Annotated in this window: 758 protein-coding genes, 6 tRNA genes, 1 rRNA gene and 12 pseudogenes (1 of these 777 cut by a window edge); 404 read left to right on the top strand and 373 right to left on the bottom strand. The window is 40.4% G+C overall.

Annotation, left to right across the window (positions count from 1 at the left end; translation table 11 throughout):
- Positions 1-1224: ribosomal RNA gene (locus AC504W_RS23840) — 16S ribosomal RNA — on the bottom strand; it reaches 265 nt to the left of the window's first position.
- 598 nt (positions 1225-1822) lie between these two features.
- On the opposite strand from AC504W_RS23840, the gene dhaK reads away from it, so the two are divergent.
- Together dhaK and dhaL are read left to right on the top strand one after the other, a co-directional pair.
- The gene (gene dhaK, locus AC504W_RS23835) at positions 1823-2896 is read left to right on the top strand and encodes a dihydroxyacetone kinase subunit DhaK (protein WP_494874674.1); all 1074 of its coding nucleotides are present in this window, start codon (positions 1823-1825) and stop codon (positions 2894-2896) included.
- Position 2897: 1 nt separating this feature from the next.
- Complete coding sequence (gene dhaL / locus AC504W_RS23830; RefSeq protein ID WP_494878750.1) at positions 2898-3533, top strand: dihydroxyacetone kinase subunit DhaL; 636 nt, start codon at positions 2898-2900, stop codon at positions 3531-3533.
- A 60-nt stretch (positions 3534-3593) separates the two neighbouring features.
- On the opposite strand, the gene AC504W_RS23825 is transcribed toward dhaL, so the two are convergent.
- Positions 3594-4409 carry a carbon-nitrogen hydrolase family protein gene (locus AC504W_RS23825; RefSeq protein ID WP_494874672.1) on the bottom strand — a complete coding sequence of 272 codons (816 nt, stop codon included), beginning with the start codon at positions 4407-4409 and terminating at the stop codon, positions 3594-3596.
- 458 nt (positions 4410-4867) lie between these two features.
- On the opposite strand from AC504W_RS23825, the gene AC504W_RS23820 reads away from it, so the two are divergent.
- Positions 4868-5332 (top strand): hypothetical protein, encoded by a 465-nt coding sequence (locus AC504W_RS23820; protein WP_494874671.1) that lies wholly within the window; start codon positions 4868-4870, stop codon positions 5330-5332.
- 149 nt (positions 5333-5481) lie between these two features.
- Here the strand turns inward: AC504W_RS23820 and AC504W_RS23815 are convergent, their stop codons facing one another.
- The 10 genes from AC504W_RS23815 to AC504W_RS23770 all read right to left on the bottom strand — a co-directional run bounded on the left by AC504W_RS23815 (position 5482) and on the right by AC504W_RS23770 (position 16073).
- A complete protein-coding gene (locus AC504W_RS23815; RefSeq protein ID WP_494874670.1) occupies positions 5482-6429 on the bottom strand; it encodes a F0F1 ATP synthase subunit gamma in 948 nt (315 codons plus the stop codon).
- A 95-nt stretch (positions 6430-6524) separates the two neighbouring features.
- Complete coding sequence (gene atpA, locus AC504W_RS23810; RefSeq protein ID WP_494874669.1) at positions 6525-8045, bottom strand: F0F1 ATP synthase subunit alpha; 1521 nt, start codon at positions 8043-8045, stop codon at positions 6525-6527.
- 122 nt (positions 8046-8167) lie between these two features.
- A complete protein-coding gene (gene atpH / locus AC504W_RS23805) occupies positions 8168-8722 on the bottom strand; it encodes an ATP synthase F1 subunit delta (protein WP_494874668.1) in 555 nt (184 codons plus the stop codon).
- Positions 8722-9291 (bottom strand): F0F1 ATP synthase subunit B, encoded by a 570-nt coding sequence (locus AC504W_RS23800; protein ID WP_494874667.1) that lies wholly within the window; start codon positions 9289-9291, stop codon positions 8722-8724. Before AC504W_RS23800 ends, atpH begins: the two co-directional genes overlap by 1 nt.
- Positions 9292-9610: 319 nt before the next feature.
- Positions 9611-10042 carry a F0F1 ATP synthase subunit B' gene (locus AC504W_RS23795; protein ID WP_096580582.1) on the bottom strand — a complete coding sequence of 144 codons (432 nt, stop codon included), beginning with the start codon at positions 10040-10042 and terminating at the stop codon, positions 9611-9613.
- Positions 10043-10219: 177 nt separating this feature from the next.
- The gene (atpE, locus tag AC504W_RS23790; protein ID WP_015112744.1) at positions 10220-10465 is read right to left on the bottom strand and encodes an ATP synthase F0 subunit C; all 246 of its coding nucleotides are present in this window, start codon (positions 10463-10465) and stop codon (positions 10220-10222) included.
- A 152-nt stretch (positions 10466-10617) separates the two neighbouring features.
- Positions 10618-11379 carry a F0F1 ATP synthase subunit A gene (gene atpB / locus AC504W_RS23785; protein WP_015112743.1) on the bottom strand — a complete coding sequence of 254 codons (762 nt, stop codon included), beginning with the start codon at positions 11377-11379 and terminating at the stop codon, positions 10618-10620.
- 60 nt (positions 11380-11439) lie between these two features.
- Positions 11440-11883 (bottom strand): ATP synthase subunit I, encoded by a 444-nt coding sequence (locus AC504W_RS23780; protein WP_494874665.1) that lies wholly within the window; start codon positions 11881-11883, stop codon positions 11440-11442.
- A 472-nt stretch (positions 11884-12355) separates the two neighbouring features.
- Complete coding sequence (locus tag AC504W_RS23775) at positions 12356-15016, bottom strand: CHAT domain-containing protein (RefSeq protein WP_494874663.1); 2661 nt, start codon at positions 15014-15016, stop codon at positions 12356-12358.
- A 511-nt stretch (positions 15017-15527) separates the two neighbouring features.
- Positions 15528-16073: a peroxiredoxin-like family protein gene (locus AC504W_RS23770; protein ID WP_494874662.1), complete on the bottom strand. Its 546-nt coding sequence runs from the start codon at positions 16071-16073 to the stop codon at positions 15528-15530.
- Positions 16074-16398: 325 nt separating this feature from the next.
- Between AC504W_RS23770 and AC504W_RS23765 the strand changes: the two genes are divergently transcribed.
- The 4 genes from AC504W_RS23765 to AC504W_RS23750 all read left to right on the top strand — a co-directional run bounded on the left by AC504W_RS23765 (position 16399) and on the right by AC504W_RS23750 (position 22382).
- Positions 16399-17184, top strand: a complete 786-nt coding sequence (locus AC504W_RS23765; protein WP_494874661.1) for an HAD family hydrolase — start codon at positions 16399-16401, stop codon at positions 17182-17184.
- A 73-nt stretch (positions 17185-17257) separates the two neighbouring features.
- Positions 17258-18433, top strand: coding sequence for a DNA double-strand break repair nuclease NurA (locus AC504W_RS23760; RefSeq protein WP_494874660.1), 1176 nt, complete (start codon positions 17258-17260; stop codon positions 18431-18433).
- Positions 18434-18809: 376 nt separating this feature from the next.
- Positions 18810-21536 (top strand): PAS domain S-box protein, encoded by a 2727-nt coding sequence (locus tag AC504W_RS23755; RefSeq protein WP_494874659.1) that lies wholly within the window; start codon positions 18810-18812, stop codon positions 21534-21536.
- 60 nt (positions 21537-21596) lie between these two features.
- Entirely contained in the window at positions 21597-22382 is a 786-nt protein-coding gene (locus AC504W_RS23750; RefSeq protein WP_494874658.1) for an FHA domain-containing protein, read from the top strand.
- A 75-nt stretch (positions 22383-22457) separates the two neighbouring features.
- On the opposite strand, the gene AC504W_RS23745 is transcribed toward AC504W_RS23750, so the two are convergent.
- The 3 genes from AC504W_RS23745 to AC504W_RS23735 all read right to left on the bottom strand — a co-directional run bounded on the left by AC504W_RS23745 (position 22458) and on the right by AC504W_RS23735 (position 30317).
- Positions 22458-26414, bottom strand: coding sequence for a beta strand repeat-containing protein (locus AC504W_RS23745; protein ID WP_494874657.1), 3957 nt, complete (start codon positions 26412-26414; stop codon positions 22458-22460).
- Positions 26415-27942: 1528 nt separating this feature from the next.
- Positions 27943-28710, bottom strand: coding sequence for a class II glutamine amidotransferase (locus AC504W_RS23740; RefSeq protein ID WP_096580561.1), 768 nt, complete (start codon positions 28708-28710; stop codon positions 27943-27945).
- Between the two features lie 167 nt (positions 28711-28877).
- Positions 28878-30317, bottom strand: a complete 1440-nt coding sequence (locus tag AC504W_RS23735; RefSeq protein ID WP_494874656.1) for an MFS transporter — start codon at positions 30315-30317, stop codon at positions 28878-28880.
- A 71-nt stretch (positions 30318-30388) separates the two neighbouring features.
- Here AC504W_RS23735 and AC504W_RS23730 point away from each other — a divergent pair, with 71 nt between their 5' ends.
- The gene (locus tag AC504W_RS23730; protein ID WP_096580557.1) at positions 30389-30907 is read left to right on the top strand and encodes a phosphoribosyltransferase; all 519 of its coding nucleotides are present in this window, start codon (positions 30389-30391) and stop codon (positions 30905-30907) included.
- Positions 30908-30948: 41 nt separating this feature from the next.
- Here the strand turns inward: AC504W_RS23730 and AC504W_RS23725 are convergent, their stop codons facing one another.
- Positions 30949-31866 carry an AEC family transporter gene (locus AC504W_RS23725; protein ID WP_494874655.1) on the bottom strand — a complete coding sequence of 306 codons (918 nt, stop codon included), beginning with the start codon at positions 31864-31866 and terminating at the stop codon, positions 30949-30951.
- Between the two features lie 100 nt (positions 31867-31966).
- On the opposite strand from AC504W_RS23725, the gene AC504W_RS23720 reads away from it, so the two are divergent.
- A complete protein-coding gene (locus AC504W_RS23720; RefSeq protein WP_494874653.1) occupies positions 31967-32782 on the top strand; it encodes a M15 family metallopeptidase in 816 nt (271 codons plus the stop codon).
- 132 nt (positions 32783-32914) lie between these two features.
- On the opposite strand, the gene AC504W_RS23715 is transcribed toward AC504W_RS23720, so the two are convergent.
- A complete protein-coding gene (locus AC504W_RS23715; protein ID WP_096580551.1) occupies positions 32915-33238 on the bottom strand; it encodes a hypothetical protein in 324 nt (107 codons plus the stop codon).
- A 346-nt stretch (positions 33239-33584) separates the two neighbouring features.
- On the opposite strand from AC504W_RS23715, the gene AC504W_RS23710 reads away from it, so the two are divergent.
- A complete protein-coding gene (locus tag AC504W_RS23710) occupies positions 33585-34430 on the top strand; it encodes a GGDEF domain-containing protein (protein ID WP_494874652.1) in 846 nt (281 codons plus the stop codon).
- A 95-nt stretch (positions 34431-34525) separates the two neighbouring features.
- Complete coding sequence (locus AC504W_RS23705; protein ID WP_494874650.1) at positions 34526-35338, top strand: DUF1838 domain-containing protein; 813 nt, start codon at positions 34526-34528, stop codon at positions 35336-35338.
- A gap of 47 nt (positions 35339-35385) precedes the next feature.
- On the opposite strand, the gene AC504W_RS23700 is transcribed toward AC504W_RS23705, so the two are convergent.
- The 4 genes from AC504W_RS23700 to AC504W_RS23685 form a co-directional block, all read right to left on the bottom strand.
- Positions 35386-35844 (bottom strand): GNAT family N-acetyltransferase, encoded by a 459-nt coding sequence (locus AC504W_RS23700; RefSeq protein WP_494874649.1) that lies wholly within the window; start codon positions 35842-35844, stop codon positions 35386-35388.
- Between the two features lie 172 nt (positions 35845-36016).
- Positions 36017-36493 (bottom strand): GNAT family N-acetyltransferase, encoded by a 477-nt coding sequence (locus AC504W_RS23695; protein WP_494874648.1) that lies wholly within the window; start codon positions 36491-36493, stop codon positions 36017-36019.
- A gap of 300 nt (positions 36494-36793) precedes the next feature.
- Positions 36794-37162: a pentapeptide repeat-containing protein gene (locus AC504W_RS23690; protein ID WP_103123572.1), complete on the bottom strand. Its 369-nt coding sequence runs from the start codon at positions 37160-37162 to the stop codon at positions 36794-36796.
- Entirely contained in the window at positions 37152-37466 is a 315-nt protein-coding gene (locus AC504W_RS23685; RefSeq protein ID WP_096580541.1) for a hypothetical protein, read from the bottom strand. The genes AC504W_RS23690 and AC504W_RS23685 overlap by 11 nt, the downstream gene beginning before the upstream one ends.
- 119 nt (positions 37467-37585) lie before the next feature.
- Between AC504W_RS23685 and AC504W_RS23680 the strand changes: the two genes are divergently transcribed.
- Complete coding sequence (locus tag AC504W_RS23680; protein ID WP_494874647.1) at positions 37586-38224, top strand: hypothetical protein; 639 nt, start codon at positions 37586-37588, stop codon at positions 38222-38224.
- On the opposite strand, the gene AC504W_RS23675 is transcribed toward AC504W_RS23680, so the two are convergent.
- Positions 38203-39255, bottom strand: a complete 1053-nt coding sequence (locus tag AC504W_RS23675) for an aromatic ring-hydroxylating dioxygenase subunit alpha (protein WP_494874646.1) — start codon at positions 39253-39255, stop codon at positions 38203-38205. The two genes, AC504W_RS23680 and AC504W_RS23675, sit on opposite strands and share 22 nt — an antisense overlap.
- 262 nt (positions 39256-39517) lie before the next feature.
- Here AC504W_RS23675 and AC504W_RS23670 point away from each other — a divergent pair, with 262 nt between their 5' ends.
- Positions 39518-39997, top strand: coding sequence for a YbjN domain-containing protein (locus AC504W_RS23670; RefSeq protein ID WP_494874645.1), 480 nt, complete (start codon positions 39518-39520; stop codon positions 39995-39997).
- A gap of 10 nt (positions 39998-40007) precedes the next feature.
- Complete coding sequence (locus tag AC504W_RS23665) at positions 40008-40763, top strand: lipoate--protein ligase family protein (protein ID WP_494874644.1); 756 nt, start codon at positions 40008-40010, stop codon at positions 40761-40763.
- Here the strand turns inward: AC504W_RS23665 and AC504W_RS23660 are convergent.
- The 4 genes from AC504W_RS23660 to fusA all read right to left on the bottom strand — a co-directional run bounded on the left by AC504W_RS23660 (position 40730) and on the right by fusA (position 47462).
- A complete protein-coding gene (locus AC504W_RS23660) occupies positions 40730-41278 on the bottom strand; it encodes a hypothetical protein (RefSeq protein WP_494874643.1) in 549 nt (182 codons plus the stop codon). The two genes, AC504W_RS23665 and AC504W_RS23660, sit on opposite strands and share 34 nt — an antisense overlap.
- A gap of 87 nt (positions 41279-41365) precedes the next feature.
- Positions 41366-44992, bottom strand: coding sequence for a pre-peptidase C-terminal domain-containing protein (locus AC504W_RS23655; protein WP_494874642.1), 3627 nt, complete (start codon positions 44990-44992; stop codon positions 41366-41368).
- A gap of 230 nt (positions 44993-45222) precedes the next feature.
- Positions 45223-45375 carry a hypothetical protein gene (locus tag AC504W_RS23650; protein ID WP_494874641.1) on the bottom strand — a complete coding sequence of 51 codons (153 nt, stop codon included), beginning with the start codon at positions 45373-45375 and terminating at the stop codon, positions 45223-45225.
- An 83-nt stretch (positions 45376-45458) separates the two neighbouring features.
- Positions 45459-47462 (bottom strand): elongation factor G, encoded by a 2004-nt coding sequence (gene fusA / locus AC504W_RS23645; protein ID WP_494874640.1) that lies wholly within the window; start codon positions 47460-47462, stop codon positions 45459-45461.
- 760 nt (positions 47463-48222) lie between these two features.
- On the opposite strand from fusA, the gene pheT reads away from it, so the two are divergent.
- The 4 genes from pheT (at position 48223) to AC504W_RS23625 (ending at position 56113) form a co-directional block, all read left to right on the top strand.
- A complete protein-coding gene (pheT, locus tag AC504W_RS23640) occupies positions 48223-50658 on the top strand; it encodes a phenylalanine--tRNA ligase subunit beta (protein ID WP_494874639.1) in 2436 nt (811 codons plus the stop codon).
- 80 nt (positions 50659-50738) lie between these two features.
- On the top strand, positions 50739-51008 hold the full coding sequence (locus AC504W_RS23635) for a YciI family protein (RefSeq protein WP_096580529.1): 270 nt from the start codon (positions 50739-50741) through the stop codon (positions 51006-51008).
- A 512-nt stretch (positions 51009-51520) separates the two neighbouring features.
- A complete protein-coding gene (locus AC504W_RS23630) occupies positions 51521-51946 on the top strand; it encodes a hypothetical protein (RefSeq protein ID WP_494874638.1) in 426 nt (141 codons plus the stop codon).
- A 642-nt stretch (positions 51947-52588) separates the two neighbouring features.
- Complete coding sequence (locus tag AC504W_RS23625) at positions 52589-56113, top strand: WD40 domain-containing protein (RefSeq protein ID WP_494874637.1); 3525 nt, start codon at positions 52589-52591, stop codon at positions 56111-56113.
- 103 nt (positions 56114-56216) lie between these two features.
- On the opposite strand, the gene AC504W_RS23620 is transcribed toward AC504W_RS23625, so the two are convergent.
- On the bottom strand, positions 56217-56882 hold the full coding sequence (locus tag AC504W_RS23620; protein ID WP_494874636.1) for a phytochelatin synthase family protein: 666 nt from the start codon (positions 56880-56882) through the stop codon (positions 56217-56219).
- Positions 56883-57390: 508 nt separating this feature from the next.
- Here AC504W_RS23620 and AC504W_RS23615 point away from each other — a divergent pair.
- The 4 genes from AC504W_RS23615 (at position 57391) to trxA (ending at position 63888) form a co-directional block, all read left to right on the top strand.
- The gene (locus AC504W_RS23615; protein ID WP_494874634.1) at positions 57391-58389 is read left to right on the top strand and encodes a YegS/Rv2252/BmrU family lipid kinase; all 999 of its coding nucleotides are present in this window, start codon (positions 57391-57393) and stop codon (positions 58387-58389) included.
- A 6-nt stretch (positions 58390-58395) separates the two neighbouring features.
- Positions 58396-59946 (top strand): metallophosphoesterase family protein, encoded by a 1551-nt coding sequence (locus AC504W_RS23610; protein ID WP_494874633.1) that lies wholly within the window; start codon positions 58396-58398, stop codon positions 59944-59946.
- Positions 59947-60231: 285 nt separating this feature from the next.
- Positions 60232-63357, top strand: a complete 3126-nt coding sequence (locus tag AC504W_RS23605; protein ID WP_494874632.1) for an MFS transporter — start codon at positions 60232-60234, stop codon at positions 63355-63357.
- 198 nt (positions 63358-63555) lie between these two features.
- Positions 63556-63888 (top strand): thioredoxin, encoded by a 333-nt coding sequence (gene trxA / locus AC504W_RS23600; protein ID WP_494874631.1) that lies wholly within the window; start codon positions 63556-63558, stop codon positions 63886-63888.
- Positions 63889-64156: 268 nt separating this feature from the next.
- Here trxA and AC504W_RS23595 read toward each other — a convergent pair whose 3' ends face one another.
- A complete protein-coding gene (locus AC504W_RS23595; RefSeq protein ID WP_494879444.1) occupies positions 64157-64501 on the bottom strand; it encodes a hypothetical protein in 345 nt (114 codons plus the stop codon).
- Between the two features lie 298 nt (positions 64502-64799).
- Between AC504W_RS23595 and metH the strand changes: the two genes are divergently transcribed.
- The 3 genes from metH to lepB all read left to right on the top strand — a co-directional run bounded on the left by metH (position 64800) and on the right by lepB (position 70020).
- The gene (metH, locus tag AC504W_RS23590; protein WP_494874629.1) at positions 64800-68363 is read left to right on the top strand and encodes a methionine synthase; all 3564 of its coding nucleotides are present in this window, start codon (positions 64800-64802) and stop codon (positions 68361-68363) included.
- A gap of 465 nt (positions 68364-68828) precedes the next feature.
- On the top strand, positions 68829-69140 hold the full coding sequence (locus tag AC504W_RS23585; RefSeq protein WP_494874628.1) for a hypothetical protein: 312 nt from the start codon (positions 68829-68831) through the stop codon (positions 69138-69140).
- A gap of 307 nt (positions 69141-69447) precedes the next feature.
- On the top strand, positions 69448-70020 hold the full coding sequence (lepB, locus tag AC504W_RS23580) for a signal peptidase I (RefSeq protein WP_494874627.1): 573 nt from the start codon (positions 69448-69450) through the stop codon (positions 70018-70020).
- An 83-nt stretch (positions 70021-70103) separates the two neighbouring features.
- Here lepB and panB read toward each other — a convergent pair whose 3' ends face one another.
- Both panB and AC504W_RS23570 read right to left on the bottom strand, forming a co-directional pair.
- Positions 70104-70874 (bottom strand): 3-methyl-2-oxobutanoate hydroxymethyltransferase, encoded by a 771-nt coding sequence (gene panB, locus AC504W_RS23575; RefSeq protein ID WP_494874626.1) that lies wholly within the window; start codon positions 70872-70874, stop codon positions 70104-70106.
- A gap of 71 nt (positions 70875-70945) precedes the next feature.
- Positions 70946-72031: a ligand-binding sensor domain-containing protein gene (locus AC504W_RS23570; RefSeq protein ID WP_422730835.1), complete on the bottom strand. Its 1086-nt coding sequence runs from the start codon at positions 72029-72031 to the stop codon at positions 70946-70948.
- A gap of 1009 nt (positions 72032-73040) precedes the next feature.
- On the opposite strand from AC504W_RS23570, the gene AC504W_RS23565 reads away from it, so the two are divergent.
- The 3 genes from AC504W_RS23565 (at position 73041) to AC504W_RS23555 (ending at position 75355) form a co-directional block, all read left to right on the top strand.
- A complete protein-coding gene (locus AC504W_RS23565) occupies positions 73041-74471 on the top strand; it encodes a form I ribulose bisphosphate carboxylase large subunit (RefSeq protein WP_096580500.1) in 1431 nt (476 codons plus the stop codon).
- A 99-nt stretch (positions 74472-74570) separates the two neighbouring features.
- Positions 74571-74969 carry a RuBisCO chaperone RbcX gene (gene rcbX / locus AC504W_RS23560; RefSeq protein ID WP_103123592.1) on the top strand — a complete coding sequence of 133 codons (399 nt, stop codon included), beginning with the start codon at positions 74571-74573 and terminating at the stop codon, positions 74967-74969.
- A 56-nt stretch (positions 74970-75025) separates the two neighbouring features.
- Positions 75026-75355, top strand: a complete 330-nt coding sequence (locus AC504W_RS23555) for a ribulose bisphosphate carboxylase small subunit (RefSeq protein ID WP_096580496.1) — start codon at positions 75026-75028, stop codon at positions 75353-75355.
- A gap of 162 nt (positions 75356-75517) precedes the next feature.
- Here the strand turns inward: AC504W_RS23555 and AC504W_RS23550 are convergent.
- Positions 75518-76426, bottom strand: a pseudogene (locus AC504W_RS23550) (DUF4351 domain-containing protein).
- 118 nt (positions 76427-76544) lie between these two features.
- Here AC504W_RS23550 and AC504W_RS23545 point away from each other — a divergent pair.
- The 3 genes from AC504W_RS23545 to AC504W_RS23535 are packed head-to-tail and all read left to right on the top strand — an operon-like array spanning position 76545 to position 80690.
- Entirely contained in the window at positions 76545-77552 is a 1008-nt protein-coding gene (locus AC504W_RS23545) for a zinc-dependent alcohol dehydrogenase family protein (protein ID WP_494874625.1), read from the top strand.
- A gap of 7 nt (positions 77553-77559) precedes the next feature.
- Positions 77560-79788: a pentapeptide repeat-containing protein gene (locus AC504W_RS23540; RefSeq protein WP_494874624.1), complete on the top strand. Its 2229-nt coding sequence runs from the start codon at positions 77560-77562 to the stop codon at positions 79786-79788.
- A 41-nt stretch (positions 79789-79829) separates the two neighbouring features.
- Entirely contained in the window at positions 79830-80690 is an 861-nt protein-coding gene (locus AC504W_RS23535; RefSeq protein ID WP_494874623.1) for a GNAT family N-acetyltransferase, read from the top strand.
- A gap of 25 nt (positions 80691-80715) precedes the next feature.
- On the opposite strand, the gene AC504W_RS23530 is transcribed toward AC504W_RS23535, so the two are convergent.
- Positions 80716-81138 carry a hypothetical protein gene (locus tag AC504W_RS23530; protein ID WP_494874622.1) on the bottom strand — a complete coding sequence of 141 codons (423 nt, stop codon included), beginning with the start codon at positions 81136-81138 and terminating at the stop codon, positions 80716-80718.
- A gap of 734 nt (positions 81139-81872) precedes the next feature.
- Here AC504W_RS23530 and AC504W_RS23525 point away from each other — a divergent pair.
- Positions 81873-82949: a M4 family metallopeptidase gene (locus AC504W_RS23525; RefSeq protein WP_494874621.1), complete on the top strand. Its 1077-nt coding sequence runs from the start codon at positions 81873-81875 to the stop codon at positions 82947-82949.
- A gap of 153 nt (positions 82950-83102) precedes the next feature.
- Positions 83103-83402, top strand: coding sequence for a protealysin inhibitor emfourin (locus AC504W_RS23520; protein ID WP_494879442.1), 300 nt, complete (start codon positions 83103-83105; stop codon positions 83400-83402).
- A gap of 26 nt (positions 83403-83428) precedes the next feature.
- Here the strand turns inward: AC504W_RS23520 and AC504W_RS23515 are convergent, their stop codons facing one another.
- On the bottom strand, positions 83429-84355 hold the full coding sequence (locus AC504W_RS23515; protein WP_494874619.1) for a cobalamin-binding protein: 927 nt from the start codon (positions 84353-84355) through the stop codon (positions 83429-83431).
- A 566-nt stretch (positions 84356-84921) separates the two neighbouring features.
- On the opposite strand from AC504W_RS23515, the gene AC504W_RS23510 reads away from it, so the two are divergent.
- The 7 genes from AC504W_RS23510 (at position 84922) to AC504W_RS23480 (ending at position 93592) form a co-directional block, all read left to right on the top strand.
- On the top strand, positions 84922-87030 hold the full coding sequence (locus tag AC504W_RS23510) for a hybrid sensor histidine kinase/response regulator (protein ID WP_494874618.1): 2109 nt from the start codon (positions 84922-84924) through the stop codon (positions 87028-87030).
- 385 nt (positions 87031-87415) lie between these two features.
- Positions 87416-88369: a J domain-containing protein gene (locus AC504W_RS23505; RefSeq protein WP_494874617.1), complete on the top strand. Its 954-nt coding sequence runs from the start codon at positions 87416-87418 to the stop codon at positions 88367-88369.
- Positions 88369-89583 (top strand): ATP phosphoribosyltransferase regulatory subunit, encoded by a 1215-nt coding sequence (locus tag AC504W_RS23500; protein ID WP_096580474.1) that lies wholly within the window; start codon positions 88369-88371, stop codon positions 89581-89583. Before AC504W_RS23505 ends, AC504W_RS23500 begins: the two co-directional genes overlap by 1 nt.
- A 39-nt stretch (positions 89584-89622) precedes the next feature.
- Positions 89623-89847 carry a ferredoxin family protein gene (locus AC504W_RS23495; protein ID WP_096580472.1) on the top strand — a complete coding sequence of 75 codons (225 nt, stop codon included), beginning with the start codon at positions 89623-89625 and terminating at the stop codon, positions 89845-89847.
- Positions 89848-90183: 336 nt separating this feature from the next.
- The gene (locus AC504W_RS23490; protein WP_494874616.1) at positions 90184-90939 is read left to right on the top strand and encodes a PEP-CTERM sorting domain-containing protein; all 756 of its coding nucleotides are present in this window, start codon (positions 90184-90186) and stop codon (positions 90937-90939) included.
- Positions 90940-91080: 141 nt separating this feature from the next.
- Positions 91081-91824: an ABC transporter ATP-binding protein gene (locus AC504W_RS23485; RefSeq protein ID WP_494874615.1), complete on the top strand. Its 744-nt coding sequence runs from the start codon at positions 91081-91083 to the stop codon at positions 91822-91824.
- 145 nt (positions 91825-91969) lie between these two features.
- On the top strand, positions 91970-93592 hold the full coding sequence (locus AC504W_RS23480; RefSeq protein ID WP_494874614.1) for an ArnT family glycosyltransferase: 1623 nt from the start codon (positions 91970-91972) through the stop codon (positions 93590-93592).
- Positions 93593-93787: 195 nt separating this feature from the next.
- Here AC504W_RS23480 and moeB read toward each other — a convergent pair whose 3' ends face one another.
- The 6 genes from moeB to ppsA all read right to left on the bottom strand — a co-directional run bounded on the left by moeB (position 93788) and on the right by ppsA (position 100914).
- Positions 93788-94960: a molybdopterin-synthase adenylyltransferase MoeB gene (gene moeB, locus AC504W_RS23475; RefSeq protein WP_494874613.1), complete on the bottom strand. Its 1173-nt coding sequence runs from the start codon at positions 94958-94960 to the stop codon at positions 93788-93790.
- A gap of 62 nt (positions 94961-95022) precedes the next feature.
- Positions 95023-95499: a M67 family metallopeptidase gene (locus tag AC504W_RS23470; RefSeq protein ID WP_494874612.1), complete on the bottom strand. Its 477-nt coding sequence runs from the start codon at positions 95497-95499 to the stop codon at positions 95023-95025.
- 275 nt (positions 95500-95774) lie between these two features.
- The gene (locus tag AC504W_RS23465; protein WP_494874611.1) at positions 95775-96509 is read right to left on the bottom strand and encodes a carbonic anhydrase; all 735 of its coding nucleotides are present in this window, start codon (positions 96507-96509) and stop codon (positions 95775-95777) included.
- Between the two features lie 396 nt (positions 96510-96905).
- Positions 96906-97619: a carbonic anhydrase gene (locus AC504W_RS23460; RefSeq protein WP_494874609.1), complete on the bottom strand. Its 714-nt coding sequence runs from the start codon at positions 97617-97619 to the stop codon at positions 96906-96908.
- A 227-nt stretch (positions 97620-97846) separates the two neighbouring features.
- The gene (locus AC504W_RS23455; RefSeq protein WP_494874608.1) at positions 97847-98377 is read right to left on the bottom strand and encodes a universal stress protein; all 531 of its coding nucleotides are present in this window, start codon (positions 98375-98377) and stop codon (positions 97847-97849) included.
- Between the two features lie 95 nt (positions 98378-98472).
- Positions 98473-100914 carry a phosphoenolpyruvate synthase gene (gene ppsA, locus AC504W_RS23450; RefSeq protein ID WP_494874607.1) on the bottom strand — a complete coding sequence of 814 codons (2442 nt, stop codon included), beginning with the start codon at positions 100912-100914 and terminating at the stop codon, positions 98473-98475.
- 90 nt (positions 100915-101004) lie between these two features.
- On the opposite strand from ppsA, the gene AC504W_RS23445 reads away from it, so the two are divergent.
- The 3 genes from AC504W_RS23445 to AC504W_RS23435 all read left to right on the top strand — a co-directional run bounded on the left by AC504W_RS23445 (position 101005) and on the right by AC504W_RS23435 (position 104558).
- Positions 101005-101088: a hypothetical protein gene (locus AC504W_RS23445; protein ID WP_494878748.1), complete on the top strand. Its 84-nt coding sequence runs from the start codon at positions 101005-101007 to the stop codon at positions 101086-101088.
- A 233-nt stretch (positions 101089-101321) separates the two neighbouring features.
- Positions 101322-102707: a right-handed parallel beta-helix repeat-containing protein gene (locus tag AC504W_RS23440; protein ID WP_494874605.1), complete on the top strand. Its 1386-nt coding sequence runs from the start codon at positions 101322-101324 to the stop codon at positions 102705-102707.
- Positions 102708-103169: 462 nt separating this feature from the next.
- On the top strand, positions 103170-104558 hold the full coding sequence (locus tag AC504W_RS23435) for a right-handed parallel beta-helix repeat-containing protein (protein WP_494874603.1): 1389 nt from the start codon (positions 103170-103172) through the stop codon (positions 104556-104558).
- 55 nt (positions 104559-104613) lie between these two features.
- On the opposite strand, the gene AC504W_RS23430 is transcribed toward AC504W_RS23435, so the two are convergent.
- The 15 genes from AC504W_RS23430 to ribBA all read right to left on the bottom strand — a co-directional run bounded on the left by AC504W_RS23430 (position 104614) and on the right by ribBA (position 123997).
- Positions 104614-106836 carry a GumC family protein gene (locus AC504W_RS23430; RefSeq protein WP_494879440.1) on the bottom strand — a complete coding sequence of 741 codons (2223 nt, stop codon included), beginning with the start codon at positions 106834-106836 and terminating at the stop codon, positions 104614-104616.
- A gap of 140 nt (positions 106837-106976) precedes the next feature.
- Positions 106977-108155: an endo-1,4-beta-xylanase gene (locus AC504W_RS23425; protein WP_494874600.1), complete on the bottom strand. Its 1179-nt coding sequence runs from the start codon at positions 108153-108155 to the stop codon at positions 106977-106979.
- A 71-nt stretch (positions 108156-108226) separates the two neighbouring features.
- A complete protein-coding gene (locus AC504W_RS23420) occupies positions 108227-109006 on the bottom strand; it encodes a WecB/TagA/CpsF family glycosyltransferase (RefSeq protein WP_494874598.1) in 780 nt (259 codons plus the stop codon).
- A gap of 36 nt (positions 109007-109042) precedes the next feature.
- Complete coding sequence (locus tag AC504W_RS23415; protein WP_494874597.1) at positions 109043-110098, bottom strand: glycosyltransferase family 4 protein; 1056 nt, start codon at positions 110096-110098, stop codon at positions 109043-109045.
- 105 nt (positions 110099-110203) lie between these two features.
- Positions 110204-111451 (bottom strand): O-antigen ligase family protein, encoded by a 1248-nt coding sequence (locus AC504W_RS23410; protein WP_494874596.1) that lies wholly within the window; start codon positions 111449-111451, stop codon positions 110204-110206.
- Positions 111448-112542: a glycosyltransferase family 4 protein gene (locus AC504W_RS23405; protein ID WP_494874595.1), complete on the bottom strand. Its 1095-nt coding sequence runs from the start codon at positions 112540-112542 to the stop codon at positions 111448-111450. The genes AC504W_RS23410 and AC504W_RS23405 overlap by 4 nt, the downstream gene beginning before the upstream one ends.
- Positions 112543-112560: 18 nt before the next feature.
- Complete coding sequence (locus AC504W_RS23400) at positions 112561-113994, bottom strand: oligosaccharide flippase family protein (protein WP_494879439.1); 1434 nt, start codon at positions 113992-113994, stop codon at positions 112561-112563.
- 43 nt (positions 113995-114037) lie between these two features.
- A complete protein-coding gene (locus tag AC504W_RS23395) occupies positions 114038-115033 on the bottom strand; it encodes a glycosyltransferase family 2 protein (RefSeq protein WP_494874592.1) in 996 nt (331 codons plus the stop codon).
- Positions 115034-115069: 36 nt separating this feature from the next.
- Positions 115070-116017, bottom strand: coding sequence for an aldo/keto reductase (locus AC504W_RS23390; protein WP_494874591.1), 948 nt, complete (start codon positions 116015-116017; stop codon positions 115070-115072).
- A gap of 75 nt (positions 116018-116092) precedes the next feature.
- Positions 116093-117763, bottom strand: a complete 1671-nt coding sequence (locus tag AC504W_RS23385; RefSeq protein ID WP_494874590.1) for an alkaline phosphatase family protein — start codon at positions 117761-117763, stop codon at positions 116093-116095.
- Between the two features lie 125 nt (positions 117764-117888).
- Positions 117889-119337 carry a sugar transferase gene (locus tag AC504W_RS23380; protein WP_494874589.1) on the bottom strand — a complete coding sequence of 483 codons (1449 nt, stop codon included), beginning with the start codon at positions 119335-119337 and terminating at the stop codon, positions 117889-117891.
- A 595-nt stretch (positions 119338-119932) separates the two neighbouring features.
- Positions 119933-120733, bottom strand: a complete 801-nt coding sequence (locus AC504W_RS23375; protein WP_494874588.1) for a pentapeptide repeat-containing protein — start codon at positions 120731-120733, stop codon at positions 119933-119935.
- A gap of 10 nt (positions 120734-120743) precedes the next feature.
- Positions 120744-121385 (bottom strand): beta-carboxysome protein CcmP, encoded by a 642-nt coding sequence (gene ccmP / locus AC504W_RS23370; protein WP_096580426.1) that lies wholly within the window; start codon positions 121383-121385, stop codon positions 120744-120746.
- 203 nt (positions 121386-121588) lie between these two features.
- Positions 121589-121945, bottom strand: coding sequence for a hypothetical protein (locus AC504W_RS23365; protein WP_494874587.1), 357 nt, complete (start codon positions 121943-121945; stop codon positions 121589-121591).
- A 342-nt stretch (positions 121946-122287) separates the two neighbouring features.
- The gene (gene ribBA / locus AC504W_RS23360) at positions 122288-123997 is read right to left on the bottom strand and encodes a bifunctional 3,4-dihydroxy-2-butanone-4-phosphate synthase/GTP cyclohydrolase II (protein WP_494878746.1); all 1710 of its coding nucleotides are present in this window, start codon (positions 123995-123997) and stop codon (positions 122288-122290) included.
- 476 nt (positions 123998-124473) lie between these two features.
- Here ribBA and argC point away from each other — a divergent pair, with 476 nt between their 5' ends.
- Positions 124474-125532 carry an N-acetyl-gamma-glutamyl-phosphate reductase gene (argC, locus tag AC504W_RS23355; RefSeq protein ID WP_494874586.1) on the top strand — a complete coding sequence of 353 codons (1059 nt, stop codon included), beginning with the start codon at positions 124474-124476 and terminating at the stop codon, positions 125530-125532.
- 67 nt (positions 125533-125599) lie between these two features.
- Here the strand turns inward: argC and eno are convergent, their stop codons facing one another.
- Complete coding sequence (gene eno, locus AC504W_RS23350; protein ID WP_096580420.1) at positions 125600-126889, bottom strand: phosphopyruvate hydratase; 1290 nt, start codon at positions 126887-126889, stop codon at positions 125600-125602.
- Positions 126890-127361: 472 nt separating this feature from the next.
- On the opposite strand from eno, the gene bchM reads away from it, so the two are divergent.
- Together bchM and holB are read left to right on the top strand one after the other, a co-directional pair.
- Positions 127362-128048: a magnesium protoporphyrin IX methyltransferase gene (gene bchM, locus AC504W_RS23345; RefSeq protein WP_494874585.1), complete on the top strand. Its 687-nt coding sequence runs from the start codon at positions 127362-127364 to the stop codon at positions 128046-128048.
- Positions 128049-128381: 333 nt separating this feature from the next.
- Positions 128382-129350 carry a DNA polymerase III subunit delta' gene (holB, locus tag AC504W_RS23340; protein WP_494874584.1) on the top strand — a complete coding sequence of 323 codons (969 nt, stop codon included), beginning with the start codon at positions 128382-128384 and terminating at the stop codon, positions 129348-129350.
- A gap of 52 nt (positions 129351-129402) precedes the next feature.
- Here holB and AC504W_RS23335 read toward each other — a convergent pair whose 3' ends face one another.
- Positions 129403-132789, bottom strand: coding sequence for a tetratricopeptide repeat protein (locus AC504W_RS23335; RefSeq protein WP_494874583.1), 3387 nt, complete (start codon positions 132787-132789; stop codon positions 129403-129405).
- Between the two features lie 208 nt (positions 132790-132997).
- Here AC504W_RS23335 and AC504W_RS23330 point away from each other — a divergent pair, with 208 nt between their 5' ends.
- Complete coding sequence (locus AC504W_RS23330; RefSeq protein WP_494874582.1) at positions 132998-133645, top strand: Uma2 family endonuclease; 648 nt, start codon at positions 132998-133000, stop codon at positions 133643-133645.
- Between the two features lie 11 nt (positions 133646-133656).
- A protein-coding gene (locus AC504W_RS23325) for an IS1 family transposase (protein WP_494873060.1) occupies positions 133657-134342 on the top strand; the annotation gives its coding sequence in 2 pieces (ribosomal slippage) (positions 133657-133996 and positions 133996-134342; 687 coding nt in all).
- A gap of 472 nt (positions 134343-134814) precedes the next feature.
- Here AC504W_RS23325 and AC504W_RS23320 read toward each other — a convergent pair.
- Positions 134815-135183, bottom strand: a complete 369-nt coding sequence (locus AC504W_RS23320) for a hypothetical protein (protein WP_494874581.1) — start codon at positions 135181-135183, stop codon at positions 134815-134817.
- Positions 135184-135649: 466 nt separating this feature from the next.
- Between AC504W_RS23320 and AC504W_RS23315 the strand changes: the two genes are divergently transcribed.
- Positions 135650-136513: a Tab2/Atab2 family RNA-binding protein gene (locus AC504W_RS23315; protein ID WP_494878744.1), complete on the top strand. Its 864-nt coding sequence runs from the start codon at positions 135650-135652 to the stop codon at positions 136511-136513.
- A gap of 288 nt (positions 136514-136801) precedes the next feature.
- Entirely contained in the window at positions 136802-138115 is a 1314-nt protein-coding gene (locus AC504W_RS23310; RefSeq protein WP_494874580.1) for a TldD/PmbA family protein, read from the top strand.
- Between the two features lie 220 nt (positions 138116-138335).
- Here the strand turns inward: AC504W_RS23310 and AC504W_RS23305 are convergent, their stop codons facing one another.
- Positions 138336-138680 carry a type II toxin-antitoxin system PemK/MazF family toxin gene (locus AC504W_RS23305; RefSeq protein WP_494874579.1) on the bottom strand — a complete coding sequence of 115 codons (345 nt, stop codon included), beginning with the start codon at positions 138678-138680 and terminating at the stop codon, positions 138336-138338.
- Complete coding sequence (locus AC504W_RS23300) at positions 138673-138864, bottom strand: hypothetical protein (RefSeq protein ID WP_494874578.1); 192 nt, start codon at positions 138862-138864, stop codon at positions 138673-138675. Before AC504W_RS23300 ends, AC504W_RS23305 begins: the two co-directional genes overlap by 8 nt.
- Before the next feature lie 250 nt (positions 138865-139114).
- On the opposite strand from AC504W_RS23300, the gene AC504W_RS23295 reads away from it, so the two are divergent.
- Complete coding sequence (locus AC504W_RS23295; RefSeq protein ID WP_494878742.1) at positions 139115-141760, top strand: chloride channel protein; 2646 nt, start codon at positions 139115-139117, stop codon at positions 141758-141760.
- 62 nt (positions 141761-141822) lie between these two features.
- Here AC504W_RS23295 and AC504W_RS23290 read toward each other — a convergent pair whose 3' ends face one another.
- Complete coding sequence (locus AC504W_RS23290) at positions 141823-143838, bottom strand: protein kinase domain-containing protein (protein WP_494874577.1); 2016 nt, start codon at positions 143836-143838, stop codon at positions 141823-141825.
- 340 nt (positions 143839-144178) lie between these two features.
- Here AC504W_RS23290 and AC504W_RS23285 point away from each other — a divergent pair, with 340 nt between their 5' ends.
- The 10 genes from AC504W_RS23285 (at position 144179) to AC504W_RS23240 (ending at position 154532) form a co-directional block, all read left to right on the top strand.
- Positions 144179-145585 carry a PPC domain-containing protein gene (locus tag AC504W_RS23285; protein ID WP_494874576.1) on the top strand — a complete coding sequence of 469 codons (1407 nt, stop codon included), beginning with the start codon at positions 144179-144181 and terminating at the stop codon, positions 145583-145585.
- Positions 145586-146577: 992 nt separating this feature from the next.
- Positions 146578-147384, top strand: a complete 807-nt coding sequence (locus tag AC504W_RS23280) for an ABC transporter permease (RefSeq protein WP_494874575.1) — start codon at positions 146578-146580, stop codon at positions 147382-147384.
- The gene (locus AC504W_RS23275) at positions 147385-148125 is read left to right on the top strand and encodes an ABC transporter ATP-binding protein (protein ID WP_494874574.1); all 741 of its coding nucleotides are present in this window, start codon (positions 147385-147387) and stop codon (positions 148123-148125) included. It abuts the gene before it with no gap.
- A 74-nt stretch (positions 148126-148199) separates the two neighbouring features.
- On the top strand, positions 148200-149501 hold the full coding sequence (locus tag AC504W_RS23270) for a glycosyltransferase family 4 protein (protein WP_494874573.1): 1302 nt from the start codon (positions 148200-148202) through the stop codon (positions 149499-149501).
- An 84-nt stretch (positions 149502-149585) separates the two neighbouring features.
- Complete coding sequence (locus tag AC504W_RS23265) at positions 149586-150632, top strand: glycosyltransferase family 4 protein (protein WP_494874571.1); 1047 nt, start codon at positions 149586-149588, stop codon at positions 150630-150632.
- A 2-nt stretch (positions 150633-150634) separates the two neighbouring features.
- Positions 150635-151987 carry a glycosyltransferase gene (locus tag AC504W_RS23260; protein WP_494874570.1) on the top strand — a complete coding sequence of 451 codons (1353 nt, stop codon included), beginning with the start codon at positions 150635-150637 and terminating at the stop codon, positions 151985-151987.
- A gap of 77 nt (positions 151988-152064) precedes the next feature.
- Positions 152065-152433 (top strand): hypothetical protein, encoded by a 369-nt coding sequence (locus AC504W_RS23255; RefSeq protein WP_494874569.1) that lies wholly within the window; start codon positions 152065-152067, stop codon positions 152431-152433.
- A gap of 62 nt (positions 152434-152495) precedes the next feature.
- Positions 152496-153368: a WcbI family polysaccharide biosynthesis putative acetyltransferase gene (locus AC504W_RS23250; RefSeq protein ID WP_494874568.1), complete on the top strand. Its 873-nt coding sequence runs from the start codon at positions 152496-152498 to the stop codon at positions 153366-153368.
- A 198-nt stretch (positions 153369-153566) separates the two neighbouring features.
- The gene (locus AC504W_RS23245) at positions 153567-154064 is read left to right on the top strand and encodes a hypothetical protein (RefSeq protein ID WP_494874567.1); all 498 of its coding nucleotides are present in this window, start codon (positions 153567-153569) and stop codon (positions 154062-154064) included.
- 6 nt (positions 154065-154070) lie between these two features.
- On the top strand, positions 154071-154532 hold the full coding sequence (locus AC504W_RS23240) for a protein tyrosine phosphatase family protein (RefSeq protein ID WP_494874566.1): 462 nt from the start codon (positions 154071-154073) through the stop codon (positions 154530-154532).
- 76 nt (positions 154533-154608) lie between these two features.
- Here the strand turns inward: AC504W_RS23240 and AC504W_RS23235 are convergent, their stop codons facing one another.
- Together AC504W_RS23235 and AC504W_RS23230 are read right to left on the bottom strand one after the other, a co-directional pair.
- Positions 154609-155454 (bottom strand): metal ABC transporter permease, encoded by an 846-nt coding sequence (locus AC504W_RS23235; protein ID WP_494874565.1) that lies wholly within the window; start codon positions 155452-155454, stop codon positions 154609-154611.
- A 77-nt stretch (positions 155455-155531) separates the two neighbouring features.
- Positions 155532-156356, bottom strand: coding sequence for a metal ABC transporter ATP-binding protein (locus AC504W_RS23230; RefSeq protein ID WP_494874564.1), 825 nt, complete (start codon positions 156354-156356; stop codon positions 155532-155534).
- A gap of 89 nt (positions 156357-156445) precedes the next feature.
- Between AC504W_RS23230 and AC504W_RS23225 the strand changes: the two genes are divergently transcribed.
- Positions 156446-157489 (top strand): metal ABC transporter substrate-binding protein, encoded by a 1044-nt coding sequence (locus AC504W_RS23225; protein WP_494874563.1) that lies wholly within the window; start codon positions 156446-156448, stop codon positions 157487-157489.
- A gap of 202 nt (positions 157490-157691) precedes the next feature.
- Positions 157692-158051, top strand: coding sequence for a hypothetical protein (locus tag AC504W_RS23220; RefSeq protein WP_494874562.1), 360 nt, complete (start codon positions 157692-157694; stop codon positions 158049-158051).
- Between the two features lie 146 nt (positions 158052-158197).
- Here AC504W_RS23220 and AC504W_RS23215 read toward each other — a convergent pair whose 3' ends face one another.
- Together AC504W_RS23215 and AC504W_RS23210 are read right to left on the bottom strand one after the other, a co-directional pair.
- Complete coding sequence (locus tag AC504W_RS23215) at positions 158198-161386, bottom strand: efflux RND transporter permease subunit (protein ID WP_494874561.1); 3189 nt, start codon at positions 161384-161386, stop codon at positions 158198-158200.
- A gap of 170 nt (positions 161387-161556) precedes the next feature.
- Entirely contained in the window at positions 161557-162975 is a 1419-nt protein-coding gene (locus tag AC504W_RS23210) for an efflux RND transporter periplasmic adaptor subunit (protein WP_494874559.1), read from the bottom strand.
- A 332-nt stretch (positions 162976-163307) separates the two neighbouring features.
- Here AC504W_RS23210 and AC504W_RS23205 point away from each other — a divergent pair, with 332 nt between their 5' ends.
- Positions 163308-164054: a DUF561 domain-containing protein gene (locus AC504W_RS23205; protein WP_494874558.1), complete on the top strand. Its 747-nt coding sequence runs from the start codon at positions 163308-163310 to the stop codon at positions 164052-164054.
- 203 nt (positions 164055-164257) lie between these two features.
- On the opposite strand, the gene AC504W_RS23200 is transcribed toward AC504W_RS23205, so the two are convergent.
- On the bottom strand, positions 164258-165406 hold the full coding sequence (locus AC504W_RS23200; protein WP_494874557.1) for a DegT/DnrJ/EryC1/StrS family aminotransferase: 1149 nt from the start codon (positions 165404-165406) through the stop codon (positions 164258-164260).
- Between the two features lie 415 nt (positions 165407-165821).
- Between AC504W_RS23200 and AC504W_RS23195 the strand changes: the two genes are divergently transcribed.
- Both AC504W_RS23195 and AC504W_RS23190 read left to right on the top strand, forming a co-directional pair.
- Positions 165822-166598: an ABC transporter permease gene (locus AC504W_RS23195; RefSeq protein ID WP_494874556.1), complete on the top strand. Its 777-nt coding sequence runs from the start codon at positions 165822-165824 to the stop codon at positions 166596-166598.
- A gap of 316 nt (positions 166599-166914) precedes the next feature.
- Entirely contained in the window at positions 166915-167157 is a 243-nt protein-coding gene (locus tag AC504W_RS23190) for a hypothetical protein (protein ID WP_494878740.1), read from the top strand.
- 40 nt (positions 167158-167197) lie between these two features.
- On the opposite strand, the gene AC504W_RS23185 is transcribed toward AC504W_RS23190, so the two are convergent.
- Entirely contained in the window at positions 167198-170926 is a 3729-nt protein-coding gene (locus tag AC504W_RS23185) for a hydantoinase B/oxoprolinase family protein (protein WP_494874555.1), read from the bottom strand.
- A gap of 101 nt (positions 170927-171027) precedes the next feature.
- Between AC504W_RS23185 and AC504W_RS23180 the strand changes: the two genes are divergently transcribed.
- Entirely contained in the window at positions 171028-171939 is a 912-nt protein-coding gene (locus AC504W_RS23180) for a bestrophin family protein (RefSeq protein WP_494874553.1), read from the top strand.
- Positions 171940-171942: 3 nt separating this feature from the next.
- Here the strand turns inward: AC504W_RS23180 and AC504W_RS23175 are convergent, their stop codons facing one another.
- A complete protein-coding gene (locus AC504W_RS23175; RefSeq protein WP_494878739.1) occupies positions 171943-172794 on the bottom strand; it encodes a M28 family peptidase in 852 nt (283 codons plus the stop codon).
- Positions 172795-173118: 324 nt separating this feature from the next.
- Between AC504W_RS23175 and dnaK the strand changes: the two genes are divergently transcribed.
- On the top strand, positions 173119-175200 hold the full coding sequence (dnaK, locus tag AC504W_RS23170) for a molecular chaperone DnaK (protein WP_494874552.1): 2082 nt from the start codon (positions 173119-173121) through the stop codon (positions 175198-175200).
- Between the two features lie 273 nt (positions 175201-175473).
- Complete coding sequence (locus AC504W_RS23165; RefSeq protein ID WP_494874551.1) at positions 175474-176469, top strand: DnaJ C-terminal domain-containing protein; 996 nt, start codon at positions 175474-175476, stop codon at positions 176467-176469.
- A gap of 18 nt (positions 176470-176487) precedes the next feature.
- Here the strand turns inward: AC504W_RS23165 and AC504W_RS23160 are convergent, their stop codons facing one another.
- Positions 176488-177369, bottom strand: coding sequence for an Rpn family recombination-promoting nuclease/putative transposase (locus tag AC504W_RS23160; RefSeq protein WP_494874550.1), 882 nt, complete (start codon positions 177367-177369; stop codon positions 176488-176490).
- Between the two features lie 150 nt (positions 177370-177519).
- On the opposite strand from AC504W_RS23160, the gene AC504W_RS23155 reads away from it, so the two are divergent.
- Entirely contained in the window at positions 177520-178065 is a 546-nt protein-coding gene (locus tag AC504W_RS23155; protein ID WP_494874549.1) for a J domain-containing protein, read from the top strand.
- 31 nt (positions 178066-178096) lie between these two features.
- Complete coding sequence (locus tag AC504W_RS23150) at positions 178097-178369, top strand: DUF3143 domain-containing protein (protein WP_096580369.1); 273 nt, start codon at positions 178097-178099, stop codon at positions 178367-178369.
- Positions 178370-178425: 56 nt separating this feature from the next.
- Here the strand turns inward: AC504W_RS23150 and uppS are convergent, their stop codons facing one another.
- From uppS to lysA, 3 genes are all read right to left on the bottom strand, one after another.
- Positions 178426-179175 (bottom strand): polyprenyl diphosphate synthase, encoded by a 750-nt coding sequence (gene uppS, locus AC504W_RS23145; protein WP_494874548.1) that lies wholly within the window; start codon positions 179173-179175, stop codon positions 178426-178428.
- The gene (gene cdaA, locus AC504W_RS23140) at positions 179172-180095 is read right to left on the bottom strand and encodes a diadenylate cyclase CdaA (protein ID WP_096580365.1); all 924 of its coding nucleotides are present in this window, start codon (positions 180093-180095) and stop codon (positions 179172-179174) included. The genes uppS and cdaA overlap by 4 nt, the downstream gene beginning before the upstream one ends.
- 95 nt (positions 180096-180190) lie before the next feature.
- Positions 180191-181594, bottom strand: a complete 1404-nt coding sequence (gene lysA / locus AC504W_RS23135) for a diaminopimelate decarboxylase (RefSeq protein ID WP_494874547.1) — start codon at positions 181592-181594, stop codon at positions 180191-180193.
- 286 nt (positions 181595-181880) lie between these two features.
- Here lysA and rimI point away from each other — a divergent pair, with 286 nt between their 5' ends.
- The 12 genes from rimI (at position 181881) to AC504W_RS23075 (ending at position 196058) form a co-directional block, all read left to right on the top strand.
- Entirely contained in the window at positions 181881-182429 is a 549-nt protein-coding gene (gene rimI, locus AC504W_RS23130; RefSeq protein WP_494878738.1) for a ribosomal protein S18-alanine N-acetyltransferase, read from the top strand.
- Positions 182430-182991: 562 nt separating this feature from the next.
- Positions 182992-185463 carry an ATP-dependent Clp protease ATP-binding subunit gene (locus AC504W_RS23125; protein WP_096580359.1) on the top strand — a complete coding sequence of 824 codons (2472 nt, stop codon included), beginning with the start codon at positions 182992-182994 and terminating at the stop codon, positions 185461-185463.
- A 224-nt stretch (positions 185464-185687) separates the two neighbouring features.
- A complete protein-coding gene (locus AC504W_RS23120; RefSeq protein WP_494874546.1) occupies positions 185688-186245 on the top strand; it encodes a Panacea domain-containing protein in 558 nt (185 codons plus the stop codon).
- Complete coding sequence (locus AC504W_RS23115) at positions 186238-186627, top strand: hypothetical protein (protein ID WP_494874544.1); 390 nt, start codon at positions 186238-186240, stop codon at positions 186625-186627. The genes AC504W_RS23120 and AC504W_RS23115 overlap by 8 nt, the downstream gene beginning before the upstream one ends.
- Before the next feature lie 406 nt (positions 186628-187033).
- On the top strand, positions 187034-187252 hold the full coding sequence (locus AC504W_RS23110) for a hypothetical protein (RefSeq protein WP_494874543.1): 219 nt from the start codon (positions 187034-187036) through the stop codon (positions 187250-187252).
- Positions 187242-187604, top strand: coding sequence for a type II toxin-antitoxin system PemK/MazF family toxin (locus tag AC504W_RS23105; protein ID WP_494874542.1), 363 nt, complete (start codon positions 187242-187244; stop codon positions 187602-187604). Before AC504W_RS23110 ends, AC504W_RS23105 begins: the two co-directional genes overlap by 11 nt.
- 321 nt (positions 187605-187925) lie before the next feature.
- Positions 187926-188660, top strand: coding sequence for a phosphoadenylyl-sulfate reductase (locus AC504W_RS23100; RefSeq protein ID WP_494874541.1), 735 nt, complete (start codon positions 187926-187928; stop codon positions 188658-188660).
- Positions 188661-188953: 293 nt separating this feature from the next.
- Positions 188954-189913, top strand: coding sequence for a DUF6174 domain-containing protein (locus AC504W_RS23095; RefSeq protein ID WP_494874539.1), 960 nt, complete (start codon positions 188954-188956; stop codon positions 189911-189913).
- Positions 189914-190255: 342 nt separating this feature from the next.
- Positions 190256-190729 (top strand): TspO/MBR family protein, encoded by a 474-nt coding sequence (locus AC504W_RS23090; RefSeq protein WP_494874538.1) that lies wholly within the window; start codon positions 190256-190258, stop codon positions 190727-190729.
- Positions 190730-190927: 198 nt separating this feature from the next.
- Positions 190928-191848 (top strand): ribonuclease D, encoded by a 921-nt coding sequence (locus AC504W_RS23085; protein WP_494874537.1) that lies wholly within the window; start codon positions 190928-190930, stop codon positions 191846-191848.
- A gap of 241 nt (positions 191849-192089) precedes the next feature.
- Complete coding sequence (locus AC504W_RS23080) at positions 192090-192932, top strand: tetratricopeptide repeat protein (RefSeq protein WP_096580343.1); 843 nt, start codon at positions 192090-192092, stop codon at positions 192930-192932.
- A gap of 78 nt (positions 192933-193010) precedes the next feature.
- Positions 193011-196058, top strand: coding sequence for a pentapeptide repeat-containing protein (locus AC504W_RS23075; RefSeq protein WP_494874536.1), 3048 nt, complete (start codon positions 193011-193013; stop codon positions 196056-196058).
- 484 nt (positions 196059-196542) lie between these two features.
- Here AC504W_RS23075 and AC504W_RS23070 read toward each other — a convergent pair.
- A tRNA-Cys gene (locus AC504W_RS23070) sits at positions 196543-196614 on the bottom strand.
- 296 nt (positions 196615-196910) lie between these two features.
- On the opposite strand from AC504W_RS23070, the gene AC504W_RS23065 reads away from it, so the two are divergent.
- On the top strand, positions 196911-197348 hold the full coding sequence (locus AC504W_RS23065; RefSeq protein WP_096580340.1) for an RrF2 family transcriptional regulator: 438 nt from the start codon (positions 196911-196913) through the stop codon (positions 197346-197348).
- 129 nt (positions 197349-197477) lie between these two features.
- Here AC504W_RS23065 and AC504W_RS23060 read toward each other — a convergent pair whose 3' ends face one another.
- Positions 197478-197915 carry a hypothetical protein gene (locus tag AC504W_RS23060; protein ID WP_494874535.1) on the bottom strand — a complete coding sequence of 146 codons (438 nt, stop codon included), beginning with the start codon at positions 197913-197915 and terminating at the stop codon, positions 197478-197480.
- 377 nt (positions 197916-198292) lie between these two features.
- On the opposite strand from AC504W_RS23060, the gene AC504W_RS23055 reads away from it, so the two are divergent.
- The 3 genes from AC504W_RS23055 (at position 198293) to AC504W_RS23045 (ending at position 201425) form a co-directional block, all read left to right on the top strand.
- The gene (locus AC504W_RS23055; protein WP_096580336.1) at positions 198293-198637 is read left to right on the top strand and encodes a hypothetical protein; all 345 of its coding nucleotides are present in this window, start codon (positions 198293-198295) and stop codon (positions 198635-198637) included.
- Between the two features lie 59 nt (positions 198638-198696).
- Positions 198697-200832: a pentapeptide repeat-containing protein gene (locus tag AC504W_RS23050; RefSeq protein WP_494874534.1), complete on the top strand. Its 2136-nt coding sequence runs from the start codon at positions 198697-198699 to the stop codon at positions 200830-200832.
- A gap of 98 nt (positions 200833-200930) precedes the next feature.
- Positions 200931-201425 carry a hypothetical protein gene (locus AC504W_RS23045; RefSeq protein WP_096580332.1) on the top strand — a complete coding sequence of 165 codons (495 nt, stop codon included), beginning with the start codon at positions 200931-200933 and terminating at the stop codon, positions 201423-201425.
- A 214-nt stretch (positions 201426-201639) separates the two neighbouring features.
- Here the strand turns inward: AC504W_RS23045 and AC504W_RS23040 are convergent, their stop codons facing one another.
- Positions 201640-202578 carry a putative 2-dehydropantoate 2-reductase gene (locus tag AC504W_RS23040; protein ID WP_494874533.1) on the bottom strand — a complete coding sequence of 313 codons (939 nt, stop codon included), beginning with the start codon at positions 202576-202578 and terminating at the stop codon, positions 201640-201642.
- Between the two features lie 160 nt (positions 202579-202738).
- Between AC504W_RS23040 and AC504W_RS23035 the strand changes: the two genes are divergently transcribed.
- The 3 genes from AC504W_RS23035 (at position 202739) to AC504W_RS23025 (ending at position 204995) form a co-directional block, all read left to right on the top strand.
- Positions 202739-203140, top strand: a complete 402-nt coding sequence (locus AC504W_RS23035) for a fasciclin domain-containing protein (protein ID WP_494874532.1) — start codon at positions 202739-202741, stop codon at positions 203138-203140.
- 296 nt (positions 203141-203436) lie between these two features.
- Entirely contained in the window at positions 203437-203772 is a 336-nt protein-coding gene (locus AC504W_RS23030) for a hypothetical protein (RefSeq protein WP_096580326.1), read from the top strand.
- Between the two features lie 53 nt (positions 203773-203825).
- Positions 203826-204995, top strand: a complete 1170-nt coding sequence (locus tag AC504W_RS23025) for a pyridoxal phosphate-dependent aminotransferase (protein ID WP_494874531.1) — start codon at positions 203826-203828, stop codon at positions 204993-204995.
- 30 nt (positions 204996-205025) lie between these two features.
- Here AC504W_RS23025 and AC504W_RS23020 read toward each other — a convergent pair whose 3' ends face one another.
- The 3 genes from AC504W_RS23020 to AC504W_RS23010 form a co-directional block, all read right to left on the bottom strand.
- On the bottom strand, positions 205026-207824 hold the full coding sequence (locus tag AC504W_RS23020; protein ID WP_494874530.1) for a cation-translocating P-type ATPase: 2799 nt from the start codon (positions 207822-207824) through the stop codon (positions 205026-205028).
- Between the two features lie 317 nt (positions 207825-208141).
- Positions 208142-209020: a DUF3153 domain-containing protein gene (locus AC504W_RS23015; protein WP_494874529.1), complete on the bottom strand. Its 879-nt coding sequence runs from the start codon at positions 209018-209020 to the stop codon at positions 208142-208144.
- 161 nt (positions 209021-209181) lie between these two features.
- Positions 209182-209712, bottom strand: a complete 531-nt coding sequence (locus tag AC504W_RS23010) for a hypothetical protein (RefSeq protein WP_494874528.1) — start codon at positions 209710-209712, stop codon at positions 209182-209184.
- A gap of 151 nt (positions 209713-209863) precedes the next feature.
- Here AC504W_RS23010 and AC504W_RS23005 point away from each other — a divergent pair, with 151 nt between their 5' ends.
- The gene (locus AC504W_RS23005; protein ID WP_494874527.1) at positions 209864-210319 is read left to right on the top strand and encodes a hypothetical protein; all 456 of its coding nucleotides are present in this window, start codon (positions 209864-209866) and stop codon (positions 210317-210319) included.
- A gap of 86 nt (positions 210320-210405) precedes the next feature.
- On the opposite strand, the gene argB is transcribed toward AC504W_RS23005, so the two are convergent.
- Complete coding sequence (gene argB / locus AC504W_RS23000; RefSeq protein ID WP_494874526.1) at positions 210406-211299, bottom strand: acetylglutamate kinase; 894 nt, start codon at positions 211297-211299, stop codon at positions 210406-210408.
- 379 nt (positions 211300-211678) lie between these two features.
- On the opposite strand from argB, the gene AC504W_RS22995 reads away from it, so the two are divergent.
- The 3 genes from AC504W_RS22995 to AC504W_RS22985 all read left to right on the top strand — a co-directional run bounded on the left by AC504W_RS22995 (position 211679) and on the right by AC504W_RS22985 (position 217855).
- Positions 211679-215155 carry a DUF7379 domain-containing protein gene (locus AC504W_RS22995; protein WP_494874525.1) on the top strand — a complete coding sequence of 1159 codons (3477 nt, stop codon included), beginning with the start codon at positions 211679-211681 and terminating at the stop codon, positions 215153-215155.
- Between the two features lie 137 nt (positions 215156-215292).
- On the top strand, positions 215293-217440 hold the full coding sequence (locus AC504W_RS22990; protein WP_494879435.1) for a P-loop NTPase: 2148 nt from the start codon (positions 215293-215295) through the stop codon (positions 217438-217440).
- Positions 217441-217471: 31 nt separating this feature from the next.
- Positions 217472-217855 carry a hypothetical protein gene (locus tag AC504W_RS22985; RefSeq protein WP_494879434.1) on the top strand — a complete coding sequence of 128 codons (384 nt, stop codon included), beginning with the start codon at positions 217472-217474 and terminating at the stop codon, positions 217853-217855.
- Positions 217856-217914: 59 nt separating this feature from the next.
- On the opposite strand, the gene AC504W_RS22980 is transcribed toward AC504W_RS22985, so the two are convergent.
- Together AC504W_RS22980 and AC504W_RS22975 are read right to left on the bottom strand one after the other, a co-directional pair.
- The gene (locus tag AC504W_RS22980; RefSeq protein WP_494874523.1) at positions 217915-218475 is read right to left on the bottom strand and encodes a shikimate kinase; all 561 of its coding nucleotides are present in this window, start codon (positions 218473-218475) and stop codon (positions 217915-217917) included.
- A gap of 42 nt (positions 218476-218517) precedes the next feature.
- Entirely contained in the window at positions 218518-220131 is a 1614-nt protein-coding gene (locus AC504W_RS22975; RefSeq protein WP_494878736.1) for an NB-ARC domain-containing protein, read from the bottom strand.
- 465 nt (positions 220132-220596) lie between these two features.
- On the opposite strand from AC504W_RS22975, the gene AC504W_RS22970 reads away from it, so the two are divergent.
- Positions 220597-220806 carry a hypothetical protein gene (locus AC504W_RS22970; RefSeq protein WP_494874522.1) on the top strand — a complete coding sequence of 70 codons (210 nt, stop codon included), beginning with the start codon at positions 220597-220599 and terminating at the stop codon, positions 220804-220806.
- A 134-nt stretch (positions 220807-220940) separates the two neighbouring features.
- On the opposite strand, the gene AC504W_RS22965 is transcribed toward AC504W_RS22970, so the two are convergent.
- The 3 genes from AC504W_RS22965 to AC504W_RS22955 all read right to left on the bottom strand — a co-directional run bounded on the left by AC504W_RS22965 (position 220941) and on the right by AC504W_RS22955 (position 224854).
- Complete coding sequence (locus AC504W_RS22965; protein WP_103123673.1) at positions 220941-221645, bottom strand: LapA family protein; 705 nt, start codon at positions 221643-221645, stop codon at positions 220941-220943.
- Positions 221646-221862: 217 nt separating this feature from the next.
- Complete coding sequence (locus AC504W_RS22960; protein ID WP_494874521.1) at positions 221863-222483, bottom strand: flavin prenyltransferase UbiX; 621 nt, start codon at positions 222481-222483, stop codon at positions 221863-221865.
- Positions 222484-222502: 19 nt separating this feature from the next.
- Complete coding sequence (locus tag AC504W_RS22955; protein ID WP_494874520.1) at positions 222503-224854, bottom strand: ribonuclease R family protein; 2352 nt, start codon at positions 224852-224854, stop codon at positions 222503-222505.
- Positions 224855-225955: 1101 nt separating this feature from the next.
- Here AC504W_RS22955 and AC504W_RS22950 point away from each other — a divergent pair.
- The 3 genes and pseudogenes from AC504W_RS22950 to AC504W_RS22940 all read left to right on the top strand — a co-directional run bounded on the left by AC504W_RS22950 (position 225956) and on the right by AC504W_RS22940 (position 227266).
- The gene (locus AC504W_RS22950) at positions 225956-226798 is read left to right on the top strand and encodes a slr1353 family protein (protein WP_494874519.1); all 843 of its coding nucleotides are present in this window, start codon (positions 225956-225958) and stop codon (positions 226796-226798) included.
- A gap of 66 nt (positions 226799-226864) precedes the next feature.
- A pseudogene (locus tag AC504W_RS22945) lies at positions 226865-227047 on the top strand (slr1353 family protein); the annotation flags it as partial.
- A 66-nt stretch (positions 227048-227113) separates the two neighbouring features.
- Complete coding sequence (locus tag AC504W_RS22940) at positions 227114-227266, top strand: hypothetical protein (protein ID WP_494874518.1); 153 nt, start codon at positions 227114-227116, stop codon at positions 227264-227266.
- A gap of 64 nt (positions 227267-227330) precedes the next feature.
- Here AC504W_RS22940 and clpP read toward each other — a convergent pair whose 3' ends face one another.
- Complete coding sequence (clpP, locus tag AC504W_RS22935; RefSeq protein WP_494874517.1) at positions 227331-227936, bottom strand: ATP-dependent Clp endopeptidase proteolytic subunit ClpP; 606 nt, start codon at positions 227934-227936, stop codon at positions 227331-227333.
- A gap of 377 nt (positions 227937-228313) precedes the next feature.
- On the opposite strand from clpP, the gene AC504W_RS22930 reads away from it, so the two are divergent.
- The 5 genes from AC504W_RS22930 to AC504W_RS22910 all read left to right on the top strand — a co-directional run bounded on the left by AC504W_RS22930 (position 228314) and on the right by AC504W_RS22910 (position 233201).
- Complete coding sequence (locus AC504W_RS22930; protein ID WP_187308035.1) at positions 228314-228469, top strand: QAALIT motif small membrane protein; 156 nt, start codon at positions 228314-228316, stop codon at positions 228467-228469.
- 184 nt (positions 228470-228653) lie between these two features.
- Positions 228654-230711, top strand: a complete 2058-nt coding sequence (locus tag AC504W_RS22925) for a thioredoxin domain-containing protein (protein ID WP_494874516.1) — start codon at positions 228654-228656, stop codon at positions 230709-230711.
- A gap of 73 nt (positions 230712-230784) precedes the next feature.
- Positions 230785-231366: a molybdenum cofactor guanylyltransferase gene (locus AC504W_RS22920; protein ID WP_494874515.1), complete on the top strand. Its 582-nt coding sequence runs from the start codon at positions 230785-230787 to the stop codon at positions 231364-231366.
- 278 nt (positions 231367-231644) lie between these two features.
- On the top strand, positions 231645-232556 hold the full coding sequence (locus AC504W_RS22915; protein ID WP_494874514.1) for an ABC transporter substrate-binding protein: 912 nt from the start codon (positions 231645-231647) through the stop codon (positions 232554-232556).
- Positions 232557-232562: 6 nt separating this feature from the next.
- Positions 232563-233201, top strand: coding sequence for an SMI1/KNR4 family protein (locus AC504W_RS22910; RefSeq protein ID WP_494874513.1), 639 nt, complete (start codon positions 232563-232565; stop codon positions 233199-233201).
- A gap of 116 nt (positions 233202-233317) precedes the next feature.
- Here the strand turns inward: AC504W_RS22910 and AC504W_RS22905 are convergent, their stop codons facing one another.
- The 4 genes from AC504W_RS22905 to AC504W_RS22890 form a co-directional block, all read right to left on the bottom strand.
- Positions 233318-234265 carry an FTR1 family iron permease gene (locus AC504W_RS22905; RefSeq protein WP_494874512.1) on the bottom strand — a complete coding sequence of 316 codons (948 nt, stop codon included), beginning with the start codon at positions 234263-234265 and terminating at the stop codon, positions 233318-233320.
- Positions 234266-234382: 117 nt separating this feature from the next.
- Positions 234383-234817 carry a ferritin-like domain-containing protein gene (locus tag AC504W_RS22900; RefSeq protein ID WP_096580276.1) on the bottom strand — a complete coding sequence of 145 codons (435 nt, stop codon included), beginning with the start codon at positions 234815-234817 and terminating at the stop codon, positions 234383-234385.
- Positions 234818-235040: 223 nt separating this feature from the next.
- Positions 235041-236081 (bottom strand): ComEA family DNA-binding protein, encoded by a 1041-nt coding sequence (locus tag AC504W_RS22895; RefSeq protein WP_494874511.1) that lies wholly within the window; start codon positions 236079-236081, stop codon positions 235041-235043.
- A 206-nt stretch (positions 236082-236287) separates the two neighbouring features.
- A complete protein-coding gene (locus AC504W_RS22890; RefSeq protein WP_494874509.1) occupies positions 236288-237298 on the bottom strand; it encodes a multicopper oxidase domain-containing protein in 1011 nt (336 codons plus the stop codon).
- Between the two features lie 442 nt (positions 237299-237740).
- On the opposite strand from AC504W_RS22890, the gene AC504W_RS22885 reads away from it, so the two are divergent.
- Positions 237741-238214 (top strand): TspO/MBR family protein, encoded by a 474-nt coding sequence (locus tag AC504W_RS22885; protein ID WP_494874508.1) that lies wholly within the window; start codon positions 237741-237743, stop codon positions 238212-238214.
- A gap of 86 nt (positions 238215-238300) precedes the next feature.
- Here AC504W_RS22885 and AC504W_RS22880 read toward each other — a convergent pair whose 3' ends face one another.
- Complete coding sequence (locus AC504W_RS22880; protein ID WP_494874507.1) at positions 238301-239008, bottom strand: M15 family metallopeptidase; 708 nt, start codon at positions 239006-239008, stop codon at positions 238301-238303.
- A gap of 84 nt (positions 239009-239092) precedes the next feature.
- A complete protein-coding gene (locus AC504W_RS22875) occupies positions 239093-240238 on the bottom strand; it encodes a hypothetical protein (RefSeq protein ID WP_494874506.1) in 1146 nt (381 codons plus the stop codon).
- A gap of 451 nt (positions 240239-240689) precedes the next feature.
- Between AC504W_RS22875 and AC504W_RS22870 the strand changes: the two genes are divergently transcribed.
- Positions 240690-241310, top strand: coding sequence for a CP12 domain-containing protein (locus tag AC504W_RS22870; protein WP_494874505.1), 621 nt, complete (start codon positions 240690-240692; stop codon positions 241308-241310).
- Positions 241311-241473: 163 nt separating this feature from the next.
- Here the strand turns inward: AC504W_RS22870 and gatC are convergent, their stop codons facing one another.
- The 3 genes from gatC to AC504W_RS22855 form a co-directional block, all read right to left on the bottom strand.
- Positions 241474-241767, bottom strand: coding sequence for an Asp-tRNA(Asn)/Glu-tRNA(Gln) amidotransferase subunit GatC (gene gatC, locus AC504W_RS22865; protein ID WP_096580259.1), 294 nt, complete (start codon positions 241765-241767; stop codon positions 241474-241476).
- 99 nt (positions 241768-241866) lie between these two features.
- Complete coding sequence (locus tag AC504W_RS22860; RefSeq protein ID WP_096580257.1) at positions 241867-242388, bottom strand: photosystem I assembly protein Ycf3; 522 nt, start codon at positions 242386-242388, stop codon at positions 241867-241869.
- A gap of 115 nt (positions 242389-242503) precedes the next feature.
- On the bottom strand, positions 242504-243205 hold the full coding sequence (locus AC504W_RS22855; RefSeq protein ID WP_494874504.1) for an SOS response-associated peptidase: 702 nt from the start codon (positions 243203-243205) through the stop codon (positions 242504-242506).
- A gap of 213 nt (positions 243206-243418) precedes the next feature.
- Between AC504W_RS22855 and AC504W_RS22850 the strand changes: the two genes are divergently transcribed.
- Positions 243419-244057, top strand: coding sequence for a glutathione S-transferase family protein (locus AC504W_RS22850; protein WP_494874503.1), 639 nt, complete (start codon positions 243419-243421; stop codon positions 244055-244057).
- Positions 244058-244123: 66 nt separating this feature from the next.
- Here the strand turns inward: AC504W_RS22850 and AC504W_RS22845 are convergent, their stop codons facing one another.
- Complete coding sequence (locus AC504W_RS22845; RefSeq protein ID WP_494874502.1) at positions 244124-244549, bottom strand: acyl-CoA thioesterase; 426 nt, start codon at positions 244547-244549, stop codon at positions 244124-244126.
- 128 nt (positions 244550-244677) lie between these two features.
- On the opposite strand from AC504W_RS22845, the gene AC504W_RS22840 reads away from it, so the two are divergent.
- From AC504W_RS22840 to AC504W_RS22830, 3 genes are all read left to right on the top strand, one after another.
- Positions 244678-245277 (top strand): MBL fold metallo-hydrolase, encoded by a 600-nt coding sequence (locus AC504W_RS22840; RefSeq protein ID WP_096580249.1) that lies wholly within the window; start codon positions 244678-244680, stop codon positions 245275-245277.
- 63 nt (positions 245278-245340) lie between these two features.
- Positions 245341-246219, top strand: coding sequence for a tRNA pseudouridine(55) synthase TruB (truB, locus tag AC504W_RS22835; RefSeq protein ID WP_494874501.1), 879 nt, complete (start codon positions 245341-245343; stop codon positions 246217-246219).
- Between the two features lie 86 nt (positions 246220-246305).
- A complete protein-coding gene (locus AC504W_RS22830) occupies positions 246306-246725 on the top strand; it encodes a GFA family protein (RefSeq protein WP_494874500.1) in 420 nt (139 codons plus the stop codon).
- Positions 246726-246731: 6 nt separating this feature from the next.
- On the opposite strand, the gene AC504W_RS22825 is transcribed toward AC504W_RS22830, so the two are convergent.
- The 3 genes from AC504W_RS22825 to AC504W_RS22815 form a co-directional block, all read right to left on the bottom strand.
- Positions 246732-247415, bottom strand: coding sequence for a J domain-containing protein (locus AC504W_RS22825; protein WP_494874499.1), 684 nt, complete (start codon positions 247413-247415; stop codon positions 246732-246734).
- 197 nt (positions 247416-247612) lie between these two features.
- Positions 247613-248206, bottom strand: coding sequence for an ATP-dependent Clp protease proteolytic subunit (locus tag AC504W_RS22820; RefSeq protein WP_494874498.1), 594 nt, complete (start codon positions 248204-248206; stop codon positions 247613-247615).
- 109 nt (positions 248207-248315) lie between these two features.
- Entirely contained in the window at positions 248316-248978 is a 663-nt protein-coding gene (locus tag AC504W_RS22815) for an ATP-dependent Clp protease proteolytic subunit (protein WP_494874497.1), read from the bottom strand.
- A 581-nt stretch (positions 248979-249559) separates the two neighbouring features.
- Between AC504W_RS22815 and AC504W_RS22810 the strand changes: the two genes are divergently transcribed.
- The 6 genes from AC504W_RS22810 (at position 249560) to AC504W_RS22785 (ending at position 255262) form a co-directional block, all read left to right on the top strand.
- A complete protein-coding gene (locus tag AC504W_RS22810) occupies positions 249560-250816 on the top strand; it encodes a vWA domain-containing protein (RefSeq protein WP_494874496.1) in 1257 nt (418 codons plus the stop codon).
- Positions 250813-252093 (top strand): vWA domain-containing protein, encoded by a 1281-nt coding sequence (locus AC504W_RS22805; protein WP_494874495.1) that lies wholly within the window; start codon positions 250813-250815, stop codon positions 252091-252093. Before AC504W_RS22810 ends, AC504W_RS22805 begins: the two co-directional genes overlap by 4 nt.
- Positions 252094-252448: 355 nt before the next feature.
- Positions 252449-253321, top strand: coding sequence for a hypothetical protein (locus AC504W_RS22800; protein ID WP_494874494.1), 873 nt, complete (start codon positions 252449-252451; stop codon positions 253319-253321).
- Positions 253322-253769: 448 nt separating this feature from the next.
- Positions 253770-254621: an urease accessory protein UreD gene (locus AC504W_RS22795; protein ID WP_494874493.1), complete on the top strand. Its 852-nt coding sequence runs from the start codon at positions 253770-253772 to the stop codon at positions 254619-254621.
- 22 nt (positions 254622-254643) lie between these two features.
- Positions 254644-254946 carry an urease subunit gamma gene (gene ureA / locus AC504W_RS22790; RefSeq protein WP_494874492.1) on the top strand — a complete coding sequence of 101 codons (303 nt, stop codon included), beginning with the start codon at positions 254644-254646 and terminating at the stop codon, positions 254944-254946.
- A gap of 10 nt (positions 254947-254956) precedes the next feature.
- On the top strand, positions 254957-255262 hold the full coding sequence (locus tag AC504W_RS22785) for an urease subunit beta (protein WP_494874491.1): 306 nt from the start codon (positions 254957-254959) through the stop codon (positions 255260-255262).
- A 41-nt stretch (positions 255263-255303) separates the two neighbouring features.
- Here AC504W_RS22785 and AC504W_RS22780 read toward each other — a convergent pair whose 3' ends face one another.
- The gene (locus AC504W_RS22780) at positions 255304-255681 is read right to left on the bottom strand and encodes a GxxExxY protein (protein ID WP_494874490.1); all 378 of its coding nucleotides are present in this window, start codon (positions 255679-255681) and stop codon (positions 255304-255306) included.
- A gap of 79 nt (positions 255682-255760) precedes the next feature.
- On the opposite strand from AC504W_RS22780, the gene ureC reads away from it, so the two are divergent.
- Complete coding sequence (gene ureC / locus AC504W_RS22775; protein ID WP_494874489.1) at positions 255761-257467, top strand: urease subunit alpha; 1707 nt, start codon at positions 255761-255763, stop codon at positions 257465-257467.
- A 171-nt stretch (positions 257468-257638) separates the two neighbouring features.
- Here ureC and AC504W_RS22770 read toward each other — a convergent pair whose 3' ends face one another.
- Positions 257639-258361 (bottom strand): hypothetical protein, encoded by a 723-nt coding sequence (locus AC504W_RS22770; RefSeq protein ID WP_494874488.1) that lies wholly within the window; start codon positions 258359-258361, stop codon positions 257639-257641.
- Positions 258362-259214: 853 nt separating this feature from the next.
- Positions 259215-259385, bottom strand: a complete 171-nt coding sequence (locus tag AC504W_RS22765; protein ID WP_494874487.1) for a hypothetical protein — start codon at positions 259383-259385, stop codon at positions 259215-259217.
- A 264-nt stretch (positions 259386-259649) separates the two neighbouring features.
- Here AC504W_RS22765 and AC504W_RS22760 point away from each other — a divergent pair, with 264 nt between their 5' ends.
- The 3 genes from AC504W_RS22760 (at position 259650) to AC504W_RS22750 (ending at position 264094) form a co-directional block, all read left to right on the top strand.
- Positions 259650-260024: a hypothetical protein gene (locus AC504W_RS22760; RefSeq protein ID WP_494874485.1), complete on the top strand. Its 375-nt coding sequence runs from the start codon at positions 259650-259652 to the stop codon at positions 260022-260024.
- A 261-nt stretch (positions 260025-260285) separates the two neighbouring features.
- Positions 260286-262556 (top strand): transglycosylase domain-containing protein, encoded by a 2271-nt coding sequence (locus AC504W_RS22755; protein WP_494879431.1) that lies wholly within the window; start codon positions 260286-260288, stop codon positions 262554-262556.
- Between the two features lie 458 nt (positions 262557-263014).
- The gene (locus AC504W_RS22750; protein WP_494874483.1) at positions 263015-264094 is read left to right on the top strand and encodes an ATP-dependent 6-phosphofructokinase; all 1080 of its coding nucleotides are present in this window, start codon (positions 263015-263017) and stop codon (positions 264092-264094) included.
- A 130-nt stretch (positions 264095-264224) separates the two neighbouring features.
- Here AC504W_RS22750 and uvrB read toward each other — a convergent pair whose 3' ends face one another.
- Positions 264225-266222 (bottom strand): excinuclease ABC subunit UvrB, encoded by a 1998-nt coding sequence (uvrB, locus tag AC504W_RS22745; RefSeq protein WP_494874482.1) that lies wholly within the window; start codon positions 266220-266222, stop codon positions 264225-264227.
- A gap of 248 nt (positions 266223-266470) precedes the next feature.
- On the opposite strand from uvrB, the gene AC504W_RS22740 reads away from it, so the two are divergent.
- The 8 genes from AC504W_RS22740 to AC504W_RS22705 all read left to right on the top strand — a co-directional run bounded on the left by AC504W_RS22740 (position 266471) and on the right by AC504W_RS22705 (position 273457).
- Positions 266471-266932: a hypothetical protein gene (locus AC504W_RS22740; protein ID WP_096580207.1), complete on the top strand. Its 462-nt coding sequence runs from the start codon at positions 266471-266473 to the stop codon at positions 266930-266932.
- A 325-nt stretch (positions 266933-267257) separates the two neighbouring features.
- Positions 267258-267440, top strand: a complete 183-nt coding sequence (locus tag AC504W_RS22735) for a CsbD family protein (RefSeq protein ID WP_096580205.1) — start codon at positions 267258-267260, stop codon at positions 267438-267440.
- 301 nt (positions 267441-267741) lie between these two features.
- Complete coding sequence (locus tag AC504W_RS22730; RefSeq protein ID WP_494874481.1) at positions 267742-268182, top strand: hypothetical protein; 441 nt, start codon at positions 267742-267744, stop codon at positions 268180-268182.
- A gap of 102 nt (positions 268183-268284) precedes the next feature.
- Positions 268285-268806, top strand: a complete 522-nt coding sequence (locus AC504W_RS22725; protein WP_494879429.1) for a hypothetical protein — start codon at positions 268285-268287, stop codon at positions 268804-268806.
- Positions 268807-269283: 477 nt separating this feature from the next.
- The gene (locus AC504W_RS22720; protein WP_494874479.1) at positions 269284-269676 is read left to right on the top strand and encodes a hypothetical protein; all 393 of its coding nucleotides are present in this window, start codon (positions 269284-269286) and stop codon (positions 269674-269676) included.
- 800 nt (positions 269677-270476) lie between these two features.
- Positions 270477-271388: a hypothetical protein gene (locus tag AC504W_RS22715; protein WP_494878734.1), complete on the top strand. Its 912-nt coding sequence runs from the start codon at positions 270477-270479 to the stop codon at positions 271386-271388.
- Between the two features lie 733 nt (positions 271389-272121).
- Positions 272122-272253 (top strand): hypothetical protein, encoded by a 132-nt coding sequence (locus AC504W_RS22710; RefSeq protein ID WP_494874477.1) that lies wholly within the window; start codon positions 272122-272124, stop codon positions 272251-272253.
- 262 nt (positions 272254-272515) lie between these two features.
- Entirely contained in the window at positions 272516-273457 is a 942-nt protein-coding gene (locus AC504W_RS22705; RefSeq protein ID WP_494874476.1) for a glycosyltransferase family 8 protein, read from the top strand.
- A 133-nt stretch (positions 273458-273590) separates the two neighbouring features.
- Here the strand turns inward: AC504W_RS22705 and AC504W_RS22700 are convergent, their stop codons facing one another.
- On the bottom strand, positions 273591-275831 hold the full coding sequence (locus AC504W_RS22700; protein ID WP_494874474.1) for an O-linked N-acetylglucosamine transferase, SPINDLY family protein: 2241 nt from the start codon (positions 275829-275831) through the stop codon (positions 273591-273593).
- 259 nt (positions 275832-276090) lie between these two features.
- Complete coding sequence (locus AC504W_RS22695) at positions 276091-276618, bottom strand: type IV pilin-like G/H family protein (protein ID WP_494874473.1); 528 nt, start codon at positions 276616-276618, stop codon at positions 276091-276093.
- A gap of 365 nt (positions 276619-276983) precedes the next feature.
- On the opposite strand from AC504W_RS22695, the gene trxB reads away from it, so the two are divergent.
- The 5 genes from trxB to AC504W_RS22670 all read left to right on the top strand — a co-directional run bounded on the left by trxB (position 276984) and on the right by AC504W_RS22670 (position 282107).
- A complete protein-coding gene (gene trxB, locus AC504W_RS22690; protein ID WP_494874472.1) occupies positions 276984-278354 on the top strand; it encodes a thioredoxin-disulfide reductase in 1371 nt (456 codons plus the stop codon).
- 149 nt (positions 278355-278503) lie between these two features.
- Entirely contained in the window at positions 278504-279400 is an 897-nt protein-coding gene (locus tag AC504W_RS22685; RefSeq protein WP_494874471.1) for an ABC transporter permease, read from the top strand.
- Positions 279401-279499: 99 nt separating this feature from the next.
- Positions 279500-279700: a hypothetical protein gene (locus tag AC504W_RS22680; protein ID WP_494878732.1), complete on the top strand. Its 201-nt coding sequence runs from the start codon at positions 279500-279502 to the stop codon at positions 279698-279700.
- Positions 279701-279716: 16 nt separating this feature from the next.
- Entirely contained in the window at positions 279717-281162 is a 1446-nt protein-coding gene (locus AC504W_RS22675; protein ID WP_494874470.1) for a tetratricopeptide repeat protein, read from the top strand.
- A gap of 48 nt (positions 281163-281210) precedes the next feature.
- Positions 281211-282107: an ROK family protein gene (locus AC504W_RS22670; RefSeq protein ID WP_494874469.1), complete on the top strand. Its 897-nt coding sequence runs from the start codon at positions 281211-281213 to the stop codon at positions 282105-282107.
- Here AC504W_RS22670 and AC504W_RS22665 read toward each other — a convergent pair.
- From AC504W_RS22665 to AC504W_RS22640, 6 genes and pseudogenes are all read right to left on the bottom strand, one after another.
- Positions 282078-283214 (bottom strand): glycosyltransferase family 9 protein, encoded by a 1137-nt coding sequence (locus tag AC504W_RS22665; RefSeq protein ID WP_494874468.1) that lies wholly within the window; start codon positions 283212-283214, stop codon positions 282078-282080. The two genes, AC504W_RS22670 and AC504W_RS22665, sit on opposite strands and share 30 nt — an antisense overlap.
- 240 nt (positions 283215-283454) lie before the next feature.
- Entirely contained in the window at positions 283455-284480 is a 1026-nt protein-coding gene (locus AC504W_RS22660; RefSeq protein WP_494878555.1) for an IS701 family transposase, read from the bottom strand.
- Between the two features lie 352 nt (positions 284481-284832).
- Positions 284833-286561: pseudogene (locus tag AC504W_RS22655) on the bottom strand (succinate dehydrogenase/fumarate reductase flavoprotein subunit).
- Positions 286562-286695: 134 nt separating this feature from the next.
- On the bottom strand, positions 286696-287013 hold the full coding sequence (locus AC504W_RS22650) for a hypothetical protein (protein WP_494874466.1): 318 nt from the start codon (positions 287011-287013) through the stop codon (positions 286696-286698).
- A gap of 311 nt (positions 287014-287324) precedes the next feature.
- Positions 287325-287397, bottom strand: a tRNA-Phe gene (locus tag AC504W_RS22645).
- Positions 287398-287477: 80 nt separating this feature from the next.
- Positions 287478-288320 (bottom strand): metal ABC transporter permease, encoded by an 843-nt coding sequence (locus AC504W_RS22640; protein ID WP_494874465.1) that lies wholly within the window; start codon positions 288318-288320, stop codon positions 287478-287480.
- A gap of 291 nt (positions 288321-288611) precedes the next feature.
- Between AC504W_RS22640 and AC504W_RS22635 the strand changes: the two genes are divergently transcribed.
- Positions 288612-289943, top strand: coding sequence for a GTPase family protein (locus AC504W_RS22635; protein ID WP_494874464.1), 1332 nt, complete (start codon positions 288612-288614; stop codon positions 289941-289943).
- Here the strand turns inward: AC504W_RS22635 and AC504W_RS22630 are convergent.
- Entirely contained in the window at positions 289940-290953 is a 1014-nt protein-coding gene (locus AC504W_RS22630; RefSeq protein ID WP_494874463.1) for a S66 peptidase family protein, read from the bottom strand. The two genes, AC504W_RS22635 and AC504W_RS22630, sit on opposite strands and share 4 nt — an antisense overlap.
- Positions 290954-291026: 73 nt before the next feature.
- Positions 291027-291413 (bottom strand): nuclear transport factor 2 family protein, encoded by a 387-nt coding sequence (locus tag AC504W_RS22625; RefSeq protein ID WP_193892298.1) that lies wholly within the window; start codon positions 291411-291413, stop codon positions 291027-291029.
- 186 nt (positions 291414-291599) lie between these two features.
- Between AC504W_RS22625 and AC504W_RS22620 the strand changes: the two genes are divergently transcribed.
- Entirely contained in the window at positions 291600-293828 is a 2229-nt protein-coding gene (locus AC504W_RS22620) for a CHASE2 domain-containing protein (protein ID WP_494874462.1), read from the top strand.
- A 173-nt stretch (positions 293829-294001) separates the two neighbouring features.
- A complete protein-coding gene (locus tag AC504W_RS22615; RefSeq protein ID WP_494874461.1) occupies positions 294002-295039 on the top strand; it encodes a VOC family protein in 1038 nt (345 codons plus the stop codon).
- A gap of 149 nt (positions 295040-295188) precedes the next feature.
- Here the strand turns inward: AC504W_RS22615 and AC504W_RS22610 are convergent, their stop codons facing one another.
- From AC504W_RS22610 to AC504W_RS22600, 3 genes are all read right to left on the bottom strand, one after another.
- On the bottom strand, positions 295189-295866 hold the full coding sequence (locus AC504W_RS22610; RefSeq protein WP_494878730.1) for a class I SAM-dependent methyltransferase: 678 nt from the start codon (positions 295864-295866) through the stop codon (positions 295189-295191).
- Positions 295867-296087: 221 nt separating this feature from the next.
- Entirely contained in the window at positions 296088-298076 is a 1989-nt protein-coding gene (locus AC504W_RS22605; protein WP_494874459.1) for an ATP-binding protein, read from the bottom strand.
- A 16-nt stretch (positions 298077-298092) separates the two neighbouring features.
- Positions 298093-298965: a substrate-binding domain-containing protein gene (locus AC504W_RS22600; RefSeq protein ID WP_494874458.1), complete on the bottom strand. Its 873-nt coding sequence runs from the start codon at positions 298963-298965 to the stop codon at positions 298093-298095.
- Positions 298966-299289: 324 nt separating this feature from the next.
- Between AC504W_RS22600 and AC504W_RS22595 the strand changes: the two genes are divergently transcribed.
- The 3 genes from AC504W_RS22595 (at position 299290) to AC504W_RS22585 (ending at position 302588) form a co-directional block, all read left to right on the top strand.
- A complete protein-coding gene (locus AC504W_RS22595; RefSeq protein WP_494874457.1) occupies positions 299290-300171 on the top strand; it encodes a hypothetical protein in 882 nt (293 codons plus the stop codon).
- 199 nt (positions 300172-300370) lie between these two features.
- Positions 300371-301831, top strand: a complete 1461-nt coding sequence (locus tag AC504W_RS22590) for an NACHT domain-containing protein (protein ID WP_494874456.1) — start codon at positions 300371-300373, stop codon at positions 301829-301831.
- Positions 301818-302588 carry an NACHT C-terminal helical domain 2-containing protein gene (locus tag AC504W_RS22585; protein ID WP_494874455.1) on the top strand — a complete coding sequence of 257 codons (771 nt, stop codon included), beginning with the start codon at positions 301818-301820 and terminating at the stop codon, positions 302586-302588. Before AC504W_RS22590 ends, AC504W_RS22585 begins: the two co-directional genes overlap by 14 nt.
- Here the strand turns inward: AC504W_RS22585 and AC504W_RS22580 are convergent.
- Positions 302581-303195, bottom strand: a complete 615-nt coding sequence (locus AC504W_RS22580; RefSeq protein WP_494874454.1) for a Uma2 family endonuclease — start codon at positions 303193-303195, stop codon at positions 302581-302583. The genes AC504W_RS22585 and AC504W_RS22580 overlap by 8 nt on opposite strands.
- 207 nt (positions 303196-303402) lie before the next feature.
- The gene (locus tag AC504W_RS22575; protein WP_494874453.1) at positions 303403-305019 is read right to left on the bottom strand and encodes an adenylate/guanylate cyclase domain-containing protein; all 1617 of its coding nucleotides are present in this window, start codon (positions 305017-305019) and stop codon (positions 303403-303405) included.
- A 314-nt stretch (positions 305020-305333) separates the two neighbouring features.
- Between AC504W_RS22575 and AC504W_RS22570 the strand changes: the two genes are divergently transcribed.
- Both AC504W_RS22570 and AC504W_RS22565 read left to right on the top strand, forming a co-directional pair.
- Positions 305334-305462, top strand: coding sequence for a hypothetical protein (locus AC504W_RS22570; RefSeq protein ID WP_494874452.1), 129 nt, complete (start codon positions 305334-305336; stop codon positions 305460-305462).
- A gap of 442 nt (positions 305463-305904) precedes the next feature.
- Positions 305905-306324 (top strand): hypothetical protein, encoded by a 420-nt coding sequence (locus tag AC504W_RS22565; RefSeq protein WP_494874451.1) that lies wholly within the window; start codon positions 305905-305907, stop codon positions 306322-306324.
- A 268-nt stretch (positions 306325-306592) separates the two neighbouring features.
- Here AC504W_RS22565 and ylqF read toward each other — a convergent pair whose 3' ends face one another.
- From ylqF to fdhD, 4 genes are all read right to left on the bottom strand, one after another.
- The gene (gene ylqF / locus AC504W_RS22560; RefSeq protein WP_494874450.1) at positions 306593-307486 is read right to left on the bottom strand and encodes a ribosome biogenesis GTPase YlqF; all 894 of its coding nucleotides are present in this window, start codon (positions 307484-307486) and stop codon (positions 306593-306595) included.
- A 57-nt stretch (positions 307487-307543) separates the two neighbouring features.
- The gene (locus AC504W_RS22555; protein WP_494874449.1) at positions 307544-307930 is read right to left on the bottom strand and encodes a VOC family protein; all 387 of its coding nucleotides are present in this window, start codon (positions 307928-307930) and stop codon (positions 307544-307546) included.
- 137 nt (positions 307931-308067) lie between these two features.
- Positions 308068-309003, bottom strand: coding sequence for a glycosyltransferase family A protein (locus AC504W_RS22550; RefSeq protein ID WP_494874448.1), 936 nt, complete (start codon positions 309001-309003; stop codon positions 308068-308070).
- A 71-nt stretch (positions 309004-309074) separates the two neighbouring features.
- Complete coding sequence (gene fdhD, locus AC504W_RS22545) at positions 309075-309914, bottom strand: formate dehydrogenase accessory sulfurtransferase FdhD (protein ID WP_494874447.1); 840 nt, start codon at positions 309912-309914, stop codon at positions 309075-309077.
- Between the two features lie 268 nt (positions 309915-310182).
- Between fdhD and AC504W_RS22540 the strand changes: the two genes are divergently transcribed.
- Both AC504W_RS22540 and AC504W_RS22535 read left to right on the top strand, forming a co-directional pair.
- A complete protein-coding gene (locus AC504W_RS22540) occupies positions 310183-310569 on the top strand; it encodes a 6-pyruvoyl trahydropterin synthase family protein (protein WP_096580137.1) in 387 nt (128 codons plus the stop codon).
- A 438-nt stretch (positions 310570-311007) separates the two neighbouring features.
- A complete protein-coding gene (locus AC504W_RS22535) occupies positions 311008-311223 on the top strand; it encodes a hypothetical protein (protein WP_096580135.1) in 216 nt (71 codons plus the stop codon).
- A gap of 44 nt (positions 311224-311267) precedes the next feature.
- Here AC504W_RS22535 and ribD read toward each other — a convergent pair whose 3' ends face one another.
- The 4 genes from ribD to AC504W_RS22515 all read right to left on the bottom strand — a co-directional run bounded on the left by ribD (position 311268) and on the right by AC504W_RS22515 (position 315274).
- Positions 311268-312494, bottom strand: a complete 1227-nt coding sequence (gene ribD / locus AC504W_RS22530) for a bifunctional diaminohydroxyphosphoribosylaminopyrimidine deaminase/5-amino-6-(5-phosphoribosylamino)uracil reductase RibD (RefSeq protein WP_494874445.1) — start codon at positions 312492-312494, stop codon at positions 311268-311270.
- A 228-nt stretch (positions 312495-312722) separates the two neighbouring features.
- Positions 312723-313337 (bottom strand): rod shape-determining protein MreD, encoded by a 615-nt coding sequence (mreD, locus tag AC504W_RS22525; RefSeq protein WP_494879427.1) that lies wholly within the window; start codon positions 313335-313337, stop codon positions 312723-312725.
- Positions 313337-314173: a rod shape-determining protein MreC gene (mreC, locus tag AC504W_RS22520; protein WP_494874443.1), complete on the bottom strand. Its 837-nt coding sequence runs from the start codon at positions 314171-314173 to the stop codon at positions 313337-313339. The genes mreD and mreC overlap by 1 nt, the downstream gene beginning before the upstream one ends.
- Positions 314174-314266: 93 nt before the next feature.
- Positions 314267-315274, bottom strand: a complete 1008-nt coding sequence (locus AC504W_RS22515) for a rod shape-determining protein (RefSeq protein WP_494874442.1) — start codon at positions 315272-315274, stop codon at positions 314267-314269.
- Positions 315275-315648: 374 nt separating this feature from the next.
- Between AC504W_RS22515 and AC504W_RS22510 the strand changes: the two genes are divergently transcribed.
- Entirely contained in the window at positions 315649-316011 is a 363-nt protein-coding gene (locus AC504W_RS22510) for a single-stranded DNA-binding protein (RefSeq protein WP_494874440.1), read from the top strand.
- Positions 316012-316129: 118 nt separating this feature from the next.
- Here the strand turns inward: AC504W_RS22510 and AC504W_RS22505 are convergent, their stop codons facing one another.
- Positions 316130-316873, bottom strand: coding sequence for an SIMPL domain-containing protein (locus AC504W_RS22505; protein ID WP_494874439.1), 744 nt, complete (start codon positions 316871-316873; stop codon positions 316130-316132).
- Between the two features lie 210 nt (positions 316874-317083).
- Between AC504W_RS22505 and AC504W_RS22500 the strand changes: the two genes are divergently transcribed.
- From AC504W_RS22500 to murI, 6 genes are all read left to right on the top strand, one after another.
- Positions 317084-317497 (top strand): EVE domain-containing protein, encoded by a 414-nt coding sequence (locus AC504W_RS22500; protein WP_494874437.1) that lies wholly within the window; start codon positions 317084-317086, stop codon positions 317495-317497.
- Between the two features lie 319 nt (positions 317498-317816).
- On the top strand, positions 317817-319130 hold the full coding sequence (locus AC504W_RS22495) for a 4Fe-4S binding protein (RefSeq protein WP_494874436.1): 1314 nt from the start codon (positions 317817-317819) through the stop codon (positions 319128-319130).
- Between the two features lie 57 nt (positions 319131-319187).
- Complete coding sequence (locus AC504W_RS22490; protein ID WP_494874435.1) at positions 319188-320564, top strand: cation:proton antiporter; 1377 nt, start codon at positions 319188-319190, stop codon at positions 320562-320564.
- Between the two features lie 602 nt (positions 320565-321166).
- Positions 321167-323029: an N-acetylmuramoyl-L-alanine amidase gene (locus AC504W_RS22485; protein WP_494879425.1), complete on the top strand. Its 1863-nt coding sequence runs from the start codon at positions 321167-321169 to the stop codon at positions 323027-323029.
- Between the two features lie 513 nt (positions 323030-323542).
- A complete protein-coding gene (locus AC504W_RS22480; RefSeq protein ID WP_494878728.1) occupies positions 323543-325420 on the top strand; it encodes an N-acetylmuramoyl-L-alanine amidase in 1878 nt (625 codons plus the stop codon).
- Positions 325421-325617: 197 nt separating this feature from the next.
- Positions 325618-326484 carry a glutamate racemase gene (gene murI, locus AC504W_RS22475; protein ID WP_494874432.1) on the top strand — a complete coding sequence of 289 codons (867 nt, stop codon included), beginning with the start codon at positions 325618-325620 and terminating at the stop codon, positions 326482-326484.
- 77 nt (positions 326485-326561) lie between these two features.
- Here the strand turns inward: murI and AC504W_RS22470 are convergent, their stop codons facing one another.
- Positions 326562-326780, bottom strand: a complete 219-nt coding sequence (locus tag AC504W_RS22470; RefSeq protein ID WP_494874431.1) for a hypothetical protein — start codon at positions 326778-326780, stop codon at positions 326562-326564.
- 1221 nt (positions 326781-328001) lie between these two features.
- Between AC504W_RS22470 and sds the strand changes: the two genes are divergently transcribed.
- Complete coding sequence (gene sds / locus AC504W_RS22465; RefSeq protein WP_494874430.1) at positions 328002-328973, top strand: solanesyl diphosphate synthase; 972 nt, start codon at positions 328002-328004, stop codon at positions 328971-328973.
- Positions 328974-329059: 86 nt separating this feature from the next.
- Here the strand turns inward: sds and AC504W_RS22460 are convergent, their stop codons facing one another.
- On the bottom strand, positions 329060-329542 hold the full coding sequence (locus tag AC504W_RS22460) for a hypothetical protein (RefSeq protein ID WP_494874428.1): 483 nt from the start codon (positions 329540-329542) through the stop codon (positions 329060-329062).
- Between the two features lie 206 nt (positions 329543-329748).
- On the opposite strand from AC504W_RS22460, the gene hetZ reads away from it, so the two are divergent.
- The 5 genes from hetZ to gmk all read left to right on the top strand — a co-directional run bounded on the left by hetZ (position 329749) and on the right by gmk (position 335791).
- Positions 329749-330954, top strand: a complete 1206-nt coding sequence (hetZ, locus tag AC504W_RS22455) for a heterocyst differentiation protein HetZ (protein ID WP_096580105.1) — start codon at positions 329749-329751, stop codon at positions 330952-330954.
- Positions 330947-331930: a PatU gene (locus AC504W_RS22450; RefSeq protein WP_494874426.1), complete on the top strand. Its 984-nt coding sequence runs from the start codon at positions 330947-330949 to the stop codon at positions 331928-331930. The genes hetZ and AC504W_RS22450 overlap by 8 nt, the downstream gene beginning before the upstream one ends.
- 257 nt (positions 331931-332187) lie before the next feature.
- The gene (locus AC504W_RS22445; protein ID WP_494874424.1) at positions 332188-334500 is read left to right on the top strand and encodes a transglutaminase TgpA family protein; all 2313 of its coding nucleotides are present in this window, start codon (positions 332188-332190) and stop codon (positions 334498-334500) included.
- Between the two features lie 257 nt (positions 334501-334757).
- Positions 334758-335024 (top strand): extracellular matrix/biofilm regulator RemA, encoded by a 267-nt coding sequence (gene remA / locus AC504W_RS22440; protein ID WP_015112408.1) that lies wholly within the window; start codon positions 334758-334760, stop codon positions 335022-335024.
- Positions 335025-335191: 167 nt separating this feature from the next.
- Entirely contained in the window at positions 335192-335791 is a 600-nt protein-coding gene (gene gmk / locus AC504W_RS22435; protein WP_494878727.1) for a guanylate kinase, read from the top strand.
- Between the two features lie 262 nt (positions 335792-336053).
- Here the strand turns inward: gmk and AC504W_RS22430 are convergent, their stop codons facing one another.
- The 3 genes from AC504W_RS22430 to AC504W_RS22420 are packed head-to-tail and all read right to left on the bottom strand — an operon-like array spanning position 336054 to position 337313.
- Positions 336054-336572, bottom strand: a complete 519-nt coding sequence (locus tag AC504W_RS22430) for a photosystem I reaction center protein subunit XI (RefSeq protein ID WP_096580099.1) — start codon at positions 336570-336572, stop codon at positions 336054-336056.
- Between the two features lie 57 nt (positions 336573-336629).
- The gene (gene psaJ, locus AC504W_RS22425; RefSeq protein WP_015112405.1) at positions 336630-336779 is read right to left on the bottom strand and encodes a photosystem I reaction center subunit IX; all 150 of its coding nucleotides are present in this window, start codon (positions 336777-336779) and stop codon (positions 336630-336632) included.
- Between the two features lie 39 nt (positions 336780-336818).
- Entirely contained in the window at positions 336819-337313 is a 495-nt protein-coding gene (locus AC504W_RS22420) for a Photosystem I reaction center subunit III (protein ID WP_096585244.1), read from the bottom strand.
- A gap of 176 nt (positions 337314-337489) precedes the next feature.
- Here AC504W_RS22420 and tsaD point away from each other — a divergent pair, with 176 nt between their 5' ends.
- Positions 337490-338533, top strand: a complete 1044-nt coding sequence (tsaD, locus tag AC504W_RS22415) for a tRNA (adenosine(37)-N6)-threonylcarbamoyltransferase complex transferase subunit TsaD (protein WP_494874420.1) — start codon at positions 337490-337492, stop codon at positions 338531-338533.
- 66 nt (positions 338534-338599) lie between these two features.
- Here tsaD and AC504W_RS22410 read toward each other — a convergent pair whose 3' ends face one another.
- Together AC504W_RS22410 and AC504W_RS22405 are read right to left on the bottom strand one after the other, a co-directional pair.
- Positions 338600-339511 carry an alpha/beta fold hydrolase gene (locus AC504W_RS22410; protein ID WP_494874418.1) on the bottom strand — a complete coding sequence of 304 codons (912 nt, stop codon included), beginning with the start codon at positions 339509-339511 and terminating at the stop codon, positions 338600-338602.
- 89 nt (positions 339512-339600) lie between these two features.
- Entirely contained in the window at positions 339601-340320 is a 720-nt protein-coding gene (locus tag AC504W_RS22405; RefSeq protein ID WP_062296711.1) for a hypothetical protein, read from the bottom strand.
- Positions 340321-340670: 350 nt separating this feature from the next.
- Between AC504W_RS22405 and AC504W_RS22400 the strand changes: the two genes are divergently transcribed.
- From AC504W_RS22400 to AC504W_RS22375, 6 genes are all read left to right on the top strand, one after another.
- On the top strand, positions 340671-341213 hold the full coding sequence (locus AC504W_RS22400) for a GNAT family N-acetyltransferase (protein WP_494874416.1): 543 nt from the start codon (positions 340671-340673) through the stop codon (positions 341211-341213).
- 294 nt (positions 341214-341507) lie between these two features.
- Positions 341508-341581 (top strand) — tRNA-Pro (locus tag AC504W_RS22395).
- A 662-nt stretch (positions 341582-342243) separates the two neighbouring features.
- Positions 342244-343053 (top strand): Tic22 family protein, encoded by an 810-nt coding sequence (locus AC504W_RS22390; protein WP_096580091.1) that lies wholly within the window; start codon positions 342244-342246, stop codon positions 343051-343053.
- 3 nt (positions 343054-343056) lie between these two features.
- Positions 343057-343977 (top strand): peptide chain release factor N(5)-glutamine methyltransferase, encoded by a 921-nt coding sequence (gene prmC, locus AC504W_RS22385; RefSeq protein WP_494874415.1) that lies wholly within the window; start codon positions 343057-343059, stop codon positions 343975-343977.
- Positions 343978-344060: 83 nt separating this feature from the next.
- Positions 344061-344648: an L-threonylcarbamoyladenylate synthase gene (locus tag AC504W_RS22380; RefSeq protein WP_494874414.1), complete on the top strand. Its 588-nt coding sequence runs from the start codon at positions 344061-344063 to the stop codon at positions 344646-344648.
- A 65-nt stretch (positions 344649-344713) separates the two neighbouring features.
- Positions 344714-345613 (top strand): sensor histidine kinase, encoded by a 900-nt coding sequence (locus AC504W_RS22375; protein WP_494879423.1) that lies wholly within the window; start codon positions 344714-344716, stop codon positions 345611-345613.
- Positions 345614-345640: 27 nt separating this feature from the next.
- Here AC504W_RS22375 and AC504W_RS22370 read toward each other — a convergent pair whose 3' ends face one another.
- The 7 genes from AC504W_RS22370 to AC504W_RS22340 form a co-directional block, all read right to left on the bottom strand.
- Complete coding sequence (locus tag AC504W_RS22370; protein ID WP_096580083.1) at positions 345641-346102, bottom strand: GNAT family N-acetyltransferase; 462 nt, start codon at positions 346100-346102, stop codon at positions 345641-345643.
- A gap of 122 nt (positions 346103-346224) precedes the next feature.
- Positions 346225-346617, bottom strand: coding sequence for a hypothetical protein (locus tag AC504W_RS22365; protein WP_096580081.1), 393 nt, complete (start codon positions 346615-346617; stop codon positions 346225-346227).
- A gap of 167 nt (positions 346618-346784) precedes the next feature.
- Positions 346785-347753, bottom strand: coding sequence for a protein translocase subunit SecF (gene secF / locus AC504W_RS22360; protein WP_494879421.1), 969 nt, complete (start codon positions 347751-347753; stop codon positions 346785-346787).
- Positions 347750-349162 carry a protein translocase subunit SecD gene (gene secD / locus AC504W_RS22355; RefSeq protein ID WP_494878725.1) on the bottom strand — a complete coding sequence of 471 codons (1413 nt, stop codon included), beginning with the start codon at positions 349160-349162 and terminating at the stop codon, positions 347750-347752. The genes secF and secD overlap by 4 nt, the downstream gene beginning before the upstream one ends.
- Positions 349163-349335: 173 nt before the next feature.
- On the bottom strand, positions 349336-350319 hold the full coding sequence (locus AC504W_RS22350; protein ID WP_096580075.1) for an alpha-ketoacid dehydrogenase subunit beta: 984 nt from the start codon (positions 350317-350319) through the stop codon (positions 349336-349338).
- 344 nt (positions 350320-350663) lie between these two features.
- Positions 350664-350954: a helix-turn-helix domain-containing protein gene (locus AC504W_RS22345; RefSeq protein WP_096580074.1), complete on the bottom strand. Its 291-nt coding sequence runs from the start codon at positions 350952-350954 to the stop codon at positions 350664-350666.
- A 174-nt stretch (positions 350955-351128) separates the two neighbouring features.
- Entirely contained in the window at positions 351129-352058 is a 930-nt protein-coding gene (locus tag AC504W_RS22340; protein ID WP_494874411.1) for a hypothetical protein, read from the bottom strand.
- A 113-nt stretch (positions 352059-352171) separates the two neighbouring features.
- Here AC504W_RS22340 and AC504W_RS22335 point away from each other — a divergent pair, with 113 nt between their 5' ends.
- On the top strand, positions 352172-353080 hold the full coding sequence (locus AC504W_RS22335) for a metallophosphoesterase family protein (RefSeq protein WP_494874410.1): 909 nt from the start codon (positions 352172-352174) through the stop codon (positions 353078-353080).
- 121 nt (positions 353081-353201) lie between these two features.
- Here AC504W_RS22335 and AC504W_RS22330 read toward each other — a convergent pair whose 3' ends face one another.
- Positions 353202-353588, bottom strand: coding sequence for a HetP family heterocyst commitment protein (locus AC504W_RS22330; RefSeq protein ID WP_494874409.1), 387 nt, complete (start codon positions 353586-353588; stop codon positions 353202-353204).
- A 462-nt stretch (positions 353589-354050) separates the two neighbouring features.
- On the opposite strand from AC504W_RS22330, the gene AC504W_RS22325 reads away from it, so the two are divergent.
- Both AC504W_RS22325 and pgmB read left to right on the top strand, forming a co-directional pair.
- Positions 354051-356462, top strand: coding sequence for a sucrose synthase (locus AC504W_RS22325; RefSeq protein WP_494874408.1), 2412 nt, complete (start codon positions 354051-354053; stop codon positions 356460-356462).
- A gap of 65 nt (positions 356463-356527) precedes the next feature.
- Positions 356528-359434 (top strand): beta-phosphoglucomutase, encoded by a 2907-nt coding sequence (gene pgmB, locus AC504W_RS22320; RefSeq protein WP_494874407.1) that lies wholly within the window; start codon positions 356528-356530, stop codon positions 359432-359434.
- Between the two features lie 43 nt (positions 359435-359477).
- On the opposite strand, the gene AC504W_RS22315 is transcribed toward pgmB, so the two are convergent.
- From AC504W_RS22315 to AC504W_RS22285, 7 genes are all read right to left on the bottom strand, one after another.
- A complete protein-coding gene (locus tag AC504W_RS22315) occupies positions 359478-362237 on the bottom strand; it encodes a zinc-dependent metalloprotease (RefSeq protein ID WP_494874406.1) in 2760 nt (919 codons plus the stop codon).
- Positions 362238-363035: 798 nt separating this feature from the next.
- Positions 363036-363722 carry a PHP domain-containing protein gene (locus tag AC504W_RS22310; RefSeq protein ID WP_494874404.1) on the bottom strand — a complete coding sequence of 229 codons (687 nt, stop codon included), beginning with the start codon at positions 363720-363722 and terminating at the stop codon, positions 363036-363038.
- A gap of 615 nt (positions 363723-364337) precedes the next feature.
- The gene (purM, locus tag AC504W_RS22305; protein WP_494874403.1) at positions 364338-365366 is read right to left on the bottom strand and encodes a phosphoribosylformylglycinamidine cyclo-ligase; all 1029 of its coding nucleotides are present in this window, start codon (positions 365364-365366) and stop codon (positions 364338-364340) included.
- Positions 365367-365456: 90 nt separating this feature from the next.
- On the bottom strand, positions 365457-365663 hold the full coding sequence (locus tag AC504W_RS22300; RefSeq protein WP_494874401.1) for a hypothetical protein: 207 nt from the start codon (positions 365661-365663) through the stop codon (positions 365457-365459).
- Between the two features lie 242 nt (positions 365664-365905).
- Positions 365906-366508: a superoxide dismutase [Fe] gene (gene sodB / locus AC504W_RS22295; protein ID WP_494874399.1), complete on the bottom strand. Its 603-nt coding sequence runs from the start codon at positions 366506-366508 to the stop codon at positions 365906-365908.
- 693 nt (positions 366509-367201) lie between these two features.
- The gene (locus tag AC504W_RS22290) at positions 367202-368806 is read right to left on the bottom strand and encodes a bifunctional pantoate--beta-alanine ligase/(d)CMP kinase (RefSeq protein WP_494874397.1); all 1605 of its coding nucleotides are present in this window, start codon (positions 368804-368806) and stop codon (positions 367202-367204) included.
- A 317-nt stretch (positions 368807-369123) separates the two neighbouring features.
- Positions 369124-370230 carry a septal ring lytic transglycosylase RlpA family protein gene (locus tag AC504W_RS22285; protein ID WP_494874395.1) on the bottom strand — a complete coding sequence of 369 codons (1107 nt, stop codon included), beginning with the start codon at positions 370228-370230 and terminating at the stop codon, positions 369124-369126.
- A gap of 825 nt (positions 370231-371055) precedes the next feature.
- On the opposite strand from AC504W_RS22285, the gene glsA reads away from it, so the two are divergent.
- Positions 371056-372045, top strand: coding sequence for a glutaminase A (gene glsA / locus AC504W_RS22280; protein WP_494874394.1), 990 nt, complete (start codon positions 371056-371058; stop codon positions 372043-372045).
- A 30-nt stretch (positions 372046-372075) separates the two neighbouring features.
- On the opposite strand, the gene AC504W_RS22275 is transcribed toward glsA, so the two are convergent.
- Together AC504W_RS22275 and AC504W_RS22270 are read right to left on the bottom strand one after the other, a co-directional pair.
- Complete coding sequence (locus AC504W_RS22275; protein WP_494874392.1) at positions 372076-372735, bottom strand: DUF4435 domain-containing protein; 660 nt, start codon at positions 372733-372735, stop codon at positions 372076-372078.
- The gene (locus AC504W_RS22270) at positions 372732-374081 is read right to left on the bottom strand and encodes an AAA family ATPase (RefSeq protein ID WP_494874391.1); all 1350 of its coding nucleotides are present in this window, start codon (positions 374079-374081) and stop codon (positions 372732-372734) included. The genes AC504W_RS22275 and AC504W_RS22270 overlap by 4 nt, the downstream gene beginning before the upstream one ends.
- Before the next feature lie 189 nt (positions 374082-374270).
- On the opposite strand from AC504W_RS22270, the gene AC504W_RS22265 reads away from it, so the two are divergent.
- On the top strand, positions 374271-375503 hold the full coding sequence (locus tag AC504W_RS22265; protein WP_494874389.1) for an acyl-CoA dehydrogenase family protein: 1233 nt from the start codon (positions 374271-374273) through the stop codon (positions 375501-375503).
- Between the two features lie 205 nt (positions 375504-375708).
- Here AC504W_RS22265 and AC504W_RS22260 read toward each other — a convergent pair whose 3' ends face one another.
- The 3 genes from AC504W_RS22260 to AC504W_RS22250 form a co-directional block, all read right to left on the bottom strand.
- Positions 375709-376116, bottom strand: a complete 408-nt coding sequence (locus tag AC504W_RS22260; RefSeq protein WP_494874388.1) for a hypothetical protein — start codon at positions 376114-376116, stop codon at positions 375709-375711.
- Positions 376117-376365: 249 nt separating this feature from the next.
- The gene (locus tag AC504W_RS22255) at positions 376366-377805 is read right to left on the bottom strand and encodes an MlaD family protein (RefSeq protein ID WP_494874386.1); all 1440 of its coding nucleotides are present in this window, start codon (positions 377803-377805) and stop codon (positions 376366-376368) included.
- 16 nt (positions 377806-377821) lie between these two features.
- Positions 377822-378604: an ABC transporter ATP-binding protein gene (locus tag AC504W_RS22250; protein WP_494874384.1), complete on the bottom strand. Its 783-nt coding sequence runs from the start codon at positions 378602-378604 to the stop codon at positions 377822-377824.
- 105 nt (positions 378605-378709) lie between these two features.
- On the opposite strand from AC504W_RS22250, the gene AC504W_RS22245 reads away from it, so the two are divergent.
- The 3 genes from AC504W_RS22245 to AC504W_RS22235 all read left to right on the top strand — a co-directional run bounded on the left by AC504W_RS22245 (position 378710) and on the right by AC504W_RS22235 (position 381100).
- Positions 378710-380221: a phytoene desaturase family protein gene (locus AC504W_RS22245; RefSeq protein WP_494874383.1), complete on the top strand. Its 1512-nt coding sequence runs from the start codon at positions 378710-378712 to the stop codon at positions 380219-380221.
- Positions 380222-380293: 72 nt separating this feature from the next.
- Positions 380294-380452: a hypothetical protein gene (locus AC504W_RS22240; protein ID WP_494874382.1), complete on the top strand. Its 159-nt coding sequence runs from the start codon at positions 380294-380296 to the stop codon at positions 380450-380452.
- 216 nt (positions 380453-380668) lie between these two features.
- A complete protein-coding gene (locus AC504W_RS22235; protein WP_494874381.1) occupies positions 380669-381100 on the top strand; it encodes a DUF6918 family protein in 432 nt (143 codons plus the stop codon).
- Positions 381101-381194: 94 nt separating this feature from the next.
- On the opposite strand, the gene rpiA is transcribed toward AC504W_RS22235, so the two are convergent.
- Positions 381195-381902, bottom strand: coding sequence for a ribose-5-phosphate isomerase RpiA (gene rpiA / locus AC504W_RS22230; RefSeq protein WP_096580028.1), 708 nt, complete (start codon positions 381900-381902; stop codon positions 381195-381197).
- Positions 381903-382061: 159 nt separating this feature from the next.
- Here rpiA and AC504W_RS22225 point away from each other — a divergent pair, with 159 nt between their 5' ends.
- The 3 genes from AC504W_RS22225 (at position 382062) to AC504W_RS22215 (ending at position 385693) form a co-directional block, all read left to right on the top strand.
- A complete protein-coding gene (locus AC504W_RS22225; protein ID WP_096580027.1) occupies positions 382062-382367 on the top strand; it encodes a glutaredoxin family protein in 306 nt (101 codons plus the stop codon).
- Between the two features lie 32 nt (positions 382368-382399).
- Complete coding sequence (locus tag AC504W_RS22220; protein WP_494874380.1) at positions 382400-383902, top strand: UDP-N-acetylmuramoyl-L-alanyl-D-glutamate--2,6-diaminopimelate ligase; 1503 nt, start codon at positions 382400-382402, stop codon at positions 383900-383902.
- A 375-nt stretch (positions 383903-384277) separates the two neighbouring features.
- Positions 384278-385693 (top strand): DICT sensory domain-containing protein, encoded by a 1416-nt coding sequence (locus AC504W_RS22215; protein WP_494874379.1) that lies wholly within the window; start codon positions 384278-384280, stop codon positions 385691-385693.
- Positions 385694-385723: 30 nt separating this feature from the next.
- Here AC504W_RS22215 and ygfZ read toward each other — a convergent pair whose 3' ends face one another.
- Positions 385724-386707 carry a CAF17-like 4Fe-4S cluster assembly/insertion protein YgfZ gene (ygfZ, locus tag AC504W_RS22210; protein ID WP_494879419.1) on the bottom strand — a complete coding sequence of 328 codons (984 nt, stop codon included), beginning with the start codon at positions 386705-386707 and terminating at the stop codon, positions 385724-385726.
- A gap of 608 nt (positions 386708-387315) precedes the next feature.
- On the opposite strand from ygfZ, the gene AC504W_RS22205 reads away from it, so the two are divergent.
- The 4 genes from AC504W_RS22205 (at position 387316) to AC504W_RS22190 (ending at position 389561) form a co-directional block, all read left to right on the top strand.
- On the top strand, positions 387316-387453 hold the full coding sequence (locus AC504W_RS22205) for a hypothetical protein (protein ID WP_062294792.1): 138 nt from the start codon (positions 387316-387318) through the stop codon (positions 387451-387453).
- 179 nt (positions 387454-387632) lie between these two features.
- Positions 387633-388082, top strand: coding sequence for a tellurite resistance TerB family protein (locus AC504W_RS22200; RefSeq protein ID WP_494874377.1), 450 nt, complete (start codon positions 387633-387635; stop codon positions 388080-388082).
- Positions 388083-388469: 387 nt separating this feature from the next.
- Entirely contained in the window at positions 388470-389018 is a 549-nt protein-coding gene (locus tag AC504W_RS22195; RefSeq protein WP_494874375.1) for a 1,2-dihydroxy-3-keto-5-methylthiopentene dioxygenase, read from the top strand.
- Positions 389019-389102: 84 nt separating this feature from the next.
- Positions 389103-389561, top strand: a complete 459-nt coding sequence (locus AC504W_RS22190) for a peroxiredoxin (protein ID WP_494874374.1) — start codon at positions 389103-389105, stop codon at positions 389559-389561.
- Between the two features lie 119 nt (positions 389562-389680).
- Here the strand turns inward: AC504W_RS22190 and hpf are convergent, their stop codons facing one another.
- Positions 389681-390331 carry a ribosome hibernation-promoting factor, HPF/YfiA family gene (hpf, locus tag AC504W_RS22185; protein WP_494874372.1) on the bottom strand — a complete coding sequence of 217 codons (651 nt, stop codon included), beginning with the start codon at positions 390329-390331 and terminating at the stop codon, positions 389681-389683.
- 435 nt (positions 390332-390766) lie between these two features.
- On the opposite strand from hpf, the gene lipB reads away from it, so the two are divergent.
- Complete coding sequence (gene lipB / locus AC504W_RS22180) at positions 390767-391435, top strand: lipoyl(octanoyl) transferase LipB (RefSeq protein ID WP_494878723.1); 669 nt, start codon at positions 390767-390769, stop codon at positions 391433-391435.
- 159 nt (positions 391436-391594) lie between these two features.
- Positions 391595-391795 (top strand): hypothetical protein, encoded by a 201-nt coding sequence (locus AC504W_RS22175; protein WP_245894818.1) that lies wholly within the window; start codon positions 391595-391597, stop codon positions 391793-391795.
- 19 nt (positions 391796-391814) lie between these two features.
- Here AC504W_RS22175 and AC504W_RS22170 read toward each other — a convergent pair whose 3' ends face one another.
- Positions 391815-392570, bottom strand: a complete 756-nt coding sequence (locus tag AC504W_RS22170) for an amino acid ABC transporter ATP-binding protein (protein ID WP_494874371.1) — start codon at positions 392568-392570, stop codon at positions 391815-391817.
- Positions 392571-392588: 18 nt separating this feature from the next.
- Here AC504W_RS22170 and AC504W_RS22165 point away from each other — a divergent pair, with 18 nt between their 5' ends.
- Entirely contained in the window at positions 392589-394115 is a 1527-nt protein-coding gene (locus AC504W_RS22165; protein WP_494874370.1) for an ABC transporter permease subunit, read from the top strand.
- A gap of 219 nt (positions 394116-394334) precedes the next feature.
- On the opposite strand, the gene AC504W_RS22160 is transcribed toward AC504W_RS22165, so the two are convergent.
- The 3 genes from AC504W_RS22160 to AC504W_RS22150 all read right to left on the bottom strand — a co-directional run bounded on the left by AC504W_RS22160 (position 394335) and on the right by AC504W_RS22150 (position 395890).
- Entirely contained in the window at positions 394335-394826 is a 492-nt protein-coding gene (locus AC504W_RS22160; protein ID WP_015112347.1) for a YajQ family cyclic di-GMP-binding protein, read from the bottom strand.
- Between the two features lie 70 nt (positions 394827-394896).
- The gene (locus AC504W_RS22155) at positions 394897-395292 is read right to left on the bottom strand and encodes an MAPEG family protein (protein WP_494874369.1); all 396 of its coding nucleotides are present in this window, start codon (positions 395290-395292) and stop codon (positions 394897-394899) included.
- Between the two features lie 94 nt (positions 395293-395386).
- On the bottom strand, positions 395387-395890 hold the full coding sequence (locus AC504W_RS22150; protein ID WP_015112345.1) for a hypothetical protein: 504 nt from the start codon (positions 395888-395890) through the stop codon (positions 395387-395389).
- Positions 395891-396141: 251 nt separating this feature from the next.
- On the opposite strand from AC504W_RS22150, the gene AC504W_RS22145 reads away from it, so the two are divergent.
- Entirely contained in the window at positions 396142-396558 is a 417-nt protein-coding gene (locus tag AC504W_RS22145) for an SRPBCC family protein (protein ID WP_494874368.1), read from the top strand.
- Positions 396559-396641: 83 nt separating this feature from the next.
- Here the strand turns inward: AC504W_RS22145 and AC504W_RS22140 are convergent, their stop codons facing one another.
- Complete coding sequence (locus tag AC504W_RS22140; protein ID WP_096579999.1) at positions 396642-397736, bottom strand: phosphotransacetylase family protein; 1095 nt, start codon at positions 397734-397736, stop codon at positions 396642-396644.
- Positions 397737-398172: 436 nt separating this feature from the next.
- Positions 398173-398547 carry a type IV pilus biogenesis protein EbsA gene (gene ebsA, locus AC504W_RS22135; RefSeq protein WP_015112342.1) on the bottom strand — a complete coding sequence of 125 codons (375 nt, stop codon included), beginning with the start codon at positions 398545-398547 and terminating at the stop codon, positions 398173-398175.
- A 519-nt stretch (positions 398548-399066) separates the two neighbouring features.
- On the opposite strand from ebsA, the gene AC504W_RS22130 reads away from it, so the two are divergent.
- Positions 399067-400473: a glycosyltransferase family 2 protein gene (locus AC504W_RS22130; protein WP_096579997.1), complete on the top strand. Its 1407-nt coding sequence runs from the start codon at positions 399067-399069 to the stop codon at positions 400471-400473.
- A 65-nt stretch (positions 400474-400538) separates the two neighbouring features.
- On the opposite strand, the gene AC504W_RS22125 is transcribed toward AC504W_RS22130, so the two are convergent.
- Positions 400539-402509, bottom strand: a complete 1971-nt coding sequence (locus AC504W_RS22125; protein WP_494874367.1) for a DNA polymerase III subunit gamma/tau — start codon at positions 402507-402509, stop codon at positions 400539-400541.
- A 148-nt stretch (positions 402510-402657) separates the two neighbouring features.
- On the opposite strand from AC504W_RS22125, the gene AC504W_RS22120 reads away from it, so the two are divergent.
- The 7 genes from AC504W_RS22120 (at position 402658) to AC504W_RS22090 (ending at position 416839) form a co-directional block, all read left to right on the top strand.
- Entirely contained in the window at positions 402658-402825 is a 168-nt protein-coding gene (locus AC504W_RS22120) for a hypothetical protein (RefSeq protein ID WP_494874366.1), read from the top strand.
- Positions 402755-403447, top strand: a complete 693-nt coding sequence (locus tag AC504W_RS22115) for a hypothetical protein (RefSeq protein ID WP_494879417.1) — start codon at positions 402755-402757, stop codon at positions 403445-403447. The genes AC504W_RS22120 and AC504W_RS22115 overlap by 71 nt, the downstream gene beginning before the upstream one ends.
- A 244-nt stretch (positions 403448-403691) precedes the next feature.
- Complete coding sequence (locus AC504W_RS22110) at positions 403692-407681, top strand: CHAT domain-containing protein (protein WP_494874364.1); 3990 nt, start codon at positions 403692-403694, stop codon at positions 407679-407681.
- A 140-nt stretch (positions 407682-407821) separates the two neighbouring features.
- The gene (locus AC504W_RS22105; RefSeq protein ID WP_494874363.1) at positions 407822-410029 is read left to right on the top strand and encodes a substrate-binding domain-containing protein; all 2208 of its coding nucleotides are present in this window, start codon (positions 407822-407824) and stop codon (positions 410027-410029) included.
- 80 nt (positions 410030-410109) lie between these two features.
- Positions 410110-410244: a hypothetical protein gene (locus tag AC504W_RS22100; RefSeq protein ID WP_494874362.1), complete on the top strand. Its 135-nt coding sequence runs from the start codon at positions 410110-410112 to the stop codon at positions 410242-410244.
- Positions 410245-410272: 28 nt separating this feature from the next.
- Positions 410273-410776, top strand: a complete 504-nt coding sequence (locus tag AC504W_RS22095; protein WP_494874361.1) for a phage tail protein — start codon at positions 410273-410275, stop codon at positions 410774-410776.
- 6 nt (positions 410777-410782) lie between these two features.
- Positions 410783-416839 carry a hypothetical protein gene (locus AC504W_RS22090; protein ID WP_494874359.1) on the top strand — a complete coding sequence of 2019 codons (6057 nt, stop codon included), beginning with the start codon at positions 410783-410785 and terminating at the stop codon, positions 416837-416839.
- 7 nt (positions 416840-416846) lie between these two features.
- On the opposite strand, the gene AC504W_RS22085 is transcribed toward AC504W_RS22090, so the two are convergent.
- Positions 416847-417713 (bottom strand): helix-turn-helix transcriptional regulator, encoded by an 867-nt coding sequence (locus tag AC504W_RS22085; protein ID WP_494874357.1) that lies wholly within the window; start codon positions 417711-417713, stop codon positions 416847-416849.
- A 100-nt stretch (positions 417714-417813) separates the two neighbouring features.
- On the opposite strand from AC504W_RS22085, the gene cas3 reads away from it, so the two are divergent.
- The 20 genes from cas3 (at position 417814) to AC504W_RS21985 (ending at position 441622) form a co-directional block, all read left to right on the top strand.
- Positions 417814-420006, top strand: a complete 2193-nt coding sequence (gene cas3, locus AC504W_RS22080) for a type I-D CRISPR-associated helicase Cas3' (RefSeq protein WP_494874356.1) — start codon at positions 417814-417816, stop codon at positions 420004-420006.
- 213 nt (positions 420007-420219) lie between these two features.
- Positions 420220-420444, top strand: coding sequence for a hypothetical protein (locus tag AC504W_RS22075; RefSeq protein WP_494879415.1), 225 nt, complete (start codon positions 420220-420222; stop codon positions 420442-420444).
- Positions 420445-420595: 151 nt separating this feature from the next.
- On the top strand, positions 420596-420760 hold the full coding sequence (locus tag AC504W_RS22070; RefSeq protein WP_494874353.1) for a DUF433 domain-containing protein: 165 nt from the start codon (positions 420596-420598) through the stop codon (positions 420758-420760).
- A 17-nt stretch (positions 420761-420777) separates the two neighbouring features.
- Positions 420778-421797, top strand: a complete 1020-nt coding sequence (locus AC504W_RS22065) for a PDDEXK nuclease domain-containing protein (RefSeq protein ID WP_494874352.1) — start codon at positions 420778-420780, stop codon at positions 421795-421797.
- A 19-nt stretch (positions 421798-421816) separates the two neighbouring features.
- Positions 421817-425059: a type I-D CRISPR-associated protein Cas10d/Csc3 gene (gene cas10d, locus AC504W_RS22060; RefSeq protein WP_494874351.1), complete on the top strand. Its 3243-nt coding sequence runs from the start codon at positions 421817-421819 to the stop codon at positions 425057-425059.
- A 54-nt stretch (positions 425060-425113) separates the two neighbouring features.
- The gene (gene cas7d / locus AC504W_RS22055) at positions 425114-426130 is read left to right on the top strand and encodes a type I-D CRISPR-associated protein Cas7/Csc2 (RefSeq protein ID WP_494874350.1); all 1017 of its coding nucleotides are present in this window, start codon (positions 425114-425116) and stop codon (positions 426128-426130) included.
- Positions 426130-426837 (top strand): type I-D CRISPR-associated protein Cas5/Csc1, encoded by a 708-nt coding sequence (cas5d, locus tag AC504W_RS22050; protein WP_494874349.1) that lies wholly within the window; start codon positions 426130-426132, stop codon positions 426835-426837. The genes cas7d and cas5d overlap by 1 nt, the downstream gene beginning before the upstream one ends.
- Before the next feature lie 24 nt (positions 426838-426861).
- Positions 426862-427494 carry a 2OG-Fe(II) oxygenase gene (locus AC504W_RS22045; RefSeq protein ID WP_494874348.1) on the top strand — a complete coding sequence of 211 codons (633 nt, stop codon included), beginning with the start codon at positions 426862-426864 and terminating at the stop codon, positions 427492-427494.
- Positions 427472-428308, top strand: a complete 837-nt coding sequence (gene cas6, locus AC504W_RS22040) for a CRISPR-associated endoribonuclease Cas6 (protein ID WP_494874347.1) — start codon at positions 427472-427474, stop codon at positions 428306-428308. The genes AC504W_RS22045 and cas6 overlap by 23 nt, the downstream gene beginning before the upstream one ends.
- A gap of 136 nt (positions 428309-428444) precedes the next feature.
- A complete protein-coding gene (gene cas4, locus AC504W_RS22035) occupies positions 428445-429038 on the top strand; it encodes a CRISPR-associated protein Cas4 (RefSeq protein ID WP_494874346.1) in 594 nt (197 codons plus the stop codon).
- A 79-nt stretch (positions 429039-429117) separates the two neighbouring features.
- Positions 429118-430122: a type I-D CRISPR-associated endonuclease Cas1d gene (gene cas1d / locus AC504W_RS22030; RefSeq protein WP_494874345.1), complete on the top strand. Its 1005-nt coding sequence runs from the start codon at positions 429118-429120 to the stop codon at positions 430120-430122.
- Positions 430123-430141: 19 nt separating this feature from the next.
- A complete protein-coding gene (gene cas2 / locus AC504W_RS22025) occupies positions 430142-430432 on the top strand; it encodes a CRISPR-associated endonuclease Cas2 (RefSeq protein ID WP_494874344.1) in 291 nt (96 codons plus the stop codon).
- 84 nt (positions 430433-430516) lie between these two features.
- Positions 430517-430987, top strand: coding sequence for a chemotaxis protein CheW (locus AC504W_RS22020; RefSeq protein WP_494874343.1), 471 nt, complete (start codon positions 430517-430519; stop codon positions 430985-430987).
- Positions 430988-431008: 21 nt separating this feature from the next.
- Entirely contained in the window at positions 431009-432247 is a 1239-nt protein-coding gene (locus tag AC504W_RS22015; protein ID WP_494874342.1) for a CheR family methyltransferase, read from the top strand.
- Between the two features lie 303 nt (positions 432248-432550).
- Entirely contained in the window at positions 432551-434203 is a 1653-nt protein-coding gene (locus AC504W_RS22010) for a methyl-accepting chemotaxis protein (protein ID WP_494874341.1), read from the top strand.
- A gap of 172 nt (positions 434204-434375) precedes the next feature.
- Positions 434376-436046, top strand: a complete 1671-nt coding sequence (locus AC504W_RS22005; protein ID WP_494874340.1) for a methyl-accepting chemotaxis protein — start codon at positions 434376-434378, stop codon at positions 436044-436046.
- 47 nt (positions 436047-436093) lie between these two features.
- Positions 436094-436807, top strand: a complete 714-nt coding sequence (locus AC504W_RS22000; protein WP_494874339.1) for a chemotaxis protein CheW — start codon at positions 436094-436096, stop codon at positions 436805-436807.
- Positions 436807-439032, top strand: coding sequence for a response regulator (locus AC504W_RS21995; RefSeq protein ID WP_494874338.1), 2226 nt, complete (start codon positions 436807-436809; stop codon positions 439030-439032). The genes AC504W_RS22000 and AC504W_RS21995 overlap by 1 nt, the downstream gene beginning before the upstream one ends.
- A gap of 3 nt (positions 439033-439035) precedes the next feature.
- The gene (locus AC504W_RS21990) at positions 439036-440031 is read left to right on the top strand and encodes a chemotaxis response regulator protein-glutamate methylesterase (RefSeq protein WP_494874337.1); all 996 of its coding nucleotides are present in this window, start codon (positions 439036-439038) and stop codon (positions 440029-440031) included.
- Between the two features lie 259 nt (positions 440032-440290).
- Entirely contained in the window at positions 440291-441622 is a 1332-nt protein-coding gene (locus AC504W_RS21985) for a sensor histidine kinase (RefSeq protein WP_494874336.1), read from the top strand.
- Positions 441623-441716: 94 nt separating this feature from the next.
- Here AC504W_RS21985 and AC504W_RS21980 read toward each other — a convergent pair whose 3' ends face one another.
- The 4 genes from AC504W_RS21980 to sufB form a co-directional block, all read right to left on the bottom strand.
- Positions 441717-442979 (bottom strand): cysteine desulfurase, encoded by a 1263-nt coding sequence (locus AC504W_RS21980; RefSeq protein ID WP_494874335.1) that lies wholly within the window; start codon positions 442977-442979, stop codon positions 441717-441719.
- A 34-nt stretch (positions 442980-443013) separates the two neighbouring features.
- Positions 443014-444360, bottom strand: a complete 1347-nt coding sequence (gene sufD / locus AC504W_RS21975; protein WP_494874334.1) for a Fe-S cluster assembly protein SufD — start codon at positions 444358-444360, stop codon at positions 443014-443016.
- Positions 444360-445148: a Fe-S cluster assembly ATPase SufC gene (gene sufC / locus AC504W_RS21970; protein ID WP_494874333.1), complete on the bottom strand. Its 789-nt coding sequence runs from the start codon at positions 445146-445148 to the stop codon at positions 444360-444362. The genes sufD and sufC overlap by 1 nt, the downstream gene beginning before the upstream one ends.
- Positions 445149-445212: 64 nt before the next feature.
- Positions 445213-446652, bottom strand: a complete 1440-nt coding sequence (gene sufB, locus AC504W_RS21965) for a Fe-S cluster assembly protein SufB (protein ID WP_494874332.1) — start codon at positions 446650-446652, stop codon at positions 445213-445215.
- A gap of 225 nt (positions 446653-446877) precedes the next feature.
- Between sufB and sufR the strand changes: the two genes are divergently transcribed.
- From sufR to AC504W_RS21945, 4 genes are all read left to right on the top strand, one after another.
- The gene (gene sufR, locus AC504W_RS21960; RefSeq protein WP_494874331.1) at positions 446878-447579 is read left to right on the top strand and encodes an iron-sulfur cluster biosynthesis transcriptional regulator SufR; all 702 of its coding nucleotides are present in this window, start codon (positions 446878-446880) and stop codon (positions 447577-447579) included.
- A 139-nt stretch (positions 447580-447718) separates the two neighbouring features.
- Positions 447719-447979, top strand: coding sequence for an NDH complex assembly factor CRR9 (locus AC504W_RS21955; RefSeq protein WP_015112306.1), 261 nt, complete (start codon positions 447719-447721; stop codon positions 447977-447979).
- A gap of 40 nt (positions 447980-448019) precedes the next feature.
- Complete coding sequence (locus AC504W_RS21950; RefSeq protein ID WP_494874330.1) at positions 448020-448337, top strand: YciI family protein; 318 nt, start codon at positions 448020-448022, stop codon at positions 448335-448337.
- A gap of 31 nt (positions 448338-448368) precedes the next feature.
- Entirely contained in the window at positions 448369-448953 is a 585-nt protein-coding gene (locus tag AC504W_RS21945; RefSeq protein ID WP_494874329.1) for a YbhB/YbcL family Raf kinase inhibitor-like protein, read from the top strand.
- Between the two features lie 63 nt (positions 448954-449016).
- On the opposite strand, the gene AC504W_RS21940 is transcribed toward AC504W_RS21945, so the two are convergent.
- Complete coding sequence (locus AC504W_RS21940; protein ID WP_494874328.1) at positions 449017-449652, bottom strand: hypothetical protein; 636 nt, start codon at positions 449650-449652, stop codon at positions 449017-449019.
- Between the two features lie 337 nt (positions 449653-449989).
- Positions 449990-450316 carry a YbjQ family protein gene (locus AC504W_RS21935; protein WP_494874327.1) on the bottom strand — a complete coding sequence of 109 codons (327 nt, stop codon included), beginning with the start codon at positions 450314-450316 and terminating at the stop codon, positions 449990-449992.
- Between the two features lie 426 nt (positions 450317-450742).
- Here AC504W_RS21935 and AC504W_RS21930 point away from each other — a divergent pair, with 426 nt between their 5' ends.
- Positions 450743-451423 carry a tetratricopeptide repeat protein gene (locus tag AC504W_RS21930; protein WP_096579932.1) on the top strand — a complete coding sequence of 227 codons (681 nt, stop codon included), beginning with the start codon at positions 450743-450745 and terminating at the stop codon, positions 451421-451423.
- 2 nt (positions 451424-451425) lie between these two features.
- On the opposite strand, the gene AC504W_RS21925 is transcribed toward AC504W_RS21930, so the two are convergent.
- The 6 genes from AC504W_RS21925 to AC504W_RS21900 form a co-directional block, all read right to left on the bottom strand.
- The gene (locus AC504W_RS21925; protein WP_494879412.1) at positions 451426-452328 is read right to left on the bottom strand and encodes an ABC transporter ATP-binding protein; all 903 of its coding nucleotides are present in this window, start codon (positions 452326-452328) and stop codon (positions 451426-451428) included.
- 340 nt (positions 452329-452668) lie between these two features.
- Complete coding sequence (locus AC504W_RS21920) at positions 452669-453574, bottom strand: peptidoglycan-binding domain-containing protein (protein ID WP_103123838.1); 906 nt, start codon at positions 453572-453574, stop codon at positions 452669-452671.
- 252 nt (positions 453575-453826) lie between these two features.
- Positions 453827-455533: an NAD+ synthase gene (locus tag AC504W_RS21915; RefSeq protein WP_494878721.1), complete on the bottom strand. Its 1707-nt coding sequence runs from the start codon at positions 455531-455533 to the stop codon at positions 453827-453829.
- An 84-nt stretch (positions 455534-455617) separates the two neighbouring features.
- Positions 455618-456364, bottom strand: coding sequence for an NUDIX hydrolase (locus AC504W_RS21910; protein WP_096579924.1), 747 nt, complete (start codon positions 456362-456364; stop codon positions 455618-455620).
- Positions 456325-456924 (bottom strand): nicotinate-nucleotide adenylyltransferase, encoded by a 600-nt coding sequence (locus AC504W_RS21905; RefSeq protein ID WP_494874324.1) that lies wholly within the window; start codon positions 456922-456924, stop codon positions 456325-456327. The genes AC504W_RS21910 and AC504W_RS21905 overlap by 40 nt, the downstream gene beginning before the upstream one ends.
- A 4-nt stretch (positions 456925-456928) precedes the next feature.
- Entirely contained in the window at positions 456929-458326 is a 1398-nt protein-coding gene (locus AC504W_RS21900; RefSeq protein WP_494874323.1) for a nicotinate phosphoribosyltransferase, read from the bottom strand.
- Between the two features lie 408 nt (positions 458327-458734).
- Between AC504W_RS21900 and AC504W_RS21895 the strand changes: the two genes are divergently transcribed.
- Positions 458735-458887, top strand: coding sequence for a hypothetical protein (locus tag AC504W_RS21895; RefSeq protein ID WP_187308047.1), 153 nt, complete (start codon positions 458735-458737; stop codon positions 458885-458887).
- 104 nt (positions 458888-458991) lie between these two features.
- Here AC504W_RS21895 and AC504W_RS21890 read toward each other — a convergent pair whose 3' ends face one another.
- Complete coding sequence (locus AC504W_RS21890; RefSeq protein ID WP_494874322.1) at positions 458992-459780, bottom strand: dienelactone hydrolase family protein; 789 nt, start codon at positions 459778-459780, stop codon at positions 458992-458994.
- A gap of 247 nt (positions 459781-460027) precedes the next feature.
- Between AC504W_RS21890 and AC504W_RS21885 the strand changes: the two genes are divergently transcribed.
- Positions 460028-462133 (top strand): M3 family metallopeptidase, encoded by a 2106-nt coding sequence (locus tag AC504W_RS21885; RefSeq protein ID WP_494874321.1) that lies wholly within the window; start codon positions 460028-460030, stop codon positions 462131-462133.
- A 469-nt stretch (positions 462134-462602) separates the two neighbouring features.
- Positions 462603-462863: a photosystem I reaction center subunit PsaK gene (gene psaK, locus AC504W_RS21880; protein WP_096579914.1), complete on the top strand. Its 261-nt coding sequence runs from the start codon at positions 462603-462605 to the stop codon at positions 462861-462863.
- A gap of 174 nt (positions 462864-463037) precedes the next feature.
- Here psaK and AC504W_RS21875 read toward each other — a convergent pair whose 3' ends face one another.
- From AC504W_RS21875 to AC504W_RS21850, 6 genes are all read right to left on the bottom strand, one after another.
- The gene (locus AC504W_RS21875; RefSeq protein ID WP_494874320.1) at positions 463038-463310 is read right to left on the bottom strand and encodes a cupin domain-containing protein; all 273 of its coding nucleotides are present in this window, start codon (positions 463308-463310) and stop codon (positions 463038-463040) included.
- A 22-nt stretch (positions 463311-463332) separates the two neighbouring features.
- Positions 463333-463698: a Mo-dependent nitrogenase C-terminal domain-containing protein gene (locus tag AC504W_RS21870; protein WP_494874319.1), complete on the bottom strand. Its 366-nt coding sequence runs from the start codon at positions 463696-463698 to the stop codon at positions 463333-463335.
- Between the two features lie 844 nt (positions 463699-464542).
- Complete coding sequence (locus AC504W_RS21865; RefSeq protein WP_494874318.1) at positions 464543-465946, bottom strand: ferredoxin:protochlorophyllide reductase (ATP-dependent) subunit N; 1404 nt, start codon at positions 465944-465946, stop codon at positions 464543-464545.
- Positions 465947-466271: 325 nt separating this feature from the next.
- Positions 466272-467051: a DUF5331 domain-containing protein gene (locus tag AC504W_RS21860; protein WP_494874317.1), complete on the bottom strand. Its 780-nt coding sequence runs from the start codon at positions 467049-467051 to the stop codon at positions 466272-466274.
- 31 nt (positions 467052-467082) lie between these two features.
- On the bottom strand, positions 467083-467949 hold the full coding sequence (bchL, locus tag AC504W_RS21855; RefSeq protein WP_494874316.1) for a ferredoxin:protochlorophyllide reductase (ATP-dependent) iron-sulfur ATP-binding protein: 867 nt from the start codon (positions 467947-467949) through the stop codon (positions 467083-467085).
- A 548-nt stretch (positions 467950-468497) separates the two neighbouring features.
- Positions 468498-468806, bottom strand: a complete 309-nt coding sequence (locus AC504W_RS21850; RefSeq protein WP_494874315.1) for a TIGR02450 family Trp-rich protein — start codon at positions 468804-468806, stop codon at positions 468498-468500.
- 201 nt (positions 468807-469007) lie between these two features.
- Between AC504W_RS21850 and AC504W_RS21845 the strand changes: the two are divergent.
- From AC504W_RS21845 to AC504W_RS21820, 6 genes and pseudogenes are all read left to right on the top strand, one after another.
- Positions 469008-469283 (top strand): annotated as a pseudogene (locus tag AC504W_RS21845) (Uma2 family endonuclease); the annotation flags it as partial.
- Positions 469284-469368: 85 nt separating this feature from the next.
- Positions 469369-469578: a hypothetical protein gene (locus tag AC504W_RS21840; RefSeq protein ID WP_494874314.1), complete on the top strand. Its 210-nt coding sequence runs from the start codon at positions 469369-469371 to the stop codon at positions 469576-469578.
- The gene (locus AC504W_RS21835) at positions 469568-469957 is read left to right on the top strand and encodes a type II toxin-antitoxin system VapC family toxin (RefSeq protein WP_494874313.1); all 390 of its coding nucleotides are present in this window, start codon (positions 469568-469570) and stop codon (positions 469955-469957) included. Before AC504W_RS21840 ends, AC504W_RS21835 begins: the two co-directional genes overlap by 11 nt.
- 302 nt (positions 469958-470259) lie before the next feature.
- Entirely contained in the window at positions 470260-473652 is a 3393-nt protein-coding gene (locus tag AC504W_RS21830; protein WP_494874312.1) for a leucine-rich repeat domain-containing protein, read from the top strand.
- 1291 nt (positions 473653-474943) lie between these two features.
- A complete protein-coding gene (locus AC504W_RS21825; protein ID WP_494874311.1) occupies positions 474944-476095 on the top strand; it encodes a histidine decarboxylase in 1152 nt (383 codons plus the stop codon).
- A 37-nt stretch (positions 476096-476132) separates the two neighbouring features.
- The gene (locus AC504W_RS21820) at positions 476133-476897 is read left to right on the top strand and encodes an SDR family NAD(P)-dependent oxidoreductase (RefSeq protein ID WP_494874310.1); all 765 of its coding nucleotides are present in this window, start codon (positions 476133-476135) and stop codon (positions 476895-476897) included.
- 56 nt (positions 476898-476953) lie between these two features.
- Here AC504W_RS21820 and AC504W_RS21815 read toward each other — a convergent pair whose 3' ends face one another.
- Entirely contained in the window at positions 476954-480334 is a 3381-nt protein-coding gene (locus tag AC504W_RS21815; RefSeq protein ID WP_494874309.1) for an EAL domain-containing protein, read from the bottom strand.
- A 209-nt stretch (positions 480335-480543) separates the two neighbouring features.
- Positions 480544-481860: an aminopeptidase P N-terminal domain-containing protein gene (locus AC504W_RS21810; RefSeq protein ID WP_494879410.1), complete on the bottom strand. Its 1317-nt coding sequence runs from the start codon at positions 481858-481860 to the stop codon at positions 480544-480546.
- 477 nt (positions 481861-482337) lie between these two features.
- Between AC504W_RS21810 and AC504W_RS21805 the strand changes: the two genes are divergently transcribed.
- The 6 genes from AC504W_RS21805 (at position 482338) to AC504W_RS21780 (ending at position 488838) form a co-directional block, all read left to right on the top strand.
- Positions 482338-483582 (top strand): FG-GAP repeat domain-containing protein, encoded by a 1245-nt coding sequence (locus AC504W_RS21805; protein WP_494874308.1) that lies wholly within the window; start codon positions 482338-482340, stop codon positions 483580-483582.
- A gap of 454 nt (positions 483583-484036) precedes the next feature.
- Positions 484037-484465: a DNA mismatch repair protein gene (locus tag AC504W_RS21800; RefSeq protein WP_494874307.1), complete on the top strand. Its 429-nt coding sequence runs from the start codon at positions 484037-484039 to the stop codon at positions 484463-484465.
- A gap of 346 nt (positions 484466-484811) precedes the next feature.
- Positions 484812-485774, top strand: coding sequence for a protochlorophyllide reductase (locus tag AC504W_RS21795; protein WP_096579881.1), 963 nt, complete (start codon positions 484812-484814; stop codon positions 485772-485774).
- A gap of 127 nt (positions 485775-485901) precedes the next feature.
- Positions 485902-486393, top strand: a complete 492-nt coding sequence (locus AC504W_RS21790) for a gluconokinase (protein WP_494874306.1) — start codon at positions 485902-485904, stop codon at positions 486391-486393.
- Between the two features lie 575 nt (positions 486394-486968).
- Positions 486969-488261 carry a glycosyltransferase family 4 protein gene (locus AC504W_RS21785; RefSeq protein WP_494879408.1) on the top strand — a complete coding sequence of 431 codons (1293 nt, stop codon included), beginning with the start codon at positions 486969-486971 and terminating at the stop codon, positions 488259-488261.
- A gap of 46 nt (positions 488262-488307) precedes the next feature.
- Positions 488308-488838, top strand: coding sequence for an HMA2 domain-containing protein (locus AC504W_RS21780; RefSeq protein ID WP_494874305.1), 531 nt, complete (start codon positions 488308-488310; stop codon positions 488836-488838).
- A 127-nt stretch (positions 488839-488965) separates the two neighbouring features.
- Here AC504W_RS21780 and AC504W_RS21775 read toward each other — a convergent pair whose 3' ends face one another.
- Both AC504W_RS21775 and AC504W_RS21770 read right to left on the bottom strand, forming a co-directional pair.
- On the bottom strand, positions 488966-489262 hold the full coding sequence (locus AC504W_RS21775) for a hypothetical protein (protein ID WP_494874304.1): 297 nt from the start codon (positions 489260-489262) through the stop codon (positions 488966-488968).
- Positions 489263-489482: 220 nt separating this feature from the next.
- Positions 489483-489794, bottom strand: a complete 312-nt coding sequence (locus AC504W_RS21770; protein ID WP_096579871.1) for a threonine dehydratase — start codon at positions 489792-489794, stop codon at positions 489483-489485.
- A gap of 270 nt (positions 489795-490064) precedes the next feature.
- Between AC504W_RS21770 and AC504W_RS21765 the strand changes: the two genes are divergently transcribed.
- A complete protein-coding gene (locus AC504W_RS21765) occupies positions 490065-490283 on the top strand; it encodes a hypothetical protein (RefSeq protein ID WP_494874302.1) in 219 nt (72 codons plus the stop codon).
- 152 nt (positions 490284-490435) lie between these two features.
- Here AC504W_RS21765 and AC504W_RS21760 read toward each other — a convergent pair whose 3' ends face one another.
- Together AC504W_RS21760 and AC504W_RS21755 are read right to left on the bottom strand one after the other, a co-directional pair.
- A complete protein-coding gene (locus AC504W_RS21760; protein ID WP_494874301.1) occupies positions 490436-491890 on the bottom strand; it encodes a sensor histidine kinase in 1455 nt (484 codons plus the stop codon).
- Positions 491887-492570: a response regulator transcription factor gene (locus AC504W_RS21755; RefSeq protein ID WP_494874300.1), complete on the bottom strand. Its 684-nt coding sequence runs from the start codon at positions 492568-492570 to the stop codon at positions 491887-491889. Before AC504W_RS21755 ends, AC504W_RS21760 begins: the two co-directional genes overlap by 4 nt.
- A gap of 238 nt (positions 492571-492808) precedes the next feature.
- Between AC504W_RS21755 and AC504W_RS21750 the strand changes: the two genes are divergently transcribed.
- The 6 genes from AC504W_RS21750 (at position 492809) to AC504W_RS21725 (ending at position 497633) form a co-directional block, all read left to right on the top strand.
- A complete protein-coding gene (locus tag AC504W_RS21750; RefSeq protein ID WP_494874299.1) occupies positions 492809-493099 on the top strand; it encodes a hypothetical protein in 291 nt (96 codons plus the stop codon).
- Between the two features lie 79 nt (positions 493100-493178).
- The gene (locus tag AC504W_RS21745) at positions 493179-493946 is read left to right on the top strand and encodes an intradiol ring-cleavage dioxygenase (RefSeq protein ID WP_494874298.1); all 768 of its coding nucleotides are present in this window, start codon (positions 493179-493181) and stop codon (positions 493944-493946) included.
- A 117-nt stretch (positions 493947-494063) separates the two neighbouring features.
- Positions 494064-494693, top strand: a complete 630-nt coding sequence (locus AC504W_RS21740; RefSeq protein WP_494874297.1) for a hypothetical protein — start codon at positions 494064-494066, stop codon at positions 494691-494693.
- A gap of 412 nt (positions 494694-495105) precedes the next feature.
- Positions 495106-495357, top strand: a complete 252-nt coding sequence (locus AC504W_RS21735) for a hypothetical protein (protein ID WP_494874295.1) — start codon at positions 495106-495108, stop codon at positions 495355-495357.
- 277 nt (positions 495358-495634) lie between these two features.
- The gene (locus AC504W_RS21730) at positions 495635-496879 is read left to right on the top strand and encodes a bifunctional sterol desaturase/short chain dehydrogenase (protein WP_494874294.1); all 1245 of its coding nucleotides are present in this window, start codon (positions 495635-495637) and stop codon (positions 496877-496879) included.
- Between the two features lie 97 nt (positions 496880-496976).
- Positions 496977-497633, top strand: coding sequence for a DUF1345 domain-containing protein (locus AC504W_RS21725; protein WP_494874293.1), 657 nt, complete (start codon positions 496977-496979; stop codon positions 497631-497633).
- 4 nt (positions 497634-497637) lie between these two features.
- On the opposite strand, the gene AC504W_RS21720 is transcribed toward AC504W_RS21725, so the two are convergent.
- Positions 497638-499779 carry a sensor histidine kinase gene (locus AC504W_RS21720; RefSeq protein ID WP_494874292.1) on the bottom strand — a complete coding sequence of 714 codons (2142 nt, stop codon included), beginning with the start codon at positions 499777-499779 and terminating at the stop codon, positions 497638-497640.
- Between the two features lie 106 nt (positions 499780-499885).
- Positions 499886-502414 carry a sensor histidine kinase gene (locus AC504W_RS21715; RefSeq protein ID WP_494874290.1) on the bottom strand — a complete coding sequence of 843 codons (2529 nt, stop codon included), beginning with the start codon at positions 502412-502414 and terminating at the stop codon, positions 499886-499888.
- Positions 502415-502648: 234 nt separating this feature from the next.
- Between AC504W_RS21715 and AC504W_RS21710 the strand changes: the two genes are divergently transcribed.
- Positions 502649-503062: a heavy metal-responsive transcriptional regulator gene (locus AC504W_RS21710; protein WP_103124545.1), complete on the top strand. Its 414-nt coding sequence runs from the start codon at positions 502649-502651 to the stop codon at positions 503060-503062.
- Between the two features lie 18 nt (positions 503063-503080).
- On the opposite strand, the gene AC504W_RS21705 is transcribed toward AC504W_RS21710, so the two are convergent.
- Positions 503081-503153: transfer RNA gene (locus tag AC504W_RS21705), tRNA-Arg, on the bottom strand.
- Between the two features lie 47 nt (positions 503154-503200).
- On the bottom strand, positions 503201-504379 hold the full coding sequence (locus AC504W_RS21700; protein WP_494874289.1) for a murein hydrolase activator EnvC family protein: 1179 nt from the start codon (positions 504377-504379) through the stop codon (positions 503201-503203).
- A gap of 131 nt (positions 504380-504510) precedes the next feature.
- On the opposite strand from AC504W_RS21700, the gene AC504W_RS21695 reads away from it, so the two are divergent.
- The 4 genes from AC504W_RS21695 to cysE all read left to right on the top strand — a co-directional run bounded on the left by AC504W_RS21695 (position 504511) and on the right by cysE (position 508279).
- A complete protein-coding gene (locus AC504W_RS21695) occupies positions 504511-504804 on the top strand; it encodes a hypothetical protein (RefSeq protein ID WP_494874288.1) in 294 nt (97 codons plus the stop codon).
- 80 nt (positions 504805-504884) lie between these two features.
- Entirely contained in the window at positions 504885-506081 is a 1197-nt protein-coding gene (locus tag AC504W_RS21690; RefSeq protein ID WP_494874287.1) for a class I SAM-dependent methyltransferase, read from the top strand.
- 374 nt (positions 506082-506455) lie between these two features.
- A complete protein-coding gene (locus AC504W_RS21685) occupies positions 506456-507334 on the top strand; it encodes an NAD(P)-dependent oxidoreductase (RefSeq protein WP_494874286.1) in 879 nt (292 codons plus the stop codon).
- Between the two features lie 180 nt (positions 507335-507514).
- On the top strand, positions 507515-508279 hold the full coding sequence (gene cysE, locus AC504W_RS21680; protein ID WP_494874285.1) for a serine O-acetyltransferase: 765 nt from the start codon (positions 507515-507517) through the stop codon (positions 508277-508279).
- Between the two features lie 121 nt (positions 508280-508400).
- Here cysE and AC504W_RS21675 read toward each other — a convergent pair whose 3' ends face one another.
- Positions 508401-509054: a hypothetical protein gene (locus AC504W_RS21675; RefSeq protein ID WP_494879670.1), complete on the bottom strand. Its 654-nt coding sequence runs from the start codon at positions 509052-509054 to the stop codon at positions 508401-508403.
- Positions 509055-509400: 346 nt separating this feature from the next.
- Here AC504W_RS21675 and AC504W_RS21670 point away from each other — a divergent pair, with 346 nt between their 5' ends.
- The 3 genes from AC504W_RS21670 (at position 509401) to AC504W_RS21660 (ending at position 510538) form a co-directional block, all read left to right on the top strand.
- Positions 509401-509796, top strand: coding sequence for a hypothetical protein (locus tag AC504W_RS21670; RefSeq protein ID WP_494874284.1), 396 nt, complete (start codon positions 509401-509403; stop codon positions 509794-509796).
- A gap of 146 nt (positions 509797-509942) precedes the next feature.
- Positions 509943-510179 carry a DUF433 domain-containing protein gene (locus AC504W_RS21665; protein ID WP_494874283.1) on the top strand — a complete coding sequence of 79 codons (237 nt, stop codon included), beginning with the start codon at positions 509943-509945 and terminating at the stop codon, positions 510177-510179.
- A complete protein-coding gene (locus tag AC504W_RS21660) occupies positions 510176-510538 on the top strand; it encodes a DUF5615 family PIN-like protein (RefSeq protein WP_494874282.1) in 363 nt (120 codons plus the stop codon). Before AC504W_RS21665 ends, AC504W_RS21660 begins: the two co-directional genes overlap by 4 nt.
- Positions 510539-510577: 39 nt before the next feature.
- Here AC504W_RS21660 and AC504W_RS21655 read toward each other — a convergent pair whose 3' ends face one another.
- A complete protein-coding gene (locus AC504W_RS21655) occupies positions 510578-511087 on the bottom strand; it encodes a DUF1622 domain-containing protein (RefSeq protein ID WP_494874281.1) in 510 nt (169 codons plus the stop codon).
- Between the two features lie 107 nt (positions 511088-511194).
- Here AC504W_RS21655 and AC504W_RS21650 point away from each other — a divergent pair, with 107 nt between their 5' ends.
- The gene (locus tag AC504W_RS21650; protein ID WP_494874280.1) at positions 511195-512049 is read left to right on the top strand and encodes a DUF72 domain-containing protein; all 855 of its coding nucleotides are present in this window, start codon (positions 511195-511197) and stop codon (positions 512047-512049) included.
- Positions 512050-512319: 270 nt separating this feature from the next.
- Positions 512320-512760, top strand: a complete 441-nt coding sequence (locus tag AC504W_RS21645) for a hypothetical protein (RefSeq protein WP_096579838.1) — start codon at positions 512320-512322, stop codon at positions 512758-512760.
- Positions 512761-513074: 314 nt separating this feature from the next.
- Here the strand turns inward: AC504W_RS21645 and AC504W_RS21640 are convergent, their stop codons facing one another.
- Positions 513075-513326, bottom strand: a complete 252-nt coding sequence (locus AC504W_RS21640) for a ribbon-helix-helix domain-containing protein (protein ID WP_096579836.1) — start codon at positions 513324-513326, stop codon at positions 513075-513077.
- Between the two features lie 33 nt (positions 513327-513359).
- Entirely contained in the window at positions 513360-515273 is a 1914-nt protein-coding gene (locus tag AC504W_RS21635; RefSeq protein ID WP_494874279.1) for a GTPase family protein, read from the bottom strand.
- 206 nt (positions 515274-515479) lie between these two features.
- On the opposite strand from AC504W_RS21635, the gene AC504W_RS21630 reads away from it, so the two are divergent.
- From AC504W_RS21630 to AC504W_RS21580, 11 genes are all read left to right on the top strand, one after another.
- A complete protein-coding gene (locus tag AC504W_RS21630) occupies positions 515480-515716 on the top strand; it encodes a hypothetical protein (RefSeq protein WP_494874278.1) in 237 nt (78 codons plus the stop codon).
- Positions 515717-515748: 32 nt separating this feature from the next.
- Positions 515749-516474, top strand: a complete 726-nt coding sequence (locus AC504W_RS21625) for a nucleotidyl transferase AbiEii/AbiGii toxin family protein (protein ID WP_494874277.1) — start codon at positions 515749-515751, stop codon at positions 516472-516474.
- Positions 516475-516568: 94 nt separating this feature from the next.
- Complete coding sequence (gene blaOXA / locus AC504W_RS21620) at positions 516569-517423, top strand: class D beta-lactamase (RefSeq protein WP_494874275.1); 855 nt, start codon at positions 516569-516571, stop codon at positions 517421-517423.
- A 47-nt stretch (positions 517424-517470) separates the two neighbouring features.
- On the top strand, positions 517471-517860 hold the full coding sequence (locus tag AC504W_RS21615) for a hypothetical protein (RefSeq protein WP_494874274.1): 390 nt from the start codon (positions 517471-517473) through the stop codon (positions 517858-517860).
- Positions 517861-518152: 292 nt separating this feature from the next.
- Positions 518153-519637 carry a S8 family peptidase gene (locus AC504W_RS21610; protein ID WP_494874273.1) on the top strand — a complete coding sequence of 495 codons (1485 nt, stop codon included), beginning with the start codon at positions 518153-518155 and terminating at the stop codon, positions 519635-519637.
- Positions 519638-519861: 224 nt separating this feature from the next.
- The gene (locus AC504W_RS21605) at positions 519862-520428 is read left to right on the top strand and encodes an antibiotic biosynthesis monooxygenase (protein ID WP_494874272.1); all 567 of its coding nucleotides are present in this window, start codon (positions 519862-519864) and stop codon (positions 520426-520428) included.
- A gap of 45 nt (positions 520429-520473) precedes the next feature.
- Positions 520474-520959, top strand: coding sequence for an ester cyclase (locus AC504W_RS21600; protein WP_494874271.1), 486 nt, complete (start codon positions 520474-520476; stop codon positions 520957-520959).
- A gap of 36 nt (positions 520960-520995) precedes the next feature.
- Positions 520996-522048 (top strand): tRNA dihydrouridine synthase DusB, encoded by a 1053-nt coding sequence (dusB, locus tag AC504W_RS21595; RefSeq protein ID WP_494874270.1) that lies wholly within the window; start codon positions 520996-520998, stop codon positions 522046-522048.
- A gap of 398 nt (positions 522049-522446) precedes the next feature.
- Positions 522447-522692, top strand: coding sequence for a photosystem I iron-sulfur center protein PsaC (gene psaC / locus AC504W_RS21590; RefSeq protein ID WP_012411495.1), 246 nt, complete (start codon positions 522447-522449; stop codon positions 522690-522692).
- 295 nt (positions 522693-522987) lie between these two features.
- Entirely contained in the window at positions 522988-524880 is a 1893-nt protein-coding gene (gene glmS, locus AC504W_RS21585) for a glutamine--fructose-6-phosphate transaminase (isomerizing) (protein WP_494874269.1), read from the top strand.
- Positions 524881-525066: 186 nt separating this feature from the next.
- On the top strand, positions 525067-526929 hold the full coding sequence (locus AC504W_RS21580; protein WP_494879406.1) for a DUF262 domain-containing protein: 1863 nt from the start codon (positions 525067-525069) through the stop codon (positions 526927-526929).
- Between the two features lie 632 nt (positions 526930-527561).
- Here AC504W_RS21580 and AC504W_RS21575 read toward each other — a convergent pair.
- The 4 genes from AC504W_RS21575 to AC504W_RS21560 form a co-directional block, all read right to left on the bottom strand.
- Positions 527562-527987, bottom strand: a complete 426-nt coding sequence (locus tag AC504W_RS21575; RefSeq protein WP_494879404.1) for a hypothetical protein — start codon at positions 527985-527987, stop codon at positions 527562-527564.
- A complete protein-coding gene (locus tag AC504W_RS21570) occupies positions 527968-528603 on the bottom strand; it encodes a mannosyltransferase family protein (protein WP_494879402.1) in 636 nt (211 codons plus the stop codon). The genes AC504W_RS21575 and AC504W_RS21570 overlap by 20 nt, the downstream gene beginning before the upstream one ends.
- 412 nt (positions 528604-529015) lie before the next feature.
- On the bottom strand, positions 529016-530185 hold the full coding sequence (locus AC504W_RS21565) for a patatin-like phospholipase family protein (protein ID WP_494874265.1): 1170 nt from the start codon (positions 530183-530185) through the stop codon (positions 529016-529018).
- A 129-nt stretch (positions 530186-530314) separates the two neighbouring features.
- Positions 530315-531622 carry a dihydrolipoamide acetyltransferase family protein gene (locus AC504W_RS21560; protein WP_494874264.1) on the bottom strand — a complete coding sequence of 436 codons (1308 nt, stop codon included), beginning with the start codon at positions 531620-531622 and terminating at the stop codon, positions 530315-530317.
- Between the two features lie 273 nt (positions 531623-531895).
- On the opposite strand from AC504W_RS21560, the gene AC504W_RS21555 reads away from it, so the two are divergent.
- The 5 genes from AC504W_RS21555 (at position 531896) to AC504W_RS21535 (ending at position 536704) form a co-directional block, all read left to right on the top strand.
- Positions 531896-532024, top strand: a complete 129-nt coding sequence (locus AC504W_RS21555; protein WP_494874263.1) for a hypothetical protein — start codon at positions 531896-531898, stop codon at positions 532022-532024.
- Positions 532025-532261: 237 nt separating this feature from the next.
- The gene (locus AC504W_RS21550; protein WP_494874262.1) at positions 532262-533104 is read left to right on the top strand and encodes a DUF2382 domain-containing protein; all 843 of its coding nucleotides are present in this window, start codon (positions 532262-532264) and stop codon (positions 533102-533104) included.
- A 331-nt stretch (positions 533105-533435) separates the two neighbouring features.
- Positions 533436-534335, top strand: a complete 900-nt coding sequence (locus AC504W_RS21545; RefSeq protein ID WP_494874261.1) for a DUF2382 domain-containing protein — start codon at positions 533436-533438, stop codon at positions 534333-534335.
- Positions 534336-534460: 125 nt separating this feature from the next.
- Positions 534461-535345 carry a DUF2382 domain-containing protein gene (locus AC504W_RS21540; protein WP_494874260.1) on the top strand — a complete coding sequence of 295 codons (885 nt, stop codon included), beginning with the start codon at positions 534461-534463 and terminating at the stop codon, positions 535343-535345.
- 516 nt (positions 535346-535861) lie between these two features.
- Positions 535862-536704 (top strand): hypothetical protein, encoded by an 843-nt coding sequence (locus AC504W_RS21535; protein WP_494874259.1) that lies wholly within the window; start codon positions 535862-535864, stop codon positions 536702-536704.
- Positions 536705-536924: 220 nt separating this feature from the next.
- On the opposite strand, the gene AC504W_RS21530 is transcribed toward AC504W_RS21535, so the two are convergent.
- Positions 536925-537800, bottom strand: a complete 876-nt coding sequence (locus tag AC504W_RS21530; RefSeq protein ID WP_494874258.1) for a tetratricopeptide repeat protein — start codon at positions 537798-537800, stop codon at positions 536925-536927.
- 581 nt (positions 537801-538381) lie between these two features.
- Between AC504W_RS21530 and patR the strand changes: the two genes are divergently transcribed.
- Positions 538382-539395 (top strand): heterocyst master regulator PatR, encoded by a 1014-nt coding sequence (gene patR, locus AC504W_RS21525; protein WP_494874257.1) that lies wholly within the window; start codon positions 538382-538384, stop codon positions 539393-539395.
- A 219-nt stretch (positions 539396-539614) separates the two neighbouring features.
- On the opposite strand, the gene AC504W_RS21520 is transcribed toward patR, so the two are convergent.
- Positions 539615-540784, bottom strand: coding sequence for a homocysteine biosynthesis protein (locus tag AC504W_RS21520; RefSeq protein WP_494874256.1), 1170 nt, complete (start codon positions 540782-540784; stop codon positions 539615-539617).
- A 161-nt stretch (positions 540785-540945) separates the two neighbouring features.
- The gene (locus AC504W_RS21515) at positions 540946-541650 is read right to left on the bottom strand and encodes a Uma2 family endonuclease (RefSeq protein ID WP_494874255.1); all 705 of its coding nucleotides are present in this window, start codon (positions 541648-541650) and stop codon (positions 540946-540948) included.
- A 235-nt stretch (positions 541651-541885) separates the two neighbouring features.
- On the opposite strand from AC504W_RS21515, the gene AC504W_RS21510 reads away from it, so the two are divergent.
- On the top strand, positions 541886-542755 hold the full coding sequence (locus AC504W_RS21510) for a DUF5895 domain-containing protein (RefSeq protein ID WP_494874254.1): 870 nt from the start codon (positions 541886-541888) through the stop codon (positions 542753-542755).
- 122 nt (positions 542756-542877) lie between these two features.
- Here the strand turns inward: AC504W_RS21510 and mltA are convergent, their stop codons facing one another.
- The 3 genes from mltA to AC504W_RS21495 all read right to left on the bottom strand — a co-directional run bounded on the left by mltA (position 542878) and on the right by AC504W_RS21495 (position 546057).
- Positions 542878-544122 carry a murein transglycosylase A gene (gene mltA, locus AC504W_RS21505; protein ID WP_494874253.1) on the bottom strand — a complete coding sequence of 415 codons (1245 nt, stop codon included), beginning with the start codon at positions 544120-544122 and terminating at the stop codon, positions 542878-542880.
- Positions 544123-544125: 3 nt separating this feature from the next.
- On the bottom strand, positions 544126-544380 hold the full coding sequence (locus AC504W_RS21500; protein ID WP_015112827.1) for a hypothetical protein: 255 nt from the start codon (positions 544378-544380) through the stop codon (positions 544126-544128).
- A 273-nt stretch (positions 544381-544653) separates the two neighbouring features.
- Positions 544654-546057, bottom strand: a complete 1404-nt coding sequence (locus AC504W_RS21495; protein WP_494874251.1) for an aromatic ring-hydroxylating dioxygenase subunit alpha — start codon at positions 546055-546057, stop codon at positions 544654-544656.
- Between the two features lie 134 nt (positions 546058-546191).
- On the opposite strand from AC504W_RS21495, the gene AC504W_RS21490 reads away from it, so the two are divergent.
- The 8 genes and pseudogenes from AC504W_RS21490 (at position 546192) to AC504W_RS21455 (ending at position 552090) form a co-directional block, all read left to right on the top strand.
- Positions 546192-546944, top strand: coding sequence for a PAP/fibrillin family protein (locus AC504W_RS21490; protein WP_494874250.1), 753 nt, complete (start codon positions 546192-546194; stop codon positions 546942-546944).
- Positions 546945-547025: 81 nt separating this feature from the next.
- Complete coding sequence (locus AC504W_RS21485; RefSeq protein WP_494874249.1) at positions 547026-547349, top strand: ArsR/SmtB family transcription factor; 324 nt, start codon at positions 547026-547028, stop codon at positions 547347-547349.
- A 90-nt stretch (positions 547350-547439) separates the two neighbouring features.
- Complete coding sequence (locus AC504W_RS21480) at positions 547440-548186, top strand: creatininase family protein (RefSeq protein ID WP_494874248.1); 747 nt, start codon at positions 547440-547442, stop codon at positions 548184-548186.
- 473 nt (positions 548187-548659) lie between these two features.
- Positions 548660-549709: a histidinol-phosphate transaminase gene (gene hisC, locus AC504W_RS21475; protein WP_494878718.1), complete on the top strand. Its 1050-nt coding sequence runs from the start codon at positions 548660-548662 to the stop codon at positions 549707-549709.
- Positions 549710-549753: 44 nt separating this feature from the next.
- Complete coding sequence (locus tag AC504W_RS21470) at positions 549754-550494, top strand: class I SAM-dependent methyltransferase (protein ID WP_494874247.1); 741 nt, start codon at positions 549754-549756, stop codon at positions 550492-550494.
- A 33-nt stretch (positions 550495-550527) separates the two neighbouring features.
- Positions 550528-550968, top strand: a complete 441-nt coding sequence (locus AC504W_RS21465) for a GNAT family N-acetyltransferase (RefSeq protein ID WP_494874246.1) — start codon at positions 550528-550530, stop codon at positions 550966-550968.
- The gene (locus tag AC504W_RS21460; protein WP_494874245.1) at positions 550958-551422 is read left to right on the top strand and encodes a cupin domain-containing protein; all 465 of its coding nucleotides are present in this window, start codon (positions 550958-550960) and stop codon (positions 551420-551422) included. Before AC504W_RS21465 ends, AC504W_RS21460 begins: the two co-directional genes overlap by 11 nt.
- 69 nt (positions 551423-551491) lie before the next feature.
- Positions 551492-552090, top strand: a pseudogene (locus tag AC504W_RS21455) (hypothetical protein).
- A 394-nt stretch (positions 552091-552484) separates the two neighbouring features.
- On the opposite strand, the gene AC504W_RS21450 reads toward AC504W_RS21455, so the two are convergent.
- Both AC504W_RS21450 and AC504W_RS21445 read right to left on the bottom strand, forming a co-directional pair.
- On the bottom strand, positions 552485-552616 hold the full coding sequence (locus AC504W_RS21450) for a hypothetical protein (protein WP_494874244.1): 132 nt from the start codon (positions 552614-552616) through the stop codon (positions 552485-552487).
- On the bottom strand, positions 552597-552809 hold the full coding sequence (locus tag AC504W_RS21445; protein ID WP_494874243.1) for a hypothetical protein: 213 nt from the start codon (positions 552807-552809) through the stop codon (positions 552597-552599). The genes AC504W_RS21450 and AC504W_RS21445 overlap by 20 nt, the downstream gene beginning before the upstream one ends.
- A gap of 342 nt (positions 552810-553151) precedes the next feature.
- On the opposite strand from AC504W_RS21445, the gene AC504W_RS21440 reads away from it, so the two are divergent.
- Both AC504W_RS21440 and AC504W_RS21435 read left to right on the top strand, forming a co-directional pair.
- Positions 553152-553295 carry a QAALIT motif small membrane protein gene (locus AC504W_RS21440; protein WP_187308095.1) on the top strand — a complete coding sequence of 48 codons (144 nt, stop codon included), beginning with the start codon at positions 553152-553154 and terminating at the stop codon, positions 553293-553295.
- Between the two features lie 113 nt (positions 553296-553408).
- Entirely contained in the window at positions 553409-554179 is a 771-nt protein-coding gene (locus AC504W_RS21435) for a pentapeptide repeat-containing protein (RefSeq protein ID WP_494874242.1), read from the top strand.
- Here the strand turns inward: AC504W_RS21435 and AC504W_RS21430 are convergent.
- Entirely contained in the window at positions 554168-555919 is a 1752-nt protein-coding gene (locus AC504W_RS21430; protein WP_494874240.1) for an FAD-dependent oxidoreductase, read from the bottom strand. The genes AC504W_RS21435 and AC504W_RS21430 overlap by 12 nt on opposite strands.
- A 222-nt stretch (positions 555920-556141) precedes the next feature.
- Here AC504W_RS21430 and gatB point away from each other — a divergent pair, with 222 nt between their 5' ends.
- On the top strand, positions 556142-557617 hold the full coding sequence (gene gatB / locus AC504W_RS21425) for an Asp-tRNA(Asn)/Glu-tRNA(Gln) amidotransferase subunit GatB (RefSeq protein ID WP_494874239.1): 1476 nt from the start codon (positions 556142-556144) through the stop codon (positions 557615-557617).
- Between the two features lie 645 nt (positions 557618-558262).
- A complete protein-coding gene (gene argJ, locus AC504W_RS21420) occupies positions 558263-559522 on the top strand; it encodes a bifunctional ornithine acetyltransferase/N-acetylglutamate synthase (protein ID WP_494874238.1) in 1260 nt (419 codons plus the stop codon).
- Positions 559523-559709: 187 nt separating this feature from the next.
- Here the strand turns inward: argJ and AC504W_RS21415 are convergent, their stop codons facing one another.
- The gene (locus tag AC504W_RS21415; protein WP_494874237.1) at positions 559710-560060 is read right to left on the bottom strand and encodes a hypothetical protein; all 351 of its coding nucleotides are present in this window, start codon (positions 560058-560060) and stop codon (positions 559710-559712) included.
- 949 nt (positions 560061-561009) lie between these two features.
- Here AC504W_RS21415 and AC504W_RS21410 point away from each other — a divergent pair.
- From AC504W_RS21410 to AC504W_RS21385, 6 genes are all read left to right on the top strand, one after another.
- Positions 561010-561531, top strand: coding sequence for a P-loop NTPase family protein (locus tag AC504W_RS21410; RefSeq protein WP_494874236.1), 522 nt, complete (start codon positions 561010-561012; stop codon positions 561529-561531).
- A gap of 89 nt (positions 561532-561620) precedes the next feature.
- Entirely contained in the window at positions 561621-562220 is a 600-nt protein-coding gene (locus AC504W_RS21405; RefSeq protein WP_494874235.1) for a gamma-glutamylcyclotransferase family protein, read from the top strand.
- A gap of 132 nt (positions 562221-562352) precedes the next feature.
- Positions 562353-562622 carry a 30S ribosomal protein S15 gene (gene rpsO, locus AC504W_RS21400; RefSeq protein WP_096579741.1) on the top strand — a complete coding sequence of 90 codons (270 nt, stop codon included), beginning with the start codon at positions 562353-562355 and terminating at the stop codon, positions 562620-562622.
- 12 nt (positions 562623-562634) lie between these two features.
- On the top strand, positions 562635-563102 hold the full coding sequence (locus tag AC504W_RS21395; protein WP_096579740.1) for a PAM68 family protein: 468 nt from the start codon (positions 562635-562637) through the stop codon (positions 563100-563102).
- Positions 563103-563376: 274 nt separating this feature from the next.
- Positions 563377-564435 carry a 3-deoxy-7-phosphoheptulonate synthase gene (aroF, locus tag AC504W_RS21390; protein WP_494874234.1) on the top strand — a complete coding sequence of 353 codons (1059 nt, stop codon included), beginning with the start codon at positions 563377-563379 and terminating at the stop codon, positions 564433-564435.
- A gap of 332 nt (positions 564436-564767) precedes the next feature.
- Positions 564768-568190, top strand: a complete 3423-nt coding sequence (locus AC504W_RS21385) for a PAS domain S-box protein (RefSeq protein ID WP_494874233.1) — start codon at positions 564768-564770, stop codon at positions 568188-568190.
- A 275-nt stretch (positions 568191-568465) separates the two neighbouring features.
- On the opposite strand, the gene AC504W_RS21380 is transcribed toward AC504W_RS21385, so the two are convergent.
- From AC504W_RS21380 to AC504W_RS21350, 7 genes and pseudogenes are all read right to left on the bottom strand, one after another.
- Positions 568466-568951 carry a peptidoglycan-binding protein gene (locus AC504W_RS21380; protein WP_494874232.1) on the bottom strand — a complete coding sequence of 162 codons (486 nt, stop codon included), beginning with the start codon at positions 568949-568951 and terminating at the stop codon, positions 568466-568468.
- A gap of 33 nt (positions 568952-568984) precedes the next feature.
- Entirely contained in the window at positions 568985-571255 is a 2271-nt protein-coding gene (locus tag AC504W_RS21375; RefSeq protein WP_494874230.1) for an alkaline phosphatase D family protein, read from the bottom strand.
- Positions 571256-571419: 164 nt separating this feature from the next.
- Positions 571420-572811, bottom strand: a complete 1392-nt coding sequence (locus AC504W_RS21370) for a malic enzyme-like NAD(P)-binding protein (protein ID WP_494874228.1) — start codon at positions 572809-572811, stop codon at positions 571420-571422.
- A gap of 529 nt (positions 572812-573340) precedes the next feature.
- A complete protein-coding gene (locus AC504W_RS21365; protein ID WP_494874227.1) occupies positions 573341-578731 on the bottom strand; it encodes a trifunctional serine/threonine-protein kinase/ATP-binding protein/sensor histidine kinase in 5391 nt (1796 codons plus the stop codon).
- Positions 578732-578894: 163 nt separating this feature from the next.
- Positions 578895-581969 carry a non-ribosomal peptide synthetase gene (locus AC504W_RS21360; protein WP_494874226.1) on the bottom strand — a complete coding sequence of 1025 codons (3075 nt, stop codon included), beginning with the start codon at positions 581967-581969 and terminating at the stop codon, positions 578895-578897.
- 762 nt (positions 581970-582731) lie between these two features.
- Positions 582732-585087 (bottom strand): annotated as a pseudogene (locus tag AC504W_RS21355) (WD40 repeat domain-containing protein).
- Between the two features lie 501 nt (positions 585088-585588).
- On the bottom strand, positions 585589-585978 hold the full coding sequence (locus tag AC504W_RS21350; protein ID WP_494874224.1) for a hypothetical protein: 390 nt from the start codon (positions 585976-585978) through the stop codon (positions 585589-585591).
- 846 nt (positions 585979-586824) lie between these two features.
- On the opposite strand from AC504W_RS21350, the gene AC504W_RS21345 reads away from it, so the two are divergent.
- Together AC504W_RS21345 and cobJ are read left to right on the top strand one after the other, a co-directional pair.
- Positions 586825-590013: a Calx-beta domain-containing protein gene (locus AC504W_RS21345; protein WP_494874223.1), complete on the top strand. Its 3189-nt coding sequence runs from the start codon at positions 586825-586827 to the stop codon at positions 590011-590013.
- 246 nt (positions 590014-590259) lie between these two features.
- Positions 590260-591960, top strand: coding sequence for a precorrin-3B C(17)-methyltransferase (gene cobJ / locus AC504W_RS21340; protein WP_494874222.1), 1701 nt, complete (start codon positions 590260-590262; stop codon positions 591958-591960).
- Between the two features lie 101 nt (positions 591961-592061).
- Here cobJ and AC504W_RS21335 read toward each other — a convergent pair whose 3' ends face one another.
- Positions 592062-594293, bottom strand: coding sequence for a glycoside hydrolase family 10-like protein (locus AC504W_RS21335; RefSeq protein ID WP_494874221.1), 2232 nt, complete (start codon positions 594291-594293; stop codon positions 592062-592064).
- Positions 594294-594508: 215 nt separating this feature from the next.
- A complete protein-coding gene (locus AC504W_RS21330) occupies positions 594509-595348 on the bottom strand; it encodes a prephenate/arogenate dehydrogenase (protein WP_494874220.1) in 840 nt (279 codons plus the stop codon).
- A gap of 121 nt (positions 595349-595469) precedes the next feature.
- Between AC504W_RS21330 and AC504W_RS21325 the strand changes: the two genes are divergently transcribed.
- The 6 genes from AC504W_RS21325 (at position 595470) to tsf (ending at position 603577) form a co-directional block, all read left to right on the top strand.
- Positions 595470-597035 carry a pentapeptide repeat-containing protein gene (locus AC504W_RS21325; RefSeq protein ID WP_494874219.1) on the top strand — a complete coding sequence of 522 codons (1566 nt, stop codon included), beginning with the start codon at positions 595470-595472 and terminating at the stop codon, positions 597033-597035.
- Positions 597036-597078: 43 nt separating this feature from the next.
- Complete coding sequence (locus AC504W_RS21320; RefSeq protein ID WP_103124490.1) at positions 597079-597672, top strand: DUF1517 domain-containing protein; 594 nt, start codon at positions 597079-597081, stop codon at positions 597670-597672.
- 68 nt (positions 597673-597740) lie between these two features.
- Positions 597741-598625, top strand: coding sequence for a hypothetical protein (locus AC504W_RS21315; protein WP_494874218.1), 885 nt, complete (start codon positions 597741-597743; stop codon positions 598623-598625).
- 530 nt (positions 598626-599155) lie between these two features.
- Positions 599156-601522, top strand: a complete 2367-nt coding sequence (locus AC504W_RS21310; protein WP_494874217.1) for a DUF2610 domain-containing protein — start codon at positions 599156-599158, stop codon at positions 601520-601522.
- Between the two features lie 166 nt (positions 601523-601688).
- Positions 601689-602483: a 30S ribosomal protein S2 gene (gene rpsB, locus AC504W_RS21305; RefSeq protein ID WP_494874216.1), complete on the top strand. Its 795-nt coding sequence runs from the start codon at positions 601689-601691 to the stop codon at positions 602481-602483.
- Positions 602484-602632: 149 nt separating this feature from the next.
- On the top strand, positions 602633-603577 hold the full coding sequence (gene tsf / locus AC504W_RS21300; RefSeq protein ID WP_494874214.1) for a translation elongation factor Ts: 945 nt from the start codon (positions 602633-602635) through the stop codon (positions 603575-603577).
- A gap of 220 nt (positions 603578-603797) precedes the next feature.
- Here the strand turns inward: tsf and AC504W_RS21295 are convergent, their stop codons facing one another.
- Positions 603798-604010 (bottom strand): hypothetical protein, encoded by a 213-nt coding sequence (locus AC504W_RS21295; protein ID WP_494874213.1) that lies wholly within the window; start codon positions 604008-604010, stop codon positions 603798-603800.
- On the opposite strand from AC504W_RS21295, the gene AC504W_RS21290 reads away from it, so the two are divergent.
- The 4 genes from AC504W_RS21290 (at position 603998) to AC504W_RS21275 (ending at position 608737) form a co-directional block, all read left to right on the top strand.
- Positions 603998-604819 carry a hypothetical protein gene (locus AC504W_RS21290; RefSeq protein ID WP_494874212.1) on the top strand — a complete coding sequence of 274 codons (822 nt, stop codon included), beginning with the start codon at positions 603998-604000 and terminating at the stop codon, positions 604817-604819. The genes AC504W_RS21295 and AC504W_RS21290 overlap by 13 nt on opposite strands.
- 83 nt (positions 604820-604902) lie before the next feature.
- Positions 604903-607401 carry an ATP-dependent DNA helicase RecG gene (gene recG, locus AC504W_RS21285; protein WP_494874211.1) on the top strand — a complete coding sequence of 833 codons (2499 nt, stop codon included), beginning with the start codon at positions 604903-604905 and terminating at the stop codon, positions 607399-607401.
- A gap of 115 nt (positions 607402-607516) precedes the next feature.
- Positions 607517-608023, top strand: a complete 507-nt coding sequence (locus tag AC504W_RS21280; RefSeq protein ID WP_494874210.1) for a DUF192 domain-containing protein — start codon at positions 607517-607519, stop codon at positions 608021-608023.
- A gap of 486 nt (positions 608024-608509) precedes the next feature.
- Entirely contained in the window at positions 608510-608737 is a 228-nt protein-coding gene (locus tag AC504W_RS21275) for a DUF2949 domain-containing protein (RefSeq protein WP_044499903.1), read from the top strand.
- A gap of 213 nt (positions 608738-608950) precedes the next feature.
- On the opposite strand, the gene AC504W_RS21270 is transcribed toward AC504W_RS21275, so the two are convergent.
- From AC504W_RS21270 to AC504W_RS21260, 3 genes are all read right to left on the bottom strand, one after another.
- Entirely contained in the window at positions 608951-610102 is a 1152-nt protein-coding gene (locus AC504W_RS21270; RefSeq protein ID WP_494874209.1) for a pyridoxal-phosphate-dependent aminotransferase family protein, read from the bottom strand.
- 482 nt (positions 610103-610584) lie between these two features.
- On the bottom strand, positions 610585-611250 hold the full coding sequence (locus AC504W_RS21265; RefSeq protein ID WP_494874208.1) for a PEP-CTERM sorting domain-containing protein: 666 nt from the start codon (positions 611248-611250) through the stop codon (positions 610585-610587).
- Between the two features lie 454 nt (positions 611251-611704).
- The gene (locus AC504W_RS21260) at positions 611705-612322 is read right to left on the bottom strand and encodes a serine O-acetyltransferase (RefSeq protein ID WP_494874206.1); all 618 of its coding nucleotides are present in this window, start codon (positions 612320-612322) and stop codon (positions 611705-611707) included.
- Between the two features lie 459 nt (positions 612323-612781).
- On the opposite strand from AC504W_RS21260, the gene AC504W_RS21255 reads away from it, so the two are divergent.
- On the top strand, positions 612782-614506 hold the full coding sequence (locus AC504W_RS21255; RefSeq protein ID WP_494874205.1) for an ABC transporter ATP-binding protein: 1725 nt from the start codon (positions 612782-612784) through the stop codon (positions 614504-614506).
- A gap of 53 nt (positions 614507-614559) precedes the next feature.
- Here AC504W_RS21255 and AC504W_RS21250 read toward each other — a convergent pair whose 3' ends face one another.
- From AC504W_RS21250 to AC504W_RS21240, 3 genes are all read right to left on the bottom strand, one after another.
- A complete protein-coding gene (locus AC504W_RS21250; RefSeq protein WP_494874203.1) occupies positions 614560-614850 on the bottom strand; it encodes a CHAT domain-containing protein in 291 nt (96 codons plus the stop codon).
- Positions 614820-615530: a peptidylprolyl isomerase gene (locus AC504W_RS21245; protein WP_494874201.1), complete on the bottom strand. Its 711-nt coding sequence runs from the start codon at positions 615528-615530 to the stop codon at positions 614820-614822. Before AC504W_RS21245 ends, AC504W_RS21250 begins: the two co-directional genes overlap by 31 nt.
- Positions 615531-615767: 237 nt before the next feature.
- Positions 615768-616142 (bottom strand): c-type cytochrome, encoded by a 375-nt coding sequence (locus AC504W_RS21240; protein ID WP_015113038.1) that lies wholly within the window; start codon positions 616140-616142, stop codon positions 615768-615770.
- Positions 616143-616349: 207 nt separating this feature from the next.
- On the opposite strand from AC504W_RS21240, the gene petG reads away from it, so the two are divergent.
- Positions 616350-616463, top strand: a complete 114-nt coding sequence (gene petG / locus AC504W_RS21235) for a cytochrome b6-f complex subunit V (RefSeq protein WP_010995538.1) — start codon at positions 616350-616352, stop codon at positions 616461-616463.
- Between the two features lie 63 nt (positions 616464-616526).
- Here the strand turns inward: petG and rsmD are convergent, their stop codons facing one another.
- Complete coding sequence (gene rsmD, locus AC504W_RS21230) at positions 616527-617105, bottom strand: 16S rRNA (guanine(966)-N(2))-methyltransferase RsmD (RefSeq protein ID WP_494874200.1); 579 nt, start codon at positions 617103-617105, stop codon at positions 616527-616529.
- An 83-nt stretch (positions 617106-617188) separates the two neighbouring features.
- A complete protein-coding gene (hisH, locus tag AC504W_RS21225; protein WP_494874199.1) occupies positions 617189-617824 on the bottom strand; it encodes an imidazole glycerol phosphate synthase subunit HisH in 636 nt (211 codons plus the stop codon).
- 58 nt (positions 617825-617882) lie between these two features.
- Here hisH and AC504W_RS21220 point away from each other — a divergent pair, with 58 nt between their 5' ends.
- On the top strand, positions 617883-618395 hold the full coding sequence (locus AC504W_RS21220) for a pyroglutamyl-peptidase I family protein (RefSeq protein WP_494874198.1): 513 nt from the start codon (positions 617883-617885) through the stop codon (positions 618393-618395).
- Between the two features lie 40 nt (positions 618396-618435).
- Complete coding sequence (locus AC504W_RS21215) at positions 618436-619794, top strand: DUF3370 domain-containing protein (RefSeq protein WP_494874197.1); 1359 nt, start codon at positions 618436-618438, stop codon at positions 619792-619794.
- Positions 619795-619908: 114 nt separating this feature from the next.
- Here the strand turns inward: AC504W_RS21215 and AC504W_RS21210 are convergent, their stop codons facing one another.
- Positions 619909-620523 (bottom strand): hypothetical protein, encoded by a 615-nt coding sequence (locus AC504W_RS21210; protein ID WP_494874195.1) that lies wholly within the window; start codon positions 620521-620523, stop codon positions 619909-619911.
- 248 nt (positions 620524-620771) lie between these two features.
- Between AC504W_RS21210 and AC504W_RS21205 the strand changes: the two genes are divergently transcribed.
- The gene (locus AC504W_RS21205) at positions 620772-621338 is read left to right on the top strand and encodes a Uma2 family endonuclease (protein WP_494874193.1); all 567 of its coding nucleotides are present in this window, start codon (positions 620772-620774) and stop codon (positions 621336-621338) included.
- Between the two features lies 1 nt (position 621339).
- Here AC504W_RS21205 and AC504W_RS21200 read toward each other — a convergent pair whose 3' ends face one another.
- On the bottom strand, positions 621340-622674 hold the full coding sequence (locus tag AC504W_RS21200; protein ID WP_494874192.1) for a hypothetical protein: 1335 nt from the start codon (positions 622672-622674) through the stop codon (positions 621340-621342).
- Positions 622675-622890: 216 nt separating this feature from the next.
- The gene (locus tag AC504W_RS21195) at positions 622891-628278 is read right to left on the bottom strand and encodes a trifunctional serine/threonine-protein kinase/ATP-binding protein/sensor histidine kinase (protein ID WP_494874190.1); all 5388 of its coding nucleotides are present in this window, start codon (positions 628276-628278) and stop codon (positions 622891-622893) included.
- A 337-nt stretch (positions 628279-628615) separates the two neighbouring features.
- On the opposite strand from AC504W_RS21195, the gene AC504W_RS21190 reads away from it, so the two are divergent.
- From AC504W_RS21190 to arsS, 6 genes are all read left to right on the top strand, one after another.
- Positions 628616-629254, top strand: a complete 639-nt coding sequence (locus AC504W_RS21190) for a histidine phosphatase family protein (protein ID WP_494874189.1) — start codon at positions 628616-628618, stop codon at positions 629252-629254.
- Positions 629255-629370: 116 nt separating this feature from the next.
- A complete protein-coding gene (locus tag AC504W_RS21185) occupies positions 629371-630501 on the top strand; it encodes a succinylglutamate desuccinylase/aspartoacylase family protein (RefSeq protein ID WP_494874188.1) in 1131 nt (376 codons plus the stop codon).
- Between the two features lie 33 nt (positions 630502-630534).
- Positions 630535-631545 (top strand): zinc-dependent alcohol dehydrogenase family protein, encoded by a 1011-nt coding sequence (locus AC504W_RS21180; RefSeq protein ID WP_494874187.1) that lies wholly within the window; start codon positions 630535-630537, stop codon positions 631543-631545.
- Positions 631546-631659: 114 nt separating this feature from the next.
- A complete protein-coding gene (gene arsM, locus AC504W_RS21175) occupies positions 631660-632628 on the top strand; it encodes an arsenosugar biosynthesis arsenite methyltransferase ArsM (RefSeq protein WP_494874186.1) in 969 nt (322 codons plus the stop codon).
- Between the two features lie 15 nt (positions 632629-632643).
- Positions 632644-633603: an inorganic phosphate transporter gene (locus tag AC504W_RS21170; RefSeq protein WP_494874185.1), complete on the top strand. Its 960-nt coding sequence runs from the start codon at positions 632644-632646 to the stop codon at positions 633601-633603.
- 187 nt (positions 633604-633790) lie between these two features.
- On the top strand, positions 633791-634798 hold the full coding sequence (gene arsS, locus AC504W_RS21165; protein WP_494874184.1) for an arsenosugar biosynthesis radical SAM (seleno)protein ArsS: 1008 nt from the start codon (positions 633791-633793) through the stop codon (positions 634796-634798).
- A gap of 508 nt (positions 634799-635306) precedes the next feature.
- Here the strand turns inward: arsS and AC504W_RS21160 are convergent.
- Complete coding sequence (locus AC504W_RS21160; protein WP_494874183.1) at positions 635307-636260, bottom strand: glycosyltransferase family A protein; 954 nt, start codon at positions 636258-636260, stop codon at positions 635307-635309.
- 158 nt (positions 636261-636418) lie between these two features.
- Here AC504W_RS21160 and AC504W_RS21155 point away from each other — a divergent pair, with 158 nt between their 5' ends.
- Positions 636419-637651, top strand: a complete 1233-nt coding sequence (locus AC504W_RS21155; RefSeq protein ID WP_494878716.1) for a glycosyltransferase family 4 protein — start codon at positions 636419-636421, stop codon at positions 637649-637651.
- 84 nt (positions 637652-637735) lie between these two features.
- Here the strand turns inward: AC504W_RS21155 and AC504W_RS21150 are convergent, their stop codons facing one another.
- The gene (locus AC504W_RS21150) at positions 637736-638056 is read right to left on the bottom strand and encodes a hypothetical protein (RefSeq protein WP_494874182.1); all 321 of its coding nucleotides are present in this window, start codon (positions 638054-638056) and stop codon (positions 637736-637738) included.
- 621 nt (positions 638057-638677) lie between these two features.
- On the opposite strand from AC504W_RS21150, the pseudogene AC504W_RS21145 reads away from it, so the two are divergent.
- From AC504W_RS21145 to glpK, 4 genes and pseudogenes are all read left to right on the top strand, one after another.
- A pseudogene (locus tag AC504W_RS21145) lies at positions 638678-639956 on the top strand (hypothetical protein).
- A 758-nt stretch (positions 639957-640714) separates the two neighbouring features.
- Positions 640715-641905 (top strand): helix-turn-helix domain-containing protein, encoded by a 1191-nt coding sequence (locus tag AC504W_RS21140; RefSeq protein ID WP_494874180.1) that lies wholly within the window; start codon positions 640715-640717, stop codon positions 641903-641905.
- Between the two features lie 17 nt (positions 641906-641922).
- Positions 641923-642444 (top strand): GNAT family N-acetyltransferase, encoded by a 522-nt coding sequence (locus AC504W_RS21135; protein WP_494874179.1) that lies wholly within the window; start codon positions 641923-641925, stop codon positions 642442-642444.
- A 103-nt stretch (positions 642445-642547) separates the two neighbouring features.
- Complete coding sequence (gene glpK, locus AC504W_RS21130) at positions 642548-644062, top strand: glycerol kinase GlpK (RefSeq protein ID WP_494874178.1); 1515 nt, start codon at positions 642548-642550, stop codon at positions 644060-644062.
- A gap of 92 nt (positions 644063-644154) precedes the next feature.
- Here the strand turns inward: glpK and AC504W_RS21125 are convergent, their stop codons facing one another.
- Positions 644155-645135 (bottom strand): hypothetical protein, encoded by a 981-nt coding sequence (locus AC504W_RS21125; protein ID WP_494874177.1) that lies wholly within the window; start codon positions 645133-645135, stop codon positions 644155-644157.
- Positions 645136-645146: 11 nt separating this feature from the next.
- Entirely contained in the window at positions 645147-645392 is a 246-nt protein-coding gene (locus tag AC504W_RS21120; protein WP_096579644.1) for a hypothetical protein, read from the bottom strand.
- Positions 645393-645681: 289 nt separating this feature from the next.
- Between AC504W_RS21120 and AC504W_RS21115 the strand changes: the two genes are divergently transcribed.
- Positions 645682-645894: a hypothetical protein gene (locus AC504W_RS21115; RefSeq protein ID WP_096579642.1), complete on the top strand. Its 213-nt coding sequence runs from the start codon at positions 645682-645684 to the stop codon at positions 645892-645894.
- Between the two features lie 379 nt (positions 645895-646273).
- Here AC504W_RS21115 and AC504W_RS21110 read toward each other — a convergent pair.
- Positions 646274-647394 (bottom strand): annotated as a pseudogene (locus AC504W_RS21110) (Gfo/Idh/MocA family oxidoreductase).
- Between the two features lie 628 nt (positions 647395-648022).
- On the opposite strand from AC504W_RS21110, the gene AC504W_RS21105 reads away from it, so the two are divergent.
- The gene (locus tag AC504W_RS21105) at positions 648023-649210 is read left to right on the top strand and encodes an NADH:flavin oxidoreductase/NADH oxidase (RefSeq protein WP_494874175.1); all 1188 of its coding nucleotides are present in this window, start codon (positions 648023-648025) and stop codon (positions 649208-649210) included.
- A 148-nt stretch (positions 649211-649358) separates the two neighbouring features.
- Here the strand turns inward: AC504W_RS21105 and AC504W_RS21100 are convergent, their stop codons facing one another.
- The 6 genes from AC504W_RS21100 to AC504W_RS21075 all read right to left on the bottom strand — a co-directional run bounded on the left by AC504W_RS21100 (position 649359) and on the right by AC504W_RS21075 (position 658413).
- Positions 649359-649835, bottom strand: coding sequence for a hypothetical protein (locus AC504W_RS21100; protein ID WP_096579636.1), 477 nt, complete (start codon positions 649833-649835; stop codon positions 649359-649361).
- Between the two features lie 235 nt (positions 649836-650070).
- Positions 650071-651351 carry a hybrid sensor histidine kinase/response regulator gene (locus AC504W_RS21095; protein WP_494874174.1) on the bottom strand — a complete coding sequence of 427 codons (1281 nt, stop codon included), beginning with the start codon at positions 651349-651351 and terminating at the stop codon, positions 650071-650073.
- Positions 651352-651399: 48 nt separating this feature from the next.
- Entirely contained in the window at positions 651400-653814 is a 2415-nt protein-coding gene (locus tag AC504W_RS21090; protein ID WP_494874173.1) for an MASE1 domain-containing protein, read from the bottom strand.
- Positions 653815-654084: 270 nt separating this feature from the next.
- A complete protein-coding gene (locus AC504W_RS21085) occupies positions 654085-655446 on the bottom strand; it encodes a (Fe-S)-binding protein (protein ID WP_494874172.1) in 1362 nt (453 codons plus the stop codon).
- Positions 655447-655631: 185 nt separating this feature from the next.
- Positions 655632-656915: an FAD-binding oxidoreductase gene (locus AC504W_RS21080; RefSeq protein WP_494874171.1), complete on the bottom strand. Its 1284-nt coding sequence runs from the start codon at positions 656913-656915 to the stop codon at positions 655632-655634.
- A gap of 145 nt (positions 656916-657060) precedes the next feature.
- Positions 657061-658413, bottom strand: a complete 1353-nt coding sequence (locus AC504W_RS21075) for an FAD-binding oxidoreductase (protein ID WP_494874170.1) — start codon at positions 658411-658413, stop codon at positions 657061-657063.
- 178 nt (positions 658414-658591) lie between these two features.
- Between AC504W_RS21075 and AC504W_RS21070 the strand changes: the two genes are divergently transcribed.
- Together AC504W_RS21070 and AC504W_RS21065 are read left to right on the top strand one after the other, a co-directional pair.
- A complete protein-coding gene (locus AC504W_RS21070; RefSeq protein WP_494874168.1) occupies positions 658592-658831 on the top strand; it encodes a hypothetical protein in 240 nt (79 codons plus the stop codon).
- Positions 658828-659094, top strand: coding sequence for a type II toxin-antitoxin system RelE family toxin (locus tag AC504W_RS21065; RefSeq protein WP_494874167.1), 267 nt, complete (start codon positions 658828-658830; stop codon positions 659092-659094). The genes AC504W_RS21070 and AC504W_RS21065 overlap by 4 nt, the downstream gene beginning before the upstream one ends.
- Here AC504W_RS21065 and AC504W_RS21060 read toward each other — a convergent pair.
- The 4 genes from AC504W_RS21060 to AC504W_RS21045 are packed head-to-tail and all read right to left on the bottom strand — an operon-like array spanning position 659091 to position 662240.
- Complete coding sequence (locus tag AC504W_RS21060; RefSeq protein ID WP_494874166.1) at positions 659091-659906, bottom strand: ABC transporter permease; 816 nt, start codon at positions 659904-659906, stop codon at positions 659091-659093. The two genes, AC504W_RS21065 and AC504W_RS21060, sit on opposite strands and share 4 nt — an antisense overlap.
- Before the next feature lie 16 nt (positions 659907-659922).
- Positions 659923-660675 carry an ABC transporter ATP-binding protein gene (locus tag AC504W_RS21055; protein WP_494874165.1) on the bottom strand — a complete coding sequence of 251 codons (753 nt, stop codon included), beginning with the start codon at positions 660673-660675 and terminating at the stop codon, positions 659923-659925.
- Complete coding sequence (locus AC504W_RS21050; protein WP_494874164.1) at positions 660672-661739, bottom strand: ABC transporter substrate-binding protein; 1068 nt, start codon at positions 661737-661739, stop codon at positions 660672-660674. Before AC504W_RS21050 ends, AC504W_RS21055 begins: the two co-directional genes overlap by 4 nt.
- A gap of 30 nt (positions 661740-661769) precedes the next feature.
- Entirely contained in the window at positions 661770-662240 is a 471-nt protein-coding gene (locus AC504W_RS21045; RefSeq protein ID WP_015115012.1) for a tetratricopeptide repeat protein, read from the bottom strand.
- Positions 662241-662700: 460 nt separating this feature from the next.
- Here AC504W_RS21045 and AC504W_RS21040 point away from each other — a divergent pair, with 460 nt between their 5' ends.
- The 4 genes from AC504W_RS21040 (at position 662701) to AC504W_RS21025 (ending at position 666939) form a co-directional block, all read left to right on the top strand.
- The gene (locus AC504W_RS21040; RefSeq protein WP_494878714.1) at positions 662701-663960 is read left to right on the top strand and encodes a GTP cyclohydrolase II; all 1260 of its coding nucleotides are present in this window, start codon (positions 662701-662703) and stop codon (positions 663958-663960) included.
- Positions 663961-664025: 65 nt separating this feature from the next.
- On the top strand, positions 664026-665261 hold the full coding sequence (locus AC504W_RS21035; RefSeq protein ID WP_494874163.1) for a URC4/urg3 family protein: 1236 nt from the start codon (positions 664026-664028) through the stop codon (positions 665259-665261).
- Between the two features lie 127 nt (positions 665262-665388).
- On the top strand, positions 665389-666024 hold the full coding sequence (upp, locus tag AC504W_RS21030) for a uracil phosphoribosyltransferase (protein ID WP_494874162.1): 636 nt from the start codon (positions 665389-665391) through the stop codon (positions 666022-666024).
- A 510-nt stretch (positions 666025-666534) separates the two neighbouring features.
- Entirely contained in the window at positions 666535-666939 is a 405-nt protein-coding gene (locus AC504W_RS21025; RefSeq protein ID WP_494874161.1) for a Na-translocating system protein MpsC family protein, read from the top strand.
- Here AC504W_RS21025 and AC504W_RS21020 read toward each other — a convergent pair.
- The 3 genes from AC504W_RS21020 to AC504W_RS21010 all read right to left on the bottom strand — a co-directional run bounded on the left by AC504W_RS21020 (position 666908) and on the right by AC504W_RS21010 (position 669692).
- Positions 666908-667303, bottom strand: coding sequence for a response regulator (locus tag AC504W_RS21020; RefSeq protein ID WP_494874160.1), 396 nt, complete (start codon positions 667301-667303; stop codon positions 666908-666910). The genes AC504W_RS21025 and AC504W_RS21020 overlap by 32 nt on opposite strands.
- A 322-nt stretch (positions 667304-667625) precedes the next feature.
- Positions 667626-668564, bottom strand: coding sequence for an ABC transporter permease (locus AC504W_RS21015; protein ID WP_494874159.1), 939 nt, complete (start codon positions 668562-668564; stop codon positions 667626-667628).
- A 72-nt stretch (positions 668565-668636) separates the two neighbouring features.
- Positions 668637-669692, bottom strand: a complete 1056-nt coding sequence (locus AC504W_RS21010; RefSeq protein WP_494874158.1) for an ABC transporter permease — start codon at positions 669690-669692, stop codon at positions 668637-668639.
- A 162-nt stretch (positions 669693-669854) separates the two neighbouring features.
- On the opposite strand from AC504W_RS21010, the gene AC504W_RS21005 reads away from it, so the two are divergent.
- Together AC504W_RS21005 and AC504W_RS21000 are read left to right on the top strand one after the other, a co-directional pair.
- On the top strand, positions 669855-671147 hold the full coding sequence (locus AC504W_RS21005; protein WP_494874157.1) for an AAA family ATPase: 1293 nt from the start codon (positions 669855-669857) through the stop codon (positions 671145-671147).
- A 4-nt stretch (positions 671148-671151) separates the two neighbouring features.
- On the top strand, positions 671152-671811 hold the full coding sequence (locus tag AC504W_RS21000) for a hypothetical protein (protein ID WP_494874156.1): 660 nt from the start codon (positions 671152-671154) through the stop codon (positions 671809-671811).
- A gap of 36 nt (positions 671812-671847) precedes the next feature.
- Here AC504W_RS21000 and AC504W_RS20995 read toward each other — a convergent pair whose 3' ends face one another.
- Together AC504W_RS20995 and AC504W_RS20990 are read right to left on the bottom strand one after the other, a co-directional pair.
- The gene (locus AC504W_RS20995; RefSeq protein ID WP_494874155.1) at positions 671848-673308 is read right to left on the bottom strand and encodes an ABC transporter ATP-binding protein; all 1461 of its coding nucleotides are present in this window, start codon (positions 673306-673308) and stop codon (positions 671848-671850) included.
- A gap of 60 nt (positions 673309-673368) precedes the next feature.
- A complete protein-coding gene (locus tag AC504W_RS20990) occupies positions 673369-674424 on the bottom strand; it encodes a BMP family protein (RefSeq protein ID WP_494874154.1) in 1056 nt (351 codons plus the stop codon).
- Between the two features lie 204 nt (positions 674425-674628).
- Between AC504W_RS20990 and AC504W_RS20985 the strand changes: the two genes are divergently transcribed.
- The 4 genes from AC504W_RS20985 to AC504W_RS20970 all read left to right on the top strand — a co-directional run bounded on the left by AC504W_RS20985 (position 674629) and on the right by AC504W_RS20970 (position 677830).
- Complete coding sequence (locus AC504W_RS20985) at positions 674629-675072, top strand: hypothetical protein (protein ID WP_494874153.1); 444 nt, start codon at positions 674629-674631, stop codon at positions 675070-675072.
- A gap of 384 nt (positions 675073-675456) precedes the next feature.
- Positions 675457-676824 (top strand): NAD(P)/FAD-dependent oxidoreductase, encoded by a 1368-nt coding sequence (locus tag AC504W_RS20980; protein WP_494874152.1) that lies wholly within the window; start codon positions 675457-675459, stop codon positions 676822-676824.
- Positions 676825-677157: 333 nt separating this feature from the next.
- Positions 677158-677421, top strand: a complete 264-nt coding sequence (locus AC504W_RS20975) for a Precorrin-3B methylase (RefSeq protein WP_494874151.1) — start codon at positions 677158-677160, stop codon at positions 677419-677421.
- 70 nt (positions 677422-677491) lie between these two features.
- Positions 677492-677830 carry a hypothetical protein gene (locus tag AC504W_RS20970; RefSeq protein ID WP_494874150.1) on the top strand — a complete coding sequence of 113 codons (339 nt, stop codon included), beginning with the start codon at positions 677492-677494 and terminating at the stop codon, positions 677828-677830.
- Between the two features lie 160 nt (positions 677831-677990).
- On the opposite strand, the gene AC504W_RS20965 is transcribed toward AC504W_RS20970, so the two are convergent.
- Both AC504W_RS20965 and AC504W_RS20960 read right to left on the bottom strand, forming a co-directional pair.
- Positions 677991-679316 (bottom strand): NAD(P)/FAD-dependent oxidoreductase, encoded by a 1326-nt coding sequence (locus AC504W_RS20965; RefSeq protein WP_494878712.1) that lies wholly within the window; start codon positions 679314-679316, stop codon positions 677991-677993.
- Positions 679317-679468: 152 nt separating this feature from the next.
- A complete protein-coding gene (locus AC504W_RS20960) occupies positions 679469-680419 on the bottom strand; it encodes an AraC family transcriptional regulator (RefSeq protein ID WP_494874149.1) in 951 nt (316 codons plus the stop codon).
- 200 nt (positions 680420-680619) lie between these two features.
- Here AC504W_RS20960 and AC504W_RS20955 point away from each other — a divergent pair, with 200 nt between their 5' ends.
- The gene (locus AC504W_RS20955; RefSeq protein ID WP_494874148.1) at positions 680620-681354 is read left to right on the top strand and encodes an SDR family oxidoreductase; all 735 of its coding nucleotides are present in this window, start codon (positions 680620-680622) and stop codon (positions 681352-681354) included.
- A 136-nt stretch (positions 681355-681490) separates the two neighbouring features.
- On the opposite strand, the gene mnmE is transcribed toward AC504W_RS20955, so the two are convergent.
- Entirely contained in the window at positions 681491-682885 is a 1395-nt protein-coding gene (gene mnmE / locus AC504W_RS20950; RefSeq protein WP_494874147.1) for a tRNA uridine-5-carboxymethylaminomethyl(34) synthesis GTPase MnmE, read from the bottom strand.
- Between the two features lie 96 nt (positions 682886-682981).
- Entirely contained in the window at positions 682982-683644 is a 663-nt protein-coding gene (locus AC504W_RS20945; protein ID WP_494874146.1) for a class I SAM-dependent methyltransferase, read from the bottom strand.
- Between the two features lie 528 nt (positions 683645-684172).
- Between AC504W_RS20945 and AC504W_RS20940 the strand changes: the two genes are divergently transcribed.
- Positions 684173-685039: an SDR family oxidoreductase gene (locus AC504W_RS20940; RefSeq protein WP_494874145.1), complete on the top strand. Its 867-nt coding sequence runs from the start codon at positions 684173-684175 to the stop codon at positions 685037-685039.
- 581 nt (positions 685040-685620) lie between these two features.
- Here AC504W_RS20940 and AC504W_RS20935 read toward each other — a convergent pair.
- Both AC504W_RS20935 and AC504W_RS20930 read right to left on the bottom strand, forming a co-directional pair.
- The gene (locus AC504W_RS20935) at positions 685621-688347 is read right to left on the bottom strand and encodes a pentapeptide repeat-containing protein (protein ID WP_494879398.1); all 2727 of its coding nucleotides are present in this window, start codon (positions 688345-688347) and stop codon (positions 685621-685623) included.
- A gap of 926 nt (positions 688348-689273) precedes the next feature.
- Positions 689274-691490 carry an alkaline phosphatase family protein gene (locus AC504W_RS20930; RefSeq protein WP_494874143.1) on the bottom strand — a complete coding sequence of 739 codons (2217 nt, stop codon included), beginning with the start codon at positions 691488-691490 and terminating at the stop codon, positions 689274-689276.
- Positions 691491-691644: 154 nt separating this feature from the next.
- Here AC504W_RS20930 and AC504W_RS20925 point away from each other — a divergent pair, with 154 nt between their 5' ends.
- From AC504W_RS20925 to AC504W_RS20900, 6 genes are all read left to right on the top strand, one after another.
- Positions 691645-693957: a GAF domain-containing protein gene (locus AC504W_RS20925; RefSeq protein ID WP_494874142.1), complete on the top strand. Its 2313-nt coding sequence runs from the start codon at positions 691645-691647 to the stop codon at positions 693955-693957.
- Positions 693958-693960: 3 nt separating this feature from the next.
- Positions 693961-694593 carry a response regulator gene (locus AC504W_RS20920; protein WP_494874141.1) on the top strand — a complete coding sequence of 211 codons (633 nt, stop codon included), beginning with the start codon at positions 693961-693963 and terminating at the stop codon, positions 694591-694593.
- A 285-nt stretch (positions 694594-694878) separates the two neighbouring features.
- Positions 694879-695325, top strand: coding sequence for a DUF6640 family protein (locus AC504W_RS20915; protein WP_193889172.1), 447 nt, complete (start codon positions 694879-694881; stop codon positions 695323-695325).
- Positions 695326-695554: 229 nt separating this feature from the next.
- A complete protein-coding gene (locus AC504W_RS20910) occupies positions 695555-696301 on the top strand; it encodes a nickel/cobalt transporter (protein ID WP_494874140.1) in 747 nt (248 codons plus the stop codon).
- A 31-nt stretch (positions 696302-696332) separates the two neighbouring features.
- Positions 696333-696956 (top strand): antibiotic biosynthesis monooxygenase, encoded by a 624-nt coding sequence (locus tag AC504W_RS20905; protein WP_494874139.1) that lies wholly within the window; start codon positions 696333-696335, stop codon positions 696954-696956.
- A gap of 162 nt (positions 696957-697118) precedes the next feature.
- Positions 697119-698207 carry an alkene reductase gene (locus AC504W_RS20900; protein WP_494874138.1) on the top strand — a complete coding sequence of 363 codons (1089 nt, stop codon included), beginning with the start codon at positions 697119-697121 and terminating at the stop codon, positions 698205-698207.
- 202 nt (positions 698208-698409) lie between these two features.
- Here the strand turns inward: AC504W_RS20900 and AC504W_RS20895 are convergent, their stop codons facing one another.
- Positions 698410-699639: an L-lactate MFS transporter gene (locus tag AC504W_RS20895; protein WP_494874137.1), complete on the bottom strand. Its 1230-nt coding sequence runs from the start codon at positions 699637-699639 to the stop codon at positions 698410-698412.
- Between the two features lie 236 nt (positions 699640-699875).
- On the opposite strand from AC504W_RS20895, the gene AC504W_RS20890 reads away from it, so the two are divergent.
- Complete coding sequence (locus AC504W_RS20890; protein WP_494874135.1) at positions 699876-700787, top strand: cation diffusion facilitator family transporter; 912 nt, start codon at positions 699876-699878, stop codon at positions 700785-700787.
- A gap of 371 nt (positions 700788-701158) precedes the next feature.
- Entirely contained in the window at positions 701159-702286 is a 1128-nt protein-coding gene (locus AC504W_RS20885) for a hypothetical protein (RefSeq protein WP_494874134.1), read from the top strand.
- Positions 702287-702437: 151 nt separating this feature from the next.
- Here AC504W_RS20885 and psbA read toward each other — a convergent pair whose 3' ends face one another.
- The 9 genes from psbA to mfd form a co-directional block, all read right to left on the bottom strand.
- A complete protein-coding gene (psbA, locus tag AC504W_RS20880; RefSeq protein ID WP_096579570.1) occupies positions 702438-703520 on the bottom strand; it encodes a photosystem II q(b) protein in 1083 nt (360 codons plus the stop codon).
- Between the two features lie 456 nt (positions 703521-703976).
- The gene (locus tag AC504W_RS20875) at positions 703977-704396 is read right to left on the bottom strand and encodes a type II toxin-antitoxin system VapC family toxin (protein ID WP_494874133.1); all 420 of its coding nucleotides are present in this window, start codon (positions 704394-704396) and stop codon (positions 703977-703979) included.
- The gene (locus AC504W_RS20870) at positions 704397-704612 is read right to left on the bottom strand and encodes a hypothetical protein (protein WP_494874132.1); all 216 of its coding nucleotides are present in this window, start codon (positions 704610-704612) and stop codon (positions 704397-704399) included.
- Positions 704613-704712: 100 nt separating this feature from the next.
- Positions 704713-704931, bottom strand: a complete 219-nt coding sequence (locus AC504W_RS20865) for a hypothetical protein (RefSeq protein WP_494874131.1) — start codon at positions 704929-704931, stop codon at positions 704713-704715.
- Positions 704932-705083: 152 nt separating this feature from the next.
- Positions 705084-705890 (bottom strand): DUF6602 domain-containing protein, encoded by an 807-nt coding sequence (locus AC504W_RS20860; RefSeq protein ID WP_494874130.1) that lies wholly within the window; start codon positions 705888-705890, stop codon positions 705084-705086.
- Positions 705891-705993: 103 nt separating this feature from the next.
- Positions 705994-706557: a Uma2 family endonuclease gene (locus AC504W_RS20855; RefSeq protein WP_494874129.1), complete on the bottom strand. Its 564-nt coding sequence runs from the start codon at positions 706555-706557 to the stop codon at positions 705994-705996.
- A gap of 15 nt (positions 706558-706572) precedes the next feature.
- On the bottom strand, positions 706573-706911 hold the full coding sequence (locus tag AC504W_RS20850) for a DUF5615 family PIN-like protein (protein WP_494874128.1): 339 nt from the start codon (positions 706909-706911) through the stop codon (positions 706573-706575).
- Positions 706908-707132 carry a DUF433 domain-containing protein gene (locus AC504W_RS20845; RefSeq protein WP_096579556.1) on the bottom strand — a complete coding sequence of 75 codons (225 nt, stop codon included), beginning with the start codon at positions 707130-707132 and terminating at the stop codon, positions 706908-706910. The genes AC504W_RS20850 and AC504W_RS20845 overlap by 4 nt, the downstream gene beginning before the upstream one ends.
- Before the next feature lie 35 nt (positions 707133-707167).
- Positions 707168-710683, bottom strand: coding sequence for a transcription-repair coupling factor (gene mfd / locus AC504W_RS20840; protein ID WP_494874127.1), 3516 nt, complete (start codon positions 710681-710683; stop codon positions 707168-707170).
- A 296-nt stretch (positions 710684-710979) separates the two neighbouring features.
- On the opposite strand from mfd, the gene AC504W_RS20835 reads away from it, so the two are divergent.
- On the top strand, positions 710980-712308 hold the full coding sequence (locus AC504W_RS20835) for a hemolysin family protein (RefSeq protein WP_494874125.1): 1329 nt from the start codon (positions 710980-710982) through the stop codon (positions 712306-712308).
- Between the two features lie 96 nt (positions 712309-712404).
- On the opposite strand, the gene AC504W_RS20830 is transcribed toward AC504W_RS20835, so the two are convergent.
- The 3 genes from AC504W_RS20830 to AC504W_RS20820 all read right to left on the bottom strand — a co-directional run bounded on the left by AC504W_RS20830 (position 712405) and on the right by AC504W_RS20820 (position 719790).
- Positions 712405-716565 carry a beta strand repeat-containing protein gene (locus AC504W_RS20830; protein ID WP_494874124.1) on the bottom strand — a complete coding sequence of 1387 codons (4161 nt, stop codon included), beginning with the start codon at positions 716563-716565 and terminating at the stop codon, positions 712405-712407.
- A 555-nt stretch (positions 716566-717120) separates the two neighbouring features.
- Positions 717121-718302 (bottom strand): aldo/keto reductase, encoded by a 1182-nt coding sequence (locus AC504W_RS20825; RefSeq protein WP_494874123.1) that lies wholly within the window; start codon positions 718300-718302, stop codon positions 717121-717123.
- 282 nt (positions 718303-718584) lie between these two features.
- On the bottom strand, positions 718585-719790 hold the full coding sequence (locus AC504W_RS20820; RefSeq protein ID WP_494874122.1) for a glutathione S-transferase family protein: 1206 nt from the start codon (positions 719788-719790) through the stop codon (positions 718585-718587).
- Between the two features lie 180 nt (positions 719791-719970).
- Between AC504W_RS20820 and AC504W_RS20815 the strand changes: the two genes are divergently transcribed.
- Entirely contained in the window at positions 719971-720204 is a 234-nt protein-coding gene (locus tag AC504W_RS20815) for an EF-hand domain-containing protein (protein WP_494874121.1), read from the top strand.
- 116 nt (positions 720205-720320) lie between these two features.
- Here AC504W_RS20815 and AC504W_RS20810 read toward each other — a convergent pair whose 3' ends face one another.
- Positions 720321-721805: an acyl-CoA synthetase gene (locus AC504W_RS20810; RefSeq protein ID WP_494874119.1), complete on the bottom strand. Its 1485-nt coding sequence runs from the start codon at positions 721803-721805 to the stop codon at positions 720321-720323.
- Between the two features lie 389 nt (positions 721806-722194).
- Between AC504W_RS20810 and AC504W_RS20805 the strand changes: the two genes are divergently transcribed.
- Positions 722195-723193, top strand: coding sequence for an RNA polymerase sigma factor, RpoD/SigA family (locus tag AC504W_RS20805; protein ID WP_494874118.1), 999 nt, complete (start codon positions 722195-722197; stop codon positions 723191-723193).
- A 377-nt stretch (positions 723194-723570) separates the two neighbouring features.
- Here AC504W_RS20805 and AC504W_RS20800 read toward each other — a convergent pair whose 3' ends face one another.
- On the bottom strand, positions 723571-723924 hold the full coding sequence (locus tag AC504W_RS20800) for a hypothetical protein (RefSeq protein WP_096579531.1): 354 nt from the start codon (positions 723922-723924) through the stop codon (positions 723571-723573).
- A 368-nt stretch (positions 723925-724292) separates the two neighbouring features.
- Between AC504W_RS20800 and cdf31 the strand changes: the two genes are divergently transcribed.
- Entirely contained in the window at positions 724293-725183 is an 891-nt protein-coding gene (cdf31, locus tag AC504W_RS20795) for a CDF family zinc efflux transporter Cdf31 (protein WP_494874117.1), read from the top strand.
- A gap of 63 nt (positions 725184-725246) precedes the next feature.
- On the opposite strand, the gene AC504W_RS20790 is transcribed toward cdf31, so the two are convergent.
- On the bottom strand, positions 725247-725654 hold the full coding sequence (locus tag AC504W_RS20790) for a response regulator (protein WP_103124424.1): 408 nt from the start codon (positions 725652-725654) through the stop codon (positions 725247-725249).
- Positions 725655-726529: 875 nt separating this feature from the next.
- Here AC504W_RS20790 and AC504W_RS20785 point away from each other — a divergent pair.
- Positions 726530-728848 (top strand): PAS domain-containing protein, encoded by a 2319-nt coding sequence (locus AC504W_RS20785; protein WP_494874116.1) that lies wholly within the window; start codon positions 726530-726532, stop codon positions 728846-728848.
- 466 nt (positions 728849-729314) lie between these two features.
- Positions 729315-729497 carry a replication restart DNA helicase PriA gene (locus AC504W_RS20780; protein ID WP_096579525.1) on the top strand — a complete coding sequence of 61 codons (183 nt, stop codon included), beginning with the start codon at positions 729315-729317 and terminating at the stop codon, positions 729495-729497.
- Between the two features lie 68 nt (positions 729498-729565).
- Here the strand turns inward: AC504W_RS20780 and rlmN are convergent, their stop codons facing one another.
- From rlmN to scyA, 21 genes are all read right to left on the bottom strand, one after another.
- A complete protein-coding gene (gene rlmN, locus AC504W_RS20775; protein WP_494874115.1) occupies positions 729566-730633 on the bottom strand; it encodes a dual-specificity RNA methyltransferase RlmN in 1068 nt (355 codons plus the stop codon).
- 71 nt (positions 730634-730704) lie between these two features.
- Entirely contained in the window at positions 730705-731151 is a 447-nt protein-coding gene (locus AC504W_RS20770) for a hypothetical protein (RefSeq protein WP_494874114.1), read from the bottom strand.
- Positions 731152-731667: 516 nt separating this feature from the next.
- Entirely contained in the window at positions 731668-732732 is a 1065-nt protein-coding gene (gene aroF / locus AC504W_RS20765; protein WP_494874113.1) for a 3-deoxy-7-phosphoheptulonate synthase, read from the bottom strand.
- Between the two features lie 15 nt (positions 732733-732747).
- Positions 732748-733842 (bottom strand): anthranilate phosphoribosyltransferase, encoded by a 1095-nt coding sequence (gene trpD, locus AC504W_RS20760; protein WP_494874112.1) that lies wholly within the window; start codon positions 733840-733842, stop codon positions 732748-732750.
- Between the two features lie 6 nt (positions 733843-733848).
- Positions 733849-735078, bottom strand: a complete 1230-nt coding sequence (trpB, locus tag AC504W_RS20755; RefSeq protein ID WP_494874111.1) for a tryptophan synthase subunit beta — start codon at positions 735076-735078, stop codon at positions 733849-733851.
- Positions 735079-735187: 109 nt separating this feature from the next.
- Positions 735188-736003: a tryptophan synthase subunit alpha gene (trpA, locus tag AC504W_RS20750; RefSeq protein WP_494874110.1), complete on the bottom strand. Its 816-nt coding sequence runs from the start codon at positions 736001-736003 to the stop codon at positions 735188-735190.
- 104 nt (positions 736004-736107) lie between these two features.
- Entirely contained in the window at positions 736108-736944 is an 837-nt protein-coding gene (gene trpC, locus AC504W_RS20745) for an indole-3-glycerol phosphate synthase TrpC (protein ID WP_494874109.1), read from the bottom strand.
- A gap of 72 nt (positions 736945-737016) precedes the next feature.
- Positions 737017-739218, bottom strand: a complete 2202-nt coding sequence (locus tag AC504W_RS20740; protein ID WP_494874108.1) for an anthranilate synthase — start codon at positions 739216-739218, stop codon at positions 737017-737019.
- 294 nt (positions 739219-739512) lie between these two features.
- Positions 739513-740889, bottom strand: a complete 1377-nt coding sequence (locus AC504W_RS20735; RefSeq protein ID WP_494874107.1) for an alkaline phosphatase family protein — start codon at positions 740887-740889, stop codon at positions 739513-739515.
- Positions 740890-740929: 40 nt separating this feature from the next.
- Positions 740930-742171 carry a metabolite traffic protein EboE gene (eboE, locus tag AC504W_RS20730; RefSeq protein ID WP_494874106.1) on the bottom strand — a complete coding sequence of 414 codons (1242 nt, stop codon included), beginning with the start codon at positions 742169-742171 and terminating at the stop codon, positions 740930-740932.
- Positions 742168-743403, bottom strand: coding sequence for a 3-dehydroquinate synthase (locus AC504W_RS20725; protein WP_494874105.1), 1236 nt, complete (start codon positions 743401-743403; stop codon positions 742168-742170). Before AC504W_RS20725 ends, eboE begins: the two co-directional genes overlap by 4 nt.
- A 21-nt stretch (positions 743404-743424) precedes the next feature.
- On the bottom strand, positions 743425-744249 hold the full coding sequence (gene tyrA, locus AC504W_RS20720; protein ID WP_494874104.1) for a bifunctional chorismate mutase/prephenate dehydrogenase: 825 nt from the start codon (positions 744247-744249) through the stop codon (positions 743425-743427).
- A 47-nt stretch (positions 744250-744296) separates the two neighbouring features.
- Entirely contained in the window at positions 744297-745196 is a 900-nt protein-coding gene (eboC, locus tag AC504W_RS20715; RefSeq protein ID WP_494878711.1) for a UbiA-like protein EboC, read from the bottom strand.
- 30 nt (positions 745197-745226) lie between these two features.
- Positions 745227-746150 (bottom strand): TatD family hydrolase, encoded by a 924-nt coding sequence (locus AC504W_RS20710; protein ID WP_494874103.1) that lies wholly within the window; start codon positions 746148-746150, stop codon positions 745227-745229.
- Positions 746147-746902 carry an EboA family metabolite traffic protein gene (locus tag AC504W_RS20705; RefSeq protein ID WP_494874102.1) on the bottom strand — a complete coding sequence of 252 codons (756 nt, stop codon included), beginning with the start codon at positions 746900-746902 and terminating at the stop codon, positions 746147-746149. Before AC504W_RS20705 ends, AC504W_RS20710 begins: the two co-directional genes overlap by 4 nt.
- An 88-nt stretch (positions 746903-746990) precedes the next feature.
- The gene (scyF, locus tag AC504W_RS20700) at positions 746991-748151 is read right to left on the bottom strand and encodes a scytonemin biosynthesis PEP-CTERM protein ScyF (RefSeq protein WP_494874101.1); all 1161 of its coding nucleotides are present in this window, start codon (positions 748149-748151) and stop codon (positions 746991-746993) included.
- A gap of 152 nt (positions 748152-748303) precedes the next feature.
- On the bottom strand, positions 748304-749602 hold the full coding sequence (locus tag AC504W_RS20695; RefSeq protein ID WP_494874100.1) for a ScyD/ScyE family protein: 1299 nt from the start codon (positions 749600-749602) through the stop codon (positions 748304-748306).
- Positions 749603-749643: 41 nt separating this feature from the next.
- Entirely contained in the window at positions 749644-750918 is a 1275-nt protein-coding gene (locus AC504W_RS20690) for a ScyD/ScyE family protein (RefSeq protein WP_494874099.1), read from the bottom strand.
- Between the two features lie 65 nt (positions 750919-750983).
- On the bottom strand, positions 750984-751961 hold the full coding sequence (gene scyC / locus AC504W_RS20685; RefSeq protein WP_494874098.1) for a scytonemin biosynthesis cyclase/decarboxylase ScyC: 978 nt from the start codon (positions 751959-751961) through the stop codon (positions 750984-750986).
- Between the two features lie 36 nt (positions 751962-751997).
- On the bottom strand, positions 751998-753059 hold the full coding sequence (gene scyB, locus AC504W_RS20680; RefSeq protein WP_494874097.1) for a tryptophan dehydrogenase ScyB: 1062 nt from the start codon (positions 753057-753059) through the stop codon (positions 751998-752000).
- Between the two features lie 264 nt (positions 753060-753323).
- The gene (gene scyA / locus AC504W_RS20675; RefSeq protein ID WP_494874096.1) at positions 753324-755216 is read right to left on the bottom strand and encodes a scytonemin biosynthesis protein ScyA; all 1893 of its coding nucleotides are present in this window, start codon (positions 755214-755216) and stop codon (positions 753324-753326) included.
- 960 nt (positions 755217-756176) lie between these two features.
- Between scyA and AC504W_RS20670 the strand changes: the two genes are divergently transcribed.
- Both AC504W_RS20670 and AC504W_RS20665 read left to right on the top strand, forming a co-directional pair.
- On the top strand, positions 756177-758114 hold the full coding sequence (locus AC504W_RS20670; protein WP_494874095.1) for a scytonemin biosynthesis sensor histidine kinase: 1938 nt from the start codon (positions 756177-756179) through the stop codon (positions 758112-758114).
- 131 nt (positions 758115-758245) lie between these two features.
- A complete protein-coding gene (locus tag AC504W_RS20665; RefSeq protein ID WP_494878709.1) occupies positions 758246-759058 on the top strand; it encodes a response regulator transcription factor in 813 nt (270 codons plus the stop codon).
- Positions 759059-759264: 206 nt separating this feature from the next.
- Here AC504W_RS20665 and AC504W_RS20660 read toward each other — a convergent pair whose 3' ends face one another.
- The 3 genes from AC504W_RS20660 to lgt all read right to left on the bottom strand — a co-directional run bounded on the left by AC504W_RS20660 (position 759265) and on the right by lgt (position 761572).
- Positions 759265-759618: a phenylpyruvate tautomerase MIF-related protein gene (locus AC504W_RS20660; RefSeq protein WP_494874094.1), complete on the bottom strand. Its 354-nt coding sequence runs from the start codon at positions 759616-759618 to the stop codon at positions 759265-759267.
- A 95-nt stretch (positions 759619-759713) separates the two neighbouring features.
- Positions 759714-760490, bottom strand: coding sequence for a precorrin-4 C(11)-methyltransferase (cobM, locus tag AC504W_RS20655; RefSeq protein WP_494874093.1), 777 nt, complete (start codon positions 760488-760490; stop codon positions 759714-759716).
- 230 nt (positions 760491-760720) lie between these two features.
- The gene (lgt, locus tag AC504W_RS20650) at positions 760721-761572 is read right to left on the bottom strand and encodes a prolipoprotein diacylglyceryl transferase (RefSeq protein ID WP_103124401.1); all 852 of its coding nucleotides are present in this window, start codon (positions 761570-761572) and stop codon (positions 760721-760723) included.
- 652 nt (positions 761573-762224) lie between these two features.
- On the opposite strand from lgt, the gene AC504W_RS20645 reads away from it, so the two are divergent.
- Positions 762225-762692, top strand: a complete 468-nt coding sequence (locus tag AC504W_RS20645; RefSeq protein ID WP_494874092.1) for a DUF2808 domain-containing protein — start codon at positions 762225-762227, stop codon at positions 762690-762692.
- A 247-nt stretch (positions 762693-762939) separates the two neighbouring features.
- Here the strand turns inward: AC504W_RS20645 and AC504W_RS20640 are convergent, their stop codons facing one another.
- From AC504W_RS20640 to AC504W_RS20620, 5 genes are all read right to left on the bottom strand, one after another.
- Positions 762940-763488: a DUF4126 domain-containing protein gene (locus AC504W_RS20640; RefSeq protein WP_494874091.1), complete on the bottom strand. Its 549-nt coding sequence runs from the start codon at positions 763486-763488 to the stop codon at positions 762940-762942.
- 239 nt (positions 763489-763727) lie between these two features.
- Entirely contained in the window at positions 763728-765023 is a 1296-nt protein-coding gene (purB, locus tag AC504W_RS20635) for an adenylosuccinate lyase (protein WP_494874090.1), read from the bottom strand.
- A 255-nt stretch (positions 765024-765278) separates the two neighbouring features.
- The gene (locus AC504W_RS20630) at positions 765279-765812 is read right to left on the bottom strand and encodes a DUF421 domain-containing protein (protein ID WP_494874089.1); all 534 of its coding nucleotides are present in this window, start codon (positions 765810-765812) and stop codon (positions 765279-765281) included.
- A 27-nt stretch (positions 765813-765839) separates the two neighbouring features.
- On the bottom strand, positions 765840-766754 hold the full coding sequence (locus AC504W_RS20625) for a YihY/virulence factor BrkB family protein (protein WP_096579446.1): 915 nt from the start codon (positions 766752-766754) through the stop codon (positions 765840-765842).
- Positions 766755-766887: 133 nt separating this feature from the next.
- On the bottom strand, positions 766888-768417 hold the full coding sequence (locus AC504W_RS20620) for a YifB family Mg chelatase-like AAA ATPase (protein WP_494874088.1): 1530 nt from the start codon (positions 768415-768417) through the stop codon (positions 766888-766890).
- Between the two features lie 76 nt (positions 768418-768493).
- Here AC504W_RS20620 and AC504W_RS20615 point away from each other — a divergent pair, with 76 nt between their 5' ends.
- The 5 genes and pseudogenes from AC504W_RS20615 to AC504W_RS20595 all read left to right on the top strand — a co-directional run bounded on the left by AC504W_RS20615 (position 768494) and on the right by AC504W_RS20595 (position 777013).
- Entirely contained in the window at positions 768494-768841 is a 348-nt protein-coding gene (locus AC504W_RS20615) for a histidine triad nucleotide-binding protein (protein ID WP_494874087.1), read from the top strand.
- Positions 768842-769084: 243 nt separating this feature from the next.
- Positions 769085-771685: pseudogene (locus AC504W_RS20610) on the top strand (ATP-binding protein); the annotation flags it as partial.
- A 165-nt stretch (positions 771686-771850) separates the two neighbouring features.
- A protein-coding gene (locus AC504W_RS20605; protein WP_494874086.1) for an ISNCY family transposase occupies positions 771851-773343 on the top strand; the annotation gives its coding sequence in 2 pieces (ribosomal slippage) (positions 771851-772742 and positions 772742-773343; 1494 coding nt in all).
- Positions 773344-773485: 142 nt separating this feature from the next.
- Positions 773486-775645 (top strand): annotated as a pseudogene (locus AC504W_RS20600) (GAF domain-containing protein); the annotation flags it as partial.
- Between the two features lie 24 nt (positions 775646-775669).
- Entirely contained in the window at positions 775670-777013 is a 1344-nt protein-coding gene (locus AC504W_RS20595; RefSeq protein WP_494879668.1) for a PAS domain-containing sensor histidine kinase, read from the top strand.
- Between the two features lie 37 nt (positions 777014-777050).
- Here AC504W_RS20595 and AC504W_RS20590 read toward each other — a convergent pair whose 3' ends face one another.
- The 5 genes from AC504W_RS20590 to AC504W_RS20570 all read right to left on the bottom strand — a co-directional run bounded on the left by AC504W_RS20590 (position 777051) and on the right by AC504W_RS20570 (position 784188).
- Positions 777051-778667 (bottom strand): iron uptake porin, encoded by a 1617-nt coding sequence (locus AC504W_RS20590; protein ID WP_494874085.1) that lies wholly within the window; start codon positions 778665-778667, stop codon positions 777051-777053.
- Positions 778668-778939: 272 nt separating this feature from the next.
- Complete coding sequence (locus AC504W_RS20585) at positions 778940-780340, bottom strand: sugar porter family MFS transporter (protein ID WP_494874084.1); 1401 nt, start codon at positions 780338-780340, stop codon at positions 778940-778942.
- Positions 780341-780457: 117 nt separating this feature from the next.
- A complete protein-coding gene (locus tag AC504W_RS20580) occupies positions 780458-781456 on the bottom strand; it encodes an ABC transporter permease subunit (protein WP_494874083.1) in 999 nt (332 codons plus the stop codon).
- Complete coding sequence (locus AC504W_RS20575) at positions 781453-783003, bottom strand: sugar ABC transporter ATP-binding protein (protein WP_494874082.1); 1551 nt, start codon at positions 783001-783003, stop codon at positions 781453-781455. Before AC504W_RS20575 ends, AC504W_RS20580 begins: the two co-directional genes overlap by 4 nt.
- 159 nt (positions 783004-783162) lie before the next feature.
- Complete coding sequence (locus AC504W_RS20570) at positions 783163-784188, bottom strand: ABC transporter substrate-binding protein (protein WP_494874081.1); 1026 nt, start codon at positions 784186-784188, stop codon at positions 783163-783165.
- 490 nt (positions 784189-784678) lie between these two features.
- Between AC504W_RS20570 and AC504W_RS20565 the strand changes: the two genes are divergently transcribed.
- Complete coding sequence (locus tag AC504W_RS20565) at positions 784679-785734, top strand: LacI family DNA-binding transcriptional regulator (RefSeq protein ID WP_494874080.1); 1056 nt, start codon at positions 784679-784681, stop codon at positions 785732-785734.
- A gap of 409 nt (positions 785735-786143) precedes the next feature.
- On the opposite strand, the gene AC504W_RS20560 is transcribed toward AC504W_RS20565, so the two are convergent.
- From AC504W_RS20560 to AC504W_RS20545, 4 genes are all read right to left on the bottom strand, one after another.
- Entirely contained in the window at positions 786144-786380 is a 237-nt protein-coding gene (locus AC504W_RS20560) for a DUF4327 family protein (protein ID WP_062297131.1), read from the bottom strand.
- An 814-nt stretch (positions 786381-787194) separates the two neighbouring features.
- Positions 787195-787581, bottom strand: a complete 387-nt coding sequence (locus AC504W_RS20555; RefSeq protein WP_096579422.1) for a metal-sensing transcriptional repressor — start codon at positions 787579-787581, stop codon at positions 787195-787197.
- A gap of 89 nt (positions 787582-787670) precedes the next feature.
- Positions 787671-789068: a metal-dependent hydrolase family protein gene (locus AC504W_RS20550; protein ID WP_494874079.1), complete on the bottom strand. Its 1398-nt coding sequence runs from the start codon at positions 789066-789068 to the stop codon at positions 787671-787673.
- Positions 789069-789213: 145 nt separating this feature from the next.
- Complete coding sequence (locus tag AC504W_RS20545) at positions 789214-789543, bottom strand: hypothetical protein (protein WP_494874078.1); 330 nt, start codon at positions 789541-789543, stop codon at positions 789214-789216.
- 428 nt (positions 789544-789971) lie between these two features.
- Between AC504W_RS20545 and AC504W_RS20540 the strand changes: the two genes are divergently transcribed.
- Together AC504W_RS20540 and AC504W_RS20535 are read left to right on the top strand one after the other, a co-directional pair.
- On the top strand, positions 789972-791195 hold the full coding sequence (locus tag AC504W_RS20540; RefSeq protein WP_494874076.1) for an HhoA/HhoB/HtrA family serine endopeptidase: 1224 nt from the start codon (positions 789972-789974) through the stop codon (positions 791193-791195).
- Between the two features lie 388 nt (positions 791196-791583).
- Positions 791584-791799 carry a hypothetical protein gene (locus AC504W_RS20535; protein WP_494874075.1) on the top strand — a complete coding sequence of 72 codons (216 nt, stop codon included), beginning with the start codon at positions 791584-791586 and terminating at the stop codon, positions 791797-791799.
- Positions 791800-791977: 178 nt separating this feature from the next.
- Here AC504W_RS20535 and AC504W_RS20530 read toward each other — a convergent pair whose 3' ends face one another.
- Positions 791978-794227 carry a DUF1796 family putative cysteine peptidase gene (locus AC504W_RS20530; protein WP_494874074.1) on the bottom strand — a complete coding sequence of 750 codons (2250 nt, stop codon included), beginning with the start codon at positions 794225-794227 and terminating at the stop codon, positions 791978-791980.
- A 441-nt stretch (positions 794228-794668) separates the two neighbouring features.
- On the opposite strand from AC504W_RS20530, the gene AC504W_RS20525 reads away from it, so the two are divergent.
- Complete coding sequence (locus AC504W_RS20525; RefSeq protein ID WP_494874073.1) at positions 794669-797398, top strand: CHAT domain-containing protein; 2730 nt, start codon at positions 794669-794671, stop codon at positions 797396-797398.
- 70 nt (positions 797399-797468) lie between these two features.
- On the opposite strand, the gene AC504W_RS20520 is transcribed toward AC504W_RS20525, so the two are convergent.
- The 8 genes from AC504W_RS20520 to AC504W_RS20485 form a co-directional block, all read right to left on the bottom strand.
- The gene (locus AC504W_RS20520; RefSeq protein ID WP_494874072.1) at positions 797469-798539 is read right to left on the bottom strand and encodes a saccharopine dehydrogenase family protein; all 1071 of its coding nucleotides are present in this window, start codon (positions 798537-798539) and stop codon (positions 797469-797471) included.
- 111 nt (positions 798540-798650) lie between these two features.
- Complete coding sequence (locus tag AC504W_RS20515) at positions 798651-798956, bottom strand: putative quinol monooxygenase (protein WP_494874071.1); 306 nt, start codon at positions 798954-798956, stop codon at positions 798651-798653.
- Positions 798957-799053: 97 nt separating this feature from the next.
- Positions 799054-800694 carry a lipoxygenase family protein gene (locus AC504W_RS20510; RefSeq protein WP_494874070.1) on the bottom strand — a complete coding sequence of 547 codons (1641 nt, stop codon included), beginning with the start codon at positions 800692-800694 and terminating at the stop codon, positions 799054-799056.
- A gap of 152 nt (positions 800695-800846) precedes the next feature.
- Complete coding sequence (locus AC504W_RS20505) at positions 800847-801905, bottom strand: hypothetical protein (protein WP_494874069.1); 1059 nt, start codon at positions 801903-801905, stop codon at positions 800847-800849.
- A 51-nt stretch (positions 801906-801956) separates the two neighbouring features.
- Positions 801957-803390 (bottom strand): c-type cytochrome, encoded by a 1434-nt coding sequence (locus AC504W_RS20500; protein ID WP_494874068.1) that lies wholly within the window; start codon positions 803388-803390, stop codon positions 801957-801959.
- A gap of 26 nt (positions 803391-803416) precedes the next feature.
- Entirely contained in the window at positions 803417-803848 is a 432-nt protein-coding gene (locus AC504W_RS20495; RefSeq protein ID WP_494874067.1) for a hypothetical protein, read from the bottom strand.
- Positions 803849-803865: 17 nt separating this feature from the next.
- On the bottom strand, positions 803866-805338 hold the full coding sequence (locus tag AC504W_RS20490) for a c-type cytochrome (RefSeq protein ID WP_494874066.1): 1473 nt from the start codon (positions 805336-805338) through the stop codon (positions 803866-803868).
- 58 nt (positions 805339-805396) lie between these two features.
- The gene (locus AC504W_RS20485; protein ID WP_494874065.1) at positions 805397-806815 is read right to left on the bottom strand and encodes an NADH:flavin oxidoreductase; all 1419 of its coding nucleotides are present in this window, start codon (positions 806813-806815) and stop codon (positions 805397-805399) included.
- A 763-nt stretch (positions 806816-807578) separates the two neighbouring features.
- On the opposite strand from AC504W_RS20485, the gene AC504W_RS20480 reads away from it, so the two are divergent.
- The 6 genes from AC504W_RS20480 to AC504W_RS20455 all read left to right on the top strand — a co-directional run bounded on the left by AC504W_RS20480 (position 807579) and on the right by AC504W_RS20455 (position 815482).
- Positions 807579-809585 carry a hypothetical protein gene (locus AC504W_RS20480; protein ID WP_494874064.1) on the top strand — a complete coding sequence of 669 codons (2007 nt, stop codon included), beginning with the start codon at positions 807579-807581 and terminating at the stop codon, positions 809583-809585.
- 143 nt (positions 809586-809728) lie between these two features.
- Positions 809729-811144: an esterase/lipase family protein gene (locus AC504W_RS20475; protein WP_494874063.1), complete on the top strand. Its 1416-nt coding sequence runs from the start codon at positions 809729-809731 to the stop codon at positions 811142-811144.
- Between the two features lie 183 nt (positions 811145-811327).
- Positions 811328-812119, top strand: coding sequence for an SDR family NAD(P)-dependent oxidoreductase (locus tag AC504W_RS20470; protein WP_494878708.1), 792 nt, complete (start codon positions 811328-811330; stop codon positions 812117-812119).
- A 281-nt stretch (positions 812120-812400) separates the two neighbouring features.
- The gene (locus AC504W_RS20465; RefSeq protein WP_494874062.1) at positions 812401-812826 is read left to right on the top strand and encodes a hypothetical protein; all 426 of its coding nucleotides are present in this window, start codon (positions 812401-812403) and stop codon (positions 812824-812826) included.
- 9 nt (positions 812827-812835) lie between these two features.
- Positions 812836-813159: an antibiotic biosynthesis monooxygenase family protein gene (locus AC504W_RS20460; RefSeq protein ID WP_494874061.1), complete on the top strand. Its 324-nt coding sequence runs from the start codon at positions 812836-812838 to the stop codon at positions 813157-813159.
- A 199-nt stretch (positions 813160-813358) separates the two neighbouring features.
- The gene (locus AC504W_RS20455) at positions 813359-815482 is read left to right on the top strand and encodes a single-stranded-DNA-specific exonuclease RecJ (protein ID WP_494874059.1); all 2124 of its coding nucleotides are present in this window, start codon (positions 813359-813361) and stop codon (positions 815480-815482) included.
- Between the two features lie 135 nt (positions 815483-815617).
- On the opposite strand, the gene psb30 is transcribed toward AC504W_RS20455, so the two are convergent.
- Complete coding sequence (gene psb30 / locus AC504W_RS20450) at positions 815618-815752, bottom strand: photosystem II reaction center protein Ycf12/Psb30 (protein ID WP_015114955.1); 135 nt, start codon at positions 815750-815752, stop codon at positions 815618-815620.
- A gap of 130 nt (positions 815753-815882) precedes the next feature.
- On the opposite strand from psb30, the gene AC504W_RS20445 reads away from it, so the two are divergent.
- The gene (locus AC504W_RS20445; protein WP_494874057.1) at positions 815883-816233 is read left to right on the top strand and encodes a YkgJ family cysteine cluster protein; all 351 of its coding nucleotides are present in this window, start codon (positions 815883-815885) and stop codon (positions 816231-816233) included.
- A gap of 146 nt (positions 816234-816379) precedes the next feature.
- Here AC504W_RS20445 and AC504W_RS20440 read toward each other — a convergent pair whose 3' ends face one another.
- Together AC504W_RS20440 and AC504W_RS20435 are read right to left on the bottom strand one after the other, a co-directional pair.
- Complete coding sequence (locus AC504W_RS20440; RefSeq protein ID WP_494874056.1) at positions 816380-816811, bottom strand: type II toxin-antitoxin system VapC family toxin; 432 nt, start codon at positions 816809-816811, stop codon at positions 816380-816382.
- Positions 816804-817058: a YlcI/YnfO family protein gene (locus tag AC504W_RS20435; protein WP_494874055.1), complete on the bottom strand. Its 255-nt coding sequence runs from the start codon at positions 817056-817058 to the stop codon at positions 816804-816806. The genes AC504W_RS20440 and AC504W_RS20435 overlap by 8 nt, the downstream gene beginning before the upstream one ends.
- Positions 817059-817203: 145 nt before the next feature.
- Here AC504W_RS20435 and AC504W_RS20430 point away from each other — a divergent pair, with 145 nt between their 5' ends.
- Positions 817204-817596, top strand: coding sequence for a TMEM165/GDT1 family protein (locus AC504W_RS20430; protein WP_494874054.1), 393 nt, complete (start codon positions 817204-817206; stop codon positions 817594-817596).
- A gap of 38 nt (positions 817597-817634) precedes the next feature.
- Positions 817635-817937, top strand: a complete 303-nt coding sequence (locus tag AC504W_RS20425) for a TMEM165/GDT1 family protein (protein WP_494874053.1) — start codon at positions 817635-817637, stop codon at positions 817935-817937.
- Between the two features lie 130 nt (positions 817938-818067).
- On the opposite strand, the gene AC504W_RS20420 is transcribed toward AC504W_RS20425, so the two are convergent.
- On the bottom strand, positions 818068-818559 hold the full coding sequence (locus tag AC504W_RS20420; RefSeq protein ID WP_494874052.1) for a hypothetical protein: 492 nt from the start codon (positions 818557-818559) through the stop codon (positions 818068-818070).
- Positions 818560-819211: 652 nt separating this feature from the next.
- Between AC504W_RS20420 and AC504W_RS20415 the strand changes: the two genes are divergently transcribed.
- Complete coding sequence (locus tag AC504W_RS20415; protein WP_494874051.1) at positions 819212-819895, top strand: DUF8692 domain-containing protein; 684 nt, start codon at positions 819212-819214, stop codon at positions 819893-819895.
- A gap of 94 nt (positions 819896-819989) precedes the next feature.
- Positions 819990-820580: a DUF2808 domain-containing protein gene (locus tag AC504W_RS20410; protein ID WP_494874049.1), complete on the top strand. Its 591-nt coding sequence runs from the start codon at positions 819990-819992 to the stop codon at positions 820578-820580.
- Positions 820581-820610: 30 nt separating this feature from the next.
- Here AC504W_RS20410 and AC504W_RS20405 read toward each other — a convergent pair whose 3' ends face one another.
- A complete protein-coding gene (locus AC504W_RS20405; RefSeq protein ID WP_494874047.1) occupies positions 820611-823196 on the bottom strand; it encodes a GAF domain-containing protein in 2586 nt (861 codons plus the stop codon).
- Positions 823197-824234: 1038 nt separating this feature from the next.
- Here AC504W_RS20405 and AC504W_RS20400 point away from each other — a divergent pair.
- Both AC504W_RS20400 and AC504W_RS20395 read left to right on the top strand, forming a co-directional pair.
- Entirely contained in the window at positions 824235-824597 is a 363-nt protein-coding gene (locus AC504W_RS20400; protein ID WP_096579370.1) for a four-helix bundle copper-binding protein, read from the top strand.
- 213 nt (positions 824598-824810) lie between these two features.
- Positions 824811-825476 (top strand): hypothetical protein, encoded by a 666-nt coding sequence (locus AC504W_RS20395; RefSeq protein WP_494874045.1) that lies wholly within the window; start codon positions 824811-824813, stop codon positions 825474-825476.
- Positions 825477-825555: 79 nt separating this feature from the next.
- On the opposite strand, the gene AC504W_RS20390 is transcribed toward AC504W_RS20395, so the two are convergent.
- Together AC504W_RS20390 and AC504W_RS20385 are read right to left on the bottom strand one after the other, a co-directional pair.
- On the bottom strand, positions 825556-826989 hold the full coding sequence (locus AC504W_RS20390) for an LCP family protein (protein ID WP_103124370.1): 1434 nt from the start codon (positions 826987-826989) through the stop codon (positions 825556-825558).
- A 281-nt stretch (positions 826990-827270) separates the two neighbouring features.
- Positions 827271-827702 carry a hypothetical protein gene (locus AC504W_RS20385; RefSeq protein ID WP_494874043.1) on the bottom strand — a complete coding sequence of 144 codons (432 nt, stop codon included), beginning with the start codon at positions 827700-827702 and terminating at the stop codon, positions 827271-827273.
- Between the two features lie 108 nt (positions 827703-827810).
- On the opposite strand from AC504W_RS20385, the gene AC504W_RS20380 reads away from it, so the two are divergent.
- On the top strand, positions 827811-828989 hold the full coding sequence (locus tag AC504W_RS20380; protein WP_494874042.1) for an AI-2E family transporter: 1179 nt from the start codon (positions 827811-827813) through the stop codon (positions 828987-828989).
- 32 nt (positions 828990-829021) lie between these two features.
- On the opposite strand, the gene AC504W_RS20375 is transcribed toward AC504W_RS20380, so the two are convergent.
- Both AC504W_RS20375 and AC504W_RS20370 read right to left on the bottom strand, forming a co-directional pair.
- Positions 829022-830347: a serpin family protein gene (locus AC504W_RS20375; RefSeq protein ID WP_494874040.1), complete on the bottom strand. Its 1326-nt coding sequence runs from the start codon at positions 830345-830347 to the stop codon at positions 829022-829024.
- Positions 830348-830593: 246 nt separating this feature from the next.
- On the bottom strand, positions 830594-832183 hold the full coding sequence (locus AC504W_RS20370; protein WP_494874039.1) for a S8 family serine peptidase: 1590 nt from the start codon (positions 832181-832183) through the stop codon (positions 830594-830596).
- A 192-nt stretch (positions 832184-832375) separates the two neighbouring features.
- On the opposite strand from AC504W_RS20370, the gene rpe reads away from it, so the two are divergent.
- Positions 832376-833083 carry a ribulose-phosphate 3-epimerase gene (gene rpe, locus AC504W_RS20365; RefSeq protein ID WP_096579358.1) on the top strand — a complete coding sequence of 236 codons (708 nt, stop codon included), beginning with the start codon at positions 832376-832378 and terminating at the stop codon, positions 833081-833083.
- A 152-nt stretch (positions 833084-833235) separates the two neighbouring features.
- On the opposite strand, the gene hpsJ-A is transcribed toward rpe, so the two are convergent.
- The 3 genes from hpsJ-A to crtA form a co-directional block, all read right to left on the bottom strand.
- Positions 833236-833955, bottom strand: a complete 720-nt coding sequence (gene hpsJ-A / locus AC504W_RS20360) for an HpsJ-like protein, cyanoexosortase A-associated (RefSeq protein ID WP_494874037.1) — start codon at positions 833953-833955, stop codon at positions 833236-833238.
- Between the two features lie 61 nt (positions 833956-834016).
- Positions 834017-834172 (bottom strand): hypothetical protein, encoded by a 156-nt coding sequence (locus AC504W_RS20355; RefSeq protein WP_494874036.1) that lies wholly within the window; start codon positions 834170-834172, stop codon positions 834017-834019.
- Entirely contained in the window at positions 834156-835049 is an 894-nt protein-coding gene (gene crtA, locus AC504W_RS20350; protein WP_494874035.1) for a cyanoexosortase A, read from the bottom strand. The genes AC504W_RS20355 and crtA overlap by 17 nt, the downstream gene beginning before the upstream one ends.
- Before the next feature lie 703 nt (positions 835050-835752).
- On the opposite strand from crtA, the gene AC504W_RS20345 reads away from it, so the two are divergent.
- The gene (locus AC504W_RS20345; RefSeq protein ID WP_096579354.1) at positions 835753-836181 is read left to right on the top strand and encodes a hypothetical protein; all 429 of its coding nucleotides are present in this window, start codon (positions 835753-835755) and stop codon (positions 836179-836181) included.
- Between the two features lie 2 nt (positions 836182-836183).
- Here the strand turns inward: AC504W_RS20345 and AC504W_RS20340 are convergent, their stop codons facing one another.
- The 5 genes from AC504W_RS20340 to AC504W_RS20320 all read right to left on the bottom strand — a co-directional run bounded on the left by AC504W_RS20340 (position 836184) and on the right by AC504W_RS20320 (position 841959).
- A complete protein-coding gene (locus tag AC504W_RS20340; RefSeq protein WP_494874034.1) occupies positions 836184-836729 on the bottom strand; it encodes an RNA 2'-phosphotransferase in 546 nt (181 codons plus the stop codon).
- Positions 836726-838015 (bottom strand): amino acid permease, encoded by a 1290-nt coding sequence (locus tag AC504W_RS20335; protein WP_494874032.1) that lies wholly within the window; start codon positions 838013-838015, stop codon positions 836726-836728. Before AC504W_RS20335 ends, AC504W_RS20340 begins: the two co-directional genes overlap by 4 nt.
- A gap of 132 nt (positions 838016-838147) precedes the next feature.
- The gene (locus AC504W_RS20330) at positions 838148-839374 is read right to left on the bottom strand and encodes a DUF1501 domain-containing protein (protein ID WP_494874030.1); all 1227 of its coding nucleotides are present in this window, start codon (positions 839372-839374) and stop codon (positions 838148-838150) included.
- 42 nt (positions 839375-839416) lie between these two features.
- On the bottom strand, positions 839417-840907 hold the full coding sequence (locus tag AC504W_RS20325; protein WP_494874029.1) for a DUF1800 domain-containing protein: 1491 nt from the start codon (positions 840905-840907) through the stop codon (positions 839417-839419).
- A gap of 77 nt (positions 840908-840984) precedes the next feature.
- The gene (locus AC504W_RS20320) at positions 840985-841959 is read right to left on the bottom strand and encodes a threo-3-hydroxy-L-aspartate ammonia-lyase (RefSeq protein ID WP_494874028.1); all 975 of its coding nucleotides are present in this window, start codon (positions 841957-841959) and stop codon (positions 840985-840987) included.
- A 205-nt stretch (positions 841960-842164) separates the two neighbouring features.
- On the opposite strand from AC504W_RS20320, the gene AC504W_RS20315 reads away from it, so the two are divergent.
- The gene (locus AC504W_RS20315; RefSeq protein ID WP_494874027.1) at positions 842165-842503 is read left to right on the top strand and encodes a hypothetical protein; all 339 of its coding nucleotides are present in this window, start codon (positions 842165-842167) and stop codon (positions 842501-842503) included.
- A gap of 2 nt (positions 842504-842505) precedes the next feature.
- Here the strand turns inward: AC504W_RS20315 and AC504W_RS20310 are convergent, their stop codons facing one another.
- On the bottom strand, positions 842506-843708 hold the full coding sequence (locus AC504W_RS20310) for an AAA family ATPase (RefSeq protein ID WP_103126786.1): 1203 nt from the start codon (positions 843706-843708) through the stop codon (positions 842506-842508).
- 456 nt (positions 843709-844164) lie between these two features.
- Between AC504W_RS20310 and AC504W_RS20305 the strand changes: the two genes are divergently transcribed.
- From AC504W_RS20305 to AC504W_RS20290, 4 genes are all read left to right on the top strand, one after another.
- Positions 844165-844695, top strand: a complete 531-nt coding sequence (locus AC504W_RS20305; RefSeq protein WP_494874026.1) for a DUF411 domain-containing protein — start codon at positions 844165-844167, stop codon at positions 844693-844695.
- Positions 844696-844748: 53 nt separating this feature from the next.
- Positions 844749-845570, top strand: a complete 822-nt coding sequence (locus AC504W_RS20300) for a hypothetical protein (protein WP_494874025.1) — start codon at positions 844749-844751, stop codon at positions 845568-845570.
- Between the two features lie 169 nt (positions 845571-845739).
- Positions 845740-846186 carry a type II toxin-antitoxin system VapC family toxin gene (locus AC504W_RS20295; RefSeq protein WP_494874024.1) on the top strand — a complete coding sequence of 149 codons (447 nt, stop codon included), beginning with the start codon at positions 845740-845742 and terminating at the stop codon, positions 846184-846186.
- Positions 846187-846199: 13 nt separating this feature from the next.
- Entirely contained in the window at positions 846200-846751 is a 552-nt protein-coding gene (locus AC504W_RS20290; protein ID WP_494874023.1) for a type II toxin-antitoxin system VapC family toxin, read from the top strand.
- 20 nt (positions 846752-846771) lie between these two features.
- Here AC504W_RS20290 and AC504W_RS20285 read toward each other — a convergent pair whose 3' ends face one another.
- Positions 846772-848658, bottom strand: coding sequence for an ABC transporter ATP-binding protein (locus AC504W_RS20285; protein WP_494874022.1), 1887 nt, complete (start codon positions 848656-848658; stop codon positions 846772-846774).
- Between the two features lie 246 nt (positions 848659-848904).
- Complete coding sequence (locus AC504W_RS20280) at positions 848905-849462, bottom strand: single-stranded DNA-binding protein (RefSeq protein WP_494874021.1); 558 nt, start codon at positions 849460-849462, stop codon at positions 848905-848907.
- Between the two features lie 307 nt (positions 849463-849769).
- Between AC504W_RS20280 and AC504W_RS20275 the strand changes: the two genes are divergently transcribed.
- Positions 849770-850711 (top strand): class I SAM-dependent methyltransferase, encoded by a 942-nt coding sequence (locus AC504W_RS20275; protein ID WP_494879394.1) that lies wholly within the window; start codon positions 849770-849772, stop codon positions 850709-850711.
- A 326-nt stretch (positions 850712-851037) separates the two neighbouring features.
- Here the strand turns inward: AC504W_RS20275 and AC504W_RS20270 are convergent.
- Positions 851038-851241, bottom strand: a pseudogene (locus tag AC504W_RS20270) (abscisic acid-deficient protein Aba4 family protein); the annotation flags it as partial.
- A gap of 75 nt (positions 851242-851316) precedes the next feature.
- Between AC504W_RS20270 and AC504W_RS20265 the strand changes: the two are divergent.
- Complete coding sequence (locus AC504W_RS20265; protein WP_494878555.1) at positions 851317-852342, top strand: IS701 family transposase; 1026 nt, start codon at positions 851317-851319, stop codon at positions 852340-852342.
- A 39-nt stretch (positions 852343-852381) separates the two neighbouring features.
- Here AC504W_RS20265 and AC504W_RS20260 read toward each other — a convergent pair.
- The 3 genes and pseudogenes from AC504W_RS20260 to AC504W_RS20250 all read right to left on the bottom strand — a co-directional run.
- Positions 852382-852657, bottom strand: a pseudogene (locus tag AC504W_RS20260) (ABA4-like family protein); the annotation flags it as partial.
- A gap of 97 nt (positions 852658-852754) precedes the next feature.
- Positions 852755-853795 (bottom strand): cobalamin biosynthesis protein CobW, encoded by a 1041-nt coding sequence (gene cobW, locus AC504W_RS20255; protein ID WP_494874019.1) that lies wholly within the window; start codon positions 853793-853795, stop codon positions 852755-852757.
- Positions 853796-854140: 345 nt separating this feature from the next.
- Positions 854141-854857: a biliverdin-producing heme oxygenase gene (locus AC504W_RS20250; protein ID WP_494874018.1), complete on the bottom strand. Its 717-nt coding sequence runs from the start codon at positions 854855-854857 to the stop codon at positions 854141-854143.
- 440 nt (positions 854858-855297) lie between these two features.
- On the opposite strand from AC504W_RS20250, the gene glmM reads away from it, so the two are divergent.
- Positions 855298-856767 (top strand): phosphoglucosamine mutase, encoded by a 1470-nt coding sequence (glmM, locus tag AC504W_RS20245; protein WP_494874016.1) that lies wholly within the window; start codon positions 855298-855300, stop codon positions 856765-856767.
- Between the two features lie 169 nt (positions 856768-856936).
- On the opposite strand, the gene AC504W_RS20240 is transcribed toward glmM, so the two are convergent.
- On the bottom strand, positions 856937-857128 hold the full coding sequence (locus AC504W_RS20240; RefSeq protein ID WP_494874014.1) for a hypothetical protein: 192 nt from the start codon (positions 857126-857128) through the stop codon (positions 856937-856939).
- A gap of 168 nt (positions 857129-857296) precedes the next feature.
- Between AC504W_RS20240 and AC504W_RS20235 the strand changes: the two genes are divergently transcribed.
- Positions 857297-861778, top strand: coding sequence for an NB-ARC domain-containing protein (locus tag AC504W_RS20235; RefSeq protein WP_494874013.1), 4482 nt, complete (start codon positions 857297-857299; stop codon positions 861776-861778).
- 579 nt (positions 861779-862357) lie between these two features.
- Positions 862358-862735, top strand: a complete 378-nt coding sequence (locus tag AC504W_RS20230; RefSeq protein ID WP_494874012.1) for a hypothetical protein — start codon at positions 862358-862360, stop codon at positions 862733-862735.
- A gap of 146 nt (positions 862736-862881) precedes the next feature.
- Here AC504W_RS20230 and AC504W_RS20225 read toward each other — a convergent pair whose 3' ends face one another.
- The 7 genes from AC504W_RS20225 to AC504W_RS20195 all read right to left on the bottom strand — a co-directional run bounded on the left by AC504W_RS20225 (position 862882) and on the right by AC504W_RS20195 (position 868623).
- Positions 862882-863223 carry a cupin domain-containing protein gene (locus AC504W_RS20225; RefSeq protein WP_015114917.1) on the bottom strand — a complete coding sequence of 114 codons (342 nt, stop codon included), beginning with the start codon at positions 863221-863223 and terminating at the stop codon, positions 862882-862884.
- Positions 863224-863238: 15 nt separating this feature from the next.
- The gene (locus AC504W_RS20220; RefSeq protein ID WP_494874011.1) at positions 863239-864408 is read right to left on the bottom strand and encodes a zinc-dependent alcohol dehydrogenase; all 1170 of its coding nucleotides are present in this window, start codon (positions 864406-864408) and stop codon (positions 863239-863241) included.
- A gap of 158 nt (positions 864409-864566) precedes the next feature.
- Entirely contained in the window at positions 864567-864944 is a 378-nt protein-coding gene (locus AC504W_RS20215) for a hypothetical protein (RefSeq protein ID WP_494874010.1), read from the bottom strand.
- Positions 864945-865001: 57 nt separating this feature from the next.
- Positions 865002-866171 (bottom strand): zinc-dependent alcohol dehydrogenase, encoded by a 1170-nt coding sequence (locus AC504W_RS20210; protein ID WP_494874009.1) that lies wholly within the window; start codon positions 866169-866171, stop codon positions 865002-865004.
- 70 nt (positions 866172-866241) lie between these two features.
- Positions 866242-866937, bottom strand: a complete 696-nt coding sequence (locus AC504W_RS20205; protein WP_494874007.1) for an SRPBCC family protein — start codon at positions 866935-866937, stop codon at positions 866242-866244.
- 132 nt (positions 866938-867069) lie between these two features.
- Positions 867070-868167 carry a DJ-1/PfpI/YhbO family deglycase/protease gene (locus AC504W_RS20200; RefSeq protein ID WP_494874006.1) on the bottom strand — a complete coding sequence of 366 codons (1098 nt, stop codon included), beginning with the start codon at positions 868165-868167 and terminating at the stop codon, positions 867070-867072.
- Positions 868168-868221: 54 nt separating this feature from the next.
- The gene (locus tag AC504W_RS20195) at positions 868222-868623 is read right to left on the bottom strand and encodes a DUF2267 domain-containing protein (protein ID WP_494874005.1); all 402 of its coding nucleotides are present in this window, start codon (positions 868621-868623) and stop codon (positions 868222-868224) included.
- A 338-nt stretch (positions 868624-868961) separates the two neighbouring features.
- Between AC504W_RS20195 and AC504W_RS20190 the strand changes: the two genes are divergently transcribed.
- Complete coding sequence (locus tag AC504W_RS20190; RefSeq protein WP_494874004.1) at positions 868962-869348, top strand: DUF6335 family protein; 387 nt, start codon at positions 868962-868964, stop codon at positions 869346-869348.
- Positions 869349-869435: 87 nt separating this feature from the next.
- Positions 869436-870614, top strand: coding sequence for a class I SAM-dependent methyltransferase (locus AC504W_RS20185; protein ID WP_494874003.1), 1179 nt, complete (start codon positions 869436-869438; stop codon positions 870612-870614).
- 101 nt (positions 870615-870715) lie between these two features.
- Here AC504W_RS20185 and AC504W_RS20180 read toward each other — a convergent pair whose 3' ends face one another.
- The 3 genes from AC504W_RS20180 to AC504W_RS20170 all read right to left on the bottom strand — a co-directional run bounded on the left by AC504W_RS20180 (position 870716) and on the right by AC504W_RS20170 (position 872788).
- A complete protein-coding gene (locus AC504W_RS20180; RefSeq protein ID WP_494874002.1) occupies positions 870716-871642 on the bottom strand; it encodes a polysaccharide deacetylase family protein in 927 nt (308 codons plus the stop codon).
- A gap of 124 nt (positions 871643-871766) precedes the next feature.
- Positions 871767-872417 (bottom strand): tRNA (adenosine(37)-N6)-threonylcarbamoyltransferase complex dimerization subunit type 1 TsaB, encoded by a 651-nt coding sequence (gene tsaB, locus AC504W_RS20175; RefSeq protein ID WP_494874001.1) that lies wholly within the window; start codon positions 872415-872417, stop codon positions 871767-871769.
- Between the two features lie 122 nt (positions 872418-872539).
- Positions 872540-872788 (bottom strand): Ycf34 family protein, encoded by a 249-nt coding sequence (locus tag AC504W_RS20170; protein ID WP_015114906.1) that lies wholly within the window; start codon positions 872786-872788, stop codon positions 872540-872542.
- An 86-nt stretch (positions 872789-872874) separates the two neighbouring features.
- On the opposite strand from AC504W_RS20170, the gene AC504W_RS20165 reads away from it, so the two are divergent.
- A complete protein-coding gene (locus AC504W_RS20165) occupies positions 872875-874137 on the top strand; it encodes a tRNA nucleotidyltransferase/poly(A) polymerase-related protein (protein WP_494874000.1) in 1263 nt (420 codons plus the stop codon).
- A gap of 28 nt (positions 874138-874165) precedes the next feature.
- On the opposite strand, the gene AC504W_RS20160 is transcribed toward AC504W_RS20165, so the two are convergent.
- Together AC504W_RS20160 and AC504W_RS20155 are read right to left on the bottom strand one after the other, a co-directional pair.
- Complete coding sequence (locus AC504W_RS20160) at positions 874166-874444, bottom strand: hypothetical protein (RefSeq protein WP_494873999.1); 279 nt, start codon at positions 874442-874444, stop codon at positions 874166-874168.
- Positions 874445-874446: 2 nt separating this feature from the next.
- On the bottom strand, positions 874447-874950 hold the full coding sequence (locus AC504W_RS20155) for a VOC family protein (protein WP_494873998.1): 504 nt from the start codon (positions 874948-874950) through the stop codon (positions 874447-874449).
- Positions 874951-875033: 83 nt separating this feature from the next.
- Between AC504W_RS20155 and AC504W_RS20150 the strand changes: the two genes are divergently transcribed.
- Positions 875034-875507: a DUF4385 domain-containing protein gene (locus AC504W_RS20150; protein ID WP_494873997.1), complete on the top strand. Its 474-nt coding sequence runs from the start codon at positions 875034-875036 to the stop codon at positions 875505-875507.
- Between the two features lie 14 nt (positions 875508-875521).
- Here AC504W_RS20150 and AC504W_RS20145 read toward each other — a convergent pair whose 3' ends face one another.
- Together AC504W_RS20145 and petJ are read right to left on the bottom strand one after the other, a co-directional pair.
- Entirely contained in the window at positions 875522-876541 is a 1020-nt protein-coding gene (locus tag AC504W_RS20145) for an aldo/keto reductase (RefSeq protein ID WP_494873996.1), read from the bottom strand.
- Positions 876542-876565: 24 nt separating this feature from the next.
- Positions 876566-876901 carry a cytochrome c6 PetJ gene (gene petJ / locus AC504W_RS20140; protein ID WP_494878707.1) on the bottom strand — a complete coding sequence of 112 codons (336 nt, stop codon included), beginning with the start codon at positions 876899-876901 and terminating at the stop codon, positions 876566-876568.
- Positions 876902-877175: 274 nt separating this feature from the next.
- Between petJ and AC504W_RS20135 the strand changes: the two genes are divergently transcribed.
- Positions 877176-877958, top strand: a complete 783-nt coding sequence (locus AC504W_RS20135) for a histidine kinase (protein ID WP_494873995.1) — start codon at positions 877176-877178, stop codon at positions 877956-877958.
- A gap of 87 nt (positions 877959-878045) precedes the next feature.
- On the opposite strand, the gene AC504W_RS20130 is transcribed toward AC504W_RS20135, so the two are convergent.
- The 7 genes from AC504W_RS20130 to nagZ form a co-directional block, all read right to left on the bottom strand.
- Complete coding sequence (locus AC504W_RS20130; RefSeq protein WP_494873994.1) at positions 878046-878582, bottom strand: Uma2 family endonuclease; 537 nt, start codon at positions 878580-878582, stop codon at positions 878046-878048.
- A 201-nt stretch (positions 878583-878783) separates the two neighbouring features.
- Positions 878784-878969 carry a YqaE/Pmp3 family membrane protein gene (locus AC504W_RS20125; protein WP_096579284.1) on the bottom strand — a complete coding sequence of 62 codons (186 nt, stop codon included), beginning with the start codon at positions 878967-878969 and terminating at the stop codon, positions 878784-878786.
- A gap of 120 nt (positions 878970-879089) precedes the next feature.
- Positions 879090-879497, bottom strand: a complete 408-nt coding sequence (locus AC504W_RS20120) for a phage holin family protein (protein ID WP_096579282.1) — start codon at positions 879495-879497, stop codon at positions 879090-879092.
- Positions 879498-879665: 168 nt separating this feature from the next.
- Positions 879666-880130, bottom strand: a complete 465-nt coding sequence (locus AC504W_RS20115; protein ID WP_494873993.1) for an SRPBCC family protein — start codon at positions 880128-880130, stop codon at positions 879666-879668.
- A 102-nt stretch (positions 880131-880232) separates the two neighbouring features.
- Positions 880233-880424 carry a CPXCG motif-containing cysteine-rich protein gene (locus AC504W_RS20110; RefSeq protein ID WP_015114897.1) on the bottom strand — a complete coding sequence of 64 codons (192 nt, stop codon included), beginning with the start codon at positions 880422-880424 and terminating at the stop codon, positions 880233-880235.
- Between the two features lie 11 nt (positions 880425-880435).
- Positions 880436-882082, bottom strand: a complete 1647-nt coding sequence (locus AC504W_RS20105; RefSeq protein WP_494873992.1) for a B12-binding domain-containing radical SAM protein — start codon at positions 882080-882082, stop codon at positions 880436-880438.
- 265 nt (positions 882083-882347) lie between these two features.
- Positions 882348-883436, bottom strand: a complete 1089-nt coding sequence (gene nagZ / locus AC504W_RS20100) for a beta-N-acetylhexosaminidase (RefSeq protein WP_494873991.1) — start codon at positions 883434-883436, stop codon at positions 882348-882350.
- Positions 883437-883707: 271 nt separating this feature from the next.
- Between nagZ and pds the strand changes: the two genes are divergently transcribed.
- The 4 genes from pds (at position 883708) to AC504W_RS20080 (ending at position 887775) form a co-directional block, all read left to right on the top strand.
- Positions 883708-885147 (top strand): 15-cis-phytoene desaturase, encoded by a 1440-nt coding sequence (pds, locus tag AC504W_RS20095; protein WP_494873990.1) that lies wholly within the window; start codon positions 883708-883710, stop codon positions 885145-885147.
- The gene (crtB, locus tag AC504W_RS20090) at positions 885131-886063 is read left to right on the top strand and encodes a 15-cis-phytoene synthase CrtB (RefSeq protein ID WP_494873989.1); all 933 of its coding nucleotides are present in this window, start codon (positions 885131-885133) and stop codon (positions 886061-886063) included. Before pds ends, crtB begins: the two co-directional genes overlap by 17 nt.
- Before the next feature lie 111 nt (positions 886064-886174).
- Positions 886175-886266 (top strand) — tRNA-Ser (locus AC504W_RS20085).
- A gap of 195 nt (positions 886267-886461) precedes the next feature.
- A complete protein-coding gene (locus AC504W_RS20080) occupies positions 886462-887775 on the top strand; it encodes an ABC transporter substrate-binding protein (protein ID WP_494873988.1) in 1314 nt (437 codons plus the stop codon).
- Between the two features lie 334 nt (positions 887776-888109).
- Here AC504W_RS20080 and AC504W_RS20075 read toward each other — a convergent pair whose 3' ends face one another.
- Positions 888110-889048, bottom strand: coding sequence for a serine hydrolase (locus tag AC504W_RS20075; protein WP_494873987.1), 939 nt, complete (start codon positions 889046-889048; stop codon positions 888110-888112).
- A 7-nt stretch (positions 889049-889055) separates the two neighbouring features.
- On the opposite strand from AC504W_RS20075, the gene AC504W_RS20070 reads away from it, so the two are divergent.
- The 6 genes from AC504W_RS20070 to AC504W_RS20045 all read left to right on the top strand — a co-directional run bounded on the left by AC504W_RS20070 (position 889056) and on the right by AC504W_RS20045 (position 897362).
- Complete coding sequence (locus AC504W_RS20070) at positions 889056-889760, top strand: C40 family peptidase (protein ID WP_494873986.1); 705 nt, start codon at positions 889056-889058, stop codon at positions 889758-889760.
- Positions 889761-889774: 14 nt separating this feature from the next.
- Entirely contained in the window at positions 889775-890794 is a 1020-nt protein-coding gene (locus AC504W_RS20065; RefSeq protein WP_494873985.1) for a glycosyltransferase family 2 protein, read from the top strand.
- Between the two features lie 55 nt (positions 890795-890849).
- A complete protein-coding gene (locus AC504W_RS20060; RefSeq protein ID WP_494873983.1) occupies positions 890850-891419 on the top strand; it encodes a Uma2 family endonuclease in 570 nt (189 codons plus the stop codon).
- A gap of 149 nt (positions 891420-891568) precedes the next feature.
- Complete coding sequence (locus AC504W_RS20055; protein WP_494878706.1) at positions 891569-892810, top strand: MFS transporter; 1242 nt, start codon at positions 891569-891571, stop codon at positions 892808-892810.
- Between the two features lie 576 nt (positions 892811-893386).
- Positions 893387-893956 (top strand): Pycsar system effector family protein, encoded by a 570-nt coding sequence (locus tag AC504W_RS20050; RefSeq protein ID WP_494873982.1) that lies wholly within the window; start codon positions 893387-893389, stop codon positions 893954-893956.
- A gap of 88 nt (positions 893957-894044) precedes the next feature.
- A complete protein-coding gene (locus AC504W_RS20045; RefSeq protein WP_494873981.1) occupies positions 894045-897362 on the top strand; it encodes a WD40 domain-containing protein in 3318 nt (1105 codons plus the stop codon).
- Here AC504W_RS20045 and AC504W_RS20040 read toward each other — a convergent pair whose 3' ends face one another.
- Together AC504W_RS20040 and AC504W_RS20035 are read right to left on the bottom strand one after the other, a co-directional pair.
- Positions 897363-898112 (bottom strand): sucrose-phosphate phosphatase, encoded by a 750-nt coding sequence (locus AC504W_RS20040; RefSeq protein WP_494873980.1) that lies wholly within the window; start codon positions 898110-898112, stop codon positions 897363-897365.
- A gap of 439 nt (positions 898113-898551) precedes the next feature.
- A tRNA-Arg gene (locus tag AC504W_RS20035) sits at positions 898552-898625 on the bottom strand.
- Positions 898626-898662: 37 nt separating this feature from the next.
- Here AC504W_RS20035 and moaC point away from each other — a divergent pair.
- A complete protein-coding gene (gene moaC / locus AC504W_RS20030) occupies positions 898663-899172 on the top strand; it encodes a cyclic pyranopterin monophosphate synthase MoaC (RefSeq protein WP_494873979.1) in 510 nt (169 codons plus the stop codon).
- Between the two features lies 1 nt (position 899173).
- On the opposite strand, the gene AC504W_RS20025 is transcribed toward moaC, so the two are convergent.
- Positions 899174-899371: a DUF2795 domain-containing protein gene (locus AC504W_RS20025; protein ID WP_096579258.1), complete on the bottom strand. Its 198-nt coding sequence runs from the start codon at positions 899369-899371 to the stop codon at positions 899174-899176.
- Between the two features lie 638 nt (positions 899372-900009).
- Between AC504W_RS20025 and AC504W_RS20020 the strand changes: the two genes are divergently transcribed.
- The 6 genes from AC504W_RS20020 (at position 900010) to AC504W_RS19995 (ending at position 902891) form a co-directional block, all read left to right on the top strand.
- The gene (locus tag AC504W_RS20020; RefSeq protein WP_494873978.1) at positions 900010-901215 is read left to right on the top strand and encodes a GAF domain-containing protein; all 1206 of its coding nucleotides are present in this window, start codon (positions 900010-900012) and stop codon (positions 901213-901215) included.
- On the top strand, positions 901205-901582 hold the full coding sequence (locus AC504W_RS20015) for a response regulator (protein WP_494873977.1): 378 nt from the start codon (positions 901205-901207) through the stop codon (positions 901580-901582). Before AC504W_RS20020 ends, AC504W_RS20015 begins: the two co-directional genes overlap by 11 nt.
- Positions 901583-901680: 98 nt before the next feature.
- Entirely contained in the window at positions 901681-901938 is a 258-nt protein-coding gene (locus tag AC504W_RS20010) for a hypothetical protein (RefSeq protein WP_494873976.1), read from the top strand.
- Positions 901939-902060: 122 nt separating this feature from the next.
- Complete coding sequence (locus AC504W_RS20005) at positions 902061-902369, top strand: DUF3181 family protein (protein ID WP_494873975.1); 309 nt, start codon at positions 902061-902063, stop codon at positions 902367-902369.
- A 66-nt stretch (positions 902370-902435) separates the two neighbouring features.
- Positions 902436-902654 (top strand): hypothetical protein, encoded by a 219-nt coding sequence (locus AC504W_RS20000; RefSeq protein WP_494873974.1) that lies wholly within the window; start codon positions 902436-902438, stop codon positions 902652-902654.
- A 30-nt stretch (positions 902655-902684) separates the two neighbouring features.
- On the top strand, positions 902685-902891 hold the full coding sequence (locus tag AC504W_RS19995; RefSeq protein WP_096579244.1) for an acetyltransferase: 207 nt from the start codon (positions 902685-902687) through the stop codon (positions 902889-902891).
- 7 nt (positions 902892-902898) lie between these two features.
- Here the strand turns inward: AC504W_RS19995 and AC504W_RS19990 are convergent, their stop codons facing one another.
- A complete protein-coding gene (locus AC504W_RS19990) occupies positions 902899-902994 on the bottom strand; it encodes a hypothetical protein (RefSeq protein ID WP_494879666.1) in 96 nt (31 codons plus the stop codon).
- A gap of 120 nt (positions 902995-903114) precedes the next feature.
- On the opposite strand from AC504W_RS19990, the gene AC504W_RS19985 reads away from it, so the two are divergent.
- The gene (locus tag AC504W_RS19985; RefSeq protein WP_494873973.1) at positions 903115-906735 is read left to right on the top strand and encodes a CHAT domain-containing protein; all 3621 of its coding nucleotides are present in this window, start codon (positions 903115-903117) and stop codon (positions 906733-906735) included.
- A 147-nt stretch (positions 906736-906882) separates the two neighbouring features.
- Here the strand turns inward: AC504W_RS19985 and AC504W_RS19980 are convergent, their stop codons facing one another.
- Positions 906883-907239, bottom strand: coding sequence for a hypothetical protein (locus tag AC504W_RS19980; RefSeq protein WP_494873972.1), 357 nt, complete (start codon positions 907237-907239; stop codon positions 906883-906885).
- A gap of 53 nt (positions 907240-907292) precedes the next feature.
- Between AC504W_RS19980 and AC504W_RS19975 the strand changes: the two genes are divergently transcribed.
- Genes AC504W_RS19975 through AC504W_RS19965 form a run of 3 tightly spaced genes read left to right on the top strand, consistent with a single transcriptional unit; the run spans position 907293 to position 908441 of the window.
- Positions 907293-907577 carry a hypothetical protein gene (locus tag AC504W_RS19975; RefSeq protein WP_494873971.1) on the top strand — a complete coding sequence of 95 codons (285 nt, stop codon included), beginning with the start codon at positions 907293-907295 and terminating at the stop codon, positions 907575-907577.
- Positions 907574-907993 (top strand): type II toxin-antitoxin system VapC family toxin, encoded by a 420-nt coding sequence (locus tag AC504W_RS19970; protein WP_494873969.1) that lies wholly within the window; start codon positions 907574-907576, stop codon positions 907991-907993. The genes AC504W_RS19975 and AC504W_RS19970 overlap by 4 nt, the downstream gene beginning before the upstream one ends.
- Positions 907994-908012: 19 nt before the next feature.
- Positions 908013-908441, top strand: coding sequence for a hypothetical protein (locus AC504W_RS19965; protein ID WP_494873967.1), 429 nt, complete (start codon positions 908013-908015; stop codon positions 908439-908441).
- A gap of 56 nt (positions 908442-908497) precedes the next feature.
- On the opposite strand, the gene clpB is transcribed toward AC504W_RS19965, so the two are convergent.
- Positions 908498-911116 (bottom strand): ATP-dependent chaperone ClpB, encoded by a 2619-nt coding sequence (clpB, locus tag AC504W_RS19960; RefSeq protein ID WP_494873965.1) that lies wholly within the window; start codon positions 911114-911116, stop codon positions 908498-908500.
- Positions 911117-911257 lie beyond the last annotated feature (141 nt).

Raw genomic sequence — 911257 nt, 5'->3', positions numbered from 1 at the left:
TTGCTTGCTATCGCTAGCTTGCTGCCCTCTGTTCGTAGCATTGTAGTACGTGTGTAGCCCAAGACGTAAGGGGCATGCTGACTTGACGTCATCCCCACCTTCCTCCGGTTTGTCACCGGCAGTCTCTCTAGAGTGCCCAACTTAATGCTGGCAACTAAAAACGAGGGTTGCGCTCGTTGCGGGACTTAACCCAACATCTCACGACACGAGCTGACGACAGCCATGCACCACCTGTGTTCGCGCTCCCTAAGGCACTCCTCCCTTTCAAGAGGATTCGCGACATGTCAAGTCTTGGTAAGGTTCTTCGCGTTGCATCGAATTAAACCACATACTCCACCGCTTGTGCGGGCCCCCGTCAATTCCTTTGAGTTTCACACTTGCGTGCGTACTCCCCAGGCGGGATACTTAACGCGTTGGCTCCGGCACTGCGAGGGTCGATACTCGCAACGCCTAGTATCCATCGTTTACGGCTAGGACTACTGGGGTATCTAATCCCATTCGCTCCCCTAGCTTTCGTCCCTCAGTGTCAGTTACGGCCTAGCAGAGCGCCTTCGCCACCGGTGTTCTTCCTGATCTCTACGCATTTCACCGCTACACCAGGAATTCCCTCTGCCCCGAACGTACTCTAGCTATGTAGTTTCCACTGCTTTTACAAAGTTAAGCTTTGCTCTTTAACAGCAGACTTACATCGCCACCTGCGGACGCTTTACGCCCAATCATTCCGGATAACGCTTGCATCCTCCGTATTACCGCGGCTGCTGGCACGGAGTTAGCCGATGCTTATTCCTCAGGTACCTTCACTTTCTTATTCCCTGAGAAAAGAGGTTTACAACCCAAGAGCCTTCCTCCCTCACGCGGTATTGCTCCGTCAGGCTTTCGCCCATTGCGGAAAATTCCCCACTGCTGCCTCCCGTAGGAGTCTGGGCCGTGTCTCAGTCCCAGTGTGGCTGATCATCCTCTCAGACCAGCTACTGATCGACGCCTTGGTGCGCTCTTACCACACCAACTAGCTAATCAGACGCGAGCTCATCTTCAGGCAGCAAGCCTTTCACCTTTCGGCACATCCGGTATTAGCCACCGTTTCCAGTAGTTATCCCCGACCTGAAGCTAGATTCTCACGCGTTACTCACCCGTCCGCCACTATCTCCGAAGAGACCGTTCGACTTGCATGTGTTAAGCATACCGCCAGCGTTCATCCTGAGCCAGGATCAAACTCTCCGTTTTGTTGTGTTTCGAGTTTGTTATCTAGAAAAACTTGCTTTCCAGATTCCTTGCTATAATTTTTAAGTTTTTGGGATATCCCAAAACCAATTTACTTGACGAGGATTGGTTTATCTTTTAAGCTTTCAAAGTATTATTTTTTCTCGGTTCAGTCGTCTTGGCTCTTGCCTTGACACTTATCTAGATTAACAACTGATTATAGGATCGTCAAGGGTTTGGCAAAGTTTTTTTCTAAGCATTTCTGGAAAGGAAAATAAACTTAAAGAAAAGCACATAAATGAGCTTAAGTTGAAGATTATCGAAATATTGCCCATTTAAAGATATTTTTTACTTTAATTATTGAGAAATTTCCTGAATTTACATCTTAAAGTACCATCCATTCACTGTGAACTTGTTTGTCTAATTTTGTTTTTTGTTGGAGACTACAAAAATTCTCAAATTACTTACGAGGCTGTCCTTGATAAGTTGATTCCAAAATATGGGCAATCGCACTGTAAGAAACAAATTGTGATAGTTTTAGTTTTCCAGAAGACGACCATATAGTGTCTGGCGCGTCTTGGTGTTTTATTCTAAATCTGTAGCACCTTCTCAAATACGGATCATGAAAAAGCTGATCAATCAGCCAGAAGATTTTGTAAAAGAAAGTATCGCTGGTATGGCGATCGCCCATTCAGATTTAATCAAAGTCAACTATGACCCTACCTTTGTCTATCGAGCCAGTTCACCAATACGGGGTAAAGTGGCAATTATTTCAGGTGGAGGTAGTGGACACGAACCGATGCACGCTGGGTTTGTGGGTCAGGGAATGTTAGATGCAGCTTGTCCAGGGGAGGTGTTCACGTCACCTACCCCCGACCAGATGCTGGCTGCGGCGCAACAGGTAGATGGTGGTGTTGGCATCCTTTATATTGTCAAAAATTATAGTGGCGATGTGATGAACTTTGAAATGGCAACGGAGTTAGCCCGAAGTGAAGGCATCCGTGTGCTAAATATTTTGATTGATGATGATGTGGCAGTGAAGGATAGCCTCTATACTCAAGGTCGTCGTGGTGTGGGAACAACGGTATTAGCGGAAAAAATTTGTGGTGCTGCGGCAGAACAAGGTTATGATTTGCAAAAAATAGCCGATTTGTGTCGTCGGGTAAATCTAAATGGTCGGAGTATGGGTATTGCTTTAACATCCTGTACCGTACCAGCTAAAGGTACACCAACGTTTATATTGACTGAACGCGAAATAGAAATGGGTATTGGGATTCACGGTGAACCAGGTAGGCAAAGGATTTTATTAAAATCAGCAGATGAAATTGCTGAGATATTAACCCAAAGCATCATTGATGATGTTGGCTATAGTCGTATTGTGCGGGAATGGGATGAAAACCAAGGTGAATGGGTTGATATGAAATTAATCGATCCGCCTTTACAAGCTGGCGATCGCTTGTTGGCTTTTGTTAATAGTATGGGTGGTACACCTATCTCGGAACTTTATCTGATTTATCGCAAACTGGCAGAAATCTGCGAAAAACAAGGAATGTCCATTGTTCGCAACTTAATAGGCCCTTATATTACGTCTTTAGAAATGCAGGGTTGCTCAATTACGTTGCTCAAGTTGGATGATGAACTGATCCGGTTGTGGGATGCACCAGTACACACGCCAAGTCTGCGATGGAGTATTTGATATGGTGACTCAAGCCCAGATTCTCCAATGGTTAAAAATCTTTGAATCTGAGATAGAACAAAATAAAGAATATTTAACTAACTTAGATGCAGTGATCGGTGATGCTGACCACGGTATTAATATGAGTCGTGGTTTTAAAAAGGTGATGAGTCAGTTACCAACAGTAACTCATCAAGATATTGGCAGTATTTTGAAAACTGTTAGTATGACACTGATTTCTAGTGTTGGTGGTGCTAGTGGCCCTTTATACGGCACCCTGTTTTTGAAAGCAAGTTCTGTAGCGGCTGGTAAGCAAGAACTAACTACACAAGAGTTACTAGAATTACTGCAAGCTGGGTTAGATGGAGTGTTACAACGTGGTAAGGCTCAATTAGAAGATAAAACAATGGTTGATGTTCTGTCTCCGGCTGTAATGGCTTTTAGGCAAGCTGTTGAGGAAGGTAAAGACTCTTTAGCTGCAATGCAACAAGCTGTAGCAATATCAGAACAAGCGTTAGAAAATACCAAACAGATGCTGGCGAAGAAAGGACGTGCTAGTTATCTGGGAGAACGAAGTATTGGACATCAAGATCCAGGTGCAACTTCATGTTATTTGATGTTGAGAAGCTTATTGGAAAGTATCAAAAGTGGAGAATGATTTCAGGATGAAGTATGAAAGATACAATTTCATCCTTCATACTTCACACTTGAGACTTCTTCAGCCAAATACTCGGTGTTGTAAAGAGGGCATTTGACGACGAACTTGTTCTAGACGTGAGGGGTTAATTTCTGCGATCGCAATTCCGGGTTTTTCGCCAGCATCAGCTAAAATTACACCCCAAGGATCAATAATGACAGCGTGGCCGTGGGTTTGGCGACGGGCGTAGTTGGTGCCAGTTTGGGCGGGTGCAATTACGTAACAAGTATTTTCAATTGCTCTTGCTTGTAATAATACCTGCCAATGGTCTTTGCCTGTGAAAGCGGTAAAAGCAGCGGGAATAAACATCACATCGGCTCCTTTATTAGAAAGATGCCGATATAATTCTGGAAAGCGCACATCATAACAAACAGAAAGACCTATACCGCCCAGTTCTTCCGAAAAATATACTGAAGGCAATTGTGTACCAGCTACCACAGTGCTAGATTCACGATAAGTATTGCCGTCAGGAACATTGACATCAAATAAATGTACTTTTTGGTAACGGGCAATTTCTAGACCACTCAGATCAATCAGTGTAGAAGTATTATAAACTTTGCCTGTACCCTCTACCAAAACTGGAAAACTGCCGCCTAAAATAGTGACTTGGAAACGTTGAGCCATTTTTTTAAGAAATTGCTCTGTTTCGCGGGTGATACTTTCTACTTGAGCGAGTTTATCTTTCTCTTCACCCATAAAAGAAAAGTTTTCTGGTAGCCCAATTAATTCAGCACCTCGACGCACAGCAAGCTCAATTAATTCTTCAGCCTGTGCCAAATTTTTGTATAAATCTGGCACACTTGTCATTTGAATAGCGGCGGCTAAATAAGATTTCATAGATTTAACAACAAAAAGTAGATGTGTGCAGGACAGATACTCAAATATATCGTTACTTAAAGAACTTCGGAACTTGAGCAGCAGTGAGTAAATATTGCTTTTCTTTAAGGAGTTTGCTGTCGCTAACGTTTTACTCTAGTAATTGTCACAGGATTTTAACACTCTCTCAGCTTGTAACCTATTAAAGTGTTACACACCTAAGTTTTATATCTAGTCCGCAAAAGAGTGATTGAGGTTTTTATTCTAAATTAAAAATATGCAAATTAAATAAACTGGCGATCGCTCCACTTAACCAAATCTTAAAAGTAATAGATAGCTTTAGTATTCTCAATATCAAGTGCAGAGTAGATAAAATTCAAAAATTCTCAAAGGATACACTAAAAAGTTAATCATATTTACGGTGGTAACTAATAATACTACGTATTAAACTGTGTCAAGTATTTTAACTGCAAAAATTAATGTCAATTCCACAGTTTTTCATTTATATGAATGGTGTAGCTCAGTTATGGGCTGCTGATGGACAATTTTTAGGATTATTATCTAGGAGCCAACATGACCCAAACTCAATCAGCAACTTGAATGGAATATATGGTAATCCACATGGATTATGTAGTATTCGTAATTCGTATGGCGTGTATGGTGGACAATATGGGCTGTATAGTCCTTACAATTCTTACTGTCTAAATCCTCCGATTGTTTTTTATCAAGGTCAAGCAGTGCTAATGGTGACAAAAAATATTTATGTCTTGAACAATGGTTTAACAGTCATCGACCCCGATATTCTGCTAAACGTATATGCAAACCTCAGCAATTTGACAACTATTTCTTGCGATACCTCAATGGATTGGATTAACCAATCTACACAAAATACTCAATATTTTTTGAACCAATCAGCAGAAATTATTAATTCTATGTTTCGTTAGTCTTTAATTTTTAGAGACACTAACACGACCAGGATTCATACAAAAATCCTTTGGCAAAACAAACATCCTCAAAACCAAAAATAGCTAATCACTAGGTTTTAAAATTACCAGCAATTAGCTATTAATGATAGTTAACAATTGACTTGTTCCTAAGTCAATGCTTCTGCACCACCGACTACCTCTAGGAGTTCCTGAGTAATAGCGGCTTGTCGGGCTTTGTTGTAAGACAGCGATAGGTTTTTAATTAGTTCACCAGCGTTATCACTGGCGTTACTCATAGCTGTCATCCGTGCTGCTAGTTCGCTGGCAGCAGATTCTTGTAATGCCCGTAGTAATTGATTGCTCAAATACAGAGGTAGCAAGGAATCCAGAATTTGTACTGGGTCTTGCTCAAAAATCATGTCGCGGGCTAGAGGTTGGACTTGAGCAGTTACTTTTTGCCGTTCAACTTCAAATTGACCGCCACGAGTTGTCAGACGGAAAATTTCATCATCTGCTGCTTCTAAACCTTGGGTATCAAGAGGTAGCAAAGTTTGAACGACAGGACGAGAACTAACTAGAGAGACGAAACGAGTGTAGATTAATTCGATGCGGTCTACTTTTTCCGAGAGGAATAAAGACAGCAACTCTTCAGCAATTTTATTTGCTTCGTCGGCGGTAGGAATTTGCTCTAAGCCGCTGTAAGTAGCATCAATGGGCTGTTCACGGCGTTGGAAGTATTGGGTAGCTTTACGACCAACCAATACAAATGTGTAGTCTATACCTTCTGCCTTAAGTTCCTTAGCACGGTTTTCAGCACGACGAATGACGTTGGTGTTGTAGCCACCGCACAAACCTCGGTCGCCAGAAATTACTAACAAACCGACTGATTTAACTTCGCGTTTTCTTAGCAGAGGTAGGTTTGCGTCTTCAAACCGCAGACGGGTTTGCAAACCATATAATACTTGCGCTAGTCTGTCAGCGAAGGGACGAGTAGCTAATACTTGTTCTTGCGCCCGACGTACTCTCGCCGCCGCTACTAGCCGCATGGCTTCTGTAATTTTTTTGGTATTTTTGACCGACTGAATGCGATCGCGTATTGCTTTGAGGTTAGGCATATTTTTGGTTAGTAGTCAATGGTCAATGGTCAAGGGTCAAGGGTCAAAAGTCTTGGTCTTTGACTATTGACTCTTGACTCTGGACTTTTGACTAATTACGCTGTTGCTTTGAAGGTCTTTTTGTAGTCGTCTAAAGCAGCCTTCAATGCGGCTTCTTCATCATCAGCGAGTACTTTTTTGCTTTGTACTGCACTGTAATAAGGAGACTTGCCTGTCTTCAGGTATTCACGGAAACCTTTGGTGAAGCTGGTTACTTTATCTACAGCGATATCATCTAAGTAACCGTTAATTCCAGCGTAAAGAATTGCTACTTGTTCAGCAACAGATAGAGGCTCGTTTTGGGATTGCTTCAAAAGTTCCCGCAAGCGTTGACCACGTGCTAATTGGTCTTGGGTAGCTTTATCTAAGTCAGAAGCAAATTGCGCGAATGCTTGGAGGTCGTCAAACTGTGCTAGTTCGAGTTTAATTTTACCAGCAACTTTTTTCATTGCTTTGGTTTGTGCCGCAGAACCTACACGGGATACAGAGATACCTGGGTTTACAGCGGGACGAACACCAGCGTTGAACAAGTCAGAAGATAAGAAGATCTGACCGTCGGTGATGGAAATTACGTTGGTGGGGATGTAGGCGGAAACGTCACCTGCTTGGGTTTCGATGATGGGTAGAGCAGTCATACTGCCTTTACCTAACTCATCGCTGAGTTTAGCAGCTCTTTCCAACAAGCGAGAGTGGATGTAGAATACGTCTCCGGGGTAAGCTTCCCGTCCGGGTGGACGACGTAGCAGCAAGGACATTTGGCGATAAGCTTGTGCTTGCTTGGATAAGTCGTCGTAGATTACTAGAGTAGCTTTGCCTTTGTACATAAAGTACTCAGCAATGGTAGCTCCGGTGTAAGGAGCCAAGAATTGTAAGGTAGCAGGGTCACTGGCGTTAGCTGCAACAACTACGGTGTAGTCCATTGCGCCTTTTTCTTGTAAGGTTTGAACTACGTTAGCTACAGTAGAAGCTTTTTGACCAATTGCTACGTAAACGCAAACTACATCTTCACCTTTTTGGTTAATAATGGTGTCAATGGCGATCGCAGTTTTACCTGTCTGACGGTCTCCAATAATCAATTCGCGCTGACCCCGACCGATAGGAATCATGGAATCGATAGCGGTAATCCCGGTTTGCATAGGTTCGTGTACAGAACGGCGTGCAATGATACCGGGTGCAGGAGATTCAATCAAACGGCTTTCTGTAGATTTGATGTCGCCTTTTCCATCTATGGGACGACCCAAAGCATCAACAACGCGTCCAATTAATGCTTCACCAACACCAATTTGGGCAATTCTCCCAGTGGCTCTGACAGAACTACCTTCTTGAATGCTGTTACCTGTCCCCATGAGTACCGCACCCACGTTGTCTTCTTCCAAGTTTTGGGCGATACCAATGGTGCCATCTTCAAATTCCAAAAGTTCCCCAGCCATAGCCTTTTCTAGGCCATAAATCCGGGCAATACCGTCACCGACTTGCAGAACGGTACCAACGTTAGCAACTTTGACTTCTTGGTCGTATTGCTCAATTTGCTGTTGAATAATGCTGCTAATTTCGTCAGGTCTAATTGATATGCTCATGGTGTATATTTTTCTTTTGCAACACGGAAGAATTTGCTAGTACAGTGCTGAGTGCTGATTGCTGAGTGCTGAGTAATAAATTCTCCTCCTGCCCTCTGCCTTCTGCCTCCTGCTTTCATTTTCTAGCCATTGGTTAGGCGCAAGGACAAGCGTCGTAGTTGACCACGTAAACTAGCGTCGATTACCTGTGAGCCAACTTTGATAATTACACCACCAATCAATTCACTATCTACTCTCGTTTCTAGTTCTACTTGACGAGCATTGGTGATGGCAATGACTTTTTGTTTAATCGCTTCTTCTTGCTCTGATGACAGAGGAATAGCCGAACTTACTTCCGCTAACACAGTTTGATTCAGCTGCCGCAGCAATGCTAGATACTGCTTTAAAATCTGGTCTAAGAAGAAAATGCGTCGTTTATCTACTAACAGTAGCAAAAAGTTGCGTAAGTAAGGATTACCGCCTTCACCTAAGACTTGAGTGATTACCGCTTTTTTGCTTTCAGAGGCAACAAAGGGATTGTCGATCAAGTTCCGCAGTTGTTGAGAATTTTGCAACAAGTCTAGTAAGGAACGAGCATCGTTACCGAACTCTTCTGTCAGATTTTTTGACTGAGCTACTGACATCAACGCCTGTGCATAAGGCTGGGCGATTTCGGCTGTTTCGATATTACTTTTCATTACCGTCCTCCCACCTGAGCGATGCTACGGTCAATTAGTGCCTGTTGAACATCGTCAGCAACACCTGAGCGCAGTTGTGCTTCGACCTTTTGTAATGCCAAAGCGGCTACTCGCTGCCGCAATTCGGTAAGCGCTCGCTCTCTTTCGGTGTTTAAATCAGCTGCTGCTGTTTGTTTCAAGCGCTCTACGTCTTGCACTGCTTTATCTAACAGGGCTTGTTTAGTTGCCTGAGCGCTTTCTTCGGCTGCTTGGCGGATACGTTGTGCCTCAGCTTGAGCTTGGGTCAACTGTCCTTGTGCTTGAGAAAGAGCAGTTTGTGCTTCTTGCAAGCGTCCTTCTGCTTCCTGAATGGCAGTTTCGATATTGGATCTGCGCTCGTTCAGGATATTGCTTAAAACTTTACGTCCAAAGTAGAATAATATGCCAATCAGAATCAATAGGTTTATCAGATTGGTTTCTAAAATGTCTAGGTTTAGACCGAAACCACCTTCTGCTGCGCCTTCTGCCAATTCAGAGTGAACAGCTTGAGCTTCTGCGGCAAGTAATAAGAAAGTGCCCATGATACCCATCTACAAGTGCGCTGCTCGCTTGCTAATCAGTTTTGTGTTCCCGGAGGAAAAAAGTGACTACGAATTTTAGATTTTAAATTTTAGATTTTTTGGTTTATACTCTAGCAAAATTTTAGATTTGTGATTTCTAGATTGGGTAATTGATCTATCGTCAATCCAAAATCCAAAATTGGCTCAGTTATTCCAAAACACGTTCGCAGATTTGCTAACGCTACGCTATCGGCAATCCAAAATCTAAAATTGGCTGACACTTCATTAAGCGCTCTGGGACAAATGCCCAGTTGCGCGGATGCTTTCATTAGGCCAATAATCTTTTAGCTTATCTAGCTAGACTAGGCCCTAATAGTTTTTCTAGAATCTGCCTACCAAGAGCATCAACTTGTTGTTCTAAAGAACGCATAGCTTCCTGCTTTTGTTGCTCTATTTCTATAGCAGCTTTTTCTCGTTGAGCTTGAGCTTCTTGTTGTGCCTCAGCAATTTTCTGGGCAGTAATTTTCTTAGCTTCAGCCTGGGCGGTTTCTACAGCAATTTGCGATTGCCTGCGAGCTTCTGCTAGTTGCTGTTCATATTCTTGAGCTAGGCGTTCAGCTTTAGCTAGACGTTCCTTGGCATCAAGAGTATTGGTGCGGATGTAATTATCGCGCTCGTCCAGTACTTTTGTCAGTGGCTTATAGAAAATTACATTCAACAAGGCTGCCAACAGCAGGAACTGCAATGCCATAAAGGGCAAAGTAGCATCGAAATCAAACATTTCTCTCCTCTTTGGCTGGAGTAGCAGTTTTCATGGCTAGGAACGTTATCCAACCTTTCGTAATTTTAGAGACCCATAGCCACAAGGGTCAGGCGACATTAAAACCACTTAATACCCAAAGTCTTTCAGATGTAGAGGCGTGATGGTTCACGTCTCTACAATCAAAACTTTGAGTTCTTATGCGAAGGGGTTAGCAAACAACAGTACTAGGGCGATTACCAGACCGTAGATAGTCAAGGATTCCATGAACGCCAAGGTTAACAGCAGAGTACCGCGAATTTTGCCTTCTGCTTCTGGCTGACGAGCAATACCTTCTACTGCTTGACCAGCAGCGTTACCTTGTCCAATACCAGGGCCGATCGCAGCCAAACCAATTGCTAGAGCAGCAGCCAGAACTGAAGCAGCAGAAACTAATGGATCCATGTTGATTTTCCTTGCTTTAATTACAGAACTAACAAAAGTAAATTAACTAGTCAAAGACGTGTTTTTTCACGCTGCACCGAGTTCTCGCAAATCGCGCTTTGCGACGTTTTGAGCATTGACGCTCGTCGGAACTGTGCTAACAACTGAGGGCGTTAATGCTCCTCATGCTCTTCGCCGCCGTGTCCTTCCATCGCCTCATGAATGTATGCCCCTGCTAGGGTAGCAAACACTAGGGCTTGAATGGCACTGGTAAATAAACCCAAGGCCATTACAGGTAGAGGTACAAATAAAGGCACGAGCAGCACTAGCACCGCTACTACCAATTCATCCGCCAAGATGTTACCGAAAAGACGGAAGCTTAGGGAGAGGGGCTTAGTGAAATCTTCGAGAATGGCGATCGGCAACAATACGGGTGTTGGCTCTATGTATTTCTTGAAGTAGCCCAAACCACGTTTGCTGAAACCTGCGTAAAAATAAGCGAGGGAAGTCAGCAGTGCCAATGCTACCGTCGTATTGATGTCGTTGGTGGGAGCCGCTAATTCACCAGATGGCAGCTTGATTAGCTTCCAAGGAATTAACGCACCTGACCAGTTCGATACGAAGATAAACAAGAACAATGTACCAATAAATGGTACCCAAGGGCGGTACTCTTTCTCACCAAGTTGGTTTTTTGCTAGATCACGAATAAATTCCAGGGCGTATTCCATTAAGTTCTGGATACCACTGGGAACTTTTTGTATGTTGCGAGTAGCAGCTATGGAAGCTACTACTAGAATGCTAATCACAAACCATGAGGTGAGAAAAACTTGCCCATGAATTTTAAGATTGCCTAATTGCCAGTAGAAATGTTGACCTACTTCTAATTCGGCTAGGGGAAAAGAATTAAAGGCGTTTAAGACACTAAGCATTTGCATTCTTCAAGCATTTTCCCCAACAAGCGAGGATGGGTGTATTGTCTTTGTGAGCCTGATTTTTTAAGAATCAGGAATGAACGCAGTTTGCACCGTATAGACGAGGAGCGTGGCTTTGTATGTGAGAAATCCCAAAAATATGGGCAGTACATGTAGATCGTGCCATTGAGTTGCTATTATAATCAACCCAATAAATAGAGCAAAACGATTTTTGCTCAAACGATTTTTTTCAGCGCCAAGTCGCTCAACGTCTTTAGCCAGCATCTTTAAGTAAACCACACCTGTACACGCCCCAATTAAATAATTCAGGGCAGTGTTTAAGGAATAAAAAATCCACACAGAGATAAATATAATCCCCGTCAAAACAAGTGTGATTACCAACAACTTCTGATAGAGTTGATGAAACTCCTGCATAGAAGTGTTTACTGATTCTGTTTCCTCAAAACCAGATGGAGCATCTTGTTGTGTTGTCGGAGTGGGTGCAATTGGTTCTTCTGACAAGCTCACGGGACTTGAAACCAGTACAGCTAACTATTATGACTGCACATTCAGTCAGCTGAATCATATCACGATCCGGTAACAATACTTTAGAAAAAAACAATTAACTTCTTGTCTTTTAGCTAAAAGCAACACAAACAAACTCTCTACACACGCAAAGAGTAAATTGAGGAACTAGGCAAGGTGAGGATGTCATGCGATCGCCTAAAAAATTCCTACTTGATGTATAGTCGCTTTTTCCTCAGATAATTAAGTGACCTCCAGAAGCGTTGTGTAATCACCTATTGAATGTTTCGGAAAAGCTGGTGTTTAGAAAATTAGTTGGCGTTTGAAGAGCGTAGACGCTGAACGTCTTGTCGTTAGACATCACACCAAAGCTGAATCTAGCTAAACTCCAGCCTGTTGAATTTGTACTACCCACTGAAAAGGGCATTGCTGTGTACATTCTTAATTTACATTAGATTGGCCAAAATTGCTTGCCTCATTCCGCTTCACCGATTAGGGTAAATGCTGCCCAGTTGACTGGTAGAGAATTTTCTTTAACTCTGCCTAACATGGCTTGGCGCAGTGCTTGGGCTTTATCTGGATTGTTTTGCAGGTGTTGGTAAAACTCAGTCATGAGTGGCTGGGTTTCTTCATCGGGAATTCGCCACAGGGAAACTAAGACACTAGGAACACCAGCAGAAATTATCGAGCGAGATAGTCCAATGACACCATCACCTGTGATACGTCCCCTTCCGGTTTGACAAGCACTGATGACAAATAATTCGGCTTGCAGTCGCAAATCGAGGATTTCTTCAGCAGTTAGTAAACCGTTACCCGTTTCAGCTTGATTTTTTTGGGTTGGGTTTGGTGCTAATGCAATCCAACTTCCTAAACCGCGAATATCATCCGCCCATCCGTGGGTTGCTAAATGGATAATTCGGGCTGTTGGTAAAAGTTTTAATATTTGCGCTTTGGTTGCATATTTACCGATGATGGCTTTGGTATTTAATAGCCGCGCAATTTCTTTGGCTTCAATTTCTGCACCAGGTAAAGCTTCTAATTGTTCTGGTTTGTCGCCAATTTTGTAAGTGACACGGGGCATGATAGGATTACCGACAACTAAGGCTTGATTAGATGTGTTTCGTGTTTGTATTCTTTGTTTATGAGTTAAATCTAATACTTGAATTGAAGGTGCAGTGAGGATGGTATGTTTTTCAATGAGGTATTTATTGTCTGCATCTTTTAAAGCAGGAAAAGGTACAAAAAATAATGATTCTTGAGGGATAAAAATAACATGAGCGTTGGGGTCTTTGGGTAATTCTTGGGCGATTGGTTGGATTAGAATTTCATGGAGTTGGTGTAGCGGTTTTTTCCAAAGACGAGTGTTTGTGCCGAGAATACTTTTAACTAAATTGGCCAGATTGGTGTTTTGTGTTTGCCACAATGGTTTAAGGTCTTGGCGATGAAATGTGACTTCACCGTTAGGTTTAATTACCCAAATATAAAGTTCTGATTCTTGACTTTGTGGTTTACCTTGTACTTTGAAGTCATCATAAATAATTGAGTACTGCACCAAGGTAGAATTTTGCTGTTTGGCAATTTGTTTTATTTCGTCTATTGTTGCTGGTACGAGAGATTGCATCTCGCTGTTATCTTTGTTTAAGCGGGATGATAGTAACTCAAAAAAAGCCCTAGAGCGACCACGTTCTGATATTTCTAAGGCTGCATCGGTTTTATTTTGGGCGATGAGGATTTTTTGTAAAATGCGGTAAGTGCGACTTTGTTGCTCGAAAATTGAGACTTTGTTGGTATCAGATAATTTTTTATCTCGCAGAGATTCATAAACCTTTATTCCTTCATACAGCGTTTTTTCTGCTGCGGCGAGATTACCAGATTTGTAGAAAGCAAGTCCTAAATTGTTTAAAGACTGTCCCTCACCTCGACGGTCTTTAATTTCTCTAGCTATTGCTAAACTCTGCTGGTGGTAGTCAATGGCTTTAGGGTAGTCTCCTAAATTACGGTAAGCTATACCGAGATTCCCCAGTGCTGCACCCTCACCGAGACGGTCTTTAATTTCTCTGGCGATCGCTAATAATTGCTGGACATATTCAATGCCTTTGGGGTAGTCTCCCAGAGATAAGTAAGCATTACCGAGATTCCCTAGTGCTGTACCCTCACCTTGACGGTTTTGAATTTCCCTGGCTATTACTAAACTCTGCTGGTGGTATTCAATGGCTTTGGAGTAGTCTCCTAAATTACGGTAAGCTATACCGAGATTCCCCAGTGCTGCACCCTCAACAAAACGATCATTAATTTCTCTGGCGATCACTAAACTCTGTTGCTGGTATTCAATACCTTTGGGGTAGTCTCCTAGAGATAAGTAAGCATTACCTAGATTCGCCAGTGCTATACCTTCACTTTGACGGTCTTTGATTTCCTGGGTAATTGCTAATAATTGCTGGATGTATTCAATGGCTTTGGGGTAGTTTCCTAGAAATAAGTAAACTGTACCAAGATTTCCTAGTGATCCTCCCTCACTTCGACGGTCTTTGATTTCACGAGCTATTGCTAAACTCTGTTGCTGGTATTCAATGGCTTTTGGGTAGTTTCCTAAATAACGATAAACAATACCAAGATTGTTCAGTGATTGTGCCTCACCATGACGGTTTTTGATTTCACGAGCTATTGCTAAACTCTGCTGGTGGTAGTCAGTGGCTTTGGGGTAGTCTCCTAGCGAATAGTAAGCATTACCGAGATTTCCCAGTGATTTTCCCTCACCGAGACGGTCTTTAATTTCCGTGGAGATCGCTAAACTTTGCTGGTGGTAGTCAATGGCTTTGGGGTAGTCTCCTAGTGAATAGTAAGCATTACCGAGATTCCCTAGTGCTTTACCCTCACCAAGATGGTCTTTTATATCTCGATAAATAATTAGTGCTTGTTGCCAAGATTGTAATGCTGCTTCAAATTGACTGATTTGATACTGTTGATTACCTTGATCTAAGAGTTTATCTGCTTCGGCTTTGCGTGGGTCTGGGGTTTGTGCTGAAGCAACTAAGTTGGAGTTGAGAAGAAAATTTAGTTTGGGTAAATCTAAGTTGACGCTGAGGGTTGCAGTCAGCAAGGCGATGAGGGCATATTTGCGGAGTTTGGGGGACATAGGTTAAATTCAGCAATTTATAATGAAGCTTGCGAACTCATGCTTCTTTACAAAACACTGGGCGAAGCTGTGATTACGTAATTTGTAATTAAGAAGGTTAAATTTAGTCTAAGTTTATAGATTTTTATCTGTAGCTTTTATAAAACTCTCGTCCGCGAGTATTAAAGACTCATTCACGAGTATTAAAGACTCGTTCACGAGAATCAAAGACTCATTCACGAGTATCAAAGATTCATTTACGAATATCAAAGACTCGTCCGCGAGTATTCAAGACTCATTTACGAATATCAAAGACTCATTTACGAATATCAAAAACTCATTCACGAGTATCAAAGACTCGTCCGTGAGTATCAAAGACTCATTCACGAGTATTAAGAACTCATCTGCGAGTATCAAAGGTTCATCTGGCTTGGTGTTTGCCAGATGTAGCTTTGTAGAGTAAGTTATGGAGTGGCTATCTACTCTTACGCCAGATGAGCAAACAATAAACGTTAGTTAAGTCGAAAAACTATTACCACTCAGTTCCACGGAAAGGGTAGTTTCTGGGAATGATGTACTCTAATCCTTGTAGTAGGAAACCAAAATCTACACGAGAGAAGGGATGAGTACCGATGTTTGCAAAGTATAAGCGACCATCGGGCTTGATAAGAAATACAGCCGGTTCGCTAAATAAAGCGGGTTCACTTTCAAAATGTCCTTTGGTGAGATATAGTCCCCAACGGCGCATTTCATCGGGAGTCAGGCTGTACCCAATTGTGAGATTTTGGATATTGGCTTTAGCTTGGAATTGTTGCGCTTTTTCTAAGGAATCACCGCTGAGGGCGATCGCTTCTACACCCAGTTCTTTGAAAGCATCCAATTTTTGCTCTAAATCGGTAATATATTGTTCACAAATGGGACAGTGTAAACCTCGGTAAAACACAATCATCGTGTAATTTTGAGGGGTTTTGTCAGCTAGTTTCCAAATGTCTCCATTTAAAGTTTTGACTTCCAAAACAGGGGCTTGATTGCCCATAATTAGTTTAGGAGAGGTCGTTGTTTCGGATTGAGTAATCATAATTTTGCCGCCGATTTTATATATGCGTTTTGTTGACTAAATCCGGGTATTAATTTACCTCACGCAGAGGCGCAAAGGCGCAAAGAGAAGAAGTAAATAATGTTTTTTTAATTTCTTTGTCTAGAGATATTGCTCAAGAGAAGATTAAGTTAATAAAAATCGGCGGATTTTAGCAAGTTTTACTGAAATAAGGTAATAGAAAAATAATTCACCGCAGGATAAATCTATTTTGCAGAGATTATAAATTACAAAAAGCTCACAAAAATCACTACTATATTTTGATTTTTCATGTAAGCTTTCAAAAGCAGTTTTCATGCTCAGAACTATGACGGCCAGTAGCCCTACAATTTTAGCCTTAGACTTTGACGGAGTAATTTGCGACGGACTAATTGAATATTTTGAGGTAGCATGGCGTACCTACTGCAAACTTTGGTCGCCAGCTAACGATACGCCACCGGATGACTTGGCTTTGAGATTTTACCGTCTTCGACCAGTAATTGAAACAGGTTGGGAAATGCCTGTTTTAATTCAGGCTTTGTTAGAGGGAATGTCTGATGAACAGATTCTTCAGGAATGGACAACGATAACTCCACAAATTTTGTTAAAAAATAATTTGCAAGCCAGAGAAATCAGTGCCAACCTAGATCACTTACGGGATGAATGGATTGCGACAGATTTACAAGGTTGGCTGAATCTGCACAAATTTTATCCGGGTGTGATTGAAAAAATTAAATTGACGCTGGCTAGTAATGTGGAATTTTTCATAGTTACTACGAAAGAAGGGCGGTTTGTGCAACAATTGTTGCAGCAAGAAGGGGTAAATTTGCCTGAAACAGCTATTTTTGGCAAAGAAGTGAAACGTCCTAAGTATGAAATTCTGCGAGAGTTAATTCAGACAGCCAAGCAACAGCCAGTTAGTTTATGGTTTGTGGAAGACCGAATCAAAACTTTGCAGTTAGTTCAACAGCAAGCTGACCTGGAAGATGTGAAGCTTTTCTTAGCAGATTGGGGCTATAATACTCAACCAGAAAGGAAAGCTGCTCAAGATGACGAGCGAATTCAGTTACTATCGCTGTCACAGTTTGCCAAGAATTTCGCAGATTGGTTGTAAAAAAGTTGTAGAGACGTGATATTTTGCGTCTCTATATAATGGCTTCAGTAGGGTGAATCACCTCTAAAAATTTATGCTTGACCTGACAAAATTAGCGCGACAAATGCAAGGTTTAAGTCAGCATCTATCACTAGAAGCTGTTGCTGGTCGTCAGCGTTTAGAATTAGCGCAACAACATTTAATAAATGCTTACGCATGTCAGCAAGATTTAATTGAACGTCAAGAAAAATGGCGCGATCGCATTCTTTTTGCTAATGCTACCCCAATTGAGCCATTAGAAACTCGGATTGATATTCCTGTTCCGCCTAAAGTACATACTGTCATTGCTACCGACGGTTCACAAATTGCACCCAGTCACCATGAAATTGCTTATTGCTATCTCTTAAATATTGGCAGAGTTGTTTTACACTACGGTCAAAATCGCCATCCACTGCTTGATAGTTTGCCAGAGGTATTTTACCGCCCCGAAGATTTATATGCGTCACGTCAGTGGGGAATTAGAACTGAAGAATGGATGGGGTTTTGTCGGACAGCGAGTGAAGCAACGGTATTGGCTGAATTAGCTTGTGCGGCTAAAAGCGATGCGCCAACCTTAGCAATGGTGGATGGTTCCTTAGTTTATTGGTTTTTAGAACAGTTACCGCTTGATGCACGCGATCGCATTTTACCGCCGATTTTGCAAGCTTGGCAGCAGCTAAGGGAAGCGGGAATTCCGTTAATGGGTTATCTGAGTGCTTCTCGTAATGTTGAAGGGATTAACTTTTTGCGGTTGATGGCTTGTCCTCATCCAGTCCCTGACTGTGTGAGTTATTGTCCCAATCAGTTAGAAAAGGTTCCTTGCAAAGTTTTTGAACCTTTACGAGATACATCTTTGTGGTCTACTCAACTTCAACCAGGACAACGCGGCCCTTTGTGGCGAAGTAATGCACGAATTTTAGAATTTTATGAAGGACAAAGCATTTATTTTTGCTATGTTCATGTTGGTACGGAAATTGCCCGCATTGAAGTCCCAGCCTGGGTTGTAGAAAATAAAATTATGTTTGATGAAGCCTTGGGTTTAATGCTGGCGCAAGTTCAAAAAGGATATGGCTACCCAGTAGCGATCGCCGAAGCACATAATCAAGCTGTGGTCAGAGGTGGCGATAAAGCTCGTTTCTTCGCCCTTTTAGAAAAACAAATGATTAAAGCTGGCTTGAAAAATGTTGGTACTTCTTACAAAGAAGCTCGAAAACGAGGCAGCATTGCTTAATATTTGTAAATAATTATCAATCTTTGCCAAGGTAGTTAAATCTGCTTTTGTAACACTTCTTATTTTAATTTGATGTAGTTCATGTTTACTTAATACTTTTTTAGGGAAATATATACTTAGTAAATTGGGTAACAAAAACTATTCGTACTCGACAACGCAAAGTTATTAGGTGAATATAATCACCAAAAACTAGCATGGAAGTGTAAAGGCGGCCGTGGATAGTAATAATTTTTTATTGCTAATAATCGACTAATTTTATCTTGTCGAGTTGCTAGTAATTAATTGGCATGACTTGGGAAATTGTGAAAATAAACTAATTCTCACAAATCAATATTTTCAAAATTTATAAAGTCAAACAAAACTGGCAAACTTGATTATGCAAATACAAGTGCAATTAAATCATCACCAATCAAAAGAGCAATATTCTCGATTCTTTTCTTTATCTTTAGATTTATTATGTATTGCTGGATTTGATGGTTATTTTAAGGAAATTAATCCAGCTTGGACACAAATATTAGGTTGGTCAGAACAGGATTTATTAGGTAAGCCATTTATTGAATTTGTACATTCTGAAGATAAAAATAACACGATTTTAGAAGCCCAAAAACTAGCAATGTCTTTTGAGACAATTCGCTTTGAAAATCGCTATTTATGCCGAGATGGCTCATATAAATGGCTTTCTTGGTCTTGTACTCCATTTAGCGAAGAAAATTTGATTTATGCTGTAGCTCGTGACATCACGCTGCAAAAAGAAAGTGAGATGGCATTGCAAAAAAATATTCAAGAGTTAGAAGCATTCAAATTTGCTTTAAATGCTCATTCTTTAGTCGCTATTACTGATACAACTGGGAGAATCAATTATGCCAACGATAAATTCTGTGAAATTTCACAATACTCTAGAGAAGAATTGTTAGGGCAAGACCATCGCATAATTAATTCTGGATATCATTCTCAGGAATTTTTCGCAAATTTATGGCAGACTATTGCCGCAGGCAAAATCTGGAGAGGCGAAATTAGGAATAAAGCTAAAGATAATAGTTTTTATTGGGTAGATACACTGATTGCACCGATGTTGAATAAGGACGGTAAACCACAGCAATATGTAGCTATTCGCACCGATATCACACAACGTAAGTTTGCCGATTTAGCTTTATTTGAGCGATCGCGTTTATCATTATTAAGTGCAGAGGTCAGTTTAGTCTTATCTCAAAGTGGCACGTTGTCAGATATTCTCCAAAGTTGTCTAAATACGATATCGAGTTATCTTGATGTTAACTGGATACATATCTGGACTTTTGAACAGCAAACACAGCCATTAGAGTTCCAAGCTGGTGTGCATTGCCAAGATGCTAATTGTAGGGCTTTAAGTAATAACCAAGATTTTCCTAATCATATCATCATAGCCAACAAAATTGTTGAGCTAATGTCTCACAATTATCGACCAATTTTGAATGAAGAAGTCAGCATTCATTCTCAAGATAACTTACTTGATTCAACATCTGCCATTTTGCGGTTTTCTGCTTATCCCTTAATTGTAGAACAGCAATTAATTGGCATCATGACTTTGTTTAGCCAGGAATTATTTAATGAAACCACCCATAACTTGTTAAATTGGATTGCTAATAATATTGCTGTTGCTATTGATAGAATTTGGGCTAGGGAAGAACTATTAAGTCGTCGAGAAGCCTTATTACTACAACTTGCTAGTCAAATTCGGAGTTCTCTTGACCTCGATACAATTTTAGAAACGGCTGTTAATGAAATTCGCAGTTTATTACAAATTGACCGTTGCTACTTTCTGCAATATTCTCCCGATTTTCTGCAAACTAATCTAACGATTACTCATGAAGCACGGAACCCTAAATTACCTACTATGTTAGGTAATGTGTCGCTGCAAAATCATGATATTTTATCAGAAATGCTGCTAACTAAAGAATTAGTCTGCATCAATAGTAGCCACGAAGATTTTTCTAGTCAGCCACGGATACAAGCACTATTAAGTGAATTTGGCATTACAGCGCAATTACTATTACCAGTTAAAAGCAATTCTGGTGAATTTGGCGCAATCGTTTGCAGCCATTGTGATGACGATCGCATTTGGAGTAATAGTGATATTGGATTGTTGCAAGCTGTGACAGATCAATTAGCGATCGCCATTGATCATGCCCAATTATATACTCAAAGCCGGGCTGCAACTCTAGCTGCCCAAACTCAAGCAGAACAACTCACTCAAGCTTTACATCAATTGCAGCAAACTCAATCTCAACTAATTCAACATGAAAAAATGTCGAGTTTGGGACAATTAGTAGCTGGAGTTGCTCATGAAATCAACAATCCAGTTAACTTTATTCATGGCAACATTAATTATGCCAGTGAATATGTTGAAGACTTAATTAAGTTGCTAAATCTTTATCAAGAACATTATCCCGAACCTACATCAGAAATTGCCGAACTGGCGACAGAAGTTGATTTAGACTTTATTACCGATGACTTATCAAAACTTCTAACTTCCATGAAAATGGGAACTAACCGCATTCGAGAAATTGTTTTGAGCTTGCGAAATTTTTCCCGCTTGGATGAAGCTGATAAAAAATTAGTTGATATCCATGAAGGTATTGAAAATACTTTGCTAATTTTGCATCATCGCTGGAAGAATAACGGTATTGGCTTAAATATATCTATTATTAGAGAATACAATAATTTGCCGTTAATTGATTGTTATCCTGGGCAATTAAATCAGGTATTGATGAATATTTTAACCAATGCGATTGATGCTTTAGAAGAGTCAATAATTCAAGCAAAAAACTCAACAGATAATGACAAAGAAGCACTGCAACCTTTCATTTTGATTCGTACAGAATATTTGGACAATAATTTTATCTCTATCAAAATTGCTGATAATGGTTCTGGAATGACAGAAGATGTTATAAACCGTTTATTTGATCCATTTTTTACCACCAAGCCTATAGGTAAAGGCACAGGTTTAGGTTTATCTATTAGCTACCAAATTATTGTGGAAAAACATGGCGGTAGTTTGGAATGTTTCTCAAAACCAGGCAAAGGGACAGAATTTTTAATTAAAATTCCCGTAAGGTTAAATTAGAAACACTGCCAGCGATCGCCTAAACTATCTAACATAGGAATAGTGATACAACGGTAAGCTATGCAAAATACCAATCAAGTTAGCACTACAGGGCTAAGTTTAGAGCTATTCCATGTCCAGACAAACACTGCTTTTAACTTACCACCAAACCTGATGGTGATTCGGGTTGGTAAGCCAAATGATCAACATCCACCTGATATTGATGTTTCTAGTTTGCCAAATGCAGAGGTAGTTTCTCGCATTCATGCTCAAATTCGGATAGATTCTAGCAATTACTTAATTGAAGACTTAGGTAGTGTTAACGGCACATTTGTCAACGATATCAAGCTAGAACCTGGAATTACACATCATTTAAAAGTAGGCGATCGCATCGACCTTGGGCAAGGACATTCTGTCACTTTTATTTTTCAAAATTCCCCAACACATCCACAAATATTACTGACATCTGCTCAAATCACTCAAATTGCACCCCAACTAGTTGAACAAAATAAACCAATTGTGGTAGATAAAACAACTAAGCTCATAGGTTTGACTTTGATAGTTGCCAGCATCGTAATTTCCACCGCCAATATTAGAATTGGCATATTTTTTGGTCTTCCAAGCGTAATTTTATGTTTTGTGGGAATTTTTGTATTGTGTCAACAAAGAATTAACCGCAATCTAGGCTGGATTTTGATTGCATTAGGCATCGCCATTATGATATTTACCGGGCGAATTTTTGCCTCAGTTAACCTCTTACTTTTACTAGTAACCTCAACGTTATTTTTTACAGGATATTTGCTTTTTACAACAGGTAAAATATTTGGTTATGATTGGCGATCGCTGCAAAAAATAATTAATCAATAGAAAAAAGGTTACGCTGTGAGCATAACCTTGGTTTTCTGTACTATTTGAATTTAATAATTAGGTTTTTGCAAGTTTTTAAACAATCACAAAATTGCTTACATTCAATGCAGGCGTACCAGATAGTTGTGCTAGTTGCACCTGTCTAAATGCACCAGCATTGCCATCTTGGTCAAAATACAGCGCACCAGTCGTGTTGTTATAGACAAATCGCTGATCACTAGTAGTTGCAGATGTTCCCAAATTAAACTGACTAATTGATAGCGCACCTGCTAATAAACCACCACCAAAACCAGCAGCTGATATCTGAATGATGTCATTAGTGATGCTGAAGTCAGTAATAGTATCAGTCCCTTCATTGAAACTATTAAAGACAAAAGTATCTGCACCACCACCCCCAGTGATGAGATCGCTACCTCTGCCGCCTATGAGAATATCATTGCCATTACCACCGATGAGGGTATCATTACCCAGTCCACCGTCGAGGGTGTTATTCCCAGTCGCACCCACAGCCGACAGAGTATCATTTCCACTGTCACCAGAGAGTAGGTTATTACCGCTGGAATAATCCACAGTTAATATATCGTTACCATTGCCACCGTAGAGGGTGTTATTCCCAAAAGAACCAATAGCAGACAATTCATCATTACCAACACCACCATCAAGTAGGTTAATTCCTTCGGAATACTCCACACTTAATCTGTCATTACCACCTCTGGCAGTGAGGGTGTTATTGCCTATTGAAGCATCTGCCAACAGCACATCATCAGCATTATCACCATTAAGGGTGTTATTGCCGCTAGATTGATTCACATTTAAGATATTACTCCCAGCGCCACCATTGAGGGTATTATTACCAGCTGAACCAATCGCCGACAGATGATCATCGCCACTACCACCATCAAGGGTGTTATTACCGATTGATTCATCTGCATCTAATGTATCGTCGCCGGCATTACCTATAAGAGTGTTATCACCCTCGGAACGATAAGCAGTCAGGATATCGTTACCGTTGTAACCATTCAGCAGGTTATCTCCTGTGGAATCATGAACATCTAGAGTATCGTCGCCTTCGCCACCGTTGAGGTTGTTATTCCCAGATGTTCCAATTGCAGAAATATAATCATTACCAGCGCCGCCGTTAATTACATCATCACCACCACTACCACCAGAAAGTGTATCGTTACCGTTAGTTCCTACAATATTGTCATTGTAGGCTGTACCGATAAGGGTTAGGCTTTCTATGTTGCCGTAGTTAACCCGATTTGTGCCTGCGGTGATTCTACCGCTGTTGGTTAAAGCATTATATGTGGAGGTAATACCAGCGGTAGCATGGCTGTAATCAACTGAAAGGCGATCGTATCCTTCTCCACCATCAACTGTCTGTACAGCCAGTGGTGTTAATTCTTGCAATGCAGTGCTGAGGTAGATTGCGTCATCACCTGCGCCGCTATTGAGGGTGTTATTCCCTGATGCACCAAGGGCAGAAAGCTCATCATTACCAATACCACCATCAAGTAGGTTATTACCTGTGGAGTTATCAATATTTAAGGTGTCGTTACCTTCACCACCATTGAGGGTGTTGTTCCCAAAAGCACCAACAGCAGAAAGCTCATCATTACCGCTACCACCATCAAGTAGGTTATTGCCACTGGATTGATCCACAATTAATCTGTCGTTACCGCCTTCACCATTAAGGGTGTTGTTTCCCTCGGAACCAACCGCCGACAGATAATCATCCCCTACACCACCATAAAGCAAGTTATTGCCGGTTGACTGATCGACACTTAAGATATCTGCCCCAGTACCACCGTTGAGGGTGTTAATTCCCGATGAAGCGATCGCCGAGAGATAGTCATCACCAGCACCACCGTTGAGAGTATTGCTACCAGTTGATTCATCCGCATCTAATGAATCGTCACCAGCATCGCCGTTGAGGGTGTTATCGCCAGATGAACGATAAGCCGAAAGGGTATCGTTACCGTTATTCCCATTCAGTTGGTTATCACCTGTGGAATCACTCACATCTAATCTATCGTTCTCATTACCACCGTTGAGGATGTTATTTCCCTGGGAAGCAATAGCTGTAATATAGTCATCACCCGCATTACCATTGAGGGTGTTATTACCTGTAGAATTGTCAATGTTTAACGTGTCTTGACCGTTCCCACCATTAAGGGTGTTATTTCCAGCAGCACCAATAGCAGACAGTTCATCATTACCAGCACCACCTTCAAGTAGGTTACTTCCGTCTGAATCATCCACAATTAGTCTGTCGTTACCTGCATCACCTCGGAGGGTGTTATTGCCAAATGACGCAATGGCAGACAGTTCATCATTATCATTGCCACCATTCAACACATTATTGCCGATTGAGTGATCGACATTTAATATATCTTCCCCATTTGCGCCGATGAGGGTGTTATTCCCCTGGGAAGCAACTGCTGACAAATAATCATCACCAGCACCACCATTTAACACATTATTGCCGATGGACTGATCGACATTTAAGATATCGTTCTCATTGGCACCGATGAGGGTGTTATTCCCTGATGAAGCGATCGCCGAGAGATAGTCATCACCTGTACCACCGTTGAGAGTATTGCTACCAGTTGATTCATCCACATCTAATGTATCGCCATCTGCACCACCATTGAGGGTGTTATCACCAGATGAGCGATAAGCGGTCAGGGTATCGTTACCGTTATTCCCATTCAGTTGGTTATCCCCTGTGGAATCACTCACATTTAATACATCATCACCTGTACCACCGGTGAGTCGGTTATTTCCAGATGAAGCGATCGCTGTAATATAATCATTACCCTCACCACCATTGAGTCGGTTATTCCCTGTAGAATCGTCAACGTTTAACGTGTCTTGATTGGTACCACCATCAAGAATGTTATTCCCAAAAGTACCAACAGCAGAAAGCTCATCATTACCGCTACCACCATCAAGTAGGTTGTTACCGATGGATTGATCTACAATTAATCTGTCGTTACCGCCTTCACCATTGAGGGTGTTGTTATTTCCCGCGGAACCAACCGCCGACAGATAATCATCACCAGCACCACCAAAAAGCAGGTTAGGACCGGTTGACTGATCGATGTTTAAGATATCGTCCCCATTCCCACCGTTGAAGATGTTAGTTCCAGTTGAAGCGATCGCCGAGAGATAGTCATCACCAGCATCACCGATGAGGATGTTAATTCCAGTTGATTCATCCGCATCTAATGTATCGTCACCAGAACCACCACTGAGGATGTTATATCCAGATGAACGATAAGCCGAAAGGGTATCGTTACCGCTATTCCCATTCAGCTGGTTATCACCTGTGGAATCACTCACATCTAATCTATCGTTCTGATCACCACCGTTGAGGATGTTATTTCCCGATGAAGCGATCGCCGTAATATAATCATCACTCGCATCACCATTGAGGGTGTTATTGCCTGTAGAATTGTCAGCGCTTAACGTGTCTTGACCGTTCCCACCATTAAGGGTGTTATTGCCAGCAGCACCAATAGCAGACAGTTCATCACTACCAGCACCACCTTCAAGTAGGTTACTTCCGTCAGAAGAATCCACAATTATTCTGTCATCACCTGCACCACCTCGGAGGGTGTTATTGCCAAATGACGCAATGGCAGAAAGATAATCATCATCATCTTCACCATTCAACACATTATTGCCAATTGACTGATCGACATTTAAGATGTCTTCCCCATTTGCGCCGATGAGAGTGTTATTCCCCTCGGAACCAACTGCCGACAAATAATCATCACCACCACCACCATTGAGTCGGTTATTGCCTGTTGATTCATCCGCATCTAAGATATCGTTCCCATTGGCACCGTTGAGGATGCTATTTCCTGATGAACTATAAACCGAAAGGGTATCATCACCAACCCCACCATCTAGATTGTCGTCACCGCCATTACCTGTGAGGGTATCATTTCCCGCAAAGCCTCTAATAATATCATCGCCTGGTGTGCCAATGAGATTATCATTGCCATTGGTGCCATTAATTGCCATAACTTTTACCTAAAATAAATCGATTGTTTCAGTAAATAGAAAGTTTTCAAATTACAGATTTTGCTGTTTTAAGCAACAAAAAATCTCCCAAAAGTTGTGACTTTCAGTATATTTTTGTCAGCTAGAAGCAATACAATTTGGTTAAATTTCCAATGCACAATTTGCAACATAATATTGGCTTTTGCTGTCGCATTAACTAAGTACAAACATATTTAACTGAAGCACATTAGATCATATAATGACAGTAATTTTTTATAAAGTTTTACCTATTGATTAAAAAAAAACACAAATGGATAACATGTTTATTTTCCCGCCTCATTACTAATTCTGATTGAATATGATTCTTAAAAATCTCTTATGCTTAGGCGGTGAAAAGCGCTATCGAAACAATACCAATTTAAATAATCTCGACTATACATTAATCTTTCAGACAAGCGAAATCCAACACTCTTTGATTATTATCAAAGAGTGAATACATGCTCCTAGCCAGCTATCTGCTGTATTGTGTTTTTTAAATTGGTATGTATTATATTTTTAGCCGTTATCTCTGCACTATCTGTGCCTCTATAAATTCCCAGACAAACATTTATGTTTAGGCTTTATTTCAACCATCCTTTGATCATTAGCGATCGCTAATCAAGCATCGACAAATCAAGCTTAAAGATGTATGTGACACAGAAAGGCGCTCCCATGATGTCATTGTGGGCTATTGCCTATGATTATTTAGCTTAGTAGCTAGGTAATATCTAAATAATTTATTTAAATTGTACTGTATATTTACTGAGGTGTCTATTCTCACTAAAGGCATCTTTACATACTCTTTACAGTCATTAGCAAAGGTATATAAATAAGCATACCAATACTTGTATTTGTGTATTATTCACTTTTTGATAGCAAAGAAATATGTTAAAGGAAGTAAATAGAGAAATTTCCTTTAATAAAACTGGGCTTACTTCAGTCGCTTTGGGTAGATATCGACAGGATAATTATGTAATCCATAATGAATGTAAAATAAAAAGATTATTAACCTATTCCTTTATCTATGGTGATGAGGATTTAGAATTACTATTCAAGCTTTTGTAATTTTTCGGTATTGATAAAGATTGTTAATTTTTTTGTAGATATGAAATTTTTTGCGGAAATTTACAATCAATTTATAACTCCTGAATACAACTTGTGCATGATACAAAGTCTTGATGTACTAGCCAAAGTTTGGATATGGGATAATTCACCTAAAGGAAAGCATAAATAGAAAATTTTGCTTAAATTATTTTTTGCGAAGCTTATATTTTAGATTGAAAAAAGAACTTTACCCCTTAACATTTTTTCAAGTCAGCCATTTAACTGGAATAACAATAAAAATTATTTATTAAAAGGCGCATATCTGTAAGTCTGACATTAAGGCTTACACTAGTACCACAAGGCGGAAGCCAAAAGTCAAATGATTTTAAATTAGAAAAATTGCCCAGCCTGGGATTATTGAGAATGTTGCAAGCTAGGATTTACGAGAAATAGATCTATTTTCTGGTTATTTTTGGGGTAGTCCGTCTTGAAAAACCAGCAATTCTCCAGGTTGGATGGTTGTCCAGACTTCATTATCGGTGAGGGGGGTAGTAGCAATGACGGCGACGCGATCGCTTGGCGAAGTCAACTCCCGAAAATCCACAGTCATATCTTGATCAATCAAGTGGGCTGCGGCAAAGGGAGCTTGACGTACAATGTAGGTGAGTTTCGTTGAACAGTGAGCAAAAAAGTGTTCTCCATCCGATAACAAATAGTTAAAAACACCTACTTTGGCTATTTCAGCCGTAATTTGACGGAGGACAAAATTAAGTTTGTCTAAGGGAGGTTTACCATGCGGAAAAGCTTCTCGCAAAGTTTCTAGGATGATGCAGAATGCTTTTTCACTATCCGTGTTTCCCACTGGTTCGTAAAAGCCCATATTTTGGGGATGAAAATCTGGTAAATTGCCATTATGGGCAAAGACCCAATACCTACCCCACAGTTCCCTTTGAAACGGATGACAGTTTTTTAAGGCTACCTCGCCCTGAGTTGCCTTACGGATATGGGCGATAACATGGGTAGAGTGGATGGGATAGCGCCGTACCAAATCTGCTACTGGAGATGTAACAGAAGGTTTGTCATCTAACAATAGCCGACATCCCTTTCCTTCAAAAAATGCAATCCCCCAACCATCACTATGATCATCTGTTTTTCCTCCTCGTGCTGAAAAACCCTCAAAGGAAAAACAAATATCTGTGGGAACATTGCAATTCATCCCTAGCAGTTGGCACATAATTACGAACTATTAGTTTGATGTTGTGAAAAACGCAAGAATCAGATACCGGACTTCTTAAAGCAATCCGGTATGTCGTTGTTATAAAGTATTAAAAACACATTACTCTAAATAATTTCAGTTCAAATAGTGCAGAAAAACATTTGTTGAGGAAAAATTCCGAATTCCTAACTTTCTATCGTTTCCCGACGTGCTTTTAGTTTTAACAATATTTCTGCGTGCATTTCACGAGTAATTGGGTAAAAATATGTCAAAACTAAACCGCAAATTAAACAAACAGTTGGTATGGGGCCAACAGCAAAACGAATAGCGGTGAGTGCAGATTCTGGTTGAATAGGTAGAGTTGTTTGTCCAACCACAGCTTCTTTAAAACCAGCAGATTGTAAGGCATTACCTACTAAAAATAGCCCAAAAGCTAATCCAAATTTCTGCAACAAAACCATAAAACCATAAAATACTCCTTCGCGGCGTTGTCCAGTTTGGAGTTCATCTAATTCAATCACATCGGGAATCATTGACCAAGGAACTAAATAAGCTGTAGACACACCAACGCCAGCCATTACAGCCATGACATACATCAACACCAATTGACCTGGCTGTAAGAAAAATAGTCCGGCTGCGGCGATAATCCATAAACTCATACCGAGAAAATAAACCAATTTTTTGCCAATTTTTTTACTTAAATTGCTCCAGACGAATAACATAACTAATGCAGTACCTTGAACAGCAATCATCACTGTAGGTACGTCAGCTTCTTTCAGACCCATACAATTAGTAACAAAATAGGGAATGATGCTGGCGGTGATCTGCACGCCTAACCAAGAAAAAAGATATATGCCAATGACAAACAGAAACGGTCGATTGGTAAAAACGATTTTTAACTGTTCAAAAAATGGTAGAGATGGGGGTTCTGGAATTTGGATACGTTTAGCTTCAAAGGCTAAAATGCGATCGCGCACTCCAAAAATGCACCAATATAAAGAGACAACAGAAATGACGGTACAAATTACAGCTAAGACAAAATATTGTTGTTGGCGGTCAGCAATCTGCGAAAAAACTATTTGCGCCAAAATCAGCGATAAAATACTGCCACCAATGGAAAAAGTAAATCGGAAACTGTTGAGACTGGTGCGTTCATCATAATCTTGGGTAAGTTCAGGAGTCATGGCCGTGTAAGGCAAATTCACCACAGTGTAAAAAACCTGAGAAATCAGCCCAATTACCACGTAATACCAAAACAAAGCCGAAATATTAGTACTGCGATCGCTACTAAATTGCGGTACAATCCACTGCAAGAAAAAGAAAATACCAAAAGGAATTGCACCATATAACATCCAAGGAAGCCGACGACCCCAACGCCGAGATTTTGTTTTATCAGTCAACGTTCCGACAAAAGGATCGTTAACTGCATCCCAAATTTTGCCAATTAACAATACGCTACCAGCTATACCTGGGGGCAGACCAGCGACATTTGTAAAAAAAACTAGCAAGAAAAATATCGAAATATTAGCAGTAATTGCCGGGCCTAAATCGCCCGCACCGTAAGCTAGTTTTGTTTTCAAGTCCAGTTTTCCACTCAAAGACCCATTTTGGGCAGAATCGTTCATAATATCTGGCGCTCGTACTAGAATAAAAAATTTGCGATCGCTATCAGTATTACCTCAAAATCACTTTCTTTATGCCAGACCTTTACGTTTCTTGGTCAGAATATCACTATAAAATTGAACAACTGGCGGTTCAGGTGTATCAATCTGGTTGGGAATTCAACCAAATTGTCTGCCTAGCCAGAGGCGGACTGCGAGTCGGAGATATTATTTCTCGAATTTATCAAAAACCACTAGCAATTTTAGCTACATCATCCTACAGTGGCCCCGGTAAACAAGAAAGAGGCAATCTCACCTTTTCTCATCATTTGACGATGACTACTGAACAGTTGGGTTCCCACATTCTTTTAATTGATGATTTGGTAGATTCTGGCATCACCCTTCAGCAAACTGTTCCCTGGCTAAAGGAAAATATTGATTCTCCCATTGCAGAAGTCCGCAGCGCCGTTATTTGGTATAAAGCCTGTTCGGTCATCAAACCCGATTATTACGTTGATTACTTACCCGATAATCCCTGGATTCATCAGCCTTTTGAACATTACGAACATACAAATCCCGCAGCTTTGGCAGAAAAAATGAGTCAACTATGTTGACAAAATTAAACCGCTTGAGAGGATGCGATAAAATCCAAAATCTAAAATAGCCACAGCCAAACAGGTAGAGTCATCAGCAACAGTATTACTCCCAGTGCTAAGGAAGTCACGGCGAGGTCGCGGTCAAGATTGAAGGTTTCGGCTAACACCATTGTGGCAAATGCTGGCGGCATGGCCATTTGCAAAACAATTACCTTAGCAGCGGAACCAGACACGCCAAAAAGTGATAAAGTACTGCCGAGAAGCAGCGGAACTAGGAGCATTTTGATTGCCAAGCTAACGGCTGCTTGTGGGACTCTTTGCCAAGAATTGAGCCGAGAAAGTCGCATTCCAATTAAGGCTAAAGATAAAGCTACAGCACACCACCCCAATTTCTCTAAATAAAATTCCGCAGTGGTAGAGATACTAACTTGACGAAACAGTAAGCCAAAACCAAAACTCCACAGAGCGGGATTAATCAAGATAGCCTGAGCCATTTGCCAATAGTTTGTCCCACCATCGCCAAACCGAGATGCTAGGGCGACACCCAGACCGTAAGCGCCAAACAATGACCCTAGTAAATCGTAAAATAAAGCCCAAGCAAAATAATCTTGGCCTACCATTGCTAAAGTCACAGGAAAGCCGATATAACCTGTATTGCCGACCATTGCCGCTAAAATAAAACTTCCCTGAGTTGGGTGCTGGAAAGTTGTATTTGTTAGATAAGCTTGGCTTTTAATAGTTAACCAAGCCAAAAATGCCCCCAAGAAAATTGCTAAATGAGCGATCGCCGGGGCAATCCAAATCTGTGCCGATAAGTCAGCTTGACGTAAAAAAGCAACAATACTTACAGGTACTCCTACCCAAAAAAGCCACTGACCCAAACGCGTTGGAACTGTGGTAGGTAGTTTCCGTCCCAGGAAAAATCCGATTAAGATTAAGCCTACCAGTTTGACGTATAGTTCTAGGAGGTTTGCCAAAATTTCGCCAACAAAGACAGATGTAAAATGTACCGAATATGCTAATCTCTGTCCAGTCTACAGTCTGTTATGAATTTTGCACAAAAGCAGGAGTTAACCCTTGAATAAAGCTGGGTTTTCTGGAAAACCCCCAAATTCGTCCGGTGATACAGGTGATGACATTCCAGTGGCTTTACGCGATACTCCTGATGTCGCATCTAAGACACCTTTACAACCTTTGGTTTTGCTCATTGGGGGAGTCGCGGGATTTATCCTGCTGGCTATAGTTAGTGGTTTTTTCTTTTCTCTCACTACACCGAAAAAAACCGCCGATTCTCAATCATCGCCTGCTAATTCTCTCAGTACAACTCCAACCACTAATAACTCTGGAAATTCTCAAGATAATAATGTGGTATTGGGGCATTTAGCATACCCAGAAGCACCAGAGTCAGAGTTAGCGCCAATTACCGCAGATCGTCGGATGAGAATGCGAAAGACTGCGGCGGAAAAGTTTCGCGCTATGACGCAAGCAGCGCGGAGTGCAGGTGTAATTTTGGTGCCAATTTCTGCTTTTCGCTCTGTGAAAGAACAAGAGCAATTATTTTTCGATATAGGAGCGCAGCGAAATCAAACCCCAGCCCAAAGAGCCGCACTGAGTGCGCCGCCTGGCCATAGTGAACATCACACTGGTTATGCGGCGGATATTGGAGACGGCGCAGCACCTGTGACTAATCTCCAGGCTGACTTTGATAAAACTAAAGCTTTTGGGTGGCTACAAGCCAATGCAGCCCGCTTTGGTTTTGAGATGTCTTTCCCTAAAGATAATGTGCAAGGTGTGAGTTATGAACCTTGGCATTGGAGGTTCGTAGGCGATCGCCAAAGTCTAGAAATGTTCTATAAAGCCAGAAATTTAAAACCAGCTAAGGCATCACCTTAAAGAAGAAGAGAAAAGTCAGAATTCCGCATCAATTAGTGGCTGGTCTTTTCCCCACTAATTGACAATCTAAAATTCAATTCTGAATTCTGACTCCTTAATTCTTACGAGTGACAAACAATTTTTGGGGTGACTTTATTTTTCCGCATTTTCAAAATCTGTTAATGCACAGGCAAACTCTCTAAAACATGTTTTAATTAACACCTCTCTCATCCCTCTATCTAAAGAAGAATTACGGATCATATCTGTTAATTCTAAGAATAGATAGGAAACAACAAAACGGTCTTGGCGGTCAAATTGTTTGAGACAATTTAATATAAAGTCATAAAGCTCGGTTTTTCTGGGTTTACTTTGTTCTTCCCAGATTTTGAATGCAAGTTGAAAAGTTTTTAGGCGGATCTCACTGATATTGTAGGAAGTGTCTTTGTAGCGAATTGACACGCGTTGAGGCAGTTCCATAGGTTTTGGTGTAGAGAAATTATGTGAAGTATTATTCAGTCTTTTTTTCCTTTATCCGGAGAAATGTCTAATAATTCAAGGAGATGATTTCAACTTTTAACTTGCCTAACTTTAACTATGTATTAAATTACTTGTGTTGCATAAAGTAGCTTGATCATCAGATTTTACCTATCTTTAATCCATAATTATTATTTTTATTTATTATCATCAGTGTAGATTATGATGTTTATATAATTGATTTTATTAAGATTGACAAAAGAGAGAATATATGGTTGGGTGAAAAGTAAGGTGTAAGCTGATAACCCACAAAGAACTGCAAAAAATGTTGCAGTTAAGCTGAGGGAATATGAATTTAATCAAAATATTAGAGAATCAACCTAAATGGTGCATAATATTGCTCAGTGCCTTATTTATAGCCTTGATAGGTTGGTTAGATTACCAGATACCACCAGAAATTTTAATAGCAATCTTTTATTTAATTCCGATTGGTATTGCCACATGGTTTGCTGATAACTGTAGTGGGGTAGTAGTTTCTTTGATTAGTGCAGTTACAAATTTTTTGGTCAATCAAAGACCAAACTTTCACTATTTACACCCTCTAGTACCTTATTGGAATACGATTGTAGTTTTAGTGTTTTTTTTATTTACAAATTATCTTTTATCACAACAAAAAAATACATTAAAAAATTTAGAAAAGCTGGCGCGTACTGATAATTTAACAGGATTACATAACAGGTCATTTTTTTGGGAATTAGTAAATATTGAAATTCATAAATCTTTAAGACATAAAGAGCATTTAACTATTGCTTATTTTGATGTAGATAATTTTAAATATATTAACGACCAATTTGGACATACTGTTGGCGATCGCCTACTATGCTTAGTAGCAGAAAATGCTAAAAAGAATCTGCGTAAAATTGATATAATCGCCAGAATAGGTGGTGATGAATTTGCTATTTTATTACCACGAACTGGTTATGAAGCATCAGAAATAGTATTACAGCGATTGCAAAGAACTCTATCATCTGCCATGCAGGAACAAAATTGGCCTGTAACATTTAGTATTGGTGCAATTACTTTTATTAAACCACCAACTTCAGTAACTGAAATGCTTGAGAGAGCCGATAATTTAATGTATGGTGCCAAAAAAAAGGGGAAAAACTTACTCCACCATGAATTATCAACAAATTAGGCTTGAGGATAAAATCTAAAATTTAGCATTGCTAGTCGTCATTTTGACCTATTTAAGACTACCCTTTGTTTAATCAGTTAATGAGGTAATAAAAAATGGTAGCAGAAATTAAAGAATTAGAGGTGCAACATTGGGTAAAAACTCGCTCTTCTCTCGACTCTAGTGAATCTACATTTTTAAGTTGGAAAGGTAAAATTTATAGTTTTATTCCCGGAGAGAAAAGAAAACTCTTATTTAAAATGTTGGGAGTGAGTGTCAGTCGGTGTATTTCCACAGAAGAAGGTAGTTGGGATTTTACTTCTCGTGAACTGACTTATTACTTAAACCCAGAAACAGAAGAAATTTTGCCCAAATGGGAAAATCCCTGGACTGGTGAAACTGTACCTGTGTTACACGTTGCAAATAATCCCGTGCAAGGACATTTTAATGGTAAATTTCCGGCGCAAGTCGAGGGAGACAGTACAACTTTTGTCTTTGATATTTTTCCGACATATCCAAATCCCTTGGCAGAAAATCCCAAATTTGCCGAATATAGTCCATATAAAACTTACCAAGCCGCAGAATTATTTAAATTAACTGTCCCCACCGCAGATTTATTTAATCCAGAACTCAATTCAGTTTCTCAACTAAAGCTGAGTTGGGATAGGATTGGTCAATGGCTACCTTGGATGAAAATGGGCGATCGCACTGGTAATCTCATTTATAGTGCTGTGGGTAGCAAAGTTAGCGGTTTAGCAGGATTACCCCAAGTACTACAAGATGAAATTAATCAGCGCCTTCCTTTATATAAACAAGCTCCTAAAGCATTTTCTGATGGGGAAGATATGACTTCTTGGCTGTATTTTCAAAAGCATTTTGATGCTTACCTAGCAGGTGAAATTTTTCCCTTACCAGCAGCTGAGGAATGATAATAATCTGGATAATTTGGCGTTGCTGAATTGGTGAATAGCTGAATTCAAGCTTCTTCATTCATCAGCTTTGTCATCAGAAAACGCTCATGTTTTTGATAGCCAACTCGATGGTAGAGTTTTTGAGCTTTGAGGTTTTCAAAGTCTACCTCTAGATGAAGAGCTTGAACTCCTAAATTATGGCAAATTTCCTCTGCAAATATCAAAGTCTGCGTACCGATACCTTGTCCACGATGCTTTGGACGAAGATAAAATTCATCCACAAAAGCATCTCGACCCCGGTATTCTAGGCTGTAACCTAACGTCAAAACAATATAGCCAATTACCTCATCCTCTTGCAAAATCAGCCATATTTGTCCAAAAGATTCATTCATCAACAACTCTATGAGTACATTGCGATCGCTATTTTTATTAAATGGGAGGTTTTCAGTTTCATGAAACTCCTCAACAAGTTCCAAAAGAATCGTTAGATCGGAAATAGCCGCTTTTTGATAGTTAATATTCACAATGCACCTGTAGATTCTTAAAATTGAAACAATAGGCTATACCAATCATTCTCGCTATCTGTCAATTTAGCTGACAATTTCTCATCGTAAAGTATGGACTCTCACGAAACACATTGCATCGGGTCAGAAATAGGATGAGTTAAGCTCCTGACTCCATAGCACTGTGTATGGTCTATTCCGCATTCAACGCCTTGCGGAACACCACCTTATCTTCCCCAGCCTTGTAGAAGTCACGAATACGCGCCTCCTCTTCAAAACCGCACTTTGTGTAGAAAGCCCGCGCTCGGTCATAGCTGGGAAGCCCCGAAGTCTCGACCAACAAAATCCGCTGACCACTTGCCCGTAAAGTATTTTCCACATACTCCACTAGTGCTTTTCCTCGCCCTTGCCTCTGGTAGTTGGGATGCACAACAATCATTAACAAGTCCCATGTCCCATCCGTAAACGGGGCAGGTGCGTAGTAAGCGACTCCGCACGGCTGTCCATTCTCCTCATCGGTGAGCCACACATGACCCTCGCCGATGTTGCCGCTGAAGTAACTCTCCAGCACGTTGCTCAGTTCTGCGGTTTCGTTTGCGGGGAATAGCTCTGCGGCTACAGCGATCGCGATTAACGCTGCTGAATCATCAGGCGTACTAGCTCGAATCATAGGCAACTCCAGTACTGTGTGTTCATCAGATGTATACGTGTTTGTACTGCTTACCAATGTACATGATGCAGATAGCTTTTCTGCGCGCACTGATGACTTATAGCATTTGAGATTCTATGCTATTTCACGAAAAAAATGATACAGATTTATGGGTTTTTCATTCTTTCCCCCTGCTCCCTGCTCCCTGCCCCCTGCGGTCTATTTGTATCAAACTTAAAGTGAAACGGTATTAGATGGGGAATTACTGTCAAATCGAAATTAGCTTGATGGCAAGTATTCGCTATCTCAATCCTGCCAAAATTAAAACTTTCGCATATTGTTCTTTACAGGGTCAAATCCTCTAGAAAAGCGGGTGCTGTCATCATAATAAGCACCACTTAAATCTGCACCATACAGCTTAGTAAAGTTGAGTTTCGCACCCCGGAGATTTGCTTCTTTTAATTTGACACCGCATAAATTAGCTCGTGTCAAATTCGCCTGAGCCAAATTAGCTTGACTCAAGTCTGCTCCCCAGAGTTTAGCTTTGGCTAGGTTAGCTTGACTCAAGTCTGCTCCCCACAAATTAATTCCTGGTAAGTAAGCGGAGATTAATCTAGCTCGACTTAAATTTGCTGCGGGAAAATATCTTTCACCTGCGGCGTAACTGCGCTTGAGTTGTTCAGCATCCATGAGTTGTGTTGACCTTTTTCAGTAATAGAGAAGTAATATGTTCCCATTCCTGGTTTAGCTCGCCTATAAACTCTGGTTGACTACTGCGGTGATACCAATAACGTGCATTATGCAAGTCACCTTCTTGGCGATGTAAGTAGGCGTGAACCCAAGCACTATCAACATCATTGGCATTTTGGACTATTTCGTGAGCTTGGTTCCAATTTCCTTTTTTGTCATACCACAGAGCTTGCAGCGCTTTTGGTAGGGTTTGGGGACATGAGACTTGTTTGTCGATCAATCGTAGGAATTCCTGAGTATTCACGATCGCACTCCACAACTATCAAACCTATTTCTAAGATACTTGGCGATCGCCCTTGATTACAATTATTGTTGCAAACTGGAAAATACAGCTAAGGTAAAGTTATTCTTCAGGAGGTAAATATGGCTTTTAGTAGTTATGAATCTATTAGCGAAGTTCTCAAAACATTTCAGATTATCTATACAGAATCTAATTTTGTTCTAGCAACAGAGTTTAATATTACTGATTATTTTCGAGAAGACTTAGCAATTGTTATGCGCGAAGGTGTAGTTGATAATTCCGAGTTTGCTATTTGTGAGAACTTAATTTATCCAGTTCTGAAAGAAGTTTGGAAACAGTACAACAGTAAGTTTACTTTATGGAGTCATCAATCACTAAATTATGATGAGCAATTATCAGGTTTTCCTGAATATATTTTGGCTAGACGTTCGCCTTTAGGGAAAATAGTTTTTGATAAACCATATTTTATTTTAGTAGAAGCCAAGCAAGATAATTTTGAAGCAGGTTGGTCGCAATGTTTAGCTGAAATGATTGCTGCTCAAAGACTAAATCAAGATTTATCTGTAGTTATCTATGGGATTGTTTCTAATGGTGCAGTCTGGCAATTTGGTAAACTAGAAGCACAAAATTTTACCAGAAATATTACACCCTACACTATTTATGAATTAGACAATTTATTTGCCGCCGTCAACTATATTTTTCAACAATGCGAATTACAACTAGATAATTTACTGATATCTCAGCCTAATTTTTCAACTTGACTCCGCATCAATTTCTGTACACTCACTAACGCTCGATTCAGTTCATAATTGCGTCTTTGGGGATTTTGTAAATACGCCTGTTGTTCTTCCTCAATCATTTCTACATCTTGAACTACTAAACCTTCCAGTAATTTTTGGGCAGCATTAAATAAACTATTTTTAATAAATCGACGGAACCATATAGGTAATTTATGTAATCGCCAAAAGGCATTGAGTGAGGTGAAGTGAATTAAATAAGCTTTGGTTTGAGTTTCATTTATCGGACACAATAAACAGTAAATTTTAAAATCTTTGCCTAAAGTTGATTGCCAATGGGGATAGATATAACTCACATCCAATGGTTCAGGATGTAATCGTCGCAAAGCTGGAAAAAATAACTGGGATATTGACCATATTTTATCTATTTTGTAATAACTTTGGGCTGTATAATGAGCATCTACACGATGATCATCTTCATCAATATGCTGTAAAGATGCTGCCGCCCAAGCTTGTAAATCTTGATGTAAATGTCCGTGATACATATCCATCAAGTTTTCAATTAAATAAGAATAATGGGCTTGACAGTTAATCACTGCAACTGAGGCAATATAATTCAAATGTTCCCATTCTGGTAAACCCAAAGGTTGATTAGATGGTTCTGCATCGCCAGGAAATAACCAAATAAAACCGTCTTGTTCTTGCACGGGGTAGCGGCGAATTTGACAGTTTGGTAATTTTTGATTTGCTGCTAAATAAGGCACTTCTGTACACTCACCAGATGAATTGAAACGCCAACCGTGATAAGCACATTCCAATTCATTACCGATAACTTGCCCGTGACTTAGTTTAACTTGGCGATGGGGACAGCGGTCTGCTAAGGCGTGAATTTTGCCTGTACTGTCGCGGTAAAGTGCGATCGCCTGATGCCATATTATCACGCCCACAGGTTTATTAGTTACCTCATTACTCCGTGCAACTACATACCAGTGATTAGGATTAATCCCTAATTGACGCACATCACAAGTTTGCACAGCTTGAGAGAGAGATGACATAATTCAGCCCATCCTTTTTCGCGTTAGCCAGGTCACTGATGACCAGATTATCACCTAGGGAGCTAAAACTAATTTTGCTGACAAGTTATAAAGTATGTGTAGTTACAGCAGAATTCAGGAGTCAGATTCCAAAAATCAGAGAAATGGGCATTTAAACCCATTTATTCATCCGCTAGTTGAACAGTATTCATACTGAATTCTGAATCCTAGCTGCTGAATTCTATGTTGATCTACCAGTAAACATATTAAATCGATAATTTCTATGGCAAGCTACCAAGAAACCTTAACTAACGATGAATTCATTCAGGAACTACTTGAGGAGACAGCAACTATCAACCATCTAGAAGTAATTGAAAACGTCATTGACTCTTTAGAACAAGACGACAGTGCAATGGTTAGCCACACTCCAGAAGGTGCTTATCTCTGGAAGTTTAACTACGGTAGCGTGGAAGTGTTTGTTCAACTCACAGGTACAACCGATGAAGACACAATTACAGTGTGGTCTGTGGTGTTAAAGTTACCCGCCAACGATGAACCAAAATTAATGCGTCAACTTTTAGAGATGAACTGCTCTAGTACTTTTGAAGCTCGTTTTGGCATAATTGAAAATCAAGTCGTGGTGATTTCAACACGTACATTAGCCGAGTTGTCTCCAGGGGAAGTTTCGCGCTTAATTACAATTGTTGCCACGATCGCCGATAACAACGATGAAGTTTTACAATCTAACTTTGGTGCAGCTTAAGTATTAATTAATGTCTAACAAGCAGGTATGGCGACTGATTCCTTTTTTAGAAGCCTCTGGTAATGTGCAGATGGCGATCGATAAATGGTTATTAGAACAACACCATTCCACAAAGCATCCTCCAACTCTGCGCTTTTATACTTGGTCGCCAGCTGCTATTTCTCTCGGTTATCATCAAAAACAATATCCCCAAGCTTGGGAAAATTTAACTTGGCAAGGTAAAAAACTAGATGTAGTGCGTCGTCCTACTGGTGGTAGAGCAGTATTACACCAAGGTGATTTAACATACGCTGTAATTACATCGGGTTTGGCTGGAAACCGTTTACAAGCATATACAAAAATTTGCGAATTTTTAATTCAAGGATGGCGATCGCTCGGTGTGGAATTAAGCTATGGTACATCTGGGCGAGGCTACATCCATAACCCCAATTGTTTTGGGACAGCGACAGGCGCAGATTTAATTTTACCCAATGGCGCGAAACTCATTGGTAGCGCTCAATTAAAACGCGGTAACGTAATTTTGCAACATGGTTCCATCCGCTTGCAACCAGATGCGGAACTGTTTGCAAAAGTATTTGATACAGAGTCATTAACTAACTTGCAGTTTCCTTACAGTCTCGAACAAATTATGACGGCTTTGATTGCTGCTGCACAAAATTGTTTTGATATGGAAATAGAAATACAACAATTTTCACCACTTGAATGGGAAGAAATTATAATCTACTCAAATAATCAAAATGCGGCATTTTCATCGTTGAAGAGTTGAACCTCAGTAACTTGGTTATTTATCACCTGAACCGAAGCAAAGCTCCCATCTCCTAAAAATTTATTCAAATAAAGATCCGCACCATACTCTGCTAATACAGTATATTCTCCAGAAGGCAACCCGACCTGAAACTTTCCATTAGCATCACTCACTGTCCAACCAATCAACCTAGGATGTTTTTTTGCTTTGTCTAAAGGCCAACGGGGAGAACCTATGCTGAGAATTTTTCCAGAAAATATCCAAATTTTGGTACTAACTGGCTGTGAATTTCCTCTCGATTCATCAGGTTGATTCGTAGATATGTGATTACCACTAAGATAAATAACAAAACCACTAATTCCTTGAGACTGATGAGGAAGTTGTTTTTGAGAAAGAGTAATCGGCCCAGGAAAACTCACCTGTGTCATTGAATCAGAACCTCCAACCAAATTTCCTGCTGTTAATGAGGCGCTACACCCCAAGATCAAAACTAATATTCCTTGCTTGATTTTTCCAAACTTTTTGATCAGCTTCATAGGTTAAATTGCGGCGCTAGGAACAAGAATTCATGTTAGCGGAACATTGATGTACCTATGTTCCGCTTGGCAAATGAGTTGCAGAAGCTAGAACAATCTGACACTAGAGTCAGTGAGAATGTCTCGCACTTGAGCATGGGTCAGGTTACGATTCGCACTTAACATCAGCGCTACTACACCAGCCACATGGGGAGCCGCCATAGAAGTCCCACTGGAAAAGCCATAGCTATTACCAGGAATAGTTGAGTAGATCTGAACTCCAGGCGCAACGATATGCTGTATGGCATTGTTAGTACCTGCGCGGTTGGAGAAGTCAGCAATATTACGGTTAATATCAATTGCACCAACAGACAAACCATACTGAGTTGCATAATAAGCAGGAGTACCAGGAGAAGCAAGACTACTATTACCCGCTGCACTGACTGTAATGACGTTGCGGCTGGCTGCATAAGCTAGAGCATCTCTCAATTCGGTTGAATCAGTCCATCCCAAACTCATATTGATGACATTGGCACCATTATCTACGGCATAGCGAATTGCGGCAGCAAGACTACCAGCATTAGTGAATCGTCCTTGGTCATTCACATCTCCCATCCGAATCGCCATAATCCGAGACTGGTGAGCAACCCCCGTAATACCTACCCCATTATTACTAGCAGCAATTGTTCCAGCTACGTGAGTTCCATGTGTTTGACCCCTGGAAGTTGTTCCTGGTAGGACATTATTGTTATTTTGATTCTGACCAAAATTCCAACCATTTACATCATCTATGTAGCCATTGCGATCATCATCAATTCCATTCCCAGCAATTTCTCCAGTATTACGCCAAATGTTATTTCTAAGATCAGAGTGGTTAATATCTACCCCTGAGTCGATCACAGCTACTACCACACCTTGCCCTGTATAACCCCTAGCCCAAACTTCGGGAGAATTCACCAAATCATTCCCCCAATTGTTACCGCCTAAATCGGCAACATTGGCAAAGGGAGTTGTCTGCCCAATTGCCCTAGCTACAGCGGCAGCAGCATTCACCAAACCATATCCATAGGTAGGGCTAAAATCACTAGATGCGGCACTGGCTGTCAGCACCAATTGATAGTTAGTATTACCAGTGGAAAAAGGATAAACTCGAACATAGTAAGTTCCTACCCCCAAAGTGCGAGTAATTAATTCCGAACCCAATCCACTGGCAACTGAACTAGCAATAGTCTGACCGCTACTGTTTAGCAATTGCACATCTGCATCCGCACTCAATCCACTTAAAGCCAGATTAAAATTACTATTTTGGGTGACGTTAAAACGATAGTAATCATTGGTATCACTACTACCAACAAAATCTTGGAAGGTACGACTGCCAGTTAGAGTACCAATGTTTCGGGCTGTTGCTAAAGTATTACCAGCACCATCAGTTGACGTAACGGCTGTGGCAGAAAGAGTTAAGTTGTAGTTGGTACTACTAGTATAAGGATAAACCCGAATATAGTAAGTACCTGCATTCAAGGTACGGGTAATAGATTCAGAGAGAGAATATTCTCCATAAGACCCTTGAATCAATCCACCAGTACTATTGAGCAGTTGTACATCTGCATCTGCACTCAGACCATTCAGGAGCAAATTAAAGTTACTAGTTTGAGTGAGGTTAAAGCGATAGTAGTCGTTGGTATCAATTGTACCTACAAAGTCTTGGAAAGACTGACTACTACTAAGAGTGCCAATGTTGCGAGCCGTGGCTAAAGTATTACCAGCACCATCTGGCTGAGACACTGCGGTAGCAGCGAGTGTTAAGTTGTAATTAGTATTGCCACTGTAGGGATACACTCGAACATAATATGTCCCTGCTGTTAACTGTCGGTTGATGCTTTCAGCACTTGAGCCACTCGCCGCTGAACTGACAATTACCCCACCAGTACTGTTGAGCAGTTGTACATCTGCATCCGCACTCAAACCATTCAATGCCAAACTAAAATTGCTACTTTGAGTCAGAGCAAAACGATAATAGTCGTTGGTGTCAATGCTACCCACAAAATCTTGGAAAGAACGACTGCTGCTCAAGTTACCAATGTTTCGGGCTGTGGCTAAAGTATTGCCCGCACCATCAACTATAGTGGGAATGGCAGTTGCTGAGAGAGCCAACGTGTAATTTGTATTTCCACTGTAAGGATATACTCGGATGTAGTAATTTCCAGCAGTTAACTGACGGCTGATATTTTCTGATGCTGTTCCCGCTAAAGCAGAACTTTGAATAGTCCCACCACTACTGTTGAGCAATACGACATCGGCATCAGCGGACAGATTGCTTAAATTCAAGCTAAAGTTACTTGCGGTGCTGAGGTTGAAAAGATAGTAATCATTTAGGTCGGTACTCCCGACAAAATCGTTGAATGTACGAGTACCGCTTAAGGTGCCAATGTTACGAGCTAAAGTTAGGCTGTTACCAGCATCGGCACTGGCTGTGAGGCTGAGGTTGTAAGAAGTGTTCGCACTACCGTAAGGATATACTCTGACGTAATAATTCCCGGCGGCCAAGTGGCTGTTAATACTCTCTGATGTTGTACCACTTAAAGCAGAACTAGCGATCGCCACTCCACTACTATTGAGCAATACGACATCTGCATCCGCCGATAAACCACTTAAGTTCAAGCTAAAGTTACTGGCACTACCAAGGGTAAAACGATAGTAATCATTTGTGTCGGTACTACCAACAAAATCGTTGAATGTGCGAGTACCGCTTAAGGTGCCAATGTTACGAGCTAAAGTTAAGCTGTTACCAGCATCGGCACTGGCTGTAAAACTGAGGTTGTAAGAAGTAGTGGTACTACTGTAAGGATATACCCGTACATAGTAGTTTCCAGCAGTTAAGTGACTGCTAATGCTTTCAGAACTTGACCCACTATTCAGGGAACTAGCGAGCGCCACTCCACTACTATTGAGCAGTTCAACATCTGCATCCGCCGACAAACCACTTAAATTCAAGCTAAAGTTGCTGGCACTACCAAGAGTAAAACGATAGTAATCATTCAGGTCTGTACTACCCACAGAGCCAGAATAAGTTCGATTACCGCTTAATGTACCAACATTTACAGCTGTTCCAATGGTGTTATCAAATTCAACCGCAACATCTACACCATCTAAATTTAAAGTACCGCGATCGTCTTCTCCTCTTAACCGAGCTAACTCTTGATCGCTAATTACTGTACCTAACACAATCTGGCTCAACAGTTCACCCTCGTCTCCTGGTGTATCACCGCCAGAATTAAACTGCTGATCTAGAGCATGACCATACTCTTCTAGTAAAACCTTTGCCAGCCCTGTCAACGGGTCTTGCTGAGTCAGAGTTTCTGACAAATAGATTGTATTTCTTTCAGCAGAATAAGCCCCAAATGCACCTTGCAACTCTGCATCACTTAAAAAGAGAATGTCTGGACGATCTGTGAAAACTTTATTCTGCCAGTCTGCTAAACGAGTATTTACTGCACTGGCATTTTTAATATCAAAAACAAAGTTCAGCTTTTCATAAGCATTAGGAGCCTGGGCGAATTCTTGCAGCTTACTCTCGATGAAATCCAGTGCGATCGCTAGAGAATCAGAAATTTGGCTTTGACCAAGTTGTGGTTTTGATAAGTTTTGCAGTGGATTTTGTAACGGATCTAGTTGATTGGTCAGAGGGTTGAGAAATGGTAGATGCTCGTTAGTGTTGCTGTATAAGGTATTCATAAATGCTCTGTTTTGGTATTTAGCTTCAATAATTTGGGAATATTTGTCTTGACAACAGACTTAATGGGTATGACAAAGTGAGCATTGTTAATTGCCTGGAGCAAAAAACTATGCTTTAGCTGATATACATATAATGCTGCTTATCGATAAAGGCTTTTACGCGTTACATATTAACACCAAATGTAATCTTCTTAAGAAGACACTTTACGTAAATATACTTGTTATGTCAATTAAGTAACTAGATAATGTTCATCAAAAGTCAACATATCAATAGCAAAACTCTTGCAAACATTTGCGGGGATTGCCATCTCAGGATTTTTGAGTCGTCCAGCGGTAATAGCGATCGCTAGTTTCTCATTTGATGAAGGCAGAATTTTCACCAAAATAGAGTTTAATCAAACAAAAGGGACACAAAATAATAGTGTCCCTAAAAAACTAATTCAAGATGCTAGTGGCAAGTGTGGATTTAAGACTGGCGATAACAGGCAAATTCCATTGAAAAAGTTGCCATACCAGCAGTGAGCGATCGCAAGTCTGTAGAATAGCCAAACATCTGCACTAGTGGTACTTCGGCGCGAATCACAGAGTATCCTTGCATTGTCTCGGAACTCAGCAGCAAGCCGCGACGGGATGATATATCACCCTGGACTCTACCTATGAACTCGTTTGGTGTTTCCACTTCGACGAGCATAATTGGTTCGAGTATATAGGGTTTGGCTTGGGCGATCGCATTTTCTAGTGCTTGATGAGCAGCAGAACGAAACGCCAATTCAGAAGAATCAATTGGATGATAGGAACCACCAGCCAACACGACTTTCACCCCAGTTACCGGATAGCCTGACAGTTTTCCTGTTGTCATCGCCTCGCGGAAACCTTTTTCACAAGCGGGGATATACTCTTTAGGAATCGCACCGCCAACTACCCGATTCTCAAACACAAATGGTTCATCGTTTGGTTCAATCCACCCAGTTACATGAGCATATAAACCGGTACCACCAGATTGTTTCTTGAGTCGGTAATCAAATTGAGTTTTTTGGCTAATGGTTTCCCGATACGCCACAGCCGGAGTACCGACATAAACCTCAGCATTATATTCCCGTTGAATCCGCTCTAGGTAAATCTCCAAATGCAGTTCACCCATACCAGAAATCAAAGTTGCTTTTGATTCTGGGTCGATACTTACTCGAAATGTGGGGTCTTCCCGTTGAAAGCGGTTGAGAGCTTTGGCTAGGCGATCGCTATCTTCTTGTTTTTTTGGTGTAACTGACAGTGTAATCACTGGTTCCGGGACAAACATTCTTTCTAGAAACACTGGTGTGTCTCCCGTGTATAATGTATCGCCCGAAGCACAATCAACACCCAACAAAGCCACAATATCTCCAGCCACAGCCACTGGCAACTCTTCACGCTTGTTGGCGTGCATTCTCACCAAGCGCCCGATTTGCACTCGCTGTTCAGTACGGGAGTTATACACAATATCACCCGGTTTTAATGTGCCGGAGTAAATGCGGGTGTAGGTTAGCTGACCGAAAGATTCAAGAGTGAGTTTGAATGCCAAAGCCACTAAAGCAGCATCAGGCTCAGGGTAAACACTGACTGATTCTGCTGTTTTGACTACTTCCCTATCGATGGGAGATGGTAAATAAAGGGCGATCGCATCCAGTAGGTTTTGCACTCCTTTGTTTTTGAATGCGGAACCCAGCAGTACAGGTGTCAGTTCCAGCCTCAAGGTTGCTTGGCGGATAACTTGCCAAATCAGTTCTTGAGGAATTTCCTTACCTTCCAATAGCATTTCAGTCATCGATTCGGAGAATAGTGACAAAGCATCTAGCAATTTCTCCCGCGCCTGTTGTGCTGCTTCTAAAAGTGTTTGGGGAATTGGCTGTTTGACCCAATTTTCGCCGTTTTCGCCTTCAAAGTAATGTGCTTGCATTGTCACTAGGTCAATCACACCTTGGAAGTTATCTTCGCTACCGATGGGATATTGCAACAACACAGCGTTTAATTGCAAGCGATCGCGGATAGCCTGTACTACACGAAACGGATCTGCACCCATTCGATCCATTTTGTTGATGAATGCCAGCCGCGGCACACGGTAGCGTTTCATCTGCCGATCCACTGTGATGGACTGGGACTGCACACCCGCCACAGCACACAACACCATCACTGCCCCATCCAGCACCCGCAAGGCACGCTCTACTTCTATAGTGAAATCAACATGACCTGGGGTATCAATTAAATTTATTTGGGTATCACGCCACTGACAAGTTGTGGCCGCGGAGGTAATAGTAATTCCATGCAGCTTTTCCTCTGGCATAAAATCCATCGTTGCACCCTTGCCACCTCCCTTCACCTCCTCAATAGCATGGATTCTGCCCGTGTAGAAGAGAATTCGCTCTGACAGCGTAGTTTTACCAGAGTCGATGTGAGCAGAAATACCAATATTGCGGACGCGTGTTCGGGGGATCATAACATTTCCTTTTATTTAAGCGACAAACAGTTACCATTTAACTGGTAATATATTTTGTATTATAGTTGTAGTATTACAAAAAGAAAAGGCTGATCATACAGAAAAATTATTAATGGTTGCCCTAGCTGAAATTTAAAACATTATTCACCATCACCACATAATTCGATTCTGACTCCTGAATTCTGCGTTATACAAAAATCCTTGTGTTACCTGACGGTATCAAGGCATGAGCTTGGTACCACGGGCATCCAACGCACCTTTCACACAAATTCAAGTGGTGGTATGCAAACCAAGTGCGATCGCATGGTGTACTAAGAAATCTCTCAGCCCAATGCTGAAGAACGATGCAATTCATTTCCTTTTCTTTCAATTAATAAACAAATTACTTACTATACATTCCATCTAACTAGAGATGGATTATCAATTCTCATTATTACCTGAGTATGTAGTGTCTAATACAGTGGTGATTGTGTCTGTAATAGATGCCATTTATCTTCATCAGATGAGCTTAATATTTACTAAAATTTGCGTTTTTTGCTAAAAAATATTCAGCTGATTTTTGTGCAGAAATTCATTTTGTCATGATAATTTAAGGGTGCGATCGCTCCCAGTACTAATCAAAGAGAGTTTGTCAGACTTTTGAAGTGCAACGTAGTAGGATCATTCAAGTGAATGGGTCAGCCTGATGCAATTGATTAGCTATTGCCATCAGAAACCCTAAAATTGAAGCAAAAGACGATTCCTAAAACAAGCACACTCCATGCGTATCTCTTTGAACTGGCTGCGGGAACTAGTAGAAGTCAAACTAAGCCCAGAAGAATTAGCTCATACCCTGACAATGGCTGGGTTTGAGGTCGAAGATATTGAAGACCGCCGCACTTGGGCAAATGGCGTTGTTGTGGGGAGAGTGCTTGAGCGTCAACCCCACCCCAACGCTGATAAATTAAGTGTGTGTCAAGTAGATGTCGGTGCGGCAGAAACTTTAAATATTGTCTGCGGTGCAGCTAATGTCCGCGCAGATATTTTTGTCCCAGTTGCCACCGTTGGCACTTATTTACCGAACATCGATTTAAAAATTAAACCGGCAAAACTGCGCGGTGTCCCTTCTCAAGGCATGATTTGTTCTTTAAAAGAACTGGGTTTGCCGAATGATGTAGATGGAATTCATATTTTTTCTGAAGAAAATCTATCGGTGGGTAGTGATGTCCGCCCGTTGCTGGGTTTAGATGATGTAATTTTAGATGTGACTGCGACTGCTAACCGTGCTGATGCTTTGAGTATGGTAGGCATAGCGCGAGAAGTTGCTGCATTGACTGGTGGTAAATTGAGTATTCCTGAACCTGGGGAAGTAGTAATCACGCAAAATCCAGGTAAGTTAGGTTTAAAAATTGCTGATACCCAAGCTTGCCCTGCATACATTGGTACAGTCATTGAACAAGTAAAAATTGCCCCGTCGCCTGAGTGGTTGCAACAACGCTTACGGGCTGCGGGTGTGCGTCCTATTAGTAATGTAGTTGATATTACTAACTATGTATTGTTGGAATGGGGACAACCACTCCACGCTTTTGACAAAGACCGTTTACAAACTGTTGCTGGTAATGGCAATTTAACTATTGGTGTGCGGTTTGCTAATCAAGGAGAATCCTTGAAAACCTTAGATGGACAAACTCGCACTTTAACAACCCAGAATTTGTTAATTACCGCTAACGAAAAACCTGTGGCTTTAGCCGGAGTTATGGGGGGAGAAGAAACGGAAGTCTATGAAGGTTCGCAAAACTTAGTTTTAGAAGCAGCTTTATTTGATTCCGTAGCTATTCGTCGTTCCTCTCGTAGTGTGGGTTTACGCAGTGAAGCTTCCGGGAGATATGAACGGGGCGTAAACAGGGCAGAATTGGAAGTCGCCTGTCGTCGTGCTTTAGCTTTAATTAGCGAATTAGCTAACGGTGTAATTATTCATCAAGAAATTGCTGATACTCGTCCCGATCCAGCGACTTGGAGTCGTTCTATTGCACTGCGGTTAGATAGAGTTAATGAAGTATTAGGGCCTGTTGACTTAGGTGAAGACACAGGCGAATTACAAGAAAGTGATGTTGTCAGAATTTTAACTGCCTTGGGATGTCAGCTAACATCAACAGACGAACGAACTTGGAATGTGGCTGTTCCTCCCTACCGTTACCGTGACTTAGAACGAGAAATTGACTTAATTGAAGAAATTGCTCGTCTTTACGGCTATGATCATTTCTGCGATACGTTGCCACAAAAAGCGGAAGCTGGCTATTTGCCAATAGACCAGGAATTGGTAAGGAAATTGCGTGCATCTTTCAGGGCGGAAGGTTTGACAGAATTAATTCAGTATTCTTTAGTTAAACCAGGGGACGATCGCCAGATAGTATTAAGTAATCCTTTATTTACAGAATATTCGGCATTACGTACAGAGTTACTTTCTGGGTTGATTGATGCTTTCCAATACAATTTAGAACAAGGTAATGGTTCTCTTAACGGCTTTGAAATTGGGCGAATTTTCCAGCAAGAAGAAGACGGTTTGCGCGAAGCAGATGCGATCGCTGGTATTTTAGGAGGAGACAGAAACCTGGGCAAATGGTCAAAAGGTGGACGGGAACAACCAATGACTTGGTTTGAAGCCAAAGGTATTCTCGAAAGCATCTTTCAACAATGCGGAATCTCAGTAGAATATCAACCAGATTGTCGTGATGAGCGTTTACATCCTGGTCGCACTGCTTCTCTGTGGATAGGCGGAAACCGACTGGGTGTATTTGGTCAATTGCATCCCCAACTGCGGCGCGAAAAAGATTTACCAGATTCTGTATATCTGTTCCAATTAGATTTAGATGTCTTTTTGGATGCTTTAGATCAAGATGAAATTCTCATTCCCACATTCACATCTTATTCTACTTACCCAGCCAGCGATCGCGATATCGCCTTTTTCGCTTCTGTAAAAGTTTCTGTGGGAGAAATTGAAAAAGCCATTACCAAAGCAGGTAAAGGTTTACTAGAATCTGTCGAAATCTTTGATGAATATCGTGGCGAAAATGTCCCCCAAGGACAGCGGAGTTTGGCATTTCGTCTAGTATATCGGGCCAGCGATCGCACTCTCACCGATGCCGAAGTCGAACCTGTACACAACAAAGTTCGTGAAGCCTTGGTAGAAAAATTCGGCGTTAACCTGAGAAGTTAAACATCAGCAGTGATGAGTTGATTTATAGCTCATCACTCACTATTATTCATTGTTAAATTTGCGTTTTTAATTGATTAGCTATGCCTAAATATGTACTCTGGGGAACTTACTGCGACGACGTTCTAGAAAAACGCGCTCCTTACCGTCAAGCTCATTTAGATGGTTTAGCCCAACAAAAAGAATCTGGTGTGTTAATTACCATCGGCCCAACCAAAGATATCACCAAAGTTTTTGGGATTTACGAAGCTGAAGACGAAGCCACTGTCCGCCAATTAATTGAAAATGACCCCTATTGGCAAAATGGTATTTGGACAGAATACTCTATCAAAGAGTGGATTCAAGCTGTTTAAATTAGCAAACTCAGGAGCAAAAATTTTTGCTCCTAAATTTTGCTTTATCTATTTAATTATTGCTGTCTATAGTATTCATATTTGATTTGGAGAAAACAACTCAATCCACTTTTATTCCTTCTTACCTGTTCCCTGCTTATACCATTTCACTTTAAGTTTGATACAAATAGGCCGCAGGGGAGCAGGGAGCAGGGAGCAGGGGGAAAGAATTAAAAACCAATGAATTTGCATCAAGATTTTCTTGAAATGGTATTACGCAAATTATTTCAGAAATCAACGCGGATTCCTATATGTGTCAGTTTAGTTATTGTCTACCAATTCACTGCCGTAAATTCTCAACACACGTTAAAATTACTAACTTTTAGTAGATGTAATGAGTTTTGTATGTATGTAATTATCAAAATATGCTGATCGACGATAATGTTGCTGTTGTCTAGAATAAACAAGTGTTAGCGATCGCACTTAATATTTAATTGTTCACCAATCGTTTGATTTTTGAGAGGGTACTACCCATGCAACACATCCTAAAACGTGTATTTCTACCTGGTTTGATGGCTGCTAGTTTAACCAGCATCAACTTAATTCCGGCTCAACCTGCGGCTGCTGATGACCGAGTTCTGAATAATGCGGCAATTGGCGCTGGTGCTAGTGCGTTAACAGGAGCATTAACAGGTTGCGGTTCTTTCTTAAATAATGCGGCTACCGGTGCGGCGGCTGGTGCGGCTGTTAATGGTGCTAACGGTTTAAGAACCAGAAGCGACAGAAGAGTTAACGGACGTAATATTCTCCGAGATGCTGGCGTAGGCGCTGGTGCTGGTGTAGTCGCAGGTGCAATTACTGGCGGCTGTAGAAACACCTTGAAAAATGGTCTTAATGGTGCGGCTGCTGGTGCGGCTGTGCATATTTTAGATCGCCGACCTGCCAAAAGAAGAAGATAATTTATGATGGATAATTCGTAATCTTTATCCCTAAACACGAATTATCTATTGTGGATTATGTCAACGAAAACAGTTTGATAATAAGATAGATCATTTGTAGGGGTGCAGAGGTTTGCGCCCCTACTTTGTTTGTTAGATTGTTTCTGATTTTTCAACAAGACTATACAATTTTGGATGGCAAAACAGTTATTATATAGCCTTTTGAGCAATCTATCCTTCGCCATCATTTTGCCAACTACTATTGCTAATTCATTAGTCAGCACTTTGCTATAAAAATCTAGTTAAAATACTAATTTATTAAAATATATAAACTTGGTCTTGTTGTTAGCAGCAGAACATCAAGAAACTTAAGGTTAAATTGCCCGTCCACGACAACGTAAACCCTAACTAATGTTTATTTTATAAATAGCTTATCAGGACAGTTAAGACATTTAATAAAATAAATTTAAACAGTAGTAGACAGTTAAGACAATTAAGATATTTAAGCAAATTGAAGAAAATTTAAACGCTAAAAATAGTTTTATTTTACCTAAAAAATTGCAAAATTCTAGTAAAATAATGGCAGTTAACTAATTGCCTTGATAAATATTAAATAATTCTAAAGTAGAATTTCTGTCTTCTTTGGAAGATGCGTAACTCAATATGAAATATCAAGTTGGTGGTAGTCTCCCTAGTGATGATCCAAGCTATGTTATTCGTAAGGCAGATGAACAACTCTATTCTAGTTTAAAGGCTGGAGATTTTTGTTATGTTTTAAATTCCCGTCAAATGGGAAAATCATCTTTATTACATCGCACAAGTTATCATCTCACAGAAGAAGGTAATAGTTGTGTTTACTTAGATGTGACTCGCTTAGGCAGTGAAGATACAACATCTGAGCAATGGTATAAGGGTCTGATTCTCAGTCTTTTTTATAATTTAAATTTAGCAGATAAAATCAATTTTAAAACTTGGTGGGAAACCCAAATAGGCCTTGCTCCGATCAAAAAGCTAGATCAATTTGTCGATGAAATATTACTGTCACCTGACGGAAATAAAAATATATTTATTTTTATTGATGAAATTGATAGTTTATTAAGTTTAAGTTTTTCGGTTAATGACTTTTTTGCTTGGATTCGTCATTGTTATAACCAAAGAGCGTATGATGCCAAATATCAACGCTTAGGATTTGCACTTTTTGGCGTAGCTAGTCCCGGCGATTTAATTACCGACAAACGCCGGACACCTTTTAATATTGGTAAAGCGATTGAATTAGCAGGTTTCCAATTAGATGAAGCTACACCCTTAGTTAAAGGATTAGAAGGCGTAGTTAGTCAATCAGAAATAGTTTTACAAAAGATTTTAGAATGGACGAGTGGACAACCTTTTTTAACCCAAAAACTCTGTCAGTTAGTTGTGCAAATTGCGTGGGAAACACCCAACGGCAAAATTGATTTACCTCAAGGGACAGAAGGTTATTGGGTAGAACAACTGGTAAAAAAGCAGATTATTCAACATTGGGAATCGAAAGACGAACCAGAACATCTTCGCACAATCCGCGATCGCCTGTTATTTGATGAACAAAAAGCTGGACGCTTGTTAGGGCTGTATCAACAAGTGTTACAAGCGGAAGCAGAAACTCAAACACCTGTGACCTTGAATGATAGCCGAGAACAAACAGAATTATTGCTATCGGGTTTAGCCACAAGACACGAAGGCTATCTCAAAATTAAAAACCCAATTTATCGCTATGTCTTCAATCAAAAATGGGTGACAAGACAATTAGATAATCTCCGTCCTTACTCGCAAATCTTTAATGCTTGGGTATTATCAAATTATCAAGATGAGTCTCGGTTGTTGCGGGGACAAGCACTTAAAGATGCTCAAAATTGGGCGCAAGGCAAAAGTTTGAGCAATTTGGATTATCAATTTTTCGTTGCTAGTCAAGAATTTGAACGGCGTGAAGTGCAAACTGCCTTAGAAGCCGCACGAGTGAAAGAAATTGAAACGCGGCTGGCACAAGAGAAAAAAACGGCTTTATTGCAGAGATATTTATTAATTGCTGTATGTATTGGTTTGTTTGTTTCTAGTAGCTTGGGTATAGGGAGTTTTATATTGTATCGCCAAGCCAAAACAAGTGAAACTCAAGCCAAAAATAGTGAAATGCGGGCGCTGATATCTTCTTCAGAAGGAATGTTTGCCTCAAATCGCCGCTTGGATGCACTTGTGGAAGCAATCAAAGCTCAACAAAAACTCCGCAAACTCAGTCCAGCCAACTCCAAAATAGCCCGAAAAGTTGATGCTGTATTACGGCAAGCAGTTTATGGCGCAGACGAATACAATCGTTTTTGGGGTCATACAGCAGCTGTTTTAGCCGTTGATGTCAGTCCTGACAGTTCGTTAATTGCCTCAGCCAGTGTAGATAAAACAATCAAACTCTGGCGACGTGATGGTACAGCAGTCGCCACTCTCCAAGGTCACACAGCTACAGTCAGATCTGTAAAATTTAGTCCTGATGGTCAGATGTTAGCTTCAGCGAGTGAAGATGGCACTGTCAAATTGTGGACAAAAGCAGGCACGTTATTAAAAACACTCAAAGGTCATAATGCTTCAATTTGGGGAGTCGCCTTTAGTCCCGATGGCCAGACTATTGCTTCTGCCAGTTATGACAGAACTGTCAAACTTTGGCAACGAGATGGCACATTGCTCAAAACTTTTGCTGGTGAAAGAGTAGGGTTTTGGGGAGTCGCTTTTAGTCCAGATAATCAAATTTTGGCAGCCACAAGCATCGATGGAGTTATTCAACTCTGGAGACGAGAAGGTTCAGACTGGCAAAACGCCAAGCTTGTGCAGACTCTCAAAGGTCATAGCGCTTGGGTAATTGCTATAGCTTTCAGTCCTGATAGTCAAATTATTGCTTCCGCCAGTGAAGATAAAACAGTCAAACTTTGGCGACGCGACCCCAAAAATAACAGCTATCGCTTAGATAAAACCTTGCAAGGTCATAGTGCGGGAATTTGGGGAGTAGCTTTCAGTCCTGATGGCCAAACTATTGCTTCCGCCAGTCTCGACAAAACAATTAAACTGTGGAACATTGATGGTACAGAATTAAACACTCTTAGGGGACACACTGCTTCAGTTTGGGGCGTAACTTTTAGCCATGATGGTAGCTTTATTGCCTCAGCGGGTGCAGAAAACGTTGTGCGACTGTGGCAAAGTGAAAACCCATTTCAAAAATTGATAGTTGCCCATAAAGCGGGAATTTGGTCATTAGATATTACCTCTGATAGTTCCATTGTTGGGACAACTGGTCACGAAAACACGGCTAAACTTTGGAGTCGTCAAGGTAAATTGCTGAAAACTTTTACTGAACCTGGGGGAGCAATTTTTGAAGTTTCTTTTAGTCGTGGTGGTAAGTTAATTGCCCTTCGCACTTATGGCGATAAAATTAAACTCCAGCAGCGAGACGGGAAATTAGTTGCTACTTACAAAGATCCTCTAGGTAAACTCTTAGCCGCTGTCTTGAGTCCTGACGGTCAAGCGATCGCTATGTCAAATGTTGATAAAATTGTCCAAGTATGGCAACGCAATCAGCCTAAACCGCAAATTCTGCCAGGACATCAAGCTGAAGTTTGGCAAGTTACCTTTAGTCCTGATGGAAAAATGATTGCATCTGTTAGCGGTGATAACACAGCAAAATTGTGGACAGTTGATGGTAAATTACTCACAACTTTGGTAGGACACACCGCAACAGTCTGGAGAGCAGCATTTAGTCCTGACAGTAAAATGGTGGCAACTGGTAGTGGAGATAATACCGTTAAATTATGGACAATTGACGGCAAATTACTGCAAACTTTCCAAGGTCACACAGCGGCAATTTGGGGAGTTGCATTTAGTCCTGATGGCAAAATACTGGCTTCTGGGAGTGTGGATGCAACTATTAAACTTTGGCATTTAGATGGTACAGAAATTACGACTCTTAGAGGACATACCGCAGCCATTCGTAAAATTGCCATTAGCAGCGATGGAACTTTTTTAGCTTCTGGTGGTGATGATAACAACCTAATTTTGTGGAATTTGTCACGCATTCTCAATCTCAATCAACTTAATTATGGTTGTTCTCTTGTACAAGATTATTTGAAAACTAACACAACATTAGAAGAAAGCGATCGCTCTTTGTGTCAATAGAAAATATTCAGTACTGAAAAACTAAAAAAAGCTCCTTCATTTACTTGCTTGAAGGAGCTATGATGAGCCTTTATTGAAAATTTCTAGATAACTGCATCAACGCTTAACTGTTTTCTGCATGGAGAGCGTTTAAAGCAAGTTCCGCTGGATGAGCTACACCGTTACCTGCAAGATTCACTTTTTCTAATCTGCGGAGTACAATCATCCCACGGGAACGATTAGAAGAGGAATCTTTATCTACACAAGCAGCATACATCCGTTGAATTGGACATTTCCAAAACCTTGTATATCGCTTGGGATTTGTATCTGCAATGGTGACTTCTTGAGTTTTTGGGTCATAATCTGCTAACAAAGAGAAATGACCACCTTCTAAACTAGGATTTTCGTGAGCAATCCGAGTATTAAAGTTAAGAATGTGGACATCATTTTCATTGCAAACCGCAGCTTCTACTTCGCGGGTAAATGCTTCGAGGGTAATACTCGGTTTATCAAAATGATCCATCTGAATAGACAGAGGTAACCCCTTTCTTTCTATGTAAATTTTACAGGTATCATAAGTTTCTGCTAAAGTCATGCCATCATCTAAAACAGATGCAATTGGCAGTTGGGTAACATAGAAAATTTCATCAACAGTTGTCAGATATCCTAATGCTGTAAAAGCATAGGCGATTGCAGTAACATTACAACAGTAAATAGGTTGTTGAAACTGATGTAGTTGAATGATTTCTAAATCGCGTTTAGAAATTTGACCGATGTTATCAATATCCATTTATTTGTACTTTATTAACTATCCCTGAATTTGCCAGGTTTTTTATGCTGATAAATTTTCTGAGGATTTTGGCGAATAGACAAGGACAGTTAAGACATTTAAGCAAATAAATGGGGACAGTTAAGACATTTAAGGAAAATTGAGTATTTATTTTGTATAATAAAAGACTTATACATCAAGTCAATTCCTCTGTGAAGACATTCATTGGCTCACATTGTGAATGTATTGCCTTACATTATGAATGTGTCGCCGCAAATTACGAATGTGTCGTCGCACATTGCGAATGTGTCGCCGCACATTGTGAATGTATTGGCTCACATTATGAATATATCGCCGCACATTACGAATGTATGGCTTGAGACAAAGAACAGAACTATACAGGCTGATATCAACTGTATTGACATTAAGACTTACTCACAAACCTGTCGCCAGAGAGAAGCTAAGATTTTCTAGAAATGATACGAATAGTTTGGTATGTTAGCGATCGCTGATTTATGTTTTACCTACTATGAATCGTTCCGCCTGCCTCATCTTTAATCCAGTTGCGGGTCAAGGCAACCCAGAACAAGAACTGTTAGAGATTCGCGCGTTATTAGAACCAACTATTGACTTAGATATTCATTTCACAACAGAAGAAGTCGATGCTGATGAACTGGCTAAAGCCGCAGTTCAGCGAGGAGTTGATGAGATTATCGCCTCTGGGGGTGATGGAACACTCTCAGCAGCAGCAACGGCTGTAATTAATACTAATATCTCTTTCGGCATTATTTCGCGGGGGACAGCCAATGCTTTCGCCACAGCTTTGGGAATTCCTGACACAATTGAGGCGGCTTGTCAAACAATTTTACAAGGGGTAACTCGTGATATCGATGTAGCTTATTGCAATGATCGCCCATTAATTTTATTAGCAGGTATTGGCTTTGAAGCGGAAACGGTCGAAAAAGCTAACCGCGAAGCCAAAAACCGCTTTGGGATTATTGCTTATATCTTAGCTGGCATTCAACAGCTACGAGAATTACAAAGTTTTGATGTCGAAATTGAGACAGACGAAAAAATCATTAAAACCACAGCCGCCGCCGTCACCGTAGCCAATGCTGCACCACCAACATCAGTTTTGGCACAAGGGCCAGCAGGAATTATTTATAATGATGGATTGCTAGATTTAACAATTGTTGCTCCTGTAAATAAAGCAGGAGCGATCGCGGCAACATATCATTTATTTCAAAGTGCTTCAGCAGGAAATGCCGCCGAACGTGATGATATTGGTTATCTCCGCGCCAACCATTTTAAAATCACCACTGACCCAGTACAAAAAGTTGTCGTAGATGGCGAACTAGTAGGAACAACGCCGATAGAAGTTAAATGCGTTCCCGCCGGCTTAAAGGTTTTTGTGCCGACAGTCGAAGAAGTGGAACTCGCGGAAAAACTCGAAGGACTGCCAAATTTAGTAATTGAGTTTAAAAATCCCCCAGAAGGAGAAGCAGAAACAGTAGAGTTAAAGGAGTAAAATGTTTTGAAGCTTGTTTCTGATCCAGCGATCGCCAAAAAAATTCAGAAAATGAACCAGCGTGTATGCTGGCAAGATCCGTTAATTAAACAGCGGGGTATTGACCAAACTCAGCTTGTACTAAAAGATGGTCAAGCTGATACTCCTGAATTTTCATTTTTGGTAGTAGGAGATAGCGGTTCTGGTCGACATGGCGGACAAAATCCTCAAAGGCGAGTAGCAGAACTGGCGTTACCTCATCTAGATGACTGCCGTTTTATGCTACATACAGGTGATGTCATCTATTTAGTTGGGTCGAGTGAGTATTATCAGCAAAACTTCATTCAACCTTACAAAGAATATCTTGTAGGTGGAGAGCATCCCAAAAAGATTGCTTACGACAATATGACTTTCCGTGTACCAATTCTCCCTGTACCGGGAAATCATGATTACTATAATTTGCCGATAGTCTTTAACTTGCTATCACTTACAACATTACCAATTCGCCGCTTATTGCGATCGCGCCTCGATATGGATGTTGGTTTACATGGTTCAGCAACAGGCGATGCGTATGCTAAAGCATTTCTCGATTACCTCAACGCATTTAAGTTTCCTGGCGAGTTAGACCGACATTTAGACACACATTACACAGCCAAAACAGCAACAGGTCGTTGTTTAACTTACCAACCCGGACATTTTACACGATTGCCCAATCGTTATTACACTTTTTGTTATGGTGGCATTGACTTCTTTGCTTTAGATTCCAATACATTCAACAATCCGCCACCAATACCAGAAACCGCCGCAGGCGACGCAGAACGCATCATTTTAGAACAACGCCGCCAAGACTTTGAACAGGAAAAACAGCAAATCCTAGACAAATCCAGCGAGTTAAATCCTGATAACCCCAACGAAGCCGAATATTTAGATGATTTGTACGTCAAGTTGTCGCAAATTGAAGAACTAATTGTTGATATTGACAAACAATTAGCACCGCAACAAACAGCCGACACCGATGTAGAACAGTTGGAATGGCTAAAAAACAAATTAATTGCATCTTGGCATAACTCCCAAGTGCGCGGACGCGTCGTTTATTTCCATCATCCTCCCTATGTTACCGAAGCAACCAAATGGGAACAAGGACAGACACTAGCAATTCGGACTCGCTTGCGTGAAGTATTTAATGCAGTAGCAGAAACAGTGGGTGATTTAACTCAAAATCGTCCTGTAGTGGATTTAGTCTTAAACGGCCATGCTCATTGCTTAGAATATCTGCAAACATATCACACTGGACACGCAGATTCTTCGATGAACTGGATTGTGTGCGGTGGAAGTGGGTTTAGTTTGCGCCGACAACGAACCGAAGGCGCTGATTTGGTTGAGGGAAATAAATTAATTGCGCGATCGCATTTATTTGTAGGTCGCAACGGTCACGGTTCGACCAAACGTCGTCCTTACTCATGTTTGCGAATTGATGTCACAGGCGAAAAACATCCTCGATTCATTGTCCGGCCTTTAGTTGCCGAATGGTATCAGCGAGAATGGCATAATCATCAAATAGAGCCTTTTGTGATTTGAGATTCATAACCGCAGATAGACTGAGATAAAAACTTGCGGCGTTGGATAAATGTCTCACGCAGAGGCGCAGAGGCGCGGAGAGGATAAAGAGTTTTACATTTAATTCATTCAGTGACTTTCTCTCTTTCTTTGTGTTCTTTGCGTCCTTTGCGGTTCGTTTAAAAAATTCCTTTAAACTACGACTTTCGGAAACATACTTTACCCCCTAAGAAAGTGTTAGCTAAAGAATTTGGTAATTAGCGTAGAAAGTAACTGGAATTAAATGAGCATGAATGAGAAAATACTATGCTTCAAATTGTTGAAAATTCTTTAGGTTTATATTGGCTGAATGGTGGATTAGCAGCCATAACCCAAGTGCAAGAAATATTAACTCCAGAACAAGCATCACTTGTTTTTTCTGGGCCTAAATTTCTAGTTTCATTGGTGGCTGGTGTCTTAATGGCATTTGCCTTTCAACTATTACTAACTAACTTTGCAGTCGCTTTCAGAATTTCTGCTACAGGAGATGATTCATCTGCTAGTGATGATGGCGAAAGCTTAGGAAGTACAATTCGCAACATAGAAAATAAAGTTGGGCTTTGGGCATTAATTAGCGCTACCATTGCATTATTTATTGCTTGTTTTTTAGCAGTCAAACTCAGCTTAATTGATAGCGCATTTTTAGGCGCAATTATTGGTGTAGTTATCTGGTCTGCTTATTTTTCAATCGTAGTTTGGTTTGGTTCATCAACAGTCGGTTCATTAATCGGTACAGTTGCAAATACTGCTAATAGTGGACTCCAAGCTTTAATGGGAACAGCAACTAGCGCGTTAGGGGCAAATTTAGCCAAACAACAGATGGTTTCGACAGCGCAAGATATTACAGCCGCAGTCAGAAAAGAACTAACATCTGGTTTTGATGTTGAAAGTATTCAAAGTACGCTGCAAAGTTCTTTGAGTAATCTGCCAAAACCGCAACTAGATTTTAAGGATATTCGTAGTCAATTTGATAAAATTTTCAGTGATATAGATTGGCAATCTATTCCTGATAGTGATTTGACACAAAATTTCAATCGTCAAACCTTTGTCAATTTAATTAGCGATCGCACAGATTTTTCTCAAGCGGATATCAATAAAATTGCTGATCAACTAGAAGCTGCTTGGAAGCAGACTGTAAATCGACGCAATCCCGCACAGCAAGTAATTGACTTACTCACATCAGCAAGTCCCGAAGAATTGCAATCAGATAAATTAGGCGATCGCTTGCAAGAATTAGTTACTGTCGGTGGTAATGGTAACGGCAGTAACGGCATAATGAAACAAGCTATTCAGTCTGGGTTGAGTGCAGCTTTACCAGTAGTCTTAGAAAGAGTTAATGTCTCAAATATAGATGTGAACAAAATCACCAATCAGCTACAAAAGCTGAAAGATAAAGTTCAAGATTTAGACCTTGAGGATATTACTCACCAATTGCAAGAAACTGTCGAAAAAAATACTAAGAACATAGGTAAATCATCAAACTCTCATTATCGTCAAGATGTAGAATCTTACATTCAAAATTCCTTACCTTGGCACTTTAACCGCATCACCATTAAAGATGAGTTCCGCGATGTCATCTATGACCCGCAAGCAGATGCGTCTACTATGCGCCGAGAATTAGAAAGATTAAATCAAGAAGAGTTTGCTAATTTGCTAATTCGCCGTAGTGATATTAGCGAAGTCAGAGTCAAAGAAATTGCTCAACAGATGGAAGAAATTCGCCAAGAAGTTTTAGAAACTTTGCAACAGGCGGAAGCGAAAGATAAAGGTCAAGATTTGCGGAACCGTATTGAAAATTATTTGCGTTCGACTGGTAAAGAAGAACTGAATAATGAAGCTGTTGAGCGAGATTTTACTAATTTACTCACAGAATTGAAGACTGATGTTGAAGATTTAAATGAACGCTTACAGGGATTTGACCGCAATGTATTGCAACAAGTCTTATTGCAGCGTCAAGACTTCAGTGAAGAGGAAGCAAATAATCTCTTAAATCAGCTAGAAAATATCCGGGGTTCTGTCTTAAATCAATTAGAAGAACAAGGGAGAAGCAAAACAGAAGAACTACGGCAAAAAGTAGAAGACTATCTCCGCAATACTAATAAGGAAGAACTCAATCCTGAAGGTATTCGCCGTGAGTTCAGCACGTTACTTCAAGACCCCCAAGCCGGATTTAACTTGTTGGGTAAGCGTTTATCTCAGTTTGATCGGGATACTTTAGTTAAACTACTGACTCAGCGTCAAGATTTAAATGAGGATGAAGTTAATCAAGTTCTTGATCAGCTAGAAGCAGTCAGAGATAATATCTTGCAAACGCCGCAAGCTGTAGCCGACAAAGCAAAAGAACAGTACGCACAAACCACAACTAAAATTGCAGAATATCTCCGCAACACCAACTTAGAAGAACTCAACCCTGAAGGTATCCGCCAAGATTTAGAAAAATTGCTGGTTGACCCGAAAGAGGGAGTTTCTGCAATCCGCGATCGCTTGTCGCAAGTTGACCGGGAAACTTTAGTTAAACTCGTTAGTCAACGTGGTGATTTAAGCGAAGAACAAATGCAAAAAATCATCGACCAAGCGCAAGATGCAATTCAAGATATTATCAAAGCACCGCGCCGCTTGGCAAAACGTACGGTTCAGCGAGTTGTCGATTTTGAAGCAAATCTAGAAGATTACCTGCGTAACGCCAATAAAGAAGAACTCAACCCCGATAGTATCAAGCGTGATTTACAACTGCTGTTGCGAGACCCCCGCGCCGGAATTGGTAATTTGAGCGATCGCTTGTCGCAAGTTGACCGTTCCACAATTGTGGCGTTATTATCCCAACGCGAGGATATTTCCGAAGAAGAAGTTAACCGCATCGCCGATCAGATAGTATCGGCACGTGATTCAATAGTCAAACAATTCCAGCAGATTCAGCAAGGAATTAAATCAGCCACCGATCAGGTAACAGGGAGAATTCGCAATTACCTTAACTCCCTAAATCGTCCTGAACTTAATTATGAAGACATCAAACATGATTTTGCTAAATTGTTTGATGACCCCCAAGCCGGATTTGAAGCCTTGCGCGATCGCTTGAGTCATTTTGACCGTGATACTTTAGTAGCGCTAATTAGTTCACGGGAAGATATTTCTCAGGAAGACGCTAACAGAATTATCAACCAAATCGAAGCCGCACGCGACAGTGTTCTGCAACGCGCAGAACGCATTCAGCAAATCACCAAGGAACGCTTACACAGCATTAAACACCAAGCGAAAAAACAAGCCGAAGAAACGAAAAAAACCGTTGCTAACGCTGCTTGGTGGCTATTTGGGACAGCACTCACCTCTCTTGTCGCCAGTGCAATTGCAGGTGCGATCGCTGTAACAGGTGTAACTATCTCTGCTATTGGTTAGTTTCCATTAACTCTCAATTAATGCTTGTCACCACAAGCTGATAGCCATTACCCAACCGTTACCAAAATTACGTCGGGTAATGGCTTTTTCAATTACCGCTATTACTGATGAGTCGGAAAAATAAAGTAAAAATTTTACTATATACTCTGTATAGTTACTTAGTTATTGAATTTTAGTTTGAGATTGAGGAATTTAAAAATGTCTACCGAAGCGCATATAGTTGCTGACATTCAAGAAAGTGAATTTAATACGCTTTTAACTCAAGAAAAAATTCTAGTTGTTGATTTTACTGCTACTTGGTGCGGCCCATGTCGCCTCATCAGTCCGTTGATGGAACAACTTGCAGAGGAATATCAAGGACGCGCCAAGGTCGTTAAAGTAGACGTAGATAACAACAAACCACTATTCAAACAATATGGTCTCCGTAGCATTCCCGCCGTTTTAATCTTCAAAGATGGTGATTTAGTCGAAAAAATTGTTGGGGTTTCACCTTACGAACAGTTCAGCGGCGCGGTGGAAAAGCTTCTTTAATCAGCGTTCAAAGACTACATACGCACAAAGATTGTCTGTGAAGACAGGGTGTAGGGATCTAACACCCTTACACCCTGATACACTCGCAAAAACGTTTGATTTGTCGTTTTTATGTGTTAAGTCCTAACACCATTTCACGAAAAAAATGAGACAAATCTATGGGTTTTTCATTCTTTCCCCCTGCTCCCTGCTCCCTGCCCCCTGCGGTCTATTTGTCTCAAACTTAAAGTGAAACGGTATAACATCCCACCTGTGGCTGCGATTGGTTTTATTCTGGATTCTCAATTAACTTGAAACCCCAAGGTTTTAAAGCGGCGATCGCAATTTCCAGATCTACCCCTTCATAAGCCTCCCATTCATAAGGGTGATCTTTTGGGTGTCCATCACCGACATTACCTGCAACTTTAACTACCGGAAAATTCGCCACGCGATCGCGTTCTAGGCGTTTTGGGACTACAAGCCGAATTTTATGGCCGATAAACTTCGTTGTACTTGCATTCGCTACAGATTCCCGGATTAAACAGATATCACCAGCCTTTCCCCAAGTAGTTTCATAGATGTAGAGAAAAGATATATAAGTGGCTGGTTTGATGGGTCTTTTTATAACTGACATTATCTGTAATCCTTACAAGATGCGTGAAAAATCATACAACTGCTGTCTATACAATAGCTACAGCCATTTTAATTTTAAAACTCTAATCAAAATAACGTTTATAGCGTTTTGCTAACAACCGTGGAGAAATACTAAATAACAATATCCTTAATTTTGTTGTTCAGCCGATGCTCTGCACCTTTTGTACGTAAATCAAGATTATAAGCGATCGCCCATTCTCCCCCACAATTATGGAAAATAATAGATTAAGTCGAGTATCACAATACTCACTTGCTTTCCTCATTTCTTCTGGGAAAATATGACTCATCCTTTCCTTGAACGCCTGCGTAGTCCTGATAGCCCGGTGCTTGTCTTCGACGGAGCGATGGGTACTAACTTACAAACCCAAAACCTCACCGCTGAAGACTTCGGTGGCGCACAATACGAAGGTTGTAACGAATATCTAGTCCATACAAAACCCGAAGCCGTTGCTAAAGTGCATCGTGACTTTCTTGCGGCTGGTGCTGATGTCATTGAAACCGACAGTTTTGGCAGTACCTCAATTGTATTGGCAGAATATGACTTAGCAGACCAAGCCTATTACCTCAGCAAAAAAGCCGCTGAACTTGCCAAAAGCGTCGCCGCTGAATTTTCCACACCAGAAAAACCCCGCTTTGTTGCAGGTTCTATCGGCCCAACAACCAAACTCCCTACCTTGGGACATATTGACTTTGACACGATGAAAGCGTCTTTTGCGGAACAAGCAGAAGCCCTGATTGACGGTGGTGTAGATTTATTACTGGTTGAGACTTGCCAAGATGTGCTGCAAATCAAAGCCGCACTGAATGGGATAGAAGCAGCTTTTGATAAAAAAGGGCAACGTCTACCTGTGATGGTTTCTGTGACAATGGAAAGTATGGGGACAATGCTGGTAGGTACAGAAATCAGTGCTGTCGTCACAATTTTGGAACCTTACAACATTGATATTCTCGGTTTAAACTGTGCCACAGGGCCAGACTTGATGAAACCACACATCAAGTATTTGGCAGAACATTCGCCGTTTGTGGTTTCTTGTATTCCTAACGCGGGTTTACCGGAGAACGTTGGCGGACAAGCACACTACCGCTTGACACCGCTAGAATTACGGATGTCTTTGATGCACTTTGTTGAAGATTTGGGTGTCCAAGTGATCGGGGGTTGCTGTGGGACACGTCCAGAACACATTCAACAATTGGCAGAAATCGCCAAAGACTTGAAACCAAAGGTCAGACAGCCCAGCCTAGAACCTGCTGCGGCATCAATATATACTACTCAACCTTACACTCAAGACAATTCTTTCTTAATTGTCGGAGAACGTCTCAACGCCAGTGGTTCTAAAAAGTGCCGCGATTTACTCAACGCCGAAGACTGGGACGGACTAGTGTCAATGGCGAGGGCGCAAGTCAAAGAAGGCGCACACATCCTCGATGTCAACGTCGATTACGTCGGGCGTGACGGTGTGCGGGATATGCACGAACTCGTTTCGCGCATTGTGAATAATGTTACATTGCCCTTGATGCTTGACTCCACCGAATGGGAAAAAATGGAGGCGGGGTTAAAGGTTGCTGGTGGTAAGTGTTTACTGAATTCCACTAACTACGAAGATGGCGAACCGCGCTTTTTGAAAGTGCTGGAGTTAGCGAAACAGTATGGTGCGGGTGTCGTCATTGGTACTATCGATGAAGAAGGCATGGCGCGGACAGCCGAAAGAAAATTTGCGATCGCCGGGCGGGCTTATCGTCAAGCTGTAGAATACGGCATTCCTCCCACAGAAATATTCTTTGATACCTTAGCCCTACCAATTTCTACGGGGATTGAAGAAGACCGAGAAAATGGCAAAGCCACCATTGCAGCCATTCGCCGCATTCGCCAAGAATTACCCGGATGTCATGTAATTTTGGGTGTCTCAAATATTTCCTTCGGACTTTCCCCCGCATCCCGTATTGTCCTCAACTCAGTGTTTCTCCACGAAGCGATCGCGGCGGGAATGGATGCCGCAATTGTCAGCGCCAGCAAAATCCTACCACTGTCTAAAATAGACACCCGTCATCAAGAAGTTTGTCGCCAGCTAATTTATGATGAACGGAAATTTGCGGGTGATGTCTGCGTTTACGATCCTCTAGGAGAGCTTACCACAATCTTTGCTGGAGTTAGCGCCAAACGTGACAAAGGCGTTGACGAAAATCTCCCCATTGAGGAGATTCTCAAACGCCACATCATTGACGGCGAACGCATCGGTTTAGAAAAGCATCTGACAAAAGCCTTAGAAGCATACAAACCCCTGGATATTATCAACACTTTCTTGCTAGATGGCATGAAAGTAGTCGGTGAATTATTCGGTTCAGGACAAATGCAGCTACCTTTTGTTTTGCAGTCGGCGGAAACCATGAAAACAGCGGTAGCTTACTTAGAACCGTTCATGGAAAAATCTGAGGCGGGTAATAACGCTAAAGGGACGGTAATTATTGCCACAGTTAAAGGTGATGTTCACGACATTGGCAAAAACTTAGTCGATATTATCTTATCTAATAACGGCTACAAGGTAATTAACCTAGGAATTAAGCAGCCAGTAGAAAACATCATCGAGTCTTACAATCAACACAAAGCTGATTGTATTGCTATGAGTGGTTTGCTAGTGAAGTCAACCGCCTTCATGAAAGAAAACTTAGAAGTATTCAACGAAAAGGGAATTACTGTCCCGGTAATTTTAGGTGGTGCAGCGTTAACGCCTAAATTTGTTCATGATGATTGCCAAAAAGCCTATAAAGGTAAAGTCATTTATGGCAAAGATGCTTTTTCTGACTTGCATTTCATGGATAAATTAATGCCAGCTAAAGCTGCAAATAATTGGCATGACTTGCAAGGATTTTTGGATGAAGTCATTGATGAACCAGAAACTACTAACGGAAAATCAACAGCCATCATTGAAGACTCAACTCTCAGCACTCAGCACGGGCTAAACGCCCCGCTACCGCTAACAGCACTCAGAACTGAAGTAGACACACGCCGTTCTGAAGCCGTAGCCGTAGATATTGAACGTCCCACGCCGCCATTTTGGGGAACCAAGTTATTACAACCTGCTGATATTCCTTTAGAAGAATTATTCGGATATTTGGATTTACAAGCTTTGGTTGCTGGTCAATGGCAATACCGTAAACCCAAAGAACAATCCAAAGAAGAGTATCAGGCTTTTTTGAATGAGAAAGTTTACCCAATTTTAGAAACTTGGAAACAGCGAATTATTGAGGAAAATTTGTTACATCCTCAAGTAATTTACGGTTATTTTCCTTGTCAGGCTGAGGGGAATACATTGTATGTTTATGAAACAAACCACTCAGATGCACAGGTAAAAACAAGCTTTGAATTTCCCAGACAGAAATCTTTAAGAAGGCTGTGCATTGCAGATTTCTTTGCACCGAAGGAGTCAGGAATAATTGATGTCTTCCCGATGCAGGCGGTAACTGTGGGAGAAATTGCGACAGAATTTGCTCAAAAGCTGTTTGCAGATAATCAATATACAGATTATCTCTACTTCCACGGCTTGGCGGTGCAAGTAGCAGAAGCATTAGCTGAGTGGACACACGCCAGAATTCGTAGTGAGTTAGGTTTTATCTCAGAGGAACCTGATAATATTCGGGATGTTTTAGCACAGCGCTATCGCGGCTCACGCTATAGTTTTGGTTATCCAGCTTGCCCCAATATCCAAGACCAGTACAAGCAGTTGGATTTGTTGGAGACTGGCAGAATTAACCTGTATATGGATGAAAGTGAACAGCTTTATCCCGAACAGTCTACAACGGCGATTATTGCTTACCACCCAGTAGCGAAGTACTTCAGCGCATGATTTAGCTAGTACAACAAGGCAAAAGTAAAAAGTGAGCCAGTGCGGTGGACGGGTTCCCCGGCATAAAGCAACTGGCGAACTCGCAAGAGTCAAAAGGAAAAAGAAAGAATAGCGATACCACAAGCCTTTGAGCAATTCCAGATAGTCTGTTTATTTACGCCGACTTGTACTAGGGGTATAGGGGTTTTAGATACATACACCCCTATACCCTTACACCCAAAATCAATGTTTTTCGGGTAGAACGTAAAAACCTACACCTGTCAGACACCCTCACCCCCTATTTCCCTTACACCCCTTTTTCTGATAGGTCGTATTTGGTCTTGTAGTATTTAGTGTGGCGTGTTAAAAGTGTGTACTAGTTGCATTCTAAAAATAAGTCACAGCAGTGTCTCTTGAATGTTTATGCTGCACTAACAGTACCTCAAAATTCAACTGAATGCTCTGTAAGGAAACATGGTCAAAACAATGTCTGAAAAGTTTGAAGAAAAATCATTCCCGGAAGAACCAGAAAAATTTTATCCTACTCAACACCTAAAGGTCTATCAAACGAGTGATGCGGGACAGCTATTAATTTGTGAGTGTCGTCACTGCTTGACTCCATTATCTATTGATGTGGTTTTTCTCACACCACAAAATTCTAAACCTAAACCAAAAAATAAACCTGATACTCAGCAAGATGATGTGATGAAATGTCCAAATTGTGGACGAGTTCCCATCTTTTTGGAAGGCTGTGCTGTGCAGTCTATTGACCAACTACCTTCTTCACCGTGGAAATAGTTTTTTGACGCAATCATGCAATTTGATTGAGTATCAGAAAGTGCTGAGTATAAATCCACGAACTACGACTGTTGTAGATGATGAAACTATGATTGGTATTCCTGTCAATTTGGCAGGTAATACAAAAATCATGATGAGATTACTGAGAAATATCAGGTGTTACCATACACAAGATTACAAATATACTTGAAAACGTCATATTAATATTTATATGGGTCGTAACAAAACCTAGTTTACTTGTAAACATACCTTGGGATCACAAAACTCAAGGTATTTATCCCACTTTTCGTATTGGCTAAAAATTTCTATGATTCCCCAGGAAACTGATGCAAAAGAAGCTAGTGCGTCATCAAAAATATGGCGTAGTTGGCGAGAAAATTTAACTTTAGTAGCGATCGCTTTATTATTGGCAGTGTTTATCAGAACTTTTGTGGCGGAACCTCGCTATATACCTTCTGATTCTATGGTGCCAACTTTATATGAAGGCGATCGCTTAGTGGTAGAAAAACTTTCTTACCATTTTCAAGCTCCCGCCACTGGGGATATTGTAGTTTTTCAAGCCCCCGCAGAATTGCAACGTCGGGGTTATCCCAAAGACCAAGCCTTTATTAAACGGGTAATTGGTACACCGGGAGAAATTCTCAAAGTTGCTGATGGCAAAGTTTATCTCAACAATCAACCTTTGCAAGAAGATTACATCGCCGAACCGCCAAATCAGCCATTCCCCGCCGTACAAGTCCCAGCCGATGAATTGTTTGTGATGGGAGACAACCGTAACGATAGCAATGACTCTCGTTATTGGGGATTTCTCCCAAGACAAAATATTATCGGTCGCGCAGTGTTTCGCTTTTGGCCGCTTAATCGCATTGGCTTTATTTAACAGTGAACAGTTATCAGTTGTCAGTTAAATCTTTGGGTTTAAGTCCTTCACTATACACTCATGATTTCTGTTCACTGGTTTAACTACGGAAATTTCCCTTCCCGCACCTCTACAGCGTAATCCTGTACAGCTTGAGTGATGATCTCCCGCAGGTTGGTGTAAGTTTTGGCAAATGGTGGTTGCTTGGCGGAAAGACCAAGAATATCGGAAGTAACTAATACTTGGCCATCACAGTCAGCCCCCGCACCAATCCCAATTGTGGGAATGCTGAGTTTTTCGGTGATATTTCTTGCCAAATCTGCGGGGATATGCTCTAAGACAATGGCAAATACACCCGCTTGTTCCAAGGCGATCGCTTCATTTAAAATTCTTTCTGCCTGTGCTTCGGTTTTGCCTTGTTGGCGCAAACCTAGTTGATGAACTGATTGCGGTGTCAAACCCACATGACCCATCACGGGAATTCCCGCTTGGACTAAACGTGCAATTGTCTCAACCATCGCTGGGTAGCCACCTTCTAATTTAACGGCTTGCGCTCCAGTTTCCTTCAATATTCTGCCAGCTGAGTGCATGGCTTGGGCGACGCTTTCTTGATAAGTCAAAAATGGTAAATCAACCACAACTAAAGCGCGTTTTACACCACGACGCACAGCTTTAGCATGAAATAGCATTTCCTCTAGGGTGATGGGGAGTGTAGTTTCATACCCTAAAACTACCGCCATCGAGTCCCCAACTAAGATTAAGTCTACACCAGCCGCGTCGATAAGTTGGGCGATCGCATAATCCCAAGCTGTTAAAGCTGCGATCGCTCGTCCCTGTTGTTTCCATTGAATTAATTGCTGGGTAGTAACTGGCATTTTTTAAGTGCTGAGTGCTAAGTGCTGAGTTATGAGTAAAAGAATTTTTAACTCATAACTCATAGTACCTATTACTTAACTGCGCGACTAAAAGCAAGATGAGGTTTTGCACCGTTCATTTTAGGCATTAACCAAGCTAAACCTTCACTAGTGCCTATCCATAATTTATTACCGATATCAGGTACAAGGGCAAGAACTCGACTAGAAGGAAGTCCCGCAACTTGATCTAAAAGAGCGCCTGTATGTGGATTTAATCGTAACAAACCATTGTTCGTCCCTACCCAAACGCTACCATCTTGAGCAAAGTTTACTGCTGTGACATTCCTTCCCCGCAATGGAGTTACAGACCGTAGTACTTTATCTGTTTTTGGATCAATCACTAGTAAATTATTCGCCATTCCTGCCCAAATTAAACCTTCGGGACTAATAGCTAAAGTTTGCACAGTCGTGCCAGGCAAACCGTCAATCCGCTTCATAATATAAGCATTGGTAGTATTTATCCTTACCAACCCATCTAAAGTTCCCACCCACAATTGACCTTCCGCATCTAAAGTCAAAGTGTTGGCGCTAACTCCAGGCAAATTTTTTACTGTGGTCATAATTAAGCCTTGGTCGGGACTAATCAAGGCTAAACCGCTATCAGTTCCCACCCACAAGTAGCCCCGCTTGTCAATTAACATCGATAACACACGCTTGGAAGGTAAAAACAAATTTTGCGCTGTAATCTCATTAGTTCTGGGGTCAACTCGCATCAGTCCTTCATAAGTTCCCACCCACAAACGCCCTACTTTATCTTGAGCTAAAGCACCAATAGCAATATTCGGCAAATTTACACGCGCCAATATCTTACCTGTCTTGGGATCAATCCGTGATAGTCCCCGCCAAGAACCCACCCACAGATTGCCTTTAAAATCTTTCAGCAAGTTACTTACACGGTAATCTGTTTCTATCGACCTTTCTTCTATAATCCGTTCATCAGGTAAAGGTTTGACTTGTGGCGGTGGTGCAGAAGCTGGGTAATAAGGAACTAACTCCGATGGCTGAATATCTGGAGTTTTCGGTGATAGAGTCCCATTTGTTTGCGCCTTGGCTGGTTTTGTCATCAGTACAACGCCAATGTTTGGCAAAGTGATTAACCCCAGCAAAATCGCAGTCATCAAAAAACTAGTCCGCTTGCGAAACAATACCACGGTGAAATTTCCTCAAAAGACAGTAAGTTTAGCCATTGCCTAAACTGGCTGGCGGTTAAACTCAGTGTTCCCTTTGTTGATATTGTTTAAATCGTCTTCAAGAATTTTTCCCAGAAATTACTGAGTAAGAGTCAATGGTCAATAGTCTTTTGTACTTTTCCTCTACTCTCCATCCTAGTGTTCACATTTCTATACAGTTCAAGATGACTTTTGTAACATGCGCCCCATCCTAGTACAGGTCGGCGTAAATAAACCGACCATCTGGAATTGCAAAAAGGCTTGTGGTGTCACTATTCTTTCTTTTTCCTTTTGACCTTTTACTTTTGCCTTGTTGTACTAGTGTTCACATTTCCATACAGTTAGAAGAAACATTTGTAAATTAGTTTTAACAAAATGTTTAAATCTTTATGTAATAACAAATTTAAATATATAAGTTAAAAATTTTCAAAGAATAACTTATGCAATTTATTGATATATTGTGAGACAAGTTACAAATTACGTTGTGTGCAATATTGTCTTTCGCTCACTACTCGACTAAATCAACATCCAGCAAAATTCTTTCCTGGTCTGTTTTCTATAAATTGAGAACACAGCAGGAGTGCGGATGCGGAAATGTTAGCTAGAAAGCTCATTTCCTGGAATAACCGGATATCAAAGAGAATAATCTCATACTTTCTGCAAAGTAGAGAGTTTTTAGTGAGGCTGAGAAAGTTTAGCGAGTCAAGAGGAATAAATAAAAGAAATTTTTTCATCAAACAAGGGCGCAAACGTTAGGACATGAACTCCTGGCTATACATAACACTGGTTAAAAGTCAAGTGTTAATAAAAGCAAAACTGCTGCCCTTTAGCGAAGACGACCTCTAAAAAAATGTGCCTAATCTTCTCCTCTGTTGATGCGGGTAAGAAAAATGGTGAGAGGAAGTTGTACAAAACGTGATTTGATAAGTAAAAAGAGTGACATCTTGGAAGGATAGATATGTCTTACGCTCAAACGAAGACTCAGGCAAAATCTGGGTATAAAGCCGGGGTTCAAGATTACCGACTAACTTATTACACACCTGATTACACACCTAAAGATACAGATCTTCTGGCGGCGTTCCGTGTTACACCCCAGCCCGGAGTTCCCTTTGAGGAAGCAGCTGCGGCTGTAGCGGCTGAGTCTTCCACTGGTACATGGACAACCGTATGGACAGACTTGTTAACCGACCTAGATCGCTACAAAGGTCGTTGCTACGATATCGAACCAGTTCCTGGCGAAGACAACCAATTTATCGCTTACATTGCCTATCCTCTGGATCTCTTTGAAGAAGGCTCTATCACCAACGTTTTAACCTCAATTGTAGGTAACGTATTTGGTTTTAAAGCTCTGCGGGCATTGCGTTTGGAAGACCTTCGCTTTCCTGTTGCTTACATTAAGACCTTCCAAGGGCCTCCTCACGGTATCCAAGTTGAGCGTGACAAATTAAATAAATACGGTCGTCCTCTGTTGGGTTGTACAATCAAACCAAAATTAGGTCTGTCTGCTAAGAACTACGGACGTGCTGTATACGAATGTTTGCGCGGTGGTTTGGACTTCACCAAAGACGACGAAAACATCAACTCCGCACCATTCCAAAGATGGCGCGATCGCTTCTTGTTCGTGTCTGACGCTATCAGCAAAGCTCAAGCTGAAACCGGTGAAATCAAAGGTCACTACCTAAACGTCACCGCCCCTACTTGTGAAGAAATGCTGAAGCGGGCTGAGTATGCTAAAGAACTCAATCAGCCCATCATCATGCACGACTACCTGACCGCAGGTTTCACCGCTAACACCACCTTGGCTCGCTGGTGTCGTGACAACGGCGTTCTGCTACACATCCACCGCGCGATGCACGCAGTAATCGACCGTCAAAAGAACCACGGTATCCACTTCCGTGTATTGGCTAAAGCCCTACGTTTATCTGGTGGTGACCACATCCACACCGGAACTGTAGTAGGTAAGTTGGAAGGTGAACGTGGAATCACAATGGGCTTCGTTGACCTATTGCGTGAAAACTACGTTGAGCAAGACAAGTCTCGCGGTATCTACTTTACCCAAGACTGGGCTTCTCTACCTGGCGTAATGGCAGTTGCTTCTGGTGGTATCCACATTTGGCACATGCCCGCACTAGTAGAAATCTTCGGTGATGACTCCGTACTCCAATTCGGTGGTGGTACACTCGGACACCCTTGGGGTAACGCTCCTGGTGCAACCGCTAACCGTGTAGCTTTAGAAGCTTGCGTCCAAGCACGTAACGAAGGTCGCAACTTGGCTCGTGAAGGTAATGACATTATCCGCGAAGCTGCTAAGTGGTCTCCTGAATTGGCTGTTGCTTGCGAACTGTGGAAAGAAATCAAATTCGAGTTTGAGGCTATGGATACCGTCTGATCATCAAGTAAAAGGTAAAAAGTTAAAAGGTAAAAGGTAAAAGAAAATCTTTTTACTTATTACTTTTTACTTTTAACTTAAATTTGGGCTGGGTCAAGCATGAATCTCAAGCAAATAGCTAAAGATACAGCCAAAACTCTCCAAAGCTACCTGACTTATCAGGCGCTAATGACTGTGTTGGCGCAGCTAGGCGAAACGAATCCACCGTTAGCACTATGGCTGCAAACCTTTTCTGCCGGCAAAGTTCAGGACGGAGAAGCTTATATTAAACAACTTTTCCGAGAAAAACCAGATTTAGCCTTGCGGATTATGACGGTTAGAGAACATATAGCTGAAGAGGTAGCCGATTTCTTGCCAGAAATGGTTCGTAGCGGGATTCAGCAAGGCAATATGGAACAACGCCGCCAGCATCTAGAACGTATGACGCAGTTGAGTTTATCAGACCCCAGTCCTGAATCAGAACAGCAGACAATTTCCGAACCTGACTGGGATCACTAATCCAGCTAGGCTAGTACAAGTAATTATTTCCAAACAGCAACCCATTATCACCAGCTATGCAAACCTTACCAAAAGAGCGTCGTTACGAAACCCTTTCTTACTTACCTCCCCTCACCGACGTTCAAATCGAAAAGCAAGTTCAATACATTTTGAGCCAAGGCTACATTCCAGGTGTTGAGTTTAACGAAGTCTCAGAACCCACAGAATTTTACTGGACAATGTGGAAGTTGCCTTTATTCGGCGCTAAAACCTCCCGTGAAGTATTGGCTGAGGTTCAATCCTGCCGTTCTCAATATCCCACACACTACATCCGTGTTGTAGGTTTTGACAACATCAAGCAATGTCAAGTTCTCAGCTTTATTGTTCACAAACCCAACAGATATTGAAAAAGTTACGGGTAAAGGGTGAAATTCCTCATACCTGTGGTTTAAATATTTAAAAGAGGAGAGGTAAAACTATTTACCTCTCTTTTTTTGCGTCATAAAATTTTGTTTATTATTTTAGTGCGATCGCCTATCAACTTAATCGAAATAACTCACATTAAAGATTTACTGATTTTCTGTTTCTTCTAGTTGAGTTAACCAAACTTCTAAATCCGCCACTGTGGCAAAATCCAACAACGCTTCTCCTAGAGGTTCCAATTGTTCAATAGACAATCTTTGAATTTTATCGATTAAAGATATCTCGATTTCTCCAAAACGTCGATTTAACAGCCGCAGAATTAGTTGTTGTTCTCCTTGTTGTAATCCTTCCTATCTAGCGCGTTCTCTGTCTTGTTGATACAGTGGTGCTAATCTCATTACTAACTCCCGATCATCTGTTTCTATATTCTGGTTGATTCGCAAGTTTTGTTGCAGGCTATAAAGCAATTCTAGCGTCACTCTTTTGAATGAGTGAGTTGTTGGGAGTGCGACTAATTCGTCAATCGCTTGCTGCTGCACTCTACCACGTCCTAGTATTCTCAGCCATAGTGTTTCGGGAATACATGGTAACTGATGAATTACCACGATCGCTGTGCGGAAATGTTTTGGTAAAAAGTAGACTCCTTTCCCCCAATCTAAGTTTAGTTGTCTACCAAATCCAGAAATTATACTTTTTGAGTCAGTGGGCGTTAGTATCCATAGTTGAGGAATTTCTGCTTCTGGTATTTTAGTTTTGCTGCGATTGGCTTCTCGCTGTATGTCCCTTCTGACTTCTAATAATTTTGATAGACAATCGTGGATTTCTTCTATTGATGCAGGGTTACGGAAGGGTTCAAAGATGGCTGGTGTTGTCACCATTTTTCCTAATATTCACAACGTGACTAAATTAGCTGTTTGTGTGGGAATTGGTGTAAATAATACGTCTATTTCTCGCACTTCGGCGGCGACTCGACTGGGTGTTTGGACTTGTCCATAAGGCTTTAGCAATTCTTCTAAATAGTCTTTAGAGAATTGATCATGGATAAATCTCATCATTAAATTGGCTTGGGCAAAGATAATTGTGGTTATTTTATCAAAGCGATCGCACACACATAGCAATACTGGTAAAGTTGCAAAAGAACAAGCATCTAGTGTCAGCTAGGAGGAAAGCGTTGTGAAAGCAGTCTTAATGACAGCAGCTGGTAGTCCCGAAGTATTGCAATTACAAGAAGTACTAACCCCAAGTATTCCTTTAGATAATACGCAACTTTTAGTCCGCTTGGTGGCGGCTGGGATTAACCCGATTGATACTAAACTTCGCAAACGTGGTACCTTTTACCCTGATAAAATGCCGGCAATTTTAGGCTGTGATGGTGCAGGTATTGTTGAAGCTGTGGGTGCTGGTGTACAAAAGTTTCGTCCGGGGGATGCAGTGTATTTTTGCTATGGTGGCTTGGGTGGACACCAAGGTAATTATGCCGAATATACTATTGTGGATGAGCGATTTGTAGCGCGTAAACCCGCCTCTGTGTCTTTTGCGGAAGCAGCCGCAGCACCATTAGTATTAATTACTGCTTGGGAAGCTTTATACGAACGGGGAAGATTAGAACCAGGAGAAAAGGTGTTAATTCATGCTGGTGCTGGTGGTGTCGGCCATGTTGCAATTCAATTAGCTAAACTCAAAAATGCTACTGTCGCCACTACGGTGAGTTCTCAGGAAAAAGCGAAATTTGTCCAACAACTTGGCGCAGATTATCCAATTTTTTACAAACAAACAGATTTTGTCCAAGCAATCTTAGATTGGACTAATGGAGAAGGAGTAGATTTAGCTTTTGATACTGTTGGCGGTGAAACTTTTCAAAACAGCTTTCCAGCCGTGCGGGTATATGGCGATATTGTGACGATTCTGGAACCTGATGCGAATACTGTGTGGAAAATTGCAAGGAATCGGAATCTCCGTATTGGCTTGGAGTTAATGCTAACACCGATGCTATTAGGAATGGATGAAAGTCTGCAACATCATGCGGAAATTTTGGAACAGTGCGGGAGTTGGATGGAAGAAGGTAAGTTGAAAATCCAAGTTAATCATCAGTTTTCGTTAAAAGATGCAGCAAAAGCCCATGAATTAATTGAAACTGGTGCGATCGCAGGTAAAATTGTCCTGCTGATTAGTGATGAATGATTGACATTTGAGTAAATTATATTTTCCACGCCAAGGTACGCTGAGGGAAGCGCGGAGGTTCGCGGAGAATCTGATACTTGTGTTCCTCTGCGTTTTATTTTTGAGTTTTTTATTACCTTTGTCTGCTGTAGCTGCACAGACACAATTAGAACGTACACCCCTAACTCTGGAACTATTACAAGAAAGATTAAGCAAACCCATACTCCGCGAAGGTAATTTAACTGTGGATTTGCGAGAGATGGTGATTGATTTGCGTCCAGAAAATGGTAGTTTTCGGGATGCTTTTTATCAGTTATTGCGGAAAGAATTACAAAAAGCTGGTGCGAAACCTTTGGGTTTAGATCTCAGCTATTCTGTGATTCAGGGGGATTTTGTCGGTAGTGATTTGGGTTTACGCACACCTTTATATGCTCAGGCGATCGCACCGATTTTCACCGCTACAGAACAAGCACAATTAGAAAGTTTACGTCTAGTTTGTTTACAATCACTAGCGATCGCTTTACCTAACTCTAAAGATTGTCGCTCACTTTTGGCAACTGATGCAAATTCCTCTGCTGAAATTAATGTTTTCCGTGGTACTTTAACTCTGGTAAATACGCGCTTTAATGGGCAAGTACATTTCCTCAATACATTCTTTCTTCAATCTGTAGATGCCCAAAATGCGACTTTCTTACAGCCAACAAATTGGAGTGAAGCTAGATTTAGTCGTCTGGTTAGCTTTATGAATGCTACTTTTCGGCAAGCTAGTAATTTTCAAGGGAGTATTTTTTTTGATAAAGCTAATTTTAAACAAGTTCAATTTCAAGAAATTGCTGATTTTCATAGTAGTTTCTTTGCTCAAACCGCTAACTTTAACCAAGCGTTGTTTAAGCAGTTAGCTAAATTTAACAAAGTACAATGGCAAAGTAATACTAATTTTTCTGATGTACGCTTTGCTAATCAAGTTCAATTTACCAAGGCAAATTTTAATCAGTTTTTATTGTTGACAGAAGCCACTTTTGAACAAGCTGTGAGTTTTCGGGAAGTCCAATTTAATCAGCCTATAAATCTGCACGGTGCGAGTATCTTGAATTTAGCAGACTTTAGTGATGCGAGTTTTGCTAAAAATGCTTTTTTAAATGTATCTGGATTAAGTTTTAACTCTAACCAAGCCAAAATCTTAGGTAATCTTGGTCAAATTGGCAAAATGTTTTGTGTAACTAGTTTACAAGGTAATCAAAATATTCTGCGAAATTTAGGACAAAATTTTCGTCAGCAACAGCAAATTGCCGATGCTAATCAACTGGAGTATACCAAACAGCGGCTCAGATTAATTGAATTAAGTCAAAGTTTACTGAGAACAAACATTAATAGTGCATCTATAAATCGTTTGATTAACTTGGGTTTTTCAGCAACACAAGCAGACGCAATCATTAAGCGTCGGGCGATCAGAATGTTTCGTTATAGTAATGAGTTATTAACTTTAGCAGATATTGATTTAGAAACATATAATAAACTCAATAATCGCCTGAGTTTTACTGAACCTCTAGCTTTAGGCGGATGGATATTACAAGCTTGGAGTTTGTTCGCTTTAACTCTATTACTGTTATTAAGTGGTTATGGCACAAATTTTTGGTTAGTTTTTGGTGTAGGTGGTGTGGCGATCGCTTATTTTGGGTTACTATTTTGGCTAGTAGATCGTTACCGTCGTCTCCGTCCTGTAGTAATTATTCCCACATATTACGAAACTGTCTCTATATTAATAGGTTTTAGCTGTTTAGAATTTTTTAGTTTGTTAGCTATCTTTCGCAATGCCGAACAGCCTTGGTTAACCTTGGGATGTTTATTGCTCATTATTATCCCTGTACCAATAACTTTAATAGTACGATTATATCAACAGGGACGCTATCACGATTTAATGGATGTTTCTTACTTCACTGAGGATGGAACTTTTCGACAATTAAGATTATTGATTGGACGTTTACCAGTGATACCGAGAAACTCCACATTTCGAGAAAGATATATGCCATTATTAAGCGATCGCCGCTGGAATTGGCTGAATTATTATGACTTTAGTCTCAACAATTTAGTGCGATTAGGGTTTAATGATATTCGTCTGCGCGACCAACATTTACCAGGAATTATTGCTACCCTTGCTTGGTATCAGTGGAGTTTAGGTGTACTGTATATTACCCTAATTTTGTGGACACTTTCGCGCACAATTCCCGGATTGAATTTGTTGATTTATCTGAAATAATGCTCATCAGTGAATGTCTAATTCAAGCAACGGAGTTTTTTGTGTATACCTTAAAAACCTTGCAATCTGGTGATGAAGCATGGCTAGAAAATTTTCTATTGCAACACGCTGACACTTCCATGTTTCTGCGATCAAATTGGCGCGAAGCTGGACTACTCGACCAAGGTGGAAGGTTTCAAGGAACATACGTAGCTGCGATCGCTGATGCAACTATAGTTGCAGTGGCCGCCCATTATTGGAATAATATGCTTGTCATCCAAGCACCAGTGCATCTGGCGGAAGTGGTGCAAGCAGCGGTAGCGCAGTCTCATCGCCCGATTTCGGGAATTGCAGGCCCAACAGCACAAGTTGAGGCTACTAAGCAAGTATTGGGACTTATGAAGCGACCAACTCAGCTTGATGAAAGCGAGAGATTGTTTTCTTTAGCATTGCAAAACTTACAAGTACCTCCAGCTTTATTAGAAGAAGTGGAATGTCGATTACCTTATCCTGAAGAGTTTGATTTACTCAGCCAGTGGTGTGCTGAATTCAATGCAGAAGCATTAGCACACACTAAAACTCCTGATTTAATCTTAAATTGCCGCCGTGAACTAGAAGCACGCCAAGCTAGAGCTAGACACTGGGTGTTAGTACTAAAGGATACCCCTGTAGCTTATACCACATTCAATGCTTGGTTGCCAGAAATTGTGCAGATTGGTGGAGTCTGGACACCACCACCACTTAGGGGTAAAGGTTATGCCAAATGTGTAGTAGCTGGCTCATTATTAGAAGCGCGATCGCATGGTGTTGAACGCGCTATATTGTTTACTAATCTAGAAAACTACCCAGCCCAAGCAGCATACCAAGGTATCGGTTTTCGTCCGACTGGGGAAGAGTTTGGTTTAGTAATTTTTAGCGATTAGTAACTCGAAAAATACTGCTAGTCCTCTAAATCCACTCAAAACCTTGTGTTGCTAAATAATCCTTTACTGGCTCCAAAATCTCTTGATTAATCACTAACTTGACTTTTGGTACATTTAGGTAAAGTCGAAAACGCTGCACAAACCAACTATTAGCAGGCTCAATTTTCCTAATTGCACTCCAAGGAATCAACAACGGCGGTAGCCAAAAACTCAATAAAGGAAAGATACTTAAATAAATTCCTTGGCGACTAACACCAACATTCAAAGTTCCTTTGTAATAAAGCCAACCCACAGAACCATGTTGCATCCGCCAAAAGTTTGCAGGTGGTGATTCGTAGGTACGATAGTGCTTGGCAAGACGATTCCAATTAAGATGCAAGACAAATATTGTCAGTAAAGGAAAAAATAGAGCTAGAGCCGTGAAATACCAATCAGGGATGCGCGACATTTGTTTGTCAAGATTGATGTTTTAACTGTCATAACAATTCTGCATCAAAGTGCATATAACGTTTTTAGTTTGATAGAACTTACGCACTCGTGACGAAAAGTCAGCCTTTGCGATTACTTCGCTTTGCTTGTAATGACGTAAAATCTTGGGCTGTGTGTACGTCCTGTTGGAGTCATGATAAATAACAAATAGTAAAATTCTGAGGTAAATTAATATAAACTTTTCCATTCCTCTTACTTAACAATTAGTTATAAACTATCTCCATTTAGTTCTATTTACCGACAATGGAGCATTTATTTTGTACATATATCTTAGCGCCTGATTGAAATCAGAAATTTAAATTTTATTTGCAATATAATAATTGCCAGTTTAACAAACTGTAAAAATTCCTATTTAGGCAAAAAAGCTTAATAAAATATTTAGGAAATATCCTGTAAAAGACATTTAAAAAAGAGCATAATTTTTCTTAAAAGGAACTATTATTTAGCCTTGCTAGTTCTGTGCAGAGTTTTGATTTATTGGTGCAAACACTAGGGCTGAAACAACGGTAATTTAAGCTTTTTTGCTTCGTACTATATATGCTGAACAGACATATCTAAAAAGAACTAGTAGAAAAGCTACTCAAAAGTATAAATAGCGGATATGTTATTGGCATTAATGAGTCTATTTATTGGCACATTGGCATTGATGTCAAAATTGGCGATCGCTTAGTTTTTTTAAGGAGAATATCTTCTATGGCTCGTAAGAAAAAATCATCGGGTTCTAGATTTCAACATTTACTACATACTAGATGTCCTATCTGTTGTATTGTTCCACCTCACATGTTGGAACACGTAGCTGTAAATGGTAATCCTCAGCAACGTGCTTGGGCATTTCATACATTAAATGTTTCAGCACAGTTCCAGGGGCGACGAAATGTTGTCGGGAATATTTTCTTGTCTCCTTCTCCTGGTGAAAAGCGACGGACTATCTACGACGCAAAAAATGGACAACAACTTCCTGGTACTGTGGTACGGCATGAGGGTGATCCTCCAAGTACCGATGAAGCAGTGAATGAAGCTTACGATGCTGCTGGTGCTACTTATGACTTATATTATGAGGTGTTTGAACGCAACTCCATTGATGATAAGGGTTTGCGTTTAGATTCTTCCGTACATTATGGTGTTAAATATGATAACGCCTTCTGGAACGGCGACCAAATGGTTTACGGTGATGGTGACGGAGAATTATTTCAACGCTTCACTAAATGTATTGATATTATTGGGCATGAGTTAACACATGGAGTCACTCAATACGAAGCTGGTCTGCAATATTATGGCGAACCAGGGGCTTTAAATGAGTCATTTTCTGATGTTTTTGGTTCATTAGTGAAACAAAGGCTAAAAAATCAAACAGCCGATCAAGCAGACTGGATTATTGGTGAAGGTCTTTTAGCACCGGGTGTAAAGGGTATTGGGATTCGCTCAATGAAAGCCCCAGGAACAGCCTATGATGATCCTGTACTGGGCAAAGATCCACAACCAGCACACATGCGAGATAAGTTTACTGGTTGGGAAGATAATGCAGGAGTGCATATAAATTCCGGTATCCCCAACTATGCTTTTTATTTAGCAGCAGTTGAGATTGGGGGCTATGCTTGGGAAAAAGCCGGGAAAATTTGGTACATTGCTTTGCGCGATCGCTTGCGTAACCAAGCACAATTTAAAACCGCAGCTAACATCACTATCCAAGTTGCAGGCGAACTTTATGGTATTGACAGCCTAGAACAAAAAGCTGTACAGAATGCTTGGCAAAAAGTAGGAGTACTTTAGTGGATAGTAATGAGCAATGATGAATCATGAATCAACAATGGCTTCATAATTCATGATTGATCATTCCGAATTTTTACTGTATTTTTCATTGTTGCTAAACTGGGGGAAGATAGTCATTTTCTCCCAGTTTTTGTATGCAACGGAGACTTAACAATGCGGATTACCTTTGAACGTACAGGCGGCTTTGCTGGGATAACCAAAAAAACCACCCTTGACACCAACACACTACCAGCAAAAGAAGCTAAAGAACTACCATTATTAGTCCAAGCGGCTGATTTATTTCATTTACCTGCACAAATTCCCGCGCCTAATCCTCAAAGCGATCGCTTTCAATATAGGTTAACTGTAGAAGACAACGATAAACAGCACACAGTAATCGTCAGTGAAGCAGCCTTACCAGGAACTTTAAGACCTCTCATTGAATGGCTAAATAACGCAGCCAAGCAAAAATAATTCCCAGGGGCTAGAGACTAGTATTTTTACAAAGCTTCCCAAGCGGTACCTTTGTAACCATAGTCAAAAATTTCTGGATGCAGCATTTCTGCCAAAATTTCTAAAGAATCTACTAATCGTGGCCCTGGACGGTTGAAGTAAGAATTCCCATCCGTAATATAAACTCTGCCTGTCTGATTGGCGTGAAGTTTTTGCCATTCTGAACGTTGAGTTAATAAATCAGCTTCTTTGCGAGTACGAATTAAATCAAAGCCACAAGGCATAAATATTATTACGTCTGGATTGCTGGCGATGAGTGTGTCCCATTCCAAAAGTACCGAAGGTTTACCTGGAACACTAAATAGTGACTGTCCGCCCGCCAAGTTGACTAATTCGGGAATCCAGTTTGCTGCTGTCATCAAAGGATCTGTCCACTCAATACAAGCAACTTTAGGCAATTCGTTAAGTGAAAGTCCCTGAATTTTTTGTTGAGTAATTTTAACTCTAGCTTCTAAATTTTCTAGTATTTTTACTGAATCTACATTAAAGATATGAGCAACTTGTTCAATATCAGCCCACACATCTTCAATCAGATTAGGCTGTAAAGAAATAATTTTTGGTGAAGTTGAGACAAAATTAGCAACTGCTTTTTCAACTTCTGGTAAGCTGACTGCACAAACATCACACTGATCTTGAGTCAGAATGTGAGTAGGTTGTAACTGCTCTAAAACCTCAGTTTTAATTTGATAAATACTCAGTGCCGATTGCAACAAATCATTGACTTTAGCGTGAATATTGCCGCTAGGCTCATCAGTGCTTAAGCGGGCTTGTGTACAGACAGGAAGATTTTTGATTTCTGGGGGATAGTCGCACTCATGCGATCGCCCCACAATTGCATCAGCTAACCCCAGCGTGGCTAAAATCTCCGTTGCACTTGGTATCAAAGAAACAATTCTGATATTGCTATTAGTCATTGCATCATCTCCAGAACATCTGCTTACAGTTCAATTTTTACAAACTTTAAATAAATAAGTATCTTTCTGTAGGAGAATGCCGCAAATTGTTACTGCCGTGATTAACTGAATAAATTGACTATTTAAGAAAATTTCATAAATCAATATATTTCCGTACTGATTACTCCCATTGTATGAGATATCTTCTTCAGGAATGATACTATTTTCGTGCCTTCTATGCTATTGGGTGGTAAGCATTAATAAATAGTTCCGGAAATCAGGTGTATTTTGAAAGTGTATGAGCTTATTAATAGCATAGTAGCTATATAGAGTTTATCTCTTAAACTCATAAAGTTTTTAACAAACATCCATTCCGCACGTAGTTATATACCAGATGATTGCCAAAGGTGGATGACTAATAATAATGTAATTTTAGTGGTATATATTGCACTGACATCAAAGATTTTAATGAAAAAAATATACTATCCGGATATGAAAAACCCTGTGGGGTAGTTGTAGTTATAAAAGATGGTTCTATTTCTGTGATAGCTCTGCCAGACGTGGTAATTACTTAACAGGTGTAATAGATGCAATTAGCAGTGGTGAATGATAGCAAACAAGAGATTGTGCAAATCAGAGAAAATGAGCAACGTAAACAGATTCAATCCCTAGTGCAATTGGCCAGGAGCAAGACATTCCAAAAAGGTAATCTCAAAGCAACCTTACAAGAAATTACCGAAGTAGCAGCAAAAACACTGGCTGTGGAGCGAGTTGGCGTATGGTTATACACTGCTGATCACACCTCAATTGAATGTAAAAATTTGTATGACTTGAAGAAAAAAATACATATATCAGGTCAGACATTATTAAAAGCAAATTATCCTAATTATTTCCAAAGTTTAGAAGTGGAGCGCAGTCTAGCAGTTAGTGATGCTATTAACGATAATAGAACCCAAGAATTAGCCGCATCTTATTTAAAAGTATTCGGCATTACATCATTACTAGATGCACCAATTTGGCTGGGAGGACGAGTGGTAGGTGTAGTATGCCATGAACACTTTGGAGACATCCGCCAGTGGACTGTAGATGAAGAAAACTTTGCCAGTTCAATTGCCGATTTTGTCGCCTTAGCCATAGAAGCAAACGATCGCCATACCGTACAAGCAGCGCTACAAAAAAGTGAAGCCAAGTTTCGCGCCATATTTGAGCGTTCGTCTATTGGTATTGGACTTGCAGATATCAAAGCTGAGATAGTAGATATTAATCCCACCTTATCGCAAATGCTGGGATACAGTCGGGAAGAACTGTATGGTAAGTACTTTATCGATTATATTTCCCACCAAAAAGGAGATTTAGAAGTATATAAACAACTAATATCAGGAATGCGCGATCGCCTTGAAATCGAAAAACATTTTCGACATAAAAATGGTCAGTTAGTTTGGACTAACCTCTCAATTTCTATGATTCCTGGGAGTAATGGCACACCGGAGTTTTTTCTGGCAATTATAGAAGATATTACTGAGCGCAAACAAACAGAATTAAAACTCCGCACCTCTCAAGCAGCCGCAGAAGCGGGTAATCGCGCCAAAAACGAATTTTTAGCCACAATGAGTCATGAACTGCGAACTCCTTTAAATGCAATTATGGGATTATCACAGTTGTTGCAACATGGAATGGTTGGTTCTTTAAATGAAAAACAACAAGAATATATTAATTGTATATATAGTAGCGGAGAACATTTACTAGCAATTATTAACGATATTCTTGATTTATCAAAAGTAGAAGCAGGTAAAGAAGAACTAAATTTATCAACTGTATCGGTAGTAGATTTATGCAATTACGCCATTTCGACAGTACATGATCAAGCTAAAGAAAAAGGTTTAAACTTGATCAGCAAAATTGATCCACAGGCAGAAACTTGTAAAGTGGATATTCGTCGGATCAAACAAATGTTAATTAACCTGCTGACGAATGCGATTAAATTTACACCAGCAGGTCAGGTAAGTTTAGAAATTAATAAAGTTCCTGAAGGGATTACCTTTACAGTTGCAGATACTGGTATTGGTATAGATAGTAATCAATTTCAATTTCTCTTTGAACCATTTACACAATTAGATAGTCGCTTAAATCGCCAGTATGAAGGTACAGGCTTAGGTTTAGCCTTGACACGTAAATTAGCCCGATTACATGGTGGAGATGTAACAGTCGAATCTAAATTGGGAGAAGGCAGCCGTTTTACGTTATTTCTACCAGATCAAGTAGATCTAACCACAGATATCAACATAGTAGATGAAAATATCAATAAATTTTATGCACCTGCAAACAAATTAAATGAAAAACGTATTCTACTTGCGGAAGCAGAAGAAAATATAGCCATATTTTTACACGATTATCTCCAACTTATTGGCTATCAAGTTGAGTGGATAAATACTTTAGATAAATTATTAGAAAAAATTACAAATTTTCAGCCAAACTTAATTTTGTTAGATACGCAACTTTTGCCAAGTCAAGACTCCAGTGTATACCAAATATTGATGCAGGAATCTGAATTGCAAAATATTGCTGTGGTATTTATGGGTGGTAATGAAAATGAATTGCCAGAATTGAATCTGGGAAAAGCAGATAAATATGACTATATTTTAAAGCCAATTCGGATTGTTCAGCTTGAATCAATTTTGATGCGATATTTAAGCTAGTAACGTAAGGTGTAAGTCAAAAATCACAAATCATGTAAAGCAATTTGATATTGCAACATGAAAAAAGATTTAAATTGAGGAGCAAAAATTTCACAGTAAAATTATACTCAGAAAAATAGTTGTAAATCGCTAAATATAGCTTATTTATAGGCTGTATTTAGCTTTTTAACCGAAAAATATGACTATAGCTGGCTTTTAGACATTTGCAGTACTCCGTAATGGGTGTAGCATTTCCCAAAACGTACATTGTTCACGCCGAAGTTATAGTAGTATGAACTATTGACCCTTGACTATGGAATAAATGAAAAATTGCTACTGACGATCCACTGATCTAGCGAAGTAAACTAGAAGGAATCTTATGACTCCTGTGGTGTAACACCGACCTATGTCGCTAAAAATAGATCGTGGACTGTTTAAATATGACTTTATAGACCATCATGCAGTTTTGTGCGTTTCAGTGGATGCGGATGTGAAAGAGATCCGCAAGCGTTATCTGCAAATTGCTCGTCGTTTGCATCCTGATAGTAATGCTTCTGCCACTCCTGGGGAAAAAAAGCTGGCTAGTGAATTATTATCTAAGTTGGTTAACCCAGCTTATGAAGCGCTATCTGGTGATCGCAGCCGCACAGAATACATGATAATTTTGTCTCAAATGGGTAAGCGTTTGGTACAAGATTCGTCTTCTATAGAACTTACCACCGATTTAGCCAGACAGCTGGCGGCGGCTCCCAATATTGATCATTCCTATAAAACTGCGATCGCTAAAATTGCTGAAACCCAATACAATTCCTTACAGCAAGTAATACCTATCATTGCTCAAATTAGTGAGTTGAACTTAGTCTATTTAATGCGGAGTGCGGGTAAAGCTTTCTCTAGCCAATCGGCTGCACCTAAATCTGCACCGAGCGCCAACACTCCTCCAGATACAGCAGCAGCACCGCCACCACCGCCAGCACCACCAAAAGAAGACTCAGCCGCAGAACAATATATTCGGCGGGCGCAAGGTCTAATTGAGAAAAACCAATTTGCTCAAGCCAAAGTCGAGTTGCAGGATGCACTGAAACTCGCACCCAAGAGTGGCCGCTGTCATAGTTTGATTGGCTTGGTCTATTTAAAGCAAAATCAGCTAAAAATGGCCAAGATTCATTTTGACAATGCTTTAAAATTAGACCCGACCGACCAAATAGCGGCCACATGGAAACCTAAAATAGATAAAGCTTTGGGTCAACAATCAGGTGGTTCTAAAGCGACTCCATCTGCCAAAACTGGGAATACACAACCAGATAAATCGGGAGGTGGAGGTTTATTTGGAGGTTTGTTTGGTGGGAATAAAAAATAATGGTGTATCAACCAGCAGCGGGAGCGAGGGATTTATTACCTTTAGATGTGGCTCAAAAACGCTGGATTGAAGATAGGTTACAGCAAGTGTTCCATCGTTGGGGATATCACAAGATTATTACCTCAACGCTGGAACGGATGGACACTTTAATGGCGGGAGAAGCAATTCAACGCCAGATGGTGATTCAACTGCAAAATTCGGAAAATGAAGAATTAGGATTGCGTCCAGAACTGACAGCTTCCATTGCTCGTGCTGTAGTTACGCGTATGGAAGCTGTTACTTATCCGCAACGACTCTATTATCATGCCAATGTCTTCCGACATATTTGGGAAAATCGGCACAATCGTCAGCAAGAGTTTTATCAAGCTGGTGTGGAACTTCTAGGTGTTGGCGGATTGCGGGCTAATGCTGAAGTACTGCTGTTGGTGGGTAATTGTTTAGACGCATTGGGTTTGAGGGATTGGCAGATAGTTTTAGGCGAGGCGGGAATTACACGATCGCTTTTGCAAGCTTTTCCAGCTAATTTACAAGCCAAAGTGCGTCAGGCGATCGCTCACCTGGATCGTGTAACTATAGATACTTTACCGCTAAGTGAAGATTTGCGCGATCGCGCCAGAATCATGCTCGACCTGCGCGGCAAAAGTCAAGACGTATTACAAAAAGTCAGTAGTCTGGGTTTAGACGCAGAACAGCAAGCAGCAGTAAATAGCCTAAAATCTCTAGTAGATTTACTAGAAAAAGAAAGGAATTTTCCGGTAATTTTGGATCTCAGTTTAATCCAGACCATTGACTACTACACAGGGATTGTCTTTGAAATAGTCAACAATAGCGATTACCCAGCCAGAGTTTTAGGGCGGGGTGGTCGCTACGACCAACTTTTAGGACTGTATCACCCCCAAGGCGAAAACATCCCCGGCATTGGTTTTGTCCTCAACATTGAAGATTTATACCAGGTTCTTTTATCTAGCCAGCAATTGCCGCAAGAGATCCCTGCCAGCAACTGGTTAGTAGTACCAGAAACCGAACATGCTGAGGCGGCAGCTTTTGCATATTCCCAAAAACTCCGTGATTCTACTCATCTAGTCATAGTAGAAATGGAATTAGGAGGCAGAGATGCACAAGCTATCCGTCAGTATGCCAGCGATCGCCGAATTGCCCAAATCGCTTGGATTAAAGCCGATGGCTCCCCCACAATAGAAAGTATTAGCCAATAGTTCAGAGTCAACGGTCAATCAAGAGAGGGAATCTATCAAATGCCACACACAATTGTGACTGATGTTTGTCAAGGTGTTGCCGACTGCGTAGATGCTTGTCCTGTAGCTTGCATCCATGAAGGGCCTGGCAAAAATGTTCAAGGAACAGATTGGTACTGGATTGACTTTACTACCTGCATCGATTGTGGGATATGTTTCCAAGTATGCCCAGTAGCAGGGGCGATCGTTCAAGAAGAACGCCCAGATTTGCAAAAAACACCTTGAAGAAGAATTCAGAAGCTAGAATTCAGAATCAATTAGGCATTGCTTGAGTTTAAGGGTGTGGATGTATGGGAGTACAGGTGTTCAAAATCCTCGCACCACTACATCTTTGCACACATATTATTCAACATATAGGCATTGGATTAACTTCACCAATGCCTATTTTTGTATTCATTCATAAGACTGCAACTCAGTACCCTATAAAAAATTTATATAATCTTGATATCTTCTTTGTAAAAGTTGATAGACTGTCTACTTGATTACCTCAGTTAGCAACCTCAGCTAAATCAGGAAAATAAGTAATACTTGCATTTCCTTTAGAACAAGATATTGAAATTCATGAAAGAACTAAGTAGTTTTTCTAGTGTTAAGTTTTTAACTTCTAGTATAGCTACGTTAGCTATTAGCTTGATCTCAAGTCAAAGTGCTACAGCAGCAACGATTGCTCTTGGCTTTACCAAGCTAACAGGTGTAACTGGTGGTTCTCCGGCAACTACTGCTGTTTATCGTGCCGAAATTCCGGTTTTAAGCTTTGGTGAGATTGCTTCCATTGTAATTAAAGATATTAGTAATGGGACTGGTGGCACTCCTGGTAATGTCAGTGGCTTTGATTTAGATGGGATCAAACTTAGTTACCTTGCTGTTGACAGCGCCGCCGCCGCGAAAAACATCCCTATTTCAGATTTAGTAGACGTTTTTGATTTTACTCCCACAGGAACGATCTTGACTCCAGGAAGCCAGCGTCCTCCTACAACTCCGCCATTGTTTGGCACTACAGGCGGTAATGTCAATAATGCTGTGGCTACGCTGGGAAATTTTGATGCTAATTCTACTACTGACCCCAGGAGAATTTTTGGATTTTTCAGCTTGGGAGACAATGGTCAAGTAGAATTTAAACTCAAAAGTCCTGTTTTTACAAATAGTCCGTTATATCTTTACATCGGGGAAGTCGGCGACAATGGTGAAGTTGCAGCCGGAGAAGTGATTGTTTCACAGCCAGCCAGTCCTGTTCCAGAACCTAGTGGTCTCGCTGTGTTATCTTTGGCGGGGATATATTTGGCAGTTCGCCACCGCAAAAAAAACAAGTCTCAATAATTTTCCCTAGAGTTATATACAATCTGATGTGATTGCTGAAATTATTTGTGTAGAGAGGAAATGGGGAACAGACAAAAGTTTCATTCGCGTTTCTGAGAGAGAAGACATAGCATTATAAAATTCGATTAATTTAAGGATTGTATGTCAGGTTCAGTTGATCACTCTGCCCCAATACTCGAAGTAAACAATGTCCATGCTGGTTACATCAAAGATGTGGATATTCTGCAAGGTGTGAATTTTCGGGTAGACGCAGGAGAATTGGTGACAGTAATTGGCCCCAATGGTGCGGGTAAATCCACCTTGGCAAAAACTATTTTTGGGCTTTTAACACCGCATACAGGCACAATTACTTTTAAAGGTGAGAATATTGCTGGACTGAAATCAAATCAGATTGTTAAGAAAGGCTTGTGTTATGTACCACAGATTGCTAACGTCTTCCCTTCTTTGAGTGTGGAAGAAAATTTAGAAATGGGTGCTTTTGTGAGTAATGCACCTCTCAAACCAGTCAAAGATAAAATATTTGCCATGTTTCCCAAATTGAGCGATCGCCGTCGTCAACGGGCTGGTACACTCTCTGGAGGAGAACGGCAAATGCTGGCGATGGGCAAAGCATTGATGTTAGAACCCAGTTTATTACTGTTAGATGAACCATCGGCGGCTTTATCGCCTATTTTGGTAACTCAGGTATTTGCCCAAATTAAGCAAATTAACCAGAGTGGTACTGCGATCGTACTTGTAGAACAAAATGCGCGGAAAGCCTTAGAAATGGCTCATCGTGGTTATGTTTTGGAGTCTGGACGGGATGCGATTTCTGGACCTGGTCAAGAATTATTAACAGACCCGAAAGTGGGTGAATTGTATTTAGGTGCAGGTAAGGGTCATTAAAAAAGAATAGGACTTACGCAAGTGTCAGATTTTTTTCGTTTAGGCTGTCAATAGTCAATGATCAACAGTCCAAAAAAACCTTGATTTTTGACCATTGACCTTTGAGTTTATGATTTAGTGTGCATACTAAAAAAAATATAAATAAATGCCAATAGCTCAAAAGTGGTTGACTAGAAAAGCTAATCAATCAGTGCTTGTTTTGCTGGTCGGAGGATTATTATTTCGAGCCATAATTGCTTTTTGGCTTTACCCTACATTTGATGAAGCTTACTACTATCTATACAGTTTGCATCTCAACTGGAGCTATTTTGATCATCCTGCGATAGTTGCTTTTACGACTGGGTTTGGTACTTGGTTAACTGGAGACGTATCACAATTTACTATTCGTCTAGGAGCTATACTTTGCCATACAGGCAGTTTGATATTTTTATATTTGACTAGTCAGAAAATATTTTCTGCCAAAGCTGCCTATTTTACTTTGGCAATTGCTACCATCTGTCCAATTTTTCAAATTGGCTTTGGTATCCTGAGTCTACCAGATAGCCCGCTGATGTTTTTTTGGTCGGCTAGTTTGTATTGTGCAGTTACTGAATTTCTGCGTCAGCCTCATTCATATATTCCTAGCTATCGTTTAGCTATTTTGGGAATTTTGGTCGGGTTAGCCTGTAATAGCAAATATCATGGGTTTATTTTGGGGCTAGGGTTACTTGGGTTTTGTTTCAGTAGTCCACCACATCGAGTTGTATTGCGATCGCCTTGGGCATGGTTCAGTTTAGGATTATTTATCATTACCATCTCCCCAATTGTGTTTTGGAATATGCAGCATGATTGGATATCGTTTAGTTTTCAATCAGCGCGAGCCGTACCAAAAACTGGCTACAATTTGCTGAGTGTATTATTAGTTTATTTAGCTCAGATAGCCTATTTGTTCCCAACCCTAGGTTTTCCTTTATGGCATATAAGTTTGCAACCAATATTTAGAAAAATCAATCAAATTTTTACTAAAAAATCAATTACTTACAAAGATGATTTCCCGACAGAAAAACTCTTAATTTTATGGGTTTCTCTCCCCTTAATTTTAGGGTTTACTTTTATTGGCGGATATCGGCAAATTCTACCAGCTTGGACAATGCCAGGATTTTGGGGAATCACTTTATTATTAGGACAACAAGCTGTCATTTGGGAGCAGAAATCCCGGCTTTGGGTGCGGCGATGGCTATTAGGTTCGGGAATTATGGTTGCTAGTATTATCCTAATTTTACTGTTGCAATTGACTTTAGGAATTTTCCAAAAACCCAGTCAATATGCCTTGTTAGGAGGATTCTTACCTGTTCAGAATGATCCTTCTACAGAACTAATTGATATTCAACAACTGCGACGTAGTTTTAGTGAATCGCCAATTCTCAAAACAGCCCTACAAAATTCTAGTTTTATCTTTACCAATCGCTATTATTTAGGTGGGCCAATTGCCATGTCTCTGGAACCTCTAGCGCAAATTCCCATCACTTGTTTTGATATTGGTAATGATAACCGTGGTTTTGCTTTTTGGTCTAGATCTGAACAATGGATAGGAAAAGATGCACTATATATTACTACTGCACCGTTTAACTTGCGAGAAGATTTAATGGCTAGTTATCGCAATCATTTTCGCAGTGTAGAAGAGATTGAACAAATAGTAATTCGCCGTGGTGGCGTGGCTGTGAATATTGTTTATGTCTATCAGGCAAAAACACTGCTTAAACCTTATCACCGTTCTTACGGAGTTTAATAATGCGATTACTTCGCTGCGCTCGTAATGACAATTTAAAGGGGGTCACCGCAGTGGGAGGATGTTCAATGCGATCGCGCAATACTTAATAATGGAGAAAAGGGAAGTAATATAAGTTACTTCCCCCTGTTTCCGCTGCTGGAAATATGGATAATTATGAACGCGATATGTAACCTATTTTGATAACCGCGTTGATTAATATTCTGGAACCGAAGGATCAACTTCTCGACTCCAAGCGGTGATACCGCCTTTGACATTTATCCCCGTAATCCCTGCATCTTTAAGGATACTGAGGGCTTTGGCAGAACGACCACCCATCTTACAATGAGCAATTAAACGGTGTCCGTTCAGGATTTCTTTCACTTGAGCTACACCATTACCATTTTCAATATCTGGTAGTGGTACTAAAACCGAACCAGGAATTTTCGCAATGTCGTACTCGTGAGGGTTCCGCACATCTAACAGGACAAAATCTTTAGCACCGCTATCTAGCAACGCCTTTAATTCTGTCACAGTCATTTCGGCAATTTCTTGCTGTTGTTTTGCTTCTTCCGCCTTAGCTTGAGTGATACCGCAGAATTGTTCGTAGTCTATCAGCTTCTCAATTACAGGGCGAATGGGGTTAGGACGCAGTTTCAATTCCCGGAATTTCATCTCTAAGGCGTTGTACAGCAATAGCCTACCGCTTAAAGTATTGCCATTGCCGAGAATAATTTTCACAGTTTCTGTTGCTTGGATGACACCAATAATTCCGGGTAAAATTCCCAAAACGCCACCTTCTGCACAGGAAGGAACCATCCCTGGTGGTGGTGGTTCTGGATATAAGTCGCGGTAGTTCGGCCCACCTTCGTAGTTAAATACCGTTGCTTGGCCTTCAAACCGGAAAATCGAACCGTAAACATTGGGCTTGTTTAGCAACACACAAGCATCATTGACAAGATATCTGGTGGGGAAGTTATCAGTTCCATCCACGACGATATCGTAAGGACGAATTATATCTAGGGCGTTTTCGGAACTCAAGCGAGTTTCGTATAAATCAACCTGACAATGGGGGTTAATTTCGTGAATGCGGTTTTTGGCTGATTCAATTTTGGGTTTACCTACCCAAGTAGTACTGTGAATCACTTGACGTTGCAGGTTAGAAGTATCAACAACATCAAAATCCACAATACCAATGCGTCCGACACCTGCTGCGGCTAAATATAACAGCAGTGGCGCACCTAAACCGCCTGTACCAATACACAGTACACTGGCTGCTTTGAGGCGTTTTTGTCCGTCTACCCCGACTTCTGGCAAAATCAGGTGGCGGGAGTAACGTTCGTAGTCGTCTTTAGTCAGCTGGATTTCTTCCAGGTTGGGATTTAACATAGCAATTTTGCTGTGGACGAGCGAATTATTAATGGTATCGAAAAACGATGTCGTTATTTAACTTAAGTAGCTAAATTTATGCTATTGATTGACTCTGCTTGAAACTGATGCTGGTCGTCAAGACTCCAACTGAGGAGTTGATCAGCTCTGCCATTTTGGACGGAAACTATTATATACGAGTATGCTGGCCAAGCATACTGGCGATCGCATTCGGAAGGAATTGCTGGATTGTCAGGATGGGAATGATAAATGCCAATTATATTTAACGATTTATCCCGTGCTGTTTTTTGTACTTGTAACATAACTTGGGGTGCGATCGCATATCTTCGTCTTTCGCTGTATTCTGTTTCGTTATGAGCGAAGTTGCTTGACTCAGCACTCCAGGCGTTGGCGGTGGGGATAATTTCGACGACGGTTTTGGTTTGATTCTCTAGATAACCAAGGATGATACCGCAGCATTCTTCGGGGTAGGTGCTTTCGGCATGGCTGCGGATCATTTGGATGTGTTGTGGCAAAAGTTTAATAACTGCTGTATTCAAAAATTTCGACTCTGCTGGTCAATAAACGAGACAAAAAGTTGCTTGAATTCTACTACACTGCTAATCAGGCGATCGTAATTAGATGGATTGAGAATATCTAACTCATAACAGAGTATAAGTCTTAGTTTAACGTTATTTAAACAAATAGGGTGAGCAATGCCCACCCTAATAGTCTCTACTCTTTGTTATGCAACAATGTTCACTCAGCAATTCAAATTGACTAGAATCTGAGGCTATGAAAATTTGCACTCTTTATTAACCAGATGCGGAATAAATCAAGCTACTAATGTGACTTTTCCTGTTGCTATCTCATAACGACCGCCAGCAATTTTGAGTTTCTTTTCTTTGATCAGGCTTCTTAAGATTGTTGAACTTTCTTCTAACCTTTTTACCTGATATTGCACATTAGATATTACAGAATTATCTTCTAAATTGCCTGGTTTATTTCTCACCATTTCTACGGCTGGTTTTATTTCTTCCACAAAAGCACCAATTCTACCTGGGAGTGGGTCACCTTTAACAGCAGCTGAGACTGCACCACATTTTGTATGTCCTAAAACTACTATTAATGGCGCACCTAATACAGCTGTGGCAAATTCTAAGCTACCAATACCTTCTGGGCTAACAATATTACCAGCTACCCGTACAATAAATAAGTCTCCAAATCCCTGATCAAAAACAATTTCGGCTGGAACTCTAGAATCTCCACAGCCTAGTATTGCTGCAAACGGATATTGACCCGCAGAAATTTCTTGTAAACGCAATTTTGATTGATTTGGATTCATGCGTTTATCTTCTATAAATCTTTTATTACCATCCATTAATGTTTTTAAAGCTTCTTGAGGATCTACTATTTGAGGTTTTGGTTCAGGCTTAGATGGTTGTTGGGCAATAGCTTTTTCTCCTTGCCAAATTATACTACCAGTGGCACTAGCACCAACAGCAACACTGCCTATACCTGCTAATTTAATAAAATTACGCCGCCCAACAAATCCATTAATTCTACTCATTAGTCAACCTCACTTCCAAAAGGAAATTTATCCTAAATTGCTGTTTTCAACATCAAGTTAAATCCTGGTACCTGAAACTTCGAGCGCCACTTAGCATATCGCGTTATCAAGGTAAAGATAAATTGATTGATTTAGCTTAGGAATTTCAAATTTTTACCATAGACTGAAATATATCAGAGTAAGGTATTTCATTTGAACTTAATTTGCATACAAGAATAATATGCTTAACTGTGGTGTTAGTCTATGGTTGATTTTCTTTGTATAGAAGTAATAAGTAGGGTTTATGATAGTCCTAAATATTCCTCAACTACAAGAACCCCGACTTTTACTAAAAGCCGAGGTTATAAGCCTCTCAATTTTCACCAAATAGATCGGCTGGCTACATCCAGCTATAAATTAAGGAATGAGATTAACTTTGCCAGTATCGATATCGTAGCAAGCACCAAGAATTTTGAGTTTGCCTGATTGCAACCTCTGACCTAATATGGTGGAACTTTGTTGCAATTTTTTCGCCTGATACTGCACATTGGCAATGACGGCATCAGTAGAATTCAGTTTGTTTAATGCAGGTTTGATGCTCTCAGCTACACGACCAATCATACCAGGCATGGGTTCGTTTTTACTTGCAGCAGCAACAGCACCGCATTTTGTATGACCCAACACGACAATCAGTTGTGTGCCTAATACGGCTGTAGTATATTCCAAACTACCAATAACCATATCACTGGCAACATTACCAGCAACTCGTACCACAAATAAATCTCCTAGTCCTTGGTCGAAAATAATTTCCGCCGGAACTCTGGAATCAGCACAACCTAAAATAGCCGCAAAAGGGTACTGTGCTTTGGCGACTAATTGTAAACGTGCTAATGATTGATGGGGATATTGGCGTTTGTATTGGATAAATCGTTGGTTCCCATCCAGCAAAAGTTTTAAAGCTTGATTTGGGTTAACTGGATTAGGGTTAGCTGGATTAACATCAGCGATCGCAGTTTTCTGACTCCCACCTATCAGGCTACCACCAATCGTCGTAGCGGCGATCGCTAAACTACCTGTACCAGCAAATCGCAAAAAATTCCGGCGACCAATAAATCCATTAATTCGTGTCATTAATCTACCTGACAACATTTTCGTTGTGATCAGGAAGATATCAAACTTCAACTGGTAGGAAGAGTACTTGCTAACACGGTTTTCTAGTTATTTAACATGGAAGCGATCGCACTAACAGATAATACACTAAGGACACAAGTAACCAATATCATCTGCTTTCTGTTTATAATCTTTGATGTTAATGAAAATTCTCTGCCCTCACGACGTTAATTAAGCACAATAAGTTTCTAAGTTGGGAAACTTGGTGATGCTGTTAAAGAAGTTTCTGTATTTACATTCATTGCACCTTGAACTGTCAGCACTGAACAGGGTGCATGATGCAGGACGTAATTACTAACACTACCAAGAAACAATTCACTAATGCCACTCAAACCACGCCGACCGATAACTATGACATCGGCGTTCCAAGTGTCAGCGACTTCACAAATCATCCGACTAGGATCGCCTAGTTCTTGGGTAAATTCTGCTGATATACCTTTGGCGATCGCTTGATTTATCAGTAATGTTAAAAATTCAACTCCTTGTTGCTTTAATTTTTCCCATTCTCCTAAGTAATACTCTAAATTATGGCTTTGAGATGAGGTATAACCGCTATGTATTTCACCTTCGGAGGTGTTAAGAAAGTCATTATTAAAAGGAGAAATAACTTGCAAAACCATCAATTCTGCATTACTTAATATGGCTAATGATAGAGCTTGTTCAAACACATAATGACCAATTTCTGTATTATTAACTGCTACTAAAATTTTCTTAAACATAAATTAAAATCCTTAGTCATTAGTCTTTTGGTTATGGCAAAAAGTTAGGAAGTAGAAGGCTAAAGCATAAAACTTCAGCCTTCAGACTTCACACTTCATTCTTTTTCTTCAGCCTTGGCAATTTCTAATAATGTCTTGAGTACGGAATCAGGGTTGAGACTGATAGAATCAATTCCTTGTTCGACTAAGAAACGGGCAAATTCTGGATAATCGCTAGGTGCTTGACCACAAATCCCAATTTTGCGACCATATTTCTTCACAGTAGCGATCGCATTGGCAATGGTTCTAGTCACGGCTTCATCCCGTTCGTCAAATAAATGGGCGACCAATTCAGAATCCCGATCTAATCCCAAGGTCAATTGGGTTAAATCATTTGAACCGATAGAAAAACCATCAAAAATTTCACTAAATTTATCTGCTAGTTGCACATTACTGGGCAATTCACACATCACATAAACTTGCAGTCCGTTTTCGCCTCGCACCAAACCATGTTGCGCCATTTCGGCTAATACACGCTTACCTTCTTGGGGAGTTCGACAGAAAGGAATCATGAGAATCACGTTGGCTAAACCCATCTCATCTCGAACTCGCTTCATAGCCTGACACTCTAGGGCAAAACCTTCACTATAGCGGGGGTCGTAATAACGAGAAGCACCACGCCAACCAATCATCGGGTTTTCTTCTTTGGGTTCAAATTGCTTACCACCCAAGAGATTGGCATATTCATTACTTTTGAAATCCGATAACCGCACGATTACAGGTTTAGGATAAAAAGCTGCGGCGATCGTGCCAATACCTTGTGCTAGTTTATCAACAAAGAATTTAGATTTATCTTCATACTGGGCAGTTAACTCAGTAATTTTGTATCTTGCCAATTCATCTTCTAACTGATCAAAATGAATTAAGGCTAAAGGATGGGCTTTAATGTGGTTGTTAATAATAAATTCCATCCTGGCTAATCCCACACCATCATTCGGAATCGCTGTTAAACCGAAGGCTTCTTCAGGATTAGCCAAATTCATCATAATTTGCGTATGGGTGCGGGGCAATTTCTCCAAAGGCAACTCTTGTACTTCGTAAGATAATAAACCTTGATAAACTTTCCCGGTTTCACCTTCAGCACAACTCACAGTAATTTCTGTACCAGTTTTGATGACAGTTGTTGCATTACCACTCCCAACAAGCGCCGGAATTCCCATTTCTCTAGCGATAATCGCCGCATGACAAGTCCTTCCGCCAGAATTGGTAACAATTGCACTCGCCCGTTTCATAATTGGTTCCCAATCAGGGTCGGTGCGGTTAGTAACTAGCACTTCTCCCGGTTGAAATTGGTTGATTTGGCGCACATCAAGAATTACTCTGGCTTTACCTTGGCCAATCATCTCGCCAACGCTGCGACCTGTCAGCAGTACCTCACCCTTTTGTTTGAGTTGATATTGTCGCAGAACATTTTTGGTTTTTTGCGACTGGACGGTTTCTGGACGCGCTTGCACAATAAATAATTCATTGGTCAAACCGTCTTTCGCCCATTCAATATCCATCGGGGTGTAAGTTCCCCGCACTTGAGAATAGTGTTCTTCAATAATGCAAGCCCAGTTAGCTAGTTGTAAAATTTCTTCATCATTGAGGGCATATTGATTCCGTTCTGCTGGTGGGACAGAAATATTTTTTGTTAATTTCAAGCCTTCTAGGTCATAGACCATTTTGATTTCTTTCGTACCCAGGCGCTTTTGAATAATTGGGCGATAACCCTGTCTGAGAGTTGGTTTAAACACCAAATATTCATCGGGGTTGACTGCACCTTGGACGACGTTTTCACCTAAACCATAAGCTGCGGTAATCAAAGCAGCATCTTTAAAACCTGTTTCGGTATCGATAGAAAACATCACACCAGACACTGCCAAATCAGAACGCACCATTTTCTGCACGCCAACTGATAAAGCAATATTGAAGTGATCAAAACCTTTAATTTGTCGATAAGAAATAGCACGGTCAGTAAAAATAGAGGCAAAACACTTATGACAGGCTTCTAAAACGGCTTGTAGTCCGTGGACATTTAAATAAGTTTCTTGCTGACCTGCAAAACTAGCATCAGGTAAATCTTCGGCGGTGGCGCTAGAACGCACAGCTACATCAGTATCAGCACCGTATTCTTGGCAAAGATTTTGATAAGATTGAGCGATCGCTGTTTGTAATTCTGCCGGAAACGGAGTTTGCAACATCAACATTCTCGCTTTTTTGCCACATTGCCGCAGATTCTGCACATCCTCCACATTTAAATCTGCAAATATCTCTCTCAGTTGTGCTTCTAATCCTGCCGCAGAAATAAAATATCGATAAGCAAAAGCAGTAGTAGCAAAGCCTGTAGGTACCTTTACTCCTTTACGCCGCAATTGCTGAATCATTTCTCCCAAAGAAGCGTTTTTACCGCCAACTAAAGGGATATCTGCAATTCCCACATTACTTAAAGGTAAGACAAAAGCTTCTTTTGGAGATTCTGAAAAAGATGCTGCTGAATTTAAAAATGTGTCTAGCATATTTGAGTTTCCATAACAGATAGTGATATCTAAGAACTTCTCACTATTTGGTCATTAGCGGTTTTCATAGCAACACATTCGATAGAAAAATTGTGTGACTTTAACCGATACTCAAAACGCAATATTTTGAGCTTAATTTTTATAAGTGTTGCCTCAGACGTTTTAGTAAATTGATTGGCTCTTAGGTCTCACACTCTTATTTATAGAAAGATAATTTGAGGAACTTGTGAGGATACAGCAATTAATCTGGACATGCTTGTTACTTATAGAGTTCTAATTGATACCAAAACTTTAACTTAAATTAGTTATTTTTTGTAACAGCACTGAATTGTAATTTTACAGAGGCATCACTGAGAACTTCAAAGTAGTTTTGAATAACCCTTTCCAAATTCAAAGTGTTCCCTGTAATGAAAAAGAGTTTAAGTTTCAGTGCTTTTTTAGTACTGCCGACAGTACTATGTAATTTAATTAATGTACAAAGTCTGACAGCTGCGATCATCAAACAAGTTCGTCCTTCATCAACTCCTCAAGAAGCCACAGTCTCAAAGCGTTATTTACTTAGCCAAACGACGAGTCCGAAAACATACTATGTCAGCGGTAGTGGTAGCGACACCAATAATGGACTCTCGACAGCATCTCCCTTTAGAACAATTCAAAAGGCTGCCAATCTCACTAACCCTGGTGATACCGTACTCATCATGAATGGCTTGTACACAAATAGCCATTCTGGATATGTACTTTCAGTTCAACGCAGTGGTACAGCCAATGGTTGGATTTACTATAAAGCCTATCCTGGACATACACCAAAGATTAAACACAACGCCTGGAATGGAGTGCTAATTAGTAACGGTTCGTCTTATATTGAGATTAACGGCTTAGAAATTGAGGGGAATAATCCCAATATCACCCTTGATTATGCTTTGAGTCAAAAAACCAACACTTCCAATCCACTAACAAGCGGAAATTGCATTACTGTTGATGGGCGCAAAAATAATCATCTGCATCATATTCGGATTTTGAACAATAAAATCCATGATTGTGGTGGTGGAGGTATTGCTGTAATGCAAGCAGACTACATCACACTAGACCGTAATGAAGTTTACAACAATGCTTGGTACTCTGTTTTCGCAAACAGTGGAATTTCACTATATCAAAATTGGAATTCTGACACCAACCAGGGATACAAGATGTATGTGACTAACAATAAAGTCTACAACAATAGACAGTACATTCCTTGGATTTATAATGGCAAAATCACAGATGGTAGTGGCGTGATTATTGACGATGCCAAAAATACCCAGAATAACTCAACATTGGGTGCATATAAAGGTCGTACCTTTATTGCCAATAATATCTCATACAAAAATGGTGGTGGTGGCATCGTTGCTTATAAAAGTGAGAATATTGATATTATCAACAACACCACTTACATGAATAACCAAACTCCAGAGATTGATACTTCACAAATCTCTGCTACATCGGCAAATAATGTCAAAGTGTTGAATAATATTCTCTACGCTAACCCAGGTATGGCAGTGAGTAAAATTTGGGACAGCACTAACGTTACCTACAACTATAATGTATATGCTAACAGTACAGTCATACCGATTAAGGGTGCTAATGATATTCTAGCTGATCCACGCTTTGTCAATCCTGGAATTGCTGACTTCCGTCTTCAGTCAACTAGCCCAGCCATTAATACTGGTTATACATGGAGTGGGTTGAAAACAGATTTTGTCGGTAAGGCTCGTCCATCAGGTACAAAGTATGATATTGGAGCGTATGAGTATTAGTCTTGCTCAAGAAATGATATAAAAGATATTCCATCGGCTAATACAACTAGCTAATCAAACCCCTTCTCTTACCAGGAAAGGGGTTTATTGTTAGAGACTTTTTGGTATAAATAAATGGTTCAATTTGTATTGATAACAGCTTATATACCCTGACTTAAGCAATGCTAGTTCTGTGTAAGCGTTATTAAATTTTTAATGTATTTCATTAGTATATACACAGTTAATGCCTAATTAAACATTTTTATTGTAATTAGTAGATACTTACTCAATTAAGCTTACTTATTTGACAATTTGCTTAACGCTCAGGATACTATATGAGTCCCTTGAATTTATTGAGTCAAATATCTGTCAAGTGTATGGATTGTCCATAATTTTGTCAATCAATAGACTAAATCGGCTTGTCTATTATCTTGTTGGATAGGTGTTTCAGTAACAGTAACAAAGATAAAAGTGTTCCCTGTAATGAAAAAGAGTTTGAGTTTCAGTGCGTTCTTAGCACTGCCAACACTGCTATGGATTTTAGTAGGTGTCCAAAGTCTGACAGCTGCAATAGTCAAACAAGTTCGTCCTTCATCAACTCCTCAAGAAGCCACAGCATCAAAGCGTTATTTACTTAGCCAAACAACGAGTCCGAAAACATACTATGTCAGCGGTAGTGGTAGCGACACCAATAATGGACTCTCGACAGCATCTCCCTTTAGAACAATTCAAAAGGCTGCCAATCTCACTAACCCTGGTGATACCGTACTCATCATGAATGGCTTGTACACAAATAGCCATTCTGGATATGTACTTTCAGTTCAACGCAGTGGTACAGCCAATGGTTGGATTTACTATAAAGCCTATCCTGGACATACACCAAAGATTAAACACAACGCCTGGAATGGAGTGCTAATTAGTAATAACTCATCCTATATTGAGATTAACGGACTAGAAATTGAGGGGAATAATCCTAATATCACCCTTGATTATGCTTTGAGTCAAAAAACCAACACTTCCAATCCACTCACGAATGGAAACTGCATTACTGTTGATGGGCGCAAAAATAATCATCTGCATCATATTCGGATTTTGAACAATAAAATCCATGATTGTGGTGGTGCAGGAGTTGCTGTAATGCAAGCAGACTACATCACACTAGACCGTAATGAAGTCTACAACAATGCTTGGTATTCGGTTAATGCTCCTAGTGGTATTACATTCTATCAAAATTGGAATTCTGACACCAAACAGGGATATAAGATATACGTGACCAATAACAAGGTCTACAAAAATAGACAGTACGTTCCTTGGATTTATAATGGCAAACTCTCAGACGGTAGTGGCATTTTGATTGATGATGCCAAAAATACCCAGAATAACTCAACATTAGGTGCATATAAAGGTCGTACCTTTATTGCCAACAATATCTCATACAAAAATGGAGGTGCGGGCATCGTTGCTTATAGTAGTGAGAATGTTCATATTATCAACAACACTACTTATATGAATAATCAAAGCCCAGAACATAATGGTGGACAGATTGTAGCTGTGTCGGCAAATAATATTTATGTCTGGAATAACATTCTTGTTTCTCCCTCTGGTAAGAGACTCAATAAAGACTGGGATAATGTCAACGTTTCCTATAACTATAATGTCTACGCCAACAGTACATTGTTGAGTCTGACTGGGCCTAATGACATTATGGCTGATCCGCAGTTTGTCAACCCAGAGGGTGGTGATTTTCGTCTTAAAGCAACTAGTCCAGCGATTAACAATGCAGCTGATTGGGGTTTAACGACTGATTTTGCAGGTAAACCTCGTCCTTCTGGCAATAAGGATGATATTGGGGCTTATGAGTATCAGTTCTAGAAATTGAAAGGATATAAGGTTGTGTTGAAAAAATTGAAAATGCAGAGTTTTGACATTAAATTTGCTTTTTTAACACAACCTTTTTATTTATTTCGTGAGGATTAAAATATTCGTGAGCCTGATAGAGGTAACTGTTGGATTCACTTTGCTCAGAAATACCATTAACTACTAAACCTAAGACGTTATGGCTCGATCTGTGTAACATTTCTTGGGCAGTCAAGGCGCTGCTAGATTCAATTACACCAGGTCTAACTACTAACAAAATCCCGTCGGACATTTGGTTTAAAGTCAGAGCATCTGCGGCTAGAAGTAGGGGAGGCGCATCTATAATGATAAAGTCATATTTAGCAGAGAAATTGTCAATTAGTGATGCCATCCGTTTGGAATCTAGTAGAGCGAGTGGGTTAGGTGGCCTAACACCAGCTGTTAAAACATCTAGATTATCCATTACCTGATATACAGCAGTAGGAAATTCCGCTTGACCGACAAGAACTTCGCTTAATCCTGCGGCATTGGTTAGTTGCCAAAGATGATGTTGAGAAGGTACTCGCATATCTGCATCAATAAGTAAAACTTTACGTCCTAATTGAGCGATCGCGGCTGCTAAATTTGCAGAAACTGTAGATTTACCTTCTTTGGGTACGGCACTAGTAACTACTACGGTCTTCAGGACTTTATCAGAACTAAGGAATTTTAAATTTGCTTGAATCATCCGATACATTTCGCTAGTTAGAGAGTGAGGCATATCTCTAACAGCAATTTCTGGAGATGCTAGTTCGCCATCGCTTTCACGGGAGCGCATTTTATTAGTAGATAAAGGAATACCACCCAGTAGTGTGTATCCAAAGACCTCTCTTATTTCCTTAAGTGTTTTGAGAGATTTGTCTCTCATTTCTAAAAACAGAACGGCACTAGTTGATAAGAATGCACCAAAGGTCAAACCCAAGGCTATGAAAATAAGTTTCTTGCCTGATTCTGGCTTTTCAGGAACGGTTGCTTGAGCAACAACCCGCGCATTAGGTGTAGTCTTATTTTCCGCTACTTGTAGTTCTTGAACTTTTTTTAGAACAGTTTGATAAGTGGATTCCGCAACATCAACTTTGCGTTCTAACTCGCGCTGAGTTTGGGCTAACTGTGGGATAATTTTCATCCGTCGTTCGTAGGCAGAACGGGAATTATACAAAGATGCAAGTCGATTTGTCAGTCCAAAGCGTTGTACTTCTAACTGTAAAAAATTTTGAATTAATGTTTGTCTGAGTTCTCCAATCTGTAATAGCCTTTGTGGTACTTGTGTTTGTGTACCTAGTGTCTGACCAACTTGCTGTTGGAGAAGGGCTGTTAAGTTTGCTTTTCTAGCTTCTAAACTCACAATTATGGGATTATCATCTAGGAAACGGCTGCGTTCGTTAGCCAATTGACGTTCTACCTCTTGCAGTTGTGTCAGCACACCTTGTACCGCTGGAGATTGACTCAAAGTACTAACGGCGATCGCTTGTTGAGAGTTAAGATTGATTTTTTGGCGCAGTTCATTACTTTGGGCGGTTACTTCAGCTAGTTGAGAATTAACAGTATTAATTTCGTTATCCAAATTCCCAATAACACCAACACCTGATCTTGTTTCTTCTGCTAAATCTGCAATGTTATTCTTTTGTCTAAATATTCTTAATGCTACTTCTGCTTTATGAACAGCAGCTTGAGTGTTCGGTAACTGCTTGGCCATAAATTTACGTGTGGCTTCGGCTTCAGAACGACTTGTCACAATATCGTTTTCTAAATAAGCATCTATGATTGTGTTAACTACTGCTGCGGCTTCTTCGGGGTTTGTGCTTTTGTAGGCAATACGTAATACATCGGTACCACCAACAATTTTTAGTGTCAGGTTCTTTTGTAGTTCTTCTACTTTTAGTGGCTCACCTTGATTGTTTGTGAGTTGCAATTTATCTATAGTTCGCTGTAATAAAGGTGGGGAAGAAATTACTTCTATCTGAGTATTTATCGGATTCTGAGTAGATACTAGAGATCTCAAATCGCCTGTTTCTTCACCTTCATTGGTACTAGGCAAAAGATTAGTGCCTACTACATTAAATGAAGGCATTCTGAATAAGAGTTTGGCTTCTGCTTCATAGGAAGCCTTCATGAGTGTTGTTGCGGCAACGCTCAGTCCAACACTAGCTGCCAAAATACTAAGAATTAGTATCCATCGTCTTTTCAATACTAGTAAGTAACGATTAATATCTAAATCGATTGTTTCCCTAGATTCCATAGAATTTTTTGACATATAGCTTCAAAAATACTGCTTTGGGACAAGATGATAAAAATCTTACTTACGCACTGTAGACTGTAAATAGTATAAACTAGCTATGTTAAAAAACCATCATTTAATGAGTTTTCAAAATATAAATTGATTTATAGTTTTAATTAGCGTTTGGGCGCTTGATCAAAAGCACGAGCGATCGCATTCCAAGCTAGTTTGCGTTGTATATAAGTATCATAGGGCAGTGGACGCACTGGCGCTTTATCTGATCTAGGTTCAAATTCATTTAACCAAGAATAGCGATCGCTTAATCCCCAGGTAAGTACAGCAATTACTGCACGTTCATCGAGTACAGTGGAGAGATAGTCTTCATATACTCCGGCAATAATGCGATCGCGAGTTTGAATATCAAAAGGTAGCTTTTTATCTACTACATCCAGTTCTGTAATCATAATCTTCAATCCTAAACTAGCGACATCTTGCAGAAATTTTCGGAGTTTTTTGGCGTTAAATTGATTGTCTCCTGGTGATAAGTGAGCCTGAATACCAAGGGCATGAATTGGTGTACCTTTAGTACGCAAACGTTCTAGTAATTTTAATACGGCTGTTCTTTTTGCTTCTTGCTGACGATTGTCATAATCCAAATCATATTCGTTATAAACTAATAACGCATTAGGGTCAGCAGCAGATGTGAGACGAAATGCTAATTCAATATAATTTTGTCCTAATAACTCTAACCAAGGGCTAATACGTAAACCATCACTTCTACCATCTTTTGGTAGCATAACTTCATTGACTACATCCCAAGAATGAATTTTGCCGGCATAACGTTTAACTACAGTATTAATGTGGTTTTTTAATAACTCTACTGCATTTTTACTATTAGCTTTTTCTTTAAACCATGAAGGTAAAGATCTATGCCAAACTAAAGTATGGCCGCGTAAAAGTAAATCATGAGATGTAGCAAAATTCGCGATCCAATCCGCTGGAGCAAAATCAAATTTATCTGGACTAGGACGCAGCTTCACATTACCAGCAGCCCACTTCATTTCCCATTCAGGCACAAGCATCCGGCAATTTTCAATTACGGTAGCAGCATATTTAGCATCTGATTTGAGAATATCTGTACGCACTGCTGCACCATAAATCAACCCTTTTTTAGCAGCACGTTCATGTAAAGAAGGTTTTTCGGTTACAGAAAAATCTCTATTATTAGTATCTAGCGCTTGTATTTGCTGATTTTCATAAGTAACTTTACCTGCTACCACTGTACCTACAGTAGCCAAGCTACCCAGTCCAAATAAAAAACTACGTCTGTCAATCAATGTAGGCCTTTTCATCATCAAGACTTTATTTTTGTGAGTAGCAGTGAATTAAAAATACCTTTAAAGTTACAAATTTGAGTCAACTTATTTTAAGGGTTAGCTATTACTTTTTGGGTAATACGCTGTTTCAAAACTCGATAAAGAAATAGTGGATTGCCCACAATATAACGTTCCCAAAGACGAGTAGGTTCAGTCACTAAACGTGTTAACCACTCAAAACCATTATCTGTCAGCCAGCGTGGGCCGCGATACACAGAATCAGTGTAGAAATCTAGGCAAGCACCGAGAGGGAGAAACACGCGAGTATCAATTTTATCAAAATGGTCTAAAATCCAACGTTCTTGTAATGGCATACCAAAGCCAATGTATAAAACATCGGGTTTAAATTGATTGATTTTTTCAATTACATTATCATTATCTTTTCCAGATTTGTCGAAATAACCGTGATGGCCATCTATGCGTAAATTAGGTGCGATCGCTAGTAATTTTTTAATTGCCTTATCTGTAACTCCTGGTTGTCCAGCTAGTAAAAATAAAGAAATATTGTTTTGCTCACAAGCTATGGCTAAACTTTCTATATAATCAGGACAAGTCATACGATGTATAGGTTCCATTTGATAACCCAAAAGTTTTGCACCTAGCAAAACGCCAACCCCATCACAAAATACTAAATCAGCATTATTTAAAAAATTGCGATACCAAGGTAATTGATAGGCAAAGTTCATACCTCGAACATTAACATGGGCTATGACAGTTTTTTGGGCAACTTTACCAGCTTCAACTATATAGCTAATTAAATCTTGTACCGTTAATTTATGGAATCTTGTGTCTAACACCTTGACTTCAGGAAAATTGCTCATTTTTACCATATTCTTTAACTAATTGGGATAAATCTTCTAGATAGTTTAATGAGACTCAACTAGAATTGAATCATAAATTTTAGATAAATAATTCATATATTGATTCACATCAAATGATCGAACACTCTCTCTAGCATTCTGGCCTAAGCTTTGCCTAAACTCCGGGTTATTAATTAAATGCTGCATTGCTATCGATAATTCTTGAATTTTTCCTGGTTCAACTAATAGACCATTTTGATTAGGAATGACGAGTTCAGGTATACCTCCAACTGGTGTAGTAATCACAGGTAATTCCCAACTCATAGCTTCTAATAATGCCATTGGTAAACCTTCATTATATGAAGGTAGTATAAAAACATCAGCTTTTGCTAAAAGTGTATCTCGTTGCTGTTCATTTACCCAACTTAAAATAGTAATGCAATCACTTAACTGTAGTTCTTCTACTAAATTTTTAGCTTGTTCCGTATCTCCATCACCTGCTATGATCAATTCTGCATTTTGCTTGTTTTCATCAGGCATTGCAGCAAATGCTTGAATCAAATCAAAAGCTCCCTTACGTTCTCCGATTCTTCCTAAAAATAAAAAATTAACTTTTTTAGCAATGATGCGTTGAGCAACTTTTGTAGGAAATTTGACTGGATTAGATAAAACGCACACTTGCTCTGCGTTCAAACCCAAGTGATCTATATAGTAATTTTTCCAGCTAGTTGATAAAACAATAAAACGAGTTGATTTAGAAAATACCCAACTCAACATAGCCTTGATTGATTTTGGCAAATGTGCATAAAAAATATGAAAATCAGCACTATGAGTATGAAGAATTACTGGTTTACGCAATAGCCAAGCAATCATTGTTGTAATTGCCTGACGAAAAGCACTACCACGTTCCGAAACATGAATATGAACAATATCAGCTTCTTGTTGTAATAGTCGCCAGCACAAGATTCCTAAAGCCTGACTAAAGACTAATATTTTCCTTAATGTTGAACCACTAGGTAAAGTAGGTAGATGTCTAATTTGTATCTCAGTCGGTGCTTGTTGAAGCATCAATTTTTCAACAGATACTATGCCACCTTGTCTATCTAAACTTTCGCCTAACATTAAAATTCGCATCTTCTGCATAAACATCCCGTTTTTTATTTTATAAATATTAAAATTTGATAAAAAATAATAATTACTAAATAGTGTATGTTCAATAATTAATACTTATTGAAGCGATATTTTTTTGTCTAAATTTGCAGGTATAAACAACGATAAACAAACAGCCACATAAAGTATCCAACTAATACTATTGGATTTTACCAGTGAAGATTCAGTCAAGTTAACTATGACAATGTATGTCATGTGTATAATAGGCCAAATCTCAACAGATGTTTTACTATTCCGTACCCAAGCTAATGCTTGTAAATAACTCTGCAAAAAACCTATAAAAAATATCCCTAATCCTAAAATACCTAGATCTAGCCATAGAGCTAAATAACCATTGTGAGGGTGGGTTGGTGTCCAACCAGCAGCCCACCAAATGGAAGCTGATTCACCATTCCATCCTTGCCAAAATCCACCATAACCATAACCAAGCCAAGGATGTTTCCAAATCATTTCCAGAACCAAAGGCCATAAGTCTGTTCTTCCAGTTAATGTGGCATCTTTCCCTATAGAGGAAAAGAGGATATCAGCACTATTATTAAACCAAAAATATGCTCCTTCGCCTAAAGTAGTTATTAGCATTATTGTGGGGATCATTAAATTATAAGACCAACGGAATGTTTGAAAAATAAAAAATGCGCTAATCAAAATTAATAAATTTACTAAAGATGAAGTTGAAGAAGCAAGCAATAAAAGTAAGAATGATAAACTAAATCCAAGCCAAAAAATATAAGCTTGCTTTCGATTTTGATATGCCATGATTAGAAAAACAATGCCACTGTTTAGCATCGCAGCACCCAAACCATTTTTATGTAAAAATACTCCTCGCCACTTTCCTTGATGAATTCCGCCCATTATCCCGTATTTTGGTAAGGCTATAGCAAAAATAAAACTTAGTAATATAGCAATTCCAAATGACCAAGCTAATAAATATAACTGCTGTTTAAGGGTATAACGGGAAGCTAAATAAATTCCAAATAAGGTTGAACCTATGAGCGTAAAACTATCTTTCAATGTTGTTGCAGGCTCAAAAGACCAAATAATCGAAATAGCTGCAAGTATAATTAATCCAAAAATCCATTTTCCTTTGATTAAAAAATAAAGGCTTTTCTTCCAACGTAAAACTAGTAAAGAAGAAGTAACTATGTAAAGTAACAGATTAATAACTCTGATTAAGGTACTATCAAATTCAACGAACTCATTTTCTTGCGCTCCTCCCGATAAGATAAGGTCTAAGATAGCTCCTGAATAAATTAACAATGCGACAACGGTAAATAGATATTCAGCACCAATGAGTAATTTTTTCATATTCTTTTGATTGCATGATGATAAACATCAAACGTTTGCTCTGCAATATTTGACCAATTTAAATCATGCTGACAGCGAGCTAATGCAGCTGTTTGCATTTGTTGTTGCAAAGTGTGATCGCTCAACAACCGAATGATGGCATTAGCTAAGGCTTCTACATCCCCAGGTGGAACTAAGATTCCATCTTTTTCTGGTTTGATGATTTCTCGCAATCCGCCAACATCCGATGCAACTATTGGCGTTCCAATACCATAAGATAACGCCGCTACGCCACTTTGAGATGCTTCAATGTAAGGCAAGACTGAAATTGTGCTGCGTTGAAAAAGTCCGGCTACGTCTTCTTCTGGAATAAAGTCATTGATGATTTCGATTTGCTGATGGTCATAACCATGAGGAAAATATTGTTGAATATTTTCGCCGCGTCCCGCAATAATTAATTTGACTTGGGGAATTTTAGCAGCAATCAATGGCATAGCTTTTAACAAATAGTTCAAACCTTTATAAGGCCAGATTCTGCCGAAAAACAGCAATGTATAAGGTTCTCTTGCTAAAGTTTTTGTTTTGGCTCTTCTTTGGTACAAGCTGCCAAGTTCCCCATGATTTAACACATTAACTCGCTGCTTTGGAACCTGAAAATCTTGGATAAGTGCTTGCTTTAAACCTTCTGTATGAACAATGAGTTGTTGAGAGCGAGAGAATGCGACACGTCGAGTATATTCCGAACCAAATACACTTTGGCGATCGCCTGGATGACGATACACATCATGGATAGTTGTCACCAATGGGGGCATCTTATTAAAGAGTAACGCCAGATCGTACCAAGGATCGTTAGTTTCCTGTACATGTAAAACATCTGGTTGCACCTCTTGGATGCTCCGCATCATAGTAGACATAGACAGTAGATTACGTGGATCTCGAATTCGTGGTTTCTTAAAACTAATTACATGGATATTTGAATCTAAATCATTGCGACAGACCGCAGAAACTTTTTCTGGATGAATTAGCGTTAAATTTACATATTTTACTAGACTATTTGCTAATTCAATCGTGTAGTCTTCAAAACAGAAATGTAGTAAAGCTACTTTCATCATAATTTTTTTATTTTTTAATTATCTTTTGACTGCTACCTTTGACCAAACAACGCGAATTCCACCCAAATAGTTAATACCCATAAAACAAATAATCAAACAGTAGATAAAAGTAGAAATCATTAAAGTTATTAAGAAACTATGACTAGCCCCTTTCAAAATCAAAAATACAGGTAACATTAAAAAAGTAATTAAAGCTGGACGACGAATAATTTGCAATATGTTTAATGGAAATAAACGACTATATGTGTAACAACAATATTGGCTGAATCCCAAAATTCTCATTACTAAATCAGTAGTAGCTGCACCCAATAATTGAAATTGGGATACGAGTAATACGCCTAAAAAACTACCTATTGTGTTAGTAATCACAACTTCGCGCAAATTAAACTTCTCCAAACCATTAGCTACTAGCAGATTAGATAATGCGCGATTAAATGGCAAAAACAATAAAGTTAGAGTAATGACATTAAGAGCTAGACTGCCTTGAGCAAAACTAGGATTATATAAAAAAATCAATAAATCTTTGCTAAAAAACCAACAACCCATTAATAATGGTAAAGCTATAATTAACAGTATTTCAATAAAATTTTCTGTAATTTTACGTTGATGTGCTTTTCCTTGAGCCACTGCCTTGGATAAAGTGGGAAATATTGCTGTAGCCATACTATTAGCAATAATGAGGAATGGTTGCATTAGTTGCACGATGCCACCATAAATACCGACTAAAGCTTCGTTACCTAATAGCGAAATAATCAATATTTGCATTCTACTACTAACTACGGCTATACCTTCAATGGCAAAAAATGTCCGTGCAGCTTTAATACTATTCCAAATAAAATCCTTTTCAATTTGCCATTTTAGTTTGACTGTACCTATCAGTAATAGCCATTCAATTACTAGAATTATCGCTTCAGAAGCCAATAAAATTTCTGCTAAAGTATTAACTCCATACTTCATTTGCATTGCCCATATCATCAACATTACCCGCAAAACGTAAACAGGAACTGTAGAAAGAGCAATTAAATGCATTCTTTCTTGAGCCTGAAAAATTGCCTCTGTGATATTTGACAAGGAAAATGGAATAATCGTTAAACCCATAATGTAGCAAACAGTGGATGTTTGAACACTATAAGGCAATAAAAACACCACAATGGCTAATGCTACATAACCAATAAGAGCAAAAATAAATTGTAATAAGGTGCCATTTGTGAGAAAAATAGGAGTTTTTTCTGGCTCACGGGCTAGTTCTCTAGTGAACAAAGTTTTTAGTCCCTGTGAGGCAATATTCACAAAAATAAAGTAATAGCTAAATGCTAATAGATATTGTCCTAATGCTTCAGCCCCTAATATTCGTGCAATAGCTGCGGTTAGTACAAATGTGGCAATGCTTTGAACCAACCTATTAATAAGCATTGAGAGAGAATTGCTGATTAATTTACGTTTTTCTAGCATTATGATTTAAATTTATTACTGGATAAAAATAACATATTCTCAGTTAACTATTGTTTCGATATGATATTTCGTAGACTAATTTATCTCCAAGAATATAATATCTAAAACGACGTTTTAATATAAGTTTAAGTTGACTAATAAAATGGACTAAAAAATATGGATTACGGATGAACTCAAATAAAGCTGTTAAGACTCTTTTTTGTTTGAGAGGTTCGACTACACTGTAATAAGCTCGGTTTTTCTCTAGTACTGCCAGACTTTTAGATAGACTGTGAACTAATTTAGAGTTAGATTGAACAATATCTTGTTGCAAAAAATAATTGAGCGACACAATGAATTGGTTAATATGCCGTACTTTACTTTGAGTTACTAGAGAGCCTGGACGAGAAAGATAAAAATAATATGCTTGCGGAACAAAAATTAAGTAAGCTTCTTTCACTAAACATTGCAACAGCAAATGGAAATCTTCTACAACCTGCATGTTTTCGTCATATTGAATTTCATGCTTGAGTAAAAATTCTCGCTTGATGATGGGCTTAGATAAACCTAGGTGTAATCCTGGTTGTCCATAAATGCCTGTTGCGACAAAATACGGTGCGTTAATTTGACAAGGTGTATGAATTTGCTCTCCACTCTGTCTCAACAATGTACTCCAAGGAGACGTGTCACCGCTTTGGATAAAGTGGAGGTCATCAATCACAATATCGGCGTTTTCTGCTGTTGCCACTTGCAGCAGTTTTTCTAACCTATCCGGTGCATACCAATCATCAGAGTCCAACACAGCAATCCATTTTCCTTGAGCTTCTTTCAGCGCTCGGTTACGTGCGCCACTCACTCCCAGATTTTTTTGGTTGACCAAGACTTTGAGACGTGAATCCACAAAGCTATTGATAACTTCTAAAGTTGAATCACTAGAAGCATCATCTACTACAATCACTTCCAAGTTGGTGAGGGTTTGCCCTAAAGCTGATTCTATAGCTCGTGCAATATAGTTTGCGGTGTTATGCGCCGGAATGATGATTGATACTTCGGGATTCATGTCAATAGTCTTTTAATTAATTGATGAATGTCTAGCTCAACGTGGCAAGGGTATCCGTTCTAATTGCCGTTTCACCCAGTTCAAACCTTTGCGAGCAATGCTTGTGGAAGGCACTGAGTTGTCGATTTGTTTGATCTCTGCATCTGATAATTGCACAGCTACTGAGCTTGCAGAATCTGCAATACTGGCTGGTTTTCTGGCTCCCACAACAGGCACAACAACGGGTGATTTTGCCCGCAACCAAGCGAGAAGAATACAGTAAATTGATACTCCTTTGGCTGTGGCTAGTTCTGTCAAAATGGGGACTGCATCTAAATTACTAGAACGACGCTTACCGCCAACTCCCCCAAGGGGACTCCAGGCGAGAAAAGTTAGTGCTTCTTGTTCGCAGTATTCCAGTATGCCATCAAATTCTGGGTTACGATGCCAGAGATGATACTGATTCTCAACTGCAACAATATCTACTATCTCAAGGGCTTGCTTGATTTGATTTACAGAGAAATTGGACACGCCGACATACTTAATTAATCCGGCGGCGACGGCTTCTTTGACAGGTGTTAAGGATTCTTTGATGGAGTAGTTAGGATCGGGACTGTGATATAGCCATAAGTCAATGGGCTTGACTCCGCCTAAAGCTGCAAAACTTTCCTGAATGGTTTGCCGCAAATGTTCAGGATTACCGTTAGGAACCCATTCACCGTTGGGTCGCATCAAGCCACCTTTGGTAATTGTGACAACTTGGCTGGTATCGCCATCATATTGTTGGAGGGCTTTACAAATCAGGCGCTCATTATGATGTTTCTCTGACTCATCAAGACAGTAAGAATCAGCGGTATCTATGAGGTTGATACCCAGTTTCAAGGCACGATGGATGGTTTCTATTGCTTCGGATTCTGTGGGTCTGCCACTCAAGGACATGGGCATGGCACCAAGTCCAATTCCGCTAATGCCAACTCCTGTATTACTCAGTTGTTTGATTTCCATAAGTCTCAAATTAGTGTGAGATTTTATTGCAATATACCTGTAATGGGTTTCAGGGTTACTCCCTTTTGGGAAGAATTAACTAATCTGAGAGACTGAGGCAGTGATTAGAGGCTTGCCATCAAAGTGTGCAGGAATTGGCGCACCCATTAATCCCAAAATTGTTGGTGGTAGATCGACAACTTCACCTGTTGTTAATTCGGAATTAGGGGCAATGCCTGGGCCTTTAGCTACTAAAAATCCCCGTTCCCAATGAGAACCAGCACGGAAGTAGGGGATAGGGCCAATTCTGCCGAAGTCAGGGCTGTCAACTACATCAGTGATTTGTTCGTGCCACAAAACAACGAGATCAGAATCGGGCAGTGTGGGATCGTTGTTGGTTGCCGATCGCCGAGTACGGATAACTTTTTTCACAAGAGCTTTGCCTGTACGGGCATCCTTGAGGCGATAAAGCATTTGTGAGATTTCATCGCAAACTGTAGCGTATTCTTCAGCAGTGACGATGCCATCACGTTCTCGTCCTTTGAGGTTGATGCGGATGTGACCATCGGCAAAGCCAGGCAGCGCAAAGGCTTTCATTTGTGGCCAGAGGGGTTGGAACCACATAACTGGCATCCAGCCCATTGCTGTTGCTTCAGCTTCGGCTGAATAAGGAGAGCGTAAACCGTGCTGACTCGATTGGAGAAACTTTTTATGAGTCCAGGTTTTGAAAAACTTGGCTATAGGATTAGGTTCATATAGGCTTGTCCAGATATTGCCTGGCCAAGAGTTTCTTATTGGTTTGGTAATAACTGGTGGTGGGGTAGTGCCTACTTGACCTGGAGCGATCGCTACTTTTCCGGGGAAACTATAGCGATAAAGTAGTTCTGGTAGGAAGGTTTGACTTAACAAATCGCTAAAGTTAAGTCCCATACCATGTGGTGAGAAACATAAAACATAGGCATTATCAGCTGCTTCCGTTAAAATTTCTCCAATGGCACGATCAATGTCTTTGTAAGTTTCTAAAAGCGGATCAACACTGTTGTAGCCTTTGGTTAAATGCTCATAAAGCGGATGCTCAGGATCACTGAAAGCGTAAAGGTCGTGACCACCTGTGTGTGTTTCGTTGAAATTTGTTAATAACAAATCCCAGGAGTCACGGCGCAATAAATCGCGGCAAATAGCCGAACGTCCGGCAATACTTTGTTTAAGTGCTTGCTTTTCCCACTCTATATAAGCTTTATCCCACCAAATACCATTGTCGTTATAAATAATGGGGTTTTTGCCATACTTCTGTATAATTTCTGGCAAGATTGTCGAAGGTTGAGAAGCGTTGGGGGTATAAGGATAAGTTCCTCCCCACCCCAAGATTTGTACACCATTAACGCGATCGCTGAGATTGGCATAAGGTTGATCGAATACTGCTACCTTATATTTATCTCCCAAGGCATAGAAGGGTGGTTGTGTTTCATAGTCATACCCGCTATCGCATAGTTCACAGGAAATTTCATAGCGATGGGGATAATACTTAACGATATCCCAGTATCCTGTCTTATCGGCGCGGCGACCAGTGATAAATGCTGGCCATAATGCCTCTGTAGAAGTTAGTTCTTCTTGATGACCACAATATTCAACTGTATTATTGAGGCGACCGTATATTCCTTGTTCACGTAGCTGGCTGAAGGTTTGGAGATGGCCTTCATTCATCCATTTTTCTAATAACCACGGATCGCCAGCATCTAATCCAATAACAATGACTTGATTTTTCATTACAGTTTCCTATCAATTTCCCTGATGAAGATTGGTCAAATTTTGAGCTTACTGTATTTCTTCCATCTTGAATGGGAAAACTTTATGAACTTATAAGGGGCGAAAGTTTTGATTCAAAGTTACTTTTAGTATGCGCCTTCTTTTTTCAAGACTACTTGAACTGTTTTCAGTAAAATCTCGAAATCTAATTGCAGTGACCAGTTTTCAATGTAGCTCATATCTAAATTGATAACTTGTTCAAAATCTAAAATGTTCGAGCGTCCTGATACTTGCCAAAGACCTGTGACACCAGGCAAAACTTCTTGACGCAAGAAATGATGATCTAAGAATTTATCTACATCTCTAGTAGGTAGAGGACGAGGGCCAACCAGACTCATTTCTCCTAATAAAACGTTAAACAATTGTGGTAGTTCATCTAGGCTATAACGTCGGAGAAATTTGCCGATTCTGGTAATCCGAGGATCATCTTTAATTTTAAAAATGATCCCATCCTTGGTTTCGTTTAAAGCTTCTAGTTCTTTTTGGAGTTTATCTGCATCCGGTCTCATTGTCCGGAATTTCCATACTTTAAACTGTCTTCCACTTAATCCAATACGAGTTTGCTTATAAAATACTGGGCCTGGAGAATCTAGTTTAATGGCAATAGCGATCGCTAAATAAATCGGTGAGGTAAAAACTAAAAACAACCCAGTAAAACAAAAATCAAATATCCGCTTTAGCCAGAAGTCTTTACCAATGATTGTGGGACAACTTACACTTAGACAAGGCATTCCGCCAACTTTTTGAATGTAGACTTGTCTATGTATCGGCTTTAATTGCATCGGGATAATATTTACGGTTATACCTGCTGCTTGAAATAGCCAGCATAAAAACATCCGATTTTTGATGGCATCCCAAGCAATAAAAACTTCTGTTATTCCTAGTCTGTTCAGTTTTTCTAAGGTAGCTTCCCGATTATATCTATCTAAGGCTCTGGCTGTGTCCGTCCCTCGAATTATGTAACGTTTTTCGTTTTTAATAAATTTGGTAGTTTGTTCATAATATTCAGGTTCACAAATAACAAAAACGGAGTTACAACCTATTATTTTCCGCTGACGTAAATATTTCAGAGCTAGTTCAATTGCTAATCTACCAGTAATCACAAAAGTTGTACTTAGCAACCAAGATACAGTTAATGTAGATTTATCAGCTTCTATGATAGGTTGATACAAAACACTAACAAGTAAGATTAGACCTTGGGCGAAAGTTAGTGTTTTAATAATACCCAAATAGTCACAACGTTGCTGACCTGATTGATATGTACCTTGGAGAGCTAATGATGCTATTTGTAGCACAATCAACTCAGATATGTGGTTGTTTTGTGCATATCTAGAAGCATCTACATGAGAACCCTGATATTGCGCTAATTTCCACGCAAAGAATAAAGCAAAGCAATCTACTATTACTAATGTTAGTATTCGTAGCCACCAAGCGCCTTTACTCAGTTTAAGGAATGCAGCAGCACGCAAATCTAGAGCAGAATTACGCCAGTTATTGTAATTGGTTGGATGAGTAGTAGTACTTTGATGAGTCATATTCTTTGTGATATTTGGTTGTGTTAGATAATCTGCTGGAAAACTATGACAGTAAATTGAATATCATTTCTACATAAGGGTCACAGTATTATCTATCTACTGTGATATTTTTTTTACTTAAACAATATTATTTATATATGCTAATTATTTCACCAGTGCAAGTGAAAATACTAATACCTGAAACATAGATACTCCCCTATCAACTGGGTAAATATTAAGTGCCAGTGGATAGAAAAATAGCTAAATAGTAAGTATCTTTATCGAAGTTTTACATTTTTTGGAGTTATTTGAGATTTGTGCTTATGTAACTTGCCTTATGGTTATTATGGTGTTATGTTTTTATACCTAGTAAAAATATTTTGTATAAGTAATATATATATTACAGTGGTAATACTTAAGAGCAGTTTGAGTCGAAGTTATTTAAAAACATCAAAATTATTTCAGAGTGTTGAGAGCCGAGTAGAAACTCAGTATTTACCATACCGGGGTTTTAGAAATCACAATAGTCCTAATCTATGCTTAGACCGCCATAGGTGGACATTACATGAATATAGAATCAATCTCAATTCATCCATGTTCATGTAACGTCTGAAGATTAATGACATACATCAGGTATAGTGGCATCCTCAAGATTTGCACCGATGAGGTTAGCGCCTCGGAGTTTAGTCCCAGTTAAGTTAGCGCCATTCAGATTAGCACCTGCCAAGTTGGCTCCTTGAAGGTGAGCATAACTTAGGTTTGCGCCTGTTAAGTCAGCTTCACTGAGGTTTGCTTGCAGCATATATGCGCTACTTAGGTAAGCATAGCTAAGATTGCAACTGCACATATCTGTTTTGTAAAGATAAGCTCCAATTAAATCTGCTTTGTAGAGGTTGGCTTTGCTGAGGTCAGATGCAATCAAGTTGGCTTCTATTAAACTTGCATAAGCGAGGTTAGCACGAATGAGTTTGGCCGCACCTAAATCAGCGCCTCTGAGGTTAGCATCTTTCAGGTCTGTGCCGATAAGGATAGCATGGGCGATCGCACTTTCTTTTAAATTTGCTTCACTTAAGTCAGCACCAATGAAATTGGCATAACTCAAATCTGCTTGTGTTAAAGTTGCACCCCTTAAATTAGCCACACTAAAGTTAGCTGTACTCAAATTTGCTTCAATTAGCTTGGCTTGATAAAGGTTTGCACCACTCAAATCTGCACCGTTGAGGTTAACACGTACAAGTAAAGCCTGACTCAAATCTGCTTTGGTCAAATTGACTTTTTGCAGGTTAGCACCTCTGAGATTTTCTCCTTGCAAGTTTGCAGCGCTGAGATCTGGTTGAATTTGAGGATTTTGCTGTCTCCATTCACTCCAGGTAACTGCACCTGCTTTCAATAAAACCAGATGCTCTTGATTTGCCATTTTCTCTCCTTTACTCCTGGCGGCCACTATTGGGATTTGTCCGGCCAGCTACATTTTCAATCGCGGTTAACGCTCCCCTTGCTCCTGCTAGAATATCCTGTTCTTGCCCACCTAAATACAGCCTGCCAAAACTACCTACAGCTTGTACTTCCAAAATATTAATTGATGCTGCTTTTTCTGCTTCATTGGCGGCTAACGCGGCGTAAGCAGCTGGTTCAACTTCTAATACATACAAAGTTTGTCCAGCTAGTAACAGCTGTCCTCGGCGGGTGCGATTTATCAGTTGTGTTTGGTAAGCATCAATGTTGCGGATGATTTGGCTAGACACAACACGCGGTTTGAGACATTCTTCTCGTCTGACTCCTAACAAATCTAAAATGGCTTGACCAGCTGTGCGTGTTTCTCCTTGGGAACCAGAATGAACTTCTAATAAACCATATAATCTCTCAACTACCTGAACTCCAGGACGCACAGAAGCAGCTTTTAATGCTACATCAGTAATTTTATTGATTTCAATACCAGGAGAGATTTCAATCCACAGTGATGTATCTCCTGGTAATGGCAAGAAACCTTGAGCTACTGTTCCCATATAGGCTGCGTGTTGAGGTTGCAAGCTGTCAAGAAATACGAAACTGCGTAGTTCTATACCCAAGGTTTTGCTCTCCAGTCATGAGGTAAAGTTTACATATTGCAATAATATGCCTGTAACTTTAAACTACCATAACCCACGGTCAATACCTTAATGCTGCGTATGAAAACAAAGAAACCCCAGCTACTCAAAAGAAACTGGGGTTTTGAACTCTCGCAATTTTCATCTATATATATGAGATCTTCTCTATTAGGAGATAGTCAACTTTAGCTCCCTAAATCTAGTTGCACCTCTAATCCATTATTACCATCTGTAGACTGAGCCGCTGGTTGTAAGAAAATAGAAGTACTGGGTAACAAGACTGAGCGATTAAAACCTAATCCATTAGAGGACGATTTATTTGTTTGGGTGTTGTTGGAGGGACGGTTGATATTTCCTCCTTCAAAGAATTTCATAAAGTCATTTTCTGCTGTTCTTGTATCAATTCCTTCTAGAGAATCACTAGTTATTTTGTAGCTTTCCTCATTGACAATGGGTGCAGATAGTGACTGAGCGCGAACCAGGCTTTCTAAGCTGAAAATAGCTGCCATAACTGTTAAAGCAGCAATGATTTTAGCTTTCATAAATTTTATCCCAATTCTGTTGTGTTGATTGCTATTATTATTTCAGCAAATAATTTAGTAACTTTTGCTATTAGATATAATCTACATCTGCCAGTATTTTATTTAATCTGTAAATTCTCTGTCAATGATTTATAGAGCTTGATTACAAAACACAATTTATACATAATAAAACTTCTGATTATTACTGCAAATTTATAATAATTATTAAGATTAAAGTCTGTGGTTAAAGTTTAGTAAAATTTAATTCCTCTATAGCAGAATATAAATTCTTGTTACACAAAAATATCCCCAATTTCTTTCAGAAGTCGGGGATATAAGGCTTTGGGTAAGCAGAAAAAAGCGTTACTCAGATTTTTTGGTAAAGCTATAAATTTTCTGCTTTTCCAGACTATCGCTAATAGATGAAGGCAAAGTATCTAAGGATAAAATCTGACGATCAAGTTGAACTTGCAAATTAGTCAGAGGGTCACAACCAGAAGAAATCAGAAATTCGAGTTTCTGAATGTAGGGTAATGTGGCTAGATTATCTATAATTTGGAAGACTGCTTGCAGGTAAGGATGGCCAGTTTGCTTGTACCAATCACAACTGGCTACTTTTGGTTGGTCAAACCCTAAGTGTACAGTCAAAGATGGTTCATCGAATAAAGCGATCGCCAAAGGACGGGCTTCTTCTTGCAACAATAAATCATTCGTTTTGGCGAAATGCCGCAATTTTTCCAACCGTTCATAACGTTTCGTTACTGATTGGGGGTCATCTTGCCAATGAATGGCGATGGTCACTAGATAGGTCTGCAACAGCATGTGACCTAACTTTTTCGCCTTGGTTGCGAGGTAATAGGAATTGTAGTCGTTGGACTCAATTAATAAGGGTACGCGATCGACAACTTCCAAGCCATAGCCTTTAACCCCAGCAATCTTGCGGGGATTATTGGTAATTAAGCGAATATTTTTTACACCTAAATCCATGAGCATTTGCGCTCCCATACCGTAGTCGCGCAGGTCAGCGGGAAATCCTAAACGCTCGTTGGCTTCTACTGTATCTAGACCCATATCCTGTAAGGAATAGGCTTTCAGTTTATTAATTAAGCCAATACCCCGACCTTCTTGACGCAGGTAAACAACGACACCTTGACCTGCACTTTCAATCATGTTTAAAGCAGCTTGTAACTGCATTCGACAGTCACAACGCAAAGACCCCAAAGCATCACCAGTTAAACATTCTGAGTGCATCCGCACCATAACTGGTTCATCTTTGAAAGTGGCGGGGTCGCCTTTGACAATAGCAACGTGTTCGCAATTATCGAGGGTGTGGCGGTAAGCGTAAATTTTGAAATGACCGAATTGTGTGGGTAACTCGGCAATACTTTCGCGGATCACGAGGCGATCGTGTTGCAGACGATAACTGATTAAGTCCGCAATACTGATAATTTTTAAATTGTAGTTTTTTGCGTACTCAATTAGCTGGGGTAGCCGCGCCATTGAACCATCGGGGTTTTGAATTTCGCAAATCACCCCCGCTGGGTAAAGTCCAGCCAATCGAGATAAATCCACAGCCGCTTCCGTATGTCCGGCGCGTTTGAGAACACCGCCAGCTTTGGCGCGAATTGGGAAGATATGCCCAGGACGACGTAAATCTAAAGGTGTGGTGGCTGGGTTTAGAGCAACTTGAATAGTCCGAGCGCGATCTTCGGCAGAAATGCCTGTGCTAACACCTAAATGGGGGCCAGCATCGATACTAACTGTAAATGCAGTTTGGTTAGTGTCCGTAATGTTAGTCACCATCAAAGGCAAATCTAGCTCGTCGAGGCGATCGCCTGTCATCGCTAGACAAATTAACCCTCTTGCTTGCACCGCCATGAAATTGATCATGTCAGGTGTGGCAAATTGAGCAGCACAAATCAAATCACCTTCATTTTCTCGATTTTCGTCATCAACCACCACAATGACGCGACCCGCTTTGAGATCTGCCAAAGCAGCATCAATCGAATCAAATTTAAAAGTTGGTTGAGCAGTATGATCAGTGGTTTCTCCTGCTTGAGGAGCTACACTCATTTGCGAGTTTTCGCTCTCAGCCGGAGTGCCATAAGACTGCCGTGTAGGTTTAGGCGTTGACACAAAAGACTTCCAGTTAGTGATAGTAAATTTTTTTTAACAATTTCTATATTTTGATTGTAACTCCTTTATACGACGGAGAATACACTAGCAATGATTCGATAACATGGTCTAGTCTTTACCGTTAAAATTGGGATTTAGTCCAAAAATTAAAGTCATAGTTAGGACTTACCCACAGACAATCTCTGTGGCGACTGGGTATAAGGGGAAAAGATTTAGGGTGTAAGGGTTTTAGCTACATACACTCATAAACCCCCTTATACCATCCCAAAAACCTAGATGTTTCGTTTTTATGCGTAAGTTCTAATAGTGCTGAGTGCTGAGGTAACAAAGGAAAAATGACAAATAACCATTGATCATTGACTCTTGACCATTGACTGATAAATTAATCAAAAGCGGATAAGGATTTCAGAATCATGGGCAATTTTAGGCGCGTACCTGTTGGGATTGTTGGCGCGTCAGGCTATGGTGGAGTGCAGCTAGTTCGACTACTTATGGAACATCCAGAAGTGGAACTAGTTTATTTAGGCGGTGATAGCAGTGCGGGGAAATCCTTTGGGGATCTTTACCCACATTTGGCTCATTTAGTAAATTTGCCAATAGAGGCAGTAGATCCAGAAGTTATAGCTCACCGCTGCGAAGTTGTGTTTTTATCTCTTCCAAATGGTCTGGCTTGCCAAATTACACCGCAATTATTAGAAAAAGGATGTAAAGTACTGGATTTGAGTGCCGATTATCGATTTAGTAATCTGGCAACTTATACCAGTTGGTATGGACAAGAAAGAAGCGATCGCACTGCGGCGGCTACAGCAGTTTATGGTTTACCGGAACTATACCGCGATCGCATTAGCGAAGCCCAATTGGTTGGCTGTCCTGGCTGTTATCCTACTGCCAGCTTGTTAGCATTATCACCACTGTTAAAGCAAGGCTTGATTGTGCCAGAAACCGCCATCATCGATGCCAAGTCTGGCACATCTGGCGGTGGACGGCAAGCCAAAGTCAACTTATTACTTGCTGAAGCTGATAACTCCCTCGCTGCTTATGGAGTCGTTCGTCACCGCCATACCCCAGAAATTGAGCAGATTTGTAGCGAATTAGCGGGTCATGAAGTGACTGTACAATTTACGCCCCACCTCATACCAATGGTGCGCGGTATTTTGGCGACTGTCTACGCTACACTCCGCGATCCCGGCTTGGCTAGAGATGATTTAATAACCATTTACAACGCTTTCTATCGCAACTCTCCTTGGGTAAAAGTTTGCCAAAGTGGTGTTTATCCGCAAACCAAGTGGGCATGTGGTAGTAATCTTTGCTTTATTGGTGTTGAAGTTGACCCGCGTACAGGTCGTGTAATTGTCATGTCAGCTATTGACAACTTGATTAAAGGACAAGCGGGTCAAGCCATTCAGTGTATGAACTTGATGCTGGGCTGGGAAGAAACCTTGGGTTTGCCCAAATTGGGATTTTATCCTTGAAGTATGAAGTGTGAAGTATGAAGTATGAAATAATAAATTTCACACTTCACACTTTTGACTTCAGACTTTATTTCGCCCCTAAACCAACAGCACCAGCATAAATGGCGCGATCGCCTAATTCATCCTCAATGCGGAGTAAGCGGTTGTATTTAGCGACTCGTTCGCTACGACACAGAGAGCCTGTTTTAATTTGACCTGCACGGGTAGCCACAGCCAAATCAGCAATTGTTGTGTCTTCAGTTTCACCAGAACGATGGCTAATCACTGACCGGAAACTGTTGCGTGTTGCCAAATCAATTGTTTCTAAGGTTTCGGTAAGAGAACCAATTTGGTTGAGTTTAATCAAAATGGCGTTACCAGCTTTTTCATCAATGCCTTTACGCAAGCGGGTAGCATTCGTGACAAACAAGTCATCGCCCACCAATTGCACCCGTGAGCCTAATTTCTGGGTCAACAGTTGCCAGTTAGACCAATCTTCTTCATGCAAACCATCTTCAATGGAAACAATTGGGTACTGGTCAACCAATTGCCCTAAATAATCAATGAACTCAGCGGGAGAGTGAGGTTTACCATCGTAAACATACTGACCATTTTTGTAAAATTCACTAGCTGCCACATCTAAGGCCAAAGCTACTTCTTCTCCTGGCTTGTAACCTGCTTTTTTAATCGCCGCTACCAGCAATTCTAAAGCTACTTGGTTAGATTCCAAGTTAGGAGCAAAACCGCCTTCATCGCCCACACCAGTCAGCAAACCCTTTTCATCCAAGACTTTGCTGAGAGTAGCAAATACTTCTGCACCCCAACGTAATGCTTCCTTAAAAGAAGACGCACCAACAGGGACAATCATAAACTCTTGAAAATCCACATTGTTGGCTGCGTGTGCGCCACCATTAATTACATTCATCAACGGGACTGGTAGCAAATTTGCCAAAGGCCCGCCCAAATAGCGATAAAGGGGAATCCCCAAAGATTCAGCACCAGCTTTTGCCGCCGCTAGGGAAACAGCCAAAATCGCATTTGCCCCTAAATTGGATTTGTTCGCTGAACCATCAACCGCAATCATTGTCCGGTCGATTAATTCTTGGTTTAGGGCATCCAAGTTTAACAATTTTGGGGTCAGCACTTCTTTGACGTTCTGCACCGCCTTGAGAACGCCTTTGCCACCATAACGGCTTTTATCGTCGTCTCGCAGTTCGTGGGCTTCAAAAGTTCCTGTAGAGGCTCCACTGGGAACCTGCGCTAGTCCCACAGCACCATTCAGCAAATGCACCTCGGCTTCAACTGTCGGTCTACCTCGTGAATCGAGAATTTCCCGTGCCACAATTGCCTCTATGGCTGTATCTACAATGTTACTCATCTGTGCTTTGTCCTTTGTTCTAGTGCGTTCTTAGAGTTGAGCGCATAAAATCCAGTGGATTAACCTAACCGTTAGCATAGGCTGTTCAGCGACTTAATCGGCTGAGATTAAAGAAGATTTCCAGATATAGCAGAAGGCAGGAGGCAGAAGGACGACACTTTGCTCAAGTCGGGAAACCCGCCCACGCAAGTGTCTCCAGAAGGCAGGAGGTAAAAATTTTACTATTGCTGGCATTCAAGCTATCAAAATGTCCTACCTATGTAACTACGTCTATATTTGGTAAATCCCTTTAGGATATGCGAACTTTGGATTTTGGATTATTTTTTAGGCAAAAGTCAACAGTAAGCCAAACCTGTCTGAGGAGAAAGAAAGTCAGGGCTTACGGATAATAGAGTTTTTCTGAGCAAAGCGATCGCTCTTGCTGCCAACAATGATAATTTTAAGGATTGGGAACCCTTAAAAATCGAAGTTTATGAACGCAGCCGACGATAAAACGATTGTTCGTGAGTATTTCAATTCCACAGGGTTTGACCGCTGGAAGCGGATTTACGGTGATGGCGAAGTCAATAAAGTTCAGTTAGACATTCGCTATGGTCATCAACAAACCGTGGATAAGGTTATCGGCTGGCTGAAAAATGATGGCAATTTATCTGAGCTATCAATCTGCGATGCTGGCTGCGGTGTAGGTAGTCTCAGCATTCCCTTAGCTACTGAAGGTGCTAAGATTTATGCCAGTGATATTTCCGACAAAATGGTGGAAGAAGGTAAACAAAGAGCTTTAGAAGCTTTAGGAAATTCCACTAATCCTAGTTTTGCCGTCCAAGATTTAGAATCTCTAAGTGGCAACTACCACACCGTAATTTGCTTGGATGTTCTCATTCACTACCCCCAAGACAAAGCCGATGAGATGATTTCTCATCTTTGTTCTTTGGCAGAATCACGGATAATCCTGAGTTTTGCACCCAAAACTTGCGCTCTCAGTCTCCTCAAAAAGATTGGTAGTTTCTTTCCAGGTGCCAGCAAGACAACTCGTGCTTATCTGCACCGTGAAGCTGATGTGGTGAAGATTATTGAAAAAAATGGCTTTACAGTCCAGCGTCAAGAAATGACTAAAACTCGCTTCTATTACTCCCGCTTACTCGAAGCTACACGGAATTAAAAAGTGCTGATATCGGTTCACTTTAAGTTTGATACAAATAGACCGCAGGGGGCAGGGAGCAGGGAGCAGGGGGAAAGAATGAAAAACCCATAAATTTGTATCATTTTTTTCGTGAAATGGTATAAGTGCTGAGTGCTGAGTTAAAAAGACCGCCTTTCCCTGGCGGTTTTTTATTTTATAGCAGTAGACAAGATGGTTATACCAATTCTCTAAATCCAGGCTATGGATAATTCTCCCCCTGCCCCCTGCCCCTCTGCTGCATATATGTAGCCATATTTTGGGGAATTGGTATTATTACCTCCCTCAAGGGCTGAGTCAATTTAAAATTGACTAATGACTACTAATTTATTTGCACAACTTGTTGGACAACAGCAAGCCATAGAATTACTGACTGAGGCTGTTAGGCAAAATAGAGTTGCGCCAGCTTATTTGTTTGTTGGGACAGATGGTGTAGGAAGGAGTTTAGCAGCACGGTGTTTTGTAGAATTATTATTTTCTAGTAGTGTCGAGACGCAGTTGGTTGCATCTGTGCAGAATCGGGTGCGTCAAGGGAACCATCCTGATTTGTTATGGGTACAGCCAACATATCAATATCAAGGACAAAGATTAACAGCCGCCGAAGCCGCCGAGAAAAAACTCAAGCGTAAAGCACCACCGTTAATTCGGTTAGAACAAATTCGAGAAATTACACAATTTCTCAGCCGTCCGCCTTTAGAAGCACCGAGAAATGTAGTGGTGCTAGAAGAAGCGCAAACAATGGCAGAACCAGCGGCAAATGCTCTACTAAAAACTTTAGAGGAACCGGGAAAAGCAACCATAATTTTAATTGCTCCTTCTCCTGAGTCTGTGTTGTCAACTTTGGTTTCGCGCTGTCAAAAAATTCCTTTTTATCGCTTAGATACAGCAGCTTTAACTCAGGTATTGCTGCAAAAAAATCATCAGGAAATTTTGCAGCATCCGGCTGTTTTGAATATAGCAGGTGGCAGTCCAGGAAGTGCGATCGCCTGTTATGAACAATTACAAGCCATTCCCCCTGAGTTACTCACAAATTTAACCTCAGCACCAAAATCTGCCCGTCATGCTTTAGAATTAGCTAAAAAAATTGACAAAGATTTAGATACAGAATCACAACTGTGGTTAATTGATTATCTCCAACATTCTTATTGGCAACAGTGGCATCAATCGGGAATTATTCATCAGTTAGAACAGGCACGTAAAGCTCTTTTAGTTTATGCTCAACCGCGCTTAGTTTGGGAATGTACTTTATTATCTGTCTATCAACAATGCAATCTGCAAAACTAAAATATATGTGAGTGATTTTTTCCAAGGTTTTGCAGAATTTATATCGTATCTTTTAAGTCAGACTTTGTTGCATCCCATAATCTAGCAATGCAACAGCAGTATCGATACCTGCTATAAATTCAGGACATTTTTGTAAAATTCGAGCAGTTTCGATAATTTGATGCAGTAAACCAACAGGAGGCTTTTCCTGCGTCAAGATTTGTTGCAGATTGGCAATACCTTGCTCGGTATGTCCGATTGCTATGACATAGAGCGTGCGAAAGAGTCTTTCATGTTGGGCGTGTTCTCCGTAAAGCTCTAAACCTTTCTTCCAAGTTGCTCTAGCTTCTTGCAAATTTCCTCGCACGGCTTGGAGTAGTCCCATACTTAATACTCCATTTCCATACAGTGGGTTGAGTTGGAGGGCGGTTGTGAATTCTTGTTCAGCTTGGGCTAAATTTCCTTGTACCAAACACAGTATTCCCAGGTTTTTGTAATTCTGGAATCTTTGGGGATTAAGTTCAATTGCATAATGAAATGCTTCTATGGCTTCTTTCCAGCGTTCCAGGTCACGATACAGATATCCTAAATCGTTATATACTCTAGAGTTTTTGGAGTCGATTTCAAGCGCCTGATTGAAAGCAGAAAATGCTTCATCATATTGCCCTAAGTCATGATGTGTCATACCCAAATTACTATAAGTAGAGGAATTGAGTTGGTGTTTGCTATCGATAGTATTAATCGCACGCTTATAAGTTAAAATCGCTTCTTCATGCTGTCCCAAATTAGAGTAGGTATAGGCTAATCTATCAAGAATAAAGTTAGCTATCCAGTCTTTACCCGTTGTTTTTTTAAGCGCTTGGTTAAAAGTAGAAATTGCATCATTATAACGACCTGCATCACTGTACACACTTCCCAATGCACTGTAAGCAAATAGATTTTCAGGCTCTTCCTCGAGCCACTGATTGCAATAAGCGATCGCTTTATCAAATTTCTTAAGATTTTGGTATGCACTAGCAACTCCCATCTTCATAACAAAAGTTAGCTCAACACCTCGAAGATAAGCTGCGATCGCCTCTTCGTATCGATTTTGGTAGTAATAAACATCTCCTAAGTCTGTAAGGCCTGTAAAGTCTAAATAGGGAAACTCAACTGCTGCTATTCCTTTGGCAATTGCCTGTCTCACAGATTGCTTCTTATGATTGAGCGCATGTTCTTCTAACCATGCCATAGCATCAGAATTATCTTTCCAATAAGAAACTATCTTCCTCACAATTATTTCTTTATCTTTAGAAGTTAATAGTGCTTCTTGTAATGTGTTCAGAAGTTTTGCCGAGGCTTGGAAAATTTTATTTTTACTACTCACTTCTGAGAGACAATCTGCTGCCAGTAATAAATGAGATATGTCTTCTTTTTCCTGTTGATTTTTCTTAATATCTACCAAGAATTCAATTATGGCTCCAACAAACTCAGAATCGATTTTTCCAACAATTAATCGCAAGACTTCATGCCAAGATTTATCTTGCCAGTGTTGACCAAAGACTTCTGTTTGTAGCTGTTCAATTGTTATGCCTTCATCTAAGCCTCGCTTGTTGAAACGGTTGACAAACTCCATTGCACAAAAATATTCCAGAAATGTGCGATGTACAAAGGCATAATATTCGTTACCCAAATGACAAAGAATGAAATTACGGATACGGAACTGGTCAATAATTTTTCCCGCGACTATCAGAGGATTATTTACTTCACGTAACCTGAGATACCCTGCAAGAGCTGCTTCCAATTCATCTCGATGAATGATATTACCTTTTAAGCCCTGTTTGCTGGCTTGCATATAATAGGCAACTTGGCATAACATAGCTTGCTTGGCACGCAAATCCACATCATCAAGGGTTAACTGTATTTTCTTGTATTCAATATCCCACTGATGCAGTAATACTTTAGCTGCTTCTTCATAGAGATCAGCGCGTTTGCGTGGTAATTCTTGCCTGCGATTGAGAATTGCCATCATTGTCAACAACAGAGGATTACCCGCCAATTCTTTTATTGCAGCAGATTCTTTGATGGCATCCTGCAAGCGTTTTTGAATCTCAGAACGTTCTCGCTCGGATTCATCAATTAATGCTAATTTGTGCCACTTCTTGAGAAAATCACGAATCTGCTTTTCGTCTAAATCTTCTAGTGTAAAATGCCGAAATTGTGCATCTGTCAAACGTTCGGAGTTATATCCCACAATACGCGACGTTACAATGACGCGCACTTGCTTATACTTGTTTGTAAAATTGTGAATTTCGGTAATAATTCGATTTCTAATTTCTGGATCGAAAATTTCGTCTAAACCATCAAACATAACCAGCGCTTTTCCCGAACGTAATTGCTGGTCGAGTGCTAATTCATTCAACTCACAGATTTTGCGCTTTCCCTGATGAAAAAATCCGAGAAAATCCTTCGGGGTGTTTTCGTCCCTAGCATAATCGCGCAGTTCAATCAGTAAGGGTAGTTCTGGAGTTGGACTTTCTGCCCAATCTAATGCTAGATATTGTAGTAGTGACGATTTGCCCGACCCCGGATCGCCGAGAATAACCACATAGGGACAATCCGAATCGCGCAATATATCCAAAACCGATTGCACGGGTTTGCCTAAAAAGATTTGCTTGTAGCGTTCCAACTCCTCCAAAGATACCCCCGCTTCCAGCAAGCCTGCCTCTTGAAGTTCCCTCTGTATTTGTTTGGGCAACTCATAGCGCGAAGGTGGTAAAGCTTCTCGCACGTTTTGAGGTACAAAAACGTTCCAAAGCCTGACGCGATATTGTCGATCTGTTGGGTCGATCGCATTCAGTTTCAGGTAGCCATAAGATTCACGAATGCTCTCACGGTATCTTTCTAAATCAAAGTCTGGTACGATGCCTAGAAGTTGCTGAGTATTATCTTTAATATCCGTCAGTTGCTTGGCACTAAATAAATCTTTTAATTCCTGTGATTCACCAATGATGTCTTCAACACGATTTAAATAAACTCTACCAAGCTTCCCCCAACTAAAATCTTCAGGCAGTTGTTTCAATTTCATCTCAGCCCAAACATCCTGCAACAACCTACCATCCAAAAACTGACATCCTGGTTCAAATGCTTTTGCCAGCCAAGCTTTGACTGACTTATTGTAAATAAACTTTTGGAGTGCTGGGGCATACAGTTTAATATCTACTTTTCTAATCCCCGATGCTTCTAATTCTTGCTGTACTAGGTAAAGAAATTGGGCGATTGCTTTACCCATTGCCTCTGCTAGAGCATCCTTTTTGAATTTGTTAATTCCTGACTTGAGCGAATCCTTAAAAAAGTCCTTAACGAAATCCTTTCCCGCTTCCTTTGTGAGATTGCCTAATACATTTCCTATATTCTCTAATATTTCTCGAAAAGCAAACCCAGCAAACTGTTGTACACCCCAAATTACCAGCCATTCCATAAGTCTTCTCTAAATGCTTGGCTATTAAAAATTTTTCTTATAATCATCCTAATCTGGGATGATTATCTATTGTTTTTCTGATTAGTACTCATTATTTTATTTTTTATACAGAAAGCCTCTGTTAAATTGCTTAATTTGAACTAATCGATAAATTTGTTGCAAAGGCGCAAAAATCTAGCTTATAAAAAAATACAATTACTCTACAAGAGTGTTGCAATCCTCAGCACAAATTACCACAGGATTAGGGATTAACGGCGATCGCCATCTTCTCGAAAAAGTTAAAATCAGTAAACTGCCCTCCAAAGCTGATGATTTCTCATTTGGAAACAGACTGGAGAATATTATGACCCTAGCAGCCGCTAAACCTATAAAAGAATCACCCCTGTTGTTTGAGGGAATGACTTGGAGAGAATTCAAAGCAGTTGAACAGTTATTAGACCGTCCAGGATATCGGCTGTCTTTTCTGGATGGAGTTTTGGAGATTCGCAAAATGCCAGGAGAAGCACACGAAACCGTTAAGAAAAGAATTGCTGCATTGTTAGAACTTTATCTGCTCATGGCAGGATTTGACTTTACACCAACTGGCTCAATGACTTTAGAAAGTGAATCGGGTGCTGTGAAGCGAGAGGCTGATGAATCTTATAAACTTGCACCTAGTCGAGTGCGTCCTGATTTAGCGATTGAGGTGGTGTTTACTAGTGGCGGAATTAATAAACTGGAAGCTTATAAGCGCCTGTTAATTCCAGAGGTTTGGTTTTGGGAAGATGGGGTGTTAGAAGTTTATCATCTGCGGCAAGATGGCAATACGTTTCAATATGAAAGAATTTCGGCGTTGCATAATAGAGGGATGACTTGAGGGTATCTACTGTGCAATGTCCATACTGCGGATCTACGAAAATTCGTAAGAACGGAAAGCGAAGAAGTAAACAAAATCACATTTGCGTATCATGCGCTCGCCAATTTATTGATTTGTACGAGCCACCAAAAGGATATTCTGAGGAATTGAAACAAGAATGCTTAAAAATGTACCTTAACGGTATGGGTTTTCGTGGGATTGAACGAGTCAAAGGAGTACATCATACTACTATTATTTATTGGGTCAAACAATTGGGAGAGAAACTTCCGGACGTACCGAAAGAAGATGTAATTCCAGAAGTTGGAGAACTTGATGAATTAGAGACATTTGTTGGTTCAAAAAAAACAAAATTTGGTTATGGACAGCAGTAAATCACTTTACTCAAGGTATTTTAGCCTGGGTTTTGGGAGACCATAGTGCCGAAACTTTTGAGCCATTGTGGAAAATTGCTAAACAATGGAAAAGCTATTTTTATGTGACAGATGGCTGGAAAGTTTACCCAAGCTTTATTCCAGATGGAGACCAAATTGTCAGTAAAACATATATGACACGAGTTGAAAATGAAAACACTAGGCTTAGACATTATTTAGCACGCCTTCACCGAAAAACTTTATGCTATTCCAAGACAGAAGAAATGCTGAGATACTCGGTTAAATTATTACTTCATTATTTGAAGTATCAAACTGTACCTACATAAATCGATTCATCCCTTCATTCAGCAACGCCAGAATTTCTAGTAGTGAAGAAGTTAAAGGCATAGATTTAGATTTACTGTTACGCTGCATTAATATGGCAAATCATGTTGATGCTATTAAAACTTTTCAACAGGCACTTCAGAAATAGTTGGTAATTACTGTTTTTACTCTAATAAACGCCGTGTGCAACTTTATCTCAAACCTAACCCCCTAACCCCCTTCCCTTGTAGGGAAGGGGGGGAATTTAAAGCCCTTCTCCGCGTCGGAGCGAAAAGTTGAGCCAGTGCGTTGGACGGGTTCCCCAGCATAAAGCAACTGGCGTTGCGCGTTCAGGTTTCCCGGCGCAAAACCTTTCAAGACAGAGGGGTTGGGAGAGGTTTATCAAATTCACGTTAATCTTAATAGCGTGTTGCATTTTGCGACAACGCACGTTACAACCATAAAACAATGCTGCTGATGTTGATACAAACTAAATTACGCCACAGGTTTTATCTTTTGCTTTACCGTCGAGCGTGGTTTTTTGCGGTTTGATTTGCGCGTTCCGCCAGCCATACCATACTCATAACTATCTTTGCCAAAGCGAGATGCAACACTCACCAGCATTTGTTCTGAAAAGTCATTTAAGCCACGTTCTGATTCTAATAAAGCATTCTGCGCTTTTTCTACCATTATTCGGGCTTGATTATAGGCGGCTAACTTCTCTCTTACGTCATAAATTTTCGTGTTGTAAGTAACGATTGAACACCCATTGCCAAAGTCTAACTCAGGGTTAATTGCTTGTATTCCTTCAATCCGCCGTTCAGCTTTGGTAAGTGCGATGGAATTGCGTTTCCGTTGCGCCATAAAGTTTTCCTGTTGAGAATCTACACGGAGTTTTTTAGATAACATTAATGTACGCAACAAATAGGTTTACTAGCTTGAGTAAAGCTACAGAACTTAGACTGCATTGGCATGAGTAAGCTGAGTAAATGCGAGTAATTTTGCTGAATTTTGGATAAAAAGTTGGGTATATGACTCAGGAAGTTAATATATGAACCAGAAATCTAATTTGTGAGTCACAAATCTGATTTGCGAATCAAAAATCTAATTTACGAGTCACAAATTTGATTTACGAATCAGAAATCTAATTTGTGAGTCAGAAATCTGATTTACGAGTCCAAAATCTAATTTAAATTTCAAAACCTTTACAACCATACACCCTTACTCCTTCACACCCCTTTGTAATTAATGCTGGTTCCCCTGCTGCCCTAAGCCTCGTATGATCAAGATATCCGCAAAATATAAAGTCGCCAGATTTTCACGGCATAACATGGGCAGTATTTGGGAAATCGATTTTTACTCTCGTCCAATTTTGGATGAAAATCAAAAAAAAGTTTGGGAAGTTGTAGTCTGCGAAAGTCCGTTGGATATTCGAGCGCAAACAGATTCGTTATTTCGCTATGCTCAATATTGTCCTAGCACCCAAGTCAATTCGGGCTGGTTGCGGACGGCGTTGCAGGAAGCCATTAACAAAGCCGGAGAAGCGCCCATTAAAATTCGCTTTTTCCGTCGCCAAATGAACAATATGATTACTAAGGCTTGCCAAGATTTGGGAATTCCGGCTCAACCTAGTCGCCGCACTTTGTTGCTGAACCAATGGCTACAACAGCGGATGGAGGAAGTTTATCCTCAAGAACCGGGTTATCAAGGCGGAACTAACCCTTCTGTGCGTTTAGACAGTCCTTTACCTCAGCGTTTACCTGATGCGTTAGAAGGACAGCAATGGGTGTTTGTCAGCTTATCAGCAGGGGAATTGGCAGAAATGCCAGAGTGGGATATTGGCTTTGGTGAAGCTTTTCCTTTAGAAATGGCGCAATTGTCGCCAGAGACTCGCATTCCGGGAGTTTTGATTTTCTCACCCAGGGCTTTACCTTTAGCTGGTTGGATGTCTGGTTTAGAGTTAGCTTTTTTAAGAGTTGATCAGAGTGTTGGTACAAGGTTAATTCTGGAGACTGGTGCTACAGAAAGTTGGATTGTGGCAAATATCAAAAATCCCCAACTTTTAGTCGAAGCTAAAGGTTTTGCTGAAGCTAAACAAAAAGCCAATGGAGTACATTTTATTGGTGTACAGTCAAGTCCCCAAGCAGAATCTTTTGCGGGGTTTTGGTTGTTGCAAGAGGTGACTTTGCCGTAAAACAGGTAAGAGAGACAAGGTGCAAGGAGCAAATACTCTCTCCTCTGCACCCTGCACCCTGCACCCTGCCATTTTCTAGGTACAGACTTATACATACTGATGATTTTTGGGGAATTCTCTGCATTGATGGAACGCTGATAGATGTCCATGATTTGGGATAATTATCTGCGTCACTCTCCGTTGTCAAAAGCAAATTGCTGATTTGCGCGGATAGGCTCCAATGATTTGGGATAATTATCTGCGTTTGCTTGCAGTTCAAAATCCGAAATCCACAATTCACCAAGGGTCATGGGTTCTGAAAATTTCTCACACGATACACTAGCAGAACAGCTGCTGGAACTAGCCATTAAATCGGGAGCCGAAGCCGCTGAGGTGTATCAGTCGCGATCGCTTTCTCGTCCGGTTTTTTTTGAGGCTAACCGCCTTAAACAACTAGAAACCAGTCAATCGGAAGGTACAACGCTACGGTTATGGCGCAATGGTTGTCCAGGACTAACTGTTGCTTATGGTAATGTTTCACCCCAGGCGATGGTGGAACGGGCTTTAGCTTTGAGTGAACTAAATCCGCCAGAAACAATCGAGTTGGTGAGTAACTCTAAGCCAGATTACCCAGACTTGGGGGAAAGTGTACCCATAGAAGTTTTAGTCAACTGGGGTAAAGAAGCGATCGCCATTATCCGCGATACTTACCCAGATGTGCTATGCAACAGTGACTGGGAATGTGATGTGGAAACTACTAGACTTGTGAATAGTCAAGGTCTAGATTGTTACTACACTGATACTACCCTGAGTTGTTATATGTCAGCCGAATGGGTCAGGGGTGATGATTTTTTGAGTGTTTCTGATGGTCAAACTCAACGCAATACTCTAGACCCAGAAAAGTTAGCTTATCAAATTTTACAAAGGTTAGTCTGGGCGAAAGAAAATGTTGCGCCGCCTAACGGTCGCATACCCGTTTTATTTACTTCTAAAGCAGCTGATATGCTGTGGGGAACTGCCCAAGCAGCTTTAAATGGTAAACGTGTGTTAGAAGCAGCTTCGCCTTGGGGAGAACGGATGAATCAACAAGTCGTTGCTCCTAATTTGACATTTTATCAAGACCCGGAAGCTGGCCCTTATAGTTGCCCTTTTGATGATGAAGGAACGCCTACAACGGCTTTAGTATTTGTCAAAGATGGCATATTACAGCATTTTTATGGCGATCGCACTACAGGCTATCAACTAGGTGTCGGCTCTACTGGTAATGGTTTTCGCCCTGGTTTAGGTAGCTATCCCACTCCTGGTTTATTTAATTTCTTAATTCAGCCTGGTGCTGCACCACTACGAGATTTAATTCGGCAATTAGATAACGGCTTAATCGTAGATCAAATGTTAGGTGGTAGCGGTGGTATTTCGGGAGACTTTTCCATCAACATTGATTTAGGCTACCGGGTGAAAAATGGCCAAGTCATTGGCCGTGTAAAAGACACGATGGTTGCAGGTAATGTTTACACAGCCTTAAAACACGTTGTAGAGTTGGGTAATGATGCGGATTGGAATGGTTCTTGTTATACCCCATCTTTAATAGTTGAAGGACTATCTACCACCAGCAGAAATCATTAAACGGGTATTGATGCTGTTGCTAGTGATTTGTTTCATTGAGATGAACCAACTTTAAAAGCCAAATCCGGGCGTTTTGCACTCACTAAATCACCCCGTCAGTGCATTACGGGAGAGATTTAAGGTTGAAAGCGGAAGTTTTGGAGCAATCGCACTTGAGCAATCGTCTCAAAATCATGATCGTTATGCTACCGCATTGCTCACGTCACAGCCAATACATTGATTACTCTTCTTGTTCTTTAGGATCCGTTTCTTCAAACCCTAACCAGAAAGCCAGCACATCCTCAACTTCTACCATTTGCTCAGATGTCAAACTACCCAATTTGCGTAAAAGTTTTGTATGAGGAATTGTGATTACGTTTTGTACGTCAAAGGCTCCTTCTCGAAGGAACTTAATTTTGATTTGCACCTCAAACCTTGAACCGCGTAGACTTGTTGTATGTGGAATTAGAGTTGCTAATGCACGATCTTGATTGAGAGCAGGAATACTGATTACCAAACATGGTCTGACTTTCGCTACATAACCCAGATCAACTAGCCAAACTTCACCACGTTCAGGGCTACTCATACATGGCTTCCTGTTCATCCAGTTCGAGAAAAAGTTCCTCAGCGTTCAGAACTAAATCTTCATCAGACAAGGGTGGAAAATCTAGGTAAACCATCCGCTTCAGAATCTCTGATAACAAATCCAACCGTTCTGAGTCTGTTAAGCGGTCGAAGGTATCTAGAAGTTCTTGTACTAAAGCAGTCATGGCTGTTTACTTATACCTGCTGATAGCATAACACAAGCTGAATGGGGATCTCAGCTATCGCTATTTGTAATAATTTACTGTCTGACTTTTCTAAGTCTCTAGCCACTTGCGTTGCTATAATCACTTGTGTTTTCCTCAAGACGGAACCGCCCCATAAAACTGAACCATCTTGCCTAGCTGCTAATCTCTATCTCTTATTTCAAGGTATAACTATGAACAGAAATCATAAATAAAACCTCAATTTTATATGATGTCGCTTCCTGTTCTGAGTCAGCGCTTGCGTCATTTGTGGCAGCCAAGAAAAGGTTTAGCGATCGCTGAAGCTTCTATTATTGGGATTGTAGCGGCTTTATCTGCGGTATTGTTAAAAGTTGGATCAGGATGGTTGGGAGCATGGCGCGTACATACCTCCCATATTTTCCCTGCATGGTTAGCTTTACCAGTGGTTGGGTTAGTTTTTGGCTATCTGGCTGGTTGGTTGGTACAAAGGTTTGCACCAGAAGCTTCTGGTAGTGGTATTCCGCAAGTCAAAGCTAACCTAGCCAATGTGCCAATCAAATTATCTTGGCGTGTGGCAGCTGTCAAGTTACTCAGTGCCATGATTGTGATTGGTTCAGGCATAACTTTAGGCAGACAAGGCCCTACTGTGCAAGTCGGCGCAAGTTTAGCCGCAGGAATGAGTCGCTTTGTGCCAACTTCCCCAGATCATCGGCGACAGATGATTGCAGCAGGTGCAGGTGCAGGTTTAGCAGCTGCCTTTAATGCGCCCCTGGCTGGTGTAATATTTATAGTCGAAGAATTACTGCAAGATTTATCTGGCATAACTTTAGGAACCGCCATCATCGCTTCATTTATTGGCGGCGTAGTCTCAAGACTTTTAGGTGGTCGCAGTCTGCAATTAAATCTGCAAATGATTCATTCTTCAAGTCAGTTTTCTCTGCCAGAACTTCCCTTTTTCTTAGTGTTGGGAATCTTGGCAGGTTTACTAGCTGCGTTATTTAATTATGGTTTAGTTTTTAGTATCAAATTTTATCAAAGATTACATATAAGTTTGCCATTAAAAGTGGCTTTAGCTGGATTTATTTCCGGAATAGTAGTAGCACTTCTCCCAGAATATTTTCGGAATAATACTGGTTTAAGGGAGTATATCATCACTAGTGAATCTAGCGCTTCATTAGCGGCGATCGCATTTATTGCTCAATTTATTCTCACGTTAATCGCCTTTGGTTCTGGTGCGCCTGGCGGATTATTTGCACCTAGTCTGATTTTAGGTTCTTGCTTAGGACACGTTGTTGGTGTTTGGGAAGCTCATTTATTGGGTATAGGTTCTCTACCTACCTATGCTTTAGCAGGAATGGGGGGATTTTTTAGTGCTGTTTCTAAAGTTCCCATCACCGCAATTGTGATTGTCTTTGAAATGACAACCGATTTCAATTTGGTTTTACCTTTAATGATTGTGGCTGTAGTAGCTTACCTAGTTGCAGATAAAGTCATGCCAGGTTCGCTTTATGATACACTCTTGCAATTAAAAGGCATTACCCTCACAAAAGTTGCCTCCGCAGAAGCTATCTTAACAACATTAACTGCTAGAGATGTGATGCAACAGCAGGTAGAAACTCTAGATGCAGATATGACTTTAGAAGAAACAAAACAAGCTTTTTCTAGTTCTCATCATCGGGGTTTCCCCGTAGTCAAAAATAGCAAGTTGGTGGGAATTGTTACCCAATCAGATTTGACCAAAACACCTAATCGCAACTTGCCAAATGATACTCTGCTCAAAGAAATTATGAACCCTGCACCGATAACGGTCACACCCTTACATAACCTAAGTAATGTACTGTATTTACTTGACCGCTATCAAATCAGCCGTTTGCCAGTCATCGATAGGCGAAAATTAATTGGAATTATTACCCGTGCAGACATTATTCGCGCCGAAGCTGACCATCTCAATGGGGTAAATGTTACCCCAACACCACAAGCAGAACCTTCATACATAGTTTACCAAACGCGATCGCCCAGTATTGGCAGAGGTCGATTATTAGTACCAATAGCTAACCCGGAAACTGTGGCGACTTTATTGCAAATGGCCGCAGCTATTGCCCGCGATCGCCACTATGAAATAGAGTGCGTCCAAATAATGTTAGTATCGCGTCACAGTTCCCCATGTGAAACCCCAGTCAGAACTGCCAAAAGTCGGCGCTTATTGCGACAAGCCGAAGTTTTAGCTAAAAAGTGGCGCATTCCCTTACATACACAAATTCGTGTCGCCCATGACCCCGCCCAAGCTATCTTAGAAACTATCAAAGAACGTCACATCGACATGATTTTAATGGGCTGGAAAGGAAATACTTCTACCCCAGGGCGAATTTTTGGCAACGTTGTTGATACTATTATTCGTCAAGCCACCTGTGAAGTCCTCCTAGTAAAACTGAGTAATAGTCAAGAGTCAATTGTCAAGAGTCAATTGTCAGAAATTACTTTTACTCGCCAATTCAACCGCTGGTTAATACCAACCGCTGGCGGCCCTAATGCTAAATTCGCCATGAAATTGTTACCTGCATTATTGACCTTGGGGAATGATCCAGAAATTCACTTAACGCAAGTATTCAAACCATCTGATTTGCAACCGGATATGCAGGTTTTAGACCAAGCCATCCATCAACTGATGCGTCACCGTCAATTATCCAGAAGTGTATTTGTGGCTACGCCAGTACAAGCTGATTCCGTTTCTGAGGGTGTGATTAACTTAGTCAAAAAACAAGGCTTTGATGTTGTAATTTTAGGTGCTACCCGCGAAGGATTATTGCAACAAGCCATTCAAGGTAATATTCCCGAAGCGATCGCCTCTGGTGTAGAAAGTACAGTCATATTAGTCCGCAGTGCAATTAATAATTAAAAAGATAAAGAACACGCTATAAAAGCAGAGATACAGCAAAAAGACCAACAGTTAATTCTGCATCACTGTGATATTTGCCAAATTTTAATAATATTCTCCGCACTACCACCACTAGCGATCGCTTGACCATCTGCACTAATAGCGACAGAATAAATATAGCCAGAATCACGTTTTAATGTGCGAATTTCCTTGCCAGTGCTTGGATTCCACAATTTAATTGTATTATCACTACTACCACTTGCCAAAATAATACCGTTGGCAGTTTCTCTATAAGCGACAGAATTTACTTTATCAGAATGCTGTTTCAGAGTGCGAATTGTCTCGCCTGTAGCTAAATCCCAGAGTTTAATAGTTTTATCTTTACTACCACTAGCCAGAGTTTTACCATCGGGACTGAAGGCTAGAGAAAGTACTAATTCCGAATGACCTTCGAGAGTGCGAATTTGTTTACCAGTTGCTACATTCCACAGTTTAATTGTTCTATCCCAACTGCCACTAGCGAGAGTTTTACCATCGGGACTGAAGGCTATGGTTGCAACAGCTTGGCTATGTCCCATAAAAGTGCGAATTTGTTTCCCAGTTGTCAGGTTCCAGAGTTTGATAGTTTTATCTAAGCTACCACTAGCCAAGGTTGTGCCATCAGGACTAAAAGCCACAGTCGCCACTCCCTCAGTATGTCCTGTGAGTGTGCGAATTTCTTCTAATGTGGCTAAATTCCACAGTTTAATTGTTTTATCTGCACTACCACTGGCAAGAATTTTACCATCAGGATGGAATGCGATCGCCCAAATCCATTTCAAGTGTCCTTTGAGGGTTTGAAGTTCTGTTCCCGTTGCTAGATTCCACAGTTTGATTGTCTTATCATCGCTACCACTAGCCAAAATTTGTCCATTGGGTGCAAAAGCAACAGAATTAACATCACTCGCATGTCCCCTGAAAGTTTTAGGTTGCTCTGCACTTTCTGAGACTTCGGTAGTATTGAACTTAGGAAATGATTGAAAATACCCAATTCCGCCTAACCCCAAAAGTATAATGACAAAATTAACCAGCAATAATTTTTGCAAATTGTCATTGATTTTGAGTGCAAATAACCGCTGATGAGTTCCTGGAACTGTGAGTAAAGTTGGCGCTGCTGTCAATAAGCTGGTTGATGTTAGAGATGCTAAAGATTGTTTTTTCAATTCTTGGATGACTTGATCTGCTACTTGATAACGTTGGCGGATATCTGTTGTTAGGAGTTTATCCAAAACTTTACCTAACTTTGAGCCTACGGTTATCCTACCTCTGTCTGTACTTGGTAGATATCTTCGCCAATATTTCACCCAACCATAGCCTTGCTGCATCCATAATTTTGATGGTGCATTTCTCGTCAGCAAATAAAAGCAAGTGACACCTAAACTATATAAATCACTGGCTGGAAAAGCTTGGCCATCCTGCATTTGTTCGATGGGAGTATAACCATGTGAGCCGATGGTTGTACCTAGTTTAGTCTGAACTGTGGCTGTTAATTGCTTAGATGCACCAAAATCAATTAGGACTAATTTGCCATCACTGTGACGACGAATTATATTTTGTGGTTTAATATCTCGATGAATTACGCCGCGATCGTGAATAAATTTCAGTACAGGGAGTAAATCGAGTAAAACTCTAATCACTTGAGTTTCGTTATAAGTTACTCCTTGACGTAATTCCTCTAGTAAATTTTGTCCATCTATAAATTGTTGGACTAAAAATAAATAATTATCTTGCTCAAAATAAGCTAATAATGCAGGTATTTGCGGATGTTCTCCTAAATGTTGCAATCGTTGCGCTTCGTCTTGAAATAATTTAATTGCTTTCTTGATAGCACCAGCTTCTTGAACTTTAGGTGCGAATTGTTTAACTACACACCATTCATTGAGTTTATCTGCATCTTCCGCAAGATAGGTTCTGCCAAATCCGCCTTCATCTGATAGTACTTTAATGACACGATAATGCCCTCTTAATAATCTTACTAATGGTGTATTGCAACTTTGACAATACTGGTTTGCATCAGAATTTAAAGGCTCAGGGCAATCGGGATTCAAGCAGCAGACCATACTGGGAATCCATTATCTGTTTGTATATATGTTAGTTGATGACGTATTATTTCGCTATAAAGTTGCTAGAATTTCCCTAGAAACTAATTCATTAATATACACTTATATTAGTGATTGTAAATTCATACTACCGTAATTTTATTGATTGTTGGTATTATTTTAAATACTGTTTATTATTTGTAATGTCTCAATTATATGTTCTCCACATATAACAAAAGCAGTGCTGAGTAATAACTGTGGCAAAAAAATATTAGTTATTTTTTAGCATCATTATTTATTCAATAAAAATATCTATCTACAGGCAGAAAAAATCACAGAGAATTATCAAGAGGAGTGAACTATGGCAGAAAAATTTAATCAGCAATCTCCCTTGCGGCTGAAATTGCATTTACTTGTTGCTATTAGTAGTAGTTTAGCGATCGCCAGTCATATCCTACCCATCAGCGCTTTAGAAATCCCCACACTTCCTAGACAATTCCAACTTGCTAAAACCCCCGATGAACGCCAACCAGAAGCAGTACAACAAGGTATTGAGCAAATTCCGGCTGCGGAACCACCTGTAACTCCACAACCTAATCAATCTATTGATTCACCGTTACCACCGCGTGTCCCACCTCAAGAAACTAATTCAACTCCGCAACCAGCGCCTGAAAACTCTACACCGAGAGAAACGAACTCACCGCAACCAGCACCTGAAAACTCTACACCGAGAGAAACGAACTCTCCACAACCAGCACCTGAAAACTCTACACCGAGAGAAACGAACTCTCCACAACCAGCACCTGCTAGATCTACTCCAAGACAAACTACACCGAGAGAAACCAACTCACCACAACCATCACCTACTAGATCTACTCCTAGACAAACTACACCGAGAGAAACCAACTCACCACAACCAGCGCCTACTAGATCTACTCCTAGACAAACTAATCCCACACCGCAACCATCACAAACTCGTTCTACACCTACAACTCCAGGACGAAGACAAACACCAAACACTAATTCAGGTAGAACCAGAAACCAAAAACCTAGAGGTGTAGCTGCTGCATCCTCTGGAACACCTGCTTATAAAAAAATCAACTTTGTCGATATTGCTTTCGGGATTTTAAATAAAAAAGATTTTCAAGCTCAAGGTAGACCATATCATTTCTACCAATTTGAGGGTAGAGAAAACCAACTGATTCAAATTCGGCTATTGGGTAGTGCAGATCAACGACGTTCTAATAACTTAAGTTTACGTCCTTATATGTTTCTCCTCGACCCCAATAATAACGTCATCCTCAAAAGAGGCGGTGGAGAAACAGATAGAGATGCTTTTATATTTGCGCGATTACCTGTAGCGGGTACATATACGATCGCAGTCACCAGTCAAAACCCTGGAGATACAGGCCGTTATAGTCTTGCTATCCGAGATGATAGAGCCAGCTATATTTTAGATGAATCTGGAGAACTGAGTCAGCAAAACTTAGTCCTTAAACAAAATGGTACACCTTATAATGTGACACAATTTCAAGGCACAAAAAATCAACTCGTGAGTATTCGTGTAGATAGTGTGAATGAAGAGTTTTCACCTTATATAGTTTTACTCAATTCTCAAGGACAAAGGATTGCGGCTAATAGCGATCGCGATGGTAAATATAGCACCCTCATCGACCGAGCTAGATTACCTGAAGATGGTACTTATTATATAGTTGTGACTTCTAGTAATCCCACCCAACGCGGTAATTACCGATTAACCTTGTTTTAAAAAAGTTTACAAAATCAAGGTTGACAATATCCCTTTTCTGTTAATTTAGTTAGCCACTATAAACATTGTGATATTTTTGGTAGTCCTTGGGCTGCCAACACAAGGTGTACTGCGACTGACATCGCATCAATTGGGGTAGAACACAGGAAAATGTTTTTAGTCTTTTGTTGGGGGTTTTGACCAACTGTATATATAGCAGAAGGCAGGAGGCAGTGGGAAAAGTCTTATTATTCCTGGCATTCCAGCTTTCAAATTGTCCTAACATATCTGACTACTGCTATAACCCTCTTCTGTCACTTTCCGGTTTCTCCTATTAATAAAAAGTTTTAAACATACGCTACATCAATAGATTCAGGTATTTGTCGTTAAAATTTAGTCATTTGGTCATCTTGTGGAATTTTAATTCAGAAAAAACTGGGCGATTGCCCACTGTATAAGAACTCTAGAATTCAGAAATGATAAAGCTTTTCGGAGAGTGACAGAAGAGGGATAAAAGCGAACTGTCTTATACCATTTCACTAAATAAATGATACGAATAATTTCTCCTCCGCCCACGCCAGTCGCTACAAGTCGGGAAACCCGCCGTGCTACAACGGAGGGAACCTCCGCAACGCAGTGTCTCCCCAACACGCTGGCTCCCCTGTGGTCTATTTTTATCAAACTTAAAGTAAAACGGTATTACTCTGCGGGAAGGCAGAGCCTAAGCTTCTACAAGTTTTGGCGAATGTATATATCTTGACAAGCCAAATAATCAGGCAATATCAATTATTCTCAAGAGTTTTATTGAGAAATATATCTACATATTTAAATGTATTGATTTATAGACAGTTTTCAAACATAATTTTTTACTGTGCGATCGCTACTCTTGTAAAACTTGAGATTACTAGCAAATTTGCTTCATTAAAACTTTTACGTGTAAGTAAATTATTATACATTATACTTTCTGACTCCTGTTTATTTTTCTGCTTTATTTTTGGTGTGGGTGCTTCAAGATGTTCTGTCAATTAAAAGCAAGTTTGCAGCGATCGCAAGTGCAGCATTACTGGGAATTGCTACAAGTATTAGTAGCAAGGAATTTAAATATGCGTTACCGAGGCTCGTTTTTAGGAGTGTATTGGTCGCTGCTAAATCCACTACTAATGACAGGAGCATATACAGCAATTTTTGGTACGACCTTCGCCTCTTATTATGGCAATTCTATTTTCAACTATGTGCTGGCAGTATTCACCGGACTGGTAGTAATTAACTTCTTCTCAGCATCTACAGGTCAAGCCTTATTGAGTGTAGTGAACAATGGGACGTTATTGAACAAAATTAATTTGCCAACGAGTGTTTTTCCGGTATCAATGGTTGTCGCAAATATCTTTCAATTTGCAGTCGGAGTTTTTCCTTTACTAGCATTAGTGACATTAATTAATTCCAAAAGCTTAGTCAATGTATTGTTGTTGTTATTACCCTTACTAGCGCTGGTGCTTGTATGTATTGGAATTAGCTTGCTAGTGAGTGCTTTGTTTGTATTTTTTAGAGATTTGCCTTATTTCTATGAATTGGTTGTTTCTCTACTTTGGTTAAGTAGCCCTATATTTTATCCAGTAGTAATTGTGCCAGCAACAGTAAAGACATTTTTGGTACTGAATCCTTTGTGTCCAGTGATTGAAAGTATTCGTCAAATTTCTTTATCAGGAGCAGTGCCAGAAGTTCACTTGATTGTACACTCACTTTTAAGTGGAATTATTTTTTTGGCTCTAGGAATAACTTGCTTTCGCTGGTTGCGAACTTCATTTATGGATTTGCTGTAGATGGAAGTCATTCGTCTAAATCAAGTTTCTCTGTGGCGACGGACGCAAGAAGAGTTTTCTTATGACTTGAAGAAAACTATCTTGTCTTTTTTAGAAGGAAAGTATCGTTACCCTGCTAAAAAGTTGGTGCTAGATCGAATTGATTTAGTAGTGAAATCAGGAGAAAAAGTAGGAATTATTGGGGCGAATGGAGCAGGAAAATCTACACTTTTGAAGCTAATCTGTGGAATTTTGCAGCCACAGCAGGGAGTTGTGCGAGTGAAAGGAAACATTGCGCCATTAATTGAGTTAGGCGCAGGGTTCGATCCAGAAATTTCCGTGATGGCTAACACTATCTTTTATGGAGTAATGCTGGGATTTTCACGACAAGAAATGATGAAGAAAGCAGCAGCAATTTTAGAGTTTGCTGAACTAGAAGATTATTCCTTAGTACCAGTAAAAGTATTATCATCCGGTATGGTAGCACGATTAGGTTTTGCGATCGCCACCGATGTACAGCCAGATATTTTGATTCTTGATGAAGTACTATCTGTTGGGGATGAAAGTTTTAAGAATAAATGCAAGCGGCGAATTGAAAAGTTTTGGGCTGCGGATGCTACAGTTTTGCTAGTTTCTCATGATTTGGATTTTATCAGACAGTCATGTGAACAGGTAATTTGGTTGGATAAGGGAAAAGTGAAATTAATAGGAGATGCTAACCACGTAATTGAAACATACCTCACAACTACAAAAAATTCTTGAAATCACAATATTGTTATCTAAAATTGAGTATTTATAACAATTTTAATCACTAGCTTAGAAATTTAACCAAATACATGAATAAATATCCATATAAAATTGCTTTTTTTTCTCCAGACTTAGAACAAGTGGTACATCGGGGAATTGCAATTTATACAAAAATGCTTTTAAAATGCACTGACCGTCTGGGATATGCAAACTACTTAATTACAGGAGCAAAATGTACAAAAACTCATCCTTTAGTGCAGCAAATTCTTATTGAAAAGCATTTAGACAATCCGTCTCATCATCCTTCTGTCTCTAAGCTCATGGCTTATTGGCTTAAAAATCAGCTTGGTTTTTCACATTTAGTAAAAATAGAGCGTGAGCGAACTACAGAAACTAGCGATCGCATGACATTTTTGCATAACCTGAAGGGATTTTTAAATCAAAAATTAATTTATCAGCTAGTTCAAAATGTTCAACCAAGACTGCTTGAAAGCCCTTATAAACTCAATATTAATCCTAACTTTAATATAGTATTTTGTACATCTCCCTCTAATATTCGTGTTCCCCGCAAAACTAAGCTTGTGCAAACACTTCATGATATCATTCCCATTACGCGAAATGATCACCCCGATAATACATTTATCTTTTATCGTCGAGTGCAGAATATGTTGCGTCACTCAGATTTGATTCTCAGCGTTTCTGAAACCTCACGCCGAGATCTGTTGGCGGTTTTTCCAGAATATGAACAGAAGATAGTTACAGTTTATGAACCACTAGCTGATCTGCCTTTGTTGCCTCTTAAACAAATAGATGAATCTCTAGTTTTAACTAAATATCAGATACAACGCCAAAACTACTTATTATTTATTAGTTCTTTAGAAAAACGTAAAAATGTTTTTCGGATGACTGAAGCTTATTTAGGGGTACAAGAAAAAATTGGCTTACCTTTAATAATTATCGGAGAAAAAGATGTAGGTAATTCAGAAATTATCCCATTACTAAATTCACTAAATTGTAAAAATAAAATTAGGTATTTAGGCTATATTTCTAATGTGGAAAAATTTATCTTATTAAGAAATGCCTTAGCTTTTATTTTTCCTTCACTGTATGAAGGATTTGGATTACCGCCTTTAGAAGCAATGCAAGTAGGATGTCCTGTTTTGGCATCTCAAGCAGGTTCACTTCCCGAAGTTTGTGCTGATGCTGCATTGTATATAGAAGATCCTCTGAGTACGTTAAGTATTGCTCAAGGAATCTTAAAAATAGTCAAAAACCAAGCACTACGGCAGGAACTCAGTATGAAAGGATACATTAGAGCTAGTGAATTTAGCTTTGGCAAATATCAACAAAGGCTGAGTGAAATTCTAGAAAATTTGTTGTTTAGATACTAAGCTATCTCAAGTTTATTAAATAGATAAGCATTAATAAACAAAAAGTTTATCGATAGTGATATTAAATATTTATAATGTTTTCTAATGAGAGTTGTAGTTGCTAGAACTTGTATTCCATTTGTTTTTGGCGGTGCAGAAATCCTTGCAGAAGAATTAATAAATGCTCTTCAAACTGCTGGTCATTTAGTCGATACTATTAATATTCCATTTACCAATTATTCACCGGAGAAGCTTTTAGATAATATTCTGGCTTGTCGATTATTAGAAGTAAGTCGTCCTGGAAAACAAGATATTGATCGCTTAATAGCTCTTAATTTTCCTGCTTACTTGATTCCTCATCCAAATAAAGTTATTTGGTTAATTCATCAATATCGAGCAGCTTACGATCTGTGGGATACACCTTTAAGCCATTTACAGCAAGTATCTAACAATTTACAGATTAGAGCCGCAATTTATCGGGCTGACCAAAACGCATTTTTAGAGAGCCGACAAATTTATACAATTTCTCGTAATGTTTCTCGCAGGTTAAGTGTGTTTAATCACTTGGATTGCCAATATTTATACCATCCTCCACGAAATGCGGATCAGTTTTATTGTGATATTGCTAGAGATTATATTTTCTTCCCAAGTCGAATTACACAAATTAAGCGTCAAGAACTAGTTATTCAAGCTTTGTCATGGACGAAACAGCCCGTCAAAGTCCTGTTTGCTGGAACTGCTGATTTTGATGACTATATAAAAACCTTAGAAATTTTAGCTGAAAAATTGCAAGTTAGCGATCGCGCCATATTTCTTGGCAGAATTAGTGAGTCGGAAAAAATTCAGTATTACGCCCAGTCTAGAGGGGTTGTTTATCCTCCAGTAGATGAAGATTATGGTTATGTCACTCTAGAAGCAATGCTATCTGCAAAACCTGTCATCACTTGTACAGATTCAGGAGAACCTGTAGAGTTCGTGCATTCAGGAGAAACTGGTTGGGTAGTAGAACCAACTCCACAAGCACTGGCCGATGCAATGGATAAACTCTGGGTTAATGCTCATCAAGCAGCCCAAATGGGTCAACAAGCGCGTGAAAAATATAAAAGCTTGAATATTGATTGGGTAACTGTTGTAGAGAAGTTATTGAAATAAAGATGCAAACACAACTACTTACAAAGAAAAATAATTCGTACAATTTAAAAATTAACTGGTTCTCTCCTATACCGCCAGCACTCACAGGTATAGCAGATTACACAATCGGACTGATAAAAGAGCTTAGTCAGTTTCTAGAAGTAACAATTTGGACAGAACAACAAGTTTACGACCCAGAAATTACCCATTATGCGATTGTCAGAACGTATGATTTTTCTTGCTTCCCTTGGGCGAAATTGCAGGAAGCTGACCTGAATATTTACCACATAGGAAATAATGCAGATTTCCATACCAGTATTTGGCAAGTGAGTCAGCAATTTCCTGGACTAGTAGTTCTTCATGATACAAGTCTTCATCACTTATTTGGTGCAATATATCGAGATAAACTGCACAACCAAAAAACTTATTTACAATTAATGTCTTATTATTACGGTGAAACAGGAAAAAAACTAGCTGAAAGATTTTGGGATAATCAAATTTCTGCTGAGTGGATGTCTGAAAATTTCCCTCTGACAGAATTAGCACTTGCAGGATCTCTAGGAGTTATCGTTCATAACTCAGAAACAGCACAAAATATACAAAATAAATTACATATACCTGTTCATTATTTGCCACTTTGTTATAACTTCACGTATTTACCTAGCTCTGTTACTGATCGAATTCTTGAACCTCCATATCAATTAATTACTTTTGGGCATTTAGGGTTAAATCGACGTATAGAGCAGGTATTAAAAGCATTACAAACTCTACCCCAACAAAAATATTTCCATTGGCATATTTATGGTAATATTTGGGACAAAAAATATTTTCAAAAACAAATCTGCACATTAGGATTACAGAATCATGTTAGTGTTCACGGATTTGTACCAGATCAAGTTTTGCATGAAGCATTAAGTCAAGCTCATCTGGCAATTAACCTCCGCTATCCATCTATGGGAGAAGCATCAGCATCTCAGCTATGGATTTGGCAACACGCTTTGCCTAGCCTAGTCACAGATATCAGTTGGTATCACTACTTACCAGCTAATACTGTTGCTAAAGTTCGTCTAGAGTGTGAAATTCAAGATATTCAAACTCATTTACAGAACTTTCATACTAACCCCGATGCTTTTATGGCAATGGGTTTAAGAGGAAAAGCATTACTAAAAAAGCAGCACTTGCCATCAACTTATGCAAAACAACTTGTGCAAATTATCTCCACAATGACTGTATCTTATCGGTTATCTTCTAATCCCATTGTGCAAGACTATTTTGTCAAAAAAGTTGGTGAGGAATTTCCAGAACTTTCCATCAATCTTTGGCTGCATTCAAATGCCGATGGAATTACCCAGGCAATTCGCTTTATTACTTCTTAAATTTTATTTTGATTTTCTTGGTATTCAGCAATTTGAAGAAGTACAGTTTCTCGTGTAGACAACAGTTTATTTATTATATGTTTTCTGAAAAAAATATAAAAATTGCAAAATATTTAGCTATTTTCCTCAACAATATTGATAATATTAACCTCCAAAAAGCACTTGATGAATTACAGATTTACAGCTTTCAAGGTATCCGCCAGATTTCGGATGAGGTGTTTGCTAATCATCAATATTTATCAACTTTTATCAACAATGTTCAGCATTATATTCAATCAACTAATTTGATTGAAGAAGACTCGGAAATTGCCTGCGATTTTTTTATTACCTTTTTATACAATATATTTTTAAGTAGAAATCCAGAGAATCAATTTGTTATTCAACCTTGTGCTGAGGTAACTATTAAAAAAAAATATGTGATTTTTTCCACTCACAAGAGTTTTTAGAAAAAACTGCCCAATCCTTAAAATTTGAATACAGATACCCAAAGTATAATAAAGAGAATATATTGCTCATAGGTAATTGCCAAGCAGAGGAATTATTTAAAATACTCAGTGTTTTTCAGGATAGGTTTAATATTTTTGTTTTATGTGTAAATTATGAATTAAGTCCATCATTTCAAAATACTAGTTTAGTAGAAAATCTGACTCAAAGATATAAATTTATTCTTACTCAAGAACTTTTTGATGAAAAAAAATTTGGCAAGCTAATAACAGCTAATCTTTGCAGTCTAGTGCCAGAAAAAGTTATAATTTTACCAAATATTCATTTTCAAGGTTTTCATCCAGATTTATTTTATTTCAAAAATTATTTATCCCCTTTGATTGATTATCACTCAAGCATTGCACTCAAGCTCCACTATGATAAAATAATGGCAAAATCTAATGACAATTTATCCAAAAATATTAAGGGATATATTGATTCGCTAAAGAAAGAGGAGATATTTATGAATTCTTTTTCAGAGTTAATCAATAGGGATAAGCGATGGAATGTTAAAATATTTGATTTTATTAATAACAATTTAATATTTTTACCACTATTACTAACTATTAATCATCCTACCACTCTATTAATAACTGAGGTTGCTAGACGAATTATTAACTACTTAGAACTAAAGGATAATAACTATTCTTTACCTAGCTCAGAATTTATTCACACTGATTGGATGAATGGGCCTATTTGGCCTATCTATGATGAAATACAACAACATTTTGGCTTACAATATAAAACAACAAAAATATTCCAATGTAAAAGCTTATATACTTATGGTTTAACTATTGAAGAATTTATGAATCTCAGTATGGATAAATATAGTGAAATTCAAGATGAAGAATTTATTGCTGTATATAATGAACTACAAATTGGTGAAAGTTTTTACTAGAGTAAGTCTATCAGTATTGTAGTGAAACTCTGGTCACTAATATAAAATTTTGCTATTCTAAGAAGCAAGCTGATCCTTACTAAATTGCATCTTGACTTATGTATGTTGAAAGCCTAAATAATCAGGCGATAACTTTTATTTTGAGTACCTATAGCAATCCTATTTGATTTGTGAACATCTAAAGAATAGTAATAAAATATGCGATCGCAACATGAAACAGAGATTTTTGCGACATTAATTGAAAATTATAGTATAGCGGGAGAATATCTTTTAGAAGAGTCCAGTTCAGTGATTACTCAAACTAGTCTTAAGGATATTACTTGGGAAAATCTGCGGATAAAAGAAACACAGATGTATGGTATGAGAATTTTAGGTTTTCCTGATCTCCAAAAAGAGACTTTTGATAATTGGATATCGATTAACAGCCAACCTTCCTTATTAATTTCATGGATTAACAATCCCAAAGTGAATCTACTGTCTCGCACAGAGTATCACAACCTTTTCAATCAATATGATCATAGATGGTCTATGTTCTATACATTAACTCGTCCAGGTTTTTCAGATGATTTTTCTCAAGCGTTAATTCAGCTGACTGCTTTTTGTCCCATAACACCACAATATGGCAATTTGCTATATATGGAAAGAACTGGCAATAAATGGGAAACTAAATTAGATTATGGGCTATTTAATCAATAAATATTTATGTCTGTTAAAAATCATCTCGCAGAAATCTACAACTTTCTCCAAATATCAGATACAATTGCCATTTCAGGACAACCAACCGCTGAACAATTTACAGCTATCAAAGCAGCAGGCTATCAACTAATAGTTAATCTAGCATTACCAACATCAAGTAATGCTTTACCTAATGAACAAGAAATTATTAAATCTCAAGAAATGCAATATGTACACATTCCAGTAGTGTGGGAAAATCCGACACTGGAAGATGTGACAAAGTTTTTTGGTGTCATGGAAACAAATTCAGATAAAAAAATTTTTGTTCACTGCGCTGCTAATATGAGAGTCTCTGCTTTTATGTATCTTTTTCGCCGCATACATCAAGGGTTGGATAATGCAGCAGCCGAACAAGATTTACATAAAATTTGGGTTCCAAATGAAGTATGGCAGAAGTTTATCCAAGAAGTATTAAATATCTATCAATAAAAGTCAGAAAAACTAACTTAAACAACACTCTGCGTCTCTTTGCGTTAACCTTAGCGCACCTCTGCGTTTAACAAACTTACTTCCGATTCACACTTGGTATCAACACCCCATGCTTAGGACTAAATAATAACGCCAAAATAAATAAACCTGATACTACCAAAACAATCGCCGGGCCGGAAGGCAAATTATAAAAGTAGCTGAGATACATCCCGCTAATACTGGAAAATACACCAATTACTGCACCAACAATCATCACTTCGTGTAAGCGTTTGACCAATAAATATGCAGTCGCACCAGGAGTAATTAACAGCGATAGGACTAAAATTACACCGACAGCTTTCATACTGGCGACAATTGTTAAAGCAATCAGCAACATCAAACCAAAGTTTAGCCGATTGACTGGTAAACCTGCGGCTTGAGCGCCTAAAGGGTCAAAGGTGTAAAATAAAAGTTCTTTGTAGATTAAAATAACTACTACTAAAACAATCGTGGCAATGATGGCTGTATCTCGCACTTCGTCAACAGTAACACCGAGAATATTGCCAAAAAGAAAGTGATTCAGGTCAATTTTATTATCTTTTTGAACAACGGTAATTAAGGTAATTCCAAGGGCGAAAAATGCAGAAAAAACTATACCCATTGCTGCATCTTCTTTGATTGGCGATCGCGTTCTAATCCAGGCGATCGCCATTGTACTTAAAACCCCGGCGATAAATGCGCCAACAAAGATATTTGCGCCTAACATAAAGGCGATCGCTAATCCTGGTAAAACAGAATGACTGATAGCATCACCCAGCAGTGCGAGTCGTTGCACCATTAAGTAACTACCCACAACTGCACACAACAAACCAACTAAAATTGCAATGATGAGCGATCGCTGCATAAAGCCATATTGTAATGGCTCGATTAGTGCTTCTAGCATAGATATTTAAACGAACCGCATTAGACACGAAGGGGCTTCCCGTAGGGTAGGGCGCAGAGGACACAGAGAAAGAGAGTTTAAGCTGCGTCGGAGAAGTACATAACTTTACCGCCGTAAGCCAGATGTAGGTTTTGTTCTGTGAGGACTTGTTGTCGGGAACCTGTGGCGACTAATTCCCGGTTGAGTAAAATCAAGTCATCAAAATGGGTGATGGATTCGCCTAAGTCGTGGTTGACGACTAGGACGATTTTGTTTTCAGCAGCGAGTTCTTGGAAGACTTCAAAAATTACGGCTTGGGTTTTTTGATCAATCCCTACCAATGGTTCATCAAAACAGAAGATGTCTGCTTGTTGTGTCAAGGCGCGGGCTAAAAAGACTCGCTGTTGTTGTCCTCCTGATAATTGTCCTATGGGGCGATCGCGAAATTCACTCATCCCCACTCTTTCTAAGGCGCTGTTGGCGATTTGGCGACTCACTCCCGAAAAACTACGCAACCAACCTGTCTTCTTTACCCGTCCCATCATCACGACATCCCAAACTGTGGCGGGATAAGTCCAATCAATTTGGCTACGTTGAGGTACATAAGCAACTTTTGACCTCTGCTGCATCAAGGGTTGGTTTTGATACTTCACCACACCACTACTAACAGGAACTAAACCCAACATTGCTTTCATCAGCGTACTTTTTCCAGCACCATTTGGGCCAAAAATCCCTGTCAATCTTCCTGGTTTGATCACACAGTTAATATCCCTCAAGGCTTCTTGAGTCCGGTAATGTACTCCCAAGTGGGCAATAGAAATTGCATCTGTGGAATTCATATCAATAGCTTTGATATACGATGCAGAACTTTCACCACTTTTCCGGGTATGTCCCAAGTTGGCGTAAAAAGAAACGTTTTCCATAAGGGTATTTTCATATTTATTACTTGAGCTTACTACAAAAATGAGAAAAATATGAAAAAATCTATAATAAGCAGTAATGTCACAGATAAATGAGCGTAATACCTGAGATAGAGGGCGTTCTCGTCCCACAAAAGTCCACCATCCCTAGAAGGAAACCAGAAATTTTTAGCTTGATTTTTCGGCTGTGTCTGGGAATGCTTTTACCATTGACTTTGTTTAGTTGTAGTCAAAACAACACCAACTCCACAACTGCCAAAGGTAGTGAGAAACCGTCGGTTGTAGCCACTAGTACAATCATTGCAGACTTAACCCAAGAGGTTGGCGGCGACGAAATTCAACTCAAGGGAATACTCCAACCTGGTGCTGATCCTCATGTTTATGAACCAGTTCCCGCAGATAGTCGGTTTTTGGAAAAAGCTGACTTAATTTTGTATAACGGTTACAACTTAGAACCAGGTCTAATTAAGTTAATGAATGCGGCGGGAAAAGGACGTAAAGTCGCCGTAGGTGAAATAGTCAAACCTTTGGAATTAGATAAAGGTAAAGGTGAAATAGTACCAGACCCCCATGTTTGGGGAAGTGCGGAAAATGCAGCCGCAATGGTAAACGTAATTCGAGATGCGTTGATAGAGTTATCGCCAGCCGATAAAGAAAAGTTTACGCAAAATGCTGCACAACTAACTGCTGAATTAAAACAACTGCATATATGGATAAATCAACAGATTCAAACTATTCCGCCAGATAAACGCCGACTCATTACCACCCATGATGCTTTTCAATATTATGGACATGCTTACAAAATTGCGATCGCCGGCACTTTAATTGGCATTAGCACCGAAGAACAACCAAGCGCCCAAACTGTACAAAGATTGGTAGAATCAGTGAAAAAAACAGGTGTACCTGCAATTTTTGCCGAAACTACTATTAATCCCATCTTAATTAAAACCGTAGCTCAAGAAGCTGGTGTAAAACTAGCACCGCATCAACTCTACTCTGATTCAATTGGCGCAAAAGGCAGCGATGGTGAAACATACATCAAAATGATGGAGGCAAATACACGCGCCATTGTTGAAGCTTTGGGCGGTAAATATACACCATTTCAACTGATGAAAACAACTGCACCCAAACAATAGCAATCTGTCGATAAGTAGTAGTGATAAAATATTTGGCTATTTCTGAAGAAAGAGGTAAAGTTTTATCTATTGAAACTAATATATAACTCCAGATATGTAACTCTTAATTTCATCAGAAACTCTCTCTGAGGAAAGACTTAATCATGGCTACAATTTTATAAATTAAGTTAGTAAATACGTAGTTTTAATTTGTGAAATAGCCATGACTAAAGAACTAGAAAATCAAAATAATCAACCAGAAAATAACCAAGCAGAAATTGAACAGCCTGTTAGCAAAGATTGGCATTCCCGCGAAGAACAAACAGCTAAAGAAAGAAACTTAACAGCAAATCCTGGTGATAGAATCTCAGATAAACCTGAATCTGTTGAAGAAAAGGCAAAACAAGTTGCTGTTGATTCACCAGATATAACAGGCGACCATATTACAGTTCCCACATACTTTGTTGTAGAAGAACCCAACGGTGAGAAAAAGGCACTGCACCATGTTAAGGATGCGGAAGAAATTTCTGATGTGATTCGTCAAGCCAGAGTTGACGAAAATGGTAATCGGATTTGGTGGTAAATCAGGACTGCCCACAAAAATTGTCTGTTAAGACTCAGTGTAGGGGTGTAAGGGTTTAAGTGAGCAAAATCCTTACACCCCTACACCCTTATTACCTCATCCCCAATCTAAAAAACTAATCTGCGTCAGGCTTAATTGATGGCGTTTTACACTGCATGAGAATCTGGTTGTTTGCGCCACTGGCGTTTTTTCATAAAGCTTTGCCAACTTTCCATATATGTATAGAACACAGGTGTTAAATACAATGTGAGAAACTGGGAAAACAGCAATCCTCCCACCACAGCTAAACCAAGGGGACGACGTGTATCTCCACCTGCACCCAAGCCCAGGGCGATGGGTAAAGTTCCCATCAAAGCTGCCATTGTGGTCATCATAATGGGGCGAAACCTAACTACACAAGCTTCATAGATGGCATCGTATGGAGTTTTACCACTTTGCCTGGCTTCAATGGCAAAGTCAACCATCATAATGCCGTTTTTCTTCACAATCCCAATTAGCAGGATGATGCCAACAAAGGCGTAAATATTCAAATCAACTTGGAATAACAACAAGGTTAACAACGCCCCAAATCCAGCGGAAGGCAAACTAGAAAGAATTGTCAAAGGGTGAATAAAGTTCTCATAGAGAATTCCCAACACAATATAAATTACTAAAACCGCCACCAATAGCAATAATCCCAACCCTTGTAAGGAAGACTGGAATGCTTGTGCAGAACCTTGGAAACCTGTAGTAATACTCGCGGGTAATGTTTGACGGGCGATTTGTTCAATTTTCTCAGTGACGCTACCAAGAGATACACCGGGTTTGAGGTTAAAAGAAATAGTTACAGAAGCTAACTGTCCTGAGTGGTTGATAGTCAAAGGCCCCACACCTTTCGAGATGCTGGCTACTGCATTTAATGGCACTAATTGTCCAGTCGGGGAATGAATTGACAGCAATTCTAAAGCACTGGGGTCTCCCTGATATTTGGGTTCGACTCCCATAATTACTTGATATTGGCTATCTGAAGCGTAAATTGTAGAAACTTGTCGTGTACCGTAGGCATTACTCAGGGCTGTTTCGATTTGTTCGGCTGTTAGCCCCATAGATGCAGCTTGATCACGGTTGATGTCAACTTGCACTTGAGGGTTTTTGATTTGCAAATCACTGTTGACATCTTGTAAATCAGGTAGCCCCCGGAGTTTTTCTTCTAAAGTTGGCGCATATTGATATAACTCTTGAATATTCGGACTTTGTAAGCTGAATTGATATTGGGCTTTGCTTTGTTGTCCGCCAATATTAATCGCTGGTGGGTTTTGCAAAAAAACCTTCATTCCAGGGATGCGTGATAGCTTGGGGCGCAGTTCTTGGACAATTTCATCGGCATTCAGTTTACGTTCTTCGCGGGGTTTGAGGCTGATAAATAAGCGTCCAGTATTACTAGAAGCATTTGCACCACCCGCACCGACACTGGAGTTAATCGCCGCGACGTTGGGGTCACGATCAGCGATCGCCGCTACTGCCTGTTGATGTTTTACCATTTCATTAAAGGAGATATCCTCGGCAGCTTGGGTGGATGCGGTGATTTGTCCGACATCCGCAGTTGGAATAAACCCTTTCGGCACAATCATAAATAGATAAACTGTGGCGACAACAATTGCCCCAGAGATAAACATTGTCGTGCGGTGATATTTGAGCGATCGCTTTAAACTCCACTCATATCCACCCAACATGACATCAAAAAATTTTTCGGAAGTATTATAAAGTCCCCGATTAAATCTTTGAATTTTTCCTTTAAAACCTCTTTTATCTGGTTCTGCTTCGTTTTCTTGCTGATGATGCGGTGGACGCAAGAATCGAGAACACAGCATCGGGGTCAAACTCAGAGAAATTATTCCCGATACGAGAATCGCCACGCTGATAGTCACAGCAAATTCGCGGAATAATCGTCCTAAAATCCCGCCCATAAACAGCACCGGAATAAACACGGCGACTAAAGAAATAGTCATGGACAGAATTGTAAAACCTATTTCCCGTGAGCCATTCAACGCAGCCTGCAAGCGACTCTCACCCATTTCCATGTGGCGGACGATATTTTCTAGCATGACTACGGCATCATCTACCACGAAACCAACGGAAAGAGTCAACGCCATAAGTGAGAGGTTATCAAGGGAGAAGCCCAACAGCAGCATTACGCCAAAAGTTGCGACTAAGGATAAAGGTACTGCCAAACTCGGAATAATTGTGGCTCGTAGGTTGCGCAGGAATAGAAAAATTACCAACACAACCAAACCAATAGTCAGCAACAGCGTGAACTGGACATCATCAACCGATTCGCGGATAGCTTGAGAGCGATCATAAAGAATCTCCATATTCACTGCTGCGGGAATTTGTTCGCGGAATTGCGGCAGCAGTTTTTTAATCGCATCTACGACTTCGACGGTATTAGTTCCCGGTTGCTTTTGAATGGCTAAAACAATCGCCCGCACACCAGAATTAGATGTTTTGTTCTGCTTTTGTGTCTTGGTAAAGTACCAACTAGCAACTTTGTCATTTTCTACACTATCCAAGACTTGGGCGATTTCTCCTAGTTGGACTGGCGCACCGCCTTGGTAACTGACAATTAAGGAACGATAGGCAGCGGCATCATTGAGTTGTCCGTTGGCTTGGATTGTATAATTCTGTTCTTGACCGTAAAGTGTTCCCGTCGGTATGTTGGCATTCCCTTTGCTAATAGCATCGGCAACTTCATCAACGCCTATGCCTTTGGCACTGAGAGATTCGGGATCAAGCAAAACTCTCACGGCGTACTTTTGCGAACCGTAGACTTGCACCTGCGCCACCCCGTTGACCATTGACAAACGTTGTGCCAGTTGCGTCTCTGCATATTTATCTACGGTGGATAGGGGCAGGACAGCAGAATTCAGCGATATGTAGAGGATGGGCTGATCTGCTGGGTTTACCTTGCGATAGGATGGGGGGCTGGGCATATCCGCAGGTAATTGCCGCGTGGCTTTAGCGATCGCAGCTTGCACATCTTGGGCTGCCCCATCGATATCTCGACTCAAATCAAATTGCAGTGTAATCTGACTACTACCCAAAGAACTAGTAGAGTTCATTGAACTCAAACCAGCAATACTCGAAAATTGCGCTTCTAGAGGTGTTGCCACCGATGCCGCCATTGTCTCTGGGTTAGCCCCAGGCAAGTTAGCACTCACCTGAATTGTGGGAAAATCCACATTCGGCAAGTCACTCACAGGCAACATTCGATAACTCATCAGCCCGAAAATCAAAACGCCAACCATTACCAAAGTCGTCATGATTGGGCGACGAATAAATAACTCGGAAATATTCATAGATTTTCCTATTTTTTATAGCCAAGAGCATCTGGATGAGGACATTTTGAGTAAGAATTCAGGAGACAGAATCGAGGAGTCAGGATATGGAATAATTTGGTCAAATTTAGCTTAATTAATAGATTAATCAGGCTAAAAAACTTTTAAATCTGACTTACACAAAAAATCTCTCAAAATCTCTTTCCCCCTGCTCCCTGCTCCCTGCTCCCTGCCTCCTTACCTCCTCCTAATCCCTGCTTAACCTGCACTGCTGCCCCAGGTACGAGGTTGAATTGGCCGTCGATGACTACTTGCTCACCTGGTTTGATGCCTTGAGCGATCGCAGTTTCATTATTTACTGTATCTCCGGCAACTACAGGACGCATTTCTACTGTTTTGTCGGGTTTGACTACATAGACAAATTGCTGTTGCTGTCCAGCTTGAATGGCTTTGGTGGGTACAGTTACAGCATTGGGTATCTCGGATAATTTCAGAACGACATTGACAAATTGCCCTGGTAACAATCGCTCGTCGTTATTACTAAATGTGCCTTTGAGTTGAATTGTGCCAGTTTGAGTATTTACACCACTGTCAACAAAGGTGAGATAACCATGTACAGGATTCCCTGAATCTTTGGGGGGGATGACATCAACTTCTAATTTGTGGTTGCTGGTGTACTTTTTCAAGTCTGGCAACATTCGCTGCGGAATCGAGAAGTTTACATATATCGGGCGAATCTGGCTGATGGTAATTAAGGGATCTGTGGAATTGGCAGTCACTAAATTACCTTGATTTAGCTTGAGACTACCCGTGCGCCCGGTAATAGGCGAATAAATAGAACTATAAGAAAGCTGGACTTTAGCATTATCAATTGCGGCTTCGTCTGCGACTACCGCTGCTTGGACATTTTTTACATCTGCCTTAGCGGCTTCTACTGCTGCTTGGGCGTTAGCTACTGCATCTTGGTCTGCTTTGACTGTTGCTGTTTGAGCAATGGCACTTGTTTGGTATTGTTCAGACTGCTCTTTACTAATCGCACCTTGTTGCAGTAACCCCGCATAGCGTTGTGCCTGGACATTGGCATTATTCGCCTGGGCTACATCTTTTAAGACTGTGGCTTTGGCTTGGTTAACTTGAGCGATCGCTTTGTTAACATTAGCCTCGGACTGCTTGACTAATGCCTCATCTTTGGCTTTCGCCGCCATTGCTTGCATCAGGGCTGCTTGCTGGGGACGGGAATCGATCTGAAACAGCAAATCTCCCTTTTTCACGTTCTGTCCTTGGCGGAAATACACCCCTGTTAACTGTCCTCCAATCTGTGACTTGACAGAAACAGTTGAATATGCTTCTACTGTACCTGTAGCCTTGATGAAAATTGGGATTGTTTTTTGAGTAGCAGTGGCCACCATAACAGGAACAGGTCGTTTTTTCCCGGCATCTTTCCCTGTTGATTGAGCTTCGGAAGCTCGACCACAAGCCGAACATAAATAAGCCAAACTTAATATTAGTAACCATAACTGCCTTGTGGGCAGCCAGTTGCGATCGCTAAAACTCTTGGGTAAAATTTCCAACACAGGATTTGTAATCAAGACAGAAGCTAAACGGCTCATATTCACACAGAGGGGCTGGTGTTTTCCGCAAAAATGTTTAGTTTATTAGTTAAGCTCTATGTTAGTTTATCTAAAGATTAGAATGCTAACAATTTGTCCTAAAAAATAGCCTTTTTGTAAGTATTGAAATTTTCCAGAAATTTGAACAGTGAATATAGATAGATTTTTTATTCCCTGAGTCTGTTACTCCAACTCTCTCCCCTGCACCCCCGCACCCTCGCACCCCTGCGGTCTCAACGTGTAAACTAAGGGTTTAACAACTACTACCCCCTAGCCGCAAACGCTCAGTAGTGTAAAAATATTCCTACCTTCGTAGCTGCAAAAGACGAACTATGACAATACATCCTGCACTACAACGTGCATTTACCAACGGCCGCGTTCTGAAAGTGATTAGCGGGTTGAATAACTTTGACAGCGATCGCGTGGCTGCTACTATTAAAGCTGCTGAAATTGGTGGTGCGACTTTTGTTGATATCGCTGCTGATCCGGCAATAGTAGCAATGGCCAAAAGCTTGATTAATTTGCCTGTTTGTGTATCAGCAGTTGAACCAGAAAAATTTGTTCAAGCTGTGGCAGCTGGTGCAGATTTGATTGAAATTGGTAATTTCGATTCCTTCTACGCGCAAGGACGCAGATTTGAGGCTGAGGAAGTTTTAGCGCTGACTCACCAAACTCGCGCACTTTTACCAGAAATCACCTTATCTGTGACAGTTCCTCACATTCTGGAACTAGATCAACAGGTACAGCTGGCAGAAGAACTAGTCAAAGCTGGTGCTGATATTATCCAAACTGAAGGCGGGACAAGCAGCCAACCTGCTCACCCTGGCACTTTGGGACTAATTGAAAAAGCTGCTCCTACTTTGGCAGCAGCTTATGAAATTTCTCGCGCTGTATCAGTTCCCGTATTGTGCGCTTCTGGTATTTCTAGCGTCACAGCACCTTTAGCGATCGCTGCTGGTGCTGCTGGTGTTGGTGTCGGTTCTGCTATCAACCAACTCAACAGTGAAGTGGCAATGATTGCTGCTGTACGTGGGTTAGTTGAAGCTTTGGCAACTGCAAGCAACCGCGCAATTGTCTAATCTAACAGGAAGTCGTAAATCAATACTTCTTGGTTTACCGTTAAAAGTTTTTTGATCCCCCCAACCCCCCTTAAAAAGGGGGGCTATTTTTTCGTTTACCCCCTTTTTAAGGGGGTCGCCGCAGGCGGGGGGATCTTAATCTAGGATGACTCAACTTTATATTTGAAAAGTATTGATGACTAGTAAATTACTTCCCCACTCCCTTAAACCAAACAATCTTTCAGTGCATAAATCACCTGATCTTGTTGCTGGGTTGTAAGTTCAGGGAACATCGGCAAAGATAAAACCTCATGACAGGTTTGCTCGGCTACTGGCAATTGCCCTGATTGATAACCCAAATGTTGATAAACTGGCTGTAAATGCAGTGGATAAGGGTAGTAAACCATCGAATTTATACCCCGTTCTTGTAATTGATTCTTTACCCAATCGCGCCGCGAAGCACTAGCACCATTGCGTGATTCACTAACTACGCGAATTGTGAATTGATTCCAGACACTCTCGCCACCAGGAAGTTCTTCAGGGACAACAATTCCCGGAATTTGGCTGAGGAACTGTTGGTAGTAAGATGCGATCGCTTGTCGTTGTTGATTCCAATTATCGAGATAACGCAGCTTAATTTGCAAAATTGCGGCTTGAATGGCATCTAAGCGGCTATTTACCCCAACTTCCTCGTAGTAATAGCGATTTCTTTGTCCATGCTCCTTAATTACGCGCATCTTCGCTGCTAATTTTGGATCATTCGTTGTAATTGCTCCACCATCACCACAACCGCCGAGATTCTTGGTAGGGTAAAAACTAAAGCAACCAATATGCCCAATACTGCCAACTTTTTGATTATCCCAAACTGCACCTGTAGATTGAGCGCAATCTTCAATTATGGCTAAATTGTGAGTATTTGCGATTGCCATTAACTCTGTCATATCCACAGGCTGTCCGAACAAATGTACCGGAATAATCGCCTTGGTTTTGGGTGTAACCGCCGCAGCTATTTGCCGCAAATCTAAGTTAAATGTATTAATATCTATATCCACAAATACAGGCTTGGCTCCTACAGAGCTGATCACCTCCGCCGTTGCAATAAAGGTAAACGGTGTTGTAATCACCTCATCGCCTGCACCAATTTCTAAAGCTCGTAGCGCTAAGTAGAGTGCATCAGTTCCAGAGTTACAAGCTATACAATTAGTAACACCATGATAGTCAGCAAATTGTTGCTCAAAGCTTTCAATGATGGGGCCACCAATATAACGCCCGGAAGACAAAACTTCTAGCACTGCTGCACTCACTTCTGCTTCGATAGTGACGTATTGCTGCTTGATATCAAAGGCTGGAACAGAATTTACGCTTTGGAACATGAGTTTTTATGTGATTTGAAGATACAAAGGATGCACTTCGACAGTAGATTTTAGCTGCTTGACTTTTTATCAAACAGTTGGCTAATAGACTGTCTCCCCGGATACGCATCAAAAAGGGTGATTACTGAAATTATTGTATGGGTAAAAATATCATACTAATTCGTAATTTGTAATTTGTAATTCGTAATTAGGCCACTCTGAAAAAGTGTCAATCTACAAGACTTCTAGGGAGTCATTTTATGAAATTGATTAAAACCTCACGCAAAGATGATAGAGAATTATTCTGTTTAGCAGACATAACCTGATTTATGTAACAGGTCTGAGGTGAATACTCTCTCTGTACTTGAATAATTGAAATTCAACTCTCAAGTATGTAAGCTGTTGTGATCAGACAATTCCAGGAGGTGAAAAAACTGTGCCGGATTTAATCAAACTAGATTTAGCTGATTTAGCCTTGGCTGTGGGGTTAATGGCGATCGCCATTGGTTTATCCGCCTGGGAAAAATTAGGATTAGAGTTAAATTTGGCAATTGCAACTGGTAGAACCATCTTACAGCTGCTGGTATTGGGGTACGTTTTCGATTTCATCTTTGCCGTAAATAATGCTTGGGCGGTTTTGGGAATTTTAGCAATTATGCTGACAATGGGAGCGATTGTCGCACGAAATCGGATCAGCCAGAAAATTCCTTTAGTATTACCTGTGGTTTGGGGCGCAATTTTAGTCAGTACCGCCTTCACGCTCTTTTACACCAACTTCTTGATTCTCCAACCAGATAGATGGTACGAAGCAAAATATATGATTCCCTTTGCTGGGATGATTATTGGTAACGCCATGAATGCAGCGGCGATCGCTGGTGAACGTCTCGTTAGTACAGTCAATAATTCCGCTGGGGAAATTGAAACTCACTTAAGTTTAGGCGCAACGCCGCAACAAGCTGTCAGTCAGTACCGCAGAGAAGCCATTCGCGCCGCATTCCTTCCTACCATCAATCAAATGATGCTCATTGGTATGGCTACCCTTCCCAGTATTACCGCCGGACAGTTGTTAGGCGGTGTGAACCCTTTAGATGCTGTCTCTTATGAAATTTTAATTGTGTTTATGGTTGCTGTGGCAAACTTACTGACGACAATTTTAGTTACAAGGGGATTGTGTCGTCAGTTTTTTAACTCAGCGGCGCAGTTAATTAGATAATTGTGGACAACAAAAGTACTTTGATACGTTGACTTGCAAAATCACAGCATCAGGCTGAAAATTATGTTTTGGAGAAGAAGTCTTGATTTTTTGTCTTCTCTCGCAGGGGAGAGGACTGATTTATCTCTAGTGTGAGAGGATGCGATCGCTTGCTGATCAAAAAGCAACTCAATTATTCAGGCAATATTCAAGCAAGGCTAAGTCTCTTGAGCCGACATCAATTCTTCTGCTTCAGTGCATTGATATAAATCCCGCAGTATCCCCGCCAAGAAACTAGCTAACGCTCTTCATTAGACTGCTTATGGATAGATTAATCATGCCACAAAACAGCGATGACAAAGATTTCTCCTCAGAAACGCAGACTCAAATATTTGCTTACAAAGAACGGCTAAATTCTTGGATTGTTGCGCGGTTATTTCCAGATATGCAAAGGGTAACAGTTGCGAGATTTCGCAGCCGTTCTGATGCAGATGGTCATGTACAAAGTTTACGTCAACTCATGCCGGAAGCTAATTTTGTCGTGGTGTTTGATTGTCCCCGTCAGAAAGTAGCCATTTAAATTTTATGAGGGGCGATCGCCTGAATCGTCCTCTCATTCATTAATAATTAATATTATCAGCAAAACCATAACCACCACCGCCGGGAGTCTCAATGACAAATACATCACCAATATTCATTTCCACCACAGCTTTACTACCTAAATCCTCAACTGTTCCATCACACCTTTCCAGATAATTTTTTCCTAATTTTCCAGCTTCACCACCAGATAAACCAAAAGGTGCAACTACACGATGATTTGATAAAATTGCTGCGGTCATAGGTTCCAAAAAACGCAAGCGGCGAATGACACCATTTCCGCCATAATGATGGCCTTTACCACCACTATGATGACGAATAGCAAAATTTTCTAACACAATTGGAAAACGCCATTCTAATACTTCTGGATCTGTCAGACGCGAATTAGTCATGTGTGTTTGCACTGCATCTGTACCAGCAAAATTTGCACCTGCACCAGAACCACCACAGATTGTTTCATAATATTGATAGCGTTCATTCCCAAAGGTAAAATTATTCATCGTTCCTTGAGAAGCCGCTAAAACCCCCAACGCGCCATATAAAGCATCGGTAATTGCTTGGGAAGTTTCCACGTTTCCCGCCACCACAGCCACAGGGTAACAGGGATTTAACATACACCCTTCAGGAATGTTAATTTCTAAAGGTTTCAGACAACCAGCGTTTAAAGGAATATCATCATTAACTAATGTACGGAAAACGTATAAAACTGCTGCTTTACATACTGCTGCTGGAGCATTAAAATTATTATTTATTTGCTGATTTGAAGTACCAGTAAAATCAATTTTAGCGCTGCGTTTTTCTCGGTTAATGGTAATTGCAACTTGAATCATACTACCATTATCTAAGGCATAACTGAAACTGCCATCTTGTAAAACTTCAATGACACGCCGTACAGATTCTTCGGCATTGTCTTGCACAAAAACCATGTAAGCTTGTACAGTTTCTAATCCATAGTGTTCTACCATTTTTAACAATTCTTGCACACCGCGTTCATTAGCAGCGATTTGTGCTTGTAAATCTGCTAAATTTTGGGTAACATTGCGTGCAGGGTAAGGTTCACTTGTAAGCAAATTTACTAATTCTGCTTCGCGGAATTGGCCTGCTGCAACTAACTGAAAATTATCGATTAATATCCCTTCTTCTACCACATTTGTACTATTGGGTGGCATTGAACCGGGAGTAATACCGCCGATATCTGCATGGTGTCCCCGTGAGGCGACGTAGAATAGTGGAGAGTCGGGAGTACTGAGTGTTAAATCGGGGAAGACTGGGGTGATAACGGTAATATCTGGTAAGTGAGTCCCGCCGTTATAGGGATTATTAGAGACAAAGACATCACCAGGTTTGATGGTGTCACCATAGTTAGTAATTAAAGCTTGTACACTTTCACTCATCGAACCCAAATGCACAGGAATGTGAGGCGCATTCGCTACCAATTGTCCAGCACCATCAAAAATTGCACAGGAGAAATCCAGCCTTTCTTTGATGTTTACCGAGGAACTGGTATTTTGTAAGGTTATACCCATTTGTTCTGCGATCGCCCGAAACAAATTATTAAAAATCTCCAGCATAACGGGATCGGGTTTTTGTCCTACCCTGCGGGAAGCTGCTAACGCGTCTAGGTCATTTGTCCGTTGTCCGTTGTCGTCTGCAATACCAAGCACAGACAACACAAGATGATTGCGTGTAGTTAATTCCGCTTGCCAATGGGGTTCAATAACATTTGTACCAGTTGTCTCTACAATAATGGCTGGCCCTGCGATACAATCTCCTGGTTGTAAATCTTGGCGTTGGTATACTGGAGTTGTTTGCCATGTACCAGTAGTGTACATTTGTGTAGTCGCAGCCGCTACAGGCTCTTTGGTATCCCTACGTGTAATTTCATTCTCTGGCGGCGCATCATGCTTCACCACCACCTCAACCGCCACAGCTTCCACAATCAACCGCTTTTCAGCAGCAATAAACCCATAACGCTGACGATGTAACTCCTCAAACTGCCGCTGCATCATCACCACATCAGCAAAATCTACAATCAAAGGCGCATCCGTTCCCTCATATCTAAGATGCACTTTGCGATAAACCTCTATCTTGGCGATCTCTGCGTCTTGGCGGTTCGTTTCCCCCACCAAAGCTACAAACTCTGACTCCAACTCCGCCAACAAACCCTCATCCAAAACCGCTTCCACCGACTTTTCTCGAATCACCCTGACATCTGCCAAACCCATACCATAAGCAGACAACACCCCCGCGAATGGATGGATAAATACCTGCTTCATCCCCAAAGCATCAGCAATTAAACAAGCGTGTTGCCCACCAGCACCACCAAAACAGCACAAAGTATACTCCGATACATCATAACCACGCTGGAGAGAGATTTTTTTGATAGCGTTTGCCATTTTATCAACTGCGATCGCCAAAAATCCCGTAGCAACTTCTTCCGGTGTTCTCCCATCGCCAATTTCCGTCGTTAATTGCCCAAACTTCTGCCGTACTACCTCTACATCTAAGGGCAAATCGCCATTCACCCCGAATATCTTAGGGAAAAACTCTGGTTGCAATTTACCCACCATCACGTTGCAGTCAGTTACCGTCAACCTTCCGCCCTTGGAATAAGCCGCTGGGCCTGGATTTGCCCCCGCAGATTCCGGCCCCACCCGATAGCGAGAACCATCAAACTGCACAATCGAACCACCACCAGCCGCAACGGTATGAATCGCCATCATCGGTGTTCGCAGACGCACTCCGGCGACTTCTGTTTCAAAGGTGCGTTCATACTCGCCATTGTAATGCGCCACATCAGTGGATGTGCCGCCCATATCAAAGCTGATAATCTTGTCAAATCCAGCCATCCGGCTTGTTTGTACTGCCCCAACTATCCCACCTGCCGGGCCTGATAAAATGCTATCTTTACCTTGAAAGTTCTCTGCATCCGCTAGTCCACCATTGGATTGCATGAACATCAATTTAGTTGTTTGTCCTACCCTGCGGGAAGCCGCTAACGCGTCTAGGTCATTTGTCCTTTGTCCTTTGTTAGTAGCAAATGACAATTGACTGGATACTTGATTTACATATCGCCGCAAAATTGGTGATAAATAAGCGTCAACAACCGTCGTGTCGCCCCGACTAACTAATTTCATTAAAGGGCTGACTTTGTGAGATGTGGAAACTTGAGTAAAGCCAATACTTTTGGCTAAAGTGGCGACTTGTTGTTCATGGGCGGTGTAGCGGTAGCCGTGCATAAAAACAATGGCACAGCAACGAATCCCATCATTGTATGCTGCTTGTAATTGCGGACGAACTGCATCGATATTTAAAGGGATTAATTCCTCACCTTGGGCGCTGTAACGTTCTTCGACTTCAATTACTTTTTCGTACAGCATTTCTGGCAAAATTATCTCAAGGGCGAAGATATCGGGACGGTTTTGATAACCGATACGTAAAGCATCCCGAAATCCTTGAGTAATTACTAAAACGGTGCGATCGCCTTTTCTTTCTAATAAAGCATTTGTCGCTACAGTTGTTCCCATTTTCACCGCCGCGATGCGATCGCCTGGAATTGGCGCATCAGCCGCAATTCCCAACAGTTCACGAATTCCTTGCACTGCTGCATCGGTGTAGCGTTCAGGATTTTCTGACAGCAGCTTGTGAATGACCAATTCCCCATCAGGACGCTTCGCCACAATATCGGTGAACGTCCCGCCTCTATCAATCCAGAATTCCCAACTTGCCAAAGATGGTGATGCCCCAGTCATAGTAAATTCCTCTATGCCGATTTTGCTACTGCCAAGGTTATGATTTTTAAGTTATCAGATAGTTACTTGCTTGGTTCGCTGAAGATTTCTAGGGTAATTGCATGGCAGTTGAAAAAATCAGTTGGTCTAAAATGGCTTTTCAGATGAAAGGCTCGGTGATATCTTCAATTTATCCACGAGTTTTTTGGTGTGGCTTTTTTGGTGTTGTAATTTCGGTTCTTTATTATTTAAAATTACCTGTATCTCAACCTATTTTAGGAAATGTTATTCCTAGTATTGTCTTAGGTTTATTATTAGTTTTTCGGACAAATACTGCTTATGATCGGTTTTGGGAAGGTAGAAAAGCCTGGGGTTCTATAGTCAACACTGTACGTAATTTAGCACGACAGATTTGGGTGTCTATTGACGAAGTATCTCCTGAAGATAGAGAACATAAAGTTGCTGCCTTACGTTTATTAGTAGCTTTTGCTGTCACAACTAAATTGCATCTAAGAGAAGAAAAAATTAATGGTGAACTAGAAGAGTTAATTCCCACATCTAAGTATATAAAATTGCAGACGATGAACCATCCACCTTTAGAGGTTGCTTTTTGGATTGGTGACTATTTGCAACAACAGTATGACCGCAAATGCTTAAATAGCTACCAATTAACTAGTCTGCAAGAACTATTAAATAATTTAGTGGATAATTTAGGTTCTTGCGAACGGATTTTAAGAACACCTATGCCTCTAGCTTATGCCATACATCTCAAGCAATTATTGTTATTGTATTGCTGCTTATTGCCCTTTCAAATGGTAGAAACTTTAGGATGGTGGACAGGCTTAATTGTCTCTTTAATTAGTTTTACATTGTTTGGCATTGAGGCTATCGGCTTAGAAATCGAAAATCCTTTTGGTTATGATGCCAATGACTTACCACTAGATGCGATTTGCAACACCATGAAACGCAACATTGATGATTTAATTAGTTTGCCACCAAATGTGCGATCGCTTCCTGACAATATCGCCATTTAAAGACTAAGCTAACCGTCTAATTCCCTGTTCTAAACCTTGGCAAACACTTGTCAGAAAATCTAAATCTAGACTGGCAATATTATCACTAGGTTTGTGATAATTGGGATTCCGTAAAAATGCCGTATCTGTCACCATAATCGCTGGATAGCCCAAATCCCAAAAGGGTGCATGATCGCTGAGTCTGGTTTGAGGTACAATTGAGCCTCGGTTAGGTACTGGTAGCCACTGACTGGGTAAGCCAGCTTTGCGAATATTCCGGCTGAGGCTGATTAAATCCCGAATTGTCCGCAAATTTCCAATTAAAGCAATAAAATCACCTTGATTGGGATAAAACTTCTCCAACGGACGGGGATAAGCTTGGGAACCAGGCGTGGAGTTGCAATAACCCAACATTTCCAGAGAGATCATTAAGCGGAGTGATTGCTGTTGTTGATGCAATAAAGCTGCATATTCAGCACTGCCTAGTAAGCCATATTCTTCCATATCAAAAGCTACTAGCCGCAAGGGATATTTAGCAGGTTCCGCTGCAAATTTTCTGGCTAATTCTAATAACACCGCTACACCTGTAGCATTATCATCTGCCCCTGGCGTTCCCGGCACAGCGTCGTAGTGCGCCCCAATCAAAATTGGGGGTAAATCTTGGTGCTTCCCTATTGTTTGACTTGATAAATTTAAAATCAGGTTGTTGCAGGTTTTCCCTCTCACTACAAAGGTGTGGATTTCCACACTTCCCCATTGCGCTAATTCTTGACGAATGTATTCTTGGACAAAGAAATGTCCTGCTGTGGCGAAGAAAGGATCGCGTTCTCTGGCGATTTCATGCAGATGAGTTCGTAATTGCTCTTGTAAATTCAAAGCTTGCAAGTATTCTTCAAATAAACTTCTGAGTATCAGGAGTAAGTCAACAATCAATCAAAAAAGGGCGGATTACCCAACTTAAAGCGCTGATAAAGTAGAGTTTTTCGACTATAGAGATTTAGAGCTACTTAGACATACTCAGCATTGTGAATGCTATCCTAGTTTTGCAACTAGCTCCTTAACCTTAAATTTATTCAACTTTTGCCTTAATTGACTATTATACCATTGAGGTGTTTTCCACTAATAGCTTCATGCTATTGGTAGTCTTGGCCAATCATAATAAATTAATAGATATAAGACACACTAGGAGAAGAGTAACGCATGGGCAAGGTAGTCGGCATCGACTTGGGTACAACCAACTCAGTAGTCGCCGTGATGGAGGGTGGCAAGCCGGTGGTGATTGCCAATGCAGAAGGAATGCGAACAACACCCTCCGTAGTTGGTTTCAGCAAAGATGGCGAGAGAGTGGTTGGGCAAATGGCACGACGGCAAACCGTCCTCAACCCGCAAAATACTTTTTTTGCAGTTAAACGCTTTATTGGACGAAAGTATGGTGAACTCAGCCCAGATTCTAAGCGTGTGCCATACACCATCCGCAAAGACGAAATCGGGAATATCAAAGTTGCTTGTCCCCGCCTGAGTAAAGATTTTGCCCCCGAAGAAATTTCGGCAATGGTACTCAAGAAATTAGCCGATGATGCCAGCCGTTATTTAGGTGAACCTGTTACAGGCGCAGTTCTGACAGTTCCCGCTTATTTTAACGATTCTCAAAGACAGGCAACCCGTGATGCAGGCAGAATTGCCGGCTTAGAAGTATTGCGAATTCTCAACGAACCCACCGCTGCTTCTTTAGCTTACGGTTTAGATCGTGGTGACACCGAAACCATCTTAGTCTTTGACTTGGGTGGTGGGACTTTTGATGTATCGATTTTAGATGTTGGCGATGGGGTATTTGAAGTTAAAGCCACCAGTGGTGATACCCAACTGGGTGGAAATGACTTTGATAAAAAGATAGTGGATTGGTTAGCAGAGCAATTTTTAGAAACCGAAGGTGTAGACTTAAGACGCGATCGCCAAGCTCTACAACGTTTAATGGAAGCAGCAGAAAAAGCTAAAATTGAATTATCTGCTGTGAGCATCACGGATATCAATTTGCCCTTTATCACCGCCACAGAAGACGGGCCAAAACATATCGAAACTCGTCTGACGCGTTCTCAATTTGAAGGTTTGTGTAGTGATTTAGTCGGACGCGTCCGCACACCAGTCAAAAGGGCATTAAAAGATGCTGGACTCAGGCCAGAAGATATCGAAGAAGTTGTGTTAGTTGGTGGTTCAACCAGAATCCCCATGATTAAGCAACTAGTCCGTGACTTAATTGGCATTGAACCTAACGAAAATGTTAACCCTGATGAAGTCGTCGCCGTTGGTGCAGCCATTCAAGCAGGTATCCTCGCTGGTGAACTGAAGGATTTGCTGTTATTGGATGTCACACCTTTATCTTTGGGATTGGAAACTATCGGCGGTGTGATGAAAAAACTCATTCCTCGCAATACCACTATCCCAGTCCGCCGTTCGGATATCTTCTCCACTTCCGAAAATAACCAAAACACCGTGGAAATTCACGTAGTGCAAGGAGAGAGGGAAATGGCAGGAGATAACAAATCTCTCGGACGGTTCAAATTATATGGCATTCCCCCAGCCCCGCGCGGCATTCCTCAAGTCCAGGTATCATTTGATATTGATGCCAACGGGATTTTACAGGTAACAGCCTTAGATAGAACAACAGGTAGAGAACAAAGTATCACTATTCAAGGCGCATCCACCTTAAGTGAATCAGAAATAAATCGGATGATTCAGGACGCGCAAAAATACGCGGATGTCGATCGCGAACGCAAAGAACGCGTCGAAAAACGCACCCGTTCCGAAGCATTGATTTTACAAGCAGAACGACAACTGCGAGAAGTAGCCTTAGAATTTGGTATGCAATTTGCCCGCAGTCGTCGCCAACGCATTGATAATATCAGCCGCGAACTAAAGGAAAGTTTACAAGCCAACGACGATCGCGGTATTGATCAAGCCTACGCTGACTTGCAAGATGCCCTTTATGAACTAAACCGAGAAGTCCGTCAGTATTATGCTGAAGACGAAGACGATGACTTGTTCGGCACCATTAAAGAAATCTTCACAGGAGGCGGCGACAAAGAACGAGAACGGGAACCTGATTACTACCGCGATAATTACCGCGATCGCGATTCCTATAACAGCAGAGACTACGGTAGAGAAAATGGCAGAGATTATGGTAGAGACAGCCGTTCTTCAGCCTATGACAGTCGCCCATCTCGCCGCACATCCCGCCCTAGTTATCAAGATAATTGGGATGAAAATGACGATGACTGGTTGTAATACTGCCCTTACATGGCAATAACCACCGTTACTAAGGTGAGAAATTTGATTCAAAATACGGATTTAGCCATTGGTGATAAGTAATAAGTAATGAGTCAATAGTATTAAGTAGGTAGACATAATTAAATATAAAATGCCAACCTGTGAAACCCTATCACATACTAGCTTTTACCTTATGCCTCTTGCATCCTGTCTCCTGCCTTCTACGTACTGATTACTTAATAATTATTACCAACATCTAAAATCTAAAATTTAAATTTAAATAACTGAACTATGCAAAATTTGCAGAATTTTCGCGATTACTACGAGATTTTAGGAGTAGATAAAGATGCCTCTAATGAAGAAATTAAAAAGAACTATCGGCGATTAGCTAGACAATATCACCCTGACTTGAATCCAGGAAATAAAGCCGCTGAAGAAAAATTTAAAGATATTGGTGAAGCTTACGAAGTGCTTTCCGACGCAGCCAAAAGAGCGCAATACGACCAGTTTAGTCGCTATTGGAAGCAAAAAGGCTTTGCTGGGAACAAACAAACGCCAAAAACCAAAGGCTGGGGAGAACGTCCAAGCGATCGCAGCAATAGCAATCAAGTAGACCCCAGTCAATTTGCTAATTTTGAAGACTTTATCAATCAAGTTGTAGGTGTTGGTAGTCGCCAAGATACCAGAAATGGCAGTACTACAAAAACCGATCCGTTTCGTTCGCCGAACAGCAGAGTTCAATATACAGTTCCTAAAAATCCGCCAAAACCTGCGCGGCGAGATATTGAAGCCCGATTAACCTTACCATTAGAAAAAGCTTATCAAGGTGGTAACGAGCGCATTCGTTTAGAAGATGGGCGATCGCTAGAAGTGACAATGCCTCCAGCTATGGTTACAGGTCAGAGTATCCGCCTAAAAAACCAAGGTATCAGCGGTGGCGACTTATACCTAAAAATTACTGTCGAGCCACATCCCTTATTTAAATTAGAAGGCGCAAACATAGCCTGTCAAGTACCCGTAACTCCCAGTGAAGCAGTTCTCGGCGGATCTGTTGAAGCACCCACCCTCGATGGCCCTGTGAAAATGACCATCCCCCCAGGTGTTAGGTCTGGTCAAAGATTCCGATTGGCAAATAAAGGCTACCCTACCGACAATGGCAAACGCGGCGATCAATTGGTGGAGATTCAGATAATTACACCAAAAAATATTAGTCCCGAAGAAAAAGAACTTTACGAAAAAATTCGGCAAATTGAAACCTTTAAACCTCGCGCTGATTTACTAGGTTAGGGTTTTCCACTCACAAACCTATAAAAGTTGTTGCAATTCCTCAATAGTGTTAACAGTTTTAATCGCTTGTTGAATAGCTTTTAATCGCTGTAAATCACTCATTTGGGAAATATTTGGCATCAACTCTGACCCAGCATTGCCGAACTTAATCTCTAAGGCCAGTTCAATCCCGGAAAATAATTCCTCCCGTCGACCACGTTCTTCACCCCGCGCCTCACCCCGCGCTTCGCCTCGCGCCTCGCCTTCGCGTAAAATTTCTTGATACCAAGGTGACTCACGTAACACAGCCATATCCCACCTCATGATTTCTTGAACTAACGCACTTTCTAAAACAAACGTAGCAAAAAAAGCCAAGACTGTTTCTAATTGGTTTAGCTGTTCATCAGCACGGAGAATTCGTAATGCTTCTCGAATTATCGACTCATTTTCACCACCTCTAAGAATCGGTACAAAGGGAAGTAGAGATGGTAGAGGTTGTTCCAAAACAATATTCACATCAACTTCCCACAAGTTAATCACACGATAATCTTGTAATGACCGCAATCCAGCAATGTTTGATTCAAAACTAGTAGGTATTGGTTCATTAGTAGTCTTCAGAATATTAATTAAAACAGGATATGTTGGTAGATTATATTTTTCTTCGGCCAGGGCTGAATATGCACGCATCCGACGCGGCATTTGCGATTGATAGCGTAATTGTAATTCGTTGAGGACGAGAAATTCACCGTATTCAGGACTGGTAGCACGGACTAAAACATCACTTTCTCTGCTGATCCATTGAAATTCAGAACTGAGAATTTCCCCGGCAATGACATCAGGGATTTTTGTTACCCATTTTACCCAGTTGTCAGGTGCAAGGCTGATTAATTTTTTAGTGCTAACATCTGCGCGTTTGGACATCGATATGGAGAGGCACTTAGGCAATGAAATTTATCGTATCTTGTACATGCCATCACAATAAAAGATTCGTATGGAGCAGGAGTAGGAGGTTTACAATATTATAAAAAACTTGATCGCCAACCTCAAACAGCCGTGAATCAAAATGGGGCCATGCCACAAAGTAGTGAAACCTCCTACTACTCGCTGCTAGGACTGCATCCCTCTGCATCGGTGATTGATATTCGCCGTGCTTATCGGGAACTAAGCAAGCGCTATCATCCTGACACTACAGAATTACCTGCTACCCTGGCTACAGCTAAATTTCAGCAAATTAATGAAGCTTATGCCACTTTAAGCCATCCAGAACGGCGACTCAGTTATGACTTGAAAATTGGCTATTCTCGCTTTGGTGTAATTCAAGCACCTGCGGATTTGCATCGTCCTGTGCGTTATTCTTATGATTACTCTAAATCAGCTTACCTCGATGCCAGCGATCGCCCGCTTTCGTCTGGCGAAATATTCGCTTTATTTATCCTGGGACTGACCTTTGTCGGATGTTTATTACTAGCACTGGCGATTGGATTTGCTCGTGGTGAAGCTGCTTTTCAAACCCAATCTCCTCTACTTACCCCCAAAGTCGAAAAGCATATTTCTGATGTATCCCAATTAACTAGTTCTGGAGAGTCTCAAAACTATAACTTTTCCATATTCCAATAAACAGTTTCCTACCTCAAAATCTCAAATTATTATGTCTATTCTGCCAGCAGATACCCCTTTATATAATCATCCTCTACCACAAATTGAACAATGGTTAAAAGACCAAGGCTGTCAACAAGATGAAACACAACGTCATTGTTGGCGTGTGCAAAGACCCGATTGGCAAGCTGAACTTTGGCTAGATATTGAGCAAATTGTAGTTAGATATCTTGAGGCTGGAGACAATCAACAAGACATCCAACGCTCCTTCAAGTATTCTCTTAGCCGTGAGGATATAGAACAAGCTGTATTTTCTGGCCCTTAAAAGGTCGAAGTCTCAAGGGTAAAGTATAAAAAAGGATGAAATTTATATTTCAGACTTTAGACTTTCCCAAATCTCCGATCTCGTTGCTGATATGCACATAAAGCCCGGTGAAACTCAGCGCGGTCGAAATCAGGCCAAAGAGTCTCGCTGATGTAAATTTCCCCGTAAGCCATTTGCCAGAGGAGAAAATTGGAAAGGCGCATTTCCCCGCTAGTACGAATTAATAAATCAGGGTCATCAATTCCAGCAGTGTAAAGATGGCTTTCAAATACTGATTCATCAATTTCATCTGGTTTGAGGATACCTTGCTGAACTTTTTGGGCGATCGCGCGGCAAGCTTGTAAAATTTCTTGCCGTCCGCCATAATTAGTGGCCACAGAAAACTTAATACTGCGGTTATTCTTCGTGGCTTCCATTGAACGAGTAATTTCATCTTGCAGCGATCGCGGCAAAGCCTGCAAATTTCCCACAAACTGAATTTGCACATTTTCCTCAACCATTTCTCGCAGTTCTTGGCGTAAAACTACTTGGAATAAAGTCATCAAAAAATCCACTTCTTCCTGCGGTCTTTTCCAGTTTTCCGTAGAAAAAGCATAAGCTGTCAGTGCCTCAATTCCCCAGTCTTTGCAACAACGCAGCAAGTCTTTCAAAGCATCAACACCACGCTTATGACCCATGATTCGCGGCAAACCTTGACGTTTAGCCCATCGACCATTGCCATCCATAATCACCGCAACGTGTTTGGGCAGTAGTTCCCGTTTCAAGTCGGGAGGCAAATATAGCAGTTCAGTTTGTTGTACAGTCATTTTTTATCTCGAGAAGCGGTCGATGGTAATCCAAGTAAACGTGAAACTAGTACCAGTGCCTTACTACCAATCTGACGCACCCAGCTTAACAGACCAGGAGCCACTGCTTCCCGATCTACAGTTGGAGATAAGCGAGCCTCTAAGGACTCTTTGAGTTTTCTAATGGTCAGTGGTCTATTTAGGGTTCCCCGTTCCGCTAGGGAAATAGAACCCGTTTCTTCTGATACAACTACACAAATACAATTTTCGACCCGCTCAGTAATTCCCATTGCTGCCCGATGGCGTGTACCCAACTGGCGCGAGGCTGTGCGTCCCGAAAGTGGTAAAATTATACCTGATGATACAATTCTTGAGCCGCGAATCAAAGTCGCCCCATCATGTAACAAAGTTTTCGGCTGAAAAATTGTTTGTATAAGTTCCTTAGAGACTTCAGCATTCAGCTTAACTCCAGGCACAGAAAAATCTCGCTCGTCAATTGGGCCAGTGGTTTCCAAAATTAGCAAAGCTCCAATTCGGTTTTTTGAAAGTTCTTTAACCGCATCCACAATTTCATCAATCACACTATCAGATTTGGGGATGGACAAACTGGATGTTTGAAATAACTGGCGTATTTCTCCACGGCCTAATTGTTCCAAAAATCTCCGAAATTCTGATTGTAGTGCTACCGCCATCGCCACAGCACAACCAATCACTAATTTTTCTAGGACAAAATTTAGCAGGGGTAAGCCCAATCTACCGCTGATTGCCGATGCCAGCATTAAAATAATAAATCCTCGCACCATCCAAAGTGTCCGGCGCTCGCTAATAATAACTAGTATCATGTACGTCAGCGCCAGCACTAATACAATATCCAGAGTCCCAAGTAGCAAGGACTGCGACCATCCTAGGTTTGTCAGCCAATGCTTTGACCAATCTCTCATGACATCTGGATTATCTTTCTGTCTCTAATACGATATGTCATTAGTCATTTGTCATCTGTCATTAGTTTTTTTTACAAAGGACTAATGACTAAGGACTAATGACTACTTTTGAGTCTATCTGGTAGGCAATCTTGCCGAATCAAATCTTGATAAGTTTCGCGCTGCAAAATTAAATTTGCTTCGCCATTAGCCACTACTACTGCTGCTGGACGGGGTAAGCGGTTGTAGTTAGATGCCATACTGTAATTGTAAGCACCAGTTGCCATAACCACTAGGATATCGCCTGGTTCAGTTTTTGGTAGTTGGGCATTCTTAATTAGGATATCTCCTGATTCGCAATGTTTACCAGCTACTGTGACTGTTTGTGTAATCGGAGCCGACATTTTATTAGCAACTACAGCCCGATAAACTGACTGGTAAGTGATTGGTCGGGGATTATCGGACATTCCACCATCAACAGATAGGTAGGTACGAATTTCTGGGACTACTTTGGTTGCACCAATGGTATAGGCAGTTACACAAGATGTTGCAATTAGCGATCGCCCTGGTTCACATAATAGCTTTGGTAATGGCAAATTTTCGGCTGCACAAGTTTCTTGAAGAACTTCACAAATTACCTTTACCCAATCTTCAATACTTGGGGGATCATCTGATTCTGTATAACAAATACCTAACCCACCACCAATATTGAGTTCGGTTAAATTTAAACCATACTTAGCAGTATCTCGGAACCATTGCACCATCACCGCGGCTAAGTCTCGGTGGGGTTGCAGTTCAAAAATTTGTGAGCCAATGTGAGCGTGCAAGCCTACACAGTTCAAGGAAGGTTGCTTGCTGACAAAGGTAAATACTTCATCTAAATCGTTGGGATCAAAGCCAAACTTACTATCTAAGTGTCCTGTGCGAATATATTCATGGGTGTGACATTCAATACCTGGAGTTAACCGCAGCATGATGCGGACTGGCTGGGTGTTTTGGGTCAATTCCACCAAATTGTGTAATTCTTGCCAGTTATCAACGACAATCGTCACACCAGATTCAATTGCTAAAACTAGCTCTGGCTGAGATTTATTATTGCCGTGGAGGTAAATTTTCTCAGGACTAACGCCAGCAGTTAAAGCTGTGTAGAGTTCACCGCCAGAAACAACATCAATTCCCAAGCCTTCAGAAGCAGCGATCGCACAAACAGCTAGACAATTCCATGCTTTGGAAGCATACAATACTTGAGCTTCACCTTGGTAGTATTGCTTAAACGCATCTCGGTATTGCCGACAAGCCAAACGGAGAGTGTCTTCATCTAAAATATATAAAGGCGAACCAAACTGCTGAACTAGGGTTGTGACATCACACCCACCAATTTCCAGACAGTCATCACTGTTAACTTTGGCCGTTAAAGGTAAAAGTTCCTGGTTAGGCGAAATAGTTTCGTTTGGGTTGCGCTTTTGAGGCAAATACTGAGTTCCAGTATGTTGAACCTCAGTGGGGTGAGTCGATACCATAACTATATAGATTGTCCTTGTTCAAATTAAGGGCGTGAGGAAGTATCCCGATTTTCAGTTTACCAACTCAGTGTTAAGTGCTGAGTGCTGAGTCACCGAAGTTTGCTCAACGGGGGGAACCCGCGCACGCAAGTTCTCTCCGCACCAACTTCTCGCTGAGTAAAAAGTACGAGAGAACTTTCGCGCAGCCGGAAATCAACCATTAAGTTAAGGTAATTTGAACTCAGCACGGGCTGAACGCCCCGCTACCGCTAAACAGCACTTTCAACTCAGCACTTTAATAAATGTGATTTCATTAGACTTACAATTGCGATCGCTCACAACCAATGATCTCAGTGCAATCCTCGAACTTGATCAAGCTTGTTTTGGTGGTCTTTGGACAATGGATGGCTACCAACGAGAGTTGGACAGTCCCAACAGCGAATTACTTGGGTTATTTGCACCATTGTCTAGTATTCAACTTTTGGGGATGGGTTGCTTTTGGTCGATTGTAGACGAAGCCCACATTACAATTTTGGCAATTCATCCCCAATATCACCGTCAAGGTTTGGGACAGGCTTTATTGTACGCTCTCTTGAAGACAGCTGGCGATCGCGGTTTAGAGCGAGCCACCCTCGAAGTTAGAGCTTCTAACCTTGCTGCTATATCCTTATATCAGAAATTTGGCTTTAAAACCGCTGGTTTACGACGGCGTTATTACAAAGATAATGGCGAGGATGCCCTAATTCTTTGGTTATCAGAGTTGCAGCATCCAAAGTTTCAAACAACTTTAGACACTTGGCACACTACTGTCAGCAAACAATTGAATCAATTTTCTTGGCAGTTGATTAATTAGCCAGAAAGAGCGATTAAGAGGCTAGTATTTTTGCTCAGTCATCAGCACTTTCTCCAGCGAATTCTTCACGAGATCACCTCATAACCAAATATGAAAAGCTTTCTTTATCTAATAGCGGGATCAGAGAAAGCACTGGAACTAAAACAGCTAATGACAAAGGTCAAAGGACAAATCACCGTTCACAACCAAGAAAAAATGAACTTTTACACCTGTTAATTCATTAGAATTTTTAATGAATATAATTTTTTCGTTTTAAATAAAAAATATATTTGAGAAAATTTTGACATCTACAGTCAAAGTATGCTAATAATTAGTATTTGTGACTGGCAAAAATTAATTTACAATCATCACGGCTAACTATTTACAACCCAAGCTGAAAAGCTAGTAAATCAAAGCTCCTCAACCAAGTAGCCGTAGCAAAATTCATCAACAGTTGACAAATTCACCCATCAAATTGAGTATTACCCCTTGGATGTCTATCTATCTCTGATACAGACACCCAAAACCTTAGCCTGTGCTAAAATCAGCGTACCGGCACGACGCAGGTGATGGGAAAAATGCCATGTTTGAACGCTTCACAGAAAAAGCCATTAAGGTAATCATGCTGGCCCAAGAAGAGGCCCGCCGTTTAGGTCACAACTTTGTGGGAACCGAGCAGATCCTCCTGGGTCTGATTGGGGAAGGCACAGGAGTTGCGGCCAAGGTGCTGAAATCAATGGGTGTCAATCTCAAAGATGCCCGTATTGAAGTAGAAAAAATTATAGGCCGGGGTTCAGGCTTTGTGGCCGTGGAAATTCCGTTTACGCCACGGGCAAAGCGGGTTCTGGAACTATCCCTAGAAGAAGCGCGCCAATTAGGGCATAACTACATTGGCACCGAGCATCTGCTGTTGGGCCTGATCCGGGAAGGGGAAGGTGTAGCAGCCAGGGTGCTAGAAAACCTTGGGGTGGATCTATCTAAGGTAAGAACCCAAGTCATCCGAATGCTGGGAGAAACAGCAGAGGTTTCGGCGACCGGGCAATCGGGACGCACTAAGACCCCTACCTTGGATGAATTCGGCTCGAACCTAACCCAGATGGCGACGGACAATAAACTTGATCCAGTCGTAGGACGCGCGAAAGAAATTGAACGCGTGATTCAAATCTTGGGTCGCCGGACAAAAAATAACCCAGTGCTGATTGGTGAACCAGGGGTTGGTAAAACAGCGATCGCTGAAGGTTTGGCGAGCCGCATTGCTAACAAAGATGTCCCCGACATCCTGGAAGACAAGCGTGTAGTCACACTAGATATTGGTTTGCTGGTAGCAGGTACCAAATACCGGGGTGAATTTGAAGAACGCCTGAAAAAAATCATGGACGAAATTCGCTCTGCGGGTAACGTCATTCTCGTGATTGATGAGGTACACACCCTAATTGGTGCAGGTGCAGCCGAAGGTGCGATCGACGCAGCAAATATCCTCAAGCCAGCCTTGGCCAGAGGTGAATTGCAGTGTATCGGTGCCACCACCCTCGACGAATACCGCAAACACATCGAGCGCGATGCAGCCTTAGAACGCCGCTTCCAACCAGTAATGGTAGGTGAGCCATCAGTTGATGAAACTATAGAAATATTGCATGGATTGCGCGATCGCTACGAGCAACATCACAAGTTGAAAATTTCTGATGAAGCTTTAATCGCAGCAGCGAAATTGTCTGACCGTTATATCAGCGATCGCTACTTGCCAGATAAAGCCATCGACTTGATTGATGAAGCAGGTTCGCGCGTGCGGTTAATCAACTCCCAACTGCCCCCCGCAGCCAAAGAGTTAGATAAAGAACTGCGCCAAATCTTAAAAGAAAAAGATGATGCAGTGCGTTCCCAAGACTTTGACAGAGCCGGGGAACTGCGCGATCGAGAAATGGAAATCAAAGCCGAAATCCGGGCGATCGCTCAAAGCAAAACCAACGGTGCAAGTGGCGACGGGGTAGAACCCGTTGTTACAGAAGAAGACATTGCTCACATCGTTGCTTCCTGGACAGGCGTACCAGTCAACAAGCTCACGGAGTCCGAATCCGAGAAGCTGCTGCACATGGAAGACACCTTGCATCAGCGCTTAATCGGTCAAGAAGACGCTGTGAAAGCAGTTTCACGGGCAATCCGTCGGGCGCGTGTCGGTTTGAAAAACCCCAACCGACCCATCGCCAGCTTTATCTTCTCCGGGCCGACAGGGGTAGGTAAAACTGAATTGGCAAAATCCTTGGCTTCCTACTTCTTCGGTTCCGAAGAAGCAATGATCCGCCTGGATATGTCGGAGTATATGGAACGTCACACCGTCAGCAAACTAATTGGTTCGCCTCCTGGTTATGTTGGTTATAACGAAGGTGGTCAATTAACTGAGGCTGTACGCCGTCGTCCTTATACCGTGGTGCTGTTCGATGAAATCGAAAAAGCCCACCCCGATGTCTTCAATATGCTGCTGCAAATTTTAGAAGACGGTCGGTTAACCGATGCTAAAGGTCGCACCGTTGACTTCAAAAACACCTTGCTGATTTTGACATCCAACATCGGTTCTAAGGTAATTGAAAAAGGCGCTTCCACCATCGGCTTTGAATTTAATGAAGATGCTGGTGAATCGCAGTATAACCGCATTAAAACTCTGGTTAACGAAGAACTTAAACAGTACTTCCGTCCAGAATTCCTCAACCGTTTGGATGAAATTATCGTCTTCCGTCAACTCAACCGCGAAGAAGTCACCCAAATCGCCGACATCATGCTCAAAGAAGTGTTTGGTCGCCTGACAGAAAAAGGTATCACCTTAGAAGTCACCGAACGCTTCAAAGACAGGCTCATCCAAGAAGGTTACAGCCCCAGCTACGGTGCAAGACCGTTACGTCGGGCAATTATGCGCTTGTTGGAAGATAGCCTAGCAGAAGAAATTCTGTCTGGTCGCATCAAAGACGGCGATACCGCCGTTGTTGATGTCGATGAAAACGGCAATGTGCAAGTTAGTTCTCAACAGCGCCGGGAGTTGTTACCTCAAGGAATTGAGTCGTAATTTGAATTTTTAGTTGTTTAAATGCACGGTAGGAAATTTCGGTTTTCTACCGTTTTTTTATTCGCGCAAAGACGCAAAGGGGTCAGGAATAGTAGTATAAATATATCTTAATATTTATTAATGATATATTAGTTAACCTGTATAATAAAGTTCTAACCTTGGTTTTAACATTCTAAACAAAGTTAATATAGTATATATGTACTATATGCTTTTCAAGGGTAACTATGACTATCCAGTTCCGGTTTCATCCAGAAAAAGCTGTAGAAGCAGCAGCTACATTTCTGAAGCTGCATGGTAAGTCTATGAAGTATTTAGGCTTACTCAAGATGTTGTATATAGCTGATCGTATTGCATTAGAACGGATGGATCAGCCAATAACTGGAGATCATTATGTATCAATGGATTATGGCCCTGTCCTTAGTGGTGTTTATGACTTAATTAAAGGTCAACCTGTTGATGATGCTTTACCTCTATGGTCTGAGTATATTTCTCCCCGCAATGCCAACTTTGTTGAATTACTCAAAGACCCAGGCAATGAGGAATTATGTGAAGAGGAAGAAGATATCATTCAAGAAGTATATAAAACTTTTGGGCATCTTGACCCATTTCATGTTGCTGAATGGACTCATGATTTACCAGAATGGCAACCTCCTTATGGTTCTGCTATTCCCATTCGAGTAGAAGAAATTCTCAAAAATGTTGGTAAAAGTGAGGAAGAGATTGAGGAAATTAGGCAAGAAGCTATTCGGGAGGCCTATTTAGATGAGGTTATAAATGTCTAGCATCACCATTAATTTGGGGGATGCTTTTTTAATAGATACACCTCCCAATGGACAGCATCTATATATTGCAATCGCACAAACTTCTGACAATAATTATTTATTCGTCAATATTACCACTCGTAAACCTAATTCAGAAACAGCTTGTATTCTCTTACCTGGTGCAGATGTACCCAATTTTATTGTTCATGAGTCTATCGTAGCTTACCAATATGCTCGTGAAATGGATACTACTACACTTGCAGGTTTAATTACTTCTGGTAGTCCGGTTCCCAAAGGGACTTGTTCACTCTCAGCTTTATCAAAAATTCAGCAGGGTGGGTTAATTTCCAAGCGGTTAAAAAATAAATATAAAACTGTACTAAAAAACTATCTTTATTTTTAAATAAAAAATTAGGCTGGATAAAGCTCCGTTTTAAACAATAAAAATTAAGCAATATTTTGTTGCACTTTGTTCCAAAAGATAAAAGTTGCTTAAACACCGCTTCACATATAACCTTCATCTTTCTATGATGTACACTTCGCTGTTAGTAAGGTTGGTAAGTTCAATCAAATACTTGATATCATCAATTGTAAAAAGCTATTCAAACTCCTAAAGGAGAACTGAATTACTACAGCTTGGGATCGCAGAAATTGAAGAATTACCAGCAGAAGAACAAAATGCGATGGCTACCCGTCTTCTAAGTCGAGTTTAACAAGGTTATTGACTGATGAATTATTCTAACTGGAGCGATCGCACATAACATTCTTGTAAGCTACGATAAACACAAGCCAGCTATTATTGTTAATTTATGGAAATATCAAAATTTACTTCTGAGATAGAAAACACACAAATTGAGACAAAAGCCATATCCGTAAAACCTCAAACCATCAACAGACGCGAGTTTATGAAGTTGTCATTAGAAGAAAGACGACGCATATTAGCAGAACAAGCCGAACGAATGTTACTACATTACGAACAAAATAAAGAATGGCAAGAATTAGAGACAGGAGACTTGCTTGACTACTAGCTCTTCTACACCTAGACGGGGTGATATTTGGCTGGTTAATTTTGACCCAACACTAGGAGCAGAAATCAAAAAAATTAGACCTGCTGTGGTGGTCAGTTCTGATGGTGTTGGTCAATTACCAATTAAATTAATTGCACCTATCACAGACTGGAAAGAATACTACGCTGGTAATATATGGCACGTCAAACTTGAACCAGACACAACTAATAATTTGAAAAAAGTTTCTGCTGTCGATGTTTTACAATTGCGCGGTATGGATGTGCAAAGATTAATCCGCAAAATTGGAGAATGTTCGAGCGAAATTATGGAAGAAATAGCTACTGCTATTGCTGCGGTAGTTGAATATTTTTGATCAACATTTCTTTTTTATCTCAGCATTTTGTGATTATTCTAACTGGAGCGAAGCGATCGCCTAAAATATTCTGGAGTTGCTAAATAAAGAGATAAAGTACTTGATACTAAGTAAAGTATAATACTTGATATATAGTAAATGCACGGCTTTAACTCGTTCAATTTAGGATTGTTATAGATATTTAGCTTGTATTGTTTGAGGCGATCGCATCATTGTTGTCTCAACTCTCTGGAGTGATTTCCGTACGTTGTTGTAGAGAATTGGTATAACAGCATCTTAAATTGGTAAAATTCAGGTTCAGAGAGAAGAGAATATTCCGACATGGTAGCCGCCCATACAGATTTAAATATTGCTGCTATAGAAGCAGAATATAGTCAAAAGTCACCAAGAGAAATTCTGAAATTGGCTTTGGACACTTTTGACAATATGGCAATTTCCTTCAGTGGTGCTGAAGATGTTGTTTTAATTGATATTGCTTCCAAAATCACCAAAAATTTCCGGGTTTTTACCCTCGATACCGGGCGCTTGCACCCTGAAACATACCAGTTCTTGGATAAAGTTAGAGAACATTATGGCATTAAGTTAGAAGTAATGTTCCCCGATGCCGCAGAAGTGCAAGCCTTGGTCGAAGAAAAAGGATTGTTCAGCTTTTATCAAGATGGTCATAAAGAATGCTGTGCTGTTCGCAAAGTTAGACCACTACGCCGCAAGCTAAATACTCTTGATGCTTGGGTGACAGGACAGCGTAAAGACCAAAGTCCCAGCACACGCAACCATATTCCTGTAATTGAACTTGATACCGCATTTTCTACCGAAGACCATCAGTTAATTAAGTTCAACCCCTTAGCCAACTGGTCTTCCAGCCAAGTGTGGGAATATATTCGCGCTTTAGATGTACCTTACAACAAATTACACGAGCGCGGTTTTATCAGTATTGGTTGCGAACCCTGCACCAGACCTGTTTTACCAAACCAGCATGAACGTGAAGGTCGCTGGTGGTGGGAAGAATCTACGGCTAAAGAGTGCGGTCTGCACCTAGGGAACTTACAAAAATAGTAAGTAAAGCCACACTGTAGGGACGCAAGTCCTTGCGCTGAGGTGCATCCCAGTTTTGATTTAGCAACGAGATAATAACTGTCATTGCGTACCCCTACGCGAACGGGAAGGCTAACGCCTACGCAATGACATTCAAAAATGTGAGATGTTCCCGTTACTAAATACTCAAATGATCCTAGAAGTCGGGTATATAAGTCTGTCGATTTTCAGATAATGCTATCACCTGTTGATGTTAGGTACATAGCCCAGCATAGGAAACTTTTTATAATTAGTCCTGTCTGTAAGACTAATACATGAGTTTATCAGGAATTTATATGCGATCGCCTATCGTAATCGGTACAGGATTACTTGTATCTTTAATTTTTAATGCCCAAGTTTTAGCGCAGTCTACAGTACAGTTACCACAACTAACTGCACAGAACTCTTCACAACAAATCTTCAATCAAAATACTAAAAAGCTGCGTTCAGGTATTATTACTTTGCAAAGAACTGCGTGTTTTGGTGCTTGCCCAATTTATAAAATTACTATATTTCCTGATGGTAGAGTTGTCTACGAAGGAGAGCGTTTTGTGAAAGTTGTAGGTAAGCGAACTGCTAAAATTAGTCCGCAAGCTGTGAGAAGATTAGTTGCAGAATTTGACAAGGTTAATTATTTCTCTTTACCCAGTAACTATCAAGGTGGGCCTACAGATTTACCTTCAGCAATTACTTCTCTCACTCTTGGTAGACAGCAGAAAACTGTGAATCATTATCTCGGTTCACCTAACGCGCCGCAAGCACTAACAGCCTTAGAAAATAAAATAGATGCTGTTGTGAATTCTCAGCGCTGGATTGGATCAAAAAATGAACAAACACCAAATCCAAATGACTCCAATTCCACGCAACTAAAAGTTAACCGCCAATTATGGAATCAGCAAAGGTTGACTAATTATCGCTTTACATTTAGCAGGAGTTGTTTTTGTGTACCTAAAGCAACTCAGCCAGTAGTCATTACAGTCCGGAATGGTCAAGTTGCTTCTATTACGGCTGTCAATAACAATGAACCAGTTGATCCAGAATTATTCCAACAATATAATTCAATTCCGAAACTGTTTGGGATAATTGACGATGCAATCGCCAAAAAAGCATCTAGTCTCACCGTCAAATATGATCCTAAATTTGGCTACCCAACCCAAATCAATATTGATTACAACCAACAAGTTGCTGATGAAGAACTATATCTCACTATTAGTGATCTAGAACCATTGAAGTAAGGTCTTGCACAGAGTAGATTATCTGTTGAGATTGGATATAGGAGTATAAGGGTTCTGCATACCTACACTCTGCTCTTATGATCATTAGGGACGTAAATTTATACGTCCCTTTTATTTTGCAATTAAGCCTGGATAAACGGAAATATCTCTGAGTAATCAGTCATAATTCCAGGTAAGTGTGCATAAATAGTAAAATCCTCTCCCCTGCTGTCTAAATGATAAGCCTTTAACCGGACACGATATCAGACTCAGGGATGATGAGTATTGAGTGGCTAGATTGACAAAATCACACTATAAATGGTCATATCTCAGCGATATGCAGTAATTACAAGGAATAAGGTCATGATTAAATCATGGATGATAATTGGGGGCGTGGCAATATTAGTTGCTTTGGGTGCTAATTTAATTCAGCCGCGCGATCGCCAGTGGTTCAAGCGCTTACAAAGACCGAGATGGCTAACTTTTGAAGCAGCAATTCCTATTATCTGGAGTGTGATTTTTATTTGTGGTGCTTGGTCGGCTTATATTGTCTGGGAAACTAACCCAGGAACCAGAGCCACTTGGTTGTTGATGAGTTTATATTTAATTTTAGAAATTGCTATTATTGCCTACACACCTGTGATGTTTTGGCTGCGGAGTCTTCAAGCCGGCACAATTATCGGTGGTGCAGGTTTTATTATTGGAATTATATTAACTCTTGCTGTCTTACCTGTTTCTGGTTGGGCAGCATTGTTATTAGTACCCTTTCTACTTTGGAGTCCCATTGGTACTTATACTACTTGGGAGATGATCAATCTTAATCCTCAAGATGCCTAAGTATAAATGCTCTCAAAAAAATTAGGCAGGAATCCGTGCGTAAAACCGTAGCTTTTGATCGTGAGGATGGGATTAGACTACAGTTAAAGAGAGTCATTTACTCCGATAGTCTAGTTTAACTGAGTACTTGACTAAAAATGTCCACCCTCCTTAATTAATAGTATAAATATTCAAGAAAAACTAAAATAAATCTTAATAATGCCCTACCTGACTACTGCCAGTAAAATTTATCAAATCATTGCTGAATATACAAAGGCTAAAACCATCTGGATAGATACAGAAGTAGCTGACTATAAAAGCCGTAAGCCAAGATTATCGCTGATTCAAGTATTAGATGATCCTGAAGATATGAGTGGCGATCGCGTTTTCCTTTTGGATGTCCTAGATCAGCCTGATTTGGTAGCTAATTTTATTGAGCAAATTATGGTCAACCCAGATATAGAAAAAGTATTTCATAATGCAAGTTATGATGTAAAATTTCTCGGCAATAAAAAAGCTGAAAATATTACTTGTACTTTAGAAGTCGCGAAAAAAATACCTTACTATCTTTTGCCAGTACCTAACTATCAGCTAAAAACTCTAGCGACTGTTTTGTGTAACTTTCACTATATTGATAAACAAGCACAAACTAGCGATTGGGGACAAAGACCTTTAACAGAAGAACAAATAGATTACGCTTATCTCGACTGCATTTATCTTGCTCAAGTGCATAAACGTTTGTTAGAATTACAATTAGCAGGTAATCCGAATCCAGAAGCAGAAGATTTAATAGCTCTCAATGTAAGATATACACAAATAGAAGAGCAATGGAAGCTATTAAATTCTGAATTTGAGCATTTGCAAGAGCGAATTAAAAAAGCTATGCAGTCTCAAAATGTATCAGAAACATCTTTCTTTAAGTTGACTGCTTATGAACGTAAAACCGTAAAAGCACAGTTTTTAGAACTGGCAAGACTGGTACAAAGTCAAGGATTAAATTTTGATTTTCCGATTACCTTAACTCAGAAGCTACAAAAAGATTTAGGTGAAAATTTAGAACAATTATCTGTAGAAATAGATACATCTAATTCTTTGAGACTAACTCCTAAAAATCAGGAAAGTAATAGTGAGAATGAGTAAAGTAGAGCGCTAACTTTCGCATAATTATTATTAATAACATTTTTCAGTATAATTAATCACCATTAAATCACCCCATAGAAGACAAAAAGTTAATAAATTTCCCGGTTAAGTCCAGAGATAACCGTTATTAAACCTAGGAATATCAGTAAAGTGTGTTAATTGACATTACACATCTAAATTCCAAAATTAATTAAATCGGGTGCTAATTAAATCTAGGTGGAATGCTGGTGGAAAGCAACTTATGAAGCTGCGGTTATGGGAGCAAAAGCGGGTGAAGGTGAAAAAAACATTGACTATAGTTGTGCTGACTGTCTTGAGTGCAATGACTCTTGTCTCTTGTAATCGAGACAAGAACGTGCTGGTGACAGAGATAGGCTTCACTCCACCTAGCCGCCGTACCATTAAAACCTCACAAGCTGGGACACTGTATCTTCAAGGGCAAAATCAACACCTCAAAGGGGATTTACAAGCTGCGATCGCATCTTATACTAAAGCACTAAACCTCAACCCTGATTACAGTGCTGCCTACAAAGGACGAGGACTCGCCTATTTTGATACGGGAGACAAGCAAAAAGCAATAGCAGATTATAACGATGCGCTGCGCTTGTCTCCCAACGATGCGGAAGCCTTTAACAGTCGAGGAAACGCCCGCGCCTCCCTCGGAGATAATCGAGGTGCGATCGCAGATTATACCCAAGCCATTAAGCTCTCACCCAACTATGCAGAAGCTTATAATAACCGCGCCAACGCTCGTGCAGCCATCGGCGAAAAAGACGGTTCCCTGGATGATTACGACCAAGCTATTATCTTAAATCCCAGATATGCGATCGCCTATAATAACCGAGGCAACGCTCGCGCCACCAAGGGAGATAAACAGGGAGCCATATCAGATTACAATGAAGCTATACGCCTGAATCCTAATTTTGCACCTGCTTACAATAATCGAGGTAACGCCCGTGCAGCCCAAGGAGATAAACAAGGTGCAATCAAAGATTTAGAACAAGCCGCAGCCATATTACAACGTCAAGGTAATAACGACTTGTATCAACAAGTAATGAATAACATTCAGGAACTTGGGCAATAGTCCTGAAATTCTCATTTCGTTAACTCAGCAATTTTAGGCTAGGCTCTAAAATATTGATAATTTTGCGAGTCACTACCAATGAAAAGGCGCTGGTCACAAATCTGGGAACGGTTGAGGCAATCTTTTTCTTTTGAAGAAAGTCTTAATACCACAATTGATACTAGTAAAACATTTTTAGATGCGGCGAAAACTCTTCAAGAAAACGGTGACAATTTAGCAGTTTTAAAACCTGTACTGCAACATTCATCTTCTTTATTAGATGTGTTATGTTCACCATTAGCGCAGGTGATAGGCGCGGGTTTACCGTTTGTGCCGATAGGTATTGCTTTGCTGAAATTGTATCGCCAAAACAGCAAGGACGAACCACCTAACCTGGAAGACTGTGTATTTATAGTTAGTCAAGTTGCTTATTTAGACAGCGTTAAAGAAATTTTATCCTCAGATATAAATGTAAATTGGGACGCTCCTCTTCAGAGTGAGGAAGCAGTCCGAGAAAAACTACAAAAACTCAACGATATTGAATTAAATTATCAAACAGCCAGTGCAACAATCAACTGTTTTCATCAATCAGAATTAGCACAAGCTTTTAATCAAGTCTTATTGGCAAGGTTAGCATCTGCAAATATTACTAATGCGGCAATTTTGACAGAACAGATCGCTTGGAATACTCACCGCTATCTTGTGAAAGCGTGGATAGAATCAGGTGATGTTATCAGATATTTGATTCAGCCTTCGTTTGGTGATTGGCAAAAAGCACAGCAGAAATTTCAGAGTATTGATGAGTACTTAAAGAATCAGATTGCTAGTAAACCAGAAGAGAAGGTTTTTAACGAAGACTTTGCTTTTAAAGATATTTATGTGCCACTAAAAGCCAGAAAGGTAGATAAAAACGGCAAATTAAATTCTGAGACAAAACCTTTTGATTTAGAAACCTGGGCTAAAAATATTCTCTTGAATACACATCCAAATACACAACGCCAAGTCATGTTTATTCAAGGCGGTCCGGGTAGAGGTAAGAGTGTTTTTTGTCGGATGTTTGCTGATTGGGTGCGGCAGAATTTACACCCGGTATGGACACCAATTTTAATTCGGCTGCGCGATATTGATGATTTTCAACCCAGTCTAGAAGAAACTCTACGCTCCAGAATTAAAGCAGATTTCGCGCAAAGTGATGATGGTTGGCTAACAGATAGCAACATCAGATGGTTATTTATTTTAGATGGCTTTGATGAATTGCGAATTGAGCGTGGCAATAACCAAAGTGTAGAAAGATTTTTGCGCCAAGTCGGGACATTTCAAAATGACTGTCACGAAAGTAAGGTAATGGGTCATCGAGTCATAATTACAGGTAGACAGATGGCTTTGTATGGCATTGACCGCCTACCGCCGAACTTGGAACGGGTGGAAATTGCCGAAATGGATGTGGAATTACAACAACAATGGTTTGAGAAATGGTACAGGAAATTCCCCAGCAATGAAACGCTAAACTTTATGGATTTCCTGCAAATTTCTTTAGATAAAACAACATCTACGACAGTTTCACAAAATAAAAAATCCTGTCCCCAGCAAGTTCAGGAGTTAGCAAAGGAACCATTATTGCTGTATATGCTGACAGCAATGCACCGAGATCACACCTTAGATATTAATAAATTTGAGCAAGCCACAGAGACAGAGGCAAAAATATTAGTTTACGAACAAGCTTTAAATTGGGTATTAACAAAACAGCGTGCAGATTTGCGCCACCCTGATTTAAATTATGAACTGACTCGACAACACCCAGAAGCATTACGCCGCATTTTAGCCGAAGCCGCAGTGTGTGTAGTGCAGTCAGGGGGAGAAAGTGCTTCGATGCAGATGGTAAAAGCACGTTTACAACAGGATGATGAAGCTAAAGAACTAATTGCTAAAGCCGAGAAAGAACTAGGAGAAGAAGCATTAAAAACTGCGTTAGGTGCTTTTTATCTCAAGTCTAATGATCATGGTGGTGTTGAGTTTTTCCATAAAAGTATTCGTGAGTTTCTTTGTGCTGAACGCATCAAACAAAGTTTGGAGGAATGGACAGAACCCGGTAGACACGGAAAAACTTTTAATGTTGATAAGCAGAAAATGGACTGGGAAATTTATGATTTACTCGGTTACGGCGGACTCACATTAGAAATTGTCGAATATCTCATGGGTTTGTTAATTCCCAGTGATGAATTTCGCCCAGTAGAGTTATTTAAGCGGTTAGAAAATTTTTATCTGCGTTGGTGCGAAGGGGAATTTATTGATGCACCACCAGAAAACTTTCCTCAGAAAAAGATGCGGTTACTGAAAGATCAAGGAATTAAACAAGGTCAGCGTCAGGTAGATGTTTATGCTGGGTTGAATGTGATGATTTTGCTTTTGGAGTTACACCGCTATGCTAAAGGACGGGATGAGCTTAAGCAAGAAATGATTTTCTATCCATCTGGTAAACCAAAAGAAAATACTAGGACAACTCAGTTACTTCGCATCATCAATTACAGTGATAGCATTGAGCTTGGAAATTTTAATAGGTTAGTTTGGCAGTTCTTTAGCCAAGCAAATCTTAGAGGTGCTAATCTTAGCGGTGCAGACTTCAGAGGCACAAAACTAACAGGTGCAGACCTTAGTTTTGCTGACCTTAGTGGCGCTTACTTGAGAATCTCTAAACTCAGAGTTGCTAATCTCAGAAGCTCTATCCTCATACACTCATATCTTAATAATGCAGACCTTAGTTGTGCAGACCTTAGTTTTGCAAACCTCAGCCTTGCGGATCTCAATGGAGCAAACCTCAGCGACGCAAATCTCAGCGGTGCAAACCTCTACTTTGCCGATTTCAATGGTGCAAATCTCAATAACGTAGACCTCACATTTGCAAAGCTCAATGGTGCAAACCTCAGCCGAGCAAATCTTCGCAATGCAACACTCATTGGAGCAGATTTAAGGGGTACAGACCTCACCCTTACTGATTTCAAAGGTGCAGACCTTACTCTCGTAAACCTCAGCAATCAAATTCTAGAAAATATCCTCTGGGATGAAAATACAAAATGGGAGAATGTGCAAGGGCTGGATACAGCAATTAATGTGCCAGAAGCCTTAAAGCAACAATTGGGGATGAGTTGAGAGACACAATTAATGATGACGCAGCAATGGGAGACTATTAATAAAGCTTAAAGACTCGTGGGCGAGCATCCAACACTCTCACACCAGTAGCTTCTTCTAATCGGAGATGCTACGCGAATAAATCAGCAGAGCCGCCTAACACAGTAGCTCTCCTTGAATATCTACCGTGTACACACAAGGCTTAAAATCCCACCTAATGCTTGCTTCAGTCGCTATCTCTGAGCCGTTGAAACGCTTTAGGAAGCTTGTCGTTGCGTACATCTTCCCTACCAGACGCTTATTGACAACTCACATAGGATTGCTATGGAACTTGTTTGTACAAGGTAGTTTAGGGTTAAAGAGGTCATAAAATAATCAAGGAGTTGCCTAGCTTATCTGAGAAATAAGTATAGTCAGGCTCAAAGTTACCCTCTAACTTTCAGTTTGAATATCAAGTTACCCCAGTTTGGTTATTGAGTTTCCCTTTTGAAGGCTGAAAGCCTTAAGGCGACACCCGGATTTGAACCGGGGGATAAAGGTTTTGCAGACCTCTGCCTTACCACTTGGCTATGTCGCCGTATCCACGATTATTTATTATAGCAATATTTTATCAAAATTGAAAGGGTTCTCAGCCGCAATCATCGAAGAACCCAAAGATTGGACATTTTGCTGATTTGTAGCTGACAATTATCAATCAGTTATTTTTATTGAAATGAAAAATAAAAACAATTGCTCTTATTGATAAAGCTGATTACAGTAAAATCAAGCCTTTAAATATCAAAGTTGTGTGATCAGTTTTGCTCAGGATGAACTGAGTCAAGTAAAGTCAACAACTTGAAAAGCTTTAGGTGTGAATTTCAAAATCTTACGCCTGTGGAAATCTCTAACAAATCGGAATATGCTCTTTTAGCCCTGTTGGAATTGGCATCTTGCTACTCTAGAGGTGAATCTTTGCAAATCAGACAGATGGCAGAGCTACAAAATATACCTATTCGTTATTTAGAACAATTGCTGGCAACTTTAAGACGTGGAGGAATCATTAAAAGTATTCGCGGCGCGAAAGGTGGCTATGTTTTGGCACGAGAGCCGCGGACAATAACGCTCTTAGATTGTTTGACCTGTATTGAAGGATTAGATGCGATCGCTCCAGTATCCCATCAAAATTCTCAAAATGCTGAAAATCAAGTAATTCAGGAGGTTTGGCAAGAAGCTTGTCAAGCTGCCAATGCTGTTTTACAACAACACACGCTACAAGATTTGTGCGAACGGCGAAATAACCATAGGCAGAAAGACCTGATGTACTATATCTAGATTCACGAAAGTAGTCTATGAAAACTGGGTGTAGATAGGGGCTTTGCCGTGAGCGTCAGTCGAACGGTGTACATATCCTAAAACCCTCACACCCAATCTCAAACAACATTCTTTGTGCGTAAGTCCTATTTATTTAGGCTTTTTTTGTTGCGAAATCGAAAGAGTATAGTTATACTGCTCTTGAGATAATTGACCTATATACAGTGAGTACTTGCCTGCTTGCCAGTAACCGGATAATTCTGGTTTGCTTTGAGAGTAGCTATCACCTAACACGCAAAAGCGTCCGCTAGGCCCATCGATTAATAGCGTTGGCTGTCCAGGGCTATCAACGGTTAATCGCATATAAGGCATTGACTCAGTAACTTGAATAATCTGACTGGGTGTGGTGGAAATGTTACCGCAGTTACTATGAACAGTCCCACCTGATTTACCACTTAAAACTAGCGGATCTGATTTTAATTTAGCTGAAATTGGAATTGATGGTGCTTCGGCCAAGTTAGGCTGGATAATTCCCATACTCAGTACAACAGCGACGGGAACAATTTGCCATAGCCTCAGAATTTTCATATTTTTTATGCTCCCGACTATTTGTAGAGCGATGTTGATATAAATAGTCTGAATCAATAGACGATAGCAATCCCTCGGTGTTCCTAAAGCGAAGTATAAAATTTTATTAATGATGTTGTATGGCTATATGGCTACATATAAAAAAGGGATGAAGTCTCTGGTTAGGAATAGACAGAGAATTAGTCTTAATGGTAAAAAAATTTAGACTGATATTCTCATTATGCTTATATATACTTTTCGACAAAGTTTTCTATTTTCTGCCATTATCAGCCTTGTCAAAACCAAACATTAGTTAAAATCACAAACACAACCGCAAAAAGTTCGGATGTGATTGCTCACCTGTTGAACAAGTGTTTTAGCAGAGGTAGATAAGATTTATGAATCCTCAACCTGAAGAAGATTGGCAACAACGCCTGCAAAAGCTAGAGGCAGAGATTAATGCTGGGAGTGTAGAAGCGGAAAAACCCAAAGCAGCCAGACAGCAATCTCAGTTTAATTTTCTCAACTTTAAACCTTACTTCACTCGTTCGCAACTTTGGTTTCAAAGTTTATCCGGGACGAGGAAATTGGTAGTTGTGGGTGTAACTGTGCTATTGGGTTTGGCGGTATTGCAAGCAGTCCTAAAACTTGTTACCTCTGCAATTAGTCTGGCAGTGTTGGCTGGGTTAGTGTATCTTGGATACAAATTTTTTGTTTCTGATAGCTTTTCCAATAAGCAATAGCACTCTATATTAATCACGCCATTTATGGCAAAACTATTAAATTTAAAGGGAATTATTCAATGGCGACCCCAATTGTGAGGAGAAATGATAGTCAACCTAGTCAGTCAAAAACACCAACAAAAGTTAATTCACTGCCGTTAGTAACTAGACGCTTGGCGGCTTGGACAGTTGAAATGACACTGGTGGTCGCCAGTGGTTTCATTCCCTTTGGATTGGGAGCTTATGTCAATTCAAGAAGCGATATCAACCGCGTACCACTTAATCCAGTATTAGTCGTGACAGAAAGAGCGATCGCTCGGCCTTTGGCTTTACCTGTAAGCTACGGTATCCGCAATGTCGCCTGGCCGACTAATTATTTATGGATGTTGGCTTTAATTGCACCTGTAACTTTATCGTGGTGGCAATTATATTTACTGGCAAAAACTGGTAGTACCTTGCCGAAACGGTGGTTTGGTGTGCGGGTTGTGAATGAGCAAGGTAAAGCTCCAGGTTTAGGTGGAGCGATCGCTAGAGAAGGCATTGGTCGATGGTCTGTACCAGTTTCTATTGCTTACATACTGTGGCGGTATAGTTTTGCTTTTCCTAATTTGGGATTGTTTACATTTTTGGCAGTATTGATGGTGTTAGGCGAAAGTATAGCTTTACCATCTCGCCAAGGTCGTCGTGCTTTGCATGATTGGTTAGCAGGTACGGAAGCTATTGACGCAAAACGCCCCAATGGTCGGGGTGCATTAGCCAAAACCAATGAGCCAGAAGCTCCAGCAGCTGCAACCGAAGCGACCTTAGCACCAATAACGGCTGGAGAAACCAAATTCCCGACATTGTGGCGGCAAGTACGACAAAATTCTAACTTAACTTTATTTGTGGTCACACTGGCCAGCATGACTGCGGTGTTGGCGGCTTTAATTGGTACTCAAATCTATATCCAAAAACAGCAAAATCAGCGGGAAACCACACAAGTTAACAGTCAAAAGTTTTTGGAACTCGTCAAACAATTAAGTCCTAACTCTGGGGCAAGTTTGGAAGAGCGCCAAAGTACAATTCTGGCAATGGGCGGTTTGAATGATGCCCAATCTATTCAATTTTTGGCTGATTTGTTAGTTAATGAAACTAACCCAGTGTTATTGAATTCGATTCAACAAGCTTTAACAACTGTGGGCATTCCAGCTATCCCAGAATTAAAAAATAAGAATCAGTTTCTAGGTAACGAACTGCAATCAGCAGCACCTCAAGAGCGCGAATTGTGGCAAAAGCGGCTACAACTCAACCAGCAGACAATTAACAAAATTTTGAATGTTTATAGTGGCAAAATCAATGGTCTTGACTTGACTCGCACAACTTTGAGTCAAACCAGTACAACGGGAAATTCTTCATTCAATTTGGTGTTAGAGAACATCGATTTATCAGGACTCAAATTAAAATCGGCTGATCTCAACCAAGCTAGTTTCAAGGGTAGCCGTTTCCGTAGTGTTGGGGAAGATGGCCGTTGGGATACCTTTGATGATGCGATCGCTGATTTAACCCAAGTACAAATGAAACAAGCCAATCTCACCGATGCTAACCTGAGTCGGGTGTTATTGACTGGGAGCGATTTAAGTCGTGCAACTCTCAACCGCGCTAATTTAGAAAGTGCGCGTTTAATTGGTGCAAATCTCAGCAGCGCCCAACTTGTAGGAGCCGATTTGCAAGGTGCAGTTTTAGAAAATGCCAGTTTAACTGGGGCAGATTTAGGTGATGCTAAATTAAACGAAGCCAATCTCTATGCTGCACGTTTAGGTAGAGTAATTGCGATCGGGACACAATTATCATTTGCTAACTTAACTAAAACTGATTGGCAAGGCGCAGATTTATCTGGAGCCTATTTAGATCGTGCCAATCTCAGCAATGCTAATTTGAGTACTAGCCGTCTAACTGGTGCAGTTTTACGTTCTGCTCAATTAGAAAATGCTGACTTACGCAACGCTGATTTAAGTTTTGCAGATTTACGCGGTGCAAACGTCGCTGGCGCAGATTTTAAAGACACAATTCTAGCTCCTAGCAAACAAGATCCCGCAGATCAATTTGTGCAAACTCCAGATACTGGTACAGTTTCTGCTGTAGTCAAAGGTGTGGATTTTTCTCAAGCGAAAAATTTAGATACGAAGCAACTAGCATACATTTGTACCCAAGGTGGCATTCATCCCCGTTGCCCGTAAAATTTAAATGGGGAGTCAGGAGAATACTTAATCCTACCTCCTCACTAACAACAAATGGCATCAGAAAACATCCAAAGTATGGTGTGAGGAGTCGGGTAATGAAGTATCTGCCTAATTTAGGTTCATTTATAGCAGCCAGTGCAGTTTTTAGTTTGCTAATAAGTTATCAACCAGCACAAGCGCAAGTTGCTTATGGTAGCTATGTTGGTGTCGGCCCAACTGTCGGCTTGACTGATGGTATTCAAGTTGGGGGTGTTTTAGCTTTCCGCTACAAGCTTTTAGAAGCACCAGTTTCTTTTCGCGCTCAAGCATTGATTGGTCAGAATACAGCTGTTGTCCCGACTGTATCTTATGACTTGCCACTCAATTGGCAAACAGATGCTTATTTGGGCGCAGGGTTGGTATTAACTGGCGGTGATAGTCCTTCTCCTGTTGGTAACAAGATTAGTTTTGCTTTACAGCCAGGGGTTGATTACGTTGTTCCCAATAGCAATACTGTAATTTTTGGCAACGCGATTATTGCCTTTGATGCTTATCGTGATGGAGGTGGTGCAGCGGTAGCTGTGCAAGGTGGTGTAGGTTTGAGATTTTAATGAGGAAATTGAATACAGTAATCTAATTTATTTTTGAAAAATATGTAGGGTGGGCATTTTCAGCAAAACTCTCAATTAATCTAGAATACAGTAACGAATGCCCACTCTACAAATACTTGCAATAATTCAATAGCAAGAGGCAACATTGAGGAGAAAATTTTCTGAATTTTGGGACTGAATATTGCCTTTTTTATTAGGAATCGCTAAAGCTCAATTAGTGTTTATTTCTGTTATCCAAAAACTTTAACTGATTGTATAAGCAGCTAATTTGTGGTAAAAACACACCTGCACCTTGGGCTTTGCGTAATGGATTCCCAATAATTGCTTCTACTTCCAAAGAGCGATGTTCGTCATAGTCAATTTTCATGCTGGTGCGGTAAGGCTTCATTTTGACTGTATAATCCAGCATTGTTTGAATGAAGCTATCAGCGATAATACGTCCAGTACTTTTTGCACCTGCGGCTACTTCATACATCAATTGTTCTACTAATTGACGAGTATATGAATCTGCCATTAATTCATCGGTTCTGGCGTTAAGAATTACAGACAAACCATTATAAGGGATATTCCAGACTAATTTTTTCCACCGAGCTAACAGTAAGTCTTCTGTTAATTCAATGACTATACCAGCATTTTGAAAATCGTCGGCAATTTGCTGTATTCTATTGGTGATTCCGGCAGCTTCGTAGTTAGGGGTATATTCACCCAAAACTATTTGTCCATAATCTAAGTGACGAATATGCCCTTGTCCAACTTTATTGGAACACAAAAAACATAAGCCGCCAATAATGTTGACATTACTAACAATCTGAGCCATTTCTGGCTCAATATCTAATCCATTTTGTAATACTAATACCACACCATTATTTTTAATAACTGGGGGTAATAACTTGGATAATAGATAATTTTGGGTGGTTTTAAGGGCAATTATTACCACATCACATTGTGGCATTTTTGTCACGTCGTTATAGGCGTTAACTTGTGGTAAGGTGAAGTCGCCATCTTTAGATTCGACGATTAAACCATGTTGGCTGACGTGTTCGTAATCACTATTGAGTAAAAAATGGACATCCAAACCCGCTTGTTGCAGTTTAGCGCCATAAAACCCACCTAATGCACCTGTTCCGATGATGGCGTATTTGCGATCGCACATTTTTTATCCTACAAAATTTTCTAATAACTATTGAGTAATATCTATTAACTATATTGATTTTTACTTATGGCATTCTACTTTCCTCACTTAAGTTTTTGCAAAAAAAATTAAACAGCTTTAATATAAATTAAAATTTTTAACAGTGAATAGGTAAAATAATATGGCTGATATTGTTGATATTGCAGTAAGTAACGATGCTTTCAAAACTTTGGTAACTGCTGTACAAGTTGCTGGTTTAGTCGAGACATTAAAAAGTCCAGGGCCGTTTACAGTCTTCGCCCCAAATGATGAGGCTTTTGCCAAGTTACCACCAGGAACAATCCAAACTTTAGTGCAGAATATTCCGCAACTGACAAGAATTTTAAAGTATCACGTCGTCTCAGGGAAGTTGACCAAAGATGATTTAGCAAAACTCGGTACAGTTACCTCTGTAGAAGGTTCAACCATTAAAATAGATTGTTCTGAAGGATTTGAAATCAAAAATGCTACTGTCTTAGCCGCAGATATCGATGCTGATAATGGAATAATTCATGTTATTGATACAGTGATTTTGCCAGGTTAATTTGCTTTAGGTGGGGTGTACCCACCTAAAGCAAATTAATTTTTTTAATATTAATTATTAATAATTTTTAATTTGTTTAAATATAACAATCCTAAATAAATTGTTAACAACTTTATGTCATCCTCTCTATTCTCTGGCTTTAGGAATAGTTGATGAATCAAATAGGATGGAATTGTTTAAATTATGTTACGTTGGCGGAGTATTCACTTTTAATTAGTGCTAGTGTTAGTTGAGATACATAAAAATATATTTAATTTGTTTTATTTAAAATGTTAATCCTAAATCTAACTAAATAAATGCTCGATTTTCATACATTAGCAGAATTTTCTCGCACCAATTGTATTGGTATTTGTGCTTTTCTTGTACCAGCCAATTTAATTGCTACACTATTAACCATCATCTTAACTGCATTACGTAGACCAATATCTCAATTGCAACTAGTTGTAGGAATTGCCATTATTTTTGCTGTTGTGATGGCACTGCACGTATTTAGTTGGTTTGTGATTGGTGTTGTGCTGGCTCCTACTTATATATTGTTATCTCTAGCAATTACTTGTTTGGTGGTTAATTTTGCGGCGCTGATTTTCCACAAACGCTTTGTCCATCATCCTGGTTTTTCCAAAACCTACTAACGTTAATAACCTACACCTGTCAAGATGAGGGATGGGGTGATAGGAAGTCACTAATGACTGATGATAAGTTGATTTCTCGGATGCAGGCGGTGCAGTCGCCGATAATTCCTGTGGTTGGGGAACTGATTCAAAATTCTCCGGGAACCATTTCTCTCGGACAGGGTGTAGTCTCCTACAGTCCACCACCAGAAGCCGTTGAACTTTTACCGAAGTTCTTAGCGGAACCGACGAATAATCTGTACAAAGCTGTTGAGGGAATTCCGCCTTTATTAACTGCATTGACAGCAAAATTGTCAGCTTTTAACGGTATTGAAATTAATGATGACAACTGCATTGTTGTGACGGCTGGAAGCAATATGGCGTTTATGAACGCTATTTTGGCGATTACTTGTCCTGGTGACGAAATTATTCTGAATACGCCTTACTATTTCAATCATGAAATGGCAGTTACAATGGCGGGTTGTCGTCCGGTGTTGGTAGAGACGGATGAAAATTACCAATTGCGTTCAGAAGCATTAGCCGCAGCAATTACGCCTAAAACAAAGGCAATTGTGACCATTTCTCCGAATAATCCTACAGGTGTTGTCTATTCTGAAGCTGCTTTACGCCAAGTAAATCAAATTTGTAGCGATCGCCATATCTACCACATCAGCGATGAAGCTTATGAATATTTTACCTACAACGGTGTCAAACATATTTCACCAGGGGCATTTGCTGGTAGTAGCAATCATACAATTTCTCTCTACAGTCTCTCCAAAGCTTATGGTTTTGCGAGTTGGCGCATTGGCTACATGGTAATTCCGAAACATTTGCTTGTGGCTGTCAAAAAAGTTCAAGATACTATTTTGATTTGTCCGCCTGTGGTTTCGCAGTATGCTGCTTTAGGTGCATTACAGGCTAAAGATGAGTATTTAAAGGAAAATCTTGGGGCAATTTCCCAAGTGCGTCAGTTAGTGATAGACTCGCTGAACCATCTCCAAGGTTTATGTACTATTGCCCAAGCTGATGGTGCGTTTTATTTCTTTCTCAAAGTGCATACGCAAATGGATGCGTTTGAGTTGGTGAAAAGATTAATTCAAGAACACAAAGTTGCGGTGATTCCTGGTACAACTTTTGGAATGGAAAATGGCTGTTATTTGCGCGTTGCTTATGGTGCATTACAAGAAAATACAGCCAAAGCAGGGATAGAAAGATTAGTTAATGGTTTGCGGAATATTATTTAAATTTCGCGCAAAGACGCAAAGGCGCTAAATCTAGTGATGGTTAATTTTGACTATAATTCGCTTTCGTAATTCGTCGGCTATTAATATGAATGGCGGACAAAATAGCAATATCAACCAGTAAGAAGGTTGTAAAGGTGCAGTTGAGAAGATTGTTTGCAGGGTAGGAGAATAAATAATTGAGAGAATGAGGAACCATTCCACAGCAATTCCTATCCAAATTAAGCGGTTGGTGAAAAAGCCCAAGCGCAAAATAGAAAAGCGTTCGGAACGACAGGCGAAAACGTTTCCATCTTGACAAGCGACAATTACGGCTAAAGTCATGGTTGTGGCTTGGTGATAAATCGCCATTGTGGCTGCACTGGCTGAGTGAGATAAAATGCTGGGACTGATGGCTTGTAATTGGGGAATGTTATAACCATTCGTCCACCACACAAAGAAAAATCCTGCCATTCCGGCTAAACCTTCCAGGAGTCCTAAAAAGCAGTAAGCACGCAGTAGTAAGGGTTTATCTAACAGTGCTTGGGATTTTTTGCGGGGTGGTAATTCCATTGAACCAGTTTCTGGTTTTTCTGCACCTAATGCTAGTGCAGGAATCATATCTGTGCCTAAGTCAATGGCTAAGATTTGCAAAATTAACAAAGCTGGTGGGATTTTCAGAAACACCATTGCGAGGAAGGGGAGAAACTCTGCCATGTTAGAGGCGAGAATATAAGTCATAAATTTGCGGATGTTTTGATACACTGCCCTACCCTGTTCAATAGCAGAGACGATGGTCGCAAAATTATCATCGATGAGAACAATATCCGCAGCTTCACGGGCAACATCTGTACCACTCATTCCCATTGCGATGCCGATATTTGCAGCGCGTAAAGCAGGGGCATCGTTGACACCATCGCCAGTCACAGCGACGACATGACCAAGGGTTTTGTATGCTTCGACTAACCTGAGTTTTTGTTCTGGCATGACTCTGGCAAATACTAACCCAGTTTTGTGCTTGTGGAGGATTTGCCGTAATTGTGTATCTGAAAGATGTCCTAATTGTTCACCTGTGATGGTTCTAACTTTGCCATTAACTAAACCAATGCGTTGCGCGATCGCAGCTGCGGTTAACCCATAATCACCTGTAATCATTGTCACCTGAATTCCGGCACGATGACAAAGAGCGATCGCATCGGCAACTTCTGGGCGCGGTGGGTCAATCATCGCTACCAATCCTAAAAAAGTCAAATCTTGTTCCAACAGATCATCTGGCTGGTTTAATTCTGCACTACCTTGTCTTGTGGCAACTCCCAGAACGCGATAACCTTGACTTGCTAGTTGATCATTCGCTGCAACAATTTCCTCGCGCTGGGTTTCTGTTAGTTCCTGCTTTTCTTCCTTGTGCCATAAATACCGCGAATGTTGCAATACATCTAATGGTGCGCCTTTGGTAAAAATGAGACACTGAGAATTTTCCATATTTGCCAGCGGCAATTTTCCTTCTAGCAAAACCGTCATCATCCGGCGATGAGAATCAAACGGGATTTCCCGAATTCTGGGTGCTTGGTGTTGCAAACCTTCCAAATTCAAACCAGCTTTAATTGCGGCTACTAATAACGCTGCTTCTGTCGGATCGCCGACTGCTTGCCATTGATTAGAATTAGGGGGATGATTTAACCGCGCATTAGAACAAAGCGCCGCACCAGCCAACATTAACTGCGCCTGAAATTCATATTCAGGAGAGGGAATTTCGACTTCTCCTTTAGGTTCATAACCTACGCCAGTCACATCAATTTGCGTATTGGGAACCCACAATTGGCGGACAGTCATTTCGTTTTTCGTCAAAGTCCCAGTTTTGTCGGTGCAAATTACCGTTGTTGCACTGAGAGTTTCCACCGCAGATAAACGCCGCACTAAAGCATTCTTTTTTGCCATACGCCTGACACCAATGGCTAAAGCTAAACTCACGGTAGGAAGTAAGCCTTCGGGGACAAATGCCACAATAATCCCAATGGCAAAAATGAAACTTTCGCGTAGTTGCATTCCCACCAGCAACTTAGTTAGGAGAAATATCACCACACCCATACTCAAAGCGATGAGGGTAATGATGTGAACTACTCTGGAAATCTGCACTTCTAAAGTACTGGCTTCTCGCTGCACATTGGCGGTGAGATGGGCGACTTGACCAAATTCTGTATGAGTACCTGTAGCGTATACCACCGCCAGTCCCCGACCAGAAGCAACGCTAGAACCTGCAAATACTAAGTTACTGGCTTCGGAAGCATGAATATTGAGTGCGGTGACAGGTTCGCTAATGCGGGGAACTGGTAAAGATTCTCCGGTGAGGATAGAGACATCTACATATAAAGATTGACTTTCTACAAGTCTGGCATCTGCGGAGATTTTATCACCTTCTTCTAACTGCATCACATCGCCGCTAACTAGTTCACGGGTAGGAATCACAGTTAATTTGTCATCCCGATAAACTTTGGCTTGAGAAGGTAAGATTTTTTTCAGGGCTGATAAAGCTTTTTCGGCTTGAAACTCTTGCCAAAAACTAAAAATAGCATTAATCCAGATAACTGCCCAAATTGCCCAGCCTAATTCCGGTGTTTGGGAAATAAAAGCTAAAATCCCTGCCACCCACAACAGCAACGCCATAAAATGCGTTAATTGGTCAATAAAACGCAGAATTAACGGGCGTGTTTGCGGTTCAGGAAGTTCGTTATAACCAGATTGTTTTAATCTTAAATTAGCTTCTGCTTCGCTGATACCTTGGGGAGTAGTTGTGAGAGTTTTGTAGACATCTGTAGGTGTCAGTGTCCAAATATGAGAATTTGCATTCATCATAAACCCGTTCCTGGTCTCAGGAGCAATTTAGTTTTCGTATCTTAGATGCAGAGTTTACACCTGTTCATCTGTCTAAGAGGACTTTTGCAAGAAAAATTATATGCAAATGCGATCGCGCTTTTGTTGAAAGATTTTTTTATAATTTATTCGTCTGGACTGTTTCATTGTTACAAGGTTGAAGGTTTACCTCGAAGTAATTTAGACCATTGAACAGACTTTTGGTGTTTTACGACTAGTACAACGTTGTTGTACTAGTCGTAAAGTTGCCCCTTGATCAGTTGTAATTCGAGGCAAAGTCCAGTTAGCTTCAGCTATTGCTACTGAGATTCTGTAGCAGTTGGCTGTGGCGCAAACTGAATTCGGGGATCTGGCATAAAAGTATATCTGAGGTACAGTCCACCCCACACGAACAAAACAATTAACAAAGCACCAATACCCAGAGGACTAGGTAGCCAAAAGACGACTTCTATATGGTTGAGTTCACCGGGTTGGAGTCGCCATAGCAGTTGATTCCCTTGTTTTTCTGGTTCAACAGCATTTTCGGTGAGTTGAATATTTTTCGCACCCCACGGGGTGTTTAAGCTAAATTCCAAATCAAGGATTGCACCTGTATCTGCGAGAACGTTACCTTTGCTGGCAATTAAGGACAGCGATCGCAAGTCTAAATCATAAATTAATCGATTCCGAACTAACAGTAAAAAATTATTCTGGAATAACAGCAAATTTGATTCAATCTTGGGTAATTCAGAATCAGTTTCGCTGGTTGTAGCTGCTACTTTTTGATTGTTATGAGAATTAAAAAACTCATTAAATTTAGTTTGTAATTCTTGACCATTACTAAAGGGAATTGTCACTATCACTTCTTCTTGAGAAATTCTGCGGACTTTACCTTCCAGTTTACGGGTACGGCTTTCTATACTATCTAACCAGGCATATATATAATCACCACTAAAACTAGTGAGTCGTTCACCTAATTTAATATGCTGCACTAGTTCGCCGCTATTGGAGTGGTTAAAGTTCACGCCAACATCATACTTAACGCAACCAGATAGCAATAAGGATGTTAACACGACTAGCCACAGCAAAGGCTTGCGAGTAGCAAAAAGCTTGTTTCCACTGCGTCCTATATTTAAGTTGAACAAGCCTAATGGTCGAATTAACCACATCAACATCTTTCCCAACTTAGAAAAATTCATCACTGTATTTCTCCTAGAAAAGTCGATTAAGGATAAAGTGCAAAGGAGGAAATTTTAATTTCCTATTTTATTTTTTCCCTTTTTTCATCCTTTATCCTTATTCATGGGATTTAGTCAAATAACTTAACTAATCTTGACTTTTTATTTTTACTAGAAGTACTTTAAAAAGCCAACCAAGTTAAGTATGAGATAATTAATCCAATAGCTGTTATCGCTACCCAAATAAAGCGATTATCTTTGGTATTCACTTGACTAAGATCAACAAATTCGGTTTCAGCAGGTTTTTTCTTGGCTGAAGATTTGGGGGGATTAGCAGCAATACGCACTTTGGATTCATTATCTGACAACGCACCTAAATCTGGAATTTCGGTCATCCATTCGCTTGGTCGTTTCAGCTTTGGTGCTTGTAGAATGTAAAGCAATCGCCGAGCTTGTTTGTTAGTTTCTGAGTGGGGATGTCGTTGGAGTTGTTTGCAAAGCGCGATCGCTTCTTCATTTCTGCCGGCAGCTTCATAAGCTGTTACTAGCCAAATTTCCACTTCGCCCCCTAGGCGGGAATTGCGAACTAACAAGGCGCTGGCCTTTTCCAAATTTTCGACAGCTTCTCGATATTGCCCATTTTCAAAGGCAAGTCTCCCGGCTTGGTAACGCTTTCTGGCAATTTCTAAACTTTGTTCACTCACTTCTTGCATACTAAATCAGCACTGCTTTAATTTTGCCAATGCCAGTAATCTTTTTGTAATCTTTTCAAAAGCTGGCTCTCTTCCAGTAAATAAACTTTTAAAATTTTAACTAGTAGTCATCTGTAAAAACCCCTAATTATTCAATGCAGGTGAGCAAAATATGGTAAGTATCAAGCTATCTCAACTCAATTGGCTAGGAGCAGGAATTACTCTGGTATTGATGAGTACCGCAATTGCTCCAGCTTCAGCACAATATATTGTGATTGATCGCAGCAATCCATTTGGTGTGAGTCAGCCACCTGCTGTTGGTTCATTTATTTATGGTAGTCCGATTCCCACACCCATGCCCGTAGATCCCTCAACAGGATTATTACCGAGTGGGCCTATCTACCCCCAGCCTATCTACCCCAAGGCTATCTATCCCAGCACTATCTATCCTGATTATTATCCTCAAGTTAGGCATAACATGTTCAATAATTCCACACTGGTAAACCCGACTTTAATCAATCCCATTATTAAGGATTCAACCATAGTCAATCCAGTAATCATCAATAATTCCTGGCAGCGGACACCATTTAGAGGGCGATCGCGGGTAATCATCAGAAGTCCTTGGTAATGACGTTAGTCCTTTGTCATTAGTCATTAGTCATTAGTCATTTGTTAAGCCAAAGAACATAGGACAAATGACAAAGGACAAAAAAGTTAAATAAACTGCGAACCCAAAATCATTGTCCCAATCCCAACATCGGTAAAAATTTCGAGTAAAAGGGCGTGGGGAATCCGACCATCGATAATGTGTGAAGCTCGGACTCCTTGGGCGAGCGATCGCACGCAACAATTAACTTTGGGAATCATCCCCCCACTGACTACACCACTCACAATCAGTTCTCGTGCTTCCCGAATATCTACTTTCGGAATCAACGTAGACGGATCTTTATAATCTTTTAAAATCCCTCTCGTATCGGTAAGCAAAATTAACTTTTCTGCCCCCAGCGCCGCAGCGATTTCTCCAGCAACAGTATCTGCGTTAATGTTATAAGCCTGTCCCGTCTCATCAGCAGCGACACTCGACACTACCGGAATATAGCCATTGCTCGAAAGGGTTTCTAAAATTTTGATATTAACACCGCTGACTTCCCCCACAAAGCCGATGCCTTCTTGACCTTGGGGACGGGCAGTAATTAAATTACCATCTTTACCACATAGTCCCACAGCCATACCACCAGCTTGGTTAATCAAAGACACAATCTCTTTATTCACTCGACCGACTAAAACCATTTCCACCACATCCATTGTGGGCGCGTCGGTAACTCGCAAACCATTTTTAAATTGGGCTTCTATGCCTAATTTATCTAACCAACTATTGATTTCGGGGCCACCTCCATGCACAAGAATTGGGCGCAAGCCAACACAAGATAAAAAAACAATATCGCGGATCACCTTATCCTTGAGGGTGCTGTCTTTCATCGCTGCACCACCATATTTAACAACTACAGTGCGTCCAGCAAATTGTTGAATGTAAGGTAGTGCTTCGCTAAGTACCCGCACACGAGTAGCTTCAGCTTGCCTGATATACTCAATATCGTTGACCATCATGGTTGAGATTTAAAACTTATGCAGTCAGTGTAGAAGACTTTTTCACTGGTCACAATCTCTCTGTTAGGGCTGACGGGTGAAAACGAAAATTCACGGCTTTAAGTCAAGCAGGACTTACACAAAAATAACATAACTCCGTCATTACGAGGGATAGGGAAGTAATCCCCCCTAATGATGGAATTGCTTCCCTACACTCCGTTCCAGTCACAATAACATTATCGGCGTTGCGTAAGTCCTATCAAGGTTACAGAAGAGATATATGTGTTGAAACCTCTTAAATTTTCCTGAAAACAAAACTTTACACCCAGTTTCAAAAAATAACAGGTAACTGACCGTGATCTAATTTACGGTTATAAATACATATATGAGATAAGTATCTATGCCTAGAATTTATGCTTTACTAGTTGGTATTAATAATTACCATCCTGATTCTCAAGGAGTTAGTGCCTTAAATGGTTGCGTCAATGATATCGAAGCAATAGAAACATATTTACGTAACCGAATTGCTAGTGCAGATCATTGGGAATTAGTAGAAGACGCTAAATCTCCTTGGAAGCTAACAAATGAACTGGCAACACGTCAAGCAATTATTGATGGATTTCAGCAACATCTATGCAATGCTGGTAGTGAAGATGTTGTATTGTTTTATTATGCAGGTCATGGTTCTTTTGAACCAGCACCAGAAGTTTTTTGGACTATACAATCAGACCGTAAACTTGAAACATTGGTTTGCTATGACAGCCGAACAGAAGGAAGTCGAGATTTAGCAGATAAAGAATTAAACTATTTAATTGAACAGGTAGCAAAGAAAAATCCACATATTTTAATTGTTTTGGATTGTTGTCATTCTGGCACAGCAACAAGAGCGCCAGAAGTTACAGAACGTCAAACGCCTGGAGATAGACGACTCAGAAATTTAACCGAATTTATTTTTCCAGCAGAATGGCTAAATTACCGCTTAAGTAATAATTATCAGCTACCAAGACATATTGCGATCGCGGCTTGTCGTTCCCATCAAACAGCAAAAGAATATACAGGCAAAGATAATAAACGCTATGGTGCTTTTTCTTACTTTTTAACAGAAGCATTGCAACGGACTGATAGTAATTTATCATATACAAATTTAGTCCGAGATATTAACGCCTTAATCACTGGTAAAATTAACGAGCAGTCACCGCAAATAGAAGCAGCACCAGAAGATTTAAGGCAAATTTTTTTAGGGGGTGCGATCGGTGAATGTGCAAACTACTTTACCCTAACTTATGACAGCGAAACTTATCATAGTTGGAAGATTGACGGTGGTATCTTACATGGTATTCGTCCCATTACCGAAGGACAAACTTTATTAGCTATTTTTCCCCAAGCCAGCACATCAGAACAGTTGCGTCAAATTTCTGATGCAATTTGTCAAGCTACAATCACTCATGTAGAAACGGAAATTAGCAAAGTTGAATTAAACGACAATAACGCCAACTTATCTCAAGATGAACCTTATTGGGCAGTTGTTACAGATGTGCCTTTACCGCAGTTGCAAGTATATTTTCAAGGTGATGATGCAGGTATAGAATTAGCTCGTCCAGCACTCTCAGCTTCCTTATTTGTTCGAGAAGCAGAATCATCGGAAAATGCCAATTATTATGTAGAAGCTACTAACGGTCAATACTGGATTTTAGAAGCTGCTGATAAACATCCCTTAGTTGCAGCTGTTCCCGAAATACCAGATACGCAAGCATATACTAGACAACGTGCAGAACAAATCATCAGACGTTTAGAGAATATAGCGCGTTGGACAAATATTTTAGAAATGAAAACTCCACCTACTAGTCAAATTAAAGCTAGAGAGGTAGAGATGGAAGTGATTATTACTTCTGGAAATCAACAATATTCCTCACAACAGGAAATTTCCGAGATGCGGGGAGAATACACCTTGAGAAATAACAGGCTAGAACCTCCACAAATAGAAATACAAGTTACGAATCACAGCGAACAAGACTTATATTTTCAGATAATCGAATTAGCAGGAAATTATGCAGTAGAGATTCCTAAATTTTTTATAGAGATGAGGAGTTTACGTTTACCTCCAAGAGACAGTGATGGTCACACCGTTAAGGGTAAAAGATTAAATTTAGTCATTCCTAGAACTTACTTAAATAGTGGAATTACTGACTATAATTCAGTTTTCAAATTAATTGTTAGTACGAGAGAATTTGATGCGAGTTTGCTGCAACAACCAGGATTTGATTCTCCACCTCCTACACGTCGTTCTCTCGGTTTATCAGGAACTATCAACCGTTTAATCAACAAAGTATATACTCGTCAGACGGAAGATCCAGATACTTATATTGATAACTGGATGACTCAGGAAATTAAGATTTCTATAATTAAACCACCAGTTGGAGTGGAAATAAAAGAGTCAGAAAATACTACCATATTTCATGGTGTCCAACTACATGGACATGCAAGTTTTAAGGGAAAATTTAGCCTCAGTTCTTTGCCTCCCAGTAGTCGATATGTAAATAGCAAATTATTGCCGTCTATTCTCCTCCAAGACCCAAACTTGGCTCAACCATTTGAATTCAATACTACTCGCAGTCCTGAAAGATTAAACGTTTTAGAAGTAACTGATGTCGAAAATTACGCAGATGTCACACCAGAAAATCCCATCACAATAGTAGTTAGCACATCAATAACACCAAACGAACATATATTGCCAATTGCGTATGATGGAGAGTTTTTCCTACCCTTGGGTAAAGCCAAATTAGTCAATGGCAAAACAGAAATCGTCTTAGAACGCTTACCTCAGCCAACAATAGATAGTCGGAGTTTACAAGGTTCAATTAAGATACTTTTTCAAAAACTGCTTTATCAAACTGTAGGCAAAGATTTTTCCTATCCACTTGTGAGAGTAGTAGAAGTTTCATCAAATGGATATGTGTCTTATGAGGACAATCAAGAAATCATTAAAACCAAAGTCGAAGCATCTGAAAAAATTTTACTCTATATTCATGGCATCATCGGTGATACAAAAAGTTTAGTCACCAGTGTTAAAGAAGCAAGATTGATAGAAAATGGACAACAGAGAACCCTAAGAGATAAATATGATTTAGTGTTAGCCTGCGACTATGAAAATCTGCATACCACAATTGAAGAAAACGCTAAATTACTCAAACAAAGATTAGCAGAAATTGGGTTAGGAGCCAACCACAGAAAACAATTACATATTGTTGCTCATTCAATGGGTGGTTTAATTTCCCGCACTTTTATTGAAAGACAAGGGGGAAATCAAATAGTACAACACTTGGTTATGTTAGGTACACCGAATGCAGGTTCTCCTTGGCCTAACATTCAAGATTTGGCTTTCGCATTTCTGGGTATTGGATTGAATCAACTTTCCTTAGTCATTTGGCCGACAAAAATTATTGCTGCATTAGTCGCATTTTTAGAATTAAACGATCGCGCTTTGGATCAGATGAATCCCGAAAGTTCTTTTATCCAAAGCCTCGCTACAAATCCTGACCCTGGCGTTAAATATACCATCATTGCAGGCGATCGCTCGATTCGACCAGAAGCATTACAAACTGAACCTGGAAGACAATCCAGCCAGATACAGCGACTGATACAAAAACTGTTTGGCTCAACTGTAGATGGTGTAGTAGATTTGGTATTTCTTCAACAACCAAACGATATAGCAGTGACACTAGAAAGTATTAAAAGTGTCAGTGAAAACCGTACACCCCAACCCAGAATTATTTTGCCAGACACAGCTTGCGATCATCTCACCTACTTCACTAGCCAACATGGCTTAGAGGCATTAGTAACAGCCCTGTGTGAAAATTCCGAAATCTCAAATGAATAAACAATGAGTCAGGACTCTCAAAACCACGAGAACATGATTTTTCCATCAATCCCTGGACTCAAATCCATGTTTTTGGGACAAAATGTATAAAATACCCACAATTTACTCCGGCTGCTGACTCAGCAAAAAATATCAAAATGGTTAAAAAAAGAATAATCTTATTTTTAGCAGCAAGTCCTCAAAATACACCATCACTGCGTTTAACAGAAGAAGTAAAGGCCATTCGGGAAGAATTGCAAAAATCTAAATATCGCAGCAAATTTGACTTCCAGCAAAATTTAGCAGTGCAAGTTAGCGAGATTCAATCGCAAATGCTTCAGATCAAGCCACAGATTGTTCATTTTTCTGGGCATGGTGTGGAAGATGAAGGTCTAGTATTTTTCGATGATAAAACTAATCAGTCAAAGACTGTCGATGCACAAGCATTAGCAAGATTATTCAAGCTATTTCCAAGTGTGGAGTGTGTTGTTCTTAACAGCTGTCACTCGAAAATACAGGCCGAAGCGATCGCGCAACACGTCAACTATTATGTGATAGGTATGGAAAATGCGATTTCAGATGAAGCTGCCATTAAATTTGCGAGAGGTTTTTACTCTGCTCTATCTGCTCTAGGATCTGGGAAATCATTTGAGGTGGCATTTGAACACGGTTGCAGTGAAATTCAGATTGCAGGTCTTGGAGAACACCTAACTCCACGGTTAATCAACAAGCGTGATATTGATGAAACAACAGAGACTTCCCAGCCATCTCCAACTCAATTAAAACCTTCACCATCGCTTACAGCTAAAGCAGCTAGGGAGCCTCTACCTGAAAGTCTCAAGAATTATGGATTGATTGAAATCACAGCAGAGTTTCTTGACGAAGAAGCTAAGAAAATTACTGACGATTTAAGAGCCAGATTTTTTGATGTGTACGAACCAGGCTGGCCAGAAGCAATGGATGAAAAGATTCCACGTCGCGATATGGTAAATAAATTGGTAGGTTTCTTAAACAGATCAAAGTCTGGATTACGTGTGACGTTGTTACTTGGCCCTGGATGCGAAGGTAAATCAACTGTATTACGTCAGACTGTTTGTTGCTTAGTTAAGCCTGAGACTAGCTCTAATTTTCGCATTATTTGGTGGGAAGCAGATGACCCAAAAAACCTTGAACACTTTAAGATTCTTTTAGGGCAATTACCTCTATCAAATATTCAAGAGAAATGGTTGATAGTTTTTGATGATCCTTCTACACAACTGATTAAAATAATTTATAACCTATGCTGTGAATCTTTAGGTCGTCGAGATATTGAGTTTTTACTTTGCTGTCGAGATACTGTGTGGAAAACTTATGGCGAAAAACTAGGGGGCGGAGAGCGGAACTGTTGGGAAAAGCATCTGGAAGCTCCACAAGAAATGGGTGAATTGACAGACGAAGAAGCAAAAAAAATTATCAGAGCTTGGAAAGCAGCAGGCAAATTAGAATATCAAGATGAGGATGAAGCTAATCTTATCCATAAATTACTGGAAGAACAGAAATCAGACACTGAAAGATTTTATTTAGCAGCTATGCTGCGGATTTGTGAAAATAAAACTGTAGAGGAAGGAGTACAATGGCGACTAAAAAAAATACTGACAGATATTAAGAAAAAACCAAAATATCAATTAATTCTAGATGCCTATGCTTGCATAGTAGCAATGCACAAAGAAGGACTCAGTTATTTAAAACCACATGTCTTAGCTAAGGCTATTAACTATAAACTAACTCAGTTACGTTCAGATATTCTAGAAGAGCTTGGCAATGAAATTATTTTGCCCGAAAAGGAGAAACAGCCGATTTTAACACGTCAGCGAAGTATAGCAGAGGTTGTCTATGAGCTTATGTCGCACTCTCCTTACTCAATAGATTTTGAGGATAAAATATATCCTAGATTAGCTACATCTGCTCAGAAATTGCTAGGTACTGTCATTGACAGAAAAGGGCAAGAGATACATAACTGGCAATATAACTTTCCAGGTCACTTTGCTAATAACGAACCTAAAAGAATTGATTTAGCAATTAGAATTGCTGATGATTTGTACTCAGAAAACATAGACGAACACCTTCTTACTAATTTGGCTCAACTTTGTCGTGACAATGGTAGAAGTGATAAAGCTGTAGATATCTTCCGAAAATGCACTTTAGAAAAAAAGGATAGAAAAGTTTATCATACATGGGCTTTGGCAGAATACGAAACCAATAACTATGTAAATTCTGTATGTCTATGTGAGTTTGCCTTAGCTAAGAGTACAAGATCCTGTACTTGATGGTGAAAGCATCATGATTTACCTCTCGACTGTGGGACTTGCTTTTGATGGCTTATGTAAAAATTCTGGTGATGTTTATGCACAAGCATTAGGTGCGTCAGCACAACTTGGATTAAAAATTGCTCCAGGAGTTAAGTTTAACAAAGACCCTGAAGATAAACAGAAGATGAAAGCAATAGAGTACCTAAATAAAAATATTGACCGCGCTAGAGACAATGGTATTACTGTTGCTAAACTTGAGCCAAAAGCATTGAAAACACTATTTAAAAATCTTCAAACTGGATTTAATAAAGTTAATCAAAGTTTCTTTGAGAAGATGCACCAAAATAGTGACGCAGGCGTAGAGGAATTGCTCGAACAATTAAATGAATTAACATTTGAGAATTTGAAGCAAGCGTTAGGTATACCCGAATAATCAAATACTTAAAAAACACAATTTAGAACCAGCAGAGATACATATAGGGTGGCGATCGCTCAATTTTCTTTGTGCTGGTGAGATGTATTATTTTTCAGTACGCTAGGAATTGCTTCCATGACTCTGTTAGCGATTTGCTCTGGTGTTTCCCCTTCATGTACCATAATGTGCAAATCAGCTTGAGAGTAAAGTGGTTGGCGTTGTTCGAGGAGCGATCGCAATTTACCTCGCGGATCAGGATCTTGCAGCAGTGGTCGTGTAGTATCTTCAGCTAAACGATTGTAGAGTAGTTCTACTGGCACATCTAGCCACACTATTAAACCGTGACGCAAGTAACTCCAATTTTCTCGCCGCAGCACAATTCCGCCGCCTGTAGCTACTGTTAAATTAATATGGGCGCTAACTTGTGCTAAAACATCACTTTCTAACTGGCGGAATGCTGCTTCCCCTTCTTCAGCAAATAACTGAGTGATGGATCTACCTGTGGCTTGAGCAATCACATCATCCGTATCAACAAATCCATAACCCAATTGCTGTGCTAATAACCGCCCTACTGTTGTTTTCCCAGCGCCCATCATCCCAATTAAGTACAGGCTGACTCCCCGCAATAAGCTGCTCACCAGTCCCTTTACTCCAGTAAATTCTCAACTCCTCACTTTACTTTAAATCTCGGCATTCAGACGACTCTGTTTAATATGGTTTTTTAAATGGGCGGCAAAAATTGTCTGACTCATCAAAAAGTAGCTTTCTTGTTCTTCGCTTAATGTCAAGTTTTCTTCGATTAAGCGCTCAATCATATACTCCCTCAACACTGGAGTTTGCGAAAAGCTAGAAGCTTGTTGTTCTATAAGGGAGCGCTTGTGTAATAAATCCACCGCTTCTAAGATTAATCTTTGCGACAATCTAGGTGATAAACCCGGTATGGTGTTTTTCTGCAATTGCTGCACAGAAACAGCATTTTGATTCATTGCCAACCAGTACATAAGATGCTTTTCTAATTGCGACAAACGATGGAACTGGTGATCTAATATGGCGCGAATCTCGCCAAAAACGACAGTTCCCTGGGCAGTAAACTCATCAATATTGCCATTAAATAACTCTTGAATCGTCGTGGCTATTAATTTGAGAAATAGCGGGTTCCCGGCATATTGTTCTGACAAAACGCGGAATTTATCTTCTGAGATGTTAAATAACCCTTTATATTTCAGAATTGACAGACTTTCTGATTGATTTAAGCCAGTTAATCGCAAACAACGCACAGGTAGTGTAACGCCTTCTAAGGCTGCTATTTCTGGAGTTTTTTCTCGACTGGTTAATATTAAGCAGCTTTGATGTTGAGATTCTCCAACCCGTTGAATTAATTCTCCATATAGTTCATATCCTGGACGATATTGAATTTTTGGGAGGAGAAAGGGAGGAAAGGAATTTTTGATCGTTTGATGGCTGGTTGTGAATGTAGGGTAATTATCGCTACTAGCTAAAATTGCATCAAAATTATCTAAAACAATTAAACATCGGTTATTCCGCAAAAAATCTATCAATTGGGAGATGCGCCCTTCTATGGTTTCGGAAATTACTGTGTCTGATTTTGGCAATAAAGTCTGAATTAGTTGTTCTATTATCTGCTCTGGGGAAGGGGAAAGACGCAGCGATCGCCAGATAACATAATCAAACTGCTCTTGGATTTCTTGTGCTAACTTTACCGAAAAAGCAGTCTTGCCAATACCACCCATACCTAATAGTAAGAGTAAGCGACAGCCTTCTTGCAAAATCCACTGTTGAGTTTTCGCCAGTTCTGTTGTTCGTCCTTGAAAAACACTTACATCAATTGCTTCACCCCAATCTTGAATTGAAGTTGATGGCATTTTTACTAACTCTGTCTCTTGGTTTTTTTGTACTTGTTTGGGAATGATTGCTGCTGGGAATGGAAATCTATATTTTTTATACCCAGCTTTTTCAAGTAAATAAGTTACACGGCTCCAATTTTTCACTTTCACTGAGTAACCAGCGGCATTACTCAGCATTTCTTCTATATACTTGTATAATCCATTAGACAAATAGACTCTAACGGTACTACTACTCCGACTTTGATAAACTATACTGGCAATTTCCGCCGGACTACAACCACAGAGTAAACCTCGAAGAAATTTCTTTTCTACAGGTGTTAAAGCTTTACCTTTTGTTGAGGCTAAATCTACGTATAACTTTTCTAACTCCCAATTACTTTTAGCCTCAACAAATTCCTCTTCTATTTGGTTTGAATCTGGTGTTGCCATTACCATAATTTATGTATTTAATATAACCCCGGCAATATCCTAACTATTATTCGATGAAGTCAGAATAAATAAAAAGTAAATTTATAACGAATTTGCTAACTGTTGTTAGGTGACTTGGACGTTATTGCTTAGATATCTTTAGACTTAACGGAAATTTTATAAAGCTTGTTTGAAACTTTAAGCAAACAAATTCAGTCAATACAAATCTACGTAGCTTTTGGTCTGTGCTGTGAGAATTTTAGATTGGCATCACACTGTGTTTTTAACATCACATTATCGGAATTCTAAAATTCTTTGAAACTAGTCTCTCATCAATAATTTTTACCGAGCAAGGTGTAAAAAATGACTGAATTTTGGAGCTTGTCAGAAGCAAGCTTTGCAAAATTAAAGGTTTAAACACAAAAGCCGATGCGTATTCTACCAGACTCAGCCCAAATTAATGTGGTGTGTTAAGAGGCATCAACCATGACTCGAATTCGTGACGTTGTACAACAAGCTTTAGCAACTGGTTATCTAACAGTTGAAGCAGAAAACCAATTACGGCATTTATTAAGTACCCGCTATGACTTGGAAGACTTTAATGCTTTCATGATTTTGCAGGAAGCTGGGATGAACGGCAAAGTCAAGCAAGAATCCCGTGAGAAAAGTATGAAGTGTGTAGACGCGCAGCGGTGAGGCAGCACGGTCTTCGGGGTTTCCCCCATGAGCGACTGCTGAACCCGAAGGGCTTGCCGCAGGCTAGTCTGAAATTTTATCCTTTTGACAAAGGGCAAATTACTATTGACTATTGACTATTGACTATTGACTCATCACTTCCGGGGCTTATTGTCGTCATCCCCAGATTCATCGTCCTCAAAAAATGACCAGTCATCGTCGTCATTAGCATTTGCGGGTTCTTCGTCAGGCTGTTTGTAGGGAGGAATAATCACGCGGTAGTCAGCATCGTAAACAGATTCTGTCTTGCCTACAGCAGTATTTTTCGGTTCGCGGTAACTGTAAGAGTAAGTTGAACCAGACTGAGAGGAACTTTTAGGTTCTGGTTGGCGTTCTTCTGGTTCAAAGTTGCGTACAGGTTCAGTTTTTGGTCTGGGAGGAGGTGTTTGTTCTGGCTGTTCCTCAAAGTCCCAGTCATCATTTGTATTGCTGGTTTCCCAATCATCAAATTCTTCAGTTGCAGCAGCTTTATTGGCACTAGCAGATGATGGAGGTGTAAAAGGTGCAGATGTCGGTTCTTCTCGGCGGGGTGTTCTGACACGCCGAGAAGTTGGGGCTGATTTCAATGGAGTTTGTCGTGGTTGCCCTGCAAAATAATTCGACAATTTAAATAAAGTAGTGATCAATACAGATGTCAATGCACCCGCAGTAGTAATAAATAAAATCCACATCCCTAGGGGTAATGGTTGAGTACGCATACCCAAAAATACTAACGATATAGCAGGCGACCAGTTCTGCACTAACAACAGTGTTAGTCCTCCTAGTATTGCCACCAATAAGATTAAGCGAATTACAGCCATAAGCAAGGCAAAAGTTAAAAGGCAAAAGTTAAAAGTTATTTAGGTCAATGAAAACAAAAGGTAAGAGTAAAAAAGTAAAAGACAGTCTATCTTACTTTTACATTTTTACTTTTACCCTTCGGGTGACGCTCCTGCGTCGCTAACGGCAGTTGCTACCCTTCGGGAACGCTTTCAGCGAACAAGTCGGGAGATCCGCCCAACGCACTGCCTCACCTTTTTACTTCCTCCCTTGCCAGCGTTGAATGGGGATACAGTCAATCTCTAATTGATCTAAAGTCCGGGCGACGACAAAATCTACTAAGTCCTCGATGGTTTGGGGCTGATGATACCAAGCTGGAATGGCTGGGACAATTCTCACCCCCGTTTCTGCCAAGGTGGTTAAGTTACGCAGATGAATCAGGCTAAAAGGAGTTTCGCGGGGAACGATAATTAGTTTGCGTCCTTCTTTGAGTTGAACATCTGCGGCGCGTTCGAGTAAGTCAGAACTCAAACCACCAGCGAGCTTGGCAACTGTACTCATACTACATGGGATGATGATCATCCCTAAAGTGCGAAAGGAGCCACTGGCAATGTTGGCTCCCACATCACTCCAAGGGTGACAGCGTAGTTTACCTGCAACGGCTACTCCTGCTTGTTCGCGCCAGAATTGCTCTTGTTGAGTTGGTTCAGCTGGCATTTTAATTTCCTGTTCTGCTTGCCAAACCATGTAAGTTGATTTAGAGGCAACTAATTCAATTTCATAGTCAGCAGCAAGCAAATATTTGAGAGCGCGAACGGCATAAATTAGTCCAGAGGCTCCGGTTACGCCGATGATTAAAGGCTTGGTGTGATGTGACACGCGGTTTTCTTAACAAAACTTATTCATCATCAGTGTATGGTTCTAAATCGTTAGGTTCAAGTTCACGAGACAAATAAATATCGTCTCTGTCATCGTTAATACCAGAGTTACCTAATCCTTTAGGTAAGCCATCGCTACCAACGGTGACTAAATCGATTTGTTGACGGTAGTAATCAACACTTTTGACTTGGACGGCGACGCGATCGCCTAATCTATAAGAAGCGCGATTTTTTCGACCAAACAAAGCTTGTTGTCTGGCACGATATTCATACCAGTCATCTTTGAGGGAACTGACATGAACTAAACCTTCCACCCGTAATGGGGCGCTGGGATGTTTTTGTTTGGGTGTATCTGTGGTTGGGACTTCAATTTCCACAAAGAAACCGTAAGATTGCACACCAGTAATTACACCTTGGAATACTTGGCCGATGCGCTGTTTCATCAGTTGGGCTTTTTGTAACCCTGCTAAGTCAGCTTCGGCTTCTTGAACTTCTTTTTCGCGGTCGTTGAGTTGAATAATTACCCTGGTTAAATCGCTTTGCAGTTCTTGTTGCAATTCTGGGGGTAAGACGTTCCAGTTAACTTCCAGGTGGGAAGAAGAATGACGCAAGTTAATCCGGTCTTTAACACGGGTATTGCGGCGATCGCGTCCGTGTTCTAACAGTCTGTAGTACACTCGTTGCAATAGCAAATCGGGATAACGGCGCAAGGGGGAAGTACAGTGAGTATATTGTGCCAGTGCCAAACCAAAGTGATTGCTTTTAGTGGTGGTATATCCCGCTGGTTTGAGGGTATCTTGCAACAGATAAGTTAACACTTGTTCTGAGGGAGATTCTGCAAACGCTCTTGTTAATAACTGGTAATCTAAGGGTTGAATATCCGTTTCGGGATCTAATGTGAGTTCTACACCTAAATTGATGGCCAGTTTCAGCATTTCTTGGACATCTTCGGGATCAGGTGCGCCTTGAACTCGCCAAATCGCCGGAATGCCTAAAGCACTTAAATGTTCTGCCATTAGTTGGTTGACTAACAGCACAAACTCTGTAAGCAGCGATCGCACTGTTAAATCATTGACGATAACTGCGCCTAACATTCCTTCATCAAAGTAAGGATTTTGATTTGGGGGCAGATTTAACTGCAAACTACCACGACCTAAGCGCACTTGTTTGACAATTTGGTGTAGGCTTTCTAGGTCTTGGAGTAGCTGTACTACTTCCTCAGATTCTTTAGATGGTTGACCACTGAGAACTGCTTCTGCTTTGTCTTTATTAATGGCTGTGTCTACATTAATTACACTCGGCTGAATTTCCCATTCTTGTATTTCGCCCGATGTGGGATCGATAGTGATTAAAAATGAGAGAGTCAGGCGATCGCTACCAGCAACCAAAGAACAGCGATCTGCAACTGTTTCTGGTAACATAGGCAATACTAAATCTCCCAAATACACAGAACGTCCCCGTTTCAAGGCTTCTCTGTCTAAGATTTCGTCTGGGTGAATAAAGTGGGAAACATCGGTAATGTGAAAGCCCAAGCGCCAGCCTTTGTTAGTTTTTTCCAAACTCAAGGCATTTTCGACCAGCTTGGCATCAGCATTGACACCAGTAATTGCTAAGGTAAATAAACCGCGTAAATCTAATCTATTTTTCAGGTCAGCTTTGAGTATCCTTTTGGGTAACTTAGCCGCTGCTTCTTGAACTGGTTCTGAAAAATTGCGGGATAAATCGTGTTTACAAGTAACTAAATCAATATCGGCTGCGGCTTCGGCATCGCTACCCAGAATTTGCACTACTCTACCAATGGGTGGATATTGTGCTAACGGATAACGTAGAACTTCCACATGGGCGAGATGATCGATAGCTTCAGCAAAAGTCATCCCGTTGGTTTGCAACTTCAGTTCAAACAACAGGCGATCATCTAAAGGTACTGCCCGAAAACCGCTTTCTACTTGTTTAATCCGCGCTAGTAAAGTGTGATTAGAACGTTCTAAAATTAACTTGACTTCTCCTTCGGGAGAGCGACGACGACTACCTTCTTTAAGAACTCTGACTAAAACGCGATCGCCATTCCAAGCATTACTTAAATGACTTTCGCGGATGTAAATATCTTCTGCACCTTCTACATCTTGTATTGCAAAGCAAAAGCCTTTACTAGAACAACGGAGTTTGGCTTCAATCATCCCTTCTTCAAACACGCGGCGATATTTGCCCCGTTCTTTGACCAAAATCCCGATTTTTTCGAGTATTTCTAAGGCAATATGCAGCTTTTGTAAACTATCTTCATCTTCGCAGCCAAGTTTCTTTTCTAAAACTTTCCGAGCTACCAATTTATCATCGGTGAAATTGGCAAGGAGTGTAGCGATTGAAAATTCCATGCAGTGAACCGACCTTTGGTCAAAACATCATGTTGGTTTAATCTGGTTCTGTTCTGTATACCCTCACGGTCTACAGACACTATCTAACTCGAAACGAATTGCCCTGAGACATGGTTCTGTGAAGTTCCACGCCCTGGAAGTCAACCTACCTTGAGATAAAGCCACTCCCGAAATCTTGGAACTTCTCACTGCACGACCATTTCAGAGTTAGCTGGCGTTTTTTGCTCCTTCACTTAACCAAACTGATAAAGTACGCCTGATAAGGGGGTTTTACCTACTCAGTGATTACGCTAAGGGTTTTTGAGAGGCTGGCTTTAGGATTACTCTCCACACCGCCCAAAAGCGCTAGGTAGGAAAAACCACAGGTGTTTGATTGTCTAGCTTGAAGGTGCTTTTACGCCATCAGACTCTGATTTTTAACTAGGAGAAACTGCCGATAAACCTAACTTTCCCATCTGTAGAATCGGTAACAATTAGGCCAGCAGTCATACAAGCAGTGAGGGCGAACCTTATCTCCATTATTGTAGATTTAGAGCGTACTTCTAAGAAATAATTCTAAATAGAGAATTAGGTAAATAGTATAGCATTGAAGGTGAGATCACCTACTTAATAGGGACAGTAGTCAATAATTTCGCCACAAAAATAGCTACTGCCGCAATTACAACACACAAACACAGCAAAAACGTCACCTTGCAGTTTAAGATACCAGAAAAATTGGCGCTCAAGTGCTGTGGCAGTTTTAGTAGGCGATCGCATTTATTGGGGTGATCAATAAATCTGCTAAAAACTTAAATTTAATTAAATTTTTCTCTGCCGACAAAGGAATTTGGGACTTAAAATTAAAATATTTCCATAGATTCACTGTGGACAAACTCGGTTATCTCCCACTACAGTTACAAATTTCTCAAACTTGGGCGATGGACACAAAGTTAAGACTTACCTATGAACACGAAAAATCAAGGGTTGGGACAAGGTGTAAAAGTATAGAGGTGTAGGTTTCCCAAACCCTTACACTCCTAAACCCAGTTTTGACAGATAATTTTTAGGCGTAAGTCTTGATTATAGATATTTAGCAGACATTAGATTATTGGTGGCAGTATTATGTTGGCTCAATTTCAGAGCTTGTATCCCAACGGCAGTTTAATTTCCGAATTAGTAGACATTTTTCAAGGCAAATATATTGTGAGAGCTAGTGTCCAAATTGACGGTGTAATCCGTGCTACTGGTTTGGCAGCAGCAGATACAGTAGAAGCCGCAGAAGACCAAGCACGGAATAGAGCGCTAATGGTTTTAGGTGTGACAAGTTCGGGACAAACTCAGGCTGAATCATCTCCCAAAGCAACAATTCCTGTACAACCAACTCCTGTTATTAACACAACAGTAAATGTACATGAATCTACTTATTCATCTCCGAAAGATCGAGATTTGGAATTAACTACTAGCACAACAGCAATATCTCCAGCATCTTCTAGTAGTGAAAATCTCGAACCAGATTTATTTGCCGCAAACCGACTAAGTACTGATACTTATACTCCAGATTTGAGTCCTAGCTTACCTTTGACGACTAGTCGAGAACCTGCATTTATTCCCCCGCCAGATAATTTAGAAATCGAAGTTCCCCATCAGCCAGAAACGCCAACTTTTTCGGGGATAAATGCAAGTAATGTCACACCATTTACACCCCGCAATTATAATTCTTCGGAAACTACCACTACTCCAACAGGAACTAGTAAGAGAAAAAAGAAAGCGGAAGCAGTTGATTTATCTGATGTGATTGCTAAAACCGATGTTGAACTGCAACGTTTAGGCTGGACACCAGAACAGGGAAGGGAACATCTGATTAAAACCTACAATAAGCGAGGGCGTACTTTATTAACAGAAGACGAATTGTACAGTTTTTTACAATATCTACAATCTCAACCTGATCCGATTGCGGGGTTTTAATTAGTTATTTGTCATTAGTCATTAGTCCTTTGTCATTGGTAAGGACTAATGACTAATAGCCACTAAAAAATTAAGAAAGTTATGAAACCAGTAAATTTATCTGATGTGATTGCCAAAACAGATGTTGAACTTCAACGTTTAGGCTGGACACCGGAAACAGGAAGAGATTATCTCATTAAAACTTATGGCAAGAGAGGGCGGACTTTACTAACCGAATTAGAATTACTGGATTTTCTGAGATACTTATAAGCTCAACCTACACCATCATCACGAGAAGATTTTTTTATTCAAGTTATAGCTAAAACTGATCAAGAAATGCAGCGATTAGATGTGAGTGTAGAGTGGGGAAGAGATTATCTCATGAAAACATATAGTAAGCGATCGCGAGTTTTATTAACCGAAGAAGAATTATTAGAATTTCTCAATTATCTTGAATCGCAACCCACAGCGATAGATGAATCTAAATAAATTAGTAGGGTGAGAATTATAATTCCCACCCTACAACTAATGACTAATGACCAATGACCAATGACTAAACAACAGCCATTGGACGGCTACCCGCAGAGTGACGGTCAATAACTTGGTCAATCAAACCGTATTCTCTGGCTTCATCGGGTGACATGAAAAAGTCGCGTTCGGTGTCTTCGGCGATGCGCTCAATTGGCTGACCTGTGTGGTCAGCGAGAAAGTCGTTGAGTCGCTTCTTGTGATACAAAATTTCCCGCGCTTGAATTTCAATGTCAGTAGCTTGACCTTGTGCGCCGCCTAAAGGTTGGTGAATCATAATGCGGGAATGGGGTAGACTCATCCGCTTACCTTTAGCACCCGCGCTGAGGAGAAAAGCTCCCATACTTGCTGCTAATCCGGTACAAATGGTACAGACATCTGGGCGGATATGCTTCATAGTGTCAAAAATACCCATACCAGCAGTTACCGAACCGCCTGGGGAATTGATGTACATATAAATGTCTTTTTCTGGGTCTTCTGCATCCAAGAACAGCATTTGGGCAACTATTAAGTTAGCTAAGTTGCTGTCAATCTGTTGTCCCAAGAAGATGATCCGCTCACGCAACAGTCGTGAGTAGATATCAAAGGCGCGTTCACCTCGACCCGATTGTTCAATAACGATAGGAATCATGCAGCGTTCTTATAGCTAATTTACATCTATTTTATCGATGACAACCCGCTAATGGCTGTCATCACCTACAAGAGAGCTAATTTTCTCTGATATTTGGCAGATGTAAATCATAACCCAGGCACTTTCTATAAGAAAAAGCGTCTTGAGAATATGACTTCCGTTGTACCAGAGAGGATCAACTACAAAATATCTAGCGATCGCTCTGACAAGGAAAATGCCATACGAATATCTATAAACTGGTATTTTGTCAAGGTTTATTTACTAATTTTTCAGGCAATTTTCCAGAAAATCCCGGCAAATTAGGAAATGTATGAGTACGGGGTGTATTTAGAAAAACGGATTTTACTTGCAGTGCTATCACTTGAGGGAGACCTGCCATGCTCGAAAAACTTGTGCAAGCCGCCATCATTACTTTCTTGCTCCATCTGATAGCAGGAATTAATTACAATACCAAAATTCAAGCCAGCGTTAAACCACCTACATCAGAAATATCTACAACAATTATCAGTTTTCTGTGGCGCTCTTTGCCCTAATACAACAAGGCAATAGAAAAAAATGGTTTTTGATTAGCTCTTCGACTCTTCTCACACGCTTTACTAACCTGACTGTTGAAAACCTGTGGTGTAAGTTTTATTTTTTTATGTAAGGAGTAGTTCTACTCTCGCTTTCAGAATGTAGACTGGGCAAAGAAGGCAACTATCCTCACACAACAAGATCATGACTAATCGCCTTGCCCAAGCTAAGAGTCTCTACCTGCGTAAACATGCCGAAAACCCGATTGATTGGTGGCCTTGGTGTGATGAAGCGCTGGCGACTGCAAAGGCAGAAAATAAGCCTATCTTTCTGTCGATTGGTTACTCCAGTTGCCACTGGTGTACTGTGATGGAAGGTGAGGCTTTTTCTGATGCTGCGATCGCAGATTACATGAATACCAATTTTCTGCCTATCAAGGTAGACAGAGAAGAAAGGCCAGACATCGACAGCATTTATATGCAGGCGTTGCAAATGATGAGTGATCAAGGTGGTTGGCCTTTAAATACCTTTCTTTCTCCTGAAGATTTAGTTCCTTTTTACGCTGGGACTTATTTTCCGGTCGATCCCCGCTATGGTCGTCCTGGCTTTTTACAAGTTTTACAAGCTCTGCGACGTTACTATGACACCGAAAAAGAGGACTTGCGCCAACGCAAAGCTGTAATTTTAGACTCGCTGCTCACCTCTGCGGTATTGCAAAATAGCGATCCCCAGGAAGTTCAAGAACATGAATTACTGGGCAAAGGTTGGGAAACTAGCACGGGGATCATTACTTCTAATCAATACGGTAATAGTTTTCCGATGATGCCTTACGCAGAATTAGCACTGCGGGGAACTCGGTTTAATTTGCCATCTCGGTATGATGGTAAGCAAACTTGCACTCAGCGAGGACTAGATTTAGCGTTGGGTGGGATTTATGATCATGTGGGTGGAGGCTTTCATCGCTATACAGTTGATCCCACTTGGACAGTGCCTCACTTTGAAAAGATGCTTTATGACAATGGGCAAATTGTCGAGTATCTGGCAAATTTATGGAGTGCGGGTATTCAAGAGCCAGCTTTTGCTAGGGCGATCGCGGGAACTGTAAAATGGCTACAACGAGAAATGATTGCCCCGGAAGGATATTTTTACGCGGCTCAGGATGCAGATAGTTTCATTAGTGCGGAAGCAGCAGAGCCAGAAGAAGGCGCTTTTTATGTGTGGAGTTACAGCGAACTAGAACAGCTGTTAACACCAGAAGAATTGACGCAATTACAACAAGAATTTACAGTTAGTCCTCAAGGCAACTTTGAAGGGCTGAATGTTCTGCAAAGACGCAATGTAGGACAATTGAGTGCAGAACTAGAAACGGCATTAGCTAAATTATTTACGGCTCGTTATGGTAACACACCAGAATCATTAAAAACCTTTCCGCCAGCACGGAACAACCAAGAAGCCAAAACCCATAATTGGCCGGGGCGCATTCCCTCGGTGACGGATACAAAAATGATTGTGGCTTGGAATAGCTTGATGATTTCTGGTTTAGCTAGATCATATAGTGTATTCCAAGAACCTTTGTATTTGGAATTAGCAGTACAAGCAGCTAACTTTATTCTGGAGCATCAGTTTGTTGACGGACGTTTCCACCGACTCAATTATCAAGGTGAAGCAACAGTGTTAGCGCAGTCTGAAGACTACGCCTCTTTTATTAAAGCGTTGCTGGATTTACAAGCTTGTAGCCCAGAGAATAAACAATGGTTAGAAAAAGCGATCGCAATCCAAGAAGAATTCGACGAATTTCTCTGGAGTGTAGAATTAGGAGGATATTTCAATACATCTAGCGATGCGAGTCAAGATTTAATTATCCGCGAACGCAGCTATGCAGATAATGCTACACCTTCAGCTAACGGAGTGGCGATCGCAAATCTTGTCCGATTGTCTCTGCTCACCGATAATCTGCATTATCTTGATTTAGCCGAGCAAGGTTTAAAAGCTTTTAGAAGTATCATGAGTAGCGCTCCCCAAGCTTGTCCTAGTTTATTTACAGCTTTAGATTGGTATCGCAACTCTACCTTAATTCGCAGCACCACCGAGCAAATTAAATCTCTGATTCCGCAATATTTACCTGTGGCGGCATTCAGTATAGTGTCAAATTTACCAGAGGGAAGCATTGCTTTAGTTTGCCAAGGTTTAAAATGTCTTGCACCCGCGACAAGTATTGAGCAGATGTTTCAGCAAGTGCAACAAAGTCAAAATAGAGGATGAGAGAAAGTATGAAGTATGAAGTCTGAAGTATGAAATTTTATTCTTTAGTATTCTACGTTTTGACCCATGACCAATGACAAATAACTCAGCACTCACAGCCATTGTGTTGGCTGGCGGTAAAAGTTCGCGTATGGGACAGGATAAAGCTTTGCTGACTGTTGAAGGGGAGCCTTTGTTGCAGCGAGTTTGTCATGTCGCGGCGGCTTGTGCTGATAGTGTTTATATTGTCACTCCCTGGCCAAAAAGCTATCAACACTTATATTTACCTCGTTGTCAGTTTATTCAAGAAGCGCCATTAAATCAAGGGGCGTTGCTTGGGTTTGCTCAAGGACTCGCACAAGTGCAAACTGATTGGGTGCTGTTACTTGCTTGCGATTTACCGAAGTTGCAGGTTGAAGTTTTGCAAGGATGGGCGGTGGAATTAGATCATGTGAGCGAAGATGCGATCGCCGCCTTGGCGCATCATACTAAAGGCTGGGAACCTCTGTGTGGTTTCTATCACCGTCGATGTTTGCCGCAACTACTAGATTTTATCAACCAAGGCGGGCGATCGTTTCAACAATGGCTTCAGCAACATTCGGTACAAGTTTTAGCTGTGCCTGATACTAATATGCTACTTAACTGCAACACTCCCGAAGATTGGGCTTCACTCTAGTAAAAACAACATTTCAGCCAGCTATTAATTCTGTATTTATCAATTTTTATAACAAGTAAAAATTTTTACTAGAAATTTTTTACAAAAACAAACAAATGTTATTTAATTAACAATAGTTTTGCAACGGACTAATGTATATTATGTAAAGCTTTTCTCAATAAACCTTGTATACTTAATGGCGGGTAGCGTAGCTATGAATTCTTGGGGGAATTTTTACTATTGTCTACACTCGCCTTTTTTCTAAGCAACTTTTATAGTTACTATAGGTTTATTGTTATATGTATTATCGTTGGATATTATCAGTATTAGCAATTCTCATAAGTATATTTTTAATGGCTTGTAGTACTACTACAACTCAACAGCCACAATCACAAACACCTGCTATTACAGCAACATCTAATAATCAACAAATAGCTAAAAGAGTAGTTAGTCTTTCATCACTAGCGACAGATATTATTTATCAACTCGATAAGACTAAGCTAGTGGGTATCGCTGGAAATTCATTATTTAAAAATGACCCTGGTTTTCAGGATATTCCTCGCGTTAGTGAAGGTCAAACTCCTCCTAATTTAGAAAAAATTGTGGCTCTAAAACCAGATTTAGTCATTGGTATCGAGGGTTTTTCTACCCAAGTAATTCAAAGATTGCAAGAATTGAAAATTCCTACTTTATTGACTCAACTCAAAACATGGGATTCCTTAGAAAATCTGACTCAAAAAATTAGTGATTTAATTGGTGCAAACCCCGAAGCTTTATTAACTCGCTACAAAAGTTTTTTACTAGAGAAACAAGACCAAAATATTTCTACTTTAGTGTTAGTGAGTAATCAACCAATTCTCACACCAAATAAAAGCAGTTGGGCGGGAAACTTGTTAGAAAAATTTCAACTCAAGAATGTCGCCGCAGAATTACAAGGTAAAAGTCCTTTTGGTGGTTATGTCACTTTATCAGCCGAGAAAGTTTTAGAAGTTAATCCAGACACCATAATTGTCATTAACCCTCCTCAAGCAACATCTAACAAAGAGATTTTAGAATCTTTTAGTAAAGAACCTTTTTGGCAAAAACTCAAAGCAACACAAAAGAACAGAGTTTATATTTTTGACTATTATGGATTAATTAATCCCGGCAGTATCAATGCAATTGAAAAGACTTGCCAGCAGCTTAAAAAAGATTTATTTACAGCAAATTAGTCTAAAATGAATAATCTTGTTAGTACATACTGGTTAAGCTATCGAGAAAAGATTAACAATAGGTTTCCTGAATATTACAAGTATCTCAACCCACCAGCAAGTGAAGATGAAATTTTACATTTGCAAACGGTGCTTGGTTATGAAATTCCAGCAGAGATGAAAACTTTATATCGACTCAATAATGGAGAGTCAACAGAAGGACAGGGCATTTTTTATGGCTTACAATTTCTCTCGCTGTCTGAAGTGGAACGAAATTGGTTATGTTGGAAAGAAATCATTGAAGATGGTTTAGAAGATTTAAATGATTTCTGCACATCTTATCCAGAAAGAGTTATCCAAAGCATATATGCACATGAAAAATGGATACCTTTCATGCACGATGGGGGAGGAAATCACATCGGTATTGATTTAGCACCTGATGTTAATGGATGTATTGGGCAAATTATCAACTTTGGAAGAGATGAAGATGAAAAATGTGTGTTGGCTCCTAATTTGGGAGAATTGTTGAAATTGCTAGATACAAAATTGGAGGAGAATATTCAAGTAATTTATGGATTGAACGATGATGGGATAGAAATGTTTGCACTTGATAACACACATTTATCAGATGCTTTAAAAACTATTGTTAAAAGTAAGTATGTGTAGAGAATATTTTTATAGCAGTTCCCATATTAGTTGGGTAAACTAAGGAAGAATTAACTACAGATAAATAGTAGGGTGGGTATGACTATATCCACCCTACTATAGATTTACTTATCAGTTTATTTCTGGAAAAGAGAAACAGTTTTATTAGGTTTTGGAACTTCGCCGCCTAAACTGCGGAAATATAAACCGCCAACAGTTAGCAAAAATATAACGTATCCTACAGCTTGTACAATATAGAGATTTTCTCTATAGCCAAATAAAGATTTAAAAATGATCCCTGGGAATTGGTCATCAGGCAAAATATTAGAAGTATTCCACACTATCGGCCCTAATATGCAAGAGTGGACTTTAGTAAAGTGTTCATAGTAAAAACACAGGCTTTCGGTCGCGCGACTGCTGAGGGCTAAGTTAGCGACAGCATCATCAAAATGTTTTAATGCAGAAACAACTAACCCCGCAACAATCAGCACTAATAAAACGCCCATAACTTGAAAGAATTGGCGGATGTTGATTTTCACACCTAATTTAAATAACAATACGCCAATTGTGGCTGCTACTAATAAACCGCCAAGAGCGCCAATTGTGGGAATTAAACCTTGCTGAAAGTTAGCCGCAATGAACAACACGGTTTCAAAACCTTCGCGGACTACTGCTATTAAAATTAAAGTAAAAACGCCCCAACCAGCATTGCCATTTTGTGTGAGTGCTTCTGTAACAGCGCCTTCTACTTGGGCTTTCATGAATCTGGCTTGTTTCGTCATCCAGATTAGCATCCAACTGAGCATGGCGATCGCCAGCACACTAAACACACCTTCTAGTCCTGGTTCGACTACAGATGTATATTGCGGATTTATTTTTCCTAGTGCTTGAATGACAATACTAAATAGCACACCTATCAATGCGCTGACAGCAATACCAACGCCGACACCAGCATACACCCAAGAATTAAGTCGAGATTGTTTGGCTTTTTTTAATAAAGCCAACACTATACCCACAACTAAGGCGGCTTCTACTCCTTCTCGGAGTGTAATTACAAAAGTAGGTAAGGCAGTACTAAAATTCATTTTTCTTAGTCCAGAGTCAATAGTCTAAAGTCAATAGTCTAAAGTCAATAGTCTAAAGTCAATAGTTGAAAGTCTATATTTTTGACCATTGACAATTGACCATTGACTTAATGACTATTAGCTAAAATCTCGCAGCATTTTTTTCAATTCGAGATTATGTAGTTCTTCTTGTCCAATCATGCCACGGGCAAATTCTTCTAAATAGACACTAGCATTGCTGACAGTATCTAGGAGAGTTTTGTACAATTCCAATGCTTTCTTTTCATGAGATAAGCTTTCTGCCAAAATGTCTTTGACGGAATGCTTATAAGTTTCTTCCATTGGGGCAATTCTCAGGGTAGGATGGCCATCTAAGCCTGTGAGAATTTCCCCAACTTGTTGAGCATGAAGTAAAGATTCACTGGCTTGTGCTTTAAAAAAACCCACAATAGGAATACGATTAGGGCCTGTCACCATCAAGGAATAATGTGTATAACGTACTACTCCTGCTAACTCAAATTCCATGATGGTATTGAGGAGTTCAATAGTCTTTGTTTGGTCAAGTTCTTGCATCAGTTGTTAAGTTCAGCAATATACAAATTGAGCCTGATGAGTAATAAATTAGGTATGAATCACTTGAAGAGGACTTCAGAAGCGAGAATTCAGAATCAATAAATAGCACATCATTTATACTGAATTCTCTTCTGATAACTTTTTCGTGTTTCACATCTAATTATTTGCTCATAGCTCACTCATTTTAAGCTTTTGACTCTCTACTTTTCTGTTAGTTTAGAGTCTATCGTTGTGCCTGTGTACTTGATTTATCAATAACTTTTTGAGAATTTTGCTCAATGGTTTTGATTAACTGGGTTACTTCAACAGGTGTTTTAACTGGTTTAGCAGGTGGAATGGCGCTAGGCCATACTTTGGTGAGTTCACTAAGACTAGCTTCAATGGCTTTGTGTGCGTCGGGACTATCTTGTGCTACTTGGCTAGAAATACCCTTGTATAACTCGTTGGCATAAAGGACGAAGCCACGAGAGTCTTGATATTCAATGGCTGCGGCTATTTTAGCATCAGCGATCGCTGCCCCATACTCGGAATTCGCTGAATCTAACAATTCATTAATTACTTGCAGTACAAATCCCGGTTTTGTACGTTGCGCTTCTGGTAAAACTGCGATCGCGCCATCTACAGACTGCACAGAAGCGGTAAAATCAGTTTTAACTTTGGCGTTCTTAGGATTAGATTTCACTAAATCTTGCAAACCTACCAAAGTTGTCTTAAATTCTTTCACTTTGCGTTCATTTAATTGGTCTTCTACATCAACGTAGATTTCCTCAACTGGGTGTCCAATATGCGGTTCTGCTTGTTTTGGTAAATTCTTATCTAACAGTTCTTGTGCTACTAAAAGATGTCCTTTCATCAAGCCTAACTTTGTCATGTAATCAACATCTTTGGGTTCACCTGTGAGAACAACTTCTTGAACAGTTACTTGATCTTTAATTTGGTCGAACTGTTCTTGAGTAATGACTTTTTTGTTAACTAAATCTTCGGGACTTGCATAGGGACGGCTGGCCTGAATTTTGTTCGATAAAGCTGGTACACCTAATTTTGCTTCAAATTTATCTAATTCTGACAATATCGCCGTATTTATATTAATTTTGTCCTTGCTACCATGACCGCTGTGAGTTGTGGTTTCTGTGACTTGGGCTGTGGATGTTGAGTTAGTATCTGGTGTAGATGGCTTTTCTGCGGTTGGGGTGTTGTTACAAGCACTCAAGCTGACAATTGCAGCAGTTGCAATGGTTAAACAAAAGTATTTAAATTTTTTCATGTTTTTAACAGTTGGTATGACTCAGTGTCGTAGATTTGGCTATGCTCATTTTGCAGGTAATGCGATACTTTTGCAACTACTCATGAAATTTTTGAATTTATTTTAATATTTTTTTCAATATATTTGAGATGTAAAGCTATTAACATTACTGTTTATGCCTCATTTAACGTAGATTTACTGGCTTCATGAAGCTAAAAATTTTTTGGCTAAGTTTGAGAAGCCTTATCAGTAATTACTTCAAATTGACCCATACAACCGTTTTCTGCGATCGCATCTTGATGCGGATGAAACATATACTTACCTGGATAGCGGAAAGCAAATTCTAAAATATGCCGTTCTGCTATACCCATTGTGATCACATCAGTTTTCTCAGTGGGAGTCATAGTCATTCCGCTGCGATAAACATCAAAGAAGTTGGCGTGTAAGTGAAAAGTCACAGCTGTATCGTATTCAATGATGTTGAGAACATACAAGCGAACCAATTGATTTTGATATATCGGGATGGGATTATCCATGAAGTAATGCGGTAATCCGTTAAAAGCGTAATACTCATTGTGGCTGTCGTCATTTACGTCATATCCAGCCATCACTAATACAATCTCATCCGCTGGGGGACGGGGTGTGGGAGGGTCGATAATAAACATCCCATACAACCCTTTAGCAATATGGCGGGTGACAGGTTCAATATGACAGTGATACAGATGAACACCATAAGGTTCTGCATCAAATTCATAGATTGTGGCGCTACCATTGCTGACGGGACGAATCCCATCCATCTCTGCGGGATGAACACCATGAAAATGTAGAGAATGAGAATGTCCCGCATTATTGAGAAATAGTATCCGTACGCGTTCGCCTTGCTTTGCTCGTAGCGTTGGCCCTGGTATACGACCGTTTAAATCCCAAACGTTATAAGAAACAGCACTGTTGAGTTGAATGACAGAAGTCCCCGCCGTTAGTTGGAATTCTCGGACAGTCCGGCCATTTTCCTGTTTAACTACTCCATAATCAAAATTTCGTAGCATCTGCATAGGTTTAACAGCTTGGTTTGTTGCTGCTATTTCCAATGGCGGAACTTTGACTATCGATTTACTGTGTGCATTCAGAGTATGCCAAAGTGCAGCTGTACCTGCAAATCCAGCACCCCATATTCCTAGTTTCAGTAGTTGACGACGGCTGAAGAGTTGCTCTTTACCCAGAACGAAGTTGTTGGGCATCACCTTAAAAATCAAAAATTAGCACAAAAAAAGTTGCAAATATTTTGCAACTATCATTTTAGATAATATAATAAGTAAGAATTATTGTCAATAATTTCTAAAAAATCTATCACATCTATTGCTACTAGGAAATATAACAAGCGATCGCTTGTTTATCGAACCAGAGAGAACAAGAGTGATATTTTATGCGATCGTTTGTTTTTTACAATAACAGAAATTACTTAGCTTGATTATTTTAAGTATCATATCGTACCTAATAAAGAACTTCATCCCTTTATTCAGCAACACCAATCAATTTACTTTACTGGGTTACAAATCAAATATTAAATAGTGAATACAAAATGTCAGGTAAGTATCAAACCTGCGGTTGATTTCACCCATTGTTTATATTGTCAAACTGGCAGTGTACAACTTGACCAAAGATCAATAAAAGGGTGAAGGTATGATTTCATCTGGTGTAATTATTGGGACAATAACTTTTCTCATAGGCTTTGGTAGTTTTTTCATTACCCCCCGTGATGTAAAGTGGTTTGCCCATTTAATCCGCCCACAATGGCTAGTTTTTGAACCGCTGATTCCCTTTATTTGGACTGCAATTTTTATTTGCGGTGCAATTTCTGCTAACATCGTTTGGCAGCAAAACCCTGGAAGCCTTGTTACTTGGTTGCTGATGGGTTTATACCTGTTTGTAGAAATTATCACCATTGCTTACATCCCGCTGATGTTGAGATTACGCAGCCTGAAGGTTGGCGAAACTCTTGGGTTGCTTGGGATGATTTCAGCAATAGTTTTGGCTTTAGCGGTTTTGCCAATTTCGCTACTAGCAACTGTATTATTAATTCCTTATCTGGTTTGGAGTCCAATTGGCACACTTACCACAGATGAATTAAAACAACTTAATCCTGAAGATGCGTAATACAATTTTGGATTGAGAGTTAGTGCCTGTGGGTATGTGCAATTTATCGATTGCAATCATTTTTGCAATTGCTATGATTCCTATCCTTATAAAATTCGACCATAACGGGCTGTAAAATTATTAGCTGGATTCCCTTGATTGTTTAGCCAAGCCCACATTTGATCACCGAAACAAAAATGCCACCACTCTCTAGGGTTACGTTGAAAGCCAGCTTTTAACATGACATCATTTAATAGCTGACGGTGGGCATGATATTGTTTGGCATCTGGATGGTGATGATTGGCATAATAATCGGGATGCGATCGCTCTGACAATTCATCTATAGGCGAACCCATATTCACTACTTGGCCTGCATCATCAACTAACGTCACATCCACCGCAGCCCCTGTACTATGAGGCGGTGGCGTTTTTTCATTCATACTAGGTACAGCCCAAATTTGGTACACAACTTCCCAAATTTCTTGACGTTGATTTGGTGATAATTCTGCTTCTATCAGTCCCCTCTCTGTTAATGCTGTCGCAAAGCTGTAATCTACCATAAACTGCTGTACAGTCACCGGGCGATAGCCGTCAAAAATTTGAATCCGCCAATGAGGACGCAGTAACTCTAAGTAATTTTGGGCTTGAATTAAATTTTCCACAACACTTTGGCGGAGATAATAAGGCGAATATTCCCCATAAATAGCGCCCAGTTTTGCATAAGGATGGGGAGACTCTACCGCAAACAGTTGCAAAGGAATCTCTACCAGAGTTTCACCGCATTCAACAATAGAGATATGGTGATAAGGTCTCATACCAATTTTGGATTTTAGATTTAAGATTTTGGTTGACTTTCCAGAATCTTAAATCATACTATTTATTCCAATTTGGTGAGGACATTAATAACCATAAGGATTTCCCTGTACTCCACCTGTAGTCTGTCCTGGAACTGAAGTATTTGATGGTAGTTGAATACCTCTAAAATAGCGATTGTTTTGATAACTTGCTGGCGCAGCCGGTGTCACAACGTATGCAGAGGAATTGGGCGCAGAGTAAGATGTAGTGTTAGTTGGCACAGATGAACTAACAGGTTGTGTTGTATTTATTGATGGTAATTGATTGGTCAACGGCTGGACAGTATTTACACCGTTATAATAGTTTGTTGGTTGGCTGGTTACACTGGGCTGGGTATAACCAGTACTGCTATTGAAACTGGTATTAGGCAGATAATTCTGACTACTAGTAGGTAAACCTTGAGGAACCGAGTTAGAGGTAGTTTTACCAAAATTATTGTTGTAATTTGTAGTCGTGCTATTGATGTTAGATAAATTTTGGGGAACTCCGGGATATGAAGTTTGCCCAAAAGTATTGTTAGGAGTGGAAGTCGCACTATTGATGTTAGATGGTGATACTTGGGTAGCCGAGGGTGCAAGTATCGTGGGTGAAGAGTTAATTGAGTTGTATGGATTATTTGGAGTCTGATTTATGCCAATTTGTGTAGCATAAGGGTTTGCGGCTGAACCTGGTGGTTGAGATGACGAATTTAGTAACTGGCTGCTATTTTGTGCGCCAAACTGCAATAGATTTTCGGTTTGGGCGACAAAAGGATTTTTACCGTCAGATACAGATGTACCATCACTGAATCCTAAACTAGGATTTAATTTAGTCTCTTTAGCAGATTTTTGTTTATTAATTACATCTTGTAAGAAATCCTTACCCTTTTTCGATTTAGAGTTATCTGTAGGGGAACTCACGATTGTAGGGTTAGTTGCTTTTTCAGCATCATTATACAGAACTGGTAAGTTATCAATATCTGCTGCGATCGCTTTATCTTCTGCTGACAGTGAAGAGTTATCAGCTTTCTGGGTTTTGACTTCGCTGTTTTGTTTGCTGGTAAACGCGTTTGGGTTAGACCAATATTCTCTAATTACTAGCCCTAACACTGATAAAAAAATTGCTGTTCCCCAAAAAGCCGGCTTGCTAAAATTCCATAACCTGGCTTTGAGATAACGTAGGTAAGCGGGTGGATAATGACGATTTGACATGGCTGAGTCTCAGATTTTACTGGCAAATGGTATACCTGGGTGCAAACTTACAGCAAATACAAATTGGGTAGTGCTGTGATCATCCTAGCCTGATCACGGATAAATAATGAAGACTCAAGTATAAAATTTCATACTTTACACTACGCACTTCATACTTCTACAAAATGATTCTGCCTATATTTTAAGCTTCGGTCACTTTCGATAACATCATGAACTGAAATCTGCACTAATTTATTGTTATGGCTGGGTAATTTTCCAAAAGAAGGGGTTAGGGAGTAGGGAGTAGAAAGTCGAAAGTAGGGAGTAGTGAATAGATGACAAGGAAATGAGTAATAACTATAAAACCACCGCAAGAATCGTCATTTCTTCTACTCCTACACCCTTACACCCTAATACCCCTACACCTGTCAGCCTCCCTTGACCCCCTGCTATTTACCAGGAGACTACAGCAATGATGAAAGCTGAAGATATCATGACCAAGGATGTGATTACCATTCGCGGGTCAGCAACTGTCGCTGAAGCAGTTCGCCTGATGAAAGACAAAAACTTGCGTGCTTTGGTTGTGGATCGTCGCTATGACAATGATGCCTATGGTATGGTCAGCGAAACAGATATTGTTTATAAGGTAATAGCTTACGGTAAAGACCCCAAGCTCGTGCGGGTTTATGAAATTATGAGTAAACCCTGCATTGTCGTCAATCCTGAATTAAGTGTGGAATATGTAGCGCGGTTATTTGCCAATACTGGTATTCGCAGAGCGCCAGTCATTCAAAGTAAATTGTTAGGCATTATCTCGATTACCGATATTTTAACTAAGAGTAATTTTGTAGAAGCCCCAACAACACTGAGGCTAGAGGAAAAAATTCAAAAAGCGGTTGAAGCAGCCCGTGCCATTTGTACTCAGTATGGCGCTTATTCTAAAGCCTGTGCGGCTGCTTGGGATGAAGTGGAAGAACTACAAGCAGAAGCCGCCCATCAAAAAGCGGAAGGTATGGTTTCGGCTAAAGGTTCTTTTGAAGAATACTGTCGGGAAAATCCCAATGCGCCAGAATGCCGGAATTATAAACCTTAGAAGTAAAAAGTGAGCCACTGCGATGGACGGGTTTCCCGGCATAAAGCAAGTGGTGTTAGCGCAGCGTTAGCGACGCAGGAGCGTCACCCGAAGGGTAAAAAGTAAAAAGGCAAAATTATATTTTCTTTTTACTTTTACCTTTTACCTTTTGCCTTTAAATTTCCTACTCTTCACTGTTGAGGATTTTAGGAACTTTGAAATATTCGCGTTCTTCTTCAGGCGCACTGTTGAGGATAGCGTCTCGGTCAGGATAAGGTTTTAACTCATCCTCTCGCGTCACATTGCTGACATCAATCGCTCGTGTAGTTGGTAGCACATCACTAACATCTAACTCACCCAGCTGTTCCACATAATTCAAAATACTTCCTAGCTGAGTAGTGAATTGCTCTTCTTCTGCTGGTGTCAAGTCTAACCGAGCGAGAAGAGCTACTTTATGAACTTGTTCACGGTCAATCATGGTTTAGTCAAAAGTCAAAAGTCAAAAGTCAAAAGTCAAAAGTCAAAAGTCAAAAGTTTTTGCTGATCACATGATTAACAATTGACTATTGACCATTGACTAAAAGAATACGTCAATTTGCATCCGCCCAGTGGTTTTCAGCCAGTTTTGAGCTTCAATATAGTTATTGGGAGCCATACGAATGGCTCTAATCCAATAATCTGCGGCTTGGTCAAATAGGGCTTCACCACCGTCATGATCTCCAGCTTCTTTAGCTTTTTCGCCTTGGTAATGATAAATTACGGCGATGTTATTCAAGGCTTGGGGTATGCGTGGGTTGATTTCAATTGCTTTGTGATAAAGTTCTAAAGCTTTATCATGATCGCCGTTACTGGCGTAAATTAGCCCCATGTTATAGAAAATATAACTGCGATCGTTGGAGTCTTCTTCTAGTGTTAGGGCTTCTTCATAATATTCTAAAGCTTCGGCATATTCCCCTTCAGCTTGTGCCGACATACCATCTCGGTAATAAACAAATGCTTCTTTAGCTTTTCTGTTAGTTGGCAGAATCTTGAGAATGATATCCGCCATTACAGTAAAAGATTTGTCAATAAAGTTATCGTTTTTCTGTGTTCTTGGCATAACTGCCTCTATGGTTGTACAGCTACTAACTCAAAAGATGCTTTTGGGAATTGATTAACCCCAGACAAATACTTCTGATATTAATTCTGGCTTGGGTGCCATCAGCACTCAATAGTTAATTTAACTGATTTGGGGGGGTATTCTCTTCACCAAGGGGGATAATACATTCTGGACTGTTGTGCTGGGGCTTATTGACCAAATTGCTTACTGGGTAAGCTGTCATTGCTTCAGCGGGATAGGGATCTAGTAGTGGCTGAAGTTTTTCTGGTGTTTGTACTTGCGTATCTAGCCACAAATCGTAATCTTCTGGAGCCAAAATGACTGGCATCCTGTCATGGATGGGTGTTAGCAATTCGTTAGCTGTTGTTGTCACAATGGTGCAAGAGGCAATTTCTTCTCCTTCAGGTGAGTGCCACATCTCCCATAATCCCGCAAAAGCAAAGGGTTGGCTATCTTGCAGGCGAAAATAATAGGGCTGTTTTTTACCTTGTTGCTTTTGCCACTCATAAAAGCCATCAGCTATTACCAAACAACGTCGGCGCTTAAAAGCTGCGCGAAAAGCTGGTTTTTCTGCCACTGTTTCGGCTCTGGCGTTAATTAGCTTTACTCCCATTTTTGCATCTTTTGCCCAGCCCGGAATCAAACCCCAACGTAACTGTTGAAATTCATCTTGTTTACTGGTGGGGTTATGTAGCACTGTTGGCACCATTTGTGTAGGTGCAATGTTATATTGAGCCGCTAAATCTGGAATTTGTTGGAGATGGAAAGCCTTGCTGAGAGCATCGGCTGACTGATTTAAAGTAAATCTTCCACACATATTTTTAATTTACCCCTGGGAATTAAATTAAACATTGAAAGCTTGATAAATTCTAGAAATAATCAATAATTTGTTTTTTATTTTTTCAGATAAATCTAGTTTTCATGAAGATGTTTAAAAGGGGAATAATTATCCTGTTCAAGTCGAAACATTTTGTAAGATATTGTATTTTAGAGCCTCATTTCTCTTAATACTCTTCATCATTTTTTTGGCATGGAAACGCTACGTTTGTACGATTTTTTACCCTCTGGTAATGGTTATAAGATACGTCTTTTATTATCACAAATGGGTATTCCCTATGAAAGAATCGAGGTGAATATCTTGAAGGGAGAAAGTCGGACACCTGAATTCTTAAGTAAGAATCCTAATGGCAAGATACCCGTTTTGGAAGTTGAACCAGGGAAATACTTAACAGAATCAAATGCCATATTGGCTTATCTCAGTGAATACACAGAATTTTTACCTTACGATCGCTTTTTAAAAGCACAGGTTTTGCAATGGTTATTTTTTGAACAATATAGCCATGAACCGTATATTGCCACATCAAGATTTTGGATTTCCATTTTAGGCAAAGCTGAAGAATATCAGGCTGCTTTAGCACAAAAGCAAGAACCGGGTTATGCAGCATTAAGTGTGATGGAAAATCATCTGCAATCTCATCTGTATTTTGTTGGCGATCGCTATACTATTGCTGATATTGCTTTATTCGCTTATACCCATGTAGCCGATGAAGGTGGTTTTGATTTATCCAGATTTCCAGCTATTCAAAGATGGATCGGACGCGTTAAAGCTCAACCTCGATATATCAGCATTACACATGAGCCAATGCCTCAAGAAGCTGAATTTTGCTAAATAAATGTTTATTTTAGAGATTATTTATTAAGTAAATCTTGAAAATGGACAATCCTAAATTCAGAATTATTCAGTTGTACTCAAGTTTTGAGTTGGCAAAAACTTGTCGGAAAGCCTGTTAGGTATTGGTCGCGGACGCATAGTTTTGGCATCTACCCACACCCATAATGCTTCAGCCGTGACTAATAAATCATCTTCGTTATGTTTACGAATTTCGTAGCGTCGAAAAGCACGGGTACCACGCATTTCTTTTAACCAGGTGGTAACTTCTAGAGTATCACCAGCTACTGCTGGCCGGAGATAGTCAATTTCTACCCGTCGCATCACAAATACACCACCCAACTCTCGGTAAACCTCCAAAGTTGCACCGAGATGTTCTGAGTGTTCAATAGCCGCCTGTTCTAAATAGTTTTGATAGACGGCATTATTCACATGTCCCAAAGCATCCATTTCATAGTGCCGGACACGGAGTAAAGTCTTGAATAATTGCATGAAAATAATTGGATGTAAGTGGGGTTAAAAGAAAATGGCAATTTGGATTATAGGGAAAATTACTGATACATTATTGATGCAACTCTCTTAATTTACGATTTTATTGAAGGTATAGAACCAGAATCGTTATGAAATCTCTACACCGTCCCGATTTATATGGCTGGTCTACTTTCAATCCTGCAAGAAATATTGATTTCAATGGGATTGCCTGGATTCGTCCAGATGGCAATATCTTGATTGACCCAGTAGCTCTATCAAACCACGACTGGAATCACCTGGAATCGCTCGGTGGTGTGGATTGGATTATACTGACAAACTCTGAACATATTCGGGCTGCAAAAGAAATTGCGCTGCAAACTTATGCTAAAGTGGCAGGCCCAGCAGCAGAAAAAGAGTATTTCCCCATAACGTGCGATCGCTGGTTGTCTGATGGTGATGAGTTTGTCCCTGGGTTAAAGACGATGGAACTCCAAGGTTCCAAAACTCCCGGCGAACTAGCACTGTTGCTCGAAGATACTACCTTAATTACAGGGGATTTAATCCGAGCGCATAAAGCGGGGACTTTAACTATTTTGGCAAAAGAAAAATTACTTGATCCACAAGCGGCGATCGCTTCTGTACACAGGCTGGCACAATTGAGTAATGTGGAAACAGTCTTAGTGGGAGATGGCTGGTCGGTGTTTCGAGATGGACACCTGCGTTTAAAAGAATTAGCAGCCACATTATGATATGTCGGTTGGGACAAAATTCTGTCAAAAGTAACCCGATAGGAAGCATCAAAAAATATTATTGTGCAAGGTTTTCTTAACTTAAACAAACCATTTGATTGGACTTCTCACGACTGTGTAGCGCGGGTACGCAAACTTCTGCGCCTCAAACGGGTAGGACACGCGGGAACTTTAGATCCCGCTGCGACTGGGGTATTACCAATTGCGCTGGGTAAAGCCACAAGATTATTGCAGTATCTCCCAGGAGACAAAGCTTACAAAGCGACTATTCGTTTTGGTGTGCGTACCACAACTGATGATTTGCAAGGTGAAATTATCACTTCACAACCTTGTACTAATTTGAGTTTGGCTGAAATCGAAACTGCACTCACACAATTTGTTGGGAAGATTGAACAAATACCGCCAATTTATAGTGCAATTCAAGTTGAAGGAAAACGTTTGTATGATTTGGCGCGTCAAGGTGAAACTGTCGAAGTTCCAGCACGCACCGTTGAAGTTTTTCAGATAAATATTTTAGATTGGCGAGAAGGAGATTTTCCTGAATTAGATGTAGCGATCGCCTGTGGTAGTGGTACATATATTAGAGCGATCGCTCGTGATTTAGGCGCAGTCTTTAACACTGGTGGAACTCTCTCCGCTTTAACACGTACCCAAAGCAGTGGTTTTGATTTAAGTAATAGTCTCTCTCTAACTGATTTAGAAGCACAGTTGCAAGCTGGGACATTTCAAGCAATTCTTCCTGATGTCGCCTTACAACATTTACCCACTGTGAGTTTACCTCTAGAACTCGCCCGCAAATGGTGTCAAGGGCAGAAAGTTGCGATTAATTCTCATATTTCTGGGCTTGTGCGCGTATATGAAGATGAAACGCGATTTTTAGGAATTGGACAATCACAAGATGAAATATTAATTCCTCAAATGGTATTTGAACCCATTTCTTAATTTCTTAATTTCTCAATTAAGCTTGGTGTTCTAAAATAATCAGCTAGTGTTTAAGTGTATTTCATCTCACGAGACTGGAGAGCAATATGTCAGATAAACATCAAGGGAAAGGAAATTGCTTGTGTGGAGCAGTTAAAATTTTTGTCTCAACAGTGAATAAAAACATTGGCGGATGTCATTGCCAAATATGTAGAAGATGGGGAGGTGGCCCCTTATTAGTAGTAGAGTGCGGAAGTGATGTTTCTTTTGAAGGTCAAGAAAATATCACGGTATTTGGTTCTTCCCAATGGCTGGAACGCGGCTTTTGCAATCAATGTGGCACTCACCTATTTTGTAGATTGAAAGAAACAAGTGAGTATTTTATCCCTGTTGGCATATTTGAGCAGCCAAAAGATTTTATTTTCGATCATCAAATATTTACTGATGAAAAGCCTGCTTATTATGACTTTGCCAATGAAACAAACAATATGACTGGAGAAGAGTTTTTTGCTCAGTTTCGTCCATAACAAATTTCAAAAAGCCTCTTCTATTTTTTGGAAATCGCGTTGCACTTCATTCCACAAAGCTTTGTTATGGGGGTCAGTTTTTAGGGCTTTTTTGAGATAAATTCTGGCTTTGAGGACTTGATTATCGTTAATTAACGCTCGTCCCCAAATTTGATAAGCGATCGCTAACCATTGGCGTACTTCTGCATCTTTGGGTAAACGGTCAGCTAAGGCTTCCGCGAGGGCGATCGCTTGGGGAAATCTTTTGGCTTTTAAAAATCTTTGTAATTGCTCATAAGTCTTCCACTTCAACCGTTGTTCAATTTCTCCAATATTCGCTGGCGGTGACTGTGGTTTTTCCGTGGTGACTGTAGTTTTGGGCGCAGTTTCTTGACGAGTCGCCTTTGGTTCTTCGCGCCTAGAAACGAAGGTTTCAGTGACGACTGTACTTTTAGGCGTTGCTTTTGGTTCCTCGCGCCTAGGCGTGAAAGACTGACTTGATGGCTGTTCGACTGTTTCCTCTGGCGGTACTACCGTTAAGAGCAGCCTATAAGCTTCTGTCAAGGCAATAAACTTATCTTTAGCTTTTTTGTCATCAGGGTTGATATCGGGATGATATTGCTGCGCCAGCCGTCTGTAAGACGTTTTGATTTCCGCAAAAGAGGCTCCCGACCTTAAACCCAATAAACGGTAGCAATCTCCTAGATCCATTTCGAGATATCAGCTATCTAATATACAGCTATCAGCCTTCTGCTTTGAGCATAAGGTTTTAATGATAAACAATAATTTTCTAATTTATAGTTCAAACTAGACAGTTTTGGGAAAGTCAAAAGGTAAAAGTAAAAAAGCAAAAGATTTCAGAACACTTAATTTCTTTTGACTTTTGCCTTCTACCTTTTGACTTCGTTCTAGATTCGCTCTTCAATCACACGGTCAATCAATCCGTATTCTTTAGCTTCTTGGGCGGACATAAAGAAGTCACGATCCATGTCTTTCTCAATCTTGGCCAAGGGTTGACCAGTATTTTGAGAGTAGATGTTATTGAGTTGATGGCGAATCCGCAGAATTTCTCTGGCTTCGATTTCGATGTCGGTGGCTTGTCCACGGGTTCCACCAGAAGGTTGGTGAATCATAATCCGAGAATGGGGTAATGCCAACCGCTTGCCTTTAGTACCAGCAGTTAACAAGAAAGAACCCATTGACGCAGCTAGACCAACGCAAATGGTGACAACATCAGATTTGATGTGTTGCATCGTATCATAAATTGCCAAACCCGATGTGACCATCCCACCCGGAGAATTGATATACAGATAAATATCTTTACCTGGGTCTTCCGAATCCAGATACAGCATGACGGCGATGATTTGGTTAGCAATTTCATCATCAACATCACGCCCCAAGAAAATAATCCGTTCCCGGTACAGGCGATCGTAGATGCTAATCCAATCTGTATACTGACCTCCGGGCATCCGGTAAGGAACTTTAGGAACGCCTATGGGCATTTTTTTGACTCCGTTTGTGATTGAGTAATTATTTAAAGGAAGAGGAAACAGGAAATTTAATTTTTTTTACCTCCTGCCTCCTGCCTTCTGCCTTCTGCCTTCTGCCTTCTTAAAGGACACTAGCGGGCAGTGGTGGATTAGCGAGTTCTTCTTTTTCAAACACCCGGTCAATTAAACCGTATTCCTTAGCTTGGTAGGCGTTCATATAGAAGAGACGATCCATGTCTTTGGTGATTCTTTCGCCCGTCTGTCCAGTGGTACGAGTCAAAATTTCCACCAATGATGCCTTGTTTGCCAGAACTTCCTTCGCCCGAATTTGAATATCCGTAGCTTGACCTTGGGCGTAGCTCTTGGGCTGGTGCAGGATAATACTAGCGTTGGGTAAGCTGGCGCGGCAACCTTTGGTACCAGCACTAAGTAGCATTGCTGCCATACCCATTGCCGAACCTATACAAATAGTGTGGATGGGTGGCTTAATGTATTTCATGGTGTCAAAAATGGCGAAGGCTTCAGTTTCAAAGCCAACGGGGTCGCCACTATAACCGGAAGTGCCGGTGGAGTTGATATAGATTTTAATAGGCTTATCGGGATCGTCTGACTGCAAATACAATAGTTGAGCGACGATTAATTCTGTGACAGCAGGTACCAGTGGCATTCCCAGATAGACAATTCGCTCTTTTAAAAGAAGGGAGGGTAAATCTGGCGGCGGTGTCCGGTAGAAGTTATCGCCGTAGTATTGGGCTTGAACAGCCTTGATGGGGGAAATGTCCATAGCAACTGATCGCCTGAAATTATGCCGTTAACTGTAATACATCCTAGCGCGATGCCAGCTAGAGTCAGGTGCGGTTTCCTCGCTAATGGGCGAAATAGCTGCCATCTGCTCAAGCTATGCTTCTAAGATATTGTGAATATATTAATCTATCTGCGCGGGATCAGTTTTCCGTAGCGCTGCTCTGACGATTTGAAGTTATTTATTAATATGGTGAGAATTCGGGATTCAGGAGTCAGCAGTCAGGAGTCACAATAGTGAGAACAGTCAATCAATTTTAGATTTTGGACTTTAGATTTTAGATTGACCCCAACTACCCTTCGACAAGCTCAAGGCATCGCCAGGGTAAGGGGCTTGGAGATTTTAGATTTATTCCGCCCACCCATCGACAAGCTCAGGGCATCGCCAGGGGCAGGGCATGAACCAAAAAACCTCAATCTACAATCAAAAATTTAAAATCTAAAATTCAGAGGGTCAATGCTCAACTGACCAATGATCTGGAATTTTTTCTAAATTCTGTCTTCTGGCTTTTGAGTGCTGGATTCTAAATTTATGTATATATCCTGAATTAGGAATTTTGGGTTATGAAGGTCAACTTGCAGCCTACCCTGAATGATGTGAATGTTGATGCGAATCAAACCAGTAGTCAACGTCAGTTGTCTGTTTCTGTATCTGCGATCGCAGATACTCAAGACCGCAATCTACCGATTAATTTATGTTTAATTCTCGACCATAGCGGTTCGATGAATGGTAGACCTCTGGAAACTGTGAAAAAAGCCGCTAATTTGTTGGTTGACAGACTTAAACCCAGCGATCGCCTGAGTGTGGTAGTCTTCGATCACCGAGCAACGGTTTTGATCGAAAACCAGTCTGTGGAAGACCCAGAACAAATCAAAAAGCAAATTAACCGCTTATCTGCTGATGGTGGAACGGCAATTGATGAGGGTTTGCGTTTGGCAATTGAGGAGTTAGCTAAAGGTAAAAAAGACAGAATTTCTCAAGCTTTTTTGTTGACTGATGGGGAAAATGAACACGGTGACAATAATCGCTGCTTTAAATTTGCTCAGTTAGCTGCTGGTTATAACTTGACTTTGAATACTTTGGGCTTTGGTGACAATTGGAACCAAGATGTTTTAGAAAGAATTGCTGATGCTGGTTTAGGGACTTTATCTTATATTCAAAAACCCGATCAAGCCATTAATGAGTTTGGGCGTTTATTCAGCCGTCTACAAACTGTCGGCTTGACCAATGCTTATCTGTTATTTTCTTTAATGCCTAATGTTCGATTAGCAGAACTCAAGCCTGTTGCCCAAGTTTACCCAGATACCATCGAACTTCCCCTGCAACAAGAAACTGATGGGCGCTTTGCTATCCGCTTGGGCGATTTAATGAAAGACGTAGAACGAGTAATTTTAGCTAATATTTATCTGGGACAGTTACCTGAAGGTAAACAAGCGATCGCTAATGTCCAAATTCGCTACGATGACCCTGCTCAAAATCAAACTGGGTTATTTACTACCAATCTCCCCGTGTACGGAAATGTTACCAGGGCTTACCAACCAAATATTAATCCCCAGGTGCAGCAATCTATTTTGGCTTTAGCTAAGTATCGTCAAACCCAACTTGCAGAAGCAAAATTGCAACAAGGCGATCGCGCTGGGGCTGCAACTATGCTGCAAACTGCTGCTAAAACTGCTTTGCAAATGGGAGATACAGGTGCAGCTACAGTATTGCAAACTTCTGCCACCCAATTACAATCGGGAGGAGATTTAAGCGAAAGCGATCGCAAGAAAACTCGCATTGTCTCCAAAACTGTGTTGCAAGATATCCCACCGCAATGAAAGTTCAATTGCTCTATTCGCTCAATGATCGTAACGTTGACATGAATCAAGTTAGCAGTCAACGTCAATTAGCAATTTCGATTTCTGCAATCGCAGATCAGTTTGAGGAGCGTTTACCGCTAAATTTATGCCTAATTTTGGATAAAAGCGGTTCGATGCACGGCAAACCCATGCAAACTGTCATTACAGCAGTAGAGCAATTATTAGATAGATTACAGCCTGGCGATCGCATCTCGATTGTGGCTTTTTCTGGTTCTGCGGAAGTGATTGTACCCAATCAAGTAATTCAAGACCCCAGCACGATTAAATTGCTGTTAAAAAGCAAACTCAGCGCCAGTGGTGGGACAGCCATTGCAGAAGGTTTGCAGTTGGGAATCACAGAACTGATGCAAGGTGCTAAAGGCGCTGTTTCCCAGGCTTTTCTCCTCACTGATGGACATGGTGAAAGCAGTTTGCGGCTGTGGAAATGGGAAATCGGTACAGATGATAATAAGCGATGTTTAGAACTGGCGCAAAAGGCAGCTAAAATCAATCTCACCATCAACACTCTGGGATTTGGCAATAACTGGAACCAAGATTTACTTGAAAAAATTGCTGATGCTGGCGGTGGGAATTTGGCTTACATTGAGCATCCCGAACAAGTTGTCGAACAATTTAGCCGTTTGTTTAGTCGGATTAGATCAATAGGGCTAACAAATGCTTATTTGCAGTTTTCACTTGTACCGCATGTCCGACTTGCAGAACTCAAACCCATCGCCCAAGTTTCTCCAGACACAATTGAGTTACCAGTGCAGCTAGAAGCTGATGGCGGCTTTGCTGTGCGTTTAGGCGATTTAATGCAGGATGTAGAACGTGTAGTTTTGGTGAATCTTTATTTAGGGCGATTACCAGAAGCAGAACAAGTAATTGGACAGATGCAAATTCGTTACGATGACCCAGCATTAAATCAAGAAGGCTTACTCTCCTCTAATGTAATGATATCTGCCAACGTCGTCAGAACATATCAACCTGACTTCAATCCCCAGGTACAGCAGTCAATTTTGACATTAGCCAAATATCGCCAAACTCAGTTAGCAGAGATGAAATTACAACAGGGCGATCGCGCTGGGGCTGCAACAATGTTACAAACCGCGGCTAAAACTGCTTTACAAATTGGTGATACAAATGCAGCCAATGTTCTGCAAACATCCGCAACTCGTCTGCAATCTGGTGAACAACTCTCTTCGTCCGAACTGAAAAAGACGCGAATTGTATCCAAAACAACTTTACAAAATTAAGGATTAGTGTATAAAGTACCTAATTTTGTCAGACATAATTTACTTTTGAAATTTGTCTGACATTTTTAAGCTATTTTTAATAATTCTGTGAATAAATGTTGTTATGTTTAGTGACAAGAGGGATAAAAAGCTTATCTCCTAAGCTTTTTAGATTGTTACGCCATATTACATCAGCAAAGCTTACCTCCTAAAAAATAATCTTTGCTCAGAGATTATTTTACAAAAATTTACTCAGAGAATACCTATATTGTATAAAAAGCAAAAATAACCAGTCTTTACTCTTATCTTAACCAAAAAGTTAAATAATAATAAAGGAAATCTGACAAAGCATATTTATAGGGTATAGGAAGATTCCATGCTAATAAACAAACGTCAACGCTATTTACTAGGACTTGTACTTGCAACTACCTTGAGTGCAAACATACAATCTGCAAGCGCTCTCAATACAGAGCCAGTAGGTGACTTACAAGGTAGTGCATTTATATACACATCAATAGGGTCTAGTTTTGCACCTTTAGCACCTACTAAGTTACATCTTTTCAAGAGCAACCAATATGAAGCAAATGCTCCCTTGATGAGCATAAGTCAAAATACTCATCCAACCGCTACTTTTCCTAACTATGATGGTGGATTATTCCAGGTAGCAGATTCTATGACCGAAGCAATGGAAGAAGCGATCGTTGGTTTTACTATTAGTAAATATGACAAAAATTCAATGGCTGCTGATAAAGTTTTTGTGAGTAGCCAGCATGAAAGTGCAATGATGGTTGTCAGTATTCCATCTCAAGCAAGTACTCCTATATCTGGAGAACACCAACCAAAAAAAATCCCACATTTACCAGAGCAAAATCGGCGTTATCAACCTAATTCTCAATATGTCAGACGCGGTACTCTTGTCAGCACTAATTACAACGCTATTAGTATGTTGCGGACGATGGAAGATTTACAGAACATCGCTTACTTAGGGATGAACGAGGTTCATACTGAACCAATATCAGATGCTTTAACCAGAGAACTAAAGCTAACAACTCATATAGCTTTTGTACCAGATGACTCCTGTGTTAACTTGGCAGATGTCAAACTCCCAACAACTTGCCAAAACAAAAATGTAGAGAAGATGCTAGTTACTATGCCGATGATTCAGGAGAAAACCTGGTCAGCACAGATGAATAAAGACTTTCATTTTTGGCAGAATATGAATGTTTCTAGCAAGGTAGCAAGCAAATAAACTGCTGGGAATATTATTTACAAAGCTGATGAAGTGTGTGAGTGCGACTATGCAAAACATTGCAACTTCAAATCAAACTTAATTTCTGCACAAATAAAACATTTGCTGATAGTTATTTTCTTCTTGGTGAGGTAAAAGAAGAAAGCTATTTAGCTTATTAATAAACTAGAAATTGAAGAATATCGGCAAATTATTGCAGCAGGTAGAATGCTCTGATGCCGTATTCTGAAGTAATCACAAATAACAATGTAGGCAAAGATTAGGTTCAATTATGCGAGATTGAGCAGATAGCACTAATAGCCAAGCTAAATAAATTCAGCAAATCAAATTTTTGATGACAAGAAGAAGATAAAACATAAATTTCATCTTGCGGGGTTTTTCTGTCACAAATTATTTAAAATTGCTGAGGAGTATGTTTTAGTATTACCAATCACTTATTTTATTAATAATGATTGATAACCTACAAACAGCAGTGGCTTGGCATGGCAAACTCAACTTAGTCTACGCCGATCGCCTAAATACCACCCAACTAATTTACAATCATCATCAAGCACCGCTAAAAGTGCAACGACCGTTTTACCCAGAAGGGGAAAAAGTCTGTCATAGCGTTATTTTACATACAGCCGGGGGAGTTGTGAGCGGCGATTGCTTATCATCTCATTTTCACCTCCAACCGAACGCCCAAGCTTTAATTACTACAGCCGCAGCCAGTAAAATCTATCGTAGTAATGGCTTGCAAGCTAGACAAACTATCGATATCCAAATTGATGCGGGTGCTTGTTTAGAATTATTACCGCAAGAAACAATTTTATTTAACGGTGCAGATTATCGCCAAGACTTACGAGTAGAATTAGCCACTGGAGCCAGTTTTTTAGGGTGGGAAATTACTCGCTGTGGTCGTAGTGCTAGAGGAGAGAAATTTTTACAAGGAAAATGGCGATCGCATACGGAAATTTGGCAACAAGGTGTTCCATTATGGATAGACCGTCAATTTTTACCAGGTAGCGCAGAAATCTTTCACAGTCCACATGGTTTATTTGGACAGCCAATTGTCGGTAGCTTGCTTTGGCTTGGTCATCCAGTCCCGCCAGAAATTGTTGAAAAAGCACGTTCTTCCTTCACCCCCCACTCCCTTACTCAGCACTCAACAGGCGTGACACAACTAGAACATGGACTTTTGTGTAGATATCGCGGCGCTTCCACATCAGAAGTGAGAAACTGGTTTACGGCTGTTTGGCAGATATTACGAACATCTTTTTTGAGTCGTAATATCTGTATACCAAGAGTTTGGCAGATTTAAACGAACTACAAAGGATGCAAAGATGCAACTTACGCCGCAGGAAAAAGATAAATTATTAATTTTTACTGCTGCTTTATTAGCGGAGAGACGAAAAGAAAGAGGTTTGAAACTAAATTATCCCGAAGCAGTGGCGTACATTTCTGCTGCGATTTTAGAAGGTGCAAGAGATGGACATACTGTTGCAGAATTGATGAGTTACGGCACAACTTTATTAACAAGAGATGAGGTGATGGAAGGTGTATCAGAAATGGTGCATGAAGTCCAAGTAGAAGCAACTTTTCCTGATGGTACTAAGTTAGTTACAGTGCATAATCCAATTCGTTAATTTAAATATTATGATTCCAGGGGAAATTATTCCAGCCACAGGGGAAATAGAATTAAATGCGGGTCGTCCTATTATTAAATTGTTAGTTGCAAATACAGGCGATCGCCCTATTCAAGTTGGTTCACATTTTCACTTTTATGAAGTTAATAATGCTTTAAATTTTGATAGAGAACAAGCGCGGGGGATGCGTCTAGATATTCCCGCAGGGACAGCAGTTCGCTTTGAACCTGGGGATGAAAAGGAAGTTACATTAGTTCCTTTGGTTGGTTCTCGCCAAGTATATGGGTTTAATGGCAGAATCAACGGGAACCTGTAAAACGCAGAGTGGCGCTGAGGTAAACGCAAAGGTGCGCGGAGTTAGAGTTTGTTGGCGACGCGTTTGATGCCTTCTTTGAGGTGGAGGACGTTAAAGTTGAGGAGAAGACCGAGTTTACAATGAGTGAGTTTTAGGTAAGTTAGCAGTTGTGCTGAGTAAATTGGTTTGATAGATTCTACTGCTTTAATCTCAATAATTACTTTATTTTCTACTATTAAATCCAATCGATAAACACAATCTAATTCCACCTCCTTATACACAAGAGGTAATGGAACTTGTCTACCAACCCTAAATCCCTGCTGCTTCAATTCATAATGCAAACACTCCTCATAAGCAGACTCCAACAACCCAGGCTCCAACGCCGTATGTACCCTCATTCCACACCCAATAATCATTCCACTCAAATCATTCTCATCCATACTCCGCGCACCTCTGCGTATACCTCTGCGCCCCTTTGCGTTTAAACTCAATCCTAACCTCACTCTCCAGAAATGTAATATGCCTTACAGAATCTCTCGTCAAGCCTACGCAGAAACCTACGGCCCGACAGTAGGCGATCGCATCCGCCTAGCTGATACAGAATTATTTATCGAAGTAGAACAAGACTTTACTACCTACGGTGATGAAGTGAAATTTGGCGGTGGTAAAGTTATTCGTGATGGCATGGGACAATCCCCCATTTCTAATGCCGATGGCGCTGTAGATTTAGTTATTACTAATGCGTTGATTCTCGATTGGTGGGGAGTAGTCAAAGCAGACATCGGTATTAAAGATGGCAAAATATTTAAAATTGGGAAAGCGGGTAATCCTTATATTCAAGACAACGTAGATATTATTATTGGCCCTGGAACCGAAGCTTTAGCTGGAGAAGGAATGATTCTCACTGCTGGCGGGATTGATAGCCATATACATTTTATCTGTCCTCAACAAATTGAAGTAGCGATCGCCTCTGGAATCACAACCATGATTGGTGGCGGAACTGGCCCTGCTACGGGAACCAACGCCACCACTTGCACCCCCGGCCCTTGGAACATTTACCGGATGTTACAAGCTGCTGATGCTTTTCCTGTCAACTTAGGTTTTCTGGGTAAAGGTAATGCTAGTCAACCCCAAGCACTAGCAGAACAAGTCCAAGCAGGTGCAATGGGTTTAAAACTACATGAAGACTGGGGGACGACACCCGCTGCGATTGATACTTGTTTGAGTGTGGCTGATGAATACGATGTGCAAGTAGCTATTCACACCGATACTCTCAACGAAGCTGGATTTGTGGAAGATACTATCGCCGCCTTTAAAAACCGCACCATTCACACATACCACACGGAAGGTGCAGGTGGTGGACACGCACCAGATATTATTAAAGTCTGCGGTCAAGCCAATGTTCTCCCATCTTCTACCAATCCTACCCGCCCCTATACCCTCAACACTTTAGACGAACATCTAGATATGTTGATGGTATGTCATCACCTCGACCCAGCAATTCCCGAAGATGTCGCCTTTGCAGAGTCTCGGATACGTCGAGAAACCATCGCCGCTGAAGATATTCTGCATGACTTAGGCGCGTTTAGTATGATTTCTTCTGACTCCCAAGCAATGGGACGGGTAGGTGAAGTGATAATTCGCACATGGCAAACAGCCCATAAAATGAAGGTACAACGGGGAAGTCTGGAAGGGGACAGTCAAGCTGACAATTTACGAGCAAAAAGATATGTTGCTAAGTACACTATTAACCCAGCAATTACTCACGGTATTGCCGATTTTGTCGGTTCTGTAGAAGCAGGGAAACTTGCAGACTTATGCTTGTGGCGACCTGCGTTTTTTGGTGTCAAACCAGAGATAGTAATTAAAGGTGGAATGATTGCTTGGGCGCAAATGGGTGATGCTAACGCCAGTATTCCCACACCGCAACCAGTACATACACGGCCGATGTTTGGCAGTTTTGCTGGTGCTAGACATGCTACATCCTTAACTTTTGTTTCCCAAGCGGCTTTAGAAAGAGAAATTCCTAGTCAGTTACAATTACAAAAACCAGCTGTTGCTGTTACTGGAACACGTCAGTTGAGTAAAGGTGACTTAAAGCTAAATGATGTGTTACCGCAAATAGAAGTAGATCCTGAAACTTACGAAGTGAGAGCCGATGGAGAATTGCTAACTTGTGAACCTGCAACAGTTTTACCAATGGCACAGCGTTACTTTTTATTTTGATTTTAGATGAGAAGAGAGAAAGCGATCGCCTTCTCTCTTCTCATTGATCAATCCCACTAGTTTTTAACTACCTGTCATATCATATTCGTCTAATTACAATCTCAGCGTTCACAATGAGTATTAAACTAGACGCTATATCACAGAAGTTTTTTCCAACCAAATTTGATACTTTTACTTGGAAGGAGATGCGGAGCCTGGTTTAATGCTATTGTCAGGTACACCGCTAGAATCTGGTGCGGGAGTTACACTACCAGGAGTTGTGGAATTTGGCGCTGGTGTAATTTGATTTGGAGTTGTGCTACCAGGAGTTGTGGAATCTGGTGCAGGAGTTACACTACCAGGAGTTGTGGAATCTGGCGCTGGTGTCACACTACCAGGAGTTGTGGAATCTGGTGCGGGAGTTACACTACCAGGAGTTGTAGAATCTGGTGCTGGTGTAATTTGATTTGGAGTTGTGCTACCAGGAGTTGTGGAATCTGGTACTGTTGTGCCGCCTGGGGCTGGAGTTGTATTGGTAGGATTGGTGGTATCTGGTGCTGTTGTGGTACCAGGAGTAGTAGGTTCAGCAGGTACTGTGGTACTGTCGGGAGTTGACCCAGGTGTACTTGTGCTGTCTGGGGTTGTTGTACTTCCAGAAGGCTGTGTTTCAGGTACGGTAGTAGTACCAGAGGAAGTTGGGGTGAGTGGTTGACCGTTGGGACAACGGGAATTTAAAGGGAAACGTTCACACAGAATTTTCAACCCTTCTGGTGACAGTTGAATTTCCGTTGTTGAACTAGTGGGGGTGCTACTGGATTGGGCGATTTGGGATTTACTGGATTGAGCAACTGCAACGTTAGCACTGAGAGCCAAAGTCAAAGCTGTACCAATCAACGACAGAGATTTTCCCTTCATTATCAAATTAACCTCAACGGAAACAGAACACTCGCCCTATTAAACCAAACAATTAAATTTAGAAAATCATCCTAAAAGCTGATGTTTATTTATGCTGTGGAATTTAGCTGTAGATGCTAGAGAATATTAGGCTTAATGGTTTACCTCAACTATCTTAGTTGTTATAAATACAAAAATTTCCGCAAGTAAATCTAGTCATGAGCAGAAAATGCCTGATAACATCAGAGGATGCACAATACAAAACAGAAATTTATCAATGTAATGCAGATAACTCAACCAATTAAATTTAATTGCTGTTTAGATATTGTCTATAAAATTATTAAAATGTTTTAGGCGATGCGACTCAATATTCTACAAACTATTGCCACAATTTCTACCTTTGTTATTTGAGCTACTGAAACATTCTCCCAATAATGCTGAAAGTTATATTCTTCAACCCAACCGAACACTAGGTCTCATTTTTAACCATTTGCGATCGCTTCAAAAGCGGAACTGAGTTTAGGGGGAAGTCATTCCAACACAATTATGTTTAGTGAAAATTTGGCTATTTGTCAGCAAGAATGGCACAGGTAATTCGTAATTCGTCATTAAATTTGTCATTTCGCTTTGCTCAATACCCTTCTTCTAACGGAGACGCTACGCGAGCGGGAAGGCTAACGCCAACGCAATGACGAATGTATATTTAATTTAAATTAGTACTTAATTCGTAATTAAGATTTAAACGCAGAGTGGCGCGGAGGTAAGCGCAAAGTTACGCGGAGTTTAAGGTTTAAGTAAATTGTATTGGGCGATCGCACTTACATTCTATTCGCATTAATGCCAGCAAACTCAGCCAGCTTGATTTTTGATGCGATTACCCTGCAATCACTACGTGCATTGTTAATACTACACCCTGCATTGTTAATGCCACATCCTGCATTGTTAATGCCACGCCTTGTATTGTTAATGCCACGCCCTGCATTGTTAATGCCACGCCCTGCATTGTTAATGTCACGCTCTGCATTGTTAATGCTATGCCCTGCATTGTTAATACCACGCCTTGCATTGTTAATAAACGCGTGTGCGACTTTATTTCAAACCTAACCCCCAACCCTTTTCCTACTAGGGAAGGGGAGTAATACTCAAAGCCTCTCTCCGCTGCGGGGAGAGGTTTGGAGAGGGGTTTTGAGAATAAGTCGCACATCGTGTTAATAAGCTAATCAGCATTTAAGCTGCATTATTAATTACACTGTTAGTTTTTTTTGTTGCAATGGGTACATTAAATATATAATTTAGTACTTAAGTAACTATGACAAGTCCAGATACAACCCGCCGTTTGCGTCCTCAATTAATTAATCAAGATATTGAATCATTACATGGTTTGCAAACTATAAGCACTTACGAAACGAGCCGTGCTGATGCCACTATGACCAATTTACAACAAGCTTATCAGGCTATGTTGACTACACAACAAGTTGAAACTGAAAAATTAACTATGTACCGTGCGGCTGCCGATGCAGCGCGATTGGCAGAATGGGAATTTCATAATGCTGTGATAGCAATGAAAGAAGTTGTGCGCGGACAGTACGGTTCAGACAGTGACGAAGCACAAGCTGTTGGACTGAAGAAAAAATCAGAACGCAAGCGTCCTACTCGCAGAAAGTTGGTTGCACTAACAAGCTAATTGAGATAGTTTTAATAGTCTTGGAGGATGACCATTTTAGGGTATTTATAGGGTAGGCAAGATGTTTACCCTACAAGAATCATCCTCAATCAATCAGCAATGCTCTCTATATTTTGCTAATTTACAAGTTTAGTTAAAAGCGCAATGATCTGGAATTGCCCCAACTTCTGTTGTGGCTTATGAGTAAAATGGTGAAAGATCTGTCAGGAAATCGCCATTAGCCGATTCTTCACTGCCAAATAATCGTGATGTAAATAGCCGATGAGTTCCCCCCAACCTCCCCAAAAGCCTCAAACTATCCTTGGTCAACTGACTCAAGCAGTACATACAATTCAAGCTAGGGTCGATTTTTCCAAGCTGGCGCTCAAGCCAAACGCCAAAGTACCAGAACTCTGGGTACAAGATGCAGGGGCGGATAAGGCGGAGGTGTACCCATTGTTAGGCGATCGCTATATCCTAGGACGCAGTTCTAAATCTTGCGATATAGTTGTTCGTAACCCAGTTGTCAGCCAAATTCATCTGTCTTTGTCGCGGGACTCTACCCAACGCAAACCCATTTTTGTGATTCGAGATGAAAACTCGACCAATGGTATTTATCTAGGGAAACGGCGGTTGCCTTCCTTAGAACTGCGGCATGGCGATATTATCACTTTAGGGCCGCCAGAACTAGCTGCATCAGTCCGACTACAATATGTTGACCCACCAGCATGGTATCTTAAAGCTGCAACCTGGGCAGGTTATGGCATTGGTGGTGCAACTGCGTTGTTAGCATTAGTGATTGGTGTGGAATGGCTGAAGTTTTCTGTTCGACCTTTACCCACAGCAACTCGCGCCCCAGTCATCGTTTACGCTCGTGATGGCTCAACTCCCTTACGTGAACCACGCACCACAGCCCACGTAGACAAGAAACGCTTACAAGATTTTGGCCCTTATTTAGCTAACGCCGTAGTCGCCTCAGAAGATAGTCGTTACTATTGGCACGTTGGTGTAGACCCCTTGGGGATATTGCGTGCGGTGTTAATTAATAGCCGCAGTGGAGATTTACAGCAAGGAGCCAGTACAGTTACCCAACAAGTCGCCCGCAGTTTATTCCGCGATTATGTTGGTTCGCAAGACTCCCTCGGCCGCAAATTGCGTGAGGCAATTGTAGCTCTCAAGCTAGAAACGTTTTATAGCAAAGATGACATTTTGCTGACTTACTTAAATCGGGTGTTTTTGGGGGGAGACACTTCTGGTTTTGAGGATGCAGCGCAGTTTTATTTTGAAAAGTCAGCGCAAGAATTAACTCTCGCAGAAGCCGCTACATTAGTAGGAATTTTGCCTGCTCCCAATGCTTTTGATTTTTGTGGCGATGGCCCCAATAAACTAGAAGCGGCTGATTACCGCAATCGCGTAATCAAGCGGATGGTGGAAATGGGCAAAATCTCCCAAGAAGATGCAAACCGGGCGAGACGTTCCACAGTTCAAGTCAGCCCTAAAGTTTGCGAACAGCAAGCCAAAACGATCGCGCCCTATTTTTATAGTTATGTCTTTCAAGAACTGGAATCAATCTTGGGGGCTGGTGCAGCCAGAGAAGGAAACTACATCATTGAAACTCAGTTAGATCAATCAATTCAATCCCAAGCGGAAGCCTCATTAAAAAATTCTGTGAATAATGATGGCTCAAACTTTCGTTTTTCCCAAGGAGCGATCGTTACCTTAGACTCCAAAACAGGTAGTATTTTGGCAATGGTCGGCGGTACTGACTATCGCAAAAGCCAATTCAATCGTGCCGTTCAAGCCAAAAGACAACCAGGTTCTACATTTAAAATCTTTGCCTACACCGCAGCCATTCAACAAGGAATTTCCCCATATAAAACTTATTCTTGCGCCCCTTTTCCTTGGCAGGGTTTTACTTATAAACCTTGTCGTGCTGGTGCAGATGTCAGCTTAGATATTGCTACAGGTATCGCCCTTTCCGAAAACCCCATTGCTCTTAGAGTCGCCCGCGAAGTCGGTTTGAATAAAGTTGTAGCAATGGCGCAGAAGTTGGGGGTAAAGTCACAGCTTGATCCGGTTCCTGGTTTGGTATTGGGTCAAAGTGTGGTCAATGTTTTAGAAATGACAGGGGCGTTTGGCGCTATTGGCAATCAAGGTGTGTGGAATCCACCTCATGCTATTAGCCGAATTCTAGACAGTGGTGATTGTAAGGATCGTAAAGATTTAAAAAGCTGCCGTGTCATCTATTCTTTTGAGCAAGACCGCGAGGCTAACAAGCGAGTTCTCTCTACAGAGGTAGCCGATGAAATGACTACCTTAATGCGGGGAGTAGTTTCTAGAGGTACTGGTCGTAGTGCAGCTATTGGTTTAGGAGAAGCTGGTAAAACAGGCACAACTGATAAAAACGTGGATTTATGGTTTATTGGCTTTATTCCTAGCCGCCGACTGGTGACAGGTGTCTGGTTAGGCAATGATAATAATTCCCCCACTTCTGGTAGCAGCGCCCAAGCGGCTCAACTGTGGGGAAGATATATGGGTAGAATTGCCAGGTAAGTAAGTTGTTATTTGTTCTTTGTCATTGGTCAAAACCCAGAAGATAGAAGATAAAAGATAGAATTTCATACTTCATACTTCACACTTCATACTTTTCACTGAGTTCCTCTGACCTTACAAAATCCAGCATTAAGGCTTCAGTTTGTAATAGTTAAAATTAGCAACATTAAATTATTAAATACTGAAAATCATGAAATTTTGTTTCGGAAGAATAGGGTATACACAAATTATCCTAGACTTTTAAAGTAATGAAATAATCAAAACTATACTTTGAGATTGAGCTTCTAAGCTGATGACAGCAAAACTTTGCTGTTATAAATTTTATGGTGTGTTTTTGGGCTGAAATCAAGCAATATAGAGATTTAATCAACCAAATTCATAGCATGTAATTAGATTTTTCAAGCGTTAGCTAACTCTGGTAGTGAGTGAAATTATTTCACGTTTGCAGCGTTAAAAATATGGGTAAAAGTAAGCGTATAGGCATTCTTACCAGTGGCGGAGATTGCTCTGGTTTGAATGCAGTTATCAGAGCCGTTGTTCATTGTGCTAACGGTAAAGGTTGGGAAGTCTTAGGCATTCGGCAAGCAACTCTAGGATTAATGGCACGGCCGCCACAAGTTACTAAATTAGAAATCGACCAAGTTGATCCTTTATTAACCTCTGGCGGCACAATGTTAGGAACTACTAATAAAGGTGATCCCTTTGCTTTTCCTATGCCTGATGGTAGTTTATGCGATCGCTCATCAGAAATTATTGCAGGCTATCATCAATTAGATTTAGATGCGTTGATTGGCATTGGTGGGGATGGTAGTTTAGCGATTCTGCGTCGCCTTGCACAACAAGGCGGGATTAACTTAGTCGGTATCCCGAAGACCATTGATAATGATATCGGCATTACTGAACACGCCATTGGATTTGATACCGCTGTCAATATTGCTACAGAAGCACTAGATAAATTACATTTCACCGCTGCTTCTCATAGTCGAGTCATGATATTAGAAGTCATGGGTCGTGATGCCGGACACATCGCTTTAGCTGCGGGAATTGCCGGGGGTGCAGATGTGATTTTAATTCCCGAAATCCTCTACAGTATAGATGACATTTGCTACCACATTAAAAACCGTCAAGAGGAAGGCAAAAACTATTGTTTAATTATTGTCTCCGAAGCAGTGCGAACTCAAGAAGGCGAAACTCGCACCTTAACTAATCGTTTGGGTCAATCAAGATATGGCGGAATTGGGGAATATCTAGCCGATCAAATTAGCGATCGCATTGGTGCAGAAACACGAGTCACAGTCTTAGGACACATCCAGCGCGGTGGTACAGCTTCACCTCTAGACCGATTAGTCGCCTCTGCTTTTGGCGTAGCCGCAGTGAATTTGATTGAGGAAGGTAAATACGATCACATGGTTGCTTGGCAAAATCGCCAAGTGATCACTGTACCAATAGAAGAAGCGATCGCTCAGTACAAAGCCGTCAACCCAGAAGATACTTTGGTGAAAACGGCTCGTGGTTTAGGTATTTATTTAGGAGAATAATACTAAGCTAATCGTCATTTAAATTGCACTATTTTCATAGTAGTAAAAGCTAAAAACCCTCTCCTCTGCTCCCCTGCTCCTCTGCCCCTCTGCGGTCTAAACTGCAAATAAGGTGCAATAGCTTAGTCTACTAGTGTCCGATTAATTTATCTCGCAGATGTTTGATGCGATCGCGCAATTTTGCCGCTTCTTCAAATTCTAGTTTTTTGGAGGCATCTTTCATCTGTGCTTCTAGCTTGCCAATCAATCCGGGAATCTCTTCTAAAGGTAATTCGTCTATATGTTCATCTACAACTTTTAACTCTGTAGCATTTAATCTACGCGATACATCTAAAAATGACAAAATAGCATTACTCGATTTTTTGACAATTGGTTGTGGTGTAATTCCATGTATCCGGTTATATGCAGTTTGAATTCCACGTCTTCTGTCAGTTTCTTCAATGGCTCTAATCATGCTATTTGTTAAGTTATCAGCATATAAAATTGCTTGTCCATGAATGTGACGTGCGGCTCTACCAATAGTTTGAATTAAAGAGCGTTCAGCGCGTAAGAAACCTTCTTTATCAGCATCTAAAATTGCCACTAAAGAAACTTCTGGTAAATCTAAACCTTCCCGCAGCAAGTTTACCCCAACTAACACATCAAAATTGCCATCACGTAAATCTTGAATAATTTCAATCCGTTCAATTGAATTAATTTCTGAGTGCAAATACCGCACCCGAACACTGTGGTCTTGCAAATATTCAGTCAAATCTTCCGCCATGCGTTTAGTTAACGTTGTAATCAACGTTCTTTCATGACGGTCAACTCTGTCTTTAATTTCTCCTAGCAAATCATCAATTTGTCCTTCAGTCGGACGCACAGAAATTTCTGGGTCAATTACACCAGTGGGACGAATTACTTGTTCAACTATGTGATTTTCAGAAATTTCTAATTCCCAATCTCCAGGTGTAGCGGAAACAAAAATACATTGGTTGACTTTTTGCCAAAATTCATCTGCTTTTAAAGGACGATTATCGGCAGCGCTGGGAAGACGAAATCCATGTTCAATTAAAACCTTTTTCCTCGCTTGGTCGCCGTTATACATCCCCCGAATTTGCGGCACAGTTACATGAGATTCATCAATTACTAATAGCCAATCTTTCGGGAAATAATCAATTAAACATTCTGGTGGTTCGCCTGCTTGTCGGCCTGCAAGGTGACGAGAATAGTTTTCGACACCGTTGCAATAACCAACTTCCCGTAGCATTTCTAAGTCGTAACGGGTGCGCTGATCTATACGTTGTGCTTCTAATAGTTTGCCTGCTGTTTCTAATGCTAATTTTTGCTGTTTTAATTCAAAAGCAATATCGTCGCAAGCAACTTCTAATCGTTCTTCTGGGGTGACAAAGTGACGCGCTGGATAAATATTTACAGCATTCAAACTATTAATAATTTCACCTGTCACAGGGTCAATATAGCGAATCGCATCAATTTCATCACCAAAAAATTCGACCCGAATAATTCTATCTTCGTAGGCGGGGCCAATTTCTAAAACATCACCCCGCACACGAAAACGTCCCCGACCCATTTCTACATCGTTGCGGCTATACTGCACAGATGCTAAATCACGCAAAACTTCTCGTTGATTGACTTCCATACCGATTTTTAAGGGTATGGCTGCTTTTAAGTATTCGGAGGGAATTCCTAAACCGTAGATACAGCTAATAGAAGCAACAACTATGACATCACGGCGTTCAAACAGCGATCGCGTTGCTGAGTGACGCAACATATCAATTTCATCATTAATCGCAGCTGTCTTTTCAATATAAGTATCTGTTACCGGAATATACGCTTCTGGTTGATAATAATCGTAGTAGCTGACAAAATACTCGACTGCATTTTGAGGAAAGAACTCACGTAACTCATTACAAAGTTGTGCAGCTAAGGTTTTGTTATGTGCCAAAACTAAAGTTGGCTTGCCAATTTTCTCAATTACTGCTGCTACTGTAAAGGTTTTGCCGGTTCCTGTGGCTCCCAGTAAGGTTTGGTATCGATTACCCGATTGGATACTGGAAACAAGTTGAGCGATCGCTTGTGGTTGATCGCCTGTAGGCGTAAAGGGAGCTTGAAGACAAAATTCTGTCATACAGTTTGCTAGTAATACCCTATCTCATGGTAACGATATCACTCTGTGCCTGCGGAGCTACAGAACCCAAGTGAATAAACAAAAATATTATTTTACAAATATTTATTCTTTTAATTTACTTATGTGTAAGTTTTGAAGATAATTATATCTATGCAAGGTTTTTTAAGGGTAAACTTTGATATATGGAAAAAATTTTATTTTTCCTTAAATATTGTCAAGGTCAATTAAGAACCCAGAGGTATTAGTTTATGAGCATAAGCAGTACTGGCAAAGCAGCTAGTCCTCGTCAAAGACGTGCCAAGCTCAAAGGAGAAACAACGGTGGAAGTTGAAAATAATCAAGGTCAAGCTGTGGACAACGATAACAATACTCAAAATACAGATAAATCTGAAACGCCTGGAACCCTTGCTATTGCTGGAATCAGACCTATCGCCAGCAGTGATTTACAAGTAGCTGAGACAGTCTCAATTGCAGGTCTACGTCCCATATCTGCCAGTAACTTAGAAATAGTAGGGACAATTGATGTGATGGGGATTCGTCCAATTGGTGCTAACCATATCCAAGTTTTTGACAGTATTAACCTTTCTGGTATGCGTCCAATTTCTTCCAGCGCATTGGTAATTTCTAACAGCTATTCTGTAATGGGGAATCGTCCAGTAGCTTCAAATATTATTGACGATTCTGAAATTCTTATGGGTTTTATCGACTAGAATAAAAAAGCATTTTTAATCATCTTATCAACCCGACCTCTTCAAGAGACCGGGTTTTTTAATAATTTTAATCATAGCAAAATATTGATTTATATCAGCATACATTTAACTTAATTTAAAAGTTTATTGTTCATAACCCCAACTTCTTAAAGGAGTCGGGTTCATAATTTATTGTTAGTATCTCTCTTTTTATAGAGACCAATAATATATCCTGTGGTGGAAGGCTAGAGCAAAATATAAAGTTAAGTTGTAAAAGTAATCACCAAGAATTTCAAAGTTTATTCAAAGCTTTGAAGCTTAATTTATATAAGATTAGGAGACTAAGATGAGCTTAGAAGATCGCGCAAAAGCTACTGCTAAAAATATTGAAGGTAAGGCACAAGAAGCCTTGGGTAATGTAACTGGTGATCCAGAAGATAAAACTGAAGGTAAAGCCAAACAAGCTGAAAGCGAAGTACGTCAAGGTATGGAAGATGTCAAAGATTCTGTAAAAAGAAAGCTTGACTAAAATTAATTGTGTTTTGCAATTAACAAAAAGATAGAAACTAAATAATTTTTCAATTTCTCTAACACATCTGAATAATTGAAAATTAAATGTTCAATTTTATCTTTTTGATAAAGCTAGGCTAACAGATAGCACAGAATTGAAATGTAGAGGCGTTAACTATTTATTTCGTCTCTACCTTTCTGCTCTCCTTAGCTAGAGAAATAATTAATTGTGACATTATAAAACATCCTATTCCATTTCCCTAGCTAAGAATTACAAGTAATTTGACATATTGAAAAGGCTTTATTTTGGGAGTGAGATAATGATACTGCTAGAGCAGATTCGGAAAATTGCGATCGCTGGGATTTTAATTGTGGTGTTAACGGTAACTACCGCCTGTGGTGGCTCTACTTTAACTCAAGCTGACCGCACAACAAACCCATCTGTAATTGGTCGAGATGTAACTTACACCGAACTAGAGAGAGGTAACACTCCAGGGGGTCAAAATTTTGGTAACTGGGTGGTGCAAACATCCAAGGGATTAATTAAAGACGCTTACGTAAGAGATAACAACAAATTAGGTGTTGTGATTTCCCGCGACGTTCGTCCTAATGAAGTCCGACCTTTAGCAAAGTCTTTAGTTCAAGGGTTTCGGAAAAATTTTCCTAATCAAGATTTAACTGTTTTGGTTTACAGCCCTGATAAAAAGTTGATTTTGACAACTCAATACGATATTCAGACCAATCAAGTGAAGTATAGCTAATTTGACTTTATAGCTATAGACAGTTAAGGAAATTTACAACTAACAATTCTAGAATTTAGCCGACAAATTCGGGAGTTCTTTCTGAATCAGGAGATAGAAAAAATGTCAACAAGTGAAGAATACAGACGGCAAATAATGCAAGACTTAGCTCAAGGTGATGTGGAATCATTAAATGATCCATCCACTGATGCAGCTACTCAGTACGACAATTTTGACGATTTTGCTCAACGGACAACTACAGATCAGCGTCGTCAATTATTTGGTCGGTCGGTTAACCCACAGCAGATTCCCTCCAGCCAAATGGAGCCAGAATTACAAAAGGCGATCGCGCAAATTAAACCTAATGAACGAGATGATGTAGCTCGTGCTTTTTTCAAACACCTCAAAGGTAGAGGTTTAGATGATCGCCACTTAGAACAACAACTAGGTCTGTCCACTCATCACCCCAATCGGATGAGTGCGGATGATGTTAGCAAACTTGCATCTTTTGCTTATCATAATCACCCAGATGTTTTCCGTGAAGTCCTGGCAGAGCAACCAGGTATTATTAAGTTCCTAAGCAACCCTGTCGTTGCTGCAATTGTAGGTATCGCAGCCGCTAAATGGTTAGGTAGCCATAAATAATTTTTCTGGAGAGTCAGACATTCAGGTGGGTAAAACCACCTTTTTTTTATGGCTAAAGAACAATTTAGTTGAAAGAAAATAACTTTTCTATTGGGCAATACAATATATTTATTTTATAAAAAATTGAAACCGTAAATCTAAAATAAAAAATATTGCAAAATTTTAATATGGATTGATTTTAGCAAAATCTACAATTAGCCTATTTCTTTTGATATATACCCATTAATTATAATCAAAACTCTCGGCAGAGATATAATAAATTTTCTTTTGCTAAATATATAATTAGAATCTTAAAAATCAGAGATAGTATTACAAGTTATCTCATAAAATATATATAAACATAGTTTATGTTGATGCAGGCAATTGTAATGCAAAATACATTCTTTTTAAGATTATTTAAACTCGAATTCTCAAAACCGAGAATTTTCCTTTAACAATATCCCGCTACGCTATCACAAATATAGATAGAGTAATATTATGTTTGTTAAAACAGAAATAAACAAAACAATAGAAATTAATAATTCTTATTTAAGCCGTGGTGAAATTCAACAAGAGAAAACACAACCTCAAGGCTTAAACATTCCATCTGTAACTTTATATTTAAGTCCTATTGGTCTTCTTTTTAGTTGGATAATTTTTTTCCTAGTATTACGGAAAATCCAGAGGTTTCTGGATAATAAAATGGTATTTAGTGTCAAGAGATTACATCAGGTTCCTTGTAAAAATTGCCAATTCTATTCTAATAACCATTACCTTAAATGTGCAGTGCAGCCTTCTATTGTACTTACTGATGAAGCTAAAAACTGCCCTGAGTTTTCTGCCAAACAAGATAAGTTATCTGAAAAACAATTTTTTCACAGAAGAGACTAGTACAGGTCAGCGTAAATAAACAGATCACACTTCACACTTCGATTACGCTCAGTGACCATCTGGAATTGCTAAAAGGCTTGTGGTGTCACTATTGTTTCTTTTTCCTTTTGACTCCTTCAGCGTGACGCTCCTGCGTCGCTAACGCAACTTGCTTCTCCGATGACGCAAGCAATCCGTCTTTTCAGCGTGAGCGCAATTTCTCATAGTTGCTTTATTTGTGCCAACTTGTACTACTGATTTATCGCAAAGTGCGGTTTTCAAAATCCACTGTACTGACATGATCCGCCTAATACCTGCAAGATAGAGTGTATAAGATAATTATAAATAGTCAGTGTTAACCCTTGCATTTGCCTTTGTAAGTAAAGTCACAATTAATAGATATTGATTGAGAACAGACAGGAGAAAAGCTACTGGTTTCTGGAAAAATTTTAGAAGTACTGCAAAAGCCAAGAATAGTCAGACAAGCAGCAGAGCCGCAAATAAAAGAATTGGCATAAAAAGTTGTGATGGCTAAGTATTGACCCTGATACTATTTAGATGTACCGAACTTTATACTACAGAAGTGATGTTTCTAACTTCATAATTAATCACTTACTCACAATAGAGGTACACTGACTGATATTAATAAAGTCTTCTTGCTAAAGGCAGAGGGAGACAAATTTTAAAGATTTTATTTGGCAACTTGTCTTTTTACTCATAAAATCAAAGACAAGCTAAAGTTCCGTAGAACAGAAGCCTAAGTATGCCCGTCTTGAATCAATCAGGGTTAAAAAGCTATCACGAAAACTCAAATGCTAGAAATGGTAGATCGGATAAATGATATTGCTTGGCAAGCTCACCAGGGTAGCGTTGCAGCAATTATTCAATTATTAAACGAAAAGTTAGCCCAATCTGGTGTCAGAACCAGAGCTATTTTTGCTGATGGAGTCTTACAACTTCTCTGTGAAGCATCGAAAATAGAGCAACTAGAACAATCGACTGTAGTAGAACAAATCCAAAAAATTTTGGAGTCGATCGCACCACGGAATATTCACCGAGTCAATATTAATAGCCGTATTGTTAGGGAAGAACAGTTACTGTGGCTAAAAGAAATTTACAGCGATCGCGAAAATCAATTACTGTGGTCACAGGAAATTACTTTAGCGCAACCACATGTAGTCAAACAGTTACTTCAAGATTTCACTGGTGCGACAACTCAACTAGCACAATCAGCGCGGCTCAAAACTCAATCTTCTCGTACTTCTGTACTCACCAACAGAGACAAGTATCGATATTTACCCAAAACTAGAATCCCAACAGCCTTAAGTTTGGGCTTTCTGTTGTTATTAGGCTGGGTCGTATATGCTCAGTTAGGTGATAAACTCAAAATTTTAGTTCAACTAGAAACATCCAAACCCGTTAGCACAGCTAAAGCCAACGAACGTAAACCAGCACCAGTCAGTATTGCTAAAAATAATCTTGGCGACACTGATGAAGAAAGTGATCCTTTTGGGTCGGCTGTACGAATTGCCAACCAAGCTACCATTAATGGTAAAACTGCTACAACTTCAATTCAATGGTTAGATTTAGCTGCCAAGTGGCAACGAGCATCTGATTTAATGGCAGCAGTACCACAAAATCATACTCGCTATCGAGAAGCTCAGATTCGTACTGAACTATATAGGAAGTATAGCGAAGCTGCTCAAAAAGAAGCTCAGAAAAGCCCCACTTAAGCTAAAGTCCTTTGTTAATAACGATAAGTCTGATTTTTTATCTCAAAAATGTAACAAATACTACCAAAATATTAGCATTTGATAGACCTAGAACAAATATACCTTTTGATGATTTGACATATTTTTGTAATCAAAATGTCATTTCGATCAGGCAAACTGAACTTATTCAGATAAAACAAGGTGTAAGTGTGACTCGGCGGTCTTTCCGCCTTTTTTTATTTTAGGGCAGTTTTTGGTGCGATCGCATTTTTGCCAAGCCATCGAAACATCAGTGACATATTAATCGGCGATAGTACTAAAACCAGAGATACACATCTATCTGCCAAGGCTGGGACTATTCCCCTAGCCTTTCTTATAAAATAGAGTTTTTTATTTTAAAAATTAATCTCAAAAATATCAATCCGTAAGTATTAGCAAGATTAGTCATAAATTAACAAAATATTTTTGTATTTCCAAATACAAAGCATCCATTAATTATACATTTTTCTAGCTAAAATGCCTCAGTAATAAAATAAAAAATCAGTAGTTTATATTAACAAGATGTCATTAAAAAAACTAAAATAAAAACAAGCATAAATTACCAATATCTACTAATTTTATATTCTGGGAATTTTTTGAAAACTTTACTGATTATTGAAAAAAACTTTGTAATTATTTTCTAGGATGGTAGGAGTGTACCAAGCATGTTACTATCAAGCCGAACTCATGAACATATAATTTTTATTTTTTATTCATGATTACCATCGCAGCAGAATCTCAAAACTGGCTGCAAGTAAGCCGTTACATTAATCGCGGAAGTGTTTATTTATTCGCTCCAATGCTTAACTTTAATGTGATGGCTGAAGTTGGAGACACTCCCCCCTGATTAGATGTGAATTTACTTGCTTAAAAATTATTCCTATTAGGCAATAGCATTAAAGGCATACAACTACAAAAGCTCACATTTGCCATCATCTATGGCTGATAATTTTATGTGAGTAAGTTGCATTATTAATTATGCAACTAGCTATATTATGCCTTAATAATAGCATTTTCTCTATGTACCAGTAGATCGCTACACTTTTTGGTACAGCAGTTTTTCATGTCATCATCAACCTCAAAAACTACAATCATTAGTAGTCAAAATCATGCTGGTTAATTTAAATTCTCAACCCATTTTCCTAGTTTGTGCTGCTGATAATAACTATGCAATGCCCTTAGCCGTGACAGTTCGTTCAGCCTTAGCAAATCTAAAGAATAAGCGTAAAATATCACTATTAATTATTGATGGGGGAATTAGTAAATCTAACAAGACAAAGATTATTAAATCATTCAGTCCAGAACAAATAGATATTTATTGGGTACAGCCAGATAATAAAATTTTTGAAAATTTAGTCTTATCAAGACATCTCACAATTAGCTGTTATTATCGATTACTGATTACAGAATTTTTACCCCAAGAAGTTAACAAGGCAATTTATGTAGATAGCGATATGGTTGTAACAGGAGATTTAGAAGAATTATGGAATATTGATATTGCAGATAACTATGTACTAGCTGTTCAGGATGACGTGCAACTATATATATCAATGTCTACAGGATTGAGAAATTATCAAGACCACGGATTGTCTCCAGATAGTAAATATTTTAATTCTGGGCTGTTAGTTATCAATTTGGAGAAATGGCGAACTGAAAATATCGGATTAAAAGTTATCAGTTATCTCAGAGAGAATATAGAATATGCACCTGATGATCAGGATGGGTTAAACGCAGTTATGGCTGGAAAATGGGGAGAACTTCATCCAAAATGGAATCAAATGCCTAGAGTCTATAATTATTTATCATCAGAAGATAGCCCCTATCCAGAAGATATATATCAAGAAATGTTGCATAATCCTGGCATCATTCATTTTACCAACGCACCTAAACCTTGGTACTCAGGATTACGCACTCAATGTCAACATCCAAAAAAACATTTATTTTTTCAATATCTTGATATGACATCTTGGAAAGGATGGCGAGATACTTATTGGAGACGATTGGGGAGAAAAATGGGTAAGCTCACCTTACTCAATACCTCAAAATTATAAGTCTAATATTTTACATCATTCTTACTCATAGGTTGAGCAATATCCACAATACTAAAAATTAGGTCCAACTCTAATTTTTAGTATTGCTCACCTGACTTTCATCGCCATCAAACAGAGGAGTGAAAAATTTAATTTATACTTGTTCTGTAGTCACACAAGTAGTTGTATAGTTCTGCCACATTTGCTCATAAGCTTTTTCCATTTCACGAGCAAATTGCTTACCATTCCACAAAGGTGAAGTTTTTCTTGATTGTCTCAGCTTCCAAGCAATTTCTTGTCGTAAAGGCGCATCTTTGCCTAAACGTATACCCCACTCTACATACTCTTCATCAGTCCAAGCTATACCTTCAGAAATCCCCGCATTCATCATCATAGTGTAGCTGTTACGTGCCGCAAATTGCTCACCCACTCGCGTCACCATCGGGATGCACATCCACAGAGTTTCTAAAGTAGTTGTCGCTCCATTGTAAGGATAAGTATCTAAAACTATATCAGCAATATCTAAATTAGCTCGGTGAACACCTTCTGTCGGAGCATCTGGTAAAAATCGTAATCTTGCATAATCTACTTCTTCTTCTGCTGCTATTTGGGCAAAGAATTTTTGAGTTGATTCTTCATCAGCCAAACCTTTAATTAAGAAATAGCTATTTGGAACTTCTTTGATAATTTTTAACTGCAATCTTGTAATATCTGGATGCCTTTTAAATCCCCTTTGACCAGAGAAATAAACAACTGCATCATTAGGAATATCTAATTCATCTCGACGGACTTTAGGCACATTGACCTCAAAACCATCCACTGCTATATAGGTTTGAGGTAAACGCCAAATTTTTTCCTGATAGTGTTCCTGTGCAGATTCTGAAAGAACGTAGGGATCAGCAATAAAATAATCTATCGATGGACTACCCGAAGCATCCCAGCCTAACCATGTCACCTGAACTGGTGCTGGTTTGAAGGTCATCACTTCACAAGTTATATCCAGTGTGATGCTATCCAAGTCGATTAAAATATCAATTTCATCTTGATAAATTTCTTCTGCTAGTGACCAAACATTATAGGATTTGAATACCTTATCCATTTGGTTAATATACCACTGGTGCAATATATCAGATACATTATCACTATTAACAAAATAACCATTAATATCAAACTTATCTCGGTCATGATATTGCAATAACCATCGTGCCAACCAGCCCACAGAATGACTTTTGAAACAATGGGAAATATAACCTATTTTTAGTTTTTTCTGAGATATTCTTTGTTTTCTTCTTTCTAAATGTCCTTGAGCATATTTTTCTACTTGTGCTTGGGCATAAATATTATGATTTTCTTGGCATATTTGCAGTATTTTCTTCTGCACAGACCTATTTTTTGCTATATTGTCTTCTATATAAAATGCAAAATAATTAGAATTTAAAAGTATAGATACATCCATTGGTGTCAAATCTTGAGGATTTGCAGCTATGAGTTCTGCTAATAAATCTTGCTGCCTTTGATTGACAGAATAAGACTCTTGCCACTGACCACCAGCACTCATCAAACCCCTTAATATCTGACGGTTTGCAAAAATCTTTTCTGGTAATCTCTCCACCAAAGAATAAAAAGTTTTTGCTGTTTTTATGCCTAATTCATATTCAGCGGAATTTTGGTAAAAACTAGCTAAATGGCCTAAAACTCCTGGATTATTGTTATCCAGACGTAAATAAATTTCGCATAACTGCACTGCTATTTTTGGTTGCTGACGCGAGTAAGCAATGTCTACAGCAGCAGCTATAAAGATATTCATTAAAGCTTGAGGATTTTCTGTAAAATGTAGCGAACAAGTTTCAAATAATTCTATAGTAGAAGGATATAGCTGCGTATAGTGTAAAACACTACCTATGGTTTTACCTAGAATTTCTAAATTGATGTCTGTTTTTGTAGTGGCATTAATAATTTCAAAGATATTTAGTTCGCTTAATGTTTCCTCTGTATAAGTTTCAAGCTTAATATATAGATGAATTAGATGCAGGAGGTTGTGAATATTATCGGGAGCAATTTGCCTAATATTTTGCCGAATTTTTTCGCAAACATCATACTTTTCTAGCTTCTCTTGACGTTCGGCTTCTGTCTCTAAAATTTCTAATAATTCAGCATTCCAAACATTGACTTGTTCTGCTTCTCCTTCCATCATTGCCATGAACCAAGTCGTTTGTGCTTCTACTTCTTGTTCTTGTAAGAGGAAGATTAATCCTAAATGCCAATAGTTAGATTTAATCTCTGGGTTTGCAGAAATTGCTTGTTCATAGAGGTTAGCTGCTTGAATATAATTTTCATTCAGAAAGTACTCATTGGCACGCTGATATAAGCTGGGGGAAGTATTTAGGGCAATCATAAGTCAACAGTTTTGAATCTGAATAGAAGAGACAACAGATAGGAAATTATGAATTTTTGCACAGATATCTCAAGCAATTAAATATGCCTTATCCAGAAACCTTGTAGAGGTTTAGTAATGCTATTTTCTACATTATTTCTGAAGATATCTAATGAAAAAATTGCAGAAATTGGGTAATGTGCTAACACACTACCCAACTGAGTAATAACTTTATGTGAAATTATCTAGTTAAAATCTCTAGGAAAAATCTTAAGATTTTTTATCTAGCTAAGGAGTTGAAGCTGTTCTGACAGCCTGTAGAGCTGGTAGCAACAGCAGGAGCAGCTGTAGTAGGGTTGGGTGATTCACAAGCTATTGCCACTGTGAGTGCTTCAGATGTAGCAGCACTACCTAGTGTTGTACCTACTACACCGTAATAAGATTTCAGCGCAGGTTTAACAGGTTGTGCGTTAAATTGGGTAAGAGTACTGGTACCAACAATAACGTAAGAATAGTTATCTGATTGAGTTTTAATACCTACTTGCAGCTGAGAAATACTGGTAGCAAAACCTTGGTATTCTAAGTAGTAAGCTTGTTGAGAACGGTTAACTGTACCAATGTAGTTTCTCGCTTCTGACTGTTTGGCTTTGTTAACTTGACCGAGCAAAGAAGGTAACGCGATCGCCGCCAATACACCAATAATAATTACTACAACTAGCAGTTCAATTAAGGTAAAACCTTCTTCTTGTTTGTTGTTGCGGTTGTTGAGGTACTGTAGATACTTAGCTTGTAATTCTGGCTTGAGCATGGGGTTTCTCCTGAAAGTTCGGTGTACGAACGTTGATTGGTGAGTTCTAGTTGTAACTTACCCACTTGTAATCTCCGATCTATCATCTCTAGTAAAAAATCTTTCTTATTCTGGTGGCATCCCCGTTAAATTACGGTCTGGAAAAAGGAAGTAGTGATTGGTGGCTTAGATATGCAGGTTTTTGAGAATCATGCTTGAAATGGGACAAGGGGATATCGAGAGTGATTACTAGTCCAAAATCTAAAATCTGTCTTGAAAAGTTTGCTCAACCTTTCGCACAATCCAAAATGGTATGAGGGTTTGATTCCACTCCATTAATTTGCTATGCTATATTAAGCGTAGTCGTTATGAGTTCAGTTAAGTTTATGACTAACCCGACTGTAGAAAACGTGGTGATTATCGGTTCTGGGCCAGCAGGATACACCGCTGCCATCTATGCGGGACGAGCTAACCTGAAACCTGTTGTTTTTGAAGGTTTCCAAGCTGGAGGGTTGCCGGGTGGGCAACTGATGACAACGACGGAAGTAGAGAACTTTCCGGGGTTTCCTCAAGGCATTACTGGGCCGGAACTGATGGATCGGATGAAGGCACAGGCAGAGCGTTGGGGGGCTGAGTTATATACTGAGGATGTGATATCTGTTGATTTAAGTCAGCGTCCGTTTACAGTTCGTTCTGAAGAAAGAGAAGTTAAAGCCCACAGTTTAATTATTGCTACTGGAGCCACAGCAAGGCGTTTGGGTTTAGATAGCGAACATTTATTTTGGAGTCGGGGAATTTCTGCTTGCGCGATTTGTGATGGTGCTACACCAATTTTCCACGGTGCAGAGTTGGCGGTAATTGGGGCTGGTGATTCAGCAGCAGAAGAATCTATTTATCTGACTAAATACGGTTCCAAGGTGAATCTGTTGGTGCGGTCTGATAAAATGCGGGCTTCTAAAGCTATGCAAGACCGAGTTTTGAGTAACCCGAAAATCCAGGTGCATTGGAATACAGAAGTTGTGGATGTGTTCGGTAACGGACACATGGATGGGGTGAAAGTTCGCAATAATCAAACTGGTGAAGAAAGCCAAATTCATGCCAAGGGTTTATTTTATGCGATCGGTCACAAGCCTAATACCTCTTTATTTCAGGGACAACTAGATCTAGATGAGGTGGGTTACATCGTCACCAAAGACGGTTCTGTAGAAACTAGTGTAGAAGGCGTTTATGCGGCTGGTGACGTACAAGACCATGAATATCGACAAGCAATTACAGCTGCGGGTACAGGTTGTATGTCCGCATTGTTGGCAGAACGTTGGTTATCTTCTAATGGTTTGATTCAAGAGTTCCATCAAGAGCCAACAATTAATAATGAGTTAGAGCATGAGCCAGTAAAGCAAAAAACTGAAGCTGAACAAGAAGCAGGGTTTAATTTAAACGCAACTCGCCATGAAGGTGGTTATGCTTTAAGGAAATTATTCCACGAAAGCGATCGCCTGCTGATTGTCAAATACGTCGCACCAGGTTGCGGCCCTTGTCATACCCTCAAACCCATACTCAATAAAGTAGTGGATGAATTCGATAGCAAAATTCACTTTGTGGAAATTGACATTGATAAAGACCGGGAGATTGCCGAAAACGCTGGGGTAACAGGTACACCAACAGTGCAATTCTTCAAGGACAAAGAACTGGTGAAGGAAGTCAAAGGTGTGAAGCAAAAGAGCGAGTACCGCCTGTTGATTGAAAGCAACCTTTAGGGAGTAGGAAGTCAAAAGGCAAAAGGCAAAAGTTAAAAAGAATTTACTCTTTTACATTTTTACTTTTGACTTTTGACTTTATTAATGCCCACTCATCACTCCCCTATGTACAATGGTCAGCGTATCTTGCTTAATGCAGGCGATCGCACATGACCATAACTAAACGTCAGCTGCCAACATTTTTACGGTTTGCTAAAAGTTCTAACCTTTCTCAAAAATTAATGATTATTGGGTTAGCCATCACCCTGTTTTTTATCTTTTTGGCATTTTTTGCCCCTGTGTTGCAGGCTTGGGGATGGCTCCAAAACCCCAAAGATTTTCTTGCTAACCCCATTCAAGAAGCACCATCAGCTAAACATTGGTTTGGGACTAGCCGCTTAGGCCATGATGTCTTTTCTCGTACCTTGTTTGGCGCACAAGCTGCGTTGCAAGTGGTGATTTTAGCAACCGCGCTGAGTATGATTATTGGCGTGCCATTGGGGATGCTGAGTGGCTATCTTGGCGGTAGGTTAGATAAAGTGTTGCTGTTCCTCATGGATAGCATTTACACCTTACCGGGATTATTACTGTCTGTAACCCTGGCGTTTGTTGTAGGCAGAGGTATTTTTAATGCCGCGATCGCAATTAGTATTGCTTACATCCCCCAATATTATCGGGTGGTTCGCAACCATACCGTGAGTGTCAAAACAGAAGTATTCATCGAAGCCGCCCAAGCAATGGGGGCTTCTACTTGGATTGTGCTATCTCGCTATTTATTTTTCAACGTCATTCAGAGCGTACCTGTATTATTTACCCTCAACGCCGCCGATGCAATTTTAGTATTAGGCGGTTTAGGCTTTTTGGGTTTGGGACTACCTGAAGAAGTTCCAGAATGGGGACATGATTTAAAACAGGCTCTCGAAGCACTCCCCACAGGCGTTTGGTGGACAACCTTGTTTCCTGGTTTAGCCATGACATTCATGGTTGTAGGGTTATCCCTACTTGGTGAGGGGTTAAATGAATTTGTCAATCCCCGTTTGCGGGGAGAAAATGGGATTCGTAAATAGTCATTTATCAATGGTCAATAGTCAATGGATAAAGTTAATATTCTTGACTATGGACTTTTGACTTTTGACCAAATTAGTAATTTATATAGAGAGATTTGTGTGAAAGATAACCTTTCTTTAATTGCTGCTGCTGCTGGTGGGTTTATGCTATCTATGGCTTTGACTGGTATTCTGCGTGGTACACCAGTCATGGCTTTGCAAGGGCAGTCACAGGCTAATAATTACCCAGTGGTAAATTTACAGGTTGCTTCTGTACGTTCTGATGAAAAAGTTGATTACAACTTAGAAGAACATAAGTAAGCTGTAGCTGTAAGTAATGAATAATATTTCTGACAGTTTAGCGATCGCCATCATTCATCAACAAGCGGGTCGCTTCTTTGAGGCTGAACAAATATATACCCAAATTCTGCAAGAGCAACCAAATCAGGTTGATGCTTTATATTTATCGGGTACACTTGCTCATCAGTTAGGTGACATAGAAAAAGCGATCGCTTTTTACCGTCAAGCTGTGGCAATTAATCCAGCGTTGGCCTCAGTTCACAGCAATCTTGGTATTGCTTTGAAACAGCAGGGTTTATGGAAAGAGGCAATTCAACATTATCAACAAGCGATCGCCCTACAGCCTAACTCTGCTCAATTTCATTACAACTTAGGTCTAGTTTTTCAACAACTAGGTAACTTAGAAGCCGCCAAAGATTCCTATCACCAAGCAACTATTCTCCAGCCGAGTTATGCCTTAGCCTACAATAACTTAGGTCTAGTGCTGCTCCAAATAGGAGAGATTGAAGCAGCCATTTCCTCCTATAAAACAGCGATTGAATTACAGCCAGATTTAGCCGAAGCCCACCAGAATTTAGCCGAAGCACTATTATTAAACGGAGATTTTGAACTTGGCTTGGCAGCTTATGAATGGCGCTGGCGAATGTTTACACCTGACCAACTACCCAACTTTGCCACAGCGCCTTGGGATGGCTCTCCCTTAGATGGTAAAACTATCTTGCTGTATGCAGAACAAGGGCTAGGTGATACATTTCAGTTTATTCGCTATGCTGCCTTAGTGAGCGATCGCGGTGGTCGAGTTATAGTAGCTTGTCTAGCTGCTCAAGTGGAATTACTCAAAACTGTTCCTGGCGTAGAACAAGTGTTTGCTCTGGATGAAGAATTACGCCAGTTCCATACTCAAGCACCCTTGATGAGCTTACCTTATCTGTTGGGGACAAATGTGGAAACGATTCCGGCGACAATACCTTATATATTTGCGCCTAAATCTCATAATTTCCAGTTAGCAGCCTCACCAGAAACTAAACTCAAAGTCGGCATTGTTTGGGCGGGTAATCCTGGGAACCGCAATGACAGTAAACGCACCTGTGGACTACAGCCATTTTTACCATTGTTCAAAATACCAGCAGTCGAATTTTACAGCCTTCAAGTAGGTAAAAATTCTCAAGACTTAGCGCAACTACCTGCTGATATTAAAATTCAGGATTTGAGCAGTTATTTGCATAATTTTAGTGATACAGCTGCGGCGATCGCTCAATTAGATTTAGTCTTAACAATAGATACTTCAGTTGCTCACTTAGCCGGCGCACTAGGTAAACCAACCTGGGTTGTTCTGCCCTTTATTCCTGATTGGCGATGGTTATTGCAGCGAGAAGACAGCCCTTGGTATCCGACAATGCGACTATTTCGCCAAGAATCTGTGGGTGATTGGGCTGGAGTATTTGCCAAGGTAGGGCAGGAAATTATGAAGTATGAAGTGTAAGATATAGAGTTTTAGACTTCGTACTTGCCCTGTTTTGGATGTGCAATTGTGAATCAACCGGAAGTAATTGGGATTGATATTGGGGGAACAGCAATTAAGTTGGGGCGGTTTAGCCAAGATGGTACGTGCTTACAATGCTTAACTGTGGCAACCCCCCAACCAGCTACACCAGAAGCAGTTTTGGTAGTGATCATAGATGCGATCGCCCAAATTGACCCTGATAATCAAACTATAGCTATTGGTGTGGGTATGCCAGGCCCTGCGGATGCGTCTGGACGTATTGCCAAAATTGCTATCAACTTACCTGGATGGCTAGATGTGCCTTTAGCTGAATGGTTAGAAATTAAAACAGGTAAACCCACGGTTATTGCCAACGATGCTAACTGTGCGGGAGTTGGGGAAGCTTGGTTAGGTGCGGGGCGCAACTTGCAAAATTTTATTTTGTTGACCTTGGGGACAGGAGTTGGTGGCGCAATTATCCTTGATGGTAAGCTGTTCATTGGACATCAAGGAGCCGCTGGAGAATTAGGTTTAATTAGCTTCAACCCCGAAGGGCCGATGTGTAATAGTGGCAATCAAGGCTCTTTAGAGCAGTATGCCTCAATTATTGCTATTCGTCGCCGCACAGGAAAAGAACCTGCCCAATTGGGTGCTTTAGCCCAAGCTGGAGATGCTGAGGCTTTAGCATTTTGGCAAGAATATGGTAGATATTTAGGTATTGGTCTAGTTAGTTTAATTTATGTTTTAACACCACAAGCGATCGTTATTGGCGGGGGTGTTAGTGCTAGTTTTGAATTTTTCTTACCAGCAGCCAAGGTAGAAATTGATCGACGAGTTATGTATACTTCCCGGACAGGGTTACAAATTTTGCCAGCCCAATTGGGGAACTCTGCGGGAATGGTAGGTGCTGCCAAATTAGCATGGCAGAAAATTACTGCTGAGTAAAAGACCTTGAAGTTGATTAATCACTGACTCAGGAGAAAGATACGCCATACAAGGATGATTATCTAATAAACACTCTTTATTTTTAAAAGAATTATCCTGACATAAGGTACATTTAAACTCCGAAATAGTCAGTTTTACGTGCGGTTGCCGAGATGCCCAAAGTCTGATGGGGCTTGCGCCATCACCATCACCATCATTGCCAAAAACTGCCAATGTTGGACAACCTACAGCAGTAGCAATATGCAGAGGGCCGGAATCGACAGAAATACATACTCTCGTGCGGCGAAAAGCACCTGCTAGTTCAATTAAAGAAGTCTTTCCTCGCAGATCAATAATACTTGTCTTTTCCAACAAATATTCTTCAGTATGACCAGCATTATACAAAGTTTGCTGCTCTTGGGGATGGCTACCAATTAAGCCAATTGTTAATTCTTGAGAATCACACCAGTTGATAACTTGTTGCCAATAATATACAGACCACATTTTTGCCGGACGTGTAGCTGTCACATGAATTAATACATCAGGCACTAAAAAATGGGGTTCTTTACTTGGTAATTCTAATTTATAAAAATCAGTTTCTATATATGCAACTCGACAGAATATTTCGCTGATATAGTTGCTTTGCAGTATATCTTGATGTCTTTGCAAAAACTCTCGGCTATTCCAATCTTTATCTAGTAATAATTTGTGTATTGGATGATTTTCTACTTTTAGTTTGTCACGAAAATCTAAAGATAAAGCAACTCCCGCAATATAAGTAGGACGAATAGCACTAATCATGACTAAATTAATTTCACTAAAGCCATCACAATTAATTGCTAAATCATAAATTCCTGCTATTTGCTGACGTTCTCTTACAGCTTGTGCTAAAGCATCTAAAAAATCTGGTCGCTGTGTATAAAGTGAAAAACGCCAGTCAATATATGGACAATGAATTTCAAAATCTTTAGTAGTTTCACTGCCAAAAAAATCTAGTGTGCAATCAGGATATTTCTCTTTCAGCCCTCTCAAAAGCGGTGTAGTAACAACAAAGTTTCCCACTTTAGTAGAAGAAAACACAGCAATATGAGGTTTAGCGCGTAGAGATTGATTTGTGAAAATCTGCATCTCGTGGATACTGGCTCAATTTATACCAAGAATGGAATTTTTCTCCAACACCTTGGCAGTTGTTTGAGAGATTGTCAAGAGCAACGAAATGCTTTCTTCAAAACGACATATAGCGCTTAAGAGGCGCACATTTCACCCCAGTGGTGACACTGGCTTTTTGGTCGAGTGGTTTTTTGTCTAAACGGTGAGTATGTCCATATATAGGACTTACGCATTGACAAAAAGCATCAATTACGGGCTTTAATAAATGCCTGCACTAGTGATGTTGTTCAAAATATACTCGCGCAAGACTTCTGTAAATAAATTCCTTTGGACTTCATACCAATTGGTAATTGTTTTTTCAGAGCGCATTAGCTCCAATCTGACAAATGCTTGAAGTGAGCAAAATATGTGAGTCTTGATTGCTTGGCTATCTCTAACCATAAATCGACAGATTCCACAGACCTGTTTGATTGCCCGATGAAATGTTTCAATTTTCCAATGGGTATCATGAATTGTGATAAATTCACTCCTCGATATTTGTTGGAGCCTATGCTCATCAGGTAAATATAAAATATAGTGTCTAGAGTCTTCTTTTTTAAAGACTTTCCTAAACAACTTAATAAATCCAAATTCTTTTAGATGAGTGATTAAACCTTCATCTGGAATCTCTAGAGTGCTTATCTGGCTGTATTTACCTACTTGATTCGAGACAGTTCTATTTTTCTCAACCCCGAATAGAAAACCCAATTTCTGGTTTCTTAGAAATTTCAAGTTCTCCACTCCTGAGTACCAACTATCCCCAGTTACGACTCTTGGTTTTAAACCCCATGCTATTACCTCAATTACCATTTCGCGGAAATAGTCGTTCTTGGTTTTACCTTCCCTTTTGTCATATATTCTGTAATTAATTGGAACTGAATTCTCATAAATATCACTGTAATATAGTGTGATTAAATTCAATCCCTTGATGCTTTTATGATATTTACCTGACCAAAAATAACCTATTAATTCTGCATGTTTTGGGTCACTGTAAAGCTTCTCTATGACCGTATCGTCAACACTTAAAATCCCTCCTACCAAATTAATTATGCTCTTTACCCTATTGTACAAATCATAGGGAGTGTATCTCTCTCTGAGTAAAAAGCGATTTACACTATCATCTGAAACATCTTCCAATATCTCTGCTAATCGGCTGCATCCCCCATGCTTTGGCTCTGATAGCAGAAATAGAGTGTAATGTTCCAGATTACATTGTGCTGTTGAGGGTTTGCTGATTTCTCTAATTTTCCGATACCTGTGAGTAGACGACACCAATCTCAAGCCAGCATTATATTACTACTGTGTCAATGCGTAAGTCCTAATATATTTTGGCACAGTTAGGAGGAGCTTCAAGATAGTCAGAAATCTGAATTCTGACTATCGAATTATGCGGTACGTTTGTTACTCAGGTAAATATTCATCATTGGTTACACATATCAAAAATGTTCACTTGAGTCTGATAAATAACTAAGAGAGATAAGTAAAACTAAGATGATGTAAAAAAATTATAGGTTGAGTTTCCTTCCGTTAACCCAACCTTACGTCTAAGATTTTTTGTGCCTCTGCGTGAGGTTAATTAATTAAGCAATGTGTCTAATTAGTACTTCCTCTCTTTTGGCTCAAACATATTAATCACCACGGGGCGATATTGAATATCAATACCTGCGGGTGAATAGTAAGCCATTGTATGTCTGAGAAAATTAACATCATCTCGTTGAGGAAAGTCTTCGCGGAAGTGTGCGCCGCGGCTTTCTTGGCGATTGAGGGCTGAGGCCAGAATGGTTTGTCCAACTACCATTAAACTTCGGAGTTCTAAAGCTTCTACAAGTTCGGTATTCCAGCAACTACCTTTGTCGTCTAAGAAAACTTGACTATATTTTTGTTGGATTTCTGTAATTTTTTCCCAGCCTTCACTCATTAATTCTTGAGTGCGGAAAACACCGCAGAATTCGGTCATTGTATCTTGAAAGGCTTGGCGGACTTGGTTAATACGGTACTGTCCTGGTTGTTCTAGTAAGGCTCGAATTTCTTGCTGGGCTTCTTTGATATAGCGTTGTTCATCTATAGTAGGTAATTTACGTTTTTGCACATATTGAGCGATCGCCGCCCCAGTTCGTTTACCATAGACTACACATTCTAATAAAGAATTACTACCTAAACGATTTGCGCCGTGAACGGAAACACAACAGGTTTCTCCAGCCGCAAAGAAACCTTCAACGAAACTATTATCACTACTGCGGACTTGACCATCAGTGTTTACAGGTATACCACCCATACAATAATGAATTGTCGGGCGGACTGGCATTGGTTGAGTCACCGCATCAACGCCGACTAAGCGGTGGGCTTCTTCCCAACAAAAGGGAACGCGACTCATAATTTTTTCTTTACCCAAATGGCGCAGGATCTAGATAGACAAAGGGGCCGCCAGCGCTACCATCAAGATTCACACCACGCCCAGCACGAATTTCGTAAGCAATCGCTCTTGAGGTAATATCACGAGGTGCTAATTCCATCCGGCTGGGTGCATAAGTCGCCATAAAGCGATCGCCTTCAGAATTAATGAGATACGCCCCTTCTCCCCGGACTGCTTCAGAAATCAGCACCCCAACTGGATACAAACCTGTGGGGTGGAACTGCACAAACTCCATGTCTTGTAGGGGTAAACCTGCGATCGCCGTCATCGCCAAACCATCGCCTGTGGAAGCGTAATCATTAGATGTGGTGTTATAAACGCGACCATAACCACCTGTGGCAAACATTACCGCTTTTGCCCTAACTACCTCAATCTGACCATCTAATAAGTGATACATCACCACACCCTTCGCCTGTCCTTCTTCTAAAATCAGGCGCATTACGTACCACTCTTGATAAATCTGCACACCATAACGCCGCAAATTATTTACCAATTCGTGCAGAATAGCATGACCAGTTTTATCGGCGGCGTAACAAGTGCGATTGTGAGAATGTCCCCCAAAAGCCCGTTGTGCAATCCGTCCATCAGGTAAACGCGAGAACAAAACACCCAGATGTTCGAGGTCAATTACTACATCTGGCGCTTCTTGGGCGAGAATGGCTACTGCATCTTGGTCTGCTAAGTAATCAGAACCTTTAACAGTATCAAAAGCGTGTGCTTCCCAAGAATCTTCGGAATCAACATTTTTTAACGATGCAGCCATCCCACCCTGGGCTGCAACTGAGTGAGAACGAATAGGATGAGTTTTCGCCACTACAGCAACATTTAAACTAGGGTCAGTACGGGCAATTTCCACAGCCGCACGACATCCTGCTAATCCTCCCCCGACAATAATTACATCATGTTCCAGCATAAACTAGCCCCCGACTGCAAAAAGCTGCTGTTCTATTGTAGAGACGCGATTCACAAAAAAAATTCCCCGTCTGCTGACAGGGAAGTTAATTAATGCAAAATTAACCATTATTAAAATCTACTACTCCCTACTATTCAACTAGTAGCTTGGATCGGTTGTTGTTGAGAGACATTACCAGGGATAGGTGCAGTCTTAGTTCCCCGTTCTATAGCAACTAGTTCAATATGATTTAACAATGTAGTTACAAAAGCAAACAGCAAGAAAGGTAACGATAGCAGAACAATTAGACCTACTGTTGCTAAGGCATATACTGGTCGTTTTGCACCCATCAGCGCCAAAGCTGATGCCAAACTAAGCGTAATTGTAATTAGCCAAACAATAATTTGACCATAAATATCTCCAAAGGTCAGGGTGCAGACAAACCGATAGTTTTTTATATCACTCATGTTCATTACAGTTGCCTCAAGTCTCTCCTATAGGTTCTACGTTAGAGCCATGTTTGCCTACAAAACAATTTCTAAATATTTTTGCAATGTTTGTAATATCACTTCACAATTTGATTTTTTTATTACAAATATAGTTAATTGAGCTAATATCAATTCTTAATGAAGCTGCGCTCAATAAGGCTTAAAGGATCGAGTCTAAAATAGTCAATCATCTCCGGCGTAAGTTTTTTTAAGATTTAGAACTTTTTTCTTGATTAATTCAGATACTATAAAGCAAAAACTCCTTGAATCCTAAAGTTTCAAGGAGTTTTGTAATATGCCAGGAACGAGACTTGAACTCGTGACACGAGGATTTTCAGTCCTCTGCTCTACCAACTGAGCTATCCCGGCGCGGGCTTTGTTTTTGCGCCACGATTTATAAATTTAGCAAACAAAAAAGGATTCTGCAAGGGGTAATCAAAAAAAATAAATTAAGCTGTTTTCCACCCTAGCTTGATCACAACAAACACAGCTATGAATAGCAGAAACTGGACAAGTACAATACTAGGGCCAGAGGCGAGGTTGAAAATACCTGACACCAGAATGCCGGCAATGCTGCTAGTCGAACCAACTATCACAGACATCAACAAAAAACGGCTAAACTGCTGACTCATCAGCTTGGCTGTAGCCGCAGGAATCACTAAAAAGGCGTTAACTAATAAAACTCCCACGGCTTTAATTGCCACAGCAACGGCTAGGGAGAGCAGCACTACAAAGGCATAACGATATAATTCCACGGGAATGCCTTGAACTTTGGCGACATCAGGATTCAGGGTTAGCAAAATTTGCTGGCGCAGAGTCGATAATAAAAATATCGTGCCTCCTATAAGTACCAACAGCGTTAAAGCTAAATCTGTAGCATCAATAGCGAGAATATCGCCAAAAAGCACAGCCATTAAGTTACCGCGATATCCCTGAATCAAGCTAGAGAGAATTACGCCGATCGCTAATGCACCAGAAAGAACTATACTCAGTACGCTATCGCTGCCTAAATCGGTTTTATCTACGAAGTAAAGAACGATAACACCAAAAACTAAGGTAAAGGGCAACAGCATCCAAGTAGGATTTAACTGTAGCAACACACCCAAGGCTACTCCAACTAAAGCTGCATGACCAACGGCATGGCTAAAAAATGATAATTGACGTAAAGTCACAAAGCACCCAAGTAAACCCCCAAGTATCCCCATTAACACAGCACCAATCAGCGCTCGTTGCATGAACGGGAATTGTAGTAAACTCACCAAATCTTGACTACTGGTAATGGCTAATATCATGTCTGAGTAAATTCTGATAATTAATCTAGTAACGCAACAAGTATCGGGTGTTCCACTTCGTTACACCCAACTTACTAATTAATTCTGCATTCTGATTTCAGGACGTTTAAACAGGATACAGCATTTACTGATATTCCCAGAGTCTCTATCCCCAGTAGTATGAAACTTTGTTGATTGGTAGATTAGGTGCAAGTGATAGGTTAGGTGACTGTTGAATCATCTAAAATGACAAGTGAGCATCTTAAGCGATCGCCCAAATAAAGTTGCAATCTATCTGCTGTTTTGATCACTATGACTGAGCAACCGAATACTGATTTGCCATCAGCAGATTCTCAATCTACCAATGAACCGTCTGAAGATACAACAACTCAGTCGGCAAATGATGCTTGGCAAAATCGCATTGCAGGTGTCTGGAAAAAAGCCACAACTAGCTTGATGCAGTTTTTACCTGTGGAGCAAGTATCGCAGACTGTGGTCGAATGGTATAGTATCAGCGAAGCTCAAATTGCAGAGATTTTAGAAGCTGTCCGTGCTGAATTGCCAACTACCGAAGCTTTGTTAATTGGTAAGCCCCAAGCTGGCAAAAGTTCGATTGTGCGGGGACTAACTGGAGTTTCACCAGAGATTATTGGCCAAGGATTTCGCCCCCATACACAACACACTGAACGCTACGCCTATCCTTCAAATGATTTACCGTTGCTGATTTTTACCGATACGGTGGGACTAGGAGATGTCAATCAAGAGACTCAGGTAATTATTCAAGAGTTGCTTGGTGATTTGCAAAAATCTAGTCGTGGTGCGCGGGTGTTAATTCTCACCGTTAAGATTAATGATTTTGCGACTGATACGTTACGACAAATCGCCCACAAATTACGTCAGCAATATCCAGATATTCCCTGTTTGCTGGCGGTGACTTGCTTACATGAAGTTTATCCTGCTGATGCAGCAGATCACCCAACTTATCCGCCAGATTACCAAGAAATTCAACGCGCCTTTGCGGAAATTCAACAAGCTTTTAGCGGATTATACGATCGCGCTGTGTTGATTGACTTCACTTTAGAAGAAGATGGTTACAATCCTGTATTTTACGGTTTAGAAGAGTTTCGCGATAATTTAGCAGAATTATTACCAGAAGCCGAAGCTGGTGCAATTAATCAGTTATTAGCCCAGGGTGTTGGTAAACAAATTGGGAACATCTATCGAGATGCTGGGCGGCGCTATATGCTCACTTTTTCGGTGATGGCTGCAACCTTGGCTGCGATACCTTTACCCTTTGCAACTATGCCTGTATTAACAGCATTGCAAGTATCGATGGTAGGACTATTAGGTAAATTATACGGGCAAACTATCACACCATCCCAAGCAGGGGGAATTGTGAGTGCGATCGCTGGCGGATTTTTAGCCCAAGCAGTTGGGAGGGAATTAGTTAAATTTATCCCAGGTTTTGGTAGTGCGATCGCCGCTTCTTGGGCGGCGGCTTATACTTGGTCTTTAGGGGAAGCTGCTTGTGTTTATTTTGGTGATGTTATGGGTGGGAAAAAACCTGATCCGCAAAAAATTCAATCTGTAATGCAAGCAGAGTTTCAAGCAGCGAAAGAACGGTTTAAGGGAATTAAACGTTAAGATACAGCCGATTCCAGCATTTTAATTGTTCCAGCATCGGCATCTATTTCAACATTTAAACCAATGGGTAAAGTAAATTTATCTTTGATATGACCAATCATTGAACCATACCAAGCCGGAATTTTTAAGGGAATTAGATGGTCGTGTAAGACTTGAGTTAATTTAAAAGATGGTTCATCGCCAAGGCTACAGTCAGTACATCTGCCAAAGATAAAGCCAGAAATTTGATTGAGAATCCCAGCATTTTTTAACTGAGTTAACATACGGTCTATCCGATAAACATCTTCTCTAACATCTTCTACAAATAAAATATTTTTGTACCAAGCAGGTAGATAAGGTGAACCCACCATTGCGGCGAGAACTGACAAGTTACCACCTATGAGTTTACCTGTGGCTTTTCCTGATGCGATCGTCTCAAATTGGACATCTTCGGTTTGGAGATTTTGCATTGTTACTGCTTCGCCATCAAATAAGATGCGTTTGGCGTAATTTGTTGTAAAGTCATTCCAGTTAGATGTGGCATTTGCGCCATGAAAAGTAATGACTCGACTACGGGCATAAATCGCTAATACTAAAGCAGTAATATCGCTGAATCCCATGATGATTTTAGGATGGGCGCGAATTTGGGCGTAATTCAATAAAGGTAAAATGCGGTTGCAACCCCAACCACCACGCATAGTCATGATGGCTGTGACGGAATTATCTGCAAACATCTTGTTGATATCGTCAGCGCGGTTAGCATCTGTACCGGCTAAATAACCGTACCTGTCTAAGAGATGGTTGCCTAATTTAATTTTTAAGCCTAATTGGGTGAGCGATCGCTGGGCGTTGGCTAAATCTTCTGCGTCAATGACACCAGCGGGCGAAACTAGCCCTACTGTGTCTCCTGGTTGTAGCCTGGGTGGTTTGAGGATGGTACTTGGCGACAGCTTACCTTGAGCTTGAACTAAAGGTATCTGCGCTGCTAAGGTTGTCAAACCACAGGTTGTAATAAATTTGCGTCGTTTCAAAATTAGGTTGGGGAGTAGGAAAAAACTTGATTATACTGGGTTCTTCATTTCAGACTTCATTTCCTACTTTTTCTTAACCGCGCAATTGCGCTACCAAGAGATTAGGGTTCCAATAAGCGCGGGTTGTTTGAATTTTTCCGTCTTTATTAATCTCAAAAATTGTGATTCCCTCAAAGGTGACTGATTTACCTGTCTTACTAACTCCTTCCATTGTCCACTTGACGGCTGCTTCAGTACCAGCTACAAAAATATGTTCAGTTGTCGCGGCTAATTTTGTAAATACAGCTTGCAATTGCCCGATAAACTGGTGATAATCTTCCCGAATTTTGACTGGAGGTTCACCAACCGGATCATGACTCACCGCATCTTCCGCAAAATTCTCTATCCAGCCTTCTGGATTCATTGCAGTAATGTTGGTAAAGTAGGCAGCAATAACTGTTTCAATGGCGGTGCTTGGCATGACTGAAGTTTTCTTAATGGAGGAACAACCGGATATAGATTATACAACCTATTATTTGCTGAACTCTAGCGATGGATTAAACAGCAACATTCAGCCAAGTAAGTTGCTAAATTAAATAAAGTCTGAAGTCTGAAGTGTTAAATTTCATCCTTCTGCCTCCTGCCTCCTGCCTTCTACTACAACTCTGTGATTAGTGGAATATTACAATATCTGCGAACTGCATTAACCCAAAATCAAGATTATCGTGACACCTTGACCAAAATTCACTGGTGGCGAATGGTTGTGGTAACAAGTGTGGGGGTCACAACTTTGGTGTGGGGAATGCGGGAACTGAAATGGTTGCAACCTTGGGAGTTAAAAGCTTATGACCAAATGTTGCGATCGCGTCCTTCAGAACCACCTGATCCTCGGCTTTTACTGGTTAAAATCACAGAAGAGGATTTGGCGCAAGTCAAATGGCCGTTATCTGATGCCATAATCAATCAATTATTAACAAAACTTGAGTCTGATCAACCGCGTGTTATTGGTCTGAATCTCTACCGCCAAAATCAAACTAATCTGGCGGCTGGTATTACGAATAAACATAACATCATTACTACTTGTTTATTAAGCAGCAAAGATAGATCAGAAATTCCTCCTCCACCGAATTTTCCTGGAGATAATATTAGCTATAACGATTTGATTCCTGATAATCAAGAAGACCAAATTGTACGCCGGAGTTTGTTATTTGCCGAGCCTAGTAATAATAGTAAATGTGCAACACAATTTTCATTTGCGGCTTTAATTGCCATTAGTTATTTAGAAAAACAAGGGATAAATGTAGATTTTACCGAAAAACACAATTTTCATCTTGGTAAAATCACTTTTTCAACTCTCACACCTAATTCTGGTGGCTATATTGGCTTAGATGCTGCTGGTTATCAAATATTATTAAATTACCGCCATCCTCATTACCTCACACAAGAAGTCACTCTTTCACAAGTTCTCAACGGCCAAGTTAATCCCAATTGGATTAAAGACAAGTTAGTAATTATTGGCACTACAGCCGCTAGTGTTCATCCTGGTGTGTATACTCCCTATAGTGCTTCTCCAGACCATCCAGCCAGAACATCAACTGTATTTATTCATGCACAAATAGCCAGTCAAATTCTCAGTACAGTTTTGGATGGTAGACCATCGATTTGGTACTGGCCTGATTGGCTAGAAGTAACATGGGTCTTGGCTTGGTCATTATTGGGTAGTATTTTAGGCTGGCGGCTGCGACATCCTGTTATGCTGCTAGTGGTGGGTTGTCTAACCCTAGCTGGTTTAGTGGGAATTTGTGCTGGTTTATTTCTCTTAGCTGGCTGGATACCGCTGATTCCCCCGGCGATCGCATTTTTGTTTAGTAGTGTGGGGATGCTGGTTTATAGTACATACCGCACTCAACAGCAAACAAAGTTAATTATTCAGCAAGTTGAACAACAACAAGAAGCGATCGCGCAATTAAGTATTCTCTTAAAAGAAACTACCGCCGCAACAGAAGCAACAAAAATTCGTGACCAACATATTCACTCTGCGTCAATAATTTATCAACCAGAAAAAAGAACTGGTGATTTACTTTTGGGTGGACGCTACCATATTTCGAGAGTTTTGGGTGCTGGGGGATTTGGTCGCACTTATTTAGCACAAGATACTCAGCGCCCTGGTAATCCAACTTGTGTTGTGAAACAATTAATGCCAGCACGTCGAGATACAAAATTTTTAGAAGTAGCCAGGAGATTATTTAATACAGAAGCAGAAATTTTAGAAGCCTTGGGGAAACATCCCCAAATCCCGGCGCTGCTGGCTTATTTTGAAGACCAGCAAGAATTCTATTTAGTAGAAGAGTATATTCCTGGGCATACTTTACACGAAGAAATAGCACCTGTACACGGTGCAAAAAATGAAACTTTTGTAATTGAGATGCTCAAAGGTGTATTAGAAGTTTTAGCCTTTGTTCATGACCATCGCGTAATTCATCGAGACATTAAACCACATAATATTATTAGAAGTAATCAAGATCATCGCTTAGTTTTAATTGATTTTGGTGCAGTTAAATTAATGCACCCACCAACTAGCGAACAAACAGAATTAGCTACAGTTGCTATTGGTACACGGGGCTATGCACCACCAGAACAATTTGCCGGACATCCGCGCTTATCTAGTGATATTTATGCTTTGGGGATGATGGGAATTCAAGCAATGACTGGTATCTTACCTCAAGAATTACAACCAGATCCAGAGACAGGCAATGTTATGTGGCAACACACAGTACAAGTAAGTGCAGAACTGGGTATGATTTTAGATAAAATGGTGCGTTATCATTTTAGCGATCGCTATCAATCAGCCGCCGCCGTTTTGCAAGACTTAAATCAGATTAGCGATCAGAAATAAAAGCACACAGATAAACTCTCTATAACTCTCTGCGCCTTTGCGTGACGGACACTTTGCTTAAGTCGGGAAACCCGCCCACGCAAGTGTCCTCCTCTGCGTGAGGCAAAAAAATCTTGTTTTGCTACCTTATTTTTGAATTAATATTATTTGGTTATATCTAAATTAAATTCAGTATGAATATAGGACAAGAAACTAAAATTGCAGGTATCTATGAAGTGTGTATTGGTGTTCCAGACCCAATTTTTGCCATACAATATTGGGAACAATTTGGTTATCGTATTGGACAAGTTGGTCAATTACCTGCGGCGACAGCCCATCAATTATATGGAGTAAATTCTGGGTTACGTTCCATTCGCCTATATCATCAAAATGCAGATCATGGGTTAATTCGGTTGATGGTTTGGCAAAATCCCACTAATCAAGGTTTGGGGTTAGCATCAATGAAAACAAAGGGAAATCGTTGGGCGACTACCCTAACTTCTGATATTTTAACTATTTTAAATCATGCCGAAGAAGCCAAAATGGCTGGTTTTACAGTGCGATATAGTATTCCCTATTGGGAAGTTATTTATAACAAAGAACGCAAAAGTCGCCCTTTTATTGACCAAAGCGTAGGGGTGAGAGAAATGTTATTATTGCAACCTTTAGCGCGACAAGTTTTATTTCAAAGATTTGGTTACACAATACCCCATTACGGAAACATTAACGCAGCATCTGTATTGAAAACTAGTCAATTTACCCATATTGGAATTGTTGTTCAAGACGATAGCAAAACTAGCCTGAAGTTTTATGAGGACATTTTAGGTTTGTTGCGAGTGCGAGATGATGTCGAAACTAGCTATGAATCTTCACCCGCAGGACGAGATTTATTTGACCTCAAACCAGGAGAAAAATTTATAGTGACGACTTTTGATGATCCTCGTTCCTCCCAGACTGATATGATGGCGGCGCGGAGTGGGAGACTTTATGTAATTCGCTTCCCGGAGGCGATAAACTTAGAATCGCGGTTTGAAGCCGCACAACCAGGAAGTTTAGGGATGTCGCTGTATACTTATCGGGTGCAGGGAATCGAAGAATATGGCGATCGCATCAAGTCCAGTCAAGTGCTAAACTTTACTAACATTATCGAAAACGAGTTTCGAGAAAAAAGTTTCTCCTTCACTGCACCAGATGGCTATTTCTGGAACCTGGTAGAAACAGGTTTCAACTAGCACAGATCGGCGTAAATAATATAGACTATCTGGAATTGCTAAAAGGCTTGTGGTATCACTATTCTTTCTTTTTCCTTTTGACTCCTTCAGAGTTCGCCACTTGCTTCAAGTCGGGAAACCCGCCCAACGCAGTAGCTCACTTTTTCCTTTTACCTTGTTGTACTAGCAACTGGTTTTTCAAATATCATCAAATGCTGCTGGGGTAATAAGTTTTTTGTCTCGCGCCAAACTAAACCAACAGCCTGCATTTCTTTCCGCCCCTGGTTTTGCGTCATCTTGTGCAGACGTTTAATCATAATTAAGGGATTCTCCCCGCGGTACTCTACCAGTACTACCCTACCCCCCGGTTTTAAGGCTTTGACAATTCCTTGCATCACTTCGTAAGGATATGCAAATTCATGATAAGCATCCACCATTAAAGCCAAATCAACGCTGGCATTAGGCAGATTGGGATTATCAATAGTTGCTAAAATTTGCTCAACATTAGTAATTTTTTTCTCTTGTTTATAAGCTTGAATAATCTCTAACATTTCGGGCTGAATATCTACAGCCAAGACTTTTCCTTGAGGTAATAAAGGTGCAATCAAAAAACTCAAATAACCTGTACCAGCACCAATATCTGCAACTACATCATTTGGTTTTAAATCCAACGCACCGACTATCTTGCTTGGCTGTTCTTCTAACTCGCGGCTAGGACGTTCCAGCCAGCCTGCGCCTGTGTGTCCCATCACTTGGGCAATTTCTCGCCCCATATAATATTTACCAATACCATCTGGACTATGATTAACTTTTTGTTCATAAACTGTAGTCGAGGAAATATTTGTCATTTCTGGTTTATTTGCAGTCAAAAACCAGAAACTTGCAACTATCAGAATAATCCCAATTAAAGGTAAAAAACTAAACTTACGGATTTGATTCATCGTTAACTAGTATTTACTCACTAAAAAAATACTAGTACAGGTCGGCGTAAATAAACAAACCATCTGGAATTGCTAAAAGGCTTATAGTATTATTATTCTTTCTTCCTTTTGACTTTTGACTTGTTGTACTAGCGGATTGGAATTGTAATCACAAATTCTGTACCCCTGTCTGGTAGAGAAATACATTGTAATGACCCACGATGTTTTTCTGTAACTATCTGGTAACTAATTGATAAGCCTAGACCGGTTCCTTTACCAATTGGTTTAGTAGTAAAAAATGGATCAAATAAACGACTTTGTACTTTTTGGGGAATTCCTGTCCCATTATCAGCAATATGAATGCAGATACTTTCATTTTCACATTCAGAAGAAATGCGAATTATTGGCTGTTGACAGAGCTTTTTTTCCCAAGCTTCATCTAAAGCATCAATTGCATTTGCCAAGATATTCATAAATACTTGATTTAATTGACCCGCAAAACATTTGATATGCGGCATTTCGCAATACTCTTTAATTACTTGAATTTCTGGGCGATGAGTTTGAGCTTTAAGGCGGTGTTTCAAAATTAACAAGGTACTATCTATACCATCATGCACATTAGCAGTTTTAAATTCAGCTTCATCTAAACGCGAAAAAATTCGCAGAGAAAGAACAATTTGATGAATACGTTCAGCACCTACTTTCATAGAAGTCAAGATTTTAGGCAAGTCTTGGATAATATATTCAATTTCAACTTCTTTCATGACATCTTGAATATTAGAATCTGGATTAGGGTAATACTTTTGGTAAAGTTGAATTAGTTGCAGTATATCTTTCACATAATTTTCGGCATATTCAACATTGCCATAAATAAAAGTTACCGGATTATTAATTTCATGAGCTACACCAGCAACTAACTGTCCTAAAGAAGACATTTTTTCAGTTTGAATCAGTTGAGATTGAGTTTGCTTAAGCTCATTTAGAGTATTTTTTAAGTCAAGATTTTTTTGCTCAACTTCTTTAGTTCTTTCTTTGATTTTCTGCTCTAAATTTTGGTTATAGGCTTCTAATTTAGCTTTTGCTTGATACTGTTCTGTTAAAAGTTGTTTTACTTGTTGAATTAACTGATTTAAAGAAATAGCTAGAACACTAACTTCATCTTCAGTAGTGACAGGTGCTTGTAAATCAAAATTAGCATCTTTTGTCACTTTTTTGGCAATCTGCGTTACAGCTTGCAAAGGTCGGGTAATTTTGTTGCCAATTAAATATCCTATGAATGTAACAATTGTACCTCCCAATAAAAACAAAAGATATAGTCTTAGCCAAAGTGAAGATTGAGTTTTATCCAATTGCAATATTGGATAAAGTATAGTTGTATTTAAAGACTGACTTGCGCCTTTAAATACAATACTTTTAGCAAAATATTCTTGTTGTTGAATTGATGTTGTAAGGGTGGACAAATTAGGCGAAGGAGGCTGCCATTTTGTTTCTTTAATATCTGGTAGTGTTGATGCAATAATTGTGTCTTTTTTTGTCGTAACTATGTCTTTAGAGGAACCAACAGCAATTTGTTTTAAAAATGACTCATCTACTAAATTACCCATAATAATTCCACCTACAATTTTTATGGAAGATTTGATTGGGTGAATTACTACTTGTAAAACTTGTAGACTATCTTCTACATCAATAAAATCAATAAAGCTACCACCGCTCTTAGCAATGTTAGTAATAGATTTATCAAGTAATTTAGATGTAACTAAACTAGATTTTCTTGTATCTAATAAAGTATTGCCATTAGTATCAACTACTTTTATCCAATCTAAATTCAAAGTAGTTCTAATAGGGAGTAAATCTTGTAAAAGTTTTTGTTTATCTTTTTGTTCAATTGCTAAGGTAATTGTCTCACGCCCAGCAATCAAATTTACTTGTGTTTCCAAATCTTCCTGTTCATGCTGAAAATCTTGGTAAACTCTTTCTGCAAAACTTGCAACTTCTTGGCGAATGTTCTGCTCAAGACTATCAGTAAACCAATGTCCAATGATGGATAAACACAATATAAATATGCTCAAAAATATAGCTAGAGATGAAAAAACTATTTTTTGGCTGAGATTAAAGCGTAAGCGAAATTTTCTTCGCATGGCGGTGATGATAAATTTAATTGCTAGGAATAAAGCTTTTATCTTGCAGTAGTTTATGACCTTCTGAGCCAAAGATAAAATCAATGAATTTTTGAGTGGTAGGTGTAGGTGATTTTTGCCAAATAATTCCTAGATGACGTACCATTTGGTATTTACCATTAGTAAAATTATCTTTGTTTGGCTCAATACCATTTAGTTTAAGGCGATTGGCTGGTAATTGATTAATTACAGAATAAGCTAAAGAAAAAGCACCAATTGAATAGGGAGTGCTTTGTAAAGTGTCAATTAGCTCTCCTTCTTTATTTAAAATGACAGCTTTAGTAGTGGTTTTATCTTGACCTAAATAGTATTTTCGCAGTAATTTTTTGGCAGATTCATCTTCTGGTCTATCCAAGACTACAATTTGTGCATTAGGGCCGCCTAATTCTTGCCAGTTAGTAATTTTTCCGGCGTAGATTGACTTTAACTGATTAGTTGTTAAATTAGTTACACCCTTAACACTGTTGTGTGTAAAAACAACGAGTAAATCTTGAGCTAATTCACGATATTGAATTTTACCGTTATCTTCTTCTGGCTTCAGTTTGTGACTGCTACCTGCAATATCGACAATATCATTTTTAAGTGCCGCGATCGCACCTTCTGATTGACTGTGAGAGATAAACTCTACTTTGGCTGTTTTATTTTGAGCTTGATAAGCTTCTGTTAATAGTTTTAAAACTGTGATAGATGAACTAGAACCAGCAATTTTGATGGGTGGCTGGGTTTGTACATCATTTTGACTAGTAGTTTGACTAGAATTGGTTGTGGTAGTTGATTTGATAGCGTTACAACTACAGAGTCCTAGCACGACTAATCCTAAGATAACTCGCGCAGTAATAATTTTCATCATGAGTCAGCCAATACCCGTGTTTAGAATAATTCTCATTTTAGAGTACCCAAATAGTTAAGCAAAATAACAGCCAAAAAATGTGAACTTGCGGTGTAAATAATTAATTATTTCAACAGTAATACTTGTAAATATTAATAAGTTTTGTATCACTACCAATACCAAGATTTTGCTAGTGTGTTTGTGCTGGCGATCGCACTATTTTTATACAAACAAATAAAATCACGAAGTTTAAATTTACTGGCGCATTCTGCAAACACCCTATAAAATCAGACTCAATCTTTATGTTGATATAAATTATTGCTGTCACGTAGCAGGAAAATTACTATGCAAAAGATTAATAAATATGTGTTTTTAAGTTTAACTGCTGTTGGTTTATCAGTAGGTTATTCCAGTTTATTTGCTACAGAAACTCATATTCAAACAGTGCCGAATCTGGATAAACAATTATTGGCACAATCTCAAGCAATCCCCTCTATTTATGAATATTTAGAGAAAAATAAACCCGAAAGTTATAATTTTCTAAAAAAACAACTAGACGCATCTATTCAGGATGCTAAAAAACCAAGTGCAGATAAAGTTGTTAATAACCTTTGGGCATTATCCACTACTAACCCCAAAATTAAAACCAGAGAACGCGACGGTAAAACAGAATTTTTGATGGTGAGTTGGCTATATACCTCAAATCCTAGTACAGATTGGGCTGTAGGAACAAAAGAAATTAGCCGTCAAACATGGTTAACAGTATTTCCTCAAGTGCAAGAATTTTGCCAAAGCTGCAAAGGAACAGGCATAAATTTGCCAGGAAAAGTGATGCTGGCGTTGAGATTACAACAGTATTTAGGATTAATTTTAAATAAATATGCTAATAAAACCCACTTTGTAGAAATGTGGGTGAAAGCCGAAGACTTAAGCCGACCATGTATTGACCCAGAAATAAATGATTCTAGTTGCAACGTTTTACCTGTACCTGTACCTAAAAGTAATTTAACTCTGCATAATATTTATCAAAACTCTTTTGAGAATAAAGACAAAGAATATTATCCTTGGACTGGGTTAGGTTATACCTACGATTGGGGTAATTCTCAAAAGCCTCATGTTGGTGCTAGTGAGTTTTTGATCAACGGTACTAAAGACAAACCAGTTACAGTAGAAGTTGCTGCTGTGAAAGAAACTATAGAATATTGTAATAATAAACATTTAAAATAAAAACTGATATTTAGTCGATAACAATCGAGGAAATCAGACACCCGACTTCTTGAAGAAGTCGGGTGTCTTGTTGTTTATAAATAATTTAGAATTGCCAGATTATTTACTGACATGGGAGGCGTAAAATATTAAATTATACATTTTTATAAAATAAGCTTTTGAGTTTGTTCAAATTATACACACGTTAATTTTAAATACTATGACTGGAATGGAACCTTGGGCAATATCTGTTGTTGGTGGTGTCGCTGTACCTCTTTTTCAGTCACTTTTGACAGGAGGTGATCAGTTCTTAAAATTGTTTGGCAAAACTTTAGACGAAAAAACTAGAGAACTAATTTTTGCAGCTTCAAAACAATATGTGCAGAACTACCAAGAACGACACGGTATTCTCAAAGTATTGGGAATGCGTGAACCTGTATCTTTGGAATCTGTCTATACAGCGGTACAGTTTTTAAATGATGATGCTATTCAAAGTTTTGAATCTATTGAGAACTTAGAAAAATTTTATCGTAACGCTAACAGTCGCAGGTTTCAATCTAAAGATGTGCCTAAACAAGTAGGTATTAAAGTTGCAAATGAAAAGCAATATTTAATGATACTTGGTGGCCCTGGTGCTGGCAAATCTACATTTTTGCGGAAGATGGGACTAGAAGCATTGAAAGGAAAAAGAGGAGGATTTCAACATAACTGTATCCCTGTATTTATCGAGTTAAAAAGATTTGCCTCTAGTAATGTAGATATTGAAAAATTCATTACAGAAGAATTTAGTATTTGTGGCTTTCCATCAGCCGATAAATTTACAGCTAAGGCTTTAGAAGCAGGTAAACTGCTCATTTTATTAGATGGACTAGATGAAATACCAACTAAGAATTTAACAGAAGCGATTAACCACATACAAAACTTTGTTGATAAGTATGATTGCAATCGGTTTATAGCTTCCTGTCGGACTGCTGCTCATCGTAACTGTTTCCGTCGCTTTAGCGATGTGATTATGGCAGACTTTGATGATGAACAAATGCAGCAGTTTATAAATAATTGGTTTCAATCTGAAGTAGATAAGCAAGCCAGGACAGGCGATAAATGTTGGGAATTACTACAAAAACCAGAAAACTCTGCGGCTAAAGAGTTAGCACACACACCTTTATTGCTGACATTTCTGTGTTTAGTATATGATCGTTCCCAAAACTTTCCTGATAATCGCAGTGTGCTTTATAAAAAAGCTTTGCGGATATTATTAGAAGAATGGGCATCAGAAAAGCGAATTTTGCGAGATGAAATATATCAAGGGCTGCATACAGAATTAGAAGAAATATTATTATCAGAAATTGCTTATACAGGTTTTGAATCTGACAGGCTGTTTTTTTCTCAGCGTGATATTGTTCAGCAAATTAAAAATTTTCTGGCAAGTAATTTAAATGCACCGCAACATTTAGACGGTGAAGCAGTGCTGAATGCTATTGCTGTGCAGCAGGGAATTTTAGTAGAACGCGCCGAAGATATCTTTTCTTTTTCTCACCTCACGCTACAAGAATATTTAACAGCACAATATATTGATGATCATCGCTTAGTTGATAAGTTAATTACTGCACACTTGACAGATAAACGCTGGAAAGAAGTGTTTTTACTTGTTGCTGGTTTAGAGGCGATTGTCGCCCCCTGAAGATTTGCTGTTGTTGATGGAAAAAGAAGCGCAGAAATATATTAACTCACCCAAGTTACGAGATTTATTAAACTGGGCGGAACAAATGACAAGTGGCTCACCAGGAGATTATAAACCAGTTGGTAAACGTACAGTGGCAATTGCGATCGCCAACGCCATCGCCAAAGCCATCGCCATCGCCAAAGCCAAAGCCTACGCCAAAGCCTACGCCAACGCCAACGCCAAAGTCTACGCCAACGCCAACGCCAACGCCAACGCCAACGCCAACGCCATCGCCATCGCCAACGCCAACGCCAACGCCAACGCCAACGCCAACGCCAACGCCAACGCCATCACCAACGCCAACGCCATTGCCAACGCCAACGCCAACGCCAACGCCAACGCCATTGCCAACGCCAACGCCATCGCCATCGCTATTAAATATACTAGTGAGCTTGAAAAACTAAAAATCTTGAATAATGTCAATTTCACCTCACTAATTACCCGACTACAAGCACTGAAAACTCAAATTCCTGATGAGCAACAACCAGAACAAGTGAAAATGGCATTTGCTCAAAATTTGCAACAAACTTTACTTGCTGCGTTAAACCTTACGCCAGATATGATCAATTTATCTTCTAAAGAACAGAAGGCTTTAGAAAATTATCTTTACGCAAATGACCTCATCATTAAATGTAAACAAGCAGCAGTGCGCGTTTCTCCCCAAATCTGGGAAGCAATTGAAGCCCGGATGTTGTTAGCTCAAAATATTAATTAGCCGCATCAAAAATTTGTTGTGCAGTTAAATTTAATTGCGGAAAAGTAGGCGATATAATACTAGCGTTACCTTGAAACTGAGTCATTTGATATTCACCATCAATTAACTCGCACACAAAAATAGTCGGTTGTTTAGGATTCCCGATGAACTTTCTACCACCTAATCCAGCATAATCAGCAATCCAATATTCAGGAATTCCCATTTCCTCATAATCCCTAAATTTATTGTAGTAATCGTCACGCCAATTGCTCGATACAACCTCAACTACCAAAGGAACAGATGCGGCTTGGCTGACTGTTGAGTACTTTTGAAAAAGGGGTTCATTGTCAAGATTATCAAGATTTAGCAGCAATACATCAGGTAAATATGCAGATTCAGCAGATGGAGTTTTAACAAATGTAGTTTTAGGAATACAGTAAGGTAAATTTAGACGATCAAACTCCACTGTTAATTTGCGCGACAAAAACCCAATCACTTTTTCATGCGCTCCGCTTGGAGGTGGCATTTCAACAATTACTCCCCTGTGTAATTCATAGAGTTTACCATCGTTGGGATACCATTCAATAAATTCATTGAAGGTAAATAATTTAGGCAAAGCTTGAGTCATAATCTTACCTCCACAAGTATTTATTTTATGCCAATTCGTAATTAATAAATTTAGAAAAGTCGTAAATATTAAGTAGGGTGTGTTACGGCTATGTAAGGATTTGAGAGATTGATGAATTAGCCGTAACACACCACTATCATACGGTGCGTTACGCTTTGCTTGAACGCACCCTACAATTTACTTCAGTTGCTTGGTGCAAGATGTGAATTAACTCATTTTTGTTTGATAAACTTTCACTAATCTATCAATACCTTTAAACCGATGATCTCCCATCTCTTGAAAATCTGAGGAATCTGTCAGCATGTGATAAGTAGCTTCACTAATCACACACTCACCAGGGGGACAAACAGCTTCCATCCGCGCTGCTAAGTTAATCGTAGCGCCTAATGCGGTGTAGTCTACCCGTTGGGAACTGCCAACATCACCAACAACAGCCTTACCACTATTAATTGCAATGCGTAATTGTAGAGGTTCTTCCCAAAAACCTTTGGCGTTCAGCCTTTGCAGACGTGTGAGCATTCCTTTAGCGGCGGCTGTGGCGCGGTCTGCATGATCTACCAGCGGTTCGGGAGCGCCGAAAAATGCCATAATACAATCGCCAATATATTTATCTAAAGTGCCGCCGTAGCCAAATACTTCTTGCAGCATTTCTTCAAATAAATTATTTAATAATTGAGCGATCGCTTTTGGTGTTAATCTCTCTGAAAGTGCGGTAAACCCGACTAAATCGGCAAATAAAATACTAATCTCACTTTCAGTTGTCGGTAAACGTCCATCTGGTAAACCACCCACAGAAATTAACTGCTGTACAACTGCGGGAGAATGATAACGTTCTAGGCGATGACGAATTACTTCTTCTGTTTTGAGTTTTTCTACTAATAACCAACGCTGCACACTTGAAGCAACCAAATTTGCTAAAGCCGAAAAAAAGCTGAGTTCTTCTTCACCATCATCTGCCCAATGATAAGAAGAAAGATGGGCATCTGCATAGAGAACACCAACGACTTTATTTTCATCCCACAAAGGCACAGCCATTGCACTGCGAATACCTTTGACTAAAATACTATGTTCCCCAGCAAATCGTTCATCTTTGTGAGTATCCGCAGTTTGAATTGCCACTTTTTCTTCAAATACTTTTTGACAAATACTGCGACTAATCCAACTACCATCAGCTGCTAAATATTTTTGTTCATAAGTATTTCTCGTACCAGCATTGACTAACTCTAAATGATTGCAACTATTTACATCAATTAATAAAGCCAAGCGGTCAATACTGTCGAGATAGCGAAAAACTACTTGTTGTACTTGAGAAAAAATTTCTTCTATTGATGCGGCTGCACACAAATTTTTAGCAATATCTACTAAGTCTTTGAGGCGAGCAATGCTTTTATTTTTAGTAGTAATATCATCATCGTGACTATCAGCTGCTATCCACTGCTGTTGCAACTGTTCAACATTACGTAAAATCGTTCTTTGTTCCGCACTATCAGAAACTGCTGCGTGTTGAATTTTCACCTGCATTGCTGGATTTACCAACAATACTACTAAGCTGACATTTCCTAGCCAAATAATATCACCGTGTTGTAAATCTCTCGTTTCAGTTACAAAACTTTGATTTACTTGCGTGCCATTTTTACTGCCTAAATCCTCAATAGCCCACGCACCATTAGCTTTTTTTCGTAAAAGTGCATGTTTTCGGGAAACTCCACCAAAAGGTAAGTACAGGTCACATTCTGGTAAACGACCAATAGTGAATTCATCTTGATTCACGGTTACTGTTGTTTCTGTTTCTCCCTGTTGTAGGCGCAGTGTGAGTTCAGTCATGAGTATGATTTGTTTATCCTGGAAGCTAGGGAAACATCTTTAACGTAAAGGATACCCAGGATAAATCCTTTACCTTATCTTTATGGCACTGATAATGACATTCCGACAACTGTTTACAGTAAATTAAATAGAATTTATCTATTGCGTGTAAGCACAGCCCGTTGGAGACATTGCTTCTATATGACAACCCACTACTAATACCGTTTCACTTTAAGTTTGATACAAATAGACCGCAGGGGGCAGGGAGCAGGGAGCAGGGGGAAAGAATGAAAAACCCATAAATTTGTCTCATTTTTTCGTGAAATGGTATAACTTTGTATTCTCATCATCTCCTGGGTAATGGTAAAAAGTACCCAAAAAGCGATGTCTGGCGACAAGCCGCTTTGCGTCTACGCATTTCTGAATTAGTAATTTGTGTTGTTGTGCAACTTGAACCGTCATAGTCTATTGAGGTACTTCAATACGATATTCGGGTACTTCAATACGATATTTAGGTACTTCAATATGATATTTGAGTACTCCAATATGATATTCGGGTACTTCAATATGATATTTGGGTACTTCAATATGATATTTGAGTACTCCAATACGATATTTGGGTACTCCAATACGATATTCAGGTACTTCAATATGATATTCGGGTACTTCAATACGATATTCGGGTACTCCAATACGATATTTAAGAACTCAACAGCAAAAAAACAGAAATTTTATACTTTTAATTATAATACTTTTCAGTATAATTAGTGAATAAATATTAGATTTTACTGTAACAATACTTTAGTTTTGGTTGTTATTGCTCAGGTCAAGAGAGATAGCAGATAGCTAGAGTAAAAAGATAAGTTTGCATCAATTTTTACAGGATATTCAGTAGAAAAGGTATATATGGCAAGATTAAAACGTGGTTCTACAATATTAGATAAAGCAACGCGACGAATTGCTGGGATGCGATCAATTAGCGAAACCTTGGAATTTGGTGATGGGTTGAGTTTGACGGAGTATGAAAGGCGAATTCAAACCTTACAAACAAAATTATCAAACTATAATACGATGCTCTCTACTTTAGATGAAGCGATGGGGCAGATTCAATTACTAGAGCAAGATTTAAGCAGCTATTCTGAAAAAATGTTAATGAGTGTCAGAACGCGCTATGGCAAAGACAGTTTGCAATATGTGCAAGCAGGTGGAAAGCTGCGCCAACAAAATAAGCGTGCATCAACAACTGTACCGACTACAACAATGATGGCGCTAAATGTAGAGAACTCAGCAACAAATGGTAAAAGTACAAAAACAACAGTAAATTAACGTAAGTTTGATGAACTTCTCCCTAACTCCTCTCCAAGTTAGGGTGTACAAACAAGTTATCAAATCATTCATTATCAGTTCTTGAATTACCTCACTCTAACCCTCTCCTTGGAAAGGGGACTTGAAGAATTTTCCCATAGCGATCGCTCAAAAAATGCCGAGAATGTATGCTTATAAGTCATACCATTTCACAAAAAAAATGATACAAATTTATGGGTTTTCATTCTTCCCCCTGCTCCCTGCCCCCTACGGTCTATTTGTATCAAACTTAAAGTGAAACGGTATTAGGTGGTAATTCCAAAGGAATTGTCCCTAATAAACCCTTGCGATAATCTGTAAAAAGTTGTCTGGCTGCGCGTTCCACATCGCCGTTATAACGATGTTCTGCTAAAGCTTCTAAATAAGATTCTCCTGTGTAGGGTGTGGAGTCGAGTCCATAGCGTAACTGTAGCGGTGATTCTGGTAACAAATGATTTGCAGTAATATGAATTTCGTTCAGAAAATCTACTAGTGCGGATGCTACAAGTTGATTATCGTAAGATGCTTGACCGATGTCATCGCAGATTGCTAATTTCAAAGCTGCGTCTTGGTTGTCTAAGCGAGAAGGAATGACACCAGGTGCATCGAGTAATTGTAACTGGTCAGATATCCGTACCCAACGCAAGCTACGTGTTACCCCTGGGCGTGCTGCACTTTCTACCACACGCCGTCCCAAAAGGCGATTAATTAAAGCTGATTTGCCAACGTTAGGAAAACCAATCACCACAGCCCGGACAGGACGAGGTAACATTCCGCGATCGCATCTTTTTTTATTCAGTTCGACTCCCGCGGCTTGGGCGGCTTTTGCAATAGCTGTGACACCTTGACCCTGTTGAGCATTGGTAAAATAAGGCACTTCTCCTTGACTTCTAAACCAATCTGTCCAGAGCGATCGCACTTGGGGTGTAATCATATCTAAGCGGTTCAATACCAAAATCCGCGTTTTGCTTCCCACCCATTCACCAATTTGCGGGTGGTGCGTCGCCAAAGGAATCCGCGCATCTCGGACTTCTAATACCACATCTACCAGTTTTAGCTGTTCTTTGAGGTTTTTCTCTGCCTTAGCAATATGACCCGGATACCATTGGATCAGGTTTAATTTGTAGTTGTTCGTAATAGCCATAGAAAAAAGTATGAAGTATGAAGTATGAAATTTTGTCTTTTGACAAAGGACGATTGACTATTGACTATTGACTCCTGTACCTTGATGCAGAATTAGACGATTACCTTCAGGATCGTAGGCATAAATTTCTCGTCCGTGGGAAGCAATAGATATTTTGCCGGGTGGAGGATAACCTAAATTTGTGAGATGAGCGATCGCCGCTTCTAAATTACTCACCTCTAAGCACAAACTTATTTTACTTTTAGTTGAGTTTTCAAATTCTAACTCGTGACTTTGTTTCGGTTGAAAAATCCCCAATCGCAAACCCATCAATTGAAACTCTGCATAAACATTGGGAATCAAAGTACTAGGTTTTTCACTTAAAACTTGAGTATAGAAATTGACTAAACTTTCTAGATTAACTGTGGCGATCGCCACGAATACTTCAGTATATCGCAAAACCATTACTTTGCTGTAGCTAATTGATGTTGCAAATCATTTCTCTATAAATTGATCAGCCATTAATATCAAAATTCGAGTTTGGGCAAGAGTTATTAAAAATATCCTCTCACCCATATCTATCACTTTTATGATTTCAACATTTAAGACATAGCAGACTTAGCTTGATGAATAGCATTCAGCCAAGGTTTGATATCATCTCCATCGGTGTGCATATTCCATCGTCTACCACTGCGTTTAAAGGGATAAACATTGTTTTCTACAGCCCAAATTAAATCATCTAAATATTGAATAAAGTTTTCACCATGCTCTACTGGATGTATTGCCCAAGTACCAGTACTCATCGACCAACGCTCAAAACCTTTAACTTTAAAAGTATGTGTAAATGAATTCTCTAATGGCTCTCCAGTATCCTTTTGTACCAGTGGCAAGACACTCTTTTCTAAGCGCTGGCGATCTAAGAGAAAATATCGTGTAGAAACGTTACGAGCTTTATTCCATAATTGCTGCTGTTTAGATTTTAAAGGACGACCAATTAATTTTTCTATAAAATTTTGCGCTTGTGGAGGGCCGCCTTCGCAAGTGGCAATCACTACAGATGGGTTTGCTTGCAACATTTCAATGCCTTCATCTATCCAAGACTTTCTTGCTGCATCTTGGCAAAAAAGCACATCGGAATCTACATGCAGAATATAATCAGCAGTACACTGTTCCAAAGCAAACAGATATTGGTAAATTGGCGCTCCATCAAAATCTTTGACATCTATATCTTCACGTCCAAAATATTTTTTTAATACTGACTTTTGAGAGTTTTCATCCCAAGGTATTTCATCTACTCGATTAATAACACCCTCTATTCGCAGTTGCTCTAATTTTGTTCTTAATTCGTCTATTTGCCCTGTTTGACGTTCTAGGTATTTACCAGATGGCTTACCAGGATCTAGTGCTACCAGCCTTTCGCAAAAAGGATAATCCAGAGAACGCATCATACTCCGGAGTATTTTATCGATGAATGGGGTATCCACAACGCACGCATTTACAGTAAAGCTAACTTTAGGCTTTTGACCAAGCGTGTTCATATTTAAATGTCCTAGTTTATCTGACAAGATTACGTAAAAATCAAGTAAAAATTGTGATTTTTACGAGCATATCATGTCGCCATAATTCTCTGCCATCCAGTATAAATATTGAAGCGTGATCCCCGTAAAAATCCTACTAAAGTAATACCAAACTCTTCAGCAACAGATACCGCCAAACTGCTAGGCGCAGATACAGAACAAACAATTGGCACTCCAGCAACTACAGATTTTTGCAGTAGCTCAAAACTAGAACGCCCACTCACCATGACAATATGATGATTGAATGGTAATTCTTCACTGAGTACAGCCTTACCAATCAACTTATCTAACGCATTGTGACGGCCAACATCTTCTTGTAAGTTCAACATTGTTCCTTCAGCATCAAATACCGCCGCCGCGTGTAACCCGCCAGTTGCACTGAAGATACCTTGATGCGATCGCAACTGCTCAGATAAGCTGTAAATAACCTCAGACTTAACTGTTAAATCAGAAGTAATTTTGGCACAACCCCGCAACTGCAAAGCTGCAATACTAGCTTTACCACAAACTCCGCAGGCGCTATTGATATAAAAGTGACGTTCTAAAGGCTGTAAATCAGGATTTAACCCTGGCTTTAGTTGCACATTAATAATGTTATGACGCTGCTCACCATCTATAAATTCATCTGTGCAGTAGCTCATCTTTTGGATATCTTGTTTACTATTAATCACGCCTTCACTGAAGAGAAAGCCAGCTACTAATTCAAAATCTGCGCCGGGAGTTCGCATTGTAATAGCTACTGTCCGAGATGGAGATGTCAAACGAATTTCTAAAGGTTCTTCGGTAGTTAATTGGTCTTGTCGCAGGCGTTTTTTACCATTTTCGACTACCCAAACTGGCGCTTTAGTTTTGCTTTGATGAGGGAATTTCATTAATTACGGTAATAAACACACTACTTAGTTATATTTACGCGCGATACTTACGACAGGTTCCACCTACCCATGTTAATCGTCAACGCGGCTAGAGCGATCGCTTAGTTGCAACGTCTGATAAATTCTTGAAAATGCAAAGCTAAAGCTGTATTTGTCATATTCTTTTTTTAAACTTGTATAAGCAATACTATAAAAATCTGATTGATTAACCAAGGTAATCAGAAGAGATAAGTATTTATCTCTAAATTGGCTACGAGGTAATATTAAAATGCCCAAATGGAAAGTGGTAACGGAATTTTCTTTTAATAGCGCTCACTACATTAAAGATTACGATGGCCCCTGTGGTCGGATGCACGGTCATAATTACGAAGTCCGCATCGAAGCCATCTCAACACAACTGCATTCTTCACAATTTTGTCCACATCCAGTTATGGTAGCTGATTTTAGAACTTTACGTTGGGCAAAACAAGATGCTACTAAAGGAGGGCTTGACCACTGCATTTTAAATGAAGTTATGCCTCCTGAATATGAGACTACTGCTGAAATGATTGCTAAGTACATTTACGATGAAACCAAGAAACGATTACCGCCAAATGTACAATTAAAAGTTCATGTTTCTGAAACACCTAATAGTTGGGTGGAGTATGAAGAATAATAATTTGTCAATTGGTCAGTAAACATATTGATTGTTGGGATTAGCCATTCCCACAATCAATATGTTTTGTTTCATGGCTCAGAATGAGTGAGAGACTAGTTCTCAGCCCCTTTCCCTCCTTTTGATTAAATAAAAATTATGATTATTTATCTGGTTTTGTCACTATTTTTGTTCATTAAATACATTTTTAAACTATAAATAATTAAGATACTTCTTTGGATAGATGGCATTGATAAATTAGTATAAATATACAAACCTAGTATTAGTAACTTTTTATTAACAAATAAATGCAATAGTTCATTTCTGAAAGTTCATAAAGTTATAAATCACATTATTAATTTTTTAATAATACTTGTCTCAGCTTGTACATTCATGCCATAAGTTAAGGCCGAAATTGTGTAATCTAAAAACAGCTAGGCTAATCTTCAATGAGGTCTGATGACTCCTAATATTCTGCGTCAGCTTTGGTCTGTGGTTGAAACCGCCCAAACCATGACCCTCTTACAGCTGGATGATTCTAGCTTGGTGCAATGGTTGGTAAAACAAACCACAACACAAGTTTTCTTAGATTCCCATGAGATTGATTCTCTTGGCGACTATATTCAATCCCGGCTAAGTCTGATACGCGATATCGCTTATGATCGACACTGCTAAGAAATCAATAGTCAATAGTAAAACCATTGACCATTGACCATTGACTATTGAGGCAAATAACCTTCCACTAAGCAATCGGAACCAACCACACGCCAACGAACACGTTCTAAAGGCAATGCTTCCGTCATAGTAGTCAACCCTAAATCACCAACAGGTGTAGGTGCATGGCTACCACCAATAATTTTAGGAGCAATAAAGGCCATAACTTTTTGTACGGCTCCTTGAGCGATCGCACTTGCAGCTAAATTACCGCCACATTCCCACAGAACACTGCAAAAACCCCGTTCATCTAAATGAATCATTGCTTGTTCAGGTGTTAGCGCTGGTAATTCCACAACTTCCACGCCGTGTTTAAGCAACATTTTTTGTAAATCAGGGTTGGCTCCCACTTCTGTTAACACCAACGTTGGCGCTTCTTGGGTATCCCACAAACGAGCGTTTTCGGGCAAATTGAGTTGACGACTCATCACCACCCGTAAAGGATTATGCGCCCCCACTTGGTGGCTAGTTAAAAAAGGATTGTCTTGTCGGACTGTATTACCACCAACAATAATGGCATCACAAGCCGCCCGTAGTTGATGTACTTCACTGCGGGCGGCTTGATTTGTCACCCACGCGCTATGACCAGCCGTAGTGGCAATTTTGCCATCTAAAGTCATGGCATATTTCAAAATACCAAAAGGTTTTTTATATAAAATACGATGTACAAAAGCTTCATTTAGCTGCTGACAGGCTTCATTCTCTACCCCAACTAACACCTCGACACCAGCAGCACGTAAACGAGCAATTCCACCTCCAGCCACCAAAGGGTTAGGATCAACCATACCCACTACCACCTTGGCCACATCAGCCTCTATCAACCCTTCGGAACAAGGCGGAGTGCGGCCATAGTGATTACAAGGTTCGAGGTTGACATAAACTGTCGCACCACGAGCGCCAACACCTGCGGCTCTCAAAGCAAAAACTTCGGCATGAGGTTCACCCGCACGGGGATGAAACCCTTCGCCCACAATCTCGCCATCTTTGACTACAACCGCCCCCACCAGCGGATTAGGCGAAGTGCGCCCCAAAGCACGGCGGGCAAGTTCCAAGCATCGCTGCATCATGCGGGAGTCAAAGTCAGCTTCACTGCTCATACTGTTCTGCGTTTGAGAATTAAATACCAAAGGCGTTGGCGCAGCCTCTCCAGCGGAGAATTGCACTATTAACCCATCTTTTTGAGTGTAATTTAGTGATGTATCTACCTGAGCAACAACTGGGGAATTATCCATAAATTTTGGGCAAGAATTTCAATATTCTGCACGTTACCGACTTGGCTTGATACCTCAACAGTAATATCCCAGAGCTACTGTTCGCTGTCGGGGTGCATACTTAAATACTATTGCACCGAAACTATTGACCGTTGAACCATGACATCAACTAAAAAGAGTGGGGATTTAGGGTCTGTAACCATAATTCCTCACTCCCAAAATTTAAACTCAAAATTATTTCCTCTGTAACTATTGCTCGATTGCTTTGCGCTTTTGCCACCAAAGATTGAGGGGATAGTAAACTACAGGAGCCCAAAGACTACTGAGAATCGCTGAGGCTAGAGCAACCCGTTGGTAATAAGCCCAGATGTATTCTACTTTGCGATCGCCAGTCAAACTCAACTGCAAACCGAAAATCGATTCTGCCAAAATTGCCATCAAAAAGACAATTAAAGCGATGGAAATAAAGTCTTCCTGAATAAATCGCTGCTTCTGTACTAATCCAGTCAGCAGTCCCACTAAACCCAAAGTTAAAGCATGAGTCGGGTCTGGTGATGTCATAGCATCTTGCAGTAGCCCTAAAACGATACCGGCTACTGCTCCTTCCCAAACAGAGCGTTTTACACTCCAGGCAACTACCCAAATTAACAGCCAATTAGGCCCAATACCCAACAATTCTGTGCCAGGAAAGCGCGTTGGCAATAACAGCAAACATAACAGCACAGACCCAACCGTTACAGACAAATCTAACAGTTGAACTACACGCGGATGCCAACGGGCGATCGGTTTGCGATAAGCTTTAGATTTTCGCTCCCCCGCTTTGGGTTTTTTCTGTTTACGACCATTAAATGAAGGTATCTTCATTATTTTGCTTTTTGCAATTGTTGATTTGCCTGTTCTTGCTGTGCCGACTCTGGGTTTTCCGGTTGTTGGTTTGTTGGTTTTGGATAAACAGCAACCCAATCTAATGACCTAATGGGTGGAAAAAGTTCAACTTTCGCCACAGATGCTGGCAGTTTCTTTAAATCTAAAGATTTAATTCGTCCTACTGCCAAACCAGATGGGAATTTTTGGCTATAAGTTGAAGTTGAAACTAAATCTCCTACCTTGACATTGGGAACTTTTTCGTAAAATTCCAACACAGCTTCCGCTGAAGAATCGCCCCGCAAAACTCCCTTAGCTGAGGTGCGGCTAATTGTCACACCCACTTGACTTTTCAGGTCACTAATGAGTAAAACACGGCTAGTGTTAGGGGTGACAGTATCTACTAAACCTACTAATCCACCCTCAGCCTTGACAATAAACCCTTCCTGAATCCCAGAATTTGAGCCACGATTGAGTGTAACTTGTTGCCACCAATGATCCGCACTACGTCCTACTACGCGCGCTGGCAAGGGACGTGATGCAGGTGGCTCAGTCTGCACATAACCTAGTAAATGCTGTAACTGTTGATTTTGGCTTTCCAGTTCTTGGATGCGCGTTTGCATTTCCATAAACTGGGCATCTTTGAGGCGTTCCTCCAACCGTTCTGCGGGAGTTTGCCCAGATTGCAAAATCTGTAAAGGACGCGTCACTACTTGGTAAACTTCCAGCAGCATTGCTCCTTGAGTCTGTCGTAATATCCAAGCGCCACCTAGTACCAGGGCCAGCGAAGCAATCTGTAACCCTTTACTACCCCACCAACGACGTACAGTAACCATTTATACCTGTTTCTATATTTTGCTAGATATCGGATTCTATTTATATGAAACCCAAATCTAAGGCAAATAGAACCCAATATCCCATATTTTTTCCTACATATTTCGAGAACGGGCGCTGAAGACTCTTTCCAACTGTTTAAAGTTCTCTAATACACGACCTGTTCCTAACACAACACAGCTAAGAGGATCAGCCGCAATGTGAGTCACAATCCCGGTTTCATGACTGATCAGGGTGTCTATGCCTTTGAGCAAAGCCCCACCGCCAGCCAGCATAATACCACGATCAATGATGTCAGATGCTAGTTCTGGTGGGGTTCTTTCTAGTGTCCGCTTCACTGCTTCGACAATGATCGATAACGGTTCCAACATGCTTTCGCGGATTTCTGGGCTTTTGATGGTGACAGTTCGCGGTAAACCAGACAGTAAATGTAAACCTCTAACTTCCATCATGGTTTCATTGTCTTCGTTGGTGGGATAGGCTGAACCAAGACGAATTTTGATATCTTCCGCAGTTCGTTCACCAATGACCAAGTTATGCACCTTCTTCATATATTGGGTGATCGATTCAGTGAGTTCATCACCTGCAATGCGGACTGATTCACTTATAACAGTACCCTGGAGACTTAACACAGCAACTTCTGTTGTGCCACCGCCAATATCAATAATCATGTTACCAGTAGGTTCGGCAACTGGTAGACCGGCTCCAATGGCTGCTGCTACTGGCTCATCGATTAAATATACTTCTCTAGCCCCAGCTTGAACTGCGGCATCCATAACTGCTCGTCTTTCTACTCCGGTGACACCACTGGGAATGCCAATGACAATCCGAGGTAAAATCAGCGATCGCCCCTCATTAACTCGCTGAATAAAGCTTTTTAGCATTAACTCGGCTGTATCAAAATCAGCGATTACCCCATCACGCAAGGGACGCAAGGCAATCACGTTTTCCGGTGTGCGACCAAGCATTTTTTTGGCATCTTCACCTACTGCTAGTGCGACCTTTTCGATTTGGTCGATCGCCACTACAGAAGGTTCTTGCAGTACAATGCCTTTACCAGATACATAAACAAGGGTATTAGCAGTACCGAGGTCGATACCCATATCCCATGATGAGCGAAAGTTCCTAAACAGCCCCACGCTTCTCTACGCCCCCTATTTGCAATAATTTTTGACTATAAAAAAATGTTAGATTGAATCGTGCTGGATTCTATTACGTTTTTGATCATCAGTCTAGTAAAAATGGCCATTTTTTGATTTAGTTTTGACCATACTTACTAAATTGGATACATTCACGTTTTCGATATTCTCAGACCAACTCAGTATATCCGTACAGTTTTTTAGTTTTCCCCAAGTAATAGCTCAAATTTATATACCTTGCAAGGTTGTTAACTTTTTAACACATTTTCAGTAAGTTCATAATTGGCTATTATGGGAATCAAGATACATGAGTACGTCAGTACTAAAAGGTAAAGCACATGACTATTAATATAGTTCACCTCATTGGTCGTGTAGGTGGCGACCCAGACATGAAGTATTTTGATTCTGGTAAGGTTAAGTGTAGATTAACACTGGCAGTAAACAGAAGAACACGCAATAGTGATGAGCCAGATTGGTTCAATTTAGAATTATGGGGCAAGACGGCCGAAATTGCTGGTACCTATGTACGAAAAGGGAAACAAATTGCTGTTAAAGGTTCTTTAAAGTTTGACACTTGGAACGATCGCCAAACAGGAGCCAGCCGTTCTACACCAGTTATTCTCGTAGATCAGCTAGATTTATTAGGTTCTAAGCAAGATAGCGACGGTGCTATGAACGATATGTCTCCAGAGAATTTTTAATTGGTTGATGGTCAATGGTCAATAGTTAACCTAACTGGGCAATTAAAAAAATGCTAACCAGATGTTTAACCATTGACCGTTGATCCTCAACCATTGACATTGGACTATGGACTTTTGACTAATAACTAATTTGCAACGTCACCGATGCTTCTACTTCCTGTTCGCCACCAACCACAGGCGTGGAAACGTCTTCGGCAACTTTCGCGGACTGAGCGCGTAAAAATACAGGTGGTGGGGGAGCGCTGGCGTTGTTAACTTGGATGGTGACTATTTCTTTAGATTTCAGTCCTAAAGCACTAAAAACAGCATCAGCTTGCTGTTGAGCATCTTGAGTCGCTTCTTTGAGAGCAACTTGTCGCGCAGATGCGATCGCTTCATCACTAGCAATAAAACTAACACCGTTAATTTGCGTTGCCCCAGCTTTCACCGCATCGTCTAACAATGTCCCAGCTTTTTCGGTAGCGATGCGAAAACTCACAGTATTACTAGCAGCGTAGCCAGTAATTCGTTGCACATTATTGGTGTAACTGTAAACAGGGTTGAGGCGAATACCTGTAGTTTCTAGTTTCTCTACATTGCGGCTTTTGAGCAAAGCAACTACAGCTGATGACCTTTTCGCAGCTTCTTGCTGTACTTCTTGGGCAGTTTTACCTTGAATTTCTACCCCTAAATTAACTAGAGACAAAGTAGTAGGAATTGATTCCATCCCACGTCCACTAACAGTCAAAGTCCGCCATAACTTTTCTTTTTCCTGGGCTGACGCAGGTAAAATCAACGTTACAAATAACAGTAAAGCTAAGGGTAGAGATTGCCAAAACTTTGCAGCACGAAATTGAGAACCAGACAAAGCGGCTCTAGACATAAACTTGCACTCCTCTGAAAAATATATACAGATGCTAATAAGTAAACTGCATCCAGCAATCATTCGTTAACTGTTAAGCATTAATAGTTAACAGTTAGTTGGCTCGATACGATTTGTATGTTCCTACTGTGACATTAGCGTAGTCAAAAACAGGTATTGTTACATTTTTGGAAACTAAAAAATCACAGTAAAATTTATGGAGATTCTGTTATGGCGTATTGGCTGCTGAAAACTGAACCGGATAAATACTCTTATGCTGATTTAGAACGAGACGGCACTACAGTATGGGACGGAGTTACAAATGCTCTCGCCCTCAAGCATATCCGCACAATGTTTAAGGGTGATTTAGCTTGGATTTATCACACAGGTAAAGAACGACAAATCACCGGTTTAGCAGAGATAGTCACTCAGCCTTACCCTGATCCAGCCCTCAATGATATCAAACTGGTAGTTGTCAAGGTGCAAGCAGTCCGCCCAGTCACTCAGCCTGTTACCCTAGCCCAAATTAAACAGGACGACAAATTTACAGACTTTGACTTATTGCGACTCCCCAGATTATCCGTTGTCCCAGTATCTGAAGTTCATTGGCAACACCTCATCAAACTAACAGCCAGCGAAACTTAAACTTACAGCAGGGAATGGGGAATTAAGGTGGAAAAACTCTTGGTATATAACTTTGTTCTACAAATTTTTACCTCACTCACCTGCATCTGTTGTAAATACTATTAGGCGTTGGCAAAAAGTGTTAATTGAGTATTTTGAACTACAAATTAAGAAGAAAGGTTAAAGATTTAAGTGGATACACTGTTATTGTCTGATTTCGGTAAGTTGCATAATAAGCGCAACTATCTATATAAGAATTTTTTAGTCGGATTCCGCACAAAGCATTCGCATAATTTGCTCAAAACTGGATTAACAAAATACTATTTAGTGGAATAGATCCATGCTCTTCCGCATACCTGAACGTTGGATGCACTGGGTGCGCTGTCTGTTAACTTTTGCATGGCTCGTAATCATTGCTTCGCTATTGTACGACCCCTTGACTCACGTACAGACTAAACTAAATCAGACTTCGCCCCCAGTACAATTTGCTGATAGCTGTATTCACGTACAGGGCAAATGCTTTTCAGGACGATCTTATTCTCTGGGAACAACCTTGATGTGGGGAGTGATTATACCTGCGTCGATTTTTGTTCTACTTGTTTTTGGACATGAACTGTGGCGACGCATTTGCCCCCTCTCATTTCTGTCACAGATTCCTCGTGGCTTAGGTTGGCAGCGTCAATCTCAATGGAAGCGCTCTAAAACAGGAAAATTACACTACAAGTTAGCAAAAGTCAGTTCAAAATCCTGGTTGGGCAAAAATTATGCTTACCTACAGTTCGGATTGTTATTTATTGGACTATGTGGCCGGATTTTATTTTTTGATGCCGATCGCCTAGTTTTGGCATTATGGTTGTTGCTGACTATTGCTTTTGCTATTACTATTGGCTATCTCTATAGCGGGAAGACATGGTGTAATTATTTCTGCCCAATGGCTCCCGTAGAAAAGATTTATAGTCAACCCAGTGGGTTATTCAGCAGTAAAGCTCACATTAGCAATCAACGAATTAGCCAGTCGATGTGCCGCATTGTTTTGCCAGAGGGTAAAGAACAGAGTGCATGTGTTGCTTGTCAAAACTTTTGTATTGATATTGATGCTGAACGAGCGTATTGGGAACATCTAAAAAAGCCAGAAGAAGCTTTTGTGCGTTATGGTTACGGCGGGTTAGTCATTGGTTTCTTTGTTTATTACTACCTTTATGCAGGCAATTGGGAATATTATTTTTCTGGAGCTTGGGTACGGCAATCTCACCAGATGGCAACAATATTTAGTCCTGGACTTTATTTGTTTGGACACCAAATTAATCTACCCAAGTTAATTACTGTGCCAATGATATTGGGAGGATTTACAGCGATCGCTTATATTTTAGGACGCTTTGCTGAAAAACAAGCCAAAGTCTACAGTCGTCGCCACAATCTCTATTTGTCTTCAGATATAATTCGCCATCGAATTTTTACTATTTATACCTTTGGGATTTTTAATTTCTTTTTTATTTTTGCTGGCCGTCCTCTCATTTTATTACTGCCGCTGTGGATACAGTATATTTACAATTCACTATTACTTCTACTGAGTACACTTTGGTTCTACAAAACTTTGCCGCGCAGTCCTCATCTTGATTTTCATGAAAGTAGTACCAATCGTTTCTCAAGTTAATCAACAGCCTCTGTCCAGAAAAGAGTAAAAATAAAGAGAAGGATTTTCGCGGAAACCATGCAGTTTTTAGATGCAATCAACTTTTCTTTTCCTCTACTGGCCAGCACAACAGAAGCCGCAGACGGTTCTATGGTAGTGGCGGCTGTGCTGCTGAGTTTAGTGGTAATTTACTTCGCCAGCAAAGTTGGTGGGGAGTTATCAAACCGCATCGGTTTACCACCTGTCTTAGGCGAACTTGTCGGCGGTGTAGTCGTCGGTGTTTCGGTTCTGCACCTGTTGGTGTTCCCCGAAGGTGGCGCAGACAGTTCTAATTCGTTAATCATGGCCTTTCTGCAAACTACTGCTGGTCTGACTCCAGAAGCAGCACCCCAGGTATTTGCTGCCCAATCAGAAGTTATTTCTGTGCTATCAGAATTGGGTGTGATTATCTTGCTGTTTGAAATTGGTTTGGAGTCTAACTTAAAAGACCTAATGGCAGTGGGTATCCAAGCAACTATTGTGGCAGTAGTAGGTGTGGTAGTACCTTTTGCTGCTGGGACTGTAGGTTTGATGACTTTATTTGGTATTGGTGCTGTACCAGCAATTTTTGCCGGTGCAGCTTTGACAGCTACAAGTATCGGAATTACCTCTAAAGTCTTGTCAGAAATTGGTAAGCTGAATTCCAAAGAAGGACAAATTATTCTCGGTGCAGCGGTGATTGATGACGTACTGGGAATTATTGTTTTAGCGGTAGTTGCCAGCCTCGCCAAAGATGGTGCAGTGGATGTAGGTAAAGTCATTTACCTGATTATTTGCGCTACAGCATTCCTATTAGGTGCGATCGTTCTGGGTAATGTTTTCAATAAAACATTTGTGGCGATCGCTAATCAACTCAAAACCCGCGGTGAATTAGTCATTCCCGCCTTTATTTTCGCCTTTGTGATGGCATATCTAGCTGCCATCATTCAATTAGAAGCAATTTTGGGCGCTTTTGCTGCTGGTTTAGTCTTGGAAGAAACTGATAAGCGTAAAGAACTGCAAAAGCAAGTGATTCCTGTAGCTGATTTGATGGTGCCAATTTTCTTTGTCACAGTTGGCGCAAAAACTGATTTGGGAGTGCTAAACCCTGCCATTCCCAGCAACCGCGAAGGCTTAATTATGGCTATTTTCCTGATTACAGTAGCCATTCTTGGTAAAGTTATTACAGGTTTGAGCGTCTTTGGTCAACCCCAAATCAATCGTTTAGCGATCGGTGTGGGTATGATTCCTCGTGGTGAAGTCGGATTAGTATTTGCTGGTGTTGGCGCTGCTAGTGGCGCTCTCTCGAAACCATTGGGGGCGGCAATTATTATGATGGTGATCCTCACAACTTTTTTAGCTCCGCCTTTATTACGTTTCGTATTTCCCGATTCCAGCAAAGTGGCCACTGAATCTGAGCAACTAATTAAAGATTAAAACTGAGGGATTGGGGGCTAGGCAGAAACAAGGTTGAAATAAAATTATCTACTTCCGTGTTTTCTTCGTCTCCAATCCCTTCATTAATTACAGGAAACTTCTGTCTCTTGATCTGCGTCCTCTGATATCGTTGTTTCTCAATCATTTTGACTATTGATTATTACCTTTGAGAAAACAATTTGTTACCAATATTACCTAATTACAAATCCTCATCTAAATATGTTTGTAGTCGCTAAAAACTAGTAATTGTCAATATTGCAACATCTTTTAAAACGAGTGGAAATTTGTAACTGAGAAAATTGCTTGTCTATCAACAAAACACACAAAATAAAGTATATAACGAAGTCAAAAATTAACCACAATTGACTAAAATCAGATAATTCTGGTTATATTTGTGTTGCCTCTCATATTCGCTTTATCGCTGGAGAGTACAGCAATATTAAAATTAAAGACTATGTAAGCAGTTGACAATTTACACCATTAATTGTTTCTTTAACCCAAAAAAAGCCAAAGTCAAATCTCGAAGTTTCTGTAACGGAAGAATAACTTACCCAAATTTTTGAGATATTGACTTCCATGAATGCGAATCAGGAGAAAGGATTGTGAAATTACACTGGTTACTACCCGGTACGGTTGGGATGATCTGCTTACTGTCTTCGCCAGCTTTGGCGGCCAGACTAGAGTCTTGGCGGTTTGATGCCAAGCAAAACCGTCTGGAATTTAATACTTCTGAGGGTGTCCAACCCAAAGCACAACTCATTTTCAATCCCACACGCCTGGTTATTGATTTACCAGACACAACCTTTGGCAGACCACAGTTAACACAACCTGTAGGTGGAGCAGTTCGGGCTATCCGTGTTGGTCAGTTTGAACCCCAAACAGCCCGCATAGTCGTAGAACTGGCTCCTGGTTATACTCTTGACCCTCAAGGGATAAAATTCGTTGGGGTAACTGCCAGTCGGTGGACAGTACAATTGCCTAGACCAAGACTAGAACCTGTAAACTCTTCCGCAAATAATGTTTACAACGTAGTCACCACTCTTGACTCAGATACAAGACCACCCTTACCGAGAATTGTCAGTAGCACACAAAGCACAACTCAAATCGACAGTTTACAAGTGACAGGAGATGGTTTTTTTGTTCGGACAAATGGTGGTAATCCCCAAGTGAGAGTAAATCGTAGCCGCGATCGCTCTACTATTTTTATGGATATCTCTGGCGCGACTCTATCAGCAAATTTGGCGCAGCGAGACCTTAGTGTTAACAGGCATGGTGTGAGCCGTGTAGAATTCACCCAACTGCAAACTAGTCCACCCGCAGTCCGTATGACTTTACGGGTAGATAAAAATAGCCCTGACTGGCGAGCAACTAGAAGTGGTGGTACTGGATTGGTAGTTCTGCCTAATCGGTTTGCTACATTACCCGGAAATAACTCTAACAACTCTTCTGATAACCAACCAGAATTTTCTCCCCCCAACCCCCGAATTGTTAGTGATGAAGTAGCAACAATTCAAGCAGTTGAACTGTCTGATGATGGTAAGCAACTACTCATTAGAGCCAACCAAACTATAAATGCTAGGGGTGGATGGGACAGAACCTCTGGTTTGTATCGCATCACCATTAATAATGCTAAATTAGCGCCTCGAATTAAAGGCCCGACTTTTAACGCCAATAGTCCAATTCTGCGGGTACGCCTGCAAACGCCAGATGCTGACACGGTAGTGATTTTAGTTCAACCTGCGGCTGGAGTGCAAGTTGGGCAAATTAATCAAAATGACGACCAAGTAACAATACAACTACAAGGTTCTCGCCGAGTAGTGGCACTTCCAGGTACACTGCCTTTTCCTTCAGGACAAAGTCAATTACCAGATCCTAATGAAAATCCCCGTTCCATACCGCAGCCAGGAACACGCCCCTTACCCAGAGGAAAGGTAGTAGTTGTCATTGACCCAGGACATGGCGGTAAAGACCCTGGAGCCATTGGGATTGGTGGTATCCGAGAGAAGGATATTATTTTGCCTATTAGCAGAAGGATAGCCGAAATTTTACAGCAAAATGGTGTGCAGGTGATTCTGACACGGAGTTCTGACTATTTTGTGACTCTTCCTGGAAGAGTACAGTTGGCAGAAAGAGCTAATGCTGATGTATTCGTCAGTATCCACGCTAATTCCGCAGGTGCAGGTCGTGCCGATGTCAGTGGTTTAGAAACTTATTATTATGACAGTGGTTTGGGTCTAGCTCGTGTTGTCCATAGCAGCATTTTGCAAAGTCTGAATGTTAGAGATCGGGGAGTGCGCCGAGCCAGATTTTTCGTCCTGAGAAAAAGTTCTATGCCTTCGATTCTTGTCGAGACAGGTTATTTAACTGGTCGAGAGGACATTGCCAAGCTACGCAGTTCAGCTTATCAAAATCAAATGGCAGAAGCGATCGCCCGTGGTGTACTCCAGTACCTCCGACGCAGATAAATCATCGTCAAACTTTAGTAAATATACTTAACTACTCTAATGAATAATTAATTGCTATATCTGGTTAATATTAATCTTGCTTGTGATCAGCAAGATTAGCCTGTAATCTCACGGATAAAAATCTCTTGTTCTCACTTCCAAAAAAGTGAGAACTAATTTTTGACGATGAGTAGATACATTTAAATATCATATTGTTTTCAAAATGCTAAATTAAGTGTCACCACCTTTACCAGAATCTATTGATAGTAGCAATAACTTTTTGGGTACATTGATTATCAGCCATCAAATAACTCAACACTAATCCATACTGATTTTACGTATATTGACTGAAAGTATTTATTGTCTTGAATGCCAGCACAAAATTGCTGGTTGCTACGGAAGTTCTGATGAGCAGTGTCCACTATGCAGACTTCTGGAATTAAAGCTAAGTTTGGCGGTGACGGTGTGAGGATTTACCAATAGATACGTGGACATATTGACGGCTTCTATGAACGCGAATTAGGAGAAATGACTGTGAAATTACACTGGTTACTAACCGGTACTATTGGAACTATCTTCTGGCTATCATCGCCTGCTTTAGCGGCGAAACTGGAGTCTTGGCACTTTGATGCCAAGCAAAACCGCTTGGAATTTAATACTTTGGGGGCTGTTCAACCCAAAGCTCAACTCATTTTCAATCCCACTCGTCTGGTAATTGATTTACCAGATACAGATTTTGGCAGACCACAGTTAACACAACCAATAGGTGGAGCAGTTCGCTCAATTCGCGTAGGGCAATTTGATCCCCAGACGGCCAGAATTGTCGTAGAATTAGCTCCCGGTTATACTATTGACCCCCAAGGGGTAAAATTTATCCCTACTACTGGTAGTCGTTGGTTAGTTCAATTACCTACACCAACAGCAACGCCTATCACATCATCAGCAGATATTTCACTCCAATCAGAACCTCAAACCGTCGAAACCACAGCTAATTCAGAATTTCCTTCCAGAAATATCTACTCTGTGGTTAAACCCGACCCAGTAAGATCAAATAATCCTAGACCTTTGGGTAACACCCTCGCCGCTGTCACTCAATTAGAAAGTTTTCGAGTTACTGGTGATGGTTTTTTTGTGCGGACTAATGGTGGTAGTCCGCAAATTCAGGTGAACCGGAGTTCAGATAAACGCGCAGTTAATATCGAGATTACTGGTGCATCCTTATCTCCTAGCTTGTTGCAACAAGATTTATCTGTGAATCGTTATGGTGTCAACCGGATTCAATTTTCCCAATTGCAAACAAGACAACCAACAGTCCGCATGACTTTGTATGTGGATAAAAATAGTCCTGACTGGCGGGCAAGTACTAGCAGTATCGGTGGGTTTGTAATTATACCTAACCGAGTTGTGAGATTACCTGGTAATAGTGATGCAAATCTCGTTGCGGAGGCGACTGACTCACCTGCAATTATTCAAGCAGTGGAATTAGCTGATAATGGTACTCAACTTTTAATCAGATCTAACAGGCCTGTATCTGCCAAAGGCGGGTGGGATAGATCTTCTGGTTTATTTCGGATTGCGATCGCCAATGCTAAGTTAGCCCCTAGAGTTATTGGCCCAGCTTTTAATGCCAATAGTCCCATTCTGCGGGTACGGTTGCAACCTCAAGAAGATTCCGTCAATATTTTGGTTCAACCCGCTTCTGGAGTCCAAATTGGGGAAGTCAACCAAGTTAGTAATCAGTTGTTGGCTGTACAATTACAACGCACTCACGCAATTACACCACCTATAGGTTTACCGCCTCTACCCTCAAGTAATGGTCAATTACCAAACTCAAAGGACAATCCTCCACCAGTAGCACGCCCAATTCCCAGAGGAAAACTGATAGTTGTGATTGACCCTGGACATGGTGGGAAAGACTCTGGCGCTCCTGGTTTAGGTGGACTATTAGAAAAAGATGTAATTTTACCAATTGGTAAACGAGTAGCAGCAATTCTAGAACGCAATGGTGTACAAGCAGTTCTCACCAGAGATGCTGACTTTTTCGTTGAACTTCAGGGACGGGTAGATATTGCTGAACGTGTCAATGCAACTTTATTTGTGAGTATCCACGCTAATTCTGTAGATAGTCGCCCTGATGTGAATGGCTTAGAAGTATATTATTACGATAGTGGTTATGGTTTAGCAGAAGTAGTTCGCAATACGATTCTGCAAGATATTGGCACAATTAAAGACCGAGGAACACGCAAAGCCCGATTTTATGTCTTGAGAAAAAGTTCTATGCCTTCGATTTTAGTAGAAACAGGTTATATGACTGGTCGGGAAGATAACCCTCGATTGGGTTCACCAGAATATCAAAATCGGATGGCAGAGGCGATCGCTCGTGGTATTCTCAAATACTTACGTCAAAGGTAATATATACAGCCAAGCTGAAAATATAGTACAAGTTTTTAATTACTGTGTGGGAAGTCGCTTTAATTCTACAGACGCTGATTCTGATTCCTGAATTCGATTTGCTGAACTACTGAACCACAAGGAATTTAGTAGTCAGTTCACAAATTGTCTGCTAAATTCTGTATTTTAAATGCCAAAACCTAAATCAATATCTGCCTGTGTATTCATCTTCTATTTTTGAAGGTAATCTTTACGATTTTTCTGATAAAGAACCTCAACGCGCCCCTATTGGCGTTTTTGACAGTGGTGTGGGTGGGCTGACGGTACTGCGACAAATTTACCGCCAACTACCAAATGAATCGATTATTTATCTTGGTGATACAGCCAGACTGCCCTACGGTATCCGTTCCCAAGCGGAAATTGTGCAATTTGTGCGCGAAATTCTTTGCTGGATGCAGCAGCAGCAAGTCAAAATGGTGGTGATGGCTTGTAACACCAGTTCTGCCCTCGCGTTAGAAATTGTCCGCCAAGAATTTAATATCCCTATCTTGGGCGTAATTCTCCCAGGAGCAAAAGCCGCTGTGCAGCAAGGTAAGCGCATTGGTGTGATTGCTACCCCAGCAACTGCTAAAAGTAATGCTTATAAGCAAGCGATTTTGGAAATTGACCCAGAGGTACAAGTCTGGCAAGTTGGTTGTCCAGAGTTTGTGCCGTTAATTGAGCAGAATCGCATCCACGACCCTTACACTACTGAAGTAGCACGTTCTTATCTAGAGCCTTTACTTCAGCAAGAAATTGATACTTTAGTCTACGGCTGTACTCATTATCCTCACTTGGCACCAGTACTGCGATCGCTTCTTCCATCTCATGTCAAATTAGTTGACCCCGCTGTTCATGTCACAGCTGCTTGTAACCAAGATTTAGAGTTGCTGGGCTTAACTAATACCCACCCACCATTACCAACTCGCTTTGTCGTCAGCGGTTGTCCACAACAATTCGCTCAGTCCGCAGTCCAGTGGCTAGGCCATACCCCAATGGTTGAAGTCGTAGACTTAAATAGCACAGTAATTTCTCAACTTACGTAAATGAGAATGAAGTATGAAGCCCAAGAATAAAATTCTATACTTCATACTTCATAATTCATAATTCATACTTCAGTTGACTATTGACTAATAACTATTGACTCTTGACTATTCACCACCTCAGTTACCTGTGATGTTATGGATACATCCTGTTGATATTTCTCATGATTTCTGGATAGAGAATCATGAGAAAAAGATTTTTGACCACTGCGCTTTGCTAGTGCTAATAATAGATACACTGTGAATAAATACCCAGCAGCTAAAATAAAAATCATCATAGGCATATTAGCGTAAATCATTGTTCTACCAGCTTTTTTCTCGAAAAATATCAAATTTCATACAACACGTAGAACTTCAACTAAGCAAGAAAATTCTTGATAGCCGTAGTTTGCTATGCTAAATTTGCCGTAGAGTTATAACGCTCTTCGGTAAACAAATGGAACTATTTAATTGACGTTATTTGCAGACAACACATACCACAACAGTTAATTTGCCCAATAGCATAATTAACTGCGCTCCTCAGCAGTTTACTTAGTCTGCATTATTGTTTTTCATACCTCTGTGGTAGGATATACCACGACTTTCAGCGCAAGCTGTAAGCCGAAAACGATTTCCCGTAAGGATACCGCCTAACTCCATCCCAAGAAGTTTATTTGCCACTACAAAATTACAAGAAATAATTCTCTTGGTTTTATTTTGTTGGCAATTAGCTATTCTGGATTCAAAACAACTTCAAGGTAAAATCACTCAAAAGTGTTTTACCCGTACATTGTCAATACCTGAAAAATTTAAAATCCCTACATTTTAGCGTAACACAACCAACCTGACTTTTAAGCCAATCTTGAGGCTAAATTTTGAATTTTCTGAAAGGCTAAATTCACAGATAAAACGAATTTTTCTTTGATTAAAAATATTGTTTGTGTTTCATTTGATCATAAATAACAAAAACTCAATATCCTACCAATGTAGTTATTATTACTTACAACAGGTAAGTTAAATATAAATTTATAGTAAAAATCAAAGGTAAGGTATAGTTACAGAATCATGCTTACTGAATCCGCCAGTGAAAAAATCTGAATTTATTATACTTGTGTATATACTTAGGGTGCAGAAGAAACTAGACGATTTCTGGTTCAAAAAACACAAACTACCCATACAGAAACATCTCTAGATCAATCATCAAGAGAAATGATGATGAATAGGATCGCGATTGATCATATTGCTGGAGACAATCACAAGTGCCATTCAGTCTTTGTTCAAGATTTGGTGACACTCATTCATAAAATTAGTCTGAATTCTCAGATTTCTGGCTGAATTGCAAAAATTTTTTGTATGCAGCTAAAACTAACAAAATCGCCTGTTAGCCTTGACAGCAGGGAGATAGCAGTCATTCCCAATAGCTCAGATAACAGCTAAGAAGCAAGGATTGTCTCAGCAAAACTTTGCGCTGGCACAGGGTTATCTTAAAATGAGTATAGGATATGTAAACTTTCGTAACCTAAGCCAGAGTCCGGCCATCCATGACCCCAGCTACCTCCCTGTTTACCCCTGTGGAAGCAGATTTGCAAATACTAGCCGATAACCTCAAGCAGCTAGTTGGCAATCGCCACCCCATTCTTTTTGCAGCCGCCGAACATCTATTCGGAGCTGGGGGAAAGCGCATCAGACCAGCGATCGTCCTGCTGATATCGCGGGCGACAATGTTAGAAGAAGATATCACCCAGCGTCACCGCCGCCTAGCCGAAATCACAGAAATGATTCACACGGCCAGCCTAGTGCATGACGATGTGGTAGATGAATCGCAAATGCGCCGTGGCGTACCGACTGTTCATAGCCTGTTTGGCAATCGCATTGCTGTACTTGCAGGTGACTTTCTCTTTGCTCAATCATCTTGGTATCTGGCAAACTTAGATAATTTAGAGGTTGTAAAACTCCTCTCAGAAGTCATCATGGATTTAGCTACTGGAGAAATTCAGCAAGGTATGAACCGCTTTGATAGTAGCCTGGCCATTGAAACTTACCTGCAAAAGAGCTATTACAAAACTGCCTCACTAATTGCCAATAGTGCCAAAGCAGCGGGTTTACTAAGTGAAGTTCCCTCAGAAACAGCCCAGCATTTGTATAACTACGGGCGGAATCTTGGTTTAGCATTTCAAATTGTAGATGACATTTTAGATTTCACCAGTACTACAGATACTCTAGGTAAACCAGCAGGTTCTGACCTGAGAAGTGGTAATTTGACCGCACCTGTTTTATTTGCTTTAGAAGAGAAACCATATTTAGAAGTGCTAATTGAACGTCAGTTTGCTCAAGCAGAAGATTTAGAGCAAGCACTGGCATTAATTCAAGATAGTCGCGGGATACAGCAGGCGAGAGAATTAGCTGCACATCATGCCAAGTTAGCAGCTGAAGAGATTGAAATTTTGCCACCATCAGAATCACGCCAAGCCTTAATTGACATCACTGAATATGTGCTGAGTCGACTTTATTAAAAATTTTTGATTGTAAAGTTTTGATGTTGGAGTTGGGAGTAGGAAAATTTGGAGTGTATCCAAAAAATCCTAACTCCCAATTTTTTTTAGGCAATATCAGGTGGTATTTGCCTCGATTGCCGTTGTGGTTTAAGCCTTTGTTTTAACTGCTTTTGAATCGTTTTTTCTAACTGAGTGCGCTGCACTTCAAAAGCATTATTCAGTGTACCTGGTGTTTCTAAAAAAACTATGCTATCTACGGGGTCTAGGGCGATTAATTGGAACAAAATATGGGTGACAGCAATGGGTGTGGCCACCACTTGAGGGTCTCGCCCAGCAGATGAAATTAGGGAAACATCCTGTATGGTAGAAAAAGCGTAAATCACCTGCTTCTCCAATCCAGGATCTGCACGGTGGCTCAATGTAGTTAAGACCCAGCTTCCCTCCTTTTGGAGAATATAGTACTGGGAGTGGCGTAATTGTTGAGCGATCGCGCGAAAAGCAGGAACAATTGCTGCAATAAGATGTGGTGAAATACCATCGCGGGGTGCATTGTCGATCAGCAATTGAATTTGTGTTTCTAAATCCATAATGACTTGTCAACGACTTTTAAGTAATGGCAATCACAGCAGGTCAAGGTGTGAACAATCCCCAGCAAATTGGGAATAATAAAATCAGCCATATCCTCATTGCAGGATAGACCTGCGTTTAGCTTATCCGCAAAACACACAAAGCCAATACCTACCGTCGTACAGGTTGTTTCTATGTATGTTAGGGTCTTTTAAACACCGAGACTATGAATTCAGCCGCAACCGCAACTATTCCAACCGCAACTTTTTTGGGAGAACAGACTATCGGAGTGGAGGTGATATTTCAACTCCTGTACAAGGAGTTTCGGCAATCAACCAAAGCCTCAGAACAAAATTGCCATGATGTGGCAACACGTATTACTACCGAAGTATACCGAATTTGCAGCGAAAGTAAACGCATCCAAGCTTCCGGTGCTGTAGAAAACTCAGCAATGACTCTAGCTAGACATCGGCTGCAACAATGTCAAAGGTACTATCAGTTGGGTTCCAATAGAGGCAGAGTTGAATTACACAGTACGCTGAGTGCCATTATTTATCGTTACATTAATCCTCCCCAGCGGCAATTGAGCTATCAAGGGCGGCTAACTATCATAGAAGATTTTCTACAAAGTTTTTATTTAGAAGCATTAAACGCTTTCCGACGGGAGAATCAACTGGGTACTACCTATCGTCCCCAATCTCTCCTGGAATTAGCAGAGTACATGGCCTTTACCGAACGCTACGGTAAGCGCCGCATTCCTTTACCCGGTCGTCAGCAACAGCTAATTATTCTGCGGGCGCAGACCTTCTCTCAACAACAACCCCCAGAAACCAGCGTAGATATAGAACAAGCTTCTGAAGGTAGTTCTGGTGACGGTGATGGTTCTTGGGAAGAGCCAGCAGTTCACCAATTACGCTCCACAATGGCGACGCAACCAGAACCAGAACCCGAAGAAGATACGTTGCGTTCTGTTGTGATTACAGAATTGATGAGCTATTTGGAGCAAAAACAACAATCTGATTGTGCTGATTACTTCTCCCTACGTCTTAAAGATTTATCAACACAAGAAATTGAGACAATTTTAAATCTCACTCCGCGTCAGAGAGATTACTTACAACAGCGCTTCAAGTATCATTTAATTAGGTTCGCTTTATTACATCGCTGGGAACTAGTTCACGAATGGTTGGAAGCTTCTTTACAAACAAATTTGGGACTAACTCCGCAGCAATGGGAAGCCTACACCTCCCAGCTAGACGAGAAACAGCGGTCTTTACTTGACTTAAAACAACAAGGACAACCTGACGAGAAAATTGCTAAAACTCTAGGGTTATCAATGGCACAACTGCAAAAACGCTGGTTTAAAATTCTGGAACAGGCTTGGGAAATTCGTAACTCATTAGTGTCCGGATCAGGTGCATCTACTCATGAATAGTGACTCAGAATCCTTAAAAAACCAATTACTCACTTGGTTGTTGGCAAATGATGTCAACACCAGTGAATCTAACTTGGTCGAGTTTAAGGAAAATGACGGGGTTAATCACTCTCTCAAACAATCAGCCACTTTCGCCAGTGGCGATCCAGAGTTGGGAGGGATACCCCAAACCTTTAAACTGGGAGACATTCCTACTGTGCAAGACCGTTTCCAAGCCGTACTCAAGCGTCGGTTGCAAACCGAAATCGAAAACCAGCCCCCTTTGTTTCCTTGGGAAACACAATTAATGGAATATCCTGAGCGTTTGGAAGAGAGATCGCTCTCTTTAGTTCCTGCTTGGGGCTGGAAGGCACAACAATCTAAGCTGAATCTGCCGATTACTCTGCCAGAAACAGTTTTCCGAGAGCTACTAGAAAAGTGCCAAACCCTGCTAACTGCTTCACTACCATTAGGAGCTAAATTAGTTCAGGCAGTGGAAGACTTCTTCCCACAAGAATCTTCTTATGCGCTAAATGATATAGCTGGTTTGGTACTTAGAAGTACTTATCGATCTGCGGATGTTCTCGAGCAAAAACTCAATATCGAGAGCGATTACCCAGATTTACAACCACGTCAACAAATGGCATTGTCTTTAATGGCAGCCAAACAACTGCTAGAAAATTTAAGTCTACCAGTGACACCAAACAGTCCAGTTGTAGAAAGACAATGGTTTACAAGTGAAGGTTTGTTGACTTTGCGGGTTGAATACCAATCTCGTGGGAAACACACTCAATTACGAGTTGAGGCTGATTTACCCACCAAAGGAATTGTGACATTGCGAGCTGATGGTACTTTGGCAATGGCTCAGTCTTCAAGTGCGGGCTGCTTGCATGTTGAGTTATCCTGTCAGGAGTTTAACCCAACTTATACTTTAGAAGTTGAGTTTCCTGATATCGACCAACAGCCTTTGTTGTTTGTGATTAATCCTACAATCTAGCGCAAGTCAAAGAACGCTGAGAAATTAAGAAAATTATTGTGGTTTTGGAGCTTATCTTTTTTAATAAGCGATCATTAGGGCTTCTACGTTTTTTGCAACGATCATTAGGGCTAGAGATTTGAGACTCCCAAAGGCTGCTTCGGGGAGTTACTGTTATCTGCACAAGAATTTCGGCAGGGTATGAGTTACAACTAAGTAGATGGTTTGACTAACCAAGCATTTTGTTGACTGCATCTACACCATTGCTGAACCTTTAAATGTTTAATTTATCCAGGATTAATTGGTCTTCGCGTCTACCTAGAGTTAATAATTGGCGACAAAATATCCAGCGATCGCCTTTGATGGCAGTGGAAGATTCTCTTTCATTGCGGCTTTTAGTGCTGGCATTAGTAATAATGGGAACTGTGGCAGTAGATATTACTGCTGATACAACATTCAGTTTTTGGGCAGTTCCCTTAAATATTGTTGGTGCAATCTGGAGTTACCGCTATCGCCGAAATCCCAATATACCAGTTAAATTCTGCATCGCCATTGGAATGTTAGTTGCTCTAGGTGCATTCTTTGGACGGGTGTTGGGAGAATTAAATGATACGCGGCTGGCTTTAGCAGAGTTATTGATTCAACTGCAAATACTCCACAGTTTTGATATGCCCAGACGCAAAGACTTGGGCTATTCAATTGTGATTGGTTTAATTTTATTAGGTGTGGCAGCAACGTTGAGCCAAACTTTGACTTTTGCACCTATATTATTATTATTTTTAGCGATCGCCTTACCAACTCTAGTCTTAAATTACCGTTCCCAACTGGGTTTAGGTCAGTCAAAAGTTAAAAGAGAAAAGGCAAAAGCAACACAACTTAAATCAAAATTATCTTTTTATTTTTTATTATTTACTTTAATTCTGGGATTGGGATTAGGGATTTTTGCCGTTTTACCCCGCTTTCCTGGTTATCAATTACGGACATTTCCGGTTAGTTCTCCGATTGAAGTCAAAGGCGGCTTTACGGGACGGAGTATTATTAATCCTGGTTATGTCCGCCAAGGTAATGCTGAAAATCAAGGCAATGGTCAAGGAAAAAGCCAAACTGGGCAACCAGGAAAGCTGAATGACAGTTTTTATTATGGCTTTAATAGCCAAATGAATCAGAATCTGCGGGGAAGCATGACACCCAAGGTAGTGATGCGGGTGCGATCGCAGGTGGAAGGGTTTTGGCGTGTATTAGCATTTGATCGCTACACAGGTAAAGGCTGGGAAATTTCCCGCAATGATGATGTTACTACTCTCAAGCGATCGCCTTGGTCTTATCAAATTTATTTGTCTCCACCTCCTACGTCTTTGCCAACTAGAGAAGTGGTGCAAACCTATACAGTGGTGGCAGATTTGCCGAATTTGATTCCGGCGATGTCCTATCCCAAAGAAATTTACTTCCCGACACCGATTATCGCTGTGGATCAGGAAAACGGGCTGCGAGCGCCTGTTAGTTTATCTGAAGACCTCACCTATACAGTCATATCGGACGTACCATACCGCGATCGCACTTTGTTAGGCAAAGCCACTACTAACTATCCCAAGCACATTAAAAAATACTATTTACAAATTCCGCCAGAAATTGCTCCCAAAGTCCAAAAATTAACCGCAGAAATTCTGGCTAACTACCGTCGAAATAATGTATCTAAAATCTCAAAAACTTTAGATTCAAACTATGAAAAGGCACTTTACCTAGCGCAATACCTCAAGCAAAACTACTCTATCCCCAAAAATCCCTTCGATTTTCCTTATTTGGATGAAAAAGAAGACTTAGTAGAAGCTTTCTTGTTTAAACATCAAGGCGGCTACCCAGATCATTTCTCGACTGTGCTGACAGTGATGCTGCGTTCTATTGGGATTCCAGCGCGGTTGGTGGGGGGGTTTAGTCCAGGAGAGTTTAATCCCTTTACGGGGATGTATGTTGTCCGTAACACCGATGCTTACGCGATGACAGAAGTTTACTTCCCTAAATATGGCTGGTTTACCTTTGACCCCATTCCCAATCATCCTTTAATTCCGCCATCTGTTGAAGACTCACAAACTTTTAGCGTTTTGCGCCAATTTTGGCATTGGGTAGCTGGGTGGTTACCTTCACCTGTGACTGGGTTATTTAACAATGTATTTGGCACCATCTTTAGTTGGATAGTCAGAGCGATCGCTTGGTTTTTTGCTTTATTCGCTCAAGGTTGGTTAGGTGTCTTAACTGGCTTAACTTTGGGAACTACCATCGCTTTCTTTGGCTGGCTAGGTTGGGTACAGTGGCGACAGTGGTTAAAGAGTCGGTGGTTGAGTAAATTACCGCCGATGGAAAGACTTTATCAACAAATGCTGCAATGGGCTGCGACCAAAGGTTTCGGTAAGCATCCAGCACAAACACCCCTAGAATATGTCCAAGTGGCATATCAACATCATGCCCCAACCACAGCCCAAGTAATTGATGAAATTAGCCAGGCTTATGTTAGTTGGCGCTATGGAGGTCATACTCCTGATTTACAACAATTACGCCAAAAATGGTTGGAATTGAAAAAAGCCAATCGTCAATAATCAAAAGACAGGAGATAGAAGTCTAAAATTTCCTACTTCACACTGTTTACTGGGTACTAGATGATATTTTTGTAGTTACGCATGTGTCTTTGGGATGATTTTCAGTATATTTGGCTAAGAAACTGCTAAAAAAAGCATTTGCTATCTAAAAACTAAAGCAAGCTAGATGTGATGCGTTGTAACTCCGATTTTTTAGGGATAACATAGAAATAAAATCCTGAATGGATTATCGCGTCACATTTAATGTCAGTTAATTTATGGAAATTCAATTAATCAATATCGGTTTCGGCAACATTGTGTCAGCTAACAAAGTAGTTGCGATTGTTAGTCCAGAATCTGCCCCAATTAAGCGAATCATTACAGATGCGCGGGAAAGAGGTGAACTAATTGACGCAACTTATGGTCGTCGGACAAGGGCTGTAATTATTACAGATTCCAACCACGTCATTCTGTCAGCAATTCAACCAGAAACGGTAGCAAATCGTTTCGTGATTTCTCGTGATCATCATGCAGTAGATAATTAACTAGGGATAGTTGACAAACCCCTATTCTATTTGCACCATATCGGCAGTACCATGTGAATTAGACTGGTTTTCTGTCACCAGTGCTACAACTTCGTTAGTCGAGGTCGCCCTGACCACGACAACAAACTCACAAATCATGATTGTTGATTAATTCACAGGTTGAACGGATGATGCAAGTTTTACCCATCCAGACTAGTGCTACTACCAAAGAATGCCCACCTACAGGCAAGTTAATTGTTTTAACTGGCCCTAGTGGAGTCGGCAAAGGCACATTAATGCGATCGCTGTTGCAGCGTCATCCGCAACTTTATTATTCTGTATCCGTGACAACTCGTTCTCCTCGTCCAGGAGAAATCGATGGCAAAAATTATTACTTTATTAACCGAAGTAAGTTTGAACAACTGGTTGCTCAAGGTGAATTTTTAGAGTGGGCGGAATTTGCGGGTAATTATTACGGCACTCCGCGGGAAACTGTGGTTAACCAAATTCAGTCTGGTAAGTTAGTAGTGCTGGAAATTGAGTTAGAAGGGGCAAGAAAAATTCGCGCTTCCTTTCCTAATGCCCTCAGCATTTTCATATTACCGCCTTCCTTTGATGAATTAGAAAAACGGATACGTGGCCGTGGACAAGACTCGGAAGAAGCGATCGCTCGTCGTCTAGCCCGTGCCAAAGCAGAAATTGCAGCTGCTGATGAATTTAATATTCAAATCGTCAATGACGATTTTGAAATGGCACTTGAGGCGATTGAAGCAGCTTTATTTGAATAATCAAAACCAAGCATTTTCACCACCAAATGATAAAGGACACATATAAATATGTGTCCTTCAATTTTTTTATAGGAATACATGATTATTTCTTTTAACTCAGCACCAACTAAACCCCAGCTACAGCTAACAGCACTTTGCTATATCGATGGGCAAGTGGTAATCAGTAATTAGAAAGTCATAATCTCAAGTTATGTTATTTAATTCATCACTTGCTGATTAGTAACTTTGACTAATCACTAATTACCAATTACCAGAAACCAAATTAGCCTACTAAACCTTGGATGATGGCAATATTGCTAGTCAAGAAGTAAGCAACTACCGCACCACCAATACCACCAATTAAGAAAGCGCTGGCAAAATTATTCCAGCCTTCTTTTGATAGAAAAGCATCTGGGGCTGAAGCTCCAGTCACACTATTCAGGGCTTTTGGTGGATTGCTATTGGCATATAAAGATAAACCACCTGTCAACAGAATTACTAGAGCGATCGCTGCTAGTAAGCCTGCTAGGTTGGCGTTTTCTGCATTACGCAGGGGGCCATATTTAGCAAAGGGGCCAAATATCCAGTAGCCATGTGCCATACCAACTTCTAGCCCACGTCTGAAAGGAGTTAGACCTGGACGATAAGCCGGCAAGTTATTGATGAACCACTTGACTACAGGAGAAGAATTAACTGGGGTTTCAAGATTACCCAGTTGAGGATCACGTTCTGCGGGAAACACTACTTCCCGGTTTCTCACATCGCTGGGCAGATTTTTGGATGCGTCTACTGCTTGCGCCATAGTTTTATGTTCGCCTCTCAATTACATAAGCAACAGTTGTAAATCCCAATGCTTGAGTTATGGCAGTGGGTGGAACAGTAGGTCGGGGAAAAAGCGGTTAAACTCAATCAAAATACCTGCTGTAATTGTCAGCCAGATGGTAGCTGCCACTGGTGCTGTGGAAATAAATTTAATCAAATAGGATGATTGATCGCTTTTTTCAGCCATGTATTTAGTCTCCAAAACAATGAATCAGTTAAGCGGAACCTAACGAGGAGAAATGGGTATTTCCGAATCTTTAGCAGTTAATTCGCCAGAAAGAAATTCTTTCAAAGCGGCTGCTGGCCAAGCAAAACCCGTGGCTATGATGGGTAACGCTAGAGCCAAATCAATTTGGATTTCTTTTTGTTCGGTGTCAGATTCTTTTCTAACTGCGATTAGATAAGTACGGCCTACCCAGCCAATCCAACCAGCAATATAGAGAAACAGAATGCTAGGAATCAAAAAGTCCCCAGCACGGTCTAGACGACCATCAACAATCAAGTGAGGATAGCCTTCGGGGCCACACAGCGCTTGAGAGTAACGTTCAAATCTCTTTTGACCTGATTGAGGATCAGCGGTAGTATTCCGGGCATTTTTGGCTAGTGCTTGAAATGCGGGATTGTCTTGGCAGGGTGTAAGATTAGCCCCTAGAGCTTTCGCTGGTGGAGCAAAATTGAACCAAAGACAAATCGCTAAAATCAAAGCAAACAATCGTCGCATGGAGTTGTTTCCTTTTATTACAAAAGAAAAAGTTTTTTGTACAAAACGAAGCGGCTTGTACATTCTTTATTTGGCTAACTAGCAAGTCATCATACTCTTGCCTGGGAACCGAGTAAAGTTTAAGTAAATAAAAGTTAAAGCTTCTCAAACAAATCGTTATTTTGCAGAACCCTCAGATGGCAAACGTTTTAGCAATCGAAACCAGTTGTGATGAAACTGCTGTCGCAATTGTTAACAATCGTCAAGTTCGCAGTAGTATCATCGCTTCACAAATCCCAGTCCATCAGCAATATGGTGGAGTTGTGCCAGAGGTGGCTTCCCGCCAGCATTTGGAAACGATCAACGAGGCGATCGCCCAAGCTCTAGAACAAGCTGAATTAGACTGGTCAAAAATCGATGGCATCGCCGCCACTTGCGCCCCTGGTCTTGTAGGAGCGTTGTTGGTGGGATTAACTGCTGCCAAAACTTTAGCGATCGTACACAATAAACCATTTTTGGGAGTTCATCACCTCGAAGGCCACATTTGTGCGACTTACTTGAGTGAGCCAACTTTAGATCCCCCTTTTCTTAGCTTACTGGTTTCAGGCGGACATACAAGCTTGATTTATGTTAAAGAATGTGGTATTTACGAAACCCTAGGTGAAACTCGTGATGATGCTGCGGGGGAAGCCTTTGATAAGGTGGCACGACTGTTAAATCTAGGTTATCCAGGCGGCCCAGTTATTGACAAGTTAGCACAGCAGGGTGATCCCCGAGCTTTTGTGTTGCCAGAAGGGAAAGTTTCGCTGCCAGGTGGAGGTTTTCATCGCTATGATGGCAGTTTTAGTGGCTTAAAGACAGCAGTGCTAAGGCTAGTACAGCAATTAGAGAAAGATGGTGGGCAAATCCCCGTAGCAGATGTAGCGGCGAGTTTTCAGGCGACTGTAGCCAAAGCACTCACCAAAAGAGCGATCGCCTGCGCCCTGGACTACGGACTGAAGACGATTGCTGTTGGTGGTGGAGTCGCGGCAAATAGTGGCTTGAGACAGCACTTGCAAGCAGCCGCCAGTGAACATAACCTCCGCGTTCTGTTCCCACCCTTAAAATTTTGTACCGATAACGCCGCCATGATCGCCTGTGCTGCATCTGACCATTTCTCTCGTGGTCATGTCTCACCGTTGACATTGGGTGTTGAATCCCGCTTATCCCTAAGTCAGGTGATGAAGTTATATCAAGTGTAATGGTTATATGTCCTTGGTCATGTGTTCTTTATCCAAAACTCTTGACCATTGACTATTGACCATTAACTATTGACCATTAACTATTGCCCGAATATGACCAGCAACAGCATCCGGTTGTTCTAACATAGCTAAATGACCACAATCAGGAATTTCAATCACATTATCAGCACAGTATTGAAAAAGCCGATGAAAGCTGGCTAAATGTCGAACATACTTGGGTTCCATTACTTTGTCATCGGCACCAGCCAAAAAGTAAACAGGCTGTTTTAATTGCGAAACTAACTGAGGTAAGCGATTAACTTCTTCTTCTGTTGTGGAGTCTAATAGCGCTCCTACAGCAGCTTCTGGGTCAGCAACCACAAAATCTATCACCCGTTGACGCGCCCAATAACGATCTAAAGGGCGGGCGACACTAGCTCTAGTGAATAGCAAATCAATCAAAGGTATTTGAGATAACCAACGCGGACGAACTTGTAAAAAACGTTGACCGGCTGAACGAAATTGTTCAAAAGCTTCCTTCAGATAAATGCCCCCACCAGCGTTGATACAGATCACGCCTTGAACCCGATCAGGCATTAAGGCAGCTGCCCATAGAGCGATCGTGCCGCCCAAAGAGTGGCCAATCAGCCACGCGCTAGTAATATTTAGCTCTTGTAACAAAGCTACTAAATCTTGAGCATAAGCAGTTGGTGTATACAGAGAATCAAATTGTGAGCTAGAAGTATCCAACAAGTGGGATGTCAAACCGCCAGTAGGTTCTCCCCGATCAACATCAGTTTCTGTCTGGGACTGTGACTCACCAAAACCGCGCAAATCATAAGATAGACACTGTAAATCTATTGACAGACGGGAAATCACAGGTTGCCAGTACCCACGACTATTTAGCCAACCGTGGATGAACACCAAAGTATGGGGACAGGCAGTGGGAGCCGTTAACTCGTATGCGTGTGGAACGCCTAAGATTTCTATGGTTGCCATACTTATATCGTACCCTCAAGGATGGGTACGACTAAATACAGAGTACAAAAGGTTAAACAATCAAGCCAGAAGGAATTTTACAATTGGGATCACTTACCTAATAACCTCTGTCGAACTCCTTCAGCAATTTTGTGTCCTAGGTATTCAGGAATCAAGCTTTCATTCGGCCCCAACAAATAGAGAATTAGCCGCGTGCGTCCCCGCCAAACTAGCAAATTAGCGTTAACTACTAGCAAATCTTCTTGCCAGATAGCGTACATCACTTTGTAAAACAATCCTGGTTGGTTATCTGCTTCAATTACCAGCGCCGGCAGATGAAATACAGGATCGACGTAAAACTCAGTTTGTACTTGTTCTAAACCAGCATCTAAATTAAATTCTACAGCCAGCATCTCTTCTACTTCAAAGCGTCCTCCTAAAGCCTCTCGAATAGCTCGACAGACATTTTCTGCGGTTTTCTCTGTCAAAGCTTTGCTACCACGAGATACCAAAAGTTTGATGAAAACTAACATAGGAGGTCGGATTTGACCATACAGGCTCAAACCATGAATGGTCAAACCATAAGCTGCCAACACACCAAAAATATCACTGAGGAGAAAGGACTGGTTACGGTAGGCAAAGTGCAAAGCGCTTTTGCTACCTTCCGGCTTTAACTCGATAACGGCACGTCTGGTTTTATAAAGACGGTAAGCTAACCGGAGATTTTGCAGCTGAATTTCACTACTGACAAATTGCTCATAAAACTGGGGAAACGCTCGGTTAAAGCGTTTTAGGAGTTCCAGTGTCGAAGATTTTAGACCAGAAGCCATTGTTGGGGTAAGACTCGCTTGCTGTTGTCACCTGGGGGCTGTGACTGGGGACTGGGTGCTAATAAACATTATTCCCAACACCCAGTACTTAATACCCAATCTTGATATATACAATTGACTCTCAAAACTTTGCCTTTTGGGGAATTTCTCCTAGCCTTTACAACAAAATGCTAAAGTTGAAGATGATTGGTATGAAACACGCTATGAAAGGCTGTTACCATTGCTTATCCCCACAACACCCGAAAAAATTCAGTGTGTGGGTTGTACTCTGGTATTTGCTTGATAAAACGTGTATCATCACTCCAAAAGAGTGGTAGCCAATTCAGTTATACTACCCGAACCACGTTGGCATGGGTTTTTGGAAAACTTGGTTTAGTACTCCTGAATCTGTAGCGACAAATAAAACAACCTCATTTGAAGAGACTACAGGGGAATTTGGCAGTTCTAACGCTGGCGATCTTGGGGCGCGGAATGCGGAACGGATCGTTTTCAGCACAGAACGAGATATTGACCTGTATGAATTAGAAGAACTGTGTGATGCAGTTGGTTGGTCGCGCCGTCCGTTAAGAAAAGTGAAAAAAGCCATAGAGCATAGTTTTCTCGTTGCCTCCATGTGGCAAGTACGAGGAAACCAAAGGCGGCTCATTGGTTTTGCCCGTGCTACCTCAGATCATGCGTTTAATGCCACGATTTGGGATGTAGTAGTTCATCCAGACTTTCAAGGTAAAGGGCTGGGTAAAGCATTAATGAAATACGTACTCAAAAAACTCAGAAGCGAAGAAATCAGTAATGTAACTCTCTTTGCTGATCCGCATGTTGTGGATTTTTATCGGGGTATGGGTTTTATGTCAGATCCTGAAGGCATTAAAGGTATGTTTTGGTATCCTCACTGAAATATTCTGTTCAAAACGACCACATAAAAACAAGCCTTGTTTATGGGAACGGCTGAGTTTGTATTTTAAGATGTTTTGGGAAATGCTATGGCAGGGGGCAAACGCTAAACACCTGAGTGTTACTAATGTTTGTGATGGCGAAATCTCTTAATCTATAAGCTGTGGGCAATAAATTATAGATATTGGTTGGCAAAGATATGTTCAGCCTGCTATGATAGAGAAGCTAGTGTGTTAAGATAATTGTCTTGTCATGCTCAAGGTAATTACCAAAAAGCAAAAGCTCACTAGAGTATCCGGGATGTAGCGCAGCTTGGTAGCGCGCCTGCTTTGGGAGCAGGATGCCGCAGGTTCAAATCCTGTCATCCCGATTTAAACTAAAAATTTGCGAAATATCCTATCTATCGGTAATCAATAGATAGGATATTTTTTTAGATTTTTAATTAGCAATCAAAATTTACTATGTTTGAACTTTGAAATTTGTCCAGAATTATGGATTGTGTAGTAAGTTTGACATTTTAAGTGTAAATACTACAGAAAACAATAATTTGATTTTTTTGTCTTTGTCAAAAGTTGAGTAATTATATCCCGAATAGTAGAATCAGCCGAGAATAAGTCTAGGTAATGATTTAAGCAGTAATTAAGGTAATAAATAAATGGAACGAATTATTTTGCGATCGCGTCACCAGTTTTTGAGAAAGACAATAAAATGGCATTAATCATCTCAACGGTCGGCAAAATTTTTCATTACTTGAGAGCAGTCTATAATAGTCCTCTATAATTCTTGTGCAGGAATTAGGCAAAGCGAATTAAAAAAATCAGGTTGCAGCACAATTCATTGTGCCGAAAGTACTGTAGGAGTTCTCAAGAATTTAGAAATCTCCCATTTTGCAAGTTGATTGTGACCATTTAGCAGCCATAATGGCTTTTTTACATCTCAAATGGATTGCTATATAACTAAAACAAGTTAGTTCGGTGCAAATCCAACCAATTAGTCTAATTTAATTAAAAACCATTGACGCGAGGAGTAGTCATGAAAGCATTAGTTCGCTGGGGCGCAACATTGGGTTTAATCGGGAGTACTCTGTTAGGCACAGTTTTTGTCGGGAACCTCCCAGTGCTGGCATTATCAGAACAACAAATAAAAGAAAAACTAGACTCAGTACCTGTATATCTAATTACCAATGATAAAGGATTGCCTTTGAGTCGTCCTTTGCCAGAAGGTCAAAACGGTCAAAAACTGGGTGGTTCAGTGACAGGTGTATATCTCAGCCGTCAAGAAGCTCAAGCCTTTATTAAGCAACTGCAAAGCACGAACAAAGACCCCAAAATGGCAGATATTGTCAAGAGTCTCCAGGTGACAGCTGTACCTTTGGGAATCATTTATCAGCAGTTGCAACAAACCAAAAACCAGCCCAACCGTTTGGTATTTGCTTTTAAACCAGTAGAGCAGGATGTCAAAGGAGCGCTGGAATTGCTGAACCAAAGCGGTCAAAAAATAGATCAGTTTCGGAGTGTGCCGATTTTTGCAGTCAGATTTGCACCTGATCAAGGCTATGTACCCATTAAACTGACAAACGACAAAGAACAAGTCGTGCCTTTGTTTGTGAGTAAGCAAGATGCACAAGGTTTATTAAACCAAGTAAAACCAAAATATCCCAAAGCGGATATTCAAGTAATTGACATAGACGGCGTGATCAAAACTTTACAAGATAAAAATGAAGATTGGCTCAAACAAGTGGTTTTAGTGCCATCTCAAGAATCCAGAGAGTATATCAGAACTCTACCAAAAGATTCGGCTACTGGTAATAATCGCCAGCCTGCGGCAAAGCCAAAACGTTAAAGCATGGCAGATCAACAGCCACAAGTAGTTTCTGGGTTACAACTTTGGCAGTGGCGCAGCCAAGCAATGCAAGGTGCGATCGCCGCTGCTGTACCACCATCAGAAGTTGATTGGCTGTTGCAAGAAATTGCTGGTTTAGACCGCTTGGCTCTACGTTTAGAATCTTTCAAGGACTGGGATGAAATAGCGATCGCTATTTCTTTGGCAGATTTAGAAAAGCTTTGGCAAAGAAGATTACATGATCGCTTACCAGTGCAGTACATTGCCAGAGTTACACCTTGGCGAAAATTTAAGCTGGCGGTGTCGAGTGCCGTGTTAATTCCTCGACCAGAGACAGAGTGCATAATTGATTTAGCAGTAGCATCTATCTCTCAAAGTCAAGCTATAAACTCATTAGATCAAGGACATTGGATAGACTTGGGAACTGGGAGTGGTGCGATCGCCATTGGACTAGCCGACGCATTACCAAAAGCCACAATTCATGCTGTTGATTACAGTACCGCCGCTTTAGAAATTGCCCAAACCAACGCTCAAAATCTGGGATTTGCCGACCGAATTCATTTTTACCAAGGTTCTTGGTGGGAACCATTAACAACCATGAAAGGCCAATTCAGTGGTATGGTTTCCAACCCGCCATATATTCCGACTGCAACTGTGGCTACCTTAGAACCAGAAGTAATGCAGCATGAACCACATTTGGCATTAGATGGTGGTGTTGATGGTTTAGATGATATCCGCTATTTAATTGAAGTCTCCCCCAGTTATTTGCGGCCTGGTGGTGTGTGGCTAATTGAAATGATGGCCGGACAAGCGGGTGCAGTCAGAGAACTTTTGCAAAATCAAGGTAGCTATTGCAATATTCAAATTCACACTGATTTAGAGGGAATTGAACGTTTTGCTTTAGCTTATGTGAGTTGTGAGTAAGGGTAGCAATACACCTGATGGGAGTTATGAGTGAAAATACAAAAATTACACGTTTTCACTCATAACTTCTCTCATTTGCAAATATGCCTCAAGTTTCTCTAGCAGACCTAATAGCAGGCGCACAGGCTGGCCAATTAGTGAGTTTTCCGACAGATACTGTGCCAGCACTGGCAACTTTACCAGAAAAAGCTGGCTTAATTTTTGCAGCCAAGCAGCGTAGTCAGGATAAACCTTTAATTTTAATGGGTGCTAATGCTGCGGATTTATGGCCTTATGTCAAAGGTAGCGAATATGAGTATGAACTTTGGCAACAAGTAGTGAATCAGTATTGGCCGGGGGCGCTAACTTTAGTATTGACAGCCAGCGATCGCTTACCGAAACAGATAAACCCTACTGACCCAACTACTATTGGTATTCGAGTACCGGATAATGCGATCGCTCGTGCTATTTTGGCAAAAACAGGCCCTTTAGCCACAACAAGTGCTAATTTTTCTGGTCAACCGCCTTTACAAACAATGGCAGAAATTACAATGCAATTTCCTGATGCTTTAACTTTAGCAACTACAGAAGTGCTTGACGAAATTTCTGGAGTTGGTGTACCTTCCACTGTTGCCAAGTGGACAGGGAAAAACTGGCAAATTTTACGCCAAGGGAGAATTACACTGAATTAATCAGAAAATCAGGAAATTAGTTTTATACCATTGTGGTCAACTAAAAAGTTAATAATGGCCAAATTATGAATTGGAGCAATTGGGCATATCTCGGAGTTGGAATTATCTTAGGAATCAGTTTTCGTTGGTTATTTTCTAAGTCGGCAGATACTAACGCTAACTTATGGCCAGTAGTAGCAGAAGAACCAGAAAATGTGTCAAAACTGCTGCAAGATGTCAAGCAAACACAACTGGCGTATCAAATGGCACAGGAAATGAGCCAGTTTAAAGCAGGTTTTTTGGCGCGGACTACCCATGAATTGCGATCGCCACTTAATAGCGTGATTAGCCTGCATCAATTAATTTTGTCAGACTTATGTGAAAATCCTGACGAAGAACGAGAATTTGTTGCCCAAGCTCATGAAAAAGCTTTGAAATTGCTCCAATTAATGGATGAGATTCTCAGCGTGTCGAGAATTGAATACGGTACTAACAAATTAGATATTCAACCCCGCTGCTTAGACACAGTTTTTCAGGAAGTTAAAGACTTAACTTATATGTTGGCGGCGAATCGCAATTTTCCGTTGCAGATGTCACCTGTAGATCCAGAAATTTATGTGTTGGCAGATCATCGCTGGTTACGCCAAGTGTTAGTCAATTTAGTAGACACAGCGATTACACAAATGCAAGAAGGTAGTATTGGTATTTCCGCTACTGTTTTACCTACTACTAATACGGCTCATATTTATCTAGATATTCCTACTCATGCTCTACCTGAAAGTGAGCCGATAGATTTAATTAAATATAATAATTTGCCTCCTCAAATTCAACATGAGAAGGCAAATCTTTCGCCGGGAATGAAATTATTACTCAATCAAACTCTATTAGAAGTAATGGGAGCAAAACTAGAAATGCTGCCCAATTCAATTAAATCAGAATCATCTGAGGCACAAACTAGGGTACAAATATCTATTCCCTTGGCTTGAAAAAGTACTAGCCTTTCATGCTTACCTTTATTCCTGAAACTGGAGTTCCGCTGCGGAGAGGGAACTTAGCTGTTGAGATTGGTTATGTAGCACCATAGTTGTAGTTGTGTTGGGTATAAAACCCATTTTTTTATAGAAGCCTTGTTGGTGAGTTGTCATTAAATATACGCGTTCAACCCACTTCATGCGGGGATGGCTCAAAACAGTTTCGACTAACTTGCTACCTAGTCCAGTGCCTTGGTAGTCTGGGTGAATGACGACATCCCAGATTGTTGCACGGTAAATTCCATCAGAAGTTGCTCTAGCAAAGCCAATCAGTTTTGTGTCATCCCACAGAGAAATTACTGGGTCGCTGTTGGTAATAGCTATGCTTAAATCCTCGATACTACGTCCTTTTGCCCAAAAAGCGGAAATATTAAATAACTCTTGGAGTTGGTAAAGGTCTATATCAGAATGGCGATCGCTAAATTTAATCTGAGGATAGTTCATGTGTAGCAACTCACTTTCACCAATAAATATCTTTGCTTTTATTTAGTCATATTGTGATAGAAATTTACCCCTAAGCATACCGAAATGCAACTATATACAAATTTATTTATCTATCCCTAAATTTACCGAGAAATTAACTTCCACAAAGGATGAGTAGGCCCTTGCTGGCGAATGCGACACACTTGTTTTTCTAAGCGTTCCTTTTCCCGTTGTGGTAGTCCTATTAAAATATTGCGGCTTTGCCAAACTAAAACAGAAACAGTCATAGCGATACAAAAACTTAAACCGAGGGTAGACAGGGGATGAAATATGAGTCCATATCGCACTGCTACCCAGGTAAAATATTGCCGCCACAAAACAATTTCTGAGCGTAAATCCCAAAAACAAATAGGTGCGATAATCAGCCATAACAAGAACACAAACAACCATCGACCGTATACTGTTAGCTGATGTAGTTTTTGAACTTGTTGAGCAAAAGATGGGTCATTGATTGAAGGTTGTTCCGATTGATCCATAGCAGGAAAAAGTCATAAAGACACGGATGCAAATAGAGTTACTAATTTGAAATTTTGGATTTTGGATTGTTTTTTCGGTTTGAGCAGAAGCATAGAAGCACTCTCAACAACATTTGTAGGTTTGCTAACACTACGCTATCGTCAATCTAAAATCCAAAATTGTTGAACTAATTATCAACTGAAGTATCCATTGTTTCGCTGCTGGCCACCAAGGTAGATTGACCTGTACGCTCTCGCCACCAAGCGAGGAGAGTACTGGCAATAAAAATGCTGGAATATGCCCCCATTGTGAAGCCAATGATTAATGCTAGGGAAAAATTTCTCAGTGTTTCGCCGCCGAAGAAGAAGATCGCAGATAAAGTCAACAAGACAGTTAAGGTTGTGTTGATTGACCTAGCTAAAGTTTGATTGACCGCATCATCGACAATTTCGGCAATTGGGCGGTTAGGATGAGTTTTGATAGTTTCCCGGATGCGATCGTAAATAACCACTGTATCGTTGACAGAGAAACCTGTAATGGTCAGTAGGGCGACGATGAAGAGGCTATCAGCTTCGATACCTGCAACTAAACCCAAAATTGAAAAAGCGCCTACCGTAATCAAGATATCGTGGAACAGGGCGACGATCGCAAAAATCGCATAGTCCAGTTGAAAACGCACACTCATGTAGAGCGTAATACCCACGAAAGAAATTACTAGGGCTAAAACCCCTGAGCGAAACAATTCTGCACCTAAAGTTGGGCCGACAGAATCAATTTGATTTTTTTGGGGGTCAAAAGCGCCTATTTTATCGCTTAAAGTTTTTTGTAATTGAGTGCGTTGGTCTACACTTAAATCTTTTGAGCGAATTAAGATGCCATTTTCGCCCACAATTTGAATGCTACTATCACCGATACCTTGGCTTTTGGCAACTTCCCGGACGCTTGTAATATCAATTGGTTTATCGCAGTTACCTGGTTTTGTACAATCGCGTTCAAATTGTAAACGTGTACCCCCAACAAAATCTAAACTTGGACGCAGAGGGGCGCGAATTGCTGGATTATTCCAAGAAATTGCCATCGAAATGATGCCAGTGAGGATAATAACACCAGAAATCATCCACCATAGCGATCGCGATTTATTCACACTCAGTTTCATTTAGCCACCTCAGCCTTATTCGACACTGGTACGTTAGGACAGTACAATTCTGGTTTCCGCAAACTAGACAAAGAAATTGCCAAAAATAAGAATGTCCGACTACAGGTAATTGCAGTAAACATACTTACTGCTACCCCCAAAGCTAAGGTTAAAGCAAAACCTTTGACTAAACCTGAACCCAACCAGAATAAGGCAGCACAAGCTATCCAAGTAGTTACATTACTGTCTAAGATACTAGAAAATGCACGGTAAAACCCTGATTCTACAGAACGGTATAAGGATTTACCCGCTTTTAATTCTTCTCTTGTACGTTCAAAAATTAACACGTTGGCATCTACAGCCATACCAATACTGAGAATAAACCCAGCAATTCCTGGCAGCGTCAAGGTAACACCCAACAGTGCAAAACAAGCCCAAGTTAACAATGAGTAAATTACTAAGGCAACGTCAGCAATTAGCCCTGGGAGTCGATAATACACCACCATAAAAACTAACACCAAAGCCAAACCACCAATCCCGGCGTAGATACTGCTTTGAATGCTATCTTTTCCTAAAGTCGCGCCGACAGTGCGTCTTTCAGCAACTTCTACGGGTACAGGTAATGCGCCACCTCGGAGTTGTACACCTAAATCATTGGCTTGCTGTGCGGTAAATCTGCCTGTAATTACGGCTGCACCACCAGTAATCCCAGCAGCAGCAAACTCTGGCCCGACTACCGGCGCACTAATGAGTTCATTATCGAGAAAAATTCCAATACTGCGACCTGTCCCAGCAAGATTTTTGGTAATTTCGGCGAAGAGTTCGCCACCCTTTTGGTCAAAACGAATGGCTACATTCCAATTATTAGCTTGAGTTGGTTCACCATAGGCATCCTTGAGGTATTTGCCATCAAGTGGCGGCTTGGTGCTATCGAACAATTCTAAGATTGCTTGATTATTTTTCTGTAATTCTTCTTGATTTTTGGTAATTGCAGCTTGATCTTTGCTGCTGCGTAATTCTTCTTGTTTCGCTCTTAGTTCGGCTCTGGAAGACTGAAACGCAAACAATTGAGTTTCTGTACTTGGCTTTTGTTGGCGAAATTCTAACTGAGCAGTACCACCCAAGACTCTTTCTGCTTGTTCAGGATCGTTTACCCCTGGTAGCTGGACGAGAACTTTGTCTGTACCGACTGTTTGAATGATTGGTTCGGAAACACCAAGACCGTTAATTCTACCTTCGACAACTTTTTTGACGGCTTCTAATTCACGTTGAGTAATTGTGGGGATTTCTGCTGTTGGCTTCACCTGAATTGTCAGCTGAGAACCTCCGCGCAAGTCCAATCCCAAAGGTACAGGAATTTTCACAATCGCCACAACAGCGGCGATGATGAGGACAAAAATTAAAGCTAATAGCGATCGCTGTCTTTGCATACCATAACTCGCAACTGACAAACGCTATAATAGCGTTCTTTGATTGAGTTACGGCAGAGAGCAGGTAACAGAGAATAGGTAATAGTTGACAGGGAACAGGGTTGAAAGTCTCTGGGGACAAGGAAAGTATGAAGGATGAATTTCATACTTCATACTTCACACTTCACACTTTTTTAGACTCGCAATGCGACCATTTTTTGTACAGCTTCAACAATTTGCTCTGGCTGAACAATGGTGAGACGCTCCAGAGTACCGTTGTAAGGTGTGGGGATATCTTGAGAAGATAGACGCAATACAGGTGCATCTAATTCATCAAATAAGCGATCGTTAATAGAAGCGGTTAATTCTGCACCAATACCCCCAGTCCGCATACACTCTTCCACCACAATCACTCGGTGGGTTTTGCGGATAGATGCGCCGATGGTATCAAAATCGAGGGGTTTGAGAGATATTAAATCAATGACTTCAGGGTCGTAACCTTGTTTTTCTAAAGGCTTTACGGCTTGCATCACATGATGGCGCATCCGTGAGTAAGTCAGAATTGTGACATCTTTACCTTGACGCACTACCTCAGCTTTATCCAAGGGTAAGAGGTATTCTTCTTCTGGTAAATTTTCTTTTAAGTTATACAAAAGTACGTGTTCAAAGAACAGTACGGGATTATCATCACGGATGGCTGATTTTAGTAACCCTTTGGCATTATGGGGTGTGGAACAAGCGACAATTTTTAACCCTGGTACAGCTTGGAAGTAAGCTTCGAGACGTTGGGAGTGTTCTGCACCTAACTGTCTACCTACACCACCAGGGCCGCGAATCACCATTGGAATTTTAAAGTTACCGCCGGAAGTATAGCGCAGCATCCCGGCATTGTTGGAGATTTGGTTGAAGGCTAAGAGCAGAAAGCCCATGTTCATACCTTCAATTATCGGTCGCAACCCAGTCATGGCCGCCCCTACTGCTATACCAGTAAAGCTGTTTTCGGCGATGGGAGTGTCTAAAACCCTCAAGTCACCATACTTTTTGTATAAGTCTTTGGTGACTTTGTAGGAACCGCCATAATGTCCTACGTCTTCACCCAGCACAAATACACTGGAATCACGCGCCATTTCTTCGTCAATGGCTTCCCGCAGAGCGTTGAAAAATAATGTTTCTGCCATTTAAACCTTTGTTCCGACTGTTGTTTTAGAATCTTATCGCGCTATCGTGGCAAATACCGTTAGCGATCGCACTAGTACCACTTTGCGGAATTCAAAATTCAATGTGCTGATAATTATGAGCTTTTAATTGATTTTGAATTGTATTTATTTATATTTCCGCATTTTTAACCTACACTCCCAATCATTTGCCCACATAATAAATTTTTACTGCTGAATATGTGAGTCTTCCATCAATGGAGATTAACGACTCAATAATTCAGCAGTGGTGACGTACTAGATTTGTTTACCTAAGCGATCGCCATAAACTAGATTTTATCAGGGGCTATGCTACTCTTAGCAGACTATCAGGTGCAAACTGGCGCATCTGTCACCTGAGCTACTTGATTATCGGGAAAGCGTTTTGGTCTTCCAGGTTTACGTTTATGGCGTTGATTGATAGATTTCTCGCTGGCGGCTGCTAATTCTTCTGGGGTACATTTGAACAAACGTAAAGCTTCTAGATATTTTTTAGGTGTCATTGTTGGTTCAGTACGCCCAGCTTCCCAGTTACGCACACTGGTTTCACTAATTGCAAGCCTGAAGGCTACTTCTGCACGGCTAAGTCCAGCACGCTCTCTCAGGACTTGCATATCCATAGTTTCATGCTCCTCTTAAAAATAATTTTGAATTTATTTATTAAATCGATTGGCGTTTAAGCCAATTACAAAGAATTGAATTTATTAACTATCTTATTTTATAAGCGATCGCTAAACCTCTAGCAAACGAGGTATAACATTCATAATATATAGAGTTTAAATATACAAAGAATCTCAGCCTGAAGTTGAAATAGGAAAATTGGCGATGCGTCGTTTGAAAATAATAATCTGATCACCGACAATCGGATTTCGGGCGATTAATTTATCTTGAGAATCAACAATTTGTAAATGACTAAAATTTAGTTCTTGAGAACGTTGTAATATTTCCGCTGCTAGTTTATTTTGTTGAGATTCTTTAAGGGTATACCAATCGTTATTAATTTTAATAATTAGATTGCTAGTGCGAAAATTAGCTTGAATTGACTGTATCAGACCAGAAGCGAAGCGATCGCTAATTTCTGCTACTTGATTTTCAATAGCCGCAATCAAAATTTGTTCTGGCGTTAATACGACTGCGGGTGTTGGCGTTGGTTCTGGTGTAGGAGTTACTTCCGGTGCCGGTTCTGGTGTAGTTTCTGCTTTCGGTTCCGGTTCCGGTGTGGGAGTTACTTCCGGTTCTGGTGTCGGTGTGAGAGTTACTTCTGCTTTCGGTTCCGGTGTAGGTTCTGCTGACGGTTCTGGTTCCGGTGTAGTTAACTCTGGTGGAAGCGTTGGCGTAGGTACAGGAATCTCTTCAACTGGGGGAATTGTGGCTATCTCCGTCGGTTTACTAGTAAAGACGCTAGAAGTTGTCCAAATCAAAACCACAGTAATTCCAGCAATAATTCCTGTCAAAGCTGTGTCTGATAACTGTCGGGAGAAATTTGCTGGTAAGAAAGACCGAATTCCAGCTAATAGTCTACGCCAGATTAGCTGTAACTGCTGCCAAACACCCGCAGTTTCGCCTGTTACAGATGACTCATCCTCCAGTTTCACCACGGCTGTTTCTAAAACCCCAATTGTCCCCCGCAGAATTCGGATAATAGCCGCCTTCCATATCGGTGGCTCTCTCTGGTAGGGTTCTTGAGGAGAAGGGGGTTGTGAATTCTGATTGTCTTGTGACATGGAACTTTCACCAAAAGCAGTACATGAGACTACTGCTGTCTCTTCTGCCCTAATGTATCACTTCATTGCACTTGGCTTCGGTTAAACTGACTATTTATTGAATTTGGTGAGTTATGAACTGGAAACGCCGTCAATTTTTATTCTTAGGAAGCTTGGGAGCCATTGGTACAGGAATTCTCGGCTGGAAATTAGTTCGTCAAAATAGCTATACTGATAATTCTGTAGCAATAGCAGGTAAACCAGCGAAAAAAGACTTACTATTGCGTTTTGTTTCTGTGGCAGATACGGGAACTGGTGCAAAAGGACAATATGCTGTAGCGGAGGCAATGAATTTTTATCACAAGCAAAATCCATACAATTTAGTAGTTTTAGCTGGCGATAATATTTATAACAACGGCGAAATCGAAAAAATTGGTGCAGTATTTGAACGTCCTTATCAACCTTTACTAAAAAAAGGTGTCAAGTTTCAAGCTTGTTTAGGTAATCACGATATTCGGACTGCTAACGGTGAATTACAACTGAAATATCCTGGCTTTAATATGCAGGGAAAACGCTACTATACATTTCGCCGTAATCAAGTGCAGTTTTTTGCTTTAGATACTAACAATAATGCTGATTGGAAAAAACAACTACCTTGGTTAGAATTAGAATTGAGCCGCAGTGATGCACCTTGGAAAGTTGTATTTGGTCATCATCCAATTTACGCTTCTGGTGTTTATGGTAGTAACCCAGCTTTTATTCAGGCTTTTACACCTTTGTTTCAAAAATACGGGGTGCAACTTTATATTAATGGTCATGAACACCATTATGAACGTACTAAGTCGATTAATGGCACAACTTACTTAGTTACTGGCGGTGGTGCTGGAACTCGTCCTGTAGGTCGTTCTGAGTGGACTGAGTATTCTGCTTCTAGCTTGAGTTTTGCAGTTTATGAAGTGTATCCAGATAGAATAGAAGTAAATGCGATCGCTACTGATAAGCGTGTTTTTGATCAGGGGATTATTCCGATTAAAACTGTCTAATCAAAGCAGTTAATATTATTGCGACTTTTAATGCAGGATAAATTAACAGGGAAGGTTCGAGAAAAATATCAATATTCTTCCCTGCTATTTTTTGATATTAGTTTTGTAGCTCTTTTCCTTTTTAGGGATAAAGTTTAGGCATATTTGCTTTTAAATAAAATGGTACATTGACACTTTGAATATTTTCTTGTTTTTTGATAGATGTATCTAGATATTTTGCATTATGCAAATTTTGAGTTTTTTCTTGGTTGTCAGTAATATTAGTTGAGACATTCATAGCATTTTCTAATTCTAATTTTGCAGCCATAAATTGACTCTGCTCTTTTATTAAACGGCTGTAAGTTCTTTGCGGAATAAAGTGGAGTGGATTATAGCCAACAAAACGCAAAATTAATACACAAGCCCAAGAATATCTACCCTCACTAATAGCTTCGATTACTTGTTCTAATTGTTCATGAGTAATCAAACTGTGAAAGTTTTTTTGAGAAGAAGGCATCTGGTAGTTCATGGCTAACCCTGTAATGGTGATTAACGAGAAGTTAGTAAGGAGATTCTGTCTGGATTTTGACGTTGTCTGAGTTGCGGGAAATTCAGATTAAAAAGCCAGATTTTATATCAGAATTTTGCCTAATGAATAGTTACCTACTACACAGAATACTCTTTAATTTGTTGTAAATTGAGCCAATTTGGCATTTTTTCTGAGAGACAATACCAAATTGGGTAGGTAATTCTTAGCGCAGTCTTTTGTCTTGGGATTTCTGCTTGATGTAGTTAACAAATAAGTTTTTTTACTCAATGCTTGAGTTTGCTTTGCATTATTCATACCAGAGCTAGAAGGCAAAGATGGAAAGGCTCATCTAGCATAAAAGAGATAACAAGGGAAATATACCTCTAACACCCTACAAATAAAATTGCCATTGTTGAGGAGATAAAAATGAGGTTGTAACCTACTAGAGTGGTGGAATTCATTATGAATGAATTGCTGCAAGCTGTGCTGAACAGTGAGGAAAAAGCTGCGTTACAGGAATTGATATTTTCATTAACTGTTTCAGGTAAACAATATTTTTTGAGAAATGAAATTCTGCAAGTGTTTGCAGATTATTGTCATAACTCCCAAAAGCCTGCTTATTTTTACTACTCTTCCTTTATTGGGAAACTCATTCACTATACCCATGAAATAATTTGGTCAGAGGATAATGCTTGGTTTGTCATCCGACCCAAGATTGCTAGTCAAGAAGTCTGGCGGTTGAATGCTGACTTGAGTGAGTGTGAATTGATGATACCCCAGGCTTATTTAGATGAGTGCGATCGCTTAGTGAATCGCTACCAACCCCATATCCTGGAAATTGACCTCGCGCCATTTTACGCAGATTCTCCCTCTATTGATGACCCCAGAAATATTGGTCAAGGTCTAGCCTTTCTCAATCATTACCTGTGCGATCAGTTGGTAAATGATCCACAACATTGGTTAGAAGTATTGTTTCAAGCATTGCGGCGAGTGCAATATGATGGAAGACGCTTGTTAATTGGCGATCGCATTTCTTCCGGTAGAGAATTCGCCAAACAAATCAAGCAAGCAATCAAGTTTTTAAGTGACAAACCAGCTAAGGAACCCTACGAGAAATTTCACTTTCACCTCCAAGACCTCGGTTTAGAACCAGGATGGGGAAACACAGCAGCGCGAGTTAGTGAAACGCTATCATTACTTGATCGGCTGATTGATACTCCCCAACCTGCCATTTTAGAAGCATTTGTGGCGCGTGTTCCTGTGGTTTTTCGCGTCGTCTTGATTTCTATTCATGGTTGGGTAGGACAACAAGATGTGATGGGACGCGATGAAACATTAGGTCAAGTCGTCTATGTGCTGGAACAAGCACGCAGCTTAGAAAACAAACTCCGCGAAGAAATCGCACTCGCTGGACTTGATGTATTAGGTATTCAACCCCATGTAATCATTCTGACTCGACTGATTCCCCATTGTGAAGGTACATCCTGCGGACTACGCCTGGAGAAAGTTGAAGATACAGAAAATGCTTGGATTTTACGCGTTCCTTTTGGCGAATTTAATCCAGAGATTACTAATAATTGGATTTCTAAATTTGAGATTTGGCCTTATTTAGAAAGGTTTACTAATGATGCGGAAAAAGAACTACTAACTTTATTTAAAGGTCGTCCCAATTTAATTATTGGTAATTATAGTGATGGGAATTTAGTTGCATCCCTTTTATCTCGTCGGTTAAAAGTTACTCAATGCAATATTGCTCATTCTTTAGAAAAGCCCAAATATTTATTTAGTAACTTATATTGGCATAACTTAGAAGAAAAATATCATTTCTCGGCACAATTCACTGCTGATTTAATTAGTATGAATGCTGCCGATTTTATTATTACATCATCTTATCAAGAAATTGTCGGTACACCCGACGGAATGGGACAGTATGAATCTTATAAATGTTTTACAATGCCTGAGCTATATCATGTAGTTGACGGCATTGACTTATTCAGCCCTAAATTTAACTTAGTACCGCCGGGAGTTAATCAAAAAATCTTCTTTCCATACACCCAAAAAGAAAATAGGGATATTCAGCAAAGTAAACAAGTTGAAGACTTACTATTTAACCGCCAAGACGCTCAAATATTAGGTAATTTAGACAATCTAAACAAGTTACCTATTTTTGCTGTAGCTACTCTATCATCTATTAAAAATCTCACTGGTTTAGCAGAATGCTTTGGTCAAAGTCAGGCACTACAAAAACGGTGTAATTTAATTTTATTAACAAGTAAATTGCATCCAGAAGAAGCGGCTAATTCAGAAGAGGCGGCAGAAATTCAAAAGCTACATGACATTATTAATCAATATCATCTACAAAATCAGATTCGCTGGTTGGGAATGCGTATTCCTAGTGGAGATATTGGCGAAGCCTATCGTGTGATTGCCGATCGCCGAGGAATTTATGTACATTTTGCTCGGTTTGAATCTTTTGGTAGAAGCATTTTAGAAGCGATGATTTCTGGTTTACCAACTTTTGCAACTCAATTTGGGGGAGCTTTAGAAATTATTGAAAATCAAGAAGATGGCTTTATTATTAACCCGACTGATTTAGAAGGAACAGCACAGAAAATTCTCAGCTTCCTGGATGAATGTGAAAATCATCCCCAACATTGGCAGGAAGTTTCTGAATGGATGATTCAGCGCATTATTAATAAATACAATTGGTCATCACACACCAGCCAATTATTATTAATGGCAAAAATGTTTAGCTTCTGGAACTTTGTCGCGCCAGAAAATAATGAAGCACGCGATCGCTATATGGAAAGCTTGTTCCATCTCATCTTTAAACCCAGAGCAGAAAAGATTTTAGAACAACATATACACAAGTAAAAGTAACCAATTTTTGAACTATCTAAATCCAAAACTAAACCTCGCATTTGGAATTTAGCTTAACAATGGATATAAAAACTATTACTGATAATTTTATCTATACAGACTGGACGTTAACTGAAACCCAGTTTGACCCCGAACAAATACATTCTAGAGAAACTATTTTCACAATTGGCAATGGTTATTTAGGCACACGCGGTAGTTTTGAAAGAGACTATCCGCGTGAATTACCAGCTACTTTTATCCACGGTGTCTATGATGATGTCCCTGTGGTATACACAGAACTCGCCAACTGTCCTGATTGGCTACCAATGGTAGTGATGATTGATGGCGATCGCTTCCGCCTCAACGAAGGCGAAATTACCCATTACGAGCGAGTGCTGGATGTGCGCCACGGACTTCTCAGCCGTTCTTTACGTTGGCGCACTCCCACCGGAAAAACCATAGATATTCACTTTGAACGTTTTGCTAGTCTGGCAGATCAGCATATTGTGGCACAACGCTGTGAGTTAACGCCGCTAGATTTTGACGGCTTAATTGAAGTGCAAGGCAGCATCAATGGTTATCCTGAAAATCAAGGCTTCAATCATTGGGTAGATTTAGACCAAGGTAAAACTGAGCAAGGTATTTGGTTTCAAAGTCGTACTCGTAGTTCTCGAATTACGATTGGTATGGCAGCCAAAATGACTGTATCAGGAACGGAAGCATCTATCCAAGTTAATACTGCGCCTGGTTATCCCTCCTTAAATACGACATTTCTCGCCAAATCACAGCAAACTGTGACAGTAGAAAAAATCGTCACCGTGTTTACCTCACGGGAAATTGAGACACCAGTCAAAGCAGCGCAAGAAAAACTTGCTCAAACTTCCGACTACCAAACCCTACGCAATGACCATACTCAAGCTTGGGATGCAGCTTGGCAGCAGAGTGATATTTTGCTAGAAGGTGATAATACAGCGGCTTTTGCGATTCGTTACAATATTTTTCAGCTGTTAATTGCTGCGCCTCGATATGACGATAAAGTAAGTATTCCCGCCAAAACGCTTTCTGGATTTGGCTATCGGGGTCATGTTTTTTGGGATACAGAAATTTTTATTCTGCCATTTTTTACATTTACCCAACCTGCGATCGCTCGTAACTTACTAACTTACCGCTACCACACTTTACCAGGAGCTAGACGTAAAGCTTTGCATTCTGGCTATAAAGGCGCAATGTACGCCTGGGAAAGTGCTGATACTGGCGATGAAGTTACACCGCGCTGGTCACTTCCCAATGATTTTTATGGTGAAGATGTACGAATTTGGTGTCGCGATCGCGAAATTCATATTAGTGCAGATATTACCTACGCTGTTTGGTATTACTGGTTAGCGACGGGTGATGATGAGTGGCTGCGCGATCGCGGTGCAGAGATTGTTTTAGATACCGCTATTTTTTGGGGTAGTCGAGTTGAGTATAATTCCGAACAAAATCGCTACGAAATTCGCGCAGTGATTGGAGCCGATGAATATCACGAATTGGTTCACAATAACACCTTCACCAACCGGATGGTGCAATGGCATTTAGAAAAAGCCTTATTTATTGATAATTGGCTACAACAAAATTTCCCCGAACACGCGGCGGAATTAGCCAAGCAACTGCAAATTACATCTGAAGTGCGATCGCATTGGCAAGATATCATTGCTAAAATCTGGATTCCCTACGATCCAGAAACCGGATTAATTGAGCAGTTTGAGGGATTTTTCCAACTCCAAGATATTAACTTAGACGAATACGAACCTCGCCACCGTTCCATCCAAGCAATTCTAGGCATTGAAGAAGGCAACAAGCGGCAAATTTTGAAGCAGCCAGATGTATTAATGCTGCTGTATTTAATGCGAGAATCGGCGGATTTTCCCTACAACCCAAAATCCTTACAAGCAAATTGGGACTACTACGCACCGCGCACAGATATTACCTATGGTTCGTCTCTCGGCCCAGCAATTCACGCCATCCTCGCCGCAGATGTAGGGGAATCGGCTAGAGCCTACAAACGGTTTATGCAAGCCGCAATGGTCGATTTAGAGGATAGCCGAGGTAACACCAACGATGGAATTCACGGCGCTAGTGCCGGCGGTGTATGGCAAGCAGCGATTTTTGGCTTTGGTGGAATTCAGTTAACGGAGAATGGCCCCGTAGCTAACCCCCATTTACCTTCTCACTGGACACGCCTCAAATTTAAACTCCACTGGCGTGGTAAATGGCATGAATTCGATTTGCAACCACAACAAAAAACAATGGAAAAATTGACCCAATCTCCAACCTCCGACATTCGCGGAGTAATTTTTGACCTTGATGGTGTGCTGACTGATACAGCAGAATACCATTATCAAGCGTGGCAAAGGTTAGCTGATGAAGAAGGTATACCTTTTAATCGCCAAGCAAATGAAGCCTTGCGAGGGGTATCTCGCCGGGAATCTTTAATGTTGATTATTGGCGATCGCAAATATTCCGAAGCGCAAATCCAAGAAATGATGGAGCGTAAAAATGGCTACTATGTAGAACTGATTCACCATGTAACACCGAAAGATTTATTGCCAGGTGCGATCGCACTTTTGGACGAATTACGCCAAGCTGGAATTAAAACTGCCATCGGTTCTGCAAGTAAAAATGCTCAGACTGTAGTTGAGTTATTGGGGATTGCTGATAAAGTAGATGCGATCGCAGATGGTTACAGCGTAAAACAACCCAAACCCGCACCTGATTTATTTTTATACGCCGCCAAAGAATTAGGACTGCAACCAGCACAATGTGTAGTCGTCGAAGATGCCGCCGCCGGAGTGGAAGCCGCTTTAGCAGGCGGGATGTGGGCAGTAGGACTAGGGCCAGTGGAACGCGTCGGCGCAGCCGATGTAGTATTACCTAGCCTCGCAGGGGTGAAGTGGGCGGATATTCAAGCGAAATTGAGTGAAAAAGTGCTGAGTACTGAGTGCTGAGAATATATTCTTCCCCCTGCCTTCTGCCCCCTGCCTCCTGCCTTCATTTAGAAACCAACTGCGCGTTTAACGCCTTCGTAATGCGATCGCTGGCAAATTCTAAATGGGCTACTGTGTACATATCTAATGCTGTGCCGAATTGTTGCAGCTTGGTGTTAATTGCTGTTTGCAGTTGGCGTAATTTGTACCAGGCCAGCGTTCGCCCATCTTCTAATTGATCATTTGTATTCAACACCATCTCTAGCAAAATATTCAAATATTCTCGTTGCAAAGAACGACGAATGCTAGAAATGGATTTTGGTTCTTCTGGGGTGAAAACTTCTGTCCAAATGCCTGTTTGCAGCGTGTCAAATAATTCTGGCAGAGAAAGCGCTTGCCCTGGTTGAGATTTTAATTCTACATCTCGCAGACGATTTAAGCGATCGCTATCTAACAGCGATCGTAATATGGCACTTTGAAAATAGAGAATGCGATCGTGAATAGGATAATCAAGACGGCTATGATGTATCGGGCTACCCCAATGTTGCCAGCGTGAAGGTGCAAGTTGATTTAACAATTGCGGTGAGAAACTAAAAGCATCTTCAGCAAAGACATATTCTTGCAGCTTCGCTAATGCTTGACGTTGTTGCGTTAGTGAAACGGGTACAAAAGCCCAAGAATTATCATCACCAGCATGAAGCCGTCGGAATGATTGCCCACCAATATACTGAGAAAGTAAGCTGGCATTGCGAAAATAATATCTCAACACTCGATTAAATAAAACCCGCAAGCTACTATAGCTTTCACCCTTGGGTAAATAACCCTCATCCAGACGTTGCCACATTACACGGGCGTTATCCATTTGCCATTGAGAGTACACTAAAACATCACTACTCATATCCCAGAGATTTGCTAGTGGGTTGATGTCGTGGGTATCTTCATCAGTTGCGTAAGATAATTCTGGTTGCGGCGATGCTAAAGCAATTTCTTCTAAAAAGCTTTTTTCTGCTTCCGGCGTGACTCCCTCATCGGCTACATCAGGATTTTTTTTGTAACCGTATTCAATTGCCCATTCATCATAAGGGCCAATAACACTAGGAAAATACTCACCTTGCGGCACTCCTTGAGGGGCAATATTCACAGGTAAATAATCCATCACCGAACCCGCTAAACCTTTGGTATGGGTAATTTCTGTGTTATTTAATTCTTGCGGCGCTAACATAGTGCTGCCATGAAAATTGTGCCGCAAACCGAGAGTATGTCCAACTTCGTGGGCAATGACAGAACGCAAATATTGATGCACATACTCCTTCATCGTTTCACTATTGGGTTTAGTATTTTGCAGCAGTGATAATGCTAACGCCCCCATAGCAACTTGTTCTGTAGATTCTGCACCATAGCAAATCTCCGAAGTAGATATGGCTTGTAAATGGGTGTAGGGTAAAAAACTTTCTTCCCCCTGCCCCCTGCCCCCTACCCCCTGCCCCTCTGCCCCTCTGCTCCTCTGCCCCCTGCCTTCTGCCTGACACATCGACGAAGCCTCTATCAGTGCATGATATTCTTGCTGAATTGAGCGCACCATATTGGCATCAACAATAATGTCTGCATCTAAGATTTCGCCGGTGAGTGGGTTAACCCGCATTGGCCCTCTAGCAAAACCAGCATCTAAAGAATTGAACCAGCGAATAGTGTTGTAGCGCACATCTGCGGGATGCCAATCAGCATCATCTGGCATTTGTCGCACTTCAATGGCATTTTGAAATCCAGCTTTGGCAAATGCTTGATTCCACATCAAAACGCCTTCTTGAATGGCATTTCTGTATATAGGTGGAACAGCATTTTCAATCCAAAATACAATCGGCTTTTTTGGTGGAGATAAAGGTGCGGTGGGGTCGGATGGTTCTAAATGCCAGCGATTAATGTACCTAACAAATGGTTCTTGAAGGTTATTATCTGAGAAATCTTGAAAAGCAGTAATAAAATAACCTACTCTGTCATCAGCAACTCTCGGAATATAACCGTTGTTTTCTTGTAATTGCGAAAAACTATAATGCACCTTCAGGCTAAAGGCGCGACTATCGGGTAATGTAATGAGATTTGCGCCTTCTGGAGAAGAGAAACCATAATTTGCATCAATCTCTACGTTTTGCGGAAAGCTGTTAACATTGCCAAAATAAGATTTACTACTTTCTAAGCGGTAATCTGCCTGTAATGAGTATTTTAATAAAGGAGTTAACCCCGAAAAATCCTGCATGAGCAGTTCTTCTAGGTTAATGATAAGATTTTTACTACGTGGATCAATACTATCTATTGCTACAGAATAAAGCACCGAATCGCTAAATGAACGAGCCAGCGATCGCTCTTCTGCTTCCCCTGATTTTATCCGAAATTTGACGTTCTGAATCACAAAATGCAAATTGTTATTCACGCGGCGAAAATAGAAGAGAAAATCAGCTAGAGGTAATCCGCTATAAATTCCACTTTCCCCCAGACCAGATTCTAAAGTAACTGTGGCGAGATAACTTTTATTTAGCTGTTTTGGATTGATTTCTAAATAAACTTTGCCTGATTCTTCTTGACTATAAAGTGTAAATAGCCCTGCTTGTTTAATGACACCTTTAACTGTTTCCCGATAACGGCGCAGTTCTTGTTTTTTAGTCTCCCCAAAATTATTAGCAACCGCTAAGTTTTCAACTACTGGAATTGGGTTTAACTGCTGAACATCAGGTTCTGTCAGTTGATTTGCACTTGCCCAACTATTATTTAGAAAAAAATTGTATAGCAATATTGTACAGATTGCTAATTTTGCGATCCAGTGTCTCATCCTTTAGCTTCTGATTTTGAAGTGGTGATTGTGTCGAGGAAAAACTGTGAGATTAATACGCAGTGAGTCAGCATTTCCAAGACTTCTTCAATACTTAAGGCTGACTTGTTGTGTAAATTAACTGTAGTCAGGCAAAAGATTGTTTTACCTAAAAAGATGAGAAGTCTTGTGATTGGCAGTTAAGCCTTGCCAAGAATTTTTATTGAGCAAATGAAATTAATTGTATCTTAGGATAGATGTTTTATACACCTGTGTATATATGTTTTTTTGAAATATATATTGTAATCCAGGTAGAAGAATGTATGTGTTGTTACAGTCTCTCAACAACAAAATCCCCGACTTTGATAAGAAGTCGGGGATATGAAGCTTTTACTTATATGTAATAGCCTGACTAAATTTTAATTTAAATAAAATTAACCGCAGATGTAGAGGCGGTAGCTTAGGAAAATTTCTTTGTAATACCAAATTGAAGAATGATTGCAACAAATGGATTGCCCAAAAGCTTACCAGTAAGCCCTTTCTCAATCCAAAATCGTCTTGAAAAGTTTGCTCAAGTCGGGGAACCCGCCCACGCAACGCCAGTTGCTTCTCCTAATCGGAGACGCTGCGCGTAGCTTGCTTCCCCGTAGGGGTACAAGTCGGCAGAGCCGGACAGTCGCCTCAAGTCGGGAAACTCGCCCACGGCGCTGTCTCCCCAAAGCACTGGCTCAACTTTCTGTAAAATCTAAAATCCAAAATGGTATAAGATAACCCCCTGGCTGATGAAACCAGGAGTAGTTAACACGATTAAATATACATTTACAATCGCTGGAGTAAATTTAAACCATGAGTATCAGTACCACAGGTATTGAACAAGCCATAATCACTAGCTAATTGTTGCACTTGTTGTGATTCTGTCGGGCTTGGTTTCCAAGGGCTGGGGTTATTATAAGCGTAGAAACTTTCCACACCATCAATACCATGTTCAGCCGCAGCCGCAATTAAATCAAAATGCGATCGCCTGTAACGCGCGGGATGCGCTAAAACAGCTAGTCCACCAGCTTCATGAATCGCCGCAATTACGTTGACTGCTTGATATTCTTTACCTGTGACAGCGCTTTTTTGCAAGTAAGGTTTAATGCTGGAGTGATTTGGCTCAAAGGCGTAAGCTAAAATGTGAACCTCATTATCCAAGAGGTTAGCATTGATTTCTGTACCACTCCATAAATAAGGAATGTTACTGTGAGGATTTTTCCACTTCCAGTCTTCTAACCAAGCTTGCGCTGCTAAATAGCCACCAATATTATGATGGTCAGTAATTGCTAATCCTTTTAAGCCAATAGCGATCGCTTGTTCCATCAATGCACTAGGCTGCAACCTTCCGTCTGAATGAACGGTGTGCATGTGAAAATTAAATACTTTCGGACAGCTTTGGGCATCAAGCTTCTGGAATACTTGTTTTAAAAGTTCGCAAGAAGTCGATGTCCGCGTACAATTCATAACCATACTACCCTCTGCACAAATATACGCAGTTATTCACACACCAAAACGCCACACCTATAGATAAGAAAGAACTAGCACGTATCATTAGTGCCAGCAGGTATTTAATTAGCTTACTCAGCTAAATTTTTCAATATGTTAAGACTACGTTAGCAAATCTCAATGATAATGGGCATGAGTATTTTCGATTGCTTTGATAAGCGCAAGTCAAAAATTTTTCTCAAATATTCAAGTAAATACTGATACAAATTTTCTGGATAAGTGCCTAGGCAATAGGTAATAGTATTGTTGATTCAACAATCAGAAATTTTTTTCAGTTACTCACTCAGAATGTTTCACTATACCACAAGTAAAAAAAACTCTCTTTCCTTTCCATAAATACAGGGAAATAAGGGTATGGGGGTGTAAGGGTATGGGAGTGATAGAAGTTTGATTAAATCGTGACTTTTAGAGTCATTACTCATCACTTTGTTAAAAACCTACACTTGTGAGGAAATAGGCGTGTAGGGGTATAAGGAACATCCTGTGCTTGTTAAGAAAAGGGGAAGAACATCACACCACTGGCAATAAATGAAATAAACACGTCATTACTTGTTCTCACCTACACCCCTACATCTACGTTTAACTAAATAATCCCTCCAGTGTACCTACACCAGGAATTACCTCACCAATTGCAACGGCGGGAATATTTTGTGATGTAAAAAAGGAAATTGTTTGTTCTACTTGCTGAGGCGGTATTAACAGCACAAATCCAATTCCCATATTGAATGTATTAAACATTGCTTCGTCGCTGACTGCACCGACTTCCGCTAACCATTGAAATGTAGCTGGAATTTTCCAACTATTGGGGTTAATTTTAATTGTTTGATTTTTACCTAAACATCTGGGTAAATTTTCTGGTAAACCGCCACCTGTAATATGCGCCATCCCATGAATTTCTATACTAGCTTGACGGGCGGCGAGAACTGGTTTGACATAAATGCGCGTAGGTTTGAGAAAAGCTTCACCAATAGTTTCGCCAGCTAATAAATCTGGGCTATCGCTCCAAGCAAAACCCCCATCACTGACAATCTTGCGGACTAAGCTGATACCATTACTGTGTACCCCAGCACTAGCTAGAGCGATCGCTACATCTCCCACTTGTACCTGGGAACCATCCAACATCTGACTTTTTTCGACGATTCCCACACAAAACCCAGCCAAGTCATATTCCCCAACTTGGTAAAAACCAGGCATTTCCGCCGTTTCTCCGCCTAACAAGGCACAACCAGCCAATTTACAGCCAGAAGCTATCCCTGCGACTACCTGTGTCAACTGCTCTTTATCTAATTTACCTGTGGCGACATAATCTAAAAAAAACAGGGGTTCTGCACCAGATGTCAGCACATCATTCACGCACATAGCGACTAAATCAATCCCCACACTATCGTGGCGATTAAGAATTTGGGCGATTTTTAGCTTTGTACCTACGCCATCTGTTCCTGAAACCAGCACAGGTTCTTTGTAACCTGTGGGTAGTTGAAAGCAACCACCAAAACCACCTAATCCACCTATAACTTCTGGCCTAAAGGTGCTATGAACCAAATTGCGAATTTGATCGACAAAGGCTCTACCAGCCTCAACATCAACCCCTGCATCCCGATAATCCATAAGAGTTAGTTAATAGTCAATGGTCAATGGTCAATAGTCAATGGTCAATGGACTATAAACTATTGACTCTGGACTATTGATATTACCTCATTAAAAGACCTGATCTTCTATGCTTCGCCACCATTCACCTAAATTCATTAAATCTTGGTGAATGTCTGCTAACTCATCAGCGTAGGTATCTTCAGAAATTGTATCTCGGCGCTCTTGTAATTTTTTCAGACGTAGTTGTACCAATAGCCACGGTTTGGAGATGCTATCTGTGGCTTCGAGATATTGTGCTAGTTGTGTGCTATCCATATATTTTTTGATTTTTATGTTTTTTTAGGCAAAAAGAATATTGACTGGCTTCACGGACTCCCTATTTTCAAGATAGTTCAGAGAGGCGATCGCTACTACCGTGTTGACAAAATTTTTAATTGAAGCAAAAACAGCCACGAATAGAGAGTCGTGACTGTTGATCATAATTTTTGGAGAGCAACTAAATATCTATACTTGAGAAATTTGGCAGATGTGAGCGATCGCTTTCTGCCTGATAGATATTATGCTTTAGCAAGATTTTCTGCAACGAAGTCCCAGTTGACTAACTGATCTAAGAAATTCTTGATGAATGCAGGACGAGCATTGCGGAAGTCGATGTAATAAGCATGTTCCCAAACGTCAAGGGTAAGCAATGCTTTTTTGCCGTGGGCTAAGGGGTTCTCAGCGTTAGGTGTTTTAATTACCTTAAGAGTACCACCATCATCAACTAACCAAGCCCAACCACTACCAAACTGAGTAGCAGCCGCATTCGAGAACTCTTCTTTGAATTTGTCGAAGCTACCAAAGTCTTTTTCAATTCTGCTTGCGAGTTCACCAGTGGGTGCGCCGCCACCACCTGGCTTCAAGCTATTCCAAAAAAAGGTGTGGTTCCAAACTTGAGCAGCATTGTTGAAAATACCTGCTTTGGAAGAATCTTTAAAGGAGATTTGAATAACTTCTTCTAGAGACTTATCAGCAAGTTCTGTATTTTCGGTTAGCTTGTTGAGGTTGTCGACATAAGCTTTATGATGCTTGCCATAGTGATACTCGAAGGTTTCAGCTTTCATGCCATACGGCTCTAGAGCATTAATGTCAAATGGTAAGGGGGGCTGTGTAAATGCCATTTTATGAAATCCTCTCTTTACTGTTTCCCGGCCTAAAGCTATTACCGAAGCTTAGAAAATTACAGGTTTTGTGTTTAGTCGTTTTGATGTCCTTGAATTAAGGAAACATAAAACTTAACATCGTCATTCTACTACCAAAGTGATGATGAAAACAAAAGACTTTTTTGATAAGTCAAATGCTGATGGCAGAAGAATTATAAATAAAAACAACTAATATTTGATCACCAAAGTATTTTAGCGATTAGCAATTAGTAGTGTTGGACTTAATTTATAATTTGTCACTGGCTTTTTGCAAGGGTTACAGCCATTTTAAATAAGGCGTTTATTTTCCCTGGTTATCCTAGCAGATTATTACCCCTTAAATCTTCTATCCTGCTTAATAAGTCAGAAAGATATTCCCCCTGTATGAGGGGGAATGAAAAGAGGTATGCTTTGGCAATGAACTTTGGTTTTTGCAGCCAGAGTTGATAATAACTTGTTAGCGAATTCTTAACCTTAAATACTTCTACCTTAAGGCATAGTCAACATAAATATTCTTAGTCAGTCTTCAGCTAGATGAATAAATTTTTTCAGTCTATAAAATGTTATCTACTAAGCTAATTTAATTAATTAAAAGTCTGATTTACAAGTGGTGGGTAGGTACTCAGTTACTCACCACTCAGAGGAAGAAAAACTAAAAGCGCATCTCTCTGATTACCATTGAGATAAGCGTTGATGGAAGTAATTAATGATTTGTGCAGCTACTTCAGATATATTCATACCATCAGTTTGGAGTTCCACTGCATCCGCAGCTTTTTGTAAGGGGGAAACTTTACGAGTACTATCTTTCCAATCGCGTTCGGCGATATCCCGTTCTAGTTGTTCTAGGCTAACTTCGGGTTGACCTTGTTTTTTGAAGTCTTGTTGACGACGACGAGCGCGTTCAGTTACTGATGCGGTTAAAAAGATTTTCACTTCAGCATCGGGGAAGACATGGCTACCAATGTCCCGGCCTTCGGCGACTAAACCACCTTTTTTACCCCAGTTTTGTTGCTGTTGAACTAAGGCCTGACGCACAGCACTTTGGGCGGCGATCGCAGATACTTTAGATGTTACCTCAACTGTGCGAATTTCTTGGGTAATATCGACATCATCAATCCAAACCCGCACAGGCGATTTTAAATCTGAACTGGGTGTTAGTTCAATGTTATGAGTATGAGCTAATTCGGCGATCGCACATTCATCATCCAGAGCAATGCCTTTTTGGACTACTAGCCAAGTCATCGCTCTGTACATAGCACCTGTATCTAAATAAACTAGCCCTAGTTCTGCTGCTACTTGGCGTGCTACCGTAGATTTTCCGGCTCCGGCTGGCCCATCAATAGCGATGATGGGTTGGCGATCGCGCAAGATGGTATTATCAATCAAACGTGTAGAACCAAGACGAGCTGCGATCGCCAGCATTCCTTCCTCCTCAATTGTTTCTAATGACATTAACGTAGTCGGTTCAACCAATTCAATATATTCCAAGAAAACAGTACTCACCTTAGCCACTTCTTGTTGTACCACTGCTATTAACTGATTGCTGTTACGCACACCAGATTTAAAAGCAGCTTCAGCTTTTTTTAATCCTCGATATAAAACTGCTGCTTGCTCTTTTTCTGTCGCACTCAAGTATTGATTGCGAGAACTAAAAGCTAAACCTGACGCTTCTCGGACTGTCGGACAACCAACAATTTCTACTGGCAAATTTAAATCAGCCACTAGTCGTTGAATAATCGCCAGTTGCTGACCATCTTTTTGACCAAAGTAGGCGCGGTCAGGCTGTACTAAGTTCAAAAGCTTCGTCACAATCGTTGCTACACCCTGAAAGTGACCTAGCCGAGAACGTCCACACAAACCTAGTATCATAGCAGATGGTGGGATGACCTGGGTCATCAAAGATTCTTGTATATTTTTCGCGGGTACTCCCATCACTTCCGGAGTAGGAGCAAAAATCGCGTCAACTCCCGCGTCTTTACATAATTTTTGGTCTTGCTCTAAAGTTCGCGGATAACGTGCATAATCTTCGTTAGGGCCAAATTGCAAGGGATTGACAAAAATACTGACAATCACCGTTGAGTTTTCTTGCCTTGCTCGTTTGATTAAGTTTAAATGACCTTGATGCAAACCCCCCATTGTCGGTACCAAACCGACGGCTGTCCGATCCCAACTGCTCATTTCATCTGCGACCAGATCTTCTGGTAATGTCAGTTGGCTTTGCGAGCGAAGTTTATTTAAATAGCAGCGTAAAGCTGCGACTGTTGTCAACAGGCGCACAAAATTCCCCTAGTTCTTCTAACCCTCCCCCGTTAGTTTATATCTGAAACTGGGGAAAAGATGCGAGAACTAGGGGAATATAGAAATTAGGTGAATTTGCAGGATGAAGGATAAGATTTGATATGGAAATTTAGCCTTGGTCATTAATTCGCGCCAAGCGCGTTGAGGGAAAACACTACGCCGAACAGCCTGGGAAATTTTAGATTTTGAATTTTAGATTGGTAACTTGACAAGTTTGCTCAAGTATCAAAATCCAAAATTGATTAACTTATCCTTTGAGAACGGCTATGCCGAACATCCTGCAAATTACCTAAAACTTATCGTCCCAACACCTCGATATGTACTGGCGCAACACCACTACCAATCATGCCGATAGTGCGGGCCGCAGCAGTAGATAAGTCGATGACTCGGCCACGGATATATGGGCCGCGGTCATTAATGCGTACTATGACAGAGCGACCATTACGGGTGTTGGTGACACGAACTTTTGTCCCAAAAGGCAAACTGCGATGTGCAGCAGTCATAGCTTCGGGATTAAATCTCTGGCCACTAGCAGTCATGCTGCCTGAGCCATCATAGCCATAAAAGGAAGCCATGCCTCTAAAGGTAAGTCTGATATTACCAACAGCAATTTGCTGCGGCAGTCTTGGTAATGACAATGGCGATCGCACTGGTAAGTTAGCAATGTTATCAATAGGAGATGCGTTACCAATGAGTCTGCGTAGGCGGTTGGTTGCTTGTAATGCGTCTTGTGCCAAGTTATTGGTGGTGTCTGCTAGGCGGGTATTTTCGTTGATTTCCACCAGTTCTTGGTCTTTGATTTTGATTGTATAGCGATCGCTAGGCTGTGCAGCAGAGCTTTTATCTTGGGGTTGATTAGCAGTTTTGCTCTCATCTTTCCAACTGACCGTAATCTGCTTGGCATCAACGTTGTCTTCAATCAGCTGGTTGATTTTAGCTGCTATCACACTAGCTCGTTGAACAGGGTCATTTTCTAATGAGCCGACTTGGTTTCCAGAATTTACTACATTGCCAGTACTTGCCACTTTAGTTGAGTTGGTAGCAACAAGGGCGTACGATTGCACGCCCCCTATTTCTCCTAGAACACCTTGTTTTGTCTCAACATTCGCAACTTGCTTAGAACTCACAAAAGTGAGTACTGGTATATTCCGGATGTATAGGGTTGCCGCTTGACGACCTCCAATACTGTGAGAATGAATGCTTGTAATCACAGCATCCGAGTTCTGTTTCTCTGTAGGGGATTGGTACTCACCTACTTTAACCACATCACCAGTTGATGATTTTTGGGAAACTGGATGAGTTTCCTTGGCGGTTTGAATTGTAGTTTGAGTGCGACCCATTGAGGGTATCCCGGTAAGAGTCACAAACAAGGCGACAGTAGTCCACAAATGTCTTTGGTTCATGCGTCCAATTTTCAAGCGACTGTAGAACAGTAGTTTTTTTGATTAACGGAATTTAATGCCATAAAAAAGCAAAAGATTTCCTTAAAATCGAACTCGTTCCGCTTTCACTTTGTTTTTCATAACTGCAACAGACTAACACGAACTTTTGAACTTGGGGATCAGGGTTTTAGCGTAATCAAACCTCAATTTCGCAAATTTAAATCCCGATCAAAACAGTGAAACCTTGTTCAAATGCGGATTTTAGGTGTGTAGCGTTTTTTTCGGCCACGAACATTTTTCTTATTAAAACTTTACATTGTTCTCAGATTAGATTTTGGCAAAATTTGCTCGACTTACCCGTTGATTTCAGTAAAAAATTTGTATGTTCTATAACATATAGTTTTTTGCAATTAGGGTTATAATTTTTAATTATATTAAAGGAAAAAAACTGTTGTCAATACGGAATTAGGCTATATTTATCTAGTTTTTATAATTAGCCAAAAGCCTTTTATAGTAAAGCTTATAGACAAAATATATTATTCGATTGGCAGCAGTAATTGATATTTAAAAAAAGATATGTAGTTTAACACTACAAGGAAATATACTTATTTATTTTTTATAAAAAGTAATTTTAAAAACCAGTAATATTCGCAATCAAGGGCGAAAAAATTGGGTGCTTTTGTAACTAATATTTTTTACAATTAAAAGAAAAATAAGAATGAGAAAATTAAAAAATACCAGTGGACGTATATTCATGAATTTAGCAGTGTAGCAAAAATTACAATCAAAACCGACTGCCCGAAATAATTAATCATCTATGATTTTCTCAAATAAACTATCAGCTTCATGGCAAAACAAGCAAATTCAGTAGATTTAGAAATAGTTTCATCATCATTGTTATCTGTTCTCCAAGATTTGCATTCTAAGTACAAGTCTTTGCAAGAGGGTGCAGTCGCAAACTATATTCCAGAATTAGCCAAGGTAAACCCGGATTTATTTAGCATTTGCATCGTGACTGTAGATGGTCAAGTTTACGAAGTTGGAGATTACCAGCAGCTATTTACTATCCAGTCCATGTCTAAAGTCTTTGCTTATGGACTAGCACTAGAAGATCATGGGCGAGATTATGTGTTGACAAGAGTGGGAGTAGAACCGACCGGAGAAGCATTCAACTCAATTATTTTAGATGAGCGATCGAAGCGACCATATAACCCAATGGTAAATGCTGGAGCGATCGCCACCACCAGCTTAATCAAAGGCGATGGTGCAACCGAACGCCTCAACCGCGTTTTAGAAATGTTTCGCCGCTACACTGGTCACGACGTATTTGTCGATATGTCTGTATTTACTTCCGAACGCAGCACCGGACACCGTAACCGCGCAATGGCTCACCTGATGCTGAACTTTGGCATGATCGACCAAAATATAGAAGAAGCATTAGATCTTTATTTCAAACAGTGTGCTGTGATAGTGAATTGTCACGACTTAGCTGTGATGGCGGCGACATTGGCGAACAAAGGAATTAACCCCATCACAGGTGAACGAGCTGTAGACCATCAATATATAAAGGATATTCTCAGCGTTATGTACACCTGTGGAATGTACAACTTTGCTGGCGAATGGGCGTATACAGTCGGTATTCCCGCTAAAAGTGGCGTTTGTGGCGGAATTTTCGCAGTTGTCCCCAATCAAATGGGTATAGGAGTATTTTCGCCGCCCTTAGATGCGCGAGGTAACAGCGTTCGCGGAGTCGAAGTGTGTCAAGCACTTTCCCAGCAGTTATGTCTACATCTATTTGAATGTGGCGGTAGCTCAAAAATAGAGAATAAGGAGTGAGTGGATTTTTTTGTCAGTTATTTAGAACTGCTATATGTCATTCCGCAAAACCTTGAATGGCTGATTATGACTTTCCCAGGTGCGAATATTGAAGTAGAGTTGTGTCTTGCAAAAGTAGACTGCTTCGTAAGCCAGTCGTAAACTACGCTCAAGAGCGTTTGGTTCAACATCAGCAGCTTTGTTAGTACCAAGCGCCTTACGTAAACCAAGCGACAGAATTTCTACTAAATCATGACCGCAGCAGACTTGCCAAGGGTCATGGTTGTTGTTTTTCTGACTAATTAACTGTTTTTGCAACTCTTCGTCTTTTAACGAGTATGCTTGAGATTTATTCTTAACCTCTTGAATCATTCGCAGTTCATTAATTTTTAGGGTTTGCTCATCAATGAACTTGCTAAATGTAATACCCTCAAAAGTCAGGTTTAATCCATCAGACTGAGATATCCACAGCAAATAACCTACTGAGATGCCAATTTCTAGCAATGTTAACCTGACATCTCGCTTAAACTGGGTAATTTTTTCTTCAGAACCAAACTCAGCCAGTACCTTGTCTAATGCTGGGGATTGAATCAGCAGTTCATAGAAAGTTTTATCAGAACTGCCTTCTACTAATAAAAAAGTACCTTTAAACGTATCTCGTAGTAATCTAACTTTGTTAGCAAATCGGTCAACTGAAAGAAACTCTCTCACTTTTCTAATCCTTTCAGTTCAACCGTCAAATCCCATCTGTCTTGAATAATATCTGGTGAATGTGTCGCCATTAATATATCCAAATCTGCAAGTTGTGTAATTTCTTGCAAGTCTTTTAAAAATTGCACTTGCCAACCTACATGAAGTGATAATTCTGGCTCATCAATTAATACTAAAGATTTAGGTTTAACCTTAAATAGAAGTTCGTATAACAGGACTAACTCATGTTGCTCACCTGATGATAAATCTGTTGGCGAAAGAGTTTTGGAATTAGTTAATGAGGAGTTATATAGTGTGGTGAAGATAAAACCTTTCTCTTTACTAAAGTTTATTTCTTTGTAAGAATAAGCAAATTTATTATTAATAATTTTCTTTAATAGTTCAATTTTGCTGGCGATTTCTGCAAAAACACTCAGTTTTTTCTCCATATCTTCAACATATACAGACAAAGCATTTTTAGTACTTTCATCTATATCTTGAGGCTGGATTTGAACTTCTGAATCTTCCTCTTTATCTAAAAGACCAACTTCTATTAACCGAGAACGAGTCGCTTCAAGTTCACTTAATTTATGACGTAATTGTTCATCTGTTAAATCTGTAGATGGCTGGTGCTTGACTACTCTGATTGGAAAAGTTCTGTCAAGAGATTGAGATATTGTGCCATATTCCTTAAATTTCTGCTGCATCAGTTGAGCAAGTTCATCAGAATAGGATGATACAGTTGATACCATTGAAGGCACTTCAGCAGACTTTTTAGAAGAAAGTTTAGGCACAAAATTAAGCAACCGTTGTGATTCTATAAGACGAATATGAATGTTTTCCTTCAAGTCTTCTAACCATTCAGGCTCTTCTCGTGCATTCAAATTTGAGAAATTTATAAAAGGAATGCCTTCTGAATTGTTTTTATAAAGAAGAATTGTTTCATTAGAAATATCAATTGTTTTTAAATAACTCCGTTGTATCCCAGAATCAATAACTCTCACTGAATATTCTCTCTCGGATGAAAGACTACTTGGCTCGACCGAAAAGGAATTTTTCTTTATATTTTTTTCTAATAAATTAAACATGATATTGCTTTCTTTTGATTCTTCTGCATATTCAGGATTTATGGCTATTTCAAGAACACTACTATTATTATCATCAAATTCAACTCTAAAATTAATAAATGGAATAGCTTTCAATTCTCGATATTCAGAATTGAAAAAATTATTCAAAATTCTCAATATCGCTGTTTTGCCAAAACCATTGGGGCCATGAATGATAGTGATTCGTTCATCCATATTTAATGGAATTACATGGTCAAAAATTCCAAATAAGCCATTGACGGAAATTTGCTTAATTCTCATAGTCATTGAGTCCTATAGCCATTGGCTTCATGACTTTGATTGTATCTTTTATATTCTTCTAGAATGTACAGAAGACACAAAAATGGATTTTCTAGCTGACATTCCTCTATGCTAAAGCAGCTAAAGATTACTTTGTGTCGTAAAGACTATTATGACTCTTTTGTAAACACAAATTTAATAACATACTATATGTCACAAGTACAGCAACTAGTACTAGGAACCTTGGTAAATCAAAGCTTAGAAACTTCTTTGTCACTTTTTGATCAAGTTAAAACCCTATCACAAGATTTTGCGACTCGTGCCGCAGTGCATGATAGAGATGGTTCATTTCCTTTTGAAAATTTTACGGCGCTGCATCAAGCGGGACTGTTGGGTTTAACTATTCCCCGTGATTTGGGTGGACAGGATTTAGGGCTGACTAGTATTTGTCAAGTGATTGAAGGGATAGCCAGTGGTGATGCTTCTACGGCTTTAGTTTTGAATATGCACTATTTACAACACGCTAAAGCTAATCGTAATCGTTCCTGGCATCCTGAAGTGTACCAGAAAGTTTGTCGGGAAGCGATCGCTGACCTCGCCTTAATCAACGCCGCCCGTGTAGAACCAGAGTTGGGTACACCAGCCAGAGGCGGTTTACCAGCGACAACCGCCCAAAAAACATTAGAAGGTTGGCGCTTGACAGGGCATAAGCAATACACAACAGGTAGTCCAATTCTGCGCTACTTTGTGGTTTGGGCGAAAACAACCGAAGATGAACCCCAAGTAGGGAATTTTTTAGTTCCCCGTGACTTACCTGGGGTACAAATTGTCGAAACTTGGGATCATTTGGGAATGAGAGCGACTGGGAGTCATGATTTAATCTTAGAGAATGTCTTAATTCCCCATGAATATGCTTTAGATATTCGTCCTGTCTCTGTTAAATCACCACCAGATCCCATAACAGTGGTATGGAACAGCTTGACATTGAGCGCATTGTATTTGGGAGTTGCCACAGCTGCGCGAGACTGGTTAATAGAATATCTTGGCGATCGCACTCCGTCAAATTTGGGAACACCATTAGCCAGTTTGTCACGCTTTCAAACAGCGGTAGGTGAAATCGAAGCACTGCTATATGCTAACCGCACATTAATTTATAACTTGGCACAAGAACTTGACAAAGGCGAGTCTGCACCTAATGTAGAATTACAAGCACAAGCTGTAAAATATCTCAGCACAACCAACTCAATCCGTGCTGTAGAAATTGGTTTGCAACTTATTGGTAATCCAGGATTAACCAGAAAGAATCCTTTAGAGCGACACTATCGTGACGTTTTATGCAGCCGTATTCACACACCACAAAATGATGTGATTTGTCAATCTTTAGGAAAAGCAGCACTCAATAAAAGTGCTGTTAGCGATAGCGGGGCGTTTAGCCCGCGCTGAGTTGAAAGTGCTGAATATAAACATAGTTTTACTCAGGTTTTTAGCAATTAACAATGTTCATTACTATACTTCTACTGCTGTAAATAAAACCTCTCTTAAATTTTTTAAGAGAGGTTACGGTTGGAGTTTTATGAAAGAATCGGCGAGTGAGAGTGATCTACATGGAATTTAAAAGTCAGAATATTACTGCTAAACTCTTCAATGACTAAACTATTCCTGGGCCTCTACCGCGTTCGTCACCTTGTTCTGTTAATTCGCCTTCCTTATCTTCTTTGACTTCTTGAAGTTCCTCTACGCGTTGTGCGGTATCTTCTGCAACTTCTTGACGCGCATCACCGGGAACCTCATAGTACATTTCTGGTTCAATTGCGTAGTTATTTAACAAACCTTCTTTATCTACAGTGTAACCGTCTGTAGTGTGGATGCTTTCGGCATCGGTTTGGTCGTCAGTAGGCGCATCTGCTTCTCTTTCTTCTGTGGGTAATGTTTTATATAATTCTCCCTCTCTTTTTTTACGAGCAGCAGTTTCAGCAGGAACAATCCCTCTGTCATACGTATCTACTTCTGCTCTTTCAGATGAATCTACTGCTTTTTTAAATTTTTCATTAGCCATAAATCATGTCCTCGAATTTAAAGAAAAGTATTTTGTTCAATAGCTTCGAGAACTAGAGTAGGATGTTGAAGATAGTATATCTACTATCTTGAGAAGAGATTTCTAGCAAAAAAACTAAATTAATTCTATGTCTTGAGATGTATTTCATCCCAATCCTCTAAAATTCAACAAAAAATATAGCCGCAAGTAGATACATCTGGACAGTAATGGATGCAATGGTAAATCTGGTATTGGTCAATTGATAGTTATTTACTGTTCTGTTTCCCTTTTTTTACTATGTTCTCGTAACTGCTGCAATAACTTTTCTTGGGACGAATTCAAAGTTACGTAATCAGTAGTTTGAGACTGTTTATCTACACCTTTCACAACAGTAGTTGCTGGATTAATTACACCTGTTGGTTCGCTAGTGACTGGTGTAGGAAAAACGATATTTTGTTTGATAGCTGCTACTTTCATAGCATCTAAAGTTGCGGCAAACTGGACTTGCTGCTGCATTTGTTGTGTAGAAGAAACTAAGCCACTTAAACCGTTGACCAATTGAAGAAGATTTTTTCTAAAAGTTGGATCACCTGTCAACTCATCTAAATCAGATGTAATTTTTTGGGTATTTTCAAAAGTGACTCTAGCTGAGTCTAAAGTTTGTTGTAGTAGTAAAGCATTTTTGGGGTCATTTAAAGTTTTTGTGGCATCGCGTAAATTAGCAGAAGCTTGGGCTGCATTAGCTGAAAGTGCTTCTAAATTTTTAATCACTTCCCCTTGAGTTAAGCGATTAAGTGATGGTGATAAATTGGTGACAGTAGTGCGTAATTGATTGCTGGTTTCGGTAATATTATTCAGAGCGCCAACTAAGGATGAACGATTAGTAGTTACCAAATCATCTAAGTTAGTCAGCAAACGATTGGCCTTATTCGCTGTTAGTCCAAATTCCTTGGCTGTTGCACCAAATTGATTAGCAGTTACACTTAACTGATTTGCTGTTTTAGTGGTAGATGCAGTGAGTTCATTTGTGGCGCGTTGTACAGAATTAGCTGTTGCACCAAATGTACTTAGCTGTCCTTGAAAGCCTTTCGTTAAACCTCTCGCATCTTGACTGAGGGCTGCAACGCTGGTAGCGGCGGCGGCAGAACTTTCTAAAAGTCGGTTAACTCTTTGATAAAATTTTGGATCGTTGTACAAGGTAGCTAATTCAGTGCTACTGCGAATCAGGTCATCAACACTAATACCAATTTGACCTTTTAAACGAGAACCATTACAAACAATTAAGTTGGGATTACAGCCTTTTTCTAAAGGTTTAGCCTTCACCTCAGATGTAAGTGATGTTCTTGGTGTAATGTCGATAATACTTTCACTAATCAATCCACTTTGGTTAGCATCAATGCTGACATCATTGGGAATTATTAGATCAGCTGGAGCAATTTCTACTTCTACATCAATAGCATTTGACTTTGGACGAATATCTGAAATTTTGCCGACTTTTACACCACGATAACGGACTGATGCACCTCTTTGCATTCCCCCGGCGTTGGCAAATTCGACAACAAATTTATACGAGCTACGTGCGGCACTAACTCCATTCAACCACAGAATAATCACCCCGAAGGAACCCAGTCCTAGCAAGAGCAATAAACCCACTGAACCTTCTCTCAGCGTTCGTCTAGAAGTGAAGCGGTTTGTGATAAATTCTCGCATTTGTTCCTCCAACCACCTAACCAACAACCTGAATCGGCCCTTGCACGCTCCCACTCACAAATTGTCTAATTAATGGGTGGTCGGTGCTATCCATGTCATTAACTGTACCTTGCCACTGCACTCTACCTTGGTAGAGAAACACTAGTCTATCAGCTGTCCGGCGAATCGTACTATCTTGGTGGGTAACAATGGCATAAGTGCTACAAACTCCGTGCATACTTTGTAAATCACGAATCAAGTCTTCAATTACTGTTGAAGCAATGGGATCTAGTCCGGCTGTGGGTTCATCGTAAAGTAAAACTTCTGGCCCTTCTTTGGGATTTTCGGGGTTTGACATAATCGCACGGGCAAAACTCACCCGTTTCCGCATCCCGCCAGAAAGTTCCGAAGGGTAGAGATGACTGATTCCTGCTAAACCAACCATTTCTAGTTTTTCTTTGACTAGTTCTTGAATTTGCGATCGCGGTAACTTGGAATTTTGATACAGTAAAAATCCCACGTTCTCGTCCACATTCAACGAATCAAATAACGCCGCTTGTTGAAATACCATCCCAATCCCAATTGGGTCAGCACTATCTTCTATCAACCCTTCGCGCCGGACTCCTTGTACATATATTTCACCCTCATCAGGGTTAGTCAATCCTGCTATCACTCTTAAAATTGTCGATTTACCAGTACCGGAAGGGCCGATAATTCCCAGTGCTTCGCCTCGGTAAATTGTCAAATCTACATTATCTAAAACCTTATTGTTACCAAAGGACTTAGAAACGCCTTTCAGTTCAATTAGTGGTTCAGTCATTAGTCAAAAGTCAATGCTCAAGGGTCAATGGTCAGAAGTCAATAGTCAATAGTCATTAGTCAAAAGTGATTAATATTTAGACAAATGACAATGGACAAAGGACAAATGACAAACAACGATGTCATAGTTATCGGTAGCGGTATTGGTGGTTTATGTGCTGCGGCGTTGCTTGCGCGGTATGGCAAGCGGGTAATTGTCTGTGAAAGCCATACAATTGCCGGTGGTGCAGCCCATAGCTTTAAACGACGAGGATTTGAATTTGATTCTGGCCCCTCTTTTTATTGTGGACTCTCAGGAACCCATAGTTTGAACCCGGTAAAACAAATTCTGGATGTTCTAGGGGAATCCCTTCAAGTTATACCTTATGATCCTTTAGGACACTACCATTTTCCTGAAGCTAGTATTGCAATTTACAGCAAATTTCAAAGATTGCATCAGGAGTTACAAACAATTACACCCCAAGGTGCAGCAGAGTTTCAGAATTTTGCCGCCCGGTTGTTAGGCTTGTATGAGGGGATGAAAGATATACCTACTTTGGCTTTACGGGCTGATTGGCAGGTAATTTTTGTATTACTGAATTATGCGCGATCGCTAGGTAAAATGTTACCTTATTTGCCTTTGGTACAGTCTTCTGTCGGCACTGTCATGGATTCCACTGTCAAAGACCCTTGGGTACGCAGACTCATCGATGTAGAATGCTTTTTGCTGTCTGGCTTAAAGGCACATGGCACAATTGCCCCAGAAGTCGCTTTTATGTTAGGTGAACGTGGGCGTGGCGTAGAGTATCCGGTTGGGGGTAGTGCGGCAATTGTCAATGCTTTGGTACGTGGGTTAGAACGTTGGGGTGGCAAGTTACGCTTAGGCTGTCACGTTGAGCAAATTCTCGTGGAGTCGGGGAAAGCTGTAGGTGTGCGGTTAAAAAACGGGGAAATTCTGTCAGCACCAATTGTGATTTCCAACGCCACAATTTGGGATACTTACAATCAACTACTGCGTCCTGACGATTTACCAGCGACTTATCGCCAAACTGCCTTGAATACACCCGCAGTTGATAGTTTTATCCATTTGCACTTAGGTATTCGTGCCGAGGGACTAGAAAATCTAACAGGACATCATGTTGTAGTTCACAACTCTGCCCAAGATATTACCACCCCTGGTAATACTTGCATGATTTCCATTCCCAGTGTTTGGGATGCAACTCTCGCACCAGAAGGGCATCATGTAGTTCATGCTTACACCCTGGAACCGTTTGCTGGCTGGGAACGAAATGAGGGTTATGAAGCCAAGAAACAAGAGAAAGCCCAAACTTTATATCGTGCCTTAGAGCGAATTATCCCCGATATTCGAGAACGCGTAGTGTTGGAACTTATCGGTACACCGCTAACTCACGCCCATTATTTACGAAGATATCAGGGAACCTATGGCCCGGCGATCGCTGCGGGTAAAGGGATGTTTCCGAGTACACACACGCCAATTTCTGGTTTATATCGTGTCGGTGATAGCACTATGCCTGGAATTGGTGTGCCAGCAGTTGCCGCTTCTGGTATTTTATGTGCAAATAGTTTGGTGGAGCGATCGCAAACAGCAGAATTATTAAAAAATTTAGGCGTTGATTAGAATAAGTACTTTTCGATAGAACTGCTATAAAAGTATTTTTTTACATAAAAATACTTACGCATAAAGTTAAAAATGCTAGGGCAATTAATTGAAGTTGCATCAAAGCTATTTGAATTTAGTGATCGTTTGAACCAAACCGAAGATAAAAAACGCCAAAATATAGAAAATTACTTTCGTAATATTGAACAGGTGAAAATTTTTTCAAAACAGCGATCGCAACTATTTCACTAATAAGTATGTGTGTTTTAGCACATAGCTTGATTAAACATGAAAGAGAGATCGCCCACTCCGCCGACTCTTGAAAATCATTACACATAATCGCTAAACTCTGTCAACATACAGAAGCAAGGCTACGAAAACGCTCTGCCTCTGTTAACATTTTTTATAATTTCCTACTTGTGGGAAAAATAGAGAACAGCGATCGCCTTAACATCATGGAGGAGTGAAATGGGACTGAGCGACAAACTTTTAAACTCAGACAAAAGAGCAATGGTTATTGATGACTGTTGCAAATTGTTAGAAACACAACTCACTTCTAAGTCAGGTATTAGCGGTATTGGACTCAAAGCTGCTTATGCAGCATTGAAAGGAGTTAAGCCAGGATATATCGCCTACGCCGTTGAGCAACTTTTACCAGAATGCTTTACAGCACTTGATCCTATGTGGAATGAAGGCGTACAAAATGGTGATCCAATAGCGCACCTTGCTACAAATAAATCTCGCACAGCAGACGCACTATTGAGCATTACTGATGCCAGAGCGAAGAAGGTATCACGGCCAATTGTGCGGGGAACTTATGAAAAACTGAGAGGTTCAGTTAAACCCTATATAGAAGAGGCTGTACCCGATTTTGCACAGGTAATTAATAAGTACGCTTAATCTGAGTGCTGAGTAAAGAATCGGCTATTTAAAAATAGGGAAGGATGGGGTGTAAAAGCATCAACTATAAAAACTCTTACACCCTTACACCCTTTTACAACTGCCTAACTACTGGCTGACCATCTATAACTTCGCCAACTAAAACGACATCTGCACAGTTGACGAAGATACCGTTTTCTAAAACGCCAGGAATGTTATTGAGGATTTTTTCTAAATTCACTGGGTCGTCAATGGAGTCAAATCTGACATCAAGGACAAAGTTACCTTGGTCTGTGATGACTGGCCCAGCTTTTTTGATACCCATACGTAGTTCTGGTTTACCGCCAAGTTGCTTAATGGCATTAGTCACAGGAGTAATTGCCATTGGTATAACTTCTACGGGGACTGCAAACACAGAACCTAAACGGTCAACTAACTTACCACTGTCTACGACAACAATGAATTGACTGGCTAAATAATCAACTACTTTTTCGCGGGTATGTGCTGCACCGCCACCTTTAATCAAATTCTTTTGGGGGTCAACTTCATCTGCGCCATCAATGGCGATATCGATGTGGTCAACAGCATCCAAAGTGGTGAGAGGTACACCATATTCCTTGGCTAACACTTCTGATTGAAAGGAAGTAGGAATACCGACAATATCTTTTAGTTCACCAGATTTGAGGCGATCGCCTAAATACTGAATTGTATAAGCTGTAGTTGAACCCGTACCTAAACCGACAATTGAACCTGATTTTACTAATAGGGCGGCAGCTTTACCAACCTCTTGCTTCATTAACTTTACAGGATCTGTTGCGGTCATTCCCAAAACTCCACAAAAACTGACTATAGTCCATATTAGAAGGCAGACGGTACTATCCCGCCTTTTTTCTGAGTTGAAAGTGCTGTTAGGGGTACCAGAAGTGAGCAGCGTGCTGAGTTAGGATTAGTAAAAATTTCTGACTTTATACTTCACACTTCTATGCGATTGATTTTATACAGTAAACCCGGTTGTCATCTGTGCGAGGGCTTACAGGAAAAATTAGAACAAATTTTAGAGACACAAAATTTTACTACTGTAGAGTTAGAGATTCGTGACATTACAACTCGTGAAGATTGGTTACTAGCTTATCAATATGAAGTCCCAGTGCTAGTTTTAGCCAATCTCCCCGGTGCGGAAGCTTTTGAACAACCTCTACCGCGTCCTTCTCCCCGTGCAAATGTCCAGCAAATTCAGCAAATGTTGTGTAAGTATTTATCCAATATCAAAAAAAATGATGCAGAATAAGCGCAAGATAAGCGTGTGGCGAGGTTCACAAGATGAAATTGCGGGAATTACTAGCAGCAGTAAACAATGTGGCACAATTGCCTAACAATCCTAATTTGGCAGATGCGGAAGTTAAGGGGTTAAAAACTAACTCCCATGCTTGCGGTGAGGGAGATTTATTTATTGGAATGCCAGGAACGCGGGTAGACGGTGGCGAATTTTGGCCAAGTGCGATCGCCTCTGGTGCGGTAGCGGCCATTGTTTCTGCCGAAGCTGCCGAAAAAAATCCTCCCTCGCCGGAGGCTGTAGTGATTAGTGCTAGTGATATGACTCAAGCTTGCGCGCAAATAGCAGCGGCTTTTTACGATTATCCCGGACAAAAACTCAAATTAGTTGGCGTTACTGGTACCAACGGTAAAACAACCACTACCCACCTGATTGAATTCCTTCTGAATAAAGCTCATCTCGCTACGGCTTTGATGGGGACTTTATACACTCGCTGGCCGGGTTTTGTACAGACTGCTATTCACACTACGCCTTTTGCTGTGGAACTACAACAGCAGTTGGCAGCAGCTGTCAATGCTGGCTGTGAATTTGGCGCAATGGAAGTGAGTTCTCACGCTTTGGCGCAAGGTCGAGTTTTGGGTTGTCCGTTTGAGGTGGGAGTATTTACCAATCTCACCCAAGACCATCTGGACTATCACAGCGATATGGAGGATTATTTCGCAGCGAAGGCGTTGTTATTTAGCCCCGAATATCTCAAAGGAAAGGCAGTAATCAACGCTGATGACTCCTACGGTAAACAATTAATCGCCCGATTACCATCAGAACAAGTTTGGAGTTACAGTGTCAGCGATCGCCATGCTGATTTGTGGATGAGCGATTTAAATTATCAGCCCAATGGTGTGAGTGGTATTCTTCATACACCAAAGGGTGAAGTGGCGTTTCGTTCACCATTGGTTGGTCAATATAATTTAGAAAATGTCTTGGCTGCGGTGGGCGCAGTTTTACATTTAGGACTAGATTTACAGTTAATCGCCGCTGCAATTGGTGATTTTCCTGGGGTTCCGGGACGGATGGAACGAGTGCAAATTAGTCCGCAACAAGATATCAGCGTGATTGTTGATTATGCCCATACCCCCGATAGCTTAAAAAACTTACTCAAAGCTGCACGGCCGTTTATTCCCGGTAAAATGATTTGCGTGTTTGGTTGTGGTGGCGATCGAGATCGCACTAAACGCCCAAAAATGGGTAAAATCGCCGCAGAGTTAGCAGATGTGGCTGTTGTCACTTCCGATAATCCTCGCACCGAAGACCCAGAAAAAATTTTGCAAGATGTTTTAGCCGGAATTCCCGACACTGTGCAACCGACTGTAATTTGCGATCGGGCTACGGCCATTCGTACCGCAATTTTACAAGCTCAACCGGGTGATGGAGTATTGTTAGCAGGCAAAGGTCATGAAGACTACCAAATTCTCGGTACAGAAAAAATCCACTTTGATGACCGAGAACACGCACGGGAGGCTTTACACGCAAGAATAAAGTATGAAGTGTGAAGTGTGAAGTATGTAGACGCTTTTAGCGGTGAAGCAGTGCGTTGGGCGGGTTCCCCGACTTGAAGCAACTGCTGAACCCGTTAGCGAAGCAGTAGCAAGTCTTCGAGCGTCAGGGCTTGCCGCAGGCTAGTATGAAGTATGAAATTGTGAATCAGGCTTGTGGGCTTGTCCAAAACCATAATGTTAGAATCATCAACGAAATTACTCGGATTTCGCCATCTAATTCACATTAGCCATTGTTTCGCACTTCATACTTTCTTCCTCACCAATACTCGTTTATAACTTAATGTATTTTACGTAGTCTTTTTGTAACAATCACTTACATGAAATTGACAATCAATGACATAATTATTTCTTCCTTGTTGTGCTTGACTCATGAATGATTCTCTGCGTAAGGAGCTATCCGTATATCAGTTGGCTTTGGGAGTGGAAACACCACCTCAACCATTGCCAAGCAATCCTGCGAGTATGTTATCGCTGTTGAGGTCGCAAATCGATTTATTGATTGAACAGCAAATTACCGCAACTTTTTGGGTTAAGTTACCACCAGGAAAAATTTGGCACGCAGAATTAAAACGTTATCAATCTGCGATGCGTGAAACTGGAGTGATTAATATTTGTCGAATAGAGAAAATAAATACTGGGGAAGAAGAAAAAGTTATCGGTGAAACTATCCCAACTCAGCCAAATTGGGTACAACTATTATCAAACTATCAATTACGGCGAGAATACTTTTTTATAGTATCCGCGCCGCAATTTTGTAGTTTAATTGTGGCGCGGCGACCACGGAAAAGAAATCAAAACCGCCACTCTAATAAAACCAAGACCAGTAAAATTCCGTCATTACTAGCGGTAATGACAATGGAAGGCAGAATAATTCAGCAAGTTTTAGATAGTCTAAAACAGGTGGCTGCACCGGAATCATCTGAAGTTTTTCCGGCTGAATTGATTTACCCAAGTACAACCGAACCAGCACTCATCAGTCAACTATTGGCAAAACAACTCCAACGCCAAAATTCCATTCAACGTCAAATTGCTAATAAACGTATTGCTAAGTTACAAGTCCAAAATCAAAAGCTGCAAAATAAAGAGCAACTCAAAGATGATTATTTAAGCAGTGTATGTCAGGAACTGCGAACACCTTTAACACACATGAAAACAGCATTGTCGCTGTTAAATTCCCCTACACTTAAACCGCCCCAGCGACAACGATATTTACAAATGCTGAATACTCAGTGCGATCGCCAGAGTATCCTCATTACTGGTCTATTAGATCTTGTCAATCTAGAGCATAATTTAGAAGCCACAAGCCTAGAATTAGTTCGTCTAGCGGATATCGTACCCGGAGTAGTTAGCACCTACCAGCCTGTAGCTCAAGAAAAAGGGATTATGCTGGCCTACACTGTACCTACAGAACTACCAGACGTTTGGTGTGTCACAGGTGGACTGAAACAGATAGTAATTAATGTGCTACATAACAGCATTAAATTTACCCCTAAAGGTGGGCAAGTTTGGGTGCGATCGCGTGTTCTAGGAGATTACGTACAGTTAGAATTCCGTGATACAGGTATTGGCATTGCGGAAACCGAAATTGGCAAAATTTTTGACTGCTTTTATCGGGTGCGTTCAGGAACCACTGAGGACTTGAGTGGTGCTGGGTTAGGTCTAACTATTGTTAAGCGGTTATTGTGGCGCTGTGGAGGTTCTATTTCCGTGAGAAGTAAACTAGATGAAGGGTCTACTTTTACAGTTCAGTTAGTGACAAATCGCCACAAAATTCCGTTTAAATAATTTCCAGTTTTTAAGTCTCACGCAAAGAGTTTACGGATACTCATGAGAGACGAATGGGATATTCACAATTTCACCTTCAACTTCTCCCACTTTTACCTTTAAGCCAATACCGCCGGCTTTGGTGCGGATGTAACCGAGTCCAAAGTAACCATCACTGGTTTCGGTATAACTAGTAAGCTTACCAATTTTCTCATCTCCAAGGGCGATCGCACTACCAACGTCCACTGGGGCGCTGAGGCGAATTCCCCATAGGTTTTGTTTGACTCCTTTATAGGTATTTAAGCGCGCTATGGTTTCTTGCCCAATGTAACAACCTTTATTTAAAGAAATAGTCTGCCATAAACCCACTTCCAGCGGATTGTAGTCATCTGTTAGTTCTGCATCTGGGATTGATCTTCCTTGAATAATGCGTAACGTATCCCAAGCGCGATCGCTTAATTCTACAGCCCCAAATTCTAAAATTTGTTGCCACACTTTTTGTTTGTCGGTAGCTGGCAGAATTAAGGTATATCCAGGTAAAGCCAAGCCACTACCTACAGCTACAATCACTCCACCATCAATTAACAAATGATTGCTGTCTGCTTGACCAATAATTGCCCCAGCACCTAATTTTTCGATAATGGCATCACTATTTGGGCCAATCAGGCTAAAGGTTGCAGTTTCTTCTGTGACATCGGTTAACTGCACCTTATCAGCAAAAAAGATGTAGCGATCTAGCCATTGCATTAAAAACTCTCGACGATTGGGCGAGACTAGCAGCAGTACTGCATCATCAAGAATATATGCACTCACTAAGTCAATTGTGCGGGCAGTGGATGTGACCATCACCGTATCACAACCTTGCCCTGGTTGTAGGCTTTGAAAATCGTTAGTAGTTTGATTGTGTAAAAAGCGGATGCGGTCGTCATCTGCAACGCGAATGCGTCCCCAAAAAGAGCGATCGCACACAGCCACTCTTTCTCTTGCGGCTTGGATAGCTGCTGCGTCTTTACCGTCAATTGTTGATGTTGGCATGATAGTGAAAAGTTGCTCTGTTTCAAAGTTTACGCACTGGAAATCTTAGCAAATCCAGGTTTACCGCTTCAATGACAGGCATTACTCTCAACATTATTTACAATTCTTTACAAAATTTGGTTCAAAATTACGACTAGCAGCTTAATCATCTTTTGTACCCCTAGTAGTAATGAACTAATCAAAAAATTTATTGAAAAAAACAGCTAAAAGTTAAAAATTAATTTACTACAACTTTGCTCACCAGTATGTAATTGACAATATTATGTAGTATTAACGTCTATTTTGCTTCAAAAAGAGGCATTTTATGGTTATTTAGCAACTGAAAATTATACACAAATAAACGTTATATGTTATTTAGCTTACTAATTTAATAGCTAATTTTGCGGTTATTTAGACAGCTTAATTTTCTATATTAAAAATTTTCCGTATTTTTATTTACCAAATTCTGCTGAAATTTACAGAATCTTCAGAAAGAAAAATTTAGAAAACTCTGACTGAGGAGCTAAAGTTTTGTTAAGATGCAATTGCTAGGAATTTTTCAGCGGGAATCATAGTCAGCGTGTTGAAAAATAAGTACTACTAGCCACACAGAGTTCAAAGGTGACGCAATGACCACCTATATTTTCTTTGATGATGCCCTTCGGATGCTTACTAACGCCTATTTGCTATCAGCAGTCCTGCTAATCGCAGCTTCTGGTATAGGATTGGCAGTGATAGAAACAATTGAAAAAACAGGAGAACGCTAACTTTTGACCTTGCAGGTGGATTACTTGCCAAAAATCACCAAGTGCAAGTAAATGTTCGCCATAAAGAAATCCTGGGAACACTAGATTTTGAAAGTCTCACAGCGTTGCAGAACTACCTGCAAGTTCAGAACCTACAGGTAACTGTACGCTACTGAGACCCAAATCCAGGAGCAAAAACCATGAATTCATTAGACACAATCCTTAGGAAAGAAAACCAAACCCCAGAAAAATTGACATCATCTGAAGCTTTTGCAGCTATTGCTTTGATCGCAGTTACTTCAGAGGATTTTCTTTCAGAACAACAAGTGCGTAGTATATCTTCTGTATTGTCACGACTCAAGCTTTTTAGCAATTATTCCGAAGATCTCATTGAGAATCTGTTAGAAAAAAACCTCAATATTCTTCGGTATGATGGTTTTAATGCTTTATTTAATGCAGCTAAAGAATCTTTATCACCAGAACTCAGAGAAGTTGCTTTCGCTGTCGCTGCTGATTTGGTAATGACCCAAAGTATAGTCACAGAAGAAGAAAAAAATTTTTTAAACGATTTTTATCAGGCTTTAGATATTCCTCGTGATAGTGCTATTAAAATCTTGCAAGTTTTAATGGTAAAAAATCAGAGCTTATGAGTTTAACGTAGTCTAACTCATCTAAGTATATTCTGTGATTTTCTCTAACTTGACTTACTTCAAGATAGATTTGGCTGCTTAAAATTAATCAGCACACTGTAATAGTTATGTTAGTCAGCATAACTTGCCACCACAGTTATTTTATCGCAGAAAACAAGAAGACACGCTTTGGATATTACTGTGTCTGAATCTGGGGATTTTCAAACTGTCCTAATCTGTTTTTTTGTTGGTTAGTTTTATTTAAAATCAAGAATGAGTCACTTTTGGTGTATGATTCTATATTTATATAATAGATACAAATACTCCAGTATGCCGATAGGCAATTGTGGCTTATTGTGTCAAATTTGAGTATACTTTTTTTAACAGTTAATTATAAATTTTTTTGTCATGGCGATCCTATTACTAGAAGATGGTACAGTCGAGAGCGATTTAAGTGAGATAGTGCGTGAACTTGCGCCTGTTGGGGTGTATCTCAAGCATTATGATCCAGGAACATCGCTGCTGTTCGCCAATCTCCTAGAACAGGATGTTTTAAATGCTTTAGAAAAAGACTACATTGTTGACTTGCATAACAGTGTCTTTGAATTTCTCCAACAAGAAAATGGTTCTCTCTGGTGTGATTTGCTAAATGTGCATCCAGGTGTGCCTAATCTGAAGATGCTGCTGGATACATATAGTCGTTACCATACACACACTGCGGCTGAACCGTTGTATGTCTTAGCAGGAGAGATGATTTTTGGCTTTGTCAGACCTGATGGTAGCCAAGTACAGCTTTTAGTTCAATCTCAAGACTACATTTCTATCCCTGCGGGTGTAGAGCATTGGTGTAGTCTGACAGCATCATTAAAGTTTAAAGCCGTGCGTTATTTTACATCTGTAGAGGGTTGGGTTCCCAACTACACAGGTACTCAATTGAGCGATTCCCTCAACAAGTAGCACTAACTTTGTCGGCAATGCTTCGGAAAACGGCATAATATCATTCATAGTTAAAAATATGCGATCGCAATTTTTGAAATACCTATGGCCGTTAAAGTTGGAGATATTGCTCCTGATTTCACCTTACCTGCTCAAAATGGTGCAGCAATTAGCTTAAAAGACTACCGTGGTCAAAAAGCTGTTGTACTGTACTTTTATCCTAAAGATGACACACCTGGATGCACAGCCGAATCTTGTGCCTTCCGCGACCAATATGAAGTGTTTAAAGATGCTGGTGCTGAAGTGATTGGTGTGAGTGGTGATTCCAGCGAATCTCACCAGCGATTTGCAGCGAAATATAATTTACCATTCACTCTCTTGAGTGATCAAGGAGACCAAGTTCGTAAGCAATATGGTGCAACTGCGGCTTTTGGTTTGTTCCCTGGTCGCGTGACATATATTATTGATCAACAGGGAGTAGTGCAGTATGTCTTTGATTCGATGTTGAACTTTCAAGGACACGTTACAGAAGCGCTGAAAACTTTGCAAACTCTCAGGAAATGAGTGCTGAGTGCTGAGTGCTGTACACTTCGACTGCGCTCAGTGTACAGCATTATTGTAAATATCCGCCCACAAGGGGCGGTCTTTCAACTCAGCACTCAGCACTTTCAACTCAGCACTCTTCATTTAACCGAGTGTGATTTCTCCTGCATAATGATGTTGTTTTGGGCGGCTTTACCGTTTTTACCGTTGGTATGGCCGTTATTATTCCGCGGTTGAATTACGCCGTAACCACCGTGGTTGCGTTCGTAAATCACATTAATTTCTCCAGTTTCGGCATTGCGGAACATATAAAAGTCGTGTCCCACTAATTGTAATTGTTCCAATGCTTCTTCCAGAGTCATTGGTGGCATGGAAAAATATTTTGTCCTGACGACTTCGCTAGGTAATTCGGGAGTGCGATCGCCAATTAAATCTGGTACAACTGGTTCTGGTACAACTACTTCGGTTGTAGATTGAGCATGAGTTTTCTTATCTTGCCGCCTTTCTTTATATTTGCGTAATTGACGTGCTATTTTATCTGCGACTAAATCAATGCTGGCGTATAAGTTTTCGCTGCTTTCCTCGGCACGGATGACACTACCATTTGCATAGATAGTGACTTCAGCTGCTTGTTTCGGGTTAATTCGGGGATTGCGGGCTACGCTTAGGTGGACATCCACTTCATTTGTAATGTTCTGAAAGTGACTAACCGCTTTTTCTATCTTTTGATGCACGTAATCCCTAATTGCTTCGGTGATTTCAATATTTTTGCCGTGGATGACAAGCTTCATGTAAACTCTCCCGCTCTATATGTGATGTGTGATGTGAGTTTGTTTTTGTGAGAAAGGAAGTTGCGGTAAGGTCTATAACTGTCGCCAAAACAAGTTTTTTTGTAGTTTGATGTACTGCTGAGTTTGCTCTAAATTTGCTACTTTCAATTTTCACGCGTTCCCTTGATTCATATCGTCAGTGGATATCTGCGCTTGTATCTTAATTCTTAGAGTCATCAGCCAGTTCATTCTTTCCTCTTGTTTTGGCGTGATGCTTATTGCAGAGAATTCCTCCTAAGACCATTGCGGTTATTTATATATTCAAACTAGCACTTTGTATTTTCTGTAGCAGGTTCCCTTGATGTTCCTTTAAAATCCTTTGCATAGCTTGACAATTATTTTGTGCAACTATCTAACTTGCAACATATTTCATTATTCTTCCAGTTGATTTTTGACATGATCCGTAGTAGACCACCTCTTAACCGCTGTTTGTTATATAACAAAAAATTGATGTCTTACACAGATGCACACGCATGGCAGCGATCGCTTCTGGCAGAACGCATTCAAGACCCTAAACTAGATGATGTGCTAATCTTGCTAGAGCATCCCCCTGTTTATACTTTGGGACAGGGAGCGACACCAGAATTTCTCAAGTTTGACCCTGATAACAAAGGTTTTGATGTCTACAGAGTTGAGCGTGGTGGCGAAGTGACTTACCATTGTCCCGGTCAACTGGTGGGGTATCCAATTTTAAATCTGCAACGTCATTGTCAAGATTTGCATTGGTACTTGCGTCAACTGGAAGAAGTGATTATTCGCGTGTTAGGAGTTTATGGTTTGACTGGCGATCGCTTGACTGGTTTCACTGGTGTATGGTTAGAAAATCGCAAAGTTGCCGCAATTGGCATTAAAGTCAGCCGTTGGATTACTATGCACGGTTTTGCTTTCAATGTTTGTCCTGATATGACAGGCTTTCAACATATTGTCCCCTGCGGTATTGCAGATAAACCAGTCGCTAGTTTAGCGGAATGGGTTCCTGATATTACCTGCGAAGAGGTGCGTCCTCATGTTGTTCAATGTTTCGCAGACGTGTTTGGTGTTGATGTCGTAGAATCCACTGAATAATGGCAATTTAACAATTTTTTTCTGGTGACAGTTGATTTCGTTTGAAATACTACTTAGTATCCATCAATGTGACTTTGTTCTATATCTAACCAAGTTAAAATATGGTGGTTTACCAACAAGGCGACAAATTTGTTACAGGAATCAACTCAAATCTTGCGTGTGAACTCTCTAATCAATCTACAAATGTATGCACCTGTGTTAAATTCCCTCAGACAACGCGACTGGAAAGCGTTGATAGAACTTTTTGACAGAGAAGATAGCGACGAAATTGAAGCTGATATCAACAACAATTTGCACTTGAGAACTCCTGAACCTTGTTGGGAAGATGATCCGTTTGATTTCTTGCGGGAATTTTTGTAAAAGTATGAAATTTCATATTTCATACTTTGTCGAGGCGACTAAGGAAGGTACGCAGGCGATCGCTTTGCGGATTTGTGATCACTTCGTAAGCTGTACCTTGTTCGGCGACAACACCTTTATCCATAAATATCACCCGATGGGCGACTTCTTTAGCAAATTGCATTTCATGGGTGACGACTACCATTGTCATTCCCTCGGCGGCTAATTGCTGCATAACTTGTAAAACTTCACCGACAAGTTCAGGATCTAAAGCGCTGGTAGGCTCATCAAATAGCATAATCTGGGGATTCATACATAAGCTACGGGCGATCGCCACTCTTTGCTTTTGTCCGCCAGATAGTTGTTCGGGATAAGCTGAGGCTTTATCAAATAAACCCACTTTTTCTAAATATAAACCCGCGAGTTGGGCGCTTTCTTTGGCGGTTTTGCCTAAAACTTTCCGCGGCGCAAGTGTTAAATTTTCCAAGACGCTGAGATGGGGAAATAAATTGAATTGTTGAAAAACCATCCCCACTTGGGTTCGCAGTTGGCGCAGTTGTTGATTGTTGAAATGAGATTGAGATAATTCAATCCCATTCACTACCAAAGAACCATGCTCAATCCTTTCTAAACGGTTGAAGCATCGCAGTAAAGTACTTTTACCACAACCAGAAGCACCAATCACCGCCACAACTTCCCCTGACTGGATTTCGCCTGTGATTCCTTTGAGAACTTTCAGGGAACCAAAGTTTTTTTCAATATTTTCAAAAATAATGATAGGGTTAGAATTTTTCATAGCCCATTATAAATAAAGATGATTAGATTAAATTTTAGGCGTTGGTGGCGCTGGTTGTTGGTGGTTGGTTTGAGTTGTGCCTTACTCACTGGGTGTAGTGTAAATGATAGTACTGGCAAAACTCTGCGGGTAGCAACTGAACCAGCTTTTCCACCCTTTGAGTTTCAAGGCGCAGGCGGCAAATTGCAAGGTTTTTCCTATGATTTAATGAATGCGATCGCCACTGCTGCTAATTTTAAAGTAAATTTCCAAAGCATCCCTTTTGATGGGATTATTCCCGCAGTCCAAGCTAAAACCATAGATGCGGCGATTAGTTCCATCACAATTACCGCAGAACGCGCCAAGACTGTAGATTTTTCCCGTCCTTATTTTAAAGCAGGGTTGGCGATCGCAGTTCGTAACAACAATCAAGATATAACTAGTTTAGATAGTCTCAAGAATAAAAAACTAGCCGTCCAAATTGGCACAACTGGCGCAGAAAAAGCTAAAAGTATTCCCGGAGTGCAGATTCGCAGTTTTGATTCTGCACCTTTAGCCTTGCAAGAATTAGTTAATGGGAATGTGGATGCGGTAATTAATGATGCACCTGTAACTTTATATGCCATTAATACTGGCAATCTCCAGGGGATTAAAGTTATTCAACAATTACTCACAGAAGAATATTACGGAATTGTCACTGCTAAAAACTCGCCTAATTTAACACTGATTAATGATGGTTTAGATAAAATCCTCAAAAATGGTGAATATTCCCAAATCTACAAAAAATGGTTTAAAGCGGAACCGCCATCATTACCTACCAAGTCTCCTTTTGAAAATCAGGCTAATGGAAATAAAGCTAATTTATTCACCTCATTAAATGTAATTTGGCGGGCTTTTCCCCTACTATTGCAAGGTGCATTGGTAACACTGCAATTAACAATTCTTTCTGTTGTGCTGGGTTTAGTTGGTGGTTCCTTAATAGGAATTGTTCGCCTTTCTCTGATTAAACCTGTGCGTTGGTTAGCAAGAGCATATATAGATTTCTTTCGCGGAACGCCTCTGCTGGTACAGATTTTTATGATTTATTTTGGCATACCAGCACTTGCTCAACAACTTGGTTTTACCTTGAACTTTAACCCCTTGGTTGCGGGAGTACTTGCTTTAAGTTTAAATAGCGCCGCCTATATTGCCGAAATTGTCCGCGCCGGGATTCAATCAATTGAACCAGGACAAACTGAAGCCGCGCAATCTCTTGGTTTAAGTGCAACAGAAACTATGGTTTATGTAATTTTTCCCCAAGCTTTCCGGCGGATGATTCCACCTTTGGGTAATGAATTTATTAGCTTATTAAAAGATACCAGCTTGGTTTCAGTTATCGGTTTTGAAGAATTGCTACGTAAAGGACAACTGATTATCGCCGGGAACTATCGTGCCTTTGAAATTTATGCCGGCATAGCCTTAGTTTACTTGTGTTTGACATTGCTTTCTTCCCAAGTATTTAGTAAATTAGAAGTGTGGATGAATCCGCTGAGACGGCAGAGGAAGTATAATACTAATTATCCATAAAGATATACTTATAGCAGGAGGCAGAAGGCAGGAGGCAGGAGGTAAAGTTTTACTATGATTAGTATTCTTGCTTTTTAAATGTCCTAACCTATACTTCGACTGCTATAACTTTTTGGGAAAAATTCTGCTTACCTTGACGTTGAAAATAAAATAAACTGCCAACGAACAAGAACTCACTGGCAGTTTATTGGAAAAAATTTAACTAGATCTAGGTATTTACTAACGATAATTCGTAAATTGTAATGCAACTGGATAGTCTTCTTGTTTTAGCCGTTGAATGACAACTTGCAAATCGTCTTTTGATTTTGCAGAAACTCGTACAGCATCACCTTGAATTGAAGCTTGTACCTTTTTAAATTCGTCACGAATCAATTTAGAAATTTGCTTGGCGATATCTTGGCTGATACCTTTTTTGAGGGTAATTTCTTGACGTACACGATTACCACTAGCAGATTCAACTTTGCCAAAGTCAAAAATTTTCTGAGAGAGATTACGCTTGGCAGCTTTTTCTCGCAGAATGTTGTGTACAGAATCTAGAGTAAACTCACTGTCTGTATTCACAGTAACCGTTGTTTCACCTAACTCAACCGTAGTTTTAGTATCTTTCAGGTCGTATCGACTGGTAATATCTCGCACAACTTGATCAACAGCGTTAACTAATTCTTGTCGATCAAAATCGCTCACAATGTCAAAGGAGTAAGTTGAAGCCATAGAAAATGTTGGATTTGGGATTGTGGATGAGGTAATGGGTAATTGGTATTCTCTTTCCTCTTCCCTACTCTTAATTATTTGCTTGAATGATGCTGAAGCAGATGAGAGTTGCAGAGCTAAGAGAACCAATAGCAAACATCAGCGATCGCAAAAGCGGTATATTCAAAATATAGAAGATAGAGTATAGGAAACGTGCCACCACAAAAGCGATCGCCGCCACCATCGCCACAGGAGAATTAACCTGAGTTATATAGGACATCAGTGCTGCGACAGCAAAAATCATAAATGTTTCAAAAGAATTTTGATGCGCCCAAGTAGCTCTTTGGGCATAAGGTGGCAATTTATCAAACATAGCGCGAGGCGCGGATATATCATATCCCACACTGACACGGGCATAACCCACCACCATAAACGGTAGATAAATAAGTACAGCCGCCGCTGCAATACAGTACAAAAAAATAGTCATTAGTTAATAGTCCATAGTTATTAGTCATTAGTCATTGGTCATTGGTCATTAGTAAATTGCAAATGACAAAGGACAAATGACAACGGATAAATGACTAATCAAAGTAAAACAAAGTTACTACTTTTCTTTGTTCTTCCGCATCTCCACAAGTTTGTAGCAGAGTGCGACTGTCATGAAAAGCAAAACAAATTAATTGCTGACAACGCGAGACAATCTCTTTGTTACAGATGTAACTCGCTTCAGCCAGAGACAGGTTATCATTACTCGGATTTTCGACCAAGTGCATTACCTGTTCTAACTGCTGCCGAGATTCTAAAGGCTGGCGTTCCAAGCTTTGGGGAAGAATCACAGTCAGCAAATTGGGATCAGCCCGCATTGCGCCCTTGATGGCGGCTGAATTCGTTCCCGTAGCCCCAGAGGTAATAATCCGATTGCCTGATAACACCAAAGCGTATGTCATCATTTCAATCAGATTTTGATGCGTAATCGGCACATGACGAGAACCCAGCAAAGCGATTCGCTTAGAACCTGTTTGCTGAATTGTCGCCAGTTCTTGCGCTAATGTATCGAGGTTAATTAGGTCTATTGACTGGCTCAAAGATAGAATTAATTAGAATTTAACGACCTAGATATTTTACCAAACAGAGTGTAGGTAAGAAGCTAGATGAAGTCATAGATGGCTACAATTTTTGAATTATTTAACTAAGTAGCTGGATAATTCTCTCAATAGTCAACGGTCAATTGTCAAAATCAGCCTTTTTTTAGTAGACTCTTGACTTATTGACCCTTCCGGGGTGAGTAAGGTAGCCTGAATGCGAAATTTACGACATTTACGTATTGTTGGAAAATATGAAATTCAGTCATACAGTCACAACCAAAGCTACACCGGAACAAATCTGGGAGATATGGGTTGATGTGAATAACTGGCAAAAATGGGATACAGAACTAGAGTTCGCATCTATTGAAGGAGATTTTACCCTCTATGCTAGAGGAAAGTTAAAACCCAAGAATGCCCCTGTGTCTGTGTTTTTTATCTCGGAATTCGAGTCAAAAAAGAGCTATACATTTACCACTCAGTTGCCTTTGTGCAAGCTCAACGTTAGACGTTATCTCACCGTAAACCAAAGCGGGACATTCTTTACACATGAGATTTCGTTCACTGGAATTTTGTCTTTTTTATTCAGCAACCTATTAGGTCAAAAATTTCAAAAAGTGTTACCAGAAGTGATGGATAAACTCCGCAAGCTTGCTGAAGAAAGAAACTGAGTACCATGACGAATGCTAGTTTTGAAACAAAAACACAACATTTAGCTGCATAGCTAACTGGCATCTTGGGTCATTTTGTGCGGCTAGGACAAGGCTGTGGCTGGACTTAAGCCAAGTTTAAGTAACAAACGCTCAATGTCAAAATGCTCATTCATCAACTGGCGGATGCACTGCACCTTAATTGGTTCGTGAACGCGGACTTGACCAAAAGTTCGGTCAACAATTTCTACCGTAGTGAGGGTATCTAAGTCCACAGATAAAATTGGAATTTCTAGTTCTTCAGCACGGCTGAGAATAAATTGCGGTGGTGGTAATTGTCCTGTGAGGATGAGACATTGGGTTGAGGTTTCTAAAGCTGCTTGTTGAATTTCTACCCGATCGCCTCCTGTGACTACTGCCATGTTACGCCGTTTGCGGAAATACTTGACGGCTGCATTGACGTTCATTGCGCCAATTGCCAGACTTTCTACCATCAAATCTAAGCGATCGCTGCGACAGAGAACTTCAGCGTTTAACTGGTTTACTAGTTCACCTACGCTGACACTCCGCAGTAAATCATTTTTCGGCAGTGTTCCTAGTACGGCCATACCTTGCTGTTCTAAAAACGGCCGAACAAGATTTTTGACCATCTCTAATTCCTTGGCTGGAATATCATTGAGGACAACACCAACCAAGCGATCGCCTACACGCTGTTTAGCCGCTAATAAAGCATCTAGTGACAGTAACGAGTTGTAACGAGTTACCAACAAGACAGCAGCATCTAATTCTTCTGCTACTTGTAAAGTCGATAAGTCAAATAAATGCCCTTCTGTTAAATTGCCTGGCCCCTCCAGTAAGACTAAATCTCCGCGAGCAACTTGCAAATATTGCTGTACTAGCAACTGCCGATAATTATTGTTATCTTCGCCGCTTAAACGTTTCTGGACACTGACTTCATCTAAAGCCAGCATAGTAGGCGCAATGCGGTTTGCTGCTAGGTTAAGGCTAGAAGCAATAAACTGGACATCTTCTTCAACTATGGTGCCGCCAGATGTTCTTAAACAAGTTCCCAGCGGTTTACCGTAGGCTATATCCAGCCCTTTTTGCTGTAGCTGATAAGACAAACCCAAAACTGTTGCAGATTTTCCACTGTAAGTTTCGGTTGAGCCAATCAGAAGATGTTTAGCAGATTTTGGCACACATGCACTCCTAAATTCAAAAGGAAGTAGAACCCAGCTAGTACAACAAGGCAAAAGTAAAAAGGCAAAAGTAAAAAGAAATAATACTTATAACGCAAGCTTTTACCTATTTTCAATGGTCTGCCTATTTCCGCTGTGACGTACTAGGTGTTTCCTAATTTTAGTTTGTTCCAGCAGAAGACTTACGCTCTTAGTGAGCATAGTTTTTGAGAATTAACATTTTTTTGGTTAAAAAAATAGATTTTATTTACAGTATTTATTCTATAAAGTTATTAACTACTGGGTATTTAAAATAATGCTTTAACTGTTTTAGGCTTGATGATAAATCTATAAAATATAACATACATCAATGTTTGCAATATTCAATGCCTGAGCTAGGTTCAAGGGAAAACAATTTCCCTTGCTATCCTATCCCCTAGACTTTTAGGGAATTGTTTTATTCATCAATACGCAGTAACTTGCGGTAAAAGGATTGGGAAAAGTCTGTCACACGATAACGTTTATAGTTGTCCATTAATTCAATTAAAAAACCAATAAACTCAAAGCTGGCCATCATCACTTCATAATTGAGATCAGCATTACCATCAAACTGCATTCGGCAGCGTGTCAAGTCTGAAGGCAGAGTGGCGACATTCCAGGAAGCCACAAAGGGAATATTGTCGCTGGCTTCTATTTTGCGATGCCCTTCGACAATGCCTTTTTGATAGAGACTGATGGCATAGGGCAAGAAATTGCGCTTTGTACCCTGAATATAAGGCAAATAAACGCTTGCTTGCTGCTGAGTAGCAGGCTGTAGTTGCTCAATAGACATTGTTGAATATTCCTCAAGTTAGTTGAAACTGGGGATATTAGTAGTTGTCAATAGTATTCCCAAAAAAATAGCTGTAATACACACTACAAACGAACCAGTCTGAGGTGGGCGAGTAAAAATATGCTATGACGCAAAAAGAACATTAATTTATGTAAACAAAAAATAAGCAATTCTTTGCATTTTGTCTTTTTAGTTTTGACTTTGTGATAGCACAACAAAAGTTACTACTAAGAAATATTAAAATTTCGGTTACAATAAGGCTGCATTAGCTTTTCTCAAAGCTGGGCAGTAGCGGCAAAAAACCTACTATTTAGGTAATAAACGCGCTGATTGCAATGTCTCACAACTATAAGCTGTGCCTATCTTGCGATTACTTTGCTTAATCTACAGTTGCCATCCCAAGACAACATGTTGCTGATGCAGCAGATAAACACAGATAGCAGAGTTAATGTTTGACGTTAAATAATTCCCAGCTTATTCATGGGTGTATAAAAATACTGGTATTGCATTAAGTAACCTATGCCAGCGAACTCCTGGCCTGAACACGATTCATACAAAGAGCTTGACCCGCTTGACTCTCTGTTAGTTGACCTATCAGCTACAGAAGAGTCACTAGTTGAGGCAAATAATTTGTCTCAACCATCTCGGTTTCAAGGACGTAGACGTAAAGCTGCTCTGGTTTTGTCAATAGTTTGGAGCGGGACGATCGCTCTACACTTGGCTTCTTGGGCTTATATATTTGTCCTAGGATTGACCACAATTATGGGACTTCATGCCCTAGTAGTGGTATTTTCTAGACCTCGGCGCTATCAAAAAGAAATGCAGGGCGAATTACCCTCTGTATCTTTGTTGGTAGCTGCGAAAAATGAGGAAGCGGTAATTGGTAAATTAGTCAAAAGTCTTTGCAGTCTGGAATATCCAGATGGGCAATATGAAGTCTGGATAATTGACGATAACAGCACCGATAAAACACCGCAAATCCTAGCAGAACTGGCGCAACAATACAAAAAACTCAAAGTCTTACGGCGTTCACCCCAAGCTGGTGGTGGTAAGTCGGGAGCCTTAAATCAGGTTTTGCCACAAACAAAAGGCGAAATTATTGCTGTGTTTGATGCTGATGCTCAAGTGCCATCAGACTTGCTACTCCAGATAGTACCTTTGTTTCAAAGAGAAAAGGTCGGCGCGGTGCAGGTGCGTAAAGCGATCGCCAACGCCAAAGAAAATTTTTGGACTAAGGGACAGATGGCAGAAATGGCACTGGACACTTGGTTTCAACAGCAGCGCATTGCTTTAGGTGGCATTGGCGAACTACGCGGTAACGGTCAATTCGTCCGACGCACAGCCTTAGACAGTTGTGGTGGATGGAATGAGGAAACCATCACCGATGATCTGGATATGACCTTCCGTTTGCACTTGGACAACTGGGATATTGAGTGCGTATTCTCCCCAGCCGTGCAAGAAGAAGGTGTCACCAATGCGATCGCCCTTTGGCATCAGCGCAACCGTTGGGCAGAAGGTGGCTATCAGCGTTATTTAGATTACTGGGATCTGATTCTGAAAAACCGCATGGGTACCCGCAAAACCTGGGATATGCTCATGTTTATGATTACCATGTACATCTTGCCAACAGCTGCCATCCCAGATTTATTAATGGCAATTACTCGGCATCGCCTACCACTGCTAGGCCCAGTCACGACCTTATCTGTGTCTATGTCTGTTTTTGGTATGTTTGCCGGATTGCGGCGGATACGTCAAGAGCAAAAATTCACTGTTGCTACCTATCCAGTGTTACTACTACAAACCCTGCGCGGCACATTATATATGTTGCACTGGTTAGTAGTGATGAGTAGTACCACTGCGCGGATGTCCATCAGACCAAAGCGCCTGAAATGGGTAAAAACAGTGCATTCTGGTAGTGCCGAATAGAAAAATAAAATTGAATAAGATAAAAGGCAAAAGATAAAATTCTTTTGCCTTTTTACTTTTACCTTCTAATCATCAACCTCCACTTCCTCTACCCAGTCAGATGGCATGATGGAGCCAGATAAATCTGAACCATCATCGGCAAAACGGACAATTTGCCCATCGAAAAATTGTGCTAAATGTTGGGCGGCTCTAGTCACTTCTTCCCATTCCTCAGAAGAATTTTGTGTGGGTTGTGGGGGTGATTGGATGTTAGCAGTACCGTTACTATTACCATTGCCATTTGCGGAAAATTCAGTTTTGACGGGTGGAGGTGTAACAGGTGGTTGCTGTACTTGTACAGGTGGATGTGTAAACGCCTGTGGTGCTGGATGATGGTTGTTGTTTTTAGCAAGTCCAGACTGCTGAATACCATTAGAACCGTTGTTTGAGGGTTCTTTTCTGGCGGTAGAAGAAGTTGCAGCAGTAGCTTTTTCGAGACTCACTTCAACATTGCGATTTACAGTCTGTTGAAAAGCCTCTGCAATCATAGTGAGATCAGATTTAACTTTGTCGTACCATGCAGGTTTTACACCTACGCGCGCAGTATTGCCATCAAACTCAATCAGATGGCACATTTGCCCTAACAATGCGCGGCGGGGAAGTAACTGAATATTACTCAGTACTTGCTGCCAAATTTCTGTTAAGTCTGGTTGTGCAGTTTCTGGTGTGACTTCTGGGGCAGCAGGTTCAGGCTTAACTGATTGTACAGGCTGTGACGGCGAGATAGGTGGCGGATTTGAAGGTATTACTTCTGCGGTAACTGGTTGTAAAGGCTGCGGTGAGACGGGTTGCGCGTTTAAAGGTGGGGGAGCAGGTTTTGCGGTTGCTGGTGGTGATGGGTGATGATGATTTTGTGGTGCAGGTATGCTGACTTTTGGTAAAACAACTGTGGCGGCTGGCTGAATACTGGCACTGGGTAATAATCCGAGTAATGTCACTTCTAACCACAAACGCGGCTGAGTGGTATTTTTAATTTGAACTTCCGCTGTTCGCAGGTGTTGTTGTCCTGCCAAAATTGTACTGATGTGTAAATTTTGTGACAATTCAATTAAGGATGCCCAAGTTTGCCCAGTACAAACTACTAAATCTTGGCGATTGGGGGCGGTTTTGGCAATGAGTAAGTCGCGGTAGAGGTTGGCGAGATTTTGCAGAATAGTTAGTGGTTCTCTACCTCGGTCGAGAATATAACGGCTACAGTCTAAAATTGCTTCTGGATTATCTTGAGCGATCGCACCCAATAATGCTAACAAGTCTCGTTCGCTGACGGAACCTACTAAATCCCACACTCTATCGGGTGTGACTTGCCCAGATAACAAGGCTAGTTGGTCAAGTAAACTCTCCGCATCCCTTAAACCACCTTGGGATATTTGCGCTACTAAGGTGACAGCTTCTTCGGAAATCTCAATACTTTCCTTCCAGGCGATCGCATTTAAATGCTTCACCATCGCCTCTAGTTGAATGCGTCTAAAATCAAACCGCTGACAACGAGAAATAATTGTCGGCAAAACTCGCTGGGGATCTGTGGTGGCGAGAACAAACACTACGTGTTTAGGAGGCTCTTCTAGTGTTTTTAGCAACGCATTAAATGCCTGGGTACTTAGCATGTGGCATTCGTCGACCACATACACTTTATACCGACACTGCACTGGGGCGAACTGTGCTTTTTCGATGAGTTCGCGGATATTATCGACACCAGTATTACTAGCAGCATCAATTTCAATTACATCTAAAGAATAGCCTTTAGTGATTCCCTGACAGACATCGCAAACACCACAAGGTTCGGCTGTTGGATTCTCACTTTTGAGACAATTGAGAGATTTAGCCAGAATTCTGGCACTAGATGTTTTACCCGTACCTCTTGGCCCGGTGAATAAATAAGCCGGGGCAATTTTAGCTGTACGGATAGCATTAATTAAGGTGGTAGCGATCGCCTCTTGCCCCACTAGTTCAGCAAAACTTTTTGGACGATACTTGTGGTGCAGGGGTTCGTAAGGCATGGAAGGAAAATGTCAGTCCATTTTCAGAATAAATTTGAGATTAAACGCCTAACTTGGCGTTCACATATTTTAAACGCAGCGTGTCTGTTTTTTATTATAGTACATTTGCACTAAAGATTATAGACCATTGACTAATGACTATTGACTAATGACTAACAATGTACATTTTCTTAACTGCACCAACGCCATCGTCCAGAGCGATCGCTACAATCTTAGGGTAGACAATACACTTTATGGTGCGACAAATGCTCAAGCGGTTAATTCAATGGCTCAAAAACCTCTTCCAGAGTTTGTTTGGGAGAAAATCGACTTCTAAAAAAGCCGAGGTAAATGTCCAACAAGAGTCAGCACCGCCTCTGAGTGATACAGATTTAGAATTTCTGTTCACCGAACTTTTAGAAGGAGTACATCAGGCGCGAGGACAGGCTTGGGCGCTCAAGTGGCTGCACAATATTGAACATCGTGTTTCTTCAGAACGTTGGATAGAGTGGTTACGCCGCTTTGGCGAAAAATTACTAGCAGCACCTACACCAAATAACGAGTTAGCCGCGCGGTTAGTCCAACTGGGTGATTTAGGTGTCGGCGAAATTGGTAATGAGGCTTACGAAATTGGGATGCAGCTGTTGACCCGGAATTCTGGTAATTCGGGTGAATCTATCTGGGAATATGACGGGCCAGATGCTGTCAGCACATTCCCATCATTAGAAAACTACGTAGAACCAGAAGACACAGAAACAGTTGACAATGGCTCAGAAGGAGATTATCAAACTGTCACCTTAGAGCAGTTGTTTGGCATGATGCAGGAAGATCACAACTTACGCCAGCAGATTTCTCAGCAACTGGGAATTGAATCTGATGATCCAGAAGTAATTATTAAAGAGTTGGTGAATCAATACTATATGCCTAATAACTCAACTTCAGATGAAGCGCCAGCTTGAGTCAATGGATAACAACTAACAAAGTTTTGTATATTTTTGATAAACATCTACCAGATAAACCCGTTAATAGCAGTGGGTTTCACGCAAATCTAGGCTTTTTTGACATAACGATCGCTACAATCTAGGATAAACAAAACCTTCAGAGTATGTGCAGATGCTCACGCAGCTATGGCAGTGGCTTAAAACACATTCAAACCAGCCCACTGGTAGTAAACAGACTTTAAAAACCTTTAGGGAACAGGAGATGGTAGAACCACCTCCTGAATTAACTAATGCTGATTTGGAACTTCTGTTTACCCAACTGCTAGAAGGGGTACATCAAGGACGGGGACAACAATGGGCGATCAGATATCTTCAACGTATGGAAGACCGGATTAGTACAGAGCGTTGGATAGATTGGTTGCTCAGTTTTGGTGAAAGATTGTTAATCTCACCTGCACCTAATCAGCAGTTAGCGACGCAGTTGGTACAACTTGGGGAACTCAACATTGGCAAAGTTGGTGAACTTTCTTATGACATTGGTATCCGATTAATAACGCGGGATACGGATGAATGGGAGCAAGCCATTGCGGAGACTCAAGAAAGTGACCCGATGTTAAATACTCCGGGACAAAATTTATTGCGTAACTTGGGTGAATCGTTGTGGGAGTATGACGAATTAGCGCCTCCAGCAACTGCACAACCGCCAGCAAACGCAGTTGATGAAGTTTCCACAGAAAATGTCGAAGAAATCATTTGGGAATATACAGGGGAAGAATTTGTAGTTCGGACGATACCTCAAGAACATCCAATCAATAATACAGATGTACCTGTTTGGGAGTATACAGGGGAAGAATTCACCATTTCACCACCCCAGGAAACTGCAACGGAAAACTTAGCCGAAATCCGCTGGGATTACACAGAAGCAGAATTGGCAGATAGGACATCGCCCCAAGAATATCCCATAGAGAACACAGATGTATCAGTTTGGGAGTATACAGGGGAAGAATTCACCACTACACCACCCCAGGAAACTGCAACGGAAAACTTAGCCGAAATCCGCTGGGATTACACAGAAGCAGAATTGGCAGATAGTACATCACCCCAAGAATATCCAATAGAAAACACAGATGTATCAGTTTGGGAGTATACAGGGGAAGAATTCACCACTACACCACCCCAGGAAATGGCAGCAGAAAATCAGGAAAAAATCTCTTGGGAATATACTGGAGAGGAATTTGCTCCAACCGCAGCAGTAGCGTTTCTGGCTCCGGCAGCAGAAGATGTGATTGGTAATTTAAGTGAATTGTCTTGGGAATATCCTGAAGAACAGACAAGACTTGTCAGAAAAGAATATTCAGGAAATTCTTGGGAGCAGTATTTAGCAACGTTAGATCCAAATGTCGCCTATACTCTAGATGAATTGTTGGGAAGGTTAGATCAAAGCGCACATTTAGTACAGCAGTTGGCGATGAATCTGACAACACAAGCTAACCCGTCTCCGACTACGACAACTAATCCGGCAAATACAGCAATTCAAGCACAAGCTTGGTTTTATCAAGGTTTGCAACAAGCCAAAACCGGAGATTTGGCAAATGCGATCGCTTCTTATGATCGCGCCATTGAATTGCAACCGGAATCTTATGAATATTGGTTTAATCGCGGCTTAACTTTGTTCCATTTAGAACGTTTCGCCGAAGCTGTCGCGGCCTATGACACAGCAATTGACCTGAAACCAGACCATTACAAAGCTTGGTACAATCGCGGCGGTACTTTGGGAGAATTGGGATTATTTGCCGAAGCGATCGCTTCTTTTAGTCAAGCGATCGAAATCCATCCCAATTATCCAGAAGCTTGGGCGAGTAAGGCTTTGGCGCTGCTGAAATTAGGGCAAGTTTGGGAAGCAATTACAAGTTACGATCAAGCTTTAGAATTGCAACCCCAAGACCCGGAAACATGGTATTACCGAGGTATTGCTTTTGCGGTCAGCGAGCAATATGCAGAAGCGATCGCCTCTTACAATCAAGCGTTAGAACTACAACCAGACTATTACGAAGTTTGGATTGATCGGGGTGTGGTGCTGTTTAATTTAAAACAGTGGTCAGAAGCGATCGCCTCGTGGGATAAAGCCTTGGCGGCGCAACCTGATTTCTATTTGGCTTGGTATAACCGAGGTGTAGCGCTAGATAACTTAGTCAGAAGAGAAGAAGCGATCGCCTCCTATCAAAAAGCGATCGCCATCAAACCGGACTTTCACCTCGCTTGGTACAATCAGGCAGTTGCCCTGTTTTATCTAGGACGCTATATTGAGGCGATCGTGGCTTATGACAACGCCTTACAAATCAAACTCGATTACTGGGAAGCTTGGATTGGTCGAGGTACGGCGATCGGTCATATACTTGATACTGAAACACTAGAGCATTTATTAACTAACGTCGCCGTCATTAACCCCACTTTAAAACAAGGTGGTTATGCAGGTAAACTCGCCAGCTATGAACAAGGTTTAAAACATATCCGCCCAGATACCCACCCCGAAGGTTGGGGAAGACTGCATTTAGCTATTGGGAACACCCATTATGAGCAAGGTAAAAAACAACCTGCATCCCGTCAACATTGGCGCAAATCTGTATTTGAATACAATCAAGCATTATTAACTCTTAGTTGGGAAGGTTTTCCCCAACTACATTTAGAAATACTGCAATCTTTAATTAAAGTCCTGTTGGGTTTAGGGCAAACTACACAAGCACAAGAATTGCAACAACGTGCCGCTAATCTATTGCAAGAATTATTTAATGACCCTGGGCGTTCTGATGAAAGTAAAAAACACTTAGCACTCAAATTTGCCGGGATTGGGCAATTAGGAGTTGATTTCTTAGTAGAATCTGGGGATTTGGTAGAAGCTTGGGAACTAGCAGAACAGATAAAAAATGCTTGTTTACAATGGTTGCTGTTTAGCTGGCAAGATGAAATTTATGCCCTCAACTATAGTTCAGTTCAACATTTACTGAACCCCACCACCGCAATTATTTACTGGCATATTAGTCCAGCCGCTCTGCACACATTTATTATTAAAGATGGCGCTCCCTCACCTATTTTGGTGTTTATTCCCGTCCAAGAATTAGGAAATATCTCATCAGAAATTAATAAGCCCCTGCAAGAGTTACCTTTACCGGAAGCAACTAGAAGACTGATTGCATTTGAACATTGGTTAGAAGATTGGCATCAAACTTACCAAGATTATTGCGACCAAGCCCAAGACCCACAAACTAAAAGCAATCATTCTTGGCGATCGCAGATGGAGCAAAGACTCTTACATCTGCAAAAAATTCTGGAAATTTCCACAATTACCCAAGAACTTGAAGGCATCACAAATCTAATTTTAATTCCCCACCGCGATTTATCAAGATTACCTTTACACGTTCTGTTTAATCTGCCTAATGCTGAATCAGACAACCCAAATATTCAGTCGAGATTTATTACTAATTATTTACCTAGTATCCAAATAGGTTTAAACTTACAACCGAGAAATATAGAGCAATTGCGAGAGCAAAAATTACTCAGTATTGAATCTCCAGCTAGGGCAAATTATTCTCCACCAAAATTTGCCAAGTTAGAATCCGAAGTCATTAGCCAAATGTTTGATTATCCTCATCGTATTCAGGAGGAAGCTGCTAATAAAACTAGTGTAGAGAAGGCTTTAGCTGAAAATTACAATATTTTTCATGTTACAGGTCAAGTTATTAACAATTTTGTTGAACCAACAAAATCAGAATTGATATTAGCAGATGAAGACAAACTTACACTTACAGAAATCTGTCAAAAAAATCTTACTAGTTACGACTTAGTATTACTCTCAGCCTGTAAATTTGCGAGTCATCTGAACCAGAGTGTGACTACAGAATATGTCTCGATAGTTAATAGTTTTCTTTGTGGGGGAGTTCCTCAAATTATTAGCACTCTTTGGAACGTCGAATCATCTGCTAATGCTTTATTAATTATCGAATTTTATCGTCGACTCCAGGTAAATAAATCACCAATTACAGCTTTAACAGAAGCCACTACATGGTTACAAGAAGTTACAGCCGGAGAATTGACTATATGGTATGAAAATTTAATTAAAACCCTGCATCCTGACGAATTAAGAATCAGAACTTATTTAGCCACTCATTTATATAGAATTAGCAAAATAGTTCCTGATAAAAAGCCATATAATCATCCTTATTATTGGGCAGGTTTTATCATTACAGGTATTTGATTTTTTCAACCAGAGGAGTGCAAAGGTTAACGCTAAGTTACACAGAGGCGTAAAAAATTTTTAGCGGAAAGTCTAATGGCTTTGGGCAAAAATTCAGTGTAGGATGCGGCAGATAAGAGCGATCGCTAAGGGTTTCCGTCGTGGTTTATGAACAAATCAAAGCCAAATTACCTCAGAGATTTTTCCCTAAAGCTGAAAACCCACCAATTGCAGAACCGGAACCGCTTGTAACACCTGTAACTCTGCAACCACCAACGGCTGTAGGGATGGATGTCATCTACCGCAAATATCGCTGCTGGATGGGAAATCCTTTAGGCTGTGAATGGCCCAAAAAAACGCTAGAACAAAACCCTACGTCTAAAACCTGCCAAAACTGTGGTTTTACAGGAATTATCCCGCCAAAAACCGAATTCCGGGGATATAAAGGGCGATATCGCATCGATAGCTATATCGGAAATCGCGGTCTAGGTCGTTTATACCAGGGAATTCAGCTAACAGACCAACAACCAGCAATTATTAAAGAATATTTATTACCCCAACAGGCTTTTAACGCCGAGGAAACTAGAGACCGAAAACAAGCCTTTGAACGCCTGGCTGGCCTGAATTTAGCTGATGGAAGAATTCAAGATATTCGCTTGAATTTTCCTTGGGATGCGATCGCTGATCCAGTTGCCGAACGCTGTTATCTTGTTACTAATGGTAATATTGATGCTTATCCCACCCTGAGAACATACCTGACAAATAATAACCAACCAATGTCAGAGAGGGATGTGTACCGTGTTCTTGACCAAGTATTACAAACTCTGCAATTTCTCCACGGTCAAAAATTTAGTCTTCCAACTGGACAAATACAACAGGGAATCGCCCACGGTAATATTAATTTAGATAGTCTGCTGATTATGGCAGATACCAAAGAGTTTTTTATTCATTTAAGTGATTTAGCTCTATGGGAAAATTTATTTGATTTATCAACTAAGAAAAATATTATTCCGACTGTTGCTAAAGATTTAGTAGACTTAGGTTATGTGGCTTTTTATCTGTTAGCAGGTAATACCTTAAATGCAGATATTGACCCAAAAAAAGAACAATATTGGCAATCAGTAACTCCAGATTTTAAAGCTTTTTTATTCAAACTTTTAGGACTAGATATACCATTTAATTATGCCGAAGAAGCACGGCAAGCATTATTGAATATTTATCAAGCTTTACCTAGACAAGTATTAATCATTAATGCAAAGTCCGAAAATAAAAAAAATAAATTTTATCGACCTTCAATATTAATTTTAAGTATTCTGACTGCATTATTTTTAGTAGGAATAATTAGCTGGCTAATCCAGAAATTTAAATACCAAGAAAGTATAGTTGAAGAACCAGTAGTTTGTTGTTTAAAAAGCGTGACGGGTGTCCCTGCGGGGAAATTTAACTATAGCGGTGAACAAGACAGTACTTGGAGTTTTATCCGCGGACAAAAAAATTTGATATTGCAAAATCAACCCCTAGAAGAAAAGTTAAAAGAAAGTCAGCCTCAATTGCAGTTAAGCTATCAAGAAAAAGAGAGTATAGACCAAGTAATTGCTAATGTGCAATCAAGCAAAACAGACTTTGCGATCGCTAATATGCTTGAACAATTTAGTCCCGAACTAAAACATCAAGTATTTGCTTATGATGGTTTAGTTGTATTTGTGGCTTTTAGTTACTCAAAACGTGATCAAAGTCTACCGAAAGCATTAAATGGTCAAATTAGTATTGAGCAAATACAAGATTTATATACAGGTAAAATTACTAATTGGAACCAATTAAAAGGAAGAAATCTACCTAATTTACCAGTAAAACTTTACATGCCAAATAATGCAGAATCAATCAGAATATTTGAACATAGAATACTCAAAAGTGAAAGTGCCATTAATGCTTTCCATAGTTTAAAAAACTCTACAATTAATATCACATCTTTATCTACCATCAATATGCTTCAACAAGTATTGAGTGACTTTGAAAAAGAGGCTACAGGGAGTATAGGTTTTGCAACACTTAGTCAAGTATTTGGCCAATGTTCTGCGTATCCTTTAGCGATAGCAGACGGTAATAAACCCGCAGTTCAAACTTTAGTACAAGATAATGATAAATCAATAGATCCCAATACTGATTTATGTGACGATAAAGGCAGCTATAAGCCTAATATTAAAGTTTTTACAACAGGCAGCTATCCACTAAGTTATCCATTAGTTGTATTGTATCCAGGTGATAACAGCCGTCCGCCTATTGGTCAAAAATTTGCGGAAATGCTGAGAACCACAGAAGTACAGCAGATATTAGAGAAGGCTGGCTTAGTACCATTACATAATCAGTAGAGAAGAAGTAGACTATTGGCTAATAGTCGAGATGCAAACTTTGCTGATATATATAAATCTATTTTGGTAATTTTTGATATATGAACGAAGATAGTGATCAGCAAAAAAAACTAGCAAAGTTAGCAGCTAAAGTAATAAGCGATCGTCAATTACTAGGAAAGCTGACCGATAAAGTGTATGAACTTATGAAAGAAGACTTACAACAACAAAAATAACGAATTAAAAATTAGATAGGAGTGACTAATGGCTAATAATAGCCGAGAATTAAACTACGTTACCGCTAATAGATTTTATGTAGAAATAGAAAGTAATATTACTGCATGTTTTACAGAATGCCAAGGTTTGGGTGTTAATATCAAAACTGAAAAATTTGCTGAAGGTGGTGTTAATAATCAACAAAGAGTATTGTTAAATCCCGCAGATTTTTCAGATGTTACCCTTAAACGTGGCATTACTGATGACCTAACATTTTGGAATTGGATTAATAAAATTTTAACGGGCGCAGTAGAACGACGTAACGTAAATATTTTAGTTTTTAATCAAGCAGGCGAAACCATGCAATGTTGGACTTTAATTGGTGCTGTACCTATCTCATGGAAAGCACCAAGTTTAAGTGCAGACTCTAGCACAGTCGCTATTGAAGAATTAACTTTAACTTACGAAGGCTTAAAAGTTGATAAAACAAGATCAGGCGGTGCATCGATTCTTTCTGGACGCGATAGCTCAGGTTCATTTTCTAGTAATTAATAATATATGACAGAAAATCTGACAACAGGTTTTTCCTCCCAACCTTCAGAACCAGACTTAAATCTAGGGATAAAGCGACCTTTACTAGCTCATAAACCTTGGGGACGACAATTAATTAGTCCCAAATTTTTATCGCCATTAGGATCAAAATCACTATCTAATTTTGATCCCTCAATCTTCTTAAATTCAGAGGCTATATATTCTAATATAATAGATAAGCAATTTCAAGATTCCCCTTTTTTTTCTGAATCTACCTCACAAAGATTCAACGATTTAAATCTACCAAACGCAAATAAAGCAACAAAACCTACTTCAAATTCAACAATTATTCAGCAGAAATTAGCTCCCAGAAATTTGGCGTTAAAAAGAAATATATTATCAAATAATAATATTGATATAAACTTAGCTCAACCTCATGTGAACTTAGATATTAGTACACCATCAACCACTGACGTAGACTCAACAGTTATCCAAACGCAACAACATAGTAGCGATTCTGCTGAAAGTCCAATAATTGAGATTTTAGCAAACACACCTCAACTACCAGAAAACCCATCATCAACTACTAGCGTAAACTCAGAGATTATCCAAACAAAACTGAAAAATAGAGATTCTGTTTCTCACCAACCAGTCATAGCAAATACTGTTAAAGACTCAACAATTATCCAAACAAAACGAGACAGCAATGATTCTGCTACAAGTCAAACAATTGGAAGTTCATCATCAATAAATCAACTAGCAGAAAACCCCTCATCAAATACTGGTGTAGACTCAACAATTATTCAAGAAAAACTGCAAAATAGCGATTCTGTCTCTCATCAACCAGTCATAGCAACTACTGTCACAGAATCAACAGTTATTCAAACGAAACAAGATAGTAACGATTCTGCTACAATTTCAAAAATTGAGAGTTCATCAAACACACCTAAACTAGTAGAAAACCTATCATCAAACCCTAACGTAGACTCAACAGTTATTCAAACAAAACGAGACAGCAATGATTCTGCTACGAGTCAAACAATTGGAAGTTCATCATCAATAAATCAACTAGCAGAAAACCCCTCATCAAATACTGGTATAAACTCAACAATTAGTCAAGAAAAACTGCAAACTAGAGATTCTGTCTCTCATCAACCAGTCATAGCAAATACTGTTACAGAATCAACAGTCCTTAAAGCAAAACGAGATAGTAACGATTCTGCTGCGAGTCCAATAATTGAGAATTCATCAGCAACAAATCAACCACCGGAAAACCTATCATCAAATACTGGTATAGACTCAACAGTAATTCAAGCAAAACTGCAAAATAGCGATTCTGTCTCTCATCAACCAGCCATCGCAACTACTGTCACAGAATCAATAGTTATCCAAGCGCAACGAGATAGTAACGATTCTGCTATGAGTCCAAAACTTGAGAGTTTATCAACAACAAATCAACCAGCAGAAAACCTATCATCAAATACTGGCATAGACTCAACAGTTATTCAAGCAAAACGAGATAGTAATAATTCTGCTGTGAGTTCAAAAATTGAGAGTTTATCAGCAACAAATAAACCACCTGAAAACCCATTATCGACTACTGATATAAACCCAGCAATTATTCAAGAAAAACCGCAAACTAGAGATTCTGTCTCTCATCAACCAGTCATAGCAACTACTGTCACAGAATCAAAAGTTATCCCAGCGCAACGAGATAGTAATTATTCTGCCACGAGTCCAACAATTGAGAATTCCTCAGCAACAAATCAACCAGCAGAAAACCCATCATCAACTCTTGATATAAACCCAGCAATTATCCAAACGAAACGAGATAGCAATAATTCTGTTACTAGTACAAAAATTGAGAGTTTATCAACAATAAGTCAACCAGCAGAAAACCTATCATCAAATACTAGTGTAGGCTCAACAATTATTCAAGAAAAACTGCAAACTAGAGATACTGTCTCTCATCAACCAGTCATAGCAACTACTGTTACAGAATCAAAAGTTATCCCAGCGCAACGAGATAGTAACGATTCTGCTACGAGTCTAACAATTGAGAATTTATCAGCAACAAATCAACCACCTGAAAATCCATCATCAACTACTGGTATAGACTCAACAATTATTCAAACAAAACGAGATAGTCATGATTCTGCTACGAGTTCAAAAATTGAGAGTTTATCAACAACAAGCCAACCTTCAGAAAACCCATTATTAATTACTGATATAAATCCAGCAATTATCCAAACGCAACCAAATAGTAATGATTCTGCCGCGATTACAAAACTTAAGAGTTTATCAACAGCATTTCAACCAGCAGAAAACACATCGTTAAGTACTGATGTAAACTCAGCAATTATCCAAACGCAACGAGATAGTCATGATTCTGCTGCAAGTCCAAAAGTTGAGAGTTTATCAACAACAAATCAACCAGCAGAAAACCCATCCTCAACTACTGGTATAGACTCAACAATTATTCAAACGCAACCAGATAATAATGATTCTGCCGCGATTACAAAACTTAAGAGTGTATCAACAACATTTCAACCAGCAGAAAACACATCATTAAGTACTGATGTAAACTCAGCAATTATCCCAACGCAACGAGATAGTCATGATTCTGCTGCAAGTCCAAAAATTGAGAGTGTATCAACAACAAATCAACCATCTGAAAACCCATCCTCAACTACTGGTATAGACTCAACAATTATTCAAACAAAACGAGATAATAATGATTCTGCTGCGAGTTCAACAATTGAGAATTCATCAGTAACAAATCAACCAGCAGTAAACCAATCATTAACTACTGATATAAACCCAGCAATTGTTCAAACGAAACGAGATAGCAATAATTCTGCTACTAGTACAAAAATTGAGATTTTATCAAAAACAAGTCAACCAGCAGTAAACCCATCATTAACTACTGATGTAAACTCAGCAATTATCCAAACGCAACGAGATAGTAAAGATTCTGCTACTAGTACAAAAAATGAGAGTTTATCAACAACACCTGACCAAGTAGAAAACCCATCATCAAATACTGGTTTAGACGCAACAATTATTCAAGAAAAACTGCAAACTAGCGATTCTGTCTCTCATCAACCAGTCATAGCAACTACTGTTGCAGAATCAACAGTCATTCAAACAAAACGAGATAGCAACGACTCTGCTACGAGTTCAAAAATTGAGAGTTTATCAACAACAAATCAACCACCTGAAAACCCATCATTAATTACTGGTATAGACTCAACAGTTATTCAAACAAAACGAGATAGTCATGATTCTGCTACGAGTTCAAAAATTGAGAGTTTATCAACAACAAATCAACCACCTGAAAACCCATCATTAATTACTAATATAAATTCAGCAATTATCCAAACGCAACGAGATAGTAAAGATTCTGCCGCGATTACAAAACTTAAGAGTTTATCAACAGCATTTCAACCAGCAGAAAACACATCATTAAGTACTGATGTAAACTCAGCAATTATCCAAACGCAACCAGATAGTAATGATTCTGCTGCAAGTCCAAAAATTGAGAGTGTATCAACAACAAATCAACCACCTGAAAACCCATCCTCAACTATTGGTATAGACTCAACAATTATTCAAACAAAACGAAATAATAATGATTCTGCTGCGAGTTCAACAATTGAGATTTTATCAAAAACAAATCAACCAGCAGTAAACCAATCATTAACTACTGATGTAAACTCAGCAATTATCCAAACGCAACCAGATAGTAAAGATTCTGCTACTAGTACAAAAAATGAGAGTTTATCAACAACACCTGACCCAGTAGAAAACCCATCATCAAATACTGGTTTAGACGCAACAATTATTCAAGAAAAACTGCAAACTAGAGATTCCGTCTCTCATCAACCAGTCATAGAAACTACTGTTAAAGATTCAAAATTTATCCAAGCGCAACGAGATAGTCATGATTCTGCTGCAAGTCCAAAAATTGAGAGTGTATCAACAACAAATCAACCACCTGAAAACCCATCCTCAACTATTGGTATAGACTCAACAATTATTCAAACAAAACGAAATAATAATGATTCTGCTGCGAGTTCAACAATTGAGATTTTATCAAAAACAAATCAACCAGCAGTAAACCAATCATTAACTACTGATGTAAACTCAGCAATTATCCAAACGCAACCAGATAGTAAAGATTCTGCTACTAGTACAAAAAATGAGAGTTTATCAACAACACCTGACCCAGTAGAAAACCCATCATCAAATACTGGTTTAGACGCAACAATTATTCAAGAAAAACTGCAAACTAGAGATTCCGTCTCTCATCAATCAGTCATAGAAACTACTGTTAAAGATTCAAAATTTATCCAAGCGCAACGAGATAGTCATGATTCTGCTGCAAGTCCAAAAGTTGAGAGTGTATCAACAACAAATCAACCACCTGAAAACCCATCCTCAACTACTGGTATAGACTCAACAATTATTCAAACAAAACGAGATAATAATGATTCTGCTGCGAGTTCAAAAATTGAGAGTTTATCAACAACAAGCCAACCTTCAGAAAACCCATCCTCAACTACTGGTATAGACTCAATAATTATTCAAACGCAACCAGATAATAATGATTCTGCCGCGATTACAAAACTTAAGAGTTTATCAACAACATTTCAACCAGCAGAAAACACATCATTAAGTACTGATGTAAACTCAGCAATTATCCCAACGCAACGAGATAGTCATGATTCTGCTGCAAGTCCAAAAATTGAGAGTTTATCAACAACAAGCCAAACTTCAGAAAACCCATCCTCAACTACTGGTATAGACTCAACAGTTATTCAAACAAAACGAGATAGTCATGATTCTGCTACGAGTTCAAAAATTGAGAGTTTATCAACAACAAGCCAACCTTCAGAAAACCCATTATTAATTACTGATATAAATCCGGCAATTATTCAAGCAAAACGAGACAGTAACGATTCTACTGCGATTTCAGAAATTGAGAGTTTATCAAACACAACTCAACCAGCAGAAAACATATCATCAAATACTGGTGTAGGCTCAACAATTATTCAAGAAAAACTGCAAACTAGAGATTCCATTTTTAATCAACCAGTTATAGAAACTACTGGCACAGATTCAAAAGTTATTCAAGCAAAACGAGATAGTAATGATTCTGTTATTAGTACAAAAAATGAGAGTTTATCAATAACAAACCAAGCACCTGAAAACCTATCATCAAATACTGGTATAGACTCAACAGTTATTCAAGCAAAACGAGATAGTAATGATTCTGCTGCTAGTCCAAAAATTGAGAGTCTATCAACAACAAACCAACCAGCAAAACATACATTATCAACTACTGATGTAAACTCAGCAATTATCCCAACGCAACGAGATAGTAATGATTCTTATGCGAGTCCAAAAATTGATGGCTTACCAACTACATCGCAACTAGTAGAAGAAGCACCATTAACCACTGATATAGAATCAACAATTATTCAAACTAAAGAAACAGAGAAAAATTCCTATAGAAAAGCAGAAATTCCTCTACTATCTAAAGCATTAAAAAATATATCTATTTTTCAACCTCTTTCTCTATCATCAGACTTCATATCAGCTAAATCTGACGATGAAATAGACGCACAAAATATTCCTGATTCTGTGCTTGTTTCTTCTAATCCTACTTACCACATCCAAAAATTAACAGAACAAGATATCCCAACTTCATGGTCAAATATCTCTGAATTGTTTGGTGAAAATAAAGTTGATAGTATTAGGCCAACAAGGGTTATACAAATGCTCAGAGATAAGAAACAGCTAAACAATAACTTAAAACATATTAAAACTATAAATAAGGCTGAATTTTCCAACAGTGAAACTTCTAGTCAAGTTATACAAGCACGCTTTGAAAGTTCAAATTCAAGCGATTCAATTGAGGAAAATCGGAATGATTCTCTGACGAATGAAGATTCTGCTTCAAAAGACGAATTAGAAAAATTGGACACTCTGGCAAGAGAAGTATATAGAATACTTAAACAGCGTTTGGATATAGAAAGAGAACGCCGAGGAAATAATTATTCCGGGCGTTTACCTTGGTAAATTTATCTCAGGAATTCACGTTTAAATCATAATGTTGGCATAGAATTTTTAGTTTTTCTTTGATGAGCGATCGCACATTCTCCGGTGCTACAATCACACAATCTGGTGCATATTGCATAACTTCTCGAATAAACCAAAAGGTACTAGAGACACGCCTCACAACTCGCCGCACTTTTCGTGTATCTGGTAGCCATTCATTTGTTTTGTCTTCTGGTTTGGGTTGATATGCAAAGCCTAAATTACCCAATAAATGTAGTTCTACATCTATCTCTGCTAACCCCAAACGCCATTCGCCACCAACAGGTAAAACCGCAGCGTCTTGTATCCTATCTAAACGCAAACTCCAATTGTGCTGTAGTTCTTCGACATCAAAGTTACCTTGGGTTTCCTCACACCAGCAGTCAAGATATTGACGCTTTTCGTGTGGTATTACTTTGGCGTAACGTACAGTAAAATTCCATACTTGTTGTCTCGCATCCTGATAACTGAGTTGAAACGGTTGCTGGCGTAAGATGTAACGGTCTATTTCTAAACGCCACTGCGGGGGTAAGTTTCCTAAAAAACTTTCGATGTCGGTTCGCAGAGGTATTGGTAGTTCGCTACGTTCGAGTAATAATTGTGCGATTATCTGCGCCTGCTCATTTTGTCCGATGTCTGCTAATACTCGCATTGCTCGGTCAAGCGCACGGATACGCGATTCTGACCAGTCGTGATTTTTACCAATAGTTAATTGATGACGAGCGATCGCTTCTATTAATTTGGAGATATTCGGGCGATCGCCCCATTTCATCCCGAATTCCAGAGCTAAGTTTTCTAACTCAGCTTTATCATGTTCTGATATCGACAGTGTAATAGATTGACCTTTTCGACTCATCAAATTTGTCCGTACACTTTATACTTGTAATCTCTTGTCAACTTTTATTCTGCGTGCCAATATTGTTTTTAACAACCAGTTACGGACACTATTTAAGTTTATGTCCGAAAGTTACAAAATTACTCTCAAACCCGTTTATTCTCAAACCGTCCCCACTACTGACGGAGTGCAATTACCAAAAGATTGGTCACTATCTTGGCATCAAGCAGCAACATTAGAGGCTTTGCGTGACCCTAATATTGATGTAGTTTTTAACACCGCAATGACAGGTGATGGTAAAAGCTTGGCGGCTTATTTAGAAGTGCTTCAAGGGGAGTTTTCTGCAATTGGACTTTACCCAACTAACGAACTGGCGCGTGACCAAGAAACACAAATTCAAGGATATATTGCAGAATTTCAACCTAGAGATAAACCCCGTGTAGTGCGATTAAGTGGGTCTGATTTAGAAATTTATGCAGAAAATGAAGGGTTAAAAAAAAGTGCTGCGATCGCAACTTTAACAAATCAACGAGAAGCATTATTAACCAACCCTGATATTTTTCATTATTTACATCGCGGGGCTTATCTAATTAATGGTGACAGTCCTGATAAATTATGGGGCAAAATTGATAAAGATTTTGACTTATTTATTTTTGACGAATTTCATGTTTTCGCTGCACCTCAAATTGCCAGTGTGATTAACACAATGTTGTTAATTAAGTGTACTAACAGCCGCAAGAAATTTTTATTTCTTTCAGCTACACCAGATAGTAATTTAATTGAGCGATTAAAAAAAGCTGGATTCCGTTGTCGAGAAATTAATCCGAGAGACGAGAATAAATATCAATTTCCTGATAGTTTAGAACAAGAAGAGCAATTGCGATCGCAGGGATGGCGGCAAGTAGCGCGAAAAATTTCTCTGAATTTTATTCCTTTAGAACCGAGTTTTAAAGCATCGGAAACTTGGCTGAAAGAAAATAGTAATTTAATTTTAGAACAATTTCAGCAGCATCCAGGCAGTAAAGGCGCAATTATTCTAAATTCAATTGCCGCAGTCAAGCGATTAACTCCGTTCTTTCAAGAAATTTTACAACCTCATGGCTTAAAAGTTGGAGAAAATACGGGGCTATCAGGTAAAAGTGAAAAAGAGCGAAGTCTTGCGGCTGATTTAGTTTTGGGGACTAGCACAATTGATGTAGGCGTTGATTTTAAAATCAATTTCTTGATTTTTGAATCTTCCGATGCAGGTAATTTTATTCAACGCTTGGGAAGGTTAGGCAGACACGACGGTTATGAGAAAGATGGACAAGTAATTAAGTTTGATAGTTTTACCGCTTATGGACTTGTGCCTAACTTTTTAGTTGAGCGATTATTTCAAGGAGAAACGCCACCTTTAAAAATAGGTGAAATTTACGATCGCCCATTTCTACAAAATACAATTGCTGATAAATATCGACAAATTAATGACTTTCGCGGCTACTATCGTCGATGGGGTGCAGTGCAATCATTTTACTTGTTTTATAAATTAGGCGATCGCACAATTCAACAACAGTACGCCCAAAGCCGCGAGAAGTTTCAAAAAGCTTGTGAGGATGTGTTTGAAACTAGTTTAAAACCTGTGGGTGGACGTGTTTCAGCATGGGCAAAAGACTGGCAAGCACTATCAGGTAAATCAGGAAATCCCATTGCTGAAGATGCGGCAAGCTTTCGAGGTTCGAGTCCTTTGCAATGTGGCTTATATGATTTAACCGAAGAAAATGAGTTAGATAGATTTAAAACCTACGACTTACCCGGCATTTTGGGCAATTTAGATATTGAAATGTGGACGGAAGCGGCTTTTATACGGACACTCAAAGAAATTGCACAACGCACCGGACAACCTATAGCCAAAGGTCGATTTGATCACTGTCTAGCATTTATGAAACTGCGTTCCTACCGAGAGGAACGGCTGAACTGGAAGTTTACCTACTCTGGAGACTTACAGCCAATTGCTGATGCGTGGAAAGTTCAGGTTTTAAAAGGTGTGGAAATTTGGCAACCTGACAATCAATGGATTGGTGCAATTAATAAAAAACTAAAACAACAAGGTTTAGTTTCTTACGTAATTCGCCGTCCTGTGGCGGAGGTGCGGATGCGGCTACGTTTACCGATGCACTTTCAAATTTATCCAATTAGCGATCAGTACAGCTTTCATGATGCTAACGCACCGTATGCGATCGCTTTTGGTCACTCTGCGTTGTTATTAGATACGTTAGCGTACACGTTCAAAAGCAAAGGAGATGAGACATGGATTGCTTGCGGCTTAAATCCCTGATAGGGATTTTGATGATTCATAGTCTTAAGGCAGAACAAGGAACAGTAGTACGTTCACAGAGAATTGTTTCAATCCCTGATAGGGATTTGAGTACCTTAGACTTATACTGCTACTATAGTACACAAGTTTTAGTTACAGTAAAAGACCTTCTATGGTTAATTACTGTGAACGTAAAATACTGTACCTTATTCTATGCAAATGAAACAATCTCAAATGCAGAACCAGAATGCCGACCTCCACCTGATCCGCACGGTACTTAGGGAACTTCACTATTTAGTTGACGCAATAGAAGCAGTAAGACTCCAAAATGCCACTCAAGCTAATCATTTAGCTGACCTTGAGAATCGCATCAGTGTTTTAGAGACAAATTTCGGACACCAAGTTTGTCGAAATGAGAATTTACAGAATCTCGTAGATTTTCATTATCCACTAGATTAAGATTCTGTTTGCAGCGTACACCCGACTTGTAATCGGAAGGTCATTGATTCATATCTCTGCCTAGAAGATAGAATTGCTGTTTCGAGTGTACACAAGATAAAACAATCTAGTAGTCTGGCAATCCAGGTAAATTAGCAACGAACAAAAACTTTTGAAACCAATTATTCGTGGTCGCCGCCTTGCGGTTGAACATATTTTAGGGATGCTGGCGGCGGGAGACACTATCGAAACTTTGTTAGAAGGTTATCCCTGGTTAGAACGAGAAGATATAAAAGCCTGTTTAGGCTATGCGCGTCGTTCAGTTCGTGATGAATAAGTTGAACATTTACCGCTATGAATAACCCAATTTCAGACGATTACAGAAATTTACTAGTGGAAGTAAAACAACGCATTCGTTCTGCCCAGTATGAAGCACTTAAGGCAGTCAATAGAGAACTGATTGCGCTTTACTGGGATATTGGACAGATGATTGTTAGTCGTCAGCAAGAAGCAGGCTGGGGTAAATCTGTAGTCGAACAGTTAGCAAAAGACTTGCAGACAGAGTTTTCTGGTATTAGCGGATTTTCTGCTGCTAACCTCTGGCGAATGAGACTTTTTTATGAAACTTACGCGACAAATGAAAAACTCGCACCAATGGTGCGAGAAATTGGATGGACTCACAATATAGTCATTTTAGAGAAGTGCAAAGATGGCTTAGAACGCGAGTTTTATATTAGGATGACGCGCAAATTTGGCTGGACAAAGAATGTTTTGATTCACCAAATTGAAAATCAAACTTATGAAAAAACTCTGCTAAATCAAACTAACTTTGACCAGAATGTTCCAGCAGAGATTCGTAACCAATTAAAACTAGCTGTTAAAGATGAATATACTTTTGATTTTTTAGAATTGGCAGATGAACACACTGAACGGCAGCTAGAACAAGCAATCTTGGCAAGAGTTGAACCATTCCTTCAAGAAATGGGTGGCAGATTTACGTTTGTTGGTAGTCAGTATCGCTTAGAAATTGGTGAGCAGGAATTTTTTATTGATTTGTTGCTTTATCACCGTCAATTAAAATGTTTAGTTGCAGTTGAGTTAAAAACTGGAGAATTTTTACCTGAATATGTAGGAAAAATGCAGTTCTATTTAGCCGCATTGGATGATTTATCTCGACTTCCAGATGAAAATCTCTCAATTGGAATTATTCTTTGTAAATCTAAGAACAAAACCATTGTTGAATATGCACTGAGAGAATCAAATAAACCAATTGGTGTAGCGACTTATAAAGTATTTTCTACATTACCTCAATACTTAAAAAATCAACTTCCTGATCCTGAACAAGTAGCAAAACTTTTAGAAGAAGTGGATTAAAAACTTGGAGATAGAAGAAATGACTGATAATGATTGGTTATCGGGTGATTTTGGATTTGATAGTGATGGCGACCGCACTATCGAAACTAAAGGTGAATTACTCACACTCAAGCTACTACGCGAAGCAATTCAGGCTCAAAATCCTGAAGATACAGTAATGGCGGATTTTGCCGAGTATGTTTTACCCAACTTGTTACGCATAGCAATTGGTGTAACCGCAAAAGGTGGTAAATTCTTTGATGAAATTGACAAAAAACGAGAAGCAGAAGGAAAAAGCAAAGTTAGGCGAGATAATGCAGCCGATCAATCACTGAATACACATTTACTCAATGGATTATTCCCTGCTAACTTAATTGAGAGACGTTTACAGCAACTCGATACAACAGTCCGGCGAGTAGTCAAAGAAAGAGAACGGCGTTTAGTAATTTCTGGGTTTATTTTACATGACTTTGAAAAGTTCCCTGATGTACCGAATGATTGCCGCAAGTTACCGTTAGCAGAACATCGTCAAATTATTGCGGAAAAAGTTCGTCAGTTAGGGTTAGATAAGTTTATCAATCCAGACAATCCAGAATGTTATCGAGAGTATATAGATGATTTATTGTGCATGGCTTATAATGCACAAAGTCGCTGGGATACTAACTGGAATTTTTCGGAATTTGGCTTGAATCCAGTATTGCGCGATCGCACTCTGCGTAGCCTCTCTGGTTTAACCTTGTTGGCTGATTCTCTTGCCTCAATTGTTAAACATCCCCAAGACGCAGAACACCCCAAACTAAAAGAAGTTCTCCACTTTTTAAGTGATGGACAATTAAAACTTACTTATCATAGCATTGCTGAAAATAGAGGTGTTTTAACTAATGTAGTTAATAATGCCTTGATGGAAGCACACACTAGCCTGAATACTGAGGATGAAACCTACTATGAAATACTGCTTTATCTACCCACAGGAGTAATCTATTTAGCTAGAAAAGATGCGCCAGCAATTAGTAGAAAAGGATTAAGTGATCGCGTTATCAATACCATCAAAAAACTCTGTGCTAACCAACTGCAACTTAGAAAAGTTGGCTTCAGTCGGGGAAATATTGGGATGAAATATGCTGATTATTACAATCTCTTCCTCGATATCAAAGGTTTAATGCAGTTTACCGTAGATGCAGTACCAAGCAAAGTCAAAACTAGCAAAGCAGCAGATAAGGGTAACAATTTAGCGCAATTTCAGCGTAAAGGTGTTTTAGATAAGAATATCGAGATTGATTTTACAGAAGATATTCGCATCGATCATTTGGCAGAATTAGGAGCTTTAATCACTGGAAAATTTTGGAAAGAGTATATTGATAGAGTTAAAGCTGTAATTAAAAAGAATAAAGAACTGCCTCCAATTCCAAATGTCAATCTGACAGAGATAGCTGTTGATTTTTTGGGTTTATCTGAATATAAATCTAAAATTATCGCACTTCAGCAACTAAAAGATACGGGAGGCATTGCTTATGACTGGTATTATATTGCAGCACAATATCTGAAACATCATCCAGGGCAAGAAGAAGTTCGGGAAATTTGTCAAAATCTGGTTAATCACTGGATAGAAATTATTGAACCAATCATTAATCAATACACTCTGCCTGATGAATGGAAAGATTTAAGAGATTGGTGCGATCGCGTCATTATGCTGCCGACAGAAACGCAACAAAAATCAGCTAATGAGCAAGCCGAAATATTTTTTAAAGAATTAGCTAATTACAACGCTGCGAAAAAAGCTAGCCGTGGACGACAACTCATTTGCTCAATTTCCCACTCTGCCTACACAGTAACAGAACAAATGGAGTCAGCCGTTCTTTTTACTCCCCAAGTTTATACTAACAAACAACATTTAGGAGGCTCAAACGCTAAACGTAATATCTCAAGCATTGCAGCAATTGAAATGATGCTGCGGCAGATTTTGATGAATCAAACCCAAGCAGTAGGGAAAAAATTTGAAGACGGCAAATATCGCTATCTCTACTTTTATCCGACTTATTACTTCACACCAGAAACCAATAAGTTTTTACAGAAAGCTTATACAGGAATTGCTCAAACTCGCTTTGATACGAGTATTCGTAATCATTTTATCAGTAAAGATTTACAAGCGAACTTGGAGCGAGAAAAATACCAAAGCGTTGATACTTTCCTGATTGATGAAAACTTACAGCCAGAAAAAGACCGCACATTTAAGCTTTCTTATCCTGAAGACCAACCTTTAACATTTTACTTCATGGCACTGCCGCCAGGACGAGACAGCACCGATACCGAATCTTGGATAATGCCTAGTTGGTTAGCATTTGCTTTTCCGATGATTTTAGATGTTAAAACTGTGGTTTCTGAGTCGCCAATTCCACCGTTTAATGATGGTGCTGAATTTGAGGAAAGCGTTTTCCTTGATAGTGCGCCTCATGCGTTCCGTGCATTGGTGAGACGCGATCGCTTCCGTTTAGACTACATCCTTGAAGGTTGGCAGGAAAACGGTACTCAATACCCCGCACCTTTAAATGTGCTTACCGCCGCTTACGCCATTCATTTAGATGTGAATGCGCGACAAGGAAAGTCTGGTTACGATGCCAACTGGGGAAGATTTACGGAATTAGCCAAGGATTTTGAAACCAGTCCTTTGTATGTATTTTCTTACCTCAATCGTTGGGTACGTAACCAAGGAATAGAAACAGCCAGAATTGAAAAAATTCGGCTTTATACCTATCATTTTTATCCTTGTTTTGACCCTTATGCAAAATTTGACCCTATCCAAGAGGAAATAATTGTGGGAGAAGAATCAAGTCTCAATCATCCGAAGAAATTAACAGAACTTTATCGCCGTTTTTATAGGGCAAATAAGCGTTATAATCCCAAAGCTAATGCTGTGTTAAAACCAATTGATATTGCAGCCGACACTATACTCAAAGCTGAATTAAGCGTGTTTCATGGAGAAACCTTAGTTGCGGCTGTTGCAGCAGAAGTTTTTAAACTTATGGATCGCGTTCATTCTTCCACTGCTGAAGGACGCTGGGTGATGAGTAAACGGGAGGAAGAACGGCAAGCAGTTTTAGATTTTGCCAGATATTTTGTAGAGGAGGTATTTGAGAAATCTTTTGCAGGCGATCGCGCTCGTTTAGCAGGACGACAACTCAACTTAATTCGAGATACTTGTGAATTTTTATATCGTCTAGAAGACGACAAAGAAAATGCAGCTAGAGATGACAAGCCTGCTGAATCAAATGATGAAAATGAGTAATCATTAATTTCCCAAGTTCTGTTTAAAAACATCAACAATTATTGGAGATATATCATGGCATTGCTAAAAACAGTCGAACCCAAATTCTTTCAAGCTGAAATTCCATACAAACCAATGGGTAAATATGTCCACTTTTTGACTATTCGCATCACCGAATCTTATCCTCTATTTCAGACAGATGGCGAATTGAATAAAGCACGAGTTAAGGCTGGAGTAAAAGACAAAACTACAATTAGCCGTTTATCGATGTTCAAACGCAAGCAATCTACACCGGAGCGTTTAGTTGGTCGAGAATTATTGCGTAACTATGGCTTAATGACAGCTAAAGAATGCGAATATAACGTCAATTTTGCAATGGATAATCCTGATTGTATTATTTATGGATTTGCTATTGGTGATTCTGGTTCCGAAAAATCAAAAGTTGTTGTTGATACAGCATTTTCTATCACACCATTTGATGAATCTCACGAAACATTTACCCTTAATGCACCTTTTGAAAATGGGACAATGGCTTCTAAAGGTGAAGATGGTTCTAAACCGGGTGAAGTTACTAGCCGAATTAATCAACAAGACCACATCAGACCGCAAGTTTTCTTCCCTAGTATTGTCACTCTCAAAGACCCTACAGAAGCTGGTTTTCTTTACGTTTTTAATAACATCATACGGACTCGTCATTACGGCGCACAAACAACCCGCACAGGACGCGTGAGAAATGAATTAATTGGTGTTGTATTCGCAGACGGAGAAATTACGAGTAATTTGCGTTGGACTCAAGCAATATATGATCAAATGAAAGCTAACAATACTTTAAATCCGCCTGAACCTTTGGATGAAGATGATGTAATTACTGCTGCTAAAAGTGCAATTGAAACATTAATGGCTGACGAATTTATCGTTCATACTGACTTTATTGGCGATACTTTTGCACCCTTGCTAAATGAAGTTAAAACTCTCACAGGTAGCGAAAAAGGTATTAAAGAACTTTTGCAAAAGGCTGATGCAGAAGCCAAGGCTTACGCCAATAAGCACATTAGCAAAAAGAAAACTGCTGCTAAAGCGGGGAAAGAGTAATGGTGTCAATTTACCGTTGTAAATTAGAACTCCACGACAGCTTATATTATGCGACGCGTGAAATTGGGAGACTCTACGAAACTGAGCCAGTAATTCACAATTATGCTCTCTGCTATGCGCTGGGTTTAGTTGATAGCGAAGTCTACTCTACAACTGTTGCAGAAGAACATTCCTATCGCTATTTTTGTCCAGAACAAGTACCAAAATATGAGGAGCATTTAACGCCGCTTAATCAACAGGGTATTTATGTTACTCCGGCGCGTGCAATCACTCATTCTGCCATTCTCAATACTTGGAAGTATGCGAATAATAACTATCATGTAGAGATGGAGAAAACGCAGAAAAATATCCCTAGTTTTGGTAGAGCTAAGGAAATTGCACCGGAAAGTATATTTGAGTTTTTTGTTATCTCCCAAAAAGAACTTAAATTACCAAAATGGATTCGTCTAGGTAAATGGATGAGTAAGGCTGAGGTGACAATTGAACCATTACCTCAACCTCAAATTCTTGAAGGTTTATTCACCTGCAAATATCCTCTAAATCCTTTAGATGTGATGTTTACTAATCAAGTGATTAGCTATGATGTGGTGAATATGCCTCCTGTTAGTCTAATTCAAAATGTGCAAATGCGAGGGCAATACTATCAATTTAGAGAGTTGAAAGACATCAAACTTCCGGCTCAGATGGCATATCATTTTCGTAGTTAATTATTCCCGCAACGCTCCCCACTCGTGAAACACTATCAGCAACAACCCAACGCCTTCCCCAGCGACTACCTCAATAACTTGTGGGGAGAAATTCACGCTTGTCCTTACTTTGCTGTCAACAACCTCAACCGCGATTTTGTCGGTACTAAGGGATTTTCTGTGGTATTCAGGCGATCGCACATCTCCACAGTAGAGCAAAAATTCCCCTACTTCAAACCATACTTAGATTTAGCTCTCCAACCCAACTGTAACGCTTTTTACCTCAACCCCTTACTCCTCAAAGAAGGTTCTCGCGTCGATCCCCATATAGATCGTTCTCTGCGTTCCTACTGCAAAACCGTTGAACCGCCTACCTTTGTCAGCGTTCTCTATGTGCGCGTACCAGAAAATATGGAAGGCGGTGAACTAGTACTCAAATCTCAGAAACGCCAACTAGGCCAAATTAAGCCGCAGATGAATACCTTACTCTACTTTCAAGGCGACTTAACTCATTCTGTCAACGCTGTGAAAACCCCAGGAAGCCGCCTGAGTTTAGTTTGCGAACAGTATACTTTAAGCGATGCTGAACTCGTAGAAATACCAGAGTTTACCATCGAATCTAGAGTTGCTCAGTCTACCACAAAGAAAAAAAAGTATGCCGCACAGCCTAGTTCTTAACTTGCTTCCTCAGTCACCAATTCCACAGCAGTATCTCACAGGTAGACATTTACACGCTTTATTTTTAACTCTTGTCAGTTCTGTAGATCGAGAATTAGGCGATCGCTTACATGATTCTACCGCAGACAAAGCCTTCACCCTCTCCCCCCTACAAATTAGTAGCACTAACTCCCCCCTTTTGAAGGGGGGTAAGGGAGGATCTAAACTGCGCTGGGAACATCAACAACCAATCCCCGCCGGAACACATTGTTGGTGGCGCATTTCCTTATTAGATGACACCCTGTTTAGTCAACTAACGCAACTATGGCTAAATCTCAATCCTAATCACCCTTGGCATCTTGGCCCGGCTGACTTGTATATTACCAGCATTCAAGGAACACCCCAATCAACGCAACCTTGGGCAAATGCTTGCTCCTACACTCAATTGTATGAGGAAGCTAGTGAAACTGAACGCTCACTTAACTTCACCTTCGCCACACCCACCGCCTTCCGCCAAGGACAATATGATACCACCCTTCCCACCAGAGAATGTGTTTTCAATTCCCTACTTTCGCGGTGGAATAAATATAGCGGGATAGAATTTTCTCAAATTTCCCTTGAGTCAATATTCCCTTCTTTTGTTAACATCCACACAGAAATATTAGCCGACTCTCGCAGTAAATTTATCGGCATTATTGGCGAAGTTAATTATCGAATATTAGGTGAAGCCGAATCCGTCCAAATTAAGCAACTTAACACCTTAGCTAACTTTGCTTTATATGCAGGTGTTGGACGAAAAACAACGATGGGCTTAGGTATGATGCGTCGAATTTGAAGAGAGGCTAGGAGCTAGAGGCTAGGGACTAGAGATTAGAGTAATAAATACTCTTATAGACTTACTAGAGATAAATTTTTCTCTCTGCATCTTTGCGTGAATAAATCATATCCACAACTTACTCAATCATAAAATTATGAACGATATCGAATATGTTCCGATCGCAGCATTAAACCAATATGCTTACTGTTCACATCGTTGCTGGCGGATGTTTTGTGCTGGCGAATTTATTGATAACCAATACACAATTGAAGGCACAACTTTACACGATCGCGTCCATACTATAGGCGAAGGACAGCGTGATGAAACTTGGCAAATCCGCGCAATTTGGTTGAAATCAGACCAGTACAAACTTATCGGCAAAGCAGATTTAATTGAATTAGAAAACGGTGAATGCTATCCCATTGAATACAAACGCGGACGCAAAGGTGAATGGGATAATGATGAATTGCAAGTCTGCGCTCAAGCCTTGTGTTTAGAAGAAATGACAGGCAAAACTATCAACACTGGCTATATTTATTATGCCCATTCACATCAACGCCAACTAGTAGAAATTAATGAAGAATTAAGACAGAGTGCGATCGCAACAATTGAAGCCGTCCAAATGCTATTATTTACAGGCGCAATGCCCAAAGCCATCAAAACAAAACGCTGTGATGGATGCAGCCTATCTCCTCAATGTCTCCCTCAATCAGCCGATAAAGTAAAACGCTACCAAGAAGCAAGCTAAACCCTCCGCGAAACTCTGCGCTACCCTCCGCGCCACTCTGCGTTAAAAAACTCTCTTTTACTCTAATAAGGAAACAATCATGGGTACAGTTTACATTTCCCAAGAAGATGCCTTCATTGGCAAAATTGATGAACGCCTCAGCGTCAAATTCGAGAAAAAGATAATTTTAGATGTCCCACTAATCAAAATAGAAGGTGTAGTAGTTTTAGGACGCGCTACCGTTTCGCCCGCCGTTATTTCCGAACTGCTAGAACGCAACATTCCCCTAACATTCCTAACAGAAAATGGTCGTTATTTAGGACGCATAGAACCAGAAGTTACCAAAAACATATTTGTCCGCAAAGCCCAATGGCAAGCCGCCGGAGAATCACCCCAAGCAATTCATGTAGTCCAAGGGTTTGTACGTGGTAAATTGAAAAATTACCGTAACCTCCTGACTCGTCGCCAACGTGAATGTTCAGATATAGATTTATCTAAGAAGATTACACAATTAGAACAAGCGATCGCACCCATTGACACAACTCACAACATCAACTCATTACGCGGTTTAGAAGGTGCTGGTAGTGCAGCTTATTTTGGTTGCTTTAACCAGCTAATTAAAAATGCAGAATTTCAATTTTCTCACCGCCTGCGCCGTCCACCAAAAGATCCGGTAAATTCTTTACTCAGTTTTGGTTACTCATTATTGCGCCATGATGTCCAAGGGGCGATTAATATAGTAGGCTTTGATCCATATTTAGGATATCTGCATTGCGATCGCTATGGTAGACCTTCTCTAGCATTAGACTTGATGGAAGAATTTCGCCCCCTAATTGTCGATGCAGTAGTGTTATCTACCTTAAATAAGCAACTGCTAACACCCGCAGATTTTATCACCGAACCCTTAAGCGGTGCAGTTTCCCTCACACCTGAAGGACGAAAAAAATTCTTGACCTTATATCAACAGAAAAAACAAACTGAATTTAAACATCCCGTCATGGGGCGCAAATGCACTTATCAAGAAGCCTTTGAACTCCAAGCGCGGTTATTAGCGAAATATCTCATGGGTGAAACAGAGAAATATCCACCATTGGTTTTGAAATAGTTGACAGGGGGAAGTTTGAGTGAAAGACCAATTAAAAAAGAAAGTCGTTGTATCTTATGATGTCCCAGAAGACAAACGTCGCACCAAAATCCATAAAATTTTGAAATCTTATGGACAGTGGGTGCAATATAGCGTCTTTGAGTGCCAACTTACCGAGACTCAGTATGCCAAATTGCGATCGCGCTTGCACAAACTAATTAAACCAGACACCGACAGCATTCGCTTTTACTTTCTCTGCGCTTGCTGTTTTGATAAAATTGAACGCATCGGTGGTGAACAACCCCGCGACGAAACCATTTTCTTTTCTTAATGTGCGGATGGGTAAATATCAAAATTAAGTTCGTTTAGTGAATAAAATGGGTAACTTGAGTAAGTAACATCAGGAAATATATTTATGCTCATGTTACTTTTCAAAATTGGTAATGAACGATATGCGATCGCCTCTCAAGAGGTTATCGAAGTTATACCAATGGTTTTACTCAAAACTTTGCCACACACACCAGAACACATAGCTGGTGTATTTAACTACCGTGGTCGCATTGTACCAGTCCTAAATTTATGTCAATTGATGCAGAGTAAACCTTGTAATGATAACTTGAGTACGCGAATTATCTTAGTTAAATATTGCAGAGGTAATCATACTCAACATATTTTAGGTTTGATGGCAGAACAGGTTGTAGAAACATTGCACAAATCGGAAAGTGAGTTGGTTGATTCTCACATTCAGATAGATGCAGCGCCATACTTAGGCAAGATGCTCTTAGATAAACAAGGGATGATTCATTGTCTTCAAATTGAAGACTTGTTATCTGAAACCGAGCAAATAAATATCCTATCAGAAAATCTTTTAAACACAGCTATTTAGATTAGTTGAAAGACAGGAATAATGGCGCAATCTGTCATCGAAGCTTTACTAAAAAGCAAAATTGGTTTAGATGTTAACTCAATTGGTTCTCGTGCGATCGCTAGTGTTATTTATCAAAGAATGGTAAATTGTGGTATATCGCAGATGTCCAGCTATTTAGGCTATTTGCAAGATTCTCCGCAAGAATGGCAAGCACTAATTGATAGCGTGATTATACCAGAAACTTGGTTTTTTCGGGAGCCGGAATCATTTGCGTTGCTCAAAAGTTATGTATTATCAGAATGGTTGCCACAAAACTCCCAAAAAGTTTTGCGAGTTTTGAGTGTACCTTGCGCCACAGGTGAAGAACCATATTCAATTGCGATCGCTCTCTTAGAAGCCGGATTAACATCTGCTCAATTTCGTATAGATGCTGTTGATATTAGCCAAAAATGCTTGTTAAAAGCCCAAAAAGCAATTTACGATAAATACTCCTTTCGTGGTAGTAATTTTGAGTTTCAGGAGCGCTATTTTCAATCTATAAATTCAGAATATTATCTGCAAGAATCAGTCAAAAAGTCAGTCAATTTTATCAACGACAATTTAGCAGATCCGCATTTTTTAGTTAATACACAGGTTTATGATGTAGTTTTTTGTCGTAACTTATTAATTTACTTTGATTACCAGACTAAAGAACAAACACTTCACATTTTAGAAAGGTTAATAGTTGCAGGCGGATTATTATTTGTTGCCTCTGCTGAAGCTGCATTACTGATGAAAACTCAGTTGGTATCTGTGCGGCATTTTTCGGCGATCGCCTATCAAAAGTTAATTAACCCGCAAAATTTTGCTCAGGGCAATTATACTAATTATCAATCAACAATTCGTTCTCAGTTACCAACCCAAACCTCTACAGAAATTCCTATCAAGAATAAGGCAGAAATTTCTTACCAGACACCAATAAAAGCAAACAATTTCAACACCAACTTATTAGACATAGCTAAAACTGCGGCTAATCAAGGACGCTTAGAGGATGCAGTAAAACTATGCAACGACTACCTCAATCAAAATCAAATGAATGCTGAGGCTTATGTTCTGCTGGGTGAAGTGCAGCAAGCAATGGGGCAGAATGAGCAGGCTATACAATCTTTTCGGAAAGCAATTTATCTACAACCTAATCATGAAGCAGCATTGACTCATTTAGCATTACTCAAAGAACAGCAGGGAGATAGGGCTGGTGCTAGTTTACTTTGGCAGCGCATCTACAGATTACAACGTTAAAAAAACTAGTTTAACCTACATTCTGTAAGATATGACTGCCATCGAATTAAATTGAGAAAAATTTACTTTTATTTAAGTAAATTAATAAGCTTTACCAAAATTTAAATATATTAATTGTTACTTTGGTTTTGAATTTGGGAATTTTAGTATTTGTGAGCTTTGATAGTTTAAATATGAGTCTCTGACTATTTATCTAATGCCTATTTTTATTTTTTGTTTATAAAATAAAAATATTTTAGACTAAAAAATTTATTTATATTATTAAGCTTATACTTCCTCATCATTAAATTTAAAAAACTAAAAATGTTAGATAATTGGAAACTCAAAGACAGAACATTATTAGGATTTTGTATACCTACAGTTTTGATTTTTGTGTTTAGTGTCATAGTTTATGCCACTAGCAATCAGACAAGAATCATCTATAGACAAGTGGGAAGATCAAACGAAGCAATTATCGGCACAAATGATATGGCTTTGAGCATAGCTAATATGAATTTGGCAATTCGACGATATTTATTTGATCCACAAAAATATCAGGATGCCTTGGAGAGATACAGAATTTTTCACAAAAGTTTTCAGGATGGGTTCAATCGCTCATCTAATGTGATTGAAGATGAATTACAAAATCAAAGATTACAAGTAATGCAAAATATGTTGGAGGAGTTTGATGGTTTAGTTAAACTTACAATTACAACACCGAACTTTGAGAAAAATAAAGATTTAATTAATCAATATCTCGAAAAATCTAGAGATATGAGCGATAAGTTTCGTCAAATAAATGAGGAGTTCGCTAATCGACAAAAAGAAATGATGAGGCAACAGATTGAAGGGACAAAAATTATGCTCAACTTGATGAGCTTATTAGCAGTGTTGGTAACAATTTCGACTGTGGCGATCGCCGTTTTTGTCACTTCTGTAATTTCTCAGTCTTTAGGCAACAGAGTTGAAACTGCTGTAACTATAGCAAATCAGATTTCTACTGGTAATTTAACTTCCTCTTTGGCTGATAGTGACTTTAATACTAAAGATGAAATTGGGCAAATCTTGTCATCGTTTAAAACTATGCTGCAAAAGCTAAATACCTTAATTCGTCAAGTCCAAAGCTCAGGTATTCAAGTTACTACCTCTGCGACTCTTGTCGGTGCTGCGGGCAAACAATTAGAAGCAACACTGACAGAACAAGTAGCATCAACAAATCAAGTGACAGCCACAGCCAAAGAAATCGCCGCCACATCCCAAGAACTAGTCAACACAATGGAACAAGTGGTGACAATGTCGCAAACTACAACCAGCGCCGCCAACACCAGTCAAAAAGATTTGCGGCAAATGGAAACTAGTATGCGTCAATTAGCAGAAGCAACAAATATCATCGCCAACAGATTGGGCATGATCAGCGAAAAAGCCAACAACATCAACAATATAGTCCTGACAATTACCAAAGTTGCCGACCAAACCAATTTGTTATCGTTAAACGCCGCCATCGAAGCGGAAAAAGCCGGGGAATATGGTCTAGGCTTTGCCGTGGTCGCTAGAGAAATTCGCAGATTAGCCGACCAAACCGCAGTATCCACCCTAGATATAGAACAGATGGTCAAACAGATGCAATCTTCTGTATCGACAGGGGTGATGGAAATGGACAAATTTGCGGCGGAAGTTGGACGCAGTGTGACAGATGTCAGCAATATTAGTATGCAGATTGGGCAAATTATTCAGCAAGTACAGGAGCTAAATCCACGTTTTGCATCGGTGAACAAGGGAATGGAAATGCAGTCACTAGGAGCGCAACAAATTAGTGAAGCAATGGTGCAGTTAAGTAGTACCTCAGTCCAGACTGCCGATTCACTCAGGGAAATTAATCAGGCGATCGCCCAACTTAATCAAGTTTCTCGTGGCTTACGTCAAGAAGTTTCGATCTTCAAAGTTAACAACAATATTGTTGAACCGACTTTATCGTAATTTCAAAATAATCATCCTCAAATACGGATGTCAATCTGACTCCAGAAAGGCTATTAATGGCTAATTCACCTAGGTTCAGCTTTTGTGGCAGATGCAAATCCATAAATGATGACTTTTACTTATTAGGTATTAACTGCTATTTCCATAAATACAAATATTAAAATAGGATAATATGCCACAAGGGATTAAAATTAATCAATTTGTTATCGGTGGCTGTGCAATTATTGTTGGGTTAACAGGTGTTGCCAGCTATATTTCTAATTCAACTACGAATTCTCTTATAGAGTCTAATAAGTGGGTTAATCATACTTACACAATTAAAACTCAGTTAAAGGAACTTGAAAAGTCTTTGATTGATGCTGAAACTGGACAACGAGGATTCATCATTACAAAAGAAGAAAGGTATTTAGAACCATTTAATTTAGCAAAAACACAATTAAAAAATACATTGTGGGAAATCAATAACAAAATTTCTGACAATTCAGCGCAAATTAAAACTCTTAGAGAAATAGAAAAATTAAGCCAAGCCAAAATGGATGAGTTGGCAACAACTATCAATATGAAGCGAGTTGGTCAAGAACAAGAGTTATTAACTGTGATTTTGTCAGATAAAGGCAAAAAAATCATGGATGAAATCAGGGAAAAAATGAATGTAATGTTGGAGGCAGAAGACCAAAGTTTAGCAGAACGACAAAAGCAAGCTAATCAAATTCAAAACTTTGCAGTCTTTGTGAATTGGGGAAATTTCTTTTGTATTGTGATTGTAACCATTGCTGTTTGTTTAGGAATTATTCTCATTCCTAGCCGGGCGTTGGCGCGGGCTTTGCAAACTGCATTTCATTTAGCAGACCGAGTGGCTGCGGGGGATTTTACTAGTAATGTGGAAATCACCGCTGATGACGAGATTGGTAAGTTGATGGCGGCACTGAAAACGATGACGCAGAAATTGAGTAGTTTAATTCGTCAAGTCCAAGGTTCAGGTATTCAAGTTACCACCTCAGCCACACAAATAGCCGCTTCTGGCAAACAATTAGAAGCAACACTGACAGAACAAGTAGCATCAACAAATCAAGTGACAGCCACAGCCAAAGAAATCGCCGCCACATCCCAAGAACTAGTCAACACAATGGAACAAGTGGTGACAATGTCGCAAACTACAACCAGCGCCGCCAACACCAGTCAAAAAGATTTGCGGCAAATGGAAACTAGTATGCGTCAATTAGCAGAAGCAACAAATATCATCGCCAACAGATTGGGCATGATCAGCGAAAAAGCCAACAACATCAACAATATAGTCCTGACAATTACCAAAGTTGCCGACCAAACCAATTTGTTATCGTTAAACGCCGCCATCGAAGCGGAAAAAGCCGGGGAATATGGTCTAGGCTTTGCCGTAGTCGCCAGAGAAATTCGCAGATTAGCAGACCAAACCGCAGTATCCACCTTAGATATAGAACAGATGGTCAAACAGATGCAATCTTCTGTATCGACAGGGGTGATGGAAATGGACAAATTTGCGGCGGAAGTTGGACGCAGTGTGACAGATGTCAGCAATATTAGTATGCAGATTGGGCAAATTATTCAGCAAGTACAAGATTTAAATCCCTATTTTGCATCGGTGAACAAGGGAATGGAAATGCAGTCACTAGGAGCGCAACAAATTAGTGAAGCAATGGTGCAGTTAAGTAGTACCTCAGTCCAGACTACCGATTCACTCAGGGAAATTAATCAAGCGATCGCCCAACTTAATCAAGTTTCTCGTGGCTTACGTCAAGAAGTTTCGATCTTCAAAGTCAAGAGCGATGATCCTGCATCCTTCACGCCAGTTAATGCAGCAGCTTAACCAAAAGGCAAGGGGAAAAATAACAAATGACTATTGACCATTGACTTATGACCACTCAAGTTGAAAGTTGTTGGAATGTAATTGGGATTGAAGGCGATCGCACTTGTGCGGAATTAGCTACATACGCTCATTGTCGCAATTGTCCGATTTACTCGGCGGCTGGTCGCTACCTACTAGAACGCCCAACGCCAGAAAAATATCGTCATGAGTGGACACAATTACTGGCGGAATCTCCCACCGAAAAAAATTCCCATCTACCTACATACGCTTTGCGGACAAAGGAAACTTTGACAGTTGTGATTTTTCGTTTACATCAGGAATGGCTGGCACTGCCGGCGCAGGTTTTCAAAGAAACCACGCCTCCGAGTGTGATTCATACCCTACCCCATCGACAAAACCAAGTCTTACGCGGATTAATCAATATTCGTGGGGAATTGCTGTTGTGTGTTTCCTTAAGCCACTTGTTGAATATCGAATCTAGCGATACTCCCCGACAAGGATTGAGTCCAGTATCACATTCTCGCATGGCCGTGATTGAAAAGGCGGGTAACGCTTGGGTATTTCCGGTTGATGAAATATATGGTGTTCACCGATTTCATCGTCGGGAATTACGCGACGCTTTTAAAAGGCTCACCCAAACAACCCAAACTTACACTAAAGGGTTATTTTCCTGGCAACCTGTAAATTTCCCGACATCCCACACTGTTAGCTATTTGGATGATGAACTCTTATTTACCAGTTTGGCGAGGAAAGCGCAGTAATGATAGAAGACTCCGATCTCAGCCAAATGTCTTTGTTGGATTTATTCAACATGGAAGTCAAAACCCAAGTTGTGGTGCTAAATAACTGTTTGTTGGCGCTAGAAACTAACCCTGATCCCAAATCAGAGTTAGCAGCCTTAATGCGGGCAGCCCATTGTATTAAAGGCGCTGCCAGAATTGTCCAAATTGAACCAGCTGTCACCCTAGCCCATGTGATGGAAGATTTTTTTAGTGGGGCGCAAGTTGGAAAAATTAATTTAACAGCAGATTGCGTTGATCTGTTGTTGCAAGGGGTCGATATGCTGCAAAACATCGCCGACAACCCCAATTTGCAACAAGGGAATCATCCTCATATTCAATCTTTAGTGAGTGCGATCGCCAATATTTCAAATGCTGTAACTATCCCGGCAATTATTTCCCAAGTCAAGATTCTACAGCCAGAAATCACCGCTTCATCACCAATAGAAGCATTAGTTAGTCCGCAAAACCGCACAGTCCGAGTTAGTACAGATAATCTCAACCGCTTGATGGGATTAGCGGGAGAAACAATAGTTGCCAACAAGTGGTTAGAATCATTTACCGACTCATTTCTGCAAGTCAGAGCTAATCAAATCGAGTTATCCCAGCTTGTCACTAAGTTACAAGAACTATTAAGCGATCGCCAACTTGATCAACACATTCAAGAACATTTAAGTACCTTACATCAAAAAAGCAGCGAATGTACGCATTTAATTAGCGATCGGCACAACGAATTAGAATCATTTTCGCAACGTTTTGGCAACCTTGCTCATCGCTCCTATCGAGAAGTCATTGCCACGCGGATGTGTGCTTTTGCTGAGGGTTCGCAAGGGTTTCCGCGTATGGTACGCGACCTCTCTCGGCAGTTGGGTAAGCGCGTCAAGCTGGAAATCAAAGGTAAAACTACCTTGGTAGATCGAGATATCCTTGAGCGATTGGAAGCTCCCTTAACTCAACTTCTCCGTAATGCCGTTGATCATGGGATAGAACCTCCGCCAGAACGATTAGCTCAAGGTAAACCAGAAGAAGGCACAATTGTGATTGAAGTTGTCCATCGTGCGGGGATGCTATTGATCACTGTCTCTGATGATGGACAGGGAATTGATATCGAGTTTTTGCGTCAGGAAGTTGTCAAGCAACAATTAGTCAACGCAGACATGGCAATTCAACTGACCGAAGCTGAATTAATGGAATTTCTGTTATTACCAGGATTTTCTACCACACAAACAATCACGGAAATTTCTGGACGGGGTGTAGGTTTAGATATTGTCCATAATACAGTGCGGGAAGTTGGCGGTACTGTACGGGCAGTTTCCCAACCAGGAAAAGGTATGAGTTTGTACTTACAGTTACCCATTACCCTATCCATCCTTCGCACCTTGTTAGTTGAGATTGGGGATGAACCTTACGCCTTTGGGTTAACAAGAATTGAGCAAGTGCTGATGTTAGCTAAATCCGACATTGCTACCTCAGAGAATCGCCCGTTTTTCTTGTTAGACAACCAACCTGTAGAGTTAATTTCCGCCCGTCAAGTTTTAGAGTTACCTGCATCTGTAGTCAATCCCGACTCACTAGCAGTAGTTGTGATTAGCGATCGCCTCAATCATTATGGATTAGTTGTTGACCGATTTATCGGCGAATACACTTTAGTTGTCCGGCCTTTAGATCCTCGCCTGGGTAAAGTTCCCAACATTAGCGCCGCCGCCCTCATGGATGATGGTTCTCCAGTTTTGATTATCGATGTGGAAGATTTAGTCCGTTCTATTGCCAAAGTAGTTTCTAGTGGGCAATTGAGTCAGGTAAATCAGGCGAAGCAGCAAACATCGACCAAAACTTACAAGCGAATATTAGTAGTTGATGATTCCATTACTGTCCGGGAAATGGAACGCAAACTTTTAGAAAATCACAGTTATCAAGTTGATGTGGCCGTTAATGGAATGGATGGGTGGAACGCAGTGCGCGGGAGTGATTATGACTTAGTAATTACAGATATTGATATGCCACGGATGAATGGCTTTGAACTCACAAATCACATCAAAACTCATGCTAAGTTAAAACAGATACCCGTAATTATTGTCTCCTATAAAGACCGCCAAGAAGACCGAATTCAAGGCTTAGAAGCAGGTGCAGACTACTATCTCACCAAAAGCAGCTTTCATGATGACACTTTATTACAAGCCGTAATTGACTTAATTGGTCAAGGATGAGTAATGAGAATTGCCATTGTCAACGATATGCGGATAGTGGTAGAAGCCTTGCGACGGATGTTAGCCACAATCCCAGAGTATGATTTGGCTTGGGTTGCCTACGATGGTGCAGAAGCTGTTAGCAAATGTGCTGTTGATACCCCTGATTTAATTTTGATGGATGTTTTGATGCCTTGTATGGATGGAGTGGAAGCCACAAGGCAAATTATGAGTCAGTCGCCTTGTGCGATTATCATCGTCACTGCCAATGTGAATTTGTATGCGGCTAATGTTTTGGAAGCTATGACCTATGGGGCGCTAGATGCCATCAATACACCTGCTGAGGGTAGTACAGGTCTATTAAAGAAAATTGCCACCATCGCCAAATTAATTGGCAAATCTCCCCAACTGCGAACAGCCAAAAAACCTAGACTTTTTCCCAAATTATTACCACCACTCATTGTCATTGGTGCTTCCACTGGTGGCCCCCAAGCCTTGGTGAAGATTCTCGCGCAATTTCCTCAAAATTTTCCAGCAGCTGTAGTGATTGTGCAGCATTTAGATGCTCAGTTTGCACCAGGCTTTGCAACTTGGTTGAATGAACAAATTCCCTTACCCGTGGAAATAGCCAGTATAGGTTCTAGACCGCAACCAGGAAAAATTCTCTTGGCTGGGACAAATCATCATCTCGTTATGAGTTCTAACTTGAGTTTTGACTATGATGAACAACCATCCAATTGTTTCTATCGGCCATCGATTGATGTCTTATTTAAAAGTGTGGCAGATCATTGGATGGAGCAAGGAATTGGGGTGTTGCTGACTGGGATGGGAAAAGATGGCGCTCAAGGTTTAAAACTTTTACGCGAAGCAGGCTGGCACACAATTGCTCAAAACCAAGAAACTTGCATTGTTTATGGGATGCCAAAAGCAGCGGTAGATTTAAAAGCCGCCGTGGAAGTTTTGCCAGTTGAGGCGATCGCTCCTGCTTGTACCAAGATATTACGGATATCTGCAAATTAAGCTAAATAAAATGAGTTTTACTATAGTAAATTCACTGTTTTTATTGCGGAAATATACTTAATTTAGTTCATTTTTAATTATTTAAATTTAGTTTTTTCAGGTCTTAATATTAGACTATTTATATCTAAAGTCATATTCACATTTACTTATATTAAGTTATAATAAGTTAACAATAAAATTATCTATAAAGACTTTTTTAATTAATTAACTATTGCATTAACCAGCTAGATAGCTTCACCTTTGTAGACAGAAAACACAAATGTTATTACCTCAAGTGAGTATGCAGTTAACATCATCAGAACGAGTCAGTGAATTAAAGTTACACACAGAGAATGTCAAAATTTTATTAATCGATGATCAGGCAATATTTGGTGAAGCAATCAGTAGAATCATTGCTAACGAAACAGATATTACTTTCAATTACCTTAACGAACCATCAGCAGCACTACAAAATGCCATTGCCCTGGAACCAACGGTGATTTTGTTAGATTTAATTATGCCAGAAATAGATGGTTTAATGCTGCTGCGTTGGTTCCGTTCTCATCCATCAACTCGTGAAATTCCCATCATCATGCTATCCAGCAAAGAAGAACCAATCCTCAAAGCAGAAGCCTTTGCTGCGGGAGCTAATGACTATCTCATCAAATTACCAGATGCCATTGAATTAATTGCTCGTATTCGTTATCATTCTAAAGCTTATAACAACCTTAAAGCCCTCTCAACTGCTACTGCAACAGCGAAACTCCAAGCAAAGGAACTAGAAACGACTCTTCATAAGTTGCAAACAACTCAAGTGCAACTAATTCAAACAGAAAAAATGTCTAGTTTGGGAAGAATGGTTGGCGGTTTAGCCCATGAAATAAATAATCCCATTAGTTTTATTCATGGGAATTTCCATTATCTCCACGAGCATATTCATACTCTTTTAAGGTTAATAGAACTTTACCAAAAAGAGTATCCTGAAGCTCAAAAATTCATGGAAGATGAATTTGGTGATATTGACCTAGACTTTATCATTGAAGACTTTCAAAAAATTCTATCATCCATGAGAATAGGTACTGATCGGATTAAAGAAATTGTGCTGTCTTTAAGAAACTTTTCTCGACTTGATCAAGCTGATAGAAAAGCAGTAAATATTCATGATGGCATTGAAAGCACCCTATTTCTGTTAAATCATCGCCTAAAACAAGAAATAGAAATAATCAAAGAATATGGAAAACTGCCATTTGTAGAATGTTACCCAGCACAATTAAATCAAGTATTCATCAACATTCTGAATAATGCCATAGATAATTTATTAGAGAGTAAAAATTCTGAGGAGCAAAAGCAAATTATTATTAGAACTGAAATCTCTGAATCACAATCTATCAAAATTAGAATTATAGATAATGGTTCTGGAATTGAACCAGAAATCTATAGTAAAATATTTGACCCATTTTTTACAACTAAACCTATTAATAAAGGTACAGGGTTAGGTTTAGCAATTAGCTATCAAATTATTGAAAGTCATCATGGTAATATTTCTGTTAATTCTCAACCGGGTAAGGGTGCAGAATTCATCATTGAAATTCCCATCAGCGTCAATACTTAATTGCAGAATTTCTCCCAAAACTAAAATTGTGCCAATGATCAGCCGTGTATGAGACTGAGCATTAACACAATTATTCGGGAAATATTGAATATGTTTAACCGAAGATACCAGCAAAGAAGTCAAGAGTTTCCTTTAGAGCTTTGATGAATACGTCAATTTCCTCACGAGTATTGTAGAAAGATAAACTTACCCTTGCGGTTGCTGGTAAATCTAAATAGCGGTGTAATGGTTGAGTGCAGTGGTGTCCAGAACGGATAGCAACGCCTTCTTGATCTAATAATGTAGATAAGTCGTTGGCGTGGACATCTCCGGCTGTGAATGCTGCTAACGCAGCTCTACCTTCTCCATTCGCATCAGGTTTGGGGCCGTAAATCCGAATTTGGGGTATTTTCTCTAATTGGTGGAACAAATACGCAGTTAATTCAGCTTCATAGGCATGAATTTTATCCATACCTATACTTGATAGATAGTCTATCGCAGCACCGAGAGCGATCGCTTCTCCAATTGCAGGTGTCCCAGCTTCAAATTTATGGGGCAATTCGGCATAAGTAGAATGATCTAAATACACCTCGGCAATCATTTCCCCACCACCAAAAAATGGTGGCATAGCTTCCAACAATTCCAGCTTGCCATATAAAAAGCCGATACCTGTTGGCGCACACATTTTATGTCCAGAAGCCACCAACCAATCGCAGCCGATGTCTTGGACATCGACTTTCGTATGAGGCACACTTTGACAAGCATCAACTAAGAATTTCGCACCGTATCTGTGAGTAATATCAGCAATTTCTCTCACTGGGTTAATACAACCCAAAGTGTTAGAAACATGAACAATTGACACCAGTTTTGTTTTTTCAGAAATCAGTTGTTTAAACTGCTCCAAATCAAAGGTTTCTTCTGGTGTTAACCCAACGAATTTGATAACTGCACCCGTTTTTTGTGCCACAAATTGCCAAGGCACAATATTACTGTGGTGTTCCATCACCGACAGAATAATTTCATCACCGGGATGTAGATTATTCATTCCCCAGCTATAAGCAACTAAATTAATTGCTTCACTGGCGTTGCGGGTGTAAACAATTTCTTGACGAGATGCAGCATTAATAAATTTGGCAATTTTATCGCGTGCTGCTTCATAAGCATCAGTGGCTTTAGCACTCAAGGTATGCGCGCCACGATGCACATTGGCATTGTATTGCTCGTAATAATTCCGCAAGGCATTTAATACAAGCAAAGGTTTTTGCGATGTCGCCGCATTATCGAGATAAACCAAGGGTTTACCGTTGACTTCCTGATGTAATATCGGGAAGTCAGCGCGGACTTTATCGGCGAGGGTTTTGGTAGCTGTAAAAGTCATTGGTAGTTAGTCAAGTGTCATTTGTCAATAGTCATTAGTCATTTTTTAGGGACTTAAAGCTAGTGACTGTGTTTAGCAATATGTCTCTTAGGGAAGCAACTGGAACTTTGTTGATAATTTCGGCAGCGAAGGCGTTGATTAATAAATTACGCGCTGCACTTTCATCAATTCCTCGGCTTTGTAAATAGAAGATTTCATCATCTTCTAACTGACTCACAGTTGCACCATGAGCGCATTTGACGTTATCGGCGGTAATTTCTAATTGCGGTTTGGTATCAACTCGCGCTTTTGAGGATAGTAGCAAATTGCGATTTAACTGGGCTGCGTCAGTTAACTGTGCTGGTTTAGGTACAAATACTTTACCATTGAATACTGCATGAGCGCGATCGCCAACAATACATTTGTGTAATTGTTCACTTTTACCATAAGGATAATTGAGAGCGATCGCACTGTGCGTATCCGCAACTTGCTTACCAGCTATCATCGCCAAACCGTTGAGCGTAGTTTCGGTTTGCTCACCAGTTTGCAAAATCTCTAAATTGTGACGCGATAGCTTCGCGCCTAAAGTAAAAGCATTACAGGTATAACGACTATAGCGAGCTTGGTTTACCGCAGTCTTACCAATGTGAAACGCCTCTGCGCCTTCTCGCTCCACCCTAGTATGATTTACCACAGCATTCTCACCAACCCAAACCTCCGTCACCGCATTAGTAAAGTAAGCTCCACTCGCCGCAAAGTTCGTAAACTCTTCTATTACAGTCACCTGCGAACCAGTTTCCGCCACCACCAAACAACGCGGTTGAGAAATAGTCGCCGTCTCCCCAGCAACCGAAATAAACAGCAGATGAATAGGTGTGTCAACTACGACATTTTTACCCACCCATACAACTGCTGCATCAATCAACCCAGCAGTATTGAGAGCCGTGAAGACTTCCAAAGCGCCCTCAGCTTGAGCGAGGTATTTGCGGATGCGATCGCCTTCAACTGTTAAACCAGTTAAATTACCAACTACAATACCATCAGGTAAATTAACAGCAGATAACTCCGGCGCATAAACACCATTAACAAACACCAACCGATTATCAGTTAGACAAGTTACCTTTAATGCTTCTACATCATTAACTGGCTGTGCTTTCTGGAATTCCACACCCCGCAACTCAGACAAATCAGTAAACCGCCATTCTTCCTCGCGGGTGGTGGGGATAGTTGAGTGACGTACCCAATTTGCAGCTTGTTGGCGTAATTCCTCTAACCCATCAGCTTGAGTTACACAGACTTGATTTAACAACCCAGTCAAATAAGCATCTCTATCCAGCAAAGCAGACACCAAACTAACTGCATCCGAGTTAGGAATAGCACTTGGAGAAACTTGAATAGACATTACACACCCACCTCAACAGCACTTTCCTCCAAAATCCAGTCATAACCGCGAGACTCCAATTCCAGCGCCAGTTCTTTCCCGCCACTGGTGAGAATTCTGCCCCGCGCCATCACATGCACAAAATCCGGCACAATATAATTCAGCAGACGTTGGTAGTGGGTAATCATAATCGTCGCATTGTCTGGATTAGTCAGCTGATTTACCCCATGCGCGACAATTTTTAGTGCATCAATATCTAAACCAGAGTCTGTTTCATCCAGAATTGCCAACTTTGGTTCTAACAAAGCCATTTGCAGAATTTCATTCCGCTTTTTCTCACCACCAGAAAACCCTTCATTCACACTCCGACTGAGGAAAGCCGCATCCATCTTCACAATTTCCAACTTTTCCTCAATCAAATCATCAAAATCAAACGCGTCTACCTCTTCCAACCCCTGCGCCTTGCGCCGAGAATTGTAAGCCACCCGTAAGAAATCCAAATTGCTCACACCAGGAATCTCTAACGGATACTGAAACGCCAAAAACACCCCAGCCCTAGCGCGTTCTTCCGGCTCCATTTCCAACAAATTTTGTCCTTGGAAAATCACCTCACCACCAGTCACCGTATAAGCTGGATGTCCCGACAACACCTTAGAAAACGTACTCTTACCCGAACCATTCGGCCCCATAATCGCATGAATCTCTCCGGCGCGAACCTCCAAATTCACACCCTTCAGAATCGGCGTACCACCAACCTCAGCCGTCAAATCTCTCACCGACAGCACAACTGCACTATTCTCAATAATCATGTTCTCTCTCTTCTCTCTCTCTGCGTAACTTTGCGTTTAACTTTGCGCCCCTCTGCGTTAAAACCTAACCAACACTACCCTCTAGTTTCAAACTCAACAACTTATCAGCCTCCACTGCAAACTCCATTGGTAGCTGATTAAACACATCCTTACAGAAGCCGCTAATCATCATCGAAATCGCATCTTCCGCCGAAATGCCCCGTTGAGCAAAGAAAAATAACTGATCTTCCCCAATTTTAGAAGTCGAAGCTTCATGCTCAACTTTCGCAGCTTTATTTTGAACTTGAATATAAGGGAAAGTATTAGCGTGAGCATTATCCCCAATTAACATAGAGTCGCACTGAGAATAATTTCTCGCGCCTTCAGCCTTCGGGTTGATTTTCACCAAACCCCGGTAACTGTTACTAGAATTACCTGCGGAGATTCCTTTAGAAATAATCGTACTGCGAGTATTCTTACCGACATGAATCATCTTCGTTCCGGTGTCGGCTTGCTGCATATTGTTTGTCAACGCCACCGAGTAGAACTCACCCACAGAGTTATCCCCAACTAACACACAGCTAGGATACTTCCATGTAATCGCGGAACCCGTTTCTACCTGAGTCCAGGAAATCTTAGAATTTACACCTTGACACAAACCACGCTTGGTAACAAAGTTATAAATTCCACCTTTACCGTTAACATCGCCGGCGTACCAGTTCTGCACGGTAGAATATTTAATTTCCGCGTTATCCAAAGCCACCAGTTCCACTACTGCGGCGTGGAGTTGGTTGCTGTCGTACATTGGCGCAGTGCAACCTTCCAAATAGGAAACATAGCTACCTTCTTCGGCGACAATCAAAGTCCGTTCAAATTGTCCCGTATCGCCAGAGTTGATGCGGAAGTAGGTAGACAATTCCATTGGGCATTTTACGCCTTTGGGAATGTAGACAAAGGAACCATCGCTGAAAACAGCGGCGTTCAAAGCAGCAAAATAATTGTCAGCAATGGGAACAACACTACCCAAATATTTCTTGATTAATTCTGGGTGTTCCTGTAGTGCTTCGGAAATGGAACAGAAGATAACGCCATCTTCAGCTAGTTTTTCTTTGAAGGTAGTAGCGACGGAAACGCTATCAAAAATTGCATCTACGGCGACATTTGCCAGTCGCTTTTGTTCTGACAGGGAAATACCCAGCTTCTCGAAGGTTTCCAGAAGGGTAGGATCTACTTCGTCTAAGCTGTTGAGTTTTGCTTTCTTTTGCTTGGGCGCAGAGTAGTAAATGATATCCTGATAATTAATCGGCGGATATTTGACGCTAGGCCAAGTTGGTTCTACCATTTTTTGCCACTGGCGATAGGCTCTCAGACGAAAGTCGAGCATGAATTCCGGCTCATTTTTCTTGGCGGAAATCAAGCGAACAACGTCTTCACTAAGTCCACGCGGGATGGTATCGGCTTCGATATCTGTAATAAAGCCGTACTTGTAAGGTTGGTTGACTAGGGATTTGACAGTGGCACTCATCGGTAGTAGTCTCTCGTGTTCCGTAAATGGATCTCTTGAAGGATGGAAGACGGGCTGGTTTCTAGCCGATGCCGATCTCGCATTATCGAGTGGTTCACACGGCTGTTAGAATAAGGAGGGAGATTAAAACAACATCGTTGTTGTTTAATGTATCTTCATTTTACGCTAAATTAACAACAACAATGTTGTTAAAGTCAAATTTTCTAAAAAAATTTTAGGACTAAGATGGCGACTACCCAGCAGTCCTCAACCAAGCAAGAGATCCTCGAATATCTGCTAAAACACTCACAAGCAACCGCTTTGGAGCTTTCGCAAGTTTTAAATGTTAGCCCGCAAGCAATTCGTCGTCATCTCAAAGATTTAGAGACGGAAGAATTGATTACCTATTCATCGACTGCACAGGCGGGGATGGGGCGGCCACAACATATTTATGAACTGAGTCGTCAAGGACGCGATCGCCTGCATCGAACAACCAGCGATCGCTTTGGTGATGGTTACGGTGAATTTGCAGTTTCGCTGCTGGATACCTTAGCAGAAACCGTCGGCCACGACAAAATGAAGACAATTTTACAAAAGCAATGGGAACGCAAAGCTCAAGAGTACCGCGATCGCGTCGGTAAAGGTTCCTTAAAAGAACGGGTAGAAACTTTAGTTCAATTGCGAAAAGCGGAAGGATTCATGGCAGAGTATCACTCTGTGGAACCAGATGAGCAAAATTCTGCCGATAAAGGCGATCGCTTTGTTTTAATAGAACATAATTGTGCCATTTCCAACGTCGCTGAGTCTTTTCCTAGCGTCTGCGGTCACGAATTGGAAATGTTTGCAGCTGTGCTACCAGACTGTATAGTAGAACGTACCCACTGGATTATTAACGGTGAGCATCGCTGTGGCTATTTAGTCCAGGCTCGCCAGCAACCGCGGAATTAATTTCTCATTCACATCCAAATTAGGATAAAGTTAATAGCCAAATTAGTGATAGATTTTACTAATTATCCCGTCAACAGCTAAGGGTTCAGAGGAAATTTATCTGACTCATCAGTATTGACAAATGACTCTTGACTAATTTATGGATTTACCATCACAGCAACCATCAACCCAGTTTTTAACCTTGGAAGAATCAGCAAAAGTTGACGCAGCTTTGCTGTCTTCACCAGAAAAGTTTTTAACAAGATTAACTATTTCATCTCATAAACTCTTACAGCAAATCGCTCAAGAATACAACGTTACTATTGAAGATTTAACAACCCAGCAAATAATTAGTTGGTTTGAGAAAGACAGCAAAATTAGGCGAGAACAAGGAATTGAAGCTTCATTTTTGAAGTGGTAATTAGCAATTTACAATCTGAAATAAATTTGCACAAAACACCATGTCTAAACTTTTTGCTGTTGTATTTGCAACCGTTCCTGAATATTACGATTACAAAAAATTTCACCCAGAACATGACCAAAATCAACAGGAATGGTTTCTTGAGCAAAAAGAAAAAGGTATACTACTTTGCTGCAGGCCGTTTTTTCCCCATGATGGAACTGGACTTTGGGTGATTCAGGCGGAGAATCTGGAACAGGCTCAAGTTATTGTTAATAGTAGCCTTCGTGCGCGAGATGGGATGTTAACAGACTCTGCCAGAGTTGTAGAGTGGGAAGTGCATGTTGGGCGCGATCGCTTTTCTAAGGATAAAACTTAACTGTAGGTAACAAAATTTCCCTGTCTTAATTATGCGTAGAGACAGATTTTTTAGAGATTACAGCATTGTTATAGTTGGTTTATTAGGATTATCTATGATGAGTTGTAGTCATCCTAATAATACCAAGATTCAGTCTAGCGATCGCCAGCAATCTCGTCAGGAAATAAAAAGCATGAAACTAGAAAGCACAGCCTTTAATGGTAATGCTTTAATTCCGTCTAAATATACCTGTGATGGTGAAGATATTACCCCGCCTTTAGCCTGGAATGAAGTCCCAAAAAATACACAAAGTATTGCCTTAATTGTTGATGACCCTGATGCACCTGGAGGAACGTTTGTTCATTGGGTAGTTTATGATCTTCCAGCTACAGTTAGTCAATTACCTGAACAAATTGCATCCCTAGATTTGAAAGGAGTACAGGGACAAAATGATTTTGGTAAGCTTGGCTATGGTGGGCCTTGTCCACCCAGCGGAACTCATCGCTACTTTTTCAAACTTTATGCTTTAGATAAAAAGTTAGGTTTAAGAACAGGTGCGACGAAAACACAAGTTTTAACAGCAATGAAAGGTCATGTTTTAGCAAAAGCAGAATTGATTGGACAATACAAACATTAAATGCAAAATCTAAAAAGCACCTTTGTTAAGGTGCTTTCAAAATATATGCAGAAACAATATTATCTAAGAACGATAAGTGTTAGTGCGAGGGCTACGAACGCCAGCAATAGCTCCTATTAATGAAGCAGCTAAACTTAATAAAGAACCAAGAACAAACCACCACAAAGCTTTGGAAGTTGCAGCAGCAGCATCACGAGTTTGTTGAGCGCTGACATTAGGTACATTTTGAGGTACTGCTAAACCACCAGGCTGTTGTACTTGGTTGATAACTTCTCCAGCATTAGAAGCCGCAATTCCAAAAGCACCAGTTACCCCACTAGCCAATAGCCAAGAACTCAGCGCCAAAGTGGTAGCCCAAAGAATTGCGCCATTTAGCAAAGCTGTATTGCGGTTCATTGGCCCACATGCACGACTTGTTATCCATCCCCCAACAAACAGTGACAGTAATAAAGCCACAGTTGACCAAATTCCTACATTACCAGCCACATCAGGTGCTATTGTTCTAGGCGCACCTGAATCTGCTACTCTACCTGCACCGATAGCCGCGAAGAAGGCGCTCAAAATTAACTGGGTAGCTAAAGCAATTAACACCCCAGAAATTATCGGCCCCCAGCGAACACGGTCATGATAATCAGCAACTCTATTTACTACAGCAGGATCAGTAACAATATCGTCACCTGTGCGGTTTACGTATGACATAGTTTATTTGCTCCTTGACTATTTTTTAGTAAAGTTATTTCGCTATATTCATGCTTACGTCTAAAATTAAATTGCTATTTCTACTTTTTAATATCTATCAACAGAAAGACTTGTTTTATCTATCTAGGGTAAGAATAAATATAAAAATTGAATCAATATTAAATTGAATGCTGAATATCTGTAAGTTTTACTCTAATAAAATAATAAAATTTAGACAAAATTATCAAAATTAATTTATTTTTTAAAATATCGCTAATAAGTAATTTTATCATAGTGATTACCTATTAGCGATTCTCAATATATTATTAAAAAATTTGTGTTAGTGTGAGATGAAAAACTAACGCATTCTGACTGCCGTACCTGTAGCAGTAATCAGCATTAAAACTCCAGACTGGTCAACATTGATTGTACCTGTATCGATTTCAATACCAATGACAGCGTTTGCGCCTAACCGTTGTGCGCGTTGTTCTAGTTCTAAGAGTGCTTTTCTTTGTCCTTCTTCAAATAAACGTTCATAGCTACCAGTTCTTCCACCAATTACATCTCGAATACTGGCAAAAAAATCTCGTAAGAAATTGCTGCCGTAAACAACTTCCGCAGTTACAATACCTAAATATGAATCAATCACTGCACCTTGAATCACATCGGTTGTAGTTAAAATCATAGACTAATTTTACAGGTGAGCAGGTCAAAGAATATTGTACGTCTGAGATTGTGATTATTGACGTAACTGCTGACTCAAAATCAAACTGAGTACTAGAAAGTAAGATAAAAATTGATACAGAATTTTAATGTTGTAGTGATTAAGATGAGAATTCTTGAGGCAATATTTAGTCAAATAAAATTGTTCTCAAAAAAAGACTTAAGTGGGCAATTAATAGTCTAGATGTTGAGATGAGGAGTATACTGAATAATTAATACTAGAGCTATCTATCATTCAGTAGAAACTCTAGTAGACTTGTGTATTTTACGTCCCAAGAGTTAAAAAATATTAATATTTCGTAAAACAGAATAAATACAGTTTTCAAAAATCCATATTTTTGTTTTAATGTACAAGAAAAAAGTTTGTTAGAAGTTCAGGAAATTTACTGTGTACAAACGCATATCACTTATAGTTAGTGTTCTGTTATTAGGATGCAGCGTTGTTGCGATACCTGCGAGAGTTCAGGCTCAGGTATTAGTCGCGCAAGCAAAAAACCCAGAGTTAAAGGAACTGTTTGAAGAAGGTCGTAGACAAGTTGATGCTGGTGATTATGATGGCGCGATCGCTACATATCAAAGAGCAGCTGCCCTTGATCCGAAGAATGCTAAAGTACATTCTGGTATGGGTTATTTGTACGCCCAACAAGGAAATTACCAAGCTGCACTAGTTGCATATCGTCGCGCCCTCGGTCTCGACCCCAACAACAGTGATTTCTTTTATGCTGTGGGTTACATCAAAGCTAACTTGGGTGACACTAAAGGTTCGAGAGATGCTTATCGTCGCGCTATTCAACTAAACCGCAACAATATCAATGCTTATCTGGGATTGGGAGTTACCCAAGCTCGTTTAGGCGATTATGAAGCAGCTAATTGGGCTTATGAACAAGCAATTGGCATAGATCGGAACAATCCTCAGATATATGAGTTTATGGCGGCGATGTTTAAACAACGTCGTCAGACAAAGCAAGCAAACAGCTTACTGCAAAAAGCTCGTAGTTTATACCAACGTCAGAATAACGCCGATGGAGTTGCCAGAGTGGAAGCAATGTTGCAGGAATTAGGAGGTTGAAATCAATCTAACTGTCGTCCAGTTAGTTCCACAAAAATATCTTCTAAATTAGAGGAACGCACCATCATTCCAGTTTTATCTGGCTGTTGATTTAGATAAGTATTTGCTTCTTCTAAAGAAGGGAAAAATAAATATTCCCAACGTCGGGCGCTGTCATTACCCGCCTCGGTAATGCCCAATTGTTTCATTACTAAACCTTCACCGTGAGCAGAACGCAACTGTTGGAGCGTTCCTAAAGTTATAAGTTTGCCACTATCCATAATCCCGATGCGTCCCGGCCCAGTTCCTTCAAAAGCTCCACATAAATACTCGACTTCATCCATATAATGAGTCGTGAGTAACATTGTCATTCCTTGCTTGTTTAAATCCCGAATAATTTCCCAAAGTCGTCGGCGTGTTTGGGGGTCTAGTCCAACAGTTGGTTCATCCAAAAATAAAATTTGTGGTCGATGTAGTAAAGCCCTGGCTATTTGTAATCGTCGTTTCATTCCTCCAGACAGAGTTTTGACTAAATCATCTCTTCTGTCTGCTAATTCCACATACTCTAGCCACTGATTAATTAGTCGTTGTCGCTGTGGGTTGCCTATATGATGTAGCCGCCCATGCAGTTCCATATTTTCCCAGACGCTTAAATCGCCATCCACACTAGTTTGCTGCAAAACAACACCAATGCTCTGTTTGGCTTGTATTGGTTGTTTGACAACATCATAACCAGCCACTTTTATATGTCCTTGAGACGGCTTTGTTAATGTAGTCAACATGCGAATTGTGGTTGATTTACCCGCACCGTTAGGGCCAAGTAGCGCAAAGATTTCTCCAGGTGCGATCGCAAATGATAAATCATTAACTACAGGAATATTTTTGTAAAACTTGAAGACATTCTCTAACAGAACAGCAGCAGTCATGGATAACTTACTTATATCAATCAGTTCATCACATAGACTATCATTCGTTGAGTGCTGATACCGTTTCACTTTAAGTTTGATACAAATAGACCGCAGGGGGCAGGGAGCAGGGAGCAGGGGGAAAGAATGAAAAATCCATAAATTTGTATCATTTTTTTCATGAAATGGTATGAGTCACCGAAGTTTGCTCAACGCGTGGAACCCGCGCACGCAACTTCTCGCTGAATGCTGGGTAAATATTTATCTTTGTTGTCGTTCTTGTTGGCTTAATAATTATGATGGGTGTGCCTTGTGTAAATTAGACACACCCATATTGAAGGAGATATCCAGCGTTTAGTTTTTACCCAGGAAACTTCTTCAATAAATCATCGCCAGGAATTACTGTTGTATAAAATACATAATCATTATTGGCTACATAGCGACGGTCTTGTTTAATAATTGACATAAACTCTCTATGTCCTTGGCGCATCCGCCCTACAAGACAACCAGCACTGGCATTTTTGATATCATTACTAGGCGCATCATAACCCCAGTGTTGATTTACGTAGAAAAGACCTGTATCTAGTTTGTCGCCTGTGCGTTGATAATCTTTGTTGAAATCGCGGTGAACAGTAATTGGTGCAACTTGTACTAATGCTTCATGACGTTCTGCATTGCCATGTAAACCAACAGCCCAAGCTTTGTATTGTCCAAACTTAATTCTGGCTGCACCTCCAGGATTCATGGGATTAAGGGTGTAATATCTGCCTGGTTCCGTGGTAGCTTGCCAGTGATCGACAATTTTAGGAGTACCATTGACGACTTCAATGACAATACGGCGATCGTTAAAGGCGTTGGGTGTGTCACTATTCAGGTTCCAGTCACCATCTATACCTTCAACATAAACAATGTTGTATTCTTTAGCGCCAGTAAAAACTTGATAATTTTGTGCCAGCATATACTTCACAATTTTGCTGGCAATGTCGTTACCTAATTTTAAGGCTGGTTTAGGTAATTCATCAGGTTTAGTTTCAATTAATTCTTTGGCTGTAAATGCACCTATATAATCTGGCTCATCAATTTTCTTTAACTCTTGAAATTTTTTGATTGCAGCAGCAGTCACAGGGCCAAATTTAGCATCGGCGGGTGGTTCTAATAAACCTAAGCCAATTAATAATATTTGAATTTGGCGAGTTAATTCTTCATCTTTAGCGATCGCCTCAAATCCCCACTTTTCTTCTTTACCTAAGAAATCTTGTAATTTCATATTGCACCTATCTTCGTTGAGTTCTAACTAGGTATAAACAACATTTCCCTCATGGGGAATATTGTCTGAAACTATACTCGCGGCTAAAAATTTCAGCCGTGAATTTTAGTATTACTTTACGATTCAAGGCAATTTCAGTAATTTACGCAAAAATAATTCTGTATTTTTTATAAAGTCTAATTTTTAGGGTGGGCATTGCTTTCAAAAAACCTGGGAATATGTTGTCAAAATCATAGCAATGCCCACCTACTGTTAAGTAGGAGTAGAAACAGGTATGGCTTGATAGGCGTTTTTAATAGCTACCCAACTACTAGCGATGGGCATTCGCCAGCCTGTACCAAAGGCGCGGTCAGTAATTTTCAAGCCTGGGGGTGCTTGTCGGCGCTTGAATTCGGCACGGGCAACCATTTGAATTACTCGGTCTACAATTATGGGGTCGTGACCGGCTGCAACTATCTGGGCGGCTGATTCATGGTCGTGAATGAAGCGTTGTAAGATGTCGTCTAAAACTTCGTAGGGTGGGAGAGAATCTTGGTCAACTTGACCGGGTTTGAGTTCAGCACTGGGGGCTTTGGTGAGGATATTTTGCGGGATAACTTCGTCGTTGCGGTTTAACCAGTGGCAAATTTGATAAACGCGGGTTTTTGGCACATCAGCAATCACGGCTAACCCACCGTTCATATCGCCGTAGAGGGTGCAGTAACCGACGGCCATTTCTGACTTGTTACCAGTGGATAATAAGAGATAGCCAAATTTATTAGCGATCGCCATTAATAAGTTACCGCGAATCCGCGATTGAATATTCTCTTCGGCAATGCCAAATTCTGTACCTGCAAACAAATCCGCTAGACTATGATCAAAGCCTTGCATGAGTTCGCCTATGGGTAAAATAGTGGTTTGAATGCCTAAATTTTTACCTAATGCCAACGCATCACTTACAGAATGTTCGGAACTGTAAGGGGAAGGCATCAGAACACCGAGGACATTTTCTTTACCGAGTGCGGCTGTGGCGATCGCAGCTACTAATGCTGAATCTACGCCACCACTTAAACCTAATACTACTTTAGAAAAACGACATTTCAAGGCATAGTCTTTAACACCTAAAACCAAGGCTTGCCAGACTTCCTCTTCTTCTGATTCACACTCAGGTGTTAAAGAAGTTAACTCTAAATCTCGTTGTCTCTTGTTAAATTCAACATTTACTAAGTCAGTGGCAAAACCACGGGCGCGACACATAATTTCGCCTTGACCATTCAAGGCAAAACTATAACCATCGAATATCAAATCATCATTACTACCGACTTGGTTGACGTAAATCATCGGTTGTTGAAAACGCACTGCGCTATGTTTCAACATCGATTCTCGAAACTGTGGTTTGCCAACGCTGTAAGGTGAAGCGGATAAATTAACAATTAAATCTACGCCTAAAATTGCTAAGTCTGCAATCGGATTGACGGCATAACTCCGTTTGCCCCAAAATTCTTCGTCATTCCATAAATCTTCGCAAATAGTTACGCCAATATGAATATCATCTAAAGTGAAATGATTAGGTTGTAAGCCTGGTTCAAAATAGCGGTCTTCATCAAATACATCATAAGTAGGCAACAGCCGCTTATAAAAAATTTGCTTGACTTTGCCTGATTCTAATAAAGTAATACTATTAAATAAACTTTTACCGCCAGTGATATGAGATTTAGTATTTGGTTCAACAGTACCGACTAACACAGCTAATTCCGGTGGCAAATCTCTGGCTAATTGTTGTAATGTCATACTCATAGCAGAGACAAAACTCGGATTTAATAATAAATCCCGTGGTGGATAACCACACAAAGAAAGTTCCGGGGTTAACAATAAACGTGCGCCTGTTTTTACCGCCTGTTGTGCTGCTTCTAGAATCTTGTGGGCATTTCCAGGTAAATCACCAATTGTCGGATTAAGTTGAGCGATCGCAATTTTCATAATAGTCAATAGTCAAGGGTCAAGGGTCAAGGGTCAAGAGTCAAAATCAATTACTATGGACTATTGACTATTGACTCTAGACTTTTATATAAAAACCAAAGGTTTATCTTTAAAGGGTGCAAAAGCCTCAGCGTCGAATTTATATAAACTTGCTGGACGACCCGCACCGCGTGATACCTTTACTCCGGTATCGCACAAAAAACCTAACTTGAGTAGACGCGCCCGAAAGTTAGAGTAATCAGAGAAGTTTTCTCCTAAAACGGTTGTATATAGTTGATACAAATCGTTTAAGGTAAACATTTCTGGCAAAACTTCAAAAGCTACCGGGCTGTACTCTAATTTATTCCGCAGTCGTCTGTGACCGTAGGTTAAAAGTTCATTATGGTCAAATCCTAATTGTGGCACTTGCTTGACGGGATACCAAGCAATTCCCGCAACTTTATCAGCAATTAATTCGGCTTCTTCAAATCTGACGAGGGCAAAATAACTCACTGATAGATAACGCACACCATAACTATCTGTTGCTTCTCTGGGGTCACGGTTCGGCCCGCCAAAGGTATACAACTGTTCTAAATAAAGATTGTTGACTCGGATTTTCTCTGCCATGATGCGATAGGCTGCATCTTCTAAAGATTCGCCTTGACGCACTAACGTCCCCGGAAGACTCCAATAATTTAAAAATGGTTCTTGCTGTCGCATGACGAGGAGAACCAAAAGTCGATTTTGAGCAGTATCTACAGAAAAAATTACATTATCAACACCTACCTTAAAATCAGCCAAAGGTTGTTGATTTAGCGGAGTTGGAATCTTTTTGTGGTTGCGTCCTGGCATTTGTACAAATGCTGTTGATGAATATAAGCAACAATCGGAGCTATGAGGGCTTCAGTATCTCCATGTTCACGATAAGCTGTTGAGGATACATCTAAACCTGTGAGGGTGGCGATCGCAATTTTACCTCCCAGATTTTTGATTGCCTCTAAGCTAGTTTCTGCTATGGCATATCCTGGTCGTGGCACAATCAAGAGTTGCACTTGCTGTAATAAATCTTCAATTTTATACCAGCGTGGTAGTTGATTGATCAAATCTGAACCAATTACTAAGGTGTATTCAGCCTCTTCGCCCCAATGCTGTTTAGCTTTTTCCACTGTTTCCAGTGTCCGCCAGCTACTTAAATCTTGTGTGACTGCAACGTTATGCTTTGGCGCATCCATATCCGCAATCAACAGTCGCAACATCGCCGCCCGATGTTCTAACTGGGTTTGATGAGACTTAAACGGATTATCCGCCGCCCAAACTGCCACCCAATCATAACGTTCTGACAACCATCTTAAAATCTCTTGATGCCCAGCGGTTGGCGGATCAGCACTTGTACCAAATAAAGCAATTCTCATGATCTTACTTCGCGCCCTTTGCGTTCTTTGCGGTTAGTTCCTTTGTCTCCTCAGTCAACTTCTGCAACCCAGCAGAAATCTCCACCTGTAAAGCCACAGGATTAGTTAACCGTCGTGTCTCCTCTGGCAAACTTGCTACTGTCGCCGCAGTCCGCTGGCGAATTTCCGCCAAACTTTCTGGCAATTGCACCCGCTGACCTTCTTTCATGACCAATTGCAATAAAGGTGTTTCTGATAACGGCGTTTCTGTAATTAACCCCAACCTATCAGCTTTGACCTTACCACCGACAAATGACCGAAAAATCTGCTTGCGTCCTGGATAAGTCGCCTTACCACTGGACTGTTTCATGACTGGAATGCCATCAATATCTACGAGTTTATATACGCCATTGACAGGTGTACCTGTAACGAGTCGCGTTCCTAAGCCGTAACCATCAATAGCCGCCCCAGCCGCCTTGAGTCGGGCAATTTCCCATTCATCCAAGTCGCCACTCGCAACAATTGGCACATTTGGTAACAGCGATCGCACTTGTTTGGATAAACTCACTAAATCCCCAGAATCTAATCTGACTCCTGATAATTCCATTTCCCCGGTTTTGACTTTTATTGCCAACTGTTCAGCCGCTGCGATGGTATCGTAAGTGTCTATCAACAATGGCGCACCGGGAAAATAGCGATGAAATGCTGTAAAAGCTTCTGCTTCACTGCCTTCCATTGCTGATAACGCCATGACTAAGGCGTGAGCCATCGTACCACTTGGCTGCTGACCTAGTTGTAGCGCTGCTAACACATTAGAGGTGGCATCTAATCCCCCCGCTAAGGCTGCCCGCGCTGCCCACAAAGCCCCTTGGGGACTGAATGCCCGCCGTGTACCGAACTCTAAAAGTTTCGCTTGTTCACCAGCAACATCACGCAGACGCGCCGCCCTGGTGGCAATCAAAGTTTGATAATTGAGTGTATTTAAGAGATAAGTTTCTATTAGTTGTGCTTGCCACAGCGGTGCTTCAATTCGCAAAAATGGCTCATTGGCAAAAACTGCTGTGCCTTCGGGAACTGCCCAGACATTACCAGTAAACTTACCATCAGCAAGTAAAGACCAAAAGCGATCGCTTGCATGGGCAAAAATTCCTGTCGCCTGTAGCGCGGCAATTTGTGAATGAGTAAAACTTAACTTTTCTAAATATGCCAGAGCTTGCTCTAGTCCCATTGCAATGAGATAGCCAAAATTTTCTGGCGATCGCCTTACAAATAACTCAAAACTCGCTTGTTTTTGTTCTATTCCTTCACCTACATAACAAGCTGCCATTGTTAGCTGGTAAAGATCTGTAAGCAAGCTGTAATCAGCCGCAGAGATTGTCAGGTCTTGGTGCTGGTAGCTGCCCAAGTCTGGGATAGTTGTCATGTAAGAGCTTCCTTACAAGAATGCTGCTTTCTATTATGGTAGTTTTTACCATAAATAATGTCAACTCCTAAAAAAAATTAAGTTGTCTACTTCATCAAAACAACATAATCAGATGAAAATAATCATAAATCATGCCAATATTTAATCTTTTTTAATAGTTTATTTTCCATAAATCAAATGCTCTAAAACATCCATATCTATAGCAGAAACAGGTGTAATCAAGAGTTCTGTTATAATTAGAATTGCAGCAAAAGTTTAAACTTTTTTCCCAACCTAAAGTATTGCAAAGCTATCTAAAAAAGTATTGCGTAAACTCTCAATATATTGAGAGTCTGAGCGATAGGAGAATATCACATTAAAGTAGAAAGATAACAATTAAATTGACTCAAAAATCAGGAGTCTAAAAATATGGGTATTTCCAATATCATCGCTAGGATAACCGAGTATATCTCTGAAGCCGCAATGCGAATTTTTGGCCCTACAGATGATCAATATCCTAATACTGGGGTGCAACCTTTTACGGGTGAACCTTATAAGAAAGGAACAGCTGATATTTGGTAGAACATGAAATATTTCAAGATGAGTGAGGTAAAGGCTTGAGCTAAAAACTTAAGCCTTTTTATTGTGTGAAAACAGGGAAAATATTAACTTTTTATTTCCCCAGATTATTTCCGAAAGATTTCTGCAAAAAATTGCCGCATATCTTCCCAAGAACGTTTATCAGCAATAGGGTTATATAGCGCTCCTTTTAACTCCCCTTTATATTCTGGGTTAGTAAAAGCGTGTTCTGTACCACCATAAGAAATTAACTGCCAGTCTACATTTGCTTGGCGCATTTCGTTTTCAAAAGCTGTGACTTGTTCGGCTGGAACAAATGGGTCATTAGCACCATGTAATACTAAAACTTTGGCTTTGATATTTTTAGCATCGTTAGGGTTTGGCGTATCGAGATTGCCATGAAAACTGACTACTCCGGCGATATTTGCACCACTACGGGCAAGTTCTAAGACTGTACCACCGCCAAAACAATAACCGATCGCCGCAATGCGTTTAACATCAGTTAGTGGGTTGGCTTGTAATACTTTTAACCCAGCATTAGCGCGATCGCGCAATAATTGTCTATCATTCCGATAAATAGTCGCTTGCTTACCCGACTCTTCAGGATTCTTTGGTCTAATACCTTTACCATAAATATCCGCAGCAAAGGCAACATAGCCCAGCTTGGCTAACTGTTCGGTGCGTTTTTTCGCATAAGCTTGCAGTCCATTCCACTCATGCACCACCAAAACCCCAGGACGTTTGCCTTTAATTGCATCATCGTAAGCTAAATAGCCTTGTAAAACGGTATTGCCTTGCTTATATTCAACGTTCTTGGTTTTAATCGCGGCTAATGTCTGTGTAGCAGCCAATAACACAGCCACAGGTGTAATCAAAGCGCAAAGTAGTAATTTCATCACAGGACACCCAGTATCAATAGTAATCTGGGATGATTATCTCTGGAAAAAGAACAAAAACGAATACAACTTATAGCAGTTGCTGGAGATATTAGGGTAAAAACTAAAAAATATAGACAATCAGGGGCTTTCAAACCTATTCCCTGCTATGTATATTCGGTTATTTCGGCATTTTGGCAAAGCTAAAAATCACAGCGATCGCTACATTAGAAGATATATGGATATTTATCGGCATTGACATAACCCTATGAGTGCAGCCACTATTCCCCAAAATCCCTTGCTTAAAGGTACTGGCTTACCGCCCTTCAGCGAGATACAACCAGAACAAGTAATTCCAGCCTTCACTCAGTTGTTAAAAGAACTGGATGAGCAACTTACTACCATAGAAACTAATGTCCAGCCGACTTGGAACGGTTTAGTCGAACCATTAGAAAAACTCACAGAAAGGCTGAACTGGACTTGGGGCATAGTCAGTCATTTAATGGGAGTGAAGAATAGTCCCCATCTGCGCGAAGCTTATGAAACTGTCCAACCCGAAGTCGTACAGTTCAGCAATAAACTGGGTCAAAGTCAAGTTATATACAATGCCTTTAAACAACTCCGGGCTAGTGATACCTGGGCAACCCTAGAACCAGCCCAACAGCGCATTGTTGACTCTGCCATCCGAGATGCAGAATTGTCTGGTGTAGGCTTATCAGGAGAAGCACGCGATCGCTATAATGCCATTCAAATGGATTTAGCAGAATTATCAACAAAATTCTCTAACCATGTATTAGATGCAACCAAAGCTTATAGCTTAACCCTGACAACTCCAGCAGAAGTTGACGGTTTACCCCAAAGTTCCCTCAGTCTAGCCGCCCAAGCTGCCCGTGCCGCTGGTGAAGAAAACGCCACCCCCGAAAATGGCCCTTGGCGCATCACCTTAGATTTTCCCAGCTACGGGCCGTTTATGCAGCACAGCACCCGCCGAGACTTGCGTGAACAGCTTTACAAAGCTTATATCACCCGCGCTTCTTCTGGTGAGTTAGATAATAATCCTTTAATTGTGCGGATTTTGGAATTACGGCAAGAACTAGCAAATTTATTAGGCTACAAAAACTTTGCCGAATTAAGTCTTGCTAGTAAAATGGCTCCTAATGTAGCAGCAGTAGAAGGACTACTTGAAGAACTGCGGAGTGCAAGTTATGATGCAGCTACCCAAGAATTAGCCGAACTTAAAGCCTTTGCTGCTGCTAAAGGCTCACCAGAAGCTGATAATTTACAACACTGGGATATTAGCTTTTGGGCAGAACGCCAAAGAGAAGAAAAATTTGCCTTTACAACCGAAGAACTACGCCCTTATTTCCCCTTACCGCAAGTTTTAGACGGCTTATTTGGACTAGTTAAGCGGCTGTTTGGTGTCACTGTCACCCCAGCTGATGGGCAAGCCCCTGTATGGCATGAGGATGTCAGATATTTCCAAATTGCCGATGAAACAGGTAAACCCATAGCCTACTTTTACCTTGATCCTTTTAGCCGTCCCGCCGAAAAACGCGGCGGTGCATGGATGGATGTCTGCATTAACCGCAGCAAAATTAATGATAATGGTGCAACCTCTGTCCGTTTGCCTGTAGCCTATTTGGTGTGTAACCAAACTCCACCAGTGGATGGCAAGCCTAGTTTAATGACCTTCTATGAAGTAGAGACATTATTTCACGAATTTGGTCATGGCTTACATCACATGCTCACCAAAGTTGATTACACCAGCGCCGCCGGGATTAACAATGTTGAGTGGGATGCTGTAGAATTGCCCAGCCAATTCATGGAAAACTGGTGCTATGAAAGACCAACTTTGTTTGGTATGGCCAAACATTATGAAACTGGCGAACCCTTACCAGAGCATTATTACCAAAAACTGTTAGCCTCCCGCAATTATATGAGTGGTAGCGCCACATTGCGGCAAATTCACTTTAGCACTGTAGATATAGAACTACACGATCGCTATCGTCCTGGTGGTGATGAAACTCCTGCACAAGTGCGCCAGCGTATTGCCAAGACAACAACAGTTTTACCACCCCTACCCGAAGATTCTTTCTTGTGTGCGTTTGGGCATATCTTTGAAGGTGGTTATGCAGCAGGTTATTACAGCTATAAATGGGCTGAGGTACTCAGTGCTGATGCTTTCGCCGCCTTTGAAGAAGCTGGCTTAGATGATGAAGCAGCCGTTCAAACAACAGGTAGACGCTACCGGGATACCGTACTGGCACTTGGTGGTAGCAAGCACCCAATGGAAATATTCAAAGCTTTTCGGGGACGGGAACCCAGTACAGTTTCGTTGCTACGGCATAATGGTTTGTTAAACACAGCAGCTTAGAGAAGTTGTCAATAAACGCGATTTGCAACTTATTTTTGAAACCCCTCTCCAAGCCTTGATTCTTGCTCCCCTTCCCTACAAGGAAAGGAGTTAGGTTTGAGAAAAAGTTGCACACAGCGTAAATAAGGTTTAAATTTAAATACCCAACTTTTAAAAAAAGTTGGGTATTTTGTTAATACTTTGTTTTAGGTATAGCGGTAGTCTGTCAGATATGTTAAGAAAATTTGAAAGCTTGAAAGCCAGGAATAATAAGACTTTTCCTTCTGCCGCCTGCCCTTGGACTCCTGCCTTCTACTATATTATTAATTACCATAAACATCTCCTTCAGTAGGAATAATTAGGTAGTTGTTTATATTAAGGATTTAGAATAACTGTTAAATATTGCTGCAAAATAGGAGTTTTCCTTGAATAATCTTCCTAGATTTCCCGATGATAATTTCAATCATTCACACATTCAGGAGTAAATCTAGTGCTGACTTCCACATTATTAGCAGCAGCAACCGCACCCCTACAATGGAGTCCTTCCATTGGCATCATCATGATTCTTGCTAACGTCATAGCTATTGCCTTTGGCAAATCTAGCATTAAGTATCCCAATTCTGAGCCAGCTTTACCTTCAGCAAATTTCTTTGGTGGTTTTGGTGTACCTGCGCTACTTGCAACGACAGCCTTTGGTCACATTTTAGGTGTAGGTATCATCTTAGGATTGCATAACCTGGGTAGATTCTAAGTTTTATACCTCAGTTTGCATTTAGTTCAATACTGTTTTGTCTCAACAATTTGAGCTAGAAATTAACATTTCTGGCTCTTTTTTAATTACAAGAATAGAGCCAGACCTTGGTGATATCATATCTGGTGTCAAGACCTATCACTCAACACTATATGTCTGAATAGCCTATTTGTATTAACAAAAATAATAATGCTTTTTTACGTCGCTGATAATTTCCCACATACAAGACATACCAGCAGGAAAAGTCACCAAATCTCCTTTACCCATCTGCACTGGTTGTCCGCCATCCGGCGTAACAATCACATCACCTGCTAAAAAATAGCAAGTTTCTTCAGTATCATAAGTCCAGGGAAACTTGGAGACTTCCTTTTCCCAAATCGCCCATTTGAACACTCCCAAATCTTGCAAATATTCTTGACTGGGTTGATGCTCAATTTTAATTTCCATGTTTTGTGTTCTCAGTTTGCGTTTAACAGTAGGACTGAATATCTTCGCCACACTGATCTACTAAATAACACAACGCCCGAAAACGCAAGCCAACAAATTGATCATAAAGAGGATTCAGTTTGCACATAGGTGGAATGTGGGCTATTGTGCGGCCGAATAAAACAATATCACGCTCGAAAGGACACTGCGCTGGAATCAATTTAGCAATAAAGTGTGCTACTTTACGATTTTGAATTTCGAGTTCATCCAGCCATTGACGTAATGGTTGCAGAATATCATGTCGAGATGATGCTAAGGGGTTTTTGTGCGCTAATCTTGCATTTTGCTCTAAAGTTTCAGGCTGAATGAAAGCAGTCAGAATAATAGATAGATTATTTGTTTTGAGCATGATCGTTAGTGATTTTTTCTGAGTTTGATACACTAGTCAGTTACAGATTTTAGTCTGCTCTCGCAATTGATTCCAGCAGTTTATTTCGCGCTTGCAGAGATAAGTTTCTGTAAGCACAAAATGCTTATTTGGTTTACAAAATGCGAGTAAACGTTGACTTAATTGATATTTAAACCCACCGTATGGTGGAGAACTGTCCCGTTAACTACAAAATAACAAAGAAAATATAAAAGTGGGATTTTTTTAACTTATTGATTGCTGATACAGGAAATAGCAATTTCATATATTTAATTTAGATCACACGTTCGGAAACTATACAGTATCCAGAGAGTGACTTTTGCGAACGAAAGCGCAGCTTTATTCTGACTTCAGCTAGACTTCTCAGGAATTACCTCCGAAAGCTAAATGATTTTAAGATATTGAGTATCAAATAAATTGTTATGTAGGCTACATAAGTAGACCCAAATATTATTTAATTAGTTCCTGAAAATCGTTTCATAAGCAGAGACTAATAATGTTGTGTAAGTAACCAAACAGAACATCAGGGACGCAAATTAAATCTATCAAGATAGTTAATTATGGAGTAATCAGGATAAGAGATGTTTAACAACCAGCTATGTTTGAAATAAATATCTATGCCCAATAGGATAAAATCTTCACGCTATCTTCACATAACACTTAAGTCAATCGGCTCACTTTAGTGTATTCAATACTAAAAAATAACGTAACCTTTCTGCACTCTTCTCTATCTCTGCATTTTTGCGTGAACAAAAATAAAAAAGGCGAACTAAACAAAGTTCGCCTCAAAAATCATAATTGTATGAAATTATTCACAAAGTCAATCTTAAATCTTGGCTTCTTCTCTCACTAACTTATCCCAACCCAAATCTTTCAAATTGTTATTCCGACGCAGCGGGCGAGTGACTAATTCTAAAATGTCACGGGCATTGCCAAAACCGTGAATTTGAGCAAAGGTAAACTCTACTGACCACTTAGTATTAATGCCGCGTGCTTCCAAGGGGTTAGCATGAGCCATACCTGTAATTACTAAGTCTGGTTTTAAATCATAAATGCGCTGTACCTGGTTGTAATTGTCTGGCTTCTCGACAATCTTGGGTAAAGGTACACCCATTTCTTGACAAGCTTTCTCTAAAAATGCCAATTCCGCAGCTTGGTAGCGCTTATCCATGTAGGGAATGCCAATTTCTTGTACAGTCATTCCGCAGCGCACCAAGAACCGTGCTAAGGAGACTTCTAGCAGGTTATCGCCCATGAAAAATACAGACTTGCCACGAATGAGTTTTACGTAGTCTTCTAAACCTGCCCAGATTTGTGCTTCCCGTTCATCTAAACCTTTGGGTGTAATGCCAAATACTGAGCAAATTTTCTCTATCCAAGCGCGAGTACCATCAGGGCCGATGGGGAAGGGTGCGCCAATTAATTTGCACTTGCGGCGACGCATTAAGGTGGTAGCAGTGCGGCTGAGGAAGGGGTTAACACCAGCAACGTAATACCCTTCTTCTAGCACTGGTAATTCAGTAAAGCGTTTAGCAGGTAGCCAGCCAGAAACTTTGATGCCTTGTTTCTTTAATTCTAGGGTTAACTGGGTAACAACAGGATCAGGTAGGGAACCGAAGAGAACTAAGGGGGGATGATCTACGTATTCTGATTCTTCTTGAACTACGTCTTCTTTTTTCTTGCCAAAGTTGAGCAGCTTTTGAATGGCATTGCGCTCATTTTTTTCATTTTCTGTCACAGGCGCTTGGCTGGGACAACGATTAGCCATTGCGGCTAAAACGGTGTCTTCACCTTGGGTAAAAGCGTAATCTAAGCCGTTGGCACGGGCTACAACAATAGGAATGCCAATTTCGCTTTCTAACTTGGGCGCTAAACCTTCCAAGTCCATTTTGATAATTTCAGTGGTGCAAGTGCCAATCCAGACAATCACACTGGGATTGCGATCGCGTTTTATTTGATCACACAACCGCTTTAATTCTTCGTAGTCATTCAACTGTGCTGAAATATCACCTTCTTCTAACTCTGCCATTGCATAACGGGGTTCAGCAAAAATCATCACCCCCATTGCATTTTGGAGAAAATAGCCACAGGTTTTTGTCCCAATCACCAAAAAGAAGCTATCTTCAATTTTTTGGTATAACCACGCCACGCAGCTAATCGGGCAGAAAGTGTGGTAATTCCCAGTTTCGCACTCAAAGTTTAAAGCTTCTGGTTGTTGAGCGACAGTCATTTTGGTTTTCTCCCCATTGTTATTTAACGGCAGATGAATATAGGGTCAGCAACAAGAAGAGTTGGGGAGTGAATAGTAGTGAGAGGATGATCACCCACTCTCTATTCTCCACTCCCTAACGCCACTAGCAACAACGGAGTTTACCTCCCTTCGGGTTCGCAGTTCCTTGTCCTGGCAAAGACGCTGCGCGTAGCTTGCTTCCCCGTAGGGGTACAAGTCGGCAAAGCCCCCCAACGGACTGCTCACCGCAATGCAGTGGCTCTTCCCTGCTTTTCGGCACATAGCACCAGTGAGTCATCCCTAAATTCAACTTAAACAGCAACTTTTAACTGTTGGGGAAGAGACGGGCAATTTCTGAATCATCAAAAACACCAGTTGGTAATTCTTCCCCTAAAAAATCATTATTTTCTTCACCCTTTTGCAATCCGGTTTCATCACCCCAGACATCAGACAAAACATCGCTAAAAGCCGCTTCATCTGGTGTGTTTAAATCACCAAGCATTTCTTCATCTAGCTTGGTTGTTGATGTGGGATCACTATCAAAGGAAACATCGCCAAAATCATCAGTCTCTGGTGCGTTCGTCGAAGACGTTGCCAAAGGCATCGCTGCGGGAAACTCATGTTTGCCGTTCTGGCCATTGGATAAGGAAATATCACTTAATCCATTGTCGTTTTCCTGTGATTCACTGACATCTAAGGCAAAACCGTTGAGGTGAGAAATTGCTAAAGTTTCATCGTCAACATTGTCATCAGCATTATCATCTGCAACAACTACTGTTGACTCATATTGGCTGCTTTCTGGTTCTACTGGAGGATTACTCAAGCGATTACCAAGGGCGATATCTGGGTCAAAATGCAACTCCAACACGTCAATTAAAGTGTCAGCGTCAGCATTCAGTTTGGAAAATGGCATCATCAACTGCGCTAGTTTTGGTTCTAGCGCGTTCACAACTCCCAGGATGAGGTAAGAAGGTGGTCGCTTCCCGCCATCAGGGGTGTACACCGACTCTACTTCCATGTGCAAGGTGATCCAGTCACGATTCGCCTGGAAGAATTGCAACCACTTTTGTCTGATCGAATCTGTAAAACTATTAAAGAAAGCCATATTCCGTTCCTCATCCTGAGAACTTGGTGATTTATACAATCATCAAGTCTAATTCCTCTTCTGGATTAGGAACCTGTGGTTTACGCGGATTTAGATAAAAATCAGATAACAAAGAGAACAATTCCCGATCTGGTGTGTCGTTTGGGACTACTCCCTCTGGCCGAGCTAAAATTTGGTCGGCAATGTTGAGGTAATACTCGCAAACGTAGTTCAGGGAAGGATCTGACTCTGCCATTTCAAATAATGTTTTGCCTTTAACGCGAGATACGCGAATATCTTCAATTAATGGTAAAACCTCTAGAACTGGCATGGGGACTGCTTCTACGTATTTCTCGATCAAGTCACGTTTGGAAGTCCGATTGCCAATTAATCCTGCTAAACGCAGTGGGTGAGTCCGAGCTTTTTCTCTGACGGAAGCAGCAATCCGATTCGCAGCAAATAAAGCATCAAAGCCATTATCTGTAACGATCATGCAGTAATCTGCATAGTTCAAAGGAGCCGCAAAGCCGCCGCAAACTACGTCACCCAGTACATCAAATAAAATTACGTCGTACTCATCAAAGGCGTTGAGTTCTTTCAGTAATTTTACGGTTTCGCCAACTACGTATCCACCACACCCAGCACCCGCAGGTGGGCCGCCAGCTTCTACGCAATCAACACCGCCATAGCCTTTGTAAATGACATCTTCTGGCCAAACATCTTCGTAGTGATAGTCTTTTGACTGAAGAGTATCAATAATTGTAGGAATCAAAAACCCTGTTAAGGTAAAAGTGCTGTCGTGTTTGGGGTCGCAACCAATTTGCAGTACTTTTTTGCCCCGTTTGGCTAAAGCGACAGATATATTACAGCTAGTTGTTGACTTGCCAATACCGCCTTTTCCGTAGACTGCTAGTTTCACTGTTGTCTGCCTCTTATAGTTTTTTATCAAACTTGTGGCTCAAACATTGGCCTTCACCTAGCCGCCGATGGCAATGTGTGAGGTAGTTGAGTGTCATTATTGTCGAAATTACATAGAAAATAAAGGGGGCTAAAATATCAAAAACTTAGCTATTAAGCTTATAAAGTTACAGCTAATCATTTTATAAATAAAATTACTGATTAAAACCTTTATTTATTATAAAAATATTTTTTTTGAATATTTATGTTTTAATTTATATAAAAATAGTTACGATAGACAAAAATAGTAAAACTCTTTTTATATATGGTTTCTATAGAATTTGTTGATGATGATGCCTAATGGGTATGGGTATAGGGTTGGCAGTCAAGAGATAAATGCCTAAACTGATACTAAAAGTGCCAATAGAAGTTTTTTAGAGCCGAAAATACCGTTGCTTTGCTACTGACTGGACTATCTGAGTACTGATTTTTAACCCTGAATAATTAATTTGTGAAAAATTATAAAATTAAAGCTTTTCACTAAAATTTCTGTGCTTTGAGTATTTATGCTCAATCAACTATAGATAAATTCTCGTCTCTAGCCTCAACGAAAGGTGTCTCACTAGAATTAGAATTGCTATAAATTGCTTCCATTTCTTGTAATGATTGCCAGCCACCTAGCCACTGAGAACGGTCTTGCAATAATTTGGCGTTAATCCAGAAACGAACATTGGGGTCACAGGAAGCAACCATTTCGGCATAAACCCACTTACCTTGATTTTTGCGGTTAACGACTTGAAAGTGTCGCCAACCGTCTACTTTTTTCTGTGCTGTCCATTTAGAGCCTACTAAGTAAGGAAATTTTTGCTTTTTGGTCATTGTTGATGGTCAAGGGTCAATAGTCCATAGTTAAAATTATGCTTTATTTACTTGGCTTACTGATAATGAGAGTAAAGTGAATGTCAGTAAGAGATGGTGAAAGTTTAAACGCAAAGTAGCGCTAAGGTAAACGCAGAGGAGCGCAAAGTTTGATTGCATTTAGGCGATCGCTCTTGGAGGAAAATCATAGATGCGATTGACTATTTTGTGAATTATCCTTGTGTGATTTTTGAGGTCTTGTCACCAAGCACTGAGATAAGCGATCGCCGCGAAAAGTTGGTGAATTATCAGACTATTGGTAGTTTACAGGAGTATATTTTAGTTTCGCTAGATGAGATCAAAGTGGAAGTTTATCGTCAAGATTTGCCAGGGAATTGGACAAAGGAGATTTTGGCAAATGAGGATAAATTAGTTTTAAATTCGGTCAATTTATCGCTAACGATGACAGATATATATGAGGATATTTTTGGACTTTAGCGATCGCTAAACTTGTGTAATTCATTTTGAGACTGATTCGTTATAATATCGACGATAAACTTTGCTAAAGAGCGCAAATAAATGTATGACTAGCCGCGAGCAGCTTATCCAAGAACTTGCAGAGGTTCCAGACGAGTTAGTTCAAGTAATGTTAGATTTTTTGCATCGTGTTCAGAAAACACGTAGTCATCATCCTCTAGCGAAATTTGCTGGTATTTTGAGTGATGATGAAGCGGCTGATTTACAGGAAGCAATTAAAACTGATTGTCGTCAGGTTGATTTAAATGAGTGGTGAGATTGCATTAGATACTTCTGTTGCAATACGTTTTTTGAATGGTGATCCTGATGTTGTTTCAAGGGTGTTAGCATTACCAGAAATACTTTTGTCGGTGGTAGTAGCAGGAGAGTTACTGTTTGGGGCTGAAAACTCGACTCAACCGTTGAAAAATCTTCCTCGATATTTAGAGTTTGTAGAAGTTTGTACAGTTGTGCCTGTGGAAAAGAGAACGGCACTTATCTATGCTCAGACTCGTTCAGCTTTGAAGCGCAAAGGAAGACCAATTCCTATGAATGACGTTTGGATTGCAGCACATTGCCTGGAACATGGTTGGGTGCTTGTGACCGATGATTCAGATTTTGATTATGTGGATGGATTGGTTATAGAGCATTGGTAATGATGGCTATTATGTTTTGCGAATCGCTAATTACAAAATATCAAGGTGCGTTGGCGTAGCCCGCCGCAGGCATCGCTACAAAGTGATGGTATAGAATTTTGCCCTGATCCGCTAAAATCACGCCGTGTGCAACTTTTTCTCAAACCTAACCCCCAACCCCTTCCCTACGAGGGAAGGGGAGCAAGATTCAAAGCCTCTCTCCGCTTCGGGGAGAGGTTTGGAGAGGGGTTTAAAGAATAGTCGCACATCACGTAAAATCATCTTCAACAGTCTTCTTTCCTTTTACCCTTTGGCTTGGAATTATGACGCAGGATGAGTTGTTGGCACTGATAGAGCAAGCGGCGGCTGAGGGTTGGCGAGAGTTAGACTTGTCGGGGCAAGGGTTGGCTGAGTTACCTGGGGAAATTGGTAAGTTGCAGCAGCTTGAGTCTTTAATTTTGGGAAAGAAGGTTGAAGGTTATGAAGTCGTAGAACGCCGTCGTCGCCAAAAGATTTCAGGCAATAATTTAAAAACCCTTCCACTCAAATTATTGGATTTGCCTAATTTGCGGAGGTTGGATATTAGTGGCAATCCTTTAGAAAGTATTCCCGATGTGGTAACGCAGATAATACATTTAGAGGAACTTATCTTAATTCGAGTAGAGCTAACTGAAATACCTGGTGCGATCGCAAAATTAACCAATCTGACGTGGCTTGACCTCAGTGACAACCAAATAAGCGAGATTCCAGAGACACTGGCTAAATTAACCAATCTGACGCTGCTTTACCTCAGTGGCAACCAAATTACTGAGATACCAGAGACGATCGCGCAATTAACCAATCTGACGCTGCTTGACCTCAGTGACAACAAAATAACCGAGATTCCAGAGGCGATCACGCAATTAACCAATCTGACGCTGCTTGACCTCAGTGACAACAAAATAACCGAGATTCCAGAGGCGCTTGCACAATTAACCAATCTGAAGCTGCTTTACCTCAGTGACAACAAAATAACCGAGATTCCAGAGGCGATCACGCAATTAACCAATCTGATGCAGTTTCACCTCAGTAGCAACCAAATTACTGAGATACCAGAGGCGCTCGCTAATTTAACCAATCTGACGCAGCTTTACTTCAGTGGCAACCAAATTACCGAGATACCAGAGGCGCTCGCTAATTTACCCAATATGACGCGGCTTTACCTCTATAACAACCGAATTACTGAGATACCAGAGGCGCTCGCTAATTTAACCAATCTGACGCGGCTTTACCTCTTTTCCAACCAAATTGCCGAGATTCCAGAGACGCTCGCTAAATTAACTAATCTGACGGTGCTTGACCTCAGATTCAACCAAATAACCCAGATTCCAAAGGCGCTCGCGAATTTAACCAATCTGACAGAACTTCACCTCAGTAGTAACCAAATAACCGAGATTCCAGAGGCGATCGCCCGATTAAGCAACCTGACGCAGCTTTACCTCCATAACAACAAAATCAGCGAGATACCAGAAGCGATCGCCCAATTAACCAAACTCACCCAGCTTGACCTTGGTAGCAACAAAATCAGCGAGATACCAGAAGCGATCGCCCAATTAACCAATCTGACGCAGCTTTACCTCAGTGACAACCAAATCACCGAGATACCAGAGGCTCTAGCTAATTTAACTAATCTGACTAGGCTTGACTTGAAAAACAACCAAATAACCGGGATTCCTTTAGAAATTCTTCATTCAGAAGATGCAAAAGAGATTTTTAATTACTTGAGGCAAATTCGCATAAGTGTAACTCGACCACTACACGAAGCCAAACTCTTGCTCGTCGGACAAGGTAGCGTCGGCAAAACATCCCTTATCGAGCGACTAATCCGCAATAGATATGATAAAAATCAACCCCAAACCGACGGACTCAATGTGGAAACCTGGAACGTGCAGGTCAATAGCAAAGACATCCGCTTGAATGTTTGGGACTTTGGTGGACAGGAAATTTATCATGCCACCCATCAGTTTTTCTTGACTAAGCGCAGCCTCTACCTTTTAGCTTGTAATTGTCGCATCAGCGAAGAAGAAAACCGCATTGAATATTGGCTGAAATTAATCGAAAGCTTCGGCGGACAGTCCCCCGTAATTATTGTTGGCAACAAAAGAGACGAACAACCCCTCGACATCAACCGGAAAGCATTACGCGAAAAATATTCTAATATTCAAGCCATTATCGAAACTTCCTGCCAAGATAATATCGGCATTGATGAACTTCGCACCGCTATTTTTCAGCAAATTGCCAACCTCAAAGAAGTCTATGACTTTTTACCCCTCTCATGGTTTGAGGTGAAACAACAACTCGAATCAATGCCCCAAGACTTCATCACCTACAGCAACTATATTGGCCTCTGCTACGAAAACAAAATTCCTGAAGAACAAAATCAAGAACAACTCATCGACTTGCTGCATCGACTCGGCTTAGTTCTCAACTTCCGCGACCATCCCATCCTTAAAGATACCAACGTCCTCAAACCAAACTGGGTGACAGAAGGTATTTACGCCCTCCTCAGCGATGAAATTCTTAAAACTCAAACCAAAGGCATTTTCACTCCCGCCGATCTCAGCCGTATTCTCAATCCAGAACGTTACCCCATCCAGCGCCACAATTATCTGATTGGGTTGATGAAAGAATTTGAGCTTTGCTTTGCTCTAGAATGTCACCCGCCACAATTCTTAATTGCTGGACTTCTGCCCAAAGACCAACCAGAACAAACAGAACTAGAAGGAGAAACCCTAGAATTTCAATACCATTACAAAGTTCTTCCAGAAAGCATTATTTCTCGCTTTATCGTCAACACCCACGAAAAAATCCATAACAAAATCTATTGGCGCAGTGGTGTAATGCTGCAATATCAAGAAAATAACGAAATCTACAACATTGCGCGAATAAAAGCCGACCCTGAAGACAAAAAAATCTTCATCGCCATTAGTGGACGTAAAGAAACCCGCCGCTTATTTCTCGGTATCCTCCGCCATGACTTCCAAAAAATCCACAAAACTCTCCCCAACCTGGAAATCACCGAATGGGTTCCCGTCCCCGACTATCCCAATCATCCCCCCCTCGACTATCAAGAACTTTTGGGACTTGAGGCAATGGGTGAAAGCACAGTCACTATCGGCAAATTAAAATTAAAACTGAATTTACGTCAACTTTTAGACGGTTATGAATCATTAGAATCGCGCCAGAAATCAAAAAGAGATGAGTTAGAGCGCGATCTGGTTAGAATCAATATTTACAATAACAATAATAACCAACAAGGAGATTTTAAACCTATGACAGAAAATACAAACAACTTTCAAGGCGCACAAGTAGGCATCGTCAATATTGACAACGAAGTTAAAGACAAAGCCAGTCAGCAAGTCGGTGACTTAACTCAAACCACTGGCGCAAACATCACCGAAATTCTTCAACTAATCAGCAACCTACGCCAAACCGCCGCCCAATTTCCGCCAGAACTCCGCGACGACATCACTATCGATATTGATGATGTAGAAGCCGAAATTCACAAGCCAGAACCAGAACGCAATAAACCCAAACTCAAAAAGCGTCTCATTGCTTTACTCACTGCTGCTGGTTTAATTGCCGCCCCCATTGCAGGTATGACAGATTTTACAAACAATGTTCTGGAAATAGGCAACAAATTAGGGATAGAACTACAGCTTCCCGCCGGAAAATAGACTTTTCTAACTTCAGAGGCAATTTCTTGCATAAATCACGCCGTGTGCAAATTGATCTCAGACCTAATCCCCAATCCCTTCCCTCGCAGGGTAGCAACCGCTGTGTACACGGTAGCAGAAGGCAGTTATGCTGGAGGAAAAAGTCTTACTATTCCTGACATTCAAGCTTCAAGTTGTCTTAACATATCTGACTACCGCCATAAATACGATATTTAGGTACTGCAATACGAAATTTAGGTACTGCAATACGATATTTGGGTACTGTAATACGAAATTTGGGTACTGCAATACGATATTTGGATACTGCAATACGATATTTGGGTACTTTAATACGAGATTTGGGTACTGCAATACGATATTTGGGTACTTTAATACGAGATTTGGGTACTGCAATACGATATTTGGGTACTGTAATACGATATCTGGATACTGCAATACGATTCTATCCAAGTACTCAAAGCCAAACTTAACCTTGAACCAAATTGAGGTTTAAGGGTGTAGGTGTTTAAAACCCTTACACTCATTCTTCACAGACAACCTTTGTGCGTAAATTCTGAAAGTATTCAAGGTGCGATCGCAAATTAACAAAGACAAGATAACACCACTTAATTCCGATGTATGGGAATAAACACCACTTCAGAATTTTCTATCGCCGCAGCTGACGCGGAAAAATTTCCGTCATCAAGGGCGGGTACTTCCGCAAAGTGTTCTTCTTGTCAGAAACATACAATCTCAAACTGATTACTACTCCAGCACAAGATTTAGCCGCTTGTCTTGTATCTTGAATCTTCCCGAAGCAAACTTATGTTTTACCTATATAAGTTTGCTTCTTCGGTTTATGGCGTTTAAATATATTCCATCAGCAGCGATCGCTATACTCACATAACTTGGTCAAAACTTTAAATAATGTTCCTATATTCCGTAAATAAAGTATATTTACTAACTTCGTAATTCCTTTTAAGTATCAACTACTAATTTTCTGTAATTACGCTTAATATCAATCATATCAACATGAGCAATTCCGTAAAATTCACTAGAAGATCACTGTTAAATCTTGAGAATATTCATTAGTGATACTAGAGGTTTTGCTTGCACCATATAATTCAACTAAATAAATTATAAGAAGCTGGCTAAATCCAAGGAATTCTCCTAAAAATCATCAGTATTATCACTGCTTTATTGAATCTTTAAATGTAGTATTATCTTTATTAAGAAATGCTGAAAATATTGATTGATACTTATAACCTAGAGTAAAACTTGCGTGAACTCAAAATATAAAAAATCAGAAAATATGTTAGATACTGTGAGCAAGGAGTTAGCAATTTTTTGGCAGCAAATAGAAGAGCGATCACAGTTCCACGCAGGTTATCCATATAATTTAAGTTGTGACTTTAGTCGTATAAATAAGTTTTTTAGTTTTTTATTAAATAATGCTGGAGACCCATATATAGAGCCAGATTTTGGTCTTCATTCTCGCAAATTTGAACAAGAAGTTTTATCATTTTTTGCCCAACTATATAAAATTCCCGAAAATGAGTTTTGGGGCTATGTGACGGCTGGTGGAACTGAAGGGAACTTATATGGAATCTTATTAGCTAGAGAAATTTATCCTGATGGAATTCTCTATTCATCCCAAGACTCGCATTACTCAATTGCTAAAGCGGCTAGACTGTTTGGTGTTCAACATCAAGTAATTAATTCTCAAATTAATGGCGAGATTAGTTATGAACATTTATCCCAAGCAATTCAACAAAATTCTCATAAACCAGTCATTATTAGCCTGAATATCGGCACTACCGTTAAAGGTGCAATTGATGACTTAGACAAAATTTTAGAAATTTTAAAATATCATCAAATTAAAGATTACTACATTCATTGTGATGCCGCACTTTCAGGGATGATTTTACCCTTTTTAGATCATGCGCCCCAAATCAATTTTCAAAAACCTATAGATAGTGTGGCTATCTCTGGTAAATTTATTGGCTCTCCTATCCCTTGTGGTGTAGTTTTAACTAAAAAGAAGTGGGTAGAAAAAGTTGAAACCATGATTGAATACATCGGTTCAAAAGATACCACTATTCTTGGTTCGCGCAATGGTCACACGCCTCTGATTCTTTGGTATGCTCTCAAAACCAAAGGTTATGAAGGATTTGCTAAAGAGGCCAAGACATGTATTCAGAATGCTCAATATTTATTCCAGCAACTGCAATTGCGAGAATATCCTTGTATGCTAAATAAATTCTCCAATACAGTCGTGTTTCAAAAGCCGAACCAAGTGTTGATTAAAAAATGGCAATTAGCGACTCTCGATAATTTTGCCCATCTCATAGTTATGCAAAATATAGATCGGCAAAAAATTGATACTTTTGTGAATGAGCTTGTCTTACAAGAAGGAATATTACCGGAATCGGAATATTTACATCTACAACCAGTATTCTCTTAATTAAAAGGCTATCTACTTTTACAAGGACTGTGAATTTATGGAGCTAGTAAATAAAGTAGCCTTAGTTACTGGGGGTAGTTCTGGTATTGGGCGAGAGACAGCTAAACTTTTTGCCGCTGAAGGTGCTAGAGTGGCGATCGCTGATATTGATACCCCTGGTGGTTTATCACTGCTGGAAGAAATAAAAAATAGTGGTGGAGATGCAATGTTTTGCACCTGTGATGTTAGTAATGAAAGTCAGGTGCAAGATTGGATAACAAATGTTGTGAATCAATGGCAACATATAGATATTTTGGTTGCTAATGCGGGAATTTTAGCAATTGGTTCTCTGGAAGAAGCTTCCAATTTGGATTGGGATAAAGTTTTAGGAACAAATGTTAAAGGCTATGCTTTCTGTGCTAAATATGCTATTCCACATATCCGTAAGCGTGGTGGTGGAGCTATTGTCAACGTAGCATCTATAGCTGCTTTGATTGCCTTTCCCGGTTTTGCATTATATAACACAACCAAAGGAGCAGTTCTCCAATTAACCCGAAGTCTAGCTCATGACCTAGCAACTGAAAACATCAGAGTAAATTGTGTTTGTCCAGGTATAATTGAGACATTCCAAACCCAACAATTCGCCGACTGGCAAGGTCTGACAAAAGCAGAGGTGATGAATCAACTTGCGGCTACAGTTCCCATGAAACGTGTAGGAAAACCACAAGAAGTAGCTCAAGCTATTCTATTTCTTGCCTCTGAAAAAGCTTCATATATTACAGCAACATCACTTGTGATTGATGGGGGATATACAGTGCAGTAATCAGGTTTTATGTAGGCTATTTTTGGGAAAAAACTCAAGCAGAACAAAGTGCTATATTACACCTCTAAAAAGTTCATATCAGATAAATTACTAGCAAGTAGTAATTCTACCGCCGAACCTTCTAAAGCTGGAAAAAAGAAATATCCTTGTCCTTGATCGCATTGTAATGCTTTGAGTTGGGCTAACTGTTGTAATGTTTCTATCCCTTCGGCGGTGACTGACATATTTAAATTGTGAGCCAATGTCACAATAGCTCGGACAATTTCTAAATTTTCCCCTCGACTGCCAATATTACTAATAAAAGAGCGATCAATCTTAATAGTTTTTAGTGGTAAGCGGTGCAAATAACTTAAGGATGAATAACCTGTGCCAAAATCATCCATGTGCAATTCTATATTCAGGGTTGTCAGCTGGGAAAGCATAGCAGTTGCCAATTCAAAATTATCCATCAGCAAGCTTTCTGTAATTTCTAACTTTAAAGTACCTGCTTCCAAACCAGTGTCTTGCAAAACTTGTTTAACCTGTTTAACAATATCAGGCTGCATAACTTGTTTGCCAGAAAAATTGACACTAATTGTTAGAGGTGGGTAAATAGGAAATTGTTGATGCCATGCTTGCAATTGACGACAGGCTTCATAAAGCACCCATTGACCAATAGAAGCAATCATGCCTGTTTCTTCTGCCAGGGGAATAAAATCTTCTGGGGAAATGATACCTCGTTCTGGATGATGCCATCTAATCAGTGCTTCAAATCCGATAATTTTGCCCGTCAGCAGCGAAACAATGGGTTGATAGTGGAGGCGAAATTCTTCTTGCTGGATGAGTGCATGGCGCATAGCAGTTTCTAACTGCAACAGCAGAGATGCGCTTTCGTGCATTTTGGGATGAAATACCTCATAACGTGCTTTACCAAGAGATTTGGCACAATACATTGCCACATCAGCATCCCGTAAAATATTTGCAGCTTGCTCATAGTTCTGGGTACTCACAGCGATTCCCATACTTGCGTTAGTAAAGACTTTATGCTCATTTAATTGAAACGGTAAAGCTAGTAACTTTTGAATTCGGTCGGCTACGTATATCGCACCATCAATCCCATCAATTTCGTCTAGTAAAATTGTGAACTCGTCCCCGCCAAACCGCGCAATCATATCTCCTGCACGTAGAACTGACTGGAGTCGATGGGAAATAGCAATTAACAGTTGATTTCCGAGTAAATGTCCCAGGCTGTCATTAATGACCTTAAAACGGTCTAAATCTAAGAAGAGTACGGCAAATACATAATCTTTTTGTTGTTTAGTGCGTTCTAGAGCCTGTTTCACGCGCTCCATAAACAACGATTGATTGGGTAGTCCGGTGAGAGCATCATGTAAACTGTTGTGCAGCAATAGTTCTTGTGCGCGTTGTCGTTCGATAATATCTTGTTGCAGTTGTTGATTAACTCTCATGAGTTCAATAGTACGTTCTGCTACCAACTGCTCCAGCTGACAACGGTATTGTTTGAGTTCTTCTTCGGCTAGTTTGCGCTGAGTGATATCTCGCAGAATGACAACATATTGTCGTAGTTGGAGATTAGATGGCTGGGAAACAGTAGACTCAACAATGTATGAGCCTTGGTTAATTTTGAGCGTTTGTTCACTCCTCATAGCCCATTGTTCTGGTTTGCCGTAATGGTCTATGAGGAATTGATTCAAGTTCTGCCCGACTAACTGTTGGGTGCTAATTTGAAATAGTTCTTCAGCCGCTACATTGGTCTGAAGGATGATACCTTGTTCATCAAGGACTAAAACAATGTCGGGAACAGTATTGAGGGTAGTAATAAATAGGTTTTTTGCCTGTTGGCGTGCCTCATCAATAGCCGTAATTTGTGGTAGGGTAGTCCAGCAAGCGATCGCTACTCCAACAAACGAAAGCATGACTAAAGTGATCGCTAGTAAAGAGTTTCGCGACGTATTATGGTCTCCATCCAATAAATTACGCAGAACCCAACTGCCAATAGCAGAACTACAAATAAGAGAAACTAAAACAATTACCTGAAGTACAACAAAGTCTGGATTATAACTACTAGACTTCCCTTCGTCACGCTGTGTCCACCATTGAGAGTGAAATGGTGCAAAGTTACAGCGACGCAGTACCGCATCTCCTATCATCAGTGCAAAGGGTACAAATAGCCCAATTAATAACTCATACCAACTCCAAGCTAAACCGCCGACTACTAAAACTACTGCTTCTACTAAAAAAAAACCCAATGACCACCAAGGCCATAACACTTCTGGTTGATGGCGACATAACCACAATCCTAGATGCAGCCCCATAATCGATAACAAATAACATGTGCCTGCTACGGTGACAAGTTGAGAAACATTGCCTAAATTCAAACAAAGCAGACTGAGTAAAAAAGTAATAAAGATAGCAGGCCCCAAGATACCTTGACGAGAAACTACTGTAAATACAGGAGATAACTGACTATCTAAGGCAAGTTGGTAAAGAATGCGGGGAGAATTGGTAACGGCTGTAGCACAACTCAACAGACATGAGAAAGTAATAAGTAGTGTGACTAAAAAAGGGGCAAATTGACCCCAAAAAGGTTGCGATGCGGCCAATAAATTTAAGAATGTATCTTCACCAATGTCTGGTTTAGTAGAGGCACACATTAAAACCCAAGAACCACCGAGAAATACTGGCGGAATTAACCACGTAGCTGTAGTTAAAAACTTCAAAGTTTTATGCGGAGAACGACTATCAGCAACAAAAGAAGATGTGGTTTCACAAGCGTAAACTGAATAACTAGCTAGGAAAAAAGACTTAGCCCATTCTCCAAAACTGAGGCTATGGGTATTCGGTGGAAACAAATTAATACCCTTTGATAAAACTAACCAAATTCCGCCTTGAGTACAAAACAAAAGCACTAATGAAATTGCGGGAATAACAAAAAATAGGTGAAGTAGGGCGACAGCACGAGTACCACTAAATGCCAAAATAAAAGGAACTACCGTAAATGCAATTTTTAAGAAAGTTTCTGGACAAGAAATGCCCAAAGGTTGAAAATTAACCTTAATTAAGTCTGTGAGGATAATTGCATACAAAGCTGGTGCTGCTGCCCAGCTAAAATAATAGCCTAAAGCAACGTAGCGACCTAAATTCGGAAAGTTTTTCAGCAGCCGCGCCGTATAATTAGGCGTTCCTCCTGTTACATCTAACCAATGTTTACCTAAACTTTGGATTTGCAAGTTTAAAATGCAGGAGACAATGACTCCAAACAACCACACTAAAATTGCTTTAGATCCCAATGCTGCATGGATAACAGGTGCAGTGCCAATCCATCCTACATGACCCGTCAGCCCAAAACCCCAGGTTTCTAGATAACTCAATGTGCGTGGCAGGCGCATTACCAAGCGCTGGTTTTTATCTGCCTGCACAGAACTATTACTGACCATTGTTTTCTAGCTAGATGTACTGACTATCTTTCACTGAATAACTGATCTGATTTTTTATAGCTTCCGTGTAACTGCTGAAATTACCTCAAAAGTGTGAAGTATGAAGTGTGAAGTATGAAGTCAGAAATTGCTTTTGACTTCTATCTTCTACTACTTCAATTTTGGATTTTTAATGCGGAAATTTCAAATCTAAAATTATTCTGTTTTTTCTAAGCAACTCTTTCTATTTCATCTATTTCTTTGGGAACTCCAGCTGTTAATACTTCATGTCCTGTAGGTGTAACTAACACATCATCTTCAATCCGAATGCCAATACCAATCCAACGTGGGTCTGTTTCTGGTTGGTCTTCGGCTAGTTTTGTATCTGGTACGATGTAAAGTCCAGGTTCTACTGTTAACACCTGACCAGGTTGTAAAATCTGTGGTTTGTCGTCACCGTGTTGGTAAACGCCAACATCATGCACATCCAAGCCTAACCAATGGCTGGTGCGGTGCATATAGTATGGTTTATATTTTTCTTCTTCGATGATTTTGTCAATTTCGCCTTTGAGAATGCCAAGGTCAATTAAGCCTGCGGTAAGGACGCGCACAGCAGTATCGTGAACTACTTTAAAGGTATTACCTGGTTGTACTTGGGCGATCGCTTGTTTTTGGGCTTCTAGGACAATTTCATATAATGCCTTTTGTTCGGGCGTAAATTTGCCACCTACCGGAAATGTACGAGTAATATCTGAGTTGTAATAACTGTATGCACAACCCGCATCAATTAATAGCAATTCCTTATCCTGCATCTGGCGATGATTCTCAATGTAGTGGAGAACGCAAGCATTCACCCCAGAAGCCACAATCGACGGATAAGCTGGCCCCATTCCGCCTCTGAGTCGAAATATCCGTTCAATTTCGGCTTGAATTTCGTATTCATAACGTCCTGGTTTAGCGATCGCCATTGCTTGATTATGTGCTTCCACGGCGATCGCCGCTGCTTGGCGCATCATTTCTAATTCGGCTTCTGTTTTAATCAGCCGCATACTGTGAAGTACTGCACAGGTATCTTCAATGGCAATTGGCCCTGTACCTCGTTTGGGATAAGTCCGCAGCAAACTTTGATAGTGTTCTAAAATTTTTTCATTAAAATGGCGATCGCGCCCCAAGTGATAATAAATGCGATCGGCTTTTTCCAGATATTGGGGCAATTTTTCATCTAATTCATTAATCGGATAAGCTGCATCTGCACCATAAATTTCTTTGGCTGCATCTACACCACAGCGATAACCAGACCATACTTCTTTTTCTCGGTCTTTTGGTTGGACAAACAAAACAAAACGATGTTCGGGATGATTTGGTGCTAACACTGCTACGGCTTGCGCTTCATTAAAGCCTGTTAAGTAAAAAAAATCACTATCTTGCCGATAAGCGTATTCCACATCGTTGTGCATAACGGCCATTGGCGCACTCCGAAAAATCGCAGTCCCATTCCCAATTTTTGCTATTAACTGCTCCCGACGCTGCCGATATTCTGATTGCATAGCTGTTCAATTTGTCAGTTAAATTACAGTGTTATTTTACACTTTTCGCAACGTGGCTATACAGATAAAGCCTCTTAGTAGTTGCTTGTTTCAGTTATTTTAACTAATATTTTCTACTTCTTTAGATACTGTTCGTTCTTTTATGACCAACACGTTAAACTTTTTGATGAGTCCAGTTTTGTTTTTGTTGGGCATTTTTATTTTCTCTTACTGATAAGTAGATAACAGACTTATTTTATATATTTAAAACCTGACATAAATAAATTTTGCTGACAAACTAAATGATTGATTATTCACGACTTGCAAATTTTATGCAAATGATTTATGACAAATTTTTTATGTATATAAACCTTGATATTTGAATTAAAAAAATGTTTATTTAAAAAACCAAAAAAAACAATAATTGTTCTTAGAATACAGAAATGACTATGATTCATCGGTTAAAACTTTGAAGACAACCAGTGATTAGAAAGCACTATGTCTTCAACTTCAAAATCCTCACCATTACAAACAAATCTGTTTTCTCAATCTTTGAAAAAATCAAGTGCATTGTTAGAAACTCTAGATAATGCACAAGGAATTGGTAAGAATTTTTCCAGCAGTAGTGCATCTTCATTAGAAATAAATTCTTTAGCAACACAAAAAAGTTCAACATCAGAATTCACAACAAGTGCGAACCCCAACCCTTATTTAAGAAGTGCTGCAATTGCCCCCGATTTCAACGGTGATGGCAAAGTAGACAAAATGTGGGTGAATGCTCAAACAGGTGAGATTGTGATTCGCCTGATGGATGGTGGACAAGTTCTCTCACAAGGTTCTGTAGGTAAGTTTGATATCAACGCTTGGACTTACAAAATTGCCGATTTTAATAATGATGGCAAAACCGACTTTTTATTGCGGAATAAACAGACAGGAGAGAACAGAGTAGCTCTCATGGATGGCACAAAAGTTGCAAGTACAGCAGCTTTAGAAAAAGTAGATGCTAACTGGAATCCTTTAATTGGTGATTTCAATGGCGATCGCAAAACAGATATTTTCTGGAATAACGCTAAAACTGGTCAAAATGCCGTTTGGTTGATGGACGGCACAAAAGTTTCTAGTGCCAATGTTGTAGAAACTACAGCAGTAGGCTTAACTCCAACTGTGGTTGATTTTGACGGTAACGGCAAGAGTGATATCTTTTGGCGTAATGCCAACACTGGTGCGAACAGTGCTTGGTTTATGGATGGCACAAAAGCCAGTAAGTTTAGTTTACAATCTCAATCTTCCTCTTTAACTCCTATCCTGGGTGATTTTAACGGTGACTTGAAGACAGATATTCTGTGGCGAAATACTTCCACCGGTCAAAACAAAATTTGGACAATGAACGGTATCGTCGTCACTGAAGGTGCTGCTAAGACACTTGATTCATCTTGGCAAGCTAACATTGGTGATTTCGACGGTGATGGCAAAACTGATATCTTCTGGCACAATCAGAAGACTGGCGAGAACACCGCTTGGTTAATGAATGGTACAGCAGTTAAATCTGAAGCATTCCTCCCCAGCAATAGCGCATCTTTGACACCATCCTTTGGTGATTTCAATGGTGATGGCAAAACTGATGTTTACTGGCGCGATCAAGCATCAGGTGCAGATAAGATTTGGACAATGAATGGCACAAAAGCCACAGAATCTACTCTAGCTACTAAAGACAGACTTGGTGCTGCTTGGTATACAGGCTAAAGTTTACAAGACTGATGCACAAAGGTTAGTTATTGAGATGGGGTTTAAGGGTGTGGGGTGTAAGAGTTTTAAATACTTAAAACTCCTATACCCTTTTATCCTTCTCTAAACCCTTGATTTTTTGTTGCAGTACGAAGTCATAACTTAGTTATCTCGGCGGTGATTCTCACAACAAAAAGTAATGGTTATTGCTACAATTTCATCCAAGCTTTTGTTGTGGCAGTAAGCTCTATGGTGAAAGCATACTGCTTATTTAAACTTAAACGTGTTTAGCAACGTCTTGTAAAAGCGATACCTATTGCTTGCTGCATCTAAGTTCTGTCAATCCATCTGGCATAGTTATTATGCACAAGTTCTGATGGTGATACATCACCTGGCTATTTCACCATTTAGTTGATAAATGCTCTCTAAGTGGGAATACTAAGTTTAACCAGTCTAATGGGTTAAGAAATTTGTGAGGTTTATACCCATGTCCGAAATTAATATCGGTGATTATTTAGCTCACCCTTTAGTCAGATATCGCAATCATTTAGAATTCAATGGATATCAGGTTGACGAAGAAGATGAGTTACTTTTATGTCGTCATCCCAGAAAGCATGGTTTGATAGTTAAAAATGTACCAAATCGAGGTGTATTAATTAGAATTCTTTATTCTTGTAACTTCAATGTAAATAGACCTAATCTCTTAGAATATGTGAATGAACTGAATTTATTGTTTATGTTTATGAAAGCATATATTGATAATTCAGCTAGTAACTTGTATATGGAAACTTTTTGTGAGGGCGAATACGACAGAACTAATTTTTCTATTGTCTTAGACAATATTGAGTATGACATGGAAATGTTTATCAATCATCATCAAACTAGAGAATGTTTATTATAAAATAAAAATTAAATAGGCTTTTTTGGTGGGTTATGCCCACCATTCTGATTTAAATTAGCAGGAATAAAATTGGCAGCAATTATATCAATACTTCTCAAAAACAATTATTTTCAGGAATGAAAAACGCGATCGCATCTGCGGGGAACTGGCAAGCGATCGCCTGAAGATTCTCGATAGTCAGCATTGTAAATAGATATCATCTTCAGATTTCGCAATTATCTGTCAGCCTAGATTGATTCTTCTGGTTTGTTAACAAGTATTAAGGAAAAATTGATAGATTATCTGTATAACCCAGTGATGTAAAATCCAGAAGATAGTAAAAGGCGATAACAGAGTCTGAATAGCAATGGCACAGGATCGTAAGTCAACGGTTGTAATCACAGGTGCGTCCTCTGGGGTAGGTTTGTACGCTGCAAAAGCATTTGCTCGCAGAGGATGGCACGTTGTCATGGCCTGCCGAGATTTGGTGAAGGCTGAAAAAGCTGCCCAAGAAGTGGGGATACCCAAGGACAGCTATACTCTTATGCACATTGATCTGGGTTCATTGGATAGCGTCCGCCAGTTTGTCAACAACTTTAGAGCCAGTGGTCAATCCTTAGATGCTGTGGTGGGTAACGCGGCTATTTATATGCCATTAATCAAAGAACCGTTACGCAGTCCCGAAGGTTATGAGTTAACCATGACCACCAATCACCTTGGTCATTTTCTGCTGTGTAAACTCTTGCTTGAGGATTTGAAAAAATCTCCGGCTGCGGATAAGCGAATGGTAATTTTGGGAACTGTCACCCACAACCCCGACGAACTGGGTGGTAAAATTCCGCCGCGTCCAGACTTGGGTGAATTAGAAGGCTTTGTTGCAGGCTTTAAATCACCAATTTCTATGATTGATGGCAAGAAATTTGAACCTGTCAAAGCTTACAAAGATAGTAAAGTCTGTAACGTGTTAACCATGCGCGAACTGCATCGACGTTATCACGAATCAACAGGGATTACCTTCACTTCTCTTTATCCGGGATGTGTGGCTGAAACACCTCTATTTCGCAACCACTATCCTTTGTTCCAAAAGCTTTTCCCCTTGTTCCAGAAATACATCACCGGAGGATATGTATCTCAGGAATTAGCAGGAGAAAGGGTTGCAGCAGTAGTTATTGAGCCAGAATATAAGCAATCTGGTGCTTATTGGAGTTGGGGAAATCGTCAGAAGAAAGAGGGTAAATCTTTTGTGCAGAGAGTTTCTCCCCAAGCACGGGATGATGCTAAAGCTGAACGCCTGTGGGATTTGAGCGAAAAGTTAGTCGGGTTAGCGTAAAGGAGAGATTCACCCACACAGATGGTCTTTTGAGATTGGGTGTAAGGGTATAGGGGTATGAGGGTGTAAGGGTTTTGAACACCTATACCCTGTTACCTCTACACCTTGTAGTATTATCTAATTACAAATGATAATTCTGATCATGGGAGTGGCTGGCTCCGGTAAAACCACCATTGGTCAAGCACTTGCAGCAGCAACAGAGTGGGAATTTGACGATGCAGACACCTTTCATTCAGCTGCTGCTAAGGCAAAAATGAGCCGAGGGGAACCACTAACTGATGCCGATCGCCAACCTTGGTTAGAATTATTGCAAACAGCGAGCGCCCAATGGTTACAAGCCGAAAAAAATGTCATCTTGGCTTGTTCAGCCTTAAAAGCTAGTTATCGTCAGATTCTTTGTGGTGATGATTCACGGGTAAAGCTAGTGTACCTCACAGGCAGTTATGAGTTGATTGAACACAGATTGCGCGATCGCCACGGTCATTTTATGCAAGCCAATCTTTTACAAAGCCAGTTTGATACCCTAGAAGCGCCAACCACAGCCGAAGCAACTTATATTGATATCTCCCAAGATTTAGGTGCGATCGTGCAGCAAATCAGAAATAGCCTGAACATCTAATCAGTAGCCATCATGAACTGCATCCACCAATAATTCGGTGAAATAATTATCATAAAGACCGTAGAGGGAGCAGAAGAAGCAGGTTTTTACATTTCTGCACAGATTTCTGGAATTATAACTAATACCAATTCTCTAAATCCAGGCTATAGATAATTCTCCCCCTGCTCCCTGCCCCCCTGCCCCCTAAATTTATTTATGGGGTCTTTTCCCTTGCACCCTGGCGCTTTTCCTCTTCAGTCACAAACTCAATGGTAAACTTAGGTTGCTCCTGAGTAATTTACCCTATCAATATGAATCATCCTTTTTTAAAGCTTAATTACACCAGACAATAATTAAAATTTACATTTTTTTTGTGTTCAATGTGTAGATCAGTCTGTCTTAATTTCATCTGAGTTGATATAATCTCCATGCCAAATCAAATCAAAGTGCAGACCATACATACAATTTTTTAATTTTTCCATCTAACTATTGAAAAAATTTTTACTAAATCATAACCTATTAATTTAACTCACTAAACAGCTAAAAACCTATCCTGAAACTCAGCCTAATTACTAAAAATATTTTATAAATAACACATGCAGATTTTGATTTATTCCTATAACTACCATCCAGAACCAATTGGAATTGCACCTTTAATGACTGAACTAGCAGAAGGACTAGTCAAACAAGGTCATGAAGTGCGGGTAATTACAGGAATGCCCAACTATCCCCAACGAGAAATTTATCAAGGCTATCAGGGTAAGTGGTATGTTACAGAAAAAATTAATGGGGTAACTATTCAACGCAGTTATTTGCGAATTAAGTCAAAACCCAATTTACTAGATAGATTACTGTTGGAGTTAAGTTTTATCGTTACTAGTTTGCCGCAAGCCTTGAGAGGTAAACGACCGGATATAATTTTGCTGACGATACCACCGTTATTAGTGACATTGCCTGCCGCTTTATTAGGCAAACTATACAATTGCCCAGTAGTGTTAAATGTGCAAGATATTCTACCAGAAGCAGCAGTGCGCGTTGGGTTAATGACTAATAAGAGGATGATTCGATTTTGTGAGTTATTAGAGAAATTTGCTTATCAAAATGCTCAAACCATCAGCGTGATTGCTGATGGTTTTTTAGAAAATTTAGTGAATAAAGGTATATCTGCTAAAAAAATAATTTGTATTCCGAACTGGGTAAATGTCAATTTCATTTATCCACTGCCAAAAGAGCATAATCCCTGGAAAATGACCCATCAATTAGATGGAAAATTTGTGGTGATGTATTCTGGTAATATTGCCTTGACTCAAGGTTTAGAAACAGTCGTCGCAGCGGCGGCTAAGTTAGGTCATATTCCAGAAATTACCTTTGTGATTGCTGGGGAAGCGATCGCATTAAGAAGATTACAACAATATTGTTTATCTTGTGGCGCAGATAATGTATTACTCTTACCGTTGCAGCCGCGCGAACAACTCCCACAAATGTTAGCTACTGCTGATGTTGGGTTAATTGTGCAGAAACGCAATGTCATTTCCTTTAATATGCCTTCTAAGATTCCTCTGCTGTTGGCGAGTGATCGGCCAATTGTGGGTTCAGTACCAGCAACAGGTACGGCGGCTAAAGCAATTCAAGAAAGTGGCGGAGGGGTAGTTGTCGAGCCAGAATCCCCAGATGCCTTAGCAGATGCCATCTTAGAGTTGTATTATCATCCACAGCGCCGAGAGCATTTAGGCAAGCAAGGCCGACAGTTTGCCGTTGAGCATTATGCTTGTGAACAAGCAATTGCCAAGTATGAAGAGCTATTTATGGATGCGATCGCCAAACGCACATCAAATGTAGATAATGTTCTAAAATTGAATTCCCCAGAATCAATTATTGATATTCAGTAAACTCAAAAATTGGGCGACATATTATGTTGGGTGTAGCGGAGGTTTTATGCCAGAACTACCTTTAGAGAATTTATCCACACCAATATATATTCAAATTGTTAGTCAGACTCCGGGGCGACTACGGCCGAGAATTTCCCCTCAACACCAAGAAAAAGCGGAAATTCAGCTAATTGCTAATTACCTCAAAGTCTTTTTTCCGCAGATTGATCAAGTTAAGGTGAATTCTCAAACAGGTAGCATTACAATATATACACCAGCCGAAAACAGCAATTTTGCCGAAATCATAGATAAATTACAGGCTCAAGGGCTAGTCATCATAGTCAATCCAGGCGAAAAATCCCAGCCTGCAAAGTTAACTCAAACACTATTTAAATTTAATCAGCAAGTCACAAATATTACTAAAGAGAGCGTAGACTTGCGAGTAATTATACCCTTTACTGTAGTGGCGATCGTCCTGAAAAGATTGCTTCCGCCCTTGGCTCGATGGAAAACAACCACTTTATATCTTTTGCTGTGGTATGGCTTAGAAAGCTTGGTTAAACTTAGCGACAAAGAGCAACCACCAACTGAAGAATAGAAGTAAATGAATTTGAGATTGAAGATGCAAAATCTAAAATTCATTTACATGATGTCGTTAATTCTGAAAAATTAAGCCAAGGCAAAAAATACCTTGACTTTACTTTACTGAGTCTGAAGTTAGAGGCTTATGATTCTTCAGATTGAGACTCTTCAGAGACTTGCTCCGCGTCAGTTTCAGGCTCCGATTTAACAATAACTGGAGCTTTAACAGGTTTTGGCCCACGCGCTAAAGCAGGATTAACCTGCTGTTTAATTTCATCCTTAGCAGAGTCTTTTTTTCTTTTACCAGAGGAGCGATTATCTCTAGAATTTGAGCGTTTAGGATGAGATTCAATAGAAGGCGCAGAATCAGAATTTTCTGAATTATTGTCAGTATTTGCTTGAGCCTGACGTTCCGATTTCTTAATTGGGCGTTCTACCATTGTTAATTGTTAAAAATTTACTTGTATAGTACATCGGTTTGATGATTCTCAAACTGATGAGTAGGATTTTTCTGGGGATTTTGTTGTGGCTTAAAATCAAAGTAAGTATAAATACTTAAATATTTCTACTTTTTGAAGACACTTTCCAATATTAGCGTATATGTGCAGGGTGTGTTAACCAAGTAACCCACCCTGCAAAACCGATATTGAAAATTAATTTTTATTTCTTTCCAACATCACGAGCCATGTTGAGGTAATAATCCTCTACTTTGGACTGAGAACGACGACGTGTAAATGTAGGCTTTTCCGAATTAGTCTTTTGCTCTGTTTTTATGGGTTCTTTATCTGCAACTCGCTGGATAGTTTGCGCCGCATCAGATTCCAAATAGTAACCAGAGTTAGTAAATCCGAAAATTTTAGCAAAAAAGCCAAAAATATTGCCAAAAACACTCAAAAATCCCTTGAAAACAATAGAAAAATAGCCTTCAAGGCGAATAAAAAAGTTCCGAATGATTTGAATTAGACGATCCATAGCAGCACCCTCTATGATTGCCTACTACCATTGTGACTTAATTTCATCATAATGAGGTTTTCAGTAGCAGGACTTAGGGAGAAAGTCACGGTTTATAACCTACTTCCATAGATAAGACTACCAAAGGTTAATTGTCAGCATCCTTAGATGTATCTTTAGGTAGTTTAGTCAACACTATGAAATATTTATTAATATAGTTATAGATCAGTGTCGGAAGTTCAAAAGCTCTCATTTGCAGATACTAGATTTTCCACCATCGGAGTAGAAGACATGAAAGACCAAAAAAAAGCCGACCCTAAAGAGTTCGTAGGCAATCTCAAGAATGGGATTTGGCTATTTGGACTCTCATCTTGGGTATTTGGCATTACCGATCGCAGCATTGCTTCTTTTGCAGATGGTTATCTCTCTGCTTTGGATTTAACGCAACTATTTACAGCAGCGACATTTTTTGTTGCATGGCTATTTTTAAAACCCACATCTAGAGTTTAAGAAGTGTGATTTGTAAAACGTTAATTTAATTGGTCGCTCCTAAAAGTCAAGCTGATAAATACTTCCGAGGTAGAACCTTTTTTATAACAAAGTGCCAAGTATTAACCTATCTGAGAGCAAGAGTAAAAAATCTCTATGTAAGACAAATTTGACTATGCTATGGGTAAAGTGAGAGTAAACCCTGTTTGACCAGAAGTTAGAGAATCCAGCGCGAGTTCGCCTTGATGCGCCCGGACAATTTCGCGGGCGAGGCTGAGTCCCAGCCCGATTCCTTCTACTTTACGGGTACGAGCCGGATCACCGCGATAAAAGCGCTCAAATAATCGATCGCGATCGCTGGCTAAAATATCTTTTGATGAATTGGCAATTGTAACTTTAAGAGTTTTTTGTGTTTGATACGCCTGAATCTTAATCCAGCCATCAGCAAAATTATATTTAATTGCATTACTCAGCAGATTTTGGAGAACTTGTATGAGTAAATCGCGATCGCCCTTTACCTGCAAATTATCAGGAATGTCAGTTTGCACACTCAAGTGAGGAGCCAGCAATTCTACATCTTCGACAATCTCCAGTAGCAACTCAGACATATTCACATTAGCCAGATACAAGCTCATTTTGCCTGCATCTGCTAAAGATAACAGCAAGAGTTTTCGCATAATTCCACTCAAGCGATGCACTTCATCTAACAGATTGCTCAAGCGTTGCTGCACTTCACTTCCCGGCTCAACTTGTTGGAGCGATCGCTCCAATTCACCTTGCAAAATAGTTAATGGGGTTTTTAGTTCATGGGCTGCATCTGCACTAAAGCGTGAAGCTTGGGTAAAACTGCGTTCCAGACGTTCTAACATTTGGTTAAACACCCGAATCAGTTCTACAAATTCCACATCTGTTGTCTCACTGGGAATCCGCTGATCTAGCCCTTGGACTGTCACCTGTTGAATTACCCCGGTTAATTGGCGGATAGGACGCAACGCCCCACCAGAAACAAACCAAGCCCCAACCGCAACCAGAACTAAAGCTCCCGGAATTGATATGAGGAAGATGTTGCGAATGCTCGCCATTTCTTGATTGACGGCTTGTAGACTAACGGCAAAAGCCACTTGAGCATTCGGAAATTTAGCTGCGCCAATCCGCCAAGTTGCTTTTGCGGTGTGTTCCGTGACAAATTGTGGTGGAATTGGGCGAGGTGGTGGTTTTACAGGCTGATTTGTGCCAAAAATTACAGGCGGTCGTTGTCGGGGAATAGACGGTGGCGCAGGTGCTAACTTCAGACGCTGAATTAGTAGACCTTTCACCTCGGTATCCGCAGATAAGGAGTTAAATTCACGGATTGTCTGACCGTTAGTATCCAGTATCAGTAAGGCGATGGGGGTTTTTGAATTCGTACCAAATTCAGAAGGTAATAGTTCTGGACGGGGAGGTAATTTTTCTGTCTCTGGGGGACGGTTGGCGCGGAGCAACTGATTTAACAGTTCTGCATCTAAGCGGCTAATTTTGGCATTGTAAATCTGAAACCAAGATACTGCACCAAAACCGACTAATGTAGTGCCAGCTAGAGTCGCAGATAACAGCGCAATGCGGAGTCGAAACGATCGCAGTTGTTTCACGATTGATTGTCTGGTTTGCGAAACCGATAGCCAACGCCGCGAATGCTTTCAATCCAATTTGTTTCATCAATCGGGTCAATTTTTTTGCGAATGCGCTGAATGCAGACATCCACAACGTTAGTATTAGGGTTAAAATCATAACCCCAAATGTGTTCTAAGATTTGGGTACGGGTGAAAACTCGACCGGGAGAGCGCATCAGATATTCCAGTAAATTAAACTCACGGCTAGTAAGTTCTATCGCGCGTTGATTGCAGGTAACTTCCCGCGTGATGCGATCAAGTTTGATTGACCCAACCGCCAGCAAATTTTGGCGATCGCCTACACTCCGACGCACCACCGCATGAATCCGCGCCGCTAATTCTTCCACAAAAAAGGGTTTAGCAATGTAATCATCGGCTCCCAAGTTTAAACCAGCGAGGCGATCGTCTAGTTCATTACGAGCCGTTAACAAAATTACCGGAGCATTCCGCCCTTCTCCACGCAGTTGTTTGAGAATCGATAAACCATCTTTTCCCGGCACCATAATGTCCAGAATAATGGCATCATATTCGTTATCCATTGCTCGCAGATATCCATCATCACCGTTGTCGCAATAGTCTACGACAAATCCCTGTTCCTTCAGTCCAGCCCGGACGAAGTTAGCAATTTTTGCTTCATCTTCGACAAACAGAACATTCACAAGCTTTCACTAGTTCACTGATTGTTTCATTATAGGTTTGTTATCTTGTAACTTAAATTACAAATCTGTAATTTAGAGCATTTTTTCATAGTCAAGAATTGCGATCGCTCTTTTTCAATAACCTCTTGTGCATTCTTTGATCAAATTACAAAAATGTAATTTATAAAATAGGCTATCTGTAATTTTAAAGTGGATCAATCATAAATGTCAGCAACATAAATTTTCGAGGTTAACTGTGATGAATATCCGTAGATTATTAACTGTCGCAGCAATTCCCTTTATGATTGGTACATTTGGTTTTGTGGGAACTAATCAGGCAAATGCCGAAACTTCTTCTCATCGCCACACACAAATTGCCGAGCAATTAAGTCCTAATAAAAAACCACAAATTAAACATCAACAAGCCTATCCACAGCAGAAAAAACGTCCTCCCCAAGTGAATTCTCAGAACACAAATCATAATCATCAAGACTTAAATAGCCAGAAGAACAATCAAGGAATTAGACAAAGGGGGGTAAAGGGATTTTAGGTGTTAGGTTACACACTCAATGTGAACAACTAATCTTTGTAAATCTGACTGATTAAGTAATACCAAATAATTAAACCTGATGAACATCAATAATCGCCTATTAAGTCGCAGAGAAGCACTGGGTTTATTTAGGGCAGGTGGAACTGCAATATTTGTAGTGGGATGTATGCCGAAAAAGTCCATTTCTACACAAGGACAAATAAGTGTAACCTCCCCAGCATCATCTACAGTCAAGTCTGCGTCATTACCTGGATGTGTCGTTAGTCCACAGCAAACTGAAGGGCCGTATTTTGTCGATGAAAAGCTCAATCGCGCTGATATTCGCGCTGATCCGGTGGATGGTTCGGTCAAAGCAGGCGTACCCCTCCAATTAAAGCTGCATATTTCTCAAGTTGGAGGTAGTAGCTGTACACCCCTTGCAGGTGCGATCGTGGATATTTGGCACTGTGACGCATTAGGTGTCTATTCAGACGTAACAGACCAAAGTTTTAACACTGTGGGCAAAAAGTTCTTACGTGGTTATCAAGTTACCGACGCGCAGGGAAATGTTCAGTTCACAACTATTTACCCTGGTTGGTATCAAGGTAGAACCGTTCATATCCACTTTAAAGTGCGTGCAGAGAAGAAATTAGGACAGGGTTATGAGTTTACATCGCAACTATATTTTGATGATGCCATGAGCGATCGCATTTACACCCAAGCACCCTACGCCAGCAAGGGACAACGCACGCTCAAGAATGCTGATGACGGCATTTTTCAAGATGGTGGCGAGCAAATGCTACTCAAACTAACAAGCAATGGAAAAGGTTACACCGCCACCTTTGATGTTGGGCTTCAGATGGTGTGATTTTGGCAAAATACTATGCACAAAAATTACAAAACTGTAATCCACAATCAGGGCGAACTGTAATTTTGATTCGGTTAAATAAAAAACATAAGCAACTTAACTTTCTAGAGGATGATCATGAAACTGAACAAAGCCATAGTCGTAACAGCAATTTCAATTCTCACTGGTACATTTGGCGTAATTTCACTCAATCAAGCAAATGCAGCTAATCCAGTGTATAAACTTGCCCAAGCTTCACAACCTTCTGACCAACCACCAGAAGGACAACGCCCACCCCGCCCCGATTTCGCCGCCGCTGCTCAGAAGTTAGGTGTCAGCGAACAAAAACTCAAAGATGCCTTGGGTGTTCCTGCTCATCCTCCAGGTCAAGGTCAAGGACAAGGGCAACGCCCACCCCGCCCCGATTTCGCCGCTGCTGCCCAGAAGTTGGGTGTCAGTGAACAAAAACTCAAAGATGCCTTGGGTGTTCCCGCTAATCCTCCAGGTCAAGGCCAAGGCCAAGGACAACACCCACCCCGCCCCGATTTCGCCGCCGCCGCCCAGAAGTTAGGTGTTAGTGAACAAAAACTCAAAGATGCCTTGGGTGTTCCTGCTCATCCTCCAGGCCAAGGTCAAGGACAACGCCCACCCCGCCCCGATTTCGCCGCCGCCGCCCAGAAGTTAGGTGTTAGTGAACAAAAACTCAAAGATGCCTTGGGTGTTCCTGCTCATCCTCCTGAAGGGAATCGCTCTAATACCAGAAGATAGTTCAATTAAATTCATTACAAATATGAGGCTATCGAGCTTGTTCTAGTTTTTAAGAACAAGCTCGATAAGTTTGTGTGCATTCAAGTTGCAAATTCTCTGGTTGAGATTGTCATTAGTCATTTGTCCCTTGTCATCAATACCTTCTCTTCAGAAATTTATCCGTATAAATCTTAGTAGTACTAAACACTTTATTGACAGTAGTTGTAAATTTTATTTGGGGCTACCTAGGGTTATTACTTAAGTAATATTGTATAAATATTACGAAAGATTGATTAATATTGTTATCTTCACAACTTTCTCATATTCCCTAACTATCCTCGTAAGTATAGACAGTTTTTGAATGACAACAGGTTGCTCAACTAGCTGACTTAATTTTTAAAACCTCTTTATATCAATTTAATTGTAGAAAAATATGAATTACTGTCCTTGTTGCTCTGATGTACTTTTAAGACATGTACACGGTTCTGAAATTACTTGGTTTTGCCGCCACTGCTGGCAAGATATGCCTGTATTCAGTGGTGAGCATTCGAGTTGGTTTGCAGAAGTTATCAAAGAAGAAGTACCTAATAAACCTGAGCTTCAAGAAAATATTCAAGTTAGAAGTTATATCAGTCAACGCAGAAAAATAACTGGGTGGATAGGAGTTAAAGAGGTGATAGGTTGAAGCGTAGCAATTTTTTCTAATAGAATGCCTTTGGGTAAGTAAACTTACAGCAGAAAACCTTTTGGTATATTGCTTTGTTCTCAAAATCTGTGCCTCCTTCACCTAGAATCTGCTGTATAACAATATTAATTAATCGCAGGCTGATAATACACATGTGTAAATATTAGCCTGCTTCACTTTTTGCAGATTAAGTTTCAAAATTTTCAACTCACTGTATCAAGTTTGCTAATCTTGTCAGAATATAAAGATTGTTTAAGATAATGACGTACTGATAAATATGATCAAGATGTTAGCCCAAAGCTGGATGGGAATTGAAGCAAATATACAAATGAATTGGCCGCTGGTAAATACTTGTTTGCAGTTCGTGGCTTGGGGAGTTTTTTCGCTGTTGCTGGCTGAGGTAATCAGGGATATTTACCATGCTTTGTGTCACCAAGTTAGTTGGTTGGCTAAATGGCATAACAAACATCATGCGGCATATCGCCGAGATTTATCGGTAGTTTCTCTCAAACTTTATCAAGAGTCCCAGCTTTATCACGACATTGTAGAGTCGATTCTTTTAGTAGTCATCTTGACGATCGCAGCTTTATTAGGCCACCAATGGGGGTTATGGTTAGGGGTAGCGTATGCTTACACCTTTTTGTATGGTGCATCGTTGCGGTATTTCCAAGGCAAAATTGATACCGACTACAACCATTTACCCGGCCCTTTAGAAATAATTCCTTCAACTTTGTGGGTGAATCGTGCTTACCATTGGCGACATCATTTTGATGATGTTAACGCCTATTACAGCGGGGTGTTTCCGCTTGTAGATAAAATTCTCGGTACTGGACTTTCTCTCAAAGGTAAAACTATCGCCATTACTGGTGCGTCTGGGACTTTAGGACAAGCATTAACAGGGGAACTTCTCAAACGCAATGCAAAAGTTTTAGCCATCACGACAAATCCAGAGAAGTTAGCCACCCAAACAGGGGTAATGGCGCTGACTTGGGAATTGGGGAATGAAGTACAACTGCGAGATACTTTAGCAAAAGCAGATATTTTGATTATCAATCATGGTGTGAATGTCTATGGCGATCGCACACCCCAAGCCATCAATTCATCTTATGAGGTTAATACCTTTTCGGCATTGCGTTTGATGGATGTCTTTTTGACAACGGTGACAGGGCCACAAGACAAAGCCACTAAAGAAATTTGGGTGAATACTTCTGAGGCGGAAGTGTCGCCAGCACTGAGTCCACTTTATGAACTGAGTAAACGCACCTTGGGTAATATTGTGACTCTTAAACGCTTGGAAGGTAATTGCATTATTCGCAAGTTAATTCTCGGCCCGTTTAAAAGTCAACTTAATCCTTATGGTGTAATGTCAGCAACACAAGTGGCGCAATTCATTCTATTTTTGGCAGTCCGAGATTTTCGCAATATTGTTGTGACAATTAATCCTCTGACTTACTTGCTATTTCCCTTCAAGGAGACTAGTACATGGCTGTATTACCGAGTGTTTAGTAAAGCAAATAGGTAGAACTGGTGCGATCGCCTTTCAGGAGAATTGAGGATGGCGATCGCATATATAATTCTTACGGCGTAGAGTAAATTAAAGTTGATTTTTCTGAAAGAAGTTGTTTAAAAATTTTGATGCTCGACCTCGATTGCTAATTTCTGCGGGGATTGCTGTAGTGATCTCATTATTACTCCCAAGTTGGCTACATCTAGCGACTCGAATTCTTTGCGCCTGGAATGTGGGAACTGGTTGTTTCTTAAGCTTAACTTTAGGCAAAATGGTAAAAGCGACTCCAGATAAGATGCGGCGTTATGCCCAGCATGAATACGAAGGACGCGTAGTAATCCTTACACTGATCATTATTGCTGCTTGTGTTAGTGTTTTAGCTATAGGATTTTTGCTCAGTGACAAAAAAGGCATTTCCGCAATCATATTAACGTTACATATTGTCCTTTCAGTAATCACAATTTTTAGTTCTTGGCTACTAGTGCATACACTATTTGCGCTGCAATATGCACATAATTATTATCACAATGTTAGCCATGATAGTAGTTATGAAGAGGCTGGAGGATTGGATTTTCCTGATGATCGTGACCCTGACTACTGGGATTTTTTATATTTTTCCTTTGTAATTGGGATGACTAGCCAAGTTTCTGATATTCAGACAACTTCACGTTCTATGAGACGCTTGGCTTTAATACATGGAGTGATATCCTTCTTTTTTAATACTAGTATTCTGGCTATGGGCATCAATATCATTGCATCATTAATTTAAATAATCAGCTAATTGGTAGTGTAAACCAAAATGTTGAGCCTGTTGCCAATGCGCTTTGTACGCCGATTTCGCCACCATGAGCTTGAACAATTTGTTTACACAGATATAATCCCAAGCCTAAACCTAAAGAATAAGAGTTATTTTTGCCTCGGAAATATAAATCAAACATGCGTTGGCTTTGTTCGGGGCTAATGCCAACACCGTTATCACTGACGGTACAATAAATTTTTTCACCTTCAACTATGGCGTTGATTGTAATTTGTAATCCTGGTAGATTATGTTTGATGGCATTGCCAATTAAGTTAGAAAATACCCGCCATAGTTGCGTTGGGTCGGCGTTGATTAATGGTAAGTCTGCGGTAACAAGGTTGATCAGATTAGTTTGATTTTTTTGCAGCATTGGTTCTAAATCGGCGAGCGCATCGACAACAACCATATACAATTGCAGGGGTTTTTGTTGCAACACCAACCCTTGGACTTCATTTACATGGGCTTCCATTAACGAATTAATCAAATTCAATTGGCGATCGCTACTTTGCACCATTCGTTCTAAAGTTGAACGTGGTAAAGAAATTAGATCACTCCCATTTTCCAGCAAATTCCGCAGCACCATCAAACTACCTAACACTGGGTTACGTAAGTCGTGAGAAACTGCATGGAAAAAGACTCGCAATGCTTCTTCGGTACGCTGGCGATCGCGCAGTGCAGCTTGGAGTTCGCTAATATCTAAAATTACGCCTACCAAACCACCCAAGGAACCATCTACTTTAGAAAAAGTTGCTTTATAAAATATGACATCATGTTTGGTTTGATCAGCAAACACCAAAAAGCTTTCATAAGTTTGCACTTGTTGCTGCTCTAACAGTGTCATATCTGCATGATAGTATTGGTCAGCAAGTTCTTTTGGTGCAAGGTCATAATCCGACTTACCGAGAATTTGTTCTTTACCCAAACCAAGAACTGTTTCAAAAGCTTTGTTACAACCGAGATACAACCCTTGAGGATTTTTATAAAAAACTGGAGTGGGAATTGTATCAATTAAAACTTGTAAAAAATCTAATTGTTCTTGTAGTGCTTCCTCGGCTTTTTTGCGTTGGGTAATATCTTCAATTAACCCTTCATAATAAAGTAGTTTGCCGGCTGAGTCACGCACCGCATAAGCTTTTTCAGAAATCCAAACAATACTCCCATCTTGGCGATAAATTTGTGATTCAAACTCTGAGATAATTCCGTACTTTTCAATTAAACGGACAAAATCAGCCCGACGGGTGGGGTCAACATATAATTGATTTTCAATATCTGTAAAATTTGCTGTGACTTCTTCTGACGATGAATAGCCATAAATCTTGGCTAGTGCTGGATTAGCTGTAATGTAACGACCATCAGGACTGCTTTGAAAAATCCCTTCAATGGCGTTTTCAAAAATACTGCGATACTTCGCTTCGGCTACAACTAATTTTCTATTAGCTGATTCTAATTCTTTGCGGGTATAAAACTCAGAACGTTGGAGGCGATCGTATAAATAAACTCCCAAATCGCAGATAACACAAAACCAAAATATATATAAAATAAATGTCACATTATATAGTTCTGGATGTTCTGGTTTAAGTGTTTTTAAACCCAAGGCAGTATTCACAATAAAATAATAAGCTAGAATACTTACCTGAGATATTAAGTGGAGAGGCCAGCGGACTGGCATAAATATCGCTTGACTGAGAAATAGTAGCGACCAACCAATAATATCAGGTAAGGCAAAACCTTTAATGGTGGCAAATAATTGAGTCGCAAAGCTAACAGACCAAGATGTGCCTAAAAATAATCTTCCTGGGTGACGATGACCGAAGCGAGTTTTATGTAAACTAAAGCAAGTAAATAAACTCAGCAACATAGAAACGTTAATCGCCAGTCCCTGAATTCTCAGTATTCTTGGTAGCTGCGCCAACTCCTTTAAAGAAAAGAATAAGTCATAAATATCGCGGACTGTAAAAGTTAATAAACAAATAAATGCCAGCCATAACCACAAGCGTAGTCTTTGCCATAAAAATTGACTGCGCCAGGATTGATATTCAGCAGTGATTATATCTATTTTTGGTGTAGAAAAAGCTTGTTTCCACCAGGTTCCGAATTTTTGCAATAAGTTAGCCATTAGTGTCTTACCAACTTTGACCATACCATCGCAGGTGTTTTTCTATTTTCCAGATGTCAGCACACCCTCGTAATTATTATGGTGAATTATGGGTACATTTTGACGACTAATCGGCTACAGACAATGTAAACCAAAATGTTAATCCGCGTTTGCGGTTACTAATCACACCAATCTCACCACCGTGGGCTTGAATAATTTGCCGACATAGATACATTTTCAAACCTAAAATTGTGGAACAAGGTGCTTGGGGTTCTCGCACGTATAAATCAAAGAGGCGATCGCCATCTAATTTACTCATTGTGACACCGTTATGTTCAAGTTGAATCCGCATCATTTTTTCTACAACGGTGGCTGTGAGCGAAAATTTCAATCCTGGAGGATTATGTTGCAAGCTATAAATCAGTAAAGTGAACAACACTGTTTGTAACTGCATAGTATCTGCCATAACTAATGGCAAATCTTCTTTGACTAAGTTCTCTAGTTTTGCCTGATTTTGCCACAACAGTGGTTGTAAATTGGGAATGATTTGTTCTAAAAGTGTGTTTAATTTTACCTGCTGAGGATTTAGAGTAACACCTTGTTCCATACAGCAATGAATTTCTAACAAAGAGTTAATCATTGCTAGTTGGCGATCGTTCCCTTGAATCATCCTCTCAACGATCGAACTAGGTACAGGGATAGAGGAAGAGGAACCGGAATAGGGGGAAATCTCCCCTGCTTCTTGACTTTCTACTCCGTTATTCTCCCGTAAATTCTTCAGTACCATCAAGTTACCCATGACTGTAGTGCGTAAATCATGGGCGACTGTATGCAGTACCACATCTTTGACTTGTTGCAGTTTTTCTAATTCCTGCATTTTTTGTTGCAGTTGGGCGGTACGTTCTTCTACTTGGCGTTCTAGATTGGTGTTGAGTTGGGCGAGTTCTTGGTAGAGTTGAGCTTGTTGAATGGCGATCGCTAACTGTTCTGATAATTGCTGGAGTAAATCTATTTCTATAGCTTGCCATTGACGGGGCGCAGAACATTGATTGGCGACTAATGCACCAAATAATTCTTCGCCTAACATAATGGGTACGGCTAAAGTCGCCCTGGTCTGAAATTGTTGATAATGTGCTTGTAATTTCGGCGATACGCTTATTTGACTGACATCTTCCACTACACGCACGCGGTGAGTGGAAAAAATAGTTTTCAATTCTTGCAGATAACTTTTATCTTCTGGTGTCCAACCTAGTACTGATGGATATTGAGGATCTACTGATTCAGCTACTGTTTTGACTTTTAACTCGTAATTATTCAACCCAATAAAAACGCGATCGGCTTGCAAAAATTGCCGGACTTCCGATACAGTCGTTTGCAGAATTTGTTCTAAATCCAGGGAAGACCGAATTCGGACTAGAGTTTCTGTCAACAAGCGATCGCGCTGTGCAGTCAAGCGGATTTGCGCCTCTGCTTGCTTACGGGCGGTTATATCGTGGTTAATGGCTAAAATACACGGTACGCCATCTAAATCAATCACATCGGCGGAAAGCAGGGTTGTGAGTACCTCCCCAGACTTGCGCCGAAAAGCAAATTCTAAGTTGCGAATTGCGCCCTTGGTCTGTAAATCTTGTAATAATTGAGTGCGATCGCCTTCATTTACCCAAATTTTTAATTCAAAAGCAGTATTATTAATTACTTCATCCTGTTCATAACCTGATAGCTGCATAAAACTATCATTAACTTCAATGAAGCGTCCTTCTTTGAGGGTAGTAATGCTAATTGGATCAGGACTACAACTAAAAGCTTTAGCAAACTTTTGCGCCAAATTTCGTAGGGAAGTTTCTGCTTGTTTACGTTCTGTAATATCCCTGACAATAGCTAATACTTCATCAGCACCGCTGACTACTAACCGCGCCTCATAATCTCGGATTCCCAGAGGCGTGGGTAATTGATATTCGCAAGTTTGCAACGTTCCTGCATCTAAAGTTTTCGCAATGGTTTCTTGACCAATTAAAGCTAAGTCACTTGGTAATAAATCGCGCATATTTTTACCAACTATCTCTTCTTTTGTCAGCGTGAGGTTGATACCATCACCTTTCAAATCAAGATATTCACCATCACGGCTCAAGCGAAACATTAAATCAGGAATAGCCGCCAAAATTGCTTGATATCTCGCCTCACTAGCTCGTAAATTTGCTTCTGTTTGTTTTCTATTAGTAATATCTATAACTAAGCCATTACACAAAATATCGCCATTTGCCTGTGCTTCCAATTGGCAAGCGCCTTGAATCCACTTGAGTTTCCCACTGGGTGTGATGATGCGACCTTCCCAATGCCAAGGGTTAAGCGTATCAAAAGCAATCAGTAGGGATTTGGTAAACTTGCTTCTGTCCTGGGGATGGATTAATTGGTATAAAATTTGCCAGTCTGCTTGGATTACTTCTGGTTCTAACTCCGACAAAGCTCGACAACCGGAACTGACGTATAAAACAACCGGGGAACCATCCGCCTGTTGTCGGAATTGAAAAATCATCCCTGGTAAAATGGCTGCAATTTTTTCCAACAAAGTAATAGTCTCGGACGGAAATTCTAGTTTACGTAGGAATTTTAAGGCTTCATCCACTCTTTCACCCTTTAATACCCAAGCACCTGGCATAATTTTGCAAGAGATGGTAACTATAGCAACAATTTCGCTTCTGTAAACATGAGTGCGAACAGACGCAAAACATAGCCTTATTTCAGGTTAGTTCTTGATGGGGCGATCGCATTCACCCAATCGGGTGAACCATTTGCTTACACCATTTTAGATTTGAGATTTTGTTGACTCTCCAGTTCAATGGAGATTTTAAGATAGGATTATTAACTATATCTCACAAAAAGTTTGGTAATTATGTTAGCCCAAGCAGAAGCAAAACAAATTGGTGTAATTGCCAAAGAAAGTGGCGTACCAATAAAAACTATTCGCTATTATGAAGAACTTGGTCTACTTAAATCATCAGGTAGAACAGAAGGTGGATTTAGATTATTTAACTCTGATGTTTTGGAGCGACTGCACTTTATTAAACGCGCTCAAAGCTTAGGCTTAAGTTTGTCAGAAATTAAAGAATTTTTAAATGTTCATGATAGCGGTAAATTACCTTGTGAACATATCAAAGTTAAATTAGAAGACAAAGTAAAAGCTATTGATGAACAAATTCGACAATTACTAATTTTAAGACAAGAATTATCAGGATTATTATCTGGTTGGGAAATCAAACCTGATAGTTCTCATTCCACGATTTGTCCCATCATTGAAAATGATTAAAGCAGAATTCTAAAAAAACGAGCGTGGAGGGATTTGAACCCCCGACCCACAGAACCGGAATCTGTTGCTCTATCCACTGAGCCACACGCCCTTAGTCTTCTTCATTATAGCATAGCTGTGATCAAATTTGCCGATCGCTTAAAGATAATCAGCCGGATTAACGGGTGTACCATGACGGCGCACTTCAAAATGCAGGTGCGGCCCGGTAGAAAAACCTGTGGAACCAACAGCCGCGATCGCTTGTCCCCGTTGTACCCCTTGTCCCTCCGAAACAAATAATTCGCTGGTGTGTCCGTAGAGTGTCGTCAATCCGTTACCGTGGTCGATAATTACGGCTCTACCATAGCCACCATACCACCCAGCAAAAATTACAGTTCCCGAATCGGCGGCGCGAATTGTACTGCCATAACTAGCTGCAAAATCCAAACCTGCATGAAAGCGCCGATAGCCCAGAATCGGGTGTACTCGCCAGCCAAAGCGGCTGCTAGTCGGTGCATTGCTAGGATAAGCAAACATTCCTGTTCCGCGAATGATAATGCTGTTGCGACTGTTGGTTTTGCTGCGTCCTTCTAAGGCGGCGACTTTTTCTTCAATCAAGTTTTCTAGATTATGGGAATCTCTTTCTAATTGATTTTCGGCTGCTTCTAAGGCGAGGCGATCGCTATTTAAGCGTTGAATTAATTCTGATTGTGACTGCGCCTGAGTTTGATAATCAGCTTTTTGGGCGAGTAATTGCTGGCGAATCAAAGCAATTTCATTTTTTTGCTGTTCTACGTCAGTTTTCTGCTGATTGATTTGCAGTGCTTGGTCGTTGAGTTTGGCTAGAATTTTTTGGTCTGCCTGATACACTAACTTTAATTGATGACGGCGGCTAATAAAGTCACTAATATTTTGGCTTTGCATTAAAACTGCCCACCCTAGACTAGCGTGCGATCGCTGGAGATAACGCAACCTCGCTACTGTGGCGACTTGTCGTTCTTCATAAGTACGTTGCGCCACGGCTAAATCAGCTTCTAGCTTTTGTAAGCGTTGGGTAGCTTGGGTTAACCGCGATTCACTATCTTGAATTTGATTATTTGTGGTGTTGAGATTTTGCTTGATCCCAGTTAAGCGATTTTGGGCAGCATTTTGCAAATTAGTCAAGCGATCGCGTTCCTGAATCACATTCTGGCGTTCTTGATTAATTTGTTGCTGCTGTTGTCGTAAAGTATCAACTGATGCTGATGTTGTTGCATATCCTGTCGATACTGAAATCAATACCAAACAAACACACAAAACATAACCAAGTCCCAGAAAAATGATCTTTAATGCTCTCATAGCGTGAGCCTAACCAAAGCAATCGGTGCGAAACACTATGAGTATTCCCAAATTTATCTTGTTTTGCTCAATGTACTATTTCTTTCCGTACCTGTGAGAAGTTAAATGGAATAGGTAAATCATCAGGTTGTATGAAAGCACGTATAGCAATTCTTTTAATTACTTTAGTTTTTCCAGGTGTGGCAGTAATAGGAACATCACTTTATTGGTTTAACTTAGACTACGCAGCACTCCAAAAAGCTGAGAAGTATGTGCAAACATTGGTAGAAGAAAACAAAGTCAATGATAGGCAGTTAGAATACGCTTACCATCGTACGTTTATTCATCGCATCAATGTATTTGCCGATGGTACCTGGGGACTGCTAGGCGGTGTCATCGCAGCACTGGGAATACATGGATTAGTCACTATTAAGGAAAAGCCATAAAGGAAATATCTATTGTGAATAAGAATATCCCAGCCTTCTTTGAAAGTCTAGGATTTGCAGTCCAATAATACAACTTGTGTATGAATTCTAACCCCGCATTGTGTGCAGCCATTAGCGATCGCATTACGAATACCCCCCAAAAGCGAATCACCTTTGCCGAATATATGAACACGGTGTTATATCACCCTGAACACGGCTATTATTCCAGCAAAGTTGTAAATATTGGGTTTAAAGGCGGTGATTTTTTCACATCGGCTAGTCTCGGTGCTGACTTTGGTGAGATACTAGCAGAACAATTTGTGCAAATGTGGGAAATTTTAGGACAACCAAAACCATTTTCTTTGGTAGAAATGGGAGCCGGCCAAGGATTACTCGCTTTGCATATCCTCAATTATTATCAACTACATTATCCTGATTTTTTCCCAGCATTAGATTATGTAATTATTGAAAAATCTCCCGAATTGCAGCGAGAACAACAGCAACGTTTACAAAATTACTCGGTGCGTTGGTGCAATTTAGCAGATATACCCAGCAATTCCATAAATGGCTGTTTTTTTTCTAACGAATTAGTAGATGCTTTCCCAGTAAATCAGTTTATTTTACAAGCTGGAGAACTGCGGGAAATTTATGTCACCTTAACATCTTTGGCAGAAAAAGATGAAAATCACCTGCTGCTTGAAGGAGAGTTTGCAGAAGTAATCGGGGAAATTTCTACACATCATTTAATCAAATATTTTGATTTGATAAATATCGATTTATCTGCAAATGTCTACCCAGATGGCTACCGCAGCGAAATTAACCTAGCCGCTTTAGATTGGTTGAGTATAGTAGCAGACCGCTTGCAGCGCGGGTATGTGGTAACAGTTGATTATGGCTATCCTGCCCATCGCTACTATAACCCCAGGCGATCGCAAGGAACCCTACAGTGCTACTACCAGCATCGCTACCATAACAACCCCTATATCAATATTGGGCGACAAGATATCACCGCCCATGTTGACTTTACCGCCTTGGAACTTTGGGGTGAACAGTGTGGTTTAACCAAAGTTGGCTTTACCCAACAAGGTTTATTTTTGATGGCGTTGGGTTTGGGAGACAGAATAGCCTCTCTTTCTCATCAAGACATATCCATTGCTCAATTGTTGCCCAGACGAGAATCACTGCATAAACTTATCGATCCCACAGGATTAGGCGGCTTTGGGGTTTTAGTCCAAAGTAAAGGACTCCGAGATCATGAAAATTATCAACCCCTAAAAGGATTAATTGTGCCAAAGTAAAAGTAAAGGTAAAAAGTTAAAACTCTCTGTAAGTCGGCAGCATCACTGTTATATGGACTAGCATTACTATTGATTACTGCGAAATCCTGTGTTTAGAAAAGCAACAAATACCTATGAATACTCATGACCTGTTGATGCTAATCATGCTACTTACACCCGGTATCTTACTTTCTGTTGTCATTATGGTAACTTTTGCTGCTGGCGGCTGATTCCTCAGCAGTCTTGGGTGAATTTGAGATTTAGGATGGCATCTTAAGTCTCAAATGACAACTCGCCAGCCAATTACAATCAAACGATGAAAACGCGATGTCTACGACAGGCTTCTCTACGAGAGGCTACGCCAACGCCTAAGCTTTATCAAAGGAACGTGAAAAATGAAGGTGGCATTTCTGGGAACTGGACTGATGGGACAACCAATGGCTCAAAGGTTGTTAGCAGCCGATATACAAGTAGTTGCTTACAATCGCACCCCAGAAAAATTAGCCCCATTACAAGCCGCTGGCGCAGAAATTGTCACACAACCCCGTCACGCCATTCGTGCGGCTGATTGCATTATTTTGATGCTTACCAACGCCGCAGCCATTTATCAAGTCTTGCTTTCAGATACTGCTTGGCGCACCCTAGAAGGACGCACCATCATCCAAATGGGGACAATTACACCCACAGAAAGTCAAGAAATTCGAGATACTGTAGTTGGTGGTGGTGGTGAATATTTAGAAGCCCCTGTATTAGGAAGCATCCCAGAAGCAAAAAGCGGTCAGTTAATTGTCATGGTAGGCGCAACACAATCACAATACCAAAACCATTTACAATTACTCAAAAATTTTGGTTCAGAACCTTTACTAGTAGGGCCAGTAGGGACAGCCTCGGCGTTAAAATTAGCCCTCAATCAATTAATTGCTTCTATGACCACCAGCTTTGCCCTGAGTCTGGCTTTTTTACAGCGTCAAGGTGTCAATATCGAGTCTTTTATGCAAGTTTTACGTGCAAGTTCTCTTTATGCACCTACCTTTGATAAAAAGCTGCAACGAATGTTAGAGGAAAACTATGCTAACCCTAATTTTCCCACCAAACATTTACTCAAAGATACAGATTTGTTTATCTCAGAAGCCAAAGCTTTAGGTTTAGATCTTGGCAGCATTGAGTCTGTACGACACATTTTGTATACAGCTATGAAAATGTCATTTGCTAATGATGATTATTCATCAGTATTTTCAGCTATTAAAGAATGGGGAGATTCCAGCGCTGAGTAAATAGGGAGTAGGAAAGAAATAACTGACTCAGCACTTAGCGAGAAGTTGCGTGCTGAGAGAACTTGCGTGCGCGGGTTCCCCCTGTTGAGCAAACTTCGGTGACTCATCACTTTATCAAGTAAGCACTGAAAAAGATAATATGGTATGGTAGCTCGTTTTGCTTTCCGAGGGTACTACTGCGTGCTATCTACTTTACGTGCTGATTTTCGCATCATTTTTGAACGTGACCCAGCCGCCCGTAACTGGCTAGAGGTCTTGGTTTGTTACCCTGGCTTGCAAGCCCTACTTTTCCATCGACTGGCGCATTGGCTACATCATTTTGGTCTTCCCTTTTTCCCCCGCTTTATTTCTCACCTATCTCGATTTTTAACTGGTATCGAAATTCACCCAGGCGCAACTATTGGTCAAGGCGTATTTATTGACCACGGGATGGGTGTGGTAATTGGTGAGACTGCAATCATAGGTGATTATGCTTTGATTTATCAAGGTGTCACTTTGGGCGGAACTGGTAAACAAAGCGGTAAACGCCATCCTACAGTCGGTGAAAATGTTGTAGTCGGTGCTGGTGCAAAGGTACTAGGTAATATTCAAGTTGGGAATAACGTCCGTATTGGCGCTGGTTCAGTCGTTCTCAGGGATGTGCCTTCTGATTGTACAGTGGTTGGCATTCCCGGTCGGATTGTCTATCGTTCTGGAGTGCGAGTCGCACCTCTAGAACACAGCAACTTACCCGACTCGGAGGCCGAAGTAATTCGCGCTTTAGTCGATCGCATTGAAGCCTTAGAACAACAAATCCAAACTATACAAAATCTCCAACCTGCGGCTAAAACTCCTGTATTGGTTGGTGTAGGAGCTATCCAAGAGCCTGAACTAAAACCAGAAGCTCCTTTATGTAGTCTCAGAGATAAAGCAATTCAAGAATTTCTCGATGGTGCGGGGATTTAAATTATCCAACTGAAGCGATGAAGCAAGAGCCGCTGAAAAAAATCTTCTGCATCGTCAGCCGATGATAAATATTCTATGATTACTAATCAGTGGCTCTTTACTTTTTGTCTAACAGTTACGGTCAAGGCTTTTGCAATTTTCTAATTTCGGCTTGCACATCAAGAGCAATCTGCAATGATTGATTGAGTAGTTGAGCATATTCGCCAGCTTGTGTACTGACTTGTAATGCTTGCAGATTTGCTAAATTATTCACAAATAATTCTTGATTATTTGCCAACAGTTTTTTATTATCCCGCAAAATTCGTTCTGTTTTTAAAGCCCGGACTAAATCTTCTCGAATGAGTTGTAAGGCAGAAATTACTTGTTCTCTATCGTTGATGGAGTTATTTGAGGTGGCTAATTGGTCGTGAATATCTATGGCGTTAATTACGGCATGATATTGATCAACTTCATCTAAAAGCATGGTTAGGGCTTTGGGACAAGTAAACCTGCGCCAGAGCGATCGCCCAACAAGCACACCCAAGGGTACTAAAATTAGTAAAATGATGCCTAATGTAATAGAAGAACCAATAGTTGGCAAAATAATAAACGCATAAATAAAACCAACAATAATTGGTGTGAGTGCTAACGCTACCAGCAATTCATTCACCAAAAAGCCAAGTCGCTTTTCTTTGTCCTTCATTATCGAAGGCCGGAAAACATCTTCTGGATTAAACCCAGTCAAACGCCTCAATTCTCCCTTGCTAATTTCTAAGCCTAGTAAATCCGGCTGCACTGCTGCATACTCCTGTAGAAAGTGCGATCGCGTATTTATTTTAATCGGGTTTGAGCAAGGTCGTACACCTTCCTTGGCAGCCAAAAGTTCAAAAGCTGTTATTTTCAGATTTTAGTATAGTTTAAAAAATATTTTCAAAACTTTGTGTTACTTCAAACCGTTAGATATTTGCAATAATTTTCTCTGCCGCTTTGGTATGATTGATACGCTAATGTTGCAAACATACTCACTTTTGTATTAATCTAACCCTCAATAAATCAGTTAATGTACTTAAAAACATTTTTAATGTAAAATTTCTTAAATTGATAAATTTAAGTATATGTACAAGAACATATAGGATTCATATTTGAATTCTGAAAAAAATCAAGGACAAAGTCATATTCATATTACAGCTAATGGTAGTTGGGAACTTATAAAGCAGTTTGTTCCTGAGTTTCAATTCTCGAAATACAAGTATGGTAACGGCTCTAATTGGAAATTAAGAATTTTAAAAATTGGTCTTAAAAATCTAGGGTTTGAAGGTGAAAATATTTTAAGTATTGGTTGGAAGAGAGCTTATTATATCTGTCCACTTATTACAAATTGGAAAGAGTTTTTGACAATGAAACATAAACGCCCAAGATTTATTAAGCATACAGAGGATGAGCTTATTAAATACTGGAGAGAAAGGTGGGTTGAACCCCGACTATTCAAGTTAAAAAATCAATTAGATTGCTTTCCGGAATCAGATAGATTTAACTAAATAAATATATTCAAACATTCAGTATCGTGGGGATTTTGTCAGAGCGATCGCATTTCTCCTTGTATTAATATAGCGATCGCAGGTAAAAATAAAGAAAAATATTCTGCTTACAGTATATTAAAGTAACCAAAGGAGAACTGAGATATATGCTAGATTTTGACCGCATTACGTTTGACCCACATATTATGGGTGGACAAGCTTGTATTCGCGGAATGCGAGTTCCAGTATCCTTAATTTTGAATTTAGTCGCCAATGGCAAAACTGTGGCTGAAATTAGAGAAGATTATCCATATTTGGAACCGGAAGATATTCAACAATGTTTAATGTATGCAGCATGGCTGACTCGTGAACAGGTTTTTCCCATAGTGGGTGAGGCTGGATGAAATTTTTAGCAGATATGGGTATTTCACCACGTACTGTTAATTGGCTGAAATCTCTTGGCTATGATGCGGTACATTTGGTTGATGAAGGTCTTGAAAGACTCCCTGATGATGAAATTCTGATCAAAGCTCAAATCGAAGGGCGAATTTTATTAACAGTAGATTTGGACTTTGGTTATTTGTTAGCAGTTAGTAAAGCAGCATTACCCAGTGTAGTTATATTTAGATTAGGTAATGAAAGTTACGAAATTATTAATGCACGTTTAACAGAAATCTTAAATCGATTTGAGTCAGATTTAATCTCAGGGGCAATTATATCAGTGAACGATCGCAATTTCCGAGTCAGACAATTGCCTGTATAAGTTGCTGGTTATAGAAATTTTTTGCCTATTTCAAATCTACTATGTGTTTTCAGTTTGTTCAGCAGTTTGATAATTTTTAGAACGACTTTGTTCTACCTGTTGAATTTCTCGTTCTAAAAAGTAATTCAGCAATGTTCTTAGCAGCACAATTGCCCCTAAATTGAGAATATCTTGGCGTGTAGGTGCAACAGCCGTTCTTAAAATGTCACTAGCCACAGTAAATTCTAATCCCAAAGCTAATACCCGCCCCAACTGCAAACGCACCACTTCTGTAGAGTCAATATGTTGTTTAGAACGAGAAAAAGTTTGCAGCAGATAAAGCAATATACCTCGAATCACAGCTAGTCCAATTACCAGTGCGGCGGCGATTTCGGCGATGGCGGCTAGATAACCGACGATTAATTTTAACCATGATTCTAACGGTGCTTGTGCTGCCTCAGTTTGGTGAATCTCGCCAACATTGAGGCTTAAAAGTAAAACTAAACCGAAAATTAATGCTAGAGGTAGTAGAATTTCCAGCAAGGATGCTGGTAAAGATTTTTGCTTCATACTAATTTAGATGAGTTGTCCCGTTTTTATTTTTGGGAAAAACAGCACCAAGCGATCGCACCATCCACAAGCCTTTACAATTAAGTAAGAACACTCAAGGCTAGTCAGTGAACTTTTTTATTGGTTGTGCAGTTTGGTCGTATAAAGGTTGGATGGGTGAATTTTATCCCCCAGGTACTCGCGCTACCGATTTTTTGAGCCTTTACAGTCGTCGCTTGACTACGGTTGAAGGCAATACTACCTTTTATGCTGTACCTAACCAAGAAACTATCAGCCGTTGGGTAGCCCAAACACCCCCAGGTTTTGAATTTTGTCTCAAATTACCGCGAGACATCACCCATACAGGTTTACTCCAGCCGAATATTCCCGCAGCGTTGAAATTTTTAGCAGGAATGCAGCCTTTAGGAAAACGCTTGGGGCCGATGTTTGTCCAGTTACCACCAAGTTATTCGCCTACATTAATTGATGATTTAACTAATTTTTTGGTAGCTTGGCCGCGAGAAACTGCACCGCTGGCTTTAGAAGTGAGACATTTTGATTGGTTCAAAGAACCTTATAGTAGTCAATTAACAGCGTTGCTCGAAAATCTCGGTGTAGGACGAGTACTCTTAGATTCGCGTCCGATTTACAATGGCGAAGATGACCCCCAGCTACACTCAGAACGACGTAAACCTAAATTACCTGTACAATTTAGCGTTACAGCACCCTTTAGCTTAATTCGGTTCATTTCTCATCCCATATTGTCTGAGAATCAGCCGTTTATGGCAGAATGGGTTACTCAGATTCAACAATGGTTGCAAACGGGAACAAAAATCTACTTCTTTGTCCATTGTCCTCTAGAAGAGCGATCGCCATACACTGCCCGTCACTTTCAAAAGCTATTAGAACAAAGTGGTGTTTCTGTTCCGCCTTTACCTTGGAATCAACTAGAACAGCCACCCAGTCAGCTAAGTTTGTGGTAAGCCTTCTAGGAATATTTTGATAATTTTTTGATTTTCACAAAATATCTAACTCATACTCACTTCAAAAAGAGTAATAATAGTTATTGCAAGACATTTTTAATAAAGCTAAAGCAATTCTCTTTTTTCGCAAGAGTATTATATACCTCTGAGTAAATCTGCCAAGAGGATATTAACAATGCTTAAAAATAGCTAACAGAAATGGCTTAATTTTTAATGTGAATTGTGATTGGGGCGATCGTTGTGTAAGCAGTTTAATCAAAGGAGGTTCAGATGAGTCGTCTTCTTTATGAAAACTCAGTTTCATATCAAGGATATCTCATCATTCCGTTTGTTTACGGCAGTGCTGATGCTTACGAAATCTATTCCTATAAGCTGTTGTCAGAAATTGGTAACAAAAGTAGATTTCACAAAACAGAAAATCCAGCGGGTATCTACGGTAATAGCATTAAGAATATTATTGATATTGCCCAAGAACATCTTGATGAAAATTTAGAATTTATCAGTCAGCAAGATTGTTTTAAGTCTCGTTATATTTTCCGCAACAATTTAATTATCATCTTTCAAGAAGAGGGCAAATTTTTCTACGATCATTATCCACCAGAAATATTGAATAATATTGCCGCCCCCAAATTATTCAATTCTGAATATGAATGCTTGAGTTGGATTCAAGCTGGACTGAATGGTCAATATGTCCGACAGCAAGCAAGCTAAATAAAGGTCATAAGTAGGTCGTTGTGAATATTTATCGTCAGGGTAAGGCAGGAGGGAAGTGGCTTTTAGCTTAGTTAATCTTTCGTAACATAGTTAGGTTTTTTCCCACCGACTTACTTAATCGACTTAACCTCATAATGGCTTGGTTGGTAAGGGTGTTACTTTTATCAATCAAGTCATATCGATCATGTCCGGTTAAAGACTGATCATTAATGTCGCAGGGGAGTAAAGGGGAGGGTTTTGTCGTTTCTGCACAGATTCTTGTAATCATAACCGATTTGCCGGACATGATATAACAAGTAATAATTAAACGCTTAAGATTCCAGCGCTTTACGTAATTTTCTTTCTAATTGTGCTATTAAAAATTTACCGTCAATTTTTTCTAACTCTGCAATAGAAACATCACCATGATCACGGGCTGCTTGCAACCACTGTTCATATTTTTTATCATGTTCTTCTAAGAGTTCTAATGCTTCGACAATTATTTCCTCAATAGTGTGATATCTACCACTACTGAGTTTCTCTTGAATAAAGATTTCGTGCTTTTGGTTGAATTTGGAGTTCATTATTAATAGCTCAAATATCAATAACCTAATGGGTCAAACTTGTTGTAAATAATACTCAAATCGCTGCCGGAGTTGTTCCACTGCTAAATTTTGAGTCCAGTATTCCACAAGGGCGTGACCAAATGCCCAAGCGTTACGATCGGGTGTAGCAGAATTTTCTAACAATAATGGCCAGAGAGCCATTAAATCAAAGTTAATTTTATTGGCATCGTCTGTTTTTAATAGTGAAAAAAGTTCATAAGCGATTTGCAGTTTACCAATGACAATCGGTAATTGTTCTACAGGAATTTGCTCTGCTAGTAAATATGCTAAGGTGGGCGAACCAGTTGACATAGTAGCAATAAATTGCAGTACTGGACTTTTTAGCAGTGAAGTTAGTCCTTGAGTTGTCGCCATTTGGAAGGTATAGTGATCAATAATTTTAGCGGCGGCGACGGTGCGGGAGTCTAAGTCACGCAAAAACCGAGCGAGTCGTAATTGTTTAGCAGGGGCGATCGCCTCAATCAATCCTAAAGATAAAGTATCTATATTCCAAGCTGTGCGGTGGGTTTTGCTATCACTTGTTACCACCGGGACAACTAAGTTAGAAAATTCTCCCAGCTTTTCAGCCCGATATTGGGTAGCTTCGCGGATAGAAATTTCCTTTGGCTTTTCTCCCCATTCCCAATTGTATGGCGGTAGCCATTCGCGGATAGGACGCAATTTATCTACTTGGGTGACAACTGCGATCGCAGGTAAATCATCAATTTCCCCTTTCATATCTGCTAAAAAGTCCACATCCATTTGTAAAGCCGGATCAAGGGCGGGTGTCACCAGCAATAACAAATCTGCGTTAGTTGCATAATCTAATACTAATTGGCGGAGTTCTCCCCGCTTCACTTGTTCGTAACCAGGGGTATCCCAAAGAGTCAGACTTTCACCGCTAGGAGTTTCCCAATGATAATTTTGAATTTGGTCGGTACTGGGTAAGACATCCACCGCCGCCAGGTCAGCTTGAAATAAAGTGTTAATTAAACTGCTTTTCCCTGCGCCTGTTCGCCCTACTAGTAAAATACTAATGGGTTTTTGTTCTACTTCTTCGACTGGTTCAGCTTGAGTGAGGATTTCGCGCAGAGTTTGGGTTTTAGTTTGTGGGATAGCTGGTGGAGAAATAGCTGCTGTTGTACTTGCTAGTGTAATACCTCCGTAAAGGGCGATCGCTTGTCTGCATAAATTTCTCAAAGCTGCTTCACGCAAGAGTTGACCTAAATTCACCAACAACTGCTGATTGGCGCGGTTAGTGTAACCCTTAGTCGCCCGGTTCGCCACAGCCGCCACCGGATTTAATAACCATTGCGCCCAGCCCCAAGCTCGCAAAAGTTTACGGGCTGATGGTTCTAGCTTGCGATATACTTCATAAGCTTGATAAGCTTGCCCAACAGTAGCTTGATTTAAAGCAGGTGATAATCTCTGCATCCACTGGTCTAAATCGTCTACGGTTCCCCGAATCAGTCCGTAAGCTTGGGGGACATATATATTGAGAAGGGGATACTGCACTTGGGGATGGTAGATATTCGCCACAGCAACTACAACATCTTGACAGCGTTGCCAAAAAGTTTGCCAATCTTCCCAAATTGGGCGATCGTTAATTGATGCTTCTAAGATTTTTTGTAATGCGGCTTCGGCTTGCTGCGTAGCATCACTTCCTACTTTTGATGCAGTTGTATCTATCGCCGATTCCAGTTCTTCTTTAAATCCCGCTAACGCCGCTTCTACCTGCACAATCGCTGGTTGCGTCCACTTCACCAGCAACCAACGCCAACCAACAAAAACCACGGTAAATACAGCCCAAATCCAGTTAATTCCCCAGACATTGATTTGTATACCTGCGGCAACCAGTAAGAAAATAATAATAGCTGCGATCGGTGTTGCTAAAATAATCAACTGCCACAGTTTTAAGCGCACCATTCCCCCCTACCTGCCTTGATACAATTTCTTATACTTATATTGTGGATTGAATGACTAGTGCTAGATAACTTACTTTGGCCATAGTCAGCTATCTAATTCCTAATAGTTAGGAGTAGTTTAACGGTTTATCTTTAGTTTGGTAGTAGACGTGAGTTTATGAGTTATTCTAGAAATATAGTTAGATACAGTAGCTAATTAGAATTGCTATGAAAACTGCTACACCAACAATTAATCTAGCTAGGATTCCCAAAAAGTTACCTTTTTTAGAGTCCGTCTGCTGGCAGACAGGAGATGTCTATAAATTTACTCCAGAGCAAATGCTAAGTCGCTACGAGCGAGGTTGGCAGCATCGTCAACTATTTAATAATCTTGAAGGCGAAGAACTAAATTTCGTTAAGGCTCTTGCTAAACGTTATCATTCCTGGCTAGAAGCCTGTGTATGAAATTTAGATTGGATCACCATAATAAAATTTTGATGATTCTTGAAAGTTTAAATCCTGATGTACTTAAAGAGGGTTCTGCTTACTTTGGTGGTGGAACCCTTCTTGCACTTGATTTTGAAGAATACCGTTGGAGTAAAGACATTGACTTTATTTCTCCTGTGGGTGCATCAGGATACAAGTATCTACGTACAGTTGTATTTGATGGTGGATATGAAGCATTATTTAGCGATTTAAGCAACATTCAAATTGGACGGGGAACTACTGACCAGTATGGAATTAGGATGATGGTTATTGTAGATAATCTACCGATTAAAACAGAGATTATCGCTGAATCACGCTTTCAACCAGACCAACCAAGATATACAGAATGGTCGCCTGTTCCCTGCTTAAGCCTCATTGACTGTTTTACATCGAAGCTGCTGGCAAATTCTGATCGCTACATGGATGATAGTGTTGAATCTAGAGATTTAATTGATCTAGCAATTTTACGCTTACAATCTCCAATTCCTCAAGCAGCAATTAACAAGGCTGAGAACGCTTATGAAGTAATTCGTCCTTTAAAAACTGCTGTTAAGCGTTTTCAGGAAAGACCAGACTATCGAGAAAAATGTTTTCTAAGTTTGCAAATTGATGAAAATCAGATACCAAAAATTATTGATGGTGTTGATTTGATAGCGAGTGACTTTAATTTAGAGACGACCCAGAGAGTATTTAAAGAGCAACATGGTATTTTTAGTGATTTAGATAAACAACCATAAATCATAATAAGTTTAGTAAATAACTTTCGGTAATTGCCTACTTTTTTGCTGTATTATTTCTGGTTTGTCAGCCAGTTGTGTGAGGATAAAAGTTATGATACGAAGTAGGCGATCGCTATTCATCATCTCTATTACAATTATCAGTATCATCACACTGCTAACTCTTACAAATTTTCCAGGTATCTCTGCAAACTCAAAAGTTAATCAACACCCCTCAGTGATTGCTCAAAGGGTGAATTTTGAGACTTATTTCAAAGAATTAGGCATTGAAGGGTCAATTTTAATTTATGACCAAAATAACCAGAAATTTTACCAACATAACGCCTCTCATAATTCCACAGCCTTTCTTCCTGCTTCGACTTTCAAAATCTTAAATTCTCTGATTTCATTAGAAACTGGAGTGATTAAAGATGAAATTGCTATTTTGACTTGGGATGGAATTATGCGAGAATTCCCGACCTGGAACCGAGATACTAATATGCGCCAAGCATATAAAGACTCAACCGTGTGGTTTTATCAAGTCTTAGCACGGCGAGTTGGTCATGAGAGAATGCAGCAATTCATCAATCAAGTTGGTTACGGAAACCGTCAAATTGGCACACCTGAACAAATAGATAAATTTTGGCTATCTGGCCTTTTACAAATTACCCCCAAACAACAAATTGAATTTCTTCAACGGCTTTATCGTAGAGAATTACCTTTTTCTCAACGCACATTCGATTTAGTGCAAGACATTATGATCATTGAGAAAACACCTAATTATATACTAAGAGCTAAGACAGGCTGGGCAACTAGTGTAAAACCTAACATTGGCTGGTTTGTGGGATATTTAGAACAAAATAATAACGTTTATTTCTTCGCGACTAATATCTATATGAAAGATGCTGGGGATGCGCCTAAACGAATTGAAGTAACTCGGCGTAGTTTCAAAGCTTTAGGATTACTCTAAAATTGCCTACTCTACATAAATTCTAAATTTAGCTGCGGTTAATTTTTATGTTTTCACTTCTCACTATTGGATTTTTCTTTATAGTAGGCTTAATTGTTGTAGAAACAATACAAAAATTACATCCTGCCAATCCAATAATCAATCCGATTTGGGAAGCAATTTGTCTAGGAATTACTAGTATATTTTGGGTTTTTCTGCAAAGCTGGCTTTTTCGTGCAGTAAAAATTAATTTAGTATGGGTGATTTTTTTGGCTATTTTTGGTTCTGTGCTGGCGATGACATTATCTCTCATATTTTGGTATTTTCAAGATTCAACTGGTAAGAGTAAATATACTTTGCGTAATGCTCATATATTAATAGGAATGTATCGGTTTATACTCTACGGTATTAGCATTATTTGTGGAGTATTTTTATCCCAAATTACAAGCTCAAATTAAAGTCAGATAAATATCAACGAACTATCATTTTTTATCGGCATTTATCTATTAATTTCCAAAAATAGAATTTTGTCTAATCCTTACTCAAGCTTGTTTTTAGCTAAAAACAAACATAAATAATTAAATTATGTTTAATATTTTTTTGTAAAAAAAACAGCATTTTGCCATTTAATTTCATAGTAATTATTGGCAAGGACGGTAAATTTACTACTTGAAACCTGAAAGCAAAGGTTTAAACAGTTAATGCTGTCAAAAATAAGGAATTTTAAATTTATTTGCGGAGAAAATACTTATGCCCATTAATGATACTAGTAAAGCATTACTTTCTCATAACGGGCTAAACTCACATCTACTCTCCTCAGCAGATACTTTTCATACTGAAAATAAATCTAGTTCGTATCTTAGTAGCAGTAGTTATTACCAAACTAGCAATGCAAAAACAAGTACAGCAACTACTAAAAACTATAGTTCCACTACTGGATCTGGGTTAGTAAATGCGGCGGCGGCTGTGGCTAAAGCTGCGGGTAAAAGTACCTTTGCAGATGTTCCCAATTCAGGAGGTAATAACTGGGGCGCTGACCTTGTAAACGCTCCAGAAGCTTGGAATAATGGGTATACAGGGAAGGGTGTTGTTGTTGCGGTTATAGATACTGGGGTTGATTACAACCACGATGATTTAAAAAATAATATTTGGACTAATACTAAAGAAATTGCTGGTAATGGCATAGATGATGATGGCAATGGTTATGTTGATGATGTGCGTGGTTGGAATTTTGTCAATAATAACAACAACACCCTAGACCAAAATGGTCACGGTACTCATGTTTCTGGAACTATTGCGGGAGAAAAAAATAATTATGGTGTAACTGGTATTGCTTATAATGCCAAAATTATGCCAGTAAAAGTTTTAAATGACTCTGGTTCTGGTTCTTATAGTGCGATCGCTAATGGCATTTATTATGCAGCGAATAATGGTGCTAATGTGATTAACCTCAGCCTAGGTGGTAGTTTTTCTAACAAAACTCTGCAAAATGCAATTGAGTATGCCAATAGTAAAGGCGTAGTGGTGGTGATGGCGGCTGGTAATGATGGTGGTTCTCAACCAAATTATCCGGCTCGTTACGCCAAAAATACAGGAATTGCTGTGGGTGCAGTAGATAGAAACAATAACTTGGCTAATTTTTCTAATCGCTCTGGAACAAATCAACTTGCTTATGTTACAGCCCCAGGAGTTGATGTCTATTCCACAGTGCCGAATAATCAGTATGCTTCTTACAGTGGTACATCTATGGCAAGTCCTCACGTAGCTGGAGTAGTTGCGTTGATGTTGAGTGCTAACCGTAGCTTAACTCCTGCACAGGTTCGGCAAATCATTACAGATACCGCCGGAAATAATACCCAAGCTGCAATTGCTAGTTCTCAGAATGCTGCAATTAGCACTAGCTCAATAAAACAGCAAGCGATCGCATCATCTAATTATCAACTATCAAATTCCACTTTCAAGGTTGACAATAGCTCTTTGTCAGATATCCACGCTTCTGCTCAAGTTACTAACCACACGGCTGCAACTAGTTCTGCAACTCAGTTCCACTACTACAACAACGGTATCGGTATTAAGAGTTACAACAGTACCGATGAAGAAACTCCAAACGATAGCCCAACTGATAGTCCTACCAATGGTAATAATGGTGATCTGGGCAAATTTTTAGAGCGGCTAGATCAACTGCAAAAACAACTAGACGAATACCGCCGATTTTTAGGCTTATCTAATAGCTAATATGAGAAAATCTGGCTTGACTTAAAAAGTAAATGAGAAGAACTTTCTCATTTACTTTTTTGTTATTACCATAATATTAAAAAAACCTTGCGGAAAAGTTAAAAGTAATTTTTAGGACTTATTATTTTTGCCAAGCCTGAAACCAAGAAAATCAATATCTAAAAGCACTCTTATAAATTGGCAAAGGTGTTGAAAAAGGTTCTACCAATTATCTATATTTGTGCATGACTAGCGCTCAATTTAATGTTGAATACCATGTTACGGCTGTGATTACTCATTTAATCAAAGTAGGTCGAGAGGAAGAATATGAAGAATGGATGCGCGGTATTATTCCCGTAGCGAGGACTTTTCCAGGACACTTGGGAGTGAATGTTCTCAGACCCCAAAAAGGTGTGCATTCAGAATACATCATTGTCCTCCATTTTGATCACCACCAGAATCTACAAGCATGGTTAGAGTCAGATGTGCGCCAGGAGTTGATTGAACGGGCTAAACCCTTGATTCAAGCACCGGAAGATGTACAAATCCTCACAGGTTTAGAAACTTGGTTTGAATTGCCAAGACGCTCTCAAAAATCTCCACCAAAGCGCTACAAAATGGTGTTACTGACTTGGTTAGGAGTGTTTGTAACAATCTCAATTGTCAGCCGTGTACTCAGTCCTTTATTGACTCCTCTACCCATGTTGCTGGCACAAGTGATTACTATCGGTGTTGTTGTTTGGATATTAACTTATTTGTTAATGCCTCAGTTAACACGATTGTTCTACAAGTGGCTATATCCAACTACCTAAATCAAGGGCTTCGCAATTTATAATGTCATTTTTAATAAAAAGGTCATGCCATCTGAACAAAACAAATCTGTTGTACTGCAAATGTATAAGTTCTTTGACGAAGGTGACTTAGCAGCAGTAGAGGAATTTCTTGCACCAAATTTTGTGGCTCATATCCCAGGTGCTACCGAATCACTCAATCGGAAAGCATTCATACAGTCTGTGCTAGGAGTTTTTCGTTCTGCTTTCCCTGATGGAATTCATCAGTTTGAAGATGTGATTGCTGAAGGCGATAGAGTAGTCACGCGTGGAATTTTTAGTGGTACTCATCGTGGTGAATTACAAGGTATTCCTCCCACAAACAAACAAATAATCATCCCCTTCTTTCATATTGATCGGATCGTGGATGATCGACTCGTAGAACACTGGGGTCAAAGTGACTTGCTCGGTTTAATGCAGCAAGTGGGCATAATTTCTCTACCAAGTGCAGGCTTAATCTTCCGAAAATTATCTTGGGCGATCGCTACCATTATCAACAAGCGCCTGGGATAAAAAGATATGATTAAGTGTGCATTGTGAATTGTTGATATGCTTACTCTGTCTCCCAGCCTGCAAGCTAGACTCTCCCAACCTTTAAAAATCGGCTCTTTTGAAGTTAAAAGCCGGGTTCTGCAATCGCCTTTATCTGGGGTGACAGATTTGGTGTTTCGTCGTTTGGTGCGTCGCTATGCACCAGATTCGATGATGTATACCGAAATGGTCAACGCCACGGGACTGCACTATGTGAAGCAGTTACCCAAAATCATGGAAGTTGACCCCAACGAACGCCCAATTAGCATTCAGTTGTTTGACTGTCGCCCCGATTTTTTAGCCGAAGCCGCTATCAAAGCTGTGGCTGAAGGGGCTGATACTGTTGATATTAATATGGGATGTCCGGTAAATAAAATTACCAAAAATGGTGGTGGTTCTTCGCTGTTGCGTCAGCCGGAAGTTGCTGAAGCAATTGTGCGCGAAGTGGTGAAAGCTGTGGATGTACCAGTCACAGTGAAAACTCGGATTGGCTGGAATGACAAAGAAATTACTATTCTCGACTTTGCCAAGCGGATGGAAGATGCCGGGGCGAAAATGATTACAGTGCATGGACGTACCCGCGCTCAAGGTTACAATGGTAACGCCCGTTGGGAATGGATAGCCCGTGTGAAAGAGGTGCTGTCGATACCTGTAATTGGCAATGGCGATATATTTTCCGTAGAAGCAGCCGTGAGATGCTTAGAAGAAACTGGCGCTGATGGTGTGATGTGTTCGCGCGGAACTTTGGGTTATCCCTTTTTGGTAGGCGAAGTTGACCACTTTTTGAAAACAGGGGAACTTTTAGCGCCACCAACGCCCATTCAGCGCTTAGAATGCGCCAGAGATCATTTACAAGCTTTATGGGAATATAAAGGCGATCGCGGTGTCCGTCAAGCCCGTAAACACATGACTTGGTACGCTAAAGGATTCGTCGGTGCAGCCGAGTTGCGCGGACAGTTAAGTCTCATTGAAACAGTCCAGCAAGGTTTAGATTTAATTGACCGCGCCACTGACAAATTAGCATCCGGCTATGAACTGGTAGAAGAAGCCACTAATTTTCAAATGGCATAAGGGAGAGACTATGGATAATTTTTAATTACAAACATTAATTCGGAAATTTTTTTCAATCTTTAAAATTTCGTTACAAAATTGAGTTGTTTGCCAATTCATAGTCATCAGTGAATCACCATCATAGATAATTCCAATTACTCGGTTGATTGCAACTTTGGCTTCATGTATCTTTACATTGAAAATTGAGCGTAGCGGACAAATGAGGTAAACACGCTGCCGTCTTGTAGCTGATTTATAAGGAAACAGAGAAATTTCGCAAATTTTCACTTTAAAAAGTGCCTATTACATTGTTTGAAGTTATGTAGCCTTTTACTTACTGTGGATGAGCCACTGCGGTAAACTATGCCTTGATTATGATTCTTTCGCAGAGAAGAGAACTCGAAAGGAGCCTTTTTTCAATGTCTCATACCGTAAAAATCTACGATACCTGTATTGGCTGCACTCAATGCGTTCGCGCCTGCCCTACTGATGTGCTAGAGATGGTGCCTTGGGACGGCTGTAAAGCTGCTCAAATTGCCTCCTCACCCCGCACAGAGGACTGTGTAGGCTGCAAGCGTTGTGAAACTGCCTGCCCCACCGACTTTTTGAGCATCCGGGTTTACTTGGGCGCTGAAACAACTCGTAGCATGGGTCTAGCTTATTGAGGAATTGAGGAATTTACCATAAATTTCTCATCACTCATACATTAACTGTCTCCATAGCAAGCTTTTTTAGCATCGTAGGGTGGGTACTGCCCACCTTACTAGGTGACTTTTAAGCGTACAACTTCAAAAACCATAAAAATACCTTAGTGGCAGAAGGAGCATCTTGCTCCTTTTTTTTTGAGGAAATAGCCCAGAAATTCCCTATTTCCTACCCGAAAAACTTGTGACAAAACCCCAGCTTTGTGCTAAACACTATACTGGATCTAATAATCCTAAAACCAGAATGGTGTGAGCAATGTGTGGAATCGTTGGGTATATAGGCACTCAAGCAGCAACAGAAATTTTACTGTCTGGTCTGGAAAAACTAGAGTATAGAGGCTACGATTCCGCAGGAATAGCCACAATTTGGGAAGGTGAAGTTAATTGCATTAAGGCAAAAGGTAAATTACATAACCTGCGTTCTAAATTAGAACAACTAGAAAATCCGTCATCCATTGGTATTGGTCACACTCGCTGGGCAACTCATGGTAAACCAGAAGAACATAATGCCCATCCCCATCTGGATATGGCGGGGCGAGTAGCCGTGATTCAAAATGGCATTGTGGAAAACTACCGCGAATTACGAGAAGAATTAAAACAAAAAGGATATGAGTTTCGTTCGGAAACTGATACGGAAGTAATTCCCCATTTAATAGCCGAATTTCTCAAAAACTTGCCCTCCCCCTCTCTCCCTAACTCTCCCTCTCCCTTTTTAGAAGCCGTTCGTCAAGCGGTAAACCACTTGAATGGGGCATTTGCCCTGGCAATAATTTCGGCTGACTATCCCGACGAATTAATTGCTGTGCGCCAACAAGCACCTTTAGTGATTGGATTTGGTCAAGGAGAATTTTTCTGTGCTTCGGATACACCGGCGATCGTTGCTTACACCCGCGCCGTATTACCTTTAGATAATGGGGAAATTGCCCGCCTCACACCATTGGGCGTTGAGATTTACAACTTCGCTGGCGACAGGTTGAAAAAACAACCCCGAATGCTCAACTTGAGTCCCACAATGGTCGAAAAGCAGGGATTCAAACACTTCATGCTCAAAGAAATTTATGAGCAACCAGGAGTGGTGAGAGCTAATTTAGAAGCTTACTTTCATAATTCGGGCGACACTAACCCATCACCAGTTAATCTCGGCTTATCTGAATCAATCTACGCAGATTTAGAACAAATTCACATTGTTGCCTGTGGTACAAGTTGGCACGCCGCCTTAGTTGGCAAATACTTGCTAGAACAATTAGCAGAAATTCCCGCCCAAGTACATTACGCTTCTGAGTATCGCTATGCACCATCACCATTGACACCAAATACATTAATTATCGGTGTTACTCAATCTGGTGAAACTGCCGATACTTTGGCAGCTTTAGGAATGGAAAAAGAACGCCGCCAAGGTCAAGAAGCAAAATATCAAGCAAGACTTTTAGGTATTACCAACCGCCCAGAAAGCAGCCTTGGTCATAGTGTTCCTAATATTATTAGTACCTTGGCAGGAATAGAAATTGGTGTTGCAGCAACGAAAACATTCATCGCCCAATTGATGGCGTTTTATGCTTTAGCCTTAGATTTAGCTGCTCGTCGTCAAACAATTCCCAAAGAAACTATAGAGCAAATAATTGATGGTTTGCGGCAAATTCCTCAAGAAATTGAAGAAACCTTGGCCAGTCAGGAACGTTTAACCGAACATTTAGCCCACGAATTTGCTGATACTCAAGATTTCATCTTTTTGGGTAGAGGAATTAACTTCCCCATTGCTTTAGAAGGGGCTTTGAAATTAAAAGAAATTAGCTATATTCACGCCGAAGGTTATCCGGCTGGGGAAATGAAACACGGCCCCATTGCATTGTTAGATGCGAAAGTTCCGGTGGTGGCGATCGCAGTTCCTGGTAATGTGTATGAAAAGGTAATTTCTAACGCCCAAGAAGCCAAAGCCAGAGATTCGCGGTTAATTGGTGTAACACCCGTGAAAGATGGCGAAGCCGCAGAAATCTTTAACGATTTACTCCCCGTTTCATCAGTGGATGAATTACTATCACCAATTCTGACAGTTGTACCTCTGCAATTATTGGCTTATCACATTGCCGCCCGTCGCGGTTTAGACGTTGACCAGCCTCGGAATTTAGCAAAATCAGTGACTGTTGAGTAAAAAGTTACTAACTAATAAGTAACATTGAGTATATAAAACACATAATTTCTGAATGTAATGATATTATTACATCCAGAAATGTTTTTTTAGTCCATCATTTATAGTGCTGCTGCTTCCATCTCAGCAGCACTAATTAGTTAGATGTTAATAACAAAAATTTCAGATTTTTGGAATAATAGATAATTTATGAATCAACAAACAATCAAATCCTTAGATTTAACAATCGACAAATTATTTGATGATTTCTACAGCATACCACCTTATCAAAGAGAGTATGTATGGGAAGAAAAGCAAGTAGAACAGCTTTTATATGACGTATATAAAGAATTTCCTTCTCTTGAATTTCGCCATAAATCTGATGATTATTTTATTGGTAGTATTGTTGTCTGTCCAGGTTCCGATGGTACTAACAATTTGTATGAAGTGATTGATGGACAACAACGAATTACAACTGCTTACATCTTATCCTGTGTTGTTAAAAATTATCTGCTTAAACTAGAAAACCATTCTTCGGTTGATAACATAAGAACTCGTATTTATGGAACAGATACAGATTCTAATGGATTTGATGTAAGTCGTTTTAAAGTAACCCTTCAATATGAGGATAGTAGTAATATTTTAGAAAATTTTGCAAGTCCAAATGATGATTTTGATTTAAAGCAGATAGTTTGTAATACCAAGTCCGCTAATAACTTGCTTAATGCTTATATAATAATTCACAACTTTATTTATAATGAATTTGGTGAAAATGAAAATGAATTAAGGAGGTTTTACTTACATTTTACAAAGAAAGTCAAACTTGTACGTGTTGAAACAGCAGATGTTAATCACGCATTAAGAGTCTTTGAGACTCTTAATGATAGAGGTGTTGGTTTAAATCCTATGGATTTATTAAAGAATCTGATGTTTAAACAAGCTAACATAGAAAATTTTGAGAATATTAATATTCAATGGAAAGAATTAAATGATGTAATACAATCAGCAAATGAAAAGCCTTTTAGTTTCTTACGTTACTTTATTTTTTCTAATTTTGATGTTAAGCGTGATGACGTACAAGAAGAGAAAGTTTATGAATGGTTTTTAAATAACAATTCAGTGTGTAATTACACCGAAAAACCAATTGAATTTGTAGAAAAGCTACGTAAAGCTGCTCATGCTTATGCTTCCTTTATCAAAGGTAAAAATATTGATGCTACGAACAATCGTTATTTGGATAATATTAAACATTTAACTCCTAATTCTAGACAGCATATGAGTTTACTGTTAACAGGTATGGAGTTATCAAATGAATTATTTACGGAATTGTGCCATCAACTTGAAAATACACTTTTCACTCTCATTATTACTGGTAAAAAACTGAATGAACTCGAACGCACTTTTATTGAATGGTCAAGTGAAATCCGTAAGGTTAATGATGCTGATACTTTACAGGAGTTTGTAAAGAAGCATATTGAGCCTATTAAGCAGGATCTGATACCTAAATTTGAAGATATATTCCTTAGTCTACAAGAAAAAGATCTACCAAAATATCGATTAAAGTATATTTTGGCAAAAATTACTCAATATATTAATGAAAAAGCATTTGGTAGTGAAGAAATTTGGATCAATTTAAATACGTTCGTTCAGAATAAAGTAGAGATAGAACACATCTTACCTCAAACCCCGGAACAACCTATTATTGATGATTTTGATAAACCCGATGAAATAATAAAATATATATCTAAATTAGGTAATCTTACTCTTTTAGAAAAAACTATAAACGCTTCCATTGGTAGAGGAACTTTCTCAGAGAAAAAAGCCGCTTATCCACAGTCTATTTTCTTATTAACTAAGGCAATATCAGAAAAGCCCGGAGTCGGAAAGAATACAGCTATTAATCGAGCAGTTCAAGACCTCAAGGCATATGACACTTGGGATTCTCAAGCTATTGAAGATCGCCAGAAAATACTCACTAAGTTGGCAAAACAGGTTTGGGATATAGAAGAAGTAGCAGTAGTTTCAGAAGTTGTTGTAGAGCCAGCTATATTTGAATCTGGTTCTGAAATTTAACTTTTAACTTTTCCATCTTATCAACGAGACATTACCTTTCGATATATAAAAGCCATAAGTGATTCTCTGCGATCGCCCTGACTAAAAACTCCCAAAGCGATCGCCTAAATCCCAATTCTCAACACAGTAACAGCTTCTGTTTTCATTGCATCAACTTCCGCTTTTGCATTTCCGTGTTACGCGCAAACTGTAGCAACTTCCGCTTTCACATTTCTGTGTTACGCGCAAACTGTAGCAACTTCCGCTTTCGCATTTCCGTGTTACGCGCAAACTGTAGCAACTTCCGCTTTCGCATTTCCGTGTTACGCGCACATTGTAGCAACTTCCACCTTTATGTTATGAGAAACAGATTGCTGTTATGTTATATCCGGCTAAGTATTTTTCATTACATAGCTGGCTACTCGTTTGTTGTTAAGCGTTTTTTTAGAGTAGGTACGTAGCGATTCTGTTCTTTCTAATCTTGACGCTTTACGAACCCAAATTATGGAAAATGAAAAAGTTGTGGCAGACTATTCTGAAAAATTCTTGCGTGATATTGCTTATAAATATGGCAACAATAATTTGAGAGTAAGGAATAGTTCAACTGAATTATTACTCTACAAAACACTCTATCGCACTACCCATAATTGATATCACGCCACCCAATTCCAAATAGTAAAGTTCAAGGAATATGAAAAGAGTAATATGGCAAACCAAGTTAATATTAAGTATCCCCAGCGATTTTGAGCAGAAAATAACCAGCCTAATGCAAGTGAGAGCGACACAATGCCATAAGCATAACGGCTAACAGACATCAGCGCTCCAGAAAATATTATGAGTAACAATGAGCAAAAACCATAGACTACAGCAGTTTTACTCAGATGAGTTCGCAAGCACCACAACATGTAGCCGCCACCAAATACCATCACAACTTTAATTAAACTATCTTTGCCTACAGAAATAGCATCGTTAAATATATACCACCAACTTGGTTGCGCCCATGCCTTTTGTACATGAACAAATGCTAGAGGATCTTTGAAAGTAATGGCGCAATATAAGCTAAATGAAATCAGCCCCAATGGTACACAGAGTCTCTGCAATATATGCAGTTAATGGTCTCTTTTCTTGCCAAGCGACAAAAATAAAAGTAGGTAATAATGTAATTCCTGTGGCGCGAGTTGCACTAGCCAACGCACCGCAAACAGCAGCCCAAAAATATTGACGACGATCAAATGCTCGCAAACCCGCCGTAGTCAAAAACAGAAATAAACCTTCAGTATAAATAACTGTACCGTATAAAGAAAACGGACACCAAGCCATTACAGCTGTTGTCCATCTGGCAACATTAATACCATGACGTTCTTTTGCCCAAGAATATACCAGCAGTAGCGCCCCCAAAAAAAAGAGGTTGTTAACTACTGTCCCTGCAATTTCAAAGGGTAAGCCAAACATCATTAAACCACGGCTAATTAAGGGAAATAAAGGATAAAAAGCTATCGAATGTTGCTTTCCATCATTAGCGTACTTATAACCGTCAACAGCAATACTTTGATACCATTTACCATCCCAATGAGAAAACAGTTCCCAACTCGGTTGAGGAAAAAAACCAGGAGTATAATCTAGTGGATATGGAGGTTGCCAATATGGCTGTACTGCTGACGTGTAAATTAAAGGAGCAACAACTTGCATAGCCATGATAATTACAAGTCTGCTCACCAGCCACATTAAAATTACAAAAAAATAGCCATTAATTTTGAAATTAATCTTTTTAAGAGGTATTGGTTGATTAATAATCTTTTTCATATATATGAAAATCAAGATATTCAGATAGACAAATTATTTAATAAGTTGGGTATTTTGTGATTCAATAATAGTTTATGACTGCTCTAGGAAGCATATTTGATTTTTAAACTAGAGTGGTAGCGATCGCCTAACATTCTATACCAGTTCTCGTTTGTCTGAAGTACATTGTTCAACCTCAATCCTTCAACTCAAATGAGTTATTACTTATGACTGATAACAAAATACCATAAAAGAATAGAGACGCAATCAATTGCGTCTCTATCTAACTATGTGATATTAAGATAGACTTGTAAATTCTGAAAACTTATATCCCAACAAGAACTGATTTTTCTGGCTGTTCTTGCTCATACAGTCCTTGTTTTAGTTGCTGGCAAAGTTCATCTAATTCAGAATCTCGTTGCTCAATAATCTGTTTTGCTAATGTAATCAATCGTGCAATATTTTCTGGGCTTGCATCATCCATATTGTCATTAGCTTTCGTTAATTGTCTTTGAAAACGATAGTATTGTTTAGGATAACCATCAGCTTGTGGTAACAATTGCTCTAACTGACAAGCTACCGATTCACTACTACCATCCAAGGTAATATTTAGCATTGGCTGTACCCATTGAATCAGTCCCCATTCCACAGCTTGATCGTAATTATATCGACGATTAAGAGAACCTGTACCTAATGAGACGACCAGAATATCATTGATAGTCAGCGGTGTTTTATCAGGGTGTTGCGGATCAGGTCTAGCGGAAGAAATTAAAGCTTCCATAATTGCCAAGGAAGTAGGATTATTAGCAAATACACCACCATCCACCAAGGCATAGTAACCGCCATTTGTCGGGTCAGCTGTATCAATTTTGTAAGGTTTAAAATAAGTTGGTGCAGCAGATGTAGCCATTCCGGCTTGCTTCATGGTGTAACCGTCACAAATTTTGCGGAAGTTTTCGCCTAATTTTTGGTCTTTTACATTATTGACAAAGAAAATAGGCATTCGCAATTCAATGTCATAGCTAGTGATAAATAGGTCGGTTAATGCTTTTTTAAGAAAAGTATCTTGCAAATATTCTGTTAAAACTTCGTCTCGGCCTTTTGAAGAATATTTTGCTTTTAAAATATCATCAATTTTGATGCTTTTTGCTAGTGTAGATTCTGCAAAAATCCGCTTTCCCTCTTTGCGATAGATATCAATTAAATCTTCTGCTTTAAAATGGGGAATATTTTGATTACTAGGATGTGGCTTAGTTAAAGCAGCAGATAAAATTCCGCCTGTTGAGGTTCCGGCAATTAAATTAAATAGCTGACAAATCGGTTTACCCGTGCGTTTTTCGATTTCGGCTAGAATAATTGCTGGTATAACACCGCGAATACCGCCGCCGTCAATAGACAATATTTTGTAGCGATAAGCCATGTAATCTCCTAATCTTGATCTTGTTGGCTGTTGTTTGAGGAATAAACGAGCCAAATGTACTTTAGATAGATTCAATAATATAGTTGTTATTATTGTGCCAAGTTCAGTATTTTTACTTGAAAATAAACATAAAAACAGAGACCTGGATTCTTGCAAGAAAATTCCAGGTCTCAAATTTGACTTTTATTATTTGAGTAATTTAAGTTAGAGAGTTAAAGATTGAGCGTTAGTTTCAATCAACTTGCTCAAGTCTTGCAGGAAGGCTGCGGCGTGAGCGCCATAAATAATTCGGTGGTCACAGGTGATATTTACCTGCATTTGTTGGTGTACCCCAAATAAACCATCAGAAGTAGCTACTAGTTGGGGACGAGCTGCACCGATCGCCAGAATTGAACCTTGACCAGGTGGTAAAATTGCATCAAAAGTATCAACACCAAACATCCCTAAGTTAGACAGTGTAAAAGTACCGCTGTTGTATTCGTCAGGTTGTAGTTGCTTGGCGCGAGCGCGGTCTACTAAAGATTTCCAATTGCGTGAGAGGGAATAAATATCTACCATATCTGCATTTCGCAATACTGGTGTAATTAATCCGCCGTCATCCATTGCCACAGCTACAGATATGTTGATATCAGAATGATAGACAATTCCTTGATCTGAGTAGCTGGCGTTAAGTAATGGATGTTTTTGCAATGTCACTGCAACAGCTTTTGCCAGCAGCGCAGTCATTGTCACGCCTTTAGATTTAATTTGTTTGTAAAGTTTATCTAAACCATCGGTAGTAATTGTGTAGCCTACACGGAAAACAGGTACAGCTAAACTAGCAACCATCCCCCGAACTACAGCATTTTGCAGAGTAGTCAAAGGTACGATTTGACCAGGAACTGCACTGCTGGCGGCGGGAACCGGTGCGGGTGCTGCGGCTGCTACCGCAGGTGTAGGTGGTTGAACTACTGGCGCAACAGTTGGTGCGGGGGTGGTGGGAGCCGCTGGTTTACCTTTATTAACTATAGCTTCCACATCTTCAGCTACAATCCGACCGTAGGGGCCACTACCTTTGAGGCTGGTTAAATCAACTTTTAATTCTTTTGCTAACTTGCGGGCGCGGGGCGAAGCGACAAGTCTACCTTCTTTGTGGTTTGAGCCGTTACCGTTGTGAGTGGTGGCGGTGGATGCGCCGACACCTGCTGTTGCTGGGACTTTTTCGGGAGCAGGTGCTGTCACCGCAGTGCTACCAGAATTAGCCAGAGATTTTGCTGCTTCAATTTCTGCTTCGGTTTCCGCAACGTAAGCGATCGCACTACCAACAGCAGCACTCTCACCAGCTTGGACAATGATGTGTGCCAGATATCCTTCATAGAAGGTTTCTACATCCATGTCTGCCTTATCTGACTCGACAACCACCACTGTCTCGCCTTTTTCCACTTTATCCCCTGGCGATTTTACCCAGGAGACTATTTTACCTTCGGTCATGGTGGAACTAAGCGCCGGCATGAATACTTCGTGAATGCTCATATATGGTGGTTTCAGAATCGATAAATAATTTATGGACTTTAACAGCTTTTGCCAGATCGAATTGTATCTTGACTAGAGAGTTTTAGACTTTCTATTTTATGTCACTGAGCAGGAAACAATATCTGGGTGACGCTGAAAATTATTAATGAACGCCGTGTGCAACTTTTTCTCACCACAGCACGCCTCCTTAATGTTATCGATTTTCACCACCCCAGTGGTCACGAATGCCTTGAGTAAAATCGGATGCTCCCAAGGAGAGAGAACTGATGTCGTATGCAGTTTCCGCGTCAGGTCTACCAGCGTGAGTACCAAAACGCTCGACTCCAACCAGAGATTTTCAGCCCAGCCATTGAGCAGAATTGTTTTGCCGCTGCTCAAACTATGCTCAACACTAGTGATTAGCTACAAGTGTTTGCTTAAACTATCTTCCTGCTTATGGAATATTTTTTGTGCTATTTTATCTAACTTAAGTATTAAGCTAACTGGTTATTTATCCAGCATAATCTATTGATATTTTCATCATAAAGTATAAGTTAGAAAAAATAAATCTATTCCTGAATTCAGCCATCAGCCAGAGGATTTAAAACACAATAATGTTTAGTCTAGAGTTAAAATACATTTCTCAAGAATTTCTAAACTATGCCTCTTTATAAACTCGAAGAATTTGACCCCCAATACCGCGAAACATTTGCTGGTGATGATGTTAAAGATTTAGATCTCTATACTGAAGGAGGAATTAAAGTTGGTTCAGTTAGTGATGCTTTAGTTGACCAAAATGGGCGGTTTCGCTATTTAGTCATTGATACAGGCTTTGACACATTTGGTAAAAGAATTTTACTACCGATTGGTCTTTCACGTATTAACTATCCAGAAAAGCGGGTATATGTTGATGGACTTAGTAAACAGCAAGTAGAAATGTTACCTGAATATCACGAAAACTATACAGTTGATGAAGACTACGAAGAAAGAGTACGCAGTGTATTTCGTCCAGTCAACAGCAATTTAACTTACGATCGCAATACATACAATTATCAAACAGAACCGAATTTATACGATTTGAATGAGCAAAATCATCAAACTCTCCGACTTTACGAAGAACGGCTAATAGCAAATAAGCATCGCGTTAAAACTGGGGAAGTAACAGTTGGTAAACATATTGAAACAGAAACTGCACGAGTTACAGTCCCCATTCAAAAAGAGCGTGTAGTTATCGAGCGAGTTTCCCCAGCCGAAACAGAAACATTTGTCGAGCCTAACGAACTCCAGTTTCAAGAGGGTGAAGTAGCACGCATAGAAGTATACGAAGAAACACCAGAAATTCGCAAAGAAGCGTTTGTCCGGGAAGAAGTACGAGTTAAAAAATTAGTAGAGCGAGATACAGTCGAAGCAGAAGAAACAATTCGACGGGAAGAGTTAGATATTAATACTACAGGTGAATTACATGTAGATGATGCTGCTAGAAATAGCCAGGGGACTCTTTAATTGAGCCAAAACACATCTAAATCAAAGTAGTTATCTCATTAGTCATTTGTAGTTCTAAAAATCAGCAACAAATGGCTAATGACTGACAATCTATTTTGTAGCTGATTTTTGGTGAAATTGATCTCACATAGACTTTAATTATAAATTCAATATTGTGGCATGATATTTTTAATCATGTCATTCTTTAAATGCAATTTGCCCAGTCATAAAAATCTATCACTTTTGATAATCTTGACTTAAGGCAATTCATTCGAGAGAAAGATGTATTTCACAGAATAAATTTTTAACATTAATAGTTGAAAGTCTTATAAGAGTTCAGAGGTAAAATATAATGGCTCTTTACAAATTAAATGAATTTGATCCTAACTATCGTGACTCTTTTCAAGGTAACGATATTAAAGGGTTAGGCGTATATACAGAAGGAACTGATGAAAAAATCGGTACAGTCAATGACGTTTTAGTAGATGACGAAGGACATTTTCGTTATTTAGTTGTTGACTTAGGTTTCTGGATTTTTGGTAAAAAAGTATTATTGCCAGTAGGTCGAAGCCGCATTGATTATGGTCGCGATCGCGTCTATGCTGTTGGCATGACCAGAGACCAAGCAGAAGACTTACCAGAATTTGATGAACGCCAAGTTGATTACGATTATGAAGAACGGGTACGCGGCGTTTATCGCAATCCAAAATATAGCACCACGGCTGTAGACACAGCCACACCTGTAGACACAACTTCAACATTAGATACAGGTTATACAGCAACGACACCTGTCACCACACCAAATTACACCCGCGACACCTATAATTACGACAAAGAGCCTAATTTATTTGGGTTAAATGATCGAGATCATCAAACCTTGAGGCTATATGAAGAGCGCCTAGTTGCAAATAAGAAACGTCAAAAGACTGGCGAAGTAGCTGTTGGTAAGCGCATAGAAACCGAAACTGCAAGAGTAGCAGTTCCCGTTGAAAGTGAACATGTTGTCATCGAACGCATTACCCCAGATGATGCAGGTAGGGCTATTTCTCCTGGTGAAGCTGACTTCCGGGAAGGAGAAGTTGCGCGTGTAGAAATTTATGAAGAAACTGCTGACATTCGCAAGGAAGCATTTGTCCGCGAAGAAGTTAGAGTCAGAAAAGTGGTAGAACAAGATACCGTTGAAGCTCAAGAAACAATCCGCCGGGAAGAGTTAGATGTGAATGCTCCTGGACTCCCCATTGAAGAACGCTAATTCACAATAATGATTAGTTAATTAATTATTGACTAATCATTAATTAGACATAGTACAGGTAAGGTGAGTTAATCAGCTTTACCTGTACTTAGAACTATCAAATTAGGGTGATAAATAGCCAACCCATGATCAATAATATTGAACAAATTAATCAAAAACCTAGTATTCATAACTTATTAGCAAGTTTAAAAATTAAGGTCGCAAGTTTTGACGTTATAGATAATCAAGGTCAACTGGTTGGCAAAGTCAAAGATTTAATCTTAGATAATCAGCGGCGACTAAATTTAGTTATATCCCAACAGGTAAATATTCTCCCAGAAAGCGAACAACCAGTAATCAAAGAAAAGTTGGCTCTAGTGTGGAGCCAAAAAATTCAAAGAATAGACACTATTACTAAATCTATTTTTTTAAACATAGATGCAGCAGCAATTGAATATATGCCTGAAGATTTAAAACATCAAATAATTGGATATCAGGTATTATCTGATAATACTACCGAGCAAGTAGACCAGGCTGAAATAGAGAATAGTAGTATGGACACAGATAATTTAGAGGAATTTTCGGAAGAAACAATTGTTCGTTTACTAGAAGAACAGTTAATAGTTGATAGCAGTATACATAAAATTGGCGAAGTAATTGTTCGTAAAAAAATTGAAACCCGGATGGTACAAGTTCCTGTCCGACGTGAAAAGTTAATAGTGGAACAAGTTAGTCCACAACACAAGCAACTTGCAGAGATTGATTTAGGTTTAGAAGAAATTTCTGAGATTGCTTTTACTGACGCTGGAAGTACAGCAGGTAGTAACTTCGCCAGCGATTTAACAGTGAGTGGAGAATTTAGCTCACCTAAAATAGCCAGCTTACTATTAAATGCGATCGCTCTCGAAAAAAATCATGGCTGTCAGCGAGTGCGAGTCTCTATTTTATGTGAAGATGAATCACTCAAACAAAAATATCAAGAATGGTTTGACCGCTGTTCTCAAGGTCAACAAGATAAATTTGTGTCATAAGTTTCTAGCAGATGATTAATAGTAGGGTGAAAATTTTCACCCTACTTTTTTATGTCTTTTATTACCATTAATAAAGCCCCCAAGAATTTTCTTGAGGAGCTTGCTGAGTGTGAAACAGTAAATCAATAAAATTTATCTTTGTTAGTTTGTCTCCACATCTTCCCAAAGATATGGTTTATCGTTTTCTGATGTAATTGATGAACTACAAATACAGCAAGAGTCATCATCTAGAATTACTACAGACTTGATTTATAGCTTTTAGTCTGAACTTGTGTACTGTCCTCATTTTAAATCTGCTGTATAAAAATACTTATACATCTAACTAGAGTTTTTATCTCTCTCAAGTTAGAGGAAAAAAATTGTTCAAAGGATAGAAGAAAAATTAATTGTAAAAACATAATCTAATTATATAAATTACTCACTGATATTATATTGATTGAAAACCAAATTAGCTGAAAATAGCTCTAAGAATTTGTAGAACTAGATCATTGCTTGTAAAAATAAAGAGGTTTAACTGTGAATTATCTAAGCGTCATTGATAGTAATTGGATGCAAAAACTTCAGCAGACAAAAGGAGCGATCGCTATAGGATTAATGGCGATAATTCTTCCTGCATGTAGTTATAACCAACCACAGGCGATAACTCCAGCAACGCCAGAACAACAACGCAACCAAGTTAGTCGAGAAATAGTAGATAGCCAGATAGAAGAAGTCACAGATAAAACAGATAAGCTTATTGGCAAAAGTGTCACAATTACAACTCAACCGATAAGATTAATTGGCCCTACCAGCTTTACAGTTAACGATAAAGAACTATTTGATAATCAAAATATTTTAGTTATTAATGCCACAGGGCAACCTTTTACATTACCCAGTACAAATAACATCCCAATTCAAATTACTGGGCAAGTTCGCAGATTTGATTTGGCACAAATTAATCAAGATTATAAATTAGATTTACAGACCGACTATTACAGAGATTACGATGATCAACCTGTGATTGTAGCTAAATCGCTGGCTTTATCTCCTAATCCAGGCGAACTGACTACCAACCCCAACGCCTACTATGGTAAAAAGCTAACAGTCACAGGTAAAGTTGCAAACATCAATAGTGCGATCGCCTACACTCTAGATGAAAACAAATTGCTAGGTGGCGAAGATTTACTCGTACTACACACAAAACCACAAGCAAAAGTGAAGCCAGGAGAGCAAATATCTGTCTCAGGTGTCCTGCGTCCCCTCGTTATTACAGAATTAGAGCGAGACTACAACCTGACTTGGGATTTAAATTTGCGGAAGCAACTAGAAGCAAAGTACCGGAATAAACCTGTATTAGTAGTTACAAATGTTGCTCCTTAAAAGTTTTTACAGATTAAGCCAGCACTAGCTTATACCAATTCAGCGATTCTTTTGTTGACACTCCTCGCATTTTTAGGGCGAGGATTCTTTTTCTTCAAGGTGGATCAGTAGAAGTGCCATTTTATGCTCTAAATTGCAACTATCCCATTTATTAGGGGTTCCTCCCAGAGAAACCCCCAAAAAATTTATTTTTTACAGTTATCTTAAACCAACCAATTTATTAAGGCTTGGGAGTACTTGCAGGTGCAGGTGCAGCAGGTACAGCAGGCGCAGGAGTGGAGGAAGCGGTTGCGGCTTTGTTAATTTCGTCTCGATATTGAGCAGGCGCTAAATTTACTGCACTATCAAACAAAGGTTTAGCTTCAGATGTTTTGCCTTGTTCCTTCAATAACATAGCTTTAGCTAAGACTGGGCGAAAATCCTTGGGATCTTTCTTAATTGCTTGGTCATAGACATTCACAGCTTGAGGAAAACGTTTTTGAGCAGCATAGACATTGCCTAATAGCACCTGTACAGCGATCACATTCACGCTTCCCGGCTGAATGTTATTGGCTTGAGTAGCATTATTTAAAGTTTCTTGTAATAGACCAATAGCCGCTTCGGGGCGTTTTTGGTCTAAGAGTAGCGCTACCATACCCTGTAAAGCCTTCAAATCACCGGGTTTAGTATCAAGAATTGTGCGATATGCTTGGGCGGCTCCTTCTTTATCGCCAATTTGTTGCTTGGCTTGAGCGAGGAGGACTCCATATTCTGACCTTTCGGGGTTGAGTTTAGCTAGTTTTTCTAAAGGGACAATTACTCCTTGAACATCACCTTGATTCAGACTTAAAAGTTGTAGCCGCGCTTGTAATAAACCTTTAAGGGCAGTTTGATTTTCAGGTTCCCGTTGTAAAACTAGTTCATAGCCCCGTACTTCGTCTTGCAATTTTGATTTTTGGTCAGAGGAAGCCAAGTTACCTTTAGGAGCAGTATTCTGGCTTGTCGGTGTTGGACTATTAAAAGCGCTAATAATAGGAATTATAGATACACCCACAAACATCAGAACGGCTAATGCCAAGATGACTCGCACTATCCAACGATTACGCGTTTGAGACACAGTTGTGTAATTCTCCAGAACTCTAATGACATTATGAATGAAGACAGGCAGAGAGAAGTGCGGTCTTGGGCAAAGCCCAAGTTGAGCAACTTCAAAGAGGCAGGAGGACAAAATTTATTTATTAACAAAGTCAACAAATGTAATTTGAACCGTGTAGCACCACAAATCAACAGTCTCTTTTGTTGTTAAATCTCCATTTATTTATAGAGATTCCCTTCTGCCTCCTGCCTTCTTCCTCCTGCCTCCTTGACAAATCGGAAATGAAAAATTTCCAAAACTTTGCGGAATACCGCCAATTGCCTGTGAATTTTATAACAAATAACTATTTCCGCTGCTAAAGTAAGTGATGACTTTAGGGGGAGCCGTCAGAGTTATACCTATGATATGCTTCCGAAACTGGTGTCTAGACGCTAGATTAAACATTTAGAGTATAAATGTAAATTTAGCGTTTTTAAATTGTATTGGGCGTTGTCCTGTGCCTTGATGGAAATAAATATACTTTCATCAGCCGCACAAACGCTCTTTCCAGTTGCTTTAGTAAAATCCCACAATGGGATGTGTCTCCGCCGCAAGGAGTTTTTATGAATTCCGACCTGATGCCTTCGCCTGAATCTTCTAATTTGCCTGAGTCCAATCAATCTGAAACCGAGATAGATATAGCCGCTGATGTACCAACAGTAGCAGCTCCAATTTCTGAATCGGAAAATTCGACTATTGACCCTAGTGAGACCGACAACGATGCTTATTTAGCCAATCGACAGCAACCGATTCCCCCACCCAGCGAACCAATGCAGTACAGAGCGATCGGCTTAGTCCGTGGTCGCTACATTGCAAGCAGTGAACAGTTTACTCAAGGTACGCTCCTGACTGCGGATGGTGTGGAAATCCAGGCCGTTCTTCTCGGTCGCATTATGAGCTTAGTTAAGAATCACCTTGATTTAGAAAAAAATCATCTGTGGGTGGTTTACCCACGGACTAAGCAAGAAAATGATGCCTTACATTTGCAAATTGTGGGCGTGTGGGAACCAGAAAATCTGGCAAAACAGCAAGCACAAGATTCGCCAGATGATGAATTACCACCAGCCGATGATGCTGTAACTGATAAAAGTGACATTAAACCTTCATCAGATATTCCCGATGGTGGTTTTTCTGTGCGTGGCGAGGTAGTTTATCAGTCTTTTGACGACAAGAACTTGGTTGTCAAAATTAAGCAGGCTGCTCGCAAACACGATGAAAAACCTAAATACTTTAAGCTAAAACTCAAAGGTGTCCTCACCACCAAAGCTGTGGGTAAGTTCTGGGACTTTCAAGTGAAACGAGATGGTGATTTATTAGCCATAGAAACGGCTGAGGCGATCGCAGATCTACCCAAAAAACGCCGACCCCCCCAAAGAGGTGGCCCCGGTGGTTTCCGTGGTGGTGGCGGCGGTGGTCGCCGACCATTCCCCCCCAGACGCACTGGAGGAGACAGCCCCAGCCCACGCCCAATCAAGAAAATAGGCGGTGGCGAAGCCTCGGTGGTGTCTAAACCGCTGCCAAAATCTTCTACTCCTACGCCTAAGCCGATTAAAAAACAAAAGCCACCACAAGAGTAAGTAAAAAGTAAAAAGTAAAAAGTAAAAAGTAAAAAGTAAAAAGTAAAAAGGTGAGGCAGTGCGTTGGGCGGGTCTCCCGACTTGTAGACGCGCTCTGCGCGGCTTCTCGCATAGTAGCAACTGCCGTTAGCGCAGCGTCACCCGAAGGGTAAAAGTAAAGAGCTAATTCTTTTCTTTTGCCTTTTTACTTTTGCCTTTTGCCTTCTGCCTTTTGCCTTATTAAAAATCTGTCCAACGATCTTGGGGTAAGAACGATCGCTCCATTGGAATTGGGGCGACAGGTTCTGTTAAGGTAAAAGTGCCGGCTGCAATCCATTGTTTTAACTCTAGGGCGACTTGCCGAGATAAGAACATACTGGCTAAAGGTGCCGTTCGCACTGGTTTATTTTCGATGGTGAGTCGCCCAGATTTGAGTTGGGCGTAACTCACTAACCCAAAGGTAGGACGAACGCGGCGGGGAATGGAAAAATCGACGATGGGCGCGACTAAATCTTTGTCTTGCACTGCACAATGTTCAACGACAACTTCGTTTAAGACTGGGAATGGTATCCCGACACCCAACATCAATGAAGGGCCATAACTTTTAAAGTAACAACCACGCACCCAACGGGCTTGCATTTGTTTCGCATCCCCCATTAAGGCTAAGGTTGCAGCTGGGCCAATGGGTGTGCGATTGGCTAACCGCTTTTGTAAGGGGAAGTGTTGCGTTCCTTCCCAAGCGATGTAGCCGATACCACCTCCTAAAAAAATCCGCGTCCCGATGCCAATTAGTTGCAAATCGGGGTCGTTGAACAAAGGCGAAATTGCCCCAGGATTAGAGTAGACAGCGTTACCGAGATGGGGTTGTAAAGGGCCGAGATAAGTAAAAAGTGGGCGATCGCCACCATTCACACCCACGATAAAATTTTGATAAAGGTTACGGGGATTGAATAAATAAAATTGATTGATGGTGTCACGGGTAATAGTTGTTTCAAAAGTTGCCCGTGGGTAGCAATCTGTGACTTGTCCTTGCGCCCTCACTTGTACTTGTTTACCTGCAATTAAATCTTCAATGACGTGACCACCACCACGTTCCCGGATTTCTTCGCCGTCCATTGTGTCCACTACACAACTAGCACCCAAGTATAAATCTACAGCCCCAAAACCGGAATATGCGGGTACACCATCGATCCAGCAACGGCGAATTTTGATGGGGGGGTCAGTGTGTCCTAGATTAATAATGGCACCGCTGGATTCCATTGGCTCAAATGTGCCAGTTGTAATCACATCAACTTCTTTTGCAACTTTGCTTACGCCGACTTCTGCGACTCGTGCTTTGACTTCTTCAACTGTTAAAACGACTGCACACTGGCGGCTGACTTTATCATTAATTTCGGCGATCGTTCGCATAATAATCAAAATTAGGGGTGTAAGGGTATGAGGGTGTAGGGGTGTAGGTGTTCAAAACCCTGACACTTAGTCTCAATAATTAACATTTATGCGTAAGTCCTAAATGAATTCGCAAACTTTTCCCTATCACCTGTAACCTGTAACCTATCACCTATTCCCTCTTAATCAATTGTTTCTGGGTCGATATTTAGTTCCCGCAGTTTAGCGGCTAACTTTTCGGCTCGTGCTTGCGCTAGTTCTTTTTGCTGACGTTCAAATTCTGCTGCTTCTTCTGGTGTAGGAACTAATTGGTTTTCTGGGGTAAAAAATCGCAATAGTCCTTCATGAATCCCCAAGTATAAACCTAACTGCTGACTCCACAAATGTCCTTGAGCATTGGGGTCTAGAGTTTGGTATTGACCATCAACTAAATGAAACCCGGCAAATTCTTGAGTTTCTGGGTCAAACCAAAAATAATCAGGTGTGCGGAAAGTATTTTGGTATAGTTTTTTCTTTAAATCTTTATCGGTTTTCGCAGTTGATTCTGAAAGAATTTCTAAAATTACGTTAGGATATTTCCCTTCTTCTTCCCAAACTACCCAACTTTTACGAGTTCGACGCTCTGTATCCAGCACAACAAAGAAATCTGGCCCCCGGAAGTGTTCATCTTTGCGTTTATTCCATCTGTAGTAAATAGTCAGATTTCCAGCAGCGTAGAAATCGTTTCTGTCTCGCCACAACCACTCTAAGCATTTAAAAAGTAAAATTATTTGCCGGAGATGCAGTTCTGTTTCCAAGGGCGGTTCGTCGCTGTATAAATCACCTGGAGGAAAGATAACATCTTCTGGGGTTGCTTGAGGAGCGTCTAGTTCTTTGGCGAGGGACATGAGGAGATGACTGCATCTGGTAGTGATGGGTTTATTTTAACTTCTAGCTGGAAACAGGGTGTAGGGGCAAACATTTTTGATATTTGGTTGCGAGATAATCTGTATTCCCTCCTGTTAAAATCTACTTCATAATGTGCAGAATGTACCATTTGAATGGTACAAATGGGAGATACAATTCCCACATCAGCGCATAACGGTAAACTTGGATAGCAAAACACACCTACAGCCTAAAACGATGAAAGCATCTGCTAAGTTCGACTTTGAGGACGAGAAATTTAATGCGCCGCCTTCTCAAGTCATCCCTTGGTGTCAGATGATTAATCCTCGGTATGGCACAGATGGTATGCAAACCTATGGTCTCGCCATCAAGCTAGATAATGCCAATGCTGTGGGGTTTCAGCCGGATGAAAATTGGCAGCAAGTAGAGCATGAATTTAGCTCTGGTGTTGAAACAGTTTATATCTCTACTACACCGCGTTTGGTGATTGTGCGTCGAGGGCCTTTATCAGTCAAAGACCGCGAAACCGGGTTGAAATTAGGCACGTTAAAAGAAAATTATGATGCCTTTTTAGCTGATAAACTCAAATTTAAAACTTTTACGCGCTATTTAATTTTCTTAGTTAGTGAAGATAAGAAATTTTTACATGAATTGCCATTGCAATTAACTCTCAATGGTGCAGCCGGAGCAAGTTTCAGCAAAACTTATTGTGAGTTTCAACAAGGCAAAGTTGTGAGTGGTTTTGTTGCAGAGTTAGAAAGAACTTATGCTGTATATCGTAAACAACCTGTAACACCAAAAGGGCCATTATTCCACGCGCATGGCATTTTTTGTCCGATTATTGAGTGTGAAGAAAGAGGGATTGAACCCAACACGGTGTTAGTTGCTTCTACTGTAGATTACAAACATCCAACAGTTGGGACATTAACTCAATACCTGATTGCTTCTGATGCGCCTGAGTCGGCAATTATCTGCAAATATTTTGAAGAATACAAAGAATTTGGCAAGGAACCTGTCAGAACAGAAACTAGTAAACCTGTGATGGCGGGTGTTTCTAGTTCCTATATTTATGCTGATGAGGATGATTTTGGTTATCCCCCTTATTAAAGTATGAAGCAAATAGCCCTCAGACTGAAGTCTGGGGCTATACAAACTAAACCCGCCTGTGAGGGTTTTGAGAAAGTCCGCCTATCGCGGTGGCGCTGCGCTTGGCGCACCAGTCGAACTTTCTATTTTTTCAGCAGTAAATAATATAGTGAACCATTACCACCTGTAATCCCAGCGCGATCGCCTGCTAGTTTACCAGTTCCCATAAAATAATCTACCCTGCCTGGGCCTTTAATCGCACTGCCTGTATCTTGATCTAAGACAAAACGGCTGACAGTCCGAGGTTGTAATTTGCCACCAGCAGCCGGATAGGGGAATGAACCATTAATGATTGCTAATGCGCCGGGAGGCATGAGAGATTTATCGGTAGCAATCGAACGTTCGGCGGTGACTGGCTCATTAAGACTACCAGTAGCTTTTCTCCCTGGAACTTCTTTAAAGAAAACGAAACGTTCCCAGCGGGGCAAATAATTATTTAACTCTAAGGGATTTTGGCGGAAGAAGCTAATCAGACGTGGCATTGTCAAGCCTTCCAGTGGCAATTTGCCATCTTTAGCGAGTTCTTTGCCAATACTAGTCCAAGGATAATCAGTTCCCCCGGCGTAACCTACAGAAGTAGTTTTGCCATTAGTTAACCTGATTTGGGCTGACCCTTGGATATGTACCATATATGCGTCTAGGCGATCGCGGAACCACATCAATTCCAAACCACGCAACTGGCTTTTATCACCTTGTAAACCGTCTTTTCCTTCCAAATCAATTCGTTTTGGGTGAGGTTTAGCCCATTGGTCGAAATTTGGTGGGAGTTGATAAAGGGGATACTTATATATAGAAGTTTTAACGCGACTGGCCTGATAAATAGGCTCATAGTAAGCAGTAAATTTAACAGTACCCTTGCCATCATTGCCGACGGACTTGTAAAACACAAACTCCCGCTGAATTGCAGCTTGGAGTTGAGTTGCAGATTTAGCAGTTGCTACTAATTGCCGAAAACGCAATAAACTGCGTCGCACGCGATCGCGGGTAATTCCTGGCACCGGATAATTGTTATAGGCGGCGATCGCTTTATCTTTGGCCAAATAATCTAAACTATTATCAATGGCGGCTAAGAGCGCTTTGCGATCGCCTGGTTTACCTTTACGACCAAAAATTTGCTCATCCCATCCCAAGCAAGTAGATACCGGATTACAAGTATTACTAATGTCAACTGGTTGGAGTGGTAATTGTAGCTCAGGCTGAGGGCTTGGCTGTGTAGGTAACGGTACAGGTAACGGTATCGTCGTCGGAACTTGAGCAACAGCTGGCCAAATTGTGTTTACAAGGGCAATTCCCAGACTCAAAGAAGCCAAAGCAAGGGTTTTTCTCATGATTTAGTCGAATCTTTCAACACTAGAACTAAACAGTGGTTCTACCCGGATTGCTACAATCCGAGATGGGCGGACAACCATATACTCTCCTTGAATATTCTTGATCGGTACACTAATAAAATCATTCGAGGCAGACTTAGGCACTAGTTCGCCACTATACCATTTTTGGAATTCTTGAATAGTGGGAAACCTTACTTCCTCACGATGACCAGTTTCCAGGAAGAGGTGTACAGCGTATTCATTCGGTGTTCTAGCCATAAAGTTGAATCATGACAAATATGTTCAACCCATGTTAACCACGTCACCTCAGAATGAAAAGGGTAAGCATACGGGAGCAAGAAAAGCTATCCGGAGAGTTTTGCATTAATCAACCATGAGCTATTACTCCAAAGTCTTGACTTTTATTGTCCCTCTAGACGGCCAAGAGTTGAAGCTGTTCCTGAAAGTATGTGTGCGGGCTGGGATCGACAGTGAATATTATCAAAACCTTGTTGGGTTTCGCTATTGCTCCACCCAACTTACCTTGCTTCATTACGAAGCCATATTTCTTGGCGGAATTTCTCGCCCTTGATAAAATTGCTTTTCTAACTTGCCTAAACCAAACCAAATACCGCCACCGAGTAATACAGCTACGTTGGCAATAATGACGGTGATATGAGAAACATCACCGGGAAATAAGACTGATAAAGACAGCAAACTCCAAATTAATGCTGTTGCTATCACCACGCCTAAACGCAAATTTTGGAGGTTTTTCAACGCTGGGCGACAACTACCACAATGTTTTGTGTGGGAATGGTATCTATCTAATAAAGCTTCTTTGGGGAGTGGCGGTGGTAAAGTCTCACCTGGAAATGATTCGGCACAATATTGTTTGACCCAAGAACGTAACTGAAATACAAAAATATCAGCTTTTGTTGGTAAATAAAATGCTTTGGTAAAGTTATCAGTGCCACCTTTTTGTTCTAAATAGCGTTCTTGGTGATGTAAGAAAATCTGATCATCTTCTAGTACGTTGTTTTGTCCTAGATGGGAGTACCAGCGAGGAGTGAGTTTGAGAAATAACCCTGGTAATTTTGATGAGAATTTGAAAGGAAAACGGGCAAATAGGCGACATTCTCCTTTGCGGATAGGGGTTGCATAAACGACTGTTAAGGTTCTGCCAAATTGCTTGGATGTGAGATCATGCCACATCAACCCAGGTGCAATAAAGGTAGTATCTTGTTTACCTAAAGTGCCTTTGCGGGGGCCTTCTTGCCAAAGGCCTTTAAATCCCCATTTACCAGATTCAACAATTTCTAATTCTACGGGTGCAACATTGGCGCGGTTGCCGACTGTACGATGATGGGTGTAAGGAATGTGGCTGGAGTCGAGAACGTTTTCCATTAATGTCAAAGCATCATAAGGTAAGTCTCGAAAGGTATTCAGGCAAACCCAGCCATCGGCCTCTTCTTCTAAAACATCAACGATGGGAACTTGTGTTTTGGCAGCATTTTCAGGTTGACCAGGATAAACAAACAATAACCCTTGGCGGACTGTGGTTGGTAATGAATTTACACAAGCGCGGGGGGATGTTTCGGCTTTTCCCTCTGGTACTTGTTGAGGAATGCTTTCACATTTGCCTGTTCCCGAAAATGCCCAGCCATGATAAGGACATTCTAGCCAGCCATCTTCGTTAATTCTGCCTTCGGAAAGTGGGGCTAAACGGTGGGGACATTGGTCTTCAAAGGCTCGCCAAGTTTGTGCATTTTTGTCCCACCATAAAACTAAGTCTCGCTCTAGTAAGGTGAAGCGTGTTAGCTGAGATTTATCTAAGTCTGCGACGTAGTGGACGGGATACCAAACTTCTAACCAGTCAAAGCGTTCTGGGTCTAGTCCACCAGCAGGTAAATTATCTGTGGTTGTTGGGGATAATGGCTGTAAGAGGCTGTTGGACATGATGAGATGCGTCAAGGAATAATTGTCTACCCACAAAAAATGTAACAATTTTTTAACGGAGATGGCAGACGAGAGTCATGAAATCAGCCGATAGTCTAAATTAACAAGCAGTTGCACAAAACAATTTCAACACTATGGCAGTAGACACAAGGGAATGTGCAGGGGCGAAACTAGCTTTACGTCAGGCGTTGGCTGCTTGTGATGGTAATACTAAGGATGAAACTGTAATTGCTGCGATTGAAAATCTGCGACTTGTCAACCCAAATCCAGCACCAACTCGTAACGTTAAGTTATTAGATAGTAATTGGATATTGATTAGTGCGCCGAATTTTCCTGGGGGTGAACGACTAGCAAATGGTAAGTTTGCTTATAGTCTTGGTCGCCTTGCTTTTAATATGTTTCAGCCGACAAAACTAAAATTAGTAATTGACCGAGTTTCTCAACCTGTTTTTTTATTAGGAAATGGCGAACAGCGCAGTCATGATATTGTTGTGGAATTTACGACTGCTGATGAAAATTATCCACAAATATCAGGGATTGTGCGGAACTTAGGTGTTTGTGAACCAATTAGTGATGCGGTGCTACAAGTCAAATTTACTGGGGGAGTTTTAGCACCAATAGACCCAAATAAAATGGATGAGTGGCGCGCAATTTTTGGTCAGCAGAGTCAAAATGTCAAACGTAATTTTAAAGACAGCTTGATGTTGGGTTTGTTTAAATTAATGTTTGGTCTGGTTCCACCACAAGGAATGAATTCTGAGACTGGAGAAGTTAAGTTTATCATGGCGCGATCGCCTAAAGGTCGGCTAGAAATTCTCTATCTTGATGAGGAGTTGCGGATAACTTGTGGCGAAAAGGGAACCATTTTAGTCTGTGAAAGGCAATAGCGATCGCTTTCAGAAATCAGTCAGGCGACTTTTATAGTTAAAATTTACAAATCATCCTGATCCTCTCCACTCCCTCGTTTCATGCAAACCCCCTCTTCTACTATTTCACATTTAATTGCTGCGGGCTTTCATGCTCTTTCTGATCCTCTGCGGATTAATGTGCTGGAACTATTGCGACAGCAAGAACTTTGTGTATGTGATTTGTGTGAGGTATTAGGGGTAAATCAGTCAAAACTTTCGTTTCACCTCAAGACTTTAAAGGAAGCTGGGTTAGTTAACTCCCGTCAAGAAGGACGTTGGATTTATTACAGTTTAAATATGCCGCAATTTAGTGTTTTAGAGCAATATTTAGCAGGTTATCGTCAACAAGGGATAACATCACCTGTACGTTCTTGCTGCGACTAATATCTGATACTCTAGATGCGGCTCAACAATTACTCCAGTGAGAATTGCTGAATTTGGCTAAAGTCGAGTTAGTGAATTAGTAGATGAAACATGTTACTGCATTTGAGTACTTGGCCAGAAGTTGAAGCTTATTTACAGCAATCTCAGGGAATAATTTTTCCGATTGGTTCTACAGAACAACACGGGCCGACGGGGTTAATTGGTACTGATGCGATTTGTGCAGAAGCGATCGCTCGTGGTGTAGGTGAAGCAACTGGGGCGATCGTTGGCCCTACAATTAATGTGGGGATGGCATTGCATCACACTGCTTTTCCCGGCACAATTAGTCTCCGTCCTAGCACTTTAATTCAAGTAGTCCGAGATTACGTAACTAGTTTAGTCAAAGTTGGTTTTAGCAAATTCTACTTTATCAACGGCCACGGCGGTAACATTGCTACTCTCAAAGCCGCATTCTCAGAAACTTACGCTTATCTAGAAGATTTACAAGTTTCCCATGCTCATCAAGTGCAATGTCAAGTAGCTAACTGGTTTATGTGCAGATCTGTATATGAGTTAGCTAAAGAATTATACGCTGATCAAGAAGGTTCTCATGCAACTCCCAGTGAAGTAGCTGTGACTCAATTTGTTTATCCCGAAGCAATTAAACAAGCACCTCTTTCTCCCGAAGTGGCGCGGGGACACAACATTTATAGTGCGGCTGATTTTCGCAACCGTTACCCAGATGGACGTATGGGTTCAAATCCCGCTTTAGCAACTCCAGAACATGGTAAGCAATTTTATGACTTGGCTGTAAAAGAACTCAGCAATGGATATTTGGAGTTTCTCAACGCAGGTTAAAGGATAGTAAGTGATATTATGTCCTTCTAATTAGTTATAATTCCCCAAATTATTGAACCCCACCCCCACCCCCTCCCCGTGAACGGGGAGGGGAGACAAAGCACAGCTTTGTTGGGGTGGGGTTCTTCGATTTTAGTAAGTAATCAAGCGGACATAATACGATAGCATTTCAGACCTCCGACTTTTTAAAAAAGTCGGGTATCTTGTTGTTCAGAGCAAAAAGACTCATTAATGGAGAAAAAAGACTTATTCACAAGTATCCAAGCTTCATTAACGCAGAAAAAAAACTCATTAATGAGTATCAAAGGCTAATTAATCCAGTTCTCATGCTCATTAATGAGTATCAAAGGCTCATTTACGAGTATTCAAACTTCATTAATGCCGAAAAAAGCCTCATTAATCTAGCTCCCATACTCATTCACAAGCTAAAATACTTGTCTACTCGTTTCTTTCCTGTCGCCTTCTTCGCAGCTATGAGCAATTTCTTCCGCGCCAATGTTGATGCAATGGCTAGTTATGTTCCTGGTGAACAGCCGAAACGCGGTACTCAAGTCATTAAACTCAATAGTAACGAAAATCCCTACCCTCCCTCACCTAATGCTTTAGCTGCACTACAAAAAATTGATGGTGAGTGGTTGCGGCGTTACCCTGAACCATTTGGCGACCAGTTTCGCCAAGCTGCAAGTCAGGTTTTAGGAATACCCAGTGATTGGATTATTGTAGGTAATGGTAGTGATGAGATTTTAAATGTCGTGATGCGAGCCTGTACGGAACCGGGACGCAAAGTTGTTTATCCTACACCGACTTATGTCTTATATCGTACCCTGACGGAGATGCAGTCGGCAGATATTATCGAAATTCCCTACAGTGAAGACTACAAATTACCAGTCGCAGAGTTAATTGCTGCTGATGGTGCTGTGACATTTATTGCTTCACCTAACAGTCCATCTGGTCATGTTGTTCCTAGCGCAGATTTAGAAAAACTCGCCAGTCAGTTATCTGGGGTGTTAGTCATTGATGAAGCTTACGTAGATTTTGCCGAAGGCGATGCCTTAGCTTTGGTGAAAGAATATGAGAATGTGATAATTATTCGCACCTTATCTAAAGGTTACTCATTAGCGGGTTTGCGCTTGGGTTTTGGGATAGGGAATCCCAAGCTGTTGCAGGGATTATTTAAGGTCAAAGATAGTTATAACATTGATGCGATCGCCTGTACAGTTGCCACAGCCGCCATCACCGACCAAGCTTATAAAAATGCTTGTGTAGCCAAAATTAAAGCATCTCGCACCCAACTCACCAGAGAATTTCAACAATTAGGCTTCCAGGTTTGGGAGTCTCACACCAACTTTTTACTAGTCCAGCCACCCCAACAAAACGCCGAGTATCTCTATCAAAAACTCAAAGAACAACAAATACTCATCCGCTACTTTCCCCACCCCGGACTACTAGATAAACTCCGCATCACCATTGGTACAGATGAACAAAATCAAATATTAGTAAATGCCATTAAGGCATTGCTCTAATCAAAAATTTAGATAAAATAAATTGCTGAAACTCAGGTCGCTATATGAGTGAATGGTACAAAGAAGACCTCGCCTTTATCCATGATGATGGTTTTCGGGATTATGCGCTCAAATCAGCCCCAGGTATTTTAGAAATTTTACGGCAAAACAAGATTAACTCTGGTTTAGTTGTGGACTTGGGTTGTGGTAGTGGATTATGGGCAAACGAACTGGTCAAGTCTAATTATCGGGTATTGGGCGTTGATATTTCCGAGGCGATGATTGCGATCGCTCAAAGCAGAGTTCCCCAAGCCAAATTTTATGTTGGTTCAGTATTTAAAATTGCCATTCCCCCATGTCACGCTGTTACTTCCATTAGTGAATGCTTGAGTTACTTATTCGATTCCGACAACAACCGCCAAACCCTAATTCAGCTTTTTCGACGCATATATCAAGCATTAACGCCTGGTGGTGTGTTTATCTTTGATATTGTGGAAGCAGGACAAATTGCAGTCGGAAATAAAACTAAAAATTTTACCGAAGGTAAAAATTGGCTGGTATTAGTTGAGAAAGAAGAACTGCGATCGCAAAACATTTTAACCCGTCGTATCATCACTTTCCGCCAAGTCGGAGAATATTACAGACGAGATGAAGAAATACATTATGTACAACTATACCGAGCCACCCAAATAGCCACAGACTTACGAAAAATTGGCTTTCGCGTGCAAACAACTCGTAATTATGGCAGTTACTATTTACCCAAAGGTAATGTCGCCTTTATCGCCCGTAAACCCTTTCCTGATTAGAGAGATAATATCTACTACAAAAACTGTTGTAATATGACTTATAAATTTGTTGACACTCTCACAGAAAAGCAAATTTTTGAACTAGTACAGTTATATAAAAATGAATTCTGGAGCAAACACCGTACATATCAAGATGTTGCCAAAATGCTCAAAGCTTCAAATATTGTTTTAGGTTTGATAGATAATAATGAACAGTTAATTGGGTTTACTCGCGTTCTCACAGACTTTGTGTATCGAGCGACTATTTACGATGTCATAATTAAACCAGACTATAGAAAACAGGGGCTTGGGGTAAAGTTACTAGATGGAATTGTTAATCATCCTCAATTAAATCAAGTTGAGCATATCGCCCTTTACTGTTTACCAGAAATGATGCCATTTTATCAACGTTGGGGCTTTACCCCAGAAGTTGGCAATCTTAAATTGATGTATCGATATCACCAATCACATCAGGATAAACTATATGATTATTAATCCAGATAATATTCCCAGCCGCACAACTTCAATTTACCCAGAAAAATTCCAACATATCGTTGCTGGGAGAGTTAAAAAAGCGTTAGGAAATGCCGCCGGATTAAAAAATTATGGGGTAAATTTAGTCACCCTAGCACCAGGAAGTTGCTCGGCTTTAAGACATTGGCATACTCGGCAAGATGAATTTATTTATATTATTGAAGGTGAAGCAACCTTAGTTACTAACGCCGGAGAGCAAATTCTCACACCAGGAATGATGGCGGGTTTTCCCGCTGGCGAAGAAAATGGACATCACCTAGTAAATCGCTCTGAGACAATAGTAATTTATTTAGAAGTTGGAGATAGAACACCAGATGATGAAGGGTACTATCCAGACGATGATTTAATTGCCAAAGCAGGTGTAAATGGTGAGCGAATTTTTACGCAAAAAGATGGAACTCTGTATGAAAGTTGAGGCTACTGAATAATGTGCGATCGCATCCAAATCACCACAACATCTTAGCTAAATCATCAGGTAATTCTCATGGCTTACAGTGATTTCAGCTTAACTAAGTTTAAAAAAGATTTCCAGATTAATATTCATGAACAAATCATTTTGTTCATGAATATTAATCTATACAAATAAGTGATAAATTAATAAATACTTTAGAAGAAACAACAGAGTTAGCATTAGCTATCAATACAGACAAAGCTCGCTCAGAAATGATTATTACCCATATTTTATTAGAGGTAAGACGTAGTGCTGATTGCCAGATAAGTTTATTTTCTGGCACAGATTTTAATGTTGATACTGACAAAGGTCTGAATGGTTATTGTGATTTTGTCATCAGCCGTTCTAAAGAACAGTTAACAATTAATGCACCAGTAATTATTATTGTTGAAGCCAAGAATGAAAACATTAAAAATGGATTAGGTCAATGTATGGCAGCAATGTTAGCGGCTCAGATATTTAATGAACGAGAAGGCAATAATATTAAAACCATTTATGGAGCAGTTACAACGGGAGATATTTGGAAATTTTTGAAGCTAGAAGGTACAAATTTATTTATTGATTTAAATAACTACTATATTAAAGAATTAAATAAAATTTTAGGGATTTTAATTCAAGTAATTCAAGGTTAAAAGCAAGCAAGCATTACGGAAGATAGTCTCTTACCCAAGAAGATTTACTATAATTAGCTTAAGTGATGAGCAAATTACTGAAGCTTTAGATGTACTACCACTAGATATCATTCAACAAGTAGGCTGATAAAAGTAGTAAAGCTATTTACGGAGCATAATGAAATAAAATCTTTTAGTTTAAAGCATTTCTTCCTTGTTTTACTGATGTGAGAAGCTTAAATAATATATATATTTGCTATAAAAATCATTATTTATACACATCGCCTCTCATACCAATAGTGTAAATTTCAACTTCACCAGAATCAATATTAACTGTAAAAATAATTCTGATTTTCCCTATACGTAGTCTATAAAAACCTTCCCAGTCTCCTTTCATTTTTTTGATGTCAAGGTCTCAAAAGGGAATGATCCCCTGTTCTTCAATGAAAATTAGAAGTTGGTTGAGTTGCTCTTGAATTTTGGCAGCATCTTCTATATTTGCCTTCGCTAAAAAATTAATGGCATTCTTACGGAATTTGACTGCCATATTTAACCCACTCTGTCACATCAATTGATTCCTCATGCTCATAATCTGATGGTGAACCAAAAATTTCATTCAGTTCTGCTTGTTCTTCATTACTCACCGAGGGTATCAGAACTTGGCACAGTAACATTCGTTCTTCTCGTAAAACTTCTCGAATGCTCTCTTTAATTAATGCTTTTAGTTCTTGAATTTCCATGAGTCTTTTTCTTGAGAATACAAAAAAACTGCCTATTTGATCACTATTTAATATCTAAACTATATCAAAAATCCTGATGAGATTGGTCATAGCAGCGATATTTTGTTCAATCTAACGCTTCATTTGACTTAACGACAGATTTACCAGTTCGTTTAATACTGAGATAAAATGCGATCGCTTCACCAGTTATTTCCTACCTGTTGTGTGATGCTGATCACACAAAAACCAGATATACATCATTGAGTTTTAAGTAAGTCTGACATAGCCTTTGGGGTAACTATAACCTATACTTACTGTAAGTATAAGTTTAAATTATTATGTGGCGGAGTGGGGGAGAGGATAATGCTAGAGAAACTCTTACTTGCAACTATTTTAACCTTGGTCTTACGTTTAATTGCAGAGATAGGTTGGTCTACTCCCAGCAATACAAGCCAAAAAATTGATTTTTATCAGCCAGGAGAATTTGCTGTTATGCAAATTCATTAACTAATCTAGGCATCTACTGAGGGCAAACTGCTCAAACTCTTCATATCATAGGCTGAAGTATAAATTTATAGCCTAATTTTGAGTTTTGAGCAGCAAATATTGCAAAACCGAGTATGAAAAGCCCAACTTTAGCCACAATCATATTTATAGCCACTATCAGTTTAAGCTCAACTGCCCAAGCAGCTAATTCAGAACATATAAGACAGTTATTAGCAACCAAACAATGTCAGAACTGCGATTTGACTGGTGCAGGGTTAGTATTGGCTGATTTATCTGGGGCAAATTTGAGTGGTGCGAATCTCACCGGTGCAAATCTCAGTCGTGCTAATTTAACGGGTGCTGATTTACGCGGTGCAAACTTAGCTGGTGCAGGATTATTTGGCGCTAACTTAACAGAGGCGAAATTCAACGGGGCGAATCTTGCCGGTGCAGATTTAAGAAACACTTATTTAGGCAATGCGGAATTTACCAAGGCTTACTTACAAGGAGTTAATTTTCAAGGTGCTATTGGTATCCCATTACAAATTGCTACCCCAGAAGAGTTTTATGCTTGGGGTATAGCAGAAGGGCAGAAAGGCAATCACCAACAAGCAATTAGTTACTTTAATCAAGCGATCGCCGCTAAACCAGAATACGCAGGCGCATACTTGGCTCGTGGTATTGCTAAATACCAATTATTTGACCGTCAAGGTGCTTTCGCAGATGCCCAAATAGCTGACAAGCTGTTTACTAACCAACAAAACGGCACTGGAACCCAAACAGCCCAGGCTTTTATCAAAGAATTGCAAACACCGTACAAAGAAAATGTTACTACAGGCAAAGCTAGTTTCTTTGATTTTGTAAGTGGTCTTGGCTCAGTTCTGCTTCAGTTCTTACCCTTCTAATTTATCAACTAATAACCAATTACCAGAGTGATTTAGCCTTCCCCACACAGTAATCAATTGTTCATGTACAGCAATTTGTAGCTGTTCATCTATGTGCGATCGCAAAGTTACTAGTTGCCAAGTTTGCCCTTGATAAGTAGTTGGTTCAGTAATTACCAGTTTGTAATTCTGCTGATCTATGCGGTGGAAGATGCCTGTAAAACAGTCACAATCTTGTATGACTATCTCATCAAACGAAGATATAAGAGGACAGTTGCCGCTAAGAGGATAATCTTGAGGATTATCTAAATAATATAGTTGCGTGGATAACCATTCTGGATGATTGGGTGCAAAATCGAGATTAAATAAAGGAGCGATCGCCGCAGGTGCTTGTTTATCCTGCAATAATGCTTCTTGTAAAGCCCTAACTGGTAAATCTCGCGGCTGTAAACCCAACTCAACACACATAGCAGCCGCCATCCCAGCGGCTTGACCGATACCCATCACTACAGGTTGCAATCTTGTTGCACCATTAGCTATGTGAGATACAGAAATATTTTTTTCACAAACTAATAAACCATCTGTAGCAACCGGAACTAAACAACTGTAAGGAATTGTGAACGGCGTTCCCGTCCAGCGTCCCCCCCAACGAATTGATTTCGGTTGCAGCGGTAAATCGAAGCCTGGATAATGATGGTCGTTGGCGTAGTTCCCAATAGCAACTGCATCTGCAAACAAAGATGCAACTCTACCTTCGGCTACAGGTAAAATATCCTGTTCGAGAATCGTAGTTAGTCCTACCAAGCGGCGACTTTCTCGGTAATAGGGATGTAATGCAAAAGCTGTGTCATTCCAAGGGAAAATTTTCTCTGCCAAACCATAGCGGCGACCTAACTGATTTTGGATAAAATGAGCAAAATTTTGGCTATGCCAGCGACATTCTTGGAGAAACTCAGCTTTAGATGTTTCTGACTCTACCAAACGCCCGACACCTTCACCGTAGTCATTACCTTTGATTGGCCAGTTAATCATAAAGCGATCGCCCGGCAAGCGTCCATAATTCAAAAATTTCTCTGCACCATAATTTTCCCAAGCCCCAACAAACAGCGCAGAATCATAACTAGGCGCAACTGGAATTTCTGGTGCAACACCATCACCAAAATCTTGCATAATTACTACCCAAGTTGGTGACTGCACTGGATATCTCTCTGTGATGGCATTATAACTAGTTAACGCGCTGGGTTCTCCCCATTCACTTTGCAACTCCCAACCCCAACGGTAAGGTATTTCCGCCAACGCTAATAAATCTCCCAATTCTGTACCGTCGAGAATTACCTTGGCTTGCACAGTAAAATCAGCAAACCGCACCCCAGTAATACAATTTTCCTGTTGTAAAACTTTCAATGGTACGTATCCAGAAATCCATTGCAGATTTGGTAATTCTTGCACCCAATGGGCAAAAATCTCTGCCCCCACAGCAGGATTGTAACTAAAAAAACTCACCCAACTGTTATCTAATCCTCCTGGTTGGCGATGTCGTAATTCTTGTAAAAACGCCCCCCATAACCCAGTTTGCCAAGCAACTAATTCATTCCCATCTGGTGCAGATACTCCAGCGGAAGTCAGCATTCCTCCCAACCAAGCAAACTCACTCACCAAAATAGTATTAACTCCCATTCTGGCTGCTTGAATAGCCGCAGCAGTTCCACCAGTTCCTCCGCCGACAACTAAAATATCAGTTGTATATATTTGATGACTCATAGTTTATATTTGTATCTTGTTATCATTATTTTTTGATGCCAAGGGTAAAAGAGCAAGAAAATAAATTCTAGATAACATAGGCATTACTGTAGGTTGGGTGAAACGAAACCTAACCCAACAAATGACATCAAGAAAAGCTTAGAGTTCACACAGAAAATTAGGAATTGTCAAGGCGAAGCTAAAATAGTAATTTACGTGTAAATTGGTCGAACTATTAATCTTATGACTTCTGCTACTCCAGTCAAAACTGAGTACGAAGCGATTATTGGTCTAGAAACCCATTGTCAGCTAAGTACGAATACAAAAATTTTCTCTAGTAGCTCTACGGCGTTCGGTGCTGATCCAAATACTAACATTGACCCTGTGTGTATGGGATTACCTGGGGTTTTACCCGTACTCAACCAAAAAGTTCTAGAGTACGCGGTGAAAGCTGGTTTAGCATTGAATTGCCAAATCGCTAAATATAGCAAATTTGACCGGAAACAGTATTTTTATCCTGATTTACCGAAGAATTACCAAATTTCTCAATATGACTTACCCATTGCTGAACATGGTTGGTTAGAAATTGAGTTGGTAGATGCTGAAGGAAATCCTGTTCGTAAACGCATTGGTATTACCCGCCTGCACATGGAAGAAGATGCAGGTAAGTTGGTACACGCAGGAAGCGATCGCCTTTCTGGTTCCAGCTATTCTTTGGTAGACTACAACCGTGCAGGTGTACCGTTAGTTGAAATTGTCTCGGAACCCGATATTCGTTCTGGACAAGAAGCTGCGGAATACGCCCAAGAGTTACGCCGAATTATGCGTTATCTCGGTGTGAGTGACGGAAATATGCAGGAAGGATCGTTGCGTTGCGATGTTAACATCTCCGTGCGCCCCGTCGGACAAGAAAAATTTGGCACGAAGGTAGAAATTAAAAATATGAACTCCTTCAACGCCATTCAACGGGCGATTGAATACGAAATTGAACGCCAAATCGCCGCAGTCGAAGCCGGAGAACGCATCATCCAAGAAACCAGGTTGTGGGAAGAAGGCGCACAACGCACAATTAGTATGCGGACAAAGGAAGGTTCTAGTGATTATCGCTACTTCCCTGAACCAGATTTAGCACCCATTGAAGTATCTGATACTCAACTAGAGAACTGGCGTAGCGAACTACCAGAACTCCCCGCCCAAAAGCGTCATCGTTATGAAACCGAATTGGGACTGTCAGCTTATGATGCGCGAGTCTTGACAGAAGAGCGCTACGTATCAGAATATTTTGAAGCAGCGATCGCATCTGGGGCAAATCCCAAAGCAGCCGCAAACTGGATTACTCAAGATATCGCCGCATATCTCAATAAGCAAAAACTCAATATTGCTGATATTGCATTAACCCCTGCTAACCTGGCTGAAGTCATTACCCGCATTGAAACTGGCAAAATTAGCAACGCTCAAGCTAAAGAAAAATTGCCAGATTTACTCCAAGGTGTGACCCCCGAAAAAGCTTTTGCAGGTCAAGAACTCATCACCGACCCCAGTGTCTTAGAACCGATTGTCGATGAAGTTATCGCTGCTAACCCCAAAGAATTAGAGAAATATCGTAACGGTAACACCAATCTCAAAGGCTTCTTTGTCGGGCAAGTGCTGAAAAAGACCAGCAAACGTGCTGATCCGAAATTAACTAACGAACTGGTGGAGAAAAAGTTAAATGCCTAATTTGATTGACAGTAAATTCTTGACAATCAGACATTTTCTCCGGTTTTAGTTCAGTAGTATCTTCACAGTATATTTACTAAAATTACATTCTACTAAGTAATAACCCTCACAAATAAAAGGCTATTATTTGCTTAGTAGATGCCCCCTAATGATTCGGAGAGTTGCCCTCGCTGCTCTCCTTATTTCTTAGCTAGAAAGTTATGTTTTTATCACATTTGAAATCTTGATATGGTAAGCAAAATAGTTAATTGAATGCTCTAATTTTTCGCAGAAAGTCATTCCAATCATCAAATCCAATCAAAAATAATCAAAGACAACCATAAAAGTAAATGTGCATTTTTAGATGTGACACAGGTTAGTAACCAAATTTACCATTTTCATTTAAAATTTTATATCTCAGTAGTCTACGGGTAAATTCTTAATAATATTTATACAAAAAAACAAATAATGGGTGATACTCCTCATGGCAAAAATGATATGCTGTGTTAAGTAGATGCACCCTGATGATCTGGAGAGCTGCTCAAGTAGCTCTCCTTTTTCAATAGATGTAGAGAGTAGGAAATGCACAAATAACAATTGACTATTGACTGTGGACTATTGGTATAATCGCCAGTCAAGCCGCTAATTTTGTGGGGGAACGTAGAAATGGCAGACTGGCAAGAAATTACTGGTGGTGTGACTGCTCCTAAAGGATACCGAGCCGCAGGAATCACCGCAGGATTAAAACCATCGGGATTGCCAGATTTGGCTTTGATAGTATCTGATGTCGAGGCGATCGCATCTGGTGTATTTACAACTTCTCAAGTTAAAGCCGCCTGTGTAGATTATTGCCGTCAAATATTACAAGCCAAACCTAGCGCTCGTGCCATTCTTTGCAACGCCGGACAAGCCAACGCCGCCACAGGTAGTCAAGGTATACATGATGCTGATGAAAGTGCCGAGTTGTTAGCTAAGGAATTAAATATTTCCCCAGAATTGATTTTGCTCGCTTCTACTGGTGTAATTGGTCAACGCATCAAGATGGATGCCTTACGTAGCGGGATTCCTAAGTTAGTAGCCACCCTCTCAGAAACAGGTTCCGATGCAGCATCTGGCGCAATTATTACCACAGATTTAGTACCAAAATCCATTGCCCTAGAAACAACTATAAGCGATCGCCCAGTCCGCATTGGTGGTATTGCCAAAGGTTCCGGGATGATTCACCCCAACATGGCAACTATGCTGGCATTTGTCACCTGTGATGCAGCCGTTTCCCCCCATCTTTGGCAGCAAATGTTGAGTAGAGCCGCAGATAAAAGCTTTAATTCCATTACCGTAGATGGCGATACTAGCACCAACGACAGCTTAATTGCCTTAGCAAATGGTCAATCTCGCACCCCAGCAATTACCGAGATGGGTGCAGAAGCCGAGAAATTAGAGGCGATGTTAACAGCAGTATGCCAGCATTTAGCTAAAGCGATCGCACGAGATGGTGAAGGTGCAACCTGTCTCATGGAAGTGCAAGTTACCGGAACTCATGATGACCTCGCAGCACGACAAATCGCCAAAACCATTGCAGGTTCATCCTTAGTTAAATCTGCCATCTTTGGCCGTGATCCCAACTGGGGACGCATCGCCGCCGCCGCCGGACGTGCAGGTATACCCTTTGAACAAGATAACTTGCAAATTAAGTTAGGAGATTTCTTGCTGTTAGAAAATGGTCAACCGCTGCAATTTGACCGCGCCGCCGCCAGCGCATATTTAAAACAAGCCGCCACCGATTATCCTAGCAATATCACATCTCAAAAATTAGATAATCCTGTAATTATTGGAGTTAGCGTTGGTAATGGTCATGGGACAGGTAAAGCTTGGGGTTGTGATTTAAGTTACGACTACGTGAAAATTAACGCCGAATATACAACTTAGCTAAACCAGCAGATATCGGTGGGAAGCATTCACAGAATTCCATAAACCGCCAACGACCATGATCGCACGCTGGGCGAATTTGGAACTGAATGCTTTACAGTAGGTGTTTTTAACAGATGTTGATTAACTTCTATTACCCGACTCATCAAAAAGGTGATCAACAATGCGAACACCTTTTTCGAGTTCTTTACTTCAATCCCGACTGCTCTTTACTCTTGAGCAGATCATGTTCAAAAGTAGCTGTGATTTTAGAACCGTCAGGATTTTCCCATACAAAGGTTGCTGTTTTTGCAGAGCGGCTAACCTCGATACCCCTGTACAAGATTGACCGCACCTCCGTTAAGGACATTTCTGGTTTTAGCTGTTCGTACTCTGCGCGACCAAAGCGACCGAGTTCAGGTTGGGCAGATTGTTCATGCTGCTTGGAATAATCAGCAGTTTTAACAAAACCATAAATTCCTGAACCAAGTATTACTCCCAGTGGAATGGCAACTTTCATCAGTAAGTGGACGAGAGTATTATTATTTTTATTACTCATTTCATTAGCTCCAAAATAAATTTATAAAGTATGGTGCGGTCGTAATTAGCCCGACATTAATCCGGGAATGTGATTGCACTTCTCATAGCTGGTAATAAATGGGCTAATAAGAGAATTGTTTATCCCCTATTTAAAACCAGACTGTGCTGGGTTTGAAAAAATATTTAATCCATACTAGCATATAAATAATTTTTCAATAACTTCTATATCTAAATCAAGATTTTCACTAATTATATCTCCAAAATATTACAGTATAAGGGTTGTGAGCTTTTCAAATAGTAGTTACGTCGTCACTAGTAAAGAAAATGTAAATAGTAGTTACGCCGTCACTAAAGGTAAATAAAAAATAAAGGCAGTTTTAAGATGAATATGTATTATTCATTTTCTTGTAGTGAGATTTTTCTGTAAAAGTGAAAGACATTAACAACTACTATGTCATGCTCTAAAATATTTTTAATATTTAAAATAGAATATCCTTTCAATAATAAATAGGACTTACGCAAAACTAACGTATTTGCGTCATTGCGACCCTAGGGAAACAATCTCAAAGCCTTTATTTGCGTGGCGAGTGCGTAAGTCCTGAATAAATACTTAAGGTATTACAACTAAACTCCTTGGACTCAAGCATTTGTAATAATTTCAGTAAAGCCGCTTTACTGAAATCTGATGACAGATCCAGCATACGGGACAAATACCCTGCCAGAATACTCGTCCTTTTTGCCGCAGACTTAGTGATCGCTAATTTTTGGCTGCCGTCTTTGTCACTCTGATGTCGTCAGATCCATTTTTCCTGACTTTTTCAGTAATGGGCAATCTTAGAAGGCGCTGGCCTTATTTTGCAGATGATATCTTTTGCTCAGGTTAGTACGAAAGATGCGATCGCATCAAAAAATTTTTACGAACTAGAAGACTTAGAGTAATTTGTTGAATAACAGGCTCAAATAATTCTATGCAACGCATTTCTGTAGTTGGAACTACTGGTTCAGGTAAAACAACTTTGGCGCGGCAAATATCCCAATGCCTTGCCATACCCCACATAGAATTAGACTATTTGCATTGGGAAGCCAACTGGGTAGAAGTAGCAAACGATGTGATGCGCGATCGCGTTTCTCAATCTTTAGCAGGCGATCGCTGGGTTGTAGATGGTAATTACAGCATAGTACGCGATATTGTTTGGCCCAGAGCAGATACAGTTGTTTGGCTAGACTATTCTTGGCCAGTGGTGATGCGTCGAATATTGTGGCGAACACTGGCGCGGGTAATCACACAACAGGAAGTCTGCAATGGTAACTATGAGACATGGCAAAAATCTTTCTTTAGCCGTGATTCTATTTTGTTATGGGCAATTCAAACTTACGGTAAAAATCGCCAAAAGTATCAGGCTTTATTCCAAGAATCTGATTATGAGCATCTAAATTTTATCCATTTGCGATCGCCCGCCACTACCAAAGATTGGTTATCATCATTGTAATTAAATACGGTTAGTCTATCGATTTATAGTTGTATTATTTAATCTTTTGATGCTAGAATTTTACCTGTAGTTAATACTTCTAGGGATAGATGAGTAACCAAACTCGACACTCAGGCTACAATTGGGTGCAATCTCATAATCCTGCAAAGCTAGATTTGAAACTGCAACAAGAGTTACAAAAAGAGCCAGCATTCTATTATTTCGCCTATGGCTCGTGTATGTGTCCGGTCGATTTGAAGCGATCGCTTGGTGAAAACACTCACCCTTACGTCATCGGCCCTGGAATATTAAAAGGATATCGTTTAGGGTTTTATCTTTACTCACCCAGCCGCAAATGTGGTGTTTTGGATGTAGTCAAAGACCCAAAAGCCAGTGTGAAAGGTGTACTTTATCAGCTACCCTGGCGACTGAGTGAACATTTAGATATACGTGAAGGTGTTTCTCAAGGATTATATCAACACGAAACTGTAGAGATTCACAGCCACAATTCTATATATAAAGATGTGCGTACCTATGTAGTTGTCAGCAAATTGCCAGAAGAAGCCGCACCCAACGATTGGTATTTTAACGTGGTCTTGCGGGGTGCGGTTACTTGTGGTTTGCCAGAAGAATATTGCTGGCATTTGTTTAACCACATGTATAACTTGCAACAGCAACATCAAGCACAACCAATCAGGCGATCGGCATAGAAAAATATCATAAACTTAGCCAAAATACTGATAACTATTAATCACTTCCAACTGATTCGACATACAGCTGAATGGCTGTGATATCATGGGAGACTGCTGCATATATTTAGAAAAACTAGAAATTAATCGATCATGGCTCTGACGCAACAGCGCAAACAAGAAATAATTACCAATTTCCAAGTTCACGAAACCGATACCGGTTCCGCTGATGTGCAAATTGCAATGCTGACCGAGCGAATTAATCGCCTCAGCGAACACCTCCAAGCTAATAAAAAAGACCATTCTTCCCGCCGTGGCTTATTAAAGCTCATTGGACATCGTAAGCGCCTGCTTGCTTATCTCCAACAAGAAAATCGGGAAAAATATCAAGCTTTGATTGCTCGTCTGGGTATTCGTGGATAGGGACTAACGCTTATGTCTGCTGAAGAATCTGAACGCAGTCGTTTGCCTTTTGAACCGAACAAAAAACGCCAAAAACCTGTAAAAGTTCAAAAAACTCCCATCAAGTCCAATACCTTGGAAACGTCAGCCAGCCAGAAGCCGCCATTTTCCAAAGAAGAGATGGCTATTCCCCAAGTGGTAAGCCAGCGGATGATTCGGCGAGTAGCGTTTTTTTGTGGTGTCCCCACAGCTTTGGGGATTACGACATTAATAGTTAGCTATCTACTGGCTACCCAAACCCAAATTAAATTAGCGCCTATTGCCGTTTTGCTGGTAAATATGGGGTTATTTGGTTTAGGGGTATTAGGCATTACTTACGGCGTTCTTTCTGCCTCTTGGGATGAAGAACGACCAGGAGGTTTAATCGGACTCAGCGAATTTACCACTAATTGGGGTCGGATGGTAGCAGTTTGGCGCGAAACTCGGCAAAAGAACGTCTGATAATTAGCGCTCAGGTATTCAGATGACTCTGATATTGGGTAATTTGCCAGTAAATGTTGAAGTTAAAGTTATATAACTTCAACATTGCTAATTAAAAAAATATACTATCTAATTAAACCCAATATTTTGTAGCTCTATGACTGAGCGCTTGATTTTTTTATACTTATAAATGTTAATATCTCATCATTAAAAATTACGCTAAATACTGAGAAGTACGACAATATAGTTAGGCTTATTTGTTTGATATTTCACTCAACTAATCAGGTAATTTAAAATGATCGTAGTCATGAAGATTGGTTCCCCAGAAGCGGAAATCAACCGCATTGACGAGGAACTAACAAGCTGGGGACTGACACCAGAAAAAATTATTGGTAAACACAAAGTCGTAATTGGTTTAGTAGGTGATACTGCCGATTTAGATCCCCTGCAAATTCAAGAAGTTAGCCCGTGGATTGAGCAAGTATTACGGGTAGAGCAACCTTATAAACGCGCCAGCCGTCAATTCCGTCATGGCGAAGCTTCGGAAGTATTGGTCAATACCCCTGATGGCGCAGTCTTATTTGGCGAACAACATCCTTTAGTGGTTGTGGCTGGCCCTTGCTCTGTAGAAAATGAAGAAATGATTGTGGAAACAGCACAGCGAGTCAAAGCCGCAGGTGCTAAATTTTTGCGTGGTGGTGCATACAAACCCCGGACTTCGCCTTATGCTTTTCAAGGACATGGTGAAAGTGCTTTGGATTTACTGGCTAAGGCGCGGGAAGTCAGCGGGTTGGGAGTGATTACAGAAGTAATGGATGCGGCAGAACTCGATAAAATTGCCGAAGTTGCTGATGTTATCCAAGTAGGGGCGAGAAATATGCAGAACTTCTCCCTGCTGAAAAAAGTCGGCGCACAACCAAAACCAGTGCTGTTGAAACGGGGAATGTCATCCACCATTGAAGAGTGGTTAATGGCGGCTGAATATATTTTGGCAGGGGGAAACCCAAATGTGATTTTGTGTGAACGAGGAATTCGCACATTTGACCGCCAGTATACTCGCAACACACTAGATTTATCAGTAGTGCCAGTATTGCGAAAACTCACACACCTGCCAATTATGATTGATCCGAGTCATGGTGTCGGCTGGGCGGAATTCGTACCAGCTATGGCGATGGCAGCGATCGCAGCTGGTACTGATTCTCTCATGATTGAGGTGCATCCCAACCCCAAAAAAGCCCTCTCAGACGGGCCACAATCCTTGACACCAGAGCGTTTTGACCACTTAATGCAAGAATTGGCTGTTGTTGGCAAAGCTGTAGGACGGTGGCCACAACCAGCAGTGGCTTTGGCTTGAAGCAGAATTTAGGAGTCAGTATTGTAGGGTGGACATGATCATGTCCACCCTACAAATTTGGAAGGTTTTTGTATCGCTGGGTAAAGTTATACAGCATATTTGACATGGTATAGTGGCGACAATAAAAATTGCGATCGCTTATTTTTCTAAGACACAGAAATTACGCAGAAAAATTCTCTGTTGAGATGGGTGTCTGGTGATTAAAAATAGCAAGGTTTTTCTCACCTAAACCCCTTGTCCACAAAGTTTTTTGATCACGGCGTTAGTTGTAAAAATTTCAGATTTTAGATTTTGGTGCAGAATTTATGTGTAGATAGCCAAACGAAATTATAATGCGCTCTTGGTTAAATAGCACACTTCGCATTCGCCTAGTATTTCTTGTCCTTTTAGCTGTTGTTCCAGCACTAGGATTAATTCTGCACACAGCTTCCGAACAACGGCGTACCGCTATAACAGAGGCGCGAGAACAAACACTACGGCTGGCGAGATTAGCAGCTAATAACCAACAGCAGATAGTTGAAGGCAGTCGTCAACTGCTGATGATATTGGCACAGATACCTGTTGTGCGTCAGGGCAATTCAGTAGAGTGTAATCAATTATTAGCTGATATCCTCAAACAACATTCAGCTTATGCTAACTTTGCGGTACTTGATGCTCAAGGCAATATCACTTGTAGCGGGCTTCCCTATTCTGGCTCAGTGAATGCAAAAGACCGCAGTTATTTTCAACGTGCTTTACAAACGCGGCAATTTGCCGTTGGAGAATATCAAATCGGTCGTAGTACTAAAAAAGCTACTCTGAATTTTGCTTATCCTATTTTAGATCAGACAGGGCGAGTGCAAACATTGGTTGTGGCTGCACTGAATTTAGATCAGTTAAATCAGTTGGCGGCGCAAGTCAAAATGCCTAAAGACTCAGTACTGAGTGTGGTTGACCAAACAGGAAAACTTTTAGTCCGCTATCCCCATCCAGAAACTTGGGTAGGCAAATCTATATCGCCAGATGCTCTGAGTAGCATTAAAAATGCTCAGGGTGAGGGTATTGATGAGGTGACTAGCCTCGATGGAATACCAAGAATCTTTGCCTTTGTGCCTTTGGGGAATGATCCACTCAATCCCGATGTATATATCAGGATTGGGATTCCGAAGTTGGCAGTTCTGGCTGATGCTAATCAATTATTAGTGAGAAATTTAATTAGTTTAGGTGCAGTAACTTTTTTAGCGATCGCAGCTGCTTGGGTAGGCGGAGATGTTTTTTTTATCCGACAGATAAAATCATTGGTGGAAACAGCCAAAACTTTGGGGAGTGGGCAACTTAACACACGTACTGGACTTTTTTATCTATCGGGAGAACTGGGCGAACTAGCGCAAGCAATTGACGAAATGGCCGCAGCACTCCAAACACGGGAAATGGCGATCGCATCTTTGAGCCAAAATGTGCAAAAACAAGCCAATATCTTAAATGCGATTCTCTCGGCTTCGGTAGATCATATTTTTATTTTTGATCAGCATGGTCGTTATCAATATGTCAGTGCCGGTGGTGCTGCGGTTTTTGGCAGGAAACCAGAAGAAATGCTAGGTAAGACTTGGCAAGAACTTGGTTTTACCCCAGAAATTTTAGTCACGATGGGTCAGGTAGATGAGCAAAGGGAAAAAGTCATCGCCACAGGCCAACCTATCAGAGTAGAAATAGAGTATCAATCCGCTGATGGAGCGCATTGTTACGAATATATTTTGGCACCCCTAGATAATCCTGAGCAAGCGATCGCAGGCGTAATTGCTATATCCCGTGATATTAGCGAACGCCAACGCACTGAGGAAGCACTACGACAAAGCGAACAACGCCTCCGCATGGCACAAAGAGCCGGAAAAATAGGGACTTGGGAGTGGAATTTGTTGACTGGTGAGGTATCTTGGTCAGAAGGAATCTGGGATATCTTGGGATTAGAAGTGGGTACAGAAGAACCTGGATTGAAATCTTGGGCTGATTTTATCCATCCTGATGATCGCCCACAGATCATGGCAGGCGTAGAAAAAGTCTTAGCTGAAGGTAGGGAATATTACAGCGAATTCCGCATTATCCGCAGAGATAACACCGTGGTTTGGTTAGCATCGAAAGGGCAAATTGTCCGCGATGCAGATGGACAAGCTGAACGGTTTTTAGGAGTCAACATTGATATTAGTGAGCGCAAGCAAGCCGAAGAAGTGCAGCGGGAAAGTGAAGAACGCTTTCAGGCATTCATGGCACATAGTCCGGCGGCGGCTTGGATTACAGATGTAGAAGGTACAATTATTTACCTTAGCCCAACTTATGTACAAACGTTTGGGCTGCTCACTCAAGATGCGATCGGCAAATCTGTCTTTGAACTGTTTGAGTATGAGATTGCCAGACAATTCTTAGACAACATCCAAACAGTGGCTAAAACTAATCAGGTTCTAGAGACAATTGAAATAGCACCTCGTTTAGATGGCACAATAGGCGATTTCCTCGTTTATAAATTCCCCATAGCACATATATCTGGGCAAACTTTGGTGGGAGGAGTAGCAATTGATGTGACCGCACGCAGGCGAGCCGAAGCAGAACGGGAGGAATTATTGCTACGGGAACAAGCAGCCAGAGAAATTGCCGAAACTGCTAACCGCATTAAAGATGAATTTTTGGCAGTGTTGTCTCATGAATTGCGAACCCCGTTAAATCCCATTCTCGGCTGGATCAAATTGCTGCGGACTCGCCAATTAGATGAAGATAAAAAAGCGATCGCTTTAGAAACTATCGAACGCAATGCTAAATTACAAACTCAACTAATCGGCGATTTATTAGATATTTCCCGCATTTTGCAAGGCAAACTAACGCTGACTATTTCTTTAGTTGATTTAGCTACAACCATTGCATCTGCCAAAGAAACAGTCGCTTTAGCAGCGGAAGCTAAATCAATAGAGATTCATACGGAGATAGCACCAGATATTCAGCCGTTTTTTGGTGATGCGAGTCGTTTACAACAAGTGGTGTGGAATTTGCTGACGAATGCGGTGAAGTTTACCCCCATTGGCGGTCAGATCACAATCAAGCTGGAATCTACACCTAACTATACTCAGATTCAAGTCAGCGATACAGGCAAAGGAATTACACCAGAGTTTTTACCTTACGTTTTTGAAAGTTTCCGTCAAGCTGATAGTGCCACAACCCGGAAATTTGGCGGACTAGGATTAGGATTAGCAATTGTACGTCACATTGTCGAAATGCACGGTGGTACAGTTAACGCCGACAGTCTCGGAGAAGACCAAGGGGCTACTTTTACAGTCCAGTTACCACGGATAACTACAGTTATACAACCCAACCAAAATCAAACTTTAGCCCAAAAATTCTTGAATTTGCGCGGAGTAAGGGTGCTGACTGTTGAAGATGAACAAGATACGCGAGAACTACTAATGTTTACAATTGAACAGTATGGCGCGAAAGTGAAAGCAGCGGCATCTGCTCATGAAGCATTAGAGATTTTCCCACAATTTCAGCCAGATATTTTAGTATGTGATATTGCTATGCCAGAGATGGACGGCTACGCACTCATCCGTCAGGTAAGAGCTTGGCCAAAAGAACAAGGCGGACAGATACCTGCGATCTCCCTCACTGCTTATGCTGGAGAATCTGATCAAAAACAAGCTCTGGCGGCAGGTTTTCAACGGCATTTATCCAAACCAGTAGATCTGGAACAATTAGTAGAAGCGATCGCTAGTCTATGCAATTTTAGATTGTAGATTGAGAATTGCTTTGAGCGTTTAGGGTTTTACCAAGCCATCTTTCTCCATCATCCTTTACTCTCGACTCCCTAAATTAACGTGAATTCGATGGCATTAAAAACCCCTCTCCAAACCTCTCACGCCAGTCGCCTCAAGTCAGGAAACCCGCCCACGGCGCTGGCTCCCCGACGCGGAGAGAGGCTTAAAAGTCTGATTAGTTCGTACTAAGTTGTAGATTTTTAGCCCCTTCCCTACAAGGGAAGGGGTTGGGGTTAGGTTTCATCGAACTCACGTTAAATTAATTGTTTTGCCACGCGATCAAGATTTTTGCGAATTTCTAAGGTGGCGACACCAGTTATCATCCCTTCATCCTCAGAGGAATATTGCGCTGCAAACTTCTTAACTGCGGCTACAGTTCTTGGCCCATAAAAGGGATGATCTTTGGGTAAGTCTGCTTTGACGACGACATTCAACTCATATTGGAGAATTTTGATCACTTCTTCAGCTTTCGCCATTGTTTTTGGCCCAACTACACCATCTACCTGTAGTCCATAATCTGCCTGAAAGTTTTTGATTGCTTGTACAGTTTTAATGGTTGTTAACTGCGAATTATCTTTACTAACCGGAAACCCATTTCCCATCGCAGCAAAATCTTGAGCTAGATATCCTAATCCAAATAAAATCGACCGGAATTGAGCATTGGTGTAGGTAATCATATTTACTAAAGCTCCAAACTTAGGCTGCAAGATTTTAGTACTGAGTAATTGGGTTTTATCCATTAACATTAGCTACACCAACAATTGATGAGATTCCTAATTGAACAAATCATCATTGGGTTGCATCTGAGTCTCAAACCGAGAATAAACAAGTTCTGTTGTATACCAGGAAGAAAACCAGTATAAATCTTGAATGACTTTACTAGCAAGACTTTCATCTGTCGGTTCAAACTGCACTAATGCTAAATTATTTTTTCCTACTACTTCTTTTCCATCTTGAAACCACTTGGATCGCCAAAACATTAAAAATTGTAGCGATCGCCACTTTGCTTTTTCTGGGCGATTCCAAGGAGCAATAAAACTTAATACATCAATGGCTAAATCCGCAGTTTGGGTTTTTTGTCGGGGAAGCAACTCTAGCACACAACGCCAATCAGAATGAGGTGAATGTTGACGTTGCCATTGTTTAGCAGAAACTTCCCGCATATCAACTGGATTGCTCCAACCTAACCAATACCGTACTTTTTCTGGTAACAGCCAATTTTTTAATTTTGTATGAATTAACCGTGTCAGAAATTCTTCATTTTTCAACGCACTACATGTTAACTGCACCAATACAGATGAGGTGGGCGAATTAATATGTTGATGAGATAAACGTACGACAGAACTATAGTGAATATCTCCCGACAAAACGACAATTTGTTGACGTTGAGCAAATAATGTGCTGAGAAATTGTGCCAATGCTTCTGTATGAATGTTCCACGCATCACCTACATCTGTAGAAAAAACTTTTTCATTTTTTAAGTGCCAATGGTGAACCCAATCAATTACTTTCAATCCAAATACATTGGTAGGTGCAATCACAAATGTGGCTGGAATCTTGGTTTTTTCTTGTAAAGGTATCAGCAGTTGTTGTTTTAACGCTTGGGGTGATAACAATCTGGGCGGGGCGATGGGTTTTTGGTCGGCTGGATAACCCCGCCAAGTCCGGGTATCGAGAACAATTACTTCATGAATCGGACTGCGAATTGTGTAATGCCAATCCAGGGCTTGGGGATGTCTGGCTAGAACTAATACTGAACCATCTTGGGCAAAGGTTGGCAAGCCTGTGAGAGAATCTTGATCTGGTATGCCAACATAATGAGCGATCGCTTGATCTGCATAATTATCTGTACCGTGGGAAGCTGACCAAATTTCCGCCGCCGCCAACAGTTTTTCACCTGGTTGACCAAAGGCAAATTGCTCAGGTGTATTTCCCCAAGCTTGAAACACACTATAGGCTAACAGTGCATTTTGTACTACCCGCCGCCCTAAAGGTTTGCCCAGAACTCGCAAACACCAAGCTTGATTGAGGTTCCAGTCATCGCTAACATCATGGTCATCAAAAATCGTGTATGTGGGAATATTCGCCAAAGCACGGCGGACTTTTCCCAAGGTGTACATAAATTGCTGTAAATCTTTGACTTCTTGATTCCAGTTTTTGATACCTTGGCGATTGTTTGTGACTGCATTTCCTGGCGGAAATTTCCGCGGCCAGCATACAGGCGACCAAGTTAATAAATAAGCCGCGTAATATTCTCCCAAACTGAGCAGGTGACTGTTAACCTTACTATATTTGTTATGTAATCCGGCAGTAAAACCAGCTTGTTCAGTGGCAACTTCTGCCCGTTGTCTGGTGGGTAATTGCTTGGGAGTACAATAAGTTGGGCTGACTGGTAACTTTTCTTCCCAACCCAGCAAGATATCACCCAAATGCGTTGCCACCCATAACGAAGGATCAGCAACATCATCGCCATAAATTTGGTCGCCGGTGAGAAATAATTGATGAGGGCGGCGTTGGGGTTGACTCGCTGTATTGGCAATTAAACTGTCGAGAATTGGTAACGCATCCAACCCATGACCGTGGGGTTTACGACAAGAAGCGTGGACAATTTTTAAATCTTGCAGACGACTGGGAGATAGAGCAAACGTTGGTTTTTGATGGTCAAAATAACTAATGCTATCTGCGGCAAAATTCTGAGAACTTAATGCTTGTGATAGAGTTTGCTGTTCTGCACCACAGAAGAATTGTAAGTCATAGGCATAGATGCGATCGCTCACCAAATGATTACCAACTTCACACTGAGCCGTCACGGCTACGATATGCAAATATTCACCCAAAGCAACTGTAGCGCGTTGCCCCTCTAGCAAACAATTGCCTAATGTTGCGCCATTATTGGTTGTTTCATAAACCTTCAGTTGCACCTGACAAGACTGCTTTAAGGCTATCCATACCGTCACTGAGTTTGATTCGGTATGTTGCAGCATCGGCCCTGCCAAAATTAGCGGCAGTTCTGCTATAAACTCGCTTCCAAAGGGGTTTTGCATGAGTAACTTTTATCGGCGTTGATCTGCGGACATCGGCGGTTAATTTATTCCCCTCTTTTTTGCTGTGGCTCTGGGACAGGCAATCCCAAATTGAGAAATGATTGTGATAGATGGATTACTCAAATCTAAAATGGTGTAAGCTGCCTATCCCAAAAGAATTATAATCAACTCTTGGCAATACCTTCTTCACGGGCTGCCCTTTGTACAGCCGCCGCCACAGCCGGAGCGACACGCGCATCAAACACAGAAGGAATAATATGTTCTGGATTTAAATCGGCTGGGTTGACTAAAGAGGCGATCGCACTAGCAGCTTCTAAATACATGGTGGTAGTAATTTCTTTAGCGCGACAATCTAAAGCCCCTCGAAACACTCCCGGAAAAGCCAACACATTATTGATTTGATTTGGGTAATCGCTGCGTCCAGTCGCCATGATCGCTACGGTTTTGCTAACCAATTCTGGCTGAATTTCGGGAATTGGATTGGCCATGGCAAACACAATTGGGTCTTTAGCCATTGCTTGCACCATTTCTGGGGTTAATACTCCTGGGGCGCTGACACCAATGAACACATCTGCGCCTTGCATTGCACCAGCTAACGTACCTTGAGCTTTCACCGCAAATTCTTGTTTTTCTTCTGTCAAGTCTGCGCGGCTGGTGGAAAGAATACCTTTGGAGTCACACATCAAAATTGTTTGCGCTCCAGCTTTCCGCAGTAACCGCGCGATCGCCACACCCGCAGCACCCGCACCGTTAATTACAATGCGGATGTCTGCCATTGATTTATGTACTAATTTCAGAGAATTGTATAACGCAGCTAGAGTCACAATTGCTGTACCATGTTGGTCATCATGGAAGACCGGAATATCTAATTCCTGACGCAATCTTTGTTCAATTTCAAAGCAGCGGGGTGCAGCAATATCTTCTAAATTCACACCACCAAACACAGGTGCAATGTGCTTGACAGCCTGAACAATCTCATCGGTATTTTGCGTGGCCAGACAGATCGGAAAAGCATCTATGCTGGCAAATTCTTTGAATAGCATCGCTTTACCTTCCATCACAGGTAAAGCCGCCGCTGGGCCGAGATTGCCCAACCCTAAAACAGCGCTACCATCTGTAACAATGGCGACAGTGTTTTGTTTAATTGTCAGGTTGTAGACTTCCTCTGGTTTTTGGGCGATCGCTTTACAAATCCTTCCTACCCCTGGAGTATAAGCCATTGCTAAATCAGAAACACTCTTCAAGGCAATGCGGCTGGCAATGCTAATTTTGCCACCACGGTGTAAGTTAAATGTGCGATCATAAACATCTAGCAATTTGATGTTTGGTAGTTCTTTGATCACTTGGACAATTGTCTCAGCGTGTTCGGTACTAGCAGCATCAACAGTAATATCACGGGTGGACTCTTGACGGGTTTGCTCAATTAAATCTATCTGACCCAGATTACCACCACTGGTGGCGATCGCCTGTGTCACCGATGCCAACATCCCCACGCGGTTGGGAATCTGCAACCGTAGGGTCAAGCTAAAACTAGAGTTAGGAGTCAGGTCTGCCATTGTGATTTTGCAATAGTAAATTTTAGATCTTATATTGAATCGCTGAGTAAAAATCTAGACTAAAACTAAAATCTTTTCAGCACAAATTATCAAATAAACTAAAAAGCGATCGCATTGATGGCTTGTCAGTGCGATCGCTTTAATTTTGGTTCCACAAGCTGGGTCTATGAGTAAAGAATCCCCACGCCTTTACTTAGGCTGGGTATTATCACAATAAAAAAGATACTTTGAGTTAAAGTATCTTTAAAGTTAATCACTGAGTATCAGAGCAATAATAAAGGGTCTTAAAATTGGCAATTTTCAGATTATTACTTAGTAAATATGTTTTTATCATAACAAAGTGATATCTACTAAATGAGAACAAATTAGTAATTCTTTACATTAAATAAAGCTATATAGAACCACTGGCCACAGAAATAAAGGAAGTTTTCTGCCCACTCTGGGGCAAAATGGCTATTAAATTAACATTTATATACATCACTGTCTAGATGTTATGCTAGAAAGTTGAGTATTTTGTGAGGAAGTTTATTTACAGTGGTAACTGGATAATAAACTCTGTTCCTTGCCCAGGTACAGAATTCACCTCAATACTTCCACCATGTTTTTCAATGATAATTTGACGAGCGATCGCTAATCCCAAACCAGTTCCTTTACCTACTGGTTTAGTTGTAAATAGGTGATCAAAAATTTTCTGCTTAACTTCAGGAGTCATCCCAATTCCATTATCTTTAATATAAATTAATACACTTTTATGCTCCTCATTAAGTTTGGTAGTGAGCATAATGCGATTGGGATGAGCTTTGATCTCATCTATATTGCGTCCTATATTTGACTCTTCTAAAGCATCAATAGCATTGGCTATTAAATTCATAAATACTTGGCTAAGTTGACCAGGAAAACACCGCACTAATGGAATGTCGTCATAATTTTTGACAACTTCAATTGCGGGACGAGCTTGTGAAGCCTTGAGGCGGTGTTTGAGAATTAAAATTGTACTATCAAAAATTTCATGAAGATTACAAATACTTGGTTTTTGAGTATCGCCTCTGGAGAATGTACGCAAACTGAGGCTGACATCATAAATCCGATTGATTCCCTCTTGCATCGAAGCAATTAATTTAGGCAAGTCTTCCCGCACATATTCTACATCTACATCGCGCAAAGTTTTTGTTATTTCTGGTGCAGGTTGAGGATAGTAATTTTCATACAAGTCAATTACTTTTAATAAATCTTGGATATATTCACTTGCAGGTTTTAAATTACCAATAATAAAGCCGATGGGATTATTAATTTCATGCGCTATACCTGAAACTAAATTGCCCAAAGTAGACATTTTCTCACTCTGTACTAATTGCAACTGCATTTCTGTGAGGTCAGACAGAGAAGATTCTAATTGTTTGGCGTAGTTTTGAGCTTGCTGATATAGCCGAGAGTTCTCTAAAGAAATAGCTGCTTGAGATGTAATTAAATTCAAAACCTTGATATTTTCTTTCGTGAATGCACTGGCAATGAGTTTATTTTCTAGGTACAAAATTCCAATAAATTTCCCTTGATAGAAGATAGGGTTACATAATATTGAAATTGGTTTGTGCTGTTGGATATAAAGATTTGATTGATAATTAGGCTCCGCAAGAGCATCATTTATCACTAAAACTTCTTGCGTTCTAGCAACGTATTCAACTATAGGTACTGGAATATCTTTACTTGCTTTTACCGGAATTGATGGCAGAATAATCGAATTGCTATCTATACTATTGACGGCTTCTAGGAATAATTCATTATCTTTAAGTAAAATCAGACAACCCTTTTGAGCAGCAGCATTTTCGAGAATTATCTGCAAAAGTTTCTCTAGGAGTTTATCTAGCACTATTTCGCTACTAATTGCTTGTGAAGCTTTCAGGATTGTCCCTAGATCTAAAATACCATCGTTGTTACTTGTCGTTCCTGAATAGTTGATTTTTGTTGTAGCGATCGTTCGGGTAACATCGATTGCTGATTGTTTCCAATTTACACTACGAATAATTAAATTATTATAGTGTTCATCTAAGTATTGAACTTTCGCTATAGCTCCCCAATGAATATAACCATAATAAGCTTCAGTTATGTACATTTTGGCAATTTTTTCTTTACCAAAATCTATATAACATTTAGCTGCTAATTCATTAGCTAAAGCTTCTTCGGCAACATAACCATGCTTCTTTGCTCCTGCAATAGCCCGATCATATAAGTCTGTGGCTACTTGAAATTTACCTAATACTCTAGCTTTTTCTGCTTCTACTAGCTCATATTTATGCTGGAAGTTACATGGTGCTTGTATAGCCCATTTTTTCATTTTATGTTGATTAGCTGTTACTTGTTTTAAATATTGCTTCTTTTGTAAAGGTAAAGCCTGATTACACAGTGCTGTCAGAGCTAAAGAATGATAGAAATTATTAGCAGTATAAATTAGTAATCCTACATTATCGGCATGAGTTTTTTCAGCTAATACGGCATTTTCAATTGCTAGTGCATATTCACCAAATAAATAACATACTATGGTTTTACATCCATAATAAAATCCTTTAAAAGAGTAATTTTTTAATAACTCTGCTGCCATTGTAATTTCATCAAAAGCCTCACCAATTAAAACAGCTTTTTGTGATGTCTTTGCTTGCAAATTTAAAGCTACTTGTCTGAACATGCTTGTAGCTACCCCTAGAGATTGCAACTTTAATTTCTGCATTAAATCAACATAGCCAGATATTTTCTGATCTACAGATTCTAAATTTTCTCCCGAAAGTAAAGCATGATAGCCCGCAATTACAGCACAATAACCAGCATTTTCTATATTACCTAATTCTAAGCCACTCTGCATCCCCTCTAAAAGCGGTGAGATTGTATCTTTCAGATGTTCTTTATAAAAGCTAATCGTTCCATTATTGACAAAGTAAACAGTAGCTTTTATTGAGTTATCATTCATATTTGCCAGTAAATCTACTGCCAGCTTTCCTAATTTATATCCTGTTTCAACTTGGTTAAATTTATCAGTTAAAATAGTTCCATAAGCTGCATAACCATAAGCTGAAACAGGTGATTTACCGTATTTAATAGATAATCTCACCATCGCCAATACAGATAACACAAACAGAAAAGAGCCTGCCTGACTAGCCGCTGGCACAATTTGCAATAAAATTTGCATCGCTGCTAGTTTATAAGGATCAGACATATCAGGTAACAAAGCTAACTTTTCTATTGGTTTACCTATTAATCCTATTTTTGTCTCTGTTAAGGCTGATAAAACATGTAATTGTGTAGGGTTATTTGGTAATATTACACCTAATTCTCTCAAGGCTTTTACACCAATTTCTAAAACTTCTGGCATCTGATTTTGTGCCATGTAAGTTAGCATTTTTACTTCATATAGTTTTACCTTATCTAGAATATTATTGGCTCGATTTATAGCAATATTCCCTAAATGATTAGACTGTTCAAAATTACCATTTAAATACTCTATCTCTGTAGTTTCAGTATATAAGTTCAATGTTAGTTCATAATATTTTTGCCAACTATCTGCTGTTAACAACTTTAAGCCTATATTCAAATATCTTGCAGCCGCCTCATACGCAGTAGCCGCTTTTGCTTTTTTACCAGCGAGCAGATTAAGTTTGGCTAGTTCATATTTTTGTAATTGTTGAGTTAATAAATCCCAACCAACATTCAGCTGATTAACAATATCTAAAATATTTTCTGACAATAATTCAGCAGGTGTCTGTTCTAGTAACAAACGACCTATTTGTAAATGAGTTCCTTGTTTTTGATTTTCAGGAATTAATGAATAAGCAGCTTGCTGAATGCGATCGTGTAAAAACTTATAACTAATCTGCTTGGAATCAAAAGTTAATTTAGCAGATTCCTCCTGTTCAAAAACTAAGGGTATGCGATAAGCATCACTCAAAGGTAAAATTAATCCACATTGCAAGGCCGCGTACAGATCACTTGCCGTAGTTGTGGGTGATTTACCGCTAACAATAGACAGAATATCTAGAGAAAATCTATTACCAATACAAGCAGCTAATTTCAATATTTCTTGTGTAGCGATCGGCAGGTTTTTAATTCTACTAGCAATTAATTCTACGATGCGTTTATCAATAATTCCAATTGTTTGAATTTTGTCTATATCCCACTGCCATAAACCAGTGTGAAATTCAAAATTAAATAAATTATCTTGATGTAATGCAAGTAATAACTGTGTTAAAAAAAATGGATTTCCTGCTGTCTTATTGTAAAGTAAATCTACTAATGGTTTGATTTTATCTGAATTTTCATTCAGTGTATCAGCAATTAATTGATGATAATTATCAACAGATAGAGCTTGTAAGACAATATCCTGAACAAGATTATGGCTTTTATTAATTTCTTCTATTGTTTGGATTAAAGGATGTGTAATTGTAACTTCATTATTTCGATAAGCACCTATTAAAAGTAAATATTGAGTTTTGTGGTCAGTAATGAGTAATTGTATTAACTTGAGGGTAGCTGAATCACTCCATTGCAAGTCATCTAAAAAGATTACCAAAGGGTGATCTTTTGTGGCAAACACGCGGATAAAGTCTGTAAAAACACGATTAAAGCGATTTTGTGATTCTGCTGCGCTGAGTTGAGCTACTTCTGGTTGTTTGCCAATGACCAATTCCACTTCTGGAATTACATCAATAATAACTTTTCCATAAGACTTAACAGCTGCTAAAATTTTACGCCGCCATATTTCAAACTTAGTATCATCTTCTGTAAGCAATTGCCTCATTAATGAACTAAAAGCCTGAATCAATGAGGCATAGGGAACATTCCGTTGAAATTGGTCAAATTTACCACTAATAAAGAAGCCTTTGGCACGAGTGATCGGTTTATTTACCTCATTCACTACAGAAGATTTACCAATTCCTGAATAGCCAGAAACTAAAATAAGTTCACGCTTGCCTTGACTAACTCGCTCAAAAGCTTCTAAAAAAGAATTAACTTGACTTTCTCTGCCATAAAGCTTTTGGGGAATTAGCAATTGACTTAAAATATCTAAACGACCAGGTGTGAAATTACAGATTTCCCCTGTTGTTTCTAACTGTTCTTGACATATTTCTAAATCTGCCAACAATCCTTTAGCTGTTTGATAGCGGTCTTCAGCATTTTTTGCCATCAGTTTCTTTACCAGAAACGAGATAGCACTAGGAATTTCGGGATTTAATAATTCAATTTCTGTAGGTTCTTTAGCAATATGAGAGTAAACTAACTCTAGGGGGTCATGACTTTGAAAAGGTAATTGCTTGGTAAGCATTTCATAGAAAGTCACCCCAAGAGAATAAAAATCACTCCGATAGTCAAGGTTGCGGTTCATTCTCCCGGTTTGTTCCGGGGACATATAAACAAGAGTGCCTTCTAGTTGATTGGGGTTAGCTAGTTGGGGTATTTCTTTATCTAAACGGGAGGCAATACTAAAATCAGTCAGTTTGACAAGCCCAGTTTCTGGGTTAATGATGATGTTGGCAGGTTTAATATCTTTATGAATAATATGGCAATCATGTACTGAGACTAGAGCTTTTGCTAATTGAATGGCAATGCTCATAAAACTTTTTAAATCTTGTCTGCTTTGACTTAGCAGTTGTTTCAAAGAGTAGCCATGAATATCTTCAAATACGATCGCTAGGCGATTTTTGTGGGTTTCCAGTCTTAAAACCTTGACAACACCTGCTAAATTTAGGTTTTCTGTAATTTTGTATTCATGTCTCAGACGCGCGATCGCATCTATGGAAGGATATTCCGCTTTCAGAATTTTCAGAATGATCGATTGTTTGTCGTATTCTGACCTAGCACGATAAATAATCGTGTCATCTCCTTCATGGAGCATTTCGTTTAATTCATACCCTGATATTAAATCAACTGTCAGCATTGTTATTCCCTTTGTGAATAAACAAAAAATAGTTAAAAAAATTAACTATTTTTTTCTTGAGTTACAAATTAAAGATTTTGATATTCTAGTAAGACTATTTATTTATGAAATTGAAATATCTAGATTCCCGACTGCTGATAAAAATCGGGAATCTATTTTTAGGCTAATAGTTTAGTGATGCAGTATGTTGGAGTTGTCTGGTCGAGAAATGTTTATCAAAGTTGGGTAGGTATTGTCTAATCAGATTCTTATCTATTTTTGGACACTCAATATTAGTATCCTCGATCGCCTGAAGGACATTTTTCGTTTGGAAGTCAGGAGTGCGATGATGTACCTCTAAAATAGTGCTGCGGTCTTGATAGACTTTCTCTTGGAAGAAAGAAATCAATGGATGTAAGGGATTAGTTGTTGACAAAGTAGACAAAGCATTTAACCAGTTTTTTGGAGAAATCTTTTGTAGAGGATAGCCTAACTCTTTCAGGTATTCAAATATTTCTAGATGGCTTAATTCCTTTTCAGGTGGTACCAGAATATTGTACTGACCACCTGTATATTTTGTATCTAAGGAAAGATGAGCGATCGCCTCAGCAACATAGTCTACAGGTGTTGGCACCCAACGTTTTTCAGGAAAATCGGGATACATCCCCATCTGAATGCAACCACTGACAAAGCGATAGAACATATCATTGAGGTTCGCAACTTGGGTTTGTCTGTGTCCAGAAATAAAACCAGGACGGTAAATAGAAACGGCTAATCCTTTTGCTTGGGCTGAGTGCAACATCCTTTCCGCAACCCATTTTGACCGTACATATCCATACTCTACAGATATAATTCCTTCACACAAATCAATATCAAACTCCTCTGCAACTTCAGTTATACCTAGCAAAGATGTAATTGAGCCATAAACAGCTAGGGTAGATAGGTAATGCAAAGTTTTATGACGACGATGTGCTGCTAAAGTCAGGATATTTGCAGTCCCATCAACATTGGATTTTTTGATCAGCGAGTAAGGTTTGATGTAATTAGTATCAGCAGCTACATGATAAATTTGATCAACTTCCTCACCCAGTTGGTCAAATAATCGGGTCGGCAGTTGCAACTGTGGTTGCTCAATATCGCCATTAATGACACTTACCTGCGCCAGTTTTGCCGTTGGTAGTTGATATTGAATAAAGGTTGCTCGCAGCCTTTCGACTGCATCTGTCTGGTTTTCTGCCCGAATCAGACAATAAATTTTCTGATAACTACCTCTTGTCAGTAGTTCATCAAGCAAGTGTGCGCCGAGAAAACCTGTTGTACCTGTAATTAATGCACAGTCATATTTAGCTTGTGGTGGTTCTTGCCAAAGAGATGTGTTTAAATCAGGAGAAAGTACAGCTTCTGCTTGTAAGTCAATGTATCTATCATTAGCAGCACTTTCACTTTTGAGTTTAAACTGCTCTAATAATCTGGCTACATCTGATGGGGTCGGATACTCATAAATTAAGCGAGAAGGAATAGCGATACCAAAATCGCGTTCGAGTCCATATAAGACATGAGCTATACACAGGGAACTGCCACCCATTTCAAAGAAATTAGTGTGAGGTTTGCAAGTACCAGTAGGCAATTCTAAAGCTTCATCAAAAACTACCGCAATTTTGATAGAGTTATCCATCGTATCAGCAACAAAAGATGGTGTTTGAGGCAATTCTGGTAAAGCATTTCGGTCTACTTTACTACGATTAGATAGCAAAGGTAATTCGTCCATGAACACAAAACGCGTAGGCACCATATAATCTGGTAATTGTTCAGCCGCAAAGCGTTGTAGGTGCTTTTCTGTTAAAAACTGCCCAGCTTTGGGAACGATGTATGCAACAAGCATTGATACACCATAATTTTCTGGCACATCACTACTTTCTATTCGCACACTTCTAATTGCTTTAACGGCATTTGTCTGTACTCCAGGATGTTGGGCAAGTATCATTTCGATTGCTTCTATTTCTATACGCTTGCCCCGAATTTTCACCTGATGATCAGATCTACCAGCATAGTGTAACAGCCCAGGTTGATGTGGATCTTCGTAAACGATATCACCTGTTTTATAAATTTTACCTAAACCAAAAGGGTTGTCTAGAAAGCGAGAACTTGTAATTTCTGGTTTGTCTAGATAGCCTTTAGCTACTCCCATACCACCTACATATAGCTCTCCCTTTTCACCACTATGACAAAGTTGGAGTTCTTCATTGAGAATGTATAGCTCTATATTTGGTAGTGCATAGCCAATGGGCAGACTCATTTCTTGTTGCTTGAATTCGTACATTGTGCAACAAACTGTGATTTCTGTTGGCCCATAAGCATTGAAAAAGCGCGTGTGCGGCGAAACCCAGACTTTGGCAAGTGAGACAGGGCAAGCTTCTCCACCTACTACTACCATTCGTAAATCAGGCAAATAATTACGAAAAGCTGTGAGTGTTGCGAGTACAGAAGGTGGTAGCATCACCCATTGCACCCTATATTTTGTGAGAAAATTTGCCAAGAGTTGCCCAGGAAGCATTTGCTCTCTTGCACCTAGTACTAAAGTTGCACCACCACATAAGGCTGTGAAGATTTCCCAGACGGCGGCATCAAAACTGATAGAAGCAAACTGAAGTAAACGCAAGCCTGGTTGGATATTAAAAGTGTGACAACTAGCTTCTGCAAGATTTAGCAATCCTTGATGGGTAAGCATTACGCCTTTAGGAACGCCTGTAGAACCAGATGTGTAGATAATGTAAGCTAATTGGTCAGGCTCTACGGAAGGTAACGAAGAGGATGTAGTTAAAGGTTCCCAGACTGCAGGAGTGTCTAAAAAACACATTTGTCCATCCAAACCACTCTGCCGCATTGCTGGCTCAATATCAAAGGCAAACTTTTGCTGGGTCAGAATCGTGGTTAATTTAGCATCAGCAATCATGTAACTAAGTCGCTGACGGGGTAAATCAGGATCAAGAGGAACAAACGCTGCACCTGCTTTTAAAATGGCGCAGATTGCAATCACCATTTCAAAAGAAGGTTCGATACACAATCCCACTAAACTGTTTGGTTTTAGCGAACCTTGTGCTGTTAAGTATTGAGATAACTGTTCTGTTCGCTGCTGCAATTCACTATACGTAAACTGCTGATCTTCGATAATCACAGCTAGTTCATCATGATATTTCTGGAAAACGAAATCGATTAGAGAAACTACTGTTTTATGAGTTGGAGAATTTTGATTATTCATTATAATTACAGATACGTATTTGTGCAAAAAATGCGAAATTATATGATGGAGATAGATAGCACTGATAAAACTGAAAGTTCAAAGTAGAAGCTTGTAAACAGAGAATTATAAGATTAGCAATTTCATATCTTTAAATTGATAATTTGGTAATCTGGTAATCTTAAGAGAAGTACAAAAATAATTGTTTAATTAGCTAACTGCATACTTCAAATCAGAAGCTACCGGCTATCTTGCAGGGTCAAAAAGCTATTTCCATTTCAACAAGCTCTTGAGCGTAAGGTAGAGTATGTTCAAAGGAGAGAAGTTCTACAAAGTATTGGGAACTTGTAGAAACTACAATTTTTTCTAAAAATTACTAACTCTAGATTTAGATATTGTTTCAGCAATTTAACGCAAGTAGTTTTCAATCTAGCTTGTAAAGTTATCATCTAAAATTCCGAAGATAAAAATCTGAAGCTAGAAAATCATCTTGACATAGCTTTTCTTAAATATCTAGATGTTAATTCAAATCTTTAACTTTATAAAATCACTATAATCAATACCTATGCAAGGATATTTAAGTATGTAATAGAAAAGTAATTTCATGTTTATTACTCACCCAATAAAGGTTTTAATCAATATTTAATCAGTAATTTATTTTGTCTAAATAATTTATCGGAAAACAAATATTATATTGTTAAAATCATAAGTAATTATACGTAAGTACCATAAAAATTAGCTTCTTACACAAATCAGGTATTCAAGTTTATATTCAGCAATTTGCTAAACTTGCCAAATTTTGATTGTTTTATCAGAACTACCACTAACTAAAAATTTACCATCAGGACTCAGAGCGAGAGAATTTACAGTTCCTGAATGTCCGGTGAGTGTGTAGAGGATTTCATTTGTCGCAATCCGCCAAATATTAATTGTGCGATCGCCACTACCACTAAATAAACGTTGTCCATCAGAACTCAGAGTGATGGATTTGACTGCATCTGAGTGGCCGTGGAGAGTCTGCAAAAGTTTACCTGTTAGCAAATGCCAAATTTTAATCGTTGTATCAGCACTACCGCTAAATAGCAGTTGTCCATCAGAACTAATGGCGATTGATTTTACCTCGCCTGTATGACCTGTGAGTGTACGTAAGGGATCACCTGTGCGCGGGTTCCACAGCCTAATTTTGCTATCGGAACTACCACTGGCTAAAATGCTACCATCAGGACTAATGGCGACAGCATGAACAGCTGAAGAATGCCAAAGTGTACAAATGCGATCGCCTTTATGTAAATTCCAAATTTTAATTTTGTTACTACCACTAGCGAGAATCTGCCCATCAGGACTAATATCGACAACGTTGACTGGTTTTTGATGACCCAATAGAGTGTGGATTAACTGACCAGTGGTTAATTGCCAAACTGTAACATTACTTTTGGGATGTTGACAACTTCCCACCGCCAGAAAATTCCCATCAGAATTAATCGCCACCGATGAAACTTCGCCTAAATTACCGGTGAGAGTTCTAATCTGTTTTCCGGTTTGCAAATTCCAGATATTAATTGTTTGATCTGCACAGCCACTCACGACAGTTTCACCATCAGGACTAATAGCCACAGATGCAACTTTACCGGAATGATCCTGTTAAGGTGTGGATGAGTTCGGGAAATTCGAGGGTGCGTTTGTGTTTGAGGGTGGCGATCGCCTGTAAGATTTTTTCTGTGGATGCAATACTTTGGCGATCGCTCACTGCCATAAAATATTCTTTGAGTTTATCAAAATATTCCTCATCTTCTATTTTGATGGCAGATAGCATTGCTTCTAGAGGATGAGGAAATTCCTGAGTTTTAACTTGACGCAATTCTAACCAGGTGTTGATGGAATAATCTACTTGTTCTTGCGCCCAAGAGCGATCGGGTAAATGTGATAAACTCTGCGCTAATTGTAAAGCTAACTCTGGAACCCAATATCTACGCTCTTTTTCCAGAGCTTGATAAACTTGTTGATACCCTGCGGCATATACCTGGAGTATATTATCTTCTGACATTGCCTGTACTGCGAGCAAATCTAGCCTATCTTTGAGAAAACTAGGTAACAACTCTGGTAATAATGGTGGTACATCATGATGAACTAAGTGATAAGCATCTGCTACCCAAGCTGCAACTAAACAATGACAGGTAATTAATACTTGACAAAACTTAGCAATATCCTGCTGATTTATTTGGTATTTCCAAGACAGTTTACTAATATCAATCCCTTTATCTTGCCATTTTTCTGCCTTTTCTAAAATTGCCAAATTATGTACATTATCACCGCCTAACTGAGTAATTTCCTCTAAGTCTTCACCTAAATTGATTAATTCATCTCTAATTTTTTTCCACTCTAAAGCCCGATTTTTAGCAAACTCTTGCAAAATCTCTTTGTATGGAAGCCGAGAAATAGTTTTATAAAAATAATTTTCTTGACCTAAACCCCAATAAGCAATCCTAAAATTTAAATAATCACCATCATGGTCTGATTCTAAAATTAAAATTGGCTCTGTTTTTAATAGACTAAATAAAGCCTTAATACTCGATTCACTATGAAAACGTTTACTATCCCAAGCACCTGCTAAAAATTCTGTTGGTCTGGTAGGGTGATGCAGAGAATAATTAGTATTAATAAATTCACGCAAACCTTCAGCTAAAATTCTTTCTAATTCCGAAATTTCTTCAGGATTGCTGTCAAATTGGTCAAACTTAATTTGTGGTGGCGCGAGAAAAATTTTCAGAGGGGTATTTGTGTGAATCTTCCGAGTTTCTAAAATTTGCGAAGGATATAATCTTAAAGGCCAGCTATCCAAAACTTTATTGATTTCTGGTAACTGAAGAGATGTATCTCTTTGCTGTTGTGCAATTTGTAATTGTGTTTCTCGTTGATAAACGGCTAATTTCTGTTGTAAGAGTTTTTCTTGGTGAAATTCATCTTCGGAACTTTTGCTATTAGTGGTAATATTTACAAATTCAATAATTTCTTCGATAACTTGCGGTAATTGATAATTTGTTGTATTTATACCTTCTGATGTTCTCTTTTGTACGAGATTGACAACTATAGGTGCAAACTCTAGTACAAGTTGGATGAGTAACCTTAACCCTTGTTCCATAAAGGGATGCCTGTTAGATTAATAAAATAAATTGTGGAGAAGAAATACTTGTAACTACAGCAGTTTGTTATTAAGTCATGCTGATATTCATCACTTAAAATAAATGCCATAAGCCATAGTACTACTTAGCGGGATCAGATTTGCCCATAAGTTTAATCTCTAGTGTTAATGATGATGCCGCCATATTAACTGCGTTATAACCAATTGCCGAACATTATAGTAAAATTGAAGAGAAATTTTTTCTAGCGATCGCAGCCCTAATCAAATTTTAAAATAGTCAGAAAATTAAGTAAACTAATTGATGTCCCAACCTAAAAACTTCGAGTAAATTAAAGATTTATGCTATGGTTCAAAGCTATCACCATATTAACCTGCTAAATAAGGCTTAAAATCATAAAAACTGCTTATTAAAGCATATAACTAAATTCTACACATACTTTACTGAGCATTTTCTACTATATGAAGGTTTGACTAGAAAATGCTCAGTCTTACCTAACACAATTAAAATCTAATTCCTAATTGTCCATTAAAGCCTCTGACAGAATTATAACCTGCACCGACAAAGACGTGTTTTGTAGCACCTACCTGAACACCACCAGAAACAGCAAGACCTCTATCTTGAGAATATAATCCCAATCCTACATAAGGAGAAATAACTGGTAAATTGATAAACTTTAGCACATCTACTCCCGTAGCACCGTCAGGGCCATTTCCCACTTCCACACCTAAATTTAAGGCTCTAGCTCCCACAGCATAAGTTGTATCGCCATCTTTGCTCCCAACAGATACCCAAGGTTGTGGTACTAATTGAGCAGATGCTTGGCTAGGCGCAAACAAAGCGAACAAACCAATGGATGTAATGAGTGTTTTAGTAATAATTGCTTTTTTCATCCTTTCCTCCTAATATTAACCAGCCAAGATGATTAATTGTGACGCATTTGCTAAAGTTAAGTGCCTGAATTAAGTGAGATAAGTTTGCGCTCAAAGATAGTAACTTGGAGTGAATTTGGCAGTGAGAATATTATTATTGATGGCAACTTATGATGATTAGACAAAAACATGAAATATCTATAAGAATCATCTTTGATTTTTGAGAAAAAAAAGTGAATTTCTACTTGACTTATTTGGTGTTATTGATGATGTAGTGACTGGTACTAAGCGCAGCCGAAGTAGCTTATCGAAGTGTTCTCCATTTTCTACATAAACAAATAATTTCATTAATTACAGTCAATTTAGATAAAACTGAGCGGTATTTTCACATAAGCTAGTTTTTTATACGGACTTACTGACTCCAAAATGGCTCTCTGAGTTGATGAAATAAATCGTTGAAAGTAATTAAGTAAATTTATTTCGGGTGAATTTTTAATATAAACTTTTTTAAATTACGTAGAATTATTTAAATTATTTAGAAAATAAATTACATTATCATCTGCGATTCAGATTCAAAATAATAGTAGATAAACTCAGGTAAGCAGATTATAGCAGTATTAGAATGTAGCCAATAACATCAGTAATTTAAATCTGGCTTATTCTTTGTTTACATCGCTCTTGGGATTGTACAACCAAGAAGAGTTTAGTAATAGATGCGTAGACGCGTTCGCGCAGCGTCTCCGATAGGAGAAGCGTCTTGTCCTTGGACATCGCTCAATTACTTGGGAAAAACTCACGCAACTTTGACAAGCAATAGTAAAAGCTAATTTTACTATCGCTTGTGATAGTTGCGTAGATCTTAATTTTATGAGTAATGCTCTCAATCCCGCCGTTTCGCTCACATACAACCAACTCAGCAATTTTTCTGATTTAAAAAACTTTTGGAATTTATTCGACACTGTTTTTGGGACAGAATACAACCATACAGTTGCAGCTACTTTACATTCCCAATGGCAATCTGGAGACTTTAGTCAATTTCCACAAATCGAAATTATTAGTAATAGCATTTTTGAAGATACTCATACAGGTGCTGCCAGTGGTAGCAATAAAATTTATCTGTCTGATAGCTTTATTGCCACAGCTACACCAACAGCAATCAAAGCTGTTTTATTAAAAGAAATCGGCAATTTTGTTCATAGTCTGATTCAACCAATTGACAGCCCTGGAGATAAAGGGACAATTTTTGCTGATTTAGTGCTGAACAATAGCTCAACAAACCTAGCACCTACATCTATACTGCAACCAACTTTAATTCAGGCTATTCAAAGCAACAATGCACATGCTCAAAGGTGTAGTTGCTCGTCTTGTATGCTGGCTCCAGTAAATTTAAATCTAGTCAACCCTCAACCGTCACAGTTAGCTTCAACTATATCAGCTACTTTAGATTTATCTAAGACTTTCTCTCTCAATAGTTTAGCAGGTGCTAACCAGACAATTTATTTAGATTTCAACGGGCATACCACCTCTGGGACTTACTGGAATACAGATTTTACAAGTGGCGCTAACATCGTTACTCCGTCCTTTGACTTTGATGGCAATACAGCATCTTTTAGTTCGGCGGAACTTGAAAGAATCCAGTATATTTGGCAGCGTGTTGCTGAGGATTTCAGCCCGTTTAATGTTAATGTCACCACCCAAGCTCCAACAGATATTAATGACTTGATTAAGAGCAGTTCTACCGACACTCGCTGGGGTGTGCGTGTTGTGATTGGCGGTAGTAGTTATGATTGGTTCGGTAATGGAGCCGGGGGAGTCGCTTACCTGGATTCATTTAACGATAATACTGATACTCCTGCCTATATATTTAGTAACAACCTACAAAATAGCGAAAAATATACGGCTGAAGCTATTTCCCATGAAGTAGGTCATACTTTAGGGCTTGAGCATGATGGAAGAATTAGCCCAGCAGAAGAATACTACAATGGACACGGTAGCGGAGTTACTGGCTGGGCCGGAATTATGGGTGCTGGGTACTACCAAAACTTAACCCAGTGGAGTAAGGGTGAGTACGCTTCTGCTAATAATACTGAAGATGATTTGCAAATTATTACCACTTACAATGGTTTTGGCTACCGTACCGATGATGTCGGTAATACAATCGCCGCAGCAAAGTCTCTAACAATTTCTGGTACATCTGTAACTGGTAGTGGCATTATTGAGCGCAACACAGATGTTGATTTCTATAGCTTTGTCACGGGTGCTGGGACGATTAACTTAACAGTTGACCCCTTTAGTCGTGGCCCTAACCTAGATATATTAGCAAAGCTATACAATTCTGCGGGGACTTTAATTGCATCATCTAATCCCACTGATCTATTATCTGCGGCGATCGCCACAACTGTCGCGGCAGGAACTTATTATTTAGCAATTGATGGTGTCGGTAAAGGAGATCCGCTTTCTACTGGCTACACAGATTACGGCAGTTTGGGACAGTATTTTATCAGTGGCACTATTGTCAGTAGTCCCATTAATCCCACCGTCAGTCTTGCCTTATCATCTACTAGTGTTAACGAAGATGGCAGCAGCAATTTAGTTTACACCTTTACTAGAAACGGCAGTACTGCCAATGCCTTAACGGTTAACTATAGTGTTGGTGGTACAGCTAGTTTTGATAACGACTACCGTCAATTGGGTGCTGCGAGTTTCACAGCTACAACCGGCACAATTACCTTTGCTGCTGGTGCAAATACCGCAACGCTCACCATTGACCCCAACGCAGACACTACTTTTGAAAGTAATGAAACTGTCGCTTTAATTCTAGCTGCTGGGAGTGGTTACATAATTGGCACAACCACACCCGTTACGGCAACCATTGTTAATGATGATTTGCAACCTAAAATTAACCTCAGTGCTAACCAGACTATTGTTGAAGGCAATGCTCAAAACGTGACTTATAGCGTTACGCTTTCTAACGCCAGTAGTCAAACTATCACCGTGCAATATGCTACTGCTAATGCTTCAGCCACAGCAGGCTCCGACTATACCGCCACCACAGGAATTTTGACTTTTAACCCAGGTGTGACTAGTCAAGTAATCAATATCCCAATTCTCAATAATTCTCTGAATGAAGCAGATGAGACTTTTGTTTTAAAGCTGACATCTCCTATCAATGCCAGTCTGGGTACAACCACAAGCGTTACGACAACTATTACTGATACTCTTGTTACCTCTGTTACGACAACCCTAACAGCGAACGTTGAAAACCTTACCCTCACAGGAACAGCCGCAATCAACGGCATAGGAAATGCAGGCAATAATATTCTCAAAGGGAATACTGGTAATAATACCCTTACAGGCGGAGATGGAAATGATACCTATTCGTTTACCGCTACTACTCTTTTAGGGACTGATAGGATTGTGGAAACCACCACAGGGGGAATTGATACGATTGACTTTCGCGGTACTACTATTTCTAGCAATGTAAATTTAGGTATTACTACAACACAAACAGTTAATAGCAATCTCAAACTCACTCTTTCTGCCAACAATGTCATTGAAAATGCCACTGGTGGTACAGGCAATGACCGTCTCACTGGTAATGCACTAAATAACTTTCTCACTGGCGGTAATGGTAATGACCAACTGCAAGGGTTAGCAGGAGATGACACTCTTTGGGGCGGTCTGGGTGATGATATGCTCACAGGCGGAGTTGGTAAGGATAAATATTTGTTCCAAGCTGAAGGTGTTTTCACTGCCAGCTTAGGTGTTGACTACATCAGCCAGTTTGAAGCCTTACAAGATAAGATTGTGCTGAGTAAAAATACTTTCAAGGCTATTATTAATAGTGCCGGACAGACTTTAACTGACTTTGCAGTTGTTACTGATGATGAGTTTGTCAATGCTAGTAATGCGCGGATAGTTTATAGCCAAAGTACTGGCAGCTTATTCTATAACCAGGATGGTAATATTTTGGGTACAGGAACAGTGTTTGAGTTTGCCCGTTTAGGCAATAGTGATATTACTCTCACTAGTAGCGATTTTAGTTTTATTGCCTAGATGTAGAGCATTATTTACACGATTTTGGAAATTACCGACTGCATCTATAGAAATCATAATTTGATTGTTGAAAAAACTTAGATATTTGTAAGGTGGGCATTCACTACCATATTCTGGTTTGATCTAGGTTTTGCTGAAAATGCCCACCCTACTCATACTTGTTGTTTTGGCAAAGGGATTGATCTGTGGTTTGATTTGAAAGATATCAACAATTTGCACGATATCTATTCAAGTTCAACAACTCTTATGATGACGAAAGTTGCACCTGCTGTTGTAGTATTGGGTCAAAATAGTGTAGCAATAGCCCGCACAATAATTAGCGTTCTGCCAGAAGCAACTTTATATGGTTTAGCAGGACGCACTTCTGGGGTTGATGTGAGTTTCACAAATTTTGGGGAAACGTTGCGTGAGTTGTTTGCTACAGGAACACCGTTGATTGGTATTTGTGCTGCTGGTATTTTGATTAGAACCTTAGCACCTTTGATTTGTGATAAGCGTCAGGAACCACCAGTGTTAGCTGTGGCAGAAGATGGTAGTGCTGTAGTTCCGCTGTTGGGTGGGTTGAGTGGAGTGAATGATTTAGCACGCCGCATTGCTGAGGTGCTGGATGTGAAAGCAGCGATTACAACTACAGGTGATATCCGTTTTCGGACAGCGTTGTTGTCGCCTCCTTCTGGCTATCATTTAGCCAACCCTGATGATGCTAAAACTTTTATTTCCGATTTGTTAGCGGGAGCGCAGGTAAAATTGGAGGGAACTGCACCTTGGTTGAGTAATAGTCAGTTACCCATTGATACTCAGGGAGACTTGACAATTCAAGTTACAGAACGTTTGGTACACTCTAGCGCTAATTGTCTGGTTTACCATCCCAAAACTATAGCGCTCGCCATTACTCATCCTGATGTTAATTTAACTACAGTACAGCAAATACTCGCAGATGCTGAACTTGCACCTGCCTCTATAGCTGGAATATTTGCCCCTATTAGTATTGCCGCTAATCCGTCAATTCATGCTATAGCTAATGCTTTTGGTGTCGTTACTCGCTTTTTTACCCAAGGTGATAGCGATGCACAAGCGATCGCTTTGGCGGCAACAGGTTCATCTGGTAAAATAATTGCTACTGCATCTACTGAAATAGCACTAGCGATCGCACCCGAACCAATAGACCCAAACACCATTGGCCAAGCGCGTGGTAAACTAGCCATAATTGGCACTGGCCCTGGTTCTGCATCTTGGATGTCTCCAGAAGTCAAGGAAATTCTCAAAGCTGCAACCGACCTTGTAGGTTACAAAACATACCTCGATTTAGTTGGTGCTTTGGCTGATGGCAAACAATGCCATGAATCTGATAACCGCGAAGAAATAGCACGGGCTACAATGGCGTTGGATTTAGCCGCCACAGGTAAATATGTAGCGGTTGTTTCTTCTGGTGATCCGGGGATATATGCAATGGCGGCAGCGGTGTTTGAAGTCCTTGACCGACATCCTCAACCAGAATGGGACAGTATCGAAATTTATGTTGCGCCAGGAATCTCCGCTATGCAAGCAGCAGCGGCGGCCGTTGGCGCACCTTTGGGACATGACTTCTGCGCGATTTCACTGTCAGATATTTTAAAACCTTGGTCAATTATCGAACAACGAATTGCAGCGGCAGCGGCAGCTGATTTTGCGATCGCATTTTACAACCCTGTTTCAAAAGACCGTACTTGGCAACTTGCAGCCACTAGAGAGATATTACTGCGGTATCGTTCACCAGAAACTCCCATAGTATTAGGTAGAAATCTCGGCAGACCAGGACAAACAGTTAAGGTGATTACTCTTGACCAGTTAACACCAGATGTAGTAGATATGCGAACAGTAATTATTGTTGGTTCTAGCCAAACTAAAACTATTCAACGTAGTGATGGTAGTATCTCAGTTTATACTCCGCGTCGATATACGAAGTAATCGCAGTCCCACACATAGATCACATAAAGCCAGGCTTGTACTGAAAACAATCCAAAATTCAAAATCTAAAATTAGCACAGTCAAATTGCGCCACCACATCCTTAACTACGAATACGAAAACCCTGTTGCCCATTGATTGAATCAAATAGGACATCATATTTGTCAAAAAATCCAATGCCACTATTCACAAATATGGGATATTCTGCTTGTGGAGAAATATTAATATTCCATAGATTAAATCCGTCACGGTTGCCCGGTACTAGACTGTAGTCCAAAATTTTAGGGATAGCTACCTTCACAGCATTTTCCCCCCGTAAGCTTCCTGGTTTGAGTTTCCCTGCGAGGGAAGCTGATTTAAATTCCACAAAACTATTTCTGGCTCTAGTGTCAGTGACCATTCTGGTATTACAGTTATTTTTCATAGAACTGCCAGAGATAGTTAAACAAACTCCGATGAGCCGAGAGTCCCATCTATTACCAGGTATCCCATCTATTGCGGGTTGCTGTTTCAGAGAAGTCATCTTAAAACCTTCTCGATTCTTGGCTGTTAAACCAAGCGTGAGGCTACCGTTATTGTTACTACCACCATTACCTGTGACGATTAATCCGTTACTTAGATTTCCTGGAAGTTTTCTGAATGGATTGTAAGGAAGTGTTCGTTCAGAGTAGTTGACACCGATAATCCCAGAGAATGGTGTATTAGTTTTGGCAGAGCAATTTGGTTTTTGAGGAGTACATTTGCGGCTAGTAACGACCTGCACGGGAATAGGTTCTTCCGTGGCGATTAAACCTATCCTCATGGTGGTATAAACTAATTCTCCCTCTAAGATAGTCCCATCACTCAAGACTTCTTTGACAATTTGACCTGTTTTGCGGATGGGAGCATTGCCTAAAAATTCCTGGGGAACTCTTAAACCTGCTGACCCTGTATCTAATAAAACACGTTTTGGGCGATCGCCTGCCACAGAAACTTCTACAAAATAGCCTCGTCCTGGTTGACTAACAGAACCCTTTGTATATAAAGGAAATGTTAGCGTATCAAAAGTAGGCTGGCGGCGTGTGAATTGAGAGGTATCCCGCAAAACAGGGTTAGGAAAGACTGCTAAAAATCCAGCCTGTCGCTGCGCCACTGGTTCTGGTGCATAGTCCCAAAGACTTTCGTAGTAGAAAAACACAGCACCTAAACCACGTTGTTGCGCCGCCTGTACTTGAGACTGAATTTGTGACAAAGAAACTGGGCGATTTCGCAACCCTGCCATAATCCCTATCGCAGTAGGTATATATTGCTGTGTTTCTATAATTTCGGGGCGGGTAATTTGACTAGTAAAAGCTTCTAAATCATTACGGTAAACTTGCATAACAAGCTCGTCTACAATACCCAACCTTACCCAGTTGAGCCAGTCTTGGAGTTGAAACTTATAAGCAAAGTCATAGTAATTAGGAGAAACCGAGATAATGGCATTAGGCTTTATCTGCTTCACCGCTTGATTGAGTTTTAACATGAAAGCTGTGATTTTATCTGCCCGCCATTGCACCCATGCTTGAGCTTGAGGGTTAGTGGGAGGCGGATTTCCGGTTTCTTCTGTATATAGTTTAATCGTGTAACTGTCGTAACCAAAATCCACAGGCAAGCTTGTATGGTCATCAAATTGAATCCCATCAGCGTTGTATTTGCTAATAATTTCTACTACAAGGTCAGTAATAAATTTCTGCACTTCCGGGTGAAAAGGATTAAACCAAGCTACTTCACCCGCAGCTGTAATTGAGGTTTGTGTACCATCCTGCTTTTGCGTCAGCCAATTCGGATGAGCCGACGCTAGTTCTGAAGTCAAAGGAACCATGAAACCAAATTCAAACCAAGGTATAGCTAGTAACCCTTGGCGACGGCTTTGGGTAATAATGTCAGCAATTACATCTTGTCCTTCTGCACCCTTGAAGAAAAAGGGAATACCCAACTGTTGTGCTACCGCACTGGGATATTTTGTATAACCATCATTCCAGACTACGGGATAGACTGTGTTAAAGTTCAACCGCCGCAATTGCGCCATAGTTTCCTGTACTTTGGCTTGATACTTCATAATGTCGAAGTCATTATTAGTCAGCCAAACCCCGCGAATTTCTTGACGGGGTGACGAAGATATTTGAGCATTTGCAGGACTGAAATTGTTTAGCAGCACTACTGCGGTAAATGAGACTGCAAACAGAATCGGTAGAAAACGCTGAATTGACGGCCAACTTATCTGGATGAAAGGAGATTGCCTAAATGTAATTAATAATTTATTAACTACCCAAGCTTGAATTCGTATGCCTTTATAACGAAAATAAGTAAACATTAGTACGTAATTATATGGAATATACAAGGTTTATTTATAACATTTGATAGCTGCACCAGTTAAACTAACGCACATTTAGTTGATTGAGGCAAATGACGCAGTTAATAGTTGAATAGTGCCAAGTAATAGACTTGTCAGTATTTTGTGTATCTATGCAGAAACATGGAAACACAACTTGCGGGATAATTACTGAGTGTTTACGCCTGCAACGCTTCCTAATCTGTAAATAAAGGTCTTGTTTGTTGTGTTGATTGCAACTTGGCTTCTAAAGTTATCCAATCTTCCTGTTCAATTAAATTAATAAATTCATTGATATTTTGGCGATATTGTTGCAATGACCCTAACAATGCTTGGCGATTATAGTGTGCCATCATTACCCCTAATTCAGGATTTCCACCACCGACACGGCTAGTATCTCGAAAGCCAGAACTAGCTAAATTTTGAGCTAATTTTAAAACTTCTGGGTCATTTTCGCCCGTACAAGCAGTAATTAATGCTGCACTCACCATGACGGGTAAATGAGAAATCCAACTCACAGCACGGTCGTGTTGTTCTGGTTGACAATGGTAGATTTTAGCTTTCAGCGATCGCACAATTTCTTCTAAAATAGCGATCGCATCTTTGGGTGTTGTCGCATCTGGTGTAAGTACATAAGGTCTGTCAACAAATAAATTTTTTTGCGCCGCTTCTATCCCGCTATCTGCTGTTCCCGCCATTGGATGACCACCCACAAACCTTTCCCACAGCGGAGAAATTGCTTGGACTATCGGTGCTTTCACCGAACCAACATCAGTAATAATCGTAGCAGCAGAAAGATGTGTAATTAACTGTTCAACTTGGGGAACAATAAGGGCGATAGGCGTACAAACAAAAATAATGTCTGCGGCTGCTAACAAACTCATATCTACAGAGGCTTCATCGACACTACCAAGGGCTACTGCTGTTTGACAGGTAGATTCACGGCGACTTACTCCTAAGACATGATGACCTTGCGATCGCAAATCATAACCTAAAGAACCGCCTATTAATCCCAAACCTAAAATACCAATATTCATAATTGATTTTGTCAGCGTATTTTTCACTTAATATTCTGCATACTTTATCAACTAAGGAAACTAATTTAATTCTTTTGACTTTTGACTTTTAACTTTTAACTTATATTTATGGGTAGCATCAATGACTGTAGAGGAATTACTCGAACAATACGCAGCAGGGGTTACAAATTTTAGCGGTATCGAACTTTGCGAAGCGAACCTGAGTGGTGCCAAACTCAGTGGAATAAATTTCAGCGAAGCTAATTTGAGTGTAGTAAATTTGAGTGGAGCGAATCTCAGCGATGCTAATTTGAGCCATGCTAAGTTGAATGTCGCTCGTCTGAGTGGTGTCAATTTTGTTGGTGCAATCATGAATCATGCCAGTCTGAATGTGGCAAACTTGATTCGTGCTGATCTCAGCCGCGCTCAATTGCGAGGTGCTTCTTTAGTACGTGCGGAGTTAATTCGGGCAGAACTGAGCCGTGCTGACTTATTTGAAGCTAACCTCAGTAATGCTGATTTACGGGAAGCTACACTCCGCAAAGCCAATCTTCGTCGCGCTAACTTGAGCGAAGCTAGTCTCAAAGGGAGTTCTTTGGCTGGTGCAAATTTAGAAATGGCAAACTTAAACGCCGCTGATTTGCATCGAACAGACCTCAGCGGCGCAAATTTACGCGATGCTGAATTTAAACAGACAAATCTCACCCATACCAATCTTAGCGGTGCAGATTTAAGCGGGGCGAATCTTCGTTGGGCTGATTTGAGTGGTGCAAATCTCAGTTGGGCTGATTTAAGCGGCGCGAAATTGAGTGGTGCGAACTTGATGGGAGCCAACTTAAGCAATGCTAACTTAACTAATACAAGTTTTGTTCATGCAAATTTAACTGAGGCAACATTAATTAAAGCAGAATGGATTGGTGCAGACTTAACAGGTGCAACCTTAACCGGGGCTAAACTGCATTCCGCCTCACGATTTGGGCTAAAAACCGAAGGAATGATTTGTGAATGGGTTGATCTTAGTCCAAAAGGCGATCGCTCAATCATCCAAAAATTTGAAGCCGACGACCCAGGCGACTTTTTTAACGAAACACCGCCAACTATTCGCATTATCGTCGATGCCGCCCTTGAACCAGAAGCGAATTTTGCCCTCGCTGGCGCTTATTTCCACATCGCCCAAGAATATCGCATCATCAAACAACCGCCTAGTATGGAAATTGGTCGTCGCCGGACTGTCTTTACATTCCGGGTAGACAGCGATGAAGCTTTATTACCCACAGCTTGTCTGGCCATTCTCCCTTTTAGGGATGCCACTAGTACACACAAAAGCATTTACCAAGTGATAGAAATACTTAATCAAGAAAATGTACCCGAATTAGACATAAAAATATCCCATCGGGTGAAGCAATTGACCACCCTCATCGAACAAGCTATTAGTCATGCTCAGACTATTCGGCAAATGAAAAAAAATCTCGAATTAGCAGCGAAAATAAATTTCTTTAGAGCGCCTACGCAAACCATCTTGACTAATTCCAGCGCCCAGACATTGACAGTATACGATAATCCCTACTTTGGTAAAAAATTTATTAATCCCTCGCAACTGGATGCGGCATTTTTAGCAGATAAATCCAGTGAAATTTCCACAATTGCATCACTTTCGTTAAATATAGTTGTAGATTTTCTCAAAAGCTTTCACTATATCAATGAATAAGAAAATCTCTATGTTCCCAAAAACGGATTTTTGGAGGTAGCAAATGCGTGATACCTTTAATAGAATGGTTGGTCGGACTCGCTATGTAGTCTGTCGGTTGTTTATTCACTTAGGTGGGTCGGATATCGCCCCAATTTTAGGTGTATTAAATCATTCTGCAAGAGAAGCAATTGATGCTGATGGCGACTTGCAAGTTTTAGGAGAGGTATTAGTCGAACTTAGTGAAACTCTGCTGCGCTACGATGAATATTGGACTTCTGCTGCCAACGAAGGCGATGTATTTTGGAGCGAAGGCGAAGCAGGCGATTACGTTAACGAGTTATTTACTAACTCCGCCGAAAGATATGGTGCTGATATTGATTGGGACTCTCCCTCTGGTTTTGATGAACCCTTTTCGATTCCAGTTACACGTAACGTTGTAGTGATGATTACCGTAGCTTTTGAAGGTGAAGTCCCAGAGTTAGAAACCGACCTGGCAAATATTCAAGCACTAAAAGAAGGTTTAAGAGCCTTGATAAATTTGCAATACAAAAACAAATTCCGGGCGATTCAAGTACATTTTTCGCCAGCACAGTTAGGGGATGAATTGAGCAACGATGATTTGTTGCAATATTACCCAGAATTGATACCTTTGTAGATTGTTGGGTTGTCCGCACACCAACCATTTTCAGAAGTTGTTAAGCTCGGAGATAAGACAATACTGCAATGATCATGACCATATTACGTAAATTTACAGTTGTTGTTTTAGCCTTGAGTTTGTGCATAACAACTGTTGCTTGCGGGGGCGGAGAGCAAACTACTCCCACAGGCCGCAATGTTAGCCAAACTTCTACTGCCACCAGATTGAGTGATGGTCAGTATCAAGTACAACAAGCTACTTATGACGATAGTACAGGGGAATACACGCTATTTTTACTAAATAGTACACCCCCAACCTTTACAACCGAAAATGTGCAAATGGCACGGCTGACCGACGAAGAAATCAAAGCAGGTAAAAAATCTTACCTGAAAGTAGAAAACGGACAGCCAGCTTTATATCTCACAGAAGACTTCAAAATTGAGTACGTCCACAACGTTACGCAAACTCAAAATAATCCCCAAACGGGACAACAAGAAACAGTTGTCGTCAGGAGAGAAAACAGCTTTTGGTCGCCCTTTGCTGGTTCTTTAGCTGGAAGTATCGCAGGTCAAGCAATTGGTAGTCTGTTATTTAGACCCCAATATTATGTGCCACCTATGTATCAACCAGGCGGAGTTCTAACTGGTTTTGGTGGTTACGGTTCTACCTATGATCAAGCTGTTAGCAGTTACCGCAGCCGCTATAATGCGCCCCCCGCCGCTGTAAGAAATCGTACAGCTTTCCGCACTACAGGCAATATTAGAAGGACATATCCTAGTGGTTCTAATGTCCGCACTACAACTCCATCAAGAACTACCAACCGTCCTAGCGGTTCTGGTTTTGGTAGCAGTGAACTAAGACCATCTGGAAGATCTAGCACTACCAGACGTAATTCCGGTAGTAGTTTTGGCAGTGGCGGTCGGAGTCGAACTCCTAGCCGCAGCGGTGGTTTTGGTAGTAGAAGACGTTAATCAATTCAGTTAATGTCAAATTTGTGTAGGTTGTGTTGTAACTTGCTTCTCGAAGGATAAGCAGTGAAACCCAATCTACGCATTTTTTCTATGATTTTTGGGTAATTACAAAATTAAAAACTACACCAAACTCCCTTGAAAAATTTGGTTTGGGGTGAGATTCAATTCGGAAAAGTTGAAGAGATAATGCGTTTTCCGAATGAGTTGCCGCAGGCATCGCTATCCCGAAACTTACTAATCTGAGGGGCGATCGCCAAAAAATTTGGTTTTCCTAGCCGTGGTATCAAAGTTATCGCTAGATGTGCGCTCACCCCAACCTAAAGATTGAATTCATCCAGGTTCTGCCTCCACGTTAAAAATTCCGAAATATTTTCTGTGTTTAACGCCAGCTTGAGTATAATTACATAAATTGACGAAAGTAAGAGGTGTCGAGAGATTTTTGCAGGGGCGATCGCAGAAAGTTCAATAATTTCTCACCACACAACTTCATCGTTAGCTGGCTCCCCTGCTTATTGGAGATAAGATAGGCTATGCTTTTGTTTTCAGCCTGGAAATTGAAGTTGACTCCGTTGGCAATAGTACTTTCCCTGGCTGTATCAGGGGTATCCATACTACTATTCCCCATAGCTATTAATCAGTCTAAAGCCGCAGAAACAACTCCAGCACTCACTGGAATAAAACTGGGTGCATCAAAACGCTTTGCCTTAGTTGTAGGTATCGATGACTATCCTGAAGACCCTCTAAGTTTGCCAGTAAGTGACGCAAAACTGGTCAAGCAAGAGCTAGAGTCCGTTGGTTTTGAGGTAACATTAGTGATCAATCCAACCATAGGAGCTTTGACAGAAGCTAGAGATGGATTCGTCAGAAAGATAGATAGCTCTGGTGATAACGTCACAGCCTTATTTTACTTTGCTGGACATGGGGTGCAGTTTGACGGACATAACTATCTGATTCCAGCTAAATCTAAGCTTCTTTCTGTGCCAAGTAAAGCCGCCTATATTGATCAAGCGATGGATGCACAGCTTGGTATTCTGAACTACCTAAGTGAGTCAAAGGCTTCACAAGTAATCTTCGTCCTGGATGCCTGTCGCAATAATCCTTTCAATCCTGGGCATCGAGGTAGTAGAGGGCCTGCCGGACTAGCAAAGATGAATGTCAACCCTGATGGCCCCGACACTTTTATTTTATTTGCGGCTTCACCAGGTCAAGTTGCTTTTGATGGAGATCCTGGTGCGTCTAACAGCCCTTTTACTCAAGCCTTTGCCAAGGCAATTTCTCAACCAGGATCTTCATTACCAACTGTATACGAGCAAGTAAACGAGCAAGTGAGGAAAACCACGGATGGGAGACAGCGTCCCTATCAGGAAGGAGTGCTGTTTAACTTTAAGTTCCGTGAAGCTTTGGTAGCTCCGACAGTAGCCACTGGACAAACTCGGTTGCTGGAAACAGGATTGGAAAGAAATCAGTACGATATTGTTAAGGATGGCTACAAACTACTAAGGCAGACCTTAGCTAAAAAATCAATCAACGATATCCAAAAAGCTGCCGAGGGCGGAGACGCCGAAGCTCAGTACTTACTGGGAATTGCCTACAACGCTGGCGAGGGAATTGCTACTGACCCAGAACGTACAGCCTATTGGTTAAAACGAGCAGCAACCCGCGGTTTTAGTCGCGCCCAATTTGCCTATGGACAGCAGCTTTATTGGGGTTGGGGAGAGACAAAACCCAATAAAAAAGATGGATTTGACTGGTGGTTAGTAGCTGCTGAAAATGGTAACGCATCGGCTATGTTGGCAATTGGTGAAACCTATCTCTATGGGAGAGAAGGAGTTTCTGGGCAAGACTTAGCCAAGGCGGAAAAATATTTCAATCAAGCGCAATCACTTGGAGCGTTAGAGGCTGAAACCTATTTCGGCCGTCTTTATACCGAGAGGGCAAAAAAAGCTCAAAAAGCAGGAGACACCAAGACTTTTGCACAAGCCAGTGAAAAAAGACTAGCTTACTTTCAGCAGGCTACTCAAAAAGGTTCCTCCGATGCTATGTATTGGTTAGCCCAGATGTATCGTTATGGCGATTATGTCAAACTCGATTTGCCAAAAGCAATTGAGTGGTACAAAAAGTCCATATCTGCTGGCGATAGTGATGCCGCTATTGAACTGGCAAAGCTATATACTGATGAAAGTGCAACAGGATTAGGAAAACCACAGCCAGAGGAAGCAGCCAAGTATTTCCGTATTGCTATAAACCTGGGTTCCAAAACGGCTAGGGTAGAATTAGCTGACCTCATTAGAAACGGTAAGGTTAAGGTTACTCCCAAGACTTCTCAAGAAGCAATCCAGCTTTATGACCAAGCTGTTGTTGATGGTTCTTTGAGGGCGGCGGCTCATCTGTCAGATATTTATCTGAAGGGAGAATTGGTAGCAAAAGACAGGAAAAAAGCTGAACAGTATGGGCTAAAAGCTCTGGAACTAGAGACAACAACGAAACCAGATAGTGAAGATGCCTGGCCGATGTATGTACAGATTGCTTATACCAACCTGCTGAAGTTGTATAAAGTGGAAAAATTACAGCCTGCTAAACCCCAGCTAGTTAAAGCCATCGAGGATCGGGTTGGTTTGCTGCCCATAAACGATAAGATGAAGCTTCTGACTCGCTTTACTGTTCCAATAATCTGCGGAACGATAAAATCTCCTTTTGAAGTCTACGTGTGGGATTGGAAACTGGATGAACCTCCAACCACAGCCCAGTTTAATTGGGTAGAAAAAGCAAGAGGCTGTGAAGTTCCCAAGGATGTCGTTGAGTCATTTCAAAAGCTATATAAGATTGCACGCGAGAATAATGTTTCTTTCCGAGAATTGTCTATTTATGCTTTAAGTAATGCCAACCAGAAGAAGTAGAGACTAAGCAACTACCTCTATCAAATCATTGCTTTTATTCACAATTAGCATAACTGTGTTACCCTAGTAGAGTTGTCTAAATTCCGCACATCCAGGAGTTCGGGTGTTTTCTTTTAGAGAAAATACACCTGGGTGGAGGTTTAACCCGAATAGGAGTTAAGAATATATGCCAGTCGTTTCATTGGCTCAAATGATGGAGTCAGGTGTTCACTTTGGACACCAAACCCGTCGCTGGAATCCAAAAATGTCGCCGTACATTTATACTTCCCGCAATGGTGTACATATCATCGATTTGGTGCAAACAGCCCAGTTGATGGAAGACGCTTACAGCTACATGAGAACCCAAGCCGAGCAAGGAAAAAAATTCTTGTTTGTCGGCACAAAGCGTCAAGCAGCCGGAATCATTGCTCAAGAAGCATCTCGTTGTGGCTCTCACTATATTAACCAGCGTTGGTTAGGTGGAATGCTCACTAATTGGGCAACCATTAAAACTAGGGTAGAACGCCTCAAAGATTTAGAACGCCGCGAAGAAAACGGCGCTCTTGATTTATTGCCGAAAAAAGAAGCTTCGATGCTGCGTCGGGAAATGGCAAAGCTACAAAAATACCTGGGTGGGATTAAAACCATGCGGAAAGTCCCTGACGTGGTAGTAATTGTAGATCAACGCCGGGAATATAACGCAGTTCAAGAATGTCAGAAACTGTCCATTCCCATTGTGTCCATGTTGGATACTAACTGTGACCCAGATGTTGTAGATATTCCTATCCCCGCAAATGATGACGCTATTAGATCTATTAAGCTGATAGTTGGCAAATTGGCGGATGCAATTTATGAAGGCCGTCATGGTCAGCTAGATGCAGAAGAAGATTACGAAGATTACGAAGGTGGAGAGGAAGATTACGAATACGACGAAAGTGACTACTCTGACTCGTTAATTCCCGACGACGAAGAGGAGGAATAAAGGATGAAGAATGAAGTTCTGAAGTATGAAAAATAAAACTTCAGACTTCAAACTTCAGACTTCAGACTTTCTTCTGTTCTGAGTAAGATAGAAATACTCAACGCCCGTAAGCGATAAAAACTCTAGGTCAAGTTAGGAATTGAGGCAACATGGCGGAAATATCTGCAAAACTCGTCCAAGAGCTACGCCAAAAAACTGGTGCCGGCATGATGGACTGTAAAAAGGCGCTGAAAGAAAACGACGGCGACATTGAACAAGCTACAGATTGGCTACGGAAAAAGGGTATCACTTCTGCGGGTAAAAAAAGCGATCGCATCGCAGCTGAAGGTTTAGTAGACACCTACATTCACCCTGATGGTAAAGTAGGCGTACTACTAGAAGTTAACTGTCAAACCGATTTCGTTGCCCGAAATGAGGCTTTTAAATCTCTAGTTAAGAGTCTTGCACAGCAAGCTGCTAATGCCGATAGTATTGAGTCTTTGCTGACTCAACCTTACATCGAAGATAACAGCGTTACTGTAGATGAATTTATCAAGCAAACAATTGCTAAACTCGGTGAAAACATCCAGGTACGCCGTTTTATCAACTTCGCATTACCAGAGGGTACACCAGGAGTAGTAGATAGCTATATCCACACTGGTGGTCGTGTTGGGGTGCTGGTTGAGATTAAATCCGCCACTGAAGCAGCTGCGGGTAACGAAGAATTCCAAAACTTGGCACGGAACGCTGCTATGCAAGTTGCAGCTTGTCCCAACGTTGAGTATGTCAGCGTAGACCAAATCCCTGCTCCCGTTGTCCAAAAAGAAAAAGACATCGAAATGGGCAAAGACGATTTGGCAAATAAACCTGAGAACATCAGAGAAAAGATTGTTCAAGGACGGATTGACAAACGTCTCAAAGAAATGACCTTGCTCGATCAGCCTTACATCCGTGACCAAAGTATTTCTGTAGAAGAATTGGTCAAGCAAGTTAAGGCTAAAGTCGGTGAAGAAGTAGACGTCACCCGCTTTGTGCGCTACATCCTAGGCGAAGGCATTGAAAAACAAGAAACTAACTTTGCTGATGAAGTTGCGGCTCAAATCGGAGCTAAGTAATTTGGTCATCAATGGTCAATGGTCAAGGGTCAATAGTCAAAATTCATCACTATAGACTATTGACTTTTGACTATGGACAAATGACTTTTTTAAGACAGGTCAGTTACATTAAACTGACCTGTATTTTATTATTAGAAGATAACTGCGTACATTTGTACCAAAATCAGTTGGATACCAATTGAAAAACTGATTGACGGAAGCTAGATGCAAAGAGCGATTCTCAATCTGTCTGGGAAAGTTTGCTCAAGTCGGGGAACCCGCCCACGCAACGCCAGTTGCTACAAGTCGGCAAAGCCAACGACAGTCGCCTCAAGTCGGGAAACCCGCCCACGGCGATGTCTCCCCAACGCACTGGCTCAACTTTCCGCAAAATCCAAAATCTAAAATCTAAAATCGGATGATGGGCAATTAAGAAAAGATATGGCGAGAGCAATTGAGCGAATTGATCGGGATTTGGCAATGCTGGAAGAAGCGATACGGGCGATCGCCGCAGAACTTCAAAGCGCCTATACTATCTATCTCACCCTTTTAGGTGAAGCCGTGCGGAAGCAGTTGATTCTGGCAAGTTACCATCTGTGTACTCAAGGTTATCCCGAAAACTTTTTAAAGTTGTCTTTAAATCAACGGCAGAAATTGCAACAAGCCATCCGCAAATTAGGAAAACAGCTATCTGAGCAATTACTCACCTATATTAATGGTGAAGCAGTTACAGAAGATGAGAATGTTGAAGAAAATGAAGGGGATGACGAAGAACTTATTGTGGAGAATTCACGACTCAATCCTCCTGACTCTTCTAACCCTGTAGAACTGGCAAAATGGCAAAATAGCTTAGAAGAATTGACGCAACAAGCACTCAAAAAAATATCTCACGACACAAACGTGTTGTTGCAAAAAGCTGATATTTTACCCAAAACAGTCCCAGAACCAATTTTAGAAGCAGCCGCCGCCGCATCAGAAGCCGCCGCCGAAGTTATGCCAGGGCCGCCAAATCTTTTAAACTTGGTAATTGAAATTGACAATGACCAAGATGAAGATGAATCTAGCTTGACACAGGTTATGGCCATTAATCTGCGACTAGGAGAAATTGAATTTGCTGATACGACACTAGCTTCTAGCCGTAAGCAAATTCGGAATATCCTAGTACAACTCCAAAAACTCGGACGGGAATATCAAAAAAAGCAACGGGAACGTTCGATTGCAGAAGCCGAAGCGGCTTGGCGCTCAAGTTGGTATGAGGATTAATCATTTGTCCTTTGTCCTTTGTCCAAAGTCAAATGACCACAATCACCAATGACTATTGACTATTGACTATTGACAAACAACCAATGACTAATGACACACCAGATTGGATACGCTTGCATAAAGCCTTGGCAATAGAAGCAGAACATGGCTTTATAGACTTGATGGGCAAACAATACCGCTTTAGTGAATTTCTCAGCTTGACTTTTGGGAAATTTCCAGCTGCTATCCCGGCTATTGAACGTCGCCGTTGGCAAGAATTGGCGACAAAATTTGCCAGTTATCCCAATTTGGCAGTCAAAGATAGACAAAATTTAATTACTACAACTCGTAGGTATCTTGACCAATTGCAAAAGCAGCAAGAAGACCCGGAGGAGATAGAAAAGCAGGGGAGCAGGGGAGCAGGGGAGCAGGGGAGGATTTATAAATCTAAAGTTCCCAAGGCTACGCCTGTTGTGAATGAGGTGAGTCGGAGACTAGCGCCAAAAATTGACCAAAAACTTAGCGACTTACCAGAAATAGGTATTCGCAAAGCTGACAAATTAGCAGCTTTGCATTTGTATACTGTGCGGGATTTGCTGTTTTACTATCCCCGCGACCACATTGATTATGCGCGTCAGGTAAATATCCGCGAGTTGCAGGCGGGTGAAACAGTAACTATCGTGGCTAGTGTAAAGCGCTGCAATTGTTTTACTAGCCCAAAAAATCAAAAGCTATCAATTTTAGAACTGGTACTTAAAGATAATACAGGTCAAATTAAAGTTGGTCGCTTTTCAGCTGGGGCGCGGTTTACTAGCCGTGGTTGGCAAGAAAGTATGAAACGCCGCTACCAAATAGGTAGTGTAATAGCCGCCTGTGGGTTGGTGAAAGAAAGTAAATATGGCTTGACACTGGATAACCCAGAACTAGAAGTTTTAGCAAATCCAGGTGACACAATTGAGTCGCTGACAATTGGGCGAGTAGTGCCAATTTATGCCCTAACGGAAGGGGTGATGGCAAATATGGTGCGTCAGGCGGTAACAGCAGTTTTGCCTGCGGCGGCTGCTCTCAAAGACCCGCTACCTAAAGGTTTGCGGGAAAAGTATAATTTGATGGAATTGAAAGATGCGATCGCTAATATCCACTTTCCTACTGATAGCGATACCTTACAATCTGCCCGTCGTCGTCTGGTCTTTGATGAATTTTTCTATCTACAACTCGGCTTACTCCAACGTCAACAGCAAGCCAAAGCTATTCAAACCAGTGCTATTCTTGCACCTAAAGGTCAATTAATTGAAAAATTCTACGAAATCTTACCATTTCAATTAACTGGCGCACAGCAAAGAGTTCTGAATGATATTTTAAATGATTTGCAGAAAACCACACCAATGAATCGTCTAGTACAGGGCGATGTTGGTTCCGGTAAAACTGTCGTGGCGGTGGTAGCAATTTTAGCGGCAATACAATCTGGCTACCAAGGTGCTTTAATGGCTCCTACAGAAGTATTAGCCGAACAGCATTATCGCAAATTAGTTAGCTGGTTTAATTTGTTGCATTTACCAGTGGAATTACTCACAGGTTCCACCAAAACTGCCAAACGCCGAGAAATTCACGCACTCTTAGAAACAGGGCAATTACCTTTATTAGTAGGAACTCACGCCTTAATTCAAGACCCAGTAAACTTTCATCGCTTGGGGTTAGTGGTGATAGATGAACAACATCGCTTTGGGGTGAAGCAGCGAGCGCTATTACAACAAAAAGGCGAACAACCCCATGTATTAACAATGACAGCGACTCCCATTCCTCGGACACTAGCGTTAACAATTCACGGGGATTTAGATGTCAGCCAAATTGATGAGTTACCACCGGGAAGGCAAAAAATTCAAACTACGGCATTAACTAGCCAGCAACGTAGCCATGCTTACGATCTGATCCGCCGGGAAGTTGCCCAAGGTAGGCAAACTTATGTAGTGTTGCCGTTAGTAGAAGAATCAGAAAAATTGGATTTGCGATCGGCCGTAGAAGAGCATCAAAAGTTACAAGAAAGCGTCTTTGCCGATTTTCAAGTCGGGTTGCTGCACGGGCGGATGAGTTCCGCCGAAAAAGACGAAGCAATTACGAAATTTCGAGATAACCAAACGCAGATTTTGGTATCTACAACTGTAGTTGAAGTGGGTGTAGATGTACCTAATGCGACAGTGATGCTCATTGAAAATGCAGAACGTTTTGGTTTATCGCAACTACACCAATTACGGGGACGTGTCGGTCGGGGTGCGGCTCAGTCGTTTTGTTTGCTAATGAGCAGTTCCCGAAATCCTGATGCTCAACAACGGTTGAAAGTATTGGAACAATCCCAGGATGGTTTTTTCATCTCAGAAATGGATATGCGTTTTCGCGGCCCTGGCGAAGTCTTAGGAACCCGTCAATCGGGCGTGCCAGATTTTACCTTAGCTAGTTTAGTAGAAGATGAAGAAATATTACTCTTAGCACGGCAAGCCGCCGAGAAAGTCATAGAAATAGATGTGACTTTAGAGCGCTGGTATTTGATGAAAGAAGAGTTGAAATACCGATATGACAGGTTGATGGGCGGTGCTATTTTAACTTAACGCAACAATGATGAAGCCATAATTGCTCATAAGACCAAAAAAGATACCAAAAGAAGTGGGCTTTCTGGGGGAAATTCTGTAAAATCAAAATTTAAATAACAAAATGGCAAATTTTATGATACGTTGGCTAAGTTTACTACCAATTATGCTCAGTCTGTTTCTGATGGGATGTTCTACCCAAACAACGGCTAAAACTCCTATTCAAGTACCAACAGCCACTGGTCAGACACTACCAATTTCAGCTACAGCGGTTGTTCCTAACGGGACAAAAATTGAGTTGGAAGTAGCAGTAACTCCAGAACAGCAGGCAAAAGGCTTGATGAATAGACCTGCATTACCAGATAATCGCGGTATGTTATTCAAGTTTCCTTCGGCACAACCTGTGCAGTTTTGGATGAAGAATGTACCTGTGGCGCTGGATATGGTCTTTTTACAAAATGGGGTAGTGAAGTATATTCAGGTTGCTGCACCGCCTTGTCCTAGTGAACCTTGTGGGACTTATGGGCCAAACGTACCAATTGATACTGTAATTGAACTGCGTGCAGGACGAGCCAAAGAATTAAAGCTCAAGTTAGGAGATAGTGTCAAAATTAAATTTTTACAGAACAGTAGTTTACGGTAATAAGCCCTAAAAACCTTGTTGAATAAGCTAGAAAAATATCTAATCAATAATTTTTTTGTAAAAAAACTGTTAAGTAGATATAAACTGGCAAATTGTCTCTAGGGCATCTAATATGATTACAAAAATAGTCAAAAAAACTACTTAAGAGGTAAAATAACAATCTTAAGGTTTCATTGCGAAAAATCTTCCTTTTGGCGTAAGTGTAAACAGTCTCTCATAAGGGAGCATAGGCTATGGAATCTTTGTTACTTAAAGTGTAATTAAATAGAACACTCAGGCAAATTGAGGATGAAGCTAATTTAACTTGCTGAAGTGCCGCTAGAAAATTAAACAAACCGATAATTTAGAGCCTGAGATTGCTCAATTTTGGGAAAAAAGTGTTCTATTTAAGGATTATCAAGCAATATTTTGGGATCTTAATCCGGTAATTGCATAGTCTCAACTGAAGTAGTAGCTGCGGACAAAAGAGGAATGGTGAATAGATATATGACCATACAAACTAAACAAGGAGGTGAGTTACAAATGTCACCATCAACATATTCACGACTGATTCATTTTTTACAGGAAGATTTGTCAATTTCGGCAGCATCTCTAGCAGTAGCTTTACGGCATCGGGAACAAGATCCTGGGCCTTTGCCGATGATTCTTTGGCAGTATGGGTTGATTACGATGGAACAGTTAGAACAAATTTATGATTGGCTAGAAACTGTTTAAGTATGAATGCTCATGGGGGAGAATTAAGGTATGTCACATCCACCCTGCCTAGGAACGAGGCTGATAGATAGGACAATTAACTTTTACCAATCCTACTTATTTAAATGCAGGTTGAAAGAGCGAGTTAAAGATGGTTATTCTACTCGCTCTTTTAATTTTGGTCATTTATCTTTAGTTTTCAACCATTGACGATTGACCATTAATGATTAACTGTTAACCATTGAGTACTCTAGCTGCTGCCGCTACACCAGCACCAGGAGTAAAGTTTTCATAGCCTAGTTCTAACAGCACAACTTCTAGGGATGCTATGCAGCTAAGGATATCGCGATCGCTGACAAAGCCCAAGTGACCAATACGGAAAATTTTATTTTTCAAATGGTCTTGACCACCGGCTAAAGCAATATCAAAACGCTTGTTCATTAACGAACGAATTTTATCCGCTTCAATATCTGGCGGTGCTACTGCTGTAATTGCTGGACTAGCATAGCTATCTGCGGCAAACAACGGTAAGTTTAATCCTTTAATAGCTGCACGGGTAGCATTCTTTTGCCGTTCATGTCTGCCAAAAATGGATTCTAAACCTTCTGCTTTCATCATCCCCAAGGTAGTATGCAGCGCCACAATTAAATTCACTGGGGGAGTGAAAGGAGTGGTATTTTTAGCCGCAGATTTCCGGTATTTCCCTAAATCTAAATAATATTTTGGCAATTTAGCTGTTTTATAAGCTTCCCATGCCTTAGCACTCACAGAAACAAAACCCAACCCAGGGGGAATCATGTAACCTTTTTGCGAACCGGAGGCGACTATATCTAGTCCCCAGGTATCAATAGGTAAGTTGAATGCACCCAAACTAGTTACAGCATCAACAATGATTAAAGCTTCACCATGTTCTTTAACGTGGCGGTTGATGGTTTCTAAGTCATTGAGAACACCGGTTGATGTTTCACTGTGGGTGATAACAACAGCTTTGATTTCTTTAGCTGTATCGGCTTGCAGTTTTTCAGCAAACTGTGCTGGGTCTAAAGGTTTACCCCATTCCGCAGTAATAGTCTCAACATTTAAACCGTAGGCTTGGCTAACTTCAGCCCAGCGTTCACCAAATTTACCATTACAACCAATTAAAACGCGATCGCCTGGGGAAAGAAAATTAATGATCCCCGCTTCTACTGCACCTGTACCGCTGACATTCAGCATCAATACATCGCTTTCGGTTTGGTGCAGCCATTTGAGGTTAGCTGTCACCTCTGCCAAAATGTTACTAAACTCACTGGTACGGTGTCCGATGGGGTGTTTGGCTAAGGCCAGTAAGGCTGCTTCTGGCACCGGTGTCGGGCCAGGAATCATCAGCATCAGCTTATCTTCCATGTCTTTGTCCTAATAGTCAAATAATAGTTAAGGGTTTAGGTATGGTTAATTCTGGAGCAAAATTTATACATATTTATTTGAGTTCTGCACCAGTATTTTTTGTATTCTCCAAATCCATAAAATTCTTGGTCAACTTGACCTTTACAATTTATTGGGAATTCTAGATAACCTGAAACCTGGTTTGAGGCAATCTCAGCAGACGTATCAATCACCACGTCTGATAATTTACTAGGGGCTAATCTTTAACTAACGTGAAGGAGACATCTAAGTTTTTACCCAGTTTGTTGAAGTTTGATAGCAGCGATTATCTAGAATCTCACAAATTGGGTACAGGTACAATGAGTTAAAAAATTTTGTAGTATCTAGTTTTGAACAGGAAATAGGTAACAGGGAAATCTCCCTAATTATTTTGACTCATAAAATAAGAGCGATGTGCGATCGCTCTCTCTGATATCCACATAAAAGCGCATTGCTGCTCAGATTTATTGAAAAGCACCTTGCTGCTTTCTCTTCCGTCGTAAAGCTATCCCAAAAGCACCCGCAGTTAATGAACCGATAATAGTCATCGGTTCGGGAACAGGTTCGCGACTAGGAGAACTAGAATTGCGAACAGTTAGACTTGATTCCAAAAACCTATCAAGTGTATTTACAACCCCAAATCCTATGGTATATGTTCCGGCGGTAGTGAATGTGTAGGAAGTCTGAGATGCAGTTTGGCCAAAATTACCCACTTGGCTTACATCAGCCAGTCTATTCAAAGATGTACCAATAGAGTAGAAAGAAAAATCGTTGTAAACTACAGAACTTAGATACTCATCGGTTTGGAACCGCCAATTAAATCTCAAAACATCCCCTGCTTGGACTGTAATAATGTTTTTAATTGCAGAACCATTGATAACATTTTGAGAGTTAAAAGTATCTAAGGCTCTGTTAGGTAGTCCTAAGAATGACTCTACAGCAGTATCCAAAACTCCCTCATCAGAAGAAAGTACGGCTTGCTGATTACTCAAACTAAAATTGCCAATACCCTGCCATCCAGTAAAATCTGAGATGTTAATCACTGCTGCTTGAGATGGACTAGCAGCAAAAACAAATGTTGCTCCAGCACCAGCCAGCAGTAACATATTTGCCAAGCTAAAGTTTTTCATTGTATTTACTATTGTAAAGATTACAAACTTGCTCCCAAAAAGAATTACATACAAAAAATTACATAAAAGATTATCATTAATCCACTGTTGCGATCAAAAAAGAGAAAGTAACTGAAGCATTTTCTCTCAATTTAGGTATCCTGGTGCTAGGAGAAGATGAGATTGTTTGTGAGCTATTGATACTAATTACTCTTATCTAATAAAGCAATTCCAAGCAAGGGTTTTTACTGAGCTTCATGAAATTTTTATATCTAAAATTGTGATTAATCACAATAGGGTGCTATTTGCTATCAAATATAATAGTAGTCATACATATCAGAGTTTATTTATAGCAGTCTTGTTTTGATTTATAAGACATACTGGATACATAATAATTTTCTATACAATTTATGTAGATTTAATTTTTATGTAAATAAATCTCAACATCCATCGTCAAGCAATCCCCATAACTAATTTACAATTTCTCTTCAACCTTGACTCCATTTCTTCTAATAATTGCAGCTGGAATCCCCACAACTACACAATCATTAGGGACATCTTTGACAACAACTGCATTTGCGCCAATTGTGACATTATCACCTACTTGAATATTACCTAATACTTTAGCCCCTGCCGTAATCCGAACATTGTTGCCAATTTTGGGACGACCTGATTTATCTTTATATCCAATTGTTACTTGTTGGTTTATCCAACATTGTTCACCTATATCTGCCATAATAATAGTGCTAAATCCATGCTGGATAAATAAACCAGCACCAATGCAACAGGAAGAATCTAAGAAAAGAGAAGGACATTCTGGGTAAAGTATTTTCAGTAAATACATCGAAATACGCCCGTTAAAATTACCTTTAAATAGACGATAATAGTACAAATTTCTAAACTCTTGTGTTTTGTAGAGTAAGACAAGTAATTGCATCCACAAGTGTTGCTCTGGCAAACTTATAACTTCAGCCCATCGTTTAATATCAGCAGTAATAATTTCTTTTTCTGTGGTTAGGATAAATGGGATTAATAGTGGCGAAAACCAAAAAATGATGAAACTAAAAATAGCTTGTTGAATCAATTTTTTCATAATATTTACCAAATAATTATAAGTGGGTGGTCGATAATATAGGAATCCGCTTTGATTCCTGAAAAGATTTGCATAGGAAGGGAACTTTCAACGGGTAACAGGTAAGAAGGTATAAAAATGTACTAAGTTTTTTTAGAAATCAAATATGAGTCTTATATTTGGATTTTACACAGTTGTTTTATTTAGTATTAAAACTGCTAGATGCAATGTATCCGATAAAACTTGTAATGGCAATATTTGCGGAAGTATGGATCTATATCTGCTAATACGGTTCAATTAATGTCTTAATCTTCTGAAGATACTCACAATAGGCTGTTCAGCATCTTTTTCACTTTTTTCAGAGGATTGTCCCAGGCTATGGATCTGAAAAACATTAATCAATTTTAAAATTAGTGAATTGAAACTACACAAAAACTGATAGCGTCAAACCAAGTAAAATCATATTCTGGAAGTCATAGCTTGAAAACCCGTTCTAATTACTGGCAACTACTGCCATATATCAAACCCCAATGGGCAAACATTATCAAAGGCTTAATCGGCATTATTGGATACGTGCTGGCGACACTAACGTTAATTAATCTTGCAGGTAAGTTAGCAGCGCCTTTTGGCCAAGGTAATGTAGTAGCGATCGCCCAAATAGCTGGTGTTTGTGCTTTGGTATTTTTGGTACGTGGCTTTTTTCAGTCCGTACAAGATATGTACATGGCTAAAGTCGCTTTGAGAGTGGCTTATTATCTCCGCAAGCAAGTGTACAGCCATTTGCAAAAATTAGATTTAAGCTATTTTGAACAAGCCAAAACAGGTGATTTAGCTTACCGTCTAACAGAAGATGTAGATCGGGTGGGGGAAGTTGTCAATAAACTACTACATGATTTTATTCCCTGTTTGTTGCAATTAATCGCCATACCCATCTATATGATTTATTTGAATTGGCAACTCACACTAGCAACAATTGTGATTGCACCGTTAATGGGTTTGTTAATTGGTTGGTTTGGGGAACGGCTACGTAAGTATTCTATTAAAAGTCAAAATCGCGTATCGGGATTATCAGCTATTTTGACAGAAGTGTTCAGCGGAATTCGCCTTGTCCAAGCGTTTGCAGCCGAAAATTATGAAATTGCTCGTTTTGGTTATGAAGCCGAACGTTCTTTAAAAGCGAAGTATTCCGCAGAACGGCTCAAAGCTATCCAAATTCCCATCATTGGTTTTTTAGAAGCTTTAAGTGCTTTATCTTTATTGATGGTGGGTACATGGCAAATTTATCAACGCAACTTAACTGTGGGAGATTTTTTCAGTTATTTGGCGGCTGCTGCATTGTTAATTGACCCGATAGGACACACGACCAACAACTACAATGAGTTTAAACAAGGTGAAGCATCTTTAGACCGAGTGTTTGAATTGATGGCGATTCAACCAAGGGTCGTAGAAAAAACAATTGCGATCGCTCTGCCTCCAGTTAAAGGTAAAGTGGAATATCGCCACATTTCTTTTGCTTACAAACCTGGTGAACCCGTTCTTCAAGATATTAGTTTATTAGCATCTCCAGGAGAAGCGATCGCTTTGGTGGGTGCTTCTGGTGCAGGTAAAACAACGTTTGTGAATCTTCTCCCCCGTTTTTATGACCCTAACTCTGGGGAAGTTTTCATCGATGATATTGATATTCGAGATGTTACCTTACATAGTCTGCGGCGACAAATTGGCATTGTTCCCCAAGAAACGGTGATATTTTCAGGAACCATCGCTCAAAATATTGCCTTTGGACAAGACAGTTTTGAGATGGATGCAGTCATAGCAGCCGCAAAAATTGCTAACGCTCATCAATTTATTACCCAGTTACCAGAAGGTTATGAAACTTGGGTAGGCGAACGGGGTGTAAATTTATCGGGTGGACAAAGACAACGAATTGCGATCGCTCGTGCTGTGCTACTCAACCCGCAAATATTAATATTAGATGAGGCGACATCTGCATTAGATTCCGAATCAGAAGCCTTGGTACAAGAAGCACTAGAAAGACTCATGCAGAACCGGACAGTATTTATTATTGCCCATCGTTTGAGTACAGTGCGAAGATGCGATCGCATTCTGGTTGTGGAAAAAGGGCAAATTGTCGAATCAGGGAATCATGAGGAATTATTAAGGCTAGAAGGTCGTTATGCTAGATTTTATGCCCAGCAATTTAGTTAGTTGTTAATAAGAATTTACCTCTGAAGTGCGATCGCCAGCCAGCCGTCATACTACTAAGGATTACCAATCAATGTAAATCCAGCCCAATAATAAGGATGAGATAATTCATCTTCATCAAGCTCATTCAACTCATGTAACTCTGAAGAAGCAGCACCACGAATTCGGGGATTATCTTCCAAACTAACACGCTCTTTGAGCATATCAATTTGCGCTTGTCGTAGTGCTTCTGACTTAATTGGATTAGTTTTTAGTTTGTCGTAAAATTGCAGCATCAAAGCCAATGTCCCGCCATCACTCACCTCCCAAAGACTGGCTAAAGCAGCTTTTGCTGTTCTTGTAGCCAAGCTTCAAAAAGTTCATTCAGTAACCTTGCTTTCATCTGATCATCTAGTTGGGCTGGAATAAATTTTTCCAAACGCAGAATCACAACCCATTCAGCTATACGGGCTGGTGGTATAACTTGACCTGGTTGACTGCTAGATAATAACTGTACCATTCCCGGATGAATTGCTTGTAGTTCAACAGGGCCGACTAATCCACCAGTTTGGGCTTCTGGGCCTTGAGAGTATTCTTTGGCGACTTCTGCAAATGACTGTTCTTTCGCCTGGAGGCGAAAGTAAAGCTCTTGGACAAGTCCAATATCTTGGGTGCGTAGCAGAGAATAAATTACTTTATCTAGCTTGCTTTTGTTTTGAAAAAAGTAAGATTCTAGCTTGTTACCCCAAGTGTCTAGCTTGAATTTCTCAATTTTCAGTCGGCGAATAGTGACAGCTTCTAATTGATCTACTGTGATACCGTGATAGGCCATCCAGGCTTTAATGTCCGCATCAGTTTTTAACTGTCGTTCTAGATAAAACTGCTGTTGAGCGCGGGTAATTTCTTCTGGTGTACATTCTATAGTTGCGATCGCTTCATCAATAATTAATTCCCGTAGTAATTGTGGCAGCATTTGATAACTTGCCAGCAAAGGAATTAGCTCAGTCGCCTGGATTGCACGGTTGCCAATTTGGAGAACTTCTGTCATTTTTTATTCCAACTGCGATCGCATCATCACGCAATTCATTTTTACACATTCAACCACCTCGGCACTCATAGTCAAGTGCTGAGTATAAACTCAGTTGCGGGAAAGATTTAAGCAATTAACACTGTCATAATCTATGTCATTACAGCCGCAGTTATCTTCAAAATATGGTTAACAAAAATTAAAGATGTAGAAAATAATTTCCACATCTTTAAAATATCTTTTAAGAAAAGTAAATCCTTACAAGGTTTCTAAAAAGCTCAAAAGGTCAGCCATTTCTTGGGTACTAGGCTGAAATTTGGGCATAGGTGGCGTTTCACCGCTAATAACTTGGTGAATCAACTTATAACGAGATTTACGTTTAGAAACAGCTTGTAAACTAGGGCCAACTCGCCCATCTGCTTGCCAACCATGACAACCAGCACAATTAATTTGAAAAATAGCGTTTCCTTGCTCTGGGTTTCCCGTTAAGGAAAGAACTGTTTTAACGTAAGGATCTGAAGCTTGTACCATTTGAACACCAAAGATGCCCAATGGAATTACTAGCAGTATCGCTAGAGCCAGCAAGGCGATCCGCTGAATTAGAATTTCAGGTTTGGTAATCTGGTTATCCAAAAGGTTTGCCGTGAAAGTGTAAGGTTATAAAATTTTTCATTTCCTACACATAGCTTAAAAGTTCTTGATTTCCACTGCAAGCGCAGATGACCGTTTTCTTACAAGTGGTTATCGCTCAAAAACACTGTGGTAAGCGGGATTCGCCGTAATTTGGTAAAATCAAAAACGGGATATGAATCATTAATAATTGCAAACAGGAGATTTAAAGTGGTTGAACCCCTGCTTTCAGGTATTGTCCTTGGTCTAATTGTCGTCACTCTCGCTGGTCTGTTTTACGCTGCATACAAGCAATACAAGCGTCCCAACGAATTGGGTGGTTGATAGATTTTCAGGGCGGTTTCTAACCGCCTATTTTGGTGAGTAATGGGGATGTAGAATTGCAGTTTATGATTCTACATCCCCATCATTGTCTGTAGCGGAGTTAATAATTCTGTAGAAAGTCAGGGCTGTGTTACCGTAAACTTTTTGACGTGAGATTTCCCAATTGGAGATTGTTGGTGGTGTCCAGGCTTGGGGATTGTGTTCTACGGCGATTTCACCCTTAGCGTCTAACAAATCATAGTCTGCGATCGCTTCTAGGACAGGTTGATATAATCCACTGGTATATGGTGGATCAAAATAAATTTTGTCAAACTGTTTTCCTGACAAAATTTTTAACTGTTGAATGACATCACCCCGCAATAGCTGCCATTTTTGTTCACTGTTAGCTAATTGCTGCCAATTTTCTTGAATAATCGCACAGGCTCGGCTTGATTGTTCAATTCCTACTACTAAGCTGGCTCCTCTACACAGAGCTTCTGCGCCCATTGAACCACTACCCGCGCACAAATCTAGCCAGCGACAATCTGCAATTTCGCCTTGCCAAATATTAAAAACAGCTTCCCTTACCCTAGCACTTGTAGGTCTGGTTTCTTTTCCTGGTAAGGTTTTAATCGGACGTTTGCCGTAAATTCTCAGGCTCATGATAATTAGTCATTGGTCAATGGTCATTAGTCATTAGTCTGTAACAAAACAAATGACAAATCACAAATGACAAATCACAAATCTTAAGCCGCAATTTGTTCACGAACTTGAGAAACAAAATTAGACAGGATTTGCAATCCTATATTAGATGATTTTTCCGGGTGAAATTGCACTGCCATCAGGTTTTCTTTGGCAATAGCCGCTGTGATAGTTTGAGTACCGTGGGTAACAGTTGCAGCCCGAATTTGCGGATCAGTTGGGTCAACATAATAAGAATGGACAAAATAAACCCAAGGATTTGCAGGTAAATGCTCCCACAAAATGCTTTTTGCTTGGGTTAATTCCAGTTGATTCCAACCCATGTGGGGAATTGTAATTCCTGGTTCATGCTGAAAGCGGCGGACTTTTCCTTTGATAATTCCGAGTCCCGGTTGGGTTCCTTCTGCACTTGATTCAAACAGAATTTGCAATCCTAAACAAATTCCTAAGAAAGGTTTACCAGAGGCGATCGCGTCTTTAATTGGTTGTTCTAAATTCCGTTCTCGTAAATGTTGCACTGCGGGATCAAATGCACCAACTCCTGGCAATACTACCGCATCTGCTAATGATATCTCTTTAGCAGAATCTGTAATCTTCGGAGTTGCCCCAGCTTTTTCTATTCCTTTACAGACTGAGTGCAAATTTCCCATGTCGTAATCTACGACTGCAATAACTGGCATTGACCTGCTCCTTGTAAATTTATTATGGAGGGTTTTTCTATTCTAAATAATAATTCTAATGAAGAAAAGAATTCTATTAACTTCTTTTGACACTTGGTTAAGCGATCAAGTGTCAAATTCATCGGATGATTTATTACAAAAAGTGAGTCAAGTTGATTCCATTCCCCACGATGTAAAATTTCTCCGGCTGTTACCTGTAGATGTGATGCTGGCTAGTTCCTGGGTAATTCAAAAAATCTCTGAGTTGCAACCAGATTACATTATCTGTTGTGGCATGGCTGCGAGTCGCCAGCGATTAAGTGTAGAGATGGGTGCTAATCAAGGAGAAATTTTTTTGGCGACCGGAGTTAATTTGGAAAAATTAGTTTCGGGAACAGTAGCAACGGATATTAGTAGTGACTGCGGTAAATTTGTTTGTGAGGGACTTTATTATGCAGTTCTTGACTATCTCCACCAATATCAACTGACAACTCGTTGTATATTTGTTCACGTTCCGGTGTTAAATCAAGAAAATTTGGTATCTATTCTTGCCGATTTCTTATTAATTATTCACAATTTGGCACTCGCATAAAATGGTGTGCGTCTTGTAGGAAAAATAGTCACCTAAGTATATGTTGTCCTTTTTACTCAGCTTACTGATTGCTCAAGCAACACCTCCCACACCACCACCAGAAGAATTTGTCCAACAGCAACAAGTTTTGCCATTACCAGGACAGTTAGATTCAGTGCCAACTTTTAATAGTAATAGTCCAGAATTAGTGTTGAAAGAAGGGATTTTATTATCTACTTTTCCAGGAGAAGGCAAAAAAGTACCCACAGCACATTTAAATTTTCCGTTTCGGGGACGATTTGATATTTTTGCTCACCATGTCGCTAAGGCTGACCCACCAGAAAATTTGCGATCGCTCTATCTCGGTATAATTTTGCATAACCCAACTGAGCAACCAGTCACCGTCAATATCTTGCAAGCGGCGAGTTATTTAAGCCAACCAGATGCACCATTTATTGAGTTACCGCCGTTTGTTGAAGATGCTGCGGGGAAAGTATTTGCCGGGCCAGGCGATCGCGCCATGTCTGATATCCTTAGAGGAAGACGACAAGCAATATTCCCCGCACAAATAGTCCTTGCACCGAAGCAAAGTCAAATGTTGCTGAACCTTCCTATCCCTGTGCAAGGGTTAACACCGCCTTTAAATGGTCGCTCTACCTTAATGCGGTTGCGGAGTAATGGGACAGTTTACGCCGCTAGTTTAGCGATGTTTGCCAAAGATAATGCTGATGGTAGTGAACGTGCGCCGACGTTGGCAGAGTGGGAAAATTTATTAGATAACGGTGAACTGTCCACACCACGCGATAAAACACCCACGCCTCTAGAAGAAACTGGTAAGCCAAGGATTTACGGACGCGTCGCGGGAGTTGTTGGTGGTTCATTTTGGCGTGCATTTATAGTAGATAGTCCCAAGGCGAGATTTTTGACAATTCCCCAGCCTGGACAAGCTGTTTCTTATGCGCTGAGTACCTTGCATGGTGGTACTTTAGGGACTAGTCAAATTCAAAGTGCGCCGATGTTAGCACGTTATCCTGACACTGCATATCGCGCACATGGCAACTATGCAATTCAATACAACTTGAAGTTACCTTTATATAACAATACATCTACACCGCAAACCGTGGCGGTGGCGATGCAAACCCCAATTAAAGAAGACCAGTTAGTTAAACCTGGACTGCGCTTTTTTAGCACCCCAGCACGCCAAACATTCTTTCGGGGAAGTGTGCGGATACGGTACAAAGATGATATGGGTATGGCGCAAACCAAATTTGTGCATTTAGTCCAAAAGCGGGGTCAACCAGGAGAGCCACTGGTAGTATTGAATATGAAAGCCAGCGATCGCAGATTAGTCGAGGTAGACTTTCTCTATCCTCCCGATGCTACCCCACCGCAGGTATTAACTGTATCCACTCAAAGATAAGTGCTGTTAGCGGTAGCGGGGCGTTCAGCCCGTGCTGAGTGCTGAGTGTAAGTTTCAGCAACTTGAAAGTTGTTCTGATTTGTAGAGATGTTGCAATGCAACGTCTCTATGGATTTAGTCCACACGTTGAATACCAACGTGCTGAGTGAAGACATACCAATCTTTAGAGAACCCTTTAAATTCAATATCCTTCAGGTTAAATTTGAGATGATTATCCTGAATGGAAAATTTCACACTATTATTAGTGTCCGGTTTGTCAGTTGATAAAATTAATTCCGTACCAGCGGGAATTATCTGTTTAGATTGATCATTCAGCACCTTAGAATCTACAGGTTGGCGCTTAATGATGGTGTCTGCGTTAAACACCAGTTTGAGAAAACCTTGTTGATTCCCGACACTTTGACGATCTACAGTAACTTTTACACTATCCTTAGATTGTTGTTTAGTGGCGATCGCGCTAATACTCGTAACAGGAGTAATTTCATCTTGGATAATTTTGGCGTGTTTCCCAAAAGCAAACCAGTTACTACTAAACCCTTTAAACTGAATATCTTCTAAAAATAATTTATAGTGGTCAGAATTATTGATTGGGAGTTCATAAGACTTAAGCACAAGCAGCGTACCAAGGGGAATACTTTGTTGCTTAGTGCTAGGTAATTGATTTGATTGCACTGGTTCTTGTTTAAGCACTGTATCTTGAATAAACAGAACGCGGTTTAAGGTAGCCATATTCTTACCCTGAGAACTTATACCAAGTTATACAATATAAAATTTAAGTTTTACAGATAAAACTCTCTATTTAAGTCTATTAATCCCCAGAATGCTGTAAAAAGTTGGGAATTTGCCGTTCATCAATAATTAGGCTGGCTACACTACTACAATTTAAGGTTTATGTAATAAATCATCTCTGATATTCCACTGTTAAAATTTAATCAAAAGTAACTGAAGTTAGCAAAAAAGCCACGAGGACAGGTTAAATGAATACTGTAGTTCTCAATCTAGAACCCATCGCGCATTTAAGTGATGAGCAATTCTATCAATTGTGTATTGCTAATCGTGATTTAAGCCTGGAAATGAACGCAGCAGGAGAATTAATTATTATGCCACCAGTGGGGGGAGAAAGCGGTAATCAAGAAGCTGAACTAATAACTGATTTAGAAATCTGGAATCGTCAAGCTAAATTAGGCAAAGTTTTTAGTTCTTCAACTATCTTTATCTTGCCTAATGGTGCAAAACGTTCTCCTGATGCAGCTTGGGTAAAATTGGCAAGGTGGGAAGCTTTAACTCCAGAACAACGCAAAAAATTCCCGCCACTCGTACCCGATTTTGCCATTGAACTGCGTTCTGAAACCGATAGGCTCAAATCTTTGCAAGAAAAAATGCAGGAATATATAGAAAATGGTTTGCGTTTAGGATGGCTGATTAATTATCAAGATGGCACAGTAGAAATTTATCGACTCCAAAAACCTGTCGAGGTAAGACAAATACCAGCAATTCTCTCTGGGGAAGATGTATTACCAGGATTTGAGATGCACTTTAACTAAACTAACCTCTTTGAAAACCCTTTGCGGCTTGTTTTTGACTCTTAGCTTTGGGTTTAGATTTATTAACTTCTGCCAGTGCTTCTTGAAATAAATTATGCAAATGTAAAGGCACACTGGCAATTTCGGGTAATTCTGGTTCAGTAGGTTTACCAAATTCTTGTAAGAGTTTATCCAAGTCATTGCTCAGGCTAAAATCAGGACTCTGCAAGAAATCTTGCAAAACTTTTTCTAGTTGAGTGAGGTATTTTTTGGCTAACCGATGCCAAACATAAGCATTAATACTTTTATTTTCTAAGTAGTGACGAATTAGTTTTTCTGCACCTGCAATACTTTGCCAATCCTCAGCTAATAAAATAGTTGTAAATTTAGTATATGTTGGTAAAAATATCAATCCCCAACGTGGATGAGAAATTGCTGTGACTTGTTCAGCTTTTCGTAAATCAGCAGGTAAATCTACCTTTGGAGCAACCATTTTTTGCTTGCCATTTTTCCCATTCAGCATTTGCGAAACTGCATTAGAGTCAACGCCAACTTCTTTAGCGGCTGCGGCGATTTCCTCTTCGCTAATACCTGCTTCTGCTGCTATCTCATCCAAAGATTTGGAAGTATCCAGTCCGGCTGCTTGGAGATATTTGTTACTAATAATTTCTTGAAATTCAACTATTTTTTTATTTAATTGGTATCCTGGCAAAGTAACTTCATCACTACCAAAAAAGTCAACAAACTGCTGATGATATTGTTCTACTGACTGCCATGCTTCTTCAAGTAAGTCGGGTGCATCACTGTAAAGATGACTTTTATAATTATCTTTAAAATTACCAATTGCAACAGCGAGTTTTGGCTTACCGAGTTTACCCATAAAAGTGTGAGTTCCCGAAAATATCCACTCATTTTCAGTAAGGGGTGAAATACGGGTAAGTAAGATATCTCCTATTTGGAAACGAGATATTTCTTTTTGTTTTTCAGAACTATTAGAAGTGACAATGTAATGTTTAGCAGTCAGCCAGTTCATCAGTTCCAAGCCATCAGGTAGAATCTGGGTGATGGTAAATAAACCTATAAAGGTACGATGCCAACTATTGAGTAAATGGCGATCGCTCTCTGATAAATCTGCATTACTGGCAATAAATAACTCTATAGGTGAATTATCCCCAACTTTTCCCTCTGTAATAAAGCTATCAATAATTAAACCTTGTTGGGTATGATCGCCATTTCCCCGACGCGACTGCGCAGCTGCATAAACCTCTAGTGCTTGTGCGAGTTCGCCTTCAGCATCTAGGACAAAATCAACCAAGGCTTGTTTAAGTGTTTGCGATCGTTTTACTATGACATCCACAGGCGAATCTCTCTGCTCAACAATTGTAGCCTATAGCGTTTTGGCAGAGAATAACATCTAGCAATAGCTAGATTTCCTTCAACCCTATTCAGCCACTTTAATTTCGTTGCGTGCCTTTGACTCGATGTATAGCCATAATATAGGGCTGACTTAAAGTGAAACGGTATTAGCCGTAGTGGCAGAACAAATTGCTTTACGTCCCAGAGGTAAAAATTTTCAACTAGTCGTAATAGCAAGGGAAATGATGAATTCTGTGCCTTTTCCTAAGATGGAATTGACTTCGATTTTACCATTGTGTTTTTCTTCCACAATCTGACGGGCGATCGCTAATCCTAAACCTGTACCTTTACCGACTGCTTTGGTAGTAAATAAATGGTCAAAAATTTTCGCTTGAACTTCAGCATCCATCCCTTTACCGTTATCTCGAATATGGATGTAAACTTGGTTAGCAATTGCTTGAGTGCGGATAGTAATTTCTTGAGGATGAGTTTGCAATTCGGCAAATGTGCATTCTTGCGCCATATCATCAAACATATCAATGGCATTAGCCAAGATATTCATAAATACTTGGTTTAACTGACCAGGAAAGCATTCAATTAGAGGTATATCACCGTATTCTTGCTGAATATTAATAGCAGGACGATGCTCGTTGGCTTTGAGGCGGTATTTTAAAATTAACAAGGTGCTATCAAGACCATCATGGATGTTAGCCATTACTTGATTGATCGTATCTGCACGAGAGAAGGTACGCAGACTGTTGCTAATCGATTTGATGCGCTCAGTTGCTTCGGTCATGGAATGCAGTAACTTGGGTAAATCTGCAACTAAAAATTCCAAGTCAATATTCTTGGCATTATTTTGAATCGGGGCAACAGGTTCAGAGTAAAATTTTTGATAAAGCTCAAGATGTCCGATTAAATCCTGGGTGTACTCTTGGGCGTTGCTGATACTACCGTAAAGAAAACCAATCGGGTTATTAACTTCATGAGCAACCCCAGCGACTAAGTTCCCCAAAGATGCCATTTTTTCATTTTGTACTATCTGGAGTTGAGATTGTTCCACTTTTTGAGCATAAGCTTGAGCTTGCTGATAAAGGCGAGCATTTTCTAAGGAAATAGCAGCTTGAGTACAAAGGAAGTTGAGAATGAGGATGCGATCGCTTGTAAACACCTCACTAGTAGACTGATTCTTCAAATACAAAATTCCAATCAAATTTCCCTGATAGAGAATTGGTAAGCATAACAGACTTTTTGGTTGGCGCTGATCTAAATACTCATCAATTACAGGTAAATCTGTTTTGAGTTCGTTAATTACTACAACTTCTTGGTTGTTTTTGACGTATTGAATCAGTTTGACGGGGAGGATGGAACTACCTTCCAAGGGTTGGCGACAAAGTTCTGTGGTTTCGGATGTGGTAATGGCTCTCACCTCCCATATTCCCTCACTATTGGGCAAGATTAAGGCGCAGCGATCGCCCCCAGAGTTTTGTAGAATAATCTGAGTTAGTTGATGCAAGAGTTCATCTAGTTGAATTGTGCTGGATAGACTTTGAGAGGCTTTGAGAATAGCTGCAAAATCTAAAGCAACATTCAAACTTGTATTAGAGGTGTTAGTGTTTGTTGCGTTATGAATCGAGACATGGGATGTAGTAATAGCAGCGAGGGTTTCCAATGGGTTGAGAATTGGTGTTGTCTGCTGGAAAATAGGACGCAGTAAATTGGGATAGCGGCTTTCTAAATCGTCAGTTTTGGCTTTTGCACCCCAATGAGCATAACCATAATAAGCTTCCTGCATATAAGCTGTGGCGATTTTGTCTTTACCCCAAGCTAGGTAAAACTTCGCTGCTAATTCATTGGCGAGGGCTGCTTCTTGCAGATAGCCATTAGTTTGAGCCAGAGCGATCGCGCGATCGTATAAATCCCCAGCTTCATAGTATTTGCCTAATACCCGATGAATTTCAGCTTCTACTAATTGAAACTTGTGCAGATAGTTCATGGGAGCATGATCTGCCCATATTTTCATTGATTTTTGATTGTTTGTAATCTTCTCCCAATCCGCAGTTGCCTGTTCTGTATCCGAACTAGAATATGATGACAATAAACTCAAAGATTGATAAAAATTCTTCAACGGGATAATCAATAAACCCGCTGCTCCTTGTTCATATTCTGCAAATTTACTAGCATAATCTTTGGCAATTTCCACATCACCAAATAAATAACATAGTAAGAGTTTTGCTAGATAAACATAACAAATTCCATTTACATTACGACTTTGAATTAAAGATGGCAGAGTTAGAGTTTCATTAAAGCTAGAACCAATGAGTATTTTGGCATTTTCTGCTTTACCACGCAGATTAATTACTGTTTGTCGCCATGTATTCGCCCAAATTAAAGAAGCTTCTTGCTTAATATCTTCAATCAGCGAACAGTATTTATCAGCTTCAGCCTCGGCAATTTCGAGATTTTCGCCTGTCCAAAATAAAAATTGGCAATAGCAATTAGCACAATAACCAACATATTCTAAATCACCGTGTTCTAGCCCACTGGTTAAACCAGATAAAAATACAGGTAATGTAGAACGCAAAGAATCTTGCCAATGTTTAATAAATAAAGCAAAGGTGAGATTAACTTTACTGGTTAATTCCTTCGCTTGTAATTGTTCTAAAACAATAGTTGCTAATTGACCAAATTGATAGCCGCGATCAATTTCTCCAGTAGCGCATAAGAATAAGCCATATAAACTATAAGCTATAGCGGCTTGAGGAGAGTTACCCTTTTGAATGCAGATTTTCACCATTGTGAATATCTTTAAAGGTAACAACTGCGGTTTAGCTAAATACACAGATGCAAATAAACCAACTAAAATTCGCATCGCCGCTAATTGATGAGGGTCTTGGAGAATTGGTAAATCTGCAAGAGTTTCTATGGGGCGATCGCCTAAAATAATTTTGAGTTGTTGATGTTGGGTAATCATTGTCTCAAAATCACAATCTTCCGGGAAATCTACACCCAGTAACTCTAGAGCTTCTCTCCCTGTATTTATAGCTTCTATCAGGTTATTTTGGGCTGTGTAAGATAAAATCTGGATTTCATAAACCTTGATTTTATCTAACGAGTTACGAGCCGATAACAGCGTTTGCTTAATGAAGTGTTGAGATTGAACAAAATTAGTGTTTAAATATTCTGATTCTGCTAAAGCCTCATAAAATTGTAGAGTTAAATCATACTGACTTTGCCAACTATCTGCTGTTAAAAGTGTTAAACCTATGCTTAAATAACTCACAGCCGCAGAGTAGGCTGTCGCAACTTTAGCCTTATGTCCTGCTCGTAAGTTTAATTGGGCTAATTGTTCTTTTTGGGATGGTTCTGTAATTAATTCAATACCGATATTTAGCTGATTGATAATATCAAAAATGCGTGTTTCCAACTCTTGCTCTGGGGTATTACTCCAAAGTAATTTGCCAATTTTGAGGTGAGTGGCTTGTTTTTGGCGATCAGGAATTAAAGAGTAAGCCGCTTGTTGGACGCGATCGTGCAGAAACCGATAGGTTAAATTCTCAATATTTTGAGTATTTGTATCTGTTTGTTCATGGTTGAGATAAAATTTATAAACTTCACTTTGAGGGAGAATTAACCCTTCTTGTAAAGCCTTCCACAAAGCTGTTGCTGCTTCCATTTGTAATTGTTCAGAAACAATTGCTAAGGTGGCTAAATCAAATTGATTACCGATACAAGCAGCTAATTTGAGTATTTGTTGTGTTTCTTCAGGTAACTTCTGTAATTGTTGTGCCATAAACTCTACCACATCATCGGTAAGAGATAGGGCATTGATTTGGACGATATCACATTCCCAATATCCCTGTTCACGATTAAATTTAATTTCACCATCTTCGTATAATGCTTTGAGAAACTGAGTGATGAAAAAAGGATTACCTTGGGTCTTGCGGACAATTAATTCGGTGAGGGGAAGCGATCGCTCTGTTGTACAATGCAGTGTATCTGCGACTAACTGATTTACGTTACTCAACATCAGAGGCGCAAGGGTAATTGTATTAACTGTTTTACCAACTTGCTGGAGTTCATCAACTGTCAAAATTAACGGGTGTGTCTGCGATACTTCATTGTCTCGATAAGCCCCTAACAATAACAGATAATTTTTATCTGCCATCAGCAGTTTAATCAATTGCAAAGAAGCTAAATCTGCCCATTGTAAGTCATCGAGAAACATGACTAATGGGTGTTCTGCTGTGGTAAAAACAGCAATAAATTTCTGAAATAATAAGTTAAATCGATTTTGGGCAGCGGTTCCCGAAAGTTCTGGTGCGGCGGGTTGTTTACCAATCACTCTTTCGAGTTCTGGCATTACTTCAATTAAAACTTGTCCATTATCACCCAAAGCTGTGAGAATTTTGCTACGCCACTGGTTTAATTGGGTATCTGATTCGGATAATAACTGCCCAATTAAATCTCGCAAAGCTTGCACAAAAGCTAATAAAGGAAGATTCCGATTGAACTGGTCAAATTTACCTTTGATGAAATAGCCTTGCTGACGGGTAATAGGTTTGTGAACTTCATTGACGACGGCTGTTTTACCAATCCCGGAAAATCCGGCGACTAGCATCATTTCGGTTGTACCGTTGGCTACGCGCTTAAAAGCTTGCAGTAGGTTGGTAACTTCTACATCTCGTCCATAGAGTTTTTCCGGAATCAAAAAGCGATCGCAAATATCTCGTCTACCAATGGCAAAATATTCAACTTTGCCAGTATTTTTCAAATGCTCATAACAAGTTTCTAAATCAAACTTTAATCCCAAAGCACTCTGATATCTATCTTCGGCATTTTTCGCCATCAATTTCTGCACGATATCCGCAATCACTGGCGGTATCTCTGGCCTGTTCTCCCATATAGTTAGCTTTTTTGCTATATGGCAATGAAGCAACTCCATTGGGTCATCACAAATAAATGGTAAATTCCCTGTCAATAGTTCAAAAAAGGTGATACCTAAAGAATAAAAATCACTCCGATAATCTATACCCCGATTCATCCTCCCGGTTTGTTCTGGGGAAATATAAGCGAGTGTCCCTTCTAAAACATTGGGACTTTTGATTTCTTGAGTTTCTCGTGGTAACAAAGAGGCAATACTAAAATCAATGAGTTCTATCTTTTTGCTCTGGGGATGAATCAGGATATTGGCGGGTTTGATATCTTTGTGGATAACGCGATGTTGATGTAAATCTTGGAGAACAGTGCTTAATTGAATGGCGATCGCTAAAAATTCCCCTAGGGAAAGAGTGGTAGTTTTGATGTATTCTCGGAGAGCGATCGCACCTGTATCCGCCATCACCAAAATATAACCATTGCGAGATGTTTCTAGTGACAAGGGATGAATAATCCCCGGAATCTGGAGATTTTTGCTAATGGTATATTGGTTGCGAAATTGTAATAATTCTTGAAAACTGGGATATTCTGAGGTCAAAAGTTTGATGACTACTGGCAGTTGATCGACTTGACGGATAGCACGATATACTCTGGTTCTAGAACCTGCATACAGTTGAGAGCTAATTTGATATCCAAGAATGACGGGGGTAGGAAACTCAGTAGCCATTTATATATACCTCTAGCTTCTTTTGGCCTTTGCTTCTCTACATGGATGAAACCACGCGCAGCAAGTTTAGATAAGCTTAGTATTCCCATTCATTCGAGGTTGAATCACGAATAGGTGAATTAAAGTAATTTTGATTAATTTAATTGAGGTAATAAATAGGATATGAACCTTGTAAATTCAAGCTCTTGTCTTTAACCAAAATATTCCTACTCCCCACTCCCGTTAGTATAAATAGCCTTGCTTCTGTGGTTATTTAAATAGCTATGGTACTATGCCTTAAACAAGTCATAAACCAAGCATTATTTAATACTCTTCAAAACATTAGCGAGAATTTAGCGTGAACTTACATATTTACTTTCTTCGTCACGGACAAACAGAATGCAGCCGGAATAATGCTTTTTGTGGTTCCATCGACTCAGAACTGACTCCCGAAGGTTTTGATATGGCTGAGGCTTTTGCATCTGCATACCAGTCTCTGGCTTGGACAGATATTTTTTGTAGTCCGATGCGACGCACAATAGCCACAGCTAAACCTCTGTGTACAGCTATTGGCATAGAAGCACAGCTGCGTGAGGGTTTAAAAGAAATCAACTATGGCCAGTGGGAAGGTAAAACTCCAGAATTTATCAGTCAAGAATATCACGATGATTTTCTCCGTTGGTCTGCTGACCCAGCTTGGTACGCACCAACAGGGGGAGAAATGGCGATTACAATTGCTTCCCGCGCAATGGGAGTGATTGAAGAAATTAAGCATCTTTACCAGAGTGGCAATGTTTTAGTTGTAGCCCATAAAGCCACTATTAGAATTATGTTGTGCAGTTTGCTAGGAATTGATGTAGGACGTTTTCGGTATCGCTTGGACTGTCCAGTAGGTTCGATAAGTGTTGTAGAATTTACTTCCCACGGGCCATTGTTGCGCTCTTTAGCAGATCGTTCTCATTTAGGTGAACAATTGCGAAATTTACCTGGAACTTAAGGTATTTTTCCAACTCCAAAAATATATTCATCTGAGGTTGGGTGAAAGCACAAAACATATACTTGGCTCTAACCCGACATTTTTTTAGTAAAAGTACATCAACAAAAAATTGTGCCATGATTCCGCAGATTGAAACTATATTTTTACGGCAAATGGCCTCTGGCGATCGCCTGTCTTTACAAATTTACAAATTTATTGGTTCTCGCCCAGGTAAAAAGGTTTATATTCAATCTAACTTACACGGAGCAGAAATTTCAGGAAACGTCGTTATTCAGCAAATTATAGAATTTTTACTCAGCATAAACAATACTGATTTAGTAGGAGAAATTTGGCTAGTTCCGGTGTGTAATCCAATGGGTACAAATGAACGAGCGCAACATTTTTCCCCAGGAAGACATTGTGTTTATGAAGCGAGAGACTGGAACCGAATTTTTTGGGATTATGAAAATGTAGCTAAGGATTTAACCGAATTTACTCAATCGCAATTACTACTAGAGCCGGAAATTATTCGCCAAAATTATCTGGGAAAAATTAAAAATGAATTTGCCAATAAATTAGACAAAATTAATTCCCAGAGTAGTTTACCTTACACTGATCAATTTAGTTATAAACTGCAAAGTCTGAGTTTAGACGCAGATTACTTGATTGACTTACATAGTTCGACAAATCAAGGTTTAGATTATATATATTATTTCCGCGATCGCCAAGATAGCGCTAAATATTTTTTGCTCGACTATGGCATCTTACTTGATAAATATGATGGTGATGCTTTTGATGAAGCATTTATTAAACCTTGGTTAGCATTAGAAGCTCGTTTGCAAAGTTTAGGCAGACAAATCAGATTTGATGTTGAAGCTTGGACACTAGAATTAGGTGCAGGAATGCAGATCAATCCGCATTCGATTGCCAAGGGTGTGCAAGGCATAAAAAATTATTTATTGCAGAAAGGTGTATTAAAAACTATTAATTTTTCCCAGGAAAACATAGAAAATCATGTAATGGCTGTTTTCTATAGCAGTAACAGAACTAAATATTATGCGATCGCTGGCGGCATGATTCAATCTAGAGTCGAATTAGGTAGTGTAGTTCAAGCAGGAGATAGACTTTATCAAATTATTAGTTTCAATAAAGAAAGTGCATTACCGCAAATAATTGATATCTACTCTGAACACGATGGATTAATTTATGATGTTGCCACCAATCAATCTGTAAATCAAGGAGAATTTGTATTAGGCATTATTTATTAATTCTGACCAATAATTCCTTGATAGTACAAGTTTATGAAAGCTTACGAAATTCACAGCAATGCCGGAATTGATGCTTTAAAACTAGTCGAGCATCCGCAACCCGAACCCACAGCCGGACAAGTTCTGATTCAGGTCAAAGCTACATCTCTGAATTACCGTGACTTGCTAGTAGCTGAGGGAAGCTACGGTTCTGGGGTGAAATATCCGCTGATACCCATGTCTGATGGTGCGGGGGAGGTTGTAGCGGTGGGTGAAGGTGTGACAAGGGTAAAAAAAGGCGATCGCGTCGCTGGTAATTTCTTTCAAAGTTGGCTTTATGGCTCTTTAACCAGGGAGAAAATGAAGTCTGACTTAGGTGGCGGTATCAATGGAATGCTGGCTGAATACGTTGTGCTACACCAAGATGGGCTAGGTATTTTACCCGATCACCTTTCTTACACCGAAGCAGCCACTTTACCCTGTGCGGCTGTCACCGCTTGGCACGCTTTAGTAACAAAAGGTAACATTCACGCCAATCACACTGTATTATTGCTGGGTACTGGCGGAGTTTCGATTTTTGCCCTTCAGTTTGCCAAACTCCACGGTGCGAGAGTCATCATTACTTCCAGCAGCGATGAGAAATTAGCACGAGCCAAACAACTGGGTGCTGATGAAATTATCAATTACAAAACTACACCCAATTGGGAAAAGCAAGTTTACGAGTTAACAAATCGCATTGGTGTAGATCACGTCATCGAAGTGGGCGGCGCAGGTACTTTACCACAATCACTCCAAGCAGCCAGAATTGGGGGGCGTGTAAGCTTAATTGGCGTGCTGACAGGCAAAGGCAATGAGATTGATCCTATGCCTATACTAGCCAAAAGCCTTACACTGCAAGGTATTTATGTAGGTAGTCGAGAAATGTTTGAAACTATGAATCAAGCAATATCTCACCATCAAATCTTCCCCATTATTGATTTAGTTTTTCCCTTCACCGCCGTCCCAGAAGCTTATCGATACCTCAAAACTGCCGCCCACTTCGGTAAAATTGTCATTGAAATTTAAAACTCAATTTTCCATTGCTTCTCCCTCTCAGCAGAAATTCATTTAGGCAATAGTCAGTTATATTAGGATGCACAGAGTTGAGTATTCACCAAAAAACACAATATTAAGACTGTAATGACTTATCTAGAAACAGCGGCGGAATTTTACCGCGAAGTTGCAGAAACACCCCAAGTAGGACTTTGTTGTGTCCAAACTTCACCCTTGCAATTCCCAGGTTTAAAAATTCCTGTATCTATGCAAGAAATGAACTATGGTTGTGGTACAACCGTTCACCCTACAGAACTTAATCACCAACCAACAGTACTTTATGTTGGTGTTGGTGGTGGGTTAGAGGCGTTGCAATTCGCTTATTTTTCTCGCCGTGCGGGTGCTGTAATTGCTGTTGAACCAGTTGCAGCTATGCGAGAGGCTGCTACACGCAATCTCGAAATTGCAGCCACCGAAAACTGTTGGTTTAATCCTAATTTTGTCGAAATTCGCACAGGTGATGCTTTTAATTTGCCTGTAGCTGATGCTTCTGTGGATATTGTCGCGCAGAATTGCCTGTTCAACATTTTTGAACCAGAAGATTTAACCAGAGCTTTAAAAGAAGCATATCGTGTGCTGAAACCCGGTGGACGGTTGCAGATGAGTGATCCCATTGCGACAAGTCCAATTCCTGTCCATCTGCAACAAGATGAGCGACTACGCGCTATGTGTTTGTCAGGCGCACTTACCTACCAAGAGTATACTCAGCGGATTATTGATGCTGGCTTTGGTCAAATTGAAATTCGCGCCCGTCGTCCTTATCGGTTACTTGATGCTCAAACTTACAACTTAGAAGAAAACCTACTTTTAGAAAGTCTGGATTCGGTTGCTTTTAAAGTTGCAATTCCTGAAGATGGTGCTTGTATTTTTACTGGCAAAACAGCCATTTACTGTGGTGGAGAATCTTTGTTTGATGACGGAGCCGGACATCTACTTCAGCGTGGTATTCCCGCAGCAGTTTGTGATAAAACTGCTGCTAAACTGGCAGCTTTAGAGCCAGAAAAAATTATAACTACTGATTCAACTTGGCACTACAACGGTGGTGGTTGCTGTTAAAAATTAAACCCCAAAATGTTAATTATTAGCTTGTTTTTGGCTACGTTATTTTTAGCTTACTCTCATGGAGCAAATGACAACTTTAAAGGTGTAGCAACGCTATTTGGTAGCGGTACAACTAGCTACCAAACAGCAATTTTATGGGCAACTATTATGACCTTTGCTGGTGCAGTTGCCTCAATATTTATGGCTGGTACATTAGTACAAAAATTTTCTGGACAAGGTATTTTTCCAGATGAGATTGCTAATGTACCAGAAATTCATTTAGCAGTAGCGATCGCATCTGGTGTAACGGTATTGATGGCTGCTTTGACCGGATTCCCGATTTCTACAACTCACAGTTTAACAGGTGGGTTACTAGGGGCAGGATTAGTGGCGATCGGTCTTAAGGTTAATTTTGCTGTATTAGTCAAGTCTTTTCTTGTCCCTTTATTTTTGAGTCCTATAATCGCCATTTTCTTAGCAGCAGGTCTTTATAAGTTAATTGCATATTTTAATTGTCAATTTAATTGGTTTGCTAATCAAAAAGTTCTAGATACTCTGCATTTTATCAGTGCTGGAGTAGTCAGTTTTGCCAGAGGCATAAATCAAACACCCAAACTAGTTTCTATTATTCTGATTATTGAATATTTTTCTATTCAAGGCGGAATGTTAACCATCGCAATGGCAGTGGGATTAGGCGGCTTACTCAACTCCCAAAGAATTGCTCAAACTATGAGTACAAGAATTACCACTATAGATTCTACTCAAGGTTTATCTGCCAATCTGGTGACTGGATTTTTAGCGATCGCCGCTACTTGTTTTGGTTTGCCTATTTCCTCAACTCATGTTGCAGCTAGTTCTATTGTTGGTGTCGGCTTAACTGAAAAAAAAGTTAATTTACGTGTTTTATTGCAAATAATTATTGCCTGGATTTTTACTTTACCCGCTACCGCAATTATTAGTGGCATAGCTTATAGATTATTACAAGGCTAGTACAAAAAGGCAAAAGTAAAAAGTCAAAAGGAAAAAGGCAAAAGTAAAAAGTCAAAAGTAAAAAGAAAAAATAGCAATACCACAAGTCTTTTAGTAATTCCCGATAGTCTGTTTATTTACGCTAACCTGTACTAGATATTCTTTTGTGCCGATATTGATGTTTATTTGCAATTAGGAAAATAAACTTATGCAAACTACCTCAACTAACCAAATAAATACACCAATCACTTTATTCAAGCATAAATTAAATACACCTTTAACCAAAAAGAAAATTACTGTCTTGCAAATTAACCTGGGTAAACGCTGCAACCTTGCTTGTAGTCATTGTCATGTTGAAGCCAGCCCAAAACGCACAGAAGAACTTTCTCCAGAAATTTGCACACAATTAATTGAATTAATTCATAAATTTCCTGAAATTGAGATTGTTGATTTGACTGGTGGCGCACCAGAAATGAATTATGGTTTTAAACCATTAGTAGAAGCAGCGAGAGTCAGTAATAAGCAGGTAATTGTTCGCTCTAATTTGACCATTTATTTTGTAGATGGTTTTGGGTATTTACCAGAATATTTCGCGCAAAATCAAGTCAGAATAGTTGCCTCTTTACCCTGTTATTTAGCAGATAATGTAGATAAAATGCGTGGTGCTGGGGTTTTTGATGATTCTATCAAAGCTTTGCAGTTACTCAACAAAGTTGGCTATAGTCAAGACCCAAATTTAATATTAGATTTAGTTTATAATCCTCAGTTGCCTACAGGTGAAAAATTTGCTTTATCTCCTGAACAAAATAATTTAGAGCAAAATTATAAAAGTTTTTTAAAAGACAAGTTTAATATTAAATTTAATAATTTGTTTACCATTACAAATTTACCAGTGGGTAGAACTAAAATGTATTTAGAGCGCAAAAAACTCTACATTCCCTATCTACAGTTTTTAGAATCCCATTTTAATGCCAGCACCATTGAGCATTTAATGTGTCGTAATGAACTTTCGATTGATTATTTAGGCAATGTTTATGATTGCGATTTTAACCAAATGATGAATCTACCAGCGAAAAATGCTAATGGGGAAAACTTAACAGTTACTCAGTTGTTAGCAGCTAGTAGTTTAGACTTAGTTTCGGAGGTACAAACAGCCCCCTATTGCTACGGTTGTACCGCTGGGAGTGGTTCTAGTTGTGGTGGTGCTTTAATCTAAAAATTAACTCCAGAAAAAATTAAATACCTCATCATTGAGAGTTATGTCATCAAACGATAATCTTGCTGCAAATTTTATTAAGAGTGAGTCAATAATCTTTCTAGGGGTTATATGATGAGATTAGTTAAGTCTCCTCACACCACACTATAAAACCGTAGAAATTATATTTTTCTACGGTTTTTATTTTGTCTGAAAAGAGTACAACTGGGAGTTATGGCTGTGCTTGCTAAAAATTTCTGTTACCAAAATTGTTACGAGGATGTAGCTGACTAGTCAGCTACCGTATCATGATATGTAGTTAAGCTCCTCATACCACACCGAAAGCGCTGCAACGCTGAGTTGCAGCGGCTTTTTTCTTGTCTGTATCTGACAAGTATTAAGCAAAAATACTCATAATAATTTAGGAATGATATTTGATTTTTGCAAAAACTTAGATATCTGTCAGATGGGCATAAACTACTGTATTCTACGTTGATTGAAAGATGGACTGAAAATGCCCACTCTACGTCTACTTCTGTGCCTTTTTCACTAACTTTAACCTGATTAATTTCCCAGCTGTTCTGGGAACAGCATATAACTTGCTAAACACAAGATTCCATAAATAACCATATTGGGGAAAGTGTTTAATTAACAAGGCATCAGAAATCACATGAAATCTCGGTGGCTTTAAAGCTGGATCTTTATCTATATATCTAATTTGTTCTGGTTTTGGCATCCAGTGACCGATAGTAGCATCTTTCTCGAAAAAGTTAGCTTGGACAAATAAACCAGATAATCTATCAAATCCACTTGAGGGTATCCATGTCACGGCCCCCATAACTTTTGTCGCGTGTGAAAGTTCAGGAAGCGCTTGCTGAATTAAATCATTTCGCCAAACAACGTTATTAAAGTTCTCCACATGATAACCTTCGTTGTCTTTTCTGGTTAAGAATGGCCAGAAAAGATAACGCCAATCAAAATTTTTATTTAAAGGAGCAATGGGAACTTCTAATAAACCTTTATAGTTACCTTTTTGATAAGGATAAGGATTTTCAGGAGTTTTTTTGCATATTTCCAGTTGTTCCACATCAGGAATTTCTGCCCAAGGCTGTTGGATACGTTTTTCATCATTCATATCTATATTCAGCTTTTGTAAACGCAGAATCCAACTATCGGGAAACCGTTGAAAATATTTAGCTAATAATTCACATACTTGGGGATGTACATAATCATCATCATCCAAGGCTAAAATATAGTCTCCTTGAGCATTGAGTAAACCAACAAACCTTTGTGGCATCTCGCCTTTGTAGGGACTAATTATTTCTATAACTCTGGGGTCATTTATTGCTCTTGGTTTGACTTTAGGTGGATAAACTAAAATAAATTGAACGGAACCTTCCACTTTTAAAAGATTTTCTAGCCAATAGTCAGAAAACTTACCCAAGGTAGGAGTAATAATAGACAAAAGCGGTTTGGTATTCATATTTTGTGCTGATAATTTTGTGGGAGATTGGTTGAATAAATGAGGATAATGACTTGAGATGAATCAGCTTACATTTAACAAAATAAAAGTTAAAGTATTATCGATTAGCACAATGATTGCATAACAATATTTACTAGAAAAAGGAGATGCAAAATTATATGCGGATATTAATGCTATCGTCTACATTTCCATATCCGCCTAGTCGTGGAGGAACAGAAATTAGAACTTTTAATTTACTGAGATATCTTCAATATAACCACGACGTAACGTTGATTACACAGAATAACAAGGAAACAACATTAGCCGAGATAGAGGAATTACGGAAATATGTAGGTGAATTGATTGTTTTTAGTTTACCGCCAGAACCCCAAGAAAAAAATGCGATCGCTCGTTTATTTGGTAAGACAGTGCGCTTTATAGAATCAGTACTCAAAGCCACGCCGCCAAATGTTCTCCATCGCTATTCTCCAGAGATTCAAGCTTGTGTCGATGAATACGTCCGGGCTGGTAAGTGTGATGTGATTACATGTGAACATAGTGTTAATGAAATTTATATTCAGCCAGAGTACCGCCACAGTGTAAATACGGTGGTTGATGTCCACAGTTCCGTATACGGCTGGATTCGTGATCATCTAGAAATGGGTGCGGCGCAAAATGCACTGCGCGATCGCCTTTATTTATCTCTGGTTCTCAAACGCTACGAACAGCGTTACTGTAATAAATTTTCTAACATTGTGGTGACAACCGAAGACGATCGCCAAGAATTTCTGAAACTGCGTCCTGAACTAGAAATCAAAGTTATTCCCAACGGTGTCGATTTAGAATTGTTTCCCTGTCGTCACCAAGATCCAGGCGGACATAAATTAATCTTTGTCGGCGCGATGGATGCTTCACATAATATAGATGCAGCACGCTTTTTTGCTGTAGAAGTTTTACCAAAATTACAAACCCATTATCCAGACACCACATTTAGTATTGTTGGTGCTAGACCCACACCAGAAGTTTTAGAGTTGAAAAATCTTCCCGGCGTGATTGTGACTGGTCGTGTGGGTTCAATGTCAGAATATTTGCATCAGTCTACGGTTTGTGTAGTCCCGCTGAGAACTGGTTTTGGGATTAAAAATAAAACATTGGAAGCAATGGCCGCTGGTGTACCCGTAGTAGCCAGCGATCGCGGTTTGGAAGGATTGGCTGTTGATATTGCAGACCAACCTTTACGCGCTTTTCGAGCCAATACACCAGCAGATTACGTTACAGCTATTAGCAAGCTGTTTGATCATCCCCAACTGCGTTCAGAATTGTCTGATTACGGTAGACAATTAGTCGAAACAGAATTTACATGGGATATTGCTGGAAAACGTTATGAACAAGTTCTGCTACAGCAGTCTTAAATAATTCGTAAATAAATAGATCCCTGATTTATTTGAGAAATCAGGGATCTGAGTTTTTCAATTTTAAGTAAATAAAAGCTGATTTTATTGTTGCATCGAAGGTGAAGCAAAAATCCGACTGCTGATAGGAATGCGAAATGTAGGTTGAGGATTAGCTTGATTACCAGTTACAGCAGCTGTAGTTTCAGACTTATCGGAGATAACAGTTGATTTAACAGTTGCAGAATCATCTGTAATATTTACTGGCAATACTTCATTGTTATTAAATGATGTTTTCTCAGGCAAATTATTATTATCTAGCTCAGATTTTGCTTCTGTCGTAACTTGAGCATGACATGGAATGCAGGCGAAACTAGAAACTACACTTAAGAGTAGTGCTAGGAGAGGACAACTATATTGGTTCATTATTGCAGTGGTTTAGTGTTGGAACTTAAAGCTGGTATATGTTGCGTTATGCTATAAGCCAAAATTTCGAGTTTTATTTTCATGAGAAATAGATCATTATGTTGCTATTTTCAAAGCAATTACTCAATAAAACTCATCTAAAAAGTAACTAAAAACTCAACCGATAGATGCACACTAATATAATAGTTATGGGGTTTGTTTGGGAAGCAAGATAACGCAACTATCAGCAATATAAAAGAAAACCAGATAATAGTTAAAGAGCAAAAGTACTGATTTTATTGCGGTTGCTAACCTTTAGCAAAAGATTATTTATTCGCATATTTAAGGATATATACAGCTTAAATATATGAATTTTTTATCAACAATCATTTTAATTATGTTTTCTATATCGAAACTTCACTAAATATCAATAAATAGACGTATATTAGCTGTATAAAATTTTGTTGCAAGCAGAAACTTTAAAAGTATATATTAAGTCTTTATATTTCAGAATTACTTACGAAACTGAGTATTTGGCGATCGCAGCTATAGTTGAGCTATAAAAATAACATCTGAATCTGCTGATTTAGACTCAAAAATAGATGTTTTTCCCCATCTGCAACTTCTCTTTATGGAAAATATATGATATTAAAAAACTTTACAAATGCCTTTGTTTTGACCTTGGTGATTTTAAATTTTTGGTCAACAGCGAAAGCGCAAACACCTGTAAATGAAACTTCTTTGCTATCTCAAGAAGTTTCTGTGTTACGCAAACAAGGAAATCAGGGATTGCAAAAATTCTTGGATTCCCACAAAAATGAACTTAATCCTCGCTCTTTAGATGCAGCTATCCCAAATCCCGAAATTCGTGCAGCCTTAGATGAACTTTGTCAACAGCGAGACTGCTATGCTTCGCGGTTATATTGGTACACTGATTTAGAAGCAGCTAAAGCAGCAGCTAAAGCTAGTGGTAAACCAATTTTATCTCTGCGTTTGTTAGGTAGACTAGATCAAGATTTAAGTTGTGCTAATAGTCGGTTTTTTCGGGTAGCGCTGTATCCCAATGCAGCAATTGCTCAAGCTTTACAAAACCGCTTTATTTTACACTGGCAGTCAGTCCGTCCTGTACCCAAAGTTACAATTGATTTTGGGGATGGTCGCAAACTAGAGCGAACAATCACAGGGAACAGCATTCACTATATATTAGATGCTTCTGGTCGTCCGATTGATGCAATTCCTGGACTCTACGGCCCCAAAGCTTTTTTGCGCCAGCTACAACAGGCTGAAGTTGCAGCAAAAGAATACAGCAAACTTTCTAGCACCGAGCGTCAGGCTTTCTTAAAGAAATATCATAGCGATCGCCTAAATGCAATCCAAACTCAATGGACTGCTGATTTATCTCGCTTAGGTATTCAATCTCCTCCCAGACTGGTAGACAACCCATCACCAACAGCAGAAATTGCAGGTTCTCTGGCGGTAACTAAAATGGCTGTAGAAAACCCAATGCTGAATGTTCTGCGTTCTGGTGCTGAAGCAAATCGCCAGAACTTAGCAGCAATTACTGATCCAAGAAGCTTGGAACAAAATTGCTCAAATTTATGCCACTGATGCCAAACTAGATCAAAACAGCATCGCTTTAATAGGTGCGAAAAAGTTTTCATCTACCAAAACCGCCGCCGAAAGTTTGCCGAAAATAGTCAACAAATTTGAAACTTTGATGGCTTTAGATACCGTCAGAAATGAATATATGCTGCACAGCCAAATTCATCAATGGTTTATACAAGATAATCAAACTAGTAACTTAGCTGATTTGAATGATAAAGTTTACGCCCAACTTTTTTTGACTCCTAGTTCTGACCCTTGGCTGGGACTTTTAACCAACGATGGCTACAGTGCTATTGATAATGATGGTTTACGGTAGCAGAAATGCAATGATTTCACTTTTGTGAACTACAGATTCAGCTTATACCTGTGGTAGTAGCAGTTTTATTCTTTTGATAGAAGCTAAGACCAAAATTAACATCTATTGTTAAGGTATAGCAGGTCTAAATTATTCCTGAACCACAAGATACCCGATTTGCTGACAAGTCGGGTATCTGAGATTATGAATTTTCCCATTCACAGATGAGTTCTATAGAAGAATCAGAACTGGCTCAATAATCACCCACTAACAAGTTTATAAAATAACCCCTAATCTTTACAGCGTATGCTTTAGGTAAAGATAAATTATGTTGATAATAAAATATTTATCTTGATAAATTTTTGCAGAAATAACCGAGCGATCGCCACTTTACTTCCACCTAAGATATTAGAGCTTTTCGCTAAATGCTAAACTTTTGTCACAAAATTGCACTTAATGTCTACCAATAAGCTGTAAGATGAGTTTGGGCTAAAGCTGTGTTAATAAATGATTTTGAATATGGAATAGTTATCAAAATCATATCCATGTTGGATAATCTGCATAACAAAATAAAGTTATAGTGTTTGAAATCATCAAACACATGTTTTGTTTAGTTACAAAACTCAAACAAAATATTATTAATAGAGATATTAATAATTCATATAAGAGCAACGAGCAATGATAGAAAACATTGAAAAGAATATAATTTTCGGCTTTCTATAATTATTAATCTGTGGTGTTTTCGCTGGATCTCTACAAGTAAGTAGCGGGAATTAAAGATGAATATCAAACTATTTATCCAACATTTAGAAGCCTTGCACAAACCTCTAGCAGATCTGTACCAAACTGCTAGTATTTTGCCTTGGATTCCTCCCGATATGCTACCACAGGCTTTTCAAGAACTTTATAGTACTTCTAAGATGGTACAGTTAGCAGCAGAAGAACTATATCAACAAAATGAAGCTTTAAAAGAAACACAAAATTTACTAGAAACAGAACGCCAACATTACCAAGATTTATTCGAGTATGCACCAGATGGCTATTTAGTCACTAATCCAGAAGGTATTATTGAAAACACTAACTTAACCGCTGCTAAACTGCTGAATATTTCCAGACAGTTTCTGATCGGCAAAGCAATGATTAACTTTGTTTGTCTAGAAGAACGACAGCACTTTCGCCACGAACTTAATCAGCTACATCATACAGATATAACCAAAGAGTTAGTTATTCGCTTGCAACAACGTCATGGCGAGTACTTTGATGCAGCCTTCACAGTTAAAGTCGTGCGGGATCAACAGGCTCAAGCTGTACATTTACTCTGGTTAATCCGGAATATTAGCGATCGCCAGCCAACAGAATTACAATCAGCCAAGAGTTACAGCGATTTGATTGAGAATCGCCCTAGATACAAACATTCTAAAGGCGAAAATATTTCTCTCAATAACTCTGTTGTTTGGTATATTTGTCGAGGTTTGGTCAAACTCAGCACTTTTAGTGAAACTGGCGAAGAAGTCTTGCTAGGGTTGGCAAAAACACAAATGGTATTTGGTTCTAGTATGACTTCTCTATCTATTTACCAAGCTACAGCTTTATCAGATGTTGAGTTAGTACCAATTTACGCATCAGAAATATTAGTAACCCCAACACTTAGTCATACTTTATTACCCAAAATCAATCAGCGGTTACAACAGACAGAATCATTTTTAGTTATCTCTAAAAAACAATTAGTAGAAGACAGGTTGAACTATTTATTAGAGCTTTTGAAACAGGAAGTAGGTGAACAGATAGAAAGTGGGACTCGCTTCAGCGTGCGCTTTACTCATGAAGATATAGCTAGTGCTTGCGGTACTACCAGAGTTACAATTACAAGATTGTTTGGCAAATTACAACAACAAGGTTTAATTACGTTTGATGCCAAAAAACACATAATTTTGAAAAATTCAGAAGTCAGTATTCAGAAGTCAGAATAAATCAATTACCAATTACTATGATTCCTCAACTGAAAACTCAACGCCTCATCTTGCGGGGGTTTTGTGAAGCAGACTTGGATGCTTACGCTGATATGTGCGCCCATCCAGAGGTAATGCGCTATATCGGTGCTGGTCAACCTTTATCTCGTGAGGAGTCTTGGCGGAATATGGCTATGATAGTTGGTCATTGGCAACTGCGGGGCTATGGGTTGTGGGCTGTTGAAGAAAGCCAAACTGGTGAAATGATTGGTCGGATTGGCTTTTGGCAACCAGAAGGCTGGCCAGGATTTGAGATTGGCTGGTCGTTGCGTTGGGCTTATTGGGGAAGAGGTTTTGCTACAGAAGCCTCAACAGCAGCCATGAACTATGCTTTTACTCAATTACAGCGATCGCATATTATTAGTTTGATTCACCCGCAAAATACTGCTTCTGTGCGTGTAGCACAAAAGTTAGGCGAAAAACTGCAAGGGACAACAGAAATTTTCAAAACTGAGGTGTTAGTTTACGGTCTGAGTCGAGAAGACTGGCAAAAAATGTAGAAACATGATGATGTGTTATGTCAGTCCAATGGCTTGTGATATTTGTACCCAAACAATATAAAGTATATTTCATCCTGCATACTTCACACTTCATACTTAATCAGTGACCTTAGACAGCACATCTCCATCATCAGGCTATATCTTGGCTTTGGACTTGGGTACAACAGGCAACCGTGCTTTTGTGTTTAACACAGCAGGTCAAATTGTTGGGCAAGCATATAAAGAACTCACACAGTATTATCCGCAACCGGGCTGGTTAGAACATGACCCCGAAGAAATTTGGCAAGATACTTGCTGGGTGATGCAAAATGCGATCGCTCAGGCGCAAATTTCGCCATCAGAAATAGCCGCTTTGGGATTGACTGTACAGCGGGAAACCTGCTTAATTTGGGATAAAACCACTGGTAAGCCCCTACATAAAGCTATTGTCTGGCAAGACCGCCGCACTGCACCGCTTTGTCATCAATTACAAACACAAGGTTATGCAGCAGAAATTTACGATCGCACCGGCTTGGTGATTGATGCTTATTTTTCGGCGACGAAGTTGAGATGGTTATTAGACAAAGTTACAGGCGTTGACTTAAACAATGTTTTGGCAGGCACAATTGATACTTGGGTGTTGTGGAAATTAACAGGCGGGAAAGTTCATGCGACCGACCACAGCAACGCCAGCCGCACAATGTTAATGAACCTGAAAACCTGCGCTTGGGATGAAACATTACTCGAAATCTTACAAATTCCGGCTCAGATTTTGCCGCAGATTCAACCCAGCTTAGGCAAATTTGGTGTGACTGATCAAACTTTGCTGGGTGTAGAAATTCCCATCACCGCTATTTTAGGCGACCAACAAGCAGCATTATTTGGTCATGGCTGCGATCGCCCCGGTTTAATGAAATGTACTTACGGCACTGGGAGCTTTTTGGTAGCTCATACTGGTTCAGAAATTGTGCGATCGCAACATCAACTGATTTCTACTTTGGCTTGGACGCAAAACCACAGCGGTAATTTAGAGATTGGTTATGCCTTAGAAGGCAGTATGTTTACTAGCGGCGCTTGTATCCAATGGTTACGCGATGGCATCAAACTGATCACGACTGCCGCAGAAACCGAAACAATGGCTAACCAAGTTGCCGATAACGGCGGCGTTTACTTTGTGCCTGCCTTTAGTGGATTGGGTGCGCCTTATTGGGATATGAGCGCCAGAGGAGCCTTTTTAGGGATTACCGCCAGCGTCCAACCCCAACATTTAGTACGGGCTGTTTTAGAAGCGATCGCTTACCAAGTTGTAGAAGTTGTGCAAGCTATTAATGCTTGTTCTCCCACACCAATGGGGCGGTTAATTGTCGATGGCGGCGCTTGTGAAAACAACTTTCTCATGCAGTTCCAAGCTGATGTTTTGGGGATTCCCGTAGAACGACCAAAAATGCGCGATACAACAGTACAAGGTGCAGCATTTGCCGCTGGTTTAGCAGCTGGATTTTGGGACAGCTACACAACATTAGTTAGTCAACGGCAAATAGACCGCATCTTTGAACCTAATCAAGCCAGGAATAATGCCTTAGCTAACTTTGCTACTTGGCAAAAAGCAGTTCAGCGTAGCTTGGACTGGGTAGAGTAGAGCTAATCAATTTTGGACTTTGGATTTCAGATTGATAGCTGTAGTCACATAGATGAGGACATTGCTGATTATTCCCTCTTACCTACCTCATTTCAACCTGAAGCCTTGCGGACTAACTTAGTATCCAAGGTATAAAAGCCAACTGTATCAGGCATTCTCGCAAATCGTCCTGTCCGATAACCTCGTGAGAGTTCATTTAGTACCTTGCTTTTTACTTCTCTGACTTCTTCCGCATCTAGGTTGCCATAAATGCCAGCGATGACTTCAGCTACACCAAAAACTTTCCCCGGATTTTGCCTAAAGAAAATGGTCAAGGCATCAATCAAAAATTGTCCTTCAAAAGCTTTGAGCATAGGAACAACTTTTGTTTGGGGAACTATCACAGGCTTTTTCTTACTTTTGCCAGTTTTAGAATTATTGTTGGTTTGATTGGTGTTCACCAAACCCAAATCTAGGGTATAACAACCAGGCTCATTGGGGATGCCGAACCAAGCTTGTCTTTCTCTACCTTGGGTGAGTGAAGATTGAACTCTACCTTTGACAACCTTAAATACATGGGGTTCTAAGTCACCATAAAGCGATCGCACAATAAAATCTATGTGACAAACTGTACCCAAATGTTGCTCAAATAACTGTTTAATTGCTTCCATCCGAGTTAAAGATTGATACTCGCTCAACATGGGAATGTCTACGTTATTCAGCGAGTTAATGGTTTCTATCGCTGGGGACTCGTTGATGTTTATCGTTGCAGTCGCAGAACTATCCAGTTCTAATTCTTCCGAGTCTGGCTGTGGTGATGCTGAATGGGTTTCTAATTCGCTGTCAGACGGAGATAGAAGTAAGTCTTCTTTTGAAGCAGACAGCATTTCGTTCACGACTTCAACTGTCAGCAGCTTATTGTCAACTTCTGATGATGAAGACCAGCTAGACAATAAACCTTCCACATTGTTGAGTTGCGATCGCGCTTGATTATATAGAGTTCCGTACTCTTCTACAAGACGAGCGTAGTAGTCTCGTAATTCCAACAACGGCGAGATTAAGGTTTGGGGAGGGGGTTCCAATTGCGGTTTCATAAAGCGTTAAATCAACCCAAAGTGGTATCACTTGTGTAAGTCATTGGTCTTGGTTTGGCTTTTTGAGAGGACTGTGTGGATTTGCGCGGAGGTTGTGGAGGACGGCAGCTTTCGCAATATAAAGGACGGGGGCCATACGTCTCGCGTTTGGTTGTCTGATTGCATTCTTTGCAGACAAAGTGAAAGACCCTAGTGTGAATTTGTCTTTTATGCGCTCTAACAGTGTATTCCTGCACGTCTATATATTTACTTGCCATAGTCCAGAAGCATGAATTTCAATTCTATCAATATAGCTATTCAAGCAAATGAAATTGAATCAGTGTGTGTTGATTTGTAAGTTTTATTCAAATCAATGATTCAGTCGCAAAACTTAGGTTGCAAATATTGCATCAAGGTAACTAGGCACTCACCAATTTGCTGTCTTCCGACAGAGACATCAGTATTCATCTAACTTAGATTTAAGTCTTCTGATAGTGTCTGATGTACAGTGAGTCAGTTTAGGTTGGGAGTGTGAATCTCTAGAATATCACTGTGGAGAAAATAGTTATGCCTAGTGGTCATGCAAGTCATAAAGGAACTGGGGACAAACCTAATACTAACGCTGAAGGCCGGATGGATATGGCTGCTGATAAAACTGTGAATCCAGAGGATGAGTTACTCGAAGGAGCAACTACAAATACTACGAGAACCCAAGAATTTGTGGATTATCCTCCAGCTATCCAACGTCCAGACGAGGAAATAGAAAAGGAAGAGAAATAACATCACACAGGTTTTCAATGATAGCATCTGCTAAAAATTTTGCTACCTAATGTACTGTGGAATTAACTAGAAATCATCATTATCTCTACCTGGTAAGCTGTTAAGCATTTAGTTTGCACATTGAGGTCGCAAGGGAGCAGGGAGCAGAAAGCAAGGGAGAGGGTTTGCAGCTTTTATTCCCATCAAAATGATGCAATTTAAATGATGACTAGCTGATCACATCAGATTAACTAGTTAAACATAATTAATTACATAATGTCATTGGGAATGCAGAGACATTATGTAATTAATTTTGCGTTGTTACTTGCTATAGCAAAACCAACTACTTGCTGTTTAGGCTGGCAGTTGGTTGTACTAGATGTTTCCCACTCAGGCTGCGTTAAGAATTACCAGAAGGTGCAGCAGCACGAATTAGCTCTGGCTGATCTTCGTTAGCAGGACGTTTAACAGTTTGATCTGATGTAGGACGTTGAGAGCGATCGCGAGTTTGCACTGGCACTGGTTGACCTGTTTCAATAGATTGGTAGATTGCCTCAATGATGCAAACATCGTTCAATCCTTCAATTCCCGATGGTTCTGGATCTTATCTTGGAGAATGCAATCTGAGAAATATTTGAATTCAGCCGCTAACTGATCGTGTTGCTCAAAAGTACGCTCTTGGGTTTCACCATCAATTGTGAGGTAATGCTTGAGTTCTCCATGCCATGTATAGGCGGATTCTACTTTTAAATCGCCTTTAGTGCCAACAACTTGATAAGTTGAAACTTTAGCGGCTCCAAAGCTACAAGTAAAGGTCGCCAGTCGTTCATTAGGAAAGCGTAAGATGACGCTGGCCATTTCTTCTACCTCGCTGAAGCGTTGTTCGCCTTTACTAGCAGCTACAGCAAATACTTCCGTTGGCTCATTTTGAAATAGATAACGTGCAGCGTTAATGCAGTAAATACCTATGTCATAGATAGTTCCGCCACCTGTAACATTGCGTAAACGAATATTACCACCTTCGACTTGTTGAGTAAAAACAGAGTTGAAAACACGCGCTTCACCAATTTGCTGCGATCGCACAATTTCTACAGCCTCCAAGTTGGCTGGTTCTAAGTGTAATCGATAAGCAATCATCAGCTTAACACCGTTATCTTTTGCAGCCTTGATCATGGCCTCACATTCTTCGTCGGTTACAGCCATCGGCTTTTCACACAGCACATGAATCGCTTGATTAGCTGCTCGCACAGTATATTCCCGATGTAAGTGATTGGGTAAAGCAATATAAACAGCATCAATCTCACCACTGGTTAAACAGTCTTCATATTCCTCATAAGAGTAAGTATGCTGAATGCCATACTTTTGGCTAATTTCTTTGAGTTTGGTCGCATCATCAGAAACTAAAGCAACTAATTCCGAGTTATCGGTATTAGTAAATGCAGGTAAGGCGGCTTCTTGTGCAAACCAACCTAAACCAACAACTGCGTAACGAATTTTATTTTTCTCATTTGTAGCCGTCATTATTGAGACCTCTTGAGGAAGAAATTGTTTTCAGAAAATTACTTTTATAAGGTGATGAATTTTTTGAAATACTCCATCCTGCTGATGAGAGAGGGAAGCATCGACTTTTGGAAGAAATACCAGGCGATTGGAAATCGCGGTTTATCTTGCACACAAACCAAGTCCGCCTAGCGTGCGCCTTAGCGCAGGGTTATTTGCTTATAAGATATGCAGTTAAATAAAAAACTATAATTTAAGTAAATTTACTTTTTTATTGAGAATATTGGAAAGATACGGAACTTGCTAGACTTTTAGGCGCTTATTTAGTTAGTTGTGGAGTTGGTCTAACCGTAGGTAGTGGTGATACTTGTATCGCAATGGTTTAAATGTAGGTAAATATTTAGGAGTAGTTAAAGAAACAGAGGAGTTAACCCGCCAAGCTCTTTGAGCCAGAAAACCACGGTTATTTAGAGCCAACTAGCGCGTAAAATGAACAGATGCTGACGGTATACACCAAATACAAACAAGTTGTTATAGTAAAGTGCTGAGTATAAACCCTATATCTTCGAGGCTTTGAACAATCAACCATTGTCCGAACCTAAACTAAGTACAGCTATAGCTCACAGATTAGAGGAATTTAATTAAAGATATGAATATAGATAATGTTACAAATTTATCATCCCTAGAGCAAAGGGGATTAGAATTCACGCGTTCTTCTGGAGGTGAATCAGCTTGTTTACATGACCAGGAAATACCTGAATTAGACTTATTTAGTCCCTTCAAAATTCGCGATTTAACTTTGCCAAATCGTGTGGCCATGTCACCTATGTGTCAATATTCCGCTGAGAATGGAATAGCAAATGATTGGCACTTTGTTCATTTGGGAAGCAGGGCTGTTGGCGGTGCTGGTTTAATTATGGTGGAAGCCACAGCAGTCACATCCCAAGGGCGCATTACACCTGGTGATCTCGGTCTTTGGGATGATACTCAGATTGAACCATTAGCCCGCATTGTACGTTTTGTTCAGCAACAGGGAGCAGTTGCGGGTATCCAACTGGCTCATGCTGGGAGAAAAGCAAGCTGTCATGTTCCCTGGTTGGGTGGTACACCTTTAACACCTGAACTAGGTGCTTGGCCTACAATTGCACCCAGCGCCATTCCCTTTCATGACAATAGTCCTGTTCCCAAGGCGTTGGATGAACGTGGTATTGAAGAAGTTATTATAGCGTTTGTTCAAACAGCAGAGCGATCGCTGCAAGCTGGTTTTCAAGTTATTGAAATTCATGCGGCTCATGGATATTTGTTGCATTCTTTTCTGTCACCACTCAGTAATCAGCGAACAGATATTTACGGAGGTTCTCTAGAAAATAGAATGCGTTTATTATTGGAAGTAGCCAGACGGATACGCGAGATTTTACCGCCAGGAATGCCACTTTTTGTCCGTATCTCTGCTACTGATTGGGTAGAAGGAGGTTGGGATATTGAACAATCAGTAATTTTATCTCGTGAACTAAAAGGTTTAGGTGTTGATGTAATTGATGTTTCTACAGGTGGCTTAGTACCTCACGCCAAAATTCCTGTAGAAAAGGGTTATCAAGTGCCTTTTGCTGCCAAAATCCGGCAAGAATCTCAAATAAATACCGCAGCTGTAGGGATGATAACTGAAGCTGAGTATGCCAATCAAATTATTACTCGTGGCTGCGCTGATTTGGTTCTGATTGGTCGAGAATTGCTCCGCGACCCATATTGGTCTATTCATGCTCAGGGTCACTTAGATGAAGTTCCCAACTGGCCTGTACCTTATGGTTATGCGGTAAAACGACAAAAACGTAGATAGATATTAGCTTTTTTACTGTTTATATAGCAGTCCTAAATCATTCGTGAACAATCAGATCCCCGACTTCTTTGAGAAGTCGGGGATCTTTGAGTTACCGGGAAAGGCAGAGTGCAAGATATGAATATTAGCTTTATTTGTCAAAAGCTAGTTAATCTAAACCATCATTACCAACAGCAGCCCTGACAAGTGCGGCGAATTCATCCAGGGTCAAATTTCCGTATCTTAGTTTTTCAACTATGGCTGCTCTGATAGAACCTTCTGGTACTGTATAAGGCAGTGGTAATAGTCCGCCAGTGTGGAGTGTAACGCTTGGTGTGGAAATATGAGTTACTGGATCTATATATGAAACTCCTGTAACTGTATAACTACCGTTGAATCCGGCAAAAAATGTGCCTGCTGGGGGGTTGATTTGAGCCGCAGCAGTGGATAAATAATTACCAGGGGTAACATATACTACTGCACCTGCAAAGGAACCTGGGTCTCCAGAGGAAAAATCGCTGATTGGGCTTTCTATTAAAATTTGTGCTGATGCTGGGGTAGAGACAAAGGTTAAGTAGCTAATTAATCCTGTCAAAAATAGACCTGCTTGCCATAAAATTCCAGCAGAACGAGAATTTAATATCATGTTAGAAAATCCTTGGGTTTAAAAAATTCAGTCTTGTTTGCTGGATGTTGTCTATGCAAGTTAGAAAGACTAATTTAGTCTTTTTTGAAGTAATACAAATTCAAGCTCTTAATTAACAAGGTCAGTATCATCTATGTTTATGGGGTTGTATCTGGCGCTTGATTTTAGAGAATTGCTCTAATTAATAAGATATAAGTTTTTTTGTGATTAGGAGAGAAATTTAAAAGACATAATTTCACGACAAAAAATCTGAATTTGGTTCTTGGACAGGCAGGATAATGACAAATTCAGTGCCTTGATAGAGGTGGGAGTTAACTTTAATTGCACCGCCATGCTTTTCGACTACAATTTGATGAGCGATCGCTAATCCTAATCCTGTACCTTTACCAACTGCTTTCGTGGTGAATAAACTGTCAAATATGCGTTGTTTTACCTCGTCTGTCATTCCAATACCATTATCAGCAATCCGAATCGTGATATATTCAGGGCTGGACATTTCTGTGGAGATTTTGATTGTCAAGAAATCATCGACTTGCTTTTCTTGCTGCCAAACATCTTCTAAAGCATCAACGGCATTAGCTAAAATATTCATAAATACTTGATTGAGTTGCCCTGGATAACACTCAACTTTTGGTAAAGCAGCATATTGTCTGAGAATTTGAATTTCTGGTCGCGCCCCAAACCCTTTCAGACGATGGCGCAGAATTAATAATGTACTCTCAAGTCCTTCATGAACATCAAACTTAACCTTTACCGATGTGTCAGCACGGGCAAAGTTGCGTAGTGAAACAGAAATATCTTCAATGCGTTGCGTGCTAACCTGCATAGAATTGAGGAGTTTGGGTAAATCTTCTAAGAGAAATTCTAAATCTGTTTGGGCGATCGCATCTTGAATCACCTCTGGTAATTGCTCATAATGTTGCTGACATAATTGCAGAATTTTCGACAAATCCGCAACATATTCTTGTGCGGGAGGAAGATTACTCACAATGCAGCTAATAGGATTATTCATTTCGTGGGCTACACCTGCTACTAACTGACCCAGCATCGACAGTTTTTCTTGTTGTACCAGTTGTACTTGTGCCTGTTTTAGCGCGGCTGTTCTTTCTATTACCCGTTGTTCCAGATTATCAGTCAATTGCTTGAGTTGTAAGTGCATTCGCACCCTAGCAATTACTTCTGCTTGTTCAAAGGGTTTAGGAATGTAATCAACTGCGCCTAAAGAAAGTCCTTTCACCTTATTTTCAGTATCAGTTAATGCTGTCATAAAAATAATGGGGATGCTTTGGGTTAAAGGATCAGCTTTGAGTTTCTGACAGGTTGCAAAACCATCTATTCCCGGCATCTGCACATCTAATAAAATCAGTGCTGGTGGTTTATGCTGCACTAATTCAATGGCACTTTCTCCATCTTCAGCAACTCTCACCGCAAAACCTGCACTTTTTAGCGCTTGTGATAATACTGACAAATTAGTAGGATTATCATCAACAATTAAAATAAAATCTGAGTTTGGCATTGGTTAAAATATTGCCTTTTATTAAGACTAATTAACACTATTAATATTCTAGTTATTTTGATTTATCCATTGAGTTAAAATTTCTCGTAGCTTTTTCATTTGAAAATTTTCTGCTAGTTGAATTACTTGTTGAGCAAAATCAACATAAATATGATTATCAGTTTTTAAATCATTAGCTGCTTGCAAAACTCCATCCACATTGCCATCTTTGGCTAACTCATATAAGTGAGTCAATATATTAACAGTAGGTAAAGTTAAATCATTGTAATTAGATTGAACATTAGTTTGGTTGCGATTGGCATTAATTTCGGAGCTTGGTGCATAAATCCAAATTAAATTCAGATGTACTCGCAGTAGTTCTAATAAAATTTCCACAACAATAGGCTTAGATAAAAAGGCATTCGCACCAACATCTAAACTCTGATTTTGATCACTATCAAATACACTGGCAGAAGTAGCAATAATTACAACATTTTGTAACTGAGGAGATTGTTTAATTTGTCGGATAAAGTCAAAGCCATCCATGACAGGCATGATTAAATCAGTGATGATTAAATCAGGTAAAGACGCTACAGCCTGATGGATTCCCTCTTCTCCATTACTAGCTTCAATTAATTCAAATCCAATGGGTTCTAGTAAATTGAGCAGAACAGAACGATTTTCCCACTTATCATCTACTAGTAAAATGGTACGTTTTTTGCCTTGATAACCTGTGATAGTTCCTTGTGGCATAAACCTAGAACTTTCTGCCCATTGTTTTGTTTCTAGTAATTCCACTTCAAATGAGAAAATACTACCTTGACCAAGTTGACTTTCCACTTGCAAATTACTGCCCATCAGATAGACGATTTTTTGACTAATAGCTAATCCTAATCCAGTGCCTTCAGACTGTTTATTAATTTCTCCTACTTGCTCAAAAGGTAGGAATATTTTTTGTAATTGTGCCGATGTCATACCTACACCTGTATCTTCGACCTGAAAGCGAATTTTATAGTTAGTTATTTCTTGTTGTTCTATTTTATTCAGGACATTGACTTTTAATGTCACTCCGCCTTTATCTGTAAATTTGATAGCATTACCTAAAAGATTAATTAGCACTTGCCTTAATCTTTTTTCATCAGCTTGAATGCCAATGGGAATTTGAGAGTCGGGTTGATAATTGAAAGCAATTACTTTTTGATCAGCTTTAATCCGGCATATTTCCACAACACCTTCTAGAAATGAAGGAAAATGAAAATCAATGGGATGTAACTCCATTTTGCGGGCTTCGATTTTGGATAAATCCAGCACATCATTAATTAAAGTTAAGAGATGAAAACCGCATTGATGGATAATTTCAATACCTTTATATCCTTTTTCTGTTAAGGTTTCAGTTCGTTGTAAGATTTGAGTGTAACCCAGGATGCCATTTAAGGGTGTGCGTAACTCATGGCTCATATTGGCGAGAAATTCACTTTTGGCTTGATTAGCAACTTCTGCAATATTTTTAGCTTCTTGGAGTTCAGCCGTTCGTTCGGCTACACGCTGTTCTAGTTCATCATTAGCTTGGCGGAGAATCATGGCTGATTTTTGATTTTCATGAGTTACCGCAGAGATGATAAAAGTAGTGATAGCAATCACACAAATGAATGATTGCAGTAAGATGAGTGATTCATTTGGCGATGGTTGTTTTGCAAAAGAACCAAAACCGTTAACAGTGCCAAAAACTGCGATCGCACAGACAATGAGTACAGCTACAGTCGAGATCCGCGCTTCAAATCGATATGCTGTCCAAATCAGTGGGGGAATAATCATGTATTCAATTGGATATCCCCCAGAAAAGGCGACTCGAACAACCGCCATCATTAACAGTAAGACAAATGCTAGTTCGATAATTTGTCGCCGACGAAAACTTCTTGGTGATGGAGACTTTTGCAACCATGCCAACAGTAAAGGTGTAACAATTAAAATACCTGCGCTGTCTGATGTTAGCCAGGTTTGAAAAACGTTACCAAATACTGGCCAAGGTGCAATCCCACTCATACACAGCGTTAGTGCAGCCAGTACAGAACTGATGAGAGGGCTGGGTATCGTTAAAATGATAAACTTAAAAACATCTTGCGATCGCTCTAAAAAATAGCGCCGCTTAATAAATCGCTGAATTAAAAAAGTTGCAACAAAAGGTGTAATTAAATTAACGGCAGGGATAATAGTACTAATTACAAGATTATTTTTAAAAAAAATAATATAACTAACAATAAAATCACTGATAAATAAGATAGGCCAAACTCGATAGCCTACTAATAACATTCCCGCTACAAATACACCCAGCGCAGGCCAAAATGCTGATGCACCACCGACAAATGTCATTGATAAACCGATGTATCCTAGTCCGAGGTGAACCAGCGGAATAATCAGTGCTGCTAAGATAAATGGGCGGTCAAGCTTGACTAGGAGTTGCTGCTTTATCGTATTTAGCTGCATTTATGGTCTCCAGACGAATAGCTGAAGGCTTTTAGCTTCAACAAAGGTTGTCTCGCTTATGATTCCCAAATCAGCAGCCATCATGAACTGCGTATACTTAGATATATAGTTAAAAGTTCTGGGAAAATATAATTCACTACTACACAAACAAAGTCCGCCTATCGTGCGTGGCGCACCACGCGGACTAATCAAACATCAAAGGTTTTGAACCCATGTTCTGCTTCGCAGAAGCCGTAGGCTAGGTGGGTTTTGTCTGTGTAACCGCGACTTCTAGTCGCCAAGGCTTAATTTCACACCTTGAATTGCATAATCTAACAACTCCATTGGGTGCATCACAGCAATATTTTTCCCCTGCAATTCTAAATGTTTGGTAATTTGTAAAGCACAACCAGGATTCGGAGAAGCAATTAAATTAGCACCAGTATTTAATAAATTCTGAACTTTTTGTTTACCTAATTCCTCAGCAACTTCTGGTTGCAATAGGTTATAAACCCCAGCACTACCACAACACAAAGCTGCGTCTAAAGGTTCTCGTAAAGTCACGCCAGGAATTTGATGTAATAATTGACGCGGTTGCAAACTAATTTTTTGCCCATGTAATAAATGACAAGCATCTTGATAAACCAAAGTTAAAGGTTTATCTGTGATTGGTGATAGTTTAGCTGTTAAGCCAACAGTTGCTAAAAATTCTTGCGCGTCTTTGACTTTAGCGGCAAAATTCTCTGCCTTTTCTCGATATTCTGGATCATCCACTAAAATATGACCGTATTCTTTTAAAGTATGTCCACAACCAGCAGCATTGATAATGACGAAATCTACATCAGTATCAGCGAAACTATCAATCATTTGCCTTGCTAAAGCTTTGGCTTGTTCTGTTTGTCCTTGGTGTTCAGGAAGTGCAGCACAACAACCTTGAGATTTAGGAATCACGACTTCACAACCATTAGCTGTTAATACTCGGACTGTCGCCTCATTCACAGGTGAGAAAAACAGCCGTTGCACACATCCTAAAATCATCCCAACTCGATAGCGTTTTGTGCCTTTGGCGGGAATAACATCTGGTAAATTATCTTGAAAAGATTTGGCAGTAATTTGTGGCAGAATTGATTCCATTGCTGCCAACCTTGGCGAGATACTTTTGAGAATGCCAGTTGCTTGTAATAATTTAGAAAATCCCAACTTTTGATAAACAAATAACGGTACAAGTAAAATGCGTAAAATATCTGGGTTGGGAAACAAAGCAAATATCAGTTGGCGGATAAGTTTATCTGGTAAACTGCGGGAATAATTACGTTCAACTTGGTGGCGAGTGGCGGAAATTAATTTGTCATATTGTACGCCAGAAGGACAAGTTGACACACAAGCAAGACACCCTAAACAACTATCAAAATGTTCAACTGTGGCTGTATTTAGAGCAATATCACCTTCATTAATTGCATCCATCAGATAGATTCGTCCTCTAGGAGAATCCATCTCTTTACCAATTACCCGATAACTAGGACAAGTTGAAAGACAAAATCCACAATGTACACAAGTATCAATTAACTTGGGGTCAGGCGGATGATTAGCATCAAAGCCTGGTAAATTTTTGATACTAGCTGTATTGTTAATAGAATTTTCTGAAACCTGCATATTTCCCCTCTGAGTTGAAAGTGCTGAGTGCTAAGTGCTGAGTAAAAATTAGAGTCTCTCTTTCATATTTGGTTGTGAGATTTTCTCATGAGTAGCTGAGTTGAAGTGCTGAGTAAAGATACTAGTCACTCTTTCATGCTGGGCTATGAGATAAGCTTCACCGGAACTTTCTTGGTGGTAATGAGTTAAATTCCACCTACAAATCGACCCGGACTTAAAATATGTTGGCTATCAAACTGTGCTTTAATGCCACGCATTAAGGGCAAAGCATTCCCTATGTTGCCCCAAATATCAATATTTTGTTTGACTGTGACAGGTGCAGTTAAAATAGATAAGAAACCTTGATGATTTTGAGTGCGATCGCGCAATTCCAAAACTTGATTCTGCTCCTCTAATTGTAGCCAACCCAAGCCGCTACTGATATGAATTAACCCGATTTTCACTTGATTTAATATTTCCACAGCCGCACTTGGTAATATTCCTATTTTGCAAGTAATTGCTGCATCTGTGTGAGGATAATTAATTTGATTTTGCAATCTCTGCCATAGATTAGTATCATCGGCATCGGTGTATATTGCCCCATTTAAACCTAACTGCGTGCCTACCTCTAAAAGTCGGTTTGATTGTTCTTTGACACTTTCACTAATACTTTGAAAACGAGCAATTAATCCTAATCCTTGACCTAACCCTAAGTTAGATACAAGTTGTGTGGATAGCAAATCAGCTTGGGTTGGCGTTAACGCTGAACCTCGCAATGTAGAAGCCGCTTGAGATATAGCTTTGGCTGCACCAGTCAGCACCACACTTCCTGATACTTCTTGCATCGGATAGACACGAAAAGTTACTTGACTGATAATTCCTAATGTGCCGTAAGACCCAGTAAATAACTTCATTAAGTCGTAACCGGCAACATTTTTGACAACTCGTCCACCAGCTTTAGCAATTTGTCCATCAGCACGGATAAAAGTAATACCTAACAACTGGTCACGGACACTACCATAACGTTGTCGCAGAGAACCTGTATCACCAGTAGCCACAATACCACCGATAGTTGCCTCATCTGGTGCTGTGGGGTCAAGGGCGATAAATTGGCGTGATTTTGTCAAAATTCCTTGGATTTGGGCAAATTTCATCCCAGCTTCCACGGTGACAGTCAAATCACCAACAGCGTGTTCAATGAGTTGGTTAATGTGTTCTGTACTGACTACAATATCAATGCCTTTAGCTAAACCACCCCAGTTAAGTTTACTACCACTTCCACAAGGCAGAACGTGCCACTTATTTTGATAAGCAGTGGCCATAACTTGAGATAATTGTGCTTGAGTGCGAGGATAGACAATACAATTAGGGGGATTTACCGAAGTTGTCGCCTGTTGAATAGGTTTTTGTTGACTGGCTTCTAGATTTTCCCAAAGAACAGTATTTTCTTCGCCAACAATAGATGCAATATCAGTCGCAATACCTTTCATTATTTTATTTTCGCATTCTTTGAGTGAGGTACAAACAGAAATAATTAACCGCAGATAAATGCGGATGAAGCTGTGCTTAACTATTTTAGAGCAAAACCTCTGCGTACCTTTGCGTAAACCTCCGCGCACCTTTGCGTTAAAAATATTAATTTTTGATTACCTTGAATTCCAGCACTTTACTCTTACCAGGATTCATTAACCCATAAGGGTCAACCATTTCTTTAAATTTCAACTGTTCAGGGTCGATAACTTTTCTACCGCCATCTTCAATAATATAGGTATGAGGATTAGCGATAAACACACCTTTCGCTTCGTGGTAGTGAATAATCTCATTCAGGCGGGCTTCGGTGGTATAACGCACAAGTTGTAAAGCCGCAGGTACTACCCGGCCATTAACGCGAATAAATTCTAAGTGCATCATTACTTCCTCACCGAAATAATCATACAATTCTTCTACTAGCTCTAAACCTTTGTCGGCAGGGAAGATAGATTGCAAGTAGGTAATGGAAGTATCAACACTGCGGGCGTGTAAGGTGGTATGGTTCCAGGTAAATTCAGCTAAATTTAAGCCTTTACCTGCTTCTTGGGCTGGTTTTTGATAAGTAATTTGACCGCCGTATTGCTGTACCAAACCCGGCAATAGTTCTAAACTGGGTTCTGCAATCATTAATAAGGCTGCATGAGTACCATCAGGAATGTATTGTTGTAGGGCGCTAAAATATTGTGGGATAGGTGAGGCAAAAATAGAGATGATTTTTTTGATCATCCCATCAGCGTTACCTAATGACTGACCAAACTTAGCGGCTGTCATAAAGTTGTCAAAGGTGACAATAACTTCCGCCCAGGGATAAGCACTACCTAAAGGAATTTCAACTTCAGTAATAATGCCGTTAATTCCCCAAGCGTGGTTAACTTTCTGCACATCGTCACCACGCAATTCAATTACACGGGGTTCATCTTCTAAAGTTACCACGCGCAATGCCAAAAGATTACCGCGATCGCCTAGTAACCCATACTGTATCGAACCAATACCACCACTCCCACCAGCGATAAACCCCCCAATAGTGGCTGTGCGGTAGGTTGAGGGTGCCATTCGCATTTCCCAGCCACTTCCCTTTGCTTTTTTATCTAAGGTGGCTAATTTCACTCCAGCTTGTACCCTCGCCACTCCTGGTTTTACCCAGAGAATTTCCTGCATCTTGGTAATATCTAAAATCACGCCACCGTGCATTGGTACACATTGCCCATAATTTCCAGTTCCCGCACCACGTACAGTTACGGGTACACGTAACTTTGCACAGGTAGCCGCTACTTTTATCACTTCCGCTTCATTGGCAGGACGCACGACGATATCCCCGACTTTGCCTGCTAACTTGGGTACAAGGACAGGGCTAAAGGTGTGGTAGTCCTGGGATAGTTTGGCTACTTGGTGGGAATCTGTAATAGTTTCGATGCCTGTAAAAGCAGCAATGAGAGTTTCTAAATTGGTAGTTGCCATAGTCTTTTTTTAACGCAGAGTGGCGCGAAGGTTAACGCGGAGGGGTTGATTCTCAGCGCACCTTTGCGTTTTATAATTTAGTTTTTATATCATTTACTTAATATAAGGTCTATTCGGTAGCTGGCAATAAAATTAAGTTAGCATCAATGAAGAAATAAACTTTGAAAGCGGTATAAAAATGAAAACAGAACAAGAACGCGAACAGTTAATCAAAGCAATCAATGTACTTTTATATCAAGCTTATGATAGTACGCTAGATGAGATTTATGCACTACTGCAAAAAATTGAAGAAGAAGAAGAAGAAAATGATTTAAAAGCCTATCATGCTGCTAAAAGTGATGCCGAAAATAATAGTCTGATTGCTTGGGAGGATATTAAACAAGAAATCGCTAACGAAAGAAATAAGGACGTAGCGTGATTTACGAAGTTAAATTTACCAAGGCTGCGAGAAAGAACTTGAGAAAACTGTCTCCAGAAGTGCAATACCGCATCCAAATCAAAATAGATGAATTAGCAGTGGAACCTCGTCCTTATGGAGTTAAAAAGTTAAAAGGTGAAGAAAATTTATATCGAATTAGAGTAGGAGACTATCGCATTATATATGAGATTTTTGATGATGTTTTATTGATAAGTGTGGTGGAAGTGGGACATCGTAGCAACATATATAAAGATGAAAGTTAATTTTCATATTTCACGGCGCTTTCATGCCATTTACTTAATATAAAGTCTGATAGGTAACTGAGGCTGACAAATATTAATACACCCAAGCCAGTGGTGAGGAATAAAGCCGCAAACATCCGGGGAATTTGGAGGTTGTAGCTAGAAATTAGGATACGGTAGGCAATGCCTGCTTTTGTCCCACCTGTCCCGGCGACAAATTCCGCGACGACAGCACCAATTAAGGCTAAACCACCGCTAATTTTTAACCCACCTAAAAAATAAGGCATGGCACTAGGTAGGCGGAGATACCAGAGGGTTTGCCAGCGTGAGGCTTTGTAAAGTTGAAAGAGGTTGAGTAAGTTGCGGTCAACGCTGTTGAGTCCGAGGGTGGTGTTAGAGACAATGGGGAAAAAGGCGACTATCCAGGCACAGACTACTAAGGCGGCGAAGGTGTTATTTTTGAACCAGAGGATGATGAGTGGTGCGATCGCTACTATCGGCGTTGTCTGTAAAATAACAGTGTATGGAAATAAACTTTTTTCTATCCACTTACTTTGAGTAAACAAAATTGCAATTAATAAGCCAGAAACTACAGCAGCAATAAAAGCCACCACTGTAATTTGTAACGTAATTAATAACGAAGAAAATAACTCGTTCCAGTCGGTAATTAACGTTTGAAATACCAACAAAGGGCCAGGCAAAATATAAGGCGGTAAATTAGTTACCCTTACTAAAATATCCCAAAGCAGCAAAGCCACCACACCCACTACAACAGGTGCTAAAACCTCAGCAGAAATCAACTTACTTTGTGTCTTCCTATCAAAAATATTCATCAGCGTCCATCTGCGGTTAATTCATAGTTTCGGCTAAACAACGGGCAACCTTGCGGCAATATTCGTTATATAGTACTGATGTCCGAAACTCTTCATCACGGGGATAAGGTACATCAATTGCGATATCCGCTACCACCCGCCCAGGATTTATCCCCATAACTAACACGCGATTCGATAAATACACCGCCTCGTAGATATTATGGGTCACAAATACCACAGTCCAGTGATACTTTTGCCACAAATCTAGTAAATCACTGTTCAGTTTGCTGCGGGTAATTTCATCTAAAGCCCCGAAGGGTTCATCCATTAATAGAATGTTTGGCTGAGTTACTAACGCCCTAGCTATGGAAACACGCATTTTCATCCCCCCAGATAACTGTCGGGGATAGCTATCGGCAAAATTGGTCAGTCCGACTAATGCTAAGGCTTGCTGGACTAAATTTTGAGCATCTTGCTTCGGCACTCTCGCCAATTTTAGCGGTAGGCGGATGTTTTCTCTCACCGTTGCCCAGGGCATCAGGGCGGCATCTTGAAAGACAAAGGCTAATTTTCGCGCTGCTTGTGGTATGCCCCAATTGATGTTCCCGGAACTAACTTTACCTAATCCGGCTATTAATCGCAGCACTGTACTTTTACCGCATCCAGAAGCACCTACCAAGCTGATAAATTGTGCTTCGGGAATTACTAAATTAAGGTCTTGCAGGGCAACAGTGCCATTAGCGTAGACCTTGCTAATTTGATGGAGTGTAATCGCTGGATGGTTACTCATGCAGACTTGTAATAGTCTATGCCTTTATTGACGAATTGCAAGGTAAAAGCGTCTTGATAGTTAATATTGGGCTGATAAACCCCAGCCGTTACCATGCTATCGTAAAGTGCTTTCCAGCGTTCTTCACTCATTGCACCAATACCTTGTTGTGCAGCAGTACCAGAAGTAATAATCCCATATTCTTGGAGTTTTTGAATGCCGTAAGCTAATTGGTCATCGGTCATTTCGGGGTTTTCTTTTTTGATGAGTTGGTTTCCTGGTTGGGGATTTTCGAGGTAGCTGTACCAACCTTTAATAGAAGCGTCAACAAATCGCTGGACTAAATCGGGATTTTTTTCTACTAGTTCTTTTTTGGTTTCAATAGTTGTGGCGTAGGTAGTGTAACCATAATCTGCTAGTAAAAAGACTGTGGGTTTAAACCCGCCTTGTTTTTCAATGGCGTAGGGTTCTGAGGTGATGTAACCTTGCTGTGCTGAGGTTTTATCTGCCAGAAAGGGGGCGGGATTAAAGTTATAGGGGCGTTTTTGGTCGTCGGTAAAACCATACTTAACTTTCAGAACTGGCCAATATGTGACGTTTGCTGCTGCTGAGATGTAAATTGGTTTGCCTTTGAGGTCGGCAAGGGTTTTGGTTGCTGTGTTGGGATGGGATATCAGACATTGCGGGTCTTTTTGAAAGATGGCCGCGACGGTAATTTTGGGGATTTGTTGGGCAATGGCGTTAATGGCATCGATGCCATATCCCATAAAGAAATCAACTGCACCCCCTACTAACAACTGAGTGCCGCTAGGTACTTGTGGGCCGCCCATTTTAATGGTGACATCTAGACCGTGCTTTTGATAAATACCTGTGGCGATCGCTTGATAAAATCCGCCATGTTCTGCTTGTGCATACCAGTTTGTCCCAAAGCTAATTTTATCTAACTGTGAACTAGAGTTGGTGGGTTGGTTATTGTTGGTGCAGGCAGCAAGCAAGCTGCTACCCATACAAATGGAACCATACTGAATCAACTGGCGGCGACTAAGGCGATGAATCACTGTTGTTGAGGGTGGTAACGGATTCATAGAACAAAAGAATGTAATCAGACAGATGTTTTAACTGAGTCTGAGTGTACATTCTAAAATTAATTTTTGATTTACTAAAGAATAGGGTTGGATTGTTAAAGCACGTTTAAAGGCTTTAATGGCATCAAGATACTGACCAATGGCGGCATAACATAAGCCCATACCATGTAATGCACCAAAATGCACTGGATTAATTTGGATAACCATCTGACAGTCTGCCAGAGATTCTTTATATTTACCGACACTGTAATACAGAAAAGCTCGACGATTCCAAGCTTCGGCAAAATCAGGCTGTTCTTGAATCAGTTGGGTTAACAGTGACTCAGATTCAGTGGTTTTACCAGCATCCAGTAATTTTTGACTTTGGTCGATTTTTTCCAGACCATGAATTCCCTTTTGCTGAAACCATATCCGCCATAGTTTCTTAGTTGCTTTTTCCCGGACAGAAGCATTAGGGTTCTTCAAATCTTCAAGTAAGGAATTAATAGATAAAGAATCCATGAATTTGAGAGATTTTGAGATTAGTGTTTTTACCTTATTAATAACTTTCGCACAAAATTATCTTCTCAGTGACATTTAATGTCATCTTTAAATTTATTCCACACTAGTATGAATAAATAGCGAATTTTATGTTAGTAATTGTATTAACCAATACTGACAAATACGAAACTCTACATAATGGAGTTGTAAACAATTAGTCATTAAACAAGCACACATTAAAAACAAACAACTTACTATAGATAGTTGACAACTACTTAGTGACTAATAATTCATAAAAAAATTACATAAACCTATGACTAATAGTTCCTTGATGGTAAAAGCCCTCCGGGTTATCTGTTGAATCAATCGAAAATCCTCAATCTTTTAACTCGGATCTATTAACTTCTAAAATTCTCCAACCCCATCTTTCTCTATGGGGTCAATCCAAAAACCAGAATCCAAAATATAAAATTGTATGACTATGCCAAAGCCAAATAGTGTGTCCCGGCATATTGTTTTAACTTCCCATCCCAGTAATTTCGGCCCCAAGCCAATTGCAATTAACTGGGGCGTAAGTGAACCACTAGAACGCGGCCCGGTAATTGCAACGTTGACTAAGCAAGTTCATCGCAACGTGATTGGGACTCATTCGGGCGGTTATGCAATTTATCGCGCTTTAGCAGTAGCGAGTGGCGCTTTGCAAACAGACCACCGCGCTGATTTAACGAATACTTCGCCCATTGAGCATATTGGCCCCCATCCTAGTTGGGGTGATCCTGATAAAATTGTCTCACTTGACCCCTTTGGCGCGATCGCACCAGAGGTTTTTTCTACTTATTTACAACAGGGTTACGATATCCGCCCGACAATTGCTATCACTAAGGCGCATATCAATATGCCAGAACTGCAAGAGGCGGTGGCGAAAGGGCGCTTGCAGGTAGATGGGCAAATTATGAAACCTGGCGGTGATTTGGTGGTGACGAAAGCAGCCATTGAACCAGTGTGGTATTTACCAGGAGTTGCTAAACGCTTTGGCATTACCGAAGGAGATTTACGCCGCGCCTTGTTTGAACAAACTGGGGGGATGTTCCCCGAACTAGTGACACGTTCTGATTTAGAAGTATTTTTACCCCCAATTGGGGGTTTAACTGTATATATTTTGGGCGATATCACCGCAATTACCGACCCTAATAAACCTGTGGCTGTGCGGGTACACGATGAGTGTAATGGTTCTGATGTTTTTGGTTCAGATATTTGTACCTGTCGCCCTTATTTAGTCCACGGCATTGAGGTATGTGTCCAAACTGCCCAAGAAGGCGGTGTGGGAATTATTGTCTACTGTCGCAAAGAAGGCCGGGCTTTGGGAGAAGTGACGAAGTTCTTAGTATACAACGCCCGGAAGCGTCAGGAAGGAGGCGATCGCGCTGATGCGTATTTTGCCCGGACAGAATGCGTCGCGGGTGTCCAAGATATGCGTTTTCAGGAATTAATGCCCGATGTGTTACATTGGCTGGGCATTACGCGCATTGACCGGATGGTGTCGATGAGTAATATGAAGTACAACGCCATTACTCAATCAGGTATTGAAATTGTCGAACGCATTGCAATACCAGAAGATTTGATTCCTCAAGATGCACGGGTGGAAATTGAAGCGAAGAAGGCTGCGGGTTATTACACTACAGGGGATGTGTTGGATACAGATGGTTTGGCAGAGGTGAAGGGGCGTTCTTTGGAAGTATGAAGTCTGAAGGGTGAAGGATGAAACTTTTCATCTTTCATCCCTACTTTATGGAAGTGAGGAAAAGGGTGGACAAACTAACCACAGAGACACAGAGTTCGCAGAGAGAAATTGAGTATCTTCGTTCGCCTAGGGCGATAAGAGAAAGGTGTGGGCAAATTTTTGCGCTGGTGAATGAGGGGAAGTCGCGTTACTTTACTTGTGATTTGTCGCAGTTGGAAAGAGTGGCAGATTATGTAATTGAGGTGATGCGGGGTGAGTATCCAGATTTAGATATTCCCTTTCACAGTCGGTGGCGACATTTTGAAGCACAAGGTGTACCGCGTTTGGCAACGTTAGATAATTTGTTAGCGGGACTAACGCCTTTACAACAAGCCATTGCTAAATTTGATTTGGCAATTGTGAGTGTGTTGTTAGATGCAGGGGCGGGGGAGAGTTGGCGTTATCACGAACAGTCAACTGGCTTGAGTTTGGGGCGTTCTGAGGGGTTGGCTATTGCAAGTTTTGAGATGTTTTGTCAAGGGGCGTTTTCGCTTTCAGGTTTGCCGCAAGTTGATGGGTTGAAGTTGCTGAGGTTAACTGAGGCGGAATTAGCACAAGGGTTTCAGGTAAGCGCAGAAAATCCATTAGTGGGAATGAGTGGGCGATCGCAATTATTACAGAGATTGGGGCGAGTGGTAATTGCTTTCCCGCATTTGTTCGGCGAAGAAAACCCACGCCCAGGCAATTTAGTTAATTATCTTGTGAGTAAATCTCAAAATGAACAGTTAGCAGCAACAACGTTATTAAGTGCAGTGTTAGAAGGGCTGAGTGACATTTGGCCGGGAAGGTTAACAATTTCTGGTGTTAATCTTGGTGATGTCTGGCAACATTCAGCTATAACTGATGATGGGTTAATTCCCTTTCACAAACTTTCGCAATGGTTAACATATTCTTTGTTAGAACCATTACAAGCAATGGGTTTAATTATTACTGATTTAGATGCTCTAACTGGATTACCCGAATATCGTAATGGTGGTTTATGTCTCGATTTAGAATTAATTAAGCTGAAAGATCCAAATATTTTGCATTCATCTCACTCTGTAGGTTCAGAATTAATCATTGAATGGCGGGCTTTAAGTGTGATTTTGTTAGATGAAATTGCAGCAACAGTCCGCGAAAAGTTAGGAATGAATGTTGCAAAACTCCCTTTGGTAAAAATCCTCCAAGGCGGAACCTGGACAGCCGGGCGAAAAATTGCCGCAGAACTAAGAAAAGGTGGTCAACCCCCTATCCAAATTGACAGCGATGGGACAGTATTTTAGTCAATAGTCCATTGTCAATTGTCCAGAGTCAGTAGGAGTAGAGTAACAGCAAAGAATAACTAATTACTATTGACCATTAACTATTGACCATTGACCATTGACTATTGACCATTGACTAATAACCAAAATGCAAAATCAAGTAACAGTTATTGACCATCCCTTAATTCAACATAAACTAACTTTGATGCGGAAGGCTGAAACTAGCACGACGAAATTTCGCAATCTCCTCAAAGAAATTAGTCTGTTGTTAGGTTATGAAGTAACGCGCAATTTACCGCTGAAATACGAAGAGATTAAAACACCCCTCGCCCCAATGAATGCACCCGTGCTTGCACCGGATAAAAAGCTGGTGTTAGTGTCTATCATGCGTGCAGGGCAGGGAATTTTAGATGGTATGTTAGAATTAATGCCATCAGCACGGGTTGGTCATATTGGTTTATACCGTGACCCAAAAACATTAATTCCAATTGAATATTATTTCAAAGTTCCCCACGATGTTGAGCAGCGGGACATGATTATTGTTGACCCAATGTTAGCTACAGGAAATTCTGCTGTTGCGGCTGTGGAAAGGTTGAAATCTACTAACCCTTTATCAATGAGGTTTGTTTGCTTACTCGCAGCACCAGAAGGTCTCCAACATTTCTGTGCCGTTCACCCTAATGTGCCGATTTATACTGCTGCTATTGATGAGTATTTGGATGAACACGGTTATATTATTCCCGGTTTAGGAGATGCAGGCGATCGCTTATTCGGGACAAAATAAGTAGATCCTATCCATTTTTGGATGCTCTCTAAATCTATCTTGCGACAGAGAGCAATCTATCCGTTGATTTATTATTGTTGGTCTACTAACTAAACAAATTATTTCTATAAGTAACAAGTTTTCTCAGAAGTTTATAAGACCTAGATTTTTTTAACCCAAAAATATTTAATGGACTGCCTCATTTTATCAAATGTTGTGCAGATTTTGAAGACAAAATTAACTGGTTTAGCAGAAATGTTTATTATCTCTACAATCAATATTTCACTTGATATGGCTTGTTTTTAAGTGATAATCGCTAAGGTTATGATTGCACTACAACTTTTTTATTATTTAAAATGGGTCAATATTTTAGCAAAATTAAATACCAAAAAAATATAATTTAATTTCACATTGATGGTTTACATAGGATGATATATATAATATGAATAGATATTATGTGAATCAATCATAATTTTATTGAACCCATACTCAGTTAACTCAACATCTAGATAATAAATACTGACGAAAATAATGTCATACCCAACTATTGGACAACTTGAGAGAGAAATTGCACAGCGTATCAGTGCTTTATATTATGAACAGCTAGGGCAGCGTCCAAGCCAAGTTGTATGTCATTTTTTTGATACAGAATTGGTGATTTCTTTAGAAAAATCGGCTTCTCCTGTTGAGGTAACACTGATATCTGGTGGCTATGGGAATTTAGCAGAACAAGTACGCTTATTTTTAGACAAAATTATTAAACCACATCTGCAAAATTTGATTGAAGAAATCATTGGCAAGCCAATACTTGACTTGATGACAAATACAAATTTAGCTACAGGAAGGACTGGGATAATTGTAGTTTTACAACAGTTACCAGAAGTGCGGAATCCTGAATCTATTCCTAAAGCAAACTGGAAGCATTTAACTGAGTGAGAGGGCGAGATAATAGCACCTCTAATTTCTTCAAGTCGTAGGGTTTTGTGAGATAGCCATCAGTACCTGTTAAAAATAAGCGTTCGGAATTTTGTTCTAGATACCAAGGGATAGCTGCAATGACGGGAATTTTGGCAGTTTTTTTCTCTCGCTTGAGGTAATCAATCACTTGACCGCCGCTAATATCAGAAATCATCATATCTAAGATAATTAAATCAGGTTGATGTGTTTGTGCAACTATCAAAGCTTTGATGCCTTGCTTGGCACAAATGCAAGAATAATTTAATGCTTTGAGGTGATAATTTAGCAGTTCTAAATTGTGTATATTTTCTTCTACAACTAATATCAGTGGCTTTCCGTTCATAAACAACAAGTCACCTTTAAATTAAAGACTACCTACCCAAATTTTGAATTTTCAATTCAAGAATGACCTTACTAAAAGTAAGGTCACACTCTCTAGTAAATATTTGATGGTTTACGAGGTTATTTTCACGCGGCTATGTGCGGCTGGAAATGAACTAGCTCGTGTATGACTCACTAGGTTGATTGTCTATGCTGAAGTTAAGGGTAGACAATGACAAGCTAATGGCACTATCAAGCAAACATCATGATTAAAAGTGTACATTTTCGTAAGGGTTATGTGCAACCGTAGCAAGTATAAATTTTTCTAAAAACTATTATAGAATTTAATCTAGTCCGCTATTTTCGGGAAAATAATTAACGCCTAAAGCCTTTGGGGGAGAAGCTTTACCAGCTAATCCGAGTAATGCGAACAAAGCGATCGCATAAGGTAACATAACTAGGAATTGGTAAGGAATGTTAGCGCCCAAAGCCTGAATACGCAACTGTAAAGCTTCTGTCGCCCCAAACAATAAACAAGCCAAAGCACTACCTATAGGATGCCATCTACCAAAAATTAAAGCAGCGATCGCAATAAATCCTCTACCTGCACTCATTCCTTCACTGAAAAAGCGAATTTGTACCAAGGCTAAATACGCACCCCCTAAACTCGCCAAACAACCACTCACCACCACTGCACAGTAACGCACCATTGCAACGGATATCCCAGCCGTCACCGCCGCTTGGGGATATTCCCCCACCGCCCGCAAAGTTAAACCAAAGCTGGTACGAAATAAAACATATACACTAACGGCAATTAAAAATAACAGTAAATAGACAAGAATATCTTGCTGAAATAACAGCACTCCCAACACCGGGATATTTGCTAAACCTGGAATAATCAAAGGCTCAATTCCTGGTAATCTTTGGGTGTTAGCACCACTAAACACCAACCGCGCGAAAAACGCAGTTAACCCAGCAGCTACCAAATTAATTGCTAACCCTGACACTAACTGGTCAACTCTTAAAGTTACACATAAAAAAGCGTGGAGTAAACCCACCAAACCCCCAGCTATCAGCGCCGCAACCATACCAACCCAAACATTCCCGCTGTAAAAGGTAGCCACTGCACTGGTAAAAGCACCTGTGAGTAGCATTCCTTCTAGGGCAATATTTAATACTCCCGATCTTTCAGAATATAATCCGCCCAAGGATGCGAAAGCTAGGGGGACAGCGAGGTGTAAACTGGCGACGAGATAATCAGAGAAGAAGTTGAGGTTATTCATCGGATTTTTTAACGCGGAGTATCGCTAAGGTAAACGCAGAGGAACACGGAGAAGTTTCTGCGAGACTGTGCGTTAAGTCTCTGCGTCACTCGGCGTTTTAATTCTTATCTGTTTTTCAAAGGCGAGACTGATAGCAACGAATAACACAGTCAAACCTTGAATAGCATAAACTACGGTAACTGGAACTCCGGCGCTACGTTGCATCACATTTGCACCACTACGCAAGGCGGCGAAAAATAATGAAGTTAGGATTACACCGCCAATATTACCGCGACTGAGTAAAGCGATCGCGATGGCATCAAAACCATAACCAGGAGAAACTTGTTCAAATAAGCGATATTTTAACCCCATCACTTCACTTGCACCTGCTAACCCAGCTAAACCTCCAGCTAACGCCATGACTAACATAATGGTGCGTTCAACTGACATACCAGCATAACGAGCAGCAATGGGGTTTAATCCTACGGCGGTGATTTGGTATCCTAGAGGCGATCGCCCTAACAAAACCCATAATATTATCGCAGCCATTAACGCCAAGATAATTCCCGTATGGGCAAGACTCCCCGGTAAAATAATCGGTAACTGGGCAGACTTTGCAATTAAAGGTGAATAAGGACTAGGTGCAGCTGGCGCTTTTAAAGGATTTTGTACCAAATAGCTAACCAAATTCACCGCAATATAATTCAGCAGCAAAGTTGTAATAACTTCATTCACTCCCCGCACTGCTTTGAGATAACCCGGTATCCATCCCCAAACCGCACCAAAAATAAATCCGGCGAACAAAGCCAAGGGAATGTGAATAATTGCAGGTAAGCCTTGCATATATAGCCCAATTAAAGCACTTCCCAACGCACCAAGATAAATTTGTCCTTCGCCGCCGATATTAAATTGACCAGCCTTTAATGCAACTAAGACACCTAAACTGGTGAATAACAAGGGGGTCATTTTGGTGAGGGTGTTACCAAAACCAAAGTAATTTGAGAGTGATTCTTGAAATAAAGCTGTGTAGGCGGTGATAGGGTTTGCGCCTGCAAAGATGATAAGTATAGCACCAACGATGAGGGCGGAGGCGATCGCTATGAGCGGTGATAGGATTGGTAGTTGGGTAAAAAATTTATTTGTGATCATTATGCAATGATTGCCACCCTGTAAGTCGGCTTTTGGTAAAACAATACCGTAGAAGTTTTATTCTCCTGCTGTATATCAATTTAGAAATTCTTTAACTTCCTTAGCCTTAAACTTTCAGTTTAGGAACTGATAGGATTACTCTTAGTTGAGTAGAGGGCTTAAATGTCTAAAGTAGAAGGCTTTAGGGTTAGAAATTACAGAGTTCTTCATGATGTTACCTTGGGTAAGCTATGGAACACACAGAATGCCAAACCATTAACGCCAATGACAGCCGTCATTGGTAAAAATGGTGTAGGAAAAAGTACGATTTTCGACACTTTCGGCTTTCTTGCAGACTGCTTGAAAAATGGAGTAGAGGAAGCGTGTGATTCTCGTGGTCGTGGTGGCTTTGAAAGAATTCGTTCCCAAGGACAAGAGGGAAGTATTGAGTTTGATATTTATTATAAAGAAGAGCGTAATGCCCGACCAATTACGTACGAGTTAGCAATAGATATTGATTCATCTGGAAGACCTTATGTCAAGAGAGAGAGACTCAGACAAAGAAGAAAAGGTCAAAATAGAGGAAAACCTTTTTCTTTTCTAATCCTCAATGAAGGCAGAGGAATTGCATGGAAAGGTGAACAAGAAGGTAAACAAGTTGAAGAAGAAGAAGGTGATTTTGATTTGTCAAAATTAATAGAAAAAATACAGAGAGGTGAAGCGGAAGAAGAAAGTAAAGAAACTGAAGTAGTTGAACTTGATGATAAGCGAAAACTGGGAATTGCCACTTTAGGTTCACTCAAGCAGCACCCTAGAATTTCAGTGTTTCGTAGATTTATTGAAGGATGGTATTTAAGCTATTTTACTCCAGATGCTGCACGAAGTTTGCCTCTGGCTGGCCCACAAAAACATCTGAATATTCATGGGGATAATCTGGGTAATGTAGTTCAGTTTATGGAAAGAGAACATCCCAAGAAATTTCAGTCCATACTAGAAAAGATAGCCAGCAAGATTCCAGGTGTAAACAAAATTAGCACTGAAAAAAGTCCAGATGGAAGGCTCCTTTTACGTTTCAACGACAAGGGTTTTCAAGACCCATTTTATGCTCAACAAATGTCAGATGGCACACTTAAGGTATTTGCTTATCTTCTTCTGTTAGAAGATCCCTCACCACCACCATTTTTGTGCATCGAAGAACCAGAAAATGGACTTTACCATAAACTGTTAGAAACCCTAGCACGAGAATTTCGAGAACACGCTACAAGTCATAAGGGTGGATCGCAAGTATTTGTGACAACACATCAACCATATTTTGTAGATGCTCTTGAACCTGAAGAGGTTTGGGTTCTAGAAAAGGGCGAGGATGGGTTTGCTAAAATTAGGCGAGCTAGTGAAGATCCTCTGATCAATAACCTTGTTTCTGAAGGCTTACCCCTTGGCGGACTTTGGTACAGCGATTATTTAGATGCAAGGTGAGTATATGCACTTTGAGATACTCGTTGAGGATATTTCTGGCAAAATTGCTCTTGATATTCTTGTCCCAAAAATTATTAACACCGAAGAAAACACATTTAATATCCATGCTTACAAAGGAATAGGGCATATTCCTAAAAATCTAACATCTACTTCTGACCCCAAAAAACGAATTTTGCTCGACCAACTTCCAAGACTTATTCAAGGCTACGGCAATACATTTGCCAGTTATCCCCCTAGTTATCATGCTGTCCTCATTGTTATTTGCGATCTTGATGAGCGATGCCTGAGTGCTTTTCGCAAAGAACTACTGGAACTCGTAAATTCTTGTAATCCTAAACCAAAGACACAATTTTGCATCGCTATTGAGGAAGGAGAAGCATGGTATTTAGGTGATTTAGCAGCAGTGAAGGCAGCTTATCCCAGTGCTAAACAAGCTGTCCTCAATTCATATACTAATGATAATATTTGTGGTATATGGGAGAAGTTAGCAGATGCAGTATATCCTGGTGGTTCGCAAAAGTTGTCTAAGCTTGGTTATCAGGCAATTGGTAAAGAGAAAGCAACTTGGGCTGACAAGATATCTCCCCTTATGAACATTGAAAATAATCAATCCCCAAGCTTCTGCTATTTTCGAGATCAGCTTCGACGTTTAAGTGGGAATTAGGGCAAACAACAGATAATGTAAAGGCTTGGCATTTGATTATCTATTGCTTCCCCCAGCCATTAATAAACCAATCTCTTCGACTGTCGCTGTGTGTGCATTCAAAATAGCGACAAACTCACCTCTGTAGATTACGGCAATGCGATCGCTCATAGCCATGATTTCTTCTAACTCAGTAGAAATATACAATATTGCCGCACCGCGATCGCGTTCTGCTAACAACTGCGAATGTACTATCGCTGTCGCCCCTACATCTAACCCTCGTGTAGGTTGCATAGCGATAATTAAATCAGGTTCACCCGCAAGTTCTCGCGCTAAAACTACTTTTTGTTGATTTCCACCCGAAAGTTGACTGACTTTGATATCTTCTCCTGTTGCGCGGATATCGAATGTTTGCATTGCAGCTTGGGCGTGATTGTTAATTGCTGCCGATTGTAATAAATAATTACGACAAAAGGGCAAGTTTTTAAAAGCTTTTAAAATTAAATTTTGGGCAATGCTAAATTGCAATATCAAACCTATCTTTTGCCTATCTTCGGGGATATAAGCAATAGTTTGAGAATCCTCTAAATCAATTTTACCTTGTCGAATCTTGCGTAAACCTGTAATTGCATCGGCTAATTCTCTTTGTCCATTGCCATCAACACCAGCAATTCCTAATATCTCCCCTGCACGTAGTTGAAAGGAAACATCACAAACAGCATTAATACCTCTATCATCTGTAATGTGTAAATTATTCACCCTCAATATTACTTTTCCTGGTGAAGCTGGTAATTTATTAATATGTAAATCAACTTCATGTCCTACCATTAATTCTGCTAACTTCTGAGGTGTTGCTGCTTGAGTATTTGTTGTTGCAATTACTTTTCCTCTGCGTAATATGGTGACTGTATCACAAAGGTTTATTACTTCTTCTAACTTGTGACTGATAAAAATAATTGTGTTCCCCGCTGCGGCTAATTTACGTAAGATAAAAATTAACGATTTAACCTCTGGTGGTGTGAGGACTGCGGTTGGTTCATCGAGAATTAAAAGTTTAGCTTGGCGGTAAAGAACTTTGAGAATTTCGACACGCTGTTGTGTTCCCACTGGTAAATCTGCTACTTTTGCTGTGGGGTCAATTTCTAAACCATAAGCTTGAGATAAAGTCGTGATTTCTTGATGCTTTTGTCGCAGATTTAAGCGCCAGCTATTTTCTAAACCTAAGATAATATTTTCGGTAACAGTCAACTGGGGTATTAGCATGAAATGTTGGTAAATCATGCCGATACCTAATTTTGTTGCGTCATTAGGTGAGTTGATTTTGACTGGTTTATTTTGTATGTAAATTTGTCCAGCATCGGGTTGATATAAACCACTAATAATCTTCATTAAAGTGGTCTTACCAGCACCATTTTCACCTAAAATTGCATGAATTTGCCCTGAGTTAACACTCAAGCTAATGTTATCGTTGGCAATAAATGAGCCGAAGCTTTTAGTTATATTTTCTAAATAAAGCATTTAATTCATGGCTGTTTTAAACGCAGAGTTACGCGGAGTTATTATTGAAGGTTTATCTAATTATGCTGATGCTTTCTTGACACAGCGTGTATCTTTACCAGCTTCTTTGCAATTTTCAAATGTCAGTTTTTTATCGATAATTTCTTGTTTTACTTTCAGGACGTTATTTTTCACTTGTTCTGGTACAACTGCGCTAAAGTTTCCTAAAGTTAATATATCTGGTCTTTCTAACCCGATGGCATATACTTGCCCTTTTAATTGTTTTTGTTTACTTAATTCTGCTAAGTAAGCTATGGCTAAATCTAATCTTTTCACCGCACTGGTTAATACTGCCTTTGGTGCAACATCTAATTGGTCTTTTGTATTACCAAAGGCATAAACACCTTTATCACTGGCTGTTTGCAAAACTGCGGGTGAGGCGCTATCTAACCATTGATAAATCACATCTGCACCAGAGGAAATTAAGGCTAGGGTTGCTTCTTTTGCCTTGGCAACATCATTCCAATCGCCTGTAAATGTGGAAACAATTTGAATATTTGGTTTAACTGATTTCGCACCTAATTCAAAGCCGCGTAATTCTTCTTGAGTAGCTTGAAATTCTTGCCCAGCAATGTAAGCTAATTTATTAGATTTGGTCATATCAGCAGCAATAATCCCGCACAAATAGCTACCTTGTAAGTGATCTATGCGTAAAGAAGCGATATTTTCACCTTTCACATTCCCATTCACCCCGACAAAAAATGTATTAGGAAATTGTGTCGCAACTTGTTCTACTGCTGCATCAAATTGTCCACCGTGGGCAAAGACTAAATTGTACCCTTTACGGGCAAAATCTGTTAATACTTCTGTTTGATCGGCTTGAGCGACTTGTTCTATATATGCGACTTCTGCACCCAGCTTTTGTTTAGCTAGGTTTACGCCTTCGTAACCAGACTGATTCCAGGCTTTATCGCTGATGACTCCAGGGAGGGCGATCGCTATTTTAAACCCTTGAGTGCCACTACTCGCCGTTGGTGTCTGGGTTTGGTTACTGCTACAAGCTTTAAGTAACAAGCTGGTAGCAAAGGTGGCTGAACCATAAAAAACAAATTGACGGCGACTAAAATTTAGTCTCATACACTAGCCTGTTGATTAATTTATGTTCAATACTAAATTACTCGTAATTGTTCACTTAGAGTTAAAAAAATAACTATCTTGGATTTTACGTGGGTGTGTACTATAAAAGCCATACTTATTTGTACGTTGTGAGTCTCATCACAGTAGCAGCCTGATGACTGAAATAAAATTAATTATTTTATATCAATCAATACACAGTCATCTATGGATTTACTACAACTAATTTTAGTGCTAGGTCAACTTACTGGAATTGTAGACGCACAAAAAATTCAGGCTAAAGATAACCCAGGACAGGAATTCAATAGAGTTGTGAATCAATCTCAAATATCGACTTTCCGGGGAAAATTAATTTATGAAGAAATTCCGCCTGTGATGTCGCTTCGCGCTTATCAAGGCGAGGAATTCTTTTTGATTAGCGATACATCAAACCACAATAGATTAATTTTGCGTCCATCCCTTCAAGTTTCTCATACCAAATTGCAATCATTTCATAATCAAAAAGTTGAAATTACAACCAAGTATATAGAAGGGACTCGTCCAAATCTTGTGGAAACTGCTTGTCCCTTGGATGCTGATGGTCAATGTCTGCTTCAAGGTGAGGGTTATCAAGTTTTATCTATAGTGCGATTCAACCCTCATGCTAAATAAGCACTTCGTTATCAATCTTGGTGTGAAGTATAAAATTATTCAATTTTTTTCTTAATATTTATGAGAGTCTTGACTCATTTTATTTTCAAGTATTTAGTTAGTTGCGAATTATCAATAAAGACAATTTTATAGCACTCATAATCATCACAAATTGATTAATTATACTTAGCGCCTTATTTCCTCTGATGCTCAGAATACCAGGTTTTCACGATTAGCAATCAAAATGGGATTTGGGTAAATAGTACTAGAAAACTCAAAATTCGTAACTTGAATGAATTTAATTATTTTTCCAATTGTTCAACATAGACTGTAACAAATATCATGAATTTGTTACAAATTAGTTAAGAATAGTTACAAACCTCTTAACACAAGGAAATATTAATTATGCAAGCTTCACTTGAGAATCATCAACCACATGAAGTCGTAATCATTGGTGGTGGCTTTGGTGGACTATATGCAGCAAAGGCACTTGCTAAGGCGAATGTCAATGTTACCCTCATCGATAAACGAAACTTTCATTTATTTCAGCCACTTTTATATCAAGTTGCAACTGGAGCGTTATCACCTGCTGATATTTCCGCACCATTGCGCTCAATCCTCAGCAAAAGCAAAAATACCAAAGTGGTGCTAGGAGAAGTAAATGATATTAATCCAGAAGCACAACAAGTTATTTTGGCTGATAGAATAATTCCCTATGATACATTAATTGTCGCCACAGGTGCAAAGCATTCCTACTTTGGTAAAGATAACTGGAGAGAAGTTGCGCCTGGCTTGAAAACCGTTGAAGATGCAATCGAAATGCGTCGGCGGATATTTAAGGCATTTGAAGCAGCAGAACATGAAACTGATCCGCAAAAACGCCGTGCTTTGCTGACTTTTGTAATTGTGGGTGCTGGCCCTACAGGTGTAGAATTAGCAGGTGCGATCGCCGAATTAGCATATAAAACCTTGCAAGAAGACTTCCGCAACATCGACACCTCCGAAACCAGAATTTTACTATTACAAGGTGGCGATCGCATCCTCCCACATATTTCGCCAGAATTATCCCAAGAAGCAGAAAAATCCTTAACACAACTGGGTGTGATTGTTCAGACAAAAACTAGAGTCACCAACATTGAAAACGATATCATTACCCTCAAGCAAGGTGATGAATTCAAAGAAATAGCCGCCAAAACTGTATTATGGGCAGCAGGCGTGCAAGGTTCAGCAATGGGTAAAGTCTTAACCCAAAAAACTGGGGTAGAATGCGATCGCAGCGGACGAGTGATTGTCGAACCAGACTTAAGCATTAAAGGACACAAAAATATTTTCGTTGTCGGAGACTTAGCCAACTTCTCCCACCAAAACGGTCAACCCCTCCCTGGTGTCGCACCCGTAGCTAAACAAGAAGGCGAATACGTTGCAGCATTAATTCAAAAACGTTTGCAAGGTAAAACCCTGCGACCATTTAAATACACTGATTTTGGCAACCTAGCCATGATTGGTAAAAATTCAGCCGTTGTAGACATAGGTTTGATCAAATTAAAAGGCTTCTCAGCATGGGTATTCTGGCTATTAATTCACATCTACTTCTTAATTGAGTTTGACAGCAAAGTGTTAGTAATGATTCAGTGGGCATGGAACTACCTCACCCGTAGACGTAGCGCTAGATTGATTACCGAAAAAGAATCTTTAGCATTCGCTACATTTGAAGATAGCCATAGCAGAAATAATTACACACCAGCCAACAATAGACAGCCACTAAATGCCTAATCCACATATTAGGTGACTAGTCTAATAGTCTGTTTATCTCTGCGTCAATCCTCAAATTATTTACTGCGATCGCTTCTTATTTAACTAAACTTAACTCTTAAAATAGATATCTATAGTTTATCGGTAAAAAATTATGGTATTACTGAATATGAGAATGAAAATTAAAAATTCAATCTCTCAAACTCTTCTTCTCCGCGTCTGTGCGTGAGATAATTCATCCCTAAAATAATGCTGAGTTCGTCCGTTATCAAAAGTTAGGTTGCAATTTGCCCATATCAGTCAAAATCGCTACGATGTCATTAGTAATGATTGATCAAATTCCAGTATTTGCACATGGCAAACCAAGAAACTCCACTTATCAGTGAAGCGTTAATTAAAGAAGTCTGTCGGCGAATTCGAGTAGCTCGGAGCTATTGGGATGCACACAACAACTCTGCTTGTCGGGGTGAGCGTGAACGAGCATTAGCTCTTTATAACAAACTGACTAAAGAAGAAAAAGAGCAAATTCCCCAAGTGTTGCGTGTGTGGCTGCGTTATCGTAGTGAAAAATACTTTGGTACACACAGAACGCCACCTAAGTCAAAACGAAAATCTTAATAATCTTGGCTGGTATATAGATTTTTGATTGAGCAACATTGCTGCTCTACTAAAATGCTGAGAAAATTTTATGAATAATTTAGTAAAAATCAAAGCAGGATTACTATTTGTAATTCTGACAACAAATTTAGGAATTTATTCTCCTGTACAGGCTGATACTAACCGGAAGATAGTCCAAAACCAACAGTACATCAAGAAACCAACCACTTCTCAAGAACTCTGGCAAAGATTTAGACAACGACAAGATGAAATTAGACTACAACAACAACATCGAATCGAACAATTTCGTATCGAAAATCAACTCAGGCAACAACAATTTGAGCCATTAGTAATAGATAGACTTAGGCAACAACAAAGACAAGAATTAGAAACATTTATATTACAACAAAAACTGAGAAACCCATACTAAAGATACTGAAGCTGCAAAACAAATTAGCAAGAGAAGATAACGGGAGTATATCTATAAGTTTGTGCTTAGTAGATATTTCCATTAGCAAAATGACCCTGATTATAATTTCAAAAATGCCTTGTTTGCAGCTTGAAGTTTTAATGTTGAGAATTAGCTACAGCTAATGACTACCACTACTGACAGGTTTTGGTTCAACAAATGCTTCTCGACCTGTAATTAATCTAGAGCGACGGTTTCGAGTAATGTAATTCCACGCCCACTGAAATACTACTAGTAATTTGGTGTCAAACTCGATTAAGAAGTAGATATGAACTAATAGCCAAAATGCCCAAGCTAGGAAACCTTGGAGTTTGATAAAGCCTAAATCGACAACAGCCAAATTTTGCCCAATCATTGCCAAACTACCTACATCGTTGTAATGGAATTGTGGCAAAGTATGACCTTTAAGGCGTTTTTGAATAAGTTTAGCTACGTACTCTCCTTGTTGTTTGGCTACGGGTGCAACACCAGGTAAGGGTTTCATTGCTTGATGGGAAAAGTTGGCTAAATCTCCAACTACAAAAATATTTTTATAGTCCCTAACAGTCAAGTTCGGTTCGACAATTACGCGTCCGGCGTGGTCGCACTCTACATCTGTACGTTCTGCTAAGATTTGCCCCATTGCAGAAGCTTTGACACCTGCGGCCCACAATATGGTTTTTGTGGCAATTTCTTTAACTTCGCCGCCTTGCTTGAAAGTAACGGTGTCATTTTCAATGTTTGTCACCCTGGTGTTGGTGTGGATAACTGCACCCAACTTCCGCAAAGATTGTGCAGCTACTTCTGATAATTCAGGTGCAATGTGTGGGAGGATGCGATCGCCCCCTTGCAATAGTAAAATTCTGGTTTCTGAGGTGTCGATGTTGCGAAAATCTTCTTTGAGGGTTTTGTATGCTAATTCAGCGATCGCACCTGCTAACTCTACACCTGTAGGGCCACCACCCACAAGCACAAAAGTCAACCAAGCACGGCGCTTTTCAGGATCAGTTTCTTTTTCTGCTGCTTCAAATGCACCAAATATCCGCCGGCGCATCTCAATCGCATCTTCCACAGTTTTTAAGCCAGGCGCAACATCTTTCCAGTCATCTTTCCCAAAATAGGAATGATTAGCACCCGTAGCAACCACTAATGTGTCATAGGGTATTACTTGATCACCCATCATCACTTTTTGGGCTTTGGGATCAATATCGCTGACTTCTCCCAGCAACACTTGTGTATTTTTGCTTTTGCTGAATACGGCTCGTAATGGTGAGGAAATGTCTCCAGGTGATAAAGTGCCTGTGGCAACTTGATATAAAAGTGGCTGAAATAAATGAAAGTTACGTTTATCAATCAGAGTAACATTGACGTTAGCTTTAGCCAGATGTTTTGCTGTATATAATCCACCAAAGCCACCACCTACAATTACTACCTGATGTGGTTTATTTTTATCACCTGAGACTTCCATAAAAATATTTCCTTGTGTTAAGAGCGTTGTAACTTTTCTTAACAAAGATGTAACAGCATTATCATCAGGTTGCCGTTCATACATCACTATTTAAAAAAAACAAAAAGTATTCAAAGTTATAAAATTAATCCCGACGCTGACAAATATTTCTGTTAGTAGGTATCGGCATTTCTACCTCTTGCTATCAGTAAACGTAAACGTTCAACATCCTTCATCGGCGGCGCACCGAACATCCGAGAATATTCACGGCTGAAATGTGAGGGGCTTTCATAACCTACTTGATAAGCTGCATTAGCTGCATCTGATTTTTCCGCCAACATCAGACGACGTGCTTCCAATAGCCTTAATTGCTTTTGATATTGCAGCGGACTCATTGATGTTACTTTCTTGAAATGGTGATGAAAAGATGAAACCGACATACTCGCCTGTCGAGCTAAATCCTCAACTCGCATTGGCTTGGTATATTCAGTTTTGATGAGTTTTATCACCTCTGCAATGCGCTGCATATTACTACCAGATGTGGCTATTTGGCGTACAGCTTTTCCTTGTTCACCCATCAATAGCCTGTAATAAATTTCTCGAATTATCATTGGTGCGAGGATAGGAATATCTTGGGGCGTATCTAAAAGCTTTGTGAGTCTGAGGGCGCAATCAATCAAAGATGCTGAAGCATTACTGATGAATAAGCCTCTGACAGAGTGTTCTTTTTTATCGATATTTGGTCTAGTTTGGGCAATAATCTCACAGAGTTGAACTGGGTCTAAATTCAACTTGAATCCTAAATAGGGTTTATTGGGTGTTGCTTCTACAACAAATCCATGAATGGGCAAATCAACAGAAACAACCAGATATTGACCTTCGCCATAAAAATAGCTTTCTTCACCCAGCAGCGCCTTTTTTTTACCCTGAACCACGATCGCCAAAATTGGTTGATAAACCGCGCAGATTGCGGTGTTAGGCGAAGACTCCCGCATAAATTCCATCTGAGAAATTGCTGTTTTATGAGTCCCGTTTCCTTTTGCAGCGGTGTGCTTTTCTAGTAATGCTGCTAGTTGTTGACATTCATCTATAACTGTAGTTTGCGTCAGCAGTTCCATCGCCATATTAGTTTCTCATTCCCCTTCACACACTCATTATATGAGTAAAGCTTTGGAGGATTAGGCAAGAAATTGCGATCTTTGTGCATTTCAACATCTTGGTATTGCCAATATTATGAACATATACAAAAGGGCGGGCGAAAGAATTAGGCAAGTAAATAGATGCCTAAAAAATCAAGTCTCCCCGAACACCAAGGAAAATTATTATGTTCAACGTGGAAAATAAAGTTATTGCCATTACCGGTGCTAGTAGTGGTATTGGAGAAGCGACTGCTAAATTACTCGCTAAACACGGTGCAAAAGTTGTTTTAGGTGCAAGACGAACTGAAAAGCTAGAAAAAATTGTTGCAGAGATTCACACCTCTGGCGGTCAAGCCGAATTCAAAGCGGTAGATGTCACCAGTCGCCAAGATGTAAAAGCGTTTATTGACTTTGCTGTAGAAAAGTTTGGGCGGATTGATGTCATCTATAACAATGCAGGTATTATGCCTTTGTCGCATCTCAACGACTTGAAAGTTGAAGAATGGGACAATATGATTAACGTCAACATTCATGGTGTATTGAATGGAATTGCAGCTGGTTTACCGATTATGGAAGCCCAAGGTAGTGGTCAGTTTATTAATACTGCTTCCATCGCTGCTCATGCGGTATTCCCTACAGCTGCGGTTTACTGCGCGACAAAATATGCTGTGTGGGCGATATCTGAAGGATTGCGCCAGGAATCCAAAAATATCCGCGTCACGACAATTTCTCCTGGTGTAGTTGAGACTGAACTTGGTTCTGATATTAGCCAAGAGTCAGGCAAAGATGCGTTAAAAGAATTCCGCAAAGTTTCACTGCAACCAGATGCGATCGCTCAAGCAGTCTTGTATGCTGTGTCTCAACCAGATTATGTGGATATTAATGAAGTAATTGTCCGACCAACAGCCAGCCCTGTTTAATACTATGTCCGGTAAAAGACTTATCATAAAGACCGCAGGGAGCAGGGAGCAGAGAGCAGGGGAGAGGGTTTACAGCTTTTATTACAATGAACATGATGCAATTTAAATGACGATTAGCTTACAAGATGTGTAAAGTTTATTTCCCAATACAAAAGCGGCTAAAAATGCGATCTAAAACCGACTCGGTCACTTCTTCGCCAGTAATTTCTCCTAATGCTTGAATAGCACCACGCAAATCAATTGTCCAAAAGTCGAGGGGTAATTGTTGAGCAATTGTAGCTTGTACTTGTTCTAAGGAGATTTTAGCTTGAGTTAAAGCGGCTGCTTGTCTTTGATTAATTGCTAAATCCATATCAGCCGCTTGAATTTTTTCTAGTTTGACTTTTGCTAAAATGGCCGTTTCTAAATCATCAATGCCTTGATTTTGAGAAGCGGCGGTGAGGATTTTAGATTTTGGATTTTGGATTTTGGATTGGAGGTCTTTGCTTGTAGTTTCATCAACTAAATCAACTTTATTAATGACTAAAATTAAGGGACGATGTTGTACTTGGGCGTAAATTTCTTGGTCGCCTTCAGTCCAACCTGCGCCAGCATCGATGGTAAACAAAACTAAATCGGCAGCATTAGCAGCACGACGCGATCGCTCTACGCCGATTTTTTCTACTTGGTCTGCGGTTTCTCGAATGCCGGCGGTGTCTAGGACTTGTATAGGAATTCCGCCCACCACTAATTGCGATTCCACCACATCGCGGGTTGTGCCGGGTAAATCGGTGACAATGGCGCGATCGCTCCGGCTCCAAGCATTCAACAAGCTCGATTTACCCACATTCGGACGACCGACAATTGCCACTTTTAACCCTGTACGCAACAGTTCACCTTTATCTCTAGTTGCTAATAATTGGGTAATTTCTGCGGCAATCTTGTCAATGTCTGAAATAATACTCTTATCATCCAACGGGGGTAAGTCTTCCTCAAAATCGATTCTGGCTTCAATTTCTGCCAAAATATCCAAACAGTTAGCGCGTAACTGGCGGATGGGATGAGCTAATTTTCCTTGTAAACCAGCTAAAGCAGTTTGGGCAGCTTGGGGAGATTTTGCCCCAACTAAATCAGCAATACTTTCAGCTTGGGTTAAATCTAGTCTGCCATTCAAAAACGCTCGTAATGTGAACTCTCCCGGCTGTGCTAATCTTGCGCCATTTTCCAGACATAATTGCAAAACTTGTTGGACAGCAATAATTCCACCATGACAATGAAATTCCACTACATCTTCGCGGGTGTAAGAACGAGGCGCTTGCATTACTAACAGTAAGGCTTCATCTATTAGTTGTTGCGTCTGGGGATGGCGAATGTAACCGTAAAGGATGCGATGGCTTTCCCAAACTTGCTTTCCTGGTGCGTGAAATAACATTTGGGCGATCGCCATTGCTTCGGAACCAGACACGCGCACAATACTGACGCTACCTTGTTGGGGGACAACAGCAGTAGCGATCGCAGCGATGGTTCCAGTAGTGGCAAATATTTCGGGCATTTTTTATTTATCTCCAGCAGAGGCAAGGCAGCGCGTTGGGCGGCTTTGCCGACTTGAAGCGACTGCCGAGCAAAGGCGCAAAGGTCTTTTTGAGAGTTAGTTCTTAAGTGCCAAGGTTAAACCATCGGCGATGGGAATTAAACTGAGGGTGATGCGGGAATCTTGGTGGAGTTTTTGATTGAAAGCGCAGATTTTTTTGGTGCGATTGTCTTGAACTTGGCTATCTGCAACTCTACCTGACCATAAAACATTATCAATGGCAATTAATCCACCTGGACGGACTAGTTGTAGCGATCGCTCATAATAATTATCATAGTTACTTTTGTCAGCATCGATGAAGGCAAAATCAAAGGTTTCGGCTTCACCATTAGCTAACAAACTATCCAAAGTTTCCAGTGCTGGGGCAATATGTAGGTCTATTTTCTCGGCGACTCCGGCTTGTTGCCAATAACGACGAGCGATCGCAGTAAACTCTTCACTAATATCGCAAGCTACAACTTTGCCTGTTTTTGGTAGTGCTAACGCCACAACTAAAGTACTATAGCCCGTAAATACCCCAATTTCTAAAGTTTTCTGCGCTCCTATTAACTGTACTAGCAAAGACATCAACTGTCCTTGTTCTGGTGCAATTTGCATCCTTCCCATTGGATGTTGGGCGGTTTCTTGGCGTAATTGCGTTAATATTTCTGGTTCGCGCACAGACACAGAAAGCAAATATTCATATAAATTTGGCTCTAAACCCAAGGTTTGAGTAGTCATTAATCTGAAAAGCGCTGTAATTGGGAATACATAGTAATTTTAAATCACTCTGAACAAACGTTCTCAAGTTGCTCTGCGTTCTCTGCGCCTCTGCGTTTCGTTTTTCGATATGAATATCAACTCGACTTTATCCTTTAACTATAGACAGAAGATAAAAATAATTTTGCTTAATTGATGTCCCCCTCCAGATTGAGTATCCAGATAATCTTATTCCATCTTCAGAGTGATTAATCCTCAAAAATTAATAGCTAACTTAAAAACAGATGAAGAGACTTAAATTCTTTATCTATAAGTAAAGTTGTGTACTTTGTTTTTTGTGGTCAGATTAAGAGCGTGTTTTGAGTGTGAGGAGAATTAATCTCAGTTGAGTATATTTGGCTAATATCCGGGGTAAAAATGCACCAGCTTACGATATGTAAGTAAAAGCAAAATCTATCAGTAAACCTTGGCTTGATTCTTCGATCCAAGGTTTATTTATAGGCATTTTTTCACAAAAAAACACAACAATATATTATCAGGAGAAATCCGATGGTAGCATCAACACAAAAAGAAAAATTACAACCACCACAGCAGCAACAACCACCAGGTACTGAATCGCAAATGCAGCCAAGACCGAAAGCTGAAGATGAACAGTATCGCGGTAGTGGTAAATTAAAAAATAAAGTTGCATTAATTACAGGTGGAGATAGTGGTATTGGTCGTGCTGTAGCGATCGCATTTGCTAAAGAAGGCGCAGATGTAGCGATTGTTTACCTGAATGAACATGGAGATGCAACAGAAACAAAAAACTTAGTAGAACAACAAGGTAGACGCGCCTTAACTATAGCTGGTGACATTACCGACGAAACTGTTTGTCAAAACGCTATTAAACAAACATTAGGTGAGTTTGGTAAACTAGATATTTTGGTAAATAATGCCGCTGAACAACACCCGCAACAAAGCATTGAAGATATTACCAAAGAACAGTTAGAGAGGACTTTCCGCACGAATATTTTCTCAATGTTTTATCTGACAAAAGCCGCGTTAAAACATTTGAAACAAGGCAGTGCTATCATCAATACTACCTCAGTAACTGCTTATAAAGGCAGTCCTCAACTATTAGATTACTCTGCTACTAAAGGTGCGATCGTGGCTTTTACTCGTTCGCTATCACAAAATTTGGTAGAAAAGAAAATTCGGGTCAATGCTGTCGCACCTGGCCCCATTTGGACACCATTAATTCCCTCAACTTTTCCTGATGAAAAAGTCGAAACTTTTGGTAAACAAGTACCAATGCAAAGACCAGGACAACCAGAAGAAGTAGCACCTAGTTATGTATTTTTAGCTTCTGATGATGCTTCTTACATTTCTGGTCAAGTCATTCATGTCAATGGTGGAGAAGTTATTAACGGTTAATTAACAACAAGGAGTTAGAACTTAAAATTATTCTGACTCCCTCTGCATAAGATAAATCATCCTGAAATTAAACAACGCCAAAAATTTTAACTTGCATTGCAGAGTTCTTGAATGACCCGTGAAAATTCCTCAGTCAGAAAGTCTGAACCAGTTGCAAGATAAACTTGCTCTAACTGTTGGTAAAACCAGATAGTTTTTTCTCTACCAGCTTGAAACTCTTGTTTGCTGAAAGATTTATCATTAAAACCGCAGAGGGAGCAGAGGAAGCAGGGAAGCAAGGGAGCAGGGGGAAAAAGAAAAATATACTCTCTTAACAGTTTAGATATTTTATTTTCTGCAAGTGTTAGTTTACGCTGCGCTGTACTAGTTGTTTAATCAGCAATGTTATAACGTCGCCTTGCATTGTGAATGTACCAAGTTACATTGTTAATGGGTTGTCTCACATTGTCAATGTGTTGCCTCGCATTGTGAATGTATTAAGTCACGTTGTTAATGTGTTGTTTCACATTGTTAATACACCAAGCCTACCTTGATGATGTTGGGTTCTGCTACCGCGCCACCCAACCTACTCATGATGCAGGTTATTCATTAGAGTTTGAATCATCATCATCGAAGCCTGTGATCTCTTCATCTTCAAAGTTTGCTGGTAAGAGTTTCGGCCATTCCACAATCGCCCCTTCAAGATTTGCCCCTCCAAGATACGCCCCTCCAAGATTCGCCCCTCCAAGATTCGCCCCTCCAAGATTCGCCCCTCCAAGATTCGCCCCTCCAAGATTCGCCCCTTCAAGATTTGCCCCATACAGATCTGCCCCGTAAAGATTCGTCCGTTTAAGATTCGCCCCTCCAAGATTCGCTTTATAAAAGTCTTTTGTCGTTAAAATACAGTTTTGTAAATTTAAAAAACTGAGACAATCTAAGCACAATACATCAGCATCCCAACTAACTCGTTGCCCATGTAAACGAGAAATCCAAGCCCCAAAAGCATTAGAGGCTTTTGGTTTTTCAGATGCTTCAGAAGTTTCAAGATCAGGCCATTCAATCTTGGAAATCTTTTGCGTCACCCTAGCGCAAGCATTTAAAACAACTAATAATGCTTCTTCGGCGTTACGTGCTTGTTGATTGGCTTGATGAAAGCTTTTGATTTCCGGCAAAAGTTCCATCGGCATTCCGTGACGTAGCATAAAACTAATTAAGCTGCACAACATTTCTTGCCATTTGCCAATATCAACTTTATCTTTATCTTGCTGTAAACGAATTTCATTAATCACAAACTCAAACAGGTAGTTATCCATAGGAGTTGAACCGCATAGTTCTGCCCACTGCTTTAAAGCATCTTTTTCACTCCAGGTTATATATGAATTCTTTTTACTCAGTTCTTGCATTTCATACAGGCGTTTTACTTCCCAGACTATACGCTTTGCAGTTAGATACTCACCAAAGCTTTTATGCGTAAATTCAAAAGTTTCTTCATCTTGTTTATACCCACTCTTACGGAAATAAAAAGCAGTTAACAGACGAGTTATACCTGCTTTGCTATCTGAAGCTTTGAAAACATCTAAGACACGTTTGAGAATTTCCTGTTCACAAAGACTTTCGATTTTTTTAACTGTTGTAGTGCGTCCATCACCTCCATGCCAAGCAGCAATAGCAATACCTTCTAGGATTCTGATAAAATCTTCTTCCTCAACACCCCTAATATGCGGATTATCATCAGCCCAAACTCGCCGATAAACTCGCGTTAATAAAGATGCGTAAATATCATTGAGGTTACTATTTTCAGAGAGGAATGACTTATCTTGGTCATAGCTTAAAGCAACTAAATAATTTAGCAAAGGTTGAGCAGTAATTTCTCGCAACTGGCCTTTGTCTAATTCTGTTGGTAAACCATCATATCCGCGATTACTAGCTGAACCGTAAGAACGCCACCACAAATGTCGTTGGTCTTCATCTAACAATTTCTTTTCATCAAAATAGTTCTTTTTGTGTTCCTCCTCTATTAAATAAGGCAGAATATACAATATTTGTTTTTCTTTGCGAAACTCACTGCTGTTATTTTGTACTACTAATTCTCGACCACTAATTAAAACTTGCAAACGAGTCTGGCTGGTGTTTGCTCTATTTACTTCTCCTCTAACTTCGCTCACAAATTTTTGAGCAACATCAGCGCCTAGTTTCCCTTGCATTGATAGTTCATCTAAGCCATCAAATATAATTAGCAACCTTGGCACAAAATTATCTTGCTCTAATGGATTAGATGGCAGAGGTGTATCTCGTCGCATTGAGTTGATAAATTTGCCAATTTCAGTAACTAAATCACCTTCTGGATTAAATAAGTGTAGAGGAATAAATAAAACGTGAACTTTTGGTTGATTAGTTTCTTTGTTTAACCAAGTTTTTGCCTGTTTAGCAGCAAATATTTTAGTAAAAGATGATTTACCACTGCCTGGACTACCACTAATAACCCGAATGGCATCTTTGGGGTTAGCTTCATCTAGCCAAGTTTGTAGCTCTGTGTCTAAATCAACAACAATTTTTTGAGTTTTTTGTTCTCTTTTTTCATCGTTACGTTCTTCATAATAAGCACGCAATGATATATAAACTTGCTGCAAGGTAAAAACTTCATCAAACATCCTTTGATTAATTTGGTTTTGCAGCCAAGCAAAATAACGTCGCCAAGAAAGTTCCCGTTTAGCTTCTCGTTCTACTGCTTTAATAAATGGAGTATCTAGCTCTGCTTGTAACCGAGCATATTTATCAGAATTATTTGCCCATTCTTCATTCAGAGCAGACATAAACTCCATTGGTAAACGTTGACTGATAGCTTCTGATTGTGCTTGGTTGAGATTTAAACTTTGCAACCATTCAGCAAAAGGAGTTTTGATAGCCGCAACAATAGATAAGTCTTGGGGATTTTCAAAAAAGTCTTGGTAAATAGTAATTTCTTCTTGGTCGAGTTTTTCTAAAGATTGGCTGAAGCGATGTTCTGAAATTACTTTTAAATCATCCAGGTTGATTTCTTGATGTTTGTTAGCTTGTTGGATTACATCTTGATTATCTTCGACTAAACTAGCCATTGTTTTAATGAGAGACTGAAAAATCAACACCCAAGCAAGTTCTCCTGGTTCTTTGGCTAACCCAACGGCTGCACCAATATCAACAATATTTTCTGGTAAGTTCCCCCAATTAGCGGTAGCCGCATTCGCTCCAACTTTAATAATTCCTGTAAAGAAACTCCGCCAATCAACATTAATATCTTTGTTTAAAATACCGATAGGCTTGGTAATGAGAATCCCAGGTTTTTTGCTCATAGGTGTTGGGTAGTGCTGCTAGAGACATTGAATTTGTAAGTAATCAGACAAAAATATTTACAGTCATTGCGAGCATAGTGAGGTAATCTCACCTTTTGCGATCGCTACCATTCGGGAAACCACCTTGCGTCTAAGTTCCGCTTCGTTCTATTTGCAATGACATTGTGTAATTAATTGTGTCTCACTACTTATATATACACAACATTAGTACAACAAGGCAAAAGTTAAAAGGAAAAAGAAAGAATAGTCATACCACAAGCCTTTTAGCAATTCCTCTGCAAATGTCAATTTACGCCGCGCTGTACTAGTTGTTTAATCAGCAATGTCATAATATAGCCTCACATTGTAAATTCACTCAGTTACATTGTTAATGGGTTGGCTTACACTATGAATGTACCAAGTCATATTGTGAATGCGTTGCCTCACATTGTTAATCTACTAAGTCACAATGTGAATGCGTTGCCTCACATTGTGAATGCACTGGTCTTACTTATTAATTCATCATGAGAAGTCTTTTAAAGAACAAGATATAAGGCAATACTGTTTATTTAAGTCTCAAACTATTGGTTAAAGTCAATTTTTTTAACGAACCGCAAAGAGTGCAAAGGGCGCGAAGAGAAAGAAGAGATTACTAACTGAACTTGTGTATATAGTAGGGGTATGAGAGGATGGTTAAAAAGTCTCTGGTGGTGGATCAAATAATTTTAGATCCCCCTAAATCCCCCTTAAAAAGGGGGACTTGAAGAGGCTCTTAGCCCCCCTTTTTCAGGGGGGTTAGGGGGATCTAAAAGTTTTAATAAGCACAACCAACCACTTTTAAAACAACCTTTAAGATAGAAAAAGTTTTTTTAGCTACTTGATTGCAACTAAAATGTTGTAAGTTGGGTTTTGCGATCGCTCTACCCAACAAACTTTTTGATAACCTGTTACCTATCACCTCTTCCCTGAATATTCAAAGCTCGTCCCTGAACTGTGGGAGCCGAGGGAACATTTAGTAAACTGTTGATAGTTGGGGCAATATCGATATTGCGAATTGTGCCGATATTACCACGACGCTGAATGTCAGGGCCAGCAGCATAAAAAATGGCGCTGAGACTTGGGATTGTAGGATCATAACCATGCGCCCCGTAGAAATTTGGTACGGAAAATACAGAGTTATCACTGTCTCCCAAACGGGTGACGATGGGGCTTTGTACACCGTCAAAGTTGTATCCCTCGCGCATGATTGCAAACACATCACCAGTATCTTGACCGACAAATTCGCTTGTACCCAAGCCAAATTTTGGATCATTGACATTGGTGGGTAATGGGCGCGGGTAAATTAAATCAAAAACTGCTTGTTGTCTTCCCCGCAAGTAATTAGGATTGTTATCTACTAATTCTCGCAACGCCGTGATTAGTTGCTGTTGCAGAGTAATATATTCAGCACGACTGACAACACCATTAGGTTCACGTCCTTGCAGATTAATATAAATGTTGGCAGCTGGCCCTGATGTGACAGCGCGGATTTTAGTTAAGTCAAAGCCGCGATTTCTTAAGTAGTTATTTAAGTTAACAGTTGTGTGAAAGGGGGCAAAGCCATGATCGGAAACAACTAAGATGTTACTGTTAGGTGTGCCTTGGCGATTTGTCCCCACTGCGTTGATAATGCGCTGAACGGCATTATTAGCAGCTTGATAACCGGCTTGTACGTAAGTTCTATATCGCGCCACTTTGGCTTTATCTTGTCTAGCGCCAATGGATAATGGATTTGTCGGATCACTAGGTTGACGAGAATCAGTTAACAAAAATTGGTGTTCTGAGCCATCTGGTTGTTCAATATAAACCATGACTAAATCTGCATTGGGATTTTGCTTAATGGCTCTCAATGCTAGTCGAGTTTGATAATCAACAAACAGTTGTACTTGGTCTTCGTAAATAGCTTCTAGTTCAGCGTCGGGGAAAGTGCTAAATCCTGGGCTGAGGCGTTCTGGAATGCGGAAATCAGCTTGGGGAGACCAAAAACCAACGTGAGTCAGGATATCATCGACACTGGTTTGCACTGCGGGATTGCGAGGAATCGCATTTGCAGAATAACGTGCAATGCGAACGGTACTCAAGTCAGGCGCAAGATTGCTGACGTAAAATGCTGTACCTGCTTGATTAGAACTGCCTTCGAGATAAAATAAACTAGATTTGCGATCGCTCACCTTCACATAAGCCGGGCCAGTTGCAGGTAAACTAAAAGTTTTTGTGGGAATACCGATTTGAGCATCGAAAAATACTAATGTGTCATAGTTGCTGCGGCGATCGTCTGTTGTATCTAGTGCTGCAACTTGAATATCATAATTGACACCACCAACAGTAAACTGATCATTTAAACTTGCTTGTAAAATAGGGCTGTAAGAAATTCTGCCTGCGTTATTTAATTGTGTCACTATTAAACTAGCCGCAGAACTAAAGTTAGCAGTAGTTAAACTAAAACCTCTAGCACCTACCCCCGCAAACGCTCCAAAGGGAACGGTGTAAGATACAGTTCTTGTGCTGGCTGGTTGAATAATTGGGCTATTAGTTAAACCTGGAACGCGGACATCAACTCCATCTGCACCGGGAAAGGTAGCCGCCACAACTTGCTTGCCATTGCGCTGAAGCCCAACCCAAATAGGTTCCGCCGTTGGTTGTACACTGGCGCTAGGGCCGATTGTGGAATAACCGCCAATGGGTGCGCCAAAACCACTAATGTTAGAGGTAAAGGGACTGGCAACCAAATGGAATGTATTAGAGTTAATATCATTGCGAGCCGCTGTCGAACCTGTACCAATGGCTACGTGACAAGCCGCAGTTAAAGATGCAGTGCAAGTAATATTTCTTTCAGCATACACACCTTGTCTTCTAAGTAATCCCAATCCTTGGCGGCGATTTAATACACCATCTCTTAAATACTGCTCGACAAAATCGGGTGTGGCACCATCGAGAGAAATTAAAATTACTTTGGGGCTGGGTGTATTAGCTACTGGTTGAGATGCGATAGAATGCACACTTAAACTTAAGAAAAAAGTCACCAGCACCACAGCAGATAAGCGCAAAAATAACTTATGTCTAAAAGTTTGCCTTAGCCATTGCCATGTTTGATTTATGCCATAAAATTTTAAATACTTGCTCACTTGTCCTCCGTTAGTCTGCGACCGTCATTTGCATAGGATGATTGCAGATCAAATTTATTGACGGTACGTTAACGAAAGACTATGGAAATCTTAAGTCGAGAATTCTCTCGAAATTCAATTTGATAAATGAATAGACAAGGGAGACAAGGGAGAGATGTTAAAACGCTCTAACTTGGGCGATCGCATTTTAGAAGCCACAGCTACAGCGGTGAATGCTTTACTCACCATCGATAACTTTGATGAAGCGGTGAATACGGCTTTGCAAGTGATGGGAGAAAGTTTAGATTGCGATCGCTTGGGTGTGATTGAACATTTTCCGATTTCATCGTCTACTTTACCAGGTTGGCGATCGCTGTATGAGTGGAATGCAGCGAATATAATTGCTCAAATCTCCCATCCCACAACAGCCCAAGGAACCTACGCTGGAATTGAAGAATGGTATCAACGGCTGCACGAAGGTGAAACTATTAGCTGTTTGCTAGAAGAAATGCCAGAACCGTTTCGCAGTGGACAAGCCGCCATTGGTGTAAAAGCACTGTTCGCTGTGCCGATTTTTGTCGAAGAACTATTTTGGGGAGTTTTGAGTTTTGATCACTGTCGTCAAGCCAAACACCCCAGCACCGCCGAATTAACATTGTTAAAAACCGCCGCCGCTTGTATTGGTAGTGCAATTCAGAGTCAACGTATTCGCCAAACTAAACAAAAACGCACGGAAGAATTAGCAAGAGTTAACCAAGAGTTACAACAGCGCGATCGCCTCTTGTCTGTAGTTGCTCAAGTTACAAAAAATCTCCTAGACACGGAAGATATTGATTTAGCAATTCCTCAAGCTTTACAAGCGATCGGCACAGTCGCAAACATGAGTCGCGTGCAAGTCATCCTCGAACGCCAAAACCCAGCCACCCAAACATTACAACACTGCATCACCTATGAATGGGTAGCGGAAGGTATCTCTGCCCAAATTGATCATCCGACAATGGCAGTCATTGAGAATGATGATGCCGAAATTTTACTGAAAGAACTACATGCAGGTCGTTCCATCTGGTATTTAGTAGATGACTTACCCCATCCCATCAAAGCGCAATTTCAATCACTGAACATCAAATCATCTGGCGGCGTACCCTTATTCATCGAAGGACGCTACATCGGTTGTGTGGCTTTTGATGATTGTGTCACGCCGCGCCATTGGACTCAGCAAGAAATGGATGTCCTCACCACGGCGGCGGAGGGAATTGGAGCCGCACTGCATCGCAAACAGTTGGTGGCACATCTGATTCAAGAACGCGCCAGTACTGTAGAAAAACGAGTCGCAGAATTAGTCAGAGCTAATGAATCACTACGTGGCTGTGTAAATCGCCTGGCAGATGAACCAGATTTAGAAACCTTCTGGGAACATATTTTACTAGAAGCCTCCGCCCAAGCTAAATCCTATGCCGCCGCTTTGTTTTTGTATGACGCATCAACTAACACTAGCCTGATGAAACGCTATGTCAGGGAAGGTAAAGTAATTCCCATTCAAACAACCCCTGAAATGGCTCAATTTCGCGTGCCAATTTCGGGAAATATTTTTTCTTATTGGCAAGAGGCGCTGTTTAGAGGCGAGGTAATTTTTTTTAATGTTGAGGATGACAAGAAACTCCTAGGCTCAAGGATTAAATGGCATCGCGCTCAAGGACATCGGGCAATTGTACGTGTACCTTTAATTTTAGGCGATCGCCCCTTGGGATTCATTGGTTTGTGTTTTCGAGAACCCCGGACTAGCTTACCGCCAAATATTGAATTGATCATCGCCCTAGCACAGCAAGCCACCTTAGCCATCCATTTAACTCATCTCGCGGAACAAAGTCGTCAAGCGGCAATTTTAGAAGAACGCAATCGGATGGCACGAGAAATTCATGATACCTTAGCGCAAGCCTTCACTGGTGTCATCGTCCAATTGGGTGCAGCCTCCCGCATCATTCCCCAAGATTTACTAGAAGTACAAGAACACATCACCCAAGCCAGAGAACTAGCGCGAGAAGGTTTAGCCGAGGCGAGGCGTTCGGTAAATGCCCTACGTCCCCAAATTTTAGAAACGCAGAATTTGCCCGCAGCCTTTCATCACCTAGTAACGCAGATGTCGGCGGTGATTGATACTCAGATTATCTGCAAAGTGATTGGGGAAACTTATCCCTTGACAGTCGATATCGAAAACAACTTGTTACGCATTGGCCAAGAAGCATTGACAAACGCCATTAAACACGCTTCTGCCAGTGAGATTGTGATTGAATTGGTGTATGAACCGACGCAATTTATCTTACGGGTGAAAGACAATGGCCAGGGATTTGCGCCAGAGAGTTTAGCTGTGATTAAAGGTTTTGGCTTGATGGGAATCAAAGAAAGAAGCGATCGCATCCAAGCCCAATTAACCATTAAAAGTTTGCCACAACCAGGCACAGAAATTACCATCCTGATTCGTCGAGACTAAATCATGACTGATAACCACTCCATCCGCATCTTGATTGTTGACGATCATCCCGTCGTCCGCCAAGGTTTAGCCGCCATGATTGACCGAGAAGCAGATATGACAGTTGTCGGACAAGTTTGTAATGGATATCAAGCAGTAGAGATATTTCGCCAACTGCAACCTGATGTCACCTTAATGGATTTGCGAATGCCAGAAATGGACGGCGTTACAGCCATTACCGCCATCTGTAGAGAATTTGCCAATGCTAACATCATTGTACTGACTACCTACGACGGTGACGAAGATATTTATCGTGGCTTGAAAGCCGGAGCGAAGGGTTATTTACTCAAAGATGCAGAACCAGATGAATTACTTTTAGCAATTCGCATCGTCAACACCGGACAAAAATACATTCCTACTTCCGTCGGCGCTAAATTAGCCGAACGAGTAGGGATATTGCAACTCAGCAGTCGGGAACTAGAAGTTATTCGGCTGATGTCCACAGGTAAAACCAACCAAGAAATTGCGGCGGTATTGCAGATTTCTGAAGGAACTGTGAAATATCACGTCAATCATATTCTCAGTAAATTGGGCGTGAGCGATCGCATTCAAGCAGTCATCACCGCTCTCAAACGTGGGATTGTCACTTTGCAATAAATGAATTTGTATCATTCTATTCGTGAAATGCTATGACTACACAATTTTCTTCATTTCATACTTCGCACTTTTTCCACTAGCCAAAAGTTAAGGTCATATCCCTATCTCTTAGTTAGTCATCAACTCACCTTGTGGTCTATGTAAAACTTCAACTTTGGACTAGGGACAAATGTTAACTGATTTTATAAAGTAAACCATAGATGTTGAGAGCCATACCGAGAGTAATGTTCGGTGTTTTGCTGTTAAGTTCTATACCGAAGAAGAGAATTAAGACATAGTAATACCATGTCAAAACAAAAACTGAGCCGGATTTTGCTTTCAGTTGTAATTGTGAATACAGCAGTGGTTTCTGTAGCTGTTGATTGGAATGCCACCCATATCTTCAATCCCACTTGGGTACCTCATGCCCGATTCCATGATGTAGTGATGTTGTGGCTACTTAGTAGTTTATCGGTAGTTGCCCTCTGGTTACTTTGGAGGCGATCGCTAGAACCAGATATCAGTGTCACTGTTGCAACTTTAGTTCCTGTACTTTTCTGGACACCTTTCTTCTTCGCAACTTTACTAGTTCCCGGTACTAGCTTAAGTGCATTACCTGATGAACCCCTACCCTTAATTGTTGGCATACCAATTTATCCCAACGTTGTCGTTGCTACCATTAACGAAATCTTAGCAGCAATCAGTTATTGGCTCTACCGCAGTAGCCTCAAGACATCTACAAAAATTATCTAGCTGGTTCAGAGTATATGTCTGAAGTAGTTGTACAAATTTAAATTTATTAGTAGAGGTAGGGAACAGGAAAAGAAGATATGTAATTAACTCTGTGTGAGTACTTCTTACTTGTGTTTAGGGACTAACAATTAAACACATATCCCATTATCCACGTCGTACAAAGAAGACAAGGGAGATAAAAGTTTTGTTGAGGAAACGAATTGAATAATTTATTTTTTGGAGTACCTTTGTGCTATCTGGATTACTGATTCTTTATTTAGAGAAACCAGTACTGGCTCATATTGGACATGGCGAATTTTATACCAAAATCTTGATTCACCAACAGCTAACTCCAAGTTTGATCATCACGGGATTGGGTATAGCCTTTCTATTTGGAGCCGGACACGCCCTTTCACCAGGACATGGCAAAACAATGGTAGCTGCTTATCTTGTTGGTTCACAGGGAACACCAAAACAGGCGCTAGTCTTGGGACTTGTCACCACCATCACTCATACACTAGGAGTTTTTATCTTGGGACTTGTGGCTTTGGTGGCTGCACAGTATATCTTGCCAGAAACACTATATCCAATTCTCGGTTTGCTCAGTGGTTTAACTGTATGCGGAGTTGGTTTTTGGCTCTTAGATGAACGCCTGACTACTCATGAACACACACATAAGCATCATCCCCATCATCCACCAACCAAATCCCTAATTGCATTAGGAATTGCCGGGGGTATTGTACCTTGTCCCTCGGCACTGGTTTTATTATTGAGTGCGATCGCTTTGCATCAAGCGGCTTACGGTGTAGTGTTAGTTAGTGCATTCAGTCTCGGATTAGCATCGGTGTTGGTGGCGATCGGGTTGATTGTTGTTTATGCCCATCAATGGATAGATCATTTACCCAACAGTGCTAAACTGCTGCAAAACTTATCGATGGTGGGTGCTGTTGGCGTAATTGTCATAGGTGCAGCATTAACTGCAATTTCTGTGATTTAGAGCAGTCAAAGCTTGGCACTACGTCTGCAATATGGCGGTGGCAGAATTTTTGGCAGTGATTTTGCCGCTTGAGGATTACAAATTACAAATTATGAAAGAACCGTGTCAATACCCATCTCCTGGTGTGATTGCGATCGCTCGTCGTGTCAAACCAGGTTTAGAAGAAGCTTTTGAGGAAGCAACCAAAGGCGTGATTCTAGCAGCCAGCACCTTTCCCGGCTATATGGGAAGTGATGCTTTATATCCGCTAACTAAAAAAGGCGAGTGGCAGTTAATTTTGCGGTTTGACACCGCTAAACATTTACACGAATGGGAAGAATCTGTGATTTGTCAAGGTTGGATTGCCCGCGCCGAAGCTCTCACAGTAGATGGAGCCAAAGTTATGCGTGTCAACAGCCTAGAAGCTTGGTTTGCTCTCCCAGAAATCCCCAATGCCTTACCGCCACCCAAATGGAAAACTGCGATCGTCAGTGCAGTCGGTCTTTATCCCGTGATTTCGATTCTGCCGAATCTTCTCAAACCCATTACCAGTGTCCTACCTGTGTGGATAGCTAGTCTGGTGAATATTAGCATCATGATGCCCTTGATGACTTGGGTGATTATGCCCCAGGTAACACGTTTGTTTAAAGGTTGGCTTTATCCATCCAAAAGGTAATTAAGTTATATGGTTAGGACTTACGCATAAAAACGAAAAATCAAGGGTTGTGGAGAGGATGAAGGGATGTATGTATCTAAAAACCTTACACCCAGTCTCCACAGAAAATCTTTGTGCGTAAATTGTAATGGTAATTTCTCCATCACAAAGGACACAGAACAAATGACCAACAATCAAGATTTATTCTCACCCATCCAGCTTGGTGGCTACACTTTACTCAACCGAATTGTTATGGCTCCGATGACGCGCAATCGGGCTGGGGAGGGCAATGCACCAACGCCACTGAATGCTACATATTACGCGCAACGTGCCACGGCTGGATTGATTGTCACAGAAGGTTCGCAAGTATCACCCCAAGCTTTGGGTTATCCCGCCACACCAGGAATTCACTCTCAAGCACAGATTACAGGTTGGCAAGAAGTGACAAAAGCAGTACATAGTGCAGGTGGCAGAATCTTTTTGCAACTATGGCATACAGGACGCATTTCTCACCCTTCTTTACAAGCAGATGGCGCATTACCTGTAGCTCCATCAGCGATCGCACCTGCGGGTAATGCTATGACTTACACTGGTGATCAACCCTTTGTCACGCCTCACCCCTTGGATTTAGATGAGATTCCTGGTGTAATTGATCAATTCCGTCAAGGCGCGAAGAATGCCCTAGAAGCTGGTTTTGATGGTGTGGAAATTCACGGAGCTTTTGGGTATCTAATTGATCAGTTTTTACAAGATGGTACTAATCAACGCAGCGATCGCTATGGTGGTTCAATTGAAAATCGGGCGCGGTTTTTGTTGGAAGTCACAGAAGCAGTATGTAGCGTCTGGGGTTCAGCGCGGGTAGGCGTGAAACTATCACCCAGCAACACATTTAACGATATCCATGATTCTGATCCGAAATCAACATTCGGCTATGCGATCGCTGCCCTCAAGAACTTTAACTTAGGATATCTGCACTTAATGGAACCCACACCAGCCGATATTCGCCACGGTGGTAAACCAATTCCGGTTGCAGAATTTCGCCCTCTGTATCCCGGTGTGTTGATTGCCAATGGTGGTTATGATCAACAAAAAGGTAATGCAGCGATCGCGAATGGGATTGCAGACTTAATTTCCTTTGGTGCATTATTTCTCGCCAATCCCGACTTACCCAAACGTTTCCAGTTAGATGCACCCCTAAACCCAGGCGATCGCAATACCTACTATGGCGGTGATGAGAAAGGTTACACAGACTATCCTTTTTTACCTTCTTAGTGCTGAGTACTTTTTTCTGACTCAGCACTTTGTAATCATAATCTTAGACTCTCATAATTATGTCGGCTTGATTACTTACGAAAACCGAAGAACCCTACCCTGACAAAGCTGTGCTTCGTCTCCCCTCCCCGTGTACGGGCAAAGGGGTGGGGTTCAATGATTTGGGGAATCATAACTAATTAAACGGACATAATATTTAAGCTTAATTAGCTTGACTAATTGTAGAACCAGAAAAACTACGTTTGAGCATAAACACAGCTAACACAATTCCTAAAATTGCTAGTGCTGTAGTTGGGTAGAAGAAAACTGTATAACTGCCAAAAATATCTCGAATTCTGCCAGCTAACAAAGTTCCACCTAAAGCACCTGCGCCGTAAGCTGTGAAAACTAGACCATAATTTTTCGCATAATCGGCGGTGGAGAACAAAATCAAAGTGGTAGTAGGAGCGATCGCTAACCAGCCACCAAAAGAAAAATAAAATAGGGCAAATGCTATTAAATAAGTAGCTACAGTTCCTTGTCCAGCCTTTAGCATCATCAGCGATGCAATTAATACTAAAGTAAAAGAAACAATTGCAGCTAACTTCGGGCTGAAACGATCAGTAAACCACCCAAAAAACAACCTACCTAAAGCATTAAATACTGCAAATAAAGAAACTGTACTTGCGGCTGTGGTTGCATCTAGTTTAATTATTTCTTGGGCTAAGGGGCTAGAAATACCAATTGCTGCCAATCCTGAAAATGTGCCGATGGTATAGCACAGCCACAACCCGTAAAATGCTGGTGTCTGCAAGATTGTCTCAGAATTAGTGAGTGATCTACTTCCCGAAACTGCAACATTGGGATTCCAACCGGCTGGTTTCCAATCTGGAGGCGGTGTTTTTAGGACAGTGGCGATCGCTAAAATAATCAGTGTAAACGTTATACCTAAAATCACAAAAGTTTGCCGCACTCCATAGCTATCAATCAGTGATTTCGCCAAAGGTGCGGTAATTAACGGCGAAAGCCCAAAACCAATCACAGTTAAACCAACTGCAAGACCTTTTTTATCAGGAAACCACTTAGCGATCACGGCTAACGGTACACCATACACTATACCGACACCAGCACCAGCGATCGCACCGTAGGTAAAAGTCAGCAGTTGTAAATTGCCATCTAGACTAGACAAAATATAACCAAGTCCCATAATTACACCACCAACTGCGGTAATCATCCGAGAACCGAAGCGATTGATGTAAAAGCCAGTAATTGGCATCAATACGGCAAACATGATGAGCAAAACCGTAAATGGCAACAAACTTTCTGTTGCATTAATATTCAGTAATTTCTCTAGAGGTTTTCTAAAAATACTCCATGAATAAACAGTGCCAAGGCAGAGTAAAACTGTTGCACCCAGAGGTATCAGCAACCATCTGCCCTTTTCTACTGGCATACCAAAAAGCCGCATATATTACATCTATCCTGTGAAATTATTTTTTCAACAGTATCTCACCTTTTGGGCTGGAAAATAATTTGCAATAATGCTTTTCCTACAATCTCCTGGTCTTTCTTTTGACTTTTGCCTTTTTTTACCAGCCTGTGTTTAAAAAAAACTAAAAATCTGAAGATAGATAAAACTAACAGCTAAATTTGTTACAGTTACGTAAAAATTACAGTTGAGTAGTTTGAATGAGTAGCCAAACAGCCCGTTCTTACGCCTTCTTATCAATTGCAGCCGCAGTAGTTACTATTGGTTTAAAGTTTGGGGCTTACCTACTAACAGGTTCAGTCGGGCTACTGTCTGATGCTATTGAATCATGTGTAAATCTAGTAGCTGCACTGGTAGCGCTGTGGGCATTAACTTATGCAGCTAAACCAGCCGATGCCGAACACACCTTTGGCCATTCTAAAGCTGAGTATTTTTCTAGTGGAGCCGAAGGTGCATTGATTATGGTGGCAGCTATTAGCATTGCCCTAGAAGCTTGGGGACGCTTGCTGCATCCAGAACCACTAACTCAACTGGGATTAGGGCTGGTGCTATCATTATTAGCCACAGCAGTTAATGGTGCAGTAGCTGTTGTCTTACTCAAAGCCGGAAAACGCTTACGTTCCATTACCTTGCGAGCAGATGCTCATCACCTATTAACTGATGTCTGGACTTCCGGTGGTGTGATACTCGGAATTTTTCTCGTGCAGGTAACAGGTTGGTTGATACTTGACCCCATCATTGCCCTATTGGTAGCAGTGAATATTATTTGGGCAGGATTTAATTTACTGCGGGAAACCTTTTCTGGACTACTAGACACGGCTTTACCAAAAGAAGAACAAGAAATTATTCGGCAGATATTTAGCGAATATGAACATCAAAATATCCAGTTCCATGCCATGCGCTCTCGGTTAGCAGGAACCCGTCGCTTTATTTCCTTTCACGTTTTAGTCCCAGGCGCTTGGAGTGTGCGCCAAGGACATGATTTATGTGAAGAAATTGAGTTGAAAATTATTCAAGCACTGCCAGGAAGTAGTATTATCACTCACCTAGAGCCTGTAGAAGACCCTATCTCTTGGGATGATATGGAATTGGAGCGTCTCAGTCAGCCGTAACATCACAGTATTGCCCCTAATAATGAAACATCTGCGATGTTTGTTAGACTCATGTTTTAGGCTCCTTTATTCGCAAAATTGCAGAAATCGATGTAGCCAATAGCCTTATTGATCAAATTAGGCATTTCACTTCGTCATCAGAATAGAAAATTCGCCCCAACAAAGTAACAATTACTTCATTTTTACAAGACTGACAGTTAATTATTCCGCTTTTCTTAGGATCTTTCTCTTCAATACTGATTAGGGTTCATAACCTATTCATAACCCATCTGCGATCGACATCCGATAGTCTAAATTGCTGATGGGAATGGTGTGAACAGCAATTGTCCAAAAATACACTCACGGATGCCTAAATAATTGAGGAGATGATAATGACAAAGCTTGGCTACTCAATGTTTCACGGCTTCAGTAGTAAACATTTACTACGTCAAATCTGCTTACTGGCCTTAACTTTACCATTCCTGGCATCTGCCACCGTCAATTTAGTAGTGGCTGGAGAGAATGAAAATGCAAACTCGTCATACGAGATTGGACTTTGGGGCGATCTACCTTACTCAGCTGCCCAAGAAGTTGGGGTAACAAGACTAATCGAAGATATGAATTCCCAAAAACTGGCTTTCACCGTTCACGATGGTGATCTCAAGGCTGGTTCTAATAGCCTTTGTGACAACGCACTTTATATCAAGGCGCTCGGCTACTTCAACTCTCTAGAAGCACCGGCAGCCTTTACTCCGGGTGACAACGATTGGACAGACTGCGATCGCCCTTCTAATGGTGGATACAACTCACTCGAACGTCTTGATTACGAGCGTCAGTTATTCTTTAGTACGAATTTTTCCCTAGGGCAGCGTCGGTTATTCCAAGAAGTGCAGACAGCACCACTATGCCTTGGTGTTAATGGTTCAGTGCCTTGTGTTGAGAACCGTCGTTGGACGGTCGGTAGGGTTACTTATGCGACACTCAACATCCAAGGTTCGTGCAATAACCTCTGTGACACTGCACCTGATCCAGAGGAATATGCAGCACGAAATACAGCTAATATTGCTTGGTTAAAAGAGACCTTTAGAGTGGCAAAACAACGCAACTCAGCAGCGGTCATGTTGATTTCCCAAGGTAATCCAGGATGGGATCAGAATGATCCAAATAGAGCGCCTTTGCGTAATTCCAGGACTCTTTTACAAACTGATGGACAACCTGATGGCTTCCAAGAATTTTTATTAGCTTTGCGCGATGAGGTGATTGCTTTTCGCAAACCAGTTGCTTATGTACAAGGGGATTCACACTATTTTCGGATTGATAGGCCATTTCTAGATGCTCAAGGCAGACGGTTGGAAAACTTCACTCGTGTTGAGACATTTGGCGACAATCAAGGAAACGGCACCAACGATGTACAGTGGCTGAAGGTAAGTGTCAACCCTCGTAGCCGCGAGGTATTTTCATATCAGCCACAGATTGTTCCTGGTAATCGAGTAGCAGTTCCGGCTCCCTTAACTAAATAGAAGACTGCGATCGCATAACCTCTGCGAATATCCATAAATGGGATCATACTGAGCAAAAGAAAGCTGTAACTCAAACCCAAACTAAAAAGGCGCTCTCCTCACGGAGAGCGCCTTTCATTCACACATTAGTTATTGCTTCTAGGTCAGAAGATTAACCATTGATAGCAGGAGCGCTGATAGCCACAGGAGCAACATCGCCAGCAGCCAAATCTAAGGGGAAGTTGTGAGCATTGCGCTCGTGCATTACTTCCATACCCAAGTTAGCGCGGTTGATGATATCAGCCCAGGTGTTAATTACACGACCTTGAGAGTCAATCACAGACTGGTTGAAGTTGAAACCGTTCAAGTTGAACGCCATTGTGCTTACACCCAATGCTGTGAACCAGATACCGATGACAGGCCATGCAGCTAAGAAGAAGTGCAAGGAACGGCTGTTGTTGAAGGACGCGTATTGGAAAATCAAGCGACCGAAGTAACCGTGTGCCGCTACGATGTTGTAGGTTTCTTCTTCTTGTCCGAATTTGTATCCGTAGTTTTGGGATTCGTTTTCGGTTGTCTCACGAACTAAGGAGGATGTTACCAAGCTTCCGTGCATTGCGGAGAATAAGCTACCACCGAATACACCTGCTACACCCAACATGTGGAAGGGGTGCATCAAGATGTTGTGTTCTGCTTGGAACACGATCATGAAGTTGAAGGTTCCAGAGATACCCAAGGGCATACCATCAGAGAAGGAACCTTGTCCGATTGGGTAGATCAAGAATACTGCTGTTGCTGCTGCTACGGGAGCAGAGAATGCTAGGCAGATCCAAGGACGCATTCCTAAGCGGTAGGATAGTTCCCATTCACGTCCTAAGTAGCAGAATACGCCAATCAGGAAGTGGAATATTACCAATTGGTATGGGCCACCGTTGTACAACCACTCGTCTAAGGATGCTGCTTCCCAAATTGGGTAGAAGTGTAATCCAATTGCGTTAGAAGAAGGTACTACTGCTCCGGAGATGATGTTGTTTCCGTAGAGTAAGGAACCTGCTACTGGTTCACGGATACCGTCGATGTCTACTGGGGGGGCGGCGATGAAGGCGATTACGAAGCAGGTGGTTGCAGCCAGCAAGGTTGGGATCATTAATACGCCGAACCAGCCGATGTATAGGCGGTTGTTTGTGCTGGTGATCCAGTTGCAGAACTGCTCCCATACGTTGGCGCTACGGCGCTGTTGTAAGGTTGCTGTCATTGTTTTATGATTGCGGTTATTAATTTATGAATCAGACAACTGTGTTTTTGCCTGTAACAATACTTTACACTGCTTTACAAAATTTGGGTTAATTATTACTATCAGGATAAATTATAAATATTGTCAGCTTTACTTATCTGAGTCCGAATATACGAAGAAACCCAAGCAAAACAAACCCTTTTACTATTTAGTCGCTGGTTTGTTGATGGGCAATGTTGAAAACCCTTGCATATTTTCCTTAAAAAGCTAGATATGAAGTATTGCTACTTTTTTGCGATCGCTTATAGGAAGTTTACAGACTGGTTCCTTAAGCTTTTGCAAAAACATACAAAAACACTCCAACAAAAGTTGGCATAGATTTGATTATTAGGTTTATTGGTGTAAAAGGTAACTATGGGGCAGGCGATCGCACTATTTTGTGATCAAAGTTGATACTTGATTTCAAAATCTGTACTTTTATGTCCAGTCTTCTAAGTTTAAGCCTGCTATTTGTCCAAAATCAGCAGAATTTCGAGTCAATAGAATAGCTTGATTAACGAGAGCTATAGCAGCGATTTTTAAATCCATTGTGCCAAGCCGAGGGTAAGCTTTTCTGAGCCGTTGAAATTCTTGGGCTGCTGGTTGATCAAATTCTAAGATTGGGATAACACAGTAATTGGTTAGTTGCTTCTTTAATTCCTTGTAGGCTAAAACTTGTCCTTCAACGGTTTGAGCCTTTGCCACATAACTCAACCAACCTCGCATTTGTTCCTCATAGCTGATGATTGTTACTGCAACCTGATTAAGATTGACTTTTGCTAATCGCGTGAGTAAAGATTGTGCCTGCAATCCTCCGCGATCTAAAACACTGAGATGATCAGTATCGAGAATATACATCTAAATATCGTGTGATTCTGAAGAATTTGAGTGCAGAGATTCACGATATTCTCGCCCTAGCTGCATGGCTTCATCATAAGCTGAGTTCTCAGCAAATGTTCCTGCAATTTTCTGCCACCAAGGGGTTTTGGAGGAAGAAACAACCTCTAGTTGACTTTTAAGACTTGCAACTTCAGCCTCTAAAATCGCTACCCGTTCTTCTATTTGTTTTGACATAACTTATCTTGACTCATCCTATTTTTCTATTCTCAACTTATATAGTAGAGATCGCACTACATTCCTAAAACTGAGACAGCAGCCTATTATCTGTATCTAACTATTGGATTTTGCTTGCACGAAATTCAGTCATCGCTTCAGATGCAAGTTTAGCAAGTAAGTCTGGGGAACGGGCAAAAGCTTGATTCCAACAAAGTTCATCTTCTAGTTCTTCTAAAATCATTGCTGCGATTCCTACGGACAGCTTCGCTAACGCATCTTGTTCATCAGCAGGTAAAGTTTTCAATCGAGATATAGCGTATTCAAGTAGCTCAGTCATAGCTGTCTATTGTTATAAAGTTATAAAAGTCCTACTATTAATCATTTCTGTTTATTCTCAACTACAGTGAAGGCAATCAAACTAATTTACTGCTACAAATTGATGCACTTACCACTGTTTAAAATGAAGTGATAATCACCAATTAAGTAGAGTTAGATTTTAGCGTTAGCAGGAGGAACTGCTAGTTCAAATATATTTGTGTAGTCGTAAAAAATATGTCGATGCAACCTTCCTATTTTTTCTATGCTAGTTATTAGCGAAGAAATAAAGAATAGATCCGCATCATGATTACGTAAACAAAAAGTACCGTTGGGCATGAGTACACCGTCATCAGTGTTTAAAGGTCTTATTAACCTTACCCACGAATACTTTCCTAATATATGTATATAATTCGGTCTTCTATCCAGTGGTATTTCCGGGTGCTGTGTGTAAAACTCTTCAATATACTCACGAGTAGTGTCAGAACTGGCACCGTCTAGCGCAAATATAACCTTTAACAAGCCATCGCTCATACCGTCGATATCAATGGAAGGATCTGCATTGTTTGGATTTAGAGAAGTACCTCTTGGAATGGATGCAATATTGTCTAGTGCATCAAACATATCTTTTTTATTTAAAGAAGACTTCACTGAGACAATTCCAACTGTACCGTCTATACAAGCAAAAGATTTTCCTTCTCCGTCCTTATTAAGAGCATCAAACTTTAGACTTTGATAGTCAGATATAATAATATCGATTTGCTTGGATTCATCTCCGTGTAAGTTAAATAAAAAACCACCCAAAAATATATTACATGAACTTGGTAGATGGTGCTTAAGTACCTCAAGAAAGATTCGTTCTTTACTTTGCCCATTATCAGTTGTGTTTGGAAAAATACTAGAAATTGAAGCCTCACCTCGCATGACTTGGGTAATATCTGTTAAATATTTACGAAATCTTTCAACAAATGGTTTTGGCATAGTTTTACCTAAATATTGATAAGCAAGAAATTCTTACCTATAAATGTTAATTAAAATATTATATAAATTTTCAGGCATATTCACTAAGTACTCTAAACTCTAATTACTCTAGTAGCCAACCGAATAAATCACCTACTGTAAGCTGTAATTCACTTGCAAAAGATGGAACAGGAAGTAATTGTTCTGTTTCATCAAATAACTCTGGTGGCTGGTTTGAGAAATATACAAATACTACTCTTTCACTGGGGTCGATTAGCCAACCCATTTGAGTTCCATGCTTCAAAGAATGCAATATTTTAGCGATGACCTTACTTTGACTTTGCTCAGGTGAAAGAATTTCAATTATCCAGTCGGGTGCTAGTGCAAAAACATTTGCCACACCCCCTTTCTCATTTCTAGGAATTCTATCCCAAAGAAACACAGCTACATCTGGAACGATCGCACGTCCAGCAAAAATGCAGCGCAACTCTGGAAAAGCTCGCGCTATTCTCTGCGGCTTAGTGACTCCATTGATAGTAATGATTAGTTCGCCTTGAATTGTGCTGTGTTCACCCTGTGGCATAGGTTTCTGAATAATTTGACCATCAATATACTCACTGGCAGGTTTAGTTTCTGGTAGCTTAAGAAACTCCTCTAATGTCAAATTTTTGGATGCTATCTGTACCATTGGCGACTACCTTTCCTATTCTCCACTGATTTCAACTAACTTTTCACCTGTTCGCAAAAGCTCTAATGCTTTTGGCAAAGTAGCAATTAAAATCTCTTGTAACCGAGAATTTGATGTATTTCCGCACGTCAACCAGATAATTTGCGGTGGTGTTCCCAGACGCTCAACCAAGTCAACAAAGTCGCTATCCTTAGTTACAAAGATAACTTCTTGAGTTTTTGCTGCCTCAAAAATCTCAAGGTCTTCAGCATCTCTCAGACCAACATCGCGTAAAGCTAAAGCTGTTATACCAAAAGTGTTGCTGATCCAAGTCGCAATAGCAGGCGATAAATGTGCATCTATCCAGATTGTCATGCTACTAACACTGGATGATTCAGCTTCCGCGAAGCATATATTAGTGCTGCTTTGAGGTCATCTGCGTCTAGATCAGGCATTTCTTCTAAGATTTGTTCAGCACTGAGTCCAGCAGCAAACAAGTCTAATACATCTGACACCCGAATTCTCATACCTCGAATACATGGGCGACCGCCGCATTGTTTGGGATTAATTGTAATTCTGCTCAGTAAGTTTGACATATAGCTCCAATTGATGATTAATCCTAATTTACTATTTAAACAACAACCGCTTCGGCGATCGCACCTTGCATTCTCCCCATTGCATCAATCAAGCTTTGCAATTGTTGGTCGGCTTTCATCACCGCTAAACCACGCACTGTGACTTTACCAGGAGAGTAAACAAAACGCGTTTTTAGATGTTCTGGTAAGTTCGCTGCGAGTAAATTCCAAGCAGGTTCTTCCATTGGTGTTTCTAAAATTACGTGTTGTTTGTTTTCTGGTTTAATCCGGCTAAATCCTAATTTTTTCGCTAATTGTTTGAGTTCCATAACCCGTAACAGTTGATTGGCGGGAACGGGTAAAGTACCATAGCGATCGCTCCATTCTGCTGCAATCTGCGCTAGTTCTTCTTTGGATTTCGCCGCCGCTACTGCACGATACGCACTCATCTTTTGATCGATATCGGGAATGTAATCAGCAGGGACAAATGCGGTGAGGTTGAGGTCAATTTGCGTATCATCAACTTGGGGTATTTCTTGACCGCGAATTTCTCGAATCGCTTCTTCTAACATTTCCATGTACAAATCAAAACCGATCGCATCCATTTGACCGGATTGTTCTGCACCTAGCAAGTTACCCACGCCGCGGATTTCCATGTCGCGCATTGCCAATTGATAGCCGGAACCGAGTTGGGTAAATTCTTGAATCGCCCGTAACCTTTGCCGTGCGGCATCAGATAATGTGCGTTGTTTGGGATAAAATAACCAAGCATGAGCTTGAATCCCTGCACGACCGACACGACCACGTAATTGATATAGTTGCGATAATCCAAAACGATGTGCGTCTTCAATTAAGATGGTGTTGACGCGGGGAATATCTAACCCAGATTCAATAATTGTCGTACATACTAATATGTCTGCGTCACCATTACTAAAGGTGAGCATGGTTGATTCTAACTCGCTTTCGTCCATTTGCCCGTGAGCGATCGCAAATCTCGCTCCTGGTACCATCTCCCTAAGATTGGCTGTAATCTCTTCTATGCCATCAACCCGTGGAACTACGTAAAACACCTGTCCGCCTCGATCCAGTTCTTGGCGAATGGCGCTGCGGACACTTTCCGGGTTTCTGGGGGAAAGATGGGTTTTAATTGGTCGTCTGGTGGGTGGTGGTGTGGTAATCAAACTCATTTCCCGAATCCCAGATAAAGACATATACAAGGTACGGGGAATGGGTGTGGCGGAGAGAGTCAGCACGTCAACTTGAGTTTTCAAAGATTTAATTTTCTCTTTTTGGTTCACCCCAAACCTTTGTTCTTCGTCTATGACCAACAGTCCTAAATCTTTGAAATTTACACTTTTGCCTAAAAGTTGATGCGTACCGACAACGATATCTAACTCACCCGTCGCCAAGCGTTTTTGAATATTACGACGTTCTTCGGCAGTACGGAAGCGGTTGAGTAAGCCGACATTCACCGGGTAAGGGGCAAAGCGTTCTTTGAGGGTGTGGTAGTGTTGCTGGGTAAGAATGGTTGTAGGTGCTAAGAGTGCGACTTGTTTACCAGAAGTCACGGCTTTGAAAATGGCGCGGATTGCAACTTCGGTTTTACCGAAACCAACGTCACCACAAACTAAGCGATCCATTGGGCGATCGCTTTCCATGTCGCGTTTCACATCTTGGACGGCTTTAAGTTGGTCGGTGGTGGGTTGGTAAGGGAAGGAATCTTCCATTTCCTCTTGCCAAGGCATATCTTGAGGATAGGAGTAACCTTGTTGCTGCGATCGCGCTGCATACAATTTCAGCAAGTCTACCGCTAATTTCTTGATGGCTTTGCGGACGCGGTTCTTGGTGTTTTCCCAAGCCTTCCCTGTCATTTTGTGTAGTTCTGGGGCTTTATCGCCTGTGGCGCGGAACCTTGATAAAGAACCAACTTGGTCAGCCGCCACCCGCAATAGACCATCGGCGTATTGTACGACGATGTAATCACGGGTTTCATCGTTAATTGTTAAACTTTCCAGCTTGACGAATTTACCAATCCCGTGGCTTCTATGAACTACATAATCTCCCGGACGCAGTTTATTTGGGTCAACTTGCTTAGAAGCCGCCTTGCGACGCTTGCGTATATATCCTGGAGTGGCGAGGGAGTGCTGACCATAAAATTCGCGGTCGGTGATAATTACTAGGCGGTACGTCGGGAGAATAAATCCTTCAAGTTCCGCCAAACCCGAATATTTTAGGGCGACTGGGGTATGGTTGATTTGCAGCTTTTCAATGGCTTGGTAGTCGCGCGGGTTGGGGATAAACTGCGCCGGACAGTCGTGTTCTTGGAGTAAAGAGACAGAACGGGAAGGTTGGGCAGAAATTAGCCAGATTGAGAAATTGCGATCGCGTTCTTGGCGTAGTGTCTCCGCCAATTTACCAAACTGATGCGGTGTAACTGGTACAGACCGACTCGCTAAATTAATGCCGTTGTTTTCTTCGGCTATTTCTGATAAATAAACAGTTTGAAATTGGGTAAGTTCCGCCAGACAATCATCAAACGACCGATGAATTTTAGGCAATTGTAAAGAACCTAAATTTAATTCCCCAGTTCCTAGCGACCATTGTTCCTCTGCATTTTCCACCCAGCGATCGCTATGGGCGTGACACTGTTCTGGTTCATCAATAGCAATTAAAGTATTTTCAGGTAAATAATCAAGCACCGACGCAGGTTTTGTAAACGCCAATCCTAAAAACCTACGGCTTCCTTCTAGGAGTGCTGAGTGCTGAGTGCTGAGTGCTGAGTCTGAGTCTGAGTTTGGTTCTTCTTTAAGAAAAGCTTGGAACTCAGCACTATCCTTAAGCGCTTCCAGAATAATCGGAGTAAAGCTGGTGGGAGTAAGCACAATTTGGCTTATTTTATCAAGGGCAGAACGCTGAGTTGTGGGGTCAAATTCTCTGATTTGTTCGATTTCGTCGCCAAACCATTCCAAGCGCACTGGTAATTCTGAAGATACTGGAAAAATATCGACAATATCACCGCGCCTACTCCATTGTCCTTCTGTTTCTACCAGGGGTACTCGTTCGTAACCCAAAGTAGTAATTTTTGTACTGAAAGCATTTAAGTCAAATTCCATCCCCTTTTCCAGGGTAAGGCTAAGGGGTGAAAAAGCCTCTGGAGGCGGCAAATGCGGCTGTAACGCATTAGTAGTAGCAACCACCGCTATAGTCTTATTTTGACCATTGACAGACTCTTGATTCTTCACCAAATCCGCCAAAACCTGCATTTGTCCCCAAGTCATCTCTGTTTCGGGATCAAAGGGTTCGTAAGGGGATGCTTCCGAAGTGGGGTAAAAATGGACTGTTTGCCATCCCATCGCCTCTAATTGAGCATGAGCGCGTCCGGCCTCCTCCAGGGTGGCACAAACAACAAATAAATTCCTGCCTGAATTTTGTGCTAATGCCGATGCTACCAGACCCTTGGGTAAACGGGGAATTCCATTTAAGCGTAAATCTTTTTGCCGATTGAGCTTAGAAAGCAGTTCTGTGGTGAGAGGCGATCGCGCCAAGGCACGCACAATAGAAGAAAATGCCATAAGTTCTACTAGAGGTGGAAATCTTCGGTGATAAGAAAATTTATAGGTAGTTTATGTTCACCATTTTAAAAGTGTTAACACCTGTCTTATTACTTCTGTGGAAGAATGATGATTGAAATATAAATATATAAATTTAAGAAGTTAAACTACTACTTTGTGCTTAGTCAAATGAAGTATGAAGTGTGAAGTATGAAGTCGGAAAATTATATTCTTTCTTCTCCTGCTCCCCTGCTCCCTTGCTCCCCTGCTCCCTTGCTCCCCTACCTCCTCTGCTCCCCATAGCGGCAAATCCAAACATGTCCTCCATCACTTCTGAAATTTTAATCATTTTGGTACTAATTATTGCCAACGGCATCTTCTCAATGTCTGAGATGGCAATTGTCTCAGCGCGGAAGGTCAGGCTTCAGCAGCTTGCCAATCAAGGAGATGCCAAAGCTAGGGCAGCATTAAAACTAGCAGAGTCTCCCAATAATTTTTTATCGACCGTGCAAGTCGGAATTTCTCTGATCGGTATCCTGACTGGTGCTTTTGGGGGAGCTACAATTGCTAATCGGCTGGCAGTATATGTCAAACTTATCCCTGTTTTGGCTCCTTATAGCGAACCTGTCTCCTTTGGGATAGTCGTTTTAATTATTACGTATCTATCTCTAATTATCGGGGAATTAGTGCCGAAGCGGTTGGCATTAAACAACCCAGAAAGAATTGCAGCGTTTGTTGCTATACCAATGCGGGCTTTAGCGGCTTTGGCTTCGCCAGCGGTGCATCTTTTGAGTGCTTCTACAGAATTGGTATTGCGGATTTTAGGGATTACCCCTTCAGAAGAACCACAAGTCACTGAAGAAGAAATTAAAATCCTGATTGAGCAAGGTACAGAAGCGGGAACCTTTGAAGAAGCGGAACAGGATATGGTAGAGCGAGTTTTTCGCCTAGGCGATCGCCCTGTTAGTTCTTTTATGACCCCCCGCCCTGATATCATCTGGCTAGACCTAGAAGACACGGCCGAAGAAAACCGCCAAAAAATGACTGAAAATGGTTATTCGCGGTATCCAGTTTGTCAGGGAGGGCTTGATAATGTTCTGGGGATCATTCCTGTAACCGACTTACTCGCCCGCAGTTTTCGTAATGAATCTCTCGATTTAACAGTAGGATTGCGCCAACCTGTATTTGTCCCAGAAAGCACCCGTGGCTTGAAAGTTTTGGAGTTATTCAAGCAAACAATTACCCACATGGCAATTGTTGTGGATGAATACGGCGTGATTCAAGGATTAGTGACTCTGAACGACATTATGAGCGAAATCGTCGGTGATGTTCCCGCAGGGCCAGGAGAAGACGAACCCCAAGCCGTACAGAGAGAAGATGGTTCCTGGTTACTGGATGGAATGTTACCCGTAGACCAATTCTTTGAACTTTTCGAGATGGAAGAGTGGGAATCTGACGAACGCGGTAGCTATCAAACCTTGGGTGGCTTTGTCATCACCCATTTAGGACGTATTCCCTCCGCCGCCGATCATTTTGAATGGGAAGGGATGCGGGTTGAGGTGATGGATATGGATGGTAATCGGGTAGATAAGGTGTTAGTTGTACCCATGATTGATAAAACACAGGCGAAGAAAGAAGCAGAATAAAGGCTAAAAGCGGAAATTGTAGTATTTATACTTCATTTGAAACCTTGTGATTTGCGTCACAAGGTTTCAAAGCTTGATTATGCAAATTTCTAGGGATTAGGACACATAACTAAAATAACTGGCTGTCAAGTTTAGTCCTGAAACTCCTTGTGCGATCGCAATCAATTCATCAGTAGCGTTGAAAGTTCCATTACCATTACTATCAAAGTAAATAGATGTTCCTGTTATACCAGCGATCGGTGATGTTCCTAGCAAGTAAGAACTCGCTGTACCCCTGAGTTGGATTTTATCTTCAGCAATGTTAAAGTCCGTAATTAAAGCGTAATCATTTATGCCAGCATTAGTGCTATTGCCATCGTTGTAAAAAATAGCACTAGTATTACCAAGGATAAATAAATCGCTGTTATTGCCACCAGTGAGACTGTCTCTTGTTGCTCTACCAAACTCACTACCAACACCATTGAGGGTATCGTTACCATCACCACCCAAAATTGTATCGTTACCACCGCCACCAATTAAGGTATCATTTCCAGCTTCACCATTAAGAGTATTACTGGCACTATTACCTGTAATAGTGTTGGCTAAACTGTTTCCTGTACCATTGATGGCGGTTGTACCAGTTAAGGTCAAGTTTTCCAGATTCGCACCTAGAGTGTAGCTGATAGATGATTGGACTGTATCTGTGCCTTCGTTGAGGTTTTCAGTTACCACATCCCCAGTACTATTGACTACATAGTTATCATTACCAGTGCCACCAATTAAGGTATCACTTCCAGTTCCGCCATTCAGACTGTCGTTACCAGCACCACCATTGAGAATATTGTTACCGCTGTTACCTGCGATCGTATTATTTAAGCTGTTTCCTGTACCATTGATGGCTGCTGTACCTGTTAAAGTCAAATTTTCTAGATTCGCACCCAGAGTGTAGCTGATAGATGATTGGACTGTATCTGTGCCTTCGTTGAGGTTTTCAGTTACCACATCCCCAGTACTATTGACTACATAGTTATCATTACCAGTGCCACCAATTAAGGTATCACTTCCAGTTCCGCCATTCAGACTGTCGTTACCAGCACCACCATTGAGAATATTGTTACCGCTATTACCTGCGATCGTATTATTTAAGCTATTTCCTGTACCATTGATGGCGGCTGTACCAATCAAAGTCAGATTTTCTAAATTAGCACCCAGAGTATAGCTAATTGAAGAACGCACAGTATCTATTTCTGTGGCTGATGTCGAGGTTTCAATCACCACATCTCCCACACTATCTACTACATAGGTATCGTTACCTGTACCACCGTTGAGTACATCGTTTCCTGTACCACCATCAAGGGTGTCATTACCTGCACCAGCCTCAATTGTGTCATTACCTGCACCGCCTCTAACATTGTTATCAGCCGGAGTCGCAGAAGTAAAGCGAATCGTGTCGTTACCACTGCCAGCTGTGACATTCAATAAAAATTCAAAGCCTTGATAAGTGTCGCCACCAGACACCAAGGTTGCTAAGGTACTACCATTGATAATCAAGGTTCTTCCTGTGGTATCTGCGGAGAAATCAGCATCAACGAGAGTATCAACACCTGCACCACCATCAACTGTATCTGCTCCGGCTCCTTGAGTGATAATGTCATTCCCTGCGCCACCATTGAGTACATCATTCCCTGCGCCACCATTGAGAATATCGTTCAATACTCCACCAAACAGTTCGTCGTTACCACTACCAGTAGTGATGTTGAACTGCTCAATATTGCTGTAGAATGTGCGATTGCCTGTGGTGATATAGGAATTACCCAATCTGCTGACGTTGGTTCCTAAACTGGAGTAATCAATGACGACTGTATCAATGCCAATGCCACCATCCACTTCGTCTGCGGTTCCCAACCCTGCACCCAGGATGTCGTCTCCGGCTCCACCATTAAGTTGGTTATTTTCCTGAATTGTCGTGGTTTGGCGAATGTTGTCATTACCACTACCAGCAGTGATGTTGCGTAAAAACTCCAAACCTTGATAAGTGTTGCCACCAGAAACGATTGTGGCGAGGGTGCTACCTGTGATAGTTAAGGTTCTGCCTGTGGTATCACCAGAGAAATCGGCATCCACAAGAGTATCAATTCCTGTACCACCATCGACTGTATCTGCTCCGGCTCCTTTGGTAATTAAATCGTCACCTGCACCACCATTGAGTACATCATTCCCAGCACCACCATTGAGTTCATCATTCCCGGCACCACCATTGAGAATGTCGTTCAATACTCCACCAAACAGTTCGTCGTTACCGCTACCAGTAGTGATGTTGAACTGCTCAATATTGCTGTAGAATGTGCGATTGCCTGTGGTGATATAGGAATTACCCAATCTGCTGACGTTGGTTCCTAAACTGGAGTAATCAATGACGACTGTATCAATGCCAATGCCACCATCCACTTCGTCTGCGGTTCCTAACCCTGCACCCAGGATGTCATCTCCGGCTCCACCGTTGAGTTGGTTATTTTCCTGAATTGTCGTGGTTTGGCGAATGTTGTCATTACCACTACCAGCAGTGATGTTGCGTAAAAACTCCAAACCTTGATAAGTGTTGCCACCAGAAACGATTGTGGCGAGGGTGCTACCTGTGATAGTTAAGGTTCTGCCTGTGGTATCACCAGAGAAATCGGCATCCACAAGAGTATCAATTCCTGTACCACCATCGACTGTATCTGCTCCGGCTCCTTTGGTAATTAAATCGTCACCTGCACCACCATTGAGTACATCATTCCCAGCACCACCATTGAGTTCATCATTCCCGGCACCACCATTGAGAATGTCGTTCAATACTCCACCAAACAGTTCGTCGTTACCGCTACCAGTAGTGATGTTGAACTGCTCAATATTGCTGTAGAATGTGCGATTGCCTGTGGTGATATAGGAATTACCCAATCTGCTGACGTTGGTTCCTAAACTGGAGTAATCAATGACGACTGTATCAATGCCAATGCCACCATCCACTTCGTCTGCGGTTCCTAACCCTGCACCCAGGATGTCATCTCCGGCTCCACCGTTGAGTTGGTTATTTTCCTGAATTGTCGTGGTTTGGCGAATGTTGTCATTACCACTACCAGCAGTGATGTTGCGTAAAAACTCCAAACCTTGATAAGTGTTGCCACCAGAAACGATTGTGGCGAGGGTGCTACCTGTGATAGTTAAGGTTCTGCCTGTGGTATCACCAGAGAAATCGGCATCCACAAGAGTATCAATTCCTGTACCACCATCGACTGTATCTGCTCCGGCTCCTTTGGTAATTAAATCGTCACCTGCACCACCATTGAGTACATCATTCCCAGCACCACCATTGAGTTCATCATTCCCGGCACCACCATTGAGAATGTCGTTCAATACTCCACCAAACAGTTCGTCGTTACCGCTACCAGTAGTGATGTTGAACTGCTCAATATTGCTGTAGAAGGTGCGATTGCCTGTGGTGATATAGGAATTACCCAATCTACTGACGTTGGTTCCTAAACTGGAGTAATCGATGACGACTGTATCAATGCCAATTCCGCCATCTACTTCGTCTGCGGTTCCTAACCCTGCACCCAGGATGTCATCTCCGGCTCCACCGTTGAGTTGGTTATTTTCCTGAATTGTCGTGGTTTGGCGAATGTTGTCATTACCACTACCAGCAGTGATGTTGCGTAAAAACTCCAAACCTTGATAAGTGTTGCCACCAGAAACGATTGTGGCGAGGGTGCTACCTGTGATAGTTAAGGTTCTGCCTGTGGTATCACCAGAGAAATCGGCATCCACAAGAGTATCAATTCCTGTACCACCATCGACTGTATCTGCTCCGGCTCCTTTGGTAATTAAATCGTCACCTGCACCACCATTGAGTACATCATTCCCAGCGCCACCATTGAGTTCATCATTCCCAGCACCTCCATTGAGAATATCGTTAAATACTCCACCAAACAGTTCGTCGTTACCGCTACCAGTAGTGATGTTGAACTGCTCAATATTGCTGTAGAATGTGCGATTGCCTGTGGTGATATAGGAATTACCCAATCTACTGACGTTGGTTCCTAAACTGGAGTAATCGATGACGACTGTATCAATGCCAATTCCGCCATCTACTTCGTCTGTGGTTCCTAATCCCGCATCTAGGATGTCATCTCCGGCTTCACCGTTGAGTTGATCGTTGCCTCCAAGTCCTCTAATAGTATCGTTGTCTGGAGTTCCTGGAAGTATATTATTACCATTGTCACCTGTAATAATTGCCATAAATCTACGCAGCCTCAGAAGTATATTAAAAAAAGTTTGACAGCACCGATCTTTTTTCTTGTGTCAAGCAATCAACTAATTAATTTAATTTTTGATGTCTAAATTAATGAGCTTTTTAAACATGAGACAGTAAGCCTAATTTAGCTCTTACTTATGCTAAATTAAGCATTTGTCTGCTTGACAAAAAACGTTTTAGCGCTTGAGTATCTTATCCTTAATATCGGAAAATTTTCAAGTACTTTTGATGGTGCTATTAATACATTGCTCAGAGAAAAATCAATGTTTTATTTTATAAAAAAAGAAAAAATAAATTTAATGTAGTGGCCTTCCAGTGTGTCAGTCACAACAAATAAGGAATTAAGAACTGATTAAAAAATATTTAAAATGTAGAGTGCGTCATTTTCTGACATAACTAGGTTTCTTAAACTGACGCACTCTACTAGGCACAATTTTAGGATAATTTAGTTTTTGCTGTTCCTTTAACTGCGAATAGAAGAGGATGGACGCAGATAAACTCAGATAATTAGTACTTCAGCAAAGTATGAAACCAAATATCTATTGTTGCGACAAGCGTTTTACTTCTTCACCGCCTAACATTTCATGGGCTTTCGCTAAAATATGAGGAATTTTATCGGCGTGGGGACTTCGGCTAAGACATTGGCGTAAATCTACTTTGTTGAGTTTATCTGCTTTGTTCCCAGGAAACCAATGACTAGCGTTACCCATGAGGTTGTAACGGGTTTTGGCATAGTCTACTAAATCGTAAGCATTAGCTAAATTCCATAACCACAAAATCATTGGGATATTTATCTCGCCTGGGGTGTGTTCCCATGTTGGTAAGTTGATATGCCAAGTTTTTACCCAATCTTCTCCCAATATGGCGATCGCTTCTGCTTCTAATCTCGCCAAAATCGGGGGCAAAATTTCTGATGAGTCATCTAATAATGCTAATGTCTTCAAGTGTTCATCAAAATCTTGGGGTTTAGCTGCGCCTAAACTCAGGGTATGCACCTGAGAATGACTCAGACAAAACAAATCATTAAACACCATTGGACTCAAAGGCGCACAAAGATTCACTAATTTTTGTGGTGGTTTATAAAGCTGTCCGCCTTTATCAGAAGGACTAATAATAAACACCCCCATATCTAGACGATTAGCAGCTGCAATTGCTGGCCAATTAGTTTGATTAATGTAGTACCAATGCAGATTTACATAATCAAATTGATTAGTATTAATTGCCTGCACAATTAAATCTGTAGCCCCGTGGGTAGAAAAGCCGATAAATCTAACTTTGCCCTCGGCTTGTAATTGTTTGGCTACATCTAAACAACCAGCAGGACGAATACTATATTCCAGAGATTCAGCATGATTAATGCCATGCAAACTAAACAAGTCTACATAATCTAACTGGAGATTTCGCAGCGATTGCTCAAATGTCTGCCGGAATTCTTTGGCATCAGCAACGGGTGAAACTTTAGTTTGGACAATCAATTTTTCCCGTGGAAATGTAGGCAAGATTTTTCCCAATTGCATTTCCGAGCTACCATAACCACGGGCAGTTTCAATATGATTAATTCCAACTTCAACGGATCTATGAATGGTTGCTTCGAGGTTTTTCTGGTTGTCTGCGGGAATTTCTGACCAAGCAGCATCTTGCCATTTGAACTGATATCTCATGCCGCCGCAAGAAAACACCGGCATCTGTAATTCTGTGCGTCCAAATCGTCTGTATAGCATTAGTGGATTGTGGATTTTTGGTATCAAGTCTCAGTCAAGCGATCGCTATATCTATGTTTTTTCAAGTCCTGACACTGGTAACATCCATCGAGCCATAAAATTAGTCAGGTGTTTGGTTGTCAGATAGCGAAGTTTTTCAGTCCCAAAAGACTAATTACCACATCCTGCCCGCTACTAGCAAGTAACTTCAGCAACCATACACCAGAATTTAACCCAATCTATCTCAAGGATTTGTTCGTCTAAAAAAGTCGGCGAACCAGCAGTTATATATTGATTTTAATCCTACTTTCTGACAAAGTTAGACGGGTCTTGATCTCGTCGGTGCTGAGTGGGAATGGGGTCTGGCTGTCCATCACCAGCAAGGGCTGCGGTTTTCTCCAGAGATTCTCTCAATCGCTTGGCTGCATAGATGGACATATCCCTGGGGACATTAATGCGATCGCGCAAATATCGTAGACCGACATCAGATCCCAATGGAGGTATACACTCTTCATCCGTCATCATGTGTGTTAAAGCACAACGTAGAGCTTGATCAAACAATTGATTATCTAAGGGGTTAACTCTGATAATATTGACGCGATGCTCAATAGTTCGTTGAAGAGCTTCCATACGCGAGTTTTCCGGCTCTGGATAAGTAACATCTGGTAGCCCGAACCAGGGGCCGTTATCTACCCGTGCTTTATTAATCAGCATCTGGGGTTCGCCATTTTCCCAACAGCCCCCCATCTGGGGCGGTAAATCATGTGCGTGGGTGTGAAAGTCACTCTGGGTACCACGGTAAGTTGGTCGGCTTTCCATTACCGCAAACCATGCACTTAAGCGAGTATTTTCCTCTCGTAGAGAATAACCTTTGTAGTAGTAAAGGCTTGCATTCATACGTTCGAGATATGGCGTAAAAATGACATCGACGATGCCGAACCTATCTAGAAAATAAGGACTTTGGGTGCAACCTAAAGCCTCCTCGACCTTAGCCACCACTCCAATAAATTGTTCTCGGTTGCGTTTTTCTTGTTGAGAGGAAATTGCTGGATAACACAGCCAAGCACACCAGGCTCTAAATAAAAGTCGTTCTAATTGACGGAGAGGAAGCACCGTGCGGTCTTCCATCCCTTGGCTTAATGGCTCAAAAACCTTTTCCAAAGCGATCAAAATGTCATCGCTTTCCTTAATAATTTTTCCATCTAGCTCGATCGCTGGGAGCATTCCTGATGGTACCTTACGTTTGTACCAACTTTCTTTCTCTCCATAGCAAAACATTGTTACTTTTTCGATGCGATAGGGAATCTGTTTTTCCTCTAGCCATAACCAAACTTTTTGACAGTAAGGACACCAGGCGTGGTTATCGCGGTACAGCGTTACCCGCACATCAGATTCGGGTTTGCCAAACAAGCGCAACCGAGCTTTAGCATTGGTCAGGCCATTAACAGTATCTATTTGATAGTCAGTGAGAGTTTCTAGTTCTTGCCAGCTTAAAGGTGCGGTAGTCATAGGTTGTGTTGCGTAGGCACAATTATGTAATCTTATACTGCTAGGTTAATAGAACGGGTAGAACAGGCAATAGAATATTTCACTAATTTAAGCCCCAGCGATACATGTTTCTACTTCTTAGGATATAAGTTTGTTGAATTTGGAAATATTAAAGTGAAAGATTAATTCAGCTAAAAACTTATGGCAACCGAGCAAGAGCTTCAATCTCTTTTTAATACCTTAGATCGCGATCAAGACGGCAAAATCTCCATTAATGAGCTTTTTTTAAGTCCTGGTTTAAGTGCAGTCATCTCATCAGAAACAAACACCAGTAGCCCTCAGGAGTTACTAGTACAGTATGATTCTGACCAAGACGGTAGTATTACCTTTGAAGAGTTAAAGCAAGCAGTTGAGAAAGCAAGTAATTTAACCTAGCACTCAAAAGCCCATAACCAAAATCCCTCTTAGTATGGGCTAAGAGGGATTTCCCTATAGTCCTCTAAAGTTTCACGTTTTCAAGCCTGCCATAATCTTTAGTAAGGCTTTAACGATTAACGAAAAAGCTCAACCACCGTTGGCTTAGTCACTTTCCCCATCGCATTGCGTGGTAGTTCCTCAACTATCAAAATTTTAGTTGGGACTTTATAAACTGCTAACTGCTCTTTTGCCCAACTCCTCAAAGATTCTAATGTCAATTGACGTTGTGGATGCAATACTAACGCCGCACAAACTCTCTCACCCCACTCAGCATCAGCAACTCCCACCACTGCACATTCTTGAATATCTAGATGGTTTCTTAGCACTTCTTCAATTTCTAAAGCGGAAACTTTATAGCCACCAGTTTTGATAATATCTACACTCATCCGGCCGAGAATGCGGTAGTTACCGTTTTCAACTACAGCAAGATCACCTGTACAAAACCAACCATCTTGAAAGGTTTTGGCTGTTGCTTGGGGGTTTTGCCAATATTCTAAAAATACACCAGGACTTTTGACTTGAATTTCTCCTGGTGTCTCTGGTGGGACTAACTGTCCGTTTTCATCAACTAATCTCACTTCGACTTGCGGTAAAGGCTGACCGACATAACCTGAATGACGTTGACCATGTAAAGGATTTGATAACGCCATACCAATTTCCGTCATTCCATAGCGTTCTAGCAGAAAATGACCGCTAATTTTTTGCCATTTTTCTAAAACTTGTACTGGTAAAGCGGCGGAACCAGAAACCATCAGGCGCATTTTTGCACAACCTACTGTCATGCTTTGTTGGCGTTCACTAGAGGCGTTTTCCCAAACTGCAATTAATTTTACATAAATTGTCGGGACTGCCATAAATAAAGTTAAATCACCATTGCAAATTCGATTCCACACAACTTCAGCATCAAATTTGCTCAACATATAACATTCTGCCCCAGCCCACAAAGCACAAGTCAGCACATTAATAATGCCATGTATATGATGTAAGGGGAGTACGTGTAAAATGCGATCGCTTGATGTCCATTCCCAAGCTGTAATTAAGCTAGTTACTTGCGCTTGAATATTTTGGTGCGTTGTCACTACACCCTTTGGTTTACCTGTTGTACCGCTAGTGTAGAGAATTAATGCCCGTCTAGTCATATCTATTTCTGGAAGCCGAGCAATATAATTTGGGAGTGCATCGGAAGTGAGGATAAATCGCAAATTGTGTTCTGTGGCGATCGGGCGTAATATATCCTCAAACTGCGGATGAGCAATTATCATCGATGCGCCGCAATTTGTTATGACATACTCTAATTCTGGTCGCGGATGGACAATACAAAGAGGTACAGCTACTCCGCCAGCACGCCAAATTCCCCACTGAGTCGCTACATACTCAAACCCAGCAGGGATGAGAAAAGCTACTCGTTGTTCTGCTAAATCTTCCACGTTCTGCAAAAGACTTGTCGCTATTTGACTGGAAAAGTAAAGCAAATCCTGATAGGTAAATGCTCCTGCATTTGTAATAATCGCTGTTCTCTCGTTATGTTCTTCAGCGCGAGTAATTAAAGGGAGATTCACTTTTGTTTACCAATTTATGCTTGATTCAGTCTAATTACTGAAAGCATATAGCAATCTCAAGAGTTCTGTAAGGCTAAATAGCGCTTCTATTCTATATTAAGTAAATCTTGATATTTTTACACAGCAATCAAAGCATATTTGAGTGTTGACTATTGAAAAACTAGAAAATACTGAGTTTATATTCAGCACTTCACTATAGACATGACTTATTCAAATCTTTGACAAATTTCTGTCACATCAAGCTCTTACCTTAAGAAAAGTTAATTCTGAAATAGACAAGCGTATTTAGTCATCGCTAGAAGAAATTGTGGCGCATACTTAACGTTTGATATTTGGAATGCAAGCCATTTTTTTCTAAATCAATAAATTTTGCTCAAGATTAAAGAAAAATGAAATATCTATCTCATCAATCTATCGACGTAAGCGATAAAAATCGCAAATCTTTATCTAATACGGATTTGGTACGTACTTATCTCCATGAAATTGGGCGCATCCCCTTATTAGATCATGAGGAAGAAATAAATTTTGGTAAGCAAGTACAACAAATGATGAGTTTACTTACTGCCAAAGAACAATTAGCTATTCAATTAAATCGTCAACCAACACAACTAGAATTTGCTGAATATGCCAAGCTGAGTGAAGCAGAATTAGTGCAACAACTACAGCAAGGATATCAAGCCAAAAAAACGATGATTAGGGCTAATTTGCGACTTGTAGTGTCTATTGCCAAGAAATATCAAAGACGTAATTTAGATTTTCTGGACTTAATTCAAGAAGGAAGTTTAGGTTTAGAAAGAGGCGTAGAGAAGTTTGACCCTACTAGGGGTTACAAATTTTCTACTTATGCTTATTGGTGGATTCGTCAGGCAATTACAAGAGCGATCGCCGAACAAGGACGGACTATCCGCTTACCTATTCATCTTACAGAAAAACTGAACAAAATTAAGCGCACTCAACGCGAACTAGCACAAAAATTAGGTCACACTCCTTCCACAACGGAGATTGCCGCAGAACTATCTATAGACCCTAAAGAAATTCGGGATTATTTACTCTTAGCGCGGCAGCCTTTATCTTTAGAATTACGAGTTGGCCCAGAAAGAGATACGGAATTACATGATATGTTGGAAGATGATGGGCTGTCTCCAGAATCTTATGCTGACCAAAGTTTTTTACAACAAAATATTCACGATTTATTATCAAAATTAACTCTCCAGCAGCGAGAAATATTAACGTTAAGATTTGGTTTAACAAACGAAAATACACTGTCTTTGTCTGAAATTGGTCAACGTATGGGTATTAGCCGAGAACGAGTGCGACAGTTAGAACTGCAAGCCTTAATGACCCTACGACGACACAAAGATAAAATCAGTGGCTATTTAGCCAGTTAATGGTACGGCTCAAATATTATTACTTTGAGTTTTTATCCAGCTATTAGTTTTGTCTGACTCATAGAAAAATACTTGAGCCAACTTGATGCGCCCATTTTGCTTGACAGAATTTCAATATTATTAATAATTCTTGCTGTCAATAAATTGACACAAAACTGTCATAGAATCGCCAAATGGTTATCTTTACTCTGGATTTAGAAATCGTTGGCAAAGTATCTCTTTTGCATTGAATAACTAAGTTAATTTTGCTTGTCTTTGTTTGGTAAGAGTGTAGGGGTGAATAGGTTTTCCATTTTAATATCCTTACACCCCAATACATAGCTGAAACTCTGCTGAAATACCTAATTTTTAGTATGACTGCGAAAGTCTGTCCTAATTTATGCGACTTGTTCTAAATATTGGTTAATGTCTTCAATTAGCCGAGTTAGTTCGGTTTCGGTAGTTAAGCGGATGGTGACATCACGCACTGTCAACAGAACTTTGGCCGCAAAGGGAGTAGGCCAGATATTTGGATTGCAGAAAATTTCTAAAAATACCTCGCCAGTATAACGGTATTCTAAGGGCGGTTGGGGAGTGATTTTAGCACCACCACCAGCAGGTTTAGCTGCGACAGCTTTCAGGCGCTCCATTAATTGGTCAATCGCCGCTTTTAATTCTCGTGCGGCTTGGGCTGAAAAACTGAAGGAGACAGAACCTTCAACTAAGTTCAATGTCAAAGGAGTTGAAGCCATGAGCTTGATTAAATTTTTGATACTTACCTCATGTTACCGGAAAGTTGATCTTGGCTGAGATTAAGTCTCTGTCTACAGATATTGAGTTATCCTACTCGCTGGTATGAATTGACTAAAGGATTCATCTAAAAATAAAATTAATGAATATTTTTGATGAATTAATGATAAAACTACCTAATTATCAAACCTGTATTATTCGTAATTACCAAGCTTGTAGCCATTATTAATTAAAATTAATTGCAACAACTTCTCCAAATTTTTTAAGTCAATATAGACAATAATTCTAACTAAGCTAAAAGTCGTTTTATCTGATTAACGTTTTAAGTTTTACACTTAGAAGTCATAGAACTTACTGTTAAAAAATATTTATGACTTACGATAATCGGAAGACGGTAAGAAAAGTTTTAATTATTACCCTACTGCTCAATCTGTTTGTTATGGGATTAAAAGCGGTTGTGGGTTATTGGACTGGTTCTTTAAGCCTGTTAGCTGATGCTTTGCATAGTGTGACAGATAGTGCCAATAATGTTTTAGGATTATTTGCTAGTAAGTTTTCTTCGCCACATCCTGACCGTGAACATCCTTACGGACATCAAAAATTTGAAGCGGTGGGAGCTTTAGGAATTGCGGCTTTTTTAGGTATAGCTTGCTTTGAAATTCTTCAAGGAGCAATAGAGCGCATTATCAAAGGTGGTGATCCAGTACGTATTGCACCACCAGAGTTGTGGTTATTACTAATAGTTTTGGGGGTAAATATTTTTGTAGCGTTTTACGAACGGAAAGTAGGTCATCAAGTAGGTAGCCCAATTTTAATTGCTGATGCTATGCACACAATGAGCGATGTTTGGGTGACAATTTCGGTGATTGGCGGTTTGATAGGAGTTTGGCTTGGTTATCAATGGCTAGATATAGTGTTGGCTTTTCCTGTGGCTTTGTTAGTATTTTGGAGTGGCTGGTCAGTGTTAAAAGCTAATTTACCTTGGCTGGTGGATCAAATGGCGATCGCACCAGAAGCAATCCATGAAATCGCTACTTCTGTACCGGGAGTACTGAACTGTCATGACATTGCTTCTAGAGGTATTTTGGGTAGGCAAGTTTTTATTGAAATGCACTTAATTGTAGATGCACCAGATGTCAAAACTGCACACCGCATTACGGAAAATGTGGAAAGGCTATTGGAAGAACGCTTTCATCCTGTGAGAATTCTCATTCACGTTGAGCCGCCAGAATATCGATCTGAGCAAATTAGTTTTAATTAGTCAATGGTCAATGGTCATTTGTAACAAAACCAAATTAACTACACAACACCTGTCACCTGTCACCTAATAATTTTTACCGTTAGTCACTGAACTGGCGACAATTTCTACTAGTTCATTTGGATCAACTGGTTTAGCTACATGAGTTTGAAAACCAGCTTCTAAGGCGCGGACACGATCTTCAGTATCACCGTAGGCGGTTAAAGCAATTGCTGGGATTTGTCCACCTTGGTCTGGTTTGAGCGATCGCACTTTGCGGATGAGAGTGTACCCATCTTCCTCTGGCATTGCAATATCACATACCAAAACTTCTGGCTGTAGCTTAATCAGCGCTTCTAGTGCAGCGGCGGCTGATGCTACTGCGACAACATTGGCTCCATCTGATTCTAAAACGGTAGTGACGTAAAACCGACTATCATCATCATCATCAACTACCAAAACATTTAAGCCAGCAAGAGGTAGAGGAGCTTCCATAAAATCTCCGTTAACTTTGAAAAATGTTGATTTTTCCAATTGAAATTTTTATTTTTCCTGAGCAACTATACTATTGACAATTTTACTGCGATCGCACTAGATTTTACATAAAAAATCCTCATTTCATCCTGTCGCATGACAATTTCCTAATTTTTACTTGCTGGCATTTTTATTTACTACCTCAATTAATTTTTGTGAATAATTATCTGCTGCAAAATAAATAATACTCTAATCAATATTATGCTTAATATGACCTGTTATCAAAATTGATGATTCTCTAACTCAAGTCGTATTTCTTAAGACATAGCGCTCCTATTTGATTGATCAACTACCATTAGAGCCACGGAGTAGGGAGTAAATTTGTTGGTCAATTATTTAAGAATGCTAGATACAGCAACATTCAGCAGTAAACAGCCGCTATCTCTAGCTTTAAGCCCTAGATTTTGTATTTTACTACTTAAAATTCTCTATACATTAGGAATCTAATTTGATTTGTGAAATCTTTAGGGAAGCCACTGCCTTAGAAAGGTTTACTGGCTTGTACCCTGCTGCAAAGCGAAGCCTACGCCCTTACGTTTGGGCAACATGAAGTGAGATAACTGACCACTCAAGTTCAAAAATCAAATATGATTCCTAGAGAATATAGGAATTAATACTTACTTTATAGATACTAAGTCTTTTCCTAAATCAAATATGCGTCTTATATTATATACTTTCAGGATAAATCCAATTGCCATAGAAATATGTTATCGATATTGTGTTAATAGCTATATTTTAAAGCTAATCAAGATCAACAAATTGGCACAAACAATCCCAAGTTTGATCACCGATTAGTTAGATATTGTGATTATCCCTGATGCTGCAAGCAATTAGTCATGGTGCAACCGCTGACCGTTTTAATCATCGACGATTCCCCTGAAGACCGTGAGGTTTATCGTCGTTATCTGCTGCAAGACCAGGAATATAGTTACACCATTCTCGAATCAGAATCGGGGGAGGAAGCCCTAGAACTATATCGGCAATTTCAGACAGATTGTATTTTATTAGATTTTTTATTGCCAGATATGGATGGGCTAGAGTTTCTAGCAGAATTGCCAAAACTCGCAAAAAAATTCATCCCAGCCGTGGTGATGTTGACTGGGTATGGTAACGAAGCTATTGCTGTTCAGGCGATGAAAAGTGGTGTTCATGATTATTTAGTCAAAGGACAGACAACAGCAGGACGTTTGCATTCAACTATCCACTCAGCAATAGCGCAAGTAAAGTTGCGTCAAGAACTACAACAAAGTGAAGCACGTTTGCGCGAGAGTCAGCAGTTCATTGAACGCATAGCTGAAACTACACCAGGAATTTTGTATGTTTATGATTTGCTAGAACGGCGGAACCTTTATTTAAATAGTCAGGTTAATAAACTGCTTGGTTACAGTCCCCAACAAATTCAAGACTTGGGTCAGGAATTCTTGATCAGGTTAATGTATCCAGAAGATTTACCTTTATTCTTTCTCCATCTGCAAAAAATTGCCACGGTAAAAGATAACGAAATTGTAGAATTTGAATACCGGATGCGCCATGCGGATGGCCAATGGCATTGGTTTTACAGTCGAGATACTGTATTTATCAGAAATGATGATGGTTCGCCACGGCAAATTGTTGGGACAGCTTATGATATTACTAACCGCAAACAAACGGAAGCACAGCTAAGTTTAAGTAACGAGCGTTTTCAACTAGCCGCAGCAGCAGTTAATTGTCTCATCTATGACTGGAATATTCCAGAAAATACAGTTGAGAGGACAGAAGGTTTAACTCGCATCTTAGGTTACTCTCCACAAGAAGCAGAACCAACTCAAGAATGGTGGATGGAAAAAATACATCCTGAAGATAGGAAGTTATTGCAGAGTTCTTTCGAGAAGATGTCTGTGGATAATGACTACTATGCTGTAGAGTATAGAGTCCGCCATAAAAATAACCAGTATCGGTATGTGTTGGATCAGGGAGTGATTACACGAGATCAAAATGGGCAGCCATTACGGGCGGTTGGGAGTACAACCGATATTAGCGATCGCAAATATCAAGAAGCTGCTCTGCGTGAAAGTGAAGCGAAGTTCCGCAGAATCGTAGAATCGAATATTGTTGGTATTTATTTCGGTGATTTTAGCGGTCGCATATATGAAGCCAATGATGCTTTTTTACAGATGTTAGGTTACACTCGCGCAGAATTCACAGCCGAAAATCTGCGTTGGGATACTTTATCACCAGCAGAATATCAATACCTCGATCAGCAAAAAGTTCAAGAATTGCAAACTTCGGGAGTTTGTACTCCTTTTGAAAAGGAATATTTTCGCAAAGATGGTTCACGTGTGCCAATTCTTGTAGGAATTGCTCGCATTGATGGTACAGATAAGCCAGGTTATAGTGTCTGCTTTGTGCTGGATATTACCCAACGCAAACTTGTAGAAATACAACGTCAACAGCTATTGCAATTAGAACAAACCGCACGGGCGGAAGCAGAAGCTGCTAACCGCGCTAAAGATGAGTTTGTGGCAATGGTATCACACGATTTGCGATCGCCTTTAAATGCAATTTTGGGTTGGGCGCAATTACTGCGGACTAAGGAGTTTGACAAAGAACGTGTCAACCGTGCGCTAGAAACAATTGAGCGCAATGCTCTATCTCAGGCAAAACTTTTAGAAGATTTGCTGAATATGTCTCAGATTTTGCGCGGAAAGTTACACCTAGAGTTGAAACCAGTAGATTTAGGCGCGATTGTCCGCGCAGCCATTCAGACTGCTTACCCAACCGCCAATACAAAAAATATTCATCTAGACTCTGTGATTGATCAGCCCATACCTGCAATAACTGGTGATGGCGATCGCCTACTGCAAGTTTTGGGCAATTTACTCTCTAATGCCATTAAATTTACCCCAGACAACGGACGAATAGACGTGAAACTATTTCGTCATGAATATCATGCTGAAATCACTGTCACCGACACAGGTATTGGTATTAGTCCAGAATTCTTACCATTCGTGTTTGAACGCTACCGCCAAGATTATCGTATTCCCAAACAAGGGGGTTTAGGTTTGGGTTTAGCGATCGCTCATTATTTAATAGAACTTCATGGTGGCACAATTCAAGCTCTCAGCCTTGGGGAAGGACAAGGTTCTACCTTCAGTATCAAGTTACCTTGGCAATAAATCTCACCTGAAAATATGTCAAATAATTGACGCGTAATTCAGCAGTCAAAATCAGTAACGAGTAATTTCTCCTTAGCATTCATAAAGATTAAGCAAAGTTTAAAATTGAGATTTTGTTACCAAAGATACAGTAATCCTTGGGGATTAACTTTTGAATACATAAATAAGTATGTAAAAATTTTGGAATGACGCAAAATAAAGCTCTCTCAAAGTTTTAATCATAGGGATCATCTCATTTCTAAGTACAAACCACTTCTCAGTGAATTTATATATCTAAAGTGAGATGATAAAATCCCCTAAAGATTAAGATAATAAATCAAGGCATTGTAAAAGTTTATTTAGCTAAAATTTTTCTTAAGAAAACCAGTCAATCTTCTGGTAGTTTGTTACGTTGGTTAAACCTAACATCGAAGTTTAAACTAACTTTTCTAAAAGTTAAAAAATAGTTACATCCAGGGGTTTAAAAATGCAGACAGTACTAAGTATTCACTGCCCAAATTGTGGTAGAAAAGCGGAGCGTTATTATATTTTGGATAGTGAATTAACGCGGACACAATGCTCAAGTTGTGATTACTTAATGATTAGTTGCACACGTACTGGCAAAGTGATTGAAGCTTATGCCCCGGGAATTCAACTAACTAAAAGGTAAAAGTAAAAGAATAGTGAAGTATGGGTGGGTTAATTTCATACTTCAGACTTCAAACTTCAAAATTCAGTTTACTTTTTATTCATTCTCAGTTGTCCACAAGCTGCATCAGCTTCTAAACCACGAGAATAGCGAACACTAACAGCAGTGTTTTGTTGTTGGAGAACATTGACAAAAGCTTGAATGCGATCGCGGCTAGGGCGTTGATAATCAACTTCTTGAATTGGGTTATAGGGAATCAAGTTGACATGGTTCTGGAATCCTCGCAGACGTTGTGATAATTCCAAAGCGTGTTGTGGTAAATCGTTCACACCAGCCAGCAAGACATATTCAAAAGTGACACGGCGGCCTGTAATGGCTACATATTCCCGACATTCAGCCAGTAAATCTTCGAGAGGATAAAAGCGGGCGCTAGGGATAAGTTTTTCTCGGAGTGCTTGGTTAGGGGCGTGGAGACTCACCGCTAAGGTAACTTGCAAATGATGTTGGGCAAATTGACGAATGCGATCGCGAATTCCGACTGTAGAAACAGTTAGCATCCGCTGTCCAATTCCCATATCTTGATTTAAAGATGTAATTGCGCCTAAGACATTATCAACATTTAGCAATGGTTCACCCAATCCCATAAACACCACATTGCTAACTCGTTCCTCAAAGTCCTCTTGTACAGTTAACACCTGATCAATGATTTCATGACGGCCGAGGTTGCGTTTATAGCCACCTTTACCAGTGGCGCAGAAATCGCAAGCCATTGCACAACCCACCTGGGTAGAAACACATACAGTTAACCGCTTATCGGCGGGAATACCCACAGTTTCGATAATTTGCCCATCAGCTAATTGCAGCAGAAATTTGACTGTACCATCTGGTGCAACTTTGCGGAGGTGGATGCTGGAACGGCCGATGGGGATATCTGCAATTTCTGAGCGCCATTGTTTAGGAAACACAGAAATATCAGCAAGCGATCGCACTTGCTGATGATAAATCCAATCATGTAATTGTTTGCCTCGGTAAGCTGGTTGTCCCTGCTGCTGTACCCAAGCAGTTAACTCGCTAACCGAAGCACCGAGTAGGGGGGGAATTTCTAATGTTTTAGGGGCGGGTGAGTTAACTTGAGAAATTGATGGCGTAGCAGACATAGGAAGAGACTTACCGTTAAGACTTGGATCTCTATCCTAAGCTGTTACGCCAAAAAATTGCATCTTTAATTTTAGTATCCACTTACATATCTAATTACTCGCTCTGTTTGAATAACCCGACCATTTTTGACAATTTCAAGGTTGGCACCATTGACTATATATTCATAGTTGTTATTGGTCGCCACATATCCTGTACCTTCTTCAGAGTAAGCACGGAGAGAACGGATACCTTTACCAGTTGACTTAGAAATCCCCGTATAATACATTTTTCTATTTTTGTTACAAATATATATATGAAAATTAGCAGTTTCAAAATAAGCTTCTAACGTTCCTCCACCTGCATAGCGAGGACAAGAAGTTGCTTTGGCAATCATTTGACTATTAACTACTGAAACTGGAGTAGTTTCTAATTGTGCAGCACTCGCAGATGAAGATATGCCGACAATTCCAGCTAGTAGTGAAACTGTAGCTAAAATTAGCGAAAAAGACTTATTTTTTGTCTGATAAAAGCTGTTCATAATCAGTCCTAAAGTTTGATTACTATCAGCTTCAAACTTAACTTAGGGTTTTTCGGACTTTTAGAGAAAAAACACTTAAATTTAGATAAAATCTTAGACTTTGCATAAATATTGTATGAACTCATAAAATTCATCTCGGAACACGTTTCTTCTTGACGCGACTAGAAATTAGTGAAATGAATCAGTCTGATTTCCTCATAAGAGGATGTGTGAAAAGTCGTAAAGTATATCAAAAACCTCTCCCCAAAGCGGAGAGAGGCTTTGATGTTAGTTACCAAAAATACTTTTCAAACAACCTCTAATACAGTTTCACTTTAATTTTGATACAAATAGACCGTAGAGGTGCAGGGGCAAGGGGAAAGAATGGAAAACCAATGAATTTGTATCATTTTTTTCGTGAAATAGTATAAGAAGTCAGGGATTTGAGCAAGAGCGATTTTCAGAAATCAAAAAGGATTGCTATGTCCTGCGCCAATTATTGATGAAAATGATCCTGTTTTAGGCATGAAATTCAGATTAAACAGTCGCAAGTAAAGCTGGTGTAGTCCAACGTCCAACAACTTTACCAATCACTGACATTTCATGTGTTAAGCGATCAAATCCTTCAGGTGTTAAAGATTGTGGCCCATCAGATAGCGCTCTAGCTGGATTAGGGTGAACTTCAATCATTAAAGCATCAGTACCTGCGGCGATCGCAGCAAAAGCCATCGAAGGTACATACTCAGATTTACCTGTACCATGACTTGGATCAATCATGATTGGTAAATGAGTGAGCGATCGCAACACGGGAATGACAGATAAATCTAAAGTATTGCGGGCATATTTACTATCAAAGGTTCTAATCCCCCGCTCGCAAAGAATTACATTCGGATTTCCCGCTGCGAGAATATATTCAGCGGCCATCAACCACTCGTCAATTGTGGCAGACATTCCCCGCTTGAGCAGAACTGGTTTATCTTGTGCGCCGACTTTTTTGAGCAACGCAAAGTTTTGCATATTGCGCGCACCTATTTGGATAATATCAGCCACTCTTGATAATGCTGCTAAGTCGGTAGCATCCATAAGTTCTGTGATGATGCCTAAACCTGTTGCTTCACGCGCAGCTGCTAACAAATCTAAAGCACTCTCTCCATACCCCTGGAAAGCATAAGGAGAAGTACGAGGCTTGTAGGCTCCACCACGCAAAAACTTGGCACCAGCAGCCTTTACCCGCTTTGCTGTCTCAACAATCATTTCCTCATTCTCAACAGAACAAGGCCCTGCCACCACTACTATCGGATGCTGCTCACCGATATAGACATCACCGTTAGGTGTGGGTACAACAACCTCGCTGGCTTCTCCATAGCGGAATTCTCGACTTACCCGCTTGAAAGGTTTTTCCACACGTAATACTTGCTCAATCCAAGGGCTGAACTCTTGGATTTGCATCCGATCAAGAGTAGAAGTATCGCCAATCATTCCCAAGATGACTTTATGTTCACCAACACTTTTTTCGACTGTGACTCCCCAAGTGTTTCTCAAACCTTCGCTGATGCGAGTAATTTCATCAATGGGTGTACCATTTTTTAGGACTACAATCATTTTCGTTTTCCTTAATTAGTGTAAAAATTCAGCAAGTTGTTCTAACTTTGTCCAAGCAGCACCACTTTGCAGAACTTCTTTAGCCAAAATAATGCCTTTGACACAACCCTCTAAAATGTCTGTTGTTTCAATTGCTTCACCAACTTGCAATGCCAAGGCTGTATTTAAAGCGACTACATCCTGTTGTGCTGGAGTGCCTTTTCCTTGGAGGACAGCTTTTAAAATTTCTGCGTTCTCTTGGACATCGCCACCGCGTAATGCTTCAGTTGGTGCGGGATTTAAACCAAGTTCTTGCGGATTGAGCGTCAGACAGCGGACTTTGCCTGCTTGCAGCACAGCTAAATCAGTCACATCTGCCAAACCTGCTTCATCTAATCGTTCTCTGCCGTGGAGTGCGATCGCTTTTCGACATCCCAATTGGGATAAGGCTTGGGCGATTTCTTCAATTAACAGTGGGTCATTTACACCGATGATTTGCCCTGTCGGTCGCATGGGATTTACCAAAGGCCCAAGCAAGTTAAAAACAGTCCGCACTTTCAGAGTTTTGCGTAAATCAGCAACCGCCTTGAGTGCTGGATGCCAGCCAGGAGCAAACAAAAAGGTGATGCCAACTTCATTAACTGCCGCTTGTACCTTCTCTGGGTGAGCGTTGAGATTTATCCCCAAAGCTTCTAACACATCAGCAGAACCCGCCTTGCTAGATGCAGAACGATTGCCATGCTTGGCAACTTTTACCCCAGCAGCAGCAGCAACAAAGGCTACCGCCGTAGAAATATTGAAGGTTGAAGCACCATCGCCACCAGTACCGCAGGTGTCGATTAGGGGAGTGGGGAATGAGGAATTGGGAGTAGAGTGAGAAGATTGAGATTGTAGGACGCTGGCCATACCTACTAGTTCTTCTGCGGATACACCTTTGGTTTGAATTGCGGTTAAGATGGCTCCTGATAAAACCGGGGGAATAGCCTCTGTTAGCCAACCGTGCATTAAATCTGTAGCTTGGTCAACTGTCAATGATTGCCGTTTGAGTAGTTGTTGCAATAAAGCTGACCAGTCGGATGAAGCAGAACTAACCGAGATTTTGTCTAGGGGATTTTGAGTTATGGCTACCATATTGGATTAATGATTCAGAACTTTAGCGACAGTTTGGACATCCTTGTCACCTCTACCAGAGCAGTTGATAACAATGCGGGGGCTGCCATCTAACTGTGGACAGAGGTTTTCTAAATAGGCGATCGCATGAGAAGTTTCTAATGCTGGAATAATTCCTTCTAGTTGCGAAAGTCGTTGGAATGCTTCTAACGCTTGCTGATCAGTCACGCTGTAATATTCAGCACGTTTAAGATCCTTCAAATAACTATGCTCAGGCCCAACACCGGGATAATCTAATCCAGCACTAATTGAATGAGCTTCAATAACTTGACCATCATCATCTTGGAGAATGTAGCTCATTGCACCGTGCAAAACTCCCACCCTACCTAATGTCAGAGTCGCAGCGTGTTTTTCTGTATTCACACCTTCCCCAGCTGCTTCTACACCAATCAGACGCACAGAAGGTTCATTGACAAACTCATGAAATAATCCGATCGCATTGGAACCACCACCCACACAAGCTAACAGGATATCTGGTAGTCCGCCCCATTTCTCTTGAGCTTGGACGCGAGTTTCTTTACCGATAATGGCGTGGAAATCACGCACCAACATCGGATAAGGATGAGGGCCAGCTACAGAACCCAATATGTAATGTGTTGTTTCAACATTCGTTACCCAATCTCGAATAGCTTCCGAAGTAGCATCTTTGAGAGTGCCAGTACCAGCTTCCACAGGCCGCACTTCTGCTCCCATCAACTTCATCCGAAACACATTCAGGGCTTGGCGTTCCATATCATGGATGCCCATGTAGATTACACATTCCAAGCCAAACCGCGCACACACAGTTGCAGTTGCTACACCATGCTGACCTGCACCTGTCTCGGCAATAATTCTCTGCTTGCCCATCCGCTTGGCTAACAATACCTGAGCCAAAGCGTTATTAATTTTGTGAGCGCCTGTATGATTTAAATCTTCTCGTTTTAAGTAGATTTGCGCCCCTGTACCATCAGGTCTGGCGTAGTGTGTCGTCAGACGTTCCGCAAAATACAACGGGCTGGGTCTACCTACATAATCACGAAGTAAATTTTGTAACTCAGTTTGGAAGTTAGCATCATGACGGTACTTTTCAATAGCTGCTTCCAACTCACTTAAAGCAGGCATTAAGGTTTCAGGTACATACTTACCGCCAAACTTGCCAAATCTGCCTAAAGAATCAGGTTGTGCAAATGTATTCTTAATATCTGGAGTACTGACCACAGTCTAAAATCCTCTCACATTCAAAACTTTGTCTTTTCTTCTTCGCGCTCTTTGCGTTCTTTGCGGTTCGTTAATCTTTCTTTTATCGAACCGCCAAGTACGCCAATATTTATTTAGCTACGACTGGTTGAAGTGATATTGCTGATTTGAGTTCTCGACACAGTTGTTCTACTGCTTGTAGTCCTTCAGTTGGACTACCTTCTGCGAGACGTTTGACGAAGGCGCTACCGACAATGACTGCATCTGCACCCCATTCTTTAACTTGAAGTGCTTGTTCTGGTGCGGAGATACCAAAGCCAACACCAATAGGTTTATCGGTGACACTGCGTAAGTCTGTGAGTAAGTGTTGTACACGGTTTTGGATTTGAGATCGCATTCCCGTAACGCCTGTGACACTGACGAGGTAGATAAAGCCTTGAGATTGACGAGCGATCGCATCAATCCTATCTTTAGAACTGGTAGGTGCTACGAGTAAAATCACTTCAATCCCAAAAGATGCGGCAGTTTGAATTAATTCTGCTGCTTCTTCTAAGGGTAAATCTGGTACTACTAAACCTTTCACACCAACATCAGCAATTAAAGCTAAAAAAGACTTAATACCGCGATGCAAAATCGGATTGTAGTAAGTAAATAAAATGATTGGTGCTTTTAAGCTAGGAATTACATCTGTAAGTATCTCTAGGACTTGTTCTAATTTCGTTCCTTTTTGTAAGGCGCGAGTTGCTGCGGCTTGAATTACAGGCCCATCTGCCAAAGGGTCAGAATAAGGAATACCCAACTCAATAAAGTCAGCACCATTGCGATCTAAAATGCGTAAAGCATCGGCGGTAGTTTCTAAATCTGGGTCACCTGCTGTGATGAAGGGAATTAAGGCGCATTGTTGGCGTTGGCGTAAAGTTTGAAAGTTATTAGAGATAGTAGTCATAGTAATGCGTAATTCGTAGTTCGTAATTCGTAATTTTTTCAAGAAAAGGTTCAGGGAGAAAGGATTTATCTTTCTCCTTGACCCAACTTCTGCAAAGAGTTGATTTAGAATTGGTGAGTTTTTTCTAATAAATTATGCACAGCTTGTTCTACATCGTTTTGTTTAACTAATGACTCTCCTACTAAAACGGCTCTAGCACCAACTTCAGCGACAAAAGATAAATCCGCAGGTGTATAAATTCCAGATTCGCTGACGAAAGTGAGATCTAAGCTTTTTAACTGTTGCTGTCGCTGCGATAAAAGCTGCTGTGTTGTTTTTAAATCTACTGTAAAATCTTCGAGGTTGCGGTTGTTAATTCCAACTAAACGTAAGTTGTCTAGTTTTAAAACTCGATCTAGTTCAGGCAAGGTATGGACTTCTACTAAAGCATTCATACCCAAGTCATGAATGATTTGTAAAAATCTTTGCAGTTCTTCGTCTGATAAAATCGCGGCAATTAATAAGACTGCATCTGCACCTGCTGTGCGTGCTAGATAAATTTGATAAGGTTCAATAATGAACTCTTTGCATAGTAGAGGTAATGTAACTTGCGATCGCACTAAGCGCAGGTTATTAAAACTACCTTGAAAAAACTTTTCATCAGTGAGAACCGAGAGACAAGCTGCACCACCATTTTGATATGATTGGGCGATCGCTACTGGGTCAAAGTCTGCTCTAATAATCCCACGGCTTGGTGATGCTTTTTTGACTTCGGCAATTAAACTAGGATGATGAGCATTTTCCTGTAAGGCTTTCAAGAAATCTCGCACAGGCGGCGCAGCAGGTAACTGATTTTGTACAGCCGTTAAAGGCAATTCCTGCTGCATTTGTGCGACTTCTTGCTGTTTATGCCAAACAATTTCTTCAAGGATATGCCTAGGCGAAACAACTTGTTTAGTCATAAATATTCTTTGCGTCTTTGCGCCTTTGCGTGAGGTAAATTAATCGCTGGATTTAGTAATAATAAATGACTATTAACCAATAACCACTGACTCTTTTGTTTGTGTATATGTCCGCACTACATTTTTAATAATTGCCAGACCAACTTCTCCTGCTAAAGTCATGATTGATTCTGGATGAAACTGTACAGCAGCAATGGGGAGTGTTTGATGTTCAATACCCATGATTACTTCGTCATCAGAAATCGCTGTTACCTTCAGTTCTTTAGGTAAACGTTGTGGGATTGCAAACAATGAATGGTATCTCCCAACAGTAAAAGATTCCGGTAAGCCTTGGAACATCACCGAATCAGACGCAGTGACGAAAACTCGTGAGGATTTACCATGTTGGGGATAGTTAAGCACTCCCAGTTCTCCGCCAAAAGCTTCTACAATACCTTGCAATCCCAGACACACACCAAACAGAGGTATTTGGCGACGGACGCAAGCAGCGACAGTCTCCGGAACTTTGAAATCACTGGGTCTACCAGGGCCAGGAGATAATACAACTAAATCTGGGCGTTCTGTATCGAACACAGATTCAGGGAAACCATGACGGAGTGTAGTAACGCTTGCACCTGTAGAACGAATGTAATTAGCGAGTGTATGAACAAATGAATCTTCGTAGTCAATGAGTAAGATGCGTTTACCAGGTTCAACATTCGGAACACATTTACTCAAGTTTGTAGCACTGCAATCGACAATTTTTTCGTCTTTTTGTTTAGCACGACGAATTGTTTCAAATAACGCCGCACCTTTGGTGATAGTTTCTTGTTCTTCTGCTTGTGGTACAGAATCATACAAGAGAGTCGCACCAACTCGCACTTCCGCAATTGAATCTTGCAAGCGGATGGTTCGCAGAATTAATCCGGTGTTTAAATTACCGTTGAAATTCAAATATCCAACTGCACCACCATACCAACGTCGGGCGCTGCGTTCGTGCTGTTCGATAAATTGAATTGCGGCTCGTTTGGGTGCGCCAGTAACTGTCACAGCCCAAGTGTGACTCAAGAAAGCATCTAAAGCATCAAACTCTGGGCGCAAGATACCTTCGACATGATCTACTGTATGGATGAGGTGGCTATACAATTCAATTTGGCGACGACCAATAACTCGTACTGAACCGGGTTCGCAAATGCGGGACTTATCATTGCGGTCTACGTCAGTACACATGGTCAACTCAGCTTCATCTTTGGGTGAGTTGAGTAAAGAACGAATTTGTACAGCATCATCTAAAGCATCTTGTCCCCTGGTAATTGTGCCACTAATGGGACAAGTTTCTACACGCCGACCTTCCACACGGACAAACATTTCTGGCGATGCACCGATAAGGTATTCACCACCAAGATTAAAAATAAAGCCGTAAGGACTGGGATTAATTTTTTTGAGAGTTTCAAATAGGTTGCTTGGTTGTTCTTCGCAAGCTGTGAAAAAGTTCTGGCTGGGAACTACTTCAAATAAATCACCCCGACGGAAGTAATCGAGGGCAAATTCAACTTGTTTGGCATATTCGCCAATTTGATGGTCAGCATGTTGAGTAGGAGTTAAGCGTTGACCTCGATAATCAACAGATTCACCTGTGCGCGGCAAATTATAAGTGCTGCCGTGTGCTGTGATAAAGTCATACTCTATGCGAAACGCTTGTTGCTGATAGTAGTCAACAACTATCAATTCGTCGGGTAAATATAAAACTAAATCTCGCTGATCTGTAGGACGTTCTAAACATGGAGAAATTGGTTCAAACTGAAATACTAAGTCGTAACCAAATGCACCATACAATCCTAAATGTTCGTCTTCTTGACTAGCAAATGTATGCAGAATTTCTCGAATAACTGTAAAGGTTGAAGGTTGTTTACTGCGTTCTTCTTCCGTAAAACATTGTTCTGTGGGTTTAACTAATCCAGTGATGCGGTTTTGGTTTTTAGTTATGTGATGAAGTTGTTGTACTTGGGATAAACGCTCAAACAGTAAAGCTAAGAGAATTTTACCGCGATCGTTTAGTGCTGTCAGAGTAAAAGTATTTTCTCGTGTAGTTATTTCTAATGGTGGATTAATGAATCCGATTGCCCATCGCTTATATCTTCCTGGATATTCGTAGCTGCTAGTTAACAAGCCTCCACGTTGAGAATTGAGGTAGAACAGAATTTCTTCAATGGCAGTATCCATCTTGACTTCTGTAATTGCACGAGAGACGCGCACGTTATCCAAGGTTGTGTAGGAATGGGATTCAGTAATCATAAATAAATTATTTAGTGTTTTAAGAACTAACTTGGAACGATGAGAAAATTATGAAACTAGAATATCTATTGATGTGTTTGTCAGATATTTGGTAGATAGAAAAACATAAGATTCTTTATTTAGCCTACTCAAAATAAACTGGCTAATGAATGAATAATTTTTCGCATAAGATAACATTTTATTTGTGATTAATATTATTTTGTTTGGATGAATACAAAATTAATATTTTTTGATTTAATCCCAGCATCTTTAGGAAGATATTTTTATTTATTGCTTCTATCAAAAGATAAGTATTTAGTTTTTAGTTAAATGCTCAAGAATTAACTGACAAACACTACTAGCTTGTATAGATGAAAAATCAAGTAAATTGGTTTGTTGGCTAATCAATAATGGCCCTTCACCCAGAGAAGGCGGAAGACAACCGTGTGAACCTTTAACTAAATCAGCGTCTAAAGGAATAACATCCATCAAGTAGCGAAAGCCTAGTTTTTTCTGTAAAAGTTTCAGTGCAATTTTGGCTTGAGGTAATTTGATTTTTGGGTCTATGAAAAGTTCTACAGGGTCGTAACCTGGTTTGCGGTGAATATCTACAGTTCTGGCAAAATCAGGAGCGCGAGAATCATCCAGCCAGTAATAATAAGTAAACCAAGCATCTGGTTGTGCTACTGCAACTAACTCTCCTGAACGAGAATGGTTGAGATGGTAAGCTGGCTTTTCTGTTTCGTCTAGAACTTGTGCGACTCCATCAATTTCTTCAAGCAGCGATCGCACTTTTGGTATATAAAAAGGATCATTAACATAAACGTGAGCCAGTTGATGGTCTGCAACTGCAAAGGCTTGACTCGCACCCGCATCTAGCAGTTCTCGTCCGAGTTCTTCTCGTATTGTTAATAAACCGTTTTCTCGCAATACGCGATTAATATGTATAGGTTTAGATACCGATGTAATTCCGTATTCTGATAAAACAATGACTTGTGCGCCGCGATTTTCGTAAAATTGAATCAAATCTCTACATACTGCGTCAATTTCTTGTAAATCCTTGGCTACTTTGTTTGTGTCAGTGCCATATTTTTGTAAGCAGTAGTCTAGATGGGGTAAATAAACTAGTGTTAGTGTTGGGTTGTGGTGTTCTTCGATAAATTTTGCTGAGTCTGCAATCCATTGAGTAGCACGAATCGATGTATTAGACCCCCAAAAGTTAAATAAAGGAAATTGACCTAATTTTGATTGGAGTTGCGATCGCAAGTTTTCTGGTTGAGTATAAATATCAGGGAGTTTTCTCCCATCAGCAGGATACATTGGTCGCGGCGTAACTGCATAATCTGCTGAGGAGTACATGTTGTACCACCAAAATAAGTTAGCGCAGGTAAAGTTGGGGTCTATTTGTTTAGCAATATCCCATACTTTTGGAGCTTGAACTAATTTATTTGACTGTCGCCAAAATTTAATTTCACACTCATCTCGAAAATACCAACCGTTAGCAACAATTCCATGTTCATCAGGTGTTTTACCTGTAAGATAGGTTGCTTGTGCTGTACAGGTGACAGCAGGTAAAACGGGTTCTATTGTTACGGCTTTTCCAGAATATTTCCAACGAGAGAGAAAGGGGGTATGTTCGCCTATCAAGTTGGGTGTTAATCCGACTACGTTGAGAACTACTGTTTTTTGCATACGAACCGCCAAGTACACCAAGGACGCGGAGAAAGAAGATTTAACTGTGGACTAGTTGTTTTGTTAATAGGTTGCTAAGAACCCATTCATATTCACGTTGAATTGATGCTGATAAGTCTAGTTTGATTTCATCGGGTAATACTTCCCAGGTATAGGTTTCAATTTCTAGGTGGTTGCAGAACTGATAATTTTGCAGCAGATTTAGGACACTTACAATGTCATCTTGAGTGGATTGTAATAGTTGATAATCACGGACAAAAATAGGAACATGGAAGTGAATCCGCCATTCTTCATCGGTTGTGTTTTCTATGTTTGGTAAGGCGGTTTCTAAGTCTGAGTAGTGAATGAGCCTGTTATTATTTGTCCGAGCAATTACTTGATGTAAATATGTTGATTCAGCGAAAGGTTGCAACTTTTCTAATATTAAATGGCGTTGTTGTGCCTCTTCGGGTATATTCAATTGTAAGGCTGCACTAATCTGAATTTTGCCGATTTGAATTCCCGCAGCTTGAAACTTTTGTAAAACTGAGATGGGATTTTCGTACTCTACAGCAAAATGACAAGTGTCGTAACAAACGCGCACATGGTCTAATATGTATTGTTCGGCAGTTTCTTGAGTAATTACTAAATGCTTGCTTAAATAATCTCCAGCAATTGGTAGTAAATATTTTTGGAAATAATCAATTACTTCGTCTGCATTTTCAATTAAACCGTCTGGTTCCGGTTCTAAATCTAAATGTAATAATTTTCCTTGTTCAGTCCGAATGTGTACCATTTGTTCTACTAGTTGTGCTATCTGCAAACTAGCACTTTCCATGACTGAATTTTGAACAAGTTGATTTCCTTTGAACCAAGGTTTGTAAGATAAGGGTAATGTAGAAATACTACCTTCTATATCAGGTGGTAATAATTCTGCAAGAATTTGCGTGAGTTGTAATGTGTATTCTAAGCGTTCTGGTTTTGACCAATCTGGTGCATAAACTTGGTCTTTAACTATTTGTTGATGAAATTGTCCGTAGGGAAATCCATTTAAAGTAAATACGTATAAATCTTGTTCAGTTAACCATGACTGAAACTGAGATAAAGTATTTTCTTGAAGTAATTGTTTAGCTGCTATGGCTGCTAAACGCAAGCCAATACCAAATGGTTTATCTGGTGCTAATTTTGCTTTTAGTGGTGGAATATATTGCTGGAGGTTCGCAAAAACTTTTTCCCATTCTTCGCCAGGGTGAATGTTAGTGCAGTATGTGAGGTGAAGATTTTTTTTGATTCCTATTTTCATATTTCACCTCGGTTTATTGTAACTAGGTTCTGCTGTTGTTCAAAATCACGCAGTAGAGATATTGCTTGTTTATATAACGACAAATCTACTTCGTGAACTTCAATTCCTTTACCAATTCTTTGTAGCAATGTCAGAGTTAGTTCGCCACCTAAATGTTCTCGAAATTCAGTCAAACCTCTGAATAAACAACGGATATTTTCAGACGATGATTGTTCAGCTAGTTCTGGTACATATAAGGTAAAATCTAGCCCTGCAAGTGTGGTTAATATCTTTTGCCACTCTCTATGAGACAGCATTCCCAGAAGGTAAGAATATGTACTATCCAAAGCAATACCAATTGCTACAGCTTCTCCATGTCGTAATCTATAGTCTGTTAATTGTTCTAGTTTATGTGCAGCCCAATGTCCAAAATCTAGAGGACGAGATGAACCCATTTCAAAAGGATCGCCAGCTTTAGCTATATGTGCTAAATGTAACTGAGCGCAACGATAAATAAGTTGCTGCATACTTTCCATATCACGCTGCGTTAGGGCTGTGGTGTGAGTATGGATAAAATCAAAGAAGTTAGCATCTTGAATTAATGCAACTTTTACGGCTTCGGCAATTCCCGATCGCCAATCGCGATCGCATAATGTAGTCAAGAAGGCAGAATCGTTAATGACTGCATAAGGTGGGGCGAATGTACCTAAAAAGTTCTTTTTACCAAAGGCGTTGATCCCATTTTTTACGCCTATACCCGAATCATTCTGCGCCAACACTGTTGTCGGAATGCGAATTAGGCGCACTCCCCGATGTGCTGTCGCAGCTGCATATCCGACTAAATCCAATACTGCACCACCGCCAATTCCTAATAGATAAGAATGACGACATAACCCTGCGGCTTCAATTAATTGGTGGATTTTTGCTAATAAATTTGGTTCATTTTTTGCCGCCTCTCCCCCAGGAATCAGCATTGGTTCCACAGCTAATGTGATTACCTCTGCATAAAACTTAGTATAGTTAATTAATTGTGTTAGTAAATCTGGACAAAATTCTAATAATCCAGCATCTACTAACGCGATAATTTTCTTCGGTTTCTTTTCGCCGTCAGCTGCGATCGCCTGTGCTAAAGTAGGATTTTTTAAATTAAAAATATTATGAGTAAAGTGAACCTCATAGTTAAAATTTACTGTGATATTTTGTCGAATAGATTGTCCAGAAAACTTAGTTTCTTGTTCAACATTAATTATCATAAATTTTTAATTTTAATAAATTTATTTTTTGAAAAATTTTTGAGTCTTTTCAAACTCTCGAATTAAACCTTCTCTATCTTTTTGCTCTACTAATTTCGCCAATCGACTATAAGTATTCGCTAATGAATTAATTGCTTGACATCTTTCATCAGTGGCTAACATAATGTCAACACACAAATTAGGATTTTGGCAAAATAAACGCTGTAAAATTTCAATTTCTTGACAGAAACTAGGAGATGAAATTGATAAGCTCTGCTCTAAGTCAATGTTAGACTGAGCTAAAAAAATGCCAAGGCTAAGTCTACAAAAATGCTGTGTTGCTTGAATATAGACCATCATGCGATCGTGTTCTTCTGGGCTATAAGTAATTAATTCTGTGCCTTGATTTTGCAAAAAATCTAACAACCATTGAAATGATTCATGATTACGCCCAGGACAAACTACTATTTTTTGTTCCCAAAAAGATTTGACACTTGGCCCAAACATAGGATGTAATCCCATTACAGGGCCAGTATGGTGTTTCAGCATTGCTTCTGTTGGCTGACTTTTAATACTTGTGATGTCACACAAAGCTGTATTAGGCGATAAGTACTTAGCCGCACGCTGAATAACATCAACTGTATATTTTATCGGCACACTTATTAATACTAAATTTGCATTATTGAGCAGTTTGTCGGCATCAGCCCAATCTTCTTGTTCAAGAACATTTACTGTATGACCTACAGACAAAAGTTGTTCTCGAAATAACTTGCCCATCCTACCATGTCCACCAATGATAGTAATTTGTTTAGCCTTGACATCTTTGATTGAGGCTAACTTTGGGTTAAGTGAGGATTGCAACATCATTTGTTAGTCTCCAATTTTCCAAAATTCATATATTGAGACTGATTGCGTTAAGTCACAGCAAATATTTTGGCTAATATCATAGAAATTGGCAGAAGACTCAAAACTAATAAACCGTAGGATAAGCCTGCAAAACCAGCAGCCACGGTCGTATCTAAAATAATTAATGACAACACACCAGCTTTCACAGCAACCCGAATTTGTTCTGGAGTAGGTTGGCGTACAGCTTGAATAAAAGGCAATAGTACTCGAATACCTAATAATATTAAGAATGGAAATGCAGTTATAACTTGATAGTCTGTCAGCCATCCTAATACCAGAAGTCCAACAATAACTGCAACTATTAGCAATAGTGCGATGATACCCGTACTGTGTTTTGCACCATGTACTTCACCGCGACTAAGAATAGTAATTGCTGCTATATAAACTAGGGGAATTAGCGCTAAAAACCAGTAATTTTCTAAGGCTGCGGGGACGACACTCACCCCTAGTAATAAATTACCGCCTCGGCAAAGCCCCATATTGATCGGGCCGAGAATGGGGTGATGCTTGGCGATCGCATCATATAATAATGCAGATAAGGCGATCGCGATCGCCAATATCCCACTCAGCCACGAAACTTGTGCCGCAGCCACTACACCCACCATCAACAACACGCTTCCTAATAAAGTTGCACCTGTACGCGAAGCTCTATTACTGGGAATTGGCCTTTCTGGACGTTCTTCGGCATCTAATTCGGCATCAAACACATCATTAAATACAATACCGCCGCCATATAAGCCAGTGGTCGCTAAAATTAACCATAGCAGTGGTGTCAGATTTGCTTCGACAAAATACCCAGAAGCTGCAAAGCCAGCCATGATATCTGCCCAGGCGGTGATAATATTGGCAGGACGGAGTAATTGCAGATATGCCCAGAAGCGTTGAGATTGAAAGGTGGCGGTGTTCATATTTTGACTCATTCAAAGGCCTAGAGAGGTTTATTCAATCAGTGCGTATTCATGGTGCGACTCTACCAGTGGTTCTTGCCCTCGGAGGACGGAATTATCGCTGAATGTTTGTCGCTGGTCGATGGGTGAAAGGTTCAGCCAGTCAGATTCGTGCATTTGACCGCTTTGTCCGTATGCTGTGAGGGCATTTTGATAACAAACTTTCTCCACATCTGCGGCGGGAATCCCTCGTTCTAGCATGAGTAAAGCAGTTTTAGGAACAGCTAGAGGGTCGCTTACTCCCCAGTCAGCACTGCTATCAACAATGATGTTATTGCTTCCATATTGCCTGACAATTTCCACCATCCGAGCATTGCCCATTTTGGTATTAGGATAAATTGTAAATGCTGCCCAAAAGCCTCTATCTAAGACTTCCGCTACTGTTTCTTCGTTGTTATGATCAACAATTACCTGGGATGGTTTTAAACCGTGTTCAATGCAGACATCCATACTACGGCTCGTCCCCGCCTTTTTATCGCGGTGGGGTGTATGAATCATCACCAACATATCTAGTTCTTTGGCAAGTTCTAGCTGGAGGCGAAAATATTTGTCTTCGGCGGGTGTTATATCGTCATAACCAATTTCGCCAATGGCAACTACACCTTCTTTGCAAGCATACAGCGGTAATAATTCCATAACTTGCTCTGCTAAAGCTTCGTTGTTAGCTTCTTTAGAGTTCAAGCCAATTGTGCAGTAATGTTTAATGCCAAACTGTGAAGCCCGAAATCTTTCCCAACCAACTAAGCTGCTGAAATAATCTTGAAATGAACCAACATTAGTCCGCGGTTGTCCCAACCAGAAAGCTGGTTCAATTACTGCCACAATTCCCGATTTCTGCATCTGCTGATAATCATCAGTTGTGCGCGAACTCATGTGAATGTGGGGGTCGATAAACATCATATTACTAGTATTCATAGATATTTTTGTGAAAATTTAGTGGGCATCTGATTTTGCAAATCTTCTAAATCAATAAATTTTTCAACTAACGGCCAAATTTCTGCCGAAACTGAACGGTTAGCACTCCGACGTTCGTGAGCATAATCAATTAACATCCTTGCCAATTCAGCGTTAGCACGTAAATCCAAACCTTGAATTAACTGCAAATAACTACCCACAAATAACGCTTTCAACACCATCTGATTCCATGCCAAATTATCAAAATATTCGGCTGGATAAGGATTACATAAAGCCACAGCATTAAATACTGCGGTCATATTGCTACGAATTCCTTCCGCCGCCCGCTTTTGTAATTTTTCTGGGTAAGGTAATAAAGGTAAGGCTTGATAAAGTGTTACCAGTTCCCCAACATCAGCGGTGATAAATACTTGTTCTAAAGCAGATAAATATTTATCTGCTTTAGTTTGTGCCAGAGTTAATACTAGTAGTGTACGCGCCGTTTGATCAACACTCCAATGGCTAGGAAACCAGCCTGTTCTTATTGCTGAAGCATGATTTAAATCTTGAGAAGTTAATTTCAGTTGATGTTTGCCTGTATAACGAGGCACTCTACTAAAAGCACTAAAAAATACTCGTGTATTAGCGCCGCTATTTATTTTCTCTTTAGTTTCATTTAGCCAAATAACAGCTTCTTGAGTAACTTGTTGTGTTACCCAGTGATATAATAATTCATTGATATTATTTATTTTGTAATCAATTACAGCAGACATAATATATACCTAAATATTAGGGATTAGGAATGAGAAATTAATAGTTTTATTCCCAAATCCTAACTCCCGATTTTCAAATAGAACCTTTTTAACTGATGGCTGATTTTTGTTGTCTATTTTTCCGCCATTTAGCAGCAGCAATCCCCATTCCAAATATTCCTATACCTAACATTGAGCTTGGTTCTGGGACTTCGTTTCTACCTTCAACTTTTAACACTTGCACACGACCTTGGAAGAAGTCGCCGACATAGAGTTTGCCATCTTTATAGGCTGTGCCACCTGTCCAGTTAAATCTACCGGGTGTTAAATCGATGGGGTCGCCAAAAGGTGGTTCTCCCAATTGAGGAGGCGGTACAATTCCGCCAGACGCATCAAGGGCTGGTTCACCAAATGCAGTTAAGAAGTTACCGTTTTTATCAAATACCTGGACGCGGCTGTTGATAGAATCAGCTACATAGATATTCTCAAACTCGTCTACTTCAATACCAATTGGCTGATTAAACTGTCCTAGCCCTGTGCCTTGTGTGCCAAATGTTAAAATTGGGTCGCCTGCGGGATTGAGTACCTGAACTCGGTTGTTAAATTGGTCACTCACATAGAAATTTCCACTCACTGGGGAAATTCTGACACCTGCTGGCCCTTGAAACTGCCCAGGTGCAGTACCAGAGTTACCAATGGAAGCAAGAAGTTGACCGTCCGGCGTGTATTTATTAATTTTATCGCCGCTAAAATCACCTATATACACATTACCTTGTTGGTCAAATGTCACACCAGAAGGGCCAAAGAAAGCTCTACCAGGGATGAGGCCGCCAAATGAACCAAAGGAATTGATAAAGTTACCTTGAGGATCGTAGACATTAACACGGTTGTTAAAAACATCCCCTACATACAGGTTCCCAGTTTGGGGAGATATTTCTAAAGCTGATGGTTCGTCGAATTCTCCTGGCCCTGTACCACCTCTACCAATTGCGCCAATGTACTCACCTTGAGGGTTGAATACTTCGACTTTGTTACCGATATTTGGGTTAAAACTACCATCTGGGTTAAGACCACGACCGTTACTAACTAGGGTATTGCCGGCGCTATCTACGGTAATGCCTTGAGGCACAAACAGTTGCCCAGGTGCAAAGCCAGGACTACCAATACTACGTTCGTATTTTAAACTTAAAGACAAAGCTTGAGCAGATGTTGCCAACACCATAAATCCGGTACTGACAAAGGCGATCGCCAAATGTTTTACTAATCCCATAAGTGTTACAGTTCTGGTTGATGAGGTATACTCTTTCCTAGATAAATGTTGTTCCCAGACCCCGTTTGGGAAAGTTAAAATTCGGGCTGCTGCCACCTGTGTGTTTAACAACTTTCGCAGTGAGGCAGCAGTCCATTCTGTTAGTTAAAGAATTAGACCATTTCTGCTTCAGCTAAGGCTTCACGTTTACGCTTCTTCGCCATTGCCGCTTTACCAAAAGCCGCAGCTATAAGTGTCCCAGCGATAGTAGCGGGTTCAGGAACTTGCTCTGAACGAGGATTAATCCTAATAACTTGTCCTGTACCTGCCAGCCTAGCGCGGTTGGAAATATATAAATTACCGTCAGGGCCATAAGTTATTCCAGAAGCTGCTTCTAAGCCATCACCACTCCAAATGGTTGAGCGAGTGCCATCAGTGCCTATTTTGATTACAGAACCGCTAATATCACCAGTGATAATTCCGCCCTGTTGAATTGCTTTCCATTCAGAAACATTGATATGTTGCAAGGCATATAAGTTACCTTCTGGGTCGTAGGTGACACCAGTTAACTGCGTAAAACCATCAGCCAGAGATTGAATTTCTAAATCGTCGGGGTTAACTGAAAAGATTCGGGCTTCGCCTTCTGGATAAGGGAAGTATGTGTATTCACTAACTGTTAAACTGCCATCAGGAGCAACCGCAATTCCTGTAGGTACTGATTGCTGTGTTACTGGCAGTGCATTGGGATCTACATCCGGCCCAAGATCTGGATATTCCAGTTGATCTCTAGGTATAACTTTGAGCGGGAAGGCAGCTACATCCTTGATCCCACCACCATCAAGCCCTACAGAATAAATTGAGTTTCCACCTCCGTCAACGACAAAAGCCGTATCACCTTTAATCGTAAAAGCATAGGGGTTAGAAATTATATCTGTGCCATCAGGATTATTGCTGGCTTCATAAGCTGCAAAATCAGCCAGTGTTGTTAGTCCACCAGTGTTTAAGTTTACTTTATATAATTTGCCTAGGTCAGGCGCTCTTAAAACTGTATCACGGTTAGCCGGATTACCTGCTAAACCTGTTAATAGGTAAGCGTTACCTCTAGAATCAAATTTAAAGTCTGCTGGCCCAGCTGCTTGTTCTCCAGAAGGTGATAATGCTAAAGAAGTTAGACCAGATAGGATAGTTGTTCTAGTGCCGTCTTTAGCAATTTTGGTTAAAGAACCATTCTGGGCAGCACACAAAGGAATATACCCCGCACTTGGCGATGGGATACATCTGCCATCACTACCATCACCGCCGTAACCACTTTCAGTGACGTAAATATTTCCCTCACTATCAAAGTCTAAATTTCGTGGGTTATTTAGACCATCGGCTATGACTTTGAAACTAGCAGCTTCGGCGGCTTTTGTGCCAGCAACGACGGTAATACCAAGAGTAACAAGTGTAATAGTTAGATGTTTCAGTTTCATTTGTTGTAAGTTGTGTATTAGTAAAGTTGGAAAATTTGTGGTCATTCCAGGGAGTTACTACTACTGGGTTTGCGCTTCCGTAACCAACTAATGCCCAGAACGCTAAACGTTAATAAGCTAAAAACAGAAGTTGGTTCAGGAATAGATTGAGGATTCTCAACTCTGATGATTTGTCCTTGTCCGGGGCGATCGCTCCGGTTACTGATGTAAAATGCACCATCAGAGCCAATAGTTAAACCATTGGGTGACTCCAAACCTTTGCCACTGAGAATCGTTGTGCGAGTGCCATCAGCAGCAATTTTGATGAGAGAACCAGCAAAATTACCTTTCCATGCTGACTGATTGGCATACTGCAAGGCATACAAATTACCCGCAGTGTCAAACTCTAAATCTGTTATTTGAGTAAAGCCATCTGCATAAACTGTGGTTTTACCATCAGTACCCACTCGATAGATTTTGGCTCCACCTTCAGGAAAGGGAAACCCAGTGAATTGGCTGACGTAGTAAGCACCATCAAGACCTTTAACGACACTTGAGGGTACTGGTTGAATAGCAATCTGTGCTGGTGGTGGTTCTGTGGGAGTTGGTACTTGACCTGGTTCGTTAGATGGTGTGCCTGTTGGAGGGAACACTGGGTTAGTTAATATATCTTGGGGAAAGACTGTGAGTGCTTGTAAGTTATTTCCATTAGTATTGACACTAAGTAAATCGTTAGCGCCAGCATCAGCTGTAACTATGCGATCGCCATCGATGAAAAACCCCAAAGGATTGCTATTAATATCACCGCCATCGGGGTTATTGACAAGTTCATAGTTGGCTAAATCGGCAATAGTTGTCCAGGAATTACGTTGAAAATCCGGGGTAATGATTTTTCCTAGTACAGTATTGCCCAGATTGCGATCGCGGAAGGTTGGATCAGCCCCATATCCTACTAAAATATAGGGTTTACCTGCGCTATCAAATTGGATGTCCCGCACTCCACCGGCTCCTGTACCATCAGCTAAGGCTATGGAAGGTAAGCCTGTAAGTACAGGTTTTGCCTGACCATTCTCAATTTTGAGAACTCTACCACTTGTGCCGTAGCATAAAGCACCGCCTTGGCCACTCACAGGTGGCACACAAGCTCCGTTTCCTCCTGTTCCGGCTTCTGTGACATACAAACTGCCATCACTGCCAAAACTCAAACCTCTGGTATTGTTCAGACCATCTGCAATCACAGAAAAAGAGGCTGCCTCAGATGTTTTCATTCCGGCAACAGCCGCAACACAGAAGGCGAGAATAGTAATGGGTAGTTGTGGGAATTTGATGTGTTGCATTTTTTCGACGCAGAGGAATAAGGAGGTAAACGCGGAGGTACGCGGAGTGTTTGACCAGAAGTGACTTAACGACCGTTAGCAACTAATTCTGGCTCTTTGGCTACTGGTACATAACTCATACCTCTGTCAAAAGATTTGAAGTTGCCAGCTTTGCCTTCTAAGAGGCGTTTAATGTTCATACTTTCTGCACCGAAGTCTTCAATCTGGAGTTTGCCATGAGCTAGTTGTTCTCCAACTTTCCAGAAAGTAATACGATGCAAAATTAGCCCAAAAGCATCAGGGTCGTTAAACGCGTAAGCCGTGGGGATGAGCAGAGCTACAGAACGCTGATAGTAGTTGTATTCTGGATAAAAATATTCTTGTTCTAGCAAGTAGTATTTGCTTAAGCTATGAACACGTACAGAGATTTGCACTTTCTGGTTATATTCATCCAAAAAGTCGCCTGATGAGCCATTCACTTCAGCAATGGGACGGACTAAATGCGCCCATTCGTTGATATTTTTGACATCTTTTAAATAATCAACGGCAATTTCTACTGGAGCATCAACATAGATAGTATCTGTATCAATAAAGTAGCGTCCTTTAGCTGCTGTTTTCCGGCCAAGTTGGCGCTCTAAATTAGCTTTGAGAGAACGACACTCAGAAGTGTGGACAGTATGAATACCCTGCATAATCATTGGTGTTTGGCGTTTGGGGTCAACAAAGCTCAACCAATGAAAATACACGCCTTCTTCGTCTGTTCCAGGCTCTATATAATCGGGGGGAAAAAGTAGTACAGGATAAACTTGAAAGTATTGATTGTACTCCAGTCCGCAGTGCCACTCAATGCCATAAAACAGGGAGTTTTCCAGCTTTTTAACGTGATAGTAGAGGTTTTTTTGATAGCCAGATGCAGTTCCCAGCCAAGTATCTTCGTCAATTTGCTCTTGCATCCGGCTATAAAGCGTCCATTCATCTAAGTTTTTTAAACTACAAAGATATTTAAAGGCGCTTTCTGGTGAAGTAGCTATATAAGCTGATGTTGCAAAGGTATTTCTTTCCACTGATAATTCCTCTAATTAATAGTTAATTGCTCAACGTTAAGCAGCAAGTTGTTGATTTTTTCTGGCTCTGGCTTGCAAAATTCGTTCTTCTGCCAATCTTTTAGAAGCATCGTTAGTAGTGATGCCTTGCTGATGAGCAATGCCAAAAATCTTCAGCAATGTATCGTAAATATTATTGACTTGCTTGAAAGCTTTATCTTCGTCATAGCCAATCATCTCGTTATAAACATTGATAATGCCACCAGCATTAATGACATAATCAGGACTGTAGAGAATGCCTTTTTCTATCAGTCTTTGACCGTGAAGACGCTCATTTTCTAGTTGATTATTAGCTGCACCAGCAATAATTTTGGCTTGGATTTTGGGAATCGTTTGACTATTAATAATTCCTCCCATTGCACAGGGAGAAAATATATCTACATCTAAACCATAAATTTCTTCTGGTTCTACCACAGTAGCACCAAATAAGTTTTTTATTTCTACTGTTTTTTCTGGGTTGATATCACTAACAAAAAGTTGCACGCCATTTTCATATAAATGCTGGCAAAGATGTTTACCAACATTTCCCAAGCCTTGAACAGCAACTCTCATACCTTCAAGTCTTTGGGTCTGCCAACGAAATTCTACAGCAGCTTTAATACCTAAAAATACTCCTAAAGCAGTAATTGGTGCGGGGCCGCCTGATTTTTCTTCTACACCAACTACATGATTAGTTTCTTGTTTAATTGTGCGAACATCTTGGGGTGTAATGTTGACATCCTGACCTGTGATAAAACGTCCTTTAAGGCTTTCAACAAATCGTCCATAAGCTCTCAACATGTCATCAGTTTTATCTGTAGGATTAGCAATAATAACTGCTTTGCCTCCACCTGCGGGAATGTTGGCGCAAGCTGCTTTATAAGTCATACCCCGACTAAGACGCAAAGCATCTTTTAAAGCAGCTTCTTCATTGATGTAAGGATAAAGTCTGGTAGCTCCCATTGCTGGCCCTAAGCTAGTGTCATGGATGGCAATAATTGCTCTGATGTCAGGATTTTTTCCATGACAGTAAAGGATTTGCTCATGACCCATTTCTCGAACAGTTTCAAATAGCTGCATGTGTGGTCTCCTATTCTTGATTGTGAGTTGATTAGAGCAAGTTAGTCAGCAAATTAGGAAACACGATTTGGGCGAAAGAATGCGGCAAAATTAGCTAAATGGGAAAGGAGAAATGTGAAAAAATATTAAAATTTTTTAGCTAATTTTGCCACTTTGGTAATATGTATGGCAGGTAAAACTTAATGTTTATGGTGTAATTGTTGACAAAAAAGTTGGTTTTTTTGTCAGCGATCGCCAAATACCTAAAATACTCCAGCCAAAAAGTTAAACCAAGGGAAAGGAAACTTGCTTGGCTGGAGTTTTCACAGTATTTGAGCTATTTGCTTTGACACCTTGTGCGGCTAAACTCTTGTTGCGTCCGCCAGAAGGTGCGGGTCGGTCAGGGTCAATCACAACATCGACGACAAAAGGAACTTCAGATGCGATCGCTTGTTGTAAGGCCGCTTCTAAATCAGACTCTCTGGTGACTCCGACTCCTTCTGCACCCATACCACGGGCAATCATCGCAAAATTAGTGACAGGAATCTCTGCATCTGCACCTTTTAAGCCTAATATTTTCATGCCTTGATGGCACATATTGTATCGGGCATCATTCAGGACAATCCAAACCGCAGGGATTTTATATTTGACGGCGGTGCTGATTTCGTTATTCATCAGCATTGCTCCATCACCCACAATGGCAACAGCTTTACCTTTCCTCGCTTGGGCTGCACCAACTACGCCTGTCGCAGCGTGTCCCATCGCTCCAACTCCGGTGCTGACTCGGTAACGATTGGGTTCGGTAAAGCGCAGACAATGAGTTGACCAAGTAAACGAGTTACCACACTCCGCCAAAACTACCGCATCGCTACCTTCTACAACTATTTTTTGAATAGCTGCCATCAATACTTCTGGCCGCACTGGATAGTCTGGGGCGGCTGCGATAAGTTCAGGTTGGGGGTTAGGTAACAACTCAGTTGCAAAAGGAATTTCTGGTAAATGCTCCAAAAGTTCCTGTAAATAAGCTTTGATATCAGATTGAATCGAGAAAGTCTGAGCGTGGGGGTAAGCCACACCTGGAACTTCTGGATCTATATCGACATGGACAAAGCCTTTTTTTGGAACCATTGTTGGACTCCAGAAAGAAGTCGGTTCACCTAAACGAGTTCCCAGTACGAGGGTACGCGCAGGCGGATGTTTTTCCATATATGTAATCACGGAAGCATCCCCACCCAAACCTGTAACGCCGACAAACTGCGGATGATCTTCGGGGAAGATGCCTTTACCACGAGGGGAACACATCACCGCAACACCCGTTCTTTCTGCTAAGGCGTAGATTTCATCAGCCGCATCCCGCGCTCCAAAACCAACCCAGATAGCGAAGGGTTCGGAGAATAATAATTCCGCAGATTTAGCGACTTTTTCTGTTTGAGCAGTGATGCGGTAAGCATCAACATCTAGCTGTGGCCAGGAAATGCCTTCAACTAGACTGGTTTGCACCGCTGTCGGGATACTGATGTGGGCAACGAATCCGCCTGGTTGAGCTAAACCCAGTGCCAGTTTACGAAAAATTTGTGGCAGTTGGGCAGCAGACTCAACGGTGATTGCATAGTTGAACAATGCACCCGATGTGAAAATTCCGCCGCTAGGTAAGGTGTAGCTACTGGTTTCTTGAATTGCCCAGCGTCCACGTTGGGGTGCGGAGGTGCAAGCTGACAGTAGAATCACCTTTGCGCCTTCGCCACGGGCAGCAAATAACCCGGTGAGAGCGTTGGTAATTCCCGGCCCAGCGGTGGTAAAAACTACTGTAGGGCGATCGCTGGCAAAATAAGCTTCCACCGCAGCAAACGCCGCCCCTGCTTCATGGCGAAAATTCAGCACTTGCATTTGGCTGTTTGATAAGGCATTCCACAAACTGGCCATTGCACCGCCAGCAATGCCGAAAGCACTACATATACCCATGTTTACTAGCATTTGAGCGATCGCTTCCGCGACTGTCAGATGAGGGTGGCGATCGTTGGCTAACAAAGTTGGAATTACTTTTTGAGGATCTAAATGCTCAAGCTTGTGGGTATCTTGAGGCAGAGATTCTGCATAATGTGTGCCGTTTGTAGGCAGTTCTTGGTACAGATCCGTGGTAACTAGCTGAGAATTGGAATCAGTATAATTTTGGCTCATTGCTTTCACTTAATTCCCGATACTTGCACAAGTTCTTGAGTATATACTTGACAAATTGGTAATATATAATACTCAAAAATTTGTTGCTTATTTTACAGATATGACCGGGCTGGTTTGACAGTAGATGTTTGTGCGGCTTTTCAGCCCAGTAAAAAACTCTTGAAAAAGTGAAGAAAATTAAAGCAGTACTTATGAAAACCAGAGTACGGGAAATCAATACCTATTTACAATGAACAATTTTTTGATGCCGTTACCAATTTTTTCGCAATCGTGATATTGGCTACGTTAATTGTTTCGCTATTTACTTCCGTATATTGCACTACATCTTGTGTTAATCAGCAATTTGTGTCAAATTAACTTTAAATAACTTAATATTATTTTCTGGATTCCCCGTAGTCAAACCCTCAAATTCTTGAGTTAAATATACGTATAAATATATTTTTACTTGTCTAAAATATAACCATCTATTTTTATTCAACTTATCAATTAAAGTTAATCCTTATGGAGGATAACAAATAAATACTTGTATCAGCCCGATAAGTAATGTATTCCTTTTGACAGATGAAAAACTAGATTTTTCTATATTAGATTCCTGAAGGAATGAGTTAAGAAAAATTAAGAGGATTCATTGATGAGTAAAAATTAGCCAGTGGAAGCTCAACCGCCTCAAAGGCTGTATCAGCAATTTTTGATTCAGCCAAAGCTACTGAGAGTTTTCGACACTAACAAAACCAAGCAGCACAAACTCAAGAGTTACAAAGTTAACAAAATCAAAAATCAAGAACTCTGTATAAACGCAACATTAGGCTAGAACAGAAAAATCTAGTGACGACAACTCGGACTCAAATCTTGGTAATTCAAATCAACAGTAAAGCATCACAGTCTGTGCTTCCCTTTGCTCAACAGAAGGAATTTTTATCAATGCACAACATTAAATATTATTAGGAGTAATAAATTATAATGGCGCTACAGTCAGAATTAGAGTTTAAGCTTGCTCACTTTCTTATTAATAATTCTGTAGATGCGGCCTTCTGTTTAGGGTCAAACTGGCAATTTATTTATGTCAATGATGCAACTTGTAAAATGACTGAATATTCCCATCAAGAGTTGCTATCAATGACTTTGCAGGATATAGATTTAGATTTTTCTCTACATAATTGGTCAGAAAAAAAGCTCCAGAATACTGTTACCTTAAAAACTCGTTACCGAGCCAAGGGAGGGCGGATATTTTTAGTAGAAATATCAATCAACTTTTTAGAAGAACAAGGCAGAAAATTTAGTTGTGCTTTTGTACGAGATAAAAGTCATGAAGTAATAGAATTAAGTGTGCAAAAGTGGATTAATGAATTAAGGGATGCTAACGAAAACTTACAACAGAAAATTTTTGAACTCAAGCAAAGAGAAAGGAAATTAGAAACATCTCTGTCTTTACTGAGTTCCACACTCGAAGCTACGGCGATCGGTATTGTGACAATTAACTTTGAGGGAGATATTATCAGCGTTAATCAAAAGTTTTTGGATATGTGGCAAATTCCAAAATCTTTATTTCGCTCTAAGCGATGTCCTCAATGCAAAGCTTTTTTTGAAAACAAAATTAAACATCCAGAAACTTTTAATCGAATGATTTGGGAAATTTCTAGCCTATCAGATATTGAAAGCTACGATGTTATTGAATTAAAGGATGGCAGAATATTTGCTAACTATTCTCAACCTCATTGGTTAGAAGAAAAAATTACTGGTAGAGTGTGGAGTGTTTGGGATATTACTGAATCGAAACAAGCTGAAGCAGCATTACGGCTCAACGAAGCTAGATTTCGGACTTTAGCAGAAATAACAGATGCAAGTACTTTTTTGATTCAAGGTACAAAAATTTGTTATGTTAATCCAGCAGTAGAAATATTAACAGGCTACACCAAATCAGAGCTATTAAATGGTTTTGATATTCGCCAACTAATCAAAAGTAAAAAACACAGACAATTAGTTAAATCAAGAGAGGTTAATAACTTTGAATACCAAGAGATAAGTATCCTCACTAAAAACGGTACAGAACGCTGGTTGGCTTGTGCAGTAGCCAGACTCGATGGAAAACTTGATTTTCAAGGTCAAGAAGTTGAAATGATTGCTGGGATTGATATTACTGATTATAAAAATGCAGAATCGGAACTTAATAAGGCTTTAGAACAAGCAAAACAACTGAGTGATTTAAGAGCGCGTTTTCTGTCTATGGTTTGCCACCAACTCCGCAATCCATTGAATGTTGTTTCATTTTCTAATAACTTGCTCAAGCGATATGTTGATCAACAAACAGCACAAACAATTCAACCTCTACTCGAACAAATTCAAATTTCTATCGAGCAACTGAGCCAGATGTTAGATGAGATTTTGTTCTATGCTAAAGCAGAAGCAACAAAACTAAAATTTGAGCCAGAATCACTAGAATTAGTTAAATTATGCAATAATTTAGTAGCACAAATGCAGATGAGTAATCTGTCGAATACAATAAATTTTACCTGTCAAAATAGATATCTGCAAGTTTATATGGATAAAAAAATATTAGAGGCAATTCTCAAGAATTTGCTAGATAATGCCATTAAATATTCTCCAATTGGGAGTATAATTAATTTGACACTTTCTCGTAATAGAGAAAAAATAATATTCCAAGTAATAGATCAAGGAATAGGTATCCCACTGGTAGAGCAAGAACGGGTACTAGAACCGTTTTACCGTGGTAGCAATACTGATAGTATTCCTGGTACTGGATTAGGGTTAGCAATTGTTAAAAGTTTAGTAGATTTACATGGTGGTGAAATCACTGTAGAAAGTGAAGTTGGCTTAGGTACTACCTTTAAAGTCATGCTGCCATTTAAGAGACAAAATTATCATAGTTCAGAGTTATGAGTGTTGAGTTTGTCTACTCAAAATTCATAACTTGGAACTACAAAAAAACTGAGGAGTAATTAATTGTGTCCCTGTTAAAGACTCAGCAAAGAGGTGAAGAGATACTTCCAGCCAACAATTTTAGTAACAGAATGATGGCAAAATCATCAAAAACAATTCTCGTTATTGAAGATGATAGTGTAACCCGCACTCTTTATTTAAAGGGTCTGAAGCTAGAAGGTTTTGATGCGATAGGTGCTGAAAATGGGATGGTGGGTATTCAAAAAGCGCAAGAAAATCTACCTGATTTAGTAGTTTGCGATATTATGATGCCCTATATGGACGGATACAGCGTTATCAGTGCGCTCAACCAAAATCCTTCAACAGCAATGATTCCTTTCATTTTTCTGTCTGGTAGCGACACTAGGTCAGATATTCGTAAAGGTATGGAATTAGGTGCAGATGATTATATTACCAAACCTTCGACACTAGATGAATTGCTGAGAGCGATCGCCATTCGTCTCCAAAAGCAAGCCTCATGGAAAAACTTATGCAAAAATATACAAGAAACAACTTCAACATCAATAGAAGAAAATTCCCCAGACACGCATAATCCTCAGTCAATTTTTCCCTCTACGCCACAATTAAAAGAGGTTTTTGACTTTATTGAAGCTCATTTCCGCCAAGGAATTACGCTGTGTGATGTGGCTGAGGCGGTTGGTTATTCACCCGCTTATTTAACTAATCGAGTAGCAAAACAAACAGGCGAAACTGTCAATAACTGGATTGTAAAACGGCGGATGGTGGAAGCTCGTTCTCTACTGCAAAATACTGATGAGACTGTTGAGCAAATTGCCAAACTATTAGGCTATCAACATGTTTGTCATTTCTCGCGTCAATTTCGCCAACATCATAATTTACCGCCTCATGCTTGGCGATTATGTTCTAGAAATAAAGAAATTTGATAGCAACTGGAGTTTGGTTTTCTGTTGTTTAGTACAGTAAACTCTTGTTCTGGAACAGTCATGAATTTTTTCCAGAATTTCATACCCAGGAATAGCAGCAAAGATAAAATTATTTATCCTAGAAACACCACAGGAGATACATTATAAGTAGTATTCCCGTAGGTGTTGCTAATCTTAAATCCGTATTGAAATAAAGCTATGTCAAACTAACCAAATGTTGTGCTATTCCAACCCCACATTGCACCTGTAGCATCCGCAAATTCAATATAAATCCGATTTTGTGGTACACCTAAAGCTTGATTAATCTGCCGACAAAAATCTTGACTCATTGCTTCAGTTTGGTTAGGCTTCATCATCCCAATACTTTTAATTTCGATGTAACAAACAGGGTCTGTAGTTCCTGCAAAAGTCATGGGGATATCGGCTTCAAAGGCTGTCATCACATAAGATTCGGGTTTACCTAAATGTTTGGCTAACTTTCCTGACAAACTCTTCAGCATTGTCTCAACTTCAGGTTTTGCAGGTGCAGATACAGAGGTTTGTACTTTAATTAATGGCATAGTACCGAATTAGGCTGTTTGATTTTATTTACATTGTTCAGTTTATCTAACCCCAGAGGCGCAGAGAACGCAAAGATGGGGAAAGTGATAAATAATTAAGTCCGAAATAAATGATGATATTCAGGATTATATAAATGCGATCGCCCATTTGCTGCTTTCAGTGCCGGACTAATTATATAAAGTGTGGTACGAATAAGATTTTCTTGATGAGTGCATTCCGCCATTTGCGTGAGGGGAACAACCCTGATTTTTTCATCAGGCCAGCATAGACGAAAGCAAATCGCCACCGGGGTATCATCTGGGTAATGTTCGAGTAATTTAGCTTGGGCGTTTTCGACATGACGCGCACTTAAATACAAGCACAAACTCGCTTGATGGGCGGCGAGGCTGGCTAATTCTTCTGTAGTTGGGACTTCGGTACGCCCACTGATGCGAGTGAGGATGATAGTTTGAACTAGACTGGGGACTGTTAATTCTACCTTGAGTTTGGCTGCGGCTGCTTGAAAAGCGCTAATTCCTGGGACGACTTCAAAAGGAATTTCAGCCTCAGCCAGCATTTGCATTTGTTCGTGAACCGCACTGTAGAGACTGGGGTCGCCAGAGTGGAGACGAACCAGAGATTTTTGTTGCGATCGCACCCGTTCCACCATCAACGCTACAATCTCTTCTAAAGTCTTATCCGCAGTCGGAATAATTTCCGCATTCGGTCGGCACAGATTTAAGATTTGTTCAGGAACTAAAGCATCAGCAAATAAAATTACATCCGCCCTAGAGAGGAGTTTTTGCGCTTTAACAGTTAATAAATCAGGATCTCCAGGCCCAGCACCCACAATATAAACGGTTGCTTTTACAGAATTTAGCTGAGTTTCCATACAAAAAACTTATATTATTTCTCCGTATTTACCCGTAACGAAAAAATTCTCCAAAAAATTTTTTGGCATTTTCTCAGTATCCTTCCGGATTAACCCTCTAACTATAGAAGAGTGGAATGGTAGATGCACCCTGGTTAAGCCCTAGAGTCAAATCTGGGGCATTTTTTATTTTTGGTCAATTAAAGAAGTCAAAAAGCAAAATTCAAAATTTTTACCTTTTTACTTTTTACTTATTCAGTTGCAACCACATCAGGTAAAGGGCGTTTACGATAATACAACCAAGCTAAACCAGCTAAACCAGCGAGAATGCCTGTTAAACTTACGACTTGGGCTATTCTCAGCGGCCCCAGCATTAAACTATCAGTGCGTAAACCTTCAATCCAAAAGCGACCTGTGCTGTAGGCCGTTAAGTAAACCATAATTAAAGTGCCTGCTTTTAGGCGTAGCTTACCAGACACACCTCGCAAAAATAAATTTAACAGCAAGGCAAACACCATTAAGTCCCACAGTGATTCATACAAAAAGGTGGGATGGAAATATTCAAAACTTTCTAATCCAGAAGGGCGGCGTTCTGGGGGAATATATAATCTCCAAGGTAAATTAGTCGGACTACCAAAAGCTTCCGAGTTAAAGAAATTGCCCCATCGCCCGATCGCCTGTCCTAAAATCAAAGAAGGTGCAACTAAATCTGCTAATTGCCAAAAAGAAACCCGTTTGAGTTTGGCAAAAGTTAAAGCGGCTATTGTTCCACCGATAATTGCGCCATGAATAGCAATACCACCTTCCCAAATAGCGATAATCTTTTCTGGACGCTTGACGTATTCAGCCCATTCAAACAAAACATAATATAGTCGTGCTGCGGGAATTGCCCCAATTACCAGCCAAATTGACAAATCACTCAGCAACTCTGGATTAACATTACGGCGCTTTGCCAAGTACTGAGACAGGCTGACACCCACTAACACCGCCGTAGCAATCAACAAGCCATACCAGCGGATAGTTAATGGGCCAATTTTCACCAAAATCGGGCCTGGGGAAGTAAATTGAAATGCCAAGGGCAAAGAAGAGATATCCAGTACCATGCAAAACTACCTAGATAACTACAGTGTTTAGCTTGAGCAACTGACAACCCTATCACTGGGAGGGTATTTTTGTCTATAAACCATTAGAGCAGGTTTTGTTTGTAGAGACTCACATTCATCAAATATTCTGCTTAGTTAAATTCTGTAGGGTGTTTGACGGCTAAGTAAAGATTTGAGCCTTGAAAAAATGAAAAATTAGCCGTAATACACCGAATTTGATGATGCGTTGGCGCAGACGCTCTACCTCCGAACACTGAGATTCGAGGAAGTGGAAGCCTTAGCTAACTCATTAATTAAGTGCAGTCAAAAACTTAGGTTTACGATATTTATACTTAACCTTATTGCTAGTTTACATATAAATAAAAATACATTTTTTCATCCTCTAAGAGTATTATTTGAACTAAATTTTCTCTAACTTTATTCCATAAGTATTTTACCTACAGTTCAAACCTCAGAATGATAAAGGTAATATCCCCTTAGCGAGAAGTGATTTTGTTTAAATATTTCTAATCTAAAAATTAATTAAACAAAATTTATTCATTCTCTGCTTGGTAAATCTCATTAACTATTGCTCATCAAAAAAAGATACTTAACTTAAAGTTAGGTAGTAATTTTCTGTTTGCTGTTGTATGCAATTATTTGGAGGTTCGGAATGAAAAGATTAATTTTGTTGTCTAGCGTGAGTTTAGCGATCGCAGCTACTTGTCTGCCGGCTCAAGCCCAACGACAAGATATATCTTACAATAGCACTGCTCCGCGAATTAGCAGTACAAGTGGGTACGATAATACTCACACAATTAGTGTCTATACAGGAATGCAGCCTCTATCTTACTTAATAGTTAGACCTTCAGATGCTATTAAAGTTAGTGACAATATCGATGTAACTGATCAATCTGGTCGGCGTGTTGATACTAGCATAACCAGAGAAGATGACCGCAGAATTAGAATTAACTTCTCTCAACCCATACCTCCTGGCACTAATCTCAATATTGCTTTTAGGAATATTGATTTTGCCAATGCTTTTCCTAATAGAAGCTTTGTTTACTATGACATTTCAGGCGGACATATCGGTTTATCTAGAGAAGTTCCCTATGGTTTAGCCCAAGTTCAGGTATATTAATTTTTGGGTTAAACATTCATAAAAAAAGTAGAAACGTTGCATAATAACGTTTCTACTTTTTTAAAATGAAATATGATTACTATATAGCCTATTGTTATTGTAAATAGTGAATTTTGTTGTAATATTACTAGATTAAATAGAACGACTCAGAAAAACAGAACTATCTAAAGAAAAGTTAACTATACTAAAACCCTCTTCACTCCTGCCTCCTGCCTTGTCCTAACGATAAATATTCACCCCGACTTACTTAATAAATACTTTTCTTGTGATAACGCCAGTCATACCATTGTTTAGCACTACGCACGGCAAACCACAGCAATATTAAAGCAATTAAGCCCCCTTGCCAAGGCGCACCAAAGGCAAATAACACTAAAGCAATGCAGAGTGTATCTTGCAAAAAAGTCGCCCACAAAGGCAAGCCGCGCAAGCGATAAAACCAACCAACTTGCACAATTTGTAATACGAATGCTAATAATCCAGCCGTTAAAGCAATTAACCACTCAGGTGTGGCGGTGGCGGAAGCGACAGCTAAACCCATAATTGCCCCCACCAGTGGAGATAAAAATAACTCAACTACTTGTATTACTCTTTGTCCCAGCAATCTTTTGCTACCAAAGAATTCTAATAATGACCAACTAGTGAGAACAACTAACAAAATCTGCGGGGAAATGTGAGATAAAATCGGAGTCTGCGACCATAAGTTGCTGCCCTGCAACAGTCCGATAATTAATAGGGGTATGCCTATTCTTAACCCTGCTGCCGCAGAAGCAGAAAGTATGGCAAATATTTCAACCATTAAGGCAATTGTAAATAAGTATTTGTTACTTATATTACCCAGGGCTAATAAAAATTCCAGCACATAGAAAAATGATTTATAGCAATTCCCAAGCAGATGAAATATACCCCACCCGCGCTGTCGCGCACCCTCCCCTTGCCAAGGGGAGGGTTGGGGAGGGGTAATTTTGTCCTTCACCAGAGTTAGAAACGCTATAACAATGATTTTTCCTAAAATCCCCCCGAAAGGGGGGAAACAAATTAAATATCCAAGCGCTTGTAAACTTCATCCAAGTGCTGGAGATGGTGTTGCGGATCAAAACACTTTTCAATTTCTGCGGGTGAGAGTTTTGCTGTAACTCGCGGATCTTGACTAATCAAATCGTGAAAATTTCCTTCTGGCTGATTCCAAGCAGTGTGGGCGCTTTGTTGCACGATCGCATAAGCTTCTTCTCGGTTTAAACCTTTGTCTATTAAGGTGAGTAGCACTCTTTGGCTGAACACTACACCGCCATAACAGTTGAGATTTCGCGCCATGTTCTCAGGATACACCAGCAGATTTTTCACCAAGTCTGTGATTTCCACTAACATAAAGTGCGTCAAAATACACGCATCTGGCAAAACTACTCGTTCTACAGAACTGTGGGAAATATCCCGTTCATGCCACAAAGCCACGTTTTCTAAAGTTGCGCCTGCATGGCTTCTCACCAAACGCGCCATTCCCGTTAATCTTTCAGAACGGATGGGATTGCGCTTGTGGGGCATTGCACTAGAACCTTTTTGGCCCTTGGCGAAGAATTCTTCAACTTCCAAAACGTCTGTTTTTTGCAAGTTGCGAATTTCCACAGCAAAACGTTCAATGGATGCTGCCAATAATGCCAATTGCTGCACATAATCGGCGTGGCGATCGCGGGAAATTACTTGTGTAGAAGCTGTATCCGGTTTGAGTCCGAGTTTTTCACAGGCGATCGCTTCCACACGGGGTTCAATGTTGGCATAGGTTCCTACCGCACCGGAAATCTTGCCCACAGCAATGGTTTCCCTGAGAGTTTTCAGCCTTTCTTGATGACGCAATACTTCCGCCAACCACCCAGCCAACTTAAAACCAAAGGTGATGGGTTCGGCGTGGATACCATGCGATCGCCCAATCATCACGGTATTCTTATGTTCTCGCGCTTTTTGGCGAATTGCCTCAATCAAATCTGCCAGTCGTTGGGATATGACATCCAAACTGGCAACCAGTTGCAGTGCTAAAGCGGTATCTAAGACATCTGAACTGGTTAAACCTAAGTGAATATAACGTCCAGCTTCACCCACATATTCATTGACATTTGTCAAGAAAGCGATGACATCATGACGGACTTCCGCTTCAATTTCTAGAATCCGCTTAGGCTCAAAATTAGCCTTAGCTTTGATTTCCGCAACGGCATCAGCGGGAATGTAACCCAATTCAGCTTGGGCTTCACAAGCTGCAATCTCTACCTGAAGCCAGGTTTGGAATTTATAAAATTCAGTCCACAGGTTGCCCATTTCGGGCAAGGTATAACGCTCAATCAACGTTCGCGGCAGAATACAACTGTCATATTTTACAGTCTAATTAGCCTACATAGACAAGAAGAAGGGAATAGTGCTTCGGCAAAGTTTGCGTGCTGGAAAGCTCCAGGAGCAGAGGTGCAGGGGGGAAAACTTGTACAAATCTCTCCTCTGCTGACCTTCACCCAGCATTTTTGGGTTGGCGAACTAATAGGTTACAGGGGACAGGGTTTTCTTCCGCATAGAATTTTAGATGGTTTCTCTCAGCACTCAGCACTTTCATTGTGCTTTTTGTTTAGCTGGAGAAAGAGTTACTGTGTCTGAAGTGATGATACTGATACTGCCATCAGATTCCATGTAGGCTAATTTAACCTCAGCTAAAAATTCCACTCCTTGTTGGCGTAACTTACTCATCAACTCATCTTCTGTAATCAGTGCTTTTTTAAGATGTCGGTCAATCATTTGTCCATTTTTCACCAACAGCAGCGGTGGAGGATTGAGAAAGCGTTGAAATTTTGGCAATTTATAACCTAACCAGTTGAGAAAGTAACTCCAAAAAATCACTGTGCCTACTAGAATTCCACCTTCGGTAATTGATGTATAGTGACTTGCCATTGCATTTTGGGCTGCTTCAGCAAACAATACAACTACTAGTAAATCTGTGATTCCTAGTGTTCCTATCTGTCGGCTAGGAAGAAAACGTAAGATTGAGAACAACGCCAGATAAACTAGAGAACCCCGAATAATTAATTCTAAAATGCTAATACTAGGAATAAAAATTGCTGGCCAATCAATATAAAACCATTTGTCCATTTTTGGGTACTCAGTACTTTGTGATATTTATCTGCGATCGCTGTTGATGCGTTTTGATTGACCATTATTATTCATGGGTATAGCATTGCGTGTTGGCCGAATACCGCTACCATATCTTCTGGCGTAAACTTGCGTAAATTCTGCGCCAAAAAATAGAATTTGGGCTGCGTAATAAACCCAAGCGAGAATTACTACTAGTGAACCCGCTGCACCATAAGTTGAGCCAAAACTGCTGTTACCAAGATATTGACCTAGTAAATATCTACCCAAAGAAAACAATAGGGAGGTAATCACAGCGCCAATTAACACATCATTCCAGGTAATTTTGGCATCTGGTAAAACTTTGAAAATTAGTCCAAATAGTATTGTCGTAATCGCAAAAGAAAGAATAAAGTTAACAACTTGCCAAATAACATCTACACCAGGGAGTAAGTTGCTAAAATAACCTACTACTGCCGTTAAAGCTGTACTAATAACCAGTGTGACTAATAGTAAAAAACCAATACCCAAAATCATCGCAAAAGATAAAGCACGCTGACGCACAACATTTTTCATCGCCCGTCCGGGTTTTGGTTTGACTTCCCAAATTGTATTCAGAGCGTCTTGAAGTTCAGTAAATAAGCCTGTCGCACCTAAAAGTAAAAGTAAAATACTAATTACTGAGGCGATCGCACCTGTTTTTGGTTGGCTGGCGTTGCGGATGGCGATTTCGATAAACTTGGCTCCATCTGGCCCGACTAAACCTTGAATTTGCCGGACAATTTCACCTCTAGCAGCCTCTTCGCCAAATACTGCACCAGCGATCGCAATGACAATAATCAACAACGGTGCGATGGAAAAAATTGTGTAATAAGCTAATGCTGCGGCTAAACGCGAAGCTTTATCTTCACTCCATTCCTGAAAAGTTTCTTGAAACAGCCCCACAATTGCCTGAAAATTCATTTACCTAGTCTCCTTGTTGGAGGATATCGCTTTCTTCCTTGATATATTTGATACTGATTTTATAAATAGCGACATCTTCCTAAAGGGGTTTGTGCAGCTTTCTCAAGATAGAATTTATTTATACGCAAACTTTTCACAACATTCTATCGATGGTGCGGTACTGAATAGCTTCGGCCACATGATGAGATTGTAAGTCGTCTTCTCCGGCTAAATCTGCAATAGTGCGGGCAACTTTGAGAATGCGATCGCTCGCCCTCGCTGATAAACCCAATTTATTGATTGCGGCTTCTAATAAAGAACGACTAGCATCATCTAACTTGCACCATAGTGGCAGATGTCGGCTTTGCATTTGAGCATTGCACCGCAGACTTGTTTCTGATTGAAAGCGATGAATACTGCGATCGCGTGCTTGTTGTACTCGTTCCCGTACAGATTTTGATGACTCTCCTGTGGGTTGTTGAGTAATTTCTTCTGGTTTGAGGCGATTCACTGCCACCTGCAAATCAATTCTGTCCATTAATGGCCCAGAAAGCTTTGCCCAATATTGTTCTCGTTGTCTGGGCGAACAGGTACACTGTTGAATGGTATCGCCGTAGTAACCGCAAGGACAGGGATTGGTACTTGCTACCAAAGTAAATTGTGCGGGAAAAACAACAGATTGTTTTGTGCGAGAAATGGTGACATAGCCATCTTCTAAAGGCTGACGCAGAAATTCTAAAACATCACGTTTAAATTCCGTGAGTTCATCAAGAAAAAGTATACCGCGATGAGAAAGTGATATTTCCCCAGGACGGGGAAAACTACCACCACCAACCAAAGAAGGGCCGGATGCAGAATGGTGAGGACTGCGAAAAGGGCGATCGCGCACTAAAGAACCACGATTTTTTAATAATCCAGCGACAGAATGAATCCGAGTTACTTCCAAAGCTTCAGAAAATTCCAGCGGTGGTAAAATTCCAGATAAGCGTCTAGCTAACATTGTTTTGCCGCTACCTGGAGGGCCGACAAATATCAAATTATGTCCGCCAGCAGCCGCAATTTCTAAAGCACGCCGACCATGAGCCTGTCCTTTAACATCATGTAAATCTGCATTAGGATAAGATACTTGTACTGCCTCAACTACATCATGTATCTTTACAGGTTGGTAACATCCAGGATTATTTAATAAATCAACTACTTCCGATATACTTTGACAACCATAAACAGCCAATCCTTTTACTACAGCCGCTTCTTGGGCATTGTCAGCAGGTACAACTAAACCGGCAATTCCCATTTTTTGGGCAGTAGCAGCGATGGGTAAAACCCCAGCCACCGGGCGCAGACTCCCGTCTAGGGAAACCTCACCCAAGAATAGATAATCTCCCAATAAATCAGCATTAATTTGCTCAGAAGCCGCCAAAATACCCACACTAATCGGCAAATCAAAACAAGGGCCTTCCTTGCGTAAATCAGCCGGAGTCAAGTTAATCACGATTTTCCGCATCGGAAAAGCAAAACCAGCATTTTTTAAGGTAGCCTTCACCCTCTCTTTCGATTCCTGAACCGCGCTATCTGGAAGCCCCAAGACAATAATTCCTGGTAATCCCCCCGATACATCGACTTCCACCCCCACTTTTACAGCATCGATACCAACAATTGATGCACTCCAGACTCTCGCCAGCATTATTTTATTCCTTAGTCATTAGTCATCCGTCCGTCTTATTATTGACAATTGGCAAATGACAAATAACAAATGACCAATGACTAATCAAGACACAATTTTTAGTAAGATTATTCGTCGGGAAATTCCCGCCAATATCGTTTATGAGGATGATTTAGCTTTAGCGTTTACAGATGTTAATCCGCAAGCGCCAGTTCATATCCTCGTCATTCCCAAAAAACCCATAGCTAAATTAGCTGAGGCGGAAACTCAAGATGCAGCTTTGTTAGGACATCTGTTATTAACCGCCAAGCGTGTAGCCGCAGAAGCTGGTTTAACAAATGGTTATCGCGTTGTCATCAATACCGATGCTGATGCTGGTCAAACTGTCTTCCATTTACATCTGCATATTTTAGGGGGAAGACCAATGGCTTGGCCTCCTGGTTGATGTTTAATCCTTAAAGAAGGGTTTAAGGGTTTAAGGGTTTTTACTCACCTATACCCCTTAACCCAAACCCTTGATTTTTGAATTTCATAGCCAATCTCGACAGCAAAAGTTTGTGCGTAAATCATATCTGTACATACCGTTAATCAATATCTAGTTGGTGGGAATACTAACAAAGTCTAGACAAGCTCTGCACTGCTTGTTGATGAACAGCAAAAACCAACTTGTGCTATGAGGTACATTTAGATGGCGACAGTTAAAGCTCCCATCATTCCCGGATATGAAATAAGCGCACAACTGTACGCAGGCTCCAGAACCCAAGTATATCGGGCTATCCGCGAATCAGATCAACTCCCCGTCGTCATCAAGCTATTAACCTCAGAATACCCTACCTTTCAAGAACTACTGCAACTCCGCAATCAATACACCATTAGCAAAAATCTCAACATTGTCGGCATTATTCAGCCATTATCATTAGAAACATATCACAACAGTTATATTCTGGTGATGGCAGATACAGGGGGAATCGCATTACGCGAATATATGCAAACTCATCCCCTCTCCCTGGCAGAATTTTTGAGTATAGCCCTGCAACTCACCACCAGTCTCCATGAATTACATCAAAATCGAGTGATTCATAAAGATATTAAACCCGCAAATATCTTAATTCATCCCCAAACAAAACAAGTCCAAATCATTGATTTTAGCATCGCTTCATTACTACCCAAAGAAACCCAAGAAATCAAAAATCCCAATGTTTTGGAAGGAACCTTAGCTTATATCTCCCCAGAACAAACCGGGAGAATGAACCGCGCCATTGACTACCGGAGTGATTATTATTCTTTGGGTGTGACATTCTATGAATTGTTAACCGGAGAATTACCATTTAATAGCACTGACCCAATGGAATTGGTGCATTGTCATTTAGCGAAAATGCCAACAGTCATCGGGAACAGGGAAGAAATTCCGCAAGTGCTTTCAGATATTGTGTTGAAATTAATGGCGAAAAATGCCGAAGATAGATATCAAAGTGCTTTGGGATTAAAGTATGATTTAGAACTTTGTTTAGCGCAACTCCAAGATACAGGAGCAATTACAGATTTTCTCATCGGTGAACGGGATATTTGCGATCGCTTCTTAATTCCCGAAAAACTATATGGTAGAGAAACCGAAGTTAATCGCTTATTACAAGCCTTTGAGCGCGTCGCCAATGGCACATCAGAAATGATGTTAGTAGCGGGATTTTCCGGGATTGGCAAAACCGCTGTCATTAATGAAGTCCACAAACCAATTACCCGTCAGCAAGGCTATTTTATCAAAGGTAAATTTGACCAATTTAATCGGAATATTCCCTTCAGTGCCTTTGTCCAGGCTTTGCGAGATTTGATGGGACAGTTGTTATCAGAATCGGATGCAAAATTGGCACAGTGGCGCAGTCAAATTTTAGCAGTGGTGGGAGAAAATGGACAAGTTTTGATTGAGGTAATTCCCGAACTAGAACGAGTGATTGGTAAACAACTTCCAGCACCGTCACTATCGGGAACTGCGGCACAAAATCGGTTTAATTTGCTGTTTCAAAAGTTTATTGCGGTGTTGACGACAGCGGAACATCCACTGGTGATATTTTTGGATGATTTACAGTGGGCAGATTTGGCTTCTTTTGGGTTAATTAAACTGTTGATGGAAGATAAAAACTATCTGTTGTTGTTGGGTGCTTATCGGAATAATGAAGTGTCGCCCTCACATCCGTTAATGTTGACGGTGGAAGAGATGAAGAAAGCTGGAACGACGATTAATACTATTACTCTAGCACCGCTGATTGAGCAGGATACAAATCAGTTAGTAGCTGATACTTTACGTTGTAAAACCGAGCGAGCGCAACCTCTGACAAAATTAATTGAGCGTAAAACTCAAGGTAATCCGTTTTTTATTACCCAGTTTCTCAAGGCGTTATATGAAGATGGGGAAATTACATTTAATCATCAGCAAGGTTATTGGGAATGTGATATTACCCAAATTCAGTCCCTATCTCTTACTGATGATGTCGTGAAATTTGTCGCCAAACAGTTGCAGAAGTTACCTCAACCAACGCAAAATGTTTTGCAGTTAGCTGCTTGTATTGGTAATGCTTTTGATTTAAAAACTTTAGCCATAGTTTCTCAGCAGTCTTTCACTACTACTGCAACCGCATTATGGAAAGCTTTGCATGAAGGTTTAATTTTGCCAACTAGCCAAACTTACAAATTCTTTCAGACAGAGAGTGAAGCACAAACTAATTCCCAGAAAAATATTGATGATGATTTTGTGAATTTGACTTATCGCTTTCTGCACGATCGCATTCAACAAGCCGCTTATAAACTAATTGTAGCCGATCAGCGACAAGCAACTCATTTGGCGATCGGTCAATTACTGTACGCCAATACACCAGCAACTCAACTAGATAAACATATATTTGAAATTATCAATCACCTGAATAAAGGCATTGATTTAATTACTCAGCCTGATGAAAAACTAGAGTTAGCCCAACTGAATTTCATCGCGGGATGCAAAGCTAAAAGTGCGATCGCATATAATGCAGCTGTCAATTATTTTACTCAAGGCATTGATTTACTTCCTGCTGATCCTTGGACAACAAACTACGAACTTAACCTAAATCTGCATCACCAGCGTCTCGAAGCAGCTTGTCTAAATACCGACTTTGACAAGTTGGCAGCTTGGGGTGACATCATATTGCAATCTGCGACTTCTTTGCTCGACACTATTAAAGTCCATGAAACTCGAATGATGGCATTCCGTTCTCAAGGTAAATTTGCCGAAGTCGTAGAAACTGGGTTGCAGGTGTTGAAATCTAGTGTGGTAAAACTTACTAGAGAAGAGTAGAACTCCTGTAATCTTGACCTTGTAGCGAAATAATGGTGCAAAAACTTGGCAAGAAAAAGTCTAAAACCAGAGGCAACATCGTTTGAAGTACTCGATTGTGTTCAAAAAAAATGCCCATCGTGCGGTCAACCAATGTGGAATGAATACAATAATCCTCGACATATAAGAACATTAAATGGGGTAGTAGAACTACAGCTAAAAATTCGGCAATGTCACAATAAGTCATGTCTGCGGTACAAAAAAGCATATCGACCAGAGCAAGAAGGGTCACTCGCTCTACCACAAAATGAATTTGGTTTGGATGTGATTGCTTATATAGGAGCATTACGCTATCAGGAACATAGAAGCGTTCCCCAAATACACGCTCACCTTGAATTAAAAGGTATATGTATAAGTAAACGAACGGTCACGCACTTAATTGATAGATATGACGAGTTACTTTCTTTATGGCTAAAAGACCATAAAAGATTAAAAGCAATAGTGGCTAATCAAGGACGGGTGATATTAGCCATTGATGGGATGCAGCCAGAAATTGGACATGAGGTCTTATGGGTAATTCGAGATTGCTTATCAGGAGAAATCTTACTTGCTAAAACCTTATTATCATCAAGAAATGAAGATTTAGTGGCGTTATTATTAGAAGTAACTAATACTTTGGATGTACCAATTGATGGAGTTGTTAGTGATGGGCAACAATCAATTCGCAAAGCTGTTAGGTTAGCATTACCTAGAATTGCTCACGGTTTATGTCATTACCATTACCTGAAGGAAGCAATTAAACCCATATATGAGGCTGATCGACATGCAAAAAAGGAATTAAAGAAAAAAGTTAGAGGATTACGAGAAATTGAACGTAGTGTTACCAATGAAACTCAGGAAATGGCAACTATTATCGAAGATTATTGCTCGGCAGTACGTAGTTCTATAACTAATGATGGTCATCCACCATTAGAGGCATCAGGATTAAAGTTACAAGAAAATTTGACATTGATAGAGCAAAGCTTAGAACGGATGGAAAAAAAAGTGCTTTAACTCCACCTTTAGTCAACCTAAAACACCTGATAGCTAAGGGTTTATCTGCGACTGCATCTTTATTTTCACCTGTGAGGGTTGCATATCAGTGGGTTGATAAAGCTAGTGATATTCTCAATAATAAAATAGGTCTTAATGCTGCTGGTGTCAAACAAAGTTATCAGCAACTATTAACAGAAATGTCCCAACAAAAGCAGAAAGCTGGTACGCTGAACACTGCAATCGATAACTTTATAAAAACCACTCATAGCTACTGGTCTGGACTTTTTCATTGTTATGAAATTGAAGATTTTCCTAGAACTAATAATGACTTAGAACACGCTTTTGGTATGCTACGTCATCATCAACGTCGTTGCACTGGTCGTAAGGTTGCCCCCTCATCCCTTGTTATTCGTGGCTCTGTCAAACTTGCCTGTGCGATCGCTACTAAACTTCATTCTTTTACCGCATCTGATTTAGCACAAGTTGATATCGTTACTTGGCTCGAATTACGCTCTCAATTACAAAAACACCACAAAGCCAGAATTGAACAATATCGATTTCGCCGAGACCCCAAGGGTTACTTGGCTAATTTAGAGAGTCGTCTTCTCTAGTAAGTTTTACCACACTAGGTTGAAATTACTGGATGTGGAATTTCCTGAACAGCCAACTATTGCAGATATTGGCGCAACAGCCCAGTATACACGGCAGCTATGGCAGGAACGCACACCCTTAAGTTTTTTAGATTTGCCCGCGATGAACGACCCACATCAACTCGCAGCAATGCAAATCATGACCAAATTGGTGTCTTCCGTTTACGTTGCTGCACCTGCACTATTACCACTCATCACCTTCAAACAATTGCAGATGTCTATCCAGTTTGGTAATTCGTCTATTGCAATTTTTTCTTATGCAGACTACGGATTAATTCTCTGTGGTTTTATGGAAGATATTCACGCTGGCTATGAATTTGGACAACTTTCATTAAAGTTACTAGAAAAATTCCAGATTAACGCCTTTAAAAGCCGAGCTTACTTTATTATTAACAGTTTTATTCGGCACTGGAAAGAACCTCTGCAAAATATTATTCCATCTTTGTTGGAAGGTTATCAAATTGGTTTAGAAACAGGAGACTGGGAATGCGTAGCCTTAAACTTAGTTTTATACGCCAAGTACAGCTATTGGAGTGGGCGAGAATTAATAGATTTAGCTGAGGAAATGCAGCTTTATCGCCAAGTCATCAGTCAAATCAAGCAAAAGGCATCATTAAAATATTATGAGTGTTGTCAGCAAGCAATTCTCAATTTATTGGGTGAGGCGGAAGTTCCTTATTTTCTACAAGGTACAGTTTTGAATGTGAGCGAAGTTTTACCCAGTTTACAAGCTTTGAGTGACCGACTAGGTTTATTTTATATTTATTTGCATCAAGCATTTCTCTGTTATTTGTTTGAAAAATATGAACTAGCTGCACAACAAACAACCTTAGCAGAAAAATATAGTGATGCTAGTAGTGGCAGTTTGATGATAGTTGTTTGGTTTTTTTATGATGCTTTAATTCATTTAGAACAGTATGAAACAGCAGATACTGAACAAAAATCAATAATTATTGAGCGAGTCAATGGTCATCAAGAAAAATTGCAAAACTGGGCAACTTTTGCCCCTTTCAATCATCAACATCGCTGGCAACTGTTAACCGCCGAACGTTGTCGGGTTTTAGGTCAATATTATGATGCAATGGCACATTATGATTTGGCTATTGCTGGAGCCAAAACCCACGGTTATCTACAAGAAGAAGCACTTAGTAATGAACTGGCTGCAAAACTTTACCTGAATTGGGGCAAAGAGAAAGTGGCCGCAGGTTATATGCAGGAGGCGTATTACTGTTATGCGCGTTGGGGTAGCCAAGCCAAAATTAAGGATCTGGAAAACCGCTACGCCAATTTACTGCAACCCATTCTCCAGCAGAAATCACAATCGCTGAATGTACTGGAAACATTATCAGTGAACGTTACTCCCCATGTTTCAGTTCATAGTTCCCAAGAGCAAAGTCGTATCAATGTTGCCTTTGATTTTGCTGCTATCTTGAAAGCTTCTCAGGCCATTTCTGGCACAATTCAACTGGATGAACTACTGCACCAACTAACTCAGATTATTTTGCAACATTCTGGGGGCGATCGCTGCGCCTTAATCTTACCTAATCATCAAGGAGAATTTTTTGTCAGAGCAATTGCGACACCAGATAACACCGAACTTTTTTGTGAACCTTTAGAGAACAATCCAAATTTACCTGTCAAATTTATTCAATATGTGAAAAACACCCAAGAAATTCTGGTAATTGATGAACTGCAAACCGATTTACCTGTAATTGATGAGTATTTACAGCAACGACAACCAAAAAGTCTATTGTGCTTACCGATTCTCAATCAAGGTGATTTAATTGGCATTTTGTATTTAAAGAATCGCTCTACTAGTAGAGTGTTTACTAGCGATCGCATTCTCATTCTCAACTTTCTTTGTACTCAAGCGGCGATTTCTCTAGAAAATGCCCGACTTTATGAAGATTCTCAAATTTATGCTCAACAATTAGAACAATCTCTAGACAAGTTACGCCTGAGTGAAAATCGCTTTCAGAAACTCGCAGATAATATTCCAGGATTGATTTATCAAATTCGGATTCAACCTGATGGTTCATCTTCTGTGTCTTATGTGAGTTCTGGGTGTCAAACTCTCTACGAAGTAGCAGCAGAGGATATCATGTCAGGAAAATATAGCCTGCGTGATTTTGAACATCCCGACGATCAAGCTGAGGCTTTTCGTGCAACTATGGAGTCAGCGCAGAATCTCACCCCATTTCGACACGAATGGCGAATTATTACACCCAATGGAACTATTAAGTGGGTAAAAGCCGTTTCTCGACCAGAAATTAGTGAAAATGGTGAAATGGTTTGGGATGGTATTGTGATTGATATTAGCGAACAGCAAGCTGCACTTCGTGAACGCAAACGTGCGGAACAAGAACAACAGCGACTGCTAGGTATTTTGAATGCTACCCCAGATATTGTTGGCATTGCCGATGCCAAGGGTAATAGTCTCTACATTAATCCAGCCGGACAGAGAGTTTGGCAGATGAAAGATAGTGCGGTGAAATTTCACATTTCTCAAATCACCCCGCCTACAGCAATGGAATATCTGCAAAATGTCGCCATTCCTACCGCCATCCGCCAAGGAGCTTGGAGTGGAGAAGCTGCTATTTTAGATGCTCAAGGTAAGGAAATTCCAGTTTCTCAGGTAATCATTGCTCAACAAAACGCCGTCGATGAAGTTGAATATCTGGCAACTATTATTCGAGATATTAGCGAACGCAAACAAGCTCAAGCCGCAATTGAACAAAAATCCCAAGAATTGGAAAAAGCTCTACAAGAATTGCAACAAGCGCAACTACAAATGGTGCAGAATGAAAAAATGTCTGCACTGGGTAACTTAGTTGCAGGTGTGGCTCATGAAATGAACAATCCTCTCGGTTTTATTTCGGCTAGTCTGCAACAAGCTCAACCCATCTTTACTGATATCACTACACACCTCAAACTCTATCAACAAGCTCTCCCCAATCCTGAAGATGAAATTCTCGATCATGCCGAAGAAATTGATTTAGAGTATAGCTTAGAAGACTTGCCAAAAATACTTGATGCAATGCTGATTGCTTGTGAAAGATTAAAAAATATTAGCACTAGTTTAAGAACTTTCTCTCGTGCTGATCAGAGTTATAAAGTTTTATTTAACATTAATGAAGGCATTGATAGTACAATTTTAATTCTCAAACATCGTCTCAAAGCTAACGAAAAACGTCCAGAAATTATCATGGTTACAGACTACGAAAATTTACAACCAATAGCGTGTTTTCCTGGACAATTAAATCAGGTATTTATGAATATTCTGGCTAATGCTATTGATGCTTTAGATGAGTCAAGTATCGGACATAGTTTTGAGGAAATTAAATTAAATCCTCACAAAATTATTGTGAAAACTGCCATTGAAAATTACTATCTCAAAATTTCCATTGCAGATAATGGCAAAGGCATAAGCGAAGATGTAAAAGCACACATATTTGACCATTTATTTACTACCAAAGAAGTCAATAAAGGTACAGGATTAGGACTGGCGATCGCCCGACAAATTGTTGAAGAAAAACATGGAGGTAAAATTGCAGTTAATTCGGTTTTAGGCGAAGGAACAGAGTTTGTCATTTCTTTACCCATTGCCGATGAAGCTATCAAAAATGGATAGAGATAATTTTCATTAAAATCAGGGGATTAGCAGCAGTTCAAAAATCAAAAGTTGTCCGAACTACTCCTACATACTGAGTATCGTTATTGCGATTATTTTCTGGATTAAGAATTACCCACAAACCAGGAGTCACAGATATATTGTTATTCATTCGCCAACGATAGAAGGCTTCGATATGGTAAGAATTATCTCTTTCTTTACGGATATCACTTTGAGTAATCCGGGGCGGTAAACCAAAAACAATTCCTGACATATTGCCTTTACCCCCCAAATCTGGAAATGAGATACCAATTGCTCCAAACCAAGCATTAGCATTGTCACCACTATTCACAAACAAAGAATCTGTGCCACCCCTACCGTTAGAAATATCACTGAAACCAGAGTTTTTGGCATTTGCCCAAATATACCCACCCCAAGCATGAACCTGGAAATTTGGCGAAAAGCGATAGTATCCTTGAACACCTGCAATACTGTTAGTAGTTGCAATGTTGTTGCCAAAAGGGGCGCTGGATAAAGCGCTACCCCTGCCGGCGGTGATATCTACAGTCCCACCAGGGTTATATCCGTGAGAGTAGGCAACACCAACTGCCCCTTGTTTGCCGTAGTAAACTAAATGAGCCAAAGCATTGTACCCGCTATCAAATAGGCCATTTTTCTCTGTGGAATTATTGGGAGTATTGGCTAAATAGCCGAGAGTTAAAACCAAGTCTTTACTGATATTCCAGTTAGCAGCACCACCGCCGCCACCGCGTTCAAACAGCAGACTATTCTTGCCAAATAGAGAAGGGATACCATTACCATCATCGGCGATTGTGGCCGGAGTCACGTTGTCTGTGATGTCGTTGTAGCCAATACCTGTAGGGCCAACAACGAAGGAAAGAGAATCACTCACTGGGAAGTAATAACGGATGTGAGGGACAAACAGAGTATTGTTGCTGTCGTTATCGAAGTTCAAGCGCGTCATCCCTGTACCTGTAGCTGCGGCTATGCGGCTGGAACCATTGTTATTGGCAAAATTGCCAAACTCCAGTCGGACTCGCAATAAATCTTTGCCCGTGAAACTACTTTCTAGATTCAGACGACCGCGAGTTGCCAAGAAAGGGTTTGTTTCATCTTTTATGCCTGCAACCTTGTTGCCAAAGGTATCACTCACCGCCGTAATAATTTGAGCATTTAACCTTGTGGTAGTAGAAAATTGCTGCTTCTCTAGTGTGTCTGTACGAGCCTCTAAACTATCTACTTGACCGCGCAGTATAGCTAATTCTGTGGCAAAGTCTGTCTGTAACTTTTGCAACATTGTCAAGTCTTCTTGATTGACTACATTACTAGTAGATGTAGCAATTAACTCATTGATGCGATCTAAACAAGCATTTAACCCGGCGGCAAATTCATACCGCGTTAAGGCGCGATTACCGCCATAAGTAGAATTCGGATAACCTGCAATACAACCGTAGCGTTCGACTAATGATTGCAATGCAGTAAATGCCCAATCAGTTGGCTGTACATCAGAGAATTGAGAAACTGATGTGACTTGTCCTTGTAAACTATGAAAGTAGACATCTGCTGTATCAGAATTATGATCTAAAGATTCTGCCCAGACTGCTGGAGATGTCAATAATAAAAGCGAAAAACTGAATAAAAGGTGTTTCAGCATTGGAGGTAATCTGGTCTTTAACTAGGTGTAGTGAAAAATCTGCATGACAAGTTAGAAACCTCTGGCTGTATCTGCACTAGAGAGATTTCAATTGTTGGTTATTGGGACTTACAAATTCAAACTTTTATTTGTGATGCTGTTTGATGATTTGTATATCTGCAAAAAAAATCTAAATCTTTGAAAGTGAAAGTTTGTAATTAGTTGTTGTCTGATGTTATCGGGAATAGAGAATCTAAAAACTGTTACCTGTTCCCTATTCCTTGTTACCTAATTTACATATCTTCTAATTCCATTCCCTTGGTTTCCTTAATAAAGAAGAGAACAAAAAATAGTGAGATAGCTGCCGCAGTGGTATAGAGTCCGTAGGCTGCACCCAAGCCGAAATATTGCAGGATAGGAGGGAATGATGTAGAAACAGCGAAATTCGCTACCCATTGCATCGCCGCTGCAACCGAAAGTGCCGCCGCCCGAATTTTGTTATTAAACATTTCGCCTAACAGTACCCAAGTGACTGGCCCCCAGGAGAAACCGAAGCAAAATACATAGAGATTCGCGGCAATAAGAGCGACAATACCTGTGCTACCACTGAGAGTGGGATTACCAGCAGCATCTAGTGGCGCAGTACCGAAAATTGATGCCATTGTTCCCAAGGTAATGGTCATACCGATGGAGCCGAGAATCAATAGGGGTTTGCGACCAAATTTATCGACGAAAGCGATCGCCACTAATGTAGTAATAATATTTACTGCACCTGTGATGACTGTAATTGAGAGGGAATCTTTTTCGGAAAAGCCAACCGCTCGCCATAAAACGCTGCTGTAGTAAAAAATGACGTTAATACCGACGAATTGCTGAAGTAAAGATATCCCGATACCAATCCAAACTATGGGGAGAAGTCCACCACTCCGGCGTAAGAGGTCAGAAAATTGCGGTTCCCGTTCTCGCATCACTGTTTGGCGAATTTCCTCGATTTTGGCTAGGACGTTACCCCCGATAATTTTACTAAGAACATTAGCGGCTTCTGGCTCTCGTCCTTGAGCAACTAAGTAGCGGGGAGATTCGGGAATCATTAAAGCTGCCATCCCATACAACACCGCAGGCGGAATTTCTGTCCAAAACATCCACCGCCAAGCAGCAATCCCGAACAAAAAGGGCGACTCGGCTGAACCTGCTGATACTGCTATAAAGTAATCACACAGCAGGGCAATGAAAATTCCAATGACGATCGCTAGTTGTTGCAAAGACCCTAATCGACCGCGCAAATTGCTAGGAGAACACTCAGCAATGTAAGCTGGGGCAATCACACTAGCAGCACCAACTGCAAGTCCACCCAACAACCGCCAAAAGATAAAATCCCAAATGCCAAAGGCAATTCCAGAGCCAATAGCACTGATGGTAAATAAGACTGAAGCCACCACCATTGCTTTAACTCGGCCATATCGGTCAGCAATTTTGCCTGCATAGAAGGCTCCTAATGCCGAGCCTAATAATGCCAAGGATACGGCAAGGCCAGTGAGTACGCTGTTGGTGCTAAAAGCTGTGGATAAAGCGGCAACTGCACCGTTAATCACGGCGGTATCAAATCCGAACAAGAAGCCACCGAGGGCAGCAGCGCCAGCAATTAAAATGACATAGAAGGTGTTGGATTTACGCCTAGTTGTGGTAGATGTCATGGTTGTATTTGGTATTGGGGAATAAGATCATGAGTTATTCACGCAGAGACGCGGAGGCGCAGAGAGAAGAAGGAGAGTTGATATTCATTACTTCCCCCTGTATCTTTGCACTCGTGCCTAACGTCGGGAACGTCTGCGGAGTCGATCAATCATGACTGCGGCAATAATTACTAGTCCTTTCACGACTAGTTGCCAGAAGTAAGACATATTTAATAGGGTTAAACCGTTATTGAGAACGGCAATGATTAATGCGCCTAATAGTGTGCCGCCAATGGTGCCGATACCGCCTGTGAAGCTGGTTCCACCGAGAATTACAGCGGCGATCGCATCTAATTCATAACCTTGTCCTAATATCCCTGTGGCACTATACAGCCGACTCGCACTCATAATTCCGGCTAAACCTGCCAGCAATCCACTCACGCCATAGACAAATAGCAATACGCGATTGACTTTGATACCTGTTAATCTGGCGGCTCGTTCGTTACCACCTACTGCATATATCTGCACACCCAAAACTGTTTGGCGCAGCACAAACCAACTCATAACTACGGTTAATAGGGCAATAATTACTAACCAAGGCAGGGGGCCGACGTAGCTGTTACCTATCCAAGCAAAGTTGATGTTACGGTTAATGACTGTTGTACCGTTGGCAACTAAAAAGGCCGCCCCCCTTAAGGCGGTTAATGAACCCAAGGTAACAATAAACGGCGGTACATCCAAAAAGGTGATTAACGCACCGTTGAGTAAACCTAAAAGTAATCCTGTCAGTAAAGCAGCGGGAACAGCCAACCAACCTAAAGCCGGTAATAGAGAGACTAACACTGCAACGACCGCAGACACAGCCAAAATTGAACCTACGGAAAGGTCAATCCCACCAGTGAGAATGACAAAGGTCATCCCGGTTGCCAGGACAATATTAATTGATGCTTGACGTAAGATGTTGACGGCGTTACCTGCTGTGAAAAAGTTGGGCCTTAGCAGGGAAAATAAGATGCAGATAATTACGAGAATTGGCAAAATACCGGCAACTTGCAAGAAATTATTGATAGATTTACGCCGACTGGCTGCGGAATTTTGGCTAGGTCTATTGTTGACAGGTCTTAAGGTTTGACTCATGATGCTACCTCCGATGCTCCAGTTGCATAGTGCATAATGTTTTCTTGGGTGATTTCTCTGTCTGGGCTGTCGTCGAGTTCGCCGACTAACTGTCCTTCGCGCATGACTAAAACGCGATCGCTCATGCCAACAATTTCTGGCAGTTCGCTGGAAACCATGAGAATTGCGACTCCTTGGGCGGCTAAGTCGCTGATAATCCGGTAAATTTCGCTTTTCGCCCCGATATCTACGCCGCGTGTTGGTTCATCTAGCATCAATACTCTGGGGTTAATGGCTAACCACCGCGCCAGTAGGAGTTTTTGCTGATTACCACCGGAAAGATCCACGGCGCGAATTTCTAAGTTAGCTAGTCGGATATGGAAGTTTTCGACGGCTTCTGTGGCAATTTTATTGACTGAAACCCAGTTAACAATGCCACCTTTGGCATCTTGTTTGAGTCGATTCAGTCCAATATTCTTGCGGGAACTCATTTCTAGAAATAAACCTTGGTCTTTGCGGTCTTCGGGGACGTAGCCAATACCCGCCGCGATCGCATCACTGGGCGAATGAATCTCTAGTTTTTTGCCATTTAGGAAGACTTCACCGCTAACTTTGCGATCGGCACCAAAAATCAGCCGCGATACTTCTGTCCTTCCTGCACCCACTAACCCAGCTAGTCCCAGAATTTCTCCTGCACGCAGTTGAAAACTAGTCGGCTGAATTTTGCGCCCATCACTAATGTTTCTAACTTCCAACACCACTGCACCAGGATTCTTTTGTCGTTGATGTTCATAGAAGTCCTGCATAGAGCGACCAACCATCATCTGTACCAATCGTTGGGGCGAAATTGCCTCACGAGTTAGACTGCCAATATATTGACCATCACGTAATACACTAATTCGGTCAGCCAAGGCATAGATTTCTTCCATCCGGTGACTGATATAAATAATCGCAATGCCATTGTTGCGGAGTTTGCGAATCACTTCAAATAAGCGCTCAGTCTCGCGGTCAGATAAGGCGGCTGTTGGTTCATCCATAACCAAAATCCGGCTTTTGTCTTTCAGCGCTCTGGCAATTTCGACTTGCTGTTGTTCCGCGATCGCCAATATACCTACTATTGTTTGTGGTGTAAAAGTCGCCCCCAAACTGTCTAGCACCTGCTGGGCTTCGAGTTCCATTGTTTTGCGGTCTAAAAACTGACCACGCTGCAACTCACTCCCCATAAACATATTTTCGGTAACGGTTAAGTTGGGTGCAACGTTCAGTTCTTGATAAATCAGATTAATCCCCGCTTGTCTGGCTGTACCAGGATCGGTAATTTTTACTGTTTGACCATTAATGCGAATCTCCCCTTCATCAGCAATGTAAGCACCCGCGAGAATTTTCATTAATGTGCTTTTACCTGCGCCATTTTCACCCATAAGGGCGTGAACTTCTCCGGGATAAATGGTGAGATTCACACCTTGCAACGCTGAGACACCATGAAATCGTTTAGCAATTCCCTGCATTTCTAATACAGGAGTGGTAGTTGCCGGTGGAGAAAAATCTGTTTGAATATTTGTTGTCATAAATTTCAGTGCTAAGTGTTGAGTGTTGTACACTGAGCGTTCGCGCAGCGTCTCCGATGGGAGAAATCGAAGTGTGAGTGCTGAGTTAAAGATTCTACTTTCCCCCTGCTCCCCTGCTCCCTGCCCCCCTTGCCTTCTGCCTTCTGCCCCCTGCCTCTTCTACCAACCAGTTGATGTACTGACGTTCTCTTTTGTAATCAACTTGGCGGGAATCAAAATGTCGGGTGATTTCGGTTTTTTGCCGTTTAAAATATCGTTCCCTACCCGAACTGCTGTTTGCGTCATACCGCTGGGATTTTGAGTAGCAGTTGCCGCATATAAGCTATCGTTAGAGGCGATCGCTTCAATTGCTTCTGGCGCACCGTCAACTCCCACAATGAAAAATTCGGTGCGTTTGGCTTGGTTGGCGGCTAAATCAACTCCCACGCCGCTAGGATCGTTGATGGCAAAAACAGCATCTATTTTGGGAAAAGTTACTAGGATATCGCTCATCACTCTTAGTCCACCATCCCGGCTACCTTCGGCGTTCTGGTCTTTAGACAGGATTTTGATATTGGGATATTTAGCTAACACTTTCAAGCAGCCATCGACTCGCTGAATTACGGAAGTTACTGGCGGCCCGTTGACTATAACTACATTGCCTTTACCTTTGAGGCGATCGGCAATATATTGACAACTAATTTCTCCTGCTTGCAAGTTATTGGTGGTAACGGTAGCATCTACCTCTGCGTCTACGCCTGTGTCTACCGCAATTACAATCTTGCCTACTTTTCTGGCTTGCTCAACTGCTGGTCTGATACCTTTACTGTCAGCCGCATTCAAAATAATAATGTCAGTATTCGCCGCTACGAAGTTTTCAATTTGATTAAATTGTTGGTTTAGGTCATATCCGCTAGAAACAACGGTGACTCTGACATCATTACCACCAATTTTTTTCGCTTCTTTCTCCGCGCCTTTGGCCATGACAACAAAGAAAGGATTACTTAAATCGCCCAGTGTCACACCAACAGATCGTAATTTAGTATTGCGATCGCCTCCGGTGGTTTGAGTATTTATATCAGTAACATTCTTGGACTCAGTGTCAATGGCTGTGTTGCCATTGGGAGAAATATTACTACAGCTGACCAAAGTACCACTGACAATACTTAATAAGGTCGCTGCCATCGCCTGTTTTTTCACATTCATCCACATCCTCTTAAAAAAGCTGGTAAAACCCGAAATATGTGTAGAAATATTAACTAAGCTAAAATCATCTTTTAATTTTGCCTTCTGCCTTTTGTTTTCTGCTTTCTCCTAACGATAGATATTTACTTTGACTTAACTTGAAAAAGTTGTCATTGTTTTCGATTTTGCTAAAAGTTGAGTCTGTGTGTGAAAAAAGTTTACTCAAGTCGGTAAACATTTTTAGATGAATTTTAGATTGATCCCTCATATTGTTCTGAAGGCTTTCAGCATTAAGTAACTATTGGTGAAAATCCTGTAATCTCAAGACTTCAACCATTTCTTCAAATTTCAGCAACAGGTTATTTTCTGAGAAAATGTTGTTAAATCTGATTTTCTTAATGTTTAAACTGATGTTATGCACAGGTGTGCATTTCTGATGTCTTTTATTCTTGCACACCTGTGCATAAAATTTGTGTTAATTTTATTTAAGTTGCTTAGGGTAGTGCTGAACATGAGTAAACGAAAGATTTCTATTGAAGATATTGCTCGCAAAGCAGGTGTTTCCCATTCCACGGTTTCACGCGCTTTACGAGACAGTCCGTTGATTAGTTCTAAGGTGCGGGAGGAAATCAAAAGACTGGCGCAGGAAATGAACTATGTACCAAATGCGATCGCTCAAAGTTTACAAAATCAGCGAACTTATACCGTTGGGGTAATTGTCACATCCATAGCTGATCCCTTTTTTGGCGAACTAGTAGAGGGAATTGAACAAGTTGCGAGACTTGCTGGCTTAAATGTGTTGTTAAATGCTTCACATGGAGATTTTGAGCAGGAAATAGCCGCTATTGAGAATTTTCATTACCGCCGAGTAGACGGAATTTTAGTCGCTGACTCACGCATAGGTAAACACTACACTCAGCAGTTAACCCAATTTACTGTGCCAACAGTTCTCATTAATATCGATACAGAAGATCAAAGCAAAACATTTCACTCAGTCGCCATAGATGACCGCTTAGGTGGCTGTTTAGCTGTAGAACATCTCCTAGATTTAGGACATATTCGTATCGGTTATTTAGGTGTAGGTGATGGTAGCAAAGCAGATCAACAGCGCCTAGAAGGATATCGAATGGCTTTGAATCAAGCAGGTCTACCACAAAATACTAACTGGGTAGCAATTCCCCAGCGGGATGAGCAAGCAATCAGCGATATTGATATCGGTAAAGAAATGCTACCGCAATTAGTAGCCACTGGAATAACTGGCATATTTTGCTACAACGATATGGTAGCAGTTGGCGCTCTCTTAGCCTGTAAAGAACTGGGTATTTCAGTCCCAGAAAATTTGAGCCTGGTGGGATTTGATAATATTGCTCTGGCTAGTTACATTACCCCACCACTCACAACAGTTAGTCAACGTATGGTAGAAATGGGCGAGTCGGCTATGACTATGCTGCTGGAGTTATTTGAAGGGAAAGCTGTAGACAATATTCTTCTCTCTCCGTTTTTAGTTAAAAGGGAGAGTACAGCAACAGTTAGTAGAGCAAAAAATTCAGTGATTACATTGAGGTAAAAACTTAAATTGCTGGTAAAGTTTATAAATATGTAACAAATAATTAAGCAAAAAAATTACGTATCTACAAAAAAATCACCGGAGCAGTTAGAGATAAAACACCGCCCCGGTTAAATAATATAGATAAAATACTCAAAGTTATGAAAGTAGATTTACGCAACAACCTTTCTCGATAAACTTACGGTAGGCTATGATTTCGTCAATGCTGCTAAGAAAAGTTGTTTAACTCAAACTTTAGTAATTCTGCAATGCTTATGGTCAAGAAAAATAATAGAAGACTCTGGATCAGGGAATATTTGTAAAAAACTAGAGACTTTACCTTCAGAAGGTTGGGCGGTAGATTGTTCTTTGTCAAAGTTAAACATCCAAAAAATATCCTCCCAATCCAAAATCTGAAATCCTAAACTAATTAGTCATTGTCCCATTGTTCACGACCAATCAGGTCGCCAATGCGATCGCGCAGTAGAAAATCGCATTTTTCCAACTCACATTCAACGCATACCCACTCTCTTGCTGGGATGTATTGGCAGAGTGTATATATTGGCTGTTGTCGGCTAACCATCCCCTTCTGCACCAGTCGGCGTGCTTCGTCTTGGATTACATCTAGAGAGTAGTAATTGATAGAAGGCACCGTATTCACACTCATGATTTTTACTCACACATTTATACGTACATAGTATTCCCACTTATGATGGGAAACAAACATGACAGAGATTAGACTTGCAACTAGGGTTTTGTATTTTGCTATACGGAACTAATTCCATTTTGACGCTACACACCCTCAAATTATCTAAAGAAATGTTGAGAAAGTCAACATTTTCTGACATTAGCTTGAGAGAATGTCAATACAAAGATCCTATAGTAGTAGAATTTACTCCTTAATGAAGGTTGTGTTATCTACCTTAAAGAAGTTCTCAACCTTTACAGGAACTGCCTTCAAGCATAATTGGGCAGACAATCATAGTTCATACTGTAAATTTAGTTATGTACTAAATAGTGTGTCAGCCATGTTTAAAGCTGCTGAAATACGTCCATAACTAAACACGCGAAAGGTTTTTCGGGAAGAATAGAAGTATAAACTATTGCAAAATATAAGCGCTAAAGTACACCACAAAAACTTGCACAGCAGCAGATATTAATCATTTCTTAAAAAATAACCGAAGTTCTGCTGGTTATTTGCGGCACCGCGGGTACTTGCATTGGGATTTTGGATTTGAGATTAACTTCACAGATAAATCTCAAGGCTTGTACCCTTTGAGAACTATTAGTTATAACCTATTGAGATTTGTAACAAATTCACAATTCACTCAGTTAGTTAGCCTGTGTTGAACTTGAAGATGTGTATTTACCTCCGTTAACCTTTAGTTATATTCAAACAGACCCACTCTTATCACGTCTGTAAACTTCTTGGCGAATATCCAGAGATCAATTGTTCTAAAGTTACTTTTAAATCAGCTTGATTAAGGCATAAATCGATCTAAAGCCGCCTTTAATTGTTCAATTTCCACATCTATATTGCCTTCCTTGGCGGCTCTGGCAATACACTCAGTCAAATGTTCATCTAGCACGATTCTGGCAACTCGGTCTAATGCGCCCCGGACTGCGGCAATCTGCAATAATACATCAGGGCAGGGCGTACCTTGCTGCACCATTGTTTTAATACCGCGAACATGACCTTCTATCCGTGACAGCCGATTCACAATTTTGCGTAAAGACTCTTCACTATGGACATGAGTATGACCAGATTTTCCATGACCATGAATATGATCTGCATCGTGGGTGTGGAAGTTTTCGGTTGACGGGGAGATAGGCAAGGACTCTGGTGTTAATTGGTTTGATCCATTCATGGTATTAAAACACTGGTAGTACTAAGATCCTAGCCCAGAATAAACGCATCTAAATTTTGATCAAATATGAGCCGCACTGAAATTCTCAGTCATCTAAGGAGGTTCTTATATATTTTTCCGTCCTTCATAATCACGATGAAGTTCTTGCCTGGATACTCAATCAGCTTGATGTTTTTGAGAGGATTACCATCCACCAATAGCAGGTCAGCCAGTGCGCCTTCTTCGACTACGCCCAGTTTACCTGGGTAGGGATTGCGTGGGCCGGACAGTGCAAGCAGTTCGGCATTTGTGCTTGTTGCCATCTTTAAAACTTCAGATGGTGTGTACCAGCGAACCATTTTCGTAAGTTGCGTCCCTTGCCGGGTAGCTAGTTTAGCATCGAATAATAAATCAGTACCCCAAGCTGTTTTGAGGTTGTATTTCTTCGCCAAGGTGTATGCAGTATCTGTCCCTCTGACCACTTCTAGTTGTTTGGCATAGTTAGCCGACTCTTGTGGAAACGGAATTGCATCTTCGTCATTGAGGAATGGCTGTATACTCAGCCAGATGCCTTTTTCAGCCATGAGTTTCGCCGTCCCCTCATCCATCAACTGTCCGTGTTCAATGCACTTGACACCAGCCCGAATCGCCTTTTGAATTGCGCGAGGTGTATAGGCATGGACTGTTACATAAGTGTTCCAGTCTTCAGCAGCCTCGACTGCGGCACGTAACTCAGCTTCCGTGTACTGGCTGACATCCAGCGGGTCGTGATTTGAGATGATACCGCCACCAGCCGCCAGCTTAATCTGGGTAGCACCTTGCATAAGTTGTTCACGAGTTCTGCGGAGTACGTCATCCACACCATCTGCGATCGCACTCACACTGCTACCTAGAACTTCTGGGCGGTTGAGGTTTGTATAAGGTTCCCAAATAAGATCTTTTGGTGTGCGGTAATCACCATGTCCGCCAGTCTGCGAGATCATCGCGCCACTAGGATAAATGCGCGGCCCCACCACATCACCTGTATCAATTGCCTGCTTGAGGTCGAACACTGACCCTGCCAAATCACGAACGCTGGTGAATCCGCTTAACAGCATTTGTTCCGCTGCGGTTTGCGCTTTCTGATTCAAGACTTCAGGACTCACGTCTGGCGAGAGTAACTCGTCGAGTGTGCTAGTAATGATCAACAGATGGACATGGTTATCAATCAGTCCCGGCATCAGTGTGCGATTATTTCCATCTATTCTGGTCAACTTTATGCCCGATGCTGTGGCAATTGGAGTTTGAGAAATGGTTTTAATTTTATTACCAACGACTAAAACATTCGATGGCTCAGAAAGCTGATCAGAAGTACCATTGAAAATACGAACGTTCTCGAACAGGATGCTGTTGGGTTCCTGAGTGCGAACACCAGAGGATGACTGAATTTGAGCATAGCCTGTTTGTGTAATAAATCCGAGCAGTGCAAGTATCAAAGCCCCTAATGCAATTTGGTAGCGAAATTGCATATGCTATCTCCTCATTGGCAATTCTAAATGTGAAAAATTAAAAACGACTTCCGGGGCTTTGCAATACTCACAACAATGGTTTGCTGATTGTGCGATTAGTTATAGTAGGGATTCATGAATTCCCTTGCTGTATCAAGGCTGAAGTTCAGGCTGTTGCTGCCTTCAATTCTGCTTCAACCAACCTATCTAATTCTGCTTGTTGTTCTGGCGGGAGTTGCTGCTGTTGATCTCGTGCTAACCGCCATAGATTCATTAACTCTGATAGGCGTTCTTGTTGCTCGGCACTGAAAAACGAGTCAGAACGAAAGCTTTGAATAATCAGTAGTGCGCTAAATTCAATTTCATCTAACTGGGCAGTTAAGGCATCAAGAGCTTGTCCCGCAGTTTTGCCAACAGAATGTTTATCTCCAGCGATCGCACGATAGGATTTCTCACCCTTAGCATCAGAAATTGGCAAAATTGCTATTGTCTTCATGCTTCTGGCTAAAAATCACCTGCATTAAATTATAGCTCTATTCACTCAAGGTCAGGTTGCAGAACAGTTACCCTAGAAGAATTTCGTAAAATATTGAGCGATCACAGCAATGCCTATTTGTAAGCAGCAAGGTGTACTTATTAAAAACCCTTACACCTCCACACCCAGTCTCCACAGACAATCTTTGTGCGTAAGTCTTGGTAATACCCGAACCTGATCAGGGTAAATGTCCGTAATAGCTATCAGGGGAAATTTTCAATTAATTTAAATTATAGGTATTACACACCATGCTTTAGTTCCAGTATTGAGTATCTAAAGCAGTAGACAAAAGTTAGTAGGCAGGAATTTTATCCTACCTGTAAAAATAACGTGAGATAGATTTGTCACGACTAAGCAAAAATTCGGCTTCTAAAATTTAGGTTGTGATTATGCGATTGTCCAAAATAACCCATTCTCTACGTAGACTTAGTACCCATATTTTCGCCATATTTTTGGGAGTCTTGCTCACGGTTAGCACTCTGCGGGTGTTACCTTCCCAAGCGGAACCTGCACCCAGTTCAGCAAAAGTTGGTGATGCACCAGAATTAATTGCCCAACGCCAATCACCAGCTACGGCTGCTATTGGTAATAGTAGTTTTGTCACAGCAGCAGTGAATCGTGTTGGGACAGCTGTAGTGAGAATTGACACAGAACGCACAATTACTCGCCGTCGGGTTGACCCTTTTATGGAAGACCCATTTTTCCGGCAGTTTTTTGGTGATGGTTATTCTCAACAATTACCGCCAGAACAGTTGCGCGGTCTTGGTTCTGGGTTCATTATTGATAAAAGTGGTTTGGTTTTAACTAATGCCCACGTTGTTGATAAAGCAGATAAAGTGACAGTTCGTCTCAAGGATGGTCGTACTTTTGAAGGCAAAGTTCAAGGTATTGACGAAGTGACAGATTTAGCGGTGGTGAAAATTAACGCTGGGAAAGATTTGCCCGTTGCACCATTGGGTTCTTCTAATGCTGTACAAGTAGGAGATTGGGCGATCGCAGTTGGTAATCCTTTAGGCTTTGATAATACAGTTACTTTAGGTATTGTCAGCACCCTCAAGCGTTCTAGCGCCCAAGTGGGAATTTCTGACAAACGCTTAGACTTTATTCAAACCGACGCAGCAATTAACCCCGGTAACTCTGGCGGGCCATTGTTGAATGACCGTGGTGAAGTAATTGGCATTAACACCGCAATTCGGGCTGATGCGATGGGTATTGGCTTTGCTATTCCCATTGATAAAGCTAAAGCGATCGCCACACAACTGGAACGGGATGGTAAAGTTGCTCACCCCTATTTAGGTGTGCAGATGGTTACATTAACACCCGAATTAGCTAAACAAAATAACAGCGACCCCAACTCTACATTTGAAATCCCAGAAGTGAACGGGGTTTTAGTGATGCGAGTTATTCAAAATTCCCCAGCTGCTAAAGCAGGTATTCGCCGTGGTGATGTCATCCTGCAAATAGATGGACAAGCCATTACTAATGCAGAACAGTTACAGAACTTTGTGGAAAACACCAATCTTGGTCAATCCTTACAGCTAAAAGTTCAACGAGGTACTCAGATACAACAGCTATCAGTCCGCACTGCTGAGTTGCAAAACGCTAGTTCGTAAGTGCTAATTTCTGATGCTTGAAAATGGGGGTAAGCCTGAGCATATCCCCATATTTTTTTGAGTTTTATCCCACAATGCTGATTAGCAACATCGTAATTTCAAAATAGTTTATGACTTTAGTCATCTCATAATCAATACTTTCTTCACGTCCTTATTTCTGCGGAGTTTTCTAAACTGAAAATGAAAGTTAACCAGCAATCTTATTGAGAATTTAAAAATAATATATACCTGATTTACTAGCGTAAATACTTGTCTTACTAGTGAAATTCCGTAAAAGGAAACGCTGTTGCTAAAAGTATTTTCTCTGGTTAGCTAACGGGTGTAATTGACGAATTCTTGAGGGAGGCTGTAGCTAACTTAGCAATAAGAAACTCCAGGAGATTTGAATATGATGAAACGCATCCTTGCTGGAACCTTACTAGCTCTACCACTTTCAATATTTGCTGTGCAAACTCAAGCATCAGCCGCACAGGTTATTATCAAACGTGATAACCATCGACCTGTGGTTGTACGTAAAGTTGTGCGCCAGAGATGGGTTCCCGCGCACTGGGAAAGAACACCGCGCGGTCGGCGTTGGGTTGCTGGTCGCTATGTCAGGTATTAATTGATGTGCTTGCTACTGTATTAAACTAAAACACGTCTAAATCACAGAATCGTAAAGGTTGTCATTAGTCATTTGTATTGACCAGGGACAAATGACTAATGACCGAATTTTAGATTTTAAATTTTGGATTTTGGATTGAAGATTCAAAATCCAAAATTTAAAAAGGTCTCAAGAGTTTTTATCCTTTAATGGGTACGTTGGGGGGACACCAAAACAGGTTTTTGCTGGAAATACCCAAAGATTCTAGAATTCCGCGCATAATCTCTGTGCAGTACATCCAGTGTTCTAAGTCATCATACATACGATCAGGATTAAACTCGACATTGTAATGCAGCACATTTGGGATGTCTAAAAATTCGTCAGAGTTTTGGGGGGAAAGCAGCAAAAGTTGAAATGGTTTACCTTGGCATTGTTTTTCTAGTTTATTCAGCAAATCTATCACGCCACCGCGATCGCCTATCCCAGTCCGAACGAAAAGCACCTCATCGCAATTTTCAATTGTGTACCAAAATCTTTGGGAACGTGCTGTATAGCGCACTCGCATCCGTTCATGTACAGGAGACATATCGTTTACAGGGTCGTCTGTTTCTTCAACTTCATGGGCAAAGGATAAACCAGACCATTTGCTGTGGTAAATTCTCCCTGCTTCTGGATTGTAATGCAGGAAGTTGGAGTTCCACATATCATCAAAACGATTTTCGATGATATCTGCGATGTCTGCAATCTTGGTAGTGCGGGTAAGGTCAAAGGGAAAAGCCGGGCCGTCATATTCCATTTTATACAGCATCATTCGCACAGCACAGCGATCGCCTAATGGGACAATTGCTACTCGACTAATGTCTGATAATTTACATTGATATTGAAATAACACCGCAGATTGTGGTGGGAGTTTCACCCGACTTTCTAGTCCCTGATTGCCAATCATCATTGTACGGAAAGGAATTTCAGGATGCAGTGGGTCTTCATAAACACCCGCTGGCATTGCTTTGAGGGCGTTTCGCACCTCTTTCCACATGGGATGGATATTGTATTCGTGGTCTGATTCGTTGATTACCCAGACGTGGTGTTCATCTTTTTGCAAAATTCCTAAATGTCCATCATAGAACAAAACTTGGGAGTTGTTCGGCGCAAAGAGATTGAATGATGCAGTATATTCGACATCAGCACCAGGGAGTATTTCTACGGCTGTGGCGATCGCGCCATCTTCCTGTACTGCAAAGAAGGGGAGTGTTCCTATCTGGGGATTTTTAGCAATGTAAATACCTGGGAGCAATCCGGCTTTATTTTGCAATACAGTTTGGATTTCTTGCCAATAAGGTGCAATGGTGTAACTGTATTTTGATGGATTGCTGATTCGTAAACCCTTCTCTGCAATACAAGCACAAACATAAAAGCCTGCATTATCAAGATAAATGGGGATTTCGTTCGGTTGCCAAAAATGTTGGTTTTCTGTGGCTAATTCGGCTTTGTCGATATCAAATAATTGCAGGTTAATCGCCTCATACATCAAGTGATGACCAATGGTGTTGGGATGCGCCGGATCGAAAGATATACCATCACGCCAGCCTCCCTGACCATTATCTAACACTGCCAACCAATCCAAAATCGGCACACCCCAATTTAACATCCGATTGTGTGTTTCTTTTAATAGCCAGTAATGCTCAGGAGAATAATCACCATTGGGATAGACACTTCCCAAAATCGGCCGCGCTCCTAGTTGACGCGTCATTTTGACCAACTGCTGCAACCCGCTTTCAAACCGCCTTTGGATTGCTCGCCGTTCGTGAGGAGAACAATAAGCTAATCCTTCGTTACCGAGCGACAGGGCAATAATGACAACATCTGGTTGTTCTGGTGTCACTACTGAGCCAAAGCGGGCGATAGTTCTGCTTACATTGGCTCCCACCTCGGAAACATTGACTACTCTGTGGTCATATTTTTGCTGTAAAGCTTGCTCTAGTTGTCCAACCCAACCGTCTAACAGCCAGGCTTTATGACCCAAGGCGACAGAACTACCAATGACGACGATCTTTAAATTGTCTTCTCCCAAACTTTGTTTAACCGGAGTTGGCTGCTCAGTATAGCCAAAGGGATAAGGCTGCAAATAACCGAACGCCCCATCATCCACAACAATAGTACCTGAATGCTGATGATTAATCGGCAACCAACGATTGAACCCAAAACCTTCCCATTCACCCCAACTTTTGGCATCAAAACGGACATATTTATATTCCACTCTCTGTCCATCGCCTGATTCTTTAGATGGCTGAATATCAATTTCGTCTGTCCACCATAAAGGATAGCGATCGGCACTGGTGTGGAGGTGAATACATCTAGTAATATCCCACAATCCCAACTCGGAAGTAGAACCAACCAGAGCAATGGATTCACCAGTTTGTGTATATGCACTAACCTGGAATCGATACATAGATTTTTTATTGATTTAAGAATAAAATGCTACAGAGTAAGCTAAATTCTGAGATGTTTTGACAGTATCACATACTACATTTAAAGTTTGTATTCCCAAAATTAGGGGCGAATAGGCGGAGCCTACGCCCTTGCATCATTTTTGGAGATGTTTATTAGCCTTGTATTGGTTCCTGAAATTCAAAATTTTACGTTAGAAATAATCCTATTTTGGCTGCATAAATTATTGATATGGACTGCCTTATTTTATCCTAGATAAATTTAAAAGCAGTTTAAATTGTATTTTTAAAATTTTCTTAATAATGATTACCAAAGCTTAAATTTTAGTTAATCAATTAATAATTATCTCCTTTGCACCAACATGAAATTAGCCCTGAATTTTTTAGCTCACTTTTGGGAATTCTAAAATTAGGCAATTTATTTAGAGAATAAAGGTGATTTTATGGCTAGGTGGAAGATACGTGGCTTGATAAAATGGCAATTTCTTCCATTTATAGCGGGTTGGACAATCATTATTTTGACTAATGTTTTGTGGCTTTCAGCAGCAAGTTCTACAACTGCGGTACAGTATCCGGTAAATATTGCCCAAACAAATGTGCCGAATGTGACTCGTGCTAATGCTCAACAAGTATATGGGCAAGGAAAAGAATTATATCAGCGCGGAAATCAGGAAGGCAGATCAGAATATTTACTACAGGCGATCGCTAAATTTGAACAAGCATTGGTATTATATCGTCAAGCAGGCGATCGCGCTTCAGAAGCCGTTACTCTCGCTTACATTGGCAAAGTTCACTCCAATTTCGGAGACAAATACAAAGCACTAGAATATTACCAGCAATCTCTAGGCATAGAGCAAAATATCGGCAACAAAGCTGGGGAAGCCACACTCCTCAATAACATTGGCAAAATTTATTCAGAATTAGGGGAAAAGCAAAAAGCGCTGGATTATTACAACCAATCTCTACCCCTGAGACAATTGGTAAAAGATAAAGCAGGTCAAGCCATAACTTTAGGTAATATCGGTACTGTTTACAGTTTTTTAGGTGAACAGCAAAAAGCATTAGATTATTACAACCAATCTTTGATTCTCAAACAACAAGTAGGAAATAAAGCTGCGATCGCCAGTACCCTAAATAGTATTGGCAAAACCTACTCTGACTTAGGAGAAAAGCAAAAAGCGCTTGATTACTTGAACCAATCTCTACCACTATTTCAACAAGGGGGAGACAAAGCCGATAACGCCATTGCTATCAGTAATATCGGCAAAATCTACTCTGAGTTAGGCGAACAACAAACAGCGCTCAATTATTACAATCAATCTCTGCCCATATTTCAACAAGTGGGGTATAAATTAGGACAAGCAATTACTCTAAATAACATTGGTGAAGTTTATTTCCAGTTAGGAGAACAGCAAAAGGCGCTGGATTATTACAACCAATCTCTCCCTATCTATCAACAATTACGGGACAAATCTAGAGAAGCTCATACTATCTATAACGTCGCCACTGTTAAATATGACCAAGGAGAATTGAATACAGCCCTGACGGAGATAGAGAAAGTGATCAAAATTGTTGAAGACCTTCGCAGCAAAATTGACTCTCAAGAACTCCGCACCTCATATTTTGCCACAGTACAAAATTATTATCAGTTCTACATTGATGTGTTGATGCAATTGCACAAACAGCACCCAGAACAAGGATATGCGGCTTTAGCACTAGAAACCAGCGAACGTTCCCGCGCCCGTAGTCTTTTGGAACTGCTGAGTGAAGCCAACACTGATATTCGTCAAGGTGTAGAGCCAAAATTACTTGTTCAAGAACGCAAGTTGCAGCAACAACTTGATGCTTTAGAAAAACGCCGCATCCAACTGTTACAAGGTAATTACATTGAAGAACAGGTACAAGCTTTAGATCAAGAAAATGAAGCACTTTTAGAAGCATATCAACAAATCCAGGCACAAATTCGGGCTACCAGTCCCCGTTATGCTGCACTAACTCAACCCCAACCTCTCGCACTCGCGCAAATTCAACAGCAAGTCCTGGACGATAACACCTTGCTTTTAGAATATTCTCTGGGGAAAAAGCGCAGTTACTTGTGGTTAGTTACCAATAAAAGTATTAGCAGTTACGAATTACCCAAGCGAGCAGATATTGAAACGATTGTGCAGAAATTCCGTCAAGAAATCACTATGCCTTATTTAAAGCATAGTCAATCTATAGATGCTCTATCTAAAATCATACTTGCACCAGTCGCCCAAAAATTGCAAAAACAACGTTTAGCGATCGTCAGCGATGGCGCTTTGCAATATGTACCATTTGCTTCTCTCACAACGGGTAATAGTAATAAATATGAACCATTACTCCTCAACCATGAAATTATTACTCTTCCATCAGCATCAACATTAGCTATCCTCAGAAGTGAACACAAAGAACGCAAATCTCCACCTAAAACATTAGTTGTGTTGGCAGATCCTATTTTTAATCGGAATGATGAGCGTTTGCAAAATAAAGCACAAGTATCGCACTCACCTGTGCTAGAAAGCAATTTAGACAGCTTGGCTTTAAGCAAATCAGCCGCAGACTCAGATATTAACTTTGAGCGTCTACGCTTTACACGCCAAGAAGCCGAGCAAATTCTGGCTCTTGTACCTGTTAATCAACGCAAGGAAGCTGTGGATTTTCACGCTAGTCGAACAACAGCAAGCAGCGAAAATTTGAGTCAATATCGGATAATCCATTTTGCTACTCATGGCATTCTCAATAGCAAACATCCAGAATTATCAGGAGTAGTATTATCGCTATTTGATCCTCAGGGAATGCCACAGAATGGCTTTTTACGCTTGCGCGATGTCTTCAACCTCAACCTCAAAGCAGAATTAGTAGTTCTCAGCGCCTGTCAAACCGGACTAGGAGAAGAAGTAAAAGGTGAAGGTTTAGTCGGGTTAACCAGAGGGTTTATGTATGCAGGTAGCCCACGAGTGGTGGTAAGTATGTGGAGTGTTGATGATCAAGCAACATCAGAATTGATGAAGGCTTTTTACAAGAATATGCTAAAAACTGGATTAACACCTGCGGCAGCTTTAAGGAAAGCACAACTAGAAATTTGGCGCACTCAAAAATATGTTGCACCTTATTACTGGGCAGCTTTCACTTTACAAGGTGAATGGATGTAAAAAGAAATAGAACTTCTTACCCTCTGTGCATTTCTGCGCTTCTGCGTGAGACAAGTTTATGCCAAGCCAATTAAACAACTACAGGTGTACTGCTAAATCTCTGAACTCCTGGTATTTCTAATACTAAATCAGCGCCGTAAACATTAGCTGGGGTTTGAAATCCTGGCCTTACTTCACCTTTGATGATGTGTTGGAGAACTACTACAGCAGATAAAGCCGTAAAATTGTATGCTTCCGGGCCGATGAGTGTCGCTGTGACTTGACGACCAGATTTATCTTCCGCAATACCGACAACTCCGACTTTACCTTTAGCGCGTTCTGCTTCACTTGGCCCTGGGGGTAATTTTTTAATCAAATTAGCTAAGGTGCTTTGAAACAGTGATGAGCTAAATAACCAGCCTAAATACTGGCTGCTTTCCATGAGGAAACTTACAGGGTTGGGAAAAACTGTGTAAGTTTCAATATTCGGAATTCCAGTGCTGTGAAATGCAGTGACAATATCAGCACGCCAGGGGTTAGTTACCGCTGTGACAACACCAGCACCAAAATCAACTTGACGTTTTTTCTCGGCTGGTCGAGCCGGAATCAATTTACCTTCAGTTCTGACTACACCCATTTCATGTAAGCTGGGCAAAACAGTATTAGCAGTTCCTTGAGAAACACCGCCTTCAGTTTCATAGATTAATGTGAGAGTGTCGGCGGTTGGTAACTGAGATTTAAGATAAACTGCAAGACAATCTGTCGGAACGACACCAAACCCGACACCAGGAAGTAGCATGATTCCGGCATTTTTCGCTTCCGTGTTCCGTGCGGCTAAAGCTTGAAATTCAGGAACTTCCCCAGCGATATCTAAATAATGGGTTTGAGTTTGCAAGCAGACATCAACCAGTGATTTGGCAGTTTTGGCAAAAGGCCCTGCACAATTCAGGACAACTGTAACATCTTGGAGAGATTGTGCGATCGCCTGAAAATCATCCAAACTAAAAACGCGAAATTCAAAGTTTAACTTTTTAGCCTCTGACATTAATGCACTTTGATTGCGTCCTGCCAAAATTAAATCTACACCCTGACTTTTTGCAGTTTCCGCTATCAATTTCCCTGCATAGCCAGTCGCACCATACAATAACACCTTTGCGGTCATAGTTATTTCCAAATTAAATACTCACAAATCCCCCTTTTGCAGCTATGAGCAATAAACATTCAAATTCCCCCCTTAAAAGGGGGGCTAGGGGGGATCTAACCTTAACTTGATTTAATTATTAACAATCTGTTGCCATAACTTAACTTCTGGCGGTTCTACCAAAAACTCTTCTGCTTTAGCTCCAAGCGCCCGAATATACGGCTGTTGTAAATGCAGATCCAAAATTGCTTGACTAGCCCAATTTTCGTGTAGCAAAAACAAAGATGGGTCTTCAATGGATTGATGTAAATCATAATTAATACATCCATCTTCGCTACGAGTGAGCGCAATCACAGGCTCAAACTCTTCTCTCAACCTATCTTCTAAACCCGGTTTTACTTTTAGACGAGCAGTGACTGTGACTTTCGGATCTGACATATAGATTCTCCTGTGTGGATAGATGCAAGATTAATCAAGTAAAAAATTAAAAGTAAAAAGGCAAAATTATTTTTTACTTTTTACTTTTTACTCCCTATCAAGTATTGATACTGTTAATAATTTGCGAAGGTTTGAGGTAATTATAAGGTATAGGACGAGTTTGATTTCTAATATCAATTTTTCGTTCTATATCATGCAAATTCTGTTGGAATTGCACCACTAATTCCTGTGCCAATGGGTCAGCAAATTCTTCATCGTAATACCCCAATTTGTCGTGGTGGTAAGATGTTAAGATATGTGTCCACATTACTTGATCAGCAGCTTGCTTGAAAGGTGGTAATATCTTCATAATAGTTTGCATATCCACGCCCTTTTTTTCTGGCGTTGGATGATAAGCTGCATAAGGCATATTCGGTACGAAAGCCATATACTCGTACTGAGAGAAATTTAAAGCTGAGTGGAAAGGAGCGCAAGTGAAAACTACAACCGTAATAATTTGAATTAATTGGTCTATAGTTTCAATTTTTTCTGGCATTCCTTTAACACGACCACCATCTTGAGCAACTAATTCCCTTGCCCAATTTTGTAATTCATAATCTTCGCTCAAATCTTGGGAAGTTTGGTAATAAAGTTGCAGATAGTCTGTAACAAATTTTTGAATGGCATCCCAAATTAATATTCCATCATCTCGGAAGGGAAAATGCGGTAATATTTCTGGATCATCCATGTTTTGATTTTTCATTAATGTCGGGAAGACAAATTTCTCGACACTCCATTCGTCGTAAGTTTTAGCTACAAAAGTTAAAGACTCTTGCAAAGAACCAGCCATAAATTCATCGACTGGCCCACCTGGCTGTAAAAAGTGAGTGCGTCCTAAATCGTTATCAAATAACATGAACCGGAAGTGCGGTTTCAATAACACAGCAATAGGATGATTTGCGGCTAATTGACGCGCTGTCGCAATGCAAAAAGGTGCCATAACTGCATGAGTATAAGCAAAATGACTACCTAATTCTTGATGGTTTCCGTCAGCAATCTGCACAGAGGTTTTTGCTAAAAACCAATCTAGATAAGGGTCATCAGGAGTGTAAATCAATCCATCTGTCCCAGCATCATTATTTAATTTAATCGCCACTGGACGCAAGGAACCACCATTTGGTACACCGTTGCTCTGCCAGTAAAATAAAGCTTGAGGCTTAGGTAAATACTTTCTCAGGTTTTGAGAAGTACCACCTTTAATATCAAAGAGTGTGGGATAGTCTAATAGATAAAGTTTACCTTCTTTGAGAGCCGCTTCTAAACTACTTTCTGTCCCGAAAGATTTTTGAAAATGGGCGTTTGTTATTCCAAGCCTTTCTGGTAAACTATCAATTCTCCGAATAGCTAAAGGGTTCGCACCTGATAATCTTTGCTCGGCAAAACATGAGTCTGTTTTATAATTGTTCATCACTGCTGGTTTAGGTAGCAGCGTTAATAGTTCTTCGTATTCTTCTAATTCATCTAAAGGGTCAAGGAAATTTCTCGCTTTGGCAGCCAGCATATTTGGTGCTAAATTTGCCATACTAGCGAGGCGTTTAGCCGTATATTCTGCGGAAAATAATTCTTGGTGAGGAACTTTATCTATAACGGGAATAGGAGCTAGATAATTGTGATTAAATTTATAATCTGTTTGGTTTTTGACTAGCTCATCTTTGCGGATGTTAGGATTAGGATCTACCTGGGGTAAATATGGTTTCATGATGATTTTTGAGTAGGGAATTTATAATTACTCAGTTCATAGAATGGTAGCGATAACGAAATCTAACAAAGTTTTGATGATGTTGGGTTTTGTTCCTCTACCCAATCTACTGAACTTGTGCAGGCATCTTGCATGCACCACAAGAGTTACACTTAAACAGAACGAGAAAGTGAATTAGCTTTGGGAGTCTTGTTTTTCACAACGTGAATGATTTTTTGAATAACGTCATCATTGTGCCAATAGCTACCATGTGGATTATCAGGTAGCAGAGACAGCAGTAAAGGTAAATTGGTTTGTGCAAGTGGAGTTTGTGCAATGAGATTTTCTAACCAGCCTAACCATCCTGTGCTGTGGGTGATAGTATCTTGGATATCCAAGTATTCAGTGTAACCATCCACTAAATCTGTCATCATTTTTTGCAGTGGGTAGGCGATGGGATCAGCAGGATGAATATAGTTCCACCAAGGTAGTTTTTCTCTTGGGCTTGCTTGTTCTTGCAGAGATTTTAATAATGTCTGGAGTTTGGGTGTAATGTCGTGGCTACTGCTTGCACCTGTCTCATTTTGACCTACGAATGTTTGGAGGTTGGGTGTAATGTCGTGACTACTGCTTGCACCTGTCTCATCTTGATCTGATTTGACATCGGTCAAACTAAAAATGGCTACAGGTGAACCCATTGTGTGAATACTGGCAATTTTAATTCCTTCATAGCGATCGCGGTTTTCCCCTTCTACGCCAAAAATGGCATCCCGAATAGCCATCACATCATCATGGGCGGGTGCATCTTTATTTTCCCACCGACTGGCAAACAAAATGTCAAATAACATGACTGTTCCCCAACTGTGGGTAACTATATGCAGTCGATCATCGGGTTTGGCGTTCAGCAGTCCACTGTCAGCCACCTGCTTTTTGAGTTTGCGAACGATTTTTGCGCCTACATAACGGCTGATATAAAGTGCAGCATCTCCAGTAAAAGGAAGAATTTGCTGTTCCCGAATGTTGTGGAACCACATCTGATTCCAATCGGATGAACTTCTGAGTTGTCCCAGTAGTTTAGTTTCTGGTTGTTGATTGATATCACCCCAGTAAAAAGGGATGTTTTGAAAATTGCGATCGCTCGCACTTTGCGCTAACCGTTGAAACAGTTCATCAGCGTAGTTCGGGTTGCGGATAGTCACGCCATGAATAAACAAAACGTAGTCTGTAGCCATTACAACACCCCTTTTCTGCAAGTTTTGGCGAAACGACGATGCGGCTCAGGTCTACAAAGTTTTTAAGTACTCAATCAGTGCTTTTTTATCGTCACTGGGCAAATCAGTACCATAAACATGTCCCTGATTGGAATTGGCAGCAACGGTCGTATCATATTTAAAACCTACACGTTTAGCTTCTTCTCCTGCGGAAATAAAGCCAATTTTTTGCGAATCGTAAACATCGTAACCCCGATAAAAGGTTTGGGGACGATTCTCTGGTTTTTCTAACAAATCTTGCAGAGATGGAACGGAACCATTATGCAAATATGGCGCTCTAATCCACAGCCCATCCAGAGATACAGCCACATAGCCGTTAGTTTTCCGTAGTTGGCTAAAGTCCCAAGGATAACCGTCACCAAAGTGGTTGTAGGTGTCGGCGGCCTGTTGTGTCCACATATCTAGACGATGGCGGTCTGTTCCTACTTCGTCTACAGGTATAACTGTACCTGTTCTTTCACCACCAAAGGCGTGACAAGATGCACAGGTATTAGCAAAAATTTGACTCCCTTTATTCACCAATTTCTGATCAATTGCAAAGGGATATTTGGGTGGTGAAAGTGTGCTGATATAGTCTTCTACTCGTTGCAAATCAGCTACAGGTAAAGAATCTTTAGTTGCACCGTCCCCAATTGCGCCTGTTTGTACAGTTTCTTTGAGAGAAGTTTCTAAACCATCCCAATGCAAAGCAAATCCCTTGTGTAACGCCTGATTCCAAATTGGCATCATATCAGAGTTACCGATAGTGTCATCTTTGGGCAGTTTTAAAGTGTTGAATTTGACTGGGTTAAAGGGATCAATCCGACCAGCCCCCCAGTTGGGACGAGAATCCATCCAGGCGAAGTCGGCGCTTTGTTGCAGTAGGGCTTTTTTAGTTTGGGGAATAATCAAAAAGCGATAAAGTAAGTTTTCTACCCAAGAAAACTCATGATTATATTTGATTTCATCCAGGATATAGTCTGCGGTAAATCTGGGGTCGCTGGCGGCTGCACCCAAAAAGCGCACATAAGCTTGGGAGTTGAATTTGTTAGAAGGCCCAGCGGGAAAAATATGAGGTTTTTCTAAGGGACTAGTTCTATAGGTAGCCGTATGACATACCGCACAAGTAATGCCTACGCGGGGAAAACCAATGGTTTTTTTAGTAAAACCAATTGGGGTTTCTTTGCCTTCTTCCCAGGTAATTCCTAAAGAAGTGTAACCGCCTGGCCCTGGTAGTTTATCGGGAAAGATGCGGGGAAGTACTAACCAAATCCAATAAGGTATCCCTTGGGCTGCTTCTGTACCAATGGAACCATATTTAAAATGTTCTTCCGGAGATTTGTAGGTCAGCGGTACATCCCGAAATAAATGATACCAAGCTGTGTAGCCTACTCCCCCGACTAACAACACAAAAACTAAAGCAATGCTGACGAGAATTCTGCCTAATTTCTCTTTGAAAATTTTCATAACATTACATTGCTCCTTGGTAGAAATCAGGAGAATTGTTTGACTGGTTCTTTGGCGATCGCCTCAGCATTTCCACTCCGCAAAGCTAGAGTTAATAAAATTGCTTCTATTACACCAAAAAATAAGTCAACAAAGGCAATAGATAAAAAGCCTTTATCTTGCCCAAAAAAGAACACGGCACAAATAAAAAATGTCGAACCAAAGGCTCTGGAAGGAAAGATAGAAATCCAAGCAGTTGCCTGATATCTATAAGGGTCTATGGCTCCGGGAATGTAAAATGCACTAATGATAAATAACAGCATTCCTGCCGTTCTCACCCAAATAATTGGGTCGGGTTGGTGCATCTTTAAAAACCACAACATTAACTCTGGAAAAAAGCACGAGGCAATGACAAAAACCAGATTCACAATAATGCCCAGCCAAGTTACACGGCTAAACCATTTTGCATAATTATTCATTTTTTTTAGGCTCCTAATTACAGTTGTTTCATGTACTCCACCAAAGCATCTTTTTCTGCTGGTGAGAGTTCTACTCCATATACATGACCACTATTACTGTTTCCAGGTTTAGTCGTATCAAATTTAAAATATTGTTTGCCATTTTCTTGGGCAACAGTTGACACAAACCCGACTTTTTCCCGATCAATTACGTCATAACCCCGATAAAATTCTTTGGGTCGATTCTCTGGTTTTTCCAGCAAATCTCGTAATGTGGGAACTGAGCCATTATGCAAATAAGGGCCACGTAACCAAATACCATCTAGTGGTGCATTGGCGTAGCCATTCGTTTTGCGGAAATGATTAAACCGCCAAGGATAACCTGCATACAAAGTATTTTGGTTAGATAGGGTTTGGTAGGTAAAGGAATTGAGACGATGGGGGTCTGTACCAATTTCTTGAATAGGAACAACTTTACCTGTATATTTTCCGCCAAAGGCGTGGCAACTAGCACAATTATTGGTAAATAGTGTTTCTCCGGTAGCTGCTAAATTTTGATTAACTTCGTAGGGATATTTTGGTGGTGGTAATGTCCACAACCAATCAGCTACTCGTTGAATTCGATCTAAATCGATTGTGGTGGGTGTAACTCCTGCACCTAAAGCAGCACTTTTGTTTCGTTCGTCAACAGATTCGTTATTCCCATCCCAGTGTAATTCCATTCCTTTGCGCGGTTTTTGATTCCAAACGGAGGGGAAATCTGATGTGCCAATTAATTCATCCTCACGCAATTGATCCATTGGGAAATGAAATTGAATTGCTTTATAAGGATTGAATGTATCTACTCTACCTGGCCCCCAATCTGGTTGCTGATAGATGAAGGACAGGCGACTTCTTTGATTAATTAGTGCGTCGCGCGTTTGAGGAATGGCAATAAAGCGATAAACTAATTTTTCAATTGGGTTAATACCGCCACTAATCTTTTCAATTTCTGGGAGCATCCGGTTGGCTGTAAAGCGCGGATCTATAGCAACTTCGGATAGGAATTTGATGTATCCCTGCAAGTTTACTACATTAGCCGGCATTGCTGTCTTGATTTGGCGATCGCTATTTTCTGTATCGCGCAGTGTACCTGTATGACAGACAGCACAATTCAAACCAACACGGTTAATAATTACCCGCCGTTGCGAAAACCCAATCGGTAAATCCTTTCCCGGCTCTTGAATAAAGCCCAAGGAAGTATAACCTTTATCGGGCAATTTATCAGGAAATAATTCTGGCAGAACTTTCCATATCCAATACGGAACGCCATTTACTTCTTCACTACCAATAGAACCGTATTTAAAATGGTCTTGGATATCGGCGTAATCAACTGGGGAGTTAGAAATAGCAGGCCAAATCAGAAATACAATTACTGCGATAACTCCCACAATTGCACCCAAAACCCACTTGAAAACCGCTTTAGTTCCCTTAACAACGCTGGGAACTAGCGTAGGGCTTGTTTGAGTCATTACAAAGTCACTCTCTGGTTAATAGTCAAGAGTCAATGGTCAATGGTCAAATGACAAATTAAACATGTAAGACTGGAACTTCGACGTTATGTTTTGCTGACTCATCGCCATGAAATACTGACATAACTTCTGCCATCATCGCTTCATAGTCATTATCAAAGCGACTTAATTCATAACAACCCAAGGGGTTTTCAATGACGTTGAGTAGGCATTTGTTGCAATAGGTACATGGTCTATCTGGTAAGTCTTTACCTTGTTGTAATTGTTTTGGTAAATCGTTATTGGCAATCAATTGTCGAGCAATTGTCACACCATCACAATAGCCGTCGTCAATGGCTTGGCGAATAAATGAACCTTGTTGAAAACCACCAGTACATAAAACCGGAATATTGACGGCTTGTTTAATGGCGCGGGATGAAAGTAAATTTCTTCCTTGGTTTTCTATCAATAGTTTTCTCATTTCATCATCAGAAACATAATTACCACTCAATGCTGGCGGTGGGAGTTGTTTCTTCACCCGATTCCACAAGAATTTGAAAATTGGATTCAACAATTTGTAGCGGAATAAGATGTAGTTGCGAATTGTTTGATTACCGCTGGAGAGCATTGTGTCATAGGTTTTAGTGATGACTTCAAAATTAAAATCTCCAATGGGGTTTAGGGGATGAGGAAATAAACTTCCTACCGATACGTGGACTGCATCTGCACCAGCTTCTTCAGCCCATTTACAAATCTGTACCGATTCTTCTAAAGTATTTCCTGGTTTCTCCCAAGGAATCACAGCATCGTTGTAATCAATGGCACTAATTTTAAATTGTAGGTGGAAGTCTTCGCCAACTTCTTTGCGAATCGCTCGAATGACATCTAATAAAAATCGCGCCCGATTTTCTAGTGAACCACCATATTCGTCAGTGCGATCGTTAATTCCAGAACTGAGAAATTGATTGAATAAATAACCATTACCACTGTGTAGTTCTATACCATCTAAACCAGCTAAACGCGCCCGTCTAGCACCATCAGCAAACATTTGAATGGTTTCTTTAATCTCTGTCAAAGTCATTGCTTGGCAGAGTAAGCCGTGAAATGATTCAGTTTTGCTGGTAGAACTTAAGGCTTTTAAACCGTCGTTTTCTACACCACCAATGTCTTGCTGTCTTCCAGAATGGCTGAGTTGCAAAATTAATTTACAGTCATATTCATGGACTTTTTCACCTACTTTGCGCCAAAAAGGAATCCGGTCATCGCAGTGAATTGTGGCGTAATTAGGCATAATTCGACCACGAATTGCTACTGGTACAAAAGAAGTAATAATTGCACCAACTCCACCACGGGCAAATTTTTCTTCCCAGTTAATTCTGGCTTGAGTACCAGAACCATCATAGTTATCCCACCTACCGGATATACTGGAGCGAAAAATCCGGTTTTTGACAGTGAGATTCCGAAATTGCAATGGCTTAAAGATAATATCGTTTTCCATACTCTCCTTCCGATTTGCAATAGAATCAAGTATTAATCCGCGAGTGCGACTTATTTTTTAACTCCTGTCCAAACCTCTCTCCCCGGAGGAGAAAGGCTTTGATTCTTGCTCCCTTTCTCTACAAGGGAAGAGGTTGGGGGTTAGGTGTAAAAAAATTACACCTAGCGTTACTGTGTAAACAAAAACTACCCAGATAACTACTATTGATAGATACTGTGGGATTTTGTTTTGAATACTTACAAGTTCAAGATTATGTTTTTCGGATGTGATGTAGAAGATTAATTTTTTGTTACTTAGTTTGCTGCCCAAATATTAAACTGAAGGCTTACCAGATAAAGGTTGAGCCATTAAATCAGATTTTTTTATAACTGAGTGAAACTAGCAACTTCAACGAATCAAATCTTAAGAAATACTTTTTTTGATACCAAGGTTAACGCAATATTAACGCACTCTCCTACACAACAATTTGTTACAAAATTAGCCTAGTTTGAAATGTCGCTTACAAGATAACAAATACAGTTTGTTACACCAGGATAAATTTACAATTTTTTAAAGAAATCAGTTCACAAAGGAGCAAATTTTTTAGTGACGTTTGCCAAGCTTGTGTAGTAACTTCATAGATGACAGTGCCTAAATTAAGGTGCAATATGATTTATTCGCTAAATATCTCTGAAGGATCAATCAGGAACATAGCGAATTAATTGTGAAGCTTTGTTATTAAGATGCACCTGATTAAGTTTAGGTGTTACTCATTGAGAGTTTTATGAACAAAATACGCCTATTGTGGAAAGGCTGTTTGGTGGTCTTAGCTGCGATCGCAATTACATTTTGCGGTTGGTATAGCACACCAATAGCTCTAGCTAGTGAGTATAGTGAAACACCTGCTCCCATCTCCAATGAGTATAATGATGCGGCTTATACCGATAACTGCGATGGTATCGGATATCTCCCGCCATATACTAAGGAGAATCTTACCGAAGCTGAAAAAAGAGGTCGTTGTACTTGGTACTTATGGACTGGTGGTAATGCTACATACTATCGAGACATTGCCAAGCGCACCCACGGTGGTGTTGACTTACTCCAGCTGATTAACTCGAAGCAGTATGACCATGATCAGCGTTTGCAACGTTTTGGCGCAATCAACGACCCTGGATGTGAAAAAGCCAAAGAAGCAGATGAATATGGGTTTTTGTTGGATAAGTGTAAAGACCCCCTGTCTACTGGTGTGATTGGGTTACGCAAGTTCCCCAACCCCAAATTTGACAAAGCAAAATGGAATTATGACCAATACATTAAGGATTCGGAAATCGAGCCACCTTATCTGATTGGCCAGTCTTGTGCTATTTGCCACGTTGCTTTAGACCCACTGAACCCACCGAAAGATAAAGAACACCCCCAATGGGAAAACCTCGTTCCCGCTTTGGGAAATCAGTATATTAAAGAAAGCGAATTATTTTCTACGAAACTCAGGGATGATAGCTTCATTAAGCAAGTCCTAGATGCTCAACGTCCTGGCACATCTGACACATCGCGGATTGCTACAGATCACATTAATAATCCTAATGCGATTAACGCCATTTTTAATTTAGGCGATCGCCCCACATACCCAGAGGTGATGAACGACGGTTCCACCAAAAATGTCAATCACATTCTCAAAGATGGTGCAGACTCCACAGGGGTAGCTATTGCTTCTTTGCGTGTTTACGTCAACATTGGGATGTGTGGTGACTACTGGTTAAGCTTGCACGAAGCAATGTTAGGAAGAACTCCGCAACGTCCGTTTGATATTGAAACAGCCAGAAAGAATTGCGAAGGCTGGAGACAAACAGAAGCACGCATGGCTGATGCAGAAGCATTTCTCAAAACTATCCAACCGATGCACCTCAAAGATGCACCCGATGGTGAAGCTTTCTTAACCAAAGATGAAAAGGTTCTCGAACGCGGCAAGATAGTTTTTGCTGATACCTGTGCATCTTGTCATTCTAGTAAGAAGCCATCTGCTGAAATTGCTGCTGACCCCGACCAAGCGAAAAAATGGTACGAAGAATCTGTACTCAGTAGTAATTTCCTCGACCACAATTTCTTATCGGATGACCAGCGCTACCCAGCTACACTAATTGGTACGAATATTTCCCGTTCTTTAGGAACTAACGCCACCAAAGGCCATATCTGGGATGAGTTCTCTTCTAAAACTTATAAAGAACTACCTTCTCCTGGCGAACTGAAGCTGTATAATCCCTTCAACGAAGCCAAACCTATTAGTTTTCAAATACCAGATGGTGGCTTGGGATATTACCGCACACCTTCACTAATCAGTATTTGGGCAACAGCACCATTTCTTCATAACAACACTCTAGGTTTGTATAACGAAGATCCTTCTGTGAAAGGTCGGATAGCAGCCTATACCGATGCTATGGAAAAAATGCTCTGGCCAGAAAAACGTGAAGGCATTATCAGCAGAACTGACCGCAAATCTAAATTAGATTTGCCCCCAGGAGATCCCAATCCCAGATTACGTTTACCTGTACCTAAAGGTATGCCTGTCAACTTGTTGGCAAATGTCAATATGAGAGAGGCAATTACTTCTCTTAATCTGGGTAACTTATTCCAAGATTTAAGGCCAGAAGGCGGCATCAAAGGTAAACTCGCCCGTGTCTTATTAAGAGCGAATAAATCTCCTGACTTTGTTGAAGATAGGGGTCATACTTTTGGTGCTAATTTATCTGATGATGACAAAAAAGCCCTGATCGAGTTTGTGAAAACTTTCTAAAACAACTCATCAGAGTGCTTGGTCTTTAACTAGTCGTTCCCAGGTGTAACTTGGGAACGATAAATATTTGTATTAAGAGTCAATAATCAAGAGTTACTAGTTAAATAACTAATGACTAATAACAATAAACAAGGAGGATATCAATGCACTATTTGCCAATTATTTATGTTCGCGGCTATGCAGGTACAGATAAAGATGTTGACCAAACTGTAAATGATCCATTTTATGGATTTAATAGTGGTTCAACTCATATTCGCGTAGGAGAAAAAGGTACTCCCGAAAAGTTTTTTTTCGAGAGTCCTTTGTTACGCTTGATGGCTGACCACGGTTATCGCCCTGTGTTTGATAATAAGCAACTGAGTAGTAATATCAAAACTATTTGGATTTATCGATTTTATGATATGACTTCTCCTAGTTTTGGTGATGAAAACACAGTCAGACTAGAAATGGAGGAAATAGCTAAGGGTTTAAGAGACTTAATTAATATTGTAAAACATGAAAGTGGAGCAGGAAAAGTTCATTTAATTGCTCACTCAATGGGAGGTCTGGTCTGTCGCAGTTTGATGCAAAAAATTTATCCAGATAACGGCGAAAAAGCTGAAGATCATATTGATAAATTATTTACTTATGGTACACCGCATGGTGGGATTTATTTTCAAGTTGGTAGCGGCTTAATTGAAGGTGCCAGAGACGCATTGAAATGGAATAATTCTGATGATTTTGGCCCCCAAAGAATGTATGAATATTTCACACCAGAAAAGCAACTTGACTTAACGCGTTCTCTACCACAAACTTTTGATCCGCAAAGTCTAGATGATGCTTTTTCACCAGACCGCGTTTTTTGTATTATTGGTACGAATGCGCGTGATTATGAAAGTGGTGCTGGTTTGTCACAAAAGGCTGTAGGGCCACAAAGTGATGGTTTAGTTCAGCTAGATAAAGCTTATGTTAGAGGAGCGCATCGCGCTTATATTCATCGCACTCATGGTGGACGCTATGGGATGGTGAATTCAGAAGAAGCCTATCAAAATCTGCAAAGGTTTTTGTTTGGTGATATCAAGGTCAAGCTGTCTCTGAGTAATGTAGAATTAAGCGATCGCCAAAATACTTTTTACCAGATGGAAGTTCGGGTAGCTTTGCGCGGTCTTCCTACTCCCATACACGAACAAGCTATTGACCGTTATTGTCCTATTACAGTGGAACTAACCAGAGATAAGCCTGTACCACTATTTACAGCTTTCTTAATTCCCCGCTATGCAGTGAATACGGATAATACTTGTAGATATGCAATTCGTTTGGCGTTGCATTCGTTTACAAAGAAAGAAAGAGATTGGTTGTTTGATAGTCACATCGACCAGTTACCTGTATGGTCTGATTATTTAATTGTGGATGTCACAGCTGAAGATGATACATACAAAGCAAAATACTGTTGGAACTCTGAAAATTTAGAGCCAAATATTGACCTCGGCGTAGGTGCTGATATTCTCTTACCTCAGCGCGGTCGTGATGTTGTGGGGACAAAAGCAGCAATTAAGTTAGAAATTTCCCAATGGCAATAATTTGTTAAATGCAGAGTTACGCTAAGGTATACGCAGCGAAAAGTTTTCAGAAGGATTTCCCTCTGTAGGAAACTTTTCCAGACAAAGTGGCGCAAAGGAAAGAGGAAGTTTGAGTTGTGTGAGGAAACATGATTGATGTGGCTGTAGTCAATTATCGGCGTGAGTAATAACCAAGGTAAAGTTATGCAAAGCGATCGCAAAAAAACTGCGCTAATTACTGGTGCATCTGGTGGGATTGGTTATGAATTTGTTAAGTTATTTGCTCAAGATAAATACAATTTGGTATTAGTTGCCAGAAGTGAGCAAAAACTCCATCAAATTGCTGCGGAATTAAGAACTAACTTTAGAATTGATGTCAAAGTTATCGCTAAAGATTTGGCGAATCCTGCTGCGCCAGATGAAATTTTTGCGGAGTTACAACAAGCATCAATTAAGGTTGATGTTCTGATTAATAATGCGGGATTTGCTAGTTATGGTTTGTTTAACGAAACAGATTTAACTGCGGAATTACAAATGCTGCAAGTTAATGTGATGTGTCTGACTCATTTAACTAAGTTGTTTCTCAAGGATATGGTGAAGCAAGGTTATGGCAAAATTTTGAACTTGGCTTCGACTGCGGCTTTTCAACCAGGGCCGTTAATGGCAGTTTATTATGCGAGTAAAGCTTATGTATTATCATTTTCAGAAGCGATCGCTAATGAATTAGAAGGTACAGGTGTCTCTGTAACTGCACTTTGTCCAGGGCCGACAGAATCCAATTTCCAAAAACGCGCCGCAATGGAAGACTCGAAACTTGTCAGCGGTCAAAAAATTATGGATGCGGAAACTGTGGCTAAAATCGGCTACGAAGCTTTGTTTGATAACAAAACTGTGGTTGTTCCAGGCTTAAAAAATAAACTACTCACCGAAACTGTTAGATTCACCCCCAGAAAGCTGGTGACTAAAATCGTCAGAAGTATGCAGGAAAGCAAATAGTGATGGTTGGTTGGGTGCAGGCGCAAGGATGAGTTTTGTGCTGTAACCCAACATTTTTTAGAATGTCTCACGCAGAGGAGCCAGTGCTTTGCGCGGGTTCCCCGCGTTGTAGCAACTGGTGTAGCGCAAAGTCGCAGAGAGGATGAGAGGTGATAGTTTTGAATGACTCAGCACTCAACACTCTTTTCGCATCAGGATTTACACTAATACACAATTTATTAAGTACGGTGTTACGCTGAGGTATTCAAATCTACATAAATACCAACTGTGTAAATTCTGATATGTCTAAATTAATATCAGCTTTTTTAATTACCGCTACTTTGCTATTGACAGCCAGCAATGATTCTAAAATTTCAATGGCGGGAACTTGTGCTTCTAATTGTGGTAAGGCTCCACTTCAATTTACACCAGGGCAACGTATCCGCGTGCAAGTAGTTAACAAAACACCCCGTGTGCTTCAACTACAAAAACCTTCAATTACTGACCCGGTTTCCCTAAATCCTGGACAAAATTTATATCTAGATCAGCTAGAAGGTACTGAGCCAAATACATCTTTAATATTTTGGGATAACACGGGTAGGTCAGTAGAAGCTAATCTTTCTCGACCTAATTTAGCTACCTTGCGAGTAGAACTGCGTCCAACTGCGCGCGTTCCTGGCGATCGCTCGGTTTACATTCAAGATGATGGTAGGATAAATGTTTTGTAATCCTACATTATGATTCTGGAAGCAGTAATGCTTAGTGTCAAAACTGGCACAGAGCAAGATTTTGAAACCGCTTTCCAACAGGCTTCACCTCTCATTGCATCAATGAATGGCTATATATCCCATGAACTTCATAAATGTTTAGAAGTGAGTGCAAAATATTTATTGTTGGTGCAATGGGAAACTTTAGAGGCGCATACAATCGGGTTTAGAGGTTCACCTGAATATCAGCAATGGAAACAACTACTCCACCATTTTTATGAGCCGTTTCCGACGGTTGAACATTTTGAACCTATCACAGGAGGCAGGGGGCAGGAGGCAGAAGGCAGAAGGTAAAAGTATTACTATTCTTAGCATTCATGCTTTTAACTACAGCTATATCTTATGTATTAAAAGGTGTAACTCCTTGAAGTTACACCTTTTTGATTTTAGTGCGATCGCTCAGTATACATTCTCTACAATCAATAAGATAATGTGCTTTAAAAGTGTTATCAGTTAAGAGTTACGCACCAACTCCCAACTATCGTCCTTCATCGTGCTAGACCGACCTTTACCTGAACGTTCACAAATTCGCAGACGCTTACCTAATCAGCGTTGGCAAATTTATCCCCAAAAAACAGATTTAGCCCAAAAACTGGCAGTTTCCATCAATCTCTCTCCCATCATCAGCCAGTTATTAATCAATCGTGGGATTGAAACACCAGCACAAGCGCAAGCATTTTTAGAGCCAGAATCGATAGTTTTACCTTCCCCTTTAGAAGAATTTCCTGATTTGGCGATGAGTGTGGAGTTGTTGCAAGAGGCGATCGCATCTCAAAGTAAAATCGCTATCTGTGGAGACTATGATGCAGATGGTATGACTAGCACTGCATTACTGTTGCGGAGTCTTCGGGCTTTGGACGCTCAGGTAGATTATGCTATTCCTAGTCGGATGCACGAAGGTTACGGTATTAACAAACGCATCGTCGAAGAATTTCACAGTGAAGGTGTCAAACTAATTCTCACTGTCGATAATGGTATCTCTGCTTATGAACCGATCGCTAGAGCTAGAGAACTCGGTGTAAAGGTCATTGTCACCGACCACCACGACATCCCCCAACAATTACCCCCAGCTGACGCTATCCTCAACCCCAAACTCATCGCTGAATCTTCACCTTACCGCGGGGTGGCTGGTGTTGGTGTAGCTTACATTCTGGCGGTATGTCTCGCACAACAGCTAGGCGAAACCAGAGGCTTAATTCAGCCAATGCTAGAATTATTCACCCTGGGAACCATTGCAGATTTAGCGCCTTTAACTGGTGTCAACCGTCGCTGGGTAAAACGCGGTTTAAAACATTTACCCAAATCTAGATTACCAGGTGTGCAAGCATTAGTTCAAATCGCTGGGGTACAAGCTAAAGAAGCAGGGGTGCAAGGGGGAAGCTTGAGTGCAAGTTCTTCCCCTTTTCCCCCAGCCCCCAGCCCCGTTTCCTCTTCTAAGTCGCTCAAACCTGAAGATATTGGCTTTCGTCTTGGGCCGAGGATTAATGCAGTTGGTAGAATTGGCGATCCTCAGACGGTAATTGATTTGCTCACTACCGATGATATGGGAATTGCACTGACAAGAGCAATGCAGTGTGAACAAACAAACACTAGCCGTCAGCAAATGTGCGAGGAGATTGAACAAGAAGCGATCGCTTATGTAGAATCAGAATTCATCGCCTCTTTACCGCAAGACCGGGTATTAGTTGTTGTGCAACCAGAGTGGCATCATGGAGTAATTGGGATTGTTGCCTCACGCTTAGTAGAACGTTACGGTGTGCCTGTATTTATTGGTACGTATGAAGATGCAGGACACATCCGTGGTTCGGCGCGGGGAATTCCTGAGTTTCATGTGTTTGAAGCGTTAGAATACTGTCGAGATTTGTTAGGTAAATTCGGCGGACACAAAGCGGCGGGAGGATTTTCGTTACCAGCAGAAAATTTAGAATTGGTGCGATCGCGTTTAATAGATTTTGCTAACCAGTGTCTAGAACCGCAACACCTCAAACCACTCCTCAAGATTGATGCTCAAGCTAATTTCGATCACATCAATCAGCAGCTTTTTCAACAACTAAATGCACTGCATCCTTGCGGTATCGATAACCCTGACCCAGTTTTTTGGACTGCAAATGTGCAAGTCATTGAACAGCAAATTGTGGGTAAGGGTCATATTAAGGTAACACTCGCTCAAACTATCAATGATCAGCAATATACAATTAAGGCGATCGCTTGGCGTTGGCGTGATTACTTCCCCTTACCACAACGTGTTGATATCGCTTATAAGTTGCGCGAAAACACTTTTAACGGCAATACTAAGATTGAATTAGAGTTGCTTGGAGTCAGATTAACAACAGTTGCTACGCAAATCTTTTACACTGCGCTACCCAACTCACTTAGAACCGCTTTTGAGTACAAGCAACGTCAATATACTTGTGGCATCTATCAAAATAACTCTTTACCAGAACTCAGAATTAAAAATCCTGAAGGTAAAATTCTTGTTATGCACCCAGGAAGCATAATTGGTCTATTGGGAACCAGTCGTGAAAATGCTATGGAGGTTGATATATCTCAACCACAATATGATTCCATTATCCAAGCAGCGTTGCAAGCATTATCATACATAAATGCTGAGTCATGAATACCGATTTTTCACTCAGCACTCAAAACTCAGCGAGAAGTTGCGTGCGGAGAGAACTTGCGTGCGCGGGTTCCCCGCGTTGAGCAAAGTTCGGGGAGTTCCCCCCGTTGAGCAAACTTCGGTGACTCAGTACTTTTACAGGTTGCCGTTGCGAAAAGCCAAAACAAAAATTACAGCAGGCCCAGCAATGACAATTAGTGCTACAGAGAGTAGCTGGAAAATAACTTCCCAATTGATACTGGTGACAGCGCTAATGATACCGTCAAACATTTTTCTCTTTCCTCCCAATTATCTTAAAACAGTTCGATAATCAATTAGTTGCAAAACCCGCATTTGATCATATCCGGCAATGGTATGCGAGTTTTAATTTACTTAACAAAATTATAGGAAAAAACATAAAATGGCAAACTGGCAATGTGTCAAACAATGTGGAGCCTGCTGTAATCTCGACCCAGCAGAACGCCCCGATTTAGACGAATATCTCTTACCAGAGGAGTTAGAACTGTACCTGAGTATGGTAGGCAAAGATGGCTGGTGCATCAATTTTGACCACGAGACAAGAGAATGCCAGATTTACCCCAACCGTCCGCGCTTCTGTCGGGTAGAAGCTGAGGCGTTTCAAGATATGTATGGGATTGAGCCAGAAGAACTGAATGATTTTGCTATAGATTGCTGTCGCCAACAAATTGAAGGGGTATATGGCGATCGCTCTTTAGAAATGTTGCGCTTCGATAAAGCCGTAGGGATTTAAAGTTATGTGAAGTTAATTCTAATCTGAAACATCATTTTAAAGCTGCTTCCCACCAAATTCGTAGAGGATGATTGATTTGTTTATCGTACATACTGTCCGTTGAGACGGGAATCCTGACTTCAAACAAATTATTTATTGAAAAATCTCTATATTTTCCCTATCTCCCGCAGATAAGATGGTCTCGGTGTGAGCTGTCTAATCAGTGCAGCGTCAGCAGTCCAAAACTCAGCAGATGTCATCTCAGCACAAGCGAGAAATGCGGCATCATAAAGAGTTGATAATTGATATTTATCCGCAATTTCCCAACTTTGTAACCGAATTGTTTCTTCTTCAAGATAATCAATTGGAAGTTCGCAGAAGTCTTCAAAAAAACCTAGTGCTTCTTCTGTAGTGATGAATCCCATTCGTGTTTTCTTGCGTAGTACAGAACCAACTTCTGCCCAAACAAAAGCCGGAGCTACTAAGCGGATATTCAAGCTTAAAGCCTCTGCTATTAAGGTTATTGCTTGTGCTTGATCAGCCTCTGGGACAAGGTAGGGAATCCAAACACTGGTATCTATACACAAAACTCTAGTCATGTAGCTCCTTATCCTCTCTGAGACTGCGAATCAAATCTGTAGAGGCTGGTTGTATACCAGTTTTGGCTTTGATGATTTCGCTACGGGCGAGAATTCGTTGATGTGCAGCCCATCCCCGCCTGCGCTTTACCTCTCGTTCTAAAGCCTCAACTATTAAGTCATTAAAGGATTCACCGTCATCTTTAAGTTTTTTGGCTTTGGCAAGTAATTCAGAGGGAAAACGGATTGTTAAAGCTTCACGTTCCATAACATTTTTTGCAACCAATCAATGGTATCACTTATTGTAACTATTTTACTGTTGCCATATATTCACGCCAAATAGTTGCAATTTATGACAACAATCTGAGAAAATGAGAAGAATATGAAAATAACCTAGCAACAAAACTACGCCTGTGAAACTCGACTCTGCACCCGTAGCTATTTCTGCGAAAGACCTGCCAGAATTAAAGGAAGATACTACATCTCAACTCACTACTATAATTACTGCTAGTCACAAAAAGCAGGAATCAGCATTTGTAGTGTTTGGCACAACATTCATTACCATCTTTCTTGCAGAAATTGGTGATAAAACTCAGCTATCGACTTTATTAATGAGTGCAGAATCTCATGCACCTTGGGTAGTTTTTCTAGGATCGGGGGCTGCACTAATCACAACAAGTTTGCTAGGTGTACTCTTGGGTAGTTGGATATCTAGCCGTCTCAGTCCCAAAACTGTAGAAAGATCCGCCGGAGTCATGTTGCTATTAATTTCAGTGATGCTGTTTTGGGATGTATTGCAAGGTTAGTTTACATTCCCTATTTATTCCTTACTCGCTCTAAATTTATGGATTGGCATCTTTTAGGACTAAGCTTTATTACAGTTTTTTTATCAGAATTAGGCGACAAAAGCCAGTTAGCGGCGATCGCACTTTCGAGTCGTGGTCAATCTCAAAAAGCGATATTTTTCGGTACAGCAGGCGCATTATTATTAACCAGTCTTTTAGGTGCATTAGCTGGCGGTGCAGTTGCAGAGTTATTACCTACACGGATTTTAAAAGCGATCGCGGCTGTGGGTTTTGCCATCCTAGCTACAAGGTTGTTGTTTTTTAACAACGAAGAATCCCCAGACTCGGAACCAACACCCTAAATTATTACTGAAAAATGAGAACCCCAGTTTTTCTAAAAAACTGGGGTTTTTTCACATTCAATTTTTGTCACGAGTCTTCAATAGGTAACGGTGGAGAAGTTTTGTCCTTCCTACTCCCCATTCCCTTTATTTATTCAACTTGTATCCGCCAGCATTGGCTTAACAATATTCCTCCAGTCACTAGCTTAACTGCGTCTAATATCCAGTAACCGCCGTGTAGTAAATCCATTGATGCTGGAACTGTAGCTGTTTCAAACAAATTGAGATGAATTCCAGCAGCGCACATATTTGGAGTTAAAAAGTAAGTTTCTAGCAGAGAGACTGTGAGCAAAATAATAGCAAAAACAATGGTGTTAGGATGCCAGTTATGCTTGGTTTTACTCAAAGCCAACACACCAGTTAAAACTACCGCAGCAGATAACAATTCAATCCGATTAAAATTCCAAAAAATTGCATAGCCAGCTGTAGTAAAACCAGCTTCGGTCATCATACCAGAAAGATAAAGGCTAGGCATTATTACCCAATCTAAAACTACACTAGCACTTAACCAAAAACCCAAGGTCAACATAATGGCGGGTTGCCAAATTGACCGTTTGAATGCAACTGTAGCAAGTGTATTCATAATACGAAATAATTACTGCTCTTTTACTCTTAGTTTCTAACTTAAAGAGTTACTTTGACAACAAATATCAATTAACTTTTATAAATTAGTATTAACTAGGAGAATCAACTAGTTTGATAAATGTAAAGAAAGGTTACTGACATCATTCAGTAGGTGAAATAATCTGCATAAAAACTTCATATTGCTTACTTGCTTATCCTCTATTGATCAGAAGAAGTCTAATTAACGGGCTTTCTGCACTACGTATACTAATATACTTTTTCTACAATGCTTCAGCTAGAGCTAGACTTTCTGCATAATTATACTGAAGAGCAAAGCTTGGTTCACAAAAACTTTAACGAAAATCAGATATTTGAATATTGATTATTTGTGTTATCTATGTAAGTATAGATACTTAATACTTAATCTATTTAACCTTTGCTTAACTTTTGACCCTTGCTAATTAAAGGTTTGACTGAAAGCGATGTAATCAGACACCACTCAAGTTTATAGTTTTTTTAAATACATCTACTTGGTTGATGAATATATGTTCATCAGCAGCGGAGCTTTATGTGTGTAGTTTAGCAATCTAAAACACATAGTTAAGACAAGCAATTTCAACAAGAAAATCTCACTATAAAACTACATTCGGTGAAAAAATGGAGAATAAATTATGAAAAATTTAGGTGTAATAAAACTTTTAGATAAAAAAACAACAAAGATTAATCATCAATTTCAAATAGTTTTGTTGACATCTTTAGCGACACTTATACCTCTTACTATAATTTTTGTCTATTTTAAGTTAGCAATAAAACTAACCCTTCATGTATTAACTAGAGACTCGTTAGTAACAACAAATGCACCTGTTTATATAGGAATGATATCCAATATAGGTATTTTATTCTGGTGTGCTTGCGCTACAATTTGTCTATTTAGCTCTGCCATACTCAAGAGAAATGAACTTTCTAGAGAATTATCTCAATTTTTATGGTTTTCAGGATTGTTAACGTCTTTCTTGACGTTAGATGATTTATTTATGCTTCATGAAATTGTTTTCCCAGAAAATTTCCACATTCATGAATATTTGGTTTATGGAATCTATGGCGGAATAGTTTTAATGTTTTTTGGCAAAACAATTAAAGTTATTAAGAAAACTGAGTTTGTTATTTTGCTAACATCTATAGTCTTTTTCGCTTTATCAATTGGTCTGGATACCTTCCTAGAACAACTTCCTATCTTTATTGAAGATGTATTTAAGTTATTGGGAATAACCTGTTGGTTTACGTATTTTACAAGATTATCTCTGCAAGAAGTAAGCAATGTAATTCGGTTTTCATCTTTACCAGAACTGTTTTGATAACCCTAGCCGTAAAGTATTTTAGAGCCTAAAATAATGCAGCCTTGGTAAGCTCAACATACAATATTAATTAAGTAATTATCCAAAAAAAGTTATGCGTCTTAGAGTGTTGTTAGGTGCAGCGATCGCCAGCATAACCTTAATCAACGGATACCCTCTACCGCCAAGTTCTGCCATTCAACTACAAGATGGCACAGTGTATTTTGCACAACCACCGCGTCTAGTGAATACAATCACTACCTACAATGAGGTTTACGCATGGGGTGCGACATATTATTTTACAATCAGCTTGCCAGAAAATGCTGGAGAACCGCTACAAAGCCTAGCGATTAACCAGCGTGAAGGAGTAGACAATATTCGCTTTGATTTGAATGATAGTGTGGCCTTTGAAGGTAAGCCTTCCGGTAAAGGACAAAAGGTAGAATTACAAAATGTCGTAGGCGATGGCAAAACACGGACTGTCACCCTAAGATTTGATCCGCCAGTGTCTCCAGGTAAAACCATTACAATTGGTCTAAAACCTTGGCAAAATCCGCGAAGTACTGGTGTTTATCTCTTTGGAGTCACGGCTTTTCCCCAAGGGGAAAAATCTCACGGTCAATTTTTAGGTTATGGCAGATTGCAGTTTTATAACCACAGCGATTCATGGTTTCGTCCTAGGGGATTTTATGGCATTTGGCCGTAGTTAGCTATTTTTGTTGATCACAAAGCCTGTTTACTTCTCATTAAAAGTCCAAACACCGTCATCCCAATCAAATTCAGTTGGTGGTGATTGTAGCCAATGCTGACAACGCAAAAGATGTAACATCGCAGCTTTATCTTGGTTGTCATAAGCTAAAACTTTGGCAAATTCAGCCCTAGCATAAGTAAACTCACGCTTGAGGTAATATTCACGCCCTTTGTGATAGTGTTCAATAACTTGCAATTTGTCACTAGGAATGGGGTCAGTACGTAAACCCACTAATTCATATATAGATACCGGTTCGTTTCTACCTTTAACGCGAATGTAATCTAATTCTCTTGCCCAAATATATTCTTGGCATGGTTTAAAAGTGTTATCACTCAGAATAATGTCACAACCGTATTGTTTGCTGACACTTTCTAAACGGGAACCGAGGTTAACACCATCACCAATAGCAGTAAATTCCATCCGCTTACTTGAGCCAATGTTGCCACTAATTACTGTATCGGAATTAATCCCAATCCCAATATTAATTCTGGGTTTATTCGCTGCGTAGCGACGTTGGTTAAATTCGTGCAAGCGATGGCGCATTTCTACGGATGTTTGTACAGCCATCCAAGCGTGTTCTTCTAAGGGTAGCGGAGAACCAAACACAGCCATTATGGCATCACCGATATATTTATCAAGAGTACCTTTGTGTTTAAATACGGCTTCTACCATTGACTCAAAATATTCATTGAGCATACTCACCACTTCTTCCGCTTCCAAATTTTCTGTCAAAGTGGTGTAGCCGCGAATATCAGAGAATAAAATGGAAACTTCTTTGCGATCGCCTCCTAGTTTGGCATCATCTAATTTGAGTAATTCTTCCGCTAATTCTTGCGTCATATAGCGGTACATAGTACTCTTGAGGCGTTTCTCATCACTAATGTCTTCCATCACCACCAACGCGCCGCGTACTTGTTGTTGGTCGCTGGCATCAGCAATGGAATTAATTGATAAATTAATACTGTGCTGTTCAGTATCTGTACTTATGAGTGTGCGGTCTGGATAATATTGCTGGCGGCGTTTGATGTCATCTCCATGCAAGGCATCTTGAAACCATTTGCTAAAGTCGCCTTCTTTAATGGCGATCGCTTCACTAATTAATTTACCTTCTAAACGTTCTTCTGTTTCTACACCTAGCAAACGTTTTGCACTTTCATTAGCAGCAATAATACAACCGGATTTATCTGTAGAAATTACACCATTAGAAAGACTCCGCAAAATATCCCGCTGCATTTGTTCTTGTTGTTTAACTGTGGCAAACAGTTGAGCATTTTGCAGCGCCACACCTGCTTGAATGTTAAAAGCTTCCATGAAATCTTCGTCGTTGCGGTCAAAACTAGCTTGGAAGCATTCAGGCGCTTTCGGCCAAGTTGCCGGATTATAAGGCGGAAAATCACCAGATTTCTTTTTATTTACCAGTTGTGTCACACCTATCAATTGTTGATCGGCGTTAAACACTGGCATACACAATAAACTACAGGTACGATAACCATTTTGTTGGTCAATGTGTTTGGCTGTTTCCGAGTCTTGATGATCGTACAAATCAAAAGGAATATTCAGTGTTTTGCCAGAGACAGCAACCATACCCGCAAAACCTTTACCGATATGTACGCGTAATTCCCTGGTTGAACCGTCATCTTGAGTAATTTTCGTCCATAATTCATGGCGATCGCGATCTATTAACCACAGGGTACTGCGATCAGCGTTCATCAGTTCTTTGGCTTCGTCCATTACCCGCTTCAGGGTATCTTCTAAGTCCAGACTGCTTTGACTCAAAGACTTAATCGCTTTCATCAACGCCGCCGCTGCTCTTTGTTTTTGCGTCGCCATATAAAAAGAGCGCGATGATTCTAAAATCAAGCGAATCGAAGGAGCAAATTCCTGAAATAACTGTTCGTCGCTGTGTGTAAAACCTTTGGTATCAATTCGCTCGCCTAGTGGCGCATGGATATCATGTATTGACTTTAATTTATTGAGTAACTGTACTACTGCCACTAACTGCCCTTGTTCATTTAACAGTGGCAAAGCCAGCATTGTATAGGTACGGTAGCCAGTAACTTTTTCTTGTGCTTGGGCAAATATCGAACGGGGATCGTTATAAAAATCAAAGGGAATATTAACTACTTGTTTTAAGGTAGCGACTTCACCTGCAATCCCTTTATCGGCGGGGATGCGAATTTCTAATGAGCGATCGCCTTCTCCCGCAGCCACAATCGACCACAGTTCTTGTTTTTCTTCATCTAATAAAAATATAGTTGTCCGGTCTGCTCCTAATAATTCCCCAGTTTTTAAGGTAATAGACTGCAACATTTCTTGCAGGATTGTTTCAAACCCGTGAGAATCCAACATTGACAGGGTTTGATGGACAATCTGTAACTTATGCTCGACTTCAGTCACAACTTGTTTAAAAGTATCCTGAGTCAGGGGAGCAAGAAAAGTAGAAATAGTTCCTTTTCTTCTGGCAAGAGCACCCACAGGAGCAGAATTGGGTTGTAATTGTTGATTTTCTTGGTTGTGAACACCAATAATTAAATCAGCGGTCTCCCCAACACCACGTTGATGCACTGTCATAAGTAGTTTTTTATAGCAGAATTAGACTTTAGGAATAATTAACAATGTCATTAGTTTTATTTATGTTTTTCTTTTAACCATAAATGTATTGACATTACCCACAGTTTAATCCCTCGTTGAGCCAGCGTCATCCTGCTTTCCCCCTGTCTTTACCCATCCTGGGTTGAATGTAATCTTGGCAATGACAAATAAATATAGTTCATTTTTTTGCCATATTCTTTGCGGAAGATGCTTGAGCGAAAACTAAGCTGTGATCTGGCATATTGTGGATTAGACCAGCGCAGTCAGCCATGATGGATCTAACTGACAATCTCTATGAGAGTACTATTGATATAATTCCCAAAACATTGGCTAAACTAACAGCCGAAGTTTCTGAATAGATGGCAGTTGCAGATAATACTCTCCAATCCAGTCTCAACAAACAATCTTTGTGCGTAAGTCCTAACTTACTCAAAGCCTTTCAAACCTATTTGCTATTCCCTGCCTTAACGATTAATTTTCACAACTCATTGAGGATTTTCATAAAGTATTATCTTGTCTTGTCCGGTGTATTTATTGCATCCAGAAAGTTTTTTTAATTTATAGATTTATGTAAATAGATTTTCTATTTATCACCAATTATCAGCATCCCAAAACATTTTATAAATGTATTTACATAGATCTATCTTGAGGTCAATGAAATTTGACTAAGAAATTTGTATTGTGTTTAAAACATTTTTCAATTGATAGTTAAAGAAATATAACATTATCGGCAGCGATAATCTAGTTATAGACTACATTTCTGGCTAGATTTGGACTCTTCACGAAAATCTCTAGTTTGCCACCGTTGTTTCAAAGCTTAGTCTCTAAATCATTTGCCAATAAACATCACTATTTCATGGGGAATTGTTGACTAATTCCGGTAAATTTATCGGGATTGATGTCTTAAAAAAATGACATAAATAACTCTATTGACCACTGAAAAATATCAGATTAATGTTGTAGGTAAGTCCCACAAAGGACACTCTTAAAGCATCAAAAAATCAGGAGATTTTTCTTATGATGATGATGATGACTGAATCCATGACTTCGGAAATGCAAACCTGCATGAACGCTTGTATGGAATGTCACAAAATGTGTATGGAAACCATGACTTACTGCATGAGCAAAGGCAGTATGCACATGGACATGAGCATGATGGGCATGATGCGCGATTGCTCAGAGATGTGCATGATGTGTATGACTATGATGATGGGCGGTTCGGAATTTATGGGACGCACTTGTATGCTTTGTGCTGATATGTGCGATCGCTGTGCAATGGCTTGTGAAAAAATGAGCGACGATTCCAAGATGATGGAATGTGCCGCAGCTTGCCGCAAGTGTGCTGAAGCCTGCCGTTCTATGCAAATGATGCCTGCTTAATTTCACTACTTCGCAGAAGTTTCTCTGCAACCTATTATTCAAGCGCTCAGACTTTAGCAGTCTGGGCGCTTGAAGTTTTGTCAATAAATATAGTAATTAACAATATCCCTGACTTATTTAAGACTTTTTTCCCTTCTCAATTGTGGAAATTGTTGTGGAAAACTTGGATCTATTATTTCCCGATCATCTAAACGATAAAATTTTCAGGAGGGAATGATGCAAGTTGACTACAAGCAAATTCAACAATTGATTTTGCCACCAATTTTGATGAGTTTAGTAGCAGTCGGAACACTCGCTTGCCAATCAAAAATTAGTTCTTCTCCAAGTAGCCAAGCGACCGCTACATCAGTTGTCTCTTTAGAAAAGTCTACTCCCAAAGCTGTAGCACAAGTGCCAGGAATTTACCGCAGCGATCGCTATCGTTTTCGGTTTAGTTATTCCACCAAAGATTTTGTCATAGATAACAAAATATCAACACCTCGAAATAATGTTGCATCTCCCCTGGCGGCTGTGGATATCTGGACTAAACAACACGCCCAAAAAATTCGTGCTGGAGCATACAAAGGCGGTACAGAATATCCAGCTAATGTTCAAGTAGCTGTATATAATAACCCACGCAAATTCTCTTTGCAGCAGTGGGTGAAGCAGAGTAACGAATTTACAGGTAGCCGTGACTTTAAATCTGCGAAGATTGCCGGACAAATGGGCGTAAAATTTCAATCTAGTGGTTTGTACGAAAACGAAATTGTGGCTTTTATCAGCCCTAAAGACTCCCGAATTATTGTTGTGTCATTATCTAAAACTGGTTACGGCAATAATGATGCAATTTATCGCCAAGCATACCAACAGGTGGTGAATTCCTTCACATTTCTGAAATAGACAGAAATGGGTATCAATCAAAATAAACAGCAGAGGAAAATGCGCTCACATCTCCTCTGCTGTTTTAAAAGTCTTTGATTTAATAAGAAGATTGACTAGAATCATTCAAAGGCATTTGGTGTTGCAACCAATCTTTGCCCACTTGGATACTGACATCAGAATCCAGAGTACCAGTGCTTTCAACGCGCACTTCACCTATTCCCAAAACATCTCGAATTGATTCAGCACTATTGCCGTCTCCCTGTTGAGCCACAATGTGAGTTACTTCTAAAGGTTCACTCCAAGGTTTAGACACGTAAATATTACGATATCCAGACCTTTCCAAAGCGCGAATTAAAGGTCGCAGGGTGGCGCGATCGCTACCTGTACTATCTTGAATTGCTATCCGCACAGAACCAGGATCATTCACTTGCTGAGTTTCGGTATTTTCAGCGTTTGATTGTAAGCCAAATTGTTTAGCCATGAGTTTGGCAATCCCATTTTTGCTGGGCAACCAATAGCTGGCATCATACTCGCCTTTTTCGCTAAAACGACCTGGCAGCATTAACATCTGCATATTAGAGCGATTAGTCCGCACACTAAAACCGAATAAAGCCACTAATTCTTCAACTGTCAAATTAGTATCAATGTGTTCTTTGACAACATTCAGAATTTTGGGTAATTGAGTCAGGGTAGCAGGGTTAAGACTTTGGTCAGTTAAAGCGCGGATTACCATTTGCTGGCGTTGAATCCGGCCGATATCTCCTAATTCATCATGACGAAAACGGAGTAATTGCAGCGTTTGCTCTCCGTTAAGATGCTGTTTGCCTGCTTTTAAATTAATATATAGATGCTGAGAATCATCTTGGTATTTCATATCTTTGGGGACATAGACTGTAACGCCACCCAAAGCATCAATGAGTTTAGCAACTCCCAGAACGTTAATCCGAATATAACGGTCAATACCAACGCCGCCCAAAAGATTGCTGACAGTTTTGGCTGTTAATGCTGGGCCGCCTTCAACATTGGCAGCATTAATTTTTCTTGTCCCATGCCCTTCAATTTCTGTGCGGGTATCTCTAGGAACAGAGAGCATAACTATTTTTTTCGTCTCTGGGTCAAATTTGACCAACAACATCACATCAGAGAGACCATCAAAAGAATTGACCTGCGGCAAGTAGCGAAGATTTTTTGTATCAGCGGGAGGATTTTGGACATCTGGTGGTAGTACACTCATCCCCATCACCAAAAGATTCACAGGGCGAGTTAATTCCGAAAAGCGCAATCCACCACCAGCGATCGCATCGCTATCAAAGACAGCTTCTTCTTGAGGACTAAGGTCGGCTTGCTGCAATGGCGTACTGGTTAAAGAAACTGCCAACAAAGCTCCTGCCATTGCTGACACCATTGCAATCCCACTCATACCCACCCAGAACCACAACCAACGTCCCGATTTAGGGTTTATTGACTTTCTGCCCTTTAAGTTGGGTGTTTTTGAGTGGTTTTCTTCCGCCGAAGTTCTTTGACTGGTCACAGACTGCCTCACACTTGCTGATTAAATTCGGTTAATTTGCAGATTATTAAGTATGCAAATACATCAACTCATAGTAGTTAACTCTTAATTAACCATGTTGACTTTTCGCTATTATGTCAACCAAAACACTTATAGCAGGATTTTTCTTTTTTGGGGTAAATCCTGATATGTTTTATAGAAGTATGACAACAATAAGTCAGTTTGACCAGAGCCTCTAGGAGATAATGTGGAATTAGCTAAAAATTCAGTAAAAATACTGTCTAGAGGTTTACTGATCAGCATCATGATAAATGCTTACCTAACACTCGCTCGGCTAAATTGCTTAACCCTGGTAAACGACTAGATTGTCCCCGAATAATGCGAAAAATTAGCCAAATACTCACTAAAAAATAACCAGATGTGATCAAGCTATTGAGTATTAATAAACGCAAGGCCAAAAATTCAGAAGATGCTGCTCCAGTTGCTAACAAAAGATAAGTTAACAGCCAAGTAAATGTCATAGTAACAGACTGACGGCTAACCCTCAGTTGTTCCCGACTGCCCTGATGACGATAGAGAGTCCAGAGAGATGGCAGAACCCCAATAACTGGAATGACATAAATCAGTAACTGTCTTTGATTGGTATAGGAGTTTTGACTAAAAATCTGAGGTGAGACAGGCTGATTTTCTGCCTCTACCCCGAAAGAATCATTAATTGGTTCAAGATTTTCCATTTGGCTGAGTCTAATCCTAAACTAGAGAGATGAAAGACTGTGATGTAGTCAGAGATAATAGGCTTTAGAGAAAGATTTTATTTAGTTTTATCTCGCAAGCAGCTAAAGATGCAGACACGCAAGCTAATCGACTGGTGGCAGACACTAACACCAATAGCGCGAATCGGAGCGATCGCTCTATTCGCACCACTGCTAGTCCTCAATGGTTGGGCGATTTCAGCAATTTTTGAATATTTCCACTCCCTAATAGTTATTTTAGTCGGAGCCTCGGTATTGGCATTTCTGCTCAACTACCCCGTTAGCTGGATGGAGCAACACGGTGCGAAGCGAGAGCAAGTTGCTGTCCTGGTGTTTTTATTAGCGTTATCGATTTTATTAGCATTGGGTGTAACTCTGTTTCCGTTAGCGTTAACGCAAGCGCAACAGCTGGTGGCTCGCATCCCAGAGTTAATTGATTCTGGGCGATCGCAGTTAATGATGTTAAACGAGAAAGCAGAAGTTCTCGGCTTACCGATTAACCTTGATGCTCTTGTAGTGCAAATAAATGATCGCGTCAAGGGACAATTGCAAGCGATCGCGGGACAAGTTTTGAATCTGGCCGTTGTCACCTTCACCAGCTTGCTAGATTTTCTGCTGACAATGGTTTTGACTTTCTATCTTTTGCAGCATGGCGATGAACTTTGGCAAAGTTTAGTGGAATGGCTACCAACTAGATTTCGTGAGCCTTTTTCTCAAACAGTCCGCCTCAGTTTCCAAAACTTTTTTATTACTCAGCTAATTTTATCTACCTGCATGGCCTCAGCCTTGATTCCTGCATTTTTGTGGCTGAAAGTACCATTCGGTTTGTTATTTGGTCTCACTATCGGCATTATGGCTCTTGTACCCTTTGGCGGTTCCGTGGGTATTATCTTGACTACTTCGTTAGTTGCTTTACAAGACTTTTGGATGGGAACCAGAGTTTTACTCGCCGCCGTGATTGTGCAACAAATTTTAGAAAATTTAATTGCTCCGCGGATATTAGGCAGTTTTACTGGCTTAAACCCAGTCTGGATACTAATTTCTGTCTTAACTGGTGCGAGGGTTGGTGGACTGTTGGGTGTAATTGTCGCCGTACCTACAGCTGTCATCGTCAAGACTGCATTGGGCGCACTTCGTCCAGGTAGGTTAACCAGCGAAACAGATGTCAGCAGTGCTAAATGCGAGAAACCTGTACCCAGCGTAACTGAAGAATCGCCCAAAGCCGAAGTCAAAAATCCCCTTAGTTTTTCGGAGCCAACATTACCTTAACTTTGTTTATTCTTTTGCCTTTTAACTTTTTATTATGGTTCCAAAATTGAACCCATAAACAAAATGCTACCTGTTTGATTATCTCGGATGGCACAGAAGAAGGGACGGTCAACAATCATACGGAATGGTTCTGGCTTTTCTCTTAAGGATGTTGCAACGATCCCTACCGATGTTGCCGCAGCTGCTTCTGTGCCTTCTTCATTAACTTCCACAAAGGTTTTGTGTTTTACCTGGCTAATAGCTAAATTTTTTCCCATCCCGGAAAAATTGGCTTGATTACTAAAAGCTTCCTGCATACCCAAGGCTTTGAGCGCATCATTAAGTGACACTTCGTAGTCTGTTTTCAAGCGGGGTAAGCGAATGAAACCATCTTGGCTCTTGAATTGTGTTACCCATTTTTCCCAGTTCTCAACATTCAAGTTTTGATAAAAGGTTTTGAGAGTAGAGTTTTGTTTTGGCAGAAAGATGTAAAAACTGACTTTTTTGTCTTTTCCGTAAGGTAAACTCACTGCTTGGAATTGCTGATTTTCATAATATTGATATTCACCTGTTTGAGACATCATCAGGTGTGGTTTTTGCTGACCAGATGCACTATAAAAAGGATATTCAGCAGTTTGATTTTTATCAAACTTTTCACTCCATTGTCCTTTAAAGTAAATAGCATTAATTAAAAACAGCACTTGATTGGGTTCGATTGTGTCAACTATTTTGTTGATTTTGCCGCGTGTATTATCGTTAACCCAATTATTAATGCTATTTAAAGCTGATGCAGATTTAAAGTCTAAATTAGCTACCTTAGCTTGGTAAAATTCTTGGTTTCTTTGCAAAAAATCTGGACGCAGAGTCACATCCTGATTTACCCACAGTGAATTAGCAATGTTTAATTGCACATTAGCATCGGGATTTTCTAAGAGACTTTTTAAATTGGCATAATTAGAGTTAATTTCTGCCAAACTCATACCTTGAAGTTCTAAAGTTTTCGCCATTGCTTGTTGAGTAGAACCACTAGCACCGTTGTAGGTCATGGCTAAGGCGATCGCTAAACTAGAAGGTGAAATAAAAATGTTTTTCTCGTTACTTTCTGCTGTCAAAATTTCTGAAAATAGCTTGAAGCCAAATTTATTATTGGCTTTTACTAATTTTGTATCAGCTTTTACTGTTTTTTTTTGCAATGGTAACTCTGGTTGAGGCATTTTAGAGTCGGCAAGGGCATCACTATTACTATTAACTTGAGAACAACCCAGTACACCAAACAAAACGACACTAGCTGCGGCTAGGACATAACGCCTTCCCAGGCTGACAGCGTAACGTCTTTGCAGAAAATTTTCTTTCATACCGCGCAACTTTTGCCGATTCATGATTCCACCTCACTTACCAAAGATGTTTAGCAACTATCACGATTGATGCTAAATGCGTTAATGATTAACTATTGCATTAGTAGGGGCATCAACCTTTGACGGTTACAGTTTTGGTAACAGTAATTCAGTGAGTAGAAGTGATTTGGAATTAAGTTGTTAGTTACTATACTTACTTCAAATAGTAATCCAAAGTCAAAAGTCAATAGTCCAAAATAACTTTTGACTACTGACTTCATACTTTTGATTTTAATTCATAGTCCACCAAGCCAAAGCATAAGGTTGAGTTGGAGCGTTTACCTGTTGGCGAAATTGCACACGGATTTTGTAATTCCCATTAGCAGGAACGGGACAAAAAATATGTTCTACACTATCAATTTGACTAATAGAAGCACAAACAGCACCCGCCTCAGAATTTTTAGCATCAGCTTTGACTAAGTAGAGGTCGAGGTTATTTAAACCCTTATCGCTAAAAGTTTCGCCCACATCAAACTGTTCGTTTTGATTGCGATCGCTCAACTCGACCAATCTATCCCAACTAAGGGTAATAGCAACAAAACTCCCCTGCTTTAACGGTTTTGTTAACTCATAATCAACACTATTCCCCGCCGCAACTTGGCGATAATCCCAACCAATTGCGGGGATAGTCTTTGCAGGTTGCCATTGTCCAGCGCTAAATTGTTGATAAGCGCGAAACGCATTTAAATGTCCTGCACCCATTTGAGCATCTAAGGGAATTTGTGGGTTTTTATAAGCATCAGAATCTAACCAATTTTGATTCTGTTTATCGATCAGCGTCCTTGACATCCCCAAGCGAAAGCCATTACCACTGTCTTGGATTTTATCAGCGGAGTTGAGCAAAACTGCTTTCATCACTTGATGACGGCGGCTATCAACACTCCAATTAGGTTTTTTTGTGCGGAGTTGGCGATCGCCAAATTCCTGTAACAAAGCAACTGTAGCCGTAACATGAGGTGCAGCAAAACTTGTACCTGTCGCTTTATTAATTTTGCCGTCAGGATTTAGCAACGGAATATTATTACCAGGCGCAACTATACTGATGGCGCGACGACCATCCAGATTATATTCTTTTCCCGCTAACCTTCCACTAGCTCCCTGATTTACCCCTGCGAGGTTAGAAACATCTACTTTATTAAAAATTCCACCGCGGCGGGATGAAAAAGCCACGTTAACTCCATTAAAATTATCTGTAGGAATCGGAATACCCCCTTTACCCTGATTGCCTGCGATCGCATACAAAACATCGTGAACCCGACTCGACCAGTCAACACACAACGTTAACAAAGCATTCCCATCTAGAACAGCATCCACGCGTGGATCACGATTGAGGGGTTCACCAAAGCTAAAGTTAATTGCGCGGATATCACCACCATTTTGTAATGCAATGTGTTGTGCTGATAAACACTCTTCTGGCTGACCCATGTTTTTCGTAGAACCGACAGCAGAAGAATACAGTCTGGCTCCTGGTGCGACCCCAGGTAAACCCTTATCTCTACTCACCATCATCCCAGCAACATTGTAAGCGTGGGGGTCAACACCAGTATTTGATTTTGCGGGGCCATTGCGTAAGAAAACTGCTGCTAGAGATATAGCGCGATTTTTTGAGACAGCTTTATCCCAACCAAACATTCCCGGACGACCGATTTCTACTTGACCAATGGCTATCTTGCGACCAGTTAAATTGTAAGGAGGTTGATGTAGTTTTAAAGCATCAATCCCATTTGTTCCTAAAGAAGTTTCTAATCCTGAAGCCAATACAGGTACACTCAAACAAGAAGCACTCAAACCCCAAATTAGCCAACTTAGTTTTTTGTTCATAATTAATAGTCAATGGTCAATATTCATCGGTCATTTGTAATTTTCTCTGTCTTTTCTGCTGGCTTCAACAGATAAGCTGCTTATGGCCTTTACCTGACAAAGCAAGATTAAATTCCAGAGAATTACTCAATATTTTGTTACAGTATTTTGTTACAATGCTTACAGACGAGGACGCTTAAAAACCCACTAGCCATGACCCAAAACCGATCTGAACAGCCCATTGTAATTGCTCCATCTATACTATCAGCCGATTTTAGTCGTCTGGGTGATGAAATTCGCGCAGTAGACGCAGCTGGAGCCGATTGGATTCATGTTGATGTAATGGACGGTCGTTTTGTACCTAATATTACGATAGGCCCTCTGGTTGTGGAGGCGATTCGTCCAGTCACTAAAAAACCTCTGGATGTCCACTTGATGATTGTGGAACCAGAAAAGTATGTAGAAGGCTTTGCTAAAGCAGGTGCAGATATTATCTCTGTACACGCTGAACATAATGCTTCACCACACTTACACCGCACTCTCGGTCAAATTAAAGAACTTGGTAAACAAGCAGGAGTAGTACTCAATCCTTCCACACCACTAGAATTTATTGAGTACGTACTAGAACTTTGTGATTTAGTACTCATTATGAGTGTTAACCCTGGTTTTGGTGGTCAAAGCTTCATTCCTGGTGTCATACCTAAAATTAGAAAGCTGCGTCAGATGTGTGATGAGCGCGGACTCAACCCCTGGATTGAAGTCGATGGCGGACTGAAAGCTAATAATACTTGGCAGGTTTTAGAAGCAGGCGCTAATGCCATTGTTGCTGGTTCCGCTGTATTCAACGCCAAAGATTATGCTGAAGCAATTACCAACATTCGCAACAGCAAGCGTCCTACACCAGAACTCGCAAAAGTTTAATTTAGTCAAGTCTTGCATTCAAAAAACTAGGGTAGGCAATTTAAATTGCCTACCCTAGTTTTTTGCTTTACTGAATTTCAATTACAGTTTCAGACATCCACAGATGATCAAAACTAGCCCATACAAGTTTTGTCAACTTTTTACCTGCTATTTCACTTACTTCTTGCCCAATTAGTTGTTTTCCAAAAGATGAAAAATAAAGCAGATGTCACTAAAGCTCCCAGATTCCATTTCACAGAATTTTTTAGTAAATTTAACCGCTGAGTCGATTGATTAGCTTGAGCTTGTAGTTTAATTTTCTCTTTAGCTTGAGAAACCTCTGATAAAACTTTTTCTTTTAATTCTTGAGGATTACTTGCATCTACTGAACGGCCTTGGCTTTTGAGAAAAGTTTCGATTTGTTCTGGTTTAGCTTGGCTGAGTCGCTGTTCAACTTGTTCAGCTTGCGATATTTGTTGCTGAGATAAATTGTTAATTTGATTATAACTTTGCTTACTAAGCCTGACTGTATTACTAATACCAACAGGAATAAGCAATATAAAAATTATCGCTAACAATAAACTTATCCAAGATAGTAATCTTAAAGTTAAAAATTCCCACTTAGATCGGGCATGTAGCTCACCATAAAACACTAATGCTAAACCAATCAAACTCACAGGTACTCTTTCGACTAATGCACCAAAAGTTTGAAATTCCCAAACGGGATTCATAAAGCTAGGCGGAAAAATGGTTTCAACTATATCGAATAATGCCAGCAACAATAGCCCATAACCAAGAATTCGTAAAATAGTCATTGAGCCTACTTGGTTGTAAGCAAATTCCTGCAACTCCTGAATTACGGGAATAAGTTTATCAGTGTTTGATTTAGTCATATTTCTAGCAAATGTTCCACAGTTCAATTCAAGCTAAGATAATAGTCTAATTGTAAATTCTCTATGTCTGAGATTCACCAATAAAAACTTGACTTCTATATTCTTCTAATTTGGGCTTTTTTGATGATTCTTTTTGGATAACATTTACCAAAACTAAAATGATACAGCCTAAATTTACAGCTAACAATAAAATACGCAGCTTACTCCAAATCTTCATTAGCTTTTAGACCTTGTAGTTCTCTTTTTTTAGACTCTGGTGGATTGAGTAAAAACCAGTAAAATAAACCAAAAAGTATCACTGTAATCATCCCAAATATTAATGAACCATCTCCCACATGCCAAAACTTAAAAGCTTGTTGATGTTGATTAGCGGCGATTACAGCTAAAATGGCAACTCTGACTGCATTAACTAGAAAAGCGATAATTACAGCTACTATAGGCACTAATATTCTTTTTTTACGTTCTGGGGGAAACATTAATAAACCAATTACAGATAGCCCTAATAGATGGCATATCCACTCTATACCTGCACAGTTCTCTGCAACTTTAATTCCCCCAGTTGGTAAATTTATATAGACATCTTGCAGATATACTTCAAACCCAGCATACCAAAGTATTAATGTAGACAATTTGGCAGTTAAAACCGCTAATGGTTTCACATTTAATAAAGCAAAAATTAAGACTTTAGGTACACTAGCAAAAAAAAGAATCACTAGTTCTTGCCAATATTGTTTTAATCCCTTCAATCCAGAAGCAAGCAAACTTATTGCAAGTGCCGCAACAAAAGGTGCGACATGAGTATATACTGCAAATAATTTTCCTGGCGGGAAGTGAATACTATACCAAAGTACAATGGCTATTAGAACTGTACCAATAGCACTAGAAATAATATCGCTTTCTAATTTAAGTTTATGTTTTTTATCTCCGAGTAAGGAGACTACAGCAAATAAAGATAAAACTATCATTCCTAGGTGCGAATCATCACCTGCTTTCCAAATTATGGTTAAAAGTATTGCAACTAAGCCTCCGCCTATTCCTAATAACCACAATTGGGGATTTGTTAGTGGTTGATTTAAAATGCGAGTTGCTTTCATGTACTTTAAATATGAAACAGCTAAGATTCAGTGATTACTATTAAGTTGCTACACACAAAATTTAAGTAATTTTTCTCAATGTATTTAGTAATTAAGATTACTATTTAAGTGAATATAATCAACCTTTTTTATGAACTTTTATTAAATCTTTAATTTTATTAACTTCTCAATATTACTTGATATTCAGTCATAAATGCTGGAATATCCAGATTAATCCATAATAAATAGTTTATTCCTTCTATGAATTTTATGTAAATTTATTTTTCATTACTAGGAAAATCAGCTATATTTTATACATTAATTAAATTAACAAACTATAAGTCTTTGAAGTTTTTAGATGTATTTCATACTTATGGCTAAAATACATTTATATGAATCCGCTTTGATTCCTGAAATTATTTACGTAGGAAGGGAACAGGTCAGAAGGAATAAAAGTCTACTGAGTTTTTTTCTCCAAATCAAATATGAGTCCTATAACCTGCAAAAGATTTGTAGGATTTATTAAAAGTCTCCCTAATTTTGTAAAAAGCATAATTATGACAATATTGCAACTATAATTATGCAGATTTTAATATTTTCTAGTTTTTGTTTTTGTGTGAGATATTTACAAAGTATTAATTACAGTTTCGATGAAATTTCTATCATCAATTTTTGATTAGAATTTAAGTGATCAATTTTAAAATTATGATCATTATTAAAAAATATGAACGCGGAATTTTCGACTAGGATTCCTATGATGCCACTTGTACTATTGTGGCTGGCTTATGCCTTGCTGGGATGGTATCTGGCTGTGCATCACATCGTTTGGTTAGTCGGGGCTTTTGTTGCAGTTGTGGCTATAGCTGTTGTCCGCAGAAGTAATGCTTGGCTGGAGGAGTTAACGGCTGTTGGTTCTAAAATTTTAATTGTTATTTTATCTTTAGGTGCATCAGTGGCTTTAGTTGCCACTTGGTCGCTATTGTTTAGTTTGTTTCTGATACCAATAGCAACTACATTGTTGGCAGATTTAGAAATGCGGTTTGCTGGTTTCGACAAAAAAGCTTCATTTCGGATATTAACACTCTTGGCAGGAGCAGGTTTATTTATTGGTGAAGCTGTAGACTTGCTATTCTTCCCCAGTAGCAGATTCTAGTTTTATAGTTGGTGCAGATATTCAGGCGGTACAGCATCTACTAACCACACACCATTCTCAGAACAGTAGAATATGTAACCAACTTGATACATAGTCGCTGCATCTACGGCAAAAACAACAGGTTTACCATGTCGTGTGCCGACAGTTTTGGCTGTAGCAATATCCTGTGATAAATGGACATGATGTCGAGACATTTTACTCAGTCCGGTTTGCAGGATAGACTCGACGGCTTTGTGTCCTGTCCCGTGATACAGTACGTCAGGGGGGACAGAGGGGAGTAATTGTAAATCAATTTCTACGCTATGGCCTTGGTTAGCGCGAATCAAATTACCTGTAGAGTCGAAACTAAAGCGTTGTTTCTCGTTGGTGGCGACTACATCTGCTAATTCCTGGCGTGTAATGGGAAATTTATGTTCTGCACAAGCCGCTAAAAGTTCATCAACTGCAACCCAACCGCCAGGCGCAAGTGTAATTCCTAAAGATTCTGGTTGATGGCGGAGATATTTACTCAAGAATTTACTAATTTTGACGAGGCGTGGAGTGTTCATACAGCAAAAATTTCTTTTAAGATTATGCCTAATGCAATGCCAATCATTAATATTAATGTCAGCTTACCGCCAGGGACAAAGTGATTTGAGTGTTGGAGTTGTTGACGTTGTTTCCATGTGGCTAATGCGGGAATGATGCCACCTAAAATGGAAATGCTAAAAGTACCAGTAAAGTCTAAAGCTGTGAAGAAAATGCTGGGGTTGACTGCGCCTAAACCTATGGGTGGTAGTAAAACTAGTGAGTATAAGGGTAAGCGACTGGCGGATTTATTTTGTGTAGTTGCGAAAATATCTTGGAAGAAATCTAGCAAGCCATAAACAAATCCGATAAAAGATGTGGCGATCGCAAATTCTGAAAAAATAGAAACTAATACTCCTAATAATTCTCCACCGCCGCCCGCCCGCAGCACTTGTATGGGATCAAAAATAGTTTTACCATGAATCATCTCTGAACTGACACTGCCTAAAATCACGGCATTCCAAGCTAAAAACATCAGCAGAGGAATTGCTGAACCAATGATAATTGACTGGCGAACCTTGCGACTATCTCCTTCTAGCTGTGTTACTACAACTGGCACAATGTTATGGTAAAACAATGCCACAAGCATAACTGGGATGGCAGTACTTAACGCGCTCCAATTTTGAAACAATAAATGTACACCTTTGACTTGGGTGAATCCTAGCAACAATAGTCCTAGAAATGACGCAAGTACAATTCCCACCAAGAAGTTATTCAATTTTTCAATAAATTTTCCCCGCCCTAAATACATAATGCTGCCAAACAGCAGTGTAAAGACTGTAGTTCCTATCCAGCTAGGTAATGAATTCTGCACACCCCAAAGATGGGAAACCGCAGACATCAAGATATCTCCGCCTTGGGTAATATATGCTACTAACAAAGCGTAGTGCAGAAGCAGATAGGCAGCACCAGCCATCCGCGCTCCGGTAAGCCCCAAGGCAGTTTCAATCATGGCTAGTAAACCTACGCTGGGGCGACCTGCTAGACGCATGGTATTAATGCTAACTTCGGCAATTAACAACCCGGCAACTAAAGTGTATAGCCAGACAGCAATCAACAAAACTGTTGATGGAATCACACCAGAAGGTAATGTTACCGCAGGTAAGGCCAAAATTCCCGCGCCAACAGTTGTACCTGCAACTAAGGCGGTACTTCCCAGTACACTGCCAGGTTGATGAGTCAGCTTGTTTCCCTCAACTTGCAGATGGGAAAACAATCGCGTGACTTCTTCTTGATGTACCTGGAAAGCCGTCTTAATTGTGGTCATAGGGGAAAATGTTAACTTATGTAACTAATCATCTTAGCAAACACTTTTGGGAAATCAGTATTTGGTTAAAAATGTGATAAATAATACTTGCTATATTTGGAGACAATGCTTTGATTTGAATACTATCACCTGCTATAACAGAGCGATTTTTTGTTTCGGCACATAACTGGGAAAAACTTTACTTAGTTGCGTGTCATTCACAGATAAATGTTGTGCTAACACATCAGAAATTACATCTCGAAAATCGGTAGTCACAGCCAAGTCTCTTTTTTCGTAAAGTGCAGCAGTGTCCAAACCAGGCCATTCGCCATAAACTTTACCACCCCGGACTTTACCACCTAAAACCCACATCACATTTCCGTGGCCATGATCAGTACCACCATTGCCATTTTCCCGTAATGTCCGACCAAATTCAGACATAACTAAAATCACTGTGTTTTGGTAAGCTGGGCCTAAATTTTGGACTAAAGCCGCTAACCCTTTGCCCAAACTTCCTAAGCTTTTAGCTAAATAACCGCGATCGCTACCTTGATTAATATGGGTATCCCAACCACCCAAGGACATAAACCCTAACTCAATTTTGGGGTCTTTAGCCATCAGTTTACCTAAGCGTTGAGCATCACCGACAAAAACATCGGGTGATGGTGCGCCATTATTTGCCATTTTCATTTCTTGGGCGAAGTCATTCATCAAGGCGGCACGGGCAACGCGTCCTTGATGATAGGTTTGACTAAGAACGTCATTACCACTGTATAACCGATCAAATGCTGCGCCTACTTTTGGTCGATCTAAAGAAATTGGTTTGTCAGCATTTCTCCCAGAGCCTATGTTAGCAACTGGCATTAAACCATTCAAAATGCGGGGTTTGGTGCTACCCAAACTGACTGCTTGGATGGGTGTTTTGTTAGAGATAGCACCCAATAAGCGATTCATCCAACCTTCGCTAATTCTTTGGTTCCCAGGAATGCCAATTTCCATATAAAACTGCGCGTCAAAATGGGAACGAGAGGGATCGGGGGAACCCGCAGCATGAACAAAGGCTAAATTACCTTGTTGCCACAGAGGCATGATTGGTGCTAAAGCTGGATGTAAGCCAAAGTGTCCATCTAAATCGAAAACGCCTTTTTCTTGGCCTGGTTTGGCAAGAGCAATTTTTGGTCGGGCTTGATAGTAAGCTGGCTCTGTGTAAGGAACAACGATATTTAAACCATCTGCACCACCACGCATTAAAATCACAATCAAACGCTGGCGATCGCTTTTATTAGTAGCAGAATGAACTACCCAAGTATCACAACTCACAGAGGCGATCGCAGTTGTAGAAAACAGTCCTGCTTGGACGAGAAAATCACGTCTTTTCATAGATAATTCGGCATTGCTCAATAATTTTTACTCAGCACTTTACTAACGACGCATAAATTCTGGGCTACCCAAGACTAATGCGGCTTTGAGTTCTGGGGGACTAGTAGCGATCGCACTTTGGGTTTTGGGTGAAAGAGAGTTACCCAAGGTGTTGATTAACTGAGTCGCATCTAGAGGTTGAATGCGGTTGATGCTTTTATTTTTGGGTGGATTATTGACTTTTCCTAGCAGTGGTACGCGTCCACCACCTAATGCAGTTGCAAAGCTGAGGCGACGGTTCATCGCTTCGGGATTCAACCAGACATCTTCTGTATTTTTGAATCCATCAGGAGTCCGACAACCATACAAAGGCATTTCTAATTGTTCCAGGTTGCGGGAAAGGGGTAGGGTATTTGTTACCTCCAGCCCTGTAGCCCTGACTGCTGAGACAGTATATTGCAACGGTGTTTTAAATTTGGCGTTGAAATATTTTTTATCCCAGAATTCTGGACTTTGGAACAAAGTTTCTAAAACAGCGCGAATGTTGCCATCGGTTTTGAGAAAGCGTTGTGTGAGACGATTAACTAAAGATGTCGGTGGGCGATCGCTGACAAAATACTGAGCCAACTGGTAACTAATATGATGAGCCGTCGCTGGACTCCGTGCCAAAATATCTAAAGCTGCTTCTCCTTCAGCTTCGCCACTGGCTTTAATCGTATGTCCTAAAAAAACCTTATCACCCGGATCATGAAACTTGGGTTCAAAATAAAATAGCGATTTGCCATTTGTCTGTTGATTAGGACGCGCTATTCCCCAACCAGTAAAAATTCTCGCTAAAGCAATCACATCTTGTTGGGTATAGCCACCATCTGCACCTAGAGTATGCAGTTCCATCAATTCCCGCGCGTAGTTTTCGTTCACCTTGGGAGTAACACCACGATGACCACTACCTTTATTTAGCCAATTGTCTAAATAAAATAGCATTGCTGGATGATGGGCTGTTGCACCTAATAAATCACGAAATCGCCCGAAAACATAAGGTCTGATTGCTTCTTGTTCGTATGCACTCGTCCAAAGGCGAGCATTTCCTTTACCTCCATAGACATTGAAGTGGTTATACCAAAAGTCCACCATCACTTCTTGCAGTTGGCGGTTACTGCTAGTAGCTCGTAATAACCTGGCTTTGACTGCTTCTTGGATAATTTTGTCTTTTCTCTGTGGCTGGTATCTGTTTTCGGGTGTATTTGGTTGTGGCGAATTCTTAAGATATTCTCTAACTTCGACTGTATTTAAGCGGAGTGTTTCTAGCTGTGACAGCTGGCGGGTGAGGCTGGGCGGTTCGGATATGGAATTGGGTGAAAGTTGTTGTTTAATATAGCCCTCTACACCTAAAGACTGGACTTTTTGAATGTCTCCTGGTTTAGCCCCAAAACTCAGACGATTAATTAAGTGTAATATTTTGGGGTCAACAGGCTTAGTAGCTGCATAGATGGGGTTACTTCCTACCAACAAGATGAACAGCAACAATACCAAATATCTCGGTTTTACTGTCATAACTTGAGTTATCCTTTCTCGGTTGGCGAACACATCGTTATTTGACTGGCGAACGAGAAAAAAAGTTCAAAATCTCCTCAGTAATTTCCTGAATATAATTTAGCAACCTTTGCTAAATCTACATTACCACCACTGATAATTACACCAACCTTTGCATTTGGTACTGACACTACACCGCTAAGTAATGCTGCTGCGGCTAATGCACCAGTGGGTTCAACGACAATTTTTAGCCGTTCCCACAGGAAAAACATACTGTTAATAATGGCAGTTTCCGATACTGTCACCATATCATCAACGTAATTTAGTACTAGAGGAAAGGTTAATTTACCCAGGCTGGGAGTCCGCACACCATCAGCAATTGTTGGCGGGTTAGTGACGGTTTGCAGAGTTTTGCTATGAAAGGAACGAGTTGCATCATCTGCAAGTTCTGGTTCGACACCAATAACTTTACACGTAGGTAACATTGCTTTGGTGGCGATCGCACATCCTGATATTAATCCGCCACCGCCACAACAAACTAATAAATAGTCTAGTTGACCGATTTCTTGAATCAGTTCTAAGGCTGTGGTTCCTTGTCCGGCGATCACGTGGGGATGATCGTATGGGGGAATCAAGGTAAGATGGCGATCGCTGGCTAGGGTTTTGGCTAGTGCTTCTCGGTCTGTTTCTTGGCGATTGTATAAAATCACTTCTGCGCCATAACTGCGGGTGGCTTGTTGCTTCACTTCTGGGGCATCGTCAGGCATCACAATGGTTGTAGGAATATGCAGTAACTTTCCCGCGAGGGCGATCGCTTGGGCATGATTCCCAGAAGAAAATGTAATTACGCCTTGTTGCTTTTGAATTTGGGATAACTGTACTAAGGCATTGTATGCACCCCGAAATTTAAATGCGCCTGTGCGTTGAAAGTTTTCGCATTTAAAAAATACTTCGCTATGGGTGCGATCGTTGACAATTCTGGAAGTTAGTACTGGTGTAAGATGAGCAATTCCTGTAAGCCGCGCTTGTGCTGCTTTTACATCGTCTACAGTAACGGAGTGATGCTGTGACATGAGCAAAATAAAATTGAGTAGTCTGGCTGGTGGGTAATAGAACAACACAGGATTTAACGTAGCATCACTTCATCTACCGTGAAGCAGACAGATAAATGCTTCTTAAGGAACAAGGAAATCTGGCAGTTTAGCTGAATAAATGTAAATAAGCGTAAAGCGGTTGGTACTCAAATATTAACGATTTTTTAATAAAATCGTAATTATTATGCACACATCATTTACTGACAATCAATACAGCAAACTTACCAAAAAAAATCGGATAACTGTCATGATTGCCGTTTTTGAAGCTATGGAAGAGTGCCGACTTGCAGCTATAGCAGCTGAATTCCCTGGTGAGTGTGGGTTAGAAATGCTCAAGGGTTGTTTGGAAGACGAAGCCCAAGCTTGGTCAGACCAACAATTTCAAACTTGGTTTGAGGGTCTGGAAGTCAAATATGGGCAACGTAGCCCGCTAGGGATTTCTATGATTAGCTTGTATAGGAGTGTGATGAGAATCATCCACAATTGCGATCGCCAATTGAAAATCGAGCAAACTTATCAATAGATTTACACAAATCTCTGTGTAAATTCAGCTATTAAATCTACCCTTCCTTTACGTAACATTGCTGGGTCTAATCTTTCGGTGGTGTTGCAAGTCATCAACACAACTAATCGCTGTTTCATCTGAATCCCAGATTCATCAATGACGCTTTGGTATAAAGTGCCATCCAACAAACTCAAAATATGTTCGGTTTTATTATTAGATTGAGCTATTTCCGAAGCACGATTTTGGGCTAAGTTGTCAGCTTCGTTAATAATAATACAAATCCTTTCTAAGTAAGTTGGCGGGACAAAATTAGTGATCGCATCATGATCCAAAATAAAGATCACAAACCCTAAAGGCATAAGAATCTCTTTAGCTACGGCTTGTGTCCAGGCGGTTTTACCTGTCCCTGGTTCGCCATGTACTACAACTGCTAACTGATTTTGATTGAGAACCGCTTGCTGTAATGTGTCAGTAAAGCTTTGAATCTCTGCGGGAAAGGTGCGAATGGGAAATTGACTGTGAACCTTACCCACACGACTTTGATAGCCACTTAACATCACCGCTAAATCGTAGGTAGCTTTGTTAACTAATGGTGCTAAATCTTTAGCCATTAAAGTATATTGTCGCCTACCGCGATCGTAAGGTTCAATTTGCAGCCAAATGTCATACATTGACCAATACGCATTCACAGTATTGACAACATCTAAACGTTCCCAATTGATAAATTTCTCCACAGGAAAATAAAAATCTCTCTCGGAGTAATACTGGGTAATTACATTAGGTCTACCTAAAATTTGTAAGACCCGTAAAACAGTAATTTCTTGTAGACGGTTCAAAACATAATCAATGGGTATGCTGTTGCGACTGACAAATTGTAATATCGGTGTTTCTGTACTCAAAACTTCTTTATAACGATGGTCTGGCGATTGGGGGTCGGGTGTAATATAATTCCAAAACCTCTCTAATTCATAGCGGGTGTTTTCAGAGGCTACGCCTAATAAGTTTGCCCACCAAGTAAAATTATTTCTCCCTAAAACTTCACTAAATGTACTGGCTAAATTAAAGCTTTTTTGGGCAAATTCCTTGGTATCATTTTGTGCAAGTTGCCATAAAAATTCCCAATCTAAATCTCGTTGTAATGGTCGCCACCCACTAGTCAATAAATTTTGCTGTTTATTATTATTGGATGTGCTTTCATTGCCACTAAAATAATCAAATCCCATATTTTTACTTACTTGCGTAAAAATGTTTGCTCAACTATAGCAATCTTCTTTGATTTCTCAACTACTTATGGAGAGATACATATAAAATCGCGGTGTTGACGATTCATTGAGGACTGCTATATCTATCAAGGTTAATAAAGGTTACTTTACTTAATTTTTTTTCATCAAAGTGTTACAAAATTTGAGTTGGGGCGAAATTTCCAGAGATTTTAACTACATGCTACAAGTATAGTCTGGTTTTTCTAGCAAGCTGGTAATTAATCAATAACTTTATGTTACATTGTAATACAAGCAAAAGTCAAGCTATGTTCAGTTTCTCGTTTCAGGTTGGAGTGTTAACTATATTATGGACAGAGTAAACCAAAGCCACAGACAGGCTAAATTTTGCTTGTATTTAGAGGTTAGGATCAGAATATATTGAAGTTAACAATTCTTTATATAAAAGAGGTATGGAAAATGAACAAATTTTTGGCTTCGGGAATGAGTAAATTCTGGCGTGTCGTACTAGGCATAATGATTATTACTGTAGTGAGTATAACTAGTAATTCTGCATCGGCGATCGCTGCGAGTAGTTGGGACAATGAAACTGAATCTTATTCCGGTAAGCAGGAAATGATAGTTTATCGTAGCCCTAGCTGTAGCTGCTGTGGAGATTGGTTAGACCATGTAAAAAAACATGGTTTTAAAATTAAACAAGATGTCAAAACTGACGAGATGGAGGCAATTAAACAAAAATATAATTTACCTTCAGAGTTAGCATCTTGTCACACCGCAATTATTGACGGTTATGTGATGGAAGGTCATGTTCCTGCTGATGACATCAAGCGGTTACTAAAGCAAAAGTCCCAACTTGCAGGTTTAGCGGTTCCCGCAATGCCTGTAGGCACACCAGGAATGGAAATAGGAAATACAAAAGAGCCTTTTTCTGTGATTGCATTTAATAAAAAAGGCGAATTGCAAGTATTTAACCGCTATGAGTCTTATTAATTAATTTGGTATTGCTGAATATCGAATCTTAAAAAGTACAGAAATATCTAAATATGCAAAGACTGAGAGTTCCAATCCTAAAGACAGGTGTTATTGAGGGAGAACTAATCCCACTTGAAGCACTTTTTGAGATGAAACGGCAGGTAGATGAAGCATATCTGCCGCTAACTAAAGAGCATGATATACAAAATCCTCCAGTTGGAAGGATTATATCTGCTGAGATAGTTCAACTTGAGGACGGGAACTACCTCTTACAAGGTGAGGCTGAAGTTTTTGATGGGTCGGATGATTTCTCAAATGTAAATACGGAAAAGAAAATTACAATTTACGCTAGAAATATAGAAGCTTTCGAGGTATCGTATGACTCAGTACGTAATACTGAAGCCGAGAACCTGCGTCATGAGCTTGATTTAATAGCATCTCATTCATCTGAGAGTAGAAAGTACTCTGTTGAACCACAAAGTGTTTTGGTTATCGCCTTTGGGATTTTTGCCGTTTCCAATATTGTTGGAGGCTTCTTTAAAAAGATGGGTTCAGACATTTATGATGTCCTCAAACAGTCATTGAAAAAATATTTCTCCAGAGAGTATAAAGATGATAGCCAAGAAGAATTGCTTCAATTACAGTACTTCGTTAAGTCAGATGTGGGTAAAGATATAGAAGTAAATGTTGTAATCACTAATCCTTCTCAGGAAGACATTGATCAGTCGTTTACTACTCTTCCTGAAACACTTGAAAACCTGCTTACAAAATTACCTCTGGATGAAAATAGTGTATGCAGAATAGTACTTAGTTATAAGCTTTCTAATCTCAAAGCCCTCTATCTCTTGAGGTCAGACGGTGTACCTATATCAGTTCAAATTTCTGAGCATTAAGTTTTGTGTTCCCTAGCATTAGCCTGTAATCAATGCTATCGACATGATTTGACTATCCCTGATGTCTGTTTAAGGGTAGCAATACCTTGCTTTTTCAGCCTCAAGGAATTCTATCTTATGCTTTTTTGCTTATACTTAAGGAAAAACTAGCTTACCAAGAGATGCTAAAGTGCAAGAATCTAACGGAAAACCTCTTGTTTTTCTAGATACGAATGTTGTGGCTTCTTATCTACGTGGTGAGCCACCTAGTTCACATCTATTCTCCAGCGAGATACTTGAGAAAGTTCATCTTGCCATCAACCCTATAGTACTTCAAGAGCTTTTTTTCCTCGCAGAAACTCGCAAACATCCTGAAGTACTTAATGAGATTCAACAAGAGGTTAGGCTGTTACCCTTAAATTTTCAAAAGGCTGAAGAGTATCTTAAACAAGCTGCAAATCTTCGCAACCGAATAGCTCATTCAAATGATGTTTTAATTCTAAGTAGTGCATCAGACTGCGATTACCTTGTAACCTACGATCAGGCACTAAAAAAGACACTTAGCTCTTTGTCAAATAGCAAGCCAGAAGTTGTTACACCTGAACAACTAATATCTCAACTTACAAGCAAGGTTTGAAGGTATATCAAGAGTGAATGTCTACATTGATACGGGTGTTTTCATAGATTACCTTAGCCCACAAGCAATCGCTGGTTCCAGTTTACGATCTATAGCTCGTCGGGGTAGAAATCGCCAGAAGTTATTTGAAGATGCAGAAAATGTTCTTAAAATGGTGGCCTCCTCCCATACAGGAGCCACATCAAGCTTAACTTACTACGAAGTTGAGGAAGCTTTGTTTAAGCAACTTACATCAGTTGCAACAGGTATGGCAAACGCCAGTACGATTCGAGTTCTTGCAGCTCGCTCTATTGTCCCGCAGACTATTACAGCAGTACGTTTTTTTAGCATTAATGTGCTTGATCTAACTGCTGCAACTGTAGAAGCACAGTTAGATAATGTAGAACTCTACGTTAGAGGTATACGAGCTGCTGACTCGCTTCATGTTGCAAGTGCAATTAACTTTAACGCAGAAGTTTTGATTTCTGTGGATGAAGACATACTTAAACTTGATGGTGTGATTACAAATAAAAGTGGAGTCCCTATTAAATTCTGTGATACAGATGTTGCACTAACAATACTCTAAATTATTGGAATTTAACACCTTTACATTGTTCCTACTTGCCGATCGCGTATTCTTTCTGGGCTACCTGTAGGAATGGACGCAATTAACTTTTGTGTATATGCTTGCTTTGGTTCGCGGTAGATGCTTTCGGCTGTACCTTGTTCGACAATTTGACCGCGATTCATAACTAAAATGCGATCGCTCATAAATTTCACTACACTCAAATCATGGGAAATAAAGATGTAAGTGAGTTGAAATTCATCTTGTAATTCTTTCAACAAATTCAATACTTGCGCTTGAACTGATACATCTAGCGCCGAAACTGATTCATCACAAATAATGAATCTCGGATTTAAAGCTAAAGAACGGGCTATACAAATCCGTTGACGTTGACCACCAGAAAACTGATGGGGATAACGATTCATTGCATCTGGACTCAAACCCACCCGTTCTAAAAGTTCCGCCACTCTGTCGCGCCGTTGTTTAACTGTCTTACCCACAGCGTGAATTAACAACGGTTCCATAATTGCGTCGCCAACTTTGATTCGGGGATCAAGGGCGCTAAACGGGTTTTGAAAGACAATTTGCATTTCCCTGCGGAGTTTCTGCAATGCTTCACCCTTCAACTTGGTGATATTCTGCCCATCAAAAATAATTTCACCACTTATCGGTTCAATTAATCGCAATAAAGTCCGACCGAGAGTAGTTTTACCGCAACCAGATTCACCCACTAAACCTAAAGTTTCCCCTGGCTTAACATCAAAGGAAACGTCATTAACTGCTATGTTATAGCGTTTTGTCCCACCAAATACTCCCCGCACCGGGAAACCTACTTTCAGATTACGAATTTGCAATAAAGCTGGCTTTTCTTCCAGATTTGCCAATCGCGTGCTGATTTCTTCTGGAGAGATTTCTGATGGTTGTGGCGGTTCTTTCGCCTGAATTAATAAATCTCCGTTGGCTGTTTCCTCCACACTCATATAATCTGCCACCGTTAGTAGTTTGTGGGGACGATGGTTGAGTGTGGGGCGACAAGCGACTAATCCTTTAGTATATGGATGTTGCGGATGACTAAAAATATCTGCTGCGGCACCATACTCAACAATTTTACCCTTATACATCACCCCAACTTTATCGGCAATTTCCGAGATTAATCCCAAGTCGTGGGTGATAAAAATCAACGCCATCTCGCGGGTTTGTTGCAATTCGCGCAACAAATCAATAATTGTAGCTTGCACCGTCACATCTAAGGCTGTGGTTGGTTCATCTGCAATTAACAGCAATGGGTTACAAGAAATGGCCATTGCAATCATCACCCGTTGCAACTGTCCGCCGGAAAGTTGGTGCGGGTAACGTTCTAAGATGGCTTCTTTGTGCTGTTTTACCAACTGTGCCAGTTTGTAATCATCTGGTGTGGGTGAATGGGGGTTAGTTTGCGGCCAAGTTTCGAGATATTGTTGTTTGATGAGTTCATCACTAGGCAGAAGTTTAACTTCTTGCAAACCTGCGATCGCAATTTGCCTAGCTTCAGTGATCGAAACATTTTGATGGCGCATAATCGCTTCCGTTAGCTGAAACCCAATCGTATAAACTGGATTCAGCGAACTCATCGGTTCTTGGAAAATCATCGCCAAGTCGCCGCCACGGTGTAGCTGCATTTGTTCTGGCGGTAACTCAACTAAATTAATTGGCTTGGCTTCTGGCTGCTGACGAAACCAAATTTCTCCACCACTCACTCTACCGGGAGTTTGTAACAACCCCATAACAGCCAGTGAAGTAACAGATTTCCCACTTCCCGATTCTCCTACAATTCCTAGAGTTTCACCCCGATGTAGTTCAAAAGAAATTCCATCTACAGCTTTGAGACTGTTGTCATCACCGGAAAATTCAACTTGGAGATTGCGAACCTCTAGGACTGTTTCTCTCATAGGAGTTGCGTATGGATTTCACAGAAAATTATTTGGATTTTAGCAGTTGTTTAGATACTATGCTGGCAATCTGAAGTTTTTGCTCATTTTAGCTTGATGTCACAAATAACCCGTCAGGCTTAATATAAATACGCGTTCCCCGTATTCATAGATTTGTGACTTACGCCGCAGTAAAAAAAATTAAGGGTGTAAGTGAGTAAAACCCTTACACCCATTCTCAAAGACGATATTTTTACTAAGTCCCGTTTAAAACGGAATATCATCAGGATCAGGTTCTTCTGTCGCTGGCGTATAGGTGCGCTCAAAATTGCTGGGTTGATATGCTGGTTCAGGGTTTTTAACAGGCGGCGCAACGCCAACATTACTCGTAGCGGGTGTGGCGGTTGAGCGTGACGGTTCATAACTAGAAACATCCGCTTGGGGATACGCTGGGGGAGCCGTTGTCGCTGAAGGTGCTGGTTGCGAGTAACTGTCTGGGACTGATGAAGTGTAAAAACCTGTGCCTACAGGATGAATGCGTTGAATTGTAAGTTCGGCACGTTTTTCTTTAAAACCTTCGTTCCGGCGCTCGAATGTTACCATACCTAAGCGCCCTTCAATAATGACGCGATCGCCTTGATGATAATTTTGCTGCACATCTGTAGCTAAATTTCCCCAACTCACCACTTTCAAGGTTGCTGGCGGATCTTCTGGTCTTTGGGAATTGGCAAACTGTACTAGCATTTCTGTAACTGCTAGATTATCTGCTGTGTAGCGTAATTGTGGCTCTTGAATAATATCTGCCATTAAAACGCAGCTGTTCATTGCATCCTCCTAATCTAATAATTCGTAATTATGAATTCATGTATAGACTGTTTATTGTGCGTTATTTCTAGCATAAAAGCCAAGCGATGGAGTTGCCCAGTAATCGTAAAACTACTAGCTACCTTCGCCTGACTGGAACGAGCATTTAATTCTGCATGAGTAGTATAAGTGTACCATTAAACCTAGAAAAAATACTATAGTCAAGTACCTGATATGGTGTGCAGTGAAAAAATGAACACCAAGGCTGTAAATTAAGTGTTTAATCTGTATTTCCCAGTTAAGTAGTTTTCCGTAAGAAAATTACCTTATGCTAAAGCAGAAAAGACAAAAAACATTGATGAAAAATCTTGTGCGCTGCCTTGGGTTGCTCAAAGCCTTAGCTTTAGCTTTGTTGGTATTAGCATCTGTGATAACTCCGAGTGTTCTGGCTAACCAGAGCAAAACACCCACAACTTTGGATAGCACAACAACACTCCAAAGCATAATTGCTAACAGTCATCGTTCCCTAGCCAATCGGGAACGAGACAAGTATCGTCACCCAGCAGAAACTCTGGAATTTTTTGGTTTACTTCCCAACATGACCGTAGTTGAATTATGGCCGGGGAATGGTTGGTATACCGAGATATTAGCCCCATTTCTGGCAGACAAAGGACAACTCATAGTTACTAACTTCGCGCCGAACGACAGTAAACAACCCTCGGTGATTTTCCAACAGAAGTTAGCCTTGGCTTTTCAACAAAAGCTAGAAGCTAATCCAGAAGTTTTTGGTAAGGTAAAAGTTGCCCAGGTTCATCCCCCAAAAGAACTAACTTTAGCCCCAGATAACTCTGTAGATATGGTTGTGACTTTCCGCAATATTCATAACTGGGAAAGTGCTGGCTATGCTGATCAGGTTTATGCAGTGGCTTACAAAGCACTCAAGCCAGGGGGGATTTTGGGAGTGGAAGAACACCGCGCCAAGCCGGGTACTTCTTTAGAAGAAAGTATTAAAACGGGCTATATGTCTGAAGATGGTGTAATTGCGGCTGTGGAGAAAGCTGGCTTCAAATTGGTGAGCAAATCAGAAATTAATGCCAATCCTCAAGATACCAAAGACTATCCTTCTGGCGTTTGGACGTTACCTCCAACCTTGAGACAAGGCCAAAAGGATAGGGAACGTTTCTTGGCTATTGGCGAGAGCGATCGCATGACCTTGAAGTTTATTAAGCCCAAAACTGCCGTAAAGATGAGAACTTCTGACTCCAACTAGTACAACAAAGTCAATCCTGAATCATGCGTGAGAAAATGCAGAATTAATAGACGTAGTTTTAAATACGCATAATAATTTAATTTTGAAGCTAACAATTATATACATTGCATAATATAACGCGATGTGCAACTTATTCTTGAAACCCCTCTCCAAACCTCTCCCCGAACCGGAGAGAGGCTTTGAATCTTGCTCCCCTTCCCTCGTAGGGAAGGGGTTGGGGGTTAGGTTTGAGAGAAAGTTGCACACGGCGTTAATATAGCAATCATATTTGATTGCCATAATCAATTAATGGTGAATCAGATTCCACCATTAATTGTAATTACGAATTATCTTGACATAGCTTGTTCTGGTGATGTAACTGCTTCACTAGCTGGAAAGTTGGCAGAAATTGCTTTGGTAATCCAGTAAGTTAGGATGTGAGAAAGCACTCCCATCGGCCCAGCAAACAAACAAAGAATTAGAGAATGATTTGTCCAAACTCCGGTTTTCTGACCTTCCCAATAGATAAATCTGCCAACAAATAAATCCATAGGACTTACGCATTGACACAGTAGTAATATAATGCTGGCTTGAGATTGGTGTCGTCTACTCACAGGTATCGGAAAATTAGAGAAATCAGCAAACCCTCAACAGCACAATGTAATCTGGAACATTACACTCTATTTCTGCTATCAGAGCCAAAGCATGGGGGATGCAGCCGATTAGCAGAGATATTGGAAGATGTTTCAGATGATAGTGTAAATCGCTTTTTACTCAGAGAGAGATACACTCCCTATGATTTGTACAATAGGGTAAAGAGCATAATTAATTTGGTAGGAGGGATTTTAAGTGTTGACGATACGGTCATAGAGAAGCTTTACAGTGACCCAAAACATGCAGAATTAATAGGTTATTTTTGGTCAGGTAAATATCATAAAAGCATCAAGGGATTGAATTTAATCACACTATATTACAGTGATATTTATGAGAATTCAGTTCCAATTAATTACAGAATATATGACAAAAGGGAAGGTAAAACCAAGAACGACTATTTCCGCGAAATGGTAATTGAGGTAATAGCATGGGGTTTAAAACCAAGAGTCGTAACTGGGGATAGTTGGTACTCAGGAGTGGAGAACTTGAAATTTCTAAGAAACCAGAAATTGGGTTTTCTATTCGGGGTTGAGAAAAATAGAACTGTCTCGAATCAAGTAGGTAAATACAGCCAGATAAGCACTCTAGAGATTCCAGATGAAGGTTTAATCACTCATCTAAAAGAATTTGGATTTATTAAGTTGTTTAGGAAAGTCTTTAAAAAAGAAGACTCTAGACACTATATTTTATATTTACCTGATGAGCATAGGCTCCAACAAATATCGAGGAGTGAATTTATCACAATTCATGATACCCATTGGAAAATTGAAACATTTCATCGGGCAATCAAACAGGTCTGTGGAATCTGTCGATTTATGGTTAGAGATAGCCAAGCAATCAAGACTCACATATTTTGCTCACTTCAAGCATTTGTCAGATTGGAGCTAATGCGCTCTGAAAAAACAATTACCAATTGGTATGAAGTCCAAAGGAATTTATTTACAGAAGTCTTGCGCGAGTATATTTTGAACAACATCACTAGTGCAGGCATTTATTAAAGCCCGTAATTGATGCTTTTTGTCAATGCGTAAGTCCTAATCCATTACTAAAAAATGAATCCAACCTGTTGCGGCGGCTGTTTCATCGGCAAAAAATCGCGCAATATCAGCTAGTTGGGGATTGGATAAAGCCTGGGCATTTTCTGGAGTAATGCTGGTAATGAATAAATACAAATATGCTCCAGCTAAGGGCAAAAATGGAATGTATGATTCCATAATTCGTCGTGTGACTTTCCAGTTGGGGAGGAGAATAATCAACGCCCAAAAGGGTAAAACGAATAAATTGGCAATATCAAATAATTGCGAGATTGTCATACAAGGTATAGCAGGTTATAGGTTACAAAATTAGGTTTGCTCATCTACCGATGTCTTAACAACCTTGGTTTACTATCAATAGCAAAAGTAGAATAACCTACAAAGCTACAAGTTGGGATTCTATTTCTGTGGAGTTCAAATCACGACCAATAAACACTAAGCGGGTTTGTCTGGCTTCTGTTGTTTGCCAAGGACGGTCATAAAATTTGTCAAAGCGGTTTCCTACACCTTGCATAACTAGGCGCATGGGTTTATTAGGAACGGCGACAAAGCCTTTAATGCGGTAGATTTCTTGTTGGTTGACTAAATTTTGCAACTGTTGTTGGAGTTTTTCTGGGTCGAAGGTGCGGTCTAAAATGACATGGGTTGAGGTGATTTCGTCGTCGTGGTCGTGGTCTTCTTCGCTGTCGTGATGGCTGGGACGACTATCTAAATTATCTTCGACGGCGGCTTGCAATCCTAATAATACAGATGGATCGATTTGACCGCGATCGCTCTCTACCATTTTTACCACTCTGGGCAATTCTTGTTTGACTAATTCTTCAACTTGGGTTTTAGTAGCTGCATCTACCAAATCGGTTTTACTTAAAACTACCAAGTCTGCACAGGCGAGTTGGTCTTCAAATAATTCCTGCAAGGGTGTCTCATGTTCTAAGCTATCATCTGCTTGGCGTTGGGCGGCGATCGCTTCTAAATCACTGGCAAATGTGCCGGCGGCGACAGCTGCACAGTCTACCACGGTAATTACTGCATCTACAGTTGCAGCATTGCGAATTTCTTGCCACCGGAAGGCTTTAACTAGGGGTTTAGGCAAAGCTAACCCAGATGTTTCAATTACAATGCAGTCAATGCTGTCGCGCCGTTTAATCAACTCTTGCATTGTGGGATAAAATTCTTCTTGCACAGTGCAGCACAAACAGCCGTTGGTTAACTCAAAAATATTATTCTCGTTCTCTTCATCTTCAGGGCAAATTTGACAAGACTTCAATAATTCGCCATCAATCCCCAATTCGCCAAATTCGTTAACTAAAACGGCAATACGACGACCTTGGTTATTTTGTAACAAATGACGAATTAGGCTGGTTTTACCACTACCTAAGAAGCCTGTAATGACGGTGACTGGAATTTTTGTAGCCATTTTAAGAAGTATGAAGTGTGAAGTATGAAGTATATAGTGTTTCTTGTTCCAGTGGTCTTGTTGAGGTGAGAGATTAGAGTTTCCCCAAACTGTTTACTGCAATAATTTTATAAGCTAATCGTCATTTAAGTTGCACCATGTTCATGGTAATAAAAGCTGCAAACCCTCTCCCCTGCTCCCTGCTCCCTGCTCCCCTGCGGCCTCAATGTGCAAATTAAATGCTTAACAGCTTACTTCACCCTTGATACTTAAGTGGGGCAACTTCCTTGCGATCGCCTTACTCTTAAGTAAGATGACCCCAGGGAAATTGCCCCTAGAAGTAACTAAAAATTAGTTTACAAAAATTTACTCGGCTGTAGCTAGTTCGGTGCTGCCACGAGCGCGACGACGGGTGAGGCTGTTGTATAACATCATCCCGATCGCTTTGATTAAGTTGCCTTCTAATTCTTGGAACATTTTCATGTTGGTACCAAAGGCAGCGTTAGCTTCCTCAACGATGCGATCGCCTGTAGCATCATCAATGGGTAGTTCGTCTAATGTTTGACGATAATTGGCTTTAAATGCCTTTTCATCAGGAATGTCGGCAAATTCATAGAAGGCTGTTCCTTGACCTTCACTCAAATTCATCGCTGTTACAGCAATGTTCTTGAGAATTTGTCCCCCGGATAAATCACCTAAATAACGGGTGTAAGAATGAGCAATTAATAATTCTGGTTCTGTCGCAGAAATTTCGCGGATGCGTTGCACATAAGCTTCACCCGCTGGCGATAGTTTGATTTGCTCACGCCAGTTAGTACCATAATAAAAGCTGAGGTCTTGCTCTAGGGTACGCTTGCGGTGCAGTTGGGGGAAATTAATTTGGGAAACAATAGGGTGCTGGCGGTGCTTTTCCATCTCCTCTTCCATTGCCGAGTAGACGAAGTAAAAGTTAGCCACTAGCTTACGGTAGGAAGTCTTCTCTACAACTCCTTTTAAAAAGCACTTGACAAAACCTACATTTTCTGCCATCGTGTGGGCTTTTTTCGTGCCGACACGCAATTTGCTGGCTAAATTGCTGCTCATACTAAAATTTCTCACCTTTAAAAGGATATACCGAGGTTCCGATTTACGAACGGCTAAGAAAGGTCATTAAAAAGTTACATTAGAACTATTTGATGAGAATTTATATTAAAATTTTTTAAGCAATCAGAGTGTTTACTTTTGTAAATCTGTATTGGACTCCGAGAAACTAACTAATTCACTCATCGCCAAGGGTAAAATTTATGGCGGAGATGATGATTAGTAGAGTTTCTGTATAAAAACTTTACAAACATCAGAAAAATTTTAGACATATTCACTTAATTCAGTCTATTGGTAATAGATTCTTTAAAAGAAAAACGAGTATATATTACAGATAAAAGTGCTGAGTCAAAAGACTTGCAGTTTATCAAAGCTACTTGAATTGTTTGAATTAAAGAGTAAAGTAATATTTTCTGGCGTTATGGTGTGGGGTGTTTAATATTATGGTTTCATCAATAACTAGAACTCAAAGCAATATTCGCGGTCTTTCTGTCACAGAATCTCATAGTTGTGAAATAGGACTGGAAGAGAATTTGGCATTTAGTTTGATATCACTACCAGCAACTCCTTTGTTTGGGACAGATGGGATTCGTGGGAAAGTAGGAGAATTACTAAATGCGCCTTTAGCTTTACAAATAGGTTTTTGGACGGGTGTAGTTTTACGGAACTATGCAGGTGAAACACGTCCAGTAATTCTGGGGCAAGATTCGCGTAATTCTAGCGATATGTTGGCAATGGCTTTGAGTGCTGGGTTAACAGCTGCCGGGATTGAAGTATGGTATTTAGGTTTATGTCCTACTCCTTGCGTTGCTTATCTTACCAGTATGAGTGATGCGATCGGCGGCGTGATGATTTCTGCCAGTCACAACCCACCAGAAGACAACGGGATTAAAGTTTTTGGTGCCGATGGCGCGAAGTTACCACAAGCATTACAGGCAGAAATTGAAGCCGGATTACGCGGTAAGTTAGCAGTTGCAGGTGGGATGAGTTGCGGTAGACATTATTCTCGTCCGCAGTTAGTGAGTGAATATAGCCAAGCATTGAAACAACCCTTGCAGAATGCTGGAAATTTGCAAGGGATGAAAATAGTTTTAGATTTAGCTTGGGGTGCAGCCGTTGGGTTAGCACCCCAAGTATTGATGGAAATGGGTGCAGAAGTCATCTGTTTACATAACGCTGCTGATGGCGATCGCATTAACGTTGAGTGCGGTTCTACCCACCTCGATATTCTGCAAGCCGCAGTTAAAGAACATCACGCTGACATAGGCTTTGCCTTTGATGGCGATGCCGATCGCGTTTTAGCAGTCGATAATACTGGTAGACAAATAAATGGCGACTATATCCTTTACCTCTGGGGTCGCCAGCTGCAACAACAGCAACAACTACCAGATAACCTGATAGTTTCCACCGTCATGGCTAACTTAGGGTTTGAACGTGCTTGGCAACAACAAGGTGGTAAATTGATTCGCACCGCCGTTGGTGATCAATATGTGCAAGCCGAAATGCTGCGAACGGGGGGAATGCTAGGTGGCGAACAATCTGGACATATTTTGTGTAGACATTATGGCTTTACAGGTGATGGCCTATTAACAGCGTTGCATATCGCCAACTTAGTCAAACAATCTGGTGTTTCTTTAAGCGAATTAGTAGACCAAAGCTTCCAGACTTATCCCCAATTATTAAAGAATGTCAGAGTTGTAGATCGCGATCGCCGTTTGAGTTGGCAAGATTGTCAACCTGTTCAAGATGCGATCGCTCTAGCCGAAGCCGCAATGGGTGATAGTGGTAGAATTTTAGTCCGCGCCTCCGGTACAGAACCAGTAATTAGAGTCATGGTTGAAGCCGCTGATGCCGAACTTACCCAACATTGGACAAATGAATTAGTCGCCAAAGTTCAACAACACTTGGCGTAAGCAATTCTGAGTTAAGAAAACAGGACTTACGCACAGAGATTGTCTGTGGAGATTGAGTTTAGGGGTGAAAGGGTGTGTGTGGGGTGTAACGGTTTTAGATACATACACCCCCTGCTCTCCTACGGTCAAAATTGCAAATTAGGTGATAAATAGCTTAGGTGTTGAAGTCCTATTCATTCCTCTGCAAACTGCGAATTTTAACCAACACCGGGATATACTGTTGAATCATCCACATTAACGCCTCAAGAGATGAGTTGCCTTGGTCAATGCGGACTTTAGCTTGTAAGCCAATTAAGAATAGTTGCATTGCCAACAATAAAGCAATAGTTTTACCGATAATATCTTGACCCTTGCGTTGCATGAGTTTGTACCCCAAAGATTTGATAGATACAGGTTCGCTTTGGGGTCGTGTCCTTAAGCAAACACCCCAAACTCACCGAAAATGCTATAAAATCAGGATTCAATAGATTTGGGGTAGTATTTTTAACTTGGGGTAGCCCCAAACTTTCTGGTTAACTTGACGGTTGCAATGCCAAAAACAACTTACGGCCCAGCAATTCAAAAGCGAGTCAAGCGTCTGTTAGCGGCGTTGCTTTGTTTTGCGGCTGGGGAAATTGAAGAAGTTAACTTGAAAATTGAGTACGACTGGAAAGAAGAAGACAGCGTTAACCCTAAACTGACGATAAAAACAACTCTGGTAACTTTGGAGTTGCTGACACAAAAAGACGAACATCCCGGTAAGTTAACTAAAACGCAAATTCGAGAAGCACTGAACTTACTCAAAGATTTTGTCAAAATTCTGGAAGATAACCGTATTCAAACCAAGGGTTCCGATGATTGGCACTTTACTTTAAAGCTATGGTCGAGGGATAGAGAAAAGAACCTCAAACAATTTGATGAAGTATGGGAAAGCAACAGACCAAATAAATCGAAATTAGCAAACTCCTCTCCAAACCTCTCCGCCTTAGATGTTCCCCCTTCCCTTGTAGGGAAGGGGGCTAGGGGGTTAGGTCAAATACAGATATTTCAAGCGCCACCTTTACCAACTCACTTTGTAGAACGCCCAGAATACAGCGATGATTTAAAAACTCGCCTCCTCACAAGTAATCAAACTTTAGTCATTACTGCAATTCACGGTTTGGGTTCGGTAGGCAAATCTACCTTAGCCGCAGCTTTAACTTATGATGCAGAAATTCAAACGCGGTTTTGTGATGGCATATTATGGGCAACACTCGGTCAACAACCTGATGTCTTATCTTTGCTGAGTGGTTGGGTGCAAGCGTTAGGAGACTATAGTTTTAAACCTACCAGTGTAGAAGCAACTGTCTCGCAATTGCGGACTTTGCTGTATGACAAAGCGGTGTTGTTAGTGGTAGATGATGCTTGGAATACACAAGATGCCCAAGCTTTTAATGTTGGTGGGGCGCGTTGTCAGGTATTAGTAACCACCCGTGAAGGGGCAATTGCTGATGCTTTAGCCGCCAGCATCTACAACCTGGATATCATGACAGATACTCAGGCAATGGAACTGCTAACAAAGAAATTAAGGCGGGAAATTACAGGTCAAGAGCGTTTATCAGCCGCAAATTTAGCTAAAGGCGTTGGTTATTTACCCCTAGCATTGGAACTCGCAGCCGCCGAAGTTGCCAGTGGTACAACTTGGGATGAATTATTGGCAGATATTAGGCAAGAGATAGCCAGATTAAGAAGTTTTGACCGACCAGAAGCAGAAGAAATCACCGATGAGGCGAGTTTAAAACGCCTGAGTTTAACAGCATCATTAAATTTAAGTGTCCGGCGAATGCCAAGGGAAAAGCAGCAGCATTTTGCTTGGTTGGGAGTGTTACCGGAAGATGTCAACATTAATAAGATGATGGCTGCGACGCTGTGGGGGATGGATGAGCGTGATGCTGCCAAGACATTGCAATATTTCCGCAATAAAGCATTGCTGTTAACAGGAGTACCCCTTGCTGATGGTACGCCTACCTATCGGTTACATGACTTATTCCATGATTTAGCCTGTAATTTGTTAACTGCACCGTTATTAGAAAACCCCTCTCCAAACCTCTCCCCTGCAAGGAGAGAGGCTTTAAATATTCCCCCCTTCCCTACTAGGGAAGGGGGGCTAGGGGGGTTAGGTTTCAAGCTTGCTGATGCTCACGCTGCTTTGTTAGAGAAATATTGGCAAAAAACCCAAGATAATTTATGGCATACCTTACCCAATGATGCTTACATTCATCAGCATTTGGTTTGGCATTTAGCAAAAGCTGGACAAATAGAACAGATTCACCAGTTATTGCGTGAAGAGTCGGTAACTGGCAATAATGGCTGGTATGAAGTGCGGGAGAAGTTAGGACAAACGGGCGGTTACATCACAGATATTTCTCGCGCTTGGGAATTAGCGGAAGCGAATTGGACTGAATCAATTTTGCCTCAAGTTGCAGGTTTGCAGTGTCGCTATGCTTTGATTACAGCTTCTTTGAATAGCTTGGCTGCTAATTTACCAGTAGAGTTGCTGGTGGCGTTAGTCAAAAACAACTTCTGGACTGCTGAACAAGGACTAGCTTATGCGCTACAAAAACCAAAACCAGAGGATAAAGTCAAAGCCCTGGCAGCGTTAGTCAACTATTTACCGCCTAATTTAGAAAAACTAGCACTATCAGAAGCGCTTTCCGCCGCTCGGTCTATTCAGAATGAGGAGTATCTCGCCCGAGTCCTGAGAGTATTAGCTGACAAACTGCCAGAGTTGTTACCAGAAGCCCTGTCCGCCGCTCGCTCGATTCAGTCTGAGAGTTATCGCGCCTCTGCCCTGAGTGCCTTAGCTGACAAACTGCCAGAGTTGTTACCAGAAGCCCTGTCTGCCGCTCGCTCGATTCGGGATGAAAGTTCTCGCGCCTCTGCCCTGAGTGCCTTAGCTGGCAAACTGCCAGAGTTGTTACCAGAAGCCCTGTCCGCCGCTCGCTCGATTCAGAATGAGAGGTACCGCGCCAATGCCCTGAGAGCCTTAGCTGACCAACTGCCACCAGAGTTGTTACAAGAAGCCCTATCTGCCGCTTGCTCGATTCAGGATGAGGAGTATCGCGCCGATGCCCTGAGAGCCTTAGCTGACCAACTGCCACCAGAGTTGTTACCAGAAGCCCTATCTGCCGCTTGCTCGATTCAGGATGAAAGGTATTGCGCCTCTGCCCTGAGCGCCTTAGCTAACAAACTGCCACTAGAATTGTTACCCGAAGCACTGTCCACCGCTCAGACAATTCAGAATGAGAGGTACCGCGCCGATGCCCTGAGAGCCTTAGTCGACCAACTGCCAGAGTTGTTACCAGAAGCCCTGTCCGCCGCTCGCTCGATTCAGAATGAGAGGTACCGCGCCAATGCCCTGAGAGCCTTAGCTGACCAACTGCCAGAGTTGTTACCAGAAGCCCTATCTGCCGCTTGCTCGATTCAGGATGAGGAGTATCGCGCCGATGCCCTGAGAGCCTTAGCTGACCAACTGCCACCAGAGTTGTTACCAGAAGCCCTGTCCGCCGCTCGCTCGATTCAGGATGAGGAGTATCGCGCCGATGCCCTGAGAGCCTTAGCTGACCAACTGCCACCAGAGTTGTTACCAGAAGCCCTGTCCGCCGCTCGCTCGATTCAGGATGAGTATGTTCGCGCCGATGCCTTGAGTGCCTTAGCCAACAAACTACCACCAGAGTTGTTACCAGAAGCCCTGTCCGCCGCTCGCTCGATTCAGGATGAGTATGTTCGCGCCGATGCCTTGAGTGCCTTAGCCAACAAACTACCACCAGAGTTGTTACCAGAAGCCCTGTCCGCCGCTCGCTCGATTCAGTCTGAGAGTTATCGCGCCTCTGCCCTGAGTGCCTTAACTGACAAACAACCAGAAAAGTTGCTAAAAAAACTTGCTGCTGCTCGCTCGATTCAGGATGAGTATGTTCGCGCCTCTGCCCTGAGTGCCTTAGCTGACAAACTGCCACCTGAGTTGTTAGCAGAAGCCCTGTCCGCCGCTCGGTCAATTCAGTCTAAGTATTATCGTGTCTCTATACTGAGTGCTTTCGCCAACAAACTGCCAGAGTTGTTACCAGAGGCACTGTACGCCGCTCGGTCGCTTCAGGATGAGAGGGATCGGGCCTCGGCCTTGAGAGCCTTAGCCGACAACCTGCCTGAGTTTTTATCAGAAGCCCTGTACACCGCTTGGTCGCTTGAGAATGAGTATGTTCGCGCCTATGCCCTAAGAGCTTTAGCCGATAAACTGCCACTTGAGTTGTTACCAGCAGCCCTGTACGCCGCTTGGTCGATTCAGGATGATGAGTATCGCGCCGATTTCTTGATAGCCTTAGCCGATAAACTGCCACCTGAGTTTTTACCAGAGGCGCTGTCCGCCGCTCAGTCAATTCAGTCTGAGAGTTATCGCGCCTCTGCCCTGAGTACCTTAGCCGACAAACTACTACCTGAGTTGTTACCAGAAGCCCTGTCTGCCGCTCGCTCGATTCGGGATGAAAGTTCTCGCGCCAATGCCCTAAGAGCCTTAGCTGACAAACTGCCACCAGAGTTGTTACCAGAAGCCCTGTCTGCCGCTCGCTCGATTCGGGATGAAAGTTCTCGCGCCAATGCCCTAAGAGCCTTAGCTGACAAACTGCCAGAGTTGTTACCAGAAGCCCTGTCCGCCGCTCGCTCGATTCAGTCTAAGTATTCTCTTGCCTATGCCCTGAGTGCCTTAGCTGACAAACTGCCAGAGTTGTTACCAGAAGCCCTGTCCGCCGCTCGGTCGATTCAGGATAAAGAAAATCGCGCCGAAGCCCTGAGAGCCTTAGCGTCTAGTCTGTCACAAATGCCATCTGCTGAACTTTTCCCTCTTTGGCAAAAGACAATTCATTACTTATCTCTCCGCACTCGCCCTGACTTAATATCTGATATTCGATCGCTGTTTCCAGTTATCTTTGCATTAGGTGGTGAAGCAGCAACGGCAGAACTCGCCCGTGCAATTATAGATGTGGCGCGGTGGTGGCGGTGAGGTGTCAGTTATCAGTTATCAGTTTGTTACTTTAATTTCTTTGGGGTCGAGTGGTGGTTGATCTCTAGTAGTCATAAAATCATCAGAGAAGTTATCTAAACTCTCATTTAATAATGGCTGGCATTTGTCTTTTACGGGGTGTTTGCTGCACATTTACACCATCATACTGATTTTAACAGTTATATTTTATTGTTTACTGATGTGCGATCGCCCAGCCCACTACAACAATGCGCTACTAACCCTACCTCATCCATAAAGAACCTTAACTCATTTGCCACTAATGACGTAAGGTTTCTTATTAACCCTACCTCATTCATAAAAAACCTTAACTCATTTGCCACTAACGACGTAAGGTTCCTTATTAACCCTACCTCATCCATAAAGAACCTTAACTTATTTGCCACTAACGACGTAAGGTTTCTTATTAATCCTACCTCATTCATCAATAACGCCTACATCATTACATAATAATACTTAAGCTGATTGTTCTAGAAAATACTAATTTTTGTGATTTTTCCTGAGCCAGATTACAGCTAATTTGAGACAAGCTAACACTATCATCATTACAGGAGTACATCTATGCCGCGTGCAAAACGCACATCTCGCATACTTGCAAAAGCTCAACTTCGAGCTTCTGGACTAAAAGCAATTGATCCAAACATTGATTTTGGTGATAATAATAGTCTGGAATATATGCAGCAACAAATGGATCAGTTAACTGCTAAAATTGATACTCACAACACGGCTTTAGCTGTGCTGGATGCTTCGAGAACGGAGATTGAACGGCTAGAAAAAAACTTAAGCACCCTTTGTGAAAAAATGCTGCTGGGAGTTGCGTTTAAGTATGGTAACGACAGCAACGAATATGAAATGGCTGGTGGTGTGCGAAAAAGCGATCGCATTCGTAGAAGCACAGTTACTCGGTTAAAATCTGCCCTACCAAACACTCAGCAATAATATTATTAAACGCAGAGTAACACCAAGAAAAGCGCAAAGTAACGCGGAGTTTTTATGCTATATGCGAAATTAAAAAAAAGTGCGTTAGTGAAAACTAAACGCACTCTCAAGAGAATTGGCATCGAAGTTAGGTGAACTATGAAAGTTTAATTTTCATCGCGTCCATGAACTTGGGCTGGTGGACTGGTTGCTTCTACGGCGGTGAAGGGTTCTAGGATTTTGTATGTATGTTGTGAACCTTTGGGGACAACCCAAGAACTACCAGGTTCTAGCAAAACCATTTGCCCTTCAATATGCAACTCTGCACGACCATTAATTACATAACCAACGGTTTCATAGTCTCGTGCAGTTGGTTGTTTATCTTTTCCTGGTTGTTCATTTTCCCAAAGGCGCATCGATAGGGATTTGCCAGAAGCTAGATATTTCTGACCATCTTGACCTTTGGGTGAATGGCTAGAATCGACTTTTTTAACGCTTGTGTCAGTCATATTTAATTACCTACCTTACGGTTTGAGAACAACTTTGATACAGTTATCTTTTTTCTCTTTAAAAATTTGGTAGCCGTGGGGTGCTTGGTCTAAAGGTAGTTTGTGAGTGATGACAAATGAAGGGTCAAGATCACCATTTTCAATGTGATTTAGTAAGGGTTTTAAGTATCTATGAACGTGGGTTTGTCCCATTTTGAAGGTGAGGCCTTTGTTCATTGCCGAACCCATCGGAATTTTATCGAGGAAGCCACCATATACTCCGGCAATTGAGACATGACCACCTTTTCCCGCAGAGAGAATTACTTGGCGTAATGCTGTTGGACGGTCTGTTTCTAGACGAACTGCTTGTTTTACTTTGTCGTAGATAGCCATTGCATCTGTCCCGTGTGCTTCCATACCTACGGCATCAATGCAAGCATCGGGGCCACGACCGCCTGTCATTTCTTTAAGTGCTTCCCCGACATCTATTTCTTCATAGTTGAGGATTTCGGCTTTGCCTTGTTCTTTGGCCATTTGCAGGCGTTCGGGAATTCGGTCTATGGCAATGACTCTTTCTGCACCAAGGAGAAATGCACTTTTAATGGCAAATTGTCCCACTGGGCCGCAACCCCAAATAGCCACAACGTCACCGGGTTTGATGTTGCAGTTTTCTGCGGCCATGTAACCAGTCGGGAAAATGTCAGTTAAAAATAGAACTTGTTCGTCGGTAAAATGGTTAGGAATTTTGAATAAACCAACATCTGCAAAGGGTACGCGTGCATACTCAGCTTGTCCACCAGCGTAACCACCAAATAAATGAGAGTAACCAAATAAGCCTGCTGGTGAGTGACCCATTTGCAGTTCTACCATCCAAGCATTTGGGTTGGAGTTATCACAGAGTGACCATAAATCACGCTGGCAGAAAAAACAGTTACCGCAGGATATTGTGAAGGGAACGACGACGCGATCGCCTATTTTGACATTCTTAACTTCACTACCTAATTCTACAACTTCCCCCATGAATTCATGCCCAAGGATATCGCCTTTTTGCATGGTGGGAATATAACCATCATAAATATGTAAATCTGAGCCACAAATTGCTGTGGAAGTAATTTTAATAATGGCATCACGAGGGTTAAGAATTTTCGGATCTGGAACCGTTTCTACCCGTACGTCGTTTGCTCCGTGCCAGCAAACTGCTTTCATAATTTTTAGTCCTTTGTCATTTGTCCTTTGTTATTTGTTTAAACAAATAACAAAATAGCTAGTAATACATAAAATGGTGCGTTAGGCGCTTTGGTTATCTTTTTGGTGATAGATCATATCCAGCGCCTAACACACTCTACAAGGCTAGACTCTACAGTTTATCTACTAGAAGGAGTTCTGTAATAGCCTTCTTTGGTCTTGGTTGTATAATCAGCTGCTTCGCCTACTCTATTTTTTGCATCGTTGAAAAACTCTTTTGTAGCTCTGGGAGTATCTTCATCTAAGTTGAGTTTTTCGCGGATATTATCAGCAGCACCTTTGAGTTTAGACTGAGCATTTCTTACTTGATTATCGTTTTGAATGCCTTTATTTTGATCGTACTGACCTTCGGGCGCGCCTTTATAATAAATACCCTCTGGAGTTGTGACATCAGCTTGTGCTACGTTCACAAAGCTAAAAGCTTGACCTAGTAAGAACATAAATCCTACTAAGAAAACAACCATAATTTTGCGTAAGCTAGAAATCACTGGCTTCATAAATAACCTCATTTGTTTTATTTATTTGTGTGTACAACTGAATGGCAATTAGCCAATTCATGGTTTGAGGACGACTTTGACACAGTTGTCTTTTTTCTGTTGAAAAATGTGATAACCGTGAGCAGCTTCTTCTAGCGGTAGTTGATGAGTTACCACAAAAGAAGGATCGAGTTTACCGTCCAAGATTTGCTGGAGTAACAAGTGCATATATTTTTGTCCGTGCATTTGCCCCATTCTGAAGGTTAGACCTTTGTTAAAAGCTGCACCCAAGGGTATTTTGTCTACAAATCCGCCATAAACACCCATAATTGCCAGAGTGCCGCCTTTACGACAGGCCACCATCATTTCTCGTAATACGTGGGGACGGTCAGTTTCTAACCTGAGCTTTTGTTTTGTCTGGTCGTAGAAGTCTTCTAAACCAACACCGTGTGCTTCTAAACCGACTGCATCAATGCAAGCATCAGGGCCGCGTCCGCCAGTCATTTCTTTTAATGCTTCACCAGTATTAACTTCTTCGTAGTTAATTACTTCGGCTTTGGCATATTTTTTCGCCATTTCTAACCGTTCGGGGAAGCGGTCGATCGCAATTACTTTTTCTGCACCCATCATGTAGGCGCTAATCATGGCGAACAGTCCAACTGCACCACTTCCCCAAACGGCTACCGTATCCCCTGGCTGAATATCACAGAGTTCTGCACCCATGTAGCCAGTCGGAATAGCGTCGGAGATGAACAAAAGTTTCTCATCAGGTATATCTGACGGAACTTTCACAACACCCACATCAGCAAAAGGTACGCGGATATATTCAGCTTGTGCGCCTGCATAGCCACCTAAGAGGTGAGAATAGCCATAAATTGCTGAGGTGACATTGCCAAATAATTTTTCTTCTAACCAACTGTTAGGGTTGGAATTATCGCACAACGACCACATATCACGCTGGCAATAAGCACAGTTACCACAACCAATTGTAGAAGGAACAACAACGCGATCGCCTATTTTTAAATTATTAACTCCCCTACCAACCTCGACGACCTCTCCCATAAATTCGTGACCGATAATGTCACCTTTTTGGACTGTGGGGATATAGCCGCCATATATATGTAAATCCGAACCACAGATAGCTGTGGAAGTAATTTTAATAATCGCATCACGGGGATTAAGAATCGTCGGGTCTGGCACTGATTCCACCCGAACTTCATTAGCACCTTGCCAACAGACTGCTTTCATAAATATTAGTCCATAGTCATTAGTAACTCTCTTCCTCTGCCCCCTGCTCCCTGCCCCCCTGCCTCTTCTTCTACCTACTTCCTGTTGGCTGTCCTTCGGTTGTGGCGATTTCTCCTGCTTCCATGAGCATTTTGAAGCGGCGCAAGTCATCACCAATTTGTTGTTCTGGTTCTTCGCCAAAAAGTTTGGCAAGAGCCGCACTTAATCCGCCGCCAGGAATGTTGTATTCTAAAACTACTTTGACTTCTGTACCGCGATCGCCTGGGGCTTTTTTAAAGCGGACAAAGCCAGAATTATCTATCTCTGCGCCTTCTACCGAAGCCCACGAGATAAACTCGTTTTCTCTATCTTCCAGAATCTCTGCGTCCCATGCGACGTTATTACCCAAAGGCGCACTCGCCACCCAATGAGAACGTTTTGCATCGTACACCTTGACTGATTGGAGATGCTTCATAAAAGTGGGTAACTGCTCAAAGTTGTGCCAAAAACGGTAAAGTTCATCGGCTGGTTTATTAATAGTTACCGTCTTTTCAACTTTGATTGGTTTATTAATGCCAATAGCATCCTGTGCTTGCTGAATTGTGCTTTGCTTCGTTAAACCTTGGTAAACTAAACCACCGCCAGCCAGTGCAGTTAACACACCTTTTAAAGAGCGTTGGCTTAAACCTGTGAGTACCATAGCCCCACCGCCAATGAGAGAAGCCCAGCGTTCCATCTCATTAGCTTCTGTGGGATTTTTAGTTGTGCGATCGCCTGTAGAAGTCATACAATTTTAGATTTTAGATTTTGCGGAAAGTTGCGTGCGCGGGTTCCCCGCGTTGAGCAAACTTTTCAAGACGGATTTTGAATTCGTAATTAGATTCTCTACATTTATTAATTACGAATTACAAACTACGAATTACATAGAAGCAGCCGCACCTGTCGTGGGTTTAGGAGATTGCACTCCCGCACTTTGCAGCGTCCGGTATAGCTCTACTAAGCGTTGTTCGTCCTTCAACAAATCGCGGTAAATTTCTTTGAAAATCGCCGTTGCTACTGGATCAGTAAACATGGCGGACAAATTACCAATGTCGCCGATACCTGTTTGCAAATCGCCTAAAGCGCAACGCATTTGATAAATATCATCACTACCAGACATGGCAGTTTTGACCTTTGCATATTGATTGGCAATATTCGCAGCCAAAGAAGGTTTTTCACCTAATCTGTTGAGGTGGGTTTCTAATATTTCAATGTGGCGTTGTTTCTTAGCCATCATCTCTTGAAAAATAACTTTCGCTTGAGTATTAGACTCTTTTTCGTAATACTTTTCTAAAGCTTCTAGAGAATAACGCTCACCACTCAAAGCAGTATTTAACCCTTTAGCAATTTCACCTTTTGTGGAACCACCCCAAGCATCAGCAATTTTCCACCATTCAGCATTAGTGTCTGTCTCTTCTGGAAGTGCTACATCTTTACCGCCATAACCCAAACGACTGAGAATAGCTGTGGTAAAAATACCTAAGTCTCCAGGTTCGCGGGAAGTAATTAAATTACCATCAACTACCAGTGCTTCGTCTTGATAATTTGCACCTGCATTGATCATGTCGCGGCGGATAGCCACAAAACCAGTGGCGCGCCTGTCCCTGAGCAAATCGCCTTCAATTAATAATTGTGGCCCGTGACAAACTGCGGCGACGAGTTTTCCTTGCTGCATAGCTTCTTGCACAAAGCGCACTGTATTGGGGTTGCGCCGCATTTTATCAGGAGCCATACCACCAGGAATCACAACTGCATCAAATTCAGAAGCGATCGCTTCTGTGGTTGTACCATCAGGTTGAACGGAAACTCTACCGCGTTTACCTTTGTATTTTTCGTTCATCCTTGAACCGAGGACAACTACATCCATCCCCGCTTGTTTCAACCCATTACAAGTAATAGTAAATTCTGCATCTTCAACATCATTTTCAATCAGAATTGCAACTTTTTTCTTCCCAGAATGATTGTTTTGATATGACATGGATTTACCTATTGTGATTAATATGGTGGATTTTTTACAATTAATATTGCTGAATTAAGCAGTTACTTCGCTAGTTGGTGGTGCAGCAAAAAGTTCTTCGTAATCGTGAGTAAAATGGGCTTGAAACCTAGAGAAAGTTTCTGGTTTCATGGCATTTTGCAACACAGCAAAAACTGCTCGGACATGAATTGCTGTAGTAGTGGGAGCTATATTTTCTTTTTGACTAACACGGTGAATAAACTCTTGAAGATTAAAGGTTTGGCTACTGGCTGGTGTTTGGTCTTGTAAATAATGACTTAATTCTTGTGGAAGTTGTGCAGCTAAATCTTGAATGTCACTGTCTGCAATACGTTCTTTGATAGTTGCTAATGTCGCGCGAGTTGCAACTTCCGCCTCCTCAAGAGAAGTGGATTGAGATAGGCTTTGGACATGGGTAATAAACTCTTGATATTCCACTTTCCACCTCCGCTGAAGAAAACTCAATACTTGTATGGGTATGAGAAGTTTCAGTAATAAAAATATAAATAATGATTTCTTACCCAAAAAAAGTTATGAGTTAAAAAGTAAGAATTGGGGGATTTTGTTGTGTGAGTTGATAACTTCTAACTCATAACTAACAGATTCAACTACAAGTGGCTTGACCTTGAATTTACACTTACAAGATTAGGCTGTAAAAACTACCTTAACTTCGTTCTAAGGGGATAGATTTTTTTATTTCTAAAGTTGTACATCTGAAGTGAGACAAATTTTGCCAACAAAAACGTTATTGTAAAGATGCAGAAAAGGGAAATATTATGGCAGAAAAAAATCATCATCCTGAAATTAATTCTGAAGATTTACCGCAAGAAATTACTGAATCTTACGGCACTGGAGTGAAAGACTTGCCAGGATACAATATTGGTGAGCGATCGCTTGACCCAAACAGCCCAGAATATCCCGATAGCCCTGAAGTGGCCACTGATGACAGTTACACTTATTGGCAAGAGACTGTAGGTGATGAAGCTGTTGGTGGTACTGTTGCTGTCCCTGAACAAGATGTCACCGAAGAAATAGAAGCAGCAGTCGGCTTAGAAATGGACGATCGCGCTTTCCTTCGCACCAACGATATTCTTGAACAACGCGATGATCGCCGTTGGGAACTAGATCCAAAATCCTCAGAAGACTACCAAGAACGCGAATAACCACTCCGCGCCCCTCTGCGCTCAAAAACTCTTACCACAAATGTCCAGCATTTCGGTAAACTCAGAAATGCTGCGATGTTGTTGATCATGTCAGATTCCCAAAGCGTTAGTGCTGCTGTTGCCAAACTCTACAATACTTATCCCTTTCCTCCAGAACCCTTGCTAGATGAACCACCCCCAGGCTATAACTGGCGCTGGAATTGGTTAGCAGCTTATAACTTCTGCACAGGTCAAAAACCCCAAAAGCAAGATATTCGCATTTTAGATGCTGGCTGCGGTACTGGTGTAGGTACAGAATACTTGGTTCACCTCAACCCCCAAGCTTCTGTAGTTGGTATTGATTTGAGTGCAGGTGCTTTGGCTGTAGCGCAAGAACGTTGTCAGCGTTCTGGTGCAAACCGTGTTGAGTTTCATCATCTCAGCATCTACGATGTGGAACAGTTACCAGGGGAATTTGATTTGATTAATTGCGTTGGGGTATTGCATCACCTCCCTGACCCAATTCGGGGTATTCAAGCTTTAGCCAAAAAATTAGCCCCAGGTGGTTTCATGCACATATTTGTGTATGGTGAGTTGGGACGTTGGGAAATTCAACTCATGCAAAAAGCGATCGCCCTTCTCCAAGGTGAACAACGCGGCGACTACCGTGATGGTGTGCAAGTTGGACGAAAAATATTTTCCTCTCTACCAGAAAACAATAGAATTGTCAAATACGAAAAACAACGCTGGGCAATGGAAAATCAGCGAGATGAATGCTTCGCGGATATGTACATTCATCCCCAAGAAGTTGATTACAACGTTGAGACATTATTTGAATTAATTGATGCGTCTGGTTTAGAATTTATTGGCTTCTCAAATCCTGGTTTTTGGCAGTTAGATAGACTTTTGGGTAAAGCACCGGAGTTAATTGAACGAGCAGAAAATCTCAATCAGCGCCAGTTATATCGTTTAATAGAATTACTCGACCCAGAAGTTACCCATTACGAATTTTTTCTTGGTCGTCCCCCTATCATCAAAATTGACTGGTCAAATGATGACACTCTTTTAGCCGCAATTCCCGAATTAAACCCTTGTATTGATGGCTTTCCGAGCCAATGTATTTTTAATTACGACTACCAAATAGTCAATTTGTCAAAAGCAGAATTTGAATTTATGCAAGCTTGTGATGGACAAGAGACAGTACGGGAAATTTTGGCAAACGTGCAGTTCAACTTGGATGGAGTGAAAAAGTTGATTCAGCAACAGTTAGTAATGTTGTCACCTTAATTGAAACGCAGAGTATCGCCAATTGAAACGCAGAGTATCGCCGAGTATTCTTTGCGTACCTCTGCGTTATCCTCCATATTCCTTTGCGTTTAACTTCCGCCTCATTGATTATGTAATTGATGATTGGGATGCTCATCTTTAGTAACTATAGATGATTCTGCCGTCACCACATCTTTAGCTTGAGTTTGCATTGCCAGTAATTCGGGTATGGTGACAAACTTATACCCTTTGGCTGTTAAATCTGCAATAATTTGCGGTAATGCTTTAACAGTTCGAGAACGATTACCGCCGCCATCGTGCATCAATACAATTCCACCAGGTTTGACACTTTTTTCGACATTTTTAATTAGGGTTGTAGCCACTCCCCGACGTTGGGAATCTCCTGATTCATCTGACCACATCATGACCGCATACTTTTGACTTTTGGCGTAATCAACTAAACCATTGTGTAAAAAGCCTCCGGGGGGACGAAATAGTGTAGTTTTTACCCCTGTCAGTTTATAGATGATGTCCGCTGTACGATTAATTTCACTAGCAGCTGTATCTACATCCATCCGCCGATACCAATGATGCCATGTGTGGTTTCCCAACACATGACCTTCATCCGCAATTTGTTTCACAATTTGCGGATGAAAGCTAACCATTTCCCCCACTAGGAAAAACGTAGCTTTGATATGATTTTTCTTTAAAATTTCTAGTACTTGTGTTGTATTTTTTGGGCCGGGGCCGTCATCGAATGTCAGCGCAATAAATTTATCTTTTATTGGTAGTTTTGCTTCATAAATAGTTTGTCCTTGAAATTCTTTTGGTATAGCTTCTTTCTTTGTATTTAAAGCAATATCTTGGGCTTTGACTGATGTTGACCCATTCAAGCCATTGGATGATTTCTTACCTATTAATTGTGAAAATAATAAAGGATTGTTAAGATAGTCCTTGTTCAGAAATCCTGCCAAACTTAAGCTACCAGCAGTAGCAACTAGTGTGATTGTTGCTGCTGTTAAAAATTGGAATGCTTTCTTGCTAAACACATTAATACTCCTCAATTAATATTGATTAAGTGCATTTCTATTTATAATGTTTTAGTTATATCTTACAAACTTTGCATGGTGATGACAGCAGTATAACTATAATGTGGAGAAATGCTGCTAAGTTTTACATTTCCACTGGATGTTGCCCATAATAAGGTACAGCCTCTGACCAATCAGGTCGTTTTCCTTGTCGCCATTCTAGAGAAGAAAGTTCCAAAATACTGGTTACAGTTGCGGCTAACCCAGATTGTGCTTGAATTAGCTGATACTCAGTATGACAATTAGCTAAAGTTTCTTGCCAAGCTTCTGGTGTGAGCAATGTATCAGGAAATAAAGCTGTGATTTCAGAAGTAGCTGCATTAACTTGATAAATAGCACCAAATACTTTACCTCTTTGTGCTGGCATTTCTGTAGCAATTAATTTTTCGTAATCATTTTTGTGTGACCAAGCTACCGCCGCTAAAGTAGAAATAGCAAACACAGGGATATTTAATTGTTGTCCTAAAGTGCGGGCGAGGACTACACCAATACGAGTTCCTGTAAAACCACCTGGCCCTTTCGCAACGGCAATAAATGCTAAATCTGCCCAAGTTTGGGGTTGGATAAAATCAATTAAATATTGATGCACATAACTGGATAAATCACGCCCTAAATTCCAAACATTTGCGCGAGTTTCATCAGCAAAGTTACTAATAGCCAAGCCTAATTCTGGCGTAGTGGTGTGCAGTGATAAAGCATATTTTTGGGTAGGTAGAGTTGTTAATTCCGTTGTCAAAGTGAGTAATTATATAAATTTTTCTAGAGTTGGCGTGATATTTATTCAAGCATAAAATCATAAAAATATACGACTACTGCAATAGATAGCAGTAGCCGCTGGAAATTTACCTATCATAGCCATCACGTCGGTACTAGTTCACCTGGACGCAATTTCGACCATTTTCCTGTTTCTTGCTTAAAGCTAAGACAACCAACAACGTCCCATTCCATTTCAATGAAATCTTCTTTGGTGCGGATGTTGACATTGATAGAAGGTTCATTGGGGTCAAAAGTTGGGTTCTCTGTTAAATGAGGCTGTTGGTGTTGGGTTTCTACGGCATGATAGGTTACACAACGGTCTACGTAGTGGCAGTTTACGCAAATACACATAATATAACCACCTCCAGGAAGCTTTATTGCTAATCTAACGTAAGCGAAGGTTTTGTTCACTAGTTGCGGGGTTGATTTTTATTACAATGCACAGTTCTGTTTATTCTATTCTCGCGCCGTCAAATTGGCCTTTTAGCTTGGAATGGTTGCCACAACCAGCTTATATGGTGGGTGGTGCGGTGCGTGATGCTATCTTGGGCAGAACTCGTGAATATTGGGATCTTGACTTTGTGATACCATCAGATGCGGTGAAGGTAGCAAGAGCGATCGCTAAACATTATCAAGCTGGTTTTGTCTTACTGGACGCAGAACGCAAAATTGCCCGTGTGGTATTTCCTCAAGCTACGGCTGATTTTGCCCAACAAGAAGGCAATAGTATAGAGACTGACTTGCATAGACGGGATTTTACAATTAATGCGATCGCCTATAATCCCCATACCCAAGAAATCATCGACCCATTACAAGGTTGTGCTGACTTACAGCAAGGTCTGTTACGTATGGTATCACCAGCCAACCTCAAAGATGACCCTTTGCGGTTAATGCGAGCCTATCGCCAAGCTGCCCAACTGAGTTTTAAGATTGAACCAACTACCCAAGCGACAATTCGCGCTTTAGCATCCAGCATTACCACAGTCGCCGCAGAACGAGTCCGTACAGAAATTGGCTATCTTCTAGCCAGTCCCCAAGGTACGCCTTGGTTAGCCAACGCCGGAAAAGATGGTTTACTGACAGATTTATTTAAAAATGCCACAACCGCCAGCTTTGATAAACTCGCCGCCGTTGATACAGCCGCAGCCATCCTTGCACCGCAATTTGGTACAGAAATACAACAATATGTGCGCGATACTGTCAAAACAACTTGGTTAGGTATTGCTAAACTCGCTTGTCTTGTACATCCTCATCCCGAAGTTGCAGAAATAGAACTACAAGAACTCACCTATAGCCGTGCGGAAATTCGCGCCGTTATGACTGCGCTGAAATTATTCCCGCAGTTAAAATCTAGTAACAAATCCATCCGAGAACAATATCTTTTGTTCCAAGAAGCAGGTAATGTATTTCCTACTATTGTCTTATTGGCTGTAGCACAAGATACTTTGGTAGAGGCGATTTCCGGCGACAAATCTTTGTTGGTTTACTCACCTTTGGTCAGCCGCTACCTTAACCCTGATGATCTGGTCGCTCATCCCACTCAACTAGTAAGTGGTAAAAATCTAATGGTAGCATTAAATATTCCCGCGTCGCCAGTTGTCGGTGAGCTACTGACTGAGATTGCGATCGCTCAAGCTGAGGGTAAAATTGCTACAGCCGAAGCTGCTATTGAGTTTGCACGGCAGATATTAGAAAATTAGACCTTGCTGAATCAGACTTATCAAATTATCAAGATGATGGTGGAATTAAACTGGCGATTTTGGCGACACTATCCCAAACTATCCAAGCGCAGGAACTATCCACATCATCAGCTTGATTGGTAACTTTAAAATAGATTTTTTCTGCGCCTTTGGGTTCAATGGCAAAATCAGCATTTTGAGCATAAACAACTTTGAAACCTCGGTCACGTAAGCAATACATAGCCCAAGCTTTCAAAGATTGTTTGTATGGTTCGTGAGGAATGGGTGGTTTAGTGAGTGCGGCTTCGATAACTTCAAATATCTGCATTGCTATAGAAAAAGGAAAGGGAAAGGAGAAATTAGGTTTACAGAACTACTCTGCACTTTATTTTCAGTTTGAGGCTCACAACGGATTTCAATCACAAATCCATCGGGGTCATAAAAGTACACACCTTTACCTGTAGGACGAGTAACTGGGCCATGAGCGATCGCTACCTTATTCTCTGCCAAAACAGCCAGCGCTGTCTCAAATAATCGCGGATCTATATCAAAAGCTAGATGATAGGCTCTTGTAAAACTCTGTTCTGGGTCTGGATGGGGTGGATTGAGATCAGGTGTCCAAAATAAGTCTAAAATTACGCCGTCGGGAGTCACAAAGTTGGCAACTTTCCCCTCAGCGACAAGTTCCACTAAAGTTGCGGGTACTTGCTTACCTGTCAATTCATGCAGGCCTAAAACACTACCGTAAAAGTGACGCGAAGCCTGCATATCTTTAACGTTGAGAGCAATGTGATGCACTTTTCGCAAATGTCCAGGAGCAAGGATACTTTTCATACAGCAGTTAGATAAGAGGGCAGAATAAATTTCCTTACTAGGATAGAAGTTGAACTCTTAAACAGAGTTTACTGTAAATTATTATGGCTTTTGATTATTCTTTAGACTTCCCAAACATTGATTTTCGCCAGCACCCTGAATTATATCGCATTGGTAAAGGCGAACAAGGGGTACTTTTAGTAGAACCATATAAATCAGAGATTCTCCCTTATTGGCGTTTCAAAACACCTGAGATTGCTAGAGAGTCTAGTGAAAAAATCTATGCAATTTTTCTAGATTATCTCGAACAAGAAGATTTTGTCGGAGCAGATATGGCGCGAAAGTTTATCCAAATGGGTTATACTCGTTCTCGCCGTTACGCCAATCATAAAAACGGCAGAAAATATAAAAAAACTTCCAAAGCTGGAAGTTCTCAAAAAGAAATATTGCCATTCGATGTAGACCCTGTAAAAGCAGAATCAGCCGCTATTTTTAAAGCAAAATGGGTCGAAGCCAAGACAAATGCCAAATATCTCCAGCTTTTAGCCGAGCATAAACAAAAGTATGAAACTTGTTAGATAAAAATTATCAATTATCTGCGGTATTCATCGCCACAGTCACCAATTATCTGATATAAATCGCGAGATTTTTGAGATATTGGCTCAATGCGATCGCTATCTTCTTGAGCTAACCTAAAACTAAATACCTTGGCGTTACTTTCAATATGTTCTGATACACCCAGTCTTGCACCAACAATCACACCTCCCACAGCTGGCTTATCTAAAATATAACGCACTGCCACATTGGAAATAGTCACATTATATTTATCAGCAATCTCTTTAAGTGTCAAAAGTAATTCCTGAAATAATTGCCAACCACCCCAAGCATCAATCATATTTTTATATTTGCGTAAGCTGGCTGTGGCTAAATCAAAGTTTCGCGGTTCCGGCTGACCCAAATATTTTTCTGCTAAGAAACCACCACAAACTGTGCCGTAAGTAAATAGTTTAATATCATGCTGCTGGCAAAATTGCACCATTGCTACTTCTGGACGACGGTCAACTAACGAAAATTGCACTTGGTTAGAAACAATTTTAATCCCGGCATTAATAATAATTTGCAGGTGTTTTGTGTCAAAGTTAGTTAAAGCTAAATGCTTAATTTTGCCCTCAGTTTGCAATTCTGCCATAAACTTCAGGGCATCTAGATAATTTTTATCATTATATTCCCACCAATGGAATTGCATTAAGTCTAAAGATGCAACATTCATTCGCCGCAAAGCAATATTAATGTTGTCTTCAACAACTTTTTTTGTCATTTTGCGAGGACGAGGAACCCATTTTGTAAAAGCTTGTAAGTTAGCTAAAGCTTCTTGACCTCTAATAGCAAGTAGTTGACGACGAAATTCCCCAATAAAATCTTCAGCAGGGCCATAATGGTCAGCTAAATCCCAGGTGGTAAAACCTGCATCTATATACGGGAACATCGCTTGAATTGCCGCTTTGGGATTAATCTGTCCATGTGCGCCAGACACTTGCCACATTCCATTTAATATCCGGCAAATGTTTAAATCAGGAGTAAGTTGAAGACGACTGTCTGCGGGTAGCACCATATAGTTGAATTTTGAATTATTGATTTAACGCCAGTCTTTTGCAGCTTGTTCTAGAACGTAAGCCGCAACATCTTGAATTTGTTGTTCTGTGAGGCGGTCTTTGTAGGCAGACATATTACTTTTACCATTAGTGACAATGGCTGTAATTGCCTCGATAGAATCCATATTATATTTCTTCAGCGCTGGCTTTTTTAAGTTCTTGCCTCGTCGGATAATGTTACTACCGTTGATATGACAGCCGGCGCAATGCACGCTAAATATTTCTGCACCATTAGCTGTGTCGCTTGCACTAGCAGACAAGGTAAATGTCGTGGTAGATAGCAGGAGAATTAAACATACTAATTCCAGGATTTTTCGCAAGTTAATTCTCATAAGCTTGATTTGTGCTTTGGCGTTAATCATTTTTTATCTTAACTGGAAATCAAAATTCATCTTCTCACAAGTATGTACATAGTGATACATGATATTTTCTCTGTAAATGAAACCGCCGATGTTCGCAGATAAACGCCGATAATTTCACATTTTCTATCTAAAGGAAGTGCCTATTCTCAATGGAATACGTCAAAATTTAGATGTGACACCATACTTAAACTAAATTAATTTATCCAAATTAGCTAAATACCCAGAGTTGAAAATGGTTAGAAATATCAAAGAGCAAATTCAAACTGACCTGAAGCAAGTTAAAGAAACTGGTCAGTTACGAACAGAAAGAGTGCGGGAAATTGTCAAATCAGCCGTTACTCAAGTGGCTTCTGAGTTTAAAGAAGGTTCAATTGAACTGCGGGGACTTGTAAGAGATGCGGTTTCTGCTGTTATTGAAACCCTACAAGAAAGGGGTGGGGAAATTAAAGAAGAAGTGACAGCTTCAATTGAAGGTGCTTTAGAAGGAGTTAATCATAAAAGACACGCAAATATCATTCAAACTCAGTCAGAACTCCAAAGGTTGCAAACTCAATTAGATAGTGAAGAAGAAAAACTTCAGCAAGATGTAGATGTGATATTAGCAGAGATTGAGGAAACAGGTAAGCAAAATCCTGCTGATACTCAAACCATCATTGACTCGGCTGTTAGCGCTATCAAAGATAGTGATGAAGTGTCTTTGTTAAGAAAACGTTATGCACAATTGCAAGCACAATTAGCTATTGTTCGAGCTAATTTAGCTGCACGCTATGGCGGACGTTCGGAAGAAATTCAAAATTATCTCAACGATGCCAAAACTTGGTATAACCAAGCTCGTCCGCAAGCGGAAGTTTTAGCGACACAGGTATCACAAAAGCGATCGCAGTTAGAAGATAAACTAGGAGAAGCGGGTACAGCGATAGCTCGCAAAGAACTCCAACTCAAACAAACTTTACGCGAGTTACTCCTCGCAACTGCTGATTTGTTTAAAGACAAGGAACCCGCAGATAAAAACTAGATACCAACATCATAAGAACCCCGAATTCTTCAAGAAGTCGGGGTTCTAAGTAAGTGCGATTTAGTTAACAACGTACTCATATAACAGCTATTTTCGGCTAGTCATTTTCATAACAGCGTCAACTGTAATTTCCGGGAGAATATCTAAACTTGGGAGAAAATCTCCTCCTGCAAAGACTATTGGTAGGTCATCTCCTTGCCAAACCCATATTTGCTGACGAGTAATATCGATTAACCAAGCTAGTTGCGTTCCATTACTGAGACAATGGAGAATCTTGTTTTGTAAGTCTAAAGTGCTTTGGTCTGGTGAGCGAATTTCAATTAACCAATCTGGCGCTCCATTAAATGGCCCATCCTCATCGCCAAGGCGAGCGTTAGCAATGATAGCAATATCTGGCACTGGTGAGTAAGGAGGTACAATGCAACGTAGCTCCTGCACAGCTTCAAATTTATCAGTGCGATCGTTAATATAATTGACTAGATTACGTTGTAGTCGGGAGTGAAACAGAGTTGGCATTGTTTTTTGAACAACTCGTCCATCAATTAATTCCCACGCAGGCGAAGCCTCAATCTTAGGTTGAGCCAGAAACTCTACCAGCGACATCCTAGCAACTGACTGGGGCATATCTTTTGACAAACTTTATTATGCACGGACTCTGATTATATTTTATATGCAATCAATATAATTAACTACGGTTATATAAACATTAATCAAATACGTAATAAAAAGGGTAGACCATGTTAATCTACCCTTCATTAATTGTCCTTATTGAGAGAGGTTTGTGCCGAATTCTTGCCACGTTTCTGGTGTAAATAGCAACTTCTTTTAGTAAGTTCCGCTATTAAATGCTTCTTCTCTCTTAGCGACTACCCAAAGTGCATGAATGCTACCAGGCAACCAACCAAGCAGGGTGAGCAGAATATTAATTACTAAAGTAGGGCCAACACCAACTGTGAGAAAAACGCCTAAAGGAGGCACGACAAGGGCTAGAAGAAAACGAAATAATTTCATAGGTTTGCTGTTACTTTTTCAAATTGTTTAATTCACATTGTCCAGAATTAACTTAATTAACAACTCTGTCGCAGGCATTATGTTAATTCTGTATGACTTTTTCCAAAGATAATACTTGTACTATTGCTGAGGATTGCCTTGAGGTAATTCACCTGGAGTTGAAGTATTGCCAGTTAAAGCCACGTTTCTTTCAGCAAAATAGTTACCAATGAAGGTGTTAGCTAAAGATAGAACCACTGGGCCGAGAATAAAAGCGATAATGCCATGAGCGCTAAACCCAGGAACTAAAAATGCTGCTAGTGCAAAACAGATACCGTTAACAACGAGAGAAAAAGCGCCGAAAGTTACAAGGTTTAAAGGTAAAGATAGGGTCGAGAGAACTGGCTTCACAGAACTATTAATTAAGCCAATTGCGACAGCAGCAATTAAAGCAGAGGGAAAATTAGCAATATTAACACCAGGCACAACTAAATCCACAATTAGTAAGCTTAGTGCTGTAGCTAGAGTTATTAGAAATGTTCCCAACATTTTTTTTACCTAAAAAATCAGTGATAGTTTGTTTGAATGTCTTTCTACCATCATGAACAATGCGGGAAGATTTACCCTCTCTTGCAAGATAGATTCAGCTTCTACCAATTGGTTGATTTTGGGAGAAACTGCAACCTATTAGCAGGAAATTCGCGCTAATCTCTGTTTTTACCACCAGTTACCACCTCTGCCCTCACATTGTTGCTTTGTTACATAATGGCGGTAGCGAAACATTGCTTCTAGTTGAGTTTGTATCAGCCAACCACTGACAAATTCAACTGCATCTCCTCCAGGCATAGAGAAAGAAATTGCATCGGTTAATCTAGTTTTGCCATCTTCTAGCTGAAATTCGTGCCGATGTATCCAGGTTTCAAAGGGGCCGGATATCTGTTCATCTATAAATAGGCGATATTGTTCACATTCTGTGTGACGCGCTAACCAAGTTAAAGGTACTAACCCTAGAAACAAACGAAACTCTGTAATAGCACCTACTTGCAGTCCTCCTTCGCGCCGAACTACTTTGACTGGTTGCCAAGGTGGAGTTAGCATTTGTAGGATATCTGGCCTTTCATGAAATTGCCAAACTACTTCTATTGGGGCATTAATCACAGATGAATGGTTGAAGTGCAGCATGAACAGCAAAACCTAAAACTCATACCAATTGAAAAAAATGATGGCGACAGATGGTATTGATACACCCAAGAGACACAAAGCGATTCTAAATCTAAAACTTTATCAGCCTTCGTCGTATTCGGTATCTATTTCAATATCTAGAGTATCTTCATCAATCCGCACATACAAAATATTGGGGTTACAGCAAACTTGACAATCTTCAACATAAGATTGTTGTCCCCCAGCACTCAAGTCTATAAAGGTTAAGTTTGGTTCGCCACAAAAGGCACAGTAATACTCAGCAGTGGTTTGCATTCAATTTTTGACTATGAATTTAAGGGTTGCAGTTCTTTGGGGGCTGAACGGAAATGACTGGTAGCCTCATCCAAGTGCTTTAGTAGTGTAGACTGCGGTAGCGGCCCTTGCAAGTGGCTCCAAGGCAAGACTTGAGATGTTGACCAATTATTATGAACGTAGAAATCTAAATCGGGGATTTGTCCTTTAAGTTGCTTGAAGGCGCGTTTGTAACTACCCAAGGAGTCGCCAAAGTCGCGGGTGAGTTCGAGAAGTTGGGATAAGCGGCGATCGCCTCTGGATAACAAAGCCTGTATGATAGACCAGTTATAACTTTCGGGACGAAAATCTATCCCCTGGGGTTTGAGTTGTTTTTGTAAAAGCTGCAACCGCTTCTCTGCTTGACGATTTACGCCAAACCATTGAAATGGTGTGTGCGATTTCGGCACAAACGTGCTACAACCAAAGCTTAACCGCAGTCCTGGCGCAGCTTTTTTAATACTCCGCATCATTGCTACAGTTGCGTCTAAATCTTCTGCCTCTTCCCCAGGAATACCCACCATCCCGTAAAGTTTCAAGCTGGAGAGTCCGCCTGCTTTAGCATTTATCGCCGCTTGGATGATTTCATCGTTTTGCAGCTTTTTGTTGATAATTTGCCGCAGTTTATCGGAACCACTTTCTACAGCAATGGTAAGCGATCGCGTGTCTCGTTTTGCTAAAGTTTGAGCCAACTGCACCGTTACTGTATTAGTTCTCACGGAAGCAATACTCAGCCGCACATCATCAAATTTTGGTTGACTAATATAATTTAATAACTCCTCAAACTCTGGATGTTGTGTGACAGAAGCGCCCAATAATCCCAAGCGGTTTGTTACTTTTAACCCTCGTTCAATCGCTGGCATTAATGAACCTTCGAGGCTGGCTGTTCTAAATGGTAAAGTCAGATAACTTGCCAAACAAAAGCGGCACATTTCTGGACAACTCCGCACCACCTCCACCATGTAAATATTTTCCCAAGCAGCTTTTTCAGTTACCACTGTTGAAGCTGAGAGAATATTATCGCGATAAGTTTGCTTCTGCACAATTGCTGGAACATCTGAATCAATCGGCTTAATTGACTTAACCTCACCATCGGGTGTTTGATATTCCACCTCATACAAACTTGGAATATAAATCCCCGGTACTTGTGCCAATCTTTTTAACTGAATTTGTCTAGGAGCGTGTCTAACTTCTTTGTAAGCTTCAACAAAATCTCCCAACAGATTTTCGCCATCTCCTAACAATATAATATCAAAAAAATCAGCAAAAGGCTCAGGATTAGCCGTCAAAACTGGGCCACCACCAAAAATGATAGGGTGCGAATCATTACGCAAATTTGCCCGAATCGGAATATCTAAAGATTCAAGTAAATTTAAAATATTCACATAATCTAATTCCCAAGAAATCGAAAATCCCACAATTTCTGGCTGTCTAGGAAGTTGTTCATGTATATCAGTAAATAGACGACTCACCTGCACATCATCGCGCGTTGCTAAATTTGCCCAAACTACCTGATAACCAAGGCTAGTAATACCCACACTATATTCATTCGGAAAGGCAAAAATTAGAGGTATTGCATCACTATCAGGAGTAGTTTGAGTAAATAAAAGACGTTCAGCAGCAAATACAGATGAGGTCATTGCAAAATAATTCTTAATTGTTGATTTTCCTAGTCTATTTAAGATGTACTGCGTTCTCCGCAATCAATTTCATCTATATTTTTATAGCGAAAAAATTACACACAGACTCTGCGTAACTTTGCGTTTACCTCCGCCAGCCTCTGCGTTTAAAAGCAAACTTTCAACCATCTCTCAGTATAACTTAACAAAATATAATTCATCTCACCCAGAGAGAATCAAGCGTTGGAGATTTGAATAAAATTTCCGCGGCTAATTGAGTGAAGTTTTATGAGAAAGAACAAGCGATCGCTAACTCTGCATGTTGTAGTAATGTAGCTTTATCTAAAGCATGAACAATATATTGCGGTGTTTGTGCTAACAAATTTTCAATTCTTTGCCTAGCTGCGGTCACTACCTCTTTCTTTAAGTTACCGTTACTGAGAGCATCAGCAAAATCTCCCGCCATGTAATAAGTACGTTCTAAAGACGATGAATTGATATTGCGCGAGAGGATAAACAAGTCACAACCAGCGTTAAAGGCGCAGGCGACAGTTCCGCTTTGGGTAAACCTATCGGAGATTGCTTTCATATCTAGGTCATCGGAGACAACTACACCTTCAAACCCTAGTTCTTCTCGGAGGATATTCTTCAAAATCCGTTGCGAAATAGTCGCCGGGACATCTGGGTCAATTTGGGGAAATAAAATGTGAGTTGTCATAATTAAGGGAATTTGAGCATCAATCAAAGCTTTAAAAGGTATTAGTTCGCGATCGCGCAAATCTTGTACAGTTAAATTCAGCACTGGTAACTCAAAATGAGAATCTGTACTAGTATCTCCATGTCCCGGAAAATGCTTGGCACAGCCTAAAATACCAGACTCTTGCAGCCCTAAATAATATGCCAACGCTCCTTGTGCAGCGGTTTCTGGTGTATTACCAAATGCACGCGTCCCAATTACCGGGTTATGCGGATTAGAGTAAATATCAGCGACAGGCGACCAAGATACGTTGATTCCCAGTGATTTCAACTCTCTAGCTGTAGCTTTTGCTACTTCTTTAGCTTGCGATCGCAACAACGCCGCATAAGGAAATCTTGTAATTGGTAAAGGTGTACGGACTACACGCCCACCTTCATGATCTAAAGTCATGAACATTGAATCGCGTTCTGCATATTCACGAATTTGGTCTATAAGTTCTTGAAAGCTGGCTAACCACGCCTGATAAGGAACGCCATCTATAAAGTTTTTTCCAAAAAATATCACACCGACAGGTTTTAATTCACTGAGCGCCCGTTTATCATCATCACTCAATTTTGTGCCGGAAATACCGAGAATCAGATGATTTCCGAATAGTTCTAGCTCCCGTGATCCTGGCATAATTTATTACCTATAATTGTTGTTTAAATTTTGAGGCTAGAGAAGAAACGTTTTGATTTTCTCATGATGAGCTAAAAAAATGTTGATTAATGAAATCATGAGTAAAAAATAGTACATTTTTTGTTCCTAGCCTTTAGCCTCTAGCCCTTAAATCCCTCTTCGCAGAAGTTTTTAGGTAAGCGATCGCACAATCACTGCCAAATGTAACGGTTTGCAACGTATAATGAGAACGGCAAAACCATTAAGAAATATTGAACAACAGTAGGTTTAAATGCGAGTAGCGATCGCTGGCGCTGGTCTAGCAGGACTTTCCTGCGCGAAATATCTTATAGACGCAGGTCACACTCCCATTGTCTTAGAGCGTCGGGACGTATTGGGTGGCCTGGTAGCAGCATGGAAAGACTCTGACGGCGACTGGTACGAAACCGGGTTACACGCCTTCTTTGGGGCATACCCCAATATGCTGCAATTGCTCAAGGAGTTAGGCATTGAAGACCGCCTCCAGTGGAAAGAGCATACACTAATTTTTAATCAACCAGAAAAACCCGGAACACTCTCACGGTTTGATGTTCCCGATATTCCCTCTCCGTTTAACATTATTGCCTCGATTCTTCGCAACAACGATATGTTGACTTGGGAGCAGAAGATTAGGTTCGCTATCGGCTTGCTTCCAGCCATCGTGCGCGGTCAAAAATATGTCGAAGAGATGGACAAGTACAGCTTTGCTGAGTGGTTGAAAAGACAAGGTATTGGAGAACGGGTAGCAAGTGACGTATTTATTGCTGCTTCTAAAGCCCTCACCTTTATCAACCCCGATGAAGTCTCATCCACAATTTTATTAACAGCCCTAAATCGCTTTTTGCAAGAGCGATATGGCTCCAAAATCGCCTTTTTGGATGGTTCACCCACCGAAAGATTGTGTCAACCAATCGTTGATTACATTACCGCAGGTGGCGGCCAAGTCCGGTTAAATGCACCCCTCAAACAAATTGTCCTCAACCCCGATGGGACAGTCAAAGAATTTTTGTTGCGCGGGTTAAATGGCGAACCAGATGAAATTGTGACGGCAGACTTTTACGTATCAGCTATGTCAGTTGATGCCTTAAAAGTCATGTTGCCAGAACCTTGGAAGCAAGTGGAGTGCTTCCAAAAACTAGAAGGCTTAGAAGGTGTACCAGTAATTAACCTCCATCTCTGGTTTGATCGGAAATTAACAGACATTGATCAACTACTTTTTTCGCGATCGCCCCTCCTCAGCGTTTATGCTGATATGAGCAACACTTGTCGAGAATATGCTAACCCAGATCGCTCAATGCTGGAATTAGTTCTGGCTCCTGCTAAAGATTGGATTAGCAAATCTGACGAGGAAATTGTTGCTGCAACTATGACTGAGTTGGAAAAACTCTTACCCGAACACTTTGGGAAAGATAATCCAGCCAAACTGTTGAAATCTCATGTAGTGAAAACGCCGCGTTCAGTTTACAAAGCGACTCCTGGTCGCCAACAGTACCGTCCTCCCCAAAAAACTCCCATAGCCAATTTCTTTCTCAGCGGGAGTTACACCATGCAACGCTACCTAGGCAGTATGGAAGGGGCCGTACTTTCTGGTAAGCTAACAGCGCAGGCGATTTGTGAATCGCTGCCAGAGGCCAGTGCCTCAAACCTACAAACGCTAACCCGAACGCCTGCAACGAATGCTGCAACTGCCTGATTCCCCCCCGCGCATGAAAACGCTGGTCTCTGTAGACGAGTCATACAAACTTTGTCGGCAACTTATCGCCAAGTACTCCGCAACTTTCTACCTGAGTACTTTGCTTTTGAGTAAAGAAAAACGCCCTGCTGTTTGGGCTATTTATGCTTGGTGTCGCCGTACAGATGAACTAGTGGATGGCCCTGCATCTGCTCTTACCACACCAGAAACCCTAGATCAATGGGAGCAGCAGCTAGAATCAATTTTTGCTGGACACCCAGTCGAAAATTATGATGTAGCTTTGGTTGATACGGTGCAACGCTTTCCAATGGACATTCAGCCCTTTCGGGACATGATTGCTGGACAGAGAATGGACTTGTACCGCAGTCGCTACGAAACTTTTGAGGAGCTATACCTCTACTGTTATCGGGTGGCTGGTACTGTCGGCTTGATGTCAACTGCAATCATGGGGTTGGATAATACCAGCAATACAGCACCGTGGAACCGCGAACAACCCTCTTATATTCCCACTCAAGAAGAAATTGCTCTAGGAATTGCTAAACAACTGACCAACATCTTAAGAGATGTGGGAGAAGATGCAAGGCGGGGGCGAATTTATCTTCCGTTAGAAGACTTGGCAAGATTTAATTACACCGAGCAAGACCTGTTGAAAGGTGTCATAGATGACCGCTGGCGTTCTCTCATGCGCTTTCAAATTGCACGGGCAGAACAATTTTATCGCAAGGCAGAAAGAGGTATTGCTTATCTATCTCCTGATGCGCGTTTACCCGTTTGGGCAGCGTTAATGCACTACAGTGGCATTTTAAATGTCATTGAACGCAACGATTATGACGTGTTCAATCAGCGAGCCTACGTCCCCCAGTGGCGAAAGTTATCTACTTTACCCGTGGCATGGATGCGATCGCAAGTACTTTAGTCCACAGTCAATAGTCCATAGTCAAAATCTAATAACTATTGACTATTGACCATTGACTAAAAATTGTTTGACTTTCTCTAAAAAACTGCTATCATTAATATTCGTGACCCTGGAGAGGTGGCTGAGTGGTCGAAAGCGGCAGATTGCTAATCTGTTGTACGGCAGGCAACTCCGTACCGAGGGTTCGAATCCCTCCCTCTCCGTTTTTCGGCAGTATGTAGCACTCAGTACTGCACATTATTAAACAAATATTAATATTAATGTCAGCATTAACACAGATGCTCCTGATGGTAGATGTTATTATTTAACATTTGGAGTCTGTTAAGATCAAGCTAACCTGAAACATAGTTTGAAACTTGCTTTCAGACTCCTGCATATCAGAGGAGTGAAAGTAAATTATGCCAAGAATTACTACTGCCCTAGCCTTGAGTGTAGCTACCATAGCTACAGGCTTTTTGATGGCAGCTTGCGATAATGCCAATACCAGCAATACCACCAGTACTACTTCCCCAACCGCTAACTCAACCAATACAACCAGCAGTACTGATGGGTTAAAAATTGGGACACTACTACCAACAACAGGTGATTTAGCTTCCATTGGTCAGCAGATGGTAGGTTCTGTGCCTTTACTAGTGGATACCGTCAATGCTTGTGGAGGAGTCAATGGCAAAAACGTCACACTCGTACAAGTAGACGACCAAACCGACCCCAAAGCCGGTGCAGCTGGGATGACCAAACTGGCAACTCTAGATAAAGTTGCAGGTGTAGTCGGTTCCTTTGCTAGTAGTGTTTCCACAGCAGCGGTTTCTGTTGCTGTACCAAATAAAGTCATGATAGTGTCTCCTGGTAGTACCAGTCCTGTATTTACAGATAAAGCGAAAAAAGGCGACTTTAAAGGATTTTGGGCGCGGACTGCACCCCCGGATACTTACCAAGCGCTGGCATTAGCGCAATTAGCTAACAAAAAAGGTTTTAAACGCGTTTCCACAGTCGTAATTAATAACGATTACGGTGTGGGTTTTGAAAAAGCATTTGTCGAAACTTTTGAAAAATTAGGTGGCACAGTGGTTAATAAAAATAACCCAGTGCGTTACGACCCCAAAGCCCAAACCTTTGACACCGAAGCGGCGGCGGCGTTTGCTGGTAAGCCAGATGCAGTAGTTGCTGTACTTTATGCAGAGACAGGTAGTCTACTCTTAAAAGCAGCCTATCAACAAGGTTTGACCAAGGGAGTCCAAGTTCTGCTGACAGATGGCGTGAAATCACCTACCTTCCCAGAACAAGTAGGTAAAGGGAGCGATGGCAAATTTATCTTAACTGGAGCGCTAGGTACAGTACCAGGTTCCGATGGCAAAGCCTTAGAAGCTTTTAACAAATTGTGGAAAGAGAAAAAAGGTGGTTCACCGGGAGAATACGCACCCCAAGCCTGGGATGCAGCTGCATTGTTAGTCTTGGCAGCACAAGCCGCTAAAGACAACACAGGTGTGGGTATTTCCAGTAAAATTCGGGAAGTTGCGGCTGGCTCAGGTACAGAAGTTACTGATGTTTGTGAAGGGTTAAAGCTACTCAAAGAAGGTAAAACGATTAACTACCAAGGTGCTAGTGGCAACGTAGATGTTGATGCTAACGGTGATGTCCTCGGTGTTTATGACGTTTGGACTGTAGGAGATGACGGCAAAATTAGCGTGATAGATAAAGTTACACCTAAATAGCGATTAAGTAGGTAGGTGTTAAAAATTGTCGTTATGACAAGGCAGGAGGTGAGGCAGCCCCCGTCTTGGCGGTTCCCGTCGATGGGGGACTGCCGAACCCGAAGGGCAGAAGGTGAAGCAGTACGGTCTTGGGGGTTTCCCCCATGAGCAACTGCTAAACCCGAAGGGCAGGAGGGAAGAGGTTTTCAATCCACTTTACTTTTTGTTACATAGTTCGGTTTATTTGCACCGTTCTACTTAAAAAGGCAAAAGAATATTCTTTTGCCTTTTGCTTTTTTACTTTTAGGGAGTGGGGAGTAGTTTGTTTGTGATTTATTCAGGGCTGCTAAAAACTTCACAGATTGCTAATGGCTTCTGCAACTAGTTTTGAAACAAAAGGTAGAATATCGCGGTTGGTAGCATTGGCTTTACCTTCAGTAAAAACTACTAGCAAATAAGGAGATTTATTAGGTATTTCAATATACGCTGCATCGTGACGTACTTGACTTGTCCAACCTGCTTTTGACCAAATTTGCGCGTTTTGCGGTAAACCACCACCGATAAAACCTGTGATTTGGTCTTCTTCAACATCTTTAGGTAAATCTTCGGGGTTGGTACTGCGCTTGAGTAGATTCATCATAGCTTGCGATCGCCCACTCGAAACCGCGACCCCACCCACGATACTATGTACCACACGAGCGATCGCATTTGTCGTCAACATATTGCGATTCTCAAACATCTCCCCATAAAATGCCCTTTCCCGTCCATAAGGGCCATCACCCCAAGTTTTTTGGCAAACATTAATTGTCTCCATTTCCTCCCAACCCAAAGATTGGTAGTAGCGGTTAACAATATGACGTTGTTGCTTCCAAGTTTCAAAAGGCCCTGGTGATAACTCTGGCCCGGAAGTAGTACCAGTTAAAATATCTACCACTAAACTGGTCGCATCATTACTAGAATCAACTATCATATCGCCCAAGGCTCTCTCCAATTCCTTCGAGGTTTGGATCATGCCTTTTTCTAGCCATTCATTTACTGCAACCAAGTAAAATAACTTAACCACACTCGCGGGATAAATCCGTTCCACACCGCGATAAGTAAAACCACGGACTGGGTGATTCCAAAAGGCATCGGGAGTTAAAGCGCCACCAGTATTTACGAGTACTGGCGGATCGTAGACAACCCAAGTCAAAGCAATTTGATTTTGGGCTAATGTCGGAAATGTTGCCCAAGTTGCTTCTAAAATGCCATTACCCAAATTTTCCAGTTGTTCGTCTTTTCTAAAGAAAACCATCGAAATAATGCTCTCTAATCCAGAATCCCAAATCCTCAATTTGACCGCATCTGAATACCAGTGTCTCGCAAACCTCAACTTATACGATTCTCCAGAATGTACGGGCTTGGCAACTCAAGCTGCTGCTGGGCGACATTTACAGGTAACATCAAATCATCAGGATACAGCGGTTGAGGTGTATTTATGTGAGGATGATTATCCAGGCTGGGTGTCGTTTGCTGATTTAGGTTTATTACAACCTGCTACTGTATATTATCAAGCTGCAACATTGGCGGAAACTGAAATTAAAAAACTACTTCCCCAGGTGATTGCTTTTGCCCAAAAAGCTATGCAGCAATCTAATGAGTATCTTTGGGGTGGGACAGTGGGGCCAAATTATGACTGTTCTGGCTTGATGCAGGCGGCGTTTGTCTCAGTGGGAATTTGGCTACCAAGAGATGCTTATCAGCAAGAAGCTTTTGTTCAACCAGTCAAGCTATCAGAATTAACACTAGGAGATTTAGTATTTTTTGGCACGCCAGAAAAAGCGACTCATGTCGGGCTTTATGTGGGCGATGGTGCTTATATCCATAGTTCGGGAAAAGCACAAGGACGGAATGGGATTGGGATTGATGTTCTTTCGGAACAGGGAGATGCGGTGAGTCGGTCATATTATCAGCAGCTACGCGGTGCTGGCAGAGTTGTGAAAAGTTACGAACCACAGAGGCGCTGAGGACGCAGAGAGTTATGAGGAGTGGGTTGATTCCAGAGAGAATGAATGAGGAAAATAAGGCAATTTCCGCAAATGTACCAGCAGTATCGGTAGTAGTGCCGGTGCGTGATGAGGTGGAGAGTTTACCACATTTATTAGAGGCGATCGCATCTACTTTATCTAATAGTCAAATTAGTTATGAAATCATCTGTGTCGATGATGGTTCCACAGATGGTTCGGCAGAATTTCTCAAACAACAAGCGCAAATTCGCAGTGATTTAAAAGCGGTAATTCTGCGGCGCAATTATGGTCAAACCGCAGCTATGTCTGCTGGGTTTAACTATGCAGTGGGTAAAGCCGTTGTCACTTTAGATGCTGACTTGCAAAATGATCCGGCTGATATCCCGATGCTATTGGCAAAGTTGGATGAAGGTTACGATTTGGTTAGCGGTTGGCGGCAAAAACGCCAAGATGGCGCGGTAAATCGCTTACTTCCTTCTAAAATTGCGAATTGGCTGATTCGTCGTACTACTAGCGTTTATATTCATGACTATGGCTGTTCCCTCAAAGCCTATCGCTCAGAATTAGTGGCAGATATGCACCTCTACGGCGAATTACACCGATTTTTGCCAGCCCTGGCTTATATTGAAGGCGCAAGAATTACAGAAATGCCTGTACGTCACCACGCGAGGCGATTTGGTCGGAGTAAATACGGCATCTCGCGGACTTTTCGGGTGTTAATGGATTTATTAACTATTTTGTTTATGAAAAAGTTCCTCACCCGCCCGATGCACGTTTTTGGTTTATTGGGTTTGATTTCGATGGCTTTGGGTGTGGGGATAGGAATTTATTTGACTTTTGTCAAGTTTGCATTGGGTGAAATGATTGGTAATCGTCCTTTGCTAATTTTGGCAGTTTTATTATTAGTAACTGGTGTACAACTATTTTGCTTTGGTTTGTTGGCAGAGTTGTTGATGCGTACTTACCATGAATCTCAAGGAAGACCTATCTATCGAGTGCGGGAAGTAGTTGAAAATAAAAATAACCCAACTTAATGTAATTCGTAATTAACATTATTAGTAGGTTTTTCTTTTTGCCTTTTGACTTATTATGTTAGCCTCACCCAACTACATCTCACCCGAAGAATATCTGCAAATGGAGGAAATAAGCTCCATTAAACATGAATATATCGACGGGTATATATCTACACTAGATGGATCAATAGATTCCCACGTTACAATTGCGGGGAATCTTGGCGTACTTTTAAGAAATCAGTTACGCGGTTCTGAATGCCGTGTTTATATTCTGGCGATGAAAGCTCGAATTGAATCTTTGAATCGATACTACTATCCTGATGTGATGGTAACTTGCGATTTACGAGACCAAGAAACACCTGTATATAAAAGATTTCCCTGTTTAATTGTTGAAGTTTTATCTGAATCTACTGAAGCTTTCGACCGGGGGGATAAATTCGCGGATTATCAAACAATAGAAAGCTTAAAAGAATACGTTTTAATTAATATAAAACGCCAACGAATTGAATGTTTTCGGCTTAATGATGATGGTTTTTGGGTTCTACAAACATACACATCCCAAGACAAAACTTTTCGACTCAATAGTATTAATTTTGAGGCGACAATTGCAGAACTTTACGAAGATGTAGTATTTGAATATCGCTAAGTAAAATTAATGCTGTACCTCTGCTTTTATCCTCTCATACTTGCTTCAAATTGCTTTAATAACTACTTGGATACGGGCAGTAGTGGCGAAAAATATTAACTAACGTAAAAATATTAGAGCAATTATAGTTAGTGTTCTTTGCATCTCCCTTGAAAGCTTTTAATACATTTGATACTGGCTTGCGGCGAAACCTGCTGATTTTATTTGCGGCAGGTTTGTTATTCTGGTCAAGCACGGCTGCTTTTTTACCGACGCTACCGCTATACATTCAAGATGTGGGTGGTAGTAAGCAAGAAATTGGCATAGTTATGGGTGGCTTTGCCATTGGTTTACTGCTGTTTCGTCCAATGCTGGGCAAACTAGCAGATAAACGGGGACGTAAACTTGTTTTATTAATTGGGACAGCAGTAGCTGCGATCGCACCTTTTGGCTATTTAGTCTTTACATCCATCCCCTTATTATTCTGGCTGCGGATTTTTCACGGAATTAGCATTGCAGCTTTTACTACTGGTTACACTGCTTTGGTAGCTGATTTAGCGCCTGTGGCCATTCGTGGAGAAATTATTAGTTATATGAGTTTAACGGCTCCCATTGGTTTAGCTGTGGGGCCAGCAATTGGTGGATATTTACAAGAAACTTCTGGCTACTCACGTTTATTTTTGTTTACCGCCACAATCGCTTTCATTGGACTATTGTGTGCATCACAAGTTATTAACCCACCATTAAATTCACAATACCAATCGGAACGCCAAAATAGTAACTTTTGGCAAATCTTGGCTAGTCCAAGGGTGAGAGTTCCTGCATTGGTGATGTTACTCGTGGGTACATCGGTTGGTGCTGTGCATATCTTTGTGTCGTTATTTATTAAATCTACTGAAGTAAGTTTCAATGGTGGCTGGTTTTTCACAGTTTCTGCCATTTCTAGTTTTACAATCAGGGTGTTTGCTGGTCGAGCCAGCGATCGCTTCGGTCGAGGTTTGTTTATTACCTTTGGGATTGCGGCTTATACTTTGGCTTGTGTATTACTATGGCAGGCCAACAGCACCAATGCTTTTTTAATCTCTGCGATCGCGGAAGGCTGCGGTGGTGGCACAATGATTTCTATGATTACAACAATGATGGCAGACCGTTCACTACCCCAAGAACGTGGACAAATATTTGCTATTTGTATGGCTGGATTTGATTTGGGAATTGCGATCGCTGCGCCTATATTTGGCTATGTCAGTGAGTTTGTCGGCTACCGCAATATGTTTGCTTATAGTGCCACCTTAACTTTTTTAGCACTGCTGATTTTCCTCACCTTATCCAACAAAAGTCTTACTAGTTCCTTACGCTTTGCGATCGGCCGCGGTGAAGATGCCTTTTCGTTGAATCATTTTGACGTGAGTTAAATGTTTAGTCGTTAACAAGATTTGATTTGTAGAGAGGTGAAATTTTGCCTCTCTATAAATATATAAAAAATTAAAGATTCTTTTTAGGATCTATTATCTTGTTTCTTATAGTATTTGAGCTTTGTGAATTTTTTGCAACTTTTCTACAATGCAAAATACAAATATTTTCTATAAATTTCATATTTTTTCATATTTTTTAAATATCGCTTAAAAATCACACATTTACTACTATTGCTCTTGTTAATTGAAACATTATTTCGGGATTTATAGTTTATAATGCTAGTTATTACGTGTTTCTTAAATAGTAAATAAATACAGTTCATTTATGGCTATTGGTTAGCTCTTAGAATCTGTGGAAGTGTTATTTTTTAACACTTCTGCAAAACTTGTCATCGCTAGAGTAATCTGCATAAGATATACAAACACCTCTTTGCCTTGTTTCTTATCTTGAAAAGTGAGTTTGTAAATCAAATGAGATTGCTATTTATAAGTCGTTTGCATGTCATTTTAATTAAAGATAGACATAAAAACATAACCCCATAAATATAATTAATGAATTAGACAAACAACTATTTTATGGATGAAATTAGCAGTAAACTACTAGTTATTTTTCAGAATGTTAATGAATGGCTAAAATTTGCAGAAGCTAAAAATGCTGTTTTACTTGCTTTTTCTGGTGCTGGAATTACCGCAACTATCACCCTTTTAGCTACAGTAGAAAAGCTTCCAAGCTCTTTACATATTGGATTATTATTAACAACATCTCTGCTTTGTATTTCCGCCCTAATCTGTTCTCTCTCATTTATTCCTAAAACAAACTTAGAGCGGTTGCTATGGGTACAAACAATATCTGAGAGAAATTCTACATCTGCAATCAGAGATACAGATAACCTGTATTTTTTTGGCGATTTACAAAAATACAATTCTCAAGGATTACTTAAAGTTTTAAATAAGTATTATTTTGATAACAATATGAAACCTTTTAAAAAAGAATACAAAGATATAGCCAGCCAAATTACTATTAATGCTAGAATTACATTTTTAAAATTTAGAATATTTACTTATGCAATTTATATGTTAATTTTATCGATTTTAGTACTTCCTTGTTCAATTTTAATTAGCTTGGCAATTTATAAAACATTATAAATAAGAATGCAATTTATAAAACATTATAAATAAGAATTTCGATAAAAATCATCAACCCCAAAACCTACCATTGTTTTACTAATAAACCATGAATAAATCTGTCAGAAAAACTGTAGTTGAAATTGATCTTAAGGGATACAGTGAAATTGTTAGAGAAGTAGAAGAATTTTGTCAAAAATTCAGACAACAATTTGGTTGTGATGATTTGAATCTTTTGCCATTCATCAACGGACATATTCAAAACTTTATTGATAAAGGGTTAGAGGCAATAAATAAGAAGCGTGAAGATGTGGTTCAAGCAACCAATGGAGATAACGCTGTGATTATCTTAGATAATGCTGATGAAGCTTATAAATTTGCCAAAGCCGTTCATAAAGCTACTCAATCACATAATGATAAGCAAACCGAAGTATCAGCACAAAGACGGTTCCGCATTGGTGCTGCAACTGGCGAACTTGTTGAAAACTATGATGCTGAAACCTTGACAGGCTACACTATTGTCAAGGCTTATCGGCTAGAAGCAGATGCAGAACCAGGAAAATATTTTGTTGTTGACGTAGAAACACATAACTCCTTTTCACCAGAGATACGAAAAAAATTTGGTGATGAAGAAACTGTAAATGATAAAAATAAAAATCAATTTCAAGCTCACCGTTGCAAAATTATCTATGATAATTTATTGGAATACTTCGAGCAATTAAATGACAGGGAAAAGCAACTAGTCTATCAAATTGGACTTGAATCTGGTGATAAAGCACCTGATAATAGTGAAGATAATCTACAAAAATTAGTGGAACAAGAATTAATTATAGAACACAAATATGGTTCTGTAACAAGGTTTACTTTAGCAGATAACTTTAATGATTTTTTTCAAGAAATAATCATTCAAGCTATTGTTAAAGAAATTAGTACAAAGAAAGAAGAAATTAGTACAAATAAATTAGATATATTAAAAGACTATTCAATTCTGAAAATATTAAAACGAGAAGATGTACCTAAATTGCTTCAAGAAGAACTATTAACAACTCTTCAATCTCAAGACGGTAATTCAAAGTTTGGTAAAGATATTGACGATAAGTCAAAGCTTGGTGAACATATTCATGAGATATTCTGTACCTTGCGACAGCAGCATCATTACAATAGACAATTATTGGGTAATTATGTAGCAGGAAATCTGATAAATTTATTGTTGCAACTTGACCTAAGAAAAGATTTTAGATACTACGATCTCTCAAACATCTCTATTTGGAATGCAGATTTAACAAAAGCTATTTTAACAGGAGTCGATTTTAGTAAATCTGACCTAGAAAAATCTAAGTTTTCTCAACCATTAGGTTGCATTCATGCCATTGCTTTTGATGCTGATGGTAAATATTTTGCGACAGGTGACGCTCATGGTTCAATTAGAGTTCATAATACAGAGACCTTGGAACTATGTGGTTTTAATAATGAACGAGGAAATCAGATTTGGTCAGTTGCTTTTGGAAAAAATGAAAAACATAATCAAATGTTAGCTTGGGGAGCAGAAGACGGTAGTGTTACGTTACGAGAAATTGCAATATCTTCAGATAATAAAATGAAACTGATTCCTATTCAACCACATCCAGAAAATTGGACAACACGTATATTATCAGTAGCATTTAGCCCTGATGGAAATACTCTTGCAATTGGAGGAGATGGTGATAATGCCATACACTTCTTAAAAATTAATCATAGTCATCATCAGGATATATATTTAAATGGTCATGAGCAAAATGGCACTTTAAATGCTCATAATGTATCTTGTATGACGTTTATTAATGACGATTGTATTGCTAGTGGTAATCGGGATGGAGAGATAAATCTTTGGCATATAGAGCAAACCAATCGTAAGCAAGATTTAAGTAGGAAGGTACATGAAGGAGTAGTAAGATGTATTACATTTAACCCAAAAGCAGATATCTTAGCTAGTGGGGGAGAAGATGGTAAGTTAAAAATTTTGTATCTTCAACAATACCCTCGCCAATTTATAGAAATTGAGTTTGAAACAAAAATTAGTCAAGTACGAACACTAGCATTTAGTAAGGATGGGAATATTCTTGCTGTTGGATGTATCGATAATAATCCAAATGAAAAAAGCGAACACAAAATTAGGCTATGGAATCTATCTGAAAAAAAATGGATAGACACATTGGAGGGTCACGAACATTCGATCCGAAGTTTAGCATTTTCTCCAAAGTCTGATGATGTTCAACTTTTAGTAAGTGGTGGTGATGGACGTACAGTCAAACTTTGGAATAGGTTTTGGGATAAGGAAAAAGGAGTATGGAAATGGAAATGTAAGCAGGAATTGATGGGATATGCTAATCGTATCTGGTCAGTAGCATTTAGTAGAGATGGTGAAAGTAAAACTTTTGCTTGTGGAGGTGAAGATAATCAAATTCATATTTGGAATTATCATGAACGCACACATATTCCCTGTCAAACTCTTTCCAAACATGATAATTGGGTTTGGTCAGTAGCGTTTAACCCAAAAGCAGATATTTTAGCTAGTTGTGGAGAAGACAATCAAATCTATTTGTGGCAGTTACAAGAAGGAGAGTGGAGATACGTTAGTGAATTGAGCGGTAATGATGAAATCAAAAGACATAATAAACGTGTTCGGTGTATTGCGTTTCATCCACAAGGAGGTATATTGGCTAGTGCCGGAAATGATAATAGAATTATTTTATGGGATGTAACAGATATAACAGATCCTCAACCTTTGCAAGAATTTTTTCAACATTATGACAGAGTGTTATCTCTGGCTTTTAGTCCAAATAATCGCTACCTAGCTAGTAGTAGTCGGGATAAAACTATTTGTCTGATAGACTTAGAAAATAATATCAGCTACCCGATAAAGGGTGGTCAAAATCCTCATACAGACCAAGTTCATAGCATTGCTTTTAGCCCAGATAGCAACCTATTGGTTAGCGGAGGTTTTGATAGGAAATTAAAATTGTGGGATGTTGAGAATCGCAAAATTCTTGATAATAAGAATGAAGATCAAAAAATACTGACTGTTGCTTTTCATCCCAAAGGCGAAATTATAGCTAGTGCTGGACATAATCACATTATTACGCTGTGGAAGATAATTGATCAGGAAAATATGATACCTATCAAGACATTTAAAGGACATAAACGTGCTGTTGAATCTGTAGTATTTACTCCTGATGGTAAACAACTAATTAGCTGTAGCCAAGACCAGACTATCAAGTTTTGGGAGGTAGGAGGAGAAATTAATATTAGTATTCATACTATAGAACTTGGCAAACCATACGAGGGGATGAGTATTTTTGGTGTTTTTAATTTAGACTCAGCCCAAATGTCTGCTATAGAAGAATTAGGAGCTTCAATAGGAGCGAAAATTACTCAACAATTTAGTTAATTATTCTAAAAATCCAAAATATTGCAATCCTTCTTCAATTCCATTGGCAAACTTGGCTGTTGCTAAATAACGATTTGGGTTTGGGTTAGCCTCATGCCAATCTAGCAATTCCTGTCTTGCATTGCCAACAATAATACCTTTCTCTTCCCTGTTAGCAAACAAAGCAATATCATTACCAGAATCTCCACAAGCAACGGTTTTTGCTACATCTATTTCTAAATGTTGCCGTACAAAGGTCATCGCCATACCTTTATTTGCATGACGTGGCAAAATATCTAAATCTTTACCACCGCTATAAATAACTTGAATATCTAATTCCTGTTCTAACAAAGCACGTTCTAACTCTGGTACGACTTTTCCAGCAATTTCTTCTTTAAGAAGATAGCTAACTTTAAAATCTCTTTGTTCACTTGCGGGTTGAGGTTTCAATTCAGTAAAATTTGCAGATATTTTTTTTACTAAATCTCTATCCCAAGCTTGAGAAAGTTTATCTGACCATGTAGAATCAGGGTTTTGACTACCATTGATATAAATTTCTGTGCCTACAGAACAAACTAGTATATCTGGATCTAATAGTGTTTTTTCTTTGGCAAGTTTTTGGAAAAGAAAAGGTGAGCGACCAGTTGAGTAAACGATTTTAGTACCATATTGCTGACGATGCAATTCTAGCTGCTGATTTAGTTTTGCCATTGCATCATCATCACCTATCAGTGTATAGTCCAGATCCGTGATGAAAAGAAACTGTTTCATAACTCTGCCTCTTGAAATATTAACTATATGATTTTAAAAATATTCGGATAAATAAATTCAATCAAAATGTTAATCTTATTTGAATCTTATCTTTAGTCGTTGATAGACTTGATTGGCAAGGTTTTTGAGTATTCAAAGTATTTTCTTTGCCCTACTTATGTTTAAACCGTGTTTCTCAATCAAAAAATTTTAAACTTGGCTAAACAGGCTAAATCATATCACAACTTTAGATTTGGTCACACAATATTTTTTTGAAATTGGGAAAGAGTAACTTACATTCAATACACCATTAAAAATATCAATAATTTAGTATTGATATTATTCCACTATTGTGAGGATACACTGATCTCTCAGATGGTAGAGATTATGAATTGAAAAAGCAAAAGATAATTGAATATAATTCTTTTACCTTTTGCTTTTTTACTTTTGCCTTATCAAACGGGCGAGGAGGGATTCGAACCCCCGACACCGTGGTCCGTAGCCACGTGCTCTAGTCCACTGAGCTACACGCCCCTGCCAGAAAAATATATTAGCACTATATTCCCAAACGATGCAAGACTATTCTCCAAAAAATTTTTCTGCCGAGTTAACCCATCTAGATTCCCAAGGGCAAGCACAGATGGTAGATGTTTCTGGCAAAGCGTCCACAGTCCGCCAAGCTGTGGCTGTGGCGAGAGTGCGGATGCTGCCAGAAACTTTAAATGCCATTCAGGCTGGCAATACTCCTAAAGGTGATGTGTTAGCCACGGCGAGGATAGCAGGGATTATGGCTGCCAAACAAACAGCGAATTTAATTCCCTTGTGTCATCCCCTACCATTGCAAAAAGTAACTGTGGAAATTACCCCCGATTCCCAATTACCTGGTTATCTCATCCAAGCTACCGTTAAAACCAAAGCTGAAACTGGTGTGGAAATGGAAGCTTTAACCGCCGTTTCTGTAGCAGCGTTGACTTTATACGATATGGCGAAAGCCTTAGAAAAGTCGATTCAAATTGAATCAATTCATTTAATTAGTAAAACTGGTGGGAAATCAGGAGATTACTCCGCATCAGAACTATAGGCTATTCAATCTCACCTATAGCTTTGTTAACATCGGTGGGATTGTCAAATTCTTCGTCATCTGGCAACTGCTCTAATAATGATAGAACCTTGCGATCTGCTCCTTGTTTTTGAGCGTGTTTAACTAATTTTTCTTTACTTGCGGGATAGTCAATTCCCTTTAAGTTTTTTTGAATCTCCACTGGGTTTGCTTTAGCCATTTTCGCCACCTATATCTTATTGGTTATTACCATGTTCACAAGTGGAGATATGGCCTTCCTCTATCAAATAGAAGAATCATTTATCACAAAAATAAATTTAAATATCACTCAAATGATTGATGTATTTAGCAGAAAACTTTATATTTATTATTATGGACGATTATTTGGTATTCATAACTACTGTTTTAGAAAAATATTATTCAGATATACAATTTTTTTAAATGAATGAATGAGATATTTTTGAGTAGATTTAAGGAATATCACAAAAGCCTTAATTATAAATAAATAAGTTTTTTTGATACTAAAATTTACTTATATTTTATGATTAGTTAAAGAATTTGCTAGTACAGGTCGGCTTAAATAAACAGACTATCTGGAATTGCTAAAAGGCTTGTGGTATCGTTATTCTTTCTTTTTACTTTTGCCTTTTTACTTTTGCCTTGTTGTACTAGTTATCACAAAATTGCTATATAGCGGTTCTCAAGCACATAAAATATACTCCACCCGCGCTGTCGCGCACCCTCACGCCACTTGCTAAAGGGAGAGGTAATTTTGTACCGCACCGGAGTTAGAAACGCTATAAAAGCTTAGGATGAAAATATCAAGCTGAAATTTATCAGCCAAGGGGTATTAAAGCTATGTCCCCTCCAGAACTAGATATCTTAGAAGCTCGGCGTGTATATAAATCTACTGGTACGATTCCGGCTCAGATGTTGCGCTCAACTATCTATCGTGCTTGGGAGCGATCGCATTTACAAGGCGCGAACCCTCAAGCTCTGCAAGCCGAAAAGCTATCCAGCCTAGCTACAGAGCGATTGCTCGATCAGAAGCGGACTTTGATTCAAATTGCTGCTCCTTATATCCGTATGCTCTCACAAGCAGCGGGGACAGAGCATCATGCAGTTATGTTAGGCGATAGTGAAGCGATCGTGCTGGATGTAGTGGGTGACAAACAGACTGTACAGGGGCCAGAACCTTTTCCTGGCCCTGGTTCTTTGTTATCGGAGGCTGTAGCTGGTGCTAATGGTGTCGGTACACCATTAGCAGAAGCAGATTATATAGAAATTATTAGTGCAGAGCATTTCATTGATGGGTTCCATCCGTTTACATGTCAGGGAATTCCCCTACGTGATGATAAACAGAACATTATCGGAGTTTTGAGTATCTCTTTACGACGCGCAGATGCTAGAGAACGCCTGAAAGAAATATTGCTGTGTGCTTCTCACGGAGTTGAAGCAGAATTATTAATTGCTAACTTAGAAAAAGATGTGCGTCGGGTTTTAGAGTCCAATCCCAATGAATATCAACCACTAGAAGAATTACGTCAAGATATTGTCCAAGCACATCAGGCTGCACGTTTAAAATTAGAAATCGTTTCGCGGATGGTAGCAGTTAACCGTTTAGATTACGCGATACAATTGCTGCGTCAGGCTGAACAATCAATTCAAATATTTCGTCGTCGTGCGGAAATTTGGCGCAATTTAGCATCCTTCGAGATTGGTACACTCCAACCTGTGTCATTGACTGATAATATATCCAATTTAGTGGATCTTCTCTCGACAGAAGCTGTGATTCGTCAGGTACAAGTAGTTACTGACTGGTACGAACCAATCATAGTAGTTGCTGATCCGAGGAGTCTTTTACGCCAGTTGCTGCGTTATTTTCTCCAAGCTCTTGATCATGCAGGTAAAGGTGGAACAGTCAAAGTAGTAGTAAAGGAAATTCCTAATTCTGAGTTAGCGCAAATTAGTTTCATCGCGAATTCAGTCTTGAATATCTCTCAATCAACACCGACTTCACAGGTTTTGTATCTACCAATCAAAAGCATTAAAGATGAACAGTAATCCTTCAGGGAAGCGCAAAATACTAATTGCAGACGATGACGATGATAGTCGAGCGATGCTGAGTTTTCTTTTAGAAGAGGAAGGTTGGGAAGTCAGGGAAGCAAAGAATGGTGAGGAAGCGCTAGAAATAGTGATCAAAGAGCAGCCAGATTTATTAATTTTAGATAATAGAATGCCAAAACTCACAGGAGTTGAAGTATATAAGCACCTCCAAGCACAAGGGATAAAAATAGCCGTCGTGTTAGCCACAGCACATGGTTATCTAGACGAATTAGCTTCTTCCTTGGGAATTGCTCATTTTATTTCTAAACCCTATGACATTCCAGAGTTGTTAAAAACTATTGAGTCTGCTTACAAAAATTCTTGAAGTTAAAGTTGCGACTTGGCATTCTTCCCAGACGATAGCAAGTACACTCCCAAACAATTTAAAATAATCAAGTGTATTGAAATTTGTAACAAATATTTATGCCTCCTCGTTGGCCTCGCAAACCCGATCGCAGCGACCCCGAATTTCGCAGGTTAGATGACCGAATGAATTTTGCTGTCCATGTCGCTGTAGCTGCCACAATTAACTCTGGTCTTTGGTTCTTTCATATTTTGAAAACAACAGATTGGCAGTGGTTACCGTTATTGACCACAGGCTGGGTAATAGTTTTGTTGGTGCATCTAGTGTATATTGCCGCGATCGCCAACTATTCATCCATACCGCCTAAATCCACCTGAAGACAGACAGTCCATGCTAGGGCTTATGTAACCTGTGGGAGTAGAGTTAGCTTGAGTACTTGAGCGATAATGATTATATAGGCTGAAATCTGGCACTCTTCCTTAAATATAGGGTGATTTTTATGGCTAAGACTAACACCGCAGAATTACTAGAAGCCCTAGCAGCGGAAATTGGCGAAAATGTCTATATAGATATTGCCAAGTGGCATCTCTATTTATCTGATGCCAAATTACATACCGTTGTCGCCGAGCAATTATATCCTTTAATTACTTCTAACGCAGTCAATGAAGACAGCGTAACTAAAGTGTTGGAATCTATACCTGTAAAAATAGGCGGCGGGAGAAGAGAACTAGCCCTAATTGATTTACTTCCCCTGCAATGTCAGGTGAATATCGTAGATATTTTAGAAAAATATCAGCGCGAATTTTAATTTTTGGACTTTAATTGTTCCATAATTTTTTGCTTTTAACACCCCTATTTTTAGGAGGTGATAGATATGAATGCCTATAAATTTCATGATGAATATACTCTGGCGGAAACAGCTGATCAACTAGGAAAAAAAGCCTTAGAGTTACATCTTATACCTAGCTTTGTGGTGCGTTATTTTCCTGATAGCAGACAATACTATATACCTAACGAACAAGAATCTCAACCGCTGACACCAGAACAAGCATATATGCACTTTAAAAAATTAGTTGAAGCTTCTGGTAAATAATTTTGAACCATCTACTTACAGAGGTTAATTATGTTGCTACAAATCAAAGATACGAGCGATTTAGTCAAAATTACTGATATTCAGGAATTAATCGACCCGAATGTGAATATCGTTCATGGAAAAGACCAAAAAGGTCAAGAAGAACAAGATAATGATTCCTTTTCTAAAGAAAATCTCGTTTTTCCTTCTGGTGAAAGTTTACCGCGCTGTTGGTTAGATGCTAACTATCGGGAGTAAAAGCTGCTCAATTTATCGGTGTGCAAACCTGCGGGAAGTTAAGTTGTTTAACTTCCACCGATGAAAATTTATAGGCGATCGCCGTATTATCAGGTTTATTGATCAGTCCAATAAAGATGCCAGGAAAGCTTGGGAACAGACCATAAAAATAGTGTCAATTTTACGTAATCAACCGACCTCTACGTCAATTACTGAGTTAAGTTACCATCAGATTAACTAACCAGTGATAGAAGTAGTTATGGCGCAGAATTGGTTGCGGATTACTCACCAAGATGACAAAATCCAACTTTCCTGGCAAAGAGAACAATCTGCACCACGTTCAGCACCTCCAGTCACCTTTGAGCATCCATTTGATGAACAGACATTAACTGAATTACGCTGGTACTTAGAAGAGTATTTACCTTTTCCTTATGGTATTTTCCCTGAGCAAGCCAAGAAAATCGAGCTAAAGTTTCAAGAGTGGGGACAGCAGTTATTTGAGTTAGTGTTTCCCCGCACTACTAAAGCTTGGGATTTTTTTCAAGAAGCTACAAGGGAAGGACTAGACAAGTGCGAAATTAATATTTCTTCTGATGATCCCAAGGTACTAAATTTGCCTTGGGAGTTGCTGTATACCCCCGATTATCAATTTCTGGCACCATCTTTAAGGGGAATGTATCGCAGTCTCAACGGTTATGCAGTGCGATCGCATCTCCAAGAATTACCCCAAGACAAGTTAAATATTTTACTGGTAGTTTCCCGTCCTTATGGCGAAAAAGATGTCGCCTTAAAAACTATCGCCCGTCCTCTACTCGAAGCCTTAAAACCAATTCAAAAGTATGTCAACCTGAAAGTGCTGCGTCCACCAAGCTTTGAGGCATTTGAGCAAAAACTAAATGCTCATAAAGGTTTTTACCATATCGTCCATTTTGATGGACATGGGGACTTTGACGAAAACAGCACTGGATTTCAACACTCCTACGGTAGCAAAGGCCAGGGAGTATTGGTGTTTGAAAATACCGATGGTTCACCTCAAATTATTACTGCTGCCCAAATTGCTCAAAGTTTAAATGACTGTCGTGTGCCGATTTTTGTGTTGAATGCTTGTAAATCAGCACAGGAAGGAGATGGTAGTTTTTCTTCTGTGGCGACACGCTTGGTATCTTTGGGGACAATGGGCGTAGTTGCAATGGCTTATAACGTGCAAGCTGAAGCAGCCAAACATTTCATCGGCAGATTTTACCAGCAACTAGTCACGGGAACCGATGTATCCAACGCTGTTGCAGCAGGACGACGACAAGTAATAAATCAACGTTTGCGTCCCAGTCCTAAAGGTGATTTACCCTTGGCTGACTGGATGGTTCCGGTGTTGTACCAGCAGGAAACTTACACACCGTTTACAAAAGTCAATCATCAAACAGAAGACTTTACTGATATTGATGACTTTTTGGCAGAACCTGTCAGTAATTTATTTGGGTTCCCAGAACAGGGACGCTACGGTTTTATTGGGCGAGACTACGACATTTTACGGTTAGAGCGAGCATTTCGCCAAAATAATATCGTGCTGTTGCAAGGTATGGGAGGTGTAGGTAAAACTGAGCTAACCGCAGGGTTTGCCCAATGGTTAGATGAAACTCAAGGACGTAAGCAGATATTTTTTACCTCCTTCGAGTCTGGCGCGTCACTAATTCGGGTAATAAACGAAGTCGGAAGAGTCGTTTGGGGAGATAAGTTTTCCCAGTATGAGGCAGCGCAACAACAACGAGCCGTCTTAAAATATTTGCAATCTCAGCCTTGTTTGTTAATTTGGGATAACTTTGAACCAGTTAATGGTTTCCCAACGGGAAATGAACCTTTACTGAGTGCAGAAGAAAGAAACAATCTCAAACAATTTCTCAAGGAATTACAAAGCGGTAAATCTTGGGTATTAATTACCAGTCGCCGCGCAGAACCTTGGCTTGATTGTGGGTATAGTTTAATCAATTTGCAGGGATTATCTCAAGCCGATGCCCAAGAGTTAGCCGCCAAGATTTTGCAAACGGTGGGTGTGGAGAGAAAGAACTTACCAAAAGAGTATTTGGAATTATTGAAATTGTTGGGTGGACATCCTTTATCATTGCGGGTGGCGTTACCGCATTTAAAGACGCAGACACCAACTCAGTTAATTGAAGCGTTGCGGCTGGGGTTGGATACTTTTAAAGGTGCAGAGGAGGAAGGTAGGGATAAGTCGTTAACGGTGTCCTTGGATTATTCTTTTGCTAAGTTGTCGGAGAAGGCGCGGCGACATTTACAGTTTTTGGCATTTTTTTCGGAACGGGTTAGTGCAGAGTTTCTGGCTCACTTATCGAATACAGAAATTGGTAATCCTTTTACCCAACAGTACCGTGATATTTTCAGGGAAAACCTACAAAAACTTGATTGGCAATTGATTTTAAATGAAGCATCAGATGCAGGAATTATTGAATATATTGGTCTAAGTATTTATAAAATTCACCCTGTTCTACCCTGGTATTTGAGGCACAAACTAGATGAATTTCATTCTAAATCAATTAATAAAGAATTAGAGCAAAGAATAGTTGGTTTTTATGCGGGTTTAGCTGCTAGACATGATTTGGAAATGATTAGTAACGCTCAGTATGCAACCAAGCTCTTAAAGATTGAAGAACCAAATTTATTGCAAAACTTACGACTAGCACAACAACAACAAGATTGGCACAGTGTACAACTAATCATACAAGCTTTAGGAGAACTATATGACCGACAGGGACGTACAGTTGAGTTCAGACAGTTGAGAAATAAGATATATAGTGTATTAGGTAAAGAAGTAAGCCTTGCTAAAGCAAAAGGTGCAACTGCTTTTGCTCTCTGGAGGCACCTAAGAGGAATTGATGCAAATGAAGCATCTCAAAATGGTGACTGGGATACAGCCGAAGAAATCTATGAAGAAATTTTGAATGAACTGCAACTATTAAATGATAAATCCATAAAGTATGAGATTGCCGCATTCAACCATAATATAGGTCATATAGCAGAAGAAAAAAGAAGTTTTCAAAAGGCAAAGCAAAATTACAAAATAGCACTGAGTTTCTATAAGTTGATGGGTGATGACTATCATGCGGCCTATGAGTATTTGCACTTGGGCATCATAGCTCAAAAACAAGAACTATTAGATGAAGCAAGTCATTACTATCATTTATCACTTGAAATTTACAAGCGAAACAATGACTCCTATATGGCTGCTAAAGTCTACCACCAGCTTGGTAGACTAAATCAAGACATAAAAAAGCTACAACAAGCTCTTAATTACTATGAAATTGCTCGTAAAATTTATGAAGAAGGCAGTAATTTACTGGAAGTAGCTCCTGTATATCATCAACTTGCTATGATTCTGCAACAACAAGCTAAGTTTGAAGATGCAAAAACTTACTATTTTAAATCAGTAAAAATTTTTGAAGATAATCACAATTTTTATAGTGCAGCTAGAGTATATTATCAACTTGGAAGACTAGCACAGGAACAATTCAAGTTTATAGAAGCAATTAGTTATTATAGAAAAGCATTTAACATTTTTGAAAATAAGCAAAATTGGTATGCTGCCGCTATGACCCTGACAGCATGGGGAGAAACATTAGAATTTCAGAAAAATTGGAATGATGCTTTACGTACATATATTCAGAGTTGGGTAATTTATTGTGAGCAAAAATTAAATTTGATTAGCCTAGAAGATATAAGAATACAATCATTAGCCCGTATGCTTCAGCAGTTAGGCGAAAGTCAGTTTCAAGCTATTTGGTGTGAGGCGACGGGTGAAGAGTGCGCGGGTGAGGTGCGTGAGGCAATTTGGCAAGCGCGAGATAGGCTGTAACAGTTATCAGTTATCAGTTATCAGTTTTGTTTTTTCTGTGCTAGGGAAGTATTGGTGTTGTTGATTGGGGGGATGATTTTTATTTCACGCAGAGGAGAAGAGTTTGAGAAATTGAATTTCTTGATTTTCATCGCAATTTATTGTGATTTATTCATAAGTTTTGTTTAAGTTGTGGTTGCGAATATATAAGCATTTGCCACAAATGTTGTAAGGTTGTGAACCAACGTTGTTATGTTTTGAATGAATGTTGTCATGTTCTGCATCAACATTGTCATGTTTTGAAGCAACGTTGTAACATTTTGAATGAATATTGTAATGTTCTGCACCAACGTTGTAACGTTCTGAATGAATATTGTAATGTTCTGCACCAACGTTGTAACGTTTTGAATGAATGTTGTCATGTTTTGAACCAACGTTGTAATGTTTTGAATCAACATCGTGACTTTGGCAACAAAAAGCAGTGATTGGTAAGTGTGTAGACGCTGTGGGGTTTGTCGTAGACATTATGCTGTTTAGAGTAACGGTGTTTTATTCTAGAAACAAAAAGGAGTAGCAGTATGCAAGCCTACAAACTGAATGCCAAAATTGATGAATCAGGTAATTTGATTATTAACGAACCTTTAAATATTGCCCCTGGTGAAGTGGAAGTGATTATTTTGCAGCCAATTGTTTCTAAGGAAAGTGTTGCAGAAGTCTCTACTGAACCACCAACAGACAAGCCAAAGAGACAAACAAAAATCAAAGCGTTACAAGGCTGGTTTGAAAAGACACAACCTGTATCTCCTGATTTTGATGGTGAACAAGCCAGATGGGAAGCTTTAAAGGAGAAACATAACTTGTGAAAGTTCTGTTAGACACTAACATTATTTTGGATGTAGCACTTGAACGACAACCGTTTTTTGGTAATAGTGATACAGTTGTATCTTTTGTTGAACAAGGACAGATAGAAGGTTACATCTGTGCATCTTCATTTAGCGACCTTTATTATATTATCCGTAAAGATAAAGGTCGAAATTTAGCTCTTGAGTTTTTAACAGAAATAGTTACTGTTTGCCGTATTGCTACTGTAGACAGTAACACAATTAACATGGCATTAAATGTTAATTTCAAAGATTTTGAAGACGCGATTCAATACAGCACGGCAGTAATTAATCATTTAGATGCTATTATTACTCGCAATCCTGGGGATTTTCCTGTAACTACTCCCCGAATCCTTACACCGGAACAGTTAATTCAAGAACTTACCAATACACCGTAAAATATTTGATTACAAATATATGACTACTCAATTATCTTCTACCGAAATTCAAGAACTGCAACAAATCATCCAAGATGAGCAAGCACAAAAAGCACTCGCTACTCTACAGCAAAATAACGGTGATTTAGAAGCAAGTTTTGATGAACTTTGGCAAGAGCAATTTGGTAAAGCAGCTTTCGGTAAAAATAAATCTCTATTACAATTAACCCTAAATGAAATTCGCGCTGAAATATGCGGCGATGAAGGTTTACAAGGCAAAATTAAAGAATATACGAAAAACCCTGGTAGTGCTGCTTTACTTAATAGTGTTATTGGTTCGTTGGTAACTGTAGCGGCTGTTCATGGTATTCCGATTGATGCTGCGATCGCCACAATTGTAGTTTTATATATCCTCAAAATTGGAATCAACGTTTTCTGCAAATATACAGAACCAGATAACAACCCATAAAAAAACGCAAAGACACATCTTTGTATCTTTGCGCCATTGTGAGAAACAACCTTAAATTAACTGCTAAATACTTCCACAGGTAAGCGACTAAACGCCAGGCGTTCATTCTGCACATCGACAAAGATGGTGTCGCCGTCGTGGAATTCGCTGCGGAGTAAGGCTTTGGCAATTTGCGTTTCTAACTCGCGCTGAATTGCCCGTTTGAGTGGACGCGCCCCGAACACAGGGTCGTAACCAACTTCGGCTAAGAAGTCAAGCGCTGCATCGGATAGTTTGAGAGATATCTTGCGATCGCTCAATCTTTCTCTTAATCTACCGACTTGCAACTGTACAATATGCCGCAGTTCTTTTTTATCTAAACTGTGGAAGATGATCACTTCATCAATGCGGTTGAGGAATTCTGGCCGGAAGCTATTCCGCATCGCTTCCATGACTCGATGACGCATTTCGTCATAACGAGCGTTATCTCCAGCAATATCAAGAATGAACTGGGAACCGATGTTGCTGGTCATGATAATAATTGAATTCTTGAAGTCTACAGTATGACCTTGGGCATCGGTGACGCGTCCATCATCGAGAATTTGCAGGAAGATATTAAACACATCGGGGTGTGCTTTCTCGATTTCGTCGAACAAAATCACTGAGTATGGACGGCGACGAATCGCTTCTGTGAGTTGTCCGCCTTCTTCATAACCGACATATCCAGGAGGCGCACCAATTAAGCGAGACACGGCGTGTTTTTCCATGTACTCAGACATATCAATTCGCACCAGTGCATCTTCGGTGTCGAACATATATCCCGCTAAGGCTTTGGCTAACTCGGTTTTACCAACACCTGTAGGGCCAAGGAAAACAAAGCTGGCAATGGGACGATTCGGATCAGCCAATCCCGCACGCGATCGCTGAATTGCATCGGCGACAGCTGTCACGGCTTCATCTTGTCCAACTACCCGCTGATGCAGTTCGTCTTCTAAATGCAGTAGTTTTTCTTTCTCCGATTCCACCAACTTACTGATAGGAATCCCTGTCCATTTAGAAATTACTTCCGCAATATCAGATTCGGTGACTTCTTCCCGCAGTAGAGATTTACCGCTTCTTTGGGCGTTAGCTAATTCACTTTCCGCTAATTCTAGTTTGCGATGTAAATCAGTTAAATTCCCATATTTCAATTCTGCGGCGCGGTTGAGGTCGTAGTTGCGTTCTGCTTGCTGAATTTCTAAATTCACCCGTTCAATTTCTTTTTTAACAGACTGAATTTTGTTGATGATATCTTTTTCAGACTGCCATTGAGTGCTGAGAGTTCTTTGTTCTTCTTTGAAATCAGCGATTTCTTTTTCTAGTCGTCCCAACCGTTCACGAGAAGCTGCATCGCTTTCTTTTTGCAAAGATAGTTTCTCCATTTCTAATTGGAGAATTTTGCGATCAATTTCGTCGAGTTCTTCCGGTTTGGAAGTAATCTCCATTTTCAACCTAGCAGCGGCTTCGTCTACCAAGTCAATGGCTTTATCTGGTAAAAAGCGATCGCTAATATACCGACTCGATAATGTCGCCGCAGCCACCAAAGCACTATCGGAAATCTTCACGCCGTGGTGGTTTTCGTAGCGTTCCCGCAAGCCACGCAAAATCGAAATCGTATCTTCAGCGCTGGGCTGATCGACATAAACTTGCTGGAAGCGTCTTTCTAAAGCGGCATCTTTTTCGATATATTTGCGATACTCATCTAAAGTTGTCGCCCCAATACAACGCAACTCACCCCGCGCCAACATTGGTTTTAACAAGTTACCCGCATCCATCGCCCCTTGGGTTGCACCCGCACCGACAACGGTATGAATTTCATCAATAAATAGAACAATATTCCCACCAGATTCGGTCACTTCTTTTAAGACTGCTTTGAGGCGTTCTTCAAATTCACCCCGGAATTTTGCGCCCGCAATCAAAGCACCCATATCTAAAGCGATGAGTTTGCGGTCTTTGAGGGATTGGGGAACATCACCCGCGACGATGCGTTGAGCGAGTCCTTCGGCGATCGCAGTTTTCCCTACCCCAGGTTCCCCAATCAACACGGGGTTATTCTTGGTGCGGCGCGAAAGAATCTGCACAGTCCGACGAATTTCGTCATCTCGACCAATCACCGGATCAAGTTGACCTTTGCGGGCGGCTTCGGTGAGGTCACGTCCATATTTTTCCAGTGCTTCGTATTTACCTTCTGGATTTTGGTCGGTCACTTTCTGGCTCCCACGAATTTGTTTAATAATGTTTTTCAGCTTGCTTTCGTCTAAACCGAATTCTTGGAGTAGACCTTTGCCAAAACGGTCATCTTTGGCATAACCCAGCAATAAATGTTCAATAGAAATATATTCGTCTTTAAAATCTTTGCGATAGTTATCAGCCCTATCTAACAGCGTATCTAAACTGCGTCCCAAAAATACAGAACTACTCGTACCAGATACCCTTGGCTGACGTTGGAGAAATTGATCAGTGCGATCGCGAATTTTTTGCAGATTCACACCCGCTTTGGTTAAAATACTGCTGGCTAAACCTTCTTGTTCTAGCAAGGCTTTTAGCAGGTGTTCACTTTCGATTTGTTGTTGGTGATATTGTTTAGCAATCTCCGGCGTGTGGGCGATCGCTTCCCAGGCTTTTTCGGTAAATTGGTTAGGATTAGTAGGTTGCATAGGCTTTTTGAATAACCACTCCCGACATGAGGCGCAGAAAAAAATCTTATATGGTTATTGTATGAAGCAGAGCGCAACCAACTGGATCGGTCTTCACGTCTTGGAGAAGTAGTATTATTACCTGAATAATGAATATTTTTC

It is taken from the genome of Nostoc sp. C96 (genome assembly GCF_059384975.1).
Note: the sequence above shows the minus strand (reverse complement) of the source record. Positions and strands in the feature narration are given on the sequence as shown.

Coding starts and splice junctions, on each gene's coding strand:
- dhaK (WP_494874674.1), top strand. CDS start 1,823: ATGAAAAAGCTGATCAATCAGCCAGAAGATTTTGTAAAAGAAAGTATC.
- dhaL (WP_494878750.1), top strand. CDS start 2,898: ATGGTGACTCAAGCCCAGATTCTCCAATGGTTAAAAATCTTTGAATCT.
- AC504W_RS23825 (WP_494874672.1), bottom strand. CDS start 4,409: ATGAAATCTTATTTAGCCGCCGCTATTCAAATGACAAGTGTGCCAGAT.
- AC504W_RS23820 (WP_494874671.1), top strand. CDS start 4,868: ATGTCAATTCCACAGTTTTTCATTTATATGAATGGTGTAGCTCAGTTA.
- AC504W_RS23815 (WP_494874670.1), bottom strand. CDS start 6,429: ATGCCTAACCTCAAAGCAATACGCGATCGCATTCAGTCGGTCAAAAAT.
- atpA (WP_494874669.1), bottom strand. CDS start 8,045: ATGAGCATATCAATTAGACCTGACGAAATTAGCAGCATTATTCAACAG.
- atpH (WP_494874668.1), bottom strand. CDS start 8,722: ATGAAAAGTAATATCGAAACAGCCGAAATCGCCCAGCCTTATGCACAG.
- AC504W_RS23800 (WP_494874667.1), bottom strand. CDS start 9,291: ATGGGTATCATGGGCACTTTCTTATTACTTGCCGCAGAAGCTCAAGCT.
- AC504W_RS23795 (WP_096580582.1), bottom strand. CDS start 10,042: ATGTTTGATTTCGATGCTACTTTGCCCTTTATGGCATTGCAGTTCCTG.
- atpE (WP_015112744.1), bottom strand. CDS start 10,465: ATGGATCCATTAGTTTCTGCTGCTTCAGTTCTGGCTGCTGCTCTAGCA.
- atpB (WP_015112743.1), bottom strand. CDS start 11,379: ATGCAAATGCTTAGTGTCTTAAACGCCTTTAATTCTTTTCCCCTAGCC.
- AC504W_RS23775 (WP_494874663.1), bottom strand. CDS start 15,016: ATGTCCCCCAAACTCCGCAAATATGCCCTCATCGCCTTGCTGACTGCA.
- AC504W_RS23770 (WP_494874662.1), bottom strand. CDS start 16,073: ATGATTACTCAATCCGAAACAACGACCTCTCCTAAACTAATTATGGGC.
- AC504W_RS23765 (WP_494874661.1), top strand. CDS start 16,399: ATGACGGCCAGTAGCCCTACAATTTTAGCCTTAGACTTTGACGGAGTA.
- AC504W_RS23760 (WP_494874660.1), top strand. CDS start 17,258: ATGCTTGACCTGACAAAATTAGCGCGACAAATGCAAGGTTTAAGTCAG.
- AC504W_RS23755 (WP_494874659.1), top strand. CDS start 18,810: ATGCAAATACAAGTGCAATTAAATCATCACCAATCAAAAGAGCAATAT.
- AC504W_RS23750 (WP_494874658.1), top strand. CDS start 21,597: ATGCAAAATACCAATCAAGTTAGCACTACAGGGCTAAGTTTAGAGCTA.
- AC504W_RS23745 (WP_494874657.1), bottom strand. CDS start 26,414: ATGGCAATTAATGGCACCAATGGCAATGATAATCTCATTGGCACACCA.
- AC504W_RS23740 (WP_096580561.1), bottom strand. CDS start 28,710: ATGTGCCAACTGCTAGGGATGAATTGCAATGTTCCCACAGATATTTGT.
- AC504W_RS23735 (WP_494874656.1), bottom strand. CDS start 30,317: ATGAACGATTCTGCCCAAAATGGGTCTTTGAGTGGAAAACTGGACTTG.
- AC504W_RS23730 (WP_096580557.1), top strand. CDS start 30,389: ATGCCAGACCTTTACGTTTCTTGGTCAGAATATCACTATAAAATTGAA.
- AC504W_RS23715 (WP_096580551.1), bottom strand. CDS start 33,238: ATGGAACTGCCTCAACGCGTGTCAATTCGCTACAAAGACACTTCCTAC.
- AC504W_RS23710 (WP_494874652.1), top strand. CDS start 33,585: ATGAATTTAATCAAAATATTAGAGAATCAACCTAAATGGTGCATAATA.
- AC504W_RS23705 (WP_494874650.1), top strand. CDS start 34,526: ATGGTAGCAGAAATTAAAGAATTAGAGGTGCAACATTGGGTAAAAACT.
- AC504W_RS23695 (WP_494874648.1), bottom strand. CDS start 36,493: ATGATTCGAGCTAGTACGCCTGATGATTCAGCAGCGTTAATCGCGATC.
- AC504W_RS23690 (WP_103123572.1), bottom strand. CDS start 37,162: ATGGATGCTGAACAACTCAAGCGCAGTTACGCCGCAGGTGAAAGATAT.
- AC504W_RS23680 (WP_494874647.1), top strand. CDS start 37,586: ATGGCTTTTAGTAGTTATGAATCTATTAGCGAAGTTCTCAAAACATTT.
- AC504W_RS23675 (WP_494874646.1), bottom strand. CDS start 39,255: ATGTCATCTCTCTCTCAAGCTGTGCAAACTTGTGATGTGCGTCAATTA.
- AC504W_RS23670 (WP_494874645.1), top strand. CDS start 39,518: ATGGCAAGCTACCAAGAAACCTTAACTAACGATGAATTCATTCAGGAA.
- AC504W_RS23665 (WP_494874644.1), top strand. CDS start 40,008: ATGTCTAACAAGCAGGTATGGCGACTGATTCCTTTTTTAGAAGCCTCT.
- AC504W_RS23660 (WP_494874643.1), bottom strand. CDS start 41,278: ATGAAGCTGATCAAAAAGTTTGGAAAAATCAAGCAAGGAATATTAGTT.
- AC504W_RS23655 (WP_494874642.1), bottom strand. CDS start 44,992: ATGAATACCTTATACAGCAACACTAACGAGCATCTACCATTTCTCAAC.
- fusA (WP_494874640.1), bottom strand. CDS start 47,462: ATGATCCCCCGAACACGCGTCCGCAATATTGGTATTTCTGCTCACATC.
- pheT (WP_494874639.1), top strand. CDS start 48,223: ATGCGTATCTCTTTGAACTGGCTGCGGGAACTAGTAGAAGTCAAACTA.
- AC504W_RS23635 (WP_096580529.1), top strand. CDS start 50,739: ATGCCTAAATATGTACTCTGGGGAACTTACTGCGACGACGTTCTAGAA.
- AC504W_RS23630 (WP_494874638.1), top strand. CDS start 51,521: ATGCAACACATCCTAAAACGTGTATTTCTACCTGGTTTGATGGCTGCT.
- AC504W_RS23625 (WP_494874637.1), top strand. CDS start 52,589: ATGAAATATCAAGTTGGTGGTAGTCTCCCTAGTGATGATCCAAGCTAT.
- AC504W_RS23620 (WP_494874636.1), bottom strand. CDS start 56,882: ATGGATATTGATAACATCGGTCAAATTTCTAAACGCGATTTAGAAATC.
- AC504W_RS23615 (WP_494874634.1), top strand. CDS start 57,391: ATGAATCGTTCCGCCTGCCTCATCTTTAATCCAGTTGCGGGTCAAGGC.
- AC504W_RS23605 (WP_494874632.1), top strand. CDS start 60,232: ATGCTTCAAATTGTTGAAAATTCTTTAGGTTTATATTGGCTGAATGGT.
- trxA (WP_494874631.1), top strand. CDS start 63,556: ATGTCTACCGAAGCGCATATAGTTGCTGACATTCAAGAAAGTGAATTT.
- AC504W_RS23595 (WP_494879444.1), bottom strand. CDS start 64,501: ATGTCAGTTATAAAAAGACCCATCAAACCAGCCACTTATATATCTTTT.
- metH (WP_494874629.1), top strand. CDS start 64,800: ATGACTCATCCTTTCCTTGAACGCCTGCGTAGTCCTGATAGCCCGGTG.
- AC504W_RS23585 (WP_494874628.1), top strand. CDS start 68,829: ATGTCTGAAAAGTTTGAAGAAAAATCATTCCCGGAAGAACCAGAAAAA.
- lepB (WP_494874627.1), top strand. CDS start 69,448: ATGATTCCCCAGGAAACTGATGCAAAAGAAGCTAGTGCGTCATCAAAA.
- panB (WP_494874626.1), bottom strand. CDS start 70,874: ATGCCAGTTACTACCCAGCAATTAATTCAATGGAAACAACAGGGACGA.
- AC504W_RS23570 (WP_422730835.1), bottom strand. CDS start 72,031: ATGACTGCGATTTTGCTGGGGTTAATCACTTTGCCAAACATTGGCGTT.
- AC504W_RS23565 (WP_096580500.1), top strand. CDS start 73,041: ATGTCTTACGCTCAAACGAAGACTCAGGCAAAATCTGGGTATAAAGCC.
- rcbX (WP_103123592.1), top strand. CDS start 74,571: ATGAATCTCAAGCAAATAGCTAAAGATACAGCCAAAACTCTCCAAAGC.
- AC504W_RS23555 (WP_096580496.1), top strand. CDS start 75,026: ATGCAAACCTTACCAAAAGAGCGTCGTTACGAAACCCTTTCTTACTTA.
- AC504W_RS23530 (WP_494874622.1), bottom strand. CDS start 81,138: ATGTCGCGCATCCCTGATTGGTATTTCACGGCTCTAGCTCTATTTTTT.
- AC504W_RS23525 (WP_494874621.1), top strand. CDS start 81,873: ATGGCTCGTAAGAAAAAATCATCGGGTTCTAGATTTCAACATTTACTA.
- AC504W_RS23520 (WP_494879442.1), top strand. CDS start 83,103: ATGCGGATTACCTTTGAACGTACAGGCGGCTTTGCTGGGATAACCAAA.
- AC504W_RS23515 (WP_494874619.1), bottom strand. CDS start 84,355: ATGACTAATAGCAATATCAGAATTGTTTCTTTGATACCAAGTGCAACG.
- AC504W_RS23510 (WP_494874618.1), top strand. CDS start 84,922: ATGCAATTAGCAGTGGTGAATGATAGCAAACAAGAGATTGTGCAAATC.
- AC504W_RS23505 (WP_494874617.1), top strand. CDS start 87,416: ATGTCGCTAAAAATAGATCGTGGACTGTTTAAATATGACTTTATAGAC.
- AC504W_RS23500 (WP_096580474.1), top strand. CDS start 88,369: ATGGTGTATCAACCAGCAGCGGGAGCGAGGGATTTATTACCTTTAGAT.
- AC504W_RS23495 (WP_096580472.1), top strand. CDS start 89,623: ATGCCACACACAATTGTGACTGATGTTTGTCAAGGTGTTGCCGACTGC.
- AC504W_RS23490 (WP_494874616.1), top strand. CDS start 90,184: ATGAAAGAACTAAGTAGTTTTTCTAGTGTTAAGTTTTTAACTTCTAGT.
- AC504W_RS23485 (WP_494874615.1), top strand. CDS start 91,081: ATGTCAGGTTCAGTTGATCACTCTGCCCCAATACTCGAAGTAAACAAT.
- AC504W_RS23480 (WP_494874614.1), top strand. CDS start 91,970: ATGCCAATAGCTCAAAAGTGGTTGACTAGAAAAGCTAATCAATCAGTG.
- moeB (WP_494874613.1), bottom strand. CDS start 94,960: ATGTTAAATCCCAACCTGGAAGAAATCCAGCTGACTAAAGACGACTAC.
- AC504W_RS23465 (WP_494874611.1), bottom strand. CDS start 96,509: ATGAGTAGAATTAATGGATTTGTTGGGCGGCGTAATTTTATTAAATTA.
- AC504W_RS23460 (WP_494874609.1), bottom strand. CDS start 97,619: ATGACACGAATTAATGGATTTATTGGTCGCCGGAATTTTTTGCGATTT.
- AC504W_RS23455 (WP_494874608.1), bottom strand. CDS start 98,377: ATGTTTAAGAAAATTTTAGTAGCAGTTAATAATACAGAAATTGGTCAT.
- ppsA (WP_494874607.1), bottom strand. CDS start 100,914: ATGCTAGACACATTTTTAAATTCAGCAGCATCTTTTTCAGAATCTCCA.
- AC504W_RS23440 (WP_494874605.1), top strand. CDS start 101,322: ATGAAAAAGAGTTTAAGTTTCAGTGCTTTTTTAGTACTGCCGACAGTA.
- AC504W_RS23435 (WP_494874603.1), top strand. CDS start 103,170: ATGAAAAAGAGTTTGAGTTTCAGTGCGTTCTTAGCACTGCCAACACTG.
- AC504W_RS23430 (WP_494879440.1), bottom strand. CDS start 106,836: ATGTCAAAAAATTCTATGGAATCTAGGGAAACAATCGATTTAGATATT.
- AC504W_RS23425 (WP_494874600.1), bottom strand. CDS start 108,155: ATGATGAAAAGGCCTACATTGATTGACAGACGTAGTTTTTTATTTGGA.
- AC504W_RS23420 (WP_494874598.1), bottom strand. CDS start 109,006: ATGGTAAAAATGAGCAATTTTCCTGAAGTCAAGGTGTTAGACACAAGA.
- AC504W_RS23415 (WP_494874597.1), bottom strand. CDS start 110,098: ATGTTAGGCGAAAGTTTAGATAGACAAGGTGGCATAGTATCTGTTGAA.
- AC504W_RS23410 (WP_494874596.1), bottom strand. CDS start 111,451: ATGAAAAAATTACTCATTGGTGCTGAATATCTATTTACCGTTGTCGCA.
- AC504W_RS23405 (WP_494874595.1), bottom strand. CDS start 112,542: ATGATGAAAGTAGCTTTACTACATTTCTGTTTTGAAGACTACACGATT.
- AC504W_RS23400 (WP_494879439.1), bottom strand. CDS start 113,994: ATGCTAGAAAAACGTAAATTAATCAGCAATTCTCTCTCAATGCTTATT.
- AC504W_RS23395 (WP_494874592.1), bottom strand. CDS start 115,033: ATGAATCCCGAAGTATCAATCATCATTCCGGCGCATAACACCGCAAAC.
- AC504W_RS23390 (WP_494874591.1), bottom strand. CDS start 116,017: ATGGAAATCAAACAACTGAGTAATACAGGAGTTGGCATTAGCGGAATT.
- AC504W_RS23385 (WP_494874590.1), bottom strand. CDS start 117,763: ATGAAAAATCAAGTCATTGTTATTGGATTAGATGCTGGCGATCCGTGG.
- AC504W_RS23380 (WP_494874589.1), bottom strand. CDS start 119,337: ATGACTCATCAAAGTACTACTACTCATCCAACCAATTACAATAACTGG.
- AC504W_RS23375 (WP_494874588.1), bottom strand. CDS start 120,733: ATGGCAAATCAAGAGCATCTGGTTTTATTGAAAGCAGGTGCAGTTACC.
- AC504W_RS23365 (WP_494874587.1), bottom strand. CDS start 121,945: ATGAAAGCTAAAATCATTGCTGCTTTAACAGTTATGGCAGCTATTTTC.
- ribBA (WP_494878746.1), bottom strand. CDS start 123,997: ATGAGTGTAGCTCCTCAAGCAGGAGAAACCACTGATCATACTGCTCAA.
- argC (WP_494874586.1), top strand. CDS start 124,474: ATGGGCAATTTTAGGCGCGTACCTGTTGGGATTGTTGGCGCGTCAGGC.
- eno (WP_096580420.1), bottom strand. CDS start 126,889: ATGAGTAACATTGTAGATACAGCCATAGAGGCAATTGTGGCACGGGAA.
- bchM (WP_494874585.1), top strand. CDS start 127,362: ATGAACGCAGCCGACGATAAAACGATTGTTCGTGAGTATTTCAATTCC.
- holB (WP_494874584.1), top strand. CDS start 128,382: ATGACTACTAATTTATTTGCACAACTTGTTGGACAACAGCAAGCCATA.
- AC504W_RS23335 (WP_494874583.1), bottom strand. CDS start 132,789: ATGGAATGGCTGGTAATTTGGGGTGTACAACAGTTTGCTGGGTTTGCT.
- AC504W_RS23320 (WP_494874581.1), bottom strand. CDS start 135,183: ATGGCGCAACGGAAACGCAATTCCATCGCACTTACCAAAGCTGAACGG.
- AC504W_RS23315 (WP_494878744.1), top strand. CDS start 135,650: ATGGGCAGTATTTGGGAAATCGATTTTTACTCTCGTCCAATTTTGGAT.
- AC504W_RS23310 (WP_494874580.1), top strand. CDS start 136,802: ATGGGTTCTGAAAATTTCTCACACGATACACTAGCAGAACAGCTGCTG.
- AC504W_RS23305 (WP_494874579.1), bottom strand. CDS start 138,680: ATGAGTAGCCCTGAACGTGGTGAAGTTTGGCTAGTTGATCTGGGTTAT.
- AC504W_RS23300 (WP_494874578.1), bottom strand. CDS start 138,864: ATGACTGCTTTAGTACAAGAACTTCTAGATACCTTCGACCGCTTAACA.
- AC504W_RS23295 (WP_494878742.1), top strand. CDS start 139,115: ATGTCGCTTCCTGTTCTGAGTCAGCGCTTGCGTCATTTGTGGCAGCCA.
- AC504W_RS23290 (WP_494874577.1), bottom strand. CDS start 143,838: ATGGTCTGCTGCTTGAATCCCGATTGCCCTGAGCCTTTAAATTCTGAT.
- AC504W_RS23285 (WP_494874576.1), top strand. CDS start 144,179: ATGGCAGAAAAATTTAATCAGCAATCTCCCTTGCGGCTGAAATTGCAT.
- AC504W_RS23280 (WP_494874575.1), top strand. CDS start 146,578: ATGTTCTGTCAATTAAAAGCAAGTTTGCAGCGATCGCAAGTGCAGCAT.
- AC504W_RS23275 (WP_494874574.1), top strand. CDS start 147,385: ATGGAAGTCATTCGTCTAAATCAAGTTTCTCTGTGGCGACGGACGCAA.
- AC504W_RS23270 (WP_494874573.1), top strand. CDS start 148,200: ATGAATAAATATCCATATAAAATTGCTTTTTTTTCTCCAGACTTAGAA.
- AC504W_RS23265 (WP_494874571.1), top strand. CDS start 149,586: ATGAGAGTTGTAGTTGCTAGAACTTGTATTCCATTTGTTTTTGGCGGT.
- AC504W_RS23260 (WP_494874570.1), top strand. CDS start 150,635: ATGCAAACACAACTACTTACAAAGAAAAATAATTCGTACAATTTAAAA.
- AC504W_RS23255 (WP_494874569.1), top strand. CDS start 152,065: ATGTTTTCTGAAAAAAATATAAAAATTGCAAAATATTTAGCTATTTTC.
- AC504W_RS23245 (WP_494874567.1), top strand. CDS start 153,567: ATGCGATCGCAACATGAAACAGAGATTTTTGCGACATTAATTGAAAAT.
- AC504W_RS23240 (WP_494874566.1), top strand. CDS start 154,071: ATGTCTGTTAAAAATCATCTCGCAGAAATCTACAACTTTCTCCAAATA.
- AC504W_RS23235 (WP_494874565.1), bottom strand. CDS start 155,454: ATGCTAGAAGCACTAATCGAGCCATTACAATATGGCTTTATGCAGCGA.
- AC504W_RS23230 (WP_494874564.1), bottom strand. CDS start 156,356: ATGGAAAACGTTTCTTTTTACGCCAACTTGGGACATACCCGGAAAAGT.
- AC504W_RS23225 (WP_494874563.1), top strand. CDS start 156,446: ATGAGCGTAATACCTGAGATAGAGGGCGTTCTCGTCCCACAAAAGTCC.
- AC504W_RS23220 (WP_494874562.1), top strand. CDS start 157,692: ATGACTAAAGAACTAGAAAATCAAAATAATCAACCAGAAAATAACCAA.
- AC504W_RS23215 (WP_494874561.1), bottom strand. CDS start 161,386: ATGAATATTTCCGAGTTATTTATTCGTCGCCCAATCATGACGACTTTG.
- AC504W_RS23210 (WP_494874559.1), bottom strand. CDS start 162,975: ATGAGCCGTTTAGCTTCTGTCTTGATTACAAATCCTGTGTTGGAAATT.
- AC504W_RS23205 (WP_494874558.1), top strand. CDS start 163,308: ATGACAATACATCCTGCACTACAACGTGCATTTACCAACGGCCGCGTT.
- AC504W_RS23200 (WP_494874557.1), bottom strand. CDS start 165,406: ATGTTCCAAAGCGTAAATTCTGTTCCAGCCTTTGATATCAAGCAGCAA.
- AC504W_RS23190 (WP_494878740.1), top strand. CDS start 166,915: ATGCCACAAAACAGCGATGACAAAGATTTCTCCTCAGAAACGCAGACT.
- AC504W_RS23185 (WP_494874555.1), bottom strand. CDS start 170,926: ATGACTGGGGCATCACCATCTTTGGCAAGTTGGGAATTCTGGATTGAT.
- AC504W_RS23180 (WP_494874553.1), top strand. CDS start 171,028: ATGGCAGTTGAAAAAATCAGTTGGTCTAAAATGGCTTTTCAGATGAAA.
- dnaK (WP_494874552.1), top strand. CDS start 173,119: ATGGGCAAGGTAGTCGGCATCGACTTGGGTACAACCAACTCAGTAGTC.
- AC504W_RS23165 (WP_494874551.1), top strand. CDS start 175,474: ATGCAAAATTTGCAGAATTTTCGCGATTACTACGAGATTTTAGGAGTA.
- AC504W_RS23160 (WP_494874550.1), bottom strand. CDS start 177,369: ATGTCCAAACGCGCAGATGTTAGCACTAAAAAATTAATCAGCCTTGCA.
- AC504W_RS23155 (WP_494874549.1), top strand. CDS start 177,520: ATGCCACAAAGTAGTGAAACCTCCTACTACTCGCTGCTAGGACTGCAT.
- AC504W_RS23150 (WP_096580369.1), top strand. CDS start 178,097: ATGTCTATTCTGCCAGCAGATACCCCTTTATATAATCATCCTCTACCA.
- uppS (WP_494874548.1), bottom strand. CDS start 179,175: ATGACTGTACAACAAACTGAACTGCTATATTTGCCTCCCGACTTGAAA.
- cdaA (WP_096580365.1), bottom strand. CDS start 180,095: ATGAGAGATTGGTCAAAGCATTGGCTGACAAACCTAGGATGGTCGCAG.
- lysA (WP_494874547.1), bottom strand. CDS start 181,594: ATGGTATCGACTCACCCCACTGAGGTTCAACATACTGGAACTCAGTAT.
- AC504W_RS23125 (WP_096580359.1), top strand. CDS start 182,992: ATGTTTGAACGCTTCACAGAAAAAGCCATTAAGGTAATCATGCTGGCC.
- AC504W_RS23120 (WP_494874546.1), top strand. CDS start 185,688: ATGACTATCCAGTTCCGGTTTCATCCAGAAAAAGCTGTAGAAGCAGCA.
- AC504W_RS23115 (WP_494874544.1), top strand. CDS start 186,238: ATGTCTAGCATCACCATTAATTTGGGGGATGCTTTTTTAATAGATACA.
- AC504W_RS23110 (WP_494874543.1), top strand. CDS start 187,034: ATGGAAATATCAAAATTTACTTCTGAGATAGAAAACACACAAATTGAG.
- AC504W_RS23100 (WP_494874541.1), top strand. CDS start 187,926: ATGGTAGCCGCCCATACAGATTTAAATATTGCTGCTATAGAAGCAGAA.
- AC504W_RS23095 (WP_494874539.1), top strand. CDS start 188,954: ATGAGTTTATCAGGAATTTATATGCGATCGCCTATCGTAATCGGTACA.
- AC504W_RS23090 (WP_494874538.1), top strand. CDS start 190,256: ATGATTAAATCATGGATGATAATTGGGGGCGTGGCAATATTAGTTGCT.
- AC504W_RS23085 (WP_494874537.1), top strand. CDS start 190,928: ATGCCCTACCTGACTACTGCCAGTAAAATTTATCAAATCATTGCTGAA.
- AC504W_RS23080 (WP_096580343.1), top strand. CDS start 192,090: ATGAAGCTGCGGTTATGGGAGCAAAAGCGGGTGAAGGTGAAAAAAACA.
- AC504W_RS23075 (WP_494874536.1), top strand. CDS start 193,011: ATGAAAAGGCGCTGGTCACAAATCTGGGAACGGTTGAGGCAATCTTTT.
- AC504W_RS23060 (WP_494874535.1), bottom strand. CDS start 197,915: ATGAAAATTCTGAGGCTATGGCAAATTGTTCCCGTCGCTGTTGTACTG.
- AC504W_RS23055 (WP_096580336.1), top strand. CDS start 198,293: ATGAATCCTCAACCTGAAGAAGATTGGCAACAACGCCTGCAAAAGCTA.
- AC504W_RS23050 (WP_494874534.1), top strand. CDS start 198,697: ATGGCGACCCCAATTGTGAGGAGAAATGATAGTCAACCTAGTCAGTCA.
- AC504W_RS23045 (WP_096580332.1), top strand. CDS start 200,931: ATGAAGTATCTGCCTAATTTAGGTTCATTTATAGCAGCCAGTGCAGTT.
- AC504W_RS23040 (WP_494874533.1), bottom strand. CDS start 202,578: ATGTGCGATCGCAAATACGCCATCATCGGAACAGGTGCATTAGGTGGG.
- AC504W_RS23035 (WP_494874532.1), top strand. CDS start 202,739: ATGGCTGATATTGTTGATATTGCAGTAAGTAACGATGCTTTCAAAACT.
- AC504W_RS23030 (WP_096580326.1), top strand. CDS start 203,437: ATGCTCGATTTTCATACATTAGCAGAATTTTCTCGCACCAATTGTATT.
- AC504W_RS23025 (WP_494874531.1), top strand. CDS start 203,826: ATGACTGATGATAAGTTGATTTCTCGGATGCAGGCGGTGCAGTCGCCG.
- AC504W_RS23020 (WP_494874530.1), bottom strand. CDS start 207,824: ATGATGAATGCAAATTCTCATATTTGGACACTGACACCTACAGATGTC.
- AC504W_RS23015 (WP_494874529.1), bottom strand. CDS start 209,020: ATGAATTTTTCTAAGTTGGGAAAGATGTTGATGTGGTTAATTCGACCA.
- AC504W_RS23010 (WP_494874528.1), bottom strand. CDS start 209,712: ATGCAAGAAGTGAGTGAACAAAGTTTAGAAATTGCCAGAAAGCGTTAC.
- AC504W_RS23005 (WP_494874527.1), top strand. CDS start 209,864: ATGGTAAGTATCAAGCTATCTCAACTCAATTGGCTAGGAGCAGGAATT.
- argB (WP_494874526.1), bottom strand. CDS start 211,299: ATGATGGTCAACGATATTGAGTATATCAGGCAAGCTGAAGCTACTCGT.
- AC504W_RS22995 (WP_494874525.1), top strand. CDS start 211,679: ATGCCTAGAATTTATGCTTTACTAGTTGGTATTAATAATTACCATCCT.
- AC504W_RS22990 (WP_494879435.1), top strand. CDS start 215,293: ATGGTTAAAAAAAGAATAATCTTATTTTTAGCAGCAAGTCCTCAAAAT.
- AC504W_RS22975 (WP_494878736.1), bottom strand. CDS start 220,131: ATGGCAACACCAGATTCAAACCAAATAGAAGAGGAATTTGTTGAGGCT.
- AC504W_RS22970 (WP_494874522.1), top strand. CDS start 220,597: ATGACTCGAATTCGTGACGTTGTACAACAAGCTTTAGCAACTGGTTAT.
- AC504W_RS22965 (WP_103123673.1), bottom strand. CDS start 221,645: ATGGCTGTAATTCGCTTAATCTTATTGGTGGCAATACTAGGAGGACTA.
- AC504W_RS22955 (WP_494874520.1), bottom strand. CDS start 224,854: ATGGAATTTTCAATCGCTACACTCCTTGCCAATTTCACCGATGATAAA.
- AC504W_RS22950 (WP_494874519.1), top strand. CDS start 225,956: ATGTTGGCTCAATTTCAGAGCTTGTATCCCAACGGCAGTTTAATTTCC.
- AC504W_RS22940 (WP_494874518.1), top strand. CDS start 227,114: ATGCAGCGATTAGATGTGAGTGTAGAGTGGGGAAGAGATTATCTCATG.
- clpP (WP_494874517.1), bottom strand. CDS start 227,936: ATGATTCCTATCGTTATTGAACAATCGGGTCGAGGTGAACGCGCCTTT.
- AC504W_RS22930 (WP_187308035.1), top strand. CDS start 228,314: ATGCTCGAAAAACTTGTGCAAGCCGCCATCATTACTTTCTTGCTCCAT.
- AC504W_RS22925 (WP_494874516.1), top strand. CDS start 228,654: ATGACTAATCGCCTTGCCCAAGCTAAGAGTCTCTACCTGCGTAAACAT.
- AC504W_RS22920 (WP_494874515.1), top strand. CDS start 230,785: ATGACAAATAACTCAGCACTCACAGCCATTGTGTTGGCTGGCGGTAAA.
- AC504W_RS22915 (WP_494874514.1), top strand. CDS start 231,645: ATGTATTATCGTTGGATATTATCAGTATTAGCAATTCTCATAAGTATA.
- AC504W_RS22910 (WP_494874513.1), top strand. CDS start 232,563: ATGAATAATCTTGTTAGTACATACTGGTTAAGCTATCGAGAAAAGATT.
- AC504W_RS22905 (WP_494874512.1), bottom strand. CDS start 234,265: ATGAATTTTAGTACTGCCTTACCTACTTTTGTAATTACACTCCGAGAA.
- AC504W_RS22900 (WP_096580276.1), bottom strand. CDS start 234,817: ATGCAAGAACTTGACCAAACAAAGACTATTGAACTCCTCAATACCATC.
- AC504W_RS22895 (WP_494874511.1), bottom strand. CDS start 236,081: ATGAAAAAATTTAAATACTTTTGTTTAACCATTGCAACTGCTGCAATT.
- AC504W_RS22890 (WP_494874509.1), bottom strand. CDS start 237,298: ATGCCCAACAACTTCGTTCTGGGTAAAGAGCAACTCTTCAGCCGTCGT.
- AC504W_RS22885 (WP_494874508.1), top strand. CDS start 237,741: ATGATTTCATCTGGTGTAATTATTGGGACAATAACTTTTCTCATAGGC.
- AC504W_RS22880 (WP_494874507.1), bottom strand. CDS start 239,008: ATGAGACCTTATCACCATATCTCTATTGTTGAATGCGGTGAAACTCTG.
- AC504W_RS22875 (WP_494874506.1), bottom strand. CDS start 240,238: ATGTCAAATCGTCATTATCCACCCGCTTACCTACGTTATCTCAAAGCC.
- AC504W_RS22870 (WP_494874505.1), top strand. CDS start 240,690: ATGATGAAAGCTGAAGATATCATGACCAAGGATGTGATTACCATTCGC.
- gatC (WP_096580259.1), bottom strand. CDS start 241,767: ATGATTGACCGTGAACAAGTTCATAAAGTAGCTCTTCTCGCTCGGTTA.
- AC504W_RS22860 (WP_096580257.1), bottom strand. CDS start 242,388: ATGCCAAGAACACAGAAAAACGATAACTTTATTGACAAATCTTTTACT.
- AC504W_RS22855 (WP_494874504.1), bottom strand. CDS start 243,205: ATGTGTGGAAGATTTACTTTAAATCAGTCAGCCGATGCTCTCAGCAAG.
- AC504W_RS22850 (WP_494874503.1), top strand. CDS start 243,419: ATGGAAACGCTACGTTTGTACGATTTTTTACCCTCTGGTAATGGTTAT.
- AC504W_RS22845 (WP_494874502.1), bottom strand. CDS start 244,549: ATGCAATTATTCAAGACTTTACTCCGTGTCCGGCACTATGAAATGGAT.
- AC504W_RS22840 (WP_096580249.1), top strand. CDS start 244,678: ATGAAATCTCTACACCGTCCCGATTTATATGGCTGGTCTACTTTCAAT.
- AC504W_RS22830 (WP_494874500.1), top strand. CDS start 246,306: ATGTCAGATAAACATCAAGGGAAAGGAAATTGCTTGTGTGGAGCAGTT.
- AC504W_RS22825 (WP_494874499.1), bottom strand. CDS start 247,415: ATGGATCTAGGAGATTGCTACCGTTTATTGGGTTTAAGGTCGGGAGCC.
- AC504W_RS22820 (WP_494874498.1), bottom strand. CDS start 248,206: ATGCCCATAGGCGTTCCTAAAGTTCCTTACCGGATGCCCGGAGGTCAG.
- AC504W_RS22815 (WP_494874497.1), bottom strand. CDS start 248,978: ATGGACATTTCCCCCATCAAGGCTGTTCAAGCCCAATACTACGGCGAT.
- AC504W_RS22810 (WP_494874496.1), top strand. CDS start 249,560: ATGAAGGTCAACTTGCAGCCTACCCTGAATGATGTGAATGTTGATGCG.
- AC504W_RS22805 (WP_494874495.1), top strand. CDS start 250,813: ATGAAAGTTCAATTGCTCTATTCGCTCAATGATCGTAACGTTGACATG.
- AC504W_RS22800 (WP_494874494.1), top strand. CDS start 252,449: ATGCTAATAAACAAACGTCAACGCTATTTACTAGGACTTGTACTTGCA.
- AC504W_RS22795 (WP_494874493.1), top strand. CDS start 253,770: ATGATTGATAACCTACAAACAGCAGTGGCTTGGCATGGCAAACTCAAC.
- ureA (WP_494874492.1), top strand. CDS start 254,644: ATGCAACTTACGCCGCAGGAAAAAGATAAATTATTAATTTTTACTGCT.
- AC504W_RS22785 (WP_494874491.1), top strand. CDS start 254,957: ATGATTCCAGGGGAAATTATTCCAGCCACAGGGGAAATAGAATTAAAT.
- AC504W_RS22780 (WP_494874490.1), bottom strand. CDS start 255,681: ATGGATGAGAATGATTTGAGTGGAATGATTATTGGGTGTGGAATGAGG.
- ureC (WP_494874489.1), top strand. CDS start 255,761: ATGCCTTACAGAATCTCTCGTCAAGCCTACGCAGAAACCTACGGCCCG.
- AC504W_RS22770 (WP_494874488.1), bottom strand. CDS start 258,361: ATGAAGGGAAAATCTCTGTCGTTGATTGGTACAGCTTTGACTTTGGCT.
- AC504W_RS22765 (WP_494874487.1), bottom strand. CDS start 259,385: ATGCAGGGCATAGCATTAACAATGCAGAGCGTGACATTAACAATGCAG.
- AC504W_RS22760 (WP_494874485.1), top strand. CDS start 259,650: ATGACAAGTCCAGATACAACCCGCCGTTTGCGTCCTCAATTAATTAAT.
- AC504W_RS22755 (WP_494879431.1), top strand. CDS start 260,286: ATGAGTTCCCCCCAACCTCCCCAAAAGCCTCAAACTATCCTTGGTCAA.
- AC504W_RS22750 (WP_494874483.1), top strand. CDS start 263,015: ATGGGTAAAAGTAAGCGTATAGGCATTCTTACCAGTGGCGGAGATTGC.
- uvrB (WP_494874482.1), bottom strand. CDS start 266,222: ATGACAGAATTTTGTCTTCAAGCTCCCTTTACGCCTACAGGCGATCAA.
- AC504W_RS22740 (WP_096580207.1), top strand. CDS start 266,471: ATGAGCATAAGCAGTACTGGCAAAGCAGCTAGTCCTCGTCAAAGACGT.
- AC504W_RS22735 (WP_096580205.1), top strand. CDS start 267,258: ATGAGCTTAGAAGATCGCGCAAAAGCTACTGCTAAAAATATTGAAGGT.
- AC504W_RS22730 (WP_494874481.1), top strand. CDS start 267,742: ATGATACTGCTAGAGCAGATTCGGAAAATTGCGATCGCTGGGATTTTA.
- AC504W_RS22725 (WP_494879429.1), top strand. CDS start 268,285: ATGTCAACAAGTGAAGAATACAGACGGCAAATAATGCAAGACTTAGCT.
- AC504W_RS22720 (WP_494874479.1), top strand. CDS start 269,284: ATGTTTGTTAAAACAGAAATAAACAAAACAATAGAAATTAATAATTCT.
- AC504W_RS22715 (WP_494878734.1), top strand. CDS start 270,477: ATGGTAGATCGGATAAATGATATTGCTTGGCAAGCTCACCAGGGTAGC.
- AC504W_RS22710 (WP_494874477.1), top strand. CDS start 272,122: ATGATTACCATCGCAGCAGAATCTCAAAACTGGCTGCAAGTAAGCCGT.
- AC504W_RS22705 (WP_494874476.1), top strand. CDS start 272,516: ATGCTGGTTAATTTAAATTCTCAACCCATTTTCCTAGTTTGTGCTGCT.
- AC504W_RS22700 (WP_494874474.1), bottom strand. CDS start 275,831: ATGATTGCCCTAAATACTTCCCCCAGCTTATATCAGCGTGCCAATGAG.
- AC504W_RS22695 (WP_494874473.1), bottom strand. CDS start 276,618: ATGCTCAAGCCAGAATTACAAGCTAAGTATCTACAGTACCTCAACAAC.
- trxB (WP_494874472.1), top strand. CDS start 276,984: ATGACTAACCCGACTGTAGAAAACGTGGTGATTATCGGTTCTGGGCCA.
- AC504W_RS22685 (WP_494874471.1), top strand. CDS start 278,504: ATGACCATAACTAAACGTCAGCTGCCAACATTTTTACGGTTTGCTAAA.
- AC504W_RS22675 (WP_494874470.1), top strand. CDS start 279,717: ATGAATAATATTTCTGACAGTTTAGCGATCGCCATCATTCATCAACAA.
- AC504W_RS22665 (WP_494874468.1), bottom strand. CDS start 283,214: ATGCAGATTTTCACAAATCAATCTCTACGCGCTAAACCTCATATTGCT.
- AC504W_RS22650 (WP_494874466.1), bottom strand. CDS start 287,013: ATGAACATGAGTGATATAAAAAACTATCGGTTTGTCTGCACCCTGACC.
- AC504W_RS22640 (WP_494874465.1), bottom strand. CDS start 288,320: ATGATATTAGCCATTACCAGTAGTCAAGATTTGGTGAGTTTACTACAA.
- AC504W_RS22635 (WP_494874464.1), top strand. CDS start 288,612: ATGACTGAGCAACCGAATACTGATTTGCCATCAGCAGATTCTCAATCT.
- AC504W_RS22625 (WP_193892298.1), bottom strand. CDS start 291,413: ATGCCAAGCACCGCCATTGAAACAGTTATTGCTGCCTACTTTACCAAC.
- AC504W_RS22615 (WP_494874461.1), top strand. CDS start 294,002: ATGAATATAGGACAAGAAACTAAAATTGCAGGTATCTATGAAGTGTGT.
- AC504W_RS22610 (WP_494878730.1), bottom strand. CDS start 295,866: ATGACAAATATTTCCTCGACTACAGTTTATGAACAAAAAGTTAATCAT.
- AC504W_RS22605 (WP_494874459.1), bottom strand. CDS start 298,076: ATGCGAAGAAAATTTCGCTTACGCTTTAATCTCAGCCAAAAAATAGTT.
- AC504W_RS22600 (WP_494874458.1), bottom strand. CDS start 298,965: ATGATGAAAATTATTACTGCGCGAGTTATCTTAGGATTAGTCGTGCTA.
- AC504W_RS22595 (WP_494874457.1), top strand. CDS start 299,290: ATGCAAAAGATTAATAAATATGTGTTTTTAAGTTTAACTGCTGTTGGT.
- AC504W_RS22590 (WP_494874456.1), top strand. CDS start 300,371: ATGACTGGAATGGAACCTTGGGCAATATCTGTTGTTGGTGGTGTCGCT.
- AC504W_RS22580 (WP_494874454.1), bottom strand. CDS start 303,195: ATGACTCAAGCTTTGCCTAAATTATTTACCTTCAATGAATTTATTGAA.
- AC504W_RS22575 (WP_494874453.1), bottom strand. CDS start 305,019: ATGACTGAACTCACACTGCGCCTACAACAGGGAGAAACAGAAACAACA.
- AC504W_RS22565 (WP_494874451.1), top strand. CDS start 305,905: ATGGCAAGATTAAAACGTGGTTCTACAATATTAGATAAAGCAACGCGA.
- ylqF (WP_494874450.1), bottom strand. CDS start 307,486: ATGGCTATTACGAACAACTACAAATTAAACCTGATCCAATGGTATCCG.
- AC504W_RS22555 (WP_494874449.1), bottom strand. CDS start 307,930: ATGGTTTTGCGATATACTGAAGTATTCGTGGCGATCGCCACAGTTAAT.
- AC504W_RS22550 (WP_494874448.1), bottom strand. CDS start 309,003: ATGAACACGCTTGGTCAAAAGCCTAAAGTTAGCTTTACTGTAAATGCG.
- fdhD (WP_494874447.1), bottom strand. CDS start 309,914: ATGAAATTCCCTCATCAAAGCAAAACTAAAGCGCCAGTTTGGGTAGTC.
- AC504W_RS22540 (WP_096580137.1), top strand. CDS start 310,183: ATGCCCAAATGGAAAGTGGTAACGGAATTTTCTTTTAATAGCGCTCAC.
- AC504W_RS22535 (WP_096580135.1), top strand. CDS start 311,008: ATGACTCCTAATATTCTGCGTCAGCTTTGGTCTGTGGTTGAAACCGCC.
- ribD (WP_494874445.1), bottom strand. CDS start 312,494: ATGGATAATTCCCCAGTTGTTGCTCAGGTAGATACATCACTAAATTAC.
- mreD (WP_494879427.1), bottom strand. CDS start 313,337: ATGAAGATACCTTCATTTAATGGTCGTAAACAGAAAAAACCCAAAGCG.
- mreC (WP_494874443.1), bottom strand. CDS start 314,173: ATGGTTACTGTACGTCGTTGGTGGGGTAGTAAAGGGTTACAGATTGCT.
- AC504W_RS22515 (WP_494874442.1), bottom strand. CDS start 315,274: ATGGGTATCGACCTCGGTACTGCTAATACCCTTGTTTATGTATCTGGT.
- AC504W_RS22510 (WP_494874440.1), top strand. CDS start 315,649: ATGACTATTAATATAGTTCACCTCATTGGTCGTGTAGGTGGCGACCCA.
- AC504W_RS22505 (WP_494874439.1), bottom strand. CDS start 316,873: ATGTCTAGAGCCGCTTTGTCTGGTTCTCAATTTCGTGCTGCAAAGTTT.
- AC504W_RS22500 (WP_494874437.1), top strand. CDS start 317,084: ATGGCGTATTGGCTGCTGAAAACTGAACCGGATAAATACTCTTATGCT.
- AC504W_RS22495 (WP_494874436.1), top strand. CDS start 317,817: ATGCTCTTCCGCATACCTGAACGTTGGATGCACTGGGTGCGCTGTCTG.
- AC504W_RS22490 (WP_494874435.1), top strand. CDS start 319,188: ATGCAGTTTTTAGATGCAATCAACTTTTCTTTTCCTCTACTGGCCAGC.
- AC504W_RS22470 (WP_494874431.1), bottom strand. CDS start 326,780: ATGATTTACGCTAATATGCCTATGATGATTTTTATTTTAGCTGCTGGG.
- sds (WP_494874430.1), top strand. CDS start 328,002: ATGACCCCAGCTACCTCCCTGTTTACCCCTGTGGAAGCAGATTTGCAA.
- AC504W_RS22460 (WP_494874428.1), bottom strand. CDS start 329,542: ATGGATTTAGAAACACAAATTCAATTGCTGATCGACAATGCACCCCGC.
- hetZ (WP_096580105.1), top strand. CDS start 329,749: ATGAATTCAGCCGCAACCGCAACTATTCCAACCGCAACTTTTTTGGGA.
- AC504W_RS22450 (WP_494874426.1), top strand. CDS start 330,947: ATGAATAGTGACTCAGAATCCTTAAAAAACCAATTACTCACTTGGTTG.
- AC504W_RS22445 (WP_494874424.1), top strand. CDS start 332,188: ATGTTTAATTTATCCAGGATTAATTGGTCTTCGCGTCTACCTAGAGTT.
- remA (WP_015112408.1), top strand. CDS start 334,758: ATGGAAATTCAATTAATCAATATCGGTTTCGGCAACATTGTGTCAGCT.
- gmk (WP_494878727.1), top strand. CDS start 335,192: ATGATGCAAGTTTTACCCATCCAGACTAGTGCTACTACCAAAGAATGC.
- AC504W_RS22430 (WP_096580099.1), bottom strand. CDS start 336,572: ATGGCGCAAGCAGTAGACGCATCCAAAAATCTGCCCAGCGATGTGAGA.
- psaJ (WP_015112405.1), bottom strand. CDS start 336,779: ATGGCTGAAAAAAGCGATCAATCATCCTATTTGATTAAATTTATTTCC.
- AC504W_RS22420 (WP_096585244.1), bottom strand. CDS start 337,313: ATGCGACGATTGTTTGCTTTGATTTTAGCGATTTGTCTTTGGTTCAAT.
- tsaD (WP_494874420.1), top strand. CDS start 337,490: ATGGCAAACGTTTTAGCAATCGAAACCAGTTGTGATGAAACTGCTGTC.
- AC504W_RS22410 (WP_494874418.1), bottom strand. CDS start 339,511: ATGGCAACCATAGAAATCTTAGGCGTTCCACACGCATACGAGTTAACG.
- AC504W_RS22405 (WP_062296711.1), bottom strand. CDS start 340,320: ATGGCTTCTGGTCTAAAATCTTCGACACTGGAACTCCTAAAACGCTTT.
- AC504W_RS22400 (WP_494874416.1), top strand. CDS start 340,671: ATGGGTTTTTGGAAAACTTGGTTTAGTACTCCTGAATCTGTAGCGACA.
- AC504W_RS22390 (WP_096580091.1), top strand. CDS start 342,244: ATGAAAGCATTAGTTCGCTGGGGCGCAACATTGGGTTTAATCGGGAGT.
- prmC (WP_494874415.1), top strand. CDS start 343,057: ATGGCAGATCAACAGCCACAAGTAGTTTCTGGGTTACAACTTTGGCAG.
- AC504W_RS22380 (WP_494874414.1), top strand. CDS start 344,061: ATGCCTCAAGTTTCTCTAGCAGACCTAATAGCAGGCGCACAGGCTGGC.
- AC504W_RS22375 (WP_494879423.1), top strand. CDS start 344,714: ATGAATTGGAGCAATTGGGCATATCTCGGAGTTGGAATTATCTTAGGA.
- AC504W_RS22370 (WP_096580083.1), bottom strand. CDS start 346,102: ATGAACTATCCTCAGATTAAATTTAGCGATCGCCATTCTGATATAGAC.
- AC504W_RS22365 (WP_096580081.1), bottom strand. CDS start 346,617: ATGGATCAATCGGAACAACCTTCAATCAATGACCCATCTTTTGCTCAA.
- secF (WP_494879421.1), bottom strand. CDS start 347,753: ATGAAACTGAGTGTGAATAAATCGCGATCGCTATGGTGGATGATTTCT.
- secD (WP_494878725.1), bottom strand. CDS start 349,162: ATGCAAAGACAGCGATCGCTATTAGCTTTAATTTTTGTCCTCATCATC.
- AC504W_RS22350 (WP_096580075.1), bottom strand. CDS start 350,319: ATGGCAGAAACATTATTTTTCAACGCTCTGCGGGAAGCCATTGACGAA.
- AC504W_RS22345 (WP_096580074.1), bottom strand. CDS start 350,954: ATGGATATGCAAGTCCTGAGAGAGCGTGCTGGACTTAGCCGTGCAGAA.
- AC504W_RS22340 (WP_494874411.1), bottom strand. CDS start 352,058: ATGTCACAAGACAATCAGAATTCACAACCCCCTTCTCCTCAAGAACCC.
- AC504W_RS22335 (WP_494874410.1), top strand. CDS start 352,172: ATGAACTGGAAACGCCGTCAATTTTTATTCTTAGGAAGCTTGGGAGCC.
- AC504W_RS22330 (WP_494874409.1), bottom strand. CDS start 353,588: ATGAACTACCAGATGCCTTCTTCTCAAAAAAACTTTCACAGTTTGATT.
- AC504W_RS22325 (WP_494874408.1), top strand. CDS start 354,051: ATGAATGAATTGCTGCAAGCTGTGCTGAACAGTGAGGAAAAAGCTGCG.
- pgmB (WP_494874407.1), top strand. CDS start 356,528: ATGGATATAAAAACTATTACTGATAATTTTATCTATACAGACTGGACG.
- AC504W_RS22315 (WP_494874406.1), bottom strand. CDS start 362,237: ATGAGACACTGGATCGCAAAATTAGCAATCTGTACAATATTGCTATAC.
- AC504W_RS22310 (WP_494874404.1), bottom strand. CDS start 363,722: ATGGTTATGAATTGTACGCGGACATCGACTTCTTGCGAACTTTTAAAA.
- purM (WP_494874403.1), bottom strand. CDS start 365,366: ATGGATTATCGGGATGCAGGGGTTGATGTTGAGGCTGGTAGAGCCTTT.
- AC504W_RS22300 (WP_494874401.1), bottom strand. CDS start 365,663: ATGGATAGCACACAACTAGCACAATATCTCGAAGCCACAGATAGCATC.
- sodB (WP_494874399.1), bottom strand. CDS start 366,508: ATGGCATTTACACAGCCCCCCTTACCATTTGACATTAATGCTCTAGAG.
- AC504W_RS22285 (WP_494874395.1), bottom strand. CDS start 370,230: ATGAACCAAAGACATTTGTGGACTACTGTCGCCTTGTTTGTGACTCTT.
- glsA (WP_494874394.1), top strand. CDS start 371,056: ATGGCAAAACAAGCAAATTCAGTAGATTTAGAAATAGTTTCATCATCA.
- AC504W_RS22270 (WP_494874391.1), bottom strand. CDS start 374,081: ATGAGAATTAAGCAAATTTCCGTCAATGGCTTATTTGGAATTTTTGAC.
- AC504W_RS22265 (WP_494874389.1), top strand. CDS start 374,271: ATGTCACAAGTACAGCAACTAGTACTAGGAACCTTGGTAAATCAAAGC.
- AC504W_RS22260 (WP_494874388.1), bottom strand. CDS start 376,116: ATGGCTAATGAAAAATTTAAAAAAGCAGTAGATTCATCTGAAAGAGCA.
- AC504W_RS22255 (WP_494874386.1), bottom strand. CDS start 377,805: ATGCGAGAATTTATCACAAACCGCTTCACTTCTAGACGAACGCTGAGA.
- AC504W_RS22250 (WP_494874384.1), bottom strand. CDS start 378,604: ATGACTGAACCACTAATTGAACTGAAAGGCGTTTCTAAGTCCTTTGGT.
- AC504W_RS22245 (WP_494874383.1), top strand. CDS start 378,710: ATGACAAACAACGATGTCATAGTTATCGGTAGCGGTATTGGTGGTTTA.
- AC504W_RS22240 (WP_494874382.1), top strand. CDS start 380,294: ATGCTAGGGCAATTAATTGAAGTTGCATCAAAGCTATTTGAATTTAGT.
- AC504W_RS22235 (WP_494874381.1), top strand. CDS start 380,669: ATGGGACTGAGCGACAAACTTTTAAACTCAGACAAAAGAGCAATGGTT.
- rpiA (WP_096580028.1), bottom strand. CDS start 381,902: ATGACCGCAACAGATCCTGTAAAGTTAATGAAGCAAGAGGTTGGTAAA.
- AC504W_RS22225 (WP_096580027.1), top strand. CDS start 382,062: ATGCGATTGATTTTATACAGTAAACCCGGTTGTCATCTGTGCGAGGGC.
- AC504W_RS22220 (WP_494874380.1), top strand. CDS start 382,400: ATGAAATTGCGGGAATTACTAGCAGCAGTAAACAATGTGGCACAATTG.
- AC504W_RS22215 (WP_494874379.1), top strand. CDS start 384,278: ATGAATGATTCTCTGCGTAAGGAGCTATCCGTATATCAGTTGGCTTTG.
- ygfZ (WP_494879419.1), bottom strand. CDS start 386,707: ATGCCAACATCAACAATTGACGGTAAAGACGCAGCAGCTATCCAAGCC.
- AC504W_RS22205 (WP_062294792.1), top strand. CDS start 387,316: ATGACCACCTATATTTTCTTTGATGATGCCCTTCGGATGCTTACTAAC.
- AC504W_RS22200 (WP_494874377.1), top strand. CDS start 387,633: ATGAATTCATTAGACACAATCCTTAGGAAAGAAAACCAAACCCCAGAA.
- AC504W_RS22195 (WP_494874375.1), top strand. CDS start 388,470: ATGGCGATCCTATTACTAGAAGATGGTACAGTCGAGAGCGATTTAAGT.
- AC504W_RS22190 (WP_494874374.1), top strand. CDS start 389,103: ATGGCCGTTAAAGTTGGAGATATTGCTCCTGATTTCACCTTACCTGCT.
- hpf (WP_494874372.1), bottom strand. CDS start 390,331: ATGAAGCTTGTCATCCACGGCAAAAATATTGAAATCACCGAAGCAATT.
- lipB (WP_494878723.1), top strand. CDS start 390,767: ATGATCCGTAGTAGACCACCTCTTAACCGCTGTTTGTTATATAACAAA.
- AC504W_RS22170 (WP_494874371.1), bottom strand. CDS start 392,570: ATGAAAAATTCTAACCCTATCATTATTTTTGAAAATATTGAAAAAAAC.
- AC504W_RS22165 (WP_494874370.1), top strand. CDS start 392,589: ATGATTAGATTAAATTTTAGGCGTTGGTGGCGCTGGTTGTTGGTGGTT.
- AC504W_RS22160 (WP_015112347.1), bottom strand. CDS start 394,826: ATGGCTTCAACTTACTCCTTTGACATTGTGAGCGATTTTGATCGACAA.
- AC504W_RS22155 (WP_494874369.1), bottom strand. CDS start 395,292: ATGACTATTTTTTTGTACTGTATTGCAGCGGCGGCTGTACTTATTTAT.
- AC504W_RS22145 (WP_494874368.1), top strand. CDS start 396,142: ATGAAATTCAGTCATACAGTCACAACCAAAGCTACACCGGAACAAATC.
- ebsA (WP_015112342.1), bottom strand. CDS start 398,547: ATGTCTATTGAGCAACTACAGCCTGCTACTCAGCAGCAAGCAAGCGTT.
- AC504W_RS22130 (WP_096579997.1), top strand. CDS start 399,067: ATGCCAGCGAACTCCTGGCCTGAACACGATTCATACAAAGAGCTTGAC.
- AC504W_RS22125 (WP_494874367.1), bottom strand. CDS start 402,509: ATGCCTTACGAACCCCTGCACCACAAGTATCGTCCAAAAAGTTTTGCT.
- AC504W_RS22120 (WP_494874366.1), top strand. CDS start 402,658: ATGACTAACAATGTACATTTTCTTAACTGCACCAACGCCATCGTCCAG.
- AC504W_RS22115 (WP_494879417.1), top strand. CDS start 402,755: ATGCTCAAGCGGTTAATTCAATGGCTCAAAAACCTCTTCCAGAGTTTG.
- AC504W_RS22110 (WP_494874364.1), top strand. CDS start 403,692: ATGGTAGAACCACCTCCTGAATTAACTAATGCTGATTTGGAACTTCTG.
- AC504W_RS22100 (WP_494874362.1), top strand. CDS start 410,110: ATGAACGAAGATAGTGATCAGCAAAAAAAACTAGCAAAGTTAGCAGCT.
- AC504W_RS22095 (WP_494874361.1), top strand. CDS start 410,273: ATGGCTAATAATAGCCGAGAATTAAACTACGTTACCGCTAATAGATTT.
- AC504W_RS22090 (WP_494874359.1), top strand. CDS start 410,783: ATGACAGAAAATCTGACAACAGGTTTTTCCTCCCAACCTTCAGAACCA.
- AC504W_RS22085 (WP_494874357.1), bottom strand. CDS start 417,713: ATGAGTCGAAAAGGTCAATCTATTACACTGTCGATATCAGAACATGAT.
- cas3 (WP_494874356.1), top strand. CDS start 417,814: ATGTCCGAAAGTTACAAAATTACTCTCAAACCCGTTTATTCTCAAACC.
- AC504W_RS22075 (WP_494879415.1), top strand. CDS start 420,220: ATGCAGAACCAGAATGCCGACCTCCACCTGATCCGCACGGTACTTAGG.
- AC504W_RS22065 (WP_494874352.1), top strand. CDS start 420,778: ATGAATAACCCAATTTCAGACGATTACAGAAATTTACTAGTGGAAGTA.
- cas10d (WP_494874351.1), top strand. CDS start 421,817: ATGACTGATAATGATTGGTTATCGGGTGATTTTGGATTTGATAGTGAT.
- cas7d (WP_494874350.1), top strand. CDS start 425,114: ATGGCATTGCTAAAAACAGTCGAACCCAAATTCTTTCAAGCTGAAATT.
- cas5d (WP_494874349.1), top strand. CDS start 426,130: ATGGTGTCAATTTACCGTTGTAAATTAGAACTCCACGACAGCTTATAT.
- cas6 (WP_494874347.1), top strand. CDS start 427,472: ATGCCGCACAGCCTAGTTCTTAACTTGCTTCCTCAGTCACCAATTCCA.
- cas4 (WP_494874346.1), top strand. CDS start 428,445: ATGAACGATATCGAATATGTTCCGATCGCAGCATTAAACCAATATGCT.
- cas1d (WP_494874345.1), top strand. CDS start 429,118: ATGGGTACAGTTTACATTTCCCAAGAAGATGCCTTCATTGGCAAAATT.
- AC504W_RS22020 (WP_494874343.1), top strand. CDS start 430,517: ATGCTCATGTTACTTTTCAAAATTGGTAATGAACGATATGCGATCGCC.
- AC504W_RS22015 (WP_494874342.1), top strand. CDS start 431,009: ATGGCGCAATCTGTCATCGAAGCTTTACTAAAAAGCAAAATTGGTTTA.
- AC504W_RS22010 (WP_494874341.1), top strand. CDS start 432,551: ATGTTAGATAATTGGAAACTCAAAGACAGAACATTATTAGGATTTTGT.
- AC504W_RS22005 (WP_494874340.1), top strand. CDS start 434,376: ATGCCACAAGGGATTAAAATTAATCAATTTGTTATCGGTGGCTGTGCA.
- AC504W_RS22000 (WP_494874339.1), top strand. CDS start 436,094: ATGACCACTCAAGTTGAAAGTTGTTGGAATGTAATTGGGATTGAAGGC.
- AC504W_RS21995 (WP_494874338.1), top strand. CDS start 436,807: ATGATAGAAGACTCCGATCTCAGCCAAATGTCTTTGTTGGATTTATTC.
- AC504W_RS21990 (WP_494874337.1), top strand. CDS start 439,036: ATGAGAATTGCCATTGTCAACGATATGCGGATAGTGGTAGAAGCCTTG.
- AC504W_RS21985 (WP_494874336.1), top strand. CDS start 440,291: ATGTTATTACCTCAAGTGAGTATGCAGTTAACATCATCAGAACGAGTC.
- AC504W_RS21980 (WP_494874335.1), bottom strand. CDS start 442,979: ATGACTTTTACAGCTACCAAAACCCTCGCCGATAAAGTCCGCGCTGAC.
- sufD (WP_494874334.1), bottom strand. CDS start 444,360: ATGTCTATTCAAGTTTCTCCAAGTGCTATTCCTAACTCGGATGCAGTT.
- sufC (WP_494874333.1), bottom strand. CDS start 445,148: ATGATTATTGAGAATAGTGCAGTTGTGCTGTCGGTGAGAGATTTGACG.
- sufB (WP_494874332.1), bottom strand. CDS start 446,652: ATGAGTGCCACTGTCAAATCCCTAGTCAACCAACCTTACAAGTACGGC.
- sufR (WP_494874331.1), top strand. CDS start 446,878: ATGGCGACTACCCAGCAGTCCTCAACCAAGCAAGAGATCCTCGAATAT.
- AC504W_RS21955 (WP_015112306.1), top strand. CDS start 447,719: ATGGATTTACCATCACAGCAACCATCAACCCAGTTTTTAACCTTGGAA.
- AC504W_RS21950 (WP_494874330.1), top strand. CDS start 448,020: ATGTCTAAACTTTTTGCTGTTGTATTTGCAACCGTTCCTGAATATTAC.
- AC504W_RS21945 (WP_494874329.1), top strand. CDS start 448,369: ATGCGTAGAGACAGATTTTTTAGAGATTACAGCATTGTTATAGTTGGT.
- AC504W_RS21940 (WP_494874328.1), bottom strand. CDS start 449,652: ATGTCATACGTAAACCGCACAGGTGACGATATTGTTACTGATCCTGCT.
- AC504W_RS21935 (WP_494874327.1), bottom strand. CDS start 450,316: ATGATTTTAACTACAACCGATGTGATTCAAGGTGCAGTGATTGATTCA.
- AC504W_RS21925 (WP_494879412.1), bottom strand. CDS start 452,328: ATGACTGCTGCTGTTCTGTTAGAGAATGTCTTCAAGTTTTACAAAAAT.
- AC504W_RS21920 (WP_103123838.1), bottom strand. CDS start 453,574: ATGAAATTACAAGATTTCTTAGGTAAAGAAGAAAAGTGGGGATTTGAG.
- AC504W_RS21915 (WP_494878721.1), bottom strand. CDS start 455,533: ATGAAAATTGCGATCGCTCAACTTAATCCGACAATTGGTGATTTACCT.
- AC504W_RS21910 (WP_096579924.1), bottom strand. CDS start 456,364: ATGCCAGGACGCAACCACAAAAAGATTCCAACTCCGCTAAATCAACAA.
- AC504W_RS21905 (WP_494874324.1), bottom strand. CDS start 456,924: ATGAGAATTGCTTTATTTGGTACAAGTGCTGATCCGCCAACCGCTGGG.
- AC504W_RS21900 (WP_494874323.1), bottom strand. CDS start 458,326: ATGACAACTATCCCAGACTTGGGCAGCTACCAGCACCAAGACCTGACA.
- AC504W_RS21895 (WP_187308047.1), top strand. CDS start 458,735: ATGGGTATTTCCAATATCATCGCTAGGATAACCGAGTATATCTCTGAA.
- AC504W_RS21890 (WP_494874322.1), bottom strand. CDS start 459,780: ATGAAATTACTACTTTGCGCTTTGATTACACCTGTGGCTGTGTTATTG.
- AC504W_RS21885 (WP_494874321.1), top strand. CDS start 460,028: ATGAGTGCAGCCACTATTCCCCAAAATCCCTTGCTTAAAGGTACTGGC.
- AC504W_RS21875 (WP_494874320.1), bottom strand. CDS start 463,310: ATGGAAATTAAAATTGAGCATCAACCCAGTCAAGAATATTTGCAAGAT.
- AC504W_RS21870 (WP_494874319.1), bottom strand. CDS start 463,698: ATGCTCAAAACAAATAATCTATCTATTATTCTGACTGCTTTCATTCAG.
- AC504W_RS21865 (WP_494874318.1), bottom strand. CDS start 465,946: ATGACTGTCGCTCAACAACCAGAAGCTTTAAACTTTGAGTGCGAAACT.
- AC504W_RS21860 (WP_494874317.1), bottom strand. CDS start 467,051: ATGGCTTTCTTTAATAGTTTTACAGATTCGATCAGACAAAAGTGGTTG.
- AC504W_RS21850 (WP_494874315.1), bottom strand. CDS start 468,806: ATGACCAAAAAGCAAAAATTTCCTTACTTAGTAGGCTCTAAATGGACA.
- AC504W_RS21840 (WP_494874314.1), top strand. CDS start 469,369: ATGACTAGCCGCGAGCAGCTTATCCAAGAACTTGCAGAGGTTCCAGAC.
- AC504W_RS21835 (WP_494874313.1), top strand. CDS start 469,568: ATGAGTGGTGAGATTGCATTAGATACTTCTGTTGCAATACGTTTTTTG.
- AC504W_RS21830 (WP_494874312.1), top strand. CDS start 470,260: ATGACGCAGGATGAGTTGTTGGCACTGATAGAGCAAGCGGCGGCTGAG.
- AC504W_RS21825 (WP_494874311.1), top strand. CDS start 474,944: ATGTTAGATACTGTGAGCAAGGAGTTAGCAATTTTTTGGCAGCAAATA.
- AC504W_RS21820 (WP_494874310.1), top strand. CDS start 476,133: ATGGAGCTAGTAAATAAAGTAGCCTTAGTTACTGGGGGTAGTTCTGGT.
- AC504W_RS21815 (WP_494874309.1), bottom strand. CDS start 480,334: ATGGTCAGTAATAGTTCTGTGCAGGCAGATAAAAACCAGCGCTTGGTA.
- AC504W_RS21810 (WP_494879410.1), bottom strand. CDS start 481,860: ATGCAATCAGAATATCGGCAGCGTCGGGAGCAGTTAATAGCAAAAATT.
- AC504W_RS21805 (WP_494874308.1), top strand. CDS start 482,338: ATGTCTTCAACTTCAAAATCCTCACCATTACAAACAAATCTGTTTTCT.
- AC504W_RS21795 (WP_096579881.1), top strand. CDS start 484,812: ATGGCACAGGATCGTAAGTCAACGGTTGTAATCACAGGTGCGTCCTCT.
- AC504W_RS21790 (WP_494874306.1), top strand. CDS start 485,902: ATGATAATTCTGATCATGGGAGTGGCTGGCTCCGGTAAAACCACCATT.
- AC504W_RS21785 (WP_494879408.1), top strand. CDS start 486,969: ATGCAGATTTTGATTTATTCCTATAACTACCATCCAGAACCAATTGGA.
- AC504W_RS21780 (WP_494874305.1), top strand. CDS start 488,308: ATGCCAGAACTACCTTTAGAGAATTTATCCACACCAATATATATTCAA.
- AC504W_RS21775 (WP_494874304.1), bottom strand. CDS start 489,262: ATGGTAGAACGCCCAATTAAGAAATCGGAACGTCAGGCTCAAGCAAAT.
- AC504W_RS21770 (WP_096579871.1), bottom strand. CDS start 489,794: ATGGATCGTCTAATTCAAATCATTCGGAACTTTTTTATTCGCCTTGAA.
- AC504W_RS21765 (WP_494874302.1), top strand. CDS start 490,065: ATGAAAGACCAAAAAAAAGCCGACCCTAAAGAGTTCGTAGGCAATCTC.
- AC504W_RS21750 (WP_494874299.1), top strand. CDS start 492,809: ATGAATATCCGTAGATTATTAACTGTCGCAGCAATTCCCTTTATGATT.
- AC504W_RS21745 (WP_494874298.1), top strand. CDS start 493,179: ATGAACATCAATAATCGCCTATTAAGTCGCAGAGAAGCACTGGGTTTA.
- AC504W_RS21740 (WP_494874297.1), top strand. CDS start 494,064: ATGAAACTGAACAAAGCCATAGTCGTAACAGCAATTTCAATTCTCACT.
- AC504W_RS21735 (WP_494874295.1), top strand. CDS start 495,106: ATGAATTACTGTCCTTGTTGCTCTGATGTACTTTTAAGACATGTACAC.
- AC504W_RS21730 (WP_494874294.1), top strand. CDS start 495,635: ATGATCAAGATGTTAGCCCAAAGCTGGATGGGAATTGAAGCAAATATA.
- AC504W_RS21720 (WP_494874292.1), bottom strand. CDS start 499,779: ATGGCTAACTTATTGCAAAAATTCGGAACCTGGTGGAAACAAGCTTTT.
- AC504W_RS21715 (WP_494874290.1), bottom strand. CDS start 502,414: ATGCCAGGTGCTTGGGTATTAAAGGGTGAAAGAGTGGATGAAGCCTTA.
- AC504W_RS21710 (WP_103124545.1), top strand. CDS start 502,649: ATGTTAGCCCAAGCAGAAGCAAAACAAATTGGTGTAATTGCCAAAGAA.
- AC504W_RS21700 (WP_494874289.1), bottom strand. CDS start 504,379: ATGAGAGCATTAAAGATCATTTTTCTGGGACTTGGTTATGTTTTGTGT.
- AC504W_RS21695 (WP_494874288.1), top strand. CDS start 504,511: ATGAAAGCACGTATAGCAATTCTTTTAATTACTTTAGTTTTTCCAGGT.
- AC504W_RS21690 (WP_494874287.1), top strand. CDS start 504,885: ATGAATTCTAACCCCGCATTGTGTGCAGCCATTAGCGATCGCATTACG.
- AC504W_RS21685 (WP_494874286.1), top strand. CDS start 506,456: ATGAAGGTGGCATTTCTGGGAACTGGACTGATGGGACAACCAATGGCT.
- AC504W_RS21665 (WP_494874283.1), top strand. CDS start 509,943: ATGCTAGATTTTGACCGCATTACGTTTGACCCACATATTATGGGTGGA.
- AC504W_RS21660 (WP_494874282.1), top strand. CDS start 510,176: ATGAAATTTTTAGCAGATATGGGTATTTCACCACGTACTGTTAATTGG.
- AC504W_RS21655 (WP_494874281.1), bottom strand. CDS start 511,087: ATGAAGCAAAAATCTTTACCAGCATCCTTGCTGGAAATTCTACTACCT.
- AC504W_RS21645 (WP_096579838.1), top strand. CDS start 512,320: ATGAGTCGTCTTCTTTATGAAAACTCAGTTTCATATCAAGGATATCTC.
- AC504W_RS21640 (WP_096579836.1), bottom strand. CDS start 513,326: ATGAACTCCAAATTCAACCAAAAGCACGAAATCTTTATTCAAGAGAAA.
- AC504W_RS21635 (WP_494874279.1), bottom strand. CDS start 515,273: ATGGTGCGCTTAAAACTGTGGCAGTTGATTATTTTAGCAACACCGATC.
- AC504W_RS21630 (WP_494874278.1), top strand. CDS start 515,480: ATGAAAACTGCTACACCAACAATTAATCTAGCTAGGATTCCCAAAAAG.
- AC504W_RS21625 (WP_494874277.1), top strand. CDS start 515,749: ATGATTCTTGAAAGTTTAAATCCTGATGTACTTAAAGAGGGTTCTGCT.
- blaOXA (WP_494874275.1), top strand. CDS start 516,569: ATGATACGAAGTAGGCGATCGCTATTCATCATCTCTATTACAATTATC.
- AC504W_RS21615 (WP_494874274.1), top strand. CDS start 517,471: ATGTTTTCACTTCTCACTATTGGATTTTTCTTTATAGTAGGCTTAATT.
- AC504W_RS21610 (WP_494874273.1), top strand. CDS start 518,153: ATGCCCATTAATGATACTAGTAAAGCATTACTTTCTCATAACGGGCTA.
- AC504W_RS21605 (WP_494874272.1), top strand. CDS start 519,862: ATGACTAGCGCTCAATTTAATGTTGAATACCATGTTACGGCTGTGATT.
- AC504W_RS21600 (WP_494874271.1), top strand. CDS start 520,474: ATGCCATCTGAACAAAACAAATCTGTTGTACTGCAAATGTATAAGTTC.
- dusB (WP_494874270.1), top strand. CDS start 520,996: ATGCTTACTCTGTCTCCCAGCCTGCAAGCTAGACTCTCCCAACCTTTA.
- psaC (WP_012411495.1), top strand. CDS start 522,447: ATGTCTCATACCGTAAAAATCTACGATACCTGTATTGGCTGCACTCAA.
- glmS (WP_494874269.1), top strand. CDS start 522,988: ATGTGTGGAATCGTTGGGTATATAGGCACTCAAGCAGCAACAGAAATT.
- AC504W_RS21580 (WP_494879406.1), top strand. CDS start 525,067: ATGAATCAACAAACAATCAAATCCTTAGATTTAACAATCGACAAATTA.
- AC504W_RS21570 (WP_494879402.1), bottom strand. CDS start 528,603: ATGGCTATGCAAGTTGTTGCTCCTTTAATTTACACGTCAGCAGTACAG.
- AC504W_RS21560 (WP_494874264.1), bottom strand. CDS start 531,622: ATGAGCATTCACGAAGTATTCATGCCGGCGCTTAGTTCCACCATGACC.
- AC504W_RS21555 (WP_494874263.1), top strand. CDS start 531,896: ATGCAGTTTCCGCGTCAGGTCTACCAGCGTGAGTACCAAAACGCTCGA.
- AC504W_RS21550 (WP_494874262.1), top strand. CDS start 532,262: ATGCCTCTTTATAAACTCGAAGAATTTGACCCCCAATACCGCGAAACA.
- AC504W_RS21545 (WP_494874261.1), top strand. CDS start 533,436: ATGGCTCTTTACAAATTAAATGAATTTGATCCTAACTATCGTGACTCT.
- AC504W_RS21540 (WP_494874260.1), top strand. CDS start 534,461: ATGATCAATAATATTGAACAAATTAATCAAAAACCTAGTATTCATAAC.
- patR (WP_494874257.1), top strand. CDS start 538,382: ATGAATTCCGACCTGATGCCTTCGCCTGAATCTTCTAATTTGCCTGAG.
- AC504W_RS21520 (WP_494874256.1), bottom strand. CDS start 540,784: ATGCGAACGATCGCCGAAATTAATGATAAAGTCAGCCGCCAGTGTGCA.
- AC504W_RS21515 (WP_494874255.1), bottom strand. CDS start 541,650: ATGTCCCTCGCCAAAGAACTAGACGCTCCTCAAGCAACCCCAGAAGAT.
- AC504W_RS21510 (WP_494874254.1), top strand. CDS start 541,886: ATGAAAGCATCTGCTAAGTTCGACTTTGAGGACGAGAAATTTAATGCG.
- mltA (WP_494874253.1), bottom strand. CDS start 544,122: ATGAGAAAAACCCTTGCTTTGGCTTCTTTGAGTCTGGGAATTGCCCTT.
- AC504W_RS21500 (WP_015112827.1), bottom strand. CDS start 544,380: ATGGCTAGAACACCGAATGAATACGCTGTACACCTCTTCCTGGAAACT.
- AC504W_RS21495 (WP_494874251.1), bottom strand. CDS start 546,057: ATGTCCAACAGCCTCTTACAGCCATTATCCCCAACAACCACAGATAAT.
- AC504W_RS21490 (WP_494874250.1), top strand. CDS start 546,192: ATGGCAGTAGACACAAGGGAATGTGCAGGGGCGAAACTAGCTTTACGT.
- AC504W_RS21485 (WP_494874249.1), top strand. CDS start 547,026: ATGCAAACCCCCTCTTCTACTATTTCACATTTAATTGCTGCGGGCTTT.
- AC504W_RS21480 (WP_494874248.1), top strand. CDS start 547,440: ATGTTACTGCATTTGAGTACTTGGCCAGAAGTTGAAGCTTATTTACAG.
- hisC (WP_494878718.1), top strand. CDS start 548,660: ATGAGCAATTTCTTCCGCGCCAATGTTGATGCAATGGCTAGTTATGTT.
- AC504W_RS21470 (WP_494874247.1), top strand. CDS start 549,754: ATGAGTGAATGGTACAAAGAAGACCTCGCCTTTATCCATGATGATGGT.
- AC504W_RS21465 (WP_494874246.1), top strand. CDS start 550,528: ATGACTTATAAATTTGTTGACACTCTCACAGAAAAGCAAATTTTTGAA.
- AC504W_RS21460 (WP_494874245.1), top strand. CDS start 550,958: ATGATTATTAATCCAGATAATATTCCCAGCCGCACAACTTCAATTTAC.
- AC504W_RS21450 (WP_494874244.1), bottom strand. CDS start 552,616: ATGGCAGTCAAATTCCGTAAGAATGCCATTAATTTTTTAGCGAAGGCA.
- AC504W_RS21445 (WP_494874243.1), bottom strand. CDS start 552,809: ATGGAAATTCAAGAACTAAAAGCATTAATTAAAGAGAGCATTCGAGAA.
- AC504W_RS21440 (WP_187308095.1), top strand. CDS start 553,152: ATGCTAGAGAAACTCTTACTTGCAACTATTTTAACCTTGGTCTTACGT.
- AC504W_RS21435 (WP_494874242.1), top strand. CDS start 553,409: ATGAAAAGCCCAACTTTAGCCACAATCATATTTATAGCCACTATCAGT.
- AC504W_RS21430 (WP_494874240.1), bottom strand. CDS start 555,919: ATGAGTCATCAAATATATACAACTGATATTTTAGTTGTCGGCGGAGGA.
- gatB (WP_494874239.1), top strand. CDS start 556,142: ATGACTTCTGCTACTCCAGTCAAAACTGAGTACGAAGCGATTATTGGT.
- argJ (WP_494874238.1), top strand. CDS start 558,263: ATGGCAGACTGGCAAGAAATTACTGGTGGTGTGACTGCTCCTAAAGGA.
- AC504W_RS21415 (WP_494874237.1), bottom strand. CDS start 560,060: ATGAGTAATAAAAATAATAATACTCTCGTCCACTTACTGATGAAAGTT.
- AC504W_RS21410 (WP_494874236.1), top strand. CDS start 561,010: ATGCAACGCATTTCTGTAGTTGGAACTACTGGTTCAGGTAAAACAACT.
- AC504W_RS21405 (WP_494874235.1), top strand. CDS start 561,621: ATGAGTAACCAAACTCGACACTCAGGCTACAATTGGGTGCAATCTCAT.
- rpsO (WP_096579741.1), top strand. CDS start 562,353: ATGGCTCTGACGCAACAGCGCAAACAAGAAATAATTACCAATTTCCAA.
- AC504W_RS21395 (WP_096579740.1), top strand. CDS start 562,635: ATGTCTGCTGAAGAATCTGAACGCAGTCGTTTGCCTTTTGAACCGAAC.
- aroF (WP_494874234.1), top strand. CDS start 563,377: ATGATCGTAGTCATGAAGATTGGTTCCCCAGAAGCGGAAATCAACCGC.
- AC504W_RS21385 (WP_494874233.1), top strand. CDS start 564,768: ATGCGCTCTTGGTTAAATAGCACACTTCGCATTCGCCTAGTATTTCTT.
- AC504W_RS21380 (WP_494874232.1), bottom strand. CDS start 568,951: ATGGATAAAACCCAATTACTCAGTACTAAAATCTTGCAGCCTAAGTTT.
- AC504W_RS21375 (WP_494874230.1), bottom strand. CDS start 571,255: ATGCAAAACCCCTTTGGAAGCGAGTTTATAGCAGAACTGCCGCTAATT.
- AC504W_RS21370 (WP_494874228.1), bottom strand. CDS start 572,811: ATGGCAGACCTGACTCCTAACTCTAGTTTTAGCTTGACCCTACGGTTG.
- AC504W_RS21365 (WP_494874227.1), bottom strand. CDS start 578,731: ATGCTGACAGTTGATTTAATATCAGGGTATGAATTAAACGAAATGCTC.
- AC504W_RS21360 (WP_494874226.1), bottom strand. CDS start 581,969: ATGAATAATCAAAATTCTCCAACTCATAAAACAGTAGTTTCTCTAATC.
- AC504W_RS21350 (WP_494874224.1), bottom strand. CDS start 585,978: ATGAAAAAAGCAATTATTACTAAAACACTCATTACATCCATTGGTTTG.
- AC504W_RS21345 (WP_494874223.1), top strand. CDS start 586,825: ATGAGTAATGCTCTCAATCCCGCCGTTTCGCTCACATACAACCAACTC.
- cobJ (WP_494874222.1), top strand. CDS start 590,260: ATGATGACGAAAGTTGCACCTGCTGTTGTAGTATTGGGTCAAAATAGT.
- AC504W_RS21335 (WP_494874221.1), bottom strand. CDS start 594,293: ATGTTTACTTATTTTCGTTATAAAGGCATACGAATTCAAGCTTGGGTA.
- AC504W_RS21330 (WP_494874220.1), bottom strand. CDS start 595,348: ATGAATATTGGTATTTTAGGTTTGGGATTAATAGGCGGTTCTTTAGGT.
- AC504W_RS21325 (WP_494874219.1), top strand. CDS start 595,470: ATGACTGTAGAGGAATTACTCGAACAATACGCAGCAGGGGTTACAAAT.
- AC504W_RS21320 (WP_103124490.1), top strand. CDS start 597,079: ATGCGTGATACCTTTAATAGAATGGTTGGTCGGACTCGCTATGTAGTC.
- AC504W_RS21315 (WP_494874218.1), top strand. CDS start 597,741: ATGATCATGACCATATTACGTAAATTTACAGTTGTTGTTTTAGCCTTG.
- AC504W_RS21310 (WP_494874217.1), top strand. CDS start 599,156: ATGCTTTTGTTTTCAGCCTGGAAATTGAAGTTGACTCCGTTGGCAATA.
- rpsB (WP_494874216.1), top strand. CDS start 601,689: ATGCCAGTCGTTTCATTGGCTCAAATGATGGAGTCAGGTGTTCACTTT.
- tsf (WP_494874214.1), top strand. CDS start 602,633: ATGGCGGAAATATCTGCAAAACTCGTCCAAGAGCTACGCCAAAAAACT.
- AC504W_RS21290 (WP_494874212.1), top strand. CDS start 603,998: ATGGCGAGAGCAATTGAGCGAATTGATCGGGATTTGGCAATGCTGGAA.
- recG (WP_494874211.1), top strand. CDS start 604,903: ATGACTAATGACACACCAGATTGGATACGCTTGCATAAAGCCTTGGCA.
- AC504W_RS21280 (WP_494874210.1), top strand. CDS start 607,517: ATGATACGTTGGCTAAGTTTACTACCAATTATGCTCAGTCTGTTTCTG.
- AC504W_RS21275 (WP_044499903.1), top strand. CDS start 608,510: ATGACCATACAAACTAAACAAGGAGGTGAGTTACAAATGTCACCATCA.
- AC504W_RS21270 (WP_494874209.1), bottom strand. CDS start 610,102: ATGGAAGATAAGCTGATGCTGATGATTCCTGGCCCGACACCGGTGCCA.
- AC504W_RS21265 (WP_494874208.1), bottom strand. CDS start 611,250: ATGAAAAACTTTAGCTTGGCAAATATGTTACTGCTGGCTGGTGCTGGA.
- AC504W_RS21260 (WP_494874206.1), bottom strand. CDS start 612,322: ATGAAAAAATTGATTCAACAAGCTATTTTTAGTTTCATCATTTTTTGG.
- AC504W_RS21245 (WP_494874201.1), bottom strand. CDS start 615,530: ATGACAGAAGTTCTCCAAATTGGCAACCGTGCAATCCAGGCGACTGAG.
- rsmD (WP_494874200.1), bottom strand. CDS start 617,105: ATGAGCCTGAGAATTTACGGCAAACGTCCGATTAAAACCTTACCAGGA.
- hisH (WP_494874199.1), bottom strand. CDS start 617,824: ATGCCAGTTATTGCAGTCGTAGATTACGACATGGGAAATTTGCACTCA.
- AC504W_RS21220 (WP_494874198.1), top strand. CDS start 617,883: ATGAAGAAAAGAATTCTATTAACTTCTTTTGACACTTGGTTAAGCGAT.
- AC504W_RS21215 (WP_494874197.1), top strand. CDS start 618,436: ATGTTGTCCTTTTTACTCAGCTTACTGATTGCTCAAGCAACACCTCCC.
- AC504W_RS21210 (WP_494874195.1), bottom strand. CDS start 620,523: ATGGCTACCTTAAACCGCGTTCTGTTTATTCAAGATACAGTGCTTAAA.
- AC504W_RS21205 (WP_494874193.1), top strand. CDS start 620,772: ATGAATACTGTAGTTCTCAATCTAGAACCCATCGCGCATTTAAGTGAT.
- AC504W_RS21195 (WP_494874190.1), bottom strand. CDS start 628,278: ATGGCTACTGAGTTTCCTACCCCCGTCATTCTTGGATATCAAATTAGC.
- AC504W_RS21185 (WP_494874188.1), top strand. CDS start 629,371: ATGATTCCGCAGATTGAAACTATATTTTTACGGCAAATGGCCTCTGGC.
- AC504W_RS21180 (WP_494874187.1), top strand. CDS start 630,535: ATGAAAGCTTACGAAATTCACAGCAATGCCGGAATTGATGCTTTAAAA.
- arsM (WP_494874186.1), top strand. CDS start 631,660: ATGACTTATCTAGAAACAGCGGCGGAATTTTACCGCGAAGTTGCAGAA.
- AC504W_RS21170 (WP_494874185.1), top strand. CDS start 632,644: ATGTTAATTATTAGCTTGTTTTTGGCTACGTTATTTTTAGCTTACTCT.
- arsS (WP_494874184.1), top strand. CDS start 633,791: ATGCAAACTACCTCAACTAACCAAATAAATACACCAATCACTTTATTC.
- AC504W_RS21160 (WP_494874183.1), bottom strand. CDS start 636,260: ATGAATACCAAACCGCTTTTGTCTATTATTACTCCTACCTTGGGTAAG.
- AC504W_RS21155 (WP_494878716.1), top strand. CDS start 636,419: ATGCGGATATTAATGCTATCGTCTACATTTCCATATCCGCCTAGTCGT.
- AC504W_RS21150 (WP_494874182.1), bottom strand. CDS start 638,056: ATGAACCAATATAGTTGTCCTCTCCTAGCACTACTCTTAAGTGTAGTT.
- AC504W_RS21140 (WP_494874180.1), top strand. CDS start 640,715: ATGAATATCAAACTATTTATCCAACATTTAGAAGCCTTGCACAAACCT.
- AC504W_RS21135 (WP_494874179.1), top strand. CDS start 641,923: ATGATTCCTCAACTGAAAACTCAACGCCTCATCTTGCGGGGGTTTTGT.
- AC504W_RS21125 (WP_494874177.1), bottom strand. CDS start 645,135: ATGAAACCGCAATTGGAACCCCCTCCCCAAACCTTAATCTCGCCGTTG.
- AC504W_RS21120 (WP_096579644.1), bottom strand. CDS start 645,392: ATGGCAAGTAAATATATAGACGTGCAGGAATACACTGTTAGAGCGCAT.
- AC504W_RS21115 (WP_096579642.1), top strand. CDS start 645,682: ATGCCTAGTGGTCATGCAAGTCATAAAGGAACTGGGGACAAACCTAAT.
- AC504W_RS21105 (WP_494874175.1), top strand. CDS start 648,023: ATGAATATAGATAATGTTACAAATTTATCATCCCTAGAGCAAAGGGGA.
- AC504W_RS21100 (WP_096579636.1), bottom strand. CDS start 649,835: ATGATATTAAATTCTCGTTCTGCTGGAATTTTATGGCAAGCAGGTCTA.
- AC504W_RS21095 (WP_494874174.1), bottom strand. CDS start 651,351: ATGCCAAACTCAGATTTTATTTTAATTGTTGATGATAATCCTACTAAT.
- AC504W_RS21090 (WP_494874173.1), bottom strand. CDS start 653,814: ATGCAGCTAAATACGATAAAGCAGCAACTCCTAGTCAAGCTTGACCGC.
- AC504W_RS21085 (WP_494874172.1), bottom strand. CDS start 655,446: ATGCAGGTTTCAGAAAATTCTATTAACAATACAGCTAGTATCAAAAAT.
- AC504W_RS21080 (WP_494874171.1), bottom strand. CDS start 656,915: ATGAAAGGTATTGCGACTGATATTGCATCTATTGTTGGCGAAGAAAAT.
- AC504W_RS21075 (WP_494874170.1), bottom strand. CDS start 658,413: ATGGCAACTACCAATTTAGAAACTCTCATTGCTGCTTTTACAGGCATC.
- AC504W_RS21070 (WP_494874168.1), top strand. CDS start 658,592: ATGAAAACAGAACAAGAACGCGAACAGTTAATCAAAGCAATCAATGTA.
- AC504W_RS21060 (WP_494874166.1), bottom strand. CDS start 659,906: ATGAATATTTTTGATAGGAAGACACAAAGTAAGTTGATTTCTGCTGAG.
- AC504W_RS21055 (WP_494874165.1), bottom strand. CDS start 660,675: ATGAGTAACCATCCAGCGATTACACTCCATCAAATTAGCAAGGTCTAC.
- AC504W_RS21050 (WP_494874164.1), bottom strand. CDS start 661,739: ATGAATCCGTTACCACCCTCAACAACAGTGATTCATCGCCTTAGTCGC.
- AC504W_RS21045 (WP_015115012.1), bottom strand. CDS start 662,240: ATGGATTCTTTATCTATTAATTCCTTACTTGAAGATTTGAAGAACCCT.
- AC504W_RS21040 (WP_494878714.1), top strand. CDS start 662,701: ATGCCAAAGCCAAATAGTGTGTCCCGGCATATTGTTTTAACTTCCCAT.
- upp (WP_494874162.1), top strand. CDS start 665,389: ATGCAAAATCAAGTAACAGTTATTGACCATCCCTTAATTCAACATAAA.
- AC504W_RS21025 (WP_494874161.1), top strand. CDS start 666,535: ATGTCATACCCAACTATTGGACAACTTGAGAGAGAAATTGCACAGCGT.
- AC504W_RS21020 (WP_494874160.1), bottom strand. CDS start 667,303: ATGAACGGAAAGCCACTGATATTAGTTGTAGAAGAAAATATACACAAT.
- AC504W_RS21015 (WP_494874159.1), bottom strand. CDS start 668,564: ATGAATAACCTCAACTTCTTCTCTGATTATCTCGTCGCCAGTTTACAC.
- AC504W_RS21010 (WP_494874158.1), bottom strand. CDS start 669,692: ATGATCACAAATAAATTTTTTACCCAACTACCAATCCTATCACCGCTC.
- AC504W_RS21005 (WP_494874157.1), top strand. CDS start 669,855: ATGTCTAAAGTAGAAGGCTTTAGGGTTAGAAATTACAGAGTTCTTCAT.
- AC504W_RS21000 (WP_494874156.1), top strand. CDS start 671,152: ATGCACTTTGAGATACTCGTTGAGGATATTTCTGGCAAAATTGCTCTT.
- AC504W_RS20995 (WP_494874155.1), bottom strand. CDS start 673,308: ATGCTTTATTTAGAAAATATAACTAAAAGCTTCGGCTCATTTATTGCC.
- AC504W_RS20990 (WP_494874154.1), bottom strand. CDS start 674,424: ATGAGACTAAATTTTAGTCGCCGTCAATTTGTTTTTTATGGTTCAGCC.
- AC504W_RS20985 (WP_494874153.1), top strand. CDS start 674,629: ATGGATTTACTACAACTAATTTTAGTGCTAGGTCAACTTACTGGAATT.
- AC504W_RS20980 (WP_494874152.1), top strand. CDS start 675,457: ATGCAAGCTTCACTTGAGAATCATCAACCACATGAAGTCGTAATCATT.
- AC504W_RS20975 (WP_494874151.1), top strand. CDS start 677,158: ATGGCAAACCAAGAAACTCCACTTATCAGTGAAGCGTTAATTAAAGAA.
- AC504W_RS20970 (WP_494874150.1), top strand. CDS start 677,492: ATGAATAATTTAGTAAAAATCAAAGCAGGATTACTATTTGTAATTCTG.
- AC504W_RS20965 (WP_494878712.1), bottom strand. CDS start 679,316: ATGGAAGTCTCAGGTGATAAAAATAAACCACATCAGGTAGTAATTGTA.
- AC504W_RS20960 (WP_494874149.1), bottom strand. CDS start 680,419: ATGGCGATGGAACTGCTGACGCAAACTACAGTTATAGATGAATGTCAA.
- AC504W_RS20955 (WP_494874148.1), top strand. CDS start 680,620: ATGTTCAACGTGGAAAATAAAGTTATTGCCATTACCGGTGCTAGTAGT.
- mnmE (WP_494874147.1), bottom strand. CDS start 682,885: ATGCCCGAAATATTTGCCACTACTGGAACCATCGCTGCGATCGCTACT.
- AC504W_RS20945 (WP_494874146.1), bottom strand. CDS start 683,644: ATGACTACTCAAACCTTGGGTTTAGAGCCAAATTTATATGAATATTTG.
- AC504W_RS20940 (WP_494874145.1), top strand. CDS start 684,173: ATGGTAGCATCAACACAAAAAGAAAAATTACAACCACCACAGCAGCAA.
- AC504W_RS20935 (WP_494879398.1), bottom strand. CDS start 688,347: ATGAGCAAAAAACCTGGGATTCTCATTACCAAGCCTATCGGTATTTTA.
- AC504W_RS20925 (WP_494874142.1), top strand. CDS start 691,645: ATGTTAAAACGCTCTAACTTGGGCGATCGCATTTTAGAAGCCACAGCT.
- AC504W_RS20920 (WP_494874141.1), top strand. CDS start 693,961: ATGACTGATAACCACTCCATCCGCATCTTGATTGTTGACGATCATCCC.
- AC504W_RS20915 (WP_193889172.1), top strand. CDS start 694,879: ATGTCAAAACAAAAACTGAGCCGGATTTTGCTTTCAGTTGTAATTGTG.
- AC504W_RS20905 (WP_494874139.1), top strand. CDS start 696,333: ATGGCGGTGGCAGAATTTTTGGCAGTGATTTTGCCGCTTGAGGATTAC.
- AC504W_RS20900 (WP_494874138.1), top strand. CDS start 697,119: ATGACCAACAATCAAGATTTATTCTCACCCATCCAGCTTGGTGGCTAC.
- AC504W_RS20895 (WP_494874137.1), bottom strand. CDS start 699,639: ATGCCAGTAGAAAAGGGCAGATGGTTGCTGATACCTCTGGGTGCAACA.
- AC504W_RS20890 (WP_494874135.1), top strand. CDS start 699,876: ATGAGTAGCCAAACAGCCCGTTCTTACGCCTTCTTATCAATTGCAGCC.
- AC504W_RS20885 (WP_494874134.1), top strand. CDS start 701,159: ATGACAAAGCTTGGCTACTCAATGTTTCACGGCTTCAGTAGTAAACAT.
- psbA (WP_096579570.1), bottom strand. CDS start 703,520: ATGACAGCAACCTTACAACAGCGCCGTAGCGCCAACGTATGGGAGCAG.
- AC504W_RS20875 (WP_494874133.1), bottom strand. CDS start 704,396: ATGTATATTCTCGATACTGATCATCTCAGTGTTTTAGATCGCGGAGGA.
- AC504W_RS20870 (WP_494874132.1), bottom strand. CDS start 704,612: ATGTCAAAACAAATAGAAGAACGGGTAGCGATTTTAGAGGCTGAAGTT.
- AC504W_RS20865 (WP_494874131.1), bottom strand. CDS start 704,931: ATGACTGAGCTACTTGAATACGCTATATCTCGATTGAAAACTTTACCT.
- AC504W_RS20860 (WP_494874130.1), bottom strand. CDS start 705,890: ATGCCAAAACCATTTGTTGAAAGATTTCGTAAATATTTAACAGATATT.
- AC504W_RS20855 (WP_494874129.1), bottom strand. CDS start 706,557: ATGGTACAGATAGCATCCAAAAATTTGACATTAGAGGAGTTTCTTAAG.
- AC504W_RS20850 (WP_494874128.1), bottom strand. CDS start 706,911: ATGACAATCTGGATAGATGCACATTTATCGCCTGCTATTGCGACTTGG.
- AC504W_RS20845 (WP_096579556.1), bottom strand. CDS start 707,132: ATGTCAAACTTACTGAGCAGAATTACAATTAATCCCAAACAATGCGGC.
- mfd (WP_494874127.1), bottom strand. CDS start 710,683: ATGGCATTTTCTTCTATTGTGCGTGCCTTGGCGCGATCGCCTCTCACC.
- AC504W_RS20835 (WP_494874125.1), top strand. CDS start 710,980: ATGTCCTCCATCACTTCTGAAATTTTAATCATTTTGGTACTAATTATT.
- AC504W_RS20830 (WP_494874124.1), bottom strand. CDS start 716,565: ATGGCAATTATTACAGGTGACAATGGTAATAATATACTTCCAGGAACT.
- AC504W_RS20825 (WP_494874123.1), bottom strand. CDS start 718,302: ATGCTATACAGACGATTTGGACGCACAGAATTACAGATGCCGGTGTTT.
- AC504W_RS20820 (WP_494874122.1), bottom strand. CDS start 719,790: ATGACTACCGCACCTTTAAGCTGGCAAGAACTAGAAACTCTCACTGAC.
- AC504W_RS20815 (WP_494874121.1), top strand. CDS start 719,971: ATGGCAACCGAGCAAGAGCTTCAATCTCTTTTTAATACCTTAGATCGC.
- AC504W_RS20805 (WP_494874118.1), top strand. CDS start 722,195: ATGAAATATCTATCTCATCAATCTATCGACGTAAGCGATAAAAATCGC.
- AC504W_RS20800 (WP_096579531.1), bottom strand. CDS start 723,924: ATGGCTTCAACTCCTTTGACATTGAACTTAGTTGAAGGTTCTGTCTCC.
- cdf31 (WP_494874117.1), top strand. CDS start 724,293: ATGACTTACGATAATCGGAAGACGGTAAGAAAAGTTTTAATTATTACC.
- AC504W_RS20790 (WP_103124424.1), bottom strand. CDS start 725,654: ATGGAAGCTCCTCTACCTCTTGCTGGCTTAAATGTTTTGGTAGTTGAT.
- AC504W_RS20785 (WP_494874116.1), top strand. CDS start 726,530: ATGGTGCAACCGCTGACCGTTTTAATCATCGACGATTCCCCTGAAGAC.
- AC504W_RS20780 (WP_096579525.1), top strand. CDS start 729,315: ATGCAGACAGTACTAAGTATTCACTGCCCAAATTGTGGTAGAAAAGCG.
- rlmN (WP_494874115.1), bottom strand. CDS start 730,633: ATGTCTGCTACGCCATCAATTTCTCAAGTTAACTCACCCGCCCCTAAA.
- AC504W_RS20770 (WP_494874114.1), bottom strand. CDS start 731,151: ATGAACAGCTTTTATCAGACAAAAAATAAGTCTTTTTCGCTAATTTTA.
- aroF (WP_494874113.1), bottom strand. CDS start 732,732: ATGATTGTAGTCCTAAAAAATGGTACACCCATTGATGAAATTACTCGC.
- trpD (WP_494874112.1), bottom strand. CDS start 733,842: ATGGTAGCCATAACTCAAAATCCCCTAGACAAAATCTCGGTTAGTTCT.
- trpA (WP_494874110.1), bottom strand. CDS start 736,003: ATGACTACTATCTCTAATAACTTTCAAACTTTACGCCAACGCCAACAA.
- trpC (WP_494874109.1), bottom strand. CDS start 736,944: ATGACTAAACAAGTTGTTTCGCCTAGGCATATCCTTGAAGAAATTGTT.
- AC504W_RS20740 (WP_494874108.1), bottom strand. CDS start 739,218: ATGATTACTGAATCCCATTCCTACACAACCTTGGATAACGTGCGCGTC.
- AC504W_RS20735 (WP_494874107.1), bottom strand. CDS start 740,889: ATGCAAAAAACAGTAGTTCTCAACGTAGTCGGATTAACACCCAACTTG.
- eboE (WP_494874106.1), bottom strand. CDS start 742,171: ATGAAAATAGGAATCAAAAAAAATCTTCACCTCACATACTGCACTAAC.
- AC504W_RS20725 (WP_494874105.1), bottom strand. CDS start 743,403: ATGATAATTAATGTTGAACAAGAAACTAAGTTTTCTGGACAATCTATT.
- tyrA (WP_494874104.1), bottom strand. CDS start 744,249: ATGATGTTGCAATCCTCACTTAACCCAAAGTTAGCCTCAATCAAAGAT.
- eboC (WP_494878711.1), bottom strand. CDS start 745,196: ATGAACACCGCCACCTTTCAATCTCAACGCTTCTGGGCATATCTGCAA.
- AC504W_RS20710 (WP_494874103.1), bottom strand. CDS start 746,150: ATGAATACTAGTAATATGATGTTTATCGACCCCCACATTCACATGAGT.
- AC504W_RS20705 (WP_494874102.1), bottom strand. CDS start 746,902: ATGTCTGCTGTAATTGATTACAAAATAAATAATATCAATGAATTATTA.
- scyF (WP_494874101.1), bottom strand. CDS start 748,151: ATGGGATTAGTAAAACATTTGGCGATCGCCTTTGTCAGTACCGGATTT.
- AC504W_RS20695 (WP_494874100.1), bottom strand. CDS start 749,602: ATGAAACTGAAACATCTAACTATTACACTTGTTACTCTTGGTATTACC.
- AC504W_RS20690 (WP_494874099.1), bottom strand. CDS start 750,918: ATGCAACACATCAAATTCCCACAACTACCCATTACTATTCTCGCCTTC.
- scyB (WP_494874097.1), bottom strand. CDS start 753,059: ATGCAGCTATTTGAAACTGTTCGAGAAATGGGTCATGAGCAAATCCTT.
- scyA (WP_494874096.1), bottom strand. CDS start 755,216: ATGAGCCAAAATTATACTGATTCCAATTCTCAGCTAGTTACCACGGAT.
- AC504W_RS20670 (WP_494874095.1), top strand. CDS start 756,177: ATGGCGCTACAGTCAGAATTAGAGTTTAAGCTTGCTCACTTTCTTATT.
- AC504W_RS20665 (WP_494878709.1), top strand. CDS start 758,246: ATGATGGCAAAATCATCAAAAACAATTCTCGTTATTGAAGATGATAGT.
- AC504W_RS20660 (WP_494874094.1), bottom strand. CDS start 759,618: ATGCCATTAATTAAAGTACAAACCTCTGTATCTGCACCTGCAAAACCT.
- cobM (WP_494874093.1), bottom strand. CDS start 760,490: ATGGAAACTCAGCTAAATTCTGTAAAAGCAACCGTTTATATTGTGGGT.
- lgt (WP_103124401.1), bottom strand. CDS start 761,572: ATGGTACTGGATATCTCTTCTTTGCCCTTGGCATTTCAATTTACTTCC.
- AC504W_RS20645 (WP_494874092.1), top strand. CDS start 762,225: ATGAAAAGATTAATTTTGTTGTCTAGCGTGAGTTTAGCGATCGCAGCT.
- AC504W_RS20640 (WP_494874091.1), bottom strand. CDS start 763,488: ATGGTTGAAATATTTGCCATACTTTCTGCTTCTGCGGCAGCAGGGTTA.
- AC504W_RS20630 (WP_494874089.1), bottom strand. CDS start 765,812: ATGGACAAATGGTTTTATATTGATTGGCCAGCAATTTTTATTCCTAGT.
- AC504W_RS20625 (WP_096579446.1), bottom strand. CDS start 766,754: ATGAATTTTCAGGCAATTGTGGGGCTGTTTCAAGAAACTTTTCAGGAA.
- AC504W_RS20620 (WP_494874088.1), bottom strand. CDS start 768,417: ATGCTGGCGAGAGTCTGGAGTGCATCAATTGTTGGTATCGATGCTGTA.
- AC504W_RS20615 (WP_494874087.1), top strand. CDS start 768,494: ATGACTAATCAAGACACAATTTTTAGTAAGATTATTCGTCGGGAAATT.
- AC504W_RS20595 (WP_494879668.1), top strand. CDS start 775,670: ATGGTTTGGGATGGTATTGTGATTGATATTAGCGAACAGCAAGCTGCA.
- AC504W_RS20590 (WP_494874085.1), bottom strand. CDS start 778,667: ATGCTGAAACACCTTTTATTCAGTTTTTCGCTTTTATTATTGACATCT.
- AC504W_RS20585 (WP_494874084.1), bottom strand. CDS start 780,340: ATGACATCTACCACAACTAGGCGTAAATCCAACACCTTCTATGTCATT.
- AC504W_RS20580 (WP_494874083.1), bottom strand. CDS start 781,456: ATGAGTCAAACCTTAAGACCTGTCAACAATAGACCTAGCCAAAATTCC.
- AC504W_RS20575 (WP_494874082.1), bottom strand. CDS start 783,003: ATGACAACAAATATTCAAACAGATTTTTCTCCACCGGCAACTACCACT.
- AC504W_RS20570 (WP_494874081.1), bottom strand. CDS start 784,188: ATGAATGTGAAAAAACAGGCGATGGCAGCGACCTTATTAAGTATTGTC.
- AC504W_RS20565 (WP_494874080.1), top strand. CDS start 784,679: ATGAGTAAACGAAAGATTTCTATTGAAGATATTGCTCGCAAAGCAGGT.
- AC504W_RS20560 (WP_062297131.1), bottom strand. CDS start 786,380: ATGAGTGTGAATACGGTGCCTTCTATCAATTACTACTCTCTAGATGTA.
- AC504W_RS20555 (WP_096579422.1), bottom strand. CDS start 787,581: ATGAATGGATCAAACCAATTAACACCAGAGTCCTTGCCTATCTCCCCG.
- AC504W_RS20550 (WP_494874079.1), bottom strand. CDS start 789,068: ATGCAATTTCGCTACCAAATTGCATTAGGGGCTTTGATACTTGCACTG.
- AC504W_RS20545 (WP_494874078.1), bottom strand. CDS start 789,543: ATGAAGACAATAGCAATTTTGCCAATTTCTGATGCTAAGGGTGAGAAA.
- AC504W_RS20540 (WP_494874076.1), top strand. CDS start 789,972: ATGCGATTGTCCAAAATAACCCATTCTCTACGTAGACTTAGTACCCAT.
- AC504W_RS20535 (WP_494874075.1), top strand. CDS start 791,584: ATGATGAAACGCATCCTTGCTGGAACCTTACTAGCTCTACCACTTTCA.
- AC504W_RS20530 (WP_494874074.1), bottom strand. CDS start 794,227: ATGTATCGATTCCAGGTTAGTGCATATACACAAACTGGTGAATCCATT.
- AC504W_RS20525 (WP_494874073.1), top strand. CDS start 794,669: ATGGCTAGGTGGAAGATACGTGGCTTGATAAAATGGCAATTTCTTCCA.
- AC504W_RS20520 (WP_494874072.1), bottom strand. CDS start 798,539: ATGACCGCAAAGGTGTTATTGTATGGTGCGACTGGCTATGCAGGGAAA.
- AC504W_RS20515 (WP_494874071.1), bottom strand. CDS start 798,956: ATGTCAGATCCGAAAGTCACAGTCACTGCTCGTCTAAAAGTAAAACCG.
- AC504W_RS20510 (WP_494874070.1), bottom strand. CDS start 800,694: ATGAAACCATATTTACCCCAGGTAGATCCTAATCCTAACATCCGCAAA.
- AC504W_RS20505 (WP_494874069.1), bottom strand. CDS start 801,905: ATGGCTACAGACTACGTTTTGTTTATTCATGGCGTGACTATCCGCAAC.
- AC504W_RS20500 (WP_494874068.1), bottom strand. CDS start 803,390: ATGAAAATTTTCAAAGAGAAATTAGGCAGAATTCTCGTCAGCATTGCT.
- AC504W_RS20495 (WP_494874067.1), bottom strand. CDS start 803,848: ATGAATAATTATGCAAAATGGTTTAGCCGTGTAACTTGGCTGGGCATT.
- AC504W_RS20490 (WP_494874066.1), bottom strand. CDS start 805,338: ATGACTCAAACAAGCCCTACGCTAGTTCCCAGCGTTGTTAAGGGAACT.
- AC504W_RS20485 (WP_494874065.1), bottom strand. CDS start 806,815: ATGGAAAACGATATTATCTTTAAGCCATTGCAATTTCGGAATCTCACT.
- AC504W_RS20480 (WP_494874064.1), top strand. CDS start 807,579: ATGAACAAAATACGCCTATTGTGGAAAGGCTGTTTGGTGGTCTTAGCT.
- AC504W_RS20475 (WP_494874063.1), top strand. CDS start 809,729: ATGCACTATTTGCCAATTATTTATGTTCGCGGCTATGCAGGTACAGAT.
- AC504W_RS20470 (WP_494878708.1), top strand. CDS start 811,328: ATGCAAAGCGATCGCAAAAAAACTGCGCTAATTACTGGTGCATCTGGT.
- AC504W_RS20465 (WP_494874062.1), top strand. CDS start 812,401: ATGTCTAAATTAATATCAGCTTTTTTAATTACCGCTACTTTGCTATTG.
- AC504W_RS20460 (WP_494874061.1), top strand. CDS start 812,836: ATGATTCTGGAAGCAGTAATGCTTAGTGTCAAAACTGGCACAGAGCAA.
- psb30 (WP_015114955.1), bottom strand. CDS start 815,752: ATGTTTGACGGTATCATTAGCGCTGTCACCAGTATCAATTGGGAAGTT.
- AC504W_RS20445 (WP_494874057.1), top strand. CDS start 815,883: ATGGCAAACTGGCAATGTGTCAAACAATGTGGAGCCTGCTGTAATCTC.
- AC504W_RS20440 (WP_494874056.1), bottom strand. CDS start 816,811: ATGACTAGAGTTTTGTGTATAGATACCAGTGTTTGGATTCCCTACCTT.
- AC504W_RS20435 (WP_494874055.1), bottom strand. CDS start 817,058: ATGGAACGTGAAGCTTTAACAATCCGTTTTCCCTCTGAATTACTTGCC.
- AC504W_RS20425 (WP_494874053.1), top strand. CDS start 817,635: ATGGATTGGCATCTTTTAGGACTAAGCTTTATTACAGTTTTTTTATCA.
- AC504W_RS20420 (WP_494874052.1), bottom strand. CDS start 818,559: ATGAATACACTTGCTACAGTTGCATTCAAACGGTCAATTTGGCAACCC.
- AC504W_RS20415 (WP_494874051.1), top strand. CDS start 819,212: ATGAAAAATTTAGGTGTAATAAAACTTTTAGATAAAAAAACAACAAAG.
- AC504W_RS20410 (WP_494874049.1), top strand. CDS start 819,990: ATGCGTCTTAGAGTGTTGTTAGGTGCAGCGATCGCCAGCATAACCTTA.
- AC504W_RS20405 (WP_494874047.1), bottom strand. CDS start 823,196: ATGACAGTGCATCAACGTGGTGTTGGGGAGACCGCTGATTTAATTATT.
- AC504W_RS20400 (WP_096579370.1), top strand. CDS start 824,235: ATGATGATGATGATGACTGAATCCATGACTTCGGAAATGCAAACCTGC.
- AC504W_RS20395 (WP_494874045.1), top strand. CDS start 824,811: ATGATGCAAGTTGACTACAAGCAAATTCAACAATTGATTTTGCCACCA.
- AC504W_RS20385 (WP_494874043.1), bottom strand. CDS start 827,702: ATGGAAAATCTTGAACCAATTAATGATTCTTTCGGGGTAGAGGCAGAA.
- AC504W_RS20380 (WP_494874042.1), top strand. CDS start 827,811: ATGCAGACACGCAAGCTAATCGACTGGTGGCAGACACTAACACCAATA.
- AC504W_RS20375 (WP_494874040.1), bottom strand. CDS start 830,347: ATGAATCGGCAAAAGTTGCGCGGTATGAAAGAAAATTTTCTGCAAAGA.
- AC504W_RS20370 (WP_494874039.1), bottom strand. CDS start 832,183: ATGAACAAAAAACTAAGTTGGCTAATTTGGGGTTTGAGTGCTTCTTGT.
- rpe (WP_096579358.1), top strand. CDS start 832,376: ATGACCCAAAACCGATCTGAACAGCCCATTGTAATTGCTCCATCTATA.
- hpsJ-A (WP_494874037.1), bottom strand. CDS start 833,955: ATGACTAAATCAAACACTGATAAACTTATTCCCGTAATTCAGGAGTTG.
- AC504W_RS20355 (WP_494874036.1), bottom strand. CDS start 834,172: ATGAAGATTTGGAGTAAGCTGCGTATTTTATTGTTAGCTGTAAATTTA.
- crtA (WP_494874035.1), bottom strand. CDS start 835,049: ATGAAAGCAACTCGCATTTTAAATCAACCACTAACAAATCCCCAATTG.
- AC504W_RS20345 (WP_096579354.1), top strand. CDS start 835,753: ATGAACGCGGAATTTTCGACTAGGATTCCTATGATGCCACTTGTACTA.
- AC504W_RS20340 (WP_494874034.1), bottom strand. CDS start 836,729: ATGAACACTCCACGCCTCGTCAAAATTAGTAAATTCTTGAGTAAATAT.
- AC504W_RS20335 (WP_494874032.1), bottom strand. CDS start 838,015: ATGACCACAATTAAGACGGCTTTCCAGGTACATCAAGAAGAAGTCACG.
- AC504W_RS20330 (WP_494874030.1), bottom strand. CDS start 839,374: ATGAAAAGACGTGATTTTCTCGTCCAAGCAGGACTGTTTTCTACAACT.
- AC504W_RS20325 (WP_494874029.1), bottom strand. CDS start 840,907: ATGACAGTAAAACCGAGATATTTGGTATTGTTGCTGTTCATCTTGTTG.
- AC504W_RS20320 (WP_494874028.1), bottom strand. CDS start 841,959: ATGTCACAGCATCACTCCGTTACTGTAGACGATGTAAAAGCAGCACAA.
- AC504W_RS20315 (WP_494874027.1), top strand. CDS start 842,165: ATGCACACATCATTTACTGACAATCAATACAGCAAACTTACCAAAAAA.
- AC504W_RS20310 (WP_103126786.1), bottom strand. CDS start 843,708: ATGGGATTTGATTATTTTAGTGGCAATGAAAGCACATCCAATAATAAT.
- AC504W_RS20305 (WP_494874026.1), top strand. CDS start 844,165: ATGAACAAATTTTTGGCTTCGGGAATGAGTAAATTCTGGCGTGTCGTA.
- AC504W_RS20300 (WP_494874025.1), top strand. CDS start 844,749: ATGCAAAGACTGAGAGTTCCAATCCTAAAGACAGGTGTTATTGAGGGA.
- AC504W_RS20285 (WP_494874022.1), bottom strand. CDS start 848,658: ATGAGAGAAACAGTCCTAGAGGTTCGCAATCTCCAAGTTGAATTTTCC.
- AC504W_RS20280 (WP_494874021.1), bottom strand. CDS start 849,462: ATGAACAGCTGCGTTTTAATGGCAGATATTATTCAAGAGCCACAATTA.
- AC504W_RS20275 (WP_494879394.1), top strand. CDS start 849,770: ATGCTAAAGCAGAAAAGACAAAAAACATTGATGAAAAATCTTGTGCGC.
- cobW (WP_494874019.1), bottom strand. CDS start 853,795: ATGGCTACAAAAATTCCAGTCACCGTCATTACAGGCTTCTTAGGTAGT.
- AC504W_RS20250 (WP_494874018.1), bottom strand. CDS start 854,857: ATGAGCAGCAATTTAGCCAGCAAATTGCGTGTCGGCACGAAAAAAGCC.
- glmM (WP_494874016.1), top strand. CDS start 855,298: ATGGTTTCATCAATAACTAGAACTCAAAGCAATATTCGCGGTCTTTCT.
- AC504W_RS20240 (WP_494874014.1), bottom strand. CDS start 857,128: ATGCAACGCAAGGGTCAAGATATTATCGGTAAAACTATTGCTTTATTG.
- AC504W_RS20235 (WP_494874013.1), top strand. CDS start 857,297: ATGCCAAAAACAACTTACGGCCCAGCAATTCAAAAGCGAGTCAAGCGT.
- AC504W_RS20230 (WP_494874012.1), top strand. CDS start 862,358: ATGCCGCGTGCAAAACGCACATCTCGCATACTTGCAAAAGCTCAACTT.
- AC504W_RS20225 (WP_015114917.1), bottom strand. CDS start 863,223: ATGACTGACACAAGCGTTAAAAAAGTCGATTCTAGCCATTCACCCAAA.
- AC504W_RS20220 (WP_494874011.1), bottom strand. CDS start 864,408: ATGAAAGCAGTTTGCTGGCACGGAGCAAACGACGTACGGGTAGAAACG.
- AC504W_RS20215 (WP_494874010.1), bottom strand. CDS start 864,944: ATGAAGCCAGTGATTTCTAGCTTACGCAAAATTATGGTTGTTTTCTTA.
- AC504W_RS20210 (WP_494874009.1), bottom strand. CDS start 866,171: ATGAAAGCAGTCTGTTGGCAAGGTGCTAATGAAGTTCGGGTGGAATCA.
- AC504W_RS20205 (WP_494874007.1), bottom strand. CDS start 866,937: ATGACTTCTACAGGCGATCGCACAACTAAAAATCCCACAGAAGCTAAT.
- AC504W_RS20200 (WP_494874006.1), bottom strand. CDS start 868,167: ATGTCATATCAAAACAATCATTCTGGGAAGAAAAAAGTTGCAATTCTG.
- AC504W_RS20190 (WP_494874004.1), top strand. CDS start 868,962: ATGGCAGAAAAAAATCATCATCCTGAAATTAATTCTGAAGATTTACCG.
- AC504W_RS20185 (WP_494874003.1), top strand. CDS start 869,436: ATGTCAGATTCCCAAAGCGTTAGTGCTGCTGTTGCCAAACTCTACAAT.
- AC504W_RS20170 (WP_015114906.1), bottom strand. CDS start 872,788: ATGTGTATTTGCGTAAACTGCCACTACGTAGACCGTTGTGTAACCTAT.
- AC504W_RS20165 (WP_494874000.1), top strand. CDS start 872,875: ATGCACAGTTCTGTTTATTCTATTCTCGCGCCGTCAAATTGGCCTTTT.
- AC504W_RS20160 (WP_494873999.1), bottom strand. CDS start 874,444: ATGCAGATATTTGAAGTTATCGAAGCCGCACTCACTAAACCACCCATT.
- AC504W_RS20155 (WP_494873998.1), bottom strand. CDS start 874,950: ATGAAAAGTATCCTTGCTCCTGGACATTTGCGAAAAGTGCATCACATT.
- AC504W_RS20150 (WP_494873997.1), top strand. CDS start 875,034: ATGGCTTTTGATTATTCTTTAGACTTCCCAAACATTGATTTTCGCCAG.
- AC504W_RS20145 (WP_494873996.1), bottom strand. CDS start 876,541: ATGGTGCTACCCGCAGACAGTCGTCTTCAACTTACTCCTGATTTAAAC.
- AC504W_RS20135 (WP_494873995.1), top strand. CDS start 877,176: ATGGTTAGAAATATCAAAGAGCAAATTCAAACTGACCTGAAGCAAGTT.
- AC504W_RS20130 (WP_494873994.1), bottom strand. CDS start 878,582: ATGCCCCAGTCAGTTGCTAGGATGTCGCTGGTAGAGTTTCTGGCTCAA.
- AC504W_RS20125 (WP_096579284.1), bottom strand. CDS start 878,969: ATGAAATTATTTCGTTTTCTTCTAGCCCTTGTCGTGCCTCCTTTAGGC.
- AC504W_RS20120 (WP_096579282.1), bottom strand. CDS start 879,497: ATGTTGGGAACATTTCTAATAACTCTAGCTACAGCACTAAGCTTACTA.
- AC504W_RS20115 (WP_494873993.1), bottom strand. CDS start 880,130: ATGCTGCACTTCAACCATTCATCTGTGATTAATGCCCCAATAGAAGTA.
- AC504W_RS20110 (WP_015114897.1), bottom strand. CDS start 880,424: ATGCAAACCACTGCTGAGTATTACTGTGCCTTTTGTGGCGAACCAAAC.
- AC504W_RS20105 (WP_494873992.1), bottom strand. CDS start 882,082: ATGACCTCATCTGTATTTGCTGCTGAACGTCTTTTATTTACTCAAACT.
- nagZ (WP_494873991.1), bottom strand. CDS start 883,436: ATGCCAGGATCACGGGAGCTAGAACTATTCGGAAATCATCTGATTCTC.
- pds (WP_494873990.1), top strand. CDS start 883,708: ATGCGAGTAGCGATCGCTGGCGCTGGTCTAGCAGGACTTTCCTGCGCG.
- crtB (WP_494873989.1), top strand. CDS start 885,131: ATGCTGCAACTGCCTGATTCCCCCCCGCGCATGAAAACGCTGGTCTCT.
- AC504W_RS20080 (WP_494873988.1), top strand. CDS start 886,462: ATGCCAAGAATTACTACTGCCCTAGCCTTGAGTGTAGCTACCATAGCT.
- AC504W_RS20075 (WP_494873987.1), bottom strand. CDS start 889,048: ATGGTTTTCTTTAGAAAAGACGAACAACTGGAAAATTTGGGTAATGGC.
- AC504W_RS20070 (WP_494873986.1), top strand. CDS start 889,056: ATGCTCTCTAATCCAGAATCCCAAATCCTCAATTTGACCGCATCTGAA.
- AC504W_RS20065 (WP_494873985.1), top strand. CDS start 889,775: ATGAGGAGTGGGTTGATTCCAGAGAGAATGAATGAGGAAAATAAGGCA.
- AC504W_RS20060 (WP_494873983.1), top strand. CDS start 890,850: ATGTTAGCCTCACCCAACTACATCTCACCCGAAGAATATCTGCAAATG.
- AC504W_RS20050 (WP_494873982.1), top strand. CDS start 893,387: ATGGATGAAATTAGCAGTAAACTACTAGTTATTTTTCAGAATGTTAAT.
- AC504W_RS20045 (WP_494873981.1), top strand. CDS start 894,045: ATGAATAAATCTGTCAGAAAAACTGTAGTTGAAATTGATCTTAAGGGA.
- AC504W_RS20040 (WP_494873980.1), bottom strand. CDS start 898,112: ATGAAACAGTTTCTTTTCATCACGGATCTGGACTATACACTGATAGGT.
- moaC (WP_494873979.1), top strand. CDS start 898,663: ATGCAAGACTATTCTCCAAAAAATTTTTCTGCCGAGTTAACCCATCTA.
- AC504W_RS20025 (WP_096579258.1), bottom strand. CDS start 899,371: ATGGCTAAAGCAAACCCAGTGGAGATTCAAAAAAACTTAAAGGGAATT.
- AC504W_RS20020 (WP_494873978.1), top strand. CDS start 900,010: ATGTCCCCTCCAGAACTAGATATCTTAGAAGCTCGGCGTGTATATAAA.
- AC504W_RS20015 (WP_494873977.1), top strand. CDS start 901,205: ATGAACAGTAATCCTTCAGGGAAGCGCAAAATACTAATTGCAGACGAT.
- AC504W_RS20010 (WP_494873976.1), top strand. CDS start 901,681: ATGCCTCCTCGTTGGCCTCGCAAACCCGATCGCAGCGACCCCGAATTT.
- AC504W_RS20005 (WP_494873975.1), top strand. CDS start 902,061: ATGGCTAAGACTAACACCGCAGAATTACTAGAAGCCCTAGCAGCGGAA.
- AC504W_RS20000 (WP_494873974.1), top strand. CDS start 902,436: ATGAATGCCTATAAATTTCATGATGAATATACTCTGGCGGAAACAGCT.
- AC504W_RS19995 (WP_096579244.1), top strand. CDS start 902,685: ATGTTGCTACAAATCAAAGATACGAGCGATTTAGTCAAAATTACTGAT.
- AC504W_RS19980 (WP_494873972.1), bottom strand. CDS start 907,239: ATGTCTACGACAAACCCCACAGCGTCTACACACTTACCAATCACTGCT.
- AC504W_RS19975 (WP_494873971.1), top strand. CDS start 907,293: ATGCAAGCCTACAAACTGAATGCCAAAATTGATGAATCAGGTAATTTG.
- AC504W_RS19965 (WP_494873967.1), top strand. CDS start 908,013: ATGACTACTCAATTATCTTCTACCGAAATTCAAGAACTGCAACAAATC.
- clpB (WP_494873965.1), bottom strand. CDS start 911,116: ATGCAACCTACTAATCCTAACCAATTTACCGAAAAAGCCTGGGAAGCG.